Below are 906686 nucleotides of genomic sequence, written 5' to 3' on the forward strand. Positions count from 1 at the left end.
AGGTGATCGCCGACGTCGTGACGTCAGCCTTCCGTTCGGCGGGCCAGCGCTGCTCGGCGCTGCGGCTGCTCGTCGTGCAGGAGGACGTGCTCGACCGCACGCTCGACATGCTGAAGGGCGCGATGGACACGCTCGTCGTCGGCGATCCCGCCGATCCGCGCACCGACGTCGGCCCGGTGATCGACGACGCCGCGTACCGCAAGCTCGAGAACTATCGCCAGTCGATGAAGGACCGCTGGCTGCACAGCGTCGCCGTTCCCGCCGGGCGCTTCGTCGCGCCGACCGTGATCCGGCTCGACCGCATCGAGGACCTGACGAGGGAGTGGTTCGGCCCGATCCTGCACGTCGCGACATGGAGAACCGGCACGCTCGACGAAACCATCGCGCGCATCAACCGCAGCGGCTACGGCCTCACGATGGGCCTGCACAGCCGCATCGCCGGCCGCTGCGAGCGCACGATGGCGGCCGCGCGCGTCGGCAACCTCTACGTCAACCGCTCGATGATCGGCGCCGTCGTCGGCTCGCAGCCGTTCGGCGGCGAGGGCCTGTCGGGCACCGGCCCCAAGGCGGGCGGGCCGCACTACCTGCCGCGCTTCGCCGTGGAGCGGACGGTCAGCATCGACACGACCTCGGCGGGCGGCAACGCCACGCTGCTCTCGATCGAAGACGTGACGCTCTAGGGAAGCGGCGTCATCTCGCGCGGCACGGCGAGCGGGTCCACCGCCTTGCCGTCGAGGCCGCCGACGAAGCCCATCTGCGTCGGGTAGGCGAAGTCGACGCCGAGTTCGGCGAAACGCCGCACAAGCCGGAACATGAAGGCCTGACGCGCGCCCATCATCTCCTTCGCTTCCGCCGCCTCGACGTGGAAGATGATCTCGATGTCGATGGAACTTGCCGCGAAGTTGGTGAGGAACGCCTGACCGAAGGTCACGAGCGGTATCGTTTCCGCGAGCTTTCCGATCTCGGCAGGCAGGCTTTCGAGCACATCCGGCGGCGTCTGGTAGATGACCCCGACCGTCATCACCACGCGGCGGCGGCGAATGGCGGCAAGATTATGAATCCGGTTGTCGAGCAGCTTGGCGTTGGACACGGACACGAGCTCGCCTGAGAGCGACCGGATACGCGTGGTCTTCAGCCCGATCGCCTCCACCGTGCCGGTCAGCGTGTCCACCGTCACCACGTCGCCGCGCACGAACGGCTTGTCGAACAGGATCGAAAGCGCCGCGAACAGGTCCGAGAAGATGCCCTGCGCGGCAAGGCCGATGGCGATGCCGCCGATGCCGAGGCCCGCGACCAGCGCGGTGACGTTGACGCCGAGGTTGTCGAGGATGACGATGCCGGCGATCGCGAAGATCGCGACGTTGATGATGAGGCGGATGACGCCCATCGCCGAGACGAGCGTCGAATTGTGCGGATCCTCGCCCTCGGCGCGGCGCGCGACGACCGCAAGCGCGAACTCGCGCACCCAGATGGCGCCCTGCACGACCGCCGCGATGGTGAACAGGAACCGCACGACCGGCAGGATGCCGGCAAGGCCGGGAACGCCCGCCGCCACGAGGTGCACGGCGACGGCGGCAAGAAAGAAGCTGCGCGTCCGCCGGAGCACCCGGCCGAAGATCGCCCGCCAGCTGTTCGGCTCGAGGGCCCCGGGCGAACCCACGAGACGCCACGCGACGGCGCGAACGCCGACGAGCACCAGATAGATGCCGACGGCCACGGCGCCGTAGACGAGGAGCGCGCCACTGTTGGCGGCGATCCACGTTGATGCCCCTTCGAGGGTTTCGATGTCGGACGCGGGGATTATCTGATTGTTTCGCATCTGCTTTCCAACGCAGGAGGCCGTCCGTGGTTCACCCGTGATTCAACGGGGGTTGTACAGGCAGCGGCGCGGCCTTGGAACCGCACTTCCGATCCGCGTCAGGCTTTTGCCGCAGCGGTCGTGCCGAGCCCCGCCGGAGGCCGGCGCGGGCCGACCTTCTCGTCGGCCTTGTTCGCGAGGCGCTCGCGGCGGGCGATGTGCGTGGCCGCGATCGTGATGGCGAGAAGGTCGTAGTACGGCGGCTGAAAGGCGATACTGACGAACATCGACCCGGTCATGTAGACGAGCAGCGATACCGACATCATCGTTCCGAGGTCCCGGAACCACATGTCGCTCTCGGGATCGCCGGTGCTGATGTTCTTCAGCATCCACGCAGCGCGGAGCGCGAGGACGACGATGGCGACATAGACCACCGCGCCCAGATAACCCAGTTCCCCGAGAACCTCGAAGAAGCTGTTGTGGAAGGCGCGCGCCTTGTCCGTCACCGTCGTGCTGCTGGTCGCCACGTTGTCGGCATCGCCCTGGCGGCGCTGCAGGTCCACCTCGATACGGTTGATACGGTAGACGCCGAAACCGCCGCCGAACGGATTCTCCTTCACGAAGTCGAGGGTCCACTTCCACACGGCAAGACGCGTGGAGGCCGATTCGTCCTCGTCGTAGGTCTTGATCGTCGACATGCGTTCCGTGAAGGAGGCGGGAAGCAGCGGGACGGCAATTGCCGCGGCGGCCACGACCGCGGCCCCGAAAACGAGCTTTCGGCGGCTTGTCAGCCAGAGCAGCAGCACGAGCATCGCGCCCGCGACAAGGCCGGTGCGCGCCTCCGCGCCGACCGTGACGAGCGTCATCGAGAAGATGATGCCCGCAGTCGCAAGCAGCGTCAGCAGGCTGCGCTTCATGATCGTGTTGCGGCGATAGAGCCAGAGCGTCAACGGGATGAACGACAGCGCGACCGTCGCCAGCGTGCTGCCTTCATAAAGACCGCTGTTGCTCTTCACGAGAAACGAGACCGTCCCGTAGCCCCCGCCGCCGAGGAGAGTCTTGATGCCCCCGGAAATGGTGATCGCGGACGTGCTGAGAACCATGACGAAGGCCGCGGCCTCGACGCGCCGGCGCGTCGTCAGCACCCACGGCAGGAACACGGAGAACAGCAGGCCTTTCCAGACCCAGTCCCACTTTTGCAATGCGTGATTGGTGACGATCGCCCAGCCGAATGTATTGAGCCCCGCGTAGAGGACCAGAAAGATGATGAGCGCCTGCACGACTCCGAGCCGGATGCGCTGCTTGTCTTCCATGAAAACGTAGAAGACCATCGCCCCGATTGCCATGAACAGCGCGACCGGGGCGCCGTTCAGAAAGGAATAGGTCAGCCTTTGCGGCTGCAGGAAGTCCACCCAGATGTATCCGAGCGCCATGAAGTACGGCCGCCGGAACGACGCGACGACGAACGCGAGGATCAGGATGATGAGAACGACGTCGCGCATCAGTCGGCCGATGCCGCCCGGTCATGCCTGTTGCTGCGCTCCCGGTTTTGCCGCGAGTTTCGTGCCGACAGTTTGGGCTTCGACTCCTCGCCTCCGTCTTCAGGCTGGGAATAGCAGCGCCACAGGATGATGATCAGCATCAGCTGCGACACGACCAATGCGAAATTGTCTACCATCCGGGTCTCATCCTGAATGCGCGCAAGGCGGCGCGTGCGCCGAGCCGTTAACCGCTCCTCGCTTAACATCTCGTGCATCGCAGGGCAAAGCCGTCGCCTTCGCCGAATGTTCGCGCCCGGCCTTGCGAAAGCCGGGCGCATTGGCAATAGGACGCTGACGTGAAAAGGGAAACGGATCGCGAATGACCAGGCGAGTGCACATGATCGCGGCGGCACGCCCGAACTTCATGAAGGTGGCGCCGCTCTGGCACGCGCTTGCCGCCCACGACGGGTTCGAGCCCGTCCTGATCCACACCGGGCAGCACTACGACGCGAACATGTCGGACGACATCTTCGCCGATCTCGACCTCCCCGCGCCCGACCATCACCTCGGCGTCGGCTCCGGCAGCCATGCCGAGCAGACCGGCAAGGTGATGATCGCCTACGAGAAGATCGCGATGGACGAGCGGCCGGACTGGCTCGTCGTGGTCGGCGACGTCAACTCGACCGCCGCGTGCGCGATGGTCGGCGCGAAGCTCCACATCCCCGTCGTCCACCTCGAGGCGGGCCTGCGTTCGGGCGACCGCGCCATGCCGGAGGAGATCAACCGGCTGGTGACGGACGCGATCTCCGATGTTCTCTGGACGCCCTCACCCGACGGCGACGCGCACCTGCGCGCCGAAGGCGTCCCCGAAAGCCGCATCACCCGCGTCGGCAACATCATGATGGACAGCTTCGAGCGCATCCGGCCGAAGCTCGACGCCGAGAACGCCCCCGCCCGCTTCGGCCTCACGCCGGGCAATTACGGCGTCGTCACGCTGCACCGCCCGTCGAACGTCGACGAAGCGCCGCAGCTGAAGGCGCTCGTCGAGGCGCTGGTCGAAGCCTCCGAGCGCCTGCCGCTGATGTTCCCGATGCACCCGCGCACGAAAAGCCGGGTCGAGGCGTTCGGCCTTTCGGAAGCGCTCGCGAAGGGCAACATCACGCTCGCCGAACCGCAGTCCTACAAGCCGTTCATGAGTCTGCTCAAGGATGCGCGGATCGCGATCACCGACAGCGGCGGGCTCCAGGAGGAAACCACCTACCTCGGCATCCCGTGCCTCACCCTCCGCGACAACACCGAGCGCCCGATCACCGTGACCGAGGGCACCAACCGGCTGGTGAAGGCCGACGCGCTCGTCGGCGCGCTCGACGCCGCGCTCGGAGCCGCGCCCGGCACTGCGAAGCGCCCGGAATTCTGGGATGGCAGGACCGCCGAACGCTGCGTCGCCGATCTCGTGCGGCGCGGCCAGTAATGGCCATAAAGCCGCTTCACATCCTCGATCACTCGCTGCCGCTCCACAGCGGCTACACGTTCCGCTCGCGCGCGCTCATCGAAGGCCAGCGCCGCCTCGGTTGGCAGCCGCTGATGCTGACGACGCCGCGGCACTATGCGGACGGCCCCGATCCCGAGACCGTCGACGGCCTCACCTTCCACCGCACACGCCGCGCAGGACCGCCGATCCTCGGCGAGATCGCGGCAACCTCGAAACGCCTCGACGCCTTGATCGAGGCCGAGAAGCCGGACCTGCTGCACGCCCATTCGCCCGTGCTCACCTTCGCGGCCGCGTGGGGCGCATCCCGCCGCCACAACCTGCCGCTCGTCTACGAGATCCGCGCCTTCTGGGAGGATGCGGCGGTCGGCAACGGCACCGGCCGCGAAGGCGACCTCAAGTACCGGCTGACCCGCGCCGCCGAAAGCTGGGCGTGCCGGCAGGCCGATGCCGTCGGCGCCATCTGCAAGGGCCTGCTCGGCGACCTCCGCGCGCGCGGTATCGACGAGGCGAAGCTGTTCGAGATTCCGAACGCCGTCGATCTCGCGCAGTTCGGCGACCCGCTGCCGCACGACGCCGCGCTCGCAGCGGAGCTTGGCCTCGAAGACGCGGAGGTCGTCGGCTTCCTCGGCTCCTTCTACGACTACGAGGGCCTCGACATCCTGATCGCGGCGATGCCCCGGCTCGTCGCGGCGCGGCCGAAGGCGCACCTGCTGCTCGTCGGCGGCGGGCCGATGGAAACGTCGCTGCGCGCTGCGGCAGCGGCTTCATCCGCGAGCGACCGCATCCGCTTCGTCGGCCGCGTGCCGCACAGCGAGGTCGACCGCTACTACAGCCTCGTCGACGTGCTCGCCTATCCGCGCAAGGCGATGCGCCTCACCGAGCTGGTGACGCCGCTGAAGCCGCTGGAAGCGATGGCGCAGGAAAAGCTCGTCGCCGCCAGCAACGTCGGCGGACACCGCGAGCTGATCGAGGACGGCATCACCGGCACGCTGTTCGCGGCGGACGATCCCGACGCCGCGGCCGATGCGCTGATCGGCCTCCTCGCGGACCGCGACACGTGGCCCGCGCGCCGCGCCCGCGCCAAGTTGTGGGTTTCCGCGGAGCGCAACTGGGACCGCAGCGTCGCGGCCTACGTGCCGGTCTACGAACGCCTGCTCAATCGCGCACGGTAAGCGCTTCGAAATGCAGGCGCCGCGCCTGCAAGGGGCCGTGCCGCAGACTGTCCTCGCCGATGATCACGAGGTCGGCGACGAGTTCGCCCGGCAGGTCGATCTCGCCCTCCAGCAACATGCCGCACACGCGCAGCGCCGCGCGGTCGACGCTGTCCGCGTCGCCGTCGATGCGAAGCGTGAAGGCGTGGCGCTGCCCCTCGAATGTCGCGCTCGCCCACGGCTCCGCGTCGTAAGCCTCCACGACGCCGCTCAGCCCGCCCGTGCAGGCGCTCAGGCGGCATTTCACCGTCCGCATCAGCTGGCAGGGCGTCACGCGCCGCGCTCCGCCGTGCAGAGATCGCGGATATAGGCCTCGATTCGCGCCGTCGTGCGCGGCCGGGGCTCGCGGCCGCGCCTGAGGTCGAACACCAGCCGCGGGTCCCCGAGGGCGTTCCGTCCGAAGCGCGTCGGCGTCAGGCGTGTGCGTTTCAGGCAACGCTCGATTTGAAACAACAGCGACATTGCTTTCTCCCCGTCCTGATAGGAAAAAAACAACTATGAAGCGTTTTCCTACAAGTCTGGCGTTTGTATAGATTGCAAACCCGCCAATAAGACGTATCCTTCCCGAAACGACTCGGGGGAGGATGAAAATGGCAATTTTTCTTGTCACGTACGATTTGAAGAAGCCGGGCCAGAACTATGAGCCGGTGCATGACTATCTAAAGCAATATAATTACTGCAAAGGGTTGGAGTCTGTCTGGCTATTGGACACCGAAGTTCCCGCCTCAAAAATAAGAGACGACTTATCAAAGCTAATTGATACCAACGATGAGACTTTCATCGTGCGCCTACAGAGAGATTGGGCGTCTTACGGGTATTACTGCGCCGACTGGTTAAAGGATCCGGCTCGCCGCTGGTAATGAGCCCCGTAGGGTAGACCGTCCACTTTGAAGCGGATGCGTAGCAGCTTAGCTAGGGCGGATAGCAGTTTTAGTCTCATAGCGGTATCATAGTACCACGCATACTATAATACCTCAAGCGTCGGATGGCTTCTCCGCCGCAGGCTTCTGGCAGGCCACCTTCCGCAGCCTGTCCTCCCACGCCTTCTCGTCCTCGTCGCACTCTAACTCGCGCGCCGCTTCCTTGAACTTGTCGGATTGTGGTTTATTCTTATCCATCTTCCATCTGCCGCAAGAGTTCGGGAACAGGAACCTCCTTTCCTGGCATCAGGATGCGGAGTTGATTTCCGTCATTACAGGTAAGCACTTTGTCGAGATCAAGGAGGCCCCCGTCAAACGTGTGAAAGACGGGCACGTTTGCCGTGAGTGCGGTTGCGACATGCGTGGCATCAGCGGGCTTAATATTAACCCCAGAAAGTTGAAGGCTTTGAGCCTTAAGCCCCACGGGCTTGCCTAGGTCGACCAAGAACACGAAAGGTTGATCAAAAAACGCAGCGACATTCACAGATGTGTCCAAAGCTTCGCCACGGCGTTTTACAACTTCGCATAGCGAAAACGCAGACGTAACGATTTCTATTTCTCTATTCTCTGCACGCCTCATAACGCCACGGCACCAGTCGTAACGCGGAACCTTTATTTGGTTCGCCTGCGACGGCATCTCTTTGCGGATGTAAGCGATCCAAGCGTTTGCGTCCCAGTATACTCTGGGCGGTATTTTACTCACCACGCAACTCCGAGAGATACTCTTCCGTTGTTAGGCCGCCGGTGAAATCTGCGTCTAGAACATCCTCAACCCCCGGCAACGGGTCTCTATCCATCACCTCAATATAATCAGCGTCGATATGGTCAATTTGCGTCAAAGACTTATGATGGATTGTTCCATAAACGCGGATGCGGACTCCCTCCCAAATCTCGGACAGGCGCATTTCCTCGATTTGTCGGAAAGCAGTGCCAGAGGCAATGGCTTTCACTTCCACCCCGTCCAAGCGCGCTCGGAAGCGTAGAATTGCACGCCCGTGCCCATCAAGCTCTGCGCGGGTGACAAACCCCTCGACGGAGCCAAGCGCCCGATAGGCAGAGCTTTCTGTCTTCGCAGCGAACAGGCTCTCAACCCGTCTGGCCGCGTCCGGATCAATAACAAATGGCTCTACGTTTCCGTTGAACGCCACTGTCGTGCCGGCAAGGCCGTTTCTAACCCGTGCGTGGAGCTTCCGAGCTTTCGCGAGCGTGTCGTCGGTAAAGTGTGGAGGGCGAGCATTGCCGCCATGAAGTGCAATAAGCCCTTCAATGGCGGCCGTCTCCACCGCTTCGGCTCTGGCATCCACGAAAATGGCGGGATTTGTAGCGAAAGGCGTAAGCTCAAAGCTGATCGGGTTTTCGCGCTCAGCGTCCGTCACGCGCCACACAATCTGGTTTGTATGGTCATCCGTAAGCGCTTTCTCCACGCCTTGGAGCACTTCCACGAAATCCCGAATCTGGCCAAGTAGATCGTCCACGGTTGGCGCATTTTCGCCCGCCTCCCCAGCGCCCTTGATCGTGACCCTCACGGGCTTAGCCATGATGTGTGCCTCCGATATGGATTCTAGGCCGGACGAGACTCGACGTAAAGAAGCCACTCATCGATGTGGTTTCGTGCGCCATCGGCTTCGATGCCGCGTCCCGCCTTTAGGTGCTTGCTGCGGCCCGGATACCAGCTGACCTATACGTTAGCCGCTTGCCAGCGATACCCTTTACCGCTTCGGTCGAACGATCCTTGTCATTGTAGCCGTTGGCCTCGCGGAAGCTGTAACGGAACTCGAACTCGGCCAGATAGCGGTGCAGATGCTTCTCCGCGCAGTGCTGGTACACGCCGCGCATACCGCGCTTGAAGATGCTGAAAGCGCCTTCCACGGTGTTCGTGGTGTCAAACGGCGTTCAAAAGGGACCCCCGATCGGCGTCGAAGAGGGACCCCCTTTTCGGATAATATGATGCTGGTTTGTTGAAGATGGCCTTGCGCTGCGTGCGGCGGAGGGCGGGCGTAGCCCGACCGGAGGCGCGCGCAGCGCAAGATAGATTTTTGAAGGCGCCGAAGGTGGCTGTCAGCTGCGGTTTTTGAAGCGCCAGCTGTCGTTGCCCGTCTCGACGATATCGCAGTGGTGGGTGACGCGGTCGAGCAGCGCCGTGGTCATCTTGGGATCGCCGAACACGGTCGGCCATTCGCCGAAGGCGAGGTTCGTGGTGATGATGACGCTGGTCCGCTCATAAAGCTTGCTGATGAGGTGGAACAGCAACTGCCCTCCCGAGCGGGCGAACGGCAGATAACCGAGCTCGTCGAGCACGATCAGGTCGAGCCGCGACAGCTGCGCCGCCAGGGTCCCGCCTTTGCCGATCCGGGTCTCCTCTTCGAGGCGTGTCACCAGATCGACGGTGTTGAAGTAGCGGGCGCGAGCGCCCCTTCGCACGACATTGGCGGTGATCGCGATGGCGAGGTGGGTCTTGCCTGTCCCCGTGCCGCCGACCAGCACGATATTGCGGCGAGGCGGGAGGAAGGAGCCATCGTGAAGGGAGCGGATCATCTCCTCATTGATCGGTGTGCCCTCGAAGCTGAACCGCTCCAGGTCCTTCACCACGGGCAGCCTCGCAGCCGTCATCCGATAGCGGATGGAGGCTGCATCCCGGTGGGTCGCCTCAGCACGGAGCAGGTCGGTCAGTATCTCCATGGTGGTGCGCTTGCGCTGGAGGCCGGTGGTGACCGCCTCGTCGAACGCCGCCGCCATGCCCTTGAGTCCGAGGCCGCGCATCGTGTCGATCATATCATGCCGCTGCATCATAGCCTCGCAGCAGATCATAGCGGGCACAGTCGGCGAGCGGAGGATGCTGCAGCATCCGGTCTTCCGAAGTGACGATGCTGTGGGGTGTCGCCGGCTCGCGGCGCCGGGAGTGATCTTCCTCCGGTTGTGCGGACACTAGGGTTAGCCCGTCATGCGTTGCTCGGCCTGTTCGGGGGTGAGATACCCGAGCGCCGAGTGCATGCGATGCCGATTATAATAGCCTTCGATATATCCGAACAGAGCCTGCCGGGCTTCGACGTGCGTTGCCCAGCGGCATTGATGGACCAGTTCGACCTTCAGCGTATGAAAGAAGCTCTCCATCGGCGCGTTGTCGTAACAGTTTCCGGTGCGGCTCATCGACGCGGTCGCGCCGATCGCGGTGAGTTGATCGACATAAGCCCCGGCGGCATATTGCGATCCGCGATCGGAGTGATGCACGAGTCCGCGTGCTGGTCGCTGCCGTTGGGCGGCCATCATCAACGCAGCGAGCGTCAGTTCGGTGCGCATGTGATCCCGCATCGCCCAGCCCACGATCTTGCGCGTCGCCAGATCGAGCACGGCCGCCAGATACAGCCAGCCTTCGCCGGTCGGGATATAGCTGATATCGGCCAGCCACACGCGGTTCGGCGCCGTTGCTTCGAAGCGCTGCGCTAGCAGGTTCGGCGCGATCGGCAGGTAATGGCGGCTGTCGGTCGTCGAGGGCCGAAAGCGGCGACCGGCAAGCGCACGAATGCCGTGACGGCGCATCAGCCGCTCGACACGACCGCGGCTGCAGCCGCGCCCTTCCGCGCGCAGCGCGGCATGCATCCGGGGACTGCCGTATCGCCCGGAATGCCGCGCCTGGATCCGGCGGATATCGGCGAGCAACACGGCGTTCTCCGTCATGCGCATACTCGGCGGTCGATCGCGCCAATCGTAATAGCCGCTGCGCGACACACCGAGCATGCGGCACATGACGCTGACCGGCCAGGGGCCAGCATGGGCGCGGATGAACTGGAACTTCACCGTGGCATCTCCGCGCAAATGCCGACCGCTTTTTTAGAATGTCGCGCTCCATGCGCGTGCGATCGAGCTCGCGGCGTAGCCTGGCAATCTCCGACGCCTGATCCGCCGGCGACGCCATCGACGATGATAGCGGCTTCGCCGCAGGCACTGTCCCCTTGATCTCCAGTGCCCGTTGCCAGCGCCTCAACATCGTCGGCATGATACCCAACTCACGCGCAACGTCGGCCTGCATCCGACCGCTCGTCTCCCATAGCGTCACCGCCTCGCGCTTGAACTCGTCCGTGAAATATCGCTTCCCAACCTTTGCCATCTTACACCTCCTGGCTCCAATGAGCCCTTCATCGGTGTCCGCGCAACCGGGGGAAGATCACATGGGCATCGAACAGCATCTCCTGGCCCTCGCGCGGATAGGCTCGGACATAGGGTGCGCGCGAGTCGCAGAGACGCATATGCGCCACCTTCACCCGCATCGGCTTGCCGGCGATCTCCACATCCTCGTGGCTCCAGTCGAACTGGTAGGCCTCACCCGGCTGGAAGGTCATCGGGATGAACGCCGGTGCGCCTTCGCCAGCATCCTTCCGCCGCGCAGCACGCCAGCGCGCCGCATAGCGGCGCACCGCATCATAGGATCCATCGAACCCCTCGCGCACCAGCAGGTCATGGATACGCGTCATCCGTAGCCGATCGCGGCGGCCGCGACCTTCGTTCTCCTCAAGCAGCGCATCGAGACGATCCTGATAAGGACCGATCCGCGGCAGCGGCTGGACTTTGCGCTGATAGTTGAACGCCGCCTCCGGCGACCGGATCGCTTTGCGGACGACCTTCCGCGACAAACGAAGGTCACGAGCGATCGCCTTGATCGCCTTACCCGCTGCATGCTCACGCCGAATCCGAACCACTGTCTCCACGATCAACATCCCGTTCTCGCCAACTGATCAAAACCAGTCGGCCGACTAAATCCCCGGGATGAAGGGGTCCTTTTTGCACGCCGATCACCCCACGAAGGGGGTGCCTATTGCACGCTGATCCTCATGTTCGTGGTCACGTCGCCGCGCACGTATTCCTTCTCGTAGTGATGAACGGCCTGATGGTCGGCGAACTCGCGGCCCACCTTACGGTAGATCATCGATTCGTCGGTCATTAGGCGGGCTTCGCGGGCAATGTTCGCCATGACAATCGGCTGAATGAGCTTGCCGGACGCCTTTTCGACGTGGAACAGGCGGCTACGGCCCGTCTCACGGTCCACGAGGCCGAGAACCGCCATCTTGTGATGGTACGCGCCCTTGATCGGAGCGCCAGCCTTGCGGCCAATGAACGTTTCGTCGACTTCAACCGCGCCACCGTTGCCGCCGAACGGAGCAAGGTGGCCCGAACGCATGGCCTCACGGATGCGGTGCGCCAGAAACCAAGCCGTCTTGTAGGTGACTTCCAGAACGCGGTGCAGCTGGTGGGCGCTGATGCCCTTCTTGCTGCTCGTCATCAGGTACACGGCCTGCAACATCTTGTGCAGCGGCATACGGGCATGTTCGAACACCGTGCCCACTTTCACCGTGAACTGGCCTTTGCAGTGGCCGCACTTCTTGAGGCCGATGCGGACGCGCTTCTCTGGGTTCGGCTTGATCGACGAAATACGGTCGGTTGCACCGCAGTGTGGGCACGTCGGACCCTCCGGCCAGATCACGCCCTCAAGGTATGCGAAGGCGGCTTCTTCATTGTGGAAGTAGGGCTTGCTGAGAACCGACATGTCTTTGACTCCGTTATAGGAATCTTATCCCATAAACGAAGTGGGTTTGCAAGGTATATAATCGCCACAAGTCTAGGATAAAAACGATCACCTGTTTGCCCGAAGGGGAGGCCTACCCGTGAACGCAGCCGCCGTTCGCCGGACACTCGACACGCTCATCCAGGCACGCGGAGAAGACTACGCGTCCGTGTCGCGCCTCATCGGCCGCAATCCCACCTACATCCAGCAGTTCATCCGGCGCGGCGTGCCCCGCAAGCTCGACGAGGACGACCGGCGCACGCTCGCGCGCCATTTCGATGTCCCCGAGCATGTGCTCGGCGGCCCGGCGGCGCGCGTCGGGCAGGCCGTCATCGCGCGCGCGGCCGAGGCCGCGGCGGTGGACGACTACCTCCTGATCCCCTGTCTCGACGCCGCCGGCGACGCCCCGGAAGCCGCGCTCGCCTTTCAGGCGCGCTGGGTTGCCGGGCTGTGCAGCGGCAACCCGCAGGCGCTCGCGGTCATGCGCGTCGAAGGCGACGCGATGCACCCGACGCTGTCGCACGGCGATCCCGTTCTCATCGACACCGCAGACGGCGCGGAGGCGCTGCGCGACGGCATCTACGCGCTGCGCAGCGGCGGCGTGGTCGTGAAACGGCTGACGCGAAACCCCGCGACACAGGGCATCGCGATCCGCAGCGACAATCCCGGCTGGCCGGACTGGGAGGATTGCCCGCCCGAAAGCCTCGATGTCGTGGGGCGCGTGATCTGGGTGGGGCGCGAACTGCGCTAGGGCTGAATGTCGATCTAGCGGTTCCGCCGAAGCACCGCCCAAAGGATCGCGAGCGCGATACCGGCTCCGAGCCCGATGAGCGCGCCGAGCAGGGCCTGGTGCCGGGCGATGCCGAATCCCGCGCCCGCGAAGAGCCCGAGCGCGATGAGCAGCCCCGCCGGCGAGCCCTGATTCCGCCCGCGCCGTTCAGCCTGCATTCCACATTCCTTCGCTACCTACGGGCCTGTTTTCTGCACCGACTGTCCCGCCATGACACAGGCCGGACAGGCCGTTTGGCAGGCGAAACAGGGAAAGCCTTTTGAATTCAGCTTGTTGGCAGATGGCATCAGCCTTGCTGGTGATGGTGCGGGAACAGGATAGGCGGGGGTTACCTCCAATGCAATTGCTTGCCATACATGACCGCGGCTCGCTCGAGGACGCCTCGAGCCTGATCGCGAAGTTCGGGGACGACGCCGTCGTCGAGGCCGCGACCATCGCCGATCGCTATCGCGATTCCGGCAATCTCAATCTTTTCTGCCGCTGGCGGCAGGTCGAGCGGGCGATCATGCTGCTCCAGCTCGAGGACGTCGTCGGCGAAGTGCACTGATCCATCGTCGAAACGATGGACGAACCCGCTTCGCGAACACGATTCCCCCTACCCGCACGGGCTCGGCTTCGGCTAGACCCATGCAATGTATCGGGCGCTGATCGGCACCAGCATTGCGGCTATTGCGCTCCTTCAGTCATTGCCGGTGGCTGCGCAGCAGCTTGCCCCCCCGGCGGCCGGCGACACGTCCGACCCCGATAGTCTCGACGACCAGAGAACCAGTCCGCGCGCGCCGCTCCCGGAACTCCCCGAGATCGAGGACGAGTGGCGGGACCTCTTCGCCGAGGACGCCGCCGAAGCGGACGTCGCGCTGGAAGCGCAGGACGCCCCCGTCGATCTCCGCTACGACTTCGAGCTCGGGCCAATCAGCCGCCTGAAGGTCGCGGATGCGTTCAAGTCGCTGTCCGCGCTGGTCGCCGGGCGCGGCAAGACCGTGCCGTCGCTCGCCGAGTTGCAACGCCGCGCGCGCACCGACACCGAACTGCTCGCCCGCCTGCTCCGCGCCGAGGGCTACTACGATCCCGAAATCGCGATCGAGGTCGACCCCGCCGCCCGCGACGGCCTCGTCCAGGTCACTGCGACGATCGACACGGGGCCGCGCTATGCGCTCGGAGAAATCAAGATCAATGTCGACGATGAAGCGGAGCGCGCGCTCGTCGAACAGAAGCTCAACCTCCGGGAAAAGCAGCCGCTCGTCGCGAACGACGTGAACGCGGCGCTCGACCGGCTGCGGCTCGGCCTCGGCCAAAGCGGCTTCCCGTTCGCGGACGTCGAGAACCCGGACATCGTCGTCGATCACGACACGCGCACCGCCTCCTACACGCTCGACGTGAAGCTCGGCGACAATTCCCGCTTCGGGCAGATCCGCGTCGAGGGCGACCCGCTGTTCAGCGCCAAGCACATCGGCCGCCTCGCCCGCTTCAAGCCGGGCGATCCCTACGACACGCGCGAGATCGAGGACCTGCGCCGCGCGCTCATCGCCACGGGCCTCGTCAGCACCGTCAGCATCACGCCCGAGCGCGGCGAGGCGCAGGCCGACGGCACGACGCCGGTCGACCTGCGCGTGGCGCTGACCCCCGCCCCGCAGCGCACGCTCGCCGGGCAGGTCGGCTACAGCACGACCGACGGCTTCCGCGTCGAGGCGAGCTGGCAGCACCGCAACCTCATCCGGCCGCAGGGCCAGGTCACGTTCCGCGGCGTGCTCGGCACGCAGGAGCAGCGCCTTTCCGCCGATCTCCGCCGCTCGAACTGGAAGCAGCGCGACCGCACGCTCGCCGCGCGCGCCGAGATCAGCGTCGAGGACCGCGAGGCCTATTACGCGCGCACGATCGGCGTCGGCGCCTATCTCGAACGCGAGACCAACCTCATCTGGCAGAAGGCGTGGACCTACCGGTTCGGCGCCGAGCTTCAGGCGTCCGAAGAGCGCGACCGCAGCCTGCGCATCGCGCCGGGCTTCGCGCCGCTCCGCACCTTCATCATCGCCGCCGCGCCCGTGCAGGTCAGCTACGACGGCACCGACGACCTGCTCGATCCCAAGCACGGGTTCCGCCTCACCGGCTGGGCAAGCCCGGAAGCCTCGTTCCAGAACGGCTTCTTCGGCTACACGCGCGTGCAGGTGGACGGCTCCGCCTACCTGCCGATGATGGAGGACGACCTCGTGCTCGCCGGGCGCGCGCGCATCGGCACGATCTTCGGCGCGACCCGCGCACGCATCGCGCCATCCCGCCGCTTCTACGCGGGCGGCGGCGGCTCGGTGCGCGGCTACGGCTATCAGGACGTCGGGCCGCAGGATACGGACGGCGACCCGCTCGGCGGCCGCAGCCTCATGGAGTTCAGCCTCGAGGCGCGCTACCGCTTCGGCAATTTCGGCGTCGTGCCGTTCATCGACGCGGGCCAGATCGACACCCGCCCCTACCCGCGCTTCCGCGATCTCCAGTTCGGCGCCGGCATCGGCGCGCGCTACTACACGAACTTCGGACCCATCCGGCTCGACGTGGCGACCCCGCTCAACCGGCAGCGCGGCGATGCCCGCGTCGCCATCTACGTCTCCATCGGGCAGGCGTTCTGATGACGGACCGCGACGGCATCATCGAGGAGATCGAGGACGAGGTGCTCAGCCGCCCGTTCTGGACCTATGCGATGCGCGGCTTCCTCTGGCTCAGCGCGATCGCGGTCGGGATCGCGCTGCTCATCGCCGCCGCGCTCACCGTGCTCGATACCGAGCGGGGCCGCGTCTGGCTCGTCGCGCGCGTCATGGGCCTCGAGCCCGAATCGGGGCTGCGCATCGGCATCGACCGCATCGACGGCTCGCTCTACGGCGCCGCCGTCGTCCACGGCCTCACGCTGTCGGACCCGGAGGGCCGCTTCCTCGAAGCCCCGCGCGTCGAGCTGGACTGGCGGCCGCAGGCCGTGTTCAGCCGCCGCCTGCACATCATGAAGCTCGCCGTGCCGGAGGCGCGGCTGCTCAAGGTGCCCAAGCTGATCCCCAGCGAGGAGGAAAAGCCGATCCTCCCGAACTACGACATCTATGTCGGACGGTTCGAGGTCGGCGACCTGACGCTGGAACCGCCCGTGCTCGGCAAGCGGCACCAACTTTCCGCGGACGGCGGCGTCGACATCGCCCGCGGGCACCTGCTCGCCGCGCTGCGCGCCAGCTCCCGCACCGGCGGCGACGCCCTCGTCGCGCGCGTCGATGCCCGTCCCGACGACAAGGTGTTCGACGTCGAAGGCAAGCTCCTCGCCCCGGCGGGCGGTGTCGTCGGCGGCATCCTCGGCCTCGACCAGCCGCTCGTCGCCACCATCGAGGGTGAAGGAAGCTGGGAGAAGTGGCGCGGCACGGCCGTCGGCACGCTCGGCGACAGCCCGCTGATGGACCTCGCGCTCAGCGCCGACGCCGGGCGCTTCGCGCTGAAGGGCACCGCCTCCCCCGGCCTCGCCGTCGGCGGCATCGTCCGCAAGTTCGGATCGCCCTCGATCGAGGTCGATGCCGCGGCGACCATCGCCGAGCGCGTCGTCGACGGCCGCGCCTCCATCATCTCGCCCTCGGTCGGGCTTGAGCTCGACGGCGCCGTCGATCTCGCAAAGTCGCGCTTCAGGACCGTGTCGGTGGGGGCCTCCGTGCGCGAGCCGAAGGCGCTGATCTCGACGATGACGGCGGAGGACATGCGCCTCGCCATGACGCTCGACGGCCCCCTCTCGCGGCCGCTCGTCGACTACAGGCTGTCCGCCGACTGGCTCGCCATCGGCACCACGCGGCTCGACCGCGTCGAGGTGACGGGCAAGGGCGAGCTGCCGAAGGACGGGCTCGCCGTTCCGGTCGAGGCGCGTGCGCTCCGCGTCACCGGCCTCGGCGAACTGGTCGAGGACCTCGCCACCAACCCGCGCATCACCGGCGTCATCGCGCTCGACGGCCCCTATATCACGGGCAAGGGCCTCAAGGTCGCCAGCGACCGCGTCACCGCGACCGCGGACCTCAGCATCGAGACGCGGACGGGCCGCTACAGCGTGAACGCCGACGGGTCCCTGCCGCGCTACGTCATTCCGGGCCTCGGCATGGCCGACATCAAGGCGAAGCTGCTGTTCGAGCCGGATGCACGGGCCGGCAACCGCCTGCGGATCAGCGGCAGGGCCGACGCGGCGATGACGCGGCTCGACAACGGGCTGCTGACCTTCCTCTTCGAGGGCAATCCCCGCGTCGTCGCCAACATCGACCGCGCGCCGGACGGCCTCGTCACCTTCACGAACGCCATGCTCACCTCGCCCGACATGCGCGTCACCGGGCGCGGCACCTACGCGATGGACCAGCGCATCCGCTTCGACGGCGAGGCCGTGTCCAAGCGCTACGGCCGGATGGACGTCGAACTCGGCGGCCTCGTGACCCGGCCGGAAGCGACGATCAAGGTCGACAGCTACGCGGCGGGCATCGAGCTGCGCGACATCCGCGCGACGTTCACGCCGCAGGGCGACAACTACGCCTTCACCGCGCTCGCCGACACGGTCGCGGGCCCCGCGCGTGCGCGCGGCCGTATCCTCACGGGCGGGCCGCAGACCGTGTACGACATCGAAGCCGCCGAGATCGCCGGGCTGACCGCGACCGGCCCGCTCCGCGCCGTCGAGGGCGCACCGGCGGTCTCGGGCGTGCTCGACGTGCGCGGCGCCGGCATTTCCGGCAAGATCCGCCTGTCGCCGGAAGACGGCGTGCAGCGCATCGACGCCAATCTCGGCGCGCGCGCCGCGCGGCTCGATTTCGGCGGCGGCACCGCCATCCGGCGCGGCTGGGTGGACGGCAACATCGTGCTGCGCGAGGAAGGCGCGGAAATCTCCGGCCGCTTCGACATCGAGGGGCTGAAGCAGTCGGCGCTGCTGCTGAAGACCCTGAAGGGCACGCTCGAAATGCAGCGCGGCGAAGGCACCGCCGCGCTGATCGCGACCGGCGAGCGCGGCACGCCCTTCACCTTCGACCTCGCCGCGAGCTTCGACCCCGAAAGCATCATCGTCACCAGCCAGGGCACGATCGCGCGGCAGGCGTTCGCGCTCGCCGCCCCTGCCCGCCTCAACCGCACGGAGGACGGCTGGCACCTCGCGCCCGTCGTGCTGAACCTGCCCTCCGGCACGGCGCGGATCAGCGGCACGTTCGGCGAGTCGATCAGCCTCACCACCGATCTGAACGCCGCCGGGCTCGGCCTCCTTCAGCTCGCGCTGCCGGGCATGAACTTCTCGGGCACCGCGAGCGGGCGCATCGACATGATCTTCCCGGCGGGCGGCCTGCCGCGCGGCACCGCGAAGCTACGCGTCGCCGATTTCACGCGGGCGACCGAGGCCTTCTCGAAGCCCGTCGACCTCGCCGTGGTCGCGCAGCTCGAAGCGAACAAGGCGGTGATGCGCGCCGCCTTCCTGGATGGCGGCCAGCGCCTCGGCGTCCTGCAAGGCCGCCTGCTGTCGATTCCGGGCAGCGTCGACGACCCGTGGCTCGACCGCCTGATGAACGCGCCAATCTCGGGCCAGCTCCGCTGGCGCGGCCCCGCCGAGATGCTGTGGCCGCTCACCGGCGTCGGCGCGCTCAGCGTGCGCGGCAACATCGCCGTGGCGCTGGAGATCACGGGCGAGCTCGGCGACCCGGCGCTCACGGGGATCGTGCGCTCGCGCACGTCGCGCATCGAAAGCGCGATCACCGGCACGGTCGTCGACAACATCCGCCTCGACGGGCGGTTCACCGGCTCGCGCCTCGAACTCACCGAGTTCTCGGGAACCGCGGGCGGCGGCAGCATCTCCGGCAGCGGCGGCATCGACCTGTCCTTCGCGCGCGGCTTCCCGATCGAGATCGCGATGGTGCTGAAATCGGCGCTGATCCTCAACCGCGACGACCTGCGCGCCACCGCGAGCGGCCCCCTGCGCATCCGCAACGGGCCGGACGGCGCGGTCATCTCGGGCGACGTCAACATCGACCGGGCCCGCTTCAACATCGGGCAGACCGCGCAGACCGAGGTGCCCGTGCTCCGCGTGCGCGAGCGGAACACCGAGCTGCTGCGCGCCGAGCCGGTGGTCGCGGAAGGCGCGGCGGAGCCCACCGTCTGGCAGTTCGACGTGAAGGCGCGCGGCAACAACGAGATCATGGTCCGCGGCATGGGCCTCGATTCGGAATGGTCGGCGGACCTCGACATCAAGGGATCGGCGACCGCGCCCCGCATCGGCGGCGTCGCCGAGCTGGTGCGCGGCGACTACGAGTTTGCGGGCAAGACCTTCCGGCTGACGCGCGGCGAGCTGCGCTTCACCGGCACCTATCCGCCCGATCCGGTCGTGGACATCGCGGCCGAGGCGCGCGTCGAGGGCCTCACCGCCACCATCACCATCCGCGGCACCGGGCAGCGCCCCGAGATCGCCTTCTCGTCGGTGCCCGCGCTGCCGCAGGACGAGGTGCTCTCGCGCGTGCTGTTCGGCACCTCGATCGCCAACCTCTCCGCGCCCGAAGCGCTCCAGCTCGCGGGCGCGGTCGCGTCGCTTCAGGGCGGCAACGGCGGCATCAACCCGATCAACGCCGTGCGCCGCGCGGTCGGGCTCGACCGGCTGCGCATCATGGAGGCGAACCAGGCGACCGGTCAGAAGACCGCCGTCGCGGCGGGCGAGTACCTCACCGACCGGGTCTACGTGGAAGTCGCCACCGACGCGCAAGGCTACACCGCGACGCAGCTCGAGATCGAGCTGACCCGCGCGCTTTCGATCCTCTCGTCGGTCGCGACGCTCGGCGGCACCAGCGTCAACCTGCGCTGGTCGAAGGACTACTGAGTTCATCTGGAAAAGCGCGGAAAAGCGTGAAAACTGGGGCGACTGACGGGGATCGAACCCGCAACCTCTGGTACCACAAACCAGCGCTCTAACCGATTGAGCTACAGTCGCCGCGCGCGATGAGGATGCGCACATACGGGCGCCCCGCCCTGCCGTCAAGCGAGCCGCGGACCCGTGCTGAATTTTTAGGCAAGATGCCCGGAAGTCGTGCAGCCTTCGGGGCGCCCCTGCCCGGAATCTGCGCTTTGCCGCGCTGCGGCATCTGGCACGGATCATGCGTTACGCGGACCAGTACCCATCCGGGGCAGATCGAATTCGTTCAAGGGGTAAGGCCAAGTGAAAAAGATCGAGGCCATCATCAAGCCCTTCAAGCTTGATGAGGTGAAGGAAGCGCTGCACGAGGTCGGCGTGTCGGGCATCACCGTCGTGGAAGCCAAGGGCTTCGGGCGCCAGAAGGGCCACACCGAGCTCTACCGCGGCGCCGAGTACATCGTCGACTTTCTCCCGAAGGTGAAGCTCGAGGTCGTCGTCGACGACGCCATCGTCGAGCGCACCGTCGAGGCCATCGCGGGCGCCGCCAAGACGGGCCGCATCGGCGACGGCAAGATCTTCGTGTCGACGATCGAGTCGGCCTACCGCATCCGCACCGGCGAGCGCGACAGCGAAGCCATCTGAACCATCATACCGGACAACAACTCCACAACAGCAGGGTTAAAGAGGAAAGGCGAGTAATGGCGAACAAACCGGCCGATATTCTGAAGCTGATCAAGGACAAGGAGATCGAGTGGCTCGATGTCCGTTTCACCGATCTTCGGGGCAAGTGGCACCACATGGCGATGTGCGCCGGGGTCGTCGACGAGGACATGCTGACCGACGGCATCATGTTCGACGGCTCCTCGATCGACGGCTGGAAGGCCATCAACGAGTCCGACATGATCCTGAAGCCGGACCTCGACTCGGTCTATGTCGATCCGTTCTCGGCGACGCCGATGCTGATCGTGTTCTGCGACATCATCGAGCCGTCGACGGGCGAGATGTACGGCTCCGACCCGCGCTCGGTCGCGAAGCGCGCCGAGGCGTTCCTCGGCAACAGCGGTATCGGCGACACCGCCTACGTCGGCCCGGAGGCCGAGTTCTTCGTCTTCGACGACGTCCGCTTCGAGAACGGCTACAACGGCTCCGGCTTCAAGATCGACGACATCGAGCTGCCGACCAACACGGGCCGCGAGTACGACGAAGGCAACATGGGGCACCGTCCGCGCGCCAAGGGCGGCTATTTCCCGGTCGCACCGGTCGATCCGTGCCACGACCTGCGTTCGGAAATGGTCTCCGTGATGCTCGAAATGGGCCTGCCCATGGACAAGCATCATCACGAGGTTGCTGCGGCGCAGCACGAGCTCGGCCTCACCTTCGGCACGCTCGTCCAGACCGCCGACCGTATGCAGATCTACAAGTACGTCGTGCACAATGTCGCGCACGCCTATGGTAAAACGGCAACATTCATGCCGAAGCCGATCAAGGACGACAACGGCTCGGGGATGCACACCCACATCTCGATCTGGAAGAAGAGCAAGCCGCTGTTCTCGGGCGACGGCTACGCCGGCCTTTCCGAAACCGCGCTGTTCTTCATCGGCGGCGTCATCAAGCACGCCAAGGCGCTGAACGCGTTCACGAACCCCTCGACGAACAGCTACAAGCGCCTCGTCCCGGGCTTCGAGGCGCCGGTGCTGCTGGCCTACTCCAGCCGCAACCGTTCGGCCTCCTGCCGCATCCCCTACGGCACGGGCCCCAAGAGCCGCCGCGTCGAGTTCCGCTTCCCGGACGCCACGGCGAACCCGTACCTCTGCTACGCCGCGCTGCTGATGGCGGGCCTCGACGGCATCGAGAACCGCATCCATCCGGGCGGGCCGATGGACAAGAACCTCTACGACCTTCCGCCGAAGGAGCTGAAGAAGGTTCCGACCGTGTGCGGCTCGCTGCGCGAGGCGCTCGTCAACCTCGACAAGAACCGCAAGGTCTTCACCCGCGGCGGCGTCTTCACCAACGAGCTGATCGACAGCTTCATCGAGCTGAAGATGCAGGAAGTGCTGCGCTGGGAAATGGCACCCTCGCCTGTCGAGTTCGACATGTACTATTCGGCCTGATCGGGGGATTCGGGTCGTTCAGGGGCTCGCGCGAAAGCGCGGGCCCCTTTCGTTTGCGACGACCGTACCGCCTGCAAACACGCACGGCGGCCCTTACCCACACACGTCATACCGGCCTGCGCCGGTATGACGATACTGAACGCGGGAAACGCGACTGGCTGCAGTCACGCCCTCCAAATAAAGAAGCCCCGGAAGTCATAGGACTTCCGGGGCTTTCCTTGTGGTCGGGGACTTCGGATCAGAACGCCGCGGTCAGCGAAATTATGATCGCCGAGTCCGTGATCTTGCGGATCGACGGATCGCCGCTCTTCACGTCCGTATCAACATAGGAGATGCCGAGCGTCAGCTTGTCGTAGGAAACCGACGCGCCGAGCGACCAGTCGAGATAGTCGCCGTCCGTGGAGAACGGTGCATCCACCGACAAGGAACCGTCAGTGTAGCCGAGATGCGCGTTCAGCGAGATCGGCGTGTTCGGAATGGCCGCCGACCAGTCCGTGTAGATATAGAAGCTGTCGTCGTTGCCGAGCGAGTCCTGGCTCGGCGCATAGGCGACGCCGACGGTGGCGCCGACCGGGCCGAGTTCCTTGCTCAGCGCGGCCGTGATTTCCACCACGTCCGTACCGCTGGTGCCCGGATAGAGATACCAGATCGCGCCGATGTCGTAGCCGAAGCCGCCGACTTCGCCGGCGTAGCCCGCATAGACGTCGATCTCGGTGTTGGCGCCGCCGTATGAGCCCCAGCCCGCGAGGCTCGAGCCCCACGTGCCGACATAGAAGCCGCTGGAATGGTTGACGTCGATGCCGCCCTGGATGGCCACTTCCTCATCCGAAAGCGAAACGCCGCGCCAGCGGTACTGCGAGAAAATCCCGGCATTTCCCGAGATTTCCCAATCGCTGGTCGCCTCTTCCTGCGCAAAAGCCGGAGCGGCCGTTGCGAGGCCGCCGACAAGCGCGGCAGCCGCAAGCACGGTCTTCGAGACCGCGCGGCTGCTAGTTCCCTTTTTCATCATTCCTCCACCTTCATTTCAGCTGTGATCGCTGCCCGCCCTGGGAGGTTTCGTTCCGAAGCTTGCGCTTCAGCGAGGATAGTTGATCACACTGCGGCGACGCACAAGCGATTTCGCTGCGGTGGTCGCCAAGTTGCAACGCAAATGATGTTTTCGCGCAACAGTCTGAATCCAGACAGAAAGAAGGGCCGGCGTCGCCGCCGGCCCTCTAGTCAAATCCTTGGGGAGGATCGCCATATAGGCATATGTATACTGCACCGCAGCACGTCATGTTGCAACGCAAAAATGCAGCGGCGGCAAAAAAATCCGCGCTTAAGGCGTTTTTCATGCCTGCCGCCTAAGACAGGTCGGATGATCGACGCAGACGCAGGCGGCTGGAGAATGAGCGAACCCTACCGGAACGCCGCCGCGCTCCCGCCGGACATGACGGCAGACACCGCGTCCCGCATCGCGGACATCGCCGCCGAGGCCATCACTGGCATCGACCCGCATACCGGCCTCGCCAGCGATTTCCTCAATCAATTCAATGAAGTGCTCATGCTCCTCGAAGTCACCGGCAGCGACAGCGACCTCGGCCGCGATCTCCACGGCTGGCGGCCGCGCGGATATGTCGAGCATTTCGAGACGAGCCACCTGCGCGATTCGGCGCTGGTGATCGAGGCCTATGCGCTCTGCCCGGTCTCCGTCCGGCGGCGCTTCGACCGGCTGAGCGCCGACCTGTCCGCGTTCATCCTGAACGGCCTTGCCGACCTGCGCCTCATCGACGGCGAGGCGGCACAGGACGCGCGCCGGATGCTCGCGGAGCGGATTCGCCGGCGCGTCGAATCGCTGTCCGCGATCATCCACCCTGCCGAGCGCAGGTTCGACAACGACACGATTTCCGCGCTGTTCGGCCACGTCCGCTAGACGGGCGGCAGCCCCTTCACCGTTGCCCCGGCGCCCCCTATAAGGCCGCTATGAGTGACCTTTTCACCGGCGCCGCCAACCCGACCGACTACACCGCAGACCAGATCGAAGTGCTCGAAGGGCTGGAGCCGGTTCGCCGCCGCCCCGGCATGTATATCGGCGGCACCGACGAGCGCGCGCTGCATCACCTCGCCGCCGAGGTGCTCGACAACAGCATGGACGAGGCGGTCGCCGGGCACGCGAACCGCATCGAGGTCTCGCTCGCCTCCGACGGTACGCTGACGATCGCCGACAACGGTCGCGGCATCCCGGTCGACGCGCACCCCAAGTATCCGGGCAAGTCGGCGCTCGAAGTGATCTTCACCATGCTGCACTCGGGCGGCAAATTCTCCAGCAAGGCCTACGCGACCTCGGGCGGCCTGCACGGCGTCGGCATCTCCGTGGTGAACGCGCTCTCCGACGAGCTCGTCGTCGAGGTGGCGCGAAACCGCGAGCTTTACCGCCAGCGCTATTCGCGCGGCCATACGGCATCCGGGCTGGAAAAGGTCGGCGCGGCGCCGAACCGGCGCGGCACGACGATCGCGTTCCACCCGGACCCGGAAATCTTCGGCGACAAGGCGACGTTCCGCCCTGCCCGCCTCTACCGGCTCGCACGCTCCAAGGCCTATCTGTTCCGGGGCGTCGAAATCCGCTGGTCGTGCGACCCTGAACTCATCAGCGACGACACGCCCGCGGCCGCGGTGTTCCAGTTCCCCGGCGGCCTTGCCGACCATCTCGCCGAACAGCTCGGCGACCGGGACTGCGCGACCAACGAGTTCTTCTCCGGACGCGCCGAATTCCCGGATTCGCAGGGCTCGGCCGAGTGGGCGGTGGCGTGGCCGCTCTACGGCGAAGGCTCGGCGAGCTACTACTGCAACACCATCCCGACGCCTGCGGGCGGCACGCACGAGGCGGGCCTGCGCGCCGCGCTCGTCAAGGGCATCCGCGCCTTCGCGGGCCTCGTCGGGCAGAAGAAGGGCGAAGGCCTCACCGCCGAGGACGTGCTTTCGGGCGCGGAGATCATGCTCTCCGTGTTCATCCGCGAGCCGCAGTTCCAGAGCCAGACCAAGGACCGGCTGACGAGCCCGGAGGCCGCGAAGTTCGTGGAGGCCGCGGTCAAGGACCATTTCGACCATTTCCTCGCCGACAACATGGAGCGCGGCCGCGCGCTCCTCGGCTTCGCGCTCGAACGCATGGACGAGCGGCTGAAACGCCGCGCCGAGAAGGAGATCAAGCGCAAGACCGCGACGAGCGCGCGCCGCCTGCGCCTGCCCGGCAAGCTCACCGACTGCGCGTCCGACGCGCCCGAGGGCACCGAGATCTTCATCGTCGAGGGCGATTCGGCGGGCGGCTCGGCCAAGCAGGCGCGCGACCGCAAGACGCAGGCGATCCTGCCCATCCGCGGCAAGATCCTGAACGTCGCCTCGGCGAACAGCCAGAAGATCGGCGCCAACCAGGAGATCGCCGATCTCATCCAGGCGCTCGGCTGCGGCACGCGCGACCGCTTCGATCCGGATGCGCTGCGCTACGACCGCGTCGTCATCATGACCGACGCCGACGTCGACGGCGCCCACATCGCGACGCTGCTGATGACCTTCTTCTTCCAGGAGATGGCGGGCCTCGTGAAGAACGGCCACCTCTACCTCGCGCAGCCGCCGCTCTACCGCCTGTCGCAGGGCGGCAAGGTCGCCTACGCGCGCGACGACGCGCACAAGGACGAGCTGCTCGCGGGCGATTTCGCCGGGCGCGGCAAGGTGGAGATCGGCCGCTTCAAGGGCCTCGGCGAGATGTCGCCCATGCAGCTCCGCGAGACCACGATGGACCCGGAGAAGCGCACGCTGATCCGCGTGACGCTGCCCGACACCTACGAGGAGCGCGCGCCCGTCGTCGATCTCGTCGACCGGCTGATGGGCCGCAACCCGGAGCACCGCTTCAATTTCATTCAGGAGCGCGCCGCCAGCGTTTCGGAGGACGCGATCGACGTTTAGTCGGAAAGCGCCGCCACCAGATCGCGCACCTTCTTCTGCCGCCACTGCGCGCTCGGGGCGATCAGCCAGTAGGCCTCGTCGGAAGACTTCGGCTCCATGACGACGGCGAGCCGCCCGGCGGCGATGTCGGCCTCGGCGAGCACCAGCGGCACGCGCGCGATGCCGTAGCCGGAAACCGCGCTGTCGATGGCGAGCCCGGCGTCGGCGACGCCGAGGCTGGCGTTGCGGTCGGCCATGTGGAGGCCGTGCGCCTCGAACCAGCCGCGCCAGTCCGCGGATGGGTGCTCGATGAGCGGCTGCGCGGCGACTTCCGAGACGATCTTCACGTTCGCGGCGATCTCCGGCGCCGCCACCAGCGCGACCGTGCCCGGCGCGATCAGCTTGCCGCTCAGTTCCTCCTCGGCGGGCATCGCGCCGAAGAAGACCGCCGCGTCGAGATTGGCGGCGTTGAAATCGACCGGCCCCTCCGAGGGGAGGATCGTCACCTGCCGCGCGGGCGTCGACGCCTTGATGAGGCCGAGCCGCGGCGCCAGCCACTTGCCGATGAAGTCGCGCGGCGCGGCGATGGTCAGGCGCTCCTCGCCCTGCCCGGCCTGCATGATCGCGACCGCTTCCTCCAGCTTCGCGAAGCCTTCGCGCAGCGCAGGCAGGCTGCGCACCGCCTCGTCGGTGAGTTCGAGGTTGCGCGTCATGCGCCGGAACAGCACGGTGCCGAGCACGTCCTCGAGCGTGCGGATCTGCTGGCCCACGGCGGCGGGCGTCACCGCAAGCTCGTCCGCCGCCTTGGTGAACGACAGATGCCGCGCCGCCGCGTCGAAGACGCGCAGGGCATTCAGGGGCAGCAAGGTCCGCTTCATGGCCGCGACGATTACAGGGCGCGCGCCGGGCGATCAAACGCGAAACTCACGGTTAACCCGAATTTTACCATAAGCGCGCTAAACGGGCCCCGTGCCTAGCGGCACACCTTACCTCCCCTAGCTGGATTTCCAGCCGACTGATTTTTCAAGGGCCGCCCGGTCGTATCCGGCGGCCTTTTTCTTTTCGGCGCCGCTGCCGTTTCGAGGCCGCGCTTGTTCCCGCATCACGGAGCGGGTATCGCGCCGAAGATGTCCGAAAACGCCGCCATCGTTCTCCTGTCCGGAGGGCTCGATTCCGTCACGTGCGCCGCCATCGCGCACGCGGGCGGATATGCCGTGCACGCGCTCACCATCGACTACAACCAACGCCACCGCGTGGAGCTGGACGCGGCGCGGCGGGCGGCGGCGCGCTATGCCGCGCGGCACATCGTGCTGCCGCTCGACCTGCGGGCGTTCGGCGGCTCGGCGCTCACGGGCGACATCGCCGTGCCGAAGGGCGACGGCCCCGTGGACAGCGGCGTGATACCGCCGACCTACGTGCCGGCGCGCAACACGGTGTTCCTGTCGGTGGCGCTCGCGTGGGCCGAGGCGATCGGCGCGCGCGACATCTTCATCGGGGTGAATGCGCTCGACTATTCGGGCTATCCGGATTGCCGCCCCGCCTTCATCACCGCGTTCGAGGCGCTCGCCGCCACCGCCACGAAGGCGGGCGCCGAGGGCGGGCGCTTCAAGGTGCATACGCCGCTCATCGCGCTCGACAAGGCGGGCATCGCGCGCGAGGCTGCGCGCCTCGGCGTCGACATCGCCGGAACGTGGACCTGCTACGATCCCGCGACGGGCGCGGACGGAGCGTCGCTCCACTGCGGCCGCTGCGACGCCTGCCGCCTCAGGCACAAGGGCTTCGAGGAGGCGGGCCTCCCCGACCCCACCGCCTACGCGGCGCCATGACCTACGCGGTCAAGGAAATCTATGCGACATTGCAGGGCGAAGGCGCGCAGACCGGCCGCCGCGCCGTGTTCCTGCGCTTCGCCGGCTGCAACCTCTGGTCCGGGCTGGAGCGCGACCGCGCAAACGCGGTCTGCACCTTCTGCGACACGGATTTCGTCGGCACCGACGGTCCGGGCGGCGGCAAGTTCGTGGACGCCGGGGCGCTCGCCGGGGCGGTCGCGGCGGCATGGGGCGATGCCCCGGATCACCGCCTCGTCGTCTGCACCGGCGGCGAGCCTCTGCTGCAACTGGACCGCCCGCTGATCGACGCGCTGCACGCCCGCGGCTTCTCGGTCGCCATCGAGACCAACGGCACGCTCGCCGCGCCCGAAGGGATCGACTGGATCTGCGTCAGCCCCAAGGCGGATGCCGAGCTGGTGCAGCGCTATGGCGACGAGTTGAAGCTCGTCTATCCGCAGCCGAACAACAGCCCGGAGATGTTCGAGCATCTCGACTTCCGGAATTTCTTCCTGCAACCGATGGACGGCCCCGCGCAGGCTGAGAATATCGCCGCCGCGACGGAATACTGCCTCGCGCATCCGAAGTGGCGCCTGTCGCTCCAGACGCACAAGCTGATCGGGATTCCCTAACCCCGCCCCCGATACGGCGCAACGCCCTGATCCGGCACCCACACGTCCGCCGGTTGGGGTCCGGATTGCCAGAACACGTCGATGGGAATGCCGCCGCGCGGATACCAGTAGCCGCCAATGCGCAGCCAGTGCGGCGCCATTTCACGCAGCAGCCGCTCGCCGATGCCAACCGTGCAATCCTCGTGGAACGCCGCGTGGTTGCGGAAGGAACCGAGGAACAGCTTCAGCGACTTCGATTCGACGATGGCCGCGGCGGGCACGTAGTCGATGACGAGGTGCGCGAAATCGGGCTGGCCTGTCACCGGGCAGAGCGAGGTGAACTCCGGCGCGGCGAAGCGCACGAGGTAGCGGCTTTGGGGCCGCGGATTGGGCACGTAGTCGAGCTTCGCGTCCTCCGGCGACGCCGGAAGCGCGCTCGGCTTGCCGAGATGCGTCGTTTCCATGGGTTTCGGGTTAAGCCCGCGACTTGCCATTGGCAATATCGGGGCGTCCGACTATTCAGGATGTCGGTTCAGACACAGGTTCGAGGAGCAAGGCATGGATTCGCTGGTGACGACGGAATGGCTCGCAAAAGAGCTTGGCGCAAACGACCTGCGCATCGTCGATGCCTCCTACTTCCTTGACGCGCGCGACGCCCGCGCCGAGTTCGAGGCCGGACACATTCCGGGCACGGTGTTCATGGACCTCGGCGAGCTTTCCGACACCGGCTCCAGCCTTCCCAACATGGTGCCGAGCGCCGAGAAGTTCGCCAGCCGGATGCAGGCGATCGGCCTCGGCGACGGCAGCCGCATCGTCGTCTACGACAACTCGCCGCTGCGTTCGTCCGCGCGCGCATGGTGGCTGCTGACCCTGTTCGGCGCGCACGAAGTCGCGATTCTCGACGGCGGGCTCCAGAAGTGGAAGGCGGAAGGCCGCGCGATGGAATCGGGCAAGCCGGTCGTGCGCCATCGTCACTTCACCGTCTGGAAGGACAAGGCGCAGGTCCGCGACCTCGCGCAGATGAAGGAAAACCTGAAGACGAAGGCCGAGCAGGTCGTCGACGCGCGCGGCGCGGCGCGCTTCCGCGGCGAGGAGCCGGAAACCCGCCCCGGCGTGCGCCCCGGCCATATCCCGGGCTCGTTCAACCTGCCCCATTCGGAACTGTTCGACGAAGACGGCACCTGGAAGCAGGGCGACGCGCTGCGCGCCGCGTTCCGCGATGTCGGCATTGACCCGGAGAAGCCCGTCGTCACCACCTGCGGCTCGGGCGTCACCGCCGCCGTGCTCTCCTTCGGCCTGCACCTGATCGGCGCGAAGAAAACGGCGCTTTACGACGGCTCGTGGTCGGAATGGGGCGGCGAGGCGGATACGCCGGTCGTGACCGGAGCGGCGTGAGCGGGGACGAGCCCGGCGGTGACGCCCCCGCCACCAGACTCGTCCATGCCGGGCGCCGCCCGGAATGGACGCATGGCGTGGTCAATCCGCCGGTCTACCGCGCCTCGACATGCCTCTTCGAGACGCTGGACGCCTATGAGGCTGCCTCCCGAAACCCCGACGCCGGGCTCTACTACGGCCGCCGCGGCACGCCGACGCAGTGGGCGCTCGCCGAGGCGCTGACCGAAATGGAACCGGGCGCGGCGGGCACGCACCTGTTCCCGTCGGGCGTCGCCGCCATCGCCGCCGCGCTGATGGCGGCAACGTCTTCGGGCGGTCATCTCCTGATGGCCGACAACGTCTACGAGCCGACGCGCGTGATGGCGAAATCGGTTCTGGCGCGGACCGGCGTCGAGACCGAGTTCTACGACCCGGCGCTCGGCGACGGCATCGCGCCGCTGATCCGCGCGAACACGCAGGCGATCTACATGGAAAGCCCCGGCTCGCTGACCTTCGAGGTGCAGGACGTGCCCGCCGTCGCGGCGCTCGCCCGCGAGCGCGGCCTCGTCAGCATCCTCGACAACACGTGGGCGACGCCCCTGCTCTTTCCGGCGATCGGGCACGGCGTCGACCTCTCGGTGCAGTCGCTCACCAAATATGTCGTCGGCCACAGCGACGCGCTGATGGGCTCGGTGACGGCAGCGCCCGATGCGTGGCAGCATTTCCGGAGCACCGCGCTCCGGCTCGGCCAGACGGCAGCGCCCGACGACTGCGCGCTCGCGCTGCGCGGCCTGCGCACGCTCGCCGTCCGCATGGAGCGCCACGGCAAGACGGCGCTCGCGCTCGCCGAGGCGCTTGCAACGCATCCCGCCGTCGAGCGCGTGATCTGTCCGGGCCTTGCCGATGACCCCGGCCACGCGCTCTGGACGCGCGATTTCAGCGGCTACGCCAGCCTGTTCGCTATTGCGCTGAAGCCCGGCGACCGTGAGGCGCTGGCGGCGTGCGTGGACGGCCTCCGCCACTTCGGCATGGGCTTCTCGTTCGGCGGCTACGAAAGCCTCGTGCTACCCATCAATCCCCGGCCGCTACGCACCGCGACGCGCTGGAAGACGGACGGCCCGATGCTCCGCATCCACTGCGGGCTCGAAGACGCAGGAGACCTGATCGCCGACATGACCGCGGGGCTGGACCGTTATCTCGCCTGACGCCCGTCAGTCGTCGTCGGAAACGTCCACCTTCTCGCCCGTCACGCGCTGCGCGAGCGCCGCCGCCATGAACGCGTCGAGGTCGCCGTCGAGCACGTCGCTCGGGCTCGTGTTGACGATGCCGGTCCGCAGGTCCTTCACCTGCTGGTAGGGCTGGAGCACGTAGCTTCGGATCTGGTGGCCCCAGCCGATGTCGGTCTTGGTGGCGTTCACCGCGTTCGCCTCCGCCTCACGCTTCTGGAGCTCCGCCTCGTAGAGGCGCGCCTTCAGCTGCTTCATCGCCTCGGCGCGGTTCTTGTGCTGGCTGCGCTGGTTCTGGCAGGCGACGATGATGCCGGTGGGCACATGCGTGATGCGCACGGCGCTGTCCGTCGTGTTGACGTGCTGGCCGCCCGCGCCCGACGAGCGATAGGTGTCGATCTTGAGATCGCTCTCATTGATCTCGACCTCGATGTCGTCGTCGACGACCGGATAGACCCAGACGCTCGCGAAGCTCGTGTGCCGCCGCGCCGCGCTGTCGTAGGGGCTGATGCGCACCAGCCGGTGCACGCCGCTCTCGGTCTTGGCGTAGCCGTAGGCGTTCTCGCCCTTCACCATCAGCGTCGCGGACTTGATGCCCGCCTGCTCGCCGCCGTGATAGTCCACCAGCTCGACCTTGTAGCCGCGCCGCTCCCCCCAGCGCTGGTACATGCGCTGGAGCATCGAGGCCCAGTCCTGGCTCTCGGTGCCGCCCGCACCCGCGTTGATCTCGATATAGGTGTCGTTGGCGTCCGCCTCGCCCGAAAGCAGCGCGGCGACCTTGTCCGTGTCAGCCCGGTTCGCGAGTACCTCCAGCGCAGCGATGGCGTCGTTCACGAGGCCTTCGTCGCCTTCCGCCTCGGCCATTTCCGCCAGCTCGACGGTATCGTCCAGCTCCGTCTGGATGCTGCGCGTCGCCTGAATCGCCTCGTCGAGGCGGCGGCGCTCCTGCATCAGCTTCTGCGCGGCCTTGGGGTCGTTCCAGAGCTCGGGGTTCTCGGCCTCGGCGTTCAGTTCGTCGAGGCGTTTGAGGGCGACATCCCAGTCAAAGAAACCTCCTCAGCAGGGCCAGCGCCTGCTTGATCCGGTCGACATGATTGAGCGCTTCGGCGCGCATGATACTCGTCCCTCGTGATGGAAGCTGCGGCTTCTAGTAAATGCCGCCGGTGGATTGCAAGAAGTCGCTGTCGGAGCGCACGATCTCGCGCTTCTCGAACGGGTCGTAGGCGGCGGCGAGGCGGCGCGGCTCGCTTTCGGGCTTGAACGCCTCCCAGATCACCGCCGCGCGCGGATCGGTATCGACCTGCCAGCCGCCGTAGACGCGCTTGCCGGAGCGCCGGTCGATGCGGACCATGCGGACGCCCGGCGCGATCTCGAACGGGCGCTTCGGCGCATCCTTGAGCGCGGCGATGGCGAACTGCTTGAACACGGGCGCGGCGAGCGTGCCGCCCTGCGCGTAGCCGCCCATGTTCTGCGGCTCGTCGAAGCCGAGATAGAGCCCGGCGACGACGTCCGCCGTGCCGCCCACGAACCACACGTTGGTCGGGCCGTTGGTCGTGCCGGTCTTGCCGAACATGGGCCGATCGAGATCACGCAGCACGACCGCCGTCCCCCGCTGCACCACGCCTTCCAGCATGTGGATGACCTGATAGGCGGTCTTCGCGTCGATCGCCTGCGGCCGCGCGTCGGCCGGGCGCGGCATCGCGTCGCCGTCCCAGTCCGGCGCGCTGCAACCCGCGCAGTCGCGTGCGTCGGCGCGGTAGATGGTGCGGCCGTGCCGGTCCTGGATGAGGTCGTAAAGCACCGGCGACTGCCGCTTGCCGCCGTTCGCGAGCATCGCATAGGCGTTCGTCAGCCTCAGCACCGTCGTCTCGCCCGCGCCGAGCGACATGGAAAGCACCGGCGCCAGCTTGGCGATGCCCATCTGGTCGATGGTCTCGACGACCTTGTCCATGCCCGTGTTGTAGGCGAGACGCACCGTCATCAGGTTGCGCGACTGCTCGAGGCCCCAGCGCATCGTCTGCGGACCCGCGTAGCCGCCCGAGAAGTTGCGGAAGCACTTGGTGCCGAGCGAGCGCGTCTGGAACACGCAGTAAGGGCCGTCGACGATCACCGACGCGGGCGTGTAGCCGTTGTCGAGCGCCGCCGCATAGACGAACGGCTTGATCGCCGAGCCCGGCTGCCGCATCGCCTGCGTCGCGCGGTTATACTGCGAGCGGCGCGCGTCGAAGCCGCCGACCATCGCCAGCACGCGGCCCGTCGACACCTCCATCACCACCATGCCGCCGCCGACGTCCGGGATCTGGCGCAGCGTGTAGTCGTCGCCCGCCACGCGTTTCACCGGGATCACATCGCCGGGCGCGAGGCGCTGGAACGCGGGCACGCCGACCCCGCGCACGGGCAGCGAGGCGTTCTGCGCGGACATGCGGCCCCTCGTGCCGTCCTCGAAGCCGAGCGAGATCGTGCCGCCGGCCTTTTCGAGCACGACGGCGGCGCGCCAGTCGTCATAGCCGACCGGCAGGTTCACCGCGCGCAGCCGCTGCGGCCAGCCATCGCCGAGGTCGATCTTGTCGGTGGCACCGCGCCAGCCGCGCGGCCGGTCGTACTTCACCAGCCCGTCGCGCAGCGCCGTCTCGGCGGCGCGCTGCATCACCGGGTCGATCGTGGAGCGAATCCAGAGCCCGCCCGTGTAGATGCCGTGCTCACCCTCCTCGCCGTATTTCTCGACGAGTTCGCGGCGGATGTCCTCGATGAAATAGTCGCCGGTGCGGTCGCGCGGGATTTCGGCGCGGTTGACGACGGCGATCGGCTCGGCGGCGGCGGCGCGCGCCTCGGCCCGCGTCACGTAGCCGTTCTCCGCCATTTGCTCGAGCACCCAGTTGCGGCGCGCGAGCGCGCGGGCGCGGCCCGTCTCGGTCGAGGGATTGTAGTTGGCGGGCGCCTTCGGCAGCACGGCGAGGAACGCCGCCTCAGCCAGCGAAAGCTCGTCGACCGGCTTGTTGAAATAGGCGAACGACGCCGCCTGCACGCCGTAGGCGCTGCGGCCGAGGAAGATCTGGTTCAGGTAAAGCTCGATGATCTCGGGCTTGGTGAGCGCCTGCTCGATGCGCCGGGCGAGGAATATCTCCTTCACCTTGCGCACGTAGCTGACCTCGTTCGTGAGCAGGAGGTTCTTCGCCACCTGCTGCGTGATCGTGGAGGCGCCGACGGGCCGCTTGCCCGTGCCCATCGCCTTGAAGTTGGTGATCGCCGCCTGGAAGATGCCGGGCAGGTCGATGCCGGGATGCGTGAAGAACGTCTTGTCCTCGGCGGACACGAACGCGCCGACGAGCTGCTTCGGCGTCTGCTCGTAGTCGAGGAAGATGCGCCGCTCGCGCGCGAAGCTCGTGAACGGCGTCCCGTCCACGGCGCGCACATGGCTGGGCAGCGGCGGCTCGTACTCGGCGAGCTGCGCCGCATCGGGGAGCCCGCGCGCGAAAATCAGCCAGGCGGCGAACACCGCGAGGAAGCCGAGCGCCGCCAGACCGCCCGCGACATAGGAGAGCACCCGCACCCAGCGCGGCAGGGCACGGAAACGGCTTTTGAGTTCGCCGGGAAGCTGGGCAAGACGTGCCATCGACGCTGCCTATAGCAGGCGGGCAGCGAGTCTCAAGCCGAACGCGCCGAACCGCGCGTGTCCCTCAGGCTTCACGGTTTCGCAACAGGACTGGCATCGAACCGTCGCGGAGCCTTGCTAAGCGGCCCGCATGGATACGGAATTCCTCCACGAACACTGCCTCCAGATTCCCGCGCATCTGAAGGCTTCGCTCCGAATCATGCTGCTCGCGAAGCACGCCCGCGGCGACGGCAGCCACGACCCGGTGGACGGCAACCATGCCGTCTATCACCACGAGCTTCGCCAGACGCTCGGGAAGATCGGCCTCGATGTCGTCGCGGCGGACAGCTTCGAGGCGCTGTTCGCGGCGCCCGACGTCGATTTCGTGTTCCCGCTCCTGAACCGCGCCGGGTTCCTCAACAGCGAGATGCTGGCGCCGCTGCTGCTCCAGCGGCTCGGCATCCCCTATCTCGGCGCCTCGCCGATCCTGCGCGGCCTTTCGGACGACAAGCACCTGATGAAGCTGGCCGCGCGCCAGCACGGCGTGCCGACCTCGGACTGGCGGATCATCCGCCGCGGCACGGACCTCGCCGCCGCCGAGCCGCTGAACGCGGCGCGCTACATCGTCAAGCCGAACGCCTCCTCGGCGTCGTGGGGCATCGGCGTCGCCGAAAGCTGGGCGGGCGCGCTCGCGCACGCCGCGCACCTCCACGCCGCGGGCCACGACGCGATCATCGAGCCGTGGCTGCCGCTGCTCGACGTCGCGGTGCCGGTGGTCGGCGGCCGCGCGCCGGAGCCGTGGCTGCTGCCCGCGATGGCCTACATCCCCGCCGACCCCGACACGCTGCGCAGCTACGAGGAGAAGCGCGCGCTCACCGAGCAGCGCGACGATCCGCTGGAAGTGCTGGCGAACGCCCGCGTCGCGGAGCGGCTGTCCGCGATGACGCGCACGCTCTGCCGCGAGCTCTGGCCGTTCGACTACGGGCGCTTCGAGTTCCGCTACGATCCGGCGACCGAAAGCGTGTGGTTCATGGAAGTGAACCTGTCGTGCAATCTCTGGTCGAGGAAGAGCATTTCCCGCTCCGCCGCGACGCTCGGCATCGCGCATCACGAACTCGTCGAGTCCATCGTCGCGCACAGCCTCTGGCGGCAGGGCCTGATGACCGCCATGCCGGACAGGCTCGTCGCCTGAAATGAGCGCCGGTTTCTCTGCCATCGTGCTTGCGGGCAGGCGCGACGGGCGGCTCGATCCGCTCGCCGCGAACGCGGGCGTTTCGCACAAGTGCCTCGTCCCCGTCGCCGGAAAGCCGATGCTCCTCCACGTGCTGGAAGCGCTCGACGCATCGCCGGGGATCACCCGGATCGTCGTTTCGATCGACGCGCCGGACGTGATCGCGCCGCTGATCCGGCGGCTCGGCAGCGGCCGCATCAGCGTGGAGCCGTCCGCGCCCAATCTCGTCGACAGCGTGTTCGGCGCCGCGAACGCCTCCGCGCCGCCCTTCCTCGTCACCACCGCCGACAACGTGAACCTCACGCCCGCGAGCGTCGCCGAGATTCTCGCCGCGGCGCAGGGCGCGGACGCCGCCGCCGCGTTCGCGCGCCGCGAGCGCGTGGTCGCCGCCCACCCGGACGGGCAGCGGCGCTTCTACCGCTTCCGCTGCGGCGACTATTCGAACTGCAACGCCTATGTGCTCGGCTCGCGCGAGGCGCTGAAAGCCGCCGAGGTCTTCCGGGGCGGCGGCCAGTTCGCCAAGTTCCCGATGCGGATCGTGAAGGCGTTCGGCCTCCTGAACCTCATCCGCTTCCGCTACGGCCTCGCCACGCTCGACGGCGCGTTCCGCGGCTTTTCACGGCGGTTCGGCCTCGCCATCCGCCCCATCCGCGTCAGCGACGGCGCGCTCGCCATCGACGTCGACAACGAGCGCACGCTGCACATCGCCGAAACCATCCTCGGCGAACGCGGATCAGCGCTGGGCGAGCCGCCGCAGGAAGTGCGCCTCGACCGCGCGGCGCACCGCCTTGGCGATCCGCTGCTGGCCTGAGGCGGAGAAGAGGAACTTCGAGTCCTCCTCGTTCGAGAGATAGCCGGTCTCGAGCAGCACCGAGGGTACGTCCGGCGCCTTCAGCACCAGGAACCCGGCGAAGCGGTGGAACTGGCTGCGCACCTTGATGTCCTGCCGCATCTCGCGCTGGAGGATGGCGGCGAACTCGGCGGACGTGTTCATCGTCTCGCGCTGCGCGAGGTCGATGAGGATGTCCGACACCTCGTTGGTCTCCACCGCGAGGTCGACGCCCGCGATGATGTCCGACCGGTTCTCCTTGGCGGCGAGGCGCGCGGCTTCGGCGTCCGACGCGGTTTCCGAGAGCGTGTAGACCGTCGCGCCGCTCGCATTCGGCACCGGCGCGCTGTCGGCGTGCACGGAGATGAACAGCGAGGCGTTGTTCTGCCGGGCGACGCCGAAGCGGTCGCGGTGGCGCAGGTAGGTGTCGTCGTCGCGCGTCAGGATCGCCTTCACGCGGCCCGAGGCATCGAGCTCCTTCTTGATCGCCTTGGCGATCGCGAGAACCACGTCCTTCTCGTATTTCTTCTCGCCGAGCACGCTGATCGTGCCGACGTCCTTGCCACCGTGACCGGCGTCGATCACCACGACCGGCAGCCGCCCGGCGACACGTGGGCGCTGCGGAGGCGGCGCGGCAGCGGGCGCCGGGGACGGTGCAGCCGCCGCGACCTTGACCGGCGCCGCGGGTGCCGGCTTCACGACCGGCTTCGACGGCGCCGGAGCTGGCGTGATCTGAGCCGATGCGACGACCGGCTTCTCCACCTTCTCCGGCGCGGGCACCGTCGCGGCGACCAGCGTCGTGCGGCCCGCCGCGACGAGCTTCGCGAACACGTCTTCGGTCGCGGGCGCCAGCGTCAGCCGCAGTTTTCCCCCGGAAAGCGAACTCGCGGTGATGCGCGCGGGCGATGCGAGGTCGAGAACGACGCGCGCGGTATCGGCATCGAACTGCGCCGTCCGCACCCGCGTGACGAGCCCGTTTCCGGCCGTCGATCCGCCTTGCGCGGTCATGCCGTCGAGGTCGATGGCGAGCCGCGACGGGCCGGAAAGCGCGAAGGCCGAAACGCGCCCGGCGCCGTCCGCGCCGATGGTGATCGTGGCGCCCTCGCCGCTGACGGTCACGGCGGCGTCGCCGAGCCGCGCGGCCGTCGCGGGCGCCGACAGCGCGAGGCACGCCGCGAGCAGCGGTGCGCAAAGCGCCTTTCCTCCCCGCCTCAGCCAGCGCGACATGTCCGATCCCCCGCAAGTAGCGTGCCCATCCGCCCCACATCCCCCCGGAAATGGCGAACTTCCGCCGAATCCTATGGTTAAGAGTCGCGGTGTTCAAGTGATTTGCACATTTCCGTAACGCTTTGTGTTGTTCACACAACGCTTAGCTGCTAGCAGACCGGAAGCGGCAAAGGTCGGTCCGGCCCGCCGTCAGCGTCCATACCGTCTGCTCCCTTACCGGGTCGATGGTTTCACGCCGTTCTTGCGTGAAGGGGTGCTGGCAATCCGCCGGACGGGGAGATGCTGCCGCTAAGATCGAGGTTTTGACGCATGTCGGCAACGCGATGCCATGAGGTGACGATGAAGGCGATGGCCTTCCCCTCTGCGCGCGATATGCGGCTCGCCACAGTTCCAAACCATCGGAGCGCGGGCTTGCCCGACGCTCCCGTAACACGTGCCCCATCGTCCGCGGCTACGGCCGCAGCGGTGCCGAGGCCCCGGAGAATATTCAATGTCAATGCGCATGCTCATCGACGCGCGCCACCCGGAGGAGACCCGGGTCGCCGTCATAGAAGGCAACCGGATCGAGGAATTTGACTTCGAATCCGCCCAGAAGGAACAGCTGAAGGGCAATATCTACCTCGCCAAGGTCACACGCGTCGAACCCTCGTTGCAGGCGGCGTTCGTGGAATACGGCGGCAACCGGCACGGCTTCCTCGCCTTCTCGGAAATCCATCCGGACTACTACCAGATCCCCAAGGAGGATCGCGACGCGCTGCTCCGCGAGGAGCGCGAGGCCGCCGAGGCGCATCGCGCCGAGATGGAGGCCGAGCACGACGACGATGACGACGAGGATGCGGACGCCTCCGACGAGCCGTCCGACGACGGTTCGGAGGACGGCGAGGACGGCGAGCCCCGCGCGCCCACGACGGTCGGCAGCGATCATCACGACGACCACGACAACGCCATGCGGGCGAAGCGCCAGAACCTGCGCCGCCGCTACAAGATCCAGGAGGTCATCAAGCGCCGTCAGGTGCTGCTGGTGCAGGTCGTCAAGGAGGAGCGCGGCAACAAGGGTGCGGCCCTCACGACGTACCTCAGCCTCGCCGGCCGCTACTGCGTGTTCATGCCGAACACCAACCACGGCGGCGGCATCAGCCGCAAGATTTCGAACCAGAGCGACCGCAAGCGGCTGAAATCCATCGTCTCGGAGCTTCAGCTTCCGCAGGGCATGGGCTGCATCATCCGCACCGCGGGCCTGTCGCGCACGCGCGCCGAAATCCGCCGCGACTTCGACTATCTGACGCGCCTGTGGGACGAGATCCGCGAAAAGACGCTGGCGTCGAGCGCGCCCGCGCTGATCCACGAGGACTCCGACCTCATCAAGCGCGCCATCCGCGACATCTACAACCGCGACATCGGCGAAGTGCTGGTGGACGGCGAGGAGGGCTACAAGGCGGCCCGGAACTTCATGAAGCTCCTGATGCCGAGCCATGCGAAGAAGGTTCAGCAATACGTTGATCCCGTTCCGCTTTTCCAGCGCTATCAGGTCGAGCAGCAGCTTGCCGCCATGTACCATCCGGTGGTGCAGCTGAAGTCGGGCGGCTACATGGTCATCAACCCGACCGAGGCGCTCGTCTCCATCGACATCAACTCGGGCAAGTCGACGCGCGAGCACAATATCGAGGAAACCGCGCTCAAGACGAACACGGAGGCGGCGCGCGAGATCGCCCGCCAGCTTCGCCTGCGCGACATGGCCGGCCTCGTCGTCATCGACTTCATCGACATGGACGTGCACTCGAACAACCGCAAGGTCGAGAAGGCGCTGAAGGAAGCGCTGAAGAACGACCGCGCGCGCATCCAGGTCGGCCGCATCTCATCGTTCGGCCTGCTCGAGATGAGCCGCCAGCGGCTGCGCACGGGCGTTCTCGAAGCCTCGACGCACGTCTGCCCGGTGTGCGACGGCGCGGGCATCGTCCGCACCGTGCAGTCCGCCGCGCTCGGCGCGCTGCGCGTGCTGGAGGCGGAGGCGCTGCGCGGCAAGCACAGCCACATCACGCTGCGCCTGCCCTTCGAGGTGGCGATCTACATGCTGAACGTGAAGCGCAGCCAGGTCTCCCGCATCGAGGAGCTTTACGGCGTCACGGTCGAGATCGCGCCGAACGGCGACCTCCATGTCGGCGATCAGGAGATCGACGGCAGCGGCCCGCCGCCCCTGCCCCGCGTCAGCCTGCAGGTTCCCGCCGCCCCCGCCCCCGAGGATGACGACGACGATGTCGTCGAGGAGGAAGAGGACGAGGACGAGGAGGCCGAAGCCGAAGTCTCCGACCGCCGCGAGCGCAGCGACGAACGCCGCGAGGACGGCGGCCGTCCGCGCCGCCGCCGCCGCGGACGCAGCCGCCGGGACCGCGAGCGCGACGAGGAGCGCCGCCCCGCGCCGCAGGACGCGGCCGCCGGGAACGAGGACAGCAGCGACGAAGCCGCCGAGGGCGCCGACGCGCAGGAGCAATCGCGGGACGACCGGGACGAGGACGGCGGCAAGCGCCGCCGCCGCCGCCGGGGTCGCCGCGGCGGCCGTCGCCGGAACGGCGATGAGGCCGCAGGCGAAGCGGCTCAGGAGGCCGAAGCCGCGCCGGAGATCGAACCGGCTGCCGAAGAGGCTCCCGCTGAAGACGAGGCTCCCGCCGAACCTGCGGAGGCTGAGGCTGAGGCCCCTGCCCGCAAGCCGCGCGGCCGCCGCAAGGCCGTGAAGACGGAAACCGTGGAGACTGCGGAACCGGAAACGGTCGAGGCTCCCGCTGTCGAAGCGACCGCAGCCGAAGCGGCCCCGGAGGTCGAAGCCAAGCCGAAGCGGACCCGCCGCAAGAAGGCGGAAACCGTGGACGCCGCGCCCGAACCTGCGCCGGAACCCGCCGCACCGGCCGAAGACACGTCGGCCGAAGACGTTGCGGCCGAGGCTCCCGAAAAGCCGAAGCGCGCGCCGCGCCGCAAGGCGGCCGCCAAGAGCGCCCCTGCCGCGGAGACCGTCTCCGAGGCCGTGGAGATCACGGAGACCGCGGACACCGCCACGAACGACGCCGCCAACGATGCTGGGGACGCCGCCGCGCCGCCACGCAAGGGCTGGTGGCAGCGGACGTTCGGCGACTGAGACGCCGGCTTTCAGGACTTGGCGGCGGCGGGCTTGCAATCGCCCGCCGCCGCCCTAGTTTCACTCAGCGGGGGTTCAGTCGCGAAGGGTGATATGGCGGCGATGACATCCCGGAAGTCTCTTTCGACCGCCCTGCGCCTCTTTCTTGCCGCGGCCCTCGCCGTCACGGCCTCGGTCCGCCCGGCGCTTGCCCAGAGCATCCTCCGCGACGCCGAGACCGAAGCCTTCTTCCACGAGATTTCAGCGCCGCTCGCCGAGGCCGCCGGGCTCAATCCGCGCGCGCTCGACGTGGTGCTGATCGGCGATTCCTCGATCAATGCCTTCGTCGCGGGCGGTCAGGCCGTCTACATCCACAGCGGCCTCATCATGGCGGCGGACGACGTGAACGAAGTGCAGGGCGTCATCGCCCACGAAATCGGCCACATCACCGGCGGCCATATCGTGCGCTTCAGCGAGGGCGCGAAGGCCGCGACCTCAATCACGCTGCTCTCCATGCTGCTCGGCGCGGCGGCGATGGCGGCGGGCGCGGGCGAAGCGGGCATGGCGATCTTCGCGGGCGGCCAGCAGGCCGCGCTCGGCAAGTTCCTCGCCTATTCGCGCACGCAGGAATCCGCCGCCGATCAGGCGGGCGCCACTTTCCTCCACAAGGCCGGGCTTTCGGGCCGGGGATCCATCGCCTTCTTCAAGAAGCTGCAAAATCAGGAATTCCGTCTCGCGATCCCGCAGGACAACGGCTACGCCCGCACCCACCCGCTCACCGGCGACCGCATCGCTTCGCTCGAAAACACCTACAAGAACGACCCGGCGTGGGAAAAATCCACCGACCCCGCGTTGCAGGCCAAGTTCCTGCGCATCAAGGCGAAGCTCTCCGGCTACATCGACGAGCCGTCCCGCACGTTCCAGAAGTTCCCGGAAACCGATACCTCCGTGCCCGCCCACTACGCCCGCGCCTACGCGTGGCACAAGAACGCCTACCCGGACCGCGCGGCGACGGAGATCGACTGGCTGCTGCGGGATGCGCCCGACGATCCTTACTTCCTCGAGCTCAAGGGACAGGTGCTGCTCGAATCCGGCAAGGTCGAGGACGCGATCGGCCCGCTGCGGCGCGCCGTCGCGCTGGCGCCCGACCAGCCGCTCATCGCCGGGATGCTCGGCCACGCGCTGATCGCGACCGAGAAGCCCGAGAACACGGAGGAAGCCAAGCGCGTGCTGCGCGCCGCTGTCGCGCGCGACAACCGCAACCCCTTCGCGTGGTACCAGCTCGGCATCGCCTACGCGCGCGGCGGCGACGAGGCGCGCGCCGCGCTCGCGACCGCAGAGCAGAACAATCTCACCGGCAACGCACAGCTTGCGCTCGCCAGTTCGCGCATGGCGATGGCGGGCCTCACGCCCGGCACTCCGGACTGGATCTGCGCGCAGGATATCTACATGGTGAGCCAGCACGCCGTCGAGGACGAGAACGGCAAGCGGAAACGGCGTTAGGGGCTTTATGATCGACATGTACAGACGCCTGCGGGCGCGCTGGCCGCTCGCGGCCAACATCGCGGGCGCGTTCGCGCTGCTGCTGCTCGCGGGCGGGCTCTTGATGCTGCTCACCGGCCGCCAGCCCTCGATCGCGAACGGCGGCGCGCTCACCAAGGCGCAGCGCGAGGAGGTGGAAAAGATCGTCCACGACTATATCCTCGCGCACCCGGAGATCATTCCCGAGGCGATCAATCGCCTGCAGGCGCGCGAGGTTTCCAGCCTCATCTCGCAGAACCGCAAGGAGATCGAGACGCCGTTCGGCAGCGCGTGGGCGGGCGCGAAGGACGGCGACGTCGTGCTCGTCGAGTTCTTCGACTACAATTGCCCCTACTGCCGCCTCTCGCACCCGGACGTCGAGCGGCTGCTCAAGGAGGACAAGAAGCTCAAGGTCGTCTACCGCGACCTCCCCGTGCTCGGCGAAGCCTCGCGCGAGGCGGCGCTCGCCAGCCTCTCCGCTGCCGAACAGGGCAAGTACCGCGCCTTCTACAACTGGATGTTCACGGACAAGGCGCGCGTCTCCACGCAGAAGACCATACAGGGCGTCCGCAAGGCCGGGCTCAATGAAACGCGCACGGCGACCGACATGAAGAGCGAGCGCCTGAAGCGCGAGATCGACAAGAACCTCCGCCTCGGCAACGCCCTCGGCCTCACCGGCACGCCGAGCTACGTCGTCGGCAACCGCATCCTTTCGGGCGCGGTGGGGTATGACGAGCTCAAGAAGGCGATCAAAGAGGCGCGGTCAAGCTAGGGCAGCGCGTATCCGACGGTCGCCTGCGCGACGAGACGGTCCTCCGAGGACTGCCACAGCCGGACATCAATGGTCGCGAGCCTGCGCCCCAGCTTCAGCAGCCGGGCATCCGCAAACAGCGCCTCGCACCGGCACGGCCGCAGGAAGGTCACGGACAGGCTATTCGTCACGGCCATCGCAACCGGCCCGATATGCGCCAGCACGACCACATAGGCGGCCACGTCGATCAGGCCCATCTGGACCGGGCCGGAGACGATCCCGCCCGGTCGAAGCATCGAAACCTGCGGATCGAGCCGCATCTGCGCATGGTCCTGCCCGACGTGAAGCACCGTACCGTAGGATTGCGCTTCCGCCGGAAACGCCTCTTTCAGAAACGCCGTGAGTTCATCGGCCGAGAGCCGGACCTGCCGGGCGTAATTCGTGGCCATGCTACTTCACCCGCGTCCACACCTGCGCCTTGCAGCCGATGCCGCCGAGCAGGCAGCCCTTCCCCTCCAGCGTATCGGCATCAATGATCGTGACCGTGCCGTGGAAGGTGCGGTTGATGTCGGGGACGTAGACCTTGCCTTTCCAGCGACCTTCCTGCTGTTCCTCGAAATCCTGAAAGAGCTGGCGTCCGATCAGCACGTCCGTGCCGCCGCGCCGGGCGTCGGCCTTGGCCTTGTCGTTCGCCCAGACGACGACGCCGCACATCTTGTCCTCGCACTCGCGCGCCTCGACATGCACGCTGTTCTTCGGGTTCTTCCAGACGCCGTAGGTGCGCTCCGGAAGCGTCGCGTCCTGCGCAACTGCCGGCGCCGAAAGCAGCATCATGGACACCAGCACCGATCGCGTCATGCCTACCGCCTCCCGAACAGCTTCTCGATATCCCCGCGCGCGAGCTTCACGTAGGTCGGACGCCCGTGGTTACACTGACCCGAATGGGGCGTCGCCTCCATTTCGCGCAGCAGCGCGTTCATTTCCGTGACGCTGAGCGACCGCCCCGCCCGCACCGAGCCGTGGCAGGCCATGGTGGCAAACACTTCGTCGAGCCGTTCCTTGAGGCTGTGCGCCGCGCCGAGGCTCGCGATGTCGTCGGCGAGATCGCGGACGAGCGCCTTCGCGTCGGCGCTCCCGAGGATGGCGGGCGTCGCGCGGACAAGGATAGCGCCCGCGCCGAAACGCTCGATCTCCAGCCCCATCTCCGCCAGTTCGGCGGCATGGGCTTCGAGCCCGTCGCACTCCGCCTCGTCGAGTTCCACGACCTCCGGCAGCAGCAGCGTCTGCGCGCGCACGCCGCCGCCTTCCATCGCGCGCTTCATCTTCTCGAGCGTCAGCCGCTCGTGCGCGGCGTGCTGGTCGACGATGACGAGCAGATCCGCCGTTTCCGCGACGATCCAGCTCCCGTGCACCTGCCCGCGCGCCGCACCGAGCGGGAACGCCGTGAGGTCGGCGTCGCGGCTTTCCGCGTAGACGGGGGACGGCGCTTCGGCACGGGCCTGCGGCGGCGCGCTGAAACGGAAGCTGTGCTCGCCGAACATGGCGGGACGCGGGGACGGCGCGGGCGCGGCAGGCATGATCGGTTCCGGGCGGAACGCCGCGAGCGCCGCTTCCGAGACCGTGGTCGCGGCATGGCCGCTGCCGCTGTCGAGCGCATGGCGCAGGCCCGAGACGATGAGGCCGCGCACCAGCGCCGGATCGCGGAAGCGCACCTCCGTCTTCGCCGGGTGCACGTTCACGTCGACGAAATCGGACGGCACGTCGAGGAACAGCGCCAGCACCGGATGCCGGTCGCGCGCGAGCAGGTCGCGGTAGGCGCCGCGCACCGCGCCGAGCAGCAGCCGGTCCTTCACCGGCCGCCCACCGACGAACAGGTACTGGTGGTCCGCCGCGCCCCGGCTGTAGGTCGGCACCGCCGCGAGCCCGCCGAGGCGGAGCCCGTCGCGCACCAGATCGACCGCCACGGCGTTGTCGGTGAACTCCTGCCCCAATATGGCCGCAAGCCGCGCCACCCGCGCGCTTTCGAGGAGGTCCGCCGAGGGCTGGGCATCGAGCAGACGGCGGCCTTCGTGGGCGACGCTGAACCCGACGTCGGCGCGCGCCATCGCGAGGCGGCGCACGGCATCGAGGCACGCGGCAAGCTCCGCGCGGGCCGATTTCATAAACTTGCGGCGCGCCGGCACCTTGCCGAACAGGTCCGCGACCGAAACGCGCGTGCCGGGCGGCAGCGAGGCGGGGCCGTCGCGCTGGACGGCGCCGTGGTCGACCTCGATCTCCCACCCCTCCCCGCTCGCCGTCCGGCTGGCGATGCGGAAGCGGCTGACGCTGGCGATGGAGGGCAGCGCCTCGCCGCGGAAGCCCATCGTCGCGATGGCTTCGAGATCGCCGGTCGGGAGCTTCGAGGTGGCGTGGCGTTCGAGCGACAGGCGCAGGTCGTCCGCGTCCATACCGCAGCCGTCGTCCGTGATCGCGATGAGGTCGAGGCCGCCGCCCGCAAGCTCGACCGCGATTCGCCTAGCGCCCGCATCGAGCGCGTTTTCCACGAGTTCCTTCACCGCGCTCGCGGGCCGCTCGACGACCTCGCCGGCGGCGATGCGGTTGACGAGGTCTTCGGGCAGACGGCGGATCGACATGGCCGCATCTTCCTAGCAACGATCGCAAGGCTTTGTTAGCGGTTCGTCGCGTATGGCGTGGTGAAAGCCGCGTTAACCACGGAAGCCACGCCAATGCGCCCCTTGCACTTCCCTGCGACAACACTGCATATGCAGGCCAACGCGCGACCCTTCGCATAAAAGAGAAGAACTCCATGCTCAGCCGCATTTTCGGTTTTCTTGCCCAGGACATGGCCATTGATCTCGGCACGGCCAACACGCTCGTCTACGTGCGCGGCCGGGGCATCGTGCTCAACGAGCCGTCGGTGGTCGCCATCGAGACGATCAACGGCCGCAAGGTCGTGAAGGCGGTCGGCAACGACGCCAAGATGATGATGGGCAAGACGCCCGGCAACGTGGAAGCCATCCGCCCGCTGCGCGACGGCGTGATCGCCGACATCTATGTCGCCGAGCAGATGATCAACCACTTCATCAAGAAGGTGCACACGCGCAAGTTCGGCAATTATCCCGAGATCGTGATCTGCGTGCCTTCGGGTTCGACCAGCGTCGAGCGCCGCGCCATCCGCGACGCCGCCAACAACGCGGGCGCGAGCCAGGTTTATCTGATCGAGGAGCCGATGGCGGCCGCGATCGGCGCAGGGATGCCGGTAACGGAGCCGATCGGCTCGATGGTCGTCGACATCGGCGGCGGCACCACCGAGGTCGCCGTGCTCAGCTTGCGCGGCCTCGCCTACACGACCTCCGTGCGCGTCGGCGGCGACAAGATGGACGACGCCATCGTCAGCTACGTGCGCCGCAACCACAACCTCCTGATCGGCGAGGCGACCGCCGAGCGCATCAAGAAGGAGATCGGCACGGCGAAGCCGCCGCTCGACGGCGTCGGCGTGACGCTGGAGATCAAGGGCCGCGACCTGATGAACGGCGTGCCCAAGGAAATCACCATCAACCAGGCGCAGATCGCCGAGGCGCTTTCGGAGCCGGTTTCGGCGATCGTCGAAGGCGTGCGTCAGGCGCTCGAGAACACCGCGCCCGAGCTTGCCGCCGACATCGTCGATCAGGGCATCGTGCTGACGGGCGGCGGCGCGCTGCTCGGCCAGCTCGACGAGGTGCTGCGCGATGCGACGGGACTTCCCGTCACCGTCGCCGACGATCCGCTGACCTGCGTCGCGCTCGGCACCGGCCGCGCGCTCGAAGAGCCGATCTTTCGCGGCGTCCTGACCACCGCACTCTAGGGAGTCCCTGCGGATGGCGTGGCCACCCCGCAGAACCAGCGGGCGGAGTTCGCGCCGGCAGCGCAACATCGCGCTTCTGGGACGCGCGGCGACCATCGCCGCCGTCGCCGTCGCCGCGATGCTGCTGGTGCTGAGCCGCGCCAGCCCGGAACGCTACTCGGCCCTCAGGAGCGCCGCCGCCGATCTCGTCGCGCCGCTCTGGGCGGCCGTGCTCGTGCCGCTCGGCGAGGTTCAGGCCGCCGCCGGCTCGGTCGCCGACTATTTCAAGGCGGTCGAGAAGGTGCGCCGTCTCGAAGGCCGCGAGCGCATGTACCAGATCGAGCGCGAGCGGCACGAGCAGGCGCTGCACGAGAACCGCGAACTCAAGAAACTCCTCGAGGTCTCCGAACCGGAACGCGAGCGCATCGGCGTGTTCGCGATCTCCGGGTCCAGCACCGGCGCCTATGTCCGCTATGCGCTCATCAGCGGCGGCGCGCGGCACGGCATCGCGCCCGGCCAGCCCGTGCTCGCGGCGGCGGGCCTCGTCGGGCGCACGGTCGATGTCGGCAACCGGGCGACGCGCGTCATGCTGCTCACCGACGTCTCCAGCCGGGTGCCCGTGCGCGTCGTGCGCACCGGCCTCCCCGCGCTCCTCATCGGCAAGAACCTGCCGCTTCTCGACGTCGATCTCTCCGGCCCCTCCAATGCCGAAGTGCGCGTCGGGGACCGGCTCGTCACGTCGGGCGACGGCGGCCTGTTCCCGCCCGGCCTTCCCGTCGCGACGGTGGTGCGCGTCTCGGGGGACATGCCGCAGGCGCGCCCCGCAGCCGTGGCCGACGGCCTCGACTACGTGATCGTCGAGCGCCCCTACATGCCCGTCATGCCGCTTCCCGAAGAGAAGCCGCAGGGGCGCGAGGCGCATCCCGAGGCCGTCATCCAGCAGCAGGTAGCGCAGTGATCACGACGCCGTGGCACCAGATGACGGCGCGCGAGCGGGCGCGCTGGATCTTCGATCACTGGAAGCTGGCGATCCCGATGATCGTCGTCGTCATCGCCTATGTCGTGATGACGCTGCCGGTGTTCGCGCCGCTCCCCGTGATGCCCAACCTCGCACTGCTGCTGGTGCTGCTCTGGACGCTCTACCGGCCGCAGCAGATGCCGGAGTGGACGGGCCTGCCGATGGGGCTGGCCGGCGACATATTGCTGGGAACGCCGATCGGCGCGAACGGCCTGCTGCTGCCGCTGTTCATGATGCTCGTGCGCTATGCCGACGGGCAGGTCCGCCGCACGAGCTGGATCGGGGACTGGGTGTTCAGCATCCCCATGCTGTTCGTGTACCATCTGGTGCTGTGGAAACTGTGCGCCATCGTCGCGGACCCGATCCCCTTCCTGCCGCTTGCGACGCAAACCGCGGCCACGGTCGCCGTGTACCCGCTCGCCGCCCACATCTTCGCGCGGGCGCAGCGTAGGTGGGCGCCATGAAGCTCACCTCCGAAGCCGCGCGCGAGCAGATGTTCACGCGCCGCACGCTGTTCGTCGGCGCGGCGACCGGCGGCCTCGGCCTCGTGCTCGCCGGGCGCATGGCGTACCTGTCGATCTTCGAGCAGGAGAAGTACAAGCTCCTCGCCGAGGACAACCGCGTCTCGGTGCGCCTGATCCCGCCCCGGCGCGGCTGGATCGTCGACAGGAACGGCAAGCCGCTCGCCGTCAACCAGCCCGATTACCGGCTGGAGCTGATCCCCGAGCAGATCGCCGACCTCGAACAGACGCTCGCCGACCTCACGCGCCTGCTGCGGCTGCCACCCGAGGAGATCGCCCGCATCCGCGAGGCGGCAGCGACGCAGCCGAAATATCTTCCCATCCAGGTCGCATCCGGCATCAGCTGGAACGATTTCGCCGCGATCAACGTGCGCCTGCCCGACTATGACGGCGTGCAGCCGGTGCGCGGCTTCACGCGCTACTACCCGGACGGGCAGGCGGTCGGCCACCTGCTCGGCTATGTCGGCGCGCCGACGCGCGAGCAGTATCTGGCGGCGGACCGCGACCCGCTCTACCTGCACCCGGCCTTCCGGCTCGGCAAGGACGGCATCGAGAAGGTGCTCGACGTGCCCCTGCGCGGCAAGGCGGGCGCGCGCCGCGTGGAGGTGAACGCGCGCGGCCGCGTGATCCGCGAGCTTTCCACCGTCAACGACACGCCCGGCAAGACGGTGAAGCTCACCATCGACCGCGACCTCCAGTCCTTCGCGGCGCGCCGGCTCGGGCCGGAATCGGGCAGCGTCGTCGTGATCGACGTGTGGACGGGCGACGTGCTGACGCTCGTCTCCATGCCCGCGTTCGATCCCAACGCCTTTTCCGACGGCATCAGCCACAAGGAATGGAACACGCTGATGGCGGACGATCACAATCCGCTCATCAACAAGACCGTGCAGGGCCTCTATCCGCCGGGGTCGACGTTCAAGCCGGTCACGGCGCTCGCCGCGCTCGAATACGGCATCAGCCCGGATGCGACCGTGCACTGCCCCGGCGCCTACTACCTCGGCAGCCACCGCTTCGCCTGCTGGCGGCGCGGCGGGCATGGTTCGGTCGGGCTCGACAAGAGCATCTTCCAGAGCTGCAACGTCTATTATTACACGCGCGGCCGCGAGATCGGCATCGAGCGCATCGCCTCGATGGCGAAGCGCCTCGGGCTCGGCCATGCGTATGAGGGTCTGTCGCTGCCCGCGCAGCGCGAGGGCCTCGTCCCTACGCCCGAATGGAAGCGCCGCCGCTACGACAAGGAGTGGCTGACCGGCGAGACGCTGAACACCGCGATCGGCCAGGGCTACATGCTCACCTCGCCGCTCCAGCTCGCGGTGATGTCCGCGCGCATCGCTTCCGGCCGCAGCGTCGTGCCGCGCCTCGTCTCGGGCGGCAGCACGCCCGGCACCATAGACGTCGATCCCGAGCATCTCGCGCGCGTCCGCTACGCGATGGGCCTCACCGTCAACGGACCGCAGGGCACCGCGGGGCGCTCGCGCCTTCCCATCCCCATCCAGATGGCGGGCAAGACCGGCACCGCGCAGGTGCGCGCGCTGACCAGCGCGACGCGCGGCGCCAACTACCGCTCCATCCCGTGGAAATACCGCGATCACGGCCATTTCATCGCCTTCGCGCCGGTGGAGGAGCCGCGCTACGCCGTGAGCGTCGTCGTCGAGCACGGCGGCGGCGGCAGCATCGCCGCCGCGCCCATCGCCAAGGACGTCATGACCTTCCTGTTCGCGCCCGAGATCGCAACGGCGGCGCTCGAAAAGCTGGAGGAAGGCTGGGGCCGGGAGGCCGCGCAGCGCGAGGCCGTGGCCGCCGCCGCAGCGCGTGCGGCGGCATCCGCGCCCGCCGACTCCGAACCGATCCCCGATGCTTAACAGCGCGATCCCGGAACGGCTGCAGGCGCTGCCCTGGCTGATGCTGCTGACGCTGCTTGCGCTCGGCGGCTTCGGGCTCGCCGTGCTCTATTCCGCCGCCGGCGGCCACATGCGGCCCTGGGCGTTCAACCAGGGCATCCGTTTCGCGATTTTCTTCGTGATGGCATTGGCGATGAGCCAGGTGCCGCTGTCGTGGTGGCTGCGCGCCGCCTACCCGGCCTACGGCGCCGTGCTGCTGATGCTGCTCGGCGTCGAGATTCTCGGTGCGGTCGGCGGCGGCAGCCAGCGCTGGCTCGATCTCGGCATCATCCGGCTGCAACCGTCGGAACTGATGAAGATCGCCATCGTCCTCGCGCTCGCGCGCTACTTCCACTACCTGCCGCGCGTCGAAACGCAGCGCTGGGGCAGCCTTATCGCGCCCGCCATCCTCATCGGCCTGCCGATGGCGCTCGTCATGCTGCAACCGGACCTCGGCACGGCGCTTTCCATCGCCTTCGGGGGCGTCGTGATCGTCTTTCTGGCGGGCGCACGCATGTCTCTGTTCGTGGGCGGCAGCGCGGCGCTTGTCGCGGCGGTCCCCATCGCCATCAACTTCCTGCACGATTACCAGCGGCGCCGTATCCTCATCTTCCTCGATCCGGATGCCGATCCGCTCGGCGCGGGCTACCACATCACCCAGTCGAAGATCGCGATCGGCTCGGGCGGCCTCTCCGGCAAGGGCTTCCTGTCGGGCACGCAAAGCCACCTCCAGTACCTCCCCGAACTGCACACCGACTTCATCTTCGCGACGATGGCGGAGGAATGGGGCCTGCTCGGCATGTTTTTCGTGCTGGCCTGCTACGCGATCCTTCTCGGCTGGGGCTTCTCGGTGGCGCTGCGCGCCCGCAACCCGTTCGCGCGGCTGACCGCGGCGGGCCTCACCTGCACGCTGTTCTTCTTCGTGTTCGTCAATCTCGCGATGGTCATGGGCTTCGCGCCCGTCGTCGGCATCCCGCTGCCGCTGATGTCCTACGGCGGATCGGCGATGATGACCGCGATGATCCTCATCGGCATCCTGCTTTCGATCGACCGCCAGCGCGAGGAAACCACGATCGGCGAAGGCCCGTCGTCATTCTAGGGCGGCAGGGATCAATTCCGGTCTTGCAACCCCGGATACCCCGCGCTATAGCCCCCGCCTCGCGGTTGAAAGCGGCGCCCCGGCGCCCTATCTCAAGCCCGGCGTGGATGCATAGCTCAGTTGGTAGAGCAGCTGACTCTTAATCAGCGGGTCCTAGGTTCGAGCCCTAGTGCATCCACCATTTCTCCCTCCCGAAACCGGAAATCACGCGCCCGGCGCGAAGTCGGCGACGAGGTCGTGGCGGTCGCCGGGGAAGAGCTGCGAGACGCTCGTCACGGGGTCGCCGCCGCGCCAAGTCCAGCGCTCGATGCGCAGGCACGCCGTGCGCGGGATGCCGAGCAGGCGCGCTTCGGCGGCGGTGGGCATCACGGCGCTGATCCGGTGCCGCGCCTCGCTCCACGGCACGCGCTTCAGCAGCCATGTGCCGGGGGCCTCTTCCGCGAACGTCTCGGCTTCGGCCTCGGGCACGGCGGCGAGCGAAATCTCGCGCTGCTCGATGCAATAGGGCTCATCGCCCGCGTGGTGGAGCCCGGTCACGACGACATTGCCGTCCTGCACCTCGCGTTTCAGCCGCTGCCAGCGATAGGCAAGGCCGCGTTCGGCGACGACCTTCGCGAGGTCCGGCACCTCCAGAACCGCGGAATGCACGCGCGGGTGCGCGACGAACGACCCCGCCTTGCGCCGCCGCTCGATGAGGCCGGCCCGCGCGAGCATCTCCAGCGCCTTGCTCACCGTGGCGCGCGAGCAGCCGTAGGCGCGGACGAGTTCGTGCTCGAAAGGGATGCGGTCGCCCGGCTTCCATTCGCCCGAACGGATTCGCCCTTCGATGTCGGCGCGGATGCGCTCGCCGGGCTTCACGCGGCGAGACGCTCCAGCGCGGCGGCATAACGTGCCGCGATCGCTTCCCGCGCGACATGGCGGCCGCCCTCGACCTGCCGCACGCCGCCGGCCCAGACCGCGTCCACGCAGCCCGCGCCGCCCGCGAAGATCCAGCTGTCGAGAATCATGTCGCTTTTTCTTGCGGCGAGCGCCGGATGGCAAGCGTCGAGCGCGACGATGTCGGCGGGCATTCCGGCTGCGAGACCGTGCTTCACGCCCAGCGCCTGCGCGCCGCCTTCGAGCGCCGCGCCGAACAGCCGCTCACCGACGGACGCCGTCTCCTCGCAGCCGAGGATGTTGCGGCGGCGATGGTGAAGCCGCTGGCTGTACTCGATCATGCGAAGCTCGCCCGCCGCGTCCACGAGGATGTTGGAGTCGGTGCCGGTGCCGATCCGGCCATCGAGCGCCAGATACGCCGCCGCCGGGAACACCCCGTCGCCGAGGTTCGCTTCCGTCACCGGACACAGTCCGGCAACCGCGCCCGACGCGGCAAGCCCCATCACCTCCGCGTCGTCGATATGCGTCGCGTGGATCAGACACCAACGCTCGTCCACGCCCGCGTTGTCGAGCAGCCACTCGACCGGCCGCGCGCCGGACCATGCGAGGCAGGCCTTCACCTCCTTCGTCTGCTCGGCGGCATGGATGTGCACCGGCCCTCCCCCCGCCAGCGGCAGGATCGCGGCAAGCTGCTCGGGCGTCACCGCGCGCAGCGAATGCGGCGCGATGCCGATCACGTCGCCCTCGCGCAGCTTCGTTCGACTCGCTTCCATCAGCCGGGCGAAGCCGTCGATGTCGCTGATGAACCGCCGCTGCCCCGGCGCAGGCGTGGTGCCGCCGAAATCGGCGTGGGCGTAGAACACCGGAAGCAGCGTCAGGCCGATCCCCGTCTCGGCCGCGGCCGAGACGATGCTGCCCGCCGTCTCCGCCGGGTCGGCGTAGCGGACGCCGCCGATGTCGTTGTGCAGGTAGTGGAACTCGCCGACGCGCGTGTAGCCGCCCTCCAGCATCTCGGCATAGGCGAGCGCGGTGATCGCGGCGATGTCGTCGGGCGTCATGCGGCCGAGGAAGCGGTACATCACCTCGCGCCACGACCAGAAATCGTCGTCGGGTCGTCCGCGCCGCTCCGATAGCCCGGCCATGCCGCGCTGGAAGCCGTGGCTGTGCACGTTGCAGAGCCCCGGGATCGCGATGCCGTGGCGCGCGTCACCGGCCTCTGCCGCAACGCCCGTCTCGATGCTTTCGATCAGCCCGTTCGCCAGCGTGAGCCGTACGTCCTTCGCCCAGCCATCGTTCAGCCTTGCGTGCGAAAACCAGAGCCTTTGCATCGTCACCTCGATATTATGTCTAGACATAATAGCCGATCATGCGGAGAATGGCACGCATGAATCGCCTCTGGCACAACGCTCGTCTGATGACGCTCGAAGGGCGCGGCCTCGGCATCGTCGAGGACGGCGCCGTGGCGTGCGAAGGCGGCGTCATCACCTATGCCGGGCCGCGTGCCGGAGCGCCGAAAGTCGCCGAGACCATTGATTGCGAAGGCCGCTGGATCTCGCCCGGCCTCGTGGATTGCCACACGCACCTCGTGTACGCCGGAAACCGCGCGCGCGAGTTCGAGCTCAGGCTCGAAGGCGCATCCTATGAGGAGATCGCCCGCGCGGGCGGCGGCATCGTCGCGACGATGAAGGCCACACGCGCGGCGAGCGAGGACGAACTTGTCGCAGCGTCCCTTCCCCGCCTCGACGCGCTGATCGCCGAGGGCGTCACCACTGTGGAGATCAAGTCCGGCTACGGCCTGTCGCTGGAGGGCGAGCGCAAGCAGCTCCGCACCGCCCGCCGTCTCGCCGGCCTGCGTCCCGTCACCGTCGCCACCACTTTCCTCGGCGCGCACGCGCTGCCGCCCGAATTCACCGACCACGACGCCTATGTGGCGCACGTCTGCGACGGGATGCTGCCCGCGCTCGCCGCCGAAGGTCTCGTCGATGCCGTCGACGCCTTCTGCGAGGGTATCGGCTTCGCGACCGATCAGGTCGCACGCGTGTTCGAAGCCGCCCGCACGCTCGGCCTTCCCGTGAAGCTCCACGCCGAGCAGCTTTCCGACCTCGGCAGCGCGGCCCTTGCGGCGCGCCACGGCGCACTGTCCGCCGACCACCTCGAATATCTGGACGAGGCAGGCGTCGCCGCGATGGCCGCCTCCGGCACCGTCGCCGTACTGCTCCCCGGCGCCTTCTATTTCACGCGCGAGGAGAAGCGCCCGCCCGTCGCCGCGCTCCGCGCGCACGGCGTGCCCATCGCCCTCGCCACGGACTGCAACCCCGGCACCTCGCCGCTCACCTCGCCGCTGCTCGCGATGAACATGGCGGCGACGCTGTTCCGCCTGACGGTGGACGAGTGCATCGCCGGTTTCACCCGCGAGGCCGCCCGCGCGCTCGGCCGCAGCGACATCGGCACGCTCGCGCCCGGCAAGGCCTGCGACCTCGCGATCTGGGACATCGGAGAGCCCGCCGAACTCGTTTACGGCATGGGCTTCAATCCGCTCCATGCGCGCATCCGGAGAGGACAGTGACGATCACGCTCACCCCCGGCGCCATCGGCTTTTCAGAGCTGCGCGCCATTTATCGCGGCGAGGATGCCGTGCTCGATCCAGCCGCCTTCACGGCGATCGAGGCGAGCGCCGCCGCCGTCGCGCGCATCGTCGCGCACGGCGATCCTGTGTACGGCATCAACACCGGCTTCGGGAAACTCGCCTCGGTGCGCATCGACGAGGCCGATCTCGCCACGCTCCAGCGCAACATCGTGCTCAGCCACGCCGCCGGTGTCGGCGAGCCGATGCCGCGGGCCGTCGTGCGGCTGATGATGGCGCTGAAGCTCGCGAGCTTCGGCCACGGCGCATCGGGCGTCTCCACGGCGACCGTGCGCCTCATCGAAGCCATGCTGGCGAAGGACCTGATGCCGACGGTCCCCTCGCAGGGCTCCGTCGGCGCCAGCGGCGACCTCGCACCGCTCGCGCACATGGCCGCGACGATGATCGGTGTCGGCGAGATCGACGGCGCGCCTGCTGCCGAAGCGCTGGCAAAGGTGAATCTCGCTCCACTCACCCTCGGTGCGAAAGAGGGCCTTGCGCTGCTCAACGGTACGCAATTTTCCACGGCGTATGCGCTCGCGGGCCTGTTCGAGGCGGAAAGCCTGTTCCGCACGGCGCTCATCACCGGCGCGCTCTCCACGGAAGCCGCGAAAGGTTCCGACACACCGTTCGATCCGCGCATCCACGCACTCCGCCGACACCGCGGCCAGATCGACGTCGCCGACGCGCTACGCACGCTGATGCACGGCTCCGCAATCCGCGCCTCGCATCTCGAAGGCGACGCGCGCGTGCAGGACCCCTATTGCCTGCGCTGTCAGCCGCAGGTGATGGGCGCGGCGCTCGGCATCCTGCGGCAGGCCGCCGAAACGCTGGTCGACGAGGCGAACGGCGTTTCCGACAACCCCCTCATCTTCGCCGACACCGACGAGGCGCTGTCGGGCGGCAATTTCCATGCCGAGCCCGTCGCCTTCGCAGCGGACATGATCGCGCTCGCGCTTTGCGAGATCGGCTCCATCGCCGAGCGCCGCATCGCCATGCTCGTCGATCCCGCGCTTTCGGGCCTTCCCGCCTTCCTCACGCCGCGACCCGGTCTCAACTCCGGTTTCATGATCCCGCAAGTGACGGCGGCGGCGCTCGTTTCCGAAAACAAGCAGCGCGCCTATCCCGCGAGCGTCGATTCGATCCCCACTTCGGCCAATCAGGAGGATCACGTCTCGATGGCCGCCCACGGCGCGCGCCGCCTGCTGCCGATGGCCGCCAACCTCGCCTCCGTGCTCGCCATCGAATATCTCGCCGCCGCGCAAGGCTGCGACTTCCACGCGCCGCTGGCGTCGAGCCCCGCGCTCGAACAGGCCCGCGCCGCCCTCCGCGCGGAAGTGCCGACACTGGACCACGACCGCCATTTCCACCCCGATATCGTCGCGGCGACCCGCCTCGTGAACGCCGGCACGCTCGCCGCCCTCGCAGAGCTTGCCCTGTGACCTGGCTGATGGTGCACCAGGGCGACGCGCCGCTCGTCGTCGCCTTCCCCCACACCGGTACCACGATCCCGCCGGAGATCGAGGACACGCTGCGTTCGCCGTGGCTCGCGCTCAAGGACACCGACTGGTGGGTGGACGCGCTCTACGCCTTCGCGCGCGACCTCGGCGCCACGACGATCCGCACCGGCATGTCGCGCACGGTGATCGACGTGAACCGCGACCCCTCCGGCGTCTCGCTCTATCCCGGCCGGATCACCACGAGCCTCTGCCCCACCGAGACCTTCGACGGCGAGCCCTTCTACCGTCCCGGCGAGGAACCCGACGAGGCCGAGATCGTCCGCCGCCGCGAGACATGGTTCGATCCCTATCACCGCGCGCTCGCCGGGGAGATCGCCCGCCTGCGGAAAACCCACCCGCATGTCGTGCTCTACGACGCGCACTCCATTCGCGGCCACGTACCGCGCCTGTTCCCCGGCGATCTCCCCGACCTCAACGTCGGCACCAACGGCGGCACGACTTGCACGCCCGCGCTTGCCGAAGCGGTGATGGCCGCCTGCGAACGCTCGCCCTACACCCACGTCCTCGACGGGCGCTTCAAGGGCGGCTGGACGACGCGCCGCTACGGCGACCCCGGAGACGGCGTGCACGCGATCCAGATGGAACTCGCGATGCGCACCTACCTCGCCGAGCCGCCCGTCACCGCCTGGGGCAACTGGCCCGCCGACTACGACCCCGCCCGCGCCGCGCCGCTTCAGCGCGTGCTGCGCGAAATCCTCGAAGCCGCCATCGCTTTCGCAAGGAACCAATGACCCGAACCGACACCACCCGCGTCATCCGCCCCGCCACCGGCACCACGCTCAGCGCGAAAAGCTGGCTCACCGAGGCCCCCTTGCGGATGCTGATGAACAACCTCCACCCGGACGTCGCCGAACGCCCCGAGGAGCTCGTCGTCTACGGCGGCATCGGCCGCGCCGCGCGCGACTGGGAAAGCTACGACAGGATCGTCGAGACGCTACGCCGCCTGAACGACGACGAGACGCTGCTCATCCAGTCCGGCAAGCCGGTCGGCGTGTTCCGCACGCACGCCGACGCGCCGCGCGTGCTGATCGCCAACTCGAACCTCGTGCCGCACTGGGCGACGTGGGAGCATTTTGGCGACCTCGACCGCAAGGGCCTCGCCATGTACGGCCAGATGACGGCGGGCTCGTGGATCTACATCGGCACGCAGGGCATCGTGCAGGGCACCTACGAGACGTTCGTCGAGATGGGCCGCCAGCACTACGGCGGCGACCTCTCGGGCAAGTGGCTGCTGACGGCGGGCCTCGGCGGCATGGGCGGCGCGCAGCCGCTCGCGGCGGTGATGGCGGGCGCGTCGTGCCTCGCCATCGAATGCCAGCCGAGCCGGATCGAGATGCGCCTGCGCACCGGCTATCTTGATCATTCGACGGAGAGTCTCGACGAAGCCCTGAACATCGTCACCACCGCGGCGAAACCCGTCTCGGTCGGCCTCCTCGGCAACGCCGCCGAGCTGCTCCCCGAAATCCACCGGCGCGGCATCCGCCCTGACCTCCTCACCGACCAGACCTCCGCGCACGATCCCGTCAACGGCTATCTCCCGGCCGGCTGGAGCCTCGAACGCTGGTTCGGGATGCGCGAGCAGAACCCGGAGATCGTTGCCGAGGCCGCGAAGGCCTCGATGGCCGCGCACGTCCGCGCCATGCTCGATTTCCAGAAGGCGGGCGTCCCCACCGTCGATTACGGCAACAACATCCGGCAGGTCGCGAAGGACGAAGGCGTCGAGGATGCGTTCGCCTTCCCCGGCTTCGTCCCCGCCTACATCCGGCCTTTGTTCTGCCGGGGCATCGGCCCGTTCCGCTGGGTGGCGCTCTCGGGCGATCCGGAGGACATCTACAGGACCGACGCCAAGGTGAAGGAGCTGATCCCGGACAATCCGCACCTCCACAACTGGCTCGACATGGCGCGCGCGCGCATCCGCTTTCAGGGCCTGCCCGCGCGCATCTGCTGGGTCGGCCTCGGCGACCGCCACCGCCTCGGCCTCGCCTTCAACGCGATGGTCGCCTCGGGTGAGCTGAAAGCCCCGGTCGTCATCGGCCGCGACCACCTCGATTCCGGCTCGGTCGCCAGCCCCAACCGCGAGACGGAGGCGATGCGCGACGGCTCCGATGCCGTCTCGGACTGGCCCCTCCTCAACGCGCTCCTCAACATAGCCTCCGGTGCGACATGGGTCTCGCTCCACCACGGCGGCGGCGTCGGCATGGGCTATTCGCAGCATTCGGGCATGGTCATCGTCTGCGACGGCACCGAGGCCGCCGCACGCCGCATCGAGCGCGTGCTCTGGAACGACCCCGCGACGGGCGTGATGCGCCACGCCGACGCGGGCTACGACATCGCGCTCGATTGCGCCCGCGAGCAGGGCCTCGATTTGCCGGCCATACTTTGAGGTCGTGCGTCCCGCACCACACCGACTTGGCTTCCCGCATCCTCCTGTGCCATAGGCTCCGGCAAAAGCGGGACCGGGAGAAGCGGATTGGGTGAAATGGATCTCGTCGGCGCGACCAAGCAGGCGCTGCGCCGCCTCGCCACCACGGTCTGCGTCATCAGCAGCCGTCACGAGGGCGAGCGCTTCCTGATGGCGGCGACCGCGGTGGAAGCGATGTCGATGGACCCGCCCTCGATGCTCGTCTGCGTCAACCGCTCGGCCTCGATCCACGCGCCGCTCGCCGCGGGCGCGGACTTCGCGATCAACATCCTCTCCGCCGATCAGGAGGATATTTCCCGCCTGTGCGGCGGCGGCGCCAAGGGCGAGGAGCGCTTCGCCTGTGGCGACTGGCATGACGGCCCCGGCGGCCTGCCGCTGCTCGGCGGCGCGCAGGCGAACGTCGTCTGCAAGCAGGACGGCCTCTTCGCCTACGGCACGCACACCATCGTCATCGGCCTCGTGCAGTCCGTGACAGTCGGCGACGTCGTCGATCCGCTGCTCTACGTGGACGGCCGCTACACGCGCGTCCCCGCCTAGGGAACGATCACGGCCGCGCCCGAAAGCCGGCCCGTCCGCAGCCGTTCGAGCGCCACGTTCGCCTCTTCGAGGCTGAACGTCTCCGTCACCGTCCTCAGCCCCGACTGCTCCACCACCGCGAAGAACGAGGTGCCGTCCTCGCGCGTCAGGTTCGCGACCGACCGGATCACCCGCTCGCCCCACAGGTCCGCGTAGGGGAACGCCGGGATGTCGCTCATGTGGATACCCGCGCAGATCACGCGCCCGCCCTTGCGCACGGCCCTGAGCGCCGCGGGCACCAGCGCCCCCACCGGCGCGAAGATCAGCGCCGCGTCGAGCGCTTCCGGCGGCATCTCCTCCGAAGATCCCGCCCACACGCAGCCGAGCGAGCGCGCGAACGCCTGCGCCTCCACGTCCCCCGCCTTGGTGAAGGCGAACACCTCCCGCCCCTGCCACGCCGCGACCTGCGCCAACACATGCGCCGCCGCGCCGAACCCGTAGAGCCCGATGCGCCGCCCCTCGCCCGCCATGCGCAGCGCGCGCCAGCCGATCAGCCCCGCGCAGAGCAGCGGCGCGGCCTCCACGTCGGAGAAGCGCTCGGGGATCGGGAAGCAGTAGCGCGCGTCCGCAACTACGTGGCTGGCATAGCCGCCGTCGCGCGTGCAGCCGGTGAATTCCGGATGATCGCAGAGATTCTCCTGCCCCGCGTCGCAATAGGGGCAATGCCCGCACGTATGCCCCAGCCACGGCACGCCGACGCGCTGCCCGGCCGCGAAGCCCGTCACGCCCGCGCCCATGCCGATCACGCGCCCGACGATCTCGTGCCCCGGCACGATCGGGTAGCGCGCGGGAATCTCGCCGTCCATCACGTGAAGGTCGGTGCGGCACACGCCGCACGCAGACACCGCGATCAGCAGCTCGTCCGCGCCCGGCACAGGCATCGGCCGCTCCACGATCCGCAGGGCCTGTCCCGGCCCTGCAAGTTCGGCGGCGCGCATCGTGGTCATGGCTCGGCTCCTCTTGCCGCCAGGGTGACGCGCCATCCGGAGTCGCGCAATGCGGCACGCTGCACTACCATCGCTCCGGGCCGGCTGCCCGGGGGAAGCACATGACGGGGCGTATCGAGGAACTGGCGCACGAGATCGTCCGCCTTCAGCAGGAGCTGGACCGCGAGATCGAGCGCCGCCGCACGGCGCTCGGCTGGTCCCTGAAGGCCCGGCTCGTCGAGTTCGAGCAGGGCATCGTCGCCGAGCACCGGCGCCTGCGTATGGGTCTCGCGCAGTTCATCGCCCAGTCGTCCTTCAGGACCCTCGCGACCGCACCCGTGATCTATTCGCTGATCGTGCCGTTCGTCCTCATCGACCTGTGGACGAGCCTCTATCAGGCGATCTGCTTCCGCGCCTACGGCATCCCGCGCGTGCGGCGCAGCGACCATATCGCCTTCGATCGCGGCCGCCTCGCCTACCTCAACGGGATCGAGGCGCTCAATTGCGCCTATTGCAGCTACGGCAACGGCGTCGTCAGCTACGTGCGCGAGGTCGCCGCGCGCACCGAGCAATACTGGTGTCCGATCAAGCACGCCATCAAGGTCAGCGGGTCGCACCAGCGCTACCACGCGTTCCTCGAATACGGCGACGCCGAAGGCTACCGCGCCCGCCTCGACGCCTTCCGCGAGGCGCTGCGCAGCGAAAAGGCCGATCCGTCCTAACGGACGAGCCGCTCATGGTGCCAGCGCAGGTGCGGCTCCATGAACGTCGAGATGAAGTAATAGCTGTGGTCGTAGCCCTCACGCATCCCGAGCGTCAGCGGAATGCCCGCCTTCGCGCACGCGGCTTCCAGCAGTTCGGGTTTCAGCTGTTCCTTCAGGAACGCATCCGCGTCGCCCTGATCCACCAGCAGCTCCGGCACGCGCGCGCCGTCCTCGATCAGCGCGCAGGCGTCGTACTCGCGCCACGCCGCGCGGTCCGGCCCCAGATAGCCGCCGAGCGCCTTCTCGCCCCACGGGCAGCTCATCGGGCTGACGATCGGCGCGAACGCCGAGGTCGATCGGAATCGACCCGGATTGCGAAGGCTGATGGTGAGCGCGCCGTGCCCGCCCATCGAATGGCCCATGATCCCCTGCCGCGCCATGTCCGCCGGGAAATGCGCGCCGATGACCTCGGGAAGCTCGCTCTCGATATAGCTGCGCATCCGGAAGTTCGCGGCCCACGGCGCCCGCGCCGCGTCCACGTAGAAGCCCGCGCCCTTGCCGAAGTCGTAGGCCTCGTCGTCGGGCACGTCGTCGCCGCGCGGGCTCGTGTCGGGCGCCACGAAGACGAGGCCGAGCTCGGCGCACACGCGCCGGAATTCGCCCTTCTCGGTGACGTTGGCGTGCGTGCAGGTCAGCCCGGAGAGATACCACACCACCGGCAGCTTCGCGCCCGGCGCATGATCGGGCACGAACACGCTGAACACCATCGGCGTGCCGGTTTCCCGCGACGCGTGCCTGTAGACGCCCTGTGTGCCGCCGAAGCTGCGGTTCGTCGAAACGGTCTCGATGGTCATTTGTCCTCCAGCACGGGGATGTGGGCGATGATCGGCGCGTGCCCCCATGCTTCGAGCGCACGCACGAGGTCCGCGCCCGACATGCCGACCGTGGCCGTGTTGCGCAAGGGGTGGACGTTGACGACCGCCGCCGCCGCGAGCGCGGCATCCAGCGCCACCGTCACCACGCGGCCCGTGTCGTTGAACGCGGCCAGCGGCGTCACCGAGCCCGGCGTGATGCCGAGCAGCCGTGCCATGTCGTCCGCCTTGCCGAAGCTCAGCCGCCGCGAGCCGAGCACCGCGGGCAGCGCCTTCAGGTTCGCCCGCGCCTCGGCGGGCAGGGTGACGAGGAAGAACGCGCCCGCCTCGTCCTTCAGGAACAGGTTCTTGGTGTGCGCGCCGGCGATCTCAGCGTGCAGCGCCTCGCTCTCGCCCACGGTGAACACCGCGTCGTGCTCATGCTTCGTGAAGACGATGCCGAGCGCGGCGAGCGCGGCCTCCAGTTTCGTTTCCGCCTGTGTCACGCGGGTCCCCTTTCTCGGCCACGGCGCATACAGCGCATTAACCCTCGCGTGCCAGTATGTTCTCGTATCGTGCTGCGTTGGGACGAGCCGTGGACCGAGAAACCGATCATCCTGCGGGCTTTTCGCCCGGCGCCGAGGAGCTGGACTTCGCGCGCCGGGCCATCGACCACGTCCGCGTCCGGTCGGAAGCCGCGCTTGCGCGCAAGGAGAGCGAGCTTCGCCGCCTTCGCGCCGAGGTCGAGTGTATGCAGATCATCAAGCAGCGCTTCGAATCGATCGTCGACATGGTTCCCTGCATCATCTTCGCCTGTAATTCGAAGGGCGACGTCACCTACATCAACGGCAGCTTCACGCGCCTCACCGGCTGCCCCGCGGAAGACGCGCTCGGAGACGGCTGGCAGGGCTTCACCCATCCCGACGACGTCGAGACCGTCAAGCAGGCGCTCGCGCTCGCGATCCGCAGCGGCGTTCCGCGCGGCGCCGTCATGCGGATGCGGCCGCCCGGCGGCGACTATGTGACGTTCAGCGCCACCGGCACCGCCGTGCGCGACGGCAACGGCAAGTTCCTCGAATGGTACGGTATGCTCATCCCGCAGCCCGGCGAGGTCCACCTGCTGGGCATCTAGCCCGGAAAATCAATACGTTGCGCCATCGTATCGACCTGCAGGCCTGTTCCATTACGGCACAGGCGGGTCGGAAAACCTTACATCGCCGTTGCCGTCGGTCCCCGGAACGCTGCAATTTCCGCGACATGGGGAACTGGCACCCTCCTTGCGTGTTGCATCGACAAGGCGCCCTTATTCGGCGCCGGGTTGAAAGGACGAGGACCATGCTCGACACGCGCGCCTATGACGGCTCGAAGCAGGGCTACCGGCTTGTGTACCGCCCCTCGAAGGTGAATTGCTGCCCCGGATGCGGCCACACCAACTGGTACATCGGCCGTAGTTCCGCCGAATGCGCGTTCTGCGCCACCGCGCTGCCGCTCCAGCAGACGGGCGGCGCCGACTATCTCACCGATCTCGGGGTGCTGGTCGCGGCCTGACGGACGACGTGCCGGATAACCTGCGGTTATAGCGCGCTGCCGAGATACGCTCTTGCAGCGCCGGGCCGGATGCCCTTCCCTCTCCGCTCGCCGAGCCGAAGGGGGTATTCATGAAACGGTCTTGTGTTCTTGTCGCGCTTGCCGCCGCGCTGGCCTCGCCTGCTGCCGCGGCGGCCGATCCCGAAGCCGTGCGCGCGCTCGTCTCCGATCCCGGCGTGGCCGCTGCGCCGGGCTGCGCGGTCGGCGCGTTCAAGGCCGGCAAGCCGCTTTTCATCACCGCCGCCGGCATGGCCGACATCGCCGCCGGGCAGGCGCTGGACGGCGACACGCGCATCTATGCCGCGTCGGTCTCCAAGCAGTTCACCGTGCTCGCCGCCGCGACGCTGATCACGAAGGGCAAGCTCGGGCTCGACGACGATATCCGGATATATCTCCCCGAGCTGCCCGCCTATGATGCACCGGTCACGGTGCAGATGCTGATCCACCACACCTCGGGCGTCAGGGACTGGCTGGCGCTGGCGCGCTGGTCGGGCAGCGACGATGCGGCGCAGTTCACGAAGGCGAAGGCGCTCGACCTGCTGCTGCGCCAGAAGCAGACCAATTTCACGCCCGGCACCGATTTCACTTACTCGAACGGCGGCTACCTGCTGCTCGCGGAAATCGTCGAGCGCGTCTCCGGTATGCCGTTCGGCGATTATGCCGCAAAGGCCGTGCTGAAGCCGCTCGGCATGAAGAACAGCGTGTTCATGAACGGGGCGCGGCCCGGGGGCAAGGTCGCGCACGGCTACACGCCGAAGGACGGCGGCTACGAGATCCGCGACACCTATCCGCTGATCAGCGGTTCGGGCGGCCTCATGACGACGATCAACGACCTCGCGCGCTACGAGTACGACATCGAGGTTGGCCGCAAGGTCTGGACCCCCGCCGTCAAGGCGATCATGCTCGAGCCCGGCCGCCTCGCGAACGGCGAACCCGCCACCCGCAAGCCCAGCCGGCAGGCCTATGCGGGCGGTCTGATGGTCGGCGAGCGGCGCGGGCAGCACTTCGTCCAGCACAGCGGCGGCGCGGAGGCCTTCCGCAACCAGTACATACGCCTGCCGGACCGCCGCCTCGGCGTCGCGGTCTTCTGCAACCGCAGCGACTGGGACCCCGGCGAGAAAGCCGACGCCGTCCTCGAACTCATCGAAGGCAAGATCCTGGAGCCCAATGTCGCGCCGCCCGGCGGCCGCTATTATTCGGACGAGCTTCAGGCGACTTACGAGATCAGCACGAAAGGCCCCGCCCTGACGGCGGCGATCACCTCGCCCTACGCCGCGACGGGCGCGCCGCTGACCTTCACGCTCGCCCCGGACGGCATTTACCGCGGCGACGGCATGACGCTCAAATTCTCCGACGACCGCAGCAGCTTCACGCTCGGCACGGACCGGGTGCGCGGCATCACCTTCACGCGGCAGGCGGACACGGCAGCATCCGTCGCCCGCTAGACCGCGATCGGTTCAGGTTGATTCAACCTGAACCGTGAATCGCTGTCTAAACTATTGATGAGAGCCTCAGGCCGCCGCCTTGCGCGCCTCGCGCTTGCGCTCGTGCGGATCGAGGTAGCGCTTGCGGATACGGATCGACTTCGGCGTCACCTCGACGAGTTCATCGTCGTCGATGTAGGCGATGGCCTGCTCCAGCGTCATGCGCTTCGGCGGCGTCAGGCGGATGGCGTCGTCCTTGCCCGAGGCGCGGAAGTTGGTGAGCTGCTTCGATTTCAGCGGGTTGACCTCGAGGTCCTGCGGCTTCGCGTTCTCGCCGATCACCATGCCCTGATAGAGCGGCTCGCCCGGCGAGATGAACAGGATGCCCCGGTCCTCCAGCGCGTTCAGCGCATAGGCGACCGCCTCGCCCTGCTCCATCGACACCAGCACGCCGTTCTGGCGCCCGGCGATCTGGCCCTTGTGGGGTCCGTAGCTGTCGAACACGCGGTTCATGATGCCCGTGCCGCGCGTGTCGGACAGGAACTCGCCGTGATAGCCGATGAGCCCGCGCGACGGCGCGATGAACGTCAGGCGCGTCTTGCCGCCGCCCGACGGGCGCATGTCGGTGAGTTCGCCCTTCCGCAGCGCCATCTTCTCGACAACCGTGCCCGAGTGCTCGTCGTCGACGTCGATGACAACGTTCTCATAGGGTTCCTCGCGGCCGTTCTCACCGTCCCTGAAGAGCACGCGCGGGCGCGAGATGCCGAGCTCGAAGCCTTCGCGGCGCATCGTCTCGATGAGCACGCCGAGCTGAAGCTCGCCGCGCCCAGCCACCTCGAAGCTGTCCTTGTCGGCGCTTTCGGTGACGCGGATGGCGACGTTGCCCTCGGCCTCGCGCAGCAGGCGGTCGCGGATCATGCGGCTCGTCACCTTGCTGCCCTCGCGGCCCGCGAACGGGCTGTCGTTGACGGCGAAGGTCATCGCGAGCGTCGGCGGATCAATCGGCTGCGCCGGAAGCGCCTCCGTCACCGAAGGCTCGGCGATCGTGTTGGCAACGGTGGCGTTCGAGAGGCCCGCGATGGCGACGATGTCGCCCGCTTCCGCGGTCTCCACCGGCACGCGCTCCAGCCCCCGGAAGGCGAACACCTTGCTGGCGCGGCCTTCCTCGACGACCTTGCCCTCGGGATCGAGCGCGCGGATCGGCATGTTGGCGGAAAGCTTGCCGCTGGTGATGCGGCCGGTGAGGATACGGCCGAGGAAGTTGTCGCGGTCGAGCAGCGTCGCCAGCATCGTGAACGGCCCTGCGGGGTCGGCGTCGGGTGCGGGCACATGCTCGACGATCTTCTGGAACAGCGGCGTCAGGTCGCCCGAACGCACATCCGCCGAAAGCCCCGCATAGCCGCCGCGCCCGCTCGCGAACAGCGCCGGGAAGTCGAGCTGTTCGTCGCTGGCGTCGAGCGCCATGAACAGCTCGAACACCTCGTCCAGCACCTCGTCGGCGCGCGCGTCGGCGCGGTCCACCTTGTTGACGACAACGATGGGCCTGAGGCCGAGCGCCAGCGCCTTGCCGGTCACGAACTTCGTCTGCGGCATCGGCCCCTCGGCGGCGTCGACGAGCAGGATCACGCCGTCCACCATCGAGAGGATGCGCTCCACCTCGCCGCCGAAGTCGGCGTGGCCGGGCGTGTCGACGATGTTGATGCGCGTGCCGTTCCAGTCCACCGACGTGCACTTCGCGAGGATGGTGATGCCGCGCTCTTTTTCGAGGTCGTTCGAGTCCATCGCGCGCTCTTCCACGCGCTGGTTTTCGCGGAACGTGCCCGACTGGCGGAAAAGCTGGTCGACAAGAGTCGTCTTGCCGTGATCGACGTGGGCGATGATAGCCACGTTACGAAGGCCCATGGCAGGGGGTGTCTTTCGGATTCGAGAAATGCGTTGCGCGCGCCCATACAGCACCTGCTGCATCGCAGCAAGCGTGTCGCCTCTTGGCGAAGTGCTGCTTACCCGACTAGAGCTTCCAAAACCGACAAGGAGGATCGACCGTGACCAACAGCCTGCATCCCGAAACGCTGGCCCTTCACGCGGGCTGGCGCGCGGACCCGACAACGGGCGCGGTGGCACCCCCCATCTACCAGACGACCTCGTACCAGTTCAAAAACACCGAGCACGCGGCGAACCTGTTCGCACTCTCCGAGCTCGGCAACATCTACACGCGCATCATGAACCCGACGACCGACATCCTCGAGCAGCGCATCGCCGCGCTCGAAGGCGGCGTCGCGGCGCTTGCCGTCGCCTCGGGTCAGGCGGCGTCGGCGTTCGCGGTCCAGAACCTCGCCCGTGCGGGCGACAATATCGTCAGCTCCACGGACCTTTACGGCGGGACGTGGAACCTGTTCGCGAACACGCTGAAGGATCAGGGCATCGAGGTCCGCTTCGTCGATCCCGCAGACCCGGAGGCTTTCGTGCGCGCCAGCGACGACCGCACCCGCGCGTGGTACGCGGAGACGCTGCCCAACCCGAAGCTCCGCGTGTTCCCGATCGGCGAGGTCGCCGCGCTCGGCCGCGCGCTCGGCATCCCGCTCATCGTCGACAACACCGCCGCGCCGCTGCTCGCGCGTCCGTTCGATCACGGCGCCGCCATCGTCGTCTATTCGGCCACGAAATACATCGGCGGCCACGGCACCTCGATCGGCGGCCTCATCGTCGATGGCGGCAATTTCGACTGGGAAGCGAAGCCCGAGCGTCACCCCACGCTCAACACGCCCGATGCGAGCTACCACGGCGCGGTCTGGACGCAGGCGGTGAAGCCGCTCGGCCCCATCGCCTACATCCTGCGCGCCCGCACCGTGCTGCTGCGCGACCTCGGCGCGGCGCTGTCGCCGATGAACGCCTTCCAGATCCTGCAAGGCCTCGAAACCCTGCCGCTCCGGATGCCGCGCCATTCGAGCAACACGCAGGCGGTCGTCGACTATCTCAAGAAGCGCAAGGGGATAACGAAGGTCATTCACCCGTCCGCTCAGGACGGCGAAGCCCGCGCCCGCGCCGACAAGTACCTGAAAGGCGGCTACGGCGGCCTGCTCGGCTTCGAGCTTGAGGGCGGCCGCGACGCCGGCCGCGCCTTCATCGACAATCTCAAGCTGCTCTACCACGTCGCCAACATCGGCGACGCCCGCAGCCTTGCGATCCACCCGGCCTCGACGACGCACTCGCAGCTTTCGGAAGCCGACCAGATCGCCACCGGCGTCTCGCCCGGCTACGTCCGCCTGTCGATCGGTCTCGAACACATCGACGACATCATCGCCGACATCGAACAGGCCCTCGCAGCGTCAGGCGCCTGACTCCCCTATCCTCTCCCGCCCGCGGGAGAGGATACGAAGCCTTGGCCGGAGGCCATAGGCGAAGTTGGTGAGGGGCGCCCCCGCCGGGCGTTTACACTCTTACCAACCCGCCTCGGTCATGCCGCCGCGTTGTCGGCGTCGTGCGTCCCTCGACTTCGCTCGGGATGATGAATGTTGAGTATAAAGGCCTTCATCCCGAGCGAAGTCGAGGGACGCACGGCCTTACAACAGCCGCGCCAGCAAGGCCCGGCTCGAAGCATCGAAATCCGCGCCCGCGTCGCCGTCCAGCGCCGCGCGCGCCATCTCCTTGCCCAGTTCGACCCCCCACTGGTCGAACGGGTTGATGCCGAGCAGCACCGCCGCCGTGAACGTGCGGTGCTCGTAGAACGCGATCAGCGCGCCGAGCGTGTGCGGATCGAGCGTGTCGAGAACGATCGCGCTCGAAGGCCGGTTGCCCGGAAACGTCTTCGCCGCCGCGAGCGCGGCATCGCCGCCCGAAAGCGCCAGCGCCTCCGCCTCGCTGCGCCCGCGCATCAGCGCCGCGCCCTGCGCGACAGCGTTCGCGAGGAGCTGCCGGTGATGCGCCGCGCCGAGCCCATGCCCCGGCGTCTTCACCATCACGAACTCGATCGGCACCAGATGCGTGCCCTGATGCAGGAGCTGGAACACCGCGTGCTGCGCGTCCGTGCCCGTGCCGCCCCATGTGATCGCGGCGCTCGGGTGTGTCAGCAGCTTGCCGTCCCGGTCCACGCGCTTGCCGTTGCTCTCCATCTCCAGCTGCTGGAGGAACGGCGGCAGCAGCCGCAGCCGTTCGTCGTAGGCGAACACCGCGCGCGTCTCCGCGCCGAGGAAGGCGGCATAGAGCACGTCCGTCATCGCCGCGAGCACCGGCGCGTTCTCCGTCACGGGCGCGCTTTCGAAATGCGCGTCCATCGCGTGCCCGCCCGCCAGCAGCGCCTCGAACGCCGTCCAGCCGAGCGCCAATGCCGCCGTCACGCCCACCGCCGACCACAGCGAATAGCGCCCGCCGACGCTCTCCGCGAAGCCGAGCACGTTTTCGGGCGCGATGCCCCAATCCGCCGCCCGCTCCGGCGCTGCCGTCACTGCGACGAAGCGCTCCGCGCCGCCGATCCAGTCGCGCGCGCTCTCCGCGTTGGTCATGGTCTCGACGGTCGTGAACGTCTTGGAGACGACCACCACCAGCGTCCGCGCGGGATCACAGGCGCGCATCGCCCGTTCGAGCGCGATACCGTCGATGTTGGAGATGACGTGCGTGTCGTAGCGCCCCCTGCCCCCGTCCAGCGCGTCGACGAGCAGCGCCGGGCCGAGCGCCGAGCCGCCGATGCCGATGTGAAGGATGTGCCGGATCTCGCCGAACGCCCCGGTCTCCACCCGCGCCACCAGCCGCCGCGTCGCCGCGCGCGCCTCCGCCGCCGCCGCGACCGCCGGCCCGCTGCCGGAGCCGCGCTCCGCCGCGTGCGTCGCCGCGCGCGCCTCGCTCGGGTTCACGACGGCGCCCGAAAACAGCGCCGCGCGCGCCGACTCGAAGTCCGATGCGGCGAGCAACTCCGCGAGCGCGGCTTCCACCTCCGGCGACAGGTGCGTCTTCGAGAAATCGAAATGGAGCCCCGCCGCTTCGACCGACAGCCGCGCCGTCCGCCCGGCGTCAGCGCCGAACAGCGCCGCCAGCGTCGGAACCCCGCGCGCCGCCTCTGCGACTGCCGCCCATGCGGCGCTGTGCCTGCTCATCCGCCACCCGCTCCTTGCTTGACACCCCGGACCGGGGCCAATAGTGCCGCCCTGTGAGCGATCCCGAAACCGTCGACCCTTCTACCGAAGCCGCCCGCGCAGTCCATCAGGCGCGCGGCGAACAGATGCTCGGCTCCCTCAAGGAGGGCCTCAGGACCATCGTCGGCGCGGTGCTGATCGCGCTGTTCCTGCGCTCGTTCGGCTACGAACCCTTCAACATCCCGTCCGAATCGATGCTGCCGCGCCTGCTCGTCGGCGATTACCTGTTCGTCGCCAAGTGGCCCTACGGCTACAGCCGCTACTCGTTCCCGATGGGCCCGCCGATCTTCGACGGCCGCATCGGCGGCAGCGCGCCGGAGCGCGGCGACATCGCCGTGTTCAAGACGCCGAGCGACAACCGCACGGACTTCATCAAGCGCGTCATCGGCCTGCCCGGCGACATCATCCAGATGCGCGGCGGCGTGCTCTACATCAACGGCGATGCCGTGCCGAAGCGCCGCGTCGCCGATTTCGTCGTGCCGCAGAGCCCCAACATGGCCTGCCTCAAGGGCGAGGTCTTCGTCGATGCGGGCGGCGGGCGCATGTGCCGCTACATGCGCTACGAGGAGACCCTGCCCGGCGGCCGCAGCTATTACGTGCTCGACAGCGATCCGATGAGCAACGGCGACGACACCGCGCCGTTCGTCGTCCCCGAAGGCCACTACTTCTTCCTCGGCGACAACCGCGACAACAGCTCCGACAGCCGCTTCAGCTTCGCCGAGGGCGGCATCAGCTTCGTGCCCGCGGAAAACCTCGTCGGCCGCGCCGAGATCATGTTCTTCTCCACCGACGGCTCGGCAAGCTGGCTCTTGCCGTGGACGTGGTTCACGGCCGCGCGTTGGGAGCGCATCGGGCGCCTCTTCTGATGGAGAGCGCAGCGTGGGCACGGGAAGCGCTCGGCCACGATTTCACCGATTCGAAGCTGCTTGAAACCGCGCTCACGCACGGCGGCGGGCGCAAGCGCAACTACGAGCGGCTGGAATTCCTCGGCGACCGCGTGCTCGGCTGCGTCATCGCCGCGTGGCTCTACGCGCGCTTCGACGAGACGGAGGGCGAGCTTGCCCGCCGCTTCGCCGCGCTCGTCGACAAGGCCACCTGCGCGGAGGTCGCGCGCGCCGCGGGCGTGCCGGCGATGATCCGCATGGAAACCGCCGCGCGGCTGGCGGGCGTCCACCGCTCGGACAACGTGCTCGGCGACATCTGCGAGGCGCTGATCGGCGCGCTCTACGTCGACGGCGGCCTCGCCGCCGCCGAGGGCTTCATCCGCACGGCATGGGCGACGCACCTCGACCGGCGCGGGGGTGCGCCGCGCGATCCCAAGTCCGCGCTTCAGGAGTGGGCGCAGGCGAAGCGGCTCCCGATTCCCGCCTACGATGTCGTCGGCCGCTCCGGCCCGGATCATGCGCCGAGTTTCCGCGTTCGTGTCACCGTCAGGGGCTATGCGCCGGAAGAGGCGGAAGGTTCCAGCAAGCAGGAAGCGGAGAAGCAGGCGGCGATCGCGCTGCTCGCGCGGGAGACGGGTGAATGAGCGAGAAGACCTGTTGCGGCGTCGTCGCGGTGGTGGGCGCGCCGAACGCGGGCAAGTCGAGCCTCGTCAACGCGCTCGTCGGCCAGAAGGTCGCCATCGTCAGCCCCAAGGTGCAGACGACGCGCACGCGCCTGATGGGCCTCGCCATCGAGGGCGAGACGCAGATCCTACTCGTCGACACGCCCGGCATCTTCCAGCCGAAACGCCGCCTCGACCGCGCGATGGTGCACGCGGCATGGGAAGGCACGGCGGGCGCCGACATCGTGCTCCTCGTCATCGACGGCAAGCGCGCCATCTCCGAGGAGACGAACGCGATCCTCGAAGTGCTCGCGAACCGGCCCGAGCCGAAGATGCTCGCCATCACCAAGACCGACATCGCGGCGAAGGAGCGCCTGCTCCCCATCGCGGCGGAGGCGAACCGCCGCGTCGACTTCGCCGAGACGCTGATGGTCTCCTCCGTCACCGGCGACGGCATCGACGACCTCCGCCGCACGCTCGCCGCCGCGCTCCCCGAAGGCCCGTGGCACTTCCCCGAAGATCAGGTCTCCAACATCACCACGCGGCTCCTCGCCGCCGAGATCACCCGCGAGCAGCTCTACCGCCAGCTCCACGAGGAGCTGCCCTACGCCTCCACCGTGGAAACCGAGCTGTGGGAGGAGCAGAAGAACGGCTCCGTGAAGATCCACCAGCAGATCCTCGTCCAGCGCGACACGCAGAAAGCCATCGTCCTCGGCAAGGGCGGCACCCGCATCCGCGCCATCGGCTCCGCCGCCCGCGCCGAGCTGGAGACGCTGCTCGACAGGCGCGTGCACCTGTTCCTGAACGTGAAGGTGAAGCCCGACTGGGCCGACGACCGGGAGACGTACCGGGATATGGGGCTCGGCTGGGTGGATTGAGGGCGAAGGAGGCGAGTGTCGGCTGCTTTGCGCCTTGCTTCCCGCTGTTCTGAGGCATCGACGATGCCGCTGGAGCCGGACTTTCCTCAATCCAACGCCCGAAAATGACTGATACGCTTCCAAATTTTGGAAGCCACAGTAGTTTCATAGTTTCTTGAGCAAGTTGGTTGGGGGGACCGATGGTCATCGGTACGCAAGTCTGGCGTTCACAGGCTTTTCGTATTGCCGGATTGTTTGCGGCGTTGACGATGCTGACCGCCGGACGTCCAGTCTTGCAAGGCGCGCGTCAGGTTCTGCTTCCGATGGAAACCAATGCTCCGGTCGGCACCGAATTCAAGGTCAAGGCCGGTGAAACCATTCTGGCCAGCAGATTCATGAACTGGAACCTGGCCCGTCTTGACGCATCTGTTTCGGTTGCGGTGGACAGGTTTTCGCAAGTGATCGGTCCCGACGTTGATCTGGAGGGTTTCGGCGCTACGCCGAATTCACGTGAACGGATGGGATTGAATGCACAGCGTTACTACTGTGCTGACAAGGTCAAGGCGCACGACAGTCTCTCGTACCAGTTGATCGGCAGCATCACTTCGAATGTCGAACAGTTCATTCGGTTCTGCTTTGCGGACGAAAATAGTGACGGACGATTTGATCACGTCTTCCTGCTCGGAGCGAAATCTCGTGAACTGCAATCCGCTCGCGAGATCGACCCCGTGGCCTTCCATGCGTTGGATCTTCAGCCGGACAAGAAGGGCACAGAGTTTCACCTCATTCTCAAACGCATAGAACCCGGCAGGAACAATATCCTGCTTTACCAGCGGCCACGACGAAACGGTAAGGAACCTTGGATGGGACCAGTCACACTCTGGAACGTGGCGACTGGAGAGAAGTACTCACAGAACGACAAGGTGAATGTTCGGTATTCACCGAACGGTCCGGTCAAACTTCCCAACATCATGGGATATGACCTGACAGTGAAAGAATTCGATCCCATGACCGGCGAAGTAACGTTCATTTGCGATCGGATCAGCGAACCTATGTACCACGACGGTGAAATATCGGAATACGCAACGGTATATACATATAGCCCTTGGTGACTTGCGGAAGGTGGACCTTCAGCCATCCAATTTCGTCATTCCGCTGACCGACAACGAGGGGCGTTCCAACAGCGAAGTCGGTTTCTCCGAAGCGTACAGGCTGCAGCCAGCCCCAGAGATGACGCTAAGCGCCGCCCCCTACTCGAACTCCCCCTTCGGCAGCGTCTCCACCTTCGCCCACACCGCCGCCACGTCCGGCACCTCCAGTCCGAACACGCCGCCGAGCGCCGCGGCGAGATCGTCCGGCCCGCTCATCGCCTCCGTCGTCATGCCGCCTGCCGTCACCGTGCGCCGCGTGCGGTTGACGATGGATTCGATGCGGCCCTCGAAGTGGCGCATCACCACGAGGTTGCTCCGGAACGGCGAGCCGTCGTCGCTCATCAGCCACGCCTGCTGCGCGGCGAGCTGCGGCTCGTCCGTGTAGTCCGCCCTGAAGTCGAAGCTTGGCGCCGCGCCGAAGCGCTGGTTGCGGTAGCGCAGCCAGTCCGCGTCCGCCGCCTCGATGCCGAAGTCGTGGAAATCCTCGCGGTGGTCGCCGACGGCGAGCGGGATCGGCCGCGCGGGCGCGTCGCCGAGGCCGCCGTCCACCAGCCACGGCTCTCGCAAGTCCACGCGCAGCGTCAGGTGGTTGCCCACCACCGCGTCGCCGAGATCGGCGCGGCGCACGCCGCTGCACAGGCGCGTGACCTGAAAGCCCGCCGCCGCAAGCGCCGCGCCCAGGAGCCCGTTCATCTCGTAGCACCAGCCGCCGCGCGTGCCGCCGATCATCTTGTCGAACGCCGCCGCCGGGTCGATGGCATTCGGCCAGCCCATGAAGGCGTCGAGCACTTCCCACGTGAAGGCGTGCACGTGTCCGCGCTGGATCGCCGCGAGGCGTTCGAGGTCGGGCGCGCCCGCGCGCGGCACGCCGATGCGCGCGCAGTACCGGTCCATCTGCTCCGGCGTCAGTTCAGTCAGCATGAGTCATGCCCCCGCATATCGTTTGACGCGCGTCTAGCGCCTCGGCGATGATCCGCCAATGCACCTCGATGCTGAAGCCCTCGTCTGCGCCGCGATTCCCCACGGCGAGAACGGCGCGGTCGTGCGCTTCCTCACGGCGGAGGCAGGCCTCGTCGCCGGCTACGTGCCGGGCGGGCGGTCGCAGCGGCTGCGCCCCGCGCTCGCGCCCGGCACGTGCGTGCGCCTGCGGCTCGACGGCCGCTCGGAGACGCAGCTTGCCCGCGCGGGCGTGGAGATCGTGCGCTCGCGCGCCGCGCTCGCCTTCGATCCGCTGGCGCTGGCGCTCGTCGAGTGGCTGGCGGGTCTCGCCGCGACGCTGCTCCCCGAAGGCCACCCCTATCCGCGTATCCATGAAACGCTGGAATCGGTGCTCGACCTCGCCGAGCTTCAGGACGATCCGCTCGTCACGCTCGCCGCACTCGCGCGCTTCGAGCTGCTGCTGCTTGCGGAGCTGGGTTTCGGGCTCGACCTTTCCGCCTGCGCCGCGACGGGGCAGACGCACGACCTCGCCTTCGTTTCCCCGAAAACCGGCCGCGCGGTGAGCGCGGGCGCGGGCGCGCCCTATGCGGACCGCCTGTTCCGCCTGCCGGCGTTCGTTGCGAACGGCGGCGCGGCGAGCGCGGAGGACGTCGCCGAGGCGCTGCGCATCGCCCGCCATTTCATCGCGCGTGACCTCCTCGCCGGCCGCCGCGCCGCAAGCCTCACCGCCGCACGCGACCGGATCGAGGCGCGGCTGAAGCGTTGAGGGGCTGAAGCGCTGAGGCATCAGCGGCAGCGCGTCTCCTGCTCGCGCCACGGCGCGCGCCACTGGATCGCGCGCAGGTGGCACATGGTGTCGACCACCGAAACGACGATGCCTTCCACGAAGCCGTAGAGCGCAGACCGGTGCTCGGTCATCAGCCGCATATCAAATTCATCCCGCATGGCATTTCTCCGTGTCTGTCTGATGCGTGGAGTCTGCCTGTGCGGCACGCGCAAAACCAACAAAACGGTGGACGCACATCATAAGCCAGCCTTATGCTATGCCGATGCGACACCTTCCGCCCCTCGCCGCGGTCCGCGCCTTCGAGGCGGCGGCACGACACGGCCATTTCACGCGCGCATCCGAAGAGCTCGGCATGACGCAGGCGGCGGTGAGCTATCAGGTCCGGCTGCTCGAGGAGCGTATCGGCCATAAGCTGTTCTTCCGAACCGGCGGCGGCGTGAAGCTGACGAACGTGGGCGCGCGCATCGCCCCGCTGCTGTCGGGCGCCTTCGACACGATGGAGGAGGCGTTCCGCGCCGTGCGGCAGGAGACGGAGAGCGTCCTCACGATCAGTTGCACCGTCTCCTTCGCGTCGAACTGGCTCGCGCCGCGCCTCGGCGCGTTTCAGGTGACGCGGCCGTCGCTCGCCGTGCGCCTGCAAAGCCAGAACCATCTCGTCGATTTCGCGCGCGAGGATGTCGACGTCGCCGTGCGCGTCGGCCTTGGCGAATGGCCGGGCCTCGCCTCGCATTTCATCATGCGCGACGCGCTCCGCGCCTATGCGAGCCCGGCGTTCCTCGCTGCGCATCCACCGATCCGCAGCGTCGACGACGTGCTCCGGCTTCCCCGCATCAGCGCCGGAGACGAATGGTGGTCGATCTGGCGCAGCCGGTTCGATGCCGCGCACATCGACGATCGCCCCGCCCCCGGCCTCCGGCTCGATTCCCAGGTCATGGAGGTGCAGGCGGTCATGGCGGGGCATGGCATCGGCCTGCTCAATCCGCTGTTCTGGGCGCAGGACATCGCTGCCGGGCGGCTCGTCCCCGCCTTCGGCAAGGCCGTGTTCGATCCCCGCAGCTACTGGCTCGTCCATCCCGCGCACACGGCCGCGCGGCCGAAGGTGAAGGCGTTCCGGGAATGGCTGCTCGCCGAGGCCGCCCGCGAGGCCGCGAGCGATCCGTTCGGGAACTACGAGCGCCCCGTCGCGCACGCCTGACGGAAGGCTCGCATCGCTCCCGCCGGCCTGCTATCGCCCTTCCCCATGACCGATCTTCTCGACCCTGAATCGAACATCATTGAAGCCCCGTTCGGCGACGCGCTCGCCGACCGCTATCTCGTCTATGCGCTCTCCACGATCACCGCGCGCTCGCTCCCGGACGTGCGCGACGGGCTGAAGCCGGTCCACCGCCGCCTGCTCTGGGCGATGCGGCTGCTGAAGCTCGATCCGGGTCAGGGCTACAAGAAGTGCGCGCGCGTCGTCGGCGACGTCATCGGCAAGTACCACCCGCACGGCGATGTTGCCGTCTACGACGCGATGGTCCGTCTCGCGCAAAATTTCTCCCTCCGCTACCCGCTCGTCGACGGCCAGGGTAACTTCGGAAACATCGACGGCGATAACGCCGCCGCCTACCGCTACACCGAGGCGCGGCTGACGCAGGTCGCGCTCGACCTGATGGCCGGTCTCGACGAGGATGCCACCGACTTCCGCCCCACCTACAACGGCGAGGACGAGGAACCGGAGGTCATGCCCGGCCTGTTCCCGAACCTGCTCGCGAACGGCGCCAGCGGCATCGCCGTCGGCATGGCCACCTCGATCCCGCCGCACAACGCCGCCGAGCTCATCGACGCCGCCGTCCTGCTCATCGACCAGCCCGCCGCCGACCTCGATCAGCTTCTCCAGCACGTGAAGGGCCCGGACTTCCCGACCGGCGCACTTATCGTCGACGGCCCGGCGAGCATACGCGAGGCCTACGCCACCGGGCGCGGCAGCTTCCGCGTGCGCGCCCGCTTCGCCGGGCGTGAAGACCCGGCGACCGGCAAGTGGCTGGTGGAGCCGGAAAAGCTTTCCGGCGGCACGTGGCAGCTCGTCATCACCGAAATCCCCTACGGCGTGCAGAAGGGCAAGCTGATCGAGCAGATCGCGCAGCTCATCGCGGACAGGAAGCTGCCCATCCTCGAGGACGTGCGCGACGAGAGCGACGAGGCCATCCGCATCGTCATCGTGCCCAAGAGCCGCAACGTCGAGCCCGACGTGCTGGTGGAGAGCCTCTACCGCCTCACCGAGCTGGAAACGCGCTTCTCGCTCAACCTCAACGTGCTCGACGCCGAGCGCACGCCGCGCGTGATGAGCCTGAAGGACGTGCTGACGCAGTGGCTCAGCCACCAGATCGCCGTGCTGCTGCGCCGCTCCCGCCACCGGCTGGCGAAGATCGACGACCGCATGGAGCTGCTCGACGGCTACCTGATCGCCTATCTCAACCTCGACCGCGTCATCGAGATCATCCGCACCGAGGACGAGCCGAAGGCGGTGATGATGGCGGAGTTCGGCCTCACCGACCGGCAGGCCGAGGCCATCCTCAACATGCGCCTCAGGAGCCTGCGCCGGCTCGAGGAAATGGAAATCCGCAAGGAGCGCGATAGTCTCGCGAAGGAGCGCGAAGGGCTCGTCGCGCTGATCGACAGCCCTGCGCGCCAGCGCACGCGCCTGAAACGCGACCTTGCCGTGCTTCGCGAGCGCTATGGTCTCGAAACCGTGCTCGGCGCGCGCCGCACGCGGATCGAGGAGGCCTCGGCGACGCGCGAAATCCCCTTGGAAGCGATGATCGAGAAGGAGCCGATCACCGTCGTCGTCTCGGCGAAAGGCTGGGCGCGCGCCATGAAAGGCCATCTCGACCTCAGCGATCCCGAGGCGTTCAAGTTCAAGGAGGGCGACGGCCCTGCCTTCGCCTTCCACGCGCAGACCACCGACAAGATCCTGATCGCCGCCGACAACGGCCGCTTCTACACGGTGGGCGCGGACAGGCTCCCCGGCGGGCGCGGCTTCGGCGAGCCGCTCAGGCTCCTCGTCGACATCGAGGGCGACGCCGCGATCGCCGCCGTGCTCGCCGCGCGGCCCGAGATGCGCGTTCTGCTCGCGGCGAGCGACGGGCGCGGCTTCATTGCGGCGAACGAGGACCTGCTCGGCGAAACCCGCAAGGGACGCCAGGTGGTGACGTTCAAGAAAGGCGCACGGCTGCACAGCATCCGGCCCGTTGCGGCGACGGACGACCATCTTGCGCTCATCGGCGAGAACCGGAAGCTGCTGATCGTGCCGCTCGCGGAAATCCCGGTGATGACACGCGGTCAGGGCGTGGCGCTTCAGAAGTACCGCGACGGCGGGCTTTCCGACGCCCTGCCCTTCCGCCTCGCGGACGGGCTTTCGTGGACGATGGGCGGCAAGGAGGGTCGAACCCGCACCGAAACGGACCTTGCGAACTGGCTCGGCGCGCGCGCGCAGGTCGGCCGCCTGCCACCGATGGGCTTCCCGCGCAACAACCGCTTCGACTGAGCCTTCCGTTTCGGAAGTTAACTTTATTTCGAAAGGATAACGTCGCTTTACGGCTCCTTAATTTCGTGCGTGCCATTCCCTTCAAAACCGGTGCCGGACTTCGCGTGATTTGAAGCCGGGGAACCAGCCGGCAGAGTCGCAAGTGAAGGGAAAGATGCAGTCGAAACGCGCGATCGGAGCGGCAGATTCGGCGGCAGACAGTATCGGCGGCATTGAGCCCGCCGCCTCCGCCGCAGCCGAAGCGATGCTTCAGGGTGTCATAGATACGCTCCCCGTCGGCGTGCTCATCTTCCAGGGCGGCGCAGACGGCATTCCCGTGTGCCTTTCGTCCAACGCCACGTTCGAAAGCTGGGCGCGCTATCCGCACAACCAGATGATCGGGCTCGGCCTGCCGCGCATCCGCCTGCTGAACGAGAACCCGCGCATCGGCGTCGCCATCGAATCGCTGCTGCAGGACCCGCGCGGCGCCAAGCGCGAGATCGACTGGACGGTTTCGGAAAGCCCCCGCCAGCGCCATCTTTCCGCACACATCTCGCCGCTGCCGCCCTTGGCCGACGCCCCGGCCCGCGTCGTCATCGCGGTGCGCGACCGCACGCCCGAGATCCAGGCCGAGCGCAACCTCAAGCAGACCATGCTGAACGATGCGCTCACCGGCCTTCCCAACCGCGTGCTGTTCATCGAGCAGCTCGAGGAAGCGCTCGAAGGCCGGATGAAGTCGCACCTCGCGGTCGCGGTCATCAACATCGACCGCTTCAAGCGCGTGAACGAGAACCTCGGCCACATCGTCGGCGACGAGCTGCTGGCGGCGATGGCGCGGCGCCTGCTGCCCTGCATCCGCGCCAACGATTGCCTCGCCCGCCTGTCCGGCGACGAGTTCGCGGTCCTCGTGAAGAACATCGACGCGCCGGAAGACACGATCCGCGTCGTCGAGCGCATCCAGAGCACGCTCAAGTCGCCGTTCGTCATCACCGGTGGCGAATGCTTCGTCTCCGCGAGCATCGGCATCGCCACCACCTTCTCGTCGCGCCGCTATTCGGAAGACCTGATCCGCGACGCCGATTTCGCGCTGCACACGGCGAAGTCGCGCGGGCGCGGCGGCATCGCCATCTACCAGTCGAGCGCGCACAGCGTGGCGCGCGACATGTTCCGCATGGAGGCGGACCTCAGGAAGGCGATCGAGCGGCAGGAACTCGAACTCGCCTTCCAGCCCTACGTGAGCCTCGCCGAGAGGCGGCTTGCCGGCTTCGAGGCGCTCGCCCGCTGGAACCACCCGGAAAGGGGCCTCATCTCCCCGTCCGATTTCATTCCCATCGCGGAGGATTCCGGCCTCATCGTCCCGCTCGGGCGCTGGGCGATCGAAACCGCCTGTCTGCAGCTCGCGGAGTGGCGGAAGCGCTGCGCAAGCGCGGCGGAGCTCACGGTCGGCGTCAACGTCTCGGGGCTCCAGCTCGCGCAGGACGACATCGTCGGCGCGGTCGAGGCCGCGCTCGCCGCCTCCGGCATCCCGGGCAGCGCGCTCAAGGTGGAACTCACCGAAAGCGCCATCGTCGAGAACCCGGAGCTGGCGCGCCAGATCTTCACCAAGCTGAAGCAACTCGACGTCAGCATCGCGATGGACGATTTCGGCACCGGCTATTCGTCGCTCAGCTACCTCCAGCAGCTTCCCATCGACGTGCTGAAGATCGACCAGTCCTTCGTCGCCGGGATGCTGAAGTCGGACGACAGCCACAAGATCGTCACCACGATCATCGCGCTCGCCCGCAATCTCGGCATGAAGACCGTCGCGGAGGGCGTCGAGGAGCCGGGTCAGGTGGAGCGCCTGCGTGCGCTCGGCTGCGACACCGCGCAGGGCTATTTCTTCGCGCGCCCGATGACCGCGAAGGAAGCCGAGCAGTTCGTTGAAAACGGCCTCTGCTGCACGTTACCCAAGGGCGGCGTCGAGCAGAGCGTCGACGCGCGCAGCATCGAGCGGGCATCCTGACGCCACCCAGTCGCGTTCGAAACGCTGCAACCGGCGGCTGACTTCCGGGCCGGCCGAAACGCCGCGCGCGATGATGTCCTTGCCGCTCACCGGCAGCGGCGGCTTTTCCCAGTTCGCGAGCGCTTCCCACGCCGAGCGGCCTTCATCGCCGAGCAGCAGCAGCCGGTCGCGCGCTACCTCGACGCCGCTGAAATAGGCGGCAGCGTGGGGGTCGCCCGGCAGCAGCGGGTCCGGGATGCCGAACGCGTCCAGCCGCGCCGCATCGCGCCGCGACAGCCGCAGCCGCGCACCGAACTCCGCGCCCAGCCCCGCGCGCTGCGGCAGCAGCGCGGCGAAGCGCCGGATCGGATCGGGCTCCGCGCCCCATTCCGCCTCGCGCGCCGCGAGCGCCGCGAGGTTCGGCACGCGCGCGGGCAGGATTTCCGGCAGGACCGGCTTCAGGACGCCGAGCGACAGCATCAGCGCAAAGGTTTCCGGTGCGCGCGGCAGCACGAGGATGCGGAACAGCTCGTCGCGGATGCGCTCGCGCGACAGGGCCATCAGGTCGTTCGCGCGCGCCGCGCAGGCCGCAAGCCCCGCCGCGTCGGGCTCGCCCCGGCCGAAACGGCTGTGGAAGCGGAAGAAGCGCAGGATACGCAGGTGATCCTCGGCGATGCGCTGCAAGGGCGCGCCGATGAAACGGACGCGCCCCGCGCCCAGGTCGTCCAAACCGCCGAACCAGTCGTCGATGCCGCCGCCGGGCAGCCGCGCATAGAGCGCGTTGATCGTGAAGTCGCGCCGCGCCGCGTCCTCGCGCCAGTCGTCCGTATAGGCCACGGTCGCGCGCCGTCCGTCGGTCGACACGTCGCGGCGCAGCGTCGTCACCTCCATGATGAGGTCGGGCGTCACCGCCGTCACGGTGCCGTGCGCGATGCCGGTGGGCACCACCTGCACGCCCGCCGCCTCCAGCCGCTTCGTCACGTCCCCGGGCGAAAGCGCCGTCGCGAGGTCGACGTCCGTCACCGGCAGGCCGAGCAGCGCGTCGCGCACCGCGCCGCCGACCAGCCGCGTGGTGCCGTTCGCGGCATCGAGCGCGCCGAGCACGGCGCCGCCGCCCGGCGTCGCCGCCCACGCCTGCGGGGGGAGCGTCCGCGTCATTGGGTGAGTATCCGCGCGAGGTTCACCACCATGCCCGCCGTCGCGCCCCAGATGTCGCCGCCCGGCCACGGGATCACGTAAAAGGTGCGCTCGCGTCCCTTCCACTCGCCCGTGCGGCGCTCGTGCTTCGAGGCGTCGAGCACATAGTCGAGCGGCACCTCGAACAGGCTCTCGACCTCCGCCTCGTGCGGCGACAGCGCGAGGTCTGGCGGGATGATCCCTACCACCGGGGTCACGCGGAAGCCGGTGCCGGTCGCGTAGTCGTCGATCGGCGCGACGACCTCGACATGCCGGGGCGGCAGCGCGGTCTCTTCCTCGGCCTCGCGCAGCGCGGCGCGCACGGCGTCCTCGCCGGGGTCGAGCCGCCCGCCCGGAAACGCCACCTGCCCCGGATGCTTGCGGAGCGAGGCGTTGCGCTTGGTGAACAGCAGCGTCGGTTCGCGGCGGGCGATCACCGGCACCAGCACGGCGGCGGGGGTCAGCGCGCCGAGGAGGTCGGTGTCGAAGTTGTCAATGTCATCGCCGAACTGCGGCAAGTGACCAGGGATGCGTTCGTAGCCGCGCAGGCGGGCGCGGATCCAGTCGAGATCGGGGCTCATGCGGCATCCATCAGCGGGAAGTAGACGCCTTCGCTCCACACGCCGGGCGGGGCGCCGCCTTCGGCAAGGGCGATCTCGGCGAGCTCGTAATAGACCGGGCGCGCGATGCGGGCTTCCAGCCCGCCGCGCACGTGGAGGTAGGGCGTCTCGCCGCGCAGCGAGATGGTGTGCCCCGGCCCCGCGACCACCGGGTCGCCGGTGTTGAGCGTGAAGCCGAGGCGGCGCGCCTCCCGCTCGCCCTCGCTCGCCATCGCGACGGCGATGAACGGCGCGTCCTCCACCACGATGTCCAGCTTCTCGGCGGGCGTCACCAGCACATGACGGCCGTCCGGCTCGCGGCGCAGGATCGTGGAGAACAGCCGCACCATCTCGGGACGGGGGATCGGCGCATCCTGATGGAACCACGTCCCGTCCCGCGCGATGCGCATTTCGCTGTCGCCGGTGCGCTCGGGATGCCAGCGTTCCACGGGCGGCAGCGTCTGCGCGGCCGCCGCCTGCGCGATCTCGGCGAGCGACGCCGGCAGGTCGGGAGTAGCACGTGTGTCGATCATGGCTTGCCACCCTTATCGCGCGCAGCGATGATTGTAACCCTGATCACCCGACGTATTAGAGTGCCGTGAACACCGAACCCAAGCCCCCTCTCGACGTCAAGCAGGCCGAAGCGCGCTTCGACGCGCTTGCCGCCGCTTTCGCCGACGCCCGCGCCGAGATCGCGCGCACCATCATCGGGCAGGACCGCGTGATCGAGCTGGCGCTCGTCGCGCTGCTCGCGGGCGGCCACGCGCTCGTCGTCGGCCTGCCCGGCCTCGCCAAGACGCGGCTGGTGAAGACGCTCGGCACCGTGCTCGGGCTCGACACGCGCCGCATCCAGTTCACGCCCGACCTCGTGCCGTCGGACATCCTCGGCGCCGAGGTTCTGGAACAGTCGCGCGAAGGCGACCGCGCCTTCCGCTTCATCGAAGGCCCGGTGTTCACGCAGTTGCTGATGGCGGACGAGATCAACCGCGCCAGCCCGCGCACCCAGTCCGCGCTGCTTGAAGCGATGCAGGAGCGGCAGGTCAGCGTCGCGGGCGCGGCCCGGCCCCTGCCCCGGCCGTTCCACGTGCTCGCCACGCAGAACCCCATCGAGCAGGAAGGCACCTATCCGCTCCCCGAAGCACAGCTCGACCGCTTCCTGCTCCAGATCGACATAGACTTCCCCGCGCTTGCGGATGAGCGCGCCATCCTCGTCGCCACCACGGGCGCGGACGAGCCGGTGCCGGAACCGGTGCTGAAAGCCGCCGATCTCATCGAGGCGCAGACGCTGCTGACGCACATGCCGGTGCCGGAAGGCGTCGTCGACGCGATCCTGCGCGCCGTGCGCGGCCTGCGCCCCGGCCCGGAGAACCCCGGCCTGATGTGGGGACCGGGACCGCGCGGCGGGCAGGCGCTCATCACGGCGGCGCGCGCCCGCGCCTTCCTGCAAGGCCGCCCGGTGCCGCTGCTGGAGGACGTCGCGGCGCTGCTCCAGCCCGCGCTCGGCCACCGCGTCCAGCTCGGCTTCGCGGCACGCAGCGAGGGCCGCACCACCGCCGATCTCATCCGGGCGATCGAATCCGGTCTGGAGTGAGCACGCCGCTCGACGCCGAACGCATCGCGGCCATGCTCGGCCCGCTGCGCCTGACGCGCGCCCGCGCCGCACGTCACGCGGGCGCGCACCCGCGCCGCGCCGCGGGTCCGGGCGCGGAATTCTGGCAATACCGGATGCTGACCCCCGGCGAGGCGGCGGACAAGGTGGACTGGCGCCGTTCGGGGCGCAGCGACGAGCTGTACGTGCGCGAGCGCGAGCGCGAGGACCCGGTGCGGCTCTGGCTCTGGTCGGACGCCAGCGCCTCGATGGACTATGCCTCCGATGCGGCATTGCCCCGCAAGACGGACCTCGCGGACACGCTCGTCGCCGCGCTCGGCCTCGCGGCGCACGAGGCGGGCGAGACCTGCTGCGCGCCGCCGGACCCGCGCCCCTTGCGTGGCGACGCCCTGCTCGCCCCGCACGGGAACGGCGAAGCGCCGCTGATCCCGTCCCCCGGCCCCGCCGACATCGTGCTCGCGGCAGGCGATTTCCTCGCACCCGGCGCGCTCGACTGGATCGCGGCCGCCGCCGCCGCGGGCGCGCAGGGCGTCGTCATCGCCGTCGCCGATCCCGCCGAGATCGCCTTCCCCTTTACGGGCCGCGTGCATTTCGATGCCGTCGAGCCGGGCGACCGCCCGTTCGAGGCCGGACGCGCCGAAGCGCTCGCCGAGACCTACGCCGCCGCGTGGGCCGCGCACCGCGCCCGGCTCGCCGCCGCCTGCGACCGGCCGGGCTGGCTGCTCGTCGAGGTTGTGACGGGTGATGACGCCGCCGCGCACGCGGCGCGCATCGCGGGCTGGCTGCGCGAGGCCGCCTGATGGGAGGCGCATTCAGCTTCGCCGCGCCGTGGCTGCTCGCCGCCGGTCTCGCGCTGCCGTTCCTCTGGTTCCTGCTGCGCCGCCTGCCGCCCGCCGTGCGGCGCGTGCGCCTGCCCTCGATCGTGCTACTCGGAGATGCCGAGATCCCGCCGCCGCCCGCCGCGACGCCGCCGTGGTGGCTGGTGCTGCTCAGGATCGGCATCGTCGCGCTGCTCCTCGTCGGCCTCGCCGGGCCGGTGTGGAAGCCGACGCCCGCGGCTGCGCCGCCCGCGCGGCTCGCCATCGTCGTCGACAACGGCTGGTCCGCCGCCTCGCAGTGGGACCGGCTCGTCACGGCGGCCGCCGAACGCATCGACACGCTTCCGCCGACGACACGCTTCACGGTGCTGCCCACCGCCTTCGACGGCCCGGTTCCCGACGCGCACTGGGTCGATGCGCCGACCGCGAAGGCCCTGCTCGCCGCGCTGTCGCCGCTGCCGTGGCCCGCCGACCGCGCCCGCCGCGCCGCCGCGCTGCCCGGGGACGCCGCCTTCCTGTGGGTTTCGGACGGCATCGAGGACGCGGGCGCGCCCGCGCTCCGCCGCACGCTTGCCGGCGGCGAACTCCTCGCCGTGCCGCCCGCCGAACCCGCGATCCGCGCCGCCGGGCGCACCAACGAAGGCTGGAGCGGGCAGGTGATCGCGCCGCCGGGTCTCGCCGCCGCGTCGCTCCGTTTCCGAAGCCGCCGGGGCGAGACGCTATCCGCCGAGCCGCTTGCATTCGAGGGCGACGTCGCCACCTTCCGCGTCCGCCTCGACGCTTCGGAACGCGCGGACGTCAGCCGCCTCACCGTGGGCGGCAGCGCGCAGGCGATCTGGCTGGCGGACGGCAGCGCGGCGCGCCCGCGCGTCGTCGCCGTCGAGGGGCCGTCGAACGCGCCGCCGCTCGAATCGGGCGGCTATTACGTGCGCCGCGCGCTCGAACCGCACGCCGAGGTCGTCACCGGCGCGCTCGCCACCGCCGCCGAGGACCCGGCGACGCTGTTCGTGCTCACCGACGTCGCCGCCGAGCCTGAACAGGCGAAGCCGCTTCTGGAGCGCGTGGAGAAAGGCGCCGTCGTCATCCTGTTCGCCGGGCCGCGCATCGCCGAGAACGGCAGCGCGCTTTCGCCCGTGCCGCTGCGCGCGGGCGCGCGGGCGCTCGGCGGCGTGCTGTCGTGGCAGCAGCCGCAGGCGATCGGCGGCTTCGAGGATGCCGGGCCGCTCGCGGGCCTGCCGATCCCTGAAGAGGCACGCGTCTCGCGCCAGCTCCTCGCCGCATCCGACAGCGACGCGATGCGCTGGGCGTGGCTTGCGGACGGCACGCCGATGGTGAGCGCGGCGCGGCACGGCGCGGGCCTGCTGATCCTCGTCCACACCGCCGCCGACCCGTCGTGGTCCAGCCTGCCGATCAGCGGCCTGTTCGAGGCGATGCTGCGCCGCCTGCTGCCGCTCGGCGCCAACCCGGCCTCGATCGACATCGCGGGCGCGAAGCCGTGGGTGCTGGAACGGATGCTCGGCGCGCGCGGCGAATGGCAGGAGCCGGTGCGGCCCGTCACCATCCCCGCCGCCGGGTTCGACGCCGCCACGGCGAGCGCGGCGACGCCGCCCGGCCTCTACCGCAGCGGCGACGCGCGCCGGGTCATCAACCTCGCGGGCGCGCTCGGCCCGCGCTTCAGCTTCGCGCCGCTCGGCACGGACGGCCTGCGCCCCGCCGCCGGAGCTTCGCCCCCGGTCGACATCGGCGCGTGGCTGATCCTCGCCGCCGTGCTGCTCGCGCTCGTCGACATCCTCGTCGCGCTGCGCCTGCGCGGTGCGCTCGCGCCGGTCGCGGCGGCGCTGCTGGCGTTCGCCGCGCCGAGACCCGCCGAGGCCGCCGACCTCCAGCTCGCGTATGTGCGGACGGGCAGCGCCGCGGCGGACGCGGGCATCGCGCGCGGCCTTGAAACGCTCGGCCACACGCTCACCCGCCGCACCTCCGTCTCCCCCGGAAAACCCGCCGCCGTCGATCCGGCGCGCGATCCGCTCGGTGCCTATCCGGTGCTTTACTGGCCCGCCGCGAACGTCCGCAGCATGTCCCCGGCGACCGCGCTGCGCCTGCGCGCCTACATCGCCGCGGGCGGCCTCGTGCTGTTCGATTTCGGGCGGCCGCTCGGCGCGGGCAGCGGCGCGCGCACGCTTCTGGAGCCGCTCGGCCTGCCCGCGCTCAGCGAGGTCGGCAGCGAGCACGTGCTCTCGCGCACCTTCTACCTGCTGCACAGCCACGCGGGCGGCGCGGTGTGGGCGGAGGCGGGCAGCGAGGGCGAGGACGGCCGCGTCTCCGGCGTCGTCATCGGCGGCGGCGACTGGGCCTCGCTCTGGTCGGGCGACCGCGCCGTCAGCCCGCAGCAACGCGAGCAGGCGCTGCGCTTCGGCGTCAATCTCGTCATGTACGCGCTCACCGGCACCTACAAGGCCGACCAGGTGCACGCCCGCGCGCTGCTCGACCGCATGGGCGGAAAAGCGCAATGACGGAGCGGATGGTCAGCTTCGCGCCGCTCTTGCCGTGGTGGGGCGTCGTCCTCATCGGCGCGCTGTTCGCCGCCGGGCTCGGCCTCGTGCTGTGGCGCGCGCCGCGCCTGTTCTGGCCGCGCGCGCTGATCGCAGCGATCCTCCTGCTGCTGCTCGCGAACCCGGTGTGGCTTCAGGAGCGCCGCGCCGTGCGGCCCGATGTCGCCGTCGCCGTCGTCGACCGCTCGGCGAGCATGGGCATCGGCGACCGCACCCGCGCGGCGGACGCCGCGCTCGCCGCGCTCCGCCGCCAGTCGCCCGGCGTGGAGTGGCGCGTCGTCACCGTGCCGCAGGCGCCCGGCGAGCCGACGCGCCTCGCCGCCGCCATCGAGCGCGCCGCGTCGGACGCGCCCGCCGGGCGGCTCGCGGGCATCGTCGTGCTCAGCGACGGCATCTCGGCGGACGCGCCGGACCCGCGCCTGCTCCCGGCGGGCGTGCCGCTGCACCACCTGATCGCGGGCGACCCCGACACGCCCGACCGCCGCCTCATCGTCGAGCGCGTGCCGAGCTACAGCGTCGTCGGCCAGCCCGCCGAAGTCGTGATCCGCATCGACGACGGCCCGAACGCGCCCGGCGGCAAGGCGACGCTCACGCAGTCCGTCGCAGGCGGGCGCACCACCGAGCGTACCGTGCAGACCGGCGCGCCGGTGCGCCTCTCCGTCCCCGTCACGCGGCGCGGCGCCATCGAGATGGCGCTCTCCGTCGCGCCGCTTGCGGGCGGCGAGGCGACGCTCGTCAACAACCGCGCGCTGGTGCGGCTGAACGGCGTCACCGACCGGCTGCGCGTGCTGCTCGTCTCGGGCGTGCCCTACCCCGGCGGGCGCGTGTGGCGCGACATATTGAAGAGCGATTCCAACATCGACCTCGTGCACTTCACGATCCTGCGCCTGCCGACGAGCTTCGACAACACGCCGCCCGACGAGATGTCGCTGATCCCCTTCCCGGTCGAGGAGCTGTTCGAGCAGCATCTCGGCGACTTCGATCTCATCATCTTCGACCGCTTCAGCCTCTCCGAGCTGCTTTCGCCGATCTACTTCCAGGACCTCGGCGCGCGCGTGAAGGCGGGCGGCGGACTGCTCGTCGTCACCGGCGACGAATTCGCGGGGCAAGGCGGCCTCGGCAGCACCGAACTCGCGCCCGTGCTGCCCGCGCGCACGGCCGGGCCAGGCATCGCGGCGCCGTTCCGCCCGCTGCTGACGGCCGTCGGCCGCCGCCACCCCGTCACCGCCGAGCTCCCGAAGATCTGGGGCGACGACGCATGGGGCCGCTGGGGGACGCAGAGCGACATGACGCCAACGGGCGAGGTGCTGATGTCGGGCGCGGGCGACAAGCCGCTCGTCATCCTCGACCGCGTTGGGCGCGGGCGCGTCGGGCTCATCGCCTCCACCAACGTCTGGTGGTGGTCGCGCGGCGTCGACGGCGCGGGCCCGCACGCCGAGCTGCTGCGCCGCATCGCGCACTGGCTGATGCAGGAGCCCGACCTCGACGAGAACCGCCTCGACGCCTCGGCGAAGGGCCGCCGCATCGACATCACCGCGCGCGGGCTGACGCCGCCGGAAGCCGCGATCCTCACCGATCCCGCCGACCGCGGCCGCGGTGTCCCGCTCGAACCGCGCGGCGAGGGCGTAACGGGCGCCAGCGTCACGGTCGGCGCGGACGGCCTCTACCGCGTCGCGGCGGGCGAGCGGACCCGCTACGTGCTCGCCGGAGACAGCGCCGAGTTCGCCGAGGTACGCCCGCGCGAAACGCCGCTCGCCGCGCCCGTGAAGGCGTCGGGCGGCGGTGGTTACTGGCTTCGGGACGGCGCGCCGAAGGTCCGCCGCGTCGCGCCGGGCGACGCCGCCGCCGGCTCCGGCTGGATCGGGCTCGTCGAGAACCGCGCCGGGGCGATCGTCGCGGTCGACGAGAAGGCGCTGCTCATGCCGCCGCTGGCGCTGCTGCTCGCCGCGGGCCTTTTCGTGCTGGCGTGGTGGCGCGAACGGCGCTGAGCGCCTTGGCGGGCCGCAGCGCGCCCGCGGTGTTCAGCGTCGCCGCAAGCGCCTCCGGCAGCAGCGCGAGCAGGCGGTGCCGCTCCACCGGACCCGGTACCGCCCAAGCCCCCGTCGCCTCCGCCGTGAAGCCGAAGCGGCCGTAATATTCCGGGTCGCCGATCAGCACGATCGCGTCCCGCCCTATCGCCACGGCGTGCGCGATCGCGGTTTCCATCAGCGCGGCGCCGATGCCTGTGCCCTGCCGGTCCTTCGCCACCGCGACCGGCCCGAGCAGCGTCAGCGCCTGCACGGCGCCGCTTTCGGCAGCGAATTCGACGGGCCAGAGCTGGATCGAGCCGGCGAGCGTGCCGTCCGCGTCCAGCGCGACGAAGCTCAGCCCCTCGACCGGGCGCACGCCCTCGCGCAGGCGATAGGCGGTGCGGCCGTGCCGGTCCGAGCCGAATACGTCGTCGAGAAGCGCTTCAATGGCAGCGCCGTGCCGGGCGCTGGCGGGCACGATGGTCATGTGCGGAACCTTCAAGCATTCGAGTGACAGGAGGATGAGGAATGGCCACGCGCCATCCGCGCCGCTTTCGAAAGCGGCGTCTATCCTCGTCGTAGTCCTCGAATCTCGAACGTCATGCGCGGGAACCCTGTTCCTTGTTGCGGGTAGCGCGCATAGACGAGAACGTGGCCTCGTGCAATCAGGTTTGCGAAACAGGGGAATCGACCATGAAGCTCTACGGCATGAACCGCGCGCCCAATCCGCGCCGCGTCACCATCTTCCTCGCCGAGAAGGGCATCCCCATCGAGATCGAGGAGGTGAACGTCGCCGAGGGCGCCAACCGCACGCCCGAATACCTCGCCGTCAACCCGCGCGGCCTCGTCCCCGCGCTGGTGCTGGACGACGGCACGGTGATCGACGAATCGATCGCCATCTGCCGCTATTTCGAGACGCTGCACCCCGAGCCCAACCTGATGGGCCGCGATGCGAAGGAAGCCGCCGTTATCGAATGCTGGCAGCGCCGCATCGAGTTCGACGGCCTTTCCACCATCGCCTCCATTTACCGCAACACGCAGCCGCTGTTCGCGAACCGCGCGCAGCCCGGCGGCGGACCCGATACGGCGCAGATCCCCGAACTCGCCGAACGCGGACGGCTGCTGCTCCCCGGCTTCTTCGCCATGCTGAACGACCGCCTCGGCGAGACGCCCTACGTCGCCGGCGACCGCTACACGATCGCCGACATCAGCGCGATCGTCGCCATCGACTTCGCCCGCTGGATCAAGGCCCGCATCCCCGAGAACCACGCCAACACGCTGCGCTGGCACGCGGAGGTGACGGAACGGCCGAGCTACGCGGCGGGGTAAGCATCCTTCCATCCGCCGTCATCCCGGCCTGCCGCCGGGATGACGGGTTGGGTTGAGCCACGCGACACAACAAAAAGGCCGGAGCGTTTCGCGCCCCGGCCTTCTGAAAATCCGTCTGAAACCGCTTCTAGTGTAGCCGCCGATCCAGTTCGCTGATCGCGGCGTCGGTGAGCTTCGTCTTCATCGCCTTGTCGGTCGAACCTTCGATGATCTGCGCGGCGGCAGCGGTCGCGAGGTTCGCGGCGCGGGCGCGCAGTTCGGTTTCCGCAGCGCGTTCGGCAGCGCCGATCTTCGCCTCCGCCATCGCGGCGCGGCGGGCGACCATCGCCTCGGCGCTCTTCTGCGCGGCGGCGACGATCTGACCGGCCTCCTGACGGGCGTGCGCGATGATCGCTTCCGCGTCCTTCTCGGCGGCGGCCTGCTGGCGCTTGTGCTCGGCGAGCAGGGCTTCGGCCTCCGCGCGCAGCGCCTTCGCTTCATCGAGCTCGGCGCGGATGCGGGCGCCGCGCGCGTCGAGCGCGCCGCCGATGCCCGTGAACGCGCCGAGGCGCCAGAGCAGAAGCGCGAACACCACGAACGCGAGGCCGACCCAGCCGTAGCTGTCGAGGCCGAGGAAGACCTCGTGGTGGACCTCCGCCTCGCCGTGCGCGGCGGTGGCTTCGGCATGTGCCGTCTCAACGACGCTCGGCGGCACTTCCACCGACGTCACTTCCCCTGCGGGCTGCTGCATCGCTGTCATCCCTGTGCCACGGCCGCAAGCGCGGCGTCCACGTCAGCCGCCTCGGGGCGCTTGCCCGTCAGCCGCTCCACGATGTCCGCCGCCGCGTCCGCGGCAACGGCATCGAGCTTCGCCATCGCGGCGACGCGGGCATCGCCGATGCGGGCTTCCGCCGCGGCGAGGCTCTGCTCGGCTTCGGCGTTCACCACGGCAAGCCGGGCTTCCGTGTCGCGCGCCGCCGCCGCCTTGGCGTCGTTCACCACCGAAGACGCGCTGGAGCGCGCCTTCGCGAGATCGGCCTGATAGGCGGCGTCGACCCGCTCGGCCTCCAGCTTGGCCGCTTCGGCCGCGCCGAGATCGTCGCCGATCGTCTTCGCCCGGACCTCCGTGACCTTCTCGACGCGCGGCAGGAGGCCGCGCATCATCAGGAACAGCACGCCGAACACCAGGATCAGCCAGGCGATCTGCGGAAGTGCCGTACTCGGATCAAATTGAGGCATGGCTCGGGACTCTCGGGACCAACGTCAAACATCGCAGTGCCGGCGGCGCGCGACCACCGGCACGGCTCATTCCTGCAAGCGTCAGACGACGAAGAGGAGGATGAGCGCGACGAGGAACGAGAAGATGCCGAGCGCTTCCGTCACGGCGAAGCCGAACAGCAGGTTCGGGCGCATCGCGTTGGCAGCCGCCGGGTTGCGGAGCGCACCCTGGAGGAACATGCCGAAGATGATGCCCACGCCGACACCGGCGAGGCCCATGCCGATGGCGGCGATGCCTGCACCAAGGAGTTTCGCTGCTTCTGCGTCCATTTCCTATATCCCTTCAACGAGTTGGATTGGTTGGTTGTTTCGAAAAGATCAATGCGAAAGGTTGATCGAGTCGTTCAGGTACACGCTGGTGAGCAGCGCGAAGACGTAGGCCTGCACCACCGCGACCAGCAGCTCGAGCGCGTAGAGCGCCACGTTCATCGCGAACGGCAGCACGCCCACCGCCGCCCAGATGCCGCCCGCAAGGCCGAGGCTGATGACGAAGCCCGCGAACACCTTCAGCAGGATGTGGCCCGCGGTCATGTTCGCGAACAGACGAACCGACAGCGTCACCGGGCGCGACAGGAACGAGATGATCTCGATGAGGATGATCAGCGGCGCGAGGAACCACGGCGTTCCCGGCGGCAGGAACAGGCTGAACCAGTGGAAGCCGTGCTTGGCGATGCCGATCAGCACGCACGCCACGAAGATGAACGCGGCAAAGGCGAACGTCACCGCGATGTGGCTCGTCACCGTGAAGGAATAGGGAAACAGGCCGATCAGGTTCGCCGCGAGGATGAAGATGAACAGCGAGAAGATGAACGGCACGTAGGGGCGGCCCTTGGGGCCGATGTTCTCGTCGACCATGCCGACGACGAATTCATGGACGGCCTCGACTGCGGACTGCCAGCGGCCCGGCACCAGCTCCGCCTTGCGCGTTCCGAAGAACATGAAGGCCCAGATGAGGAAAAGCGCCAGCAGCATGAAGGCGGCGCTGTTCGTGAACGAGACATCGTTTCCGGCCACTTCGAGCGGCACGATCGGCTTGATCTGGAACTGTTCGAGCGGACTCGCCACGTTTCCTAACGCTCCTCATCATCGTCATCGGGCACCTTGGGCAGAGCGTCGAGCTCGTCCTGCGAAACCTTGGCCGCTTCCGCGTTGACGACGCGCACGAGGTTATAGAACCCCGTGCCGAGACCCAACGTGAAGAGCGCCAGAAGCCCCCAGGGCGATGTCCCCAGCCACCGGTCGACCCAGTAGCCGATGAAACCGCCGACCAGCGTCGCGGCAACAACCTCGATCGCCAGCCGTGTACCCTGCCCGAACGCCGACCCTGCAACCTGCATGGGGTCCGGTTCCGGATTTGCCCGCCGCTTCGCCTCGGCCAGACGCTCCTCGAACGAGGTGCTTGTCTTGGTCGGGCGTGGGTCGGTCACCGGTTTGTGGACTCCCGCGCTGGTCGGCTCAGGCCAAACATACAGGCGCACCGGGCGGAGAAGCGAACCTCCCGCCCGAAGCGTGCGCACGTTTAGTTGCGCCCTTGGCCCAAGTCAACGCTTCCTTGCCGCAATGCAGCAGCATTGAGAGGATGCAGGAAATCACTCCGCCGCGAGCAGCGTTTCGGCGCGTCCGAGGTCGACGGAAACGAGCTGGCTGACGCCCTTTTCGCCCATCGTCACGCCGTACAGGCGGTGCATCCGGCTCATCGTCACGGCGTTGTGCGTCACGATGAGGAATCGCGTGTCGGTGAGCGTCGTCATGCGGTCGAGAAGATCGCAGAAACGTTCGATATTGGCGTCGTCGAGCGGCGCGTCGACCTCGTCGAGCACGCAGATCGGCGCCGGATTCGTCAGGAACAGCGCGAAGATCAGCGCGACGGCCGTCAGCGCCTGCTCGCCGCCCGAAAGCAGCGTCAGCGATTGCAGCTTCTTGCCCGGCGGCTGCGCCATGATCTCGAGGCCTGCTTCCAGCGGATCGTCCGATTCGATGAGTTCGAGCCGCGCCTCGCCGCCGCCGAACAGGCTGGTGAAGAGGTCGCCGAAGTGGCGGTTCACCTCCTCGAACGCCGTGAGGAGCCGCGCGCGGCCTTCGCGGTTCAGCGAGCCGATGCTGCCGCGCAGGCGGGCGATGGCGGTTTCCAGTTCCTCGCGCTCGGCGGTCGATGTCGTGAGCGTCGTCTCGATCTCCTCGAGCTCGACGTCGGCGCGCAGGTTCACCGGCCCCATGCGCTCGCGCTCGCCGGTCAGCCGGTCGAGCCCGGAGGACAGGGTTTCCGTGTCCTCCATGTTCTCGTCGCTGAATTCGAAGCGCGCCGGGAGCATCTGCGGCGAGCACTGGAAGCGCTCGACCGACAGGCGGTTGAGTTCCGTGCGCCGGTGCTCGCAGTTCTCGACCCGCACCTCGATGCGCCCGCGCTCCTCGCGCAGCGTCGAGAGGATCTCGGTCGCCTCGCGTGCCTCGCCGTCGATGGTGCGGAGGCTCCCTTCGGCTTCCGCCAGCCGGTCCGCCGCCGCCTGCCGCGCGGCCTCGGCGTCGGCAAGGTCGCCCGCGAGCCGCGCCTGGCGCTCGGCGATGGCGGCGGGCACGTCGGCGATCTCGGCGATGGTCGCGTTCGCAGCGGCGACTCGCGCGGCGAGTTCCTCGCGCTGCGCGGCGCTGCCGGAGATGCGGCGCTCCCACGCCTCGCGCTCGGCGGTGATCGCCTCGCGCCGCGCCTTGTCGCCGTCGAGCCCGCGCTGGAGCGCGACATGCTCGGCGCGCGCCATGGCGAGGTCGGAGCGGTGCGCGTCGGCGGCATTGCGCGCCGCCGTCACCGCTTCGGTCAGTCCCTCGGCGGCGGGAACCTCCAGAAGCGCCGCGTCGAGCCCCTGCACCTTCTCGCTGCATTCGGCGATCTGGTCGTTGGCGCGCGTCACGGCGGCCGCGAAGGCTTCGAGCTGCGCGGCGCGGCGTTCGACCTCGCCCGCGAGCTGCGAGATCGCCCTGGTCGCCTCGGCGCGCGCGGCTTCCGCCCGGCGCAGCGCCTGCCGCTCGCCGTCGATGGCGGACGCGGTTTCGGCGACGACGGCGCGCGCGGCGGCAAGCTCGGTCTCCGCGGCCTCCACGGCGGCCTCGGCATCCGGCAGCAGCGCCTCGACCTCGGCGAGCCGGTTGCGCTGGCGCAGCTTCTCCGCCGCCGCGCTGCCGTCGCCCGCTTCCGTGCGGAAGCCGTCCCAGCGGACCATGCGGCCTTCGGTCGTCACCAGCCGCTGGCCGACCGACAGCTTCGCCGCCAGCCGGTCCAGCATGTCGTCGTCGACGACGCCGATCTGCGCCGCGCGCCGCGCCAGTTCCTCGGGCGCCTCGATCACCTCGGACAGTGGCCGCGCGCCCGCCGGAAGCGCCGGGTCCCATTCGCCCTTCGCCGCGCCCGCCCAGCGGCGACCGCCCTCGCCGCCCACGGGCGCCGCCGTGTCGTCGCCGAGCGAGGCCGCGAACGCCGCCTCGAATCCCTTCACCACGCGCACGCGGTCGATCAGCGGCTCGGCGTCGCCCGCGCGGCTTGCCGCCAGCGAGCGTTCGAGCGACTGCCGCTCGCCGGCGAGCGCCGAAAGCGCCGCCTGCGCCTCGCCGCGCTTCGCCTGCGCCGTCTCGCGCGCGGTCTCCGCCCCGGCGCGGCGTTCCTCGCCGGTCGCGATCGCGGCGGACGCGCGCTCGGCCTCGACCTCTGCGTCCTTCGCACGGGCCTCGGCGGCGATCAGCCGCTCGCCCGCGTCGTCGCCCTGCGCGGCGGCGGCCTGCGCCGCGAGCGTCCGCGTCTTCTCCGATTCGGCTCGCGCGATCTGCGAGCGCAGCGCCGATAGCTCGGCCTCGACGGCGCGGCGCTGGCCCTGCGCCTCGGCCTGCGCGGCGAGCGCGTCGGCAAGCATGCGCTGGTCCGCCTCGACGACCGATTCGAGGTCCGCGATGCGCGCCTGCGCCGGGCCGAGCGCCGCTTCCGCCTCGGCGAGCCGGGCGGCGATCGCGGCGTCCTCCGCGGCCAGCCGTTCGAGCGCGGCGTTGGCGTCGTGGTGCAGCGCATCCTCGCGCGCGATGTCGCGCTCCGCCGCCTCGCGCCGCGCCTCCGCCTCGCGGCGGCGGCGTTCGACCTCGTTGAGCTCGGCGTTCAGCGAATCGCGCGAGAGCTTCAGGCGCTGGAGGATCGCGGCCGCTTCGGCCTCGGCCTCGCGCAGCGGCGGCAGGTTCGCGGCGGCGTCCGCCTGCCGCGCCGAGATCGCCGCGCCGAGCCGCGTCGCTTCCTCGATCCGTGCGCGCAGCGCTTCCGCTTCGGCCTTGGCGGCGTTCGCGTCGGCGGACGCCTCGGTCGCCTTCGCGTAGAGCAGCATCGCCTCGGCGATCCTGATCTGTTCGGAGAGCTTCTTGTAACGCTCCGCCTGCCGCGCCTGCCGCTTCAGGTTGGAAGCCTGCGTGCTCAGCCCCTGCAACACGTCGTCGAGCCGGGTGAGGTTCGATTCCGCCGCGCGCAGCCGCTGCTCGGCGTCCTTGCGGCGCACGTGCAGCCCGGCGATGCCCGCGGCTTCCTCAAGTAGCAGGCGCCGGTCCTGCGGCTTCGCGGCGATGATCGCGCCGATGCGGCCCTGGCTGACGAGCGCGGGCGAATGCGCGCCGGTGGCCGCGTCGGCGAACAGCAGTTGCACGTCCTTCTGACGCACGTCGCGGCCGTTGATCCGGTAGGCGGAACCGAGCCCGCGCTCGATGTGGCGGACGATTTCAAGGTCGTCCGAATCGTTGAACTGGGCAGGGGCGCGGCGTGTGCTGTTGTCGAGGTGGAGCGTGACGTGCGCGGCGTCGCGCGCCGGGCGCCGGTCGGTTCCGGCGAAGATCACGTCCTCCATGCCGCCGCCGCGCATCGACTTCGCGCTCGATTCGCCCATCACCCAGCGGATGGCTTCAAGGAGGTTGGACTTGCCGCAGCCGTTCGGGCCGACGACGCCCGTCAACCCGTCCTCGATCCTGAGTTCGACAGGATCGACGAAGGATTTGAATCCGGCGAGTCTAAGCCGCCTGAAATGCACGCGTCCCCCGCTCCCTCACGCCCACACGATTCACGCTACTTCACGGCGTCCTTGAGCAGCGGCTCGAGGTCCGCCCAGCTGTGCACGCCCTCCAGCCCCTTGCCGTTCAGCGCGAACGCGGGCGTGCCCGTCACCTTGTACTGTTCGACAGCGGCCTTGCGGATCGCCTCGAGCTGGCCGCGCTGCTGCGCGTCGGTGAGGCAGGCGCGGAACTTCGCTTCCGGAATGCCGCGCGCGCGCACGAAGCCGTCGAGCCCGCCGAGCTTCGCGTAGGTGACGACCTGATCGTCCGGCGACATGGATTGCAGCGACGCGGTCTGCACCTCGGTGAGCTTGGTGAACGGCTCGATCCACGTCTGCTGGTTCTTGAAGAACGCGTCGGTGAGCCCGAAGAACGCGCCCGGCCCCTGGCAGCGCGCGAGCATGGTGGCGCCGTAGTCCGCCGGGTTCAGCACGAAGTTGCGGAACTCGTAATAGACCTTGCCGGTGGCGATGTACTGGCCCTTGATGGTCGGCATCGCCATTTCATGGAAATCGCGGCAGTGCGGGCAGGTGAGCGAGGCGAACTCGACGAGCTTCACCGGCGCGTCGGGGTTGCCGATGCTGAAGCCGCCGTCCGGCGTCGCCGCCACCGTCTCCACCCAGTTGGACTTCGCGGCAGGCGCATCAGGCGCAGCCGCCTTCGGCGCGCTGTCGGCCTTGTTTCCGGCGGCTTCGGACGATTCCTGCCCGCAGGCGGAAAGCACTGCGACGGCGCCAAGCAAGCCCAACGTCTTGAACCGCGATTTTCTCAACATCTGGTAGTCCACCCTGAAAGAAACCCAATACCTGCCACAGATGCGGGTGGGGCACTATGGCGAGACGCGCTGCCCGAGTCAAAGCCGATCAGCGCCTTTTCAGACTAACGGATGACCGGCGGCCCCTTCGTCGCGCCCATCTGCCGGGCGAGGTCCTCGAGGCTCTGCCGCAACCCCTCGTCGGCGATCGCCCTGAGGCTGCCGACGACATCCTCCGGCACCTCGCCGGGGCGCTGTTCCGTTCCGTCCTCGGCGGGCTCGCGCGCCGCTGAAAGCCCCTGCCGTATCGCGATACGCGCGACGGCATCGTAGCCGAAGAAGCGATTCACCCGTTCGATGATCTGCGGCGCGACATGCTGGATCATCAGCGCGTGTGAGCCGCTCGCGGAGAGATTGAGCGTGCCGCCGCTGCGCTTGCCGTGCGGGAAGCTGAGCGATTCGGGTGTGGAATGCCGCGCGTAGTCCGGCCCCACGATTTCCGGCCAGCGCGCCACGACCGCGCTGTCGACGAAGCCGAAGCGGCGGAACGCCTTGCGCCCGACGAAGGGCACGAGCTCCGCGACCGCCCTGCTGCCTCCCCTCCTGTCGCCCGGTTTCCTCATGGCGAAACCCATGCCATAGGCGCGCCATGCCCGCCAAGGAAATCGCCCCCAAGGACATCGCGGCGCCGCTGCTCGCATGGTACGACCGCTCGCACCGGCGCCTGCCGTGGCGCGCGCCGCCGGGCGCGAACGCGGCCGATCCTTACCGCGTCTGGCTTTCGGAGATCATGCTCCAGCAGACCACCGTCGCGGCCGTCATCCCCTACTTCGAGGCGTTCACCACGCGCTGGCCGACCGTCGAGGCGCTCGCCGCGGCCGGGGACGGAGACGTGCTCGCCGCGTGGGCGGGGCTCGGCTACTACGCCCGCGCCCGCAACCTCCTCGCCTGCGCGCGTGCGGTCGCAAGCGACCACGGCGGCCGGTTTCCCGCGTCCGAAGCGGCGCTTCTCGGCCTTCCCGGCGTCGGCGCCTACACGGCGGCGGCGATCGCGGCGATCGCGTTCGGCGCGCGCGCCGTCGTCGTCGACGGCAATGTCGAGCGCGTCGTCGCGCGGCTGTTCGCGGTCGAGGACCGCCTGCCCGCCGCGAAGCCGAGGCTGCGCACGCTCGCGGATACGATCACGCCCGAGGCGCGCGCCGGCGATTTCGCGCAGGCGATGATGGACCTCGGCGCCACGATCTGCCGCCCGAAGTCCCCGGATTGCCTCGTGTGCCCCGTGATCGACGCCTGCGACGCCGCGCGGCGCGGCATCGCCGACCTGCTCCCCAAAAAAGCCCCGAAGCCCGCGCGTCCGGTCCGCTACGCCAACGTCTACGTGCTGCGCGACGGCGGCGAGATCATGCTGGTGCGGCGGCCTCCGCGCGGCCTGCTCGGCGGGATGCTCGGCCTGCCGATGAGCGAGATCGCCGACACGCCGCATCCCGAAGGCACGCATCCCGGCGCGCCCGCCGCGGCGCGCTGGTCACGCGGCGCGAGGCCCGTGTCCCACGTTTTCACGCATTTCGAGTTGCATCTGACCGTGTTTTGGGGCGATCTGTCGGACATAACGAAACCGGCGGGGGATTGGCGTGCGGCGGACGAGTCCGCCGCGCGGGATTTGCCGACGCTGTTTCGTAAAGCATTGGACTTTACGGCCTCTGTGGGTCAATTTTAGCCGTAGTGCAGCGGCGTACGCCTGATCGGAGTGGGAATTGTCGATATCGAGGCACGTTGCGTTCGCGCTCGCCGTGGTGCTGGCCGCTTGCGGCGGACAGAAGGGAAGCGGTGAAGGCCGCGCGCCGACCGTGGTCGGCGGCGTTGTCGAGCCCACGCGCTTCGTCGACAGCATTGACGCGGTCGGCACCGCCTACGCGCGCGAATCCACGACGCTCACCTCCACCGTCACCGAACGCGTGGACTCGCTGCGTTTCACCGACGGCGCCTATGTGCAGGCCGGCACCGTGATCGCGGTGCTGCGCGCCGTCGAGCAGACCGCGGACCTCGCCAGCGCCGAGGCGCGCTCGCGCGAGACGCAGCAGCAGCTCGACCGCCTGCGCGAACTCCAGCAGCGCGGCTTCGCCACCAACGCCAGCATCGACGCCCAGATCGCCGCGCGCGATCAGGCGCGCGCGCAGGCGAGCGCGATCCGCGCGCAGATCGGCGACCGCATCATCCGCGCGCCCTTCTCCGGCGTCGTCGGCCTGCGCCGCCTGTCGCCGGGCAGCGTCGTGACGGCGGGCACCGAGATCGCGACGATCAGCGACGTCAGCTCGATCAAGCTCGACTTCACCGTGCCCGAGCGCTTCATCTCGGCGATCGAGACCGGGCAGAACATCGAGGCGCGCGCCGCCGCGTGGCCGGGCGAGGTGTTCCGCGGCACCGTCGAGGGCGTCGAGCCGCAGGTCGATCCCATCACCCGCTCGGTCGCGATCCGCGCGCTGCTGCCGAACCCGGACCGGCGCCTGCGCCCCGGCATGTTGCTCACCGTCTCCATCGTCACCAATCCGCGCGACGCGCTCGCCGTTCCGGAGCTGGCGCTCGTCGCGCAGGGCGACCGCCAGTTCGTGTTCAGGCTCGACGACAAGAACGTCGCGAACCGCGTGCCGGTCGAGGTCGGTATGCGCGCGGGCGGCATGGCGGAGATCACCGGCGGCCTCAAGCGCGGCGACCGCATCGTCGCCGACGGCGTCGTCAAGGTGCGCGATGATGCCGAGGTGAGGCCGGTGTTCCCCGGCGAGCCCGAAGGCGCGACCACCGGCGCGCTCTCCGGCGCCGCGGCGGGCGCAGGCAAGTCGCGATGATCCTCTCCGATGTCTCGGTCAAGCGCCCGGTGTTCGCAGCTGTCGTCAGCCTCGTCATCGTGCTGGCCGGCGCCATTGCCTTCTTCTCGCTCCCGGTCCGCGAATATCCGGCCATCGAGCCGCCGATCGTCTCGGTCGAGGTCGCCTATCCCGGCGCCGCCGCCAGCGTCGTCGAATCGCGCATAACCCAGCTCGTCGAGGACCGGATCGCCGGCGTCGAGGGCATCGAGATGATCCGCTCGCGTTCGCGCGACGGCGTTGCCGACATCACCATCGAGTTCTCCGCGACGCGCGACGTGGACGACGCCGCGAACGACATCCGCGACCGCGTCGGCGGCCTTGCCGACGACCTGCCGGACGAGGTGATCCCGCCGGAAATCCGCAAGGTCGACGTCGACTCGATGCCGATCCTCTGGATGCACCTCTCGGGCGAGGAGCGCGATCCGCTCTGGCTCGCCGACTATGCGGACCGCATCCTCGTCGACCGCTTCTCCTCGATCGACGGCGTCGCGCGCGTGCAGGTCGCAGGCCTGTCGCGGCCCGCGATGCGAATCTGGCTCGACCGCGAGAAGCTCGCCGCCTACCGGCTGACGCCGAACGACATCGAGAGCGTGCTGCGTGCGCAGAACGTCGAGCTGCCCGCCGGCCGTATCGAGGCGGAAACGCAGAACCTCACGGTCCGCGTCGCCCGCGCCTACAGCAAGGTGGACGATTTCCGCGGGCTCGTCGTCTCGCGCGGCGCGGACGGGCATCTCGTCCGCCTCGGCGACGTCGCGCGCGTCGAGGTCGGGCCGGAGAACCCCTACAGCTTCTTCCGTTCGAACGGCAAACCGGGCGTCGGCATCGGCATCGTCCGCCAGTCGGGCGCGAACACGCTCGCGGTAGCCGAGGAGGTCAAGGCGCGGATCGAGGAAACGAAGAAGATGCTGCCCGCAGGGGTCAGCATCGACGTGTCGAACGACAGCTCGGTCTTCATTTCGGAGGCCATCAAGAACGTCTGGCAGACGCTCGCCGAGGCGTCGATCCTCGTCATCCTCGTCATCTACCTGTTCCTCGGCTCGCTGCGCGCGACCGTGATTCCGGCCGTCACCGTGCCGATCTGCCTGATCGCCACCTTCGCCGTGCTCTGGGCGCTCGGGCTGTCGATCAACCTTCTCACGCTGCTCGCGCTGGTGCTCGCCATCGGCCTCGTCGTCGACGACGCCATCGTCGTGCTGGAGAACATCTACTACCGCATCGAGCACGGCGAGACGCCGCTCGTCGCCGCCTATGAGGGCGCGCGGCAGGTCGCGTTCGCCGTGATCGCGACGACCGCCGTGGTCTGCGCGGTGTTCGTGCCGATCATGTTCCTTGCCGGGAACACCGGCCTCTTGTTCCGCGAGCTCGCCGCGGCGATGATCGGCGCGGTCGCCTTCTCGGGTTTCATCGCGCTGACGCTGACGCCGATGCTCTGCTCGAAGATGCTCACCGCGGAAACGGGCAGCAACCGCATGACGAAGTGGGTCGACGCGCGTTTCGAACGCCTCTCGGCCGCCTACGACCGCGCGCTCGGCCGCCTGCTGGGCCGCCCGCTGCTGATCGGCGGCATTTCGGCCACGGTCGTCGCGGCCTGCGTCGCGCTCGCGACGACGCTGCCCTCCGAGCTTGCGCCGCTCGAGGACACCGGCAACCTGCAGGTGAACGCGACCGCCGCGGAAGGCACCGGCTACGAGCAGATGGTCCGCTACATGGAGGACCTGCAGGCCCGCGTGCTGCCGATGATCGACGACGGCCCGATCCGCCGCATGGTGGTGCGCGCGCCCGGAAGCTGGGGCACGACCGAGGACTTCTCCAACGGCCGCATCACCGTGTTCCTGAAGGACTGGTCGGAGCGCAAGGAGACGACGGCGGAAGCCGCGCAGATGATCCAGAAGGCGCTGGAGGACTATCCGGGCGTCCGCACCTTCGCATCGGGCGGGCAGACGCTCGGCGCGAACCGCGGCGGCCGCCCGATCCGCTTCGTCATCGCAGGCGCGACCTTCGAGGAACTGGCCCGCGCCCGCGACGCGATCATGGACGCCGCCGCCGCCTATCCCGGCATCGAGAACCTCGAGGCCGACTACAAGGAGACGAAGCCGCAGCTCCTCGTCGACATCGACACGACGCGCGCCGGCGACCTCGGCGTTTCCGTGAGCGACATCGGCCGCACGCTGGAGACCATGATGGGCTCGCGGCGCGTCACCACCTACATCGACCGGGGCGAGGAATATCGCGTCATCGTGCAGGCCGAGCCGAAGGACCGGCTGACGCCGCAGGACCTCTCCAACGTCTACGTCCGCTCGCGCACGGGCGACGTCATTCCGCTGTCGAACCTCGTGACGCTGCGCAGCTTCGCGGACGCGGGCGAGCTCGGCCACTTCAACAAGCTCCGCGCCATCACGCTCGAAGGCTCGGTGGCGCCCGGCTATTCGCTCGGGCAGGCGCTCGACTGGCTGGAGGCGGAAGCCTCGACGCTGCCGGAAGTCGCGGCCATCGGCTACGACGGCGAAAGCCGCGCCTTCAAGCAGACGGGCGGCGCGATCTGGGGCGTGCTCGGCGTCACCATCCTGCTCGTGTTCCTCGTGCTCGCCGCGCAGTTCGAAAGCTGGGTGCATCCGGGCGTCATCGTGCTCGCCGTGCCGCTCGCGGTCGGCGGCGGGCTGCTCGGCCTCGTCGTGATGGGCCAGTCGCTCAACCTCTACAGCCAGATCGGCATCGTCATGCTCGTTGGGCTCGCGGCCAAGAACGGCATCCTCATCGTCGAGTTCGCCAACCAGCTTCGCGACCAGGGCGTCGCGTTCGACGACGCCATCCGCCGCGCCGCCGTGCGCCGCCTGCGCCCCGTCATCATGACCTCGATCGCCACGGTGGCCGGCGCGGTGCCGCTGATGCTGGCGAGCGGAGCGGGCGCCGCCTCACGTCAGGCGATCGGCACCGTCGTCGTCTGGGGCGTCAGCCTCGCGACGCTGCTCACGCTGTTCGTCATCCCCGTGTTCTACAGGCGGCTCGCCCGGGGCACCGGCTCCCCGCTCGCCGTGACGCGCAGGCTGGAGGAGGAGCGCGGCGCCGCGCCCGCCCCGGCCCCCGCCGAATAAAGCACGGTTGAAACCGGCCGCATGACCGCCATATTAGGCGCGAGAGCACAGCTGAAGGCGCCCCGACCCATGCAGTCCAAAAACCGCTTCTTCGACGATTTCTCGCGCATGGCGACCGGCGCGATGGGTTCGCTCGCCGGCATGGGCCGCGAGATGGAGGCGGGCTTCCGGGCTCGCATGGAGGATTTCATCGCCGGTCTCGATCTCGTGAAGCGCGAGGAATTCGAGGCCGTGAAGCAGATGGCCGCGAACGCCCGCGCCGAGAACGAGGAACTGAAGGCGCGAATCGCGAAGCTCGAAGCGGCGGCGGGAACGGCGCCCGCAAAACCGGCCCCGGCGCGCAAGCCCGCGGCGAGGAAGGCCGCGAAATCAGCGACCGCCGCCTGATATCCACAGCAATTTCGCGAGAACCGGCACGCAGCGTCTTGCGTGCCGCGGACGGGCATCGCACCATATGTAGTGCAGGGCTGAACTCTGGTGGACAAGGGATTGACCGAACTCGAACTTGAAATGGCCCAGGCCACGGCAGCGCCGCTCGACATGCTCGAGCATTATTTCGGCGCGCACGGCTGGTCCTTCGAGCGCGCCAGCGACGAGGAGCTCATCGCCCGCGTCGAGGGCAGCTGGACGACGTACCAGCTGCGCGCGCTCTGGCGCGAGGAAGAGCGCGTCCTCCAGTTCATTGCCATGCCCGACATCCGCGTGCCGGAAAACCGCCGCGCCGCCGTGTGGGAAGTGCTCAGCCTCATCAACGAGCAGCTCTGGCTCGGCCATTTCGAGATGTGGTCGACGGACGGCACGCTGCTGTTCCGCCACGCCTCGATGCTGGAAAGCGCCGACGAGGACAGCGGCCTGTCGCTCGCGCAGGCCGAAACGCTGGTCGAGGCCGCGGTCGACGAGTGCGAGCGCTACTATCCCGTCTTCCAGTTCATCCTCTGGGCCGGCAAGACCCCGCGCGAGGCGCTCGACGCCGCGCTGATCGACACGGTCGGCGAGGCCTAGGAGACCGGTCCGGTGGGTGCGGGCGCGGCCGCCGGCGCAAACTGCGCCTTCCCGTCCGCGTCGAACGTGACGTCATAATCCGTCGTCAGCACGCCATTCACGATCTGCCCGGCCTTGAGCTTGGCATTGTTGCCCGGCGCGAACGGCGCGTAGAACGGCGCGAGGACCCAGCGCAGCGCATCGTCGGACTTGCCGCCGGTCCCGACCTCGCTGAGATCGCCGGTGATCGGCAGTTGCCGGCCGTTCGCCTCCAGATACGTGAGGCGCGCGGTCATCTTCCCGCGTCCCCCGCCCGCCTCGCTGCCCTTCGCCTCCGTGACCTCGCCGAGCGCTTTCGCCCCCACCGCGAGCAGCACGCGCCCCTCCACGACGAGCGGCTGGTTCAACCGGAGCACGACCGGCGTTCCGGCAACCGCGTTCCGCGTGCTGACTTCATTCAGCACCATCAACTCCAGCACCGTGCCTTGCGGCACCCGCACGGCCTGCGCCTCGGCAAATCCCGCCGTGCAGAGCGCAAGCAGCCCTGCAATGCCTGTCGGACGCGCCATTCGATCCCCTCCCCCCGTCAAAATGATCATGTTCCGCCGCCGTGACGATTGCAATCGCCCCCGGTGGAGAGGATGGATTACCGTCGCGGCACGTAACCGCCGCTCGAGTCGGGGTTCTGTTCCGGGGGAGGAATCGTCATGCTGCGCGTTGCAAGCCTTGCGCTCGTCTGCACCCTGTCCGTCGGCGCCGTTTCCGCCGAGGCCAAGGACAAGACGGCAAAGACCTATGTCGTCGTCAATGAAGCCGTCGGCGTTCCCGTGTTCCCGTATGACATCACCGACCGCCCGTATGAAGTGATCGGCGAGGTGAAGGCCGAAATCCGCAAGGCGACGATCTTCAGCAAGGAAGCCAGCCAGGAGAAGATCTACCGCGAGCTTTGGGAGCGCGGCGAGAAGCTCGGCGCCGATGCTGTCATCAAGGCCGGCTACGGCGATTCCCGCGTCACGCTGATGAGCTGGGGCAGCACGGCCGCCACCGGCACCGCGATCAGGTTCGTCGCTGCGGCAGCCACGCCCGAACCTGCCGCCGCTGAAACCGCAGAGACGGTCGTCCCCGCATCCGCCGAGGACGCATCGGCAGCGGATACGGCTTCCGAAGCGGAGGAAGCCCCGCCGCCGGAACCGGCGGAGGACGCCGCGTCGCCGCAGTAGGCGCCGGGCGGAGATACCGGCGTTCCGGCATCTCCGCCTTCGCGGATACAGACGTTCAGGCCGCGCGGCGGCGCATCAGGCCGAAACCGGCAATGCCGATTCCGAGCAGGCCGAGCATTCCCGGTTCCGGCACGCGCGTCGGCAGAACCTGTATGTCGCTCGCGGCCACCTCGCCGTTGTCGCCGACCTCGCCGATATAGAGGAAATATCCGAGGCCCGAGATCGCCGAGGTCAGGTTGAAGGCGATCACGCCGTTGTCGCCGAGGCTGATGAAGCCGTCCGGCGTCACCGTGCTCGACTCTCCGTCGAACGCGCCGAGCGTCGCGACGCCGTTGTCGAGGCCCGTGCCCGCTGCATTCGTGCCGAACAGTTTCGGATCGGCCGGTGCCGCCTGCGTTCCCGGCGTGAACACCACGCTGCTGCCGAGGAACGAGAACACGTCGAGACCCGCGGCCGCGGCAGCGCACGCCGCCGTCGCGCAGTCGGTCGCCGAAATCTTGATCGCATCGAGATCGAAGCCCGAGAACTGTCCCGGCGACGAGCCGCTCGGCAGACCGCTGTCGCGGATGATGATGGAGGCAATGATGCCGTCGATCGTCGAAAGATCGGCCTTGAAGACCGCCGTATTGGCAATGTCGCCGCCGGTCACGCCGTCCAGCTTCGTGAACGAGAGGGGGACCGCCTGTGCGCTTCCCGCGATCAGCATCGCGGCGAGAACGCCGCCCGTCATTTGTACGCGCATGTCTGTTCCTTCCGATGTCTGTCCCAAAGCGACTCAGGCAACATCGTCCGGCACAACGCAAACCGCGTGCCACTATGGTTAACGCCGCGAATCCAGCGTCTTGCAGAAACCGGAATCCGGAAGTGTCAAGCAGGCCGACGAATCGTTACGTAACGATCTCAATCGGTTAGCGCCGCCTTCAGCAGTTCGTTCACCACTTTCGGGTTGGCCTTGCCGCCAGTCGCCTTCATCGTCTGACCGACGAAGAAGCCGAACAGCGCCTCCTTGCCGCCCTTGTATTCGGCGACCTTGTCGGCGTTCTTCGCCAGAACCTCGGCGATCGCCGCCTCGATGGCGCCGGTGTCGGAGACCTGTTTCAGGCCCCGTTCCTCGACGATCTTTTCGGGGTCGCCGCCGGTTTCCAGCATGATCTGGAACACGTCCTTGCCGAGGCGGCCCGAAAGCGTGCCGTCGCCGATCAGCGCGAGCAGCGAGGCGGCCTGCTCCGGCGTGATCGGGCTGTCCGCGATGTCCTTGCCGAGCGTGTTGAGCGCGCCGTAGAGGTCCGAGATCACCCAGTTGGAGGCCGCGCGCGCCACGTCGGGCAGGCTCTTGCCCTGCTTTTCGGCCGTCAGCGCCAGCAGCCGCTCGAACCAGTCGGCAGATTCCTTCTCCGCCGTCAGCACGCTGGCGTTGTAGTCGCTGATGCCGAGGTCGCGCACGTAGCGCGCGTGCTTCGCGTCCGGGAGTTCCGGCAGCTCGGCGCGACGCGCTTCGATGAACGCATCATCGAATTCCAGCGGCAGCAGGTCCGGGTCCGGGAAGTAGCGGTAGTCGTGCGCGTCCTCCTTGGAGCGCAGCGCGCGCGTCTCCATGCGGCCGGGATCGAACAGGCGCGTTTCCTGCACGATGGTGCCGCCGCCCTCGATGATCTCCACCTGCCGCTGCGCCTCGTATTCGATCGCCGCCTGCACGAAGCGGACGCTGTTCACGTTCTTGATCTCGCAGCGCGTGCCGAAGGGGTCGCCCGGCTTCCGCACGCTGACGTTCACGTCGGCGCGCATGGAGCCTTCCTCCATGTTGCCGTCGCAGCTTCCCACGTAGCGCAGGATCGAGCGCAGCTTCTTCACATACGCCCCCGCCTCTTCCGGCGAGCGCATGTCCGGCCGGGAGACGATCTCCATCAGCGCGACGCCCGAACGGTTGAGATCGACGTAGGAATAGCGCGGCGACTGGTCGTGCATCGACTTGCCCGCGTCCTGCTCCAGATGGATGCGCTCCAGCCCCACCGTCTTGGTGCGCCCCTCGCCGAGATCAATGTGGATTTCGCCCTCGCCCACGATCGGGTGCTGGAACTGGCTGATCTGGTAGCCCTGCGGCAGGTCCGCGTAGAAGTAATTCTTCCGGTCGAAGCGCGACCAGCGATTGATCTTCGCATCGAGCGCGAGGCCGGTGCGGACGGCCTGCTTCACGCACTCGCCGTTGATCACCGGCAGCATCCCCGGCATCGCCGCGTCGACAAGGCTCACCTGCGTGTTCGGCTCCGCCCCGAACACCGTCGCCGCACCCGAGAACAGCTTGGCGTTCGACGTGACCTGCGCGTGCACCTCGAGGCCGATCACGACCTCCCACGCGCCGGTTTCGCCGTGGATGCGGTAGGGGGCTGGGTCAGCCATGGCCATTCGTCCTTGGATCGATAAGTTCAACGGTCGGGAAGTAACTTCGAAAACGCTGGATGTCGCGTGTCATCACCGCCACGCCGAGCGTTTCAGCGTGCGCGCCGATCAGGAAATCCGGAAGCAGAGCCTCACGCTTGCCGCCGCGCCGCCGGTATTCGGCAAAGGCGAGTCCCGCCCGGTGCGCTGCTTCATCGGTGATCGGCGTGACCATGATGCCGAGGCTGTCCAGCATCTGTCGCAGGTGCGCGGGCGTCTGGAAATGCGGCGAGATTTCTGCGAATATGATGTGATTGATGATCGGCTGCCGCGCGCTTGCATGAATGGCGAACGACCGCGAGGATACGGCGGCGAACTCCTCGCCGCTCGACATCAGATCGAACATGACGTTCGTGTCGACGATCATACTTCGGGCGGATCGCCGCGCATCAACTGATACCACTCGTCGCTCGTGTAGCCCGGCATGGTGTCCTGCGCGCGAAACTTGGCCTGCACTTCGCGGATGCGTGCCAGCTTGTCCTGAATCCGTTTCTCGCGCTCCGCATCCGCATCCACCGGACGCACCACCGCCTCGCCGCGATCGTTGATCGCGACCTCGACCGGCTGGCCGGGCACCAGACCCGCCGCCTTGCGGATGGCGCTGGGGATCGTCACCTGCCCCTTGATGGTCATGTTGGTCTGCATGGCACGCCTCGTATTACCTCGCTCAAAAGGTAATACCTCATCCCCATGTCGTCAACGTCACCACCACGCCTCCGGCCGCGCGGTGAAGCCCGCGGCCTGTTCGATCGCATAGCCCGCGTTCAGCACGCCTTCCTCGTCGAGCGGACGCCCGATGATCTGGAGGCCGAGGGGCAGGCCGTCGTCGGAAAGCCCTCCGGGGACCGACATCGCGGGAAGCCCCGCGAGGCTCGCGGGCACGCAGAACACGTCGTTCAGGTACATGGCGATCGGGTCGTCGACGTTCGCGCCGATGCCGAACGCCGCGCTCGGCGCGGTCGGCGCGAGGATCACGTCGCAGCGCTCGAACGCCTGCATGAAGTCGCGCTGGATCAGCGCCCGCACCTTCTGCGCCTTCAGGTAATAGGCGTCGTAATAGCCCGCCGAGAGCACGTAGGTGCCGATCAGGATGCGCCGCTGCACCTCCGTTCCGAAGCCCGCCGAGCGCGTCGCCTCGTACATGTCGATGAGGCTGCCGTTCTCGGGCGCCTCGCGGAGGCCGTAGCGCACGCCGTCATAGCGCGCGAGGTTGGACGAGGCCTCGGCCGGGGCGATGATGTAATAGGTCGGCAGCGCGTATTTTGTGTGCGGCAGCGAGATGTCGACGATCTCCGCACCCGCGTCGCGCAGCATGTCCGCACCCTTCTTCCACAGCGCCTCGATCTCCGCCGGGATGCCCTCGACCGTGTATTCCTTCGGGATGCCGACGCGCTTGCCCTTGAGGTCGCCGGTCAGCGCCGCCTCGAAGTCCGGCACCGGCAGGTCGAGGCTGGTCGAATCCTTGGGATCGAACCCGCACATGGATTTGAGCAGGATCGCGCAGTCGCGCACGTCCCGCGCCATCGGCCCGGCCTGGTCGAGCGAGCTTGCGAACGCCACGATGCCCCAGCGCGAGCAGCGGCCGTAGGTGGGCTTGATGCCAGCGATACCCGTGAACGCCGCGGGCTGGCGGATCGAGCCGCCGGTGTCCGTCCCCGTCGCGCCCGCCACCAGCCGCGCCGAGACCGCCGCCGACGAGCCGCCCGAGCTGCCGCCCGGCACGAGGCTTTCGTTGCCCTTCCCGCGCCACGGATTGATGACTGTGCCGAACGCGCTCGTCTCGTTGGAGGAGCCCATCGCGAACTCGTCCATGTTGAGCTTGCCGAGCATCCCCGCGCCGTCCGCGAGCAGCCTGCCGCTCACGGTCGACTCATAGGGCGGCTTGAAGCCTTTCAGGATGTTCGAGGCAGCGGCGGTCTGCACGCCTTCGGTCGCGAACAGGTCCTTGATGCCGAGCGGGATGCCCGAGAGCGGCTTCGCCTCTCCTCGCGCCAGCGCCGCATCCGCCGCCTCGGCCGCTTTCAGCGCCAGCTCCGGCGTCTCCACCGTGAACGCGTTCAGCACGCGCGCGGCCTCCACCGCCTTCACGTGCGCCTCGGCGAGTTCCTTGGCGGAGAAGGCCTTGGCGCGCAGCCCGTCGCGCATCGCCGCGAGCGAGAGGTCGGTGAGCGACGTCATTATTCGATCACCTTCGGCACGGCGAAGAAGCCGTACTCGGCCTTCGGCGCGTTCGCGAGCACCTTGTCCTGAATGCCGCCGTCGGTGACGACGTCCTCGCGCCAGCGCAAGCTGTTCGGGATCACCGCCGCCAGCGGCTCCACGCCGTCCGTATCCACCTCGCCGAGCATCTCCACCCAGCCGAGGATCTTGGAAAGCTCCTCGGCCATCACGGCGGACCTGTCGTCGTCGATCCTGATGCGCGCAAGATGCGCGACGCGTTTGACGGTTGCGGCGTCAACGGACATGCAAAACCCCGGATTGATTGAGGCCGAGCCGTTAGCACGCGGCTTCGGGCGCGGGCAAGCGCGCTATGCGGGACATTTCCCCGCGCCCGGTCCCTTCACGAAGCGGCCCGGCCGCGCGGCGGTGGCCTCGCCGTTCTTCAGCACCTGCTGGCCGTTCACGAACACGTCGCGCACGCCCACCGAGTACTGGTGCGGCTTCTCGAAGGTCGCCTTGTCGGCGATGGTGGCGGGGTCGAACACAACCACGTCCGCGTAGTAGCCCGGTGCCAGCCGCCCGCGGCCCTCGATGCCGAGCTGCTGCGCCGAGAAGGAGGTGAGCTGGCGCACCGCCTGCGACAGGCCGATCGTCTTTTCCTCGCGCACGTACTTGCCGAGCAGGCGCGGGATGTTGCCGTAGGCGCGCGGGTGCGTGCTCGATTTCAGGAACACGCCCTCGGTCGCGGGCGCGTCGGCGTCGGAGCCGTAGCTCATCCACGGCAGCGTCGTCTGCTTGGCGACATTGGCCTCGCTCATCAGGAAATAGGCGGTGCCGACGCGGCTGCCGTCCTCCACCACGAGGTCCATCGCGGTTTCCTCCGGGCTCTTGCCGCGTTCGCGCGCGACCTCGCCGAGCGTCTTGCCCGTGAGCGGCTTCAGCGCCTCGCTCTTGAAGCCGAGCAGCAGCAGCCCGTCCGGCGTCCCCGCCTGATAGTAGAGGTTCTCCCAGCCGTCGCCGGGCGTCTTCATCTCCGCGGCGACCTTGGCGCGGATCGCCGGGTCCTTCAGCCGCTGGATCCACGCCTCCTCGCCGCCCGCCTGCACCCAGAGCGGCATCGCCGCGTCGAGGCCGGTCGCGCCCGCCGGGTAGGTGTACATGGTGGCGGTGATGTCGAGGCCTTCCTTCTGCGCGGCCTCGACCTTGGCGATCACCGGGTCGAGCGTGCCCCAGTTGGCCCTGCCCGCCTGTTTCAGGTGATAGATGATCGCGGGCGCCTTCGATTGCCGCGCGATGTCGATCAGTTCGTCGACGGCGGCGAGGATATTGTCGCCCTCCGAGCGCATGTGGCTGATGTAGCGCCCGCCGCAGGGTGCCGCCGCCTGCATCAGCGCGACCAGCTCCGGCGTCTCCGCGAACGATCCGGGCGCGTAGATCAGCGCCGAGCCGACGCCGAGCGCGCCCTCGTTCATGGCGGCCTTCACCAGCCCCTGCATCCGCTTCAGCTGCTCAGGGCTGGGGTCGACGTCGTCCTCGCCGAGTTCGTGGATGCGCACCGTCGACGCGCCCACGAAGCTCGCCACGTTGGGCGCGATGCCCTGCGTTTCGAGGCGGGTCAGATACTCGCCGAGGTTGGTCCACGTGATGTCGTATTTCACGTCGCCCATGCGGCTCGTCTGAAGCGCTTTCATCCTGTCGCTGAGCGGACCCATCGTCCAGCCCTCGCCCATCACTTCCAGCGTCACGCCCTGCTTGAGGTCGCCGAGGCCACGCCCGTCGACGAGCAGCGATTCGGTCGCCCAGCTGTGCGTGTTGATGAAGCCCGGCGCCACGGCGAGGCCGGTCGCGTCGATCTCCGTCCGCCCGCGCGCGGCGGGACCCACCGAGACCACCTTGTCGCCGTCGATGGCGACGTCGCCGACCTCGGCCGCGCCGCCGGAGCCGTCGTAGATTGTGCCGCCGCGAATCACGAGGTCGTGAAGCGCGGGCGATGCGCCGCCCGCCGCGCAGGCGGCAAGCGGCAGGGCGATGCAAACGGCAAAAGGAACCTCAGTGATACGCATGGTGTTAACCCCTGTATTCTCGTCGCATGGACACCATGCTAAGCGCCCGATCAAAGGAGTCCAGCAACTTGGCCGCGCGTCGGTTTCTCGCCATCATCGCCGCTCTCATCATCCTCGCGATCGCGGGCACGTTCGCGTACCGGCTGTTCGCGCCCTACCTGATGCGCGCCGCCTTCGTGCCGGAGGTGAGCTTCGCAGAAAGCCCGAAACCGCCGCCCACCTTCTACGACCGCGCGGACGCGTGGCTCGCCCGCCCCGGCATCCCGGCCGACGTCGTGCGCTGGACGCCCGAGGGCTACAGCCCGGCGCCGAAGCCCGCCGTCGCGGTCTTCTACGTGCACCCGACCACCTACCTGCGCGGCGACCGCTGGAACGCGCCCATCGCGCTCACCGGCGATCCGCGCTTCCGGCAGACCGTGTTCCTGAAGAGCCAGGCGAGCGTGTTCAACGGCATCGGCGAGGTCTGGGCGCCGAAGTACCGGCAGGCGACGTTCGGCGCCTTCCTCTCGCTCGGCGAGCCGGATTCGGCGAAGGCGTTCGCGCTCGCCTACAGCGACGTGGAGAAGGCGTTCGAGCTGTTCCTGCGCGAAATCCCGGCGGACCGGAAGATCATCCTCGCGGGTCACAGCCAGGGGTCGCTGCACCTCGTCTCGCTGCTCGCGCAGAAGATCGCCGGCACGCCGGTCGCGGACCGCATCGTCGCGGCGTACCTGATCGGCTGGCCGATCTCGATCGAGGCGGACCTCCCGGCGCTCGGCCTCAAGCCCTGCGAGACGCCGGAGGAGACGCGCTGCATCATCGCGTACCAGAGCTATGCCGAGCCCGCGCAGCCGGAATCGATCTTCAATCCGTTCTACACGACCACCGGCCTCACCGGCGAACCGCGCAAGGACACGCACCTGCTCTGCACCGATCCGCTCGCCGGGCCGACGCTGCCGCTTGCGGTGGGTGCGGAGGAAGACGAAACGGTGACGGCGGAGGACGACGACGCGCCGGCGGCGGAGAATCCCGTCGATGAGGCCGTGGCCCAGACAGACGGCGCCCCGGCGGCCAAGCCCGATCCCTACGGCGCGGCCCGCAACCTCGGCACGCTGATCCCGTTCGACGAAACCTACGAAGACGCGGCGCTGGAAGCGGGCGTCGTCGGCGCGCAGTGCATGGAGAAGGGCTATCTCAGCATCGGCGAGAAGCCGCCGAAGGCGCTGCGCTCCTACGTGCTGCCCGGCAACAACTACCACGTCTACGACTATCCGCTGTTCTGGGCGAACCTGCGCACGGACGCCGAACGCCGCACGCAGGCGGCGCTGACGGCGCCCGCCGCGCCCCCCCGACGCACGAAATGAGCACGCGCTCGGCCGCCGATTTCGCGGCGGCGCTTCCTTCGGGCGGCGTCCTCGCGGGCCTCGACCTCGGCACCAAGACCGTCGGCGTCGCCTTCTGCGACGCCGAATGGCGCTTCGCGAGCCCCGCCGAGACCATCGCCCGCCGCAAGCAGACGCAGGACTTCGCCGAACTCCGCCGCCTCGCAGGCGGCCGCGCGCTTGCCGGGATCGTGCTCGGCTATCCCGTGAACATGGACGGCTCGGACGGCCCGCGCGCGCAGGCGACGCGCGCCTTCGCCCGCGCGCTGGAGGCCGAGTTCGCCCTCCCCGTCCTCCTCTGGGACGAGCGCCTCTCCACCGCCGCCGTCACCCGCGAGATGATCGCCGCGGACATGAGCCGCGCCAAGCGCGCCGAACGCGTCGACGCCCTCGCCGCCGCCCACATCCTGCAAGCCGCCATCGACGCGCTGGCGCTGGCGGCCTAGCCGCGCGCCGCATCCTCCCGGTCGAGCGCCACCAGCGACGCGCCCTTCGTCTCGCGCATCACCAGCGCCGCGATCAGGCTCACCGCCCCGGCGATCAGGATATACACGGCGATCGGCCACCACGTGCCGTACTCGCGCAGCAGCGCGGTGCCGATCAGCGGCGCCCACGATCCGGCGACGATCGCCGTCAGCTGGTAGCCGAGCGAGACGCCCGAATAGCGCATCCGCGTCGGGAACATCTCGGTCATGATCGCGGGCTGCGCCGCGTACATCAGCGCGTGGACGATCATCCCGGCCATGATGGCCGCCAGCACCACCGCCGTCGCACCCGTGTCGAGCATCGGAAAGGCCGCGAACGGCCACGCCATCGTCAGCAGCGCGCCGAGCAGGTAGACGGGCCGCCGCCCGACCCTGTCCGCCGCGCGCCCGACCGCGGGAATGACGAACACGTGCAGGATGTGCGCGAAGAACAGCAGCGTCAGGATGCGCGTGGTGTCGGTGCCCCGGTGCGACAGGTAGGTGATCGAGAAGGTGACGACCATGTAGTAGAGGATGTTCTCGCCGAAGCGCAGGCCCATCGCCGTGAACACGCCGCGCGGATAGCACCGGAACACCTCCGTGAGCCCGTAGCCGGTGTGCGCCTTCTCCTCCATCTCGGCCTTGGCGGCTTCGAAGATCGGCGAGTCCGTCACCTGCGTGCGGATGTAGTAGCCGATCGCGACGATCACGACGGAGAGCCAGAACCCCACGCGCCAGCCCCACGACAGGAACGCCTCCTCGGAAAGCGTGGCGGAGAGCACGAGCAGAACCACCGTCGCGGCGAGGTTGCCGAGCGGCACCGCCGCCTGCGGGAAGCTGCCCCAGAAGGCGCGGCTGCGGTTCGGGCTGTGCTCGGTGACGAGCAGCACCGCACCGCCCCACTCGCCGCCGAGCGCGAAGCCCTGGATGAAGCGCAATGTCACCAGCAGCAGCGGCGCCCAGTAGCCGATCGCATGAAACGACGGCAGGCAGCCCATCAGGAACGTCGAAAGCCCGATCAGCACGAGGCTGAATTGCAGCAGCGACTTGCGCCCCACCTTGTCGCCGATATGGCCGAACACCACGCCCCCGAGCGGCCGCGCAATGAAGCCCACGGCGTAGGTCGCGAACGCCGCGATGATGCCGTCCAGTTCGTTGCCCGTATCGGGGAAGAACAGCTTGCCGAACACCAGCGTCGCGACGGTGCCGTAGAGGAAGAACTCGTACCATTCGACGACCGTCCCGGCCATCGAGGCCCCCACGACCTTCTTCAGATACGGCAGATCGGCGGTTTCCTCGTGCTTCATCGGCGCTCCCCTTGGCTGAGGGGCGTGCCCCGCACCGGCCGCAGCGTCAAGCCTGCACGTTTGCAGGGCGAAACGCCTGCCCTGCAGCGTCCCGCCTGATGTAGGGGTGGTCTCGGGCGGCCCCGCGCCCGCACCACGGAAAGTCACACTGGAATTTTTCGGGCATCCGCATGAACATCGTAACCTTCCGGACCTCTTGCCGCAGCGCCCGCGCGCGTCTAAAGGCTCGGGCTTAATGACATCGCTACCCGAACCCGCTCCGCTTCCGGCCGTGCCGCCGGGGGCGCATCCCTTTCCGCACGCGCATCTGCTTGGAATCGAAGGCCTGAAGCCGTGGGAGATCGGCTTCCTGCTCGGCGAGGCCGAACACTGGGTCACGCTCGGCCGCAGCGCGCACAAGCGCGACGACCGGCTGGCCAGCCTCACCCAGATCAACGCCTTCTTCGAAAACTCGACGCGCACGCTGCTGTCGTTCGAGATCGCCGGCAAGCGCCTCGGCGCGGACGTGGTCAATATGGCCGTGCAATCGTCCTCGATGAAGAAGGGCGAGACGCTGCTCGACACGGCGCTGACGCTGAACGCCATGCACCCGGACGTGATCGTCATCCGCCACGACGCCTCCGGCGCGGTCGCGCTCATCGCCTCCAAGGTCGATTGCCCGGTGCTGAACGCGGGCGACGGCCGCCACGAGCACCCGACGCAGGCGCTGCTCGACGCGCTCACCATCCGCCGCCGCAAGGGTCGCATCGAGGGGCTGAAGGTCGCGATCTGCGGCGACATATTGCACAGCCGCGTCGCCCGCTCGAACTTCCACCTGCTCGCCGCGCTCGGCGCCGAGGTGCGCGCGGTCGCGCCGCCGACGCTGATGCCCGCCGGGGTCGAGCGTTTCGGGGTCGCCGCCTTCACCGACATGGACGCGGGGCTGGAAGGCGCGGACGTCATCATGATGCTCCGCCTCCAGCGCGAGCGCATGGCGGGGGCCTACGTCCCTTCGGAACGGGAGTATTTCCATTTCTTCGGCCTCACCGCGAAGCGCCTCGCGACGGCGGGCGACAACGTGCTCGTCATGCACCCCGGCCCGATGAACCGGGGCGTCGAGATCGAATCGCAGGTCGCCGACGACATCGCCCGCTCCGCGATCACCGAGCAGGTCGAGATGGGCGTCGCCGTCCGCATGGCCTGCCTCGACGTGCTGACGCGCGCCCGACGCGGGGTTCCGGGCTGGGAGACGCACGCATGAGGCCGCTCGCGATTCTCGGCGCCCGCGTCATCGACCCCGCGCGCGGGACGAACACGGCGGCGGACATCCTCATCGCGGATCGCGCCGTCGCGGCGGTCGGCAAGCCCGAAATCCCGTCCGACGCGCAGCGCATCGACGCGTCGGGCCTCGTCGCCGCGCCCGGCCTTGTCGACGCGGGCGTGTTCAAATCGGAACCGGCGGCGTTCCTCGCGGGGGGCATCACCCGCACGCTGCTGATGCCCGACCAGTCGCCCGTAATCGACGATCCCGCGCTCGCCGAGCGCGCGCAGCGGATCGGCAAGCCGCACGTCTGGGTGCACCCGCTCGCCGCCGCGACGCGCGGCCTTGCCGGAAGCGAGCTGGCCGAGGTGGCGCTGATGAAGGCGGCGGGTGCGGTCGGCATCGCCACCGGGCGTCGGCAGATCGCCTCGGCAGCCGTCATGCACCGGCTGCTGCAATATGCCGCCGCGTTCGATCTCGTCACCGTGGTTCACGCCGAGGACGCCGCCCTCACCGAAGGCGCGGAAGCGACGACGGGGGAGACCGCGACCCGGCTCGGCCTCGCCTCCGCCCCCGCAATCGCTGAGGCCGTCGCCATCGCGCGCGACGTGCGGCTCGCCGAGGCGGCGGGCGCGCGGCTCCATATCCATCAGGTGACGACCGCCGAGGGGCTGGACGTGATCCGCGCCGCGCGCGCGCGCGGCGCGCGCATCACCTGCGGCACGGCGCCCGCCTATCTGCTGCTGAACGACGAGGCCGTCACCGGCTATCGCACCTTCACGCGCCTGTCGCCGCCGCTCCGCGCCGAGGACGACCGCCGCGCGCTGCTCGGCGGTCTTGCGGACGGCACCATCGACTGCCTCACCTCGGCGCACGACCCGCGCGGGCAGGACGAGAAGCGGCTTCCGTTCGCGCAGGCGATGCCCGGCATGTCCGGCGCGGAGACGCTGCTGGCGCTGGCCGTTTCGGCGGGCGAGAACGCGGGCGTGCCCCTCTCCCGCCTGATCGCGATGATGAGCGCGACGCCGGCCGCGATCTTCGGCGTGCCGGGCGGAAACCTCGGCGTGGGCGCGCCTGCCGACATCGTGCTGTTCGATCCGGGCGCGCCGTGGCGCATCGACGCGTCGAAGTTCGTCTCGGCGGGCGACAACACGCCGTTCGACGGGCTTCCCGTGCAGGGCCGCGTGAGATGGACCGTGAAAGGCGGCGAGATCGCCTTCGCGGGCTGATCAGGCTTTCTTGGAGGACGTCGCTTCCGGCGCACCCGTACCCTTGCGGACGAAGCAGCTGTAGCCCTCGGCCTTGAGGTTCCGGCAGAGGTCGACCGCCTCGGTGACGTTCGCGAACGAGCCGATGGCGAGGCGGTGGTAGGTCGCGCCCTTCACTTCGATCTGGCTGCGGATCGGATCGAACTCGCCGAGCGCGCTGTTCTTGCGCACGAGCGTCTTCCAGCCGGCGTTCAGGAATTCCGGCTTCGCGTAGGAGCCGAGCTGGACGACCCAAGCGCCATGCGTCGGCTTCGGCAGCGCGCGGATCTCCCGCTTCACGGCGGAAACGGGTTTCGGCGCGTCGAAGGCGGGCTGCACGGCGCGGATCTTCACGATCGGCTGCGCGGGCTCGGCCGCGACCGGCACCTCGGCGCGGGCAATGGCGACCGGCTCGGGCCGAACGGTCGGCGCGGCTTCGGCGACGACTGCCGGGGCCAGTTCGGGAACGGCGGCGACGGCCACGGGTTCCGGCGCGCTTTCTGCGACCGGGACGTCCACGGCGGGCTGCACGTCCGCCACCGCCACCATCGTCTCGGCCTGCGGCGGCGCCCATGCGAGCGCGACCGGGCGTCCGGCGTCGTTCGCGGCCATTTCCACGCCGAGCACCGAGGCGGTGCGCCACGCGCTGTCGGTGTTGGAGGCGATCGCGGCCCATTCCGCCACGCGGGCGTCGACCGCGTCCGGCGTCAGGTCCATCGAGGCGGTCGTGCGCGCCGCGGCCCATTCGCCGGAAAGCGCCTGCGCGAGCGCGAGGTTCTGGCGGAGGCGCGGCGTCGAGGTGCCTGCACGGACGGATTTCTCAAGCAGGCTGATCGCCTTGCGGGTCTCGCCCGAAAGCGCCAGCGCGAGGCCGACATCGGCCGCGAGCGAGGGTTCGTCCGCAAGCGCGTCGAGCGTCGACAGCGCCGTGTAGCGGTTGCCCGCCGCGAGCGACGAAAGCGCGGCGCGGAAGCGGACGTTCGCGTCGTCGGAGTTCATCGCCGAAAGGTCGCCGTAGGCTTCGGCCGCCGACTGGTAGCGGCCGGCCGCCGTATAGGCCTTGGCGAGTGTGAAGCGCGCATCAGCGTTCTGCGGATCGGCGGTGACGGCAAGCTCGGCGAAGCTGATCGCCGCCGCCGGATTGCCCGCGAGCCGCGCGGCTTCCGCCTGCTTGATGAGGACGACCGAAGGCTGCGGGGCGTCGACGGCGCCGATCGCGGTGTTCACGTGCGCCACCGGGCTGGTCGACGACTGGCAGGCCGTCAGAGAGACCCCGAGCGTGAATGCGCTCGCGGCCAGCTTGAGCACCGTATTGCGCTGAGTCTGCATGGTCTTGGCCCCTTCACCCCGTTCGCGCCTAGTTGGCGGCGGACTTCCTCACGTCCTTCACGGCATCCGGAAAATGCGTGGACAGATATTCATCGAGCGCCGCGGTCACAAGCTGCTGCGCGGACTGGTGCGCGTAGACGCACGCGAGACGCAGCTTCATGTGACGGTCCGGGTCGAGCCGCAGCGTGAACGCCGCCTTCGCCTTGGACCCGGCCGCCGCACGCGGACGGTGCACGGGCTGCGCGGGCGCCACGTTGATCGACGGGATCGCCGTCGCCACGGGCACGGACGCCGGCACCGAGACCGGAGCCTCGGGCAGATCGGCGGATTCCGGCTCGGGCGTCCGCACGACCGCAGCTGCGGCCGCCGCGAACTCATCGGCGATCGCCTGCTGCTGCACGGCGACGGGCGACGGCACGGCCTGATCGAGCTCCACGGCCGGGCGCGGCTGGAAGTGCATCGGCTGTGCCGGCATCAGCGCGGCGCGCTGCTCGGCGGTCAGCATGTCGGTGCCGCCCATGTCGTTCCAGCCGAGATCGTCGTCGGACGCAAAGCCGTAGCCTTGCGGACGCATCGCCGGGCGCGCCTGTCCCTTCCGCGCGAGCAGACCGGCGGTCAAAGAAGCATAGTTGGCCTCGTTCATAACTTACCTTTCCCCGGAACGGCCCCTTGCATCTTATTGTTAGCTGACAGCTTTCCGGCCGAACCCGCCGGCGGCCCGCACGGCAGGAGTCGGCACATGCTGGCCCGGTGCATTGAACACGGTCCGGCGGAAATTCTTCTCGAGGCGATCGGCGATGTACGCCCACAGTTCCTCGATCTCCTGCGAGGATTTGCCGTCGGGCTCGATCTCCATGACCGTGCGGCCGTCGATCATAGAGGCCGCGAAATCGGTGCGGTGGTGCAGCGTCACCGGCGCGACCGTGCCGTGCTGCGAGAGCGCGACGGCGGCCTCGTAGGTGATCTTGGCGCGCGGCGTCGCCGCGTTCACGACGAAGATGAGCGGCTTGCCCGCGCGCTCGCAAAGCTCGACCGTGGCGCCTGCGGCGCGCAGGTCGTGCGGGCTCGGGCGGGTCGGGATGACGACGAGCTCGGCGACCGAGAGCACGCTCTGGATGGCGACGGTGATCGCCGGCGGCGTGTCGATCACGGCGAGCTTGAAGCCCTTCTGCCGCAGCATTTCAAGGTCGGTGACGAGCCGTGCGACGGTCGTCTGCGCGAAGGCGGGCATCTCGGCCTCACGCTCGTTCCACCAGTCGGCCAGCGAGCCCTGGGGGTCGATGTCGATGAGAACGACGGGCCCCGCGCCGGCCCTCTGCGCCTGAACAGCGAGGTGGCCGCTGAGGGTGGTCTTGCCCGAACCGCCCTTTTGTGAAGCTAACGCGAGAACGCGCATTGGCTTTTCCCCATAGACTCTGCGAATTGCAGGGGCATGGATCGCACGCACAAAGCTAATATTCGGTAAAGCCTTGGGGTTATTTCGTGAAAACCCCCGGGCGGTTTCGCGCGGGAATGCGGCAGGGGGTTTTCCGTTCACGGCCCCGTAAGGCCTGTCAGGGATTCCCTTGCCGGAAAGACTGCTCTAGAGAACCCCACCATGCGACACGGCCTCATCACCGCGACTGCGTTCCTCAGCCTTTTCGTTTCGGTTCCGGCACTTGCAGGCGTCAAGGAAGGCGTCGTCAAGTGGCAGGCGGGCGACTACAAGGGCGCGGTCGTCGAATGGATGCCGTTCGCGGCGAAGGGCGATCCCGACGCGCTGTTCAACATGGGGCAGGCCTACAAGCTCGGCCGCGGCGTTCCGCTCGACAAGGCGAAGGCGGAGGACTTCTACCGCCGCGCCGCCGACAAGGGCCATGCGCCGGCCCAGTCCAACCTCGGCATCCTGCTCGCCCAGCGCGGCGAGAAGGCCGAGGCCGCGGCGCTCTGGCAGAAGGCGGCGGCGAAGCGCGACGCCCGCGCGCAGTACATGCTCGGCGTGCTCCACTTCAACGGCGACACGCTGCCGAAGAACTGGCCCCTCGCCTATGCATATATGACTCAGGCGAACAATGCCGGGCTGCCGCAGGCCGGGCGGGCGCTTGCCACCATGACGGCAAGCCTGTCGCCCGCCGACCGGGCGAGCGGCAGCGAGATGGCGGAAGCGATGACGACAGGCGACAAGCTCGCCGCAAGCGGCAAGCCCCTTCCCGCACCCCGCAAGCTCGACAACGCCATCGCGGCGGACAAGCCGCAGGAGACGGCGCCGAAGGCCGCGGTAGCAGCAGCCGTCCCGGCTCCGGCCCCGGCAAGCCCCCGCCCGGTCGCCGCACCGGCGCGGACGATCGTGTCCAGCGCCGAGATCCCGCAGCCCCGCGCCGCCGCGCCGACGACGGCCGCCGCGAGCAGCATCGGCGGCGGATGGCGCATCCAGCTCGGCGCCTTCTCGCAGGAAGCGCGCGCGCGCGAGGCATGGACGGCGCTGCGCCGCGAGCATCCGGGCATCGTCTCCGGCCTCGAACCGGCCTACTCCGTTGGCGGCAACATGGTGCGCCTGCAGGCGGGCAGCTTCGCGGACGCCGCCGAGGCGAACGCCGTCTGCCAGCGCCTGCGCGACACCGGCAGGGCCTGCTTCGCGGTCCACACCAATTAACCTTTCATCGACGGCTTTGCGCTAGCTCTGGACGCCCGCGGGACCCGTATGTCCCGAGAGTTGCTTTTGTGCGGGGCAGACGGCGAATGATCAGCAACAACATCCGGGAATTTCCGCGGCCCCATGCCGCTCCGGCACGCAGCGGGCGTTTCTGCACGCTTCACGCCGCGGGCGTGGAGATCGGGGCCTCGCTCCGCGATGTCTCCGCCGCCGGCGCCTTCGTCGAAACCGGCCACGCGCTCCACATCGACGAGCAGGTCGTGCTTTCCCATCCGCTCGCCGGTGCGATTCGCGCGCGCGTCGTCCGCGTCGGACGGGACGGCGCTGCGCTGCGGTTTGCCGTGGGCGAGGATGCCGCGACATTCGCGCTCGCCTCGCTCTGCGCGGGGATGACGGCGGCCGTCGATTCTGCCCTCGATGCCTGACGGCATCCCGATGCCCGGACCGTTGCGGCAGCGCCTTCGTGCATGGTGGGAAGGCTATGACCTTGCCGAGCTGAAACGCCGTCTCGCCGCCCGCGTCGCCAACGAGGACGCGGCCCGTTCGCCGCGCCTACCTTCCCTGCCTCACGCGCAGGCGGTACCGCCGCAGCCTTCCGAAACCTCGAACTGGCCACCCGAACGTGTCGCGGCAGCCCAGATCGTATGGGGTGACGGTTCGCTGACGCCGCGCGGCGTATCCCAGCTCAGGGCGCTGTCGGCGCGCGCGGGACTGGGGCAGCACAGCCGCGTCCTTCATCTCGGCGCGGAACTCGGCGGCGTCGCCAGCGAACTCCATGCGGGGATCGGCTGCACCGTGCTCGCCGCCGAGACGCAGAAGCCGCTGGCCGCCGCTTCGGACGGGCGCGTCGCGCTGCTGCGCGCCGCCGACGGGCCGCTGCTGCCGGACGCCGACTTCATCCTCGTCGATGGCATCACCGAACGCGGAGAACCGCTGACGACGCTGCTCCGCAGCCAGTGCGAAACGCTCGCGCCCGGCGGTCAGGTCGCGGTGCGCAGCCTCGTGATGACCGACGACCGCCAGACGGCATCGCCGCGCTACCGCGAATGGGCGGAGGCGGAGCCCGTGCGGCCACGCCTGCGCACCGTGGAAACGCTTTCGCGGCTGGTGGAGGACGCGCGCCTCTCCGTCATCGCGGTCAGCGACATCTCCGCCGACTATGCCGCCGAGGTCGAATACAGCTGGGGCGGCGCGATCGACCGGATTCGCGCGCTGCACCGCGAGCCGGAGGGACAGGCATTGATCCCGCACCTGCTTGCGGAAGGCGAGCGCTGGCTGAGGCGGATCGAGCTGATCCGCGAGGGCGTGATCGGTGTCCGCGTCCTCATCGCGACCCGCCGGGACCGCGCGCGGCGCTAGGCGTTCAGACGTCTGCCCAGTCGGCGCGGGGGATGCCGAGCGCGTGCAGCAGCACGGTGAGGTCGCCGCGGCGAATCCGCATGTCCGCCGCATCCGCGAGCTTCGGCTTGGCGTGATAGGCGACGCCGAGGCCCGCCGCTTCCACCATCAGCAGGTCGTTCGCGCCGTCGCCGATCGCGATCGTCTCGGCGAGCGCGATGCCCTTGTCCCGCGCCGTGCCGGTCAGCGCGTCGCGCTTGGCGTTCGCGTCCACGATCGGCGGTACGACCTTGCCCGTGAGCACGTCGCCGTGCGTTTCGAGCACGTTGGCGCGCGCCTCGTCGAAGCCGATCATCTCGGCGACCGGCCCGGTAAAGCGCGTGAAGCCGCCCGAAACGAGCAGCGTGTAGATGCCGTGCCGCCGGAGCGTGCGCACCAGCGTCAGGGCGCCGGGCGACAGGCGCACGCGGTCGCGCAGGCAGTCGTCGATGGAGGCGACGGGCAGCTCCGCAAGCAGCGCGACGCGGCGTTCGAGCGCCCCGGCGAAGTCGATCTCGCCGCGCATCGCCGCCTCGGTGACGGCGCTGATCTCGGCCTTGAGACCCGCGTAGTCGGCAAGCTCGTCGATGCACTCGACCGTGATCATCGTCGAATCCATGTCGGCGATGAACAGGCGCCGCCTGCGCTCCGCCGCCGCCTGCACCACCACGTCGGCGTGGGGAACGGCAGTCTCCACCGCGTCGCGCACCGCGGCGGCCGGACCGCTTCCCGCGAACTCGGCGACCACCCCGGCTTCCGTCCAGCGGACGGCCCCGGCCTCCATTCCGGCTGCGGCGGCGGCGTCGCGCGCCGCGCTCACGTCACCGGCGGATAGACGCTCCGAACCCACGATTGTAACAAGTTGCATGGCCTCGCCTTCCTTGCCGCCGCTGGCGGTCATTGCAGGACCGACTGCCAGCGGCAAGTCGGCGTTCGCGCTGCGCATGGCGGAAACGCGGCGCGGTGTCATCATCAATGCGGATGCGAGCCAGTGCTATTGCGACCTCAGCGTGCTGTCCGCCCGCCCCTCGCCCGCCGAGACGGCGCGCGCGCCGCACCGGCTCTACGGTTTCCTCGATGCCGAAGCTCCCCTCGGCGCCGCCGGATGGGCCGACCTCGCCCGGCGCGAGATCGGCCGCGCGCACGAACAGGGCCTGCTGCCCATCCTCGTCGGCGGCACGGGCCTCTATCTGCGGACGCTGCTTCACGGCATCGCGCCGGTGCCCGACATCGACCCCGATGTGCGCGCCGCGGTCCGCGCGCTCGACACCGGCGCGCTCGCGGAAGCGCTGGCGCGTGAAGACCCGGGCATGGCGGCGCGCCTGCATCCCAACGACACGCAGCGCATGGCGCGCGCGCTTGAGGTGATCCGCAGCACGGGCGCCTCGCTCGGCGATCATCAGGCGCAGCTCTCGGGCGGATTGCTGGGCGCGGTGGCGCTGGAGCCCGCCGTCGTCGAGATCGACCGGGACGAACTCGGCCGCCGCTGCGACGCGCGTTTCGACGCCATGCTGGCGGAAGGCGGGCTCGACGAGGCGGCGCGGCTGCTGGCGCTGGGCCTCGACCCGGCGCTGCCGGTGATGAAGGCGATCGGCGTGCCGCCGCTCATCGCGCACCTCAAGGGCGACTGCACGCTGGGCGAGGCGGTGCTGCGCGCGAAGCTCGACACGCGGCGCTACGCGAAGCGCCAGCGCACGTGGTTCAGGAACCAGACACCGGACTGGCCCCGGCTTCGGCCCTAGATGCCTGGTCGAGGCTTTCGCGCACCTTCTGCGCGAGGCCTTCCATCGTATAGGGCTTGCGCACGGTTTCGGCGGGCGGATCGAGCGGCTCGCCGTCGACGCCCGTGCGCGCGAAGCCGCTGGTGTAGAGCAGGCCGAGGTCCGGCCAGCGCGAGAGCGCCTCGCGCGCCAGCTCGTCGCCGTACATGCCGGGCATCACGATGTCCGTGAACAGCAGCCGGATGCCGGGGTGCTCGTCGAGGATTTCGAGCGCTTCCTTGCCGTTCGCCGCGTGGCGCACCGTGTAGCCGAGTTCGCGGAGGTTCTCGACCGTGACCATGCGGAGCTGGTCCTCGTCCTCCACGACGAGGATGGTTTCCTCGGGGCTTCCGCCGACAAGCGGCGCTTCCGAGCGCGGCACGGGGGGCACGACGCGCCCGACGATCTGCACCGGCAGGTAGATGTCGACGCGCGTGCCTTCGCCGGGGGCGGATTCGAGCGAGATGTGCCCGCCGGACTGGTGCACGAAGCCGTGCACCTGGCTGAGGCCGAGGCCGGTGCCGCGGCCCACGGCCTTGGTGGTGAAGAAGGGCTCGAAGACGCGCTCGACGATTTCGGGCGGCATCCCCTGCCCGGTATCGACGACGCTGATCAGCGCATAGGCGCTCGCCGCCTCGCCTTCGGGAAGCGGATCGCCATTCGGTACGTAGCGCGCGGTCTCGATCCTGAGCGTGCCGCCGTCGGGCATCGCATCTCGCGCGTTGGCGGCAAGGTTGATGATGACGTTCTCGAGTTCGCCGGGATCGACGAACACCGGCGGGATGTCTCCGCCGAACTTCGTTTCCACGCTGATCCGCTCGCCGAGCGTCCGCCCGATGAGGTCGACGACGCCCGTCATCAGCAGGTTCACGTCCACCGTCTGCGGGTTGAGCGACTGGCGGCGCGAGAAGGCGAGCAGCCGCGCGGTGAGCGAGGCGGCGCGGTTCGCCCCCTCGCGCGCGTTGTCGATCAGCTTCACGACGCGCGCATCGTCCGGACTGATCCGGCGTTTCAGGAGGTCGAGGCTGCTGATGATGACCGCGAGCATGTTGTTGAAATCGTGCGCGATGCCGCCGGTGAGCTGGCCGACCGCCTCCATGCGCTGCGCCTGCCGGAGCCGGTTCTCCGCCGCCTCGCGCGAGGCGATTTCGGCGCGCAGCGCGACGTTCGCCTGTGTCAGCTCGTGCGTGCGCGCGGCGACCGCCGCTTCCAGCACGTTGCGCCGGATCTCGCCCGCCTCCTCGCGCTCCAGCGCCAGCTTGGTGCGGTACACCATGTACGCGAGCGCGATCATCGAGATGAGCGCTGCAACGATGAGCGCGACCCCGAGCGCCGCCAGCCGGTAGAGCGACTGCGCGCCGAGGTGATCGCGCTGCACGACGTCCTGCTGCCGCCGTTCGAGCACGGCGCGCTGCTCGGCGACGATCTCGTTCATCATCGCCTGGATCTCGTCCATCAGCCGCCGCCCGTAGCCCGAGGCGACGTCGATCCGCGCCGCCTCCATGCGGCCCCGGCGGGTCATCTCGACGGAGCGCGCCATTTCCTCCAGCTTGAGCGCAATGAGGCGCCGCAGCACGACGAAGCGCGCCGCCTGCCGCTCGTCGCCCTCGCCGATACGGCGCTGAAGGTCGTCGAGCACGCTCGAGCTGCGCGCGCGGGCGGCTTCATAGGGTTCGAGGAAGACCGGGTTCTCGGTCAGCACATAGCCGCGCTGGCTGCGCTCGGCCTCCTGCAGCGCGTTGATCAGGCGCTCGGCGGCGACCAGCCCCTCGAAGCCTTCCGTGGTGCGCGCGACCGCTTCGGTGCGGGTGCGCTCGATGTCCACCGCGCGCTGGAACGCGGCAAACGAGATCGCACCGATGCCGATGAGCGCGGCAAGCAGCGCGAAGACTCCGACGACGAAATGCCAGGTCCGGGTCCCGACGCGGCGATCCTCGAACCCGCTGGAAACGGTAGCGTCCTCCATCCGGCCTATCTTGCCGGAGTTGACGGTTGAAGGCGAGGGTTCAAAGCGCGTGACCTCTTTGCATCTATCATGCGTTATTAATGTTCTGTTTGTACAAAAATTACAAGCAATGGGGTTGCCCTGTATCATTTAATCTCGTACATGCGCGGGCCGAATCAAGGAAAACGATCGTGAACGAGCAGAGAACCGGAGCGGAAAACCTCATACAGGCGCTGATCGAACTCGGCGTCGACACCGTATTCGGCTATCCGGGCGGCGCGGTGCTGCCGATCTACGACGCGCTGTTCCAGCAGTCGGTGATCAGGCACGTCCTCGTCCGCCACGAGCAGGCCGCCGTCCACGCCGCCGAAGGTTATGCGCGCTCGACGGGGAAGCCCGGCGTCGTGCTCGTCACCTCCGGCCCCGGCGCGACCAATGCCGTCACCGGCATCACCGACGCGCTCCTCGATTCCATCCCGGTCGTCGTGCTGACCGGGCAGGTCGCGACGCACCTCATCGGGTCGGACGCCTTCCAGGAGTGCGACACGGTCGGCATCACGCGCCACTGCTCCAAGCACAACTATCTGGTGAAGGACCCCGAGCGGCTCGCCGACATCGTCCACGAGGCGTTCCACATCGCCACCTCCGGCCGCCCCGGCCCGGTCGTCATCGACATCCCCAAGGACGTGCAGGTCGCGCGCGCCGGCTACCGGAAGCGCTCGGCGCTCCACAACGGCTACAAGCTTCAGCTGAAGGGCGAGCTCAAGGACATCGAGGCCGCCGTCGAGATGCTGGCGAAGGCCGAGCGCCCGATCCTCTACACGGGCGGCGGCGTCATCAATTCAGGCAACGGCGCCTCGCAGCTGCTGCGCGAGCTGGCGCGCGTCTCGGGCGCGCCCGTCACCTCGACACTGATGGGTCTCGGCGCCTTCCCGGCCGCCTCGCCGCAGTGGCTCGGGATGCTCGGGATGCACGGCACCTATGAAGCCAACATGGCGATGAACGAATGCGACCTCATGGTCTGCATCGGCGCGCGCTTCGACGACCGCGTGACCGGGCGGCTGGACGCCTTCTCGCCGGGTTCGAGGAAGATCCACATCGACATCGACCGCTCCTCGATCAACAAGAACGTGAAGGCGGACCTCGGCATCGTCGGCGACGTCGGCCACGTGCTGGAGGACATGCTGAAGGTCTGGAAGGCGCGCGGTCACAAGGCCGCGGACCAGACGGCGTGGTTCGCGCGGATCGACGCGTGGCGGAAGAAGGACAGCCTCGGCTTCCGGCAGGCGGGCAAGGAAATCCTGCCGCAACACGCGATCCAGCGCCTCTACGAGGCGACGAAGGCGAAGGCGCCGATCATCACCACCGAGGTCGGCCAGCATCAGATGTGGGCGGCGCAGCATTTCCACTTCGAGGCACCGCGCAAGTGGCTGACCTCGGGCGGGCTCGGCACGATGGGCTACGGCCTCCCCGCCGCGATCGGCGCGCAGCTCGGCAACCCCAAGGCCCTCGTCATCGACATCGCGGGCGAGGCCTCGATCCTGATGAACATCCAGGAGATGTCCACGGCCGTGCAGTACCGCCTGCCGGTGAAGGTGTTCGTGCTCAACAACGAATACATGGGCATGGTCCGCCAGTGGCAGGAGCTCACCTACGAGAGCCGCTATTCGGAGAGCTACAGCGAGGCGCTTCCCGACTTCGTGAAGCTCGCCGAGGCCTACGGCTGGAAGGGCATCCGCATCGAGGACGTGGACGGGCTCGACGCCGGCATCGCCGAGATGCTGGCATACGACGGCCCGGTGTTCGTCGATTGCCGCGTCGCCAAGCTGGAGAACTGCTTCCCGATGATCCCGTCGGGCGCGGCCCACACGGAGATGATCCTGAGCCCGTCCGACGTGAAGGGCGAACTCGACGAAGACGCGCAGGCGCTCGTCTGATGCGCGATCTCGGCCCCATCCGGCGGCACACGCTCGCCATCACCGTCGACAACGAGTCCGGCGTTCTTGCGAAGATCGTCGGCCTGTTCTCGGCGCGCGGCTACAACATCGAGAGCCTCACCGTGGCGGACATCACGGAATCGCACGATGTCAGCCGCATCACCATCGTCACCTCCGGCTCGCAGGAGGTGATCGACCAGATCGAGGCGCAGCTCGACCGGCTCGTCACCGTGCACAAGGTCAGCGACCTCACCGAGCTCGGGCCGCACGTCGAGCGCGAGATGGCGCTGCTCAAGGTCGCGGGCGGCGGCGACAAGCGGCTCGAGGCGATGCGCCTTGCCGACATCTACCGCGCGCGCGTCGTCGATGCGACGATCGAGAGCTTCATCTTCGAGATCACCGGTTCCACCGAGAAGGTCGACACGTTCATCGCGCTGATGCGCGAGGTCGGCCTCGTCGAGGTCGCGCGCGGCGGCGTCGTCGCCATCTCGCGCGGCAAGGACCCGAGCTGAGTTTTCCGTCACTCCCTCCCAATCGAACAGAGAAAGTCCTGATATCATGCGCGTTTATTACGATGCCGACGCCGATGTGGGCCTGATCAAGGGCAAGAAGGTCGCGATCGTCGGCTATGGCAGCCAGGGCCACGCCCATGCGCAGAACCTGCGCGACAGCGGCGTCGCCGAAGTCGCCGTGGCGCTGCGCGAAGGCTCGGCCACCGCGAAGAAGGCGGAAGGTGCCGGGTTCAAGGTGTTCTCGAACGCCGAGGCCGCCAGGTGGGCCGACGTCATCATGGTGCTGGCGCCCGACGAGCATCAGGCCGAAATCTACGCCAGGGACCTCGGGCCGAACATGAAGGAAGGCGCGGCGCTTGCCTTCGCGCACGGCCTCAACGTCCACTTCGGGCTCATCGAGCCGCGCGGGGACATCGACGTGTTCATGATCGCGCCCAAGGGCCCCGGCCACACGGTGCGCAGCGAGTACCAGCGCGGCGGCGGCGTGCCCTGCCTCATCGCCATCGCGCAGGACGCGACCGGCAACGCGCACGATGTCGCCCTCTCCTATGCCTCCGCTGTCGGCGGCGGGCGCTCGGGCATTATCGAGACGACCTTCAAGGAAGAGTGCGAGACCGACCTGTTCGGCGAGCAGGCCGTGCTCTGCGGCGGGCTTTCGCACCTCATCATGGCGGGCTTCGAGACGCTGGTGGAAGCGGGCTACGCGCCCGAGATGGCCTATTTCGAGTGCCTGCACGAAGTGAAGCTGATCGTCGACCTGATGTACGAGGGCGGCATCGCCAACATGCGCTACTCGATCTCCAACACCGCCGAATACGGCGACTACAAGACCGGGCCTCGTATCGTCACCGACGAGACCAAGGCCGAGATGAAGCGCGTGCTCGCCGACATCCAGCAGGGCCGCTTCGTCAAGGACTTCATCCTCGACAACCGCGCCGGCAACCCCGAGCTCAAGGCCGCGCGCAAGAACCAGAACGCGCACCAGATCGAGGAGGTCGGCGGCCGCCTGCGCGCGATGATGCCGTGGATCGGCAAGAACAAGCTCGTCGACAAGGCGGTGAACTGACACGCTCCGTCACGAGAGCTTCGGTTGACAGGAACGGCGCGCGCGGCACAGGCTGCGGGCGCCGTTTCCCGTTTCAGGAGCCCCGCCATGAAAACCCAGCTTGTCGCCCTTGCCCTTCTCGGCCTCGCCGCGCCCGCCTTCGCCCAAGGCCAGCCGGGCGCCGAGGCGGCTGCAAAGGTCGCCGCCGGTACCTACACTGTCGATACCGATCACACGCAGATCGCGTGGGGCGTCAATCACCTCGGCTTCAACGTCTATTACGGCATCTTCGGCGGCACGACGGGCACCCTCACGCTCGACCCGGCCAACCCGCAGTCCGCCGGCGTCTCGCTCACCATCCCGATCGACAAGGTCTCGACGACCAGCGAGCAGTTGAACGCGCATCTGAAGACCGCCGATTTCTTCGATACCGCGAAGTTCCCGACGGCGACCTTCAGGTCGACGAGCGCCGTCGTCGACGGCCTCGAGGCGAAGATCACCGGCGACCTCACGATCAAGGGCATCACGAAGCCGGTCGTGCTCGATGCGCGCTTCACCGGCGCCGGTCCAAATCCGATGAGCAAGATCGAAACCGTGGGCTTCGAGGCTACGGCGAAGGTCAAGCGCAGCGACTACGGCATCACCTACGCGCTTCCCGTGCTTGGCGACGAGGTCACGCTGCACATCACGGCGGCCTTCGAACGGCGCCCCTGACAAGCAGGGCTGTCGGCCGAACTTACACAACGATTATGGCTAACACCTTGTTAACTATGATCCATCCTGCAAAAGCTCAAGTCGTCGATTCTGGCATCGTTCCTGCTTCTGATGGGCCGAACACGGTTTGATCAGAGGATAATGTCATGAAGTACGCTTTTGCTTTCGCCGCCATGCTCGCCTCCACCGGTGCGTCCGCTGCGGTGATTTCCTCGTCGGTGGGCGGCGTTCCCGTCGGCGCCAACGTCTATGAGAGCTTCGACGCCATCGGCCCCGGCGGCACGACGGCGAGCGGCATCACCGTTACGTTCGCGGGCACGGATGCAGGCACGGCCTCGCTTCCGAACGTCGACGGCAAATATGCGGCGCCCTACATCTCGGGCGGCAACGGCGCGCTGTTCGGCAACGCGCAGGCGGACGGCAAGGACGAAACCCAGTACCTGACGACCGGCATCGGCAGCGTCACGCTCGATCTCGGCGACTACCACCAGTATTTCGGCATCCTGTGGGGTTCGGTCGATACCTACAACTCGCTCGCCTTCTATGCCGGCGACACGCTGCTGTTCACCTACACCGGGTCGGACGTCGCGGAGGTCGCGAGCGGCGATCAGGGCGTGGGCGGCACCTATTACGTGAACATCAATTCGGACACCGCCTTCAACAGGGTGGTGGCTTCCAGCACCGGCTACGCGTTCGAGTTCGACAACGTCGCACTTGCCTACAAGCCGATCACCGATGTGCCGGAGCCGGGCGCGCTCGCGCTGTTCGGTCTCGGCGCGATCGGCCTCGCGGCGGCGCGGCGGCGCAAGGCCTGAACGGCTTCACGATCCTGCTGGAAAGGGCGGCTTTCGGGCCGCCCTTTTTCTTTGGCGATCATGCCGCTTGCAAACACGCTGCATGGTTGGCGGCTCCCGCCGACCCACACACCCGTCATACCGGCGCAGGCTTTCAGGCCTGCTGTTTGCAAACTCCATAATCGCCTTTTCTTTGTGCTCGCGAGCGTGCTGTCGCGCATCTTTACAGTTCCGTGATGGTAGCCGGGGCCTTAACCATCGAAACCGCTGACGAAGCTCGCGGGCGGAACGCTGGCACCGCTCTTGCATTTCACACTGTACAGAACAGTGGAGAGGAAACCGGCAATGATCGTTCGGTACGGCATAGCAGCCCTGACAGCCCTGCTGGCGGTCGCGCCCGCCGCCGCGGAGCCGGTGGAGAACGGTTCGGAAGTCGCCGCCCTCCTTTCCGCGCTCGACGGCCGCTGCTGGGCCGTGGACATCGACGGCCAGATCCTCGATGCGGACGCGATGGCGCAGATCGAAGGCCCCGTCGACATCGAGCTCGAATGCGTCCTGAGCGCGAAACCGGCCGTCGCGGGCGCCCCGCGCACGCAGCCGCTCCCGGCAAACGTCATCTGAAACCGCGGGACGCGCGCAAAAAGAAAGGCTCCCGAAACGGGAGCCTTTCCGTTTTTGCGCTGTGCTGCGGTCAGGCGGCGCGGCGGCGGCGCGCAGCGCCGATACCGACAAGGCCGAGGCCGAGCAGGCCGAGCATCGCAGGCTCCGGCACATCGGTCGGCGGCGGCGGCGGCGGCGTGCCGGGCTTCGACGTGATGATGCCCTGGAGCACGGCGTCGTTGTCCTTCTTTTCCTTGGTCCAGAACGCGCTGGCGAGCGCGTCGTCGATCGTGAAGCCGAGGATGTCGACGTAGTAGTTGACGCCGTCGATATCGAAGAACTCCGACGCGCCGATGTTCATCGTGAACGTCACGCGGTCGGCACAGCCGTTGATGTTGACGTCGCTGTTGTTGGACTGGCCGTTGGCGCACTTCTTGCCGAAGCCCGGATCGTTGGGCGTTTCCAGGTGCGCGAAGTCGAAGATCGAGATGATCTGATGGGTCACGCTGTCGATGGTGAGCGTCGTGGTCACCTTCAGCGTCGCGGAATCCAGCGAGACGCCGGTGATCGGATTGTTGTGGTGCGTGAACGTGCCGAGATCGAAGGCTTCGTTCTCGTTCACGTTGAACGCCGGCGGCGCGGCACCGTCGAAATCATAGCCGCTCTTGCCCCAGCCGGTGCTCGTACCCCAGCGGATCTCGTTGGTGTTGACGCCCGAGACGCCGGCGACGGGATTCGTCGCCGTCCAGATGCCGGTCACGCTGTCGATGGAAATGACGGCCGCGTTCGCCGCGCCGGCCAGAAGGCCGCTCGCCGCAACGCCTGCCAGAAGAACCTTGAACATTACACACTCCCTTACCCGGTTTCAAAACGCTGCCCACTTCACCCGAACGGGTCCTGGGACCGCGGGCTTTCATTTTGCAAATAGCGTGCCGTTCCAGGAATTACATTTCTGTTCAATATGTTATTGATTAAAATGGAAAACGATTTCGGGTCCGCAACATATATCGTTACGATTCTGTAAGGAATCTCGACAGCGAGGTGTCCGGCGTGCCGCTCCGCATCTTTTGCGAGCCGGGCCTCTGGACAAATCCGGTGACTTGCCACATAGACTGCCGCCCATGATGCGGCATGACAGCCTCGCCCTCTCCCGGCGCGCCCTTCTGGCGCTCCTTCGACTTACGCGCCCTTAGGCGCGCGGGTTCCGCTGTCCGGCGCTCTGGACGCGCCGCCGCCTAAGGGTCTCGATCGAACCGAACCGCGAAGGTTCGCGCCCGTTTTTTCCGAGATTTTGAAGGTGTGCCATGTCCAGCCAGAACTATGTGAAGATTTTCGACACCACCCTGCGCGACGGCGAGCAGTCGCCCGGCTGCTCGATGAACCTCGCCGAGAAGCTGCGCGTCGCCGAGCAACTGGAAGCGCTCGGCGTCGACATCATCGAGGCGGGCTTCGCCATTGCCTCCGAGGGTGATTTCGAGGCCGTGCAGGCGGTCGCCCGTCAGGCGAAGAAGGCCACGGTGGCGAGCCTCGCCCGCGCCGCGGCCGGGGACATCGACCGCGCGTGGGCCGCGCTCAAGGACGCGAAGAGCCCCCGCATCCACACGTTCATCGCCACCTCGCCGCTCCACATGCGCGTGAAGCTGGAGATGGAGCCGGAAGCGGTGCTGGAGAAGATCCGCACGTCGGTAAGCCATGCGCGCAATCTGTGTCCGGACGTCGAATGGTCGGCGGAAGACGCGACGCGCAGCGACCTCGACTTCCTGTGCCGCGCGGTCGAAACCGCGATCCGCGCCGGCGCCTCCACGATCAACCTGCCCGACACGGTCGGCTACGCGACGCCGGAAACCTACGGCGCCATGTTCCGCGACGTGATCTCGCGCGTGCCGAACGCCGACAAGGCGATCTTCTCGACGCACTGCCACAACGACCTCGGCCTCGCCGTCGCCAACACGCTGGCGGCGGTCGCGGGCGGCGCCCGGCAGGTGGAATCGACGATCAACGGCATCGGCGAGCGCGCGGGCAACGCGGCGCTGGAGGAGATCGCCATGGCGCTGCGCGTGCGCCACGACGTGATGCCCTACGACACCGGCGTCGAGACGCGCGAGATCACCCGCGCCTCGCGGCTGGTCTCGGCCGTCACCGGCTTCCAGGTACAGCCCAACAAGGCGATCGTCGGCGCCAACGCCTTCGCGCACGAGAGCGGCATCCATCAGGACGGGATGCTGAAGGACGCCAGCACCTACGAGATCATGACGCCGGAATCGGTGGGCCTCTCCGAATCCAGCCTCGTCATGGGCAAGCACTCGGGCCGCCACGCCTTCCGCCAGAAGCTGGAGGAGCTGGGCTACAAGCTCGGCGACAACGAGTTCCAGGACGCCTTCAAGCGCTTCAAGGACCTCGCCGACGCCAAGAAGCACGTCTACGACGAGGACATCATCGCGCTCGTCGACGACGAGACGATGCGCGAGAACCAGGCGATCCAGTTCCGGGAGCTGGAGATCTACTGCGGCTCCCACGGCCCGCAGCGCGCCATCCTGACTCTGGAGGTGGACGGCGAGGAGCAGACCGTCACGACGCGCGGCAACGGCCCGGTGGACGCCGTGTTCAAGGCCATGCGCAAGATCGTGCCCCACGACGACGCACAGCTGACGCTCTACGAGGTCCACGCCGTCACCGAGGGCACGGACGCGCAGGCGACGGTCAGCGTCGTGCTCGCCGAGGACGGCCGCACGGTGCGCGGCACCGGCGCGCACGTCGATACGATGGTCGCGTCCGCGAAAGCTTACGCAAATGCGCTCAACAAGCTGATCGTGAAGCGCGGCCGCAGCGAGCTTCCGGCGGTGGCGCGCACCGGCGGCTGAATGTCGGCAGCCGAGCGCTGACGGCTGAGCGCTGATTTCCGGCATCCGGGCGGGCGCATGGTTGCGCCGTCCGCGGACTCATGGTTACCAGCGGCCATGTCGTTGGGGTCGCGCATCAAAATCTGCCTTTCCTTTCTGATTGCGGCGGCGGCCCTCCCCGTTTCGGCAGGAACCGTCGCGCGCTTTCAGGACGACGGCCTCGCGCTCTACAGCGAGGCCGGCGACGCCCGCGTCCTGCGCCGCAGCGACCTGACGCCGCTGCTGCGCGGCAAGCCGGACTGGTCGGTGACGGCGGACATCGCCGCGCTCGGCAAGGCCGAGGGCAAGTCGTGGCACCTCGTCGACGCCGACTGCCTGCCGCCGATGTTCGAGCGCTGCCTGCTGTTCCTTGCGGAGACCGGGCGGCCGGGGATCGCGCTGCGCGAATACGACACGCGCGCGGGCGGCTTCGTGCCGAACGGCTTCGCGCTGCCGCCGGGGCCGACGCAGGCGATCTGGTACGACGACAGCCGCATCCTCGTCGCTGCGAACACCGGGCCCGGCTCGCTGACGAGCGCGGGCGTTCCGCGCCTCCTCAAGCTCTGGACGCGCGGCCAGCCGGTCTATGCGGCAACCACGATCCTCGCCGCGCCGCTCGACGCGCGGGGCATAAGGCCGTTCTTCTCGCTTTCGGGCGGCGGCCTCTTCCACGCCGCGGAGGTGACGACCGCGAGCGGCGACTATGAACTCTATCATTTCGGCTGGGTGCAGAACTTCCGCCGCTCGCAGCTCCCCGCCGATGCGCGGCTGCTCGACTTCTTCCAGGGCCGCGCCGTCGCCGTGCTCGGCAACGGCGGCTGGATGACGCCGGACGGCCGTTATCCGCCGGGCAGCCTCGTCGCCTATCCGATGGCGCCGCTGCTCGGCCCCGCCAGCCAGACGCTGCCGGAGCTTGCCTACACGCCGCCCGCGGGCTTCCGGGTCGTGGCCGCGAAGGCGGGGCGGGACACGCTCTACGTCCACCTGCGCGGCGCATCGGGCGACCGGCTGGTCTCGCTCAGGAAAGGCGCGCCGAGCTGGCCCGCGGCGAACATATCGCTGCCGTCCGGCGGACCGCTCGAACTCGTCGCCGCCAGCGACCTCGCGGACGTCGCGCTCGTCGTCAGCGGCACTCAGTTCCATATTGTCGGCCGGGGACGAACGCGTACCATAGCGCCATGAAGCCCCCCGCCCCGCTCGACATCGTCGCCGCACTCCGGCTCGCACTTGTGATCTTCTGGCGGCAGTTCGCGCCGATCATCTTCCTCGGCCTGATTTTCCTGACGCTGCCTGCCGTGGCGCTCCGGACGTTCAGCATCGGCACCGCGGCCTCGCCCGATCCGGCGCTCGGCACCATCGCCGAAACGCTGCGCTGGTTGCTGGTGATGGTCTTCCTCTGCGCCGTCACCGGCGGCGTGCTCGCGCGGACGAGCGACCCGCGCGCGTTCATGCGCGCGGGCCTCGGCCGGCTCCAGCCGGGGCTGGTCGTCGCGCTCGTCATCGGCATCGGCCTCATGACGCTGCGCATCGTGCTGCTGCTCGCCTCCCGCATCCTCCAGCTCGGCCAGATGAGCTCGCTGCTCTTCGTCGTCGCTTGCATCGCCGTCTTCGCCGTGTGGGCGGTCGCCGTCCCGGTGGCGCTCGGCGAGCGGCAATGGCCGATGGACGCGCTCCGGCGCTCGGCGGAACTCACGCGGGGCAACCGCTGGCGGCTGGCGGCGCTCTTCATCCTCATCGCGCTCGCCCTGACGCCGGCGATCATGGCCGTCCGCTTCGCCGTCTTCCACGCCGCGAAGACGCCGCACCAGATCGCCGAGATCGTGCAGTCGATGACGATCACCTCGCCCGGGCTGTGGATCGTGCAGCTTTCGACGCTGCTCATCTACGGGCTGCTGTCGGTGGTGCCGGTGGCGCTCTACCTGACGCTCGCCGGGCGCCGATAGAAAGCAGACGATAGAAAAAGGGCGCCGCCTTCCGGCAGCGCCCTTTTTCCTGAAACCCTCGAGGGCCTTAGCGCGAGTAGAACTCGACGACGAGGTTCGGCTCCATCCGCACCGGATAGGGCACCTCGTCGAGCGTCGGCACGCGCACGTAGGTCGCCTTGCCGTCGCCGTCGATCGAGACGTACTCGGGAATCTCGCGCTCGCTGAGGCCCTGCGCCTCCAGCACCAGCGCCATCTCCTGCGCCTTCTTGCGCAGCGACAGCACGTCGCCCGGCTTCACGCGGCGGCTGGCGATGTTGCACTTCTCGCCGTTCACCTCGATGTGGCCGTGGTTCACGATCTGGCGCGCCGCGAAGATCGTCGGCGCCCACTTGGCGCGGTACACGACCATGTCGAGGCGCTGCTCGAGCAGGCCGATGAGGTTCTGCGAGGTATCGCCCTTCATGCGGACGGCTTCCTCGTAGACCTTGCGGAACTGCTTCTCGGTGACGTCGCCGTAGTAGCCCTTCAGCTTCTGCTTGGCGCGGAGCTGGATACCGAAGTCGGAAAGCTTGCTCTTGCGGCGCTGGCCGTGCTGGCCGGGGCCGTATTCGCGCTTGTTGACCGGGCTCTTCGGACGGCCCCAGATGTTCTCGCCCATGCGGCGATCGAGCTTGTACTTTGCATTGCTGCGCTTCGACATGGCGCAATCCTTTCAATTCGCTTGCGTTTTGGTGCCCGGACTCGCGCCGCCCTGCCAAAACGCAGGACGCGGCACCCGCTTCACCGGACATGCGGGGCCAATTGCGAAGGCGCGCGTTTAGCGGGGCGGGGCGGAAAGGTCAAGGCGCCGCCGCTCTCCCGTCATACCGGCGAAAGCCGGACTGTGCTGCCCCTATATCATCGTCATACCGGCGCAGGCCGGTATCCATAACCACCGTTCGCATGGATACCGGCCTGCGCCGGTATGACGATGACGTTTGGTTACGACCTATATGTCGCCGTTCTGTATCTCGGGCGATGATCCTGACAGCAGACGTCACGTATGTTATTCCATGCCGATGAGGTTTGCACGGAAACTTATCCTACACTCACCTGTCTCAGACGAGCGCCTTCTTGAGAAGTTCGTCGAACAGTGTCTCCGCGATGAGGTGTCATTGGTGGCGATTGTCGGGCCGGGTTGCGTGCAGTTGGAGGACATTATCGACGAGATTGTCGTGGGAGATGGCACCGAGCCCAACCGCTTTCTCTGCACGACTTCTCATCCGGACGAGCCATTCGATGATGTCCTGAATATGACTGAGACATGGGAAATGGAGAGGAATGATCCGGTGCAGGAAATCCGCATCTGAATAACCGCTCCTTCGCATCCCACACCGTAGCCGACCATCCGCAAACCACCCCATCGCAGGCACTCATCGCATTGAACGCTAGCGGCGATCCTTGATAAGCGCCGTGATGATACCGCGCAGCGTGCGCACCTCCTTCGCGGAGAAGCCGGGACGCGTCAGCATGTTCCGGAGCGTGCGGCGCGAAGCCGGGGCGCGGGATTCGACGCGGAAATACCCTACGGCATCGAGCGCCGTGTCGATCTGCGCGATGAGGCCTTCGAGGTCGGCCTGCGGGGCCGGGCCTTCGTAGTTGTCGAAGCTCGCCGCCTCGCCCACGTTCGCCTTCGACCATTCGTAGGCGAAGAGGATCACCGCCTGCGCGAGGTTCAGCGATGCGAACTCCGGGTTCACGGGCACGGTGAGGATGGCCTGCGCGAGCGCGACGTCGTCGGTTTCGAGGCCGGAGCGTTCCGGGCCGAACAGGATCGCCGTGCGACCCGGCCGGGCGCGCGTGTCGCGGGCCGCCTTTTCGGGGCCGACAACCGCCTTGGTGAGGCCGCGCTTGCGCACCGTGGTGGCGTAGACGAACGCGCAGTCGGCCACGGCGTCGGCCACAGTTTCGCAAACCTGTGCGTTTTCGAGCACGATGTCCGCCCCGCTCGCCGCCGGGCCTGCGTCCGGGTTGGGCCAGCCGTCGCGCGGAGACACGAGGCGCATCTCCGCAAGCCCGAAGTTGAGCATCGCGCGCGCCGCCTTGCCGATGTTCTCGCCGAGCTGCGGCCGCACCAGAACGATGACCGGCGGCGGCGCCTCCTGCGGCGCGCCTGTCACTTGGCTGCCGTCACTTGGTCCCGTTCCGCGCGACGGTCTCGATGGTGCCGATGAAGTCCTCGAAGTCCTTCGCCTCGCGGAAATCGCGGTAGACGCTGGCGAAGCGCACGTAGGCGACGGCGTCGAGGCTCTTCAGCCCCTCCATCACCGCCTGCCCGATCACCTCGGCCTCGATCTCGGCCTCGCCGATCGCCTCCATCTGGCGAACGATGCCGGAAACCAGCCGCTCGATGCGCTCGGGCGCGATCGGGCGCTTGCGGCAGGCGATCTCGATGGAGCGGGCGAGCTTGTCGCGCTCGAACACCTCCTTGTCGCCGGACTTCTTGATGATGACGAGCTCGCGAAGCTGCACGCGCTCGAACGTCGTGAAGCGCGCGCCGCACGCCGGGCACTGACGGCGGCGGCGAATCGCGCCGCCGTCTTCCGTCGGCCGCGAGTCCTTGACCTGGCTATCCTCGCTTCCGCAAAACGGGCAGCGCATCGCTCGTCCCCCTCCCGCTACGCCTCGACCGCGTCAGAGCCCCGGATAGATCGGGAAACGATCGCAGAGCGCCTTCACGCGCGCCCGCACATCCGCTTCCACCGCGCCGTTGCCCTCGTGGCCGCTCGCGGCAAGGCCGTCGAGCACGTCCGCGATCATGTCGGCGATCTGGGTGAACTCGGCCTGTCCGAAGCCGCGCGTCGTACCCGCGGGCGAGCCGACGCGGATGCCGCTCGTCTTCGTCGGCGGCAGCGGGTCGAACGGCACGCCGTTCTTGTTGCAGGTGATGTGGCTGCGCTCCAGCGCCTCGTCGGCGTCCTTGCCGGTGAGGCCCTTGGGCCTGAGGTCGATGAGCGCGAGGTGCGTGTCCGTGCCGCCCGCAACCACATCGCAGCCGCGCTCCTTGAGGCGGCCCGCGAGCGTCTTCGCGTTGGCGATCACCGCCTGCGCGTAGACCTTGAAGCTCGGGTCGAGCGCCTCGCCGAACGCCACGGCCTTCGCGGCGATCACGTGCATCAGCGGACCGCCCTGGAGGCCGGGGAACACCGCCGAGTTGATCTTCTTGCCGAGCGCCTCGTCGTTCGAGAGCACCATGCCGCCGCGCGGCCCGCGCAGCGTCTTGTGCGTGGTGGTGGTGACGACATGCGCGTGCGGCAGCGGGCTCGGGTGCAGGCCCGCCGCGACGAGCCCGGCGAAGTGCGCCATGTCGACGAGGAAGTACGCGCCCACCTTGTCCGCGATCGCGCGGAAGCGTGGGAAATCGAGCGTGCGCGGATAGGCCGAGCCGCCCGCGATGATGAGCTTCGGCTTGTGCTCCAGCGCCAGCCGCTCGACCTCGTCGAAATCGACGAGGTGGTCATCCGGCCGAACGCCGTACTGTACGGCGTTGAACCACTTGCCGGACTGCGCGGGCGGCGCGCCGTGCGTCAGGTGGCCGCCCGCGGCGAGGCTCATGCCCATCACCGTGTCGCCCGGCTGCACCAGCGCCATCATCACGGCACCGTTCGCTTGCGCGCCCGAGTGCGGCTGCACGTTGGCGTAGGCGCAGTCGAAGAGCTTGCGGGCGCGGTCGATGGCGAGCTGCTCGACCTCGTCCGAAGGCGCGCAGCCCTGATAGTAGCGCTTGCCGGGGTAGCCTTCCGCGTACTTGTTGGTGAACACGCTGCCCTGCGCCTCGAGCACCGCGCGGCTGACGATGTTCTCGGAAGCGATCAGCTCGATCTGGTCGCGCTCGCGGGCGAGTTCGCTGGAGATGGCCTTGGCGACGGCCGCGTCGGCGGCGGCGACGCCGTCCGTGAAGAACCCGTCCTGGGCAAGCGGCGTGGCGGCGGCGGTGCTCATGCTCGTATCTCCTTCGTGGGCTACGCCGACAATTTGTCGACGCGCCGCTGGTGGCGCCCGCCCTCGAAGGGCGTGTTCAGAAATTCATTGAGGCAATCCCGCGCCGTCTCGATGCCGATCAGGCGTTCGCCGAGCGCGAGGATATTCGCATCGTTGTGCTGGCGCGAAAGCCGCGCCATCAGGCCGTTCATGCAGAGCGCGGCGCGCGCGCCCTTCACGCGGTTCGCCGCGATCGAGATGCCGATGCCGGAGCCGCAGACGACGACGCCCTTCTCGGCCCTGCCGCTCGCCACCGCCTCGCCCACGGCGCGGCCGAAATCCGGGTAGTCCACCGAGTCCGTGCCGTTCGTGCCGAGGTCGAGCACCTCGTGCCCGGCTTCCTTCAGCCAGCCGGCAACCGCCGATTTCAGGCCGTAGCCGGCGTGGTCGCTGCCAATGGCGATGACGGACATGGAGCGGCGGGCCTCATGCTGGGTACGGAAACGATTCGCGTGAGCGCACTATCTAGGGGAGCGGCGCCGTCCGCGCCACCAAGAATTGTGGCATCCGCGTCACGTGTAGATGCCCCTCAGATCGAGTGTGGCCTTCCTGCCGATCGCGGCATAGTTCGCCTTCAGCCACTGATCGGCCTTCGCGCGCCCGAGGTCGCGCAGCGCCGTGAGGAACGGCCAGTCCGCGTTCATCTTGGTGGCGGGCGAATGGGCGGCAAGCTCGTCGCCGCCGTCGACGCGGTGCATCAGGATCTTGCGGTAGCGCTTGCCCGCGACGATCTGCCGGGTCTCGATCAGCCGGTCGACGAACTCGATGGCGCGAAGCTCGCGCAGCAGCGAGCCGTTGAAGGCGATCTCGTCGATGCGGTTGTCGATGTCCTCGACGCTGGTGGGAAGCTGGCGGCGCTCGATGGGGCTCACCTGCACGAGCAGTATGTCCTCCGGCCCCGGATGATAGAACAGCGGGAACAGCGCCGGGTTGCCCATGTAGCCGCCGTCCCAGTAGGGCTCGCCGTCGATCTCCACGGCCTGGAAGAGCTGCGGCAGGCACGCGGAGGCGGCGAGCACGTCCGCCGTCACCTCGGCCCCCGAGAACACGCGCACCTTGCCGGTGAAGACGTTGGTCGCCGCGATGAACAGCGTCAGCGCCTCACAGGCGCCGATCTTCTCGAAATCGAAGGACTCGGCGACGATGTCGCGCAGCGGATTGAGGCCGGCGGGGTTGAACTGGTACGGGCTCACCGCGCGCGAGACCTGCCGGAGAAGCTCGCGCCCCGGCGAGCCGTGGCCCGTCCACGCCGCCCACCAGTCGTTCCACGGCGTGCCGCGCACCGGCACGAACAGCGCGGCATCGGAGACGCGCTTCCAGAACCGGTCGAGGCTTTCGCGCGCGCCGTCGCGTCCGCCGCTCATCCAACCCTGCGCCAGCGCGGCCGCGTTCATCGCCCCCGCGCTGGTGCCCGATATGGCGGAGAGTTCGATACGCTTGTCCTCGAGCAGCCGGTCGAGCACGCCCCACGTGAACGCGCCGTGGCTGCCGCCGCCCTGGAGCGCGAGGTTGATGGTTTTCGTCGCCATGACCGGAACCTAGCGTCCGATCAAGGGCCTGCCTATCCGCAGGTCAGGCCGCGAGGCGAATTTCCAGCCGGTCCCAGATCTCCACGAGCGCGGAGACGAGATCGCCCATCATAGCCTCGTCGTGTGTGGGGCCGGGGGTGAAGCGCAGCCGCTCCGTACCGCGCGGCACGGTCGGGTAGTTGATCGGCTGCACGTAGACGCCGTACTCGATGAGCAGGATGTCGCTGATCTTCTTGGTCTTCACCGGGTCGCCGACGAGCAGCGGCACGATGTGCGTCGTCGAATCCATCACCGGCAGGCCCGCGTCGCGCATCTTCGCCTTCAGCATCGCGGCGGCGGCCTGCTGGCCCTCGCGCTCGGCGCCCGACGCCTTCAGGTGGCGCACGCTGGCGAGCGCGCCCGCGACGAGCACGGGGGCGAGGCTGGTGGTGAAGATGAAGCCGGGCGCGTAGCTGCGGATCACGTCGGTCAGCGTCTTGGAGGCGGCGATGTAGCCGCCCATGATGCCGAACGCCTTGGCGAGCGTGCCCTCGATGATGGTCAGCCGGTGCGCGACGCCGTCCCGCTCCGAGATGCCGCCGCCGTGGTCGCCGTACATGCCGACCGCGTGCACCTCGTCGAGGTAGGTGAGCGCGTTGTACTTGTCGGCGAGGTCGCAGATCTCCGCGATCGGCGCGATGTCGCCGTCCATCGAATAGACGCTTTCGAACGCGATCAGCTTCGCGGCGTCCTTCGGCGCCTCGGCGAGCAACTCCTCAAGGTGCGCGAGGTCGTTGTGGCGGAACACGCGCTTCTCGCAGCCCGCGTTACGGATGCCCGCGATCATCGAGGCGTGGTTCAATTCGTCCGAGAACACGATGCAGCCCGGCAGGATCTTGCCGAGCGTCGAGAGCGTCGCCTCGTTCGAGATGTAGCCCGAGGTGAAGAGCAGCGCGGCTTCCTTGCCGTGAAGCTCGGCAAGCTCGTTCTCGAGCTCCAGATGGTAGTGCGTGTTGCCGCCGATGTTGCGCGTGCCGCCCGAGCCCGCGCCGACGTCGTGCAGCGCTTCCTCCATCGCGGCGATCACGTCCGGGTGCTGGCCCATGCCGAGATAGTCGTTCGAGCACCAGACGGTGATCGGGCGCGCGCCGTTGTGCCCGGCGAAGCAGCGCGCGTTCGGATAGGCGCCGCGATTGCGCAGGATGTCGATGAAAATGCGGTAGCGACCCTCGGCATGAAGCCGGTCGATCGCGTCCTTGAAAATGCGGTTGTAGTCCACGCTCTCTAACCCGTCCTGCCCGCTCTTTTGCCCGCTTTACATCGGAGGCGGCGCTCCCGTCACCCCACTTTATGTCGCAGGGACTTGTTGCGAGTTTTTCGCAACTTTTGCGAAGGGCTGGAACGACTTAGATAGACTTCTCAACAAGGAAGCTGTCGATGGCGAATTTCGCCGCCCAGTTGAGATAGGCCCACCGGCCGTACTCGCCGTCGATCGGGAACGAACCGCGCACGCCGCCGACGAGATCGGGGTTGCCGTCCAGCGCAATCGTGCGGCGCACGAAGGCGTTCAGCCCCTTGCCTGCCGCGACGAAGCCGTCGCCGCCGCCGAGCGGGGCGAGGTAGAACAGGCTCTCGGCGACCTGCACATTGCCGGTGAGGCAGGACCAGTCGGCCGCCGCCGACCAGTCCGACCGGAGACGGCCCGGAAGCGCGCCATCGCTGCGGAGCGCGCCGACGAGCGCGCGACCCATCTTCAGCGCCGCGTCCAGATAGCGCTGCTCGCCCGAAAGCCGGTGCGCCTCCACGACCCCGCGCAGGTAATAGCCGAGCGTATGGGTGAGCGGCCGGTCCTTGTGCTGAAGGCAGCAATCATCGACCCAGCCGTTCGCCTGCATCTTGCCGAGCGCCCAGTCCACCTGCCTGAGGCCCGCCGCGCCGTAGCCTTCGCCGGGGGCGGTACGCTCGGCTTCGAACAGACCCCACGACACATGCGTCTCGTAGGCCTTCTCGCCCGCGTGCGTGAACGGCGACGGATGCGAACGCCAGCAGCCGTCGGGATCGAGCGAATCCCTGAGGAAGCGGGCTGCGCCGTGCATGGCTTCGAGATACTTCGCGTCCCCGAGCGTCCGCGCGCCGATGGCGAGGCCGATCAGGATCTGGCCGGTGTTGAAGGTGACGGACTTGACCGGAACGGCGTCGATCTTGCCTCCCTGAAAGCCGCCGTCCTCGAGTTGGATCGCGCACAGCCAGTCGAGCATCCGGCGCGCGCGGGCTTCCTCGCCCAGCGCGAGCAACGTCGGAACGATGTAGCCGGTCGTCTCGGGGTAGCTGGTTGCCCAGCCCTTCGCGACATGCCAGTCGCGGGCAACGCCGCCATCGGCCGTCGCCGAGAAATCCTGCGCGCGGCCGAGCCACGCCGTGCAGGCCGCGATGGCGGCATCAATGCCGGGGTCGCTGGCGGGAAGCCCGGTGGCGTCGCGTTTCTTCGCCGCGCGTTCCGCAGGCGCAAGCTGGAAGTCGTTGTAGAGTGTTTTCAGTGTCTTGAGCATGGGCTCCACCTAGCGGGAGTCGGTTAAGGTTTTATCGCCGCCCGGTGAGGCGGGAGAGCTTCCGGGTGATACGGCTGCGGCCCTGTGCAAGCCACGGGCCGGGATCGCCGCGCCGCCAGACGGCATCAATCGCCTGCCAGCCCTTGCCCGCCTTCGGAACCTTTGCCCCGGAGGCGACCGCGCCGGGGTCGCGCCATCCATAACGATGCGTGGGTGCGGCAGTCGGAAGCGGCAGGCGCATCTGGTCGGCGAACTGGACGGCGGGCAGGTTGACCCCGTTCAGCGTCGCCAGCTCGGACTGGTAGTCCGTGCGGCAGGCGGTCGGCTCGATCATGTAGAATTCGCCGGTGCGCGCATGGCGCTTGAATTCGAGGCTGCCCATGCCCTGAAAGTGCGCCGCCGCGAAAAAGGCCTGCGTGTCGGCCGCAAGCCGCGCGTGCGCTTCGGGCGCGGGCGCGCAGCCCGCCGTGCCACCGACACGCGGCGGCCAGCTCGCCGTCTTGTAGCCGGTGTAGGCGGCGAGCATGTCGCTCTCCGCGCTGAAATAGGCGAGGCAGAAGAAGACGCTGCCGTCGTCGCCGGGCACATATTCCTGCGCCACGAGTTCGCCCGCGGCGGCGAGCATGTCCGGGATCGTCGGCGCGGCCTCGTCCGCGCTTTCGAACACGTAAGCCTTCCTGAACCGCGCCTGATAGGCGGCGACGTGCTCGCTCGGCTTCACGATCAGCGGCGGCGTGAGCCTGCCGAGCAGCGCGACGTCCTCCGCCGCGCGCAGCGTCACCGTCTTCGGCACCGCGAGGCCGGCGCGTTCGGCGATCGGCATGAAGCGGTCCTTGTTGACCATCGCCTCCACCACCGCGCGCCCCGGCATGGCGATCCGGTAGCCGGAAATCGCGTCGCGATACGCCGCGACCGTCGCCACGCCGTCCTCGCGGGTCAGGAACAGCACCGGGTCGTGGTCGAGCCGCGCGCGGTAGGCGGCAAGCGCCTCGAGCAGGCCCTCCCCGGACACCGCGGCCTTCGACACCGAGCAGCAGCGGGTGGCGGTATAGGCGCCCATCGCGTCGTCGAGCGCATGGGTGCGGATTCCGGCCTGCGCGAGCGACCGCACGACGCCGAGGCCGTTGAGGCCAAGGCCGACGACGAGAGCGCTGCCGCTCAAAAGCCGAGGTCTCCCCATGCGGGAGGCGCGAAATAGCCGTCCACCATATCCTCCGTCACGTCGCGGAGCGCGGCCGGGCGCCAGCGCGGCGACTTGTCCTTGTCGATCAGCTGGGCGCGGATGCCTTCGTAGAAATCATGGCCCGACTTGATCGCCGACACCAGCCTGTATTCGCGGCGGAGGCACCCGGCGAGGTCGTCGCCCCGCGCCTCGCGGAGCGCGCGCAGGCTGATCTTCATGCTGGTCGGCGACAGCTTCATCAGCGTGTCGCGCTGCGCGACGGCCCAGTCGCTGCCGAGCGAAAGCGATTCCATGATCGCCTCGACGCTGTCGAACGCGAAGTGCCGGTCGATCTCGGCGCGGACCTCCGCGAGCGGCGCCGGGCCTGCGTCCGAATGGAAGGCGTTCAACGTCTGCGCGACGTCATTGCCCTCTGCGAGCGCGTCGGTCAGCGCCCCGATCCGGTCGCTGGCGCAGTGGTGCGTGCCGTAGGCGGCATACATGCAGTCCGCCGCCTTGAGCCGCGCGCCGGTGAGGCCGAGGTAGGTGCCCACCTCGCCCGGCATCTGCGCGAGCGCGTGCGTGCCGCCGACGTCGGGGATGAGGCCGATGCCGGTTTCGGGCATGGCGAACAGCGTTTTTTCGGTGACGACCCGGTAGGGCGCGTGCACCGAGATGCCGACGCCGCCGCCCATGCTGAAGCCGTCGACGAGCGCCACGTAGGGCTTCGGATACCGGCCGATGGCGAGGTTCATGCGGTATTCGTCCGCGAAGAAGCCCTCCCAGTCCGACGTGCCTTCCTTGCCCGCGTGATAGAGGCCGACGACGTCGCCGCCCGCGCAGAACGCCTTTTCCCCCGCACCGCGCACGACGACCACCGAGACGTCGTCGTCCCCGGCCCACGCGTCGAGCTGGCGGTGCAGCGCAAGGCACATGCCGCGATTGAGCGCGTTCAGCGCCTGCGGCCGGTTCAGCGTCACCAGCCCTGCGCGGCCGCGCTTTTCGAACAGGATGTCGTCGGTCATTCGGCTCCCCTCAAAGTCTTTCAGAATGCGCGCGGCGCGGCGGTGGAGGTCATACGCGCAAGCAGCGCGCCCTCGCCATCGAAAAGGTCCGCCTCGAGGAAGGCGATCATGCGGCCGCGCTTGATGACGCGCCCCTCCGCGTAGAGCTTCCCCGCCTTCGCGGGCAGCAGGAAGCTGACCTTCATCTCGATCGTCGCGACGAAGATGCGCTTGCCCGCGTGCGCCACGCAGGCCATTTCCGCCGCGTCGTCCAGCATCGCCGCGACGATGCCGCCCTGCACCGTGCCGTTCGGATTGCAGAACTCGGGCTTCGCCGTGAACGACATGCGGACGCGGCCTTCCGGGTCCAGCTCAAGAATCTCGGCGCCGAGCAGGATGCCGGTCGGCGGCAGATCGGCGTTGAGGCGCGCGAGCAGGTCCTCATGTGTCGTCATAACTCTCGCCGCTATCCTCTTGTTACAGATAATCAATCTCAAGCCCGCGCCTTGCCAGGGCAGGCGTGAGCGCGGCGGCCTTTTCGTCCCTCGCCGTGAAAACGGCAAGACCCGTCGGTTCGCAGCCGGTCCAGTCGGCGTCGCGGAGCAGGTGTGCGACACGCCGCGCGATCCCCTGCCCGCCGTGGACGAACCGCAAGGGTCGGCGGGCCGCCGCGGCAAGCTCGTCCTCGACCAACGGGAAGTGCGTGCAGGCGAGCACCACGATGTCGATGTCTTCTCCGCGCGGCTGATCGGTCAGCCCCGCCATCACCGCCGCATAGTCCTCCGCGGGAACCGCCTCCCCGCGCAGCTTCGCCTCCGCCATCGCCGCGAGGTCCGGCGCGCCGTGGCGGAGGACAATACAGTCCGAAGCGAACTCCGCGGCAAGATTGTCAACATAGGCCTGCCGCACCGTGGCGGGCGTGCCGAGCACGCCGATCACCTTCGTCCGCGTCGCCTCGGCGGCGGGCTTGATCGCGGGCACGGTGCCCACCACCGGCACGTCGAGCGCCGCGCGCACGTGCGCCAGCGCGATCGTGGAAGCCGTGTTGCAGGCGATGACGATGAGCCGGGGGCGATACCGCTCCGTCAGCCGCCCGAGCAGTGCGGGCACGCGCGCGGCGATCTCCGCCTCGCTCTTGCTGCCGTAGGGGAACCCGGCGTTGTCCGCGACATACACCACCGGCGCCTGCGGCAGCGCGGCACGGATCGGCGCCAGCACCGAGAGGCCACCCATGCCGGAATCGAAAACCAGAATGGGGGGGCAGGTCATGCGGCCATGCGCCGGGCGCGGTCGCGCCATTCGGCGGACAGCGGCTTCAGCCCGCCAAGCGCCCTGAGCGCCGCGGGGTCGGACTTGCCCGCGCTGCCGACGATCAGGTCGAAGACGCGCGCCACGGTCCATTCGGGGCAAGGCCGCGCTTCGAGCTTCAGAACGTCGCCGACTGCGACGACGCCGGGTTCGATCACGCGGTAGTACCAGCCGGAGCGGCTGCTCCTGACGATCTCGGCGACGAGCGCCGGCCGCCCCAGCCGGTGCGCCGGTTTCCAGCACGGCTTGCGGCCCTGCGAGACTTCCACGAGCGCGGTGCCGAGCCGGTAGCGGTCGCCGATGCAGGCGGTGCGCTCGTCGAGGCCGGTCGTCGAGATGTTCTCCCCGAACGCCCCCGCCGCGCCGAGCAATGCCTGATCCGGCATCAGCCCCGCCCACCAGGCATAGTGATCGCGCGGATAGTGGTGGATCGCCATGTCGACGCCGCCGTGGTGGACGGTATCCGCCTGCTCGTCGCCGTCGAGGCCGAGCGGCTTCACCACCACTGCGCCCAGCCGCGGCGCCTTGACGATCGCGCTCATCTCCTCGCCGCGCAGCGGGCGCGCGGTGCCGGTGAGCACCGCTTCTATGGTGAGTCCCGTCATGATCCGCGATTAGCGCCCGCCATGCGTTCCGGTAAAGCCCGCGCTTCTCAAGGCGGGCGTTTTCGCCCATAGATGCCGCCCATGTCTTCCGTCCCCAAGCCTGCCGCCGCCTATCCCGCAACCCGCCTGAGACGCCCCCGCGCGCGCGCCTGGTCGCGCGCGCTGTTCGCCGAAGCGACGCTGACTCCGGCCGATTTCATCTGGCCGCTGTTCGTGACCGAAGGCGCAGGCGAGCGCACGCCGGTGCCGACGATGCCGGGCGTCGAGCGGCTGTCGGTCGACCTCGTCGCCGCCGCGGCGAAGGAGGCCGAAAGCCTCGGCATCCCGTGCATCGCGCTGTTCCCGAACACGCCGCCCGAACGGCGCACGGCGGACGGCCGCGAGGCGCTCAACCCGGACAATCTCACCTGCCGCGCGATCAAGGCGATCAAGGACGCCGCGCCCGGCATCGGCGTGCTGACGGACGTCGCGCTCGATCCCTACACGACGCACGGCCACGACGGCCTGCTTTCGGAAGACGGCCGCATCCTCAACGACGAGACGCTGGAGATGCTGCAAGGGCAGGCGCTGGTGCAGGCGCGCGCCGGGGCGGACATCATCGCGCCGTCGGACATGATGGACGGCCGCGTCGGCGCGATCCGCAAGGTGCTGGAGGCGGGCAGCTTCCACGACGTGCAGATAATGAGCTACGCCGCCAAGTACGCCTCCGCCTTCTACGGCCCGTTCCGCGACGCGGTCGGCTCCGGCGGCTTCCTGAAGGGCGACAAGAAGACCTACCAGATGAACCCGGCGAACGCCGACGAGGCGCTGCGCGAGGTCGCGCTCGACATCGCCGAGGGCGCGGACAGCGTGATGGTGAAGCCGGGGATGCCATACCTCGACGTGATCGCGCGCGTGAAGGACGCGTTCAACATCCCCGTGTTCGCCTATCAGGTCTCCGGCGAGTACGCGATGCTGGAGACGGCGGCGCGGGCGGGCCTGATCGAGCGCGACCGCATGATCATCGAGGCGCTGACGGCCTTCAAGCGCGCGGGCTGCTCGGGCGTGCTCACCTACTACGCGCGCGACGCGGCGCGGCTGCTCGGATGACGGCTGCCGAGGGCGTCGCGTCACGGGGACTGGCGGCGCGGCCGCTGTTCATCGCGACCATCTTCCTCGGCTCGTTCCTGCTGTTCTTCATCCAGCCGATGCTCGGCCGCATGGCGCTGCCGACGCTGGGCGGCGCGCCCGCCGTGTGGAACGTCGCCATGCTGTTCTATCAGGCGATGCTGCTCGCGGGGTACGTCTACGCCCACGCCATCAGCCGCCTCGCGCAGCGGCGGCAGACGATCGTCCACCTCGCGGTATTCGCCGTCGCGGCGCTCACCCTGCCGATCAGCCTCGCGGAGGTCGGCGGACGCGAGACGCTGCCGCCGATGTTGTGGCTGCTGGCGCTGCTCGCCGCCTCCATCGGGCCGGTGTTCTTCGTCGTCGCGGCGCAGGCGCCGCTGATGCAGTCGTGGTACGCGCGCGTCGACGATCCGGCAGCGGCGGACCCCTATTTCCTCTACGCGGCCAGCAACGCCGGCAGCCTGCTCGCCCTCCTCGCCTATCCGTTCGCGGTGGAGCCGTACCTACGGCTCAAGGAACAGGCGTGGCTGTGGTCGGGCGGGTTCGTGGTCCTCGCCCTCCTCGTCGCCGTCTGCGCCCGCCGCCCTGCGCATGACCCGGTCCCCGCCGCCGAGGCCGCGCCGCCCGCGACGTGGCGCGAGCGCGCGGTCTGGACGGCGCTCGCCGCCGTGCCCTCGGGCCTGCTGCTGTCGACGACGACGCACCTGACGACGGACATCGTCGCCGTGCCGCTGCTCTGGGTGGTGCCGCTGGCGCTCTATCTCGTCACCTTCATCGTCGCCTTCTCGATGGGCGGGGCGATCTTCGTGAAGCAGGCGAAGATGGGCGCGCCGATCCTGCTGCTGCTGCTCGGCGGCTATACGTTCCTCGCGCAGGGCGTGTTCGCGCTGCTGATGGCGCTCACCAACCTCGTGCTGCTGTTCGTGGTCGCGCTGGCGCTGCACGGCCACCTCGCCGAGCGGCGGCCGCCGCCGTCGCAGCTCACCGACTTCTACCTGTGGATCTCGGTGGGCGGTGTGCTCGGCGGGCTGTTCTCCGCGATCGTCGCGCCGCTGGTGTTCGATTGGGTGTACGAGCACCCGATCCTGCTCGTGTGCGCTGCCGCGCTGATCCCCGCGAAGCCGCTGACGAAGCGCCTCGGCAAACTGTGGAAAGGACGCCGGGGCCTGATCCTCGACATCGCCCTACCCGCCGCCGCGCTCGCCGCCTCGTGGTGGGTGCACACCGAACTGATCCTCGCCGACAGCGCCGAGACCGCCGCGCCCGCGCTCGCCCTGATCGCGCTCGCCGCCGTGCTCTCGATCGGACGGCGGCTCACCTTCGCGGCCTGCTTCGGCGCGCTGATGCTCGGCCTCGGCGGCTGGCAGGCGATCGCGATCAGCCGCATCGAACTGGCGCGCGAGCGCAGCTTCTTCGGCATCTACACGGTGAAGGCGGACAGCGCGCGGCTGATCCGCCAGCTCGAGCACGGTACGACGCTGCACGGCGTGCAGAGCCTGATCCCGGACCTCCAGAGCGAACCGCAGTCCTACTACGCGAAGGGCAGCGGCGTCGCCGAGGCGTTCGAGGCGCTGCCCAAGATCGCCGGACGCTTCGCCAAGGTCGGCTACGTCGGGCTCGGCACCGGCTCCCTCTCCTGCTTCGCGACGCCGGGACAAGGCTGGACCGCATTCGAGATCGACCCGCTGGTCGTGCGGCTGGCGAAGGACGAGCGGCTGTTCACCTATATCGCGCGCTGCACGCCGGACCTTCGCATCGTGATGGGCGACGCGCGCCTCTCGCTCGCGAAGGAGCCGAAGCACACCTACGACCTCATCGCCATCGACGCTTTCACATCGGACGCGATCCCGATGCACCTGATGACCGAGGAGGCGTTCGGGGTCTATACGGGCACGCTGAAACCGGACGGTGTGCTGATGGTGCACATCTCGAACCGCCATATCGACCTGCAGCCGGTGATCGCCGCCATCGCCGCCGACATGGGCTGGACGGCGCGCGTGCGCGACCACACGCCCTACGATCCCGGCCTCCCCGGAATCGACTATTCGCGCTCGATCTGGGTGGCGCTGACGCCTACGGAAACGCGGATGCAGGACCTGATGTACGGCGGCGGAGCGGGACCGACCGGCTGGGCGCTGCTGCGCGAGAAGCGCGGCCTTCAGCCGTGGACCGACGATTTCGCGAGCATCATCCCGGTGCTGAAGCAGCAATAGCCGGGTTCAGTCGCGCGTATAGACGCGTTTCCCGGCAAGCCACGTCTCCAGCACCTTCACCTTCCAGATGTCGCCTGCGGGCATCTTGAAGATATCGCCGTCGATCAGGATGAAATCGGCCCACTTGCCGGGGGTGAGCGAGCCGACCGTCCGTTCCTGCTGTCCCGCATAGGCCGCGCCCGTGGTGAAGGCGGCGAAGGCCTGCTGCAAGGTCAGCGCCTCGTTCGCGTACCAGCCCTTCGGCGGCTGCCCGTCGCGATCCTGCCGCGTGACGGCGGCGTGGAGGCCATAGAACGGATTGGCCGCCTCGACCGGAAAATCCGATCCGCCCGCGATACGCGCGCTGCTGTTCACGAGCGACTTCCACGCATAGCCGCCCTTGATCCGCTCCGGCCCGACACGGTCCTCCGCCATCGCCTTGTCGGACGTGGCGTGCGTCGGCTGGATCGAGGCGATGACGCCGAGCTTCGCGAACCGGCCGATGTCCTCGGGCGCGACGATCTGCGCGTGCTCGATGCTCGGGCGCACAAGCGGCTGGCCCATCTTCTGCACATCTTCGAAGGCGTTCAGCACCTCGCGGTTCGCCTTGTCGCCGATGGCGTGGACGTTCACCTGAAAACCGCGCATCGAGGCGGACGCGATCACGTTGCGCAGCTTCGCGCCCTCGAGCATCATCAGACCGGTGTTCTCGGGATCATCGCTGTAGGGTTCGATCAGCGCCGCGCCGCGCGAGCCGAGTGCCCCGTCCGCGACGAGCTTCACCGAATTCAATGCCAGCCGGTCCTCGTAGAGCCAGCCGGTCGGGCCTTTCGGGGCGATCGCCCGCAGCGCGTCCATGCCGGCGGCCATCGCCGAGATGCGCGCGGTCAGCTTGCCGTCCTTCGCGAACCGCTCGTAGAGCGCCCAAGTGGCCGGATCAATGCCCGCGTCGTGAACGCCCGTGAGCCCCACGGAGGCCATGATCTGAAGCGCCTTTTCCAGCGCCTCGGCGCTTTCCGCCTCGCCCGGCGGCGGCACCCTCTTCTCGACGAAGGCCATCGCCGCATCGACGAGCACGCCCGCGGGCTTGCCGCCCTCGCCGCGCTCGATGCGCCCGCCTGCGGGATCGGGCGTCTTCGCGGTGATGCCGCTCGCCTTCAGCGCCGCCGTGTTCGCCCAGCCCGCGTGCCCGTCGACACGGGCAAGCCAGACCGGACGGTCGGCCACGGCGAGATCGAGTTCCGCAGCGGTCGGGAAGCGGTCGAGACCCCAGCTCACCTGGTTCCAGCCGCCGCCGACGATCCATTTCCGGTCCGGGTTCGCGGCGGCGTATGACGCGATCCTCGCGAGCGCCTGATCGACGCTGGTCGTGTCCGACAGGTCGATCTGGAGCGCCATGAAGCCGAGCCCCATGACATGGCCGTGCGCGTCGATGAGGCCGGGAAGCAGCGTCCTGCCGCCTGCATCGACGACGTCGCCGTCCGCCGTCTCGCCCCGTTTCAGCAGGCGCTCGACACGGCCGTCGTCGCCGACGACCAGCCCGCCGAATTTCGCAAGGCGGCCTATGTCGTCGAGCGTGTAGCCGTTCGCATTGACGATGACGGTCCGCGCGTCCGCAGCGCCCGCCGAGAGAACAACCGCAAGCGCGAGCGCGATCCGCATGACCCTATCCCCTGAACCGCCTGAGCAGCGAGGACGTGTCCTGCCGCCCCCCGCCCATGTTCTGGACGTCGGCGTAGAACTGGTCAACCAGCGCGGTGAGCGGCATCGAAAGCCCGATGCGCCGCGCCTCGCCGAGCACCAGCGACAGGTCCTTGCGCATCCAGTCGACCGCGAAGCCGAAGTCGTATTCGCCCTTGATCATGGTCGGCGCGCGGTTCTCCATCTGCCAGCTCTGCGCCGCACCCTTCGAGATCACGTCCACGACGGCGTTCGCGTCCAGTCCGGCCTCGATCGCGAAGTTCATCGCCTCGGCCAGCCCCTGAAGCACCCCCGCGATGCAGACCTGATTGACCATCTTGGTGAGCTGTCCGGCGCCCGCCCCGCCCATCAGGCCGACGCGCTGCGCATAGGTCTGCATGATCGGCTCGCCGCGCGCGAACGTTGCCGCATCGCCGCCGACCATGATGGTGAGGCGGCCGTTCTCGGCCCCCGCCTGACCGCCTGACACCGGCGCATCGAGCACGCCGATGCCGCGCGCTGCGCCCGCGTCCGCAAGCTCGCGCGCGATCGCGGCGGAAACCGTCGTATGGTCGATGTAGAGGCTGCCCGGCGCCATCGCGCCGAACGCGCCGTCCGGCCCCAGTGTGACGGCGCGCAGGTCGTCGTCGTTGCCGACGCAGGTGATGACGATGTCCGCGCCCTTCGCGGCTTCGGCGGGGGTCGGCGCCGCCGCGCCGCCGTTCGCCGCAACCCACGCCTCGGCCTTCGCGGCGGTGCGGTTGTAGACGGTGACGTCGTGGCCCGCCGCCTTCAGGTGCCGCGCCATCGGCGCGCCCATCACGCCCATTCCGAGATATGCGATCCGTGCCAAGGCGAGTCCTCCTGCGCTGCTGCTTTCGCGCGGGTTCCTAGCGGCTGTTTGCCTCGGCATCCAGATCGGCTATGGCGCCGGTGCGAATTCAGCAGGTCAGGACGATCAGATGGGCGATTCTCAGGGTGTGGCGGCTTTGCCGGTGACGTTTGCCGATATCGAGGCAGCGCACATGGCGATCATGCCGCACATCATCCGCACGCCCTGCCTGAAATCGCGCACGCTGTCCGACATCGTCGGCGCCGAGGTGTGGCTGAAGTTCGAGAACCTCCAGTTCACCGCCGCCTACAAGGAGCGCGGCGCGCTCAACACGCTGCTGTCGCTCACCGACGCGCAGCGCAAGAAGGGCGTGATCGCCGCGTCGGCCGGCAACCACGCGCAGGGCATCGCCTACCACGGCACGCGCCTCGGCGTGCCGACGACGATCGTGATGCCGCGCTACACGCCGGTGGTGAAGGTGCAGCAGACCGAAAGCCACGGCGCGACGATCGTGCTCCACGGCGACAATTTCGACGAGGCCTACGCCCGCGCCCGCGAGCTTGAGGTGGAACGCGGCCTCACCTTCGTGCATCCCTTCGACAATCCGAAGGTGATCGCCGGGCAGGGCACGGTCGCGGTCGAGATGCTGACCGACGCCCCGAAGATCGACACGCTGGTCGTGCCGATCGGCGGCGGCGGGCTCATCTCCGGCATGTCGATCGCCGCGCGCGCGATGCGCCCGGATGTCGAGATCGTCGGCGTGCAGGCGGCGCTCTATCCGTCGATGGCGGCGAAGATGAAGGGCGAGGCCTTGCCCTGCGGCGGCGACAGCATCGCCGAGGGCATCTCGGTGAAGGAGCCGGGCACGATCACGCAGAACATCGTTCGCGCGCTCGTGAAGGACATCCTCCTCGTCGACGAAGCGAAGCTGGAGCAGGCGACCGCGATGCTGCTCAACATCGAGAAGACCGTGGTCGAAGGCGCGGGCGCAGCAGGTCTCGCCGCGCTCCTCGCCTACCCGGAGCGCTTCAAGGGCCGGGTCGTCGGGCTGCCGCTCACCGGCGGCAACATCGACACGCGCCTGCTCGCCAACGTGCTGCTGCGCGATCTTGCCCGATCGGGCCGCCTCGCGCGGCTCCGCATCCGGCTCAACGACCGGCCGGGGCAGCTCTTCGGCGTCGCGCGCATCTTCGACGACATGCAGGTCAACATCGTCGAGGTCTATCACCAGCGCGTGTTCACCAACCTCTCGGCAAAAGGCATCTACGCCGACATCGAGTGCGAGACGCGCGACCGCGACCATCTCGACCGGCTGATCGAAACGCTGAAATCGAGCGGCTACGAGGTCTCCTCCGTCGAGATCGCCTGAGGCAGGACATGGCCGAAATCTGCATCCTGACGCCGGACAGCGGCGGCAACGCCTTTGCCGGGCGCACGGAAAACGAACTTCGGGCGCTGCTCGGAACAGACGTTCGCTTCCAGCCGTGGACGGCGCCGCTCGGAACCGGCGACGCCCTCGTCCTGCCGCTGATCGCGTGGGGCTATCAGGCGCGCGCGGACGACTGGTCGGCGGCGCTCGACGCATGGGAAGCCGCGGGCGTTCCGATCGCGAACCCCGTGCCGCTGATCCGCTGGAACACCGACAAGCGCTACCTGTTCGACCTTGAGGCGAAAGGCGTGCCGGTGATCCCCACCGCCTTCGCGCCGGCGCTTTCGGACACGGACCTGATCGAAGCCCGGGCGCGCTTCGGCGACACGCTGATCGTGAAGCCGCCGATTTCCGGCGGTGCGGATGGAACCTACCGTCTCGCGCCCGGCGATCCCGTGCCCGCGGACGCGCGCGGCAAGCCGATGCTGATCCAGCCGCTGATGGCCGCGATCGCGACGGAGGGCGAATACTCGCTGTTCTACTTCGGCGGCGCGTTCAGCCACGCGATCCTGAAAGTGCCCTCCGCCGGCGATTTCCGCGTGCAGGAGCAGTACGGCGGCCGCGAGATCACCGCCGACGCGCCTGCCGGGGCCCGCGCCGTGGCGGAAGCGGCGCTTGGTGCCGCGCCCGGCGACGCACTCTATGCCCGCATCGACATGGTGCGCGGCGCGGATGGCGGGCTACGGCTGATGGAGCTGGAACTGATCGAACCCGATCTGTTCCTGTCCCACGCCGCGGACGGCGGCAGCCTGTTCGCCGAAGCCCTCCGCGCGCGCCTGCGGCCGGAAACTTAGCGCCCGCTTAACCCTCCGGACGCTAGACTTGGCCCTAGACTCCACGAGGAAACGCCACCGGGCCATGGCCAGCCGTCATTTCCGCAACGCCGTCAACGCGCGCCCGGTCATCCGGCGGCGTGCGCGCCGCGCGCCGCGCGGCGTGCGGCCGGTGAACGTGCAGTGGAAGGTCGCCTATGCCGACTTCGCCACGGCGATGATGGCGTTCTTCATGCTGCTCTGGCTGATTTCCACCTCGGAGAAGGTCTCGCTGCAAGGCATCGCCGACTATTTCACGCCCTCCCTCGCCGCCAGCCAGACCGGAGCGGCGGCCGACGGCGATGTCGCGGCGGCGAGCGGCGGGCCCGAGCCGCTCCCCATCGCCGCGAGCGAGCGGGACCGCGCGCGCGCCGACGCGCTGCTCCGCGACATCCGCACCGCCTTCGCCGCGGACCCGGACCTCGCTCCGCTTGCAGACAATGTGATTCTCGAACCGACGCGGGACGGCATCCACATCCAGCTCACCGACACGGCTGCGCGGGCAATGTTCGCCCCGGGTAGCGCCGTGCCGCTCGCGCCTGCGGCCGACGCGTTCCGCGCCGTCGCAGCGCGTATCGGCCGGATGCCGAACCGCATCGCCATCGAGGGGCATACGGGCGGCGCGGAGGCCGATGCGTGGCGGCTCTCGGTGGATCGCGCCGTCGCCGTGCGCGACCTCTTCGCACGGGCCGGCGTGCCCGCGGACCGTTTCGCTGCCGTGACAGGCCGCGCTGCCAGCGAGCCCCTGTTGCCCGACGCACCTGCGCGGCCCGAAAACCGCCGCGTCACCATCATCCTGCTCGACGAGCCGCCGGCGATGAACCCGCGCGCCGGGCGACGAACCGCGCAGCCGATCCCTTCCCAAACCGGCAACATCGCACCATAGTTCGAAGCCGTGACTGACCAGACGTTCCGATTCCCGCGCTTTTTCGTGACGGCGCCCAGCCCGTGCCCCTATCTGCCGGGCAAGATGGAGCGCAAGGTCTTCACCGAGCTGCGCGGCGAGGATGCCGTCGAGCTCAACGAGGCGCTGTCGCGCATCGGCTTCCGGCGCAGCCAGAACGTCGTCTACCGGCCGAGCTGCGAGGGCTGCAACGCCTGCGTTTCCGTGCGGGTTCTCGCGCAGCGCTTCGCGCCGAGCCAGACGCAGCGCCGCATCATGCGCCGCAACGACGACATCGAGGTCAGCGTCTGCGAGCCGTGGACGACGCCCGAACAGTTCGACCTGCTGCGCGCCTATCTCGGCGAGCGCCACCCCGACGGCGGCATGACGCGCATGGACGCCTACGACTACGCGGAGATGGTCGAGCAGACGCCGGTCAACACGCTGATCATCGAATATCGCGAGCCGATGGCGGACGGCCGTCAGGGCCGCCTGATCGGCTGCTGCCTCACCGATCGGCAGGCGGACGGGCTTTCGATGGTGTACAGCTTCTTCGATCCCGCGCACCCGGCGCGCTCGGGCCTCGGCACCTTCATCATCATGGACCACATCCGGCAGGCTGCCGCCGCCGGGCTCGACTACGTCTACCTCGGCTACTGGATCGAGGGCTGCGAGCGGATGAGTTACAAGACACGCTTCCGCCCGATCGAGCGACTCACCACGCGCGGCTGGAAACTCGTGGACGCCGTCGAAACCGCCGCCTGAACGACATGTGCCGAAAACAAGGCAGGTTGAAGGGAACCCCGTTCCCGTCCGCCTGACGGGGCGGTTCATCGCCGCGGAGGTTGTCCGCGCGATCCGGCCGACCAACCTTTGCATGGCCGGGGGGCGAACCCGGACAGACAAAGGTGATTGCAATGAAAATCGAAAAACTTCTTGGGGTGGCGCTGGGCGCCGTGATGGTGGCCGGTGTTCCCGCCGTGGCGTTCGCCCAGAGCGCGGACGCGCCGCCCACGATCGACACCAACGGCGACGGCGTGCCCGATGCGTGGGATACCAACGGCGACGGCAAGGCGGATGCCTGGGACACCAATGGCGACGGCAAGCCCGACGCGGTCGATGCTGACGGCGACGGCAAGCCGGACGCCCAGTAACCCGAGGCCCGATAACCTGCGGATTTGATCCGGTAGGTTTCTCTCCCCTCCTGTAGAACCCCGGATGCGCCGGCGGCCGAAAGGTCCGCCGGCGTTTTCGTGTCAGAGGTTCGGCCGCAGCCAGCGCTCGGCTTCGTCCACGCTCATGCCGCAACGGGCGGCATAGTCCTCGAGCTGGTCGCGGCCGATGCGCGCGACGCCGAAATAGGACGACTCCGGATACGCGAAATAGAAACCCGATACGCTCGCGGTGGGAAGCATCGCCAGCCCTTCGGTGAGCACGATTCCGGTGGCCGCCGTGGCGCCGAGCAGGCGGAACAGCTCCGGCTTCAGCATATGGTCCGGGCACGCCGGATAGCCGGGCGCGGGGCGGATGCCCTTGTAGCGTTCCTTGATCAATTCCTCGTTCGTCAGCCGCTCGTCCGGCGCATAGCCCCAGAGTTCGCGGCGCACGCGTTCGTGCAGATACTCGGCGAAGGCTTCGGCGAGGCGGTCGGCGAGCGCCTTCAGCATGATGTCTGAATAATCGTCGTGCGCGCGCCGGAAGCGTTCGGAATGGAGGTCGATCCCCTCGCCGCCCGTCACGGCGAAGCCGCCGAGCCAGTCCGCCTCCGGCGAAATGAAATCGGCGAGGCACATGTTGGGGCGCCCCGCACGCTTTACGATCTGCTGGCGCAGCATGGGGAAGCGGCCGATCTCGTTCTCGCGGCTCTCGTCCGAAAAGACGACGATGTCGTCGCCTTCGCGCCGCACCGGCCAGAAGCCGACGACGCCGCGCGCCCCGAGCCAGCGTTCCCCGGCGATCTGCTCCAGCATCTTCTGCGCGTCCGCGAACAGCGAGCGCGCGCTTTCGCCGACGACATTGTCGCTGAGGATGGACGGATAGGTGCCTGCGAGTTCCCACGCGCGGAAGAACGGCGTCCAGTCGATGTAGGGAACGAGCGTATCGACGGTGACATCGTCGATCACGCGCACGCCCGACACTGCGGGCTTCACCGGCGGATGCGCCGCGAAGTCCGCAGGGAAGCCGTTGGCGCGCGCGTCCGCGAGGCTGGAAAGCCTGCTTTCGCCCTTGCCCGCCCGCTCCTCGCGGATCATCGCATATTCGGCGCGCGTCTCCTCGACGAGCTTCGCCTTCATGTTGTCGGACGTGAGCGCGCTCGCGACGCCGACCGCACGGCTCGCGTCGAGCACGTGCAGCGTCGGGCCGGAGTACGCCGGCTCGATGCGAAGCGCCGTGTGCACGCGGCTCGTCGTCGCGCCGCCGATGAGCAGCGGCATGGTGAAGCCCTCGCGCTCCATTTCGGCCGCCACCGTCACCATCTCGTCGAGCGACGGCGTGATGAGGCCCGACAGCCCGATCATGTCGGCGTTCTCGTCGCGCGCGGTCTTCAGGATCGTCTGGAACGGCACCATGACGCCGAGGTCGATGACCTCGAAGTTGTTGCACTGGAGCACGACGCCGACGATGTTCTTGCCGATATCGTGGACGTCGCCCTTCACGGTCGCCATCACGATGCGGCCCTTGGCGCGCGCGCCCTCTTCCTTCTGCGCCTCGATGAACGGGATGAGGTGCGCAACCGCCTTTTTCATGACGCGCGCCGATTTCACCACCTGCGGCAGGAACATCTTGCCCGCCCCGAACAGGTCGCCGACGACGTTCATGCCGTCCATCAGCGGACCTTCGATCACTTCGATGGGGCGCGGGAACGCCAGCCGCGCCTCCTCCGTATCCTCGATCACGTGCGCGTCGATGCCCTTCACGAGCGCGTGCTCGAGCCGCTTCCTGACCGGCCAGCCGCGCCATTCGGCCTCGGCCTTCTCCTCGGTCTTGTCCTTCGCGCGATAGGTTTCGGCGATCGCGATCAGCCGCTCGGTCGCGTCCTCGCGGCGGTTGAGCACCACGTCCTCGCACGCCTCGCGAAGCTCCGGCGCGATGGTGTCGTAGACGTCGAGCTGGCCGGCGTTGACGATACCCATGTCCATCCCCGCGCGGATCGCGTGATAGAGGAACACGCTGTGCATCGCGCGGCGCACGGGCTCGTTGCCGCGGAACGAGAAGCTGAGGTTGGAGACGCCGCCCGAGATCTTCGCGTGCGGGCAGCGGCGCTTGATCTCCGCGCACGCCTCGATGAAATCGACGCCGTAGTTGTTGTGCTCCTCGATCCCCGTCGCCACCGCGAAGATGTTGGGATCGAAGATGATGTCCTCGGCCGGGAAGCCGTTTTCGGTGAGCAGCCTGTATGCGCGCGCGCAGATCTCGACCTTGCGCGCGGCGCTATCCGCCTGTCCCTTTTCGTCGAACGCCATCACGACCGCCGCCGCGCCGTAGCGGCGGATCGCGCGCGCCTGTTCGAGGAACGGCGCCTCGCCTTCCTTCATGCTGATCGAATTGACGATGGCCTTGCCGGGCACGCATTTCAGCCCCGCCTCGATCACCTGCCACTTCGACGAATCGATCATGATCGGCACGCGCGCGATGTCGGGCTCCGCGGCGATCAGCTTCAGGAACGTGGTCATCGCGGCTTCGGCGTCGAGCAGGCCTTCGTCCATGTTGACGTCTATGATCTGCGCGCCGTTCTCGACCTGCTCGCGCGCGACATCGAGCGCGGCGGTATAATCGCCCCCGAGGATCAACTTCTTGAACTTCGCCGAGCCGGTGACGTTGGTGCGCTCGCCGATGTTGACGAACGTCGCCGTGGACTGGGCGGTGGATTGATCGGTGGTCATGCGGCGAGCGTGAAGGCTTCGAGGCCGGACAGGCGCATCGCGGGCGCGACGTGCGGAACGGCGCGCGGCGGCTTGGCGCTGGCAGCGGCGGCCATCGCGGCGATGTGCGCGGGCGTCGTGCCGCAGCAGCCGCCGACGGCATTGATGAAGCCGGTGTCGATCCATTCGCCGACGAGCCGGCCCGTGGTCTCGGCGGCCTCGTCGTACTGGCCGAGCTCATTGGGCAGGCCCGCGTTCGGATAGACCATGATCGGGCAATCGGCGATCGCCGAAAGCACCTGCACATAGGGCCTGAGCTCGGTCGCGCCGAACGAGCAGTTGAGCCCGATGGTGAGCGGCTTCACGTGGCGGATGCTGTGCCAGAACGCCTCGACCGTGTGACCTGAAAGATTGCGCCCGGAAAGATCGGTGAGCGTCATCGACATCATGATCGGCAGGTCCTGCCCCAGCGCATCCCCCGCTTCCATCGCCGCGTGCGCGGCCGCCTTGGCGTTCAGCGTGTCGAACACCGTCTCGATGAGGACGATCTCGGCGCCGCCCTCGACGAGCGCGTCGATCTGCTCGCGGTACACGCCTTTCACCTGATCGTAGTCGACCTCGCGGAAACCGGGATCGTTGACGTTGGGCGACAGCGAAAGCGTCTTGTTCGTCGGGCCGAGCGCGCCGACGAGGAAACGGCGGCGGCCGTCCTTCGCGTGCGCGGCGTCGATCACGCCCTTCAGCAGTCGCGCGCCTTCGCGGTTGATGTCGCCGACCAGATGCTCGCAGGCATAGTCCGCCTGACTGATCGTGTTGGCGTTGAACGTATTGGTGGCGAGGATCTCCGATCCCGCGCCGATATATTTCCCGGCGATCTCGCGGATGATGTCGGGCCGCGTCAGATTGAGAAGGTCGTTGTTGCCCTTCTGGTCGCGCGTCACCGGAAGGTCGCCGCGATAGTCCTTCTCGTCCAGCCTATAGGACTGGATCATCGTGCCGTAGGGACCGTCCTTGATGAGGATGCGGTCCCGGATGGCGGCATTGAATTCGTCGCGGACACTCATGCGGCGCGCTTTCCCAGCATATGACAGATGGCGTAGCTGAGATCGGCACGATTCAGCGTGTAGAAGTGGAACTCGCGGACCCCGCCCGCGTAGAGGCGGCGGCAGAATTCGGCGGCGACGGTGGCGGCGACGAGACCGCGCGCGGCCGGGCGCTCCTCGAGCCCCTCGAACAGCCGTCCCATCCAGCCGGGAATCGCCGTGCCGCACATCTCGGCCATGCGCCGCGTCTGCGCGAAGTTGCTGACCGGCAGGATGCCCGGCACGATCTCGGCATCGAGCCCGGCGGCAGCCGCATTGTCGCGGAAGCGGAAGAACGTCTCCGGCTCGAAGAAGAACTGCGTGATCGCCCGGTGCGCGCCCGCATCGAGCTTGCGCTTCAGATTGTCGAGATCCTGCACCACGCTCGCGGCCTCCGGGTGCATTTCCGGATAGGCGGCGACGCTGATCTCGAAATCGGCGACGCGCCTCAGCCCCCCGACGAGCGCCGCCGCGTTTTCATAGCCGTCGGCGCGCGGCGCGAAGCGTTCGCCCGCGCGCGGCGGATCACCGCGCAGCGCGACGATATGGCGGACGCCCGCGTCCCAATAGGCGCGCGCGACATCGTCGATCTCGCCGCGCGAAGCGTCGACGCAGGTGAGATGCGCGGCGGGCGTCAGCGTCGTCTCGCGGATGAGCCGCGACACGGTCGCGTGCGTGCGCTCGCGCGTCGAACCGCCCGCGCCGTAGGTGACGGAGACGAAACGCGGCGCCAGCGGCTCCAGCGTCTTGATCGACTCCCAGAGCGTCTCCTCCATCTTCTCCGTCTTGGGCGGAAAGAATTCGAACGACACCTCGATGTCGCCGCGAAGGTCCGCGAACAGCGGCTGACGGATCGCGTTCTGCGCTTCCGTCATCTGGTCGAGCGTCAGGATCATGCCGCTTTCCTCGCCGCTTGCGGGGCTTTTACCCCGAGCCAGATGCTGACGTTCAACGTGCCCCCTTTCAGATGATCCGTGACGCGGCCTTCAAGCCCGCTCTCGCGCATCCAGCCGAGCACCGCGTCGTCGGCGAAGCCGAGGCGCGCGTGCGCGTGATTCGCCCTCAGTTCCTCGAGCGTGTGCGGCGCGAAATCCACGACGAGCAGCCGCCCGCCGGGCGCCAGCACGCGTGCAGCCTCCGCGATCGCCGCGGCCGGATTGTCGGCGTAGTGCAGCACCTGATGCAGCAGCACCGTGTCGATGCTGCCGTCGGCCTGCGGCAGCGCGTACATGTCCGCCTGCCGCACCTCGCAATGGCTGAGCTTGGCGGCTTCCAGCTTGCCGCGCGCGACGCGCAGCATGTCGGCGCTGCGATCGACGCCAACCGCGCCGCGCGAACCGGGCGCAAGCAGCTCCAGCATCCGGCCCGTTCCCGTGCCGATATCGAGAAGATAGCCGACCGGCCGCGCCGCGAGCGCACGCAGGATCGCCGCTTCCACCTCGTCGTCGGAAACGTGCATCGAGCGGATGCCGTCCCAGCCTTCCGCATGGGCGTCGAAATAGCTCCACATCCCGGCGACGCGGCGCGCGCGAATCTCGTCGAGGCGGCGCGCGTCGGCGGCGACGGCTGCGCTTCCCGCAAGCATCCCGTCCAGCAGCAGGCCGACCTCGCCCGCCTGCCCCGCCGTTTCGGCGCGGAGGAAAACCCAGGCGCCTTCCTTGTGCCGAACGAGGAGCCCGGCCTCGGCGAGAATGCGGACATGTCGCGACACGCGCGGCTGCGATTGACCCAGCACTTCGGCCAGTTCACCGATCGACAATTCCATCGAGCGCACGAGCGCCATGATCCGAAGTCTTGACGGATCGGCGAGAGCGCGGAAAAGGTCGAGCGCAGGCTGCATGGAAAGGGATATAAAGATATCTTTATATGCGGTCAATGAACGAAATGGATTGTAAAGCGTTGCCGCGAAACTCTACGGTCTTCCGCCTTGTCGCCCAGCGTGATCCGGGAAATCCTATGTCCGTTCGTGTCCTGTCCCTCGCCGCCATGATCGCCGCGCCGCTTCTCGCCGGCTGCGTGACCACGCCGGGAGGCGTTTCGGAGGCCGAGCTTGACCGGTTCGAAAAGACCAACCGCTCCATCTACAAGTTCAACAAGGGCGTCGACACGGCGGTCATCAAGCCGGTGACACAGGGCTACCGTGCGGTCGTCCCCGGCATCGCGCGGCGCGGCGTCTCGAACGCGCTCGACAATGTCGACGAGCCGCTGTCGTTCATCAACGCGGTACTGCAGGGCAAGTTCAAGGTCGCGTTCCGCGCCGCCGACCGCTTCCTCATCAATTCCACGTTCGGCATCGCCGGCCTCTTCGATCACGCCACCGAGATGGGCCTTCCCAAACAGGAAGAGGATTTCGGCCAGACGCTCGCGGCCTGGGGCGTCGGCTCGGGGCCTTATATCATGCTGCCGCTGCTCGGCCCCTCGACGCTGCGCGATGCGTTCGGCTTCGGCGTGGATTCGGTGACGGACCCGTGGCCGAAGTTCCAGAAGCACGTCGCGGGCCTCGACGGCACCGAACGGATCGCCGTCACCGCCGGCGAGGCGATCGACCTGCGCTCGCGCCTCGTCGATACGGCCGATCCCCTGCTCGCCACGGCGCTCGACGAATATGCGACGGTCCGCGCCGCCTATCTCCAGCAGCGCCTCAGCGACATCTACGACGGCGATCCGCCCGAAGACGACTTCATCACGCCGACCTTCGAGGACGAGTCTTCCCCCACCGCGGAACCTGTGGCCGGGTCGGAAACGCCCGAGGCTCCCGCGGCCGACGAAACGCCCGCCGCCGAGTATCAGACGGACGAACCCAAGGCCGAAACCGCCACGCCTTGAGGCGCAGATCGCGCCGCGAGGTCCTCGCGGACGGAATTTATCCTGCCGAATCCGATACCTGCGGCTTTTCGGGCATGGATATGCCCATGCCGATCCCGGCAGGCGGCGGTCCGCACTCATTGTCGCCGCGAAGAATATCTATTATTTTACAAGACATTAACGTCGCGCCTACGAAACGGGCGGCGAACAGCGGCAGTTCCCCGCAAAAATATTTTGCGTGGGGACATCAAACCTCTTCCCACAGACAAGGTTTTCCGTGACAATCCGCGCCGCTCCCATTATTGGGCGCAGGGTCAATACAAACTGTTCTAGGGGAACAAGTCGATGCGCAATGTTACCAAGGGTTTCGCAGCTCTCGCGCTCGTCGCCGGCCTCGGCCTCGCCGCTTGCAGCGAGAAGACCGAAGAAGCCGCTGACGCGACCGCGGACGCCGCGGCCGAAGACGCCGCCGCTGCTGCCGACGCCGCCGTCGCCGAGACGGATGCGGCTCTGGACGCGACGGCTGACGCCGCTGCCGACGCCGCTGCTGGCGCTGCTGACGCCGCCGCCTCGGCTGCCGACGCCGCTGCCGACGCTGCCGACGCCGCCGCGGACACTGTTCAGTAAGTCTTACTGACAGTTCGAAAAAGGAACGGGCCGCGCCTTCGGGTGCGGCCCGTTTCTTTTTTGTCTATGCCATGCGCTATTCGATAGCGTCGGAGATTTCGGCGGCAATTCGTCTGAGGCGTGACAGGCTGACGATATGTTGGCCATTCTTGCCGACGTTACCGGCCCGCGCCCACACCGGTGCGCCCGGCCCATCATAAACGATCTCGGCCTCCTCGGGCGAAACGATCCTGAGAACGATTAACCACTCGCAGTCCGCATACATCGCAACGCTGCGGCCGCCCGTCATCTTGATCTGTACCTTTCTGCCAAACTCATCTTCGGCATCGTGAGCGGGCGCACTCGCGTTGTAGAGCTTCAGCTTTTTTGCCTCCGCCGCCACGACCTCACCAATCGAACCAACGAGGTGGCCATCCGGTGTGAATTTTCGCCCCGGATAAAGCGCCTCCAGCTCCGCAACAGCGCGATAGATTTGAGCGACAGGTTCGGGGAGTTTTACGCGTTCCATGGCGACATGCGTTACACGAGATTCCCTGCCAAATGGTTCAATAGCAAAAGGCCGCCGGGTCGCCCCGACGGCCTTTCTTTGACTGCGGTCGGCCGGACTTTAGAAGTCCATGCCGCCCATGCCGCCCATGCCGCCCGGCATACCGCCCGGCGCCGGCTTGTCGTCCGGCAGCTCGGCGATCGTCGCCTCGGTGGTGATGAGCAGGCCCGCGACCGACGCGGCGTCCTGCAGCGCGGTGCGCACGACCTTGGTCGGGTCGACGACGCCGGCCTTCACCAGGTCCTCGTAGGTGTCGGTCTGGGCGTTGAAGCCGAGCTTCTCGTCCTTGGCGTCGATCAGCTTGCCCGCGACGACCGCGCCGTCGTGGCCGGCGTTCTGGGCGATCTGACGCACCGGCGCCTGCAGCGCACGGCGGATGATGTCGATGCCGCGGGTCTGGTCCTCGTTGGCGCCCGTGAGGCCTTCGATCGCCTTCGTCGCATAGAGAAGCGCCGTGCCGCCGCCGGGGACGATGCCCTCTTCGACGGCCGCGCGCGTGGCGTGCAGCGCGTCGTCGACGCGGTCCTTCTTCTCCTTCACCTCGACCTCGGTCGCACCGCCGACCTTGATCACGGCAACGCCGCCGGCGAGCTTGGCGAGGCGCTCCTGGAGCTTTTCGCGGTCGTAGTCGCTGGTCGTCGTCTCGATCTGGGCGCGGATCTGCTCGACACGGCCCTTGATCTGCTCGCTGTCACCGGCGCCGTCGACGATCGTGGTGTTGTCCTTGTCGATCGTGACCTTCTTCGCCTGGCCGAGCATCCCGAGCGTGACGTTCTCGAGCTTGATGCCGAGGTCTTCGCTGATCATCTGGCCGTTGGTCAGGATCGCGATGTCCTCCAGCATCGCCTTGCGGCGATCGCCGAAGCCCGGCGCCTTCACGGCCGCGACCTTGAGGCCGCCGCGCAGCTTGTTGACGACGAGCGTCGCGAGCGCCTCGCCCTCGATGTCCTCGGCGATGATGAGGAGCGGACGGCCGCTCTGCACCACGGCCTCGAGGATCGGCAGCATCGCCTGCAGGTTCGAGAGCTTCTTCTCGTGGATGAGGATATGCGGGTTGTCGAGCTCGACCTGCATCTTCTCCGGGTTCGTGATGAAGTACGGCGACAGGTAGCCGCGGTCGAACTGCATACCCTCGACCGTCTCCAGCTCGCTGGTGAGGCCCTTGGCCTCCTCGACGGTGATGACGCCTTCCTTGCCGACCTTGTCCATCGCCTCGGCGATCATCTTGCCGACCTCGGCGTCACCGTTCGCGGAGATGGTGCCGACCTGGGCGATCTCGTCGGAACCGGCGACCGCCTTCGAACGGGCGGCGAGGTTTTCGACGACCTTGGTGACGGCGAGGTCGATGCCCCGCTTCAGGTCCATCGGGTTCATGCCGGCCGCGACCGACTTCATGCCCTCGCGGACGATCGACTGGGCGAGCACCGTCGCGGTGGTCGTGCCGTCGCCGGCGATGTCGTTGGTCTTCGAGGCCACCTCGCGCAGCATCTGCGCGCCCATGTTCTCGAACTTGTCCTTGAGCTCGATTTCCTTCGCGACCGTCACACCGTCCTTGGTGATGCGCGGCGCGCCGAAGCTCTTGTCGATGACGACGTTGCGGCCCTTCGGCCCCAGCGTCACCTTCACCGCATCGGCGAGAATATCCACGCCGCGCAGGATGCGCTCACGCGCGTCGCGGCCGAATTTTACGTCCTTGGCTGCCATGATTGACTACCTTTCCCTTGGGATTTGAAACGAAAAAAGCGGGCGCCCTCAGGCAACGATGCCGAGAATGTCGCTTTCCTTCATGATGAGCAGGTCTTCGCCGCCGATCTTGACCTCGGTGCCCGACCACTTGCCGAACAGGATGCGGTCGCCCGCCTTCACGTCCAGCGGCGTCACCTTGCCGTCTTCGGCCTTGGAGCCGGCGCCGACGGCGACGACTTCGCCTTCCTGCGGCTTTTCCTTGGCGGTATCCGGGATGATAATACCCCCGGCGGTCTTTTCGTCAGCCTCGATGCGGCGGACCAGCACGCGATCGTGCAGAGGACGGAAGCCCATTCGTGTCACCCTCTCGTTCAAGTTTCGAATTCGGATATTGGCACTCACGCGGGGCGAGTGCCAACGCGCCGGGATATGTGCCCCCCTCCCCGGGGTGTCAACGGCTGGCACGTGAATTTTTTTGTAACGTCTCCGGGGCCATCCTTGGCGTGCCCGAGTTGTGCCGTTACACGGGCCTTGTTCCATCGGGGAAGCATCATGGCGATCCTGCGCGGTTTCTGGCGGTTTCTGGTGGGCGTGAAGGATGCGCTCGCGCTTCTTTTCCTGCTGTTCGTCCTGTTCGCCTTCCTCGCGCTGCGGCAAGGCACGGCACCGGTCGGCGTGCCGCAGGGCGGCGCACTCGTGCTCGATATCGACGGCTATGTCGTCGATCAGGCGCGCGATCCCGATCCGCTCACCATGCTGACCGGAGGGCCGGGCCTGCCCGGCGAGACCGAGGTCGCGGACATCATCCACGCCATCGACGCCGCCGCGAAGGACAAGCGCATCAAGGCGCTCGTGCTCGACCTCGACGGCTTCTGGGGCAGCGGCCTCGCCAACCTGCAATCCATCGGCTCCGCGCTCACCGCGTTCAAGACCAGCGGAAAGAGGGTCTACGCCTTCTCCTCGGCCTATCTCGACGACGGCTACTATCTGGCCGCCTACGCCGACGAGGTGTGGCTGGCGCCGCTCGGCGCGGTTCTGCTGACGGGTCCCGGCGGTTCGGGCCTCTACTTCAAGGACGCGCTCGACAAGCTGAAGGTGGACGTCAACGTGTTCCGCGTCGGCACCTTCAAGTCGGCGGTCGAGCCCTTCACGCGCAGCGAAGGCTCGCCCGAGGCCAAGGCCGCCGATCAGGCGCTTGTCGACAGCCTCTGGGAAACCTGGATGACGGACGTCTCCACGCAGCGCAAGGGCGCCGGCGTCCGCGCCTACATGCAGGACCTGCCGCGCCTCCTCGCCGCGTCGGGCGGCGGCTTCGCGCAGGCCGCGCTCAAGGCCGGCATGGTCGATCACATCGGCACGCGCGTCGCGTTCGGCGAGATGCTCGCCAAAGCGGTCGGCACGAGCGACAACGGCGGGCCGGGCGGCTTCAACGGCATCGCGCTCGCCGACTATCACTACGCGCACAGCGGCGCGCGGCGCATCGGCGGCGGTGATGCCGTCGGCATCGTCTATGTCTCGGGCGAGATCGTCGACGGCGAGGCCCCCGCGGGCACGGCGGGCGGGCAGACCATCGCGAGCCTCATCGACGAGGCGCTTGCCGATGACCACATCAAGGCGCTCGTCGTGCGGATCGACTCGCCCGGCGGCTCGGTCACGGCATCGGAGCAGGTGCGTGAGGCGCTGATGACCGCGAAGTCGCAGGGCCTGCCCGTGGTCGCCTCGTTCGGCACGGTCGCGGCAAGCGGCGGCTACTGGATCGCAACGGCCGCCGACGAGATCTATGCGCAGCCCTCCACGATCACCGGCTCGATCGGCGTGTTCGCGATCATCCCGACCTTCCAGCGCACGCTCGCCGAACTCGGCATCAACGCCGACGGCGTGAAGAGCACGCCCTTCTCCGGCGCGCCCGACGTGCTCGACGGCATCACGCCCGAAGTCGGCGCGCTGCTGCAAGCCTCGGTGGAGGACATGTACGCGCGCTTCCTGCGGATCGTCGGCGCGGCGCGGAAGCTCTCCGTCGAGCGCGTCAACGAGATCGGACAGGGCCGCGTGTGGGACGGCGGCACGGCCCGGCAGTTGAAGCTCATCGACCACTTCGGCGGTCTCGACGCCGCCGTCGCCGCCGCCGCGAAACGCGCGGGGCTCCAGCCGGACAAGGTCCGCACCGTGGACGTCGAGGTCGCCCCGCCGCTACCGCTGCAACTGCTGAACAGCCTGTTCAGCAGCGACAAGGGCGAGACCGCGCCGCCCGATGCGCTCACCCGGCTGGCGCGCGTGCAGCAGCTTCGCAACCTGTCGATGCTCGCGGAAACCACCGCGATCGCCTCGGGCCCCTCGATGCAGGCGCGCTGCATCGCCTGCGCCGGGCTGCGCGGCGCACCGGCAGCGGCGAAAACGCCGCCGCCGGCGTGGCTGAAGTGGCTACTTCAATAGGCTGATGATCAGCCCGAACAGCGTGAACTGGACGGTGTGATAGCCGCCGTTGATCAGCCAGTGCTTCAGGCTCCTCCGCTCGAACAGATAGTTGATGCCGTAGGACGCGGCGACCCAGCACAGCCCGGCGCTGAACCCGACACCGACCGCGAAGCCGAGTTCGGCGCCGCGGCCGAGGAACATCGCGAACACGCAGGCCGCGATCAGGCTCAGCACGAACGCGCCGCCGAAGATCAGCGGCATGTTGCCCGATTGCAGCTGCGCGTCGGTGAGGCCCGTGCCCGCCTGCCACGCCTTGCCGAACACCTGCGGCGCATACCAGACGGCGCCGAGCACGAGCGAAGCGACGCCGCACAGCAGCACCGCGACCAGATTGACGTTTTCCATGCCTTCCTCCCCTGTTGCCGTCTTCCCGAAAAGCCACGCAACACTGAAATCGTCAGGCCGTCTCCCGCTCCATGAGCATGTCGAAATAGGCACGAAGCTGGGCGATCGTGCGATCGAAATAGCCGACATCGCGGTGGGTGCGCGCCTGCATGACGCCGCCCTCCATCGCGGTCAGCACGAACTCGGCGAGCGCGCGGCGGTCGGTCGCGGGCGGCAGCCGGTCCCCGGCTTCCGCGAGGCAACGCTCGATCGCATCCACCCAGCCCGTGAAGTTGGCGGCGAGCAGTTCGCGCACCGGCGGATCGGGCTCGTGGAGCTCGAGCGCGATGCTGCCGATCGGGCAGCCGTATGTGCATTCGGTGTCGACGATCATGCGGCGATAGCGCGCGAGCAGCGCGAAGACGCGCTCGACGGGATCGGCGACGCCGGCCCACGCGGGCGCCAGCAGCATCTCGCCGATGCCGTCGCGGTACATCTCCAGCACGGCGATCAGCACGTCCTGCTTGCCGGGGAAACAGTGGTAGAGGCTGCCGCTGTTGACCTGACTGCGCGAGAGGATGTCCGCCACCGAGGTCGAGGCGTAGCCCTTTTCCCAGAACAGCTCCATCGCCGCGAGGACGATGGTGGTTCGCGTATCCCGGCGCGCGTTCATGCGGCGAATACTTGATTGAATGATCAATCAAGTCAAGGCGCGTGTGCTCCGTGCAACAGCGCGGCCGATTTCGTCGACATTCGGAAGATGTTTGTCGAATCCGTACAATATTCCGGGGCCGGTCCGGTGTAGGGGCCGCGCTGCGGCGATGGTGCCGCGAGGGGCTGGGGAAGAGTATACGAGGACAGAGGACGTGAGCCAGTCTCTTCGCATAACCGTGGGCACGGTGATGCTGGTACCGGTGGTCGCAGCTTTCCTGCTCACCGGTTTCCCGGCCGAGGCCGCCGCCAAGGACAAGACGGCGCATCTCGCCGACCCGCGCATTCACACCCGCATCGACGAAACCGCCCGGCAAAGCTGCCGGAGCGAGCCGCGAGGCAGCGTCGAGCATTCGATCTGCCTTGCCGAACGCCGCAAGGACGCGTGGCGCAACGTCGCGGACACGCGGCGCGACGACCGCAAGCAGCCGTCGCTTTCACTGCGCTGACGCAGCGCGCGGTCATCCGCGCGACATTGACGGGTGCGTCCCTCGACTTCGTTCGGGATGAAGGGCCTTTATACCCTGTAAATACGTGCATCATCCCGAGCGAAGTCGAGGGACGCACATCGGGAAGCGGCCGCGATCAGGCGTGGATGGGCTTGCCCTCCACGGCCATCGCGGCTTCCTTGAGCGCTTCGGAATGTGTCGGATGCGCGTGGCAGGTGAGCGCGATGTCCTCGCTCGAGGCCCCGAACTCCATCGCCTGCGCCGCCTGCGCGATCATCGTGCCCGCAAGGCTGCCGACGATGTGGACGCCGAGCACGCGGTCTGTGGCCGCGTCGGCGATCACCTTCACGAAGCCGTCGGTGTCGCGGTTGGTCTTGGCGCGGCTGTTGGCGAGGAACGGGAACTTGCCGACCTTGACCTCGATGCCCGCGGCCTTCAGCTCGTCCTCGGTCTTGCCCACGCTCGCCGCCTCCGGCATCGTGTAGACGACCGCCGGGATCACGTCGTGGTTCACGTAGCCGACGCGGCCAGCGAGGAAATCCGCCACCGCGACGCCCTCGTCCTCCGCCTTGTGCGCAAGCATCGGCCCCGGCGTCACGTCGCCGATCGCGTAAATGCCCTCCACGCCGGTCTCGAACCGGTGGCCGACCTCGATCTGGCCGCGCGCGTTGAGCTGAACGCCCGCCTTGTCGAGATCGAGGCCCTCGGTGTTCGGGCGGCGGCCGATGGACACGAGCACCGCGTCCGCCTCCAGCGTTTCGGCCGCGCCGCCCGCTGCGGGCTCCACCGTCACCGCGGCCTTGCCCTTGGCGACCTTGACGCCCGTGACCTTGGTGGCGGTGCGGAATTCCATGCCCTGCTTCTTGAGCAGGCGCGCCATCTCCTTGCGGACGTCGCCGTCCATGCCGGGGAGGATCTGGTCGAGATACTCGACGACCGTGACCTTGGCGCCGAGGCGCATCCAGACCGAGCCCAGCTCAAGGCCGATGACGCCGCCGCCGATGACGACGAGGTGCTTCGGCACCTTCGGCAGCGACAGCGCGCCTGTGGAGTCGATGACGACCTTCTGGTCGATCTCGACGCCCGGCAGCGGCGTGACCGACGAGCCCGTGGCGATGACGATCGACTTCGCCGTGTAGACCTCGCCGCCCACGTCGATGCTGGCCTTGCCGGTGAAGCGCGCGCGGCCCTTCAGCCACGTCACCTTGTTCTTCTTGAACAGGAAGGCGATGCCGTCCGTCAGCCCCTTCACCGCCGCGAGCTTCTCGTCCAGCATCGCCTTCAGGTTCAGCTTCACGCCCGCGGTCTCGACACCGAACTTCGCGAGGCTGCCGTCCGCCGCGTGGGCGTAAAGCTCGGAGGCGTGCAGGAGCGCCTTCGAGGGGATGCAGCCGACGTTGAGGCAGGTGCCGCCGAGCGTCTCGCGGCTTTCGACGCAGGCCACCTTGAGCCCGTTCTGCGCGGCCCGAATGGCGGCGACATAGCCGCCGGGGCCCGCGCCGATCACGATCACGTCGAACTGTTCAGCCATCTTCAATCTTGTCCGTCTATGTGGGAGGGAATCTTCGCCGACCGGTCTTATCCCAGCGGCGGAGGCTTGAGAAGCAAGGAACCGGGCCAGACTCTTGACTCGTATCGAATTCATGCAGCGCGCGCCGACGCAAGGTGCCGCGAGCCAGGTGAACCTGTTCGCGGCGCCGCTGCTCGTCTTCCGCTGGGAGGAAGCCGAGTACTGGCGCGACGAGATCTGCGCCGTCGTCGGCAACCGCTCCGACCGGAAACGGATGCGCGCGCGGAGCGACCTCCCCGCATGGCCCGACCGCGCGACACGGATGCTGACGGCGTGGGCGGCGGCGTGCGCCTCGCAGGCGACGGCGGCATGGCGGCAGTCCGAAGCGCAGCCCGCGCCGAAACAATGGCGGATGGAGGGGCACGCGATCCTCACGACGCGTTTCCAGCCGCAGGCGCTCACCGACCACGCCGCCGAGGGCTGGAACTGGTCAGGGCGCTATTTCGCAATGGCGGCCGAAGGCGACGCCATCGTCTTCGAGGACATCGGCGGCGGCATCCAGACCGACAACGTGGCGCGGCGCAGCTTCCGCTACGCGCCTTCCGAGGGCGAGCTGCTGCTGTGGCCCTCGTGGCTCTCGTACCGCACCGAAATGCACGACGACGAGCAGCGGCGCCTCGCCGTCGCCTTCAACTTCCACAGCTCATGGCTCGAACGCCCGAGACTCGCCGCGCCGCGCACGGGCTTCCTCGGCGGCGCCGAAAAGGCGCGCCCGGGCGTGGACGTCAACGTGGACGAAGACCTTTAGAGGTCGAGCACCAGCCGGGTCGGGTCTTCCAGCGCTTCCTTGACGCGGACGAGGAATGTCACCGCCTCGCGGCCGTCGATCAGGCGGTGATCGTAGCTGAGCGCGAGGTACATCATCGGGCGCACGACGATCTGGCCGTCCCGCACCACGGGGCGCTCCTCGATGCGGTGCATTCCGAGCACGCCCGACTGCGGCGGGTTGAGGATCGGCGTCGACAGCAGCGAGCCGAATACGCCGCCGTTCGAGATGGTGAAGGTGCCGCCCTGCAATTCCTCGATCTTGAGCTGTCCGTCGCGCGCGCGGCGGCCGAAATCGCCGATCGCCTTCTCGGTTTCCGCGAAGGAGAGCGTGTCGGCATTGCGCAGGATCGGCACGACGAGGCCGCCCGGCGAGCTGACCGCGACGCCGATGTCGGCGTAGTTGCGGTAGACGATTTCGTCGCCCTCGATGGCGGCGTTGACGGACGGCACGTCCTTCAGCGCAAGGCAGCAGGCCTTGGTGAAGAAGCTCATGAAGCCGAGGCGGACGCCGTGCTTCTTCTCGAACAGGTCCTTGTAGCGGTCGCGCGCCTCCATCACCGCCGTCATGTCGACGTCGTTGAAGGTGGTGAGCATCGCGGCGGTGTTCTGCGCTTCCTTGAGGCGGCGGGCGATGGTCTGGCGCAGGCGCGTCATGCGCACGCGCTCCTCCTGACGCCCGGCGGCGGCCGGAGCCGCCGCGGCGGGCGCCGGGGCCGTGGCAGCGCCGCGCACGTCGGCCTTGGTGAGACGCCCGTCCTTGCCCGTGCCCTGCACGTTCGCCGGATCGACGCCGGTTTCCGCAAGCGCGACGGTGACGGCGGGTGACTGCTTGGACTCCGCTGGTGCCGCCGCCTTGGCCGGCGCAGCAGCTTTCGGAGCCGCGGCCTTCGCAGGCGCCGCAGCGGCGCCGCCGGCTTCGAGACGCGCGATGACGGCGCCGACGTTCACCGTGTCGCCCACGGCGGCGAGCTGTTCGGAGAGGACGCCCGCGGCGGGCGCCGGAACCTCGACCGCGACCTTGTCGGTCTCGAGGCTGACGATCGGCTCATCCGCCTTCACGGCATCGCCCGGCTTCTTCAGCCATTCGCCGACGGTGGCCTCGGTGATCGATTCACCGAGCGCGGGGATAACGACGTCGATAGCCATGATCTCTCCTCAACCTTCGCTGTCGTGGCCGAGCGCCTGCGCCACGAGCTTTTTCTGTTCGGCGGCATGACGCTTGGCAAGGCCCGTCGCGGTTGCCGCGGCCACCTTGCGGCCCGCGTAGACGGGACGGATGTCGATCCCGGCCTCGGCCAGCGCCTTTTCGAGATAGTAGCGGACGAAGTGCCAGCTTCCGGCGTTCTTTGGCTCCTCCTGCGCCCAGACGACCTCTTTCAGGGTCTTCATGCGTTTGAGGCGCGCGACGAGCGCTTCGCGCGGGAACGGGTAGAGCTGCTCGATGCGGACGATGCTGGTGGTCTTGTCGCCCGCCGCGTCGCGCGCTTCGGCGAGATCGTAGAACACCTTGCCCGAGCAGAGCACGAGCCGCTTCACCTTGTCGTCCGCCGGCGGGTTCGTGTCCGACTTGATCCGCATGAAGTGGGAATCGCCGATGAACTCGTCGATCGTCGAGACCGCCGACTTGTGCCGGAGCAGGGACTTCGGCGTCATGATGATGAGCGGCTTCCGGAACGGGCGCAGCATCTGGCGGCGCAGCACGTGGTAGTAGTTCGCAGGCGTCGTGATGTTGCAGACCTGCATGTTGTCTTCGGCGCAGAGCTGGAGGTAGCGCTCGAGGCGCGCCGACGAGTGCTCCGGTCCCTGCCCTTCGTAGCCGTGCGGCAGCAGCATGACGAGGCCGTTCGCCCGCAGCCACTTGATCTCTCCGCTCGCGATGAACTGGTCGATGATGACCTGCGCGCCGTTCGCGAAGTCGCCGAACTGGGCTTCCCACAGCACGAGCGTCTTGGGGTCGGTGAGCGCGTAGCCGTATTCGAAGCCGAGCACGCCGAACTCGCTGAGCGGCAGATCGTAGACCTTGAAATAGGCGTTCGCCTGCTGGCTCTGCTGGAGCGGAACGAACTTGGCGCCCGTCTTCTGGTCGACCCAGACCGCGTGGCGCTGGCTGAACGTGCCGCGCCCGGAATCCTGCCCCGAGAGACGCACGCCGTAGCCGTCCTGAAGCAGCGTGCCGAACGCGAGCGCTTCGGCGGTCGCCCAGTCGATGCCCTCGCCGCCCGTGATCGCCTCGCCGCGCGCTGCGACGACGCGTTTCAGCGTCGGGTGGATGGAAAAGCCGTTCGGAACGGTCGTCAGCAGCTTCGCGACCTCGTCGATGCGGGTGCGCGGTACGCCGGTCTCCGCCGCGCGGCGCGCCGATTCAGGATCGGCCGGACGGCCGAGGCCTTCCCAGCGCCCCTCGAACCAGTCCGCCTTGTTGGGCCGGTAGGACGGCGCCGCCTCGAAATCCTTGTCGAGCCGGTCGACATAGGTCTTCGTCGCCGCGTCGACCCACGCCGTGTCGACGACCCCTTCCTCGATCAGCCGCGCGCCGTAGACCTCGCTGACCTTCGGCTTGCCCTTGATGACCTTGTACATCAGCGGCTGCGTGAAGCTCGGCTCGTCGCCCTCGTTGTGGCCGAAGCGGCGGTAGCACCACATGTCGATCACGACATCGCGATTGAACTTCTGGCGGAACTCGGTGGCGACCTTGGTGGCGAAGGTGACGGCTTCGGGATCGTCGCCGTTCACGTGGAAGATCGGCGCCTGCACGGTGCGCGCCACGTCCGACGGATAGGGCGAGGAGCGCGCGAACTGCGGGCTCGTGGTGAAGCCGATCTGGTTGTTGATGATGAAGTGGATCGTGCCGCCGGTGTTGTAGCCGTCCAGCCCCGAGAAGCCGAGGCATTCGGCGACGATGCCCTGCCCCGCGAACGCGGCGTCGCCGTGCAGCAGCAGCGGCAGCACCTCGTCGCGCTCCATGTCGCCGCGCAGGGTCTGCGCCGCGCGCACCTTGCCGAGCACCACGGGGTTCACCGCTTCGAGGTGCGAGGGGTTCGGGGTCAGCGACAGGTGGACGGTGTTGCCGTCGAAGTCGCGGTCCGTCGAGGTGCCGAGGTGATATTTCACGTCGCCCGAGCCGCCGACATCGTCGGGGTTCGAGGAGCCGCCCGCGAATTCGTGGAAGATCGCCTGGAACGGCTTCTGCATGACGTTCGCGAGCACGTTGAGACGCCCGCGGTGCGCCATGCCGATGACGATTTCCTTCACGCCGCCCGCGCCCGCGTACTTGATGACGCTTTCGAGTGCAGGCGCCATCGCCTCGCCGCCGTCGAGGCCGAAGCGCTTGGTGCCGACGTATTTGCGGCCGAGGAAGCTTTCGAACTGTTCGGCTTCGATGATCTTGTTGAGGATCGCTTTCTTGCCTTCGTTCGTGAAGTGAATCTCGGCGTCGCGGCCCTCGATGCGCTCCTGAAGGAAACGGCGCTCATCGAGATCGTTGATGTGCATGTACTCGATGCCGACATGCCCGCAGTAGTTGCGCTTCAGGATTGCAACGACGCTTTCGACGGTGGCCTCCTCGAGGCCGAGCACGCCGCCGAGATACACGGTGCGCCCGAGATCGGCGCCGGAGAAACCGTGATATTCCGGCGTCAGCTCCTCCGGGAACGGGCGATCGGCAAGGCCGAGCGGATCGAGCTGCGCCGCGAGGTGGCCGCGCACGCGGTAGGTGCGGATCAGCGTCATGGCGCGGATCGCGTCGTCGGCCGCCTGCCGGACGGCTTCCGCCGACGGGGCCGGCGCGGCGCCCGTCTTCGCGGGCGCCTTCGGCTCCGGCGTCATCTGCATCGGGTCGAGCGCCGCCGTCAGGTCGTCTGTCGCGGCGACAGGCCAGTTCTTCCGCTGCCACGAGGGGCCGGACGCGACCTGCTCCAACCCCGCGAAGTGGCGCTGCCATTCCGGATCGACGGAAGCCGGATCGGCCGAATATCGGCGATAAAGCGATTCAACGAACGAGGCGCTGACGCCTTCGAGAGCGGAGGGAGGCTGGCCTTCGAAACCCATGGTTCCTGTCATTCCTGGCATACGGAGGGTCCTGCGCGCCTCCCTACGCAGGACCATCCTAAAAAGCACCTAAAAACTTGACAATTCCGCGATGCTTACGCGCCGAGCACCTTGGCGAGCGTGGTGCCGAGTTCGGACGGGCTCGGCGAGACGACGATACCCGCCGCCTCCATCGCCCTGATCTTGTCCTCGGCGCCGCCCTTGCCGCCCGAAACGATGGCGCCGGCGTGGCCCATCGTGCGGCCCTTGGGAGCAGTGCGGCCCGCGATGAAGCCCACCATCGGCTTCTTGATCGGGTGCGATTTCAGGAACTCGGCCGCGTCTTCCTCGGCCGAGCCGCCGATCTCGCCGATCATGATGATGGACTTGGTGTCGGGGTCGTTCAGGAACAGGTCCAGCACGTCGATGAAGTTGGTGCCGTTCACCGGATCGCCGCCGATGCCGACCGCGCTCGTCTGGCCGAGGCCGACCGCCGTCGTCTGGTGCACCGCTTCATAGGTGAGCGTGCCGGAGCGCGAGACGACGCCGACCGAGCCCTTCTTGAAGATGGAGCCCGGCATGATGCCGATCTTGCACTCGTCCGGCGTCAGCACGCCGGGGCAGTTCGGACCGATCAGCCGCGACTTCGAGCCCGAGAGCGCGCGCTTCACAGGCACCATGTCGAGCACCGGGATGCCTTCGGTGATGCAGATGATGAGCGGCACTTCCGCCTCGATCGCCTCGAGGATCGAGTCCGCCGCGAACGCCGGCGGCACGTAGACGACGCTGGCGTCCGCCTTCGTCGCGTCCATCGCCTCGCGCATCGTGCCGAACACGGGGAGGCCGAGATGCTCCTGCCCGCCCTTGCCCGGCACCACGCCGCCGACCATCTTGGTGCCGTAGGCGATGGCGGCCTCGGTGTGGAACGTCGCCGTCGCGCCGGTGAGGCCCTGACACAGAACCTTGGTGTTCTTGTTGATGAGAATGCTCATGGGGTCAGGCCGCCTTCTTCACTTGCGCCACGATCTTCTTGGCGGCGTCGCCGAGGTTGTCCGCCGAAACGATCGGCAGGCCGCTGTCGCCGAGGATCTGCTTGCCGAGCTCGACATTCGTGCCTTCAAGGCGAACGACGAGCGGAACCGACAGGTTCACCTCGCGCGCCGCCGCGACGATGCCTTCCGCGATGATGTCGCAGCGCATGATGCCGCCGAAGATGTTGACGAGGATGCCCTCCACCGCCGGATCGTTGAGGATGATCTTGAACGCCGCCGTCACCTTCTCCTTGGTGGCGCCGCCGCCGACGTCGAGGAAGTTGGCGGGCTCGGCGCCGTTCAGCTTGATGATGTCCATCGTCGCCATGGCGAGGCCCGCGCCGTTCACCATGCAGCCGATGTTGCCGTCGAGCTTCACGTAGGCGAGGTCGTACTTCGAGGCCTCGATCTCCATCGCGTCCTCTTCCGTGAGGTCGCGCAGTTCGAGGATGTCCGGGTGGCGGAACAGCGCGTTGCCGTCGAAGCCCATCTTGGCGTCGAGCACGAGCAGCTTGCCGTCCGTCGTCTCGACGAGCGGGTTGATCTCGAGCAGCGAGGCGTCGGTCGCCTTGAACGCCGTGTAGAGCTGCTGCGCGAGCTTCGCCGCCTGCTTGGCGAGATCGCCCTCCAGCTTCAGCGCCGCCGCGACGCCGCGGCCGTGGTGCGGCATGAAGCCCGAGGCCGGGTCGATGCGGATGGTGTGGATCTTCTCGGGCGTGTGCTCGGCCACCTCCTCGATGTCCATGCCGCCTTCGGTGGAGACCACGAAGGCGACGCGGCCGACAGCGCGGTCCACGAGCAGCGAGAGGTAGTATTCCTTGGCGATCGGCGCGCCCGCCTCGATGTAGAGGCGGTTCACCTGCTTGCCCGCTTCGCCCGTCTGGTGCGTCACCAGCACGCGGCCCAGCATCTCGGCGGCGTTCGTCTTCACCTCTTCGACCGACTTCACGACGCGCACGCCGCCCTTGGCGTCCGCGCCGAGACCGTTGAAACGGCCCTTGCCGCGCCCGCCCGCGTGGATCTGCGACTTCACGACATAGACGGGTCCGGGAAGCTGCTTCGCCGCCGCTTCGGCCTCGTCGGCCGTGAAAGCCGGGAAACCCGCGGAAATCGGCGCGCCGAACTTGGCCAGCAGTTGCTTGGCCTGATACTCGTGGATGTTCATGTGCGCTCCTTACTTCAGCGAGCCATCGAGGTTGCGGCAGGCGTCCATCAATTCCTTCACCGCGTTCACCGACTTGTCGAAGTTGGCCTTCGCCTCGGCGTTCAGCTCGATCTCGACGATCTTCTCGACGCCGTTCGCGCCGATGATGATCGGCACGCCGACGTACAGGTCCTTGACGCCGTACTCGCCCGAGAGGAACGCCGCGCACGGGAGGAGCCGCCGCTTGTCCTTGAGGTAGGAGTCGGCCATCGCGATCGCCGAGGACGCGGGGGCGTAGTAGGCCGAACCGTTGCCGAGCAGGCCGACGATCTCGCCGCCGCCCGAACGGGTGCGGGCCACGATCGCGTCGATCTTCTCCTGCGTGGACCAGCCCATCTTGATGAGGTCCGGCACCGGGATGCCCGCGACGGTCGAATATTCGACCACCGGCACCATCGTGTCGCCGTGGCCGCCGAGCACGAAGGCGGTGACGTCCTCGACCGAGACGTTGAATTCTTCTGCGAGGAAGTGGCGGAAGCGCGCCGAATCGAGCACGCCCGCCATGCCGACGACCTTGTTCGCCGGGAGGCCCGAGAACTCGCGCAGCGCCCAGACCATCGCATCGAGCGGATTGGTGATGCAGATCACGAAGGCGTTCGGCGCGTGCGCCTTGATGCCCTCGCCCACCGCCTTCATCACCTTGAGATTGATGCCGAGCAGGTCGTCGCGGCTCATGCCGGGCTTGCGCGGCACGCCGGCGGTGACGATGCAGACGTCCGCGCCCGCGATGTCGGCATAGTCGCTGGTGCCCTTGAGGCGCGCGTCGAAGCCCTCGACCGGGGCGGACTGCGCGAGATCGAGCGCCTTGCCCTTCGGCATACCCTCCGCGATATCGAACAGGACGACATCGCCCAGTTCCTTCATTCCGACGAGATGTGCGAGCGTGCCGCCGATCATCCCGGCGCCGATCAGAGCAATTTTATTGCGTGCCATGGGTCTCTCTCACTGAGGGCGATGCGTGAAACGCCAGCCGGACGACCGGCGAAAACGCGATCCCGATAGCCCCTGATTCGCGCGGCTGCAACCGTCCGTAAAAATCTCCACGGTGCAATTTCCGGATCACAGTGTGCGATGCAGCAAATGACCGGGCCCGTCAGGCCGTGCGAACGCCGTGGCCTTCCGCCATGTAGTCCGCCGACTGCATCTCCATCAGGCGCGAGACGGTGCGCTCGAACTCGAAGGCGTAGTCGCCTGCCGGGTAAAGCTCGGCGGGCGGGGCGTCCGCCGCCATCAGCAACTTGACGCGATACTCGTACAAGGCGTCGATCAGCGCCACGAAGCGCGTCGCCTCGTTGCGCTTCTCCGGCTCCATCTTCGGCACGCCGACGATGATGACCGTGTGATAGCGCTGCGCAACGGCGAGGTAGTCCGCCGCGCCCCGCGCCTCCCCGCACAGCCGCCTGAACGAGAAGACGGCGACGCCCTTCAGCGACTTGGGCACGAACAGCGTGCGCCCGCCGCCCACCTCGATCGTCTCGGCCGGCACGTGCGCGCGGTCCTCGGGCGGGTAGTCGGTGAGGCGGAAAAAGGCCTCGGAGAGCGCGGCGGTCGCCTCCGCGCCGTTCGGCACGTAGTAGGTCGGCATCCCGGCCAGCCGATCCAGACGATAGTCGGTCGGGCCGTTGAGGCCGACGACGTCCAGCTCGCGCTCGATGAGGTCGATGAAGGGCACGAACAGCTCGCGGCTGAGGCCGTTCTTGTAGAGGTCGCGCGGCGGCCGGTTCGAGGTCGCGACCACGGTGACGCCGCGCTCGAGGATCGCCGTGAACAGCCGCGACAGGATCATGGCGTCGGCGACGTTCGTCACCTGAAGCTCGTCGAAGGCGAGCAGGCGCACGCCCTTCGCGATGTCGTCGGCAACGCGCAGGATCGGGTCGTCGACGTTCTGCTCGCGCCATGTGTGCAATGCGGCATGGACCTCCAGCATGAAGGCGTGGAAATGCACGCGGCGCTTCGGAATGGCGGGCGCGGCCTCGTAGAAGAGGTCCATCAGCATCGACTTGCCGCGCCCGACCGCGCCCCACATGTAGACGCCGCGCGGCGGCACGGCCTCCGCCTTGCCGAACAGACGGGAGAGCAGCCCGCCCTTTGGCCTGCCTGCGCGAAGCTCCGCTTCCAACCGCCCGAGCCGCTGGGCCGCCGCGGCCTGATCCGGGTCGGCCTTCAGTTCGTTCGCCGCAATGAGCGCGCGGTACGCCTCGACGACGCTCAACGCGGCGTCACTTTCCTCAGCACGCCGGAAAACGAGGCGATCGGGCCGTCCTGCGTCACGAGACCGCGCAGGAAGAGAAGCTTGCCGGTCTCCCGCGTGATCTCGCCCGTCGCGTATATATCCTCGCCCGGCACGCCCGCGCCGAGGAACTCCGTGTTGCAGGTCAGCGTGACCGCGCGGTGCGCCGTGAGCGCGGGAGCGGCGATCGCGAACAGCGCCATGTCGATGAACGACATCACGTAGCCGCCGTGAAGACGCCCCTGGTTGTTACGGTGCCTGGCTTCGGTCGGCGAGCGGCACTCGACGCTGCCGTCCGCGCGATCCCGGAAATAGACTGGCCCGACGAGGCACTGGAACCCGTCCTCGTCCATTTCACGCCAGCGGCGCCATCCCTTCAGCGGCCCGTCCGCAATCTCTATGGTGGGCATTGCGCGGCGGTCAGGCCTTTCGCGGCCGCGTCGGCCGGGTGAGCTTGCGTTCCACCGCCGTCACCAGCCGCGAGAACTCGGCGGTTTCCGGGGCCTCGGGCGCGATCTCGGCGATCGGCAGGCAGTAGACCGCCATGTCCTCGACCTTGCTCGAATAGGGAATCGCGTGAACGTCGGGGCAAGCCTCCAGCGTCTCGCGGTGCAGCGCGCGGCGCTTGTCCACCATCGTGAACACCGGGATCACCGGCGGCTGACCCTTGTGGCGCTGCGCCAGATGCGCGGCAAGCTGCTCGTTGGTGCGGGCGGAGAGCGGCGACATCGTCATCGGCTCGACGATGAGGTCCGCCGCCCGGAAGATCTGGTCGGCAAGGAGGCCGAAGCCCGGCGGGCAATCGAGCACGACACGGTCGTACTCGTCCGCGACCGCCGCGAGCCGCTTCGCCAGCAGCTTCGCCCGCTGCGATTCGACGAGCTGGACATCGAGCTTGCGCAGCGATTCGTCCGCCGCGAGCACGTCGAGGCCCGGCCACTTGCTGGGAACGATATAGGCCTCGATGTCGCCGCCGCCGCTTCCGGAGAACAGCTTGCGGGCCTTCCTGCCGGGTTCCACCTGCAACAGGTCGGACGCGGCGCCCTGCGCGTCGAGGTCCCACAGCAGCGTGCGCCGCTTGGCCTGCGTTGCAAGGAGATGCGCGAGATTGACAGCCACGGACGTCTTGCCGACGCCGCCCTTGAGGCTGAAGACTGCGATGACTTTCATGCCGCTCCGCCGTTGACGTCCTGTTTTTCCATGCCACTCATGTGGCATTTATAAGCCACGTAGCCAACAGGGGAATCGCCGCCCATGACACTGCAACCCAGCTTGGACCGCCGCAGCCTTCTCGGTGGAATCGCCGCTTTCGGCGGTCTTGCGCTGCTTCCGGCCTGCGCCGCGACGCCGGGAACCGCTGCACCCGCTGCCGCGCCCGCGCACAACTGGACGGCGCTGAAGGCGCTTGCCGAGCGCTACGTGGCGGAGCGCAAGGTGGCAGGCATGATCATCGGGGTCGGCAACGGCGACGCGCCTGCGTTCTATACGCACGCAGGAACACTCGGCCTGCAACGCGAGACGCCGGTCGACGCGAAGAGCATCTGGCGTATCTATTCGATGACGAAGCCGGTGACGGGCGTGCTCGCCGCACAGATGATCAGCGAGGGCGCGCTCGGCCTCGATCAGCCGATCGCCGACATCCTCCCCGCCTTCAAGGCCATGAAGGTCGCGATCGACCCGGCGAACAGCCTTGAGGCGCGCGCCGCGAGCGGGCCGATCACGGTCCGCCACCTGCTGACGCATACGGCCGGGTTCACTTACCACTTCATGCCGAACGCCGTCGGCAAGGCCTATCGCCGCTTCGGCCTGATGCCCGGGATGCGAACGGTCGGGCGCGAGCCGGGCGACGGCAGATCGCCGAGCAGCCTGCAAGCCTTCGCGAGCGCCGTCGCCGAACTGCCGCTTGTCGCCGATCCGGGAACGACCTGGCACTACAGCATCGCGCTCGACGTGCTCGGCGCCGTCATCGAAAAGGTGGCTGGCAAGTCGTTCGAGGCCGTCTTGCAGGAACGCCTGCTGACGCCGCTCGCCATGCACGACACCGGGTTCGCCGTGCCCGCCGCGTCGATGGACCGGCTCGCTACCAACTATCTGCTACAAAGCAACAATCTGGTGCCGATCGACGCGCCGCCCAAGACCGAATACGCCGTTCCGGCAAGCTTTCCGGCGGGCGGCGGCGGTCTCGCCTCCACCGCGGACGACTACATGCGCTTCATGCGCATGGTCGCGAACGGCGGCCGCCATGCCGGCGCGCAGATCATCTCGCCCGAAGCGGCGAAGCTCGCCGTTTCGAACCTGCTCCCCGCGGGCGTCTTCTATGAAGGCAATCAGGGCTACGGCGCGGGCGGGCGCGTGGTGATCGCGCCGGGGCAGGGCCTCATCCCCGGCAGCTACGGCTGGGGTGGCGCGGCGGGCACGCTCGCCTCGGTGCTCCCGGCGCAGAGGCTCAGCGTCGTGCTGATGACGCAGTACATGCCGCAGCAGGCCTACCCGCTTCCCGAGGAACTCGGGAAGGCGCTTGCAGCCGACCTTGGCGTCTAGGGAGGCGTCTACCGCGCCCGCGCCTGCGGATAGGTGCCGAGCATCCGCACCCACTTGGTATGGTAGCGAAGCTCGTCGAGCGCGCGTTCGACGTTCGGGTCGTCGGGCCGCCCCTCGATGTCCACGTAGAACTCAGCGGCCTGGAACTGGCCGTCCCGCATGTAGCTTTCGAGCTTGGTGAGGTTGACGCCGTTGGTGGCGAAGCCGCCGAGCGCCTTGTAGAGCGCGGCGGGAACCGAGCGCACCTCGAACAGCAGCGAGGTCATGGCGGGCACCCCCGCTTCCGGCATCATCGGCTCGCGCGCCAGCGCGACGAAACGCGTGGTGTTGTGCGCCGCGTCCTCGATGCCCTCGGCAAGCGGCGTGAGGCCGTAGAGCTGCCCGGCGAGCTGCGAGGCCACCGCGGCGACCGTCCTGTCGCCGTCGTCAGCGACCTTCGCGGCGGACGCGGCGGTGTCGAACGAGGCGACCGGGCTGATGCCCCATTCGCGAAGGCGCTTCCGGCACTGGCCGAGCGCCTGCGGGTGGCTGATCGCGACTTTCACGTCCGAAAGCGCCGCGCCCGGCACCGCGAGCAGCGAATGGCGGACGCGCACGAAATGCTCGGCGACGATCCAGAGGCCCGACTCCGGCAGCAGGAAGTGGATGTCGGCGACGCGCCCGTGCAGCGAGTTCTCGATCGGGATGATGGCGCGCCCGGCGCGCCCCTCGCGCACCGCGTCGATGGCGTCGGCGAACGAAAGGCACGGCAGCGTCGGCGCACCGGCCGCCATCTCGCGCGCGGCCTGATGCGAATAGGCGCCGGGCGCGCCCTGAAAGGCGACGACGGTTTCCGGCGACTTTTCAGCGGCTTGCGCAAGCTCTTCAACGAGCCTCGCGGCGGATTCGGGATAGTTCTGCATCGCCGCGCTCTTTGCGGCGCGCAGGCTTCCCGCGTCAAGCGCAGCCTGCGGCGATCTGGTGCTTGGCAAGCCCGACTCCTGAAACTATGTTCCGCGCGATTTTGAATCGGGGGGCCTCAGAGAAAGGCCCCGCTCTTCGGAGGGCGCAGTGGACAGTTACGAATGGAACAAGATTATCGGCTGGGTGCTGGCAGCCGCGATCGCGGTGCTCGGCCTGTCGATCCTGACCGGTTTCGTCTATTCGCCCGGCCATTCCGAAACGAAGGGCTACATCGTCGAGGGCGTCGAGGTCGAGGCTGACGCCGGCGGCGCCGGCGCCGAGGCCGCGCAGCCGATCGCCGCGTTCCTTGCCACCGCCAATCCGGCGAAGGGCGAAGCGCAGTTCAAGAAGTGCGCTGCCTGCCACACGATCACCAAGGGCGGCGCCACCGGTCAGGGCCCGAACCTCTACGGCATCCTCGGCGCCAAGGTCGCGCATATCGCGAGCTTCGCCTACTCCGACGCCGTGAAGGGCCACGGCGGCAACTGGGGCTGGGACGAGCTCAGCCACTGGATCGAATCGCCCCGCAAGTACATCCCGGGCAACAAGATGAGCTTCGCGGGCATCTCGAAGCCGCAGGACCGCGCCGACCTGCTCGCCTACCTCAATTCGCAGAGCGACAGCCCGCTGCCGCTGCCGGCCGTCCCGGCGGTTGCCGAGGCGCCCGCTGCCGAGGCCCCGGCCGACGCCGCCGCATCGGACGCCGCACCGGCAGCCGGTGAACAGGCCGCCGCCCCGGCGGAAGCGCCTGCGGAAGCGGCTACCCACTAAATCCGCTTGAAGGCCGGGCGCTGGCCATAGGTGAGCCAGCGCCACAGCCATTCGAGCGGCCCCATCCGGAACCGCCCGAGCCACCATCTGCAAAGCGCGGTCAGGACGACCGCGATGCCGAGCGCGATCAGCCAGCTCTCCGCGATCGAGATCCTGCCGTGCAGGCCGAGCGCGAAGCCCGGGAACAGCAGCCACTGCGCGATCAGCGTCTCGCCGACATAGGTTGAGAGCGCCATGCGCCCGGGCGCCGCGAAGATCCCGAGCACGCACCGTCCGCGCACGGTCCGGAGGGTCGCCAGCACCAGCCCCACGTGCGCCAGCGTCGTCGCGAGACGCCCGATCTGGTAAGTCACCTCCGAAACCGGGATCGGCACCATGAAACCCGCCGCGACAAGCTGCTCGCTCTCGATGAAATTGATCGGTACGCCGACCGCATAGCCCGCCAGCGCGATCCGCAGATAGACATCGCGCGGCAGCCCGCCGCCGAGGAAACCGGCCTTGAACAGCCCGGCGCCCAGCAGCATCATCGCCAGCGCGTCGAGCGACCACCAGCTGAGGCCCTTGATGCCGTTCCATTCATTGGCGATCGCCATCTTGTAGGCGAGGTTGTCGGCAAGGCTTCCCTGCCGCGCCGCCCGCGAGCGCGCGTCGGCTTCTAGGTCGGGCTGCACGGCGGCGAGATAATCCTGCCACGCGGCGACGCGCTCGTCCTCCTCGCCCGCACCCGCAGCGATCGCGGCCTCCGCGTGCTCGCGCGTGTTCATGCCCTCGACGACTGCGGCGGCGCCGATCGCGACCATGACCGCGATGCCGCCGAGGCCGAGGCCGATGAGCGCCCGCGCCGGAAGCTCGCGGAAGGGAAACAGGAACAGCCCGGCGATCCCGTAGATGAGCAGGATGTCGCCCGGCCACATCAGCAGATAGCCGTGGATGAGCCCGAACAGGATGAGCGCGGCCATGCGGCGGTAGTAGATCGAAAGCGCGGACCGGCCGTCGCGCGGACGCGAAGCGAGGATCACGAAGCCCGCGCCGAACAGCAGCGAGAGCAGGCCGCGCATCGTGCCTTCGACGAAGAGTTGCTGCGTCCACCAGACGATGTGGTCGGCGAGGCCCCAGCCGGCGATACGCGGGTCGGATTCGACGCCGGGGACACTGCCCATGCCCCGGATGTTGAGCAGCATGATGCCCAGAATGGCGATGCCGCGCAGGACATCCAGCGCCTCGATGCGTGCCGCGCTGTCCCGCGCCTCGCCCATCGCCCTCCTCGGTCCGGGCGATCTCGTCTATCGCCGCCCTAGCAGGGGCCACCCATAGCAGAAATCTCGTAGAATCCCGTCACGATTTGCCATGCTTCCTCGGCCGTTTCCACGAAGTGGAACAGCGAGAGGTCGTCGCGCGAGATCGTGCCTTCCTCAGCGAGCGCCTCGAAGTTGACGATCCGCTGCCAGAATTCGCGCCCGAACAGCAGCACCGGGAACGGCTTCACCTTGCGCGTCTGGATGAGCGTGAGCGTCTCGAACAGCTCGTCGAGTGTACCGAAGCCGCCGGGGAACGCCGCCACCGCCTTGGCGCGCATCAGGAAGTGCATCTTCCTCAGCGCGAAATAGTGGAACTGGAACGAAAGCGCCGGGGTCACGTACCGGTTCGGCAGTTGCTCGTGCTCCAGCACGATGTTGAGCGCGACCGATTCGCCGCCCGCGTCGTGCGCGCCCTTGTTCGCCGCCTCCATGATCGACGGCCCGCCGCCCGAGCAGATCACGAAATGGCGCTCGCCGTCCTCGCGCGGCAGCGACGAGACGAGATACGCGAGCTTGTAGGCCTCGGTATAGTATTTCGCCTTGGCGCGAAGCCGCTCGGCGACCTTCTTTTCCCAGCCCGTGCGTGCCGCGGCAACGAGCGCGTCGGCCGTTTCGGGAGACGGGATGCGCGCCGAACCGTAGAGCACGAAGGTCGAAGCGATTCCGTGCTCTTTCAGCAGCATTTCGGGCTTTAGCAGCTCAAGCTGGAAGCGGACGGGGCGCAGCTCCTCGCGCAGCAGGAAGTCCTTGTCCTGGAACGCCAGCCGGTAGCTCGGATGCTCGGTTTGCGGGATCGGCGTCGATTTCTCGGCGACCGCTGCGTCTTCCTCCGCCGAGGGGAAGGTGCGGTGCGTCACTTTGGTCTTGTCGTCCATGCGCGCGTCTCTAGCGTCCAAAACGGCCCGCGTCAGCGGCAATATGGACCGCGGCCCATATCGAGATGCAGGTGGTCCTGGTGGTAGGCGTCGGCGTCCGGACCGATGACGATGTTGAACCGCGCACAGCCCGCGCGGTGCGCGGCGCGCAGGAAGGATTGCTCGTCGCCCGGCCCGCGCCAGCCGGATTTCACCGCCACGGTGCGGCCGTTTGCAAGCGTGAAGCTCGCGATGTCGACCGCGTTCGCGCGCGCGTGCTCGGAAAGCCGCGCGCCGGGCTGGCTGTTGCGCGTGCGGCAGGCATAGGTGCCGTAGCTCTGGATACGCACGACATCGGCGCCGAAATGGTCGCGCGCCGCCGGGCGGACGCCCTCGTGCACCCAGCGGTAGAGCGATTCCGCGACCGGGCACGACACCGCCTTCAGCCCCGCGACCGGCACGCCGATGTCGAGCAGCAGCACGGCGTTCTCGTAGCCGCACTGGCCTTCGACATGCGGATCGAGCCTGCGGTACTTGAGGCCCTGGATACGGTCCAGCCGCGCGAAGCACGCCGCCGCGTTCTCCGGCTGCTGCGAGACCGGCTGCCGCCCGGAAACCGGCGGAGGCCCGCCCGAACAGGCCGCGACGGCAAGCAGCGACAAGGCGGAAAGAACGCGGCCCCACATGCGTTTCCTTTTAGCGCCCCGCCCACGCCCCGCAACCGCGCTTGGCCGTGCACGGTCGGCCTCGCTCCGTCGCATTTGACGATGACGTTAACCTTGCCTCAATCCGCATGGGGAAACGTCGGAGGCAACGGCTCCTGAGAGAGCGAAGGAAGAGTCGCGGGGTGTTCGGGTAGCGTATGAAACAGGCGTTCTTTCCGCGGGCAGAAACCGTGCTCGACGGCATCTATGTGGACCTCGTGCGCAGCCTCTACGCTGCGTTCATCCCTTCGGTGATCATGAGCGTCGGCTTCGTGGCCGGCGGCGTCCTGATGGTCCGGGAGACCGGCGACATGGCGCTCGCCCTCATCGTGGCCGCGGGAACGCTCGCGAGCCTGATCCGCCTCGCCGTGGCGTTCGGCGGCCGCGAGGAAGCGCTCGATCCCGGCCTCGGCGTCGAGCGCGCGCAGCGCCTCGAGCACCGCTTCGCCGCCACCTATCTCGCCTTCGCGGTCTGTCTCGGCGCGTTCGGCGCACGCGTCTTCGCGCTGCCTGCAACCGGTGTGCACCTGTTCACTGTCACGCTGCTCGTCGGCTACGGCGCCGGGGTTTCCGCCGGGATCGCGCTCAGGCCGCGCCTCGCCGTGTCCAGCATGGTCATCGGCATCGTGCCGGGTATCGTCGCTGCTTTCGCGGTGCCGCAGCAGATCTACTGGGCGACCGCGGCCATGATGGTGGCGCTGCTGGCGGGCGGCATCCGCAGCCTGCTCGACCGCTACCGCTTCACGGTGAGGGAGATCAGCAGGCGCATCACCTTCGGCAATCTGGCGCGCACCGACGGGCTCACCGACCTTCCGAACCGCCTTGCCCTGCGCGAATGGTTCGAGGAGCACGTGACGCTCAACCCGCGCGCCGGGCTCGTCGCGGTGCACTGCCTCGATCTCGACGGGTTCAAGGCGGTCAACGACCAGTTCGGGCATCCCGTGGGCGACGCGCTGCTCGCGGCGGTCGGCAAGCGGCTCTCCTACATCATCCGCGACACCGACATGGCGGCGCGGCTCGGCGGCGACGAGTTCGCCGTCGTCCAGTGCGGCATGAAGCACCCCGAAGAGGCCGCCGTGCTCGCGCGCCGCATCGAAGCGGCGATCCGTCAACCGTTCCGGCTCGGCGGGGAGGTCGCAAGAATCTCCACCTGCATCGGCTACGCCGTTTCCGACGACCGCGCCGAGGATCTCGAACCGCTCATCAGCCGCGCAGACGAAGCGCTCTACATCGCCAAGCGCCGCGGCGGCGGCATTGTCGCGCAGGTCGGGGACGAACCCGGGGAAATCGCTGCCGCCGCCTAACGGAAGCGCAGGTCCTCGCGCGACAGGTCCGCGAGCGTGCGCGCGCCCATCAGCTTCATGTCGCGTTCGATCTCGTCGCGCAGCTTGCCGAGGATACGCTCCACCCCCGGCTGCCCCGCCGCCGCGAGCGCATAGAGGTAGAGCCGCCCGCCCGAAACCGCCCGCGCGCCGAGCGACAGCGCCTTCAGCACGTGCGTGCCGCGCCGCACCCCGCCGTCGAGGATCACCTCCAGCCGGTCGCCCACGGCGTCGACGATCTCGGCGAGCTGGTCGAACGGCGCGCGTGAGCCGTCGAGCTGCCGTCCGCCGTGGCTCGAGATCATGATGGCGCTTGCCCCGATGTCGATCGCCCGCCGCGCGCACTCCACGGACATCACGCCTTTCAGGCAGAACGGCCCGCCCCACTCGGCGCGGATCGCCTCGGCCGCCTTCCAGTCCATCGTCTGGTCGAGCAGCGAGGTGAAATACTCGCTCACCGTCACGGCCGTGTTGCTGCCCTGCTTGATGTGGTCCTTGAGGTTCGAAAGCTCGAAGCGCTCGCGCAGCAGGTAGTTCAATGTCCACGACGGATGCGTCGCGAAGCTGAGCAGGCTCGACGGCGTCAGCTTCGGCGGAGAGGTGAAGCCGGTGCGGAAATCGCGTTCCCGGTTGCCGCCGACGATCGTGTCCACCGTCAGCGCCAGCGCATCGAACCCGGCGGCCTTCGCCGCCTGGATCATGTCGCGGTTGAGGCCCTTGTCCTTGTGGTAATAGAACTGGAACAGCTTCGGCGTGGAGATCGTCCGCCCGATCTCCGCGAGGCTGACGGTCGCAAGGCTGGAAATCCCGAAGAACGTCCCGAACTTTTCGGCCGCCCGCCCCACCGCGCGCTCGCCGTCGTGATGGAACAGGCGTTGCAGCGCCGTCGGCGACAGGAACAGCGGCATCTCGATGCGCTTGCCGAACAGCGTCGTGGACATGTCCACCGTCTCCACGCCCGCGAGCACGCGCGGCACGAGGTCGCAGTCTGCGAACGCCGCCGTATTGCGCGCCAGCGTCACCTCGTCGTCGGCTGCGCCGTCGATGTAGTGGAAGATCGGGGACGGCAGGCGCTTCTGCGCGAGTGCGCGGAAATCGGCGACGTTGTGACAATCGCTGAGACGCATGACGGACTTCCCCCTTGTTGCGTGTCCGCCTGTAACATCCGGTCGCCTTGCCACAAAATGGCCATTTGACTCTTGCCCGCGCATCTCTATGAGCGGCGGCGGGCCACGCCGTCCCAACGCGGCGCGCGCTCTCTGTAAGGAGAGAACATGACTGACGTTACGAAGCCGGGCATCCTGCCCGCACGCCCCCAGTTTTCTTCCGGCCCCTGCGCCAAGCGCCCCGGCTGGGACCCCGCGAAATTCAACCTCGACGTGCTCGGCCGCTCGCATCGCGCCAAGCTCGGCAAGGCGCGCCTCAAGCTCGCCATCGACCTCACCCGCAAGGTGCTGGGCGTGCCGGACGACTACCGTATCGGGATCGTCCCCGCCTCGGACACCGGCGCCGTCGAGATGGCGATGTGGTCGATGCTGGGTGCCCGTCCCGTCACCACGATCGCGTGGGAGAGCTTCGGTGAAGGTTGGGTCACGGATGCCGCCAAGCAGCTGAAGCTGAACCCCACGGTGCTGAAGGCGCCCTACGGCGAGCTTCCCGATCTCGAGACGGTCGACTTCACGAACGACGTGATCTTCACGTGGAACGGCACCACCTCGGGCGTCCGCGTCCCGAACGGCGACTGGATTCCGGAAGGCCGCGAAGGCCTCACCTTCGCCGACGCGACTTCCGGCGCCTTCGCGCAGGACCTGCCGTGGGCGAAGCTCGATGTCACCACCTTCTCGTGGCAGAAGGTGCTGGGCGGCGAAGGCGGGCACGGCGTGCTCATCCTCTCCCCGCGCGCGGTCGAGCGGCTGGAGACCTACACGCCCGCATGGCCGCTGCCGAAGATCTTCCGCATGACGAAAGGCGGCAAGCTGATCGAAGGCATCTTCGTGGGCGAGACGATCAACACGCCGTCGATGCTCTGCGTCGAGGACTATATCGACGCGCTCGAATGGGCGGACGGGCTCGGCGGCTGGAAGGCCCTCGCCGCCCGCGCCGATGCCAACGCCGCCGCGCTCGACGCGTGGGTGCAGAAGACGCCGTGGATCGAGAACCTCGCCGTCGATCCGGCGACGCGCTCGAACACCAGCGTCTGCCTCAGGATCACGGACCCGCGCGCCGACGCGGAAACGCCGAAGAAGATCGCCTCGCTCCTCGAAAAGGAGAACGCGGCGCTCGACATCAACGGCTACCGCGACGCCCCTGCGGGCCTGCGCATCTGGTGCGGCGCCACCGTCGAGACCGCCGACATAGAAGCGCTGACACCGTGGCTCGACTGGGCCTTCGCCGAAGTCATCTCCAACTGAAACCGTCACTCCGGCTTGAGGCCGGGGTCCATCCGACACCGTGAATGGATACCGGCCTCAAGCCGGTATGACGACGAGGAAAGCTACATCCCATGCCCAAGGTCCTGATTTCCGATAAAATGTCCCCGAAGGCCGCCGCGATCTTCAAGGAGCGCGGCGTCGAGTTCGACGAGAAGCCCGGCCTCACCAAGGACGAGCTGAAGGCCATCATCGGTGAGTATGACGGCCTCGCCATCCGTTCGGCCACCAAGGTCACTGCCGACATCCTCGAAGCCGCGACGAACCTGAAGGTCGTCGGCCGGGCCGGCATCGGCGTCGACAACGTCGACATCCCCGCCGCGTCCGCCAAGGGCGTCGTCGTGATGAACACGCCGTTCGGCAACTCGATCACCACGGCAGAGCACGCCATCGCCCTGATGTTCGCGCTTGCCCGCCAGCTTCCGGAGGCGGACGCCTCCACGCAGGCCGGCAAGTGGGAAAAGAACCGCTTCATGGGCGTCGAGGTGACGGGCAAGACGCTCGGCCTCATCGGCGCGGGCAACATCGGCTCGATCGTCGCCGAGCGCGCGCTCGGGCTCAGGATGAAGGTCGTCGCCTACGATCCGTTCCTCACCCCCGAGCGCGCCGAGGACATCGGCATCGAGAAGGTGGAGCTGGACCAGCTCCTCGCCCGCGCGGACTTCATCACGCTGCACACGCCGCTCACCGATTCGACGCGCAACATCCTCAGCCGCGAGAACCTGCTGAAGACGAAGAAGGGCGTGCGGATCATCAACTGCGCGCGCGGCGGCCTCATCGACGAGGCGGCGCTCAAGGAGCTGCTCGATTCGGGCCACATCGCAGGCGCGGCGCTCGACGTGTTCGTCACCGAGCCGGCTCACGAAAGCCCGCTGTTCGGCACCCCCGGCTTCATCTCGACGCCGCACCTCGGCGCCTCCACAGACGAGGCGCAGGTCAACGTCGCGATTCAGGTCGCCGAGCAGATCTCGGACTTCCTGCTCTCGGGCGCCGTCACCAACGCGCTCAACGTGCCCTCGCTCTCCGCCGAGGAAGCGCCGCGTGTGCGCCCCTATATCGAGCTTGCCGAAAAGCTCGGCCTGCTCGCGGGTCAGCTCGCCAAGGGCGCGATCAGCCACGTCACCGTCGAGGTCGAAGGCGCCGCCGCCGAGCTCAACATCAAGCCGATCACCAGCGCCGTGATCACCGGCCTGATGCGGCCGATCTCGGACACGGTGAACATGGTTAACGCTGTTCACATCGCCCGCGAGCGCGACATCGGCATCGCGGAAGTCCGCCACGAGCGCGAGACCGACTACCACACGCTGCTGCGCGTGACGGTGAAGACGGAGGACGGCGAGCGTTCGGTTGCGGGCACGCTGTTCGGCATGAAGCACCCGCGCCTCGTCGAGCTGTTCGGCATCAAGGTCGAGGCCGACCTCGACGGCTCGATGCTGTTCATCGCCAACGAGGACAAGCCCGGCTTCATCGGCAAGGTCGGCACCGCGCTCGGCGAGGCCAGGGTGAACATCGGCACCTTCCACCTCGGCCGCCGCGGCCAGGGCGGCGAGGCGATCCTGCTGCTGTCCGTGGACGGCGACATCTCCGACCCGCTGCTCTGGTCGATCTGCAAGCTCGACGGCGTCAAGGATGTGAAGGCGCTCCGCTTTTAAGTTCATCGGTGTGCGCGGCCTGAACCTTGTTTCGGGCCGCGCTCGCCGCTAGAGCCGGGCCATCATGACCGATCCGATCTCCAAGGGCCTGCTTCCCGAAGGCTTCCGCGATCGCCTGCCGCCGCAGGCCGAAGCGGCGGCGGACCTGCTGCGCACGCTGCTGGACCGCGTTTCGGCGCATGGCTACGAGCGCGTCTCGCCGCCGCTCGTCGAGTTCGAGGACAGCCTCGTCACGCGCCTGTCCTCGGCGCGGCCGCAGGACCTGCTGCGCTTTGTCGACCCGTTGTCGCAGCGCACGCTGGCGCTGAGGCCGGACATCACCGCGCAGGTCGGCCGCATCGCCGCGACGCGCATGGCGCATATCGCCCGGCCCCTGCGGCTCGCCTACGGCGGCCCCGTGCTCCGCGTGCGCCCGGCGCAGGTCGGGCCGCAGCGCGAGGCGATGCAGATGGGCGCCGAGCTCATCGGCTCCGACCACGTCGACGCCGTCGCCGAGCTTCTCGGCATCGCGCTCGAAGCGCTCGCCGCGGCGGGCCTCACCGACATGTCGGTGGACCTCACCCTCCCCGATCTCGTCGGCACGCTCGCCGCCGGGCCGTGGCCGGTCGCCGCAACGCTCGCCGACGTGCAGACGGCGCTCGACGGCAAGGACGGCGCTGCGCTTCAGGCGCTCGGTGCCGGGCGGTACGGCGCGCTGATCGAGGCGGCAGGCCCGGCGGAAGCCGCGCTCGCGCGTCTCAAGGCGCTCGACGCCGCGGGTGCGCTCGACACGCGCATCACGGGGCTTGAACGGCTGGTCGCCACGGCATCGCCGCACGCCGCCGTCACCATCGACCCGACCGAGCGCCACGGCTTCGAGTATCAGACGTGGATCGGCTTTTCCGTGTTCGCGGCGGGCGTGCGCGGCGAGGTCGGCCGCGGCGGCACCTATCTCGTCCGCCATCCGGGCGGCGGCGAGGAGGCGGCGGTCGGCTTCTCGCTGTACGTGGACGGCCTCGTCGATGCGGGCCTCGGCGCCCTGCGCCGCCGCCGCCTGTTCGTGCCGATCGGCACCGATGCGGCCCTTGCGGCGCAACTGAGAACCGAGGGCTGGACCACGGTCGCCGCGCTCACGGACGCAGACACGCCGACGCGTCTGCGCTGCGACTACGCGCTTGAAGGCGGCGAACTCGTCAAGCTTTAAAGCGCCGTCTTCAGGAACGCATCCACCTCCGCCGTCGCCGCGTCTCCGGCCATGCCGAGATTCTGGTTGAGTTCGCTGTGGCTGCTGTCCGGCACGCCCACCGCGCGCGCCTTCGCGCCCGCCTTTTCCAGCGCCTGCACGAGCGCCCGCGACTGGCCGAGCGAGGCGTCGCGACCCTCGACATAGAGCGCCAGCCATGATGCCGCGTTCGGTACGGCGGCATGGCTCATCGGTGACAGCGCGGCCTGCCGCTTCGGGTCGTCCCCGAACGCCGGGCCGTAGAGCTTCTGCACCACCGGCCCGCCTGACTTCATGTGCGCCGCAACGTCGTAGCCCGCGCCGTCGAGCAGCACGACCGCCTTCACCGCACCCATCGGCACGTCCGCAGCCTTCAGGTACTGCGGATCGGTTGCCACCAGCGCGGCGAGGTGCGCCCCGGCGCTGTGGCCCATCAGCGCGATACGGTTCGGGTCGATACCGTATTCCTCCGCACGGAACCGCAGCATGTCGATCGCGGAAGCCACGTCCGCCGCCTGCTGCTCCACGGTCGCCTGTGGCACCAGACGGTAGTTGATCGAAGCGAAGGCATAGCCCGTGCCCGTGAAATGCCCCGGCTTGCGTCCCGAGGCCTGCCTTTTGTCGCCCATGCTCCACGCGCCGCCGTGGATGAACACGATGAGCGGCGCGGTGCCTGTCCCCCTCGCCCGGTAGAAGTCGATCGCCTGCCGCGCGTCGTTGCCGTAGCTCACCGTCACGGTCGGCATCGCCCCGGCACCGGGGCCGTTGCGCATCGCATCGAGCGCGCGCTTGCAGTCCTCGGAAACCCTGTCGCGATTCTCGACGATGCACTGGCGCACCTTGGGCTTGTCGGCTTTGTCGCTGCCGCACAGCGCCTCCATGTCGGCGCGGCAGGCCATCAGGCCGTCCATGCGCGGACGCTGCTGCGCCTCCGCCGTCATACCCGCCAGCGCCAACGCCAGCACGCCCGGAATCAGCTTCGCCCGCATCACATCTCCCAGCCTTCGTGTTCCTTATGCGTGATAGAACGAATAAGCTTCGTCTCCCACGCAAAAGCCGTGGACGCACCGGCCCTTCGACCCTAAGGGAATGCCCGCGTGAATCGACGCTGAATGGAGACCTCCCCGAAATGGCCAACGTGACCGTGATCGGCGCCCAGTGGGGCGACGAGGGCAAGGGCAAGATCGTCGACTGGCTCTCGGCGCGCGCCGATGTCGTTGTGCGCTTCCAGGGCGGACACAACGCGGGCCACACGCTCGTCGTCGGCAACAGCACCTACAAGCTCAGCCTGCTGCCCTCGGGCATCGTGCGCGGCACGCTGTCCGTGATCGGCAACGGCGTCGTGCTCGATCCGTGGCACCTCAAGGCCGAGATCGAGAAGCTTAAGGGGCAAGGCGTCGCCATCAGCCCCGAGAACCTCGTCATCAGCGAGACCTGCCCGCTGATCCTTCCCTTCCACCGCGACCTCGACGCGCTGCGCGAGGACGCGAGCGGCGCGGGCAAGATCGGCACCACGCGGCGCGGCATCGGCCCTGCCTACGAGGACAAGGTCGGCCGCCGCGCGCTCCGCGTCTGCGACCTCGCGCATCTCGATGAGGCGGGCCCGCAGATCGACCGCCTGCTCGCACACCACAACGCGCTGCGCGCCGGTTTCGGCGTCCATCCCATCGACCGCGACGCGCTGATCGCCGACCTCGAAGCCATCGCGCCCGACGTGCTGCCCTATGCGGGTCCGGCATGGGTCGGCCTCAACGAGGCGCGCCGCGCGGGCAAGCGCATCCTGTTCGAAGGTGCGCAGGGCGTGCTGCTCGATGTCGACCACGGCACCTATCCGTTCGTCACCAGCTCGAACACCATCGCGGGCACCGCCAGCGGCGGCTCCGGCCTCGGCCCGTCCGCGACCGGCTACGTGCTCGGCATCGTCAAGGCGTACACGACGCGCGTCGGCTCCGGCCCCTTCCCCACCGAGCTTGACGACGAGACCGGCCAGCGCCTCGGCGAGCGCGGCCACGAGTTCGGCACCGTCACGGGCCGCAAGCGCCGCTGTGGCTGGTTCGACGCCGCGCTCGTCCGCCAGTCCATCGCCGTCTCCGGCGTCACCGGCATCGCGCTCACCAAGCTCGACGTGCTCGACGGTTTCGACGAACTGAAGATCTGCACCGGTTACGATGTGAACGGTGTTAACTACGATCATTTACCGGCGCACCCGGCCGCGCAGGCGGCCGCGAAGCCGGTCTACGAAACCTTCGAAGGCTGGCACGAATCGACCGCAGGCGCGCGCAGCTGGGCGCAGCTCCCCGCGCAGGCGATCAAGTACGTCCGCCGCATCGAGGAACTCGTCGGCTGCCCCGTGGCGCTCGTCTCGACGAGCCCCGAGCGCGAGGACACGATCCTCGTGACGGACCCGTTCGCGGACTGAGGCTGAACGACAGCCCCGTGGTGCGCCCCTCGACTTCGCTCGGGATGACAGGGTATAAAGACCCTGTCATCCCGAGCGAAGTCGAGGGGCGCAGAACGCCGCTGTCAGAACATCGCCGATGAGGTCACACCGTCGGCTTCTTGGTAAACCCTCGCCGCACGATGCCTTCCGCCGCTTCCACGTCCAAGCGCTCCACCTTGGCGGCGGGCGGGCCTTCACGGCAGGCGGCGACCAGTTTCTCGACAGCATCGGCCGGTCCCACCGCGAACACCTCGACCGTGCCGTCGATGCGGTTGCGCACCCAGCCGTCGAGACCGAGGCGCTGTGCGGTTTCCAGCGTCCACGCGCGATACCAGACACCCTGCACGCGGCCGTGGATACGCAGCCGCCGCGCGACGCGCTCTTCTGTCACCCGCACTGGGCCCGGTGCATGAGGAAGGCGTCGGCGAGCACGCAGGCCATCATCGCCTCGGCGACCGGCACGGCGCGGATGCCGACGCAGGGGTCGTGGCGTCCCTTCGTCATCACCTCCACCGCCTCGCCGTAGCGCGTGATCGTCTGCACCGGCGTCAGGATCGAGGAGGTGGGCTTCAGGGCGATGCGGCAGATCACGTCCTGCCCGGTCGAGATGCCGCCCATCACGCCGCCCGCGTGATTCGTGTCGAACGTCGGCGGATCGCCTTCGCCGGCGCCGGGCCGCATCCGGTCGGCATTGTCCTCGCCGCGCAGGCGCGCCGCCATGAAGCCGTCGCCGATCTCGATGCCCTTCACGGCGTTGATCGACATCATCGCCCCCGCAAGCGCGCCGTCGAGCTTCGCGTAGAGCGGCGAGCCCCAGCCGGCCGGAACACCGCTCGCGATCACCTCGACCACCGCGCCCACAGACGAGCCCGCCTTGCGCACGCCGTCGAGCAGCGCTTCCCAGCGCTTCGCGGCCTCGGGATCGGCGCACCAGAAATCATTGTCGCCGAGCGTATGCGCCGCAAAGCGCTGGGCGCGGTCGCCGCCGATCTCGACGACATGACCGAGGATGCCCACACCTTCGATGACTTTCCGCGCCACCGCGCCCGCCGCAACGCGCGCCGCCGTCTCGCGCGCGGAGGAGCGCCCGCCGCCGCGATAGTCGCGGAAGCCGTACTTGGCGTCATAGGTGTAGTCGGCATGGCCGGGCCGGTACTTCTCGGCGATGTCGCCGTAGTCCTTGGAACGCTGGTCGACGTTCTCGATCATCATCGAGATCGGCGTGCCGGTCGTCTTCCCCTCGAACACGCCGGAGAGGATTTTCACTTCGTCGGGTTCTCGCCGCTGCGTCGTGTGCCGCGACTGGCCGGGCTTCCTCTTGTCGAGCCACGGCTGGATGTCGGCTTCGGAGAGCGCGATCCCCGGCGGGCAGCCGTCGACGACGACGCCGAGCGCCGGTCCGTGGCTTTCGCCCCAGGTCGTGAACCGGAAGATGCGGCCGAAGCTGTTGAACATCAGGCGAGCGCGATGTCCGGCGCGTCCTCGGCCTTCATGCCGATGACGTTGTAGCCGGCGTCGACATGGTGAATCTCGCCGGTCACGCCGCTGGCGAGATCGGAGAGCAGGTAGAGCGCCGCGCCGCCCACGTCCTCGATGGTGACGTTGCGCCTGAGCGGGCTGTTCAATTCGTTCCACTTCAGGATGTAGCGGAAATCACCGATACCGCTCGCCGCCAGCGTCTTGATCGGCCCCGCCGAGATCGCGTTGACGCGGATATTCTCGGGACCGAGGTCCATCGCCAGATACTTGACGCTGGTTTCGAGCGCGGCCTTGGCGACGCCCATGACGTTGTAGTGCGGCACCACCTTCTCGGCGCCGTAATAGCTCAGCGTCAGCACCGAGCCGCCGTTCGGCATCATCGCCCGCGCCTTCCGCGTCACAGCGACGAAGCTGTAGGCGGAGATGTTCATGGTCAGCAGGAAGTTCTCGAGGCTGGTGTCGACGTACTTGCCGCGCAGCTCGTTCTTGTCCGAAAAGCCGATGGCGTGGACGAGGAAGTCGATCGTCGGCCAGCGCGCCGCCAGCGTCTCGAACGCAGCGTCGAGCCCCGCCATGTCGGAGACGTCGCAGTCGATCAGGAAGTCCGAGCCGACGCTTTCCGCAAGCGGGCGCACGCGCTTCTCCAGCGCCTCGCCCTGATAGCTGAACGCCAGTTCCGCGCCCTGATCGGCAAGCGCTTTCGTAATCCCCCACGCCAGCGAGCGCTCGTTCGCGAGCCCCATGATCAGCCCGCGTTTTCCCTGCATCAATCCAGCCATGCCTGCTTTCAGCCTTTCGGTTGTTGCCCCGATTCCGCGCCCTTTTGCCCATTTTCAGGTTCCATTGCCAGCGCCGCGTTGAGCTCGGCGCCGATCACGAATCCCATGCCGGCAATGAAGAAGAACAGGAGCGTGATCATCACGCCCGCAAGCGGCCCGTAGAAGCGGTCGTAGGTGGAAACGTCGGCGAGCAGTCGCGGCAGAATGATCGTCGCGCCGACCCATACGCCCGCCGTCACCGCGGCGCCCGGCCATTTCGGGCCGCGTTTCCTGAAACGCGCCGGGGTCAGGCTGTGGAACAGCAGGTAAAGCGCGATGAACAGCACCACGAGCGGCCCCAGCCGCCCGATGTCGACGATCTGCTCGACCACGTCGACCCACGGCAGGAAGCGGACGACGACCTCCTCCGCCGCGACGAGGATCACCTGCGCCGCGAAGGCGGCGAGCATCAGCAGCACGCTGCCGAGGATCACCGCGAAGCTGCCCAGCCGCCGCTGCCAGACGGGTGCCGCATATTCGGCGTGATAGGCGCGGCGCAGGATGTCCCGGATCGTCTCGATGTAACTGCCCGCCGTCCACATGCCCACGACGATCGAAAAGGTGAGGATGCCGGTCGAACCTTCCATCGCCGCCGCGATCGGCGGGCCGACGATCCCGGCCACCGAAGGCGGCAATGTTTGCAGGAAGCCCTGAACCGCCTCAAGCCCGGCATCGGAGCGGCCGAGCATCCCCGCGAACGTGCCGAGCACGATGAAAAAGGGAAACAGCGCCAGCATCGAGAGATAGGCGAGGTTCCCGGCGTGGATGAAGCCGTCGTCCCACACGCCCTTCGCGACGCGAAAGGCGACGCGAACCGCGCGCCGCTCCTCCTCGAGCAGACGCGCGATCAGGCGGATCATGCCATTCCGGCGCGGGGGTCGTGCGCCTTGCCGCTGTCCCAGCCTTCAGCGAACGCCTTCAGGGCTGCATCGTCCTCGGGAATGGTAATGGCCAGCGTCACGAGCAGATCGCCGCGCCCGCCGCCCTTCTTGTGGAAGCCCTTGCCCTTCAGGCGCAGGACCTTGCCGGACGATGCGCCCGGCGGCACGGACAGCATCACCGAACCGCTCGTCGTCGGCGCCTTCACCTTCGCGCCGAGCACCGCCTCGTCGAGCCGGATCGGCAAATCGAGGCGGATGTCGTCGCCGTCGCGCTTGAAGATACGGTGCGGCGCGGTGCGCAGCGTCACGATGGCGTCGCCGCTCCCGCCGAGCCCCGCCTCGCCCTGCCCGGCAAGCCGGATCTGCTGGCCTTCCGCGAACCCGGCCGGGAGCTTCAGGTCCACCGTCTTGCCGGAGGCGAGCGTCACGCGCTGCGGCTTCAGCTCGGCGGCCTCGGCGAAATCCACGGCGAGCTTGTAGGCGACATTGCGGCCCTTCGCGGGGGGCTGGCGCGGACCTGCGCCGCCGCCGAAATCGAATCCCCCGAAACCGCCGCCACCGCCACGGCGCCCACGGCCGAACAGCTCGGACAGAATATCGTCCGCCGCGCCCGCGAAGCTGAAATCCTCGGCGCCCATGCCCGCGCCGCCGGTGTGCGTGCGGCTATAGCCCCCACCGCTGCCGCCGAAACCGAACGGCATCTTCGGATTGCCCTGTTCGTCGATCTCGCCGCGGTCGTACTGCGCGCGCTTGTCCTTGTCGGAAAGCAGGTCGTAAGCGGCCGTCACTTCGGAGAATTTCTCGGCGGCCTTCGGATTGTCCTTGTTGCGGTCGGGGTGCAGTTCCTTCGCCAGCTTGCGATAGGCGGACTTGATTTCCGCGTCGCTCGCGCCGCGCTTCACACCAAGGGTCGAATAGAGATCACTCATCGTCCCTACGCTCACCACAATGCCTCCGAAAAATCCACTGTTGCCGAAATACAACATCGGAGATGGGGAGCCTCGAAGCCTTTGAAAAGACCCTGTGTGGCGGATCAGCGCGCCCGGTTCCCTCCTCGGCCTGCAAGGTCTATGTAGCGCGCCATGACGACACTTCCCGACGACCCCTTCGACCTGTTCGACCGCTGGTTCAAGGAGGCATCGGCCTCCGAACCCAATGACGCCAACGCCATGTCGCTCGCCACGGCGGACGCCGGGGGACGGCCGTCGGTGCGTATCGTGCTCTTGAAGGACGTCGATCCGCGCGGCTTCACCTTCTACACCAACACGCTGAGCCGGAAGGGCCGGGAGCTTGCCGCGAACCCGCACGCGCACCTCAATTTCCACTGGAAGTCGCTGCGCCGTCAGGTCCGCATCGACGGCGCCGTGGAGCCGGTGACGGCGGCCGAGGCCGACGCCTATTTTGCGATCCGCCCCCGCGCCTCGCAGATCGGCGCGTGGGCGAGCTTCCAGTCGCAGCCGCTGGACGACCGGGCGACGCTGGAAACCCGCGTCGCGGAGTTCACCGCGAAGTTCGAAGGCGGCGACGTGCCGCGCCCGCCGCACTGGTCGGGCTACCGCGTCGTGCCGTCGCGCATCGAGTTCTGGGTGGACCGCACCGACCGCCTGCACGAACGCTACATCTACGACCGCGACGGCCGCGGCTGGACGCGTTCGATGCAATATCCGTGATGGACGCCGCGAGGCTCGAAGCGCGCGGCAGGTTGACCCGCCGTGCGGCGGCCGCCTCGTTCTCGGCGGCACTCGTCCTCGGCGTGGTCAAGGCCTATGCGGCGATGGAGACGGGCTCGGTCGCGATGCTCGGCTCGCTTGCCGATACCGCGCTCGACCTCATCGCCTCGATCATCACGCTGATCGGCGTGCGCGTCGCGGCCGAGCCCGCAGACGCCGAGCACCGCTTCGGCCACGGCAAGGCGGAGCCGATCGCGGCGCTGCTGCAAACCGTCTTCATCACCGTCTCCGCCATCGGCATCGGGTGGCGCGCGGTGCAGGCGTTCTCGAACGAAACCCCACCTGCCGAAGCCGAACTCGGCATCGGCGTTTCGGTCTTCGCGATCCTCGTGACGCTGGCGCTCGTGTCTTACCAGCGTTTCATCGTCAGCCGCACCGGCTCGCTCGCCATCGACGCCGACCGGATGCACTACCAGTCGGACCTGCTGCTCAACCTGTCGGTGATCGCGGCGCTGGTTCTCGACGCGATGCTGGGGATGCGCGGCGCGGATCCGCTGTTCGGCGTCCTCATCGCGCTGTGGCTGGCGTGGGGCGCGTTCAGGACCGCGCGCCATGCGCTCGACATGCTGATGGACAAGGAATGGCCCGACGCGCAGCGTGAACGGCTGAAAGCGCTGGTCTGCGCGGTTCCCGGCGTTGAGGGCATCCACGAACTGAAGACCCGCCACGCGGGGCATACCGATTTCATCCAGTTCCACATCTGGGTCGATCCGCACATGAGCGTGCAGGCCGCGCACGACATCGTCGATGCTGTCGAGGCCCGCGTGCTGCAGGACTTCCCCGGCAGCGACGTCCTCGTCCACGTCGATCCGAGCGGCCATTTCGATACGCGCCCCAGCACCGCCGATGCAGAGGAAACCGGCCATGCCCGATAAACTGCCCTTCGCCCAGATCGACGCCTTCGCGGCGCGTGCTTTCGAAGGCAATCCGGCGGCGGTGATGCCGCTGGAGGCTTGGCTCGCCGACGACGTCCTCCAGGCGATCGCCGAGGAGAACAACCTCGCCGAAACCGCCTTCTTCATCCCTTCGGATGCGCCGGACGCGGACTATGACCTGCGCTGGTTCACGCCCGCGATCGAGGTGGACCTCTGCGGCCACGCGACGCTCGCAAGCGGGCACTATCTCCTCTCGCGCGACGTGGATCTCGACAGCATCCGCTTCCGCACCCGCCTCGCGGGCGTGCTGGAGGTGCGCCGCGCAGGCAGCGGCTACGAGCTCGATCTGCCCGCGCGCAGGCCCCTCCCGGCAGAAGCGGACCCGCGCGTCGTGAAGGCCATCGGGCTGAGGCCCGAAGCCGTCCTCTCTTTCCCGGGCGAGAACTGGCTCTATGTCGTGGCCGACGCATCGGCCGTGCGCGCCATGAAGCCCGATTTCGGCCTGCTGCGCGAGATCGGCAACCATCTCGTCGTCGTCACCGCGCCCGGCGACGGTGCATTCGATGTCGTCAGCCGCGTGTTCGCGGCGGGCGCCGGTATCGACGAGGATCCCGTCACCGGCGCCGCGCACGCGATGCTGACGCCCTACTGGGCGGAGCGACTCGGCAAGCCCGTGTTCCAGGCGTTCCAGGCCAGCCCGCGCGGCGGCCGCATCGCCTGCCGCCTCGAAGGCGACCGCGCCGTACTCGGCGGAACCTGCGTCACGGTGATCGAAGGCAGCTTCACCCTTTGAAGACGCGCCGCGCGTCCCTATCTTCGCAGCCATGACCATCCGCGTCGCCAGCTACAACATGCGCAAGGCCATCGGGCTCGACCGACTGCGCAAGCCCGATCGCGTGCTTTCCGTGCTCAACGAGCTCGATGCCGACATCATCGCGCTTCAGGAAGCCGACCGCCGCCTCGGCGAACGCGCGAGCGCCATTCCGCGCGACATGATCGAGGCGGAAAGCCCGTATCGCGCCGTGCCTATCGAGAACCGGCCGAACAGCATCGGCTGGCACGGCAATGCCATCCTCGTGCGCAAGGACCACGAGATCATCCACGGCGAGCCGCTGTTCCTGCCGATGCTGGAGCCGCGCGGCGCCGTGCTCGCCGACCTCAGGGTGCGCGGCGAGCCGGTGCGCGTCGTCGGGATGCACCTCGATCTTTCCGGCCTCTACCGCGCGCGGCAGGCGAAGATGCTCGTCGATCACCTCGGCGAGCGCACGACGCAGCTGCCCAGCATCCTGATGGGCGACCTCAACGACTGGATGGTGAACAGCAAGGCGCTGAAGGAATTCCAGCGTCATCACCAGTGCGCTGCCTGCGGCCCCAGCTTCCCGACGCGGCGGCCGCTCGGCACGCTGGACCGCATCTTCGTATCCGACCATTTCAAGGTGGAGGAAAGCGGCGTTCACAGCTCGCAGACCGCGAAGCGCGCCAGCGATCACCTGCCGGTGTGGGCGAAGGTCGCGCGGAGCGCCTGAGGGGTCAGGCCGCGGCCAGCGCCGAAACCGTGCCGTCGATCCAGCCGCCGCCGAGCACCCGCTCGCCGTCGTAGAGCACGCAGGCCTGCCCGGGCGCGACACCGTATTCGGGCGCGGCGAACGTCACCTGCCTGCCGTCGAAGCGCGCAGGCGCGGGTTTCGCCATCGAGCGAACCTTGGCGAGAACGTCGATGCCGCCCCCCATCTCCGGGCCGAGCCAGTTGATCTCGCCGAGCACGGCGGCGGCGACGCCGAGCGCCGCGCGCGGGCCGACGACCACGCGCCGCGTCCCGGGCTCCAGCCGCACGACGTAGAGCGGATCGGCAAGCCCGCCGATCTCGAGGCCGCGCCGCTGCCCGACCGTGTAGTGGATGAGGCCCCTGTGCCGGCCGAGCACGGCGCCGCCCATGTCGACGATCTCGCCCGGCTCGCCCGCTTCGGGGCGCAGCTTGCGGACGACGCCGGCGTAGTCGCCGGAAGGCACGAAGCAGATGTCCTGGCTGTCGGGCTTGTCCGCCACGATCAGCCCGAATCGCCGCGCGTGTCCGCGCACTGCCGCCTTCTCCATCCCGCCGAGCGGGAAGCGCAGGAAACCGAGCTGCTCGCGCGTGGTGGCGAACAGGAAATAGCTCTGGTCGCGCGCCGGATCGACCGCGCGGTGCAGCTCCGGCCCGCCCGCGTCCTCCACGCGCCGCACGTAGTGCCCCGTCGCCATCGCATCGGCGCCGAGGTCGCGCGCGACGTTCAGGAGATCGCGGAACTTCACGGTCTGGTTGCACGTCACGCACGGGATCGGCGTGCGCCCCTGCACATATTCGTCGGCGAACGACTCGATCACGCTGTCCTTGAAGGCGCTCTCGTAATCGAGAACGTAGTGCGCGATGCCGAGCCGGTCGGCGACGCGGCGCGCGTCGTGGATGTCGCTGCCCGCGCAGCAGGTGCCCGCCTTCCCCACAGCCGCGCCGTGGTCGTAGAGCTGGAGCGTGACGCCGATCGTCTCGTAGCCCGCCTCCTTCACCAGCGCCGCGACGACGCTCGAGTCGACGCCGCCGGACATGGCGACGACGACACGCGCACCGGGACGGAGGCCGTGGAGGTCGGGAATGCTGCTCATGCGCGCGCATATAGAGGCGGCTAACGATTTTTGCACGCTCCACCCCGTATGCGGAGCCGATCATCGCGCCATGCGTTCCGGTGCCGCGGTGATTCGCCGAGGGTGAGGACAACGATTTCAAACACTAAGGCGGAAAGCACGGAATTAAGGTCTGTTGCCGCAGAATTTACCTTGGCGTTTAGGCGTTCTTTTAAGGGTCTGGCGCTAGGGTCCGTGGACAAGGCAGTCGCGTAGTGTTGGAGCCAAAAGAATAATGATGGAAAATCAAAAGTTTCGCCCCGCATCGGTGATCGGCCCGCTGGGAGAGCCGCTTACGCTCGATACGCTGCCGCCTGCGGATACGCGCCGCTGGGTGGTGCGCCGCAAGGCCGAGGTCGTGGCCGCGGTGAAGGGCGGGCTCATCTCCGCGGACGACGCCTGCGCGCGCTACGGGCTCAGCCCGGAAGAGTTCGCCGCATGGGAACGCGCCGTGGACCGTGTCGGTATGCCCGGCCTGCGCGTCACGCGCGTCCAGCACTACCGGGCGCTTTACGACCGCGAAAGCGCCTGACACCGGATTTTCGAACCGGCGCCCCTGCCTGTGCGGGCGCCTGCCAAAGGGCGGGAGACATCGGGGGACGTCTTCCGCCCTTTCCACGTCCGGCGCATGGCGATCCGTCGCGGCGGCCGGGCATGTCTTTACGCCATATTCACCATCCGGGCTCCACAGTTCCGCATTGATCATCGGTCGGGAATCGTGTGCGCGTGGAACAGGCCCTGAAAGCGCTGGAGCAGAATGGGAAACCGCGGCTGCTGCTGATCGCCGTGCTCTGCGCGGTGGTCGCCGCGCTGTTCGGCCTCGCGCTGCTGCGCAGCCCCTCCCCGACCGCCGAACCCGCGCCGGCAGCCGCGGTCCCCGCGCTGCCTCCTGACCGGCAGGCGGTCGTGGAAACACGGCTCCGCGAGCAGGTCGAGGGCCTGATCGGCACGATCGTCGGCCGCGAAAACGTGCGCGCGATCGTTTCTGCGGAAATCGAACCCGACCAGACCCGGCAGGTCTCCGAGGCCCGCGAGCCCGGTACGAACGGCACCGAGACGACCACGATCCGCAGCAGCGGCCAGATCCGCCGCCTGACCGTTTCGGTCATGGTCAATGGACATCAGGCAGAAGGTGCGGACTACCGGCCCCGCACCGAGGCCGAACTCGCACGCTTTACCCGCCTTGCGCGTGGCGCCGTAGGCTTCGACGCGATACGCGGGGATTCGCTGACCGTCGAGACAGTACGCTTCGCGCCCACGCAGGCCGCTCCCGCGTTTTTCGGCATCGGGGAGGACGCGCTTCTGCCGCTCGCGCGTATCGGCCTCGCCGGGATTCTGGGCCTCGCGGTTCTGTTCCTGATCCTGCGGGCATTCGGACGGAGCGCTCCAGCCGCACCTGAACCGGAAGCGGCGAAAGCGCCGCCACCTGCTCCGGTCTTCGAGCCTTTCACGGCCGGCGCTGCCCATAGCCCGGCGCTTCGCCGCGCCGGTGAGGCCGTCACCACGCGCCCTGCCGCCGCGGCCGCGGTGGTACGCCAGTGGATGTCCGCATGAGCGCGCGTACCGCAGCCCTGCGTGCCGAACCTTGGGACGCGCCGATGGCGCCATTTTCGGGACTCACCGGCATCGAGCGCGCCGCCGCGCTGATGCTTGCGCTCGGGCGCGAGCACGGCGGCGCGATCTGGGCGCATCTCGGCAATGACGAGGCCCGGGTGCTGAGTGCCGCGATGGCGCGGCGCGGCCCGGTCCCCGCCCCACTCGCCGAGCAGTTGCTCACCGAATTCGCCGGAGAGGTCTCCAATGCCGCCGCCACCGACACCGCGAAGCCCATCGCCGAAACGATGTGGGATACGCTCGGCGAGGTGAACGAGGATGCCCTCGCCGCCTATCTGCGCGACGAGCACCCGCAAACGGTCGCCGTCGTGCTCGGCAGGATCGGACGCGACCATGCCGCGCGCGTGCTCTCCCGCCTGCCCGACGACTTCGCGATGGACGTCGTGCTGAGGATGCTCCGCACCGGCGCGGTGCGGCAGGACGTGCTCGAGGAGGTCGAGCAAACGCTACGCGCCGAGCTCCTCTCCAACCTCTCGCACATCACGCGCCGCGACGCGCACGAGATGATGGCGGAGATCTTCAACCACCTCGACCGCAGCGCCGAGGAGCGTTTCATGCTGGCGCTGGAAGACCGCGCCTTCGACGCCGCCGAGCGTATCCGCACGCTGATGTTCACGTTCGAGGACCTGGCGCGGCTCGACCCGGCCAGCGTCCAGACGCTGCTCCGCAACGTGGACAAGAACCGCCTCGCCGCGGCGCTCAAGGGCGCCGGCGAGGCGCTGCGCGAGTTCTTCTTCATGAGCATGTCGGAGCGCGCCGCCCGCATCCTGCGCGAGGACATGGAGCTGATGGGGCCCATTCGCCTGCGCGAGGCGGAGGAGGCGCAGCAGGCGATCGTGCAGGTTGCAAAGCAGCTCGCCGACGCGGGCGAGATCGTTCTCGCCGACAATCGCGACGGCAGCGAGGAGTTCGTGTTCTGATGCCCGAGACTTTCCCAGGGAGAAGCATGATGGACGATCTGCGTCCCGACTATGAACCCGCCCGCGCGCTCGCGGCGGAGGTGCCGCCCGAGGAGGCAGCCGACGTGCTGCGCAGCGCGGCCGAGCTTGAATCGGTGTTCGACGTGCCCGTGCGCGTGCAGGCCGTGCTCGGCCGCTCGGCGGTCGAGGTCAGCCAGCTCCTGAAGCTCGCGCCCGGCGCGGTCATCGAGCTCGACCGCCGCGTCGGCGAGGCCATCGATATCTTCGTGAACGACCGGCTCGTCGCGCGCGGCGAAGTCGTGCTCGTCGACGAGCACCTCGGCGTCACCATGACGGAAATCGTGAAGCAGGAGCGCTGAGGCGCGCCGCAACTGGCTGTCAGGTCAGTTTCCAGGCGATCGGGATCACCAGCTGGGTCGGACCGCCCGGCGGGGGCGGCACGGTGCCGATCTTCTGCGGAATACGCACCGCCTCGCGGTCGAGGATCTGCGATCCCGTCGGCTTGACGAGCTCGACGCCGGTGATCTTGCCCCCGGCATCCACGCTGATCCGCACCTTGGCCGTGCCCTGGTCGCCCCGAATCTGCGCACTGCGCGGATAGGAGTGCTGCGCGGCGATGAGCCGCGTCACGGTTGATGTCCAGTCGGCCGCGTGTGCCGCCCCTCCGAATCCGAAGGCGACGACCGCGGCTATCGCAATCTTGTGAACCCACCCTGCCATGGCGGGGGACGCTAGCGGCACGAGTCTTGCGAAATGGTTTATTTCGTTTTGGAAATGATCGGGTTAGCAGTCGAACGCCATCACGGCGGCGACCATCCTAGAGCTGGCGCTCCACCATCATCTTCTTGATCTCCGCGATCGCCTTTGCCGGGTTCAGACCCTTGGGACAGACGTTCGTGCAGTTCATGATGGTGTGGCAGCGATAGAGGCGGAACGGGTCCTCCAGCGCGTCGAGGCGCTCGCCGCTCATCTCGTCGCGGCTGTCCGCGAGCCAGCGGTAGGCCTGCAGCAGGATCGCGGGGCCCAGGAACTTGTCGGAATTCCACCAGTAGCTCGGGCAGCCCGTCGAGCAGCAGGCGCAAAGGATGCACTCGTAGAGCCCGTCCAGCTTCTCGCGATCCTCCGGGGACTGGATGCGCTCCTTGCCCGAGGGCGTCGTCGAGACGGTCTGCAGCCACGGCTTGATCGAGGCGTACTGGGCGTAGAAGTGCTTGAAGTCGGGCACGAGGTCCTTCACGACCTCCATGTGCGGCAGCGGCGTGATCTGCACGTCGCCCTTCACCTCGTCGATCGGCTTCGTGCAGGCGAGCGTGTTCGAGCCGTCGATGTTCATCGAGCACGATCCGCAGATGCCCTCGCGGCACGAGCGGCGGAAGGTCAGCGTCGGATCGACCTCGTTCTTGATCTTGATGAGCGCGTCGAGGACCATCGGGCCGCAGCTGTCGAGATCGACCTCGTAGCTGTCCATGCGCGGGTTCTCGCCATCGTCCGGAGACCAGCGGTAGATGCTGAACATGCGCTTGCGCGTGGTGCCTTCGGGGGCCTTGTGCACCTTGCCCTTGCCGTTCACCTTGCTGTTCTTCGGAAGCGTGAATTCGGCCATCGCCCGCGTCTCTCCTGTTCTCTCGCGCGTGTTGCCTAGCGCAATCGCGTGGCGGAAAAAACCGGAAAAAACGCCCCATCCGTCAATATGGCCGCAGCGCGCGCCTGCACGGCCCCCATGCGGCACCCTCCCCCCCAACTTGCACCGGCGACTCGGGCGTCTATAAGCACGGCAGGGCCGCAAACCGACTGGGACTCCTTTGGAAACGACACTCCTTCTTGCCGGACAGAACGAAACGCCCATCTGGGGGATGTCGTCCGCCACGCGGATACAGCGGATCGCCGCCGCGCGAACACCGAAGCCGGGCGAGACGGGCACGGTCGTCGCCGACACACGCTTCACCTTCGATCCGCAGTGGTACGACTGGATCGCGGCCCGGCCCGGCGCGGCGCTGACGCTCGGCAGCCGCCCGGTGCTGGCAAACGTGCCGCCGGAGCGCGCCGAAGCGGTGCGCGATGCCATCGAGTCGGGCAGCGGCACGTGGGCCGAAGGGCTCGCCGTCACCGCCTACGAGGACGGCATCACCATCTACAACGCCGCGCTCAGGAAGCGCGAGCGCCCGTTCCTGATGGAACTCGTGCCTGCGAATGTCCGCGCCATCGAGCGCGCGAGCTATTTCGGCGCCTACAAGGGCGTCACCGACATCCTCACCAAGTATCTCTGGCCGGAATGGGCGCTGGTGCTCACCCGTGTCGCCGCGCGCATCGGCATGACGCCCAACGTCGTGACGACGATCGGCGCGGCGCTCTGCGTCTGGGCGACGTTCCTGTTCTGGGACGGCCGCTACTGGACGGGCATGGCCGCCGGTCTCGCCTTCATGGTGCTCGACACCGTCGACGGCAAGCTCGCGCGCTGCACGATCACCTCCTCGTGGTGGGGCAACGTCTTCGATCACGGGCTCGATCTCGTGCATCCGCCCTTCTGGTGGTACGCATGGGGCGTCGGCCTTGCCGCGCACGGCCTCGCGCTCGCGCCCGACGTGTTCTGGACGGTCATGGCCGTGATGGTCGGCGGCTATGTGCTGCAGCGCCTGATCGAAGGCTGGTTCATCCATGTCGCCGGAATGCACATCCACGTCTGGCAGAAGGTCGACACCGATTTCCGCCTGATCACCGCGCGCCGCAACCCGAACATGGTGATCCTGTTCGTCAGCGCGATCTTCTCGCGCCCCGACCTCGGCCTTCTCGCCGTCACGGCATGGACGGTGCTCAGCCTCGTCTTCCATTTCGTCCGGCTGCTGCAGGCGATCGCTGCGCGGCGGCGGGGCGAGGCGCTCACCTCGTGGCTCAGCGACGGGAGCGCGGCATGAACGACACCATCCTCCGCTTCGGCTATCCGGCAACGCTGATCGCCGAATACGATCACTGGCTGGTACTGCTGCGCCCTGCGCAACCCACGCTCGGCAGCCTCGTGCTCGCCGCGAAATCCGACGCGACCGCCTTCGCGGACCTCGAACCCGCGGCCTATGCCGAGCTTGCGCGCGTGAGCCGCGACATCGAGGCCGCGCTGCGCGCCGCTGTCGATCATGCGAAACTCAACTATCTCATGCTGATGATGGTGGACCCGCACGTCCACTACCACGTCATCCCCCGCTACGAGGGCAGCCGCGGCTTCGAAGGCCGCGCGTTCCCGGATGCAGGCTGGCCGAAGCTCCCGGCGCTCGGCGAGGCGGTGGCGCTGGACGCGGCCGGAATCGCCGCCGTTTCGGCATGGCTGAAGGGTTTCTGGCCCGCGCGCTGAAACCCGCGCGATGTTAACCATGATGAAACACCGCCGGCCGTATGCGGGTCGGGCGGGAACCGGATGTGCCGCTTTTCCCGGTGTATGGGGCATGTGCTGGCTATGGAGCGTTTCAGGGCCTTGATCGCGCGCGTTGACGTGTCGCGTTTTGTTTCGATCATAACCCACTGGAAGATCAGCAAGAAGGTCCTGGTGAGTTACGGCATCGGCGGACTCGCGATGGCGGTTCTCGCGATGGTCGCCACCGGCTCGCTGCTCGTCACCCGCTCAACGGTTTCCGAAGTCACCCGCCTCGCCGACAGCGCCCGCTCGATCGCCCGCGCCCACAGCACCGCGATGACGGCGCAGGGCCGCATCAAGGATTATGTGATCCGCCCCGACGCCGCGCTCGTCGCCGAGGTCAATGAAAGCCTCGATGCGGCGCAGGACGCGCTGAAGCGCGCCGAGGAGGGCGCCGCGATCGTGGGCGAGGAAGCCACGCTTGCGCGCATCGACCGGCTGCGCGGCGTTTTCCGCACCGAATTCCGCGGCATCGTCGAGAACCAGACCGCGATCACCCGCCTCGTCGCGGGCGAGATCGAGACCAAGGGGCCGGAAATCGGCGCCGCGCTCCACGACATCGTCACGGCGAGCCACCGCGCGGGCGACCATCAGACCTCCTATCAGGCGGCGCTCGCGCTCGAGACCTATTCGCTGCTGCGGGTCGATGTGAACCGCTACCTCTCCGCGCCCTCGCCGGAGATCGTCAAGCAGACCAAGGCCGACCTCCTCAACCTCGAGGACGCGCTGAACGGCGTGTTCGAGGGTCTCACGGACCCGGCGCTCACCCGCAAGGCCGATGGTATCATCGTCAGCCTCGTTGCCTACGACAAGGCGTTCGACGAGATCGTGCAGCGCACCAGCGACCGCGACTCCGCCGTCGACCGCTTGCTCGGCAAGACCGGCCCGGCGTTCGAGCGCAACGTGCAGGCGTTCTCGCAGGCGATCGCCGACCAGCAGGGCACGGCTGACTTCGCCGCGCAGGCGGCAGCGGGCGGCGCCATCTTCATCACGCTCCTCGCCGGTGCCGCCGGCGTCGGCATTTCGGTGGTGGCGGGCGTCCTCACCAATCTGCTCATCGCCCGGCCGATCGCGGGGATGGCGAACGCCATGCTCGCCCTTGCCCGCGGCGAAACCGGCACGCGCATCGAGGGCGCGCAGCGCCGCGACGAGGTCGGCGACATGGCGCGCGCTGTCGCCGTGTTCAAGGACAATGCGACCGAAGTCGAGCAGCGCCGCCGCGCCGCGCAGGAAAACGAGCGCCGCGAACGCGAGCGCGAGGAAGCCGCCCGTGCCGAGCGCGAAGCCGAGCGCCTGCGCGCGGCCGCGGAGAAGCGCGCCGCCATCAACGAACTTGCCGACGCGTTCGAGGCAAGCGTGCAGCATGTCGCCGCCGCCGTCGGCAGCGCGGCGCGCCAGATCGCCGCAGGCTCGCAGCAGGTGAGCGATGCGGCGCGCAGCAGCGCCGTGCTCGTCACGGATGTCGCCGTATCCGCCGAGGAAGCCAGCCACAACGCGCTCACCGTCGCCAACGCATCGGAGGAAATGGCCCGCTCGCTCGCCGAGGTCTCGCACCGCGTCGTCGAATCCTCGGCCATGTCGGAGCAGGCGGTGTCGCGCGCCCGCGCGACCGACGAGATCGTCACCGGCCTCTCGATCGACGCCGAGAAGATCGGCGAGATCGTCGGCCTCATCAACTCGATCGCCGAGCAGACCAACTTGCTCGCGCTCAACGCCACCATCGAGGCGGCACGCGCCGGCGAGGCCGGGCGCGGCTTCGCGGTCGTCGCCAGCGAGATCAAGGCGCTCGCGAACCAGACCAGCAAGGCCACCATCGACATCAACCAGCGTATCGGCGCGATCCAGTCGGTGACGCGCGAGACGGTCGGCGCCATCGAGGAGATCGTCGCCACCATCGGCGAGATCAACGGCATCGCCGCCACGGTCGCCGCCGCCGTCGAGCAGCAGGCCGCGACCACGTCCGAGATCGCGCGCAACACGCACCAGGCGTCCGACAGCACGCACGCCGTCGCGCGCAACATCGATCAGGTCCGCACCGGCGTCGAGGCGACCGGCATCGCCGCGAAGGACGCGCTCGACGCCGCCGCCGACCTCAACCGGCAGGCGAGCACGCTCACCACCGAGGTCGACCGCTTCCTCGCCCGCGTCCGCGCCGCCTGACTTTTCCGAGGCCCGGCTTTCCTGCGGCGGCACCTTCGTGTATCGCCCCCGGCCATGCTCAACATCAACGGCATCACCGTGCGGCTTGGTGGCCGCGTCATTCTGGACGGCGCGACCGCGTCGCTGCCCACGGGAAGCCGCGTCGGGCTGATCGGGCGCAACGGCGCGGGCAAGTCGACGCTGATGCGCGTCATGTGCGGCCTGCTGGAGGCCGACGGCGGCGAGATCGAGACCGCGAGCCGCGCGCGCATCGGCTATATCGCGCAGGAGGCCCCGGCCGGAACCGCGACGCCGCTCGAAACCGTGCTCGCGGCGGACACGGAGCGCGCGGCGCTGCTCGCCGAGTCCGAGACCGCGACCGATCCCGACCGCATTTCCGAGATCCACGAACGCCTGAACGCCATCGACGCGTGGACGGCGGAGGCGCGGGCGGCGCGCATCCTCGTCGGCCTCGGCTTCGACGAGGAGATGCAGGGCCGCCCGCTCGACAGCTATTCGGGCGGATGGAAGATGCGCGTCGCGCTCGCCGCGCTGCTCTTCTCGGAGCCCGACCTGCTGCTGCTCGACGAGCCTTCGAACCACCTCGATCTCGAGGCGACGCTGTGGCTCGAGAACTTCCTGAAGAGCTACCGCGCGACGATGATCGTCATCAGTCACGAGCGCGACTTACTTAACAATGTAGTCGACCACATCCTGCATCTCGAAGGTGGCAAGATCACCCTCTACCCCGGCGGCTACGACGCATTCGAGCGGCAGCGCGCCGAGCGGCTGGCTCAGATCGAGGCGGCGCGCGCCGCGCAGACCCGCCAGCGCGAGAAGCTGCAGGACTACATCGCCCGCAACAGCGCCCGCGCGAGCACCGCGCGGCAGGCGCAGTCGCGCGCCAAGGCGCTTGCGAGGATGCAGCCGATCGCGGCGATCGCCGAAGACCCCAGCCTCAGCTTCGAGTTCCCGAACCCGGGCGAACTGAAGCCCCCGCTCGTCACGCTCGACATGGCGTCGGTCGGCTACACCGAAGGCAGCCCGGTCCTCTCGCGCCTCAACCTCCGGCTCGACCCGGACGACCGCGTGGCGCTGCTCGGACGCAACGGCAACGGCAAGACCACCCTCGCCCGCCTGCTCGCCGCGCAGCTTCCGCCGATGGACGGCGAGATGCGCACCGCGGGCAAGATGCGCGTCGGCTACTTCACCCAGTACCAGGTGGAGGAGCTGGACACGGACGACACGCCGCTCGAACACATGACGCGCATCATGAAGGGCGCGACGCCCGGCGCCGTCCGTGCGCAGCTCGGCCGCTTCGGCTTCTCGGGCGACAAGGCGCTGACCAAGGTCGGCAAGCTCTCGGGCGGCGAGCGCGCGCGGCTGGCGCTCGCGCTCATCACACGCGAGGCGCCGCACATGCTGATCCTCGACGAGCCGACCAACCACCTCGACGTCGATTCGCGCGAGGCGCTCGTGCAGGCGCTGAACGGCTATTCGGGCGCCGTCGTGCTCGTCAGCCACGACCGCCACATGCTGGAGCTGACCGCCGACCGACTGGTGCTGGTGGACGGCGGCCGCGCCGAGGACTTCGTGGGCAGCATCGACGATTACACGGACTTCGTGCTCGGCAGGTCGGCGGACCGGCCCGCGAGCGCCCCGGCTCCCGGCAACCGCAAGGACGCCCGCAAGGCGGCCGCCGACACGCGCGAACAGACGAAGCGCCTGCGCGCCGCCGTCAAGACCGCCGAAGCCGAGATCGCCAGACTGAGCGCCGAGCGCAGCGCCGTGGATCGCGCGATGTTCGACCCGTCGTCGGCGGATTCCGCGCACGCGAAGAAGACCATGACCGAACTGATGAAGCTCCGCGCCGACCTGTCGGACCGCATCGAAGCCGCCGAAGCCGAATGGCTCGTGGCATCGGAAGCGCTGGAGATCGCGGCATAGCGCACACCGCAGTTGTGCGTCCCTCGACTGCGCTCGGGATGAAATCCCTCTTTATCTTGTAAAAACGTGCATCATCCCGAGCGCAGTAGAGGGACGCACGCCCGGAACGTCCCTGCTCAATCCGGCGGCGCCAGCCGACGCAGCATGGTGCGCGCAAGGCCGAGCGCACGCGCGCGCGGCAGCCGTTCGGACGAGAGGCTGTAATCGAGCCACAGCCCGTCCATCGTCGCCGAGACCAGCGCCGCGATGTCGCGCGGCGGCACCGGACCGGCGGGAAGCCGCGCCACGGCCTGATCGAGCAGCGCGTGCAGCCGCGCGTTGTAGTCCACGCTCACGGCGGCGAATTCGGGACTGTTGCGGACGAGCGCCCAGAAGGCGATCCACGCGCCGAGGATGTCAGGGTTCGACCATTCGTCGCTGAAATGCACCTCGAACAGCCGGTCGATCGTCTTCCACGGGTCCGCGTACTGTGCGGCGAGTTCCTCCTCGAAGCGCGCGATGAAGCTGTCGCAAAGCTCCTGATAGGTTTCGAGCAGCAGGTTGTCGGGATTGCTGAAATAATGGCGCAGCAGCCCGTGCGACACGCCCGCGCGCCGGCATATCTCGCGCCCCGTCGTGCCGCGCGGCCCAAGCTGCGCGAGACAGCTGATCGTCACGGCGAGCAGGTCCTGACGCCGCAGCGCCGGTGTCTGGCGGCGCGCGCGGTGCCGTTTCGTTTGTCCTGTCGTGGACGTCATGCCCGTCATCGCCATCCCGGCGTTTTCCCTATCGGCAGCGGCTGCCGCCGAAGTTTCCGTATCGCAGGCCGCGGGCGTGTCGCGCAAGCCGCAGCCGCGCCCCTCAATCGAGATCGGGGTCGTGGTAGTTCCGCACGTAGGACTCGATCAGCCGGTCCACCGCCTCGCGCGTCACCCGGTTGCACGCTTCGGAAAAGCCGAGCGTCGCCACCATCTTCCAGTGACCGTACATCAGCACGACGAACAGGTAGGCGATCTCGCGGCACGCCTTCTGGCTCATTGCCGGGTTGCTGATCTGGATCTCGTGCGCGATCGTGTACTGGAGCAGATTGTACTGCCCATTGAGGTTCATGCGCACGGCCTCGGAACCCGCCGCGAGCGAGAACATCGCGTCGTAGACGGCGTCGTCCTTCGGCTTCGGGTTGCCCGCGAGGAAGTTGAAGTAGAAATCGAGGAATATCGGCAGGCGCTCGGTCGCCGCCGCCTCGATGATGCCCTTCATCAGGCAGTCGCGATAGCCCGCCGCCAGCGCGTCGCACACGGCGACCATCAGCCCCTCGGGATCGGGGAAATAATGCCGGATCAGCTGCCGCGACATGTCCGCCTCCTTCGCGATCGAATCGTAGGAGGGCATGGGCAGGCCGTCGCGGCCGATCGCCTTGATGGCGGCATGCACGATCTCGGGCTTGCGGATTTCAGAAATGGGCTTCGGCATGGCGCCCCCGGGGTAAGCTTATGAATACTGGATCTGCCCGCGGGCGCGAGCGGCGCGTATGCTAACAGCGATGAAAGCAGTAGCAAGCAATTAGTTAAGAAGACGCACAGCATCGTCCGGCAAATGCAGGGCCGCTGCACGCCGGTGGGCTTCCCTTTCGGGGCCGGGTTTGATCGCGAACCCACACACGCGTTTGCGAAACGCGAATCCGCCGTTTTCCGTTTGAAAGCAAGAAGGGGGCCAACCGCCGGAAACCGCGCATTTCGGACGGCGCGGGGCAAGCCGTGTCTCAAAACTGTAAACCAGACCGACAAGCCTTCCCGTTCGCATCGACGAGACGGAGGGCGGCTTCGAAGCGCCAGCGCACGGCGCGGCGGCGGGTTGCGGCCGCCGGATCATGGCGGACATCGCGCGCGATGTTACGCCTCCGGTTTAATAACGCCTTGATATTGCATAACGCCTGTGCGAACGCCGATGCGCGCGAGTTTTTATCCTCGCGTTGTTTACATCCCAGTTTTGACTGGCCCGGCTGTCCCAGCGGCCGGGCCAATTTTCGGACCGGCGTTCCCTCAGAATTTCACCTCGGCAGCGAGCCATGTCTTGGTCGTGTCGGTGGCGAATTCATCGGCATCGTAGCGTGCGACCTTCGCGACCAGCGTCACGGACTTGTGCACCGGGAAGGTCGCGGAGGCCCCCCATTCCCGGCCATAGCTCAGGTCCCCGCGAACCGAGCGGAAATCGTGCCATGCCAGCCGGAAGCTCGCCCCCTTCAACGGGCCGTCCCCGGTCAGGCGATAGCCGAGGTCGACATACAGGTCGCGCAAACCGTTCGCCGGGGTACTGAGGAACTTGTCGGCCCAGCCGTTGAAGGCGTGCAGCGTCGCCAGCGGCGTCTGCACGGCCGCCGTGCCGTTTCCGCCCAGACGCTCCCAGCCGATCCGCACGGACGCAGCGCCATAGGCAAGCCCCCCCTCGACCGCGCCGTAATCGAGGCTGAAGTCCGCCGGGTTCGGACCATGATCGCGTTGATCGGCGTATTCGGCGCTGTAAAGCAGCTTCAGATCGGGCGCGATGGCGCGCTCGCCGGCAAAGCGTATGCCGAGCGTCGCGCTGGACGATACGGGCGACGCCGGAATATCGAGCCAGTAGCCGTATCCGGACAATGTTCCCACGCCGCCGAAGGCATAGGCCAGCCGCGCGCCGTGGACATTCACGTCGCGCCACACGCCTTGCGGAGAGTCCGTTCCGAATACGCGATTGATCCGCCATGCGTGCAGGTAATCGAAGACGACGCCCTTCGCGGGCTTCGCCGTGACGCGGACCGCGTCCAGCGTCTGGTCGTTCTGCCGCCAGCCGACCGAACCGATCCAGCGCTGGTTGTCGATATTGACCGCCTGCCGTCCCACCACGGCTTCCGCCTCGGCCAGCGGCCGCCACTTCACGAACACCTGATTGAGGAGGACGTCCTCCGGGTCGGCGACGACAGGATAGCCGGTCCGGCCGTTGATCGTGTCGTTGAACTTTTCCGATCCGATGGTGGCGATCGCCTCGCCCTCGATCTGGGCGGACAGGCCCAGCCATTCCGCGGTGCGAACACCGGCGCGCACCCGCAGGGTCGACGCGGTGGCGTCGTGCGGAAGGCCTTGCTGGTCGACCGTCTCGATCCGGTAGCGAATATCGGCATAGGGGACGAGGACCTGCCGGGCGCGCTCTGCCTCCGCGGCCTGCGCGCGGGGAGCGGCAAGGGCAAGACCAGCAAAGGCGGCGACCAACGGCAAGGCGCGGATGAACATGCTGGTCATGCCGCCTCCTTACAGGCCCGTGCACCGGCAGAATTTGATATGTGTCATTTTTATTCCGGCCCCCGGCACATTTTGCGCAGCGATGTGACAGGATTCCGGGCGCACCGAAACCCTGTAATTGATCCATGTCACTTCACGGCGACTCCAGCATGTTAGGCGGGGGCCATGCCGCTCGCTCCATCCCTTTCCGCGCGTCGCTGGTTTCGGCCGCGCAGGCCGCGCGCCTCCTCACCGGCGCTGTTGCTCGTCCAGCCGGTCCTGAACCGGATCGTGCGGGACATCACGCGCCAGCTTCCCGAGTTGTTCGCCCGGCTCGGGCCGTATTGTCGGAGCCGCTTCCTGATCGACGCCCGCGACATGCCGTTCCTGCTGCTGCTGCGCCCCGATCCCGGCAGGCCGGTCTTCGCCGCGTGGCCGCGCAGCGCCGAACCGGAATGCGACGCCCGCATTTCCGGCAGCTTCCGAGACCTTCTGGGGCTTATCGACGGCGGAACGGACGGCGACGCGCTGTTCTTTTCGCGCGACCTCGACATCACCGGCAATCTGGAAGCGGTGGTATGCCTGCGCAACGCCATCGACGACGTGGACGGCGCGCTGGCCGACCGGGTGGCGGGCGCCCTCGGCCCGGCGGGCCACATCGCATGGGCGCTGCTGCTGCGGCGCCATCGACGCGCACGCGGCGGGAACGGCCGGTGACGGGTCGCCTGACGGATCGCCTGACGGGCCGCCCCGAGCTCATTTGCCCGGCGGGAACGCCCGCCACGCTGCGCGCGGCGGTCGATGCAGGGGCCGACGCGGTCTATTGCGGCTTCCGGAACGCCACGAATGCCCGCAACTTCGCCGGTCTCAACTTCACGCCCGACGAGATGCGCGCCGCCATCGCCTACGCCCATGCGGCCGGCGCCAAGGTACTGCTCGCCCTCAACACCTTTCCCCCCGCGGGGCAGTTCGAGCTGTGGAAGCAGGCCGCCGACATCGGCACGGCGATCGGCATAGACGCCTTCATCGTGGCGGACATCGGAGTCGCGGCCTACATGGCGGAGCAGTACCCGGGCAGCAGATTGCATCTGTCCGTGCAGGCCGCGGCGTCCAACCCCGAATCCATCCGCTATTATTGCGGTGAGTTCGGCGTGCGGCGGGTCGTGCTTCCCCGGATATTGACGGTGCCCGAAATCCGCCGGCTGAAATCGGAAATCCCCTGCGAGATCGAGACGTTCGTCTTCGGCAACCACGGCCTGATGGTCGAGGGGCGGTGCAGCCTCACCAACTATGCCGTCGGCCGTTCGACCAACATGGACGGCGCCTGCTCGCCCGCGTCCGAAGTCCATTACCAGCGGGGGCCGGACGGCAGCGTGACCGCGCGGCTCGGCTGCCACGTGATCGACCGGTTCGACCGCGACGAACAGGCCGGCTATCCGACGATATGCAAGGGCCGGTACGTCGCGCCGGTGCGCGACGAGCCTTACTACGCCTTCGAGGAGCCGGTCAGCCTGAACCTGATGGGCATGTTGCCCGATCTGATCGGCGCGGGCGTGGACGCCTTCAAGATCGAGGGCAGGCAGCGCTCGCGCGCCTATGTGGGCGCCGTGGTCGGTGCCTTCCGGGCCGCCGTCGACGCGGCGATGGCGGGGCGGACGCCGCCGGCGGCCGATCTGGTCGCGCTGACGGAAGGGCAGAAGCAGACCCGGGGCGCCTTCGCGACCAAGAAATGGCGGTAGACACGATGGACGGGACGAAGCTGACCCTTGGGCCGATACTGTTCCATTGGGACGCGGACAGGAAACGGGACTTCTACGCGCGCATCGCGGACGAGGCCCCGATCGACATCGTCTATCTGGGCGAGGTCGTCTGCTCCAAGCGCAGCCCCTTCTTCGAACGCCACTATCCCGAGGTGATCGACCGGCTCGAGCGCGGCGGCAAGCAGGTCGTGCTGTCGACGCTCGCCGAGGTCGTCCTGCCGCGCGAGCGGGCGATGACGGCGGACCTGTGCCGTCAGACACACTATCCGGTGGAGGTCAACAACACGGCCGGGCTGTCCGCACTCGCCGGCCGGGCGCATCGCATCGGGCCGATGATGAACATCTACAACGAGCGCGCCATGGCCTATCTGGCGCGCAACGGCGCGACCCATTTCGCCCTGCCGACCGAACTGCGCCGCGAGGCCGCCGCGGTCCTGGCGCGCGCCGCGGCCGGGATCGGCGTTTCCGTCGAGGTGCAGGTGTTCGGCCGCGCCTCGCTCGCGCTTTCGGCGCGCTGCTATCATGCCCGCGCGCACCACCGCACGAAGGACGAATGCCAGTTCGTGTGCCAGGAAGATCCCGACGGCATGGCGCTTCGCACACTGGACGGCGAAGACATGCTGGCGATCAACGGCATCCAGACCTTGTCGCACAGCTACGTCAACCTCTTGGCCGAGCTGGAGGAGATGCGCGCGCTCGGCATAGACCATTTTCGCCTGATGCCGCACAGCGTCGACATGGTGGCGGTGGCGACTGCTTTCTCGGATCATGTCGCCGGCCGCGCAGACGCCGCCGAGGCCGCCGACAGGATCGCGCAGCTGGGGATCGGCGCGCCCTTTTCCAACGGCTTCTGGCACGGGATCGCGGGACACCGCTTCTGGCGGGCCGAGACGGACCTCGCCTGCGCCTGAAGCCGGACCCGGCGCGCCCGACGCTTGATCTATGTCATTCGGGCGCAAAATTTGCGATTGCGGACGCATGGGCCCTGCGCGAGCGGAAAGAGACCCTGCACGCTCGGAACCCGCCGGCCATGACCAGACGCGAGGCATTGAACGAAGCCCACCCCTGCGCCGACTGCGACGTCAGCGAGGAAGCCCTGTGCCGCGCCCTCGACACGGATACGCTGGCCGATTTCCGCCATCAGGGCGTTCGCATCCAGCTGGCCGCCGGCCAGCCGCTGTTCCACCAGGGCGATCCGGCCGATCACGTGTTCAGCCTGACCCGCGGCGTCATAAAACTCTATGCCATCCTGCCGGACGGACGCCGGCAGGTCGTCGCCTTCCTTTTCCCCGGCGATTTCATCGGCGTCGATACGCGGCAAAGCCACGGCTTCAGCGCCGAGGCGGTCAGCAGCGCGGTGCTCTGCCGTTTCCTGAAAGGGCGGTTCGAACGGTTCGTGCACGACCACCCGGCGCTGGCGGATGCGCGCTATCGGCGGGTCGCGGGCGATCTCGCCTTCGCGCAGGACCAGATCGTGACGCTCGGACGCAAGACCGCCGTCGAGCGGCTCGCCGGCTTTCTCTACGACATCCACCAGCGCGCCGGGCTCAGCGGCCGAGGCGGCGCGATGCTGGTTCCGCTGCCAATGAGCCGGGGCGATATCGCCGACTATCTGGGATTGCGGAAGGAAACGATAAGCCGGGGATTGAGACGGATGCGCGCTTTGCGGATCATCTGGCCGCATTCGCTCACGCTGATCGAAATCCTCGATCTGCCCCGCATCCGCGACCTGACCTCGGGGATGGACGCATGACCCGGCGTCGTCGAACTCAGCCGCATTTCGAATAGCCGCACTCGAGGCACTTGTCGCACCCTTCCAGCCGCTGAATGGCGGCGGCGCTGCATTGCGGACAGATTCTCGGGATGGCGGCCTGCTGCTGCGCCGGAGCAACCGCAACGGGATCGGGCTCAGACCCTTCAGGATCGCCGAGCGTTTCCAGATGCCGCTCGAATATGCCACCGATCGCCGCAAGCAGGGACGGCACATAGCGCCCGCCCATCCACGCGCCGCCGCGCGGGTCGAACACGGCCTTCAGCTCCTCGGCGACGAAGGCGATGTCTCCGCCCCTGCGCAAGACGGCCGAAATCATCCGCGTCAGCCCCAGCGTCCAGGCATAATGCTCCATGTTCTTGGAGTTGATGAACATTTCGACCGGCCGCCGCGCCTTGTCGGTTCCGGTATCGTTGATCGTGACGTAGACGGCGTGGGCGCTGTCGGGCCACTTGATCTTGTAGGTGGTGCCGTGGAGTGATTCGGGCCGGGGCTGCAACTCGTGCGTCTCGGCGGGCGCCGCGACCTGCACGGGCGGCGGCGGGACGCTCAGCACGGACCCGGTGGTGGCGTTCGGGCGATAGGTGGTCAGCCCCTTGCACCCCAGATGATAGGCTTCGGCATAGACGTCCATGAAGGCTTCGAAGCTGATGTCCTCCGGGCAGTTGACGGTCTTGGAGATCGAGCTGTCGATGAAGGCCTGCGCGGGCGCCTGCATGGCGAGATGATCGGACGGCTCGAGCGACTGCGCGCTGACGAACAGGTCGGCGGGCGGCGGCTCGTCGCCGTTCACCTGCTTCCATACGCGATAGCCGTGGTCCTCCACCGCCTCCTCGCGCGCCGATCCGTCGGCCTGGCGCACCTTGCGGGTGTAGCTGTAGGCGAAAACCGGCTCGATGCCGGACGAGACGTTGCCCGCCAGCAGCGAGGTGGTGCCGGTCGGCGCGATCGAGGTGAGGCAGCCGTTGCGCAGCCCGTGCTCGGCGATGAGCACGCGGGTCTCATCGTCGAGCGATCGCAGGTTCGGCCGGTCGAGTATCGCCGGATCATAGAGCGGAAACGGCCCCTTCTCCGCCGCCAGCAGGGCGCTGGCGCGATAGGCGGCCTGCTTGATGCAGCCCAGCCAATGCCGCGTCAGCTCGATCGCCCGCCCCGATCCATAGGCCGCGTTGCAGAACAGCAGCGCGTCGGCAAGGCCGGTGACGCCGAGGCCGATGCGCCGCTTCGACCGCGCCTCCGCCTCCTGCTGCGGCAGGGGGTAGCGGGAGATGTCGATGACATTGTCGAGGAAGCGGACCGCCGTGGCGGCGAGCGCCGCGAGTTCCTCCTCGTCCAGCGCGGCGTTTCCGGCAAAGGGCTGGGGCACCAGCCGCGCGAGATTGATCGAGCCGAGCAGGCAGGCGCCGTAGGCGGGCAGCATCTGCTCCCCGCACGGATTGCTGGCGAGGATCTCCTCGCAATAGGCGAGGTTGTTCTGCTGGTTCACCCGGTCGATGAAGATGACGCCCGGCTCGGCGACATCGTAGGTCGCCTGCATCAGCCGCCGCCACAGGTCGCGCGCGCCGACCGTGCGATGGACGACCCCGCCGAAGACCAGCGGCCAATCCCCGTCGCAGGCAAGCGCCTTCATGAAGGCATCGTCGACCAGCACCGAGAGGTTGAAATTGCGCAGGCGCATCTGGTCGCGCTTGGCGTCGATGAAGGCTTCTATGTCGGGGTGGTCGATGCGCAGGCACCCCATCATCGCCCCGCGCCGCTGGCCGGCCGCCGCGATCGTGCCGCACATCGCGTTCCAGCTGTCCATGAAGCTGAGCGGACCGGAAGCCTGCGCGCCGACGCCGCGCACGGCCGCGCCCGACGGGCGGATGGAGGAAAAGTCCATGCCGACCCCGCCGCCCTGCTGCATCGTCAGCGCCGCCTCGCGCAGGTGCATGAAGATGCCGTCCAGATCGTCGGGGATCGCGCCCATCACGAAGCAGTTGAACAGGGTGACGTTGCGCCCCGTTCCCGCTCCGGCCAAAATGCGGCCGGCCGGAATGAAACGGAAATCCGTCAGGGCATCCAGATAATCCTGCGCCCGGCGTGCCTGTTCCGGCGGCGGATCGTTGGCGGCGATGGCATGGGCCACGCGCACCCATGTCGCCTGCACGGATTCATCCCCGTCGCCGTCGGCCGGTTGGAAACGGTATTTCTGCGTCCAGATTTCCTCTGCGAGTGCTGTATCGAACATGTTTCCATATCTTGCGCTTTTGATCCCGAAAGGCGCTACATATAGAGGTTTTCAGTTTCAGAAGTGATGCAGATCAATACGTGCCTCGCCCCGGCAGATTTCCGATGCGACGGCTCACGGGATTCCTGCCCGGTGCGCCCGGACGGCTGCCGATCAGGTGAGAGAGGGGAATATCGTTCTGATGAGGGAGAGGCGCGAACAAAGGCTTTGCGCCAGCCCCCGGCATTCAAACGCTGGTGACCCCAACGGGAGTGAAAGAATTTTTCTATACCATTCTTATAAATAGATAATTTTTCAGAAAGAGTTCGTTGATACCAGCATAAGTACCATCAAATTTTATCATGTTGGTACCATTCCCACAGACTTTCAACATTGACGTTAGCCAGGCGCAACGGATGGCGCTCCTGGGCCTCTGCTGGCCCTCAACCGCACGCCGGAAGCGCTCCAACCGCCATCGGCGCTCTGAGTCGACCCTCTGAACAGAGGGTCGACATGGAATAGGCCCCGACCGATCCATTCTTGCCTTTCGCTACAGGGAACCGAGCGGCCTTGGCCAGAACGGCGCATGCTGTCCCAATATTAAGGAGACAAATGCATGGCACCTGACCGCCATCTCCATGAAAACATATATGTTTCTCTGAAATCCCTGCTTCTCAGCCATCGTTATCGACCCGGTCAGCCCATCGATGTCAAAGCGCTGGCCGATCAGTTCCGTGCCAGCGTGACGCCCGTGCGCGACGGGCTTTGCCGCCTCGTCGGCGAAGAGATTGTCGAGATGCGCCCCAGCGGCGGCTTCCAATTGTGGCTGCCATCTGCAGATAGCCTCCGTGACCTCTATTTCTGGAATGGCCAACATCTCCTCGCGGCACTGCACGCAACCCCGCCCTCCAGCATTAGGGCGTTGCTCTTGTCCGTACAGCGGAGCAGGATTGAGGCAGCGGCCGATGCAGATCTCCAGGTGGCAGGCTTCTTCCAGAAGATCGCCGACGCAGCGGCCAACCGCGAATTCAGTCGCAAGGCTGACGCTGCCAACACCCGCCTTTATCACGTACGCCAGGCAGAAAGTTTGTTGATCCCTGACGCCAGCGCTGAAGCGGGACGGATCATGCGACCCGGCGGCGCAGATGTTCAAAAGGCCTTGCGAAGGAAAATTCATCTCTATCACCGTCGGCGTATCCTGCTCGCGCCGCAGATCGTCAAGAAACTGAAGCTTCATGCAGACACCTGAATTTCCGTGATTCCCCGGCGCGATGGTCGATGCGCCCGCCGGAGGTCCCGTTCGTCGGCCCCGCCCCGCGTCTGATATTTATCCATGCATGTCGCGCACGACTTTCCGATCCTGACTGCGTCGCAACGGATGCGGCAGACAGCAACGGAGAGTGAAATGACATACGACGCTTCGTCCGAGATTATCGATCTCGGCACCGCCAGCGAGGAAACCAAGGGCCCGCCGGGGCTTCCGTTCCCGGACGCCCTGGGCGCATTCGCTCAGCAGGGCCTGAGCAACGACTGATCAGCGGCGGCACGCAGGGCTTCGATCTTGCGTGCCGCAACTCTTGCGGAACGCGCATGGCATACCAACTGCGAAATGGACTCTCGTGGTGCGAGATCGCCCATCATGTCCTGTTTCTCGACCTCCCTCAAGATCGGTATTTCTGCCTGAGCGGCACCGCCGCTGATGCATTCCGCGCTGCTGCGCAAGGCAACAACTTGGACGGCGTACAGGCGCGGGCAGCTGAACAATTGGTTCACCTCGATATCATCCGTGTCAGCGACCAGCGGGAGATTCCGCAAGCCTGCCAGAACCCGCTACCACTTCGTACCTGGCCCGCGGACACATTATCCATTCGGGATATTGGCGCTGTCATCTGGAGATATTCGGGGGCGCGGACCGCACTCCTGCATACAGGTCTGCAGGCTGTCCTGACAAAACTCTCCCGGTGCAAAAGACTGGATGCATCCTCAGATTCGACCTGCAGGGCGATCGGATCGGTCACCACCGCCGTGCGAATGCTCAGCTGGTTCAGGTCCAGCCGCGAGCACTGTCTCCCGCGTGCGATTGCCCTCGCTCACGTGCTCGCCGCGAGAGGCGTTCCGGCCAATCTTGTGATCGGCGTGTCGCTCCATCCATTCCGTGCCCATGCCTGGGTCCAGGTCGACGATGCGGTCATCTGCGACGACGTCGATATCGTTCGCCTCTACGCACCCATCCTTGTCGTATGAACGCAGGGCAGTACATCATTGTCGCGGCAAATCGAGAAACACATCGTGAGGTCCTCGCAGCACGCGCTGCCGAGGCACTTGGCAAAATGACCGTAAAGACGTGCCTTGACAGCACCGTCGTCCTGACCGACAGTCTCCCTGTCAAGTTGTCGGACTGCGGACGGCATCTCTTCATCGGGCACCGCTTTGCGCCGTTCGAAGATCTCGCGCCTGCCACCTTCGAAACGTCAGCCACGGCCGCGTATCGGGACGCGTGGGGCGGCTTTCTGGACCTATCTTCGGACGCCTCTGGCGTAGAGATCATGCGCGACCCTTCCGGAATGCTGCCATGCTATGTCGCACGCTCCGAGGGGAGCACTGTCTTCGCATCGGACGCCGCGCTCATATCCCAGCTCCTGCCCCAGCATATCAGCTGGCCGCGCCTCGCCGCATTCCTTGCGACCGACGGCATGCGCAGCAGAGCGACCTGTCTTGCAGATGTTGAAGAGCTGCTGCCCGGAATGCGCGAACGGCTCGAAGACGGTGCGCGCACCACGCTCTGGTCGCCATGGATGTTTGTCCAGCATTCGCGGTCCATGCATCCGGAGTTTGCTGCCCGGGCGCTGCGCACGGTCATCGACCAGACGGTCGGGGCGTGGGCAGAGCGTTTCTCGCGCATTCTGCTCGGCGTCTCCGGAGGCCTCGACTCCTCGATTGTTGCCGCAGCGCTTGCGCAAACCGACTGCCGCCCCACGCTCATCACGATCGCAACGCATGAACCCGACGGCGACGAGCGCGCCTACGCCCGCGCGCTTGCCGATTTTCTCGATCTACCGCTCATCGAGGACTTCGAAGCCCCCGACCATGTCGATCTCTCGGTCTCTGCCTCGGCCCACCTGCCTCGACCCGTCGCGCGGGCGTTCAGCCAGTCGTCCGATGCCATCCAGTATGCACATGCCGAGGCGCTCGAAATCGACGCGTTCATGAACGGTGGCGGCGGTGACAGCGTCTTCTGCGCGCTTCGCTCGGCTTCACCTCTTGCCGACCGGATTCTTGCTGTTCCCCGCCCGAGAGAACTCGCCCACACGGTGAGGGATATCTGCCAGGTCACCGGCAGCCCCGTCGCGCCCGTTATGGTTCGGGGTATTCGCAATGCACTTCGCGCGCCGCGCGCCTTCAAGGGTCGGGGAATCCCTTCCTCACCCCCGCCTGCCTGTCCGCCGCAGGCGTGCTGCCCCTGCATCCATGGCTGAGCCCGCCGCCCTGCACGCCGCCCGGAAAGGCGGCGCACGTGGCGTGGATCCTTGGTATTCTCAATCACCTCGACCCGGTCGGCCGGGCGATGGTCCGGCCCTCGATTTCGCCATTGATGGCACAGCCCGTCGTCGAACTGTGCCTCGCCATTCCAACCTGGATGTGGGTCAGCGGAGGACGCGACCGCGCCGTCGCGCGGCGCGCCTTCGAAGGTCGCCTGCCCCCTACCATTCTCGGGCGACGATCGAAGGGCACGCCTGCAAGCTTTGTCATGCACCTCTTCGAAAGCCGGCGCTCGGAGATCGGGGAAATGCTCTGCGATGGCCTGCTTGCCGGTCACGGCCTTGTCGACCGTGACCGGGTCCATGCCTATCTCTCCGACCCCCGCCCCGTGTCCGATGCGCGCTACATGCAGATCATGGGCCTCGTTGACGCGGAGAGCTGGGCCCGAAGCTGGACACGCTAGTGAGGTCTTGCAGCGTCCTTCTTGTCGCGCAGCGCGCGCCAATGCACGTACTGCGCGGTATCCCCGTCCGGGGCCTCTTCGCCCAGAAGCCAGAACGCAAGCCATTCGACCGAACGCCGCAAACGCCAGGCAACGTGCGACGGATATTTCTGGAGCATGTGTCCGGCACGCGGGTAGACGTACATGTCAACGGTCCCTCCGCTGCGGTCGAGCGCTGAAAACAGCGGGAGCGCCATCAACCACTCGTCCTCGGGCGGCTGCATGAGAACCGCGGCCTTTATCCGTGCAACATTGAGCGATGGTGAAACCGATGCCCAGATGCCATCGGGATCATCCTCGGGTGCCGGCAGGCCCGTTCCATGGAACGAAAGTGCGCGCGGCGAATCCGCATGCGGCGCGGAAATCGTGAAAACAGCGGGATCGGTCGTGATGCCGGTTCCCATCACCGCCGCGCTGAACAAATCGCTATGCGTTATGACATGCGCGGCAATGATCGCGCCAAAACTGTGCCCCGTGATGGCGACCCGCGCCGGGTCGATGGTTCCCTCCGCGGCCAGCTGCGAGATGATAGCCTTGTAAGCCGCGAGCGCCGCATCGTGAAGCGCGAGCGGAACCGGCTTGCCGTCCGGCCCGCGCGCATCACCACCCTCATCGCTGGCACTGACGCACAGTGCCGCCATGCCGCGGCGTGCAAGGATCTGCTCGGGAGCAAGTGGCACGGCACCGCCGCGAAGATACCCTCGGCATATCGTCGTCGTGATGACTAGCGGCACGTGCCCCGTCCGGACCGGCGGCAGGACGAGATAGCCGGACGATTCACGGCCGCGCGTATCAGTCCAGGTGAGAAACCGCGCTTCGATATGCGGCTTTTCTGCAAGCCCCACATTGGGGTTGGCAAGCTGCGTCACCGCGCCCGACGCAAGGTCGATGCGCACGAGGCGCGGCGGCCGCGTCGTCCCCGCCTCGACGCAGACGAGAAACCGCGCAGTCGCCGGGCACGGGAAGCGCTTATAACTACCGCCACCATCAAGCAAGCTGCCCGGCGCCGCGATGGTTCGCAGCGTATTCGACCGCGGCGTCCAGCCGTAGAGTGTCGTTTTGCTCCCAATGTCTCTTCGCGCGATCACGACTTCGCCGCCCGCGCCGAACGTCGCAAAGAAGAGGGACTCAGGCCGTCCTTCGCAGACCGCATGTGTGCACACGTAACGCTTGCCGCCGCGGCCACGCGCAACGATCCGGTTTCGTTGAAAATGATCGATCCAGAGCGGGTCCGGAGCGTCTACCGCTTTAAGCACGATGTCGAGCCCGCCCGAACCGTGCACAGGGCCGCGAAGGCCCATGGACGGACTGAGCGCAGTTGCTCTTACCGCAGGTCCTCGGTCACCGGCGATCACCGCGGCCTTGTCCTGGAGCGGCCCGGCATAGGCCTCGACGGCACCGATTGCGCCCAAACGCCGGATCGAAGGCTCGCGCGTACCGGTCTGCGCGCTGCGCGTCATCGACAGACCTTCGCTGAAGACGCTGGTGCCGAAGTGAACACCCTCTCGCGCTTCCTTTGCCTGCCGGGCATCGATGTCGGCGCGCGCCGCCCGAACCTGGTAACGAATGAGCGGTCCGTCGAGGGTGAAGGATTCCACGTTCGCGGCATCGGCAACGGCCGGGATGCTCGCGCCCCCAGGGGCGAGGCGATGAATTTCGATTGCGGGTCCGGCAAGACGCCGCACGTAGATTGCGCTGCTGTCCGCATTCCACTGGCTGACCTCGAGTTCGAGGACATCGTGAAGCGGCATCATAATCGGCTCGGCCGCATCACCGAGCGCCTCCGGTGTACCCCCGTCAATCGGAACGCGGTACCACTGCTCGACAACGCGATTTTCCGCGACCGATGGCGTAACGACCCGGTACGCCGCAAAACGGCCATCGGGCGAGATGGACAAGCCGTCGATCGTCCGGATTTCGGCAATGTCGGCATAGTTGATCTCGGCATGATCGCTCGGCGTCGCTGCGCGCGCGGCGCAGCCCGAAATGACAAGAACGGCGAGACAGGCGGCCATGGGCGGCGTGCAGCCTGGGAAACGATGATATTGCATGAAAATCTCCGCGTGACTGCGACGGGAGCACGCCCCCGCCGCAGCAGATGGACGTTCACCAGCTCTTGCTGATGCCGAAACTCACGACGCGCCCGAGCGCCGAATAGTTCGTCGAGTCGTACGGCGCGTCGAGAATGAGCACCGGCGGGAACGTGTCGGGCTTTGCGTTGAACGCATTCATCGCCGACAGGCTGAACTCGAGGCCGCCGAGCAGCCCTCCGCCCGCAGGCCGGTAAAGCAGGCTGAGATCGAGCGTCGTCATCCCGTGCAGCCGCTCCGCGGGCACGATGCGCGTCTGGTCGACGCCGGCGATGTGGTTGACAAAGGCCGACAGGTCGAACGCGCCCGCCGCGAGGCTTGCCCCGCCGCGCGCCCGGAATTTCGGCGGATTGAAGACCGTCCCGGCGAGCCGCATCTCCGGCTGTGTTTGGCTGATTTTCTGGCGACTTCTCATCCAGGTCGCCGACCCGCTGAGCACGAGCACCGTGTCCGCGCCGAGGTCGAAGCGCTGACGTGCCGCGACGTCGACGCCGCGCACCTTCTGCCACGCGGCATTGACGTTGGCGTTCCAGATCACTGCCACGACATTGGCCGGGTCGTAGTCCGCGCCGGCGCGGTTGATGAACTCGCGGTCGGCGAACGCCGCGGCGATATCGGCTGCCGACGGATTCTCCACGATGAACTCGGCGAAGACCGGATCCGAAAGCGCACGCGCATATTGCGTGATCGGCGTCACGATGCGCTCGTCATAGTCGATCCCGAACCCGCTGATCTCGATCGACGTGCCGGGCAAGGCCTCGGGATGAAGCGCCGCGCTCACCGACCATGTCGAGGCGCGTTCGGGCTTCAATCCCGGATTGCCGCCGAACACGCTGAGCACCGTCGCCGATGCGGGAAGACCCGTGCCGCCCGCCGTCGATGCCGGCCGCAGATCGACGATCTGGCCGCTGTACTGCTGCCAGAGCGTCGGCGCCTTGAACGACCGTCCCCAGGAGGCCTTGAGATCGAGGTCCGGCGTGGGCGCGTAGACAATCCCGAACCGCGGCGTCGCAACCGAGTCGATGCCCGGATATTTTTCGTAGCGGACGGCGGCGTTCAGCGTCAGACGGTGGACGAGGCCAAGCCCCTGCTCCGGCGCGACCAGCGGCAGGCTGAATTCGCCGAACGCGTAATAGGCGTCCTGCGACACGTCGACATCCTGCGCCGGCCCGACCGTGCGATACGCATGAAAGTCGTTGACCCGGTACCCGGCGCCGAGCGCGAGGCGCGCGTCGCCCGCAGGCAGACGGAACAGCGGCCCGTCGGCATTGACCTCCGCCGACCACGCCGTGTTGCAGTAGCAGGCCCGCAGCGTCGGCGTTGCAACGCCCGCCGCGATCATGTCCGTGCCGTAATGCGTCCGGTCGAACCCGTAGGTCGCCGCCGCGGCAAGCGACCAGCGGCCCGCACCAACCGTGAGCGATGGCGCGATCGTCAGACTTTCGACATGTCCGGGTACCGTGTAGCGCGGCACAGCCGGGCTTTCGGACACCGCATAGGTCCGCCGGTCGCGCCGCCAGTTGTAAAGCGCATCGAGGCCAAGCGTGATATCGGAACCGAGCGCCTGGTGACCGCTCGCGACGAGGCTGTGATGCTCAAGCTCGGGATAGAGCGTGAGGCCGTCATTGGTTTCCGCAGTGTACGACCGCTGCCGCCAGAGCACCGCCGACTGATGGCCATAATCATAGGTGGCGATGACGCCGCCCGTGGTCCAGCGCGTTCCTGCGACGAGACCATATTGCTGCTGCGCATTGCCGCCGTCGGTCGATGCGCCGAAGCGCGCCGACGTCGTCACGCCATCATAGTCGCGCTTCAGGATGACGTTGGCGACGCCGGCGACGGCATCCGAACCGTAAAGCGCCGAGGCGCCGTCCGCGACGATCTCGAGCCGCTCGACCGCCGCAACGGGAATCGCCGAAATATCGATCGCCTGGCGATTGCCGCCGAACGACAGCCTGCGGCCGTTGAGCAGCGTCAGCGTTGCGTCCTGGCCAAGCCCGCGCAGGTTGAGCGCGGTTCCAGAACCGATATTCTCGCCGCTCGATTGCGGGACGAGAAAGCCCAGCCCCGGAGTCTGCCCGCCCCCGAAATTCTGCGGGAGCGCCGCGGCAACGTCGGTGAGCGTGGTGTGGCCGGCCGCGCGCATGTCCGCACCCGAAATAGAAATCAGCGGCGAGGCGATCGCGGCGCCGCGGATACGCGTTCCCGTGACGACGATCTCGCCGTCTTCCCGCACGACGATGGTGCCGTTCTCGATCGTCGCGGTGAGACCTGTCCCTGCCAGCAGTTGGTCGAGCACGTCCGCAAGCGTGCGGCGTCCATTGATCGCCGGCGCGCGCCGGCCCGCGACGGCATCGGCAGGAAACATCACCTCCAGGCCCGCAGCGCTGGCGATCTCTGTCAGTGCCGTCCCGAGCGGCTGCGCCGCCACCGCGAATTCGATCGGTTCCGCCGCCATCACGGGCGCGGCCAACACCCACGCCGCGGCAATGCCCAGCACCAGGGCTTTTCGTCCTGTCGTCATAACTCCCCCTCCCTGCGCGCCGCGTGGTTGCGGCGTTCAGGAGAGTTCGACGTGGGGAGCGCCCCCTACACGGGGCGCGGTGACGAAATATTTCTTGCGTGGTTCAACCGCGGCGTCAGGCGCGTGCCAGCCGGATGACGCCGCGGTTCGCCTCGACACGAAGCCCGAACATCCGCGCCAGGCGCGGCGCGAGCAGATGGGGATCGTTCACCCGAAAGCGCCCCGAGACCTTGAGGTCGGCGAGATCGGACCCGGCAAGAACGAGCGTCTCGGGCCCGTAGCGGTTGGCGGCGCCGATCACCTCGGCAAGCCGCGCCGCCTCGAACACGGCAATGCCGGCGGGCCATTCGGCGTCACGCGAGGCCGTGCGCTCCCGAACAAGACTGCCGCGGGCCTTGCGAATAGCCTCGCCAGGCGCAAGCGGATGCAAGGCTCCGGCGTCGGCGACCTCGACGCGGCCCTCGAGGAGCGCGACCGCGGTGCCGCCCGCCTCGCGCGTCACATCGAACACCGTGCCGTGCGCCACGATCGTGCTCGATCCCGCCCTCACTACGAACCGGCGCGCGTCAGGCGCGACCACGAAGCGTGCGCGGCCATGCATCAGCGTCACGCGGCGTTCGGCGCCGATCTGGAGCGCAAGGCGGGTTTCCGTATCGAGCGTCGCCGTGCTGCCATCGGCGAGCGCCACCGCGCGGATCTCGCCGCGGTGCGTCGCGACGATACCGTCCTGTCTGCCGCGCCCGGCAAGCGCCAGCCACCCGCCGGCGCCAAGCAGGCCCACTGCCGCCGCCCCGGCCACGACGTTTCGCGCGAATGCCCGCCGCGGCAGCTCGACGAAGCCGCCTTCGTCACGCAGCAGTTTGCCAAGCCCGAACACCTCGCTTGCACGATTATAGGCGGCGCGGTGTTCCGGCGCGGCGAACCACGCCTCGAATTCCGCGCGCCACCGCTCCGCCTCCGGTCCGCGCATGCGCGCGAACCAGCGCGCCGCCTCGCGCCGCAGCGCATCTCCTGTCCCCCGAGACGGATCCGTCATGGCCTGTCCAGCGACTCCCCGATTCGCACCAGTGCTTCCGCGATATGCCATTCGACGGTGCGAATGCCGATACCGAGCCGCTCGGCGATCTGGCGGTAGGTGAGTTCCTCGACCCGGTGCAGCAGGAACACCTCCCGCGTGCGCGGCGGGAGCGCGTCGACCGCCGCGCGATACTGTCTGCGCACGTCTTCAACCTCGATGGCATGGGTTTGCTCAGGCGCGTATGCGAGCGCGGCGCTGTCCGGCTGGAGCGGCACCGTCTCGCCGTGCGCCGCGGCGCGGCGCGCGCAGTCGACGAGGAGATTGCGCGCGATACGCTGCAGGTAGGCTGCGGGGCGTTCGGGTCCCGGCCGCTCTGTCGCCGCCGTCAGCAGGCGGACGAAGGCGTCATGCACAAGGTCCTGCGGCTCTTCGGCAATGCGGCGGCGACGGAAAAAACGCGCAAGCCGCGTGGCCTCGCGCCGGTAGAGCGCGTCCGTATCCGGCGCGCATCGCGGCGCCTCGTCATTCTCCATGGAAACCCGCGCCGGCAGGCACGCGGCAGTGCCCGCAGGCCCTGCGTCGGGGTCAGTGGAACGCGAGCCATCAGAAGCCCGCGCATGCTCCGGCCGTCAGGCCGAAACCTCATGATGCCGTGCAGGTCATCCTGCAACGCGGCCGGCCTGCGTTCGCCGCGTCAACGCGAATCCTAGACCCAATGCGCCGCCGGCGGCAAGCCCGTCAGCGCAGCTCTTGCCGGACTGGTCCCTGCTGCTGATCCATGAACGCCCGGATGGCTTCCTCCTGCTCGGGTCTGAGCGCATCGCACGCGCCGGGCGGCTGCGACCCCGCGCGCCCGAGCAGGAACGATGGGCAGCGCCCCTCCCACGTGCCGAGATTGGGACGGTGCGCGCGGTAACCCGCAAGCGAGGCGATTTCCCCCGAAAACGTGCGTGCCACCGCCGGCGGATAGGCGAGCCAGGGCAACTCGTAGGGCTTCAGCCAGCCGAGGCTGTAGCTGACGATCATGCCGCGACGGGGTGTAGCCGACCGGTTCGCGCCGCCGCCGTGGAGCGTCGATCCGAGGAAGAGCAAGGCCGCGCCGGGCCTCATCTCGGCCGCGACCGGCGCTTCGGACGGATCCGGCGCGCGGCGGTGGCTCCCGGGCCAGACCAGCGTCGCCCCGTTCTCTTCCGTGTACGGCAAGAACGGCCACATGACGTTGACAAGATATTCGACGCCGGGCGTGCGCAGCGGCCACATCTCCTCGTCGCGGTGCGGCGGCTGCATCGGCGCGCCCGGCATCAGTTCGATCGCCTGTGTCAGGTTGAGCTGGATCGCGTCACATTCGGTCAGCACCGCGCGGGCGATCGCGAGGATGAGCGGATGGCCGACGAATACAGCCGCATGCGGCGTACGCGCGAGCAGCCCGTGGAAACGACGTGTAGCGTTTCCGTAGAACAGCCCCTCGGACAGCGGCGTCCGTTCGAACACGGGATCCAGGTCAGCCGAAAGCGCCGCGACCGCGTTTTCCGCGACGAGCTCCTGGATGATGCAGTAGCCATCGCGCAGCAACGCATCGCGCCAGCGGCAAGCCGCCTCGTCGATTTCGCTGTCCACGCTGTCCGCCACGCAACTTGCCTCCCGAATGGGCGCAAGCATCGCCGCGCGGTAAGCAAATGTGCGACCCGCTGATCAGGGGGTTGCAGCGAAATTGGCAGACACCTGACAGCTCACTTGCCTGTCGGCGCTAGGATTAGGATTTATCCAATCCACCTCCTTGATCTGCTCTATTAGCTCGGCGCGCACGTACAGCGACGATGTGATGGCAGCATCTTGGGCGCATCAGCTCGTCGAGTTCGCACACGCGTCATCTTCAAGCCGTTACCAGTCCCTCAGAACATGAAAGATACCGATCGCCTAAAATAGGAATAGGCGGCTGCGTGCCCGAGGAGCCATTCCTTTTTTGAAGTTGCCCTGCCTCACCGCGCCCAATCGGCGTTGAGAGGCTTCAAGCGGCCGCGTTGAGCTCATTCAGCCGCGTCAGGCAGCTCTTCCACGAGGCCGCGCAGCAACTCGACGCGGCTGCCGATCCAGTCCAGCTCTTCGGCCGTGATGCGGTAGTGGCGTGAGTAGCGCGCCTTCACATAGACTGCGCGCAGCAGCTCGTAGCAGCGCCGTTCGAACTTGGTTGAGCTGGGCCACACCTCGCGAAGCCGGGGCTCGAGCGCCTCAGTTTGCGACCGCAGCCGATTCAGGTTGTGCGTCTTAGGCGAGTACAAGGTGCGAACCAGAAGGAGCGTGTGGTAGTAACGCTCGGTGGCTTGGTGGATGAGGAAGGCGGCTTCCTTGTTCCATCCCTTGGCCGCGTTATCCCGAGCATTCGACAAAATCGGTCAGCACTCTCGAACCACTCGTCATAGTAATCCTGCGTCTCCTTGAGCGCTTGGTCGGGGGCAGCTTGCGCGGCGCCTCGAACGGGTGACCAGGCTCCTCGAACAGCACGATGCCGTCCCAGACGATATTGGTGAAAAAGTATCGCCCAAGCTTCAGCTTGTCATTCACGTCGTCGAGGCTGGGCCTACCGCCATCTGCCGCTCGCCGCCGTCGCGTTTCCACAAAAGGACGCCGTATTTCCGTTTTCCGTCGCACTCTGGACCGGTAAAGCGGTTTCTATGAACCAGCCGCAAGGTTACGCTGCGCGTCTCGCCGTGCTTCAGGTGAAGACCAACGACGAGCTCAAGACCTGGCTGACACGTGATCGGCGCGGACCTTCACCGACGATGCGGACCGGGCGACGGGCAGCGTGCTCTTCATGCTCCCTAAGGCCGCCGACCTCATCCAGTTCCTGCGCGCCGAGGACAGCGGCGGCGCGCCGTTCGAGTTCCGTGACTTCATGAGCGGACTCGATGCGCGAAAGGTCCCGCGCTCATGGATATTCGTGCCGCGCAAGACAGACTATTTTGAAGCGTCGAAGCCGCTGCTCGCCTGTTGGCTCGAATGCGCGGCGAGCACCGTGCTGGGGCTCGCCCCCTCACCCGAGCGACGCATCTGGCTCGTGCTCGACGAGTTCACCAACCTTCCCCGCGTAGACAACCTCACGCGGCTCCTCCCGAAGGCCGCAAGTTCGGAGCCGCCGTCGTGCTCATCTTCCAGGCGCTCGGCCAGATGCGGCATCGCTATGGGCCGCAGCTCGCCGGGTCGATGCTCGGCTGCGGGAGACGCCAGGGCGACGTTCAAAGAGCCATTGCTTTGTACATCCACCACCCGGCGACCATCCCGACTTACCTAATTTCCGATTCGGAACTTGAGGCGGGCACCGTAGGTGATCGGCGGAGCGACGTAGGTCTCGTAACCAAACACGCTGGTAACGATCTGCTCGTAATATTTCTTGTTGAGCAGGTTATCAATGTAGAAGCCGATTTCGTACTTTCCGGAGTTCGGACCCACACCGCCCGAAAGATTTACCAGTGTGAGTGCACGCTGCCTGTCGTTTCGCGACGGCCCGCCCGCCCCGGCGATAAAATCATAGCCCGTCGTATAGCGGATAGTGGGCGTCAGCCGCGCATTCCAGTCTGAATTGACCGGTATGTTAATGTCCGCACCGCCGTTCAACGTCAGCTTCGGCGCGCGAGGCAGACGATAGCCTGACAGGTCCTCAATCCCCGAAACATAGCCGACCGGAATACCCGCACCGTCACGGGCAATCAAATAAGCCTGTGCATTCGGATGGCTGCGATACTCAGCCCGCAGATAGGCGGCTCCGCCCGAAACTGTCAGCCAGTCATTCACCCGATGACTCAGGTCGAATTCGACGCCCTTCCCTCGTGCACTGGCCGCGTTCTCGATCACCTGTCCACCCCTCGCCACATTTATGACGGAGACTTGAACGTCCTTGTGATTGTACAGGAAGGCAGAGATGTTCATCCGGGTCCGACGGTCTGGGCTGACAAACTTGGCGCCGATTTCATAGCTGTCGATATTCTCCGGCTCGATCGCTTCCTGGATCGCAAAGGCTGGGGTATTGAAGCCTCCCGCCTTGAAGCCCTTCGTATAGCTCGCATAGAAATTGATGTCGCCAGTATCATAGGCAAGGACAAAGCGTGGCGTGAACTTGGTGTAGCGGACGCTTTGCGTAAATGTCGGCGAACCGGTAGGATTGAAAAAGAGCTGCGCGATAGGGGACTCTTCGGTGGTTAGCGAACGTCGATCGGTGGAGTAACGTCCGCCCACCGTCACCGTCACGCGATCGATCGGCTTGAGATAGATTTCCGCAAAGGCAGCAAAGGTTTCGGTCTGCAGTCGACCATTGCTGTAGATTTGCTGCTCCTCAGGGATATCTTTCGGGATTCCGATAACATCGCCGAAGATTGCCATGCGCGAAAAAGCGCGGTCGCTGATGTACTGGCCACCTGCCAAGAAATTGATAGGCCCATCGAAAGAGCTGGAAATTTGGAAGTCCTGCTCGAAGGTTCCACCTCCAAAATAGGGGCGGACGCCCTGTAACGACAAAGACGAGTGATCCACGTCGGACGCGCTAAAGGTGTAGACGTGGCGGTAGGTGGTCGTGCTCATCGCCGCGATGTTTCCAGCCTCATAATCGAGGTTCAGATAGGTGTACCAAGAGTGGCGTGGGCTATCGACGTCGAGATCCTCGTTGACTTGATAAAATCCCGGCGCGTTGGGAACCCCGAACAGGCATGAGACGCAGAAAGGCGCCTCTGCCACCTGTCGTCCTGCGGCCGGTGAATCAATTGCAATATCCTGATATTCGGCACCAAGGACAGCCCGGAATTCCGGTGACGGCTCCCATTTCACCTTACCGCGAACAAGGTAGCTTTCGAAGCCGCGAATTTTCTTGCCGGTGGCGATGTTGGTGACGAAGCCATCTTGTTGGGAATAGGCTCCGGCAAAGCGGAACGCCAGCGTTTCTCCCACAGGAAGGTTAACCGACGCCTCACCACGCACACGGTTGAAGCGGCCATATTCCAGTGACCCTTTTGCATCGAACTCGCTCGTAGGATCGGCCGTCGTGATCAGGATAGCGCCGCCGGTCGCGTTACGGCCATAGAGCGTACCTTGTGGTCCTTTGAGGACTTGAATGGAGTCTATATCAACCAGGTCGAACAGTGTCCCGACGCTCCGGGGCACATAGGATCCATCGACATAGAGTGCGACGGGGGCTTCGAGGCCGGGTGTCGGCGTGGCCACGCCCAGCCCACGAATATAAGCCTGTGGAAATGACGCGCCGGTATCGAAAATCAGCCCTGGTGTAACGGTCTGAATATTGTTTACGTTTCTAATATTCAGGTCTTCAACCGCCTTTCCGGCGATGACGGTGACCGAGATGGGAACCTGACGAAGCGTCTCCGACCTCCGCTGGGCGCTAACGACAATCGTATCGACATCCGCTTCTTCCACGGCGGCTTCGCCGGCCTGCGCATTCGCCATGGGCGGGTAGAGAGATGTGGCTCCCAAGACGCTAACCAAGTATGCCGAGTGAACCACGTGCTTCCTTGCACGATTCAACCAAAGACTCATCGTCCCCTCCCTCCAGATTTTAATTTTGTGCGAATGCAAGATCGCATCTGTCGTCGTTGCGCCGATGATGGACCGCTTACCTTGCGTCGCCAAGGCGCCGGAAAGCAGTCTCGACATAAATCACACCTGTGATGACCTTGCTGGTATCGGAATGGCACCAGCAAGGCCATCACGGGACAAGATATATGCCCAGGATATTATTCAATTCTCCGATTTATGGGCATTAGCGCCGTCTCGAAATTCAGCGCTTGGCAATAGCTCGATATTCAGCGATCTTCAGCTTGCCGAGTTGTGACATATGAGCTTCGTCCGGTCCATCCGCCATCCGCAGGTAGCGAGCGGTCAGCCAAATGTTTGCGATCGGCGTGTCCTGTGTGAAGCCCATCGCACCATGGGCCTGCATAGCGCGATCCGCGACATTCTGTACCATCGTCGGCGCAACAATTTTGATCGCCCCAATCAGATCACGAGCCACCTTGTTGCCATGGCGATCCATTGCATCGGCAGCCTTGAGAGTCAGCAGCCTTGCTTGCTCGATCTCGCAATAGGATTTCGCAATATCCTGCCGGATGCTCGATTTCTCGGCGAGCTTTCGGCCAAAGACCACTCGCTCTTCCACCCGCCATGCCATCCATTCGATGGCGCGCTGAGCCATGCCGATCAATCGCATGCAATGATGAATACGCCCTGGGCCGAGACGACCTTGAGCGATAGCGAACCCGCGACCGGGTCCAACGAGCATGTTGGATTTTGGCACGCGGACATTGGTGAACTGTATTTCGCAATGCCCGCCCGGCGAATGAAGTGAGTCGAACACTGTCAACGGCCGTATGATCTCGATGCCGGGTGTGTTCGCAGGGATGATGATCTGACTGTGCTGGTTGTGGCGAGACACATTTTCGTCAGGCGTGCGCCCCAGCAGAATGTAGAAGGCGCAGCGCGGATCCATGACCCCTGATATCCACCATTTTCGTCCATTTATGACATAGTCGTCACCGTCGGCAATGATCGTGGTCGCGATATTTGCCGCATCCGACGACGCAACCCCCGGTTCTGTCATCGCATACGCTGATCGCAGCTCGCCCGCGAGCAGAGGCTTCAGCCAGCGCTCCTGCTGCTCGGCAGTGCCGTATCGGGCCAATATCTCCATATTTCCGGTGTCAGGCGCCTGGCAATTGAAATACTCTGATGCCCCCGAAACCTGCCCCATCAGTTCCGCGAGCGGCGCGTATTCCAGATTGGACAACCCGGGACTCCAGGGCGCATATTCACGCGGCAGGAACAGATTCCACAGCCCGGCGTCGCGCGCATTTGCCTTGATCGTTTCGATGCCTGGCCAGGGTCGCCATAGATTGGCCGGATCATGAGTGAACCGATCGCGCTCCCGTTCGATCGGAAAGACATGGGCATCCATAAACTGGATTATATCGTTCCGGAGCGACTGAACCTTGGGACTGTATTCGAAATTCACCGTCAATCCTCTCAAGATTAGAGCGTAAGGCCGCCGTCGACGACTATCGTCTGACCGCACACATAGGATGCGAGCGGCGAGGCGAGGAAGAGCACCACGCCAGCCATTTCCTCGACTTGGCCAAAGCGCCCCAACGGAATCCTAGCAAGTGCCTTTTCACGCCTGTTGGCATGCGCCATCGTTACACTGGTCAGCTTGGTGTCCACCAGGCTGGGCGCAATTCCGTTAACGCGGATACCGTCACCTGCCCACGCTTGCCCCAGCGTCTTGACCAGGCTGGCTGCAGCCGCCTTCGACGCGGCGTAGGCGGGATTGCCCTTCGTCGCCCGGATCGCTCCCACCGAGCTTACCACGATCATCGCCCCCTTGCCGGCCGCAAGTTGTGCGTGGAAGCGCATGGAGATATGCATGATGCTGTCGATATTCACCGCCATCACCCGATCCCATCCCTCGGGTTCGAACTCCGCGCGCTTGTAGAGCACTATACCCTGGGAGTGGACGAGCACATCGAGACGGTCGAACGGCAGTGGCGCCCCGGCGATCGCTTCCGCACGCGATACATCCACCTGGGTGTAGCCGAGCCCATCGAGATCAGAGCCAGCCTCCTTGGCATAATCATCAGCCGTCGGGCGTGTACCCCATATATGCACGTCTGCGCCGCGTCGGCGAAAGGACTGAGCGATGCCGTTGCCGATCCCGCTCGACCCACCGACGACGAGTACTTTTCGTCCGTTGAAATCAAGCTCGCTCATGTCGCATACTATCCTTTCCCGGCGCCCCCGGCATACCGTTCCGAAGCCAGCGTTCCGCACGGGCGAACAGCAAGACCGCCCGATTATGCAACTTCTCACCTATTTCCATCGGCGCTTTTCCCGCCCGGGACCGCGCATGGGTTCCTTCCAGCAATATGCCGAGCTTGTAGCAGCCGAAAATCGCGTACCATTCGACATCGCCGAGCGTGCGACCTCCGCAAGTTTTGTAATGAGCGATGAGTTCCGCTGCCGACGGAAAGCCGATCCAGGGCTGGATGCTCGTTGTTCGCTCCTCTCCAGCATCCGGCCATGTGGCCAGCAGCCAGCCGAAATCAATCAACGGGTCTCCAATCGTGGCGAGTTCCCAATCGATGATCGCCGCAAGCTCCGGGCCGTCATGTTTGAACATGACGTTCGCCATGTGGAAATCGCCATGCATTATGCCGGAAGAAATTCCTGCCGGGCAATGATGCTCAAGCCAGCGGCCGACCGCATCCACGTCACCGAGCGCTGCCGCGCCGGGCCAGCCGGGAAGGTCATAATAACTCTGCAATTGCGATCGCCAGCGGCTGACCTGTCGCTGAAGATAGTTGTCGGGTTTGCCGAAGCCCTCAAGTCCGAGCGACCGATAATCCTGCGCACCCAGTGTCACCAGCGCCTCTACTGCGGCAAGACCCATACGGTGTTGAATCTCCGCACATCCGGCATGGAGTGGCGGCAAGCCCGATACCGGATTAAACCCGTCGATCGGCGCCATCAGGTAGAAGCATGCGCCCAGCACGCTTTCATCTTCACAAGCGGCAATAAGCGTCGGGTGGGGGACCGGCGTCGCAGCCAGCGCGTCCAACAGCCGCGCCTCACGGCGCATCGTCTCGTTGTTATTCGGCCGGGGATGGAGCGGTGGGCGGCGCAGGACATAGTCACGGTCAGCACGCGAGAAAAGAACAACGATATTCTGGCTGCCACCCGTGAGCGGGCGCATGGCCTCGACAGGACCCTCGCCCAATCCCCGCGCGTCCATCCAGGCAGTGAGCGCATCAATATCTACTCCGGCATCCACCGCATTACCTCCGCTGCCCCCCTCTCCACCTCCAACTCCAGTGCAGGAAAATGCGTCTGGAGAGAACCATGCCTGTCTGTAAGTGGATTGGTGAGGAAGGAAATCCATCGCCAGTAGACATCACGGACGTGATCGGCGTTTACCATCTCCGTTTCAGCGCCCGATCATTTGGGCGGCATGCGGATGGCTCCGTCTAGCCTGATATCCTCGCCGTTCAGATAGGCGTTCCGCAAAATCTCCAGCGCGAGCGAGGCATATTCGAGTGGGGCGCCAAAGCGCTTGGGAAAGGGAACAGACGACGCCAGCGCGTGTTTCAGCTTTTCGGGCGCCGCCGCCATAAGCGGCGTATCGAAAATGCCCGGCAGGACCGTGTTGACTCTGATACCTTCATTCATCAGGTCGCGCGCTATCGGCAGAGTCATGCCCACGATGGCCGCCTTCGACGCCGAATACCCAGCCTGCCCCACTTGCCCGTCGGTAGCGGCGATACTGGCCGTATTGATGATCACTCCCCGCTCTCCATTAGCCAAAGGCGCAAGCGTCATCATCCCTGCCGCCGATCTGGCGATGCAGCGAAACGTACCCATCACATTGACACCGATGATACGGCTAAAAAGCTCCATTGGATAAAGTTTGATCTCGCCGCTTTCGCGGTCGCGCGAAACGGTCTTAACCGATTTCCCGATGCCAGCACAGTTGATGAGGATACGCTCCTGACCATGCGCCTCGCGAGAGGCAGCGAAGCCTGCATCGACGGAGAGGTCGCTAGTAACGTCGACCAGGCAATAGATGCCCCCGATTTCGTCTACCAAAGCTCTACCGGACTGCTCGTCGATGTCGAACACTGCCACTCGAACCCCAGCCTCACTAAGCGCACGTGCAGTACCGGCGCCGAGACCGCTTGCGCCCCCCGTGACGACGGCGGAAAGGCCTGCCAATTCCATCTTTTGGTTCCCTCGCTTTTGCGCTCCGATCCGGTGGAGCACGCGCTTACTCTTTGCGGGTGGCTAACTATTGGCAAGGCTCGCTCCCCCACGATCACATTCATGATCGTTCGAAGTGCCGTGTTTCAACCGTCCGCGACTGATGTAGCATTGTGGCGCACGGATATCCGAGATTGGGGAGCATGGGACATTTTGACAACGGGACAAGGCCGATTAGGGTCGATTGGCAAGAGAGCGTCTCACCGCGGCAGACTGTTCACATGCCAATACGGCACTGGCGGGCAATTCGCGTCGAGGGAGGAACCGACGAGATCCTTCGGAACATCATTGGCGAGCGGGTGCTCGGCCTGCCGCGGGATGTCCGCGTCGACCAGGACATACCCTTCCGCAACATACCGATCAGGGGCTCCCGCTGAGTACCGACCAAAGATAGTGAACAGGATTATCATATGAACTTTGAGTTGACCACCGACCAGCAAGGCCTTCGAGAGGCCGCGAGCCGCTTTGCCCACGAACAGTTGCCGGAACTCGCGCGCGAGCTGGAGGAGACGGCAAGGGCAGCACCCAGCGATTGGGTAAAGCGCTATGCCGAACTCGGCTTCCTCGGCATCAACATTGACGCGCGCTATGGCGGGCTAGGCCTTGGACCGCTCGAAGCTCTGCTTGTGATCGAGGAATTTGCGAAGATATCCGGCGCGGTGGCTTTCCCCGTCTTCGAGTCCTGTACGGGGCCCGTCAAGGCTATCGAGAAATATGGTTCCGAGGCTCTGAAACAACGCGTCATTCCGCGCGTCTGCTCTGGTGACATGATCATCGCGATCTCCATGTCCGAAGCAGATGCCGGGACCGCTCTAACCGACCTAAAGACGCGTGGCCGCATCGACGGCGACACCGTGATCTTGAACGGCGCCAAGCGCTGGTGCTCGGGTGGAGGACATGCGGACGGGTATCTGATCTACTGTCGCCTCAGCGATGCGCCCGCGGCCAAGGGCATCGGTGCGGTGTATGTCGACAAGGACACGCCCGGATTGACGTTTGGTACGCAAGAGCGGTTGATGGGTTTCCGCGGCGTTCCGTCAAGCGATATCTACCTCGATAATGTTACCGTACCGGTGAATCAGCTCGTCGTACCCGCCGGCGGCTTCGCCAAGCTGATGGAAGCCTTCGATCTGGAGCGTTGCGGCAATGCGACAATGTCGCTGGCGCAGGCTGTCGCCGCTCTGGAGGACGTCACCGCCTATGTGCAGGAGCGTCATCAGTTCGGCCGCGCTCTGGTCGAGTTTCAGGCCGTGCAGCTCCGGCTCGCCGAAATGAAGATGAAGGTGGAAGCCGCCCGGCTGCTGATCTACCGTGCTGCCGCCAATGCCGGCGCGGGCCATCCGAGCATTTTGGACTCGTCGCTGGCCAAATGCTTCGCTAACGAAACCTCGCGTGACGTCACCGGCTCCGCGCTGCAGCTTATGGGCGGCTACGGCTATTCCAAGGAGAACCTGATGGAACGACGGTTCCGCGATGCCTGGGGTTGGGGGATCGCCGGGGGTGCCATCGACATCCAGAAGGTCAATATCGCTGCGGCAATGATAGGCCGCCGCTTCGATCAGCGCCGGGCCTGACGAAAGGCATATTCTTCCTGCTGCATTGGGCAACTGGGCCGTGCGTTCGGGGCACCTAGCACCTGTCCCATAGCGCCCTCCCCCCAAGCCTTGGATCAGCGATACGCCCTCAAGTGCAGACCAAAAGTCTGACCGCGCGCGGCTCAGCGCGGATTGGCGGGATAGCTGGTGTAGCCCTCGGCCCCTTGCGAAAACCATGTCGCCGGGTCGCTTGGCACCAGTTCAGCTCCCTTTGCGAACCGGAATGGCAGATCCGGGTTGCTGATGAAAGGCCGGCCGAAGCTGACAGCATCTGCGACGCCCGATGCGATCTCCGCGGCAGCCTCCGCCATCGTGCGATCCGAGTTCGTGATGAGCGGACCCTTGAAGACCGTTCTTATCAATGATGATTGTCTGGGCACCTCTGTCTTGCCGAAGGTTCCCGAAGCATCGGGTTCCCGCAATTCCAAGAAAGCGATCCCCAGCTTGTCGAGGGCGGCTGCCGCCGCTGTGAACAAGATCTCCGGTTTGCTGTCATCCACGCCTTGCGCATCGCCATTGGGAGAGAGGCGAACCGCAACGCGCAATGCGCCGACCTCGTCGCACAATGCCTTGGCGATCTCCAGCATCAGTCGAATACGATTGTCTACGCTGCCGCCGTACATGTCATCGCGGAGATTGCTACTGTCCCGCAGGAACTGATCAATCAGATAACCATTGGCGGCGTGTAGCTGCACGCCGTCGAAACCAGCATTGATCGCGTTGCCCGCTGCTCGGACATAGTCATCCACAATTCGGGGAATCTCATTGAGATCCAGCGCACGCGCGCGTTCATATGGGGCGGTCCCCGCATAGGTGTAGGCATGGCCCGGAGCAGTGGTCGCCGAGCATGACACTGGGGCCTCGCCAGCAAGGAAGCTGGGATGAACAAGCCGCCCCATATGCCAGAGCTGCGCCATGATACGGCCGTTCGCGGCGTGCACGGCAGCGGTGATCCGCTTCCAGCCCTCAACCTGCTCGGCGTTCCATATCCCGGGAGCGTTCGGCCAACCAAGCCCCTGCTGAGAGATGCCGATCGATTCCGTGATGATCAGTCCCGCGCCCGCACGTTGTTTATAGTAAAGCCGCATGAGATCATTGGGCACCGCGGTCTGGTCAGAGCGGCCCCGGGTCATCGGCGCCATCAATATCCGGTTCGGCGCCTCTATTGCGCCAAGAGTGATGGGATCGAATAAAGTGGCCATCGGCTGCCTAGGTACCGCCCAAAAAGATGATCACGATATTCAGAAGAGTCTGTTCTGATCCGTGTTACTGGCACTATCGATAGATTTGCTTTGATACGTCAATATGTCGACCAAGCTGATCATGGATGTGATTTAAGCCCGACAAGGATGACAGCCAGTGGAACGGCCCATTAAGCTGCGGCTTTCGCCACGATACGGATGCGGCCGAGGGCTTGCGGGTTAGGAGAGGGGATGACGATGAGGATCGGCCGCCTGTTGGTATTGTCACTCGCTGTCAGCGCGGCCGGCTGGGCCACTCCGCTGCCTACCCGCGACAAGTTGGAAGCGGAGTCAGAAATATCTAGCTGGCCGGGATATAACGGCTCCTATGCGGGCCAACGCCATGTTGATCTAAACCAGATCAATCCGGACAACGTTGCTTCACTGGCGGAGGTGTGCCGCGTGCGCGTCGGAGGCGTGGGTGTGTTCCATGCTGGTCCCGTCCTCGTCGATGGCCGGCTGTTTGTCACGACGATAAGAGAGACGATCGCGCTCGATCCTACCGACTGTTCGGTATTGTGGAAATCTGTGTACGTACCCGACGAAAAGGAAACCTGGAACACGAACCGAGGGGTTGCAGTGTGGAACGGGCGCCTGTTTCGCGGCACGGGCGATGCGCGCCTCGTCGCCTACGACGCCGCAACCGGGCGCGAGCTCTGGCGCACGGCAATGGCCGACCCTACGTCGGGTGCATGGGTAGCGGCGGCGCCTATCGCATGGAACGGGATCGTCTTCACAAGTCTGGCGGGCAGCGAATGGGGTATCCGTGGAAAGATGTTCGCCGTCGATGCGATGACCGGCAAGCAGCTCTGGTCGTTCAACCTTATCCCCCAGGCAGGTGAGCCGGGTGTGGAAACGTGGAAAGGCACTTCCTATGAAACCGGCGGCGGCGGTAGCTGGTCTTCCTATGCGCTAGACCCCGATGCATCGGAAGTGTTTGTGCCAGTCGCCAACCCCGCGCCTGACTTTGATGCGGAACGCCGCAAGGGTGACAATCTCTACACCGGCTCGATTGTCGCTCTCGATGCGCGTACCGGAAAATACAAATGGCACTATCAGGGTATTCCGAATGACGCCTATGATTATGGCTTCACAACACCGCCGATGCTCTACACGAGCCGAAACGGACGGTCTCTAGTCGCGGTCGGATCGAAGAATGGCTATCTGTACGTCATTGATCGAGCCACGCACAAGCTAGCCTTCAAGCAGGCTGTGACGACGATCCGCAACCGCGGTGCCCGCCTGTCTGAAAAGCCGGTGGAGATCTGTCCCGGCGCACTGGGCGGGATGCAGTGGAACGGACCCGCTCTCGATCCAACAGCAAATCTCATGATCACCGGATCGGTGGACTATTGCTCTACGATTGCGCTCACCCGCCAACCTTATAAGAGGGGCGAGTTCTTTCTTTCGGGCGATCTGAAATTCATCGGCACGCCGATTGGCCATATTACCGCGATGGACGCCAGCGGCGGGCGCGTCCGCTGGCAGCTGAATACGAAATCGCCGATCGTCTCCGGCATCATCACGACCGCCTCCGGCCTGACCTTCGCCGGCGATTTGACGGGCACACTGTATATCCTGCAGACTGCGACCGGCCGTGTATTGCGAACAATCGAGACCGGTGGGGCGATGGCTGGAGGGATCATCAGCTATAGCGCGGCCGGCAAGCAATATGTTGCGGTCACGTCAGGCAACGTCTCGCGCTCGTCGCTGGGCACCACAGGGTTGCCGACGGTCATTGTCTATGCGTTGGGCGATGGTTTCACAACGACCCTGGGTGCGGCGCCGATGCCTGCAGCAGCAGCGCAGACCCAGCCATCCCCGTCGATAGCTCCACTCTTCGCCCAGACGTGCGCGCAATGTCATGGCGCGGCCGGCGAAGGGGGCATCGGTCCGGCCTTGAGGAACATTGCCCCGCCCAAGACTGTGGAAGAGATCGCGCAGATAATCCGAACACCGCCCCCTGGCATGCCGCACTTGTATCCGGACACGCTGACAGCGAGTGACGTAGATGATCTCGCTGTCTTCGTATCAAAACTGAAGTAGGACGTACCGGGCAATTCGTCTTCACGACGTTGACGCCCCAATACATCGAGACACAACCAAAGCCGCCCCTCACCAAATCAGGGTCATCCTATGCATCCCGCAAGCCACGTTACCACCACGCCCGACCGGCCCGCACTGATCATGGCTGGCACTGGAGAGACAACTACCTATCTGGAGCTGGAACATCGTTCCAACCAAGGCGCCCATCTATTTCGTTCGCTTGGACTCAAGGTTGGGGACGTTGTCGCCATCCTGATGGAAAATGGCCCCCGCTTTCTAGAAGTTGCGTGGGCAGCCCAACGCGCTGGCCTCTATTTCACATGCATCCCCACCAAGCTTACCGCACCGGAGGTCGAATATATTCTCAACGATTGCGGTGCGCAGGCATTGATCGTTTCTCCCGACATCGAGAGTGCAGATGAACTGGGCGCCCGGATGGACCGACTGTCTCTTTTCATGTCCGCAGAAGCGCGCGATCCATTTCACAGTTACGAAGGCGAGCGGGCGCATTTCCCCGTTACACCCATCAGCGACCAGGCCGCTGGATCGGACATGCTGTATACTTCGGGCACCAGTGGGCGCCCCAAGGGGGTCAAGCTGCCTATCAGTGGCAGCGCGTTCGACAGCGAAATACGGATGGAAGTGGTCTGCCGCGAGTTGTTCGGCTTCGAACCCGGCTGCATCTACCTGTGTCCGGCACCGTTGTATCACTCTGCACCGCTCCGCTTCTCGATGACCGTCCAGCGCCTCGGCGGCACAGTCGTGTTGATGGAAAAATTCGACCCTGAAGCCGTACTCACGCTGATCGAGAAATATGGTGTGACCTGCGCCCAGTTCGTACCCACTCATTTCATAAGGATGCTCAGGCTGCCCGATGCAGTGCGCAAGAGATTTGACCCTTCCTTGCTCAAATCCGTCATTCACGCGTCGGCACCATGCCCTGTGCCCGTGAAGGAGGCGATGATCGCGTGGTGGGGGCCGGTTATTCATGAGTTCTACTCCGGAACCGAGCCGGTCGGCATGTGCCACATCACGTCGCAGGAATGGCTGACGCATAAGGGATCAGTCGGCAGGGCGGTGGTTGGAATCCTTCACATCTGTGATGATGAGGGAGAGCCGCTGCCGGCCCGTACGGAGGGGTCGGTCTATTTCGAAGGCGGAACCTGGGTCGCCTATCACAATGACGAAGCCAAGACGGCTGAAGTTCATAATCAACACGGCTGGTCCACTCTAGGCGACGTCGGCTGGATGGACGAGGAAGGCTATCTCTATCTCACAGACCGCAAGAGTTTCATGATCATTTCGGGTGGGGTTAACATCTACCCGCAAGAGGTTGAAAATCTACTGATCGGCCATCCCAAGATCGCCGATGTCGCAGTCGTCGGCGCACCGCATGAGGAAATGGGGGAGCAGGTCGTGGCGGTGGTCCAGCCCATGCCTGGGTTTACCCCAGGTCCCGAACTGGGACAGGAGATTATCGAATTCTCCAGAGCGCATCTGAGCCATGTGAAAGTCCCTCGCCGGGTGGACTTCATGGACGAACTGCCACGGCACGCGACAGGCAAGCTCTACAAGCGCCTGATACGGGACGCTTATTGGGGAAAAGCCGAAGCGAAGATCGTATAGGCGGGCCCCTAATCGCGGGGGTGCCCACCGATCAGTGCCACGATCAGGGTCGCGGGCGTACTGCCCGGATTATGCCAATTATGGTTCGCACCGTTCTGAATGAAACTATCGCCTGCGTGCAGCTCGATCATCTCACCACTATCCAGTTCAAGGATCAGCGTGCCCGAGACCACCATTCCAAGGTCGACGGTGTCGGTCCGGTGCATACCGGGCGCGTCACCAGCGGCTGCGCTGGAGATGCCGGCATCCTCCAATAGCTTCTGCATCCCTTCATCGATTTCCACCGGCCCAGAATCGTCCGGGGATAGTGATTGGGCGGGCAGAAGCGACATCAGCATGAACCGGTAGCCGTTCGGCCCCGGATAGAGCGGCCCATAAACCGGCGGCGTTCCATCATTAGGAAAGCTAGGAATCTCATCGCTCCCCCACAACTGCGAATAGCGAAACCCACCACCCAGCGGCTTGAGCTCGATCTCGCTAATCCGGGTGTTCGTACGGCCAGTCGCGTCTTCGCCGATCACCACTTGCTTAGCCATCCGTTTTCTCCCAATCTGCCCGCCGGCACCATCCGCAATGCTACGATTATTGGGATAATATAGCTCTCGATGGCAAAGCGAGCACGGCGTATAAAAAAAACATCATATATATAATACCGGGCTGCCGCGCTTATCTCTTGTATCGATTGCTATACTATCGCCGCGATGGACCGGCGGCTGATGTAAGCGGAGGGATGAATGCAGGGTCTGAAGGACAAAATTGCGATTGTTGCGGGCGCTGCTTCGGGAATTGGGGCGGCATCAGCACACAAGCTCGCTGCTTGCGGGGCAAAGGTTATCGTCGCCGATATCAATGGCGAAGGCGCTCAAGCGACCTCAAGCGCAATCGCTGCGTATGGCGGATCAGCCCTCGCCTTCCGCTTTGACGTCACCGACGAGCAGTCGGTGACCGACCTTGTTACCTTTGCCCTTGACCATCATGGCCGCCTTGACGGCCTGCACTATAATGTTGCCGATGTCGCGCTCACCGCTCGTGACACCAATATCCTCGACATCGACCTCGCGCTCTGGGAGCGTATGCTGCGCGTGAACCTGACCGGTCTTTTCCTCACGATGCGGCAGTGCATACCGCATATGCTCAAACAAGGTGGAGGGGCTATCGTGAACACCAGTTCGGCAGCCGCCTTCTCCGGGGAAGGGAGCATCCCAGCCTATTCCTCATCGAAGGCCGGACTCAACGCGCTTACGCGACATGTCGCGAGTGCCTATGGCAGAGCAGGTATCCGCTGCAATGGCATCGCACCTGGCGCTATCCCGACCGAAGGCGCTCTCGCCGTCGTCGATCTCATGGGCGCGAATGGCAAGGAATGGTACGATCATATCCGCACGAACGTGGCTCATTCGCACCGCGACGGCAAACCCGAGGATATCGCCTCCATGGTCGCGTTTCTGCTTTCCGACGAAGGATCATGGATCAACGGCCAGTGCATCAGCATAGACGGTGGCTGGCTTTTCCGCTGAACTGCTAGACCGGGCGGACTGGTTTGACCACGGCTTGGCACGCAATATGGCCTCGATTTCTCGCCGAGCAGACGGCCTGCTGGCCCCGGCAACCATGGTCAGCACGCCGGTGATAATAATGGGCGCGAACTTGTCGTCTACTATCCTGCCCTGCGCCCAATCGAGGCCGACCGAGTAACGGTAGCGCACCAGATCCTCAACCAGGACTTCGGGGTCTATCCAGTAGTGCAGCCTGTTTTCCTGATGAAGCTTCTCGATCCAGGGTCGGTGCGAGTGTGCGGCGATTTCGAAAATCGCGTTTCGCACGCCTGTTTCAGCGTCAGCCGAGAAGTACATGCTGAGCAGCGCGCGTGTATAATCGCGCATGGTCAGATTGCGGCGGGCGACGATTCCCAAATGTTCGGCCATGCGCTCAGCTGACGCAGGTGCCGTCCGATATTTTATCTGGACCTCATAGTCCTCGAAATATTGCTGTATGGCGGCGGCGATCAACAGGTCACGGCCCTTGAAGATATTGTAGAGGGTTCGTTTCGCGACCTGCGCCTGTTCGGCGATCTCACTCATGCTCAGATCTGCGATACCCTTGGCGGTTATCAGCTTCCTGGCCGTTGAAAGAATCCGATGTCGCCGCTCGATGATCGTTGGGCTGGCATAGCCGCCACTCCGGGGGAATGCCTTCTCTTCGCCTTGGCCCTCAGCCTGCGGCTGCCCTTCGCCTTCAACCCTCACCGCACCTAGATCCCTATCAATCTCGCTACCCGTTCCCTATGAAAGGCGATGTTACCACAAAATATGTCGGCTGTATGGGCGCGCTTGAAATATAGCCCTGCGTCATGCTCCTCGGTCATGCCTATGCCACCATGCATCTGTATCATCTCCCGAGCAACCTTGTGAAACACCTTACCTGCGACGATCTTCGCTACGGAAGCCAGCAACGCAGCATGATCGTCACCGCTGTCCAGCGCGCGAAGCGCTTCATAGACGGCCGCGCGCGCCAGTCCAATTTCGCCCAACATATCCGCCGCTCGATGCTGCAAGGCCTGAAATGAGCCGATGGGCTTGCCGAATTGAACGCGCGTCCGAAGATAGTCCATTGTGGTCTCGAACGCCTGTAGCGCGCCACCCAGCATTTCGGCGGCGGCGATCGCGGCAGTCCGGTCAAGAATTTCGCCGGCCAGAGTGGAGCCGCTGCCGACCGAGCCCAAAACATTATCGTCGGACAGCTGGACGTTATCGAAGACTACGGCCGCCCGGCCGCGAGCATCGATCCCATCGAGCGGTATCCGCCCCACCCCCGGGGTGTTCGATGGGCAAAGAAAAGCCAGGACGCTTCCACCGCTCGATTCGGTCCCGCTTCGCGCTAGCACAACGATCAGGTCCGCGGCCATCCCCGCTTCCACCGGCTGGCTGCAACCCTTGAGCACCCACTGACCGTCGACCCGGATGGCACTTACCGCAGGATGGTTGAGATCGAAGCCACGGCCGTGTTCTATGGCTAATGTGCCAACCAGCTCGCCAGCTGCCAATGGGGGCAACCACCGTCGTTTCTGTTGATCGGTCCCGCCCAGAACCAACGCCGAAACGGCAGCGACAGCACTGGCGACCAAGGGCGAAGGTGTCAGATTTCGGCCGAGTTCCTCGACAAGCAGACCCATGCATTCGAGGCCCATGTCGTGACCGCCAAATGCTTCTGGAACGATCATGCCGGTCCAGCCCATCTCGGAAATTTCTTTGAAAATCGCAGGATCATAGCCTTTTGCCGCGTGGTCGGTTCGAGCGTCTCGGACCAGTTTTACTGGCGCTCGCTGACGTACCCAGGCACGGGCAGAATCGACGAGCATTTCCCGCTCTTCATCGGTGACCTCAGCCATTGTCATTCTCGTTAGGACGGCAGTTGCAGCACGTGCTTCGCCGTAATGTTGTTCTGGATTTCATGAGCGCCGCCGTAGATCGAGAAGGCGCGGCTGAAGAGCCAATCGCGGACGATATGTTCTTCTTGGATAGCATCGCCTTGGGCAACCCAGCCGAGCGAATGATTCCCCAATATCTCCACCGCTAGGTCATAGCGTTCCTGCGCAACCAGAGCGCCGACATTCTTCAATGCAGACACAGCAATCGCATCCCTGAGGCCGCGCTCTCTGGCGTCGGCCTGGCGCCGCATCGTGGCTTCAAACGCGGTACTGGTCACCATGTGGTCGACAAGCCGCAAGCGCAGATCCGGGTCTGCCAACCTGCCCTGGTCGTCGAGGCCAACATATTCCAGCGCGAGAGGCAGGATATCCAATTTGGCCCGTCTATTTTCAGAAAGTCCATTGCGTTCATGCTGCATCAAGCGTTTGGCTACCGTCCAGCCATCATTCACAGGTCCCAGGGTCTCCGCCTTCGGCACTTGGACATCATTGAGAAAGACCTCGCAAAAATGGGTCGCACCGTTGATCAGCTCGATCGGTCGAACCTCGATACCCGGCGTACGCATGTCAATCAGAAGAAACGTAATGCCGCCTTGCTTGCTGCTCGTATCGGTCCTTACGAGGCAGAAGCACCAGTCAGATACGCTCGCGAATGACGTCCATATCTTCTGACCGTTAACGAGCCAATGCTCGCCCCGGTCCTCACAACGCGTTTGAAGTGAGGCTAGATCAGAGCCAGAACCTGGTTCCGAAAAGCCCTGACACCAACGAACCTCACCCCGCGCCATCGGCGGCAGATGGCGCCGTTTCTGCTCTTCAGTGCCAAACTCGAGCAAGGTTGGCCCGAGCATCATTTTGCCCAACCCAGCGATTGGGTTGACTCCCCCTACTTGCGCCAGTTCCTGATCCAGGACCTCGACCTGTTCGGCGTCGAGCCCGCCGCCACCATAGGCGACAGGCCACCCAGGGGCGCCCCAGCCTTTGTCCCTTATCAGATTGGTCCATCGCCGATATTCGGCGGAATTGTGAAGTGCCGTCGCCTCCTTCGGATCGTAAAGGGCGTCCAGTCCAGCCAGGCAGGCTGGAAAATTCTCGCGAAGCCACCTGCGCACATCACTGCGAAAGCTGTCGAGACTGCTCGTTACGTTCGAGGATTCCTGCGTCGTCATAGCGCCGGGCCGCAATGTCTGGCGACGAACCAATCGGGGCGGTTTTCATCCCTCATGCCGGACCGAAACCTTTCTTTCGAAGCGCCGGCGGCGGATCACGCCCGAGCTTTCCAAAGCCTCGAGAGCAGCATCCTCGAGACCAGCCTCGCGGAGGAGCTCGTCGGTATCCTGGCCCAGCATCGGCGCGGGCTGGCGGACTGCCGCCGGGCTGGCCGAATAGCGCACCGGCGGAGGCACCGTGCGATAAGCCCCGAATACCGGATGCTCGACCACGGGATATTGATGTACGACATCGTTCAGTCGTTCGACCGTACCGACGGGGATATTTTTTCGACGGCAGAATGCGAGCCATTCCGCAGTGGTTCGCTTCGCGATGATGGGTCGCAACTGCGCATAGAGATATTCTGCGTGGATCATTGGTCCCCGCCCGCGGGTGCGCTCATTGCGCACCATGTCGGCACGCCCGCCGATCTCAAAAATCGCGTCATAAGCGTCCGGACCATAAGGCAGGATCATGATCCAGCCATCGCTGGTCCTCTGCGGACCCCGCTCCGTGTTCAGAACGCGCATATATCCGGCGTCGCCACGCTCCGGATCTGCTACGCCACCGGCGCCATGCTCCACCATCATAAAAGCGCGCATCACGTCGATCATCGGAATTTCGACGCGTTGCCCCCGCCCTGTCCTCTGCTTGAAGTGCAGCGCGGTTGTGATCGCATTGGCAATGAACAGACCGCAGACCTTGTCTGCGACGATTGTTGGACAGAGTTGAGGAGAACCGGTGACACGCTGATAAGCCTCGGCTAGTCCGCACTCCGACTGGATAATGTCGTCGTAGGCCGGATCATCCGCCCGATCCGTGTCGCTGGGGAACCCGACCGCCTGGCAGAATATGATTTCCGGATTCACCGCCACGAAATCCCCGTAGTCGAGACCTAGTCTCGCTAGCGGAGCGGGCCGGAGATTGGTTACGATCGCATCACAGCCCGCGGCGAGGCGCAGAAGCGCACCACGCCCTTCTGGCCGTTTGAGATCGATGCACAGGCTCCTCTTGTTGCGCAGAAGGTTGAGCGAAATGCCGGAAAATTCCGAGTAGTCGGCAGCCCCCAGCTCGCGCGTACCCTTGCCGAACGGATGTTCGACAAAGATCACATCAGCACCGTTGTCCGCAAGAATCTGGGTAGCGTAGGGCCCCATGATCACGCTTGTCAGATCAAGAACCCGAACACCCTGAAGGGCACCCGCAACACCTGATGGGATGGCATCACGCGCAGAATCTCGCTTGGCTGAAGACGGTCTAGTCACGGAATAATACTGCCCTAGCTTTCGAGGTGGCTGAGCTGTGATTTACCGGCCATCATGAAAATCCTTCACCCGCTCCAATTATAAGAACATGTGCGCATGGCAGGGCGCAGACAAGCGACGCTCGAATCCATCACGTATATGAACATTTGGCGCGCGGTGTCGGCAGGGCCGGGGATGCAAGCTATGTCAGTCTGACGCTCGCTTGGAGCGAGTGTATTCGTCAGCGATATCAGGACCAAGTCACGACGAAATGTCGAACAAGGGTGAAATAAGTAGCATTGCCGTTGAAGACGGCGTCGGCGTCCTTACGATAGACAGCCCGCCGGTGAACGCATTGGGAGTCGCTGTCCGGCGCGCTCTCGATGAAGGCATCCGTGAGATGGTGCAGGACACCTCGGTCGATGCGATCATCCTTTTGTGCGGCGGGCGCACCTTCTTCGCTGGTGCAGACATTTCAGAGTTCGGAAAAGCGCCGCAAGTTCCGCTTCTTCCTGCTGTACTCGAGAAGATCGAGAATTGCCCGAAGCCGCTGATCGCCGCCATGCACGGCACCGCCCTCGGAGGCGGCTATGAACTGGCTCTCACCTGCCACTATCGAATTGCGGCGCCATCTGCAAAAGTGGGGCTGCCGGAGGTTAAACTCGGCCTGCTTCCGGGGGCTGGCGGTACACAAAGATTGCCTAGGCTCGTCGGTCCCGCGATGGCACTCGACCTGATCGTCAAGGGAGATCAGGTTCCGGCGGTACAAGCGTTGCAACTCGGAATGATCGACGCGATTGCGCGCGAAGGACAGCTACGCGAGGATGCCATCGCTTATGCGCGAGCCATCTTAGCCGAAGGGGTTCCTTTGCGCCGGATCAGGGATCGCAACGAGAAGATTGCGCCCGATTCCTTTCCGGCCGACCTTTTCGATACCTTTCGCGCGGCCAATGCCGCATCCATGCGGGGTTTCAAAGCGCCTGGACATATAGTGCAAGCCATAGGGGCCTCAGTCCGCGTGCCGTTCGACGATGGGCTCTTGCGCGAACGTGCGTTGTTCCAGGAACTACGTGCATCTCGTGAATCTGCCGCACAACGCTATTATTTCTTTGCTGAACGCGAGGCCGCGAAGATTGCTGGTAACCAGAAAGTATCGGGGCCTGTGCCTATCACATCGGTTGGTATCGTTGGTGGCACGGCAATGGGCATCGACATTGCCATGGCCGCAGCGGATGCCGGCCTAGCCGTTACGGTGATCGACATAGACACCGCAGCAGGCGGTCGGGCGCGGCGATCTATTGCCGACGCCTATGCGGCTGCCGTCCACGATGGGCGCATGACGGCGGAGGAAGTGGCCCGCCTGCAGGATCGTATCGCTCTTGCCGATGATCCAGCGCTGCTGTCCGCTTCAGACCTGATCGTGGAGTTCGACGAGGATCCGGCAGAGAAGCAACGGATAATCCGCAGACTCGATGCGATCGTGCGGACGGACACCATCCTGGCGACTAGCGGCAACACCATTGATGTGGAGGGTATGGCCGTGTCCTGTAGCCGTCCGGAACGGGTGGTCGGAATGCACTTCTGCGCGTCGGCGGATGCGCCGCGCCTCGTGGAAGCCGCGCGCTGCGCGGTGACGTCACCTGAGGCAATTGCATCCGCGATGCATTTCGTACGCAGAATCGGGCGAGTGGCGGTGCTCACTGGCCCGCGCCGAGGCTTCATAGCCAACCGCATCATGTCTGCTATGGCCACCCAGGCGCGCGCAGCCATCGCGGAAGGCTCACCGCCCGGGCTGCTCGAAGCGTTGCTGTACGATTACGGCTTTCCGGCAGACCATATTCAGCAGATTTCAGGCACTGCCTTCGGCGACTTTGATCAGTACAGTACCGCAACGGATCGCACGCGGCAAGCTCCGGTGGATGATGAGGAACTGCTCGAGCGTCTGCTGTTGCCGGTCGTAAATGAAGGCGCGAAGCTGCTCGAAGAAAAGGGTGCGACGCGCGCCTCGGACATCGATGTGGTTGCGATTCTGGGCTATGGCTGGCCCGTATACCGCGGCGGCCCGATGTTCTGGGCTGACGAGATCGGATTGCCCAGGGTTCTGTCCACATTGAACGAACTGCGAGCGCGTCACGGGGAGGCGTTCAGGCCGTCGGCCTTGCTTGAGGAAAAGGTGGCGCTGGGCGCCAGCTTCACGCGTGGATGACGGCTGGTCATCTGCCGGAAGCTGACACGATGACTCCTCGCCATGCATTTTGGAGAGATAGGTAAGTCTGGTGGCAGATGCATATATCATCGACGCAGTGCGCACACCGCGAGGCATAGGCAAGGTTGGGAAAGGTGCGTTGGCTCACCTCCATCCACAGCATCTGGCTGTAACGGTTCTTGCCGCTCTGGCCCGGCGTAACGCGCTCGATACTGCGGAGGTAGATGACGTCATCTGGTCGACCAGCATGCAGCGCGGCAAACAGGGCGGAAATCTTGCACGCATGGCCGCACTCGATGCAGGTTATGACATCAAGGCCAGCGGCACTACGTTGGATCGCTTTTGCGGAGGCGGCATAACCGCTGTGAGCTTTGCCTCCGCGCAAATAATGTCTGGCATGGAAGATCTGCTGGTCGCGGGCGGAACGGAGATGATGTCGCTTACCGCGACGATCATGCAGGAAGACACGGCGGCTGGACTGGTACCGATGAGGATGGGTGCGCACAACGCCCGCCTCGCGGAGAATTATCCCCAACCGCATCAAGGCGTCTGCGCCGATGCCATCGCGACGCTAGAAGGCATTGGGCGCGAGGCGCTCGACGCTCTGGCGCTCGAGAGCCAAAGGCGCGCTTGCGCGGCAATATCGGCGGGACGCTTCGACCGCAGTATCGTGCCTGTCTTCGACGAAGCTGGCGGGATGGCTCTGGCCGTAGACGAATATCCGCGCGTCGAAACGACCGCGGACGGCCTCGCCGGATTGAAGCCGGCCTTCGAACACATGGCGAATATCGCCCCCGATGCGGGAGGACATAGTTTTGGTGACATGATTCGTCGGAAATACCCCGGCTTGAAAATCGAGCATGTTCACCACGCCGGCAACTCGTCCGGGGTGGTGGATGGTGCCGCAGCCCTACTTATCGCATCCGAACGATATGTCCGGCATCGCAGGCTGAAGGCGCGGGCTCGCATCGTGGCAACGGCGAATGTCGGAGACGACCCCACGCTCATGCTCAATGCGCCCGTGCCTGCGATCCGTAAGGTCTTGGCCCGTGCCGGGCTCAGCATCAAGGATATTGATGTGTGGGAAATCAATGAGGCGTTCGCCGCCGTGGTCGAGAAATGCATCCGCGACTTGGGCCTGGACCGTGCGAAGGTCAATATAAATGGGGGAGCGATAGCGCTTGGTCATCCGATCGGGGCCACGGGCTCGATATTGATCGGCATGGCGCTCGACGAACTCGAACGGACCGGGGGACGCTATGGCCTTGTCACCATGTGCGCGGCCGGCGGCATGGCACCTGCAATAGTGATCGAACGATTAAACGTGCCTGACCGGCGGACGGACGGGATGGCCGGATAAATCCGTCCCGTCACAAAAGGGCTTCGCATAGTTAGGAAATTCAACGGCGGGAGAGATTTATGTCATCTCGGAATTTAGAAACGGTCCACCGGTTTCTCGACCTCGTAGGGGAATCCACCGATCACAAGGTCATTGCAAGCAGCGACATCGATTTCTCCCGTATCACCGCGCTGCTCACCTCCGAATTTGTTATCAGGAATCCGCTATTTCATCCTGAGCATGGTATCGTCAAAGGAGTAGGCGACGATATCGACGGCTCACTGCGCGGGCCTGACGCGATCGAGATAGACTTGAAAGCCACCGCCTCTCTTTTCGAGTTCAGCGTTCGGAACGCGGAATTGAAGGATGCTGGAGACGTGATCCTGTTCCTCGGAAACATTTCTGTTCGCGGAACAGAATCCCTCCGCTCGATGGAAACGGGCTTTGTCGAACTGTTTTTTATGAAGGACGGTCTGATCGACCGCATCGAGCCCTATCTGAATGTGAATGCCTTTCGCCTCATCCTTTAGGCGACCGATCTTCGGTGCACAGCGACGCGTGGGTCAAGCTGACATGTCGCTTCCTGTCTTTTTAGAAGCGATACCACCCTAGACTTCGGTCGCTCGGTAAAAGGTGGATGAACATAAGTCAGGCATCACGGTCGCGCGCCGGCCAAGAAAATAGCCGGTCCGATGGTTCGCAACCGAAAACCCCTTTTCATCCCCAAGTTTCTGCGCGGCATCGATGGGCCAGTTGGGATTGTACATCAGTTCGCGCGCGAGAAAGACAAGATCGGCTCGCCCGCGTTGAAGAATATCCTCGGCTTGCTGCGCATGCACGATCAGGCCAACGGCGGAGGTCGCCATCCTCGTCGCACGGCGGATCGCCTCCGCAAGATGCACCTGATAGCCATAGATCGATGCGGCCAAGCTGGGTCCCACCATCCCACCAGCCGAACAGTCGATGAGGTCCACACCCAAGGGCGCCAGGCGGGAGACCAATTTGATGCTGTCCTCAATTTCCCAGCCCGCGCCATCGACAACGGACAGGCGAAGCAAGAGCGGTTTGGAAGCGGGCCACGCCGACCGGACACCCTCGATGATCTCAACCAGAAAGCGCGCGCGGTTCTCAGGGCTTCCGCCATAGTCGTCGGTACGAATATTTGAAGCTTCGGAGAGAAATTGGTGGATCAGATATCCATGCGCCCCGTGGATATCGAGCACGTCGTAGCCAGCCGCGTCGGCACGCCGAGCAGCGGCGATCCACTCGTCGACAAGCGAGAGGATTTCGGACCTAGAAAGTGCCCGGGGGACAGGGAGGCCGGCATGCGCGACAGCACTCGGCGCTACGACGTCCCACTCATCCCAGCCGGCGATGCCATGGTCCGCCGTTATGCTTCCCCCGCCGTCGGATGCCGACATGACCCGTCCCTTCCGACCTGCATGCATCAACTGAATGCCAGGCACGGCGCCGTTTGCACGGACCAGAGCGGTGATGCGGGCATATTCGGGGATCATTTCATCATCCCAGATGCCAAGATCTCCAACCGTGCCACGCCCGCTGCGGCTTACGGTGGTCCCTTCCTGGAAAACCAGACCGGATCCGCCGTCCGCAAGGCGGCCAAGGTTCATCAGATGCCAGTCGGTGGGATGTCCGTCCAAGCCCTTATACTGCCACATCGGCGATGCGACGATCCGGTTTTTCAGAACCACATCGCGCAGCCGAAGTTCGGAAAAGAGCTTGGTTTTGGTCATGGTTCAGGATGCGCTCCAATGCCTGTATGAAGATCTGACGGGGTCACGATTGCCTGTTCGCGGCCGCCATGGCCTTGACATCGATCCCGCCGACACGATCGCCGCTGACCAGCTGGTTATGCGCATGCGCGAGATGATGCATGTGGAACACGCTGTCCATGCCCGTGCGCTTTCCCCGGAGGTCCTCGATAGCGTTGATCGCCTGCTTGGTCAGAAGCATGCCGAAACCGGGCCGGCTTGCCAGTTCTCGGCCAATCCGTTCTACCTCCTGCTCCAAGTCCGCGCGCGGAACTACCCGATTTACCATACCCAACTGATAAGCTCTTTCGACGGGCATGCGTTCTCCGAGCAGCAGCAGCTCCCTGGCGACGCGAGGCGGCAACTCGAAGGCATGCGCAAAATATTCCACACCGGGTATCCCCATGCGGACCACCGGATCCTGAAAGAATGCATCGTCTGAAGCAATGATCAGATCGCATACCCAGGCTAGCATAAGGCCGCCGGCGATGCAGCCGCCCTGCACCATCGCGATCATCGGTTTGGGAATTTCCTGCCAGCGACGGCAGAGACCGAGATAGGCATCCTGTTCCAGCACATATTGGCCTTCGGCTCCGTCCCGCCCCAGATGGCTGTACCAAAGCTGGTGCCGGTCCCGCTCCAGATGCTTGTCTCGCTCGACCGTACCGAGGTCATGTCCCGCAGAGAAATGTTTTCCCCTGCCGCCTAAGACGATCGCTTTCACATCGGGCGCGTCGACGGCGCAGCGAAACAGGTCATCAAGCTGTCGCAGAAGGCGGAAATTCTGGGAATTGGCCACCTCAGGGCGTTCCATCATCACCCACGCGATACCGTCCCGCACGACGTAGCTCGAGAATGCGGGCTCCTCGCCGCTCACGACACGCGGCAAAGGAACGGAAGCTTCGATTTTCATATTCTCTCCCGGCTTGTTCGCCGCCGCGGATACGCGACATACCAAGACCCCAGCATCATGCATCAGCGAAATGGAAATGCAACTAAAATTGCATCATGTGCATATTTAGATTGACGCGAGGCTAACGCCGCGCAACAATTCCATGCTTGGGGAGAGGATGAGAAAATCGATGGCGAGAGCGCATATTGAACTTGCCAGTGCACTTTCGGCCGAGCGAGTGGCCGGCGCGCAGGTGTATTTGCCTGATGGCGTGATCAAGTCAGCGGGGCGCGCCCTTCAGATCCTTCAGCTTTTCGACCTTCTGCAGCGCGAATCGACTGTGGTCGAAATTGCTGAGCTGCTGAAATTTCCGCAGTCGAGCACGTCGATGCTCCTCCGCAGTCTCGTGCGGATGGGGTATCTCCATCACGATCTTCATGCGCGAACCTTCATACCTACGATGTCGGTGACGCTGCTTGGCAACTGGATCGATCACAGCGTTGTCGGTGACGGGGACCTCCTGCTACTCATGAAAAGGCTGAATCAGGAAACTGGCCAAGCAATTCTGCTTGCTTCCCGGAGCGGCCTGTTTGCGCGCTATATCCACGTCATCCAGGCGACGGCAGCGGCCCGGCTTTATATCGTAAAAGGCTCCTTGCGCTCGCTCACCCGATCCGGCGTCGGCCACGTCCTGCTTTCACAGATGAGCGACCTCATGGCACGGAGACTTGCGATGCGCATCAACGCTGAAGCCGAAAGTGACCCGGAAAAGGTCGACGTCACCGCCCTCCTTAACGATTTGCGGAAGGTTCGCGAACAGGGGTATGCCATCAGTACCAACCAGGTGACCATGAATGCCGGTGTATTGGCGATGCGACTGCCGGGCCCCGGGGATGGAGATTCCCCACTGGTCATTGGCGTGGGCGGGAGCGCTGAGGTGGTGCGCGCGCACGAAGCCGATTTCGTCGCGACAATGCGGAATGCAATCGAAGAGTATAACAGATTCATCATCCTCAATCGACCTTCGAAGGTCGCATGAGACAACTGAACAGATTAATCCGGGATCGGAAGATTGTGCCAATCATAACACAATGAGTCGCATTTATAGCTACGCTTCATAGGACGAAATCAGCACCACATGACCATCACCAGCCATCATATATCTGATTACTACTAGCCGATCATCGGAACGATCGTTGAAGCATTGCTCTCAACAACTAAATATCGGAGATTCAACACAGCTTTTTCGCAAGACAATTGGGTTTGCCGCGCACAGAAGATAGCTCGGCCAGAATGGAGTGGTTGAATGAGCAACGTCGACGCGCTGTTTCGTGATGGGCATTATGAAGGCCTACGTAAAAAATATCGGCAGGAGCGTGATCGCCGAATCCGGCCGGAGGGTGAAGGACAGTACATACCGGTCACTGGGCGTTATGCGCGATACGTCGATCATGACCCTCAGGCTCCAGCGGATATTGAACGCGCACCACTCACGGACGAGATCAAGACGCTGATTATCGGCGGAGGGTGGTCGGGCCTGCTGGCCGCGGGGCGACTGATGGAACAGGGCGTGGACGACTTCCGCATCATCGACGACGCTGCTGATTTTGGCGGCGCTTGGTACTGGAACCAATATCCGGGGGCACAATGTGACGTCGACAGCTATTGCTATCTGCCGTTGCTGGAAGAGACCGGCTACATGCCGAAACGGAAATATTCCGACGCGCCGGAAATCCAGGATTACGCTCGTATAATCGGCGAGCATTACAAGCTGTATGACAAGGCCATCTTCCGTACTCGTGTAACCGAAATGCGCTGGGACGAATCGAGCAAGCGCTGGATCGTCAAGACTAATCGCCACGACGAACTGACGGCGCAATTCGTGGTCCTCGCACCCGGCCTGACGAGCCGCGCCAAACTTCCGGGGATCGCCGGACTGGACGAGTTCGAAGGCCACGCCTTCCATACGTCACGTTGGGATTATCAATATACCGGAGGGAGCTATTACGAACCGATGAGCAACCTGGCCGGCAAAAAAGTCGGCATCATTGGCACCGGGTGCACCGCTATCCAATGCATCCCCCATCTGGCTGCATCGGCCGAACATCTCTATGTTTTTCAACGGACACCATCCGCGATCGATGTTCGCAACAATAGCGATACCGACCCGGAATGGTATTACTCGCAGGAGCCCGGTTGGCAGGTCCGCCGCCGCAAGAATTTCGATGACTTGATCAATAACCGCCCCTTCACCGAGGACCTTGTCGCCGATGGCTGGACCGATATCGCGCGAAAACTGAAGGCAGGCGAATATCCTTTTGGGGTGATTCGCTTCGGCGAGGACGATCCTGAAACAATCGCCAAGGCCCTGGAACTGGCCGACTTCCACAAGATGGACGAAATCCGAGGACGGGTGGATCAAACCGTGAAGGATCCGGAAGTCGCGGAGAAACTGAAGGCATGGTATGCTCATTTGTGTAAACGGCCTACCTTCAACGACGATTATCTGGACACGTTCAATCGGCAGAATGTCACGCTTGTCGACACCGCCGACAACCGCGGCGTCGAACGCATCACGAAGCAGGGTATCGTCGCGAACGGCGTCGAATATCCTGTCGATTGTCTCATATTCTCGACAGGTTTTGAGCAAGCGAGCAGTTATGAGCTTCGCTTTGCCGTGAATGTGTTCGGACGGGACGGACAATCACTTTATGAATATTGGAAGGGCGGCATGCGCACCCTTCATGGACATTCCGCTCACGGTTTCCCGAACTGGTTCTTCATCGGCGCATCCCAGGTCGGAGTTACATTTAACTTCGTAGCTGTCGTCGATCCGGTCGCGCAGCACGTCGCCTATATTATCTCGGAAGCCGATCGTCGTGGAATCGAGACAGTCGAGGCAACGACCGCTGCAGAAGATGAGTGGGTCAAAACCATCCACGACAATGCACTAGACAACCTTGATTTTCTGGAGTCGTGCACGCCTGGCTACTATAATAGTGAGGGCAAAATCCGAGAATCTCAATCATCATTCTGGGGCGACTGGTATTTTGGAGGCCTGTTCAACTTCATCGACATGCTCGAAAGCTGGCGCACCGCCGGCAAGTTGGAGGGGATGGCCGTAGAATATAAGAAGGAAGCCCAAGTCCCTGATCGGCCGTGACGCAAAAGACCAACGCCGTTCCGGCAGGCATATTGGCGTAGCGAGGCATAGATGTCGCAGACCAGTTTCGTACCACATTACACACTCGCTGAGTATGGGCAGCGGCTTGCCGAACACTTCATCATGGAGCGTTCTGAGGGCGTTCTCGAGGTGCGGTTTCACACCAATGGCGCGGAAGTCCTGTGGAGCATGGAGCTTCACCGTGCTTTGTCGCAGATGTTTCAGGCCGTCGGGCAAGACCCCGAAAACGAAGTGCTGATCCTGAGTGGCACGGGCGATCTGTGGATAAACAAGCGCGACATGGAGAGTTACCATGCCCACAGCGCCGTCAGCTACGATATCTGGTATCGCGATTCCACGAAGCTGGTGGAAAATCTTCTCTGGGCCGTGGACATCCCGACAATTGCGGCCATCAATGGACCGGGATTCCACACCGAGTTCGGCTTGCTCTGCGACCTGACGATAGCGGCCGAAGATGCAATTTTCTTTGAACCGCATTTCTCTGTCGGGGTTGCCCCGGGCGATGGCCAGTTTCTGGTCTACCAAACGCTCATGGGTCTCAAGCGCGCCAACCATGTCATGTATTTGCAGGATCAGGGCATCACCGCCGCCGAGGCGCTGCAATGGGGCCTTGTGGGGGAGGTGCACCCCCGCGAAAAACTCATGCCACGTGCTCGTGAAATTGCTGCGCAATTGATGAGGCAACCCCGTACCGTCCGCCGGTTGACGACTCAGATCGCGAGGCGCCCGCTGCGGCGCGCAATTCAGAACGACTTCGGCATGCATCTGGCCCATGAATTGTTCGGTGTTCATGAATCACCCCGTTCGCTGAGCCATTTCGAGAAAAAATGACTTAGCGGCGAACAGTTTCGTGCCATAGCCGCCGCGCGCGGCACGCCCCCGGTTTATCCCGGAACATCGGAACGGAAATGGCGCGTCTGGCCGCACTACGCCACGGGAGTAAGCTGACATTGACGGGCGTTCTCAAAGGAATCAAGATCATCGAGTTTGCGGGGCTCGGCCCCTGCCCGTTTGTCGGCATGATGCTTGCCGATCATGGCGCCGAGGTCATTCGGGTGGATCGTCCCGGTGGACGATTCCTTCAAGAGGAGGCAGCTTCCCGCTCGCGACGGTCGATCGTCGTCGACATGAAGAATCCGGATGGCGTGAAACTGCTGAAGCGCCTCTGTCGAACTGCGGACGGGCTGATCGAAGGATTCCGCCCCGGTGTCATGGAGCGTGCGGGGCTTGGCCCCGAAGTTTTGCTGGCCGAGAATCCGAAGCTGGTCTTCGGTCGCATCACCGGATGGGGACAGTTCGGGCCGCTGTCCCAGGCCGCCGGCCACGATATCAATTATATAGCCCTGTCCGGGGCACTGCACCTCGTCGGCTCCAAAGATGGGCCTCCCATTCCGCCTGTAAATATGGTCGGCGACTTTGGCGGAGGCGGCATGCTCCTAGCATTCGGTATGGTTGCAGCATTGCTCGGCGTAAAAATGGGGCGACCCGGCCAGGTCATCGACGCGGCGATGACGGACGGATCCGCACTGCTGGCGGCAATGCCATATGGTCTGTTTGCGGCAGGGCATTATCGTGATGAACGGGGCAGCAATATGATAGATGGCGGCTCCCATTATTATGGTTGCTACGAATGCGCAGATGGCCGTTTCATCTCGATCGGGTCGGTCGAGGCCCGTTTCTATCAAGTCCTGCGCGGATTTCTGGGCATTTCTGACGACTCTTCCTTCGACGCGCAACAGGACCCCGCAGCTTGGCCATCGCTCAAGCAGAAGCTGAGCGATATCTTCAAGACCCGCTCGAGCGGAGAATGGTGCGAGCTGCTGGAGGGAACCGACGCATGCTTCGCGCCGGTCATGTCGATGAACGACGCACCGCAGCATCCCCACAACCTGGCGCGCGGCACCTTCATCGCATTAGGAAACACGTTCCAGCCCGCTCCGGCACCACGCTTCTTGGCCACGCCGGCTGGTCAGCCGTGGCTATCGAAGCTGGGCGCCGACCAGGAGTCGATCATGCGCGAGTTGCGTGACTTCGGCGAGTGATACGACCAGGGGCGGGCGAAAACCCCCGAGCCGCATTCGTCCTACCGTAACGCGAGGCACCCGGACCGGCGCCAGCAGCTCAGCCCGCTGTGGGCATATCCAGGGCGAATATCTCCATGGCGGTCTGCCCTAGAATTTTTCTCGCAGCACCAGGCCCTACCCGCTCGACGATGCTATCCACGACCTTTTCGGTATAACCGTGGCTACCTTCGTTGTGCGGATAATCTGTCGCCCACATAACACGATCCGCGCCGATATAGTCGATGAGATCCAAGCCGACTTCATCCGCCATAAACGTCGCGTAGCAGTGACGATGCCAATATTCGGTCGGCCTGTGCTTGATCTTAGGATCAAGGAAATCGCCCCAGCTATCGAATATCATCTCGGCATCCTGTAGGGCGCCAGCCACCCAGTTGATGCCTGCCTCCGCAAACACGACCCTAAGCTTGGGGTGACGGTCGAAAATGCCGCCAAAGATGAGGTCTCCCAAACTGCGCCGGAACGGCATGAAAGTGGCCAATAGCCCGGCGCCAACGCCACCCGGCCCTTCCAGATTGGGGTTCTCACCGATGTGATAGGTGATGGGCAAGTCGCAACCCTCCGCCGCCGACCACATCGGGTCGAGATCATCGGTCGCGTAGTTTACCTTTAGGCCCTGCGGATTGTTACCGGGGTTCACCGGGAGCATTGCGGCTTTCAGTCCAATGCTCTTGATATGCTCCACGGATGCGGCAGCCTTCGAGCTATCCCAGTAGACAGGTATTCCCACACCATGGAAGCGGCCTTTCGATTCCTTTTCAAGATCGGCGAGATATTCGTTGTAGATCTTGAAGAGCCACTCGCGCATCTCGAGATCCGGATGGTGCAGGTAGAACATCAGCCATTGCGGATAGATGATTTCCATGGCGACGCCATCGTCGTCGAGATCGGCCATTCGGGCACTCAGGTCATGGAAGCCCGGCCGCGCGAAGCTGGCAAGCAGATTGTTAACGGGGCCCGCCAGAAGGTTCTTATGACCGATACCGATGCACAGGTTGCCGCTTTCCTCCACCCATATACGGGGCATGCGATCCTTTAGCGCGACTGGCGCACGTTCATAGAAGATATCGTCGGTGATGTTCCAATGGCTGTCGCTCGATACGAGCACAGCACCGTGCGGCAAGGAAGCCGACCGCCCCCTGAGCGGACGCTTCAGAGAGACTTCGATATCCTCCAGCGCCATCATGCGGGTCGATTTAAAGGTGCTCATAACAAGGCTCCTGATATTTGGGTCACGATCCCGAGCCACAACGCATTTCCACCGCCGACATCCGGACTAAGGCTCGTCCTCAATTGAGGGCATGCTATCGACAGGGACGCCAAATTTCCACAGCCACGCAACAACGACCACATACGTGATATCGCATTCGTCCTGCTGTTGATGGTCGCTGAGAAGTGAGCCGGGGATGGAGCCTATGGCGAGGCACCGATTTCATAATGTTGAGTTTAGGCGTCAGGTCGCACAGACTTTTCTGAGCGCTGATACAATTCACGGCCTCGCCAGGCGTCACGATGTTTCCCGGCAGCTGATCTGAATCTGGGAGGAAAAGTGCGAGGCCGGCGCCCTTGATGAGGATGCACGGGCGGCAGATTTGATCCAGGAATATGAAGCGCGGATTGCCGCCCTCTAACGCCTTGTTGTCAAACAGCCGCTAAAATTGAAGTTTTTAAAGGGGGGGCTCTGCGCGACGCACCGCAGCCGAGAAGCCCGATTACATTCGTGATGACAGGCGCGGCGGGATGTCGATCGCCCGAGGATGTCGGCCAATAGACATCGCTAGGTTCACGTTCTACGACGACCCGGCCCAGCGGCTCGGTGATGTCGAACTGCTGGGTGGGAACTGCAATTGACAGCTTGGGGTGTGGCTGGGCAGTCACACTTTGCAGGGCCTTTTCGGGGGCAGTTTGTTTATCGAACTCCTTACAAGACCGTGTTTTCATAGGAGAAGCCAGCCGAATGCGGTTCCTGGCTCGGAACCGAAAAAAGACGCGCGCGTCTCTTAGAGTAGGTCTTGGTGGCCAACAGCGCCCTGATTTTCGCCGGTCAGGGCTCATACCGCTCGGTGTCGCAAGGCAGAAATCTCCGAAGCTGCTTTCACCTGCGAGACCGCTTCAGTGATCTCGAACCCCGCAACGCGGGAAGTCAAATTTCAGCGTCTTCCGGAAGCAAGCGGTGCCGTTCACGACTCGAAGATTTCACGGAACGAAATCTGCCCGTCGTAAAGTGCGCGGGCGACGAGATAGGGCCGCACCGCGCCGCCGTAGGCGCGCCGGACGTTCTCGACGCGCTCGTGCGCCGTGCTCGGCGCGATCTTTTCCATCATGGAAATCTCGATATCGCCCTTGCCCTGCGCAACGCGGACGAGCGCGATATGCTCGCGCTGCGAAAGCGCCGGCGGCGGCGCGGGACCGCCGTCCGCCGGCTGGACCAGGCGGCGCATCGCTTCGAACGCATAGCCGCCGATGCACGCCGCGATCGGCAGCGCGTTGCGGCGCAGCCGCTCTGGCGAGCGCGTGCCGAAGGAGCAGCTACCGCGCGGCTCACCCGGAACGTTGAACGGCACGGTATAGCCCGCGCACAGGCCGTAGCCCTGCGCGCGCTCGAGGATTCGGGACTGGCGCGGGGACAGCCGCAGCAGCCGCGGCACCTCGCTCCATTGCAGACCCGTTGCCGTCCGCATGACCGCGATATGCACCGGATCCACCTCGAAGTGCCGCTTGAGGATCGCCTGCTCCACCCAGTCGGGATGATAGTTCGACAGCTGGAACGTGTGGCGCGGCGGCGCGGCGGGATCGACATGGTGGCCGATCATGAACTGCTCGAACCCGAGATCGTGCGCCGCAGCCGTGAGCAGCTCGTAGACCGTCTCCGGACCACGCGCGCTGCGAAAGCCCTCTTCGTAGACGCCGAAATCGAACGTCGCCACCATGACGAACTCCACACCAGCGGCACACGCGGTCCGTCCATCTTTGATGAGCGATTGAAAGACAATCGACTCGAATGACAGACCTGTCTCAGCGAATGATTCCACAGTTTTGACGAAACGCAAGTCAAGATATCGAAATTATCGTGATGTCCAGACCTTCCGTTCAATTCTGTATTTCACTTTCCTATGCCTCTTTGGTGTCCGTTCCTGTCGCGGAACAGTGAGGACAGGCCGAACGCGATTCAGCTCGCACGATGTCTTTCCATCGCCTGTCCCGGACCATGGCGGCACGGCTGGCGCCGGGCGGTTGGCAGGCCCGCTGGCAGTCCCGGACCGCACCCGCAACCCTGGCGGGTCCTCCGCTGGCGCTTCGGCCGGTTCCCGGTGCGCGCGCCGTCCGGGTCCGCCGGGTTCCCGGCCTGCCGCCGGCAGCGCGTGCCGCGCGGCAAGGAAGGAGCCGCCATGGATCACGATCGCTACCGAAACGCCGTCCGCGCGCTGCCCGCGCCGCTTCGCGACATTCTCGCACGCGCGCTCGATGACTGGCCCTACGAGGCCATCGCCGCGCACCTCGGCATCAGCGCCGCCGACGTCGAGGCCGGGCTTGCCGACGCCATCGCACGGCTCGTTGCCGCGCTCGATTCCGGCTGACCGGCGCTTTCATGTTCGGCGTCGACCCTCCGATCGAAGGGTCGACGCCGGCGCCCGCTTGTCCCTTCCTGCCGCTTGTAACGCAACCGTAAGGATCGTCGCCATGACGCAGAAGGGCATGACCGGACTGGATGCGCAGGGCTTCGCCTGGGAGTTCCTACGCCGCAATCCCGCCTACCGGCGCACTGCCGCCGATGCCGTGTCGCCGACCGGCAAGGACAGCCTCCGCGTCGCGGCACCCGCCGCATGGGGGCTGCATTTTCGCGGAAGACCCCGCCCGCCCCCCCGCGCAGGCGCTTGCCTTCTGGCGGAGCGATGCCGACCCCCACGTCGTCACCATGCGCGCCGAGCCGTGCCGGGACGGCATCGACGTGCTGGCACTGGACGGCAACACCGCCGTGCTCGTCGAACCTGACGCCGAGCGCCTGCTCATCCCCGCAGGCCCCGGACACCTGCGGATCGATGTCGTCGGCGGCACCATTTTCTCAGGGCCCATCCGGCCGCTGTTCACCGTCGACGGCGCGGGCGGCATGGCACCCCAGCTGCTGACGCTCCGCCGGTTCGCAGGCCTCGTCCGCGGCGCGCCCTGCCGGCGGCTCTGGCCGCCGCTTCGCCGCGCCGCACGTCTAGAGGCCATGCTCCGCGCCCACGACGCCCACGCAGCGGGCGCCTCGCACCGCGACATCGCCGAACTGCTCTACGGGCGCGCGGGCGCGGACGAGCGCTGGCGCGACGGCTCGCGCTTCATGCGGCTGCGCATCCAGCGCGTCCTTCGCAGCGCACGCCGCATGATCGAAGGCGGCTACCGGACATTGCTCGGCCTCGAAGGACCGCTCTGAGCGATGCAGCGCATCGTGCGGACAGCGTCAGCACCGGTTGCGGGCGCCCCACCGGCCGCCGCGCCGCCGGCGCGGCGAAGTCCTGTCGGCTCCCGCAGGCGGCGGGGCCGGGCGGGCACGGTCTTCTGGACCCGCCGCCACGGTCCGCAAGCCGGCGCTGCCGGCGCCTCCACATGCGTTCCGGCCCTGCGGGTGCGGTCCGCGGCTCACCGGGTCCGATTCCGCGCCTGCCGCCCGTCCCCGCCCACGCGGGGGGCCACGCTTGCTTTTTCGCGGGCGGCAAGGAGACACGCATGGAGCTTCTCACCCCACCGTTGCGCGCCACGCTGCGCGCCAATGCCGACGCCGCCGCGACCGGTCGCCACGACCCGCCGCCCGCCGTCAAGTTCTTCAACCCCTGCGGCGCCGCGACCTGGCTCGCGACCGAACTCGACCCTGACGGCGACACTGTGTTCGGCCTCGCCGACCTCGGCTTCGGCTGCCCCGAGCTCGGGTCGTTCAGCCTCTCCGAAATCGCCGCGATCCGCCTGCGTTTCGGATTGCGCATCGAGCGCGATCTCCACTTCACCAGCACGGTCGCGATCTCGGCCTGGGCCGACCTCGCCCGCCGCACCGGCTCGATCATCGCCGCCGAGGCCGCGCTCGCGCGCATGGCCAAGGCCTGACCCGCTTCCGCACCTGCCGTTCCGCGCGGTGCGGCGCGAAAGGCGCGCGGCGCGCCTTCGCCGCAGTTCGAACCAGAAAGGACCTCCCCATGAAACTCGACTTCATCCCGCTCGCCAGCCTCAGCGTCAGCCGCGCCAACATGCGCCACGGCAAGCGCCCGCCCGATGTCGGCGACCTGCTCGCCTCGGTTCGCGCACGCGGTATCCTCGTCCCCGTTCTCGTTCGCGCAGGCGGCACAGGCGGAACCTTCGAGATCGTCGCCGGACGCCGCCGCTTCCACGCCGCGCTCGCCGTTGCCGCCGAACGCCCCGACGATGCAGACGCCGCGATGTTGCCCTGCGCGATCATCGACGACGGCGACGATGCCGCCGCCGTCGAGGCCTCGCTCATCGAGAACCTCGCCCGGCTCGACCCCGACGAGGTCGCCCAGTGGGAAACCTTCGTGCGCCTTACCCGCGAAGGCCGCACGCCCGCCGACATCGCCGCGACGTTCGGGCTCGCGGACAGCGCCGTCCGCCGCATCCTCGCGCTCAGCAACCTGCTGCCGCGCCTCCGCAGCCTCTACCGGCGCGGCGACATCGACACTGCGAGCATCCGCCACCTCACCCTTGCCACCAAACGCCAGCAGCAGGCATGGCTTGCGCTTCTCGATGACGCGGACAGCCACGCCCCCACCGGCGAGCGCCTGAGGGCATGGCTCTTCGGCGGCGCGTCCATTCCCGCCGATCACGCGCTGTTCGATGTCGATGCGAGCGGCCTCGCGATTGCCGAAGACCTGTTCAGGGAAACGCGCTGGTTCGCTGACGCCGACGCGTTCTGGATCGCGCAGAACGCCGCCGTCGCCGCCCGCGCCGACGCGTACCGCGCGGCGGGATGGCACGAGGTCGTCACCCTCGGCCCCGACACGCCGTTCCAGAGCTGGGAGCATGAGAAATGCGCACGGCGCAAGGGTGGGCGCGTCTACATCGACGTGCGCCGCACCGGCGAGGTCGTCTTCCACGAAGGCTACATCACCCGCCGCGAGGCGACACGGCTTCGCGGCGGCGGCGCCGATACCGCGCCCGCCGCGGTGCCGCGCGCCGAGATCAGCAAGTCGCTTCGCGCCTATCTCGACCTGCACCGTCACGCCGCCGTCCGCGCCGTGCTCACCGCGCACCCCGGCGCCGCGCTCCGCCTCATGCTCGCGCACGCGGTCTGCGGTTCCGCCCTCTGGTCCGTCCGCCGCGAGCCGCAGGCCGCACCGAGCGAGGCCATCGCCGAGAGCGTCGAGACCTCGGCGGGAGAAACCGCGTTCGACAGCAGGCGCCGCGCCGTCCTCGACGTGCTCGGTCTCGATGCCGACTGCCCGAGCGTCGTCGGCGCCTACGGCGTTCGCGACCTTTCCGCGCTGTTCCTGCGGCTCGCCGAGCTCCCCGACGGTGTCGTTCTCGATATTCTCGCCGTCGTCATGGGCGAGACGCTTGCAGCGGGTGATCCCGTCATCGCCGCGCTCGGCCTCCATCTCGGCATCGACATGGCCGACTGGTGGCAGGCCGACGACGCCTTCCTCGACCTCGTCCGCGACAAGAGCACCCTCTCCGCGCTCATTGCCGAGGTGGCGGGCAACGCGATCGCCGACGCCAACCACGGCGCGGCGGGCAAGGTGCTGCGCGCGATCCTCGGCGACCATCTCAGCGGCAGCAACGGACGTCCGCGCGTCGCCCGCTGGGTGCCGCGCTGGATGCGGTTTCCGGCGTCGCGTTATGCCGAAGCCGCGGAGCCGGTCGCTGCGGATGCGCCAAACGCGGAAACCACGAGGCTCGCCGCCTGAGTCGCACACGGGCGCGGGGTGCCCTCCCCCGCGCCCGCAAGCACACCTTGCCCACCACCTCCCGCGTGGATGGCATCGACGGCGCCCCGTTCAGGGCCGGTCCGGTCCGGGTCGTTCGGTTGGGGCGCGTCGTCGCTCGACCCTGCCGCGACCGCCGTCAAGCGACAAGCGACACTTGACAAACGACTGGCGCCGCGCCAGAATCGCGCCATGGAGATCGTGAGCATCCGCCACAAGGGCCTGCGGCGCTTCTTCGAAACCGGCAATCCCAAGGGCCTTGTCGGGGACACCGGCAGACTCCGCAAGATGCTCGCTTACATGGACGCCGCCGAAGACCTCGAGGAGCTGGCCTCACCGCCGAACTTCGGGCTGCATGAGCTGACAGGCGACCGCAAGGGAAGCTGGTCGATGACGGTGACACGAAACTGGCGCCTGACCTTCCGCATCGATGACGAGGGCGCGCTGATCGATATGGATCTGGAGGATTATCATGGCGCTTAGGATGCACCCGTCTCTCGCGGTCCATGTCGGGGACTGGCTGAAGACCGAAATCGTCGCGCCCGCAGGCGTGAGCGTGACCGCGCTGGCAGAGCATTTCGGGGTGTCCCGGCAGGCGCTGAGCAACCTGCTGAACGGCAGTGCCAGCCTGTCTGCCGACATGGCGATCCGGTTCGAGAAGGCGTTCGGCGTGAAGGCGGACACGCTGCTGCGCATGCAGACCACCTATGATCTCGCCCAGGCCCGCGCGCACGAGCGCGATATCAAGGTCAAGAAGTTCGCCAGGGCCGCGTGATCGCCGCGCCGTCGACAGCGGCGCCCTGGAGGGTCCGGTCCAAGCCGACCAGCCGCTTGACCAGCCGGGAACGGCTTCACGAACTCAGCCTTGCGCTCATTCGCAGCGTGCTGCCGACACGCAAGGGGATAAGGCTCGTCGGCGTGACGATTTCGAACTTCACGGCGCCCGACCCGGACACGCCCCCGCCCCCTTTTCTGAAACGATTCCCGAGGCCGTCTCCGCACGATTTCAGATATGCCTTTCGCAATTTTCCCTGAATGATGGGCAAGTATTTTTTGGACGGGCGGCACAGTTTTTTCTTGACGACTTTGACGACGACTCCTTTTGCCTGATGATACATTTGTAAAATACGCCCTTACGTCGGGTCTTGACTTCGCACTCTCCCGGCCTTCCGCGAGGCTTCCCGCGGATTACTTACACGATTTCTCAATCGCAATACGCACGTCCGGCGTGTCACAATTCGGCAACATCGACGTTTACCGATCAAGATCAAGGCCTTTGTAGTCTTGCCGCACCGCGAACCCGTGCCTATTTCCGCGCCGCCGCTGGATAAAAAAACAAGGTCTCGCGCAGCGGCGCTGTTCGCTCATTCAAATAAAGGTAAGCATAAAAATGAAGATATTCGTTCTGGCGTCGCTCGCGGCGCTCGCTGTCGTGTCGCCTGCGTCTGCCGACGTGTTCAATGGCGCTTATGCCGGTCTCGGCGCGACCCTCGACAACGTGAACGGTTCCGGCAGCCTCGAGGGCCTGGGTGCAAGCGGCGCCGGCCTCACCGGCTTCGTCGGCTATGACATGCCGCTCGGCGGCGCATTCGTCGGCGTTGAAGGCAATATCGACCTCAATACCGCCGATGCTGGCGGGCTGGAAGCCAAATGGGGCTGGGGCGCGAGCGCCCGCGCCGGTTTCAAGATCAATGACGCGACGGGCCTCTATGGCCGCATCGGTTATCAGCGCAACAAGATCAGCGGCGGCGGCGTCAGCGCATGGGGCGACGGCGTCCGCTTCGGCGGCGGCGTCGAGACCGCGATCAGCGACAAGGCCTCGCTCCGCGCCGAGTTCAATCACGTGAATTTCGAGGACGACGTCATCAACAATCAGGGTGTCGTCGGCATCCTGTTCCGCTTCTGATACGCGCGCAAACCGGGGGCGGCAGCCATGCTGCCGCCCCCGCCTTTGTGCTTGCCTGCGCTTCGCGTGATCGCCTGGCACCATGCGCCGCAGCGGCGACGGAATGTCTTTCGACATCCATTCTGTCACGCGGTGCCGTGACAACAAGCCCTGCCTCATGCGACAGACTTTGCCGTCCGTGACCATGAGACAATCGCCTGAATGCTGTTCATGATCCTCGCTGCTGCCGTGTTCGTCGTGCCGGAGGCCGAGACCTTCGCGTGCACGCCGGCGCAGGTCTGGGACGCCGACGGCCCGATCTGGTGCGCCGAAGGCCCGCGCGTTCGGCTCCACGGGATCGCCGCGCGCGAAATGGACGGCACATGCCGCGCCGGCCACCCGTGCCCGGACATGCCGCCCATTGCGGCCAGGGACGTGCTGGTCAAGCTCCTGCAGCCCGCCGCGAGCGCGCCCACGTCGACCGGCCATGTCCGCCTTGCAGAGGCCAGTCCCCTTACCTGCCGCTCCTACGGCGGCGCGGGCGGCAACCGCACCGCCGCCCAGTGCAGGCTCCCCGACAAGAGCGATCTCGGCTGCCGCCTGATCGCGCTCGGCGCAGCGCACGAATGGACGCATTTTTCAAAAGGCGCCTACCGGCGCTGCGCGCGCTGATGGCAAGACGCGTCACCGACACCGGCCTGCTCCTGCGCAGCGAGACCGGACTCGTGCTCAGGCGCGATGACGGCGGCACCTGGCAGCTCGACGCACCGCGCAGCGCCGAGGCGCTCGTGGGACGCCGTGTCCGGATCACCGCATGGCGCACCGGATTCGACAGGCTGTCTGTGGCAGACGTGACCCCAGGCTGAGAGAAAAGCCGCGATCGCACAGAACATCCGCTGTCAAAGCAAGCAAAGAGACATCGCGGTAGCTGTGCAATCAAGATTTTCCGATCGAAAGCCGCATATCTTCAGCGCACCTATATTCACGTCTGGCGAATCGATACGGTTGAGTTATGATCTCGCCTTCTCCTGAACGCTAAATCAAAAAAATGTAGTGGAGGAGCGCAACATGCTGGTGATCATGGGCTGGACCGCGTTGGGAAGCGAAGGATCCAGAGGTTTTCGTTACAAAATATAATTCTCACCGGTTTGACAGTCGGGGAACTGAATAAACCGCGCATTGACGAAATCCGGGCTGGAGAGGGTCCGGGGACGAGCTGGATCCATCCAGTCGTATTGAGGGGCGACAATTGCGCGGCCGCGTCCTGGATATTCTGGGAGACGTGCCGTGAGAAGTTTATCGGATGTCAGGGACGTACCCTGTGCATGTCCCCGCGACCGCGCCCCGGACGCGGACCGGGCGCTGCTCGCACATTTGCTCGGCTTCGTCCTGCCGGACGCCAGGGCGACCCGGCTCGCCGAAACGCTGATCGCGGAACGCGGCAGCTATCCCCGCGTGCTGACGAGCGCGCCTTCGATGCTCATCAAGCTCGGGGTTCCGCCCAAGGGACTCGATATCCTTGCAACCGTCGCGCAGAGCCTCGAACGCGCGCTTTTCCGCGAACTGACGCACGGCAACGTAATCACGGGATGGCAGGCGCTTAATGACTATCTCCATGTGAGCCTCGGGCACAGCCGGCGCGAGCATTTCCGGGTGCTGTTTCTGAATTCCCGGAACGCGCTCATTACGGACGAGGAGATGGGCGTCGGGACGGTCAACCAGGCGCCCGTTTACGTGCGCGAGGTGATGCACCGCGCACTCGACGTCGGCGCAACCGCACTCATTCTCGTCCACAACCACCCCTCCGGCGATCCGACCCCAAGCCGCGACGATGTCCGGCTCACCAACCACGTTCGCGATGCCGCGCGCGTTCTCGGGCTTAATCTTCACGATCACGTCGTCGTCAGCGAGACCGGCATACAAAGTTTCAAGACGCTCGGCCTGCTTTAACTTGCTGTTCATATGCTCGGAGCGTAAAATAAGAGATTGAAGTCTCGCGGAGGCCCGATGGTTGCAGATACCATCATTGCCGAGCACTTTGGCCGATCGGACGTCGCGAGCCTTTCGACTGCCGAATACGATCGCGGTGTTGCCTCGCTACTTTCCGCAATTGCAAATGAAGTGCAGGATGCGCGGCGACTGGCGCTGTGGCTCGCCGCGCGCACGCTTGGCTTTGCGCCACCGGCGCACAGGACGTTCAGGGATGCCGCGATCCGCGCGCGCGCAGCAAGCATCGAGGATGCCGGCTACTAGCGGCTAGTGCCGCGTCCCTTCGGCTGAACCCATTCGATTGATCCGGGCGGCGACCTCCAGGAACACGTCCCGCCCGCGTGCGTCGCCCCGCGCATCAAGCTCGGCCGCCTTCAGGCTTGCATAGCCGGCCGCCATGTCGCCGTGCTCCTCCATGAACCGCCGCGCAACGGCCCAGAGCTCCCAGTCGCTCAGCGGCGGCGACACCATCCGCAGACTCCCATTCCATCCCTTCGGCCCCACGGGACGTGTGGATTGAATTCAGTATAAGTTCCGGACTGCACTTGGGCATTCATTCGATCAAGACCATTTCATTCTTCCAACACGCAAGTCATGTTCAACACCACAAGGAAACGTCAAATTGGTAAAGACGCTGCTTGGTAAAGACGCTGCCATATTAAGCGCAATTCTGGCTTTGGAGCGGACATGCGGTATCTGACGATCTTGTGCGTGGCATTTGCCGCGATGCCGGCGTTGTCGCATCCGGGCGGCCTCGATGCTGAAGGCTGCCATAACAACCGAAAGACTGGCGACTATCATTGTCACCGTGCATCCGCATCGCCACGGTCCGAAACGCCGTCCCGGCTGTTCGGTGCCTCGGGCGGGGCCTACCGGAACTGCAGCGAGGCGCGCGCCGCGGGCGCCGCGCCGATCCGTATCGGCGAACCGGGGTATGGGCCGCATCTCGACCAGGACGGCGACGGCATAGCGTGCGAGCCGTACCGCGGTCGTTAAGCCTTGCCGTCTCTGCGGACCTGTTGCGCCGCCGGATCGCGCTCACGCGGTGACGCGGACAAGCGATACGGGCATTGGAACGTTGGGCGGGCGCAGCAGCACCGCACAACGGTGACCCATGCAGCGCACGGAACACGACGTTCGAGACATTGTTTCGGGAGAGATCACTTAACGAGAGGAGCGCGCGTTGATCAAATGGGCCATTATTTTCGCCATTGCCGCATTGGTGCTCGGCGCCCTGGGTTTCGGCGGCCTCGCCGGCGCTTCGATGGGGATTGCTAAAATCTTGTTCGTCGCGGCGCTGATCATTGCCGTCATTTTTCTTGTTCTGGGACTTACCGCCGTCCGGAAGATTACGTGACCACCGGCCCCGCCTGATCAGGACAAATCGTAACGCCCGGCCCCAGTGCCGGGCGTTTTCGTTTACGAGGCGCCGTTGACCAGCCCTATAAACCAAATGACGAACGCGCAGAGCACGAGCCCGCTCAACGCGATCAGCGCAAGATCCTTGAGGCGCGTTCCAAGCCGCCGGGTACGGATACTGTCGGGACCGAGCGTTCGCTCCCCAGCTTCGCCTTTGAGCATCCGCCTGCGCCCTGCCGGACTCGCGTTCAATGGTGCAATCTCTGTCATACTTCGCGTTATCCCTGCCAAGCTGACTGTCAGATGAAGGACGTCCAGCCCGTCATCCGCGCGTTTCTGTGGACTTTCCTGAACGGAAGGCGGGGCCGGCACGACCCCGCCAGTGCCGGTCAGGCCGCGACCAGACGGTTTTCTCTCTCCGCCTCTGCGATCTGGTCCTTCACGGCCAGCTTCAGTTTCTTCAGCCGGGCCAGAAGCACCTGATCGGGGAGCGGCCGTGCCGCCTCCCTTGCGAGTTCACCTTCAAGGCGTGCATGTTCGCGCCGCAGATTGTTCAAGAGATGATTGGACATCGCCCACTCCATGCAAAAGTTGACTATGTTCGTGCCGACCTGAACGGCTCGGCCCGGCCTATTTGGATCGTGTTTCGATCGCTTCAAGACCAGCGCGCTTCGCCGCATCGCCTCTTGCCATCGTTCCTGTTCTGTTCTCATGTTCGCGGTATGAGACGAATCACCCGAGACGAGCTTGCAACATCGATCAGCGTGAGCCTGAAAACGGCGTCGAAGGTCGATGTGCGAAAGTTCAAATCGAAGCTGCCCCACGAGTCGGACGAAGGCGCCGGCGCGCTCGCCGAGCGTATCTGCGACCTGATCGACAACAGCGGAACAATGGTCATCGCCGCCGACATGGTGGACGCCTCGCCGCACGGCAAAAGCCCCGGCAAGTTCGGTTTAACGGAACCGGACCCGTGCGCGTGACATGCCGCCCCGCGATCTTGCGAACCCCATCCGCGACCTGTTCGACGCGGCCGTGCGGCATTACGCTGTCAAGCTCACCTGCCGCCGCTGCCGTCATCAGCGGATATTCGATCCCCATGCCCTCTGGTATCACTTCCACAGGCGCGGCCGTCCAGACTGGCTTCCTGATGTCCGCGAGAAGTGCCGTTGCACGTCTTGCGGGGCACGGCGGCCGACGCTCGACCTTGTCCATGAGCTGCCGACCGATGAGACCTTGCCGATGCCGAGCGAGATCGAGTGGAAGAAGGAGCTACGGCGGCGGCGCTGAAGGAGACCCGCTATGACCGCACAGGCTCGCGCCCGGGCGCCTGCTGAAAGCTGGCGTGACGGTCCCGGCAAGACCGCGCAGATTGTCCTCTGGCGGAACGGCGCGGCGATGCAGCTGCGCTGCAAGTGGGGCCTTAAACCTGCCGAGATGTACGGGAACCCCGTCCACCTGCTGCGCTCAGAAGGTCGTGCTATCACGAACCCCTGCCTCATCATCGCGTCGGACTTCACGATTGATGCCGGCAAGGGATCGCGCAGGAAGCGCTACACGGCGAAGCTCATCACCGACGAGCCGTTCTTTTGCTTCGCAGGCGTATGGCGCCCGGCGGAGGACGGATGGCCCGAGGCGTTCGCCGCGCTCACCGTGGAAGCGAACCCCGACATTGCGCCCTTCAAGGACCGCCACATGGCCGTCGTGCGTCCCGACGACTGGCAGGACTGGCTTACGCAGCAAAGGCCCGTGGCGGAGCTTCTGCGGCCGTTTCCGAAGGGGAGCTTCGAGATCACCGACCCGGCGAAGGGCGGCGCTGCGGTGAAGCCTTTACTCCGATGAGGCTTGGCGCGGGTTCCGCTTGCTCGCCGCGAAATACGCGAGAACAGCGAAGGTGAGCGCGCACACGACCGCAATGGCTAATGCCGCCCCGCCGAGGTTCCCCGTTGTGACCGCAACGACAATGGCGAGCAGGACCGGCGTTATCATCTTGACGACGGCAGCGGCAGGGGTGGGAAAGTGCGGCGGGGATCGGCCGAAAACGCTTGCCCGTGTGTATTGGCCGGCGCGGACCTTCGCGAGTGCGGCATAGGCGATGATGCCCACCAGAAGGAGCAGGAATAGAGCCGTCGCGTAGTACCAGACCGGCATTCTATCGGCGTCCCCGGTAAGGCTCGCACGCCACGCCGTCCCCGTCGCGGTCAAGTTGGGGCCGATAGCCGGGCTCCCCGGCATAGAGAGGCGCCACGCCTGCCGCCCGCGCGTCCGCGCAGTAGCGATAGTAGGCGCCGGGCTGCGGCGTGTTCGCGCGCATGATGCCTTGCGAGACCGCAACCTCCTTTGTCACCACGCCGACGAATGTAGCTGCTTTCGCAAGGCCCCCGCTTTCATGGAGCCCGATAAGCGCCCCCAGCGCTACGCCAACCGCGCCGGCGATACCGAGCACCTTGACGACCGGGTCTCGCGTGTCTGCCCGCCGTTTCGAGCGGGAGAAATCGTCAAGCGCGACGAAACTGGAGCGGGAGCGTCTACGGTGGCCCATGCTGCAATGATACCGCCGAGCGGTAAACCGGACGTTTCCAGCCGGACCGGAAGGCGCACGCATTGCGCGCGACACCTCGCATGTTACCTTCGCGCAATGTGCAACCTCTACACCGTCAACGTGAGCGCGGCCGACATCGCCGACGCCTTCAAGGCCCGGATGCCGACTGCCTTCAACGCCGCGCAGGGCGACGTGTATCCCGGCGCTCCCGGCATGGTCGTGCGCGAGGCGGACGGCGGGCGCGTGGTGCAGGCGATGACGTGGGGCTTCCCGCTCCCGCAAAAGAGCAAGAAAACCGGCCTGCCGATCAAGCCGAAGCCGGTGAACAACATTGCCGACCTGTCGAGCTTCATGTGGCGCCATATCGCCCCGCGTCCCGAAAACCGCTGCCTGATCCCGCTCGCCGGCTTTGCCGAAGCCGAAGGCGAGCAAGGCGCCAAGACGCGGACGTGGTTTCGGGTTAAGGGCGAGCCCGTGTTCGCGTGGGCGGGCCTATGGAAGGACAGCGACGAATGGGGCGCGGTCTATTCGGGGCTGATGACCGACTGCAATGCGGTCGTCGAACCCGTGCATCATCGGATGCCGGTTCTCTTGCTACCCGATGAGTGGGAGCGCTGGCTTCACGGGTCGCTCGACGACGTGCGGGCATTTCAGGATCGGTGCTTTCCGGCCGAGCTTACCGAAGTGCAGCGGACCGCCGAACCCTGGATCAGGCGAATACCTCCCATGCCGCAAGCCTAAAACCAATGCACCTAGACATTGGCATTGGCGCGCATTCGCTCACTCACGTCGGCCGCCGCCTGAATAGCCGCCGTTCGACGGTTCGTTTGCCTTCTCTGATACCTGCCTTCTGTTCATCTCTCCGCTGCGTTCGTACGACCGACAGGCGTTGGGACATGCACGAACCCGCTCGCGCGGGATTGTCGCGTGGGGTGGCGTAGCGTGATATTTATGGGCTTTGGGCGGAAATTGGCCGTTAGGCGCCTAGCAGCTTCCAGGCGGAGCGCATTGCATAGCCGCCGTTCCCGAGCAGAGTCATAGGCGGGCTTCCGCCGGGGTCGGCAGAGAGGTGAGAGCAACCGACCGGCCTCAGGCGATTTAGGAGAGTAGTTCGTAAACGAGTTCAGAGATGCGGGCACCCCCGGCTGAGTCTTCGATCAATCTCCGAATATGTCGACGAGCAGCAGGGAAATGCATCGAAACATCAACGGGCATTTCTTGGACGAGTTGCGCCATCTCGCGACCGAGCGTCGCGACCTCCCTATGTGTCGTCTCGCGCGCATCGTAAGAGGGAATCGGTAACTGCCAGATATGCTTGTCGATGTGACGTTCGTCTTTCCCGTAAGACATATAAGGCCGGACCATCTCCGTTGTGACGGCGCTATTCAGGATGGCGCACAGGAAATCCGCTTCGTCCTCCTCGTGGAAAGCAGCCCAATATAAGCTCTTGCTCATTATGGCGCGCGGATTGCGCACCTTTGCGGCCGAGAGATGCATGCCGGAGGCATTGTAGACGATACGAAAGGGCGCGACGGGCAACTGCCGACTGAGCTTATTCTGATAATTGAGCTGATCCATAAGTGTCAGCCGGTCGCTTGTCCGATGCGCTTCCCACACCCGCTCGGCCTGATCCCACCATGCCTTCAATCCCGGATAGAGCTCGATTTCTCGCGGCGACATGAGGGCGGTACTGGAACAGGGTATGACGGCGCGCAACGGATCGACCACGCGATACGGCAACAGGCTCTCGCCGGAATAGACTGGCCGCACGAATTCGGATTCGACCACCCCATCCACCGAGGGAAGATCCTTGTAGCGCTTGTCCTCGTAGTTGCTCCGTGACGAGGTGACCGCCAGCCGCCCGGCGGGCAGGCCGAGCGGGCCCGCGGGACGCTCGTTCACCAGGAACAGCAGTCGCGGTGCAAAAGTCGCGCCCTGCCCGAAACGTGACCCAAATTCCGACTTCGCCGATTTTCCGACCCGCCGGATCTCGCCTGGCGCTTGCTCCAGCAGCAGGCGGGCCTGAGACCATTCCATGTTCGGACTCGTGAGCTTCCCGCTCCAGACGAGCGTTTCATCCCCGAGCTGCACCGGATCCTTGGTCCGCCGCGCGAATACGACGCTGGCACCGCGGGGGAAGAAATGAGGCCGAATGCGGCGAAGGTCCCAAGAACCGTCAAACCCTAGGCTGACGGCCCCGACCGGATCAGAATAGTTGCCCTGGCGAAACCCTGCATACTGCTCGCGATCGACCGCGGCGTTGGGAAGCACCATCGCGAGCCGGCCGCCGATCCGCAGATAGAGCTCAACCGCCCGTACAACGAACAGCGCGGAAAGATCCTGGTGCGTGGCCAGCTCCCGCCCTGCCCACAGGTTCCGGCGTTCGCTCATCGTTTTGAACGTCGCCTGCATCTCCTCAGGCATGTGGCGATAGGCGAGCCACGGCGGATTGCCGATCAGGAGATCCACGCGGTTCGCCTCGCGCGCGAGCCACATCGGACGCGCCATGTTGCGGACGTAATAACCCCAGATATGGTCGCGCCCCTGGTGATGCAGGCGATGCATCGTGGCGAACGTCGCCTCGATGGTCTCCTGTTCCTCGGGCCGAATACCAAACCTGGCGAAAAGAGAGGTCAGCGAAGGGGGCGGCCTACCTGCTTGGCTGCTGGTCGCGCGGCGCGCCAACTCTTCGACAAGGCGATCAAATTCGCGCGCGTCGGCGAGGAGCCGATCAGGAAACCGCAACTCTGATCCGAACAGTTCCCGACCGTCTTCAGCTTGGATCACAAGCGCGTCATGACTCCAGAGATTGAGGTTCTGCTCTCGCCACTGGAGGGAGTCGCCGAGGTAGACCGGGATATGAATCTCGCCACGGTCCGCATCGGTCAGCCGCTCCCGGCCGATGGCAAGCAGGTAGGTGACGCGCGCAAATGTGACTGCGACCGGATGGAGGTCCATGCCGATGACGTGCTGGGTAAGTCCATCCAGTGTCGCCGCAAGCGGCATCCCGGCCTGCTGCGCCTTGTCGAGATATTCAGAGGCGCAGTGAAACAGGAACGTGCCCGAGCCGCAGGACGGATCGAGCGCGCGTGTGGACAGCGGCTCGGTGTATGCTTCCTCGACGATGGCCCGTGCGAGCCAGTCGGGTGTGTAATATTCGCCGAGCTCCTTGCGCGTGTCCGTACCGATGACGGATTCGTAAAGAACCTTGAGCACGTCTTCGCGAACCGCACTCCAATCGAAACGCAGGAGCCTTCGCGCGAGCGTCTTTATGAAGTGCTCGCCGGTATCCACTTCGATGACCCAGTCGAAGAAATCCGCTTCGACGACGCCGTGGACTCCGCTTTCAGCGAATTTCTCTCCCGAGAGGAGCGAAGCAGCACCGAGATCGGCGACGGGAAGGCCCAACACCGCGTGCGCGATGATCTCGGCCGTGTTTACGAGCAGCGTGTGCTCGATGAACAGATCATCATCGTCAGTGAACTGGCTTCCGAGTGCCGAAGTGAGGAGCCGCGACCATAGCTCCCGTTTCACCTTGATCGTCGGCAAATCGCGGTTCTGCATATAAAGGGCCGCGAGCGTTGCCCGATCGATCGCGTAGGCGGTGCTGGTGGCGCCAAGGCGGGCTTCAATTTCTCGCGCGTTCGGCGTGATGCCGGTCGCGGTGGCAAGTACGCCTTCCAGCCAGAAGACCAGCTTGCCAACACTTTCTGCCGAGCTGTCGATGTCAAGCGCCGAAACCTGCTGAAGAGCGCCGTCGACTAGATTGAAACACAGCCATTCCGCTCCGTCGGTGAGCACGCCGACATATCGCCGCCCACTTTCGCGGGCGCGATGAGCGACATAGGCGGCAAGCTGCTCGATCGCATCTTCGCGGACGCGACCGCGTCTCAGGTCGCGTTTGACCTCGATGACAGTCGAACCGACTTCAATGTCGATGCGCCGACCGCCCCCGGCGGGCGCCTCGAGTGCCGCGATCTCAATATTGCCCTCGTCAAGCTGAAAGGGCGCCGCCAACAGGAATTGGCGGAGATCGGACTGGACTTCGGCTTCCGGTCGGGCGTGATCGCGGCGCGCTAAACGTGAAACCAATTCCTGCAACACAGACGGTGCCTTCCCCCTCGTCCCGCTCACGATTCGGAAGAATGATGGCGGCCCTTACGGGGTAGCCTACATCGTCGAAGCGCGAGGGGGAATCTCTACGTTGTCCGATCCGGCACCTATCGCCGCAATCGCACGACCTTGCCATCGTCGAGCGCGGGATCGGGCTCGGGGATAGCCATGCCGGTAATGAGTTCGAGCATCGGTCGAGACAGGCCGACCTCATCAGCGACCGCGCCCACTCCCCCGTAAACCGCTTCGTCCAGCGCTCCCAACGCGGATGCGAGAAGTTCGGGCTGCTCGACCGGCAAGGTGCCGTCGTCGTCATACTTCTCAACCTTCGCCTGGCCGACCTTCACCAGATGGATGTTCGCGGTTCGATATTGAGCGGGCGTGAGCAGTTTCAGATCGTGCCCGCGCCGGATCAGCGCCCGCACCGACATCTTCCAACGTAACTTGAGATCATAGAGGGCGCGCCAATTGATCGAACTGCTGCGCGGAAATTCTCGAAGGACAGCGCCGCGCGGAAACAGAAAGGCGCTGGCAAATCGATGTGCTTGATCCTCGGTCGCCCGATCACCTGTCTGCAGGCCGCGATGCATGATCAGATGACCGCATTCGTGCGCGAAATCGAAGCGCTGCCGACACAGGCTTTCCTTGAGTGAACTCCGCACAATGATCGGACGGCGTCGATCCATCGAAAATGCGTCAATACGATCCGAGAGATCGCCAAAATAGGTGACGATCGCACCAGCATTCTCAACCACTCGCATCATGCTCGTGATGGGCCCGGTGGTTCCAAGCCCCCAATGGCGGCGTGCTTCCTCCGCCGCCTGTTCTATCTCCTCGGCAGTGGTCGCCGGAATATCGGGAAATGAAACATCAGGTAGGTCGAGATGGCGCTCCATGACCGCCACGAACTTGTCAAGGAGCGTCCCCCGCGCCAGCACCTGGCTGGTCACCGATGCAGGCCGGGTGATATGGCCGCGGAAATGACACTGCTCCGGCCGAACCGTCGATGGGATCGGTTCGCTGAGAAAGGCTGGAGTGACTCCAAGCACGTCGGCTAGTGCATCGACCGTCTCGTCCGAAGCCGAGCGCGAACCAGTCTCAAGCTGGTGGATGAACTGCCGGGTCGCGCCGATACGCCCGCCCACTTCCTCCAACGAAAAGCCGTGAGCAAGGCGCGCGAGTCGAAGCTGCTCGCCAGCGATTTTCGGCTTCAGTTCCATACTGACCTGCCTGACGACGTGGCTCGTTCCGGTCTCAAATCTGCCATCCGATCAATCGGATGTGCTGTCCTTCTTCTTCTTCGTGGGAACTCCGACCGAAGGCGCCGGCAATTCGACGCCTTCGCTGCCCTCGACCCAGAGCGGCGAAACCTTGGTCACCGGCTCGTCCAGCGGGATCGACCAGGTGAGCACCGGCGTTTCACCCCCGAGGATGACGAAGGTTATCGCAGTGGTCGAACCATCGAGATCGGTCTCGACCGCGAACCGGTAGAGCGGTTCGGGCGTCAGCTTCACAAGCTCGTCGGCACCGAACAGGCTGAGCTGCTGCAATTCGGAAAACGTCTGTTTCAGCGTCCGTGTGTTAGGCTCCTCGGGCTCGCCGCGATAGAACCGAGCTGGGACGTCGCCGATGCTGAAGACAAACTGCATGGTCGGGTCCAGGATCTCCAACCAGTCGATGTCCGCCGCAGCCTCGATGATCTGATGCCGCTGAAAGGCGAACGCCTCACATCCCAATGTCCACCCCGTGCATCCGACATTCGGATCGAACCGGTCCAAGGCCAGGTTTCGACCGCGCTGGATCAATTGCGCGATCGTGATCAGGCGATCGCGGGTCAATGCGGGGTGGTGTTCCCAAGGGGTCATCGACAGCTCCATTAACGAAACCGGACGATTGGGCAAATCAAATAATTTGTCAACTGCATATCGAAAAGTAAGCCGTAGCCAAATCTGTCAACGAAGCCGGCCGACGTTCCACCTAGGCCGTGTTGATCCTAGACGCACCGCCATGCGCGATCGTCAGATGCCCGGACGGTGCCGCTACATTTGTCTAACGGTCCCAAGAACCCGCAAACGCATGCGGAATGGCGCTATCTCACGCTTTTCGCTCGACGACCTATAACGTATGGGTATGTCGGGGGGAGTTGATGCGCTTCATTCACACATCTGATTGGCAGCTTGGCAAGCCGTTCGGGCGCGCGCCCGAGCAAGCGCGTGCCGCGCTGCTCGAAGCGCGGCTCGACGCGATCGACGCGCTGGCCGCGGCGGCGCGGCGCGAAGGTGCCGGCTTCGCGCTGGTGGCCGGCGACGTGTTCGACAGCCCCGAGCCCGGCGATCGCATCTATCGCCAGGCGCTCACGCGCATGAAGGCCGCCGCAGACATCCGCTGGGTGCTGTTGCCCGGCAACCACGATCCGGCGCGCGCCGACGGCCTGTGGAGCCGCCTCGCGAGCGAGGCCCCGGACACCGTCATCGTCTGCCTCGAACCGCAACCGATCGAACTCGCCGAAGGATATTGGCTGCTGCCCGCGCCGCTCCAATATAAGCGGACGCAGGATGATCCCACCGCTTGGTTTGACCATGCCGAGACGCCGGCCGGCGTCAAACGGATCGGCCTCGCCCACGGGCCGATCCGCGATTTCGGATCGAGCACGGCCGCGACGAACCTGATCGCACCCGACCGTGCCCGCCGCGCCGGCCTTGCCTATCTGGCGCTCGGCGACTGGCATGGCCGCCGCGAGATTGATGCCCTCACTCATTATTCCGGCACTCCCGAACCTGATGATTTCGATCGCGAGGTGAGCGGCGTCGCGCTGCGCGTCGACCTTGCAGGTGAAATGCCGGACGTGACGCAGGTGGGAATCGGCCGCTATCACTGGATGTCGGAAAGCTGGTCGCTGGCCAGCGCTGCCGAACTCGATGGGCTCCTCGCCAATCTCGCGCCCGGCATCGAAAGACAGCATCTCGTGCTCCGGCTCAGGCTGTCCGGCTTGCTCACGCTCGCCGAGCGCGTGGCGCTTCGGGACCGTCTCGAAAGCGAGCTCGCCCATGAGGTCCGCTGGCTCGATCTCAACCTCGACGATCTCTACGCGCGTCCGACCGACGCCGATCTTGCCGACATCGATGCCAATGGCGTGCTGCGCGTCGCCGCCGAGCGGCTGCAAGCGCTGTCGGCGACCGAGGATGCCGCCGGCAAGCGCGCGGCCGCCGCGCTCGAACGCCTCTATGTCGAGCAGCGCCGTGCCGATCGGCTGGAGGCGCGTTGATGAGGATCCGCGAGCTTCGCATCGAGAATTTCCGCAAATTCCGGCAACCGCTGCATCTGACCGGCTTTGAGGACGGGTTGAACCTCGTGTGCGAGCAGAACGAAGCCGGAAAATCGACGGTCCTCGAAGCCTTGCGCGCCGTGCTGTTCGAGCGGCACGGTTCGCGAAGCGATCGCATCCGCTCGTTTCGGCCGCATGGTGATGAGGTCGCGCCGACCATCGAGCTCGGCTTCGATCTCGGCGACGCGAGCTGGCGGCTGCGCAAGCGCTTCCTCCAGAACCCCTCGGTCGAGCTCGAAGGTCCGACCGGACGAGCGACCGGCGATGAAGCCGAGGAGCGCTTGCAGACCCTGCTCGGCTTTGCGCGCGCCGGGAACCGCGGCGCCGACGACGACAGCCGCGGCGCCTTGGGTCTGCTCTGGGTCGAACAAGGTCAATCCTTCGTGCTCGGCACACCGGGCCAGGGCGCGCGCCGGACGCTGGAAGAAGTGCTGGCCGGCGAAGTCGGTGCCGTGACCGGCGGCCAGCGCACGACCACCGTTCTTCAGGCCATCGAACGCAGCCTCGCCGACTATCAGACCCCAACCGGCCGGCCCGCCCGCCGGCTTCTGGACGCGCAGGAAGCCGCCGCGTCCGCCGCCGAGGACGCCCGCGCCGCACAGGCCGAGCTGGAGCAATTCGAGAGCGTGCTCGAACGCCTGGAGGGGAAACGCAACGAACAACGGCGGCTGGTCGCCGAACTCGACGATCCGGAGCAGCAGCAGAAACTGACCCAGCTCGAAGCCGACCTCGATCGCGCCAAGACCGCGGGTCAGGCGCTGCGCACCGCCGAGGCCTTGCTCCGCGAAGCGACCAGCGAACGCGGCCGACTCGAGTCGCGCGAAACCAGCCGGCGCGATCTGCGCACCCAAATCGCGCAGGCCGAACAGGCCGCGGCGACGACGCGATCCGCCGTCACGGATCATGACCCAGTCCTGGAAGCCGCGCGCCAGAGCGAAAAGGATGCGACCGCCACTCTTGAAACGGCGCGCACCGCCCTTCGCACGGCCGAAGAACGGCGCCTAGCGGTGCAGCGCGGCCAAGCCGCCCAAGCGCGGCAGCGTGCGCTGGCGGCGGCCTTTCTCCGGTTCGATACAGCGGAGGATATTGCCACCAAGTTGCAGGCGCGCCGGGACGAGTTGGCCGCCAATCGGATGTCGGCTGACGCGCACAGCGAATTGCTGAACCTCGAACAGACAGTCGCCGAGGCTCAGGCCGCCGCTTCGGCAGGCGCGGCGGTCCTTTCGGTGGAGCTATTGCCATCCGCGCCGGCCGCGCGGCTCAACGGCGCGGCGGTCGAAAGCGGCCTGCGCGTCCTCGTCAGCGAGCCACAGAGTCTCGAATTGCATGGAATCGGAACCGTGTCGGTCACGCCGCCAGCTTCGGGCGAACCGGCGCAGGCCAGGCTGCGCGCAGCCGAACAGGACCTCGCCGCCTTCCTCGCCGACGTCGGCTGCGCCACGCCTCTCGCCGCCAAGGAAGCGGCGCAGGCGCATCGCGACGCCACGCAGGCCTCTGCGCTGCTTGCAGCCCAGCTTGAGGCCGCCTGTCCCGAGGACGCGGCGCTCGGCATCGGCGCCGGCTTGGAATCCTTGCGCGGGGCGCTCGCGTCCGAAACGCGGCCGATTGCGAGCGCGACATCCGACGACGGTGCGGCCGATGCCGAGGATGTCGACAATGCGTGGCAGACGGCGCGCACGGCCGAACGCGAGGCCGAAGGCCGCCGCCAGGCCGCGCTCGACACGTTGCAGGAAGCTCAGATCACCAACGTCAAGCTGACCAGCCAGGTGGAGCGCACGGCGGCCGAAGTGTCGCGGCTCCGCGAGCAACTGACCGCCGACCTCGAAGCGATGGACGATGACGCGCTCGCCACCGCGCTGGACGCGGCCAAGACGGACGAAGCCCGCGCGATCCTGGCCCGCGACGAGGCGCAGCGCGCCGTCGAAGGTCTGGACGAGGCCGCCCTGCTCCAGCGCCGGGACGCCCTTCGCAAGCGCCGCGAGCGGCTGGTCAACGACCGGCTCGGGCTTGTCGGGGAAATCGCCCAACTCGAGGAACGCGCCAAGACGCTCGGCGCCGCCGGCCCCGCCACCCGTGCTGCCGCGGCCGCCGAGCTCGCGGAAGCCGCCGCCGCTGCCCATGATCGTCTCAAGGAAGAAGCCGAAGTGCTCTCGCTCCTCGCCGAAACCATCCGCGAGGCCCAGCGCGAGACCGCCCGCCGGTTCCTCGCGCCGATCACCCAGCGCGTGGCGCCCTTCATCGGACGGCTGCTACCCAACGCCAGCATTGTGTTCGGCGAGGATCTGCGGCCCACCCTGCTCACGCGAGGTGGCCGCGAGGAGGCCACGGATGATCTCAGCAAGGGGACACAGGAGCAACTCGCGGTCCTGACGCGCATCGCCTTTGCCGACCTGCTGATCGAGAAGGGCAAGCCCGCGTCGCTCATGCTCGACGACGCGCTTGTGTTCGCGGACGACGACCGCTTCGAGGTCATGCTCGAAATCCTGGCCGAAGCCGCGCAGCGCATGCAGATCATCATTCTGAGTTGCCGCACCAGCGCCTATCGCGGACTCGAAGCCAAGCGGCTTCTGCTCGCATGAGAGGCGGCGGCGCCTTTCCGCCTCCGCGCGGCGCAACGGCCATGTCGCGGACCATACCGACGGCGTGTCGGTTCGTTTAGATCGATCGGGGGAACAGATATGGCGGCCAAGAGCGCGGCCGAAATCGCGCAGGAATTTGCCCAGGGCTCGCTGAGCGCGACCCCGGTGATCATTCTCGGGAGCGGCGCATCGGCCGCCCACGGCGTGCCCAGCATGGGCGCGCTCGCGGCGCATCTGACGAGCGCCGCGCCGCCCGCCGCGTGGACAGCCGAGGAGAATAAGGAATGGGACGTTTTCCTGGCGCATCTCAAGACCGGAACCGATCTCGAAAGCGCCTTGCAAGCGGTCCGCCCGACCGAGCGTCAGACCCATTTCATCGCCAGCGCGACGCGGGAATTCCTGCTGCCCTCCGACCTGGCCGTGCTGTCGGCGCTGCTTGCGGACCGGCACCATCTGCCGCTGTCGAGGCTCTATCGGCACCTTTTCGACAGCACCCACACGACCCTCCACGTCGTCACGCCCAATTACGATCGCCTCGCCGAATATGCCGCTGACGCCGCGGACGTCAGCACCTTCACCGGATTCAATTACGGCTATCTCCAATCGCGCGCGCGCGATCCCAATACGCGGATCACGATCAGGGGCCGCGAGACGCGCACGGTCGCGGTCTGGAAGGTTCACGGCTCGCTCGACTGGTTCCAGGACGCTGCCAAGCAGATCATCGGGATACGCAGTGCGTTTGCCATCCCGCCCGACTACGCGCCACTCATGATCACGCCCGGAATCGACAAATATCGCCTGACCCACGGCGAGCCTTTCCGGACGATCCTCGCGTGCAGCGACAATGCGCTGGAGAATGCCCGCGCCTATTTTTGCGTGGGCTATGGCTTCAATGACGAGCATGTCCAGACCAAACTTATCGAGCGCTGCGACCGCGATTCCACGCCGCTCGTCGTCATCACCAAGGAGCTGACGCCGACGGCCAAGACCTTTCTGACAAGTGGACGGTGCCGACGCTATCTCGCTATCGAAGACGGCCCGGCCGGCGCGCGGGCCTACATGCACGACGCGCCGGCGGGCTTCGATCTCGATCAGCCGCTGTGGCGGCTCGACCAATTCCTCGATCAAATAACAGGGACACCGGCATGAGCATCCTCGATTTCGACGACGAAGAAGCGCTCGGGCGCGTCCAATCGGTCGACACGGCTACGGTCATCGTTCGCGTCGATGACGTCGAGGCGCTGCGCGCTCTCCAGGTCAATCGGCTGGTAGCGCTCCAGAGCAGCCTCGCCGGTCACAAGCTGATCGGTGTCATTCACAAGATCACCCGCACCGCGCTCGAAGAGGCGAAGGTGGCGGAGGTGGAACGGGGCGAGGAAGCTCATCCCGAGGTCAATCTGGTCCGGATCACGCTGATCGGCACCTTACTCGACCGCGACGGGAGCCGCGCGAACATCTTCCGCCGCACCCTCGAAACCGTGCCGGAGATCGACGCCTGCTGCTTCGCTCTCGAAGGCGAGCGGCTGACCCGCTTCATGGGCGTGATCTCGGAAGTGACCGGGGGGACCCAGCGTCTTTCGCTCGGCGCTTATACACTCGATCCCAACGCCGAAGCCTATGTCAACGGCAACAGGCTCTTCCAGCGCCATGCGCTCGTCGTCGGCAGTACGGGTTCTGGAAAATCCTGGACGACCGCCCGGCTGCTGGAACAGGTCGCCGAGCTGGAGAGCGCCAACGCGATCGTTTTCGATATGCACGGCGAATATGCGTCGATGGCGGGCGACGGTTTCGTACATCTCCGCGTCGCGGGGCCGGGCGACATCGATGCGGGAAAGGGTCTCGCCGACGGTGTGCTTCATCTGCCCTACTGGCTGATGAGCTACGAGGCGCTGGTCTCAATGTTCGTGGATCGCAGCGACCAAAACGCGCCCAATCAGGCCATGGTCATGTCCCGCGCCATCGTAGAAGCCAAAACCGGTTTCCTGAACGCTGGCGGGCACACCAACGTTCTCGCCAATTTCACGATCGACAGTCCGGTCCCATTCGCGATCGCGTCCGTCCTCGCCGAGCTGGAGCGGCTCAACACCGAAATGGTTCCTGGCGCCCGAACGGAGAAGCAGGGCGATTTCCACGGGAAGCTCAGCCGCCTGATCCAACGCCTCGAAGGCAAGCGCACCGATCGTCGACTCGGTTTTCTGTTTCCAGCGCCTGGCGTCGCCGATAGCTACAAATGGCTCGACGAAGCCGTCACGCTGTTGCTCGGCGGCAGGGCCGCGAAAGGCGGCCAGGGCGGCGTGAAGGTTATTGATTTCTCCGAGGTGCCTTCGGACATCCTGCCGCTGATCGTGGGTATGGTCGCGCGCATGGCTTTCCACGTCCAGCAATGGAGCGCCCAAGGCGCCCGACATCCAGTCGCACTGTTCTGCGACGAAGCGCATCTCTACATTCCGCAGGACGCGACCTCAGGGGCGGCGGAGAATGCGATTGCGACGTTCGAGCGCATCGCCAAGGAGGGCCGAAAATATGGCGTCGGCCTAGTGGTGATCAGCCAGCGCCCGGCGGAAGTAAACCGCACCGTCGTCAGCCAGTGCAACAATCTGATTGCCATGCGGCTGACCAACGGTGATGACCAGACAGTCGTGCGACGCTTGCTGCCGGACAGCCTGGGCGGGTTCGGCGACTTGCTGCCGGTGCTCGACACCGGCGAGGCGCTGGTGGTCGGCGATGCGATCCTGCTGCCGACGCGCATCCGCATCGCAAAGCCGGTCAACGAACCGCTCAGCGGGACGATCGAGTTCTGGGATCGCTGGGCCGACGCTGCCGCCGCGGCGGCGCTCGACAAAGCGGTCGAGAGCTGGCGCCGGCAAACGCTTATAAAATGATCCGAGTTGCAGCTGTCGCTGCACTCGGATCCAGGCGATCTTGAGCCTGCCACTGCCATTGCCCACGAAGGGCTTTCCGACACCGGTCATACGATGGATAGGCGACGCCGTTGGTGACGGTCCGGCGCAGCCTTAAGTCCCAAGCGTCTCGACTTCAGGAGCTTACAGGAACAGAAGCGGCATCAGCGAGTAGCAAGGATGCGGCGGTAGCTGCCACCGCATTCCAAAACATCATAGCGGCAGCTATCTGCTAGTCGCGCACCATAACCTGCCGTTCCGGATCGTCCGACATAGCCACCGTTCGCGCAGCCACCTACGGGTCGGAATGAACTACGGTCTTCCCGCCGACATATCGCCCGGCCTTTAGGACAAGCTGGAAGCAAATGCATTTGGACTGCTGGTCCCGCGCGCGGTGGCGGCCGGTCGATCTGGCCCGGAACGCCGTTCTCAGTGCCGGCGAAGGCAGATGCGCGAATGACCATGAGGGCAGTTCGGTAGGCTGGACCGATCGTCGATGATGGGCGTTTGATCCTGTAGCCGGCCGGCCGCACGTGGCCGCCGCAATGATGGAGATGCTGGATGGATAAGACATTTCAGGTGGCGGTACTCGTCGGGAGCCTTCGCAAGGAGTCGCTCAACCGCAAGATGGCGCTGGCCGTGGCGAGGCTCGCCCCGCCCTCTCTTGCGCTGAACATCATCGAGATCGGCGACCTGCCACTCTATGACGAGGATGCCGAGACAAACACGCCCGAGGCGTGGAAGCGCTTTCGTTCCGAAGTCGGCGGCAGTGACGCGGCCCTGTTCGTAACCCCGGAATATAACCGGTCCGTCCCTGGCGCCCTGAAGAACGCGCTTGACGTTGGGTCACGCCCTTATGGCAAGTCCGTGTGGAGCGGCAAGCCGGCGGCGGTCATGAGCGTCTCGCCGAGCGCGATCGGCGGTTTCGGCGCGAACCATCATCTCCGGCAGAGCTTCGTCTTCCTCGACATGCCCGTCCTCCAGCAGCCGGAGGCCTATGTGGGCGGCGCAGGCAAGATGTTTGACGAAGCCGGTGAGATCGTTGTCGAGGGCACGCGCGATTTCGTGCAGACCTTCGTCGACGCGTTCGCGACCTGGATTGCACGCTGCAAGGCCTGATAAGCAGCGGCCAACCGCCTCTGCCTCGCCTGTCCTCCCGCGAAAACGCCCGCTGACCCCGGCCATCCTGCGGTGCGCCCTATTGTCTCGGCGATGCGTATTGGAAAGTCAGTCTCCTTGTTGCCGGTGAGACAGGATCACGACCGAGAGGCTTCAGAGTCCAGATTGCCGACTGCCCCTCGCCGCTTCCACACGGAGACATCGCCAAAATTCCAGCTGACCTCTCCGTGTCTGGCGACCACATGGCGGGCAGGCCATTGCGCCTGGACCGGCCGCCCTCTTGCCCCAACCATCGCCCGGTCACGGATTTCCCCGGCCGGCGTTGCCGGCCTCCTCGCGGATGCTTGCGCTTCAAATCCGCGCCCCGTCTCCGGTCCTTCGCGTTCGCTTCGGCCTTGCAGGTTCGGCAAGGGCGCTGACGCCGTTCCTCAGGCTGGCCATCGCCCGCGAATGGTCGCCGGCGAGACAAGAGGAGAGAAATCATGTCTGCAATCGGCTACGTCACCCGCGAAGGCGACAGCTTCAAAGGCCAGCTTCGCACCCTCACGATCCGCGCCGCGATCGAGATCACGCCCAACCCGTCCAAGGCCAACGACAGCCATCCCGACTACCGCGTGTCGTCCGAAGGCATCGAGGTCGGCGCCGGCTGGAAGCGCGTCGGCGAGAGTTCCGGCAACGAATATGTCGCGCTCGTCATGGCCGCGCCGGAGTTCGGCCCCCGCCGCATCTACGCCAACCTCGGCCGCGCCGCAGGCAAGGACGAGAACAGCTTCGCCATCATCTGGAACCCGGCGGACTGACTGCCGCCCCGGCTCCCGCATCCCTGCGGGAGCCGGTTTTCCGCCTTGCAGCGCGCTGATATCGCTGTGGATTTGCACGCCCTGACTGCTAGGATAGGCCATGCGCACCGACCTCGATCATCTGCCTCCGGCCAAGCAGCGCGAGCTTGAGCGCGTGCTCGAGGTGCTGTTCGCAGGGTTCGAGGAGGCGACGAGCCTCGCGACGCAGGCCTGGAAGAAGAAGGGGCGCATCCTCAAGGTCGTGCTCTACGGCAGCTATGCGCGCGGCGGCTGGGTCGACGAACCGCACACCGCCAAGGGCTACAAGTCCGACTTCGACCTGCTCATCGTCGTCAACGACAAGCGCCTCACCGAGCGCATCCCCTACTGGGAAAAGGCCGAGGACCAGCTGATGCGCGAGTACGGCATCACCAAGACGCTGAAGACGCCAGTCAACTTCATCGTTCACACGCTGCAGGAAGTGAACGACGGCCTTGCCCATGGCCGCTACTTCTTCATGGACGTCGCGAAGGACGGTATCGCGCTCTACCAGAGCGATGACACGCCGTTCCACACGCCGAAGCCCAAGACGCCCAAACAGGCGCTCGCCATGGCGAAGGAATACTTCGAGGAGTGGTTTCCTTCAGCGCAAAAGCGCTACGAAGGCGCCAAGTTTCATATCGGAAAAGGCTACGCCAAGGACGCCGCTTTCGACCTGCACCAAGCCACCGAGCGACTCTACCATTGCGTGCTTCTGGTCTGCACATTCTACACGCCTCACGTCCACAATCTGGGCTTCCTGCGCACGCAGGCCGAGCGGTTGGACCGGCGCCTTTTCCATGTCTGGCCGCGCGACACAAAGAAGGAACGCGCGCTCTTCGAGAAGCTCAAGGAAGCCTATGTGAAGGCCCGTTACTCGAAGCACTACCGCATCTCGGCCGAGGAACTGGAGTGGCTCGGAGCCCAGGTCGAGGAGCTCGGCCGCGTCGTCCATGCCGTGTGCAGCGAGCGCATCGCAGAGCTCGAAGCCGCCGCGAAAAGCTAGGGCTTTCGTTCAGGCGGCGCTGCGTTCGGCGGTGACCGCGTCGACATCCACCAGATCGGCCTCCACCAGCACGCCCGTCACCCGCACGCGCGCGCCGTGCGGCGGCGCGGAAACCCGCCTGAGGTCTAGACGGTAGCGTCCGCCCGCATCGCGCCGCAGCAGCACGCCCTCTCCCTCGGCGAGCAGCGTGCCCGCCTCATCGATCCGTGTTCCAATGCTCATGACGATGCGGATGTAAGGTCGCCCCTCCCCTTTCCGCAATGAAAATTCGCATCGCGCGCTGCAGGTGGCTCGATTTCGCGTGCGCGCGTTTTCGAGCCTCCCGGCCCGGTGCCGCGCGCTGCATGGTCGGTGCTGCCAGACGCGGCTTCGATGCCGCCACCGCCAGGAACACCGCACATGCCCACCGACGACGATATCGCGCGCGCCGCGCACGCGCGGCGCGGCTCCCCCTTCCTCAATACCGATCAGGCCGCCGCTTACTTGCGCATCTCAAGCAGGCTTTTGAAGCACCTGCGCAAGCAGGGAACCGGGCCGGCCTTTCGGCACCACAGCCGCTTCATCCAGTACCATATCGACGACCTCGACGCCTGGTCGGAAGGCTCCGGCAAGGGTCCCCGGTCATGACCCGGCACCATTCGAGCACGGGCGCCGCACCCCTGCGCGCCTGGGGCGAAACGCTCGCCCGCGCCCGCCGCGCCCGGCTCCGGCGCGCGCGGGAACGCGTCCTGATCGGGCTCGCCGGAGCACTTGCATGCTCGCTCCTCCGGGCTGAACCCGCTCCGCGCCTCGTCTGGAACATCTCGGCAAGCGCCCCGCGCGGCCTCTATCTGCTCGAGTCCGCCGCGCGCCTGCGGCACGGCGACATGGTCGCCGCGCGGCTGCCCGCGCAGTGGCGCATGCTTGCTGACCAGCGCCGCTATCTCCCCGCCCGCATCCCCCTCATCAAGCGCATTGCCGCGCTTTCCGGCGACAGCGTCTGCGCCTTCGGCGCTGTCGTCACCGTCAACGGCCAGGCGCGCGCGCTGCGCCGCGACGCCGACAGCCTCGGCCGGCGGCTGCCCGCCTGGCAGGGCTGCGTCCACCTTCGCGACGGGCAGGTCTTGCTTCTCATGGAAGGCAATCCCGCCTCGTTCGACGGGCGCTATTTCGGGGTGACGGAGGCGGCCGATGTGCTCGGCCGCGCGCGGCTCATATGGCACCGCTGAGAGCCGCCCTCGCCTTCGCAGTCGTGCTTGCCGCGCCCGCGCACGCCGACCCCGTCCGTCGCTGGCAGCCGTTCATCGACGAAGCCGCACTCCGCTTCGGCATCCCCGCCGACTGGATCGCCCGCGTCATGCGCGCCGAAAGCGGCGGCCATGCGACGCGCGGCGGCCTGCCCATCCGCTCGTCCGCCGGCGCCATCGGGCTCATGCAGCTGATGCCCGGCACATGGGCCGACATGACCGCGCGGCACGGTCTCGGAAACGATCCCGATGACCCCCGCGCCAACATCCTCGGCGGCGCGGCCTACCTCCGCGCCATGCACGACCGCTTCGGATTCCCCGCGCTGTTCGCCGCCTATCACGCCGGCCCCGCACGCTACGGCGAACATCTCGCCGGGCGTCCCCTCCCCCCGGAAACCATCGCCTACGCCGCTGCCGTGACGCGCGGTCTTACCCCGTCCGAGGGGTTGCCCCCGCCTCCGCCGGAGACGCTGTTTATCGTGCGAAGGACAGTCTCTGGACCTTCCGACGCGGTGCCCGTGAATGCGCTGTTTGCCGTCCGGCGCGGTCCGCCGCTCGCACCAAGATGAGCGGTGTTCGAAGGCGCCGGCCCAGCATGACGCCTGCCGGCACGCCTCTCAAGGCCCGCGGGTGCCCTCCGATTTGCTGCGCAAATCGGCTCCTCCCGCGTCCGCTGCGCGGCGCGGCGCCGGGCGCCGCGGCCCTGACAGCCGCGCCGCCAGGCATCTCCGGGGGCCACGTTTCCGATCCCGGAAACGCAGCACGAAGGAGATCATCATGCAGACGCGTTCGCACGTTCCGGAGCATCATGACCGTATCGTCTCTACCCTCGTTCGCGGTCTTTCCGATACCGTCGGCGCCGCCGCAGCAATCGTCCTCGCCGCCCGGTTCCTCGAGGCCGAAGAGGCCGATGTGCTCTGGGACGCGCGCCTCGCCGAGCGCTGGATCGGCCGCTACGAGAGCCTCGACGGTGACCCGGAGGCCGACCTCGACCGGCTCGCCATCATCGGAAAATGCGGCGATGACTGGTTCGTCGCGATCGTCATCGTCGACGGCGAAGGCCATCCCGACGGCCTCATCGGACGGCGAAGCTTCAGCGACTTCAGCGAAGCCCGACGCGCGTTCAACGAAGCGCGCTGACGTCTGTTTCCCCAGCCGGGGCGCGGTGCCGGATCGGCATCGTGTCCCGGCCTTTTTCATGCCGGGAATGGGAAAGGAAGGCGGGGGAAGAGGAAAGCAAGAGAAAGGCAGTGTCTCGCAGGATCCTTCGGACCCGCGCCTGCACGTCGATTTCGGGAGAGACTGCGGCACGGAGGCACGAGCCGGTCGTCTCCCGCCGCTTTCCGCTGAATCCTCGCGGGATCGCACCCGTGACCGATGACCCTTTCGAGCCGCGGCCGGGACGTATCGGCAATCGCGGCCGGCGCCCGCGACCCTACGCGCGCAAGGTCCTCGCCGCCGCGAAGCTGCACGGACTCAAATCGGGCGCACGCAATCGCCGCTTCGACGGCAGCCGCATCGGCCGCGGCGCCGGCATGGGCCGGCTGCTCGGCACGCGCGCAGCCATGCGGCGCGTCATCGTCAAGACGCATCTCGTCCGGCTTGCGCCGCGCACCCTCGCCGCGGCGCACGCGCACCTCCGCTACATCCAGCGCGACGGCGTCACCCGTGAAGGCCTCCCCGGCACGCTCTATTCGGCGCGCGAGGAGATCGTCGACGGACGCGCGTTCGCCGAGCGCTGTGCAGGCGACCGCCACCAGTTCCGCGTCATCGTCTCGCCCGAGGACGGCGACCTCATGCCCGACCTCAAACCCTTCATCCGCCGTTTCATGACGCAGGTCGAGACGGACCTCGGCACCCGGCTCGACTGGGTCGCGGTCGACCATTTCAACACCGGCCAGCCGCACACGCATCTCCTGCTCCGCGGCGTCGACGACCGGGGCGAGAACCTCGTCATAGCCCGGGAATATATTGCGCACGGCTTCCGCGCCCGCGCCGCCGAACTGCTCACGCTCGACCTCGGCCCCCGCACAATTATCGAGATCGAGCAGCGTTTGCGCCGCGATATCGGGCAGGACCGGTTCACAACGATCGACCGCGATCTCGTCCGCCGCATGGACGAGGGCCGCCGACTTGTCGCGGCCGACCGCGATCCGTTCCGCCAGTCACTGATCGCCGGGCGTCTAAAGCATCTCGCGAATCTCGGTCTCGCAAACGATCGCGGCGGCGGCGTCTGGGAGTTGAGCGCCGCGCTCGAACCAACGCTGCGCCAGATGGGCGAACGCGGCGACATCATCCGCACCCTCCAGCGCGAGATGACACGCCGCCGGCTCGAGGGACAGGAACCCGACCATGTCATCGCCGACCGCGTGCACGGCCCTGCAGCCCCGGTCGAGGGGCGACTGCTCGCACGCGGCCTCGCGGACGAACTTCGTGACCGGCACTACCTGATCGTCGACGGCATCGACGGTCGCGTCCACTACATCGAGATCGGCCGCGGCAGCGAAACCGAACCCCTGCCCGATGAGGCCATCGTCCGCGTCGCGCGGACCGTGCCTCAGGTCAGACCCGCAGACCGGGCGATCACGATGATCGCTGCCGCCAATCGGGGCCGCTATTCCGAAGCCCTCCATATTCTCCACGATCCGTCCGCGGGCGCGCCGTACATCGCCGCCCATATCCGGCGCCTCGAAGCGCTGCGCCGTGCCGGCCTCGGCCCCGAACGCCATGCCGACGGCAGCTGGACGATCCCCGCTGATTTCGAAAAGCGGACCATCGAACACGCCGCACGCAAGGCACGCGATCGGCCGGTTACCGTCGAGGTGCTGTCCAGTGTTCCGCTTGAGCGATTGCCCCGGGCGGAAGCTGCGACCTGGCTCGACCGCACACTTGCCGAGGGTCCACGCCCGCCCCTGCGCGACACCGGGTTCGGACATGAAGTCATGTCCGCGCTGCGTGTGCGCGGCCAGTGGCTGATCGACCAGCAGCTCGCCGACGCCGAAGGCGACCGTGTGCGCCTGCGCGTGAGCGCACTCGCCCGTCTTCAGCGCCGCGAAGTTGAACGCGCCGGCGGCGAACTCGCCGAGGCGCTGGACAAGAGCTTTGTCGAGGCACCCGTCGGCAAGGCCGTCGATGGCCGGCTGACGCGCCGGATCGACCTCATGAGCGGCCGCTTCGCGCTCATCGAAACCGAGCGCGAATTCTCGCTTGTCCCGTGGCGGCGATCACTCGAGCGTCAGATTGGCAAGGAGATCGGCGGCATCGTCCGCGACGACGGGTTCAGTTGGCGGCGGGGACGAACGCGCGGGCTGGAACGGTAAACTGTGCGCTGCGCAATGGCGGCGTCGCCCAGGTCAACCGAAGTTCTCACTGGAGGGTAGCGTTCCTCACAAGCGGCGGCTCAGTCCTTGTCGGGGAAAAGGCCGGGCATCCAGCGCGATGCGAGCGTGGCTGGAAAAGCAAGACGCAGCGGCGCGCGACTGCTTTCCGAAACCAGAACACCGAGATCGAGCAGTGTCGCTGCGACCCGCCGCGCCTGGCGATCGCCCGTACCGACAACCGATTCCAGTTCCCCACGCGGAAGTTCGCCGCGATAGAGTATTGCGTCGATTATCGTACCGGCTTTCGCGGGCAGCTTGCCAAGTGCCGCTTCTTCTTCGATCCACCGATGGATACGCGTTCTGAACCGCGTAGGTTCGACGAGGCTCGTCATGAAATCGACCTGGTCAATGCACGTCTTCAGAAAATATGCGGTGAACGCGGCAAGCTCTTCCTCGCTGAGTGCTCCCCGGCCATCGAGATCGTTGCGCCGCGGCAGATCACAGGCCGCCAGATGGCGCTTGTAATCCTGCGCCGTGCGCCCCAGACCTCGCGCGACCGACCAGACACCCCCGGTATCGAGCGTCTCAAGCAGCATCGCGTGCGACATCAGCCGGGCGGTGCGGCCGTTTCCGTCGAGAAACGGATGGATCCAGACGAAACGATGATGAGCAGCGGCCACGGCGATGATCGCATCGCTGCGCCCAAGGTTTGCGTAGCAATGTTCAAAATGTTCAAGAAAGCGCGGGACGGCGCCTGGGCTGACCGCGACGTGACGTCCGACCTGAACGTCTCGCGTTCTTGGTAGCCCCGGCTCGACACGCACCCGCTCACGACTCTCCGGCATCTCGACCCAGAGGAGGCTTTCGGGGAGATTTTCGCAGAATCGCGCATGAATCTCGGACAAGCCTGCAACGGTGTGCGCTCGGCCGCTCAGCCCCCCGGCATCGATCCATTCCTGGACGGCGATATGTGCACGCGCCTCGAGCTGAAGGTCGCGCTGTTCGGGATTGTCGCTGAAATCGTTGTTGAGGGCGCGTTCGATGTCGATGGGATGGGTATCATGACCCTCAATGAGGTTGCTGTAGTAACAGTTCATAGCGCGTACGAGATGCGCGAGTGCAGCCTGTATCTCGGAAGGCAGGCTGGCGCGAAAGGAAGCTGCCTTTGCAGCGAGGTCGACCGACAGGTCGCGAAGCAGGCCGAGGCGAGGCGATCCTTCACCCACCCGCATCGGCTGCATTATATCAACTGGTTCACCGCGATCCTGCACGATCAATGTCCGCTTCCAAGTCCACTCCTCATCTAGAGAGGAATAGTTTATTTTCAAGGAAATTTCATTAACGAGTACACATCTAGGTCCGCATTAATGTCCGGTTCCATGTCCGGTTCCATGTCCGATTTTCCGAATTTCAGCCTTGACCGGAGCCTGCACTTCCATTCCTGTCCTAAGGACAGGAATGGAAGTGCAGGCGGCGATAACGTTATCGAAATAGCCTTGACAGCACGGTGGCCTCAGTGAATGTCCTTAGGACATTCACTGAGGCCACCGTCTTATCCATACCGCTGCCGATCTTCTCGTTCAAATGGCCCGCGACAGCGGTCAACCTGTAATCAGCGAATTCAGCCTTTATGCGTTCGCTCTCAAGCTTTTCCGCGATCGAGGCTATGCAGGCAGCCCTCTTCCGCCCCGCAACAACACCCTTACGGAACGCCGCGCACGCAAGCTTCTATTCCAAGCGACCTCGAACGAAGGCTTCACTTCACTCGAGCCGGCCACCAATCGTCTGCCCCGTGATCCCGACTTTTCATCCGTCCTATTTATGCTCGCTCCAGCCGAAACAATCGAAGTCATGATGACGGCTGACCCGTTCTGCTACCTGTCCCATGCAAGTGCCCTTGCCTTTCATGGCCTCGCGCCGGAACAACTTGAGGTCCACTTCACCTTGCCAGACCGGAAAACATGGCAAATCCTGGCGAAGGCAAAAATGGAAGCCGTGATCGGTTTCCCTCCTGATGAAGCCGAACCCGACGAGCTGCCGTTCCGTCTGACACGTCAGATACCACTGCCCCTTGTTCGTGGGAGAAGTGTGCTCCGTCACGAACTGCGTTTCACCGTTGCTGCAACGGTCCGAAATGGAATTCGTGCAACACCGATAGGCGAAACTTTCCGCGACACGCTCGCCGCACCCCACTGGTGCGGAGGGATCAGAGCCGTAATCGACATATGGCGTGAACACGCCACAAAGTATGTCGACGAAATCATCACTTCGGTAAACACCAGCGCGGAGAAAATTTTGCGCGTCCGGGCCGGCTATCTTCTGGACGAGGTTCTCGGCATCAACGACCCCCGGATCTCCGCATGGGCCGCAGACGCACAGCGCGGAAGTTCCCGCAAACTCGATTCAGCAACGGTCTATGAAAGCCGCTTCTCGGAAAAGTGGATGCTATCAATCAACGTTCCCGACACGACGCTCCCCGCGACAACCGCCTAGCCAAGTATCGGCCAATATCCGAAATGCACCGGAAACGTAGCCGGCTGCACCAGACAGGCTCTGCAAGAGGCTTCCGAATTCCGCGAATGATAGTGCCCGACGCAGCGGAACGGCTCTGCTGCCCGAACGAGGGAATCCATGTCTCCGTCGCGGCTCCTTATCGGACAGATCATTCTTGTCCTCGCCATCATGGTCATCGGCCTGTGGTGCGCCACGCAGTGGACAGCAGCGGCGCTCGGCCACCAGTCCGCGCTCGGTGCACCTTTCACGACCGTGTCCGGCGTTCCCCTCTACGCGCCGTGGTCGCTCTTCCTCTGGTGGTACCGCTATGAGGCCTATGCTCCCGCCGTGTTCGATACCGCGGGGCTCATTGCTGCGAGCGGAAGCCTCGCCGGGCTCTTTGCCGCCATCATCGGCTCGCTCCGGCGCGCACGGCACAAGCGCGACGTCACGACCTACGGCTCGGCACGCTGGGCAACGCGGCGACAGATCGCCGCGTGCGGTCTCATGGCAGGGCGCGGCGTCTTTCTCGGACGGCTCGGTCGCCGCCACCTGCGGCATGACGGGCCCGAACATGTGCTCGCCTTCGCGCCGACCCGTTCCGGCAAGGGCGTCGGCCTCGTCATCCCCACCCTCCTCTCGTGGACCGGCTCGACGATCGTCCACGACATCAAGGGTGAGAACTGGCTGCTGACCGCAAGCTGGCGGTCCCGCTTCTCGCACAGCATCCTGTTCAACCCCACCGACCTTCGCTCGGCGCGCTACAATCCGCTCCTCGAAATCCGCCGCGGCCAGAACGAGGTCCGCGACACCCAGAACATCGCGGACATTCTCGTCGACCCCGAAGGCACCGCGGAGCGCCGCAATCACTGGGAAAATACCGCCTATGCGCTGCTCGTCGGCGCCATCCTCCACGTCCTCTACGCCGAAGAGGAAAAGACGCTGGCACGCGTCGCCATGATCCTTTCCGATCCCGCGCGGACGTTCGCGGAAACGCTCGCGGTGATGATGACCGCCAACCATCTGGGCACGCGCGACAAGCCGCAGGTGCACCCCGTCGTCGCCTCGGCGGCGCGCGAGCTCCTCAACAAATCCGAGAACGAACGCTCGGGCGTTCTCTCCACCGCGATCAGCCTGCTCAGCCTCTACCGCGATCCGACAGTCGCCGCCGTGACCTCGGCCTGCGACTGGCGCATCGCGGACCTCACCCAGGGCCGTCACCCGGTTTCGCTCTACCTCGTCGTGCCGCCCTCCGACATCAGCCGCACCCGGCCGCTCATCCGCCTCGTCCTCAACCAGATCGCGCGGCGCCTCACCGAAACGCTCCCCGGCGAAGCGACCGGCACGCGCCACGCGCTGCTCCTGATGCTCGACGAGTTTCCGGCGCTCGGGCGGCTCGACTTCTTCGAAACCAGCCTTGCGTTTCTCGCCGGCTACGGCGTGCGCGCATACCTCATCGCGCAAAGCCTCAACCAGATCGAGAAGGCCTACGGCGAGCACAATTCCATCCTCGACAACTGCCACGTCCGCATCGCCTTCGCCGCGAACGACGAACGCACCGCGCGGCGGATCTCGGACGCGCTCGGGACCGCAACCGAACAGCGCGCGATGCGCAACTACGCCGGCCACCGGCTCGCGCCCTGGCTTGCGCACGTCATGGTCAGCCGGCAGGAAACCGCTCGGCCCCTCATGACCCCGGGCGAAGTCATGCAGATGCCTGCGGACGATGCGCTGATCCTCGTCGCCGGCGCCCCGCCGATCCGCGCGCAGAAACTGCGCTACTACGAGGATTCCGCCCTCAAGGTCCGCCTGCTTCCGCCCCCCGAGCTCGACGAGAAAGGCTTTCAGGACCTTCCGCCGGCGCGCAACAATGTCTGGTCGAACACAGCCTGCAGCCCCGTCGACGTCGCGGCCCCTGCGCCCTCCCCGCAAGCGTCTTCCGGCGACCGCGATCTCGACCGGACGCCGGGAGACGAGGCACCGCGGCGCACGGCACCGCAAGAGCGAACGGACGCGCTCAACCTTGGAGCGGATGACGACGATCTCGCACAGGATCCGAAGGCACTGACACAAACGGGTCCGGCACGGATGACGTTCGCCGCATCCCGCCGCCCGGCGCAGCTGCAGCTGGAGCTCCCCCGATGAGCAAGGTCCGCTACCAGCTGTTCCTCGACGCGGCGCTCAGCACCCGCTTCGAACAGCTCGCGGCGCAGCCCGGCGCTACCAAATCGGGAATCCTCGCCGCCGCGCTCGGCGACTGGCTGGACCGCCGGAGCCGTCTCGCCTTCGAGGATCGCTACGGTCCCCGGCTCGACCGGATGAGCCTCGCCTTGGGGCGCATCGAACGCGATCTCCAGATCCTCCTCGAAACCCTCGCGCTTCTCGTCCGCTACGAACTCGCCGTTCATCTGCCGCTCTCCGCCGACGACGATGCGGGCCGTGCCGAAGCCCGCGCCCGCTTCGAAAGCTTCGTCGTCCGCGTCGCAAGGACCGTCGCAAGCGGTCAGCGCACCTTCAGCAGCGAGGACACGGCACGATGACCGACGACCGCATCGCCGCGCGGCGCCGCGCCATGCTCGCGGCCGCCTTCGGTCCCGAGATCGAGGCCGCCCTTGCCGACCCCTCGGTGACCGACATCCTCCTCAATCCCGACGGCATGCTGCGCATCGAACGCTCCGGCGAACCGCTTCGCGAGACGGGCCACCGCATCGATGCGGTCCAGGCCGAACGCATCATCCGGCTCGTCGCGGCCCACCTCGGCGTCGAAGCATCGCCGCGGCATCCCATCCTGTCTGCCGACCTGCCGGTCCATGCGGACGGACGCGCGGGCGAGCGCTTCGAAGCCGCGCTGCCACCCGTCGCGGCCGCGCCCTGCTTCGCGATCCGGGTTCCCGCCGTGCGCGATCTCAGGCTCACGTACTATGCGGAGGCCGGCATCATGACACCGGACGCCGCGCGCCTCCTCAGCCTCGCCGTCGTCGAACGCCGCAACATCCTGATCGCCGGCGGCACCGGTTCGGGCAAGACCACGCTCGCCAACGCACTGCTTGCCGAAATGACGGCGAGCCGCGAACGCGTCATTATCATCGAGGACACGCGTGAGCTCCAGTCGCCCGTGCGCGACACCGTGGCGCTCCGCACCCGAACAGGCGCCGTCAGCATGGCCGATCTCGTGCGCTCGGCCCTGCGGCTTCGTCCCGACCGGATCATCGTCGGCGAAGTCCGCGGCGGCGAAGCGCTCGATCTTCTCAAGGCCTGGAACACCGGCCACCCGGGCGGGCTTGCCACCGTCCACGCGAACGACAGTCTCGCCGCGCTCTACCGGCTCGAGCAGCTCGTCCAGGAATGCATCGCCGCCGTGCCCCGCCGGCTGATCGCGGATGCCGTCGACATCGTCGCGTTCGTCAGCGGGCGCGGGCCCGCGCGGCGCCTCACCTCCCTCGCGCGCGTCCAGGGCCTCACGGCGAGCGGCGACTATGCGCTCGAGGAACTGCTCTCATCCCCCTGCAACGGAGACCCCAAATGAAGCCGATCCTGATACCCACCCTGCGCGGCGCGGCCGCATGCCTCGGCGCCATGCTCGTTTCCACCGCCGCGCACGCCGCGGGCTCGGGCATGCCGTGGGAGGAACCCCTCGAGCAGGTGCTCGAATCGATCCAGGGACCCGTCGCCAAGATCGTCGCGGTGATCATCATCATCGCCACCGGCCTCACGCTCGCGTTCGGCGATACCGGCGGCGGCTTCCGGCGCCTCATCCAGATCGTCTTCGGCCTGTCGATCGCATTCGCGGCCTCGTCGTTCTTCCTGTCCTTCTTCAGCTTCGGCGGCGGAGCGCTGATCCTGTGATCGCCGCCGGCCGACACATCGAGGGGTTCGAGGCGCCACTCCACGGCGCGCTCTCCCAGCCCCTCCTCCTCGCCGGCGCGCCGCGCGGACTTGCCATCGTCAGCGGCACGCTTGCAGCCGCCGTGGGGCTCGGCCTCCAGCAATGGATCGCGGGCCTGGGGCTCTGGGCGACCGCTCACAGTCTGCTCTGCATCGCCGCGCGCCGCGATCCCGATTTCGCGCCGATCCTGCTCCGCCACCTCCGTCAGAAGGCATGGCTTTCATGCTGAACCTCCGCGAATACCGCCGCACCGCCGACCGGCTCGCCGATCATCTCCCCTGGGCAGCTCTCGTCGGCGACGGCGCGGTGCTGAACAAGGACGGGAGCTTCCAGCGCACGATCGCGTTTCGCGGACCGGACCTCGAGTCCTCGACCGAAGTCGAACTCGTCAGCGCCTGCGCGCGCGTCAACAATGTCCTCCGGCGGTTCGGCAGCGGCTGGGCGCTGTTCATCGAAGCGCACCGCCGGACCGTGCAGGCCTATCCCGAGAGCTGCTTTCCGGACGCGGCCTCGTGGCTTGTCGACGCGGAGCGGCGCGCAAGCTTCCTTGCCGAAGATGCCCAGTTCGAGAGCCGCTATTTTCTGACGTTCTGCTGGATGCCGCCCGCGGACGCCGCCGACAGCGCCGGACGCCGGCTCCTCAGCCGGCCTCACCCGCAATCCGCGCGCGACTGGCGCACGACGCTCGCCTCCTTCGTCGCTGCAACCGACCGCGCCGCTGATCTCTTCGCCGCGTTCATGCCGATGGCAAGGCCGCTCGGCGCGCCCGACACGCTGACCTATCTCCACGGTACGGTCTCGGAGCGTCACCACGCGGTCGCTGTCCCCGACACCCCGATGTACCTCGACGCTCTGCTCTGCGACACGCTGCTCCTCGGCGGCCTTGAGCCAAGGCTCGGCAGCAGCGCTCTCCGCCTGCTCACCGTGAACGGCTTTCCCAATATGAGCCGCCCGGCAATTCTCGATGCGCTGAACACGCTCGACTTTCCGTACCGATGGACGACACGGTTCATTCCGCTGGACACCGCCGATGCCGTTAAGGCGCTGACGCGCCTCAGGCGGCAATGGTTCAACAAGCGCAAGTCCCTGACGGCGCTTCTCCGCGAGGTGCTTTACAGCACACCGACGCAGCTCCTCGACAGCGATGCCGACAATAAGGCCGACGAGGTCGATGCCGCCTTGCAGGTCGCGGGCGGCAACCATGCGGGCTTCGGCTATCTCACCACGACATTCGCGCTTCTCGCGCCCGATCCCGTGATCGCCGCCGAGCGGCTCCGCCGCGCCGAACGCATCTTTCACGATCTCGGCTTCACCGTCGTCCGCGAGACGGTCAACGCGGTCGAGGCGTGGCTCGGGACGCTGCCCGGCCACGTCTACGCGAACGTCCGCCAGCCGCTCGTCCACACGCTCAACCTTGCGCACCTGATGCCGCTGTCCGCCGCGTGGGCCGGCCCGGGACGCAACGCGCATCTTGGCGGCCCCCCGCTCCTCATCGCGCGGACGGAAGGCACGACCCCGTTTCGGCTTTCGAACCACGTCGGTGACGTCGGCCACATGATCGTCGTGGGCCCGACCGGCGCCGGAAAATCCGTGTTGCTCGCCCTCATGGCGCTGCAATTCCGCCGCTATCCGGGTGCGCAGGTGTTCATGTTCGACAAGGGCCAGTCCGCGCGCGCCGCCGTGCTGGCGTGCGGCGGCAGCCATCATGCCCTTGGTCTCGCGAGCGACGCGGCCCAGCAGCCGTCATTCCAACCGCTTCGGCATGTCGACAGGCCCGACGAACGAAGCTGGGCCGCGGACTGGATTCACGCCCTGCTTCTCCAGGAGAACGTCGCGCTGACCCCCGAGGTCAAGGATGTGGTATGGTCGGCGCTCGAAAGCCTCGCCTCGGCGCCCATCGCGCAACGCACCCTGTCAGGGCTTGCCCTGCTGCTTGCCGTTCCGGCGCTCCGCACGGCGCTGACCCCGTACACGCTCGCCGGCGCGTGGGGCAGTCTGCTCGATGCCGACACCGACACGTTCGAGATCGCCGACGTGCACGGCTTCGAGACCGAGGCCCTGATGCGCGAGCCGGGCGCCGCCGGGGCCGTTCTCACCTATCTCTTCCACCGCCTCGAAAGCCGCTTCGACGGCAGGCCCACCCTCCTCATCCTCGACGAGGCCTGGCTGTTCCTCGACCATCCGCTGTTCAGCCAGCGCATCCGCGAATGGCTGAAGGTGCTGCGCAAGCGCAATGTGGCGGTCGTCTTCGCAACGCAAAGCCTCGCCGACATCATCGCAAGCCCGGTGGCCCCCGCCGTGCTCGAAAGCTGCCCGCAGCGCATCTTCCTGCCGAACGACCGTGCCGCCGAACCGCAATCCCGCGAGGCCTATGCCCGCCTTGGGCTGAACGCGCGCCAGATCGAGCTCATCGCGCAGGCCGTGCCCAAGCGGCACTATTACCTCCAGTCCGCGCGCGGCAACCGCCTGTTCGAACTCGGCCTCGGGCCCGTCGCGATCGCGCTCTGCGGCGCTTCGGGTGCGCGAACGCAGGCGCAGATCGATGCGCTGCTCGCGGAGGGGGGAACCGCAGATTTCGCTGCCCGCTTTCTCGCGTCCTGCGGCCTCGCCTGGGCGGCCGAACTTGCCGCCGATTTTCCGAAAACCCTGAAGGAGTAAGCCATGCCCGTCCTGAGCACCCGGCATCATCTGCTAGCATTCGCCATCGGGATGAGCACTGTCACGCTTCCGCCCGCGCTCATGCTGATTTCGAAACCGGCGATGGCCATTCCCGTGTTCGACGGCACCAATTACGCGCAGAACCTGCTGATCGCGGCGCGCACGCTGCAGCAGGTGAACAACCAGATCCAGTCGCTGCAGAACGAGGCGAAGATGCTCGTCGGCCTCGCCCGCAATCTTTCGTCCTTCGACTTTCCCGAGCTCGCTGCGCTCAAATCGCGCCTCGACGCGATCGACCGCCTGATGTCCGAGGCCCGCGCGATCAGCTACCGCATCGAGGAGGCCGAGGCCGCCATGCGCACCCTTTTTCCCGATGCCTTGCCCGACGGCGGCATCGCCGATCGGTTGCGCCGCGCCGAAGCCCGCATGGCGGCAAGCCGCACGGCATTCCGCGACACCGTCCGGCTTCAGGCCGAAATCGTCGCATCGGTCCGCGAGGATGCCCGCACGCTCGGCGAGATCGCCGCGCGCAGCAATGCTGCCGAAGGCAGTCTTCAGGCTGCGCAGGCCACCAACCAGCTCCTGATCCTCGCCGCGAAACAGGCGCTGCAGATGCAGCAGATGACGGCCGCGCAATACCGCAGCGACACGCTCGCGCGCGCACGCGACGACCAGGCCGCAGCGGAAGCCCGCGCCGCGACGCAGCGCTTCCTCGGCGACGGCAAGGCCTACACGCCGCGCTGAATATTTTCGCTTGGGCAGGCAGCAGGGTCCCACCCCCAATCGGCCCGACGTCTGCCCCGCTGCGGCGCTTCCCGTTTCCTTCGCATCGCGCGGGAAGCGCCGCAGCAAATCGCAAGGATCCGCCAGAGGATATGATGGACGATCTCAATGTCATCGACCGGTTCCTGGAAACCTTCATCCTCTACATCGACAGCGGATTCGGGCTCCTTGGCGGCGACGTCGCGTTCCTGACGCGCGTCCTCATCGGCATCGACATCACGCTCGCCGGACTGTTCTGGGCGCTCGGCGGCGAGAACGATGTGATCGCGAAGCTTCTGCGCAAGATCCTTTACGTCGGCGCCTTCGCCTTCATCCTCGGCAATTTCGATACGCTCGCCGCCATAATCTTCGAATCCTTCGCCGGTCTCGGCCTCACCGCGGGCGGAGGATCGATCAGCGCGGCGGACCTGCTCCGCCCCGGCCGCCTCGCCGGCACCGGCTTCGAGGCCGCAGCGCCGCTCCTCGACCAGGTCAGCGACCTCCTCGGCTTTGCCAGCTTCTTCGACAACTTCCTGCAGATCGCCGTGCTCATGCTGGCCTGGGCGATCGTTCTCGCGGCCTTCTTCATTCTCGCCGTCCAGATGTTCGTCATCATCCTCGAGTTCAAACTGACCGCGCTTGCCGGTTTCGTGCTCGTCCCCTTCGCGCTCTGGAACCGCACGGCGTTCCTTGCCGAGCGCGTTCTCGGAAACGTCGTCGCCTCGGGAATCAAGGTGATGGTCCTCGGCACGATCGTCGGCATCGGCACGGGCATCTTCGCCGAATTCACCTCCGCATTCGCCGGACGCGAACCGACGATCGAGGATGCCATGAGCCTCGTGCTTGCAAGCCTCGCGCTCTTCGGGCTCGGCATCTTCGGACCCGGCATCGCCGCCGGTCTCGTATCAGGTGGTCCGCAGCTTGGCGCCGGCGCCGCGATCGGCACGGTCGCAGGCGCGGCAGGCGGCGCTGTCCTCGCCGGCGGCGCGCTCGCCGGAACGGCGCGTGCGACAGCAGCCGGAACGCTCGGCGCCGTCCGCGCGGGAACGTCGATCGGTGCCGCCGCCCATACCGCTTATGCGCTCGGCCGCGAAACCGCAGAGAACCCCACGATAGGCGCCGGGCTCAAAACCGTGGCCGGCGCCGCCGCAAATGCGCTCGGGCACCGCGCAGCGAACGCCGCCGGACTCGGCACCGCCGTCTCCGAAGGCCGCCTCGCCGCCTGGCACGCGTTGACCGGCGGCGGAAACACGTCCGCCGCGAGCCCCGAGCCCGCACCGCGCTGGGCGCAGGCACTTCGGGCCGAGCAGACGCAGCGCCACCGGCGGCACATTGCCATCCAGGCACTTCACGACGGCGACCGCGCCGGCGGCAGCCTCGTGCCCGACATCAGGGAAAGGGACGATTGAATGACCGTCAACAGACATCATGATCTTTAGGCGCGCCCAGCAGCGCTACGGACGCACACCCGAACCGGAAACCCCGTTCCAGCGGGCCGGGCAGGTCTGGGACGACCGTATCGGTTCAGCCCGCGTGCAGGCGGCGAACTGGCGCCTCATGGCGTTTGCCAGCCTTGGCCTCGCCGCCGCACTCGGCGGCGGGCTCCTCTGGCAATCGGCGCAGAGCCGCGTCGTGCCCTACATCGTCGAGGTCGACAGGCACGGCATGCCGCAAGCGGTAGGACCGGCGGAAACGGCCCGGCCGACCGATCCCCAGATCGGCTGGGCGCTTGCGCGGTTCATCACCAACGTCCGCGCGAAATCGCTCGACCCGGTGCTCATGCGCCGGTCGTGGCTCGAGGCTTACGGCTTCGCAACCGGGCAGGCGACGACGTTCCTTCACGCGCACGCAAGGTCGGCAAGTCCGTTTGCCGATCTCGGCGTGCGGACCATCGCCGTCGATGTGTCGAGCGTGGTCCGCGCGTCCGACCGCGCATTCCAGATCAAGTGGCGCGAACGCACGTACACGAACGGCATCGAAGACGGCTCCGAACGATGGACCGCGATCCTGTCGATCACCGAGCGCCCGCCGCCCGACATCGAGACGCTGCGGCGCAATCCGTTCGGCATCTACGTCGACGGTATCGACTGGAGCCGCGAATACGACGCGAGCGACGCCGCGCGGACGCGCACGCCGACTGCCACCGTGCTCGATCCCGACCCCGAACCTCATGCCGAAAGCGATCGCCCATGAAACACCTCCTGCCCGCCGCGCTTCTTGTTGGCGCCGCCTTCCCCTCCGCAGCCGGCCCCTCCGCGAACACCGAGACGCCCGTATTCGTGAACGCCATAGAGGTGCATCCCTGGGCCGAAGGACGTGTCTACAGGGTCCGGACGAGCCCCGGCGCGATCACCGACATCGCGCTTGAGCCCGGCGAAGCCCTCATCGCCGTTGCAAGCGGCGACACGGCCCGGTGGATCATCGGCGACACCGAAAGCGGCTCGGAAAGCACGCGGCGCACGCATATTCTCGTGAAGCCCGTGTCGGCGGGCCTCGCCACCAATCTCGTCATCACGACCGACCGGCGGGTCTACCACCTCCAGCTGACGAGCGGCGGGCCCGCCGCGATCGCGCTGTCGTGGACCTACCCCGCAGGCACCCTCATTTCCCTGAAGGGGAAACCCGGGACAGAACGGCCGCAAGCCGCCGAGACAGCCCGTCCGGCATTCGATGTCGAGACGTTATGCTTTGGCTACACGATTTCCGGGGACGCCGCGCCATGGCGACCGGTGCGGGCATTTGACGACGGCCAGCGCACCTATGTCGAATTCCCTGACACGATCGCGACGCGGGAAGCGCCGCCGTTCTTCATCACGGGATCGGACCAGGCACCCGCACTCGTCAATTACCGGATGCGCGGCCGCTTCTACATCATCGACCGGCTGTTCGAGCAGGCCGAGCTGCGGCTCGGCCAGAAGAAGCAGAAAATCGTCAGGATCACCTGGACGCGCGGCGACCGCGCGCAGGTCTGCAAATGACGGCGCCCGTCCCCCGGTCCGATCCCACCAAGCAGGATCCCGAAACCTTCGTACTGCGCGCAAAGCCGGAGCCCGTCGTGCGCTTTCGAAAAAGACTCATCATCGGGGTCGCAGCTATGGTGCTCGTGCTCCTCGCAGCCATCAGCTGGTTCGCACTGTCTTCAGGAGAGCGTGGCTTGCCTGCTGACGAAGCTGAAAAGCCGGCGCCGCGCCTCCCGGGATTGCCCGACGCCGTATCCGGCCTTCCCGAGCGATACGACGAGGTCCCGAAACTTGGGCCGCCACTCCCCGGCGACCTTGGCCGTCCAATCCTCAAACGACAGCGCGAAATCGTCTCAGAGAATACCGCGGCGACAGAGGTCACGATACCGGATGCTGCAGGCGACGCGCGAACGCGGGCGGCAAATGCCCCCATCCTGGTTCGCCTGTCGGGAACGAACGCGCGCACCGCCGGTCATATTGCAGAAGCCTCGAACCAGACGCCGCCAACAGAAACACGCCGACCTCCGACACCCTCCCCCTATCTTCTCTCTGCCGGGAGCGTCATCGCGGCGAGCCTCATCACTGGGCTCAACTCTGATCTCCCCGGTCTTGTCACCGCGCAGGTCACCGAGAATGTGTTCGACAGTCCGACAGGACGCATTCTTCTTGTTCCGCAGGGCGCGCGGCTCCTCGGCCGCTACGAAAGCAATACCGCGTTCGGCCAATCGCGCGCGCAAGTCGTCTGGCAGCGGCTTGTTTTTCCCGACGGCCACGGGCTCGACCTGGATCAGTCCCCTGCGACGGATGCCGGCGGCTATGCCGGTATCAGCGACCGTGTCGACAGGCACAGCGGCGAAGTCGTGAAAGCGGTCATCATGTCGACAATCCTTGGCATTGGCTCCGAGCTTGCCATCGCGGGGAACAACGAACTTGCCGATGCCCTCCGTTCGGCGGTCCAGTCGAGCGGAAGCCGGGCCGGGGATCAGATCGTCTCACGCGGACTTGAACTGCGTCCGACCATCATCGTCAGACCTGGCACGCCAATACGTCTCCTCGTCCATCAGGATCTGGTCATCGAACCTTCTGAAAGGAGGAATTCGGAATGAGCGCACTGCGTCTCCCGCGCTTGCCGGATCGCAGCCCGGTCAGGCTGACGATCATGCTGACGCCTGAACTCCACCGGCATCTCTCTGTGTATGCCGACCTCTACCGCGAGCAGTACGGAGAGGCCGAGACCATTACCGAGCTGATCCCGTTCATGCTTCGGCTGTTTCTCGAGACCGACAAGGCCTTCGTACGCGCCCGGACGAGGATGCCGTCATGAGCGCCCCTCCGCGAGCGGATCGTTTCCTCCGGCTACCCGAAGTTCTCAGGCGGTGCGGGCTCTCCCGAACAACGCTTTACCGCAAGATTGATGAGGGCACGTTTCCGCGGCAAGTGACACTTGGCCTGCGCTGCATCGGATGGCGCGAGTCCGAGCTCGACCAATGGGCGGAGTGTCCATCCTCATACCGCAGCCCCGAGATGTCTGACCCCGGTTGAGGCGAGTACCCCCCAAGGTGCACTCCGGGTTTAGGTTCAGATTTACCGTTCATAACGCGTCTCCTACCAACAGCCCCACCCTGGCCGGAAGTGCGGGGCGGCGGCAGAGACGAGATCAGTATGGGATCGGCTGATCGGTGAATACCCTCACCCTCTGCCCTGGGATCATCACGGCAGAGCGGCCGCTCTACAAGAAACGCAACCGCATCGAGCGCTGTTCGGCCACCTCAAGATCAACCGCGCCATCGCAACCCGCTACGACCACTTGGCAAACAGCCTCGGCATGGTCCATCTCGCCATCGCCAGATACAGGGTCAAATTTGTCCACGCCGCCTAATTGACACTCCTCGCACTGTTAGACCAATGGCGCGCACGCAGCTCCGCCTTCAGTATCTTGCCCATCGAAGAAAGTGGCAAATTCGCCATTACTTCTAGTGATCGTGGGTGCTTATAGCCAGCCAATAGCGGCGCACAATGTTGACGCAAATCGTCAAGATCAACCATCTGATCTTCATGCAGCGCGACAATGGCATGCACCCGCTCACCGAACCGGTCATCGGGCACTCCGATAACCGCACATTGGCGAACCGCAGGGTGGCTGGAAAGCGCGTTCTCAACTTCCACCGAATATACGTTCTCTGCACCGGAGACGATCATATCCTTCTTACGGTCCAGCAAGGTTATAATTCCTGCAGCGTCCATGACACCGATATCACCAGAATACAGCCAGCCGTCGCGCAGCACCTCTGCGGTCAGCTCGGGCTGACTCAGATAACACGCCATGATGCCCGGGCCTGAAAAGGCGACTTCTCCCATGGTACCGCGGGGCACTTCATCCCCTCGGTCGTTTACAACGCGAACCGCGTAAAGCGGGCCCGGCTGCCCGGCCGCAGCCAGCATATCATGTTCGCGATGCCAGCGATCCGTCAACCCAACCGCCAAGCCGACCTCGGTCATGCCGTAGGCCTGTGTCAGCCGTGCATTCGGAAAGCAGTTCATCACTCTTTGCAGCAGCGCCGTCGGCATTGGCGAGGCGCCATACGCGATGGCACGCAAGTCCCGATAAACGTCGGCATCGAAATCCGGATCATCGAGCAACATACCGATCATCGTCGGAACGGCTGCCAAAACATCCGCCCCGCGCCGAAGAACAGCATCGCGAACGAGATCTGTCCGAAAGGCCGGAACCATGACCAGCGTCGCGCGCTGCAACATCTGGGCGAGCGCGATGCCGATCGCGCCAACATGGAAGAGCGGAAGCGAGAGCAGGCAGCGCGAAGCTGGCGGCACTCCTCCCATGCAGACCCAATTGAGTGCGCTTGCCATCAGCGATGCCTGAGTATGCACCACTCCGCGGGACTGTCCGGTTGTGCCCCCGGTGTAGACCACCGCTGCCATGCTGGTCTCGGTTACGGCCGCGGCTTGCAATGGCGCGTCGGCAAGCAGCGTTTCGTATGGCACCATCCCGGCTGGACATTCGCCATCACCAAGCCAGATGATGCGTGGGATCGATGCGCCGAGTTTTAGCAATTCGGGAAGCAGCGGGGCCGTTGCCTCGTCGACAAGAAGAGTGCCGATCCCGGCATCCGCAATGCCAAAGGCCAATTCCCGAGGAGACCAGCGCAAATTCAGAGGCACCGCGACCTTGCCCGCCCAAGCCGCTGCAAGCATCAGCTCCAGATACTGCCGCGAATTGAGCGCGAGAATGCCGATCGCAGCGAATTCGTCCTCGGATTGCGTCAGTCCGCTCGCCAGCCGCCGGATCCGGCGGCCAAACTCGGGATAGCTAATGGCGCTGCCGTCCGGGTCGATAAACGCCGGCAAGCCGGGATCGACATCCATCCCTTCCACAATCTGATTGAGAAGAAACACGGCAGCGCCTCCCCTTACTGTATCAACGCAGCGCTGCGGCGACCGCGCGTCCGAATGCATAGTGCCGGGTCCAGTAGCCCGGGTCGGGCGGAGCTGCGCTGGGCCATGAGCTCTGAATGACTATGACCTGGTCGTTGTCATAATCGATCTCGATCATCTGCCCGTGGATTCCCATCGCGCGCACGATTTTCGCCGCGGTGTCGACATACCACTGGCTGGTATAAGAATTTGTGCCGGTCTCCCAGGGGTAGGTGTGCCAATGCTGGGGATTTCCACCCGCCCGGATTTTGGCCACCACCCGTTCGGGCAGGATCTGCTGGCCGTTGAACCGTCCGTTGTTCGCCAGCATCTGCGCGAAGCGCCCTACGTCGCGCAGAGTGAAAGCAAGCCCGCCTGCCCCCGTCTGAGTGCCCATAGCATCGACGATCACGAACGCGTCCCGCTCCGGACGCAGCTTCTGGAATATACGCTCTTCCAGATGGTCAGCCCAGCTTTTACCGGTTGCGCGCGCGACGATCCAGGCAAGAGCTTCGCTCGTCGCCGTCACATATTGATAGGTCTGCCCATGCTCCCCCTTCTTCTTCAGGGAGCGGACGAAATCATAAAGCCCCGGCTTTACCGACACACCCGCCGGAGGACTGCCGAGGCGCGCGACATAGAGGAACTGATTGACGTCCGAATAGGGATCATCCATCGCTTCCGAATAGTCGACGGCAACTAGCATATCCATCACCTGGCGTACCGTTGCGTCGCCATAGGCGCTGCCGCGCAGTTCAGGCACATAATCACCCGCCAGCCGGCGATCGTCCAGCGCGCCCTCGTCAACGAGGAGTGCCGCGACGGTGCCGAGATACGATTTGCCGACCGACATCATGATGTGGCGAGTTTCGGGATTCTGACCGTTTCCATAATACTCGTCGACGATCTTGCCACCTTTCAGGACAAGAAAGGCATCCACGTGATTGGCCTTGATGTAGTCTGGAAGATCGAAGCCGCCCTGCACAATGGCTCGGCGATAGAGACGGATCAAGCGCTTGTCGGCAGTCGGTAAAGCCGATGCCGGTCCGTGCCCCCGAAACAGTGTCCGTGTCGGGACGATCCGTTCGACGTTCTGGAAGGCCCAGACATTATAGGGCGGTGTACGCCACCGCGCGGCAGTGACCACGGCTTCCGGCTTTGGCGGGAAACCCTCCATCAGATCAACCGCCTGCACCGGTTCGGCTTTGACAGCTGGCACTGCAACCAGGGTTGCCAGCAGTATACTGGCGGCTCGCAACTTCAATCTTCTGTGCATGATCTTGCCTTTAGAAACGATATTGAAGCATGGCGCCAAAATGGCGCGGCGCCTGATGTTCACCGACCACCTGCGTGCGGATGCTGGAGGCAGGGAAGATGCCAAACGCCTCGAAAAATCCTTCCGCATCATTGGGCTGGCGCATAATGACGGCCCGCTCGTCGAAAACGTTGCGGACCCAGCCCGTCACGCTCCACGACGGACTGATTTCATAGCGAAGCCGCAGGTTCACGACAGAAATGGCATCGACATGATAGCTGGGCCTTAGCGGCGATGTCGGGTCGTCAGGCAGAATCGGGCCGCTCGGCATGGTTACAGGCTGAGGCGCACGCGAACGATATATATATTCAGCTATGAAATGGAGGTTTCCGTCACCAACTGGCAGGCGATAGTCGCCCAGGATATTGAACGTAAAATCGGGCGCCGGTAGCTTCTTTCCTGTTTCGTCGGAAAAGCCGGTGGCCGTCTGGCGTAGCCAGTCTGTGTAGCGCGCGTTGGCAGTCCCCAGGGCAGCATTGACGTTGAGTCTCTCGCCGCGGTAGGTCGCACTGACTTCTATTCCTTCGGTGCGCGCTTCGCCCGAATTCTTCGTGGTTATGACCGGTAGAGGCTGGCCAGGAACGCGCGTATATTCTGACTGTTGCAGGTCGTGATAGTCGGTTCGATAATAAACGGAATTCAGGAACAGCCGATCAGTTAACTGAACTTTCAACCCCACTTCATAATTGTCGGCACTTTCATCACCGAACTCGAGGGGGGTCAGCACGGGGGCCGTCACGAAATCGATATTGTATCCACCAGATTTATAACCTTTGGAATAACGCAGGTGCGTATGCACCCGGTCTATTGGCGAATAAGCCACCGATCCGGTGTAGCTGACATGGCTGACGCTGCGGCTCAGCGGATCCTGGTCAATATCGATGACGCCCAACAAAGCCCCGCCATTTTGCGTGAATGACGAAAGCCGCTTACGTTCATTTTCCCAACGCACGCCGACTTCGGCACTCAGCCGATCGCTCAGCTTGTAGTCGAGATTGGTGAACGCTGAAAACGTTCGCGCCTTGATCTTTCCGGCGACCCGCACGCTTGCAAGGCCGAGAATATCCGCGATCCGGGCCGAGCGTGAAGACTGATCCTGCCAGTAACCGCCCACGATATAGGAAAGCTGGCCCACCTCGCCGGCAAAGCGGATTTCCTGACTGGTAAGCGTCTGCTCCGTTGCCCATTCGGGTCCTTCTTGAACGGGGAGCGCATAGCCATCCCCATCGAAGGCTACATCGTTGGTGAATTTCCGATGGGAGGTTACGAGCGTGAGCGCTCCTGCATCAAAGTCCTGCGTAATCGAAAGCAGACCGCCGTAATCCTCGTTCCCCTGCGAAGGCATCGTGGCGCTTTCACGCACGTCGATCGGTAACGCGTCGAATCCTTCCACACGACCAACGTAGATGTCGTTATGTCGGTTTGCCCGCGTATAATCGACAAGGAAGTCGATTGTTGTGCGCTCAAGATCAGAAACGAGTTCAATCGCGCCGCCAGTCGAGTTGAACTTAGGCCCCTTGCGTCCATCGAAGCGGCCGTCAGGGTCGAACATCTTGCGTTCTACCGGTATGACGTTTCGATAATAGCCGCCGTACTCCCGGCGTCCGGCGCTGATCGCGATGCCCAGCACATCTGACAGCGGGCCGCGTGCGCGGACGCCGTATTCACGGATTCCGCGGTTGCCAACTTCAATAGTGGCATCACCCTCCCAGGTCGAACCGGGCTTGCGGGTCACCATGTTTATAACGCCGATCGTGGTGTTCTTCCCGAATAGCGTCGCTTGCGGCCCGGGGAGGAATTCGACGCGCTCCAGGTCGGGCAGGAACTTGTTGGCGGCCTCGTTGCGGCCGCCATAGGCTCCATTGATGAAAACGCCGAAGCCAGAATCGAACCCGATGCTGCGCGCTCCCGTATAAATTCCACGCACATACGGGCTGAAGCCGAAACCGCCTATGCCGGCCGGCTGGTCAAGCGCTGCCACGTTCGGCAATCGTGCAGCGAGATCGGAAACCCGACTGGCGCCCAGATTTTCAATCTGTGCTGCGCTCATAACGGAGATCGCCAGTGGAGCCTCCTGCAGCTTTTCTTCACGTTTGCGCGCCGTGACAACGATATCCTGCGCCGCTTCGTCGGCAAACGAATCCTGAGCGTTCGCGTCCTGCGCCAACGCCAGTCCGCTGTAAGCCGTGCCGGAAATTAACATCGTTCCAGCTGCCAGGCTTGCCAGCAGGGCGCGTCGCCTCTGCGCCGGATTTCTCATTTTATCCTCCCATATTATCGGTCATTGATTCGTTTATTCCAATATATGGTCAATCCGAACCTGACAATAGCGTGCACGAGCGATTAAGATTTTGTCGTCATAAGACATTGATTTTACAGTGTACTGAATGCGATCGCCCCTTCACAATTCTTAGGACGGCCCATCTCCTTATATTTTTGTCTTTATCGGTCGATTGACCGATTAAATAAACAAACCTAGGAAAGCGAAAGTCGGAGGTCTCACCTCACCCCAACGTAGAGAAGGAACAGAGCTTCCCCATGCCCCTGAATTACGACGCGCTGGTCGGTGCACGCTTCGCGCCGCAACGCCAGCTCTACAGCGCGCACGAGAGCATTCTGTACGCCCTCAGCCTTGGAGTTGGGGCCATCCGGCCCAACGACCTGGACGAACTGCGCTACGTCTACGAACGGGGCCTTTCCGCACTTCCCACAATGGCCCTGACGTTGGCGCCGCCGATTTCATGGCTGTCTGATCCCAGCTTCGGCATCACCTACAAGCGCATCGTGCATGCGGAACAATATCTCGAGCTCCACAGGCCGTTGCCTGCCCAGGGAGGGGTGATCAGCGAGGCCTGGATCGATGGGGTGTTCGACAAAGGCGCGAACTCGGGAGCCATCGTGCACCTCGCCCGCCGCCTGCTTGACGAGCAGAACGGCGAACTGCTCGCTTCCATGACTTACGTCCTGTTCATGCTTGACGACGGCGGCTTCGGGGGAGTGGAAGAGCGCCCCGAACGGCTGTTTTCTGTCGGAACGGGCCGTCCATGCGACCTGCAGATCAGCCTGCCGACGAGCCCGAACCAAGCGCTGCTCTACCGCTTGACTGGCGACATGCACCCCCTTCACATTGATCCGGAAGTGGCCGCTTCTGCCGGGTTCGGGCGCCCGATTCTCCACGGTTTATGCGCCTATGGCATGGTAGGCCGCGCCGCAGTTCAGCGGCTTTGCCACAATGACCCTTCACGCCTTGTTTCACTCGATACCCGTTTCACCAACCCCGTCTTTCCGGGCGAACCGCTGGAACTCCAGATCTGGCACGAAGAGCCGGGCCATGCTTCATTCCGGCTTCTTGCGTCCAGTCGGGGCGTTGTCGTCCAGGACAGGGGTCGAGTCGGATTCAGGCCGTGAATGTTCAGTTCAGCGCATCAATCGGTGAAACGAGAATCAGATTGGCAAGGATCAGGGCAAAAGCGGGAATGTCATATTTTCCTTCTTGCCTAAACCACGTCATGGTGCCCTGATCAGCGCCATGCACGATACGCAACGCAGCATCAGGCTCCAGTCGCAAAAGGCCTTGTGCCTGGCATTCGCTTAGAACGTCAGTCCAGACGCCGAAGTAGCGACGCCTTAGCATTTGCAGTTTTGGCCGCGCAGACGTCGGAACGTCGCGCCACTCTGAAATCAGCACGGCAAATTGGTGGCGGGTCTTTTCACCGACAAAACAATGCAGCTCATAGCGGATCAGCGCCAGGAGCTTGCGCGCTGGACTTTCGATATTAGCGGTAACCGCCTCGGCGCCGGCACACAGCGAGATCGAGGCATCTCGCAGCATTTCGACCAGCATCTGCTCCTTGGAAGGGAAGTGATGAAACAAGCTTCCCGCACTGATGCCGACTGCGCTCGCGACGTCCCGGACCTTTGTGGCCTGATAGCCGCGTTCGTGGAAAAGGCGGGCCGCTACTGAGAGGATATGCTCGCGCGAAACCGCATCGTTCAGAAGCGGGCGGCCTTTCCGCCGGGAACTGACGCCGGCTTTCCTAGATTTCACGGGAGGCTTGGAAGAGGGTGAGACCATTGCCTCCTTTGGGAACGGCCAAATAGGATTGTCAATCCTCGAAGGTAGAGAGACCAGAAGTTTGGTCTAGAGGTTCTGAAAAGTTGAAGCGACTTGGCAACGTATGAATCTGCTCTGTTCGGGGACGAAATCTCACTGCCGATGACGTCCCTGCATTAGCAATGCCTTACCAAGGAACCGCCAGTAGTTTGTGCCGACAAACGTACCGTCAGAGACCTCCCGCCCAATGTGATTCCCAGCCGATGAATGTTTTTGGGGCTCGTCGCATGGCTCATACCAACGTGCGTGGTTTCTGACTCACGGGGATTTCCAAGGTAGTGAAAATCTGAATCTATGGGGTTCCGGCTTTGGAGTACGGCGCCATGGGTTCTGCGATCGGCTTGCGTGAAGATTTCAGCGGGGCAGCGTTGCGACGATTGTCGCGGATTACGAAGAGCACGAACCAGGCGCGTCTGCTGTTGCCCCTGGCCGAGATTTTCGACGATGCAGTCGGACCGCACCGGCTCGGATCGGCGGAGTTGGGCATCAGATCGTGCGGGACTGGGTGCTCCGGTTTAATGCCCGAGGTCCCGACGGCCTGCTGGATAGCAAGGCGCCTGCCTCTCGTTCGTGGCTCAACGATGTACAGCGCCAGGCACTGGTCGATGTTGTCGAGAGCGGTCAGATTCCGGCGATCCACGGGGTCGTGCGCTGGCGGCTGATCGATCTGCGCGACTGGATCCATGATGAAATTGCGGCCTCGCTCGACGAAAGGACGGTCAGTCGCGGGTTGAAGAAGCTGGGCTACGTGAAGCTCACCGCGCGGCTTCGCCACCATGCCCAGAACGGATATGCCATGGAGGCGGCTGAAAAATTGGTTTTGCTGCCGAGTTGGCAAAGGTCAGGGCAACCCTCCCGAAAGACACGCCCATAGAGATATGGTTCCAGGACGAGGCGCGCGTGGGGCAGAAGAACAAGATCTCGCGACGCTGAGCGAGACGTGGAACCCGGCCCTCGGCGCCCAAGGATTAGCGGACGAAATCGGCCTACATCTTTGGCGCGATCTGCCCGGAACACGGCAAGGGTGCTGGCCTGGGTGCTGCCCTTCTGTATTACCGAAACAATGGCACTGCACCTGACCGAAAATCGCTGACCGTTGCGCCGGGTGCCCACGCGGTCGTGCTGATGAATCAGGCCGGCTGGCACACGACTGGCAAGTTGGACGTGCCCTCCAACATCAGGATCGTCGCCCTGCCGGCCAAATGCCCCGAGCTCAACCCCGTCGAAAACATCTGACAGTTCATGCGCGACAACTGGCTCTCCAACCGGGTCTTCACGTCCTACGACAACATCGCCGACCACTGCTGCGAGGCCTGGAACAAGCTCGTCGATCAGCCTTGGCACATCATGACCATCGGTCGCCGGAAATGGACCCTTGGGTCATGATCAATGCAGATTGGTATCAGCCACCCTGTGACCGTCGGTGGGGAACTTCGGCGACCGTCCGTTGACTTCTCAAATAGCTGAGGTCGCACTCTTGCCATGGCCTTTGCCGATGGGGTCCCAAACAATGTTGGACCGCAAGATCGATGAAGGCACGTTCCCAAGGCAGGTGACGCTTGGCCTGCGCTGCATCGGATGGCGCGAATCCGAGATCAACAGATGGGCAGAATGCCCGTCCTCATACCGCCAGCCGGAGATGTCTGACCCCGGTTAGCGTGGGCGACGTACGGCGCAGCGTGTCGAGATAGTCGGACCAGTGCTGCATCATGCGCACGCGTTCTTCCCAATACTCGCCCCGCGCGTAAGCGCGCCTCACGGCATTTCCGTCGCAGTGCGCGAGCTGCCGCTCGATGGCGTCGGCGTGCCATATCCCCATTTCATTGAGCAGCGTCGCCGCCATCGCCCGGAAGCCGTGGCCCGTCATTTCGGTCTGAGCGAAGCCCATCCGCCGCAACGCAGCGTTGATCGTGTTTTCCGACATCGGCCGATTCGCGGATCGCAGTGACGGGAAGAGAAACCGGCTGTAGCCCGCATCATGCTGGATCGAACGGATGATCTCGATCGCCTGGCGCGAGAGCGGGATGGCGTGGGGCCGCCGCATCTTCATCTTCTGCGCGGGAATGGTCCAGACAGCCGCGTCGAGATCGAGTTCAGTCCACTCCGCGAACCTGAGCTCACCAGGACGCACGAAAACGTGAGGCAGGAGGCGCAGCGCCACTTTTGTATTCGCATGACCCTCGAACGCGTCGATCGCCCGGAGCAAGCCTCCCACCTCATCGGCTTTGGTGATCGCCGCGCGGTGGACGGGCTTCGGCGCAATCAACGCGCCCTTCAGATCGGACGCGATGTCGCGCTCGGCACGCGCCGTGGCAATGGCGTAGCGAAAAACCTGGGAGCAGGTGCTGCGTAGCCGGCGCGCCGTCTCATAGTGGCCCTTGACCTCCATCTTGCGGAGCATCAACAGCAGTTCCTGGGCCGTGATCGAGGCAATGGGCCGGTTCCCGATCGATTGGCCCGCAAAGTCGAGGAGCCAGCGCAGCTTCTTCATGGTGACGGTCGAGCGCCCCTCCCGCTCCACCTTGATCAGCCACTCATCGGCAACGGCCTTGAAGCTGTTCGCGGCGGCAACGCTCGCGGCGATGCGTTCGAGCTTGATGTGTTCCCCGGGATCATTCCCGTCAGCCAGCACCTTGCGCGCAGCATCCCGGCGTTCACGGGCTTCGGCAAGCCCGGTTTCCGGCCAGACCCCAAGTGCAAGCGTCTTCTGCTTGCCCAGATACCGGTAGTTCATGCGCCAATAGCGCGCGCCCGAGGGCAGAACCAGCAGGTAGAGGCCATCGCCATCCGTCAGCTTGAATGGCTTGTCCCGCCCCTTCGCGGCTTTGATGGCAACGGTGCTCAGACCCATGATGGTATCTCCCGTCCGGACCCGCGAAATGTACCATCAAAAATACCATCAATTTGATGGTATGTGGCGGTCGAGAGCGGGATGACCTGGGAGCATTATAGCACAATAAACGGCGGAAAACAGCCACTTATGGTATGTTTTGGGATGCCTTGGGAAGGCTTCGTGGTGACCCCAACGGGACTCGAACCCGTGTTTTCGCCGTGAAAGGGCGACGTCCTAGACCGCTAGACGATGGGGCCGGCGCGGTTGAGGCGCCCCCACTAATGGGGACGCCCCGTCCGGTCAAGCCGGGTATGAAGGCTCAGGCGGCCTCGGTCTCTTCGGCGGGCACGGTGCGGATCAGGTAGTCGAACGCGGAGAGCGCCGCCTTCGATCCTTCGCCCATCGCGATGACGATCTGCTTGTAGGGCACGGTCGTGCAGTCGCCCGCCGCGAAGATGCCCAGCCGGCTCGTCTCGCCGCGATGATCGACCTCGATCTCGCCGCGCGGCGTGAGGCCGACGGCGTCCTTCAGCCATTCCGTGTTGGGCACGAGGCCGATCTGCACGAAGATGCCTTCCAGCTCGATCTGGTGCAGGTCGTCGCTGTTGCGGTCCTTGTAGGTGAGCGCCGTCACCTTCTCGCCGTCGCCGAGCACTTCGGTGGTGAGCGCCGAGGTGATGATCTTCACGTTCGGCAGGCTGGCGAGCTTGCGCTGGAGCACGGCGTCGGCGCGAAGCTGGCTGTCGAACTCGATCAGCGTCACGTGCGCGACGATGCCAGCAAGGTCGATCGCCGCTTCCACGCCGGAGTTGCCGCCGCCGATCACCGCGACGCGCTTGCCCTTGAACAGCGGGCCGTCGCAGTGCGGGCAATAGGCCACGCCCTTGTTGCGATAGTCGTTCTCGCCCGGCACGTTCATCTGCCGCCAGCGCGCGCCGGTGGCGAGCACCACGGTCCGCGCCTTCAGCGACGCGCCGTTCTCCAGCCGGACCTCGTGGAGGCCGCCCGACACGCGCGCCGGGATCAGCTTGTCGGCCTTCTGGAGATTCATGATGTCGACGTCATAGTCCTTGACGTGGCTCTCCAGCTGCGCGGCGAGCTTCGGCCCTTCGGTGTGCTGTACGGAGATGAAGTTCTCGATGCCCATCGTGTCGAGCACCTGCCCGCCGAAGCGCTCGGCCGCGACGCCCACGCGGATGCCCTTGCGTGCCGCATAGATCGCCGCCGCCGCGCCGCCCGGCCCGCCGCCGACGACGAGCACGTCGAACGGCGCCTTGGCCCTGATCTTCTCCGCCGCGCGCGCCGAGGCGCCCGTGTCGATCTTGGCGACGATCTGCTCCAGCTCCATGCGGCCGGACGCGAAGGGCTCGCCGTTCAGGAACACGGTCGGCACCGCCATCACCTTGCGGGCATCCACCTCGTCCTTGAACAGCGCGCCGTCGATCGCCGTGTGCCGGATACGCGGATTGAGCACGCTCATCAGGTTCAGCGCCTGCACCACGTCCGGGCAGTTCTGGCACGACAGCGAGAAATAGGTCTCGAATTCGAAGTCGCCGTCCAGCGCCTTCACCTGCTCGATCACGTCCTGCGCCGCCTTCGACGGGTGCCCGCCGACCTGAAGCAGCGCAAGCACCAGCGAAGTGAACTCGTGCCCCATCGGGAGGCCCGCGAAGCGCACGCCGATGTCGGTCCCTGCGCGGCGGATCATGAAGCTGGGCCTGCGCTTGTCGTCGTCCGCGCGGACGACGCTCACCTTGTCGGAGAGCGCAGCGATCTCGCCGAGCAGGCTGTTCAGTTCCTGCGACTTCGCGCTGTCGTCCAGCGACGCCACCAGCTCGATCGGCTGCGTGATGTTCTGCAGATAGGCCTTCAGCTGCTGCTTGAGGTTGTCGTCCAGCATGGATTCACTCCGGAAAATTCAGTGCGGCCGCGAGCTCCCGGGGGCGGCGTGAACCGCCCCCGGGAGACCCCTGCGACCCAGGGGGTTCTTAGATCTTGCCGACGAGGTCGAGCGAGGGAGCGAGCGTCTTCTCGCCCTCTTCCCACTTCGCCGGGCACACTTCGCCCGGATGGCTGACCCAGTACTGAAGCGCCTTGATCTTGCGCAGAAGCTCGGCGGCGTTGCGGCCCACGCCTTCCGGCGTGATCTCGACGAGCTGGATGGTGCCTTCCGGATCGACGACGAACGTGCCGCGATCGGCGAGGCCGACGCCCGCGCGCAGGATCTCGAAGTTGTTCGAGATGTCGTGGTTCTGGTCGCCCAGCATGTAATAGTCGATCTTGCCGATCGCGGGCGACGTGTCGTGCCAGGCCTTGTGGCAGAAGTGCGTGTCGGTGGAGACCGAGTACACCTCGACACCGATGCTCTGGAGTGTCGGATAGATGTCGGCGAGGTCTTCAAGCTCGGTCGGGCAGACGAAGGTGAAATCCGCCGGGTAGAAGAAGAAGATCGACCACTTGCCCTTCACGTCCGCGTCCGTCACCTCGACGAACTTGCCCTGCTTGTAGGCCTGCGCGGTGAACGGCTTGATCGGGGTATTGACGAGGGACATATGCACTCCGTTGCTGTGGGTTTGTGGGGGATGGCGTCCCCTTACCAGCGCACGGATAAAAGGCAAAATTACTTTTTTGAGACAGACAGATTGATTTTATCAATCAATCGGCCCACGCCGCGTCGTCGAGATGAAGCTCTGCGCGCGGGGTCGATCCCCAGTCGTCCTGCACCACGCGGCCGGACACCCAGAGCCGCCGCCCCCCCGCCTGCATCAGCGCCGCGCCGAGCGGGGTATCGACGCTGCGGAACGCGACCGCCTTCACCCGCGCGCCGTCCGCGCCCGCAAGGATGACGCGGACATGGCCGGTGCCGACGATGTCGGCCTTCACCACCGAAACCGGTCCCGCCGCGACGCGCGGGCCGGGCCATCCGGCCCCGTAAGGCCCGGCGGCCTCGAGCGCCTCGGCCAGCGACGGCGTGACGCCCGCGGGCGCGAGCGCGAGATCGAAGGACAGCGAATCGATCCCGCGGGCGCGCGTCACATCGCCCTCCAGCCGCTCGCAGAGGAAACGCGCGAGATCGTCGACACGCTCGCGCGCCACCGTGACGCCCGCCGCCATCGCGTGGCCGCCGCCCGCGCTGATGAGCCCTGCGTCGCGCGCCGCGAGCACCGCCGCGCCGAGATCGACGCCGGGGATCGAACGCCCCGACCCCTTGCCCGTGCCGCCGTCGTCTATGCCGATGACGAGCGCGGGCACGCCGACGCGGTCCTTGAGACGGCTTGCGGCGATGCCGATGACGCCCGGATGCCAGCCGTCCCCGGCGATCACCGCGACGGGGGCGTTGCCCGCGCGCTCGCAGGCGGCGATGGCCGCTTCCGTCACCATCGCCTCGATGGCGCGGCGCTCGTCGTTCAGCCGGTTGAGCTCGTCCGCCAGCGCGCCGAGTTCGTCGCCCTCCCCGGTCAGCAGCCGCACGCCGAGGTCCGCCTGCCCGACGCGCCCGCCCGCGTTGATGCGCGGCCCGAGCGCGAAGCCGAGGTCGGAGGCGCGCGGCGCGCGCTCCAGCCGTGCGACGGCGGCAAGCGCGGCAAGCCCGGCGTTGCGGCGCGTCGCCATCACCTTGAGGCCCTGCGAGACGTAGGCGCGGTTGAGCCCGGTCAAGGGCACCACGTCCGCCACCGTACCCAGCGCGACGAGGTCGAGCAGTTCGGTAAGCCTCGGCTCGGGCCGCCCCGCAAACCAGCCGCGCCCGCGTAGCTCCCGGTTCACCGCGACGGCGACGAGGAACGCCATGCCCACGGCGGCGAGGTGGCCGAACGCCGCGCCCTCGTCCTCGTCGATGCGGTTGGGATTCACGATGGCCACCGCCGGCGGCAGCAGCGTCGAGGCCTTGTGGTGATCGACGACGATCACGTCGAGCCCCGCGCCCTTCGCGGCCTCCAGCGCCTCGAAGCCCTGCGTGCCGCAATCGACGCAGACGACGAGATCGGCGCCTGCGCGCTTCAGCGCCACCAGCGCTTCGGCCGAGGGGCCGTAGCCTTCCAGCAGCCGGTCGGGGATATAGTGCGAAACCGTGCCGCCGACGGCGCGCAGGAAGCGGATCAGCACCGCCGCGCTGGTCGCGCCGTCCACGTCGTAGTCGCCGAAGATCACCACGGCCTCGCCGCGCGTCACCGCGTCGGCGATGCGCGCGGCCGCCGTGTCCATGTCGCGGAAGATCGAGGGGTCGGGCAGCAGGTCGCGGATCGTCGGCTGCGCGAGCGCGGCGATCTCTTCCACCCGCACGCCGCGCGCCGTGAACAGCCGCGCCGTCACGTCGCTGATGCCGAGCCTCAGCGCGTCGGCGGCGTCACCCGGCGGGCCGCCCCGCCAGCGCCATTGCCGCCCGGTGATCGAGCGGCCGACGCCGAAGACGAAGGCGTCAGGACTGGGAACGGCGATGCTCGCCACGCACCCACCTGACCGTGCCTGAAGACGCGCGCATCACCACCGATTCGGTCGTCACCAGCCCGCCCTTCAGGTGCTTGACGCCGTCGAGCAGCGAACCGTCGGTCACGCCCGTCGCCGCGAAGATCACGTCGCCCTTCGCCATGTCCTCGGTGTCGTAGATGCGGTCGAGGTCGGTGATGCCCCACTTCGCCGCGCGCAGCCGCTCGTCGTCGTTGCGGAACACGAGGCGGCCCTGGATCTGGCCGCCGACGCAGCGCAGCGCCGCCGCCGCGAGCACGCCTTCCGGCGCGCCGCCCTGCCCGAGGTAGATGTCCACGGTCGTCTCGGGGTTCGTCACCGCGATCACGCCCGCCACGTCGCCGTCCGGGATCAGCACGACGCCGCAGCCGATGGAGCGCAGCTCGGCGATCAGCTTCTCGTGGCGCGGGCGATCGAGCACGCAGGCGATGATCTCGTTGGGCTGCACGCCTTTCGCTTTCGCCAGCGCCTGCACGTTCTCGGTGACGCTCCTGTCGAGGCTCACGGTATCCTTGGCGTAGCCCGGCCCGATGGCGAGCTTTTCCATGTAAACGTCGGGCGCGTTGAGCAGGCAGCCTTCCTCGGCGATCGCGAGCACGGCAAGCGCGTTCGGCCCCGCCTTGGCGGTGATCGTCGTGCCCTCCAGCGGATCGAGCGCGATGTCGATCCGGGGTCCGGAGCCGATCGCCGCGCCGACCTTCTCGCCGATGTAGAGCATCGGCGCCTCGTCGCGCTCGCCCTCGCCGATCACGATGGTGCCGTCGAAGGCGAGTTCGTTCAGCGCGTCGCGCATCGCGTCGACCGCGGCGGCGTCCGCCGCCTTCTCGTCGCCGCGTCCCACGAGGTGCGAGGCCGCCATCGCGGCGCATTCCGTCACGCGCACCATTTCGAGAACGAGCACGCGGTCCAGCACGTCGCTGCGTTTCACCATCGGCCTTGAACTCCCCTTGATTCGAACATGAGCAAAGGCTGGTAGCCGCCCTGCCTCAAAAGTCCAGAATGTGCATGAGCATCGGCTCGCCGAGCACGCTGGCGCTCGCACGCATCGCCTTGATGGCGTTGCGGACCGCGCTTTCGTTCGTTTCGTGCGAGACGATGGCGATGAAGACGCCGCCGCTATCCGCCTGACCGCGCTGAATCAGGCTGTCGATGGAAACGCCCGCGTCGCGCAGCATGGCCGCAAGCTCGGCGAGCACGCCCGTCTCGTCGGCGACCGACAGGCGCAGGTAGTAGCGCCCGCGGCGGTCCCCCGCCTCGCCGGCGCCGATCGGCTCCAGATGGTGCGCCGGCATCGCGAAGGCCGGCCCCGCCTCGCCGCGCGCGATGTCGATGAGGTCGGCGACGACGGCGCTCGCCGTCGGCCCCTCGCCCGCGCCGCGCCCTTCGAAGAACAGCCGCCCGACGAAATTGCCCTCGGCCACCACGGCGTTCAGCGAGCCCGTGACCTTGGCGAGCGGATTGGCGAGCGGCACGAGGCAGGGGTGGACGCGCTGGTGGATGCGGTCGCCCACGACCTCGGCAAGGCCGACGAGACGGACGCGGAAGCCGAGTTCGGCGGCGTGCGCGATGTCCGTCGCCGCGACGGCGCGGATGCCCGTGGTGCGGACGCTCGCGAAGTCGATCTCGCTGCCGAAGGCGAGGCTCGCGAGGATGGCGAGCTTGTGCGCGGCGTCGATGCCGTCGATGTCGAAGGTCGGATCGGCCTCGGCGTAGCCCAGCCGCTGCGCCTCGGCGAGCACGTCAGCGAACGCCGCGCCCTTCTCCTCCATCTCGGTGAGGATGTAGTTGCAGGTGCCGTTCAGGATGCCGTAGACGCGGTCGATGCGGTTCGCCGCCGCGCCCTCGCGGATCGCCTTGATGATCGGGATGCCGCCCGCCACCGCCGCCTCGTACTTGAGCGGCGTCCCCGCCTTCTCGGCGGCGGCGGCGAGTTCGAGGCCGTGATGCGCCATCATCGCCTTGTTGGCGGTGACGACGCCCTTTCCGCTTGCGATCGCGCTCCGCACCAGCGCCACCGCCGGTCCGTCCGACCCGCCGATCAGCTCGACGACGACATCGACGCCATCCCGTTCGCCGAGCGAGGACGTGTCGTCGACCCATTCGAACCGCGAAAGGTCGACGCCCCGGTCCCGCGACCGGTCCCGCGCCGAGACCGCGACGATCTCGATCGGCCGCCCGGAGCGGCGCGCGATGAGGTCGCGGTTCTCGTCGAGAAGCTTGACGACGCCGGCGCCGACCGTGCCGAGCCCGGCGAGCGCGATGCGCAAGGGAGGATTCACTTCTTAACCCCGATTCTGAAGAAATTCCGACACGTGCCTACTCGCCAATGGCCTTTTGCTGACCCGGCGTATTGACACCCATCGACTGAAGGTAGCGTTTCACGTTGCGCGCGGCCTGGCGGATGCGCTGCTCGTTTTCCACCATCGCGATCCGCACGAAGCCCTCGCCGTCCTCGCCGTAGCCGACGCCCGGCGCGACCGCGACCCCCGCGTGGGTGAGGAGCTGCTTGGTGAACTCGAGGCTGCCGAGGTGCGCGAGCGCGGGCGGCAGCGGCGCCCAGCAGAACATCGAGGCGCGCGGGCTGGGAATGTCCCACCCGGCGCGGCCGAAGCTTTCCACCAGCACGTCGCGGCGGCGCTTGTAGAGCGCGCGGTTCTTCTCGACGATGTCCTGCGGGCCGTTGATCGCCGCGACCGCCGCCGCCTGAATCGGCGTGAACGCGCCGTAATCGAGATACGACTTCACCCGCGTCAGCGCCGCGATCAGCGTCCTGTTGCCGACCGCGAAGCCCATGCGCCAGCCGGCCATCGAATAGGTCTTGGACATGGAGGTGAACTCCACCGCCACGTCCTTCGCGCCCTGCACCTGCAGGATCGAGGGCGTCGGCACGCCGTCGTAGTAAAGCTCCGAATAGGCGAGGTCGGAGAGAATCCACAGCCCATGCTCCTTCGCGAACGCGACGACGCGCTCGTAGAAGGCGAGGTCGACGACCTCGGCCGTCGGGTTCGACGGATAGCCCATCACCAGCACCGAGGGCTTCGGCACGGTGAACTTCACCGCGCGCTCCAGCGCCTCGAAATAGCGCTCGTCGGGCGTCGTCGGCACGCTGCGGATCGTCGCGCCCGCGATGATGAAGCCGAAGGTGTGGATGGGGTAGCTCGGGTTCGGCGCCAGCACGACGTCGCCCGGCGCGGTGATCGCCTGCGCAAGGTTGGCGAGGCCCTCCTTGGAGCCGAGCGTCACCACGACCTCGCTCTCCGGGTCGAGCTCGACGCCGAAGCGGCGCGCATAATAGCCCGCCTGCGCCTTCCGCAGCCCCGGGATGCCCTTGGAAGCCGAATAGCCGTGCGCGTCGGGCTTGCGCGCCACCTCGCACAGCTTCTCGATCACGTGCTCGGGCGGCGGCAGGTCGGGGTTGCCCATGCCGAGGTCGATGATGTCCTCGCCTGCCGCACGTGCTGCTGCCCGCATCGCGTTCACTTCGGCGATCACGTAGGGCGGCAGACGCTTGATGCGGTAGAATTCGGACATTGTCTCCTCTGGGGTTTCGTTCGTCCGCGGCCTTGCGGACGCGCCGTTATAGCGACCGCCCTTGGCGCTTGGCGAGCGCTTGTTTATCGTCTCCCGCAACTGTCGCTTCCGGGGAGATCGTCATGACCGCTGCCGCCGACATCGAAGGGCTCGCGGAGCATGTCCACCGCTGGACGTGGCTCGCCGGCAAGATGCAGCAAATGCTCATGGAATTCTGGGCGAAGGAAGCCACCGACGGCATCGTGCTCGGCCCCGATCCGCTCGGCCTCGTCGAGACATGGAGCAAGATGGCGACCGCGGCAATGACCGATCCCGCCCGCCTCGCGCAGCTCCAGGCGGACTACTGGCGCGACGCCATGACGCTCTGGCAGGCGTTCGCCACGCCCGGCGAGGTGCAGCCGCCGCAGCTTCCCGCCGACAAGCGCTTCAAGGGCGAGGCGTGGTCGGAAATGCCCGCCTTCGATTTCCTGAAGTCGTCCTACCTGCTCGCCAGCCAGTATATCCTCCAGCTCGTCGGCGGGCTCGAAGGGCTGGACGACAAGGAGCGGAACAAGGCGATCTTCTACACGCGGCAGTTCATCGACGCGCTGTCGCCCTCGAACTACGTCCTCACCAACCCGGAGGTGCTGAAGGCGACGGTCGAGACGCGTGGCGAGAACCTGCTCAAGGGCACGCAGAACCTGCTCGACGATCTCCAGCGCGGCCGCCTGACGATGACCGACGAGAAGGCGTTCGAGGTCGGCCGCAACGTCGCCGTCACGCCCGGCAAGGTGGTGTTCGAGAACCGGCTGTTCCAGCTCATCCAGTACACGCCGACCACCGCCAACGTCTACGAGACGCCGCTCCTCATCTTCCCGCCGTGGATCAACAAGTTCTACATCCTCGACCTGACGCCGGAGAAGAGCTTCATCCGCTGGGCGGTCGCGCAGGGCCTCACGGTGTTCGTCGTCTCATGGAAGAACGCCGACGCGAGCATCGCCGACGCCACCACCGAGACCTACGTGAAAGAAGGCTTCCTCACGGCGATCGACGCGGTGCTGAAGGGCCTCGGCGTCCGGTCCGCGCACGTCATCGGCTACTGCGTCGCGGGCACCACGCTCGCGATGGTGCTGGCGCTGCTGGCGGCGCGCGGCGAGGCCGAGAAGGTGAGGACGGCGACCTTCTTCACCGCGCAGGTCGATTTCTCGGACTGCGGCGACCTCGGCGTGTTCGTCGACGAGGATCACCTGAAGGCGGTGAAGGAACTGTCCGAGAGCAAGGGCTATCTCGACGGCCGCTACATGGCGACGACGTTCAACATGCTGCGCGCGAACGACCTCATCTGGAACTACGTCGTCAACAACTACCTGCTGGGGAAGGACTATTTCCCCTTCGACCTGCTCTACTGGAACTCCGACGCGACCAACGTGCCCGCGAAGTGGCACGCCGAGTATCTCGAAGGTCTCTACCGCGACAACCGGATGATCGCGCCCGGTGCGATTGTCATCGACGGCACGCCCGTCGATCTTCGCAAGGTGAACACCCCCGCCTATGTCCAGGGCGGCAAGGAGGATCACATCGCCCCTGCCCGCTCCTCCTACAAGCTTACCCGGAACTTCTCCGGCCCCATCCGCTTCGTCCTCGCGGGCAGCGGCCACATCGCGGGCGTCGTGAACCCGCCCGATGCGAAGAAGTACCAGCACTGGACGAACGACACGCTCCCCGAAACCTTCGAGGATTTCGTCGCCACCGCGACCGAGCACCCGGGAAGCTGGTGGCCGGACTGGATCGCGTGGCTCACGCCGCAATCCGGCAAGCAGGTGCCAGCGCGCACGCCCGGCAAGGGCGCGAAGGGCGGCAAGCTGAAGGTGATCGAGGACGCGCCGGGGCGTTACGTGCGGGAGCGCGTCGGCTGAACCTGCGGCAACAGTGCTCGGCCGCCGGCCGCCGCCAGCGCCTTCCGGAAGTAGACCACCCGTTCGGTCTCGGCGAAGCCGAGCGCGGCGTGGAACGCGTGGCTGTCCGCATTGTCGATGAGCGCGTCGGAGGCGAACTCGGAACACCCCGCCGCGCGGCCCCATGCGGCGACGGCGTCGCACAGCGCCCGCCCGACACCGGCCTTCCGGTCTTCGGGCCGCACGTAGATGCCTTCGAGGAACAGTACCGGCGAGGTCTCACAGCCATTCACATAGTCCCTGCGCAGCGCGGCTTCCGCAAAACCCGCGACCTCGCCCGTGTCCGTGACGGCCAGAAAGGCGGCGGCGTCACTGCCGCCGGAGAGGAACGGCGCGAGTTCGGCACGATGCGCCCCGGCGGTTTGATCCGGCCACAACGCGGCGCGCAGCTGCGCCCACGGCCCGGCATGATCCTCGTCGGCAAGCACGATCCTCATCGTCTAATTCTGCCGTCGGACGAAGCCTTCCGGAATAGGAAAAGCTGTGGGATCAACTCGCCATCGCTCTTTGAAGCGCCGGCGGCGGCGCACGTGAACTGTATCGTCCCATACGCGGCATTTCAAAAATGCGTATGGGTCTCCACTTCGCCTACTTGTCGGGTGCGAACTTCAGCGCACGCGCGGCAGCGGCGGCATCGGCGCCCTTGAAGGCCGGCTGCGGTCGCGGGGGAGCTGGGCCTGATAGGCCTCGGCGCAGTGCGCGGTGCAGTAGGGGAAGCCGGGGTTCACCGGGCGGCCGCAGAACTGGAAGTCCGGCTCGCCGGGGTGGCCGATCGGCCACTTGCAGATCTTGTCGCTGAGGTCGAGCAGCGTCACCTTCTCGCCCGGCGCGCGCGGCTTCACCGGCGCGGCGGGCATGGCGGCGCGGACCGGCATCTGCGGCTTCGGCGCGGCGGGCGGCGGCACCTTCATCTCGGGAGCCGGGCGCGGCTCCGGCGCGGCGGCCTCCTGAACGGCGGCCTCGGGCTTCGGCTTCGGCGCGGCGGGCGCGGCGGCCTTCTTCGCGGTCTCGCGCGGCGCGCCGTCGCTGTCGCCCTTCACCGGAGACGGGCGCGCCTTCAGCCCCAGCCGGTGCGCCTTGCCGATCACCGCGTTGCGGCTCACGTTGCCGAGCTTGTCGGCGATCTGGCTCGCGGTCAGCCCCTTTTCCCAGAGCGTCTTCAGCGTCTCGATCCGTTCGTCCGTCCAGGACATCGCGTTCCCACTTCCCATCTTCAAACAAAACAGCCGACCGGCTTGCGGGGCATGGCGGCAGCCACTACTCCCACGCAGATGCACGATCAGCTTGCAAAGCCTTCCGTAGCGAAACCGGCCGCGCCGGTCCACAGCGAACCCGGCGTGCCGATCATCGGACGCGTCAACTGGCCGGGCCTTCGGACGCTCTATGTGAAGGAGGTGCGGCGCTTCTTCAAGGTGCAGCTGCAAACCGTGTGGGCGCCCGCGCTCACCACGATGCTGTTCCTCGCCATTTTCACCGTGGCGCTCGGGCGCGGCAACCTCACCGTGCTCGGCGTGCCCTTCAACAGCTTCCTCGCCCCCGGCCTCATCGTCATGGCGATGATCCAGAACGCCTTCGCGAACACGTCGTCCTCGATCCTGATCGGCAAGATCCAGGGGACGATCGTGGACATACTGATGCCGCCGCTGTCGCCGGGCGAGCTCCTGGTGTCGTTCGTGGCGGGCGCTGTCACCCGCGCATGGCTGGTCGGCCTTGCCGTATGGGGCGCGATGCTGCTGTGGCCGGGCGTTTCGGTCACGATCCGCGATCCGCTCGCCGTCTTCTTCTACGGCACGATGGGCGCGGTGCTGCTCGGGCTGCTCGGCGTCATCACCGGGCTGTGGGCGGACAAGTTCGACCATGCCGCCGCCGTCACCAACTTCGTCGTGCAGCCGCTGTCGCTGCTGTCGGGCACGTTCTACTCGATCGACCGGCTGGCGGGCGTCTGGCACACGGCGAGCCAGTTCAACCCGTTCTTCTACGTGATCGACGGCTTCCGCTCGGCCTTCATCGGCGTCCACGACGGCCCGGTGCTCGGCGGCGCCGTGGCGCTCGTCGTGATCAACACGGCGCTGTGGACGCTATGCTATCAGGCGCTCCGCACCGGCTGGCGCACGCGCCAGTGACATTGACTTTGGCGCCGCCGTTCGTCATGGAGGCGCGCAAGTCCGAAGGGCGGTCAGGATTGGCCGCCTTTTTCCGTTTCGAAGGCCGGTTTCGGGCCATCCACGAACGAAGGTTTGAAGGGCGATGCGGCATTTTCTCGATCTCGAAAGCACCGGCGCCGAGGCCCTGCGGCTGATCCTCGACGAGGCGAAGCGCCGCAAGCAGGCCCGCGCCGGACGGCCGAAGGGGGCCGCCGACGACGACGCGCCGCTCGCCGGGCACATGCTGGCCGCGATCTTCGAGAAGTCCTCGACCCGCACGCGCGTCTCCTTCGACATGGCGATGCGCCAGCTCGGCGGCACGGCGATGATCCTGTCCTCGGCGGACATGCAGCTCGGCCGCGGCGAGACGATCGAGGACACCGCGCGCGTCCTGTCCCGCTTCGTCGACGTCATCGCGCTGCGCACCAACGGGCACGACAAGGTGGAGGCGCTTGCCGCCGCAAGCGGCGTGCCGGTGATCAACATGCTGACCGACAGCGGCCACCCCTGCCAGATCGTCGCCGACCTGATGACCGTGGAGGAACGCCTCGGGCGCAGCGTCGCGGGCACGGTGTGGACGTGGCTCGGCGACGGCAACAACGTCTGCCAGTCGCTGATCGAGGCGGCGGGCCTGCTCGGCTACGAGATGCGGCTTTCGGTTCCCGCCGCATACGATCCCGACGATGCCGTCGTCGCCCGCGCCGAGGCGCGCGGCGCGCGCATCGTCGTCGAGCGCAATCCGGAGGCGGCCGTGGCGGGCGCGGATGTCGTCGTCACCGACACGTGGGTCTCGATGGGCCAGTCCGGGGCGTCCGCGCGCATGGTCGCGATGGGGCCGTATCAAGTGACCGAGGCACTGATGGCCAAGGCCAGGCCCTCGGCGATCTTCCTGCACTGCCTCCCCGCCCACCGGGGCGAGGAGGTCGTCGACGCCGTGATGGACGGCGCGCAGTCGGCGGTGTGGGACGAGGCCGAAAACCGTGTCCATGCACAGAAAGCGATCCTGCTCTGGTGTCTGAACCGGCTCGGCTGAACGGCAACGGCGCGGCAGGCGCGCCGCAGACGGGGCGCGTGCTGCCGTTCACGATCCCGGGGCGGAGCGCCCGGGGCCGCGTGGCGCGGCTGGGACCGGCGCTCACGGCGATCCTCGGCGCGCACGACTACCCCGCCCCGCTCCGCCGGCTGCTCGGCGAGGCGCTGGTCCTCACCGTGCTGATCGGCACCACCGTGCAGAAGGGCGAAGGGCAGACCACCGTGCAGGCGCAGTCCTCCGGGCCGGTCGACCTCCTCGTCTGCGACTACCGCGCCGGCGAGATTCGCGGCTACCTCCGCTTCGATCCCGAGCGGCTCGGCGAGATCGTGGACGGCGCGCTGCTGCCGACGCTTTTCGGCGAGGGCTACCTCGCGATCACGATCGAACAGGGCGCCACCGACGAACGCTACCAGGGCATCGTGCCGCTGGAAGGCGACACGCTCTGCCACGCGGTCGAGCGCTATTTCACCGACTCCGAGCAGGTGCCGACGCTCGTGCGCGGCGCGGTGCGGCAGGCGGAGGACGGCGCGTGGGAAGCGGGCGGGCTCCTCGTCCAGCACCTACCCCACGGCGAGACCGGGGGGCCGCGCCTCGCCGCGCGCAGCGGCAGCGAGGACTGGGAGCATGTTCTCGCGCTCGCCTCCACGATCACCGACGCGGAGCTGACGGACGGCCATCTCAGCGAGGAAACCCTGCTCTGGCGGCTGTTCAACGAGGACGAGGTCCGCGTTTCGCCGCCGATCGCCCTCACCCGCGGCTGCCGCTGCACGGTGCAGCACTTCCGCGAGGTGCTCGGCCGCTTCCCTGCCGAGGAACTGGCCGAGATGCGCGGGCCGGAAGGCACGATCGACGTGAACTGCGCGTTCTGCTCGCGCCTGTTCCCGATCCGAATGGGGGATTAACGTCCCGGATATGCCTTATTCATCTGTCATCGCTATAGTGTGACCGTCTTCCGGATCACCGGAGATTTGACAGGGAGTTACGCGCTCATGCGCCGGAGTCTGGTTCTTGCTGGTGGTGCCCTTGTGGCGGCTACGGCTGCGTTCGCGCAGCCGGTGACGCTGTCGCTGTTCGGCGGCGGCGATTTCCAGCCGGGGTCCTACAGCGTCTCGGGCAGCGCGAACCGCTGCATCATCTCGCCCGAATCGCTGATGCACGTCGGCCTCGAAGCGGCGGACGGCAAGAACTGCGTCCACACCGTGGTCGAGGACACGCCCGAGCGCGCCACGGTCGCCTACAGCTGCCGCGGCCTCGGCAGCGGCCGCACGACCATCGTGAAGGACAACCGCAACCACTTCACGATCGACGCCCAGGGCATCCGCGGCCGCGAGCCCTTCGCGGTGCGCCAGGAATTCAAGCGCGTCGGCAACTGCTGACTCAGTGCGCGGCGCCTGCCGCCGCCGGGCTCGTCAGCAGGAACAGCGGGATCGCGACGTCGAAGCCCTGCCCTTTCTCGTCCAGCATCTGGAACGAGCCCGCCATCGTGCCCATCGGCGTTTCGAGCGGACAGGCCGAGACGTAGTCGTAGGCCTCGCCCGGCGCGATCACCGGCTGCGCGCCCACCACCCCCGCGCCGCGCACCTCGTGCACGTTGCCGGTGCCGTCGGTGATGATCCAGTGGCGGCTGATGAGCTGCACGGGCGCGTCGCGGCCGTTCTCGATGCGGATGTGGTAGGTCCACACATAATGGTCCCGCTCCGGCAGCGAGCGTTCCGGGAGATAGGAGGGGTTCGCCCGCACAGTGACACCGGCGGTCGTCGCGCTCGCTGCGAAGAACTCCTTCACAACCCCGCCGCCCGGAGTGCCCGGTCGAGATCGTCGATGACGTCGGCCGGGTCTTCGAGCCCCACGGAGAGGCGCAGCATCGATTCGGTGACGCCCATGTCCTCGCGCACCGCCGCGTCGAGACCGGCGTGGGTCGTCGAGGCCGGGTGCGTCATCAGCGTGCGGGAATCGCCGATGTTGTTGGAGATGTCGACGAGGCTGAGCGCGTCGAGCAGCGCGTGCGCCTGCCTCCGCCCGTCGGCGACGAACAGGCTCATGATCGTGCCGCCGCCCGACATCTGCGCCATCGCCAGATTATGCTGGGGATGCGAAGACAGGCCCGGATAGAGTAGCCGCGGCACGCGCGTGTCGAGGAAGCGGGCGACCGCGAGCGTGTTCTCGCACTGCTTCGCCATCCTGAGCTCGAGCGTCTCGAGGCCCTTCAGCACCACCCACGCGTTGAACGCCGAGAGCGTCGGCCCGGTGTTGCGCGTGAAGGCCAGAAGCTCGCCCTCGATGAACTCCTCCGAGCCGAGCACGGCGCCCGCGAGCACGCGCCCCTGCCCATCGAGCATCTTGGTCGCCGAATAGGCGACGATGTCCGCGCCGAACTCGAGCGGGCGCTGGAGGACCGGCGTCGCAAAGGCATTGTCCACCACGACGACGGCACCGGCATCGTGCGCAATGTCCGAGATCGCCTGAATGTCGCAGATGTCGAGTGTCGGGTTCGCGGGCGTTTCCATGAAGAACAGCTTCGTGTTCGGCCGCACCGCCGCCTTCCACGCAGCAACCTCGCGGCCGTCGACCACGGTGGTCTCGACGCCGAACCTCGGCAGCAGCGAATCGACCAGCCAGCGGCACGAGCCGAACAGCGCCCGTCCCGCCACGACATGATCCCCGGCGCGAAGCTGCGACATCAGCGCCGCCGTCATCGCCGCCATGCCGCTCGCCATCGCCCGGCACGCCTCGGCGCCCTCGATCAGCCGCAGCCGCTCCTCGAACATCGCGACGGTCGGGTTCTGCAGGCGCGAGTAGGTCATGCCCTTCTCGTCGCCGCGGAAACGCGCCGCCACCGTCTCGGCGTCATCGTAGCAATAGCCGGAGGTGAGGAAGATCGCTTCCGACGTCTCGCCGAACTCGCTGCGCATGGTGCCGCCGCGCACGGCGCGCGTGGCCGGACGCCATCCTTCGGTTTCTGCCCTGTTCGCTCCGCTCATCCGTTTCATGGCGCGTGCATCGCAGCCGCGCGCGCCCGCGTCAACGCCTCTTGACCAGCGAAGGCGCGCCATTCAAATGGGCGCCGTGCGGGTGTAGCTCAATGGCAGAGCAGAAGCTTCCCAAGCTTACGACGAGGGTTCGATTCCCTTCACCCGCTCCACCCGGAGGATGCCCTTGATCCAGCCGCAACCGGTTTCGACTTCGGCATTGCGGCGGCCGTTCTACGCGCACCTCTATTTTCAGGTCCTGCTCGCCATCGTGCTCGGCGGCGCCATCGGGCATGTCTGGCCGGACGTCGGCGAGAGCCTGAAACCGCTCGGCGACGGCTTCATCAAGCTCGTGAAGATGATCATCGGCCCGGTGATCTTCCTCACCATCGTCACCGGCATCGCCGGGATGCGCGACCTCGGGCGGGTCGGGCGGGTGGCGGCGAAGGCGTTCATCTACTTCCTCGTGTTCTCGACGCTGGCGCTGATCGTTGGCCTCATCGTCGCCAACGTCATCCAGCCGGGGCGTGGCCTCGACATCGACCCCGCCACGCTCGACGGCGGCGCGGTGGCACAATATTCGAAGGCGGCGCACAACAGCAGCATCGTCGGCTTCCTGATGCACATCATCCCGAACACGCTCGTCAGCGGCTTCGTGGAGGGCGACATCCTTCAGGTGCTGTTCGTCTCCATCCTGTTCGGCATCGCGCTCGCGCTCATCGGCGACGCGGGCGCGCCGGTGCTCGGCTTCCTCGAAGCGCTCGGCGCCGCCGTGTTCCGGCTGGTCGGCATCCTGATGAAGGCCGCGCCGATCGGCGCGTTCGGCGCGTTCGCCTTCACGATCGGCGCCTACGGCATCGGCACGGTGGCGAACCTCGCGGCGCTGATCGCGACCTTCTACCTCACCTCCCTGCTGTTCGTGCTCGGCGTGCTGGGGCTGGTGGGCATCGCGAACGGCTTCTCGATCCTGAAGCTGATCCGCTACCTCAAGGAAGAGCTGCTGCTCGTGCTCGGCACGTCCAGCTCGGAAGCCGCCCTTCCCAGCCTCATCGCCAAGATGGAACACGCGGGCGCATCGAAATCCGTGGTCGGGCTCGTCGTGCCCACCGGCTATTCGTTCAACCTCGACGGCACCAACATCTACATGACGATGGCGGCGCTGTTCATCGCGCAGGCGCTCAACATCGACCTCAGCCTCGAGGAGCAGGTGCTGCTGCTGCTCGTCGCGATGCTGAGCTCCAAGGGCGCGGCGGGGATCACCGGCGCGGGCTTCATCACGCTCGCCGCCACGCTTTCGGTGGTGCCGAGCGTGCCGGTCGCGGGCATGGCGCTGATCCTCGGCATCGACCGCTTCATGAGCGAATGCCGCGCGCTCACCAATTTCGTGGGGAACGCCGTGGCGACGATCGTCGTGGCGCGGTGGGAAGGCGAGCTCGACCGGGCGGCGCTGAACGCCGCGCTCAGCGGCCCGCCGCTTCCCGTTGCCGCCGAGCCCGATCCGGCGGCCGGCCCCGGCGACGATACGGCCATCACGGAAGACTGATCCCGCCCTGCCCGCGCCTGTCCAAAATCGCGGCTTGCCCGCATATATCTAAAAGTCATATTCTTGCCGTGAACACCAGGAGGACTTGATGAAAACACGCATCACCGAGCTTTTCGGCATCCAGCACCCGATCATCCAGGGCGGTATGCATTTCGTGGGCTTCGCCGAAATGGCCGCCGCCGTCTCGAACGCGGGCGGCCTCGGCATCATCACCGGCCTCACCCAGCGCACGCCCGCCGACCTCGCCAACGAGATCGCGCGCTGCCGCGACATGACCGACAAGCCCTTCGGCGTGAACCTCACCTTCCTGCCCACCGTCAACGCGCCGGACTATCCGGGCTATATCCGCGCCATCATCGAGGGCGGCGTCAAGGCGGTCGAGACGGCGGGGAACAACCCGCAGCAGGTGCTGCCGTACCTCAAGGACGCCGGGATCAAGGTCATCCACAAGTGCACCTCGGTGCGCCATTCGCTGAAGGCCCAGTCGATCGGCTGCGACGCGGTTTCGGTGGACGGCTTCGAGTGCGGCGGGCATCCGGGCGAGGACGACGTGCCGAACTTCATCCTGCTGCCGCGCGCCGCCGAGGAACTCGAAATCCCGTTCGTCGCCTCGGGCGGCATGGCGGACGGGCGCAGCCTCGTCGCCGCCCTCGCGCTCGGCGCGGAGGGTATGAACATGGGCACGCGCTTCATCGCCACAAAGGAAGCGCCGGTGCACGAGAAGGTGAAGCAGGCGCTCGTCGCCGCGAGCGAACTCGACACGCGCCTCGTCATGCGACCGCTGCGCAACACCGAGCGCGTCCTCAACAACGCCGCCGTCGAACGCCTGATCGAAAAGGAAAAGCAGCTCGGCGCCAACCTCAAGTTCGAGGACATCATCGAGGAAGTGGCGGGCGTCTACCCGCGCATCATGAAGGACGGCGACATGGACGCGGGCGCGTGGAGCTGCGGCATGGTCGCCGGGCTGATCCGCGACATCCCGACCTGCAAGGAGCTGATCGACCGCATCATGGCCGAAGCGGAAACGATCATCCGCCGGCGCCTCGAAGGCTTCCTCGCGGCTTAGAGCCTGATCGTTTGAGAGGCAAGCACGCGCGCTTGCCTCTCAAACGTGAATCAGTCTCTCATCAATAGCCTAGACAGCGAGCCCGTGTTTCAAAGAGCACGGGCTCACGTCTCACGGCTTTCCCTATTTGGGAAGCGCTTTCAGGGTCGCCGCAGCAGCGCCTGCACCACGTCGATCCCGCCCGACCGGAAGCCGCCTTCGCAGTACATCAGGTAGTAACGCCAGATGGTGTCGAAGGCGGCGTCGAAACCGGGCGGCAGGCGGTCGTCCTGACGCGCCGCATCGTAGCGTACCCGCCACTGGCGCAGCGTTTCGGCGTAGTGCTGGCCGAACGCCTCCGCGCCCTCCCACCGGAAGCCCGCGCTTTCCGCCGCGGCGCGCAGGCGCGGTTCGCTCGGCAGGATGCCGCCGGGAAAGATGTAGGTCTGGATGAAGTCCGCGCCGGAGCGGTAGGCGGGAAACACCGCCTCGTCGATGGTGATGACCTGCATCGCCGCGCGCCCGCCGGGCTTCAGGGCGCGGAATGCGGAGCGCATGAAGGTCTTCCAGAAGCGCGCGCCGACCGCCTCGAACATCTCCACCGACGCCATGTGATCGAAGCGGCCGATGTCCTCGCGGTAGTCGGCGATGCGCAGGTCGACGCGGTCCGAAAGCCCGGCGGCGGCCATGCGCTGCCGCCCGTACTCGAGCTGCTCGCGGCTGAGCGTGATGCCGGTGACGTGGACGCCGTATTCCCGCGCGGCGATCTCGGCGAGGCCGCCCCAGCCGCAGCCGATCTCCAGCAGGCGTTCGCCCGGCTTCATCTCCAGCCGGTCGAGCAGCACGCGCACCTTGCGGCGCTGCGCCTCGGCGAGCGGTTCGTCCGGCGCGCCGAAGACCGCCGACGAGTAGGTCATCGTCTCGTCGAGCCACGCGGCGTAGAAATCGTTGCCGAGATCGTAGTGGAACTGGATGTTGCGGCGCGCGCCGGTGAGCGTGTTGGCCTGAAGCGCGCGCATCAGCCGGTTGAACAGGCGGCCGGGAAGCGCCCCGCGCCCCGTGCTGCCGAGCTCGCGCCGGTTCAGCATCATCACTTCGAAGAAGGCGGGAACGTCGGGACTCGTCCAGTCGCCGTCGAAATGCGCCCGCGCCCAGCCCGCCGAACCGCCCGCCGCGAGGCGGAGGAACGGCCGCCAGTTGTGGAGGCGAAGCTCGGCCTGCGGACCCGGGGCGCGGCCGCCGAGCCGCTGCACGCGGCCGTCCGGCTCGACGAGCGTCAGCGTGCCGCGCGCAAGGCCCGCATCGACACGCTCGATCAGGCGCTGGCGGCTGCCGGCCAGCAACCGTGCGGGCAGCCCGCCGATCCAGAACCGGCGGTCCGCCTCGACGACATGCGCGCCGCGTGCCGGATGTGTCGCCATCCGTCTCTCCCCTCCGGCGAGTATGCGGCATTTCCGAACGAATTCAAAGCCTACCGAATTCGTCCGGGCGGCAGACGCCATTTGCCGCGTTCCGCCGGTGGCCGCTTGTTCTGCACCGCCCCACCGACTACTCAACGAGGCTCCAAAAGCCCCTGGAGTCATAACGATAAAATGTCGCGTCTCGCTTACGTCAACGGTCGCCTCGTTCCGCTCGCCGATGCCACGGTTCATATCGAGGACCGCGGCTTCCAGTTCGCCGACGGCGTCTATGAGGTGGCGGCGGCGCTGAACGGCGCGATGCTCGACTGGCAGCAGCACGTCGCCCGGCTCGGCCGCAGCCTCAGGGAACTCGCGATCGCGGCGCCGATGAGCGACGCGGCGCTTTCGATCGTCGCGCGCCGCGTGCTCGCCGCGAACCGCATCCGCGACGGCCTGCTGTATGTGCAGGCGACGCGCGGCGCGGCGCGGCGCGACCATCCCTTCCCGCCGAACGCCCGGCCGACGCTGGTGATGACCGCGCGCCCGTTCGATTTCCGCCAGCGGGTCGCACAGCAGAAAACCGGCATTTCCGTCATCACCCAGCCGGAGAGCCGCTGGCAGCGCCGCGACATCAAGTCGATCGCGCTGCTGCCGAACGTGCTCGCCAAACAGTCGGCCCGCGAGGCGAAAGCGTTCGAGGCGTGGTTCGTGAACCCGGACGGCACGGTGACGGAGGGCTCCTCCACCAACGCCTGGATCGTCCGCAAGGACGGCACCATCGTCACGCACCCGGCCTCCGAGAACATCCTGCACGGCGTGATGCGCGGCACGCTGCTGGCGCTCGCCCGCGAACACCAGATCCGCGTCGAGGAAGCGCCCTTCACGGTCGCCGACGCGCTCGGCGCCGCCGAGGCGTTCCTGACCTCGACCACCGCGCCCTGCCTGCCGATCGTCAGCATCGACGGCAACGCGGTCGGCAAGGGCGTGCCCGGCCCGGTGACGGCCCGGCTCGCCGAGGCGCTGTGGGCCGAGATCGAACGCCAGACCGGCTGGCGGCGGTAGGGGCCTGCACCCGACATTTTCGGTTGTGCGTCCCTCGACTTCGGCTCAGCCGTTGCGGTCGGGATCGACCGGTTCGGGCGGCGCGAGCGGCGGCATCACCGGCGGCGGCGGGACCACGATCCAGAGACTGCCGGTCTCCTTGGTGACGCGCAGCATCTCCTTGCGCATCTTCTCCATCTCCCGCTTCATGCGGTCGGCATCGAGGCGGTTGCGCTCCTGCGCTTCCTTCATGCGCTCGCGTGCGCGGGCGAGGTGCTGCATCATGCGCTCCTCCTGCTCCCGCATCCCGGCCGCGAACGCGCGCCGGTCCTGCACCGAAAGCCGCTGATAGGCCTTCAGCATCTTTTCCTGCGCGCGGGCGTGCTCCTTGATCGCGAGCGCCCGCTCCTCGGCCTGCGCCTTGCGGATCGCCTCGATGTCCAGCTTTTCCGCCGAGATCAGGTCGAGCACCTTCTGCCGGGCCTTGCGGACCTCCTCGGCGTTCGAGGGGATGCGCTGCGCCTGCATCGCCTCGGCGATGATCGCCGCACCCTGCGGCGACATGTCGGTGAACGGCGCCTTCCACTCGAAACGCGTGACCTGCCGCTGCTGCGCGCGCGCGTCGTCGCCCGCGAAGGCCGCCGTAGCGCCGAACGCGGCAACGGCCAGCATCGCGCCTGCGAACGCCTTCCTCATAGCACCATCTCCTCTTCGGGGGTGGGCGTGAACACGTTCCCCCACACCAGCATGTCGTGCGCCGCCTGCGCGTCCTCGCCGGGCAGCTCGCCGAGCGCCACCTGAACGGCAGGGGGCGCAGCAGGCGCAGGCCCCGGCACGGCGTCGGGCCGCGACAGGAGCACGGCACCGATCGCCAGCGACGCGGCGATCGCACCGCCGAACGCGGCGCGCATCCACCAGCGGCGCGGCGCGCCCGACGCGTGAGCCTCGCGGAGCGCGCGCTCCGCGGCGGCATCGGCGTCTGCATCCGTCGCCGGGACGAGTTCGCAGGCCCAGTCGCGCAGCAGCCGATCCACGCCGCGCGCCTCGTTCATCATGGCGAGGAGCGCCGCATCCGACAGGACGAGCCGCTCCGCCGCGGCGCGCTCATCCTCCGGCCACGCGGCGGGGGAGCCGCCGTAAGCCTCGATGATCCCGATCACTCTTGCCCGTTCCATCACTTCACCTCATCGGCAAGCGGCCGGAGCCGCTCCGCAAGCTCGACGCGCGCCCGCGCCAGCAATCCTTCCACCGCCTTCGGCGTCGTCTCCAGCGCCTCGGCAATCTCGTTCATCGTCGCGCCCTCCCCGTAGAAGAGCGCGATGGCGGTGCGCTGCCGCGCGGGCAGGTGCGCCATCGCCTCGGCGATCCGCCGCGAGCGGGCGCTCTGCCCCGCCAGCGCCTCCGGGTCCGGGTCGTCGCTCGCCCGCTCCGCGACCACGTCCAGCGGCTGCACCGGCTTCAGCGACCGCTTCCGGTCGATGCAGGCGTTGACGACGATGCGGCGGAACCACGTCTCCACCTTCGCCTTCCCGGCATCGAACGACGCCGCCTGCCGCCAGAGCTTGACGAGCGCCGCCTGCACCGCGTCCTCCGCCTCGCTGCGATCGCCGAGGACCTTGGTCGCGATGCCGATGGCAGGCCCGTAAAGGCGCCGCGTCAGCAGGCGAAAGGCGTCCTCGTCGCCGTTCTGCACGGCAACCATGAGCCCCCCGGGCTCGTCCCATCGCTCGGCGTCCCTGATCACCTGCAGCATCGTGAGGGAATACGCGTGGCCGCGCCAGACTCCCCCGCGGGTTTTTCAGGGCGCCGCGCGATCCCGGCGCGAAGTTGAAGACGTTGAGACATGCCGGAGGTTTCTTGCGGAGGGCCGGGAGAGCGGCATTTCGGCCGGACGTTCAGTCCATCGTGTCCGCAAGGCCGCTGCGGAAGGCGCGTTCCCACTGGTCGTCGTCCCAGTTTTCGGCATCCGCCGGGTCGAGATCGGAAATGTCGATGTCCTCCGGGCACATGTCGGCATAGCCGCGAATCCGGTCGAACGCGGCGAGCGAGCGCATGAGCGCGCCATCGGCGGGCAGTGCGGGCGGGCTCTCCGCCGGTGCACGGTGCGCGGCGACGAACGCGGCTTCGCCTTCCGCATCGCCCGCCGCCACGCAATCGAGCAGCGCTTCGAAATCCTCGGCGACGGCGGTGACGGCGCCGCTGTGGCCGTCGCACTTCTCCGCCTCGCGGTCGAGCCGGGTGAGCACGGCCATCGACAGGCGGTTGTCGAAGCGGTGGCGCGTGGCGACGACCTCGCCGTCCTTCTCGATGCGCTCGGTGCAGCCGTGCAGGGCGCGCGACAGAAGCTCGTCGGCCAGCCGCTCGCGCGCGTGGCGGAGCGCGGCGGCCCAGCCGAGCGCGAACAGCGCGCCGGACTTGCGCTGGCGGAGCGCATAGGCGCTCGCCGGACTCATGCCCGCGGCGCGGCAGGCATCCTGCACGACGCCGCACTCGGCGAGGCTTTCGAGGAAGACGCGGCGGCGTTCGGGCGTCCAGCCGTCGTGGCGTGGGGTTGCGGGGCGGGGCGAAAGCGGCGCGGGGGCTTGGGTCATGCGCCGGAGGGAGGCACAGGCGATCCTATTTTGGAAGGCGGGGCTAACGGCTTGCCTTTTGACCGGATTGCGGTTTTCCGGTCTCGTCCGCCCGACTGCCGCATTCCGCGAGCGCCATATCCTGTTGTGGCGGTCTCCCGCACGGTGATATGCTGCCCCAAACAGGGGAGAATGCCGATGCGCTCCGCCATCGCCTTCATTGCGCTCTGCACGCTCGCCTGGACGGCCGTTCCCGGAACCGCGAGCGCCCAGGTCGGACGCGGGTCGATCGTTCGGGGTCTTCACAAGAGCGACATCGAGGCCGTCCAGCCCCCGATCCGCGAGATGCTCGACAACGACGAGGTCGGCGCAACACGCCCGTGGACCTCGCCATCCGGGAATCGCGGCGAAATCCGGCTTGTGAGGGGCGGAACCCTTGCCGGGATGGACACCGCCCGCGTCCGGATCACCGTGGTCGCAAACGAGCGCCGCACCAAGACCTTCGTCTTCCGCTACAAGCGGGATGCCGAGGGCGCGTGGCGCACCGTGGGCTGATGGCCGGCCGGCCGATGCCCGGCCCGGCATGGAAGATGTCGGTGACATTCTGAACGGGAGACCAACCATGCGCGCCACGACAAGGACAAGCCGGCTCTTTCGCGTCATCCTCTTGCCGGCGTGCCTTCTTGCAGCGGCAATCGTTCCGGCGGATGCCTGCACACGGCTCGTCTACATCGGGCCGGACGGAAACGTCATCACGGCGCGGTCGATGGACTGGAAAAGCGACATTATCAGCAATCTCTGGGTCTTGCCGCGCGGCATCGCGCGATCGGGACAGGCGGGCCCCAACTCGATCAAATGGACGGCAAAGTACGGCAGCGTCGTCGTCAGCGGATACGATGTCTCCACGACCGACGGGGTCAACGAAGCCGGACTCAATGCGAACCTGCTCTGGCTCGCCGAATCGGAATATCCGGCGTTCGGCGCCCGAAGCAAACCGGGCCTGACGATCGCCGCCTGGGCGCAGTACGTCCTCGACAATTATGCGACGGTCGCCGAAGCCGTCGACGCGCTCCGCAAGGAGCCCTTCACGATCGTGACCGACAACGTGCCGGGGGAAAACCGCCTGACGACGGTGCATCTTTCGATTTCCGATGCCGGCGGCGACAGCGCGATCGTGGAGTATGTCGGCGGCAAGCAGATCATCCACCACAGCCGCAGCTATCAGGTGATGACCAATTCCCCGACCTTCGATCAGCAGCTCGCGCTGAACAGCTATTGGCAGACGATCGGCGGAACCGTGATGCTGCCCGGGACCAATCGTGCGGCCGACCGCTTCGCGCGCGCTTCATTCTATGTGAACGCCATACCCAAGGACGAGAATCCCGACCGGGCGCTCGCCAGCGTTTTCAGCGTGATCCGCAACGTTTCAGTGCCTTACGGGCTGAATACGCCGGAAGAGCCGAACATCTCGTCGACACGGTGGCGCACCGTGTTCGATCACAAGCGGAAACTCTATTTCTTCGAATCGGCGCTGACGCCCAACACGTTCTGGGTGGATTTGAAGGCGCTCGACTTCTCGGAGAAAACGGGCCGGGTGAAAATGCTCGACCTCGGCCCGGACCAGAACCACACGTTCTCCGGCGACGCGACCGGGAACTTCCGGGAGCGGGCGCCATTCCAATTCCTCGGCCTGTCCGGGTGATCAGACCGGCGTGAACGTCCGGCTCGACACGGGCTGGAATCCGCATCTAACGGCCATCACTTCGCATCCTGCACCGAACGCCGACCATCTCCGCAATCCACCCCATGGCCGTCATACCGGCCTGCGCCGGTATGACGATGGGGAAGAACCGTGCCCTCAATCCTCGCGCTTGTGCGCCTCGACGTGCTTTTCCAGCCGCGCCGCTTCGTCCTTCGCGGCGCGTTTCTCGGCCAGCGTGCGACCGTGAAGACGGCGGTTTTCGGCGGCTTTCACCGCCGCCTCGGCGCGGGCCTTGGCCTTGCGCCTCTGGCGGAGGTTTATGAGTTCGGCCATGCGGCCCTGCCCCCGTCCCTACCTTGGTCCGCTCAGGCGTCGGGCTTGGAGTCCGCGACTTCCCACGTCTGGCCCTTGCGGATCAGCGCGGCGAGGTCGGCGATCTTGCCCTGGGTGAGCGTCCTCGTCTGCTCGGTGAGGGCGCTTTCGTAGCTGGGCGCGGGCGAGCAGAAGATGACGCCGAGCGCGATCGGGAAGCCGGGGAACGGCATGTCCACCAGCATCTGCGCGACGCCCTTGTTGGTCTCGTCGTGGACGATGACGCCCGCGGCTTCCCAGTCGCCGCCTGTCACCTCGACGACCTCGAGGCGGAGGTCCTGCCGGTTGAGCGTGAGGCCTTTGGTGCCGCCCGCGAACAGCATCGGCTTGCCGTGCTCCAGCCAGAGCTGGTTTTCGGCCGCGTTCGCCTTCGCGGTGAACGGCTCGAACACCGCGTCGTTGTAGACGATGCAGTTCTGGTAGAGCTCGACGAAGCTGGCACCCTTGTGCGCGTGGGCGCGCTTCAGGATGCCGGGCATCTCCTTCTGCGAGGTGTCGATGCAGCGCGCGATGAAGCGGGCGCCCGCGCCGATGGCGAAGGCGCACGGGCTCGCGGGCCGGTCCACCGAGCCGAACGGCGTGGACGGCGTGCGCGTGCCGACGCGGCTGGTCGGCGAATACTGGCCCTTGGTGAGCCCGTAGATCTCGTTGTTGAACAGCAGCACCTGGCAATCGAGATTGCGGCGCAAGAGGTGCAGCATGTGGTTGCCGCCGATCGAAAGCCCGTCGCCGTCGCCGGTGATGAGCCACACGTCAAGCGCGGGGTTGGCGAGCTTGACGCCGGTCGCGATCGCGGGGGCGCGGCCGTGGATGGTGTGGAAGCCGTAGGTCGCCATGTAATAAGGGAAGCGCGACGAGCAGCCGATGCCGCTGACGAACACGGTGTTCTCGGGCCGCGCGCCAAGCTCCGCCATCGTGCGCTGCACGCCCTTCAGGATCGCGTAGTCGCCGCAGCCGGGGCACCAGCGCACCTCCTGATCGGTGGCGAAGTCGTTGGGCTTCAGGGGGGTCTGGACGTTCATGCGAGGGCTCCCTCGATAGCGGCCTCGATCTCGGCGATCTTGAAGGGCTGGCCGGAGACCTTGTTGAGCGGCTTCGCGTCCACGAGATACTGGTCGCGCAGCACGGTCTTGAGCTGGCCAGTGTTCATCTCGGGTACGAGAATTCGGTCGTAAGTCCTGAGAAGATCGCCGAGATTCCCCGGCAGCGGCCAGATGTGGCGGATGTGGATGTGGGCGACGCTCGCGCCGTTCGCGCGGGCGCGGCGGACGGCCTGATGGATCGGGCCGAAGGTCGAGCCCCAGCCGACGACGACGAGGCGCTCGCCCGGCGCGCCGAGGCAGACGTCCTGCTCGGGGATGTCGTTCGCGATGCCGTCGATCTTCGCCTTGCGCGTGTCGGTCATCTTCTGGTGGTTCGCGGGCGAATAGTCGATGTGGCCGGAGTTGAAGCTCTTCTCGATGCCGCCGATCCGGTGCATCAGGCCGGGCGTGCCGGGCCTGATCCACGGGCGGGAGAGCTTCGCATCGCGGGCGTAGGGGTTGAGCTCCACGCCCTCGGGCGGCTGCTCTTCATGGAACGTCACAGGAAACGACGCGTAGCCATTGAGGTCAGGGACTTTCCACGGCTCGGCAGCGTTGGCGATGTAGCCGTCCGTCAGCAGCATCACCGGCGTCATGTAGCGCACGGCGAGGCGGCAGGCCTCGATGGCGGCGTCGAACGCGTCGGACGGCGAGCGGGCGGCGATCACGGCGAGCGGCGCGTCGCCGTTGCGGCCGTAGACGGCCTGATAGAGGTCCGACTGCTCGGTCTTCGTGGGAAGGCCCGTGGACGGCCCGCCGCGCTGCGAGTTGACGATGACGAGCGGCAGCTCGGTCATGATCGCGAGGCCGATCGCCTCGCCCTTCAGCGCGATGCCGGGGCCGGACGAGGAGGTGACGCCGAGCTGGCCCGCATAAGAGGCGCCGATTGCGGCGCAGACCGCGGCGATCTCGTCCTCCGCCTGGAAGGTGGTGACGCCGTACTCCTTGAGGCGCGCGAGCGTGTGCAGGATCGAGGAGGCGGGCGTGATCGGGTAGGAGCCGAAGAACAGCGGCAGCTCGGCGAGGTTCGCGCCGACGACGAGGCCGAGGCTGAGCGCCTCCGCGCCGGTGACGGTGCGGTAGAGCCCCGCCTCGGCGGGCGCGGCGTCCACCTTGTAGCGCGCGAACGCACCCATTTCCGCGGTCTCGCCGTAGGCGTGGCCGGCGTTGAGCGCGGCGATGTTGGCGTCCGCCAGCACCGGGTTCTTCGAGAACTTGGCGTTCAGCCAGTCGACGAGCGGCTGGCGGTCGCGGTCGAACATCCAGAGCGCGAGGCCGAGCGTCCACATGTTCTTGCAGCGCAGCGCCTCCTTGTTGCCGAGACCGAAGTCGGCGACCGACTCCATCGTGCGCGCGGAAATGTCGAAGGCGACGAGCTGGTAGTCGGCGAGGCTGCCGTCTTCCAGCGGATTGACCTCGTAGCCCGCCTTCTTGAGGTTGCGGGCGTTGAACTCGCCGCTGTCGGCGATGACGAGGCCGCCGGGACGCAGCGCGGAGAGGTTCACCTTCAGGGCCGCCGGGTTCATGGCGACGAGGATGTCCGGCGCGTCGCCCGCGGTCTCGATGGCCGTGGAGCCGAAATTGATCTGGAACGCCGAGACGCCGAAGGTCGTGCCCTGCGGCGCGCGGATTTCCGCGGGGAAATCCGGGAAGGTGGCGAAATCGTTGCCGGCGAGCGCGCTCGACAGCGTGAACTGGCCGCCGGTGAGCTGCATACCGTCGCCGGAGTCGCCGGCGAAACGGACGACCACCGCGTCGCGCGCGATGGCCGCGCCCTCGGCGGGCATGAGGTCTTTGAGCTTGGTTGCCATTCGCGGTCCCGGGACTGTCTATGCTTGCTTTCCGGAATCTCTAAGCCCGCGGGACCGCATCGGCAAAGTAGATTTTATGTGAGGCTCACAAGGTCAGGCTTGCGAGCCCCACACGAAAGGCTCAGCGGCGGCGGCGCAGCGCGATGACGGCGACGCCGAGACCGAGGAGACCGAGCATTCCCGGCTCCGGCACGCCGGTGGTCGGCGGGTCTTCCGGATCTTCGGGGTCTTCCGGGAACGTGCCCTCGTCGACGGTGAACGCCGAATAGGTCACGGCCGCCTGCGAGAAGTTGTAGAAGCCGAGGCGGCCGTTGGCGAAGCTGCCGGTGATGTCGATCTGCTTGACGCCGTTCACGTAGACCTCGAGGTCGTTCGGGCCGAAGTCGAACGTGAACTCGTATTCGGTGTTGAAGTTCCAGCCCGTCGCGCCGAGCGTCGTGCCCCGCGCCAGCTCCGAGACGCCGCCGCCCGTATGCGAGGCGTAGTTGGTGTGCTGCCAGAACTCGTCGGCCGTGGGAACGCCGGTGACGCGCGAGACCGCGAGCCCGGCCTGGGCGACCCCGCCCGGCGTCGTGGACGGCGCACCGAAGTCGAAGGACTGCGTGCCGCGCTTCCAGTCGACCAGCAGGTAGTTCGCACCGCTGTTCGTCACGTCACCCGGATTGTAGCCGATGACGAAGCCGATGAAATCGTCGTCGCCCCCCGAGCTGGCCACCCGGATCTTGCCGGAGACCTTCGTGCCGTAGGCGGTGAAATCGCTGTAGTAGAGCGTCGGCTGGCCGTTCACCGATTGCGTGACCGACGAGCCGTCCGCCGCCGGCGTCCACACGCCCGCGCCGAAACTGGCAACCGCCTCGTAGGATTGGGCCGTCCAGTCGTTGAGGTTCACGACCGCAGCCTCCGCAGGCGCGACCGACGCGAACGCAAACACAAGGGCAAGACTGCTGTACCGCATGAAACCCTCCCTGTTTCCCGACGGAAGAGGCATCAAGCATAAGCCGTGCCAGAGTGCGCCGGAGCGCGCAAAAGCGGGTCCGCCCATATTTTTAACGCGACCATGTTTTTTCAAAATGTAAAGATCGCCGACAGCCCCCTAGCCGCTATGACAGACTTGCGGGTGCGCCGCGCGGCGGGGATACTTCGCGGCAAATCCGCAAACAGGGGAGATTCGGCGATGACCTTCGTTCGTCCAGACGTGCAGGCGTTCCTCGACATGCTGAACGCGCAGCCGGGACCGAAGATGCACGAGATGGAGCCCGACATGGCGCGCCAGGTGATGGGCATGATGGTGCAGATGGCGGAGCTGCCGCGCGGCGACATCGCGCGGGCGGAGGACCTTTCCATCGACGGGCCGCACGGCGACCGCATCCCGCTTCGGCTCTACAGCACGCGCGCCGCGGGCAGCGAGCCGCAGAGCGTACTCATGTACTTCCACGGCGGCGGCTGGGTGATCGGCGACCTCGAGACGCACGACAGCCTCTGCGCCGAGATCGCCCGCAGCCTCGGCATCACCGTGGTCTCGGTCGACTACCGCCTCGCGCCCGAGCACGCCTTCCCGGCGGCGGGCGAGGACTGCCTCGCCGCGACGCGCTGGGCGGCGGCATCGCCGAAGGCGATCGGGCACGCCGTCACCAGCATCGTCGTGGCGGGCGACAGCGCGGGCGGCAACCTCGCGGCGATCACGGCGCAGGAACTGGCCGGAAAGCTGCCCGTGCCGATCGTCGCGCAGTGGCTGATCTACCCCGGCGTCGACATGACCGCGAACACGGGCTCGATGGCCGATTTCGCGGACGGCTACCTGCTGACCGCCGAGAGCATGGCGTGGTTCATGCGGCACTATATCGGAAACCTCCCCGACCCCACCGACCCGCGCGCCTCGCCGCTGCATTCCCCGGCGCTCGACAACCAGCCCGCCGCGCTCGTCTACACCTGCGGGCTCGACCCGCTGCGCGACCAGGGCCGCGCCTACGCCGCGAAGCTGATCGCGAGCGGCGTGCCGACCGTGTTCCGCGAGGCGAAGGGCCAGATCCACGGCAGCATCACGCTCAGGCAGGCGATCCCCTCCGCGCAGGGCGACCTCGCGGGCTGCCTCATGGCGCTGAAGAGCATCATCAACGAGGCCGGGGCGGACCTCACCATGATGAAGGCCGCCGCCGAGTGAGCGAACGCCTCCACCCCTCCGGCCTTCCCTACCGGCCCTGCGTCGGCATCATGCTCTTGAACCCGAAGAAGCACGTCTTCGTGGCGAAGCGGCTCGATATGATCTCCGAGGCGTGGCAGATGCCGCAGGGCGGCATCGACCCCGGCGAGGACCCGGTGGAGGCCGCCGTGCGCGAGCTCGGCGAGGAGATCGGCACGACCAAGGCCGAGATCATCGCCGAGAGCAAGGGCTGGCACTGGTACGACCTTCCCGAAGACCTGATCGGCAAGGTCTGGAAGGGCCGCTACGCCGGGCAGCGGCAGAAATGGTTCGCGATGCGCTTCACCGGCAAGGACAGCGACATCGACATCGAGACCGAACACCCCGAGTTCAGCGAGTGGAAGTGGGCGCGGCCCGCCACGCTTCCCGACCTGATCGTGCCGTTCAAGCGGCAGCTTTACATTGATGTGCTCAGTGAGTTCCAACTTATCCTCGCGTGAACGGCGACGTCGGCGGAATTGATCCGCCGCGCAGAATCCTGTATCTGCCGGAGCGCGAGGAAGAGCAGCGCGGGGCGACCCGCGCGGACAGGAGATTTGCCATGCGCATGTCCACTCGCGTTCCCTTTGCCGTTTTCTCGCTTGCCGCCCTCGCCGCGATCCCCGCGGCCGTTCCGGCCTCCGCAACGCTGACCCCGGAGGCGCTTCGGCTGCTGAACCCCGCCACCGCCTTCGGCCAGGCCTGCGGACAGGGCAAGAAGCGCTCGCTGCTGCCGCAGCGCATCCAGTACGCGATGGCGAACACGCTGCCGCAGTTCGACAGCGAGCCGCCGCTCTACGAGGGTCTCGGCAGCATAAACTTCCCGATCACCACGAAAAACCCGGAGGCGCAGGCCTTTTTCAACCAGGGCCTGATGCTGGTGTACGGCTTCAACCATCAGGAGGCGATCCGCGCGTTCCGCGCCGCCGCCCGGCGCGATCCCGACTGCGCCATGTGCTGGTGGGGCGAGGCCTATTCGCACGGCTCCAACATCAACGCGCCGATGGACCCGTCCACGAACGAGGCGACGTGGGCGGCGCTGCAAAAGGCCGTCGCCGCGAAGGGCAAGGCGAGCCCGCGCGAACGGGCGCTGATCGAGGCGCTTCAGGCCCGCTACGCCGAGAACCCGCCCGCCGACCGCAGCGGGCTCGACAAGGCGTTCTCGGACGCGATGATGAAGGTGGCGGCCGACTATCCGATGGACAACGACATCGGCGTGCTCGCGGCCGAATCCGCGATGACGTCCTCGCCGTGGGATTACTGGGAGCCGGGCGGTCTGACGCCGTATCCGCACATCGTGCCCGCGATCCGGCTCGTCGAGCAGGTGATGGCGCGCGATCCCTACCACCCGCAGGCGGCGCATCTTTACATCCACCTGCTCGAAGCCTCGGCGCGGCCCGCGCAGGCGGAAGCGGCGGCGGACCGGCTTGCAAAGCCGCTGGTGCCCGCGGCGGGCCACCTCGTCCACATGCCGGGGCACCTGTTCTACCGCGTCGGGCGCTACGGGGACGCGATCCGCGTCAACGTCGATGCCGCGAAGGTGGACGAGGACTATCTGAAATCCTCGCCGCTCGCGGGCATCTACCGGTTCGGCTACTACCCGCACAACGTCCACTTCATCGTCAGCGCCGCGCAGATGGCGGGCGACATGGAGACGGCCGTGGCGCAGGCGACGAAGCTGCGCGAGATCCTGAACCCCGACGTGACGGTGACGATCCCGTTCGTGCAGCCGGTCGACGCCGCGCCCTATCTCGCTTACGCGCACTTCGCGACGCCGAAGGAGATCATGGCGCTGCCCGCGCCCGATCCGCGCCTGCCCTATGTGCAGGCGATGTGGCACTACGCGCGCGCCGTGGCGCAGGCGGATGCAAGGAACGACAAGGGGTTCGCGGCGGAACTTGAAGCGATGCGGAAGATCGGCCGCGAGACCGACTGGAAGCCGCTGACCGACGGGCTGGTGCCGGTGCCGGCGCTGCTGGAGGTCGCCGAGAACGTCGCGCTCGGGCGGCAGGCGATGGTGAGGAAGCGCTACAGGGAGGCCGCCGCCTTCTACCGCAAGGGGGCGGAGGCGGAGATGCGCGTCAACTATACCGAGCCGCCCTACTGGTACTACCCGGTGAACCAGTCGCTCGGCGGCGCGCTCTACATGGCGGGCGACTACAGGGGCGCGGAGGCGGCCTTCCAGAAGGCGCTCGTCCAGTATCCGGGCAACGCGTGGGCGCTGTGGGGCCTCGCCGAGACGCAGGCGCGCACGGGCGACGCGGTGGGCGCGACCGCGACGCGGGCGGCCTTCGCGAAGGCGTGGATGGGGAAGAAGGACTGGCTGACGATGGCGAGACTCTGACGCGCCTTGATGAAACGGAACGCCCGGCAACACCCTTCCGTCATGCCGGCGAAGGCCGGTATCCATACGAACCGTGGGCATGGATCCCGGCCTGCGCCGGGATGACGGTGAGGGGGCGGGCAAACCGGTTTGGAATTTCAGGACTTCAGCGGGCCGCCGATCGACCAGATGTGGCCGAACGGGTCCTCGACCTGTCCGTAGCGCTGGCCCCAGAACTGGTTGTCGAGCGGGAAGCGTACCGTGGCACCCGCCGCGAGCGCGCGCTCCCATGCCGCGTCGGCGTCCGGCACCTCGATATGGAGGACGACGCCGGTCGGCGCGTCCGCCGCCTTGCCACCCATCATTTCGGGGAAATCGTCGTGGAGCATCAGCGCGCCGCCGTTCAGCGCGAGGTGCGCGTGCATCAGCCGCACGCCGTCTTCGGCGGGGTGCCGGGACAGTTCCTTCGCGTCGAACGCGCGTTCATAGAAATCAATGGCGTCGGCGGCCTTGTTGCTGCGAATCGTGAGGTGGGGCGTGACGCCGGTGAGTTCGGGCTGCGTGTCCGTCATGGGTTCCTCCGCCTCTGTATTGCCTGATGACAGGATGGAAAGCGGCCGGGCCCGATGGACCCGGCCGCCTCCTTCACGCGCAAAGGCGTCAGAGGCGGTCGCCGAGGGCGCCCTTCACTTTGCCTTTCGCGTTCTGGACTTCACCCTTGCGTTCCTGCGCGATGCCTTCGGTCTGGAGCCGCGGGTTTTTCGTGGCCTTGCCGACGGCCTGCTTGATGTTGCCCGCCGCCTCGTTGGCGAGGCCTTTCGCGCGGTCCTTGAGTTCGCCCATGAAAATTCTCCTCCAAAGCTGCACGCCGGGGGAAGCGTGCCGGAGGAGAATGCGCGGGGCGCGGCGGCAGTTCCGCCGTTCGTCGCAAAGCTCAGATGAGGCCGCCGAGCGGGCTCGAAGGATCGGCGTAGAGACGCTTCTGCATCCGGCCCGCGCGGTAGGAGAGACGCCCGGCCTCCACCGCGTGGCGCATGGCGCGCGCCATCGTCACCGGGTCCTTCGCCTCGGCGATCGCGGTGTTCATGAGCACGCCGTCGCAGCCGAGTTCCATCGCCACCGCCGCGTCCGACGCCGCGCCGACGCCCGCGTCGACGAGCACGGGCACCTTCGCCTGCTCGACGATGAGCCGGATCATCACCGGGTTCTGGATGCCGAGGCCCGAGCCGATGGGCGCGCCGAGCGGCATGATCGCGGCGGCGCCCGCGTCCTCCAGCTTCTTCGCGGCGATGGGGTCGTCCGCGCAGTAGACCATGACGTCGAAGCCGTCGTTCACCAGCTCCTTCGTGGCGCGGAGCGTCTGCTCCATGTCCGGGTAGAGCGTCTTCGCCTCGCCGAGCACTTCCAGCTTCACGAGGTTCCAGCCGCCCGCCTCGCGCGCCAGCCGCAGCGTCCGCATCGCCTCCTCCGCCGTGAAGCAGCCCGCGGTGTTGGGGAGGTAGGTGTAGCGCTTCGGGTCGACATAATCGGTGAGGAGCGGCTGCGAGCGGTCCGTGAGGTTGACGCGGCGCACGGCGACGGTGACGATCTCGGCGCCCGAGGCCTCCACGGCGGCGGCGTTGACGGCATAGTCCTTGTACTTGCCGGTACCGACGATCAGCCGCGAGGTGAAACGGCGTCCGGCGACCTCCCAAGCATCATCCTCGCTGCCGCCGCCGACGAAATGCACGATTTCCAGCTGGTCGCCGTCCGCCAGCGCGACTTCGGCGTAGGCCGACTTCGGGACGATCTCGAGGTTCCGCTCGACCGCCACGCGCGTCGGATCGAGGTCCAGCTCGGCGACAAGCGCGGTGATGCTGGCGCCGGGGGCGATGCGGCGCGGTTCGCCGTTCACGGTGATGCTGATGGTCATCGGTTCCTTGTTCTTCTCGGGCTTCCCTGTCGCGCGGAGCGTCCATATAAGGGCCGCTTTCGCCCTAGGCCAGTGCTCGGGAGCATTGGGGGGCAAAGGGGTTTCGAATGGCAAAAAGGCCGCTGGTGCTGGTCCTCAACGGGCCGAACCTCAACCTGCTCGGCACGCGCGAGCCGGAGATCTACGGCGCCGACACGCTGGATGACGTGGCGGCGATGCTGGAGGACCGCGCCAAGGCGCTCGGCCTCGAAGTGGACGTGCGCCAGTCCAACCACGAGGGGCACCTCGTCGACTGGCTTCACGAGGCGGCGTCGCGCAAGGCGCAGGCGGTGATCCTGAACGCCGGGGCCTACACGCACACGTCGATCGCGATCCGCGACGCCATCAAGGCGATTGCGGTTCCGGTGATCGAAGTCCATATTTCCAACCCTCACGCCCGCGAGCCCTTCCGGCACGTCAGCCACGTGGCGCCGGTCGCGAAGGGTTCGATCACGGGCCTCGGCATCCACGGATACGCGCTGGCGCTGGACGCCGCCGCAAAACTCTAGACCTTACACAATAGCAACGATAACGGGGACGCAACGTGACCAATGGTAAGACGGGCATGAACGTCGACACGCAGCTGGTGCGCCAGCTTGCCGAATTGCTGGACGAGACCGGCCTCACGGAAATCGAGGTGGAGGACGACGGGCGCAGAATCCGCGTCGCCCGGCAGGCGAGCGGCGTTGTCGCTGCGGCGCCGGTTGCCGCCGCTGCACCGGCCGCGGCTGCACCGGCGCCCGCCGCGCCGGCCGAAACCGACCTCAAGAGCCACCCCGGCACGGTGAAATCGCCGATGGTCGGCACCGTCTACCTCTCCTCCGAGCCGAGCGCCCCGCCCTTCGTCACGGAAGGCAGCAGCGTTTCGGCGGGCGACACGCTGCTGATCGTCGAGGCGATGAAGGTGATGAATCCCATTGTCGCGCCCAAATCCGGCAAGGTCGTGAAGATCTGCGTGGCGAACGAGCAGCCCGTGGAATACGATCAGCCGCTGGTGGTCATCGAATAGGATGTTCGACAAGATCCTCATCGCGAACCGCGGCGAAATCGCGCTTCGCGTCCACCGCGCCTGCCACGAAATGGGCATCAAGACGGTCGCGGTGCACTCCACCGCCGATTCCGACGCCATGCACGTGCGCCTCGCCGACGAAGCCGTCTGCATCGGGCCGCCGAGCGCGGCGGAATCGTACCTCAACATCCCGGCGATCATCTCCGCCGCCGAGATCACCGGCGCGGACGCGATCCACCCCGGCTACGGCTTCCTTTCCGAGAACGCGCGCTTCGCCGAGATCGTCGAGGAGCACAAGATCGCGTGGATCGGCCCCTCCCCCGAGCACATCCGCATGATGGGCGACAAGGTGGAGGCGAAGCGCACGGCGGCACGCCTCGGCCTGCCGCTGGTGCCGGGCAGCGACGGGCCGGTGACGGACCTTTCGGACGCCGAGACGGTGGCGTTCGAGATCGGCTATCCGGTGCTGGTGAAGGCGGCGGCGGGCGGCGGCGGGCGCGGCATGAAGGTCGTGGACAGCCCCGAGAAGCTCGGCACGCTGATCGCGCAGGCGCGCGCCGAGGCCAAGGCGGCGTTCGGCGACGACACGGTCTATATCGAGAAGTACCTCAGCAACCCGCGCCACATCGAGTTCCAGGTGTTCGGCGACACGCACGGGGGCGCCGTCCACCTCGGCGAGCGCGACTGCTCGCTGCAACGCCGCCACCAGAAGGTGCTGGAGGAGGCCCCCTCGCCCGCGCTCAACGCCGCCGAGCGCGCGGAGATGGGCGAGATCGTGCGCAAGGCCATCGCGGGCCTCGGCTACCGGGGCGCGGGCACGATCGAGTTCCTGTACGAGGACGGGCGCTTCTACTTCATCGAGATGAACACGCGGCTTCAGGTGGAGCATCCCGTCACCGAGATGATCACCGGGCTCGACCTCGTGCGCGAGCAGATCCGCATCGCGGCGGGCCTGCCGCTTTCGGTGAAACAGGAGGACATCCGCTTCTCCGGCCACGCCATCGAGTGCCGCATCAACGCCGAGGACCCGGCGACGTTCGTCCCCGCCCCCGGCAAGGTGGAGCACTACCACGCGCCGGGCGGCCTCCACGTGCGCGTCGACAGCGCGCTCTACGACGGCTACCGCATCCCGCCCAACTACGACAGCCTGATCTCCAAGCTGATCGTCTACGGATCGGGCCGCAACGACTGCCTGATGCGGCTGCGTCGCGCGCTGGAGGAATACATCATCTCCGGCCCCAAGACGACGATCCCGCTGCACCAAGCGCTGATCGAGGACCCGGAGTTCCAGAACGGCGACTATTCGATCAAGTGGCTGGAAAGCTGGCTGGAAAAGCGGCGCGCGGCGGGCTGAGCCCTACTCGCCCGTCGGGTTGCGGTTTTCCCGCGTGTGCCAGACGCGGAGGACCACGATCTCCGTGTCCCGCACCTCGTAACGCATCTCGTAGTTGCCGACGATGATCCGGCGCACCTCGCGCGGTGCGTAGGCGTCGTGCCTTTCACCGATGCGGGGCCAGGCGAGCAGGCGGTCAGGCGCGTTCACGAGCCCGCGGATGACCCGCGCCGCGGCATCCGGCGCAACGGGCTTCAGAAATTCGAACAGGCGCGCAAGGTCTCCCGAAGCCTTGCTCGTCCAGAGGATTTTCATGCAACGGGCGGCGACAACGGCGAAACCGTTTCAAGGCTCTCCGCCCAGTCGCGCATGGACTGGTGGTCCACAAGGCGCCCCGCATCGACGTCGGCAAGCGCTTCCAGAGTCAGCCGATGCCGCTCCTCTTCCTGATCGACCCATGCCGCGAGCGCCTGCTTGACCACCCAGCCGCGCGAACGCTCGAGCCGCGCCGCAACGGAATCGACCTTTTCGGCAAGGTCCACAGGAACGTGTGCGGTGAGAACGCGGGTGGACATGCACTTTCCAATCATCATCAATCGTTGTGATTGGATATTAATCGCATATCGTCGCCGCTTCAATCTGCCAGATTGCATCCGTGGCTGACGGCTGAAACAGTTGCGCGGTCCGATTCGGGGGAGGAGCACATGGCTTTCGTTTCACGGCGCCGTTTTCTTGAAGCGGGCACGGCGCTGGCCGCGCTCTCCGCGTGCCGTCAGACGACCGCGCCGAAGGCGGCGCCCAGCAAGTGGACGGACGCGGTTTCGCAGGCGAAGGCGATAAGCGAAGGCAAGGCGCAGCCCGCGGCGCTCGTCGAGGCGGCGATCAGGCGGCTCGAATCGGTGAACGGCAAGATCAACGCGGTGAAGCTGCCGAACTTCGAGCGGGCGCGTGAAATGGCGGCGAACGGCGTGACGGGGCCGCTGGCGGGCGTGCCGACGCTGATCAAGGACAACGTGCACCAGAAGGGCCTGCCCTACACGCAGGGCTGCCGGGCGCTCGCCACGAATATCGCCAGCGAGACCGACGCCTACCCGGCCGCGATCGAGTCGGCGGGCTTCATCTCGATCGGGCGGTCGACCCTGCCGGAATTCGGCGCCACGGCGACGACCGAGCCGATCCTGACCGGCGCGACGCGGAACCCGTGGAACCTCGACCGTTCGTCGGGCGGCTCCTCGGGCGGTAGCGCGGCGGCGGTGGCGGCGGGCGTCGTGGCAGTCGCGCACGCCAACGACGGCGGCGGCTCGATCCGGATCCCGGCAAGCTGCTGCGGCCTTGTCGGCCTCAAGCCCTCGCGGCGGCGCATGGCCGGCGACGAAACGACGCCCGACATCGCCAGCAACCTCGGCGTCGACGGCTGCGTGTCGCGGACGGTGCGCGACACGGCCGCGTGGTTCCACGCGACGCAGGCGCGCGGCGACGGCGCGGCCTTCCCGGAAGCGCCGCTCGTCACCGGCGCCGCGAAGGACCGGCTGCGTGTCGGGCTTCGGCTCAACCACCCGTCGGGCGGCCTGCCGCACGAGGAGGTGCAGCGCGTGTTCGGCGAGGCGGCGGCCCTGCTCGGCAAGCTGGGCCACAAGGTGAAGGACGTCCCCGCCCCCTACAAGGGCGAAGTGGTGATCCCGGCGTTCATGGCGCTGTGGGAATCGGGCGCGGGACAGGTGGCCGCCGAGATCGCGAAGATGGCGCCCGGCGTCGACCCGTCGACGCTGCTCGAGCCGCTGACGCTCGGCATGGCGGCGCAGGCGGCCAGCTACACGCCCGATCAGATGCAGGTTTCGATGGCGGCGCTCGACGAGGCGATGGCGACCTACCGCGCGCAGTTCAGGGACATCGACATCTACATGACGCCGGTGCTCGGCCAGCCCGCCGCGCCCATCGGCTACATCGCGCCGACGATCCCGTGGCCCGAGCAGCGCGAGCGGCTGATCGCCTATGCGGGCTTCACGGGGGTGGAGAACGTGGCGGGCGTGCCGTCCATCGCGCTGCCCATCGGCGAATCGAAGGACGGCATTCCCATCGGCATCCAGTTCGCGGGCCCGCCGGGCGGCGAACCGCGCCTGATCGCGCTTGCCTATGAACTCGAACGCGAACTTTTATGGTATGATCGCAGGCCCGGCGTGTGGGCCGGCGAAATCTGAGTAAAACGGAGGCATGATGCGCGTTATCGTCTGGTACAATCCCCGCTGCGGCACGGCCCGCAATGTGCGCGACTATCTGAACGAGCACGCCATCCCCTTCGACCTCCGCGAGTATCTGGAGGACGTGCCGAACCGCGCGGAAATCGAGGACGTGCTGCGGAAATCCGGCATGGCGGCGCACGAGCTGCTGCGCGCCAAGGAGCCGCTGGCGAAGGAGCTGGGCCTCCTCGAACCCGGCGTTCCCGAGGAGCACATCATCACCGCGATGCACGAGAACCCGATCCTCATCAACCGGCCGGTGGTGATCGACGGGAACCGCGCGAAACTGTGCCGCCCTTCCGAGGCGGTCGCCGAGTTTCTTCCGCCCCCGGACTTGCGGCGTCCCGGCAAAGCAGTGTAACGCCCCCGACCCATTGAGGTCGGTGAGGGTTTCGTATGCAACTCGTGATCGTCGAATCCCCGGCGAAGGCAAAGACGATCAACAAGTACCTGGGTTCGGACTACAAGGTCCTGGCCTCCTACGGGCACGTCCGCGACCTGCCGGCGAAGGATGGATCGGTCGAGCCGGACCACGACTTCCGCATGAAATGGGAGGTCTCCGCCGACCGCTCCCGGCAGCTGAAGGAAATCGCCGACAGCGCGAAGACCGCCGATACGCTGATCCTCGCCACCGACCCCGACCGCGAGGGCGAGGCGATCAGCTGGCACCTCTACGAGCACCTGAAGGCGAAGAAGGCGCTGCCGCCGAAGGTGCAGCGCGTGACCTTCAACCAGATCACCAAGACCGCGGTGACGCAGGCGATGGCGAGCCCCCGCGAGCTGGACGCGCCGCTGATCGACGCCTACCGGGCGCGGCGGGCGCTCGACTATCTCGTCGGCTTCACGCTTTCCCCCGTGCTGTGGCGCAAGCTGCCGGGCGCGAAGTCGGCGGGGCGCGTGCAATCGGTGGCGCTGAGGCTCGTCGTGGAGCGCGAGCGCGAGATCGAGGCGTTCCGGACGCGCGAATACTGGACGGTGGACGGCCAGTTCCAGACCGCGACCGGACAGGCGTTCACGGCGCGGCTGACGCACTGGCAGGGCAAGAAGCTCGACAAGTTCTCCCTCGGCAACGCGGCGCTGGCGAACGAGGCGCGCGCGGACGTCGCGGCGGGCGACTACGTGGTCGCGTCGGTGGAGAAGAAGCCGGTGTCGCGGAACCCGGCACCGCCGTTCACCACCTCGACGCTGCAACAGGAAGCCGCGCGCAAGCTGGGGCTTTCCGCGACGCAGACGATGCGGACCGCGCAGACGCTCTACGAAAGCGGCCTCATCACCTATATGCGGACCGACGGCGTCGACATGGCGCCGGAAGCCATTGCCGCGGCGCGCGACGTGATCGCCGAGGACTTCACGGGCCGGCACCTGCCCGAGAAGCCGCGTTTCTACACCACGAAGGCGAAGAACGCGCAGGAGGCGCACGAGGCGATCCGCCCCGTGGACATGCGGCGACGGCCCGCGAGAGCCGGGCTTTCGGGCGACGAGGCGCGGCTTTACGAACTGATCTGGAAGCGGACGCTGGCGAGCCAGATGGCGGCGGCAAACCTCGAACGCACGACCGTCGACCTCAAGGACCGGAACGGCCGCGCCGACCTCCGCGCCACCGGGCAGGTGACGGTGTTCCCCGGCTTCCTCGCGCTCTATCAGGAAACCGCCGACGATCCCGACGAGGACGAGGGCGAGGACGGCAAAAAGCTGCCGAAGATCGAGAAGGGCGACACGCCGGCGATCACCGGCGCGCACGCCGACCAGCACTTCACCGAGCCGCCCCCGCGCTACTCGGAAGCCAGCCTCGTCAAGAAGCTGGAGGAGCTCGGCATCGGACGGCCCTCCACCTACGCCTCGATCCTTCAGGTGCTGAAGGACCGCGCCTATGTGCGCGTCGAGCAGAAGCGCTTCCACCCGGAGGAGAAGGGACGGCTCGTCACCGCCTTCCTCGAACGCTTCTTCGAGCGCTACGTCAGCTACGACTTCACGGCGCTGCTGGAAGACCAGCTCGACGAGATTTCGGCGGGAAGCATCGACTGGACGGCGGTGCTGCGCGACTTCTGGAAGGACTTCCAGCCGAAGACCGCCGAGATCCTCGACCTCAAACCCTCCGAGGTGACGACGGCGCTCGACGCGTTCCTCGAGCCGCTGCTGTTCCCCGACACGGGCGACGGCAAGGACCCGCGCCAGTGCCCCGTCTGCGGCAACGGGCGGCTGAGCCTCAAGACCGGCAAGTTCGGCGCGTTCGTCGGCTGCTCCAACTACCCCGAGTGCCGCTACACGCGGCCTTTCGCGAGCGAGAACGGGAACGGCAACGGCACGGGCGAAGGCGGCGACCAGCCGCGCCTGCTGGGCGAGGACGCGGGCGAGCCGATCACGATCCGCTCCGGCCGCTTCGGCCTGTTCATCCAGCGCGGCGACGGCGAGAAGCCACCGCGCGCCTCGATCCCCAAGGACGTCGACGCCGCGACCATCGAACTCGACATGGCGGTGAAGCTGCTCGCGCTGCCGCGCGAGGTGGGCACGCACCCGGAGACGGGCCTGCCGATCACCGCCTCGATCGGGCGCTACGGCCCGTACCTCGCGCATGACGGCAAGTACGCGCGGCTGTCCTCCACGGCCGAGGTCTTCGAGATCGGCATGAACGCCGCCGTCGTGAAGCTCGCCGAGCAGAAGAAGGGCTTCGAGCGCAAGGCCCCGGCCGCGCTCAAGGACCTCGGCGCGCACCCGACATCGGGCGCGGCGATCCGGGTGATGGACGGGCGCTACGGCCCCTACGTGACCGACGGCACCACGAATGCGACGCTGCCCAAGGGCACCGACCCGCAGGCGCTGACGCTGGAAGCCGCCGCCGCGCTGATCGCCGAGAAGGCCGCCAAGGGCCCGGCGAAGGGCAAGGGCGGGCGGAGGGCGCCCGCGAAGAAAGCCCCGGCGAAGAAGAAGGCGGCGAAGTAGCGGCGATGAGCGAGCGCTTCGAACGGCACCGGCAGCCCTGGACGGCCGCCGAGATCGACAAGCTGCATACGCTGGCCAAGAAGGGTATGCCGCTGAAGGCCATCGCGAAGGCGCTGACCCGCAGCGAAGAATCGGTGAAGGACCGCGCGAAGGCGGACGGGCTCAGTATCGCGCGGTTGCGGTAGCGCGGACGCGGGGACATTCGGGCTGTGCGTCCCTCGACTTCGCTCGGGATGAAATCCCTTTGTAGCCGGTAAACACGTGCATCATCCCGAACGAAGTCGAGGGACGCACCTGAGGGCACGCCTTTCTATTCCAGATACCGCCCCACATCCATCCGCTGATGCAGGACGCGAACCACGATGATTTCGCTCTCCGGCTCGCGATAAAAGACGAGATGCGAGCCGACCGCGTACTTGAGATATGCGCCGGGAACACCGGCGGCGCGGCCTGATCGCTCGCCGCTGCCGAGCTTTTCGAACGCAGCAGCGAAACCGGCGTGATGGTCCTCCGCCTGCATGAGCGACCAGCGCTCCGCCGTGTAGGTGAAAATGTCTTCGAGATCGGCTTCGGCGCGCGGCGTCAGGCGAAAACCGCCGCGCCTACCCGCCATGCCGGGCGCGCATCCGGTTCAGGAAGGCGGTGTTGTCGAACGGGCGCGGCTCGCCCGATGCCTCGCCCTCGGCAAGCGCAGCCTGCAGCGCGCGTACTCTTGCCTCGCGCTCTTCGAGAAGGCGCAATCCTGCGCGCACCACGTCGCTTGCCGAGCCATAGCGACCGCTGCTGACCTGCGTCTCGATGAAGCCGCTGAAATGATCGCCGAGCGAGATTGACGTGTTTCGTGCCATGACGCCTCCAATAGTACCAATATATACCAAAATCCGGTAATTCCAATAAGCTTGACCCTCCCCCTCCCGCCCGCCACATAGGCGCCGCGAGGCCACGTCCTCCCCCTTCACGGGTTTCAGGTCCGGGACGGCCCGGCTCTTTTGGAGAGGAGAGCCGTCATGGCTTGGGTGTATCTCGGAATCGCGGGGCTGCTGGAGGTGGTCTGGGCCTTCGCGATGAAGCAGTCGGACGGGTTCACGCGCCTGACGCCCAGCATCGTCACCATCGTCGCGATGATCGCGAGCTTCGCCCTGCTGTCCATCTCCATGAAGTCGCTGCCGCTCGGCACCGCCTATACGGTGTGGACGGGGATCGGGGCCGTGGGCGCGTTCCTTGCGGGCGTCGCGGTGCTCGGCGAAAGCGTCAGCCCGATGCGGGTGCTGGCCGCCGCGCTGATCGTCGGCGGGCTCGTGCTGATGAAGCTTTCGACGCGGTAAGGGCTTGCCGCCGGAGGCGCGAGGCCCGACATGAGGGGAAATGGCGAAACGTCCCTCCCCCGGCCTCCCCACCCGCGAACAGATTCTGGCTTTCGTTGAAGACTCGGCCTCGCCTGTCGGCAAGCGCGAGATCGCCAAGGCGTTCGGACTGACCGCGCAGGACAAGATCCTGCTGAAGGCGCTGCTCAAGGACATGGCGAACGAAGGCCTGCTCGAAACGGGTGCGGGGCGGGCCTTTCACAAGGGCGGCGGGCTGCCGAAGGTGACGGTGCTGAAGATCGTCGGCGTCGAGGGCGGACGCGCGGTCGCGGTGCCGGAAGGCTGGACGCACGAGACGCCCGCGCCGAAGGTGCGCGTTGTCGAAGGACGCAAGCGCGCGGCGCTGGCCGTGGGCGACCGCATCCTCGCGCGCATCGAGGAGACCGGGCGCGGACACCTCGCGCACGTGATGAAGAAGATCGGCGCGTCGTCCGAAGACGCGCTGCTCGGCGTGCTGCGGCGCGATGCCTCGGGCTGGTTCCTCGTGCCAACCGACAAGCGCCTGCGCTTCGACCTCAAGATCACCGACATCGGCGAGGCGGACGCGGGCGACCTCGTGCTCGCCGAGCAATCGGGGCGCGGGGCGCGGGCGACGGGGCGCGTCGTGCAGCGGCTTGGCGACCCGATGGCGCCGCGCAGCTTCTCTCTGATCGCCATCCACGAAAAGGGCATCCCGCACACGTTCTCGGGCGAGGCGCTCACCGAAGCGGAGAAAGCGGCGAAGCTGCCGCTCGGGCCGCGCGAGGACCTGCGCGACCTGCCGCTCCTCACCATCGACCCCGCCGACGCGCGCGACCACGACGACGCCGTGTGGGCGGCGGCGGACGACGACCCCGGCAATCCCGGCGGCTTCAAGGCCATCGTCGCCATCGCCGACGTCAGCTTCTACGTGCGCCCCGGCACCGCCGTCGACCGCGAGGCGCGCGAGCGGGGCAACAGCGTCTACTTCCCGGACCGGGTGGTACCGATGCTGCCCGAGGCGCTCTCGACGGACGCCTGCTCGCTGAACGCGAACGCGGACAAGGCCGTGCTCGCCTGCCACCTGACCATCGCGGCGGACGGCGCGGTGCGCGACTGGCGTTTCAGCCGCGCGGTGATGCACGGCGTCGCCAATCTCGCCTACGAGACGGTGCAGGACGCGATCGACGGCAAGATCGAGCACGACCTGACCGAAAGCGTGCTGCGGCCGCTGTGGGCGGCGTGGCAGGCGCTCAAAGCCGCGCGCGACAAGCGCGACCCGCTGGCGCTCAACATGCCGGAGCGGCGCGTCGTCCTCGACGAGAAAGGCCGCATCGCCGAAATCCGCGTGCGCGAGCCGCTCCCGGCGCACCAGCTCATCGAGGATTTCATGATCGCGGCGAACGTCGCGGCGGCGAAGGCGCTGGAGGCGAAGACCTCGCCGGTCGTGTACCGCGTCCACGAACGGCCGAGCCGCGAGAAGCTGGTGGCGCTCGGCGACTATGTGAAGGCGCTCGGGCTCAGCCTGTCACTGGGGCAGGTGGTGACGCCGACGACCTTCAACCGCCTGCTGGCGCGGATCGACGACCCGGCGCTGCTGGAGCAGGTTTCCGAGCAGGTGCTGCGCAGCCAGGCGCAGGCCTTCTACGGCACCGACAACCTCGGCCACTTCGGCCTCGCGCTCGGCAGCTACGCGCACTTCACCTCGCCGATCCGGCGCTATTCGGACACGCTCGTCCACCGGGCGCTGGTGCGCGCGTACAGGCTCGGCGACGGCGGCCTCACCGACGAGGAGATGCGCGCCCTCCCCCGCACCGCCGAGCATATCTCGATGACCGAGCGGCGCGCGATGGAGGCGGAGCGCGACACCATCGACCGCTACGTGGCGGCGTATCTGGCGGCGCAGGTGGGGCAGATCGTGCGCACGCGGATCAGCGGCGTGACGCGCTTCGGGCTGTTCGCGAGCGTCGAGGGCGTGGGCGGCGACGGGCTGATCCCCATGTCGATGCTGGGCGCCGAGCGTTTCCACTTCGACGAGGGCACCAAGACCATCGAGGGGCTGACGACGGGCGTCACCTACCATGTCGGGCAGCGGCTGGACCTCAGGCTCGCCGACGCGAACCCGATCAGCGGCGCGTTGCGCTTCGAGTTTCCTGATGGGCCGATGCCGCGCGGAGGGCGCAGACCCGCGCCGCAGCGCAAGGGGCGGCCGCCGCTGCCGAAGGGCGCGGGCAAGGTGCGACGGAAACGGTAGGTGCGTCCCTCGCCGTTCAGGCCGCGTCGAGCAGGCGGAACATGCGGTCGAGGCGCGGCTGGAGCGTGGTGACGTTCGCCGGGGTTTCCTCGGCAGCGTGGACCTCGGCCGCGAAATCGTTGAAGCCGAAGGCCTTGGCGAGGCCCTTCAGCGAATGCAGCTGCCGCCGCACTTCGCCGTAGCTGCCCGCGAGCAGCAGGAGCTGGATGTCCTCCAGCTTGTCGGACAGCTCCTGATGCAGCGATTCGAAGTCTTCGTCGATCATGCGGGGGAGAATCGCGCAAAGTCGTTAGGAGGCGGTTAAACACGCCCGCGCTTGACTCGCGCTTGACTTGGGAGCCCGTTTTCGGCATTAGCCCCGCCCGTAAGCGCGGCGCAAAGACGCCGCGTTCTTTTTTGAACCGCAAAAGATCAAGCGCAAGGACTGCCGCGCCATGGCCAAACCAACGACCGTCAAGATCAAGCTCGTCAGCTCGGCCGACACCGGCTTCTTCTACGTGACGAAGAAGAACCCGCGCACGCAGACCGAGAAGCTCTCCTTCCGCAAGTACGATCCCGTCGCGCGCAAGCACGTCGAGTTCAAGGAAGCCAAGATCAAGTAAGCCCGGCCGCCCGGCGCCGCGTCAGGCGTATTGGCGGACGGTTTCGATAAAGCGCATCACCGAGATCGGCTTGGCGATATACGCCTCGCAGCCGCCGGCCTTGATGCGCTCCTCGTCCCCCTTCATCGCGAAGGCGGTGACGGCGACGACCGGAATGCCGCTCAGTTCCTCGTCGCTTTTCAGCCAGCCGGTCACTTCGAGTCCCGAGACCTCGGGCAACTGTATGTCCATGAGGATGAGGTCGGGGCGGTCGGCACGCACCAGATCGGGCACGCTGCGCCCGTCGCGCGTCTTCATCGTGCGATAGCCGTGCGCTTCCAGAAGGTCGCAGAACAGCTTCATGTTGAGGTCGTTATCCTCGACGACGAGGACGGTTTTCTGCATGGTCCCCTCTTCGCAAGCCCTGCCGCGCATAATAGCCCCGCGAACCGGCCTGCCGAACAATCGCCTTGGCGAATGGTTGATACAATCCTAATTGTCCAGAGTTAATGACCTCTTACCAAACAGTCCCGACGCGCGAGGAGGCCGAAGTGATGGCGCTGCACGCCCTGGCGTGGATCGCGGGCGACGAACGGCTCGGGCCGCGCCTGCTGGCGCTGACCGGCCTCGACGCGGAAACGCTGCGGCAGCGGGCGGGCAGCCCCGAGGTGCTGGGCGCGACGCTCGACTTCCTCGCCGCGCACGAGGCCGACCTCATCGCCTGCGCCGAGGCGATCGGCACCGCGCCGCCGCGCCTCGCCGCCGCGCGCGAGGCGCTGGCGCGATGACGAAGCCCCTGCTCATCTGCGACTGCGACGAGGTGCTGCTGCACTTCGCGGGACCGTTCCGGACCTACCTCGACGAGGCGCACGCGCTCGAACTCAACTTCGAGAGCTTCGCGCTGTCCGGCAACATCCGCCGCAAGGCGGACGGCAGCCTCGTCGAACGGGGGGACATCCGCACCCTCGTCGACGGCTTCTTCGCAAGCGCGATGGAGGGCCAGCCCGTCGTCGAGGGCGCGGTCGAGGCATTGGCCACGCTTTCCGGCCACTACGAGATCGTCATCCTCACCAACATCCGCGACGTCTACCGCGACCGTCGCCGCGCGCAGATCGCGGCGCTGGGGATGCCGTTCCCGGTCTACGTGAACGACGGGCCGAAAGGCCCCGCCGTCACCACGCTGATGCGCGAGCACGGCCGCGACGCCGCCGTGTTCATCGACGACTTGCCGCCGCACCACAGTTCGGTAAAGCGGGACGCGCCGCACGTGCACCGGCTGCACATGGTCGCCGATCCGGAGCTGAGGCCCCTGATACGGGCCGCAGACGACGCGCACGCGCGGATCGACACATGGTCGCAGGCGTTACCGTACCTGATCCGGCAGGCGGCGCCCTGACGAACCGACCCGAAACGCAACGAAGGGGAATCTCCACTCATGAGTATCGAAGCGCGCCTCGCCGAGCTGGGAATCACGCTGCCGAAGGCTGCCGCGCCCGCCGCCAACTATGTGCCGACGGTGCTGCACGGGAACACGCTCTACATTTCCGGCCAGATCCCGTTCCGCGCAGACGGGACGCTGGTGCTCGGCCGCCTCGGCGAGGACATGGACGTTCCGGCCGGACAGGCGGCGGCGCGGCTCTGCGGCATCGGCATCCTCGCGCAGGCCGAGGCCGCGCTCGGCAGCCTCGACCGCATCGAGCGCGTGCTGAAGCTCGGCGCGTTCGTTTCGAGCACGGCGAATTTCTATGACCAGCCGAAGGTTGCCAACGGATGCAGCGACCTTATGGTCGAGGTCCTGGGAGACGCGGGGCGGCACGCGCGCAGCGCGGTCGGCGTTCCTGCCCTGCCGCTCGGTGTCGCCGTCGAGGTCGATGCCGTGATTGCTGTGAAGGCCTGATACGGAAACCGCCGCTTGCGAACATCGCCCCGCGATCTCGACTTCATCACGCGCCAGCCCTTCGCGCACAGGGGGCTCCACGGCGCGAAGGGCGTGCCCGAGAACAGCAGGGCGGCGTTCGAGCGCGCCATCGCGGCGGGCCACGGCATCGAGCTCGACGTCCGGCTGACTGCGGACAAGGACGCGGTGGTGTTCCACGACGCCGAGCTGCCGCGCCTCGTCAACGCGGGCGGGCGCATCGCCGACCTGACGGTGGGCGAACTCGGCGCGTTCCGCCTTGCCGGGACCGACGAGCCGATCCGCACGCTCCGCGAGGTGCTGAGCGAGATCGGCGGCCGCACGCCGACGCTGGTGGAGGTGAAGTCGCCGGGGCGGCGCGGGCACGGCAGCCTTTGCCGGGCGGTGCGCCGGGCGCTGGAAGGCGCGAACGGCTGGACGGCGGTGATGTCGTTCGATCCGCGCATCGTGCACTGGTTCCGCGAGCACAGCCCGCAGACCGTGCGCGGCCTCGTCGTCACCAGGGAGGGGCGCGGCAACGCGGGGCCGCGCGGCTGGCTTTCGCGCAACCTCGCCGTCCGCGCCGCGCGGCCGCACTTCATCGCCTGCGACATCAGGGCGTTGCCCTTCGGCTTCGCCGCGCGTCAGCGCCGCAAGGGCCGCCCCGTGCTGACATGGACCGTGCGGGACGACGAGGAGCGCGCGCGCGCCGCAGCGAACGCCGACCAGATCATCTTCGAGGACCTGCCGGAACACGCATGATGCGGGGTGCGTCCCTCGACTTCGCTCGGGATGATAATCGTAGAGTGAAAAAGTCTTTCATCCCGAGCGAAGTCGAGGGACGCACCGCCTGATATGACGGGACAACCCACAACCTTCCGCATCGTCACCTCGGCCGCCGACATCCCCGCGGAGGCGTGGAACGCCTGCGCCGGGGACGACAACCCGTTCACGCTGCACGCCTTCATCGGCGCGCTCGAGGAATCGGGAAGCGCGGTCGCCGCGGCGGGGTGGCAGGCGGCGCACGCCGTGCTGGAGGACGCGGACGGCGGCATCCTCGGCATCGCGCCCGCCTATGCGAAGTCGCACTCGCAGGGCGAGTACGTGTTCGACCACGGCTGGGCGGACGCGTTCGAGCGCGCGGGCGGGCGCTATTACCCCAAGTACCAGATGGCGGTGCCGTTCACGCCCGCGACCGGCCCGCGCCTGCTGCTGAAGGACGTGAACCATGCCCCCGCGCTGATCGCGGGGATCGAGCAGTTCTGCGAGCGGCAGCAGATCTCGTCCGCGCACGCCACGTTCATCGCGCCGGAGCAGGTGCCGCTGTTCGCGGCGGCAGGCTGGCTCATTCGCCACACCGAGCAGTTCCACTGGCACAACGCCGGATACGGCAGCTTCGAGGATTTCCTCGGCAGCCTCGCCTCGCGCAAGCGCAAGACCATCCGCCGCGAGCGGCGGGAGGCGGCGGAGGCGGGCCTCCGCATCGTGGCGCTCTCCGGCGCGGACATAAGCGAGGCGCACTGGGACGCGTTCTGGGCCTTCTACCAGGACACCGGCAGCCGCAAGTGGGGCCGCCCCTACCTGACGCGCGCCTTCTTCAGCCTGATCGGCGCGCGCATGGCGGAGCGCGTGCTGCTGGTGCTGGCGATGGACGGCGACACGCCCGTCGCGGGCGCGCTCAACTTCATCGGCGGGGACTGCCTCTACGGGCGGTACTGGGGCGCGGTGCGCGACCTGCCCTTCCTGCATTTCGAGCTGTGCTACTACCGGGCCATCGACCATGCGATCGCGCATGGCCTCGCCCGCGTCGAGGCGGGCGCGCAGGGGCCGCACAAGCTCGCGCGCGGCTATGTGCCCGTGGTGACGACCTCGGCGCATTACATCCGGCATCCGGGCCTCAGGCGCGCGATCGAGGACTACCTCGCCCGCGAGCGCCCGGCGATCGCCGCCGACATCGGCGCGATGGAGGCGTTCACCCCCTACCGGCGGGGTTCATCATAGAGCCGGGCGCAGGCGCGGCCCGCCTGCTTCGCCGCGTAGAGCGCGACGTCGGCGGCCTTGACGAGATCGGCGGCGCTGCCGGCATGATCGGGATAGAGCGCGACGCCGACGCTTGCCGTGCTTTCGCTCGGATCGTCGCCGCCCGTCGTCCCCGCAGGAATCGCCTGCGCCGCGAGCGCCATCACCTCCTCGCCGTGCCGCGCGGCATCGGGAACGATGATCGCGAACTCGTCGCCGCCGAGGCGCGCGACCGAGGCGCCGGCGAACGCCTCGCGCAGGCGCCGGGCCGCGCGGCGCAGCAGCGCGTCGCCCGCATCGTGGCCGAAACCGTCGTTGACGGCCTTGAAGTGATCGAGATCGACGAGCATCAGCGCCATGCGGCCGCCGCCCGCGTCCGTCTCCCGCATCGCGGCGAGCAGCAGCTCCTGAAAGCGGCCGCGGTTCGGAAGCTCGGTCAGCACGTCGTGCGCGGCGAGCCAGCGCAGGCGGTCGTCGCGCTCGCGCTGCTCGGTCATGTCGGTGCGCGTGCCGATCATGCGCAGCGCGCGGCCGTTGGCATCGCGCTCCACGACGCGGCCGCGCTCGGAAACCCAGACCCAGCCGCCGTCGCGGCGGCGCAGGCGATGCTCGAGGTTCACCATCGGCTGCTCGCCCTTCAGGCAGGCGATCATCGCGCGGTAAAGCTCAGCGAGGTCGTCCGGGTGCACATACTCCGCGATGCCGGCGGCATGGCCCTGCACCTCGCCGCTCGCATAGCCCTGAATCGCGAGCGCGCTGCCGCTGAGCCAGACCTCGCCCGACGCGATGTCCCAGTCCCACACACCGACACGCGTGCCGTCGAGCGCAAGCGAAAGGCGGGTTTCCAGCCCTTGCAGCGCCTCGGTCGCGGCGCGGCGCTCGCTGACGTCGATGACGGCGCCGACATAGCCGTCGCAGCGGCCGAGCTCATCGAACTTGGGAGCGCCGATGTTGAGCACCCACGCGCTCGACCCGTCCGACTTCAGGATGCGATATTCGACCGCGAACCGTTCCTGACGTTCCGAGGCGCGGAGAATCTCGCCCGGCACGGAGAGGCGATCCTCCTCGTGCATGGTGAGCGTCCAGTTCTCGAGCTGATCGGGCCGGGTGCCGGTGATCGCGTACCAGCTGTCGCTGACGAAGCTGATGCGGCGGTCCGCATCCGACATCCAGATGACGACGGGCAGGGACGCCGAAAATTGCCTGAGCTGGGTCTCGTAGCGCTTGCGGAGCGCCGTCTCGCGCGCCAGCTCGGCGCGCAGCGCCAGAATCTCGTCTTCACGCGACTCGGAAGCCTGCGATGGAAATGCTTTGATTTCCGATACTTTTCCAGACAACCGCGTCGCCAAGGCGCAAGTCCCCCTGCTGTTCACGACAGCAGGCATAGCAAACGGCCATTTCGCTTTTATTTGCAAGCCCGAAGCGCCTGAATCCGCGGGCTTTCCGTGATTCGGCGCAGCGCTAGTGGCGCGTCTGCATCAGGAATGCGCGGGCCTCGCGCTGCGCCGCGGCGACCTCGGCGGGCGTCATCGACGCCGCGACCTCGCTGCGGTCGAGTTGCGCGCGCTCGTCGCCGGACATGGCGGCGAGGTTGAACCACTTGTGCGCTTCCACGAGATCGACCTCGAGGCCGTTGCGGCCGACCGCATAGGCGACACCGAGTTCGTAGAACGCGTCCGGCTGGCCGGCCATCGCCGCCGCCATCTGCGCGTGGAGAAACCGGACTTCACTGACTGGATGACTTGCCATTTGAAAATCCCCCTCAACGGGAGGAGATTTGGCGCAGCTTGTTCAAGAAATGGTTAACGCCGGAAACGGCGAAAATCTCGTGGAATCAACCGAACAGCGAAGTGGTCCGCCGGAACGCGAAGGCCTCCTGCCGGCCGCTGCGGTCAAGCCGGACGCGGCCGGACGGCATGGTGACGACGGCGCGGGTGCCCCGGCCCGTCTCTTGGCCCGGCCCCCGGCCCGGTGACGACAGCAGCTTGAAGCTCCCCTCGTGGAGCTCGGTGAGCGCCTTGACGAGCGGCAGGCCGAGACCGCTGCCGGCGAGCATCCCCTTGTCGTCGCTCCCGCGCGCGAACGGCTTCATCGCCGTCTCGATCGCGCGCGGCGACATGCCGGGGCCGTTGTCGCGCACCTCGATGAGCATACGGTCGGCGCGGTCGACGCGCGCGGCGATGGTGAGCCTCACCTTCTCGCCGCCGTACTTGAGCGCGTTGCCCGCGAGGTTGACGAGGATCTGGCGGAGCATCCGCGCGTCGGCGTGGAGGCGCGGCAGGTCCGCGGGCATCTCGATGGCGACGCTCGCGCCGCGCGCCTCCGCCATCGTCGCGAGCATACGAAGCACGGACGCGGCGAGCTGCCGCACGTCGACCTCGGTTTCGTCGAGCGGCGCGGCGTCCGCCTCGATGCGGGCGAGGTCGAGGATGGAATCGAGCGTCGAGAGCATTCCCTGCGCGGCTTCCCAGATCACGGCGTTCTGGCTGGCGGCGGCGTGCGTGCGGCCGCTTTGCAGGCCGAGCGCGACCAGCTCGCTGTAGCCGGTGATCGCGTTGATCGGCGTTTTCAGCTCGTGGCTGAGGTTGGCGGCGAGCATCCGCCGGTCGCGGCGCAGGCGGCGCACCTCGTCGCGCGCGGCGCGGGCCTCGCGATCCCCGGCCTCGACGGCGCGGGCAAGCGCCTGCGCAAGGCGCGGACCGGAAACGCGCCCGACCGGCTCCGACCCGATCACCACGGCGACCCCGCCCGTGAGGCAGAGCGCGATGTCGGGGCGGGCGAGCAGCTCGGCGGGCCGGGCCGAGGCGTCGACCGCCCGGCCGGGAAGTTCGCCCCCCGGCGGCTCCATGACGTCCGTCAGCCAGTCCTGCATCGAGAATGCTCCGCTGCAAACGGCCGGAATCCTGCACGATCGAGGGTATCCGCCGGGCTCCCTGCAACGGCGTTAATAGTTATTGAGAATTCCTAATGAAAAGTTAACGCGGGCGCTTTCAGACGGTTTCGACGGCCAGATTGTCGATAAGGCGCGTCGAACCGACCCGGACCGCCGACAGGATACGCGCCGGGCGTTCGAGCGACGCGGCGGGCGCCAGCGTTTCCGCGTCGCGAAGCGCGACATAGTCGGGCACGAGTCCCGCCGCGCGCAGCGCCGCGTCCGCCTCGGCAAGCGCGGCTTCGATCGCCGACCCGGCGCGGATCGCGTCGCGCGCCGCCATCAGCGTCTTCGGGAACAGCGCGGCGCGGGCGCGCTCCTCCGCCGAGAGGTAGGCGTTGCGCGACGACAGGGCGAGGCCGTCCGCCTCGCGCACCGTGGGCACGCCGACGATCTCGGTGGCGATGTCGAGGTCGGCGGCCATGCGGCGGACGGTGAGGAGCTGCTGGTAGTCCTTCTCGCCGAACATGGCGAAATCGGCCCCGGCCTGATTCAGCAGCTTCGCGACCACGGTCGCGACGCCGTCGAAGTGGCCGGGCCGGTGCGCACCGTCCAGCTCGGCGGTGAGGCCGGAGACATGGACGCTGCTGGCGAAGCCCGCCGGGTACATCTCCTCGACGGCGGGCGCGAACAAGAGGCGGCACCCTGCCCCGGCAAGCGCCGCCGCGTCCTCCGCCTCGCGGCGCGGATAGCGGGAGAAATCCTCGTTCGGGCCGAACTGCGTCGGGTTCACGAAGATGCTGGCGATCACCCTGTCGGCACGGGCGAGCCCTGCGGCCACCAGCGCCAGATGCCCGGCATGGAGCGCGCCCATCGTCGGCACCAGCGCGACGCTGTGCCCCGCCGCCTGCCACTCGCGCACGCGCGCGCGTAACGCCGCGACCGTCCGCACGGTTTCGAAAGCCTCCGGAATCTTGCCTCTCCTCGATTGACTCCCCGGCGCCCGTGAATGAAACAGTCCGCCATCAAGCGGAATCCAGCCATCGGGGGCGCGTTCGTTTATGGCCAAAGCCCATGTCATCGTTCTTGGCAATGAAAAAGGCGGGACCGGCAAGTCCACGACCGCGGTCCACATCGCCGTCGCGCTGATGCACAGCGGCCGCAAGGTCGCCGCCATCGACCTCGATCTGCGGCAGCGCACCTTCACGCGCTACATGGAGAACCGCCAGAGCTTCTCGGACGGGCACGGCCTCGGCCTCAAGACGCCGCGGCTTCAGGTGATCGACGACAACGACAGCCACGGCGAGACGCTGCTGCGCACCACGCTCGACGCGTGGTCGCCGGTGGTGGACGTGATCGTGGTCGACACGCCGGGCCGCGACAGCTCCCTGTCGCGCGTCGCGCTCGGCCGCGCCGACACGCTGATCACGCCGATGAACGACAGCTTCGTCGATTTCGACCTCATCGGGCAGGTCGACCCCGACACGTTCAAGGTGAAGCGCCCGAGCTTCTACGCCGAGCTGATCTGGGACGCGCGCAAGGCCCGCGCCAAGACGGACGGCGGATCGGTGGACTGGGTGGTGGTGCGGAACCGCATGTCCTCGCTCGCCGCGAAGAACATGATCCGCGTCGGCGGCGCGCTCGACGAGCTTTCCAAGCGCATCGGCTTCCGCATCGCGCCCGGCCTTTCCGAGCGCGTCATCTACCGCGAGCTCTTCCCGCGCGGGCTGACGCTGCTCGACATCGGCGTCATCGACGACGTCAACATGAGCCACATCGCCGCGCGCAACGAGCTGCGCGAACTCGTCAGCAGCCTCTCCATACCCGAGACCGAGGAAGCGCAGAGCCTCGCCAGTTGATGGGCATCGTCCTTGCCCTCGCGGCGGGAGCCCTTGCCGCACTGTGGTACACGGGCGCGCTGACCCCGGCGCGGCTGCGCTGGATCGGCATCGTTGCCGCGGGAGGCGTGGCGCTGCGCCTGATGCTGACCGGACAATGGCTCGGCGCGCTGACCGTCGCGGGCGTGGCCGCGTGGCTGGTGCTGGACCGCCGCCCCCGCACCGCCACGGGTATGACGGCGGAGGAAGCCGGGCGGCTGCTCGGCCTCGCGCCGGAAGCGAACGCCGTCGAGATCAACGCGGCGTGGCGGCGGATGATCGCCGAAGCCCATCCGGACAGGGGCGGCAGCGCCGACGCCTCGGCACGCATCAACGCGGCGCGGGATACGCTCCTGAAACATCTTCGCACTACGGGGCGTTGAGGCGATAGTTTCGCGATTCTCACAGCAAGGGCAGCATCTTGGACCGGCACGACTTCCACCCGACCTCGCTTCGGGAATACGACATCCGCGGCATCATCGGCGAAACGCTGGGCGAGGACGACGCCTACGCCATCGGCCGCGGCTTCGGCACGCGCGTGCGCCGGGCGGGCGGGACCAAGGTCGCGGTCGGCTATGACGGCCGCCATTCCTCGCCGTCGCTGGAAGCGGCGCTGGTGCGGGGCCTCGAGGACACGGGCTGCGAGGCGCTGCGGATCGGGCTCGGGCCGACGCCGATGCTCTACTTCGCCGTGCACCACCTCGAGGCGGACGGCGGCGTGATGATCACCGGCAGCCACAACCCGCCGAACTACAACGGCTTCAAGATGATGCTGGGCCACGGGCCGTTCTACGGCGCCGACATCGCCGGGATCGGCACGATGGCGTCGGCGGGCGACTGGGAGACGGGCACGGGCTCGAACCGGACGGTGGACGTCTCGGAAGACTATGTGCAGCGGCTGCTGGAGGACGTGCCCGCGCGCGGCTTCCGCATCGCGTGGGACACCGGGAACGGCGCCGCGGGACCGATCATCGAGCGGCTGACCGCCAGGATGCCGGGCGAGCACCACCTGCTGTTCACCGACGTGGACGGCGACTTCCCGAACCACCACCCGGACCCGACCGAGGAGAAGAACCTCGTCGACCTGCGCCGCGTCGTCGCCGAACAGGGCCTCGACTTCGGCCTCGCCTTCGACGGCGACGGCGACCGCATCGGCGCCATCGACAGCACCGGCCGCATCATCTGGGGCGACCAGCTCCTGATGATCCTGGCCGAGGACGTGCTGCGCGACGTGCCGGGCGCGACCATCATCGCCGACGTGAAGGCGAGCCAGGCGCTCTACGACCGCATCGCCGACCTCGGCGGCAAGCCGCTGATGTGGAAGACCGGCCATTCGCTCATCAAGGCGAAGATGAAGGAAACCGGCGCGCCGCTCGCGGGCGAGATGAGCGGGCACATCTTCTTCGCGCACCGCTACTACGGCTTCGACGACGCGATCTATGCCGCGGTGCGGCTGATCGGCGCGGTGGACCGGAGCGGCCGGTCGCTGACGGAATTGCGCGGCGCGATGCCGGCGATGGTGAACACGCCGGAGCTGCGCTTCCCCTGCCCCGAGAGCCGCAAGTTCGCGGTGATCGACGAGGTGCTGGCGCGGCTGGAGGCGAGCGGCGCGGACGTGAACCGCACCGACGGCGCGCGCGTCAACACGCCCGACGGCTGGTGGCTGCTGCGCGCCTCCAACACGCAGGACGTGCTCGTCGCGCGGGCCGAGGCCGTCTCGCAGGACGCGCTCGACCGGCTCGTCGCGGCGATCAACGCGCAGCTTTCCGCCTCCGGCCTCGCGACTTTGACCGGACACTGAGCCGGCCTCACATTTCACTTATGTTGCAGTGCACAAAAAGCCTTGACGAGTCGGGCCGTCTTCCCTATGTTGCAGTGCAGCATAAGGTGTGCCTCTGGAGGTCACGATGGCTGAAGCAGCAAAGGTGGAAGTGAAAGTGGAACCCGTCACCGCGGCGCCGGCGAAGCCTGCCGCCGCTCCGAAGGCAGAGCCCGCACCGGTCGCCAAGGCCGAGGTCAAGCCCACGGTCGAGGCAAAGCCGACGCCGAAGGCCGACGCCCCCGTTCCTGCTGCAAAGGCGAAGTCGTCCCCCAAGGCCGCGGCAAAGCCGGCAAAGCCGGTGAAACCCGCCGCCGTCAAGGTCGAGGCCAAGGCCGCGAAAGCGCCGGCGCCGAAAGCCGCACCCAAACCGAAAACAGTGGCCGCCGCAGCCGTATCCGCGAAGGCCAGCGTCCCCCCGAAGCAGAAGGCAGTTATCATGACGATCAACGACACCGTGAAGAAGCAGACCGAAACCGCGCTCGAGCAGGGCAAGGCCGCCGTCGAGCAGTTCCAGACGAAGACCCGCGAAGCGCTCGAGAAGAGCACCAAGGCCGCCGAGGAGCTGAACAGCTTCGCACGCGAGAACGTCGAGGCGTTCGTCGAATCCGGCAAGATCGCCGCCAAGGGCTTCGAGACGCTGACGCAGTCGGCCATCGACCTCGCCAAGAAGAACGGCGAAGCCGCCACCTCGGCCTTCAAGTCCTTCTCCTCGGCGAAGAGCGCCAACGAGCTGCTCCAGCTGCAGAGCGATTTCGCGCGCAGCCAGTTCGACAAGTTCATCGCCGACAGCAGCAAGATGACCGAGGCGTTCGTGAAGCTTTCGAACGACGTGTTCGAGCCGATCTCCAGCCGCTTCGCGGTTGCGGCCGACAAGTTCAAGGCGGTTTCGGCCGCCAAGTAACCCTCCGGGTTGCTTGCAGACAGGAAAGGGGCGGTCGCCGTGCGGCCGCCCCTTTTCGCGCGCGGTCTTGTTATGGCGGGCGCACCTGCAATATCATGGTGCAGCGCGAAACCTCGGGAGTGTGCGAGCTGAAACGATGACTGATCGCGAGTCAGACGACCGGAACGGTTCCGGCACAGACACCGGCGTCGCGACAAAGACCAAGCCCAAGACCAAGAAGCCGTCGCTTTACAAGGTCCTGATGCTGAACGACGACTACACGCCGATGGAGTTCGTGGTGGAGACGCTGCGGCGCTTCTTCCGCATGTCCACCGAGGACGCGACGCGCGTGATGCTGCATGTCCACCACAAGGGCGTCGGCCTTTGCGGGGTCTTCACCTACGAGGTCGCCGAGACCAAGGTGAACCAGGTGCTCGACTTCGCACGCCAGAACCAGCACCCGCTGCAATGCACGCTGGAAAAAGCCTGAAACCATTTTGTTTCATTGAGGTTCTTGATTGCAGTCAATGACGTAATCCATTGGCGGTGGCCTTCGATTTCCACCAGTATGCAGCGACGAAAGGAAGCATCATGTCCGACACAGAATCCCATATCGGTATCCCCGAGGCCGGCCGCGCCAAGATCGCCGACGGCCTCTCCCACGTCCTTGCCGACACCTACTCGCTGTACCTGAAGACCCACAACTTCCACTGGAACGTCACGGGCCCGATGTTCAACTCGCTGCACACGATGTTCGAGACGCAGTACAACGAGCTGTGGCTCGCCACCGACGAGATCGCGGAGCGCATCCGCGCGCTCGGCCACTTCGCGCCGGGCGGATACAGCGCGTTCGGCAAGCTCACCAGCATCAAGGAAGCCCCCGAGCAGCCGCCCGAGGCGCTGGAGATGGTGAAGCAGCTCGCCGAGGGCAACGAGGCCGTGGCGCGCACCGCGCGCAAGATATTCTCCACGGTGGAAGACGCGGGCGACGAGGTCTCCGTCGACCTGCTCGTCGGCCGTATGCAGTACCACGAGAAGACCGCGTGGATGCTGCGGTCGATCCTCGGCTGACCCTCGTCCCTGCAAGGCTCCTGTTGATTCAGGGCCCCTATTGATTCGGGTGAGTTGACGCTTCCGGCGCCTCACCCGAATCTGGGGGCATGGGAGCCTCCGCACCAAAGGTCTGCATCATCGGCGCCGGTTGCAGCGGTTTCACGACCGCCAAGCGGCTCGCCGACCACGCCATCCCCTTCGACATCTTCGAGGCGTCCGACCGCGTCGGCGGCAACTGGGCCTACGGCAACCCGAACGGCGTTTCCGCCTGCTACCAGTCGCTGCACATCGACACCTCGAAGACGCGCCTCCAGTTCGAGGATTTCCCGGTTCCCGCCGACTGGCCGGACTTCCCGCACCACAGCCTGATCGACGGCTACTTCAACGCCTACGTCGACCGTTTCGGCCTGCGCGAGCGCATCCGCTTCAACACCGAGGTAACGCAGTGCCGCGCGCTTCCGGGCGGCGGCTGGGACGTGACCGCGGGCGGCGAGACGCGCCGCTACGACGTGCTCGCGGTCGCGAACGGCCATCACTGGAAGCCCAGCATCCCGGCATTTCCCGGCCGTTTCGACGGGCCGCAGATCCACAGCCACGACTACCGCACGCCGTTCGCGCCGGTGGACATGGTGGGCAGGCGCGTGCTCGTCGTCGGGCTCGGCAACAGCGCGGTCGACATCGCCTCGGAGCTTTCGCAGCGGCCGATGGCGGCGAAGCTGTTCGTCGCCGCGCGGCGCGGCGTGTGGGTGCTGCCGAAGTACCTGGGCGGCAAGCCATCGGACAAGCAGGCGCTGCCGGAATGGATGCCGATCGGCCTCAAGCGCCGCCTCGCCGCGTTCGTGGTGAAGCGCGCGGTGGGCAGCATGGAAAGCTACGGCCTCCCCGCCCCCGACCATGCGCCGCTCGAGGCGCACCCGACGGTCAGCTCGGAGTTCCTGCTGCGCTGCGGTTCGGGCGACATCACGGTGAAGCCGAACATCGCCGCGCTCGAAGGCGGAAGCGTGCGGTTCGAGGACGGCAGCGTCGAGGCCATCGACGCCATCGTCTACGCCACCGGCTACCAGATCGCGTTCCCGTTCCTGAGCGATGCCGACGCGCCGGTCGTCGACAACCACATCGGCCTGTTCAAGCGCATGGTGCGCCCGGAGCGGACGGACCTGTGGTTCATGGGGCTCGCCCAGTCGCTGCCGACGCTCGTGAACCTCGCCGAGCAGCAATCGAAGCTGCTCGCGGCGTGGCTGACCGGCGCCTACGGCCTCCCCGACGCCGAGGCGATGCGGCGCACGATCGCGGATGACGAGGCCCGGCATCAGGGGCACTACTACGCCTCGCGCCGCCACACGATGCAGGTGGATTTCGACGTCTACAAACGCGAGATCGCCCACGAACTGAAGGCCGGGAAAAACCGGCGCAAAGACTGGCCGGCGGCAACGACCGCCGTCGCCGCCTGAGGAGGACACAATGGACCTGTCGTTCAGCCCCGAGGACGCCGCCTTCCGCGAGGAGGTGCGCTGTTTCATCGCGGAGAATTATCCCGAGCCCCTGAAAGGCAAGCTCGACGAGGGCGACGAGTGGTCGAAGGAAGACTATCTCTCGTGGCACCGCATCCTCGGCAAGAAGGGCTGGGTCGCGCCCGCGTGGCCGACCGAATACGGCGGGCCGGGCTGGAGCGCGACGCAGCGCTTCATCTTTTCCGAGGAACTGGCGCGCGCCGATACGATCCCGATCCTGCCGTTCGGCATCAGCATGGTCGGCCCCGTCATCTACACGTTCGGCACGCCCGAGCAGAAGGCGCGTTTCCTGCCGCGCATCCTTTCGGGCGAGGACTGGTGGTGCCAGGGCTATTCCGAGCCGGGCGCGGGTTCCGACCTCGCCTCGCTGCGCACCAAGGCGGAGCGCGACGGCGACCATTATGTCGTGAACGGCCAGAAGACGTGGACGACGCTCGCGCAGCACGCCGACTGGGGCTTCTTCCTCGTCCGCACCGACCCGAGCGCGAAGCCGCAGGAGGGCATCTCCTTCCTGCTCATCGACATGAAGACGCCCGGCATCACCGTGCGCCCGATCATCACGCTCGGCGGCGAGCACGAGGTGAACGAGGTGTGGCTGGAGAACGTGCGCGTGCCGGTGGAGAACCGCGTGCACGAGGAGAACAAGGGCTGGACCTGCGCCAAGTTCCTGCTCGCGCACGAGCGCACCGGCATCGCGGGGGTCGCGCGCTCCAAGCGCGGCATCGAGAAGCTGCGCGCCATCGCGGCGACCGAGCTGGACGGCGACCGCGCGCTGATCGAGAATCCGTTCTTCCGGCGCAAGATCGCCGAGCTGGAGATCGACCTCGCCGCGCTCGAGTTCACCGAGCTGCGCGGGCTGGCGGCGCTCGCCGCCGGAAAGCCGCCGGGGGCGGAATCCTCGCTCCTCAAGATCAAGGGCACCGAGATCCAGCAGCGCATCACCGAGCTGACGCTGGAGGCGGTGGGCCACTACGGCGCGCCGTGGTTCCGCGGCTTCGGGATGAGCGACAACGAACACGCCATCGGCCCCGACTACGCGCTCCGCGCCGCGCCGACCTATTTCAACATGCGCAAGACTTCCATCTACGGCGGATCGAACGAGATCCAGCGCGGCATCATCGCGAAGATGGTTCTCGGACTCTAGGGGCGGGCAATGGACTTCAGCTACACCGAAACGCAGACGATGGTGCGCGATACGCTCGCGCGCTTCCTTGCCGACCGCTACGACCACGAGACGCGGATGAAGATCGCGCGCGGCGACGGCTGGTCGCCCGACATCTGGCGCGCCTTCGCCGAGGACCTCGGCATCCTCGCTGCGCCCTTTTCCGAGGCGCACGGCGGGCTCGGCGGCGGCGCGGTCGAGACCATGATCGTGATGGAGGAACTGGGCAAGGCGCTGGTGCTGGAGCCCTATCTCTCGACGGTGGTGATCGGCGGCGGCTTCGCGCGCGAGACCGGCCGGGACGACCTGATCGAGGGCATCATCTCGGGGACCACAACGACCGCCTTCGCGTGGGCCGAGCCGAAGGGGCGCTTCGATCCGGCAAACGTCACGACGGGCGCGAAGCGGTCCGGCGGCGGCTGGACGCTGTCCGGCCACAAGGCCGTGGTGCGCGACGCGCCGTTCGCGAGCCACCTGATCGTCACCGCGCGCACGGGCGGCGGACCGCGCGAGCGCAGCGGGATCAGCCTGTTCCTCGTCGAGAACGGCGCGAAGGGTATCGTGCGGCGCGACTATCCGACCGCCGACGGCGGGCGCGCCTCCGAGGTGTATTTCGAGGCCGCCGACGTGCCCGGCGAGGCGCTGCTCGGCGAGGCCGACGCCGCCTTCCCGCTCGTCTCGCGCATCATCGACGAGGCGACGACGGCGCTCTGCGCCGAGGCTGTCGGCGTGCTGCGCGAGCTGCACCGGCAGACGCAGGACTATGCCCAGCAGCGGAAGCAGTTCGGCCAGCCGATCTCGAAGTTCCAGGTGCTCCAGCACCGCATGGTCGACATGTTCATGGAAGCCGAGCAGGCCGCGTCGATGACGCTGATGGCGACGCTGAAACTGCCGGACCCCGCCGCCGTTTCGATGGCGAAGGCGAAGATCGGCAAGGGGCTGACGCTGAGCGGGCAGGAAGCCATCCAGATCCACGGCGGCATGGGCATGACCGACGAACTCGCGATCGGCCACTACTTCAAGCGCGCGACGATGATCGAAAGCCAGTTCGGGAACACGGACTGGCACCTCGGGCGCTACGAGGCGCTGGCGTTCGGGGAGGCGGCGTAGCACCTGTTATCCCTCTCCCTCAGGGGAGGAGCTTGCTCACCGCTTCGCCCAGTAATCGAACACCCGCTTCTGAAGCTTCGCGACGTGCCGCCGCGCGTCCGGCCCTTCCCACACGCCCTTGTAGCCTTCCGCGCCACCCGCCACCCACCAGCCCTGCCCCGGCAGCCCGTCCGACTGGCGCACGACGAGCACCGCCATCTCCGGCTCGCCGCGCCCGCGCGCATAGGCGTCCACGTCGCCGAGGATCCGGCACAGCGCCCGCATCTTCGGCCGCGAGAAGCTGTAGCCGAACGCCTCCAGCGCCTCGGCATAGGTCACGCTCTCCCGTGCGCGGGCATGGGCAAGCAGGAGCTCGCGGAGGTCCATCGGGTCGATCATCACGGCCGGCATCTTGCCAACGCGCGAAGCCGACCTAAATTGGTGTCATACTCGAACGATACACTGGAACCCGAATGCTGAACCTCATCTCCATCCTGATCGGCCTCGTCGCGCTGGCGGTCGGCATCGTCGGCCTCTTCCCGCTGATCGGCCTCGTCAACTGGCTGGCGCTGCCGATCGCGGCGCTCGGCGCGGGTATCGGCGTGCTGTCGGGCAGCAACGCGGGCCGCAATCTCAACATCTTCGTGCTGATCCTCGCGACGGTTCGGCTTTGGCTCGGCGGCGGCATCCTGTAACCGGCCCCGCATGGATCAGGGCTGGCAATTCTGGATCGACCGCGGCGGCACGTTCACGGACATCGTCGCGCGCGCGCCCGACGGCACGCTGAAAACCGCCAAGCTGCTCTCCGAAAACCCGGAGCGCTATGCCGACGCGGCGATCGAGGGCATCACGCGCCTGCTCGGCCGCGCGCCGGACGCGAGCGCCCTGTCGGTGAAGATGGGCACCACCGTCGCCACCAACGCGCTCCTCGAACGCAAGGGCGAGCCGACGCTGCTCGCAATCACGCGCGGCTTCGCCGACGCGCTCGCCATCGGCTACCAGGCCCGCCCGAAGCTGTTCACCCGCGCCATCGTGAAGCCCTCGCCGCTCTATGCCGAAGTGCTGGAGATCGACGAGCGCGTGGGGGCGGACGGCGGGATCGTCGAACCCCTCGACGAAGCCGCGGCGGCGGCAGGCTTCGCTGCCGCACGCGCGCGCGGCATCAAGGCCGTCGCCATCGTCCTGATGCACGGCTACCGCTTCCCCGGGCATGAGCGGCGCCTGAGGACCCTCGCCGAAGCCGCCGGTTTCATGCAGGTTTCCGTCAGCCACGAAATCGCACCGCTCATCAAGCTCGTCGGGCGCGGCGACACCGCGGTGGCCGACGCCTACCTCTCCCCGGCGCTCCGCCGCTACGTGCGGCAGGTGACGGGCGCGCTCGATCCCGCGACGCGCCTGATGTTCATGCAGTCGAGCGGCGGGCTTGCGGGCGAGACCGCGTTCACGGGCGCGAACGCCATCCTTTCCGGCCCCGCGGGCGGCATCGTCGGCATGGCGAAGACGGCCAAGGCCGCGGGCATGACCCGCGTCGTCGGCTTCGACATGGGCGGCACCTCCACAGACGTCTCGCTCTACACCGGCAGCTTCGAGCGCACGCACGAGACGGTCGTCGCGGGCGCCCGCATCCGCGCGCCGATGCTCGCCATCCACACGGTCGCGGCGGGCGGCGGCTCGATCTGCCGCTTCGACGGCGCGCGGCTGCGCGTCGGCCCCGAATCGGCGGGCGCGAACCCCGGCCCGATGAGCTACCGGCGCGGCGGGCCGCTCACCATCACCGACTGCAATCTCTACCTCGGCCGCATCCAGCCCGCGCACTTCCCGGCGATCTTCGGCCCCGGCGGCGACCGGCCGCTCGACCGCGACGCCGTTATCCGCCACGTCGATGCCCTCGCCGACGAAGTCGCCGCCGCCACCGGCCGCGCGATCACCGGCGCGGCGCTCGCGGAAGGCTTCATCGCCATCGCCGTCGACGACATGGCGAAGGCCGTGCGGCAGATTTCCATCCAGCGCGGCCACAACGTCACCACCTGCGCGCTGTCCAGCTTCGGCGGCGCGGGCGGGCAGCACGCCTGCAAGGTCGCCGACGCGCTCGGCATCGGCCGGGTCTACGTGCATCCGCTCGCCGGTCTGCTCTCGGCGCTCGGCATGGGCCTCGCCGACCTCACCGCCTTGCGCGAACGCACGCTCGGCGCGCCGCTCGATGAGGGCATCGCCGCCGCCGAAGCCCTCGCCGACACGCTCGAAGCCGACGCCCGCGCCGCCCTTGCCGCGCAGGCGGACGACCTCGCGGGCGTTTCCGTCTCCCGCCGCGCGGAGCTTCGTTACGCGGGCGCGGACAGCGGCCTTTCGCTTGCGCTCTCCGCGCCGGATGCGATGCGCGCGGCTTTCGAGGCCGAGCACCGTGCCCGCTTCGGCTACGTGATGCCGGGCGGCGCGCTGGTCATCGAGGCCGTCGGCGTCGAGGCGACCGGCCACTGGCCCGCGCCGCCGATCCGCGTGGAAGGCGCGGCGCACGATGCCTCCGCCTGCACGATGATCACGGACGGCAAGCCCGTGGAAGCGCCCGTGCTCGCGCGCGGCGCGCTCGTGCCCGGCGCGGTCATCGACGGCCCCGCCGTCATCCTCGAAGACGGGGCGACCACGGTGATCGACGCAGGCTGGCGCGGCAAGGTCTCGCCCGCGGGCGACCTCGTCCTCCGCCGCGTCGTCCCCCTCCCCGCCACGCGCGCGCTCGGCACGGACGCCGACCCGGTGATGGTCGAGATCTTCAACAACCGCTTCATGGCGATCGCCGAGGAGATGGGCATCGCGCTCCAGACCACCGCGCATTCGGTGAACATCAAGGAGCGGCTCGATTTCTCCTGCGCGCTCTTCGATGTGGGCGGCGGCCTCATCGCCAACGCGCCGCACATGCCCGTGCACCTCGGCTCGATGGGGGACAGCGTGCGCGCCGTCATCCGCGCCCACAGTGGCCGGATGCGCCCGGGAGACGCCTACGCGCTCAACAACCCGATGAACGGCGGCACGCACCTGCCGGACGTCACCGTCGTCGCGCCCGTGTTCGCGCGCCCCGACGGCGGCGACATATTGTTCTACACGGCGGCGCGCGGCCATCAGGCCGACATCGGCGGCCTCACCCCCGGCTCGATGCCACCGGATTCGAAGACGCTGGATGAGGAAGGCGTGCTGTTCGACAGCGACCTCCTCGTCTCGGCAGGTGAATTTCGCGAAGCCGAAACGCGCGCGATCCTCTCGTCCGGCCCCTGCCCGGCCCGCAATCCCGCCCAGAACATCGCCGACCTGAAGGCGCAGGTCGCCGCCTGCACGCGCGGTGGAGACGCGCTCCGCGCCATGATCGCCGAGTTCGGCCTCGATACGGTGGAGGCCTACACGCGCCATGTGCAGGACAATGCCGAGGCCGCCGTGCGGCAGGCCATCGGCGCGCTGTCGGACGGGCATTTCCGCTACGCGATGGACAACGGCGCGGCGGTCGAGGTCCGCGTCACCGTGGACCGGGAAAGCCGCTCGGCCACGGTCGATTTCACCGGCACCAGCGCCCAGCTCCCCGACAATTTCAACGCGCCTTTGTCGGTCTGCCGCGCCGCCGTGCTCTACGTGTTCCGCACGCTCGTCGACGACGAGATCCCGATGAACGAGGGCTGCCTGCGTCCGATCACGCTGATCGTCCCCGAAGGCACGATGCTCAATCCCGCGGCGGGTGCCGCCGTCGTGGCGGGCAACGTGGAGACGAGCCAGGTGATCTGCGACGCGCTCTACGGCGCGCTCGGCGTGATGGCCGCCGCGCAGGGCACGATGAACAATCTTACCTTCGGGAACGCCCGCCACCAGTATTACGAGACGATCGCGGGCGGCGCGGGCGCGGGTCCGGACTTCGACGGCGCCGACGCCGTGCAGACGCACATGACCAACAGCCGCCTCACCGACCCCGAAGTGCTCGAACTCCGCTTCCCCGTCCGCGTCGAAACCTTCGCTATCCGGCGCGGCTCGGGCGGCACGGGCCGCCGCAAGGGCGGCGACGGCGTCGTCCGCCGCCTCAGGTTCCTCGAAGCGATGACGGTCAGCCTGCTCGCCAACCGCCGCCGCGTCGCGCCGTTCGGCCTCTCGGGCGGCGCGGATGCGAAGCCGGGCGCGGGCCGCATCGTCCGCGCGGACGGCAGGGTGGAGCCGCTCGCCGCAACCGCGCGCGCCGAGGTCGCGCCCGGCGACGCCGTGGAAATCGAGACACCCGGCGGCGGCGGGTTCGGCAAGGAATAGGGCACCCCTGTCACCACCCCTTCCCAAATAGGAAACCGTGTGAAGACAATGCGGATTGCTCTTTGAAGCGCATGGACCGTCAATCGCGGCCGCCGCGCACCTGAATATCGGTTTGGGCCTCTACTTCGCCTACTTCACGAAGCGAAGCAGGGTCAGGCGGCGAGCCCCAGATAGCCGAGCTGCGCGGCCTTGAAGATCGTCTGGCTGCGGTTCACCGCGTCCAGCTTCTCGCCCGCGTTCTGGATATGAAAGCGCACCGTGGCGTGGCTCCGCGCGAGGATCAGGCTGATCTCCTTGTCGGTCTTGCCCACCGCCGCCCAGCGCAGGCACTCGACCTCGCGCTTGGTGAGCTGGCAATCCATCGGCAGCCACTTGCGGGTCCGCATCAGCTTCACATAGCCCGCGAGGAAGCGGTGCGCGTAGACGCCCCATTCGTCGGCATGGCTTTCGTACACCTCCGAAAGATCCTTCAGGTTGCGCGCCGAGCCGATCACGGCAACGCCGATCTGGCCGAACGGCAGGTGCACGGGGATCACCACCGCCGCCGCGCACATCGCCCGCTTGTCGAAGTTCGAAAGGTCGATGCCGTCGAGATACGGGTTCGGCTGCTGCGTCCGGAAGCCCTCCTCGTTCGCCCAGAACGGTTCGCTCTCGTAGCGGCACGCCCGGAGCAGCGGAGAGCTGAGCGCCACGCGGTGCTCGCTCCACTGTCGTTCCTCGTCGCTGACGAAGCCGAACACCTCCGACGAAAGCGGGTTGCCCTCGTCGTCCACCATCGGGCGCTTCGAGCAGATATTGTCCGTGATCGCGATCCGGAAGCTCGGCGCGCTGTGCTCCACCATGTCGCGCAGCGCTTCCGCGGCGGGACGGATGTCGCTCATGTCCCGTATCGAAACGCGTGCAATTTCATCCTGCAAGGTCACGTTTCTCTCCCCAATATGGTCGTCCGCCGCCGAGTCGGACTCATTTGAGCCACATTTCAACATGACACGCGCCGGGTGACAAGAGCGTGACGCATTCTAAGCATCTTCGCGGTTCAAGCGGGGTTCAGCCGTGCGGCTTTCAAGTAACGCCGCGGCAGGCGCCATTGATTTCGGGGACTCCCCGTCGCATGGTCCTGCCGGAAACCGACAATGAAGCGGGAGACAAGGTTGATGTTGGGCATGGGCCGGGCCGGTGTGGCAGTGTTCTCGATGATGATCCTCGCAGCCTCCGCGCGTGCGCAGGACGCCAATGCCGATCTTGCGCCGGTCCCGGGGAGCGAGGCCGCCTACGGCACGATATCGGCCGACGTGCCGGCGTCGACGGCGCCCGTGGCCCAGACGCCCGCCGCTCCGCCGCCTCCGCCGCCTTCGGCGGCACCTTCCGCGCAAAGCGGCGTCCCTGCCGCTCCCGCCACGAACGCCGCCCCCGGCGCGGTCGGTGACGGCGACCTGCAACCGGTATTCAGCCAGAGCGAGGTGCTCACCGCCGCCGAAAACGTCTTCGGGCGCGGCGCGGAAGGGCTCGCGCGCATGATCGAGACGGTCTTCAAGGACCTCGGCCAGCCCAACGCCTATATCGCCGGGCGTGAGGGCGGCGGCGCCATCGGCGTCGGCGTGCGCTACGGCGAAGGCAAGCTCTACCACAAGGTGGAAGGCGAGATGCCGATCTACTGGCGCGGGCCCTCGGTGGGCTTCGACGTCGGCGCCGACGGCAGCAAGACGTTCATCCTCATCTACAAGCTGTACGACACGGAGGAACTGTTCCGCGCCTATCCGGCGGCGGAGGGCAAGGCCTATGTGATCGGCGGACTTTCCGCGCAATACGTGCAGCGCGGCGACGTCGTGATCGTGCCGATCAAGCTCGGCGTCGGCTGGCGGCTCGGCGTGAACGCCGGCTACCTGCGCTTTTCCAAGAAGAAGAGCCTGCTGCCCTTCTAGGCCCGATCAGATCGCGCCGCCCTCGACGAGGGCAATGTAGCGATCCATCGCGTCCGCCGCCGCGTCGGAAAGGTCGATGAAGCTCCGGCGCCCGTCCCCGGGATTGCTGCGGCGCACGAGCAGCCCTGCGTCGGTCATGCCCTTGATCCAGCGGAGCGCCGTCGTCGTCGGCACGTCGGCGGCGATGCAGAAACTGGAAACGCTGACCTGCTTGCCTTCCAGCCGTGCGGCCGCGAGGTCGAGCATGATGTCCCACGCCGGATCGGCGAACAGCTCGGCCGGAAAGAACTGCTTTCGCGCCTGACGCTTGCGGATGATCTCGCGAAGGCTCCGCGCGGTCTCGGCAGCGCTGCGGTCCGTCGCGGCCGGCAGCAGCATCGCCGCGTCCTGCCTGCTCGCGAGGCGGGCGAGCTGATCGGCGATACGGCTCACCTCATCGCTCAGCATCCCGAGTTGCACGAAGGCGTCGCGTCCCGTCTCGCGGACGCCCACACCATAGCCCTGCCCGATGTCGATGCGTTCGAGAATGCTCAAGGTTTCCTCGGCGTTCAGCGGCCATGCGGCCAGTTCGACACCTTCAATATCCATAATGGACAACGCGTCGTCCAACGCATCGTCGTCCAGAATGACTATAACTGGAGCGGTTTTGGACAGAATTCCGACATCCGCCAAAGGCCGTCCCGTACCTGCAACAAGACCGCCTTCCGCGGCCACGATCAGCGGCAGCGTCGCCAGCGGCGCGGGCGGCTCCGCGAAGAGCGCTGCGGCTTCGATCCGCACGTGGCCGAGACCGGCGGCATCGAGGTTCGGGCGGAGTTCCGTCTCCAGCGTCGGCGGCAGCGCCAGCTGGACACGCGGTGGTCCCGCCGCGGAAAAGGTTTCGGCCATACGATTCCCATAACACCACACGGGACGCACTTCTCGCCCGTCATATTTCCGAACCTGACCGGCGCTGCTGATACCAGCCGGGAGGGGGCAAGGGAATCGCGAATTGGACGCGGCGCGGATTCAGGGCTGCTTCGTAAACCACAGCCAGTGCATCAGCGCGTTGCGCACGCGATCATTATCGGTATCCCCGACCGCCGTGGCGGCGCCGCGCAGCGTCGTGCCGTCCAGCCTCAGCGCCAGACGGACGGCGTAACTGTAGCGCCGCGTATCGGGGTTCGGAATGCGCGCATTGAGATCGCCTTCGAAGACGCCCTTGTCGAACCGCGCCTTGGAAACGAGAGTCGGCAACTGGTCGCCGAACGTGGCGCGGATCAGCCCGTCCGCCTGAAAGACGAGTTCGACCGGCATCTCCCTTTCAGGCGCCGACAGCGTGCCCTTCCAGATTCCCGCAAGCTCGGGTGTCGGCGTGAACGGGGACGCTTGCGGCTCTACAGGCGCAGGCGACGGCTTCCAGCCCGGCAGCATGATCGCAGCGATCCTGTCGGCGATGATCCGCGGCGCGGGGCTGCTGGAATTGGTGAGGACCACCAACGCGGCGTTGCGATCCGGGAAAAGCTGCATGATCGTGGCGACACCGGCCATGCCGCCCGTGTGCGACACGACACGATAGCCGTCCTTGGTGCGCACGCTGAAGCCGACGCCGTAGCCGCTGCCCTCCTCGCGCACTGCTTGCGGATCGACCGGGCGGTGCATTTCGTCGATCATCGCGGCGCTGAGGATCTGCTTTTGCCCCGGCAGGCGGTTCTTGAGGTGGAACCCCGCGAAACGGATCAGATCGTGTGCACTTGAAAAGACCGCCGAAGCGCCGGGATGATCGAACGTGTAGAACGGGATCGGCGCTCCGTTCCTGTCGTAGCGCGTCGCCGCAAAGGCTTCGAGGCCGGGGCCGATGTCGACCGACGTATGCGTGAGCCCGAGCGGCAGGAACACCTCGCGGCGCATGAAGTCCGCGTAACTGAGGCCCGATGTGCGGCTGATGATCTCGTCGAGGATGCCGAACCCGAGATTGGAATACTGGTAGCGCTCGCCGGGCGCGCTCACGAGGTTTGCATAACGCCGGATGGTCTCGCCCATCGGCGGCCGAGCGACCGGCTCATCCTCGTAGAAGAACTGGTAGTGCAGCGGCAGGCCGGCGGTGTGCCCCGCCACGCGCCGCACCGTCGCTGCGCGCGCATCGCCGACCCGCGCGGTCAGCTTGGCGCTACCAAGATAGTCATCGGCAGGCCTGTCGAGATCGACCTTGCCGCCCTGCACCAGCGTCATCAGCCCGGTGGCCGTGATCGGCTTCGAAATGGACGCGAGCGAATACATGGTGTGCGCGTCCGCCGGAGTCCGCTTCTCCCGGTCCGCCCAGCCGAAGCCCTCTTCCCATAGGATCTTGCCGTCCTGCATGACGGCTACGGCGATGGAAGGCACGCCGTTCTCGACAAGCTGCTCCCGGATGGCGGCACGAACCGGATCGAAACGGTCAGCCTGCGCAGGCACCGCGAGGCACAAAAGGACCAGCGCAGACCAACCGGCGCATCACCACCAATCTCATTGCGTTCCCCTTCTCCCGATTTGCTCATATTTTCAATAATTGAAAATCGTATGGAGAAAAGGAAAAAACGACAGAGGCGGCGGGCGAAAGCCTACGGCATGAAAAAGCATTGGAGAATGGTCGGGGAGACAGGATTCGAACCTGCGACCCTCTGCTCCCAAAGCAGATGCGCTACCAGGCTGCGCTACTCCCCGACGCCGGGAGCCGTCCATGACGGGGCGGCCCCCGTGCGTCAAGGATTTACCAGATGCGGATGCGCTGGTCTTCGGGGAGATAGAGCTTCTGGCCGGGCTTCACATTGAAGGCCCGATACCACCCATCGAGGTTACGCACGGCGGTCGGCCGCCAGTTGCCCGGCGTGTGCGGGTCCGTCGCAAGCTGCTGCTGGAGCTGGGCGTCGCGATACTTCTGCCGCCAGATCTGCGAGTAGCCGAGGAAGAAGCGCTGGTCGCCGGTGAAACCGTCGAGCACCGGTGCGGGCTTGCCGCCGAGCGATTTCGTGTAGGCGTCGTAGGCGACCGTGAGGCCCGCGATGTCGGCGATGTTCTCGCCGAGCGTCAGCTCGCCGTTGATATGAGAGCCGGGGAGCGGCTCGTAGGCGCCGTACTGCGCCACGACCTGATCGGTATAGACCTTGAAGCGCGTCACGTCCTCCGGCGTCCACCAGTCCGCGAGCTTGCCGGTGGGATCGTACTTGCGACCCTGATCATCGAAATGGTGCGTGATCTCGTGACCGATCACCGCGCCTATGGCACCGTAGTTGACCGCCGCATCGGCGTTCGGATCGAAGAACGGCGGTTGCAGGATGGCGGCGGGGAACACGACCTCGTTCATCGTGGGGTTCGCATAGGCATTCACCGTCTGCGGCGTCATGAACCACTCGTCGCGGTCGATGGGCTTGCCGAGCTTGGCAAGGTTGCGGTCGTATTCGAACACTGCCGCGCGCCTGGCGTTGCCGAAGGCGTCGCCCGGCACGATCTCAAGCGCCGAATAGTCGATCCACTTCACCGGATAACCGATCTTCGGCTTGAACGACGCCAGCTTCGCGCGTGCCTTCACCTTGGTTTCCGGAGTCATCCACGCGAGGTTCGCGATGCGCGCGTCCATCGCCGCGATGAGGTTGCGGACGAGTTCGTCCGCCTTCGCCTTCGCCTCAGGCGTGAAGTACCTGGCGACGTAAAGCTCGCCGACGGCTTCGCCGAGCGCGCCGTTCACGGAATCGACGCCCCGCTTCCAGCGCGGCTGGATTTCGGGCGTGCCTGACAGCGTCATGCCTTCGAACGCGAAGTTCTCGTCCACGAACGCCTTGGGCAGTAGCGGTGCAGCGTCTTTCAGCGTCTTGAAGGCGAGCCAATCGCGGAGCGTTGCCAAATCGGCATCGCCGATGATCTTCGCCATGCCCGTGAAGCTGCTCGGCTGGCTGACGATGAATTCGTTCTGGTTCCCGAGCCCCGCCGCAGCGAAGAAGGCATTCCAGTCGAGGCCCGGCGCCTTCGCGGCGAAATCCGCCTTCGTCCACTTGTTGTAGGCCTTGTCGGAATCGCGGCTGTCGACGACGGTCCAGTGCACCTTGGCGAACTTGTGCTCGAGGTCGTAGATGGCGGCGGCCTTCTTCGCGGCGTCCGCGGCGGACACGCCCGCAAGCGCGAACATGCGCGCGATGTGCGCCTTGTACTTCTCCCGCGCGTCCACGTAGGCCGGGTTGTCGACGAGGTAGTAGTCGCGGTCCGGAAGGCCGATGCCGCCCTGATAGAAGACCGGGATGTAGTGGTCCGGCGCCTTCTCGTCCTGATTGACGTAGTAGAGGAACGGCGACGGGCCGTAGCTGCGGAGGGCGTCACCGAGCGCTGCGGCGAATGCAGGCTTCGACCCCAACGCCGTGACGGCATCGAGATCGGCCTTGATCGGCGCCAGTCCCTTCGCCTCGATCGCCGCCTCGTCGAGAAAACTCGCATAATAGTCGCCGACCTTCTGACCAGCGGACCCCTTGCCCGCATGACTTCCCGCAGCGGCCTCGATGATCTCGCGGGTGCGTTCCTGGCTGAGGTCGCGCAGCTTCGTGAACATGCCGTAGTTCGAACGGTCGGCGGGGATTTCGAGCTGGCGCAGATAGGTGCCGCCGCCGTAGCCGAGGAAGTCGTCGCCCGGCGCGATGCTGCGGTCCATGCCCGCCGCATCGAAGCCCCACGGGGCGATCTCGGGCGTGTCGGCGGCAAGCGCGGGCACAGCAAGCAGCGCCGCCGTGGCGGCGGCGTACAGGAAAATGGTCTTCATGGTCGGCAGTCCCTGCAACGGATGATCATGCCCGAAGCCTACGCCACCCGCGCGTGCGCGCAACGCACGGATTCGATGAATCGCCGATTCTGCTATACGAACGTCTAACTGTAGCGCTGCTCCAGCCACGGATCGCCGACATTGTGGTAGCCGCGCACTTCCCAGAAGCCCGGCTTGTCCCCGGTGGTGAAGCTGATGCGCTTCACCCACTTGGGGCTCTTCCAGAAATAGTAGCGCGGGATCACGAGCCGCGCCGGTCCGCCGTGTTCGCGGCTGATCGGCCGGCCGTCGTGCGTGTGCGCGACGAGGCAGTCCTCCTCGAGGAAGTGCGCGTATTCGACATTCGTCGTGTAGCCGTCGTAGCTGGTGAAGAGCACGTGCTTCACGTCGGCGTGCGGCTTCACCACGTCGGCAATGCGGCGCGTCGAGACGCCGTTCCAGCGGTTGTCGTAGCGCGACCACTGCGTGACGCAGTGGATGTCGGACACGTCTTCCATCTGCGGCTGCGCGAGGAAGGCGTCCCAGTCCCACGTCACCGGGTTTTCGACCGCGCCGTCGATGACAAGCCGCCAGTCCGCCTTCGGCACATCGGGCTGGATGCCGAGGTCGAGCACCGGCCAGTTTTCCACGAGACGCTGGCCCGGCGGCAGGCGGTCGACGCCATGCTCGGCGGTCTTGCCCGTCAGCAGGCGCCCGGCGCGCGCCCACGCCTTCTTGGTTTCAACCAGCTTTTCCCGGAACCCGTCCATCGCCGTCTCCCGTCCGCCGTGCATCCCGCTTCCGCCGCGCTTCCAGCCGCTGGTGAATCCAGAGCCGCCATATGCCGTGAATGCCGAGGTAGCCGATCACCGCGCCCAGCGTCGCGATGGTGAACAGGCCGAGCGCCACGGGCAGCGGCGCATTCGTGAGCACCACGGTCAGTTCCTCGAACCAGTGATCGGCCGTCATGTTGACGAGGCCGCCGTCCTGCATACGCAGCATCCAGCGCCCGATCTCGTAGGCGGCCAGATAGATGAACGGCGTCGTAACGGGGTTCGAGATGAAGGTGACGAACGCCGCGATCGGCAGGTTCGCACGGCACGGCACCGCGAACAGCGCTGCCGCCGGGGCCTGCGCGAAGGGAATCGAGAGCCCGAAGAACATGCCGAGCGCGACGCCGCGCGCCACCGACTTGCGATTGAAGTGCCAGATGACGGGATTGCCGATGGTGTTGGCGAAGGGCCGCATCCAGCGGTTTTCCAGCATCGCCTCGCGCGAGGGGCGCTTTTCCTTCAGCCATTTGATGAGCCGCATCGAAAAACCCTAACCGCGATCCCTGAGGATGCGCGCCTGCTCGCGCTTCCAGTCCCGGTCGCGCTCGGTCGCCCGCTTGTCGTGCAGCTTCTTGCCTCTGGCGAGCGCCAGTTCGACCTTCGCACGACCCCGTTCGTTGAAATATATGGAGAGCGGCACCAATGTCATCCCTTGCCGGGCGACGGCACCGTGCAGCCGGGCGATTTCGCGGCTGTGAAGCAACAGCTTGCGGGGCCGCCGCGGCTCGTGGTTGAAGCGGTTGCCGTGGCTGAATTCGGGGATGTTGGCGTTGATCAGCCACACCTCGTCGCCGTTCACCTCGGCGTAGGATTCCGCGATCGTGCCCTCGCCGAAACGCAGCGACTTCACTTCGGTGCCGGTGAGCGCGATCCCCGCCTCGAAGACGTCCTCGATCGCATATTCGTAGCGGGCCTTGCGGTTTTCAGCGACGGTCTTGACCTTGCTGAAGCTGCCTGCCCGTTGCGGGCGCACCATCAGGCGATCCCGGCATGGGCCATCGCTGCATCCACAATGCGCCGTGCGGCCTCTCCGGCCGGAACCATCGGCAGACGCAGCTCTTCCCGCAGCTTGCCGAGCTTCGACAGTGCATATTTCGCGGGCCCGGGGCTCGCATCCGAAAACAATCCCGCGTGGAGCGGATAGAGACGGTCCTGAAGCACAAGCGCATCGTCCCAGCGCTTTTCAAGGCAGGCCGCCTGGAAATCGGCGCAGAGGCGCGGCGCGACGTTCGCGGTCACGGAAATGCAGCCGTGCCCGCCCGAGGCCATGATGCCGAGCGTCATGTCGTCGTTGCCCGAAAGCTGGATGAAGTCCGCACCGCAGGACAGGCGCTGCTCCGAAATGCGCTGGAGCACGCCGGTCGCATCCTTCACGCCGACGATGTTCGGGATCTCGGAAAGCCGCTTCATCGTCGCGGGTGCGATGTCGACGACGCTGCGCCCGGGGATGTTGTAGAGGATGATCGGCAGGCCGGTCGCCTCGGCGACCGCCTTGAAGTGCTGATAGAGTCCTTCCTGATTGGGCTTGTTGTAATAGGGGCTGACGACGAGCGCCGCATCCGCGCCCGCCTTCTCGGCGTGACGGACGTGCGAAACCGCGCAGGCCGTGTCGTTGGAGCCGCAGCCCGCGATCACCGGCACGCGGCCGTTCGCGGCCTTGATGCAGGCGGCGATCACGGCATTGTGCTCCTCGATCGTCATCGTTGCCGATTCGCCGGTGGTGCCGCACGGCACGAGACCGGTGCTGCCTTCGGCGATCTGCCAGTCCACGAACGCCTCGAAGGTCGCAAAATCCACCGCCCCGTCGCGGAACGGGGTGACAAGTGCCGGAATGGAACCGTAAAATCTCGCTGTCATGCTACTCTCGTCCGTTGCCTCCCCGCGCGCCGCTGCTGCACCTTTGCACGCGCCGGCGGCGGTCGGCCTGTTTGTGGCGTCATAGGAGGCTCAGAAAGTCCGTGTCCAGTGTTACCAGCGTTCTCCTGCGATTTGCCCTGCTTTCAGCGGCCGCGCTTGCCGCGCCGCCCGCCGCTGCCCAGTCGCGCGCTGATGCGGACGCGCTGAAAGCCGGGCTGGAGGCGCAGGCGCGCAATGCGTTCCCGCCTGTCTCCGCGATGGGCGTCGCCGGCTCGCCGACCGCGCAGAAGCTGCTGATGTGGGACCGGCTGCGGCGCCCCGAGTACACGGCCAGTTTCTCCGAGTTCTCCGAATTCCTGCGCGGCAACGCGGACTGGCCGGGTACGGACGACCTGCGCCGCCGCGCCGAAGGCGTGATCAACGATACGACGCCGATGGCGGCGCGGCTCGCCTTCTTCCGTGCGCTGCCGCCGCTTTCGGGTATCGGCCGTTTCCGCCATGCCGAAGCCCTGATGGCGGCGGGCATGACCAACGCCGCCAACACGGAGGCGAAGCAGGCCTGGCGCATGGGCGGCATCGGCCCTGCGCTCGAAAACCAGTTCCTCGCGGCATTCGGCGGCATCCTCAGCCGCGACGATCATGTGTTTCGCATGGATCGCCTGCTCTGGCAGCGCGACCTCACGACCGCCACGCGGATGCTGACCTTCCTGTCCGGCAACGACCGCACGCTGGCGGAGGCGCGCATCGCGCTCCAGCGGGCGGCAGCGGCGAAGGGCGCGGCCGCTGCTCCGGCAGCGGTGGACGCCAATCTCGCGCTCGGCAAGGTCGCTCCCGGCTTCGAGAACGACCCCGGCCTCGTCGCGGACCGCAGCGCCTTCCTGCGCGCCAGCGGCAACAGCCTTGCGGCGCGCCAGCTTCTCGCGCGCGCCGAGATCACGCCCGGCAGCGCGGGGGATCGCAACGCTTGGATGACCGAGGTGCTGGCGGCCGCGCGCGGCGCGGTCAACGACAACCAGCACAGCCTCGCCTTCGAGATCGCCCACAATCACGGCGGCTTCGCGTTCGACCGCCCGCTGACGAGCTATAGCGCCGCCGAACGCGACACGTTCACCAGCCTCGAATGGCTTGCGGGCTGGACGGCGCTACACAACCTGAACCGGGCGCGCGAAGCCGTCCGCCACTTCGAGAATTTCGCCGCGTCGGCGCAGTTCGCGGGCACGCGCTCGCGCGGCCACTACTGGGCGGCCCGCGCGGCGGAAGCGGCCGGGCTCACCATCGACGCCAACCGCAACCTCGAGACGGCAGCGCGCTTCCCGCTCACCTTCTACGGCCAGCTCGCGGCGGAGCGGCTCGGCCGCCCGCTGACGATTCCCGCGAATGCCGATCCTGTCGTTCCGGCGTCCGAGCGACAGGCGTTCGCGGCGGACGACCGCGTCGAAGCCGCCCGGCTGCTCGGCATGGTCGGCGACCGGGCGAAGCAGACGCTGTTCCTGAAAACGCTTGCCGACGGTGCGATCACGACCACCCGCGAGTTCCTCGTCAGCGAGCTATCGCAGCAACTCGGCCGCGCGGACTATGCGCTGATCGCAAGCCGCGGCGAGCTTGCCGAAGGCCCGCCCGCCATCATGCGCTTCGCCTACCCGCAGGTTCCCGTGGGCGGCGTGCTGACGAACAACTGGACGATGATCCACGCGATCACGCGCCAGGAAAGCCGCTTCGATCCCACGGCCGTCAGCCGCGCCGGCGCACGCGGCCTGATGCAGCTGATGCCGGGCACGGCGCGCGAGACGGCGGGCAAGATGGGCACGGCCTATCGCCCCGAGGCGCTGACCGGAGACCCCAACTACAACATCCAGCTCGGATCGACCTATTACCTGAACCTCGTCGACCAGTGGGGCGGCAACCACATGCTCGCCGTCGCCTCCTACAACGCGGGCGCAGGCAACGTGCGCAAGTGGATCGCCGCGAACGGCGATCCGCGTCTGCCGCAGGTGGATGCCGTGCGCTGGATCGAGAACATCCCCTTCTCGGAAACGCGGGGCTATGTGCGCGCCGTGCTGGAAAACGCGGTGGTCTACGACCGGCTCAATCCGTCGCGCGCGGGCCAGCCGTCCACCAACACGCTGTCGGCGTGGATCGGCAAGAACCGCCCCGGTTGAGACGATGGCCGATACACCGAACTACATCACGCCCGCGGGCATGAAGGCACTCGTCGAGGCGCACCGCGCGCTCTTCGAGGTCGAACGGCCGAAGATCGTCGAGATCGTCTCGTGGGCGGCAGGGAACGGCGACCGCTCCGAGAACGGCGACTATCTCTACGGCCGTAAGCGGCTGCGGGAGATCGACCGCGAACTGACGCGCCTGTCGAAGCGGCTGAAGAACGCCCGCGTCGTCGACCCGGCGAAGCAGCCCGACAAGTCCCGCGTATTCTTCGGCGCCACCGTCACCGTTGCCGACGAGGACGACCGGCAACGCACGATCACGATCGTCGGCGAGGACGAGACGGACACGCCGCGCGGCCATATCTCATGGCGCGCACCGCTCGCCGCCGCGCTGAAGGGCGCGACGATCGGCGACCTGAGAAGCGTCCGGCTGCCGGGGGGCGTGCAGGAGCTGGAGGTCGTTTCGATCGCCTACCCTAGTAGTTGAAGCTGTACCGGTACTCGTCGCGCAGTTCCTCGATGCCGAAGCGGATCTCGCCGTCGCTGAGGTGGCCGTCGCGGTTGCGATCCGCCAGCCGTGCGAACTCGCGGTTGGCGCGTCTCGCCTCGTCCTTTGAAAGCTGGCCGTTGCGGTTCCGGTCGAAGTTCCACATCACCCAGTGCTTGGCCGCCGGGTCCTGCCGCAGCCACGGATCGAGCACCGCCCAGCCGCTGCCGTACTGCGCGCCGTAGAACCCGTAACCGGGCCGGTACCACGAATCATAGTCGTAGTGCCCGTAGTAGCGGTTATCGAACGAGAAGTAGCTCTGCCCCCACCAGTAGGGCCGATAGCGATAGGTGGGGCTCGGCCGCACGATCACGATGGGACGGCGGTTCTGGTCGCGCCAGCGGTTGCGGTCCTTGTCGCGGTCATTGTCCCGCCACCGGTCCCGATCGCGGTCCCGATCCTTGTCTCGGTCGCGCCAATCCTTGCGATCCCGATCCCGGTTGCCGTCCCAGTTGCGGTTGTCGTTCCGGTCGCGGTTCCTGTCCCAGTCGCGGCGGTCGCCGTCGCGTCCGTCCCGGTCGCGATTGTTCCAGTCACGCCCGCGATCGCGGTTGCTGGCCTCGTCGCGCTTGTTGTCGCGCCCGATCACGCCGTTCATGCGCTGCTGCACGGCATCCGCCTGCCGCTGCGTTTCCGCGCGGGGCGTGCGGGGTTCCGGCGTCTCGATCCGGCGCACCTGTCCGCGCTCCGGCGGGGCAACCCGCGGCGGCCTCGCCTCGGGCACGCGCGGCGCCTCGCGATTGACCTGCATTCCGCGTTCCCGCTGCGGCCGGATGCCGTCGCGGTCGCTGTTCTGCGCCATCGCCGGACCGGCGAGCACCACGCCGAGCAGCGTACCCGCCATCAAACCTGCCTTGTAAACACGCATTTCGAGCACTCCAGACCCTAGTGTCGTGGAGATTGCGCCTCGCTCGTTGAACCGCGGGTGAAGGTCGGCGTTAGTCGAGGTTCAGCTTTTTGCCGAACGCGGCTTTCGCCAGCTTCACGATCTCGGGCGAAAGCGCCGGAGGGGAAAGATCGAGCTCTTCCGAGAGCCTGTCCGCGACGAGGTTCAAAGCCCTGATGCGCGCGGTTTTCTTGTGCTCGCCGTCGATGATCGTCCACGGCGCATAGGGGGTGTGGGTGCGGGCGAACATGTCCTCGGCCGCTTCCACATAGGCGTCGCGCTTCAGCCGGTTGCGGAAATCCTCGGGCGAGACCTTCCAGCGCTTGTGCGGCGCCTCCATTCGCTCGATCAGCCGCTCGTCCTGCTCCTTCTGGCTCACCGTGAAGAACAGCTTGATGAGCACCGCGCCGTCGTCGACGAGCGTCTTCTCGAAGTTGTTGATCTCATCGTAGGCGCGGCTCCATTCGGCCTTGGTGGCGAAGCCTTCGACGCGCTCCACGAGCACGCGCCCGTACCATGTGCGGTCGAAGATGTTCACTTCGCCGTGCGCGGGCAGCTTCTGCCAGAAGCGCCAGAGGTAGTGGTGGGACTTCTCCTCCTCGTCGGGCGCCCGGATCGGCTGCACGTCGAAGAAACGCGGGTCCCACGGCACCGTCAGCCGCTGGATGAAGCCGCCCTTTCCCGCCGCATCGAGGCCCTCGACCGCCACGATGGCGCGGCGACGACGGCCGATGCAGCTCGACTGCACCGCCGCGAGCCGTTCCTGCACCGCCTCCAGCGCCGCCTCGTAGTCGCCGTTCGAGACCTTCTCGACCTTCGGCAGGCGGTGCAGCGACGGCGCCTTCATCGGCCTAGCCCGCCTTGGGCTTCGGCAGGTCGAGCCTGATGGAAAGCTCCTTCAGCTGCCGTTCGGAAACGCTGGCCGGGGCGTTCATCATCAGGTCCTCGGCCTTCTGGTTCATCGGGAACAGCACCACCTCGCGGAGGTTCGGCTCGTCGGCGAGCAGCATGACGATGCGGTCGACGCCCGGCGCGGAGCCGCCGTGCGGGGGCGCGCCGAACTTGAAGGCGTTGATCATGCCCGCGAAGTTCGTGTCGACCTGCTCCTTCGTGTACCCGGCGATCTCGAATGCCTTGTACATGATCTCCGGCTTGTGGTTCCGGATCGCGCCCGACGACAGCTCGATGCCGTTGCAGACGATGTCGTACTGCCACGCGAGGATTTCGAGCGGGTTCTTGGTCTCCAGCGCCTCGAGCTCGCCCTGCGGCATCGAGAACGGGTTGTGCGAGAAGATGACCTGCTTCGCTTCCTCGTCATACTCGAACATCGGGAAGTCGACGATCCAGCAGAACCTGAACGCGTTCTCCTCGATGAGGCCGAGGTCCTCGCCCACCTTGGTGCGCGCCTTGCCCGCGAGCTTCGCCGCGTCGGCTTCCTTGCCCGCCGCGAAGAACACGCCGTCGTCCGGGCCGAGCCCGAGCGCCGCGATCAGCTTCGCAGTCGCCTCCTCGCCGTGGTTCTTGGCAATGGGGCCCGCGGGCACGCCGTCCTTGATGTTGATGTAGCCGAGCCCTGCGAAACCTTCGCTGCGCGCCCAGTCGTTCATGTCGTCGAAGAACTTGCGGCTGCGCTCGCCCGCGTTGGGCGCGGGGATGGCGCGCACGACGTTGCCGCCTTCCACCATCTTCGCGAAGATGCCGAAGCCGGAGCCGCGGAAGTGCTCGGTCACGTCGACGATCTCGATGGGGTTCCTGAGGTCCGGCTTGTCGTTGCCGTACTTCAGCATGGACTCGGCATAGGGGATGCGCGGGAACGGCGCGGGCGTGACGCTCCTACCGTTCGCGAACTCCTCGAACACGCCTTGCAGGACAGGCTCGATCGCCGCGAAAACATCGTCTTGCGTGACGAAGCTCATCTCGAAGTCGAGCTGGTAGAACTCGCCGGGGCTACGGTCGGCGCGGGCGTCCTCGTCACGGAAGCAGGGCGCGATCTGGAAGTAGCGGTCGAAGCCCCCGACCATCAGCAGCTGCTTGAACATCTGCGGCGCCTGCGGCAGCGCGTAGAACTTGCCCGGATGGATGCGGCTCGGAACGAGGAAGTCGCGCGCGCCCTCAGGCGACGAGGCGGTCAGGATCGGCGTCTGGAACTCGGTGAAGCCCTGCGCGATCATGCGGCGGCGGAGCGACGCGATGACGTTCGAGCGCAGCACGATATTGCGGTGCAGCCGGTCGCGGCGGAGGTCGAGGTAGCGGTACTTGAGGCGGATGTCCTCCGGGTACTCGGTGTCGCCCGCCACCGGCATCGGCAACTCCGACGCAGCGGACTGCACGGAGACGTCCGCCGCCCAAAGCTCGATCTCGCCGGTCGGCAGGTTCGGGTTCACCGTCGCGTCAGACCGCACGACGACCTTGCCCGTGACGGTGATGACGCTCTCCGCGCGCGCGCCGTCCAGCACCGCGAACGCCGGGGAATCCTGATCGCACACGACCTGCGTGAGCCCGTAGTGGTCGCGAAGGTCGACGAACAGCAGGCCGCCGTGGTCCCGTTTGCGGTGGACCCAGCCCGAGATGCGGGCGGTGCTCCCCACGTCCGACTTGCGGAGGGCGCTGCAATGGTGCGTACGATAGACGTGCATTCTCACTCGATTCCGGTGTTTTGTGGCGGGTCAGACACATGCCTGCACGCTTGTTGTCAAGGCGCTGGCATGGAAGCGCCGACCGCCCTAATAGAACCGTCCATGAAAATCCATCCGCTGATTACCGATACGGAGACGCTCGCCGCCTTCTGTGCCCGCCTCGCCACCGCCGACTACATCGCCGTCGACACCGAGTTCATGCGCGAGAACACCTACTGGGCCGACCTCTGCCTGATCCAGCTCGCCTCGCCCGACGAGGCCGCCGCCGTGGACCCGAAGGCGAGCGGGCTCGATCTCGCGCCGCTGCTGGCGCTGCTGGTCGAGGCCGAGGTGCTGAAGATCTTCCATGCGGGCGGGCAGGACATCGAGATCATCCACAACATGACCGGCAAGACCCCCTCGCCCGTGTTCGACACACAGGTGGCGGCGATGGCGCTCGGCATGGGCGAGCAGGTCAGCTACATCAACCTCGTCGCCTCGTTCACCGGCGCGCACCTCGACAAGGGCGCGCGGTTCACCGACTGGGCGCGGCGGCCGCTCGACAAGCGCCAGCTCGACTACGCGATCGGCGACGTCACCCACCTCATCCAGCTTTTCCCCAAGCTGCTCGGCCGCCTCAAGAAGACCGGGCGCGGCGAATGGCTCGACGAGGAGATGGCGCGGCTGACGGCGCCGGAGAACTACGTCAACGACCCGTGGACGGCGTGGCAGCGCATCCGCCTGCCGAGCCGCAAGGCCGATGCGCTCGGCCGCCTGAAGGCGCTGGCCGCGTGGCGCGAGATCGAGGCGCAGCGCCGCGACCTGCCGCGCGGGCGCATCGTGAAGGACGAGACGCTCGCCGATCTCGCCGCGCATCCGCCCGGCGATCAGGAGGCGCTGGGGCGCGTGCGCGGGCTTTCGAAGACGTGGACGACGAACGACATGGGCGCGCGGCTGATGGAGGCGGTGGCCGCCGCCGTGCCGCTTCCCGAAAGCGAGATGCCGGAGCGCGACGCGGGCAAGCCGCGCCTCGGCTCCGATGCCGTGCTCGTCGCCGACCTCCTGAAGCTGCTTCTGAAGATCTGCTGCAAGGAGGCTGATGTCGCACCGAAACTCATCGGAAAGGCGGATCACCTCGAAGCGCTCGCGGCCGGTGTCCGCGACGGGCTGCCGCTGCTGAACGGCTGGCGTTTCGAGGTGTTCGGCCGCGACGCGCTCGCACTCGTCGAGGGGCGGCTGAGCTTCGCCGTGCAGAACGGCAAGCTGAGGATGACCGAACTCACCTGACGCCGAGAGGCACCGGGAGGCGCCGGGCGAACAGGACGCGAAAGGCCTGTCAGGCCTTCTCCACCGCGAAGACCGCGGACAGGCCCATCGCCGCCGCGAGCGCCTCGTGGCGGCGCGCCACGACCTCGGCATAGAGCGGCTGGTAGCGCGGCGTCAGCGTCAGCACGAGGCGGCCGTTCTCGCGGTAGATGCGGCTCTTTTCGAGCGGCCTTGCCGTGCCCGCCGTGAGCCGCTGGCCGAGCCGCAGCGCAAGCCCCCACTTGAACGCGCGCGCCAGTTCCTCGCGGGCCGCGAGACGGGGCAGATCGGCAATCGCCGGGTCGTTCGCGGACCCGCCGTAAGCCGCGAAAAGCGCCGCGCCGAGCAGCGCGCGCTCGCGCCCGTCGATGCCGACCCAGTTGCCGTGCAGCGCAAGCTCCAGCCCCCGCTCCGCGCGGAAATCCGGGTGCGCGCGCCACGCCGTGTCGGCGAGCACGCAGGCGACGAGGCGCAGACGCGTATGGTGCGGCATCTCCGGCGTGAACATGCCGTTCATCCATTCCATCAGCGCCTCGGCGTGCAGCGGGAAACGGCCCTGTATGGCGCCCTCCTGCCGGGCGGCCGAGATGAGCGGGTCCTCGCGCTGAACGTCCTTCGGCAGGTCCGCGTAGAGGATGCCCTCGCGAATGCCGTAGGACGAGGCGATGACGCCGCCGCTGCCGAGCCGCTTCACGACCGAGCGCAGCAGCAGCGCGGCGCCCGGAAGCTGCGGGATGCGCGCCGAGGACAGGCGCGGAATCGCGCGCAGGCGCTTCGGGCTGAGGTTGGGCAGCGCGCGCGCCATGTGATCAATGGCGGCGACATCCATCGCATACTGGTGCACGACCGGCAGCGGGTAGTCGGCGAGGTGCATGTGGAGCTGCGCGAGCGCGCGCCACGAGCCGCCGACCATGTAGAAGGGCAGCCCCTTCCCGTCCGCCGCCCACTTCACCTCGCCGAGCGCCTTCTTCACCAGCCTGCCGAGCGACCGCCCGCCCGCCTTGCGCGCCGCATCGAGCTTCAGCGCGCCGATGGGCAGCGACAAATGGCTGTGCGGCTTGCCCTTCCTGACGCGCACCAGCTCGAGGCTGCCGCCGCCGAGATCGCCGACAACGCCGTCCGCGTTCGGGATGCCGGCGATGACGCCGTAGGCGGCAAGCCGGGCTTCCTCCGCGCCGCTCAGCACGCGCACGTCGAGCGCGCAGCGCCTCCGCGCCATGTCGAGGAAGGCGTCGCGGTTCCGCGCGTCGCGCACCGCGGCCGTCGCGAAGGCGTAGAGCCGGACGACATTCATGTCGTCGCACAGCAGGCGGAAGCGGGTGAGCGCCACGCGCGCGGTCTCAAGCCCCTCGGGCGTGATGGCGCCGGTGTCGGCGACGCCGCGCCCCAGCCCGGCCATCACCTTCTCGTTGAACAGCACCAGCGGCGTGCGCCGGTCGCCGCGAAAAGCGACGAGGCGAATCGAGTTCGAGCCGATGTCGATGACGGCGCTGACCGGAATGTCCCCGGCCCGGCGGCGCTCATTCTTCGTGCTCAGCGCCATTCGCTTGCCCCTGTCGTCGCGCCCTGTCGCCGCAATGCGCCCGGCAATAACGGCTGGCTTGCCCCGAGTCTATTCGGCGGGTCTATTCGGCAGCGGCCGCCGAAAGGCCCGCGTCGGGGTCCGAAAGGTAGAGACGGGGCACGGGGGCGGCGGCCTTGATGGCCGCGCCGCGGCCGGAAAGCGACGGATTCGTCATGAAATAGCGGTGCAGGTTGAACGGCTCGCCCGCCGAGGCGATGCGCTCATAGGTCCCGTCCGGATGCAGTTCCCACGACTGCTCGGTGTCCTTGAGATTGGCGAGCATCACCTGATCGAGAATCTGCGCGTGCACGGTGGCGTTCTCGATGGGAACGAGCAGCTCGACGCGGCGGTCGAAGTTGCGCGGCATCCAGTCCGCCGACGAGGTGAACAGCAGCGCCTTGCGCGAGGGCAGCGCGCTGCCGTTCGCGAAGGCGACGATGCGGCTGTGCTCGAGGAAGCGCCCGACGATGGAGCGGACGCGGATGTTCTCCGAAAGCCCGCGCACGCCGGGACGCAGGCAGCAGATGCCGCGGATCACGAGCTCGATGGGAACGCCCGCGGCGCTCGCCTCGTAGAGCTTGTCGATGATCGCCGGATCGACGAGCGAGTTCATCTTCGCCCAGATGCCGCTCGGCCGGCCGCCTTCCGCGTTCGCGATCTCCGCGTCGATGAGCGCGGTGAGCTTCTGGCGCATCCCGCTCGGCGAGATGGTCATGGCTTCGAGCCCGCGCGGCTCCACGTAGCTCGTCACGTAGTTGAAGATCTGCGCGGCGTCGCGGCCGAGCTTCGGATCGGCGGTGAAGAAGCTGAGGTCGGTGTAGATGCGCGCCGTGACCGGGTGATAATTGCCGGTGCCGAGGTGGCAGTAGGTGCGCAGCGAGCCGTTCTCGCGGCGCACGACGAGCGAGATCTTGGCGTGCGTCTTCCAGTCGATGAAGCCGTAGACGACCTGCACGCCCGCGCGCTCCAGCGCCGCCGCCCACACGAGGTTCTGCTCCTCGTCGAAGCGGGCCTTGAGTTCCACGACCGCCGTGACGGACTTGCCCGCCTCCGCCGCATCGACGAGCGCGCGGACCACGGCGGACTGCTTGCCCGCGCGGTAGAGCGTCTGCTTGATCGCCACCACGTCCGGGTCCGCCGCCGCCTGCCTGAGGAAGGCGAGCACGACGTCGAAGCTCTCGTAGGGGTGATGGACGACGATGTCCTTGGCGCGGATCGCCGCGAAGCAATCGCCGCCGTACTCGCGGATGCGCTCCGGGAAGCGCGGCGTGTAGGGCTCGAACTTGAGGTCCGGGCGGTCCTCCTCGACGAGCTGGGCGAGGTCGGCGATGCCGATGATGCCGGAGACGGGGGTGACGTCGCGGTCGTCGATGTGGAGCGCCTGCTGGACCATCTGGTGGAGGCGCGGCGGCGTGCCGTCCTCGATCTTCAGGCGGATGACACGGCCGCGGCGGCGGCGCTTGATCGCGGTCTGGAAGAAGCGCACGAGGTCCTCGGCCTCCTCCTCCACCTCGATGTCGCTGTCGCGGATGACGCGGAACACGCCGTCGCCGATGATCCTGAAGTTGGGGAACAGGTCGTCCGCGAAGATGCGCACGACGTCCTCAAGCGCAATGTAGCGCGCCTGCGGCCCCGGCAGCCGCACGAAGCGGGCGAGCGGTGCGGGCATCATCACCAGCGCGAGCAGCTCCTCGCCGTCCGATCTGCGCTTCAGCTCCATCGTCAGCGCGAGGCCGCGGTTGGGGATGAACGGGAACGGGTGCGCCGGGTCGATCGCCTGCGGCGTCAGCACCGGGAATATCTGCTCGCGGAAATAGGTCTCCAGCCAGCTTTCGTCCTCGGGGGAAAGCTCGGGGCCTTTCAGGACCTGGAAACCCGCGCCGGCAAGCTCGTCGGAGAGCGCGCGCCAGACGTTCTGCTGCTGCCGCATCAGCGCATCGGCGCGCGCCGTGACGGCGGCGAGCTGCTGCGCGGGGGTGGCGCCGTCGGGGCTGAGAAGCTCGACGCCCTCCTCCACCTGCCCGTGCAGGCCCGCCACGCGGACCATGTAGAACTCGTCGAGATTGGCGCCGGAGATCGACAGGAACCTCAGGCGTTCGAGCAGCGGGTGGCGGGGATTCTCGGCCTCTTCGAGCACGCGGGCGTTGAAGGCCAGCCACGACAGCTCGCGATTGAAATACCGTGCGTTACCGTTCCCTACAGGCTTGATACTATTTCGCTTCGCCACTTTCGTTTCCGTCCACCGTATCACCCAACCGCAGCGCCTCGCGCACCAGCGGCACGGTCACGGCGCGTTGCCCCGCAAGGGCGGCGGCGTCGATCGCGGCGACAGCGGATGCGGCAGCGGCAAAGCTGCGTTCGATCCGTTGTACCATATACTCTATGACAATTGGTGAAACGCGCAGGCCACGTTCGCGAAAAGATTTTGCAACGATTTCTGCGAGCAGGACGTCGTCCGGGGCGTCGATCCGGACGATTCCGGCCGCGGCGAGGCGGGAGCGCAGGTCCGGCAGCCGCACGTCCCATTCGCCGGGCGGTGTCCGCGCCGCGACGAGCAGCGCCGGGCCGCTCCCTTGCGCGGCGTTCCAGGCGTGGAACATCGCGGTTTCGTCGCGGCCGGGCGCGTCGGCATCGTCGAAGATGCGCGCCGCGCCAGGCCGCCGCCCGGCGAACAGCCGCAGCAAATGGCTCTTCCCCGAGCCTTCGGGACCGACGACGATCAGCGTCCGCGACGGCCAGTCCGCCCAGCGGTCGAGCATGGCGACCGCGGCGGCGTTGGCCCCGGAGATGTAGAAATCTGCTTCCCCGTCGGCCGACCGGTATTCGAGCGGCAGCGCGAACTGGCTCATGCGGAAACGGTCACGTCCTCTGGAGGCGGCTCGTCCTCGTCCATGAACAGCGGGCTTTTCAGATATTCGCCGAGCAGCCAGCGCATGACGACGCCGAGAACCGCCGCCACGGGCACCGCGAGGAACACGCCGAGGATGCCCAGAAGCTCGCCGCCCGCGAACACGGCGAACAGCACCCACAGCGGATGCAGGCCGATGCGGTTGCCGATGAGGTTCGGCGTCAGCACCGTGCTTTCGAGGATCTGGCCGACGAAGAAGATGACGAGGATGAGGCCGAGGTGCAGCACGTCCGGCCCCCACTGGCCGAGGCCGACGAGGAGACCGAGCCCGACCGAGACGACGACGCCGAGATAAGGCACGAAGCCGAGCACGCCCGCGAGCGTGCCGAGCACGAGCGCGTAGTTGAGGCCAAGGAGGCTCCAGCCGACCGAATAGAAGATGGCAAGCGACAGGCAGACGAGCGACTGGCCGCGCACGAAACCCGCGAGCGCCGCGTCCGATTCGCCGAGCAGGCGGCGGATCGTCCCAGCGTAGCGGGGCGGCCACCACGCGTTGATCCGCGCCGTCAGCACGTCGTAGTCGCGCAGCGCATAGAAGGCGACGACGGGCATCATCACGAACAGCGCCAGCAGGTTGAAGACCGCGAGGCCGCGGCTCAGAATGCCGGTGGCGAGGGTGCTGAGCCACGCCGCGGCGCGGTGCATCAGGTCGTTGGTGAAGGTTTCCAGCGCCACGACGTCGCCGGCCGCATCGGAAAGTCGCTCCACCAAAGGCCCAAGGGACTGAATGAGTTGCGGCAGGTTCTGCACAAGCTGCTGGAACTGCGCGACCACGAGCGGCGCCATCGCGAGGATGAGCAGCGCGAACACGCCGAAGAAGCCGATCAGGATCAGCATCGCGGCCGCCCAGCGCGGCACGCCGCGCGCTTCCAGCCGGTCCGCCACGGGGTCGAGCAGGTAGGCGATGACGAGCCCCGCGATGAACGGCCCGAGCACGCCGCGCGTGGCATAGGCGAACCACAGGATGATCGCAGCGACGAGAATCCAGCGGATCGGGATTCGCCGCCGACCGCCGAGGACGGCGCCGTCGATCACCGCTCGTCGCCGTTCGCGGGCGGCATCAGGTCGCGCGGCCCGTCGCTCTCGGTGACGCCGTCGTCCGCGAGCGGGAGCGCCGGCAGCGCCACGATGGGACGCGGCAGCGGCGCCTCGCCTTCCGCCCGGCGGCGAAGCCGGCTGCCGTCGAGGCGCCAGCCGCGCTGGTCGAGCGCGTAGCGGAGCATGGGATAATCGACCGCATGATTGATGCGCACCTGCGACATGCCGCCGATCGAGAGACCGAGCAGCGTGAGCCCGTCCACCTCCGGCACCGACCGGAGCGAGGCCTCGATCGTGTTCCAGCTCGCCGGGTCGGGGGTCGCGACGCTCACCGTGGTTCCCATCGACCCCAGCGCCTCCGCCGGATCGAGCACCGGCGACACGTCGACCGGCTCGATGGACAGCGTCAGCGTCGGGTCGGCGCGCAACACGCCGGACTGGAGCGCCCGCGCATAGGCGGCGTCGATGCGGCGCACGGCGGTGTCGAGCATGGCGTCGAGCTCGCCCGCCGCACCCGCGCGCAGGCGGAAGCGCGTCAGCACCTCCGAATCCGGGCCGTGGCGGGCAAGGAAGGTGGCGACGATCGGCCCGCCCGGATAGGTGCGGTCGAGATGCGCCTCCGCCACCAGCAGGTTCTCGGCGCCATAGCGCGACAGGATCGAGCGCCACAGGCCGCGGTTGTCGCGCCGCGCCTGCCAGCCGGTCAGCAGCAGCGCGTCCGACGCATTGCCGCCCGCACGCACGTAGGAGATGGGACTGGAATCCGTGCCGAAGCGCGACCATGCCTGTAGCCACGGCGAGCGACCCTCGTAGACCGAGGTGACACCGCCGTCCGCGAGCACCGGCAGCAGCAGCATCGGCGCGGATTGCAGCACGCGCGCGTTCGCGGGAAGCCGCTCCCCGGCGCGCACGCGGTCGAACACGACGCCGAGCTTGCCGACATAGCGCTTGTCCGAGAAATGCTCTTCCTGCACCTCGACGCCGCTCACCATCGCCTCGATGGCGCTGTCCGGCAGCTTCGGCGCGCCCGAGGCGGCAACGCCCGTCATCCGCGCATAAAGCTGCGGCCACGCCTGCCGCGCTGCCTCTCGGAACGCGGCGACGCGCGCGGCTTCCGCCGAGCCCGCAACCACGTCCACGTCGATGTCGCCGACGAGGAAGGCGCTGCCGCCCGCGGCGGGCGCCTCGGCCGGCGCTTCGGTCTCGGGGGCCGCGTCCTGCGCCAGCAGCGGCACGGCGACGGCCGCCGCGAGTGCCGCGACCACGGCCGCCATCCATCCGTTGAGCTTGCGTTTGAAGGTCACGGCGCCTCTATGCCAAACACGGCGCGAATTGGGAGTCGAATATTTCGCGCTTCGGCGCTATGGCCGGGCGCCATGACGGGCAAATCCTACAGCTACGCCGACGCGGGCGTCTCCATCGCGGCCGGAAACACCTTCGTGAAAGCCATCTCCGCGCTGGTGAAGGCCACGGCGCGCCCCGGCGCGGACGCCGAGATCGGCGGCTTCGGCGCGTTCTTTGACCCCAAGGCGGCGGGCTTCAACGACCCGCTACTGGTCGCGGCAACGGACGGCGTCGGTACCAAGCTGAAACTCGCCATCGACACCGGCAGGCACGGCACGGTCGGCATCGACCTCGTCGCCATGTGCGTGAACGACCTCGTCGTGCAGGGCGCCGAACCCCTGTTTTTCCTCGACTATTTCGCGACAGGCAAGCTGGAGCAGGGCGTCGCCTCCGCCGTGGTCGCAGGCATCGCCGAAGGCTGCCGCATCGCGGGCTGCGCGCTCATCGGCGGCGAGACCGCCGAGATGCCAGGCATGTACGGCGCGGGCGACTACGACCTCGCGGGCTTCTCCGTGGGCGCGGTCGAGCGCGGGCAGCAGCTCACCGGCGAGCGCGTCGCGCACGGCGACGTGCTGCTCGGCATCGCCTCCTCCGGTTTCCATTCGAACGGCTACTCGCTCGTGCGCCGCATCGTGGCGGACAAGGGCCACGGGCTGGACACTCCTGCCCCGTTCGACGCGGGCCGGACACTCGGCGAGGCGCTGCTCGCGCCGACGCGTATCTACGTGAAGCCGCTGCTCCCGGAAATCCGCGCGGGCCGCATCAAGGCACTCGCGCACATCACCGGCGGCGGACTGCTGGAGAACGTGCCGCGCGTGCTGCCGAAGGGCGCGCACGCCCGCATCGACACGGGCGCGTGGGCGCTGCCCCCGGCGTTCGCATGGCTCCAGCACGAAGGCCATATCGCCGCGGCGGAAATGGCGCGCACGTTCAACTGCGGCATAGGCATGGTCGTCGTGGTGGCTCCGGCTGACGTCGAAGCCACGCTCGGCGCGCTCGCCGCCGCGGGGGAAACCGTCTACATCATCGGCGCCATCGACGAAGGCGAGACCGGCTGCACCGTCACCGGCGACGCCGAGACATGGGGCAGCCGCGAGGCGTGGGAAGCCGTGCATGTCGCCTAAACTCCGCGTCGGGGTGATGATCTCCGGGCGCGGCAGCAACATGGCCTCCATCCTTGCCGCCGCCGAGGCGCCCGACTGCCCCTACGAGGTGGTGCTCGTCGCCTCCAACAACCCGGCAGCCCCCGGCCTCGCCTTCGCGGACGAACGCGGCGTGGCCGTCTGGGCACACGACCATCGCGGCATGAAGCGCGCCGAGTTCGACAGGCTGGTCGACGCGGCGATGCGCGCGGCGAACGTGCAGATGATCGCGCTCGCGGGCTACATGCGGCTGCTGTCGCCGGAGTTCGTGGAAAGCTGGGCAGGGCGCATCCTCAACATCCACCCGTCGCTGCTGCCCAGGTACAAGGGCCTCGACACGCACGCCCGCGCCATCGCGGCCGGGGACGGCGAAGCGGGCTGTTCGGTGCACATCGTGACGCCGGAACTCGACGACGGCCCCGTGGTGGCGCAGGCGCGCGTGCCGATCCTTGCCCACGACACGCCGGAAACGCTTGCAGAGCGCGTTCTGAAAGAGGAACATCGCCTGTATCCCGCAGCGCTTGCGAAATGTGCCGCCGATGTCCTCCGATCCGGAAATCCTGCTTGAAAACGTGCGCCGGCGGGCGCTCGCCCTGCCCGCCGCCGCCGAGAAACTGTCGCACGGCGCACCCGGCTTCTACGTGGAGAAGGGCAAGTTCTTCGCCTATTTCAGCGACGACCACCACGGCTGCGGCATCACCGCGCTGCTGGTGAAGACGAGCGGCCTCGAAGAGCAGGCCATGCTGATCGAGGCCGACCCCGACCTCTACTACCGGCCGCCCTACCTCGGCCCCTACGGCTGGATCGGCATCCGTCTCGACCGGGGCGAGCCGGACTGGGAGCATGTGAACGACTGGCTGGTGAAAAGCTGGCGCCTGTCCGCGCCGAGGAAGCTCGCCGATGTCTTCTGATCCGGCGGAAACGCACGGGAAATACCGCCGACGCCTGTCGCTCGGCGAGATGATCGCCATACTCGCGCTCGTGGTTTCGGCGCTGACGCTGCTCAACAACTATATCGGCCGCAAGGATGCGGAAACGGAACGGCTGGAACGCGTGAGCGCGCCCGTACCAAAACACGAGATCGGCCTGATCGCCGTCAGCGGCGGCGGCTCCGGCCTTGAATTCAAAGCGGCGGACTGCGCGCTGCAAGGCACGGAAATCCGTTTCCCGAGCGCACTCGGCGTCGAGCCGCAATCGACCGTTCTGGAACACCGCATCGAAACGGCGTGGTTCGAAAAGCCGCTGCTGAAGGCGATCGGCAAGGACGTACGGGAGGGCCGCGTGCCGGTGGCGATCAGCAGCCGCTGCGTGGGCGCGGACGGAACCCGCGTCGAGACGGCGATCTACGACGTCGCCTACCGCATCGAGCCGCGCGTCGTGCTCGGCCGCACGGTCAAGCTTCGCGGGATGCTGCGACGCGAGGCCGTCCGTGGGGACGGCCTCGCCGAACTCGACAGGTTGTGGAAGCCTCAAACCTTGGTCCAGTGAATGCCGACGAGACCGAACCCGATCCAACCCACCCTTGCGACGGCGCTGCTGCTCGTGACCTGCCTGATGCCGACACGGGGAGACGCAGGGCTGCGGTCCGCCGCTGCTGACCAGGCGTTTCGCGACCCGCTCGGGTCCGGCGGCGAGGGACCGGCGATGATGGCGTTGCCCGGCGGCCGCTTCGTGCAAGGAAGCCCGGCCGACGAGAGCGGCCGCAGCGACGACGAAGGCCCGCTGCGCGAGGTAAGCATCGGACCGTTCGCGCTGGGCAAGTACGAAGTGACGCGCGGCGAGTACCGCAAGTTCGTGGAGGCGACGGGGTATCGCACCGATGCCGAACGCAACGTGGCGGTGCATGGCCAAGGTGATGCCGAAGGCTGTTTCACCCACAGCGGCAACGGCGCGTTCGGCTGGTCGGCGGGGACGAATTGGCACAATGCAGGCATGGCGCAGGATGATAGCCACCCGGTGGCGTGCGTGAGTTGGAACGACGCGCAGGCCTACGTGGAATGGCTGCGACGGGAAACCGGCCAAGCCTATCGGCTGCCGAGCGAGAGCGAGTTCGAGTACGCCAACCGCGCCGGAACGACGACCCCCTGGCCTTGGGGCACGGACCCGGACGGAGGCTGCGGCCACGCCAACTACGCCGATGCCGACCTGGAATCGCGCTTCGACAACTTCGTCACCGCCTCGTGCAGCGACGGCCATGTCTTCACGGCGCCCGCAGGCAGCTACCCGGCCAACGGCTTCGGCCTGTACGACATGGCCGGGAACGTGGTGGAGTGGACGCAGGACTGCTGGAACGCCGGTTATGAGGGCGCGCCCGACGACGGCAAGGCATGGGAAAGCGGGGACTGCGCCCTGCGCGTGATGCGCGGCGGGTCGTGGGGCTTCGGGCCCCAGGCGCTGCGTGCGGCCGCCCGCTTCAAGCCCGCCGCCGCCGGCCGCGGTGGACGCGCGGGTTTCCGCGTGGCGAGGGACTGACCTTTATCTGCCGCGAAAGCGTGGCGGGCGGGCGATACCGCCGACCGTCTCGACAGTTCCGGCCTTAGCCGACGATTTCTTCGGGCTTGAAGAAGAAGTCGATCTCGATCCTGGCGTTCTCGAGGCTGTCGGAGCCGTGCACCGAGTTCGCCTCGATCGATTCCGCGAACGCCTTGCGGATCGTGCCCTCGTCGGCGTTCGCCGGGTTGGTGGCGCCCATCACCTCGCGGTTCTTCGCGACGGCGTCCTCACCTTCGAGAACCTGCACGACGACCGGACCCGAGGTCATGAACGCGACGAGATCGCCGAAAAACGGGCGCTCGCGGTGCACGCCGTAGAAGCCCTCGGCCTGTTCCTTCGTCATGTGGATGCGCTTGGACGCGACGACGCGGAGACCGGCTTCCTCCAGCATCCTGGTGACGGCGCCCGTCAGGTTGCGACGCGTGGCGTCGGGCTTGATGATCGAAAAGGTACGCTGCAGCGCCATGACGGGTCTCCAGATAGGGCGTGATGTAGGGTTTCAGGAAGTCGCGCGCCCAATATCCGGGCGCGGTCACGATTGCAAGCCGCCCTTACCCCGCCTTCTGCCAGCCGCCCTTCTCGCCCTGCGTCCAGTAGACCGGCTCGACACCCTCGCGTGCTTTCAGCGCGCGCCAGTGGGCACGGGCAGCGGCGAGCGAGTTCGCGTCGTTGCCGTCGAACAGGTAGAGCACGCGCGCGAACGCGGCCGGGTCGCCGGGCAGCTTACCGCCGAGCGAGATGAGCAGGTCGGCGCCGTTCGCGGGCGTGAAATCGTCCGCGAGCAGCACGGGCTGCGCCGCCGGATTGTCGCGCCCGTGCGGCAGGAAGCTGCCGGGGTCGTAAGTCCAGAGGTAGCTGTCCAGCGCATCCAGTTCGCCGCCGTCCGACGAGTGGACGAGCACGCGGTGCCCGGCCTCGATCGCCTTGCCCGCGAGAACGGGCACGACGTCGAACGGGCGCGAGCGCGTGCAGTGATAGAAGCCGACCGGCGTTAAAGGGGAGGTTGGCGCGGTGGCGTTCACGCTTCCAGCGTGTCCTCGACGAAGCGGTCGAGCAGGCGCACGCCGTAGCCGGTCGCGCCTTTCTCCCACGTGTTGCCGGGCTTCGACGCCCAGACCATGCCCGCGATGTCGAGATGCGCCCACCGGACGCCATCGTTCACGAAGCGCCCAATGAACTGCGCGGCGGTGATCGAGCCGGCATCGCGCGGGCCGACGTTCTTGATGTCGGCGATCGGCGAGTCGATCAGCTTGTCGTAAGCGCTGCCGAGCGGGAAGCGCCACAGCTTGTCGCCGGTCGCGATGCCCGCGCTGACGAGCTGCTTGGCAAGCTCGTCGCTGTTCGAGAAGATGCCCGCATATTCGTGGCCGAGGCTGATGATCATCGCGCCGGTGAGCGTCGCGAGGTCGACGACGACCTCGGGGTTGAAGCGCTTCTGCGCCCATGTGATCGCGTCGCACAGCACCAGCCGCCCCTCGGCGTCGGTGTTGATGACCTCGACGGTCTGGCCGGACATCGTCGTCACCACATCGCCGGGGCGCTGGGCATTGCCGTCCGGCATGTTCTCGACGAGGCCGCAGATGCCGACGACGCGCGCCTTGGCGCGGCGGAGCGCAAGCGCCTTCATCGCGCCCGCGACGGCGCCCGCGCCGCCCATGTCCCACTTCATGTCCTCCATGCCCGCGGCGGGCTTGATCGAGATGCCGCCGGTGTCGAAGGTGACGCCCTTGCCGACGAACACGGTGGAGGTCTTCGCCTTGCCGTTCGTCCCGTCCCATTCCATGACGAGCAGGCGCGGCGGCTTCGCCGAGCCCTGCGCGACGCCGAGCAGCGCCCCCATGCCCGCGGCGCGCATCTCGCTTTCGTCGAGCACCTCGATCTTGATGCCGAGATCGGCGAGCGGACGGCAGCGTTCGACGAAACTTTCGGGATAGATGACGTTCGCGGGCTCGCTGACGAGGCTGCGCGCGAAGCCGACGGCCTCGACGAGCGGCTCCAGCCGCGCCCATTCCTGCCCGGCGCTGCCCGCGTTGGCAATCGCGATCTCGCCGAGCGTCGGCTTCTGCTTCTCGGGCAGCTTTGTCCGGTACTTGTCGAACCGCCATGCGCGGAGCGACGCGCCGAGCGCGAGGTGCGCGGCCGCCTTCGGCGTATCGAGCGCGAGATCGCTGAGACCGCCGAAATCGACCGTGGCTTTCGTCTCGCCCGAGGTCAGCAGCCGCGCGGCAAGCGCGCCGCCGATCCGCTCGAACACGGCGGCGTCGGCATGACCGGGCTTGCCCGTGCCGATCACGAGAACGCGCGAGGCGTCCGTGCCCGAAGGCGCCAGCAGCTCGGCGATCTGCGCGGCATCGCCCTCGAACCGCGCCGTCTTCACGGCATTGGCGAGAGCGCCGCCAAGCGCTGCATCCAGTGTCTGCGCCGCTCCCGAAAGCACCGCGTCCTTCGCCGCGAAAACCACAAGGGCAGTGCCCGGCGTGTGCGACGTAACCCCGAACTCGATGCGCATCGGATGAACTCTCCTGGAAGAAAAAGCGGTCCGGGCGTTCTAGCCGCCCGGCAGGCGGACCGCAATTCACGGCGTATCGAAGCCCGCTGCTTGCCGCCGCGGGCACGCCGCGGGTAAGAGGCGCTGTCCGCCTGTTCGGAGAGCGCTTTCTTGTCCCGTCGCCTTGCCGTCTTTCTGCTGTCCACCGCGCTTGCGGGATTCGCCGCGCCCGCGCTGGCGCAGACGGAAGGCGCGTCCGCCCCGGCGGACGCGGGCCCTGTGCTGAAACCGGGCGACGCGATCGAGTTCGCCGCGGACACGATGGAATACGACGACGACACGCAGCTCGTGACGGCACGCGGCAACGTCGTCGTCACGCGCGACGGCTACCGCCTCACCGCGAACGAGGTCGAATACGACCGCAAGACCGGCAAGGTCGAGGCGCGCGGCGCGGTGAAGGTGATCGACCCCGACGGCAACGAGGCCTTCGGCGAGCGCGTCGAACTCGACGAATCGCTGCGCGACGGCGCGGTGGAGAACATCCTGCTCGTGCTCCAGGACGGCGGGCGCCTCGCCGCCCACGACGGCCGACGCGAGGCCGGGCGCACCACGGTGAACCGCGCGGTCTATTCGCCGTGCGACATCATCGGCGTGGACGGCTGCCCCAAGGAGCCGCTGTGGCAGGTGAAGGCGCTGCGCGTGCGCCACGACCCCGACCGCAAGCGCGTCTACTACAAGGACGCCAGCCTCGAATTCCTCGGCATCCCGATCTTCTACACGCCGAGCCTGTCTCACCCCGACGGGCCGGGCCGCAATGCGACCGGCATCCTCGTCCCCTCCGTCACCATCGACCGCTCGCTCGGCGTCTCGGTCGAGCTGCCGTATTTCCTGAGCTTCTCCGAGAGCAACGACCTGACGATCGCGCCGATCGTCTACACCGAGGTCAACCCGGCGCTTTCCGTCGAATACCGGCACCAGACCGCGTCCGGGCCGCTGCGCTTCGGCGGCATCGGCACCTATTCGTCGGAACTCGATTTCCCGGACCCCGCAGGCACCGGCATCCCCAACAAGCAGTTCCGCGGCTATGTCTACGGCAACGGCCGCCTTCAGCACGGCCGCAACTGGCGCTCGACGTTCGGCATCCGTCTCGCCACCGACGATACCTTCCTGCGCCGCTACGACATCTCCCGCGACGACACGCTGCGGAATTTCTACCAGATCGAGCGCTTCGGCGTGGAAAGCTACTTCGCGGTCGAAGGCTGGGCGTTCCAGGGCCTGCGGCAGACGGACGTGGCGGGCCTGACGCCGATCGCGCTGCCGCTGATGAGCTACATGTGGTCGCCGAGCGAGACGATCGGCGGCGGGCGGCTGAAGATGGCGGCGGACACGGCGGCGATCACCCGCACCGACGGCATGGACACGCAGCGCGCCTCCGCCTCGGCCGAATGGAAGCGCAGCGCCATTACGCCGTGGGGACAGCGCGTGACGGCGACCGGCCTCATCCGCGGCGACATCTACCACGTCACCGACAGCGCCTTCGCCGAGCTTCCGATCTACGCCGGGCGCGACGGCTGGGAGGGCCGCATCCTGCCCGCCGCCGCACTCGACATCGAATGGCCGCTGGCCGGCCCCGCGTTCGGCGGCACGCAGACGCTGACGCCGCGCGTACAATTCTCCGTCTCGCCGAGCGACGTGAACGACCATATCCCGAACGAGGATTCGCGCGCCGTCGACCTCGACGACACCAACCTCTTCGACCTGAACCGCTTCCCGGGCGCGGACCGCTGGGAAGGCGGGCAGCGCGTGACCTATGGCGCGACGTGGCGGCTCGACCGCCCGCGCTGGCGGATCGAAAGCGAGTTCGGCCAGAGCTACCGCTTCGACAATACGCCGGGCGCGTTTCCGCCGGGGACCGGCCTTTCCGGCAACTTCTCCGACTTCGTGGGCCGCAACACGCTGCGCATCGGCAGCGGCTTCGACCTCACGCACCGCTTCCGCCTCGACAAGACCAGCCTGAAGCTGCGCCGCAACGAGGTCGACGTGACGGTGGGCAACAAGCGCACCTACGCGACGGTCGGCTACGTGAAGCTGGACCGGGACATCGGCATCGAGGACCTCGAGGACCGCGAGGAGGTGCGCGCGGGCGGGCGCATCAGCTTCGCGCGCTACTGGTCGGTGATCGGCTCGGTGATCGTCGATCTCACCTCGCGCGCCGAAGACCCGCTCAACACCTCGGACGGTTTCGAGATGGTGCGTCACAGGCTCGGCATCGCCTATCAGGACGAATGCTTCGAGTTCGGCGTCACGTGGCGGCGCGACTACGTTGAGGACCGCGATTTCCGACGCGGCAACGCCTTCCTGTTCTCGATCAGCCTCAAGAACCTCGGCCGCTAATCGGCTGTTCAGCCGCAGGGGATTAGCTGGCACCGCAAGCGTAAACGATACGCTGACATTCATGTCCGCGCGTGCTAGGCGGCATGACCTGAGAGGCTACAAGACCGCTTCGGCACCGCCGGGACGGGGGAGAGATTGATGAGGTTTTCGACGCTGCGCTGGCTTGGTGCCGGTGTCGCAGTTCTTGCTGCAGGGTCAACACTGGCCCAGAATTCGCCGCTCGCCGGCCTCACCGATCCCGAAATCGAGATTCTCGGCCAGCCTGTCGACCCGACCGTTCGCAAGGCGACTGCGATCGTCAACGGCGACGTCATCACCGACACCGACATCGACCAGCGTCTCAATCTGGTGCTTGCCGCCAATCAGGGGCAGGTGTCCGACGACGAACGCACGCGCCTTCGGCTTCAGGTGCTGCGCAACCTCATCGACGAGAAGCTCCAGATCCAGGAAGCGACCGCGCAGGAAGTGAGGATCGCGCAGGACGAGGTCGACCAGGCGTTCACGCGCGTCGCCTCCAACTTCCGCATGAGCAGCGACCAGTTCGACGAGTTCCTGAAGGCGCGCGGCACGTCGCAGACCTCGCTGAAGCAGCAGATCCACGCCGAGCTTGCATGGAGCCGCCTGCTGCGCCGCCGCGTCGAGCCGTTCGTGAACGTCGGCGACGACGAGGTGCAGGCGCTGATCGACCGTCTCAATGCCGCCAAGGGCACCGAGGAGTTCCGCATCGCCGAGATCTTCCTGACCGCGACGGCGGAAAACGCCGAGCAGGTCCGCGAGAACGCACAGCGCATCGTCGATCAGGTGCGGCAGGGCGGCTCGTTCATCGCCTATGCGCGGCAGTTCTCCGAAGCCTCGACGGCGGCGGTCGGCGGCGATCTCGGCTGGGTACGCCCGGCGCAGCTTTCGCCCGAGCTGGCCCCGGTGGTGGAGAGCCTGCCGCGCGGCGACGTCTCCAACCCCATCCAGATTCCCGGCGGCTTCGCGATCATCGCGCTCGTCGACAAGCGTCAGGTGCTCGCCGCCGATCCCAAGGACGCGGTGCTCGCCGTGAAGCAGATCACCGTGCCGCTGCCCGCGGACGTGACGCAGCAGCAGGCCGCGGGCATCGTGCAGCGGTTGCAGGCGGGCACGCAGGGCATGGGCGGCTGCGGCGGCGCCGAGGCGCTCGCCGAGAGCTTCGGGGGCAATGTCGTCGCCAACGATCAGGTCCGGCTCGGCGACCTGCCGCCGCAGCTTCAGGAGATCATGGAGCCGATGCAGATCGGCCAGAGCACGCCGCCCTTCGGCACGCGCGAGGACGGCATCCGCGTGCTCGTGCTCTGCGGCCGCGAGGACCCGCCCGACGCCGGCGCGCCCTCGTTCGACCAGCTCTACGCGCAGATGGAAGAGAGCAAGGTCGCGATGGCGGCGCGCCGCTACCTGCGCGACCTTCGCCGCGACGCCGTTATCGACTACCGGTGATCGGGGACCGATGATCCAACCGATCGCCGTCACGCTCGGCGACCCCGCCGGTATCGGCCCGGAGATCATCGGGCGGTGCTGGGAACTGCGCGAAACGCTCGGTCTTCCGCCCTTCTTCGGGATCGGCAACCGCGACTCGCTCGCGGGCGTCTGGAAAGGTCCCGTCTGCCAGATCGAGCATCCCGACGATGTCGGCGGCTGCTGCGACGCGCTGCCGCTGATCGAGGTCGCCGACAGCGAGGTGGTGCAGCCCGGCAGGCCGACGCTGATCGGCGCGCGCTGCGCGCTCGACGCGCTCGAGATCGCGACCGGGCTCACCCGCAGCGGCGCGGCGGGCGCGCTCGTCACGGGGCCCGTCTCCAAGGCGCAGCTTCAGGCGATCGGCTTCACGCACCCGGGGCAGACGGAATTCGTCGGCGAGCGCTGCGGCGTGTTCGCGGCGAACCTCGCGATGATGCTCGTCGGCCCGACGCTGCGCACCGTGCCCGTCACCATCCACGTGGCGCTCGCCGATGTGCCGCAGCGGCTCACCACCGACCTCATCGTCAGCCGCGGGCGCGCGGCGGCGAAGGGGCTGACGCGCAATTTCGGCATCGAGAACCCGCGCCTCGCCGTTGCCGGGCTGAACCCGCACGCGGGCGAGAGCGGACTCCTCGGCCGCGAGGAGATCGACGTGATCGCCCCTGCGATCGCGGAGCTGCGCGCCGAGGGCATCGACGCGTTCGGGCCGCTTTCCGCCGATGCGATGTTCCACGAACATGCCCGCAAGAGCTATGACGCCGCGCTCTGCATGTATCACGACCAGGCGCTGGTGCCGCTGAAGACCCTGCACTTCGACGAGGGCGTGAACCTGACGCTGGGCCTGCCGATCGTGCGCACGGCGCCCGACCACGGCACGGCGTTCGATATCGCCGGAAAAGGGATCGCGAGCCACCGCGCGATGGCGGCCGCGATCAGGACGGCGCACGAATGCGCCGTGCACCGCGCGATTGACTGACGGTTTACCGCCCGGCCTCGCCGCGCTGCCACCGCTGCGCGAGGTGATCGCGCAGCACGGGCTGACGGCGAAAAAGGCGTTCGGCCAGAATTTCCTGTTCGATTCCAACCTTCTCGACAAGATCGCGCGTGTTCCGGGGCCGTTCTCCGGCGCGCGTGTCTACGAGGTCGGGCCGGGCCCCGGCGGCCTTACCCGGGCACTGCTGCGCGCGGGCGCCGAGGTCACGGCGGTGGAGATGGACATCCGCTGCCTGCCGGCGCTCGCCGAACTCGGCGAGGCAGCGGATGGGCGGCTCACGGTCATCGAAGGCGACGCGATGCGGATCGACGAGCCCGCGCTGCTCGGCGCGCCCGCGCACATCGTCGCGAACCTGCCCTACAACGTCGGCACCGCGCTTCTCGTCCGCTGGCTCACCACCGACCCGTGGCCGCCGTGGTGGCGGAGCCTCAGCCTGATGTTCCAGAAGGAGGTCGCCGAGCGCATCGTCGCGGCGCCGGGCACGGATGCCTACGGGCGCCTCTCCGTCCTCGCGCAGTGGCGCTCGCGGCCGCGCATCGCGCTGTCGCTGCCGCCTCGCGCGTTCATCCCACCGCCCAAGGTGGATTCGGCGGTGGTCCACATCGTGCCCGCCGAAGCGCCGGAAGGTGTGCCTGTCTCGGCCATCGAGCGAGTGACGGCGGCGGCGTTCGGCCAGCGCCGCAAGATGCTGCGCGCCAGCCTCAAGGCGCTGCCGGGCGGCCTCGAAGCGCTCGCGGCGAGCGGCATCGACGGTGCGCGGCGCGCGGAAACGCTCTCGGTCGACGAGTTCGTGGCGCTCGCCCGCTGCTGGGCCGCGCCTAGTTGATCTTGGGCGTCGGGGCCTTTTCGGCGGCCGCCGTCACGGTCGCGGGCGGACCCTTCTCGATCGCGGCCGCGAGCGTCACCGCGCTCTGGCACTCGCCCTGACAGAGCTTGCGGATGCGCTCCAGATTGTCCTTCGCCAGCGCGACGGCGCCGCGCGCCATGTACGCCTCGCCCTGCTCCGAGAGCGCGGTCAGGTCGTTGGGATCGATGGCCAGCGCCTCGCGGTAGAACTTCACGGCACGGCCCGGCAGGCCGAGCATGTCGTAGGAGCGCGCGATGCCGATGTAGGCGCGCGTGTTCTTGGGATCGACGGCGAGCGCGGTTTCGAACTGGTCGATCGCGGCCTGCGCCTTGCGGTCATTGAGGAGCGCTTCGCCGCTACGCGTCAACTGCATCGAAAGCGGCGCGATGCGGGGCTCCGCCGTCTTGCAATAGGCGACGCTCGACGCCGTGGCGATGGCGACAGCGATTCCGGCGAGCATGATCCTAGACTGCATGAACTTTTCCCTCAACGTCACTCCCCCTGCGGCCCGCTCTAGCATGACTTTTCATAACCTGCGATGAAGAAACCGTCGGTTCCGTCGCGATCCGGGCGCAGAAGACGCGCCCCTCCGGCGTCCGGTATCAGGTCCGGATGGCGCTCCTTCAAGGCCTCCGCCTGAAGCCGCCCTTCCTCGGGGAGCAGCGAGCAGACGGCGTAGACCAGCCTGCCGCCGGGCTTCAGCAGACGCACGCCGAGATCGGCGAGACGGGCCTGCAACGCCGCGAGCCGGAGAAGCCGCTGGGGCGTGAGCCGCCAGCGCGCCTCCGGATTGCGCCGCCACGTCCCCGTGCCGCTGCACGGCGCGTCGACGAGCACCACGTCTGCCGCGCCGATCAGATCGCCGAGCGCGTCTTCCTCGCGGCCCGCATCGAGAAGGCGCGTCTCGATGTTCGCCGCACCCGCCCGCTCCGCGCGCGGGCCGAGACGCGAAAGCCGCGACCGGTCGGCATCGCAGGCGACGAGGCGGCCGCGGTTCGCCATGTCCGCCGCCAGCGCCAGCGTCTTGCCGCCCGCGCCCGCGCAGAGGTCGATGACGGTCATACCCGACCGCGCGCGGCAGGCGGCGACGATGAGCTGGCTGCCCTCATCCTGCACCTCGATCAGGCCGTCCTTGTAGACGGGCAGGTCCTCGACATTGAGGCCGTCGACGCGGAGACCGTCCGGCGCATGGAGAGTCGGGACGGCGCCGGGGACGAGCGGCAGCACAGCCTCGCGCGTCGTCTTCAGCCGGTTCGCCCTGAGATCGAGCGGAGCGCGCTGGGCTAGTGCGCCGAGCAGGCTGTCGGCGTCGGCGTACTCGGCTGCGAATTTCACGGCGAGCCATGCGGGCGCCACTCCCGGCACTGCGGCCGGTTCGTCCTCGGCGATCGCGGCCGGGCCGCGCGAGTCGGTGCCGAACAGCGCCAGCACGTCAGACGCTTCGCCGCGGGCGTAGCCGAGCATCGCCGCCCGCCCGCTTTCGGGGCGTTCGCCGAGCGCGCGGATCACGCGGTAAACGAGTTCACGGATGGCCCGGCGATCCCCCGACCCGGCGTAGCGCCGCGTCTTGAAGTAACGCTGGATGATGGTGTCCGCCGCCGCACCGCCGCCGACAGCAGCGTCGATGATCTCGTCGAGCAGCGCGATCGCCGCCTCGACGCGCGCGGCGGGCGTCACCGCTTTGCCTTAGCGCGTCGGATAATTGGGCGCCTCGCGCGTGATCGTCACGTCGTGGACGTGGCTTTCGCGGAGGCCCGCGTTGGTGATGCGGACGAAACGCGCGCGCTGCTGGAGATCGGCGATCGTGCGGGCGCCCGTGTAGCCCATCGCCGCCTTGAGGCCGCCCGCGAGCTGGTGAATGATGTCCTTCGCCGGGCCCTTGTAGGGCACCTGCCCCTCGATGCCCTCGGGCACCAGCTTCATCTGGTCCTTGATGTCCTGCTGGAAGTAGCGGTCCGCCGAGCCGCGCGCCATCGCCGCGACCGAACCCATGCCGCGATACGCCTTGTAGCTGCGGCCCTGATAGAGGAACGTCTCGCCCGGCGCCTCCTCGGTGCCCGCGAGCAGCGAGCCGACCATGACGGCGGACGCGCCGCCCGCGATCGCCTTGGCGATGTCGCCGGAGGTGCGCAGGCCGCCGTCCGCGATCACCGGGACGCCGGACTTCACGGCCTCCTCGGCGGCATCCTGAATCGCCGTGAACTGCGGCACGCCGACGCCCGCGACGACGCGCGTGGTGCAGATCGAGCCCGGCCCGATGCCGACCTTGATGCCATCCGCGCCCGCGTCAATCAGCGCGCGCGTCGCCTCCGCCGTCGCGACGTTGCCCGCGATGATCTGGACGGTGTTCGAAAGCTTGCGGATGCGGCTCACCGCCTCGGCGACGCGCACCGAATGGCCGTGCGCCGTGTCGACGACGATGAGGTCGCACTCGGCCTCGATCAGCGCCTCGGTGCGCTCGAAACCGGCATCACCCGTCGTCGTCGCCGCCGCGACGCGCAGACGGCCCGCCGCGTCCTTGGTCGCCGCCGGGAAGGTCACGGCCTTCTCGATGTCCTTCACCGTGATGAGGCCGATGCAGCGGTAGGCGTCGTCGACGACGAGCAGCTTCTCGATGCGGCGCTGGTGCAGCAGCTTGCGCGCTTCCTCGTGCGTCACGCCGGGGTGGACGGTGGCGAGATTGTCCTTCGTCATCAGCTCGCTGATCGGCTGCTCGGGGTGCTCGGCGAAGCGCACGTCGCGGTTCGTCACGATACCGATGAGTTTGCCGGGCTGGCCGCTCGGGCTGCGCTCGACGACGGGGATGCCGCTGATGCGGTGACGCTTCATCAGGTCGAGCGCCTCGCCGAGCGTCTGGTCGGCGTGCATCGTCACCGGGTTCACCACCATGCCCGATTCGAAGCGCTTCACCTGCCGCACGGCCTGCGCCTGCTCCTCGATGGTAAGGTTGCGGTGCAAGACGCCGAGGCCGCCGACCTGCGCCATGACGATCGCCATGTCGGCCTCGGTCACCGTGTCCATCGCCGAGGAAAGTATCGGAACATTCAGGGAAATCTCGCGCGTGACGCGCGTCGAGAGATCGGTCTCGCTCGGCAGCACTTCGGACTCGCCGGGCACCAGCAGGACATCATCGAAAGTGAGTCCGAGCCGGATGTCCATGCCGTTTTCCTTGTTGCCGATTTTCGAGGTGGCGGGGCTTATGCCACCGGTTTTCCGGAATTGCTACGGTCGCCGCTGATATGGCGACAATTTCGTCCATGCGGGCCATTCGCGGCTGTTCGCAAGGCCCTGACCGACCGCGAGCAGCAGGTTCATGTCGGCCGCCGCGCCGCGATAGTCGATTGCGAGCGACACCTCGTCGGAGGGCTGGTGATAGTGACTGCCCATGTAGTCGCCGAAGCCGCTGCCCGCGAAGATGCCGGTCGCGATGACGGCAGGCACGCCGACCTCGGCGAAGGCGAAATGGTCCGAGCGCGCGTAGAAGCCCTGCGCGTCGGGCATCGCCACGATGCGGCGGCCCTGCGCCTTGGCGGCCGCGGCCAGCCGCGCGTCGAGGCTGGTGAGCCCCTGCCCGAGCACGACGACATCGTCGGAGGGGCCGTTCGCGGCGATGGTGTCCAGCCCGAACGCGGCGACCATCCGGTCCGCATCGACGGGGCCTGAGGCGGCGAAGTGCTTGCCGCCGAGCAGCCCGCTCTCCTCGGCGGTCGTGGCAAGGAACAGCACGGATCGGTCCGGGCGCTTGCCCTTCGCGAACGCCTCCGCGAGTTCGATGAGGCCGCCGACGCCGCTCGCGTTGTCGACCGCGCCGTTGCAGATCGTGTCCGCGCCGGTCCCGCAGTGGCCGAGGTGATCCCAGTGGGCGATGTAGACGATGTATTCGTCCGGATGCTTTCGGCCGGGAAGCGCACCGGCGAGATTGTAGGAAACGAAGCGCTCCAGCCGGTTCTCGGCGGAGAGCGCACCGGGGCCGAGCAGTCTCGGCCTGAAACCCGCCGCCGCGGCTTCGGCCTTCAGCGCCGGAAGATCCGCGCCAAGGCCGCGCGCGAGCGCGGTTCCGGCCTCGCGGCCGACGACCGCGTAGAGCACCTCGGCCTGCCCGGCCGCCTGCCCTTCGATCTGCAACACCGTTCGGGCCGCATGGGCGTGCGCGCCGCGCCAGACATCGTCTTCCGGCGGCAGGTCGTAGACGATGACGACCCCGGCAGCCCCGGCACGCGCCGCATTCGCCAGCTTCGCCGCGCGCGCGGCCTGCCGGCGCAGGGCTTCGGACGGCTCCGCCGTTCCGTCCGGAAGACCGGCAAAGACCAACGCGATCCTGCCGGTAAGGTCGATGCCGGCAAAGTCGTCACGTCCCTGTTCGGGGAGCGAAATGCCGTAGCCCGCGAACACGATGTCGCCCATGACGGCACGTCTCGCCTCGGCCACGGGCGCGCGGATCGCCACCGTCTCGCCGCCCTCAAGGGTCACGGACCCCACCGAGATGCGCCCGCCCGCGGCCTCCGACTTCAGCAGCGGCACGGGCAAGCGGTAGCCGTCTCCCGAAACCGGCTGCAACCCGATGCGGCCATAGGCGGCTTCGATATAGGCGAGCGTCTTCGCCTCGCCCGCCGTGCCCGGCTCGCGGCCCTCATAGGCGTCGGAGGCCAGTTCGGTGACATGCGCGGCAATGCCTTCCGGCGTGACGGCGGGACCGGCGCGCGCTCCGGTCGCACATGCCGCAAGCGACAGAAGGGCCAGAAGCGGAACGGAAAATCGGGATTTCGACATGCAGCGTGACGCTAAAGGCCGCGGCCCGGCCTGCCAAGCCTCCGCCGCCGGTCCTTTCCATAACGGCACGACAGGCGTCGACGGACGCCGCGCGCGTTACGCCCGGCTTTGCAGCCGCTGCCCGTCGTCGGCGCCGCCGAGGATCAGCGTTTCATACTCGATGAGCTCGCGGCAGCCGGAAAGCGCCCGGTAGTATTCGCGGTTCATCATCGCGAGGCTGATCTGCGCGCAGATGAGACGCACGCGGGGGTTTTCCACCACCTCCATGAACGCGTCCATGTGCTCGCTGAAGCGCGGATAGTGGCTGTCCGCCGCGTCGGCATCGAGATACGACAGCATACAGACGAAATAGAGGCGGGTCGCCGGCGTCCGCGCCTCGTCCTCGCGGATCACGTCGCTGTCGCGAAGCACCGCGGCCTGGTTTTCGACCATCAGCACGGCGCGACGGTCGCCGTTGACGACGACGGCGCCGTTGATGGCGAATTTCTCGCCCGGATCGAGCGACAGTTTGAACGGCACGGCCGGTTCCCCCTCAAGGTTCAGCCGCAATGTACTTTCATATCGACAATAACTTCTTAACGCCGCGCACGTTCTCGCACGGGGTCTTCCCGTGAACATTCGAGGGCGTCAGCCGATCTCGATGATCTGCGTCGCCAGCCGCTCCACCTCGCGCTCGTCGTGCGTCACGTAAAGGATGGGCAGCTTCAGCGTGTCGCGGATGCGCTCGACGACGCGGAGCACCTCCTCGCGCCGCGCGCGGTCGAGGAACGACAGCGGCTCGTCCATGAGCAGCGCACGCGGCCCCGCGAGCAGCGCGCGGCCGATGGCGACGCGGCGCGCCTCCCCGCCCGAAAGCGCCTTCGGCCATCGCTCCAGCAGGTGCGCGATATCGAGCATCCGGACCGCGTCGTCGAACGCCATCCAGCGGTCCTCCGGCCTTGCGAGGCGGTGGCCGTAGAGCAGGTTTTCGCGAACCCTGAGGTGCGGGAAAAGCCGCGAATCCTGAAACACATAGCCGAGCCGTCGGCGCTCCGGCGGCAAGTCGACGGCCGCGGCGGCATCGAACAGCGTCTCCGCGCCGATGCGGACATGGCCGCGTTCGGGCGTGAGCAGGCCGGCCACCATATTGAGCACGGAGGTCTTGCCCGCGCCCGACGGCCCGAACAGCACGACGAGACCGCTTCCCGAGAACCGGGCGGAAACGCGTATCTCGCCGACGCGGCGCTCGATGTCGACGTCAAAGGACATGACGCCCCCGCGCGGCGCGGCGCGCCAGGATCTCGGACGCCACCAGCGCCGCGAGCGACAGCACGATGGCGATGACGGCAAGGCGCAGCACCTGCACCTCCCCGCCCGGAAGCTGGAGCGCGCTGTAGATGGCGAGCGGCACCGTCTGCGTTTCGCCGGGCACGTTCGACACGAACGTGATCGTCGCGCCAAACTCGCCGATCGAGCGCGCGAAGCCGAGCACGCAGGCGACAAGCACGCCGGGGGCGGAAAGCGGCAGCGTGACCGAGAGGAACACGCGCGTCCGGCCCGCGCCGAGCGTGCGGGCGGCACTTTCGAGGCCGCGATCGACGGCCTCGATGGAGAGCCGCAGCGCCCGCACCATCAGCGGCAGCGCCATCACCGCCGCCGCGATGGCAGCGCCGGTCCAGCGGAACATGACGGTGACGCCGAACCAGTCCTCCAGCCATGCGCCGATCGGCCCGTTCCGTCCGAAGGCAAGCAGCAGCAGCCAGCCGGTAACGACGGGCGGCAGAACGAGCGGCAGATGCACGAGACCGTCGAGCAGCACCTTGCCCGGAAAGGTCGCCCGGGCGAGCAGCCACGCGAGCGCGAACGCGAACGGCAGCGTCGCCGCAACCGCCGTGACGCCGACCTTGAGCGTCAGCAGCAGGACCTCGATCTCACCGGGAGAGAGCATTACGGGGCGGAAAAGCCGTGCCGGGCGAAGATGCCCCGTGCCTCGCGCGAGGTGAGAAACGCGAGGAACGCGGGCGCGTCCTTCGCCTTCGCCGTCTTCAGCAGCGCGGCGGGATAGCGGATCGGCGGATGGCTCGATGCCGGGAACACGCCGACCACGCGGACCTTGCGCGACGCGGCCGCATCCGTGGCATAGACGATCCCGAACGGCGCCTCGCCGCGCTCGACGAGCGCAAGCGCGGCGCGCACGTTCTCCGACCGCACGACGCGCGGCTCGACAGCCGCCCAGACGCCGAGCGCTTCGAGCGCGGCGCGGCCGTAGCGTCCGGCGGGGACACCGGCGGGATCGGCCATCGCCAGCCGCCCGGAGCCGAGCGCGCGCGCGAGCGGAAAGCCCTTCGCGATCCTGAGCCGCACGGTCGAATCGACGGGGGCGACCAGCACCAGCCTGTTGCCCGCGATGACCTTGCGGCTGCCGGGCGCAAGCAGGCTGCGCCGGTCGAGGTGGTCCATCCAGTCCTCGTCGGCGGAAATGAAGAGGTCCGCTGGCGCGCCCGCCTCGATCTGCCGCGCCAGCGCCGACGATCCGGCGAACGAGAGGACGGGGCGCGGATGCCGCTGCTTCGCCCATGCGTCCGCCGCCGCGCCGAGCGCCTCCTGAAGCGATGCCGCCGCGAGCACGACCGGCGCGCGGTCCTCGGCGCGCGCCGAAACGGCACCGAACAGGACGAGAACGGCAAGGAGGACGAGGCGGGCCATGTCGGTCTTTCTGCTGTATTTCAGCTTATATAGCCTTGACCACAACCGTAAACAAAGCAGCCGCAAGCAAAAAGGGCGGCGCCGAGGCACCGCCCTTTCGAACCCACCAGCGGCCGGATCAGTTTCCGGTCGTGGTCGAAGCCGTCTGCGTGCCGCCCGCGCTGTTGAGGTGCGCGAGCCAGAGCTTCGCGATGTCGCCGCGCTTGCCGCCCTGCACCGCGTTGAAGGCAGTTTCCGCACCGGCCTTGTCGCCGCTGCGGGCAAGAGCGATGCCGATGCGGGTGTTGACCTCCGCGGCGTCGATACCGCCCTTTTCGAGCGCGAGCCTGTACATCTCGACCGCCTTGGCGTTCTCGCCGTAGCCGAGGTAGCCGTCGCCCGTGGCCTTGGCCATGCGGCCGGTCTTGTCGGCGTGCGATTCCTTCTCGAGCCGCGGCAGCGAAGCCCGGTCGCCCTTCACCTTCGGCGTGACGATGCCGACGAGTTCCTTCACATACGGCTTGCCCGCGGAGAGCGCCCCCTTCTTCGTGCCCGCGTCGATGACGATCTGGGCCTCGCCCGCGAGACCGCGCTTGTCGGCGGTTTCGGCATATTCGAAGTAATCGCGTTCGCCGGTCAGCGAGTTGGTGTCGTACATCAGGCGCATGACGTCGAGGTTGGCCTGATCGTCGAGGCCCGCCGTCTCGCGGAAAATCACCAGCACGTCGCGCCAGTTCGTGGTCGACGGATACGCCTGCACGAGCGCGAGCGACGCCGGAAGCACCTGACCGGCAAGCTTGCCGTCATAGGCGAGCGCGAGCGCGCGCTTGTACCACGCTTCCTCGACCGGCTGGCCCGTCGCCTGCTTGGCCTTGATCGCCTTGTCGATGGTGGCGACGGCCTCCGACGTGCGGCCGGCACGGTTGTACATCTCGCCGAGGCCGACGACGATGTCGGCATCGCCCGGATGCTCGGCGGCCATCTGCTCGTAAACCTGGAGGGCGCCCTGCACGTCGTTCCGCTGCACCGCGAGCGCGGCAAGGCTGCGCTGGAACTTCAGCTTCTCCTCGGGCGGCGAGCTGCCGCTGTCGATCGAGCCCTTGAGGCCTTCCTCGAGCAGCGTGTTGTCCTGCTTTGCGAGCGCGACGTTGATCTTCAGCGCGTTCGCCATGTACTTGTCGTCGGGCGTTTCCGCCGCCGCCTCGGCCTCGCGGATCTTGGCGAGCGCCGTGTCGTTGTCGCCCTTCTGCTGGGCGGCCTGCGCCTCGCCGAGAGCCTTCTGGGCCTTCTTGGAAAACTTGAACTTGCGCTGTTCGGACGCCGCTTCCTTCTTGTCCTTGTCCTTGGCGACCGCAGGCGCAACCATGGCGCCGCTCGCAATGCCGAGCGCCAGCGCAAAGCCGAGCGCCGTGCGTGAAACCATCTTCATCCGTCCAATCTCCCCAGTCGTCCAAATTTCCCGTAAGTGGCCGGGAAAAGCGGAATATGCCGCCGCAGCATGTCGCGCCCGTGACGGTCCGCGTCAAGCCTTCATGCGACACGTGGATGGCACGGGCATGGTGAACCGCGCTTGAACCTCGTTCAGGCGTGCCCGCGCTCGATAATCTGCTAAATCCATAGCACGACTCGGTCCCGGGGGTGATCCTGCCATGGCTCAACGCATCGCGCTTCCCGCAAGCCTCGCCGCAATCGCCGCGGCGGCATACTTCCTTGCCATGAACGCGGGGCTGTCGTTCGCAGTGCACGTCGCCCTGAAAGGCGCCTGCGTCACGATCCTCGCCGTCGCCGCCGCGATTGCGGCGCGCGGCACCGACGGGTGGCTGTTCGCAGGCGTGATGGCGCTCGGCGCGCTCGGCGACATCCTGCTCGAATTCGACCTGATGACCGGCGCATCGGCGTTCGCCGCCGGACATGTCGCCGCGATCTGGCTCTACCTCCGCAACCGGCGCGACGGGCCGATGCCGCGCAGCCAGTATGCCGCCGCGGGCGTGCTGCTGCTCTCGGCGCCCTTCCTCTACCTGATCGCGGGCCCCGCCGCCGACGCCGGGATCGCGCTTTACGCCGCCCTGCTCTGCGCGATGGCCGCCGCCGCGTGGACAAGCCGATTCCCGCGCTACCGCACCGGGATCGGCGCGATCCTGTTCCTCGTCTCGGACGCTTTCATCTTCGCGCGCCTCGGCGGACGCATGGACCCGGACCAGGCCGCGCGCTTCATCTGGCCGCTCTACGCGGCGGGCCAGATCCTGATCTTCGCGGGCGTGCGGCAGCGGCTGGCAGCGGAGGGACGCACGGCCGCCTAGCGCCGGCCTTCATCGTCGGAACTCATTCGGCCGCCGGTGCAGCCTCGGCCTCGTCTTCCGCGCCTTCGTCCTCGCCGTCGCTCTCGATCTTCGCGGCGGAGACGACGTGCTCGCCCTCGGCGACGTTGAACAGGCGCACGCCGGCGCTGTTGCGGCCGATGACGCGGAGCGTGTCGAGGCCGAGGCGGATCATCTTCGCCTGATCGGTGACGAGCATGAGCTGCTCGCCGTCGTGCGCCGGGAAGCTCGCCACGACGGGGCCGTTGCGGGCGATGTTGTCGATGTTCCCGATGCCCTGCCCGCCGCGGTTGGTGCGGCGGTACTCGTAGGCGGAGGTGCGCTTGCCGTAGCCGTTCGCGCAGACGGTGAGGATGAACTCCTCGGCCGCCGTGAACGCGGCCATGCGCTCGGGGGACAGCGTCGGTTCGTTCTCGTTGTCCTTCCACGGCGCGGCGCGGAGATACGCCTCGCGTTCCTCCGAAGATGCCGCGAAGCCGCGCAGGATGGAGAGCGAGATCACCTCGTCGCCGCCTTTCAGCGTCATGCCGCGCACGCCCGTGGAGGTGCGGCTCTGGAACTCGCGCACCGCCGTCGATTCGAAGCGGATCGCCTTGCCCTGCCGCGTGGCGAGCAGCACGTCGTCGTCCTCGGTGAGCAGCGCGACGCCGATCAGGCGGTCGTCCGAGTCCTCGTCGAAGCGCATGGCGATCTTGCCGTTCGAGGGCACGTTGGTGAACGCGTCCATCGAGTTGCGCCGCACGGTGCCCTTCGCGGTCGCGAACATCACGTGCAGCTTGCCCCACTCCGCCTCGTCCTCGGGGAGCGGCAGCACGGTGGAGATGACCTCGCCGTCGGCGAGCGGCAGCAGGTTCGCCATCGCCCGGCCGCGCGCCTGCGGCGCGCCTTCGGGGAGCTTCCACACCTTCATGCGGTAGACCTTGCCGGCGGTCGAGAAGAACAGCACCGGCGTGTGCGTCGAGGTCACGAACAGGTTCGTGATCGCGTCCTCGTCCTTCGTGTTCATGCCGGAGCGGCCCTTGCCGCCGCGCCGCTGCGCGCGGAAGCTGTCGAGCGGCGTGCGCTTGATGTAGCCGCCCATCGTCACCGTGACGACCATCTCCTCGCGCTCGATGAGGTCCTCGTCGTCGATGTCATCGAGATAGGGCACGATCTCGGTGCGCCGGGGCGTCGCGTAGCTTTCCGAGACGGCGACCAGCTCGCCGCGCATCACCGCATAGAGCTTCGCGCGGTCCCCGAGGATGGCGAGCAGTTCGGCGATCGAGACGGCAAGCTCCTTGAGTTCGGCGGCGATCTCGTCGCGGCCGAGCTGGGTCAGGCGGTGGAGGCGGAGGTCGAGGATGGCGCGGACCTGCGTCTCACTCATCCGGTAGGTGTCGCCGTAGACGGCGCCCTCCACGGCCTCGACGAGTTCCAGATAGGGCCGGATCTCGCCGATCGCCCATTCGCGCGCCATCAGGGTTTCGCGTGCTTCGGCGGGGTTGGAGCTGGCGCGGATGATGCGCACCACCTCGTCGAGGTTCGACACCGCGACGACGAGGCCGAGCAGGATGTGGGCGCGGTCGCGCGCCTTGTTCAGCTCGAACTTCGAACGCCGGGTGATGACCTCCTCGCGGAAGGTGATGAACGCCGCGATGATGTCGCGGAGGTTCAGCAGCTCCGGCCGTCCGCCGCGGATCGCCAGCATGTTGAAGGCGAAGCTCGTCTGCGCGGGGGTGAAGCGGTAGACCTGATTGAGCACCACCTCGGGCGTCGCGTCGCGCTTCAGCTCGATGACGACGCGCACGCCTTCGCGGTTGGATTCGTCGCGGATGTCGGACACGCCCTCGATGCGCTTGTCCTTCACCGCCTCGGCGATCTTCTCGACGAGGCCCGCCTTGCCGACCTGGAACGGAATCTCGGTGAGGATGATCGAACGCCGGTCGCCGCGCCGTTCCTCGATCTTGCTGCGCGACCGCATGATGACGGAGCCACGTCCGGTGGTGTAGGCGCTGAGCAGGCCGCCCTTGCCCATCACCAGCGCGCCGGTGGGGAAATCGGGCGCGGGTACGTATTCCATCAGTTCCTCGGCGGTGAGCGCCGGGTTGTCGATGAAGGCGATCGCCGCCGCCACGACCTCGCCGAGGTTGTGCGGCGGGATGTTGGTCGCCATGCCGACCGCGATGCCGCCCGCGCCGTTCACGAGCAGGTTCGGGAAGCGCGCCGGCAGCACGGACGGCTCGCTCTCGGACCCGTCGTAGTTCGGCACGAAATCGACCGTGTCCTTGTCGAGATCGGTCAGCAGCTCTTCGGAGACCTTCGCGAGGCGCGATTCGGTGTAGCGCATCGCCGCGGCGGCATCCGGGTCCATCGAGCCGAAGTTGCCCTGCCCGTCGATGAGCGGCACGCGCATCGACCAGTCCTGCGCCATGCGGACCAAGGCGTCGTAGATCGCGCTGTCGCCGTGCGGGTGATATTTACCCATCACGTCGCCGACGATGCGGGCCGACTTGCGATAGGGCTTGTTGTAGGTGAAGCCGTTCTCGTAGGCGGTGTAGAGGATGCGGCGGTGGACGGGCTTCAGACCGTCGCGTACATCGGGCAGCGCACGCGCCACGATCACGCTCATCGCGTAATCGAGATAGCTCGTCTTCATCTCGTCGACGATGGAGATGGGGCGGATATCGGACGGCTCGGCGCCGCTGGTCTCTGGGGCGTCCACTCGGTTTCCTGTACGCTCTCGGGGATTGGTTTTTGGTATGCCATATGACCTTTACACGCGCGCGCGCGTGAAGGCCAGCGTTACGATCGGGTGACGGCGAGCCGCGAACGGAACCATTCCGCGACCTGTGCCTCGGCAAGCGCGCCGGACGCCAGATCCAGCATCATGCCGATCGCATCCTCGGCACCGAACCGCAATTCATGGCCGTTGAGCGCGAGGAACAGGCGCGCGAGCACCCACGCCGTCCGCTTGTTGCCGTCTACGAACGGATGGTTGCGGGCAACCCCGAAAGCGTAGGCGGCGGCAAGCGTGGCCGGATCGTCATCGCCGTAGACCCAGCGGTTGACCGGGCGCGCGAGCGCGGAATCGAGGAGTCCCGCGTCTCGCACACCGCTGCCACCGCCATGTTCGGCAAGCTGACGATCATGGATAGCGACGGCATCCACCTTGTCGAGCCACACCGGCTCGACCCGCTGACCGTTCGTCATTGCGCCAGAACGCGCAGAATATCGCGATCCTCGCGCATGATCTTCTCGGCGAGCTTCATCTTCGCCTCGAAATCGGGATTGAACGCCGTGAGGCGCACGCCATCGGGTGACTCCGTCGCATAGAGCGTATCGCCAAGCTCGACCCGCAGCCGGGCAAGCAGTTCCTTCGGCAGGATGACCCCCGTCGAATTGCCGATCTTCACGAGCTTGAGCATTGCGTTCATACGCACGTTATAACGTCAGTTTCGCGGCGGCGCAACTCTCCACGCCTCGCTATCCGTTCAGCCCTTCCAGCCATTCCTCGATCATGCGCCGTCCTGCCGCCACCGCGACCGGACCGAGTTCGTCATGCTCGCGGCGCATCGCTTCGATGTCCTTGCCTGCCTCGAGCACCGATTCCGGCCATTCGTCGATCCACGCATCGAAGCGCGGGTCTTCGCCCATTTCCGCGTGGAATTGCAGCGCGAGCAGGTTCGGCCCGCGCCGGAACGCCTGATGCGCGTAGGCGTCGCTGGAGGCGAGCAGATCGACGCCGCGCGGCAGGTCGAAGGTATCGCCGTGCCAGTGCAGCACCGACACGTCATGCACGTGCCGCAGCGGAGACGACGCCCCGGCGTCGCTGATCGTCACCGGCTTGAAGCCGACCTCCTTCACGGGCCCGGCGTAGACGCGGGCGCCGAGCGCGGCAGCCATCATCTGCGCGCCGAAGCAGACGCCGAGCGTCGGCCCGTCCGCCTCCAGCCGCCAGGCGAGGCGCCGAAGCTGGCAGGAAATCCACGGGTACTGCTCCGCCTCGTAAACGCCCATCGGCCCGCCCATCATGATGACGAGGTCGGGCGCCGAAAGGTCCACGGAGGAAAAGGCCGCATCGGTCACGTCGATGCGATCGACGACGTAGCCCGCATCCTTGATGGGCTTGCGGAAGCCGGCGACGCCTTCGTAGGGCACGTGACGAATGATGAGCGCGGATTTCATCCGGCTGCTCATAGGAACGCCGCGCAGCCCGGAAAAGCTAGACTTTCTTGGGCCCCGACAAGCTCCGGTCGAGCAAGACCTCCACCTTTTCGAACTGCGCCGCGCGCGTCAGCCCGTCCGCCGCGCCCGCGGGAAGGTCGGGAAGCCGCCCGTTCGCGCGCTCGGCCAGCTTTTCCGAAAGCCAGTCCGCGATCGTCGCCGGATCGTTGCTGACGAGGCCGAGCCCGGACCGCCGGATGATGTCCGCCGCCTCGCCTTCCTGCTGGCCGTGGCAGAGGATCGGACGGCGCGCACCGACATATTCGTAGAGCTTGCCCGCAACGACGTGCTTCTCGCCTTCGGTCGAGAAGCGCAGCAGCAGCAGCACGTCCGCCGCGCGCTCGATGCGCAGCACCTCGCCGCGCCCGATGGACGGATGCGCCTCGACGAGATGCGCAACGCCCGCGCGCTCGGCCATTGCCATCGGCACGTCGCTGTCCTCGCCCCAGAAATGGACGACGAGCTTTGCCGGATCGGGCTTCAGCAGGGCGAGCGCCGCCAGCAGCGGCGCGGGCGAGCGGCCGCCATTGTAGGTGGAGCCCGCGTGCACGATGGTGAGCCGTTCGGCATCGAAGGCCGGCACGTCCTCCAGCCCGGCGAAATCGGCCGGATCATAGCCGTTCGCCGCGCAGACCACCGGCTTGCCGTAGCGCCGGGCGAGAATCGCTGCGCTGCCTTCCGTCATCGCGACCAGCGCCGCCGCCTTCGACAGCGCGCGCCGCTCCATCCAGCGGTTGACGCGGTTCGCAATGACACTCTCGTTCCCGTAGATGTTGTCCGCCCAGAGGTCGCGAAGCTCGGCGACGAACGGCACGCCCCATGCCCGCGACAGCTTCGCCGCCGCCATGTGGCTGGAATGCGGCGGGCCGGTCGAGAAGATCGCATCCGGCTTCCAGTCCCACGCCAGCGCGGCCTCTACAGCCGGGTCGATCCACGTGATATGCGGGTCCGGCAGGTAGGAAAGCTGCCAGATCAGCCGCCTGAGCCGGCCCGGCCGCACCTGCGGCTCCGCGCTTGCCGCCTTTGCCGCGGGCTTCGGCTGGTCCGCCTCCGTCATCGGCGCCGTCCGCCCGCGCCGCACATAGGGCACGGCGGCGATGCGCTCCGCCGGGATTTCAGGGTCCACAACCGCCGGGAACTGGAGGTTGAGGCCGCAAAGGACACGGACGTCATGGCCGCGATCCAGCAGGAAGCGCGCGAACTTCGGCGCGCGCACGGTCGCCGTGGGGGCGTTCGGCGGGTACAGCCCCGTGACGATCAGGATGCGGCGCGACATGCCCGCCGCTCATCGCAAAGAGCGGGCCGGCACGCAACACTGGACGTAGCGGGACCTTCCCCATATCTCCGCGCGCATGAAGACACCCGTTCACGTCATCGGCGGCGGCCTTGCCGGTTCGGAGGCCGCATGGCAGCTCGCGCGGGCGGGCGTTCCCGTCGTTCTCCACGAGATGCGGCCCATCGAGGGCACCGACGCGCACCAGACGGACGGACTCGCCGAACTCGTCTGCTCGAACAGCTTCCGTTCCGATGACCCGAATGCCAGCGCCGTCGGCGTGCTGCATGAGGAGATGCGGCGGCTCGGCTCGCTGATCCTCGGCTGCGGCGATGCCGCGCGCGTGCCCGCCGGTTCCGCGCTCGCCGTGGACCGGGACGACTTCTCGGCGCGCGTCACCGCCGCCATCGAGGCCGAACCGCTGATCGAGGTGCGCCGGGAGCGCGTCGACGGTCTGCCGGGGGCGGATCGGGGCCAGACGATCATCGCCACCGGGCCGCTCACCGCCGCGCCGCTCGCCGAGGCGATCCGCGCCCGCACCGGCGAGGACGCCCTCGCCTTCTTCGACGCGATCGCGCCCATCGTCCACCGCGACAGCATCGACATGGAGACGGCGTGGTTCCAGTCCCGCTACGACAAGGGCGACGGCAAGGACTACATCAACTGCCCGATGGACGAGGCGCAGTACGGCGCGTTCATCGACGCGCTGCTCGCGGGCGAGAAGACCGTGTTCAAGGACTGGGAAGCGAGCACCCCCTATTTCGAAGGCTGTATGCCGATCGAGGTGATGGCAGAGCGCGGGGCCCAAACGCTGCGCTTCGGGCCGATGAAGCCGGTCGGCCTCACCAACCCGCGCACGGGGAAGAAAGCCTATGCCGTCGTCCAGCTCAGGCAGGACAACGCCTCGGGCACGCTCTGGAACATGGTGGGCTTCCAGACGAAGCTCCGCCATGCCGAGCAGGTCCGCATCTTCCGCACGATTCCGGGCCTCGAGAATGCCGAGTTCGCGCGGCTGGGCGGGCTGCACCGCAACACGTTCATCAAGTCGCCGGTCCTGCTCGACGGCACGCTGCGCCTGAAATCGGAGCCGCATATCCGCTTCGCGGGCCAGATCACGGGCTGCGAAGGCTATATCGAAAGCGCCGCCGTGGGCCTGATGGCGGGGCGCTTCGCCGCGGCGGACGCGCTCGGGCAAGCGCCCGACCTGCCGCCGCGCACCACGGCGCTCGGCGCGCTCCTCGCGCACATCACCGGCGAGGCGGTGGCGGAGACCTACCAGCCGATGAACGTCAACTTCGGCCTGTTCCCGCCGTTCGACGCACGCGTCCCCAAGAAAGCGCGCAAGGCAGCTTACGCAGAGCGGGCGCTTGCCGATCTCGACCGGTGGATCGCCGGGACCTAGTCAGGGCAGGTGCAATCCGCCTTCGGTTTGGCGGGCGCCTGCACCGTGCGGGTCTTTTCGAACTCCACGGCGGTGAGTTCGCCGGACCTGTCGGCATCTGCCTCGTCGAAGCGCGCGTTCTGCTTCACCGCGTATTCGGCGAAGCTGAGCACTCCGTCGCGGTTGGTGTCGAACCGGTCGAAGGATTGCCGGCGCGAACGCAGATATTCGTCACGGCTGATGCTGGCATTGCGGTCGCGGTCGTAGCGCCGGAAGCGCTTTTCCTCGCGCGTCGCTTCGCTGGCCTGCGGCGGCTCCGGGATTTCCGCGGCCGCTGCCGCGGGCGGCGGCGGTTCGGGAAGCGGCCCGGACGCGGGCTCATCATCGCCGCCCACAACCAAGACCGCCGCCGCCACCAGCAACGTCACGGCGATCCCGCCGACCGCCCAGCGCCAAACCATCGTCATCCCATGCCCCCAAGATGCGACTCGAAGGCCGCAGCCTAGCGGGTTCGTTTCGTCCCTGTCACGCCCGCGCTGTCAGACGCGGCCCGTTAGCACGTGCCGCAGGATGGCGAGTTGCCGCCCCGCCACGCCGCGCGGCTCCCGTCGTCCCGCGGCATCGCGCCGCGCCACGGCGGCAAGCGCGGTGACGGGCCGGGCGTTCGGGGCGAACCACAGCCGGTGGAGCGGCGAAACGGCGACCTCCGCGCCCCGGCGTCGCGCGCTCGCCTGCGCCCAGAAGCGCCCGGCATCGGCAAGCGCCGCGCTGTCGTCCGCCCCGAGCAGCGCTGCGGCGCACCTGAAAAGCGCGGCCCCGCTCTCGCCGATGTCGGCCCCGTCGAGCACGTCCATGTGCGCCTCCGCAAGCGCCGCGAGCGGGGCCGTATCGAGGCCCACGGCCGCGACGGCGGCAAGGACGGGCTGGCCCGCGACCGGCCTTTCGCTCGCGGCCTCCACGCTGTCGCGCCACCACGCGAGCCGGATCATGCCGATCTGCGGCTCGGTGGTCGTGCGTACCACGTCGGCGAGCGCGAGATCGAAGGCGTGAAGCGCGAACAGCCGCGGCCTTGCGGAGGCCGGCGCGAACAGCGTCGCGACGTAACGGTCCCGGTCTTCCGCCCGCACGATCGCTTCCGTTTCGGAAATCGTTTCGGCAACGCTTGGAATTCCGCCGCTCTCATCCACCATTAACCAGTCACCTCAACGGCTTCTTAGGCATTCCCCGCTAAGCATCCTCGATCATGCGCGCTTTGCAGGTGGCGCACTTCGGGGGTGAAATCTATGACGCTGGGCAGCAATACGCCGGGCAATCGCATGAAAGACATGCAGTCGTCGACCTTTCTTTCGCGCCTGAGACGCGACCAGAAAGGCAACGCGCTCGCCATCGTGGCCGCATCCATCATCCCGCTCGTCGGCGCGATCGGCGGCGGCGTCGACCTCACCCGCGCCTACATGGCGGAAGCGCGCCTCGCGCAAGCCTGCGACGCGGCCGCGCTCGCCGGGCGGAAGTTGCTGACGAACAAGGATGCCGACGACGACGGAAACATCAAATCCTCATCGGTCGCCGCGCAGGAAATCCAGAAGTTCCTGAACTATAATTTCCCTTCGGGAAAATTCGGTACGGGTACGATCACCCGTACCGCGACCATCAATGATGAGGGCGAGCTGAACATCACGCTGGCGACAACGATGCCGACGCAGCTGCTGCGCATTGTCGGTATTCAATCATTGGGCCTCAACGCCGACTGTTCGGCCCGGCGTTCCGGTGTCAATGTCGATGTCGTCCTTGTGCTCGACGTCACGGGCTCGATGTCCACGTCCCTCGGCAGCACCACGCGTATCGGCGCCCTGAAATCGGCTACGCTCAGCTTCCTCGACACGCTCGACGACTTGCGCACCCAGCTCGCATCCTCCGGAATGCGCGTGCGCGTCGGCATCGTGCCCTATTCGCAAACCGTCAATGTCGGCCTCGATCTTTACGCTGAAGATGCGAGCTACATAAAGACGACAGGTGCAAACTATTATTCGAACCAGTATCTCGTCACGAAGCCGAGCACGAACTGGCGTCAAAGATCGAGTGACGGAATAACGGGCAACGTGAGCCTCGATCTCTCCGGCTTCGTATCGCGCGGACACAGCAGCGGATTTGTGAACGCCTATAACTGGAAGGGTTGCGTCGAAATGCGCGAGACGGTGCGCACGATCAACTCGACCACTTCCCTCGATTCGATCCCGTCCGGCGCGTGGGATATCCGCGATGTCGCACCGGGCGTAGACGGTGCACCCGCCTGGCAACCCTACATCCTTCTGCCGGATGAAGACTATCAGACATCTTCGAGCGTCTATGCCGGCCGCTATGGCCCGCCTACGTCGGGTTCGGCCACATCCGACAACACGTTCAAGAAGCTCGATGCCGTCTCGCAGAACAAGACGCGGGTTCCCTACCGCATTACAGACAATTCGTCGAGCGTGTCGCCCACGCGCGGACAGGCCACCAACATCACGAGTATCGACACCATCGGTCCCAACCATCGTTGCACGGACCGGGTGAAACTCCTTGCCGAGGCCACCAAGGACGATCTGAAGGCTTACGTGAACGGGCTGAACGTCGTCGGGAACACATATCATGACGTCGGCATGTACTGGGGACTGGCACTGATCAGCCCTCAGGCTCCGTTCGAGAACCCCAACACCTATCTGGCATCAGGATTCAGCGGCGAGGAACGCGGCGTCAATCGCTATATCGTCTTCATGACAGACGGCAAGATGGAGCCGAATGCGAGCTACTCCGCCTGGGGCCAGGAAGGGAATCCATCAAGCGCCAACAATCATACAGTGACGAGCAACACGGAAACGAACCGTGTCAATGCGCACCGTCGACGCTTCCGTATGCTTTGCGAAGAAGCGAAGCGCACCGGCATCGAGGTCTCGACTGTCGCTTTCTCGAACAGCGTGGGCAGCACCGATGAGGATGCGCTTAAATTGTGCGCGACCTCAGAGGATCACTATTACAAGACCGAGACAGCCAGCGGCCTTGAGGAGGCGTTCCAGAAGATCGCCCAGAACATCGGCTACCTGCGCGTATCGAAGTAGGCCTGCCATGCGATTTCCACGCCTGAACCCGCTTCGCACGCTTCGCCGCGACGAACGCGGCAGCTACATCATCGAATTCGCGCTGCTCAGCCTGCCGATGATGACGCTGCTGATGGGCGGCATCGAACTCGGCTATCTCGCCTATGCGAAATCGAACGTCGAGGGCGCGCTGAGGGAGGTTTCGCGTCTCGCGTCGACCGGCTCGACGACGGCGGAGGACCTGGACGACCTGCTGAACAGCAGGATCGGCCAGATCAAGGGCGCCTCGGTGGAGATCGAGCGCAAGAGCTATTCCGCGTTCGGCGCCGTGGGCCAGCCGGAGCCGATGGTATCCGACGTCGAACCTTTCGGCGGCGAACCGGGGCCCGGCGATTGCTATCTCGACATCAACGGCAACAAGCAGTGGGACGCGGACAGGGGCGCCGAGGGCCTCGGCGGATCGGAGGACATCCTCTATTACGGCGTCACCGTGACCTACCCGATGATCTTCAAGCTCACCTCCACGGTTATCAACGGAGGCCACGACAGCATGACCATCGAGGCCAACGCGGTCATCAAGAACGAGCCGTTCAGCAATCTCGAGAAGCCCGCTCCCCAGAAGGAATGTATTCCGGCATGAGCATCGTTCGAGCCCTTGCTTCCTTGCGCGCAAGCCGGATCCGCCGCGACGAGAACGGCGTCGCCTTCATGGAGTTCGCCTTCGCGCTGCCTTTCCTGATGGTGACGCTGCTCGGCGGGCTTGAACTCGTGCACCTTGCGCTCACGCACCAGCAGCTCTCGCGGATCGCGACGTCCACGGCCGACCTTGCCGCGCGCTATCGCGCCAGCATCGACGAGACCGACGTCAACACGCTGTTCATGGGCTCGATGATGTCCGCGTCGTTCGACGATTTCAACATCAACGGCCGGATCGTCCTCAGCTCCGTGACGCGCAACGCCGCCGACAACGGCCACTGGGTCCGCTGGCAGCGGTGCGAGGGCAATCTTGCCCGATCGAGCGCGATCGGGGTGCAGGACGCCGGTAAGACCGGAACGTCGATCGCCAATGTCAACGGCATGGTGATCACCAGCCCAAACAACGTGCTCGTCGCCGAAGTGACCTATCGCTACACGCCGTGGTTCTTCCCGGTGAGCAACAGCATCCTGCGCAGCATCGCGCCGGTGTTCGTGGAGCGTGACATCACCTACACCTCGGCGTTCATCGCGCGCGAACTGACGCTCAACAACATCACCAACACCACCAGCCTCGCCGCAGCCGACCGCAAGCTCTGCAACTGACCGCCGCTGCTGCGGGCAGGTGGCGGACGCGGAACGGCTCCACTTCCTCCGTCATACCGGCGAAGGCCGGTATGACGGAGAGTGGTCGGGACAAGCTTCCTGCCCCCCCAATCCGTGCACGCCTACCGCGTGAGCTTCCTGTAGCTCATGCGGTGCGGGCGGTCGGCTTCGTCGCCGAGGCGGCGGCGCTTGTCTTCCTCGTAGGCTTCGAAGTTGCCTTCGAACCATTCGACGTGGCTGTCGCCCTCGAACGCGAGGATGTGCGTGGCGAGGCGGTCGAGGAAGAAGCGGTCGTGGCTGATGACCACGGCGCAGCCCGCGAAGTTCTCCAGCGCCTCTTCCAGCGCGCGCAGCGTCTCGACGTCGAGGTCGTTGGTCGGCTCGTCGAGCAGCAGCACGTTGCCGCCCTTTTGCAGCATCTTCGCCATGTGGACGCGGTTGCGCTCGCCGCCCGAAAGCTGGCCGACCTTCTTCTGCTGGTCGACGCCCTTGAAGTTGAAGGCGCCCACATAGGCCCGCGTCGAGATGTCGTGCTTGCCGAAATAGAAGCGCTCGTTGCCACCCGAGACCTCTTCCCAGACGTTCTTGTTCGCATCGAGATGATCGCGGCTCTGGTCGACGTAGCCGAGCTTCACCGTGTCGCCGATCTCGATCGAACCGCCGTCCGGCGTTTCCTGCCCGGTGATGAGCTTGAACAGCGTGGACTTGCCCGCGCCGTTCGGCCCGATCACGCCGACGATGCCGCCCGGTGGCAGCGTGAAGTTCAGGTTCTCGAACAGCAGCTTGTCGCCGTAGGCCTTGGTGAGGCCCTTGGCCTCGATGACCTTGCCGCCGAGCCGCTCGGGCACCTGGATGAGGATCTGCGCCGCGCCCGGACGGCGGTCGTTCTGCTTCTCGACCAGCTCGTCAAACGCCTTGATGCGCGCCTTGGACTTGGACTGGCGGGCCTTCGGCGACTGCCGGATCCATTCCAGCTCTTCCTTGATCGCCTTCTGGCGGCCCTCTTCCTCGCGGTCCTCCTGCTCCATGCGCTTGGCTTTCGCCTCAAGCCACTTCGAGTAGTTGCCCTCGAACGGGATGCCGCGGCCACGGTCCAGCTCCAGCACCCAGCCCACCACGTTGTCGAGGAAGTAGCGGTCGTGGGTGACGAGGATGACGTTGCCCGCGTAGTCGATCAGGTGCTTTTCCAGCCACTGCACGCTCTCGGCATCGAGGTGGTTGGTCGGCTCGTCGAGCAGCAGGATGTCGGGCTTTTCGAGGAGCAGGCGGCAGAGCGCCACGCGGCGCTTCTCGCCGCCCGAGAGGTTCTCGACGCTCGCATCGCCCGGCGGGCAGCGCAGCGCATCCATCGCGATCTCGAGCTGGTTGTCGAGCGTCCAGCCGTCCACCGCGTCGATCTTCTCCTGAAGCTCGCCCATCTCGGCCATCAGCGCGTCGAAGTCGGCGTCCTCGGGGGGATCGGCCATGATGGTGGAAATCTCGTTGAAACGGTCCATCATGTCGGCGACCGGGCGGACGCCGTCCATGACGTTTTCCTTCACCGTCTTCTTCGGGTCGAGTTGCGGCTCCTGCGCCAGATAGCCGACGCGCACGCCCTCGGCCGCCCATGCCTCGCCCTGGAAGTCCTTGTCGTACCCCGCCATGATCTTCATGAGCGTCGACTTGCCCGCGCCGTTGACGCCGATGATGGCGATCTTGGTGCCGGGCAGGAACTGCAGGTGGATGTTGTTCAGAACCGGCTTCGGCGCGCCGGGGAAGGTCTTGGTGAGACCCTTCATCACAAAACTGTACTGGTAGGACGCCATACCGCCGCCGCCTTCTCGCTTGATCTTTCGGATTTGCCGCGCATCTAGCGCAGCCGCCCTCCGATGTCGAGGATGATGCCGGGCAGACGGACCGCGATGCCCGCCCCTCCCCTTGCGGCCGCGTCCTTACCGCTCTAACCCCGCCATCATGACAGCCGAGATCGACCCGTTCCACGCCATTGCCGTCAGCCGCCTTGCCCACCGCCTTTCGGCGGAGGGGCGCGAGGTCATCCACATGGAGTTCGGCCAGCCTTCGACCGGCGCGCCCGCAAAGGCGATCGCCGAGGCGCACCGCATCCTCGATACGGACGGCATGGGCTATTGGGAGAGCATCCCGCTCAAGACGCGCATCGCCCGGCACTACGGCGAGACCTACGGCGTCGCGCTCGACCCCGAGCAGATCATCCTCACCTGCGGCGCCTCGCCCGCCTTCGTGATGGCGCTCACCTGCCTGTTCGATCCCGGCGCGCGCGTCGCTCTGGCCCGGCCCGGCTATGTCGCCTACCGCAACACGCTGAAGGCGCTGCACATGGTGCCGGTGGAACTGGCCTGCGGCGAGACGGAGCGGTATCAGGTGACGGCAGCGGCGATCGAGGCGCTGGAACCGGCACCGGACGGCCTCATCGTCGCGAGCCCCGCCAACCCGACCGGCACGATCATCCCGAGGGATGAGCTTGCCGCGATCACCGAGGTCTGCCGCCGCCGCGGCATCCGCATCATCTCCGACGAGATCTACCACGGCATCAGCTACGTGGGGCCTGCGCACTCGATGCTGGAGTTTTCCGACCGGACACTCGTCGTCAACAGCTTCTCCAAGTACTTCAGCATGGCGGGCTGGCGTCTCGGCTGGCTGGCGGTGCCGCCCGACCTCATCGGCGCGGCGCGGGCGCGCATGGGCAACCTGTTCCTGACGCCGCCGTCGCTGGCGCAGCACGCGGGGCTCACCGCCTTCGAATGCCGCGACGAGCTGGAAGGCCATGTCACGACCTATGCTCGGAACCGCGAGTTGCTGCTGGAGGCGCTGCCGAAGATGGGGCTGCGCCGCATCGCGCCGCCGGACGGCGCCTTCTACATCTATGCCGACATCGGCCACCTGACCGACGACAGCATGGCCTTCTGCATGCGCATCCTCGAGGACACCGGCATCGCCACCGCCCCCGGCATCGACTTTGATCCTGTGGAAGGGCACCACTTCATGCGCTTCAGCTTCGCCGTCTCGACGGACCGCATCGAGCGCGCCATCGCCCTGCTGGGGCCGTGGTTCGCGCGGCAGAACGCGCGCTGACGGCGAGCCTCAAAGGCTCGAAAAGGCCTGGCTGGGGCGGGAGGATTCGAACCTCCGCATGGCGGTACCAAAAACCGCTGCCTTACCGCTTGGCTACGCCCCAATGCGCTGCTGAAAACGGCGAACGCCGTGCTTGCGGCGGCCCTTATAGCCGCTGTTTCGGCTTTGGAAAGAGGCGCCCGAGCGTTTCCGGGCGGGCGGACGCCATCAGGCGCGGACGCCGCGGCGGACCGTTCCGCCGCGTGTCGCGGCGAACAGCGTCGCCACGTACATGAAAGCGCCGAGGCCAAGCAGCGCAAGGCTGTAGACGGGGAACATCACGCCGAGGAAGTTCGGCAGCGCCACCAGCGCCGCGTAGATTCCAAGGCCCGCGGGCCAGCCCCAGCGCGCGTGCAGATAGTGGTGAAGATGGTTGCGGTCGCCCGAGAACGGGCTGCGGCCCTGCCCGATCCGCCACGCCATCAGCCGCACCGTATCGAGCACCGGCACCAGAAACAGCAGCGCCACCTGCCCCGCATCGAACGTCGCGAAGCTGTGGTTGTAAGCATAGATGGCGAGCAGGCCGAAAATCGCCGAGATACCGTAACTGCCGCCGTCGCCGAGGAACAGTACGCCCTTCATGTTGAACCAGAGCATGACCGCGAGGCTGCCGGCGATGCCAAACAGCAGGGGATCAAAAGGCTGCGGATTGCGAGCGAAGAGCACGGCCGTCCAGATCAGCGACAGCGCGAGCACGATGCCGTTCTTGCCGTCCGCCATGTTGACCGCGTTCAGAAGACCGATGAGGCAGATGAGCGTGAACAGCACCGACGCCCAGGGCGGCAGCAGGACAAGCTGGTCGGCCCCCGCGAAGCGCAGGAAGTCCACGCGCAGATCGGGCACTTCGACGATGGTCAGGACAAGAACGAACGAGGTGAGCGCCAGCCTGACCACCGGCGACAGGCCCATGCGGTCGTCGGCAAGACCGACGAGCGCCATCGTGCCCACCGCGAAGCCGAGCCACAGCACCTGCCAGTCGAGGAGCGCGGAATCCCTGCCGAGCAGGTGATAGAGCAGCAGCGCCGATACCTCGAACGCGGCAACGACGGCGAGGCCGCCGACCAAGGGGGTCACGCGGGCATGGCGCTTACGGCCGCCGAACGGATCGGGATAATCGAGCAGCCCGAGCAGGCTGCCGATGCGGCCGGCATTCAGCCCCACGAAAAGAGCGATACCGACGCCCAGCGCCGCGCAAAGCATGTTGAGGCTCATCGCCGTCATTGCCATGCCGTAGCCCCTTTTTCCGTCCACCTCTGCCGAGCTTACCGTTGCGACCCGGCGAGCGCTACGCTAACTCCCCTCAACGCGGCGACGTGGTGCAACGCTTCGCCTTTATGCAGGATGAATCAATGACTTTTCTCGTGACCGGAGCTGCGGGCTTCATCGGCTACCACCTCTCGGAGCGGCTGCTGTCGCGCGGCGAGCGGGTCATCGGGATCGACAACGTCAACGACTATTACAGCACGAAGCTGAAGCGCGACCGCATCGCCAATCTGGAACGGCGGCACAACGGTTTCACCTTCATCGAGCAGGACTTCGCCGACTTCGAAGGTCTCACGGCCGCGCTCGCGCCGCACCGGATCGAACGGATCGCCCATCTCGGCGCGCAGGCCGGGGTCCGCTACTCGCTGACGAACCCGCACGCCTACGTGCACTCGAACCTCGTCGGGCACCTCAACCTGATGGAGTATGCGCGGCATTCGGACAACGTGGAGCACCTCGTCTATGCCTCGTCGTCGTCGGTTTACGGCAAGAACGAGAAGCTGCCGTTCTCGGTGGAGGACCGCGTCGACCAGCCGATCTCGCTCTATGCGGCGACCAAAAAGGCCGACGAGTTGATGAGCGAGACCTACAGCCATCTCTACCGCCTGCCGCAGACGGGCCTCAGGTTCTTCACGGTGTACGGGCCGTGGGGGCGCCCCGACATGGCGATGTGGCTGTTCACCGACGCGATCCTGAAGGGCGAGCCGATCAAGGTGTTCAACGGCGGCGACATGCGGCGCGACTTCACCTACATCGACGACATCGTCTCGGGCATCGTCGCCTGCCTCGACAATCCGCCGCCCGACGACGGCAGCGTCAAGGCCGGCGGATCGGTGAGCCCGCACCGCGTCTACAACATCGGCAACCATCGTTCCGAAGAGCTGATGCACATGATCGCAGTGCTTGAAAAGGCGCTCGGCAGGACCGCGATCAAGCAGTTCGAACCCATGCAGCCCGGCGACGTGAAGGACACGTTCGCCGACATTTCCGCGATCGAGCGCGATCTCGGCTTCCACCCGACCACGTCGATCGAGGACGGCGTGCCCCGCTTCGTCGACTGGTTCCGCGCCTATCACGGCGTCTGACGGGCGTGTCGCTGAATTACCTGCTCTGGGCGCTTTTCGGCCCCTCGGCCTGGTTCGTCTGGCTGACGCTGTTTTCGGCGGCGTTTCTCTTCATCGGCGCAGCGCGCGCCGCGCGCGCGACGATCGTGCTGCTGGCGCTTTGGGTCGTTCTGTTCGCTATCCTGCCGACCGGGAACTGGCTGATGGACCGGCTGGAGGCGGCGTATCCGCGCCCGGCGGCAATGCCGGACCGCATCGACGCCGTGGCAGTGCTCGCCGGCGCGGAAAAACTGCACGTGTCGGCGCTGTCGGGTTCGCTGGAGTTCGGCCCGCACGGCGAACGGGTGAGCGAGGCGCTCGCGCTCGCCCGGACCTATCCGCACGCGAAGATATGGACCGTCGGCGGCGTTGCCTTCGGCGGAAGCCGCGACGTCGACTGGACGGCCGACTACTGGCGGCGCGCAGGGCTGGAGAAAGGCCGCATCGGCAAGATCGCGGGAACGCTCGACACCTGCACGAATGCGCAAGGGATTGCCCGGGCCCTGCCCGGCCAGCGCGTGCTGCTCGTCACGTCGGGCTTCCACATGCCGCGCGCCATGGCGTGCATGAAGGCGGCGGGGGTCGATGCGATTGCCTACCCGGTCGACCGGCAGGCGGGCGATCCCGGCATCTCACTCGCCTTCATGGACAACGTCGAACGCGCGGACCTTGCGCTCCACGAATATGCGGGCCTTGCCTGGTATCGACTGACCGGCCGCCTATAGCTGCCAGCGGTCGATGCCGGCGGGCAACGCCTTGCCGCGCAAGGCCCCCTTGATGTCGGCGACGAGGCCGCCGTCCTTCACGAGGCCGCCGATCGCCGCCGGATCCATCGCCAGATACTCGGCGTGCGGAACCGCGAGCACCACCGCCTCGTAACGACGCGAGAGCGCGTCAGGGTCGAGCGTGAGGTGATACTCGTGAACGGCTTCCTCGGGATCGGCGAGCGGATCGTGCACGGTGACGCTGTGGCCCAGCCATTTCAGCCGCTCGACGACATCGACCACCTTGGAATTGCGAAGATCGGGAACGTCCTCCTTGAAGGTGAGACCCATCACGAGAACGTCGCCGGCCTTGCGAAGCCGCTCGTGCACCCGGTCCGCCACATAGGCGCCCATGCTGTCGTTGATCGAGCGGCCCGCCAAAATAACCCGCGGCAGATGACCGAGCTGCTGCGCCTTGTAGCTGAGATAATAGGGATCGACACCGATGCAGTGACCGCCGACGAGGCCGGGGCGGAACGGCAGGAAGTTCCACTTGGTGCCGGCCGCATCGAGCACGTCGTAGACGGAAAGGCCGATCTTCTGGAAGATCTGCGTGATCTCGTTCACGAACGCGATGTTGATGTCGCGCTGCGCGTTCTCGATGACCTTCGCCGCTTCGGCCGCCTTGATCGAGGCGGCGCGGAACACGCCGCCCGTCGTCACCCTGCTGTAGAGCGACGCCACCTTCTCCAGCACTTCCGGGCTTTCCCCGGACACCACCTTGATGATCTTGTCGACCGTGTGTTCGCGGTCACCGGGGTTGATGCGTTCCGGCGAGTAGCCGAGGAAGAAATCCTTGCCCTGCCTGAGGCCCGACACGTTTTCGATGATGGGGCCGCAGAACTCCTCGGTGACGCCCGGATAGACCGTGCTCTCGTAGACGATCACGGGCTTCGAGGCCGAGGTTATGGCCGCCGCGAGCGCGCGCGTCGCGCCTTCGACGGGGCCGAGGTCGGGCTGGTTGGCGCCGTCGACGGGCGTCGGCACAGTGACGATGATGAACGCGGCGTCCGCGCAGGACGACATGTCGGACGCATACTTGAGGCTGCTGGCTTTCAGCGTTTCGCTGTCGATCTCGCGCGTCGCATCGTGCCCCTCTTTCAGCGCGGCGATGCGCGCGGCGTTGATGTCGACTCCGGTCGTGTCAAAATGGCGCGCAAGCGCCACCGCCAGCGGCAAGCCGACATAGCCGAGGCCGACGACGACGACCTTCGTTGCAGCATCAAGGCTCATGCGTTCTTTCCCACAGGTTCGGCGGCGGGCAACGGACCCGCTGCGGCTGGTTAGTTCCGGTCCGCCAGAATCGCGACGGATGCGACGGCTGTCGCCAATTGCCCGAAAATGGTTGCGACATCGCGAACGATGCCCAGCGTCCGCAGCGGCTGCAGGTTCTTCGGCACGATGATCGTGCTGCCGGGCGGCACGACGGCATTGGACCGCCGCCAGAAGCTCGACCGGACCGGCTGCGCGCTGCCGTTGGGCAGAACGAGGAAGACCCGGCCGCCATCCGCGGTGGACTGCGTTCCGCCGGCTTCTGCGACATACTCGGAAACCGACTTCCCCGGCTGGAACTGAAGCGCGCCCGGGTTGGAGACATCGCCGAGCGCAAGCACATAGGTCGGTTTCTTGGGGATATGCAGCGTATCGCCGCCGTCGAGGATGGGGTCGAGGTCGGAGCGCTGCGCGAGCACGCGCGGATCGGCCTCGATGACCATGCGCCCGACCGCCTCCGTTGAGGACAAGGTCTGGATCAACTCGCCTGCGGCGGCGATGGCCTGCCCGTTCACGTTCTCCTGCGAGGCCAGCGCGAGGAGCGACGTGTTGAGCTCGCGCGCCGTGCGCTTGAATCCTTCCTGCTGCTGGTCCCGCACGCTCCTGCGCGTGAAAACCGCGCCGTAGGGATATGCCTGATCCGTCAGGCCGCCGGCGCGGGCAACAAGCTCGGAGAGACGTTCGCCCTTGCGGATGGTGTAGAGCCCGGGGCTGTTGAACTCGCCGGTCAGCAGCACCGCGCCGGCTTCATAGGCCGCGCTGTTCGCCGTCACCCGGATATCGTCGCCCGCGCTCACGAGGACATTGGCAAGCCGGTCCTCTTGCCCTTCCGGCATTTCATATCGCCGGAACGCGCCGGCGGCGGGCGTAATATCCAGCATGGGGTCCCGCACGTTCGCCATGATGCCGTCGGACGCGGAGATCAGCGCCTCGGCGGAAATCGAACTCGCCACGGGATAGGCGCCCGGCCGGCGAACGGCCCCGCCCACGCTGACGCTGTGCTCGATCAGAACGGGCAGCAGTTCGGGGGCGTCCTCGAAGACCTCGGGACATTCAGCGCCCCGTTCACCATCGGCAGCCTGTCCTTGCCGCGTCTGGGATACGTCCAGCGGCTGATCAATCCCGCCGGCGCCGGTGAGCGCCCGCCCCGCGCTCGCAGCGACATCGCGACCTCCCCGCTCGACGGTGATGGTGCCGCGCGTGATCACGTTGAACCGGGGCGACTGCGTATCGGCGACGAGGCTCTCGAGCTTTTCGAGCGCAAGGCATTGCGGCCTCGGATTCGGCTGACCCAGAATGATCTGGCGTGTCGCGCTCGAATTCAGGAAGGCGATGTCGTCCGCACTGAAAACGTAGACGCGGTCGTCGCCGCGAAGGGCCACGGGGCGGCTGCGATCCAGCGCGCCGCGAAGGTCCGCCGCCTCGTAGCTGCGCATCCCGGTGAGCGGGTTGCGGCGGACGATGACGGCCATCGGCATATAGGTGCCGAGTTCCAGATCCTCGGGCCCGCCGATCAGATCGGCGAGCGTCGGGACGGCGGAAAGCGCACGAGGGCCGGGATTGCGGACGTGGCCCGCCAGCACCACCCGTTCGAACGCCGCGCCGGCGCTGCCCGACAGCACCTGCACGCCGTCTCCCGACCAGATGGCGACGGCAGTCCCCTGAGGACGCACGAAGGTTTCCCGTCCGTCCTCGCCGATGCGGCTGATCGCTATCTGGTATCCGCGCGGGTAGAGCGCGCCCCCGGCAAAAGCGAGCACGTCGCCGACACTCGCCGAACCGCGCAACTCGTAGATGCCGGGCCGCGCCACGGCCCCGGTCACGGCGACCGTGTCGCCGATCACCGGCACCACGATCCTGTCGCCGTCCTGCACCCGGATACGCGGCGCGGTGCCGATGCCGAGCAGCGCATAAAGGTCGACGGTCCGCGTCACGCCGCCCCGGACGAGGCGGATGTTGCGCAGGCTCCCCGCCTTGCGGACGCCGCCCGCGAGCGCGAGCGCATTCGCGATGTCCGACAGCGCCGTGACCTGATACTGGCCGGGCCGCTCCACCTCGCCGCCGACGAGGACCGTCGCGGACCGCACGCCGCCCAGCGACACGAACACGTCGGTGCCGAGAAGGTTCTGGCGCGTGGCTTCGGCAAGCGACGTGCGCACCGAGCCCAGCGTCCGACCCGCCGCGCGGATGGGCGGCAGGGTGCCGACGATCAGCCGGCCGTCGCGGGCCACGCGCGCGTTCTGGCTCGAATTGGTGGCCCCCTGAAACGTCACGACCAGCTCGTCGCCGGGACCCAGCACGTAGCCGTCGGAGACCTCGCCGGTCACGGAACCGGAGCCGCCTTCGGAAACCCGGAACAGGTCGTAGCCGAATTGTCGAAGCGACGTGTCGCCGAGCCGTTCGCGATACTGCCGCTCGACGGGCGACGGACGATAGAGGGAATCCAGCTGAATCCGAGATTGCTGGCGGCGCAGTTCGCGCTCTTCGCTCGTAATCTCCGTCGTCATCGGCAGCGCGACCCGGTCGCTCTGCTCGCGCGCGCGGTCGACCTGCGCTCCGGCATCCTGCGTGCCCTGCAACCGCCCCTGCAATTGCTCGATGACGCGCGGATCGACCTGCGCCGAGGCGGGCAGCGCCATGCCGAAGATCACGGCAGCCTGCAATGACCGCCGCACGAACGGAAGCGTCAGGGCATGGATTGCATTCGACGCCGCGCGCACGATTGCCATGCCCAGCCCTCTCCCGATCAAAATGGTCGTCACGCGTGATAGATAGCCGATAAATGCCAGTCAACTCGCCCGGACCCGTATGTGGGGCGGGCGGCGGCGCAGGACGCGCTCAGTCCGAAAGAATGGTTTCGACGGCCTTCAGCGCCTCCCCGTCGATGCGCTCGAAATCCGCTTCGCTCCGCGCAGACCAGTAAAGGCCCTTGTCAGCGTGATAGCGCTGATGAACGCTGCTCGCCTGACCTTGTGAGACGGGAGATGGCGTGACAATAAACGCGGCCGAAACAAAAAGCGCCGCCAAGGCCTGAACACGCAATTTCATACCGTATGCCTGTGCTTGGGGCCGGAACAGAGTTCCGGTCTCTTGATTTACTTTCTTTCCCCAACCGTGAGCTCGACTATAGGCCAGGTTTTACGAAATCAAGTCGTTAAACAATCATTTCGGTCGGATGTTCCGTTTTGCGGCCGAAGTGTGACTTCGCTCACACGGCGCCTGTACGGCCTTTCCCGTCTTCTCCTGAACCGCGATCCGTGCGAAATGCGTCAATATGGCTGACACTTTTTTGCCGCCGTCACCGCTGTTCCTGCGCGAGGCCGAGCTTCGCCGCGGGATCGAGCTTCTGTATTTCGGCTATTCCAGCCTGATCAAGCGCGCCGACGACAAGCTGGCGGGCACGCCTTACGGGCGGGCGCACCACCGCGCGTTGTATTTCATCGCCCGCCGACCGGGGCTCACCGTCTCGGAGCTGTTACGGCTGCTCGACATCACCAAGCAGTCGCTCGGGCGCGTGCTGACCGACCTCCAGGACGGGGGACTGGTGGAGCAGAAGATCGGCGAGCGCGACCGCCGGCAGCGGCGGCTGTTCCTCACGGACGCGGGCAGGACGTTCGAGCACGAACTCTTCGGCCTTCTGCGGCAGCGCATGGCCGAGGCCTATGCCGAGGCCGGGCAGCAGGCGGTGGGCGGCTTCTGGTCCGTTCTGCGCGGGCTGTTGCCGCCCGATCTGCGCGAAGCGGTCGCCGACCTCCAGCAGGGCGACTAGCGCCCTTCGGCGAGCTCCCGCGACCGGCTCGCGGCGGCGCGCACCGCGGCACGGACCAGCGACGGAAGGCCGGGATCGGCATCGAGCGCTTCGAGGCCGGCCTGCGTCGTGCCGCCCGGCGAGGTGACGGCCGCGCGCAGATCGCGCGCGCTGCGCGGATCGACCTCGGCGAGCGCGGAGGCGCCGACGACGGTGGCGCGGGCCAGCTTTTCGGCGAGTTCGGGCGGAAGGCCGGCGGCTTCACCGGCGGCGGCGAGCGCCTCGATGAAGCGGAAGACGTAGGCCGGACCGGAACCGGAGACCGCGGTGACGGCGTCGAACTGGCTTTCCGATTCGAGCCAGACGACCGGGCCGGCGCGTTCGAACAGGCGCTCGACCGAGACGCGTGCGCGCTCGGCAAGGCCGTTCGCGTAGAGCGCGGTGACGCCCTTGCCGATGGCGGCGGGCGTGTTCGGCATCGCGCGCACGACCGCGGCCTCGCCCGCGAACGCAGCGAGATCGGAAAGCATCGTGCCCGCCATGATCGAGACGACGGTCGTCTGCGGGCCGACAACGGCCGGAAGACCGGCAAGCGCGGCGGGCGCGACCTGCGGCTTCACGGCGAGCACGACCACGTCCGGACGCGGCAGCGTGCCCGCGGGCAAAGCCGGGAGATGCTCGACGCCTTCCGGCAGTCGCGGCGAACCGGGATCGACGACGACGATGGTTTCGGCGGCGTCCACCCAGCGCGCCAGCAGCGCGCTCCCCATGTTGCCGCAGCCGACCAGCCACAGCGTTCGGATTTTGTTCTCGTCCTGCATAGTCGAGGCGCTCATAGCCGGGCATCGCCGCAACCGCAATCGCGACTTTCGGAACCAACCGGGCAGCACATTGTTGTTGGGGGACCGAGGACAAGGAGATCGCTATGCAATCGAGGGTTTTTCGAGTCGCTACCGCGGCTGCCGCATTGACGGCATTGGGCGGGCTCGCCGCGTGCAACAGCCCGACCGAGCAGAAGGCGGAAGACCGCGCCGACGCCATCGAGAATCAGGCCGACGCGATGCGCGACAGCGCGGATGCACGGGCGGATCAGATGGAAGACACCGCCGATACACTGGACCCGACGCTGGACGGGGTCGATTCGACCGCCGAACAGTCGCTGGAGAACCAGGCCGAAGCCGTGCGCCAGCAGGGCGAGGCCAAGGCCGACGCCCTGGAGAACAAGGCGGACGCCGTTCGCGACGCTGCCGACAAGTAAGCGAACCCCCTCAGGAGGCCCGGAACCGCGCGAAAGCGGGGCCGGGCCTTTTTCATGTCATGCAGCCTGCCGAAGTGCCTCGCCGGGCCATTTCGCCCAGAGCGCCGCGGCGCGCTGGGCGACCTTTTTCGCCGCATCTTCCTTCACGGGACCATAGCCGCGCACATCGAGCGGCAGCGACGCGATGGCGGTCGCGAGGGCGATGTTGTCGGCGCGCAGGTCCTGCATCAACCGGTCGAGATCGGCCTCGTAGGCCGGGATCGCGGCACGTTCGTCCCTGCGCTCCTGCGAATATCCGAAGATGTCGAACGGCGTGCCGCGCAGGCCCTTCAGCTTCGCGAGCACCCTGAACACCGGCATGATCCAGGCGCCGAACTCGTACTTCTTCGGGCGGCCCGTGCGCGGGTCCGGCCGCGCGAACAGCGGCGGCGAAAGCTGCACCTTCATTTTGTAGTCGCCGCCGAACTGCTGCCCGATCGCCGCCGCGAAGCGACCGTCGGTGTAAAGGCGGCCGACCTCGTACTCGTCCTTGCAGGCCATGAGCTTGTAGAGCGACCGCGCCGCGGCCTGCGTCAGACAGTCGGAGTCGGGCTTCACCGCCGTTTCGGCTGCGCGCACGGCCGCGATCTTCGCCGCATAACGCTCCGCATAGGCGGCATTCTGGTAGGCCGCGAGGTCCTTGACACGGCGGGCGATCAGCTCGTCCAGCGTTTCCGAGAGCGGCTCGGGCGCGGGGCCCTTCGCGTCCTCCACCATCGCCATCACCGTGTCCGGCCGGTGCGCGAGCAGGCGGCCGAGCGCGAAGGCGCGCTTGTTGAACGGGATCGCGACGCCGTTGAGGTCGATCGCCGCCTCGATGCTCTCGTGGGCGAGCGGGATGAGGCCCTGCTGCCACGCGTAGCCGAGCATCAGCATGTTGGTGCCGATCGCGTCGCCGAGCAGCGCAGTCGCGATCTCGTCCGCCTTCACGAAGGTGGTGGCGTTGGGGTTCGCGGCCTTGCGGATCGCGCGCTCGATGGCGGCGTGCTGGAAGTCGAGATCACGGTCGCGCACGAAGTCGCTGACCGGCGAGATGTTGGCGTTCGCGACCACCGCCGTGCGGTTCGGCAGCATCAGGTTCTGCGCCGCCTTGTCCGCCGCGACCACGGCATCGAAGGCGAGCACGAGATCGGCCGAGCCGGCGATGATGCGCGGGCTGAGAAGCTGGTCGTCGCGGTCCGCGAGGCGGACATGGCTGTAGACCGCCCCGCCCTTCTGCGCGAGGCCCGCCATATCCGCCGTGGTGGACGCCTTGCCTTCGAGGTGCGCGGCCATGCCGAGCAGCGCCGAGATGGTGAGCACGCCGGTGCCGCCGATACCGGTGACGAAGATGTTGTAGCCGTGGCCGGGCGCGTTCAGCACCGGCTGCGGCACGCCGGAGAGGTCGACGTCTGCCGACTTCGCCTTGCGGATCTGCGCGCCTTCAACGGTGACGAAGCTGGGGCAGAAGCCCTTGAGGCACGAGAAGTCCTTGTTGCAGCTCGACTGGTTGATGCGGCGCTTGCGGCCGAACTCGGTCTCGACCGGCTCCACCGACACGCAGTTCGACTGCACCGAACAGTCGCCGCAGCCCTCGCAGACGGCGGTGTTGATGAACACGCGGCGGTCGGGATCGGGGAACCTGCCCTTCTTGCGGCGGCGGCGCTTCTCCGCGGCGCAGGTCTGGTCGTAGATGATGACCGTGGCGCCCTTCGTCTCGCGGAACTCGCGCTGGATGGCGGGCAGGTAGTCACGGTCCTTCACCGGCACGCCGGAGACGGTCCCGCCTTCGTAGCGCGACAGGTCTTCCGTCAGCACGACGACCTTCTTCGCGCCCTCGGCCTGCATCTGCGTGGCGATCTGCGCCACAGTGACGTCACCGTCGTGCGGCTGGCCGCCGGTCATGGCGACGGCATCGTTGTAGAGAATCTTGTAGGTGATGTTGACGCCCGCCGCGATCGACTGGCGCACGGCGAGGATGCCGGAGTGGAAATAGGTGCCGTCGCCGAGGTTCGCGAAGATGTGCGGCTCGTCGACGAACGGGGCCTCGCCGATCCACGGCACGCCCTCCCCGCCCATCTGCGTGAAGTTGCCGGTTTCGCGGTCCATCCACATCGACATGATGTGGCAGCCGATGCCCGCCATCGCGCGGCTGCCTTCCGGCACCTTCGTCGAGGTGTTGTGCGGACAGCCCGAGCAGAAATAGGGCGCGCGCTTGATCGGCGGCGCATAGCTTTCGGCGGCCTTCGCACGCTCCGCGAAGAAGGCGAGCCGGGCGCGGATGCGGTCGGTATCGTGATACTTCTGGATGCGGCTGGCGATGACGTGCGCGATCATGCCGGGGGTGAGTTCGTTGTCGGGATTGAGCAGCCATTCGCCGTGCTCGTCCTGCTTGCCGACGATGCGCGGGCGCACGTCCTCGCGCCAGTTGTAGAGCTGCCAGCGCACCTGATGCTCGATGAATTCGCGCTTTTCCTCGATGATGAGGATTTCCTCGAGGCCTTCGCAGAACTGGCGGATACCGTCCGGCTCCAGCGGCCACGGCATACCGACCTTGTAGATGCGAAGCCCGATGTCGCGCGCCACGGCCGCGTCGATGCCGAGCGCGTCGAACGCCTCCATCGTGTCGGCATAGGCCTTGCCGGTGGTGATGATGCCGAAGCGGGGCCGCGGCGTGTCCCACACCGTGCGGTCGATGCCGTTCGCCTTGGCGAAGGCCATCGCGGCGAAGCCCTTGTAGCGCTGAAGACGGGTATCCTCCTCGCGCCAGATGTCGCCTTCGCGGATGCCGAGGCCGCCTTCGGGCATCTCGAAGTCGCCCGGCACGATGATGCGGCGGTGCTCGTTCGCAAGGTCGATCGTCGCCGAGGTCTCGACCGTGTCGGCGGTCGCCTTGAAGCCGACCCACGTGCTCGCGAAGCGCGACATGGCGATGCCGAGCAGGCCGTATTCGACATATTCGTCGACGCTCGCCGGATAGAGAAACGGCACGAACGCGGCGAGGAAGTTGTGATCCGACTGGTGGGGCAGCGTCGAGGACTTGGCGCCGTGGTCGTCGCCGACGATGGCGAGGACGCCGCCGTGCTGCGAGGTTCCGGCCGCGTTCGCGTGCTTCAGCACGTCCATGGCGCGGTCGAGGCCGGGGCCCTTGCCGTACCAGATGCCGAACACGCCATCGAACTTGCGGTGCGGATTGAGGCCGACATGCTGCGTGCCCCAGACGGCGGTGGCGCCAAGCTCCTCGTTGACGCCGGGGACGAAGCGGATGTCCTGCGCTTCGAGCAGCTTCTTCGCGCGCCAAAGCTCCTGATCGTAGGTGCCGAGCGGCGAGCCGCGGTAGCCCGAGATGAAACCGGCGGTGTTGATGCCGGCGGCGCGGTCGCGCGCCTTCTGGATGAGGGGAAGCCGGACCAGCGACTGCACACCGCTCATGAACACCCGCCCGTCCTCGAGCAGGTACTTGTCGCTGAGCGTGATGGCCGGTTTCGTCGCCATTGGTCGATTCTCCCTCAATTAGGTCAGTTATACTGCCTTATCATTCTCCGAGCAAGAAAATTACAACGACAAGATGCCGATTTTTAGCGGATGTCGGCATCGAAATGTAAGATCATGAGCAAATTATGCCGAATGCAGACCATTGATTGGCAGGATTCATCTCAAGCCTCCGTCAAACGGCAGCAGAAAGACAGATTCTAGCGACTTTGCATGTTCACGGCCCCCGCGGGCATCCGCACCTCGAGCTCCGGCAGATCCGCCGCCGCGTAGAGCTGGCAGGCGAGCCGCGAATGCCGGGAGACGCCATAGGCGAAGTCCAGCATGTCCTCCTCCTCGACGCTCGGGCGCGGCAGCAGCGCCGCGTGCCGCTCCGCGACGATGACGTGGCAGGTGGAGCACGCCATCTGGCCTTCGCAGACGCCTTCGAGGGGCTGATCGTGCATCTGCGCGATCTCCAGCAGGCGCTCGCCGGGCTGCGCCTCCGCCTCGACGACGCGCGTGCCGTCCGCCGATATGAAGCGCACCAGCGTCACGCCGCCGTCTTCCGCTGCATGAGCACCGCCTCGCCGATCATGGCGGCGGCGGCGCGTACCTCGTCTTCGGTGGAGAAGCGCCCCCAGCCGATGCGGAGGCTCGCCTTCGCTTGCACGCGGCTGAGGCCGAGCGCTTCGAGGACATGGCTGTGCCGCCCCTTCGCGCTGGCGCAGGCCGCGCCCGAGGAGATGGAGACGCGGCGCAGGTCCGCGATCAGGCGGTCGCCGTCCAGCCCCTCGAAACGGAGATTGATGTTGCCGCGCCAGCGCTGCGCCGTGCTGCCGTTGATGGCGTGGGGTACATGGAGCGCGGCGAGGAAGGCGCCCCACAGCGCCTCGGCATGGGCGCGGTCCTTGTCCATGCGCGCGGCGGCGATCTCGGCGGCCTTGCCGAAGCCCACCGCGAGCGGCGCGGCGAGCGTGCCGGAGCGGAGGCCGTCGCCCTCCTGCCCGCCGCCGTGCATCTGCGGTTCGAGATCGAGGCCGGAGCGGACGACGAGCGCGCCGATGCCCTTCGGGCCGTAGATCTTGTGCGCCGACAGGCTCATCAGGTCGATGCCGAGCGCATCCATGTCGAGCGGAATCTTGCCGAAGCCCTGCGCCGCGTCGCAGTGGAACAGCGCGTCCGCATCGTGCGCGGCGGCGGCGATCCGGCCGAGCGGCTGGATGACGCCGATCTCGTTGTTGACCGCCATCACGGAGACGAGCGCCACGTCTTCTCCGAGCGCGGCCTGAAGCGCGGCGAGATCGACGAGGCCGTCACTGCCGACGCCGAGCACGGTGAGGTCGAAGCCGCGCGATTCGAGGAAGCGCGCGGTCTCCAGCACACAGCTGTGCTCGGTCGAGACAGTGACGAGGCGGCGGCGATCTGCGCGGGCCATGACACCCTTCAGCGCAAGGTTATTCGCCTCGGTCGCGCCGCTCGTGAAAACAACGGTTTCCGGCTGAACATTGAGAACGCGTGCGATGTGGCCGCGCGCAACGTCCACGGCGGCCTCGGCCTCCCAGCCGTAGCGGTGATTGCTGTGCGGGTTGCCGAACTTCTGCGTCCAGAAGGGCTGCATCGCCGCGACCACGGCGGGATCGGCGGGCGTCGTCGCCTGATAGTCGAGATAAATGTTCATGCCGCCTTCCTTGCCGCCGCGAGCGTTTCCCACGCCGCGCAGAAGGCGTCGATGTCGGCGGCCGTCGTCGTCCAGCCGAGGCTGACGCGGATCACCTCCAACGCCGCCGACGCCGCCATGCCCATCGCCGCGAGCACGTGGCTGGCGCCGACCTTGCCCGACGAGCAGGCCGAGCCGCTGGAAACGGCGATGCCCGCCATGTCGAAGCGGATGAGCTGCGTGGCGGCGGGGACGCCGGGCATCCGGATCATGCTCGTCGTCGGCAGGCGCGGCGCGGACGCAGCGACGATCTCGGCGCCGAGCGCCGCGAGGCGGGCCTCCATGCCGTCGCGCAGCTTGCCCGCGCGGTCCAGCCAGCCGGTGTCCGCGCGCCGGGCCTCGATCGCGGCGGCGAAACCGGCGATGCCGACGAGGTTCTCGGTGCCACCGCGATAGCCCCGCTCCTGCCCGCCGCCTTTCTGCACGGCGGCGAAGTCGTCGGCGCAGCGCACGACGAGCGCGCCGACGCCGGGCGGTCCGCCGAGCTTGTGCGCGGAGACGGCAACAAAATCGGCGGGCGGCAACGGCAGCTTGCCCGCCGTCTGCACGGCATCGCAAACGACGCGGGCACCGACAGCGTGGGCCGCCTCGACGATCGCGGCGACGGGCTGGATGACGCCGGTTTCGTTGTTGGCGTGCTGGACGGCGAGAAGATCGCCGGCCTCCAGCGCCGGAAGATGCGCGAGGCCGTTCGCGTCCACGGGCACGACCGCCGCGTCCGGCGCGGCGGCGAGGACGGCGGCGTGCTCGGTGGCAAGGACGAGACGGCGCTTCGCCTGCGCGCCGTTCAGCGCGAGCCCAATCGCCTCGGTGCCGCCGCTGGTGAACACCACCTGCTGCGGGAAGGCGCCGAGCGCGGACGCGATGCGCTCGCGGCAATCCTCCAGAAGCGCCTTCGCGCGGCGCCCCTCGACATGGACCGACGACGGATTCGCCCACGTCCGCGCCGCCTCCGCCATCGCATCGGCCGCAGCGGGATCCATCGGCGCGGTGGCGTTCCAGTCGAGATAGATTCGCGTCGTCAATTCCATGCCTTGCAGTCACCGCGACTCATCATTGAGTCCTGAAGGGCGTTTCCTATATAGGGATGCGCTTTCACGCGCACAGTATCAGGACCATAGATGCCCGAAGTGATTTTCCCCGGACCGGAAGGCCGGCTCGAGGGACGCTACCAGCCCGGCAACAAGCCGCGCGCTCCCGTCGCCATCCTGCTGCACCCTCACCCGCAGGGCGGCGGCACGATGAACAACGCCATCGTGCAGGCGATGTACCAGTCGTTCGTGAGGCGCGGCTTCGCGACGCTGCGTTTCAACTTCCGCGGCGTCGGCCGCAGCCAGGGGACGTTCGATCAGGGCATCGGCGAGCTTTCGGACGCGGCGAGCGCGCTCGACTGGCTCCAGCAGTTCAACCCCGAGGCGCCGGTCACGTGGGTCGGCGGCTTCAGCTTCGGCGCGTGGATCGGGATGCAGCTGCTGATGCGCCGCCCGGAGATCAAGGGCTTCATCTCGGTCGCGCCGCCCGCGAACATGTACGACTTCGGCTTCCTCGCGCCCTGCCCGTCCTCGGGCCTCATCGTGCAGGGCCTCGCCGATGAGGTGGTGGCGCACGGCGCGGTGCAGAAGCTCGTCGACAAGCTGAAGACGCAGAAGCACATCACCATCACCTACGAGACCGTCCCGGGCGCGAACCACTTCTTCGCGAACGAGATGAACGAGCTGATGGGCGTGATCGACGCCTATCTCGACATGCGGCTCGCGACGGACCGCTAGGAACCGAGCAAAAAAGAGCCCCCGGCCTCGTGCGAGACCGGGGGCTCTCTTTTTTCTGCGATCAGCCGACCTTGTGGATCCAGCCGCGTTCGTCGTTCGATTCGCCGCGCTGGATGCCGACGAGCGCCTCGCGCAGCTTCCGGGTGACGGGGCCGGTGGTCGTGCCGTCGCCGATCGTGAATTCGCCGCCCCGGAAACGCACCGTGCCGATCCCCGCGACGACCGCCGCCGTGCCGCAGGCGAACACCTCGCGCAGGCGGCCGCTTTCCGCGTCCGCCTTCCACTGGTCGAAGCTGTAGGGCTTCTCCTCCACCTTCAGGCCGTCGCCACGGGCAAGCTCGATGAGCGACGCGCGCGTGATGCCGGGCAGGATCGTGCCGAGCGGCGGGGTGACGAGGCTGCCATCGTCCATCACGAAGAAGACGTTCATGCCGCCCAGTTCCTCGACCCAGCGGCGCTCGGCCGCATCGAGGAACACGACCTGGTCGCAGCCCTCGCGGATCGCCTCGGCCTGCGCGATGAGGCTGCCCGCGTAGTTGCCGCCGCACTTCGCCGCGCCGGTGCCGCCGGGCGCGGCGCGGGTGTAGTTGTCCGAAACCCAGATCGTGACGGGCTTCCCGCCGCCCTTGAAATAGGGGCCCACGGGACTCGCGATCACGCAGAAGATGTAGTGCGCGGCGGGCTTCACGCCGAGGAACACCTCGTCCGCGAACATGAACGGACGGAGGTACAGGCTGCCTTCCCCGTCCGGGATCCAGTCGCGGTCGGCGGCGACCAGCTTCTCGACCGCCTCGACGAACAGCTCCTCGGGAATCCGCGGCATCGCCATGCGGTCCGCCGATTCGTTGAAGCGGCGCGCGTTCTCTTCGGGACGGAACATGGTGATCTCGCCGCCGCGCCCGCGATAGGCTTTCATGCCTTCGAAGATTTCCTGCGCGTAGTGCAGCACGGCGCTCGCCGGATCGAGCGAGAACGGCGCACGGGCGCGCACCTCGGCGTTGTGCCAGCCCTTCCCGTCGCTCCATTCGATCGTCACCATGTGATCGGTGAAGAGCTTCCCGAATCCGGGGTTTTCAATCAGCTTCGCGCGCTCCGCGGCGGGGACCGGCGTCGCGGGGGTGACGCGGAATTCAAGACCGGATGTCATCGTGCTCTCCTCAAACTCGCTGTTGCGGCCCGCGGTCCCAGCGCTTGCTCGTGCGCTGCATTAGAAAATTGCGCGGGCCTTTGGCAAGCCACCCGCCGTACAGACGTGTCAGGGCCGGAAGACGACCCCGCCCACGGTGGGCGACGGCACGCCGGTGGTGCCGGGGAAGCTGATTGGCAGGCCCTGAAGGCGCCGCACCGCCATGTAGGCGAAGCCCTCGGCCTCCATCGCGTCGCCGCGCCAACCGACCGTTTCGACCGGATCGGAGGGGATTCCCGTCCGCTCCGCGAGCATCCGCATCAGCGTGGGATTGTGCCGCCCGCCGCCGGTGACGAGCAGCCGCGCGGGCCATGCGGGAAGATGCGGAAGCGCGAGGCGCACCGTCTCGGCGGTGAAGGCGGTGAGCGTCGCCGCGCCGTCCGCCGCCGACAGGCCGCTGACGTCGTTCAGCGAAAAGGCGTGGCGATCGAGCGACTTGGGCGGCGGCAGAGCGAACCAGTCGAGGTCCGCCATGCGCGCCACGACCTCCTCGTGGACCACCCCCGAGGCTGCAAGCGCGCCGCCTGCGTCGTAGCCAATGCCCTGCGTGCCCCGCACCCAGTCGTCGATGAGCGCGTTGCCGGGGCCGGTATCGAAGGCGATCATGGTCTCGTCGGCACCGAGGAAGGTGATGTTGCCGACGCCGCCGAGGTTGAGCACGGCGACCGGCCCTTCGAGCCCCGAGGCGAGCGCGCGGTGATACACGGGAAGCAGTGGCGCGCCCTGCCCGCCCGCCGCGACGTCGGCGGCGCGGAAGTCCGCGACGACCGTGATCCGGAGCCGCTTCGCGAGCGCCGCACCGTCGCCGATCTGCCATGTCCAGCCGCGCTCCGGCCGGTGCGCCACCGTCTGGCCGTGGAAGCCGATGACATCCACCGCCGCATCATCGGCGAGCAGCGCGCGCACGGCACCGGCGTGCAGTGCCGTGATCTCGGCGGCGGTTTCGTCGATGACAGCGTCCGGGCCCGGCGCATCCTTGCCGAGCGCGCGCTCGATCGACGCGCGCAGCCGGCCGCGCGTCGTCTCCCCATAAGGGACGCTGAGGAAGCCGAGCGGACGCACGTGGGCCTCACCGTCCGTCTCGATGAGCGCGGCGTCGATGCCGTCCATCGACGTGCCGGACATCAGGCCGACGGCGCGATAAAGCCCGCTACTCATCCGCTCACCCCCATGCTATGCGCCCGCTCGCCATGACCGAATTCAAGTCCGATCTCCTACGCCTGCTCGATGCGCGCGGCTACATCCATCAGCAGACCGACGCGGCGGCGCTCGACGCGCTGGCCGAAAAGCAGGTCGTGCCGGGTTATATCGGCTTCGATCCCACGGCGCCGTCGCTGCATGTCGGCAGCCTCGTGCAGATCATGCTGCTCAGGCGCCTCCAGCAGACCGGCCACAAACCGATCGTGCTGATGGGCGGCGGCACCGGCAAGATCGGCGACCCGAGCTTCAAGGACGAGGCGCGGCGGCTGATGACGACCGAGACGATCGCGAGCAACGTCGCCTCGATCAAGCGCATCTTCGAACGATTCCTCGTGTTCGGCGACGGGCCGACCGATGCCGTGATGCTCGACAACGCCGAGTGGCTGGACCGGCTGGAATACATCCCGTTCCTGCGCGACATCGGCCAGCACTTCTCGGTGAACCGGATGCTGAGCTTCGATTCGGTGAAGCTGCGCCTCGACCGCGAGCAGTCGCTGTCGTTCCTCGAATTCAACTACATGATCCTGCAGGCCTACGACTTCCTCGAACTGTCGCGGCGCGCGGGCTGCCGCTTGCAGATGGGCGGCTCCGACCAGTGGGGTAACATCGTGAACGGCGTCGAGCTGTGCCGCCGCGTGGACGGAACCGAGGTGTTCGGCGTGACGACGCCGCTGATCACCACGGCCGACGGCGGCAAGATGGGCAAGACGATGGCGGGCGCGGTGTGGCTGAACGAGGATCTGCTCCCCGCCTACGACTACTGGCAATTCTGGCGGAACACGCACGACGCCGACGTCGGCCGGTTCCTGAGGCTGTTCACCGACCTGCCGCTGGACGAGATCGCCCGGCTGGAGGCGCTGGAAGGCGCAGAGATCAACGCCGCCAAGGAAGCACTGGCGAACGCGGCAACGGCGATGTGCCGGGGCGAGGATGCAGCCCAGGGCGCGGCGGAAACCGCACGCGCGACGTTTGCCGAAGGCGGTGCGGGCGAGGACCTGCCGCACATCGCCGCAAACGGCCCCATTCCGCTCGTCGATGCCCTCGTCGACCTCGGACTTTCAGCCTCGAAGGGCGAAGCACGCCGCCTGATCGCGCAGGGCGGTGCCCGCGTGAACGGCGAGGCCGTGACGGACGCGGCCGCGACGATCTCGGGCTCCGGCGCCGTGCGCGTGTCGGCGGGCAAGAAACGGCACGGCGTGGTGAATTTCGGATAAGGCGCGCCCCTTGGTGTCCTGACTACCGCATCCGCTGTGCCCTCGGGCGCCAGTTGTGGACGTCTGCGGCGATCTCCGCGCGCGTATCGGCGCTGAGGTGCTTGCCGAGCGCCGCGACGCGGCTCCGGCCCGAGGTCTCGGCGCTGCGGTCGCCGCCGATCGTCGCGGCGAGCGCCCAGAAATAGGCGGCGTGCGTGTCGCGGCCGACGCCGCTTCCGCGCGCGAAGGCATCCGAGAGCGCGATCTGCGCCGGGCCGTAGCCGCGGCTCGCGGCGCGGCGGAACCATCCTGCCGCTACGGCCGGGTTCGCCCGAACGCCTCGCCCCTCCGCATATATGACGCCGAGCATGGTCTCGGCGACGGCGGAGCCGTGCTCGGCAAGGCGCTGAAAGCCGCGCTGCGCCGTGCGGTAGTCGCCTGTGCGATAGGCGGACATGGCATTTTCGAGCCGCGCCGAAGCCCAGTCGGCCCCCGCGAACGACGGCGCGGCGAGCGCGAGCAGCAACGCGGTTACAATCGGAATCTTCATTCTTCCGGCGCTGTCGCAAACGGCTAGCCGGAACGCAAGAGGCCGACTGCGGCATCGCGTCCGAAGAGGTAGAGAAGAATACGCGCCGGCTCCCCGCGTGGGCCGGAAAGACCACCCTCGTGCTCGACGAGCAGACGGGCATCGTCGCGGGCGGCCTCGACGAGCGCGCCGACCTGCTCGGGCGTGGCGATGCGGAACTCCGGGTCGCCGGACTGGCGAACACCGAGAAGCTCGCCGCCGCCGCGCAGCTTGAGGTCCTCCTCGGCGATCTCGAAACCGTCGTTCGAGCGGCGGATGAGCGCGAGGCGCTGGCGTGCGGTTTCCGAGATGTTCGGGGCACGGACGAGCAGGCACACCGAGCGCGCCGCGCCACGACCCACGCGCCCTCGAAGCTGGTGGAGCTGGGCGAGACCGAAGCGTTCGGCCTGCTCGATCACCATCAGGCTCGCCTCCGGCACGTCGACGCCGACCTCGACGACCGTCGTGGCGACGAGAAGCTGGATGCGGCCGGACTGGAAATCCGCCATCACGGCGTCCTTGTCCGGGCCCTTCATGCGGCCGTGCACGAGACCCACGATGGACCCGAAGCGCGCCTTCAGCATGGCGTGGCGGGCATCGGCGGCGGCAAGATCGCCCGCGCCCTCGCTTTCCTCCACCAAGGGACAGACCCAGTAGGCGCGGCCGCCACCGCCGAGCAGGCGGCCGACGCCTTCGACCACCTCTTCGAGCCGGTCCTGACTGATGACGCGCGTCTCGACGGGCGTGCGGCCGGGGGGCATCTCGTCGAGCTTCGAAATGTCCATCTCGCCGTAATGGGTGAGCGTCAGCGTGCGTGGGATGGGCGTCGCCGTCATCACCAGCATGTGCGCGGTCTTCTCCGCCTTGTCGGCGAGCATCAGCCGCTGGGCGACGCCGAAGCGGTGCTGCTCGTCGACGACGACGAGGCCGAGGTTGCGGTAGTCCACAGCTTCCTGAAAGATGGCGTGCGTGCCGACAAGGATGTGGATGTCTCCAGCGGCGAGATCGGCGAGGATGGCCTTGCGCTGCGCACCCTTCTCGCGGCCGGTGAGGATTTCGGCGCGGATGCCGATGCCGTCCAGCAGGGCCGCGATGTTCGCCATGTGCTGGCGGGCGAGGATTTCCGTGGGCGCGAGCATCGCCGCTTGCGCCCCGGCTTCGACCGCGCCGAGCATCGCGGCGAGCGCGACCAGCGTCTTGCCCGAACCGACATCGCCCTGAAGCAGCCGCAGCATCGGCGCGGATTGGGCGAGATCGCCGGTGATCTCGGCAACGGCGCGCTGCTGGGCGCCGGTGGGACGATAAGGGAGCGCGCGGAGCATGGCGTCCATGAGACGGCCATCGCCCCTCAGCGGCAGTGCGCCGCGGCGGCGTGAGGCCTGCCGCATCAGCAGCAGCGCAAGCTGGTTGGCGAGAAGCTCGTCGTAGGCGAGCCGGTCGCGAACGGCACGGTCGTTCGCATGGGCGGCGGCGAGCGCCTCGTGCCAGCGCGGCCAGCCGCGCTGCCTGAGGAGCGAGGCGCCTGCCCACTCGGGAAGCTCCGGGACACGCTCAAGCGCGTGTTCGACAAGGGTGCGGAGACGGCGGTTGGTGAGGCCCTCGGTGAGGCCGTAGACGGCTTCGCGTTCGGGGATCTCTCCCGCCTTCTCCGGCACCACGACGTGATCGGGATGGACGATCTGGAGGTTCTGCCCATAGCGGTCGAGACGGCCGCTGACGACGCGGCGCTCGCCGACGGGCAGAAGCTGGCGCGCATAGCCGCCGCGGTCGGTGAAGAACACGATGTCGAGCAGGTTTCCGTCCGCGTCGCGCACGCGGACGCGCAGCGGCGACTTCGGGCCGCGCGTCTCATGGCCCATCACATCGACCGCAAGCGTGACGACCTTGCCTTCGAGGCCGCCGTGCACGGCATCGACGCGCAGCCGCTCGACCTCGCCGGTGGGGAGATGGAACAGCAGGTCGATGACGCGCGCGATCTCAAGCCGCTCGAGCTGGCGCTCGAGCGCCGGGCCGACGCCCTTCAGCGCCGCGATTTCCGCGAACAGGGGGTTGAGGATATCGGGTCGCATGTTATCTCGCGAACTGACTAACCCCATGCAGCGGGAGGCGCAAATGCGCTTTCCGTCCAATGGCTATTGGCGAAAGCACCTATGACCGACCCCCTCGACGCGCGCCGGCGGCGGCTCCGCTTCCGCGCCTGGCACCGCGGCACCAAGGAAGCCGACATCATGATCGGCAGCTTCACGGATCGCCATCTCGCAGGCTGGGGCGAGGCCGAGATCGCGTGGATGGAAGCGTTCCTCGAAGAGGACGACGTGGAGATCATGGCGTGGGCGATCGGCTCCGCCGAGGCGCCGCAGCGCTGGCACGGTCCGCTGCTCGACGCCTTGAGGCGGCTCGATTTCATGGTGGCGCCCGAGTGAAGAATTACGTCGAGACTATTGCCAAGGCTGACGCGCCGCTGACGCTGGCGAGCGCGCCCGCCGGGTTCCAGCCGTGGCTGCTCGCGGACCTCGCGCGCGCTGCGTCCGCCAAAGGCGCGCGCGCGGTGTTCGTCGCGCCCGACGACCTTGCCGCGCATCAGCTTCTCGACGCCGCGCACTTCTTTGCGCCCGAAGTGGAGACGCTGTACGTCCCGGCGTGGGACTCGCTGCCCTACGACCGCGCATCGCCTTCGCTGCGCGTGGCGGCGGACCGGGTGGCGGGGCTTGCCGGGTTGCTCAGGCCCGTGAAGACGCCGCAGCTCGTGGTGACGACGGTCAACGCGCTCATCCAGCGCACGCTGACACCCGAACGGCTGGCGCGGCTCAGCGCGCGCATCGCGCCGGGCGAGCGGATCGACCGCGACGCGCTCGCCGAGATGCTGGTGGCAAACGGCTACGTGCGCACCGACACGGTGATGGACGCGGGCGAGTTCGCGGTGCGCGGCGGCATCCTCGACCTGTTCCCGGCGGGCACCGAGCAGGCGCTGCGGCTCGACTTCTTCGGCGACGAGATCGAGACGCTGCGCCTCTTCGACCCGGCGAGCCAGATGACGAGCGGCACCAGCGCGGGCTTCGACCTGCTGCCGGTCTCGGAGGCGCTGCTGGGCAAGGAGAGCATCCAGCGGTTCCGGCGCGGCTACGTGGACCGCTTCGGTGCCACCGCGACCGGCGACCCGCTCTATCAGGCGGTGAGCGACGGGCGGCGGCTGGCGGGCATGGAGAACTGGCTGCCGCTGTTCGAGGACGGGCTCGGCACCGTGTTCGACTATCTGGGCGATAGCGACATCATCGTGCGCGACGAGGGCACCAGCCTCGCCGCCGAGCAGCGCTTCGCGGCGATCGACGACTATCACGGCAACCGCGTCTCGGCGATGACGCGCGAGCCGGGCAGCTACCGGCCGCTGCCGTCCGATGCGCTCTACCTGACCAAGGCCGAGTGGGAGGGCGCGCAGGAGGCGCGGCGCGTGCATCTCGCGACACACTTCGCGCGGCCCGACGAGGACGGCGTGCTCGATCTCGGCGTGACGGCAGCACGGGATTTCGCGCCGGAACGCGCGGCGCAGGCGAACGTCTACGAGGCGGTGGGCACGCATGTCGCAGCGCTGCACCGGGACGGCAGGCGCGTCGTGCTGGCGAGCTACACCGAGGGCTCGCGCGACCGGCTGCACGCGCTGCTCGCCGACCACGGCTTCGGGCCGCTGCATATCGTGGAGAACTGGCAGGAGGCGCTGGGCGCGGCCAAATCCGGCGGCGCGGCGATGGCGGTGTTGCCGATCGACCACGGCTTCACCACGGGCGACGTCGCGCTCGTTTCCGAGCAGGACATGTTCGGCGACCGGATGGTGCGGCGCGTTAAGCGGGCGCGCAAGGCCGACGCCTTCATGGACCAGCTTTCCATGATGACGCCGGGCGACCTCGTGGTGCACGCGGACCACGGCATCGGGCGCTACGAAGGGCTGACGACGATCCAGGTGGGCAAGAGCCCGCACGACTGCGTGCACCTGTCGTATGCCGGCGGGGACAAGCTCTACGTGCCGGTGGAGAACATGGACGTCCTCTCCCGCTACGGCTCGGACTCGGAGGGCGTCGCGCTCGACAAGCTGGGCGGCGCGAGCTGGCAGGCGCGCAAGGCGCGGATGAAGGAGCGGATCCGCGAGATCGCGAACGAACTTCTCAAAGTAGCCGCGGAGAGAGCGACTCGGCCGGGCAAGGTGTTCGAGGCGGAGGCGTCAACTTTCGGGGCGTTCGTGGACCGCTTCCCCTACGCCGAGACCGACGACCAGCTCCACGCGGCGGACGACGTGGTCGCGGACCTCGCCGCCGGAAAGCCGATGGACCGGCTGATCGTCGGCGACGTCGGCTTCGGCAAGACCGAGGTGGCGCTGCGCGCGGCGTTCGTGGGCGCGATGGCCGGACAGCAGGTCGCGGTGATCTGCCCGACGACGCTGCTCGCGCGCCAGCACGCGCAGAACTTCCGCGAGCGCTTCGAGGGGCTGCCGGTGAAGATCGGGCACCTTTCCCGCCTCGTGCCCGCCGCCGAAGCGGCGAAGACGCGCGCGGGGCTGGCCGACGGCAGCGTCGACATCGTGGTCGGTACGCACGCGCTTTTATCGAAAAACATCAATTTCAAGCGGCTCGGTCTTGTCGTCGTGGATGAAGAGCAGCGCTTCGGCGTCGTCCACAAGGAACGGCTGAAGCAGCTGAAGACCGACGTGCATGTGCTGACGCTGACCGCGACGCCGATCCCGCGCACGCTTCAGATGGCGATGTCGGGGCTTCGCGACATGTCGATCATCGCGACGCCGCCGGTCGACCGGCTCGCGGTGCGCACCTACGTGATGCCGTGGGACGAGGTGGTGGTGCGCGAGGCGCTGCTGCGCGAGCATTATCGCGGCGGCCAGAGCTTCTTCGTGACGCCGCGCATCGCCGACATTCCCGAGATCGAGGAATTCCTGCGGACGCACGTGCCGGAAGTGAAATTCATCGTCGCGCACGGGCAGATGGGCGCGACCGAGGTCGAGGAGCGCATGTCCGCCTTCTACGACAAGCGCTACGATGTGCTCGTCTCCACGACGATCATCGAATCGGGTCTCGACATCCCGAGCGCCAACACACTCGTCGTGCACCGCGCCGACATGTTCGGGCTGGCGCAGCTTTACCAGATCCGGGGCCGCGTCGGCCGCGCGAAGACTCGCGCCTATGCGTACCTGACGACGCCCGCGAACCACAACGTCACCGAAACGGCGATGAAGCGGCTGCAGGTGCTGTCGAACCTCGACACGCTGGGCGCGGGCTTCCAGCTTGCCGCGCAGGACCTCGACATCCGGGGCGCAGGCAATCTTCTGGGCGACGAGCAATCGGGACACATCCGCGAGATCGGCTTCGAGCTTTATCAGGACATGCTGGAAGAGGCGATGCTGGCGGCGCGCGCCGAGGCGGCGGGCCTCGACAGGCCGCGCGAGGCGTTCAGCCCGCAGATCACCGTGGACGCGCCGATCCTCATCCCCGAGAGCTACGTCAGCGATCTCAATCTCCGCATGGCGCTCTATCGCCGCCTCAACGACATCGACGAGGTGGCGGGCGTCGAGCCGTTCGCCGCGGAGATGATCGACCGTTTCGGCAAGCTGCCGGACGAGGTGAGCAATCTCCTGAAAGTCATTGAAATCAAGCTGCACTGTAAGGCCGCGAACATCGAGAAACTGGAGGCCGGACCCAAGGGCGCGCTGATCGCGTTCCACGCGGGCAGCTTCCCGAAACCCGGCAAGCTCATCGAGTTCGTGCAGAAGAACGCGCAGGTCGCGAAGCTGCGGCCCGACCACAAGCTGTTCATCGGCCGCGACTGGCCGAGCCCGGCGGCGCGGCTGCAAGGCGCGCTGGGCGTGGCACGGGCGATGGGGAAGCTGGCCGGGTAGGTTTGTTTAAGATTCGGGCCGTAGCCTAGGCTACATGGCCGGGATTCCGCATACCCCGCTCAGCACGCGCGCCTTCTGGTCGGTTACGGCCCTGATGTCGATTTGCGTGTTCGGCACCGTGTTCCTTTGGGACGACGTACCGCTTGCCGCCTCCACGCCCGATCGCGCGGACACGTTCGCTTGCACCGCGCCCTACATTCACGACGGCGACAACATCAATTGCCGGGGCATGAGACGCGGGCGACTCTACGGCATCGACGCACCGGAAATGCCCGGCGCCTGCCGCCCCGGACGCCGTTGCACGCCCGGCGATCCCTATGCGAGCCGCGAGCATCTGCGTTCGCTTATCGCGGGCAATGACGTCCGTTGTCAGCAGATCGAAACCGACCATTATGGCCGCGCCATTCTGCAGTGCTGGTCAGGCAACACCAATCTCTCCTGCGCGCAGGTGAAGTCCGGTCACGCAGTGAAACGCTACGGCTGGCTGCGCTGCGGAAACGGTTGAGAATCCACCGAAGACCCCTCTCAGAGCTAACGGAACTGCGGACTTGATGGGCCACCGCGCACATGCGATCAGCGCCCGTGAAGCCGCAGCCCTAACGCGGTGTTCCAGAGGGAGAGAGACAGTGTTCAGCCATATCATGGTCGGCGCGGACGACGTGGCCGCGGCCAAGACATTCTATGACGCGACGCTCGGCGCGCTCGGCGTTCCGCCGGGCAACGCCGACGACAAGGGCCGCGTCTTCTACATGACGCCGACCGGCATCTTCGTGATCACCAAGCCGATCAACGGCGAGAGCGCCTGCCATGCGAACGGCGGCACCATCGGCTTCGCCGCGAAATCGCCTGCCGAAGCCGATGCGTGGCACGCCGCCGGCGTCGCGAACGGCGGCACGACCTGCGAAGACCCGCCCGGCATCCGCGAAGGCAGCCTCGGCAAGCTCTACCTCGCCTATCTGCGCGACCCCACCGGCAACAAGCTCTGCGTGCTGCACCGGATGGGCTGACGGCAGCGGGCGCGCACGCCCTCCGCGAGCGCGCCCGCCGCTACCCGGCGGCGGCCAGTTCGGCCGCCTGCCTCAGCGCCTCGATCGGCTGCGCGCCGACCACGGCGACCTTGTTCGCGAAAATGTGGGTGGGCACGCCGCTGACGCCGATGGCGCGGGCGCGGCCCGCTTCGGCCTCGATCACGTCGCGGTCGGCGTCCCCCGCCAGCAGGTCCTCCAGAATGGCGCGGTCCATGCCCGCCGCGGCGCCGATGCCGGCAAGGACGGCTGCGTCCCCGATGTCGCGGCCTTCGCTGAAATAGGCGCGGAACAGCCCTTCAGCGACGGCATCCGCCCGCCCCTGCCCGCCCGCCCAGCGAACGAGGCGGTGCGCGTCGCGGGTGTCCGGCACGCGCTTCACGCGGCTGTAGTCGATCTCGAGGCCGACGCCCTTCGCGGCGGCCGTGACCCCTGCCCCGAGTTCGCGGGCACGCGCGTCGCTGCCGAACTTCTGGCGCACGAATTCGGCGCGGTCGACGCCGCCTTCCGGCATGTCCGGGTGCAACAGGTAAGGGTGCCAGCGCCGCTCGATGTCGGCCTCGCCGGCGAACGTGTCGAGGTGGCGCTTGCCGATCCAGCACCACGGGCAGACGAAATCCGATACGACGTCGATGGTGATCGCCATGCAGCCTCTCCCGCGCGGGAGCCGGTTCAGGCGGCGACCGCGACCTTCCTCGCCTTCAGCGAGGCGACGAGGGTCCGCGCGTCCGCGCTGCCGTCCCAGCAGGCGAGAGTGTAGCCGATCCTGAGCGCGATGGAAGTTCCGCCCCGCAGGTCGACCTTCTGGAAGCGCAGCACGTTCGCGAGGCGGCGGACCGCGACGTTCGCGCTCGCGTAGCGCGTGTCGGGGAACTGCACGAGGATGCGGCTGCCGGACAGCCGCGTCGCCATGTCCTCGCCGCGGATGCAGCGGCGGACCACGTCGCCGACGCGGCGCATCACGATGTCGCCCGCCAGATAGCCGTGCGCGGCGTTGACCTCGTCGAGGTTCTCGATCGTGAGCCCCGCGACGGCGACGGGAAGCGAAAGCTCGGTGCATTCCCGCAAGGTCGCCTCGAGATGCGCCATGCCGAAGCCGTGGCCCGCAAAGCCGGTGAGGCCGTCGCGGATGACCATCTCGACATGCTGCGCGTAGCGCGCGGCGAGCGCGGCGCGCAGCGCCTCCAGCCGCTTGAACGAGGCGAGATGCACGGAGAGTTGCTCGCTCGACAGGCACGTGGGCGCGACATCGGTGACGCCGGCGTTGAACACCGTGTCGAGATCGAGCCCGGAGACGTCCGGCGTCGCGAGCAGCACGGGAAGGTTGTAGAGCGCGGGCACGCGGCGCATCCGGTCCGCGAACGCGATCGCGCCCTTCGGGTCCACCGCCGAGCAGAGCAGCACGGCGTCGAGGCCGCCGCGATAAAGCAGCGTGCGCGCCGCCTCGGGATCGTCGCAGACCTGCGCGTCGGTGCAGGACCGGACGGCGCGGTTGAACTGTTCGGCGCAGTGCGCGCTCTGGTCGAACTGCACGAGCAGGACCGAGGCGCGGCGGCTCTGGATCACCGGCTCGGCGGGCGCGAGGAAAAGCCCGTCGCCGCTCGTGAAGCCGCGCGCCGTCGCCTGACGGCGGGCAAGCTCGCGGCGCATCGTGGAGAGGCGCAGCAGCACCCCGACGCGGCTCGCGACCTGCGTGGGGTGCATGGGCCGATGGATGATGTCGTCGAAGCCGGCGTGCTGGAGATCGCGGTGGAGCGCGGCGGTGCCGTCCTCGGTGAGCGCGACGAGCATCATGCCCTCGCGCTGCGTCCACCGCTCGGCGCTGCGCGCGAAGGTGGTGACGGCGGCGATGCCGATTTCCGCGCCGGCGAGCACGATGACGAGCTGATAGCGCCCGCTCGAGGCGAGCGGGATCGCCTCCAGCCACGGCGCAGGCTGCACCTCGGTGAACTTGTCGGCCGCGATCTTGGCGGCGCCCGCCTTCGCGTGCGCTTCATCCTTGCCGACAACAAGTACGCGATTGGCCTGCACGAGCCAGCCTGCCCCCTGTAATACCCTTAATGTGCAGCTTTCTAAGGGACGGCGGTTAAGGATTGGTCAAGCAGCGCGGGCGTGCTGCCAGGTCTCCACGAACGGCGCCAGTTCATCCGGCGCGAGCGGCGGGCTGCACAGGTAGCCCTGATACCAGTTGCAGCCTTCGCGCACGAGCGTTTCGAGCTGGCTTTCGGACTCGACGCCCTCCGCGACGACGACCATGCCGAGCGAGCGCGCCATGTCGACGACGCCGCGCACGATGACGCGGTCGCGCGTCGAGCCCGAAAGATCGGTGACGAGCTTCTTGTCGACCTTGAGGATGTCGAGCGGCAGCGACTTCAGGTAGGCGAGCGACGAGTAGCCGGTGCCGAAATCGTCGATGGCGACGCTGATGCCGCGGTGGCGGAGCTTGGAGAGGATCTCGGAGGCGTGCTCGAGGTCCTCGACGAGGCCGCCCTCGGTGACTTCCAGCGTCAGCCGCGAGGGCGGGAAGTGGCTGTCGGCGAGCGATTCCACGACGATGCGCTCGAAATCCGGAGCGCGCATGTCCGCCGCCGTGACGTTGATGGAAAGCCTGAGATCGCGCAGGTGCACCGGCCACGCCGCCGCCTCGCTGCACGCCTGCCGCATGATCTGCTCGCCGAGGCGGGTGCCGAACTCGGCGCGCTCGGCGATGGCGAACAAGGTCTCGGCGGGGAGCACGCCGTAGAGCGGATGCTCCCAGCGCACCAGCGCCTCGACGCCGACGATGCGGTTGGTGACGATGTCGACCTGCGGCTGGTAGAGCAGGCTGAGGCCGCGCTTTTCCGCCGCGGCGCGCAGGTCCGCCTCGAGGCTGGCGAAGCGCGCCGGGTTGCCGTGCTCGTCCGACAGGAAGACCTGGAAACTGTTGGGATCGAGTTCCTTCGCGCTCGCGAGCGCGGCGCTCGCGCGCTGGAACAGCTCGTCGGCGCTCGTCACCTCCTCGTCGCTCGCCGCGATGCCGATGCGGCACGACAGATGGATGACGCGCCCGCCGACGATGAACGGCTTCTCGAAGCCCTTGCCGATGCGCTGGCTGAAGAACACGGCCTGATTGAGCGTGATCGGCCCGGCGAAGGCGACCGCGAACTCGGCGCCGCCGAGGCGGGCGGGAAGCTCGCTTTCGGCGGTCTGGTCGTTGAGCAGGCGCCGCAGGCGGCGGCCCACGGCCTGAAGCAGCGAATCCGCGACCGCGCGGCCGTAGGCGGCGTTCACCTGATCGAAGCGGCTGATCGCGAACATCACGACGATGCAAGCCGGCTTGTGCCCGGCGCGGGTGTTCAGCTTCTCGTCCACCCACGCGCGCGCATGGCGCAGGTTGGCAAGGCCGGTCAGCGTGTCGAAATGCGCGGAAAGCCGCCGCTCGATGAGCGTCGAGTCGAGGTCCTCGACGGTCGCGGTGAGCCCGAGAACGCTGCCCCCGGCATCGCGCATGGGCCGCATGTGGTGGACATAGGTGTGCGGACGCCCGTCGATGACCAGCCGGTGCTCGACCTCGCCGGGGACGCCCGCCTGCCAGATGCGGCGGACGGCGCGGCGCGCCTGCGCCCGCGCACGGCGGTCGAGCCGCAGGAAGGCGTCGTCGAGCGAAAGCCGGTCGGTGTGCGGCGGATCGCCGATGAGCACGGCAAGCGCCGGGCTGATGCGGACGAAATCGTCGCCCTCGCTCCACTCCCAGCGCGCCGTGCCGCCGATCGACGCCTGCGCCGAGGCCACCGCCGCCTCCGCGCTCGTCTTCTGCATCCGGCGGATCGAGCGCTCGACGAAGCGCAGCGACTGGCCGAGCTCGGACGCGCCGAACGGGCTGATCAGATAATGCGTCGCCCCGGCCGTGTAGACGTCGCCGAGCGCGGCCGCGTCGCTGCGCGACAGGAGCACCAAAAGGCCGCCCCGGCGCTCCTGCACCGCCTGCGCAAGCTGCTCGACCTGCTGCAAGCCCCGTTGCAGCGCGCCGCGCGCGTCGACGATGGCGATGAGCGCTTCGGACGCGGCATAACGACGGGCGGCATCGTCAGGCCGCTGGCTGACGATGACCGGACGTCCTGTCGCCTCAATGGCATCCTGCGCTTCGCGCCGGTAGCGGAATGAGGCGAGAAAGACGGGCGCTGAAAGCGATGAGCCGTGCATTTCACCTCGTATGGAGACAGCTGCGCCTGTAACACTATCACGATGCCCTGCAAAGGCCAGCGTCGCGCACGGCCGGGCCCGTTCGCATCGACGGCAAAACTTGCCCCCTGCCCCCGGCGCGACTAACTCTGGAGGACGATGCAGGACGTGATCGCAAGGACGGCACAGCAAGGCCCGCTCATCGACCCCTTCGGCCGGGCGGTGACCTACCTGCGCGTCTCGGTGACGGACCGCTGCGATTTCCGCTGCACCTACTGCATGGCGGAAACCATGCAGTTCCTGCCGAAGTCCGAAGTGCTGAGCCTCGAGGAGATCGACCGCATCGCGTCGGCCTTCATCCGGCGGGGCGTCAACAAGGTGCGGCTGACGGGCGGCGAGCCGCTGGTGCGGCGCGGTATCGTCGGCCTCGTCGACTCGCTCTCGCGCCATCTGGGGAACGGCCTCGACGAGCTGACGCTCACCACCAACGGCAACCAGCTCGCCAAGCACGCCGAGGCGCTCGCCGCGGCGGGCGTGCGCCGCGTCAACGTCAGCCTCGACACGCTCGACCCGGACCGGTTCCGGCGCATCACGCGCTGGGGCGAGCTGCCGCGCGTCCTGGACGGCATCGCCGCCGCGAAGGCCGCCGGGCTCGCCGTGAAGATCAACACCGTGGCGCTGCGCGGCATCAACGCCGACGAACTCGGCGACATGGTGGCGCGGTGCGGCCGCGAAGGCCATGACCTCACCTTCATCGAGACCATGCCGATGGGCGAAGTGGGCGAAGACCGCACCGACCGCTACCTGCCGCTTTCCATCGTGCGCGCCGAACTTTCGAAGCGGTTCACCTTCCGGCCGACCGGCTATGCCACGGGCGGGCCCGCGCGCTACGTGGAGGTGGCGGAGACGGGCCGCAGGCTCGGCTTCATCACCCCCCTCACCCACAATTTCTGCGAAAGCTGCAACCGCGTGCGGCTGACCGCGACGGGGCGGCTCTACATGTGCCTCGGCCAGGAGGACAGCGCCGACCTGCGCGCCGCCGTGCGCCGTTCGCCCTCTGACGCGGACCTCGACGCCGCCATCGCCGAGGCGATCACGCGCAAGCCGAAAGGCCACGACTTCGTCATCGGCCGCGGCGGGCCGCGCGCCGCCGTCCCCCGCCACATGAGCGTGACCGGCGGATGACCGGAAAATTTCCCGGCAAGGTGGCGCTCGCCGTCTCGCCGACGCCCGCCGCCCGCGAGGCCGCGGCGGCGATCATGCCGCTGCACGACTGGTCGAGCGAGGCCGAGGCCGACATCATCCTCGCGCTCGGCGGCGACGGCTTCATGCTGCAGACGCTGCACGCCGTGCTCCACCGCCGGAAACCGGCGCGCGTCTTCGGCATGAACCGGGGCACGGTCGGCTTCCTGATGAACGAATACAGCCCGGACGGCATCGCCGAGCGCATCGCGAGCGCGCGCGCCTTCCGGCTGCACCCGCTGCAGATGGACGCACGCACCATCGCGGGCGACCGCATCGTCTCGCCCGCCATCAACGAGGTCTCTCTGCTGCGCGAGACGCGGCAGGCCGCCAAGATCGAGATCGCCATCGACGGGCGCGTGCGCATGTCCGAACTCACCTGCGACGGCGTGCTGGTGGCGACGCCCGCGGGCTCCACCGCCTACAACCTCTCGGCGAACGGCCCGATCCTGCCGCTCCAGTCCGACCTGCTCGCGCTGACGCCGATCAGCCCGTTCCGCCCCCGCCGCTGGCGCGGCGCGCTCATCCCCGACACGTCGGTGGTGGAGTTCCGGATGCTGGAGGCCGGCAAGCGCCCGGTGAGCGCGGTCGCCGACCAGCTCGAGGTGCGCGACGTCGACGTGGTGCGCGTCAGCACCGACCGCTCGATCACGCTCGAGCTGCTGTTCGACCCCGAATACGCGCTCGACGACCGCATCGCGATGGAGCAGTTCCTCACCTGAGCCGCGAACGCACCCGGCAACGCATCGGAGAAGTGCATTCCGGGGCTTGGCAGCCCAAACCGGCACTGTTATACGCCGCGCCCTGACATCGTTCCCCGGTAGCTCAGCGGTAGAGCATCCGACTGTTAATCGGACGGCCGCCTGTTCGAATCAGGCCCGGGGAGCCAACCTTTCCTGACATTTCGCAACGCGACCGGCCCTCCGCTGAGAGGCGCGCTGAACGTTTTCCTGCATCGCATTGATACGAAAACGGTTCAGTGCGTCGAGCGTGAGTGCATCGAGCGCCGTGCCCCGCCGCTTGCCATCACGATCGGCCGCGAGGTTGATGATGCCTGCGAGGTCGCCGTGAAGGTCGACCACGAGCCCGGTTCTGTCCTCGTTCGGGGTGAGGATGATCCTGTCGATAAGGGATCGCAGCGCGTCCGCTGCCTCGGTTCTGCGGTCGCTGCATCCAAGCAGTCGCGTCAGTTCGGTCACCTCGGTCCGATAACGTTCGGACATCGACGGGTGCATCAACACAGGCGCCCGCGGCGTTTCGCTCAAAAGCCGGTCAAGCTCCTTGCGACGGGCGAAGTTCGCATTGAACTCGTTCTTCATGTCCTCGCTCGTGTAGCCGTCACCGACGGCCTTCACGATCCGGTCGCGACGCCCCTGCAGACGGTCCCGTTCGGCCTGCCAGGCGTTGATCGTTGCATTTCGTTCGGAGCGCAGCCGGTTCACATGCTCCATGTACTCGCGGCAGAACTCGGCACAGAGTTCGGGACGCATCAGGTGCTGTTTAAGCGCCGTGAGCACTGCACCCTCGAGCACGTCCTGCCTGATCCGCAGCGAGTTGCGGCAGGTTCCCTTGTTCTGGGATGTCGAACAGCCGTAATGATTACGGGCCGACTTGCTGAAGCCGCCACCGCACTCGCCACATTTCAGAAGGAACGACAGCAGGTTCCGGGGCCGCCGCTTGTTCTGAAGGCTGAGCGACGAATGCTGCATGCGCTCCTGCCGCGCCTTTGCCCTGCTCCAGAGAGCCTCGTCCACAATGCGAAGTTCGGGCACGTCGTGGACGACCCATTCCTCCGGCGGGTTTTCCCGTGACAGCCGCACACCCGTATCAGGATCCTTGACCTTGCGCGTGCGGTTCCAGATCCGGCGCCCGTTGTAGAGCTCATTGTTGAGAATGCCGGTTCCGCGTTTCGGATTGCCGTTGAGCGTCGACTGCGTCCAGCCTGCACCGGACGGGTTCGCGATGCCCTCGCGATTGAGCATCGCCGCAATCCGGCGAGGACTGACACCGTCGGCATATTCCTTGAAGATACGCCGAACCACCACAGCTTCCGCGGCATCGATCTCAAACTCGCCGACGGATTTGATGCGGTAGCCGTAGGGCAGTCCGCCACCCGACTTTCCGCTCTCGACGCGCCCGCGCTGACCCCGGCGCGTCTTGATCGCCAGATCCTTCAGAAACAGGGCATTCATTGTGCCTTTAAGACCAATGTGAAGCTCGCTGATCTCGCCTTCCGACAGCGTGTGCATGTCGACTTCGGCGAAGAGCAATCGCTTGCGGATGGTGGCGACATCGGCCTGGTCGCGGGATAGGCGATCGAGCGCCTCGGCCACGACAACGTCGAACTTTCCCGCCTGCGCATCGATGAGCAGCATCTGAAGTCCGGGGCGCATCATGTTGGCGCCGCTCATGCCATGGTCGGTGTAGATGCGCGCTTCGGCTACATCCCAGCCGTTCCTCAGCGCAAACTCCCTGCCTCCCCGCACCTGATCCTCGATCGATGCATCGCTTTGTAAATCACTTGAGTACCTTGCGTAAATCGCTGCTCTTTTCATGGTCATCTTCACCTGGTCTGCCGGGTTGAACACCGTGTTCGAGCAGCAGGCCGTAGTCGCGTTCGGCCGCTACTCGAGCCATATGACGTACCAAAGCGCAAAGACCCTCGTGCGGCGGTGTCGATTTCACCTTTCTGCCGCCAATTTTCCTACGAGGGTGACGCGTTCGCACCACGATGCTCCGATGCTTTCCCACAGTCCAGATAGTAAAGAAGTAATATAAAGAACAAATATATCGAATATTTTCGAAATATATTTCGATATTTTCCCAACAATAAAATCACTTAGCGCCCAGTTTCTTCCTTCTCCTTGAAAATTCGCGATCTCCCTCGAGAAAAGCATCGAGAATTGCGGGGACGAGAGACGATACGGACTCTTCATTGCCGTAAAAATCCTTGTACAAGCCGGCATATGCACGCAGCTTCTCATCGAGATCCGGCATAATCGTGATTGCAAGTTTGATCGGCGTTTTGTCCGGAAGCTTCGGAAGCCTGATCATCGCTTCCCTCCTTCCCATGGCGAGAGGATCAGGTCCTCGTGCACGAGGACGCGGAGCGGCCAGCCGGCCCGCACTGTCAGCGTCGGCTGGATACCGAGCGCTTTCGCCACGACCTGATCGCCGGCGCGCGCCGTGCCCTGCTGCGCGGACTCGCGCAGCGCCTCGACAAGATCGCTTTCACCCTCAATGCTGAGCTCGGCGCCAACCCCGAGCAGGCTGGAGAGCAGAACGCCTTTGAGGAGCGTGCCCCCGTGCCGGTCGATGCTGTCGCTGAGGCCTGCGTAGCCGGCAGTATCCGCCGCGGGCATGTTGCCGAGCGCGACCGAGGCACCTCCCGGCATGATCAGACGCTCCCAGACGACGCGCACGCGGCTCTGCCCGAAAGCGACCGCATTGTCGTAGCGTCCGACTAGCCGGGCGCCCTGCGGAATGAGCAGAACGCGTCCAGTCGCTGTATCGTAGACACCTTCGGTCACCTGCGCTGTGACGAGACCGGGAAGGTCGGAGTTCAAACCGGTTAGAAGACTTGCGGCAATGACGCTGCCGGCGCTCAGCGTATAAGGCGATCCGGACGGCACAAGAGCTTGCGGAAGCGTACGCCCGTTCGTCTTCATCAGCGCGTCGGCATGGTCCTCGATACCGGGTCTGTCCGGCTCCCCGGGCTCAGCCGACGCCAGATCGGATGAAATGCCGACCCCCGCCGCTATTCCGCTGCCCAAGCTTCCGCGCCGTTCAAGCCGTACCATGACACCCGAAGCCCGCGCCGCCTGCAACTCTGCCGCGCGTCGCTCTGCCTCGGCGGCAGCAGCGTCGGACACCGGGGTTAACGGGGCTTCGGATTCCAGCCCCGCCGACCGGCGATGCGCCAGAATGGGCCTGCCAAGGTCACCGGGAAGCGGCGGCCCGAGCACGGGAATCTCCGCATAATCCTTTGGCGCGCCGGCGAGAACATCGGCGACGCGCTCGTGCCGCGGGCGCAAAGGAAGCTCGACCGGGTCGCTGCGCGCCGGCTGTGCCGGCTCGAGCCCGAACCAGAGAGCGGCCAGGACAAGTAAAGCCCCGGCGCCGACGAGGCAAACGATGACGCCGCGCCTGAACCGGATGACGCGGGGCGGCCGCCCGCGCAGTACGAGCGTTTCAGGGTCAAGCTTGGGCGGCTGCGGCGCGACCTCGCTTGTCGCTTCTACCGTGTCCGGCGTCATGACGGCCTCCGCCGCTTGCCGGTCTGGCCGTCGCGGACGATCCGCACGATGGTCTGGGGCTTTTCGCCAAGCCGAAGTTCAGCGACGTCGAACAGGCGGTCGACAATATAATAGCGTCCTGTCATCCGGTAGTTGACGAGCATGGCGCTGCCTTTCGCGTCGAGCACGAAGAGTGGCGGTGCCTCGCTCGCCGCAATGGCCGGCGCGAACGCAATGAAGGTCTGGCGACCATCGTCGAATACCTGCTGCGGTCGCCAGACGGGGCTGTCGCCGCTGATCGTATAGCCGAACGACAGATCCTCGAGCATGAGACCGGACGCGGCGGGCGTCCGCGCTGCGGCGGCGGCTTCGGCACGGCGGAGTGCCAGCAGTGCATCCTCGGGATAGGTCCACGAAAGCGCGGTCATTGCGCTCGCCGCCGTGCTCGAGAGCAGAAGATGATAAGCGCGCCGGTCGGTCGTGATGACGACATTGGTCGAGAGACCCGGCGCAAGCGGCTTGACGAGGATATGCGTGCGCCTCGTCTCCCCCGCGCCGCTCGCCGTATCGCCGACCGTCCAGCGCACGGTATCGCCGGCAGCGACGGCGATAAGGGTCTCGCCGGGCTCGAGCATGATATCGGTCACCCGTTCGGGCGCTGCAAAAACCCGGTAAAGTGCGCCGGCGCTGTACGGGTAGACCTGAACGGCATTCAGATAGTTGTGGCTGCCCGGTTCCCGCAGTGCGGCGCGGTTTGCGGCGTCCACATTGTCTGCGGGACGTATCACAGAGACTCCCGATCGTGCCGCCGTGGGGATCGTAGGCACGTTGGAGCCTGCGATGCCGGGCGGTACGTGAAGTGATGATGCATCGGCACGTGCTACCGGCGCTGCTGTGCCGGTGCCGACGGCAATGCCCACCAGCAAAAGGGATTTGGAATATGATCGGTTCATGGTTCTAACCTCGTTTCTGTGGGGATGAGAGGATCACCCATCGCTTCCGCAGGCGTTTCCACGGGGACGGGCTGTGCAGGCGGCCCCGCGCTTTCAGGCTCGATCTCGCGGTTCCAGTCGATCGCGGTGACGTAGAGTCCAAGCGGGTTTTTGCGGAGGACATCTACGGAGCGCGGGGGCCGGACGTCGAAGGTCAGGATTGCGGTCCAGCGCTCGGTTCGTGCAAGGCTGCCATGCTGATAGCGGCGTTCGGTCCATTGCAGCTGAAACGAGCGCGCCGAGGCGCGCAGCGCGCTCGTCACCTGCACCGAGACGCTGCGGTTTCCGATCTCCGCGAACGGATCGTTTTCGCGTGCGTACTCATCAAGAAAGCGCGCGCCGCGCTCGTCCGCAAAATCATAGGCGGCGAGCCACGCCTCGCGCATCAGGACCGGATCAAGCGCCACGCTGCGGACGTTCTTGATGAACCGCGCAAGATGCCATGCGATCTGCGGGTCGCCCGGAGTATAATCCTGCGTCGCCGGTACGGCCGCGAGTGCCTGACCGAGCCGGTCGACTTCAACCACGTAGGGCACGACGCGAGACTGCTGCGATTGCCAGATGAGCGCAGCGGCGAGTCCCGCTGCGAGCGCGAGGTTGCCGAGCGCCATCAGGCGCCAGTTGCGTGCCTGTACGCGCGCGGATCCGATACGCTCGTCCCAGAGCTGACCGGCACGCTGGTAGGGCGTTTCCGGTTCGGGCGTCTGCCCGTAACGCTGTAGGCTTCGTTTGAAGATCATCGTTCAGTCCCTTTCGCTGATGTCAGGAGCGGCGCCCGCACCGCCGCGGTCACCGTCGCGGAGCGCATGGACCACGGCATGGCGGCGCTGGCGCTGGATCTGCCGGGCGTGGAGCGCCTGCGCCCAGGCGGGAGCGGATTCGCCGGAGGCATTCGCGCCTCTTGTGGGCGCCATCCCGGCCCGCCACGCAGCCTTGCGCCCGCGCTCGGCGGCGGCACCGACCCCGAGCGCCTCACCGGCCCGCCGGACGGCACCGGCCTTTGCGGCCCAGGCAACTCCGCCCAGACCGCTTCGCATCGTGGTCGTGCCCGAAGTTTCCTGGCCGAGCTGGTAAGCGGTCGAGGCAGCAGCGCCCATCGTTGTCGCTGCCCGGATCGCGCCGAGTGTCCCGCCTGCGAGCCCGCGCGCCGCTGCAAGTCCGGCTGCGCCGCCCATGGCAAGTCCGCCCGCGGCGAGCGCTGCCGTGCCAAATGCCGTGCCGGCGCCAAGCTGCGGTGCGCCCGCGAGAAGCCCCGAGGCAATGCCGGGGCCGAAGACGCCAAGGCCGAAAAGCGCGAGGCTGGCGAGCACGAGGCTCATCGCTGCGCCGATATCGGGCTCCGCGCCGGCAAGCGCACCCACGAAGTCGCCGAAGAAGCCTGAGCCGATGCCGACGATGACGGCGAGCACCATCACCTTGACGCCCGAGGCTACGACATTGCCGAGCACGCGCTCGGCGAGGAAGCCGGTGCGGTTCCAGAGTGCGAACGGCACGAGCACAAAGCCCGCGAGCGCGGTCAGCTTGAATTCGAGGATCGTGATGAAAAGCTGGACCGCGAGAACGAAGAACGCGGCGATGACGATCACCCACGCGATCAGCAGTACGGTGATGACGAGCACATTGTCGAAAAAGCTCGCAATACCCAGCATTTTGCTCGCCTGATCAAGAAGCGGCCAGGCCGCCTCGAACCCTGTGCCGGCGAGACGTCCGGGCTTCAGGAGGTCGTCTGCGCTGATCGTGCCGCCGCCGGCGACAAGCCCGAGCCCCGCAAACGATCGGAAGACGATATCAGCGAGCACGGGGAAGTTGTTCAGGATGAGCGCGAAAGCCCCCACATAGAGGATTTTCTTCACGAGCTTCGCGATGACATCGTCCTCGCCGCCGAGCGCCCAGAACAGCCCGGCGAGCGTGATGTCGATGCCGATCAGCATCGTGGTGAGGAACGCCACGTCGCCGCCCAGCAGGCCGAAGCCGCTGTCGATGTAGCGGATGAAGACATCCAGAAACCGGTCGATGACGCCGAGGTCGTCCATGTGTTCGCTCACGCTTCCTCAAAGCTTTGCCGCGGATGCCCCCGGGCCTGGAGGCGACAGTCCATACGGGGACATCCGCGGCGAGACGGCGGCAGCCGGGAGGGGTGGAGCTGCGCCCGTCTCAACTCATTCGTAGGCCTTGCCTGATCCCAGAAAGGCGCGTGTCGCGGCGCGCGCGTCGCTTTCCGCCTGCGCGCGCCGTGCGAGCTCGGCGCTTTCGCTCCGGAACTGCGCGGCAAGCATCTGCTGCATTTGCAGCTGCTGTTTCGCGGCAAGCGCGAGCAGCTGGTTCGTTGATTGCTGCGCCTGCAAACTGCCCTCGGCGTCCTGGCTTCGCGCGATGATCGCGGCGAGTGTCCCGGCATCCGCCTCGACATCGGCTGCGATGCGGTTCTGCACGTCCATCGTATGACGAAACGCTGCCATGCTCACTTCAAGGCGACCGCGCGCGGCGCGCACATGCGCGTCGCTGCCCGCGGCCGCATCGAAGGCGTCCGGGAACAGCTCCCGAAACTGCGCGTCGAAGTCCGCGATCTCGAAGCCGATCCCGCTCGCGCGCTTCATCAGCGTATCGATTTCGGCAAGACGCCGGGCGAGTACATCGACCTCTGGAAAGGCCGCGCGCGAAAGATTCTTCGCCATGTTCGTCAGCATCAGCGCTTCGTTCTGCAGCGACCGGATCTGGTTGTTGATCTGGGCGAGCGTCCGCGCGGCAACGAGAAGGTTCTGCGCATAGTTGGCACTGTCGAACACCGGGATCGCAAGCGCCGGCCCGGGGAGCGTCAGCGTCGATATGCCGAGCGCGCACCAGAGGGCACCGCGCAATAGCCATGCGTGCGAACGGGTTTTCATGGTCGGTCTCCCTGCTTGTCGGGGGCGGAAACAGCGCCTGGAAAATCGGCGAGCAGCGCCGCGGCCCAGTCGAGACCGGCGCTTTCAAGGAGGTGAGCTGCAAAGCCATCCGGGCCATGCGCGGCGAGAATCGCGTCGATGCGCGCCTGCCCGGCCGCGTCGGAGGTACCGCAGAACGTGCGCGCGACGGGTCCGAGCCCGAGTTCGAACAGACGGTTGCCGCGCGCCGACTGCAGATAATATTGCCGCTTCGGCTCCGCGCGCGCGATGATCTCGAGCTGCCGGCCGCTGAGCCCGAAGCGCGCATAGGACTCGCGGCTCTGCGGCTCCAGCGCGCGATCATTCGGCAGGAATATGCGCTGCGGGCAGCTTTCAATGATTGCAGGCGCAATGGCGCTGCCAGCGATATCTGCAAGGCTCTGCGTCGCGAATACGACCGCGACGTTCTTCTTGCGCAGTGTCTTCAGCCATTCGCGAAGCCGCGCCGCGAACAGCGGATGGTCGAGGAAGACCCAGGCCTCGTCGAGGATGAGGAGCGTCGGGCGGCCATCGAACCGCGCTTCGAGGCGATGAAACAGATACGCGAGCACCGGCGCTGCGGCACCCGGCGTCCCCAGGAGCGCCTCGGTTTCGAAGCATTGAAGGTCGGCGATGGCGAGCGCGTCGTCAGCTGCATCGAGAAGTGCGCCGTAAGGCCCTTCGAGCGTGAACGGCGCGAGCGCCGCGCGAACATCCTCCGATTGCAGAAGCAGTCCAAGCCCGGTCAGCGTCCGCTCGGCAGGCGGCGCGCCAGCAAGGCTGGCGAGCGCCGACCAGACCGTCTCCCGGATCTCCGGGGTCAGGATCAGCTTTTCGTGCGCAAGAAGACCGCAGATCCAGTCGTCCGCCCAGGCACGCTCGGCGGGTACGTCGATGTGCCTCAGGGGCTGAAAGGCGAGCACGGCCTCGTTCGCCACAAGGCCAAGATCCGCGTATCCACCGCTGCACGCAAGTGTTGCCGCGCGTGCTGAACGCCCCTTGTCGAACAGGAAGACCTGCGCGCCGTCGTACCGGCGGAACTGCATCGCGAGCAGCGAGAGGAGCACCGATTTCCCCGCGCCCGTCGGGCCGATGACCATCATGTGCCCGACATCGCCGACGTGCGTCGACAGGCGGAACGGCGTCGATCCACGCGTTTCGGCGTGGAATACCGGCGGGCCGTCAAGGTGGGCATTCTGCTCAGGGCCTGCCCAGATCGCGGCGAGCGGCATCAGATGCGCAAGATTGAGCGTATGGACAAGCGGCTGGCGGACGTTCGCGTAAACGTGACCGGGGAGCGAGGAAAGCCAGGCCTCGACGGCATTCACCTCTTCGCGAATGGCCGCGAAACCGAGACCGTTCACGATGCGCAGGACCGCTCGGACCTTTTCGTCGGCGCGCGTGCGGTCCCGATCTGCGACCGTGATCGTCGTCGTCAGATAGCCGAATGCCACGCTGTCTTCGCCGAGCGCCTGAAGCGCAAGGTCGGCATCCTCGACCTTGTTACCGGCGTCGCTGTCGAGGAGTTGCGCGGGCTGGTTGTACATGATCTCGCGGAGCAGCGCCGTGATCGACTTGCGCTTGTTGAACCATTGCCGGCGGAGCCGCGTCAGCACACGCGCCGCGTCCGCCTTGTCGAGCGCAATGAAGCGCGTCACCCATCGGTACGCAAAATCGGCCCCGTTCAGCGCATCGAGAAGTCCCGGACGGCTGACCCCCGGAAATCCTGTGAGGGTGAGCGTGCGCACATGGTGATCGCCAAGCCTTGGCTCGAGCCCGCCGACGAGCGGCGTGTCGGCGAGCAGCCCGTCGAGATACATGGGAACGTCGGGCACAACGATAGGATGCGGGCGCGCGGATATAGCGCTATGCAGGTATGTGAGCGTTTCGGCGTCGCCGAGTGCGCGCATTTCAGGCATGAAGCCCGCGAAAAGATCGAGCGCGCGGTCGGTCTCGGCGATGAATTCGCGAACCGCATGCCGCCAGTCGCGGCCCTTCTGCCCGGCGTCGCCACTGCCGCGTTCAAGCAGCACCCTCTCCGCCGTATCGACCTGATCGGCCGGAGGCAGATATACGAGCGTCAGGTAATACCGGCTTTCAAAATGCTGCCCGGCAGCCTCGAACGCGGCGCGGCGTTCCTCATCGACGAGCCACGAGGCGGCGTCGGGCAAGCGACTTGAAGGGTAGCCGGGCGCTTCCTGGCGCGCTGCCTCGAAGAAGAGCGCCCAGCCTGAGCCGAAGCGCCGCAGCGCATTGTTGGCGCGCGCGCAGACGGAGACGAGTGCCGCCTCGCCCGCGCTTTCAAGATCGGGACCGCGGAACGCGAGGGTGCGCTGGAAGCTCCCGTCCTTGTTGAGGACGACGCCCGGCGCGGCAAGCGCTGCCCATGGCAGATGGTCGGCGAGCCGGTCGGCGCGGCGGCGGTATTCGTGGAGCGCTAGCACGACCAGTATCCCTTCTGGCGTATGTGACGCGCAAGTACAGCCGCGAAGTCGGGGTCGCGCCGCGCGGCGAACACGCCGAGCGTATGGCCAAGCGCCCAGAGTGCGAGCCCGGCGATCCACTGCTGAAGCCCCAGCCCAAGCGCGGCGGCGGCAGTGCCGTTCACGATCGCGATCGCGCGCGGCACTCCGCCAAGCAGGATCGGCTCAACAAGCGCGCGGTGCACGGGCACCTCGAAGCCTTCGGGCGAAGCGTCGGTGTGCGCGCTCATCCCACGATCGCCCCGCCGCCGAAGCTGAAGAACGAGAGGAAGAACGAGCTCGCGGCAAACGCGATCGACAGGCCGAAAACGATCTGGATAAGCCGCCGGAAGCCGCCTGCGGATTCGCCGAACGCCAGCGTGAGACCGGTCACGATGATGATGATTACCGCGACGATCTTGGCGACGGGACCCTGCACCGATTCGAGCACCTGCTGCAGGGGCTCTTCCCACGGCATGCCGGAACCTGCCGCATGGGCGCTGGTCGCCATGCCCACCACGAGCGCAACGATTGCCGCGTTGACGAGGGCGGAACGGCACGAGAAATTACGCGTCATCATTTGTCTCCTTGCTCGGGATGAATGGGTGTGACCGACCAGACGCCGGCGGCATCGAGGCCGTCGACGCCGAGAATGCTGCTCACGCGCCGGCCGGGACCGCGCCCGGAAATGAACACGACCATGTCGAGCGCATCGGCGATGAGCCGGCGCGGCGCGTTCACGACGCTCTCTTCGACAAGCTGTTCGAGCCGGTAGAGCGCTGCCAGCGCGCTGTTGGCATGGACGGTCGCAATGCCGCCTGGGTGGCCGGTATTCCAAGCCTTCAGCATGTCGAGCGCCTCTCCGCCCCGCACCTCGCCGATGACGATCCGGTCGGGCCGCAGGCGTAGCGTCGAGCGGACGAGATCGGCCATGCTGACGTTGCCCGGCCGGGTCCTGAGGGAAATGCTGTCGCGCGCGGCGCACTGCAGTTCGCGCGTGTCCTCGATGAGGATGACGCGCTCGTCGATTCCCGCCATTTCGGCAAGCAGCGCATTGGCAAGCGTCGTCTTTCCCGACGAGGTCCCGCCCGCGATGAGGATATTGCGCCGGCCGGCGACGGCGAGCGCAAGAAGGCGCGCAGCCTCGGCCGTGAGAACACCCGCCTCGACATAATCGAGAAGCGTGAAGATGCGCGCCGCCGGCTTGCGGATCGAGAAACAGGGTGCGGTCGATACGGGCGGCAGCACGCCCTCGAACCGTTCCCCAGCCCCGCCCCTCTCCGCCGGCAGCTCCGCCGAGACGATGGGCGCCCCCGCGTGCACCGGTGTCCGCGTGCCGCTGGCGACGAGGCGGATGATGCGTTCGACGTCGGCTGCGCCCATTCGCACGCCTGTGTCGATACAGCCCTCGCCCGCAATGTCGAGGCGGAGCGCGCCGTCGGGATTTACCATGATCTCGAGGACGCGCGCATCGCCGAGCGCGGCGCCGATCGCCGGTCCCATCGCCGTTTGCAGCATGGTGCGGCGCCGTTCGAGGGCGATCGCGGGACTCATGCTGCGATCTCCGTATCGCTCTCGTCTTCGGCGGCCTCTTCAAAAGCGAATGCGGATTTTCCGGCGGCAAGCTGCCGCCCCAGCTGTCCGATGAAGGCTTGGAACTGCTGATGGCCGAGTGCCAGCACAGCCGGGCTCGGGTCCGGCGCACCGGCCGAAAGGATGAGCTGATGCCGTACAAACAGGCCGAACGCCTCGATCAGCACGCCGAGATCGCGCTGCAGATGCCCGATGTTCCGCGACAACCGGTCGAAGCGCGGCTTGATCAGCGCATCGATCTCGCGCTGTGCGCGCCGCGCCACGTAGGCGGCAATGGCCTCGGTCGCGATCTTCGATTTGTTTGTCCCCGGCGCCGCCGCCATGGCCGTCAGCGCGTCGCCGATCTCGCGCTCCAGATAGAGGTTGTGCCGCGTCTTCATCGCGTCAGATCCCCGGGACGAGGTCGCGACCGCGACCCTGATTCATCGCATGCGCGCGCTGCACGCCCTGTTGCTGGACCCTTCCGGTGGCGCGCGCCTGATCCATGGCCAGCTTGTCTGCGGCCGCATCGGCGTCGCCGCCATCATGGGCAGGCTCGGGCGCTGGCTGCACCGCCTTCATCTTTCGCAGCTTCTGCCCCGGCACCCGCTGGCGCTGCAGTCCTCCGTCTCCGGTTTCGGACGCGTCGGAAGAGGCTTTCGGGCGCTTCACGAGCGGCCTGGGACCATATCCTTCCCAGTCGTGCGCGCGCAGAACCGGCCGATCTGCATAAACGTCGCCTTCGAGCTTCGGCGCCGGCAGCAGGCGCTGCGAGAAATTGGCATCGGCGTAGTGGCGCAGCTTTTTCGCGCGGATCGGCGCGAGCCCCGACACCATGACGATCGCATCGGAAGGCGGCAGTTGCATCACCTCGCCCGTGGTGAGCAGCGGCCGCGCGGTTTCCTGGCGGCTGACCATGACATGCGCGAGCCAAGGCGCGAGGCGGTGGCCGGCATAGTTGCGCATCGCGCGCTGCTCGGTGGCCGTGCCGAGCGCGTCCGATATCCGCTTCGCAGTGCGCTCGTCGTTCGTCGCGAACGCGATACGAACATGGCAGTTGTCGAGGATCGCGTTGCTCTCGCCGTAAGCCTTGGCGATCTGGTTCAGCGACTGCGCGATGAGGAACGCACGGATCCCGTAGCCCGCCATGAACGCGAGCGCGGATTCGAAGAAATCGAGGCGGCCCAAAGCGGGGAACTCATCGAGCATCAGGAGCAGACCGTGACGGCGCCTGGTCTTTGCACCCTCAAGATCCTCGGTCAGCCGCCGCCCGATCTGGTTCAGGACAAGCCGGATGAGTGGCTTCGTCCGCGAAATGTCCGCGGGCGGGATGACGAGATAGAGCGAGACCGGCCGCTCGGCTTCGACGAGGTCGGCGATGCGCCAGTCGCAGCGCGACGTGACCGCCGCCACCGTTGGGTCGCGGTAAAGCCCGAGGAAGGACATTGCTGTCGACAGGACGCCCGAGCGCTCGTTCTCGCTCTTGTTGAGGAGTTCACGTGCCGCCGACGCGACCACCGGATGCACCTCGGGCGTCCTTGCCGTGCCGAGGTGGTTGGTCGCCATCATCCGCCGGAGCGTTGACTCGAAGCTCCGCGCGGGATCGGAGAGCAGCGCCGCAACACGCGCCAGCGTCTTCTCTTCTTCCGCGTAAAGCACATGAAGGATCGTGCCCACGAGCAGGCTGTGGCTGGTTTTTTCCCAGTGATTACGGCGTTCGAGTGCGCCTTCGGGGTCCACGAGCACGTCGGCGATGTTCTGGACATCGCGGACCTCCTGGCGGCCGCGCCGCACTTCCAGCAGCGGATTGTAGTAAGCCGAGCGAACATCGGTCGGATTGAAGAGCAGACAGTGGGAAAACAATTGCCGCCAGCCGGCGGTCAGCGCCCAGTTCTCGCCCTTGATATCGTGGATGACGGCGGACCCGGTCCAGCTGAGCAGCGTCGGGACGACGAGCCCAACCCCCTTCCCGGACCGCGTCGGCGCAAACGCCATGACGTGCTCGGGCCCGTCGTGGCGCAGGTAGCGGCGTTTGAATCCACCGAGAAACACGCCCGAAGCGCCGAACAAGCCCGCACGCGCGACTTCGCGTCGTCCGGCCCAGCGAGCAGACCCGTAGGTCGTCACGCGGCGCTGCTGACGGGCACGCCAGAGCGAGCCCGAGATCGCAGCGCCGCATCCCAGAAACCCGCTGCCTCCTGCAATCAGTCCGGCGTCGTCAAAGATCTCGGGCGCGTACGCCTCGTAATGGTACCACCAGACGAAGATCGCCCAGGGATCGTAGACGGGCGTCTCGAAGAGCGTGAACCATGATGGCCCGAGCGCGCCTTGATAGCCAAGCATCGAGGCGGCCCACTGCGTCGACGCCCACACGCCCAGCACCATGACGGCAAGGACCGCCAGAATCTGACCAATGAGAAGCTTCGTGGGCGTCATCCCGTACCTCCCGACGCGCAGATGCGGCGTCTTCACGAGTCGGAATGATCAGCTGTGCCGGGAGCCCGGGACAGTACAGTTTTGATGCATATTGGTGCATATTGACGCAATCAGCACCCGCCACTGAGGGATGTTGATCTTCCCCCGGTTGCGCGGACACCGATGAAGGGCTCATTGGAGCCAGGAGGTGTAAGATGGCAAAGGTTGGGAAGCGATATTTCACGGACGAGTTCAAGCGCGAGGCGGTGACGCTATGGGAGACGAGCGGTCGGATGCAGGCCGACGCTGCGCGTGAGTTGGGTATCATGCCGACGATGTTGAGGCGCTGGCAACGGGCACTGGAGATCAAGGGGACAGTGCCTGCGGCGAAGCCGCTATCATCGTCGATGGCGTCGCCGGCGGATCAGGCGTCGGAGATTGCCAGGCTACGCCGCGAGCTCGATCGCACGCGCATGGAGCGCGACATTCTAAAAAAGCGGTCGGCATTTGCGCGGAGATGCCACGGTGAAGTTCCAGTTCATCCGCGCCCATGCTGGCCCCTGGCCGGTCAGCGTCATGTGCCGCATGCTCGGTGTGTCGCGCAGCGGCTATTACGATTGGCGCGATCGACCGCCGAGTATGCGCATGACGGAGAACGCCGTGTTGCTCGCCGATATCCGCCGGATCCAGGCGCGGCATTCCGGGCGATACGGCAGTCCCCGGATGCATGCCGCGCTGCGCGCGGAAGGGCGCGGCTGCAGCCGCGGTCGTGTCGAGCGGCTGATGCGCCGTCACGGCATTCGTGCGCTTGCCGGTCGCCGCTTTCGGCCCTCGACGACCGACAGCCGCCATTACCTGCCGATCGCGCCGAACCTGCTAGCGCAGCGCTTCGAAGCAACGGCGCCGAACCGCGTGTGGCTGGCCGATATCAGCTATATCCCGACCGGCGAAGGCTGGCTGTATCTGGCGGCCGTGCTCGATCTGGCGACGCGCAAGATCGTGGGCTGGGCGATGCGGGATCACATGCGCACCGAACTGACGCTCGCTGCGTTGATGATGGCCGCCCAACGGCAGCGACCAGCACGCGGACTCGTGCATCACTCCGATCGCGGATCGCAATATGCCGCCGGGGCTTATGTCGATCAACTCACCGCGATCGGCGCGACCGCGTCGATGAGCCGCACCGGAAACTGTTACGACAACGCGCCGATGGAGAGCTTCTTTCATACGCTGAAGGTCGAACTGGTCCATCAATGCCGCTGGGCAACGCACGTCGAAGCCCGGCAGGCTCTGTTCGGATATATCGAAGGCTATTATAATCGGCATCGCATGCACTCGGCGCTCGGGTATCTCACCCCCGAACAGGCCGAGCAACGCATGACGGGCTAACCCTAGTGTCCGCACAACCGGAGGAAGATCAAATCAGGATCCTGCGTGTTGCCCCTAACGTCGGCTTTGTTGGCGTCGATGGCGCCGCCAGGCATTGGCTATCGAAGCTGAAGAGCCGGCAGTGATCAGGAAGCCGCGTCCGCGAAGTACCGAGTGGAACGCTATCGGGCTAGCCACCAGGCTGGTGATCGAAAGCCTTAGAAGCAAACGCTTCGGTCGCGGCTTAGGGCGGAAGGCGGCGGCGAGCATGACCAGCGCGCATAGGAGCCAGAAGATCGTGGTGAGCGGCACGGCGTTGCCGGCGAGCTCTCGGTGTCACCGTCCGATCGCCTGAAGCCCTAGAACGAATACCCAAGCTTCAAGTACCATTCGCGCGGCCGCGAATAGACCCCATACGTCGATCCGATGAAATTGAGGTCCGAGTATCCCGAGATAATGTAGCGCTTGTCGGTCAGGTTGGTGATTCCACCCGTCACCGACCAGCCTTGGGCAGCATCGAACGTCGCCGACATGTTGAAGACGCTGTAGCCGTCCTGTTTCAGCGAAGGTGTGTTGATCGCGTCCTTGTACGTCGCACTTCGATACGACCAGTCGCCCTGCAGCACCACGCGCCCTGCCTCACCATCGTAAGGCTCAACTGTAATCCCAGCATTTGCTGTCCATTTTGGCGTATTGGCCAGCGCACTGTCCACCGTCACCGGCGCCGCGCGGGCATCCACTTCGCGGTACTCGGCGTCAAGATAACTGACCGCTCCGGTCAGCCGGAAAGCGTCCGTCACAACCAGTTGAGCTTCCGATTCAAAGCCACGGATTCGCGCTTTTCCGGCGTTGCGCACCTTCGGTGCAAACCCGTCATTCACAATGATCTGCAGGTCGCTGTACTTCGTGTCGAATAGGGCGCTGTTCAACCGCAGGTGGCGGTTGAACAGCTCAACCTTCACGCCGATTTCGAGCACACGCGCAAATTCTGGCTCGAACGCAGGTGCTTCCGGCTCGGGCGGGAACACGCGCTGCGTAAAGCCGCCGCTTTTGAAGCCACGCGAGAAGGTGAAATACCCAAGCATGTCGGGCGTAAACTTGTAGTCGAGCGTCACTGACGGCGTGAACTCGTTCGCCGACGTCGTACGCTGCACTGCAGGCATGACGATATCCCCCACCCGCAGCGGCTGCGGTGAACCGGCGGCCATGCTGGTCACCGGGTTCGTCAGGAAGAACGGCGTCGGGAAGCCCGGTGGCAGCGGCGCCTGCGCAGCCGGATGTACGCGCAGCACCTCTTGGTCGGGCGAAAACCGCTTGTCCTCACTTGTATAGCGGCCGCCAAGCGTCAGATTGAGATTGTCAGTCGCATGAAAGATGAACTGAGCAAAGGCCGCATAACTGTCGTTCTTGACGCTACCGCCGCTCCGGAAATCGGTCGGCGCAGTGAACAGCGAGTTGATATCGGTGCCGCCTTCGTGGTGGTAATATAGGCCAAGCGTATAGTTCAGTTTTTCGCCGAACCCGTCGCCCTGAAGCTGGAATTCTTGGCTAAACTGATTTTGCGTGTAGTCGTTTTCGGTCCGCTGTATGGCAAGCGGCGACTGGTCGATATCGACCGCAAACGCACTATCGAGCTCACGGTAGGCGGTGATCGACTTGATGGTCACCGGTCCCGCATCCCACGAAGCATTCAGCGATACGCCCCACACGTCCGACACCGAACGGTTTGGGCCGCTTTCGTTGGTTTTATCCTTGTCGCCAGTAAGCCACTGCGCGTTGTAGCAGCTAGGATTGGAGGTTGGTGATGGCGGCAGACAGCCCGGCGCATTCAGGAAAACGTTGTGAAACAGAGGGAAAATGGCGTTCTCATTGACATCGAGAAGCGTTGTTGCAACAGCGCGCTCACGCGTACGCGTATAATCGGCGGACAAGAGAAGGTTGAAATCGGGCGTTGCATCCCACTCGGCGACGAAACGGCCTGAGTAGCTGTTCTGGTTGCCCTTCTTCTGTCCATCGACAAGTCGCTCGACATAACCGTCGCGCGTCAGCGCAAGGCCGCTGACGTAGAAACGGAAATCTTCGGATACCGGCACGTTGATCCGTGCGCCGACGTCAATCCGGTTGTACGAGCCGGTCGTGGCCTCAATGTTACCGCCAAGCTGTTCGTCCGGGCGCCGTGACGTGACGATAACAGCGCCGCCAATGGTGTTCTTGCCAAACAGTGTGCCCTGCGGACCGCGCAACACCTGAATGCTCTCGACGTCGCGCGTCTCGAGCAGCGCGCCAACCGAGCGGCTGATGTAGACGCCATCGAGGTAGATGCCGACACCAGGATCTACCGTCATATTGAAGTCGGTCTGCCCAATACCGCGCAGAAACACAGTGACCGAGTTGCTCGATCCCGAAGCTGCCGCTGCGGAATCGAAGCTGAGGCTCGGCGTGAACTTGCCGATGTCCGACACATTGTTGATCGCGCGCTCGCGAATGGCGTTCTCGCCAAACGCAGAGATGGCGACGGGCGAATCCTGAAGATTTTCGCTGACGCGCCGCGCCGTAACGGTGATCATCTCCAGCTCGGACGCATCGACTTCAACACCGGCCGTTTGCTGCGCGAACGCTGGAGCCGATGCGCTGGCCAATACCGCAAGCGCGGAGCCCATAAGAAGCTTGCACATAATCTCTCTCCCCTCGACAATTTTGGTGTTCTTCTTGTGTTTCATGACTGTGCCTTCGGCAGTTCCAGGGTCAGGCCGTCGAGCAGGTCGGTAAGGCGGATCTGGCAGGACAGCCGCGAATGCGGCGCACGTTCCGCTACGCAATCGAGCATTTCGTCTTCGGTCTCGCTCGGCGGTTTCAGCGCATCGAGCCACTCGGGGCCAACGTAAACGTGGCACGTGGCGCAGGCACAGGCGCCCCCGCAAACGGCTTCGATACCGTCCACGCCGTTCAGAACGGCCGCTTCCATGAGCGATACTCCCGCTTCGGTTTCGACCAGATGCTCGAAGCCGCCGGCTGCGCGGAAGATCACGCGGACCTTTGCGGTCATTGCGTCACCTCCTTCGCCGGAACGCCGACGTTTCCGCCAATCACTGCGCAGCCTCGATGAATGCGGCCGTCGTGCGCGCGAAATCGACCGGATGTTCGATCATCGCCCAGTGCCCGCAGTCGGGCATGATGTAGCCCCAGCTCGGACCAATTAGCTCAAGGAACTTGTATGCGTTGGCGAGCGGAACAACCTTGTCGAGCTTGCCGTTTACGATGAGAGTCGGTGCGGTGATGCGCCGGATATAATCGTCTTCGTAGTAGAGGCCGCCCTGGTCGCGGATCCACTGCATCGTGGCGCTGTAAGCGCGGCGCGTTTCCGGATCTACCGACAGTGCATACCTGTAGTCGATCATCGCATCGTCGATCTGGAAATTGTCGGTCGTGAGTGCACGGACGAGACGGATCATGCCTTCGCGCGTGAAATCATATCCAAGCACGGGTTCGAGCGCAGGATCGATTTTCGACACCAGACCGGCGCTGCCCATCAGGACGAGTTTGCGAACGAGTCCCGGCCGTTCGACCGCGACGCCGAGCGCCGATGCGCCACCCATCGAATTGCCGACAAGCGCGACATTTGTGTCAAACGGCGTTCAAAAGGGACCCCCGATCGGCGTCGAAGAGGGACCCCCTTTTCGGATAATATGATGCTGGTTTGTTGAAGATGGCCTTGCGCTGCGTGCGGCGGAGGGCGGGCGTAGCCCGACCGGAGGCGCGCGCAGCGCAAGATAGATTTTTGAAGGCGCCGAAGGTGGCTGTCAGCTGCGGTTTTTGAAGCGCCAGCTGTCGTTGCCCGTCTCGACGATATCGCAGTGGTGGGTGACGCGGTCGAGCAGCGCCGTGGTCATCTTGGGATCGCCGAACACGGTCGGCCATTCGCCGAAGGCGAGGTTCGTGGTGATGATGACGCTGGTCCGCTCATAAAGCTTGCTGATGAGGTGGAACAGCAACTGCCCTCCCGAGCGGGCGAACGGCAGATAACCGAGCTCGTCGAGCACGATCAGGTCGAGCCGCGACAGCTGCGCCGCCAGGGTCCCGCCTTTGCCGATCCGGGTCTCCTCTTCGAGGCGTGTCACCAGATCGACGGTGTTGAAGTAGCGGGCGCGAGCGCCCCTTCGCACGACATTGGCGGTGATCGCGATGGCGAGGTGGGTCTTGCCTGTCCCCGTGCCGCCGACCAGCACGATATTGCGGCGAGGCGGGAGGAAGGAGCCATCGTGAAGGGAGCGGATCATCTCCTCATTGATCGGTGTGCCCTCGAAGCTGAACCGCTCCAGGTCCTTCACCACGGGCAGCCTCGCAGCCGTCATCCGATAGCGGATGGAGGCTGCATCCCGGTGGGTCGCCTCAGCACGGAGCAGGTCGGTCAGTATCTCCATGGTGGTGCGCTTGCGCTGGAGGCCGGTGGTGACCGCCTCGTCGAACGCCGCCGCCATGCCCTTGAGTCCGAGGCCGCGCATCGTGTCGATCATATCATGCCGCTGCATCATAGCCTCGCAGCAGATCATAGCGGGCACAGTCGGCGAGCGGAGGATGCTGCAGCATCCGGTCTTCCGAAGTGACGATGCTGTGGGGTGTCGCCGGCTCGCGGCGCCGGGAGAGGATGTTGAGGATCAGCTCGTCGCTGGCCGTTCCGTTCGCCAACGCTTCGCGCACGGCAGCCTCTACCGGCTCCAGGCCATCGGTGAGCACCGCCGAGAGGACCCGCACGAACCTGCGATCGGCCTCGTCCCCGGTGCCGAGCCTTCGCCGTAATCGGTGCAGGGCGGGCGGCAGATCCCAGTCCTGGAACGGTGCGCCGTTACGCAGCGCGCCGGGCTTGTGCGCGAGGACCGGCAGATAATGCCAGGGATCGTATATCGTGCGGTTCCGACCGAAGTGGCGCTCATGCTCCCCGACGATCGCATCGCCGCAGCGTATGACGATGCGATCGGCATAGGAGCGCACCTGAACGGTCCGGCGTGCGGCCGTCGACATGACCGAGTAGCGGTTGCGATCGAAGCTGATGAGGCAGGTGCCGGTGACGGCATGCTCGCTCTCATGGAAGCCGTCGAACGGTGCCAGGATCGGCTGCAGGGCCGGTCGCTCCATATCCAGCGCCTCGGCGACGGTAATATCCCCGCGTTCGGGATGGGCATGATGCTCGGCCCAGCGCCGGCACTCGGCCTCCAGCCACCCGTTGAGCTCGGCCAGGCTGGCGAACCGGAGTCGCGGCTGGAAGAAGCGGCCTCGGATCGTCTGGACCTGCTGCTCGACCTGGCCCTTCTCCCATCCCGCCGCCGGCGAGCAGGCGGTCGGCTCGACCATGTAATGATCGGTCATGATCAGGAAGCGGCGGTTGAACACACGCTCCTTGCCGGTGAACACGGCCGTCACCGCCGTCTTCATATTATCGTAGATACCGCGTCGCGGCACACCGCCGAAGAACGCGAACGCCCGGGCATGGGCATCGAACAGCATCTCCTGGCCCTCGCGCGGATAGGCTCGGACATAGGGTGCGCGCGAGTCGCAGAGACGCATATGCGCCACCTTCACCCGCATCGGCTTGCCGGCGATCTCCACATCCTCGTGGCTCCAGTCGAACTGGTAGGCCTCACCCGGCTGGAAGGTCATCGGGATGAACGCCGGTGCGCCTTCGCCAGCATCCTTCCGCCGCGCAGCACGCCAGCGCGCCGCATAGCGGCGCACCGCATCATAGGATCCATCGAACCCCTCGCGCACCAGCAGGTCATGGATACGCGTCATCCGTAGCCGATCGCGGCGGCCGCGACCTTCGTTCTCCTCAAGCAGCGCATCGAGACGATCCTGATAAGGACCGATCCGCGGCAGCGGCTGGACTTTGCGCTGATAGTTGAACGCCGCCTCCGGCGACCGGATCGCTTTGCGGACGACCTTCCGCGACAAACGAAGGTCACGAGCGATCGCCTTGATCGCCTTACCCGCTGCATGCTCACGCCGAATCCGAACCACTGTCTCCACGATCAACATCCCGTTCTCGCCAACTGATCAAAACCAGTCGGCCGACTAAATCCCCGGGATGAAGGGGTCCTTTTTGCACGCCGATCACCCCACGAAGGGGGTGCCTATTGCACGCTGATCCTCAGCCCTTGCCGCCGCCAGGGCCGTCGGCCTTCGTCTCACCACCGCTAGCAGTCGGCAAGCCTGACGGTGGAACTTCCGGTTCACTACGAGGGGCGTCTGGTCGCCACGATCAGCGCGGACGCACAGGCAACCCGCCTCGTTTATGATGAAATCTGGCTTTCATCCACGGACAGCTTCCCGGTCTCGTTGGCGATGCCGATCCGACCCGAGCCCTATGACGGGGAACAGGTCCTTCCCTGGCTGATGAACCTCCTACCGGAGGGCGAACCGCTGCGCGCCATGACGCGCGCGCTCGGCGCTGCTCCGGAAGACGCACTCGGCCTGATCGCGCGGACCGGCAATGATCTGGCAGGTGCGCTCAGCATCGCCCCGCAGCCGCCACGCGGCGAGCCCGGCTATCGCCCGCCCCCCGATGCCGACGCACTTGAGCGGATCATCGAGGAACTGCCTGCGCGGCCATTCCTCATCGGTGAAGACGGGGTCTCGATGAGCCTCGCCGGTGCGCAGGAAAAGCTTCCAGTAGCTGTTATCGATGGCAAGATTGCGGTGCCGATCAACGGCGCGCCATCGACCCACATTCTCAAGCCCGACAATCCGCGGCTGCCCGGCAGCGTCCAGAACGAGGCGCTGTGCATGGTCCTCGCCCGCCGCATCGGCCTCAATGTTGCGCCGGTGACGACCGGCGTTGCGGGGAAACGCAGCTACTTGCTTGTCGACCGCTATGACCGGACGGGCAACGGCAACAATGTCCACCGCCTGCACCAGGAGGATTTCTGCCAGGCCCTCGGCCGTGTGCCCGCCGCCAAGTACGAATTCAACGGCACCGGCACGCGCGGCCCGTCGATTGCCGACATGTTCGCGCTCGTCCGCCAACACATGACCGCGCGCGACATCAACCGCCTACTTGATGCCGTGATCTTCAACGTGGCCATCGGCAATGTCGATTCCCACGCCAAGAACTACTCGATCCTGCTGGGCCCGGGCGCACCCCAACTGGCCCCGCTCTACGATCTCACGTCGGGCCTCGCCTGGGCCAACATCACCCAGAACCACGCCCAAGCCATCGGCGGCCAACGCCGCGGACGCCACATCTACGGCCGCCACTGGCGCCGGATGGCCGAAGCCGCTGGCCTAGCCGCGCGCGGCACGATCCAGCGCGCCGAGCAGGTAACGGCACGGCTGCTGCGCGAATTGCCCGCTGCGGTCGAAGAGGTCGCCACGATGCCTGCCGGTGCTGCGATGCTCGACATCTTCGCGAAGGAGATCGAGGAACGGGCAACCGAAGTCAGAACGCACGCTGGGCAGGACGGCGTGCCTGACGTCCCAGAGGTGCCCGCCGACGACAGCCCCGCTATCGGCTCAAGCGCCTATTCTGCTGACGAGAGCGTGTGATCGGCATGGCCAAAGGCATCTTCGTCCACCGGATTGACTCGATTTACGACGACAACCCCGCGGAGCAGTATCAATTTCCTCGCCAGTATCTCAGCCGTGTCAGCGCCTGCATCGGTGATTGGATCATCTACTACGAGCCCAGCAAGATCCGCGGCACACGCGGATATTTTGCGGTGGCCAAAGTGGCCCATGTCGTGCCGGACCCGACCGCTAACGACATGTATCTCGCGCTGATCGAACCTGGCACGTATCTGGACTTTCCCAACCCTGTCCCGTTCAAGGGTCCGCTGGGGCTTGTCGAGCGCGGCGTTCTCAACGACCAAGACAAGATTTCGGGCCGTACCCAGTCCGCGGTCCGGCCCCTATCGATCGAGGACTTCAACCGCATCATCGACCTTGGTCTTGCAGAAGATGACACCTTCCTGCCGAGGATCGACGAGACGTCCGACACCATGCTGCGCGAGGAATGCCCACCGTTCCAGTTCGAGACCGAACGCGACCGCGTGGCCAATCTGGGTTCGCGGCTTGTCCGTGACCGCTTGTTCCGCCGCCGCGTTGTCGAGGCCTATGACGCCCGTTGCGCGGTGACTGGGTTGAAGCTGATCAATGGCGGCGGCCGCGCCGAGGTCGAGGCTGCCCATATCCGCCCGGTAGATCGCGGCGGGCCGGATATCGTCTCCAACGGGATCGCCCTTTCTGGAACCGTCCACTGGATGTTCGATCGGGGCCTGATCGGGCTGAACGACGATCTCGAAATCCTTGTCAGCCGGCAAGCCAACGATCCCGACAGCATCCATTCTCTGATCAACAAGACTGGCTTCGCCATTCCGCCGCAGCGCTCTCTGGAACGCCCGCACCCGACCTTCCTTTCCTGGCACCGCGAGCATTGCTTCAAGCACTGACGACACCTGCATCAGACGCTGCGGCGGCTGCGATTCTCGTCATATCGGAACGATAATCGGCCAGCATCCATTTGCGATCGGTTCACGAAATTTCCGGGCCGCTTCGCCCGCGACCGATCGTCCAGTCGATGGCATCACCGCGGTCGATGCCCGAGACGGCCTTGCCCATATGCCGCTCGAGCACGGGCCGCCACGGAACCAGCGTAAAATCGCGCGAGCGTTCGATCACCGCAAGGCGGCCTCCCGAAGTCTCGACTGACCGACGATAGACGCCGCTTATCCGTGGCCCCTCCCCGGGCTCGACAAACTCCAGACCCAGCTCGCGCGCGAGCTGCGATCCGACGCGCAGCATCTCGCGCCGACGCAATATTTCAAGAACGTCGGGCCGATAGATGGTCTCGCTCGCAACCTCTTCGGCAAGGCCGGCAGCGATAAGCCACTGTCGCCGCCGCTCGAGCGCATCGTTCACGGCATGTCCGAACCCTGCGTCCCGCTCGACATCCGAAACGCCTGCGATGAGCTGCCGGTCGAGCCAGGTCGCGGCATGCGCACCGATAAGGCTGTCAAGCGGCTGCGGCGAGAGGACATCGACGCGGACGGGCATGTCCCTCACCTTCGCCCTCACGTATACCGCAACCCGCTCGATATGATCCGGCGCAATGCTCCAGCTGCCATCCGCCTCGCGCGCGGCGCTGCCGATCCTTCGCCTGAGCGCTTCAAGGCGCCGGACGTGCATTTCGGCGAAGGCGCGGCTGGCCGCCGGGTCATGGCGAAGGTGCGCGTCGATATCATAGCGACCATCGTTCGCAGCCGCGACCCTTGCGACGGTATAATCGACCTCGCGGATGCGGGGCGTTTCAGGTGTGATCCGGACGATGGCATCGTCAGCCAACGATTCAACAGTCTCGACCTTGCCGAGCGCGACGTAATGGCTGCGACCGTCGGTGGCCTCGATGATCAGATAATGATGATCCTCGAGCTCGTCGGCGAGCCCGCGTTCGATCACACGGCCGACACGCGGACGCGCCCCGGGCCCGGCGGGAGCATAGATCAGCTGATCGGCAAGAGCAGGCGCCTCGCCCCGCGCGCTGAATGCGCGCTGCATCGTCCGGATGATATCGCCGCGTTCACCCATCTCCCGCAGTGCTGCTTCAAGGCCGAGCGTGAGCTGCCAGTGCTGTCCTCCCACAGGCGCGGCGAGCCCCAAACGTTCGAGCTTGCGAAGACGCCCGATACGGATGGCCCGGTCGAACACATCCTTGCCACCAGCCTCGAGCCACCCTGCTGCATTGGCATCGCGAAGAAGAGCACGGTCAATCCCCGTCAGGCGTTCCTGCTCGACCTCACGTCGCAGCGACGCACGCACATCGCGCGCCGATCGCGGCCCAAGGTCCAGATCGACAAGCTCTGCGGCACGCTCGCGCATGCCCCGCGAGAGATATTCGCGCGCGATGACGAGATCCTTGCCGCGGTCGTCCTTGCCGCGGACGATGATATGCGTGTGTGGATGTCCGGTATTGAAGTGATCGACGGCGACCCAGTCCAGCCGGGTTCCCAAATCTTCCTCGACGCGTGTCATGAGACGCCGCGTGAGCGGCTTCAGGTCCTCGTATTCGGCGGCATCCTCGGCCGACACGATGAAGCGAAACTGATGGCGATCGTCCCCGGCGCGGCCGAGAAACGCCTTGCCGTCGACATGATCGTTTTCGGCGCCGTAAAGTCGCCCTCTGCCCCCGTCCCGCGTCGTGCCATCGCGCTCGATGTACCGGAGGTGCGCAAGCGCACCTGCCATGCCCTTGCCCGCGATCCGGACTATACGCGATTTGATGATGACGCGGCGGCGATAAACCATGGCTTTGGATCCTCGCGTAGCCAGCATACGTCCGGTGCCCGATCCCCGTCCGATCCGGCTCCCGTCGAAGCGCCCCCTGCGGCGTGATCTTCCAATGCCTCCGGCAAGGTTAGTCGCCGCAAGAATGCTGTGAAGGAATCGCTTCTGCGCCCGGCCGCGGCTGCGCATGCGACCAATGAAGGGTTCGAATTCATCATCCTTGCTCAAGGGTCCGGCCCGATCTCGTGGATTTTCGAGCAGAAGCATGACCGAGAACCAGCAACGGGAAAACCGGTGCCAGAATACAAACGCAAATCTGCGGCACAGAGACCAGTCGGCACCAATCCCAAACGGACAGTGCCAGTCGGACACAAGGATTCCAGCCAAAAAACGATGTGCAGACAATTGCCTGCGTGGGCGAGTCAGCGCAGTAGCACCAATGTTTTATCTTGCCCTACGCCGCACTTCCCCTCCCGGCCCCATCCGAACGCCAATCCACCCCGAATCCGATCGCAATACCCGCGCGGGCTGCACCTGGCGCCAGTCGATGGAAAGCGCATGATCTGAACCGCGGGCAAAAAATGACGGCGGGCCCTGCAAGAGCCCGCCGTCCTGGTATTCGCGGATAGGTCAGCGCGTCATGCCGAGCCGCGTGCACGCTGTTCGATGATGGCACCGGTCGAGTTCGATTCCGACAAAATCGCGCCCGCTATGATGCGCGGCCGCAAGCGTGGAACCGGAACCGCAGAACGGGTCGAGGATGAGGTCGCCCGGGCGGCTGAACGTCTCGACAAGCGGGCGTAATATCTCAACGGGTTTCTCGGTCGGGTGGAGCCGGTTGCCGGTGTAGCGGGGCCAGTCGATCACGTCGGGAATGGTGGTTTCGGGAAGCACCGGGCGGCCCTTTGCCAGCAAATACGCCTGCTCATGCGTATAGCGAAGGAAGCGCTGCGAGGACGCATAATGCTTGCGAAAAACAATGTGTCCGACCATACGAAGCCCGGCGGATCGCCATGCGGATATGAACTTATCCGCGGCGGTCCAGCCGTAACAACTGATGGCGAATCCGCCCTCCTTCAGCACGCGGAAGACTTCGGAAAATGCGGGCTGAAGCCAGCGGTCGTTGTCATCATTGGCAACGGTTCGCCCGTCGCGCGCACGGTAGCGGCAAATGTAAGGCGGATCAGTCAGAACGAGGTCGATGCTGCGATCGGGCAAACGCCGCATCACGTCGATGCAATCGCCGTGAACGATGGTGTTGCGGATGCCTTCCTGGTTTCCAAACGTCATTTTTGCCATGTCCGGCCGTGCTGTCGTCGTGTGCATTTCTGCTCTCCTTGGATCAGGGTTTCAGCGCTTTGGCGGCGCTGAACCCTGCCTCGCGGCGAGCCGTGGGAGAGCGGGGACGCAGCGGGAATCTGCGCGGGGTGGTGCGGGCGCAGCGCAGCGAGCCACGGCCCGGCCGATTGCCGTTGCGGGGGAGAGAGGGCTGGCCCTTTCCCCCGAACTTCGTTCGCGGCGGAGGCGCGAACGATCCGGCTTTCGGAAATCGCGCGTGCGCTCTATAGGGCCGGGCGAACAGGGAAACAGATGACGACGAATTTTCAGCGGGTGAGCGGGTTTATCGTGCGGCTGTCACCCGAACCGGTATGCGACGATTGCATTGCCGGGCGGCTGGCAATTGAGAGTAGCGACGATGTCGCGAACCGCACGCGCCAGCTCGCCGGCAGTGGCGGCTTCGAGATCCGGCGGGGCATCTGTGCGCTCTGCGGCGAGATGAAATCCGTAATCCTCAAATCCTGATTACCGGTACAATCGCGACGCTCGCCTAAGGTCGATACCAGGCGATCATGCACCGCAGCGGAATGTACGGGCCTTCCCCTGTGACTTGCAAAGTTTCCTGATTTACGGTTGAAGGATTCCGCTCGACATGAGCGCCGGTCCCGGGTGTTCGAAAACTACCAAAGCGCAGAAAAGTCGGGACCGGTTATTCCCCTGCGCAGAACATATCACCGGATCAGAAATGGAACTTCAGGCAATGCTCGCCGCGCGCACCTTCAGCGTCTCGATAGCATGCGAATGGCGTGCACTTTACGAGGAGATCTGGAGGCCGCAGATCTTCCCGAAATGGGCATCAGGCCTTTCAGAATCGCAGCTACTGCCGCGCGGTGATTACTGGCTTGCCGAAGGCCCGGAAGGAGCCGTTCGTATCCGGTTTACCGGCCACAACGAATACGGCGTCATGGACCATGTCGTCGATACGGGGAGCGGCGATCCCGTACACGTGCCGCTTCGGATCGTGCAGAACGGAGACGGCGCGGAGGTGATGCTGACGCTGTTTCGTCAACCCGGGATGGATGACGGACGTTTCTCCGCCGATGCCAAATGGGTGATGCGCGATCTCCGTGCACTGAAAGCGATGGCGGAGCGCAAACCGCAACGGGACTGATGGTCTCAGGCGGCGCGTTCGAGCTCGTCGATGCGCTGAAGGCACAGCGATTCAATGATACCGCGCAGGACCTCGACGCGGCTTCCGATCCACGCCAGTTCCTCGGATGTGATGCGGTAATGACGCGAATAGCGCGCCTTCACATAGGCCGCGCGCAGCAGCTCGTAGCAGCGCCGCTCGAACTTCGTCGTACCCGGCCAGACCTCGCGAAGCTGCGGCTCCAGCGCCTCGGTCTGCGAGCGCAGGCGGTTCAGATTGTGCGTCTTGGGCGAGTACAATGTGCGGACGAGAAATAGTGTGTGATAGAGCCTTTCCGTCGTCTGATGCAGATCAAACGCAGCAACCTTTGGCGCGGCATCATTCATCGCATGCTGATACTGCCTAAAAAATTGCTGGGCGCTCTCGAACCATTCTTCGTAATAGTCCTGCGTCTCGCGCAGCGCCTCTGCCGGCGATAGCGGTTGCGGCACCTCGAACGGGTGCTCCGGCTCCTCGAACAGCACGATGCCGTCGCGCAGGATATCGGTGAAAAAATAGCGCCCGCGGCGCAGCTGTGCGTTCACGTCATCGAGGCTGTGGTAGATGAGGCTGACGGGCGTACGCAGCCGTCCGTCAGCAAGCTCGGTGAGCAGCCGGTCCTCGGTCTTCGTCCAGAATTCCGGAACGTCGGTGAGGTCCTCGTGATTGACGACGACGAGAATATCGTAGTCGGAAAAATAGCGCCCGACCGGGTCCTCGACCCAATCGCCGCGGGCGTAGCTGCCGAACAGGATGATCTTCAGCAGATGCCCGCTCCGATACCGCGGCTGCGTGCGCCGCGAGATCGCCTCGGCGAAGCCCTCGCGCACGATCCCGACGACATGCGCAAGCTCGCGGCGCTTGCCTTCGGGCAGCGATACAGCCGGGTCATCGGGATATTTCATGGCGTCAGAATCGCGCCAAATCATATGCTTGCCAAGTCTTATTTACGGAATTCGTCGCGTGCATCCGCTGCCGGCGCGGTCCCGGTCGCATCGCGTTCAGGCAGCGCAAACAGGCTCCCCCCCCCGGTGTTCGAGCGCGCCTGTGTGCCCGCGCCTCCGCCGACGAGGAACAGTGCCGGGCGCGGGGCCGAAGGCGCCGGCGGAGCGCCTTGCCGCACGCCGCAAGGCGCGGCGGGCCTGCCCGCGACCGCGGCGACATAGGCGCGTGTCTCGCGTGGCAGCGCGCGCGTGCCGGCAAGGCACTCGCCGTAGCGCGCGGGGCCGGCGTGATAGGCCGCAAACATGCCGGGAAAGCCGAAGCGGTCGTGCATCAGCCGCAGATAGGCGGCACCGGCGAGGATGTTGTCGCGGGGCGCATGCGGATTACGCCCCAGGCAAAGCACCGCGCGCATATCGGCCCAGGTGCCGGGCATCAGCTGCATGAGACCCATTGCGCCGGCGCTGCTGGTGATGGGCCGGCCGTCAAGGACGGCGCGCCCCGCGCTTTCGGCGCGCATCACGCGTTCGATCCAGTCAGCCGGAATTCCGAACCGGAGCGATGCCTCGTCGACGAGCGGACGCCAGCGTGCCACAGCGTCGGCGCGTGCGGGCTGGGCGACTGCGAGCGCGGCCAGCAGCGCCAGCGACCGCGCAGCGCAGGCGGTCAGGGGTGCCTCCAGATCAAATGCGCCTTGCCGAGAATGTCGCGGCGTTGGCTCGGCCCGAAATACCGCCCGTCGAACGAGGCGGGATGCGCTGCGAGCAGCAGCACGTCGCCCGCGCCGAGCCGGCGGCAGCCGTGCCATGCGGGCATCGGCCGGCCGGCGCCGTCGCGGCGCAGCCGCAGCGCGGCGACGGCGCCGTTGACGATGACCCGGTCGTCGCTTGCGCAGACCATATCGCCGGGTATGGCGGCGATGCGTTTGATGAGCGGCACGTTCGCCGGGAGATAATGGCGGCGCGCGGCAAGCTCGCGCCAGGGCGCCGGCAGGCGGGCGGCAACGCGATCGCCGCGTGCCGGATTTCCGGCCGCCGTCACGAGATAGAGACCCGTCGGCGCGCTCGCCGAGCCGTTCCAGATGAGCAGAGGCCGCGGCCGCGCGAGGCTGACCGCGGCAAGCGCCGCGATCAGAAGCGCGGCTCCGGCCGCAGGCCACGTGCGCATCGGCCGGAGGGGCGACGTCACGGCCTGCCGCCCTTCCTGCGCCCGGAAGCCCGCGCAGTTGCGCGCGACCAGGCGTCGAGATCGTCGATATGGTAGCGGATGTTGCGGAAGTGTCGCCGGAAGCGCGGCCCCGTGCCCTTGCTGCGATGGGCCTGAAGCGTCCGCGGCGAGATTCCGAGCCATGCTGCGGCCATCGCCGGATTGAGGTACGGCGATCGCGGCCGCGCGGGCCGCTCGCGTCCGGGTTCTCTTTGCGTCATGAGCGCGCCTCCCTGGCCAGCGCGGCGCCGCACGCGGCGCGGCGTGCCCTTGGTGCCAGTATGGGCAGGCCGTGCAGAGGCTCGAAAATCGCGCGTTCCGAATTCGAGCCTGGCGCAGCCGGAAGCCCGGCAGGCCGCGCACCCTCCGTCTGCTGCAGGAAAGGCGGCCCCGCGCGCGAGGCGCGGGGCCGAACCCGCTCAGTCGTAGGGGTTCCAGATGACCGCGAACGTTTCGTCGGTCTCGCCCGGCACGCGGCCGAGGTTGGCGTAGAGCCGGCGCGGTCCGAACTCCGGCGCGGCGATGCTCAGCGACACGTAGTCCCTGCCCGACGTTTCGCCGGTGCGGATCCAGCCCGCACCGATCTCGATGCCCTGGGTCAGCACGCGGTAGTCGGGCTGGGCGTCGCCGGTCTTCGTGCGGTTGGGGATGATCTCGATCCCGGCGCGGATCGAGAGGGTTTTGAGCTCGCCCTTGTAGCCCTCGCCGCTGCGCTTCACATGTCCGATTGCAGGCATTTCATTTCTCCTTCGTGTCTCGCCCGAACCCGTTCCGGGCGATGGGCAGACCGTCGGACCAGCCCCGAGCCGCAGTCCCGCACCCGCAAGGGCCGGAGCGTGAGCGGCGGACCTGACGCCCGGCTTGTTTGGGAGCGAAGCGGCCGCGAGGAGCCCGGCACGGGCGGGGAAAGAAGCCGTAAGGGCGGAAGGTTTCGGGACAAGGCGGCTGGTCCAGGTCAATGCCCGGTAAGCCGGGTCACGGGTACGGGGAGACGCCCTGGGGAAGAGAAGCCGCCCACAGCCACAGCAGACGCAGCGGCGGCGCTATGCCGCGAGGGATCCCCGGCATTCGTCAGGGCCCGGTATCGAACGCGAGCTTCAGGGCGGCGGCCAGCCCGCCGGAGGAGACCCGGTGGTATCGGGGCTCGGGAAATGTTTTTTCGAACCGGCGGCACCAGGGGACAAAAACGGTTTAGCCAACAGCATGAAAGGTACAGCGCGAAGGCTATGTCTGCTTTCGCCGTATTCGGAGCACCAACGATCATCGCGCCGACGATCAGCAAGTCGGCGAAAACGCCTCCCTGCCAATCCGGGTCATTTACAGCGATTGTTCGCCATGTTCGCCCGAGAATATGGGGAGTTGAGGTCAGGAAGGTTTACTATTTTCCTAAAACACTAAGTATGACTTAGGGAATTGGAATGATTATAAACTCGACAATGGTTTGCAAATATGTCAAAAGACCAAGCATGACTATGCGTTTTGATGGAAAACTAAACCGTCTCCAGCAAGAACTTCCCGAGGGGCTTCTTGCCGATGCCGCCTGGATGGAAGCTCAGGGATATTCATCGGCGCTGCGTAGCCAGTATGTCCGGGCGGGCTGGCTTGAGAGTCCGGCGCGGCGCGTCTATCGCCGCTCGCGTTCACCTCTGACATGGCAGCAGGTTGTCGTTTCGCTCCAGACCGTGCTCGACCTTCCACTGGCCGTCGGCGGGCGCACTGCGCTCGAACAGCAGGGCTATGCGCATTATCTGCCCGCCGCGATGCGCGAGGTTCATCTCTATGGGCCGACGCATCCGCCGACCTGGCTGGCGAGCCTGCCGCTCGATCTCGCGTTTCGCTGGCATAACAGCCTGCGGCTGTTTCCCGGCGATGTCGACGCGCCGCCTGAGTCGAGTCCCGTCATGGTCAGCACAGGCGGTCTGGCCCTGCCCGTCCGCTACTCCAGCAAGGAGCGCGCCGTTCTCGAATTGCTCGACGAACTGCCCGAGCGGGAGAGCTTCCAGCAGGTCGATGCCCTGATGGAGGGCCTCAGTGATCTAAGTCCGCGCCGCCTGCAAATGCTCCTTGAGGCTTGCACCAGTGTCAAGGTGAAGCGGCTCTTTCTGTTCTTCGCCAGTCGCCATGGGCACGCATGGCTCGCCCGGCTCGACACGTCGCGTGTGAACCTTGGCGCGGGCAAGCGCGTTCTTGTCAAAGGCGGCAAGCTCGACCCGCGCTACAATATCACCGTTCCGCCCGAATTCGGGGCGCATTGATCGTCATGGCCTTTCTCGACATCTATCGGCGGCAGGTTGCGCTCCTCATTCGCACCCTCCCCTTCGTGGCCGGGGAGAGCGCCTTTGCCCTCAAGGGCGGCACGGCGATCAATCTGTTCGTGCGCGACATGCCGCGCCTTTCGGTGGACATCGACCTCACCTGGCTGCCGGTTGCGGACCGTCGCACCTCGCTTGCCGCGATGGATGCCGCGATGCTGCGGATCAGGACGAGGATCGAGCGCGGTATTCCCGGTGCGCAGGTCAATGTCTCGCGATCGGCGGATGCGAAAATCGTCACAAAGCTGATCGTGCGCGCCGGAGATGTGCAGATCAAGATCGAGGTGACGCCGGTGCTGCGCGGCACCGTCTATGCCCCTCGCCTTATCAGCGTGGCGCCTGCGGTCGAGGATGCTTTCGGCTTTGCCGAGATTCAGGTCGTGTCCTTTTCTGATCTCTACGCGGGCAAGATCGTGGCCGCACTTGACCGTCAGCATCCCCGCGACCTTTTTGACGTGCGAGATCTGCTGGCGAACGAAGGCATCGACGACGAATTGAGATGCGCCTTCCTTGTCTATCTTGCAAGCCACCCCCGCCCGATGGCTGAAGTCCTTGCTCCGAACCGCAAGTCGCTGCGCGGTGAGTTCGCGCGCAGTTTTGCCGGAATGACGCATGAGCCGGTCGACCTCGCCGAACTTGAGGAGGCGCGCGAAGCGATCATCACCGCAATGGTCGCTGACATGCCGGAGGCGCATCGGCATTTTCTTCTCGGATTCAAGCGCGGGGATCCGGACTGGGATCTGCTCGGCATAGCCGATGCGCAACACCTGCCCGCCGTCCTGTGGAAACTTTTCAATCTCGGCAGGCTGACCGCCGACAGGCGGCGCGCGCTGGTCGACACGCTTGAAAATATACTGTTCCCGTAAGTGACACTCGCCTCCCAATCAGGCACGGCTCATGCCCCTGCGGCAGACGCTCAGTGCCGCCCGAGTGCCCCCGGCATGAGAAGACGCGCTGCCGGTTGCGCGCGAAGCCACCGGGTCTGCCGGACGAGACGCTGAATCTGCGTCCTGCGTGCAGCAGCGTTGACGCGCCAGCGGCGACCAATGGCTTCCTCGCCGAAAAGGGCTGCCGCGATCTCGCGCTGCGAGGCACCCGCATCGAGCGCATCGCTGACCCGCAGCAACAGCGCCCACCGCCGTGCTCCGGCGGATGATGGATACGTGCCGCGCCTCAGGACGCCGGTCCGGCAGAGCGCAATAAACCGGGCGAGCGCGTGCATCGGCGCGGCCGCGGCTACGAGGCCGGGCAGCTGCCATGTCAGATGCGCAGGACCTTCGAGGAGCGTGCCCGCGACGATATCGATGCGCAGGCTGTGCGCGCCGTCCGTCACGAGAAGCCGCTCGGCGCCGGCCAGACGTTCTATCGCAACGGCGACAGGCAGCAGGTCCGGCGAGAACGCTTCGCTGCCGGCGCAGGGCGCCGCTGCGGCAGTCAGCACGAAGGGATCAACGTCCCTGCGCCACCAGACACGCGCCCGCGCGCTGATGATTGCCGGGTCTTCGAACCGGTGAAGACCAAAGCGCCCGGCATCCGTATCGCTGCGCGCTGCGGCGCGGTATGCGGGGTCGCGGCGCAGCCATTCCCAGGCGATGAGCGGCGCGTCGCACGCCGCAAGCGCGCGATAAGGCGCATCGGAGCGCCAGTCAGGGATGCCCCGATCGGGCATAGCTCGGCGCCGGCCGGGTAGCGCGACCCCGCGCGCCGGGACGGCGGCGATGCCCACGGCGAGCGCATGCGATTTCTGTCCAAAGCTTTTCCACAGGCGCCTCCGGCTTGCGCGCACGATGCCGGAAGGGGATGGCGGCGCCATCAACCCCCAAAGGGGTTATTGCCAGGAGTGCAGCTTGCCGAGGTCGATTTCACAGCAATACAGCGCAGCGGACCAGGCCGTGGGCTCGTCCGAACCGTTAGCCTGCGGCTTTCATGTCATGTAGTGACGTTCTCGCCGCGTCCCGAAATCCGGTTGTCCCTGTTCCTTGCCTTCAGGACGTCATCTGCCTCTCCGTTGCAGAAAAACCCCGTCCGCGGGGTTCAGCGCCAGACCGCAACGTCCAGTATAATGCACACAAAGACGCACAACGTTCAGTACACAGGACATTATCGACCACGATTGTGGACACCCTCCCCCCCGGGACCGCGCGCGCGGCGGGGGATGTTTTCGATGTAGCGGTGAACCAGAACCGCAAAGTGGCTACGCCCAGGAAATGCAGTCGCGCATCTCGATAAGGCCCGCGCTCATTGCGGCGAGCGCGAGCTGCGTCCGGCGCGTGACTCCGAAACGCTGCCTCGCCGTCTTCAGATAGCGTGTCACGGTCTCCTCGCTCAGACCAAGGATCCGCGCGATCTCCCAGTCGGTTTTCCCCTGCGCCATCAGCACCACACATTCACGCTCGCGCGGACTCAAATGCGGACGACGGGACGGGGTGCCAAGAATTGACGATGCGGCAAGAAACGCCCGCTGCGCGATGAAATCTGCGGCAAGAAGGGCACGCGGTGCAACGCAGTGCCGCGGCCTCACCGCAAAGGAACAGCTCGCGGTACGACCGCCCGGCGCGTGCAGCGGCACCGTGTAGCCGTTGCCGAGTCCGGCGCGGCGGGCAGCCGCAAGATGCGCGCGCTCCATATCGCTCAAACGCATGAGCGCGGGCAGCTCGCTCCACCGGAACCCCGCAAGACGGCAACTCGCCGCGTGCCAGGCGGGATCATGCCGCCAGCCGCCAAGCATGAATGCGTCGGCCCACCCGGGCGGATAATTGTGGAGGAGAAGAAGATCGGGAGGCGGCCTTGCAAGATTTGCATGTTCAGCGATCGCGAAAAAGGAAAACCCGAGATCGCTGGCGGCCGCGCCAAGCAGTGCAGCAAGCGCCGGCAGCGTCCCGGCACGTGCCACGTTTGCCGCAAACGAGCCCGCGACATCCAGAGCGAAGTCCGGCGCGCCTGGCGCAGGATGAAGTTCAGATGGCGCCAACGATGTTGCGCCTTCGTCAACTTGCCCCCTGCGCTCACCCGGAAGCACCACAATTGCCTTCCGCCAAATAAAGAGAATATACTTGCATTATCCGATTCTGTGAATTTACTATCTACACCCCTGACCGGACGGGCGAGGTCGCGGACATTACTTGTCCAACCGCACCCGGGCAGAGCAGTGATCGCGCCTGCCAGGCAAGCGTTCTTGAGGGGCGCTGCCGGCGTGTGAGAAGGCGGCCGGGAGATCTGGCATCAATGAGAATGCCGGGTTTTTCGGGCCGGGTCATGGGCCAATGCCTCTGCTTGCTGCCTCCGCGTTCGCGCGCAGGATTTCCGCCGTGAAGACGCACAGCGCGCTTCGCGATGCCCTTGCGGACGCCTGCGACCGGATGGGCATCCGTTATTTTGCGCTCTCGCATCACGTTGATTTTTCCGCATCGCCGCGCGCCGTACGCATTCATAATTATCCGCCCGGGTGGCAGGACTGGTACGATGCAAACCGGCTCGGGCTTTCCGATCCGATCCACCGGGCAAGTCACCGGACGGCGCAGGGTTTTCTGTGGCGCGATGTCCCGCAGCTCATTCCGCTGACCCGGACCGATCGCGACGTGCTGGCCCGCGGGCGAGAGATCGGGCTCGGCGAAGGTGTCACAATTCCCGCCCACGTGCCGGGAGAAGCGCTGGGATCATGCACCTTCGTTTCGGTCGCGGATGAAGCGCTGCCCGACGAAGTGCTGCCATGGGCCCAGATGATCGGGCTGTTTGCCTTCGAGGGCGCCCGCCGTCTTTCCCGCCAGCGCCGCCGTACTCCCGGCGTGCGGGTCAGCGACCGTCAGCGCGAATGCATAGCGCTTGCCGGCCGCGGCCTGCGCAATCATGAAATCGCGCGCGAGCTCGGGATTGGTGAGCAGACGGTGCTCGAACATATGCGTGAGGCACGGGCACGGCTTGGCGTGCATTCCCGAACCGAACTCGTCGTTCGGCTGATTGCCGAGGGTGCGCTTTGCATTGACGATGTCCTGAAACCTGAGCGGATGGCCCTTTAAGGATGACCGCGCACCGGATGGTTCTCGTGTTTCGGGGATATGCGCGCCGAAATTGCAAATAACGCAATTTCCCGAAAGCATTGCTGCGAGGCGTAAATGCCCGCGGATCGGATCTGACGGCCCGTCGGCATGGCAGAATGATCCGTTTACGTATCATTCCCGAATATAATGATCTGCAAACGTATCTTTATTGCGGCAGGCCTGCTCTGACGGGCAACGTGCTGGTCCTGGTGCAGTAAAGGCTCCCGATCCGAATACGCCAGCCTGTACAACGCTCGCCCGCAGAGAGCCTGCCTGATCTCGCCACTCCATCTGACCAGAGAATCGCCTCCCTGTTTCCAGGGATGCACGGCGCTGCAGCCCTCTGCTCAACTGGTCCGCATCCGAAGTGAGGCGAGGGAGCAGGCGCGATGCTACATGTGATTGACCACAACAGCGGTGCGAACGGCGATGTTCTGCGCGCGATGTTCGAGGCACGGAAACAGGTCTTCGTCGATCTGCTCAAATGGGACGTACCCGTGATCGGCGGCACGTTCGAGATCGACGAGTTCGATGATAGCCATGCCGCCTATCTGGTCCTGACCGACGCATCGGGCGCGCACCTCGCTTCGGCACGTCTCCTGAAAACCGTTCGCCCGCATATTCTCGGCACATTATTCCCCGCGCTCTGCGAAGGCGCCGTACCGCGAGCCCACGATACACGCGAGATCACACGCTTCTGTCTCGACCGCCGCCTCAAGGCGCGTGCGCGGCGCGGCGCCCGCGACCGGCTTGTCAGCGGACTTGCCGAATATGCGCTGAACCAGGGCGTGCGGCGATACACAGCAGTCGCCGAACAGGCATGGCTGCGACAAATCCAGGCGTTCGGCTGGACCTGCCGCCCGCTGGGTGCGGCGCAGCGGCACGCCGACGCCGATATCGCAGCGCTCCTGATCGACATCGACGCTGAAACACCCGCCCGTCTCGCGGCAGCGGGAATCTGGAGCGCACCAGACCACCCTCCCCTTCAGCGTGCCGCCTGAGACTCATTTCAACCGGAGATCTGCCATGCCCGCACCTGCTCTTGCCCTGCAAGGCGCCGACGACTGGACCTGCCGATTGTCCTCGCAAGGTTATTGCATCATCCCGGGATTGCTTCCGGAGGACGAAATCACGGCGCTCAATGCCGCGCTTGATCCGGATTTTGCGCAAACGCCGTTCTCGATCGGCGGCTTCTTTGGCGCGCGCACCAAACGCTTTGGCCGACTTCTTGTGCGAGCGCCTGCGGGAAGGCGCCTTGCAGAACATCCCACCGTGCTCGGCGTGGTTCAGAATATTCTCGGGCCCTGGTGCGATCACATACAGCTCAATCTCATGCAAGCGATCGAGATTCATCCTGGCGAACTCGCGCAGATGCCGCACCGCGATCAGGATATGTATCCGTGCGAGAAGGGCCGCATGGAATATCTCGTCAACGTCATGTGGCCGCTGGGGATCTTTTCCGAGGACAATGGTGCGACACGGATCTGGCCGGCCACCCACGGCGCGGCTGCGACCGCCGAATTGCCCGACGGCGCCGGCATTGCCGCGTGCTGCGGACCCGGCGACGCGATCCTGTTCCTGGGATCCGTTCTGCATGGCGGCGGCGCAAACCGGACGGCAACGCCGCGGCGCGGCATCGTCGTGGGCTATTCGCTCGGGTGGCTCAAACCTTATGAGAACCCATGGCTCGCCTATCCACCGGAGATCGCGCGGCAGTTCCCGGAAAGCCTGCAGGCGCTCATCGGCTATCGCCAGCATCGCCCCAACCTCAATAATTATGAGGGCCAATGCCCGTCAGTGCTGCTGCGCGGCGGCGCGCCCGGGCCGCTTGCCGCGGTGGATGCGCTGACGCCGGAGCAGACGGAGCTGATCGCCGCTTATGCGCGCCACGCAGCCTCCGGAAATGCGACAGCACAGGTGGCCAGCGACAGCGCGATATGAGCCCGGGCCTGACGATGGAGCGCGTTTACGACGCGCTCAAGACACACCTCATGTCGGGCGCGCTGCTCCCGCGCGAGCGCCTCGATCCCGCGCGCCTTGCCGTCGAACTCAACACGAGCACGACGCCGGTGCGCGATGCCCTGCACCGGCTGATGGGCGAGCGTCTTGTCGAGGGCTGGCCGCACGAGGGCTTTCATGTGCCCACCGTATCGGAAGTCCGGCTCCGCAATCTCTATACCTGGAACCAGATGCTGCTGACGACCTGCCTGAAATTACACACGCCAACAATCGCTGCCCTGACCGAACCGACGCGCGGCACGGACGCTCCCGATATTCCTCACGCCGTCGCGCAGCTGTTCGCGGAGCTGGCGCATCGCGCCGGTAATGAGGAATGGCACGCAGCGATCATCAACACCGGTAATCGGCTGCATGCGGTCCGTCATGCCGAGGCGCATGTCTTTGATGATCTCGAACCGGAATTCCAGGCACTGTCCGCCGCCAGCCGCACCTTGCAAGGCGCGCCGTTGCATCAGGCGATTGCACGCTATCACCGGCGACGTATCCGCGCGGTGGCTGCGATCTGCAGCGCATGCGGACAGGCGCGCTGATATTCGTTCTGCACGCGCCGTATAAAATTTCGATACCGTCAGGGTGCTCTATTCTCGGATCCTGTCGCTGGATTGCGACGAAACCAGAAGGAGAGCATACATGAAACGCACACAGAAGATGGATGTCCGCACGCTCGGCAAGGCGAGCGTCGAGACGAAGGGCCCGGTGGGATTCAACGGCGACGCGCAGCTCGCCCGCGACCCGGCCGGCCTCAGCCGCGACTGACAGGAGGGTGAGGACGCGCGGCCATGCGGCCGCGCGTCCAGCCTTCCGGCAGATCTCCGCAATATGGTCTGGACCCTGCCTCAAAGCGTCAGCTTCTGCGACGTTCACGGCCGGCTCGTCTTTCTCGACAGCGCGGCCGACCTCTACCTCAGTCTCCCCGAGGCTGCGGAAGCGGTATTCCGCCGCCTGATGGCAGGCGAGACCATCTTCGGCGCGCCCTCCGACATACCACCCGGGCTCGTCTCTGCAGGTCTGCTTGTCGAGGGACCGAAGGGTCAGCCGCTGGCACCCTGCAAATCTGCAGACATCCGCGCCAGCCTCCTCGACCAGCCCCCCGCGCCTGACAATCGTCATGTGCCGGGACTTGCCATCGCACTTGCACGAACGGCACTTGCTCTTCGTCTCATCGGGCTCGATCGAACGCTCCGCAAACTATCACATCATGCCCCTGCCCTGTCGACGCAGGACGCACACGCGAATGCTGGCCCTGTTGTCGCGGCGTTCGAGCGGCTGGGCATGCTCGCAACACCGCACGAGCAATGTCTGGTACGCTCGATCGCGCTCGGGCGCTATCTGCGCCGCCGCGGATTAGCTGTCGACATCGTTCTCGGCACACGGCTGCGCCCGTTCAGCGCGCACGCATGGGTCCAGCTCGGGGACACGGTCCTCAATGACCAGCTCGATACTGTGCGTAATTTCACGCCGATCCGTGTCGTGTGATGACGCCGCGCTTCCTTGCCAACATCCGCGCCTCGTCGCCTGATGACCGGATCGCCGCACGCATGAAGGATGCCGGGCTTGCCTGCATTCTCGCTTCCGAGCGTCTGCAGGTGTTCGCGGGCGGTATCGAGATGTGCCCTCTCGAGAACGACGTCGGTGTTATCCTCGGGTTGCTTCATGCCCATCCCCTGCGCAATGCCGGGCCGCCTGACACGCGCGCCATTCTCGCCACGAATGGACGCTGCCTCACCGCGTCCCATTGGGGAAATTACGTCGCCCTCTGGTCGGATGGCGCAGAGGTGCGAGCCTTGCGCGCACCGTTTGGAGATCAGGATGCTTTTTACAGCACACACCGCGGCAGTGTTGTCATCGCCTCCGACCTTGCACTTCTGGAAGCCGCGCTTCAGGCGCGCTTTACATGCGCATGGACGCACGTTGCCGCGCATCTCGCCGGGCGGGGCCTGCGCGGGGCGGACACCTGCCTTGCGGGCGTCCGCGAGTTGCTTGGCGGCGAATGTCTTGTGGCCAGCCCGGAGGGCATCGGTACGGAGACGCTCTGGTCGCCCTGGGATTTCACGCAGCCCGAAAGAGTGCTCACCATCGAGGAAAATGCGCAGCGTCTTCGCGAGCTTGCAGACACATGCATCGCCGCACGCGCCGCGCCGTTCGAACATATCCTCATCATGCTCTCGGGAGGTCTCGATTCATCTATCCTCGCTGCATCCGCTGCGAAGAGCGGTGCGCGGCTCAGCGCACTGACGTTCACCACCGGCGATCCGAGCGGCGATGAACGCCGCTACGCCGAAGCGGTTTCGGCCCATTTCGGCATTCCGCTTGTCAACGCAGAGCTCGCGCTCGACGCGGTTGATATCAGCCGGTCCGCCGCCGCGCATTTGCCCCGCCCGATTGCGCGCGCGTTCGCGCAGGCGATCCGCGCTTGCAAGCGCGAGGCCGCGTCAGGCATCGGCGCCGATGCCGTCTTCGATGGCGGCGGCGGCGACAATCTGTTCTGTTCGCTTCAATCTGCAGCGCCGCTCGCCGACCGGCTGCGCGCCCGGGAGATTGGCCCGTCGGTATGGCGGACAGCGCTCGACATTGCGGAGCTCGCGGATAGCAATGTGCTGACGGTCGCAGCGCATGGGATTGCGCGCGCATGGTTCAGACCGCCGGACTATCGGTGGCAGCCGGATTTGCGCTTTCTGTCGGGCGATGTCGCAAGGGCTGCATCAGCACTTGCGACGCACCGGTGGCTCAAGACCCCGCGCGGCGCGCTTCCAGGCCGCGCGGCACATGTTGCCCTGATGATTGCGGTTGAGAACCTCATCGAAACGTGGCCGGGGCCGCTGCCCGAACTGGCGCCGCTTATGGCGCAGCCGCTCATCGAGCATTGTCTCGGCATCCCGAGCTGGGAGTGGGTTCGCGCCGGCCACAACCGATGGGCCGCGCGGCAGGCGTTTGCGGAGAGGCTCCCGCGGATGATCACGGCGCGGCGTTCGAAAGGTACGCCGGACAGCTTCTCGGCGGCGCTGTACGAGACGGGCCGAAGTACGCTTTCGGAACTGCTGCTGGACGGTGTTCTCGTGCGTGAAGGCATTCTGGACCGGGCCGCACTCGAAAACACCCTCCGCGATACCACGCCGGTCAAGGGGCACGACCATTTGCGTATTCTCGCCATTGGAGATGTCGAGGCCTGGGCGCGCGGCTTTTGACGCGTCACCCAGGCCGACTGCGCCCTCAGAGGCAGGCCGGCAGATTTGTAGTCAATGGTCCGCTGATTGGTATTTTGAAATGCCGCCATCCAGAGCGTGTTCGGCAACAACCGCCGATATCATGGCTGTCAGGGTCAGTGGCTCGTGGTACGCTTGACGCCGGAACGCTGACTCGCACGCGCCAGCCGGGTGGTCCAGGACCGGAGTGCAGTTCACGCGAAAACTGTTCTTGCATGATCCTCGAAGACCCGACGGAGCCATTCCTGTTTTCCCGCTCTGCCAATTTAACCCGGCTCATTCTGGCTTCCGCGATGGGTTTCCCGATACGACGCCCGTCAAGGGGGCACAACCATTTGCGCATTCTCACTGCCGCAGATGTCGAGGCCTGGGCGCGCGGTTTTTGACGCGTCACCCAGGCCGACTGTACCCTCAGGGACTGGCTATTTCGGAGGCTGGCGCATCGCCTCCCAGCGCCTGTATTGTGCTGCCTTCGCAGGACTGTCATCGCGCTTGCCGCGGAGCCAGAATTCGAACCAGTCGAGGCTGCGTTCCCACGTTGCCTGCTTGTGGACAGGTTGCCACCGGATGTGGCGCTCGTCGGGGTAGATGTACATCTCGACAGGCTTTCCGAGTTCAGTCAGCGCCGTCCAAGCCTGAAGCGAAAGCAGATATTCCTGGTCGGCGAGCTGCATCAGGATCGGCGTATCGATGCGCGCAGCATTCTGTGCGATCGATGCCGGCGCCCAGAATTCCGGGTCAGGCTTCGTCGCTTTCGGATACCCCTGCCCCTGCATCGCGCGCGCCCAGACGGGACCGCCGTAGGTCGTCACCGATTCGGGTTCGATGCAGCAGCTGCTCATCGCCGCGGCGGCAAACAGATCGGAGTTGATGAGTGCGAAGGCGACGGTGCTGGCACCGTCGCTGAGCCCCGTAATGCCGATGCGGGCCGGGTCGGCGATGCCCATGTCGATCACCTTGCGAACACCGGTCTCAAGCCCCGAGAGGAGGCTGCGCCGTTCGGCCCAGCCCTTGTTGTTGATCGTCATCAGCTCGTTATCATCCTTGGGGTTCGCCTTCGCCGTCGCGTAAAATGGCGTCTGTTCGTAGCTGAGCACGGCAAATCCGCGCGCAGCAAAGGCGTGCACCGGATAATCCTCTCCGGTCCCGCCGCGCAGGAAACCGTCGCTGTGATACTGGATAACTACGATTGAGGTCTACTGGCGTCTATCAACCTCCATGGAACAACTCTAAGTCTATGTTTTTAAAGGGTTGATCGTCCATCGAGCGATTCTGAAAGCTGGACAAATCCAGTGCTCATGTGTGTAATGGAGTGTGTAACGGGCCAAACTGGAGGCGTTATACACATGGCACTCACAGCACTCAATCTTCTCTCGGCGCGCAAAGTGGAAACGGCGCAGCCCAGGCCCAAGGTGTACCAACTCCGGGACGGAGGCAGCCTCTTTTTGCGCGTTCAGCCCAACGGCTCCAAGCTCTGGTGGTACCGCTACCGGCTGGGCGGCGCTGAACAGGTGTACTCAATCGGGGTGTACCCAAAGGTCACGCTGGAGGCAGCCCGTGCGGAACGGGACCGGGCAAAGGCGTTGGTCAAGAAGGGCCTCGACCCCATCGTGGAGAAAAAGGCGGCGATCGCCCTCCAGGCCGACACATACGAACGCACGTTCGAGACCGTTGCTCGGGAGTGGATCGTCAGCAATGCTCACTGGAGCGAGTACTACACCAACCAGGTCACCAGCTACCTTGAGAAGGATGTTTTCCCCCGGATTGGCAAGTTGCCGATCAGCAGCATCAGGGCTCCACATCTGCGCCCCATCATCAAGGATGTGGCGGCTCGTGGCGCGAAGACTGTGGCGATCCTCATCCGCCAGTGGTGTGGGCAAATCTTCAGTTATGCGGCTGCCCAAGGTCTCTGCGAATACGATCCTGCCGCCTTGCTCAAGGGACTGGTCAAGCGCCCTCAGGTCCGCCACAACCCTCCGTTGACATGGGCAGAGATCCCGGACTTTCTCAATCGTGTGGACAACGAAGGGGGTTACCAGACGACAGTCCTCGCCCTCAAGCTGATGGCTTTGACCTACGTGCGCACCGTAGAACTGCGCAAGGCCTCCTGGGAAGAGTTCGACCTGGACAACGCCATGTGGTCGATTCCGTCCGAGCGCATGAAGATGCGACGCCCCCATCTGGTTCCCCTGTCACGGCAGGCGGTGGCCGCTCTTAGGGAACTACATGCTCTAACTGGCGGCGGCAAAGTATTGTTCCCGAGCTACAGAAAGCCGGGACAAGTGATGTCGGCAACGACGCTCAATCAAGCACTCAAGCGCATGGGTTATGGCGGACGGTTTTCGTCCCATGGCTTCCGCTCGACCGCAACGACGATCCTTGGACTGTTGGGATATCCGGAGAAGCGGGTCGATCTTCAACTCGCTCATTCCAAAAAGAGCAAGGACTCATCGCGCGCGCCCTACGATCACACGAAGTTTGTGGAGTCCCGCAAGGTAATCATGCAGGACTGGGCTGACATCCTTGACTCATTGCAGGCAGGGAAACCCGTTGAAGGGGTCACGAAGGCGTTTGGCCCCATGTCGAAGCGTAGAACGGCGCTGCTCCGTGTCATAGAGCGCGAGTGATGTCTGCTGCTTGGCGAGTGGAATGCCTAATGCACGTGTAGCACCTTGAACTGAAGACGCAGAACGAGGACATTGGCACTCGACTAGGTTGGAGCATTCTTGGCGACCTGCAGTGCTCTGCGCTCGAACCGCTCTGAAACAACGTCGGCTTGTCCGCAGGGCCGCTGCAGGTGGGTCACGATCTCGTAGGGTCCGTCAGACAGCGGCCGTGTGTGAATGCCCCATCCCTGCGCATGCTCAATGCGCGATTGCGCGGATACCCCGACGCCGTAGCCGGCAGCGACCCATAGCGCGATCATCTCGAAGGAAGAGACACGCTGAATGTTCTGTTGACTCACCGCGGGAAGAGAAGGCAGCCGCTGATCCAGCAAAGGGCAATTCTCTGCAGGCCAGCGAAAGACGGAGTAGTCCAACAGTTCGGCGATCGTGAGCTTCGCCTGGTCAAGTAAGGGAAAGCGCAACGGCATGGCGACGGCCATGTTCTCGGTCCATAGAGGTTGGCTTTTCAGCGACGGATCGCTCGATCCTTCAAGCGTCATGCCCGCGTCGTAGCGGCCTTCCCGAAGTCCCGCAATCAAATCATCGGCTGTGACCTCATGAAACGAAATGGTGACTTCCGGCTCTTCCGCACGCTGCAACGCAAGCAATGCCGAAAGATGCGATGACGGTACGCCAGGCGCTATGGCAAGCCTGAAATTGGAAAAGGAAAACTGGCTGGTGGCGTCGTGCATGAGAGCCCCCACAAAGCGATCGGATCAAAAAGGCGAGCCACCATGATAGCCAAAAGAGATATCTTTAACGTGGTTAAATTCGGTCGATTGATCGACGCTTCTGGTGATGCAGAAGCGCAGCGTTCAACCGGGCCGCCCCCCTGGCACAACCACCTATGAAGCCGAGCCGGCACTGGCCTTCGGCCAAGCGGTGCGTGCTGCCCGCTTGGCGCAGGGAGTCGCTCAGGATGAATTCGCGTCCATGGCTGGTATAGCTCGCTCGCATATGGGCAAGATCGAGCGTGGGGAGCACATGCCCACGCTCGCATTGATACTGAAAATCTCCGCTGCCCTCAGCATAAGTGCGGCAGAGCTGATGAGTGCAACGGAACGCAATCTTCGTGCCGATGCCCAATCTTAAGTGGTGCGGTCCGTTGCGTCAGTCGCTCGAAGGGTCCCGGAGGCGGTCGATAAATCGCACCAGCGAAGCCGATGAGTTGCTGCTTTCGAGTCGAAGCAGGTAGGTGGTGATCACGGCTGTATCCAGCGCCAATGGACGGATCACCACGTCCGGTCGCTGGCTGACCGGAATCTTGGTCGCCGTCATGAAGCCCACGCCGTAGCCGGCACCGACCAAGGTGAGCATCATGTCCAGCGAGGAAACCTCCTCAACGACATTCAGTTTGTGTTCCTGGGTCTGCAGGAGGCGCGCCAACTCGCGGCAGTAGCCTTCGCACACCTGGGGATCGCACAGGACAAGAGGATGCCCCCGGAGTTCATGGAGTGGAACCTCCTTGTGGACGAGCAGTGCGTGCCGGGCTGGCAAGGCGACCACCAGCGGGTCCTGCCAGATAGGTTCGGCGACGATGCCATCACCGACGTCGGCGGTATGAGCGAATCCGATGCAGAAGTCGCCCGAGCGCAGGCCGCGCAACTGCTCGGCCAAAGGCACTTCGGACATCCGTATCTCGATCTCGGGTTCTTCGGCACGGCAACGGGCTAGAAACGCCGACAGCCGGGGATCGAGCGCGCCGTCGGATACGGCGATGCGCAGGCTGCCTCGCAAGCCCGCCGCGACAGCCTTGACGTTCTCGCGGGCCTGCTCCAGGACGGTGAATAGCCGGCGAGTGTCCTGCAGGAACACGGCACCCGCAGCGGTCAGTCGGGTGCCCCGGCGGTCCCGGTCGAAGAGCACAGCGCCTAACTCGTCCTCAAGCTCCTTGATGGCGCGGGACAGAGGAGGTTGCTCAATGTGAAGACGCTCAGCCGCCCGTGTGAAATGAAGTTCTTCGGCCAAAACGATAAAGCAACGCAGGTGCCGCAGTTCCATGAGCAATGTTCCTATTCAGGCGCTGACGACCTCCTTCTGTTTGCTCCACGCGATGCAGGTTGAAAACTTCTTTTAAGCGATGTTTTTTCATATGTTCTTGAGCATGAGATGTAGGCGTTCAACTTTTCCAAACGAGAGGCCGGGCTGTGTTTGACCGAGCATTCAAGAGCCCTGTTTATCCACGGCGCTAAGGTTCAATCTTTACAATGTCCCCAATGCCTTGTACGTATGCGAGTGCATAGGCCATCTCTCCAGAGGTTTGCGCATGCAAAAACATCAATGGTTGTCCGCGTGTTATCTCGTCACCTAAGCGCACCTGCAATTGAATCCCTGCGGCTGGACTCTCAGGCGCACCGGCCAATTTGGCTAAACGAGAAAGCTTACGGTTGTCGATGTGTACTGCTCGGCCTGAAGTGGTTGCCAAAAGCGGTTCGACATAGAGAGCTTGGGGCGGCTCACGAAATCCCCCCTGAGCCGCGCAGATTCTCTGAAATTTTTCCCACGCGCGGCCACTGCTGATCGTCTCATGAGCCAACCGAAGTCCCTCCCCTTCTTTGGCGACGCCGCCAAGCTCAAGCACCGCGCCCGCCACCAACGCCACGCGGTCACATAGGTCTTGCGGCGCATCCGCCTCGTTGCGCAATACGGCCAACACGTCGCGCGCCTCCAACGCCGGGCCGATACCTCTGCCGACAGGCTGATTCCCGTCTGTAAACAGGCAACGCAATACAAGGCCAAATGACGCGGCGACTTCCGAAAGGTGATGCGCAAGATGCTCGGCAGTTTCCCGGCTGCGGACTTTTGCGGTTGGCCCAACCGGAATATCGATCACGATGTGGGTCGCCCCTGCTGCAATCTTCTTGGATAACACCGAGGCAATCAGTTGTCCTTGCGTGTCGATATCCAGTTCACGCTCAATACGCACGAAGATGTCGTCCGCGGGGCTGAGGTGCATCGCGCCGCCCCACGCCACGCATCCACCCTCTTTCTCCACGACCTTTCTGAGCGTATCCAGGTCCAGGTCTACAGGAGCCAGCGTTTCCATGGTGTCCGCGGTGCCAGCGGGAGAGGTGATGGCGCGTGATGAGGTCTTGGGCATCACCAATCCATTGGCTGCGGCGATGGCAACCACCAACGGCGTGGTGCGATTTCCCGGTAATCCGCCCACGCAATGCTTGTCCACAACAATCGGAGCCTGCCATTGCAGGTGATCCCCGACATCGACCATCGCACGGGTGAGATGGATGGTCTCTTGCATATCCAGAGGCAGTACCGCCGTTGCGGTCAGGAAGGCCGAAAGTGCGACATCGGTATAGCGACCATCGACCACATCACGGACGATCGCCTGCAACTCCGTCGTTTGCAGTCGGTGGCCGTGAATTCGCGCACGCACGGCCGACAACGATTCGAGCAGCGGAGGATGCCGAACCTGCACAAGATCGCCCTCATGAATGTCCAGGGCATCCCAGGCGGCCTCGGACAGAGCGATCTGTCCGGTTTTGAGCAGATCGCTGTCGATTTGGTACAGTAGCGCTTGCACAGTGCGGTCGCCGGCAATGATCAGTACCTGTGACCGCGGTGCCAGCCCTTCGGCACGGCAGACATGGCAATCGGTACGCATCAAGACGACGGGTTGATGCTGGGCATGCAGTCGCATGCGCAATGCTTGCAAGGCGGGTGTCTGGGGAGTGATGCGGGCACTCACAGGGCGAACTCCTGGTTTTGCATGGGCACCGATGCGTGCCATTTGAGTTCGCGCTGGATACGTTCGCGCAGCGCCTCGGAGGCATCGGATTCACCGTGAACAATGAACACCCCTTCCGGCGCCCGGGTAAAGCCGCCCAGCCATCGCATCAGTTCATCGCTGTCGGCATGAGCCGACAACATCGGAAGCTCGGCGACCTCCGCATTGATCGGCATCCAGCGTCCATGAATCTTGACTTCGCGAGCGCCCTCAAGCAGTTTGCGTCCGCGCGTACCTGCGGCCTGAAATCCAGAGAACAGCAGCGTGTTCTGATGAATGCCGCCAAACGCTTCTATGTGATGCAACACGCGGCCACCGGTGGCCATGCCGCTGGCGGAAATAATCACCTTGGGGTAGCGATTCGCCGATAGTGCCTTGGACTCTTCAACGTCGCGCACGTATTTGACTTCCGAAAATGCGGCCTCGAAATCGTGTTGCGTGAGCTTGTGGTCGTCGGAGTGGCGGTGCAGCAGCACAGTTGCGTTGGTGGCCATCGGACTGTCCAGATAGACGGGCACGTTGCGGAGCCGACCGCGCTGTCGCAGCAGCCACAAGTCGTAGATCAACGACTGCGCTCGTCCCACGGCAAAAGCGGGAATTACCACCGTGCCTCCGCGGCGAGTCGTGCGCTCGATGATGTCGCCCAGCGCTTCGACGGCATCGGAACGGTCATGACGACGATTGCCATAGGTGGACTCGATGATGATGTAGTCCGCTTCCGTGACTGGTTCAGGATCAGGCATGACCATGTCGTCAAAGCGTCCCAAGTCGCCGGAGAACACCAAACGCTTGCCGCCAATGTCGATCTGAGCCGTCGCCGCCCCAAGAATGTGACCGGCGCTGCGCAGCAGTAGACGGGCATTGCCCGGCAATTCAGTCTCTTGATGCAGCGGCACCGGTTTGAACTGCAGGAGCGTACGTTCTGCATCCCGAACCCGATACAGCGGAAGGGCTGGCTTGTGTTTGGAAAATCCTTTTCGATTGGCGAAATCGGCGTCCTTCTCCTGCAACCAGGCGCTGTCGAGTAGGATGAGTTCGGCGACATCTCGCGTGGCTGAGGTCGAGAAAATCTTCCCGCGGAACCCGTCCAGCACCAATCGGGGCAGATACCCACAATGATCCAGGTGCGCATGCGTTAATACGACCGCATCGATGTCCTTGGGCTCAACTGCCAGGCGCTGCCAGTTAAGTTCGCGCAGGTTTTTCAATCCCTGGAACAGTCCGCAGTCGATCAAGATGCGGGTATTGCCATGGGTGATAAGGTGTTTGGAGCCGGTGACGGTGCCGGCACCGCCCAGGCTGGTCAATGAGAGCATGTATTTGTCTCCCCTCTTGTTTGTGGGTTGTGAAATCAGGAACCGGCGCGGTCGCCGCGGACCGCGTCAGAACCACTTGAAATTCGCTCGTCGGTCGCGGCCGCAGCAACCTGCGAACTGTTCCGGCCGGTCACTTGCGCAGCGGCATAGATGGCGTCCACCCAGGTGCAGCGGTTGGCGATCAACATTCCAGCCACATCGAGCGTGCCGCCGCGGTTGATGTAGCCCAAAGCCCGCGTCTTCGAGGTGCCGCTGTCAATGCGGCGCAGCACACCCAGCATCGGCTCTGGGCGGGTATGGCTTATTAACACGCGAGGCAAGTGAGGCGGGAAGAGTGCTTGCAGGGCTTCGTCACCGACCACGAAGGTGGCCTCAAGGTCATCTCGCGGAATGCGCAGGCGGCCGGGTTCGATCACTACAGTGACGCACGACGCAAGTCCATGGCGCTCCAGGCGGGCGTGGGCTTTGAACGCTTCCTCCAACTGGTAGGCGCCAATCACCACGAACTGCAGTTGTGCTGTAGCCGGATCGCCGGCTACATGGGCTGCTCCGTGCTCAACCAGCGATTGAGCGGCGGCGGCGTTGAAGTGATCTTCCTCCGGTTGTGCGGACACTAGGGTTAGCCCGTCATGCGTTGCTCGGCCTGTTCGGGGGTGAGATACCCGAGCGCCGAGTGCATGCGATGCCGATTATAATAGCCTTCGATATATCCGAACAGAGCCTGCCGGGCTTCGACGTGCGTTGCCCAGCGGCATTGATGGACCAGTTCGACCTTCAGCGTATGAAAGAAGCTCTCCATCGGCGCGTTGTCGTAACAGTTTCCGGTGCGGCTCATCGACGCGGTCGCGCCGATCGCGGTGAGTTGATCGACATAAGCCCCGGCGGCATATTGCGATCCGCGATCGGAGTGATGCACGAGTCCGCGTGCTGGTCGCTGCCGTTGGGCGGCCATCATCAACGCAGCGAGCGTCAGTTCGGTGCGCATGTGATCCCGCATCGCCCAGCCCACGATCTTGCGCGTCGCCAGATCGAGCACGGCCGCCAGATACAGCCAGCCTTCGCCGGTCGGGATATAGCTGATATCGGCCAGCCACACGCGGTTCGGCGCCGTTGCTTCGAAGCGCTGCGCTAGCAGGTTCGGCGCGATCGGCAGGTAATGGCGGCTGTCGGTCGTCGAGGGCCGAAAGCGGCGACCGGCAAGCGCACGAATGCCGTGACGGCGCATCAGCCGCTCGACACGACCGCGGCTGCAGCCGCGCCCTTCCGCGCGCAGCGCGGCATGCATCCGGGGACTGCCGTATCGCCCGGAATGCCGCGCCTGGATCCGGCGGATATCGGCGAGCAACACGGCGTTCTCCGTCATGCGCATACTCGGCGGTCGATCGCGCCAATCGTAATAGCCGCTGCGCGACACACCGAGCATGCGGCACATGACGCTGACCGGCCAGGGGCCAGCATGGGCGCGGATGAACTGGAACTTCACCGTGGCATCTCCGCGCAAATGCCGACCGCTTTTTTAGAATGTCGCGCTCCATGCGCGTGCGATCGAGCTCGCGGCGTAGCCTGGCAATCTCCGACGCCTGATCCGCCGGCGACGCCATCGACGATGATAGCGGCTTCGCCGCAGGCACTGTCCCCTTGATCTCCAGTGCCCGTTGCCAGCGCCTCAACATCGTCGGCATGATACCCAACTCACGCGCAACGTCGGCCTGCATCCGACCGCTCGTCTCCCATAGCGTCACCGCCTCGCGCTTGAACTCGTCCGTGAAATATCGCTTCCCAACCTTTGCCATCTTACACCTCCTGGCTCCAATGAGCCCTTCATCGGTGTCCGCGCAACCGGGGGAAGATCAGAAGTGATTCGGCGTGTCGCGCTTGGAGACCACCACACAGGCCACTTGGCCCCGGCTGGCGTAGACCGCTCGCAGCGCGGCGGACGCCGTGTTGGCATCCACCGGGAACAACACGCGTGCGGTGTCCGACATCTCCCCCAGCAATGCTTCGCCAATGGTCGGGTCCTGGTGTGACTGCTCGTTCTTGCTGTTCTCCCAGGTGTGGGATGTGACGATCAGCGGGACGGAGATCCAGCCTGGCGGCTGGCCCAGCTCCTTCTGCCGACGCGCGAAGATGATCTCCTGGCGCATCAATCCAAGCATCTTGACCGCGAATGCCTCGTAGCTGACGATCAGGTTCAGCCCCCCTTTGTTGGCGAGGGCGGCGGCCGCAACGGCTTCTTCATTGAGTGCGGTGACCACCGAGCCATCCGTCGATTCCGGGACGCCGGGTTCGGGCACGTTGACGCGGTGCTTGAGCAGCGCTAGCGTGGTCCCCATCTTGTTGCTGGCCAGTTCATCGGGATTGCCGATCCGGATGCGCAACTGTGGATTTGCCTGCACTAGCTCCACGAACCAACGGTCCAGTGCGGACATGGCGCTGCCCGATACCTCAGTTGGCGCCCAGGCCGGCATCGGCAGATGAGGGCTCGCTGGATGGCGTAGGGCCATGGGGTGCTCGCTTTCGCGCGAGCGCTGGCTCTGGCCGTGATTCGCAAGGACGGTGAGCGCGTTTTCCAGTTCGCTCTCGGGCACGAACAGCGCCGCAGCCCCTGCGTTGAAGGCCTCGCGTGCCTGCGCATCCTCGCGCGGATTGCCGTTCAGCGGCAGGTTGTGGGCGGCATTGGTCGCCGCGCCCGGGAAGCCAAAACCTTTCTCCGTCTCGGCGATCACGTAGGGCAGCTTGACCGGATAGCGCCGATCCGAGCGTGCGGCGAAGGCGCTCAGCGTGTCTTCGGCTTCAACAATGGCCCATGCGATCGCCATCGGATCACGTCCATCAACGATGACGGGATCGAAGCCGTTGTGGCGCAGATCTTCGGCCAGCCAGGTAGCGCCACCTTCCTGCACGATCTGGGTGCGCTGCTCGATGCGCCGTCCGTTGAGAATCATGACCGGGATGGCGAAGCCGCAGTCCTCGGCGCGCCACCAGCGCGGCGCCCAGTCCGAGCCACGTTGTTCCTCGAAAGCGCCATCACTGAGGAATGCCACCAGGCTTTCTCCCGGCAACGGCGTGTGCACATACTGCAGCCCGGCGAACCCCAGATAGCCGCCTTCGGAGATCGCGCCGGCCGTGTTCGGCCCGGCATGGCTACCCAGCGGTACCGCGGGCCGACCCTGCTTATCGATGGCATAGGAGTAGAAGTCCGCGATCAGGAGCGACAGGCCCGCCTCGCTGCGGTCGTAGCGTCCACGCTGGGCGGCGGATACATCGCCGGTCAGTGCGTTCACCGCCTCGATCGCGGCCACGCAGTGCCCCTGCCCCATGAGCCAGCCGCGTGTCGTCCCGGTCAGCGCGTTGGCCAACAGATAACCCACGAAGGCTGGCACCATGTTGAGCGAGCCGCCGGTGTGGCCTTCGGGCGTTTGTTTGAAATCATCGGAGCCCAGTGGGCAGCCGCTTCGGTCGATGCGCCGGGCATAGGTCATATGCGCCACTACGCTCATGGCCGTGCAGGCCACCCGGTCGGCTGCAGCCAGCAGCGCATGGGCCGAGGCTTCGTCTGCTATACGCCTTTGCGCGACCAGACGTTGCACTAGGGCCTGCATACGTTCGATGGTTTCAGACCTGTGCGCGATGGGCCCGTAACCAGCACGCCAATCGGTTGCGAGGTTAGCTTGAGAGGACATTTCAGGTCTCCTTGAAAATAGTTGGATCGATAAAAAGATCAGCCTCGCGGATCGGTTTTCCCGCTAGAGAGAGCGTCGGCAATCAGCGAAGCGAGACCAATCCGGTTGCTCGGATGCGGTACTGCGTCGGTGGACGTAATTCGGGCAAACAACGGTGTCAATTGGGCCCAGGCATCCTCGGCGAACAGGGCATGCACCACTACGCACTCCGGCTTGCGCATTCCTTGCTCGGCGAGCTTGCGCGCCGCGACGGCGAGCGTGCGGCCTGATGATGCGATGTCGTCCACAAGCACCGGCGTTCTGCCGCGCCAGATCGACAGGTCGGGAACATCGATGTCCACGCTGCGATCGCCATGGCGTGTCTTGCGAAGCACAGCGTGCGGTACGCCGATGCGGGACGCGATGGCGCCGGCCCACTGCTCGCTTTCCTCGTCGGGGCCCACGATCAAAGGTTCTTCGACATGATTCGCGATCCAGTCGGCCAGCAGTGGTGCGGCATGCAAGGTGATGGTGGGGATCGTGTAGACCGCTGATAGTGTCGGATAGCGGTGCAGATGCGGATCCACCGTGAGCAGCTTGTCGAAGGTCGATGAGACCAGACGTGCGAAGGACCGCGACGTCACGCTTTCTCCGTCATGGAATCGCTTGTCCTGGCGCATGTAGGCCAGATACGGTGCGATCAGGTTCACCTCTTGCGCGCCAAGTTCGCGCGCCGCGTCAGCGGCAAAAGCCAGAAGCAGGAACTGCGGATCAGGATGGGCCAGCGTGCAAATCACATCCACGATCCGATCGGCAGGTTCGCCATGCAACCGGACATAGCTCTCGCCATCGGGGAATCGGCGCGTTTCGATGCGGCCGGCTTCGCTGCCGCATGCCTGCGCGATGCCGCGGGCCAGATCTTCATTGCCGGGTAGGGCCAGGGTGAGTCGTTGCATCCATTTATCTCCTTATTTGTTGTCCTTGGTCTCTTATCGAGCGCGGGTGCCTTATCGTTCAGCTCGCTGTGTTCACCTTGCCAACTGGCTAATGACGACGGCATTGGCAGTACTGCGTCGACGTGGTAGCTCCACAAGCAACCAGGCTCTTGTCATGAACAGCAACAGAGTGGCTTGCATGGCGTTCAAGGAATCGATCTGCATCAGAATCGCCGTCCTACGGTGATCGTTCCGTAGACCGGGATTTCTTTTTGTCCCCGGAATTCGCGTGTGCGGTGGTAGCGGGCTATCGCGATGCGCCAGTTGCCTTGGGTAATCGCGACGCCGTAGCCGACATCCGCCACGAGTGGCCGCTTATCAACGCTATGGCCGGACTTGAAGGTATTGCCATCCAACGTGATGTCGTGCAGAACCCAGCGAGCGTCTAGCGCCACGAAGAGGTGGCCGTTCCAGTTGCTGCCAGCGGTCGTGCGCACGGGCGAGGTGTTCTCTCCGGCAGGCCGTAGCGGTGCCGTGCCTAAGTCGTCCGGCAGGCGTAGGCCATAGCGCAGTTCTCCACCGACATTCGCGTAGGTGGCGAAGTTGCCGAAGCTGCCACCCCAGTGGCGGGTCAGATCCCAGCCCCAACCGCTGACGTCTTCTTGCCTGAAGACTCGTGTTCGGCGTTCGTGCAGCAACTGCAGCACAGGCTCGTCGCGCAGTTGGTGTCGCCAGCCATTGAATTTGTCGACGCCGATGGTGTCATGCCACCAGTTCTGGGTTTGCCTGGCCAAGGAGGAGGGGCCCACAACACCGACGCGGATTTGTGAGGTACGCAGCGTATCGCCGCGCCGCGCGTTGTAGCCGAAGCTCAACATCATTGCGCCGGCGAAAGGGCGGTCGTCTTTGATCAGATCGCTGCGCGTTTTGTCGCTGGGGGTGTACATCATCTGTCCGAAGCCGATGGTCATGTTCTGTTCGTCAAAACCCTCGGGTTGCAGCACCGTGAGAAAACGATTCAGCCCACGGACGAGACGGGGTAGGCAAGGGTCATCGCGATAGTCCACAAGGTTGGGGGAGACCCAGCTGACGAGAAATCCATTGGAGTAGCCTTGATCTTGTCCAATGCCGCCGAACATGTCGTTGTCGATCCGCAGATTGAGCGTTCCCGTTGAGCGCAGCGGGTTGTCCTGGTGGCAGGACTGGGCCTGTGCGGAGGCGCTCAGCAATAGCAGCAGCAAGGAGGCTGCGACTTCCAGCCTCCATTCAGCGGGGTCGCTGGACTGAACTTTCATCACGCTGGCGTGCCACCCTGCCCAGGGGTTGCAGTCACAATGACCGATTGGGACTGGCGCACCAGCATCACTGGAACTGGTGCGATGCGAGCGAGCTGCTCTGCATCGCTTCCCATCAGCAGCCTGTCCACGCCCCGGCGTCCGTGGGTACCCAACACCACCAACTCGCATTGAGTAGTCAGTGCCTGCTGAGCGATGAGCACCGAGACGCGCTCGCCGTTGCTTTCCAGAAGGACGGTCTCAACCACCAGGCCTCCCTGCCTCAGCCGCAGCGCCGCCTCGTCCAGCAGCTTCTGCCCGGCCGCCAGGAAGCCCGGCCTCACTTCTTCAATATAGATCCTCGGCCTCTCGAAGCCGTTGCTATGCTTCATCTCCTCGATGACGTGCAGCAAGACGATGGTTGCGCCATTCAGGCGTGCCAGCACCGCAGCGTGGTGGAGCGCCAAATCGGCAGTAGGACTTCCGTCGAGCGGAACCAGGATTCTTGAGTACATGAATGTCTCCAGTTATCAGAGTAGAACGGGATGACGAACAGATATTGCGTATACCGTGTCGCAATAGCGGACGCGGGATACGCTTATTCAGTTGCGTACATATTCCCCTGGGGCGTCGCAAACAGTGGGGTATCCACTGGATTCAGCACCTATGAGCGGAGGCGCAACAACATCACCGGAACGCTCTCGCAGCCACGCCGACCATGCGGGCCACCAGGAATCCGGATGCGTCTGCATCGTCGCTTGCCACTCATCCGGCGCCATGTATCCATCACCGGCCGCGCGGGTATGGATTTGATATTGGCGGTTACCTCGGCCGGGCTCGCTCACGATGCCGCCGTTGTGTCCTCCAGTGGTCAGCACGAAAGTCAGCTCGGCCGAAGACAGGAGATGCAGCTTGTAAACCGAGCGCCAAGGCGCAATATGATCCGAGGCAGTGCCGACGCAAAACACCGGTACAGCGATGTCTCCCACTGAAACGGGGCGACCCGTGACGGGATAACGCCCCGCGCTGAGATCGTTATTCAGGTAAAGGCGTCGGAGATACTGCGAATGCATCTTCGCGGGGAGGCGAGTCCCATCGGCATTCCAAGCCATCAGGTCGGTCATTGCCCGGCGATCGCCCAATAGGTATTCGTCAATCATGCGAGACCATATGAGATCGTAGGAACGCAGTAGCTGAAAAGCTCCGCTCATCTGGTCGGAGGTCAAATAACCGGTTTGAGCCATGCTGGCTTCCAACAGCGCCACTTGACTCTCGTTGATGAAAAGACTCAGCTCGCCCGGTTCGCTGAAGTCCGTCTGTGCGGCAAGCAGGCTTACCGACACCAGCCGCGTATCGCCATCACGCGCCATGGCTGAAGCACCAATGGCCAGTAGCGTTCCGCCCAGGCAATAACCAGCCGCGTGGACTCCATGCCCGGGGACGACGGAAGTCACAGCGTCCAGCGCTGCATGCAGGCCGAACTCCAGGTACTCATCCATGCCCAAATCTCGATCCTCAGCATCCGGATTTCTCCAGGAGATGCAAAAAACCGTATGCCCTTGCGCAACCAGATACCGTATCAGCGAGTTATGCGGTGACAGATCCAGTACGTAGTACTTCATGATCCAGGCAGGAATGATCAGGATCGGTTCGGGATGGACTTTCTCGGTAGTGGGCGTGTACTGAATCAGTTCGATCAGTCGATTTCTCAGAACGACTTTTCCTTCCGTGACCGCTACGTCGCGCCCAACGACGAAGTTCTCCGTTCCCGCGGGAGGCTGGCCGGATAGTTGCCGACGCAAGTCGTCGAGAAAGTTGGACGTCCCCCGCGCTAGATTGGCGCCTTGCTCTGCGATGGTTCTTTTCAGGACAACGGGGTTGAAAACCGCAGCGTTGGCGGGCGAAAGCATTTCCAGCCACTGTTTGGCGCCAAACGCCAGCAGGCGTTGGTGTTTCGGATCCACTCCCCACACCCCCTGCGTGGCCTGCTCCCACCATTTGGTCTGATTGACGAATGAACTGCGGAAAAGGTCGTAGGGCCATTGATCCCATGCAGGATCGTTGAAGCGGCGGTCATTGACAGGTGACCGGTCAGGAGCGGTGGCTCCCCGGTCCGGGTTGGCCGGATTCTTCTTCAATACGGCCATCCATTGCTCGGACAGGGAGGCTGCAAACGCCAAAAGCTCGGCTTGCTTGCCAGGACTGTTTGCTAAATGGCTCGCCCAGTCCACCCACGCGAGCAACGATGTCTCCGGCGAAATAGACGACCAAGCCTGTGCCCAAGCGACATGGGCATCCCCATCCAACTTCGGATTGATGGCTGAGTCGATATTGCCGTTCTTTTTATTCGTCAAAGCGTATTACCTCTATTTCTGCACAAGTAGAAAGAGCCCCTTGCTTGAAAACGGGAGTCGATTGCGATTTCCTGGGCGACGACGCCTCGCCAGCGCGTCAGCGATGTATCCATCTGCCAGCTCGCTCCGCTGTTTCGCTTCGCCTAACCGGCCATCAGGCTGATTACCAGTGCGTTCGCAATATCGATGACGAACCCACATACCAAGGGCACCACAATGAACGCCTCGCGTGCCGCACCATGCTCCCGAGTCACCGCCGTCATGTTGGCGATGGCAGTGGCGGTAGATCCCAGCGCAATACCGCCGAAACCCGCGCACACCACGGCGGCTTGGTAATCCTTGCCCATTGCCCGAAAAACAATCAGCAAAACGAATGCGATGACCAAGGCAATCTGCACCAGCATCGCCGCCGTGATGAAGGCGAGCACGGGCTGCAGTTCCCAGAGCCTGAGTCCCATCAGCGCCATGGTCAGAAACAGGCCCAATGACATGTCGGAAACCAGGGCGATGCCTGGCTGCATGCTCGGCCAGTTCCATAAACGTCCGCGCCCACTTGGCCTCATCCAGTCGGCCGCCATGCGCAGGAGAATTCCGGCCAGCAGGCAGCCCACAAAGGCGGGCAGCGTGACGGCGGTACGCGCGACCAAGGCATTGATTCCGTATCCCAACATCAAGGCGAAGTTGAGCCAGAGCAATGCCAGCAGCAGGCCGTAGTAGTCCAGGCGGGCATGCTGCTCATCGCTGTGCAGTGTGCCAATTTCCAGGGCGCTGTCTCCGGAGGCTCGAAGCCGATGCCTGCGCATGAGCAGACTTGCGATCGGGCCACCGATGGTGCAGGCCGCGATCAGGCCGATCATATTCGCCGCCAACCCCAGTTCCTGCGCCTGTGCAATGCCGAGGGTTTCAACGAAGTAGTCGGACCAGGCCAAGGTGGTGCCCACGCCTCCGGTAAGGGAAATCGAACCCACCATCAGCCCGGCGCGCGGATCCAGCCCGAAGGCGCGGGCCGTCTCCATCCCGGCCAGGTTCTGCAGCACCATGAACCCGATGGCCAGCCCCGACAGGATCAGCAAGGGCCGTCCACCATGGCGCAGTGTGCGGGCGTCGGTACTCAGGCCAATAGCGGCAAAGAAGTACAGCAGAAGCGCGTCGCGCGCTTCCAGATCGAAACTGACAACGATCCCCATCCCGTAGTACAGGAGGAAGACAACCAAGGCGCAGGCCAGGCCGCCCACCAGGGATTCCGGGATGCTGTATCGACGCAAGATGCCCGAACGCGCTACCAAGCCCTTGCCAACGAACAACAGCAGAATGGCGAGCGTGAATCCATGGAAGGCATCGATCTTCATCGCACCTTCTCCCTGTCCAGGCCGGACAGCGCATGGTTGGCGGCGATCCACTCTTCATTGGTGGGTTCGATCGCCACGAGGACCTGGCTGTGGTCGGTGGAAATCGTCGCTGCGTGGCTGGCGTTGGCGTCGGTATCCAGGGCAATGCCCAGAAAGCCCAGCGCCGCACAGATGCGCTCGCGAATGAACGCATTGTGTTCACCGACACCCGCCGTGAACACCAACATGTCCAGACCGCCCAGCACGGCGACCAGGGCCCCGATCTCGCGCACGATGCGTCGCACGTAAAGGGCCAGTGCCAAGCGCGCTCGCTCCCCCGTTTCGCCTGCATCGTTCTCGTGCCCGACAATGACGCGCGGCTCGGCCGAGATTCCCGAAACGCCGAGCAGGCCGGACTCGTGATAGAGGACGCGCCCCACTTGCTCTAGTGAGAGCTTCTCGACTTCCATCAGGTAGAGCACCGCACCCGGATCGAGCGCGCCGGTGCGGGTGCCCATCATCAGGCCGTCAAGCGCGGAGAAGCCCATGGTGGTGGCCACGCTTTTGAGTCCTTGCATGGCGCACAGACTGGCGCCACTGCCCAAGTGGGCAACGACGGTGCGCCCGCACGCGGCGTCGCCATGGCGTTCGGGCAAGGCCACTGCCATGTACTCATACGACAGGCCGTGAAACCCGTACCGACGCAGACCGCGCTCCCATGCGGCATAGGGCAACGGCAGGATCTTCTCGACCTGGGGCAAAGTGTGGTGGAAGGCCGTGTCGAAGCAAGCCATCTGTGGCAGATCTGGCTGCTCCCGCAGCAGGATCTCCACGGCTTCGAGCGCGAATGGCTGGTGCAGCGGGGCCAGAGGAATGTAGCCCTTGAGGTCGGCCAGGACATTTGCGTCCAGGCGCACGGGCATGGAGTATTTGCTGCCGCCGTGGACGATACGGTGGGCGACCGTACCTACGTGGCGGCCGTCGAGCCGCCGGCTGACACGATCGCGGATGAGGCGCAGTGCGGCGCGATACGGATGTGCCGTGTCCAGTTCGATCGAGAACGGCGCAACTCCGGTCTCTCCGAAATCCGGGTTGGCGCCGCCGATTCCCTGCACCTTGCCATTCCACAATGCCTGACGCGGCAGTGGCGCGGCCGAGGAATCGAACACCGCAAACTTGATGCTGGATGAACCGCAGTTCAGCACAAGGATCAGTCCGTGTTCGCGGCGCCCGGAGCGGGCCATGGTGACGTCCATCAGGTCGTCCTCTCTGCGCGCCGTCCGCGCGACTTCGCCGAGGTGTGCGGGGGTGTCTGCTGTCTCATCGTCTTCAGACTCAGCGCGCCGTGTAGCCGCCATCGGCGATGAGCTGGGTGCCCACAAGGAAGCTGCTTCCTTCCGACAGCAAAAACGCCACGGCATGGGCGATTTCGTCCGATGTACCCAGACGACCGATCGGATGCAGGTCAACGGCCTTCTGGAGGGCCGATTCATCCAGGAAATCCAGGATGGGCGTACGCACGTAACCGGGATGAATCGAATTGATCCGGATTCCCTTGGACGCATAGGCCAGTCCTGCCGAGCGGGTCAGCCCGGTAACAGCATGCTTGGCTGCGACGTACGCGGGGTTCGCTGCGTCGCCCACCACTCCGAGGATGGAGGAGACGTTGACGATGGCGCCGCCTCCAGAGCGCAGGATGGCGGGAATCTGATGGCGCAGGCCATAGAACACGCCGTTCAGGTTGACATCGATCACCCGGCTCCAGGCGGCAGGGTCCAGTTCCCCCACAGGACTCTGGTCGCCACTGATACCGGCGTTATTGACGGCAAAATGAAGGTCGCCAAACGCATCGACCGCGCAGGCCACGGCAGCCTGGACCTCATCGATGCGTGCCACGTCGGCCACATTGGCCACGGCGTGGCCGCCCTCGGCGTTGATGAGACTGGTGACGCGCTGCGCATTGTCGGCGCTGACGTCCGAGACCACGACATTCAGACCGTTGCTCGCAAGAAGCCGGGCGATGCTCTCGCCAATGCCGGATCCTGCACCGGTGACCAGGGCTACGCGGCCAGAGAATGAATACTGCATGGTGTTTTCTCCAAAGGGGTGGTTAAGTTGCTAACAAGTCCGCTCAAGGGGGCGACAGCCGATAGTGATGGGCCAGCATCAGTGCAATCGCGCATGAGGCGATGCGCGTATCGCGCGAGTCGGCACGGCTGGTCAGAATGACCGGCACCTTGGCTCCAAGGACGATCCCGGCGCTGGCTGCTCCGCCCAGGAAGATCAACTGCTTGGCAAGCATGTTGCCGCTCTCCAGGTCAGGCACGGCGAGGATGTCAGCCTGCCCGGCGACCTCGGAGACGATCCCCTTGGTACGCGCAGCGGCGATGGAGACCGCGTTGTCGAAGGCGAGCGGCCCGTCGAGCAGGCCGCCAGTGATCTGGCCGCGATCAGCCATCTTGCACAGCGCCGCCGCGTCCAGCGTGGCCGTCATCGTCGGGCTCACCGTCTCGACCGCGGCCAGGATCGCGACCTTGGGTTCGCGCACGCCGATTACCTGCGCCAGCTCGATGGCGTTGCGGATGATGTCCGCCTTCTGTTCCAGAGTCGGGGCGATATTGATCGCCGCATCGGTGACGATGAACGGGCGCGGATAGGCCGGTGTCTGTAGCAAAAAGCAATGGCTGACCCGACGCTTGGTGCGCAACCCTGCCGCAGTCGAAACCAGCGCGGACATCAGCTCGTCGGTATGCAGGCTCCCTTTCATCAGGGCTTCGACTTCACCTGTGGCCGCCAGGGCGACGGCTTGCTGCGCGGCGGCGTGGCTGTGGGGTGCGTCCACAATGGCGACGTCGGCCAGATCCAGCCCGGCCTCCGCGGCGACTGCCTCCAGCCGCGCCTGTGGCCCGACCAGCACCGGTTCGATCAGTCCCGCATGGCGTGCTTCGAGCGCAGCGGACAGGCTGGGAGAATCGCAGGGGTGGACGACAGCCACACGAATCGGTTGCAAGTGCGCGACATGCGCCAGCAGGCTTTGCAGGCCTGTGCGGCCCTGCGCATCCGGGTGGATTTCCGGCAACACGGTGCGCGTTCGTTCCAAGCGTTCGGTGGGCGCCACGACCTCTACCTGGCCTTGGAAAACCGCTACCCCCTCCTGGTTGGTGCAGGTGCAGGCCAGCGTGACATGGTGGTTGGCCGTGTCCTTGCTGGTCACCTGCATCCGCACGGTCAGCCTGTCGCCGGGTCGAACGGCCCCGAGGAAGCACAGATTCTGGTTGACATAGCGGGTTCCAGGCCCCGGCAGGCGTGTGCTCAGCACAGCCGAGATCAGGGCGTTTGCACAAATGGCCTCCGTGGTGCCCCGAGCGCTTGAGGACACAGCAGGTTCTGGATCCACATCGCCCGATTGCAGCGCGAACATGTGGATGTCTTGCGACGAAAACGCGCGTTCGAGGCTGGCGCTGTCGCCGATGGCGATCTCGTCGAAGGTTCGGTTGCGCAGAACCTGCAATGCGTCGGCGGCGCCATCGACCGGTGCGGAGGACGTCGTCATTTGCCTTTCCCTCGCCGTGTTTGACTTGTCCGCGGGGCGGCTGGCGTCTTGGACACAGTTTTCTGCGTAGCAGTTTTCTTCTGAGGCGCCTTAGGCTTTGGAGAGGATGTCTTGGAGGTCGTGTTTATGGCCGGAGCGGAGGTGTCACTGGCGGAGCTCGGCATGGCTGGCGCCGCATTCGCATCCTCGACCGCAGCGGATGTGCCACTGGCAGAGCGTGGCATGGCGGTTGTCGACTTCGCGTCCACGACCGTAGCGGAGGTATCAGTGGCGGGACTTATCACGGCGGGCGCCGAAGCCGCCTGCGCCTCGCACGCCGCCCGCTTGAACAGGGTGGAAACCTGCTCCAGTCGGGTTTGCTCGTGTGCGGACAGCACATCACCGCTGCCAATCACCTGCACGATCATTCCCGCTACCTGTCGGATGTCCTCAGGCGCTATGCCGTTGAGCAATCCGGGGATGGCGGACACCATGGCGTCCTCATCGAGCCTCATGAGCAAAGCCTGCCGACGCACGAGGTGGCGGAAAGCCTGCATGTCGAAGTCATTTGTCAAATGAGGGCGCACCAGTTCCTCTGCGTGCCGAAAATGCCGTTCATCGGCCTCCCCACGCGCCGCGAGCACGAAGAACAGCGCCCGTATGGCGGCTTCGGTTATCCCGCCGTTGTGAATATCCGCTTCGAGCCGTGTCAACTCTTGCGCCAGATACTGGCGATGTTCGGGCGTCTCGCTAGGATGGGGTCGCGGCGGCGCATCGTCGTGCAGGCTCTGTCCTGTCATGGCCTGAACCAGCGGCAGGCTGTACAGCATGTCAAAGGCCTGTGCGTAGATTTGGTCGCGGCAATCACGGAATTGATCCAGCATCTGTTCGACGGCGGTGGAAAACTCCGTCTGCAGTTGCAGGAAAGGATTGGCCTCGGAGACGGTCTGGCGATGTTCGCGCACCTGTTGCGCCGCTTCTTGTACAGCGGCGGCCAGCGGGTGCCGATCGGACCACAATTCATAACCCATGCGCAGTGGATGCAGCGGCTCCAGCCACTTCGCCCCCTGATCCGTGACCAGGGCTCGGACCCATGGCTGCACGAAGCTGCGGTAGCAGGCCAGGTTGACCTCGGAGATCCGCGCAGCGGCGGCAAAACGGCGATCGCTCTCGGGATCGGGGCGAACGATCTCACGGATTTCATCGATGTTGCTGCGGCGAATCCGGGTCAGGTAGGCGTCACTGGCTGGTTCGCCTTCCTGGGCGTCGTCGTGATGCTCGTCGATCTGCATGTGGTGGATGCCGGCTGGCAGCACGTCGATGATGTCGATGTTGGCTGCGAACTCCTGGTGCTCTTTGCGCCCGACGCTCCCGGAGACGAAGATGCCCAGATGCCCGATGCTGTCATGGGTGGCGTAGACGATGGTCTGGTCATGTCCCACCACATCCAGGTCGTTGCGGTACAGGTCGGTGATCCAGCCCAGGGCCTGGGGCGGTGGAGTGATGTTGTCCCCATAGGAGCAGAACACCACGATCGGCGAGCGAATATTGCGCAGGTCAATGCGCACGCCATCGGACGTCACCAGTTGGGCCGTACTCAGCTTGTTGCCGATGAACAGGTTGTCGACGATGTACTGCATCTCCACGTCGTTCAGGAAGACGTGGCCGCCCCAGTACTTCTCGAACTGCAGGTGGCGCGGGCCTTCCGTGTCGACCTTGGCGTACAGGTTGTACTGTTTGCTCCACAGCGTATTGGCCGGGTCCAGGTTTTCAAAGTTCTGTACCAGCCAGGCACCGTCGAACCGGCCGGCGCCCAGATCGCTGGTCAATGCCGTCAACCAGCTACCGCCAGTGAGGCCGCCCGCGTAGCGCATCGGGTTATCACCGGCCCAGTAGGACAGCGGCGCGCCGGCTACGATGATCGGCCCGAACAGTTCGGGCCAGACGGCGGCTGCCATCAGGATCTGCCAGCCTGCCTGGCAATTGCCGATGACCGCAGGCTTGCCGCGGCTGTCGGGGTGCAGCTCGCCGACCTTGCGCACGAAGGCCGCTTCGGCGCGCATGACGTCTTCGACGGTCTGGCCGGGAACGGGATCGGGCAGAAAGCCAACGAAGTAGCAGGGATGACCAGCCTTGAGGGCCGCGCCGACCTCGCTATCGGGTTTGAAGCCGCCAATGCCTGGGCCGTGGCCCGCGCGGGGATCGACCACCACGAACGGCCGCTTCTTGGGATCGGCCGGCGCGTCGGCTGGCGGCAGGATGCGTACGAGGCCATAGTTGACCGGCTGCGGAAGGTCCAGCCCGGACATGATGACCTCGGAGGCGAAGTCGAGTACGTTCGGCGTCTGCTCCTGCAAATGCTCCAGGTACTGGTTGCCGCGTTGGCGGCGAACGTCGGCATACAGAATGGATCGCTGCCAGGCATCCACTGCATACTCGGTTGCCATCGCCGATAGTCGCAACGGGTCCCACAGCAACTGCCCCCAATCGGCCGCTGGTGATGTCGTGGTGTCTCGATTCATGGCGATGGGCACTCCTTCTGTGATGAAACTGAAAAATTGAATGGCAAGGGGCCGCAGGCACATCGTCTTGCTGGCCCTTCCTCACTCAGTACATATGCTGGCCACCGTTCATCGATACATTGCTGCCGGTCATGAATCCCGCAGACTCGCTGGCGATGAATGCCACCAGTGCGGCGACTTCCTCAGGCCGTCCCAGGCGGCCCACGGGAATTCCGGCCACCACTTGCTTGACCACGTCTTCGGCCATGCTCGTCACCATCTTCGTATCCAGATACCCCGGCGAGACGGTGTTGACCGTCACGCCCTTGCGCGCTACTTCCTGCGCGAGGGCTTTGGTGAAGCCATGCATACCGGCTTTTGCGGCGGAATAGTTGGTCTGGCCGAACTGCCCCTTCGAGCCGTTGATGGAGGAGATGTTGATGATCCTCCCCCAGCCGCGTTCGAGCATGCCGTCGATGAACGGTCGGGTGACGTTGAATACAGAATCGAGATTGACGCGCAGAACGGCATCCCAATCGGTGTAACTCAGCTTGCGGAACGTGGCATCACGCGTGATGCCGGCGTTGTTGACCAGAATGTCGATGTGGTGACCGTCTGCTTGGATGAGGCCGGCCAGTTCCTGGCAGGAGGCATGGTCAGCCACATTCGCGCCGTAGGCGATGAAGTTGTAACCTTCGCCCGCCTGGGCTTCCAGCCACGCCCCAATGCTGGCGTTGCCCGGCGAATGGACGATGAGCACGGTATGACCGGCGTGGTGCAAGGCCCGGGCGATGGCCTCGCCCAGGCCGCCGCTGCCTCCGGTAACCAGGGCAGTCCGTTGTTCAGCCAGCATTGCGGCCACCCGTCTGGCTTGGTGCGTCCTTGTCCTGTGCCGAGGCCCACACAGCTCCCCACTGTTTGAAAATATCCTGGAACGGCAATATCGCATCTGCCTGGCCTACGGCCTGCGTGACCGATTTCTGCCAGTCCTGAATGGCTTGCTGCAGGCCTTGAGTGAAGGTGGTCTGATTCTTGATTGCGACTTGCGTTAGTGCCTGCGCGCCGCCCACGTGGTGCTGAAACTGACGCCAGAAGGCTTGTGCGGGCAGCGTTGCCAGCTCCTGCCAGTTCTTCGCCTTGAGCAGGCTTTCGATTTCGGCGCCGGACTCGGTAATGCCGTCTTTGCCCGCGCGGGTGGCGTTCTCCAGCCATTGCTGGCCGTTTTCCTGCATCAGGCGTTGGATGCGCAGCTGCAGTTCCAGGTTCGCCTTGAAGAGATTGAGAGGGATGGTTTCATTGCTCATGGTCAAACTCCTTGCTTGGGTTGAAATGCCCACTCGGGCGGTAAAACGATCAGGCCATCTGGCCGATGGTTTTGCGAAAGCGTGCTAACGACAGGAAAAACAGCACCGTTCCGATCAGGGCCAGCGCCAGGAAGGGCTGCCATACCGTCTCCAGGCCCGCGCCCCGGTAAAGGATGGCCTGACTCAGTTCCACGAAATGCGTGGTGGGCGCGATCAGCATGATGTTCTGCACGATCTCGGGCATGCTTTCGCGCGGCGTGGTGCCACCCGACAGCATCTGCAGCGGCATGATGGTAAGCATCATCAACATGCCGAACTGCGGCATGTTGCGCGCCAGGGTGGCGATGAAGATGCCCATCGAGGTGGTGGCGAACAGACTGAGCGCCGCGCCGGCGAAGAACAGCGCAATGGAGCCCTCGATGGGCACGCCCAGGACGCCGCGCACCATGAGATTGAGCGACAGAAAGGAGGCGATCAGCACGACCAGGGCCATCGACCAGATCTTGGAAAGCATGATCTGCGCGGGCGTGACCGGCATCACCAGCAGGTGCTCGATGGTGCCGTGCTCGCGCTCCCGGATCAGCGCCGCGCCAGTCAGGATGATGGACAGCAGCGTGATGTGGTTGATGATCTGAACCACCGAGCCGAACCAGGCCTTGTCTAGCGATGGATTGAAACGCGCACGCAATGCGAGATCCACAGGCAGTGGCTCAGCCCCGCGATAGCGCTTGACGAACTCATTGACCTCGCCGATGGCGATCTGCTGAATGTAGCCGCTGCCCGTGAATGCCTGGCTCATGCGGGTAGCGTCAACGTTGAGCTGCAACGCAGGCGAGCGCCGGGCCAGCACGTCGCGCTGGAAGTTGGGCGGAATGACCAGGGCAAAGGTGTACTGCCCGGCATCCATGCCCGGATCCACCCTTCCATAGTCGATCATGGCCGGTGGCGTGAACTGCGGCGGGTAGAACGCCGAGGCAATCCGCTGGGAGAGCGCCGAATTGTCTTCGTCGACGATGGCGATGGGGGCGTTGTGCAGCGTCTCCGGCATGGACGTGGCCGAGGTGTAGACCGACGCGGTGAACACGTAGACGATGAGCGCGATCATCATCGGATCGCGCCACAGACTCCACAGCTCCTTAACACCCAGGTCGTAGATATTGGCCAGGTTTCTTCTGCTCATCTCAGCGCTCCTGCTTCTTGAGTAGCAAAACGGCTGCGCCGAGGATGACCGGGACCGACAAAAGCATCGCCCACAGCGGCCCGGTCACGTCGGCCAGGCCAAGCGCTTTGCTGAAAACGCCACGGCTGATGGAGATCATGTGCGTGGCGGGGTAGATCTCGCCGATGAACTTGCTGGAGCCTTCGAGCGAGGACACCGGATCGATCAGGCCGGCGAACTGGGTGGCAGGAATGATGGTGCCGATCATGGCGAAGAACATGGCGGCGATCTGGCTGCGCGTGACGGCCGAGGCCAGCAGCCCCATGCCTGTGGCGGCGAAGGAGAAGACCAGCGCGGCCAGCGACAGGGTCAAGAAGCTGCCCGTGACCGGCACGCCAAAGAGGGTGACCGCGAGCAGACTCATCAGCAGGAAGTTCACCATGGCCAGGCCGACATAGGGCAGTTGTTTGCCAAGCAGGAACTCGGTGCGCGTCACCGGCGTCACGTACAGATTGGTGATCGACCCGGTTTCTTTCTCGCGCACCACCGCCAGCGCGGTCAGCATGGCCGGCAGCATGAGCAGCAAGAGAGGTATCACCGCTGGCACCATGGCGGGCAGGCTCTTGACATCGGGGTTGTAGCGAAAGCGCGTCTCGACGCTCGCATTGCCGGCTGCGCTGGCGCCGCTGCGCTCGCTGGCCTGTACCAGCAGCCAGTGCTGATGCATGCCCTGAACGTAGCCCTGGACGGTTTCCGCGCGCACCGGCATGGCGCCGTCGAGCCAGGCGCCGATCTGCACGTTCTGGCCCCGCAACACGTCGCGGCTGAAGCCAGGGGGGATTTCGATGGCCAGCGACAGTTCGCCGCTGCGCATACGCCGGTCGAGATCCTCGTAATCGACGATAGGCGGGTGCTCTGTGAAGTAGCGCGAGCCGGCCAGGTTCAGCGTGTAGCTTTGGCTGAGCGTGGTCTGGTCGCGATCGAGCACCGCATAGCTCAGGTCCTCGACGTCCATGGTGATGCCGAAGCCGATCACGAACATCAGCAGCAGCGAACCACCCAGCGCCAGCGTGGCGCGTACCGGGTCCCGCTGCAATTCCAGCGTCTCGCGCCACAGATAGCTGAACATTCGCTGCAGACTGAAACCGCCAGAGCGGTGCCCACCGTGTTCAGCGGGCGCCGCCGATGGTTGCTCCTCGTGATCGGCGGCCCCGGGCTGGCTGGCCGGCGCCGCCGTGCCGCCCTCGGCTTCGACGAGGTAGCCGATGAAGGCCTCTTCAAGGGTTTTGGCGCCGCGCTTCTCGACCAGTCTGGCGGGCACGTCGCTGTCGAGCACCTTGCCCGCATGCATCATCGACATGCGGTCGCAGCGCTCTGCCTCGTTCATGAAGTGGGTGGAAATGAAGACCGTCACCCGGTCACGCCGCGACAGCTCGATGAGCAGTCGCCAGAACGCATCGCGCGCCACCGGGTCGACGCCCGAAGTCGGTTCGTCCAGAATCAGCAGTTCTGGCTTGTGCACCATGGCCACAGCCAGCGACAGGCGTTGGCGTATGCCCAGAGGCAGACTGGCCGGCAGGCTGTCGATGACGTCCACCAGCCCGAAGCGCTCCACCATCTCATCGACGCGAGCAGGAATGTCCTCCGGGGACACACTGAAGAGCTTGGCGTGCAACTCCAGGTTCTGGCGTACCGTGATTTCGCTGTAGAGCGAGAACGCTTGGGACATGTAGCCGACGCGGCGGCGGGTGCCCAGATCATGCGGGTTCACTTCATGGCCGAACAGCCAGGCCCGACCCTCGCTCGCCGGCAACAGGCCGGTAAGCATCTTCATCGTCGTGGACTTGCCGCACCCGTTGGAGCCGAGGAAGCCGAAGATTTCACCGCGCCGGATGCGGAAGGACACGCTGTCGACGGCAACGAAGTCGCCAAAGCGCATGGTCAGCCCCTCGGCTTCGATGGCGATATCGTCCGCGCCGTCCTCAGGCAGAGGCGGAATGACAACCGCTTGGTGTCCGCGCTTTTTCTCTTCCGGGAGCAGGCGGATGAATGCCTCTTCCAGGTTCGGGCTGTTTGTTGTCTCCAGCAATTCCTTCGGCGTACCGGTGGCGAGGACCTTGCCGTCGTCGATGGCGGCGAGCCAGTCGAAGCGCTGTGCCTCATCCATGTAGGCGGTAGCCACGATCACGCTCATGCCGGGGCGGTCGGCGCGGATGCGTTCGATCAGATCCCAGAACTGTGCGCGCGCCAGCGGGTCCACGCCAGTCGTCGGCTCATCGAGAATCAGAAAATCCGGGTCATGAATCAGCGCGCAGCACAGGCCGAGTTTTTGCTTCATGCCCCCGGACAGCTTGCCTGCCGGGCGCTCCAGGAATTTGAACAGGCCAGTGGCCTGAGTCAGTTCGTCGATCCGCTGGCGGCGCTCTGCGGCGCCATGACCGAACAGGCGCGCGAAGAATTGCAGATTCTCCTCGACCGAGAGCGTCGGATACAGGTTTTTGCCCAGTCCCTGCGGCATGTAGGCGATGCGCGGGCATACCTGCTTGCGATGGGCCTTGCTGGCCATGTCGCCACCCAGCACCTCGACCGTGCCCTCCTGGATGATGCGCACACCCGCCAGCAATGAGAGCAGACTGGATTTGCCCACGCCGTCGGGGCCGATCAGGCCGACCATCCGTCCGGCGGGAATGTCCAGATCGATGCCATCCAGGGCGATGACGTCGCCGTAACGCAAGCGCACCTGACGGACGCTTGCAACGGTCGTGGGCTGCGCACTCGCACTGTGGCTCATACCTTACTCCGGCACGCGAACGGAGAGGTTTTGAGGCCACTCGGCATTGGCGTCGAGTTTGATCCAGGCCACGCCGGGCAACCCGGTCTTGACCTGATTGAGGTGCTCACGCAGCAACTCCTGCGAAATCTGCGCGCGCACGCGAAACATCAGTTTCTGCCGCTCGCTCGCGGTTTCTACCGTCTTGGGAGTAAATTGCGCCACACTGGCGACGAAGGAAACGCTCGCTGGAATAACAAACTCCGGCGCGGCATCCAGAATGATGCGGACCTCGGAACCCAGCGCGACGCGGCCGGCCACGGTCTCGGGCAGGAAGAAGGTGATGTAGACGTCCGACAGGTCGATAAGATTCAGGACGCGTCCGCCCGATCCCAGCACCTCGCCGGGTTGCGCCACCCGCACCTGCACCCGACCGTCACGCGGCGAGCGCAGTTCGCTGTCGCGTATGTCGGCTTCGATGCGGTTGATGCTGGCCGTGGCAGCGGACACGCTGGACCTCGCGCCGACGAGCTGCGCCTTGGCGGCCTCGACCGCGGCGCGGGCAGCGGCGGCCTGTGCCTTGCTGGCCGCGAGGGTCGCTTGGGCGCCCCGTACGCGCGCCCGGTCATCGTCCAGTTCCTGGATCGAGGCGGCTCCCTCACTCGACAGCGTGCTGGAGCGTGTCAGGCGCCGTTGCGCGGCGTCCAGTTCGGACTCGCGCTGACCAACCAGAGCCAAGGCGGCAGTCACGTCGGCTTCACGCAGCGCCACCTGTGCCTGCGCCGCGGTCACCGAATGCTCAGCCTGCTGACGCATGGCCAGGGCCTCGTCGCGCTGCGCTTCCAGCGTTTCCAGCCGCATCTTGGCCAGTGGCTGGCCGGCTGTGACGAAATCGCCTTCACGCACCAGGATGTCTTCGATGCGGCCGGGAAGTTTGGTGGCCACGTCGATCTCGGTGGCTTCGATGCGGCCATTGCCGTTGACGAATCCTTCGCCCGGGCCGCTGTCGGTAAACCTCGTCCAGCTCCACCAGGCCAGCGCGGCAACAACCGCTGCAGCGAAAGCGACCAGGAGTTTTTTCTTGAGAGAGGGGGAGACAGTCATGGGTTCGGCGTGCCTTAACGGGTTGATGGGGTGGAAGCGGGAGTCGAGGCCGCACCCTGTGCCTCGCCGGCTGCGGCGAGGGTGCCGCCGCCGAGCGCGGCATACAGCGCCACCTGGCTGGACAGCAGCGCGCGGCGCGCCTGTACCAGTTGTTGCTGGGCTCCCAGCAGATCGCGTTGGGCATCCAGCACTTCCAAGAAGGCGGCCGAGCCGTTGTCGTAGCGCAACTTGGCCAGGCGTGCGCGTTCGCTTTGCGCTTCCAGGTTGGCTCTCTGGATCGTCAACTGCTCAGCCAGCCAGTGCTTTGCGCTCAGCGCATCGGCCACCTCGCGGAAGGCCGTTTGAATGGTTTTTTCGTATCCGGCGACGGCGATGTCGCGGCGCACCTCGCTCAGTTCCAAGTTTGCGCGCCGCCGCCCGCCATCGAAGATGGGCAGCGACAAGGTAGGCATGAAGGTCCAGGCGCGGCTGCCGGAATCGAACAGGCCGTCAAGATCGGAACTGGCCGTGCCGAAGCTGCCGGTCAGCGCAATGCGCGGCAAGAACGCCGCACGGGCCGCGCCGATGTTGGCATCGCCGGCACGCAATTGGTGTTCGGCGGAAATGATGTCCGGGCGACTGACCAGCAGCTCCGAGGGCAGGCCGGCCCGGAGTTCGGCCAGCACCGTTGTTTCATCGAAGGGTGCCTTGGTGGGCAGCGGGCCAGGATCGGCACCTACCAGCAGTGCCAGCGCGTGCAGTTGCGTGGCGCGTGCTTGCTCAAGCTGGGTTAGCAGCGCCTGAGCCTGGTTCAGCAAAGTTTGGACTTGAGTGAGGTCCAGCTTCGAGGTCGAGCCGACTTCAACGCGGCGCCGGAAAATGCGATAGGACTCCTCGCGGGTCGCGACGGTTTGACGGGCGATAGCCACGCGTTCGTCTATCTCGCGCAAGCCAAGATAACCGTCGGCCACCTGGGCGATCAGCGCCAGGTGGACGGCCTGGCGGGCCGCGTCGGAAGCCAGCCAGCTTTGCAGGGCGGCGTCTTCCAGGTTGCGGACCCGGCCCCACAGATCCAGCTCCCAGGTGCTCAAACCCACCTCGGCCCGATATTCGCCGCCCACCTGCGACCGGCCCGACATGTTCAGATCGCCAGGGACGCGGGCGCGTCCACCCTGGGCACCCACGCCCACGGCAGGAAATCGATCCGAGCGCTGAATGCGGAATGCGGCGCTGGCTTCCTCGACACGCAGCGCGGCCAGGCGCAGATCGCGGTTGTTCTCCAGCGCTGTCTCGATGAGGCGTTGCAGCAAGGGGTCGGTGAAGTACGCCTGCCAGGCAAGCTCTCCCGCGTGGGCGCCGTCGGTGCCTGATCCAAGATGCGCAGGCCAGGCTTCGGGCACGGGCAGCGGCGGGGTGTCTGGCGCCGGAGCGAGCGACATGCAGCCGGTCAAGACGACGGCGCTCAGGGCCAACGAGGCAGTGCGCAAGCTGAACGCAGGAAACAACAGGGAAGCTGGGGGCATGGTCACGTTCCGTACGGGTATCGGGCTGAAGAGGGTCTGGTTGCAGAGGAGGGGATAGCTGCCACCCACGCAATGCGGAGTTCGTGGCCGATGTCCGCAGGCCTTCTTTTCCTGCTTGCAAGTGCTGTCAAGTCCACTTCATCTCCTTGTTGATATGTGCATCCCCGTGTCCCCTGGCTGGTTGATTAGGTGCTCTTCCTGTGTCACATCCCGATGTGCCGGGTTCGTTCGCGCCTCTGAGTTGGCTTGCATCGTGAAATTTGAAAACAAACCACTGGACGGTTGTTTTTAATTATACGTTACAATCCGGGAACCGCAATCAGCGGGAACCGCAATCAGCGGGCTCGTCGGTCATTGACGCAGATCAATTCGAGCTGCCGGCTTGGGTTCAAGGAAGGCCCTGATTTCTGGTAGAGCCGGTGACCGGCCCGTGGGAACACCCCTCAGATCTTTGAACAGAGCCTTTGAATGCTACCCAAGAAAGATGACGCGCCCGACAAGCGCCGCTACCTGTCCTCTGCCGCCAGAAAAGAAGAAATACTCGACGCGGCCTTGGTCGAATTCGCGGATCGGACGTACAACGCCGTGTCAATGGAGCGCCTGGCGGAATGCGCAGGCTTGTCCAAGGCTGGCATCTACGCCCACTTCAAAAGCAAGGAAGAAATTTTTCATGCCTTGCTCGAACGTACGACAAAGCAGATTTGCGATTTCCAGGGCTGGCTCCCGGATGAAGATCTGACGTTGCCAGAGCTGGTAGATGTCTACCTGGATCGCCTATACGCGACCTTTAGCTCCCCTGCCACGATGTCGATCTACCGGCTGCTTCTGGCCGAAAGCGCCCGAACTCCAGAGCTGGTGCAGCGTTGGCACAACGAAGTTGCGCTCGGGCTGAAAGAGCGGGCGCAGACCATCATCCACCGCAACATACGCCGAGGCGTCATTCGCCCAGGCGTCTTGACCGAACACTTCTTCCCGTTGGCGCTCGCGCCCGCAGTGCTGTGGCTGAGTTCCTCGATGCTGTCCAAGGGCAGTCCTTCCATCTCGCTGGTGCAGTTACGGGATGCGCACCGGCAACTGTTGCTTGAGCTTTTGCAGCCTCAATGAGCGGAGTGATGCACATAGTCCTGCGCGCCCTTGCAGGCTTGGCGATCGGCTTTGTGGTACTGCTGCTGACTGTGTGGGGTGCGCTGGCTCTGTGGCATCAGATGCCGGGACCTTCGGTGGTGCGATGGTTCGTCATTGCCATGTGGTCTACGTTGGGTGTGACCGTTGTCTTGTCGCGGGCGGGCTTGCTTGGGCGGCGCAATCGCAACATCGCCGGATTCGCATTTGTGATCGCAGCCGCCTCCCTGCTCATGTGGTGGGGGACGCTGCAGCCGTCACACCAGCGTGTATGGGCTGACGATGTCGCTCAGTTGCTGGAGGCCAGGATCGACGGCAACCATGTTCACCTGAATAATGTGCGCAACTTCCAGTGGCGCAGCGAAACCGACTACACCCCGCAGTGGGAGAGCCGCACATACGACCTGGATCGTCTGCGCAGCGCCGACTTGGTGCTTTCCTACTGGATGGGGCCGCACATCGCCCACACCCTGGTGTCGTTCGGCTTCGATGGCGGTGAACGCGTGGTGTTCTCGCTGGAAATTCGCAAGGAACGCCATGAGTCCTTCTCGGCGGTAGGAGGATTCTTCCGTCAGTTCGAGCAGATCCTGGTAGCCGCCGATGAGCGAGACATTGTGCGTACGCGCAGCAACGCGCGAGGCGAAGATGTTTATCTCTATCGCTTGCAGATGAATCAGGCGAGTGCCCGCGCGTTGTTTCTGGAGTTTCTGAACGCGGCCAATGAACTGCGGCAGAAACCGCGCTTTTACAACACGTTAACCAGTAACTGCACGACCATCGTATTCGAGCTGGCCCGGGTCATTGCGCCCGCATTGCCAATGGACTATCGCCTGCTGCTGTCTGGATATTTTGCGCGGTACGTCTACGACATGCATGGATTGACGCCTGGCTATCGTTACGATGAATTGCAGGCACTGGGGCATATCAACGAACGTGCCCTTGCTTCCGATGTGTCAGAGGATGACTTCTCGATGTCGATTCGACAAGGCGTGCCAGGCATCCCTGCCAACGAGGTGAATCCATGAGGTTCCCGCAGGCCTGCCTTCTCATTACATGCGCCGCTCTTGCTCCGCTGCTGCTGGGGGGCTGCTCGATCCTGCGCGAGTTCGGCCCAGTGGTTGAAGTTCATACGCTACCTGCCAGGGAGGCCATCGAACTCAAGCGCGGCGACATCCTGACACGTGGCAAGCTCAGCGATGCGACTGTCCAGACCATCAGGGTGGCGGCATTGGATGAGCAGGCATGCGCAAAGCCGATCTCCTCGGAGTGCGCGGAGGCCTTGGCTACCGTGACGGGGGTTGCCACGGATAGACGCCTGGCTGCACTGTCCGAACTATGGCTGGCGCAGGCTCAGGCCATGAAGCCCGGTTCAGCGCAGCAAGCCGCCTGGCTTGAGACGATTCGCTATGCCTATGCTTATCTGTTCCTTGGTGACCATACTCCGGGAGAGCGGGCCTTCGAGGATCGCCAGACCCAAGTGCGGGATTGGTATAACTATGCCGTCGAGCATGCGGCCACCGGCATGTTCGAAGTTCGGCAACAAATGCCGACGCAGTTGCCCGACCAGACCAGTTGGAACATTGCAGGCTGGGAACTGAAGCTGGATATGCGCGGCGCGCGCTTACCGGGCACTACGGCGGTGCCAGCCGAACTCCTGCCAGCCTCGTCCCTGTCTTTCCGTGGATTGCGTAGCCTCTACCGGCGCGACGGCTTTGGCGCCGAGCTTGTGGCGGTCATTCCGGACGAGTCCCTGAGCGCCGTCCCATCTCGGGGTGGTCGCCCAGCGGCAAAACATGATCAGCAACCGCTGCCCTGGAGCGAGATGCCCGCGCCGTCCATGACGGTTCTGCTGCATCCCGACGGAGACAACTTGGACAGTGTGCTGCATGCTCGTACAGCCCGTCTGACGGTGCATGACCCCTATGTGGAATCGGCCATTATGCTGCGCGGCCAACGTGTGCCGCTGGCGGCCAATTTCACGGCCGGCTATGGCGTATGGCTGGCCCGTGCCAATTTCAACCGCCAGTCGCTGCGCAGCCTGCTCGGGCGCGAGGGTGGCATCGACCGCCCGCACGTCTACTTGATGCAGCCCTACGATCCGAACAGGCGGATCATCGTCATGCTGCACGGACTGGCCAGCAGCCCTGAAGCCTGGGTGGAACTCGCCAACGAAATCCTGGGCGATGAGGCCCTGCGCCAGCATTACCAGATCTGGCAGGTCTACTACCCGACCAACATGCCTGTCGCGTTGAACCACGCCATGATTCGCAGGGCGCTCGGGGAGACGCTGACGCATTTCGACCCATCCGGCCAAGCGCCGGCGTCGTCCGACCTCGTGCTGGTGGGGCATAGCATGGGCGGGGTCATCGCGCGGTTGATGGTGTCGTCAACCGATCAATCGCTGGTGCAATTGGCTGCGGATCACAGTCGGTTGACGCCGCAGCAGATCAGGCGCATTGATCCCATGTTGCGCTTCGAGCCCTTCCCGAATGTCAGCAGTGCCATCTTCATCGCGGCGCCTCATCGGGGCACATCGGTCGCGGGTGGACGCCTGGGGCGCTGGATGGCGGGATTTATCCGCTTTCCCATTACGGTGCTCGAAGAACTCGCCCATACACTGGCACCCAATGCGGCCGCCAGCAGCCGTGAAAGCCTGGCAACCATTCCCAATAGCGTGAACAATCTCGACGAAAACGATCCGTTCGTGCGTACGGCGGCGGGCTTTCCCATCTCATCCCAGGTGCGCTATCACTCGATCGTGGCCCAAGCCAATTCCGAAGTGGCCCTCGATGATTCCGATGACGGTCTTGTGCCTTATCGCAGCGCACATCTTCCCGGCGCACAGTCCGAGAAAGTCATTATTTCGGGGCACAGCGTGCAACAGAGCGCGGCCGCGATACTGGAGATCCAGCGTATTCTGAGAGAGGACATGGCTCTGCGGGAAGCGCATTTACAGCCATAGACAACTGCCATCTGCTGTGCGCGGCCGAGCTGATTTCGGATTTCGTATGGGCGTAATGCATTCATCTGAATGCGCAAAGAGCATCAGACTTACTGTTGCCCGCTCGACGCTGGCACAGTGGGTCGGTGCGTGCGGCGCGCAACCGCAGCCGATGGTAAAGGCGCTGGATGACGAACTGCGTCGCCACGTGGTGCTGCACGCCCACGAGACGCCGATGCTCAAGCCCAAGCATCTTGGCGACGGCAAGGCGTACCCAACGTGATCCGCCGTCTGGCGGCGACCCAGCCCATGCTCGACAAGATCGTCGGCCACCAACGCCACATCGCTCAGGCCTACGGCATATCGATGGAGCATGCGCGCTGGCTGTTGACCACCGTGGCGTTCCACTGCCTTGCCGTGGCCGACACGGTGTACTCGGTCGCCGAACGGGAACCCGTCGTGGATGCAGACCGTGCGACGGAGGAAGCCGAGATGGAGGCCGAACTCAACAGGGCATGCACGCACTCATTGTTGGCATGCTGGCCTTGATGGATGCTGATGGCCTTTCAGGAGATAGTTGATCGTCGTTCTCGTTTGTGGGGGTTGAATGGAAATCCAGGGATGCCGTAATTGAGGAGCCTGGACGGCGTATCGTTCAGGAACAAACACGCACGGGCGGCCAGGCCCTGCCGTGGCTCGACATGACGGCCTTCCTGCGCGGGGCCATCGACCTTGCGCTAGACAACCATGCCAATGCGCCACGCAGCAATACGCAATGGGTGTTCTTCGACCGTGGCCTGATCGACGCGGCGGCAGCACCCCAGGCACTGGACGGCACTACTATTCTGGACACGATTGCCCAGTCGCATCGCTACCACTCGCGCATCTTTCTGGCCCCGCCGTGGCCTGAAATCTATGTGCAGGACGAAGAACGCCGTCACAGCATGGATGAAGCGCGGGCTGAATTCGAGCGGCTTCAGCGCACCTATCCAGCGCTGGGCTATGCGGTATCGCGGTTGCCCAAGATCAGAGTGGCGCAACGCGCTGACTTTGTGCTGGACACCTTGGCTAGCCGCTAACCTACCAAGGCGAACTCTACCGTATCTCACCGCCACGTAGGACTCCATGCTCAAATCTCTTGCGTAACTCTGAGATAAGGATTGTTGGGTGGTACTGCATCGAACAACCAATTCGCATCGATCAGCAAATACCCATGCAGCTTCCGGGACTTGCGCGGCCCGGTGACTTCACAGATCCAGATGTTCAAGCCGCTGTCGTGCTTTCGATGCAACCCCAGTTTCTCAAAGCGCTTCTGCACCCACTGCCAATCCGGCATCTTGTCCTGCCGTGCCAGCGTGCCGACATGAGGGTGCTCCTGGACGTAGCGCTGGAACACACCTGGGCTGACCAAGTAGGCCGTGTCATTCACGGAATGCACGAGCGCTTTTGCGTCGTTGATGATGAGCCGGCGCGAAGCAATTCCCTGTTTCAGCCACATCATGAAATGTTCGCCTGACGGGGGCGCTGCTGTTAGGGGTGGTTTAGCAGTAGATGGTGGTGGCGAAGGAAGCACTGCGGCAGTCGCTGGCATAGGAGTGCTGGGGTCTGCGGGGTAGCTTCTCTGTGCAACCGGCTCCACATCCTGCTCGGCACCAGGCGAGCCGCTCGTGCTCACCATTGCCAGCATGTCCTCCATGACATCGGACACGGGCTGGGCCTTAGGCGGTGAGGCGGTGACGGTACTACTGCCTTCCCAAGATGGAAGTTTCTGACCGTTCGGGGCTGCCTTCGCCATGGCCGCAGGCGGCATTTTCGGCGCCTCGGCGTCGTTTTCGGCGACTGCCGCGTCGATCGCTACCGTGCCTGCAAAAGGCGTCGGTCGCTCGCCAGATTCCCAGATCAGCGCAGGAGCGAGGCGCAACAGGGTGAACGAGTGGGACCAGCCGGTGGAACTGGTTATGGTCGCGCGCCAAATAGCCTTGCCGTCGGGCGCCGGCTGCAACATGCCGTGATCCTGGAGGACGTTGAACACCGCGGTGTTGTTCGCAGGGATGCCATCGACGCCTTGGGACAGCAGGTGCGCACGCAGTTTGTCCGAGACCGTTTTGCTCACCAGCCACAGGGCATCGTCGGTGAGCCAGCCATCGGAGGCTTCCGGCTGGTTCAGTTTCAACTGTTCCTTGAGCAGGTAGCGCAACCCGTCGAGCAGCTTGCGCTGCAGCGCGTGCTTGGGCGCAGCCATGGCGCGGGCCGGATCGCCGCCCAGCTCCTGGGCCACCGAGGCCCGGTCTGCCTGCACGACAAGTTCGCCCAGTACGCCGGCGTGCTCGTACTGCCCGGCCAGGACGTAGAGCAGTGGTGCCCACAGGGACGGATAGCCGCTGAGCCAGTCCAGGGCCTCACGGTCGAGCAGTTGGTGGTAGAGCAAACCTGTCGCGGCGCTGTGCAGGCGGTACTCGCGATCGTCGCGGTAGCGGAATCGGTATGGCTGGCGCAGCGGGCCGTGCCAAGGGTGCCAGATGCTGCCGTCGGCCAGCTCGACGTGCAGATCGACGGCGATCTTGCCGATGTCGTGCAGCAGCGCGGCGTAGGCGACGGCGGCGGTCCAGGCTTCGGACTGTGCCGCTTGGTCTTCGGGGCTGGCGCCGATGGGCAGCAGATGGGACTGCCGCAGTTTCAGACTGTAGGCGACGATTTCGAGGCCGTGGTCGAGCATGCCGCCCAGATAGGCATGGTGATGCGCCTCGGAGGCCGGGAAGGCCTGGACCAGCTCGGCGTAGCGTTCCAGGGGCGCTCGGTACAGCGTGGCGAATTGCCTGCGCGACAGCGAGGTGCGCTGCCAAATGTGCTCCAGCAGCTTCTGCCGGCGCGGGGTGGCCAGCAGCGATGCGGCCGACTCGGGCCGCATCAACCCTTTCGGGAGGACGGTGGCGGGTGCTGGCGGTGGCGCGCCGGCGACCGGGGGCCGTTTTCGCTGGAACAGGGAGAGCATGCGGGTGTCCTGTGGCGGGCCGACCGGGAGGCCTTTTTGCCTTTTCGAGGTAGGGCCTTTCCCCTTGCACCCCATTCCCTTGCCGTTTCGGCCCTTTGGCCTTTAACCGTTTCGGTATAGCGGGGCCTGGGTTGCGGTTCCAGCGTCAATGTGGAACCCGCACGAATGGATTGCGCGGCGACCAGCCGCTGGCCTCGGCCTATGCTGCGGAGACGCTGTTTTCGCCAGGTAGGTTGCTCTCTAGGCGTCAAAGTTGACAAATGCGACAAAGGCGACTAGAGTAAGTCCTGTCTCAAACCTACCTGGGAGATGACCATGCCCACCGCCATTGAATTCATTGCCGACCGTCTGCCGCGTGTCACCGTGGAGGATGTGCGCCGCTTCGCGGATACCGTCGAAATCCGGGATGCGCCGGCTTTCGCGGCCGAGTTGCAGGCGTTCATTCACGAGCGCGTGGAGGCGGTAAAGCTGCCAGCCAACCTCGAAGGTGAAACGGTGGAGCACGCCTTGAAGCGTAAGACGGCTGCGCTGCGCGCTGAGACGCGCTGGGCGCCGACTGAAACCGACGTCCAGCGAGGCCGCGCCGTGCTGCTGGAAACCTTCAACCAGCCGCACAACCTGCCGCCCGCGGAGTACGCCAAGCTGGCGGACAAGTCGCGCCAGCAGATCTACAAGGACATCCTCGCCCGTCGGCTGCTGGCGCTGAACGTGGGGCCGCGAGGCCAGAAACTGCCCGACTGGCAGCTCGACCCGGTGAAGCAGCAGTTGACCCAAACCGTGCTTCAGGAGGTCGAGGGCATCGACCCTTGGACGATCTACCGCGCACTGTCCGAACCGCTCGAAGGCTTGGGCGGCCGCTCGCCAGTGGATGCGGTGACGCATGGCACGATCGACGACGTGGCCGAGGCCGTGTTCAACGTGCTGGGCGTTCAGGTGCATTGAAGCGAGATCGCCATGAGCCACGAGCTGCCTTCGTTCCTGATCGATGCCGGTGAGCTGCTCCAGCATGTGAGCCGCGTCGTCTATCGGGGCAGCCCGCTGTACTATGGCCGCAGCAGCACCAATCGCTACGATGACCCGGCCCAGGCCTACGGGGTGCTCTACCTGGGGCGCGACCTGCCCACGGCGCTGATGGAGTCGGTGTTTCATAAGCACCAGTGGCTTGCGGACACGAAGCGCTCGATCGCGCTGAAAGAAGTCCAGAGCCGGATGGTGCGCGCAGTGGGCGTGATGGACGACGTGCTTCTGGCCGACCTCACGGCGCCGGGCGTCATGGCGGGCTACTTCGGCCTGAACCTGGAGCAGTTGGCCAGCCGCGACTACACGCACACGCAGCAGGTGTCGGCCCAGGTGCATGCGATGCTTGGAGATGACGGCCAGGTGCTGTTCGACGGGGTGCTCTATCCGTCGCGCAACAACTATCCCGCCAAGAGCATCGCGCTGTTCGAGCGTGCCAGCGCGAAGGTCAGTGTCATCGAGGACATCGATCTCGTTGACCATGTGGACTGGCCGCGTTTCGTTGCTACATACCGCATCGGCGTGGAGCCCGACCCTGGCCCGTTGGAACCGGATGACGAAGCGTCCTGAAGCAGCAAGAGAACACATTGAAGCCCTAAACAGAATGAAATGGACCAAACTGAAATAGGCATCCCTCAGCAGTAGGAGACGACCATGAACACCACGACTCGCACCAGCACCGCAGAACGCCTCGGCCGCGCCTTTGGCCGCGGATGGCGTGCCTACGCGCGCTGTGAACGGCGGGCGTCGAACTGGTTGGTTTCCAAGGGCATGCCGACGGCTGGAGCCACCGCGCTCGTGTGGATGGTTAAGCTGGCTGCGCTCGGGGTGCTGCTGTACACCACCTTCTGGCTGGCCCTGGTGATGGTGTGCGTCATGGTGGTTGCCTGGATGGCCCGCAACACCGACTTGGGCGAGGAGTTGCCCGAGCCAGAGTGGCGAAACGGACCAGCAGGATTCGGCCTATACACCTACGACGGTTTCCGCATTGATCCTCATGTCGAGGACGACTAGCAGCGATCACTTCTTCGACACTGCATTGATCGCAATGCTTCCTCCCCTTCCGCCAGCAGCCTTGGCATCTCCGGTGGCTCCTGCGAGGCCTTGCAACACGTTGCCGGCACGAACGCCCGCCCAAGCCAAGGCCATGATCCAGAACGTAGGCAGTACGATGAACATCGTGCCCGTGACAAACATCAGGAGCATGTCTCCGAAGGCGTTGTTCAGCCCCACCAGCGGGTCGAAGTTGGTGTGCGGCCGATTCCAGCCGAACCCCCAGCCATAGAGCGCATCCAGGATCGTCGAATCGATCCAGCGCGCAAGCTGAAACCAGAAGTCCGTGAAGAAGAGCGCGAACTGCACGACGCTGACGGTAACGACCGTCTTCAGATCGTAGGTGCCTACGACCAGCACAAGCGGGATGCAGATGACCAGCGCCATCTTGAGCAAGGCGAGGACCATGGGCAGAGACTGTCTCACGACGTCCATGGCGGGAAACGCGGCAATCGCGCCGACGGCCATCCCAACGTCTCCCGTGGCCCGCGTCACGATGTTCGGCAAGGTCTTGTCGATCTGGCCGCCATAGTCCGTATAGACGCTACCCTGGTTCAATTTCTGTTGCCGCGGTGACGCGATGGCGCGGATCACCGAGTCGTCCACCTCGGCCCTGCTCAGGAACCCGGCCCAGCCTGCCAGGCGATTCAACAGGTTCGGGTCCACCTGTCCCAGCAGGCGTGCCCGCAGGCCATTGCCGCCATCGGCCCACCACTGCCTGCAGGTCGGGTAGCCGCCACCGCTGCCCACCTGTGCAAGCCCCGCATCGCGGGTGCTGTCGTAGGGCCAGTCGTCGCGCGGCGTGCTTGAGCGGTAGGTGTCGTAGTAGCCGCCCGTGTCCGTGAAAAACCTCGACCCTATCCAGGTCACGTCGTGCATCTGCTGCTCATCAAGCTGAGGGCGCTGCATGAACAATTTGGCCCGCGCAGGCCCATAGCAATCCCGCGAGAAATCCGCTACTTCCTGAGCCAGTACCGGGTCGTCAATGCGGGTCGCGTCGATCTCCATGCGCATCTGCCGCAGGTCCGTGCCGCATGGGATCGCCGCCACCGAGGCGCTCGTGACGGCGCGCGAGAGCGCGTGCATGAAAGCCCACCAGACCGGCACCTTCGCCGACTGGTTGTTGATGGTGCTGAAGGACTGCGACCAGCCGGTATCCGTGGGCTGCGGCACGCTGACCTGGCACTGGGCCGAGCGCGAGCTGTCGTACTGGATGGTGTTGAGGTCCACGTCGATGAACGGGATGCCAGCGAACATCACCACCACGATGGCGACGAAGACCCGGTTCTCGATGCGCGCAGCCGAGAGCACGCCCTTGTTGCCTTCGTCGGCACCTTCCGCACGGGCCTTCAACCACTCCTGCACGATGATGGCGACGAACGGCAGCGCGAATACTCCGCTCGACACCAGCACCGCCCAGATGCCGTTGTTGACGATCCAGGACACCAGCGTCAGGTAGTACTCCAGGTAGTCGGTCGTAAAAAGCGTCATGGCGCGGCTCCCTCTTCAGCTCTGCATCAGCAGGCTGGCTTCCAGCGCCACGATGGCGACGACGCCGGCGATCTCGCTGCGCACCAGGCGTCGCCGCGCTTGCGCGTCTTCCTCGCGGGCCAGCAGCCGGCGGCGCATCCAGACCCAGCCATAGACCGTCGCGCCGTACAGGCACAGCCGCCACACCAGGAAGTAGCCCGCGCTGGCAGCCAGCCACCGCTCCCAGCCGGCAACGCTGCCGACGAGGTAGATGCCGACGAGATTGGCGCCCACGGCCGCGGCGATGATGACCACCGCCAGGAGCAGCGCCTTTGCCGCGCGCCGGCTGAAAAGCCAGCGCGGGCGCAGCCAGGCCGCGTTCATGGCGTGCCTCCCGGGTTGCCCCGCTGCAACCGATCGAGGCGGTCGGGCACCGGGTCGCCTTCGTAGATGCCGCGCGAGCCGGCCGCGCGCGTCCCGTGGCGCTGGATGATGGCCATGGGCGAGTTGTTCGCCAGTTCGCGCCGCAGTTCAAGTTCGGTCTTGAGGTTGCGGATCTCCTGATCGAGCGTGTCGCTCTCGTGGTTCACGGCCTCGACCGCCAACTGGTTGGCCGCCACGTTGGGTTCCTTCTTGCCGGTCAGCAGGGTCCGCTGGAGCAGCAATGCCTTCTCCAGCACGGACGACAACGCGACCTCGGACGCGAGACGTCGCGCCAGCAGGTCTTGGTCTGGCTCGTCGCGCAGCGCCTCGATGACGCCGCGTGTAATGGGCAGCGAGGTGCTGCCGGCTGCATGCAGGTTCTCGAACGTCGTGTTGCGCGTCCCAGAGACCAGTTCCTGCAAGGCCTCCAGCTTGGTCTCGTACTCCTCCTGGATCAGCGGCGTCAGCCCGACGCCAGGCACGGTCTCGGTCTTGGTGCAGGAATCACACGTGCGCTGTACCTGTTCCCCGAGAACCCGCGTCGCCCATTCGGTCGCCTGCTGCGGCGACGTCCAGGTCTGGCAGGACAGGCTCGCGCAACTGGCGGGCGCGATGGAGGACGTGTCAGTCACGCTGCGCCCGTTGACCAGGTTGTAGCCCGCCCGCGTCACGTCACCGACCACCCGGATGGCCGACTGGCCCGCGCCGCCGGCATTGCTGCCGCCCACCCAGGGCACGCCGTCGTTGCCGCGGCGCGTCTCGGCCTGCTCGATCGCCGATACGGCATCCGTGCTCGACACCGCATCGCGCAGCGCCATGCCTTCCGCCATCTGGCTCCATCCGAGCTGGCCGCCCGCCGTCTCGGCCATCTTCTCGGCCATCGCGCGACACGTCAGCTTGGAGCGGTCGAAATCCAGCCTCGCCTGCAGCACACCATTGGTCAGCAGGTTGTACAGCCCCGGATCGGCACGCTGGATGATCAGCGCCGGCAGCGATGCCACGGCACTGGTCGCGCTCTGGATCACGTTGCTCATGATCTGCTGGAACCCATTCGTGATCCCATTGAGCTGATTGCGCAGCGTGGTCTGGATGCTCATGTCGCCGCAGATGAGGTTGCTGTTCCAACCCAGGCCGACCCCGATCGAACGCATGCCAGCGGCGCGGCCCATGGACACCGCACTGCCACCGCCGATCGAGTACATGACCTCATCGCCGATGACGGGGCCGCTGGTCTGGAAGCCGGCCTGCGCCCACGCGAGGCCACAGACCAGGGCGAGCGCGCCGGCTAGCGCCGTGGGGCGCAGCGGGCGGCGAACCTTGGCGGATGGGTTCATCAGTTCAGGACGCTTCATCGCCGTACCCTCAATAGAAATCGACGCTGCCGAGGAACACCTGGCCCCGGCGTTCGCAGCACGCATAGGGCCGCCACAACGCCCAGGCGTAGTCGCCTTGTTGGGCCTGTGTCAGGAAGCCGTTGCGCGGGAAGACCGTGCAGGACGAGGACAGGACGGGCGTGAGTTCCTGCCACTTGCCGGTCGAGGCATCGCCCTCCATCAGCGCGCCGGCCGGCCAGTAGCCATCGCGGGAGTTGGCGAGCAGCGGCTGATAGACGTGGATCTGCCCGCGGCGCGTGACCACATCGCCGGCCCGTTGGGCCACCACGGCACCGGCCTTGTGGTCGTCCGTCTGGTGCAGGAAGCCGCCGCGCGGATAGACGTTGCCCCAGAGGTTCAGGGTCGAGCGCGCGCCGACCTCGCGCATGCCCGGGATCAATGCCTCCGGGTACACCATCTCCGGTACGTTGTAGCGCCAGGCCGGCGTGTCCAGCGTACTGAGCAGGTACGGCATGAAGGCCGTGCCTGCGCCCTCGCAGAAATAGCCCGAGGACGAGACGAACTGGTTGAACACCTCGACGCCGGGGTGGCCGATGACGTCCGCGTTCTTGAACTTCGCGAGATTGTTTTCGTGATCTTCATTGGTGGTGCCGTCCCCGCCGGCCTGGGCCGAAGGGTTGGGCGTGCTCATGGCGCGCACTTCGACCCAGGGGTTCTCGCCGGTGTTCGAGTAGGACGAAACCACCGCATCGGGGATGTAGTGCCTGACCTTGACGGACGTGCGCACCGTGCAGCCGGTCCAGGTGCAGTAGAGCCAGTAGCAGATACCCACCACCCGGTACTCCAGGCAATCGGGCGAAGCCACTGAACCCACGATGGTCGCCGTGTTCAGGGCGTAGCTGCCCGTGGCGCTGAGCAGCAGCACGGAGGTGACGGCAGCCCGCATGCGGCGCAGAAGGTCGAATGAGCGGATCACGGTTCGGCCCTCCGGTGCTGTTCGATGCGCGCGATGGCGCGGGCCACGTCAGGCTCGCCATAGACCACGTAGCGCTGATCCACCACGACAGCCGGAATGGTGGTGATGCCCAGGCTCCATGCGTCGGCAACGCCCTGGTATGCGGTGGCGATGCGACGCTGGAGGTCAGCGCCCCCCTGGCTCAGCCGGCGCTTCACGATGGCTGTTGCCTGTCCGGGATCGGCGGGCAGCGCCGCAGAAAGCTCCGCTTCGATCCGGGGCGCTTCATCCAGCTCGATCAGCTGCTCGCCACCCATGGTCCTGACCGGGTGACGGCTGTCGGTGATGATCACCACATCGGCGGCGAAGCTGGCCGGGCTGAACACGGCCAGGGAAGCCGGCAGCGCAACGGCCAGGCCAAGGGTTCGCCAGCCCGATGCGAACCTGGATGAAGATGCTGGCATGTCGAGCGCCCCCAAGAGTTGTCAAGGGCCATAGTCAAACGCCGAACGCCATGCGGCCCCAACAAACAATGCGCATCGCGGACTGCCCGCATACCTGCTTGTCTTGCGCCAATGAAAAGCGGAGGCCGAAGCCTCCGCGTGGATCAAGGAGCCGGTGCCATTGCTACAGCAGGCCGGATTCCGCAAAGGAGAACGGGGCACCCTGGCCGACGATGATGTGGTCCAGTACCCGCACATCGATGAGCGCCAGCGCGGCTTGCAGTTGCTGGGTCAGCATGCGATCCGCGCTGGACGGCTCGGAGACGCCCGAAGGATGCTGGTGGGCGAAGACCACCGCGGCGGCATTCAACTCCAGCACACGCTGCACGACGACACGCGGATAGACCGAAGTCGCGTTGATCGTGCCCCTGAACAGCGGCTCGTAGGCCAGCACCTGGTGCAGGCTGTCCAGGAACACAGCGGCGAATATCTCATTGGGCTCAGCGACCAGTTTCAGACGCAGGTAGTCCCGTACAGCGGCCGGTTGGCTGAGGCACGGTCCAGCTTTGAAGACCCGTCTCTCCAGCAGCACGATGGCTTGCTGGATGATCCAGTCCTCGTGTTGGGCAGCGATGGCGGAAAGCGACTCCAGGCAGGAGTCATTGACGGCGAAAGACATGGCGAACCTCCAGACGGTGAGATCGGAGGGCACTCGCCCTGGGAGGGCAAGCCCTCCTGGGGAACGAACAAGGTGCATCCATCACCGCGGCAGCGGTGATCGTTCGCGGCCAGGATGCGAGGCGAACGGGGTTGTGGTCAGCGCAGCGGACTGCGCCGTAGCCTTGAAGACCGGGGCTACCTGGGCATGTCGCCGACGACGTCGGCAGGCATTTCCGATGTGGGTGTGGCGGCGGGATCGCCGGCCGCGAGCATGTCCATGGCCGACAGCAAGGCATCGCCCTCGATCGGGCCCTGCAGCAGGATCGCCTTGCCGGTTTCGCGATCGTGCAGCCGCAGCGACGGCGTGGCGGTCACGCCGCTGTTCGTGGCTTCCGCAGTTTGGGTACGAATCGCCGCGTCGGGCCGCTCGCTCGCAATGCACTGTTCGATGGCTGGCGTCAGGGCGGGGTGGCGCAGGTCTTCGGGCAAGCCCTGGCCGTCGCTGTGTGTGTGGACATAGACCCACTCGACAGCCTGCCAGAAGGCGGGATGGCCGCCGGCTTCGCCCGCGCATTCCACCAAGCGCGCTTCGGCGGACGCGGCCGGCTCATGCGCGGCCAACGGCAGGTGGTGCCATTGCAAGGCCACGTCCGCATTGCCGGCTACCCAACGCTTGAGGACAGGGAAATAGGACCGGCAGAACGGGCATTCGAGGTCCGCGTAGAGCGTCAGCGTGAAACGACCTGCCGGGTTGCCCATCTGCCAAGGAGGCCCGGCCACCTGCGTCTCGCTGACAGGCGCCGAGGTTTGGGGCGTGGACTCGCCTGGCGAACGGGACACGAGCCAGATCAGCAGCAGCGCAACCAGCACTGCGCCTAACGCCCATGGCCAGCGGGCCCGCCAGCGCCGACGGCGGAACGCCTGGACCTGCATCGGAATGGATGAGCGTTTCTGTTCCATGGCGTTCTCCGGTGCACGGCAGATTCAGGGCAGGGCCAGGGCCGGCGACTCGATGCCGCGTGCCCGGTCGATCTTCTCGGCCACCTTGAAGGCGGCATCCAACTCGCTGACGCCGTGCTGCTGCATGAGCTGGTAGCGCTCGGCCTTCTCTTCGGGTTCGGTCTGCGCGAGCGCGAGATACAGGCTCGGCGGCACGGCGCGGAAGAGCACCTCCATGCTCTTGGAGAGGATGACGCCCTCGGTGAACTTGCCCGCTTCCTTGCGTGCCGAAAGCATCAGCGCCTTCTGCGCCGGCGAGAGTTCGCGGAATCGTGCGATCTTCTCCACCTCGTCCGGCGGCATCGACAGGCAGATCCACCACTCGATCATGTTGAGCATGGGCTCTGCGGCGCGCGGCAGATCGTCGATGTTTTGCGTCGCCAGCCAGAACCAGGCGCCCAACTTGCGCCACATTTTTGTAATTTTCACGACATACGGCGCGAGCAGCGGGTTCTTCGTGATGATGTGGCCTTCGTCGGTCACGTTGATGATCGGGCGGCCGAGATACTGGTCACGCTCCGCGATGTTGTTCACCGTGCTGATGAGGCTGATGTACGCGATCGAGAGCTGCGCGTTGTAGCCCTCACGGGCATAGGTCGCGAGATCCACCAGCGTGATGTCGGCCTCGGGCCACGGCGTGCCGTCGCGGTCGAACATCTCGCCGTCCGTGCCTTGGCAGAACATGTCCATCGCGTCCGCCATCTCCAGCAGCCGCACGCGCCGCATCTCGGGCAACGTCGGGTCCTGGCCGCGGGTGCGCAGCGCATTGCGCACGTCGCGCGTGAGCACCGTGCGCTTCTCGGCCACGCAGTGCTCGGCGGCGTCGAGGATGCACTGGCGGATCAGCGAGCGGTCGGCGCGCGTCATCCTGGCTTCCTCCTTGTCCTCGCCGCCAGTGATCATCAGCCGCGCCGTGATCTCCAGTTCGCCCAGCACGTCGCGCTGTTCGTCCGCCTCCATGGCTGAGGCATCGGGTGGCAGGTCTTCGTCCAGCGCATCGGCATCGAGCGTTTGCACATCGCTGGGCGTTTCGATCAGCCGGCGCGCGTCGGCGAACGGCGCTAGGCTGATGCCCGATCCGGGGGCCAGCTTGACCCGATTCACGGTCAGGCCCAGGCGCCTGGCGAAGTCGCTGAACAAGCCGAAGCTATTGCCGGCTTCCACGATGAAGAGGCGCGGCCGATAAATGGCCGTGACCTGGTTCAGCAGATTGTTGAGCGTGGCCGATTTGCCGGAACCCGTCGGGCCGAACAGGAACAGGTGGGCGTTCATCTGCCGGTCCAGGCGATTGAGCGGATCGAAGGTGATCGGCCCGCCGCCGCGGTTGAACATCGTGATGCCTGGATGCCCCGTACCCTGGGCACGGCCCCACACCGGCGACAGGTTTGCCGCGTGCTGGGCGAACATCAGTTGCGTGTACCACCGGCGCCGATCCTTGCCGGGGTTGTAGCAGCACGGCAGCCAGCGCAGGTAGCTGTTGAGCGGCGCCACCTCATCATCCTCTCGCACCGGCTGCAAACCAGCGTTGAGCATCACGTTCGCCAGGTCCAGGCCGCGCCGATCCAGTTCCGCCTCGTCGCGCCCGCGCAGGTAGAACGCCAGCGTGCCCCGGTAGAGCTTGTGCGCGCTGCCGATCAGCGAGCGGGCTTCATGCACGTCCTTGAGCGTCTGCTCCGACGCCAGCGTCTCGCCCACGGCCTTCTTCGCCAGGTGGTTCAGATCCGATTCCAGGACATCCTGGGGCGTGGCAACCATCGTGAGACAAAGCAAGGTGTCTTCCGGCATCTGGTCGAACAGCGTGTTGATCGCATCGCCCTTGCGGGTCTCGCCGGTTAGATGTCCCGTGCCGGGCGGCATGCGCAGCCGGTCGGTGATCAGCACACGGTGCGGCATGCCGTCGAAGTACCAGGTGCCGTGCTCCACGTCGGAGCGTGGCTGGCCGAAGAACAGCCGCTGGCTGAAATCCCGCCCGCTCGCCAGTTCGATCTCGCCGGCCTCAGTCTCGTCCGGGTAGCGCGCCAGCGAGTAGAAGCGCTCCCGGTCCTCCACCCCAGGGCCGAGCAGCGTGGGGCGCGGGTTGAACCATCGCAGCAGCCAGTCGTGAACGTCCGCTGCAACCATGCGCCGGGCCTGGATGCCAGCATTCGCCAGCCCGCCGCACAGGCGATCGCAAACGATGCCCAGCATCTGCTCGGGTGTCTGGCTGCGGCGGTTTGACTGTCCCTGACCGCTCGCGCGGCGGTACACCACCATGCGCACGCGCCGCGTCTGGCCGCGCCAGCGCAGCCGCGTGACCACCGTGTCCTCGAATAGGCCTCCGGGCTTGGCCACAGCGCGCAGGTGGTGGCCGAAGAAGCGCAGGTAGAACTCGGTGAACGCCGAGCCGCGCGCACGTGGCTGCACGTAATCGCGCAAGGTCTGCATGTACTGGTCGAAGCTCGGTTCGTCCTGGGCATAGAGCTGGAGCACCCACGGGTTCTCGTCCAGTTCATCGAAACTGTCCTGAAGCGCGTTTTCCAGGGCATCGCGGGCGTGGGCGAGCCAGCCAGGCTCCCGGCCTTCGGTGCCCAGCGGCACCAGCTCGAAGAACGCCGCCACCGATTGGCCGTCCTCCAGGAGCATCGATTTCGACTCGGGCATGAACTCCACCCAGGGCAGCAGTTCCACGAAGGACGGCGCAACGTCGTACAGCGCCTGCTCGTCGGCCAGGGTCGCTGGCTTGCGGCCGTGGACTGCCGAACCGGGTTCGGGGATGCCGGCCTGGCGCAAGGCCTCGACGTGGCGCTGCCAGCTGTCCGGCTGCTCATCGCTGGCCGGGTTGCTAGAGCCGACGCCGGCCAGCTTCGGCCAGGGGAGTTTCCACCGCATCAGTAGTCCTCCACGCGCTCGCCCGGCATCGCGTACTGGATGCGCTGGTAGAGCGGGAAGACGGTCGTGTAGCCGGGCACCGGCACGGGGTCGGTGCCGGCCAGGTGCGGGTACACGTACATCACGAGATCGGGATTGGGCAGACGCTGGAACTGGCGGTGGACCTCATTGCGCGCGGTGCGCGTGTAGCGCATCTGCTCAACAGGTGCGGCCTGCACGTCGGCGTCGGTCAGGGGCCGACGCAGGCTCTGGCGCGCATCGAGCAGCTGGCGGCCGGCGTTCCGCCCGGCTGCGCCACCGCCACCGCCGTCGCCGGCTTCCTGCTGCCAGATGTCCATCATCGTGCGGTCACCGTGGGTCAGCAGCTTTTCCTTGCTGGTGGCGCAGCCGCCAAGCACCGCGACGGCGAGGGCCAGTGCCAGGCCACGGGCCAGGTTAGTCAAGTTCGAGTGCATGGCTTTCTCCTGCGCGGTGATCGACCTTGCGGCCTTCGGGATCGAAGTCGATGGCGAGCGGCTTTTCGAGGTGGACGGCAACCTTGGCGCCGGGTTGGACATAGACGGCGGCGAAGGCTTGGCCGTAGAGCTTGTTGACCCAGGCCGACATGTCCCGGACACCGCCCGCGAGAATCTGGCCGACCGCTTCCTGGCCGGTGATGCCCACGGTGCCGATGGAGCCGTCCGAGCCGACATAGGACATGCGGCCGCTGTCACTCTCGATGAGCGAGGCCACACCGGCACCGGCCGCGGTGATCAGGGCCTGCGAGCCGAGGTATTGCTGGGCGTTGCTGCGCCGCTCGCCGCTGACGCAAGGAATGCCGCGGGGATCGCTGATCCAGCCCAAGCCGTCGCGCTGTTGGTTGTTCTGCTGGTTGCCCTCGCGGTCCTCGGGGATTGTGCGAATCGTGCCGTCGTTGAAGACGAACGTGATGCTGCGCACCTGGCCGCGCACGCAAGAAAGCGTCCAGTCGCCCGAGGCGGTGCCGCTGAACACGGCGCCGGCCACATCGGGAATGTCGATGCCGTTCGCCGTGAGGTTGTCCGGCCCCACCAGCACCTTGAAGGGGTACGGGTCGTTGACGGTGCCGTCGATCGGCACACGCCCGATCAGCGCTGTCATCGCCACCGAGCCCATGAGCGTGGAGTTCGTGGGGACGGTATAGACGGGCTTTGCGGTCTTGACGCCCGCGGCGCGTGCCCCGGCGTTCGCCACGGTTTCCGCCGTGGTTTGCAACGTGCTCTGCTCGGGGCCGAAGCTCGTCGGGAAGCTCATGCCGCCAGCCGTGCCGCGCCCCCTGTTGCGTCCCTCGGCAGGCTTCGCGTCATCCGGTTCAACCCAGCGCATGCCGCCTTCCATCCCGGCCTCGTCGCCCCCCTGCAGCCCCAGGCCCACGGGCAGATCGGCATGGCTGCCACCGCGCCCACCAATGCTGTCCAGGCGCCGCTGTAGGTCGGCGAGTAGCCCTTCGGTCTGCTGGCGCGTGCTGGCCGCCTGCTCCTGGTCGCGCCGCAGGTTGGAGCGCTCGGACTCCAGCGCAGAGTTGATGCGCTGGTCGATCGAGTTCTCGCGCTGACGCAGGCGCTGGTTCTCTTCGCGCTGGGACTTGTTGTCCGAGAGCGCCGTCTGAAGCTCGGTGCGCAACTGCTTCACTTGGGCGACGAGCGTGGCCACGGTGTCGCGCGGGGTATCGCCTTCGATGCCCAACGCCTTCATTTCTTCTGGCGTGAGCTGGGCGCCGGCATCGCTAGCGGGCGGCGCCGACGTGCTTCCACCCGAGAACAGGCGGATGCCGACGAACAGCACCAGGATGGCGACGGGGATCATCAGCCACTTCAGGAGTCCGTTACTGCGCATGATCGGCCTCCTTGCGTTCGGTGGCTTCGGCTTCTGGCTGCGGCAGATGCACGGCTGGGTCGAAGCGGTGAATGGCCGGCAGCAGCGACTGCGCCAAGCCGTGCCCGCGCGTCACCAGGTACAGGACGGTCGTGTCCTCGGGCACGCCGTGCGGCCCGAGCGCCTCATGCTGGAAGGTCGCCGTCAGGAAATCGCCCTGCAGCACACGCGGATCAAGCGTGACCCAGCCGGCGCTGGTATTGGTCAGGCGCACGGCCGTCACCCATTGGTCTTCCAGACGCCACGACGCGAGCGCGAGTGCGCGCACGGGCAATGTCGGCATCAGCGTGCCGAGGTCCATGTCGCGGCGCAGGTTGATGCGCATGACGCCCGGCAGTGGCTCCACGGTGCGCAGCGGCGCGTAAAGGCTCTGCGCGGCGAAGCGGGTCAGCACCACGGGGATGGGGGTTTCGCGCCGCGCCGGCCGCGCACCCGACTGGTCCTGGGCGCGCGCCGGGGCCTCGGCACCGTTGGACTGATCGCCATAGCGAGCCGGAGTGCTGCTGTCCTCGACGATGCGCACCGGCTCCAGTTCGGCTTCGCCGTCCTTGGGCGCCTCGGCCGCAATGTCCAGCAGGATCAGCGCGCCGGTGTCGGCGTCCTGCAATTGCAGCCGCGTGGGCTCGATTGGCTCGCTGGCGCGCAGGTACACCGCGCCGCCTGCGCTCTGTACGCGCAGGCGTTCGCCCACGCCCGCAGGCACTCCGACGCGGACGTTGCGGTCGATGAACACGATCCGCTCCTGGCCGACCTTCAGCGGCACCGCCAACGGCATGCGTTCCCAGCGCAGGATCTCCACCGCCTGAGCGGCGGGGAACGCAGCCACGGCCAGCAGCCCCAGCAGCATGAGTACAGGGTGCTTCATGGGGTATTTCCTCCTTGAGGCGCGTGCGGAGACAGACCGCCGGATGCCGGGCGCGTCGGTTCCGGGGTGCTGATGCGCTGGGGCGTGCCGTCGTAGCAGTCGAGCGCCAGGCCGAAGGGGTTGCGTGCGGGGTCGATGTCCACCTTGGTGACTTTCACCGGGTAGCGCACCAGGGCGCGCTTTACCTGCTCCGCGCCGTAGTACTCGTCCGCCGTGATGTCCAGCGTCACCACCCAGTCGCGATCGGAGACCGTGCGCACGCGCGCCGTAGGGTCGTCGCCGTAGCCGCGGCCGGGGATTTCGTAGATGCCGCGCACGCGCTGGCGCAGCTCGCCCGTGCTGCGGCGGTAGTCGTAGTCCGCGCGCAGGAAGGCCTGGCAGGACGGCGTGAGGTACGGCGAGAGCGTGTGGAGGTTGCGGGCATAGTCCTCCTCGCCATTCGTGGGCCAACGGTTGAGGGTCTGGAACACGTAGAACGTGAACGCATAGACCGATTCGGGCGGCACCTCCCACCATTTCCGGGTGCTGCCGGAGCGCAGGTCGGGCGGGACATGGATGGTCAGATCGCGTGGCGCGCTCCACCAGCCGCCGCCCATCACGAGGGCGACGATGACCAGCGCGCCGGCACCCAGGCGAAGCGTCTTGATGTGCGCCTGCAGGTGAGCGATCTCGTTCTTGAAGCGGCTCATCGCGCACCCCTTGAAGCAGACCTGCGGGTGGTCCAGAAGCCGGAGCGCGAGATCAGCACATGGCCGCCCACCCAGCCCGCCATCAGCGGATGGCGCGTGGCGATGCGCCATTGCAGTTGCCGGTACAGCCAGGTGTCGGGGCGCCCGCGCTTCAGGCGCCGCAGGATGCCGCCGCCGATGAACACGCCCAGCGCCACGCCCAGCACAACGAACGTCGGCGCCAGCGCGATCGTGCGGAACATCCAGGACAACGGCGTGCCGACCAGCAGGCCGGCGGCGCCGGACAAGCCGCAGCAGATCCACAGCTCGTCGGCGGTGAGGCCGCGCACGACAACGGGGTGGCGGTTGAGCCGATGCGGAAGGAACGTCACGGTCCCGTCCGCACGGACGTGCTGCTGCTCGGACATACCGACCTCACTTACAGGATGCCGGTGGCTTCGGTGAGCAGCCAGATGCCGATCACGAGCAGCACGGCGCCGATGGCGACCGTGAGGCCGAACTGGCCCCACGTCTTGCGGCCGGTGTGGATCTCCGCGTAGGTGCCGTAGGCGTGGTAGCAGACGCCGATAAACATCGACGCCACCACCAGCAGGGCCACAAGCATGATGATGTCGTAGCCGTAGTTGCGGATCGTCTCCATGATGCCGTTGCCGGTGCCGCGCGTCGGGTTCTCCAACTGCGGCAGACCTTGCGCGAACGACAGCGCCGGCAGCGCGGTGGCGCCCAGGGCCACGGCGGCCCGCTGGGCGAGACGGGAAGTGAGGATGCGGTTTGGCATGGTCAGGCCTTTCAGGTCAGGAGAGGAGGAAGAAGGTCAGGACGAGGTACATCGCGACGAAGCGGATGCAGACACCGAGGAACTGGCGCTGGTTGAGGCGGCTCTCGGACCACCCCACGTAGGCCGTTCGGATGGCCCAGACGCCCCACACGAGCAGGACCGCGAACACGACGCCGACCAGGACGGTCGCCATCGCGGAAGGCGCGATGCCGCTGTTGGCTTGAAATGCCGAGACCTGTGCGCCGTTCATGGCTTGCCCTCCGCAGTCGTCGCCGGCAGCGGCTCGGACGCCCGCTCGGTGCGGTAGTCGCCGGCCAGTTCGGAGGGGTCGCGCGGCTGGGCGCGCGACGGTGTGAGATGGGCTCGGATGCCAGCGCGCACGCGCGCCAGGTCAGCCAACAGCCTCGGGTAGTCGAAGTGGTAGCGCTCGCCCGGCGTGATGGGGGTATGCGCGGCGCTGTCCGCGACGGTGCGCTCCAGCGCGTCGAGCTGGCGCAGCGCGGCGATCAGTTCCTGGCGCTGCGCCGGGGACTCGGCCAACGCCATCGGGGACTGCCCCAGCACGAGGGCCGTCACGAGAAAATTGGGCACGCCGCGATGCGCGGCGCGCAGCCAGATCGAAGCCACCATCGCGCCATTCCTGTGTGATCAGCAATGGGTTGATCGTGGAGATCAGGGCTGTTTTAGGCCGCAAACAATAGGAACCTGCGGATGACCGGATTGATGGCTTAGAGGTACTTTTTGAAGCTGCCCGCGGTCAGGCTCACCGCGAGTCCCAGCAAGGCCGCGCTGGGCAGCAGAATCACCAGCGGATGCACCGAAATCGGCAGCGCGAGGTAGGTGACCCACGGCAGCACGGCTAGCGGCATCAACGAGGCTTTCGCACGGTGGTAGATGAAGCCCGATTCGCGGCCCGCGCCGAACCGGCGCACGTCGCGCCGCACCAGCCCGTCGATCAAGCCGACGAAGGCCGCGGTAAGGATCAGCGGTAGCGTGAGCACCAGGACCAGCAGGCGCACCAGGAACGTGAGCGTCGTGAAGGCTGCGGCGATCAGGTAGCTCTCGGCCCAGACATAGACCTGGCTGATGTAGTAGCGGAAGTTGCGCACGCCGTCCTGGCTCTTGCCCAGGCTGGGCGCACGGGCGCGCTCTGCGGTCTGGCTCGTGCGCTCCAGCAAGCCTGAGCGCACGAACACCCATTCGTAGCCGGTATCCACCAGTTGGTGTGCTGTACGCCCTGGCTCCTGCACGACCACGCTGCGCGTGAAGTGGTTCGACAGGTGCCCCAGCTCGTACTGCAGCATCTGCTGGGAATGCCGCCAGCCTTGATCCTTCCAGAACAAGTGCATGCCGACGCACTCCACCACGATCGAGAACAGCAGCGAGCCGATCAGCACCCCGAGCAGCCGGAACGGCAAGGTGATGGTGCCGACGATCAGGCCCTGGCGCTGGTTCTGCTCCCGTTGCGCGGTTGAGGCGGCATCCTTCATGGCGATGCCTCGTTGCCTGCGCTGTCCTCGGCGCCGGTGACCACCGCGCCAGGCTCGGCCGGAGCGGCGTCATCCAGCAGATCGTCGGGCAAGGACGCATCCTGCAAGGCCGGGGAACTGGTGAACTCCCACCACTGCGTGGCCTCGCTGTAGCTCCGGCGCATGTACCCCGCGAGTTGCTGCAAGTCCGCCGGCATCACTTCGTCCGGGTCCGGCGCCGGCAGCGGCATGCGCACCTTCCAAAGCTGGCCGCCCTGCAGCAGCGCGAAGCATTGGCCTTTGGGCAGGCCGACGACATGCGACGGCTCGATCATCGGTACGCTGGTGCTGCTGATCCGGTCCTGCGTGTTCGACGTGAAATCCGTCGCCCCACGGATGTCCGAGCTGTCGGTGGCGCCCGAGACGATGGTGGTCGTATAGACCTCGACCTTCGGCAACTGCCGGGTCAGCAGTTCGGCCGTGGCGGTCTCCCTGACCCTGAGCATGAACAGGTTGTTGAAATTTCCGATCACCTGGCCGGCCTTGGCCCGGTTGCCGATGCGGGCCTCGATGTCCGAGAGGGTCTGCGTGTACGCGGTAACCTGTAGCCCGGCACCACCGCCCTTGTTGATCAGCGGCACGAATTCGTCACCCATGAGTTCATTGAATTCGTCCGCATGGACATTGATCGGCACGCGCGCGCCGGCCGATGCACCCGGCAGGCCGTCGTCGATCCCGTGCTTGTAGATGTGGCCGGCGACCGACACGAGATCGCTGAACATCGAGTTGCCGACTGCGGCGGCGACCTCGGCGTCGGAGAGCGCATCCAGGCCCACATAGACGATGGCGCGCTTTCGGATGACCTGCATCCAATCGAAGATCGGACGTGGGTCGGCCAGGTCGGAGTAGTTCGGTGCCAGAAGCTGGGCGATCTTGCCGCTCGTGAGCTTCTCCAGCAGCGGCAGCAGCGATGCGACGATCTTGTCGAAATAGGTCTTGTCGTAGCGGACGGCACTGCGCAAGCCGTCGAGCACCGGGTCGTAGTTGCGCGCCTGGGAGAGGTACTGCTCCAGCGCCACGACGCGCTTCTCGCGCCCGATCATGTTCCTGGGGATGTTCTTCTCGTTGAGCTTGGCCTCGATCTGGACGATCACCTCCCAGGCCTTGGGCTCCGTCTTGGCGAAATAGTGCTGGGCGTACTCGATGAACAGCGCGTCGATGTTGATGACGTGGCGCTGGATCAGCATGTAGTCCGGGCGCTGCCCCAGTTCCACCAAGGCGCGCGCGATGATGTTGACGAACCGCCACGCGAACTCCCTGAAAGCGGCACTGTTGCCTTCGCCGGAGAGCTGCCCCGCGATGCGCGTCGCCACTTCCGAGATCCGGCCGAAGCGGCCCACGGCGTTGTAGCGGGCGCTGATTTCCGGCCAGCCCAGGTGGAAGATGTAGAACTCGCCTTCGCGGCCCGCGCGCTGGGCCTCGACGTACATCCGCTTCAAGAGATCGGCATCCCCCTTGGGGTCGATGACGATCACGACCTCGTGCTCGCCCGCGGCGTTCTTGCGGCGGATGTCCTGGGTGACGAACAACTCGGCGAGCCGCGTCTTGCCCACGCGCGTGGTGCCCAGCACCAGCGAATGCCCGACGCGCTCGCCCAGCGGCAGGCTGACATCCACCTCGTCGGGTTCGATGCCATGCAGCCGCGGCAGGCCGCCGACCGGCGGCAGCGGGCGCACCGGATTCATGGGCACGTCCCAGCCCGTGAGCGCGGGCAGCCGGGACAGCGGGAACGGCGCGAACTCCAGCCGTTCCTCCAGGCGCCTCGCCAGCCGGTAGGCCGGCGTCGGCTCCACGTACCGGCGAAACTCCGGCCGGTACGTCTGCATCAGCCTATGGGTGTGCTTCTGCTCCCAGAGGAACCCGCGCCCCACGAACAGCCGCTGCTGGCTGACCGGCACGTCCTTGCTCGTCATCACGTACCGCGGCAGGCGGCGGATGTTGCGCCGGTAGCGCAGGATGACGCGGGCATCGCGATAGCGGATTGCGCCGTAGGCGCCGAACGCCAGCGCGCTGCCGACGCCCATCGCTGGGCTCAGCGCGAGCGACCATGGGGCCACCAGGCACAGAAACGCGGCGCCTGCACACGCCGCGACGGTGTATAGCTCCACCGCTGGACGTAGCAGAACCTCGACCGGCTGTTTCCCCGACATGGCTTCATTGCTCGATGCCGGTGGCCGTGATCAGCGCCGGGTAGTGCCGCAGGCCCAGGCGATCGGCCAGGTCGTCTCCGGCCACGGGCGCGAGGGGCACGCCCGGCGCCAGGGTACGCAGCCGTGCCAGGCCCTGCACGGTCTCGACGTTGACCACCAGGCCGACCGCGCCGCGTTCGCGCAAAGCCGCGCCGCGCCGCTGCAACCAGGCCCGGGAAGCCTCGTCGTCGCCGATGACCGCGAACGGCCGCAGGCCGGGCGCTTCGATCACGCGCCGCGCGACGGTGCCGGGCGTGAGCTTGGTGCTGCGCACCGGCAGCATCGCGGCTTCGTCCGCTGGCGTGGCGGGAACCCGGGGCGTCGGGATGGGTGGCCGGGCCGGCGCGTTGGCGCGCGGCTGGAGGTTCAGGGCCTCGTAGTACGGCAGCGCCGACGTGCCGCCATGGTCCTCGACCACGATCAGCGGCTCGCCGGCACGCGAGGCCAGCGGCAGGCCTGCCAGCAGCACGAGCAGGACCGTGAATGCGAGATGGGCCGGATGGGGTTTCGTCATGGGGAGGTCTCCTGGCGCGCGGCGAGGACCGCGGCGGTTGGGCGTGCGCCCTGCACGCGGGCAAGGTGGCGGGACACGCTGCGCCGATAGCGGGCGGCGGGCTCGCCACCCGCAGGACGGTGGTAGCGGCCGATCGCCAGCAGCCAGTCCTCGCCGGAGGTGTGCTGCTCCTTCAGGATCTCGGCGGCGATGGCGAGGTTGCGGTACGGGTCCAGCAGGTCGCACGCGCTGGTGAAGCGGTGCTTGTGGTAGCCGAGGTTGATCTGGCCCAGGCCCGCGTCGATGCGCGTGTGCGGCGTGGCGCGCATCGCCTGCTGCAGGCCGGCGCAGGCATCGGCCCGCGTGGCGAAGCGGCGGGACTGGCCGGCGACGTTGAGGGACCACGGCCATGGGACGATGCGCCCGTTGCGCCGGAGGCCGCTCTCCTGCAAGGCCACGGCGTAGAGCACCGTCGAGGGGATGCCTGCGCGCTGGGCGGCAAGCTGGTAGGCCGGTGGCGGAACCTCCTGGGCATGGCCCGTGCAGGTGTACAGGCCAGCGGCGAGCACCAGTGCGCGCAAGAACTGCGATACGCGGGCGGCTACGGCTGGCGCTGCCATTGGCCGTTCACCTCGCGCACGGCGGCGGGCAAGTCACCGGACAGGCCGAGCGCCAACCAACGGCCACTGTCGTGGTTGAGCGTGATGCTGCCGGCCCGCACGCGCGCCGGGTCGATCTGCGCGCGCTTGGCCCAGTCCCGAATGCGCGCGTCGTCCTGGCGGCTGCCCACCATGTACAGGTCGAACTCCGCGCCCGAGGATTGCAGGCGCTGCACGAGCTGCCCGCAGGCGGCGCAGCCGTCCTTGACGAACACCGCCATGCGGCCGCTGCCGCGCGTGGCGACAGCGCCCGGCTTGTCATCAGGCAGGTTCACGCGCTGCATGCCCGGATTCAGACGCTGCCAGGCTTCGTCGTAGGCGCGCTGGTAGGCGAGCAGCTTCTCGACGCGGCGCGCTTCGACCTGCACCTGCAGTTCTGCGTAGCGCCGCCGCTCTTCGTCGGTGCGTGCCTCGATGCCCAGGGCGGAAAGCGGGTCCAGGTTGGGCGAGTAGATACCCAGCGGCCCGTCCATCAGCTCGCGGTAGCGTTCCCATTCCTGCCGTTGCAGACCCCATTCGCTGGCCGTCCGGTCGTCCAGCACGCGGGCGGCCAGCGGGCGCTCCTGGCTCTGTGCATTGCGCGCGGGTGCCGTGGCGGGTTGCTGCGCCCAGGCGGGCCACTGCACCGACGCCAGCACGAGTACGGAAAGGAGGATCGACGGCTTCATGGGGTGTGCTCCGGTCAGGGGATCGCCACGCGGCGCGTCTGGTCGCCGGCCTGGAACACCGCGGTGTTGCCCTCGACCGCCTGCAAACGCCATGGGCCGACCGCATCACCGGGCAGCAGCACCTGAAGCTGGTCGGGTGTGAGGTCCCCGGCTGTCGGCGCGACCGACACGCTGCGCTGGCCGGCGCGCAGTTCGGCGCCGACGACGCGGAACGGCAGTGGCGGCGGTTCGGCCTTGGAGGCGGCGGGCTTGCTTGGTGCGCGTGCTTGGACGGGCGCTGCGGCACGCGCGGCGGTCTGGCGTGTCTTGATCTGCTCGATCTCCGCGCGCAGTGCCTGAAGATCGTCGGCGGCGGCATAGCCGTTCAGCGACTTCTCCACCTGGGCGGCGCGCGCTTCCAGGATTTGGCGGGTATCTTTGAGGTCAGCGGCCGTTGCGACGGCAGGACGCTGCTGGATAGCCTCGATCGTCTCGGCCAGGCCAGTCGCCTGCGCTTCCAGGCGTTGCAGGCGTGAATCCAGCCGGTCCTGGTCGGTTTGGTCGCGCATCGCCAGGTAGCCGAGCGCCACGATGACGCTGAGGCCGATCAGCCAGAGCCAGAGCAGGCTTTGCACCACCACGGCGGCGGTCGGGCGCCGCGAAGGTTGCGGAGCATTCATGGCTGGCCTCCTGGAATGGAAGGCATCAGCGGGAAGGTCTGCACTGCATCGGCGGCGCTCGGCTCGGGCGTGGGTTCGACGGCCACGCGGTCGCCGGGCCGGTCGAAGCAAATCTGTCGGGCGCGGTCATCCGCGTGCAGTTCCCAGGCCGGCCCAGCCAGGGTGAGCAGTGCATCGCGCAAGGTCATGGGACCGAGATGCAGGTGCGCCGCCGGCAGCGGCAGCGCGTACAGTTCGATCACGGCATGCGCGGTCTGGCACAGGCCGTAGCCGCTGCGTTTGAGTACGTGCCGCAGCCCATCCCCGACCGTGGCGCGTGCATCCTCGGGCATGGACACGTCGATGGTCTGCAACAGCAGGTCGCGCTGCGCTGCCATGGGTGCCAGTTCGACCAGTGTGTAGCGGGCGTAGCGCACGACCGGGATGTACTCGGGCGCTTCGGGTTCGGGCGCGGCCGAGACTTCCTCGATGGTGTCGAGCGCGACCGGCGCAGTCGTCGTCGCGCAGCCACCGGCCAGCACCGACCACAGCAGGCCGAGAAATCCCGCCAGCAGGCGGCGTTCGGGATGGTGAAACCAGGGTGGAGAGGGGCACATAGCTCGGCGTCCTGAAACATCGAGCCCTCACCATCGCCGCTCTGGCCACGAACGGCAGCAAACAATGCGAACCACGCAGCGCCCGATTTACCGGGAGCGGAAAAAAAACGGCCCCGAAGGGCCGTAAGTGGAACGTGTCATGCGGCGACAAGCTGCCGGGCCAGTGCGACCTCGACGGAATCGCCGTCCTGGTTCAGGACATCGAGCCCCGATTCGGGCACGTCGCCCGAGGTGGACTGCGAAACCATGATCTTCTTGGCCATCAGCTCCAGGCAGGTCATCTGCGAAGTGGCAGCGTAGCCGAGGTAGATCACGCGCACGTGCTGTTTCTGCCCGATGCGCCAGGAGCGGCGTGCCGCCTGTTGAAGGCTATAGACGTTGTAGCCAGACTGCATGAACACAATCGTCGGGAAGTCCAACAGGTCCAATCCCGTCTTGACCAATTCGGGATTGGTGATGAGCACGTCGATGCCACGGTCCAGTTGCTCGGCGATCCAGTCCTCGCGACGACTGGCATCCACGCTTGCGCGCAGCACTGCCACCCGAAAACCTTCCTGCTCCAGCAGCACCTTCAGGCGCGACGTGGTGTCGCGCGTGCCGGTATAGACCGTGTAGGCGAGGACCTTGCGCCCCTGCGCCTTCTCCTCTTTGCAGATGTCGATCAGCTCACGCTCCTTGGGGCTGATCTCGAACTCGTTGAACTGAGCCGGGACGAACGCCAGGGTGTTGCGCGTGCGCGGATGCACCACGGTCTCCGACCGGAAGCAGCAATCCGGCCAGGCCAGCAGCACGTTGAGGACCACACCCAGCAAGGTCGTATCGCGTCGCGCCAGAGCCTGTTTCAGCTCCGCGGTCAGCCGACCCGCCAGATCGCGGTAGGCCGCGGCTTGCGCCGTGTCCATCGCGACTTCGCGGAACTCCTCGTCATACGGCGGCAGGACGTTGCCGCCGATGTCCTTGAGCTTGAGGAAGATCGTGAACGGCAGGATGCAACGAAGTACGCCCTTGGGGCCGAAGCCCGGGGCCTTGACCGTGCGCACCGATACCTTGGTGCCCTTGGCCGTCTTGTGCGCCGTGCCGGTGCTCTCGGAATAGATGTCCTTCAAGACCCCGTGATCGCGCATGAACGCCATCGCGGCCGAGGTCATGCTGCCGCTCGTGGTCGGGCGGTAGCCGTCTTCGATCATCCGCCCCGGAAGGGCTCGGAACAGCAGGTGAAAGAGATCATCACCATAGCCGCCCATCAGCGTGCCGGTCAGCAGCAAGGTCTTGCGAGCCTTCGCCGCCAGCACGCCCATGGCCTGGCCTTGGGCACTGCCACCGTTCTTGTACTCATGGGCCTCGTCGGCGACGAGCAGGTCGAACGTGCCTTGCGGAAGGTATCTCTTGATAAACTCGGACGGTTGGTAGCCGCCCTCACCGAAGCCAAACTCCATGCTGGCCATCGCACGTTCCATGCGCGTGGCCTGACGGTCGGAAAACACCAGCTCGCCGTTGCCGTCCATGAGGTTGATGAACTCATGCACGTTGTCCCCCAACATCGAGGCAAGGAAACCATCACCGAAGCGCTTCATGAGCTTCTGCGCGGTGATTTCCCCGATGGTCGGGATGCGCTTCAAGGCTTTGAGGACGGCCGAGGATTGGTCGCTGCCGGACAGGCTTCTCGGGCGGATCAGCGTCCACAGGGGCGCAGCGCAATGGCCACACTTCCTGCGGTACTCCTCGGCTTCGAGCGCGACCGGGTTGACCGGCTCGCCGTCGAGGTCGGTGATGACCGTGCCGCAGTCCGGGCACGCTGCCACGTCGCCGTGGCGGGTGCGCCGCGTGGTGAAGACGGGCTTCCAGTGGAAGCCCATCCGCATCCTCACGCGGCCCAGGACGAAGAACTCCTGACCCGTGGGCTGCACACCCAACTGCTCACGCAGCTTGATGAGCTTGACGAGCGTATCCGGCCCGTTGAGCACCCACACTTTGGCGCCCGCTACCGTCTCCTGGATCTCGCGCCGCCACTTGTAAACAAGGTGCGGTGGCGAAAGCACCAGGGTGCGGCGGTAGCCTTCGGCGTTGAGGACGGCGGCCGTGGCGATGCCGACGGTCGTCTTGCCGCAGCCCATCTCGCCGTTGACGATCGCGGCGCGTTCGCCACGGTCGATCAGCAGTTCGGCAGCAGCGTGGACGACTTCGGCCTGGGCCGGGAACAGCTTGCGCTTGAGGCTGGCGACGATGACTTGCCGGTGCGCCTGCGGTTGGCCGGTATAGACCGGCGGATTGGCGCTGTTGAGGGCGTCGAGCAGTTCGTCGCCGAACTCGCCGACGAAATCCTGAAGGCTCAGGGTCAGAGGGTTGGATTCCGCGTCGAGCAGTTCGCCCTGCACGGGCGTGGCTTCAGCGGTAGTGGTTTCGAGATCGAGGGACATGGTGATGCTCCAAAGAAAATGGGGCATGCACCACCCCCAACGGGGCAATGGCATGCCCCGGAGTGGGAAGAGAATCGGCGCGTGGCCGAAGGTTGAAGGTGCGGGCCTGGGTGGCCTGCGGGTGAACCGTGCTCAGTCCTCGGACGGCAACACGATGACGGTGGCGCTGCGCTGCGCGTCGGTAACGATGCGAATGGCCAGCCCTGGGTGGATCACGTAGTGCGACTCCAGCGAAGCACCTGATTGAAGCGCGGTGCTGTTGGCCTGCCATTGCTGGACGTTGACGTCTCCCCAGTCGCCACGGGTGTGGCGCCTGAAGTACGGGATCGGGTCGAGCCGACCTGCGCGGACCAGGTGGTCAACGGCTCTGCTGAAGATAAGCGCCCCGATGGGGAACGCCAGCCTCTGGCAGTAGGTTTCGATGCGATGTGATGCCATGGGCTCCTCCTTGAAAGGTTATTGAGCCACGACACCCCTGGCGGAGTGAAGTGGCTCCGTCAGGTGGATGGGATGACGAGGCGGTGCCTTCAGATCAGGTCGCGCTCTTCGGGAAGCTGGACCACCGTGGTCTGGTGGTCTTCGCTGGTCTTCACGATCAACACCAGTTCCGGCGTGATCCGGTACTGGGAGATCATCAGGTTGTCCTGATCGAGTGCGACATCGTTGGCCTGGCGGGTGGCCTCGTCGATCTCGCCCCAGTCGCCGCGCACGTGGCGCTGCACATAGGACAAGGGGTCGATGAGACCTCGGCGGGCCAGCCAATGCACCTTCTCGCTCAACTGCAACGAGGCCGGTGCGAACAAGGGTTGCTTGTGCGGCGCGGGCCGCTTGAACGGATTGGGGAACATGGTGTTTCTCCTTCGATGAAGTGCAGCGGGACGTCGGGCGTCCGGTGGATCAGCGGATGGTCAGCACCTCGCCCCGTGTCGGGGAGCCAGGCGTCATGTCCCATGCGCGGATGACGGGCACGAACTTGTCGGTGAGGATGCGGGTCTCGGCGATGGAGCCGTCTTCCCGTTCGGTGAATTCCCGCTGGAGCGTCTTGTCCTTGTGGGTGTCACCTTTGACGACGAGCACGCGCCCGGTCTTGGAGCGCACAACCCCCGAGATCGCGCCCGCGGCCAGAGCCAGGGCGAGATGCCAGTGGGACAAGGCCCGCGCCGGTGGACGCAGCGACTGCTGCGCGGCCCCCAGGTGCGTGTCCAGCGACGGCCAGAGGCCTTGCAGCCTGCCGACTTCATCGGCGAACTGCTCGGGCTCCATCGTCACGCGGAAGAAATACTCCGGCTCGGCCGGACTGGCGGGGACGATGTACGGCAGGAACGGCCAATCGCTCGGCAGTTCCTCGGGTTCGACTTCGCCAAGCCCAATCTGCAGCAGCAGATTGCGCACGGCCTTGCCCGAATCCGACGCCAGCTCGCGCTGGCGCACCCGGCGTCCGAAGATCACCACCTGCTTGAACTGCGTCTCCACCGCTCGGTAGATGCGCAGGTCCGTGTAGTGGCGTGTCAGCCAGCCGACCAGTTCCGCGTCGAGCACGTAGCCGGGGACGATGAAGACCAGAACGCCGCCGTATTGCAGCAACGACAGACTGCGCTGATAGAACAGCTTTTCGAGGCGGGCACGTCCCTGACCTTGGTAGCCGATGTTGCCGTTGACGTCCTTGGACAGGTCGCCATACGGCGGGTTGAGCCAGAGCAGCCCGAACGACTGCTTGGAGACCATCGTGTCCATCAGGTCCGCGTGCAGGCAGTGATCGACCAGGCCGCGGGCATGGCGTGCCCGCTCCGCGTCGAACTCGACGGCGAACGCCTTGGCCTGCTCGCGCCCGAGGGCATGGGCGGCTTCGGCGATCGCCACGCCTTCGCCGGCGCAGGGATCGAGGATGCACATCGGCCCGTCGCTGGGCATCAGTGCGTTGAGGGCTCTTTCGAGCGTGGGTTCGTCGGTCGGGTAGTAACCGTTCTTGGCGAAATTGCGGGCGAGCCGCGGGAACATGAGGGCCATGGAAGTCTCCTGGTTGGCGGGAAGGAATGGCGGAAGCACGCCAAGGCGTGCCTCCGAGGGTGGGTCAAGCCGCTACCGCTTCCGGCGTCCAGATCTTGGCCGGATAGGGATAGGCGGTGAGCACGTCACTGCGGATCAGGGAACCCAGCGCCAGGGTCAGCGCCGGCACGTCGATGGCGAGCCGATGGCCTTCCAGTGGCCCGAGGGCGAACGGAAGGCGGGCCAGCATCTCGCGGGTTTGCAGCAGTTCCAGCACGGTCTCGCGCCAGTGGTCGAGCAGCGGCAACGGGCAGGTGTCCCGCACCAGCATCCACAGGCGGTCAAGCCGGTGGGCGCTATCGCGTGGCAGCAATGCCAGCGCGCTGGCGTTGGCCTTGTCGGGCTTGACGCAGCGCCGGTCGAACAGCCACACGTTGGAGAGCGATCCGAACAGCGTTCGCCGGTAGGCGCGCGTGATGCGCTTTTCCAGTCGATCGACGTTGCCGATGAACACCGGGACGCTGCCGCCCTGGTTGGTGATGACGTGGAACTGGTCCAGTCCTTGCTCGTCGCGCCCGAGGGTCAGGCGAGCGAGGAACTGCTGGACGGCGGTGTCGCGTGCCCAGATGGACAGGAAGATCAGGTTGCCCTGGTCATCGCCGACGCAGGCGTCGGCCATCACGTCCGGGCATTCGTCGATGCGGTACAGCGTGGAAGAAGTGTTTGCGGGCATGGTGGTGTCCTCGGATGAACGGGAACAGCACCGCCCCCCTGGGGCAAGTACTGCCCCAGGGGGTGGGAGAAAGTCGCTCAGTCCGGCTCGAACTGCCGGGTGTGCGGATTGAAGTGAAGCGCCTCGTCCACCGCGGTGATCGGCGTGAAGCCGTCCAGGTAGATGTTGTTGAGGTACTGGTCGCGGTAGGTCAGTGCCTGCCGTGCCTGCTCCTCGGTGAGGCCGTTGTCGATGAAGTACCCCAGCATTTCCTCGTCGGAGGAAACTTCGTCGTTGGACAAACTGCCTTCAACGAGTTTCAACAGCGAGGCGGGGAGCGCAGCCAGGATCGGGTCCATGTCGGTTCCTCCTGGCTCAGGCCAACAGCGCCGCGGCGGGTGCCGTGGATGCCGTGGGGGTGCGCCGCCGCGCGTGGTAGGCGCGAACGCCTGCACGCCAGTCGGCGGACTGCTCCGGCGCCATGTCGAGGTAGCTCAACGGGCACGAGTAGTAGTACGGGTGCATGGACTCGTCCAGCGGCTTGTAGCCCCACTGGTTGCCGCTGCGTTCCAGCAGATCGCAACGGATGTAGCGCAGGGACTGGCCCGGTGCGAGATCACGATGCACGCCTTCGGCCCTGGCCGTCACTTCCGCGACGGACCAGAGGACGTTGCCGCGCAGCGCGTGGGCGATGACCTTGACGCTGGCGCGCTCGGTCACTTGCGGTGCGATCAGTTCCGCGATCAATTCAGACCGCGATTGGGGGGAGAAATACCAGCCCATGAGAGGCCTCCTGAAGAATGGAGCCGGAAGCCTCCCCGTGGGGGAGAACCCCCAGCGGGTGATGGAATGCCGCGTGTGCGACGAAGGAACCTATGCTTTGCCCTCAGCCCCAGTCGTCATCGTCGCGATCACAACCGGCCGGGCAGTAGCCGAACTCGATCCCATGCGAGCAGTAGCCATGCTCCGCATTCCAGTCCTGGGTTTCCTGCCGTTCGGCCGGTGTTGCGTAGTCCCATTCCTGTGCGATCTTCAGCGCCTGTGCGCGCTGTTCTTCCGGCAATCGACCGAGTTGCGCGTCGATCGCCGAACTGAAGCGTTCGACGTAGTAGTCGTGAGACAGTCCGCAACCCTTGGTGGCTTGTGCGGCTGCCGTCTCGCAGAGAGCCCGCCACGCGGGTTCATCCAGCGCGGAGCGGGGGATATCGCAAGCGATGGTGGACATGATGAAGACCTCCAGAAGATGGCCAGGGCCTCCCCCGCATGGGGAAGGAACCCCGGCGGGTGGATGAAGAACACCGCGCATGCGGCGTCTACGATCACGCAGGTTGCAGTTCGGCCTGGCGGCTCCACTCCTGCGTCTTGAAGTCCAGCGCGTAGCCCAGCTCGCCCAGGCGGGCGATCTGTGCACGCAAAGCGCGGCGGTCGATGGTCGAATCCAGTTTCACGGACTCGCCCAGCGGCCACAGCAGGCCGAAGAGCGCGGGGTCACCGTCTTGGGTGCTGCCGGGGGCAGCAGCCTCAGCAGGTGGCGGCGCATCCACGCCAAAGGGCGTGGTATCGACCATCGGGTCCGCGGACGCCTGCACGGGTGCGGGCTTGGCGGGCCTGGACGCTTTGGTCGGCTTGGCCGGCGTTGTCGCAGGCTGCGCCCCTTGCTCTTCATCGAGCGGATCGACGTCCTGGGTGGCGAAGCTGCGGGCTTCGTCGCGGCTGAGTTTGTCGATGCCGTTGAGCGTCATGCCGTCGAGGCTGGCACGGATCTCGAACCGCATGCCGCCGCCGACCGGATAGGACTTCGGGAAGATGTACCTGATGATGAATTCCCCGTCGTACTTGCCTTCGGGGTACTGCTCCAGCTCCGGGTCTTTGACCTCGAAAGTACCGAGGTGCGTGGCGAGGCGGCCAACCGTGAACGGGCCGTTCTTGCCGCGGATGGTACGCAGCGTGAGCTGGCCGGGGACGACGATGGGCGCAACCGATTTCTCGGAAGCCGATGGGGTTGCCATGATGGTTCTCCTGATGATGAATGACGGGCCGCCGACGGCACCCGGTGGATGAGAGGAATGGCCTCGCCCGAGGTGGGCGAGGTCCGCGTGGCATCACGCCTTGAGCTGGCGCATGCCTTCGGCCAGCAGCCACAACGCCCGGTTCAGGCGCAGGTTCTGGTCGATGCCTTGCACCGGACGGGTGCGCTGATTGCGGCCGTTGGCCTTGCGTCCGTTCAGGCCTCCTTTGACGAGGTTCTCCTGGACGCGGTTGAAGACGGCCCACAGGTCGTTCTTGCGGTCGTCCCATCGCCGGGGTGCCAGCAGTTGGCTCTCCGTGACAGGCGTGGACTTGGCTGGATCGTCGTACTTGAGTGCGAGCGCGGAGTTTGCAAAGACCTCCGCTTCGCCCTCATCGAGGTTGATGGTGCGCATCGCATCGCGCGCGTTCTGCACGCGCTCGAAGCCTTCGAGGACTCCGTAGGCACCTTCGATCACCTGGCTGGCCACGTCGCCCTTGTGGGGAACGCGGATGTCGGCGGTGGTGTCACCGCAAACCAGGCCGTTGTGGCAGACGAACCGGAACATGCCGGCGAGCATCTGATAGCTGCTCGTGCCGTCGTGGCTGTTGAGCAGGATGATCTCGTTCGCCTCGTCGCCGTTGATCTGGCTCGCATGGCGAAGTCGGATGAGGTGCTTCGTGTACTCGCGCCGGTCTTCGTTGCGCACGCGTGTCTGGCACACCATGAAGGGCTCGAAGCCCTCCTGGCGCAGCTTGGTCAGCACGGTCGAGGTCGGTATGTAGGCATATCGATCGGACCGACTCCCATGCGGAGCGTCGGCGAAGATCGACGGAACGACGGCACGAATGCGGTCGTCCGAGAGTGGACGATCGGAGCGCAGGATCGGGGATTGCGGAGCAAAACGGGATGCCAGAGACATGGCTGATCTCCTTTGAGAAATGCGACAACCGCGCGGCGGTGAGACCACGCGGAACTCGGGGGATGAAATGCGCAAGCGCGCGTCATGGGGACGCGGCGGATGCGGGAAGAGAAGCGACAAGGCCCCGTGAGGGGCCATGCCGTATCAGAACGAAGCAGCCAATGCCGGCTCCTGCTCTTCGACTTGCGCCTCGGGCTCGCGCTCGGCGGGCTCGGTGGCCGTGTCGATGGCGTCGTCGGCTTCGGACGCGGATGCGTCTTCGGCCGGCGGCGCCTCGGGTTGCGCCTGGCTCGTCGGATAGACCTGGGTGCCGTCGATCTTGATGAGACCGATGTGGACCAGCGTCGATTCCAGGCTTGCGGCCGGCTCCCCGGCGTGCTCACCCTTGGTGCGGATGTACGGATCGATCTTCATGTCGTTCAGACGGAAGGCGATCAGCACCTTGCGGTCACCCTCGATGGCCTGAACGCACCGGCGAACCAGGTGCTCGGCTTCCGGGGTGGCGACGATGGTGTCGAAGTACCGATACTCCGGTTCATCGACAGGCCCTGCCAGTGCCGCGACGGTGCAAGAGAGGAACGAGTCGCCAGCCTTTGGGGTGACGTCCTTCACACGATTGAGATAGCCGATGCCGCGGGTGATCAGCTCGTGCTGCTCGATCGAAGCCAGTTCGGCCCGGTCGATCAGTTCGGCCTTGAGCAGTCGCGCCTTGAGGGACGCGGCGGCCTGACCCTTCTGCTCACCCTTGTCGCGGATGTACGCATCGCCCCACAGGTCACCGAGGCGAAAGCGCACCAGCGGGCGCTGCTTGGGATCGTCAACGCCGATGTAGCGCTGAACGAGCTTCTTGGCCTCGGCACCCGAGACCTTGACGTCGAAGTAGCGGTAGCTGGGGTCCCGGGCGGGGCCGACCAGCGCGGCGATGGTGCAAGCCAGGAACGGCTGCGCACGGCGGCCGCCCCGGACGGGCACTTCACGGACACGCTGGACGTAGCCGATGCCCGAGGCGTGGAGGTCGAAATACGATTTCTCGTTGGACGTGGTGTTCATGGTGAATCTCCATTGGGATGAAGCGGAGACACACCGGCCCACGCATGCGGGGAAGGTGCGTAACCCCGCGGTGGGTTGATAAGGCGAAAGCATCCGCCACCAGAGGCTGGTGGCCGCTCGCGGATGGATGCGGTGCGAGCTGGCTCGGTCACGCAGTGGGAACTGCGCCGCAACCTCGAAGACCGATGGTTGCCTGGCATGTCGCTGACAACGTCAGCAGGCATGGGGTCAGCATGGCCGGGCCTCGCGCGCGCGGCAGCAATCAATCGGCATCCGGGTGCTTCCCTTTGTCCGCGCCGCCCGGCGCCTGCCACAGGCATTTGGGGCGGCGCAGGTGCTCGGGGTATCGGCGAGGGGGAGGCTGGGACGGCTCCAGGCGCCGCCGCCGCGCGCGCCAATCAGCCGCCAGCCGGCGGCGCGCGGGCTGGCGCCGCCTTCGTCGGGTAAGGTGTAGGTGATCAGGCGGATGTAGCCCAGCGACTTTGCCGCCTGCCAGGCCGCGCCGTATAGCTTGCTGCAGGCGTTGGGTGTGCTGTCGGTGCACAGCCGTGTGACTTCCCGCGTCCAGCCATCGTCCAGGTGCCGCGCGACCGGCCGGCCGACGATGGCCACGCCGCGGATCAGGTCGCTGTCGACCAGCGTGACGGCCAGGGCGAACTTCGCAGCCTGGACCGGACGGTGATGGTGTGCCAGCACGAAGACGTTGGCCGTGCGCAGCGACACCGGCAGCAGGTGCAGCCTCGGCGAGGTCGATGATGTGTTCATGCGGTCGTCTCCGGTGGCATGCCGGCGCTGTGGCCCGCGGGGCGTGCCTTGGCGGCTGGAGACGAACGCGCATGCGCGGCGATGGCCGCGGTGCGAACAAAAGAAAGCCCCCGGTGCGGGGGCTGCGAGGGCTGCGCGGCGGTTGCCGCTTCAGGCGGGAGGCACCACGGCCAAGGACAGGTGCGTGGCGGTGGCGGACAGCACGAGATCGTCCGCCGAGTGCAGGAGGCGCGTGAACAGGCCGTCCTTCGGGTCGAAATACTCCGCAAAATCGTCGCCACCCAGCTCGCGGCCGGCGAGGTGCCACCAGTCATCGAACGGGTCGGTGTCCGGGTTGCAGCCGACGGCGTAGGCGAGCAGTTGCTGGCGTCCATCCGGGCGACGCTCCCCACGCTCGGCGAGGAAGTACACGCCCTGGTCCTTGACCAGGACGATGCGGCACTGATTGGCGATGGCTTCGGTCAGCACGGGGCGCAGGTCGGCGCCTTTGAATCGCAGTGACATGGATGAAATCTCCTGTGTTAAAAAAAGAGAAAGGCCCTCCACCCGATGGGATGAAGGGCCTGTAGGTCACGCGGCCGGAATGGCTGGAACGCCGTGGCGGGTGCCTCGGGTCAGCCGAGGGGCGTCATGCCGGGACGGCTTGGCGCTTACGGGCCGCCTTCGCGTCGAGGATGCTCACGTCGATCTGGCGCCAGCGCCCGTCGTCGATGAGCCGCTCCAGCACTTCGCCGAGCATGTCGAAATACAACTCGTCGTGCCGATCGACCAGTTCGACCGATTCACCGTTCTGACGGTGCAGTTCCACCACGTAGGTGTCTCCGCCGCGGTCGTAGAGGATCGTCACCCGGCCCTCGAACTTCGCGGTCGAGACCGTGAAGCTGATCGCCGGCGGGGTCTCGATGATCTTGGAGGGCGTGGGATCGACCCAGGTGAAGTCGCGGGCACCGGCATCCACCAGCATGTGGGTGATGCGCCGGAAGCGATCGGGGGCCGGCATCTCTTCCAACTGCTCGATGAGCTGGCCCAACTCCATGCACTGCGGCGTGGGAATGGGCAGCTTGGCCGGCGCCGAGCCGAGGATGTGCCTCGTGATGGTGTACGGCGTGCCGTCCGAAGTCTTCTCGGTGATGACCTCCGGCGTGTCCGCGCGCAGTCCGTCGAAGCGACGACGGGCATAGGGTTGGACATGCACCTTGGCGCCTTCGGCAGGAACCGTGGTCACCAGGCTGGGATCGAGCACCGCGAACTCGGAAGGCTTGAGCTTGACGACGATGGCATCGTCGGTCGCAGCGACCACCTTGCCGTCGAAGGGTTGGGGGTCGATGGCAAAGCCCAGCGTTGAGGACAGCGGCTGATCATCGAACACGCGGTACTTGAACGATCGCACGTTGCGGGGCACATGGCCTGCGACCAGCGAAGGCATCATGGATTTGATGAGGGAACGGTCCATGGGGAAACTCCTTGAGGAAAAACAAGGGATTCCCCGCCCGCAAGGGAGAGGTCCCTTGTGGGTGGCGTGGATGGACGCGGTAGGTCCGTAGGAAGAATCGACCAGCACGGTTTCCCGCGCTTGCAGCCTCGAAGGTCTCGACTGCCTGGGCATGTGCCGGCAACGCCGACGAACATGGAAGCAAGGATGCCGTCCGGAATGGGCGACCGGCCCGCAGGAAAGCGCACCGAGCCGCGCCCGCTTTCCGGCGCCGCGGGCAAGAAAAAGCCCCTCGGAAGGGGCTGGTTGGGTCAGGCTTCGTAAACGAAGTAGTGCTCGCGCTGACGCGGGAAGAAGACATGTTTCCATGCATCGCCGCTGGTATTGCCACCGTCGAAGACGGCCATGTCGTAGTCGTCAATGTCGGTGTTCATTAGGTCGGCGCTGGCGATATGGCGCATGTGCAGGCCGCCACGCATGCGCTCGAATACCAGGATCTGGCCGATGGCATCGTCCTGGCTCATGGCGTTGACGCAGGCTCCAAGCTGGTGCTCAAAGTCGGATGCGGGTGTGATGAGGTCGGGGAACATGGGATCGCTCCTGTGAAAGTGCGCCGGCCCGGCTCCCTGGTGGGAGACGGGCCGGCATGCGGTGATGAAAAGGAAGGCCGGGGATGTGTGTGGCAGCTATTCGCCGGCCAGCGGGAGGCCCGGCAACACGAGTGCGTCGGCATCGAGGATGAGGATGCGCAGATCGGCCTGACCGGCCAGTGCAAGGATCTGTGCCAGGTCGTCCGGCATGCCCTTGCTGCGGTGCTCCTGCCGAAGCTGCTCGGCAGTGATCCCCTCGACGTCCTGCAGGTGTTGGTCCGTCCAGGGCGTGGAGATTAGCTTGACGCCGATCGCCGGGCTGTAGGGAAGCCGGAACGCAACGAACAAAAAGGCCTCCGGCGTCGCGAGGTCAGCCAGGTTGGCCAGGTACTGGCCGGTTTCGTGGCTGATGTGCGCGCTGCTGATTTCCCAGCACCGGCTGTAGTAGCCGGTCTCGAAGCTCAACCGCTGCACGACTTCCCGTGCGGCCTCGGCCGAATAAGTGTCGCCAATGTGGACGGGGCGGCCGTCGAAGTCGTCGCCGTGGATCGCGTACACCACGGCACCCACCACGCCGTAGGCGCCTTCACCGGCATCGCGTTCGGCCAGCACCTCGGCACTCACGGAGTCTGGGCCATTGCTGACTACGGCGAAATCGCTGGTGACGATGCAGGATGCTGAAACCAGCTCCTCATCGGAGAGGTGTTCTTGGCTCTGGTGGATGTTTCGCCAGACATGCGGGCTTCCGTCCTCGTGGCTGATGGACAGCGTGCGGACGATTTTCAGATTCCAGTAGCCGCGTAGAAAGGGATTGGGATTCTGGGACATGGGATTTCTCCAACAGAATAATGATGGAGCCAATCCCCGCCACCGGGAATTGACCCCGGTGGGTGGAAAGAAAGGAAACAGCGTCAGGTGACGCTGATCGTTGGCGTTTGGGCCAATCGCTCGGCGACGCGTCGGCGCAAATTCATGCGGAATGGCTCGTCGCTGACGCCCGCCAGCAGATTGATGGTCTCCAGCGCAATCAGGGCCGAGGCCTCTTCGATGTCGGCGGCCACAATGGCCTTGCGCAGTTGGTCGCCGAGCTGGAGGGCCTGCGAGGAGGAACTGATGACGCGGACCTCGCGGCTCAGGTAGCAGCCGTTGCCGCCGAACTCGAACAGCCGCGGCTTGCTGCAATACCAGCATCCCTCGAACTGGATGGCGGTCAGGTGGTGGCCGTCATCGAATCGGGTGGCGATCAGAAACAATGCGTCGAGATCGGCGGTGTCCTCGAACGAATGACGCTCGATCAAGTTCCCCAGCTCTTCGTCCTCATCGGCACCGAAGTGCACGGCGAGCAGTTCGAGCAGCGGCGGGATCGAAAGCCCTTCGTCGTCCGGCATCGGAATGCCGAGTTGCGTGGCCAGGTCTTCCAGGCCATCGAGCACGTCCGGCCATTGCGGATTGGTGGTCTCGGCGATCTGGGCGATGTAGGCCTGCCCGTTGCCGGGATGGCTCTCGTCCAGCGCGAAGGCGCCGAACAGCGCCTGGATGACGGGCGTCACACGGTCGAGCACGAGAACGCCGGTGGCTTCGTAGTAATTGTTGGCCATGAAGGCTCCTTTCGATGAATGAACGGAGCCAGCCCTTGCGGACGATGGCATCCGCAGGGGAACCGCCTGATGCCGGATGGCACTGGGCGGGGAGAAACGCGAGGGACATGGCCTCGGGCGAGGCGCATGTCCCTCATGGGGTCGCGTGAACGCAGTGATGAAGGTGTGCCGGGGACCGGCTCACCAACCGCTGTAGTTCAGCAGCAGGTCGGCGATCACCTGGCGACGAGGCAGATCGAGGCCGTCGAAGTCCGACAACCCGTTGAAGTGGCAGCGCTTGAGCATGGCACCGCCCTCGCGCGCGTTGTAGAAGCTGACCATCGCGGACAGGAACATGCGTTCCCCGCTGCTCAGGACGCCGAGGGCGTCGTTGAGGCGCAGCATGTCGGGGCGCAGATCCCACTTGCTCTTGGCCTGGTTCAGACCTTCACGGGTGCCATCGCCAAACCATTGCGGGCCGGCGATCTCGACACCACGCTTCCATGCCTCGAAAAAGGCTTGGGGCGCGGCGCTGAAATGCCGTTCTTCCCGAACGATCTGATCGACGACTTCCTGCGGCAGTAGCTGGTTCATGACGTGATTCCTCCAGTTGGATCAGGGAACGGCGAGCTGGGACCAGCCGCCTCTTTCGAGGGCACGTTGAGCCGCGGCATGGCTGCGGAAGTACTCACGAGATTCCCGCGAAACGGGACCTTCGGTATCGCGCGTGCCGATGTAGTGGCCGGCGGCGCTGTGCAGGACTTCGAGCGGCAGGAACTTGCCGCAGTAGGTCAAGGCCAATTGACCGAATCGGCCGAAAGAGGCTTGCTGGGACATGGATGGGCTCCTTGGAAAAGCGGGGCCCTGTCCCTCACGGGATGGCAGCTCCCGCACGCGGTTGAAAAAAAGCATCAGCGTCTTGGCGACGTGCGTCCGCGCAATGGATGCGATGCGGACTGGTGGGTTGCGCGGGGAGAACCCCGCGGCAGCCTGAAACCCTGGCTGCTGGCATGTGCTGACGAATCAGCGAGCATGCGGGCAGCTTCGTGGGGGGGGCGCGCCACGTCAGTTGGAAATCGGCATCTGGTCCAGCCCCGATTGATGTACGCAGAGACAAAGAAAAGCCCCGCAGCAAGTGCGGGGCGGTCATGACGGTGCGGTGAGGCTGGATCAGCGGGGCTTGTCGCCCAGGACATGCTGCTTCCAGATGGCGAATGCCTCGTCCGCTGGCAGCTCGGCCAGGATGACGATGGGCTGGTCCTGTCGGCTGCGCAGCTTTGCGAAATACGCTGCGCGGTCGGCAATGGCCTTGAGCTTGATGCCCTTGAGGAACAGCAGCCTGCCGTCCTTGATGAACAGCACCTTGTTGCCGATGTCGCGGTTGAACGCGGTGCGCAGCTTGCGCTCCGCGTGCATGGCATCGGCCAATTGGTCCACTAGGAAGTCGAGCGTCATGTCGATGAGAAGCGGCTCGTCGTCTTCGCGTTCGACGTCGAGCGATGCCGGCGGCAGGCTCTTGGCGAATTCCTCGGCCTGGGCCAGCAGCGCGGCCTGGCCTTGCAACGCGCGCACGAACGTCGAGCCGCCGTGTCCGTCGTTGCGGGCTTCGGCGATGGGCCTGCCGTCGAACATGACGGTGGCGGTGAAGCACAGCGTTTCCTCGCTCGCGAAATCCGCGACCTTGAGGTTCTTGAGGGTGATGCGGTCTTGTCGGGTGATGGTGTCCATGGGAAGTCCTGATATCGACCGGGTTGACGACACGCCCCTGACGGGACGCGGCATACATCCCGTGGGTTGGAGGAAGGTGGCATCGATGCCCGGTGGGCAGCGTTCGCCGGAGAGATGCCGGGGCGAACTGGCGGGTGGCGTGGGCGGAACCCACGGCAGTCTGGACACCCTGGCTGCTGGCTGTTGCCGATGCGTCGGCAATGCAGGAGGGAGGATCGCGCGACCCGCCGGCCGCGTCTTGCATCAATCCGAAGCGATCGATCCCGTCTTGTGCAGGTACTGCACCAGCCGGCGTCCCCAGCCACGCGACGCACAGCACGGCCATGGAATTGCCGATCGCCTTGCAGTTCGGTGCATCGGCGGTGCGTAGTGAGGCGGATTGCAATGTTGGCGGTCATGTGGGTCTCCCGTTCGTGTGGCGCAGGGCCATCGCCCTGGCCGGGGCGTTGAAAGGCAGGAGAAAGGCGCCGAAGGCCCCAGGGGCCTTCGGCTCGGGAGGAAAGAAGAACCACCCGTGGGCTGATTGGCAGGCCCGGTCGTCGCTAGAACCGTCTGCTCATCCAGCAATCACACCCGGCCCATGTCGTGGCTGGGGCCGGCATCGTCTGGCGCACATCCGCGCACAAAGGGAGCCCGTTTTTGCGCCGGCGGGCACCGGCACCGAATACCGCTGACCGCGAAGGGTCTCCGGATGGCTCGCACAGGCAAGCCATCGGGGGACCCTTCGCAGCGGCGGAAGGAATGCAGACGAGGAGAACGCGCGGGGTGCGGTTCGCGGAGAAGCCACCTTCAGGTCCCGCGGCCGGGGCCGGCCGGACGGGACGCGCACACGGAGCAAGAAGGCGTTGCGCGCTGGGGCGTCCCGCAGGGCATGCGGGACACGGGCCACGCCGCCGATGGCGGGCATGGCTCACGGGGAACGGGGGCGGTCAGGCGCCTTTGCGGCCACCGCCACTGGTACGGCGTGGACGCGAGGCACCACGCCTGGACGTGCCGGTTGCCACCGGCAGCGTGCCTTTGCAGTCGGGGTAGCGACTGCACGACCAGAACGGGCCGCTCTTGCCGGTTCGCTGGCGCGTGGGTGCGCCGCACTGCGGACAAGCCGGTCCTTGGGGAACCTTGATGGACAGGGACGTGCTGCCGTATTGCGCGATCAACTGCGAAATCCAGGCGGCCTGCTTGCCGATGAACACATCCAGGGTGAGTTGTCCGCCCTCGATCATGTCCAGCGCCTGTTCCCAGACGGCGGTGGTGCCGGGGTCGGCAATCGCCGCGGGCACGGCGTCGATCAGCGTGAACGCCGCATCCGATGCGCGGATGGAGCGCCCCTTCTTCACGATATAGCCGCGGGCGATCAGCCCGCTGATGATGTTGGCCCGCGTCGCCTCGGTGCCGATGCCCGTCGTGTCCTTGAGCTTCTGCTTCAGGCGCGGGTCGGTCACGAAACGCGCAACGCCCTTCATCGCCTTGACCAGTTCGCCCTGGGTATAGGGCTTGGGCGGCATCGTCTTGAGGGCCTTGATGTCGGCCCCGGCGACCTGGCATGCCATCCCGTCACGCAGCGCAGGCAGCACCTGGGTGCGCACGGGGGCGTCGCCATCCTCATCGGCGCTGCCTTCACGTTCGGACTCGGCCAGCACCAGGCGCCAGCCGCGGGCGACGACCTGCTTGCCCGTGGCCACCAGCTTCTGCTGGCCGCAGGAGAGATCCGCCACGGTGCGGTCGAACTCGTGGTGCGGGAGGAACTGGGCCAGGTAATGTGCCCGGATCAGCCGGTACAACGCCCGTTCCTTCTCGCTCATGGCGGAGAGATTCGCGGGTTCGAGCGTCGGGATGATGCCGTGGTGCGCCGTCACCTTGCCGTCGTTCCAGGCGCGCGAGCGCTGGGTGCGGTCGAGCTGGCCCATGATCTGGGCCAGCGTGGGATCGGTCTTGAGCAGGCTGTCCAGGACCGTGGGCACTTCGGCGAACATGCTTTCGGGCAGGTAGCCCGAATCCGAGCGCGGGTACGTCGTGGCCTTGTGCGTCTCGTACAGGGCCTGGGCGATCTCCAAGGTTTCCTGCACGTCCAGCCCAAGCTGCTTGGAACAGACTTCCTGCAAGGTGCCCAGGTCGAACAGCAGCGGCGGGCCTTCGCGCACGCGCTCGGTCTCGACCGACACCACCTGGGCACTGCCCGCGGCGCGGATCTGCTGCGCGGCCTGCTGTGCGACGGGCTGCCGCAGGCAGCGGCCGGCGTCGTCGGTGCTGGCATCGGGTGCCACCCACTGCGCGGTGAACGTCTGACCGCCTGCGGACAGCGACACGTCGATGGCCCAGTACGGCACGGACACGAAGGCCGCGATCTCTCGGTCGCGGTCCACCACGAGTTTGAGCGTCGGGGTCTGTACACGCCCGACCGACAGCACGCCATCGTAGCCGGCCTGCCGCCCGAGCACGGTGAACAGCCGGCTGAGGTTCATGCCCACGAGCCAGTCGGCGCGCGAGCGCGCCAGCGCCGAGTAATACATCGGCAGCGTCTCGGCCGAGGGCCGCAGCTTGGCGAGCGCGGTGCGGATGGACGCATCGTTGAGCGCCGACAGCCACAGGCGTTCGATGGGACCGCGGTAGCCGCACAGGTCGATGATCTCGCGTGCGATCAGTTCGCCTTCGCGGTCGGCGTCAGTGGCGATGACAAGCTGGGTCGCCTTCGCCAGAAGCGCTTTGACGACCTTGAATTGCGTGGCGGTCTTCGGCTTGACCTCGACCCGCCACTGCTGGGGAATGATGGGCAGCTGTTCCAGCGACCAGCGCTTGAGCGCCGCGTCATAGACCTCGGGTGCTGCCGCTTCGACGAGATGGCCGATGCACCAGGTGACCGTGACACCGGAGCCGTTGAGGCAGCCTTCACCGCGCTGCGTGGCGCCGAGAATCCGGCCGATGTCTTTGCCCTGGGAGGGCTTCTCGCACAGAAACAGCCGCATGTCCGTCCATCCGCTTCCCGTTGTTCATGGAGTTGCTGGGATCGAGGATGCCGAGCGCCTGTTGGGGCAGCAGCAAACAAGCTGCATGCGGCAGCGACCGCTTTCACGCCGATGGAACGGCTTGGGCGGGATGGCGTGCGGCCGGCGGTGTGCGAGCCGGGAGCCGCGATGTTCGGGAGCGCGCGGAAGCCGGTGGACGCTGATGGAGCTATCCCCTGGGGATAGCTCGCGAGGACATGGGGGGCGGCAACGTACTGCGGCCGCCCCCACGCCGGATCACTTCCTGCGCTTGGGCTCCTTCGACGCTGCCGGTTCCTGGGCGGCCTGGGGCTTGGGCTGCGCGTCCTGTGCGGTCTCCTGCGATTTGGGGCTCAGAACGACGGACTCGATGCGGAACGGCAGGATGCCGACGCTGCGCGCGTTGATCTGCCAGGTCTCGCGCGGCTGATCCTCGTTGTCGGTCCAGGGTTCGCGCTCCATGCGGCCGACGACCAGCACGCGCATGCCCTTCTGGTAAAGGTCCTTCCAGTGTGCGGCGTCGCGGTGCCAGATTTCCACCGGCGCCCAGAAGCCGCCGCGGTCCTCGAAGTCACCGCCCTTGGTGGGAACGGGGTTGTCGAAATACACGTTCAGCCGCAACAAGCGCCGCGGTTCGTCGTTGCCGTTGGGGAACTCCCGGTACTCGGGGGGCGAGCCGATGTTGCCTTCGCCCGAAAAATGCGTGCTCATGGTGCAATCTCCTTGGTGGTTGAAATACCCGTGCCATGTCGGCGTCGGGCGCGTGCTGGGGTGCCCGACGCGATCACCGATCGCGCACTCCGGGGGGTATGGACGCGAGCCGGCGCAGGTAGGCGTCTTCCGCCTCGGCGGCCTTGCTGGCGCACTCCTGGGCCTGCCTACCCAGGGTGTGCAACAGGCTGATCTGCATGTTCAGCGTGATGCGCTGCAGCTCGATCGCGTGCAGGTCGGCCAGCAGGTTGACCGGCGTGCTGGTGCTCGCCATCAGCTCCTGCCACAGGGCCACGCCCATGGCCGAGCGGTCGTTCCTGCGCCAGCGCAGGAACGTCGTTCCCGCGCCAGTGGTCTGCTGGGCCAGTTCCACGGGCAGCAGATGGAAGGGATGCCCACCGGCCTGTTGCAGCACTTGTCGCTGCGCCAGGCCGATCAACTCGTCGCGCATGGCGAAGCACTGGCTGGCCCAGGCCTCCAAGTCCCCTTTACCTTTAAAAGGCTTTAAAAGGCCTTTTAGAGAGGCCGCGTGTTCCAGGCGCATGAAGGCTCCCTGTTGCAGGCCCCGGAAGTAGCGGGTCGGCTGGTTCAGATCGCTCATGCGGATTCGTCCTCGCCGGCAGTGGCTGCGCCTTCGGACGGGTCGGCAGCAGCGGCCGCATCACCATCGACGCTGGTAGCGGCTGCGGCAGGATTCTCACCGCGCTGTTGCAGACCACGGCGCACCATGGGTGGCGCAAACGTCGAGCGGCGCGTGCCTTCGAGCACGTCCTGCGGCAACTCGCCGAACTTCTCCAGCGCGGCCCGCGCTGCGGCATTCTTCGCCGCGAAATCGTCGCGGGTGCAGCCCGAATAGCGATACTGCTGGGCCAGCGAGAACAGGCTGCGCAGCGCGTGCGCGCCCTCGTTGAGCCAGCGCTCCAAAGTGCTGCGGTCGATCAGCGCGGTGTGGTGGGCGAGGATCAGCTTGCGCGCGATGTCGTCGTAGTCGGCCAGGAGATAGACGGCGGCAAAGCCCAACTGCGCATTGACGAACAGCGGCAGCTTGACGGGCTGCACGTTGAGGTTCTCGCCCAGGCTCAATGCCGCAGGCACGCCCGCCAGTGCCTGGTCCACTTGTTTGCGCAAGGTCTGCAGCGTGGTCCTGGTCTGGTCGAGCTTGTCCTCGATGCGCAGCATCCACCAGTCGCTGTAGGGGTCGTCCTGCTCCGAGCCGCGCTTCATCTTATTCATCACCGCGATGTAGCCGTTCAGGCCGACGATGCCGGGTCGCCCTTCGGCGGCGGCGCGGCCGTGCCAGATGCGGGAAGCGTGATGCGTGTGCAGCGTCAGCGACATCGCGCTGCGCAGGGAGCCGAGGTTGAGTTGCAATGGTTCGTTGCTGGTTGCCATGGTGAGCGCTCGCAGTTGGACAGGGAGCCGCCAGCATCCGCATGCAGCGGAAGGCAGTCAGTCAACAAACCGAAATGAGCCGGCCCCCGGTTCTATGCGCGCTGGCGGCGCAGCGCGCAACGGTCCCTTGGAGGCCGGAGCATTCACGTTGGCGCTCCGTGCCTCGGTCGTTGACGGTATGCGTACTGCACCGCACGTCGCGCTGCCGTTCGACACGATCCTTCGCCGCGCAGCCGTCCCCAGGGGACCGTTCCGTTGAGCGCCATGGAGGTCTGCTTCATGGTCTTGCAGGCGCTCTACTCAGGTTTTGCGCAGCATGTCGCGCCGTCGTCCGGCGTTTCACCACACAGCCGTCCCCTGGGGACCGTTTCTGCCGACCGCCAAGGAGGTCTGCTTCATGGCCTTGCCAGGCCCTGCGCTCAGGATTTGCGCAGCAGATCGCGCAGGCGCTCGATGTGCTGCCGGGCCACCGCGGGCGGCACGACGTTGCGCGGCGGCTCGGGCGGTGGCGCTCGCGCCGCCGATGGTGTTGGCGCTGCCGGGCTGGTCTGCTTGGCCCACGCATTGAACTCGCCGCGCATGGCGCGCTGGATGATGCCGAACAGGTACCCGGCGGGGTTGCGGATGCCATGCTTGCCGCACCGTGCGGCCCACTCGTCCAGCACAGCCTGCCGCAGGGCAGCGTCCACTTGCTGCAACGCCATCCTGGCGCCGGCTTGCTGTTCCGCCTTCAGTTCCGCGAAACGCTTGGGCCATTGCAGGTCGCCCAGCGCGCGCGCCTGCGCGGTAGTACGTACTTCATCAATACGACTACTACGTACTGTACGGTCCTGCTTCGGATTCCGAAGAGCGCCGTCTGGCGCGGGTTTCGGCCCTGCTTCGGATTCCGAAGAAGGGCGTTCGCCATTCCGAAGAAGGCTGGCGGGCCCTTCTTCGGAATCGTGGATCGCATCCTCCTGTGGATAACTTGCGGTGGCGGTGATGCCCTGGTCGGCCAGGCGCTCGGCGAGCACTTGCAGCCGCGACGGCAAGGTGCGTCCGGACAACATCGGGTCGTCCGCGATCTCCTGGAGGGTGTTGAGTCCCACCACCTGGACGGCCTTGGCGGAATGCCCCAGCGACTGGCTGACCAGGGCCAGGTAGTCGGCGTCGAGCTGCATGGCCTCGAACAGTGTCAGGGGTTCGTCGTGCAGGACGTAGAGGTTTCCGAGGATGCGGCCGGTCTTGGGGTCGCGCCGTCGTCGCACGAGGCTCAGCCAGCGCGTCAGGCGCAGCAGCGTCAGCGCCCGCGCGACGGTCTCGTGGGAGGCTTGTCCCGCGCAGGGCATGGACGCCAGCCATGGGCGCAACTGCTCATAGGTCGGGAACGTCGTGACGCCGTCGTCGTTGAGCATCAGCCGGAACACCTGCCAGGCGTTGCGCTCCAGCGGTGTCAGGCGGCGGTCGACGAACAGCCGCCGCGGCACGCTCTCGTGCCGATTGCCACTGAATAGGAAGGCGTCGCCGGACGCCGCAGGCGTGGGCACTGCCATGGGCGCTGGCGCGCGGGGATTTGGATTGGGCGTGAGGTCCTTCAGCGCAGCGTCGAACAGGTCGGCGAGTGCGATGGGGCCAGGGCGCTGGGCTCGTGGGGCGGTGTCGTCCACGGCCATGGCCTAGTCCAATCCCTGATCGACCCAGTTCCTGATCGCGGCCCAGACCACCGAGAGCGGCAGTGACATGCCCTCGGCCAGGTCCATGGCCGCATCGAGAATCGAGGTCTCATCCTCCAGATCGACGTTCCTGCTGCTGGTCACGGCTTTCCATTGCCGCCAAAGTTCGGTGTCCTGGGTCTCGTCCAGGACGGGGTGGCGCCCCTTGCGCTTGGGCAGGCCGAGGATCTCCCGCCGCAGGGCGACTTCCTGATGGGTCAGGCCATAGAAGCGGCTGACCATCTCCGTGCTGGCCCCCAGCCGCAGCATGCGATCGACCGTGGCGATTTCCTTCTCCACGTCCTGTGCCTGGTTGAGCAGGCGCTGCAGCACTTCGCGGTTGACCGTGACCGAGCACCACGAGACGCTGGCGTTGGCCAGCACGCTGATCAGCGCGGGGTGCTTGAGCGCATCCAGCTCGGCCTCGCCGAAGCCCATGGCCTTGCAGCGGCGCAGTTGGCCGTTGCGAAGGTCATACAGCGCCTGGGCAATCACGGCCTGGTTGAGCGGATGCGATGTGGACATGCGGCCTCCCTCGCTCACGTCCCGGGCGCCGTGGTGCCGGCTTCCAGGTCCAGCAGACGCCGGGCCAGGCGCAGCAGCCGAAATAGCTTGACCAACGCCGTGTCGCTCAAGCGCCTTGTGCAGTCGCCGTGGTGTTGACCCTGGCCGTGCAGCAGTGCTGGCAAGTCGGCGGCGAGCTGCGCGCCATCCACGCCCGCTTCAGCAGTGGGCTGACCCGTCAGAGTGATGAGCAGCGCCAGCACCGCCCGGCCGAGCGGCGATGGTGCATGGGCGGGCGCGCAGCAAACGAAGCCGATGCCATCGGAGCGATCCTCGATGCACTCGTCCAGGGCTGCCTCCCCGGCGATCTCGCGCGCGAACTGCGCGATGTGGATGCGCAGCCGATCGGGCGTGTCCAGGCCGGCGTCGATGTACCAGACGTCGGAGATCGGATAGAGCCCGCCGGCTTGCACCGGGATGGACTGCAGCACGCTCGCCGAGAAGTCGGGCGGCAGCGCATCGCCCAACTGGTCGGCAACCATGCGCTGGATCGACTGCAGCCGTTCGGTCGTCGGTGCCGGCGAGACGATGTGCTCGAGAAGCAGATCGCCTGGTGCGGCCGCGGGGCTTTCCGTTGTCGTCTCTCGGGCCGTATCCTCGCGCAAGGTGGGCTCGGACGCCGGAGGGCTGGCGGGTGGAGGACTGGCCGCCGCTGCAGGCTTGGCGATGGACGATGCTACGCCCGGGGGAGGCGGCGTGCCGGCGGTGGGCGAAGGCAACGCCGGCGGCGCCGCAGGTGGCGTCGGGTCACTGACCAGCGCCCGGTGGCGGCTTTCCGATTCGGTCAGGTCCAGCGCCAACACGTCGTAGCCGATGCCCAGCAGCTCGGACATCTGGCCGATCAGCTCGTCCTGCACGCGCTGCGTCGCGAACTCGTCGCCCTGCGTGTCGAACTGCGCCAGCACCTCCTGAAAGAAGCTGTCGAAGTCCAGCGGCAGCGTGCGGTCCTTGGCATAGTGCTCCCAGGTGCGCTTGCAGGCCGTCCGCATGACCGACAGCCGCTCGACCTGGTGGCGCCCCAGGCCGCCATAGAGCACAGTGGGAATGGCGGGCAGCAGGTAGCGCACCGCGTCGGCCATGCGGGTGATGTGCGACCGCTGGACGGGGAACCCATCGGCCGCCAGGCGGCGGGCCAGTTCCGACTGGCTCAGGGCGGCGCTACTCTCCTGCTCGTAGAACTCGCGTGCTTTCTCGACGCCGAGCGCGCGCTCGATGAACGTGAGGCCACCGCGCAGTTCGTTCTCGGCAAGATGCCCGGTCAGCGCGACGATTTCACCGCGCTCCGGCCATGGCCGAAACAGGCACGATATGCGGAAGAAGCGTTCGTCCTTGGTCTCCGACCAGAGTTCGCGCAGGATCGCCAGCCGCGTGTTGCCGCCGTTGCGGATGATGTAGTGGTCCTCGCCGGGCCGGCGGGTGATGGCTGGCGCCGCGTCCAGGCCGCGCTCGCGGATGGACGCCTTGATTTCCTCGTAGGCGGGGTTGCGCTTCATGCGCGGGTCATGGTCGTAGGGCCGCAGCTGGTCCAGCGTCACGACCATGGGCGTGTCCGCGATCGGGTCGCTCAAGGCCGTAGCCGCTGGGCCGCTGCGCTCGAAGCCGGCCGCGAGCAGCTTGCCGGCCATGTCCTGCGAGGTCATGTCAGCCATGGCCGCACCCCTCGCAGTCCCCACGACCGCCGGCCGGCGCCATGCGGGCCTCTCGCTCGGCGCGGCGGATCTGCGCACGGGCGTTCAATTCGGCCCGGTGGTCGCTCGCGGTCGAACTGGTGTAGATCGCCGCGCAGCCGGCCTTGGTGAACTTGAGGTGCCCGCCCGGCGTGCGCTTGACGTGCCAGCCTTCACCGACCGCGAACTCGATCAGCGCGCGCAGCCGCTTGTGGCCGCGGGCCAGTTCATGTGCGTTCGCCATGGGACCTCCCGGCATCAAGAGGACGTGGCGGGCGACCGGACATTGCGGCAAATCTGTCCTGCCATTGCGGGAACAGCTCGCTCGCGAGCGCGCGCATCGTGTCGAGCGAGGCCGGCGCGACCCTGCCGGGCGGCTGGCGGTGCTCGACCCGATGCACCGGCAGGCCGCGCGTCGCGGCGCGCGGATAGGCTTCGATGGCTGGCACGTCGGTGGCGAGCACGCGGATGCCGGCATGGTCTTGGAACAGGTCGCGCAGGGCCTGCTGGATCAGTCGGGCGTTCGCCGACACCGGGTGGACGCGGTTGATGAGCAGGTGCAGCGGCGGCGGTTCGATGCCCAGGTGCCGGTACGGCGCGATGTCTTCGAGCAACTGCATGGTGCCGCGTCGAAGCTCCCGGGCCGCGAGGATTTCCGGCGTGACGGGCGACAGCGCAAGGTCGGAGGCGAGCACCGCCATCTCCAGCAGCACGGAACGCGCGCCCTGGGTGTCGATCAGCACCAGGTCGTAGAGGGGAGCAAGTGCTGGCAGCAGATGCCGCAGCCGCAGGCGGCCATCCGGCGCATGCAGCAATAAGGTGTTCAGCTCGCCCCGGTGGTCGTTGGACAGCACCAGGTCCAGGCCCGCGATGATCGTGCGGGACACGAGCTGGCCAAGGTCGCGCTCGTTGAAGGCCAACAGCTCATAGATGCCGCCCGGCGCGCGCTGGGTCAGTTCGTAGTAGGAGGACAAGGTGGGCTGCACGTCGAGATCGAGCAGCAGCACGCGCAGGCCCGCGTCCGCGGCGAGCCCGCCCAGGTTGGCGGCCGTCGTGGTCTTGCCGACGCCGCCCTTCGTTGAAATGATGGATACGACCTGCATGGCGCTCTCCGGCTGGGAATGGGAAGTCCGCGGGAGAACGGGTCAGGTCCGGTGGTTGAGGCGCTCGGCGATCCACTGGTCGATTTCGATCGAATCCCAGCCGACGGCGCGCACGCCCAGGCGCAGCGCCTGGGGAAACTGGCGCTTCTTCATCAGGTTGTAAATGTGGGCGCGTTTGAAGCCGGACTTGGCTTCGACTTCATCGAGCCGCAGGATGCGGCGCTCGTTCGGCGGGAGTACAGGGGGCTGCGACATGGCGGTCACTCCTGAACGCTCGGTGGCGTTTGTTGGCGTGACCTCTATTCAATAGACCTGGCTGCGGAAAGACATTGCAAATGCAATCTCCGCGGTTGCACATACAAGCTGGAAAAACCTCATGCGCTTGCGCTACGGACGTACTTCCTGGCGTTGGCGAACTTGCCGTTCAAGGTTCGCTCCGTGATGCCCATGGTGCCGCCGAAGTGGGCGACCAATGCCGAGACGAGTGCCTCCTGTGTTTTGAAGCTGGAATAGGGCACACCCGAAGGGGACTGGCCCAGCATCAGCGTCAGCATCCCGCCGATGATGTTGAGATACGTCGTCTCCGCTCGCTCGCTGATCTCGCATTGCTTGGAAGCCAGCAGCGCGGTGGACTGCTTGAGCAAGGTGTCGCGCTGCTCCTGCAATTCCTGCATCTGGCGACGCGCATGCTCCAGGGCCGCCTGAAGGGCCAGTCGCTCGATCAGGATCGCCTGTCCTGTTTCCAAGGTGATAAAAGGATGCGCCATGCGTTCGCCACGGCTGAACAGGAATCCTGGCCGGTGCTCGGGATAGTGGTTGCGCATCCAGCGCTTCAGATCGACATGGCGAACGGTCAGATCCGGCGACTGCAGCAGCTTCGGATCATTGAGCGTGATGCCGTTCTGGCCGTAGGGCAGCTCCCCGTTGAGGATGCCGTCATAGATACGCTCCGAGTACAGCCGGCACTCATTCCATCGCGGGCAATTCAACGATGGAGGCAGGAAGCGCGGTGACGCGATCGCAGCCAGGATCATCGGCAGGTACCGCAGCAACCCGGCCCACCGTATGGCAGCCTCGATGGGACGATAGAACACCTTCGATGTTGGAATGTCCTTGTGCATGTCTTCGTCTCCTTTCGGAAGCGCTACATCACCGGCTCCTTTCTTGCCCTGCCAAGGGCTGCTGTGTCGTTATGACCTTCCGCGGGTGCCTGGGAAGATGCCCTGAACGTAGACGGGCGAGGTGATTGGTTTGGCGTCCGCTGTAGGTGGCCTCGTCTTGCTCGTTGTGCAAGAATCGATCGGTTGCCGGCCCATCGAGCGATGAGGACGAAAGCTCGATATTGGCGCTCACGGTACCAGCGTCATGCGCTGCGCTGTTCCCCGCAAAACCGATTTGGTATGGTCTGATACGGCGATGGTTTCAGAAGCTGCGATCAACGGCTTCTGTTCTCCGGGACCTAGGGTCGGCAGAGAAAATCCGGCGGTGTCATATCTGCCCCGGATGCTGATATAGCGATATAGCATCACCCGCGCAGGTCCAGATGACTGCCAACCTGAGATTCGATGCTCACAAGTCCGTAGCAGTTGGTCTACTTGCTCTCTGGTTTCGAGACTGGAAGTGTTGTCGTCCGGTCCGAGGTAGATGGGCGGGGTGATGAATGCCCTGGCATTCCAGGAAGTGGCTTTGCCTAACATGCTCATGGTAAAATTCCCCAGGCTTACTTTGGAATTCCGTTCGGGTGTACTCGGGCCGAGTTCTGGCTTTTAAATTCAACACTTTGGTCTGTCCATGACCCGTACCGCTTCGACCAACATCGCTCTGTGGTGGCGCTTCCAATAGGAAGCGGCATGTCGTTGCGGTCTTGACCGCACCTTGCCGCCGTACCGGCAGGCAAGGTTTCAAGAAGGCTCCCCGGCACGGCGGCTCCAAGATTTGAGGAGATTGCCCGATGCCCTTGGCACCCCAGCCCCGTCGTAGAACTGATGCCCCGCGCGCTGTGTCGCCGCGAGGGGTAGGTCTGTCCGCCCAGTCTCAGCACTTGGCCCTGGCATGCGGGCGCCGTCGCTGCGTCAGTACACCGCACTGGCGCACGCCAAGACATCTCTCAGGAGCCCTTGCTACCTTGAGCCAGCACATGCTCGCGCTTCGTCCATCGCAATCAACTGTCGATGTGTGTAATAAAGTGGGTAATGGAGGTTGTGTTTAATGGAAAACATTAATGAAATCAAGGACTTAGAATCATGAGACTCTTGATGGTGGACAACGACGAGCGGCAGGCGACCACCCTTGTAGCCGGGCGGGAGCACGAGATCGCCCCACGTGTCGAGACCGACGTTGTTGGTGAAGAACAGCCGCCGCGACGTGCCGAGGCGGATGTTCCGGAATTCCGGGTTCGGATCGAAGACGGTGGTCGACGCGCCTGTTGCCGGATCAATGGCGACGATCCGGCGCGGCGTCACTGCGTTCTCGCGCAGGCAGTAGAGCTTGCCCGATGCGGCTGTGCAGCCCTGCAGAACGTCCTCGCCGGCCACCAGCTGTACGGGATCGCCCTTGCCGGGCGTCCAGCGCCAGACTGCCATGTCGCTGTGCGCCCGTCCCTGCTTTCGAACGATAAGCAGGCTGTCGCCGAGCCAGGTCAGCCCGGCAATCTTGCCGGAGCAGGCCTCGGCTGCGCACCCGATCCGCTCACCTCCGGCGTTCTCGACATGGATGCGAAGCGGCCCAAGGAAGCCCTCGCGTGTGGTCCAGGCGCGGCCGTGCGCTGACCGCGCATCGAATTCGGAGCGCGCGCCAAGCGTGACATCAGCTCCCATCTGCGCCGCTTCGCGCGCGTCCGCCGTGCGAACTCCGCTTCCGTCCGGCGCTGCCGACAGGATCACCCGCGGATGCTCGCCTGTGATCTTCGGGAAGGCACCGGTCGTCGGATTGAAGCGGTCATCGTAGAGATAGCCCGACCGTCCCTCCTCGGCGATCCGCGCGCGTGTTTCCCGGATTCCGGGGCGGATACCGACAAGGACGCGCGCGCTGTCGCCGGTCCAGCCGACCGTCTCGGCATCGTCGGCAAGCGCCGTGACCGCGTTGGCACCGCTTCCGTCCGCCGCGGCGCGCCAGACCTGCACGACGCCGTCCAGCTTCTTCCGGTAGGCGATCCAGCGTCCGTCGGGCGACCAGAACGGCACGACGAGATCCGGAAAGCCCGGCTGTTCGAGCATGCCGCGCAGGATGTAAGAGAGTGTGATGAGTTCGCCGCCGGTGTCGACGGTGCGGACATGTCCACTCGCGAGATCGAGAACGGCCAGCGCGCGGCAGTAGCTGTTGGTTTCGGGATGGGCGCGATTGACGATAAACGCGAGCGCCCGGCCATCGGGCGAGACCGAGAGCGGGCTGTGGCTCGAGGCCATGCCACCTTCGGGAAGGCCAATGTCGCGCAGCCGCATCAGGTCGTCGGGTACGAAGTTGCGCATTGTAGCAGCAGGCGCGGACGCCTGCGGGAGAACGTCAGCGCATGGCGTTTCGGCCTCTGCACCGTTGCAGGCCAGCACGCCTGCAAGAGTTGCGCCGATAGCGCATGCGTGGATACCGCCTCGAGTCGAAAGCGTGCGGAAGAGACTTACCATGTCTTGCTGACTCCAAGGCTGATGAACCGCCCGACGGCTGAGTAATTTGTCGAGTCGTAGGGCGTGTCGTAGTAGAGCGTCGTCCGGATCGGATCGGGACGCGCGTTGAGGACATTCTCGGCGGCGAGCACGAATTCCAGACTGCCAAGGAGACCGCCGCCGCGCGGTGTCTCGAAGCGCACCGCGAGATCGAGCGTTGTCGTCCCCTCGACATCATCGGGAGGCATCTGCCGCATGTCGGTAACCCCGCCGGTATAGTTGAGATGCGCGTTCAGCCCGAGTGGCCCCGCGCTCCAGTTTGCGCCGGCGCGTGCACGCCAGTGCGGCGGGTTGAACAGCCGGCCCGCGAGCGCCAGCTCGGGCTGCAGTGCGGTACGACGCTGTGTGCTTTCGAGCCAGGTCGCGTTGAGCGTAAGGTTGAGCGTGCCTCCGGCAATGGCGGTTTCGTAGCTTGCCAGCGCATCGAACCCGCGGATCGTCTGATGCCCGGCATTGACGTAGCGGTTGTTGACAATTGCAGTCACCGAAGCCGGATCAAAGACTCCACCAGTGCTGTTGAAAAAACTGTCCACCGAGGCGATAGCGGTATTCACTGCGCCAACGTCCGGATCGCGGGAAACCAGATCGGCGTAGGCGGGATCGGCGAGCGCCTGCGCTGTCGTCACGATCGGTGTAACGATGCGGTTCCGGTAGCGCGTTTCAAACCAGCCAAGCTCAAGCCGCGCGCCTGCTATCGACGCGGGCTCAAACACGACCGACGCCGACCAGGTTCGCGCACGTTCGGGCGCGAGTGCGGTGTTGCCACCGATCAGCAGCAGCGCGGTTGCGCCGGGCGTTGCGGTGCCGCCGAGGCGGGTTGCGGGGACGAGCGTCGCCGACGGCGACTGATAGAGCTGCAGGAAGGTCGGCGCGCGAAACGACCGGCCCCAGCTGCCCTTCAGCGTCACACCGGCGAAGGGCTCGTAGATGAGGCCGAGCTTGGGCGTCACCACCGTATCGATATCGGGGTAACGCTCGTAGCGGAGCGCACCACTAAGGTTCAGACGGTAGACGCCCGGAACAGCCATGGCCGGCGCGACGAACGGCAGGTTCAGCTCCGCGTAGGCAAAGTTGCTGTCGCGCGTCTCGTTGATGTCGAGCTGCGGCGCAAGCGCGCGGCGCAGTTCGAAGGCATTCTGCCGGTAGCCGCCGCCTAGCGCGAGGCGTGCACTGCCGCCGGGTAGCGAAAACAACGGACCATCCGCGGCAAGCTCAATCGAGGTCGCGGAATTGCAATAGCAATTGGGGCCGTTCAATAGGATGCTGTCGCCAAGGATGTTGGCGATCGTGAAATGCACGCGGTCCTCGCCGTACATCGTGGAGAGGGCGGCGCGCCAGCTGCCGAGATCCACCTTGAGCGCGGGCGCGATCGCAAAGGACATGCTCCGCGTCCGGTTTTCCGCGCGGCTCACATCGAGGTCGCCGGCTGTGTTCAGCGGGAAGATAGATGCCTTCCAGCGCTTGTTGTAAAGTGCATCGAAGGCGAGCGTGACCTTGTCCCCGATCGTCTGATGCCCGCTCACAAGCCCGTTGTGGTGCTTGAGGAAGGGAAACAGCGTCACACCCGGGGTCACATCGGCGGCATAGCTGCGCTGCCGCGCGACGATCGGCGAGATGCGCGAGAATTCATAGGCGCCCATGAGACCGCCGCTGTCCCAGGTGCGCCCGGCCAGAAGTCCGTACTGCTGCTGACCGTTGCCGCCGTCGGTCGATGCGCCCCAGCGTGCCCGCGTCCGCACACCGTCGAAATCGCGGCGGAGAATGATGTTCGCGACACCGGCGACAGCATCCGAGCCGTAGAGCGCCGATGCGCCGTCCGCGACGATCTCGATGCGGTCGACGGCATCGAAGGGAATCGCCGAGATATCGACGCTCTGCAGCGCCGACGAATAGGACAGCCGGTGGCCGTTGAGGAGCGTCAGTGTGGCATCGCTGCCAAGCCCGCGCAGGTTGAGCGACGTGCCGCCGCCGATGTCGACGCCGCTCGCCTCGGGGACATTGTTGCCGATGCCCGGGTTCTGCCCGCCCCCAAAATTCTGCGGCAACGCCCGCATCGCATCGGCGAGCCCCGCCTGCCCCGCCGCGCGCATCCGGTCAGCGCTGACCGCGATGACCGGCGAGGCAATGGGCGCACCCCGAATCCGCGTGCCAGTGACGACGATCGGTTCGTCGCCGCTGCGTGCGCCTACAGATTCGGCGCGGCGGATCACGAGTGCGCCGTTCACACGCTCCGCGGCAAGCCCCGTTCCTGCAAGCAATGCGCGGACGGCATCATCGGGGGCGTAGGCGCCGCGTAGCGCCGGCGCTGCAAGTCCCTCCACGAGCGCCGCCGGCGCGATGATTTCGGTGCCCGACCGCGTTCCGATTTCGCCGAGCGCGGCACCAAGCGCCTGCGCGGGCATATCGTAGGTCTGCGCATCGGGTCCCTGCGCGAGCACCGGTGCGCTGTTCGCCAGCAACCAGAGCGCGACAAGACTGGGCCTCACGGCATTTTTCTGCCGTTTCTTCTGCGTCATTTATTCCTCCCTGTGGACGCCTCGGGATGAAGCGTTCAGGGCGGTTGACGCCGGGGGCGGCAAACCCCCTACGCGGTTTTCAGAAAGATCGCGCTTCCAGCCGGATAGTGCCGCCCGGGTCGCGAACGACCACAAGGTCGAGCGTTGCGGCAAGCTTGTCGGCAAGGCGCGGGTCGCCAAGGCGCATGGTACCCGATACCTTGAGCGCGCCCAGCGCCGGATCGGCCAGTTCGATACGAGTACCCGGCGACCGGTTGGCCTCCGCGACAAGCTGGCCAAGCGGCAGGCGCTGCGTCACCAAAAGGCCTTCGGTCCAGTGCGCAGTGCCCGCAGGAGCAGCGGTAATGCCCGCATCCCCGCCCTTCGTCACAATACGCTCGCCCGGGTTCAGCGTCGCAGGCTTCGATGCGTTCGCCGCGCTGACATCGACCACACCTTCCAGAAGCGTCACTTCGGCGCCGGTATCACCCGCCGCGACGTCGAAGACGGTGCCGCGCGCGACGACGCGGGCGCCCGCGGCAAACACGACGAAGGGCCGCCTGGCATCATGCGCAACAACAAACCGTACCCGGCCACGATCCAGCCGGATCCGGCGTTCGGCGCCTGAATATTCCACGGCAAGCGCGCCGCCGCCGTCCAGAAGCACTGATGAGCCGTCAGCGAGCCCCCATGCGCGCCGTTCATCATTGGGGCTCGCAAGTGCAAGAACCTTCGCCGGGACGTGTTCGGGCGGCATAGGAGACCCGGCCGACAACAGGCTGACGCCGAGCAGGAGGAGCACGATTGCCGCAGCGGCTGCCAGTGGTTTCCAGCGCGCGGAGCGTTGACTGCCTGCCGGCTGCTTCCGAAGGCTACTGCGGCCGGCCGTGTTCCAGATCTCCTCGAGATTGCGGTACACTCTCGCGTTTTCAGGAACCGCGTACCAGGCCTCGAACGCCAGGCGGTCATTCGCAGCTTCGGGGCCGCGCATGCGCGCATACCAGTCGCTTGCCTCGGCAACGCGTGCGTCGCCGTCCACGGACCGGGGCGTCACTCCGTCTTGCCCAGTTCGCGGTGGAGTGCGCGCAGCGCGAGCGAAATGTGCTTCTCGACGGTCTTGACGCAAACGCCCATGCGCGCCGCGATCTCGGGGTAGGTGAGTTCCTCGAAGCGATGGGCCATGAAAATCTCGCGCGTTCGTTCAGGGAGCGCCAGAATAGCAGCATCAATGCGGCGAAGCATATCCCGCGCTTCGAGCCGCGCGTGTGGATTTTCTGTCGCCGGGATTTCCTCAATGTTGACGGTGGACGGCTCGCCCCTCCGCGCCCGTTGGCGCGCGGTATCCTGCAGCAGGTTGCAGGCGATCCGCGTCAGGTAGGCGCGAGGTTCGTCAAGGGTGGGTTGTGCGTCTGTCGAGCGGCCCAGAAAGCGTGCAAATACGCTCTGGACGAGATCCTGCACGACATCGGCTTGCCTCGCCCGGCGTCCAAACAAACGGCGAAGGCGTGGTGCCTCCTCTCGGTAAAGCGCTGCAACGTCGGGCGCCCTCGCCTCGGCAACACGCGCATGAAATTCGTCATCGGCGGGATCGGCTGCACTCCAGAGGTTCAGCTGCATCGAGCCACCCCGCAGCCGGCTTCCCGCCCGCCTTCCCTGCTCTCCCGCTGCCTCGCCACGATCCGATGCCTCCCTTGCGAGGCACGGCGGAAAGCCGGGTGATGAGAACATGCTTGAGGCATGCGTCAGCGCCTTTAGTCCCGAAAGACCTGTACATACGCGCCAACCACCCGGCAGAATTCCGGCTATTGAACTCAAGCGAGGTTCTCACGCCTCGGCGCCGCAATATCTGGCGGCGCGTCATAAGGATAAATCAACGACTTTGAATTGCAACGCCGAATGCAGACATTGTCGATGAATGCAGGCGGTACTGGCGAGGGTCAAGCCGTTGTGACGGACACAAGGGCGGTCGATATAAGCCCCGCGATCGGCTTCTGGCGTTCCTCGATGCATTATGAGACGGTGAAGCGCTTGGGATTGGTGGTCCGCGTCCGGTGTTAGTTTCCGACTTGCCTGAAGCGCTTGGGAATGGTGCGATCACCAACATGTTCGTGTCCGTCACGGGCGATGGCCTGTGCCAACGGATGATCCGAAAGACTTTCTACTGCGACGGCAATCGCCATCAACTCATCCTTGGAGATACCCGTCGCGGGGCTGATACGCCGGATACGTGGCTCGCCGTTCGTCAACGTCCCGGTCTTGTCGAACGCAATGGCCCTAAGTGAACCCAGCAATTCGAGTGGTGCGCCACCCATTACAACCTCCGCGCGCCGCTCGGGCGACGCCAGACAGAACTGCGCTGGGCGTTGCGATCGCAAGGGTGTTCCGGAAATCCCTGTTGACCTAGTCATATGGGCAGGTGTGTCCGGTAGATGTCGCTTGCTCATGCAACTGCATTGCCGCCTGTTCCGACCCATCATTTGGGATCGGTCGCCGCTGGAATGCCCAGCTTGGCTTCGACGATCTCCTTCCATTTGGCCAGATGCGTTGCGATCCATGGCTCTGTTGCGGGGCTGCGCCTGATGCTCCACAGCCCGCGGGTCAGATACATTGTGAGTTCGACCAGCAGATCCGGCTCGCCGTCCGGAGCATCTGTAAAGAGGTCGCGCCACAGCGAACTCATTCGTGTGATGCGACTGATGCTTGTTTCTTCGAACCGCGCGCTGAGGGAGGGGTCGACCCTGCCAGCGAGGGACAACTCGATGTCAGCCGTTACCATAGGTTCAAGGGTTATATCGCTCCAGAAGCACTCGAAGATTGCGTCCCATCGCTCCCGCAGGCCGGACTTGCTGCGCCCGACCTCTTCATAGCGTTCGATTAGCCGCTCAAATACATAGTCGTGAACGGCCGCGAACAGGGCTGCTTTGTCGGGAAAATGGTGGACGATAGCTCCGCTTGTTACCCTCGCACGAGCGGCAACCTGCGCCAACGTCGTCTGCCGATAGCCCAGTTCCTGCAGACTCTGCACCGTAGCTGCCATTAAACGTTCGACCGTATCCTTCGATCTGTCTTCCTGCTTGCGCCGCATCAACACTCCCGCACCTGTTCAATGCCACGTGGATAGCCCCTGTTGACGAGAAGGTCATCTCCATTTACATAATAAGCGCTTAATATGTAAGTGAGGAGACGAGCATTGCTCGATGGGGACGCGCGCTACGCAGCCCGCTTACAGGCTATTCTGGACACAACGGTACGGCACTTGGGCAACGAAGCAGCGCTCGCGGGGATCCAATGGTCCAACGGCGAGCGGCTTGTGCTCGCTGCCGGCACTCACAAGGCAGGGCTGTCCTTACGCAGACCCGAGGACGCCGTGATCATGATCGCGAGCCAGACCAAGACGCTGGTGGCGGCGTGCATCCTCAAACTTTTCAGGCAGCGCGGTCTCAGCCTCGATGCCAGGGCGTGCGAGTTCGTGGAACTTGGTCCGATCGATGCGCCAGTGACGATCAGGCAATTGCTGACATGTACGTCCGGGCTGGGGGAATATGACGACCTCATGTTTACGCCCGACTATCGCGGCGACGTTACCCTATCCCCCGAAGAACTCATAAAGCTGACAGTCCTGCGAGGACCGAGCGGCCCGCCGGGCGATCATTTCGAGTACGCCAATATCAATTTCGTCATCCTCGCTCTGGTCGTCGAGGGCATTTCGGGACTCGCGTTCGAAGAGGCGGCGAGACAACTGATCCTCAAGCCGCTCGGCCTTGTCATGTGGTTTGCGGCCCGTGAGGAATTGCCTGCAGCTCAGATGGTCTCGGGCTACTGGCAGTCGCGCGATCGCGAGCCAGTCCACATTGCTGAGCTCGATCATTCCGCCGCCTTTGCAACCGGCGATGCGGCATGCTCTGTATCAACGGCGATCGATTTCTGGGCGGGTCTGGCGGATCCGACCAATCCCAGCGGGATTTCTCTGGCCGATCTCGCTGCTGAAAGCGTTCAAGCTCCATTGCGCGTGCGCAAGCCAGCCTCGCTTGGCGTGCAATATGGCTACGGCCTGGAATTCCGCAGTTGGGCCGGTGATCCAGTTGTGGGCCATCCCGGCTCCATCCACGGCGCCCGCTCCGGGTCATGGGTCGATCTCGAGAAAGGCATCGTGACGACAGTCTACGTCACCAGCCAAGCACAATCGACGGAGGACCCTCGCATTGCTGCTTTGCGGTACCCTGGACCTGCTCTTTACACCGCGATGCTGCAGACAGCCTACATTCTGGATGATCTGCACCGTCGAGGCGCTGCTTAGCCTCCGATCGCACGACTCATCACATGATCAAGCGGGACCATGAACATGCCGCATTTGACGGATGCCATCGCAAGCCTTCCCTTCGTCTTCGTTTCAGGCCGACTTGCGCTGGGGCCGAACGGCAAACCGGTCGCGGCCGACGTCGGTGCACAAACAGATCTGTGCCTTGTCGCCGTAGAAGACGCGCTCAAACCCCACGGCCTCGACCGGCGCCACGTGGTCAAGACGACGATCTGGATCACGGCTCCGGCACATTTTGCCGACTTCGACGAACGTTACGCGTTATTTTTCGGCGACATTCGCCCGGCTCGCTCGACGGTCGTGTCCGATCTCGTAATCCCGGGATGCCTTGTAGAGATCGAAGCGATTGCCCGCCTGGAGCGGTGAGCTGCGTCATCCTTCTAGCCAATTCGCCGCAGCGCAGATGGAAATCACGCGGCGTAGCCCCTTGGAGTTGACCATGGTGTCCAAGTTGGATGCGGATCTGATTGTCGTAGGCGGCGGTATCATTGGCATGACCACTGCCTACGAGGCAACGCGGCGGGGACTCGCCACCTTGCTTATCGAGGCGCGCGAGGGGGTGGGTCTCGAAACAAGCTTCGCGAACGGAGCCCTCCTGACCCCATCTTCCACCGAGCCCTGGAACGCGCCAGGCGTCCATCGCCTCCTGCTCGCCTCGCTGTTCGACCCAAGCTCCGCAATGAAGTTGAGGCTGCATGCCATCCCTTCGTTGCTGACCTGGGGACCGCAGTTTCTCTATCACGCGAATCGTCGTCATCATGAGCGGGCTACCCGCGCTAACTTCCTGCTTGCTCAATACTCGGTAAGCAAGACGCGGCAGGTTCGCGAGGAACTTGGTTTGCATTACCGGCATGCAAGCACCGGCACGATCAAGCTATTCCGCGATCATGCTTCGCTTCAGGCTGGAGCTGCGGCGGCACACAAGCTTGAAACATTGGGCCTCAGATTCGAAATGCTTGATCCAGCGCGGGTCGTCACCGTCGAGCCCTCGCTAGGTGCCGTGGAAAGCGACTTGGCAGGGGGGCTGCGATTCCGTGGAGACGAGACCGGGGATGCATTCGCGTTCTGCCAACGCCTGCAACAGGAGTTCGCAAGGTTGGGTGGTCGGATAGTAACCCAGGCAAAGGTCGAGAAGATCGCGTATCAATCCGAGCGGCACGCTGTCGTGCGGACGACCGGAGGCGATTTTCAGACACGGAGCGTCGTTGTCGCAGCGGGCGGGCAGTCTAACAAAATTCTCAAAGGGCTGGGTCCGAGCCTGCCCATTCGGCCAGCGAAGGGCTATACCGCAACCTATAGTGATGTCCCCCCGGGCGGACCGGCGATCCCAGTCATCGACGACACGTTTCATTGCGTGTTCGTGCCTCTTGGCAAGGACTTGCGCATTGCTGGAACGGCCGAATTCACCGGCAACGATACGCGAATTGCAGGCGACCGAGTTGCAAATCTACGCAGGCTGCTGAAGCAACTTTTCCCGCAGCTGGCTGAAAGTCTCGCCGATACCGAGCCGCGAGCCTGGGCGGGCCTGCGGCCGATGAGCGCCGATGGAATGCCGTTCATCGGCCGCCTGGGTACCCGCAATTTGTTCGTCAATGCGGGCCATGGCCATCTCGGCTGGACATCGGCGATGGGGTCCGCAGCGATCGTGGTGGACGCAATACTCGAGGAGCCGAGCGCCGTCGATGCATCACCGTTCCGGCCGGAGCGCTAGACATGGAACAGCATGAAATTTCTGCTATAGTCGCCGCGTCGCCAGCCTTTTTCTCCGGTTCCTTCCGCGACGGGGACCGTGCGAGGCGGCTACCAGCGGCGACATCCTCTGTGTGGAGATATCGATCAATGTCCAGAGGTAGCGCAGAAACAATCGTCAACTTGGTATCCGTGTAGCATGTCGAACAGCCGAAACGGCGAGCTGCGCTGGCTCATTCGCGCGAAGCTAGATCCTCCCGCGTCCGAGCTGCAGCTCGTGCAACGTACGCAGCTCTTATCGATGCTCGACCGTTGCCATGGACACCGATTCAGCATGATCGTCGCGCCGGCCGGTTTTGGCAAGACCAGCCTATTGACGCAGTGGCGGCGCCAACTGCTCGGGCGGGGAATAAAAGTCGCGTGGCTGACGCTGGACGAGGCGGACAGAAATCAGCACCAGTTCCTGTCGTACGTGATCCTCGCGCTAACGGAGGCGGGAGTGGCACTCAGCCCTCTCCGCCCAATAACGACCCAAGGGCTGACTGAAAGCGAGCTGAAGCCAAGCATTCACGCGATAATGGATGCCGTCCGCAATCATTTAGCCCCAGTCGTACTGATCCTGGATGATTATCACCGTGCGCAGTCGCCGCCGGTCAATCAGCTTTTGTGCGACCTGATCGCCGGCGCGCCCAGCAATTTCTCGATCGTGATGAACAGCCGCGCGAAGCCGCTCATAAATCTTCCGCAGCTGATTGCGACGGGACATGCGATCGAGATCGACGCCGACGCGCTCCGCTTCTCACCGGACGAAACCCGAGAGGCCTTCAACCGTCCGATCAGTGACGAACGCCTGTCGCGGCTCCATGAACGCACCGCCGGATGGCCGGTCGTCGTTCAGCTCACCCGCGTGCTCATCGGGGACAATGACAGCGAGTGCCTGGCACTTGATTCCTTTACAGGCAGCAGCGGTCACATCGCAGCTTATCTGACCGAGCAGGTGCTCGCCGCCCTTCCCCCCGATCTGCACAACTTCCTGATCCACACGTCGATCCTGGAACGGTTCAACGCCGAACTCGCCAATGTCGTGACCAAGCGCCGGGACGCGCTTGACGTGATGCAACGCCTTGAACCGCTCAACGCACTGGTCGCTCCGGTCTCCGAGGCGCATGGCTGGTACCGCTACCACCAGCTGCTTGCCGAATGCCTGCAAGATCATCTGCGACGTCGCTTTCCGGATGAGGTGCGGGGGTTGCACAGCCGCGCGTCGGCTTGGTTCGCGGAGCAAGACAATGTCATCGAAGCCGTGCGGCATGCACGCGCAGCTGGGGACTATGATCGATGCGCTGTGCTGATCGAGGAGGCGGGCGGTTGGGAACTGATCCTGTTCGGCGGCATCGGTTATCTTCGAAACCTGCTGCACAATATACCTGCGAACCTGCTCGGCCGTTACCCGCGGCTCCAGACCGCCCGCGCCTATCTCAGCATTAAGGATGGACATCTTCGAGAGGCACGAGCGCTGGCCGACGCCGCCCGGGCATGGCATGACCAGGATCCGACGAAAGCAGGGTTGGCGCGAGATCTCCTCAACGTGGGCGCCTTACTTGACGTCTATGAGGACCTGCCAATCGGACCGCGCGACCTGGAAGCCGTCGAGGCGCGCCTCGCGTCGGTGGCGCCGAGCGACGCCATCACCATCGCAATCCTGACCAGTCAGCGCCTGCTCTTTCTGATCGCTCTTGGTCGCCTCACCGAAGCGGAAGATTGCGTGCAGACGATGATGCGTGCGATGCGGCAAGGGCGCACCGTATTGGGTCTCAATTATTGTTTCCTCCATGCCGGCTTAATCGCCATGTACCAGGGACGTTTCGAGGCTGCCGATGCGCATGTCGCGATCGCCCGCCGGATGGCCGAAGACAATTCCGGCGCGGATTCCGGACTCCGGTTCCACGCAGATCTTCTCTGCGGCGTTTTGCGCCACTGGCAGGGCCGGCTGGTTGGCGAGGAACGCGATAAATTCCTGACGGCAGCCAAACATGTCGAAAATTATGACGGGTGGCTCGAGCTCTATGGAAACGGGCTCGACGTCGAGGCGGATTTACAGCCCGAAGCCGCTCTCGCGCGCGCCGAACGCATAATCGAGGGCCGCGGCTTAAAGCGACTGGAACTGCTGGTCTTGTCGCATCGCCTGCGCAACGCAGTGCGGGAGGGTCGCACGTCGGAGATGGATGGCTTGATTCAGCGGCTGCGGCAGCGGCTGCCGGATCGGGTCTGGGTCGACGACCCGTTCCTGTGGCGCCCCTTTGTCGAAAGCCGATTGGCTTTGGCGAATGCGCTTTCCGTACGCGATCGCGGTTTGGCGTTGCGCCTCCTTGAAGACGCTGAGGCATGCTGCGCCTCCGTGGGTGCCGTGATATTCCGGATCGAGGTGCTCGTCCTGCGCGCTTATCTGAACGACCTGGCTGGTGACCGTACCCGGGCGCAGACGACATTGCTCGATGCGTTGAACCGGGCCGCGCCGGAGCGGATATCGCGTCCCTTCGAACGCGGGATCATGCCCCTCCTTCGATCCCTGGCACGACAAGAGCAGGATGGGCCGATCGAAAGCCTCACCCTCAACTTCATGAAAGAACTCGTGAAGCATCACCCGATATCGGGCGGAACGCAGGACATCATTCTGAGCCGTCGCGAACAGGAGGTCCTAGGGGAACTGGCGGCAGGGCGAACCAATAAGGAAATCGCGCGCGTGCTGGATGTGACCGAGCATACGGTGAAGTTTCACCTCAAGAACATTTTCACGAAGCTTCAGGTCGATCGGCGCACGCAGGCGATCGCCAAGGCCCGCGATTTGAAATTCCTGTAGATTCCTCAGCTTTCCCCCTACCCGGACGGGTAGGTTTCTGTCAGCCTGGGCACCGAACCTAGCCAGATTTTCTTCTCATCTATTCTCCGTTGAGCTTGTCGCCACGCCTCTGGTGGGGGAACAGATTAGCGATCTGCACTAACAGGCTTGGCCAACAATGCCAGGCGCAGCACAGGGGGGAACATGACCAAGCGATCGAAAACCTATGTCGTCAGCGCAGCCGCATTGACGGCCGCATTCCTGAGCAGCGCGACACCCGCGCTCGCCCAAACGGAAGCAACGACCGCTGCTGAGGCGGACCCTGCGGCAGCAGAGGAAACCGGTATCGAGGAGATCTTGGTTACCGCACGTTTTCGCAACGAGAGCCTGCAAAAGGTGCCTGTGTCCGTCACGGCCTTTTCAGAAAAAATGCTTGAGGACGCGCAAGTGAACGACGTCGCCGATTTCATCGGCATGACGCCAAACTTGTCGATCAACAAAACGCAAAGCTCCGGCGTCTCATTCCTCACCATCCGCGGCATTTCGCAGGTGCGCAACGGCGAGAGCCCGGTGGCGACCGTCGTCGATGGCGTCCAGCAGGTGACGTCGCGTCAGTTCACTCAGGATCTGTTCGATATTGAACGGATCGAAGTTCTGCGCGGACCGCAGGGCGCGCTCTACGGCCGCAACGCCATCGGCGGAGCGATCGTGATCACCACCAAGCAGCCGACGAACGAGTTCGAGGGCAATGCGCGCGTCAGCGCCGGCCGCGGCGACGATTATCGCCTGCAAGGCTCGATGAGCGGGCCGATTATCGACGACAAATTGCTGTTCAACCTTGCGGGAAGCTACCGGAATTTCGGTGGGCTTCTGAAAAACGTCTATCTCAACAAGATGGCCGATGGATCGGAGGAGCTGACGGTTCGCGGCCGCCTCCGCGCTTTCCTTACCGACCGGCTGACGGCAGACCTGCGGGCGAACATCAGCACCGTGGAATCGGGCGCCGGCAACTTCCAATTCCAGGGCGCCAATTACGATCCGGCCCGGCCCTGTTTCCTGGATCCCACCAATCCGTTCGGTGGCCCTGCCCCGGATGCCGACTTCGTGCAGCGAGATCTATGCGCGACCAACCTGGGCCACGGAACGCGCGACATCACGGAAGTCTCGTTCAAGCTCGATTATGACGCGGATGCCTTCACGATCACGAACATCCTGTCGTGGAACAAGATCGTCGAGTATCTGGGGAGCGATCAGTTCCCATATACCGCGTCGGTCGATGTGTTCGGCACGGATGGCACACAGACGCAATATGAAAATCTGAAGGCCTGGTCGAACGAGATCCGAATTGCCTCGCCGGCAACGCAATCCTTCCGCTGGATGTTCGGCGCTTATTATCTCGACACGAGCCGCTACATCTCGACCACCACGGGCGACGACAATCTTCAGGGCATCCTGAAAGTCAAACGGCAGCCATTCTTCAACGATCCGCGCAATCCCACCCTATCCTTCCTCGCGGACGACAATGGCAACAAAGCCTGGGCGTTATTCGGCAACCTGGCCTATGACATCACCGACGGGTTGGAAGCATCAGTCGCGCTCCGCTATGACGAGGATAGGCGGACCCAGTTCGTAGTCCCGTTGAGCACCGGTCCCCTTCCGACGGGCTGCACGACCACCGCGACGGAAAATTGCGACCGCACGGAGACTTTCAGCAAGCTTCAGCCGAAGGTCACGTTGAAATATCAGGTCAATGACGATGTCAGCATCTTCGGATCCTGGGGCATCGGCTTCCGCAGCGGTCAGTTCAACCAGGCCGGCGTCGCCGCGGCGGCGGGGCTGCCGGGCGTGTTCGACGTGGTGAGGCAGGAAGAGGCGTCTACCTTTGATCTGGGCTTCAAGAGCCAATGGCTCAACCGTCGTCTCCGCATCAACGGCTCGATCTTCACGACCGAAGACAAGAATCCGTTCTACTTCGTCTTCGTCGGAAGCGTCGGAGCGCAGGTGCTTGTCAACATCGACAAGGTCCGGCTGTATGGCGGTGAAATCGAAGCTGTCGCCAACCTCGCGCAGGGCTTGGATGTCTATGCGAACATTGGCTACACCCACAGCGAGATCAAGGAATTCGATTTCAGCCCGGCAACGATCGGCAATTGGGCGCCTTATATTCCCCGCGTGACCTGGGCGGCCGGCGTTCAATATCGCACGCCGATCACCGAAGGCCTTCGCCTGTTCACGCGCGCCGATATCGAGCATCATGGCAAGCAATATTGGGACCCGGACAATTCGACGGCCCGCTCCGGCTATGAGTTGGTCAATGCGAGGCTCGGCCTGGAGGACGCGGGGGACGTCTGGTCGCTCACCGCATCCGTCAGCAATTTGTTCGACAAGGCCTATAATTCGGAATGGGTGTTTGGCGGCTTCGGACACCCGGCGCAGCCACGGACTTGGAGTGTCGAACTGAAGTACAATTTCTAAGAAAAAACAGGGGCAGGCGGTCGACCCGCCTGCCCCACATTTTTACTTCAGGAGAAGATCCATGGCCAATTCGCCGCCCCCCGTTCGGATCCTTTGGGTCAATCCTATCGGCTCTCCGGATTATGATCAGCCAATGGGCGAGTTCATGCGCGGCATCAAGAATGCCGACACGCAGATCAACGTCGTCTCCTTCCGCGCTGGCGGTCCCCAGCATCTCGAATTTCGCACCTACGAAGCGCTCGTCATCGGCGACATCATTCGCGCCGCGCGCGATGCCGCGACAAGCGGAATGGACGCGATGGTCATTGGCTGCTTCTATGATCCCGGCATCGAAGCTGCGCGGGAGATATCCGGATCGACAGTCGTCGTAGGACCCTGCCAGGCCGCAGTGCAAATCGCCGGAAACCTCGCCAATCGCTTCTCGGTCATTGTCGGACAGAATAAATGGATCCAGCAGATGACGGAGCGGGTCCACACTTATGGATACGGCGATCGGCTCGCTTCGATGCAACCCATCAATATCGCCGTCCCGGACCTGCAAGCGGATTGCGAATTCACAGCGCGCCAGATTATCGAAGCTGGCCGGCGTGCCATCGATGAGGACGGCGCCGAAGCTCTCATTCTGGGCTGCACCTGCACCTTTGGTCTGTTCGAGGCAGTGCAGAAGGAGCTGAAAGTGCCGATCATTGACCCGATCAACGCAGCGCTCAAGATGGCCGAGGCTCTGGGCGGCATGAAGCGTCAGTTCGACTGGGCGCCGAGCCGGGTCGGAAGCTGCCTCCCGCCTCCCGAAGCGGAAATAGAAAGCTGGGGCTTGCTGCCCGCCGGTGCCGGCATCGGCAATCGCTACCAGGTCGTCTGAGAGGAAAGCGGCGACCGGAGAGCATCGCCATCGCTGATGAGCAATTGCTCTCGAGACATCCCGTCTGAAGGGGTACCGCTGCATCGCCCGGCGGGGAGAAAGCGATCGTTGCTCATCTCTCGTGCAACCAAACTGCCGCGCGCAGATCCATTGAAATGACAGGAAAGATCGATGAGTGATTTGAGCAACCAACATACTGCCGCGACGACGACGATCGAGGAAGCCAAGTCCTTATCTCAGGCATTTTTGGCAGTGGCCGGAGCCCTTCGCGGATCAGGCCAGCCGGACGCGGTGTTCGCGGTGCTCGAACGACTTTACATGCAGCGCGTCGGTTTCAAGATGCTGACCTTCATGACCACCGACCGGGAGGCACGGATCGGCCGGCGCGTATTTACCACCAGCCCTGAAACCCATCCGGTGGGCGCCGACAAGCCGGTGACCGAGTCCGACTGGGTTGAGATGGTGCTGGATAGGCAGGAGATTTTCGTCGCGAACAGTGTCGAGGATTTTCGTCCCCACTATGTGGACTGGGAGTTCCTGCGCGAAATGGGGATCGGATCCGCGATCAACTATCCTATCGTCGTAAATAGGACGACCATCGGAGCGGTCAATCTAACGGCCGAACCTGGTTATTATACGCCGGAGCGCGTTGCAGCCGGCGAGCCGCTTAGCGGCCTGTCGGCGATTGCCTTTCTGCTGCTCGACCATTTGGCCAATCGCCGCCAAGGCTGACGGGCCCCTGCCCGTCCCCCGCGACAACAGAAAAGCTACCCTCTCCAGGCGAGAGGATCCCCTTCTTGCGCGGGTGCGTCGGACGTCAGCCATGCTTGACGTGCGACCGGTCCATGCCGACGCATCACGAAGGCGGCCTAACGGGACGCCATCTCCGGGAAGAGGCGCTGCAGCGACCCGGAGGCCGGCGCAGCGCCTGTGCTTCAGTGAAGATCCTCGCCCTCGGTTTCCGGCAGAAACAGCGCCAGGATGACCGTCGCGAACAGGAACATATTGATGAAATTCGCCGTCATGGAGAAGGACGTCGAATGTGCGACCAGGACGCCCACAACAGACGGCGCAACTGTATTGGCGAGACGCTGCGCCATGACGCCCCAGCTATAGCCGATAACTCGCACGCCAGTCGGATACAGCTCGCCGATCCACGTATCCCATACGCCCCACGCGCCCAGGCTGAAGAAAGCGAGCAGGAAATTGCAGAGATAGAGCGCCTCGACCGAGGTCGCGTTGGCGAAGCCGAAACCAGCGACCGCGGACAGCGCGACATAGGCGATCATGACCTTCTTGCGCCCATAGCGTCCGGTGAGAAAGGATGCCGAAATATAGCCGGGGATCATGCAGACCGCCGACAGGGCGATGAAGCTGTAGCTCTCCGGAAGACTCAGTCCGCGCTGCGCCAAAAGGGTCGGCAGCCATGTCTGCAGGCCCCAATAGCCCCATGAGAAGGAGAAGTTGATAAGGACCTGCAGGATGGTCGTACCACGAAGCTTCTTATTGAATATCGCAGCCGTCGAACCACGTTGCACCTCCTCGACTGCAAGGGTCTGCAGCGCGGGGATGACGATCTTATTGCCGCTCAGCTTCGCGATGACATCTTTTGCTTCGGATTGTCGCCCTGCCCCCGCGAGCCAGTAGGGCGATTCCGGAACCCAGCGCCAGACCACGACAGCCCAAAGACTGGCAAGAGCACTGAAGGCGATGATCCAGCGCCAGCCGAATGGCGAAAAAACAGTGACGACGCCGAGCGCCATGAGCATCCCGATCGGCCAACCGGACGCCAGATAGACTGTATACTTTCCCCGAACCTTGACGGGTAACAGCTCCTCGAACAACGGGAAGGTTGTAACGAACATGCCGGCTGCTGCCACGCCAGCCAGAAGCTGGATGACGTAAAGCATCATATAAGACACTGAAAAGGCGCCGACCAATGAGATCGCGCCGAATGAAAGCAGGCTGAAGATGATGGATTTTTTGCGACCTAACCTGTCGCAGACCGGGCCCCACAACAAAGATCCGATTGTCATCCCTATGAAGATCGAGCCGATCAGCGCCCCAACTTCCACGGGTCCGAGGTTGAAATCGCGCGAGATCAAGGGTGAAGTGTAGACCATGATCATCATCTCCCACGCATCGATGGCGAAGACCATGAAGAGGGCCAATCCGGCCTTGAGATGCTCTATGGTAAGCGGAACGTCCTCGAATATTCTGCCAACCGCCACGGCTTTCGCCTGACCTGCCGGTTCCGATTGACTGTTCATCATGCTGTTCGACACTGGCGTCCGCTCACTCATTTATTTGCCTCACCAATTTGCAGGCTGCGTCGTCGAATTGATCCTGGGAGTGGATTGCCGACTATGGTCCGACGGCATAGGTCGACGTCGGCGGAGGGGCGTGTCTCATTTTTCTAACTCCCCCGCGCTGGCGGCTCTTGCTGAAGCTAGCACCTTCCAAACTGGCCCCCAGAGGAAGGCCACGCAGCCATTGATCATCCCTACAGGGCGAGACGATGCCAGCACGATTCAGTGTAGGTGTTGGGAAATCACTCGATCCCGAGCTACCCATCGGAGTAGGCTTCACTCGCTTGCCGCGGGTCTGGTCTTCTGTCACGCGTGTCGCGGGTGAGCGGCTTTGCCGCCCACCTCCACGACGCGCGGAAGCAGATGGGTTCACCGCTGGATCAAGACCGAGATCGCACGCAGTGCCACCAGCGCCCGGCCCATGTGATGCGCACCACAGCACGCTTCCATCGCGACGACACACGGATCGAGAGTCGCTGCAAACGTGATGACCGTCGCACGACGCATCCGCCGCCGAACAGTAACCTTGCCGGTCGCATCCAGCCCGACCACGCTCCTCAAACGATCTGCTGTTGTTAGACAACAACCGTTGGATAAGGGGTGACGTGACCCCCTGATTTTCCTCCAGTGTTGATTAGAGTCCGGCCTTGATGGAAGGACGGACGAGATGAAGAGAACGAGGTTTACGGAAGAGCAGATCATCGGCGTGCTGAAGGAGGCCGAGGCGGGCGCGAAGACTGCGGACCTGGCCCGGCGGCACGGTGTGTCGGAAGCGACGATCTACAACTGGAAGTCGAAGTATGGCGGGCTGGAGATATCCGAGGCACGGCGACTGAAGGAGCTCGAGAGCGAGAACGCGAAGCTTAAGCGGCTGCTGGCCGATGCGATGCTCGACCAGGCTGCGTTGAAGGATCTCCTGTCAAAAAAGTTCTGACGCCCGCCGCCAAGCGGGAAGCTGTGGCTCATCTCCAGGCCTGCCACGGGATGAGCGAACGGCGGGCGTGTCGTGTCATCAATGCCGATCGCAAGAGCGTGCGTTACCGTTCCACGCGGGACGATGATGCCGGTCTGCGTGAGAAGCTGCGCGAGCTGGCCAACCAGCGTCGCCGGTTCGGCTATCGCCGTCTGCACATCCTGCTGCACCGGGAGGGCGTGATGATCAACCGCAAGAAGACCCAGCGTATCTACCAGGAGGAAGGGCTCGGGGTCAGACGACGACGCAGCCGCAGGCGTGCTGTCGGGACCCGAGCACCTGCTCCGGTGCTGGCGCTGCCGAACCAGCGCTGGAGCCTCGACTTTGTCCATGATCAGATGGCGTCTGGCAGGCGGTTCCGCGTGCTCAACGTGGTCGATGACGTGACCCGGGAGTGCCTGGCAGCGGTGCCCGACACCTCGATCTCGGGGCGCCGTGTCGTGCGCGAGCTGACCGAGTTGATCGCCCGGCGTGGCAAGCCCGGCATGATCGTCAGCGACAACGGAACCGAGCTCACCAGTAATGCTGTGCTGGCATGGTGCGGGGAGATCGGCGTGGAGTGGCATTACATCGCTCCGGGAAGACCAATGCAGAACGGCTACGTCGAGAGCTTCAACGGAAGGATGCGCGATGAACTGCTCAACGAGACGCTGTTCATGAGCCTCGCCCATGCCAGGGTCGAGATCGCTGCTTGGGTGGATGATTACAACCGGGAGAGACCACACTCATCCCTTGGCTACGCAACCCCGGCGGCGTTCGCCGCCGAACTGGATAAGCAATGGCCTGCTTCGCTCCGCCCTACGGGCTCCGCTACGCAGGCCATTGCTTCAACCGCGCTCATGCGCAACAAAGCAGCTGGGCTCTAATCCCGGCTGGTGGAAACCAGGGGGTCACGTCAGGGGCAAGCCATCCATAAAGGGGGCGCCAGACCCAGGCGATCGGTCGCTCGCGCGGGGGCTGGACTACCAAAATCCACGCCCTGACCGATGTGCTGGGCCGCCCCTACGCCCTCATGCTGACCGCCGGCAATGTCAGCGACGTGAAGGCGGCTCCGGCACTGCTCGAACGCGCCGGTCCCATGCGCTACCTGCTCGGCGACAAGGGATACGACGCCAACCGCCTGCGTAAGTCCCTGCGCGAAAACGGCACCAGTCCCGTCATCCCCGGGCGCCGCAACCGCAAACGCGCCATCCGCTATGATCAGCAGCGCTACCAGGAGCGCCACCTCATCGAAAATGCCTTCTGCCGGATCAAGGACGTCCGCCGCGTCGCCACCAGCTACGACAAGCTCGCCAGAAACTTCCTCTCAGCCGTTGCCCTTGCTACAGCCTTGGCATTCTGGCTCTAATTGAGTCTCAACCCTAGCACTACTTTGGCAGAAGTGCATTTTTGAGATTCACAAGAGTCGCTTATCGTGATTCAAGATCGTCAGCGTGTGGAGGCTGGCGATGGCGGATGCGTGGCGGGATGAGCTGACGGAGCGGCTTGGGCCCTTTGTGGGGCTGCTGGGTGATCGGCGCAGGGCGCGGATGTGCCCGGCCTATGTCGAGGGATTGATCGGGCCAGGGGATCGCAAGAGCGTGCAACCTATGGCGATGCGTTTCATCTACATGTTGAGCGGCACGCTGACCTATCGTCATGGCGGCAGCACCTATGAGCTGCGCCCGGGCGATTCGATGCTGTTCGATTCGGGCGCCATGCACGGGCCCGAGCGAATCGGACCGGGGCCGACGACCTATTTGTCGATCATCGCCTACGCGCGCAGCAGCCGCTAAGCAGCCGGGACGCTTCGTCAAACACTGCGTCTACCCGATGGAGTTACTCCCCGGGCCAACTAGATAAGGTCCCGACTAGCCGCCTATCGGGGGTAGAATCCCGGCGAGCGACGGGCCATCGTGACAGGGTAATGAGCCCTGCGCTGAACGGCCCCGAAGCCAGATACCCGCGCATATCCGCTCGAACCAAAGTGTTGAAAAGGAGCGGGCTGTTGATTGTCGCTGAGAAGTGACCCGGGATTTTCACTGAGAAGTGACCCGCCCTGTGGTTATGTTTCGGATATCATGATGGGGTCAAGCTGGGGTTTTCTCCTTTCTGGTTCTGGGCTTTTGGGCCGAGCTGTTTTTGAACCGGAAGCTGTCGTTTCCGGTCTCGAGGATGTGGCAGTGGTGGGTGAGCCGGTCGAGGAGCGCGGTGGTCATCTTGGCATCGCCGAACACGCTGGCCCATTCGCTGAAGCTCAGGTTCGTGGTGATGATGACGCTGGTGCGTTCGTAGAGTTTGCTCAGCAGATGGAACAGTAGCGCGCCGCCTGAAGCACTGAACGGCAAGTAGCCGAGCTCATCGAGGATCACAAGGTCGGAGTGAACGAGCCGATTGGCGATCTGCCCGGCCTTTCCTCCTGCCTTTTCCTGTTCGAGCGCATTGACCAACTCAACCGTCGAGAAGAACCGGACGCGCTTCCTGTGATGTTCGATCGCCTGTACGCCCAGCGCCGTGGCGAGGTGGCTTTTGCCCGTGCCGGGCCCGCCCACCAGCACGACATTGTCCGCATCGTCGATGAACGCGCAGCGATGGAGCTGGCGGACCAGCGCCTCATTCACTTCGCTGCTCGCGAAGTCGAAGCCTGCCAGGTCGCGATAGGCGGGGAACCGCGCGACACCCAGCTGATAGGCTATCGAGCGCACCTCCCGCTCGGCAGTCTCGGCTTTCAGGAGCTGGGAGAGGATCGGGACCGCCGCCTCGAACGCAGGCGCGCCCTGTTCCATAAGATCGGTGACCGCCTGCGCCATGCCGTGCATCTTGAGGCTGCGCAGCATGACCACGATAGCGCCGCTGGCGGGATCATGACGCATGGCGGTTCTCCCGGCGCAGCGCATCATAGCGCTCCACATTGGCCATCGGCTCGCTCACCAGCCTGAGCGCCTGCGGCGCCGTCACCGGCGGTGTCATGATCGGCTTTGCGTCGATCAGCCGGTGCCGCAGGCCCCCGGATATGGGTCTTGGTTGGAACGCCGGCTTCCAGCGCCATCGCAACCGCTCTCAGCACGGCGTCTTCGTCATGATGAAGCACCAGGGCGAGGATCTCGACGATCTCCCGATCACCGCCTGCTGTACGCAGCAGATGGCGTTGAAGCTGCTGGAACGCATCAGGCAGATCGAGGAACGGTGCGCCGTTACGCAGCGCTCCGGGCTTGCGTTGCACCACCGCCAGATAATGGCGCCAGTCGTAGACCGTGCGCCCGGGACCATCGTGTGACCGATCGATGATACGCTGATGCGCGCACAGGATCTGACCTTCGGCCACCACGAGGAAGCGATCGGGGTAAACGCGCAGGCTGACGGGCCGATTGGCGAACGAGGCCGGCACACTGTAGCGGTTGCGTTCAAAGTGCACGAGGCAGGTCGGTGAGACCCGCTTGCCATAGTCTACAAAGCCGTCGAACGGTCGCCCCACCGCCATAAGGCTTTCCACCTCATCGGCCCACGCATCAGCCACCGAGCCCGGTTCGATGCCGTGCGGTATATCCTGCCACAACGCCTTGCAGCGCGCCTTCAGCCACAGGTTGAGCTCCTCGAGCGTCTCGGCCTGCGGTGTCGGTTGCCACAGCCGATGCCGCGCATCCTGAACATTCTTCTCGACCTGGCTCTTCTCCCAGCCCGCTGCCGGATTGCAGAACTCAGCTTCGAACAGATAGTGACTCACCATCGTCAGGAAGCGGGTGTTGACGTTGCGCACCTTGCCGCGTCCGACCTTGTCGACCGCAGTGCGCATATTGTCGTAAATACCCCGGCGCGGAACGCCGCCCAGCACACGGAACGCGTGATTATGGGCGTCGAACAGCATCTCATGGGTCTGCAGCCGATAGGCCCGCAAAAGGAACGCGCGGCTGTAGCTGAGCTTGAAGTGCGCCACCTGCAGCTTCGTGCGCACACCATCGATAATCGCCCAGTCCTCGCTCCAGTCGAACTGGAACGCCTCGCCCGGCGCAAACGACAGCGGCACATAGGTCCCTTTGCCGCTCATCTGCTGCTGACGGCGATAATCTTCGTGCCAGTCCCGCGCAAAGGCCGCCACGCGGCCATAAGAACCGTCGAAGCCCAGGCTCACCAGATCAGCATGCAACTGCTTGATCGTCCGCTTCTGCTTGCGCGGCCGTCCCATCTCGCGCCGCAGCCAGACCGACAAGCGCTCAGCAAACGGGTCGAGCTTGCTCGGCCGTTCCGGCACCTTGAATCGAGGCTCCACCGTGTCCGATCGCAAATACTTGCGGATCGTATTGCGGGAGAGGCCGGTACGCTTCGCTATCTCCCGGATCGATAGCTGGTCGCGAAAATACCAGCGACGAATAAAGCTCAATAACGCCATGTCCAACACTCCTTGACCCCTCGCTCGTCAAAGCCAGGGTGAGGATCAGCGTGCAATAGGCACCCCCTTCGTGGGGTGATCGGCGTGCAAAAAGGACCCCTTCATCCCGGGGATTTAGTCGGCCGACTGGTTTTGATCAGTTGGCGAGAACGGGATGTTGATCGTGGAGACAGTGGTTCGGATTCGGCGTGAGCATGCAGCGGGTAAGGCGATCAAGGCGATCGCTCGTGACCTTCGTTTGTCGCGGAAGGTCGTCCGCAAAGCGATCCGGTCGCCGGAGGCGGCGTTCAACTATCAGCGCAAAGTCCAGCCGCTGCCGCGGATCGGTCCTTATCAGGATCGTCTCGATGCGCTGCTTGAGGAGAACGAAGGTCGCGGCCGCCGCGATCGGCTACGGATGACGCGTATCCATGACCTGCTGGTGCGCGAGGGGTTCGATGGATCCTATGATGCGGTGCGCCGCTATGCGGCGCGCTGGCGTGCTGCGCGGCGGAAGGATGCTGGCGAAGGCGCACCGGCGTTCATCCCGATGACCTTCCAGCCGGGTGAGGCCTACCAGTTCGACTGGAGCCACGAGGATGTGGAGATCGCCGGCAAGCCGATGCGGGTGAAGGTGGCGCATATGCGTCTCTGCGACTCGCGCGCACCCTATGTCCGGGCCTATCCGCGCGAGGGCCAGGAGATGCTGTTCGATGCCCATGCCCGGGCGTTCGCGTTCTTCGGCGGTGTGCCGCGACGCGGTATCTACGATAATATGAAGACGGCGGTGACGGCCGTGTTCACCGGCAAGGAGCGTGTGTTCAACCGCCGCTTCCTGATCATGACCGATCATTACATGGTCGAGCCGACCGCCTGCTCGCCGGCGGCGGGATGGGAGAAGGGCCAGGTCGAGCAGCAGGTCCAGACGATCCGAGGCCGCTTCTTCCAGCCGCGACTCCGGTTCGCCAGCCTGGCCGAGCTCAACGGGTGGCTGGAGGCCGAGTGCCGGCGCTGGGCCGAGCATCATGCCCATCCCGAACGCGGGGATATTACCGTCGCCGAGGCGCTGGATATGGAGCGACCGGCCCTGCAGCCGATCCTGGCACCGTTCGACGGCTTCCATGAGAGCGAGCATGCCGTCACCGGCACCTGCCTCATCAGCTTCGATCGCAACCGCTACTCGGTCATGTCGACGGCCGCACGCCGGACCGTTCAGGTGCGCTCCTATGCCGATCGCATCGTCATACGCTGCGGCGATGCGATCGTCGGGGAGCATGAGCGCCACTTCGGTCGGAACCGCACGATATACGATCCCTGGCATTATCTGCCGGTCCTCGCGCACAAGCCCGGCGCGCTGCGTAACGGCGCACCGTTCCAGGACTGGGATCTGCCGCCCGCCCTGCACCGATTACGGCGAAGGCTCGGCACCGGGGACGAGGCCGATCGCAGGTTCGTGCGGGTCCTCTCGGCGGTGCTCACCGATGGCCTGGAGCCGGTAGAGGCTGCCGTGCGCGAAGCGTTGGCGAACGGAACGGCCAGCGACGAGCTGATCCTCAACATCCTCTCCCGGCGCCGCGAGCCGGCGACACCCCACAGCATCGTCACTTCGGAAGACCGGATGCTGCAGCATCCTCCGCTCGCCGACTGTGCCCGCTATGATCTGCTGCGAGGCTATGATGCAGCGGCATGATATGATCGACACGATGCGCGGCCTCGGACTCAAGGGCATGGCGGCGGCGTTCGACGAGGCGGTCACCACCGGCCTCCAGCGCAAGCGCACCACCATGGAGATACTGACCGACCTGCTCCGTGCTGAGGCGACCCACCGGGATGCAGCCTCCATCCGCTATCGGATGACGGCTGCGAGGCTGCCCGTGGTGAAGGACCTGGAGCGGTTCAGCTTCGAGGGCACACCGATCAATGAGGAGATGATCCGCTCCCTTCACGATGGCTCCTTCCTCCCGCCTCGCCGCAATATCGTGCTGGTCGGCGGCACGGGGACAGGCAAGACCCACCTCGCCATCGCGATCACCGCCAATGTCGTGCGAAGGGGCGCTCGCGCCCGCTACTTCAACACCGTCGATCTGGTGACACGCCTCGAAGAGGAGACCCGGATCGGCAAAGGCGGGACCCTGGCGGCGCAGCTGTCGCGGCTCGACCTGATCGTGCTCGACGAGCTCGGTTATCTGCCGTTCGCCCGCTCGGGAGGGCAGTTGCTGTTCCACCTCATCAGCAAGCTTTATGAGCGGACCAGCGTCATCATCACCACGAACCTCGCCTTCGGCGAATGGCCGACCGTGTTCGGCGATCCCAAGATGACCACGGCGCTGCTCGACCGCGTCACCCACCACTGCGATATCGTCGAGACGGGCAACGACAGCTGGCGCTTCAAAAACCGCAGCTGACAGCCACCTTCGGCGCCTTCAAAAATCTATCTTGCGCTGCGCGCGCCTCCGGTCGGGCTACGCCCGCCCTCCGCCGCACGCAGCGCAAGGCCATCTTCAACAAACCAGCATCATATTATCCGAAAAGGGGGTCCCTCTTCGACGCCGATCGGGGGTCCCTTTTGAACGCCGTTTGACAGCCAGGGGGAAGTTCAACATGGGTCAATTCTCAGTGGAAATTTATGCCCGCCCCGGGTCACTTCTCAGCGACAATCAACAATCAATCCAAGACGAGGCCCACGCTCCGTAAATCTACGCCGTGAATTGTGCCAAATGTTCTGACGACGGACACCGTAGAAAACCTTTGCTTCTTCATCGACGTACCTCCTCAAAAAAGGAAAAATCCGTCGGAAAAACTAACTTTGCAACTGGACCACTCTCGCCGTGTCACCTCACATCGGCGTCGACGACGCAGTCGTGCGACGTTTCCATAGACAGGTCGATTCCGGCGTAGTGCTTCATGGCTGCTTCCTTCCTTCAGGTCCGACAACCAGAAGGTGCGCCGCGCAGCCGGCCCGAGGAAGCAGCCACAAATTACACGATGACTCATAGGTCTGCTCCGCGCCCGCGAAGGTCTTGTTGACGGGATCAGGCAGCTGGATCGTCAGCTCAAAATGATCAGCGTATCCTCGCCTGCCTGCCAGGCCCTGATGAGCATCCCTGGCGTGGGCGTGCAAACCTCCGCTGCGTTCGCGGCCGCTGTCGACGACGCGAGCCGGTTCAAGCGATCGCGAACAGCGGGCGCCTACTTCGGGCTCGTTCCCCGACGGCACCAGTCGGGCGAGCTCGACTGGACAGGTCGCATCACCAAGCAGGGTGACAGCACAGTCCGCAAGCTCCTCTACGAGGCGGCCAACTCGATCCTGACGCGCACCCGCCAGAGCTTCGCGCTGAAGACCTGGGCACTCAAGATCGCCAAGCGACGTGGGCTGCGAAAGGCCCGCGTTGCGCTCGCTCGCCGGCTCGCCGTCATCATGCATGCCATGCTGCGCGACGGGACCTTGTTCGAAGCTTGAGATGCGATAGTATCCAGATGCCAGCGGTGATGCTCTCCAGCTAACCCGATGGCAGTGTCCCGCGAGGGAACGCAGGGACGGACGATCTGCGAAGGTTACCGGATGGGCTACCAAGCCCGCTTCGAGTCAATTCAACGTCCGACCTTGTAAGACCCGATACAGCACCACCGTCCTCCGGGACGGCGAGTGCGGACAGATCCTTGAAACCCTCAAGTGACAACCGCCGAGCTTCTGCAAATTACAGATCCTGTCCCTAGAAAACGTCCTTCGAAACCTCGACGACGATCTTCCCCATCTGCACGTTGCTTTCCATATAATTATAAGCGCCGACCGTATCGTCGAAAGGGAATATTCTGTCGACGTGAGGACGCAGCTTGCCGCTACGCAGGCCTTGGAGCACGACGTCCTTGCCGCGCGCCAGCTGATCGGGCTTGTTCACATGATTGAACATCGAGAAGGGATGGACGATCGCGGACTTTCGCACCATCGGCGCGACCGGCACTTTGAAATCGTCGCCCGAAAGCAGGCCATAAGGGAGGATGATCGCGTCCTGATCGAGGGCATCGACGTAGCTGGCCAGGAAATCGCCTCCGATCGGATCGAATGAAAGTCGCACACCCTTGCCGCCGGTGATCTCCATGATGCTGTCCCGGACATTATCGCTGTCGGTAACGATGACGTGATCGGCGCCCGATTCCAGAAGCCGGGCTTTCTTCTTATAGTTGCGGCTAGTGGCAATCGCCGTCGCGCCATACATTTTTATGATCTGCAGCGCACCGAGGCCTGCGCTGCTGCTCGCGGCCGGCACGAGAACATAATCGTCCTCGGTCATGCGCCCGACTTCGACGAGAGCAAAATAAGCCGTCAGATATTGCATCCAGGCCGAGCATCCCTCGTGCGCGTCGACACCGTCCGGCCAGGCGACCAGAAACTCCTCGGGGACGATCGCATATTCGCCCTGCACGCCGTGCCGCGTCGTGTGGAAAGGGATGGATGAGACGCGATCGCCTGGTTTGAATTGAGACACGCCGCTGCCCACGGCGTCGACGACCCCGGTCGCCTCGGATCCGATGCGCGCCGGCAGAACAGGCAAGGTGTAATGCTGCCCTCGCATGAACAACAAATCGGCACGATTGAGCGCGAACGAAGCCACCTGGAACCGGACTTCTCCGGGGCCTGGCGCTTCGAGGTCGACATCAACAAGCTGCAAAACTTCGGGATCGCCGATTCTGTCCAAGCGCACTATTCTGGGCATGTTTCTGTTTCCCTTGTGGAGTTTTCCCGCTTCATGCGCGGGCCAGATCGTGACTATGAGAGTTCGGAAAGCCGGTTCTTGTGGAAGTGGCCATCCTTCATGATCGCAAGCAGGTGCTGGCCCTGCCCCTGAAGCAATTGCAGATCGGCGAGCGGATTGCCGTCGACGACCAAAATGTCTGCCACTGCTCCAGGCGCAATCACGCCGAGTTTCCCCTCCCGACGGACGATCTCCGCATTCACACGGGTCGCCGAGGCGATGACCTCATGCGGCTTTTCGACCTGAGCGCGCAAAAGAAATTCGCGCGACTGATAGTCGTGGGTAATGCCAAGCAAATCCGTGCCGAATCCCATCTTCACCCCTGCGGCACGACAGATTTCGAGCGAGTTCATGCCGGCGCGGCGTACGACTGCGAGCTTTTCGAGCATCGCCTGACTGAGGCCAAGCTTTTCGCCAAGTTCGTCCAGCGCATCATATGTGACAAGCGTCGGCACCACATAGGCGCCAGCCGCGGCGACCGACTCCGCGGCCCCCTTGTCGATCAGATTGGCGTGTTCGATCGTCCGCGCCCCGCAATGGACGGCGTGGCTGATCGCCTCCGGCGTGTAGGCGTGGGCCAGGACATAGGTGCCCCAGCGCGCAGCCTCATCCACGGCGGCGCGCAATTCTTCGGCCGAATATTGGCAACCTTCGAGAGGATCGTTCGGGGAGGACACGCCGCCCGACACCATGACCTTTATCTGGTCAGCGCCCTTGCGCATCTCATCCCGCACTGCATGGATGATCTCGTCGACGCCGTCCGCGACACGGGAGGTCATATGCAGAGCATGGCTGCAGCTGCACGGCATCATCGTGGAATCCGTCCGGCGTCGGAAATCGCCATGCCCGCCGGTCTGGCTCAAGGCCTTGCCGGAGATGAACAGGCGCGGGCCCGGTATGGAACGGCTGGCGACCGCCTCCTTCAGGCCCCAATCGCTTCCCGCCGCATCACGAATCGTGGTGAAGCCACGGTCCAGCATGCCGCGCATCACCACCGTTGCCCGGATCGCATTCAGAGTCTGCGGAATTTCCTCAAGCGACATAACGCGCATGTCGGTCAAGGTCGGATGGGCATGACAATCGATCAGGCCCGGCATGATCGTGCGGCCCTTCAGATCAAAGGTCTGCGCACCATCGGCCGTGATTCTGGTGTCCGAGACTTCACGGATGATATTGCCCTCGACGAGGACGTCGACCGGTCCTTTCGGATCAGACGACGTCCCGTCGACAAGTGCCCCGTTCCGGAAGAGAACAAGCTGCTCGGCCATGGCTCGGCTCACCCGGCCGCCTGGACGTCGAGACCGTAGATCGTGCGGGCTTGCTCGGCCGTCACATAACCGTTCTTGACGTCCTCCAGCACCTTGTTGCGCGAGCGACGAAGCGGATCGCCAACACCCCCGCCATTGCCGGTAGCGACACGGATGACGTCATCCTTGTTTACCTGCAAACCGGAGCAAGTCGTATGGACCTCTTCGGTGCCATCGCTGCGGATGATCTTGATGTAATTGCCCGAACCGCCACGGCCGCCATCCATACCCCAAGACGGATATTTGGAGCGCGAATACATCGCCGTGAGCCACCAATTGTCGTCGCGGATGCGGTAATCGAGATAGATCCCCTTGCCGCCGCGATATTCACCTTCGCCGCCCGCTTCGGGGTTCAGCGCATATTGATCGATCATCACGCCGTTGCGGGCTTCGTTGATCTCGGCGGGGCAGTTGAACGTATCGCCGTGGAAGCCGGTATATTGCGCATTTTCTCCGTCAGCGTCGCTCGAAGCGCCCCAGCCACCGATTTCCGGCTCGATGAAGCTGTGCATCTTGTGACTGTCGGGATGCATTCCACCGATGATCGTGCCGCAGATCGAGGCATAATGGCCGGCGGACAAGCGCTCGGGCATGACCGGAGCCAGCGCCTTCCAGATGAGATCCATGTAGCGGATGCCGACCTCATAATAGAGACCCATGGCCGCTGGATGCTGCGCATTGCAGATGCTCTTGGGATCGCAGATCACCTTCATCGGGCGGAACGAGCCGGCATTGGCCGGCGTGTCGGGGCTGGTGACCGCCTTGAACACCATCTGAGCGTCGACCACGGTCGAAGCATAGGATGCGTTGAAGGGACCATTGTCCTGGTCCGGATTGCCGCGCAGGTCGACAATGAATTCATCGTCGGTGATCGTCACCTTGACGACGATCTGGCGGTCGTCGTCGAACCGGTCCTCGGCCGTGAACGTGCCCTTCGGCATGCTCTTGAGCGCCTTGCGGCTTATGGCCTCGCCATAGGCCATATATTGGTCGATCGCGTAAACGACGGCGTCCTTCCCATATTTACGGACGAGCTCGAGGATCCGCCTTTCGCCCGCGCGCATCGACGCCACACCAGCCCACAGATCGCCGATCATCGTGTCGGGTTGGCGAACATTGGCCGTGAGAATGTCCATGACCGACTTGATCGGCTCACCGCTCTCGAAAAGCTTGACCTCCGGAAGTTGCAGGCCCTCCTGGAAAATCTCCGTTGCGTTCGGGTCGATCGAGCCCGGTGACATGCCGCCGACGTCCACCCAGTGCGCCTTGTTGCCGACCCAGGCGATCAGTTCGCCATCGGCGAAGACCGGGAGCATCAAGGTGACGTCGTTCCCGTGGCTGACGCCGCCATGGTGCGGCCGGTTGGTCGCGAAGACGTCGCCCGACAGGATGTCACCTTGCTTGTTGTGCTTGGCGAGGACCGCTTTGATGCCCCAGTCGAGCATACCGACGAACGCGGGAATGCCCGATCCGGAAGAGGCAAGCTCGCCCTTTGCATCCGTTACGCAAACGCCAAAATCCAGCACTTCATAAATGATCGAGCTCATCGCCGTCTTGCGCATGGTCGCAAACATCTCGTCCGAGATTGCCTGGAGCGAGGACTGAATGATCTCGACGGTGATGGGATCAATCGACCCACTATCAATCGAACTGTTCATCTTAGGGCCTTTCACAAAGTGATAACCAGATTGCCGAGTTCGTCGACACGTACATCCTGATCCGGCAGAACGACGGTGGTGCTGCCAGCCTCCTCAATCACGGCCGGACCGGCAAACTCCATTCCCGATTCGAGTCGCTCACGATCGTAAATATCAGCGGTCAGGCGACCCAGGGTGTCATAATCGACCAGGCGAGTTCCTTTATGAGCATTGCTCACAGGCTGTCCTGTCGAAGCCAGTCTCGTGATCGGCGGCTGCTCGATCTTGCCGAAGGCGACAAGATGGTAGTTGATGAGGTGAACCTCATTCGGCAGGCGATAAGTATATTCACGCTCATAGCTGTCATGGAAGCGAGTCTGAATCGCGCCAAGCACGTCGACCGTGATCTTTTCGGCAGGCAGACGAACGCTGACGGTATGCTCCTGGCCCTCGTACCGCATGTTCGCGTAGCGTTCGAACTGAATGTCGTTGCCTACGAAACCGTCCGCCTTGAAGGCCGCGAGCGCATGCTGTTCCATTTCGTTCAACATACGCTCGATCTCTTCCACCGAACCTTCGTTCAGCGGAACCGGACGCGTTCGCAAATAGTCTCTGCGCAGGTCGGACATCAGCATGCCCCAGGCCGAGAATACCGACGCGTTCGCAGGGATGATCACACGCGGGATGTTGAGTTCGGCTGCCAGCGCCGCGGCGTGCATCGCCCCGCCACCGCCGAACGCGATCATGGTGAAGTCGCGGGGATCGTAGCCACGATTGATGGACACGAGCTTCAACGCGTTGACCATATTGTGGTTGGCGATGCGGATGACGCCTCGTGCCGCATCCTCCGCGCTCAGGCCGAGCTTTTGGCCGAGCCGGTCGAACGCCGCGCGGACGCCTGCCATATCGGCCTGGATCTCGCCGCCCAGGAAGTAATCCGGATTTATGCGGCCCGTCATCATATTGGCGTCAGTCGTGGTCGGCTCGGTGCCACCCGCCCCATAAGCGACCGGACCGGGCTGAGCGCCGGCGCTCTTCGGCCCCACATGGAGACGGCCGACATCGTCAATCCAGGCGATAGAGCCGCCACCATTGCCGATTTCGACGATATCAACGACCGGGGTCATGATCGGATAACCGGACGAGGTACCGCTTTTCTCAATCTGATATTTGCTGGTGACTGCAACCCGGCCATCGTCGATCAACGAACATTTCGCAGTCGTACCCCCGATGTCGAGCGCGATGATGTTGGGCTCGCCGATCAAACGTCCGAGCACCGCCGCGCCGAGCACGCCCGATGCGGGGCCTGATTCGACCATCGTAATCGGTGTTTCCTTAGTGGCATCGACAGTGTCGACGCCGCCATTTGACTGCATGATGTACAGCGAGCCGTCAAAGCCGCCTGCATCGAGCTGGGTGGACAGGCTATCGAGATATTTGGCGGCAATCGGCTGAACGTAAGCGGAAAGCACCGCCGTGCTGCTCCGTTCATATTCGCGCCACTCCCGCGAAATCTGGTGCGAAGCCACGACGGACACTTCCGGCCAAGCCGCGGTCACGGCTTCCAGCACGGCTTGCTCATGGGCCGGATTGGCATAAGCGTGAAGCAGCGAGATCGCGATGGCTTGCACGTCTTCCTGCCGGAAATGTGCCAGGATCGGATCGAGTTCTTCGAGCAAGAGCGGCCTGTAGACCTCGCCCTTGTGAGTCATTCGCTCGGTGATCTCCATGCGCAAGTGCCGCGGCACGAACACTTCGGGCTTGCGGTAGCGCAAGTTGAAATAATCGGGCCGGTCACCGCGACCGATTTCGAGAACATCGCGAAAACCGCGCGTCGTGATAAGGGCGGTTTTTACGCCTTTCCGCTCGGTCAGGGCATTGATCACCACGGTGGTTCCGTGGGCGAAAAACTCCACGTCGGCGATATTGATGTCGGCCTTGGTGAGAGTGTTCATCACTCCCTTTTCGAAATTTGGCGGAGTCGTATGGGCTTTCGCCGTGCGTACCGCTTCCAGCCCTCCGGTCTGCGCATCCACTTCGTAATAAACCAGGTCCGTAAAAGTGCCGCCGACGTCAGTCGCCAGCCGAATCTTCTTGCTCATTCCATACCACTCCAACAAATCTGCCCGCATCGAGACGGTGAAAGCGTCCCGATTGAGGGCGACGCGTTCATACGCTCACGAGAAATTGAAATTCAGGCTTGTCCACCAAGCTTACGCTCCCGGAAGATACAAACAATCGCGGTTTCGCCGCGCAAGACATAGGCAGTCGAAGCATCGCTTGTGGCAACGGGCGCATGTTCAACGCCGTTGGAACGTAGATCACGGAGCTCTCCCGCGATGCTCGACCTATAAGATGATTTCCAGCCCTCACCTGATGACGATGCGATTGCCGATCGGCGCCGGCGCATCGAAAATCTTGTAGGCGCGCAGTTCCTCTTCGGGTGGTTGGACCATGCTGCCCTTTCGCGAGGTTTGCCAGCCGAGCTGCTTTTTCAACCCTCCGAGATATTCGGCCATTTTGAACGACGAGAAAACGGCATCGATCACGGGGACGCCGACCGCATTCTGAAGTTCCTGGAAAAAGCCAAACTCCCCGGTGCAGCCGAGGATCAGGCCTTCCGCATGATCCTCGTTGACCGCCAGTTGGGCGGCATCGAGCAGGCGCTGCTCGGTCTTGGCCTTGTCGGCCTGAAAGTCGCGCACGCCAAGCCCGAGCGGCCGCATCGAGGCGAGCCGATCCCCCTGCCCGTAATAACGAACGCGATCAGTCATCTGCTCGATCCAGAAATGCTGGCCAACGAGCACCGAGAAGCGATTGCACAAATTAGTGAGGATCTGCACGGCCGCCTGACACGGCGCGACAACAACCATGTCCCCCGATATCTGACGCGCATCCTCGAGGCCGAGATCGTAGAAGCAGCCGATCGCAAGAGCGTCGAAACCTTCCAGAGATGCTTGCCGCACCACACGCACGAGGTCGGCAATCACCATCGCTTCATAGACGCGATACTCAAGATGAGGGGTATGCACGGGCTGGGCCAGCGAGACCACTTCGAGATGCGTGCGCGGGTCTTTGATCTCCGCGAGCAGCTCAGCGATCGGATCGTCGAAATCCGTATAGCCAAGAGGATTGACCCACATGACCTTAACCGGATCACTCGAATATTTGTAATTCGACACGCCTCTCTCCCCTTAGCTTATGCCCTTCACTTTCAAGCATCGCATCACTGGCGGCAAGCGCGCACTGGGGTAGTTGTTCGACCAATCCGGTTAGATGGTGCAGGTCGTCAGCGCCTCGCACCTATACGTCCGAGTAGGTCGAGACGACATGAACCGCTGTCGATCAGTGTTTCATACGCCCTATTCCCTTAGGCGATTGTGTTGCCGGTCGCGGCACGACGGGACGCTCGACAAGCAGCTGACGCAGCTCGCCCGGCCCAAGCTGCTGATCAACGAGTTGGGCTACCTGCCGTTCGAGGCCAATGCCGCGCACCTGTTCTTCCAGCTGGTATCGCGCCGCTATGAAAAGGGCTCGATCCTGATCACCTCGAATCGCTCGGTCGGGGAATGGGGCGGCGTGTTCCGCGATCCGGTGGTGGCCACCGCGATCCTCGACCGGCTGCTTCACCACTCCGCAGCACTCTCCATCCGCGGCGACAGCTACAGACTTCGCGAAAAGCGTAGGTCCGGCCTTCTGCAGAAGGCCGGACCTACGCTTGAGAACACCGAAACCAACGCGCAATGAGCGGGGTCAGTTCTTCACTTCGCCCAAGGGGTCAAATCGGTTGACACCTGCTCAAAAAGGGATGCGCCAACACGGCGGTGGAGCAGGATTTTCAATGCGGAAAATCGCGCAGCGGGCTCCCGGGGCTTTCAGCCGTCCTGCTCGCCGTGAGAGGCAGAACATCATGCCGCCGCTGCATGTACGCCTCTACGGCGCACATATCTTGAAATGTACGCCGTAGAGGCGTACATGATGCATGAAAGGAGACGGCCATGCTGGGCCACGGCATCACCGACGCGATCGATGAGCGGAGTACGGAACGCATGTCGTTTCGGACCAAGCCGCGCATCAAGGAAACCATCCAGAAAGCCGCGGCGCTCGCGGGCGTGGACGATTCCGTCTTCACGATGAACGCGGCCTACAAGGCTGCCATGGAAACGATTTCCGCGCACGAGCACACGACGCTCCAGCCCGTCGATCATGCAGCTTTCCTTGCAGCGCTCGACCGTCCGGCAGCGCCCTCCGACAGGCTGCGCGCTGCATTCGCACGTCACAGCGAGACGATCGAAAGCCGGTGAGCGGCGAATATGCGGTTGCAAAATGCATCATGGAGCCGCTCCATCCATCAAAGCATGATCGCGCGGCCTTTTCGTGCGGCATCGAACAGGTCGACAATTATTTCAGAAGGACCGCAAACAAGCTCGCGAAAGCCGGCAATACACGCGTTTATGTGCTAACCACACCGGACGGTGGCCTGATCGGATTTTACGCGACCAACGCTCACGCGGTTCACTATGCCGAACTGCCCGACCCGTTCAGACGGGACCGGCCTGGCCACGGCATCATCCCTGCCGCCTATATCTCGATGATCGGCGTCGACAGCAGATATCAGGGCCGGGGCTTTGGCGGCGACCTGCTCGTCGACTGCCTCCGCCGCATCGCAGGCGCTGCCGCCGAGATCGGAATTCGCGTCGTCTTGCTGGACGTGCTCGACTGCGGCAACCCCGCGCGCGTCGAGCAGCGCAAAAGACTTTACACCTCCTACGGCTTTGCTCCGCTTCCGTCGAACGATCTCCGCCTGTACCTGCCGATGTCCGACGTCGACGCGCTGGTGGCGGCGTTCAGCTGACTTGGGATCGGAGACGACGTGCTCGACCTTGGCGACGGCAAAATAGCCGCGCGTCTCGCGAATCTTGGGGGGGGCTCACGACAGATGACCTGCATCCGGAATCCTGGACCGTTTTGAGCTGGAAAATTCCAGTTATGATCGGAGGGCCAGGAGACGGAGTGAGCGATGAAGAGATCGAAGTTTTCGGAGGCGCAGATTGCCTTCGTGCTGAAACAGGCTGATGGCGGGACATCAATCTCACAAGTTTACTTAAGCTGGGCCTTTTCTCAGTCGTCGAGAGAACACCAGAAGTGCGGAAGAGCCAGTTGCCCGTCAGCAGGTTAGATCGCACGGCTGACCACTTCCTTCATGATCTCGTTGGTGCCGCCATAGATGCGCGTGACGCGTGCGTCGCGCCACAGGCGGGCGATCGGATATTCGTCCATATAGCCGGCGCCGCCATGGAGCTGGAGCGCTAGGTCGCAGACCTCCCACTGAAGATCGGTGTGCCAGAGCTTGGCGGCGGCGCCCTCGGCCGCGGTCAGTTCTCCGGCCAAATGGCGCTTCAGCGCCCAGTCGAGATGCGCCCAGCCGACCTGCAGTTTCGCCGCCAGGTCGCCAAGCGTGAAGCGGGTGTTCTGAAAGTCGAATACCGTCTGCCCGAAGGCCTTGCGTTCCTTGGTAAACTTGACCGCCTCATCGAAGGCGCGTTGCGCGGCGGCCTGCCCCGCGATCGCGATCGACAGCCGCTCCTGCGGAAGCTGGCCCATCAGATAGGTGAAGCCCTTGTTCTCCTCGCCAAGAAGGTTCGAGGCCGGCACGCCGACGTCGTTGAAGAACAGCTCGGACGTGTCCGAGCTGTTCTGGCCGATCTTGTCGAGGTTGCGCCCACGCGTAAAGCCAGGCCGGTCGCGATCGACGAGGATGAGCGAAATGCCCTTGGCGCCCCGTTCGGGATCGGTCTTGACGACGACGACGACGACGTCGGCCTGCTGACCGTTGGTGATGTAGGTCTTGGAACCATTGATGATATAGTCGCCGCCGTCACGGCGGGCGGTCGTGCGCACGCCCTGGAGATCGGAGCCGGTGCCCGGCTCGGTCATCGCGATGGCGCCGACGACTTCTCCCGAGACCATGACCTGCCCCATTAGGCGGGTCCACCGGATAAGAGAGAGTTCCGGCGGTCGTGGTCGCCGTGGTGGGCTGACCGGAGCGAAGCGTAGGGCAGACCAGCAGGGCGAGGCAAGATGGCTTGCGGGGCCGGAGGCAGATAGGCGGGTCCGCTTTAGCCGTGTCACCTCATAATGCTTTGGGGTCATTCCATTCAGTAGGGAACACTACCGAAGTAGGCCGCTTCAAGCAGCGCCCGGACACCATCCTTCGTGACCGGCGCCGGATTATAATAAGGGTTGGCGACCGCCATTTCAGCAACATGATCGAGATCAGCAGGCGTCAGACCGAAAGCCTGCAGACTTTTGACTGAACCCACCGTCAGCATCAGATAGTACAGCCCCTGTGGCGCATCCTGCGCATTCAGCGCACGTGCAATTCTACCCATCGCCTCCGGTGCGGCGCGGCGATTGTAAGCAGCGGCATAGCAAATGAGCAGGCAGTGAATATCCGCATGGGGCAAATTATAGCTTCCACCAAGAATGTGACACAGCTTGTGATGGATCGCCATTCCCGCCATACCCAAACAGGCTCCCCCAAGCCAGGCGCCATAAAGCGCCTCGGCCCAGGCATCGGCCGGAGCATACCCCGTGGCAATGACCGGCAAAGCACGCCCGAGCGCGCCGATAGATTCCTCTGCCCACATGTCCACGATCGGATCGTGGTTCTCGGCGTAGAGCGCTTCGACGGCATGTGCGATTGAATTCATGCCCGAGGGTCCGGCCACGGCAACCGGCAAGGTTTCAACAAACTTTGGATCGTAGATCACTGTACGCGGCAAGACGATGTTTTCCCTCAGCGTCGTTTTGACGCCATGTTCCGTCTGTCCCAGAATGGGAGTCATTTCCGATCCCGCAAAAGTGGTCGGCAATGCAATCTGAGGCAGTCGCGTACGAAGCGCCAGGGCCTTGGTCAGCCCGATGGCTGAACCACCGCCAAAGGCCACAAGGCAATCAACCCGGCTTTCGACAAGGAAACTCATGGCCCGTTCGGTTACATCGACCGGTGTGTGCATTTCAGCATAGGGATACACACCTACCGAGCGAGTGCCGATAAGCCCTGCGATTTCCAGCGCCTGATCCTTTTGAGGCGCGGATGAGATGACAAGCGCGCGCTGACAACCCAAGCGCTCCACCTCCTCTGCCAACTGGCTTCGTTTCCCAAATCCAAAAATGACGCGTTGGGCGGAAACGTCGTGCGTGAAGCTGCTCGTCGCAAGACGACTGACGGCGTTCATCCGTTCATCTCCTTCGTCCGGCGCTCCAGTTCCCGCAGCGTTGCAAGTTCATGCGGTGTCGGCGGGCTTATTTCGTCAATGCACGTGGAAATCCTGAGATCCCATTCGGTTGCGGCCTTTGCCTCATCCACTCTACGTCCCGGATGAAGGGACACCAGGGTCAGTTCGCGGTCCAGCGGATCTGGCATGAGAATGCCGATATCCGTGACAACGACTGTTGGCCCCCTTCCCGGCAGTCCCGCCCGCTGACGGGAATCCCCTCCATCGAGATGACCGACGGATGTCATGAAATCCAGCTGATTGACAAATGCCTTGGGTGTCTGCTTCAGAACGATCAGCACCTCGCCTGCCAATGCCGCAATTTCAGGGGCGCCCCCTGCACCGGGCAGCCTAACCCGTGGTGCCTTGTAATCGCCGATCACCGTAGTGTTGATATTGGCGAAACGATCTATCTGCGCAGCCCCCAGAAAACCCACACCAATCCTGCCGCCCTGTAACCAGTAACGGAATATCTCATGGGTAGACACCACGGTATCAGCCGAGGTCGAAAGCGCACCATCACCAATCGACAGCGGCAATGCATATGGCTTTGCGCCAATGGGGCCGGATTCATAAATCAGCGTTACATCCGGCGCATGGGTTAGGCGGGCCAGATTGGCAGCCTTGGAAGGCAGGCCGATGCCGACGAAACAGACCGCATCCTTGCGAAGCAGGCGCGCCGCGGCGACCACCATCATATCGGACGTTGAATAATCGCTAGTCGTCATGCCGGTGACACTTCCTCAGGGATATTTGAAAGCGCATCGAGAAATGCACTGAAATCGCTGCTTTCCAGCACATGACGCTTCATCCACGCCGTAAAGCCTTCCCGGTCCTTCGATATGCCATCCCACGCCTGATAGAAGCTGTTGTCGCGTTCATAATATCCCTGCGCATAGGAGGGCCATGCACCACGCGGCACGACACATACCGCATCCAGAACCCAATGCGGCATGATGCAGGCATTGGGTGGTGCAGCGAGATCGTCGACAATCTCCTCGACGGTAACTATTGCCCGCCTTGCGGCGAGGCAGGCCTCCTTCTGGACGCCCAGAATGCCCCACATCAGGACATTTCCTTTCCGGTCGGCCTTTTGCGCATGAATGATGCTAACGTCCGGCCGGACGGCAGGAACAGCGGCCAGCCTCTCCCCGGTAAAGGGGCAGGTCACAAAACGGACCCGCCTGCTCTGTTCGACAAGATCAGTCGCGATATAACCGCGCATCACGGCAAACGGCAGATTGCTGGCCCCAGCTACAAAGGCATTGGCCATATCGGCATGCGTACGTTCTTCAATCTCAATTTTATGCGGCCACCCGCGTTCGATTGCATCCCGAAAGCGATGAAGTGAGCCAACCCCCGGATTCCCCCCCCAGGAGAAGACAAGCTTTTTCGCACATCCCATGCCGATCATCTGATCGTAAATGAGATCGGGCGTCATCCGATAAAGGGTGAGCTCGCCCTTCCCCTGACGGATGATTTCATGCCCCGCAGCAAAGGGAATAAGGTGAGTAAAGCCTTCGAGCGCGACATGATCGCCATTGTTAACAAAATGCCGCACGGCTTCATCCAGCGGTATAATTTTTGAACTGATCGACACAGAAAATGCTACCTTCACGGACGCTTGTAAAATGGGGAAATTTGGGCATCGACATTGACCCATACCGATTTCGGCTGGGTATATTCGCGCATCACCTCAAAGCCCATTTCGCGGCCATAGCCGGACTTTCCGACGCCCCCGAAAGGCGACCCCGGATGAACCACTTTGTAGGAATTGATCCAGACCATGCCCGCCCGAATTTCCCGTGCCATGCGATGTGCACGCTGCAGATTGTTCGTCCACAGGCCGGAACCAAGGCCGTATGGCACGTCATTGGCAATGACCAATGCATCCTGGTCACTGCTGAAGGTTGTCACACTGACAAACGGACCGAACACTTCTTCCTGACAGATACGATCTGATGGTTTCGCGCGGACGATCGTAGGTTCAACGAAAAAGCCGGCAGCCAGTGCAGGGTCGGACGGCACCTTGCCGCCCGTCAGAATTTCTCCGCCTTCCTCGACGGCCAGTTTGCAATAGGCTAGCACGCGCTGCTGATGTTCTTTCGACGTCAACGGTCCCATTTCGGTCAACGAATCCAGCGGATCGCCCAAACGAATGGACCGCGCCAGGCCGATGAACCGTTCAAGAAATTCATCCGCAATCGCCTCTTGGAGGATTAGTCGTGAGCCAGCGATGCAGGCCTGTCCCTGATTGTGGAAGATCGCCCAGGCAGCGCCATTCACCGCCGCTGTTATATTGGCATCCTCGAACACAATGTTCGCGCCTTTTCCGCCTAGCTCAAGCTGAAGCTTCTTCAGGTTACCAGCCGACATGCGCACGATGTTCCGCCCTGTCTCCGTCGATCCGGTGAAGGACAGTTTGCCGATTTCGGGATGGTCCGCCAGCCGCGCACCGGCCGTATGCCCATAGCCCGGCAGAATGTTGACGACGCCTGGCGGAAATCCCACGTCGCGGACCAGTTCAGCGATGCGCAGGCTGCTCAATGGGGTCAATTCGGCCGGCTTCATGATCACGCAATTGCCCGCGGCCAGTGCGGGCGCCAACTTCCATGCGGTGAACATCAGCGGGAAATTCCACGGCACGATCTGTCCGACAATGCCCACTGGCTCCCGCTCGACGTAGTTCAGGAAGCCCGGATAGACTGGCGGCACAAAGCCTTCGAACTTATCGGCCATGCCACCGAAATAACGATAGCATCGCACGGTACGCGGCACATCCAGATTACGCGTGTCGCGCAGCGGATGCCCCGTATCGCGCGCCTCCAGCTCAGCCAGTTCATCGGCATTGCCTTCAATAGCGTCGGCCAGTCTCAGCAGCAGCAAGCCACGATCAGCGGCATCCATCGCCCGCCAGCCGGGCAGCGCCGCCCGTGCAGCCGCAACCGCACGATCAACATCGGCGGCCTCTGCCCCCGCAACCTCGCAGATCAGGCTATTGTCGAAAGGGTTGTGGACAGGAATGGACGCTCCCGAAAGGGCATCCACAAATTCACCATTGATGAATAGACGCGTTTGCACGGAATAGGCCCTATTACCAGCTTACGGGCACGACAGGGGCGGTCCCCGAGCGTACAAGCTCGGGAATTTTCGGCGACCCGTTTTCCCAGACCAGCAGCATCGACCGCTTGTTCGAATAGCCCTGATGACGAACATCGGCGGGCATGCAGGCAATATCGCCGGCTCGCATGGTTACTGTTGCCCGCGGCCTGCCCTTTTCTGCGCTTTTGACTTCCCAAACAATTTCATCGGAAAGCTGGAGGAACCATTCCACACGATCATTGCCATGTTCGACGGGAAGAGTAAACTCCTCGGTCGTCGGACAAAAGAGGCTATCCTTCACGACTGAACAGACCGAAGGATTCCATGTCACATCCGAACGGGACAGATAGCCGAACAGGTTGAACGCGGAGACTTCGCCTTCGAAGCCAGGTTCAGCGTATACCTTGGGTTCCGACTGGTCGACATCTGTAAAGGCGCGATTGACGGGATAGCCGCTTTCATCAGAACGGAGCGGCGTATCACCGGGCAGACCCACCATGCGGCGCGCTGTCACCCGCTGGCGATTGATCGCGTCACTGTTATACCCCCGCTTTTCACCCCAAGGTGTCGCGGTTTCCAACGGCGCGGCAAAAGGATCGTAGGATTCTATGGTCCAGTCATCCAGCATCTGCCGGAAAACCCGCGACAGTTCATCCGACTTGAACCTTTGGATGAACTCACGCCCGGCCGACGTATAGGCTTCGTTCATCGCACCGGCGAAAACGTCAACCTCGCCATAATAATTGGTCGTACCAAATACACCATCGAAATTGACCGTTCCGTAAAAGAAATTCCAGGCGACGTCTCGCATCAATGCGCGAAGGAAGATATCGATCGACATCTGGTGATTACCGCCCGGCCACGAGATTCGGGCAAAATATTCGTCGCGCCGAAAATTGAAGGCGCCCGCGCGGAAGGATTTATATCCGGTTTCGTTGCTGATTGCCCCGACTTCCAAGTCGGAAATCACCGGAAGCCCACGAGGGTTCGCGATTTCGTGCACTTCGGTTGCGTTATCGTTCATTGCCATGATGTTTTCTCCGTGCTGACATTCTCGCCTGTTCCGGCTGGGTCAACCTCAAGCGAGGCAGATGTCCGCCCATTTTTCAACGGTTGCAGGGCCCTGGATCGTCTGGAACATGATCACGCCCGGCTTTGCGGATTCAAATCGATAGGCTGCGCCTGCAGGAAGCAGCGCCATATGCCCCCGCCTAAGCACGATACGGCCCATCATCCTCTGCCCTTGGGGCAGGTCATCCAGCCACTGCGCGCCCTCGATCGTCATGTCGATGGCGGCATGGGGCGCATCCAGCTTCACCAGATGCACTTCGACCTCGCCATCCATGCACACGACGAATTCGTCATGGGCACAGGCATACCAGCCCGACTGCCCCTCCGCCCGGGAAACCTCGATGACATATTCAAAGTTCTTCGCCGAACAAACGCGCTCATATGGGACCGAACGCGCAGCCGTTTCATATATGTTTGAGAACACGTAATTCTTTGGATCATCGTCGATAACGACGACATTACCCTTCTGATAAGCTTCGAGCGACCCGAAAACCGTCTTCATACTATCGCCCTTCCCCTGAGATTCATGTCCGGTTGCGCATTGGGTGTCGGATTACCGTCAATCGGGCCGATCAGCGCGCGAGGAAATCCCCAACGATGCGGTTGAAATCATCAGCGCGCTCCCACTGCGCCCAATGGCCGCAATTCGGGAACACATGGAACTGCGCGTTACGAAGCTTGTTCATAAGAATAAACGCGGAATCGAGCGGTAGAACACGGTCCTCACGCCCCCAGATGATGAGGAATTCATTCTGAAGACTGCCCAGGTCTTCCCGCCACAGATCCTCAATCGCAGGTTTTCCGTTCTTCGGCAGGATGGACGGTGCCATCACCACTTCGGGGTCGATGGAATTCTGGAAGCGTTCTTCCAGAAGTTCATCCGACACCTGCGACGAATCGAAGACCATCATTTCAATGAAAGCACGCAGCTTTTCACGGGTCGGTAGACCGTCGGCGTAATAGCCGAACATGCGCCGCAGCCCTTCGGTAGGCATCGCCGAGAAAATCGGCAGGCCGCCGCCCGCCCCCATCAGAACGACTTTGCCAGCACGTTCAGGTGTATCGATTGCAAATTTAAGCGACGTACCGCCACCGAGCGAATTGCCGATGAAATTCGCACGTTCAATGCCGATTGTGTCCATGAAGCTGCGCACGACCCGGGAATAATAGCCGAATAGCCCCTGCTGCGGCCCAACCTTGGATGAGCGGCCATAGTTAGGCAGGTCGATAACAATCACACGCCCGGTTTCAGATAAAGCATCGACATTGCGGCGGTAATTGCTCCACCCAGTCGCGCCCGGACCCCCACCGTGGATAAGTATACTGGGAAACCCCTCGCCTGCATCATTGTAATGAATGGTAATTCCATCAAACTCCACGGTACGGCTTGTCGATTCATATGTATGAACCATATTGGTCATCCTCCTCTATTATCGATTATTTGGGAAATATCGGGCATGCGCCTTTAATCGTTGACCCGTTCATGCCCCCAGATCGAGGTTGATCGATAACGTGAAGGCACCCAGTTTTCGGGATCGATAGGCTGGCCATCACAACCAAATTCGAGCTCAAACCCTGATGGTGTCTCCATGTAGAAGGACAGCATTCGATCATTGGTGTGACGACCAAGTCTCCCCGATATTGTTACCCCATGCTTTTCAGTTTCAGAATAAAGACGTCCGACGTCATCTATATTTTCTACTTCAAGCATGAAATGCACCAGCCGCTTTGGAAAAGGCGCTGCGAGCAGGGCAATGCTGTGATGCCTGGAATTGCAATGAAGAAATATCGCTTCTGTCGTAAATTCTGGACCCAATTGAATGTCAATGTAATCACTGAGATTAAAACCCAGAACATCGCAGTAGAATCTACGCATTTCGGAAATTTTCTGCGTCGCCAGAACCGCGTGTCCCAGCCCCTCGGCGCCAGTGACAAATGGTGAACTCAAGCGTGCAGAAAAAAACGGCTGATCGGGACAACGACGCGGCGTATGGAAAATCTCTATTTCATTTCCATCCGGGTCGCGAATGCTGATCAGTTCATCAACCATGCGGCGACGGGCATGATCCTGATCCGCTCGTACGACTTCCACTCCGCTCGCTGTGACCTTGTCCTGAAGCTGAGCAAGCACCGCTGCATCACGCACCTCAAATCCCAGCACCGCAATATCGTCTTCGGCTGCGGGAATGGTGATGATGCGCGCCGCATAATCATCGATCCGATAAACTCGTTCATCGCCGATACCCCCGGTCGCCCCTTCCATCGTACCCAGATAGTCTGTGAGGAACTGGTTCCAGGCCACCTGATCGGATACACCGAACACCAGATACCCGAGCGCGTCGATACGGCTCATGGTTCTTCTCCCTTGCAAAAGCGATCGAATAATTCTTCACCACCTGACGGTTTCGTCAGGCCTTTTATGCCAATTCCCCCATCGACATTCAGGATGGCACCAGTTGTCATGCGGGAATGTCGGCTGGAAGCGAGAAGCACGTAAGCTCCCACATAATCCTGCGCTCTCGGCAGGTCGGGCAACGGAGAGTTCTGAGCTACCAGCTCTGCCATAGGCAGATTTCCGATAGACTGATCATGCAGCCCCAGGCTTTCTGGACCACGCAAATCGGAAGCTAGCGGACCAGGAGCGACTCCATTCACGCGCACATGAGGCGCAAGTTCAAATGCCAACTGCTTGACAAGGCCAACGCCGGCGAACTTGGATGCAGTATAGAGCACCCCTCCTCCGTTCGAATAAAATCCTGCGTTGGACAGGGTCAGGACAACGCTTCCACGGCTTTCAAGAAGAGCAGGCAATGCCGCTCTCGCCCCTTTGAGATAGCCGCCGACGTTAATCCCCATGACTTCGGAAAACGCATCATCGAAACGTTCAGGATCGATATCTGCGAGCGCAGTTTGATAATCCCATATCCCCGCATTGCCGATAAAGGTGTCGAGACGGCCGAAGTGCCTGACGGCAATATCCACCGCATTTCGATTATCGGCATAGCTGCGCACATCACCGCAACAGATGGCGACCTGCGTACCCAGCTTGCTTTTCAGTTCATTGAGTTTTTCCTGTGAACGGTCGAGAACGACAACTTCCGCGCCCTCCTCCACGAACCTTTCAGCGATTGCACGCCCAAGGCCTGATGCACCGCCTGTCACCAGCGCTACATTGCCTGTTGTCCGCCGTCAGCGCCAATGGCACAGATTTGAGGTTGTGATTTAAGGAGGATTTGGGCTTCGTCGTAGTGACGAAGGAACGAAGATGAAGCCCAAATCCTCCTTGAAAAAATCGGCGCCGAAGGCCCCAGCTGAGCGGGTGGTGAAGGACATACGGCGTGCGACGCGCCGGCACTTCTCTGCAGAGGACAAAATCAGGATCGTGCTGGAGGGGCTGCGCGGCGAAGACAGTATCGCCGAGCTGTGCCGCAAGGAAGGCATCGCCCAGAGCCTGTATTACACCTGGTCGAAGGAGTTCATGGAAGCGGGCAAGCGTCGTCTGGCCGGCGATACCGCCCGAGCTGCGACCACCGGCGAGGTGCACGACCTGCGCCGCGAAACCCGTGCCCTGAAGGAATGCGTGGCCGACCTGACGCTGGAAAACCGTCTGCTCAAAAAAAGCATGATCGCGGATGGGGGCGACGAAGAATGAGGTATCCCGCATCTGAGAAGCTCGAGATCATCAGGATCGTCGAGCAGTCGCATCTGCCCGCCAAGCGGACGCTGGACCAGCTCGGCATCCCCCGCCGGACCTTCTATCGATGGTATGACCGCTACCTCGAAGGCGGGCCGGAGGCGCTGGAGGATCGGCCATCGGCGCCGAGCCGGGTGTGGAATCGCATCGGCAACGATATCCAGCAGCAGATCGTCGAGATGGCGCTGGACCAGTCCGAGCTATCGCCCCGCGAGTTGGCTGTGCGCTTTACCGACGAGAAGCGCTACTTCGTGTCGGAATCGACGGTTTACCGGCTTCTGAAAGCCCATGACCTGATCACCAGCCCGGCCTTCATCGTGATCAAGGCGGCCGATGCGTTCCACACCAAGACGACGCGGCCGAACGAGATGTGGCAGACCGACTTCACCTACTTCAAAATCATCGGTTGGGGCTGGGTGTATCTGTCGACCGTGCTCGACGACTTCTCCCGCTATGTCATCGCCTGGAAGCTTTGCACCACCATGCGCGCCGGGGACGTCACCGACACGCTGGAACTGGCGCTTGAAGCCTCGGGCTGTTCGTCAGCCAGGGTCGTGCAAAAGCCCAGGCTGCTCAGCGATAATGGTCCGAGCTACATCGCCGAGGAACTGGCCCAATGGATCGGTGCCAACGGTATGAGCCATGTCCGCGGCGCCCCGATGCATCCCCAGACCCAAGGCAAGATCGAGCGCTGGCACCAGACCCTCAAGAACCGGATCCTGCTGGAAAATTACTTCCTGCCCGGCGATCTGGAGACCCGGATCGAGGCCTTCATCGACCACTATAATCACCGCCGATATCACGAAAGCCTCGGCAATGTGACGCCCGCCGACACCTACTTCGGCAGGGCTGACGCCATCATCCAACAGCGCGAAAGGATCAAACGGAAGACCATCGAACACCGACGCTTGCAGCACCGCAAGCTCGCCGCTTAATATCAACCCCAGGACGAGGCCCGCGCTCCGCTAATCTACGCCGCGATCTGCGCCAAATGTTCTGACGACAGACAGGGTAAATAGATCGGTAACGCGTCGGTGCGTTCCAGATAGGAACGACCATAGTTGAAGACATAGAGACCGTCCTCCAGCGCGATCCGACCCGCAACCACGGGCTCAAGCGTATCCGGCAGCCATATCCACACGAAGGCTTCGGTGGCTGCCGGGATCGGAACGTAAGCAGTGCCACTCGCCGCAGCAGGGCGAAACCGGTCAGAAATCATCTTTCACCGTCTTCCTCGGGCGCCGCACCGACCGGGGAAGAAGCGCCAGTTTGTCATTTACCCGCGAAATCTCGGGAGCAAGCCGTGAAGGTTCGTCGACGAAGAGCGGCAGACCCACCAGCGTTGCTGCCTCGAACACCAGTCCGATTTCCACCTTGGGATGGCCCTTTTCGATTAATTGCAGCGTGCTGCGAGCGATGCCGACCCGGGCTGACAGGTCAGCCTCTGACATCTTGCGCTGTTTACGTGCGAGGCGAATGAGCCCACCCATCATGGTCAACGCTTCGCGCGTTATGCGAGAATAAGTGCGATTAAGCTCTTTCACATAAATTGACCGTTATAGCGTCCACAAAATAGCTTTACGACTTCTATAGCGGTCAATATCATTGCTGAAGTTGAAAATCAATGGCTCGCGAGCCGGTCGGTCGGCGTGACGTGGGCATCATTGTCCTTCTCAGTTGCTTGAGACACCAATGATATCCATCGCTCGAAACAGCAGGAATAGTTGGCTGCCAGCCCTCGTCCCGAACAGGCAGACCAAGCCGAAATATCAATGAGCCTCATCGCTCGGAAAGTCATCAGAGAGGGCGCCCGGAGCGCCGGCTTGCAACGAGCGTTCTCGACAGCGCATTGCTGTTGTCCATTTGGACGTGTGTGTACGTGCAGCGTGGAGCCGATCGAGCAGAAGTGCACGTGTCAGAGACGAGCAGTATGATCGCCCCGCCTGTTCAGCAACGCTCCGCGCCTTCTTTCTGGCGACACTTGCCCAGAAAGCCGGGACACGCTATCTTACCCGCGTCTTACTTTGAGGAGATTCGCCGTGGCTGCAGCTCAGGAACGGCTCACCACTACTATTTCGACTAAGGGTCAGGTCATCCTGCCCAAGGCGGTTCGTGACCTGCGGCACTGGCCTGCCGGCACCCGGCTGGTCGTCGAGAGTACGGCCGAGGGCGTGCTGCTGAAGCTGGCACCCGTGTTCCCGCCATCAAGCATCGACCAGGTATTCGGCTCGCTGAAGCACAAGGGAGCTGCTCTGTCGATCGAGGACATGGAAACTGCCATGGTAGCCGAGGCGAAGCGGCGTGCGCGGGATTGACACCAATGTGGTCGTCAGGTTTCTGACCAACGACGACAAGCGGCAGGCGAAAGCTGCACGCGCCGCGATTGAAGCGGGCGATATCTTTATCACGACAACAGTGATGCTCGAGAGCGAATGGGTACTTCGAAGCGGCTACGGCTTCACTCCCGAACGGATCGTCACCGGCTTACGCGGCCTCGCAGGCTTACCCGGCATTACAGTCGAGGAGCCCACACGGATTGCGGAGGCATTGGACTGGACGGCTGCCGGTATGGACTTCGCCGATGCATTGCATCTTGCAGGCTCAAACACCTGCAACAGCTTCCTCAGCTTTGACCGGAAGCTTATCAAGGCGGCCAAGGGCAAACCGGCGATTCCAGTCACCACACCTTGAGTGTGTGCATCCCGTTTGCAAAACTGCAAGGAGAAATTCCAGTTTGCCCCCATCAGAACGTCCGAAACGCAAGCGCAGGATAGATCACTTCTCAGTAAAACCCGGTGGGCGAATTTCTTGGAATCATCACTACCATCTAATTTCGTAAGCCATCTTGAACTCATTTTCGGTTTGATCGTCAGTGGTATGAAGAGTCCGTCCGACGAGTCCCTGCAGCTCGCTGTTCTTGCCAATTTTTAGCTTGAAGCCAACGTTTGCCCGCGTATCGAGACCGAAATCAATTTCGCTCGTTTCAAGGATGAACTCTGCGCCCAGTCGCAAGCTGGGCGTAAAGTGACGCATGGCAAGTATCCCAGTATAACCTTTATGATCGGTACTGCCAAAGACATGCTCGTAGCCGACCTCTCCCCCCAAATCCCAAGCTCCCGCCTCGTAACCCAAGATCAAGGGCAGCGTGATGCCGATATGACTATCGCCAAGCCCCCGGCCGTAATCTCCCGAGGGAAGTGACAGAACGGGTTCGATCGCTATCGCGATCCGCCTTTCGTCAACTTTCAGGAAGTTCCATTTCGCTTTCAGTTCAATATCGCCGAAACCGGTTTGGGAGTGTGCGCCGTCTTCATCGATCGTGCGGACATGTCCCTTGACGGCAACACTGAGCCCCGGTGCGACCGGCACAGTCAATTCCAGCTTGGGCAAAATCAACGTGTCCTTGCCCGGTGTATCCTTGAACTCTGCAGCCAACCTGATCCTGTACTGCCTTGCTGCGACGGGCGAACTGACGGTAAACGGTGCCGCGATCGCGGGGATGGCCATTCCGAATGCCATAGCAAGAAATGCTGCATAGGATATGATCATGCATGAGACGTTGCCTTTAGGCTTGACTGATCTCCGCCAGATGATCCGCGCGTATAGTGAGTACATTGACGCCTTGAAGTGTCTGCGATTTCTGATTCGCTCTACGAATCTAAAAAAATCGCCCGGCGGGGTACGCCGGGCGGAAGTCGCTCTACTATATCTTGCTGATCAGAAGAATTTAAACGACGCAGTGACACCGATACGGCGTACAGACGGTTCCAGCTGCACACCGCTATAGAACGCCTTCTCGTAGGTATTCGTGTAGTAATCGGCCTTGAACAGATTTTCCACGTAACCAATCAGACGGATGCGGTCGCTCTCCGTGCCAATACGGAGATTCACATTGTGATATCCCGAAGCAATGAATGGCCAGGTTTCATAGCGATACGCAAAGACGTTCGAATAGGTTTTGCTTCTATAGCTCCACTCCGGCCGAATAAACGCTTCGAACGTGTCCGAGATCGGAAACCGGTATTCCACGTCCGCGCCGAAAGTCCATTCCGGCGAATTCACCATAGGTTTGCCGGCAAGGTCGATGGTCATACCATCCACGAAGGCGTTCGGGAATTTCTTGAATTCAGCCTTCGTCCACCCACCGCGGACACCGATGTTCAGACTATCAAGAATGCGCAGGTCGGCGCTCGCATCAATGCCGTAGACTTCCGCCTTCTCCGCATTGTCGATACCGTTGACAGTCCGCAGAATATCATTTTCATCGAGGAACTGGAAGCGCACGGCCTGCTGAACACCCTTCCAGTCCATATAGAAGCCAGACAAATCGACCCGAAGACGACGGTCGAACGCGTCGAACTTGAAGCCAGCCTCATAGTTCCAGAGCTTTTCCGGCCCATAAGAGTCCCTAAGAAGCAACTGCGCGGATTGCAGCCCACCCGACTTGAAACCGCGCGAAACGGTCGCATACGCGAGTATGTTGTCCGCTGGCTTGTAGGTAACGGTGACCTTCGGTGATAAATCGTTGAAGGTGACCGAACGGTCGATGTTATCCGTCAGTACTTGGTTCGAAAAGCGGATCTGCTGCAGGCTGACCTTCTCATGAGAATAGCGCGCGCCGAGCGTGAAGGCGAGTTGATCGCTAAGGTTGTATGTCGCTTGGCCAAACACAGCTTGATACGTCGTCTTGCCCTTGCTGCGGGAATCACTGACGGCAAAGCCATCTGGACGACCGTGCAATCCACCCGACCCATATCTGGTAACCTGCACGCTATCTCCAAGGTCGCGGCCGATATTCGCTCCCAGGCTCCACTCAAACCTCGTGTTGCCGTTTGACTGGATACGAAGCTCGCCGTTCAGCGACGAGCGGTCGATATCCTGATCTTCAGTGAAATAGCTGAAGCTCGATCCGTCCACGTCGCCGAACTGAAAGACCTGGCTTTCAAGGTAGCCGCCCACGGCTGTGACGGTGAACGTATCGAAGTCAACTTCGGTACGGTTGCTGAGGTACCAGAATGTCGTTCCGACCGAGGACGGCTCGTCAAAGTTCACCCGGGTCTGATTGTCCGGATAGAAGCCGACGCCGTCAGGGTCGGCCAGCCCCGCAGCGCCGCCATAGTAGAGATTCCGCCACGTGTTGGTCAGGAACCCGGTCGGCACGCCAGCGCGCATTCCATTGCGCTCACGCGAATAGCTGAACGTCGTATCCGATGTGATATTCGCAGCAGGTGTGAAGCGGGCCGTCAAGCGGCCGCTCTTGTAATTCGTATTGTTGCCAGGCGTTCCGGTCGGATTGATATTCTTGATGTTACCATCGGAAGATTCGATCAGACCCGCACCGCGAACGGAAAGAATTCCCTCCAGAACTGGAACATTGACGATCGCCGAAACGCGCTTGGTATCGAAGCTCGAATAATCCAGATTCAATTCGCCATACCACGTGTCGCCCGGCTTGCGCGTGCTAACGTTGATCGCGCCGCCAAGCGAGTTGCGCCCGAAGTACGTGCCCTGCGGGCCGCGCAGGACTTCGAAGCGTTCAAGATCAAGGATGTTGGGGTTGCTCGTTCCCACGATCACGTTGAACTCGTCGATATACATGGCGTACGTGGCAGAGCGAGTCGCTGTATATGGATCGAGGAGGTTGCTGACGCCGCGGATGCTGATCTCCTTGCGATCACGCGAACCGTTCGTCACGAACGACACGTTAGGCGCGCGATTCAGAATATCCTCGACACCCCGGGCGTTCGTCCTGTCCATCACGTCGCCCGATATGGCCGTGATCGCGATGGGAACGTCCTGGATCGATTCAGCCCGGCGTTGTGCCGTAACGACGATATAATCATCCGCCGTCAGCGTCGGGTCGGCTTGGGTTTCCTGTGCGACGGCGGGCACCGCAAGGAAAGCACCGAGAATAGTTCCGGCAAGCATTTTGCGAACCAATCGGTTTTTCCTGCCCCCGCTGAAATTGTTATGCATTTTTAGATCCCCTTTATTGAAAACAGACAAAACCCACCCGCTGCCGCCACCTGTGTGACGACATTCCTTCATAAAGCGACCGTGCTTTGGGCCAGGGTCGCAAACTCGTCCTTCTGGTCAATCTTCCCAAGTTTCTTGTTTTGTTGTCGGCGCTTCAGAGTGCGGCTGTCGCCTCGATTTCGACCAGGAAATCGGGCAAGGCCAGAGCTGCAACTCCGATGAACGTATTTGGTGCCGGTGTCGTACCGGCATAAAAGTCTCCGAACGCCCCCAGAACAGGGCCGAGCTTGTCGGGATGATGGTCGACGACGTACGTGCGAACCCGAACAACATTCTCGGCTGTCGCGCCAACCTCGGCCAGCACGGCTTTCAGATTTGCGAGCGCTTGGCGTGTTTGCGCAACGATGTCGCCTGGGCCGACGATTTGGCCATCGCGATCCCAGGCGACTTGACCTGCCAGATGAAGCGTCCGGCCGCCGTCCTGAAGCGTCGCGTGAGAAAAGCCAAACGCAAGGCTGTCATACAAGCTGGCAGGATTAATGCGTTTCAGCATGGGAATACGTTCTCCTAGTCAACGATCTCAAGCTGATGACCCCAGGGGTCTGTAACGTAGACGTTCTTCTTGCCGGCAAGCGGCCCTTCGGTGATCTCGATCACGTCCATGACCGTACAGCCATGCGCAGCGAGGTACTCGACCGTTTTCATCACATCATCCACGCGCAAACCGAGATGGTGCCCTCCACGATCACAGTTGCGAAGCGGGCGCTGGCTCCGGTCATCCGGCTTGTCGTACTGGACAAGCTGCAAGTTGAGGTTGCGCGTGAGCTTCAGCATGGCCAGCTTCAGCCTGGCGCCTGCAACATTGACATGGGTTTCCATCCAGTCGCGCCCCTGCTCATCATGCGGCAAGTCCGCTGCATCGATCGGGCCCATGCTGAACAATTCCACAGCACCGAAAACCTCGGTGTAAAACTTCACGGCGGCACCGAGATCCGGCACTGTCCATGAAACATGGTCGGCTTCGAAGACCGGCCTTGCGGAGACAATATTGTTTTGTTCGTGCACGGCCGTCTCCCGTCTCTGACCAGCCCTCCCCCGAGAGCACTGTCTCCTGCCCTTTGAACCGAGCATGACCGGGCTCTTCATTTCATTCAATGCTGACGATATGCGAAATTCGTTGCGTTAACCGCAAACCTAACGCGCAAAATCACCAATGGGCACGGGCCTTGCCGGGAACCGGGCCGTGAAACCGGCGAGATCGGATTCTGGGACATCGCTCGTTTCCGCAAAAACCCGCAGGATCGTATGTTCGCAACCCCGCCCCTGACACACGCCCATCCCGGCGCGCGTCAACAGTTTGAGCCCACTGAGCGTCCTGGGCTTTTCGGTGTTAAGGATGTCAAGCACTGTGCCGTACGTCACATCCTCGCATCGGCAAGCCACGGTATCCCGGCATCGCGGGCCCAAAAACGACCGCGGCGATGCCATCCTGTCCAGCAGCGCAGCGAAGCGGTAGCGCAACCGCAGCCGCCCCCGGACACGTTCAGCCATGCGTGCCGCCGAAGCCGGGGACAGTATTCCGTGATCCATGACTACGGAGAGACCGGCAATATACCCTTCGCCAAGGGCGACTTCGGCGCCGGTCACGCCCGTGGTTTCCCCGGCCACATACAGGCCAGGAACGCTGCTGCGCATCCATGCGTCGTGCTTTGCCCGCCATCCGCCCGTGGACGGCACCCAGTCGACGTCGGCACCTGCCATGCGCACGAGATCCGATTGGGGGAGGAAGCCGAAGCAGAGAGCCACACGATCACAGTCGACGCGGCCAGGCGTCGCCCCCGCCCAGCGGGCCCCGATCACACTATCGCGGCCATCAATCCCCGCGAGCGGCGCATCGAAGTGGACAGGTACGCCGGCGCGCAACAGTCGCAAAGCCGCAGCCGCAGCCGCCAAGAGCACATTGGAATGGCGCGCAGCAATGAATGCATCGCTTCCAAGTGCGCGAAAGAAATGCCGTTTCGGCTGCGCGAACAGAACGCAGGCAACCGAGCCCCCGCTTTGGACGATCTGGTCAGCAACGATCAGTTGCAGCGGATGGGTCCCGGCGAGCACGAAGCGTCCGCTCGGAACCAGAAGCTGGCTCTTGATGAAGGACTGCGTTCCGCCGGCGCTCATCACGCCCGGCAGCGTCCAGCCCGGCAAGGCGGCCGGAAGATCGTAACAGCCTGCCGCAATCAGCACGCGGTGCGCGAGTAACTTGCCGCCGCCGCCCGGACCGCTGACGTGAATGTCGAACCCCGACGCTGCCGGGAAGATACCGAGAACCGACCGGCGTCCCAGCCATTGCACGGCATCCAGCGCTTCAAACCGTTCGAGCTGCGCCTTCAGATCTCGATAGGGGCGCCCTGCCATCCAATTACGAACACTGAACGACCGGGGCGGCTGCCGCAGTATCTGGCCGCCCGGCCTCGCCTGTTCATCGAGAACGGCAACGGAGAGGCCGGCGCCGCTCGCGACTTCCGCCGCAGCCTGACCGGCCGGGCCTCCGCCAATGATGGCGAGATCGACAGTCATGGAATCCGGCACCGCCATCAGGCACCTGACATTGTTCGGATAGACATGTCCGGCACGACGTCGACGAGGCACGCACGGACGGTACGGTATTGCCCGGCACTGTCTACGACATCGACAAGACATTCACAGCACGTCCCCATATTGCAGAACAATCCTCGCGGATTACCCCGGCTGTCTATCCGGAAAATGATCATCCCGGCCGCCAGGAGCGCGGTCGCAAGAGTTTCGCCTTCCCAGCTCGGAACCGTATGGCCGTCCACGTCGATGGTGAGCGCAGCGCCGCGCTCGACGCCTTCTTCCTTCCGTATCATGGCAACCCCATGAAGCTGTTCAAATGCTCGAACCTGGCCGGAGAAAACGGAGTGAACACATCGGTAGCCGCGACGGGCAACCCGCCGATGCTGTCCGCCAGAAAGCGCGCGAATGTGGGCCCGAGCGTAAAACCGGAACCGCCCACACAGACATGAAGACCCGGCACGCTGGGAATTTCGCCGACGATCGGCAGCTGATCGGCCGTGAGTGCCACGGTTCCGGTCCAGCTGCGGATGAGGCTGAGCTGTGCCGTCGCCGGAACGGTCGCCACAGCAGCGCGCAGATTTTCGCGCACGACATCCAACTGCAGCAAAGGCGGTCCCGACAGATCGAACCCCCCGTGCACGCCAGGTCGCAGACGCGATGCCCATCCGCCGCCGATAACGATGTTGCCGTCGTGCGCCTGCTTCATGGACAGGCGGCGGCCGACATGCTGGATCAGGTGCGGCATCAAGGCCCTGGTGCGTGCACTGACGCTCATCGTCAGCCCCACGGGGAAAACCGGCAGATGCACATTGGCGAGCGCTGCGGTCGTTGCTGCCCATGCACCGGTGGCGATCAGCAGCTGGTCAGCGTGCAGCCGCGCGTGCCCGGCCGCGTCGGCGGTCGAAACCGCGAAGCCCGTCGAAGCGCGCGCTATGGCGTTCACCGAGGTTTGCGTTCGAATCTCGGCTCCCGACCGCACGGCGGCGCGGGCGAACGCCGGTGTAAGGATACGCGGGTTGGCGTGGCCTTCATCCGCCAGCCACGTCGCACCGATGATCTCGGGCGCGAGGTAAGGCGCTATCGCGCGCGCCTCGTCACCATCGATCAGCCGGGTCGGAATATCATAGTCGGCCTCGCGCTTTGCCTTGCGCGTCAGGAGGCGCATTTCATCCGGCGTGGTCGCGACCATCAACCCGCCGTCGAAAGCGATCTCCAGATCGCAGCCCAGCAGCGCTTCGAGCTGCCTCCATTCATCAATTGCCAGCCTGTTCAGCGCAATCACACGCGCGGCCTGCTCTGCAAGCGCTTCGCCATGTTCAAGAAAGCGGCGTTCAATCTGGAAATGCAGCGAACCGGCGTTCTGGCCGGAAGCGCCGGCATTGATGTCGCCCTGCTCGACGAGCACCACCGACGCGCCCGCCTTCGCGAGGTGGAATGCCGCCGCGCAGCCGGTCAGCCCGCCGCCGACAATCAGGACGTCGCAGGAATCCATACTCAGGATCGAGACAGTGAAGAGATGGTCACGCGTACAATCTGTCGCTTTCCCGTGATCCCGTCGAGTCAACTATTCACCTCAGGGCCTGTAAGCGAATTCGTTTCTGGGATGCAATTTCCCATCCTGCACGATCCACTCGATGGCACGGATGTTCTCGATATTCTGGAGAGGGTCGGCGGACAGGATGAGCATGTCCGCGATCTTGCCCGGCTCCACCGTCCCGAGCGTGTCGGCGACGCCGATCACCTCGGCGCCGTTGCGGGTTGCCGCAACGAGCGCCTCCATCGGCGTCAGCCCGCACTCCGTCAGGATCTTCACCTCCCAGGGCGTATTATAGCCCTGAAAATTATACCCCACCGTGCCCCCCGCATCCGTGCCGACCGCCGTCTTCACTCCGCCGCGATGCATCTTGCCGATATTCTCGCAGATGTTCGGGTTGTGCTCTCGCGCCCATGCATAGGCATCCATCATGGATGCCTTGCTGAAAAGGGCCTTCTCCTCGTCCATGAACGCAACCGAACGCATCTTTGCGAGCATGAAGGCCGGTACGCTGCCGACGAGAACCGGATCATCGAGGTTCGCGCCGACGCGCGGGTCCGGCCCCAGGAAGGAACGGAACAGGCTGGCCGTGTGCACGATCGCAACATTGTTGTTCACCATGTCCGCGATCAGCGAATCCCCTTCCGGAAGGGGATCTTCCAGCCCGTGGATTACCGATTGCGCCTTGATCGCCACGGCGCGCTTGAACTCATGAAGGTTCATCGCATGAACGTACATTTTCATGGCGTTGGCCTTCGCCACATCGACGATGGCGAAAAGCATATCCTCGGGCATTTCGACATGGGTTCCGTGGCTGCCCAGCCCATCCTCGATAACGATCTTGAATCCATCGAGATTCGAGGCGACATATTCCTCTGCCTTGGCGCGCGCTGCCGCTGCATCGGACAAGGCGCCGCCATGACGACTTCCCCAGCCCTTTTCAGGCGTGAAGGAATGTCCGAGCGCATAGATTCTGGGAGCGACCAGACGCCCGTCTCGCTGCGCCTGGCGCTGGGCGATGATCCAGTCCTTCGGCGACGATACGTTGAGGATCGTCGTCACACCGTTGTAAAGAAACGCTTTGGGTGTATGGGCAATGACCTTGGCGCGTTCGTCCTCAGTGAGCTGGAACAGCGTCGGAAAATGAAGATGCACGTGCGCGTCGATGAGGCCGGGCGTCACGAATTTTCCGGTCGCATCCACGATCTTTGTGCGTGCCGGCGCCGCGAGTTTCGGCCCCACCGATGCGATCTTGCCGTTCACCACAAGGATATCGATACCGGACTTCGGGGCATCCCCCGTGCCGTCGACAAGCGTGGCATTGCGAATCAGCAAAGGCGTCGCCGAAGTTTTGCTTTCGGCAGCAGCAGGCGTCGCGGCAATCGCGAGCCATGTGCACAGGGCAAAAAAAGAGTACCGGCCCGATCGTTTCATGGTCTGGAAGCCCCCGTCTTGTATGCGAATTCGTTTCTGGGATGCAATTTCCCATCCTGCACGATCCACTCGATGGCACGGATGTTCTCGATATTCTGGAGAGGGTCGGCGGACAGGATGAGCATGTCCGCGATCTTGCCCGGCTCCACCGTCCCGAGCGTGTCGGCGACGCCGATCACCTCGGCGCCGTTGCGGGTTGCCGCAACGAGCGCCTCCATCGGCGTCAGCCCGCACTCCGTCAGGATCTTCACCTCCCAGGGCGTATTATAGCCCTGAAAATTATACCCCACCGTGCCCCCCGCATCCGTGCCGACCGCCGTCTTCACTCCGCCGCGATGCATCTTGCCGATATTCTCGCAGATGTTCGGATTGGCCTTTTCCGCCCATTGATAGGCTTCGATTTTGGAAACTTTGACGAAGGCGTCGCGCTCGCTTTGCATAAAGCCCGGTGTGCGCATCTTTGCGAGCATGAAGGCCGGTACGCTGCCGACGAGAACCGGATCATCGAGGTTCGCGCCGGCACGCGGGTCGGGTGCCAGGAAGGAACGGAACAGGCTGGCCGTGTGCACGACCGCGACGTTCTTGGCCGCCAACTCGGCAATCAGCGGGTCGTCTGCTGCAAGCCGCTCCCCCAGTCCGTGGATTATCGCAACCGGGCCTATGCCCACGGACCGTCGATACTCGGGGATTCCGATCGCATGGATATAGGTGCCGAGTTTGGCTGTCTTTGCCGCCTCAACAACGACCTGCAGCATGTCTTCCGGGATTTCCACATGGGTAATCTCGTCGCCGAGGCCGCTTTCGATGATGATCTTGATGCCGTCGGCGTGCGCTGCTGCCGCTTCTTCCACCGTATGACGCGCGCTTAGGGCATCTTTCATGGCACCGCCGTGGCGACTGCCCCAACCGCCTTCGGGCTTGATCGATTCCGAGAGTGCAAAAATGCGGGGCCCGACAAGCCGACCCTCACGCTGTGCCTGCCGCTCCTCAAGCAGTCTCGGATTGGAGCCGGCGTTCAAGACCGTAGTGACGCCGTTGTACAGGAACGCGCGCGGCGTATGCGCCTCCATCAGCTTGCGTTCGTCCGCCGTCAACTGCGCAAGGACCGGCGAATGCAAATGCGTGTGCGCGTCGATTATCCCCGGCATCACGAATTTTCCGGTGGCATCGATAACCAGCCCCTTGGCTGGCACGGCAAGCGCCTTTCCGACCGCAACCACCTTGCCGGCCGAGACGAGAATATCGACTCCGGCCTGCGGAGGGCTGCCGGTTCCGTCAATCAATGTCGCATTGCGGAAGAGGAGGTCGGTATTCGCCTGCTCGGTCGCGGGTTGAGCACAGGATGCAAGCAGGGCGGCGGCGGCCGCGAGCTTCCAGAAGGCCGACATCGATCGCGCAGTTCCGTTCATGTTTGCCCCGCTCCCTCATTCAGATGCATCGCGGCATGGGCGAGACCGAATGTACGAAGCATTTCGCACCACTCATGTTGTTTACGTCAATAGCATTGATAATCGACTTTCATTGCGTTTGGCGCAAAGGTCAGTTTTGCATTTACCGCAATGGAAACTATCAATCCACGACATTGGTCGCAACAAATCGTACTTCATAATGCCCCAGAACTCGGAGGGACATCATGAAACAGGTTCGCGCTTTTACCCGGAAGATCGCCGTCTTTCTTGCCGCCACCGGCATCGGCTGCGCCGCAGCGGCCCAAAGTGCTCATGCTGAGCGTCTTGCGATCATCGGCGCCGTGCTGATCGACGGCACAGGCCGCGCGCCGGTTCCGGAGAGCGTTGTCTATGTCGCTGATGGCAAGATCGAACGTATCGGCCGTGTCGGCGACGCCATACCGGCGGGCACACGGCGGATAGAGGCGCGAGGCAAGTTCATCATACCGGGCATTGTCGATGCCCATACACATGTCGACTCGCTGGGCGTCGCTCCGATGACCAACGAGCAGAAAAAGATCGCGCGCGAATATTACCCCCGCGCCTTCCTGTTCAACGGCGTCACGTCCGTGGTCAACATGTCCGCCCATGTGCCGGCGGAGGTTCTGGCCCTGCGCGACCGTGCGAACACCGACCCGAAAGCACTTGTACCGCGGATCTATACCGGCGCCTCGCATTTTACAGCCGATCAGGGCTGGGGGGGACGTCACAACGGGGGCATCAAGTCACCGGACGATATCAACAACCGAATGGACGACTACGCGGCGCGCGGTTTCGATCTCGTCAAGATCATCGACGAGGACGGCCTCGGCGACGAAACGGTATTCCCGAAGATCGCACCGGAATATCTCAATGCCGTGATGCGTGCCGCTGCCGGCAAAGATCTTCCCGTCTTCATCCACGCAACGGATGCCGACGAGTACCGCGAAGCGATTGCGGCAGGCCCGCGCGCGATCGCGCACGGGCTCTTCACGCCGCTGACGGCCGACAGCGACATCGTCGCCGATCTAAAGCAGAAGAACATATTTGTCGTTCCGACCATTGTTCTTTTCGAATCGTTCTTCGTCTTCCTGGACAATCCCGCACTGCTGAACGACCCCCTCCTCAATCAGTCCGTGCCTGACTTCATCATGGCCGCGGCAAGAAATCCCGAAACCATCAAGACGATGCGCGGAAGAATGGACGAAATCCTGAAAATGGACGCAGCCGCCTGGGCCCGAGACAGCCTGCCTGCCTTGCTCGCAAACACGCGGATACTCTTCGAGCAAGGTGTCAAGGTTGCAATCGGTACGGATTCGGGCGGTGCTGTCATGCACGCATTCCAGGGGTACAACACACCGCGCGAGATCGAGATCATGGCCGATTGCTGCATGACGCCCATGCAAGCGATCGTTGCCGCCACCCGCACGGGCGCCGAGGTGATTGACGGGCAAGCGATCTTCGGCACGCTTGAACCCGGCAAGTCAGCGGATTTGCTCCTCCTGAATGGAGATCCCCTCGCCGACATTCACAACATCCGCGACTTTGACTGGATGATGCTCCGCGGGCATATGATCGAGCGGTCAACACTCAGTTACTCTAGCTACGTCAGCGAAAGACAAGATGGCACACCAGCATTGCCGTAAGTGCCATGCATTTTCTCTTATGTTGCATTTATAGCAACGAAAATGCGCGCCGACCCTGTATTGCCATACGACGGCCCTCATCGCAGGTTTGTCATGCAAAACGACGGTGCGGGGGGCACCGGAATGAAGGCCGATAACAGGCCCCATCGCCAAACGGCACTTCCCCCGGCACGATCTTTTGCGCCTGTGTCATTGATTTCGGATACCAGAATTATGAACCATGCACATGCTACGGCACGTCTCTCACCGATCGCACGCCTTTTCGCCATCGCCTGCGCCTTACTGCCGATCAATGCTTTCTCGGCCGAGGCGCAAAATGCAGTCGCTATCACTGGTGCTAACGTCGTTTCGGTAGAAGACGGCTCCACACTTCAGAACGCGGTGGTCCTGATCGAAGGCGACAAGATCAAGAGCATCGGCCGTGCCGACGAGGTTGACGTGCCTGCGGATGCCCGGATCATCTCTCTCCCCGGCAAATGGCTGATACCGGGCCTGATGAATATGCACGTCCATTTCGGCCTGAAGCTGCCGGGCAAGGAAGGCGCCGAACTGCTCAACGAAACCGACGCAGCGCAAGCGTTGCGCATGGCTGAGAACGCGCGGCTCTCACTGCTTTCGGGCGTCACCACGGTCCGCCTGACCAACGAGTACAACGGCAACGAGTTCGCGCTGAAGCGCGCCATCGAGCGCGGCTATGCAAAAGGCCCCCGCTTCGAGACAGCCGGCGAAATCATCGCTCCCACCGGCGGTCACGGGGGCGTGCTCGAGGCAGACGGCGCCGCGGGCTTCGCTCATGCCGCGCGCGTGCAGATTGCCAAAGGCGCGACCTGGCTGAAGGTTGCGATCTCCGGCGGCATTTCAGACACCCACGGAAGCATTTCTGCAGCACCGACGACCGAGGAAGAGCTCGCGACATTGCTCGATGTCGCGCATCGCAACGGCGTCAAGGTCACCGCGCACAACGGATCACCCGTCGCGGCGGAATTGGCGATCAAGCTCGGCATCAACTGTTTCGAGCACGGTTATCATCTGACGGATGAAATCCTCCGGAAAATGAAAGCCAAAGATGTATGGCTTGTGCCGACCATCGTCGTCACCCAGCCGGGTGCCCGTGAATTCTTCCGCAAGATAGGCTCTCCGGACTGGTATCTCGAGCGTGTCGCTGCGACCGGCAAAGATCACTGGGCAATGCTCCAGAAGGCAATTCGCATCGGCGTACCGATTGCGCTCGGCACCGATCAGTTTCCGTTCGAACCCAACGAGGGAACGACGGCTACGGTACGTGAGGCCGAACTTTATGTCGATGCGGGCATGACACCTCTGAAAGCGCTCCAGGCTGCGACCATCCAACCCGCACGAATGCTGGGACTGGAGGCGTCCGTCGGCAGTCTTGCGCCTGGAAAGTTTGCAGACATCGTTGCCGTGGATGCCGATCCTTCACGCAACATCAGCGCGCTGCGCACGATCGGTTTTGTCATGAAGGGCGGCAAGGTCTACCGCCACGATGCCGCACCTGCTCTCGTTACGCCATAATCATTCAATGTGAGGGGAATGTCATGAAATTTCGTAGCCTGGCCCTCTTCGGAGCGGCAGTCCTGACGGTCAGCCATGTCGCGGCCGCCCCAGATGCGAACGCCCAGCCCGCGTCTGCACCTTCGGCTGTGAAAGCTCTGGTGGGCGGCAAGATCGTCAATCTCAACGGCAAGGGATCCGTTACGGACGGTGTGATCCTGATCGAAGGCGACAAGATCAAGGCCGTCGGCACGCCGAATTCTGTCCAGATTCCGGTGGGCGCCACGGTTATTCCGATGAACGGCCGCTGGTTGGTGCCCGGATTGATGAACATGCACGTCCATCTTGGTCTCAACCTTCCTGGCGAAGCCCGGCTGCACGACGAGAAGCCCGAACAACTCGCCCTGCGTATGCTGACAAATGCGCGCAAGTCGCTTGAGGTTGGCGTTACGACCGTTCGCCTCACCGGCGATAACGATGGCGTTGACTTCGCGGTGAAGAACGCGATCGATAAGGGCCAGTTTCCGGGGCCCCGCATCCACACCGCAGGCCGCTCCGTGGCGCCGACGGGTGGTCACGGCCGCTACAAGGCCGATGGTGTTTCCGAAATTTCAAGAGGAGTCCGCGAACAGATCGCGAAGGGCGCGACCTGGATCAAGCTCGGCATTTCCGGCGGCATTTCGGACGAGCGCGGTTCGATTGGCATGTCCCGCTTCACCCTGGACGAGCTGACCACTGCGATTGACATCGCGCATCGCAACGGTGTGAAGGTCACGGGCCATACGGGATCGCCGATGGCGTCGATGGAAGCCATCAACGCGGGCATCGACTGCTTCGAGCATGGGTATTTCTTCACGCACGAGGTCCTTCAGAAGATGAAGGAAAAGGGCATCTGGTACGTCCCGACGATCGTTGTCAGCCAGAAGGGTGCGCTCGAGTTCTTTGCGAAGATTGGTTCACCGCAGTGGTATCTCGACAGGCAGGCATCTGTCGGCAAAACACATCTCCAGACGTTGCGGGATGCGATCAAGACGGGGATCAACATAGCGCTCGGTTCGGATCAATTCCCCTTTGAGCCAAACGAAGGCACCAACGCGACGGTACGCGAAGCTGAAATCTATCAGGAAGCCGGCATGACGCCACTTCAGGCGCTCCGTGCCGCCACGACAGAGCCTGCACGTATGCTTGGCGTCGAAAAGGAAGTCGGTGAACTCAAGCCCGGCATGTACGCTGATATCATTGCCGTCCATGCTAATCCGTTGCAGTCCGTATCCGCGCTGCGTACCATCAGCTTCGTTATGAAGGGCGGCGAAGTCGTGCGTGATGGAGAGCCTGAACCACAGGCACAGCGCCTTTCTGCGCCGCAATCCTAAAGACAGGCAGGTGGAGCAATGGACGGAGACATTCAGTTCGGCAAGGTTCGCCGCAGGCGCTACTATCGATTGCTCCTCCTTCTACCCTTTGTCTGGCAGGTCGGCCTTGCGTACGCGGTAAATGACATAAGCGCGCGCCCGCTGGGACTCCCCTTCCCGATGGTGTGGCAGATGCTCGGCATATTGGTGGCCAGCGGCACGATCGCGATCGTCTATGCCATCGACAAGCGTCTGGAAGCCGCACATTCAGAATCGCAGGAAAGAAGCCAGTGACCATCGGCATCGCTTTCGCCATCGTGCTGTGCACCGTTGTTGGATCGATCGTCTATGGCCGGAGAATGCAGAGGGCCCGAACCGTTACCGAATGGGCCGTCGGCGGACGGCGGTTCGGGACGCTGATCTTCTGGTTCCTGAACGCCGGCGAAATCTATACGACATTTGCCGTTCTCGGAATTTCCGGCTTCGCCTGGGCCTATGGAGCGCCGGCCTATCTGGCGTTCACGTCCGTCTCTCTCGCCGCCACGCTTGGATATCTGCTGATACCGCGTATCTGGAACGCCGGCCGGAGCGGCGGACACATTACCCAGGCGGATTTCTTTGCCGCACGCTACCGCGCCCCCTGGCTTGGGGTGCTGGTCGGCAGCGCGGGGATCATGGCACTCGTCGTCTATGTCCAGATCCAGATCACAGCACTTGGTCTTATCGTCCGGATGACGTTCGGAGCCGAGATCTCGATCCTGCAGGCCGCCGTCATCGCGGCAATCGTCATGCTCTTGTTCGTATACTTCGCAGGCTTGCGCTCGGCCGCCTTCGCTGCCGGCGTCAAGGACGTGCTGATGCTCGTGATTGTGATCGCGCTCAGCGTCACCGTGGCAAGCGAAGTCGGCGCGACGTCCATGCTCGATGTCTACAGGAAGGCGCAGGAGGCTTACCCCGGCATCGGTTCGTTCCCTGGCCTGCAGCCCGATGCCAATCTCACCACGACGTGGTTCGTGACGTCCGCGCTCAATGTCGCGCTCGGCACCTGGGTTTTCCCCCATATGTTTCAGCTTTGCTACGCCGCCGCCGACACCACCACGATCCGCAGGAACACGATTTTCCAGCCGCTCTATTCGCTCTCCTACTTCTTCATCATTCTGCTTGGCCTCGGCGCGCTGCTCGCCGCGACGGCCCCTCCCAACGGAGATATCAACGCCGTCCTGCTGCAGTTCGTGTCGGACCGGCAACCGGCCTGGCTTGTGGGAGTATTTGCGGGAACTGCCTGCCTTCTTGCGCTTGTGCCGGGGTCGATCCTGCTGCTGACCGCCGGTTCGATCTTCAGCCGCAACGTGATCGCACCAATCTGGTCAGGCATGGGCGAGACATCTTCCCTGCTCGTCTCCCGCGGCTCCATGATCGTATTCGCGGCCGCGGCCGTGTGGCTTACGATCGGCGCGAGCAGTTCGCTGGTCGAGATTGGCCTTCGTGCCTACGCCGCAATCGGTATGCTCGCCCCCGGCGTCTATTTCGCCTTCCTGTGGCCGCGCGCAAACGCTTACGGCATTCTGGCGGGGATTGTAGCCGGTTATATCGTGCTGCTGCAATCTGAGGTCGGGGCCATGTTCACGGCCCTGCTGCCAGGCTTCGACAAGGGCCTGATCGCAATGGCCGTGAATGCCATTATCGCGGCCGTCGTTGTGGTGCTTACAACATCTCGCTGCCGGGAACGCAAGCAACTACCTGCGTAAACGAGAAAATGCTACCAAAATCCATGCCTGTTGCCCTTAGAAGCTTAGGCGCTTTGCTCTTCCGCCCACGTCTTGAAGCGAGCCTCGAGTAACGTGAGCAGCTTTGCGGGAGCGCCATCCAGCTGACGCCCGAGGCGATGGATCATGCTGATCGTCGTGTCTTCGAGTTTCGTATCCATCAGATGCAAGCCGACGAGCGATCCCTCCGCGAGTTCGGAGAGAACCGAAATCCGTGGAAGCAATGTCAACATGCTGCCGGATTTCGCGATATCGCGCATCACCTGAAGCGAATTCGTCGTCAGTGTCGGCTCCAGCCATATCTGCGCCCGCTGCTCGGCATCGTGCAGAATCTGACGCATACGGAACCCTTTCGGCGGCAGGCAGATCGGATATTGAATGAGATCGGCGAGCGTCGGACGTTCCAGCTTCGCATAGGGATGATCGGGCGTGCAGACAATCATCAGCGGCTGCGCGACCGACGCCCGCGTTCTCAGCTTCGGTTCGGTAGATACGTGCAGGATAAGGCCCAGATGCACATCATCCTGCAGAACCAACGCTTCGATATCGGATGTGGTGCCGGTCGTAACGACGACATTGATCCCTTCGTGCTTCTTGTGAAAGCTCTCGATGATCTCGGTAAACGACCGCCCCAGAAAACCTTCCCCTACTGCCAAATCGACCCGGCCAGCCTTGATTTGCCGCAATTCCTGAATGCGGCTCATTAGAACTTCGCGATCAGCGATCTGGCCCTTTTGAAATTCGTAGGCGAGCTTTCCGGCTTCGGTCAGCTTGATGGAGCGGCGGCCGCGTTCAAGGAGGCGGGCGCCGAAGCGTTCCTCAAGCTGCGCGATCTGGCGGCTGATCGACGATACCGCCACACCGATCTTGTCGCTGGCGAGTCGCATGGAACCGAGCGTCGCTGTTTCGTAAAAGTAATAAAGCGCGATGTCCGACATTTCCCACCTCCCAGCCAAGGTTAATCATTCTTTGCGGAAATCGCAACGATATTCCTACTTCGTTGCCTCTTGTTCGCGTGTCGGGATCGTTGCAACAAGAATTAGAGTTGGCACAGGAGTCAGCCTCAAAACGCGTCCTGTGCAGTCATTCGGCGCAAGCAAGCTTTGAGGGAGCGCAATTAAAATGAAAAGAGACCGGGTCTCCTGGAAGGGGTATATTCCGGCGATTACTACCCCTTTCGATAAAAGGGGTGCGCTCGATTTCGGCGCGCTGGCGGCGATGCTCGATTGGCTGCACAGCGAAGGCATGCACGGTCTCATCCTCGCCGGCACGACCGGCGAATGGTCAAGCATGAGCCACGATGAGAGGAAGAGCCTCTTCACAGCCGCCGGACGCCAGCTTCATGGCAAGTTGCCGCTAATTGCAGGTTGCACGGCATTCACGGTGGACGAGGTTGTCGATCTGGCGGAACACGCCTGCAATAGCGGCTTTGACGGCGTTCTCGCCACGCCACCGCCTTACATCCGGCCGAGCGACGAAGAGATTTACTGCTTCTACAACGAGATTTCGAAACGCATTTCCTTGCCCATCTGCGTTTACAACTGGCCGCCGGGCACCAGCATCGACATGTCTCTGTCGCTTTTGGAGCGGATCGCCGGCATCGAGAACGTCGTGGCGATCAAGCAATCAACGGGTGATCTGCGCCGTTTCGTCCAGACCTTTTTCAAGCTCGGTGAGACGGTTCGCGTGTTTGGCCATTCGATGGACGAACACGGCCTTGCCCTGCTCCGCTCGGCGGGCGGCGACGGCACGATGGGGGCCGGCGCGGTCCTTGGCCGTACACATGCGGATTTCTACAACTGCCTTTGGGCAGGGGACTATGCCGCCGCGGCGGAATGCGGCAGACTTGATCGCGTAATCATGGATGAGTGGTATACCGAGGATCTGGTCGGCCGTTTCGGCTCGGGTCCGGCTATCATGAAAGCTGCACTCAATGTCCAGGGCCTGCCGGGCGGGTATGTCCGGTCACCGCTGATTGATCTTCCTCCTGACGCCGTGGCGATGGTGCGCGATACGCTTGTCCGCATGGGCAAGATCGACAGAGGTGCCAGCCGTGCAGTGCCCGCAGGGCGATGACGAATACATGGCGTGTCGGAATTGATTCCGGAGGAACATTCACAGACGTATGTCTCTATAATACGGCAAACGGCGATCTCGTCGTATGGAAAACGCCGTCTACCCCGGATGATCCGTCATGCGGCATTACACAGGCACTGGACGAAGGACTTGCGCAAGGGGGCTCCCCGGGTCATGATGTTTCCTTCCTTGCACATGGCACCACCGTCGGCACGAACGCGCTGATCCAGCACCACGGTGTCAGCACCGGCCTGATCACGACTCAAGGCTTCGGCGACCTTCTTGAAATCGGTCGGCAAAAACGCCCGAATCTTTATGATCTTCAGGCAGACAAACCCCAACTTCTGGTGCCGCGGGCACTCCGGATCGAGGTTCCCGAGCGTTGTCGCCATGACGGCAGCATCGAAATTCCCCTTGATGAAGGCGCCGTCCGCGCCGCCGCATCCAGGCTTCGGGAGGCCGGCGTCAAAGCCGTCGCGATCTGCTTCCTCTACGGCTTCCTCAATCCCGCTCACGAGCGCCGCGCCGCAGAAATCGCAAGCGAGGAGCTTCCGAATGTTTTCGTCTGCACATCGCATGAGGTGGCACCGGAATTCCGCGAGTTCGAACGCCTCTCGACGACGGTCGTGAACGCCTATCTCGGTCCCGTCATGGAAAAGTACATCAACCGCCTGATCGCACGGCTCGACGAACGCAGATTGGCCGTCCGGCCATTTCTCACACAGTCGAACGGCGGCGTCACCGGGCTTGCCGGGGCGGCGCGCCTTCCTGTGCGAACCCTCCTCTCCGGCCCCAGCACGGGCGTTGTCGCCGCACAGGCGATCGGGCAGGCAATGGGTATCAACAACCTCATCACATTCGATATGGGCGGCACCAGCACTGATGTCGCATTGCTCACGGATGGACAGTGCAGCCTTGTGGGCGACGCGGTCGTCGATGGCTATCCGATCAAGGCGCCGATGCTGGACATCCATGCGGTCGGCGCGGGCGGCGGCTCCATTGCCCATATCGATCGCGGGGGAATGCTGAAAGTCGGGCCGGCAAGCGCGGGTGCCGTCCCGGGGCCGGCCTGTTACGGGCACGGCAATGCGGAGCCCACGGTTACCGACGCCAACGTCGTGCTCGGAACGCTCAATCCCGACCATATGCTTGGCGGCCGCATGGCGCTGCGGCGGGATCTCGCTGAGGCCGCGATCGGCCGCCTTGCCGGTAATCTCGGGATGGACCCGATGCTCACGGCCGACGGTATCATCGCTATCGCGACGGCCACCATGGCAAAAGCGGTTCGTGTCATCAGCGTGCAGCGCGGCCACGATCCCAGGGATTACGCGCTGATCGCCTTCGGCGGCGCCGGCCCGCTCCACGCGGCGCGGCTTGCCCGCGAACTGGGGATGACGCGCGTGATCATCCCGCCGACACCTGGTACGCTGTGCGCGCTGGGGCTGCTGATGACCGATCTGCGCACCGATTTTTCATTGACCGATGTCCAGACGCTCGAAGACCAGGCTTTGCCCCGGATCGCCAAGCGGATTTCTGTCCTGCTCGATCAGGCCACGGACTGGTTTGAGCGCGAAGCTGTCGCCTCCGCGTCACGCCGGATCCGTCACAGCATCGACATGCGCCATGTCGGTCAGAACTACGAGCTTTCGGTTCCGCTGCCCGACGGCCCCATCGACCGTGCCACGATCCGGAAACTCCGGGACGGGTTCGCGGCGGCGCATTTGCAGCGCTACGGGTTCGCGAGCGCCGATACGCCGATCGAGCTCGTCACCTTTCGTACCGAAGCCATCGGCACGGGGGGGAAGGCCGCAGTCACTCCGCATCCCGAAACTGATACGGCTTCATCGGACGCGATTGTCGGATCGCGAAGGATATGGTTCGCCGATCCCGGCGACTTCGTTCCCTGCGCTGTCTATGCTCGCGGCAGACTCCTAGCCGGGCATCGTTTCGAAGGCCCGGCGATCGTCGAGCAGGATGACACGACAATCGTCGTACCACGAGGTATGCGTGCATGGGTGGAACCGTATCTCAACCTGATCATGGAAGAGTCATGAAAGCAGCCGGCACCATCGGCGAGACGCTCGTGGATCCGATCACGATCGAGGTCATCGGCAATGCATACACGTCCATCGTCGAGGAGATGGGCGAAATTCTGGTCCACGCCAGCCATTCCACCAACATCAAGGAACGCCGCGACTGTTCCACGGCTCTGCTCGACCCCGCCGGCGAGATCATCTGCCAGGCCGAGCATATTCCCATGCACCTCGGAAGCTTTCTCAGCATCGTGCCCAGAATTCTGGACCATTATGCAGTCAGCGACATCGCACCGGGCGATGTTTTTATCGCCAACGACCCGTACGAGGGCGGTGCAACACACCTTCCCGACATCGTCATCGTCGAACCGGTGTTCGCCGAAGGCCGACTCGTGGCGTGGGCAGCGAACACCGGCCATCATGCGGACTTCGTCGATCGTGGCAACGCCCATATCTATCAGGAAGGCCTGCGTATTCCGCCGACACGCTACATGCGCGCCGGTGCCGCGCAGGTCGATATCGAACGCCTGATCCTGCTCAACTGTCAGGTGCCCCAGGAACGAAGGCACGACCTCCAGGCACAGATCGGCGCAAACCGCTTTGCGACAGAACGGATCATCGGCCTGTGCGCGCGCTATGGCGTCGAAACCATTCTGGCCGCCAGTGCGGCGCTTATTGACTATGCGGAACGCCGGATGCGCATGGGCATCGCCGAAATTCCCGACGGCGAGTATGCGTTCAGGGATGTTCTTGAAACGGCGGAAATTGAGGATATTCTCGACGTATCGGTGAACATCGTCGTTTCGGGCGACGAGATGCGCTTTCATTTCGAAAGCCCGCCGCAGATCCGGGCCAGCCTGAACGTCACTTACGAAGCGCTGCTGGCCAGTGTCTTCTACGCCGCCAAGACCATCGTCGACCCCGAGGTTCCCTCCAACAGCGGCATGATGCGCCCGATCACGGTAACGGCGCCGCCCGGCACCATGTTCAATTGCCGGCATCCCGCCGCCGTCAACGGTCGCCTGCAACCATGCCAGCGTATCGTGGACCTCGTTTACGGCGCATTGGCGCAGGCGGTGCCGGAACAGGTCGTTGCCGCGGGCAACGGCGCCTGCGCGTCGGTCACCTTCGTGGGCACGTCGCCGACAGGCGAACTCTGGGTCTATCTGGAGGCAATCGGCGGAGGATCGGGCGCGCGGGCGACCAAGAACGGGCTTGACGGCGTCCATGTCCACATGACCAACACGTCCAATCTTCCGATCGAAGCGCTCGAGGCCGAATATCCGATTACGGTCGAGCGCTATGCCTTCATCGAAGGATCAGGCGGAGCGGGACGGCACCACGGCGGGCGCGGCCTTTCGCGCGTGTTCCGCGCCGAAGCCGACTGCCGTGTGCGCGTGGGCGGATCGCGCCTGCGCTCCGTTCCGTGGGGACTGGACGGCGGATTGCCGGGCGCGTCCGGCGCCATCATTCCGGGCGCGGGCGTCGAACTCCTGAACAGAACCTCCGGCATCCTGCGCGCGGGCCAGACGCTTGAAGTCAACAGCCCCGGTGCGGGCGGATATGGAAAACCGGAGGCGCCCGAAGCCAACGCATGAGGATATCTTGATCGCCATCAGCACCGATTTCGAAGCCGGCAAGATTCGTGTCGTCGCCTGCGACAGGCCCGACGATATCGTTGTCGAGCTGGAAGACGATACCGCGGCCTCCGTCCGGCAATGGTTCTTCTTTCGGCTGACGGGAGCGAAAGACTGCGCCGTGCGGATCACCTTCCGGGATATCGACAGGTACAATGCGAACAAGGGCCTCGTCGGCATGCCGACGCTCTGGGATGATTACAACGTGCTGGGGAGCTACGATCTCGATCACTGGTTTCCGGTCGCAACCGAATTCCGCGACGGCCATCTCTTCGCGACGGTGACGCCGTCAACGGACAGCCTGTATCTGGCGAACTTCGCGCCGTATTCGAGCGAGCGGCTCGCCCGCTTCATCGGCACATCGCTGATGTCGCCGCGCTGCGGACTCGAACGGCTCGGTCAATCCGTCCAGAACCGGGCCATCGAATGTCTGCGTATCGGCGAACCCGGGCCGGGGCGGAAGACTTGCTGGGTCATCACCCGCCAGCATCCGGCCGAAACGCAGGGAACATGGTGTGTGGAAGGTCTTGTGGAACGCCTTCTTGATGAAAACGACGCGTCCGCCATAGCGCTACTCGATCGTGCCGTCTTCTACATCGTTCCCAACATGAACCCCGACGGCTCTGTCATGGGCAATACGCGGACGAACGCTACCGGGCGCAACCTCAACCGCGAATGGCCTGCCCCTTCACCGGACGAGGCCCCCGAAGTCTATTGGGTCAGGAAACGGATGACGGAAACGGGCATGGATTTCGGCCTCGACATCCATGCATGGACCGGCCCCCATAATTTCGCGATCGGTCCCTATCATACGCCTTCCGTCACCGACCGCGAGGCGCAGTTATGGCTGCGATACGAGGCCGCGCTTGCCGCCGCCAGCAGCGAGTTCGAAACCGGCTGGCCCTATCCCGGCGGCGGACCCGAACCCGGCAAGGCCGACCAGTCGATAAGCTGGAATCACTTTTTCGAAGCCTTCGGCGCATTCGGCGTCCTCTATGAGCTTCTCTACAAGAACAACGCCTGCAACCCGGATCCCGCCAACGGCTGGACCGCCGGCAAATGCAAGCGCTTCGGGCACGATACGGTGGATGCGATCGCCGCGATCGTTGACGTGCTTTGAGCGGCGCCTCCGCGATCCCGGCCGACCCGTCCCCTGAAGCGGCATATCCACAGCCCCGACATGCATGGCGGGTTGTCGCCGTTCTGCTCGCTCTCGCGATACTGTCGTACACCGATCGCTATGTTCTCAGCCTTCTCGTCGGACCGATCCGGCAGGAACTCAACATCAGCGATTTGCAGATCGGCCTGCTGCTCGGCACGGCCTTCGCGATCGTCTACGGCCTGTTCGGCGTCATCGCCGGCTTCGTCGCCGATCGGGCCAACCGCCGCAACCTGATCATCCTTGGCGTGATCGTGTGGAGCCTTGCCACCATCGCCAGTGGTCTGGCGCCGACCTTTGAAGGGATTTTCACGGCACGCATGGTCGTCGGTCTCGGCGAGGCGATCCTGACCCCCGCAGCGATCTCGATGATCGGGGACTATTTTCCGCCCAATCGCAGGGGATCCGCCGTTGGTGTTTACATGGTGGGCGTGCCTCTGGGCAGCGGCATCGCCGCGATTGTCGGCGGTGCCGTGCTTTCTATGATTGAAAGCGGCATGCTCTCGTCCGTTGTCGCGTTTGCCGGAGCGCCCTGGCGGGCGGTTCTCATCGTCCTCGGCGCGCCCGGTCTGGTACTGGTGTGGCTCATGCTGCTGGTCAGAGAACCGATACGGCAGGCTGATGGAACTCCGGCGGATGCCGATCCGTCAGTCCCTGCACAGACACTACAGCTCTCGTGGGTTTCGATTGCGCCTATCCTCATCGGCAGCGCGGGCATGTCGCTCGCCATCGCATGTCTCATCGCATGGGGTCCCTCCGTCCTCATTCGCAGCTTCGCAATGGCACCGGCCGATGTCGGCTTCGCGGTCGGCATCGCCTTCGCGATCGGCGGTGCAAGCGGTGTCGTTCTCGGCGGCATCGTCGGCGACCGAGCCCGTTCCCGTTACGGTGCGCGCGCACGCGTCTGGATATGTATTCTCGGCACTGTTCTCGCCCTGCCCTGCACCATGTTCGGCCTGTCGCAAAGCGTGCCGCTGGCGCTCCTCGGCATGGGCCTATTCATCATGTTCGCGGACTGGACGATCTCTTGCGCCATCGCCGCTATCCTCGACAATACACCGAACCGATCACGCGGTTTGGTGACGGCGATGGCATTTTTCTTGAACGTGGCATTCGGCGCCGGGCTTGGGCCGGTCCTCGTCGCCCTTATTAATATCCGAACAGCGAACGCAGACGATATGCTGGGTTTTTCAATCTTTCTAGCATCGATGCCTGTTCTGCTTTTTGCCCTTGCTGCATTTATCGTCGCTGCAAGAAGAAAATAGTTTTGATCTTCGACGGAAAACTAGGCAGCGTGGATAAATTGACGACGAGCATCGCCTTTCTTGCAAGCGACGACGCGGCATTCATGACCGGCGCCGAACTCGTTGTGGATGGCGGGCGCAGCATCGGAACCTATATGTCCTTCCTCCCGGGGGCGCCCGAAACGATCGCCCCGGCGGCCTTTGGTCACAAGCTTTAACAGCAATCGGACAGTGCAAGAAGCAAACGACAAAACACGCAGATTTGTTCGATTACGCTCGGGCGAATTTCAGGTCCTGCGGGCAGTCCAGGAAATCGCTGACGTCCCATACAATTCTCCAATTCTCATGTCCTCTCGGGCTTTCTTCAGAATTGGACCAATTTTCTCAAGGCAGACCGCACCGTGCCGATGGTATCGTGCTTCCCGGTTAATCATTTGCTGGTAAACTGACTACCAAAGAGGTTCTTCCGCTTCGAGCGCGAAGAAGGCGTCGTCGAAGCCGTATTCGCGATAATTAACGATGTGCCCATCGGCAACGTCGATCGCGATATGGATGTCCTTGGTAAAGGTACGGCCGTCCTTCCAGATGCCGTGCATCAGCATCTCGATCGCCGCCTTGTTGCCATCGGCGATGATCGAGCGAAGCGAATTGGTGAGGCCATCCGCGCCGCCTTGCAGACAACGGTGGAAATGCGTTTGCACACGCGCGGCCTTGTCGGGATCGAGCATGCCGCTCCACCAATAGGAGCCCGCAACCCAGATCGCAGTGCCGTCGAACAGGTTGAAGCCCTCGCCCTCGCCCTGCAGCACGGCGACAAGCTTTTCGGCCACAGCACGGGTTTCGGCGGTCGAGGCAGCAGGGTCGTAGGGCAGGATTTCCATGGCGATCTCGGCCGGGTCAGGCGGTGGGTATGAGCACATAGGATTGGAGATATTGCTTCAATCCCTCGATGCCGAGTAGCCAACCGACACCGGATTGCTTGGCCATTTCGAGGCCGACGCCGGGCGGTACGCTGTTGTGCGCGTTAATGCACAGAAGCGCGGCTTCCAAACGCTCAGCAACCCGCTCGGCGCGTACCGGATCGCTCGACCAGGTCGAGGCAGTCAGCGCGAAGACCGAGGCGTTTGCGCGTGCGATTGCGTCCTCGTCGCTGGTGAAGCGCTGCAGCGGAAGAAGCGGCGCAAATTGCTCCTCGGCGACGAGCGGGTGGTCGTCTGCAAGGTCCGCGAAGACCGTCGGCGGCACGAAGTATCCCGTACCCTCGGGCACCGTCGCCTGAGCTACGAGACGCCCATCGGCCATTGCGCGTTCGCGCAGCGCCATAGCCCGGAGATATTGTCGCTCATTCTGGACGGGCCCGGTCGAGACACCTTTAATCAGCCCATTGCCGACAGTCATTGCCTCGACAAGACGTCCAAGTTCAGTAGCGAAGGCATCGAAGATCGTGTCCTGGACGTAGACGCGCTTTACCGCGCCGCAGATCTGGCCGGCGTTCGAAAAGGCGCCGCGGAAGATGCCGAGAGCTGCCTGCGCGACATCGACATCGTCGAGTATGATGGCGGCGTCGTTACCCCCCAGTTCGAGCGTGACCCGCGACAGATGCGCGGCGGCCGATTCCATGACTGCACGGCCAGTGTCGGTCGATCCGGTGAAGGCGATCTTGGCGATGCCGGGATGCGCGGTGAGCAGGGGCCCGATGGAGCCGTCATCGCCCAGCACCTGAAGCAGGCCCTTGGGCAGGACCGACGCGGTGAGTGCATCGAGTGCCAGTGCGGTCAGCGGCGTGGTGGGGGATGGCTTCATCACCACCGCATTGCCGGTGAGAATCGCGGGGGCGACCTTCATCGCGGCAATCAGGAACGGAAAATTCCACGGCACGATCCCCGCGACGACGCCGAGTGGCTTGTAAAGCCGACGGTGGGTCGGCGTCGTTTCGTCGAACAGACTTTCCGCGCGATCGGGCAGCATAGCGGCATAATAGCGGAACAGCTCGGCCGACCATGCGACCTCGTCGGCCGCCTCAGCCAGCGGCTTGCCCTGTTCCAGCGTCAGCAGCTCGGCCAGCCCTTCCGCCGCGCCTTCTATCGCATCCGCGATCGCGGAGAGAAACGCACGGCGATGGGTGAGAGGACAGACGGCATTGTCGCGCGCGGCCTGGCGGGCGGCGTCGACCGCGGCGTTCACATGTCTGGGCGTCGCGACTCCGAAGCTGGCAAAGGCCGCACCGGTTGCCGGATCGATGACCTCGCAACGCGGCAGGTCGGCCTCCTGATGCGCGTCGATCAGGGCAATGAGGCGCTCGGCATGCGTCATGAAATCATCCATCCTTCAACGTGATCTGTCATCAGGCCGTCGCTTCGGCGAGGCGCTCCATAAAAGCCGCGCACTGCGCGATCTGGTCGCGACCAATGAACTCGTCGGGCTGGTGCGCCTGCTCGATCGAGCCGGGCCCACAGATCACCGTCGATAGGCCTGCGCTCTGAAATTGGCCGGCTTCCGAACCATAAGGGACGAGACCCAACGAATGGTTGTCACCGGTCAGGCGGCGGACACAGGTCACGGCCGCGCCATCGGGCTCGGGGGCGAAGGGCGGCACATCGGCGCTGATCGTGACGTCGATCCCGCAATCGGGAAAGCGCGCACGGATCTCGCGATCATGTCGCTCCACAGCGGCGAGGAACGGCGCCATCACCGCATCGGGCGACTGATCAGGCGTGCAGCGCAGATCGAAGGTGAAGCTGCAATCCTGCGCGAGGATGTTGACCGCCGTTCCGCCGTTGATCAGGCCGATCGTCAGCGTCGAGTGCGGTGGTTCTAAGCCATTGTCAGCCTGAGACCGCCGGATCAGATCCTGCTCGATCGCGATCAGGTCCGTCATCAACCTGGCCGCGACCATATTGGCCGACATGCCGAGGTGGGTAAGGCTCGAATGCGCGGCATGGCCGCGAATGGTGACCGTGCACAGCCGCACGCCCTTATGACCGCCGACGATCTTCATCAGCGTCGGTTCGCCGACGATCACGGCAGCGGGCCTCGGAATGTCGCGCACGATTTCACGGATCATTGCGGGGGCGCCGATGCAGCCCACTTCCTCGTCATAGGACCAGGCGAAATGGATCGGGCGGCTCAGCGCGCGCGATGCGAAAAGCGGGGCCGCCGCCATCGCGCAGGCGATGAAGGCCTTCATGTCGGATGTTCCCCGCCCGAAGAAGCGATTACCCTTCAGGGTCATCTCGAAGGGATCGGTCGACCAGCGCTGGCCCTCGCAGGGCACCACGTCGGTATGCCCCGATAGTACTGTGCCACCCGCCACATCGGGCCCGATCGTCGCGAACAAATTGGCCTTGGCGCCATTGGCGCTCGGAATCCGGCGGCTGCGGAAACCAAGCGCGGCGAGTTCCGTCTCCATATATGCGATCATCGCAAGGTTCGACTTGGCCGAGGTCGTGTCGAAGGCGACAAGCCGGGCGAGCATCTCTTCGCAGGCACGCACCAGATCGGTGCCGATCGGGATACTGGTCATGGCGTTCAGCCCTTGGTTTTGAGCAGAAGGCTCAGCAGCGCGTCAAGTGAATGCTCTGCCTCGACGCGGTCCATGATCCGGTAATTGGCGATGCGTTCCAGCGCCATGCCGCGCACCGTCGATATGATCAGGCGCATCCAGATATGCGCGGTTTCACGCGCCATACCCGTCGCGACCAGCAAGCCTTCGATGTCGCTGAACGATGAGGTGTCATATTGCTGGAACTTGGGTTCGAGCGCTGCTGCCAGTTCCCTGTCACCTTTCACCGCCATGCGCAGTTCAAGCGCGGCAGCCACGGTGTCGTCCTCGAACGTCTTGCGGAGCATCTGGACATATTCCACGACGCGCGCAGCCGGATCCTCGGCCTTGAGCTTGCGGACCGACAGGACGCGATTGTTGTGCTGTCCGATGAAGTCCACCGTCGCCGCCATGATCTCGGCCTTGGTCGAGAATTGGTGCTGCATCCGGCCGATGCTGATCTTCGCGGTCGCGGCGATCTGGGTGATACTCGTCGCGGCATAACCCTTGGTCACCAGGCATTCGATCGCCGCCCGGATCACCTTGTCCCGGCTGATCGCCGTCCTTTCGGCTTGCGTCGGGGATATCGCCCGCGCCGTCGGAGTAGCCATGCGAACCTCCTGCTGCTTCAGGCCCACCCTTTGGCTCAATGCTTGCCCTCCCGCAACCAGCGGCCAAGCCGGTCGCCGATCATCATGCAGGTGCCGTTGGTGTTGCCGCTTATGAGGTCGGGCATGATCGAGGCGTCCGCGATCCACAGCCCTTCGACACCGTTGACCTTCAGCCGCGGCGACACGACGGAGCTGTTGCCCGATCCCATCGCGCAGGTGCCGATCGGGTGATAGGCGGGCTCGGTCGAGGCACGGACATACTCCCGCGCGCGATCGCGATCGCCGTCGACCGCGAAACCGGGCATCGTTTCTCGCGCGACGATCGCGGCCATCGGCTGCCGCGCCATGATCGCCTGCACCCTGGCCATGCCGTCGATCAGCACATCAACGTCGGCATCATTGCCGACAAGATTGTAGCGGATGATTGGCCGCGCGCGCGGATCGCTGGAGGCGAGCTCGACGCTGCCCGTGCTGCTCGGATAGCTGTGATTGACGTAAACCGTGACGCCCGATCCGCCGTCCATCGTCAGCTTGCCCGCATCGTCCTGGCGGATCGCGATCGGCAGGAAATGCAGCTGCAGATCGGGCGAGCTTCGCGCGGCGCTGCTGCGGAAGAAGCCGATCGCCTCGAACACCCCCGCCAGCGGGCCTTCGCCATGGAGCGCGTAATTCGCCATGTGGCGCGCGGCGTGGTGCCATTTTTCGGCGTCATTATAGGTCGAGACGCTTGTGTTGTACTGAAGCCGGACGAGCGGATGCTCGCGCAGATTGGCGCCGACATGGGCATTGTCGAGGATCGGATCAATGCCGAGAGCGCGGAGCTTGGGGGCGTCACCGATCCCCGAGAGCATCAGCAGCTTGGGGCTGTTGATCGACCCGGCGCAGAGGATGACGTGGCGCGCCTTCACCAGTTCGGCTGCGCCTTTGCGATTCAGCCAGGCACCGGTCACGCGCATCCCGTCGAACGCCAGGCGATCGGCCTCGCAGTTGATCGCGACCCATAAGCTCCTATGCGCGGCGAGCGCCGGCCGCAAAAACGCGTCGGCAGACGAGACGCGGAAGCCGCGGCGCTGGGTCAGCTCGATAAGAGCAACGCCTTCCTGATCGCCGCTGTTATAGTCATCAAGCCTGGCGATGCCTGCCGCCGCCGCCGCATCGAGGAAGGCCCGCGTCGTCGGGTGCGGGCGTGCGATCTTGCGGGTCCGCAGCGAGCCCTTGCCCCGGCGCGGCCCCGCCTCAGCCTCGAGATTGCGATAGACAGGGCCGACCTCGTCCCAGCCCCACCCATCGGCGCCGTTTGCCTGCCAGCGATCGAAATCGACGGGTGCGCCCTGGACATAGACCATGCCGTTGATCGCGCTGCTGCCGCCAAGCCCCTTGCCGCGATAATAGAGATCAACCTTCCCGCCGCGCGAGGCATCGGGCTCGGTGCGATAGCCCCAGTCGAACCGTTCGGTGTCGACCAGCGACAGGCCCCGCGCGGGGAGCTTCACCGCCCATTCGCGGTTCGCGCCCCCAGCCTCCGCCATTAGGATTCGCGCATCGCTGTCTTCTGCAAGTTGCCCCGCGAGCGCGCAGCCCGCGCTGCCCGCGCCGATGATCAGATAATCCAGCGGTTCGGATGGTAGTGGCTCGTGAACGGCGATCAATGGCATGCGATATCCTCGTTCAGGCTCCGGACGCCGCCTTGGCAACAAAATTTCGCAGCAACGCCAGCGCGGCTTCGGGCTGATCGCGCGCCGGACCATGACCACAATCGTCGAAAATATGGAGTTCCGCTACGCCCGGCCGGAAGGATTCCGCCAGTTCGCGAACGGCGCCAGCCGAGATCACCGGATCGACCTCCCCGCCCAGCACAAGGACAGGTGCGTCGATCCGTTGCAGCTCGGCGCGATAGTCGAAGCGATGCGCGTCGCCCGCGTCCGAGAAGAAATGATCGAGAACGTCTGGCTTGAAGGGTGAGAGCACGCCGATCTGCGGCGACCGAACCGTGTAGAAGCGGAAACCGTCGACGAGGAAACGGTCGCGATGCGCGGGATCAGCCGCAGTGTAAAAGCTGTGCGCGATCGTCGCCAGCTCCTCACCGCCCAATCGGCGGAAGGTCTCGATCACCTCGGGCAGGTTGAAGCGCGCCGCGGTGGCCGCCAGAATGATCGCCGAATAATCCTCCGGATAATCCAGCGCAAAACGCTGCGTGACCATGCCGCCGAATGACTGGCCGAAGATAATCGGTTTTTCCAGGCCGAGCGTGCGAATGAGGTTGTGGAGATCAGCGGCCCATTGCGTGAGCGTCCAGTCCTCAGGGGTCGAAACGTCGCTGCGGCCGAGCCCGCGATGATCGTAGAAAACGAGCTGGGCGACGTCCGCGAGCGACTCGAGGTCGACGCGAAGTGTGAGATGATCCCACGCCGGACCGCCGTGTACGAAGACGATCGTCGGCTTCTCGACCACCTGGCCATCGCGGACGGCCAACTTTTCCCCCAGAATTTCGACAAAGAGCCGCAGCTCCCCAATATCCACTCGCATGACGTGCGCTTCCTTGAATCGAACCCGTGCCCGCGCATTTGCGCGTTCGCAACATACAATATGTTTTGCTTGTAAAAATTGAAACGTCAAGCGATTCACTCGCGGGTCCCAATCCACGACTGCAGCCGATTCTATCACATATGAAATTGGAAATGGCTTAATTTCGAGACCCACAGCCGGCTTGACCACCATGATAACATATAATATGATCGACTTGTAAATTTGCACGTTGCCTTCTAATCCGATCGGGAGGCGAGGTGGTGGGCCAGGCGACTCCATGCGCTGCCCCCCCCCAAAGCAACAAGAAGGTCGGCCAACTCAGGGAATGGGGTCTTACATGAACTCGAAAACTACGATGATGATCTCAACCTCGCTACGCGCTGCAATGCTCGCCGCCGCCAGCCTCGGCGCCGCGACCGCCGCTCAGGCGCAGGGCGCCGAGGTCGATGCCGCCGCGGATGCCCCGGTCGTCGAAGAGATAGTCATCACCGCGCAGCGCCGTGAGGAATCGCTGATGCGCGTGCCCGTCGCGATTTCGGTCCTCGGTGGCGCCGCGCTCGATAAATCGACGTCGTCGGGCGTCACCGATGCCCTTCGCGCTGTACCGGGCGTCTCCACGCTCCAATCCTATCAGGGCGGCGGCACGCTCGTCACGATCCGCGGCGTAACTGCAGGCCAGGCGCTGTTCAACGGCGCTGGCACGGTCGGCTATTATCTCGATTCGGTTCCCTTCGCCGCGATCAAGAGCGCGATCGCTCCGGATGCCTCAGCCTATGATCTCGAGCGCGTCGAAGTGCTGCGCGGGCCGCAGGGCACGCTCTATGGCGCCAGCGCGCTGAACGGCGTCGTCCGCATCCTGACTGCACCTGCCGATCCCTCTTTCTTCGGCTTCAAGAGCCGCCTGTCGGCCGCGACCACCGAAGGTGGTGCGGCAAGCTATCGTGGCGATGTGAGCGCGAACATCCCGGTTATAGCGGACAAGCTCGCCGTGCGCGCTACAGTGGGCTACGCCCATGAAGGGGGCTGGATCGACACTGCGGCCAAGGACGATTTCAACAGCGGCGACCAGTGGAATCTGCGCCTTCGCGTCACCGCGATCCCGAACGATCGACTCACGATCGACCTCAGCGGCTGGGCGTCGCGTGGCGATTTCGAAGGTCCGCCAACGGGTGAGAGCTACAATTTCAACTCGACGAGCTTCCGTTCGCCGACCCACAACCGTTTCGACTCGCTCAATGCGAAGATCTCTTATGCATTCGACACCTTCACTGTCACCAGCGCGACCAGTTATCTGGATTATCGCAGCAAGAGCATCATCGATTTCTCGCCCTTCGCGGGTGGATTCCCCGTCCAGCTGAGCACCGATCTTGGCGTCCGCGTTTTCACCGAGGAATTGTCGGCCAGTTCGACGGGCGAAGGCCCGCTGCGCTGGTCGGTCGGGGGCATCTATCGCCACGCCAAGGAGAATCTCACGCAGGCGCTGCCCGAGTTCGCTTTCGATCTGAGCAACGACAATGTCTCGAAGTCGTGGGCGGGCTTCGGCGAGCTGACTTATGTCGCCGGCCCGTTCGAATTCACTGGCGGTTTACGCTACTTCCACGACCGCATCACGCAGGAAAGCCAGATCCCGATCGGCTCGCCGTCGGTGGTTGTGCCCAGTGCGGTCGCAAAGGCGACCACGCCGCGCGTCGTCGCTACCTGGCACCCGACCGAGAAGTCGAGCGTCTATCTGTCCTATTCGCAGGGCTTCCGCAGTGGTTTTCCCCAGACCGCACCGGTCCTACCGCCAGCGCGCCCTGATCGTCTGCACAATTATGAACTGGGCGCAAAGGGCACGCTGCTCGACGGCCTGCTCTCGTTTGACGGCGCCATCTATTATATCGACTGGAAGGACGTTCAGCAGAACATCACCGTCACCGTGGAGGGGCTTCCCTTCGCGGCGACGATCAACGGCGAGGCGGCGAGCGGAATTGGCGTCGATGCGGCGGTAGCGATCCGTCCGATGCGCGGGCTGACCCTCAACGGTAGCTTTAGCTGGAACGATCTCACCACCGACGCGGATATCGTCTCGGGCGGCGTCCTACTCTTCTCCAAGGGCGACCGCCTCAATTATTCGCCAAAATATACGGCGACGAGCGGTTTCGATTATGCCTTCCCTCTGAGTGACATGCTGACAGGCCGCGCGGCTGCCTCGGCGACCTACACCTCGCGCCAGGAAAGCGTTCTGCTCCTCAACGGTGCTGCAACAGCCGGGCGCAGCGACAACGTCTTTCTCGCCAAGGCAAGTCTGGCGGTGGAATCCCGTGAAGGCTGGACTGCATCGCTCTACGCCGACAACATCACCAACTATCGCAAGATCCTGAACCCGGGCTTCGGCGACCTTGCGCAATATTATGGTCGCGCGCGGCCGAGGACCTTCGGCGTGCAGCTCGAATTCAAATATTGATCCCCTCCAGCTACAGACGGCGCGCACGAAATCGGTCTTATCGTGTACCGCGTACTCGTCGAACAGACCATCAGCCAAGGCTTCGGCACGCACGGCGCCGCGGATTGCGCCGGCGTGCCACTGCATTGTTAAGCAACCGCGCGCTCTGACAAGCCGTGTCGTCGTCGAACCGCAGCAAGCGCGCAATGATATTTGCCGTTCGGAACAAAGCTTTACCAACAAGCACGCCCCGCCAATTTCCTGGCCCCATAGCGCCGCCGTCTTCCAATCGAAAATCCCGTAATATCCTTCGCTTGGAACAGCAGGAATAGTTGACTGCGGGCCCGGGGAGCCACCGCCTTTTTTGGCGGTTTTCTCTTTGTTTTTCAACATTTTCCCATTCGACACCACCTTTTATCCCCTAAGTCGTTGACTTCGGGACTCCTCCCATTCTCGCCCGGCTAGAAACCGAGTTGGGATCTTTCCCGCACGCGGATGCCGTCCGCCACCCTGTCGCCGGGATGGAGGATCACGCGGGCGCCGGGGGTGAGGCCGCCGCGCAGTTCGGCGACCTCGTCGTTCATCCGGCCGATCTCGACGGGGGTCAGTCGTGCGCGGCCACTCCCGTCGACGACGAACGTCATCCAGCGGTTGCCGCTGCGGAACAATGCGCTGATCGGGACGCGCGCGACGTCGCCCGCATTCCAGACCGTTATGCGCACGGTCGCGCGATAGCCATGGCCGAGCCGGCGCCAGGCCTCCCTCGGCTCGGCGAAGTCGATCACGACGTTGACCCGCTGCTCCTCGACGCCGAGCGCGGAGAATTTGGTGAAGCCGTAAGGCTCGACCAGCCGCACCGTGCCGCGCAGCGCCTGCTGCCCGCCCCAGCCCTCGATCGAGACCGCCGCGCCGGGCTCTACCTGCACGGCGTCGGCGGACAGGAGGTCGGTCACCATCTCCAGCCGCGCGGGGTCGCCCACCTCGACCAGCGTCGTGCCGGCGACGACCACCCGCGCGCTCTCCTGCGGGACGATGAGGACATAGCCGGAAACGGGCGACGTGACCGACACGGCGCCGCGCCCCTGCGCGCGGCTGCCGGGCACGATCAGCGTGGCGCGCGCGGCTTCCAGCCGCTGCGCGGCGGCCTCGGCCGCACGCGCCGCCTGCTCGCGCGCGGTGCGGGCGCGGTCGAGCGTCGCCTGCGCGACGAAGCCGCGCCCGGCCAACGGTTCGATCCGCGCCAGCTCCCGCTCGGCCAGCGCTTCCTGCTCCCGCGCGCCGGCGAGGTCAGCAGCGGCCGCGCGGATATTTGCCTCCGCCTGCCGCAGCACGCGCGCATCGAGCGGACCGGGCTCTGCCGGCCGGACGCGCGCCAGCACGGTCGCGCCCGCCGCCACCGGATCGCCGGGCTTCAGCGGCACGCGCAGCAGTTCTCCGGTGATCGGGGCGGAAACGGCGTAGAGATTGGTGACGCGGGTCTCGCCGAGATCGTCCACGGTCACCGTCATCGCGCCCCGGCTGACGACGCCCGTCTCGACCTCGACCGCCGGCGCGCGGATCAGGAAGACCAGCGCGAGCAGCACTGCAACGACGATCAGCGCGCCGATGATCCTGGGGCCGGTGACAATCTTCCTCTTCATCCTCACTCCCGCGTCTTGAGGGCGCGGACCAGATCCAGCCGGTCGACCCGCCCGCGAATGAGAAGCGCTGTCAACGCCGCCGCCGCGCCCACCACCAGCGCGCCTTCGGCGAGCGTCGCCGCGTTGATGCTGTAGGGGATGGTGTAGAGGTCCGCGCTGAACTGCGCCATCATGTAGCGCGACAGCGCCACGCCCATCAGCATTCCGGGCGGCAGCGCGGCCAGCACCAGCAGCGCCAGCTCGCCCAGCAGCACGAAGGCGACTTCCGGGCGGCGGAAGCCGAGCACGCGCATCGAGGCAAGGTCGCGCGCGCGCTCCGACAGGCTGATCCGCGCGCTGTTGTAGACGACGCCGAGCACGATCAGACCCGAGAAGCCGATCGTGAACAGCGTCATGATGCCCATGCTTTCGGCAAGCGTGTCGCTGATGCCGCGCAGGGTCGCCGCGCGCACCGTCACGCCCGCGACGAGCGGCGTCTGCTTGAGCGCGGCATAGAGCGCCGGGAGCTGCGCCGCGTCCACGCTCAGATATGCACCTGAAAGGCTGTCGCCCTCGCGCAGCAGGCGATTGAGATGCGCGCGGTCGATCAGCGCCGAGCCGCCGAGCGGACTGTCAACGACGGCGGCGACGGGGATTTCCAGCCGCGGCCGCTCGCCTTCGGTGACGGCGGCGGTGATCGTGTCCCCGGCGCGAACGTCCAGAAGCCGTGCCAGCCGGCCGGAGATGAGCGCGCCGCGCGCCGCCGGCTCCACCACGCGGCCGTCGATGTCGACGAGGCGGCTGAGATCGCCGCCCGGCTCCGCGCCGCTCAGCCCCTCGCGCTCCTCCCTCGGCCCCGCGATCAGCCGGGCGCCCGCCGCGCGGAACGGCTCGACCCGCAGCACGCCGGGCATACGCTGAAGCTCGTGCAGCGCGCGCGCGTCACGGACCTCGGCGAAGGTGACGGTGACGTCGCCCCGTTCGGCCTGTCCGAAGGCGAGGTCGATCATCCGGTCGAGCCCGTCGGTGGTGCTGGCCGCCGCGATGTAGAGCGCGAGCGCGGACGCGATCCCCGCCACGGTCAGCCCCGAGCGCAGCGGGCGACGCAGCAGGCCGCGCAGGATCATCCGCGACGGCTCATCGGGGCCGAGCGCCCGGGCGATCCCGGCAGTGCCGCCCGAGAAATCCGCCGGGGCGGGCGGGCGCATCGCCTCGGCGGGCGTGAGCCGGGCGGCGCGGCGCACGGCGCCGAGCGCGCCGAGCAGGACGGCGGCGAGCGTCGCGGTCGCCGCGATCAGGAAGACGTCCGGCCCGGTGCGGAACTCGAGGAACGGGAAGGCGAAATATTGCTGGTAGAGCCCGGCGGCGGCGCGTCCCAGCCAGAGGCCGAGCAGGATGCCGAGCAGCAGTCCGCCCGCCGAGAGCAACAGCGCGAGCTGGGCGTAATGGAGCATGATCGTGCGGTTGCGATAGCCGAACGCCTTCAGGAGGCCGATCACCTCGCGTTCGGTGTCGACCAGCCGGCCGAGCACGATGTTGAGCAGGAAAGCGGCGACGCCGAGAAAGATGGGCGGCAGTATCTCGACCGTGGTGCCGAGCTGGTTGATCTCTTCGGAGAGGAAACGGTCCGAGATCTGCTGCTCGCGGCCATAGGCGCCGGTTCCGCCGTAGGGCGCGAGCAGCGTGTCGAGCCGGCGGATCACCTCCTCGCCCCGCGCGCCCGGCGCGAGCCGCACGGCCGCCTCGTTGAAGGCCTCGACCATGTCGAGCGACGCGGCGAGCGGCTCGCGGCCCATCCACAGGATGCCGTAGCGCCGGTTGTCGGGAAAGATCTGGCCGGGCGCGACCGCATAGACGTGCTCGGGCGAGAGCGCCGTGCCGACCAGCCGCAGCTCGACCCGCTTGCCGTAGAGGAGTGCATTGAACCGATCCCCCGGTTGGAGCCGCGTCGCGGCGGCGAACGCCTCGCTCGCCACCACTTCGCCCACCACATGGGAATCGGGCAGCCGGCCGGAGCGTATGACCAGCCGGTTGAGCGCCGGGCGGCCGTCCGGCGGCAGCGAATGGACGCGCGCGGAGACCGGCTCGGCGATGCCGGCAATGTCGAGCACCGCGCCGGTGCTGATGCGGCTTTCCGCCACCGCGACACCGGGCAGCGCGGCGACCTCGCGCATCACCGTGTCCGGCGCGCGGCGGACGGGCGCGAAGACGTCGGCGAAGCGATACTGGTCGTAGTAGGCCGCCCGCGTCGCTTCCAGCGAGCGGATCATGCCGAACGACATCACCACCATGCCCACGCCCGCCGCGATCACCAGCGCGATCGCCGCCGACTGGGCGCGCAGCCGCCACAGGTCGCGCAGCAGCTTGGTGTGGAGCGGCGAGCGCAGGGCGATCACCAGCTCAGCTCCGACGGCGGCTTGCGGGTTTCATTGCGGCGATGGCCGACGATCCGGCCGTCGCCGAACAGCAGCACCTCGTCCGCCATGTCGGCGATCACCGCATTGTGCGTGATGACGAACGTGGTGGTGCCGAGCTCACGGTTGATCGTGTCGATCGCGCCGAGCACGCGCACACCCGTCGCGCTGTCGAGCGCGCCAGTCGGCTCGTCGCACAGCAGCACCTCGGGCCGCTTGGCGATGGCGCGCGCGATGGCGACGCGCTGCTGCTCGCCGCCCGAGAGCTGGGCGGGGAAGTGGTCGAGCCGCGCTTCCAGCCCGACCAGCCCCAGCGCCTCGGCCGGGTCCATCGGGTCTTCGGCGATCTCGGTGATGAGCGAGACGTTCTCGCGCGCCGTGAGCGAGGCGATCAGGTTGTAGAACTGGAAGACGAAGCCGACGCTCGTGCGCCTGTATTCGGTGAGCGCGTCCTCGTCGCAGGCCGTCAGGTCGCGCCCGTGGAACCAGACATGGCCTTCGCTCGCCCGGTCGAGCCCGCCCAATATGTTGAGCAGCGTGGACTTGCCCGAGCCGGACGGCCCCAGCAGCACCAGCATCGCGCCCGCACGGACCTCCAGATCGACGCCGCGCAGCGCATGGACCATGTTCGGCCCGCTGCCATACGTCTTGGTCAGGCCCTCGACCCGATAGACGCTCCTCTCGGTCTCCCCGTTCGTCACGGCCGATCCCTAGCCGCCCATCGCGGCATGTTCGTCGGCGGCTTGCGCGGTCATGGCCAGTTCCCTTTCACGGCAGGCAGGATGTCTGCCGCAGCGCGGCCGGACCGTCCATAGCGCCGTCGCGGGCGGGATGATCGCCGCCGGGCCTTATTCCCCGCCGCGCGGCACGGCGTTCAGGAAGTCCTTGAAGTCCATCGGGAACGGGAACACGATCGTCGAGCTGCGCTCGTTCGCGATCACGTTCAGCGTGGAGAGGTAGCGGAGCTGCATCGCCTCGGGACGCTGGCCGAGGATTTCGGCGGCCTCCAGCAACTTCTGCGCGGCCTGCTGCTCGCCCTCGGCGTTGATGATCTTGGCACGCCTCTCGCGTTCGGCCTCCGCCTGACGCGCGATGGCGCGGACCATCGATTCGTCGATGTCGACATGCTTGATCTCGACATTCGTCACCTTGACGCCCCATCTGTCGGTCTGCACATCCAGCAGCTCCTGAAGGTCGGCGTTCAGCTTGTCCCGCTCCGCCAGCATCTCGTCCAGCTCGTGCTTGCCGAGCACCGAGCGCAGCGTCGTCTGGGCAAGCTCGCTGGTCGCCTGCATGAAGTTCTCGACCTGGATGGTCGCGCGCTCGGGGTCGATTACCCGGAAGTAGATGACGGCGCTGACGCGCACCGAGACGTTGTCGCGCGAGATCACGTCCTGCGTCGGCACGTCGAGGACCACGGTGCGCAGGTCCATGCGGACCATCTGCTGCACATAGGGGATGAGGATGATGAGCCCCGGCCCCTTGACGCCGGTGAAGCGCCCGAGCGTGAACACCACGCCCCGTTCGTACTCGCGCAGGATCTTGATCGCCGCCGTCAGGAACAGCAGCGCGATGATCGCGATGGGGAAGTAAAACGCCAGCGTGCCGAACATATCCATTTTCCGTTCTCCCAGAACTACCGCGCGGCGGCGGGAGGTGCCGCCGCGTCCATGTCGATGGGCTCCACCTCCAGCGTCAGGCCGTCGAGGGCCGTGACCCGCACCGGCGCACCAGCGGCGAGGCCGCCCGGTCCCCGCGCCCGCCAGCGTTCGCTGTGCACGAAGACGTGGCCCGCGCCGTCCTTCCAGTCGAGCACGGTGCCCTCGGCCCCGACCATCTCCTCGCGGCCGCTCACCACCTTCCGCCGGTGCGAGACAAGCGCGAGCCGGGCGATCACGACCGTCATGGCGAGGCTCGCGAGCGCGACGGCGCCGAGCACCGGCCACGCGATCCGGAACTGCGGCACGTCGGTGTCGATCAGGATCGCCGCGCCGAGGACGAAGGCGACGAAGCCGCCGATGCCCAGAATCCCGAACGACGGCGAGAACGCCTCGGCGGCCATCAGCGCGATGCCGAGCAGGATGAGCGCAAGGCCGGCATAGTTCACTGGCAACACAGCGAACGCGTAAAGGCCGGTCAGCAGGCAGATCGCCCCGATGGTGCCCGGATAGAGCGCCCCCGGATTCATGAACTCGAACAGCAGCCCGTAGACGCCGATCATCATCAGGATGAGCGCGACGTTGGGATCGGTGATGGTGCCGAGGAAGCGGGCGCGCCAGTCCGGCGCGACCTCGGCGAGAACGAGATTGCGGGTGTCAAGCGTGACCTCCTTGCCGCCGGCGACGACCGTGCGGCCGTGGAGCTGTTCGAGCAGATCGTCGGTGTCGCGGGCGACGAGGTCGATCACGTTCCGTTCGAGCGCCGCGCTCGCGGAAAGGCTGGCCGCCGTCCGCACCGCCGCTTCCCCCCAGTCGGCGTCGCGGCCCCTGAGCTCGGCGAGCGATCGGATATAGGCGACGGCGTCGTTGATCGCCTTCGCCTCGGCGGCGCCGGCGGCGGGCGCGGCCTCGTCCTTGCCGTCCTTGTCCTTTTCCTGCTGCGGCGGCGCGAACGGATTGCCGCCGCCGATCTGCACCGGCGTGGCCGCGCCGAGGTTGGTGCCGGGCGTCATCGCGGCGACGTGGCTGGCGTAGAGGATATAGGTCCCCGCGCTCGCCGCCCGCGCGCCGCTGGGGCTCACGTAGGTGACGACCGGCACGGGCGAGCGCAGGATCGCCCGGATGATGCCCCGCATCGCGCTGTCGAGGCCGCCGGGCGTGTCCATCCGGATGACGACGAGCGGAGCGTTCTCCTCGGCGGCGCGTTCGAGACCGCCGACGACATAGTCCGATGTCGCCGGGCCGATGGCGCCGTCGATGAGGAGCACCGGCGCCGTGCGCCCGGTCTGCGCGGCGCCCGGCGGCGTCCACAGCACCAGCGCGCCGAACAGCAGGCCGAACAGCGCCAGCGCCCGCCGCGGGCAGAAGGCTGAACCGGTACGCGCGATGCTGCATCTCCTTCTTCCAGAACGACTTGTTACGCCGGAAAGCAGGCACCGGGCACTACGTATCATCCCTGACCTGTCGCCGGGCGGGCAGCATTAGGGACTTGTGTCGGTAGCGCCGGTGCTTAGGCTTGATCCGGAACATGCCGCGTATCGCTCCGCGCGCGTCAGGACGCCCCTATGCAGAACAACGATGCCAGATCAGACCGCCCGCGAAATGCGCTGTCCGTCTGGTGGGGTGCGCCCGTCTTCGTTGCATTGGCCACGCTCGGCGCGGCGCTCCTCGAGCCGTACCTCGCGGACCGCCCGACATGGTTGCTGCTGACGGTCGCAGTCCTCGCCTCCGCGGCGACGGGCGGCGTCCGGGCCGCAATCCTCGCCGCGGTCCTGTCGGCGCTGGTCGGGCTCCTGCTTGTCGGCAGGCCGTTTCGCGACGCCGATCATCTGGTGCACGCAATCGGGTTCGCGGTCATTTCCACGGGTGTCATCCTGCTGACAGGGCGCCTGTCGCACTGGCGGAAAAGCGCGCACGTGCACGAGGCCGACGCCGACAGAAGCCTGCGCCGGGCCGCGGTGCTCGCGGAAGAGCTCGGCCTACTCATCGACAGCGCAACCAACTATGCCATCTACATGCTGGACCCGGAGGGCCGCGTCGCGATCTGGAACAAGGGGGCCAAACGCATCACCGGGTGGAGCGAGGAGGATATCCTCGGGAAGCCGACCGCGGTGTTCTACCCCGCGGAGGAAGTGGCCACCGGGAAACCCGCTGCCGATCTCGATCAGGCTCGGACCGAGGGCAGGTTTCAGGACGAAGGCTGGCGGGTCCGCAAGGACGGATCGGAGTTCTTCGCGGATGTGACCATCACGCCGCTCCACCACGCGGACGGCAGGCTGCGGGGTTACGGACGGGTCGTCCGCGACATCACGGACCAGAAGGCGGCCGAACGCGCGATCGCGACCCGCGAGGCGCAGCTCAACTCGATCCTTGCGAGCGTTCCGGACGCCATGGTGGTGATCGACGACGAGGGCACCGTGCTTTCGTTCAGCAACGCCGCCCAGCGGATGTTCGGCTACGGCGAAGCGGAGGTGCTGGGCAGGAACGTGTCCATGCTGATGCCGTCGCCGGACCGCGAGCAGCATGACGGCTATCTCGCCCATTATATCGAGACGGGAGAACGCCGGATCATCGGCACCACGCGGCGGGTGATGGGACGCCGCAAGGACGGGTCGCTCGTCCCCCACGAGCTTTCGATCAGCGAGGCGACGGGCGGTGGCAGGCGCATGTTCACGGGCTTCATGCGCGACCTCACCGAACGGGAGGCGACCGCGGCGAGGGTGAAGGAACTCCAGTCCGAACTCGTCCATGTCTCGCGCGTGAGCGCGATGGGCGCCATGGCATCGACACTCGCGCACGAACTCAACCAGCCGATCACGGCGGTCGTCAACTACGTCGAGACGGCGCACGCGCTGCTCGACGCCCCGACCGCCGAAACGCTCGCGCTGGTGCGGGAAGCCTTGGCGGATGCCGCGTCGGAATCGCTGCGCGCAGGCCACATCGTGCGCCACCTGCGCGACTTCGTCGCCCGGGGCGAGGTGCAGACCCGGGTCGAGGATCTCCCGGCGCTCATCGAGGATGCCTCCTCGCTCGGCTTCGTGGGCCTGCGCGAAAGCGGCATCGCAACCGTCCTGCGGGTCGACCCCGGCGCGACGCCGGTTCTGGCCGACCGCGTCCAGATCGAGCAGGTGCTGGTCAACCTGATCCGCAACGCCGCCGAGGCCATGACGGAAAGCCGCGCGCGTGTCCTGACGATCTCGACCGCGCCCGATACGACGCCCGGCATGATCCGCGTCACGGTTTCCGATACAGGTTCCGGTCTGGCGCCGAAAATCTCGAGCCAGCTCTTTCAGGCCTTTCGCAGCACGAAGCGCGACGGCATGGGCCTCGGCCTTTCGATCTGCAGGACCATCATCGAGGCACACGGCGGCAAGATCTGGGCCGATTCCGGTTCCGGTGAAGGAACGCATTTTCATTTCACCTTGAGACAGGCGGCCGCGGAGGTGCGCGATGGCGGATAAGCGAACGGTCCACATCATCGACGATGAAGAGGCGATCCGCCGTTCGGCGAGCTTCCTGCTGAAAAGCACGGGCTACGCGGTCGAGGCCTGGGCTTCGGGCGTCGATTTCCTCAAGGCCGCGCGCCATGCCGCCGAGGGCTGCATCCTGCTCGATGTCAGGATGCCGGAAATGGACGGTCTGGCGGTGCAGAAAGCCCTGAGCGATCAGGGCATTGCGATGCCCGTCGTGGTGCTGACCGGCCATGCCGACGTCAGTCTCGCGGTCAAGGTGATGAAGGCGGGCGCCGTCGATTTCATCGAGAAGCCGTTCGAGCGCGCCCATCTCCTCGAGGCCGTGGGATCGGCGTTCACCCGCCTCGAGGACAGGGACCGCAAGGCCAGCTCCGCCGAGGAAGCCGCGCTGGCCATCGCCCGGCTGACGCCGCGCGAGCGCGACGTGCTGGACGGCCTTGCGCGGGGCCTGCCGAACAAGACCATCGCCTATGATCTCAATATCTCCGCGCGCACGGTCGAGGTGCACCGCGCGAACATGATGGCGAAGCTCGGCGTTCGTTCCCTCTCGGACGCGCTGCGGATCGCCTTCGCGGCCGGGCTGGGCAGCAGGCAGGCCGAGCCGGACGCCGCACGTCCGGCGGACTTAGGAGGCAGCACCGCGCAGTGACTCCCGGCGCGGGTCAGGAGCAATACGTAGCGACAGGCCCATCGGGCGGGCGCATGAAAGGAGCCGACCGGAATCGGCCGGTCGGGAGCCGGAACTCCGCATGATTGTTCAGGCGCAGATCGAGCGCCCCCGCGTACTTCTCGTCGAGGACGACAGCGGCGTCCGCCGGTCAATCCAGCTTTTGCTTCAGGCGCGGGGCTATGATGTGAGGGCGTTTTCCAGCGCGTCGCTGGCGCTCGCCGATCCCGCCGCGGCCGACGCCGCCTGCCTCGTCACCGACTATCGCATGAACGGCATGGACGGCGCCGAACTGCTGCGGAGCCTGCGCGCGGCCGGATGGTCCCGGCCCGCGATCCTCATCACCGCGCACCGCACCGACTTCGTTGTAGCAATGGAGGATGAAACCTGCTTCGACGCCGTGCTCGAGAAGCCGCTGCTCGATCATCGGCTCCTCACGTGCGTCGACCGCGCCACGGGCCGCGGCGGATGAGACCCGGCGCGGCGGCCTATCCCGCCTGCGTCCGCGCCGCAGGGCTGCGTGCCCCCGCTTCCGCCCGCGCGATCTCGGCGACGGTGTGGACGAAGCTGTCGGGATTGAGCGAGATGGAATCGATGCCTTCCCGCACCAGAAAGGCCGCGAAGTCCGGATAGTTGCTGGGCGCCTGCCCGCAGATGCCGACCTTGATCCCGGCCCCGTGCGCCTTGCCGATCGCCTCGGCGATCATGCGCGTCACCGCCTCGTCGCGTTCGTCGAACAGGCCGGCGAGCAGGTCCGAATCCCGGTCCACGCCGAGCACGAGCTGGGTGAGATCGTTGGAGCCGATCGAAAAGCCGTCGAACCGCCCCGCGAACTGCTCGGCCAGGACCACGTTGGAGGGGATCTCGCACATCATGTAGACTTGCAGGCCGTGCTCGCCCCGCCGCAGGCCGTTTTCGGCCATCACCGCCAGCACGCGGTCGGCCTCCGCCGGTGTGCGGCAGAAGGGAACCATGACGATGACGTTGGCGAAGCCCAGCGTCTCGCGGACGCGCTTCAGGGCGCGGCATTCGAGCGCGAAGCCCTCCCGGTAGCGGTCATCGTAGTAGCGCGACGCCCCCCGGAACCCGAGCATCGGGTTTTCCTCCTTGGGTTCGAACGCGCTGCCGCCGATCAGATGCGCGTATTCGTTCGTCTTGAAATCGCTCAGCCGGACGATCGCCGGATGCGGGTGCCAGGGGCTCGCGAGCTTGGCGATGCCGCGCGCGAGGGTGTCCACGAAATAATCGGCCGGTTCGGCATAGCCGCGCGTCAGCTCCCGGATTTGCCGCTGATCCTCCGGGCTCGCCCGTTCGGGATGGACGAGCGCCATCGGATGCACCTTGATCAGCGAATTGATGATGAATTCCATCCGGGCAAGCCCGACGCCGCGCGCGGGCAGGCGCCACCACTGGAACGCCGCCGCGGGATTGGCGATGTTCACCATCACGTCCGTTCCGGTTTCGGGCAGCGCCCCGACATCGACCTCGGTCTGCTCGAAGGGAATGAGCCCCGCGTACACGGTCCCCACGTCGCCCTCCGCGCAGCAGAGGGTGACATCCTGACCGTCGCCGATCAGCTTGCTCGCCCCGCCGGTGCCGACGATGGCGGGCACGCCGAGCTCGCGGCTGACGATGGCGGCATGGCTGGTGGTTCCGCCATGATCGGTGACGATCCCGGCGGCGCGCTTCATCACCGGCACCCAGTCGGGATCGGTGGTCTCCGTGACGAGCACCGCGCCGTCCCGGAAGTGCGCGATGTCCGCCGCACTGCGGATGACGCAGGCCGCGCCCGACGCGATGGCGCTGCCGACGGCGGCTCCGGTCGCCAGCGGCGTGCCTTTTCCCTTCAGCCGATAGTGGCGGAAGGCGGTGGCGCTAGCACCCGCCTGCACGGTTTCGGGCCGCGCCTGCACGATGAACAGCACGCCGGATTCGCCGTCCTTCGCCCATTCCATGTCCATCGGCCGTCCGTAGTGCGCCTCGATGGCGACCGCCCAGCGCGCGAGCTGAAGGATGTCCGCGTCGTCCAGCACGAAGGCCTCGCGCTCGGCGGGCTTGGTCTCGACGATCCGGGTGCGCCTGCTGCCGCCTTCGGCGTAGACCATCTTGAAGGCCTTGCCGCCCCTCTCCTTCTCGATGATCGGTTCCGCACCGGGCACGGCGAGGAGCGGCTTGAAGACGATGTACTTGTCGGGATCGACGCTGCCCTGCACCACCGTTTCGCCGAGTCCCCACGCGGCGCTGATCACCGCCGCGTGCGGGAACCCGGTCTCGGTGTCGATCGAGAACATCACGCCCGATCCGGCGAGGTCCGACCGGACCATCTGCTGGACCCCGATCGACAGCGCGACGTCCATGTGATCGAAGCCCTTGGCCTCGCGGTAGCTGATCGCCCGGTCGGTGAACAGCGAGGCATAGCAGCGGCGGCAGGCGTCGAGCAGCGCGCGCGGGCCCCGGACGTTGAGGAAGGTTTCCTGCTGGCCGGCGAAGCTGGCGTCGGGCAGGTCCTCGGCGGTGGCGCTGCTGCGCACGGCGGTGGCCGGCGCCTCGCTGCCGGTGCGGCGTCCGAGTTCCTCGTAGGCGGCGCGAATCTCATCGGCGATCCCGGCCGGAAACTCGCTTTCGAGGAACAGCGCACGGATCGCCTGCCCGGTCTGCTGAAGCGTCGCCTTTTGCCCGTGGTAAGCGTCGAGCAGCGCGGAGATTTTCGGTTCGAGGCCGTTGGCATCGAGATAGGCGCGATAGGCTGCGGCGGTCGTGGCGAAGCCCGCAGGCACCCGGATGCCCGCGCCCGAGAGCGCGACCGTCATCTCGCCCAGCGAGGCGTTCTTGCCGCCGACGGCGGGGACGTCGGCGATCCCGATCCTGTCGAACCAGATGATGCTCGGCTGCGGCATGATTCTCCTTCCGTGCGATGCCCGGACCTGTCCCCCGAAAAGGCGGCCGTCAGGGATGAATGGCGACCTTCAGCACGCCGTCGCGCTGGTGCGCGAAAAGGTCGTAGGCGGTCTCGATGTCGTCAAGGCCGAAGCGGTGCGTCACCAGTGCGCCCGTGTCCACGCGCCCTGTCGCGATGACGTCCATCAGCCGCCGCATCCGCTCCTTGCCGCCCGGGCAGAGCGTGGTGACGATGCGGTTGTCGCCGAGGCCCGCCGAAAAGGCGTCGAGCGGGATGCGCAGGTCCTCCGAATAGACGCCGAGCGACGACAGCGTCCCGCCCGGCCGCAGCACGCGCAGCGCCGCCTCGAAGGTCTCTTGCCGCCCGAGCGCCTCGATGGCGACATCGACGCCGCGCCCGTCGGTGATCCGCCGGATCTCGTCGACCGGATCGACCTTCGAGAAATCGACGACATGGTCCGCGCCCATGGCGCGGGCGATCTCTGCGCGTTCGGGCAGCGATTCGACCGCGATGATCCGCGCCGCGCCCATCAGCCGCGCGCCCGCCGTCGCGCACAGGCCGATCGGCCCCTGCGCGAACACCGCGACCGTGTCGCCGATGCGGATGCGCCCCGATTCGGCGCCGCTGAAGCCGGTGGAGAGGATGTCCGGGCACATCAGCACCTGCTCGTCGGTCAGCCCGTCCGGCACAGGCGCCAGATTCGCCATCGCGTCGGGGACGAGCAGGAATTCGGCCTGCGCCCCGTCGATGGTGTTGCCGAAGCGCCAGCCGCCCAGCGGCTTCCAGCCGTGACCGTGCGCGCCGCCGCACTGCGAGCCGCAGCCCGACAGCGACGCGTTGGAATAGCCGGACGGCGTGATCGCCCCGGCGATCACCCGCTGCCCCTCGCGGTAGCCCTGAACGGCCGAGCCCAGCTTCTCGATCACGCCCACCGGCTCGTGCCCGATGGTGAGCCCGGACGCGACCGGGTATTCCCCCTTCAGGATATGGATGTCGGTGCCGCAGATCGTGGTCGTGGTGACGCGGATCAGCGCATCGAGCGGTCCGACGTCGGGAACGGGCTTCTCGCCGAGGACGATCCGTCCGGGCTCGATAAAGATCGCGGCTTTCATCTTCTGCGCCATGGCGGTGTCTCTCCAGCAGGCGAAGCTGCGGGCCGGCCGCAGTTCATTCGGGCCGAAAGTGAAGGATCGGGTGGGCGGCGTCGCTACGTAACAATCCTTAGATGCGCGGGCCTCTCCGTATAACCCCGTATTTCCCCCGCGCCCGTCTTCGGTCACCGTCCCGTTTTGAGCACGAAAGACGAAGTCGTTGTCGAACGGAGACGATCCGGGCGCAACCATCGTCGTTTCGGCGCGTTGTCCTTCATGCGCAAAACGGGAGATCGTCACATGTCGACAGGAGAAGCCGTTACGCTGAATCAGCCCACCGACGCATCATCGACCGGCTTCTGTGTCACGGCCTGCGTCAACCCGTCCGGACAGGCCGCATCTGTCGTGCCCCATGCTTTCGCGATCGCGCAGGCCCTCGGCGCGCCGCTCACATTGCTGCACGTCCTCGAAGCGCGGGCGGCAAGGGAGGCGCGGCCCGATCCGATCGAATGGGACCTGCGGCGGCATGAAGCAAGACGCGCGCTGGACCGAATCGCATCGTCGTCGCAGCCCGCGGCGGCGAACGCGGACGTGGCGCTGGCGGAAGGCCCCACCGCCGACGAGATATGCCGCTTCGCCGCGGGGCACGGCGACGGGCTGATCGTCCTCGGGACGCGCGGACGCCGGGACGCGAGCCTGGACGGCATCGGCGGAACCGCCCACAACGTGCTGAACCGGGTCCCGGGCTCGATCCTGCTCGTCCCGGTCGACGCCCGGCTTGCTCCGTCCGGATACCGCCGGATCATCGTTCCGGTCGACGGCTCGTGCTGGGCCGAAAGCGTGCTGCCGCTGGCCGCACGGCTCGCGAAGGCCGCCGATGCCGAACTGCTGCTGGCGCACGTCGTCCCGATGCCGGAACTGACGGAGACGCGGCCTCTGGAACCGGAGGACCTGCTGCTCCGGCGGCGCGTCGTCGAGCGCAACGAGGAAACGGCGCGGGCCTATCTTGAACGGATGCGCGCCTCTCTGGCCGGCAGGGGTTTGCGCGTTCGCGTGCTTTCCTTGCGGGGGGACGATGTCCGCGTCACGCTCGCAAGGCTGATCGACACCGAGGCGGCGGACCTCGTCGTCCTTTCGGCGCGCGGCCACGGCGGCAGCCGCCATGACGACATGCGCTACGGCAGCGTGGCCTCCTATCTCATGACCCATTCGACCGCGCCGCTGCTCATCGTACGTCCGTCTTCGGCCCATGTGGAACCGTCCGCGATGCCGGACCACCGGGTGCGTCTTCCCGTGGCCTGCTCCGCCTGAGACATGGCGGATGAAGGCCCGGAACCGCTCGCGGCCGAAGCGCATGAAATCGCCACGCGTCACCGCCTCGCCGGGCTGAAAGCGAAACCGTCGGCACTGCCTGCACGATCCGGGCTCCCGGAGGCACGCGCATGGCTGGAACGGGCGCGGGTCGCTGCGGGCGCCGCGGGGCCGCAGGGCAGTGCGGCGGCGGAATGGCTGCTCGACAACGACTACCATGTCCAGCGCGCGATCCTCCAGATCCGGGAAGACCTGCCGTCCCGCTTCTACAATCGGCTGCCCGGCCTCGCGGGGAGCGAAACGGGCGGCGGCCCGCGCGTCCATTCGCTTGCGCACGCCCTGCTTCGCGCGTCCCACCTGCAGGTCTCGCTCGCCGGCGCCGTACAGTTCGTCGACCGCTATCAGGATCAGGCCCCGCTCAGCATCGCCGAGGTCTGGGCGTTCCCGGCCATGCTCAGGATCGCCTGCCTCGAACTGCTGATCGCCAGCTTCTCCAGGCTTTTCCCGGATGTCGCGCCGCCGTTCGAGGTCCACCCCGAAGCCGGGCTTGCGGCGGCCACGGACGACACCGAATGCGTGGCGCGGTCCATCGCCAACCTCGCCGTCATCTCCACCATCCAGTGGAAGGATTTCTTCGACCGGACGAGCCGGGTCGAAGCGATCCTGCGGCGTGATCCGGCGGGCGTGTACCCGCGGATGGATTTCGAGACCCGCGACCGCTACCGGCACGCGATCGAGAAGCTTGCCGTTCATGCCCGGCGCCCCGAATGGGAGGTCGCGGAAAGGGCGCTGGCGCAGTGCCGCAGCGACCACGACATCCCCTCGGGACATGTCGGCTACTGGCTGGTCGACGCCGGCAGGCCGATATTCGAGGACGCGATCGACTCGCGCCCCTTCGCGCTGGAAGCGCTGGGGCGCCGCGTGCTGCGCCATCCCGGCGCGCTCTACACGCTCGCGCTGCTGCTGGCGGGCCTCGCCGCCTTCGTCGTCCCCGCGCTCTATCTTGCCTCGGTCGAGGCGACGCTCATGTCATGGCTCCTGGGGATTGCCCTGACCATCCTTCCCGCGTCCGTCCTCAGCGTCACGGTCGTCAACTGGCTGGTGACGCAGATCGCATCGCCGCGCGTGCTTCCCAAGCTCGATTTCAAGGACGGGATGCCCGCCGATTGTCCGACCGCCGTGGTGATGCCGGTCCTCGTGGCCCGGGTCGCGGATGTCCCCCCTCTCCTCCAACGCCTCGAAAACCATCATCTCTCGAATCCCGATCCGATGCTGCGCTTCGTCCTGCTGAGCGATCCCGCCGATGCCGACGAGGCGGTCCTCGCCTCGGACGCCGCGGTCGAACAGGCGCTCGCCGAGGGGATCGGCAGGCTCAACGACAGGTACGGCGGCGACGATGGTGCCCGTCCCTTTTGCCTCATGCACCGGCCGCGCCTCTACAATCCGGCGCAGGGCTGCTGGATGGGATGGGAGCGCAAGCGCGGCAAGCTGGAGCAGTTCAACCGCTTCGTTCTCCACGGCGATCTTGCCCCTTTCAGCCTGACCGCCGGGGAGATCGAGGTGCTGCGGCATGTCCGCTTCGTCGTGACCGCGGATGCCGACACGCGGCTTCCGCCCGGCGTGGTGAACCGCATGGCCGCGGCGCTGGCGCATCCGCTGAACACGGCCCGGTTCGATCCGGCCGGCGGCCGCGTCGCGCGCGGCTACACGATCCTGCAACCGCGCGTGGAGATCGCGCCCGACGCCACGGGCCGCTCGCCGTTCTCCCGCATCTATGGCGGCGACACCACGATCGACATCTATTCCCGCGCGGTTTCGGATGTCTATCAGGACCTGCTCGGCACCGGCGTCTTCATCGGGAAGGGCATCTACGAGGTCGCTGCGTTCGAACGCAGCCTCGAAGACCGGATTCCGGAGAACCGCCTGCTCAGCCATGACCTGTTCGAGGGGTTGCACGGGCGGGTCGCGCTGGCCACCGACATCATCGTCTACGAGGGGTTCCCGTCCGCCTATCTCGACTTCGCATGGCGCTGGCATCGCTGGGTCCGCGGCGACTGGCAAATCCTCGCATGGCTGTTTCCCGTCGTGCCGGGGCGCGGCGGCAGATGGCTGCGCAATCGCCTGGACTGGTTCGACCGGCTCAAGATTTTCGACAATCTCCGCCGCAGCCTCGTCCCCGTGAGCACGGTGGCGTTGCTGCTCGGCGGCTGGTTCGTGCTTCCCGGCAGCCCCTGGGTCTGGACGCTGCTCGCGATCGCCGCGCCCGGTGGATATCTTTTCACGGAACTGGTCACGGGGCTCGCGCAGGGACGCCGCCGCGGCGTCGTGCAGAGCCTGCTGCGCCGTCTCGGCGATCATACCGTGCGCTGGCTGCTGGCCATCGTTTTCCTAGTCAGCGACGCCGCCATCGCCCTGCACGCCATCGCGGTCACGCTCGGACGGCTCGTTTCGGGACGCCGGCTTCTCGAATGGACGTCTGCGGCGCACATGTCCGCGCGCCTCGCGGAGCGCCCGCCCCGCATGGCCGCGTGGCGGGACATGGCCGCCTCGCCCGCGCTCGCGCTGGCGGCCGGGACAGGACTGGCCCTGAACGCGCCCCCGGTGCTCGCCGTCGCCGCGCCCCTTCTGCTGCTTTGGCTGCTGGCGCCCGAGATCGCGCTCCGGGTCAGCCGCCCGCTGCGGCCGCCGGCCGAGGAGATCGACGCCGCCGACCGAAAGTTCCTGCGCGCGATGGCGCGCCGCAACTGGCTCTTCTTCGAAAGCTTCGTGCGGCCGGAGGACAACTGGCTGCCGCCCGACAATTATCAGGAGCCTCCCGACGAGGACACGGCGCACCGGACATCGCCCACGAACATCGGCATGATGATGCTCTCGGTGCTGACCGCGTGGAAGCTCGGCCACATCGGGCTCAACGAAGCCGAGATGCGGCTGCGGAACGCGCTCGACGCCATCGACCGGCTGGAACGCTACCGGGGTCACGTTCTCAACTGGTACGAAACGCGGACGTTGCAGCCGCTTGAGCCGCGCTACGTCTCCACGGTCGACAGCGGCAATCTCGCGGTCAGCCTGGTCGTCGTCCAGCAGGCGTTCCGGGAGGCCGCGCGCGGACCGGCAGCCGGCGACGAGTCGTGGCCGGGCCTTCTGGACGTGATCGACCTGCTCGACGAAGCGATTGGCAAGGCCGGTCTGCCGCCTTCCCCGGAATGCGACACGCTCGTCGCGGCGATGCGCGGCGTCGCGGCCGCGCCCGGACAGGACGGCATGCGCCGCGCCGGACATCTCGACGCCCTGTGCGATGCCGATGCTCCGGCGCTGCGGCATCTGGTCCATGACCGCATCTCGAACGCCGGGGACGCGGATACCGAGGCGCTGCGCGACGTGCAGATCTGGCTGGAGCGGCTCGATCACCACCTGATGAGCATGAGGCGCGATCTCCGGATGTTCTCGCCGTGGCAGCCGCTGATCGCCCATTCGCCGGCCGATTGCCGCGAATTCGCCGAACAGGTCGCGGCGGCGCTGGCGGCCGCCGCGACGACCATGGCGCCGAACGGCGCGCTGGACGCCGCGCGCGCCAGGATCGAGGCTTCCATCGCGCCGCTGGCCCCGTCCGAAGCCCGCACGTGGATGGAGGAGGTCCGCTCCGCGATCGGGAGCGGCATCGCGGCGCGACAGGCGCTGCGCAAGCGTCTGGAGTCGGTCGCCGGGCGGGCGGGCGCCCTTGCCCGCGGCATGGACTTCGCCCTGCTTTTCGACGCGAACAGCCGCCTCTTCCACATCGGCTACAATCTCAGCGCCGACCGCATTGATCCCCATCACTACGACCTGCTGGCGAGCGAGGCCCGGCTGGCGAGCTTTTTCGCCATCGCCAAGGGCGACGTCGCGCCCGGGCACTGGTTCTATCTGGGGCGTCCGATCACAAAGAAGGCGTCCGGGCTGGCGCTCGTTTCATGGAACGGGTCGATGTTCGAGTATCTGATGCCGAACCTGTTCCTGCGCAGCGACCCGGAAACGCTGCTCGGACAGAGCGACCGCACGGCGGTCGATGTGCAGGGTGCCTTCGCGCGCGCCCGCGATATGCCCTGGGGCATATCGGAATCGTCCTATGCCGCGATTGGGCAGGACCGGATCTATCGCTACCACGCCTTCGGCGTTCCCGACCTCGGGCTGCGGCGCGGACTGGGGCGCGACCTCGTCGTCGCGCCCTACGCAACCGCGCTGGCGCTTGCGGTCCGCCCCGGCATGGCGGTGCGGAACCTTCGTGCGCTCGCCGGGCTCGGTCTCGTCGGCCGGTACGGCTTCTACGAGGCCGCGGACTTCACGCCCGAACGCAGACCGGCCGGAGACGATTTCGCGCTCGTCCGGTCCTACATGGCGCATCATCACGGCATGAGCCTCGCGGCGATGGGCAATGCGCTGTGCGGCGACATGTTCGTCGAATGGTTCCACGCCGATCCGCATATCCGGACGATCGACCTGCTGCTCAACGAGCGCATCCCGTGGGAGCTTCCGCCGGAAATCTCTCGCGTCGAGATCCGGGAGGCGGCCCCGGTGCCGGCGGGCGCCGTTCCGAACCTGCACGGCTGGAGCCCGAACGCGGCCGGAGCCGCGCGGGCATGGCACGCCATCGGCAACGGCCGGCTCACCACCCGCCTCGCGGTCGACGGCAGGAGCAGCCTGCACTGGCAGGGCTTCGCGCTCACCCGGACGGAGGAAGCCGACGCCTCGGCCGGCTACTGGATACATCTCCGCGATCGCGAGACCGGCCTGAGCTGGCCGGTGACGGCGGACCCGGCGGGCGCGGGCGATGCGCAGGCGCTGTTTCACGCGCACCGGGCGGAATTCCATCGCCGCGAGCACGGCATTGCCGCGACCATGACGGTCGGCGTCGCGCACGGCGACGACCTCGAAATCCGCCGGATAACGCTGGTAAACGAAAGCCATCGTCCGCGCACGGTCGATCTCACCAGCTATGCCGAAGTGGTGCTCGCGCCGCCGTCCGACGCCGCCCGCCACCCGGCGTTCAGCAAGCTCTTCGTCGGCAGCGAGCAGCTGCCCGGTCTGAACGGCCTGATGTTCGCGCGCCGCCCGCGCGATCCCGCCGAGCGTCCGCCCGTGCTGCTGCATCGGTTCATCGCCGACGATCAGGACATCGTGCCGCTCGGCGCCGAGACCGATCGCGGCGTCTTCCTCGGCCGTCACGGCGACGCCGGTTCCGCTGCCGCGATGCACGCGCGCAGGCTGTCGGGGAGCATCGGCTGGACTCTTGATCCCGCTTTCGCCCTGCGCGCGGAGCTGGCGCTTCCCGCCTATGGGCGGCGCGAGATCGCGTTCCTGACAATCGCCGCCGGGTCGCGCGCATCGGCGCTGGAAATCGCCGAGCGGTACACGACCCTGTCCGCGCTCGACTGGGCGATGAACGATGCGGAAGGCGCCGCCGCGCGCGAGATGCACGCGCTCGGGCTGCCGCCCGGCCATGTCCCGCTGGCCCAGCAGATGCTGTCGCGGCTCCTGCAAGGCGAGCCTGCGTCATCCGCGCCGGGCTTCGATCCCCGGCAATGGAGAGGCGATCTGTGGGCGCTCGGCATTTCCGGCGACCATCCGGTGCTTCTGCTGCGCGCGGGCGACGGCCAGCGCAGCGCGGTGCTGCGCTTCCTCCTCGCCGTGAAGACGCTGTGGCGGAACCGCGGCCTCACGGTCGATCTGGTGATCGCCCACGAGGGCACGGCGGGCTATCTGGAACCGGTGCGCGAGCGGTTGCTGGACGTGCTGCGCGAGACCGGCGCGCACGAACAGCTCGGCCTGAACGGCGGCGTCCATCTGGTCGGCATCGGCCATTCCGATGCCGGACGCGCGCTCCTTATCGAACGCATCGCGCAGATCGTGCTCAATGAAGGCGCCGGTCCCCCCGGCGACCAGCTCCGGCACGATGCGCCCGCCATCCACGGCCCGCGCTTCTCGCCGGTCGTCGCGCCGTCCGTCCCGGCCCCGGCGCCGGGCCTTTCCCGTCCGGAGGAACTGGCCTTCGACAACGGCTTCGGCGGGTTCGCGGAGACCGGGGACTACGTGATCCATCAGGACGCCGGGGAAACGACACCCGCGCCGTGGGCGAACGTGCTGGCGAACGAAACCTTCGGCACGATCGTGACCGAAGCGGGCCTCGGCTTCAGCTGGGCGGTCAACAGCGGCGAGAACCGCCTGACGCCGTGGAGCAACGACCCGGTCCGCGATTCCCCGGCCGAATGCCTCTATCTGCGCGACGAGGAAAACGCGCGGATGTGGACGCCGACGCCGCAGCCCGCCGGACACGACTCGGCCTGCCGCGTGCGGCACGGCGCCGGTCACACGATCTGGGAAAGGGCCAGCGAGGGGCTCGAGCAGGCGCTTCTCGCCTTCGTTCCGGTGGACGACCCGGTGAAGATCGTCCGGTTGCGGCTGCGCAACCTGCTGCCGCGCGCGCGGCGGATCACCGCCACCTATTATGCCGAATGGCTGCTCGGCGCGGTGAACGGCGAACCGGCGCCGCTGCGCACGGCCGACTACGATCCCTCGATCCATGCGCTGCTCGCGAACAATCCCTGGACCGAGGACTTCCGCGAACGCACGGCGTTCCTGACGAGCAACCTGCCGCCGCACAGCCTGACAACGTCGCGATCCGACTTCCTCGGCAGCACCGACGATCCCCGCCACCCGGAAGCGCTCCTGAACTGGGATCTCGGCGGTCGCCAGCGGTCCGCCGGCGCCGACTGCTGCGCCGCCCTGCAGGTGCATCTCGACATCGCACCGGGCGCGACGGCGGAGGTCGTGTTCGTGCTCGGACAGGGAGATGACCGCGCCCACGCGCGCGCGCTGGCACGCCGCTGGCAGGACGCCGCCGGGGCGGAGAGCGCCCGGCTGCAATGCCGCGACGACTGGGAGCGGCGGCTCGGCGCGGTCACGGTCAGCACGCCCGACCCGGCGTTCGACCTCGTGATCAACCGCTGGCTCCCCTATCAGGCGGCCAGTGCGCGGATACGGGCGCGCGCAGGCTTCTATCAGGCCGGCGGGGCCTTCGGCTTCCGCGACCAGCTCCAGGACGTGCTGGCGTTCCTCCACGCCGATCCCGGTCTGGTGCGCCGCCACATCCTCACCGCCGCGGCGCATCAGTTCGAGGAAGGCGACGTCCTCCACTGGTGGCATCCGCCGTCCGATCGCGGCGTGAGGACACATTGCTCTGACGACATGCTCTGGCTGCCCTATGCCGTCGCCGCCTATGTCGAGGCGACGGGCGACGCCGCCATACTGTCGGAACAGGTCGCGTTCCTGCGCGACCCCGCGCTCGCCGTGGGGGAGGCCGACCGCTATGCGCACTTCGAGGCCACTGACTACAAACGGCCGCTGTTCGAACATTGCGAGCGCGCCCTCGACCGCGCCTACCGGCTGGGGGCGCACGGACTGCCGCTGATCGGGACCGGCGACTGGAACGACGGCATGAACCGCGTGGGCGCACACGGCCGGGGCGAGAGCGTCTGGATGGGCTGGTTCCTGACGGCGACCATCGACGGCTTCACGCGCCTGTGCGACCGGCTCGACCGGCCCGATCTTGCGGACCTGTGGAAGGCGCGTGCCACGGCGCTCGTCGAGGCCGTCGAGCGCGCGGGCTGGGACGGCGACTGGTATCTGCGCGCCTTCGACGACGACGGCCGGCCCTGGGGTTCCGCCGCGAACGACGAATGCCGGATCGATTCGATCGCCCAGTCCTGGGCCGTGCTGTCGGGCGCCGCGGACCCCGATCGCGCGGCGCGGGCGATGGCCTCGGCGCGCAAGCATCTGGTCCGCGAGGGCGACGCGCTCGTTCGCCTGCTCGATCCGCCCTTCGACCGGACGCCGCGCGATCCGGGATACATCAAGGCCTATCCGCCGGGCATCCGCGAGAACGGCGGCCAGTATACCCATGCCGCCGCATGGCTGGGCATGGCGTTCGCCCGGCTGGGCGACGGCGACGGCGCGAAGGCCCTGTTCGATAGGATCAACCCGATCAACCGGGCGGCGACACGCGAGGACGCCCTGCGCTACCGGCTGGAGCCTTATGTCGTCGCGGGCGATGTCGCGGGCGAGCCGCCGCATGTCGGGCGCGGGGGCTGGAGCTGGTATACCGGCGCCGCCGGATGGACGTGGCGGCTCGGCGTCGAGGAGATTCTGGGGATACGCCTCGTCGAGGGCCGCGTGCGGATCGCGCCGTGCCTGCCCGCGGCCTGGCCCGGCTTCGAAGCAATCCTGAGACAGCCGACGGGCGCGCTCCGCATCATCGTCGACACGCCGGACGGGGCAGTCCCCGACCGCGCCGAAATCACGCTCGACGGCGCCCCATGGAACGAGGAAAGCATCCCCTTCCCCGAGGACGGGTCGATGCGCGAAGTCCGCGTGCGGCTACCGCGCGCGGCGCAAATGGCTACGTCGGAAGGATGAACGTCATTTCGGTGCAGACAGGATCAGATGACCCGGCACGACCTCCGTCACTTCGACACCCGTCATGATGTGCAGCGCTTCGACGAAGCCCTCGACCTCGCCCGCCTTGAAGTAGCCCGCAATGGGAATGTCGCGGAGGTCGTCGCCGCGAATCTCGATGTCGACGTCCGAATAGCGGCCGACCTCGACAACGACTTCCGAAAGCGGCTCGCCCGCGAAGGCAAGCATACCTTCCCGCCACGAGAGTTTCCGATCAATCTCTGCGGGCGTCACATGCTCCAGCAGCTCGACCTGATCGGAAGAGAAGAGCGCGCTCTGGCCGGCCGTCAATTCCATGACGGTGGCGGCCGGCGCCTTCTTGATGCGCACGTTGGCCGGCGGCGATGCCAGCGACAGGGCGACGCGCCCTTCCGAAACCATGACATCCAGCTTGTCCGCCTTGAGACGAACCGAGAACGCCGTGCCGACCGCTTTTACGACACCGTTGCCCGCATACACCGAGAACGGTTTGGATTTGTCCGGCGCGACTTCGAAAAACGCTTCGCCCTGCAACAGCGTGATGCGCCGCTCCGTCGTGGTGAAGGCGGCGGCGATCCGGCTATCCGTATTGAGCGTCACCCGCGAGCCGTCGGGCAGGTTCACGATTTCGTGCCCGCCCACCTCCGTCCTGTAGTTTGCCGCAAAGGCCGAAGGTTGCGCTTCGAAGCCGGATGACCCCCAGTCCAGAAGCTGGCGACCGGCAAACGCACCGATCGCGACGACGGCGATCAGCATTGCGGCAAGAAGGGGCAGCGCGGCACGCACGCGCTGGCGGAATGGCGGGGCGGCGTACACATCCCGGGAGGCGTAATCGTTCAGGCCATCGAGGGCGTCGAGGCCGTCCCACAGGCGCGTGTAGCGTTCAAAGGCATCCCGATTGTGATCGCTTTCCGCCTGCCAGCGCGCAAGCGCCGCATGTTCGGCTGGCGTCATCTCGCCGCCCTCCAGACGCGCAACCCATTCGGCGGCTTCCGCCTCGCTCTTCTTCATGTCGGGAAGAAGATAGATGTTGTCCGGCTCAGTCATTGATCTTGCGCACTTCCATTTCGGCGTCGGCCCGGGCAGCCATTCTGAGTACCGTGCCTGTCTGTGGCTTCGCCGCGCGGGGAGCCCCGAACTCGGTCGGGTCATAGCCCTGATCCCGCAAATAGGCGTTGCAGGCCGTCAATGCCGCGGCGACGCGTTTTTCGACCGTGCTCAGCGAAACATCGAGCCTCGCCGCGATCTGCTTGAACTTCAGCTTTTCGACCTTGCACATCAGCAGCGCCTGACGCAGCTCCGGTTTCAGGCTGGCGATCGCCTGGGACAGGACGAACAGCTTTCGCCGGCCGTCGACCTGATCCTCGACAGTCCCGTGCCGGTCATCCGCAAAGACGTCCGACCGCCCGGAATCCTCGAACGATTCCGTCGCGCTGTGCGCCTTGCGCGCCGCCTCGCTGATGGCGAGGTTTTTCGTCACCCGAACGAGAAAGGCCTTCGGGTTCCGGATGTCCTGCTTTTCGCTGGCCGCGTAAGCACGCAGGAAGGCCTCCTGAACAAGGTCCTCCACGTCGTCGCCGCGGCGGCGATAGCGCGCCGCCACCCGTCGGAGCGACGTTTCACATTCCAGGAAAGCGCGCAGCAGACCAGACATCGGCCAATCCCAAAAAACGGCTCCCGGAGGTGTCCGGAAGGTCCGAAGCTAGCACGCAAACCGCAAGCAGGCCATAATGCCCGGCGGGTCGATGACCTGTTGCCGTTCCGACGTCATCAGCTGCCGATGCTCGCCGCATAAACCCGCATCCAGTTTTCGCCCATCACCTTGTCGATCTCTTCCTTGCTCCACCCCCGGCGGACCATCTCGGCGCGAACCGCCGGCAGCTTCGAAATGTCCTCGAAGCCCTGCGCATACTGGATCGGGTCCTGAACATAGGTCATCTCCGGCGGGAACGCGAAGGACTCGTCAGGATGGATGACGGACGTCGCGCCCGTCGTGAAGTCGCCGCCGATGCCGATATGATCGACCCCGACGAGCCTTTTCAGATAATCGAGTTCATCCACGTAGCGCTTCACGTCGGCACGCCGTTTCGGCGCCTTGCGCTTGCCGACGTCGTCGCGGCCCCAGCTCATGAACGGGTCGATGGCGCTCACCCCGAAGAGGCCGCCGGTTCCGGCGATCCCCTCGATCACGCGGTCGGAGGTGTTGCGCGGGTTTGCGTTGAGCGCCGCGACATTCGAATGCGTGCAAACGACAGGCCGCTCCGCCATCGCGATGATGTCGAGACTGGAGCGTTCCCCCGTATGGCCGCCGACATCCACGAGGATGCCGAGCGACTGCATTTGCGCGACGATTTCCCGCCCCGCCTTGGTGAGGCCGACGTGCGGGTCAAGGCAGCCGCCGGCAAAGGCATTGGTCAGGTTGTAGATGAGGCCGGCGACGCGAAGGCCGAGGTCGTAGAAGAGCCGCATCGTCGTCTTCGGCGGTTTCGACCACCAGTCGCTTTCGCCTTTCATCACGAAGAGATCGGCTTCCTGCCAGCCGATCGTGAGGGAGATCTTGCCTTCCCGCTTGATCCGGCGGATGTCGGCGGCGGTTTTCGCGATCTCCACATCCTTTGAATTCTGCGCCGCGAACTCGAGCAGCTGCGACATCTGGAGAAGCGTCGGCAACATGCTGACGTTCCAGCAATCGACACCGCCCTTGCGGAGCAAGGCAAGATACTCGGGCGTCGGTGCGGCCGGGCTGCACCCGTCGACGACAACCGGCCCGATCGGCGCCGCTTCCGCCTCGACCGTACCGGCAACGGCGGAACCGGCCGCAGCCGTGCCCGTTGCGGCGGCAAGAAGGCTCCCACCGGCGAATTTCATCAGTCCGCGACGGTTCATTTCAGACGTCATCACTCAGTCTCCCGCAAAACCTGCTCCGCCCTTCGCGCGAACGGCATCGGCGGCTCCTGATGCTTCAAATGCCGGACGAAGAATCCCGCGAGCCGGCGCACCACATAGGGGTGATACCCGACATCGTGGGCCGCGTTCGGAACGTACACGAGGTCGAATTCCTTGCCGGCCCTGATCAGCGCGTCCGACAGCGCGACGGTCTGGTTGAAGGGCACGTTCTGGTCGATCTCGCCGGCGACCAGCATCAGCCTGCCCTGAAGGCGATCCGCGAGGTGCAGATTGTCGACCCGTGCATAGGCATCGTCCCCGCCCCCGGGAACGCCGAAGAATCGCTCGAGCGAGATCGACGAGATCATGGTTCGATAGTCGTGCGGGCCCGCGATCGAGACGGCGGCCTTGTAGAAGTCCGGAAACAACAGGATGGCGCGTGCCGAGGCGTAGCCGCCGAACGAAATGCCGGTGATGCCGACGCGCTCCAGATCCATATAGGGCCGGGTCGCAGCGGCGGACCTGATCCCGGCGACATGATCGGCGAGCGCGAACGAATCCTCGTCCTTCATCGGCGCCGTGTGGAAAGCCCTCGATCGCCGCGGCGTGCCGCGCCCGTCCTGAATGACGATGACGAACCCCAGTTCCGCGAGCGCCTGCATCCACGCGGCGCGCGCGCCGAGCGCGTCCGTGAACCCCTGCGGCGCGAACGACACCTGCGGGCCGGCATAAATCTGCTCGATCACCGGATAGCGCCTGCGCTTGTCGAAATTCGTCGGCTTCAGGAGAACGCCGTGGATGTCGTGCGCGCCGTCGGCGCTTTTCGCGACGAAGCGCTCCGGCGGCGACCACCCGGCCTCGAACAGCGCGCCTGCATCCGCATCGACGAGATCGGCGATGAGCGTGCCGTCTGCCGAGCGCACGACCGTGCGCGGCGGTTCCGACACGGTCGAGTAGGTGTCGACGAAATAGCGCCCGCTGGGCGAGAAGCGGCGCACCGGCGTATCGTAGTGCCCGTTGAGGCCCCGCGCCGGAAAGTTCGTGTAGGCGTGGTCCGCGTTCTCCGGCGTCAGCAGCTTCAGGCCGCTTCCGTCGAGATCGACGCGGTACAGGTGGCGATAATAGGGATTGCGCCCCGCCTCCCTGCCGCCCGCCGTGAAATAGACGACGCCCGCCGCCTCGTCGACGCGGATGATGTCGAAGACCACCCAGTCGCCCTTGGTGACGGCATTCCTGAGCGCGCCGGTTCTCGCATCGTAGCGGTAGAGATGCCCCCAGCCGCTGCGCTCCGACCACCAGAGCAATTCGCCGCGGCTCGCCAGCAGGCGCACGTTGGGCACATGGTAGTCGAAAGGGTTGAGGTTGAGATACTGGTCATCCCGCTCTTCGAGCACCGTCCGGCTCGTGCCCGTTTCGAGATCGACGGCAACCACGCCGAGCGCGCGCGAATCGCGTGTCGACGTCACGAGGTAGAGCGTGCCGTCCTCCATGTCCCAGCCGGGCTCGCCGACGATCGCCCAGTACGGCGCATAGTCGTTGAAACCGAGCGCGCCGCCATCGACCGGAACGACGCGGCCGCTTCGGCGGTCGATCAGCGAAAGAGCATGGCGCGTCCTTGGCGCGTCCCCGGGGGTCGGCATCGCGATCTCGTGCGCGATCGGGCGCGGCGAATCCGGGGCGAGATACTCGACGACATAGGGCGCGGCCTTCACGCCCCGGTCGTCGGTGCGCACGGCAAGAATATAGCGCCCGTCCGGGGACCAGCTTGCGCCGGGATAGGTCGGCGCCTCCAACCCGCGGCGCTCCTCCACGTAGGTCGTCTTGAAGGCCGTATACCGGTAGGGAAACGCCGCCGTCCCGTCCGTCGTCAGCGGCCGCTCCCGGCCGTTCGACGTGTCGCGCAGCCAGAGATTATGGTCGCGGGCGAAAACCGCGTGCGCACCGTCCGGAGAGAGGGCGGCGGCCGGGTCGGACGCCGCCTCAACCCTTGTGCTGCAGAACACGGCGTCGCGGCTGCATTCGAACGTCTTGTCGCCGGCCGAGAAGATGACCCTTTTCAAGCCGTCCGAGTATCGGAAGGACGCGAACGGCAATTTGCCCGGCGAAACCGCCTCGCCGAGTTCGAGCGAAAGCATCCGTGCGATCGCTTCATGATTGAAGGACGGCGCGGCGTCTCCGGTCGCCGCGTCGACGGTCTCGAACCGGAAGCCGCCGCTGTTCTCCCGGCGATACCAGAACTGGTCGGTTTCCCCGATCCAGTTCGGAACCGGCGCAGCGTTGAGGACGAGACTGCGGACAGCGTCCGGATAGAACTGCGCCGCACGCTCGAAATCGGCGCGCGTCAGATCAGGCGCCCGGTCGCTTGCTCCGAACCGGTCAAGGCCTCCGCACGATCCGGAAAGCAGCATGAGCGCTCCGGCCAGTGCCCTCCACGCCAATCCCCTCGACATACGCGTCTTCCCAAGGCAAGGACGGCGGCGCCTCGCCGGGCGCCGCCGTCATCCACGTATCGTCAGTAGCGGACGGTGAACGTCAGGCCCGTCGTCCGCGGCCTGTTGATGAAGGCCGACGACCTGTTGCCGTCGAGCACACCGCCCACCAGCGTCGCCGCGCTCGTCGGAATGGTGATCGCCTGAAGTTCCAGATCGTTGAAGACGTTGTTCATGTAGGCCGTCAGCGACCACCGCTCGGTTTCAAGGCCGAGCCGCAGGTTCAGCATCTCCATGCTCCCGAGCCTGCCGGACGGGAAGTTCTGCGGGAAGGTCTCGCGCTCGCCGATATACTGGAACGCAACCTGCCCGGTCAGCTCGATATCGCCCACGCCAAGCGGATAGTTGAAATCCGCGCCGGTCGAGAACGAGACCTTCGGGACGTTCGGCGGACGGTTCCCCTTGGCAAGGTCCTGGTAGTCCGCAGGCGCGCCGCCGATGGCGAAAACGGACATGCCCTTGGTGTATTCCGCCTCCGTGTAGTTGCCGCTGAAGAACAGCGAAACATTGCGGTTCACCTTGTAGAGACTTTCGATCTCGAGGCCGTAGATGCGCAATTGCGGTCCGTTCGCCGTCAGCGCGCCCGGATTGCTGATACCGATCTGCGGCGTGTCGAAATCGGAATAGAAGCCGGCGATATTGAACGTGACGTTGCCGTCCATCCACCGGGTCTTCAGGCCCACCTCGCCCGTCACGATATCGTCGGAGTCGTAGGTCAGCGCGTCCTCGAATGCCGGCGAGCCGACCGGGCCGAAGCCCATCGCCGAGAACGGGCTGTTGAGGCCGCCGTTCCGGACTCCCCGCGCGATCGTTCCGTAAAGCATCGCATCGTCGGTGATATCGTATTCGAATCCGGCGCGCGGCAGGAAGGTATTCAGTTTGAAATCGAAGCTGACGCCCGGCCCTCCGGGTGCGGTCAATGCCTCCACGTCGTTCGGAACCGGGAAATAGACCGGCGCGAAGATGTCGGAAGGGTCGGTGAAGATCGGGGAGAAGATGCCGATCACGTAGGATTCGACCAGCGTCGATCGCACCTTTTCGTTCACGTAGCGCGCGCCGGCGAAAAGCCGGAAGCGCTCCGACACGTCATAGTTGAATTCCACGAACGCGGAGAACTGGCGGGTGTCCACCTTCGTGGTCGTCCGCTCGATCTCCGTCGTGCCGCTATCCGTGATGTTGGCGTAGCCGTTCCCCGAAACGAGCGCCGTGTCGACCGATTTCGTGTCCTGATAGAACGCGCCGGCGACGAAATTCAGCGGCGATTCGAAATCCGAAATGAAGCGGAACTCCTGCGACACGCTTTTTTCCTTGCCCTGGGTGCGGGCTATCGCGGTCAGATCGGACGACAGGAGGTTGCTCGCCGTATTGAAGGGCGGGAACGCGTTGAAGAAACCTTCGAAGCCATAGGTGTAGGCCGAGCTGAAGGTCTCCCCGCGGCGCTTCCGCTTGTAGAGGCCCGTGATCGATTCGATCGTCACCGGTCCGCCGCTATAGGAAATCTTGCCGCTGTAGAGTTCGAAATCGTCCTCGTTCAGACCGTCGATGAGGCTGAGCGACGGCGCAATCAGGTCTTCCGTTCCCACCGAACTGCCGATCGTCGTCGGCTCGATGAAGTTGAGCTCGCCGATATCGTCACGGCCTATGTGCGCCGCGAGGCGGATGCTCAGGTCCTCGGTCGGCTTGAAAAGAACGACGGCGCGCCCGCCATAGGACTCGAAATCGTTCATGTCCTTCTTGTTGAGGCCGAGGTTGTCGATATAGCCGTCGTCCTTGCGATAGAAACCGACCACGCGCACGCCGAGCTTGCCCGGAACGAGAATGAAGCTCGTCGCGTTATCGACGCGGTAGTTGAAGCCGCCATGGTTGGTGGCGCTGAGGCCATTGCTCCACATGCCTTCGATCACCTTGCCGCTGTCGAGATCGGGGTCGGACGAGAAATAGCGGATCGCGCCGCCCATCGCGCCCTCGCCGAAATAGGTCGGCTGCGGACCGCGAAGGATCTCGATCCGGTCGAAGTCGAAGAAGTTGAAATCGCGCTGCGCCGCAGTTGCCGACGCCACGGGAATGTCGTCGACGAGTATGGACACGAGCGGCTGGAGGCGGTTGCCCGAGACCTGGATGCTGTTCGTCACGCCGCGAATGTTGATCTCGTTCGTGTTCGGGCCGCGATCGAGAAGCTCGACGCCGGCAACCCGGTTCGACAGGTCCTCGAAATCGACGATGCCGGAACGGCGAAGCTCCCGGCCATCGAGTGCGGCGATACTGCCGCCGATATTCTGGATGGATTCCTGGCGGAATCGCGCCGTGACCACGATCTCCTCGCGCTCGTTGCTTTCAACGGCGACATCCTGTGCCGCAGCACCATTCGCACCGAAAATGAACGTCGAAATCCCTGCGAAGAGCGACGCCTTCAATCCCCTGCCTGCCACTTTCATCTCCCTGCCTTCACCTGTTGGTTTGGGGGTGATGACGATCACCCCCTTCTTGGTGAGGCGGGCGGAAAATCCTGTGCGCTGAAGCAGAATTGCGAGCGCTTCATCGACCGTGTGCCGTCCGAGAACGTGCGGGACGTCCCGGACATCGGCCAGATCGGGCGGGTAGAGAAGCTGCACACCGGTAAGACGCACCAGTGACGACAGCGCCTCCCCGAGAGTCTCCTCTTCGATGCGGACATCATAAGAGCGGACTTCCGGCAAAGCCTGAGCGTTCGCGGCAGCGACCACGCAGACGGCAAGGGCGCCGCCGAGCGTGAGCTGCCGTCGCAAGCTCAACCCCTCCCTTTTCCGGCCGGGCATAACGGCGCATATCGGATCTTCACACCAGCCCTGCAAATGAAGACTGGCGCGGTGCGAAAACCCGTAAAATTTTCTTCAAAGAAACGTCGCAACAATATTTCCCCGCGATCCGCACACGGAACCCGGCCGGCATAGCCTGCTTCACGGGTGACGCATAGGCTTCAACATACATCATTGTATTTTCAGCTCTTTGCCCTCGGCCGCATCGGCCCGAGGGAAATCGGCCAGCACGTCCACGACGGTCTCAACGCCCGTCCGCATCGGATCGAAGCAGGCGAGTCCCGTCTCTTCCTCCGTCCGAAGCAGCGTCTCGAACGCCTCGCTTTCGGGCATCGCGGACGTGTTCAGCGATATGCCGACGAAGCGCGCCGCGGGATTGGCCGCGCGCGCCAGCGGCAGGTAGGCGTTCATGGCCTCGCTGACCGTCGGGCATCGGACGTGCGGGAAATCGTTCAGCCTCTCCCGCAGCGGATCGTCGCAAAGGACGAGGGCATCCGGCTGCGAGCCGTAGAGCAGCCCGAGCGTCACCGGGGCATAGGCGGGATGAAGGATCGCGCCCTGCCCCTCGATCACGTCCCAGTGATCCGGATCGTTGCCGGGCGACAGCATCTCCGCGGCGCCCGAGATGAAGTCGCCGACCACGGCATCGACCGCAATTCCGCCCCCGGCAATCAGGATGCCGGTCTGGCCGGTCGCGCGGAAATCGGCCTTCAATCCCCGCGCCTTCATTCCCCGCGCGATCGCCATCGCCGTATATTTCTTTCCCAGCGCGCAGTCCGTTCCGACGGTCAGCAGGCGTAGCCCGGAACGGGGTTTGCCGTTGCCCACCGGCAGGGAAAGCGTGTTGTGGCGCACGTCGTGGAGCGTGCGGCCGAGCGTTGCCGCCAGCTCCGCGATTTCCGGAATATCCTTCAGTCGGCTGTGGAGCCCGGACGCGATGTCGAGCCCGGCCCGAAGCGCGGCCTGCAAGACCGGCACCCAGTGCGCCGGCAGCACGCCGCCCTGCGGCGCGATACCGATCACGGCGGTTTTCGCGCCCTCCTGCGCAGCTTGTTCCACCGTCATCCGGGGCAGGCCGAGATCGACCGCGTCCTCGGAGAATACGAGCTGGCTGATGCAATCTTCGCGCGCCCAATCGCGCAGGCCGAACGCGGTCTTCGCGTTGCGCGGGTTGGTCATGTCGCCGATAAGGAGAAGAAACGGCTTCTTGATCGTCAGCATATTCCCTGTACATATCCGTTTGCCTGTGCGCGGACGCGGCGAAGCGCCGACGCGAACCGGTGCGTTGCGATTGCAGCCGGTTTGACCTGTCGCCGCACACAAGACAAACCAGTAGTCCTAAGGCATGGACGAGCGCCGCTAAAGCATGTTCCTGAACTCGCAGACCCTCGCCTCGCTCCGCTTTTTCGAAGCCGCCGCGCGCAAGTTGAGTTTCCGGAAAGCGGCGGCCGAGCTCCATGTGACGGACGGCGCGGTGAGCCAGCAGATCAAGCATCTCGAAGAGGCGCTGGGACAGAAGCTGTTCCTTCGTCTGCCCCGGAGCATCGCGCTCACGGAGCAAGGCGAACGCTTCGCCTTCATCGTCCGGAAGGCCCTGACGGACATTGAAAACGAGGCGCGCGCGCTCAGCGTGGGGCGCGCAAGCACGGAAATCCGCATACGCGTCAATCCGTCCTTCGCCCTGCGCTGGCTGATGCCGCGCCTCAACGACTTTTATGCCAGGTACCCGGAGATAAAGCTCTTCATGATCGCCGAATACGGCGATATCGACCTGTCGGAACGGGATTTCGACATCACGATCGAACAATCGACGCAGCCGCTTGCCGGCCTTCACTCGGAAAGATTGTTCGACGAGTATATCACGCCCGTTTGTACGCCCGGCTATCTGGAAGCCCATCCCGGCCTCAAGACGCCTGACGGGCTCGCAGACTGTACACTCCTGCACGATGCCCATGCCTGGAGCGGCGGCGGCAACGATGCGGAATGGGAGACCTGGCTCGAGGAAGCCGGTGCCTTGCCTGCCCTACGGACGCACGGCCGGTTCTTCAGCCTCGCCGACATGGCGATCCAGGCCGCGCTCAACGATCAGGGCGTCGCGATGGGCCGAACGGCGCTGGTCGGAAACCTGCTCGAAAGCGGCGCGCTCACAGCCCCATTCCCCCTGAAAGTGAAAAGCCCCGCCTCCTATTGGCTTGCTTACCCAAAAGAGTTTTCGGCCGCGCCGGCGATTGCGTCCGTAAGCAACTGGCTGAAGGCCCACGCTGGGCATTTTCTCCTCGCCTCACCCTTTTGAAGCGCCCGGCAAACGTCGGACCAGCCTTCGATCCCGTTCATCGAGACATACACTTATGTATTGACAAGATGACGGGCTGCGGCTCTTTCTGTCGGCACGCGGGAGGCGGCGGCAACACGCGATGACATTCGCCGCGTGCGTCGGGAGGGACCAAATGGACGTCAACGCATCCGGCACGGTGTCAGCGCCGCCGCCTTCGTCCGGCGCGCGCCTGCCGGGGCGCTATTGGGTGCTCGCCGTGATGACGCTGGTCTATGCGCTCAACATCGCCGACCGCTTCGTGCTTTCGACGCTCATCGAACCGATCAAGGCGGAGTTCGCGCTTTCGGACAGCGCCGTCGGCTTCCTCACGGGAGTCGCGCTCGCGCTTTTCTACACGACCGCCGGTCTGCCGCTCGGCATCCTTGCGGACCGTGTCAACCGCCGGAAGATGATCGGCTGGGCGCTGGCGATCTGGTCGCTGTTCACGGCCTTTTGCGGCCTTGCGCAGAATTTCTGGCAACTGCTCGTCGCGCGCATCGGCGTCGGTATCGGCGAAGCCGGCGGAACGCCGCCCTCGCATTCCATCATCGCCGACTATTTCCGTCCGTCCGAGCGCGTTGTCGCGATGTCGATCTACGCGCTCGGCGTCTCGCTCGGGTCTGCGATCGGCGGCATCGGCGGGGGGCTGCTCACGGAACAGTTCGGCTGGCGCACCTGCCTCATCATCTTCGCCTTCGCCAGCCTGCCCGTGCTCCTGATGCTCCTCACCATTCGCGAGCCGCGCCGCGGCGCGTGCGATCCGGGCGTCGCCGCCGACGCTCGAAAGCCGGGTTTCCGCGAAGGCCTCGACTTCATCCGCTCGCAGCGCGCGCTGATGCACGTGATCGCCGGCGGCACGGTGGCGACGTTTGCGGGCGGCGGCCTCGTCTGGTGGACACCCGCCTTCCTCGGCCGGTCCCACGGCCTCAGCGTGGGAGAGGCCGGGCTTCAGGTCGGCCTGATGAGCGGCGCGGCCGGCGCTGCGGCGATGGTGGCGGCGATGGCCCTGATGATCCGCATGGCGCGCATGGACCCGAAATGGCAGTGCTATTTCCTCGCGGGCCTCACGCTGCTGATCACGATTCCGGGCGTCGCGGCCCACGTCGTCTCCGACCGCGCGACCGCCATCGCCCTGCTCTGGCTTTTCGTCCCGTTCATCAACGTGATGATCGGCCCCACCCTCGCGCTCATCCAGAATCTGACACGCCCCGATGTCCGCGGCTTCACGGTCGCCGTGCTGCTGTTCACGGCGAACATCGCGAACCTCGCGATTGCACCGCAACTGATCGGCTTCGTGTCGGACGTGCTTGCCAGCCGGATCGCCGATCCCGTCCATTCGCTGCGTTATGCCCTCGCGGGCTTCGGGCTCACCGGTATCTGGGCGGCATGGCATTTCCATGCCGCGGTGCGCTCGCTGAAATCTGACCTCGCACGCGCCGGAAGCGCCTGACCCGATGGCAACGGCCCCGGCTGCATCCCTTTCCGCCACCGGCAGCGAGGACCGGAGCTTCCTCGGCCACCCGAAGGGCCTCGCCTATCTCGCCTTCACGGAGGCATGGGAGCGCCTTTCCTTCTATGGCATGTCTGGGCTGCTGCTGCTCTACATGATCCAGCGTCTGCTGACGCCGGAGGTCGCGGACGGCGTGCTCGGTTTCGACCGGCTGCGGGCGGGGATCGAGGCGCTGACCGGGCCGCTTTCCGACCAGGCGTTCGCAAGCCAGGTGTTCAGCCTCTATTCGGGGCTCGTCTATTTCACGCCGGTCTTCGGCGGATTGCTCGCCGACCGGCTTCTCGGCCAGCGCCGTGCCGTGGTGCTGGGCGCCCTGCTCATGGTGGCGGGTCATGGCCTGATGGCGTTCGACGCCAGCTTCCTGATCGCGCTGTCGCTGCTGATCGCCGGAACCGGGTGCCTCAAGGGCAACATCTCCGTGCAGGTCGGGCATCTGTACCAGCCGGACGACGAGGGGCGGCGCACCCGCGCCTTCGCGATCTTCTACGGCGCGATCAACACCGGCGCCCTGCTCGGCCCCCTCGTCTGCGGCATCCTCGCGCAGGTCTACGGCTGGCATGTCGGCTTCGGCGCGGCCGGCGCGCTCATGCTCGTCGCGCTCATCACCTACTGCACCGGCTGGAAGCATCTCCCTCCCGACCGCAAGCGGCAACGCGGCACGGTTTCGTCCGCGCCGCTGACGGCGAGGGACTGGCGGGTCATTGCCGCATTGCTGTTCCTGAGCGCGATCGGGATTCTGCCCTGCGCGGCCTATTATCAGGAAATGAATGCCGGCCTGCTGCTCATCGAGGCGTCAGTGGACCGCGGACTGTTCGGCTGGACCATTCCGACGCCGTCGTTCAACGCGCTCGACGGCCTCTTCTGCATTCTCGCCGTGCCCTTGCTGGTCTCCCTATGGCACCGGCAGGCGAAACATGGCCGCGAACCGGGGGACATCCGGAAGATCACGATCGGCTATCTCATCATTTCCGGCGCCAACCTGCTGATGGTCATCCCCGCCGGATGGGCCGACAACGGCGCGACGCTCGGCCCGATCTGGCCGGTCATGCTCTACGCGCTGAACGCCCTCGGGTTCATCTTCTATTGGCCGACGCTGCTGGCGCTATTCTCGCGCGCGGCGCCCGCGCAGGTCAATTCGACGATGATGGGCGTCCTCTTTCTTTCCATCTTTCTCGGCAATCTCCTCGTCGGCACACTCGCCGGACTGTGGGAGACGCTGAGCCACGCCAGTTTCTTCGCGCTGCACGCCGCGCTCGCCTTCGGCGCGGTTCTGGTCATGCTGCTCGTGGCGCGCCCGGTGGAACGGCTCCTCGCGCATCCATCGTAAAAAATGCGGCGATTCCCCGTGCGATCACTCCATCCCGATCGTCCGCACGAGGACTTGCCGGTCGCCCACATGCACGGGTTGCGCCGTGTCCGGTCGGCTCTCGACCAGCCTCTTCATGCCCTCGCCGAGCGCATATCGGGTGCGACGCCAGCGGATTTCGGGCAGCGGACCATTGGAAGCGAGCAGGAGCGCGATTTCCATTCGCCGGCACGACCGGCCGGTGCAGCCGACATAGGCGGGGATGCCCCTGATGTCCGGCCGCGTACCGTTGACGGTCACGCTTCGGATTGCGCCGCCCTTCGCGATGAGAAACTCCTGCCGGTCGGCCAGCGGCGAATCCACCGCGATGACGATCTTCCGTTCGTCCCCGAGCGTAGAATCGAAACGAACCTCGACGGTGCCGTCGTCGACGATTGCCGGTGCCGGCGCGTGCCAGTTGCCGTTGTCGTCTGGCGTATCGGCGAAATCCGCGACCGCCTTCATGGATTCCGGAATCGGGCCGTTGTTCTCCACCAGGAACGCGGCCTTCCCGTCCGCATCTTCATGGACCACGGAAAGATGCCGGGGCGCGCCGCGCGTGTAGGCAGGCACGGTCAGGGCGGCGAGGGTCGCGCCCAGAGCGATGACGGCGCAAACCGCCGGGACGAGATGCGAGCGCGGACCATGCAGCGGCATGAACAGCAGGAGCATGAGAACGAGGAGCGCGCTCACCGGCGCAGAATTCTCGATGAACAATCCTTCCTCGAGTCCCCCGGCGAGGGGAAGGGCGATGACGGTGAACAGGACCGCCGCGACCGCGAGCAACAGGACCACGAAACGCCACGACGGCGCAAAGCATGACGCGGCCGCGGCGGCGATGACCGCGACGAGAGGCCATGCCGCCAGGATCGACAATCCCGGGATGAACACGAAAGCCGCGAGGATCGGCACGCTGATCCAGATCCAGGCGGATGCGGCCGACCGCGACGGGTTCTCCGCGCGCATCAGGTGGACGACGAGTCCCGCGCCCGCAAGCGCGGCCGCCGCAAAGGCGAGCCTGAGGACGGCGGGATAGGCGGTGCCGAACGCCGCATCGGCCCTCAGCGCCGCGATTAGCGCGCCGACGGCCACCGATGCGCCCACCCCCGCGATCAGCGCGAGCGGCGGCAGCAGCATCGCCTTCCGTCGCCCGCCGCGGCCCGCGCGCAGAAAGACGACGGCGGCCGCGGCCGCGCCGAGCCCGAGGAGAACGACCGCCGCGCCGTGCGGCAGCACGAGCGTGACCTTGCGGTCGAGATCGGTGAAGACGCGCTCGCCTTCCGCCCCCTTCGGCCGTGTCTCCGCAAAGCCGGTCGCAGCGGCAAGGACGCTCGCGCCCATGTGGCGCACGGAGCGCACGTCCAGATGCGAAAGATCGTCGAGCGGCGTATGATAGCGCTTGCCCGCGCCGATGATGGAATAGTTCGCGGCGTCGACGCCCATCGGCAGGAACATGGTGAGGTCGGTGTCGTTGGGCAGAAGCTCGTAGAAATCCGTCGCGAGCGCATTGGCCGAGGCCATCTGCCCGCCCGCGATCAGGGCGTCGAGATCATGGGCATTGGGCCGGCTCGTCTGGAACATGTTGACGCCGCCGGTCGTGCCGCGCGCCTCGACGTTCACGACGGCCCCGACCTGCGCGCGCAGCGGGTCGTGCGCGGCGAAGGCGGCCGCACCGACAAGCCCGGCCTCCTCGGCGTCGCTGAGCAGCACGAGCACCGGCCGCGCGAGGTCGCGCCCTTTCAGAAGATGCGCGACCTCCAGGATGACCGCGATGCCGATACCGTCGTCCGCGGCGCCCGGGCCTGCCGGTACGGAATCATAATGCGCCGCCAGCATCACCGCGTCGTCGCCGGGCGGCGTCACCCAGAACAGTATGTTGCGGGGGCGGGCGCAGATCGCCGCGCCTTCCCGGATCGCGTTGCAATGGAAGCGTTCCCGGACGAGCGGCGCAAATCCGGCTTTGCGTATCTCGGCAAGCAGCCGCTGCTCGACCGCGTCATTGGCTTCGCTGTCCGTCGGGTGCGGGCGCTGGTCGCCGAGAATGACCGCGAGCCGCCCGATCGCGCGTTCGGTGTCGAACGCCGTTTCGATGCTCCCCGGCGGATGGACGCCGATCGGGCGAAGCGTCCAGAGCGCAAGCAGGGCCATGCAAATCGCAAGCCCGCTCCATGCTTTCCATCCCGCCATGACACCCCCTTGCCCAAGGCCGATCCGGCCGATCCCGAAACGCGCTCAGCGCCGCGGCAACGACAGGATCATCGCCGCTGCGACGAGCCCCCCGAGCCCCATCGCGAGCGATACGACGAGAAGGCTGTTGCCGGCCGCGAAGAGCGCGCCCGCTACGACGGGGCCCACCGCCGATCCGCCGCGGCCGATGCCGATCACGAAGCCCGTGCCGCTGGCCCGCAGCGCCGCCGGGTAGGTCTCCGCGAAGATCGGGTACAGGCCGACGACGCCCGCATTGACGAAGAAGGCGGCCACCGCGGCCGTGATCGAGAGACGCGTCAGGTCTGCGCCCGCAAGGCCGAACGCGCCGATCGCGACGAAGCCCGCGATCATCGCACCGATGACGAGCGGACGCAGTTTGAAACGCTGGCTCGCAAGGCCGATGACGACCGCGCCCAGCAGGTTGCCGACATTGGCGGCGACCAGCACGCCGCCGGCCTGCGACGCATCGAAACCCAGATCGACGACGATCTTCGGGATCCATTTCTGGATGTAATAGAAGAACAGGATCTGCGCGAAATAGGCGGTCGTGAGCAGGATCGTGACACGCGCATAGTCGTGCGTGAACAGCGATGCGATGGACGGCTTGATCACGCGCGCGGGCGGCGGCGGCAACACGTCGATCTCGGGATGGCCGAGCCGCTTCAGGGTCCGGTTGATGCGAACCAGCGCATCGGCCGGACGCCGCGCAATCAGCGAGTCGATGGATTCCGGCAGGAACAGGAGGACGAGCGGAATCATGATCGCGGTCGCCACGGCGCCCAGCATGAACACGGAGCGCCAGTCGCCCGTCACCGCAAGCAGCTTCGTGGCGAGGAGGCCGCCGAGGATCGCGCCGGTCGAAAACCCGGCGATGTTGAGAACGACGTTCAATCCCCGCCGCTTGTCGTTCGAGAACTCGGCGACCATCGCGCTCGTCGTGGAGACCATGCCCCCGATGCCGATGCCGGTGAGGAACCGGATCGCGGACAGCATCTCGACACCGCTTGCGAGCGTCGCGGCATACATGCCGAACGTCATCAGCACGAGGCATCCGAGGATGGTCGGCCGCCGCCCGATGCGATCGGCGACATTGCCGATCAGGACCGACCCGGCCGCCATCCCGAAAAGCTCCATGGACAGGACGACGCCGAGCGTCGCCTTGTCCACGCCCCATTCCTCCGCGATGCCGGGGGCCGCGAAACTGATCGCGAGCACATCGAATCCGTCCAGCGCGTTCAGCGCGATGCACAGCGCCACGACGACGATCTGCAGGGTCCGCATCGGCGTCCCGGCGATCACTACCCTCGGGTCGTTCGTCATGTCATGCCCTCCCGCCTGCGATGCGCGCGAAAGCACGCGCACCCGTGAAACCGACGCTACTGCCCTATTTCAGCCCGGCAAGATGCCGGGTGACGACCGCGGCCAGCTCCGGCCGCCGGTCGAGGCATCGCGATACCGGTCCCACCACCACCACCGACAGAAGACGTTCGCTGCCGGTGAGCGGCATGGCGACCCCCGCCAGATCGGGCGTATACTCGGTGTTGCTCTGGTGCCAGCCCATCGCGTCCGCTTCCTCGAGCCGCGCCTCGACGGCGTCGGGACTCATCGGCGTCGTCGGCGCGTAGGCGATGAAGTCGATCTTCCGGTAAAGCCGCGCGCGCTCGTCCTTCGGCATCTGCGCGAGCAGCGCCCGTCCCGCCGAGCTCGCGTGGATCGGCACCCGGTCGCCCGCTTTCGCGAAGTAGCGGACGGGCTGGGGCGATTCCGCGACGTCGACGAATATCGCGTGGACGCCCGCCGGCGCCGAGATCGCCACCGTCTCTCCGGTCGCCGTCATCAGGTCGCGGGCAAGACGCAGGTATTTTTCGGGAAGCGGCTCGGCGCGCGTCACTGCTTCGGCAAGCACCAGCCAGCGGGAGGCGGGGTAATAGCCGCCCCGTCCACGCGGCTCGTAGAGATAGCCTTTCGACGCGAGCGTGCCCACCAGCTTGAACGTGCTCGAACGCGGCCAGCCGAGGTCTTCCGCGATTTCGGCCGCCGTCGCGGGCTTCAGCCGTCTGGCGAAGTATTCGAGGATTTCCAGCGCATTCGCGGCCTGTCTCACGATCATGGTGCTGTTTGCCTGAAGAGGAGCCCGGACATCCGTATGGCCGAAGCGCAGCGGCCCGGGAAGCCGCCGGCCTCTCCCGGCCGTCCATTCAGCGCGCCGTGAAGCCGCCGTCGACGGGCAGCGCCACGCCGGTCACGAAGCTCGCCTCGTCCGAGACGAGCCACAGCGCCGCGTCGGCGACCTCGCCCGGCTTCACGAGGCGGCCCATCGGCACCGCCGCCATCAGCTTCGCCTCGTTGGCGGCGGCTTCGGCCGGATCGCCGCTGCGGCCGGTGAAGCCGATCTTCATCGGCGTGTCGGCAAGGCCGGGGCACACGACGTTGACACGGATATTGTCGGCCGCGAGCGCCAGCGCGAGCGACTTCGCGAGGCCGACGACGCCCCATTTCGCAGCCGAATAGATGGGGCTCATCATCGAGCCGACCAGTCCCGATACCGAAGCCGTGAAAAGGATCGCGCCGCCGCCGCGCGCGCGCATGTGCGGCGCCGCCTTCCCGGCGCCGAGTGCCGCCGACGTCACGTTGAGCGCGATCGCCTTGTCATAGGCGGCGAGATCAAGATTCTCGACCGAGGCCGGGCCGGGCATCCCCGCGTGCGCCCAAAGGATGTCGAGTCCGCCGAGCGCGGCGGCGGCGGCGTCGATGCTGTCCTTCGCGCCGTCGGGATCGACGAGGTCAGCGACGATCGGCACGACGTTTCCGGCGCCGAAATCGGCGACGAGCGCATCGAGCGCAGGCTTGCTGATGTCGATCGCGGCGACGCGCGCGCCTTCGCGCACGAAGCGTTCGACACCGGCGCGCCCCATGCCGGACGCGGCAGCGGTGACGGCGGCGAGTTTGCCCTGAAGGCGCATGGCGTTCTCCTCAAGCTGCGAACGGGTCCGGGAACCTGCCCGTGGTCGAAACGATGGTGGTCTTGGTCTCGAGGAACGGGTCGAGCCCTTCGATGCCGTTCTCGCGGCCCCAGCCGCTGGCCTTGACGCCGCCGTAGGGCGTCGACCAGCGGATGTAGCGATAGGTGTTCACCCACACCATGCCCGCCTCGATCCGGGCGGCGACCCGGTGCGCGCGGCCGGTATCGCCGGACCAGAGCCCCGCGGCGAGGCCGTAGGGCGTCGAGTTGGCGATGGCGATCGCATCCTCCTCGTCCTCGAAAGGGATGATCGCGGCAACCGGCCCGAAGATCTCTTCCTGCGCGATCCGCATTCCCGGGGCTACGCCGGCAAACACGGTCGGCTCGACGAAGAAGCCCTCGGAAAGTCCGGCGCGGTCGATCCGCGCGCCGCCCGTCACCAGCTCGGCGCCTTCCTCGCGCCCGATCGCCACGTAGGACAGCGTCTTTTCGAGCTGCTGCGCATGGGCCTGCGGACCCATGTGCGTCGCCGGATCGAGCGGCATACCGACGCGCACGCGCGCGGCGCGTTCGCGGAACGCCTCGACGACCCGGTCGTAGACCGGGCGCTCGACGAGCACGCGGCTGCCGAGCGCGCAGCTCTGGCCGCACAGCGCCCATGCCGAGCCCGTCGCGGCGTTCAGCGCCTGCTCGACGTCGGCATCGGCGAAGATGATGTGCGGCGCCTTGCCGCCGAGTTCGAAGGTGCAGCGGGTGAGCGTGTCCGCCCCCGCCTTCAGGATGGTCTTCGCCGTCGCGCCTTCGCCCGTGAAGCTGATCTTGGCGACGTCGGGATGCGCGACGAGCCGCGCGCCGGCGACCGGCCCGTCCCCCGGCACGACGTTGACGACGCCCGCCGGAAAGCCCGCCGCCTCGAAAATCCGTGCGAGTGCGAGCGACGATGCCGGGGTCTGCTCGGCGGGCTTCAGCACCACGGTGCAGCCCGCCGCGAGCGCGGGGCCGAGCTTCCACGCCGCCGCCATCAGCGGCACGTTCCACGGCGTGATCGCGCCGACGACGCCGACCGGATGCCGCGTCGTGAACGCGTGCACGCTGTCGTCCATCGGGATCGTGCGCCCGCCGAGCTTGTCCGCCAGCGACGCGAACCAGTGATAATATTGGGCGTGCAGCCCGATGTCGCCGCGGGATTCCCGAACGGCGCGGCCGTTGTCGCGCGTCTCGATCTCCGCCAGCGCATCGACCTGCGTCGCGTAGAGATCCGCGAACCTGCGCATCAGCGCCGCCCGCTCCCACGGCGGCATCTTCCGCCACGGTTCGAACGCGTCCTTCGCCGCTGCCACCGCGCGATCAATGTCCCTGACCCCGCCGTAGGCGACATCGCCCCACGGGGCGCCCCGCGCGGGGTCGATGCTCGGCCGGACGCCGCCGTCGACCGGGCTTGCCCATGCGCCGCCGATGAAAAGGCGGTCGAAGCGAAAATCGGACAGCATCCCGACTCCCCAAGGTTTCTGATCCGGGACTTTTTTGTCCCTGTACAGAGATTCGAGTCAAGAAAGCCGACGGGTAATACCCGTCGCGGCGTCCCTCAATGCGTGTGCGCCGCGACCGGTTCGCTGCTCGGTATCAGCCCCCGTTCGGCGGAGATGCGGACCGCGTCGCGGCGCTTGCTGACGCCGATCTTGCGGAAAACCGACTTCAGCCGGTATTTCACCGTGTCCGGAGACATGCCGATCAGCCGGGCGATCTCCTTGTTGGAATGCCCCTGGCTCAGATAGAGCAGCACCTCGGCCTCCGCCTCGCTGAACACGCCGAAAACCGTGGCGCTGCCGCGATGGGCGGCAAGCGCCTTGGCCAGCGATTTCAGGAACTGCGCGCGGAACCGCCCGAGCTGCGCGTCCGCCTGCAGCGCCTCGTCGAGGCAGGGCTGCACGAACTGCCGCGCTTCCACGAACGGGCGGATGATGTTCTGGAACATGGCGATGCTGATCGCCTCGTCGAAGCAGCAGCGCGCCTCCGCCGCCGCGCCCTGCCCGCGCAGGGCTGCGGCGGCGAGGATGTTGACGTCGATCAGCAGGCGCCCGGCGCCCCGCTGCTCCGCCCACGCGCGCAGCCGCCCGATTTCCTCCAGCGCCCGGTCCCACGCGCTGACGAGCAGGTGCAGGCGGACCCGGCACAGCGACGCCGCCGTCGCCACGGGGCGGTACTGCGGCGACTCCTCCGCCATCATGTCGGCCAGCGCGTCGAGGCCGATGACCGCCGCAGCCGCGAGCACGGCCTGCGCGGGCGCGCCCTGCGCGATCTGCACGTCGATATTGCAGATGTCGGCCAGCATCTCCAGCTGACGCAGCCGCCGCCGCGCCGCCACGCGCCGCGCGCGCGCAAGGATGTCGCAGGCCTCGTCGAACGCGCCCTCGCTCGCCAGCGCGCGCGCCTCGGTGAAATAGGCCGCCGCGTAGACATCCACCCAGCCGTCCGACTGCTCCATGTGCGGCAGCGCCCACGACAGCAGCTCGCGCGCCTCGGCGGTCTGGTCCTGTTCGAAGAGGAGTTCGGCCTGAAAGGCGGCACAGTTCGCGGCGAGGTCGGAGCGGCTGCCGAAGTTGTCGACCGTGTCGCGCCATGCGGTTTCCAGGATCGTCCCCGCTTCCTTGGAGCGGCCCTGCGCGCGCTTGATCCGCGCTTCGAGGAAACGCGTGAACAGGTCGCTGTAGAGCGAACCGATGGCGACGTAGTGATCGCGCGCGGCGAGCGTCGGCTGAAGCGCGCGTTCCAGCCAGCCGCCTTCGTAGTACTTGGCGCCCAGCGTCTCACTGAAATTGGCGAGGACGAGATGGTCGTTGGCGGGCAGCTTGCGGAGCAGCGCCTCGCGCGCGAGCAGGTCCTCGAAGGTGACGGGCTGGTTCTCGTAGTCGGAGAGCGTATCGCCGACGACGCGGATTTCCGTGCGCAGGTCGACCGGCATGTCGGCCGCGTCGGCGCCCGCCGCGAACAGGTCGAACTCCGCGCGCGCCGCGCCGATCTCGCCGCGCTTGATCTGGAGATAGACGAGCGCGAGCACGAGGCGCGGCCGGGCGCGAACGAGCGCCAGCGGCAGCTTCCCAAGGCCGCGCTCGGCGACGCCTTGCAGGCCTTGCGGGATCAGCCGCCAGCCGCCGGCCTCTTCCAGGATGTCCCCGATCAGCATGTCGTCGGCGGACAATATGGCGTGGTTGACCGCCTCGGCGATCTGGGCGCGCTCGGCGAACCAGCGCGCGATCCGCCGCTGGAGCGCCGTGAACTGCGGGCGGTCCGAACGCTCGAAACGATCGCGCAGGTAATCGGCGAACAGCTGGTGATAGCGGTATTCGCGGCGCTCCCACGTCACCGGGGAGAGGAAGACGCCCTGCTGCTCGAGCCGTTCCAGCACCATCCAGCCGTCCTGCCGGTCGCAGAGCAGATCGACCGCTTCCCCCGTCAGGCGGTCAAGCAGCGCCGTGCGCAGCACGATGTCGCGCGTCTCCTGCGGCAGCGTCATCAGCACCTGCTCGGAGAGATAGCGCGCGAGGTCAGAGCTCGATCCGCAATACTCGTCGATCACCCGCTCGGCCCCGAGGCCGCGCTTGATCGACAGCGAGGCGAGCTGCACCGCGATCGGCCAGCCTTCCGTGCGGTCGAGCAGCGTGTCGATGTCGATCGTCTCCAGCGACCCGTCGGTGCGGCAGAGGAGGCATTCGGCCTCCTGCGCCGAGAACTTGAGATCGGCCGCGGCGATCTCCAGCAGTTGCTCCTCGGCCGCCAGCACCGACTGGCCGAGCCACGGGTAGTCGCGCGATGCGAAGATGAAGTGGCAGTTGGGCGGCGCGAGCCGCACCAGCGACTGGAGGAAATTCGCGACCGGCTCGCTGTAGGCGTGGTGCAGGTCGTCGAGGATGAGGACGACCGGCACGGGGCGGTCGGCCAGCCCGTTGATGATCGCCGACAGGGCGGCGCGGGGCGGCAGGTCGGCGGAAACGGACCTGCCGTCGTTCTCCTGGAGCATGGCGAGCAGCAGGTAGTTCACGAACCGCTTGAGGTCGCGGTCGTCGTGTTCGAGCGTCAGCCATGCGACCTGCGCCGCGGCGGGGTCCAGGCTGTCGCGCCACTGGGCGAGAAGGCTCGTCTTCCCGTATCCGGCAGGAGCATGGACGAGCGTCAGGCGATGGGTGAACGCGCCGTTCAGCCGTTCAAGCAGCAGGTCGCGGCTGATCTGCTCGCCCATCCACACGGGCGGATCGAACTTGGCGGCGATCATGTCTTGCACGTGGCCTGAGCTCCCTCTGCACCCCCTCTGCCTCGCGAAGTTACGGGTCGAGGGCCGGACTGACAACCGTGCGGCGTCGCCCCCGGCAAACGGCTTCGCAGCCGACCCGAACGGCCGGCGCCGGCAGCGGCGGGACGGTGCGTGCCTATTTGCTCCCCGCCGATCCCACCGACGCCCAGTCGCCGGACACCGGTTCTCCCTTGAACAGCGTCAGCGTCACCTTGGCCTTCGAAATCTCGTGCACCGGTAGTTTGAAAATATCATTGTCGAGGATCACGAGATCGGCGTTCTTGCCCTTGACGATGGAACCGGTGAGCTTTTGCAGCCCGTTGACATAGGCGACATTGATCGTGTGACTCCGGATCGCGTCCTCGAGGCTGACGCCCTCGTCCGGAAGCAGCGGCTTCGCATCGGGCTGCCCGGCGGTGCGGCGCGTCATCGCCACTTCGATGCCTTCGAGCGGGTTTGCGCCGCCCACCGGCCAGTCTGCGCCGTAGGCGAGCTTGCCGCCCGCGCGAACGATGCTTCCGGCGGGGTAGATGTATTCCGAACGCTTCGGGCCGATCGCGGCGACCGTCAGGTCCATGTAGTCGTACCACGACGCCCATGTCGGCTGGAACTGCGCGAACGTGTTCAGATTGCCGAAGCGCGGCTGATCGGCCGGATCGACGACGTTGAGGTGCGTGACCATGTGGTACGTGTCCTTCGCGCCGTTCGCCTTGCGCGCCGCCTCCACCGCGTCGAGCGAAATGCGCACGCCGCCGTCGCCGATGGCGTGAAAGAACGCGTGCATCCCGCGCGCGTCGACCGCCGTGGCCGCCTGCTTCAGCGTGTCGGGCGCGATCTGCGGCGTCCCGCGCTCACGCCCGCTGTTCTCGTAGGGGGCGAGCATGTACGCGGTCTTCTGCGGGATCACGCCGTCGACGTAGAACTTGACCGTATGCGTCGGGATGCCGAGCGCGTTCGCCCGCTCCGCCGCCTTCAGCAGGCTCGGCAGCTGGTCCATGCCGCGCTCGTTCTTCCATTTCAGCGAAACGGTCACGTAGCTGGTCAGCTTTCCGGCATCCTTCACCGCCTTGTAGGCGTCGATCATCGGGCTGCCGCCGTCGTCGTCGAACTCGACGCCCGCGTCGTTCCAGCCGACGATTCCAAGGCTGTTGAAATGGTCGGCGACATAGAGGATCGAGTTCTCGATCTCGGTCGCGGTCGGCGCCGGGATCATGGACTTGACGAGGTCCATCGCCGCTTCCTGAAGGCTGCCCACGGGCTCGCCCGTCGCGGGGTCGCGGTCGATCGTCCCGTTCGGCGGATTCTTCGTGTCGCGCGTGATCTTCGCGACCTCGAGCGCCTTGGAATTGAGCCAGTATGTGTGACCGCCGGTGGATTCGAAGATCAGCGGACGCGTCGTCGAGACCTTGTCGAGAACCTCCTTGCGCGGAATGCCGCTGGGCGGAAAGAGCGCGTCGCTCCAGCCGATGCCGTAGATGGCGCCGTCGCCGGGCGTATCGGCGACGCACTTCGCGATCGTCGCCTGATAGTCCTCGATGCTCTTGCCCTCGTGCAGCGGGCAGCGCGAGCGGCTGAGGCCGCCGAAAAGCGGGTGGGCGTGCGCGTCGCCGAACGCGGGAAGGACGAGGCGGCCGCCGACGTCGACCGTCCTCGTTCCGGAGCCGCCATAGGCCGCCATCTCGCCGTTCGTTCCGACGGCAACGATCTTGCCGTCCTTGATCGCCACGGCCTGCGCCCACGGATTCGCGTCGTCGACCGTATAGACGCGGGCGTTGGTGATGACGAGGTCGGCAAGTTGCGATTCGGTGGTCGCCGTGCCGCCGCACGCCGCGAGAAGGACGGCGAGGGCGCAGCCTCCGGACCTCGGCAAAGCCCGGGCCGGCTTCAACGGCAACGGCCTCACGTCTCGAACGGCGATACTCATGCCCCACCCCTTCATGCCAGTCGCTTCGGTTGTTGCGAGGCCCCCGGAATCCGCTCCTCGTCCGGCGCGCCCCGCCTTTCCCATTCAATATCAGCCGCTCCTGCGGATGAATCTCTTTTGAGGGTAACGGAATGTGCAAGACGGGTAAGGCGAAGTGCCTCTCCGGCCGGGCAGGCGCCTTGCCCTCCCCATCTTCCCTCCGGTTTTACCCATAAGGGCGCTTTGCCTTCCGCCTCCGGGCAATAGAGTTGCGGGCTCCCGGGAGAGAAGGGCTGTAATGTCGAGTTCGCCAGTTGTCCGGCGCCCCTGGCGCAAGCGTATCGTTGCCATCCATCGCTGGCTCGGAATCGGCGCCGCCGCGTTCTGGCTGATACAGGCCGTGACCGGCACGTTGCTCACGTTCCATTTCGAGATCGAGGACGCGCTGCTTTCGGCGCGTCACCAGCCGACCGACCTCGCCGCGATCGAGCAGCGCATCGACGCTTTCGCCGCCGCGGGAGGCGAGGCGAAGGTCAACTGGATCTGGACGACCGCCGGGCTGCCCGACCGCTACATCATTTCGCATGTCGGCGCCGACGGAACCGCGCGCAGGGCCTATATCGACGGGTCCGGCGCGGTCCTCCGCGACAAGGCCGCGAACGACCACAGCGTCCTGAAACTGGTCCGCGAGATTCACCTCACGCTCGCCGCCGGCACCATCGGCCATTGGCTACTCGCGGTCACGGGCCTGCTTCTCGTCACCAATCTCGTCGCCGGCCTCGCGGTCGCATGGCCCGCGCGCGGCCAGTGGCGCGCCGCGCTTCGTCCCCGGGGCGGCACCTCCAGGCCCTCCGGCCTCCATTCATGGCACCGCGCGATCGGGCTCTGGGCCGTCGCACCGGCCATCGTCATCGCCGCCACCGGCACCCTGATGCTGTTCGAGCACGAACTCGGCGAGCTTCTCGGCGTTCCCGAGATCGCCCTGCCCGCCAATCCGCCGCGGGGCGAGGCGGTCGGCTTCGCCGCCGCGGCCCGCGCGGCGACGGCCGCCATTCCCGGCAGCCGCTTCGTCGCCACGACGCTGCCCTCGCCCGGCGATGCCAGCTACTACGCCTGGGTGCGGGCGCCCGGCGAGCTCTATCGCGGCGGCTACGGCGGCAGTCTCGTGATCGTCGACGCGAACGACGGCAGGGTGCGGGGCGCATGGCCGGTCACGGAGGCCGATCCCGCGCGGGCCTTCCTCGCGTCCTTCTACCCGCTGCACACCGGCGAAAGCATCGGGACCACCGGCAGGGTCCTCTCGATGGCGATCGGCGTCTGGCTCACCGTTTCCATCGTGCTCGGCACCCTGCTCTGGCTGCGCCGCCGCCCGGCCCGGAGACAGGCATCATGACGGATACCCGCCGCCTCGACGCCGCCCTCGGCATGCGCGAGCGGATCACGCGCCGCGATTTCGTGAACGGCGTTCTCGTCGCAGGCGCGGCCACCCAGCTCCCGGCCTGCGGACGCACGACGGGAACCGCCGAGGGACCCTTCGCCCCCTCCGGCTCGGTGTGGACGGGATATGGCGGCGTCGGCGACTACGCGTGGTCCAACGGCAACACGCAGGCGGTGATGGATGCTGCCCACGGCATCCGCGACCGGCTCTATCCGGACCCCGGCCGAACCCCCGTCGACGAGAGTTTCGACCTCGTCGTCGTCGGCGGCGGCTTTTCGGGCATGACCGCCGCCTACGAGTTCGGCAAGCGCGGCGGCGCGGGGCGGAATTGCCTGCTGCTGGAGAACCACCCCATCGTCGGCGGCGAGGCCAAGCAGAACGTGTTCGAGATCGACGGACGGCAGCTTGTCGCCCCGCAGGGCTCGAACGGCGGGCTGCTATTCAAGCCGGGCTATGTGCGGGGGAGCTACGGCAAGGGCCGCTACGAGGTCTACACGGACTATTACCACGAGCTCGGCCTCGCCTCCCACTACGATCTCGAGCCGCTGGCGGGCGGCGCGGAGCGGTACGAAATCCCCAACTATCATTTCGCGCCGATGGCCCCCGGCTCCGAACGCGGGTACGAGACCGGCTATCATTTCCGGGATCGCGGATGGGTGCGAAACCCGGCGCGCGACGGCTTCGCGCACACGCCCTGGCCCGCCGACGTCCGAAAGCAGATGGACGACTACGTCCACAACCGCCGGGACATATTGTCGGACCGGAAAGACGCCGAGGCGTGGCTCGATTCGATCACCTACTACGACCTGCTCGACGGGCTGGGCTACGGCGAGCAGGTCCGCCGCTACGTCGATCCCTATCTCGCCGTCGCGAACTTCGGCGTCTGCGGCAACGCCATATCCGCCTACGCGGCGCACAGGCTCGGCCTGCCGGGGACGACCATCCCGAAACCCGCCGGGAACAGCGGCGCGGCGCACATCGGCGTCGTCTCGTTCCCGGGCGGCAATGCGGCGATCCTGAGGATGATGCTGGCGCGGATGATCCCCGGCAGCATCAAGGGCGACGGCAGCACGGCCGCCATCGCCTCCGCGCCGATCGACTTCGGCGCGCTCGACCGACCGGGGGCGCCCGTGCGCATCCGCGGCGGTGCGACCGTCATCGACGTGCGGCACGAGGGGACGCCGTCCGCCGCCGAGCACGTGCTCGTCACCTACGTGCTGGGCGGCAAGGTCCGGAAGGCCCGCGCCCGCGCCGTCGTCATGGCCTCGGGCGGATGGGTCAACCGCAACATCGTCGCCGACCTCGGCGAGGCCCATGCGGGCGCCTACGGCGAATTCCACTACGGCCCGGTCCTCACCGCCAACGTGGCGCTGCGGCACTGGCGTTTCTTCGACAGGCTCGGGATCATGGCGGCGCGCTGGTTCGAAGGGCTCGGCTGGCACGTCGCGGTGCGCCGCAACGTCGCCTTCGGAAGCCCCGCCCCGCTCACGCCCGACGATCCCGTCGTGCTCACCTTCTACATCCCCTTCCTCCGGCCGGACCTCCCTGCGGACGCGCAGGGACCGGCGGCGCGCATGGCGATGCTCGAGGCGAGCTACACCGATCTCGAGCGGCAGATCCGGGCGCAGATGAGCGAGATGTTCGGCGCCGCGGGCTTCGATGCGCGGCGCGACATCGCCGGCATCGTCCTCAACCGCTGGGGCCACGCCTTCTGCGCGCCGCAGCCGGGCTTCTTCCTCGGCCGCGACGGCAACGAGCCGCCCCCCGACGTCCTGCGCCGCCCGCACGGACGGATCGTTTTCGCCCATTCGGAGCTTCAGGGCCTGATGAGCATGGCCTACGCCATGACCGAGGCCTACCGGGGCGCGGATCAGGCGATGGCGATGCTCTGACGGCCCGATAGCGGCGGCGCGCCCGCAACCGCCGTCTTACCCTTCACGGGAAGCGGCTTACCCAACAGCCTTGCTGCCCGCCTCCCCGCTTTATGGTGTCTTCGGCCCGCGCAGAATCGGATCGTTCCGGCAAGGACGGCTCCGGCACCGTCGTTCAGAACAAGGAGGGTATGAACCAATGCAGACATTCACGATGAAACTATGGTCCGTCGCGGCCGGCGTCGCCGCCGCCTCGGCCGTGGCGACGCCGGCCGCGGCGATGGCCGATCCGAACGCGCCCACCGTCCCGTCCCCCACCGATTTCGTCTATCCCACCGGCTTCGACAAGGCGCTGTCGCTGATGCTGGCGGGCGAAGGCGGCGAGAACGGCATCGGCTCGCAGCGCGTCTGGCCGACGCTCTCGTTCCCCGCGCTCACCACCGATCAGATCCGCAAGGCCGTCAGCGGCAACTCGCTCGTCATCCCCTATCACTACACGCATCAGTACAGCGCGGACGGCAAGGTCGGCGGCTACAACATCCGCTACGACCCGGTCGACCTCAAGAAGTGCCCGAAGAAGGAAATCCCGGGCGACGGTTTCCTGCTCTACGAAGGCGTGTGCAGCGCGCAGGTGAACGAGCCCGTCACCGGGTCGTGGCAGGCCAGGGACGACAAGCTCTGCGTCGACATCGCCTGGGCGGGCAAGTCGCAGATCAGCGGCTGCTATACAATGTTCTTCGTCATGGATAGCGTGGCGCTGGTGAAGCCGGACGGCACCGTTTCCGGCAAGGCGCACGGCCTCAAGAAAGGCGCCGCGCCCGACATGTAAGGACGGGACGGGGACAAGCGTTGATCATCTGCATCTCGGACATTCTGGGCGCCGACCAGATCGACCGGCTTGTTCGGATGATGGATCGGCAGGCCTTCATCGACGGTCGCGAGACCGCCGGCTGGGCGGCAACCGGGGTGAAAGAGAACAAGCAGGTCGCCGGCGACTCTGCGGACTATGCCGCCATGCAGGCAATGGTCACGGAGGCGCTGGCGGCCAACCGTTTTTTCGCGACGGCGGCCATGCCGCGCACCATGCGCCCGATCCTTTTCAGCCGCTATCTGCCGGGCATGAGCTACGGCCTTCATGTCGACAACGCGCTGATGGGCGATGCCCCGCAGACGCGCATCGACCTCGCCTTCACGCTGTTTCTTTCGGACCCCGCGAGCTACGAGGGCGGCGAGCTTGCGATTGACGAGCCCGCCGGAACGCGCACGTTCAAGCTGCCCGCGGGCGCGGCCATCCTCTACCCCGCCAATACGCTGCATCAGGTGAACACGGTCGTCTCCGGCCGCCGGGACGTCGCGGTCGGATGGATTCAGAGCCTCGTGCGCGAGCCCGACAAGCGGCGCATCCTGTTCGAACTGGAAAACCTCCGGGCGACGATGTTCGCCGAGACCGGCAAGACCGCCGCCTTCGATACGCTGTCGCGCAACACCAGCGACCTCTGGCGCATGTGGGCCGAGACCTGATCCGGCGCGAAAACTGAAAAAGGAAAAGGCATCATGCTGCCGCTGCTGAGCGGAACACGGATCATCGAGGTCGGCGCCGTGGTCCTCGGCCCCTACGCCGGCCAGATCCTCGCCGATCTCGGCGCGGAGGTCATCAAGGTGGAGCCGCTCGAGGGCGACATCGCCCGCCATGCCCATCCGTCGGGCGAGGGCGGCGGCGCGCTCTTCGTCAACAACAACCGCAACAAGCGGATGCTGGCTCTCGACCTCAAGCGCCCGGAGGGCCGGGCGGTGCTCGCGCGGCTCATCGCGTCAGCGGACGTCCTCTTCCACAACATGCGCGTCGAGGCGGCCGAGCGCCTCGGCCTCGGCTTCGAGGCCGTCGCCGCGATCAATCCCGCGATCATCCACTGCGCGGCGACCGGCTTCGGCCGGCGCGGCCCCTATCGCGACCGGCCCGCGTTCGACGACATCATCCAGGCCGCGAGCGGCATCGCCGGGCTCGGTACGGCCACGGGCGGCGATCCACGTTTCGTGCCCACCGTCCTCGCCGACAAGGTGGCCGCGCTTCACGCCGTCTACGGCATCCTCGCCGCGCTGGTGGCGCGCGGTCGCGGCCATCAGGGCGCGATCAAGGTCGAGGTGCCGATGTTCGAGGCATTGACCGCCTTCCTCCTCAACGAGCACCTTGCCGCCGCGACCTTCGCGGCGGGCGGCGCGCCCGGCTATCCCCGGATACTCTCCCCCAACCGCAGGCCGTTCCGGACTGCGGACGGCTGGATCGCGGTCCTGCCCTACACCGATCGCCAATGGCACGCCTTCCTCGCCGAGATCGGCCGCGAGGACGTGACCCGGGAGGCGTGGTTCAAGGACCCGCGCGTGCGGCCCGCCCATATCGACACCCTCTATGCGATCGTCGCCGACAGCCTGCCGCACCGCACCACCGGCGAATGGATCGCGGCGCTTTCCGCCCGCGACGTGCCCTGCTCGGAGGTGCCGGGCCTCGCGCAGTTGCTCGTCGACCCGCACCTCTCGGAAATCGGCTTCTTCGATGTTCCGGCCGGCTACCCGGAGGGGATCGCCCGCGCCCTGCCGCAGCCGGTGCTGTTCGGCGACATCGCCCATGCGCCGGACACGCCCCCGCACGCTCTCGGCGAGGACAGCCGCGCCGTCCTCGGCGAGATCGGCCTTGCCGAGACCGAGATCGCGGCGCTGATCGCGGCCGGGGTCGTCGCTGCCGACTGATCGGACGGGCACCCGCCCCGTCCGCCGCGTTACGGTATGCGATGCCGGTTGAACCGCCGCATCCATGCCACGGTTTCGGCATCCGGGAGCGATCCGAGGATCGACGCCAATATCTCGTCCCTCTCGTCCTGCCCCAGCTTGAACACCCCCGAAAGCCGGGTGACGGTCGCCCGGAACCCGATGATGTGTTTCAGCATGGTGTGATAGCGATCGCCCAGTTCCGCGCTGTCCCAAGGCGCCGGCCGACCGGTTTCCATCGCGGCGACGAGAACGTTGAGCGACATCTCGGTGAGCGCATCGTCGAAGACGATGTCGGCGCCGATTTTCACCTGTGCGTAGTTCCATGTCGGGCCCCAGTTCCTGAGCCCCGCGTGCTCGGGACTGACATAGGCGTCCGGCCCCTTGAACAGGATCGTCGCCCGCCCGTCCTCGCCGAGCGCGCGATACAGCGGGTTGGCCCGCCTCAGATGCCCGATCAGCGCGACGAGACGGCCGTCCGCATCATACTCGCCGATCAGCGGCAGCAGGCTCGCCTCCATCGCGTCGACCGGCCCGCCGCAAACCCACGCCAGCGGGAATTCCTCCACAAGCGCACGCACGTCTTCGTTTTCAAACTGATCGAAATAGCCCACGGCACCCTCTGAATGGCTTTCATGCTTCCGGACCCTGTCTCCCGGCATTGGAGCTCCGGCAACCGCCAAAACCGGAAAGCCCGAGGGACCAACCGTATTGCCGCAGCGTTCCGCTGCGGATACACTTGGCCCCGAACATACACGTAAAGCTCTCACAAGGCAGGTCCAATGCTGCGTCCCTGGCCCGTCAGTCTCGGGGATCGGATCGACGCCTCGCGCGACGTTCCCCTCTACATGCAGATCATTCAGGCGCTGATCCGCGACATCGAAAGAGGGCGCCTCGCGTCGGGCACCTACCTGCCGAGCAGCCGGGAGCTTGCGCGCGTGCTCGGCGTCAACCGCAAGACCGTCGTGCTCGCCTATGAGGACTTGATCGCACAGGGCTGGCTCGAATCCGCCGGAACGCGGGGCACGAGGGTCGCGGCCGCGCTTCCCGATCCGGTGAACCGCCACCGGAGCGACGCCGAGATCACGATGAGCAGCGCCGTAGTCGACTATCGCTTCGCGCCGCCGCCCGAACGGCCGATCGCCGTCTCGTCCGGCCCCGGGCTCAAGATCGACGAGGGCGCGCCCGATGGACGGCTGTTTCCCGCCGAGCTGCTCGCGCGCGCCTATCGCGCTGCGGCGCATCGCGGCGCGCAGGGCAACGGCTTCCAGTATCGCGACCCGCGGGGTTCGCCCGCGCTGCGCGAAGCCGTGGCGACCATGCTGAAAAGCCAGCGGGGCCTTCCCGTCACGGCCGAGAACATCTGCATCACGCGCGGCAGCCAGAACGGGATTTTCCTCGCGGCGCAGGTTCTGGTCGAGCGCGGCGACTCCGTCGTCGTCGAGGAACTGACCTATGAACCCGCGGTCGCCGCGTTCCGTGCGCTCGGCGCGAATATCGTCCCGGTCGGGCTCGACGAGGGCGGCATCGACATCGAGGCCGTCGAGCACGCCTGCCGCCGCAACGCCGTGCGCGCCGTGTTCGTCACGCCGCACCACCAGTTCCCGACCACGGTGTCGATGCGGCCCGAACGTCGCCTCCGCCTGCTCGATCTCGCCCGCCGGTTCGGCTTCGCGATCATCGAGGACGACTACGATCACGAGTTTCATTTCGAATCGCAGCCGCTGCTGCCGCTCGCCTCCTACGGCCCCGCCCATGTCCTCTACGTGGGCTCGCTGTCGAAGCTCCTGCTTCCGGCGCTGCGCATCGGCTATGTCGCGGCGCCGCCGCAGGTCATCGACGCGATCGCGCACCGGGTGTCGATCACCGACGGCATGGGCAACACGCTCACGGAGGACGCGGCGGCCGACCTCATCGGGAGCGGCGAGCTCCGGCGGCACGGCCGCAAGGTGCTGCAGGTCTACGCGAAGCGGCGCGAGAGTTTCGCCGCCGAGATCGACCGTCTCTTCGGCGATCTCGTGGAATACCGGATGCCCGGCGGCGGCCTCGCCTTCTGGCTGCGTTTCCGGACCGACCTCGACCGGATGGAAGCGCGCGCTGCGGCAATGGGCCTTCGACTCGCGTCGTCGCGCTCCTTCATGACGACCGGGGATGCGCCGCGCGGCCTCAGGATCGGCTTCGCCAGCCTCAATGCCTACGAGGCCCGCACCGCGCTCGCCGCGCTGCGTCAGGCGGCGGGCTGATATGCACTGGTCCCCTGCCCCCGGCGATAATTGGATGTTTTCCGATCCATCGCATCGGCGGAACCAGTCGATGTTCAGGAGGAGACTTCAAATGAAACACAGGCTCGCCTTCATTCTCGCCGCCGCCGTCCTGCCCCTCCCCGCCCTCGCGCAGCAGGCCCCGGCAACCGCGCCCGCCGAAAGCGCACCGTGGCCCGAGGCATGGTTCGAGATCTTCAAGCTCGCCCCCGGCAAGCAGGAGGAATTCGTGCGCCTCATCGCGCAGGCGGACGAGGTCGCCGCCGCAGGCGGCCAGCCGCCGATCCAGATGTTCTTCCACGAAAACGGCGCCGATTTCGACGTCATCCTCTACAAGCCGGTCACTGGCGCAATTCCTACACCGGAACAGGCGGCGGCAATGGAGAGGAAGCACAAGGAACTCGGCATACCGAGCGGCCCCGCCTACTTCGTCAACATCCGCAAACTCGTCGCCGAACACACCGACAGCAAGACCTACGGCCCGCTCTCGGCCGCGACATGGCTCGCACGTCTCGACACGTGGCGCGCCGAAAACCCGCCGCGCAAACCGGCGGGCAAGTAACGATGATCGGCCGCCGCACGCTGCTCGCCCTCGCCGGCGGAACCGCCGCGGCGGCGGCGGCGCGCCTTGCCTTCGCGAGCGGGACGGACACGGTCGATACCGCCTATCTCAACGCGAAGGTCTGGACGGGCGCCGGCCCCGCGATCCGCACCGACGCCATCGGCGTGACGGCGGACAGGATCGCCGCCGTCGGCGCGGAGGCCGTGCGCGCGCGCATCGGCAAGCGGACACGCATCGTCGATCTCGACGGCGCCTTCGTCACCCCCGGCTTCATCGACCCGCATGTCCATTTCGTGAAGGCGGCCACCATGCTCTCGCAGCCCTCGCTGCGCGATGCCGCCGATCCCCGGGAGTTCGTTCAGCGTATCGCCGCCGCCGCACGGGCCCTGCCCAAAGGCCAATGGCTCGAAGGCGGAAACTGGGATCAGGACCGCTGGGGCGGCGAGATGCCGAACCGGTCGTGGATCGACTCCGTCACGCCGGACACGCCGGTCGCCGTGATCCGCTACGACCTTCACATGCTGCTGTTGAACTCGCTGGCCCTCAGGCTGGCGGGCATCGACCGCAACACGCCCGACGTGCCGGGCGGCGTCATCGAACGCGATCCGGCCGGCGAACCGACAGGCATCATCAAGGATGCGGCCAAGGACCTCGTTCTGCGCGCGATCGGCACGCCGACCGACGACCAGATCGACGCCGTGACGCGCCAAGGCATCGCGCACGCGCTGAGCAAGGGCGTGACGCAGGTCCACCCGACCGAGCTTGAAACCATCAGCTTCGATTCCACCCGGAGGCTCCGCGCCAGGGGCGAGACCGGCCTGCGCTTTCGCCATTATCTGCCGCTGAAGGACTGGGAGGCGCAGGCCGCCCTCATCGCACGGGAGGGGCGCGGCGACACGTGGGTTCAGTGGGGCGCCTGCAAGGTCGTGTTCGACGGCTCGCTCGGCTCGCGCACGGCCCGCTTCTACGAGCCCTACGCCGACGAGCCGTCGACGCGCGGCATCCTGGTCACGGATCCCGCGGACCTGCACGACTGGATCGCGTCTGCCGACAAGGCCGGCCTGCAAGTCACCGCCCACGCGATCGGCGACGAGGCCAACGACGTCGTTCTCGACACGATGGCCGCCGTCGCACGGGCGAACGGCGCTCGCGACCGCCGTTTCCGTGTCGAGCATGTCCAGCACATGAAGCCGCACGCGATCGCGCGTTTCAGGCAGCAGGGCATCATCGCCTCGGTTCAGCCCTATCATGCCGTCGACGACGGCCGCTGGGCGGTTCGCCGCATCGGCGAGGAGCGGCTGAAGACGAGCTTCGCGTTCGGATCGCTTGTCCGTTCCGGCGCACACGTCTGCATGGGGTCGGACTGGCCGGTCGCGCCGATCGACCCGCTCACCGGCCTCGACGCCGCGGTCAACCGCGAGACGCTCGACGGAAAGAACCCGCAAGGCTGGTATCCCGAGCAGCGCGTCACGCTCGCCGAGGCCATGCACAGCTATACGCAGGAAGGCGCCTACGCCGGTTTCAACGAAACGCAGATGGGCCTGATCGCCCCGGGATTCCTCGCCGATTTCGTGGTTTGGGACAGCGACTTCTTCGCCATCGACCCGCATTCGCTGACAAGGGCGAAAGTGCTGCGGACCATCGTCGGCGGCGTGCAGCGATTCGGCTGAGCGGAGCGGCCCCGCCGGCTTTACCCGTTTGCACGCAGGACTGACCCGCCTGATGCGTTGCAGGGCCGAAGGCGCGCAATACGATCCGACTGCACAGAATGGGAGGTACATATGCTGAGCAGGCTTTCGATCGCAATGGCCGCACTGGCGCTTGCCGTCCCGGCTCCGGCCGAGAGCAAGACGGACACTGCCGAGACCGCCGTCGAGATGACAACGCCGGTCTTCGAGATGTTCCGCTTGGCCCCCGGCAAAACGGAAGCCTTCATCCGCAGCATGGCGGAATGGGACAAGGTCAGCATCGCGGGCGGACAGCCGCCGACGCAGCTTTTCCTCCATGCAGGCGGCGAAGGATGGGACGTCCTGCTCTACAAACCCGCGCGTCCGAAGCCGACTCCGGCGCAGGAGGCCGCGATGGCGGCCAAGATCAAGGAACTCGGCCTCCCCACGGGCGCGCTCTATTTCGTGACCGTGCGCGAGAAGATGGCCGACCACGTGCATTTCGAAGCGACGGGGCCGATCACGGCGGAACAGTGGGTCGCCGAGATCGACCGGCAGCGCGCGGAGGCGAAGGGCCGGAAATAACCCGGCCACGAGCTTCGCAGCACACGATCAGCGTATCTCGAAGGCGAACCTCAGCACGTCCGTCACCGCGCGGGCGGGCACGGTCATGTGCCCCTCCGTCTCGTAGCTGCGAAAACGGACGCGCATCCCGAGACCCGAGAGACGATCCAGCCGATCGGCGAGTGCGCGCGCAGGTTCCGGGTCGTCGTCGATGTCGCGCTCGCCGACGACGATCATCAGGCGGCTCGTCTTGCCGACCTTCCCGTCCTCGAGCCGGGCGACGAATGCGCGCTCGTCGCGCAGCACCCCTTCGTCGAGTTCGAGCGAAGGGCTCGCGGCGACGATCGAATGAAACGCCTGCGGGCGCGTATAGAGCGCGTGAAGCGCGAACAGCCCGCCGAAGGAATGGCCGAACAGCGCCTGGCGGTCCGGGTTGATCCTGTAGCGCTTGCCGATCTCCGTCCGCAGTTTGCCCGTCAGGAAATCGAGGAACTCGTCGCGCCCGCTTTTCCCCGCGGTGCGGCCCAGCCGCTTGCCGGGCGGCGGATCGTCCATGACGATGAAGTCCTCGTTTCGCGCTTCGTCGTAGGGCTTGTCGGTCCGGTAGCCGACGCCCACGACGATCGCCTTGCCGAGGTCCCCATATTCCTGAATCCGCCGTGTTTCCGCAAAGGCGGCGAAGCTCGCGTTTCCATCCAGCACGTAAAGCACGGGAAAGCCGCTCTCCGGCGGCTCGCTCTCGGGATAGGAAACCATGATCCGATAGGGCTTGTCGGTGTCGGACGCCATGTCCAACACCTGCGTCGCCGGCATCGTGTAGCCGCCCGCCGGTGCGGCCTGCGATACCCCTGCCGCCAGCGGGGAAAGCAAGGTGGCCGTGATGAGGAATGTCAGGCGATTCCGCATTTTATGAGTTTCCCCTGCCCTGTCTTCAACCATGAACCTTGTGCGCCGCCAGCGCGAGTTCCGGCACGCTCTCGCCCGTGCCGAGCACGAGATCGCTGACATAGCGCCCGACTGCGGGTCCGTGCTTGAATCCGTGGCCGCTGCCGCCGCCAGCGATCCACACATTGCTCCAGGCCGGGTGCCGGTCAATCAGAAGATGCCCGTTGTGGCTGTTTTCATATTGGCAGACCCGCGTTTCGGCGAGCGGAGCGTTCGCGAGATCGGGAAAACGGCGTGCGAGATAGGCTCTCACCTCCGCGATCGCCCGGTCGCCGACCCGGCGATCGCCCGTGTCCGGATCGAACCTCGGGCCGTGGGCATCGAGCGCGATCTTGAAACCGCGCGCTTCGATGTCGGGAAAACCATAGTGCAGGTCCTTGCTGCTCACATCCACCCACGCCGGCATGTTCCCGCGTTCGAACCGGTCGTCGCCGGCCGGCGGCGCGAAGAAGAAGACATCCTGCCGCGAAGGCACGATCCTGTCGCCGACGACATCCGGGAAGAGCTTGGGAAGCCAGGGGCCGCAGGCGAAGACGAATCCCTTCGCGGACAGTGTCTCGCCGCCCACTGCCGTGACCGCATCGAGCCGGGCCTTCGCGGAACGCGGCGGATCGACCGCGAACTGGCGGAAGCCGCCGCCGGCTTTCACGAAATCCGCCGCCAATGTCTGCAAGCTGCGGCGCGCCATGATCGTACCCATCGTCGGCTGCATCACGCCGACCGCGATCCCTTCGAAATTGATCCGGGGCCAGCGCGACGCCATATCCGGCACACCGAGCTTCTCGACGGGGATTCCAAGCACCCGCTGGAGCGCCATGCTCTGGTCGATCGCGGCCGTGTCCTGCGGGTAGATATAGAGCGCGCCGGTCTCGTGGAAGATCGTGCTTTCATGCCGTCGGGACAATTCATGCCACGCGGCAAGCGATTCCCATGCCCAGCGCGTATACAGGGCATTGCCTGCATACTCGGTCCGGATCAGCCGGGTTTCGCCGCCCGACGAGGACCGGCTGTGGGCCACGCCCCAGGCATCGAGCAGGAGCACGCGCAATCCCCGGCGCTGCAGGTGCCACGCAGTCCATGTGCCGAAGGCGCCTGCGCCGACGACGACGTAATCCCAACCGGCAACCGTTCGTGCGCGCGCAGACGTACCGGCAGCACCGGCAAGGGCGCCCGCCGATGCCATCCCGCCGAGAACCGAGCGCCGCGACAGGGATGCCCCCGCGGCCGGAGTCCCCGCGAAGATGGCGGGCCTCGTCACCCGATCGGTCATCTGCCGTCCCTCCGCAAGATCGCGGCAGACCGTCCGTCACGAGGCGCGGCGGCGATCATGCCTGCTCCGGACTGAAACCGGTTGCGCTCGCAACCGCCAGACCGGGGAGAGAGTAAGCACGGGATAATTCGGGTAAGGCGCCGCCCCGCCCTACAGCGCGTCTATCGTCACGGCCAGCGCCCAGACGACGAAGCTGCCGAGCAGCACCCCGGCGACGATCATCGTGACCCAGTCCCGCAGGGCAAAGCCGGGCCGGATGCCTTCGGAACGGCGCCACGGCTCGGGAGCGCCGTGTTCTTCCTGTTTTTCCGCCGATGGTGTCAAAGGTGCGATGCCTGTCATGGGGGGCCGTTACCGCAAGCAAGCAATACGCCCGATTAACGACATGGGCCCACGCGTATGGAAACATCCGCGCCGAGCAGCGACGGCGGCCGCCTTTCGCAAGGCGAATAGCTTGGGTACAATCGTTCCTGCATTGATCGGCGCCTTGCGTGCCCGGCGCCGAAACCTCGTTTTACAGGCAACAGCGAGGATAGTCCGTTGATCGGATCATGTTCGAGGATCGGGTCGGTGCGAATTGTACCTGTCTCGAAGCGAGAACATCGACCCCGCATAAGCCCATAATCGTGCCTGAACCTTCGTTCGTTCATGCTCTACTAAATCCTCCTGCAGTTCCGGGGGGCAACGCGAAAAAGCCGACGGCTTCCTTGCCCATCCGCTGAAGGGGGAAGCGATGAGATATTCCGAGGCTCCAGCGGGCGCGCCCGTTTTCGCCCCGATGCCGACCGTCGGCATTGCGTGCCGGAGCGGCCGTCCGTGACGTTGAGGCCGTTCCGCTCGCCCGCCGGTGCAACGGCCCGTCAGCGCTCCGGCGAGCAGCAGGAGCGGCGTGCAATTCCGGAAATCCAGGCAACATGGCCGCGGCCGCTGGCGCGGTTTCCACAGGGGAGTCGTAACATGGGGAAGTTATCGCGTTTCTTGAGGTCGGGTTCGGCCGCCGTGCTGGCGCTGTATGCGGCGCCGATCGCGGTTTTCGTGGGCGTCAGCGCGCCTGCCGCCGCGCAGGACTATACGTCCGGCGCGCTCATCGGAACTGTCGCCGATGCCGATGGCGCGCCTGTCGCCGGGGCAAGCGTCTCGCTGACCTCCGAGGACCAGGGCTTCACCCGGACGACGAGCAGCGGGTCGTCGGGCGCGTTCCGCTTCACGGCCCTGCCTCCCGGCAGCTACAGCGTCACGATCAAGTCTCCGGCCGGCGACGTCAGCGAGGAGGGCGTGCAGATCGCAGCGTCGGCGACCGCGAACTACACGTTCGTCGTCGGCGGCACGGGCGCTGAAATCCTCGTGACGGCGGCGCGGCGCAATCTCGACTTTTCGAGCTCGACCACGGGCGTCGTGGTCGATCTGCAGGAGCTTGTCGGCCGCGTGCCGCTCGGCCGCAGCCTGACCGACGCGGCCCTGCTGGCCCCGACCGCCACGGCCGGCGACACCGCGTTCGGCAACCTGCCCTCGTTCGGCGGCGCGTCCGTCGCCGAGAACGCCTATTACATCAACGGCCTCAACATCACGAACTTCGACAAGTACCTCGGCTCGGCGCCGGTGCCGTTCGAGTTCTTCCGGTCGATCGAGGTCAAGACCGGCGGCTATCCCGCCGAATACGGCCGCGCGACGGGCGGCATCATCAACGCCGTGTCGAAGGCCGGCACCAACGACTGGACGGCCGGACTCCACTTCAACTGGGAGCCGAACGGGCTCGCATCCGGGGGCAAGGACACGTACCGCGACCGCAACCGGACGGACAGGAACGACAGCATCAGCGCGATCGCGGAAGTGGGCGGCCCGATCATCAGGGACCGCCTGTTCGCCTATGGCCTCGTCGAATTCCGCGACATCAAGGCCGGGCACAGCAGCATCGAATCGGGCGCGCGCTTCGTGGACCGGGACAACGACCCGATCTGGGGCGTCAAGCTCGACGCCTATCCGATCGACGATCATCACCTCGAACTCACCTATTTCGACACCGGCACCGAACGGCGGCGGACGACGTTCGCCTACGACGCGGCCGCCGACACGGTGGGCGCGGAGCTGGGCGAGACGCGCTACAAGGCCGGCGGGCCCAGCTATGTCGCGCGGTACACGGGCCACATGGCCGAATGGTTCACGCTTTCGGGCGCCTATGGCGTCTCGAAGGAGCGTTTCGACGTCCTGACCGACAACGACGGCAATTTCGTGCGCGACGAGGCGACGGGAACCGTCCTCAGCGAGCAGAAACTCAGCAGTATCCAGTCGCCCTACAAGACGCGGCGGGAGTTTTACCGGATCGACGCCGATCTCTATTTCTCCGCGTTCGGCGACCACCATGTCCGCTTCGGCATGGACACGGAGAACACACGGCTCGAGAAGTTCTCGGTCCCGACCGGCTCGGACAATTATGACGCGAACGGCATGGCTTCGGCTCCGGGCGGGGTTTCCTACTTTCTGAATGTCTGCGGCGCGGACACACCGCAGTGCCTCGCGGCCGGCCTCGCCCCGAACGACACCTATGTCGGGGTCGCATACGGGAGCGCCGGCGGCGGCTTCAAGGGGAAGAACAAGGCCTATTACCTGCAAGACGAGTGGCGTCCGACATCCCAGCTCACGGTGAATGCCGGCGTCCGGCTCGACCAGTTCGCGAACTATACGCTTTTCGGCGAAAAGGCGATCGATCTCGACAGCGCCTGGGCGCCGCGCATCGGCGCATCCTACGACGTGCTTGGAGACGGGCGCCTGAAGCTGTTCGCCAACTACGGCCGCTACTACATGCCGGTGGCGTCGAACACGACCTTCATCACCTTCGGTTCGCCGCTCAGCTTCACCGAGTTCTGGCAAACGGACGGCACCTTCAGCGCCAGCAGCGTCCCGACGCTGACCACCCAGATCACGGGCTGGGACGGCGGCCAGACGTGCCCTGCGCCGATCTTCGGCGTCGGCGGCCCGAATTGCAACGTCATCGCGACGGGTGCGATCCGCGACCCCGGGCAGGCGGTCTCGCATAACCTGAAGCCGAGCGAGGAAAACGAGATCATTTTCGGCGCGTCGTACCAGTTCAACGAAAGCTGGAGCTTCGGCCTCACCTACACGCGCCGGCGCCTGCTCGCCAACGCCGACGACATCTCCATCGACGCAGGCGTGCGGGCTTATTGCGCGGCGGAAGGCATCGCGGGCTGCAACGCGATCTGGGATGGTTTCCACCAGTACGTGATCGCCAACCCGAACCGCGACATCGTCGTCACGCTCAGCGATCCGATCAACGGCGAGGCGACGCCGCGGACCGTCACCCTCGCGGCTGAAGACCTCGGTTTCCCCAGCGCTTCGCGGAAATACGATGCGGTCGAGTTCACCTTCGAGCGCGCGTTCGACGGCGTCTGGGCGGTCAAGGGCTCGTACACGTGGTCGAAAAGCCGCGGCAACACCGAGGGCTTCGTCCAGTCCGACTTCAGCCAGGACATCGCGGGCCTCACCCGCGACTTCGACCAGCCCGACCTGATGGAAGGCGCATACGGAAAGCTGCCCAACCACCGGGCCCACCAGTTCAAGGTCTGGGGCTCGTACCAGGCCACGAAGGCGCTGCTGTTCGGCTTCAACGCCTCGCTGTCCTCGCCGCGGCATTTCGGCTGCATCGGCAACAGCCGCGGCGAATTCGACGGCACCAACCTCGGCTATATCTATGGCGCCTGGTCGCAATACTGCCTCGGCCGTTTGCAGCCGCGCGGCACCGGCCTCGACGGCGCCGGGCTGAAAAGCGACTGGATCAAGAACGTCGATGTCTCGGTGCGCTACGACATCGCCCTGCCGTTCGCGGGCAAGGCGACGCTGCGCGCCGATGTCTTCAACATCTTCAACTTCAAGGGCGTGAACGACGTCGACCAGATCGGCGAGTATGATTACAACAGCGACGCCATTCGGCCGGAATACGGGATGCCGATCGGCTACCAGCGGCCGCGGTACATCCGCCTCGGACTTGACCTCGTATTCTGAAACTGTCGGGAGGACCGGGTCCGCATGGCCCGGCCCTCCCGGCCCGGGGTTGGGTTGACGGTTGCAAGGGGGTAACGGGTATGCCGCTGTGGGACATGACCGTCTTTGGACTGCTGTTCCTCGCAGCGGCCTCGCTCGTCCTCCGCAATGACCGGCAGGGCAAGCGGGCTTTCCTCGCCGGTTCATCGGCAGCGCTCGTTGCCGCATCGGTCGCGGCCTGGTCGTTGCGATGGCAAATTGCGCCGGCATTTGCAGTCTCCACGATTTCTGTGGGAACGGGCATCTGGATGATCCGGCGCGGTGCGAGGCGGACACGGCCGGTCGCGGCCCTGACCGCAGCACTCACGCTGATCGCCGCCGTGCCGTACCTTCTCTTCCCGATCTTCGACCTGCCGCAACCCGATGGGCCATTTCGTGTGGGCGTTCAGAGCGCGGAGCTCCGTGACCTGTCCCGCCGGAGCGTCTTGTTCACGAGTCCCGATGCGCCGAGGGACATCCCGATCACCGTCTGGTATCCGGCGCCTGCCGATGCGGCGGGGAAACCGCGCGCCTATCTCACGTGGCGCGAAACCCTCGACGAAGCCGTATCCCTCGCGGAACTGTGGGGTTTCCCTGCATACCGGTTCCTCTCGCTGCATTCGACCGGAACGCACGGCATCGAAGACGCAGAGGTCGCGCGCGGGCAGACATTCCCCCTCGTGATTTTCAGTCACGGCTACTGGTCGATCCGCGCCCAGAACACGGCGCTGATGGAGCGGCTGGCGAGCCACGGCTATATCGTCGTCAGCGTCGCGCATCCGCGCGACAGCGCGAGCGTGCGATTGCAGGACGGGACATTGATCCCGCCGGCCATGCACTTCGGCCCCGGAGGCGTCGACGATCCGACCGCCGACCGGAAATGGGAGGAGGCGACCGCTGCATTCATGGGCGGGGACAGCCATGAAAAGCGCATTGCCGCATTGCCTGCATACAAGGCGGCCGTCTCCGCGCACCGCCTCGGCCAAAGCCTTGTCGCCTGGCGCGACGACGTGCTCTTTGCAGGGAAGGCCCTGCGCGACAGCCCGCCCCCGAACATCGCCGGTATCATGGCTGCCGCCGATTTTTCGCGGATCGTTCATGCCGGCATGTCGTTCGGCGGATCGACCGCCGTCAGCGCCTGCGACAACGATCCGGACTGCGTTGCCGCCGTCGATCTCGACGGGGAGAATTTCGATGGAGAACAATTCGACCGCGAGATCCGCGCCCCGCTTCTCCTGCTGCTGACCGATCAGCCGTTCAGCGCGCTTCAGCGCAGCGACCCGGAATTCAATCCCACCGATTACGCATGGGAAACGTGGCACTGCATCGGCAAGCGGGACGACATCGCCCGCCTTCGCACGCGCGGCGTGCTGCACATGGGGCTCACCGATTTCGTGCTGAGCGCACGCGGGCCGTTCAAGTCGCGGCATTTCACCAGTCTCGACGGCGAACGCGCCCTCGCCCTCGTCAACGATACGACGCTGGCCTTCCTGCAACACCATGTCCGGGGCGCGGCGGACGCCGGGTTCAATGCCGTTCTCGCGAAATATCCCGAGCTTCAGCGGCTCGATACCGGCTCGCTTCGTGCCTATGCTCGGGACCTGCCCGACCGCGGACCTTGCGCGGAAGGGCGGAACCCGGAACAGCTGTATCGCTGAAACGGCTCGAAAGGCAGGAAGACATGCGCAACCAGATCACGCGACGTGGGTTCATCGTTTCCGGGGCCGCCGCCGCGCTTTGCGGACCGGCGTTCGCGGCCGCGCGCACGCTCGATACCGCGCTCGTCAACGCCGTGGTCTGGACCGGCGATCGTGCACTGACGGACGCCGTGGGCATATCGGGAAACCGGATCGCCGCGCTCGGCAAGGATGTGGTACGGTCCGCAACCGGCCGGAAAACGCGCGTGATTGATTGCGGCGGCGCATTCGTGATGCCCGCATTCATTGATTGCCACACCCATTTCCTGCTGGGCTCCGTCAACCTCGCGCGACCTGTCTTCCTCGACGCGCGCTCGAAGGCGGAATTCATCGACCGCATCGGTGCGGCGGTGCGCGCCGTTCCGCCCGGCCAGTGGCTGACGGGCGGGCCGTGGGACGAGCAGCGCTGGGGCGGCGAGCTGCCGCGAAAGGAATGGGTCGACGCGGTGTCCGGCGACACGCCGATCGCCATTCCCCGTACCGACCTGCATTCGCTGTTCCTGAATTCGGCGGCGCTGCGCCTTGCCGGGATCGACCGGAACACGCCCGATGTTCCCGGCGGCGTGATCGAGCGCGACGAACGCGGCGAGCCGACGGGCGTGCTCAAGGACAATGCCACGCGCCGCGTTGCCGAAGTCATCCCGCCGCTCACCGATGATCTCGCGGACCGGCTTGTCCGTCAGGGCATCGAATATGCGCTGAGCAAGGGCGTGGCGCAGGTCCACAACACCGAGGTCGACTGGAGCGTGCAGGACGCTGCGCGCCGCCTGCGCCGCGCCGATGCGCTGCACCTTCGCGTCTATTCCTTCGTGCCGCTGGCCGACTGGGAGCGCATGGCCACGCTGGTCGAGGCGGAAGGGAAAGGCGACGACTGGCTACGCTGGGGCGCCCTCAAATGCGTGTCGGACGGTTCGCTCGGCGCGCGCACGGCGCGCTTCCATGCGCCCTATCTCGATGCGCCGGATCAGCGCGGCGTGTGGACGACGCGCGTGGAAGACATGCGCGAATGGATACCGGCGGCCGACGCGGCGGGGCTCGCGATCTCCACCCATGCGATCGGCGACGAGGCGAACGACGTCGTTCTCGACATCTTCGCCGACACGGAGCGGCGCAACGGCAGGCGCGACCGGCGCTTCCGGATCGAGCACGCCCAGCACCTCAGCCCCGGTGCATGGCAGCGAATGGCGCAGCAGAAGGTGATCGCCTCTGTGCAGCCCTATCATGCCGCCGATGACGGCCGCTGGGCGGTGCACCGGATCGGAGAGGAGCGGCTGACGCGCACCTACGCGTTCCGTTCGCTCATCGAGGCCGGCGTCCGGACCTGCTTCGGGTCCGACTGGCCGGTCGCACCGCTCGATCCGATGACCGGCATCGACGCGGCCGTGCAGCGCCATACCATCGACGGCGCCAATCCGGACGGATGGCATCCCGAACAACGCGTGTCGATCGAGGCCGCGCTCACCGCCTATACGCGAACGGCGGCGTTCGCAGGGTTTCAGGAAGACCGCCTCGGCCGGATCGCGCCGGGCTATCTCGCGGACATCACCGTGCTCGACCGGAACCTGCTCGCTGCCGCGCCCGATCAGTATTTGAAGGCCAATGTCCTCAGAACCTTCGTCGATGGCGTTGAGCGCTTCACCGCGTCTTCCGCATGAGCGGGCGAAACAGAAAAACGGGGAACGATCGTGTCATCTGAAGAAGCCAGTCAAACCAGGCCCGCAGCAAAGGATGTCCGCCGCGTCATCACGGCGTCGTCGCTCGGCACGCTGTTCGAATGGTATGATTTCTTCATCTACGGCACGCTCGCCGCATCCGGCATCATCGGCCAGGTGTTCTTCCCGTCCGGCAATGCGCAGCTCCAGACGCTCCTCGCGTGGGCGGGGTTCGCGGTCGGCTTCTGCTTCCGGCCTTTGGGCGCGGTCCTGTTCGGCTATTTCGGCGACCGCTTCGGGCGCAAGCACACGTTCATCGTCACCATCCTACTGATGGGCGTGGCGACCGCCGGCGTCGGCCTCGTGCCGTCCTATGCCGCGATCGGGTGGGCGGCACCCGCGCTCATCATCCTGCTGCGTATTCTGCAAGGCCTCGCGCTCGGCGGCGAATACGGCGGCGCGGCGATTTACGTCGCGGAGCATTCGCCCGCCGGCAAGCGGGGCTTCTTCACCAGCTTCATTCAGGCGAGCGTCGGCGCCGGTTTCTTTCTCAGCCTCGTGGTCGTGCTCGCCTGCAAGGGGAGCATGTCCGCCGAAACATGGGACGCATGGGGCTGGCGCGTGCCATTCCTGCTGTCGCTCGTGCTGCTCGCCATCTCGCTGTGGATGCGCGTGCAGCTCTCCGAAAGCCCGGTGTTCCGGGCCATGAAGGCGGCCGGGAAGACCTCGCGCAATCCGCTGCGCGAAAGTTTCACCTATCCCGGAAACGGCCGCCGCCTGTTCCTCGCACTGTTCGGCATTGCCGCCGGTCTCACCGTGATCTGGTTCACGGCGATGTTCACGACGCTCGGCTTCCTGCAAAGGGCGATGCACGTGGAAGAAAGCGTGGCGCAGATCATCGTCGGCGCCGCGGCGGCAATGGGCGTCGGCTGGTTCGTGCTGTTCGGCTGGCTGTCCGACCGGATCGGGCGCAAGCGCCTGATCGTCGCCGGCTATGCGCTGACGTTGCTGCTGCTTTTCCCGCTGTACTGGCTGATCGGCGCGGCGGCGAACCCGCACCTGACGCGTGCGGCCGAACAGGCGCCGATCGTGGTTTCGGGGCCGGACTGCGCTTTCAATCCCTTCGCCCGGACACAGGACGAGGCCTGCGGCCGCCTGCTCGACTACCTGTCGAAGCGGGGCATTTCCTACAGCCTCGAACAGGCGCCCGCCGTGGCGATGACGGTCGGAAGCGATGTCGTCACCGGCCGCAGCGAAGCCGAACTCGACGCGGCGCTGACGGCGGCGGGCTACCCGCTCGGAAAGGTCACGCCGTCGCCCCGCAACATCGCGATCATCTTCCTTGCCATCATGGCGCTCACGGCGCTGTCGGGCGCGACTTACGGGCCGGTGGCGGCGCTGCTCAGCGAATTGTTCCCGCCGCGCATACGCTACAGCTCCATGTCGATCCCCTATCATTTCGGGACGGGCTATTTCGGCGGCGTATTGCCGTTCGTCGAGCAGTATATCGTCGCCCGAACCGGCGACCCCTATGCGGGCCTGTGGTACAGCTGGGGCGTCGTCGCGATGGCGCTCGTCGTCACCATGCTGCTGCTGCGCGAAGGCGATCTCCTGAAGGACGAGGACGAACATCATGCCGTCAGACCCTGATCACCGCGAAACGGCCGATCCCGCACTGCGGCGCGGCGGGCCGCTCGCGGGTGTCGTCGTCCTTGACGTCACGCGCGTCGTCGCCGGGCCGTTTTGCGCGATGATCCTTGCCGACATGGGCGCGACGGTCATCAAGATCGAAAATCCCAAAGATCCGGACTACACGCGCACCTTCCCGCCGATGGTCGACACCGGCGAGAATGAGGTCAGCGCCTTCTACGCGCAGTACAACCGCAACAAGCTCGGCGTGTCACTCGATCTGCGCAGCGCGGAGGGCAAGGACCTTTTCAGGAAGCTGGTTCGGAAAGCCGACATCCTCATCGAGAATTTCCGCCCCGGCGTGCTCGACAAGCTCGGCCTCGGCTACGACGATCTCAGGCTCGAGAACCCGCGTCTGGTCTATGCCGGGATCAGCGGATTCGGGCGCAGCGGCCCGAACTCAAAACGCCCCGGCTATGACAACAGCGGACAGGCGACCGGCGGGCTGTGGTCGATGAACGGCTATCCGGGGCAGCCGCCCGTCCGCGTCGGCACGATCATCGGCGACCTCTCGGCATCGCTCTATGCCGCGATCGGCATCCTCGCCGCGCTGCGCGAGGCCGAGCGCACGGGCGCCGGGCAGGTCGTCGACATCTCGCAGCAGGATGCCGTCCTCTCGCTCACCGAAAGCGCGGTCGTCCGCTACACGGTCGACAAGGAGATCGCGTCTCCCCTCGGCAATGACCATCCGTTCGTTCGCCCCTACGGCCAGTTTCCCTGCGCCGACGGCTACGTGTTCTTCGGCGGCTACACGGACAAGTTCTGGGCCATCACCTGCGCGCTGTTCGGCGAGCCCGGGATGGCGACCGATCCGCGGATCGACACGATGGAGAAGCGCTTCGATCCGGAGGTCAGCAAGACGATCGTCACGCCTTTGCTCGAGCGGTGGTTCAGCCGCCATACCAAGGCGGAGCTGGAGGCGATGGCGGGCGACGACGTACCGCTCAGCGCGATCAAGTCGATCGACGAGGTGATCGCGGACCCGCACATCCAGGCGCGCGGCATGATCGTCGACGTTCCGGTGGGCGGGCGCGATGTGCCGATGCTGGGCCTTCCGATCAAGCTCTCGGGCGCGAAGCCCGCGCCGCACGCTCCCGCGCCAGCGCTCGGCGAGCACAATGTCGCCGTCCTTCGCGGACTGCTTGGTCTCGACGACACAGCGCTCGCCGCGCTCGGCGACAAGGGAGTGATTTGAGATGACGATCGAGGTGACGCGCGACGGCGCGGTGGCCACCGTCCGCTTCGCGCGGCCTGAAAAGCTGAACGCGCTGACGCTTGCCATGTACGACGATCTCGGGCGCGCCTTCGCCGAGATCGGCAGCGATGACCGCATCCACGCCGTCGTCCTCGCGGGCGCCGGGGACCGGGCATTCTGTGTCGGGGCCGATCTCACCGAATCCATCCCGGCGCTCGCATCGGGCCGGTTCGACATCAGCGCGTGGGACCCGGCCCATCTCAAGACCGGCGCCTTCTACAAGCCCATCGTCGCGGCGATTCGCGGCCTGTGCCTCGGCGGCGGTTTCGAGATCATGCTGGCGACCGATCTCAGGATCGCCGCCGAAGACGCCGTGTTCCAGCTTCCGGAGGTCGGGCACGGGTTCGTGCCCGCCGGCGGCACGCTGGTTCGCCTGACCCGGCAGATCGCCTATGCGCACGCGATGGAACTGATGCTGACGGGACGGCGCTTCACCGCCGCGGAGCTGCTGTCGCGGGGCGTGCTCAATCAGGTGGTCGCAAGCGACCGGGTCGAAGCGACGGCGGCCGCGCTGGCGGCCGAGATCGCCGACAGGAGTCCGCTGGCGGTCCAGACGATCAAGGAAGCGGCGCTGACACTTCATGACCTCCCCGTCGCGGAAGCCTTCGCGCGCGAGGCCGCGCTCGGCCAGCGCACATTCACCAGCGACGAAGCAAAGCGGGCGCTGACCCGCTTTGCTTCGTCCGGCGAACGCAAGACCGGGCGGGACTGACGAGCCTCCCCTTACGAGCGGCGATCCACCTGCCCTTGCAGCCATGCGAGGAAGGCTGGGTCCGCGCCGTAGGCCACGTTGACCCGCATCGCGGGCGCCGGGTTCCGGGAGGTCGAGAAATTGGCGGCGGGCGCGATGAAGATCCCGGCCTTCGCCGCGTCATGGGCGAGGTCTTCGCCGCCCATGTGCTCCGGAAGCTCGATCCACAGGTAGAAGCCGCCGCCGATCGGGCGGCGGATGCTGAACCCCAGCGCCTCCAGCGCCTTCACGCTCGCCGCCGTTGCCGCGCTGGCGCGCGCGCGCAGCCTGCGGAGATGCTTGAGGTAATGGCCATGCTCGACCAGCTGGAAGATCAGGCGTTCGTCATGGGCCGAGGTTGATACGGCCGTCACGACCTTGAGCTCGTTGAGTTCGCTCGCCAGCCGGGGCGCCGCGGCGAGATAGCCGGTCCGGAAGCTGGCCGCCAATGTCTTGGAGAAGGTGCCGATATAGATCACCCGCTCGAGCTGATCGAGCGCGGCGAGGCGCGGGGCCGTATAAGGCAGGATGTCCGCGAAGGGATCGTCCTCGATCACGAGGAGATCGAACTCGCTCGCCGCCCGCAATACCGCGTAGGCGGTGCCGATGGTGATCGACCCCCCGGTCGGATTGTGCGCGAGCGACTGGGTGAAGAAAAGCCGCGCGCCGCTCTTCCTCGCCTTGGCTTCGAGATCGCCGACGTCGGGGCCGTCCTGCTTCCGGTTGACGCCGATCGCGTTCGCCCCGGCAAGCGCGAGCTTGGCGAGCAGCGGATAATAGCCCGGATCATCGACCAGCACGTTGTCGCCGGGCGCGACATAGCGCCGGATGACGAGATCCATCGCGTGGTTGGCGCCGTGGGTCATCAGGAGCTGGCCGTCGCGGCAGGCGATTCCCCGCTCGGCGAGCGCGCCGCAGAGCCGTTCGCGCAGCGGCGCATAACCCCAGCTCGAATTATAGGAATCCGCTTCCTGAAACCTCTGGTAGGACAGGTAGCGCCGCAGTTCGGACGTCTCCAGCCATTCGGTGGGGGGGCGGCCGTCGCCGGGGCGGATCGGCAGGCGGCGGTCGAGTTGCTCGGCGAGCAGCGACACCCGGTCCGTCGCCGCCACCAGCGGGATCTTGCGCTCCTGCATGGCAGCGGGCGGCGTGCGGACGACGTAATAGCCCGACCCCGGTTTCGCCTGCAGGATACCTTGCCCGACGAGGCGGAGATACGCCTCCACCACCGTGTTCTTTCCGATGCCGAGACGCTGCGCCTCGTCCCGTATCGACGGCAGGCGCTGGCCCGGCCGCAGCGTGCCCGCACGCAGCTGCATCAGCAGGCTGTTGATGACGAAATCAATCTTCAGTGGCGGCGACGGCATGGTGCGCGGTTCCCGGCTCTCGCTACGTTCCTATCACATTGTCCTGAATTGTACCTGCATCATGTCCGCCGACATCGCTATCCGTAAATGGGGCGTCCGGCGGGTTGCCGAATGATTTTTGCAGCGGCGGTGTGCGGCGTCCCACGGAGCAACAGCGAGCGAAAGAGCAGCAGTGACAGACGACGCGACCCGGCGCACATCCCGCATATCGGGCTTTCACAAGCTGCGTGTCGAGCAGCGCATCGACCATGTCGCGGCCTTCGCGGATCTCGGCGACGAGCATCGACGCCAGCTCGCCGCGCCGTCCAACATGGATACGCATCTCGCGGACCACATGATCGAAAACATGATCACGACCATCGCCATTCCGGTCGGCATCGCGACGAACATGCGGGTCGACGGGCGCGACGTGCTCGTGCCGATGGCGACCGAGGAATCGTCTGTCGTCGCCGCCGTCGGCAATTCGGCGCGGCAATGCTATGAATCCGGCGGCTTCACGACCTCGATGTCGGGCACCGAAATGATCGCGCAGATCCAGCTTCTGGGTGTGCCCGATCCGGCCCGCGCGCGCCTGCTGATCCTGGAGCGCCGCGCCGAGATCGAGCGCATCTGCAATGCGTGCGATCCGACGCTCGTCGGCCTCGGCGGCGGCTTCCGCGATCTCGACGTCCGCCGCATCGACACGCCCGCCGGCAGCATGGTGATCACGCACATCGTCGTCGATACGCGCGATGCGATGGGCGCCAACACGGTCAATTCGATGGCCGAGCGGCTTGCGCCGAACATCGCGGCCTGGACCGGCGGCAGGACACTGCTGCGGATATTGTCGAACCTTGCCGATCGCCGCGTCGTGCGGGCCCGGGCGACATGGACGTGCGCGGCCATCGGCGGTGCCGAAGTCCGCGATGCGATGGTCGCCGCGTATCATTTCGCGGACAACGACCCCTATCGCGCCGCAACGCACAACAAGGGCATCATGAACGGCGTTTCCGCCGTCGTCCTCGCCACGGGCAACGACACGCGGGCGGTGGAATCGGGGGCGCACGCCTTCGCCGCGCGCTCGGGGCGCTACCGCAGCCTGACCAGCTGGGAGGTCACGGCGGACGGCGACCTCGCCGGCGCCATCGAATTGCCGCTGGCGGTCGGCCTCGTCGGGGGCGCGGTGAAAATCCACCCGACGGCGCGCGCACTGCTCGCCGTCTTGCAGGTGGGGACGGCTAGCGAGCTCGCGCGGATCATCGCCGCCGTGGGGCTGGCGCAGAATTTCGGCGCCATGAAGGCCCTCGCCACCGAAGGAATCCAGCGCGGCCACATGTCGCTCCACGCCCGGAATCTCGCCTTCGCCGTCGGCGCCGTCGGTGATGAGGTCGCCGAGATCGCCCGGCGGATCGTCGAAGGCAGGTCCATCAACGAAGCGGCCGCCGCCGCCGCGCTCGCCGAGTTGCGCGAACAGGGATGATCGCGGATCGCCGAGGCTCCGCCGCCCGCCCGGGATCGCAAGTGCTACAGACGTCCGATTACCCCCCCGAACTCTCGCGCTTACCCGTTCCGGCCGTTTCGATCGCACCTTCATTGCTTTATCGTTGCCGCCGCCCCTATGGCGCGTGGAGATAGAGAATGGACGAAATCAGCCGTCGCAACATCCTCGCTGCGGCCACGCTGGGAACGCTGCTGATCCCGGCGGCGTCCGCCGGCGCTCGCCCGCGCAGGTTCAAGCTGGAGCCGGGCACGCAGGGCATCCGGACGTTCCAGGCGGTCCATGAAGGCCTGGGGTCGATAGATGTCAGGATGTTCGATTTCGGCGGAGCGCCGTCACCGGCCAATTTCCTGATATACGACATCCCCGTCGGCGCGAGCGAAGGCGTTCACCTCCACAATCTCACCGATCCGAAACTCGGCGCTTTCGATGAATATTATTACATCATCGAAGGCCGCGGAAAGATGATGATCGACGGAGAGCCCATCCTCGTGACAACCGGCGACCACGTCCACGCGCCGCTCGATTCCTGGCGCGGCATCGAGAACATCGACGACACGCACCGCCTCAAGGTCTTTCTCACCTATATCGACCGGACGCCTCCGGCCTAGCTGCCGGGCCTTCCCGGCTTGCAGATTGCTACGCAAACGTGCTCCCCCCGCGCCGCCTTGGCGAAAACACCGCCAACCTGACAATTCGCTGACGGCACTCATCAGCGAATTGTCGGGTACATTCTCCCAGAAAGCCGGGCGTGATGCTTGCCACGTCTGCGGATCGCCGCCTTTTCTTCTCGCAACACCGGCACGAAATCACGTATCCCGTTTAAACCATACAGGGGACCACATCATGAAAATCGGCCTGCGTTCGTCGCTTGCTCTCGTCATCCTTCTTGCGGCTCCGGCCTTCGCCGCCGATACGCCCAGCTTGCTTTATCGCGAGCGCTCCATCGTCACGCTCCCGAGCACGGACACGTACTGGGACTATATAAAGTTCGAGCCGGGCACATCGCGCCTGTTCATGGCGCGGGTGGAGGACGGCCTCACCGTCTACGACGTCGACAGGAACGAAGTCGTCGCCACCGTCGAGAATTCGGTCGGCGCCAACGGGCCGCTGCTGCTCCCCCAGTACAATCGCGGCTATGTCGCGATGACGGACGGCTCGCTCCTCAGCTTCGAGCTCGACTCGCTCAAGGTTCTCGGCCGAATGCCGCTGGCAAGCGGCATCGGCCTCAACAGCGGCATCCTCGATACGGCGACGGGCCGCATACACTTCATCACCGGCACGGGTGAAAAGGAGTCGACCTGGTTCACGCTCGATGCCGCGACGGGCAAGCTCCTCGGCAAGACCGTGTTCCCCTTCCGGAAAATGGATGACCCCGCGACGGACGGCAAGGGCAACATCTTCGCGCCCGCCCGCAGGGACAACGTGATCCTGAAGCTCGATTCGAAGACCCTGAAGGAGCAGGCCCGCTGGCCGACCGGATGCAACGTCTCCAAGACCCGTTACCAGGCGAGCACCAAGCGCATCATCGGCGCCTGCCTCGGCGACGCGCCGGCGGTCTTCGCGCTCGATCCGGAAACGGGCGCGATCACGGCCCGCGTCCCCATCGGCAGGGGCCTCGACGGTCTCGCCATCGACGAGAAGCGCAAGCGGATCGTTTCCAGCAACGGCGAGGACGGAACACTGAGCGTCATCGCGCAGGACGGCCCCGACAGCTACCGGCTGCTCGGGCAGGTCAACACCCGTGTCGGCTCCCGAATGATGGACATCGACCAGCGCACCGGCAATCTCTATGTCGTCAATGCGGATTCGACCCAGTTCCCCGACGTCGAGACCGGAAAGCTCACGCGCGTCTATCATCCCGACAGCTTCAAGGTGCACACCCTGATCCCCGAATAAACACCCGCCAGGGGCATCGTGCGGAAAAGTGGGAACCGGTTTTCCGCGAAGAACGATGCGGCCACAAAGAGATGGGGCGGGCTGCGCGATTCCGGCAATCGCGCAGCCCGCTCTAGATCTTGATGTCGAGCCCCAGCTTGAACTTGTTCGTCGCGCTGTGGTCCGCCTTGTGCAAGGTGCGGCCGGCCAGCGCCTTCAGCTCCAGCCTTTTGCCGAGCGCCCATTTCATGCCCACGTTGGCCTCGGTCTCGATTGTCGAGAACCGCACGTGCGGCGTCGTCGCAACAAGCTCGGCGCCGAGGCGCAGGCTGGGCGTGAGCCTCCGCAACGCCAGCACGCCGATATAGGCCTCGTCGTCCTTCCGACCGAAGACGTGGTTGTAGCCGATCTCCGTGCCCAGTTCCCACGCGCCCCGCTTGTAGCCGACGATGAAGGGAAGCTCGACGACCGCGTCGCCTTCCCCGAGAGAACGGCTTGCATCCCCCGTCGGCAGGCTGAGCTTCGGCTCGACGGCGAGCGACAGGCCGCCGCCTTCGGATTTGTGGAAATTCCATTTCGATTTGACCGAGACATCGCCCAATCCGTGCGTTTGCACCCGCCCGGTGCGATCGACCGTGCGGTACTGGGCGGCGATGGTGAAATCGAGGTCCGGCGCAAGCGGGATGCCGAGTTCGACCTTGGGCAAGGTCAGGACATCCTTGTTGTCGCCGTCCTTGAGTTCGGACCTGAGCTTGATCTTCCAGTTTTTCGACGCCGAAGGGCTGCTGACCGTGAACGGCGACGACGATGCCGCATGGATCGGCGGGATGCAGCAGGCGGCAGCGGCAAACAGCCGCAAGGAAATGCTTCGCATGGCAGTGCCTTTTCGATTGAAGGGAACTGCACAGCTAGCGGCCGCGGGCTGACGGCAGCGCTTTGGCGGCTGTCAGGAATTCATCAGCATCTGAATGAGGCCGATTGCCGGTCAGGCGTCCGCATACCGGCCCCGCGCCATGCCGGGGGTCGTGAAGCTCCGGGGAGCTACAGCCTTGACAAGGGGAGCACCACCTCGGCACGCAAACCGCCTTCCGCGCGGTTCTCCAGCGAGATCGTCCCGCCGAGCCGGTCCACCGAGCGTTTCACGATCGAGAGCCCGAGGCCGGCGCCTCCGGTGTTCCGGTTGCGCGACGATTCGAGCCTGTGGAAGGGTCTGAACACCTCGTCGATCTGGTGCGGCGGTATGCCCGGCCCGTCGTCCTCCACGGCGATGCGGATGCCGTCTTCCGCCTGTGCCAGCGACACGCGCGCCTGCCCGGCATGGTGCAGGGCGTTCTGGACGAGATTGGTCACGACCCTGCCGAGCTTCACGGGGCGGGTGACGGCTTCAAGGCGGGGTGGCCCCTCGTAGACGGCATCGCCGCCGAGATCGCGCGCATCGTCGACGATGGTCTGGAGCAGCGACGCGACATCCGCGAGGCATGGCGGTTCCGACCCGTCGTCGCGCAGATAGTCGAGGACCGTCGTCATGAACGCCTCCATCTCGTCGAGGTCGTGCCCGATCGCGGCGCGGAGGTCCGGGTCGCCGACGGAAGCCGCGCGCAGCCTCAACCGCGCGATCGGCGTTCTGAGATCGTGGGACACGGCGGCAAGCGCCTGCACGCGGTCGTTCACAAGATCGAGCAGCCTCTGCTGCATGGCGTTGATGGCGCGCGCCACGTGCTGAAGCTCGCGCGTGCCTCTGGAATCGATGAGGACGGGCTTTTCAAGATCGAGGGCCTCGATCACCTTGATGGTTTCCCTCAGCGGCCTGTGCAGCATACGCATGAGCACCAATGCGACCAGCGTGACGGCCGAAACGATCAGAAGGGTCAGGCCGATATGATTGAGAACGGGGGACGGGCGTTCGAGATAGCCTTTGCCCCGGAATTCGATCCACGATCCGTCGCGCAGCGACAGCGCGCCCGAAAGCACGTCGCCGGGCAGAACCGCGAATTGAATCCGCCGCCCCTCGAAAGGCGCGTCCTCGCCGGTGAGCGCCTCGCGGAGCTTCTCCGTTTCCGGCGTGGGCGCGGCCCCGGCGAGACCCGTTTGCCGGACCCATGACACGCTGAACGGCCCTGACCACAAACGCCGCGCGGCCGCGGCGCGATCACCCGCCGGCAGTTCGGACAGCAGCCGGTCGGCGACGCCGAGCTGATCCGCCAGCCGTTCGACGTTTGCCCGGGCCGCGGCGCTCTCTTCCGAATAGCGATACACGAACTCGCTGCCCACGAATTCGACGATCAGGGCCAGGACGAGAATGATCGAGATCCGCGTGCCGATCCTGTCCGGCCACAGGCGCGTCCAGTTCAATGCCGGGACACTTCGGCGACGAACATGTAGCCGACGCCCCGGATGGTCCGGATGAGGGGCGGCTCGCCGTCGTCGCCGAGCTTCCGCCGCAGCCGGCTGATCAGCACGTCTATGCTGCGGTCCGAGGAACCGGCGATGCGCGCCCGCGACATTTCGAGCAGGGCCTCGCGGGAGATCACGCGCTGCGCGTTGTCGAGGAGGCTGACCAGCAGGTCGAACTCGGCGCCGGATATGGTGACGATCGCGCCGGACGGCGCGCGCAGCTCGCGGCGCGGGAGATCGACCGTCCATCCCGCGAACCGAAGCAGCTTCGACCGGAAAGGCCGCTGCTCGCCGGTGCGGACGCCGCGCCTCAGGACGGCGCGGATGCGCGCGAGCACCTCGCTCGGGCCGAACGGTTTCGCGATATAGTCGTCCGCCCCGAGTTCGAGACCGGCCACGCGGTCCGCCTCCTCGCCGCGCGCGCTGATCATGATGATCGGTATGTTGTCGTCCGCCTGGCGGAGCGCGCGGCATATGTCGAAGCCGTTCAGCCCCGGAAGCATCACGTCGAGAAGCAGCAGGTCGGTGCGGCCCGAGGCGAGGCACTCTTCCATCTGCTGACTGTCCGCCGCGCCGCGCGCCCTGAACCCGTTGCGCCGGAGCGTGCTCATCAGCAGCGTCCGCATACCGGGATCGTCGTCCACGATAAGGATGTCCGGCGTTTCCGGCGCGGCTTCCGGGATGCCGAGGCCGGAGCCGGAGCTGGAGATATTGCCGGTTTGTGTCTGCATCATATCAAATCGTTTCCCCGCGCGGGACCGGCCGGCAGCACCATTGACAAGACGGCTCCCCGCTCATCTTAGAATCCGCTACTGCAACTGATTAGCATTTTTAGGGGAGCGCGTTAAAGTGACGCACAAGGAGGCGGGAACCATTCAGAACGGCTTGAAGGCGGTGCAGGGCTCGTTCCTTGCGCTGTCCTGTGTGGGCTTCATCGCATCGACGCAAACGGCGGCCGCGCAGGAAACCGCGCAGGACGAGGCCCGGCCTCCGCGGCTCGGCAGCGTGACCGTCACGGACACGGCCATCGACGAAAGCTACAACCGCGCGGAGATCGCGTCCGACAAGGCCACCGCGCCTCTTCTCGACACACCGCAGACCGTGAGCGTGGTATCGCAGGAAGTCATCCGCGAACGCGGCGCGCGGACGCTCAGCGAGGTGCTCCGCAACACCCCCGGCATCAGCTTCGATGCGGGCGAGAACGGCTTCGGCACCTCCAGCAACAATTTCACGCTGCGCGGCTTCGACAGCAGCGGCAGCGTCTTCGTGGACAACGCTCGCGATTCCGGCAGCTACACGCGCGACATGTTCAACGTCGAAACCGTGGAGGTGGTGAAGGGCGCCGCCGCCGACAACGGCCGCGGCAGCGCAGGCGGCTACGTCAACATCGTCACCAAGAAACCGTCTCTCGACGCGTTCATCACCGGCGACGTCAGCTTCGGTTTCGACGATTACGGCACGAAAGCGCGCAAGCGCGGCAGCGTCGACATCAACCAGCCGGTCGGCGCCGGCGCGGCCATCCGTCTGAGCGCCGTCGTCGAGGACAGCGGCGTGGCCGGGCGCGACCTCGCGAAAAACAAGCTCTGGGGCATCGCGCCCTCCGTGGGCTTCGGCCTCGACGGCCGCCTGCGCGTGATCGCGTCGTGGGAGCATGTGGAGCGCGACGACCGGCCCGACTGGGGCGTGCCGGGCGCGACGGTCAAGAAACTGATCACCTACAGCCCCGTCACCGAAGGGGTGAAGCGCGACACCTACTACGGCCTCGTGACGGACTACGACGATTCGACCAGCGACGCCGTGTTCGGCCGGATCGAGCTCGACGCCTGGGACGGTGCCGTGCTCAGCAACCAGACGCGCTGGACGCGCGTGAAGCGCAACGCGCGGTTCACGACGCCGAGCGGCAACTTCAATGCCGTAGCCGGTACGATAGGCACGCAGACGCTGTTCTACGACCGCGTGAACAAGAGCATTTCGAACCTCACCAACCTGTCCACGCGCTTCGATACCGGCGGCATCGGCCATTCCATCGCCGCCGGCGTGGAACTGACACGTGAGAGGTCCGACGCCGTCCGGCCGGGCAACGCCGTTCCCGGACCGGGAACCGTCGACGTGTTCGATCCCGACCCGCGCCGCGTCGGCGCAGCCGAGCCGAACCCGGCGCAAACCGAATTTGCAAAGGCGACGATTGACACCTTCGCCTTCTACCTGAACGACACGATCTCGTTCGGCGAACAGTTCCAGATCACCGGCGGCATCCGCGGCGAGGCCTATGATGCCGATCTTTCCAGTCTCGACCTCAACGGGCTGCCGATCGACGGTGCGCCCGCCAGCGGCTTCAAGCAGTCCAAGTTCTCGTGGAGCGGCAGGATCGGTGCCGTCTACAAGCCGGTCGAGGCCGCCAGCCTCTACGTGTCGTTCGGCACGTCGACGCTGCCGCCCGGCTCCTACCTCTCCAACCCCGACATCTCGCGGCGCGGCGACAATGCCTTCCCCGGCCTTGTGCCGGGTGCGAAGCCTGTTCGCTCGCACAACTACGAAGCCGGCGTGAAATGGGACTTCCTCGGCGGCGCCCTTTCGACGACCGCAGCGGCGTTCCGCACCGAAAAGCGTAACGTGCCCGTGGCAGACGCAGACGGAGAAGTCGCCGGCTACCACAAGCAGATCGTGCAAGGCGTCGAGCTCGGCGTCGCGGGCGCGGTGACGCCAGCGTGGAACATCTTCGGCGGCGTGCTGATCATGGACAGCAAGCGCAAGATCAGCGACGCAATGGAAGCCGTGCGTGCCGCCGCCAACCCGGACGACTACCCCGCGGATTTCCCCGCGTCAGACCTGAACGGTGACCGGCTGGCGTTCACGCCGAACTTTTCGGCAAGCCTGTGGACGACCTATCGTCTCCCGTTCGGCCTCACCATCGGCGGCGGCCTGCAACATCAGGGATCGTCCTACCTCGGCCGGCCGGACGATGCGAGCCGCATCATCGCGAACGGCCGTTATGGCAAGCTGCCGGCCTACACGCTCTTCAACGCGCTGCTCGGCTATGACATCACCGAGAACATCGAGCTGCGCCTCAACGTCGATAACATCGCGAACAAGAAATACGCTGTGACGACCAACTGGAATGGCAGCCGCGCTTCGCTCGGCGCGCCGCGTACATACATGATCAGCGCCGGTTTCTCGTTCTGATGCCATTGAGGCCTGCCCCAGCGGCGGGGCGGGCCTTTACATCGCGCGGCTCCCCTCCGATGCTGTGAGCAATGCTCGAAATTCCCGACCTGCTGACACCGGGCGAGGCCGCGTACTGCCGGAGCCGTCTTGAGGCGGCTGCGTGGCACGACGGCCGCCTGACGGCCGGGCACGGCGCCATCCACGCCAAGCGCAACCAGCAGCTTGCCGACGACGATCCGCTGGCCTCGGAACTGGGTGCGCTGATCCTGAAGCGTCTGGCGGCATCCGAACGCTTCATGGCCGCGGCGCTTCCCCACAAGATCCTCCCGCCGCGTTTCAACCGCTATGCGGGTGCGGGCACCTACGGCGACCATATCGACAATGCGGTGTTCCGCCTTCCCCGCGGCGCAGGGCATGTCCGCAGCGATCTTTCGGCCACATTGTTCTTTTCCGAGCCCGGCACTTACGAAGGCGGCGAACTCGTCATTCAGGCGGGATCGGTCGAACAGCGCGTGAAACTGCCCGCCGGACACCTGATCCTCTATCCGGCAAGCACGCTCCACCGTGTGACTCCGGTGACGCGAGGCGCGCGCCTCGCGGCTTTCTTCTGGATCGAAAGCATGGTGCGGGAGGTGAACCGGCGGCGGATTCTGCTGGAACTCCACGATGCCGTGAGGATGGTGGAGGATGGCCCGGCAAGGGACCGGCTGGTCCATGCGCGTGAAATGCTGCTGCGCGAGTGGGTCGAGGCATGACCGCGACCGCCCCGCTTCCAAAGCTCGAAGCCATTCCGCCGTCCGTGGTCGCCGTCGCCGACTACGAACCGCTGGCGCGGGAGCGCATGACGGAAAGCGCGTGGGCCTATATCGCGGGCGGTGTCGAGGACGAATGGGGGCTCGCGGAGAATACCGCCGCGTTCCGCCGCATCCTGCTGCGGACGCGGGTGCTTCGCGATCTTTCCGCCGGCCATACGCGGGTGGACCTCTTCGGGCACACGTATGGCTTCCCCATCCTGCTCGCGCCGGTCGCATTCCAGAAACTGGTGCACCCTGAGGGAGAGGCGGCAACCGCGCTGGCCGCGTCCGCGCTCGGGGCGGGCATGGTGGTCAGCACGCAAGCGAGCGTGCCGCTGGAAGACATCGCCGCCGCCGCGGACGCGCCGCTCTGGTTCCAGCTCTACATCCAGCCGGACCGCGATTTCACCCATGCGCTGGTGAAGCGGGCGGAGGCCGCAGGGTATCGTGCGCTGGTCGTCACTGTCGACGCGCCGGTCAACGGAATGCGCAACCGGGAGGCCCGTGCCGGTTTCCGCCTGCCGCCGGACGTCGAGGCCGTGAACCTGCGCGGTATGAGGTCGCCGCCCTCGACACCCCCGCAGGGCCGGATGCTGCTCGGCAGTCCGCTGCTTGCCGGTGCTCCGCGCTGGCGCGATCTGGCATGGCTCAGATCGCTCACAAATCTCCCCGTTCTCGCCAAGGGCATCATGACCGCCGAAGATGCGCGCCGTGCCGTTCAGGAAGGCGTGGACGGCATCATCGTGTCCAATCACGGAGGCCGCGTTCTGGACACGCAGCCCGCGACCATCAGCGTGCTTCCCGAGATCGCCGATGCCGTGGGCGCCGATGTTCCCATCCTTCTCGACGGCGGCATCCGGCGGGGCAGCGACATCTTCAAGGCATTGGCGCTCGGCGCGCGGGCCGTGCTCGTTGGCCGTCCTTATGTTTACGGCCTTGCGACCGCGGGAACGATCGGCGTTGCCCACGTCATTCAGATCCTTCGTGCGGAACTGGAGGTCACGATGGCCCTGACGGGTTGCGCGACATTGGATGAAATCGACGTCCATGCGATCCGTCGACTGTCGCCCCTTGAGATGATGCCCGCTGTTCCGGCTTTCCGCCCGGAGAACTGACCTTCCGGTTGCGGACCCGGATGCGCCCCTAAAGGTGAAAGTCGGCAGCGTCCGGCGCTTCCGATGAGCGCCGGGGCGGGCTGACGTATGGCGCGGCCTGACCGGAAACGAGGCCCCGCTCCGCCGCGATCCGCACCGCATCACGGCGCCGGGAAGCGCCGATTTTCCGGAAGACCGATTTCAGCCGGTATTTCACGGTATCGGGCGACATGCCGATGAGCCGGGCGATCTCCTTGTTCGAATGCCCCTGGCTCAGATACAGGAGCACTTCGGCCTCCGCTTCGGTGAACGGCCCCTGCCCCGTCGCGACGCTCCGGCAGGTCGCCAGCGTTCTCGCCAGCGATTTCAGGAACTGGGCACGGAAACGGTCGACCTGCGGATCGGCGCGCATGGCGTCGTCGAGGCAGGGCTGCACGAACAGCCGCGCGTCCACGAACGGCCGCACGATGTCCTGGAACATCGCGATGCTGACGGCCTCGTCGAAGCAGTGCCGCGCGTCCTCGATCGCGCCGAGGCCGCGCATTCCCGCCGCCGCCAGTATGTTGACGTCGACCAGAAGCCGCCCCGCGCCGCGCTGGTCCGCCCATGCGCGCAGGCGGGCAAGCTCCTCCAGCGCGGCTTCGTAGGCGCCGGTGAACAGGCCGAGCCGGACCCGGCACAGCGACGCCGCCACGGCAACGGGGCGGTACTGCGGCGACTCCTCCGCCATCATGTCGGCGTACCGGTCGAGACCGGTCGCGTCGGCTGCGGCGCGCACGACCGCAGGCGAAACCCCTTCGGTCATCCTGAGATCGACCTCGCCGATGTCCGCGAGCTGCTCCAGTTGAACGAGGCGGCGGCGCCCCGCCACCCGCCGCGCCCTCGCGACGACGTCGCACGCCTCGCCGAACGCGCCTTCGCCCGCCAGCGCCCCGGCTTCCGTGAAATAGGCGACCGCGTAGACATCCACCCAGCCGTCCGACTGCTCCATGTGCGGCAGCGCCCACGACAGCAGCTCGCGCGCCTCGGCGACGCGATCCTGCTCGTAGAGGAGTTCCGCCTGAAACGCCGCGCAATTGGCGGCGAGGTCGGAACGCGCGCCGAAGTTCTCCACGATGGCCTGCCACGCGGCCTCGAGGATCGCCGCGGCCTCCTTCGATCTCCCCTGCGCGCGCTTGATCCGCGCTTCGAGAAAGCGGGTGAAGAGATCGCTGTAGAGCGAACCGCAGGCCTGATAGTGCTCGCGCGCGGCAAGCGTCGGTTGCAGCGCGCGTTCGAGCCATCCGCCCTCGAAATACTTGGCGCCGAGCGTTTCACTGATGTTGGCGAGCACGAGGTGATCGTTTGCCGGAAGCTTGCGGAGCAGCGCCTCGCGCGCGAGCAGGTCCTCGAACGTCATCGGCTGGTTTTCGTAGTCGGCGAGCGTCTCGCCCACGACCTGCATCTCGATGCGGATACCGGCGGAAAGCTCCGCCCGTTCGGCCTCGGCGGCGAGGCGGTCGTACTCGGCGCGCGCCGCGCCCAGTTCGCCCAGCTTGATCTGGAGGTACACCTGCGCCAGCGCGAGGCCGGGGCGCGAACGGATGAGCGTGCGCGGCAGCTTCGAAAGACCGCGCTCGACCACGCCCTGCAGGCCTTGCGGTATCAGCCGCCATCCGCCTGCATCCTCGATGATTCCGGCCAGCAGCGCGTCGTCCGAGGCCAGCATCGCGTGGTTCACGGCGTCGGCCACCATGCCGCGTTCGGCGAACCACTGCGCGATCCGCCGCTGGAGGGCGGAGTAGCCAGCGCGATCGGATCGTTCGAAGCGGTCGCGCAGATATTCGGCGAACAGCTGGTGATAGCGGTATTCGCGCCGTTCCCACGTCACCGGCGCCAGGAAGACGCCCTGCTGCTCCAGCCGTTCGAGCACCAGCCAGCCGTCCTGCCGGTCGCACAGCAGGTCGACCATCCCGCCGGTCAGCCGATCGAGCAGCGCGGTGCGGATGACGATTTCCCGCGTCTCCTGCGGCAGCGTCATCAATACCTGTTCGGAAAGATAGCGGGCAAGATCGGTGCTGGACCCGCAATAGGCGTCGATCGCCCGCCCCGCGTCGCCGCCGCGCTTCAGCGACAGCGAGGCCAGCTGCACCGCGATCGGCCAGCCTTCGGTCCGGTCGAGAATGGTCTCGATGTCGGAGGCCGCCAGCCGCTCGTCCGTGCGGGCCAGCAAACTTTCCGCCTCCTCGAGGGAGAATTTCAGTTGATGCGCGGTAATTTCGAGAACTTGTCCCTCCGCCGCGAGCACGGACTGGCCGAGCCTCGGATAGTCGCGCGAGGCGAAAACGAAGTGGCAGTTGGCGGGCGCAAGCCGGATCAGCCATTGCAGGAACGTCACCACGGGTTCGCTGTCGGCGTGGTGAAGGTCGTCGAGGATCAGGACGAAGGGCTTCGAACGGCCCGCGAGCCCGTTGATGATCGCGGAGAGCGCGGCGCGCGGCGGCAGGTCCGACGAGGAGGTTTTCCGGCTTCCCTCCCGGGCATCGCTGTGGATGGCGATCAGGAGGTAGCGCACCAGCCGTTTCAGGTCGCGGTCGTCGCGCTCGAGCGTCAGCCAGGCCACCTGCGCGGCGGCCGGGGCGAGACTGCCGCGCCACTGGGCGAGCAGGCTGGTCTTCCCGTATCCGGCGGGCGCGTGGACGAGCGTGAGACGATGCGACAAGGCGCAGTCCAGCTGACGCAGCAGAAGGCCGCGGTGAAGCTGCTCACCCATCCATATCGGCGGATCGAACTTGGCGGCAATCACGTCAAGCATACGGCCTCGAACCTCGCGCGCGCGATTCTAGGGAAGAGGTTACGGATCGTGGGCAGGCATGGCAACCTGCCGGGGACCACGGGATACCGCCGCGGGCAAGGCCTTACCCGTATCGGACAGGTGCATTACCCGTTCGCGCCCGCTCGCACCCGTAATTCGCGTTGCGTCCGGGGGGCACCCCCTTCAAATCCCCGAAAGTTTGCGGGCGGCGCTTCAAGGAGGATCGGGTGCGTATTGGTGTCGATGTCGGCGGAACGAACACCGACGCCGTCCTGATCGACGGCCTGCGGATCGTCGCATCGAACAAGCAGCCGACGACGCCCGACGTCAGCAGTGGCGTTTCGGCCGCCGTCCGCGCCGTGCTTGCGGATCGGGACGTCGCGCCCGGTGCGATCACGGCCGTGATGATCGGCACGACGCATTTCACCAACGCGCTCGTTGAGGCGAACCGGCTCGACCGCGTCGCCGTCATGCGGCTGGCAAGCCCATCCGGCGAAGCGCTGCCGCCGTTCACGGGCTGGCCCGAAGCCCTTGCGAAACGGATTTGCGGGGAGATATTCCTGCTGCCCGGCGGCTACGAATTCGATGGCCGCGAGATTTCCGCCTTCAACGAGGCCCGCGTCCGCGCCGCCGCACGGCACTGCCGGGAACGCGGCATCGAGAGCATCGCCGTCAGCAGCGCATTCGCGCCGATCAATTCGGCCATGGAAGAGCGTGCCGCGCAGGTGATCCGCCGCGAGCATCCGGCGGCGAGCATCAGCCTGTCGCACACGATCGGGCGGCTGGGGCTGATCGAGCGCGAGAACGGCGTGATCCTGAACGCGGCGCTCACCAGCCTCGCCCGGCACGTCGTCGCCTCGCTCGAACGCGCCCTCAGCGAGCTGAAGCTGAGGGCGCCCCTCTTCATTTCCCAGAACGACGGCACCCTGATCTCGGCGGAGGATGCCGCGCGCTACCCCGTGATGACGATCGGTTCCGGCCCGACGAACAGTATGCGCGGCGCCGCCTTCCTCACCGGCATCAACGACGCCATCGTCATGGACGTGGGCGGAACCACCTGCGACGTCGGCGTGCTTTCAAAGGGTTTTCCACGCGAATCCTCGATTTCGGTCGATATCGGCGGTGTCCGCACCAATTTCCGGATGCCCGACATCCTTGCGATCGGCCTTGGCGGCGGCACGCGCATCCATCTCGATCCGGGGCTCTACACGGCGGATGCGCTTGCTGCGTCCGATCTGCGCGTCGGCCCGGATTCGGTCGGCTACCGGATCGTGCAGGACGCGTTCCTGTTCGGCGGCGAGACGCTGACGGCAAGCGATGTCGCCGTCGCCGCCGGCCGCACGCATTTCGGAGACGCCTCGCGCATCCCCCCGCTCAGCGCCGCCGTGCAAGCCGCGATCTGGTCGCGTATACAGGCGATGTTCGCCGACAGCATTGATCGCATGAAGACGGCGCAGGGCGACGCCCCCATCATTGCCGTCGGCGGCGGGCATTTCCTGATCGACGACGATCTGCCGGGCGCGACGCAGGTGCTGCGGCCGCCCCATGCCTCGGTCGCCAACGCGGTCGGCGCCGCCATTGCCCAGATCGGGGCGCAGATCGAACAGATCGTGGACTACGATACCGTGCCGCGCCACGCGGCCCTCGAACGTATGCGTGAAGCCGTCACCACCCGGGTCGCCGCCAATGGCGGCGTGAGGGACAGCATCCAGATCGTCGACATGGAGGAGGTCTTCCTGAGCTATTTGCCGGGCCGATCGGCGCAGGTGCGGATGAAAGCGGTCGGCGACCTCGCTGAAACACCCTCGCCCGCTGCCGGGAACACGATCGCGGAGGCCAGCCATGCGCATTGAGCGCGCGATGCTGGCCGATCTGGCGCGGGGTGCCGCCTTTCTCGGTTCGGGCGGCGGCGGGGATCCCTACTACAGCCTGCTCCTTGCCGAGGCCGCGATCGAACGGCGCGGTCCCGTCACGCTGATCCCGCTCTCCTCGCTCGCCGACGATGCGCTCATCGTTCCCTGCGGCTGGATCGGCGCGCCGACCGTGTCGGTCGAAAAGCTTCCGAACGGCAGCGAGGCGGTGGCCGGATTGCGGCGGCTGGAGGCGATCATGGGCCGCCGCATCGACGCCGTGCTGCCGATCGAGATCGGTGGCGGCAACGGCCTTGCCCCGCTGATCGCCGCGGCCGACATGGGCATCCCCGTCGTCGACTGCGACGGCATGGGCCGCGCCTTCCCGGAATCGCAAATGGCGATCTTCAACATCCGCGGCCTCAGCGCCTGCCCGTCGGTGATCACCGCCTCCTGCGGCGCGCTCACCGTCATCGAAACCGACGACAATCTCGCGCACGAGCGCATCGCGCGCAGTCTTTCCGTGGCGCTCGGCGGCATCGCGCACATGGTCGAATATCCGCTCACCGGCGCGCAGGCGCGCGCGCACGCGATCACGGGCAGCATCAGCGCGGCGATCGCCACGGGCGCCGCCATACGCGAGGCCCGCGCCGCGCGCCGGGACCCGTTCGCGGCCCTTGCGGAGGCCCTTTGCGCGACCGGCCTCTATCCGCACTGCAGAACGCTGTTCGACGGCAAGATCGTCGACCTCGAGCGCGAGACGCGCGGTGGCTTTTCGGTCGGAAACGTCATAATCGACGGCTTCGGAGGGCAAGGGCGCATGGAGATCGAGTTTCAGAACGAGAACCTGATCGCCCGGCAGGACGGCAGGATTCGCGCGATGGTGCCCGATCTCATCACCATCATGGACCGCGAAACCGCCGACACGATCACCACCGAACGCCTAAAGTACGGCCAGCGCGTCAAGGTCATCGCCGCGGCGGCGCCGGCCATGCTGCGTGAGGAGACGGCGCTGCGTTTCGTCGGCCCGCGCGCCTTCAAGCTCGGCACCGATTTCATCCCCCTCGAAAACCTCGACGCGGCGGAGACCAGGTGAGCGGCGGGCACAGCGACGCCCACGCCAGCGGGCCGCTGCCGGAAAATCTCACCGTCCCCGGATGGCGCGTCGCGCTCATCATCACGAGTTTCACCTTCTCGCTGCCGGGGTTCCTGAACGGCGCGCAGACGGGCCTTGCGCTCGGACTCGACCGGGCCGTTCTCGCGGCCCTGCTGTCCGGCCTCATCCTCTGCGGCTGTGCATGTCTCACCGCGATCATCAGCGTCCGCACCCGGCTCACGACCTACCTGCTCGTCCAGCGCTCGTTCGGCATCAGGGGCGCGGCGCTCGTCAACATCGTGATCGCGATCGTCCATTTCTGCTGGTTCGGCGTCAACGTGTCGTTTTTCGGCGATGCGATGGTGGCGGCGGCGAAGGAAGGCTACGGCATACCCGGCGATTTCGGCACGTTCGTCATCCTCGGCAGCGTGCTCATCACGCTCTCCACCATCTACGGCTTCCGTACGTTCGATCGGCTGGCGATGGTCGCCGTGCCGCTTGCCGGCATCATCCTCGTCGCCGTCTGCGTCACCGCGGTCGGCGCGCATCCGGTCGATCTCGCCCCGGCCGAGAACCCGCCGACGCCGATGAGCTTCGGCATCGCGCTTTCCGCGCTCGTCGGCGGCAACATGCTCACCGTCGCTGCGATGCCGGACCTGTCGCGCTTCATCCGCACCGAGCGCGGCGCGATCAGCGGTATGCTCCTCTCCTTCCCCATCGCCGCGCCGGTGCTGATGCTGATCTCCGCGCTCATCGCGCTCGCGACGGGCGAGACGGACATCATGCAGATCGTCGTGAGCATGGGCTTCGGCATCCCGGCGCTCGCCATGCTGCTGCTCTCCGTCTGGACGATCAACGCGCTCAACCTCTATTCCGCCGGGCTCTCGATGGCGGCGACGTTTCCCCGTGTGCGCCAATGGATCATCATCGTCGCAGGCGGCGCGATCGGCTGCATCTTCGCGCTGCTCGGCATCATCAATTCCTTCATTCCGTTTCTGGTGACGCTCGGCCTCATCATTCCGCCGATCGCGGCCATCTACGTGATCGACGGCTTCACGCGCTTTCGCGAAGGCAGCGCGGAGGCCGCACCACCCGCGATCCGCTGGGCGGCGATCGGCGTCTGGCTGGGGTCGCTCGCCGTCACCCTGCCCGCGATGCACTGGGGCCTGACACTCACGACCGTTCCGGCCCTCGACGCCACGCTCCTTGCCGCGGGCAGTTACGGATTGCTGCTGCGGTGGCGGCGCCGTTGAAGGAGATCGCGGACCTCGACGCACACGCGCAGGCCGCGCTCGTCCGGCACGGCGAGGTTCCGCCCGCCGCGCTCGTGGAGGCCGCGATCGCGCGTATCGAGGCGATTGATCCGGCGCTGAACGCGGTCTGCCACCGCGCCTTCGCCCATGCGCTCGAAGCCGTCGGCACGGTCGACAGGCAAGCGCCGATGGCGGCGGTTCCCTGTCTGCTCAAGGCCTCGCTCGAATATCCGGGCTTCCCGATGCTGTCGGGCTCGCGGACGCGCGCGGGCGCGGTGGGCAAGACGCGCTATCCTCTCGTTGCGCGGCTCGACGCTGCGGGCCTCATCCCCTGCGGCATGTCGGCGATGCCTGAGTTCGGATTGATCGGCACCGGCGAGGCGCTGCTCTACGGCCCCACGCGCAATCCGTGGGACCTGACACGCAGCAGCGGCGGCTCCAGCAGCGGCGCGGCCGTTGCGGTCGCCGCAGGGATGGTGCCGCTGGCGACGGGGAGCGACGGCGGCGGCTCGATCCGCATCCCCGCCTCGCACTGCGGCATCATCGGCTTCAAGCCGAGCCGGGGCTGGAACCTCCGCGCCCGCGCCGCGAGCCTGATCGACGATCTGCTGACCTCCGACGGCCTCTACGGCCGCTCGATGCGCGACACGATCTGGGCCGCGCAGTTCCTGCGCGCGCAGCCGCCCGGCGAGATGAAGATCGCCCGCCCGCTCAGGATCGCGATGAGCCTGAGCGGCCTCAACGGGCTGCCGCCCGACCCGGCCGTCGCAGAGGTGATCGGCAAGGCGGCATCGCTGTGCGAGACGCTGGGGCACCGCGTCGAGCCGCGCGAACCGCCGCTCGACCTCGCCGCGCTCGGCCGCGCCTTCGACATCCTGTGGAGCTACGGCGGCGGCGAAGTCGTCGACCTTTGCCGCGCCCGGCTGGGCGCGGAAGCGGACGGGCTTCTCGAACCGTGGACGCTCGGCCTTGCCGAACGGCGCGGCCGCATGACGCCCGACGATCTCGCCGCTGCGCTCGCCGCCGTCTCCGGTATCGACCGGGAACTCGAATCGTTCTGGCAAGACTACGACGCGGTGCTCGGGCCCGTCACCAGCAGCACGCCGCCGCCGCTCGGCCTGCTTGCACCGGACCGGGCGTTCGACGCGCTCTGGCGCGATCACTTCCGCCACGTGAACTACACGCAGCTTCAGAACATGGCGGGCTATCCCGGGCTGTCGCTGCCGCTGTTCACGGCGTCGGACGGGCTCCCGGCGGGCGCGATGTTCTGGGCTCCGAAAGGCGGCGACGATCTGCTGCTCGCGCTCGGCACAGCGCTCGAAGAGGCGCAGCCGTGGGCGGACCGCCGACCACCAGCAGGAGAGGCATGACACGATGCGTTCGAGACCACTGGCCGTCACCTTCAGCGTCATCGCCTTGCTCGCGGTCCCGGCCGCGGCGGCGACCGCATACGAACCGGCCGCGGCTCCCTACACCATGCCCGAGACCGAGACGTGGGACATGACCTCCGGCGACGGTCAGGTGTTCCGCATCTTCGTTTCCCGCCCTGCCGCGCCGGCGCCCGAAGGCGGCTATCCGGTCCTCTACGTGCTCGACGGAAACGCGATGTTCGCCGGCTTCGCCGAGGCCCGCCGCATCCACTGCTTCGGCACCGGCGACATCGACAAGATGATCGTCGTCGGCGTCGGCCATCCGGGCGAGCACATCTACGATTCGCGGCGCATGTTCGATTTCACCGCGCCCATTGAAACGCCCGCGCTGAAACAGGCCTACGCCGGGCACAAGAGCGGCGGCCGCGACCGGTTCCTGAAATTCCTGCTCGACGAACTGCGCCCGGCGATCGGCAAGCGCTATTCCGTGGACGCTCACCGCCAGTCGCTCTACGGCCATTCGCTCGGCGGCCTGTTCGCGCTCCACGTCCTCTATGCGCGCCCCGGCGCCTTCCGCACCATCATCGCGACCAGCCCCTCGATCTGGTGGGACAACCAGTCCATCCTCGCCGAAGAGCAGGCCTTCAGGGCGCGCGTCGAAAAGGACCCCGCTCTCGGCCGCACGAGCCGCCTGCTGCTGATGGCGGGCGCGCTGGAGGACGGCACCATGGCCGCCGACGCCGGTGCGCTCGCGAAGCGCATGGAGGCGCTGTCGGGCCACGGCCTGCGCGTCGAGTACATGCTGCTGGACGACGAAACGCACATTTCGGTGCCCAGCCGGTCGGTGACGGCGAGCCTGCGCGCGGCGGCGAGTCGGCGGTAGGCCAGTTCCTCTCAGGGTGCCTTCGCGGCGCGCTCCCGTCCCTCGGACTACCTTTCGCCCGAGCCGAACACGTGCGATGTTCGCGAAACTCAATCCCGATCCGGCGCGCCGGGCGGGAAGAAGGCACGGTACGGGCGGGCGCCCTCCACGCAGCGGGCGACGGACGGGCGTGCCAGCAGCCGGGCGCGATAGGCCTTGAGCCGCACGTGCACGGGGTCGATCGGGCGCACCCAGTCCGCGTAGAACAGCGCGGGCGCCGCCGCGCAGTCGGCGATGGTGAAGTCGGCGCCGCAGGCCCAGCCGCCGTCGCCCAGCTTTTCGTCGAGCCACGCGTAGATCGTGTCGAGCGCCGCGCAGGCGCGGTCGATCCGCGACCTGTCCGGCGCCTGCGCGTCGACGAGATATTCGCCCACGACGGCCTGCATGGGGCCCATCACGTGGTTGTCGAAGACCCGATCGAGAAACCGCGCCGCGAGCGCGGCCTCCGGCGCCTCCGGCACGAGGCGGCGCGATCCGGGACAATGCAGGTCCAGATATTCGATGATGATCGAGGATTCGATCACCGGGCGGTCGCCGTCGACGAGCACGGGGAACTTGCCGGGCGGCCAGTGGCCGCGCAGCGCGTCGACATTGTCCGCGTGCTCCGCATCGAGGACGCGAAACGCGTAGGGAATGTCCTTTTCAAGGAGCGCGATCTGCACCTTCCACGTGTAGGAGGAAAAGGGGTGGCCGTAGAGCTGGAGCATGACGGTCTCCGTCCGGGGATCGGGGCCGTCCTCTCTACGCGCCCCGGCGCGTCCCGAAAAGCGTCCGCCCGTCAGACGGCGTCCTGCCAAAGCGTCGGCGTGAAGCCCTCCTCCCGCAGCCGGTCCACGATGACCGCGCGGTGGGCATGGTCCTGAACCTCGACGACCACGTCGATCACCGCGCCCTTGGGGCTCGAGGACAGCGCCAGCCGGTCGTGTGTGATCTCGATGATGTTGGCGCCGAGCTGGCCGAGCAGCGTCGCGAGGCGGGCCAGCGTTCCGGGCTGGTCGTTCACAGAGATGGCGAAGCGCATGAGCTGCCCGCCGCGCACCAGCGCGCGCATCGCGACCGAGGCGAGGACCCTGAGATCAATGTTGCCGCCGCTGAGCGGCACGGCCACGTTGAGGCCGCGAAACCGCTCCCGGTTGCTCATCACGCCCGCGAGCGCGGCAGCGCCCGCGCCTTCGGCCACGGTTTTCTCGATGGCGAGCAGGTCGGCGACGGCACGCTCGATCGCAGCCTCCTCGACGACGAGCATCTCGTCGACGAAACGCGAGACGATCTCCCGCGTGTACGGATGCGCCTCCTTGACGGCGATCCCCTCCGCAATGGTGAGCCGGTCCGCGGCGGGCGGCTGCGTTCTGGCCACCGCGCAGGCCATCGACTGATACACCTCCGACTGCACGCCGATGACGCGGATCGAAGGCTTGATCGCCTTCGCCGCGATGGCGATGCCGGAAATGAGCCCGCCGCCGCCCACGGGCACGACGATGACGTCGAGCGACGGCACCGCGCCCAGCATCTCGAGCGCCAGCGTCCCCTGCCCTGCGATCACCGCCGGATCGGCATAGGGGTGGACGAACGTCATCCCGTCGCGCGCGGCCAGCTCGTTCGCCAGCGCGAGCGCCGCGCCGAGATTGCCGCCGTGCACGATGACGTTCGCGCCGTGATCGCGCGTGCGCGAGATCTTGGTGAGCGGCGTGCCTTCGGGCATCACGATCGTCGCCGCGATGCCGAGACGGTGCGCGTGATAGGCGACGCCCTGCGCATGGTTGCCCGCGGACATCGCGCAGACGCCCGCCGCCCGCTCCGCCGCCGACAGCGACAGCAGCTTGCTGAGCGCCCCGCGTTCCTTGAACGAGGCGGTGAACTGGAGGTTCTCGAACTTCAGGTAGAGGTTGCAGCCCGCGCTTGCCGACAGCGTCTCGCTGAGCATGAACGGTGTGTCCGCGACCGCGCCCGCGATGGCGCGCGCGGCCTGCTCGACATCGGCGAGCGTCGGCAGCCGCCGGGGTTCAGGGGGAGACGCCATCGCTCAGTAGGGAACCGGCACGGTGCCGGTCCTGCGATCCCAGAGATCGTGCTGCTTCTGCACCGCGCCGCGCGCGTGCGCCGGAAGCGCCGCGATCCAGCCGCGCAGCCGCCGGTCGAACGCCGCGGGATCGGCATTGGCGAGGCTGCGCCCGGCGCGGCGCACGGCGGCCTGCCGCTGGGGCGTCAGCCTGAAATAGGCGTCCGCGTCTTCGAGCGCCTTCGCATCCTGCCCGAGGTCGTAGGCCTTCAGATAGCTCGCCTTGTCCGTTTCCGTCGCCGCGAACACGGCGTCGTAGAAACGCGTGAACGCCGGTGTCGCGACGGAGATATGCTCCTCGCCCGGAAAGGCGACGTAGGTGAAATCGAGGCCGTCGTATTTCGCCGCCGCGATCCGCTTCGCCATCGCGTCGGCATCGCCGACCATGTGCGGAAGCTCGCCCGCGCCGACGCCGATGAAGAGGTTGACCCGCCCCTTGTGCTTCGCGAGCACGGCGGGAAACGCCTTCTCCTCGTCCGTCACATAAGTCTTGTTCCACCAGATCGACGGACTCATCGCGCCGAAATACTGGAAGCTGTCCGGCCGCGTGAACGCGGCGTGCAGCGCGAACAGGCCGCCGAGCGAGTGGCCGTAGAGCGCCTGCCGCCCGGTGTCGATCCTGAACTCGGCCTCGATCATCGGCTTCACGCGCGTCTTGAGGAAGTCGAGGAAATCCTCCGACCCGCCGGTGCGCGACCACGGCTTGCCGCCGGGCGCGGGCGGCGGCTCGCGGAGCGCGACGGGCGGCGTGAAATCCCACGTCCGGCGTTCGGAATGGAACGGCCGCTCGCCGGGATAGCCGATGCCGACGACGACGGCCGGAAGCCGCCCGTTGTGATCGGGGCGGCGGCCGACCATGCGCGCGAGCTGCGCGAACGGCAGGAACCAGCCGTTTCCGTCGAGCACATAGACCACGGGCCAGCCGCCCGGCGGCGCCTGCTCCGTGGGCGTGGAGATGAAGATGCGGTAGTCGAGGCCCTGCGCCGACTGGAGCGAACGGACCTCCGTTCCTTCGAGCGCGACCGGTGCGGCCTCGATGGTTTCGGCCTTCGCGGCGACGTTCACGGGAAGCGCGGCGGCGAGAAGCAGCAAGGCGATGGACTGTGTTTTCATGGGGTTGTCCTTTGAAAGCGGGAGATCACGCCATGGCGGCGAAGACGAAGCGCGAGGCCCGGCTGATCAATGCGGGGACGGCGGAGCGGTGGTGCTCGTCCGGCGCGACCGCGAAGCCGCTTGCGAGACCGCGCGCGGCGAGCGGCCGCAACGCCTCCGAGACCAGCCGCGCATTGTCGACCATCCGCGTCTCCTCGGGCTCGCTGCCGTCCTGCTCGCGTTCGCCGACGCCGATGAACAGGCTTTCGGTCCACACCCGCACCTGCTGCCGCGCCACGAAATCCCGCGCGGCCGCGAGGATGTAGCGCCGTTTCCACCACACCGAGGGGCTGAGCGCGATGTAGCCGCGGAAATGCCCGAAATGGTGGAACATCGTGTGCAGGCAGAACAGCCCGCCGAGCGAATGTCCGGCGAGGATTTGCCGGTTGCGGTCGACCTTCCAGCGCCGTGCGATTTCGGGCTGCACCGTTTCGATGATGAAGCGCGCGAACGCGTCGGCGCCGCCGGTGGCGTTCTCGTCGCGCGGCTTGCCGTCCGGCCGCGGCGGGAATTCCGACGCCGCCGTCGGCACGGTGAGATCGAACACGCGCCGCACCGGATCGAACGGGCCGTCGATCGGATAGCCGATGCCGACGACGATCGCGGGCGGGATGCCCGTGTCCTGCGGGAAGCGGCTCTGCACGCGCACCATGTCCGTCACGGTGCCGAACGCGGAATTCCCGTCGAGCACGTAGAGCACCGGAAACCCTTCCGCCGGCGCGGGCTGGAGCGGCAGCGAAACCTGAATCCGGTAGGCGTAGCCGTCCGCATTCACGAGCGCGAATTCGGCGCTGTTGCGAACGGTCACGGCTGCGGCGGTTTCGGCCGCCGCCGGCCGCGACATCAGCACGGCCCCGGCGGTTGCGGCCCCGCCGAGCAGGCAGCGGCGGTCGATCGTTTCCGCCATGTCAGTTCCCCCGGCTGTAGGCCCAGCGCACGTCGCGCATGTAGGCGGCGCGGCTGTCGGCGCGCGAATAGAACATGTGCCCGCCGGGATAGACGGTGAAGCGCGCTCTTCCCGCGTCGCCCATCGGCGGGAGCTGCCCGAACGCCAGCTTGCTCGCGAAATAGGGCGTGCGCAGATCGGTGTAGCCGTGGGAGATGAGCAGCTTCATGTTGCCGTCCATCGCCATCGCCTTGCGGAGGTCGCTGACCGACTCCTGCAAGCCCTCGCCGCTGTCCCAGCCGCGATTGAGCGGGATGTTCAGCGTCATGTAGGTGTTCTCGGGCTTCCAGCCGATGTCCTGCGTCACATAATGGACGATCGCGGAGGTGAGCGGCGCGATGCTGCCTTGCAGGATCGCGTCGTCGCCCTGCCGCTCGGCGGAAAACGGATAGGGATCGAAGTTGGTCACGACCGGGTCGTAGGCGCTGACGAAGACGCCTTTCTCCTTTTCGAGTTCGCGCGTGTAGACGAGGTTGCTGACGCGCGCGCCGAGGCGGCGCACCGTTTCCGCCGGCAGCCCGATCAGGTCGGCGACCCTGTCCGCCGCGCGGGTGGCGGCGGCGGGGTCTTCGCGGCCGAGCATCAGGTCGCGGATATAGTCGCCGCGCGCATAGGTCTCGACCTCGCGCATCGCGGCGTCGGTGAGCTTGCCCTGCCGTTCGAGATGCGTCGCCGCCATCGACGGCAGGCGCGACACCCACGGCAGCGGCGAAATGTCGGGCTCCGCCGACATCACGGAATTGAGCAGCGGCGACAGCAGGATGATGCCGGAGACCGCGACGCCTTCCACCTTCACCAGCCGGTACGCCATCTTGGGCACGCGGATGCCCGCGTAGCTTTCGCCGACCAGATACTTGGGCGACGCCATGCGGCCGTTCTTCGCAAGCCAGCGGGCGACGAAGCCGGACAGATAATCGGCGTCCTGACGCGTCCCGAAGAAATGCTTGCGCGCGGCGTCCGGCGCGGCGTGCGCCTTGCTGAAGCCGGTGCCGACCGGATCGACGAACACGAGATCGGTGAAGGCGAGCCACGTATCGGGATTGTCGAGGAGCGGCGTGGCATCCGAAGGCGTCGACCCGGCAACGGCGAAGTCGACGCGCTTCGGGCCAAGGAGGCCGATGTGGAGGAACACCGATGACGCGCCGGGACCGCCGTTGAACGCGAAGGTCACGGGACGGCGCGCCCTCTCCTGCCCCGCCGCCACATAGGCCGTGTAGCTGACCTCGCCGAGGAGTTCGCCGCCCGGCCCTTCGACCGGAAGCGCGCCCGCCGTGACCTGATAGGCGAGCGAGCGGCCGTCGCCGAGCCGCACCGACGCCTGCCGCGTCACCGCCTCGGGGAGCTTCGAAGTTTCGGCCTGCACGGCGGCGGTCGGCGCCAGCAGCAGGATGAAACCGGCGGCCAGGCCGATTCGCCGCAGCCTCGCGGCCGATCCGATCCCGCGCTTCGACAGCCGATCGGTGCCCGGCGATCCTGCGCGACCGTGTTTCCACAACGAAATCATGAGTTTGCGCAACGCCCTCTCCTGTTCGACAAAAATATCGAAAAAATCAGATATAAGAGACGATTGAAAAACAATTATCCGTAACACACGCCATTTTTTTCGAAATTTGATTGACGTCCCCCGCTGAAAGCCAGCAACGCAGCACCGTGAAACGCCGCTCGGGAAAAGCGGACTTCCGGGGACAAGGGGGACTTATGACGAAGAAAATTCTTTATATTTCAGGTATTTCCGTTCTCGCGCTGGCAGCCACAGCGGCGCGGGCGCAAACCGGCGTCGTGGCCGGCGAGGAGATCGTCGTCACCGGCAGCAACATCCGCGGCGTCGCGCCGACGGGTGCGCCGCTCCTCACCATCGGTACCGAGGACATCTTGCAATCGGGCAAGGCGAGCGTTTCCGAATATCTGCGCGACCTGCCGCAGAACTTTCAGGGCGGCGTCGAAAGCGACCAGCTCAGCGTCGGCGTCTCGCGCATCGGCAACAACGGCGCCAACGTCTCGGCCGGACAGGGCCTGAACCTGCGCGGCCTCGGCCCGCTCTCGACGCTGACGCTCGTCAACGGCCGCCGGATGCCCGGCTCGGGCCAGTACGCGGAATTCGTCGACATCTCGAACATCCCGCTCGCCGTCATCGAGCGCGTCGAGGTGGTGACGGACGGCGCATCGGCTATCTACGGCTCCGATGCCGTCGGCGGTGTCGTGAACTTCATCCTGAAGAAACGCTTCACCGATCCCGTGACGACGCTGCGCTACGGCGAGGCGACGCAGGGCGGCGGACGCCTCACCCAGTTCAGCCAGACGCTCGGCACGACATGGGACACCGGCGACATCTCCGTCGCCTACGAATTCAGCAAGCAGACCCGCATCCGCGCCGAGGACCGCGATTTCACCTACGGCGCGAACTTCGAGTCCGTCGGGGGCATCAACTGGCGGCGTCTCAACAACCGTTTCGGCGTGCAGGCGAACATCACCGGCGCCGCAGCGGGCGCGACGGCGAATCCCACCTACATCATTCCGCCGAACCAGAACGGCGTCGGGCTCACCGCCGCCGATCTGCTTCCGGCCGCCGGCAATCCCTTCAGCACGAACGACCCCTACGACGAGGTCGACCTCAGCCCGCGGCAGGAGCGCCACAGCGTCTACGTCGCGTGGAACCAGGACGTCGGGAACGCCTCCCTCCACGCCGATTTCCGCTACACGCGCCGCCGCGGCCACGCCTATCTCGGCTACACGTCGCTCGGCCTTCAGGGTGCGGCGGTTCGCGACACCAACCCCTATTTCATCACCAATCCCACCAATCTTCCGGGCCTGTATGCGACGCGCGCGTTCCGGCCCGGGCTGCCGGTGGAGAACCTCATCAACGTCAACTATCTCGTCACCGAGAAGGTTCTGGAAAGCGACTACGCCGTCGACAGCTACGGCGCGTCGCTGGTGGCCGACATCCCGCTGTTCAGCGACTGGCAGGCCGAAGTCTCCTTCACCTACGGGGCGGAGGACCAGTCGCGGCGTTCGGACGCGCTGCGCAACGGTGCCAACAATTTCGACCAGATCCTGATGGGCGGCAATCTGGTGCAGGCGCCGAACTCGCTCGACTGCGCCGTGATGGGCGTCCCCTCCACCTATGCGGGCACGGACCCGACCAAGCAGTTCTGCGCCGCGCTCGGCTACGTTCCGTTCAACCCGTTCACGTCGATCGCGAACAACAGCCCGGAGGCGGTTTCGCAGGTGATCGGCTTCCAGACGCTGTCGTTCCTGTCGCAGGTCTGGCAGGGCATGGCGAAGGCGGACGGCACGCTGTTCGAGATTCCGGGCGGCGCGGTGAAGCTCGCCGGCGGCATCGACATCCGCCACGAGAAGATCTCGGGCAACCTCCTCTACAACACCGCCAGCATCGACACGGAATACGTGAAGTACAACACGCACTCGCGCACCGTGGGCGCGCTCTACGGCGAGGTGCTCGTCCCGCTCGTCGGCGCCGACAACGCGATGCCGTTCGTGCAGGAGCTCGACCTCTCCTTCGCGCTGCGGCACGAGAAGTATTTCGACTACACCTCGACCACCAATCCCAAGGCGAGCTTCCGCTGGAAACCGGCGGGCGACCTGACGCTGCGCGGCACATGGGGCACGTCGTTCCACGCGCCCGGCCTTCGCGACCGCGACACCGGCCCGGCCCCCGTCGGCGGCGGCAACGCCATCTCGATGTCGGACCGCGGCTACAGCGTCCCCTGCGGCAACACCGTCGTCGAGCAGAACGTCACCGGCGCGCCCGGCACCAACTGCACGGTCACGACCCTCGTCGTCGTCGGCGGCAATCCGGACCTGAGGCCGGAGAAGGCCGAAACCTTCTCGTTCGGCTTCGAATACCAGCCTTCGTTCGTGCCCGGCCTGCGTCTGGAGGCGAACTATTTCGACGTGAAGATCAAGGATCGCATCCGCATCATCAGCGGCGGCGACGTGCCGGTCTATCTCGCCGACGCCGTCACCAACCCGAACAGCATCTTCGCCGACCTGTTCGTCTTCGATCCCTCCCCCGAACTCGTCGCCTCGCTGATGGCGGACCCGCGCTATTCGGGTCAGGTGACGTCGATCTTCCGCACGCCCGACGAGGTGGCGATGGTCGCCTACGCGACCTACCGCAACTTCGGCGCGCTGAAGGAACGCGGGCTCGACATGCGGGTCGACTACCAGATCCCGACCGAACGGCTCGGCACCTTCCAGCTCGCCGCGAACGCCACCAAGCTGTTCTCCTACAAGCTGCAATCCGCGCCGGGCGCCGCATACCAGAGCCTGCTCAACGTCTATCAGGGCGCACTCGCGAACCCGGTCTCGTTCCGCACGCAGGGGCGCCTTTCGTGGCAGGGCGAGCATCTCGGCCTTTCCGCGACGGTGAACTACATCGGCGCCTACCGGAACATGACCGTGTACGCGATGAACCCCGCGGGCACGGCGGCCGTGCTGCAGCCGGGCGAGACACGCCGGATCGACGACTGGACCACGGTCGACCTGCAGGCGAGCTATGCCTTCAAGGCGGACTCCGGCTTCCTCAGCGGCCTCGTCGCCACGCTCTCGGCGGTCAACGTCTTCGACAAGGACCCGCCCTTCGTCGACGGCGGCGCGCCGAACCGGGCACGCCCGGACGCCTACGACGCCAACAACGCAAGCGGGCGCGGGCGTTTCGTCTCGTTCCAGCTCACCAAGAGGTTCTGAGCGAAACGGGAAAGGCGTCCCATGACACTGTCCGGCCTGCTCGTCCCCGTCGCGAGCGTCCTCCTCACCGCAGCGGCGACGCAGGCCGCGTCCGCTGCGGCGGCGGGAGGCGGTGAAACCTCGCCGCCCCCCGCCGAGGCCGCCGCTGCGATCAGCGGCGCGCGGCAATTCGACATCACCTCCGAAAACGGCGCCTATCGCGTCTTCGTGTCCGCACCGGCCGGCCCCGCGCCCGCCACGGGCTATCCGGTGATCTACCTGCTCGACGGCAACTCGGTGTTCGGCTCGATGGTGGACGCGGCGCGGCTTCAGGCCGGGCGCATCGGCCCCGCGATCATCGTCGCGGTCGGCTACCCCATCGACACGCCGTTCGACGGCCCCCGCCGCTTCTTCGACATGACGCCGAAGACGAACCCGAAATTCGTCCCGGCCAAGATGAAGAGCGTGCAGCGCACCGGCGGGCGCGATGCGTTCCTCGCGCTGCTTCTCGATCGCGTGAAGCCGCTCGTCGAAAGCCGCTACAAGGTCGACCCCGAACGGCAGACGCTGTTCGGCCATTCGCTCGGCGGGCAGTTCGTGCTCCACGTGCTGTTCAACAGGCCGGACGCCTTCCGGAAATATGTCGCGGGCAGCCCCTCGATCTGGTGGAACGACCGCTCGCTCCTCGCCGAGCGCGACCGCTATCTGGCGGAGCGGCAGAAGCGGGGCGACAACAACGAGCTGATGGTCGTCGTCGGGGCCGAGGAACTCGGATACATCGTTCAGGATGCCCGCGAGATGGTGAAATCGGTGGCGCCGATGCGGGTCTACTACAAGGAAATCGAGGGGCAGGAGCACGTGTCGATGCTGCCCGCCGCGCTCAATGCCGCGCTCGGGTTCGCGCTCGACCCGCGATGATGTTCATCTGACGGCCTGCAAAGGATTGTGCCCCCCATGTACCGCAAGCTCCGTTTCGCCGCCGCGGCCTTTGTCGTCGTGCTGTCCGCGCCCGCGCACGCCGAAACGCCCGCGCGCATGACGCACGAGGCGATCGAGACCTTCGCCCTCGCCGCCGCGAGCGGGCGCCTCTACGAGATCGTCGTCGCCGCGCCGACAGGCCCCGCGCCCGCCGAGGGTTATCCGGTCGTCTATGTCCTCGATCCGCACATCATGTTCGGCGCGATGACCGAAGCGGTGCGGCTGATGGCGCGGCGGCAGGACGTCGGCGAACACAGCGTCGTCGTCGGCATCGGCTATCCGTCAAGCGCGGACCCGCGCAAGGAACGCGCGATCGACTACACGCCCGCCTACGGCTCCGAACCCAACAAGACCCCCGGCACCGGCGGCGCGGAGGCGTTCCTTGCGTTCGTGCGCGACACGCTGAAGCCCGCGATCGGCAAGCGCTGGAAGATCGACGGCAAGCGCGAGATGCTGTTCGGCCATTCGCTCGGCGGCCTGTTCACGCTCTACACACTCGTCAACCGCCCGGACACGTTCGATACCTATGTCGCGGCGAGCCCCTCGATCTGGTTCGAGAGCGGCATGGTGAAGCGCGGCAACTTCCGCGGGCGGCTCGGCCCCAAGATGGAGACGCAGGGCCTGTCGGCGCGCGTCCTCATCACGGTGGGCGAGTACGAGCAGGACCCGGACCCCGATTTCCCGCCCGAATCGCCGCGCGAGCTCCAGCAGCGCACGCAGGTGGACAACGCCCGCGAATATGCGGGCTGGCTCGCGGGCCTGCCCGGCATCGAGGCGAAGTTCATCGCGGTGGACGGGCTCGACCACGGCAGCGTGATCCCGGCCGCCATCGGACACGGCGTGCACTTCGCCTACTCGCGGACGGCGAAGATGCCTGCCCCGGCACCGAAGCCCGCGGCGTTCACGAACCCGACCGGAATCCCCGTGCCGGACGCCCCGACCTACACGCGCATGACGGGCGAAGAGCGCTACCGGCTGCGCCTGCGTATCCGCGCCCTGCCCGAAGCGCAGCGCAAGGCATGGAACGACCGCTTCCAGTACCAGCTCGGCGCGGGCCTCACCTACGACCAGCACCGCCGCCTGCACGAAGAGCGCGTGCGGATGGACGAGAAATACGGCACTGCGCCGGTCGACGAATGACGGATCGGCATGTCCGGGCTTCCGTTTGAGGACTTCGACCTTGGATGGGCGCCCGGACATCTCCTCCGCCGGTGCCACCAGCGGTTTCAGGCGCTGTTCAGCGAGGCCGCTGCCGAATTCTCCCTCACCCCCAGCAGACGGCGGTCCTGATCGCCGTTCACCAGTCGCCCGGCAGCAGCTTCCGCGCGCTCACCGCCCGCACCGGCATCGACCGCAACACGCTGCGCGAGATCATCGCGCGGCTCATTGCCCGGGGCGTCGTCGTCCGGCGGCGCTCGGCGCGCGATCCGCGCTGCCATGACCTTCGCATATCCGCCGACGGCCTTGCGGTGCTGCTGGCGATCGAGGACGAAACGCGGCGCGTCGAGGCGCTCATGCTGGCACCGCTCGCCGCCGCCGAACGGGCCGATTTTGTCGCTGCCGCGCGCAAGATCGCCGGGCTCGGAACGGACGGCCGGACTTCATAGGCCGCCCCGAACCCTGTATCGTGTACCGGATTTTGGCCGGCGATGCGTCTCTGTACCATGTCGGCGGGAGATGTGTTGGTGAAAGCTGGCGGCGAGGGCGGCCTTGATGACCTGGATCGGTGGTTCATGACCGAGGTGCTGGCCTGCGAGCCCATGCTGATGCGATACCTGCGACGAAACTGCGGGACTCTGGCGGAACCCGAGGATTTGCGGCAGGAAATCTACACGCAGGTCTATGATGCCGCGCGCGTTTCCCGCCCCGTCCATGTCTCCGCCTTCGTCCGGACCGTGGCCCGCAACCTGCTCGTCAGCCACGCGCGGCGCGCGAAGATCGTGCACATCGAGCAGAGCGGGGAGATCGACGACCTCGGCGTCGATTCCGTCACGCCCGAGCGCAACGCCCTCGCCCGCGACGAGCTTCGCCGCGTCGAGGAGGGCCTCGGCAACCTCCCGCCGCGCTGCCGCGAGGTGATCCTGCTCCGCAAGGTGAAAGGCCTGTCGCAGAAGCAGGTCGCGCGCGAGATGAACATCGGCATAGACACGGTGGAGCGCCAGACGGCGCTGGGGATGCGCGCGCTCATAGACTTCATGTCGGGCGGCGACGGCAGGATCAAGCGCCCGCCCGCACGCCTGCGTCTCGTTGCCCGGGGAGGCGGCGATGAGCCAGCGTGAAGCCATCGAGCAGCAGGCCGCGCTGTGGATCGCGCGGCAGGACGGGCAGGACTGGAACGCCGGGGACAATGCCGATTTCGAAAACTGGATCGGCCAGTCGACCGAACACCGCGTCGCCTATCTGAGGCTGCGCGCGGGCTGGGAGAAACTCGACACTCTCGCCGCCCGCCCGACCGCGGATACGCGGGGGCCGCGCTGGCGCAAGGCGGCGTGGTCCGCCGCGCTGGCCGCCGCCGCTGCGGTCCTCCTCGTCGTCGGCATCCCGCTGATGCGCAGCACCGAGCCCGCCACGCTCACCTACGCGACGAAGGTCGGCGGCCGGTCGACCATATCGCTCGACGACGGCAGCAGCATCGAACTCAACACGAACAGCCGCCTGCGGGCCACGGTCAACGACCGGCAGCGCACCGCGTGGCTCGATCAGGGGGAGGCGTTCTTCTCCATCGCGCCGGACAAGGCGCATCCGTTCGTCGTCTATTCGGGTTCGCGCCGGATCACGGTGGTGGGCACCCGCTTCTCGGTGCGAAAGGACGACACGCGGCTCAGCGTCGCGGTTCTGGAAGGCCGCGTCCGGGTCGGCGCGGCGGACGGCACGGGCGCTGCGACGCTGCTGACGGCGGGCGACACGGCGACCGTCGAGCAGGCTTCGATCCTCGTGCAGACGGAGGCGCCCCAACGGGTCGAGGAAGCGCTTGCGTGGCGCAACGACCAGCTCCGCTTCAACGATGTGACGCTGCGCGCCGCCGTCGACGAGTTCAACCGCTACAATCATCGCCAGATCAGGATCGCCGACGAGGACACCGCGGCGCTCCGCATCGGCGGCAGCTTCCGCGCCACCGACATCGACGCTTTCACACGGCTGCTGGAGAACGTATTCGGGTTGCAGGTCGTGACCTCGGGGGACACGATCGAAATTTCGGGAGGAAAGGCGGCGCTGAGAGGGGATGTCGAGGACATGTGAGTGGCCCTCGTTCTTCCCTGACATGCGCCCCGAAAGGGCCCAGTGAATCGTCATAGCGGACGGATAGCGACAGTCGCGATCGGCGCGTGCCTTTGCGCCCTCGCCCTTTCCGCGCGCGCCCAAACCGACCCGCGCGGCCTCGACATCGCAGGCGGCGATCTCGCCGTGATGCTCGATGATCTCGCGCGGCAATCCGGCCTCAGCATCCTCTACAGCACGGATCAGGTCAGCGGATTGCAGGCCGAAGCCGTGCGCGGCAGGCTGACGGCAAGGGCGGCGCTGCGCCTGATCCTGCGCGGCACCGGGCTGGAGGCGCGCACCGACCGTTCGGGCGCCGTCGCGATCGTTCCCCGCCCGGCGCGCGCGCCCGTCGAGGACGCCGAGATCATCGTCACCGCCACGCGCCGGGACACGAGCGTCGCGGAGGTGCCGTACAATATCCAGGTGCTTTCCGGGCGGACGCTGAACCGGACGGGCGCGCGCCGCCTCGCCGACTACGCCCGCACCATCCCCGGCCTCACGTTCAGCGACGAAGGCGGGCGCGACGGCTTCCGGCCGTTCCTTCGCGGGCTGCGGTCGGGCACCGACATCGGCCTCGTCGCGACGACCGCCGTGTTCGTGGACGACATCAACGTCGACCGCCCCGTGACCTTCCGCCCGCTCGACCTGAAGCTGCTCGAGGTCGAGCGCATCGAGGTGCTGCGCGGGCCGCAGGGCACGCTCTACGGCGCGGGCGCGATCGGCGGCGTGATCCGCTACGTCTCGGTGAAACCCGATCCGGGCGGCTTCGAAGGCAAGGTCGCGGGAATGGCGGGCACAGTGAAGGGCGGCGGCACCGACTACGAGTTGACCGGCAGCGCCAACCTTCCGCTCGTCTCCGAAAAGGCCGCCCTCCGCGTCGCCGCCGGCCATTTCCGCAGCGGCGGCTATCTCGACAACGCGCGGCTGGGGACCCACGACGTCAACGACGAGTCCACCGTCTCGCTGCGCGCCGCGCTGAGGCTGCTTCCCGCCGAGGGCACGACGATCGACATCAGCTACTACCGCCAGAGATCGCGGTACGGCGAGCGAAGCTGGTCCGAGAGCACGCTGGGGCCGGACACCGTGAGCCACCCCAACGCGGGCTGGATGACCGAAACCGCGAACCTCGGCGCCGTGAACGTGGAGCAGGATCTGGGCTTCGCCACGCTGACCTCCACCACCAGCCTGTTCGACGTCGACCGCAGGCAGTCGCAGGACTTCACCTACGCCCGCCGCGACCAGACGTGGGCGCTGCGCGTCGGCCAGCGGTTCCCGCTTCCCGAATTCACGATCTACAACAGGGGCCGCGACGATGCGCGGTCGTGGGCGCAGGAAATCCGTCTGGTCTCCGGCGCGGAGAGCCGGCTCGACTGGATTCTCGGCGGCTACTATTACCGCTCGACGCATCGCAACGCCTACGACCTGTTCGCGCCCGTGCCCTTTCCCGGTCAGGGCGACATCGAGGCGTTCCTCCAGACCGGCCTGTCGGACGATCATTTCTCCTTCTCCGGCGGCCGGGAGACGTTCCGCCACTCCGCGCTGTTCGGAGAGGTGGGATACAGGATCACACCGGCGTGGCGCGTCTCGCTCGGCGCGCGCCACTACGATTTCCGGCGGCGCCAGCGCCGCGTCATCATGGACTTCTGGAGCGTTGCGCACCGGGACGGCGACGGCCTTGCGCTGCGGGAGCCGCTGCCCACCGACATCAGCCTCGGCCGCTACGACGAGAGCGGCGAGAGCTACCGCTTCAACACCTCCTACGACCTCGCGCGCGGCGCCGGCCTCGTCTACCTGACGATCGCGCAAGGCGTCCGTCCGGGCGGCTACAACGTGGAAACCACCTCGTCTCCGATCCCGCAAGGCTACAAGCAGTTCAATTCCGACAGGATCTGGAACTACGAGATCGGCGGGCGCCTGAACCTCGGCGCCGACGTCGCCCTCAACGCCGCGCTCTACGCCATCGACTGGTCGAAGATGCAGACGCAGGTGCAGCTGCCGACACTGAACGGCCTGCGCGGCAATGCCGGCAAGGCGCGCGGCCGGGGCGCGGAACTGGAAATCCGCACGCGCGACTGGCTGTCGCCGGGCCTCAGCCTGTCGCTCGGCGCGGCGTGGACCGACGTGCGGCTCCGCGAGCGCATCAGCGACATCGGCTTCGCGGGCGAGCGCAGCCCGTTCGTCCCGCGCGTCTCGGGTTCCGCGATCGTCGACTACGCCCGCCCGCTCGGCGACGGCGAAGCGGGCATCAACCTGATGGTGACGTACACGGGCGCCTCGACCGCGGATTTCGGCCCCGTGCGGCCGGGCCTCGCCGGAGACGTCCCGAACCCGCAGTATGCGCGCCTCGGCGACTACTGGCTCGCCAACCTCGGCGTCCGCCTGCCGCTCGGGCGGCACGTCCTGCGCCTTTTCGTCGACAACATGTTCGACACGCGCGGCACGCTCTACAGCGTGTATCAGGCCTCCTACTCGCCGTACCGGCAGAGCTTCCGGCAGGTCACGACGGCGCGGCCGCGCACGGCCGGCGCAAGCCTCGAATGGATCTTCTGACCCGAGGGTTGGTTCCGGCGGCGCGATTCATACCGGCCAATCTTGTTTCATCGCCGAAAACAACGTACACGTCGCTTTAAAGGGATGGGGACATTGATCATGGCGCTTCGATTCAAAGCCCTGCTGGCGGTCGGCGGGGTCGCGGGGATGATCGCCGCCTGCTCGTGGAGCGGCAGCGGCGGCACGGACTGGACGCACACCGGCCTCACGTCCCGCGAAGAACGCCATTCCCCGCTCGCCGCGATTGATACGGGCAATGTCGATCGTCTCGGCCTCGCATGGATGTTCGACGACTTCGTCGTGCGCGGCCGCGTGCATCGCGGCAATCAGGGCACGCCGCTCGTCGTGGACGACGTGATGTACGCGACCGGCCCGTGGAGCGTCGTCTACGCGCTCGACGCGAAGACCGGCGCGCGCCTGTGGACCTACGATCCCGAGGCCGAGGGCGCGTGGGCGCGCAAGACCTGCTGCGACGTCAACAACAAGGGCGTCGCCTACGCGGACGGGCGCGTCTACGTCGGCGTCGTCGACGGCTGGCTCGATGCGCTCGACGCGAAGACCGGCAAGCGCCTGTGGCGCGTGGACACGCTGATCGACCGCGCGAAGAGCTACAGCGTCACCGGCGCGCCGCGCATCGCGGGCCGCACCGTCGTCATCGGCAACGGCGGCGGCGACATGGATGCGCGCGGCTACGTCTCCGCCTACGATCTCAGGACCGGCAAGCTCGCGTGGCGCTTTTTCACGGTCCCCGGCGACCCCTCGCAGCCCGACGAGCACCCGGAGCTGGCCGAGGCGCGCAAGACATGGGGCAAGGAGTCGCGCTGGGACCTCGGCGGCGGCGGCACCGTCTACGACGCCATCGCCTATGATCCCGACCTCAATCTCGTCTACGCGGGCACCAGCAACGGCGTGCCGCACCCGAGCTGGCTGCGCGATCCCACGGGCGGCGACAACCTCTACCTCTCGTCGATCCTCGCCATCGACGCGAACACCGGCCGCCTGAAATGGCACTACCAGACGACGCCCGCCGACAGCTGGGACTTCGGCGCGACGCAGCACATGATCCTCGCCGACCTCGAAATCGCGGGCAAAACCCGCAAGGTGATCATGCAGGCGCCGAAGAACGGCTTCTTCTACGTTCTCGACCGCGCGAGCGGCGAACTCATCTCCGCCGACCCCTTCACCACCGTCACATGGGCGAGCCATGTCGACATGAAGACCGGGCGGCCCGTGCTCAACGCCGCGATGGACTACAAGACCTCGCCGAAGATCATCTGGCCGTCCGTCTCGGGCGGCCACAACTGGCAGCCGATGGCGTTCAGCCCGGACACCGGCCTCGTCTACATCCCCGTGCTGGAGGCGCCGATGAAATACGTCGGCTACGACAGCGTCACCTACCAGCCGGGCAGCCTGAACGAGGGCAAGGGTCCGCCGCTGATGCCGCCGTTCGAGGCGGAGGACGAACCGCTGCTCGCGAACCAGCCGAAGCCCAAGGTGCAGAGCGTGCTGAAGGCGTGGGACCCGGTGGCGCGCAAGGTGGTGTGGGAATCCGCGCCGCAGCCGTGGTGGAGCGGCGGGCTGCTTTCGACCGGCGGCGGCCTCGTCTTCCAGGGCACCACGGACGGCAAGTTCCGCGCCTACGACGCGAGGACCGGCAAGGTGCTGAAGACCATCGACACCGGCGTCGCCATACTCGCGCCGCCGATCGCCTACGCGGTGGACGGCGTGCAATACATCGCCGCGCTCGGCGGCCTCGGCGGCTCGGAAAGCGCCTACTTCCCGGACGGCGCAGCGGCGCACACCCATGAGAACCGCGAAAGCCTGTTCGTGTTCAGGCTGGACGGCGGCGCCGTGCCGCTGCCGCCGAAGCGCGCGCCGGAGGAGAAGCTGCCGCTTCCGAAGCAGACCGTGACGGACCCCAAGGTCATCGCGCGCGGTGCCGAGCTTTTCTACCACAATTGCGCGCGCTGCCATTCCTTCCGCGGCGCGCCGGGTTCCTACCCGAACCTCTGGAACATGGACCCCGCGGCGCACGAGAATTTCAGCGCCATCCTGCTCGACGGCGCGTTCGCCGACGCGGGCATGGCGCCGTTCCGCGACATCCTTTCCGAAAAGGACTCCGCCGCCATCCACGCCTTCCTCATCGCGGACGTGAACCGCATGGCGAAGGAAGGCGAAGGCGCCGCCGTCTCGCGCTTCAACGAGATCGGCAAATAGGCACAGAGGTCGAAATATCGAAATAACGACGATATTTTTGACGATAATTTATCTGGACGAATTTATTTTCGAAATTATCCTGTTGCACAAGGGAATAACTGGAGGGGTTCGAATCCGATGATCCGCACGTTTCGTCATGCACTTCTGCCGCTGGTCGGCAGCCTCGTCACAGCGCCGGCATGGGCAGCGACGCCGCCGGCCGCGCCCGCACCCACGGCCGCGGAGGATTTCGCCGCGCGCTGCGATGCGCTGAACAGCGTCAGCATCGAAAATGCCGCGGACACGCCCGGCAACATCGTCGCCACGATGGTGGTGAAGGACCGCAAGGCGACGCCCGCCGAGAAGATCATGTTCATGAAGCGCGGCCACTCGCAGGGCAACGTGACGCCGCTGCTCGAGACCTTCCCGCTGCACTGCCGCGTCGAGGGCTATGTCACTCCGGCCGTGAAGTTCAACCTGCTGCTGCCGCCGCCCGAGAAGTGGAACGGCCGCTTCATGCTCGCCGCCTGCGACGCGTGGTGCGGCAAGGTGGGCGAGGACATCGTCGTCCCCGGCCTTCACGACGGCTACGCCACGATCACCAACGACGGCGGCCACTATGGGCGCGCGCCGTTCGACGGCATCTGGGCCTACAAGAACGATCAGGGCCGCATCGACTTCGCCTACCACGCCAACCACGTCTCCGCGCAGGTCGGCAAGTTCATCACCGAGGCCTTCTACGGCAGCGCGCCGAAATATTCGTACATCACCGGCTTCTCGAAGGGCGGCAACGCAGGGCTCTTCTCGGTGCAGAAATACCCCGAGGATTTCGACGGCGTGTTCGTGAAGGCGCCCGTCGTCAACTACAACCCGAAGAACGCCGCGCATTTCCCGTGGATCGCGCTCGCCGTGCATCCGGACGGCAAGACACCACTGCTCGACGCCGCCAAGATCCCGCTGCTCGTGAAGGGCGCCAACGACGCCTGCGACAAGATCGACGGCCTGAAGGACGGCGTCATCGACGATCCGCGCAAGTGCAAGTACGATCCGGTCGTCCTGCTCTGCAAGCCGGGCCAGTCCGAAGCGAAGCACGAGTGCCTCAACCGGGCGCAGGTCGATGCCGTCCGCAAGCTCTATGCGAAGCCGGTGAACGCGCGCGGAGAGGTCTATTTCGACTATCCGACCGACATCGGCTCGGAGCATGACTGGGCGCGCTCGATCCTGCCGGTGCCCGGCAGCAACGAGGTCGGCGTGCCCTTCGCGCTCAACGGCGCGGCGACCGGCATCCGCTATTTCGTGACGCGCGACACGCCGGGTCCGAACTACGACTGGACGAAATTCGATTACGTCGCCGAGAAAGCGAAGATCGACGACATGTCCACGATCTTCGATCCGGACGAGGTCGATCTCAGCGCCTTCTACAAGCGCGGCGGCAAGCTCCTCATCGTGCACGGCTGGGGCGACGCGATGATCACCGCGAACATGACGATCGACTGGTTCGAGAAGGTCCGCAAGTACATGGGCAAGGACACCGTCGCGAAGTTCGCGCAGCTCTATCTCGCGCCCGGCGCGAACCACGGCAGCGGCGGCTCCGGCCCCTATGTCTTCGATACGCAGGACGCGCTCGTGAAGTGGGTCGAGGAAGGCGTCGCACCGACGGAATTCATCCTTTCGGACGGTCCCACCGACGCCACCAACCGCACCCGCCCGATGTACCCCTACCCCGCCTACGCGAAATACAAGGGCAAGGGCGATCCGAACGTCGCGTCCAGCTTCGTCAAGGTGGCGCCGAAAGAAAGGAAATAAACGCGCCGCCTGCCGCCGGCCCGTCGAACTCCGGTCCGAATGTCCGTTGCTTTCGCTTGTTTCCTGATTTTTTTCGAAGAGATACGGGATGCGAAAAACAACCAGAAGGGCCTTGATCGGCGCGGCCGCTATCGTCGTCGCGGGATTGGGCGCAATCGCAGTCAGCCAGCTGCCTCCTGCTACCGGCCGGTACAAGCCGCCGGGTCCGATCCCCCCGCTTAATGTCGAGCACACCGAAACCCAATGGCCGCTGCTTGGCGGGAACGGAGGGGGCAGCCAGTACTCCGGACTGGATCAAATCAATCGGGAAAATGTACGCGGACTGAAAGTCGCGTGGACACACAAGTCGGGAGACATAATTGACGATCCTGTGAACAAGGCACGTTCAACTGTCTATGAGGTGACGCCGATCCACGCAAACAATCACCTCTACTACTGCACACCGCTCAACCGCGTCTTTGCGCTTGATCCGGCCACCGGCAAAGAGCGTTGGGTATTCGATGCTCATGCTATCGACCCGGCGACAGGTCGGCCGCTTGTCAAGGATGAGCGCCGCGCCGGGATATGCCGCGGCGTTACCTATTGGGAATCCGGAACGCCCCATACAGGCGCACAATGCGAAAAGCGTATTTTCCGCGCCGACACCAAAGGGCACGTATTTGCGCTCGACGCGGACACGGGGAAGCCTTGCCGGGATTTCGGTTCCGACAAGGGACATCCGGGATATGTCAGCAATTGGGACTATCCTGTCCACGGCAATGACCCGATGCGTGGCACGACCGCTCCGCCCTCGGTTATCGGAGATGTTCTGGTCACCAGCACAAGTGCCAACGACAGTGTGACGAACGCGAATGACGGCGTGGTGCGGGGATGGGACGCACGGAGCGGCAAGCTCCTTTGGGAATTCAACCCGATCCCCGAGCAGTACCGCGACGTCACCGGGGCGGCGAATGCCTGGGGCGGCATTACCGTCGATGAGAAGCGGGGGTTGATCTATGTCCCCACGACCAGCCCCTCGCCGGATTTTTTCGGTGGCACACGCCGGTTTGACATGCCGCTTGTCAGCGCACTTGTCGCGCTCGATGCAGAAACAGGTGAAGTCCGCTGGTCGTTTCAAACCGTGCATCATGACCTGTTCGACTATGACAACGGCGCGCATCCGCTGCTGGTGACGATTGCCAAGGACGGCAAAAAGCGGGATGTGGCTATCCTCCCGACAAAAATGGGTTTCATCTACGTGTTCGACAGGGCAACGGGTGAATCCCTGTGGCCGATAAGGGAAGTGCCCGTCCCCGCAAGTTCAATGGCGGGTGACAAGGCATCGCCGACACAGCCTGCGCCGCAGGGTATGGCCACCTTCGCGCATCAAACCATGAACCGCGATAGTGCATGGGGTGTCACCCCACTGGATCGCTGGATCTGCCGCTCGCGTTATGACGGGTATCGGCATGACGGCATGTTTACACCGCCCAGCCTGCAAGGCTCCGTCGCCCTGCCCTCCGTATTCGGGGGCGGGAACTGGGGCGGAGCGGCCTACGATCCGCAATCCAATCAATTGATCGTCAAGGCCCAGAATATTTCGATGATCCTGAAGCTGACGAAATTGGGCGAAGCCGATACGGCGGGAGCCAACGGCTTCAGCAGCCGGGAACTCAAGGGCACGCCGTACTGGTTTTCCGGTTCACCGTTTCTCTCCCCGCTCGGGATTCCCTGCAATGCCCCGCCATGGGGTACGTTGACGTCAATTGACATGGCTACCGGTCAAATCAACTGGCAAAGACCGCTTGGCCAATCTCGCCGATTTGGATTGCTGGTCCCCGAAACCTTCGGATGGGGCGCGGCGAATGTTGCCGGTCCTCTCATCACCAAGGGAGGTCTGGTCTTCATCGGCGCGACGATGGATGGCATGTTTCGTGCGCTCGACGTCCGTAACGGCGAGGAGCTTTGGCGTAGTCGGCTTCCGGCCCCAGGCGTCGCCATACCGATGAGCTACCATGCCGATGGCAAGCAGTATGTCGTCATCGCGGCCGGAGGCGCCGCCCGGCTTTACCCTGAACTGAACGACGCCATCGTCGCCTATGCATTGCAATGACGGCAGGGCTTTCACCTTCTCACGTTATCACGTCCGGAGATGAGTCTTGGCGAGGAAAGATTTCAGCCGCACAGGCACTGGATCGGCCGCGGGTCGACGATATGGTTGCCGGTATCCGGCTGATGCTCGAACGCGGAACACCGGAAAGGGGTGAGGCATAGCGGGACATCTTTCCAGGCGCGATGTTCTCGGCGGCGCGGGCCTTGTGCTCGGCGCCTGCACGGCGCCGCAAGCGATGATCGGCGCGGCGCAGCGCGCGCCCGACGTCCGCCTCGCCATCGCCCCGCACAAGGTCGAGCTCGCGCCCGGCATCGTCTACGATACGTTCGCCTATAACGATCAGGTTCCCGGTCCGGTCATCCGGTTGCCGAAGGGCCGCAATGCGATCGTCGAGGTGACGAACCTGCTGCAAGCGCCCGAGATCGTGCACTGGCACGGCCTCGAAATCCCCTCGGACGTCGACGGCGCGGAGGAGGAAGGCACGCCGCCCGTGCCGCCGCTCGCGACGCGGCGCTACGAATTCGCGCCCACGCCCGGCGGCACGCACTGGTATCACACGCACATGATCGCGGCGAAGACGCTGATGTTCGGCGCCTACAGCGGCCTCTTCGGCTTCGTCGTCGTCGAGGGCGACGATCCCGGCGCCTACGATCAGGAAGTGTGCGTCGCGATGCACCACTGGGGCTCGCGCTGGGTGCCGGGGCAGACGCTGCGCCCGGACGATCCCGTGCACGGCCTCGAGGTCGCGTTCGACCACGGCACCATGAACGGCCGCCTGCTCGGCCACGATGCCCCCGTGCGCGTCCGGCAGGGCCAGCGCGTGCTGTTCCGGCTGCTCAACGCGAGCGCGACGGAGATCAACTGGATCAGCCTTTCAGGCCACAAGCTGCGCGTCGTCGCGATGGACGGCTACCCCGTGCCGACGCCCTGCGACATCGACGTGCTGATGATGGGGCCGGGCGAGCGCGCCGACGTGATCGTGGAGATGAACAACCCGGGGAAATGGATTCTCGGGTCCGCGAACGATGCCGAGCGCGGCGCGGGCATGGGCATGATCGTCGAATATGCAGGTGCGGCGGGCGAGCCGCGCTGGATACCGGTCAAGCGGACATGGGCGTTCGACCGCTTCGCCGATGCGCGTGCCGTCCCCGAGCCGGACGCGCGCATCGAACTCACCATCGGCCGCATTCCGGGCGGCCCGAACGGCTACAACGTCTGGACGCTCAACGGCAAGGCGTGGCCGGAAACCGGGCGCATCCGCGTCGAGACCGGCAAGCGCTACCGGCTCGTCTACAACAACCGGACCGATCAGGGGCACCCGATGCACCTGCACCGGCATCATTTCGAGGTGGTGCGCTGGGACAAGGAACGCTGCCCCGGCCTGATGAAGGACACGATCAACATCAAGCCCTTCACCACCGCCGAGCTGGATTTCGTCGCGCGCAATCCGGGGCCGACGCTGATCCATTGTCATCAGGCCAAGCATCAGGATTTCGGGCTGATGGCGCTGATGCTCTACGAGGGCGACGTGGAGCCGGAATTCGACCACACCGCCATGCACCGCGCCATCACCGAGGCCTATTGCCGCGAGGGTTGAAGGCTTCCCTTAGTTGGCGCGGGAATCGAGGAACGCGAGCGCCGTCAGCACGTGTGCCTTCACGCCGATCGGCAGCACGGCCTCGTCGATGTCGAAGCGGTCCGAATGGTTGGTCGGCGCCTTGTCGATCGGGATGCCGGGCGGCGTCGCGCCGAGGATGTAGTAGAGCCCCGGCACCTCGGCCTGGAAGAACGAGAAGTCCTCCGCCGCGCCGCGCATCAGCGCATCGGTGTTGACGCCGTTCGGCGCCGCGGCCTTCAGCGCCGGCATCACGGTTTCCAGAAGCGTGGGGTCGTTGCCGGTGACGAGCGCCACGTCCTCGAAGTTGACATCAGCCTCCGCGTCGTAGCCCGCGGCGAGTCCCGCCACGGTCGTGCGGATGCGGGTCTTCAGGTCATCGCGGCGGGCAAGGTCGAACGTGCGGATGGTGCCGTCCAGCGTCGCCTCGCCGGGCAGGATGTTGCCCCGGTTCCCGGCGCGCAGCGCGCCGATGGAAACCACGTTCGGGAATTCGAAAACATTCACCTGCCGCGCCGCGATCGTGTTCAGCGATTTCACGACGTCCGCGGCAAGATTGACAAGATCGGTCCCCTCCCACGGACGCCCCGCGTGCGTCTGCCTGCCCTTGAGTTTGATCGAGATCCCGGTCGCGCTCGACAGCATCGGCCCCGGCCGCGCGTCGATCTCGCCCACCCGGCCCGGCTCGACGTGGAGCCCGAAGATCGCATCCGGCCTGATCGGCGAGAACGCGCCTTCCTTCAGCATCAGCCGCGCGCCCGCCTCCTCGCCGGCGACGCCTTCCTCGGCGGGCTGGAACACGAACAGGATCGTGCCCGCGATGCGGTCGCGCATCCCGGCGAGCACCTCCGCCGCGCCCATCAGGATCGCCGTGTGCGCGTCGTGCCCGCAGGCGTGCATCACCGGCGTCGGCGTGCCGTTCACGTCGACGACGACCTTCGAGGCGAACGGCAGGCCGGTCGCCTCGCGGATCGGCAGCGCGTCCATGTCGGCGCGCAGCGCCAGCACGCCGCCGGGCCGCTTGCCCTTCAGCACGCCGACCACACCCGTATGCGCGATGCCCGTCCGCACCTCGTCGAAGCCGAGCTTCCTGAGATGCGCCGCGACCAGCTTCGCGGTGCGGACTTCCTGGTTGCCGAGCTCGGGGTTCTGGTGGATGTCGCGCCGCCACGCGACGACACGCGGCGTCACGTTTTCAATCCGATTGTCGACGTCCGGCAGCACTTCGGCCTGCGCAGGAAGCGCGGCCGCCGCGAGCAGAACCGGAATCAACGCGCAGCGCCATTTCATTCGCAAACCCTCTCGTCTCATTTTCCAGATTATCGTGCTACATTACGTAGAGACATGCAATAATCCGATTGATTTTCGAAATTTCAAGCCTCAGAGAACGGTCTGGGGGAGATACTCCATGCGATTCTCGGTCGTCCTCTTCACATGCGCGTTGCTCGTCGGCGCCTGCGACACGCCCGGCGGCGAGACCGATCCCTTTCCGCTTCCTTCCGGCACTTCCGCCGACGAATGGCCGCTGCACGGCCGCGGCTTCGGGGAGCAACGCTACACGCCCGCCGATCGCATTGACACGCAAAACGTCGGCGATCTCGGCCTCGCCTTCACGTTCGACGACTTCGTGGTGCGCGGGCGCACGCATCGCGGCGTGCAGGCCTCGCCGATCATGGTGGACGGAACGCTCTATTTCACCGGCCCGTGGAGCGTCGTCTACGCGATCGACGCGAAGACCGGCACGCCGAAATGGTCCTACGACCCCGAAGTCGACGGTGCCGCCGCGCGCCTCGCCTGCTGCGACGCGGTCAACCGCGGCGTCGCCGTGTGGAAGGGCGTCGTCTATGTCGGCACGCTCGACGGCTGGCTGGTCGCGCTCGATGCGAAGACCGGCGCAGTCAGGTGGCGCGTCGACACGATCACCGACCGCACGCGCGCCTACACGATCACCGGCGCGCCGCGCATCGTGAGCAGCCGGGCGGGCGACAGGATCGTCATCGGCAACGGCGGCGCCGAGATGGGCGTGCGCGGCTATGTGAGCGCGTTCGATGCCGCCACCGGCAAGCTCGCGTGGCGCTTCTTCACCGTGCCGGGCGCGGGGCCGGACGAGCATCCCGAAGTCGCCGAGGCGAGGCGGACATGGAGCGCGAACGCCCGCTGGGACATGGGCGGCGGCGGCACGGTGTGGGATTCGATGGCCTACGATCCCGATCTCGGCCTGCTCTATGTCGGCGTCGGCAACGGCGGGCCGTGGCCGGCGTGGGTCCGCAATCCCGGCGAGCGGCCGGACAATCTCTATCTGTCGTCGATCCTCGCCATCGACGCGAAGAGCGGCCGCCTCAAGTGGCACTACCAGACGACGCCGGGCGACAGCTGGGATTACACGGCGACGCAGAACATGATCCTCGCCGACATCGAAATCGCGGGCAAGTTCCGCAAGGTCATCATGCAGGCGCCGAAGAACGGCTTCTTCTACGTGCTCGACCGCGCGAGCGGCGAGCTTCTGTCGGCGGAAAAATTCACCAACGCGACGTGGGCGGAGCACATCGACCTGAAGACCGGGCGCCCGGTCTTTTCCGAAAGCGCCGACTATCGCGCGGCGGCGAAAGTCGTCTGGCCATCGACGGCGGGCGGGCACAACTGGCAGCCGATGGCCTACAGCCCGGAAACCGGCCTCGTCTATATTCCCACGCTCGAGATGCCGATGAAGTTCGAGACGCAGGGCGGCGAGATCACGCTCGCGCCCGGCGCGAACAATGTCGGCGCCCGCGCCGCGCCGCCGAGCCCGGAGGCCGACGCGGCGATGATGAAGGGTCTGCCCGCCTTCACGCATCAGGCGGTGCTGAAGGCGTGGGATCCCGTGAAGGGCCGCATCGTCTGGCAGAGCGAGCCGATGCCGTGGTGGAACGGCGGCGTGCTCGCCACCGGCGGCGGGCTGGTGTTTCAGGGCGCCGCCGACGGCACGTTCACCGCCTATGACGCCGCCACCGGCAAGGTCCTGAAGCGCATCGAGACCGGCCTCGCCATCATGGCGCCGCCCACGAGCTACGTGATCGACGGCACGCAGTACATCGCCGTGGCGGCGGGCCTCGGCGGCGCGATGAACGGGCGCTACCTCCCCGGCTTCGCCGCGCATACGTATCAGAACCGCGAGCACCTGTTCGTGTTCAGGCTGGGCGGCGGCAAGGTGACGCTGCCGCCGCGCATCGAACCGGCGCAGCAGAACCCTCCACCGCCGCTCGGCAAGGTCAGCGAGCAAGAGATCGCGCGCGGACAGGGCCTGTTCATGCAGTTCTGCGCGCGCTGCCATGCGCCGAAGGGCGCGCCCAACGGCTACCCCAACCTCTGGAACATGCCGCCCGAGGTGTACGACGCATTCGACGCGGTCGTGCTGGAAGGCGCGCTCGCCTACGGCGGCATGGCGAGCTTCAGCGACGTGCTGACTCCGGCAGACAGCAAGGCGATCCGCGACTACATCACGGCCGACCGGCTCCGCTCCCCGGAACCCGGAAAGCCGCCGCTCGGCGGCGGTCACTGACAAGGAAGGCGATCCCCGATGCGGAAATTGATCATCACCACGCTGGCCCTTCTCGCGGCAGGCGCACCGGCGGCCGCGCACGGTCCGCAGACACGGAGCACGATCAGCATCGGCATGGCCGACACACTGGTGGACGCCGCCGCGAAGGAAGCCGAAACCCGCAAGCTCGGCCTTGCCATCGTCGTTGTCGACGAGCAGGGCAGCATCGTGCTCGCCCGCCGCATGGACGGCGCGCTTCCGCACAGCTTCGAGATCGCGCTGCGCAAGGCGATGACCTCCGCCCTCACCCGGCAGCCGACGAAGGTGATCCAGGACGCCGTTGCGAAAGGCGACAGCGCCATCCTCGCCATCGACAACATGATGCCGATCGAAGGCGGCCTCCCCGTGTTCCACGGCGGCAGGATCGTCGGCGCGATCGGGGTGAGCGGCGCGCCGTCGCACATGGACGCGGCGGTCGCGCAGGTCGGTGTCGATGCGCTGGCGGCGCATACAGCGGGCGGCAGATGATCAGCACCTGCACGGTCCGCACCCCGAACGCCGCGCGCTACCTGAAGGCGCTGTGCCGCCACTGGGCGCACCACCTGCCGGTCGAGCAGAGCGACACGCACGGGCGCGTCGAGTTCCCCGTCGCGCTCGGCCTCTTCACGGTCGAGGGCGACACGCTCACGCTGCGGCTCGAAGGCCCGGAGGAGGGTTTCGACCGCATGGAAGCCGGGGTCGGCGACCACCTGCGCCGCTTCGCGTTCCGGGAGTCCGTTCTCGTCATCGCATGGACCAGAACGCCCGCGGCGTAACACGCACCCCTTCCGGAATTTTATCGAAATTTATAACGTGGGATTTGCTGAATTTGCACGTATCTCGATTGACCAAGGTTTCAATTTTCGAAATAAGCAGCCCACACACATAAGAGGACAGGTGGGGGATGGCGGCACCGGCAGCAACAGGAAGCGCAACCCCGATCGACGCGATCCTTGATCGCGCGCCGATCGGCTGGTTCCAGATTCGGGTGGCGCTGCTCTGCGCGTTCGTCGCCATGCTCGACGGTTTCGACACGCAGTCGGTCGCCTTCGTCGCGCCGGTTCTCGGCCAGCAATGGGGCATCACGCCCGATCGCTTCGGTCTCATCTTCTCCGCCGGGCTCGTCGGCATCATGGTCGGGCAGGTCGTGCTCGGCCCGCTCTCCGACCGTTTCGGCAGACGCCCGGTCATCATCGCCTGCACGGTCGCCTTCGGCATCGGCAGCTTCGCGACAGTGCTCGCCGACAACTGGATCGTCCTTCTGCTGCTGCGCTTCCTGACCGGCATCGGACTCGGCGGCGCGACGCCTAACATCATCGCGCTCACCGCCGAGGTCGCGCCCCCGCGCGCGCGTTCGACGATGATCACCACCATGTTCGCGGGCTTTCCGCTCGGCGCCGCGATCGGCGGCTACATCAGCAGCCACCTCATTCCGGCCTTCGGATGGGAAAGCGTGTTCATCCTGGGCGGCGCCGCGCCGCTCGTGCTGCTTTTCGCGCTGCTGCCGTGGCTTTCGGAAAGCCCGCATTATCTGCTCCGCCGTGAGGGCCGCAGCGCGCGCCTCGAGCGCCTGCTCGACCGGATGGCGGGCGCGGACCGCACGCCGCTTCCCGAAACGCCCGTGCCCTCGGCAAGCACGGCGAAGGCCCCCGGCTACGGCGCATTGTTCGCGGGCGGCCTTGCGGGCACGACCGCGCAGCTCTGGCTCGCCTATTTCAACAGCCTGCTGATGATCTATTTCCTGATGAGCTGGCTTCCCACGGTCGCGCGCGAATCCGGCCTTGCGCTCGACACCGCGATCATCTCGGCGGTGTTCCTCAATCTCGGCGGCGCCATCGGTGGCATCGTGCTCGGCCGCCTCGCCGACCGCTTCGGATCGTTCCAGACGCTCGCCGCCGGTTTCGCCATCGCCGGGATCAGCCTCGTGCTGATCGGCTTCGTCGGCAACCAGACCGCGCTGCTGATGACGCTGGCGTTCATCGCGGGCCTGTTCACCATCGGCGGGCAAACCGCGATGAACGCGGCGAACGCCGGACTCTATCCTGCGGAGGTCCGCGCCACCGCGCTCGGCGGCGCGCTTGCCGTCGGGCGGATCGGCTCCATCGTCGGCCCCACGGTCGGCGGCCTGCTGCTCGCGGCGGACTGGCCGCTTTCCAGCATCTTCATCGCCGTGTCGCTGCCGGCGCTGCTCACCGCCCTGCTGGCGATCAACCTTTCCCGCACAACCCGGAGACCATGACAAGATGATCGCACGTATCTCTGCATTCCTGCTGACCGCCGCCTTCGCAGCCCCCGCGCTCGCGGGCGCACCAGCCTGCGCCACCACGGAGCAGGCGGGCAACATCAGGGCCTATTACGAAAAGACCCGCCCCGGCGTGCCGCTCACGGTCGCCAGCCGCTTCTTCAACGTCCCCGAGTTCGCGATCGCGAGCGGCCTGCCCGCCGCGCTCAGCGTCGGCACGGCGGTGACGCCCGATCAGGTGAAGACGATCTGGAGTTCCATCGACGCATGGGGCGCGACGACGCGCGTGTCGCTGGTGGTGACGCCGGGCAGCAAGCACGCCTTCGCCTTCCCGAGCCTCGTGCCGATCACGCAGAAGGACGCCAAGGACGGCTACATCGACGTGTACGCGGACGAAGGCCGGGGCGTGCACTCGCACATCCAGCTCGATCAGGTCGCGGCCGTCTACGCGACAGAACTCGCCGACGCGAAGCCCGGCTTCAAGACGCGTGCGATCTCGTTCTTCGGGCCGGACGGCCATCTCGTGATCGGCGTCTACGCCTCGATCAAGAGCGACCCGTTCGACGACAAGGCCGTCGCCGGTTTCGAGCGCACGCGCGCGCTCATCGCCTCGATGCCGCGCATCTGCGGGTAGCGGCAGATGCCGCCGCGCCGGTCGTTCAATCGACCGGCGCGGTGCCGTGCTTCCTGTCCATCTCGACGCGCTCTTCCGCGAGCAGGCGGTTCGGCCAGTACGTGAGGCCGGTCTGGAGGCTGCGCTCGAATTCCGCCACCCACGCCTTGCGCTGTGTTTCCGGCAGACGGCGCACCTTTATGCGAAGATCGTAGCGCGCCTCGGGCGTCATCTTCAGATAGGTGGCGGCATCGGGCACCTTGTAGCGTGTCGGATTCTTGAACGGCACAGGCTTCGGCGCGGGCGCAGGCTGCTTCGCCCCCGGCGCGAACGCGAAACGTATGCCGCGCGTGATCGCCGCGGGAATGACGCTGCCGTGGTCCTCGCCCGCCAGCTTGTCGAAACGCGCCTCGATGCCGGGCTGCGCGGCGAGGAATTCGGCATACTCACGCGCATTGTCCACCATCTTGCGCTCCATCATCTCCGGCAGGCGCGGGTTCGGGAAATCCGGATCGACCCCCTGTTCGTACTCCCCGGCCGTGATGAGGACGCGCCCCGTCGCGCCGCTCGCCGCCAGCTTCGGGCCGATGCGGTCGCGGACGTTGTGACTGGCAAGAAGCCGGTTCTCGAACCAGAGCGACGGGCTCGCCGCGATCCAGTTGTCGAAAAGCCCCGGCCGGTTCACCAGCGTGTAGAGAACGAAATGGCCGCCGTAGGAATGGCCGAAGATGGTCTCCCGCGCCGGATCGACCCGGAAGCGCGCCGCGATCGCGGGTTTCAGTTCGCTTTCGACGAAATCCGCGAAACCCTCGGCGCCGCCTGTTCCCGGCAGCGTCGGCTCCGGCGTGCCGAGCCGGGCCGTCAGGTCGCGGGCGCGCTCGATGCGCGCGTCGAGATCCTGCGGATAGCCGATGCCGATGATCACGGCGGGCTGCGAAGGTTGCCGCCGCTCCATCGCGTGCACCGCGTCCACCATCGTGCCGAACATGATGTTGGCGTCGAGCACGTAGACGACCGGCCAGCCGCCCGCAGGCGCCTCTCCCTTCGGCCATGCCGCGAAGATCTGGTAGCGGTGCCCTGCCTTCGAGGTCATTTCCCACGCCGTGGCGTCCGGCAGCACCGAGACCTGCGCCGCCTGCGCCAGCGCCTCCGCGGGCGCTGCCGCCGTCACGGTCACGGCCGCTGCGAACAGGATGCCGAGCGCGGTTCGTGTCTTCATGCCTTCAGCCCTCCCGCCGGTGGGAAGATCGCCGTCACCTTGCTCGAATTGAACACGTAGGTCTGCACGAAATCGGACCATGCGCAAGGCTGGCCGAGCGCGTTCATCGCGCCCGCGAGCGCGAACCAGTTGAGCAGTTCCTGATCGCCCGACTCCTCGATCTGGCGCAGGGTGAGGTTGCGCCACACGTCCCAGTCCCCGGCGACGAGCGCGTCGTAAAGCTTGCGGTCGAGTTCGACGTCCGGCTGCATCCGGTAGGTGCGGTCGACGAGGAAGGCGTGGCTCCAGCTCGACGAGGCGATGAGCGCGACGCGCCACGGGCTTTCGGCGCAGATGCGCGCGACCTCCGCGCCGAGGTCGAACGCGCGGCGCGGCGACGGCGACGGCGGATCGAGCTCGCGTCCGCGATCGGCAAGGCGGCTGATGAAGCCCCGGTAGCTGATCACCGCGCGGCCGTAGCAGTTGATCTGGAACGGCACCACCGGCCACGGGAAACCGCGCCGATCGTAGTCGAGGTAGAGGATCGAGTTCAGGAACGCGTGCGGGATGCTCGGGTGGTGCAGCGGCTTGTAGGCGTAGGAGATGTCGAAGTCGCGTTCGAGCAGCGACTCCACGATATGCTTGGCGGCCTTGCGGTGGCCGCGCACCATGATCTCGAAGTCCTTGCGTTCCTTCCACACGTTCGGCTTGCCGCCGCCCCACTCGTCCTCCTTGTCGGAGAACATCGCCGATTCCGAGGCGTGACCCCACGGGCGCACGGCCATGTCCTCATAGGCCATCACGCAGAACGGCGGGATGATCGTCTCGCGGAAATTCTCGTACTGGTCGTCGCCCCAGATGATGACGAAATCCGGGTTGAACGCATCGAGCGCCTCGCGCGCCTTGCGAAGCCCGTGCAGCATCGCCGCGCGGTGGCGCGCGGCGCCTGCGAGCCCTTCGTCGTCGCCCCACTCCGCCCGCATCTCGGCGGGCCAGTTCGCGGGGTCCTTCTCGTGCGCGGGAACATCGGGGTCCTGGAGCCGTCCCTTCAGGATGTTCGCCATGTCCGCATCGCATCCGCTGAGCGGCGGATAGTGCGTCACACCCAGACCGAGTACCTCACCCATGGCGTCGCCCCCTCTTTACATATACAACGTATACGTTGTAATTCCCCTTTCGAAACAGGAAGTCAAGGGGGAAGGGGGACACTGTGAAACGTCATGCCTTGTTGCTGCTTGCAGCCGGCCTTCTGGGCTTTGCCGGCACCGCCGCCGCGCAGCCCGCCACGCCGCAGCCGGAGGTTCGCCACCCGCTCGACCCGCTCGGCTGGAACGAGCACTGGCGGGTTCTCGAAATCCTCGAATCCTCCGGCCGCCTGACGCCGAAGACGCGCTTCACCCGCATCGCCCTGAGTCCGCCCGACAAGGCGAAGGTGCTGGCGTGGAAGCCGGGCGCGAAGGCCCTGCCGCGTCAGGCCGAGGTCCGCCTGAAGGACGGCCCGAACGCCGTCGAGGCGCTGGTCGATCTCGACAGGGGCACGGTTCTCGACTGGAAGGTCCGCAGCGACGTGCAGCCCGCGTGGCTGATCGAGGAATTCCTCGGCGCGCCCGTGCAGGCGGTGCTGAACCATCCCGATTTCAAGGCGAAGCTGAAGGCGCGCGGCATCGAAACGACGCGCTTCCTCAACTGCCGCGCCATGCCGCTCGGCAACCATGCGGAACCGAAATACGCGGGCAAGCGCGTCGCCATCGTGCGCTGCGACCCGGTGAACGGCGTGCGCAACCTGTTCGTGCGGCGCGTCGAGGGGCTGATCGCCATCGTCGACGTGAACACCAACGAGGTGCTGGAGATCAGCGACGACGAGGTGGTGCCGACGACCGCGACGAAGGCCGACTACGACCGCGCCAACCTCGGCACGCTGCGCGGCTTCCCGACGCCCATCGCGCTCTCGCAGCCGGGCGGCCCCAGCTTCACCATCGACGGCCACGGCATCACGTGGGGCAACTGGTCGTTCCACCTGCGCTCGGACCAGCGCGTCGGCACGCAGATCAGCCGCCTCACGTGGAACGACGGCGGCAAGTCCCGCGACGTGATGTACGAAGGCTATCTCTCCGAGATCTTCGTGCCCTACATGGACCCGCGCCGCGACTGGTACACGCGCACGCTGCTCGACGCGGGCGAATATTCGATGGGCGGGCTCTCTGGCGCGCTGACCCCCGGCATCGACTGCCCGGAGACCGCCGCGTACATGAGCGGCCTCATCACGCAGGACAACGGCCGCCCCGCCGAGAAGGGCAACGTGATCTGCGTCTTCGAGCGCACCACGGGCGACATGAGCTGGCGCCACGCCGACGACGGCCGCCCGAAGCGCGAGCTCGTCGTCCGCATGGTCGCCGATCTCGGCAACTACGACTACGTGTTCGACTGGGTGTTCGAAAGCGACGGGCAGTTCCGCGTGGTGACGGGCGCGACCGGAATCGTCGCGGTGCAGACCTCGAAGGCCGAGGATGCGACCGCTCTCGTGAACGGCAAGCGCGACGACGCCTACGGCCGTTTCGTCGACAAGGGCGTCATCGGCGTCAACCACGACCATTATTTCAACTTCCGCCTCGATCTCGACATCGACGGCCCGGTGAACAGCTTCCTGAAGGACGAGCTGAAAACCGTCCGCCTGCCCGACGATCACCCGCGCCGCAGCATCTGGGTTTCGGAGGAAACGACGCTCGGCCGCGAAGGCGACGGCAAGCTCTCCGTCGGGCACGGCAACCCGGCGCTGTGGCGTGTCATCAACCCGGCGCGGCGCAACCATGTCGGCTATCCGCCGAGCTACCAGCTCATGCTCGGCCACACCGCGCACACACTGTTCAGCAAGGACGATGTTCCGCGCCGGCGCGCCGGGTTCATCGACAACCACCTCTGGATCACGGCCTATGATCCGAACGAGCGCTACGCCGCCGGCGAATACGCCGTGCTGAGCCCGCCGGGCGAAGGCCTGCCCAAGTTCGCCGCTGCCAACCGCCCGATCGCGAACGCCGACATCGTATTGTGGCCGACCTTCGGTATGCAGCACAAGGTCCGCGCCGAGGATTGGCCGGTGATGCCGGTGCTCTGGCACAGCATCACCGTGCGGCCGTTCGATTTCTTCGACCGCAATCCCGCGCTCGATATTGATGTGAAGCCCTGACCCGATGCGACATGTCCTTGCCACGATCCTCGCCGCCTCGGCGCTGACCAGCCTCGCGCAGTCCGCGCCCGCCGTGGCGGCGGCCGACGACACGCCCGCCGCGCGGTGCGAGGCGCTCAATCATCTCGGCCTCGAGGCGGTCGCCGATTCGCCGGGCCAGATCGTCGCCACCGCCTATGTCGCCGGCCGGCAGGCGACGCCCGACGAGCAGGAGATGTTCGCCTATCGCGGCGTCACCCAGGGCAACCCCACGCCGCCGCTCGGCAGTTTCCCCGATCATTGCCGCGTCGAGGGCTATGTCACGCCGAACGTGAAGTTCATGATGATGCTGCCGCCGCCCCCGCAGTGGAACAACCGCTTCATGCTGGCGGCGTGCGAGGGCTGGTGCGGCAAGGTCAACCCGGACACGTTGGTGCCGGGCCTCCACCACGGCTACGCCTCCATCACCAACGACGGCGGGCACTACAGCCGGGAGCCGTTCGACGGGATCTGGGCGCACCGCAACATCGAGGCGCGCATCAATTTCGCCCACCGCGCCAACCATGTCACCGCGCAGGTCGGCAAGGCGATCGCGGCGGCCTACTATGGCAGCCGCCCGAAATTCTCCTACATCGCGGGCTTCTCGAAGGGCGGCAACGCCGGGCTGTTCACGGCGCAGAAGTATCCGGAGGATTTCGACGGCGTGTTTTCGATGGCGCCCGTCGTCAACTACAACCCGAAGAACGCCGCGCATTTCCCGTGGATCGCGAAGGCCGTCTATCCGGACGGCAAGACGCCCCTGCTCTACAGCGACAAGGTCCCGCTGATCCACGGCGCCGTCACGAAGGCGTGCGACGCCATCGACGGCCTCCGCGACGGCATCATCGGCGATCCGCGCAAATGCGATTTCGATCCCGGCGTGCTGCTCTGCAAGGCGGGGCAGTCGGAAGCGAGGAACGAATGCCTGAACGCGGCGCAGGTGGAGGCCGTCCGCAAGATCTACGCGAAGCCGACCACCGCTGACGGAACCGTCTATTTCGACTACCGCGTCGATCCCGGCTCGGAGCAGGAATGGCCGATCGCCATCCTCCCCGAGCGCGGCAATCCGATACAGCCGTTCGTGCTGACCGGCGCGGCGACCGGCCTCAAATACATGGCGATCCGCGACAATCCCGGCCCCGGCTACGACTGGATGGGCTTCGACTATCCGGCCCGCAAGGCGGAGATCGACGAGATGTCGGAGATCCTCGATCCCGATAGCGTCGATCTCACCGCGTTCAAGGCGCGCGGCGGCAAGATCATCATCGTCCACGGCTGGGCGGATGCGTACATCTCCGCCGCCATGACCGTCGACTGGTTCGAGAAGATGCAGGCGTTCATGGGCGGGCGCACGCAGACGGACACGTTCGCGCAGCTTTATGTCGTGCCGGGCATCAGCCACGAAGGCGGCGGCCCTGCCCCGCATATCTTCGATGCGCTGACGCCGCTCGTCGACTGGGTCGAGAACGGCAAGGCGCCGGAACGGCTTCTGCTGTCGGACCCGGCGGACGCCGCGCCGCTGCGCACGCGACCGGCGTTCCCGTATCCGGCCTATGCGAAATACAGGGGCAAGGGCGATCCGAACGCGGCGGAGAGCTTCCACCGCGCCGAATAGCGCCCTTCCCTATTTCCTCCCTGCCGTCTTTTCGAAGCCGTCGCCGATCCGCGCGCGCAGCGCCCGGCTGAGCGCGGTCGGCACGATCGAGCCGTGGTCCTCGCCCTCGGCGATGTAGAGGTCCGTCTTCACGCCGCGATCCGCTATGGCCTTCAGGCGCGAGACGACCTCGCGGCTGTCCGTCACCATCGGGATGCGCTGCGTCTCCTCGAGGCCACCCGTCGCGACGAACAGGCTGACGGGCGGATCGCTCGCCTTGCGCGCGGCGGTGAAGCGGCGCTCGTCCTCGAGGAGAGAGCGGTTGTTCCACCAGACGGACGGGCTGAACGCCAGGTAGTTCTGAAATGCCTGCGGGCGATTGAACAGCGTGTAGAGCGTGAAGAACCCGCCGAACGAATGGCCGAGCAGCGTCTGCCGCTTCCGGTCGACCGCATAGGCCTTCTCGACGGCCGGTTTCAGCTCGGTTTCGATGAACGACAGGAAGTCCGCAGCGCCGCCGCCGCTGTCGGCTTCGAGCTGTCCGTCCGCGCCATGCTTGGGCGAGGTCGCGCCCGGCGAATGGACGACATAGTCGTAGCCCCGCCGCTTCTCGTCGAACGGTCCGTCGATCGGATAGCCGATGCCGACGACGAGCGCGGCGGAAACGCCCGTGCGCTCCGGCCGCCGCCCTTGCAGCCGCAGCGCATCCGAAACCGTTCCGAAATTGGCGTTGCCGTCGAGCACGTAGACGACCGGCCAGCCTTCGGCCGGCGGCGGCGACAGCGGCGGCGCGATCATGATGCGATAGGTGTGGCCCTTCGCCGAGGTCAGGTCCCACTGCACCGATTGCGGCGTGGAAACCGCCTTCGGCGCATCGCTGTAGAACGCCCCGATGCCGGGACGCTTGCAGGGATCGAGGCCGAGGTAGGCGTCATAGCGCACGGCCTCTTCCTCCAGCGCCTCTTTCAGCCAGGCGGGCAACTTCGCCATCTCCCCGGCCATCTTCGCGTCGTAGGCCGCCTTTTCATCGGGCGGCAGCAGGCGCGCGCGCAGGCGGTAATGATAGCGCTGGTGCGGCACGCGCTTCACATAGCCCCATGCGTCGGGGACCGGCGGCTTCGGCTTGGGACCGTTGTAGCTTCCGGTCGTGCAATGATGCCGCGCCACCAGCTCGTTGCTGAGCGCTTCGTAGAGCCACGTCGGCAGCGTGTTGACGTTGGCCGACAGCTCCGTGTTGTGCGCTTCCCGAAGCTCGGGCGGCAAGGCGTCGACCCGGTCGCGGAGCGCGCTGCGCACCTCGGGCGTCATGCGCACATACTCCCATGCCTCCGGCGCGGGTATGCCCTGCGCGGCGGCGTGCGGCACGGAAAACGCGGCGGCGAGACAGGCGCCGAGCAGAAACGATCTCATCGTCATCCCCGTCAGCGCCCGCAGACCTGCGGCAGCGTCCGCATCAGCGCCATCGTCTTCTCGAAGGCGGGGATCGCCGCCGTGTTCAGGTCCTCGCCGGCAAGGCTCGCATAGAGGCCGAACACGGAGTCCTTCGAGGCGTCGTAGAAGATCACCGCGCGGGTCATGCCTTCCCGCATCTTGCCGTCGCGGCCCATGCCGCCGGGCAGCGCCACGGCATGGATCGAGGTGACGAGATCCGGGCGGATGTGGCTGATGAGGCCGTTCTCGCCCGGCGCTTTCACGTCGGTGAAAGCGTCGGTCCGCTTGTTGCCGAGCAGCGCGGGCACCGGCCCCTCGAACTTCATGATCCAGCCCTTCTGGTCCATGATGAAGAAGGCCACCGGCCATTCGCTGAGCGAATCCCACACCGCCTTGAAGTGCGCGCCCGAAACGCCCGTCGCATGGTCGGCGGACAGCCCCGAGGAGACGATCTCCTCGGCAAGGTTCATGTGCCGCCGCGCCACGAGCGGCGGCGCGCTCGGAAGCGAAGCGTAGAAGCTGCGCACGGCGGTCGCCTGCTCGGGCGTGGCGCACGTCGCCTGCGGCGTGGCCGCCGCGGCGGCAAAAGCGATGAGCGCGGTCGTTATCATTGTTTGCCTTCCTGTGCCGAGACTGCGCCCCGGACGGCGTCGAGGAGCGCAAGGGTTTCGATGGTGAGTTGATGTCCGCCCTTCTCGGGCCAGTGGCTGAGCTTGACGATCACCGTGCGGGTTGCCGGATCGACCGATACGAACTGGCCGTGGATACCGATCGCCTCGAAGCGGTCGGTGCCGAGCATCGTCCACCACTGGTAGCCGTAGCCGCGCGGTGCGCCGGGAATGACGGGGCCGCCGCCGAAGTGCCGCGTCGATTTCTCCACCCACGCCTTCGAGACGATCTGCTTGCCGTTCGCCCGGCCGCCGTCCAGCATCAGTTGCCCGATGCGCCCGAAATCGCGGAGCGTCGCATTGAAGCCGCTGCCGCCGAGCGCCAGCCCTTCGGGCGGCGAACGGTCGAGCTGCCAGTAGGCGGAGGCCTCCATGCCCGCGGGCTTCCAGAGGTATTTCTCCGTGAAGGCGGCGAGCGTCATGCCGCTCGCCCCCTCGACGACGCGCGCCAGCAGGCTGCTCGTCAGCGTCGAATAGTTGAAATGCGTGCCGGGCGCGTGGAGGCGCGTGAGGTCGAGGCCCGTCACGTCGGAAAAGCCCGTGAAGTTCGCATAGGACGAGCGCCGCTTGATCCTGTCGAGCGTCGACTCCCCGTTCGGCACCTGCTCGGTGTAGCTGGTGCCGTCGCGCATCGTCAGCAGGTCCTCGATCGTCGCGCCCTCGAAGGCCGTGCCCTTCAGCGCGGGCGCGTACTTGTCGGCGGGCTCTGCGACGCTTGCGATCATGCCCTTGTCGAGCGCGATGCCGATGAGGATCGAGGTGATCGACTTCGCCACCGACCAGCTCGTGAAGCGCGAGTCCGGCCCCGAGCCGTTGCGGTAGCGCTCATCGACGATCGCGCCGTCCCGCAGCACCAGCAGCGCGTTCGTGTACGTGCGGTCCAGCGCGGCCTCGAACGGCGCCGTGCCGTCCGCGAAGCGCACCTCCGGCGAAAGCGCGCTCCGGCGTTCCGGCAGCTTCGCCGCCCGTCCCGCGGCGACGGGCGCCGAGGGGAAGAACGCGTCCATCGCACGGAACGTCACGACATTGATGTCGGCATCGCCGACGTGCGTGCGCGCCTCGGCCAGCGGCGACAGCGGCTGCGCCGCAGCCACCCCCGCAAGCAATACCGCCACGCACGTCAACACCCCCTTGCGTATGATCATGGACCCCTCCCAATTACAACGTATACGTCGCTTCTACCCGCCGGAGAACACCCGTTGCCCTCCGTCACTGCATTTTCGTCACCCCGCCGTTTTCAGCGCGCTCTGACGCCGCTTGCCTCTGGGCGGCGCGGTTTCCTCCTCGCGTGCCCGCATCGCCTCCCGCACGGCATCGGCGGTCCGTTGCAGGTGAACCTCGATCAGCCGGCTGGCACGCAGCGATTTCCGGCTGAGCGCCGCCTCGGCGATGGCTTCGTGCTCGTCGTGGACGTCGCGCCCGGCCGGGCGGTTGGCGAGCGAGATCGCCCGGTAGCGCTCCGAATGCTGGTGCAGCATACGGCGCAGGCGGACGAGCCACGGCGAGCCGCAGGCCGAAACGAGCGCTTCGTGGAACTGCGCGTTGGCGCGCTCCCACTGGGCGAGTACGCTCTCGTCGTTTTCGGAAAGCCGCGCCTCCAGCGACGACAGGGTCTCGTAGGTCTGGCGAACGCGCTCTTCCCATTCCGGGCCACCGTGCTCGATCGACCGGACCACCGCCTCCGTCTCGATCAGCGTGCGGATCGCCATCGTATCGTCGAGCTCTTCGATCGAGATCGGCGAGACCCAGAACCCGCGCTGCCCTTCCGCGTGCACCAGCGCGTCGCCGGTCAATCGCACCAGCGCCTCGCGCAGCGGGCTCATGCCGACGCCGTAGCGCTTGATCAGCATGTCCATGCGCAGCTTGGAGCCGGGCGCGAGGACGCCCGAAACGATATCGCGACGCAACTGCTGATAGGTGTGGTTGGCGATCGTCTTGGCGACCGCCACGTCTTCGTTCTGGTCAGGATCTTCGGTCATCGGCGCATTCTAGAATGAACGGGATGCCGTTGGAAACCACCCCCGTGAAAGCACGAGGGGACCGATACGTTCGCACCGGTCCCCGCCTGCCCTGCCTAGAAGCGCTTGGTCAGCGTCAGCGAGACGGTCCGCCCGATGATCGTGGCGTTCGCCGTGTCGTAGGGCTCCGGCGCGTTGCCGGTCACGACGCGGCCCGTGTCGATGAAGGGCGGGTCCTCGTTGAAGATGTTGAGCGCGTTGAAGGTGAGCCCCGCATCCTTGAAGGCGCCGCCGAGCCCGCCGAGGTCGACGCCGAGCTGGAGGTCGAACGTCAGCCACGAGTCGATCTTGACCGGATCGGTGTTGGCGACGGGCGCGCCGGTCGAGGACGGCACGAAGCAGCCCGCCTCGCACTTGTAGCCGTCAGTGTAGTTCGCGGACACGACGAGCGAGACCGGCCCCTTGTTCCACGCGACACCCTGCCGCGACTTGAACTTCACCGGGTTGCCCATGCTCTCGTAGACGCCGAGCTTGTCGACATAGCCGCTGCCCGGCGAGCCTTCCACCTTGTAGGTGGTGATGAGCGTGCCGTTGCCGAACAGCTCGAACCCGCCGAGCGAACCCGCGTCGAACGCGTAGTTCAGCGACAGGTCGAGGCCCTTCATCTTCAGGTTCGCGAGGTTGGTCTGCGTCGCGTAGATGATGGCGGCGATCTGGTCAGCCGATCGCGTCGGCCCCGGCCCCGACAGGCCAAGGAAGCGCGGATCGTCGAACAACGACTGCACCAGCGCTTCGGATGGATTGAAGACGAGGTTGTTGATGTAGGGGCTGGTGCCGGTCGCGAAGTAATTCGCAAGGATGCCGCCGAGCGTGCCCGACGTGATGCGGACAAGCCGGTTCTCGATCTCGATGTTGAAATAGTTCGCGGCGAGCCGGAGACCGGGGACCGACGACGGCGTGAAGTCGAAGCCGAGCGTCCATGTCTCGGCCGTCTCGGGATCAAGCGTCGGGCCTGCGCCACCCGACACGACCATGCCTGTGAAGGTGCAGCCGGTCGGCGTGACCGAGAAGCCATTCAGCGCAACGAGCGTGGTGTCACACGGCGCCGTGTAGAAGGCGTTCGCATAGAAGATGGCATTGCCGCCGGGCACCGGCTGCGCGCCGCTGTACTGGAAGCGCATCGGCGGGGCGTGGAACGAAGTGCCCCAGCTGCCGCGGATGTTGAAACCGTCGAACGGCGCGTAGCGGAAGCCGAACTTCGGGTCCGTCGTCGAGAACTCCTTGAGGCCGGTGCTGCTCGACGTCTCGTGGCGCACCGCGGCGGAGAACTCGAGCGCGGCGATGCCGGGCATCGCGTTCTCCGCGCCGACGATCGGAATCGAGGCCTCGGCGAACATCGAGAACACGTCCTGCTTCGTCGTGCCGTATTCGACCGTGTAGGGATTGATGCTGCGGTAGTTGAAATCGAGGAGACCGTTGATCTTCTCCTTGCGGTAGTCGACGCCCGCCGCGAGCTTCAGCCCGCCGCCCGGCAGATCGACAAGCGTTCCGTCGAACTTCACCGTGCCCTGCACCACGTCCGAATTGAAGGTCAGGTCCTCGTAGCCGATGAGCTGGTCGATCACTGCGGCCGAAAGCGGCTGCGTCGAATAGGGGTTCCACGTCTCGTAGCCGAGACCGGCGCAGAACGTCTGCTGCGGCGTCGTCGGCGTGGCGACCGGTCCCATCAGCGAGCAGACGATGGAGCTCGGTGCGAACGCGCCGCTGGGCAACCGTTCGCCGACGTTCGAATCGCGCAGCATGGTGCTTTGGCGGCCTTGCTTCTCGCGGCTGTACGACAGCGTGGCATCCGCCTGCCAGTCGCCGAACATCTCGATGCGGACACCGCCCTCGAGCGCGAGGCTCTTCACACGCACATCGCGCGTCAGCGGCACGTCGTCGATCAGCACGCCGAAGTTGTTCGAAACGCCGGTGATATAGGCCGGGTTCGTCGTCGGCACGGCGCCGTAGAACGGCGCGTAACCCGTATTGTAGCTGCCCTTGCGATCCGTGTAGCGGGCGCCGCCGTAGAGCGAGACCTTGTCGCTGACCTCCTGGTCGAACGACAGGAACAGGCTGTGCCGCCGCATTTCCGGGATGATGTCGAATCCGGCCCACGGATCGAAGCTGTTGCCGAAACCGCCGGTTGCCGGCGTCAGGTCGGCGATGGTGAGGCCGGTCCCCGGCCCATTCGGAACCGTGTAGGCGACGGCACCGTTGAAGGCCGCGTTGCCCGAGAAGATGTTGGCGGCGCTGCCCGCGCGGCTCGTGTAGATCGGCCAGTTGACACCGCCGCGATCCGAGAGGTCGCCGCCGTTGAAGCCGCGCTTCGAGGCCAGCACGTTCTCGCGCTTGTTATACTCGTAGCCGAGCACGAGGTTGCCGCTGTCCCACGCCGTGCCCCAGACGAGGCTGCCCTGATACTCGGTGCCGCCGCCCTCGGTCGTCGTGCCGATGCGGGCGAGCGCGTGAAGGCCGTCCACCTTGCGCTTCAGGATGATGTTGACCACGCCGCCGACGGCGTCCGAGCCGTAGACGGCCGAAGCGCCGTCCTGAAGGATCTCGATGCGCTCGATCGCGGCGACGGGAATGTTCGAGATGTCGACGAAGTCGCCGAACTGGCCGGAGACCGCAACGCGCCGCCCATTCACCAGGACGAGCGTCGACAGCGCGCCGAGACCGCGCAGGTTGACGCCCGAGCCGCCGGTGAGGTTCGACCCCATCGAGCTCGTGTCCTGCCCGCCGCGGTTGTTGTCCGAGTTGGCGACGCCGCCCGCGAAGTTCACCGGAAGCTCGCGCATCAGTTCGGCGATGGTGGCTTTGCCGGTCTTGGCGATGTCGTCGGAACTGAGCGACTGCACCGCGCTGCCGATCACGTTCGCGCCGCGGATGTTGGTGCCGGTGACGATGATCAATTCTTCCTCGACGGCCGCCTCCTGCGACCACGCGGGAGCCGCGCCCGCCAGCAGCGCCGCCAGCGAAACCGTTGCACAAGCGATTGAACGGACCTGTATTTTCATCGTTTGCCCCCTTTCGGCGAAAAGCGCCTTTGCGACGCATTAAATCCCATTGCAATGTCTACGTCGCATTTTTCCGGTCGTCAAACCAATTTTCTAAATTTTAGGCAGTATCAGTGCACAATCTCCAGAATCACGCTTGATATTTCGAAAACCCTCGGGCATCTCGAATCACGATGGCGCCGCGGAGCAGCAACGCATCCGCGTGTCGCAAGGAGTGCGGATTGCACGGACAGGCTTCGGGAAACACCATGAAATCATTGGGACAATTCATCGACGGCGCCTACGAGGACGCGGGCGCAAACCGCTTCGACGTGATCGACCCCGTCACCGGCGCGGTCGCCTACACGACGTATGAAGCGGGCCGCGATCAGGTGGACCGCGCCGTCGCCGCGGCGCGTGCCGCCCTGTCCGGCCCGTGGGCGCGACTCTCCGCGGCGGAGCGCGGCGCGATCCTCCGCAAGCTCGCGAACCGCATCGCCGAACGCTCGGAGGAGTTTCTCCGCGCGGAGGTGCTCGACACCGGCAAGCCGGCGGATATGGCCTCGCACCTCGACATTCCCCGGGGCGCCGCGAACTTCAGCTTCTTCGCCGACACCGCGCCGATGGCGATGGGCGAAGCCTTCCCCGCGCCGACGCCGGACGGCCGCGGCGCGCTCAACTACAGCCTGCGCACGCCGCGCGGCGTCATTGCCGTGGTCTGCCCGTGGAACCTGCCGCTGCTGCTGATGACATGGAAGGTCGCGCCGGCGCTCGCCTGCGGCAACACCGTGGTGGTGAAACCCTCCGAGGAAACCCCCGCCACCGCCACGCTGCTCGGCGAGGTGATGAACGAGGTCGGCATCCCCAGGGGCGTCTTCAACGTCGTCAACGGTTTCGGCGCGGGCTCGACCGGCGAGTTCCTCACCAGCCATCCCGACATCGACGGCATCACCTTCACCGGCGAAACGGTGACGGGCACGGCGATCATGAAAGCCGCGGCGGACGGCATCCGGCCGGTGTCCTTCGAGCTTGGCGGCAAGAACGCCGCGGTCGTCTTCGCCGACTGCGATCTCGACCGCGCCATCGCGGGCACGATGCGCTCGGCGTTCCTCAATTGCGGGCAGGTCTGCCTCGGCACCGAGCGCGTCTACGTCGAGCGCCCGCTGTTCGATGCGTTCGTCGAGACGCTCGCCGCGCAGGTGAAGACGCTGAAGCCCGGCGATCCGTGGGACAAGGCCACCAACTTCGGCCCGCTCATCTCGGACGTGCACCGCCAGAAGGTGCTCTCCTACTACGCGAAGGCGAAGGCCGAAGGCGCGACCATCGTCACCGGCGGCGGCATTCCCGACATGCCGGGCAATCTCGCGGGCGGAAGCTGGATCGAACCGACGATCTGGACCGGGCTTCCCGAAAGCTCGGCCGTGATTCAGGAAGAGATCTTCGGGCCCTGCTGCCACATCGCGCCGTTCGACGCGGAGGACGAGGCCGTCGCGCTTGCGAACGCCAGCCCCTACGGCCTCGCCGCCTCGCTGTGGACGGGCGACCTGTCGCGCGCGCACCGCCTTGCGCAGCGCATCGAGGTCGGCACGCTCTGGATCAACAGCTGGTTCCTGCGCGATCTGCGCGCGGCGTTCGGCGGTTCGAAGAAATCGGGCATCGGACGCGAAGGCGGCCTCCACGGCCTCGATTTCTATACCGAGCAGCGCAATGTCTGCATCCATCTTTAGGGCCGCCTTTGGGGCAGCAGCAGCAGCGGCGTGCCTGCTCGCCGCCGCGCCCGCAGTCGCGGCGGAGATGCCGCAGCCGAAGGTCACGTTCCTTTACCCCGGCCCGCACGGCACGATCTTCGACCGCGTCTGCAAGGAATGGCTGCACCGCGACACGAATCCGGCTGACGTCGAGGAACTGCTCGCGCGCAAGGCCGAATTCGAGGCCGCGTGGGAAAGGACCGGCAGGGAGTATATGCGCCTCGCGCTCGAAGCGGCCGGGCGCCCCTACCCCTATTCGGAAATCCAGGCGACGCTTTCGGTCTGCGCGCCGGATTCGATGGCGTTCCCGCTCATCATCCGCATGAACGATTTCCTCGCGTCGAACACCGACTATTACGTGCACGACTTCGCGCTGCTCGCGTTCCACGAGCTGATGCACCACTATGCGCAGGCGATCGAGCACAGGTCGCCGATCTTCGCGAAATACGCCGACGTCCCCTTCTCGATCCGCGCGCACATCCATGTCGTTGCGTTCGAACGCTATGTCCTCGAAAAGACGGGCCGCACCGAACAGCTGGCGAAGCTGCGCGACTATTACGCCGCGCGCGAGACGCCGACATATATCCGTGCGTGGGAGATCGTCGATAAGGAAGGCGTCGCCGCCGTCGTCGCCGATGCAGGAGTAAGACCGTGAGCAGCAGCAACCCCGTCATCGCCGCAGCGGACGCGCTCTCCGCCGCCGCCGCGTCCGGCACCCCCTGCGCGCCCGTGAAGGACGGCATCGCCGCGCTCGGCATCGACGGCGCCTATGCCGTGCAGTCCGAGCTCACGCGCCGCGCGCTCGCCGGTGCGCGCACGCTTGTCGGGCGCAAGATCGGCCTCACCTCGAAGGCCGTGCAGACGCAGCTCGGCGTCGACCAGCCGGACTACGGAATGCTGTTCGCCGACATGGAGATCGGCGACCACGAGATCATTCCGCTCTCGCGCTTCCTCCAGCCGCGCGTCGAGGCCGAGATCGCGTTCGTCATGGACCGCGACCTCGACGACGCCGAGATCACGCTCGGCAGGCTCATCCCGGCGATCGCCTTCGCGCTTCCGGCCATCGAGATCGTCGACAGCCGCATCGCCGACTGGAAAATCTCGATTCTCGACACCATCGCCGACAACGCCTCCAGCGGCGCCTACGTGCTCGGCGGCTCGCCGGCGAAGATCGCGGACCTCGACCTCCGTCTCTGCGGCATGTCGATGGAATTGAAGGGCGAGCCCGTCTCGGTCGGCTGCGGCGCGGCCTGCCTCGGCAATCCGCTGAACGCCGCATTGTGGCTCGCGCGTCGCATGGCCGCGCTCGGCAGCCCCCTGAAGGCGGGCGACGTCGTGCTGTCCGGTGCGCTCGGCCCGATGGTTCCCGTGACGCCGGGCGCGAGCTACACCGCGCGCATCAAGGGCCTCGGCAGCGTCGCCGCGCATTTCGGGGAGAAAGCATGATGACCGTCGACACCCAGCGCATCGGGCTGTTCCTCGACAACGCCGCGCGCACGGCGACCGCCGTGCCGCAGTTCACCGGCGACGACACGTTCGATCTCGACGCCGCCTACCGCATCCAGCAGGCGAGCATCGCCGCGCGGCTGCAGCGCGGCGAGCGCATCGTCGGCATGAAGATGGGCTTCACCAGCCGCGCCAAGATGGTGCAGATGGGCGTCTCCGACATGATCTGCGGGCGGCTCACCGACGCCATGCTCGTGGAGGACGGCGGCAGCATCCGCATGGCGGATTTCGTGCACCCGCGCGTCGAGCCGGAGATCGCCTTCCTGCTGAAGCGGCCCATTCGCGGCAAGCTGGCGCCCATGCAGGCGATGGATGCCGTCGAGGCGGTCGCGCCCGCGCTCGAGATCATCGACTCGCGCTACGAGGCGTTCAGGTTCTCGCTGAGCGACGTCGTCGCCGATAACAGCTCGTCGTCGGCGTTCGTGGTCGGCGCGTGGAGCCGCGCGGACAGCGACCTCGACAACCTCGGCATGGTGATGAGCTTCAACGGCCGCGCCGAGGCGATCGGGTCGAGCGCCGCGATCCTCGGCCATCCGGCGCGCTCGCTCGCCGCCGCCGCGCGCCTCGCCGACGAACGCGGCCTCGAGCTCGATGCCGGGTCCATCGTGCTCGCGGGCGGCGCGACCGCCGCGAGCGCGCTCAGCGCCGGTCTCCACGTCTCGCTCGAAGTCCAGACGCTCGGCTTCACCGGTTTCTCTGTCTCGGAGTAGCGCCATGCCCATCGTTCAGGTGAACATCCTCGAAGGCCGTTCTCAGGAGGCGAAAAGCGATTTCGCGCGCGCCGTCACCGACGCCGCCGTGGAGCATCTCGGCGTCCAGCCCGCGCAGGTCCGCGTTCTCATCAACGAGGTCGCGCCGCAGCACTGGTTCACGGCGGGCGCGTCGAAGGCCCCGGCGGCCTGAGCATGGCGACGGTCGCCGCCCCCGCCCGTTCCGGCCCCGTGCTCAGCCGCAAGGCGCGCATCCGGCTGTTCTGGCTGAAGCTGCACCGCTGGATCGGCCTTGCCACGCTCGTCGTGATGGCGGCGTTCGGCATCACCGGCTCGGTGCTCGTCTGGCCCGATACGTTCGATGCTATGCTGAACCCCGGCCGCTACACGAACGCCGACGCCTCCGGCTTCGTGCCCACGGAAGCCTTCCTCGACAAGGCCCGCGCCGCGCTTCCCGCAGGCGACCGCGTCAGCGGCCTCCGCGTCACGGAAAGCGGCGCGGTGATGGTCGCGGGCGACGTCAACGGACCGCCGCCCGCGGGGCTCGGGCCGCCCAGCCGCGCGCAGGTGTGGCTGCACCCCGAGACCGGCACCGTCCTCGATACGAGCGCAGGCGCGGGCGGCTTCATCTGGGCGATGCACGCGATCCACGGCCACCTGCTGCTCAAGACTTTCGGGCGCGAGGCCGTGGCGCTCTCCGGCGTCGTCCTGCTTGTCACCTCGGCGATCGGCGTGTGGCTGTGGTGGCCGGGCCGCCGCAATCTCCTCCGTGCGCTCGCGTGGCGGAAGCAGTATTCGAAGAGCATGAACCTGCATCGCCAGACCGGCGCCGTGCTTGCCGTCGTCATCATCCTCGAGGCGGCGACCGGCACGTGGATCGCGCTTCCCCGCCTGTTCGGCCGGCTCGTCGAGCCGAGCGCCGAGGCGGCCCGCGCGCCGACGGAAGGCCCGCCGGTCTCCGCGCCGATGGCCCGCCCCGCGCTTTCGGTCGATGATGCCGTCCACCGCGCGGCGGGTGCGCTCCCGGGCGCGGGACCGCTCGTCACCGTGTTCACGCCCGGCGAAACAGATCCGGTCTGGGCGGTCGGCCTCCGCACGCCGAGCGGCCCCGCCACCGTTCTCGTGGACGACACGGACGGCAGCACCACGGTCCGCGAGGAACCGGCCCCCGGCCGCGCGGAGCGCGTCACCGCCGTGATGGAGGCGATCCATTTCGGTCATGGCCCGGCCATCTGGACGATCATCGTCTTCGCATCGGGCATCGTGCTCACGCTGCTGTCGGTGACGGGCCTGCTGATCTGGCTCCAGGAGCGCGCGCGCCGGATGCGGCGGGCCGCGAAGGCATGACCGCGGCGCCCCCGGCGGATGCCGAGCGGCGGCTGCGCATCGCGGGCCGCGCCGTCGCGCGCGCCGGGTTCATGCACGCCTACGGGCACTGCTCGCTGCGCATCGACGCCGACCATTTCCTCGTCTCGCCGTCGATGCCGCTCGGCCTCGTGCCGCCGGGCGAGCCCTGCCACCTGCTCCGCATCGACGCGCCGCTTCCCGAGAACGTGCTCGGCGAGGTCCGCATCCACCGCGAGATCTACCGGCGGCGGCCGGACGTCGCCGGTATCGTCCGCTCCATGCCGCCGCACGTGATGACGCTCGCCGCGCACGGCGCGGTGCCCGTGCCGCGCCACGGCTTCGGCGCCTATTTCCACCCCGCGCCCGAACTCTGGAACGACATCCAGCTCCTCCGTTCCGACGACGCGGCCGCAAGGCTCGCGGACCAGCTCGGCGAGGGGCGCGCCATCCTGATGCGCGGCAACGGCGCGGTCGTCGCGGGCGGCTCCATCGAGGAGGCCGTCGTGCTCACCTGGTATCTGGAGGACATGGCGCGCGTCGATCTCGCCGGGCGCGCCGCCGGCCTCTCCGGCGCGCCCGCGCCTGACGCCGCGGCCTGCGCTGCGCGCGCGACGTGGGCGGGTGCGATCCGCGAACGCATGTGGGCCTATCTGACGGTGGACGATCCCGAATATCGTTCCTAAAAGCGGCGAATGGTCAGAAAACCATTCGCCGATTTCGATCTCGCCTTCACCGCCGGCCATCTTCTCCGCCGCTGCCACCAGCGCTCGCACGAGCTCTTCAACGAAACCATGGCGGCCTTCGGCCTCACCCGGCAGCAGACCGCGCTCCTCATCGCGCTCCTGCGCCAGCCGGGTGCGAGCGTTCAGGAGCTTGCAGACATCACCGGCACCGATCGCAACACGCTCGGCGGCATCATCACGCGCCTCGTCGCGAAAGGCCTCGTCGATCAGCGCCGCTCGGAGCGCGACGCCCGCGCCTACGAGCTTGAGATCTCGCCGCAGGGCCTCGCCATGCTGCGCGACATGGAAGCCGGCGTGAAGCTGGTGCAGGAGCAGATTCTGGCGCCGCTCGACCCCAAGGAGCGCGCCGCGTTCATCGGATACGCCCGCAAGCTCGCCGGTCTCGCCTGAACGTCCCTATACCAGCGCGGCGAACGGCGTCATCGCCTCCGCGACGCGGGCGGCCGCATCGCGCAGGCGGACGGGCACGGGGGTCCGGGAGCGGCGCGGCGGCCGGTTTCCGGAGCCGGACACCGAAATGGCGAAGGTGACGGGCGCCGCTGCCGTCCGGACGGGAACGGCAAGGCAGGTGAGCCCGGAGACGACCTCCTCGTCGTCCACCGCATAGCCTTCTTCGCGGATGCGGTCGAAGGCCTGCCGCAGCGCCGCCGGGTCCGTGATCGTGCGCGGCGTCAGGGCGATGAACGGCCCGCTCGCCAGATATTCGGCCTGATCCTTCTCCGGCAGATGGGCGAGCAGCACCTTGCCGATGCCGGAGCAATAGGCCTCGAGCTGGATGCCTTCGCGCGTGAACAGGCCCGGCTCGCCGCCTTCCTTGATCAGATACGTCACCATGTTGTTTTCGAGGCAGCCGAGATGCGCCGTGAGCCCCGTGCGCCGCGCCAGCCCGGCGAGCACCGGCCGCGCGGCCTCCGCGGCGGCGGCGCGCGCCGAGACGCTCCCGCCGAGCGCCAGAAGCGCCGGGCCCGCGACATAGTGGCCGCGCCGTACCCGGTGCAGATAGCCGGCTTTCGCCAGCGTCGACACGAGGCGGTGCGTGGTGGCGATCGGCAGCCCGAGGTCCTGCCCGAGATCGAGCACCGACCGCGCGCCCTGATCGCGCGCGGCGGCGGCGAGCAGCGCAAGCCCGCGCTCCAGCGCAGCGACGGATGGCATTCCTTTTTTCATCTGACGGAAAATAGCGGCCTTGCGTTCCTGTGCGCAACCGCAGCTTGCGCCTATGGTCGGGAACAGGAAACAGGAGAGCCGACCTTGGGCAAGGATTTTGAAGGAGTGGCCGCGCGGCTGCGCGACGCCTATTCCGGATCGGTGCTTCCGCCGCTCCGCGACGTGCTGGAGCCGAACGACGCGGACGGCGCCTATACCGTTCAGGCGATCAACACGCGCGTCTGGAAAGCCGCGGGACGCCGCATCGTGGGCCGCAAGGTGGGGTTGACCGCGAAGGCGGTGCAGCAGCAGCTCGGCGTCGACCAACCCGATTTCGGCGTCCTGTTCGACGACATGGAGATTGCCGACGGCGGCGTGATTCCGCCCGGACGCCTCATCCAGCCGAAGGCGGAGGCGGAAGTCGCCCTGATCCTCAGCGCCGACCTCGCTGGACCCGACATAGCGCGCGCCGATGTCGAGGCGGCCGTCGCCGAAGCCGCCGCCGCCATCGAGATCGTGGACAGCCGCATCGCCGACTGGAAGATCACCTTCGCCGATACGGTCGCCGACAACGGCTCCTCGGGCATGTTCGTGCTCTCCCCGGCGCGCAAGGCTCTTACCGGGCTCGACCTGTGGACCTGCGGCATGGCGCTCGAGGTGAACGGCGCGCTCGCCTCTCTGGGCGCGGGCTGCGCCTGTCTCGGCCATCCGCTGAACGCCGCGACATGGCTCGCGCAGACGCTCGCGGCGCGCGGCGAGCCGCTCAAGGCGGGCGACATCATTCTCACGGGCGCGCTCGGCCCGATGGTTCCCATCGGCCCCGGCGACAGCGTGCGCGCCACCATCGGCGGCCTCGGCGCCGTTTCATTCAGTTACGGAAAGGAAGGCGCATGAGCGCGAAGGTGAAGGTCGCGATCATCGGCTCGGGCAACATCGGCACCGACCTGATGATCAAGGTGATGCGCCTGTCGGACACGCTGGAAATGGGCGCGTTCGTCGGCATAGACCCGGAATCGGACGGGTTGAAACGCGCCGGGCGCCTCGGCGTGCCGATCACCGCGGGCGGCATCGACGGCCTCATCGCCATGCCCGAGTTCGCAGACATCGCTATCGTGTTCGACGCCACCTCGGCGGGCGCACACGCGAAGCACAACGCGGTCCTGCAAGCCCACGGCAAGCGGGTGATCGACCTCACGCCCGCCGCCATCGGCCCGTTCACGATCCCGCCGGTGAACGGCGACGCCAATCTCGACGAGCGGAACGTCAACATGGTGACGTGCGGCGGTCAGGCGACGATCCCGATCGTGAACGCCGTGAACCGCGTCGCGAAGGTGCATTACGGCGAGATCGTCGCGTCGATCGCGTCCAAGTCCGCCGGACCCGGCACGCGCGCGAACATCGACGAGTTCACCGAAACCACGAGCCGCGCCATCGTCGAGGTCGGCGGCGCGACGCGCGGCAAGGCGATCATCATCCTCAATCCCGCCGAACCGCCGCTCATCATGCGCGACACGGTCTATTGCCTCGCCGAAGACGGCGACACGGCGGCGATCGAGGCCTCCGTCGAAGAGATGGTCGCCGAGGTGCAGAAATACGTGCCCGGCTACCGCATGAAGCAGAAGGTGCAGTTCGAGCACATCGGCTCCAACCGCCCCTTGCGAATCCCGGAGATGGACGGCGAGTTCACCGGCCTCAAGGTGAGCGTGTTCCTCGAAGTCGAGGGCGCCGCCCACTACCTCCCCGCCTACGCGGGCAATCTCGACATCATGACCTCCGCGGCACTGAAGACCGCGGAGAAGATCGCGCTCAGGATGCGCGAAGGAGTTCCGGCATGACCCTCGATCCCACCCGCGACAAGCTCTACATCCAGGACGTGACGCTGCGCGACGGTATGCACGCCATCCGCCACCAGTACGGCCTCGACCATGTGCAGGCGATCGCGAAGGCGCTCGACCGCGCGAAGGTGGACGCCATCGAGGTCGCGCACGGCGACGGGCTTTCGGGCAGCTCGTTCAACTACGGCTTCGGCGCGCATACCGACTGGGACTGGATCGGCGCCGTCGCCGAGGTTCTGGAGCACAGCGTGCTGACGACGCTTCTGCTGCCCGGCATCGGCACGATCCACGACCTGAAGCACGCCTACGATCTCGGCGTGCGCTCGGTGCGCGTCGCGACGCACTGCACCGAGGCGGACGTCGCCAAGCAGCACATCGAGTATGCGCGCGGGCTCGGCATGGACGTCTCCGGCTTCCTGATGATGAGCCATATGTCCGAACCCGAGCCCCTCGCACAGCAGGCGAAGCTGATGGAGGACTACGGCGCGCACTGCGTCTACGTCACCGACAGCGGCGGCGCGCTGACGATGGATCAGTATGCCGCGCGTCTTCAGGCCTACGACCGCGTGCTGAAGCCGGAGACGCAGCGCGGCGTCCACGCGCACCACAACCTGTCGCTCGGCGTTGCCAACTCGATCGTCGCCGTGCAGAACGGCGCGGTGCGCGTCGATGCGAGCCTCGCGGGCATGGGCGCGGGCGCGGGCAACGCGCCGCTCGAAGTGTTCATCGCCGCCGCCGACGTCTACGGCTGGAACCACGGCTGCGATCTCTACGCGCTGATGGACGCCGCCGAGGATCTCGTCCGCCCCTTGCAGGACCGCCCCGTGCGCGTCGACCGCGAGACGCTGACCCTCGGCTACGCGGGCGTCTATTCGAGCTTCCTGCGCCACGCCGAAAGGGCTGCCGCCGAATACGGCCTCGACACGCGCGCGATCCTCGTCGAGCTTGGCCGCCGCAAGATGGTCGGCGGTCAGGAGGATATGATCGTCGACGTCGCGCTCGACATGCTCAAGGAAAGCGCCGCCTAGATCGCGACGACGATGCGCCCGCGCACCTTGCCCTGAAGGATGTCGCCCGCCGCAGGGATGACATCTTCGAGCGCGATCTCACGGATCATGCTTTCGAGCTTCGCGGGATCGAGGTCGCGGGCGAGGCGGCTCCATGCCTCCTCCCGGTCCGCGCGCGGCGCCATGACGCTGTCGACGCCCGACAGCGTCACGTTGCGCAGGATGAACGGATAGAGCGTCGCCGGAAGGTCGATGCCCTGTGCAAGGCCGGTCGCCGCGACGATGCCGCCGTAGCGGGTCTGCGCGCAGACGTTGACGAGCGTGTGGCTGCCCACGGTGTCGATCGCCCCGGCCCAGCGTTCCGCCTGCATCGGCGCGCCCGGCTCGGCGAGCGTATTGCGGTCGATGATCTCGGCCGCGCCGAGCGCCTTCAGATAGTCGGCGCCTTCCGGCCTGCCGGTGGACGCCGCGACCCGGTAGCCGAGTTTCGAAAGCACCGCGATGGCGACGCTGCCGACGCCGCCGCTCGCGCCCGTCACGATGACCTCGCCGTCACCCGGTTTGACGCCGAGCTTTTCCAGCCGGAGCACGCAGAGCATGGCGGCGTACCCCGCCGTGCCGATCGCCATCGCCTGCCGCGTCGTGAAGGCGTCCGGCAAGCGGACGAGCCAGTCCCCGTTCACACGCGCCTTGCCCGCAAGCCCGCCCCAATGCCGCTCGCCGACGCCCCAGCCGTTCAGCACCACGCGGTCGCCCGGCTTCCAGTCCGGATGGTCGCTCGCCTCGACGACACCGGCGAAGTCGATGCCCGGCACCATCGGGAAGCTCTGGATGAGCGGGATCGCGCCGGTGATGGCGAGCCCGTCCTTGAAGTTCACCGTGGAATATTCGACGCGGACGGTGACGTCGCCCGCGGGCAGGTCGCCGTCCTCCAGCGTGGCGATGCGCGCGGACTGTCCGCTTTCGCCCTTGTCGATGATGATGGCCCTGAACATGCGGCGAAGCTCCTATGATTTCCGGAAGCGGTCGGCGAGCGCGCGGCCGTTCAGCAGGCCCCACGGGATCAGGAGTCCCGTCTTCGCCTTGTAGTCCGCCCAGCCGGGATGGCGGGAGATGGCGTGGTCCTTCTGGTACATGCGCGGCAGGAAGGTGGAGACGGTCGCGTAGATCACGATCGCCCACGCGATCCAGTGCTGCGCGAGCAGCGCATAGGCCGAATAGATCATGATCTCGCCGAGATAATTGGGGTTGCGCGTGTAGGCGTAGAGCCCGCCGGTGAAGAGGCCCGAGCGGTACTTCAGCGTGAAGTGCCGCTGGCCATCGGCGGCGATCATGGTGACGACGCCGAGCGTGTGGAGCGCGATGGCCGCGGCGAGCAGCGGTCCCGACGGGTCGACGTGCCGCGACAGGAACAGCCACGGGATCAGCCAGTACCACGCGACCAGCATCACGTACATGTTGACCGCGCCCCACCACGCCGTCGTGCGGTCGAGCTGGTGATCGCGGAAGCCGAGGTCCTTGATCAGCCAGCAGTAGCCGTAGCAGCCGTGCAGCGCGAGATAGACCCACGCCGCGTCGCTGAAATTGTCCGTCGCGCGCATCATCGCGAAGATGATGAACACGGTGAAGATCTTGTGCAGGTTCACCGCCGTGGCGACCTTGATGCGCGGGCTGCCCTTCGCCTCGAAGATCAGGTTCGCGTGGATCCACAGCATGAAACGTGCCCATGCCGGTACGGGCTCCCGATCCGTCCCGGTTCCGCCGATTGCCGTGCTCGCCATGATGCCCTCCCTCAGAGTATCTCGTAGGTGCGGTACTGCACGCCGCCGTTCCCCGTGCTGCCCAGCCCCACCGCGCAGATGCCGTTCAGCCACGCATAGGCGGGGCTGCCGGTTTCGAAGACGACGAGCGTGCGGAAATAATAACGCGACGGGTCGACAGGCGCCGCGCTCGCCACGTCCAGCACAGCGGGCAGAAGCGCCGGATCGGCGACGAGGCGCCCCGTGTAGGTGACGTAGACGAGCGCGCCGTCGTCGGTTTCCACCGCGGCGCGCACGTCGAGCGCGATCGAGCCGTCGCCGCGCACCAGCGCCCAGTCGCCGCCGGGCGGCACGAAGCGGCCGCTGATGCGCTCGCCCTTCAGCGTGCCGCCGCCGATCGGGAAGATGGCGCGCTGGCCGCTGGGCGTCGCGCCGATGGTGATGGGCGCGGTGAGCGCGATGTCCGCGTCGTAGAGGTGCCGGTATCGAAGGTCGCTCATGCCGCCGTATAGCCTCCGTCCACGATGAGTTCGCTTCCCGTCATGTACCGCGCATCGTCGCTGGCGAGAAACAGGATCGGCCCCGCGATTTCGTCAGGTGTCGCGAAGCGCCCGACCGGGATGCGCGCCAGCGTCTCCGCCGCGAAGGCCGTGCCCGCGTCCGCCGCCATCGTGCCGATCGCCTCGGAGACCAGCAGCGTGTCGGTGTAGCCGGGGTGCATGGAATTGACGCGGATCGGGTAGCCCTGCCGCGCGCAGTGCAGCGCCGCGTTGCGCGTCAGCAGCTTCACCGCGCCCTTCGAGGCGTTGTACGCGGCCAGAAGCGGCTCGCCGACATTGCCCGCGATGGAGGCGACGTTGACGATGGCCCCGCCCCTCTCCTTCATCGCGCCGATCGCGGCCTTGGTGCCGAGGAAAACGCCCTCCACGTTCACCGCCATCGTGAGCCGCCAGTCATCGAGCGTCGTGTCCTCCACCGATGCGATGCGCGCGATCCCGGCGTTGTTCACCAGGACGTCGAGCCGGCCGTGACGCGCGAGCACATCGCCGATCAGCCGCTTCCAGCCCGCCTCGCTGGTCACGTCCTGCACGGCGGCCTCGACGGCAAGCCCCTCGCCGGAGAGGCGCGCGGCCTCGGCCTCCACCTCCCCCGACCGGACATCGGTGATCACCACCGCCGCGCCCTCGCGCGCGAAGCGTTCCGCGGAGGCGAGGCCGATGCCCCGCGCCCCGCCGGTGACGACGACGACCCTGCCTTCGAAACGCCGCATGACCGCCTCCCGCCTCAGAACCGCGCCGTCACTTCGACGCCGTAGGTGCGCGGCGACGCGCGGTTCAGGTAATCGAGGCCGAACACGTCGATGTTGAGCCCGTAGGTGTAGTAGAACTTGTTGGTGAGGTTCTTGCCCCAGACGCTGATCGAGACATTGTCCATGTCGTAGGTGAGGCGGCTGTTGAACAGCCAGTAGCCGGGATTGCCGCAGGCGATGGCCGGGCCCGCCTGCCGGATGTTGAAGCCGGGCGCCGGCGCGTCGCACGGCGACTGGCCGTAATCCTTGAACGGGTCGAAATAATATTTGCCCATGTAGGAGGTGTCGCCGCGCAGCGTCAGCGTGCCGTTGCCGATCTCCGCCACGTCCCAGTCGAAGCCCGCCGAGAACGTGATCTCCGGCGCGTTCGGGAACGGGTTGCCGTTGACGTTGCGCGTCGGGCTGCTCGGGTCGGTCGGATCGAGCGTATTGCCCTTGTACTTGCTGTTGAGGAGGCCGAGCGAGGCGTCGAAGCGCAGGTTGCCCAGCGCCTGCCACGCCAGCTCCGCCTCGCCGCCGTAGAGGCGCCCGTTGGCGCTGCGCGTGAAGGTGGTGGCGCCGATCACCTGCGTCACCTGGTGGTTCGAGTAATCGTAGTAGAAGCCCGCGAGGTTGAGCTGCACGCTGCGGTCGAACAGGCGGGTCTTCAGGCCGCCTTCGTAGGCGTTCACCTTCTCGGGCTGGATGTAATAGACTTGGTTTGTGCCCTGATAGGCGAGGCCGTTGAAGCTGCCGCTCCGGTAGCCGCGGCTGTAGTTCACATAGCCCATGATGTCGTCGGTGAAATCGTAGCTGACGTTGATGCGCCCCGTCAGGCGGTTCGCCTTCTCGCGCTGGCTCACCGCGGGCAGGTTCGGGTTGTACGGGAAGCTGTAGGGGATCGTGCTGGCGACGATGGTGTTGCCGCCGAGATCGTAGAGGATGGTGCGGCCGTTCGAGTATTTCACCTTGTCCATCGTGTAGCGAAGGCCGACGCTGATGTTGAGCCGGTCGGTCACGTCGAAGCTGACATCGCCGTAGATCGCCTTCGAGGGCCGCGTGATCGTGTAGTATTGATCGCCGAGGATCGGGCTGAACGGCGGCGCGCCCGCCGCGCGGCACGCCGCCGAGAAGGCGCCGCCGAAGCCGCCGCCGCCGCTGTTGTCGATGGCGATGTCGGTGAGCAGCGCGACGAGCGAGCGCGCGTCGAGGAAGCCGTTCGGATTCACCGTGACCGGCGCGCAGAAGCCCGGGTCCTCGGGCGTCAGCGTCGGGTCGAGCGCGAACCCCGGCAGGATGCCGATCGAATCCGGCGTCGCGATCGCCGGGTTACTGTAGGTGTCGGGGAGCCCCGCGCCGAGCAGCAGCGGCCGCAGCACGCCGAAGAAGTCGATCTCGTTGTGCGTATCCACCTTGTCGCGGCCGTAATAGAGACCCGCGATCACGTTGATGCGGTCCCCGTCGTAGGTCAGGCGGAGATCCTGGTTGAAGTTCTCGCTCTGCGAATTGTAGCGCAGCGAGCAGACGTCGTTCGGCGAGCCGTCGCAGTCGAACGGCGAGTTCCGGTACTTGCCCTTGTCGTAGCCGGTGATCGAGGTGAGCGTCAGCGTGTCGCTGACGTCGTAGGCGATGGTGAGCGCGACGCCCTTCGAGGAGCTGTAGTATTTGCCGCCGGCGTCGGAGGCGACCTCGTTGCGCCCCAGCAGCCGCCCGCCGAGCGCCGCCTGCGGGTCGTAGCGCGAATAGCCGAGCGCGTCCCGGCCGCCGCTCAGCTGGCCTTCCGAATAGGCGATCGCCGCCCACGGATCGTCCTTCGAGGCGTAGCCCTTCACGGTGATGTCGAGCGCGTCGGTCGGCTTGAAGCGCACGGTGATGCGGCCCGCGATCGAGTCCGTGGTGGCGACGTCGCGGTTCTGGATCGGGTTGAACATGAAGCCGTCGCCCTTGGAGCGGGTCCCGGCGACGCGGATGCCGAGCACGTCGGGAACCAGCGTCGCCTCGAACGCGGCTTCGGCGGTCTTGGTGTCGTAATTGCCGTAGCCGAGCGTCAGATGGCCGTCCATGCCGTCGAGATCGGGGCGCTTGGTGAAGAAGCTGATCGCGCCGCCCGTGGTGTTGCGGCCGTAGAGCGTGCCCTGCGGCCCGCGCAGCACCTCGACGCGGTCGAGATCGTAGAGTTGCTGGCCGTGGCTGGCGCGGAAGCTCTGGTAGACCTCGTCCACGTAGACGCCCACCGGCGATGCGGTGGAAGCGGTGAATTCGTTCGCCACCGAGATGCCGCGCAGCGAGAAGTTCGGCTGCGTCTTGCCGTAGGGCGTCGTCACCTGAAGGTTGGGCATCGTGCCCATCAGGTCCGAGGTCTCCGAGATGCCGCGCGCGGCGAGATCGTCGCCGGTGAGCGCCGAGACGGCGACCGGCACGTCCTGAAGGTTCTGGCTGCGCTTCTGCGCGGTGACGACGATCTCCTCGAGACCGCTCGTCACGTCGGTCGCCGTGTCCTGCGCCAGCGCGGGCGCGGCCATCGCGGTCGAAAGCAGTAGCGCGATCAGCTGCGTCGTTTGCGTTTTCCTGTCCATGTGATCCTTCCCCTATGATCGTTCGTGCGGACAAAACCTCCCTGCTCCCGCCGGGAGGCATCCGGCGGGTCGCATGGTCTCGATTGGTCGTTGGGGCTTCAGCCCCGCGCGTTATCGCGCCCTGCGATCACGTCGCCTGCGCCTCCCAGCTGTGATACCCGTGTTCGGCCCACGCATTCAGGATCGCGCGGGCGCCGAAGGCCTTCGCCGGCGACTGGAAGCCGGCGGCGAGCAGTTGACCGCGAAGGATGCGGCGGCACCCTTCCGCCGCGAGCAGGCCGGTCTGGATGTAGGGCGAGTTCCCGCGCAGCACGACCGACACGCCGGTGGTGTTGCCGCGCCCGATGCAGGAGATCACCGAGCGGTTCACGTCCGGGTTCTCGCGATCGGGCTCCACCTGCGTCAATTGCCCGCCGAGTTCGTTGCAGATGCGCTCCTGCTCGGCGTCGGGCAGATGGCGATAGTCCTTCTCGAAATTCTCGAGCGCGGCGATCACGGCATCGAACATCAGCTGGTTGCGGAAGCCGACGAGCGTCGAACAGTTGCTGACGCGGGCATCGCCTTCGTACCACACCGGCTCGCCGCCGCCCGCCCACGGCAATGCCCGGAACAGCCGATGCGAATCCGGCGCCTTCACGAGATAGGACGTCGCCATCGGCCACTGCACGAGCTTCCGGTGCTCGATGTAATATTGCGGCCGCGTGCACATGCGCAGGAACGACTTGGTGGAGGCGACGCTGGTCGCGGAGTCGGCGAGGTAGAGGATGTCGAGCGAGTCGATGCCGGGCGTTTCGAGCGCGATCTCGGCCGCGATGTTCCCCGCCGCCCACATGTAGGACGTGGCGGGCGCCACGAGGAGGCCCCGCGCGGCGAACTTCGCGCCGTAGGAGTCCCGCACGTGGCGCATCCAGTCCGCCTCGCCCGTGGTGTCGAGATAGTGGCAGCCCGCATCGAGCGCGGCCTGCACCACCGGATCGCCGAGCTGCATGAACGGCCCGGTGACGTTGTAGACGACCTTCGCCCCCGCGAAGAGCTTGCCGAGCGAGGCCGCATCGTGCGGAACCGCGCGGCATTCGAAGCTTGCGCCCTTCAGCTCCGGCACGCGCGCCATCTGCTCCTCGAGCCGCTTCTGGTCGCGGCCCGCGGCGATGAACGGAATCCCCGCCTCCGCGAGATGCCACGAGATCAGTTTGCCGGTGTAGCCACTGGCGCCGTAGACGATGACAGGTGCGCTCATTGCGTCGCTCTCCCCAGAGTGATTGTGGTTGGCCCCGATGGGCCGAAGATAACGGCATCCGGTGCGCCGAGCATCGTGACGAGATGCCGGTCCTGCGGTTTTTCAGAGGCGGTCTTCGGAATCTCGCTGACGACCTGCACCAGCGAGGGCATGGCCGCCGAACCGATGCGCTGACGGCAGTGCGCGAACACGGACAGCGGATCGAAGTCCCCGGCGGGCACGATCGCCGCGACGACCTCCTTCTCGCCGGGCGCGTTTTCCGCCGTGGCGGCGCCGTAGACATGGACGTCGCCGACGCCCTCCATCGCCGCGATCTCCGCCTCGATCTGCACGGCGTTCACGAAATCGCCGTTGCGGCGGATCGCGTCGCCCGCGCGGTGCGAGAAGAACACCCAGCCGTCCGCGTCCTTGAAGCCGATGTCGCCGGTGCGGAACCAGCCGCCGCGCGTCTTCGCCGCCGACGCCTCCGGGTTGCGGAAATATTCGACCGGGGGCGTGTCGCCCCCTTCGGGCCGAAAGCACATTTCGCCGAGGGCGCCGGGCGGGCATTCGCGGTCGTCCTCGTCGAGGATCGCGCAGATCGTGCCCGGAGGCGGCTTGCCGATCGAGCCGACGGGGCCGACGCCCGGCAGGTTGATGGTGAGCCCGCCCTCCGCCGCGCCGAAGAACTCCAGCACCTCGACGCCGAAGCGTGCCTCGAAATCGCGCCACATGCTCGGCGGCATACCGGCGCTCAGCACCATGCGGACCTTGTGCTGCCGGTCGCGCGGCGACGGCGGCTCCGCGTAGATCGCCACCGCCATGCCGCCGAGCAGGTTGAACACCGTGCAGCCGTAGCGGGCAAGGATGTCCCACAGCCGGGACTTCGAGAAGCGGCGGCTGACCACCAGCGGAAGCTGCATGGAAAGCGCATTGCCGAGCGTGATGAGCTGCGCGTTGGCGTGCGTGAACGACAGGCCGGTGTAGAGCCGGTCGTCGGGGCGCACCTGGAGCAGCGATCCGAACGAGGCCACGGCAGAGTAACGGGCGTATGGCGCGAGGATCGCCTTGGGATCGCCTGTCGTGCCCGACGTGTAGAGCATCTGCATCGGCCGCGCGAGGTCGGTGCCGGGATCGGCGGGAAGCGCCCCCGCCCCGGCGAGCGCCTGCTCCAGCGTGGCGACGCGGACGCCGGGCACGGGCGCCGCCGTATCGCCCAGCACCCACAGCCAGCCGAGATCGGGCACGTCGCCGATCACCTCGGCGAGCGCGGCGAGCGCTTCCGGCGCCACGATGGCGCCCCGGCACCCGGCGAAGCGGAGCATGAACGCCAGCCGCGCGCCGCGCGTCCTCGGGTCGATCGGCACGAACACGGTCGCGGCAAGTTCGGAGCCGATCATCGCATCCACGAACTCGGGATGGTTGGGCATGACGAGCGCGAAGCTGTCGCCGGGCTTCATACCTTCGCCGGCGAGCGCCGCGGCGATGCGCGCGCCGTTTCCGAGCAGGTCGCGGTAGCTCCGCGTCTCCTCGGCGAAGCTGCCGTCCGGCCGGATGTCGACAAATGTCAACATCGCGCCGTCGTGCGCCTCCGCGCCGTCGCGGAGCATCTGCACGGGCGTGCGCAGGTTGGGGGCGGGCGCGTGGTTCACCGCGACAGCACCGTCATCACCAGCGCCGCCGCATCCCGCCCGAGGAAGCCGCCGCCGTTCTCGGCAACGGCGACCCGCGCGCCTTCCACCTGCCGGGCCCCGGCGCGTCCGCGAAGCTGCTCGGTAAGTTCGTAAACTTGTGCAAGTCCCGTGGCGCCGATCGGATGCCCCTTGCGGACAAGCCCCCCGGAGGTGTTCACAGGCACCCGCCCCCCGAGCGCCGTCGCGCCGCTTTCGAGCAGCGCCACGCCCTCATTGCGGGCGCAAAGGCCGAGGTATTCGTAATACATCAGCTCGGCAGGCGACGTGGCGTCGTGAAGCTCGACGCAGTCGATATCCTCCGGGCCGATCCCCGCCATCGCATACGCCTCGCCCGCCGCCCATTCGGTGATGCCCGGTTCGCCCGGCGCAGGATCATAGGCGCTGGCGATCAGCGAACTGCGGACGTGCACCGGATCGGCGATACCGCGTTCGCGCGCGAACTTCGGCGACACGATCACCGCCGCCGCCGCGCCGTCGCCGAGCGGCGAGCACATCGGCAGCGTGAGCGGCGCCGAGATCAGCGGTGCGGCCAGCACGGCGTCGGCATCGAGCACGTCGCGGAACTGCGCGCGCGGGTTGAGGCTGCCGTGCCGCGAGTTCTTTGCGGAGACTTCGGCGAAATGCCGCGCCGTCGCGCCGCTGCGCGCGCTGTAGTCGCGCGCCATGCGGGCATAGATGTCCATGAACAGCGAACGCTGCCGCCCCGGATCGTCACCCGCGGGCCGATCGCCGTCGACGTAGGCGTACAGCTCCTCCGGTTTCTCGGTGTCGACGGCGCCGAGGAACACCGCGAAGCTCTTCGCCTTGTCCTCGTGGAACAGTTTCTCGACGCCGAACGCCAGCACGGCGTCGTGGACGCCGAGCGTCACCATCGTGCACGCCTGCTGGAACGCCGTCGAGGCCGTAGCGCACGCGTTCTCCACGTTCACCACCGGGATGCGCCCGATGCCCATGCCGCGCAGGATCGCCTGCCCCGCGATGCACGCCTGCCCGGTGACGAGCGGTGCGGCGGCGTTTCCCGCCCATGCCGCCTCGATCTCGCGCGCCTCGACGTTCGCATCCTTCAGGGCCTCGCCGATCGCCTCGTGCGCGAGGCTGGACAGGCTGCGGTCCAGATGCTTGCCGAAGCGGGTCATTCCGACGCCGGCGATGATCGCGTTCTGCTTCATTCCATCCCCTTGGGCAAATCTTCCCCGTCGGCCGAAAACCCGTTCGGCCGCTCGATTTCACTTCTGTGTTTCAGCCGTCAGCCGTGCAGAGAATCCGGATCGGCCAGCAACATTCCCCCCTTGATGGCGATGACCTCGTTGCACCCGTCCTCGATCAGAGAGGCGCGGGCGTCGCGGAACAGCTTCTCCATCGGATATTCGCGCGTCAGTCCGTTGCCGCCGAACATCTGCAAGGCATCGCTCGTCACTTCGAGCGCGTACTGCGTCGACGTCACCTTGGAGAACATCGCCGCCTGCAAGGCGGGCACCCCGTTGTTCATGTTGAACGCCGTCACCCGCCGCGCCAGCGCGCGCGAGATCTCGACCTTGCGCGCCATGTGGAACAGCCGCCGCGCGACATCCTGATGCCGGATCAGCGGCACGCCGCCCTGCCGCCGTTCGTGCGCGTAGGCGTGCGCCAATTCATAGGCGGCGCGCGCGCAGCCGGTGAACGTCGCGCCCATCAGCGCGTTCGCCTCGCTGTGGATGGCGTAGACGCCCTTCAGATAGTCCTCGGGCGCGACCAGCAGGTGGTCGATGTCGAGCGTCACGTCGTTGAAGAAGATCTCGCCCTGCGGCAGCGCGCGCTGGCCCATCTTCTCGAGCGGTTTGCCCTTCGACACGCCCGGCGCGTCGAGCGGCACGATCACCACCGCGCCGCGCGCGGGATCGTAGCCGGAGCCGGTCTCGGCCGCGCAATAGAGGATGCAGAGTTCCGCCACCGGGCCATTGGAAACCCACGCCGACTTCTGGCCGTTGATGACGATCTTGCCGTCCGAGATGCGCGCCACGCAATTGGGCCGGTTCGGCTTTCCCGCGGCGTGGGCAGCGTGCCCGCCGGGGTCGATCGAATCGCTGCCCCGGTCGGGCTCCGTGATGCCCCAGCTCCCGATCAGCGACTCAGGGTAGGTGCGGGCCACGAAATCATTGCCGAATTTCGCCGCCATGTAATGCGGCAGCAGGCCAGCGCCTGCGGAGATGGCGAGGCCGGCATCGCCCCAGCCGAGTTCCTCGAACAGGATCGCGAACACGTGCGGCATCTCCTCGGACGAGAAGGACGCCAGCGTCGCCATGTCGATGCCGAGTTCGCCGTAGGCGCGGCGGAATTCCCAGTAGCGCGAGGCCTTGTCCACCACCGCGTCGGCGCTCAGCCGGTCGAGTTCGGTGCCGATCGGCCGCATCACCTTCTCGGCGAAGCTGTGCAGCGATTTCTGGAGTTCGGCGGCAATCTCGGGAAGCGGCGGCTCCGCGCCAAGCTGACCCAGTTTCACGTGCGGGTTCGAATCCCACTGCGCGAAGGGGAGCGGTCCACCGCTGGGGGCGATGTCGTGATCGGCGACGGCAAGCTGATGGTTCACGATCTTCCTCCAAGGTCGGGCCGGACTGATCTTCTGTCATCCATTCCCGATGCTGCGATCAAAACATGAAGCCGGGCATCATTGAATGTCATCTTGTGCCAAGCTTTTGACTTTAACTGCCACACCACGCATGATGCGCCGCGGGAGGCAAGCATGAAGATCGAACTGCTCGGCTCGATGCGTATGCCGAACCAGAGCGTCCGCATCATGCGCGCGGCGCTGGACGAGGCCGGGATCAATCCCCTGCCCCTGCTCGCCGATGCCAGTATCCCCCTCACGAGCGCCGACGACCCGCAGGGCGAGGTCTCCGGACTTCAGGAGCTTCGCTTTCAGGAGGTGTTCGCCGCGGCGACACGCGACATCCCCGGCCTGTGGTTCCACACCGGGATGCGTTACCGGCTGATGACCTATGGCCCGCTCGGGCTCGCCGTGCTGTCGGCCGGAACGGTGCACGACGGGCTGAAAGTGCTGGTGGCGTTCCAGGCGCTCACCTACTCGCTGCTGCAATACCGGCTCTACGAGGAAAACGGCGTGCTCGCGGGCATGGAGGCGGACGACGGCAATGTCGCGCCCGATCTTCGCGAATTCTGTCTCGTGCGTTCGCTCGGGTCGGCGACCACCTTCCTCAAGGACATGCGGCAGCCGTTCCCGCTGGCGCGCATCGAGTCGTCCGTCCCGCCGCGCAGTGACGGCATCGACTATGCGGCGGAGCTCGGCGTGCCCGTGGTGTTCGGCGCAGCGGTGACGCGCTGGGTGTTCCAGCCCGGCGCGGCCGACCTCGCGCTGCCGATGGCGAGCCCGCTCCTCGAACAGACCTACCAGCAGCTCTGCGCGCGGCTGATCGAGGAGGCGCAGGTCAGCGACGACATGGTGGGGCGGCTCTATTCGCTGCTCGTCCGGTCGAGCCGGGGCTTCCCTTCGGCAGCGCAGGCTGCCGCGCAGCTCGCGGTCTCGGAGCGCACGCTGCACCGGCGACTCGCGAAGCAGAACCTCGGCTTCGGCGATGTCCTCGATCAGGTCCGCGAGCAGCGCGCCTGCTATCTGCTCGATCGCTCGCATCTTTCCGTCGAGGCGATCGGCGAAATGCTGGGCTTCGCCGAAACGGCGAGTTTTTCGCGGGCCTTCAAGCGATGGACCGGCGTGTCGCCGATCAAGTTCCGGCAGCGCCCCCGCTAGCCCCACGGACTTCCGTTACGGCACGCCTCCGGCGAGGATGATCGCGAGGTGCGCCGCATCGAGGTGCCCGCCCGAGACGATGCACACCACCGGCCCCGGATGATCGCCGGCAAGCGCCGCAGCGACCGGCGCGGCGCCCGCGCCTTCCGCGATCACGTGATGGCGCTCGGCGAGCATCCGCACCGCGGCGGCCGTCTCGGCCAGCGACACCAGCGCCGTACCGGCGACGAGATCACGCACCAGCGGCCACATGGCGGGAATGACGGTCGGCCCGCCCATGCCGGTGATGAACGATGGCGCGAACGGCACCGTCACCGGCTCTCCGGCCGCGAATGCCGCGCGCAGCGGCGCCCCCGCCTCGGTTTCGCTCGCGACGACATCGGCTGCGGAGCCTTGCGCCTTCAGCGCCGCGGCGATGCCGCAGGCGAGCCCGCCACCGCCGTAGGGCACCAGCACCGTGGCAACGTCCAGCAGGTCCTCGAGAATCTCGGCGCCGATCGTGGCGTTGCCGGCGAGCACCTCGCTCTCGACGACGGGATGGATGAACGCCGGATCGGCGGGCGGTTCAGCGAGCATCGCCCACCAGCGATCATAGGCGAACGGCACGACGCTTGCGCCAAATCTTTGCAGCGCCTCCACCTTGCTGCGCGCGGCGGTATCCGGGACATAGGCGGTCACCGGAATGCCGCGCGCTCGGCCGGCATAGGCGAGCCCCTGCGCGAAATTCCCGGCGCTCGCGGTGAACACGCCGTTGCGGATGGCATCACCCCGGCTGAGGAGCGCGTTCGCGGCGCATCGGATCTTGAAGGAGCCGACCGGCTGCAGCGTTTCGAGCTTCAGATAAATATCGTCCCGCGCAGCGCCTTGCAGCCGGATGAGCGGCGTGCGCACGGCAAGGTCGCGGATGCGTTCGCGGGCCGCGTCGATCTCCGCGCGGCCGGGTACGGCGGGACTCATCGCGTCCTCGCCGGTTTCAAGGCGCGGTCCGAAATCATACCCGTCTCCTCTCGAAGATGATCAGAACGGCCTCCGCCGGGGCGGGCAATATGCGCCGCTATTGCAGGCCCGTGATGTGCTGTCCCGCTTCGACATGCGCGGCGAATCCGGCGATGTCGATGTTCGCGCCGCAAACGATCACGCCGACGCGCTTGCCCCGCACGCGCTCGGCGAGCGGCCCCATGAGCGCGGCCGTTGCCGCCGCGGCCGCAGGCTCCACCGCCAGCCGCGCCTCGCGGAACAGGAGGTCCATGCCGGCGCGGAGCGCATCGTCGGAAACCAGCACGATCTCCTCGACCGCCTCGCGGCACAGCCCGAAACTGTACGGCAGCGAATAAGGCGGCCCGAGGCTGTCCGCGATCGTCGCGATCGTCGCGTTCGCTGCGGGCACGCCCTCGGCGAAGCTTCGGCGCATGTTGTCCGCGCCTTCCGGTTCGACGCCGAACACCCGGCAGCCCGGCATGAGCAGCCGGATCGCCGTGGCGAGACCGGCGCAGAGCCCGCCGCCGCCGATCGGGCAGATCAGCACATCGAGCGGCTCGGTCTGGCTCGCCCATTCGAGGCCGATCGTCGCGGTGCCGAGCGCGGTGCGCGGGCCTTCGAAGGGGTGCACGAACGCGCGCCCTTCCTCGGCTTCGATCTGCCGCGCCCGTTCGAAGGCCGCGGCGCCGTCCGCGGCGATCTCCACTTCGGCGCCGAGGCGGCGGCAACGCTCGATGCGCGCCGGATTGGCCGTGGGCAGCATCACCACGCGCGCCGATATTCCCAGCGTCCGGGCGGCATAGGCGGTCGCGATGGCATGATTGCCGGCGCTGACGGCGGTGACGCCGCGCGCCCGCTGCGCCGCATCGAGCGCAAGCATCACCGTCAGCGCACCGCGCGGCTTGAACGTCCCGGTCCGCTGGAACAGTTCGAGCTTCAGGTTGATGCGGGTGTCGGAGCCGAGGCGCTCCCGCAGTTCGTCCGCCTGCCAGTCGAGCGTCGGCGTGGTGACGATGTGGGAGCCCAGCGCCGCGCGCGCCGCGCGAATCGCCTCGATCGTTATCGCAGGATCAGTCATGCCGCGTATGTCGCATTTTTTCCGCCGCGCGGAAGGCCGATTTTTGACCGATCGCCTACCTGCGGGCGAAGCGTGCCTTCATGATGCGCGCCAGCTGGTCGTGCGGCAAACCGTAGACCTTCACGTTGTTCGCGCCCGTCATCGTTTCGGACGCCACGAGCTGGTTCACGAGCGCCTCTTCCGTCGCCTGAACGGTGGCCGAGAACAGCGCGTTCATGGTGCCGCTGTCGGTATCGTTGATCATCGCGGGAAGACGCGGCGCCCCGCCGAGCGGGATCACGTGGCTCGTGGAGAAGGCGAGCGCGAACTCGCCGGAGAGCGCGCCCGCCGTACTTCCGGTGCGGCCGACGCCGAGCGCCGCACGGCGCGCCAGCCGCTCCAGCTGATGCGGCATCAGCGGCGCGTCGGTGGCGATGACGATCAGCAGCGAGTTCTTGTCCTGCGGCCTCCCCGCATCGGGGCCGAGAACCGCGACCCCGTCCACCTCCGGCCACGCGCCCTTGATCTCCTTGCCGACCGGTACGCCCGCGATGCGGAGGTCGTTGCGGTCGCCGTGGTTCGCCTGCACGAGCACGCCCACGGTATAGCGCTTGTCCCCCGCCGACACGACGCGCGACGCGGTACCGATGCCGCCCTTGAAAGTGTAGGCGATCATGCCCGTTCCCCCGCCGACATTGCCCTCGGCGACCGGGCCGCCCTTGGCGCCGTCGAGCGCCGCGAACACGTGATCGCGCGTGAGGCCGTGGCCGAAGACGTCGTTGAGTCGGCTGTCGAGCGTTTCGGCGACCACGGGGAGCACGCGCGAGAACAGCGCCTCCTCCGGGACCTTGCCGATCGACCAGTCCATCAGGCTCTGATGCACGAGGCCAACGTTGCCCGAGCCGGTGAGCGCGATCGGTCCCAGGAACTGCCCGATCTCGTCGACGAGGTGCATTCCGGTCCATTCGCCGGTACCGTTGATCACGGCCCTGCCCGCCGCGACGCCGTCGATGCTGCCCTTGCCGAGCGGGTGGATGATCGTCACACCGGTGCGGTACGGCCCCTTGCCGATCACCAGCGGACCTTCGCCCGAAATGACCGTGCTGTGGCCGACCTCGACGCCCGCGACATCGGTGATGGCATTCAGCGCCCCCGGCGTGCCCTCGAACGGAACGCCGAGATCGCGCGCGCGCGGCCCGGCGAACGCGGCCGTCGAAACGAGCAGCGCAAGCAGCAGCGGCAGCGCTGCGGCCCACAGTCTTTGCGTCAAAGCCATGGTGTGACCCTCCCTGTCGAACGAAGCCTTCATTGCGCGCGCTCCGCTGCATGAGCACTGCGAAACCGCACGAGCAGCAGCAGGCTCGCCGCCACGAACAGCGAGGGCAGGATCGCGAACGCAAGCCGCACCCCCGTGAGCGCGGATTGAGGCTGCTCGACCACCGTCCCGCTCGACGCGACGAAGCCGGTCCACGACAGCACGGCACCCGTCACCAGGCCGCCGAGGGCAAGGCCCAGCTTCTCGCCCGCCGTCCACAGCCCCGTGAACATGCCCTGCCGGTGGATGCCGGTGGCGCGGGCGTCTGCATCGAGCACATCGGGAAGCAGCGCGAAGGGAAAGAGCTGCTGCCCCGCGAAGGCGAGGCCCATCAGGCAGACCTGCGCATAGAGAAACATATCGCTCGCCCCGCTGTCGCAAAACCAGAGGCCCGCGGTCGCAAGCACCAGCAGCACGCTCGATCCGATATAGGCCCCGACCTTGCCCACGCCGCGGGAGAGCCGCACCCAGAGCGGCATGGCGACGATGGCCGACACGTTGAGGGCGACGAACAGCAGCGTCACCGTGATCCCGGAACCGTCCCGGATGTGCACCGCGTAATAGGGCAGCGCGCCGGAAAAGCATCCGAGGCCCGCCAGTTGCAGCAGATAGGCGGCGAGCAGGAGCAGGAACGGCTTGCACGCCGCCGCCTGCCGCAGCCCTTCGCCGAGCTTGAATTCGGCCGGAACGGACGCCGTCCCGAGCCCGCGCGTCGCGAACACGGGGACGATCATGGCGATGCCGCATATCACGCCGATGGTGAGCGCCATCACCGCGTAGCCCGCCCGCCCGCCGCCGGCGAGGTCCACGAGGAACGGCGCGCCCGCGCCGCCGAGCAGGATGCCCGCCATGGCAAAGCCCATGCGGAACGACATCAGCGTCGTCCGCTCCTCGGGGCTGCGCGAAATCTCGGCGGGCATGGCGATGTAGGGAACCGAGAATACCGCGTAGGCGGTCGCGCAGGCCATGTAGGCCAGCGTCACGTACACGAAACGCTCGAACGGCGTTTCGAACGCGGGCACCGAGAACAGCAGCACGAAGCACAGGCTCATGGTGATGCCGCCGACCAGCATGTAGGGCCGTCGGCGGCCCCAGCGGCTCTGCGTGCGATCGGAAACCATTCCGATCACGGGGTCGATCAGCACGTCCCAGAACTTCGGGATGAACACGGTGATCGCCGCCAGCGCCGGCGAGATGCCGAGAACGCTGGTCATGAAATAGAGCAGCAGCACGCTCGGCACGGTCGAGAACACGCCCGTTCCGAGCGAGCCGACACCGAACGCGGCCATCGTGCCGACGGGCAGGCCGCGCGCCTCCGCCGAAGCCGCCGCACCGCCCATGCCGCGGTTCATCCGGCAGCGCTCAACCGCTGTGCCTCTTCACGAAGCGCGCGCTTGTCCACCTTTCCGATCGGGAGGAGCGGCAAGGTCTCGCGGATCAGGAACGCCTTGGGCACCTTGTAGTTCGCGAGCCGCTCCCCTGCGAACGCGCGAAGCGTCGCCTCGTCCATATCCGCGCCCGCCGCCGGAATCACGAACGCCCAGCCGACCTCGTCGTAGCGCGGATCGGCGACGGGGACAACGGCCGCCGCGGCAACGCCGGGATGCTCCTCCAGCGCGAGTTCCACCTCGCGCGGATAGACGTTGTAGCCGCCCGATTTGAACATCTCCACGACGCGCCCGACGAACCGCCAGTTCCCGTCCGGCAGACTCTGGACCTGATCGCCCGTGCGGAACCAGCCGTCCGCCGTGAAGGCCGCCGCCGTCGCTTCGGGATTGTTGAAATAGCCGAGCATCACGCCGGGGCCGCGGATCTGCACCTCGCCGATGCCGTTCTCGGGAACGGGCACTCCGTCCGCATCGGCGACGCGGTATTCGTTGTCGTGATCGGGGCGGCCGATCGTTTCGGTCAGCAGCGCGAAATCCGCGTCCGGCGGATTGACGCTGTTGATCGACCCGCCCTCGGTGAGCCCGTAGTGCAGGGAGAAGAACCAGCCCTTCCCCACCAGCCGGCGCAGCAGCGGCGCGGGCATCGGCGCGCCGCCCCACGCGACCACCGAAACGCTGCCGAGATCGCGGCGGCCCGCATCCGGATGATCGAACACGGCCTGGTGCATCAGCGGCAGGCCGCCGAGGATCGTGATCCGTTCCCGCTCCACCGTTTCCAGGATTCCGCCCGGATCGAAGGTTTCCATGAACACGATCGTGCCGCCGTCGATCAGGCAGTTTCCGCAAATGTCGGACTGGCAGCCGACATGGTTGGTCGGCAGGTTGCAGATCACGCGGTGCCCGGCGCGCAGGGACTCGCGGCCGACGAACGACTCCGCGAGCGCCTTGTAGGAATGGAAGAAGCCGTCGTGCGACAGCACGGCGCCCTTGGGCTTCCCCGTGGAGCCCGACGTATAGACGATGCTGACGGGATCGCGGCGCGAGGTGCGGTTCAGTCGATCGGCGACACCGGCCGGATCGAGCGCGTCACCCGCCGCGAGGAACGCTTCGAGCGACCGGCTCCTGCCCTCCAGCACGCCCCCGATGGTGACGAGACCTGCGTTTGCCGCCGCATCCCCCGCAAGATCGCCGAGGTCGTCGTCGTAGCGGCGCCCTGCCGGGTCCTCGAGGATCGAAACCAGCAGCTTCGGCCGGCAATCGCCGAGCACGTGGCGCATTTCCTCGCGCCTGTATTTCGGGTTCACGCCCACCCACACCGCACCGGCGCGCATCGCGCCGAGCAGCATCAGGATGAATTCGGGCCGGGGCGTGACGATCATGGCGACGCGGTCGCCCGTCTCCACGCCCGCCGCGATCAGCGCGCGCGCATAGCGGTCGATTTCGCGGTCGAGATCCGCGTAGGTGAGCCGCTGATCGCCGAAGATGACGGCCTCGCGCTCCGGCACCGCCCGCGCGTAGGCGGCGACCGCATCCGGCAGCCGCTCGATGTCCGCAACCAGATCCGGCCCGCTCGGCGCCTGCATCAGGCCTTCTCTCTCGAAATCAGGCCGATCCACTCCGCGACGAGCGCGGGCCGCTCCTGCCCCTCGATCTCGATCGTGTTCTCGGAGGTGATGAGATAGCTGCCGTCCTCGCGCTGCTCGACGCTCTTGATCGACATGCGGTTGCGGAAGCGCGCATTCACCGGAACCGGCGAAATGAACCGCACCCGGTTGAGGCCGTAGTTCAGATCATAGCCGACAACGCCGCCGTCGTGGCGATAGCGGATCGGCGAACAGAGATGGCTCAGCATCGAGAGCGTCTGGAAACCGAACAGGACGGTCTGCCCGAACGGGCTGTGCTCGCGGGCGTAGCCGGGGTCCATGTGCATCGGATCAATGTCGCGCGTCACCCTGCCGAACGCATCGATCTCGTCCTGCGAGATCGAGATCCAGTCGCTGACCAGAATCTCCTGCCCGACGAGCGAGGACAGGGTTTCGACATCATATTCCATCGGTGTCACGCAGCCCTTCCGGTTTCGGGTCGGCGGCATCGACGCTTCGTATCGCAGGCGGACCCGCGCACGAAGGAAACCCCCATCCCGTTCAATACACGCTGCTTACCATGATTGAATTTAAATTCAAGTTTATAAATCGCCATTGCAGGCTATGATTAGAAATTGGTTTCATGGCCGGTTTCCGGTATCACCGGCGCAATCGAGGTTGATCAAGAACGCAATGGCAACAAAGAAAAAAGCCGCGAGTGCAAGACCCGCCGTCGCGCCGCTGGGCCGCAAGGAACGCCGCAACGCCGTCAGCCGGAAACCCGCCGCCCCGCAGACGCAGCGCGGCAACCAGACCCGGGAAAAGCTGAAGGAAGCGACCGTGCGCGTGCTGGAGCGGATCGGCTACCGCGCCATGCGCCTGTCCGACATCGCCTCCGAGGCCGGCGTCAACGTCAGCCTGCTCTACCATTATTTTTCGGGCAAGGCGGACCTCACGCACGAAATCCTCGTGGAGCTGCTCGACAGCCAGCGCTTCCAGGACCTCTCCAGCATGGCCCCCACCAGCGACCCGTTCGAGTCGATCGTGCGCGCCAACAGGGTCATGGTCGCCACCTATTCGCGCACGCCCGGCCTCATGCGGTGCCTGCTGCACTTCGACGAGGAGGAGGCTGAGTTCTCCGAACTCTATCGCAAGGTCAGCGCGGACTGGAGCCTCAAGATCGCGAAGGACATCGCGCGGCGCTGTCCCGGCGTGACGCTCGGCGAGGAGCAGCGGCTGATGATCGCCTACGCTCTCGGCGGCATGGTCGACAATTTCCTGTTCGAGCTTTACGTCGACCGTAATCCCACGCTCGTGAAGGCGTTCGCATCGCCGGACGACGTGGCGCACTTCCTCGCCATCATCTGGTACCGGGCGATCTACCTTGCGAATCCGCCCGCGGAACAGCTGAAGGGCTACGAGGGCTTCGCCAGCCTCAAGCTGATCGCGGGCTGAGCCGTAGGCGTCAGTTCGTCGCGGCCTCGCGCGGGCGTGCGGCGCGCAGCAGGTCGATCGCCCACGGTGCGGGGTTGTGCCCGACCTGGTTCAGCGTTCCGCCGAGGCTGATCCCCGTGCCCGGCTCGTACAGCATGATCGCGCCCCAGAAGCCCGTGTGGCCGAAATAGGAGACGCCGTCCGGCGCCGTCAGACGGGACACGCCGAGTCCCCGCTCCACGACCAGATCGCCGCGCATCTCACGCCACTGCGGCGACGTCATCAACGCCAGCGTTTCCGCCTTGCCGAACAGCCGCCCCTCGCCGAGCGCGCGGATGAAGCGGTTCAGATCCTCGGCCGTCGAGACGACACCGCCGCCCGCCCAGTCGAAGGAGATGTTGAACCGCCCGGTCCGGCCGGGGAAATCGCCGATGTAGAAATCGGCGGCGTTCCCTTCGTAAGGCGCCGTCGCGGGCTTGGCCGCATATTCGAGATAGGTGCGCTTCAGCCCGGGCGGGTCGAACAGGCGCTTGCGATAGGCTTCGTGCAGCGTGTCGCCGGTGAGCTTTTCGATCACCAGCCCGAGGATGATGTAGCCCGTGTCGCTGTAGTGATAGCCTTGCCCCGGTGCGAACAGCCCGTTCGTCGCGCCGCCCTTGTAGTTGAGATAGAAGTTCAGCACCCCCGCCTGCGGATCGTCGGGGCGTGACGGGTCCCAAGGTTTCCAGTTTTTCCCGGTCATCAATGCCGAGACGTCGCAGCCCGGCGTTTCTAGGCATTTGCGGTGCTCGCCAAGCACGCCGAGCAGAACCCCGCCGAAGGAAGACGGCGCGGCATCGCCCCGATTTTGGTCGGACGTGAGGTTCGCGTCATCCATGAAAACGTCGCGAAGGCCGGACTGGTGCGCAAGCAATTGCCGGATCGTCAGCGCGGACCCGTAAGCCCGCCCCTCGAACGTCATCAGACGATCGAGGACGGCGGGCTCGAACACGCCGAGCGATCCGAGCGTGGTTTCGATTCCCTTCGCTCCGAGCTTGCCCTCCTCGAGGAGTTGCAGAATCACCGTCGCCGTCATCGTCTTCGTGACGCTCGCGATCGGAAACTGGTCCTTGGCGGTGATCGTTTCCGGGCGGCCGTCACGGGCCGCACCGACACCCTTGGCGTAGACGAGCGAACGCGCCGGGTCCTCGATGACGACCACGGCATTATGGATGCCGTCGGGCGGCGCGGGCGAAGCGGACGCCAGCGGCAGCGCCTGCATCACGGCATCGAGGCGCGCGGCTTCAGAAGCGGCGGATGTCGACATCCCCGCTGTGCCCGGCGCGCAGGCGGCGGCCAGCATCATGACCGCCAGAACGCCAAATCTGACCTTCCCTATCATCACATCTCCCCCTCTTCCGGACGACGCGGCGACGATACACGTTCGCCGCTCCCGGTGTCCGCCTTGAACCCGGCCACGCGCGCGGCCACGTCGGGATCAATCAGGCTTGCCGCGAGGCTCGCGGTTTCCTCCGTCATGGCCGCTTCGATTCGATCGCGATCCAGCAGGTTGATGGCGCGCTTCAGATTTCGCACGGCCTTCGCAGGACGCGCCGCGATCATCCCGGCAAGCGCGAATGCGGCGTCGAGATGCTGTCCGGTCGGCACCACCTCCGTCACCAGACCCGCATCGCGCAGCGCCGCCCCGTCCAGCGTCTTGCCGGTGAGTATCCAGTCGAACGTGCGCTGCGGGCCGATCAGCCGGGGCAGCAGCGCCGTCACGCCGCCGCTGACGAACATGCCCCACCCGATTTCCGGGAAGAAGGCGCGCGCCTCCTCCGACCAGATCACGGCATCGCAATTGATCACCCATTCGAACCCGCCGCCCACCGCCCATCCGTGCACGGCCGCGATCACCGGCTTCTCGCCGAACATGATCTCCCGGCTCACCTGCTGCATCACGTCGACACGCGCGCGCATCGCCGTTTCGTCCGCATCCGCGGCGGGCAGCTGGTGGGCGGTCAGGTCGTCCCCGGCGCAAAAGGCCCTGCCGTTGCCGTGGAGGACGATCGCGTCGGTCGCGGGATCGGCATTGGCCCCGCGCAGCGCCGCGACGAATGCGTGAACCATCGGCTCGTTGATCGCATTCAGGCATTCGGGCCGATTGAGCGCGATAGCGCTGACCCGTTCGCGGCGGGACAACAGGACTTCCGGCGATGCTGTCAATTCTCGAACCCTCAAACCCGCGGCGCATAGCGGCACGCCGCCCATTCTCGATATTTGATTTTAAATTTAATTTCAAGTAAAGTAACATGCGTTGATTGCGGCGGTGTCGATCGCAGGGCGTATCTCCAACATAAGGGAACCGCCTGCACGTATATGCCGCAATCGGGAGGACATGATGCTGCGCTGAACCGGAATCGGGGGAAAGGCCATCCGGCCTCACCCTGCCACAAAGTCCAGCGTATAAATTGAATATGAATTTATATTCTATACCATGAACGGCGCAAAACAGAGGGGGAACGGAATGTCAGAATCGGTAAATGTTGCGCGCGGCCTGCCCGGCAGGCGCCTGTTGCAGTCGGTGGCCGTGCTGGCGCTGCTGTCGCCCGTTCCGGCCTTCGCCCAGGAAGACGTCACGGGCATCGAGATCATCACCGTCACCGCGCAGAAGCGCACGGAAAGCGTGCAGGACGTGCCGATCGCCATCACCGCCTATTCCGAGGCCGGCCTCGCCGCGCGCGGCATCGACGGGCTTGCCGATCTCGCGCAGAACACGCCCAGCCTCGGCTTCGGCAACTTTTCCGACCTGAAGCTCTCCCCCATCGCGCTGCGCGGCATTTCCGCAAGCTCGGGCTCGGCGGGGCAGGACCCGGCGGTCGGCGTCTATGTCGACGAGGTGTTCATGGGCGGCGGCGTCGGTGCGAACATCGACATGGTCGACGTCGAGCGCGTCGAGGTGCTGCGCGGCCCGCAGGGAACGCTGTTCGGCCGCAACACGGTGGGCGGCGTGATCAGCATCACCACGAAGAAGCCGACGCACGAATTCGAGGGCTATGTCATGGCGGGCTACGGCGACTATGACGCCGTCAACCTGCGCGGCGCCGTCAGCGGCCCCATCATCGCCGACAAGCTGCTCGCCCGCGTCTCCGCGCAATACGAGGACCGCGACGGCTTCACCCGCAACCAGATCGACGGAACGCGCGGCGACGATTCGCACACGTGGAGCCTGCGCGGCCAACTGCTGATGCTGCCCACCGAGAACGCCGAGTTCACGCTCACCGGCGAGTATCGCAAGGTCAAGCAGCGCTCCAAGTATTTCGAGACGCTGAGCTACGACACCGATCAGCTTCTCCCGCAGCTGCTCGAGCTGTTCGAGCTTCCGTTCAACACCGATCCCTTCGACCGCCGCGTCTATTCGGACCTTGCGACGAAGGAGACGCTGAAGGCATGGGCCGTCTCGTTCAACGCCAACATTGATTTCGGCGGCGTCGATTTCACCAGCATCACCTCATACCGCGAGCACGAGTATGACAATATCGGCGACACCGACATGTCGCCGCTGCGCTGGCTCTACGACGGCGACCCCGAGAACGTCTGGCGGTTCAGCCAGGAGCTGCGCCTCGCCTCGAAGGGCGACACGGCGTTCAGCTGGATCGCCGGCCTCTATTATTTCCACCAGACCAGCCGGAACCTCAGCTTCGTGCGGCTCGGCGAGGACCTTGCCGAACTGCTCGAGGTTCCCGCGATGGACATCGGCTCCGACGCCGACATGAAGCTCGACAGCTACGCCGCCTACGCGAGCCTTTCCTACAAGTTCACGGACCGGCTCGAAGCGACTCTCGGCGGGCGCTTCACCCATGAGAAGAAGTCGATCCTCTATTCGCAGTTCGATCCGCTCGCGCTGCTCGGCGGACAGGTCGACGGCCTGCGCGGAAAGGACACGTGGAAGGCGTTCACGCCGAGCTTCAACGTCCGCTATCATTTCAATCCGTCGGCGATGGCCTATGCCACCGTCAGCCGCGGCTTCAAGAGCGGCGGCTTCAACGACGCGCTGGGTGATGCCAACGGCATCAGCTACGATCCCGAATATATCTGGAACTACGAGATCGGCGCGAAGATGAGCCTGCTCGAAAACCGCCTGCGCATCAACGTGGCGGCGTTCGCGATGGAATGGACGGACATCCAGATCTCCGCCGACGATCCCAACACCCTGCCCTTCGATCCGCGCACCAGCAACGCCGGCAAGGCGCACTCGCGCGGCGTCGAGCTGGAGATCACGGCCGTGCCGGTGCCCGCGCTCGAACTCGGCTTCAATCTGGCGCTGACCGACGCCGCCTACGACGAGGGCACCGTGCCGACCGCGCCGGGCAGCCCGGAAATCCCGCTTGCCGACCTGCCGCGCGCGCCGGAGACCCGCTTCGGGGCGAACGCCCAGTACACGGTGCCGCTCGGCGACCTGTCGCTCACCCTGCGCGCCGACTATCTCTACGAGCGCGGCACCGATCTCCTGCCCATCAAGGACCCTGCCGGGAAGGTCGGCACGGTCGGCCTGCTGAACGGCCGCATCACGCTCGCGGGCGGGGACGACCGCTGGTCGATCGCGCTGTGGGGCAAGAACCTGACCGACAAGACCTACAAGACGCGCCTGTTCGACCTCTCGAATCAAACGCTTGTCGGGCAGCAGCTCATCGTGCTCGGCGCGCCGCGCACGTTCGGCGTGGAAGCGCGCTTCAACTTCTAGCCTATGATCCTCTGGACGGAGAAAACCTGAATGCTCGAAACGATGTGTTCCCCGCAAGGTGCGCAGGCGAACGGCTGGCGGAGGGCCGTTCTGCCGCTCCTCGTGAGCGTCGCGCTGCTCGGCGCCGATGCCCTGTATGCCGAGGCGAACGCCGGAGCGCTTCCCGCCGACGTCACCGCCCGCATCGACGACATCATCACCCGGCGCATGGAGGCAGCCCCCTTCCCCGGGCTTGCCATCGCGATCGAACGCAAGGGCGAGCTGGTCTACGCCAAGGGTTTCGGCAAGGCCGATATCGAGCAGGACGTGCCGGTCACAGTCGATACGGTGTTCCCGATCGGGTCCATCACCAAGTCCTTCACCGGCCTCGCGCTCGCGCAGCTCGTCGCGGGCGGCAAGGTCTCGCTGGACGAGACCGCGGGCCATTATCTGCCCGATCTGCCGGAGCCTGCGCGCGGCGTGAAGGTCCGCAACCTGCTCGACCACACGGGCGGCCTCGTCAACTACACGGACCAGCCGGACTTCCCCTACAACGCGCGCAAGGAATTCACCCGCGAGGAGATGGTCGGCTACTTCGCGGGCAAGCCGCTGATGTTCGAGCCGGGAACGGCGTGGAGCTATTCGAACTCCGGCACCTACCTCATCGGCCTCATCATCGAGAAGGTTTCGGGCGTCACCTATGACGAATACGTCCGCACGCACATCCTCGAACCGTTCGGCATGACGAAGTCGCTGTACACGGACTGGACGCGCCTCGTCCCGCACCGCGCCCACGGCTACAAGATGGGCAAGGACGGCTGGCAGAACGCCCTGCAATACGATCCGACCGTACCCTTCTCGGCAGGCGCGATCATGTCGACGGTCGGCGATCTGCTGAAATACCGCCGCGGCGTGTTCGCGTCGGACGAGACCAGCCAGGCGGTACGCGACCTCATCCTGAAGCGCGACACGCTCGCGGACGGGACCGAGCTCATGTACACGCTCGGCTGCCTCGTCACGACCCGCTTCGAAGGCCGCCGCAAGATCGCCCACGCCGGCGACATCTACGGCTTTTCGGCCTATTACGCCTATTATCCCGACGACGACGTCGTCATCACCATCACCACCAACAACCAGGGCGGCGCCTTTCCGCCGCTCAGCATCGAGCAGAAGGTCGCGCGCGAAGTGCTCGGCGTGGCGCAGCCGGTCGTCAAGGCCCTGCCGGTCCCGTCCGATCTCGGCGCGCGCGTCTCCGGCGACTATCGTTTCGCGCCGTACCGCTTCGGGCCGGAAGTGCACGGCTTCACCTTCAAGGACGGCGCGCTTTCCCTGAACTTCGGCGGAACGACGTCGGGCGGCCCCGTGCTGCCGCTTCTGTATCAGGGCGCGGGCCGCTTCGTCTCCGCCGTCGACGACGAGCACAATGTCGTCTTCAAACCCGGCAAGCGCGGCAAGCCCGGAACGCTGACGATGGAGTATTACGGCGGCACGTTCCGCGCGCAGCAGACGGCACCGGCGGCAGCGAAGTAATCGCCGCAAAAAAATGAAAGGCCGGGGAAGAAATTCCCCGGCCTTTTTTGTCTCGGCAACGCGCGCCCGCTAGAAAGTGAAGCGGGCTTCCACGCCGTAGGTCCGCGGCGCGGCGAGCGACTGCACCGCCTGCCCCCCGATGATCACGCCGTCGTTGCGGTAGAGCGCGTAATCCTTGTTGGTGAGGTTGCGCCCCCACAGGAACAGCGACCAGCCCTGTTCGCTCCCGATGCCGATGCGGCCGTTGAGCAGCGTCACGTCGCCTTCGGAATGGGCGTTGTCCGGCCCGAAGAAGATGCGGCTGCGATGCGTCAGGTCGCCGCGCAGCGTCAGCGACAGCGTGTCGGTCAGCGGCGCCTCGTACTGCGCGCCGAGACTGACGTTGTGCTTGGGCGCCTTCACCATCGTGTTGCCGGTGAAATCGTCGCCGCCCGGCGTGGCGTTCGCATAGTCGCGGAACTTCGCGTCGAGATAGCTGTAGTTGAGGCTGACGTCGAAGCCGCTCACGGGCCGCGCGGTCAGCTCAAGCTCGATGCCCTTGCTGCGCGCGCGCGCCGCGTTCGACGTCTGGAACTGCGGCAGGCCGCCCACCAGCTCCAGTTGGTTCACCTGCAGGTCCTTGTAGCGGAGGTAATAGGCCGCCGCGTTGAAGCGCAGGCGGTTGTCGAGCAGGTCGGATTTGAGGCCGATCTCGTAGCTCGTCACGAACTCCGGGTCATACTCGGCATCGTCCGTGAGCGTCACCGAAAACACGTTGTACCCGCCCGACTTGAAGCCGCGGCTGACGCTCGCATAGGTGAGAACCTTGTCGGTCCACTTGTAGTTGAGGCTCAGCGACGGCGAGAAATCATCTTCCGATCGGCTGAAGCTGCGCTCGGGCATCGTCGCCTGCAGCAATTCGAACGGGTCGCCGATCTGGCTGTGGATGACCTTCTTCTTCTCCCACGTGTAGCGGAGACCCGCGGTGATGCTGAACGCATCCGTCACTCGATAAACCGCCTGGCCGAACCCGGCGATGCTTTCCGATTTCACGGTCGCGAAGATGTTGCCGACGACCTGCTCCGGATAAATGCCCAGGTCCGGGCCGATCACGGCGGCGGCATTGGTCGCGAGACGCTGGTGGAAATAATAGACGCCGAACACATAGGTCAGCGGGCCGCTGTCCGGCGAGGCGAAGCGGATTTCCTGGCTGAACTGGTTCTGATCCTCGCTGATACCCGAAGCGAGCAGATCGAGCGCCGTGTAATCATTGTCCGCCAGATTGTACCACTGGAACTCGCGGTAGGCAGTGATGCTCGTCAGCTTGCCGCCGCCGAGCGACCAGTTGATTTCGCCCGACGCGCCGAACGTGTCGCGGTTCTGGACCGTGTCCAGATTCTGCACCACCTGACGGTCCCAACCGTCCGGATCGGCAAGCGGCGTGCCGGTGAGATCGCCGTTGTCGGTGATGTCGATGGCGCCGGAGTTCGTCCGGTCGCGCGATGCGTCGACACGCACCACCAGCTCGAAGTCGTCGGTCTCGCTGTAGACCGCGGTCAGGCGGCCCGAGAGCAGATCGACGTCGTCGAGATCGGTTCCCGTCATCAGGTTCTTCACCAGCCCGTCGCGGCGGTCGATACCGCCCGAGATGCCGACGTAGAACTTGCCCGGAACCACCGGCCCGCTCACCGATGCGCTCGCCCGTACGGCGTCATGATTCCCGTAGCTTGCGCTGATGTCGCCGCGAAGGTCGTCGCCCGGCTTGCGCGTGATGAAGTTGATCGCGCCCGCGATGGTGTTCTTGCCGTAGAGCGTGCCCTGCGGCCCGCGCAGCACCTCGATGCGTTCGAGGTCGTAGAGGCTGTTGTTGATCGTCGTCGGGCGGCCCATGTAGACGCCGTCGACGTAGACGCCGACGCCCTGATCGACACCGGGGTTGTTCGTTTCCGAAACGATGCCGCGAATGGAGATCGACGTCCCCCGAAGCTCGCGCATGTCAATGTAGACGCTGGGCAGCGAGGTCGCGAAATCCTCGAGACGGCCGATGCCCTGGTCCTTGATGGCCTCGGCCGACAGCGCGGAAACCGAGATCGGCACGTCCTGGATCGATTCCGCCCGCTTCTGCGCGGTGACGATGATCTCTTCCAGCTCGACCGCCTGTGCAAACGCAGGTGTCGCCACCCCGGCAGCGCCCAAGCAGGCCGCCGAGCACAAAAGCGTGCGCTTCAAAACATCCATCTTGTATCCCCTCTGTCCCATGCGCCGATTCGGCCACCGATTCAGCTGACGTCTCCCGTCGCCAAGCGCCGCCGTGCGCCTGTCGAGGCGCCGTCGGTATGGTCCGGATCATTCTCTATTTTGAAATTGAATTCAAGTTGATTATTGTTCGATAGAGATGATCGTTTCCGAATGACCAAAGAACCGGCCTCCGAAGGACATGAGACAGCATCAAAAAGCGCGAGGACGCGCACGCTCGGCTGATCGCGCCCGGCTGATTCAGGGCATGACGCCGTGCCGGAGCGCGGGCTGCGCGGGCGCCGTCCTGCGCGCCAGCGTCTGGTCGAGGACCCGGATCAGGCGCGGCCGCGTCTCGCGCGGGTCGATCACGTCGTCGATGTTCAGCTTCGACGCGGCATGGAACGGCCCGGCGCAGCGCGCATAGTTCGCCGTCAGGTCGCGGATGAGCGCCTGCGGATCGTCGGCGGCCTCGATCTCGCGGGTGTGCGCGGCGAGCACGGAGCCGCCCGGCGGCAGCGAACCGAAGTCGGCGGTCGGCCATGCCAGGATCATCGACTGCTCCGCCTCCGCGCCGCCCATGGCGACGGCGCCGAAGCCGAAGGCCTTGCGGACGACCACGGTGATGCGCGGCACGGCGGACCACGCGATCGCATAGCTGAGCGCGAGGCCCGCGCGCAGTGTCCCCTCCTGCTCCGCCTTCGGCCCCGGCATCACGCCGGGCACGTCCTGCAGGAAGATGATCGGGATGTGATAGGCTGAGCACAGGTCCACGAAATGCCGCGCCTTGTTCGCCGCCTGCGCGGTGATCGCCCCGGCGGAGACCATCGGCTGGTTCGCGATGATCCCGACCGAATGGCCGCCGAGGCGGGCAAGGCCGGTCACGATCATGCGCGCGAAGTCCGGTTTGATCTCGAAGAAACTGTCTCTGTCCACGACGCCGAGGATCAGTTCCTTCATGTCATACGGCAGCCGCGGATTTTCCGGGATGATGCTCGCCAGCCGCTCGTCCATCCGGTCGGCGGGATCGTCGCAGGCCAGCCGCTCGGGATAGGCGTAGGCGTTCTGCGGGAAATAGGAGAGGAAGCGCCGCGCCATGTCGATTGCCGCGTCCTCGGTCGACGCGGCATTATCGGCGACCCCCGAGATCCGGCAATGCACCCCCGCGCCGCCGAGGTCTTCGGGGGACACGCTCTGGCCGGTGGCGGACTTCACGACCGGCGGCCCGGCTGCGGCGAGCATGGCGGTGCCTTCCACCATGATGATGAATTCGGCGAGGCTGCTGAGCAGCGCCGAATCCCCCGCGCTCGGCCCCATCACGATCGCCACCTGCGGCGCGATGCCGGACAGGCGCGCCAGCGTCAGCAGGTGCGAGGCTTCCGGCAGCCCTTCCCCGATCATCTCCTGCGCGCGGGCGCCGGCGCCATCCTGCAGCCAGATCACCGGTAGACGCTCGCGCAGCGCGAGGTCGGCGATGCGGTGCTTCTTGCGGCCGTGGTTGAGGCCGTAGGTGCCGCCATGCACCGTGAAGTCCTCGGCGGCCACGCAGACGTGGCGGCCGTCAATCGTCCCCGTCCCGATGATCACGCCGTCCGCGGGCGTCACCTCGTCCGCCGTCTGCGCGTAGCCGATCGGGCTGACATGCGAGGCGAGCTGGCCGTATTCGAGGAAGCTGCCCGGATCGAGCAGCATGGCGATCCGCTCGCGCGCCGTGCCCTTGCCACGATCCCGCTGCCGGCGGATCTTGTCCTCCCCGCCCATCGCCAGCGCCCGCGCCCGCCGCGCCCGCAGCTCCTCGATCGCTTCAGCCATGCCCATCGTCATCGCTCCCATGCCGGACTGCAAAGGGCTCAACATTGATTCAACTTAAATTCAAGTTCTGTTAAATGAGAGTGCCGCGGGTGCAAACGTCAGCGGGCGCAGGAGGTGGCGGGTTCCATGGAGGCCAGGGTCTGCGTCGCCATCAGCGCCTCGAGCGCCGCGCCGTTACGCGCCTGCGGCAGGATGGTGCGGACGAGCACGATGCCCTTCTCGGAGGGCGCCGCGACGACACGGTCGCCTTCGCAGGGAACGAAACTGTCGCCCGTCCTCGTGATGACGACCGACACGATGTCGCCGCTCACCTGCCGATCGTTGACGACGTAGAAGCTGTCCGTGTTGTAGGCGGTGAGCGCGATCGACCAGTAGGGCGCACCGCGGGACACGGCGGCGCGGATCCGGACGGGATGGCGGCTGACGTCGTAGATCGCGAACGACGAGAGATTGTCCGGATTGTCGAGCGGCACGATGTCCTTGGGCGCACGCTTTATCTTGCCGTGATAGAGCCGGTTGTCCTCGAAGGTCTTGCCGACCGCCTTGCCGGCACGCCCCGCAATCCTGCGGCCCGCGGTCGTGGTTTTCCGCTCCATCATTCGGCCTTGAGCAGGAGCGACGAATAGGTGCCGCTGTCGATGTTGGCGCCGCATACGATGATGCCGACGCGCTTGCCGCGGCACATCCCGCTGAGCGGGCCCACGGCCGCAGCCGTGGCGGCGGCGCCGGCAGGCTCCACGGCGAGCTTCACGTCCTCCATCAGCAGCTTCATCGCGTTTTCAAGCTGCTGGTCCGAGACGAGGACGATGTCTTCCACGTACTGCCGGCAGACCGAAAAGCTGTAGGGCAGCGCGCGCGGCGCGCCGAGGCTGTCCGCGATCGTCGCCACCTTTTCGATGCCGACGGGCGCACCGGCCCGAAACGAGCGGTACATCGTGTCCGCGCCTTCCGGCTCCACGCCGAACACCCGGCATCGGGGCAGGCGCTGCCGCACCGCCGCCGCGACTCCCGAGCACAGCCCGCCGCCGCCGACCGGCACGATCACCACGTCGAGGTCCGGCACCTGTTCGACGAGCTCGTGGCCGAGCGTCGCCGTGCCCAGCGTCGTGTGATAGCCCTCGAAGGGGTGCACGATCGCCCGGCCTTCCTCGCGCGCGATCCGCTCGGCCGTTTCGAAGGCCTCGTGGATCGTTGCCGCGCTGATGATCGTGGCGCCGTGCGCGGCGCACTGCCGCCTGCGGAACGGATTCGCCGTGTCCGGGATGACGACCTTCGCATCGACGCCCGCGAGCCGGGCGGCGAAGGAAACCGCGATCGCGTGGTTGCCGCCGCTCGCCGCGACGACGCCGCGCCGCCGGCTTTCGGCATCGAGGCTTTCCAGAACGGAGAGCGCGCCTCTCAGCTTGAACGTGCCGGTTTTCTGGAAGAGCTCGAGCTTGAACGCCACGGGCGTGTCCGCCCCGAGCAGTGCGTCGCGCGCGGGTCCCCACCATTCGAGGACGGGAGTCCGCACGACCTTGCCGCGCTGCCGCTCGAACTCGGCCGCGATGGCATCCAGTGCGGGTGCGTGTTCCGTCGTCAAAGTCCCCTCCCCTTCAGGCTTCCCACTCGGTGTTGCCGCAAACGCCGATGCTCTGGCCCGTCACCTGCGCCGCCGCATCGGAGGCGAGGAACGCAACCATTTCGGCAACCCCCTTGGGGTCGATCATCGTCCGAAGCGAAATGAACCGCGTCATCTCTTCGCGCACCTCCGCCTCGCTGATACCCCTTGCCGCCGCCTGCCGGGCGAACAGCCGGGCGACATCGTCCGACACGGCGACATCCGCCAGCGTTCCGGAGAGGCCCCTGTTCGCGGCAAGGGCGTCCGCAAGCGCATCGGCGGCGACGTCGCAGACATGAACGGCGGCGCCCTGCGCGATCATGCAGCGCGCGATATCGAGCCCGAGGCCCGAGGCGCCGGCCGTGACGATGGCTGTTTTCCCCCCCGAAGCATTGCGATCTCGTGCCCTACCTTACAGGCCGCACGGCATTCTGCCAGTACGGCGCCCTCAGTTCACGCTTCAGGATTTTCCCCGACGTGTTTCTCGGCAGCGTATCGACGAACTCGATCCCGCGAACGGCAGTGTGCAGGGGCACGTGACGTCGAGCGGTTTCAGCCCGACGCTCGCGCGCACGATCGCAATGGCGATGATCGTCGCCGGCCGCAGCCGTTTCGACGAGGTGGTCGCGGCCGACGTGGACGGCCGCCGGGTCAGGGCGCGTATCGCCCCGCTCTCGTTCTACGACACGGAAAACACCCGTCTCAAGGATTGAGCGCGTCCCGCAGCGACAGCAGGAGTTCGGCGGCGGCAAGATCCTCGAGCGCGAGCCCCACCGATTTGAAGACCGTGACGTCGTCGGCGCCGGCGCGTCCTTTCGCGCGCCCCGCGAGCACATCCGGCAGCAGCGCGATGTCCTCGCGCCGCAATGCGCCGGCTTCGATCGGCTGAACGAGATCGCCCGCCGTATCGAGCGCGCCGGGGCCGTCGGCGACCACGCGCGCCCGCGCCATGACTGCATTGTCCGCCTCGCGCATCGTCGGCGTGAACCCGCCGACGAGATCAATATGCGTGCCGGGGCGCACCGAGGCGCTGCGCACCAGCGGCTCGCCCGACAGCGTGGCGACGCTGACGATGTCCGCCTGCCCGACAGCCGCATCGAGATCGGCCGCGACCTGCACGGCAATCCCCTCGCCCGAAAGCTGGCGGGCCATGACGTCCGCGGCCTCCGGCCGGCGCCCCCAGACAAGGATGCGCTCCGGCTTCAGGACGGCGGCATAGCATCGGCAAAGGGCGTGGCCGACCTGCCCGGTCCCCACGACCAGCAACGTCGACGCGTCGGGCCGCGCAAGCGTTCTCGCCGCGAGAACCGAGGCGGCAGCCGTGCGGCGCTCGGTCAGCGCCGGGCCGTCGATGATCGCGCGCGGGTCGCCCGTCGCTGCATCGAGCGCAACGTAGAGCGCGCGCACCGCGCCGCCGGGACGCGCCGCCAGCGCCGGATGCACGGTGGCAAGTTTCACGCCGATCAGGCCGCGCGGATTCACCGCCGGCATGACGAGGAAATGCTGATCGGCGTTTTCGCCGAATGTGATGACTGTCCGTTCGGGTGCGATCGGCGGGTTCAGAAATGCGTCCCTCAGCGCATCGACAAGTGCCGGAAAGGCAAGCAGGCGGTTCACGGACACTGCATCCGCAAAGGGAATCGCGTGCATGGAAAAGCTCCTCGTCAGCGCTGGGTGCAGATGCGTGATCTGGATCAAAGGCCGATGGGGTCGTCAATCGAAAAAGTACATTTCTGTATTGAACTCGCGAGGCGAACTCCGCACGGACATTCGCCCTTCCCTACGCGTTGCCGCGACGGCGGCGGGTCTCCCAGCCCTTCTTCGCGGCCGCCGAGCGGTCGGCGGCGCTGCGCGCGGCGGAGGCTGCGCCGCCCTTGCGGCCGCCTTTCCGCGACGACACGCGGCTCTCCGCCTTTCCGCGTCCCGAGCCGGATTTCTTGCCGCCGCCCGATTCCTTGTTGACCGTCGCCCATGCGCGCCGCTCCGCCTCCTCGTGGCTGACGCCGCGCTCCTCGTAGCCCTCCTCGATATGCCGGGCCTTGCGCTTCTGTTTGTCCGTGTAGCTGCTCTTGTCGCCGCGGGGCATGGCTTCTCTCCTGCTGCACGCCCCCTTCTGAAGCCTCACAACGCCGCCCGGCGATTTTGGTTCATCGCCGCCCGTCAGTCCGCGAAATCCTCGGCGCGGTCCCCCATCAGGAACCTCGGTCCCGCGCCTGCGCGCGCCGCCCGGTCGCCGGGATTGTAGAGTGCGCAGTGTTTGAGCGAGAGGCAGCCGCAGCCGATGCAGCCGTCGAGAAGGTCGCGCGTGCGTTCGAGGAGCGCGATCCGCGCATCGAGCGCCTTGCGCATCCGGCGGCTGATCCGTGTCCAGTCCGCCTGCGTCGGCACGCGGCCGCCCGGCAGCGTCGCGAGTTCCGCCTCGATCTCCGTCAGCGTCAGCCCGAGGCGCTGCGCGATCAGCGCGAAGGAAAGCCGCCTTATGTCGGAGCGGAGAAAGCGGCGCTGGTTGCCGCCGGTACGCAGCGGGCTCACCAGCCCGCGTTCCTCGTAGAAGCGGATCGCCGAAACGCTGAGCCCGGTGCGCCGGGCGAGTTCGCCGATGGTGAGTGTCGTCTGTGCCATCCCGCGAGCCTTCCAAATCACGCTTGACCTCAAGTTAGCTTGAGGTTGTACGACTCGCAAGGACGGCACCCACCGGGTGCGCTGACCAAGGAGAAAATCATGGCTTTTCCGAGAATTGAGCACGTGAACGTAACCGTCACCGATCCCGAGCGCGCTGCGCGGCTGATGGAGGCGCTGTTCGACTGGAAGGTCCGCTGGCAAGGCCCGGCGCGCGACGGCGGCCGCGCGATCCACGTCGGTTCGGACGTGCATTACATCGCGCTCTACACCGACGCGAACGCTACCTACACCGAGGAGGATTTCGTGAAGGGCCGCCCGCTCAACCACATCGGCGTCGAGGTCGACGATCTCGATGCGACGGAGGCGCGCGTGATCGCGGCGGGCCTCGTGCCGTTCAGCCACGGCGACTACGAGCCGGGCCGCCGTTTCTATTTCTTCGATCCCGACGGCATCGAGTACGAGGTCGTCAGCTACGGCTGAGGCTGCGCGTCCGCCGCGTCCCGCCACCCGCCGCCGAGCGCCTTCACCAGCGCGACATGCGCCTGGAAGGCCGCGACGTGCGCGCGGTTCGCCGCGCGGTCTGCGGCGCTGTACTGCGACTGCGTGGTGAGCAGCGTGACAAGGTCGTCCTCGCCCGCGCGGTAACGCTGCCGCGCGAGGTCGAGCGCTGCCGCGCTCTGCTGCCGGGCAGCATCGAGGTCGCGTGCGGCGGCGCGCGCGGCGGCGTATCGGTTGATCGCCGTTTCGCTGTCCGTGAGCGCGCCGAGCACCGCCTTCTCGTAGCTGATGGCGGCGGCGTCCGCCCGTGCATCCGCGGCGCGGATCTGCGCGCGGATGCGCCCGCCCGCGAAGATCGGCCAGTGCAGCGCCGGGCCGAACTGGAAGCGCGTGCTGCCGCCCGCGTCGAGATCACCGGCATTTCGCGCCTGCTGCCCGATGCTGCCGATCAGCGTGAGGCGCGGGAACAGGTTCGCGGTCTCGACGCCCACGTCCGCCGTCGCCGCCGCCAGCGCCGCCTCCGCCGCTGCGACGTCCGGGCGTCGGCGCAGCATGTCCGACCGCAATCCGGCAGCCACGAGATCCGGCGGCGTGGGCAGCGGCGCCGGGGTATCGAGTTGTTCGCGCCACCCTTCCGGCGGACGCCCGGTGAGCAGCGCGAGGCGATAGACCGCGCCGCGCACCGACGCCTCGAGGTCCGGGATCGCGGCTTCGGCGCCGAGCGCCTGCGCGTCGGCGCGCGCATCGTCGAAGCGCGCGGCATCGCCCGCCTCGTAGCGCTGGCGCACCAGCCGGGCGATGCCGCGCTGCGCCTCGGCGTCGCCCCGCACGCTGGCGAGTTCCGCCTGCGCGCCGCGCAGGTCGGCGTAGGTGCGCGCCACTTCGGCGACGACCTGCAACCGCGTCTCGCGCCGCCGCGCATCCGCCGCCGCGACGCGCCGCGCGGCCGCCTCGACGGCGCGTCGCGTGCCGCCCCACAGGTCGATTTCCCACGAGGCGTCGAAGCCCGCGTCGAACAGCGAGAACTCCCGCGCGAATCCCGGAATCGACGCCACCGGCAACTGCCCGTTCTCGCTGAGCCGCTGGCGCGTCGCGGAAGCGTTCGCCGCGACGTCGGGAAGCGCGCGCCCGGCGGCGGCGTCCCGCAGCGCCCGCGCCTCGCGCAGCCGCGCGTCCGCCTCGCGCACGTCGAGGTTCGCCGATACCGCCGCCTCGATGAGCGCGGCGAGCACCGGGTCGCCCATCGCGCGCCACGGTTCGGGATCGACCGCGCCGCCGGCGGCGGGCTCCACCCACTCGGCGCCGGACGCGACCGTGGGCCGTGCGTAGTCCGGCCCCACGGTGCAGGCCGCGAGCGGAACGAGAACGAGGATATTGAGCTTGCGCATCCGTCTACTCCATGCGCGATCGGAAAAGCAGGGCGGCGGCGGTGATCGTTCCCGCCGCGATCAGCACGAGCGGCCACGTGTTGGCGAACACCTCCGCGGCGGGCATCCCCTTCAGGAACACGCCTTCGGAGATGGTGAGGAACCACGTCGGCGGGTTGGCATGCGCGACGATGCGCAGCCAGCCGGGCATGTTGTCGACGGGGCTCGCATAGCCCGACAAAATCGTGAGCGGCACGGTCGCGAGGAACATGCCGAGGAACGCCTGCTGCTGCGTGGCCGAGAGCGTCGAGATCAGCATCCCGATCCCGGTGAGCGCGAGCAGGTAGAACACGAGCGCGATGTAGAACGACACCAGCGAGCCCGTGAGCGGCACGCCGAACACGGTCGGCACCAGCACGACGAACAGCGTGACGTTGAGCAGCCCGATCAGCACCGGCGGCACCATCTTGCCGACGAGGATTTCGTGGATCCTGAGCGGCGAGACCATCAACTGGTCGAACGTGCCGAGTTCATGCTCACGCGCGACCGATTGCGAGACCGCCGCGAGCGAGGAGACCGCGGCGATGATGGCGATGAGCGCGGGCATCACGAACCAGAGATAGTCGAGGTTCGGGTTGAACCAGTGCGTGACGGCGGAGCCGCCCGCGATCCCGGCGCGGCTGCCCGCGACCTCCGCGCCGACCTCCCCCGCGATGCGCTCGACATAGCCCGAGACGATCTGCGCGGCGTTCGACCGCCGCCCGTCGTAGACCGCGCCGATGACCGCGCCCCGCCCCGTCGCGACATCCGCCGAGAAGCGCGAATCGAAACGCAGCGCCGCGATCACCTGCCGCCGGTCGATCGCGCGGCGGAGATCGGCGTCGGAGGCGAGCGGCACGACCTCGGCGACGTTCGGGCTTCCGGCGACCCGCGCCACGACCTCGTGGCTCCAGACGCCGCCGTCGTAGTCGAGCACGCCGACGCGGATGTTGGTGACTTCGAGCGTCGAGGCGAAGCCGAACAGGAACAATTGCAGCAGCGGCGGCACGATCAGCGTGATGCGCGCGCGCGGGTCGCGGAGGATCGCCCACAGCTCCTTGACGATGATCGCCTTCAGCCGCGCGCCGATCATGCGATCCGCCGTTTCGTCACGCGCACGCACAGCGCGAACAGCACGATCCCGAACACGAGCAGTATGCCCATGTTGGGCAGGAACAACCCCCAGTCGTCGCCCGCGACGAACACCGTCTGGAGCTGCGGGATCAGGTAGCGCGCGGGCACGATGTAGGTGAGCGCCTGAACGGGAACCGGCATCGAGGAAATCTCGAACAGGAATCCCGAAAGCAGCATCGTCGGCAGGAACGCCGTCAGCAGCGCCACCTGGCTCGCGACGAACTGGTTCTTGAACGCCGCCGAGATCAGCAGCCCCTGCCCCAGCGCCGGGATCAGGTACACGGAGGAAATCGCCAGCAGCGCGAGCGCGCTCCCCCGGAACGGCACGCCGAACAGCAGGATGGCAAGCACCGTGCACAGCGCCATCGAGCCGAGCCCCAGCGCGAAATAGGGAATCACCTTGGTCAGGATGAATTCGCCCATGCCGATCGGCGTCGCCATCAGCGCCTCCATGGTGCCGCGTTCCCATTCGCGCGCGATGACGAGCGCGGTGAGCAGCGAGCCGATCATCGTCATCACCACGGCGATCGAGCCCGGCACGAGGAAGAAGCGGCTGGCGAGTTCGGGATTGAACCAGAAGCGCGCCGACACCGAGATCGGCGGCGTCGCCGACAGCCCCGCGTCCCCGGCGCGCGCCGCCGCCCATGTCGCGCGCACGCCCTCCGCATAGGCGGCGATGAACGTCGCGGTGTTCGGCAGCGAGCCGTCCGTCACGATCTGGATGGTGCCGCCGCCGCGCGCCGCCGCCCTGCCGAAATCCTGCGGGATCACGACGATGCCGCGGATGCGCCCCGCCACCAGGTCGCGGCGAAGCTCCGTCATGCCGCCCACGGCGACGACATCGAAGAAGCGGGATTGCTGGAAGGTGCCCGCGAGGCTCGACGCCGCCGCGCCGCCGTCCTGCTGCGAGATGCCGATCCGCGTGCGCGAGGCGTCGAGATTGACGCCGTAGCCGAACAGGAACAGCAGCAGCAGCGGCAGCACGAACGCGATCAGGAACGTCGAGGGATCGCGCACGATCTGGTAGGTTTCCTTGATCAGCATCGCGCGGAAGCGGCGCAGCCCGATCTCCATCACGCCGCCTCCCGCTGCGCGTCCGAGGCCTCGATCAGCGCGACGAAGGCGTCCTCCATCGTCGCGTCGGCCGTCCCCGCCATCGTCTTCAGCTCGTCCGGCGTCCCGGTCGCGATCTGCCGCGCGCGGTAGATGAGCGCGATGCGGTCGCAATATTCCGCCTCTTCCATGAAGTGCGTGGTGACGAGCACCGTGACGCCCTTCTCGACGAGCCCGTTGATGTGCGTCCAGAATTCCCGCCGCACGATCGGGTCGACGCCCGACGTCGGCTCGTCGAGGAACAGCACCGGCGGTTCGTGCAGCACGGCGCAGGCGAGCGCCAGCCGCTGCTTGTAGCCGAGCGGCAACGCGTCGCTGTTGTCCTTGAGGTAGCGTTCGAGGTGGAAGATCTCGACGGCGCGCTCGATGGCGGTTCGCGCGCCGCTCCCCGAAAGGCCGTAGGCGCCCGCGAAGAAATCGAGGTTCTGCCGGACGCTGAGATCGCCGTAGAGCGAGAACTTCTGCGCCATGTAGCCGAGCGACTGGCGCGCGTCGGCGCGTGCTTTGCGCAGGTCGTTCCCGGCGACGGAGCCCGTGCCGCCGCTCGGCGTCAGGAGACCGCAAAGCATCTTGAACGTCGTCGACTTGCCCGCGCCGTTCGGCCCCAGCAGCCCGAACACCTGGCCGCGCGGCACGCGGAAGCCGATGTCCTCCGCCGCCGTGAAATCGCCGAAGCGCTTGGTGAGCCCGTTCGCCTCGATGGCGGCGTCATCGCTTTGGGCGATCTCGCGGTAGTTCACGGCGAGCGCCAAGGTGCCCTTCGGCCCGCCGCCGAGCAGGTCGATGAACGCGTCCTCGAACCGCGGTTCCGCCGCAACCACGGTCTCTCCCGCCGCGCCGCCGATCGCCTCGGCGGGCGGAACCGCGCTCCCGTCGCGCAGCATCAGGCGGATCGCGCCGCCCTGCACCGTGCCGTCGATGACGTCCGGGTGGTCGAGCGCCTCCCGCAGCGCGCGGCGGCGGCGCGCTTCCGGGACGGCGACCCGCACGATGCGGCCGCGCACCCGGTCGGTGAGCGCGGCGGGCGCCCCGGCATGAAGCAGCTTGCCCTCGCTCAGCAGGAACACCGTGTCGCAGCGCTCCGCCTCGTCGAGATAGGCGGTGGACCACAACACGCCGATGCCCTCGCCCGCGAGGCTCCGCACCATCGCCCAGAGTTCGCGGCGCGACACCGGATCGACGCCGACGCCCGGCTCGTCGAGCAGCAGCAGCCTCGGCGCGCGGACCAGCGCGCAGGCGAGGCCGAGCTTCTGCTTCATGCCGCCGGAGAGCTTGCCCGCGAGCCGCTGCTGGAAGCGCTCGAGGTCGGTGAAGTCGAGGAGCTGGCCGAAGCGTTCGGCGCGCTCCGCCGTCGGCAGGCCGCGAAGGTCGGCGTAGAGATCGAGGTTCTCGCGGACGCTGAGGTCCTCGTAGAGCCCGAAGCGCTGCGGCATGTAGCCGATCGCGCTGCGGTCCGTGCGCGTCGCGGGCAGCCCGCCGACCAGCACCTCGCCCGCATCGGGTTCGACGAGGCCCGCAAGAACGCGGATCAGCGTCGTCTTGCCCGCGCCGTCCGGCCCGACGAGGCCGGTCATGCACCCCGCCGCCACGGCGATGTCGACGCCGTCCAGCGCCGGGGCGGCGTCCGCGCCGAAGCGCTTGACGACCCCGCGCGCGGTGGCGACCGCCGTCATCGTTCAGTCCGCGGCCGCGCGCGCGCCGGGCACCGACACGGTGACGGGCTGGCCCTGCCGCAGCGCGTCGTCGGCATCCTCCACGTTGATCCGCACGCGGTAGACGAGGTCGGCGCGAAGGTCCTCGGTCTGCACCGTCTTCGGCGTGAACTCGGCGCTCGGCGCGATGTGGGCGATCTTGCCGCGATAGGTCTTCGTGTTGCCGTCGGCCTTCACCTCCACCGTCATGCCGGGCGAGATGCGCGAGAGAGCGCCTTGCGCGACATAGGCGCGGATGCGGAGCGGGCGGTCGATGGTCAGCGTCAGCACGGTCTCGCCCGGCTGCACGATCGCGCCCGGTTCCCGCGCCCGCGTCAGGATGGTGCCGGGGTTGGGCGCGAGCAGCGTGGCGTCAGCAAGGCTGGTGCGGGCCTGATCGCGCCGGGCGCGCGCGGCATCGCGCTGCGCGGCGGCGGCGGCGATGTCCTCGCGCCGCGCGCCCGCCTTCTGAAGCGACAGCGCCTGCTGCGCCGCGCGCATCTGCGCCTCGGCGGCGCGGTACTGCGCCTCGGTCGCTTCGAACAGCGCCTGGCTGACCGCACCGGTTTTCACGAGCGCGGAGCGCCGCTCATAGTCCTCGCGGGCACGGGCGAGCCCGGCCGCGGCTTCCGCGGCGCGCGCCTCGGCCTGCGCGATTTCCTGCGGCCGGTTGCCGGTGCGGCGCTTGTCGAGTTCGGCCTCGGCGATGCCGACCTCGGCCTCGGCCGCCTTCAGCGCATCGGTGAGCGGGCGCGTATCGAGCGCGGCGAGCGCCGCCCCCGCCTCCACCTTGGCGCCCTCCTCGTAGCCGATCGTTTCGATCCGCCCCGGCACGCGGAAGGCGAGGTCGACCTGCCGTATGTCGACGTTGCCGTAGAGCGTGAGCGGACCGTCCCGGCCGCGCACGAGCCCGAACCCTCCCGTGGCGACGGCCGCGATCCCAAGGATCGCGGCGGCGGCGATGATGACGAGACGGCGACGGTTCACGCGGCTTCTCCCTGAACGATGCGATCGAGGATGGCGTCAAGCTGATCGAGCGCGATGCGGCCGATGACCTGCTGTTCGGCGGGGCCGATGTCGCTCCAGCCCGTGGCGCGCAGCACGGCCGCCCGCGCGATCCGGAAAACCAGAATCTGCCCGAACAGCGTCACCGCGCGGACGCGCGCGTCCAGCGGATCGAGCGCGCCGCCCGAAGCCCGTGCGAGCAGCGCCGTCACGCGGTCGAGAACCCGCTCCATGAAGCCTTCGTAGAGCACGTTGAACGCCTCGGTCGGGTCGGACTGCTCGCGGATGATGAAACGCGCGAACACCTCGGTTTCCGGGCGCGTCATGATGCCGACCGCGGCATTCAGGAAGGTGCGGAGCGCCGCCCTCGCCGCAGCCGCATCGCCGTCGTCGCCGCATACCGCGCCGGCTTCGTCGAGCGCCGCGCCCAGCCACATGCCGAGCTGCGCGGCGATGTGGCGCGCCGCGGCGAGGTAGAGCCCGTCCTTGCCGCCGAAGTGATAGGTGATCGCCGACATCGGCCTGCCCGCGCGGCGCGCGAGTTCACGCGTGCTGATCCCGTCCGGGCCCGCGAGGCCGAAGCAGTCGATGGCGATCCCGATGAGATGCGCGCGGGTCGCGGATTTCCCGGCCTCGTCGTCCATAGCCTGCGATTAGTTCGTTCGAACGAATGAATCAACCGATTCGCCGCCCGAATTGCCTTTCGCGCGTTCCCGTCCGATGATCGGCCGCGCGAGGACGAGATGCCCGAAGACGCCGCACCCCTGAAGATCACGATCACGCATCCCGATCGCGTCCTCTTCCCGGAAGCGAAGATCACCAAGGGCGCGCTTGCCGACTATTACCGGCAGGTGAGCGCCGTCATGCTGCCGTGGCTGGCGCGGCGGCCGATGAGCCTCGTGCGCTGTCCGCAGGGCCGCGCCCGGCAATGTTTCTACCAGAAGCACGACAACGGCAGCTTCGGCCCCGCCGTGCGCCACATTCCTATCGTCGAAAAAAGCGGCGCCCCCGATAACTATATCTACATCGAGGACGCCGAAGGCATCCTCGCCTGCGTCCAGATGGGCACCATCGAGTTCCACGGCTGGGGCGCGCGCGTCGAGGACGTCGAGCGGCCCGACCGGATGGTGTTCGATCTCGATCCCGACGAGGCGATCGGCTTCGCGGAGGTGAAGGCGGCGGCGCAGGATATTCGGAAGTCTCTTGCCGACGCCGGCCTCGCCAGCTTCCCGCTGCTCACCGGCGGCAAGGGCATCCACGTCGTCGCGCCGCTCGCGCCCGCTGCGGACTGGGACGCCGTGAAGGACTTCGCCGAACGCTTCGCGCACGCCATCGCCGACCTTGAGCCGGAGCGCTTCACCGCGACGATGTCGAAGGCGAAGCGCAAGGGCCGCATCTTCATCGACTGGCTGCGCAACCAGCGCGGCTCCACCGCGATCATGCCCTACAGCGCCCGCGCGCGGCCGGGCGCACCGGTCGCGGCGCCCGTGTCATGGGCGGAACTGGACGGCATCGCCAGGGCGGGCGCCTTCACTGTGAAGGACGCGAAGACGCTGCTGAAACGTGCGGGCAGCCCCGATCTCGCCGGATGGGGCATCGCCCCTCAGCGTCTGAGCCTCAGCGCCAGCGGGCGGTGAGCGCCTGCCCGACCTCGACGTCCTGCGGGAAGTCGACCTCGCCCCACTCCAGCCCCTCGATCGAGGTGACGAGCACCGTGGCGGCGGGGTCGGCGGCGATGTGGTGGATCGCGCGCAGATACCAGCTCCGCGTGCCTTCGGGCGAGTGCATCATGCGCTCCACCTCGGCGCGGAAGCGCGCCGCGCCCTCCGCGTTGAAGCGCAGGAAGCCGATGGATTCGGCGTTGCTCTCCTCCGCCGTCAGGCGCTTGCCGATGTCGAGCAGCCGTTCGCCCTCGCGGCGGACCTTCATGTCGTCGAGGTCGTACTCGTCCTTCACGTCCACCGTGACGCGGATCGGCGCGTCGGGCGCGGCGAGCACGCGCTCGACGATCTCCCGCGAGACGAGCGTGTCGCCGTTCAGGATCACGAACGGCCGGTCCATCAGTCCGCGCGCCAGCCACACCGAGCCGAGATTGTCCGCCACCTGATAGAAGGGGTTGAACAGCGTCCGCACCTCAGCGCCGCGATCCTCCCGGCGCGCGATGGCGGCGTCCACCATGTCCGAGTTGAACCCGACCACGACGGTGATGTCGTCGATGCCGCCCGCGATCAGCATGTCGAGCTGCCAGTCGAGCAGCGTGCGGCCCGAGAACTCGATCAGGCATTTCGGCCGGTCGGCGGTCAGCGGCAGCAGGCGCGAGCCCTGCCCGGCGCTGAGGATGATGGCGCGTCTGGTCATTGCGCGCGCCTAGACCGGAAATGTGGCAGGAAGTGGAATGTGCGCTCAGGCCCGCGCGGCAAGGATCGCGCTCGCGATGGCATGGTCCTCCACCTTGTCGACGTCGATGCAGGCCTCGGGCCTTTCGAGCAATACCGGCGCGGCAGTGACGCCGAGCCGCGCCCCTGCCCGCGCCAGCGCCCGCTCCACGCGCATCGCGCGAAGCAGGTAGCCCGCGAGGAGGCCGGGGCCGAACGCGCGCGCGATGGTACGCACCTTCTTCCGCTCGCTTTCCACGCGCTGCCAGAAGCGCACGGCGGAAAGCGCCGCGGGCCGCGCGAGGAAGAAGAGGTTCGCGCCCGAATAGGCCCCGCCGCGGAACTTGAGCCACGTCCGCCGCGCATCGGGATAGGCGCGCGCGAACACCTCCCGCGATACGAGACCGATGGCGACATCGGTCCCGCGCGCGCCTGCCCCCGCGATGAAACCGGTCAGCGTCTCCGCGTCCAGCAGCACGTTGTCCGCCGTGGTGACGAGAAACGGCCAGCCGCCGGGATCGGCTTCGAGCGCTGCGGCCACGGCGGCGCTCACCGAGTTTCCGCCCGCCAGCACGGCGATCCGCGCGTCCGCCGCCATCCATGCCGTGCCCGGATGCGCGAGCAGCCGCTCCGGCGCCTGCGCCAGCACCACCGTGCGCGCGATCCGGGGGTGGTCCGCCAGCACGCGCGCCACGCGCGAGAGCATCGGCTCTCCGGCAACCGCGATCAGCGCTTTGTCGTCGACGCCGAAATGCGCGGCCAGCGGATCGACCCCCGGCCGCCTCCCGGCGACGAGCAGCGCCGTGACCCGCGGTTCATGCTCCGTTTCCAACCCGCCCCGTCCTTGTCGCAAAATCGCAACACAGCATTCTCGACGCGGCCTATGACCAAACGAGCGCGAAGTCCATGCTTGGCGCGGCCCCCGGTTTCGGCGACAAGATACGGGCCAAGGGGGCATATGTTCGAGGAAACCGTACATGCGTCGTCTTGCCGTGCCCCTGCTGCTTCTCGCTCCGGCTCTCGCGCTGCCCGCCGCCGCCCAGACCGCTCCCGGCGAGAAGGACAAGCCCACCACGAGCCGCGCGCTCGACGCGGCGACGCAGCCGGTAGAGGACGTCAACCTGAAGAAGGACGAGATTCCGCAGGACCTGCTCGACATCCTCGACGATCCCTATTCGCTGAAGGGCATCCGCAAATGCGCCGAGGTGCGCGCGGCAGTGGAAAAGCTCGATGCCGTGCTCGGCCCCGATCTCGACGTCGAGATCGCCGAGGACAAGGGCAAGAAGCGCGCCGACACCGTCCTGCGCCTTTCCGGCAACTTCCTTTCCAACCTGATCCTGCCCTTCCGCGGCATCGTGCGCGAGATTTCGGGCAGCGCGGAGAACCAGCGGCGCTACCGGGCGGCGATCGTCACCGGCGTCGCGCGGCGCAGCTTCCTGAAAGGCTACGGCGCCGCGAAGGGCTGCAAGCCGCCCGCCGCCCCGCTGCCGCTCAGCGCCGAAAAGGCCGAAGCTCAGGCGAGCCGCAGTTCGTCCTGAGGCGTCGTCAGCAGCAGCCCGAGCAGGATCGCGCGCGTCTCGCCGTCCACCACGCCGTCGATGTTGGAAGGCCGGAACCGCCGCTGGAACGCGACGATCGCCCCCGGGCCGTCGCTCACGTCATAGCCGTAGCGTTCGAGCGCGAGGAGCATCCCCGCGTCCGTCCAGTGCGGATCGGCGATCGCGTCCGGAGCCGCCGTCGCAAGCCCGAGGCGGGCGAGGCGCGGCCAGTCGAAAAGCTCGCCCGGATCGGCCTTGCGCGCGGGCGCGATGTCGCTGTGGCCGACGACATTGCCCGGCCGGACGCCGTGCCGCTTCACGATCCCGGCGAGGAGCGGGATCAGCGCGTCCATCTGCGCTTCGGGGAACGGCCGGTAGCCGAACTCGTGGCCGGGATTGACGATCTCGATGCCGACGCTCGCCGAGTTCACGTCGGTGATGCCGCGCCAGAACGACTTGCCCGCGTGCCATGCGCGCCGGTCCTCGTCGACGAGGCGAAGCACGTTGCCGTCCTCGGCGATCATGTAGTGCGACGAGACCTTCGCCTCCGCGTCCGTCAGGCGCTGGAGTGCGGCGGTTGCGGACTGCATCCCCGTGTAGTGCAGCACCACCATCGAAACCGGCAGCGTCCGCGCGTCATGGTTGGGCGACGGGCAATCAATCATCGCTTCACCTCGCGCGCCCATTCCTTGACGAGCCCCTCGTCCGCCTTCTGCGTCGCGCTCCGCCACGTCACCACGGCGACCCCGGCGAAGGTGACGAGCGCGCCGATGGCGAATTCGAAGCTGACCGGCGTGTCATACACCATGATCGCGATGATCGCTGCAATGAGCGGCGTCGGCAAGGTGAGCGGCGCCATCGTCGTCACCGGATAGCGCTGGAGCAGCCAGCTCATCCCGGCATGGCCGACGATCGACGAGCCGACCACCGCATAGAGCAGCCAGCCCCAGACCCGCGCGTCCGCGTCCGTCGCCCGGGCAAGGCCGCCGGGCTCGAACCACAGTGCCGCGGCGAGCAGCAACGGCACGCTCACGAACGCGAGCCACGCGTGGATGGTGAGCGGGTTGACGCCTTGCAGGCGGCGGAACAGCAGCGAGCCCACCGCCCACATGAACGACGCGAGGATGGTGAGGCCGACGCCGAGCCGCTCGTCCCAGATCGCCGGATCGAAGCCCATAATGGCGATGCCGATGAACGAGGCCGCAGTGCCGACGATGCGGACCCAGCGGATCGTCTCGCCGAGGAAGATCACGGCCAGCATCAGGCTGAACGGCACGCCGAGCTGGCCCGCGATGGAAAGGGCCGCGACATTCTCGGTAAGCGCGAAGCTGAGACCGCCGAGGCCCATGAAGACCGCGCCCGAGACGATGCCGGCGATCACGATGTCCACCATGCGCCCCTTCACCGGCCGCAGCCACGGCAGCGTGAACAGCAGCACGATCGCATAGCGCAGGAATACGCCGGTCACCGGCCCGAACGCGGTGATGATCTCCTTCACCGCGACGACGTTCATCGCCCAAAGGAGGTCGATGAACAGGATGAAGGCGAGGTGCGCGGGCTTCATGACGACATGATCGTGCGGTAGGCCGCGTTGATCTCGGCCATCCGCAGGTCCGCGACGCGGATGAACTCGGCGGGCGTGCCTTCCGCGTAGTGCCGGTCGGGATGGTGCCGCTTCACGAGCGCGAGGTAGGCGCTGCGGACCGTCTCCCGGTCCGCGCCGGGCGCCACGCCGAGCACGACATAGGGATCGTCCGGGTCCGGCGCGACATAGCGCGCCTTGATCCGCGCGAAATCGGCATCGGCGATGGCGAACTCGCGGCGCACGCGATCGACGTACTCAAGCTCTTCGCGCGTCACGCCGTCGGCGACGGCGATCATCAGCAACGCCTCGACGAGATCCTCAAGCGCGGGCGATCCGGTGCCGATGATGCTGCGGACCTGCCGGGCATAGCTTTCGAAGCCTTCGGTCGAACGCTTGGCGAGGTTGTAGAAGCGCTCGGCGTTCGCGCGCTCCGCCGCTTCCACCTGGAACAGGCGCTCGAACACGGCGAACTCGTCGGCGGAGGCGTAGCCGTCGGCGCGCGCCATCTTGGCGGCAAGCGCGATGGCGGCGATGGTGAAGGCGACCTGCGCGCGCTCGCCGCGGCCGAGCCGCGCCGCGCCGACATCAATGGCGTGTCCCGCGGCAAGGCCCGCAAGCGCGCCCAGCGGCCCGCCGATGGCGAGGCCGACGGCGGTTCCCAGAATCTTGCCCCAGATCGACATGCGCCGCTGTCTAGACGCTGTTCGGGCCGGATGGAACCGGGAGGCGCGGGAAATCAGACCGCGCGCGCGAAGGCGGGCGTCTGGGGCACCGGAGCGGGCAGGTAGAGCCCCCGGTTCTGCCAGTCGGGCACGAAGGCATTGGTGACACCCAGCACGGTTTCGGCAGCGCCGAGGATGAGGCGTCCATCGGGATTCAGATGCCGGTGGATGCGCGCGAGGACGTCCTGTTTGCAGTCGTGCGCGAGGTACATGAGCACGTTGCGGCACAGGATGATGTCGAACGGCGCGCCCAGCGACCACGGACCGAGCAGGTTCAGCGGCTGGAAGCGCACCATAGCGCGTATATCCGGGCTCAGCGCCCAGTGTTCGCCGGTCTTCTCGAAGTGCGCCATCAGGCGGTGGATGCTGAGGCCCCGCTGCACCTCGAACTGCGAATAGAGGCCGCTTCGCGCCCGCGCGACCGCACGGCGGGAAATATCGGTGCCGACGATGTCGATGGTCCAGCCTTCCCAGCTCGCGCGGTCCTCCGCGAACAGCATCGCCACCGAATAGGGCTCCTGACCCGTCGAGGCCGCCGCGCTCCAGATACGGATGCGGCGCGACGCGGCGCGCGCGGCGCGGAGCTGCGGCAGGATACGCTGCCGGAGCAGATCGAAGGGCTGGATGTCCCGGAAGAAGAACGTCTCGTTGTTGAGCATCGCCTCGACGAGATCGGCCGCAAGCGCGTCCCCGATCCCGTCCCGGGCAAGGCTTTCGAGGAACGCGGAGACGGTGACGCAGCCGTGCGCCCGCGCCAGCGGACCCAGCCGGGACTCGACGAGATAGGTCTTGCTGCGCGCAAGCTCCAGCCCCGCGCGGGCGCGAAGCAGCGCGGCCAGGCAATCGAAACCGGCGTCGCGCCCGTTGTCGGGCCTGGTGTCGGGCGTCGTCACCGGCCCGCCTCCAGCAGGCAGCCGATCGCCGAGGCGAGGCCGCCGACCGGCAGCATCTCGGCGGCAAGGCCCGCCTTCACCACCGCGCCGGGCATCCCCCAGACGACCGAGCTCGCCTGGTCCTGCGCGAGCATTGTGCCGCCCGCCGCGACGACCGCGCGCGCGCCGTCGAGGCCGTCCGATCCCATGCCGGTCAGCATGACCCCGAGCGTCGCGGCGCCCCACACCGCCGCCGCCGAGCGCAGCATCGGATTGACGGAAGGGCGGCAGAAGTTCTCGGGCGCGGCATCGGTAAGGTGCAGCCGCACGGTCCCGCCGGAGCGTGCAACCTCCATGTGCCGTCCGCCCGGCGCCACGTAGACGACGCCGGGCTGCACGGGCATCCTGTCGGTTGCCTCGAACGCCTGTATCCCGCCACGCCGCGCCATGTGCTCGGCAAGGATCGCCGTGAAGGTCGGTGGCATGTGCTGCGTCACGATGATCGGCACGCGCACCGGCTTCGGCAGCTGCTCGATCAGTTCGAACAGGGCGTTGGGGCCGCCCGTCGATGCGCCGATGGCGATCACCTGCGGCGCGGCGCGCGAGGGCTCCGCCCGCGTGTAGGGCGCCGGTGCGGCGGCGGGTACGCGGCGGAGCGCAAGCTGCGGCCGTTCGATTTCCCCGAGCGCGCGGACCTTGCGGACGAACTCGTCGCGGAACGCGGGACCGGCGGCGGTCGCCCACCCGCTGCGCGGCTTGGCGATCGCATCCGTCGCGCCGAGGTTCAGCGCCTCGAACGTCACGCGGGCGCCGCGCGTCGTCAGGGTGGAGGCCATCAGGATGCGCGCGCCGGGCGCCGCTTCCACGAGCCGGGGGAGCGCCGCGATGCCGTCCATGCCGGGCATTTCGACATCGAGCACGATCACGTCGACCGGGTGCGCTTTCGCCGCCGCGATGGCGTCGGCCCCGTTCGCGGCGGTGGCGACCACCCGGATCTTCGGATCGTCGTGCAGCCACTGCGCCATCAGCGCGCGGCTGACGCCGGAATCGTCGACGAGAAGCACACGGATCGGTGCCGATGTCTGCACGATCGGCGCTGCTGCCCTGTTCATGGTCCGGCTCCGGCGCCTAGATGACGCCGACCTGCGCGAGCTTGGCTTCGATGACGTCCCGGTCGAAGGGCTTCATGATGTATTCGTCTGCCCCCGCGTCGATGGCGGCGCGGATGTGCGCCATGTCGTTCTCGGTGGTACAGAAGACGACCACCGGGCGCTTGCCTTCCTGCTCGGAGCGCAGGACCGAAAGGAACTCCATGCCGCTCATCACCGGCATGTTCCAGTCGAGCAGGATCACGTCCGGCATGGCCTGCCGGCACTGTTCGAGCGCGTCGCGCCCGTCCGCCGCTTCCTCGGTCGCGAAGCTCAGGTCCTCGAGGATGCGGCGCGCAACCTTGCGGATGACCTTGGAGTCGTCGACGATCAGACACGATTTCATCACAGGCTCTCGCACTGGGTGTTGCGCAAAATGTTTCTTGCCGTGAAAACCTTGCATTCGCGTTAAGCGGCGGCCGCCAGGTCGGCGTCCATGATCGCCCGCACGCTGGCGAGCACCATCAGCACATCGAGTTTCACGATCCCGTCCGAAACCTGCTGCCAGCGCCGGTCCAGCGTCGGCGGGTTGGGTTCGATCTGTTCGGGGTCGACGTCGATAACATCGCCAACATCGTCCACGATAAGGCCGTAGGGCTCGCCCTGATGCTCGACCACCACGCACATCGAACCGGCGCGGTCCTGCCGCGGCGCGAGGCCGAAGCGCGCCCTGAGGTCGATCGCGGTGACGATGCGGCCGCGCAGGTTCATCACGCCCGCGATCCACCGCGGCGCGAGCGGCACCGGGCTCACCGTGCCGAGCCGGATGACGTCCTGCACACGGGCAACGTCGATGCCGAGGAGTTGGCCGCCGAGCACGACCGTGACGAGTTTCGCCGGAATCACGCGGCCTCTCCCTTCAGTTGGCGGGCGACGGCATCGAGCAGCCGGGACCGGTCGAACTTGGCGACATACTGGTCGAAGCCCGCCGCCTCGCCCTGCCGCACGTGATCGTCGCTCGCGAGCGACGAGAGCGCGACCAGCGGCGTCCCGCGCCAGCGGTCGTCGTCCCGCACGGCGCGCGCGAAATCGACGCCCGAGAGGCCGGGCATTTCGATGTCGGAGAGGATGAGGTCGAACTGCTCGCCGGAGTCGCGAAGCGCCAGCGCCTCGTCCGCGCTCGCCGCCGTCGTCGCCCGGTATCCGGCGGACGCCAGCAGCGGTTTCAGCATGTTGCGGAAGAACGCGCTGTCGTCGACAATGAGCACGCGGCGCCCGGCCTTGTCCCCGGCAGCGACGGGCGAGGCCCCACCCGCCAGCGCGAGATAGTGCGCAACGTCGAGGATCTCCGTGGCGCGCCCCGCGATAACCGCCGTGCCGAGCCGCGCCGGAAGATCGCTCGTCATCGAGATGTCGACGTGCGTGTCGACGATGTCGAGCACCTCGTCGACCATCAGCGCCACCATGCCCGCGCCGTTGTCGAAGATCAGTGCGGGCTGGCGACCGGACGAATGCGGCACTCCGTCTCCATCGACCGCGAGCAACGGCACCAGCGCGTCGCGGTATTGCACGACCGGACGACCTTCGCTCCATTCGACGGCGGCGGCATCGAACTCCTCGAGCCGTGCGACGAGCGCCAGCGGCACCGCCTTCGGATGCGGACTTCCCGCACGGAACAGGAGCATGGCGTCGGTTTCGACCGCGGCCTCCCGCGCGGACGGTACAAGCGGATCGCTGCCGTCACTGTCTCCAGCGATGCCGAGGCTTGCCGCGATCCCGTTCGCGTCGAGGATCATGATGACGGCACCGTCGCCGAGGATGGCGTTCCCCGAATAGACGCTGAGCGCCTTCAGAATCGGCGCGACCGGCTTCACCACCACCTCTTCGGTATCGAAGATGTTGTCGACGATGAGCCCGAAGCTGATGTTCCCGGCCCGCGCGACGAGCACGTAGTCGCCCTCAACGCGGCCGCCCCCGATACCGAGCAGCGCGCCGAGATGGATGAGCGGCAGCAATCGCCCGCGCAGGCGCATAACGGCGGCGTTGTTCACGTGTTCAACGACATGCTCGCTGTTCGGCCCCACGCGCACCAGCTCGACGACCGCCATCTGCGGGACCGCGAAGCGCTGGCCGCCCGACGCCACGATGAGCGCGGGCAGGATGGCGAGGGTCAGCGGAATGCGGATCGTGAACAGCGAACCCTTGCCGGGCGTCGATTCGATGTCGATCGCACCGCCGATCTTCTCGAGGTTCGCGCGCACCACGTCCATGCCGACGCCGCGCCCGGACACGGACGTCACCTGCTCCGCCGTCGACAACCCAGGATGGAACACGAGCCGCTGCGCCTGCTGCGCGGAAAGCTGCACCGCGTCGGTCTCCGTCAAAAGCCGAAGCGCCACGGCCTTTGCCTTGAGCCGGGCCACGTCGATACCGCGCCCGTCGTCGGCGAGCGTGATGACGATGTGTCCGCCTTCCTGCGCCGCCTTCAGTGCGATGCGGCCACGCAGATCCTTGCCCGCCGCCTTGCGCTGCTCCGCCGTCTCGATGCCGTGATCCGCGGCATTCCGCACCATGTGCGCGAGCGGATCCTTGATGAGTTCGAGCAACTGGCGATCGAGTTCGGTCTCGCCGCCGTGCATTTCAAGTTCGATCGGCTTGCCGAGTTCGACCGCGAGACTACGCACCAGCCGCGGCAGCGCGCTCCACGCGTTGCTGATCGGCTGCATACGCGTGCGCATGACGCTTTCCTGAAGCTCGCCGACCTGCGCCGACAGCCGTTGCAGCGGCACCGCAAGCCGGTCGTCCTTCAGGGTCCGCAGGTGTTGCAGAAGCTCGTTGCGCGTCAGCACCAGCTCCGAAACCGTGGTCATCAGCTGTTCGAGGAGCGCGACGGACACGCGGATGGACTGGATGCCCCGGCCTGCGGCTGCGTCCTGTTCGACAGAAGCCGCCGGCTGCGGCTCGGGCGCCGGTTCCGCCTTCGGCGTTTCGGAGGGTGCGATCGCGGCGTTCAGCCGCGCGATCTGCACCTCGTCGTCCCCCGCCGGCTCCTTGCCCGACGCCTCGAGCGTCGCGAGGATCGCCTTGATGCCGTCGATCGCGGCGAGTGTTTCGCCGACCACGGCGGGAGAGACCTCGGCCTGACCGTCGCGGACCTTGCCGAGCACGGTTTCGGCGGCGTGCGCCAGCCGTTCGAGGCGCGGCAGATTGAGGAAACCGCACGTGCCCTTGATGGTGTGCACCAGCCGGAAGATGTTGTTGAGCACGTCGCGATTGCCGGGGTCGCGCTCGAACAGCACGATCTCATTGTCCACGGTCTGCAGATTTTCGGCCGTTTCGGTCAGAAAATCGCTGAGCAACTCGTCCATGTTCCGTCCCGGTCTGTGCGCGCTGCGCCACCTTGACCGGAAGTGGTTAATGCCGCGCTAAGCGGCGAGGCGCGTTCCGAAGACGAGAACACCTTCGTCGGGCTCGGAAATCTGCAGGCTGCTGCCGGTTTCCTTGAGCAGCAGGTGGACGAGGTACGCCGCCGCCGCACGGGGCGTCAGCTGCGCAACATCGGTTTCGCCGCCAAGCGCGGCACGAAGCTCGGGATCGAGGAGCATCCGCGGGCCTTCCGCGCGCACGGCAAGCTCGACGCCTTCCCCCGTCTGCTCGGCCGCGACGCGAAGCTCGCCGCCGCGCAGCAGCGCGTCTCCGGCGATCATCGCGAGGTTGAGCAGCAGCTTGACCGCGTCCTTGGGCAGCGCCGGGTTGGCGACCATCCACTGCACCGCGACGCGCCGCTCCGCGCCGAACAGCCCTTCGAGCGCCGCCTGCGCCTCGCGCGTGTCGACCTGATCGCCGAAGCCGCCCGCCGCGCCGAACGCGAGGCGGAAGAATTTCAGCTTGTTCGCGGTCTGCCGCGCGCTGTCGGAAAGCAGTTCCATGCAGCGGGCGCGCATCTCGGGATCATGCTCGTCGACGAGCAGTTCCACGCCGTTGTAGAGCGCGCCGACCGGTCCGACGAGATCATGGCAAAGTCGGGAGCAAAGCAGGCTCGCGAAATCGGCGGAATTCATCCTCTTGCCGCTCCCTCTGGCATCACACGCCCCGCCTAACCGCTCATACGCGGCCGTGCAAGCGTTCAAAACGCGCCGGATTCATCCGAAGAATCCTCGATAATCCGCACACCCATCGCCGATGTGCGGCCGTCTGCAAGTTGCGTCAGCTCGAATTCGACACGCTGACCATCGGCAAGCACGGTTATGTTCGATTGATGCAGGGCCGAAACGTGTACGAATACATCGCGCGTGCCGACATCGGGCCTGATGAAACCGAAGCCTTTCTTGCGATTGAACCATTTGACTTCACCGCGCGCCAACGCTTGCCTCTCAGACTTCTTGCACGACCAACGCTTCGAACCGGCCATGTATGGGGCCGTTTGCGACGACACGGTAGGCTTTTTCGCCGTCCTGCCCCAGAATGAGCCAGATCCACCCCGCATCTCGCGCGCGCTCCGTATCGAGACGCGAGGGAAACGCCGGCGCATCCGGGTGCGAGTGATAGCAGCCGAGGATTGCGGGGCCGCCGCTCCGCGCACCGCGATGCGCGGCGAAGAGCACTGCGGGGTCGATCTCGAAGTGCCGCAGCCTTTCGTCCGCGACATTCGCAGCCGCAAGGCCGCTTTCGACCCGGCCGTCGCGCCCCAGCAGCAATCCGCAGGCCTCCTCCGGTGCGCGCGCGGCGCAATCCGCGCGAATTTCCGCAAATGCCCGCCTTGCAATTCGAAGCATCATGCCAACATCGCTATCCAATGAGCGGGGGCAAGTCGAACATAAGCGTCATCCTTCCGGCCGACGCCGCCGGGCAGCGGCTCGACCGCGCGCTCGCCGACGCCGTGCCGAGCCTGTCGCGCGAGCGGCTGAAGGCGCTGATGCTGGACGGCGCGGTGACGGTCGCCGGGCGACGCCCAACCCCGTCGCTGCGTGTCGTCGGCGGTGAAGAGGTGCTCGTCACCGTTCCCGAGGCAATCCCGGCCACCGCCGAGGCACAGCGGATCCCGCTGAACATCGTCTATGAGGACGCCGACCTCATCGTCATCGACAAGCCCGCTGGCCTCGTCGTGCATCCCGCGGCCGGGAACCCGGACGGCACGCTGGTGAACGCCCTCCTCCACCACTGCGCCGGGCAGCTTTCCGGGATCGGCGGCGTGGCCCGCCCCGGCATCGTGCACCGCATCGACAAGGACACCTCCGGGCTTCTGGTCGTCGCCAAGACGGACCTTGCCCACGAAGGCCTCGCCCGTCAGTTCGCCGCGCACAGCATCGGCCGCCGCTACCTCGCCGTCGTCGCCGGTCGACCCTCGCCGCCCGCCGGTCGAATAGAGGGCGCGATCGGGCGGCATCCGGTGCACCGGAAGAAGATGGACATCGTTTCGCCCGGAAAGGGCAAGCCCGCGGTGACGCACTACCGCACGCTCCGGCCGCTGAAGGACGCCGCGCTCGTCGAATGCAGGCTGGAGACGGGCCGCACGCATCAGGTGCGCGTTCATATGGCGTCAAGCGGGCACCCGTTATTGGGGGACCCACTCTATGGCCGCACACGCGCAGTTCACCGCGATGTCCTCAAATCGCTCGGGTTCGGCAGGCAGGCGCTCCATGCCCGCTCGCTGCAACTTGTGCATCCGCGCACTCAAGAAAATCTCGCTTTCGAAAGCCCCGTCCCGTCTGATATTCAGGAACTCATAGAGGCGCTTGCCGTTTGAATCTCGCACGCCCCGCCCCGATACCCGCAGAAATCCTGCCATC

General features: G+C 66.3%; 825 protein-coding genes, 7 tRNA genes and 12 pseudogenes (1 of these 844 cut by a window edge). 373 read left to right on the top strand and 471 right to left on the bottom strand.

Features of this window, described 5'->3' with window-relative positions:
* Positions 1-680 carry the end of an L-glutamate gamma-semialdehyde dehydrogenase gene (locus PE061_RS17340; RefSeq protein ID WP_271256473.1) on the top strand. The gene continues 2299 nt to the left of window position 1, outside the view, so the window shows 680 of its 2979 coding nt (coding positions 2300-2979); its start codon lies off the left edge, out of view; it ends in the stop codon at positions 678-680.
* Here the strand turns inward: PE061_RS17340 and PE061_RS17345 are convergent.
* The 3 genes from PE061_RS17345 to PE061_RS17355 all read right to left on the bottom strand — a co-directional run bounded on the left by PE061_RS17345 (position 677) and on the right by PE061_RS17355 (position 3476).
* Positions 677-1819, bottom strand: a complete 1143-nt coding sequence (locus tag PE061_RS17345; protein ID WP_271256474.1) for a mechanosensitive ion channel family protein — start codon at positions 1817-1819, stop codon at positions 677-679. The genes PE061_RS17340 and PE061_RS17345 overlap by 4 nt on opposite strands.
* A 98-nt stretch (positions 1820-1917) precedes the next feature.
* Positions 1918-3300 carry a putative O-glycosylation ligase, exosortase A system-associated gene (locus PE061_RS17350; RefSeq protein WP_271256475.1) on the bottom strand — a complete coding sequence of 461 codons (1383 nt, stop codon included), beginning with the start codon at positions 3298-3300 and terminating at the stop codon, positions 1918-1920.
* Positions 3300-3476: a hypothetical protein gene (locus PE061_RS17355; protein WP_271256476.1), complete on the bottom strand. Its 177-nt coding sequence runs from the start codon at positions 3474-3476 to the stop codon at positions 3300-3302. The genes PE061_RS17350 and PE061_RS17355 overlap by 1 nt, the downstream gene beginning before the upstream one ends.
* A 182-nt stretch (positions 3477-3658) precedes the next feature.
* Here PE061_RS17355 and wecB point away from each other — a divergent pair, with 182 nt between their 5' ends.
* The gene (gene wecB, locus PE061_RS17360) at positions 3659-4750 is read left to right on the top strand and encodes a non-hydrolyzing UDP-N-acetylglucosamine 2-epimerase (RefSeq protein WP_271256477.1); all 1092 of its coding nucleotides are present in this window, start codon (positions 3659-3661) and stop codon (positions 4748-4750) included.
* Positions 4750-5943 (top strand): TIGR04063 family PEP-CTERM/XrtA system glycosyltransferase, encoded by a 1194-nt coding sequence (locus PE061_RS17365; protein WP_420794319.1) that lies wholly within the window; start codon positions 4750-4752, stop codon positions 5941-5943. The genes wecB and PE061_RS17365 overlap by 1 nt, the downstream gene beginning before the upstream one ends.
* Here PE061_RS17365 and PE061_RS17370 read toward each other — a convergent pair.
* A complete protein-coding gene (locus PE061_RS17370) occupies positions 5927-6256 on the bottom strand; it encodes a hypothetical protein (RefSeq protein ID WP_271256478.1) in 330 nt (109 codons plus the stop codon). The two genes, PE061_RS17365 and PE061_RS17370, sit on opposite strands and share 17 nt — an antisense overlap.
* Positions 6253-6444 (bottom strand): hypothetical protein, encoded by a 192-nt coding sequence (locus PE061_RS17375; RefSeq protein WP_271256479.1) that lies wholly within the window; start codon positions 6442-6444, stop codon positions 6253-6255. The genes PE061_RS17370 and PE061_RS17375 overlap by 4 nt, the downstream gene beginning before the upstream one ends.
* A gap of 128 nt (positions 6445-6572) precedes the next feature.
* On the opposite strand from PE061_RS17375, the gene PE061_RS17380 reads away from it, so the two are divergent.
* Positions 6573-6842 (top strand): hypothetical protein, encoded by a 270-nt coding sequence (locus PE061_RS17380; RefSeq protein ID WP_271256480.1) that lies wholly within the window; start codon positions 6573-6575, stop codon positions 6840-6842.
* Between the two features lie 114 nt (positions 6843-6956).
* Here PE061_RS17380 and PE061_RS17385 read toward each other — a convergent pair whose 3' ends face one another.
* The 9 genes and pseudogenes from PE061_RS17385 to PE061_RS17425 form a co-directional block, all read right to left on the bottom strand.
* On the bottom strand, positions 6957-7100 hold the full coding sequence (locus PE061_RS17385; protein ID WP_271256481.1) for a hypothetical protein: 144 nt from the start codon (positions 7098-7100) through the stop codon (positions 6957-6959).
* A complete protein-coding gene (locus PE061_RS17390; RefSeq protein ID WP_271256482.1) occupies positions 7093-7605 on the bottom strand; it encodes a type II toxin-antitoxin system VapC family toxin in 513 nt (170 codons plus the stop codon). The genes PE061_RS17385 and PE061_RS17390 overlap by 8 nt, the downstream gene beginning before the upstream one ends.
* Positions 7598-8440 (bottom strand): hypothetical protein, encoded by an 843-nt coding sequence (locus PE061_RS17395; RefSeq protein ID WP_271256483.1) that lies wholly within the window; start codon positions 8438-8440, stop codon positions 7598-7600. The genes PE061_RS17390 and PE061_RS17395 overlap by 8 nt, the downstream gene beginning before the upstream one ends.
* A 106-nt stretch (positions 8441-8546) precedes the next feature.
* Positions 8547-8783: pseudogene (locus tag PE061_RS17400) on the bottom strand (transposase); the annotation flags it as partial.
* Positions 8784-8960: 177 nt separating this feature from the next.
* Positions 8961-9689 carry an IS21-like element helper ATPase IstB gene (gene istB / locus PE061_RS17405; RefSeq protein ID WP_031304487.1) on the bottom strand — a complete coding sequence of 243 codons (729 nt, stop codon included), beginning with the start codon at positions 9687-9689 and terminating at the stop codon, positions 8961-8963.
* Entirely contained in the window at positions 9676-9828 is a 153-nt protein-coding gene (locus PE061_RS17410) for a hypothetical protein (protein WP_271256237.1), read from the bottom strand. The genes istB (PE061_RS17405) and PE061_RS17410 overlap by 14 nt, the downstream gene beginning before the upstream one ends.
* A 5-nt stretch (positions 9829-9833) precedes the next feature.
* Positions 9834-11007, bottom strand: a protein-coding gene (locus PE061_RS17415) for an IS3 family transposase (RefSeq protein WP_420794306.1) whose coding sequence is annotated in 2 segments (ribosomal slippage) — positions 9834-10725 and positions 10724-11007 — 1176 coding nt in all. Because the reading frame shifts where the segments join, the coding sequence is not laid out codon by codon here.
* Positions 11008-11068: 61 nt separating this feature from the next.
* Positions 11069-11614: pseudogene (locus PE061_RS17420) on the bottom strand (IS21 family transposase); the annotation flags it as partial.
* Positions 11615-11709: 95 nt separating this feature from the next.
* The gene (locus PE061_RS17425) at positions 11710-12441 is read right to left on the bottom strand and encodes an IS1595 family transposase (protein ID WP_271256484.1); all 732 of its coding nucleotides are present in this window, start codon (positions 12439-12441) and stop codon (positions 11710-11712) included.
* 118 nt (positions 12442-12559) lie between these two features.
* Here PE061_RS17425 and PE061_RS17430 point away from each other — a divergent pair, with 118 nt between their 5' ends.
* Positions 12560-13210: a S24 family peptidase gene (locus PE061_RS17430; RefSeq protein WP_271256485.1), complete on the top strand. Its 651-nt coding sequence runs from the start codon at positions 12560-12562 to the stop codon at positions 13208-13210.
* Between the two features lie 14 nt (positions 13211-13224).
* Here the strand turns inward: PE061_RS17430 and PE061_RS17435 are convergent, their stop codons facing one another.
* Positions 13225-13407 (bottom strand): hypothetical protein, encoded by a 183-nt coding sequence (locus tag PE061_RS17435; protein ID WP_271256486.1) that lies wholly within the window; start codon positions 13405-13407, stop codon positions 13225-13227.
* Between the two features lie 179 nt (positions 13408-13586).
* Between PE061_RS17435 and PE061_RS17440 the strand changes: the two genes are divergently transcribed.
* The 3 genes from PE061_RS17440 to PE061_RS17450 all read left to right on the top strand — a co-directional run bounded on the left by PE061_RS17440 (position 13587) and on the right by PE061_RS17450 (position 20078).
* Positions 13587-13796: a hypothetical protein gene (locus PE061_RS17440; RefSeq protein WP_121048184.1), complete on the top strand. Its 210-nt coding sequence runs from the start codon at positions 13587-13589 to the stop codon at positions 13794-13796.
* A gap of 85 nt (positions 13797-13881) precedes the next feature.
* Complete coding sequence (locus tag PE061_RS17445; RefSeq protein ID WP_271256487.1) at positions 13882-15864, top strand: autotransporter assembly complex protein TamA; 1983 nt, start codon at positions 13882-13884, stop codon at positions 15862-15864.
* A complete protein-coding gene (locus tag PE061_RS17450; RefSeq protein WP_271256488.1) occupies positions 15864-20078 on the top strand; it encodes a translocation/assembly module TamB domain-containing protein in 4215 nt (1404 codons plus the stop codon). The genes PE061_RS17445 and PE061_RS17450 overlap by 1 nt, the downstream gene beginning before the upstream one ends.
* 34 nt (positions 20079-20112) lie before the next feature.
* Here PE061_RS17450 and PE061_RS17455 read toward each other — a convergent pair.
* Positions 20113-20189 (bottom strand) — tRNA-His (locus tag PE061_RS17455).
* A gap of 225 nt (positions 20190-20414) precedes the next feature.
* On the opposite strand from PE061_RS17455, the gene PE061_RS17460 reads away from it, so the two are divergent.
* Together PE061_RS17460 and glnA are read left to right on the top strand one after the other, a co-directional pair.
* On the top strand, positions 20415-20753 hold the full coding sequence (locus PE061_RS17460) for a P-II family nitrogen regulator (protein ID WP_271256489.1): 339 nt from the start codon (positions 20415-20417) through the stop codon (positions 20751-20753).
* Between the two features lie 56 nt (positions 20754-20809).
* Positions 20810-22222: a type I glutamate--ammonia ligase gene (gene glnA / locus PE061_RS17465; protein ID WP_271256490.1), complete on the top strand. Its 1413-nt coding sequence runs from the start codon at positions 20810-20812 to the stop codon at positions 22220-22222.
* A 238-nt stretch (positions 22223-22460) separates the two neighbouring features.
* Here the strand turns inward: glnA and PE061_RS17470 are convergent, their stop codons facing one another.
* Positions 22461-23231: a TorF family putative porin gene (locus PE061_RS17470; protein WP_271256491.1), complete on the bottom strand. Its 771-nt coding sequence runs from the start codon at positions 23229-23231 to the stop codon at positions 22461-22463.
* 378 nt (positions 23232-23609) lie between these two features.
* On the opposite strand from PE061_RS17470, the gene PE061_RS17475 reads away from it, so the two are divergent.
* Both PE061_RS17475 and parE read left to right on the top strand, forming a co-directional pair.
* Positions 23610-24134 carry a hypothetical protein gene (locus tag PE061_RS17475; protein WP_271256492.1) on the top strand — a complete coding sequence of 175 codons (525 nt, stop codon included), beginning with the start codon at positions 23610-23612 and terminating at the stop codon, positions 24132-24134.
* A gap of 50 nt (positions 24135-24184) precedes the next feature.
* Positions 24185-26161 carry a DNA topoisomerase IV subunit B gene (gene parE / locus PE061_RS17480; protein ID WP_271256493.1) on the top strand — a complete coding sequence of 659 codons (1977 nt, stop codon included), beginning with the start codon at positions 24185-24187 and terminating at the stop codon, positions 26159-26161.
* On the opposite strand, the gene PE061_RS17485 is transcribed toward parE, so the two are convergent.
* Positions 26158-27006: a LysR family transcriptional regulator gene (locus PE061_RS17485; protein WP_336297004.1), complete on the bottom strand. Its 849-nt coding sequence runs from the start codon at positions 27004-27006 to the stop codon at positions 26158-26160. The genes parE and PE061_RS17485 overlap by 4 nt on opposite strands.
* Before the next feature lie 261 nt (positions 27007-27267).
* Here PE061_RS17485 and queC point away from each other — a divergent pair, with 261 nt between their 5' ends.
* Together queC and queE are read left to right on the top strand one after the other, a co-directional pair.
* Entirely contained in the window at positions 27268-27966 is a 699-nt protein-coding gene (gene queC, locus PE061_RS17490; protein ID WP_271256495.1) for a 7-cyano-7-deazaguanine synthase QueC, read from the top strand.
* Positions 27963-28595 carry a 7-carboxy-7-deazaguanine synthase gene (gene queE, locus PE061_RS17495; protein ID WP_271256496.1) on the top strand — a complete coding sequence of 211 codons (633 nt, stop codon included), beginning with the start codon at positions 27963-27965 and terminating at the stop codon, positions 28593-28595. Before queC ends, queE begins: the two co-directional genes overlap by 4 nt.
* On the opposite strand, the gene queF is transcribed toward queE, so the two are convergent.
* Positions 28592-29038 carry a preQ(1) synthase gene (gene queF / locus PE061_RS17500; protein WP_271256497.1) on the bottom strand — a complete coding sequence of 149 codons (447 nt, stop codon included), beginning with the start codon at positions 29036-29038 and terminating at the stop codon, positions 28592-28594. The genes queE and queF overlap by 4 nt on opposite strands.
* Positions 29039-29132: 94 nt before the next feature.
* On the opposite strand from queF, the gene sseA reads away from it, so the two are divergent.
* The gene (sseA, locus tag PE061_RS17505) at positions 29133-29969 is read left to right on the top strand and encodes a 3-mercaptopyruvate sulfurtransferase (RefSeq protein WP_271256498.1); all 837 of its coding nucleotides are present in this window, start codon (positions 29133-29135) and stop codon (positions 29967-29969) included.
* A complete protein-coding gene (metC, locus tag PE061_RS17510) occupies positions 29966-31153 on the top strand; it encodes a cystathionine beta-lyase (protein WP_271256499.1) in 1188 nt (395 codons plus the stop codon). Before sseA ends, metC begins: the two co-directional genes overlap by 4 nt.
* A gap of 6 nt (positions 31154-31159) precedes the next feature.
* Here the strand turns inward: metC and prfB are convergent.
* Both prfB and PE061_RS17520 read right to left on the bottom strand, forming a co-directional pair.
* Positions 31160-32288 (bottom strand): peptide chain release factor 2 gene (gene prfB / locus PE061_RS17515; protein ID WP_271256500.1). Its coding sequence is split into 2 segments (ribosomal slippage): positions 31160-32218 and positions 32220-32288, totalling 1128 coding nucleotides; the frame shifts between segments, so codons are not numbered across the junction.
* Positions 32289-32321: 33 nt separating this feature from the next.
* Positions 32322-34787 carry a penicillin-binding protein 1A gene (locus PE061_RS17520; protein ID WP_271256501.1) on the bottom strand — a complete coding sequence of 822 codons (2466 nt, stop codon included), beginning with the start codon at positions 34785-34787 and terminating at the stop codon, positions 32322-32324.
* Between the two features lie 130 nt (positions 34788-34917).
* Here PE061_RS17520 and PE061_RS17525 point away from each other — a divergent pair, with 130 nt between their 5' ends.
* Positions 34918-35958 (top strand): phosphoribosylglycinamide synthetase, encoded by a 1041-nt coding sequence (locus tag PE061_RS17525; protein ID WP_271256502.1) that lies wholly within the window; start codon positions 34918-34920, stop codon positions 35956-35958.
* A gap of 1 nt (position 35959) precedes the next feature.
* Positions 35960-36808, top strand: coding sequence for an NTP transferase domain-containing protein (locus PE061_RS17530; protein WP_271256503.1), 849 nt, complete (start codon positions 35960-35962; stop codon positions 36806-36808).
* Here PE061_RS17530 and PE061_RS17535 read toward each other — a convergent pair.
* On the bottom strand, positions 36731-38053 hold the full coding sequence (locus tag PE061_RS17535) for an N-acetylmuramoyl-L-alanine amidase (RefSeq protein WP_271256504.1): 1323 nt from the start codon (positions 38051-38053) through the stop codon (positions 36731-36733). The two genes, PE061_RS17530 and PE061_RS17535, sit on opposite strands and share 78 nt — an antisense overlap.
* A gap of 490 nt (positions 38054-38543) precedes the next feature.
* Here PE061_RS17535 and PE061_RS17540 point away from each other — a divergent pair, with 490 nt between their 5' ends.
* The 3 genes from PE061_RS17540 (at position 38544) to PE061_RS17550 (ending at position 43452) form a co-directional block, all read left to right on the top strand.
* On the top strand, positions 38544-41180 hold the full coding sequence (locus tag PE061_RS17540) for an Rne/Rng family ribonuclease (RefSeq protein ID WP_271256505.1): 2637 nt from the start codon (positions 38544-38546) through the stop codon (positions 41178-41180).
* Positions 41181-41282: 102 nt separating this feature from the next.
* Positions 41283-42662, top strand: a complete 1380-nt coding sequence (locus PE061_RS17545) for a M48 family metalloprotease (protein ID WP_271259237.1) — start codon at positions 41283-41285, stop codon at positions 42660-42662.
* A 16-nt stretch (positions 42663-42678) separates the two neighbouring features.
* Entirely contained in the window at positions 42679-43452 is a 774-nt protein-coding gene (locus PE061_RS17550) for a DsbA family protein (RefSeq protein ID WP_271256506.1), read from the top strand.
* On the opposite strand, the gene PE061_RS17555 is transcribed toward PE061_RS17550, so the two are convergent.
* Genes PE061_RS17555 through mutL form a run of 3 tightly spaced genes read right to left on the bottom strand, consistent with a single transcriptional unit; the run spans position 43449 to position 46064 of the window.
* Entirely contained in the window at positions 43449-43880 is a 432-nt protein-coding gene (locus PE061_RS17555; protein WP_271256507.1) for a PaaI family thioesterase, read from the bottom strand. The two genes, PE061_RS17550 and PE061_RS17555, sit on opposite strands and share 4 nt — an antisense overlap.
* A 1-nt stretch (position 43881) precedes the next feature.
* Positions 43882-44289 (bottom strand): DUF2147 domain-containing protein, encoded by a 408-nt coding sequence (locus PE061_RS17560; protein WP_271256508.1) that lies wholly within the window; start codon positions 44287-44289, stop codon positions 43882-43884.
* Between the two features lie 2 nt (positions 44290-44291).
* The gene (mutL, locus tag PE061_RS17565; protein WP_271256509.1) at positions 44292-46064 is read right to left on the bottom strand and encodes a DNA mismatch repair endonuclease MutL; all 1773 of its coding nucleotides are present in this window, start codon (positions 46062-46064) and stop codon (positions 44292-44294) included.
* Positions 46065-46237: 173 nt separating this feature from the next.
* On the opposite strand from mutL, the gene PE061_RS17570 reads away from it, so the two are divergent.
* The 6 genes from PE061_RS17570 to PE061_RS17595 all read left to right on the top strand — a co-directional run bounded on the left by PE061_RS17570 (position 46238) and on the right by PE061_RS17595 (position 51953).
* Entirely contained in the window at positions 46238-47275 is a 1038-nt protein-coding gene (locus PE061_RS17570) for a rod shape-determining protein (RefSeq protein WP_271256510.1), read from the top strand.
* Between the two features lie 13 nt (positions 47276-47288).
* Entirely contained in the window at positions 47289-48212 is a 924-nt protein-coding gene (mreC, locus tag PE061_RS17575) for a rod shape-determining protein MreC (RefSeq protein WP_271256511.1), read from the top strand.
* Positions 48209-48736 (top strand): rod shape-determining protein MreD, encoded by a 528-nt coding sequence (gene mreD / locus PE061_RS17580; protein ID WP_271256512.1) that lies wholly within the window; start codon positions 48209-48211, stop codon positions 48734-48736. The genes mreC and mreD overlap by 4 nt, the downstream gene beginning before the upstream one ends.
* Positions 48733-50655, top strand: a complete 1923-nt coding sequence (gene mrdA, locus PE061_RS17585; protein ID WP_271256513.1) for a penicillin-binding protein 2 — start codon at positions 48733-48735, stop codon at positions 50653-50655. Before mreD ends, mrdA begins: the two co-directional genes overlap by 4 nt.
* On the top strand, positions 50648-51772 hold the full coding sequence (rodA, locus tag PE061_RS17590; protein ID WP_271256514.1) for a rod shape-determining protein RodA: 1125 nt from the start codon (positions 50648-50650) through the stop codon (positions 51770-51772). The genes mrdA and rodA overlap by 8 nt, the downstream gene beginning before the upstream one ends.
* A 105-nt stretch (positions 51773-51877) precedes the next feature.
* A tRNA-Lys gene (locus PE061_RS17595) sits at positions 51878-51953 on the top strand.
* A gap of 23 nt (positions 51954-51976) precedes the next feature.
* On the opposite strand, the gene PE061_RS17600 is transcribed toward PE061_RS17595, so the two are convergent.
* The gene (locus tag PE061_RS17600; RefSeq protein ID WP_271256515.1) at positions 51977-52630 is read right to left on the bottom strand and encodes a UTRA domain-containing protein; all 654 of its coding nucleotides are present in this window, start codon (positions 52628-52630) and stop codon (positions 51977-51979) included.
* Complete coding sequence (locus PE061_RS17605; RefSeq protein WP_271259238.1) at positions 52627-53976, bottom strand: formimidoylglutamate deiminase; 1350 nt, start codon at positions 53974-53976, stop codon at positions 52627-52629. The genes PE061_RS17600 and PE061_RS17605 overlap by 4 nt, the downstream gene beginning before the upstream one ends.
* Positions 53977-54023: 47 nt before the next feature.
* Between PE061_RS17605 and hutI the strand changes: the two genes are divergently transcribed.
* The 5 genes from hutI to PE061_RS17630 all read left to right on the top strand — a co-directional run bounded on the left by hutI (position 54024) and on the right by PE061_RS17630 (position 59750).
* Positions 54024-55214: an imidazolonepropionase gene (hutI, locus tag PE061_RS17610; protein ID WP_271256516.1), complete on the top strand. Its 1191-nt coding sequence runs from the start codon at positions 54024-54026 to the stop codon at positions 55212-55214.
* Positions 55211-56713 (top strand): histidine ammonia-lyase, encoded by a 1503-nt coding sequence (hutH, locus tag PE061_RS17615; RefSeq protein ID WP_271256517.1) that lies wholly within the window; start codon positions 55211-55213, stop codon positions 56711-56713. The genes hutI and hutH overlap by 4 nt, the downstream gene beginning before the upstream one ends.
* An 8-nt stretch (positions 56714-56721) precedes the next feature.
* Entirely contained in the window at positions 56722-57522 is an 801-nt protein-coding gene (gene hutG / locus PE061_RS17620) for an N-formylglutamate deformylase (RefSeq protein WP_271259239.1), read from the top strand.
* Entirely contained in the window at positions 57519-59174 is a 1656-nt protein-coding gene (hutU, locus tag PE061_RS17625; protein ID WP_271256518.1) for a urocanate hydratase, read from the top strand. The genes hutG and hutU overlap by 4 nt, the downstream gene beginning before the upstream one ends.
* Before the next feature lie 96 nt (positions 59175-59270).
* A complete protein-coding gene (locus tag PE061_RS17630; RefSeq protein ID WP_271259240.1) occupies positions 59271-59750 on the top strand; it encodes a flavin reductase family protein in 480 nt (159 codons plus the stop codon).
* Here the strand turns inward: PE061_RS17630 and PE061_RS17635 are convergent.
* Positions 59747-60736 carry a zinc-dependent alcohol dehydrogenase family protein gene (locus PE061_RS17635; RefSeq protein ID WP_271256519.1) on the bottom strand — a complete coding sequence of 330 codons (990 nt, stop codon included), beginning with the start codon at positions 60734-60736 and terminating at the stop codon, positions 59747-59749. The genes PE061_RS17630 and PE061_RS17635 overlap by 4 nt on opposite strands.
* Positions 60737-60837: 101 nt before the next feature.
* Here PE061_RS17635 and PE061_RS17640 point away from each other — a divergent pair, with 101 nt between their 5' ends.
* Positions 60838-61437: a hypothetical protein gene (locus tag PE061_RS17640; protein ID WP_271256520.1), complete on the top strand. Its 600-nt coding sequence runs from the start codon at positions 60838-60840 to the stop codon at positions 61435-61437.
* Here the strand turns inward: PE061_RS17640 and fghA are convergent.
* The gene (fghA, locus tag PE061_RS17645) at positions 61434-62273 is read right to left on the bottom strand and encodes an S-formylglutathione hydrolase (protein WP_271256521.1); all 840 of its coding nucleotides are present in this window, start codon (positions 62271-62273) and stop codon (positions 61434-61436) included. The two genes, PE061_RS17640 and fghA, sit on opposite strands and share 4 nt — an antisense overlap.
* Positions 62270-62776, bottom strand: a complete 507-nt coding sequence (locus PE061_RS17650) for a prolyl-tRNA synthetase associated domain-containing protein (protein WP_271256522.1) — start codon at positions 62774-62776, stop codon at positions 62270-62272. The genes fghA and PE061_RS17650 overlap by 4 nt, the downstream gene beginning before the upstream one ends.
* A gap of 89 nt (positions 62777-62865) precedes the next feature.
* Between PE061_RS17650 and PE061_RS17655 the strand changes: the two genes are divergently transcribed.
* The 3 genes from PE061_RS17655 (at position 62866) to PE061_RS17665 (ending at position 65302) form a co-directional block, all read left to right on the top strand.
* A complete protein-coding gene (locus PE061_RS17655; RefSeq protein ID WP_271256523.1) occupies positions 62866-63402 on the top strand; it encodes a PAS domain-containing protein in 537 nt (178 codons plus the stop codon).
* A 203-nt stretch (positions 63403-63605) separates the two neighbouring features.
* Complete coding sequence (locus PE061_RS17660; RefSeq protein WP_271256524.1) at positions 63606-63818, top strand: hypothetical protein; 213 nt, start codon at positions 63606-63608, stop codon at positions 63816-63818.
* Positions 63819-63928: 110 nt separating this feature from the next.
* Complete coding sequence (locus PE061_RS17665; RefSeq protein WP_271256525.1) at positions 63929-65302, top strand: serine hydrolase domain-containing protein; 1374 nt, start codon at positions 63929-63931, stop codon at positions 65300-65302.
* A 66-nt stretch (positions 65303-65368) separates the two neighbouring features.
* Here the strand turns inward: PE061_RS17665 and typA are convergent, their stop codons facing one another.
* On the bottom strand, positions 65369-67183 hold the full coding sequence (gene typA / locus PE061_RS17670; RefSeq protein ID WP_271256526.1) for a translational GTPase TypA: 1815 nt from the start codon (positions 67181-67183) through the stop codon (positions 65369-65371).
* A gap of 140 nt (positions 67184-67323) precedes the next feature.
* Between typA and PE061_RS17675 the strand changes: the two genes are divergently transcribed.
* Positions 67324-68619: an O-acetylhomoserine aminocarboxypropyltransferase/cysteine synthase family protein gene (locus PE061_RS17675; protein ID WP_271256527.1), complete on the top strand. Its 1296-nt coding sequence runs from the start codon at positions 67324-67326 to the stop codon at positions 68617-68619.
* 222 nt (positions 68620-68841) lie between these two features.
* On the opposite strand, the gene pgi is transcribed toward PE061_RS17675, so the two are convergent.
* Positions 68842-70368, bottom strand: a complete 1527-nt coding sequence (gene pgi, locus PE061_RS17680) for a glucose-6-phosphate isomerase (protein WP_271256528.1) — start codon at positions 70366-70368, stop codon at positions 68842-68844.
* Between the two features lie 125 nt (positions 70369-70493).
* Here pgi and lepB point away from each other — a divergent pair, with 125 nt between their 5' ends.
* The 4 genes from lepB (at position 70494) to PE061_RS17700 (ending at position 73922) form a co-directional block, all read left to right on the top strand.
* Positions 70494-71273, top strand: coding sequence for a signal peptidase I (gene lepB / locus PE061_RS17685; RefSeq protein ID WP_271259241.1), 780 nt, complete (start codon positions 70494-70496; stop codon positions 71271-71273).
* A complete protein-coding gene (gene rnc, locus PE061_RS17690) occupies positions 71273-71935 on the top strand; it encodes a ribonuclease III (protein ID WP_271256529.1) in 663 nt (220 codons plus the stop codon). Before lepB ends, rnc begins: the two co-directional genes overlap by 1 nt.
* Positions 71932-72831: a GTPase Era gene (gene era, locus PE061_RS17695; protein ID WP_271256530.1), complete on the top strand. Its 900-nt coding sequence runs from the start codon at positions 71932-71934 to the stop codon at positions 72829-72831. Before rnc ends, era begins: the two co-directional genes overlap by 4 nt.
* Before the next feature lie 179 nt (positions 72832-73010).
* On the top strand, positions 73011-73922 hold the full coding sequence (locus PE061_RS17700) for a hypothetical protein (RefSeq protein WP_271256531.1): 912 nt from the start codon (positions 73011-73013) through the stop codon (positions 73920-73922).
* A gap of 138 nt (positions 73923-74060) precedes the next feature.
* Here the strand turns inward: PE061_RS17700 and PE061_RS17705 are convergent, their stop codons facing one another.
* Positions 74061-74882: an arylamine N-acetyltransferase family protein gene (locus PE061_RS17705; RefSeq protein ID WP_271256532.1), complete on the bottom strand. Its 822-nt coding sequence runs from the start codon at positions 74880-74882 to the stop codon at positions 74061-74063.
* Between the two features lie 58 nt (positions 74883-74940).
* Here PE061_RS17705 and recO point away from each other — a divergent pair, with 58 nt between their 5' ends.
* Complete coding sequence (gene recO / locus PE061_RS17710) at positions 74941-75666, top strand: DNA repair protein RecO (RefSeq protein WP_271256533.1); 726 nt, start codon at positions 74941-74943, stop codon at positions 75664-75666.
* Between the two features lie 20 nt (positions 75667-75686).
* Here the strand turns inward: recO and PE061_RS17715 are convergent, their stop codons facing one another.
* The gene (locus PE061_RS17715) at positions 75687-75845 is read right to left on the bottom strand and encodes a hypothetical protein (RefSeq protein WP_271256534.1); all 159 of its coding nucleotides are present in this window, start codon (positions 75843-75845) and stop codon (positions 75687-75689) included.
* A gap of 104 nt (positions 75846-75949) precedes the next feature.
* Between PE061_RS17715 and PE061_RS17720 the strand changes: the two genes are divergently transcribed.
* From PE061_RS17720 to PE061_RS17730, 3 genes are all read left to right on the top strand, one after another.
* A complete protein-coding gene (locus tag PE061_RS17720) occupies positions 75950-76882 on the top strand; it encodes a LysR substrate-binding domain-containing protein (protein WP_271256535.1) in 933 nt (310 codons plus the stop codon).
* 45 nt (positions 76883-76927) lie between these two features.
* A complete protein-coding gene (gene parC / locus PE061_RS17725) occupies positions 76928-79213 on the top strand; it encodes a DNA topoisomerase IV subunit A (RefSeq protein WP_271256536.1) in 2286 nt (761 codons plus the stop codon).
* Between the two features lie 154 nt (positions 79214-79367).
* Positions 79368-81194 carry a putative bifunctional diguanylate cyclase/phosphodiesterase gene (locus PE061_RS17730; RefSeq protein ID WP_271256537.1) on the top strand — a complete coding sequence of 609 codons (1827 nt, stop codon included), beginning with the start codon at positions 79368-79370 and terminating at the stop codon, positions 81192-81194.
* Here PE061_RS17730 and PE061_RS17735 read toward each other — a convergent pair.
* Genes PE061_RS17735 through PE061_RS17745 form a run of 3 tightly spaced genes read right to left on the bottom strand, consistent with a single transcriptional unit; the run spans position 81135 to position 83478 of the window.
* A complete protein-coding gene (locus tag PE061_RS17735; protein WP_271256538.1) occupies positions 81135-82331 on the bottom strand; it encodes a CCA tRNA nucleotidyltransferase in 1197 nt (398 codons plus the stop codon). The two genes, PE061_RS17730 and PE061_RS17735, sit on opposite strands and share 60 nt — an antisense overlap.
* Positions 82328-82930 (bottom strand): CoA pyrophosphatase, encoded by a 603-nt coding sequence (locus tag PE061_RS17740; protein WP_271256539.1) that lies wholly within the window; start codon positions 82928-82930, stop codon positions 82328-82330. Before PE061_RS17740 ends, PE061_RS17735 begins: the two co-directional genes overlap by 4 nt.
* Complete coding sequence (locus tag PE061_RS17745; RefSeq protein ID WP_420794404.1) at positions 82927-83478, bottom strand: DUF1285 domain-containing protein; 552 nt, start codon at positions 83476-83478, stop codon at positions 82927-82929. Before PE061_RS17745 ends, PE061_RS17740 begins: the two co-directional genes overlap by 4 nt.
* 68 nt (positions 83479-83546) lie before the next feature.
* On the opposite strand from PE061_RS17745, the gene PE061_RS17750 reads away from it, so the two are divergent.
* From PE061_RS17750 to PE061_RS17765, 4 genes are read left to right on the top strand one after another with little or no spacing between them, the layout of a single operon-like run.
* On the top strand, positions 83547-84539 hold the full coding sequence (locus tag PE061_RS17750) for an AAA family ATPase (protein ID WP_271256541.1): 993 nt from the start codon (positions 83547-83549) through the stop codon (positions 84537-84539).
* The gene (locus PE061_RS17755; RefSeq protein WP_271256542.1) at positions 84536-85357 is read left to right on the top strand and encodes a DUF58 domain-containing protein; all 822 of its coding nucleotides are present in this window, start codon (positions 84536-84538) and stop codon (positions 85355-85357) included. Before PE061_RS17750 ends, PE061_RS17755 begins: the two co-directional genes overlap by 4 nt.
* Positions 85357-87885 carry a DUF4159 domain-containing protein gene (locus tag PE061_RS17760; RefSeq protein ID WP_271256543.1) on the top strand — a complete coding sequence of 843 codons (2529 nt, stop codon included), beginning with the start codon at positions 85357-85359 and terminating at the stop codon, positions 87883-87885. Before PE061_RS17755 ends, PE061_RS17760 begins: the two co-directional genes overlap by 1 nt.
* Entirely contained in the window at positions 87882-89912 is a 2031-nt protein-coding gene (locus PE061_RS17765) for a hypothetical protein (RefSeq protein ID WP_271256544.1), read from the top strand. The genes PE061_RS17760 and PE061_RS17765 overlap by 4 nt, the downstream gene beginning before the upstream one ends.
* Here the strand turns inward: PE061_RS17765 and PE061_RS17770 are convergent.
* Positions 89842-90420, bottom strand: coding sequence for a GNAT family N-acetyltransferase (locus tag PE061_RS17770; protein WP_271256545.1), 579 nt, complete (start codon positions 90418-90420; stop codon positions 89842-89844). The two genes, PE061_RS17765 and PE061_RS17770, sit on opposite strands and share 71 nt — an antisense overlap.
* A gap of 206 nt (positions 90421-90626) precedes the next feature.
* On the opposite strand from PE061_RS17770, the gene PE061_RS17775 reads away from it, so the two are divergent.
* The gene (locus PE061_RS17775) at positions 90627-91262 is read left to right on the top strand and encodes a glutathione S-transferase family protein (RefSeq protein ID WP_271256546.1); all 636 of its coding nucleotides are present in this window, start codon (positions 90627-90629) and stop codon (positions 91260-91262) included.
* A gap of 127 nt (positions 91263-91389) precedes the next feature.
* Here the strand turns inward: PE061_RS17775 and PE061_RS17780 are convergent, their stop codons facing one another.
* The 8 genes from PE061_RS17780 to PE061_RS17815 all read right to left on the bottom strand — a co-directional run bounded on the left by PE061_RS17780 (position 91390) and on the right by PE061_RS17815 (position 98975).
* On the bottom strand, positions 91390-91992 hold the full coding sequence (locus tag PE061_RS17780) for a F0F1 ATP synthase subunit B (RefSeq protein WP_271256547.1): 603 nt from the start codon (positions 91990-91992) through the stop codon (positions 91390-91392).
* Positions 91993-91997: 5 nt separating this feature from the next.
* Positions 91998-92480, bottom strand: coding sequence for an ATPase (locus PE061_RS17785; protein ID WP_271256548.1), 483 nt, complete (start codon positions 92478-92480; stop codon positions 91998-92000).
* An 81-nt stretch (positions 92481-92561) separates the two neighbouring features.
* Complete coding sequence (locus PE061_RS17790; RefSeq protein WP_271256549.1) at positions 92562-92789, bottom strand: F0F1 ATP synthase subunit C; 228 nt, start codon at positions 92787-92789, stop codon at positions 92562-92564.
* Between the two features lie 48 nt (positions 92790-92837).
* Positions 92838-93584: a F0F1 ATP synthase subunit A gene (locus PE061_RS17795; RefSeq protein WP_271256550.1), complete on the bottom strand. Its 747-nt coding sequence runs from the start codon at positions 93582-93584 to the stop codon at positions 92838-92840.
* Between the two features lie 5 nt (positions 93585-93589).
* Positions 93590-93946 carry an AtpZ/AtpI family protein gene (locus tag PE061_RS17800; RefSeq protein ID WP_271256551.1) on the bottom strand — a complete coding sequence of 119 codons (357 nt, stop codon included), beginning with the start codon at positions 93944-93946 and terminating at the stop codon, positions 93590-93592.
* A 162-nt stretch (positions 93947-94108) separates the two neighbouring features.
* Positions 94109-97564, bottom strand: a complete 3456-nt coding sequence (locus PE061_RS17805) for a chromosome segregation SMC family protein (protein ID WP_271256552.1) — start codon at positions 97562-97564, stop codon at positions 94109-94111.
* A 35-nt stretch (positions 97565-97599) separates the two neighbouring features.
* Positions 97600-98328 carry a thioredoxin domain-containing protein gene (locus PE061_RS17810; protein ID WP_271256553.1) on the bottom strand — a complete coding sequence of 243 codons (729 nt, stop codon included), beginning with the start codon at positions 98326-98328 and terminating at the stop codon, positions 97600-97602.
* 137 nt (positions 98329-98465) lie between these two features.
* The gene (locus PE061_RS17815; RefSeq protein WP_271256554.1) at positions 98466-98975 is read right to left on the bottom strand and encodes a DUF721 domain-containing protein; all 510 of its coding nucleotides are present in this window, start codon (positions 98973-98975) and stop codon (positions 98466-98468) included.
* A gap of 14 nt (positions 98976-98989) precedes the next feature.
* Here PE061_RS17815 and mutY point away from each other — a divergent pair, with 14 nt between their 5' ends.
* The 5 genes from mutY to PE061_RS17840 all read left to right on the top strand — a co-directional run bounded on the left by mutY (position 98990) and on the right by PE061_RS17840 (position 105298).
* Entirely contained in the window at positions 98990-100057 is a 1068-nt protein-coding gene (gene mutY, locus PE061_RS17820) for an A/G-specific adenine glycosylase (protein ID WP_271256555.1), read from the top strand.
* A 37-nt stretch (positions 100058-100094) separates the two neighbouring features.
* The gene (locus PE061_RS17825; RefSeq protein WP_271256556.1) at positions 100095-101183 is read left to right on the top strand and encodes an efflux RND transporter periplasmic adaptor subunit; all 1089 of its coding nucleotides are present in this window, start codon (positions 100095-100097) and stop codon (positions 101181-101183) included.
* Positions 101180-104296 (top strand): efflux RND transporter permease subunit, encoded by a 3117-nt coding sequence (locus PE061_RS17830; protein ID WP_271256557.1) that lies wholly within the window; start codon positions 101180-101182, stop codon positions 104294-104296. Before PE061_RS17825 ends, PE061_RS17830 begins: the two co-directional genes overlap by 4 nt.
* A gap of 69 nt (positions 104297-104365) precedes the next feature.
* Positions 104366-104683, top strand: coding sequence for an accessory factor UbiK family protein (locus tag PE061_RS17835; RefSeq protein WP_271256558.1), 318 nt, complete (start codon positions 104366-104368; stop codon positions 104681-104683).
* Between the two features lie 123 nt (positions 104684-104806).
* On the top strand, positions 104807-105298 hold the full coding sequence (locus PE061_RS17840) for a YbjN domain-containing protein (protein ID WP_271259242.1): 492 nt from the start codon (positions 104807-104809) through the stop codon (positions 105296-105298).
* Here the strand turns inward: PE061_RS17840 and PE061_RS17845 are convergent.
* Positions 105295-105846: a hypothetical protein gene (locus tag PE061_RS17845; protein ID WP_271256559.1), complete on the bottom strand. Its 552-nt coding sequence runs from the start codon at positions 105844-105846 to the stop codon at positions 105295-105297. The two genes, PE061_RS17840 and PE061_RS17845, sit on opposite strands and share 4 nt — an antisense overlap.
* A gap of 138 nt (positions 105847-105984) precedes the next feature.
* Between PE061_RS17845 and PE061_RS17850 the strand changes: the two genes are divergently transcribed.
* Positions 105985-106497 carry a hypothetical protein gene (locus PE061_RS17850; RefSeq protein ID WP_271256560.1) on the top strand — a complete coding sequence of 171 codons (513 nt, stop codon included), beginning with the start codon at positions 105985-105987 and terminating at the stop codon, positions 106495-106497.
* 55 nt (positions 106498-106552) lie between these two features.
* On the opposite strand, the gene PE061_RS17855 is transcribed toward PE061_RS17850, so the two are convergent.
* The 7 genes from PE061_RS17855 to PE061_RS17885 all read right to left on the bottom strand — a co-directional run bounded on the left by PE061_RS17855 (position 106553) and on the right by PE061_RS17885 (position 113156).
* Positions 106553-107239, bottom strand: a complete 687-nt coding sequence (locus PE061_RS17855) for a PEP-CTERM sorting domain-containing protein (RefSeq protein WP_271256561.1) — start codon at positions 107237-107239, stop codon at positions 106553-106555.
* Between the two features lie 158 nt (positions 107240-107397).
* Positions 107398-108894, bottom strand: a complete 1497-nt coding sequence (gene gatB, locus PE061_RS17860; protein WP_271256562.1) for an Asp-tRNA(Asn)/Glu-tRNA(Gln) amidotransferase subunit GatB — start codon at positions 108892-108894, stop codon at positions 107398-107400.
* Positions 108887-109300 (bottom strand): type II toxin-antitoxin system VapC family toxin, encoded by a 414-nt coding sequence (locus tag PE061_RS17865; protein ID WP_271256563.1) that lies wholly within the window; start codon positions 109298-109300, stop codon positions 108887-108889. The genes gatB and PE061_RS17865 overlap by 8 nt, the downstream gene beginning before the upstream one ends.
* Positions 109297-109578: an AbrB/MazE/SpoVT family DNA-binding domain-containing protein gene (locus tag PE061_RS17870; protein ID WP_271256564.1), complete on the bottom strand. Its 282-nt coding sequence runs from the start codon at positions 109576-109578 to the stop codon at positions 109297-109299. Before PE061_RS17870 ends, PE061_RS17865 begins: the two co-directional genes overlap by 4 nt.
* Before the next feature lie 57 nt (positions 109579-109635).
* On the bottom strand, positions 109636-111111 hold the full coding sequence (gatA, locus tag PE061_RS17875; RefSeq protein WP_271256565.1) for an Asp-tRNA(Asn)/Glu-tRNA(Gln) amidotransferase subunit GatA: 1476 nt from the start codon (positions 111109-111111) through the stop codon (positions 109636-109638).
* A complete protein-coding gene (gene gatC, locus PE061_RS17880) occupies positions 111111-111398 on the bottom strand; it encodes an Asp-tRNA(Asn)/Glu-tRNA(Gln) amidotransferase subunit GatC (RefSeq protein WP_271256566.1) in 288 nt (95 codons plus the stop codon). Before gatC ends, gatA begins: the two co-directional genes overlap by 1 nt.
* Positions 111399-111461: 63 nt before the next feature.
* Positions 111462-113156 (bottom strand): N-acyl-D-amino-acid deacylase family protein, encoded by a 1695-nt coding sequence (locus PE061_RS17885; RefSeq protein ID WP_271256567.1) that lies wholly within the window; start codon positions 113154-113156, stop codon positions 111462-111464.
* Between the two features lie 68 nt (positions 113157-113224).
* On the opposite strand from PE061_RS17885, the gene PE061_RS17890 reads away from it, so the two are divergent.
* Together PE061_RS17890 and ruvX are read left to right on the top strand one after the other, a co-directional pair.
* On the top strand, positions 113225-114499 hold the full coding sequence (locus PE061_RS17890) for a DUF3089 domain-containing protein (protein ID WP_271256568.1): 1275 nt from the start codon (positions 113225-113227) through the stop codon (positions 114497-114499).
* A complete protein-coding gene (ruvX, locus tag PE061_RS17895) occupies positions 114496-114963 on the top strand; it encodes a Holliday junction resolvase RuvX (protein WP_271256569.1) in 468 nt (155 codons plus the stop codon). Before PE061_RS17890 ends, ruvX begins: the two co-directional genes overlap by 4 nt.
* On the opposite strand, the gene PE061_RS17900 is transcribed toward ruvX, so the two are convergent.
* On the bottom strand, positions 114960-116288 hold the full coding sequence (locus PE061_RS17900) for an MFS transporter (protein WP_271256570.1): 1329 nt from the start codon (positions 116286-116288) through the stop codon (positions 114960-114962). The genes ruvX and PE061_RS17900 overlap by 4 nt on opposite strands.
* Before the next feature lie 235 nt (positions 116289-116523).
* Between PE061_RS17900 and PE061_RS17905 the strand changes: the two genes are divergently transcribed.
* Together PE061_RS17905 and PE061_RS17910 are read left to right on the top strand one after the other, a co-directional pair.
* Positions 116524-117528, top strand: a complete 1005-nt coding sequence (locus PE061_RS17905; RefSeq protein WP_271256571.1) for an aspartate carbamoyltransferase catalytic subunit — start codon at positions 116524-116526, stop codon at positions 117526-117528.
* A complete protein-coding gene (locus PE061_RS17910; RefSeq protein ID WP_271256572.1) occupies positions 117525-118757 on the top strand; it encodes a dihydroorotase in 1233 nt (410 codons plus the stop codon). The genes PE061_RS17905 and PE061_RS17910 overlap by 4 nt, the downstream gene beginning before the upstream one ends.
* Here the strand turns inward: PE061_RS17910 and PE061_RS17915 are convergent, their stop codons facing one another.
* Genes PE061_RS17915 through PE061_RS17925 form a run of 3 tightly spaced genes read right to left on the bottom strand, consistent with a single transcriptional unit; the run spans position 118758 to position 121500 of the window.
* Positions 118758-120104 (bottom strand): tetratricopeptide repeat protein, encoded by a 1347-nt coding sequence (locus PE061_RS17915; RefSeq protein ID WP_271256573.1) that lies wholly within the window; start codon positions 120102-120104, stop codon positions 118758-118760.
* A gap of 28 nt (positions 120105-120132) precedes the next feature.
* On the bottom strand, positions 120133-120747 hold the full coding sequence (locus tag PE061_RS17920) for a hypothetical protein (RefSeq protein ID WP_271256574.1): 615 nt from the start codon (positions 120745-120747) through the stop codon (positions 120133-120135).
* 39 nt (positions 120748-120786) lie between these two features.
* A complete protein-coding gene (locus PE061_RS17925; RefSeq protein WP_271256575.1) occupies positions 120787-121500 on the bottom strand; it encodes a ParA family protein in 714 nt (237 codons plus the stop codon).
* 201 nt (positions 121501-121701) lie between these two features.
* Between PE061_RS17925 and PE061_RS17930 the strand changes: the two genes are divergently transcribed.
* The 3 genes from PE061_RS17930 to PE061_RS17940 all read left to right on the top strand — a co-directional run bounded on the left by PE061_RS17930 (position 121702) and on the right by PE061_RS17940 (position 124095).
* Entirely contained in the window at positions 121702-122736 is a 1035-nt protein-coding gene (locus tag PE061_RS17930; RefSeq protein WP_271256576.1) for an SPOR domain-containing protein, read from the top strand.
* Between the two features lie 86 nt (positions 122737-122822).
* On the top strand, positions 122823-123161 hold the full coding sequence (locus PE061_RS17935) for a PilZ domain-containing protein (protein ID WP_271256577.1): 339 nt from the start codon (positions 122823-122825) through the stop codon (positions 123159-123161).
* Positions 123162-123171: 10 nt separating this feature from the next.
* Positions 123172-124095, top strand: a complete 924-nt coding sequence (locus tag PE061_RS17940) for a hypothetical protein (protein WP_271256578.1) — start codon at positions 123172-123174, stop codon at positions 124093-124095.
* Positions 124096-124099: 4 nt separating this feature from the next.
* Here PE061_RS17940 and serB read toward each other — a convergent pair whose 3' ends face one another.
* Positions 124100-124981: a phosphoserine phosphatase SerB gene (serB, locus tag PE061_RS17945; protein WP_271256579.1), complete on the bottom strand. Its 882-nt coding sequence runs from the start codon at positions 124979-124981 to the stop codon at positions 124100-124102.
* Between serB and miaA the strand changes: the two genes are divergently transcribed.
* Positions 124980-125855: a tRNA (adenosine(37)-N6)-dimethylallyltransferase MiaA gene (miaA, locus tag PE061_RS17950; protein WP_271256580.1), complete on the top strand. Its 876-nt coding sequence runs from the start codon at positions 124980-124982 to the stop codon at positions 125853-125855. The genes serB and miaA overlap by 2 nt on opposite strands.
* Here miaA and PE061_RS17955 read toward each other — a convergent pair.
* A complete protein-coding gene (locus PE061_RS17955) occupies positions 125815-127839 on the bottom strand; it encodes a CHASE3 domain-containing protein (RefSeq protein WP_271256581.1) in 2025 nt (674 codons plus the stop codon). The genes miaA and PE061_RS17955 overlap by 41 nt on opposite strands.
* A gap of 170 nt (positions 127840-128009) precedes the next feature.
* Between PE061_RS17955 and PE061_RS17960 the strand changes: the two genes are divergently transcribed.
* The 6 genes from PE061_RS17960 (at position 128010) to PE061_RS17985 (ending at position 133441) form a co-directional block, all read left to right on the top strand.
* Positions 128010-129755, top strand: a complete 1746-nt coding sequence (locus tag PE061_RS17960) for an acetolactate synthase 3 large subunit (protein ID WP_271256582.1) — start codon at positions 128010-128012, stop codon at positions 129753-129755.
* Positions 129755-130267, top strand: a complete 513-nt coding sequence (gene ilvN / locus PE061_RS17965; RefSeq protein WP_271256583.1) for an acetolactate synthase small subunit — start codon at positions 129755-129757, stop codon at positions 130265-130267. The genes PE061_RS17960 and ilvN overlap by 1 nt, the downstream gene beginning before the upstream one ends.
* 46 nt (positions 130268-130313) lie before the next feature.
* Positions 130314-131333: a ketol-acid reductoisomerase gene (ilvC, locus tag PE061_RS17970; RefSeq protein ID WP_271256584.1), complete on the top strand. Its 1020-nt coding sequence runs from the start codon at positions 130314-130316 to the stop codon at positions 131331-131333.
* An 87-nt stretch (positions 131334-131420) separates the two neighbouring features.
* A complete protein-coding gene (locus PE061_RS17975; protein WP_271256585.1) occupies positions 131421-132026 on the top strand; it encodes a YceI family protein in 606 nt (201 codons plus the stop codon).
* A gap of 146 nt (positions 132027-132172) precedes the next feature.
* Entirely contained in the window at positions 132173-132841 is a 669-nt protein-coding gene (locus PE061_RS17980) for a PEP-CTERM sorting domain-containing protein (protein WP_271256586.1), read from the top strand.
* A gap of 324 nt (positions 132842-133165) precedes the next feature.
* The gene (locus tag PE061_RS17985) at positions 133166-133441 is read left to right on the top strand and encodes a hypothetical protein (protein ID WP_271256587.1); all 276 of its coding nucleotides are present in this window, start codon (positions 133166-133168) and stop codon (positions 133439-133441) included.
* A gap of 70 nt (positions 133442-133511) precedes the next feature.
* Here PE061_RS17985 and PE061_RS17990 read toward each other — a convergent pair whose 3' ends face one another.
* Positions 133512-134264 carry a THxN family PEP-CTERM protein gene (locus tag PE061_RS17990; RefSeq protein ID WP_271256588.1) on the bottom strand — a complete coding sequence of 251 codons (753 nt, stop codon included), beginning with the start codon at positions 134262-134264 and terminating at the stop codon, positions 133512-133514.
* A gap of 460 nt (positions 134265-134724) precedes the next feature.
* Between PE061_RS17990 and PE061_RS17995 the strand changes: the two genes are divergently transcribed.
* From PE061_RS17995 to PE061_RS18005, 3 genes are all read left to right on the top strand, one after another.
* Positions 134725-136281: a 2-isopropylmalate synthase gene (locus PE061_RS17995; RefSeq protein ID WP_271256589.1), complete on the top strand. Its 1557-nt coding sequence runs from the start codon at positions 134725-134727 to the stop codon at positions 136279-136281.
* A 102-nt stretch (positions 136282-136383) separates the two neighbouring features.
* Positions 136384-137481 carry a hypothetical protein gene (locus tag PE061_RS18000; protein ID WP_271256590.1) on the top strand — a complete coding sequence of 366 codons (1098 nt, stop codon included), beginning with the start codon at positions 136384-136386 and terminating at the stop codon, positions 137479-137481.
* Complete coding sequence (locus PE061_RS18005) at positions 137478-138242, top strand: hypothetical protein (protein WP_271256591.1); 765 nt, start codon at positions 137478-137480, stop codon at positions 138240-138242. The genes PE061_RS18000 and PE061_RS18005 overlap by 4 nt, the downstream gene beginning before the upstream one ends.
* 67 nt (positions 138243-138309) lie before the next feature.
* On the opposite strand, the gene rpsD is transcribed toward PE061_RS18005, so the two are convergent.
* A complete protein-coding gene (gene rpsD / locus PE061_RS18010) occupies positions 138310-138924 on the bottom strand; it encodes a 30S ribosomal protein S4 (protein ID WP_271256592.1) in 615 nt (204 codons plus the stop codon).
* A 457-nt stretch (positions 138925-139381) separates the two neighbouring features.
* Here rpsD and PE061_RS18015 point away from each other — a divergent pair, with 457 nt between their 5' ends.
* Positions 139382-139573, top strand: coding sequence for a hypothetical protein (locus tag PE061_RS18015; RefSeq protein WP_271259243.1), 192 nt, complete (start codon positions 139382-139384; stop codon positions 139571-139573).
* A gap of 78 nt (positions 139574-139651) precedes the next feature.
* On the opposite strand, the gene PE061_RS18020 is transcribed toward PE061_RS18015, so the two are convergent.
* The 12 genes from PE061_RS18020 to PE061_RS18075 all read right to left on the bottom strand — a co-directional run bounded on the left by PE061_RS18020 (position 139652) and on the right by PE061_RS18075 (position 150380).
* The gene (locus PE061_RS18020; RefSeq protein ID WP_336297005.1) at positions 139652-140383 is read right to left on the bottom strand and encodes an RNA methyltransferase; all 732 of its coding nucleotides are present in this window, start codon (positions 140381-140383) and stop codon (positions 139652-139654) included.
* Between the two features lie 10 nt (positions 140384-140393).
* The gene (gene nrdR / locus PE061_RS18025; RefSeq protein WP_271256593.1) at positions 140394-140864 is read right to left on the bottom strand and encodes a transcriptional regulator NrdR; all 471 of its coding nucleotides are present in this window, start codon (positions 140862-140864) and stop codon (positions 140394-140396) included.
* Between the two features lie 33 nt (positions 140865-140897).
* Positions 140898-142205 carry a serine hydroxymethyltransferase gene (gene glyA, locus PE061_RS18030; protein WP_271256594.1) on the bottom strand — a complete coding sequence of 436 codons (1308 nt, stop codon included), beginning with the start codon at positions 142203-142205 and terminating at the stop codon, positions 140898-140900.
* A 20-nt stretch (positions 142206-142225) separates the two neighbouring features.
* Positions 142226-142657, bottom strand: coding sequence for a ribose 5-phosphate isomerase B (rpiB, locus tag PE061_RS18035; RefSeq protein WP_271256595.1), 432 nt, complete (start codon positions 142655-142657; stop codon positions 142226-142228).
* Between the two features lie 99 nt (positions 142658-142756).
* The gene (locus PE061_RS18040; protein ID WP_271256596.1) at positions 142757-143773 is read right to left on the bottom strand and encodes a patatin-like phospholipase family protein; all 1017 of its coding nucleotides are present in this window, start codon (positions 143771-143773) and stop codon (positions 142757-142759) included.
* 43 nt (positions 143774-143816) lie between these two features.
* Positions 143817-145031 (bottom strand): 5-aminolevulinate synthase, encoded by a 1215-nt coding sequence (gene hemA, locus PE061_RS18045; RefSeq protein ID WP_271256597.1) that lies wholly within the window; start codon positions 145029-145031, stop codon positions 143817-143819.
* Positions 145032-145158: 127 nt separating this feature from the next.
* A complete protein-coding gene (locus PE061_RS18050) occupies positions 145159-146301 on the bottom strand; it encodes a hypothetical protein (protein WP_271256598.1) in 1143 nt (380 codons plus the stop codon).
* 31 nt (positions 146302-146332) lie between these two features.
* Positions 146333-147463: a hypothetical protein gene (locus tag PE061_RS18055; RefSeq protein WP_271256599.1), complete on the bottom strand. Its 1131-nt coding sequence runs from the start codon at positions 147461-147463 to the stop codon at positions 146333-146335.
* On the bottom strand, positions 147460-148488 hold the full coding sequence (locus tag PE061_RS18060; RefSeq protein ID WP_271256600.1) for an enoyl-CoA hydratase/isomerase family protein: 1029 nt from the start codon (positions 148486-148488) through the stop codon (positions 147460-147462). Before PE061_RS18060 ends, PE061_RS18055 begins: the two co-directional genes overlap by 4 nt.
* Positions 148489-148508: 20 nt before the next feature.
* Positions 148509-148922, bottom strand: a complete 414-nt coding sequence (locus PE061_RS18065) for a PaaI family thioesterase (protein WP_271256601.1) — start codon at positions 148920-148922, stop codon at positions 148509-148511.
* Between the two features lie 22 nt (positions 148923-148944).
* Complete coding sequence (gene murI / locus PE061_RS18070; RefSeq protein WP_271256602.1) at positions 148945-149736, bottom strand: glutamate racemase; 792 nt, start codon at positions 149734-149736, stop codon at positions 148945-148947.
* The gene (locus tag PE061_RS18075; protein WP_271256603.1) at positions 149733-150380 is read right to left on the bottom strand and encodes an MOSC domain-containing protein; all 648 of its coding nucleotides are present in this window, start codon (positions 150378-150380) and stop codon (positions 149733-149735) included. The genes murI and PE061_RS18075 overlap by 4 nt, the downstream gene beginning before the upstream one ends.
* An 81-nt stretch (positions 150381-150461) precedes the next feature.
* Between PE061_RS18075 and hemB the strand changes: the two genes are divergently transcribed.
* Positions 150462-151469 (top strand): porphobilinogen synthase, encoded by a 1008-nt coding sequence (gene hemB, locus PE061_RS18080; protein WP_271256604.1) that lies wholly within the window; start codon positions 150462-150464, stop codon positions 151467-151469.
* The gene (locus PE061_RS18085; RefSeq protein WP_271256605.1) at positions 151466-153703 is read left to right on the top strand and encodes a spermidine synthase; all 2238 of its coding nucleotides are present in this window, start codon (positions 151466-151468) and stop codon (positions 153701-153703) included. Before hemB ends, PE061_RS18085 begins: the two co-directional genes overlap by 4 nt.
* Before the next feature lie 6 nt (positions 153704-153709).
* Here the strand turns inward: PE061_RS18085 and PE061_RS18090 are convergent, their stop codons facing one another.
* Both PE061_RS18090 and PE061_RS18095 read right to left on the bottom strand, forming a co-directional pair.
* Positions 153710-155344, bottom strand: a complete 1635-nt coding sequence (locus PE061_RS18090) for an amidohydrolase (protein WP_271256606.1) — start codon at positions 155342-155344, stop codon at positions 153710-153712.
* 4 nt (positions 155345-155348) lie between these two features.
* Positions 155349-156215 (bottom strand): NAD(P)-dependent oxidoreductase, encoded by an 867-nt coding sequence (locus tag PE061_RS18095; protein WP_271256607.1) that lies wholly within the window; start codon positions 156213-156215, stop codon positions 155349-155351.
* 109 nt (positions 156216-156324) lie between these two features.
* Between PE061_RS18095 and PE061_RS18100 the strand changes: the two genes are divergently transcribed.
* The 5 genes from PE061_RS18100 to PE061_RS18120 all read left to right on the top strand — a co-directional run bounded on the left by PE061_RS18100 (position 156325) and on the right by PE061_RS18120 (position 160472).
* Positions 156325-157563 (top strand): threonine ammonia-lyase, encoded by a 1239-nt coding sequence (locus PE061_RS18100; protein WP_271256608.1) that lies wholly within the window; start codon positions 156325-156327, stop codon positions 157561-157563.
* Positions 157564-157571: 8 nt separating this feature from the next.
* Positions 157572-158417 carry an ATP-grasp domain-containing protein gene (locus PE061_RS18105; protein ID WP_271256609.1) on the top strand — a complete coding sequence of 282 codons (846 nt, stop codon included), beginning with the start codon at positions 157572-157574 and terminating at the stop codon, positions 158415-158417.
* Positions 158418-158481: 64 nt separating this feature from the next.
* Positions 158482-159321, top strand: coding sequence for a flagellar motor protein MotB (locus PE061_RS18110; protein ID WP_271256610.1), 840 nt, complete (start codon positions 158482-158484; stop codon positions 159319-159321).
* 9 nt (positions 159322-159330) lie between these two features.
* Entirely contained in the window at positions 159331-160083 is a 753-nt protein-coding gene (locus PE061_RS18115) for an arginyltransferase (protein ID WP_271256611.1), read from the top strand.
* A 152-nt stretch (positions 160084-160235) separates the two neighbouring features.
* Positions 160236-160472 carry a hypothetical protein gene (locus tag PE061_RS18120; protein ID WP_271256612.1) on the top strand — a complete coding sequence of 79 codons (237 nt, stop codon included), beginning with the start codon at positions 160236-160238 and terminating at the stop codon, positions 160470-160472.
* Between the two features lie 102 nt (positions 160473-160574).
* Here the strand turns inward: PE061_RS18120 and metH are convergent, their stop codons facing one another.
* From metH to PE061_RS18140, 4 genes are read right to left on the bottom strand one after another with little or no spacing between them, the layout of a single operon-like run.
* Positions 160575-163202, bottom strand: a complete 2628-nt coding sequence (metH, locus tag PE061_RS18125) for a methionine synthase (protein ID WP_271256613.1) — start codon at positions 163200-163202, stop codon at positions 160575-160577.
* Positions 163199-164245, bottom strand: a complete 1047-nt coding sequence (locus PE061_RS18130) for a homocysteine S-methyltransferase family protein (RefSeq protein ID WP_271256614.1) — start codon at positions 164243-164245, stop codon at positions 163199-163201. The genes metH and PE061_RS18130 overlap by 4 nt, the downstream gene beginning before the upstream one ends.
* Positions 164242-165159, bottom strand: coding sequence for a methylenetetrahydrofolate reductase (gene metF / locus PE061_RS18135; RefSeq protein WP_271256615.1), 918 nt, complete (start codon positions 165157-165159; stop codon positions 164242-164244). The genes PE061_RS18130 and metF overlap by 4 nt, the downstream gene beginning before the upstream one ends.
* Positions 165156-166103 (bottom strand): ArsR/SmtB family transcription factor, encoded by a 948-nt coding sequence (locus PE061_RS18140; protein WP_271256616.1) that lies wholly within the window; start codon positions 166101-166103, stop codon positions 165156-165158. Before PE061_RS18140 ends, metF begins: the two co-directional genes overlap by 4 nt.
* Positions 166104-166219: 116 nt before the next feature.
* Here PE061_RS18140 and PE061_RS18145 point away from each other — a divergent pair, with 116 nt between their 5' ends.
* On the top strand, positions 166220-167089 hold the full coding sequence (locus tag PE061_RS18145) for a VacJ family lipoprotein (RefSeq protein WP_271256617.1): 870 nt from the start codon (positions 166220-166222) through the stop codon (positions 167087-167089).
* 324 nt (positions 167090-167413) lie between these two features.
* On the top strand, positions 167414-167695 hold the full coding sequence (locus PE061_RS18150; protein WP_271256618.1) for a hypothetical protein: 282 nt from the start codon (positions 167414-167416) through the stop codon (positions 167693-167695).
* Between the two features lie 76 nt (positions 167696-167771).
* Here the strand turns inward: PE061_RS18150 and PE061_RS18155 are convergent, their stop codons facing one another.
* From PE061_RS18155 to groES, 3 genes are all read right to left on the bottom strand, one after another.
* The gene (locus PE061_RS18155; protein WP_271256619.1) at positions 167772-168203 is read right to left on the bottom strand and encodes a DUF6998 domain-containing protein; all 432 of its coding nucleotides are present in this window, start codon (positions 168201-168203) and stop codon (positions 167772-167774) included.
* A gap of 99 nt (positions 168204-168302) precedes the next feature.
* The gene (gene groL / locus PE061_RS18160; RefSeq protein ID WP_271256620.1) at positions 168303-169946 is read right to left on the bottom strand and encodes a chaperonin GroEL; all 1644 of its coding nucleotides are present in this window, start codon (positions 169944-169946) and stop codon (positions 168303-168305) included.
* A gap of 48 nt (positions 169947-169994) precedes the next feature.
* The gene (gene groES, locus PE061_RS18165) at positions 169995-170282 is read right to left on the bottom strand and encodes a co-chaperone GroES (RefSeq protein WP_184065438.1); all 288 of its coding nucleotides are present in this window, start codon (positions 170280-170282) and stop codon (positions 169995-169997) included.
* A gap of 198 nt (positions 170283-170480) precedes the next feature.
* On the opposite strand from groES, the gene sppA reads away from it, so the two are divergent.
* Complete coding sequence (sppA, locus tag PE061_RS18170) at positions 170481-172361, top strand: signal peptide peptidase SppA (protein WP_271256621.1); 1881 nt, start codon at positions 170481-170483, stop codon at positions 172359-172361.
* Here sppA and PE061_RS18175 read toward each other — a convergent pair.
* The gene (locus PE061_RS18175; protein ID WP_271256622.1) at positions 172350-172748 is read right to left on the bottom strand and encodes a DUF1761 domain-containing protein; all 399 of its coding nucleotides are present in this window, start codon (positions 172746-172748) and stop codon (positions 172350-172352) included. The genes sppA and PE061_RS18175 overlap by 12 nt on opposite strands.
* A 52-nt stretch (positions 172749-172800) precedes the next feature.
* A complete protein-coding gene (locus PE061_RS18180; RefSeq protein ID WP_271256623.1) occupies positions 172801-173400 on the bottom strand; it encodes a TetR/AcrR family transcriptional regulator in 600 nt (199 codons plus the stop codon).
* Between the two features lie 193 nt (positions 173401-173593).
* Here PE061_RS18180 and PE061_RS18185 point away from each other — a divergent pair, with 193 nt between their 5' ends.
* Positions 173594-173887 (top strand): hypothetical protein, encoded by a 294-nt coding sequence (locus tag PE061_RS18185; protein WP_271256624.1) that lies wholly within the window; start codon positions 173594-173596, stop codon positions 173885-173887.
* A gap of 136 nt (positions 173888-174023) precedes the next feature.
* Here PE061_RS18185 and lpdA read toward each other — a convergent pair whose 3' ends face one another.
* Positions 174024-175418, bottom strand: a complete 1395-nt coding sequence (lpdA, locus tag PE061_RS18190; protein ID WP_271256625.1) for a dihydrolipoyl dehydrogenase — start codon at positions 175416-175418, stop codon at positions 174024-174026.
* A 94-nt stretch (positions 175419-175512) separates the two neighbouring features.
* Between lpdA and PE061_RS18195 the strand changes: the two genes are divergently transcribed.
* Positions 175513-176205 (top strand): putative 2OG-Fe(II) oxygenase, encoded by a 693-nt coding sequence (locus PE061_RS18195; protein ID WP_271256626.1) that lies wholly within the window; start codon positions 175513-175515, stop codon positions 176203-176205.
* Here PE061_RS18195 and odhB read toward each other — a convergent pair.
* From odhB to PE061_RS18235, 8 genes are all read right to left on the bottom strand, one after another.
* Positions 176202-177371, bottom strand: a complete 1170-nt coding sequence (odhB, locus tag PE061_RS18200) for a 2-oxoglutarate dehydrogenase complex dihydrolipoyllysine-residue succinyltransferase (protein WP_271256627.1) — start codon at positions 177369-177371, stop codon at positions 176202-176204. The genes PE061_RS18195 and odhB overlap by 4 nt on opposite strands.
* Positions 177372-177380: 9 nt before the next feature.
* Positions 177381-180272 (bottom strand): 2-oxoglutarate dehydrogenase E1 component, encoded by a 2892-nt coding sequence (locus tag PE061_RS18205; RefSeq protein WP_271256628.1) that lies wholly within the window; start codon positions 180270-180272, stop codon positions 177381-177383.
* A 95-nt stretch (positions 180273-180367) separates the two neighbouring features.
* Positions 180368-181243 (bottom strand): succinate--CoA ligase subunit alpha, encoded by an 876-nt coding sequence (gene sucD / locus PE061_RS18210; RefSeq protein ID WP_271256629.1) that lies wholly within the window; start codon positions 181241-181243, stop codon positions 180368-180370.
* Positions 181244-181247: 4 nt separating this feature from the next.
* Positions 181248-182447 carry an ADP-forming succinate--CoA ligase subunit beta gene (gene sucC / locus PE061_RS18215; RefSeq protein ID WP_271256630.1) on the bottom strand — a complete coding sequence of 400 codons (1200 nt, stop codon included), beginning with the start codon at positions 182445-182447 and terminating at the stop codon, positions 181248-181250.
* Between the two features lie 9 nt (positions 182448-182456).
* On the bottom strand, positions 182457-183419 hold the full coding sequence (gene mdh, locus PE061_RS18220; RefSeq protein ID WP_271256631.1) for a malate dehydrogenase: 963 nt from the start codon (positions 183417-183419) through the stop codon (positions 182457-182459).
* Positions 183420-183579: 160 nt separating this feature from the next.
* The gene (zapE, locus tag PE061_RS18225; RefSeq protein WP_271256632.1) at positions 183580-184698 is read right to left on the bottom strand and encodes a cell division protein ZapE; all 1119 of its coding nucleotides are present in this window, start codon (positions 184696-184698) and stop codon (positions 183580-183582) included.
* Positions 184695-185126, bottom strand: coding sequence for a PaaI family thioesterase (locus PE061_RS18230; protein ID WP_271256633.1), 432 nt, complete (start codon positions 185124-185126; stop codon positions 184695-184697). The genes zapE and PE061_RS18230 overlap by 4 nt, the downstream gene beginning before the upstream one ends.
* Before the next feature lie 10 nt (positions 185127-185136).
* Positions 185137-185886, bottom strand: a complete 750-nt coding sequence (locus tag PE061_RS18235) for a ParA family protein (RefSeq protein WP_271256634.1) — start codon at positions 185884-185886, stop codon at positions 185137-185139.
* Between the two features lie 84 nt (positions 185887-185970).
* On the opposite strand from PE061_RS18235, the gene PE061_RS18240 reads away from it, so the two are divergent.
* Positions 185971-187257 (top strand): serine hydrolase domain-containing protein, encoded by a 1287-nt coding sequence (locus PE061_RS18240; RefSeq protein WP_271256635.1) that lies wholly within the window; start codon positions 185971-185973, stop codon positions 187255-187257.
* A gap of 8 nt (positions 187258-187265) precedes the next feature.
* Here PE061_RS18240 and PE061_RS18245 read toward each other — a convergent pair whose 3' ends face one another.
* Positions 187266-188159 (bottom strand): prephenate dehydratase, encoded by an 894-nt coding sequence (locus PE061_RS18245; RefSeq protein ID WP_271259244.1) that lies wholly within the window; start codon positions 188157-188159, stop codon positions 187266-187268.
* Positions 188160-188307: 148 nt separating this feature from the next.
* Here PE061_RS18245 and PE061_RS18250 point away from each other — a divergent pair, with 148 nt between their 5' ends.
* Entirely contained in the window at positions 188308-188970 is a 663-nt protein-coding gene (locus PE061_RS18250; protein ID WP_271256636.1) for a c-type cytochrome, read from the top strand.
* Here PE061_RS18250 and PE061_RS18255 read toward each other — a convergent pair.
* The 3 genes from PE061_RS18255 to PE061_RS18265 are packed head-to-tail and all read right to left on the bottom strand — an operon-like array spanning position 188967 to position 191808.
* Complete coding sequence (locus PE061_RS18255; RefSeq protein WP_271256637.1) at positions 188967-190226, bottom strand: DUF418 domain-containing protein; 1260 nt, start codon at positions 190224-190226, stop codon at positions 188967-188969. The genes PE061_RS18250 and PE061_RS18255 overlap by 4 nt on opposite strands.
* 38 nt (positions 190227-190264) lie before the next feature.
* Complete coding sequence (locus PE061_RS18260) at positions 190265-191143, bottom strand: LOG family protein (RefSeq protein ID WP_271256638.1); 879 nt, start codon at positions 191141-191143, stop codon at positions 190265-190267.
* Positions 191144-191175: 32 nt separating this feature from the next.
* Positions 191176-191808 (bottom strand): extensin family protein, encoded by a 633-nt coding sequence (locus PE061_RS18265; protein WP_271256639.1) that lies wholly within the window; start codon positions 191806-191808, stop codon positions 191176-191178.
* A gap of 176 nt (positions 191809-191984) precedes the next feature.
* Between PE061_RS18265 and PE061_RS18270 the strand changes: the two genes are divergently transcribed.
* Entirely contained in the window at positions 191985-193130 is a 1146-nt protein-coding gene (locus tag PE061_RS18270) for a GGDEF domain-containing protein (protein ID WP_271256640.1), read from the top strand.
* Here the strand turns inward: PE061_RS18270 and PE061_RS18275 are convergent.
* Positions 193127-194275 carry an alpha-hydroxy acid oxidase gene (locus PE061_RS18275; protein ID WP_271256641.1) on the bottom strand — a complete coding sequence of 383 codons (1149 nt, stop codon included), beginning with the start codon at positions 194273-194275 and terminating at the stop codon, positions 193127-193129. The two genes, PE061_RS18270 and PE061_RS18275, sit on opposite strands and share 4 nt — an antisense overlap.
* 147 nt (positions 194276-194422) lie before the next feature.
* Between PE061_RS18275 and PE061_RS18280 the strand changes: the two genes are divergently transcribed.
* The 3 genes from PE061_RS18280 to PE061_RS18290 all read left to right on the top strand — a co-directional run bounded on the left by PE061_RS18280 (position 194423) and on the right by PE061_RS18290 (position 198412).
* The gene (locus PE061_RS18280) at positions 194423-195559 is read left to right on the top strand and encodes a phosphoserine transaminase (RefSeq protein WP_271256642.1); all 1137 of its coding nucleotides are present in this window, start codon (positions 194423-194425) and stop codon (positions 195557-195559) included.
* 92 nt (positions 195560-195651) lie between these two features.
* Positions 195652-197229 carry a phosphoglycerate dehydrogenase gene (gene serA / locus PE061_RS18285; protein WP_271256643.1) on the top strand — a complete coding sequence of 526 codons (1578 nt, stop codon included), beginning with the start codon at positions 195652-195654 and terminating at the stop codon, positions 197227-197229.
* A gap of 64 nt (positions 197230-197293) precedes the next feature.
* Positions 197294-198412 carry an ATP phosphoribosyltransferase regulatory subunit gene (locus tag PE061_RS18290; protein ID WP_271256644.1) on the top strand — a complete coding sequence of 373 codons (1119 nt, stop codon included), beginning with the start codon at positions 197294-197296 and terminating at the stop codon, positions 198410-198412.
* Here the strand turns inward: PE061_RS18290 and PE061_RS18295 are convergent.
* Positions 198409-199419 (bottom strand): alpha/beta hydrolase, encoded by a 1011-nt coding sequence (locus PE061_RS18295; RefSeq protein ID WP_271256645.1) that lies wholly within the window; start codon positions 199417-199419, stop codon positions 198409-198411. The genes PE061_RS18290 and PE061_RS18295 overlap by 4 nt on opposite strands.
* Before the next feature lie 140 nt (positions 199420-199559).
* Here PE061_RS18295 and PE061_RS18300 point away from each other — a divergent pair, with 140 nt between their 5' ends.
* The gene (locus PE061_RS18300) at positions 199560-200849 is read left to right on the top strand and encodes an adenylosuccinate synthase (protein ID WP_271256646.1); all 1290 of its coding nucleotides are present in this window, start codon (positions 199560-199562) and stop codon (positions 200847-200849) included.
* 124 nt (positions 200850-200973) lie between these two features.
* Here the strand turns inward: PE061_RS18300 and PE061_RS18305 are convergent, their stop codons facing one another.
* From PE061_RS18305 to PE061_RS18325, 5 genes are read right to left on the bottom strand one after another with little or no spacing between them, the layout of a single operon-like run.
* Positions 200974-201261, bottom strand: a complete 288-nt coding sequence (locus PE061_RS18305) for an acylphosphatase (protein WP_271256647.1) — start codon at positions 201259-201261, stop codon at positions 200974-200976.
* Complete coding sequence (aroC, locus tag PE061_RS18310) at positions 201258-202328, bottom strand: chorismate synthase (protein ID WP_271259245.1); 1071 nt, start codon at positions 202326-202328, stop codon at positions 201258-201260. Before aroC ends, PE061_RS18305 begins: the two co-directional genes overlap by 4 nt.
* A complete protein-coding gene (gene fabI, locus PE061_RS18315) occupies positions 202325-203128 on the bottom strand; it encodes an enoyl-ACP reductase FabI (RefSeq protein ID WP_271256648.1) in 804 nt (267 codons plus the stop codon). Before fabI ends, aroC begins: the two co-directional genes overlap by 4 nt.
* 8 nt (positions 203129-203136) lie before the next feature.
* Complete coding sequence (locus PE061_RS18320) at positions 203137-204027, bottom strand: YihY/virulence factor BrkB family protein (protein ID WP_271256649.1); 891 nt, start codon at positions 204025-204027, stop codon at positions 203137-203139.
* Positions 204024-204977: a DnaJ C-terminal domain-containing protein gene (locus PE061_RS18325; RefSeq protein ID WP_271259246.1), complete on the bottom strand. Its 954-nt coding sequence runs from the start codon at positions 204975-204977 to the stop codon at positions 204024-204026. Before PE061_RS18325 ends, PE061_RS18320 begins: the two co-directional genes overlap by 4 nt.
* 153 nt (positions 204978-205130) lie before the next feature.
* On the opposite strand from PE061_RS18325, the gene pdxH reads away from it, so the two are divergent.
* Genes pdxH through PE061_RS18345 form a run of 4 tightly spaced genes read left to right on the top strand, consistent with a single transcriptional unit; the run spans position 205131 to position 208179 of the window.
* Positions 205131-205718: a pyridoxamine 5'-phosphate oxidase gene (gene pdxH, locus PE061_RS18330; RefSeq protein WP_271256650.1), complete on the top strand. Its 588-nt coding sequence runs from the start codon at positions 205131-205133 to the stop codon at positions 205716-205718.
* The gene (locus PE061_RS18335) at positions 205718-206653 is read left to right on the top strand and encodes a cation diffusion facilitator family transporter (protein ID WP_271256651.1); all 936 of its coding nucleotides are present in this window, start codon (positions 205718-205720) and stop codon (positions 206651-206653) included. Before pdxH ends, PE061_RS18335 begins: the two co-directional genes overlap by 1 nt.
* Entirely contained in the window at positions 206643-207446 is an 804-nt protein-coding gene (locus tag PE061_RS18340) for a PhzF family phenazine biosynthesis protein (protein WP_271256652.1), read from the top strand. The genes PE061_RS18335 and PE061_RS18340 overlap by 11 nt, the downstream gene beginning before the upstream one ends.
* Positions 207447-207477: 31 nt before the next feature.
* Positions 207478-208179 (top strand): endonuclease/exonuclease/phosphatase family protein, encoded by a 702-nt coding sequence (locus tag PE061_RS18345; protein WP_271256653.1) that lies wholly within the window; start codon positions 207478-207480, stop codon positions 208177-208179.
* Between the two features lie 4 nt (positions 208180-208183).
* Here the strand turns inward: PE061_RS18345 and mnmA are convergent, their stop codons facing one another.
* A complete protein-coding gene (gene mnmA / locus PE061_RS18350; RefSeq protein ID WP_271256654.1) occupies positions 208184-209293 on the bottom strand; it encodes a tRNA 2-thiouridine(34) synthase MnmA in 1110 nt (369 codons plus the stop codon).
* A gap of 253 nt (positions 209294-209546) precedes the next feature.
* On the opposite strand from mnmA, the gene PE061_RS18355 reads away from it, so the two are divergent.
* The 4 genes from PE061_RS18355 (at position 209547) to fliN (ending at position 212204) form a co-directional block, all read left to right on the top strand.
* Complete coding sequence (locus PE061_RS18355) at positions 209547-209843, top strand: DUF1153 domain-containing protein (protein ID WP_271256655.1); 297 nt, start codon at positions 209547-209549, stop codon at positions 209841-209843.
* 194 nt (positions 209844-210037) lie between these two features.
* A complete protein-coding gene (locus PE061_RS18360) occupies positions 210038-210865 on the top strand; it encodes a flagellar M-ring protein FliF C-terminal domain-containing protein (protein ID WP_271256656.1) in 828 nt (275 codons plus the stop codon).
* Positions 210862-211845 (top strand): flagellar motor switch protein FliG, encoded by a 984-nt coding sequence (locus PE061_RS18365; RefSeq protein ID WP_271256657.1) that lies wholly within the window; start codon positions 210862-210864, stop codon positions 211843-211845. Before PE061_RS18360 ends, PE061_RS18365 begins: the two co-directional genes overlap by 4 nt.
* A 26-nt stretch (positions 211846-211871) precedes the next feature.
* A complete protein-coding gene (gene fliN, locus PE061_RS18370) occupies positions 211872-212204 on the top strand; it encodes a flagellar motor switch protein FliN (protein ID WP_271256658.1) in 333 nt (110 codons plus the stop codon).
* Between the two features lie 19 nt (positions 212205-212223).
* Here fliN and PE061_RS18375 read toward each other — a convergent pair whose 3' ends face one another.
* Both PE061_RS18375 and PE061_RS18380 read right to left on the bottom strand, forming a co-directional pair.
* Positions 212224-212565 (bottom strand): TonB family protein, encoded by a 342-nt coding sequence (locus tag PE061_RS18375; protein ID WP_271256659.1) that lies wholly within the window; start codon positions 212563-212565, stop codon positions 212224-212226.
* Between the two features lie 97 nt (positions 212566-212662).
* Positions 212663-213448 (bottom strand): succinate dehydrogenase iron-sulfur subunit, encoded by a 786-nt coding sequence (locus PE061_RS18380; protein ID WP_271256660.1) that lies wholly within the window; start codon positions 213446-213448, stop codon positions 212663-212665.
* Between the two features lie 250 nt (positions 213449-213698).
* On the opposite strand from PE061_RS18380, the gene PE061_RS18385 reads away from it, so the two are divergent.
* The 4 genes from PE061_RS18385 to PE061_RS18400 all read left to right on the top strand — a co-directional run bounded on the left by PE061_RS18385 (position 213699) and on the right by PE061_RS18400 (position 219334).
* Positions 213699-214757, top strand: a complete 1059-nt coding sequence (locus PE061_RS18385; RefSeq protein ID WP_271259247.1) for a CDP-alcohol phosphatidyltransferase family protein — start codon at positions 213699-213701, stop codon at positions 214755-214757.
* On the top strand, positions 214754-215188 hold the full coding sequence (locus tag PE061_RS18390) for an HIT family protein (protein WP_271256661.1): 435 nt from the start codon (positions 214754-214756) through the stop codon (positions 215186-215188). The genes PE061_RS18385 and PE061_RS18390 overlap by 4 nt, the downstream gene beginning before the upstream one ends.
* Positions 215189-215308: 120 nt before the next feature.
* Positions 215309-217408: a methyl-accepting chemotaxis protein gene (locus PE061_RS18395; RefSeq protein WP_271256662.1), complete on the top strand. Its 2100-nt coding sequence runs from the start codon at positions 215309-215311 to the stop codon at positions 217406-217408.
* 54 nt (positions 217409-217462) lie between these two features.
* Positions 217463-219334 (top strand): ABC-F family ATP-binding cassette domain-containing protein, encoded by a 1872-nt coding sequence (locus PE061_RS18400; RefSeq protein ID WP_271256663.1) that lies wholly within the window; start codon positions 217463-217465, stop codon positions 219332-219334.
* A gap of 116 nt (positions 219335-219450) precedes the next feature.
* On the opposite strand, the gene PE061_RS18405 is transcribed toward PE061_RS18400, so the two are convergent.
* From PE061_RS18405 to PE061_RS18415, 3 genes are all read right to left on the bottom strand, one after another.
* The gene (locus tag PE061_RS18405) at positions 219451-220071 is read right to left on the bottom strand and encodes a TetR/AcrR family transcriptional regulator (RefSeq protein WP_271256664.1); all 621 of its coding nucleotides are present in this window, start codon (positions 220069-220071) and stop codon (positions 219451-219453) included.
* Positions 220072-220174: 103 nt separating this feature from the next.
* On the bottom strand, positions 220175-220786 hold the full coding sequence (locus PE061_RS18410) for a TetR/AcrR family transcriptional regulator (RefSeq protein ID WP_271256665.1): 612 nt from the start codon (positions 220784-220786) through the stop codon (positions 220175-220177).
* Between the two features lie 569 nt (positions 220787-221355).
* On the bottom strand, positions 221356-222588 hold the full coding sequence (locus PE061_RS18415) for an alginate export family protein (RefSeq protein ID WP_271256666.1): 1233 nt from the start codon (positions 222586-222588) through the stop codon (positions 221356-221358).
* Between the two features lie 165 nt (positions 222589-222753).
* Here PE061_RS18415 and ubiT point away from each other — a divergent pair, with 165 nt between their 5' ends.
* The 4 genes from ubiT (at position 222754) to PE061_RS18435 (ending at position 226080) form a co-directional block, all read left to right on the top strand.
* On the top strand, positions 222754-223284 hold the full coding sequence (ubiT, locus tag PE061_RS18420; protein ID WP_271256667.1) for a ubiquinone anaerobic biosynthesis accessory factor UbiT: 531 nt from the start codon (positions 222754-222756) through the stop codon (positions 223282-223284).
* Positions 223281-224306, top strand: coding sequence for a ubiquinone anaerobic biosynthesis protein UbiU (gene ubiU / locus PE061_RS18425; RefSeq protein ID WP_271256668.1), 1026 nt, complete (start codon positions 223281-223283; stop codon positions 224304-224306). Before ubiT ends, ubiU begins: the two co-directional genes overlap by 4 nt.
* Positions 224297-225238 (top strand): ubiquinone anaerobic biosynthesis protein UbiV, encoded by a 942-nt coding sequence (gene ubiV, locus PE061_RS18430; protein WP_271256669.1) that lies wholly within the window; start codon positions 224297-224299, stop codon positions 225236-225238. The genes ubiU and ubiV overlap by 10 nt, the downstream gene beginning before the upstream one ends.
* A 119-nt stretch (positions 225239-225357) precedes the next feature.
* Complete coding sequence (locus PE061_RS18435; RefSeq protein ID WP_271256670.1) at positions 225358-226080, top strand: Crp/Fnr family transcriptional regulator; 723 nt, start codon at positions 225358-225360, stop codon at positions 226078-226080.
* 16 nt (positions 226081-226096) lie between these two features.
* Here PE061_RS18435 and PE061_RS18440 read toward each other — a convergent pair whose 3' ends face one another.
* Positions 226097-228328 (bottom strand): adenosylcobalamin-dependent ribonucleoside-diphosphate reductase, encoded by a 2232-nt coding sequence (locus PE061_RS18440; protein ID WP_271256671.1) that lies wholly within the window; start codon positions 228326-228328, stop codon positions 226097-226099.
* A 595-nt stretch (positions 228329-228923) separates the two neighbouring features.
* Here PE061_RS18440 and PE061_RS18445 point away from each other — a divergent pair.
* The 5 genes from PE061_RS18445 to PE061_RS18465 all read left to right on the top strand — a co-directional run bounded on the left by PE061_RS18445 (position 228924) and on the right by PE061_RS18465 (position 232250).
* Positions 228924-229556, top strand: coding sequence for a GntR family transcriptional regulator (locus PE061_RS18445; RefSeq protein WP_271256672.1), 633 nt, complete (start codon positions 228924-228926; stop codon positions 229554-229556).
* Positions 229557-229712: 156 nt separating this feature from the next.
* Entirely contained in the window at positions 229713-229841 is a 129-nt protein-coding gene (locus tag PE061_RS18450) for a benenodin family lasso peptide (protein WP_271256673.1), read from the top strand.
* Between the two features lie 56 nt (positions 229842-229897).
* Complete coding sequence (locus PE061_RS18455) at positions 229898-230551, top strand: lasso peptide biosynthesis B2 protein (RefSeq protein WP_271256674.1); 654 nt, start codon at positions 229898-229900, stop codon at positions 230549-230551.
* Positions 230552-230637: 86 nt separating this feature from the next.
* Positions 230638-231783 carry an asparagine synthase-related protein gene (locus PE061_RS18460; RefSeq protein ID WP_271256675.1) on the top strand — a complete coding sequence of 382 codons (1146 nt, stop codon included), beginning with the start codon at positions 230638-230640 and terminating at the stop codon, positions 231781-231783.
* A 38-nt stretch (positions 231784-231821) separates the two neighbouring features.
* Positions 231822-232250 (top strand): asparagine synthase-related protein, encoded by a 429-nt coding sequence (locus tag PE061_RS18465; protein WP_271256676.1) that lies wholly within the window; start codon positions 231822-231824, stop codon positions 232248-232250.
* Here the strand turns inward: PE061_RS18465 and PE061_RS18470 are convergent.
* From PE061_RS18470 to PE061_RS18495, 6 genes are all read right to left on the bottom strand, one after another.
* Positions 232247-234340, bottom strand: coding sequence for a prolyl oligopeptidase family serine peptidase (locus tag PE061_RS18470; protein WP_271256677.1), 2094 nt, complete (start codon positions 234338-234340; stop codon positions 232247-232249). The genes PE061_RS18465 and PE061_RS18470 overlap by 4 nt on opposite strands.
* A 55-nt stretch (positions 234341-234395) precedes the next feature.
* Entirely contained in the window at positions 234396-236903 is a 2508-nt protein-coding gene (locus PE061_RS18475) for a TonB-dependent receptor domain-containing protein (RefSeq protein WP_271256678.1), read from the bottom strand.
* 115 nt (positions 236904-237018) lie between these two features.
* A complete protein-coding gene (locus PE061_RS18480; protein WP_271256679.1) occupies positions 237019-237939 on the bottom strand; it encodes a FecR family protein in 921 nt (306 codons plus the stop codon).
* The gene (locus PE061_RS18485) at positions 237936-238454 is read right to left on the bottom strand and encodes an RNA polymerase sigma factor (protein ID WP_271256680.1); all 519 of its coding nucleotides are present in this window, start codon (positions 238452-238454) and stop codon (positions 237936-237938) included. The genes PE061_RS18480 and PE061_RS18485 overlap by 4 nt, the downstream gene beginning before the upstream one ends.
* A gap of 205 nt (positions 238455-238659) precedes the next feature.
* Positions 238660-239550, bottom strand: coding sequence for a phytanoyl-CoA dioxygenase family protein (locus PE061_RS18490; protein WP_271256681.1), 891 nt, complete (start codon positions 239548-239550; stop codon positions 238660-238662).
* Between the two features lie 398 nt (positions 239551-239948).
* A complete protein-coding gene (locus PE061_RS18495; RefSeq protein ID WP_271256682.1) occupies positions 239949-240308 on the bottom strand; it encodes a HEPN domain-containing protein in 360 nt (119 codons plus the stop codon).
* A gap of 425 nt (positions 240309-240733) precedes the next feature.
* Here PE061_RS18495 and PE061_RS18500 point away from each other — a divergent pair.
* A pseudogene (locus tag PE061_RS18500) lies at positions 240734-241077 on the top strand (type IV secretion system DNA-binding domain-containing protein); the annotation flags it as partial.
* A gap of 129 nt (positions 241078-241206) precedes the next feature.
* On the opposite strand, the gene PE061_RS18505 reads toward PE061_RS18500, so the two are convergent.
* The 5 genes from PE061_RS18505 to PE061_RS18525 form a co-directional block, all read right to left on the bottom strand.
* Entirely contained in the window at positions 241207-243576 is a 2370-nt protein-coding gene (locus PE061_RS18505) for a TonB-dependent receptor (protein WP_271256683.1), read from the bottom strand.
* 124 nt (positions 243577-243700) lie between these two features.
* The gene (locus PE061_RS18510) at positions 243701-244930 is read right to left on the bottom strand and encodes an acyl-CoA dehydrogenase family protein (RefSeq protein ID WP_271256684.1); all 1230 of its coding nucleotides are present in this window, start codon (positions 244928-244930) and stop codon (positions 243701-243703) included.
* Between the two features lie 17 nt (positions 244931-244947).
* Positions 244948-245682 carry an SDR family NAD(P)-dependent oxidoreductase gene (locus PE061_RS18515; RefSeq protein WP_271256685.1) on the bottom strand — a complete coding sequence of 245 codons (735 nt, stop codon included), beginning with the start codon at positions 245680-245682 and terminating at the stop codon, positions 244948-244950.
* Complete coding sequence (locus PE061_RS18520; protein ID WP_271256686.1) at positions 245669-246742, bottom strand: phosphotransferase family protein; 1074 nt, start codon at positions 246740-246742, stop codon at positions 245669-245671. Before PE061_RS18520 ends, PE061_RS18515 begins: the two co-directional genes overlap by 14 nt.
* A gap of 164 nt (positions 246743-246906) precedes the next feature.
* Positions 246907-247686, bottom strand: a complete 780-nt coding sequence (locus PE061_RS18525; RefSeq protein WP_271256687.1) for an SDR family NAD(P)-dependent oxidoreductase — start codon at positions 247684-247686, stop codon at positions 246907-246909.
* 449 nt (positions 247687-248135) lie between these two features.
* Here PE061_RS18525 and PE061_RS18530 point away from each other — a divergent pair, with 449 nt between their 5' ends.
* Positions 248136-249299: an acyl-CoA dehydrogenase family protein gene (locus PE061_RS18530; RefSeq protein WP_271256688.1), complete on the top strand. Its 1164-nt coding sequence runs from the start codon at positions 248136-248138 to the stop codon at positions 249297-249299.
* A 143-nt stretch (positions 249300-249442) separates the two neighbouring features.
* Here the strand turns inward: PE061_RS18530 and PE061_RS18535 are convergent, their stop codons facing one another.
* A complete protein-coding gene (locus PE061_RS18535) occupies positions 249443-250522 on the bottom strand; it encodes an alkene reductase (RefSeq protein ID WP_271256689.1) in 1080 nt (359 codons plus the stop codon).
* A 231-nt stretch (positions 250523-250753) separates the two neighbouring features.
* On the opposite strand from PE061_RS18535, the gene PE061_RS18540 reads away from it, so the two are divergent.
* Together PE061_RS18540 and PE061_RS18545 are read left to right on the top strand one after the other, a co-directional pair.
* Entirely contained in the window at positions 250754-252607 is a 1854-nt protein-coding gene (locus PE061_RS18540) for a PQQ-binding-like beta-propeller repeat protein (RefSeq protein ID WP_271256690.1), read from the top strand.
* Between the two features lie 90 nt (positions 252608-252697).
* On the top strand, positions 252698-254233 hold the full coding sequence (locus PE061_RS18545; RefSeq protein WP_271256691.1) for an acyl-CoA synthetase: 1536 nt from the start codon (positions 252698-252700) through the stop codon (positions 254231-254233).
* Positions 254234-254241: 8 nt separating this feature from the next.
* On the opposite strand, the gene PE061_RS18550 is transcribed toward PE061_RS18545, so the two are convergent.
* Positions 254242-254769 carry a cupin domain-containing protein gene (locus PE061_RS18550; protein ID WP_271256692.1) on the bottom strand — a complete coding sequence of 176 codons (528 nt, stop codon included), beginning with the start codon at positions 254767-254769 and terminating at the stop codon, positions 254242-254244.
* 198 nt (positions 254770-254967) lie between these two features.
* On the opposite strand from PE061_RS18550, the gene PE061_RS18555 reads away from it, so the two are divergent.
* Complete coding sequence (locus tag PE061_RS18555) at positions 254968-255750, top strand: SDR family NAD(P)-dependent oxidoreductase (protein WP_271256693.1); 783 nt, start codon at positions 254968-254970, stop codon at positions 255748-255750.
* On the opposite strand, the gene PE061_RS18560 is transcribed toward PE061_RS18555, so the two are convergent.
* The 4 genes from PE061_RS18560 to PE061_RS18575 are packed head-to-tail and all read right to left on the bottom strand — an operon-like array spanning position 255697 to position 260134.
* Entirely contained in the window at positions 255697-256479 is a 783-nt protein-coding gene (locus PE061_RS18560; RefSeq protein WP_271256694.1) for a TetR/AcrR family transcriptional regulator, read from the bottom strand. The two genes, PE061_RS18555 and PE061_RS18560, sit on opposite strands and share 54 nt — an antisense overlap.
* A gap of 5 nt (positions 256480-256484) precedes the next feature.
* On the bottom strand, positions 256485-257621 hold the full coding sequence (locus PE061_RS18565; protein ID WP_271256695.1) for an acyl-CoA dehydrogenase family protein: 1137 nt from the start codon (positions 257619-257621) through the stop codon (positions 256485-256487).
* A gap of 11 nt (positions 257622-257632) precedes the next feature.
* On the bottom strand, positions 257633-258829 hold the full coding sequence (locus tag PE061_RS18570; RefSeq protein WP_271256696.1) for an acyl-CoA dehydrogenase family protein: 1197 nt from the start codon (positions 258827-258829) through the stop codon (positions 257633-257635).
* A gap of 45 nt (positions 258830-258874) precedes the next feature.
* On the bottom strand, positions 258875-260134 hold the full coding sequence (locus tag PE061_RS18575) for a CaiB/BaiF CoA transferase family protein (protein ID WP_271256697.1): 1260 nt from the start codon (positions 260132-260134) through the stop codon (positions 258875-258877).
* A gap of 250 nt (positions 260135-260384) precedes the next feature.
* On the opposite strand from PE061_RS18575, the gene PE061_RS18580 reads away from it, so the two are divergent.
* The 3 genes from PE061_RS18580 to PE061_RS18590 all read left to right on the top strand — a co-directional run bounded on the left by PE061_RS18580 (position 260385) and on the right by PE061_RS18590 (position 264188).
* Entirely contained in the window at positions 260385-262319 is a 1935-nt protein-coding gene (locus PE061_RS18580; protein WP_271256698.1) for an enoyl-CoA hydratase-related protein, read from the top strand.
* A 70-nt stretch (positions 262320-262389) separates the two neighbouring features.
* The gene (locus tag PE061_RS18585; RefSeq protein WP_271256699.1) at positions 262390-263679 is read left to right on the top strand and encodes an acetyl-CoA C-acetyltransferase; all 1290 of its coding nucleotides are present in this window, start codon (positions 262390-262392) and stop codon (positions 263677-263679) included.
* A gap of 59 nt (positions 263680-263738) precedes the next feature.
* A complete protein-coding gene (locus tag PE061_RS18590) occupies positions 263739-264188 on the top strand; it encodes a hypothetical protein (RefSeq protein ID WP_271256700.1) in 450 nt (149 codons plus the stop codon).
* Positions 264189-264266: 78 nt separating this feature from the next.
* Here the strand turns inward: PE061_RS18590 and PE061_RS18595 are convergent, their stop codons facing one another.
* Positions 264267-265412, bottom strand: coding sequence for an NADH:flavin oxidoreductase/NADH oxidase (locus PE061_RS18595; RefSeq protein ID WP_271256701.1), 1146 nt, complete (start codon positions 265410-265412; stop codon positions 264267-264269).
* A gap of 43 nt (positions 265413-265455) precedes the next feature.
* Entirely contained in the window at positions 265456-266343 is an 888-nt protein-coding gene (locus tag PE061_RS18600) for an enoyl-CoA hydratase (protein WP_271256702.1), read from the bottom strand.
* A 169-nt stretch (positions 266344-266512) separates the two neighbouring features.
* Between PE061_RS18600 and PE061_RS18605 the strand changes: the two genes are divergently transcribed.
* The 4 genes from PE061_RS18605 to PE061_RS18620 all read left to right on the top strand — a co-directional run bounded on the left by PE061_RS18605 (position 266513) and on the right by PE061_RS18620 (position 271548).
* Complete coding sequence (locus PE061_RS18605; protein WP_271256703.1) at positions 266513-267361, top strand: IclR family transcriptional regulator; 849 nt, start codon at positions 266513-266515, stop codon at positions 267359-267361.
* A 267-nt stretch (positions 267362-267628) separates the two neighbouring features.
* A complete protein-coding gene (locus PE061_RS18610) occupies positions 267629-269485 on the top strand; it encodes a flavin-containing monooxygenase (protein WP_271256704.1) in 1857 nt (618 codons plus the stop codon).
* A 51-nt stretch (positions 269486-269536) separates the two neighbouring features.
* Entirely contained in the window at positions 269537-270337 is an 801-nt protein-coding gene (locus PE061_RS18615; RefSeq protein WP_271256705.1) for an enoyl-CoA hydratase/isomerase family protein, read from the top strand.
* A 77-nt stretch (positions 270338-270414) separates the two neighbouring features.
* On the top strand, positions 270415-271548 hold the full coding sequence (locus PE061_RS18620; protein WP_336297006.1) for a CaiB/BaiF CoA-transferase family protein: 1134 nt from the start codon (positions 270415-270417) through the stop codon (positions 271546-271548).
* A gap of 79 nt (positions 271549-271627) precedes the next feature.
* Here the strand turns inward: PE061_RS18620 and PE061_RS18625 are convergent, their stop codons facing one another.
* Together PE061_RS18625 and PE061_RS18630 are read right to left on the bottom strand one after the other, a co-directional pair.
* Positions 271628-272797, bottom strand: coding sequence for an amidohydrolase family protein (locus tag PE061_RS18625; protein WP_271256706.1), 1170 nt, complete (start codon positions 272795-272797; stop codon positions 271628-271630).
* A gap of 970 nt (positions 272798-273767) precedes the next feature.
* Complete coding sequence (locus PE061_RS18630) at positions 273768-274517, bottom strand: autoinducer binding domain-containing protein (protein WP_271256707.1); 750 nt, start codon at positions 274515-274517, stop codon at positions 273768-273770.
* Between the two features lie 459 nt (positions 274518-274976).
* Between PE061_RS18630 and PE061_RS18635 the strand changes: the two genes are divergently transcribed.
* The 12 genes from PE061_RS18635 to PE061_RS18685 all read left to right on the top strand — a co-directional run bounded on the left by PE061_RS18635 (position 274977) and on the right by PE061_RS18685 (position 282636).
* Positions 274977-275165, top strand: coding sequence for a sigma factor-like helix-turn-helix DNA-binding protein (locus PE061_RS18635; protein WP_271256708.1), 189 nt, complete (start codon positions 274977-274979; stop codon positions 275163-275165).
* Positions 275166-275283: 118 nt separating this feature from the next.
* A complete protein-coding gene (locus PE061_RS21800) occupies positions 275284-275580 on the top strand; it encodes a transcriptional regulator domain-containing protein (protein ID WP_420794405.1) in 297 nt (98 codons plus the stop codon).
* Positions 275581-275695: 115 nt separating this feature from the next.
* Positions 275696-276004, top strand: a complete 309-nt coding sequence (locus PE061_RS21805) for a DNA -binding domain-containing protein (RefSeq protein ID WP_420794406.1) — start codon at positions 275696-275698, stop codon at positions 276002-276004.
* 293 nt (positions 276005-276297) lie between these two features.
* The gene (locus PE061_RS18645) at positions 276298-276669 is read left to right on the top strand and encodes a DUF2958 domain-containing protein (protein ID WP_271256710.1); all 372 of its coding nucleotides are present in this window, start codon (positions 276298-276300) and stop codon (positions 276667-276669) included.
* Positions 276670-276758: 89 nt separating this feature from the next.
* Positions 276759-278480, top strand: a complete 1722-nt coding sequence (locus tag PE061_RS18650; RefSeq protein ID WP_271256711.1) for a ParB/RepB/Spo0J family partition protein — start codon at positions 276759-276761, stop codon at positions 278478-278480.
* 210 nt (positions 278481-278690) lie between these two features.
* Positions 278691-278981, top strand: coding sequence for a type II toxin-antitoxin system RelE/ParE family toxin (locus PE061_RS18655; protein ID WP_271256712.1), 291 nt, complete (start codon positions 278691-278693; stop codon positions 278979-278981).
* On the top strand, positions 278971-279273 hold the full coding sequence (locus tag PE061_RS18660) for a HigA family addiction module antitoxin (RefSeq protein ID WP_271256713.1): 303 nt from the start codon (positions 278971-278973) through the stop codon (positions 279271-279273). The genes PE061_RS18655 and PE061_RS18660 overlap by 11 nt, the downstream gene beginning before the upstream one ends.
* A gap of 615 nt (positions 279274-279888) precedes the next feature.
* On the top strand, positions 279889-280404 hold the full coding sequence (locus PE061_RS18665; RefSeq protein WP_271256714.1) for an outer membrane beta-barrel protein: 516 nt from the start codon (positions 279889-279891) through the stop codon (positions 280402-280404).
* 201 nt (positions 280405-280605) lie between these two features.
* Complete coding sequence (locus tag PE061_RS18670) at positions 280606-281055, top strand: thermonuclease family protein (RefSeq protein WP_271256715.1); 450 nt, start codon at positions 280606-280608, stop codon at positions 281053-281055.
* Positions 281055-281249, top strand: coding sequence for a DUF5818 domain-containing protein (locus tag PE061_RS18675; RefSeq protein ID WP_271256716.1), 195 nt, complete (start codon positions 281055-281057; stop codon positions 281247-281249). Before PE061_RS18670 ends, PE061_RS18675 begins: the two co-directional genes overlap by 1 nt.
* A 421-nt stretch (positions 281250-281670) precedes the next feature.
* Positions 281671-282333, top strand: a complete 663-nt coding sequence (locus tag PE061_RS18680; RefSeq protein ID WP_271256717.1) for a JAB domain-containing protein — start codon at positions 281671-281673, stop codon at positions 282331-282333.
* Between the two features lie 57 nt (positions 282334-282390).
* Entirely contained in the window at positions 282391-282636 is a 246-nt protein-coding gene (locus tag PE061_RS18685) for a hypothetical protein (RefSeq protein ID WP_271256718.1), read from the top strand.
* Between the two features lie 3 nt (positions 282637-282639).
* Here the strand turns inward: PE061_RS18685 and PE061_RS18690 are convergent, their stop codons facing one another.
* On the bottom strand, positions 282640-282843 hold the full coding sequence (locus PE061_RS18690) for a hypothetical protein (protein ID WP_271256719.1): 204 nt from the start codon (positions 282841-282843) through the stop codon (positions 282640-282642).
* Between the two features lie 216 nt (positions 282844-283059).
* Here PE061_RS18690 and PE061_RS18695 point away from each other — a divergent pair, with 216 nt between their 5' ends.
* Both PE061_RS18695 and PE061_RS18700 read left to right on the top strand, forming a co-directional pair.
* Positions 283060-283368: an excalibur calcium-binding domain-containing protein gene (locus tag PE061_RS18695; protein ID WP_271256720.1), complete on the top strand. Its 309-nt coding sequence runs from the start codon at positions 283060-283062 to the stop codon at positions 283366-283368.
* A 187-nt stretch (positions 283369-283555) separates the two neighbouring features.
* Positions 283556-283729 (top strand): DUF1328 domain-containing protein, encoded by a 174-nt coding sequence (locus PE061_RS18700; RefSeq protein ID WP_271256721.1) that lies wholly within the window; start codon positions 283556-283558, stop codon positions 283727-283729.
* A 391-nt stretch (positions 283730-284120) separates the two neighbouring features.
* On the opposite strand, the gene PE061_RS18705 is transcribed toward PE061_RS18700, so the two are convergent.
* Positions 284121-284303, bottom strand: coding sequence for a DUF465 domain-containing protein (locus PE061_RS18705; protein ID WP_271256722.1), 183 nt, complete (start codon positions 284301-284303; stop codon positions 284121-284123).
* 192 nt (positions 284304-284495) lie between these two features.
* Here PE061_RS18705 and PE061_RS18710 point away from each other — a divergent pair, with 192 nt between their 5' ends.
* Genes PE061_RS18710 through PE061_RS18720 form a run of 3 tightly spaced genes read left to right on the top strand, consistent with a single transcriptional unit; the run spans position 284496 to position 285570 of the window.
* The gene (locus PE061_RS18710) at positions 284496-284711 is read left to right on the top strand and encodes a hypothetical protein (protein ID WP_271256723.1); all 216 of its coding nucleotides are present in this window, start codon (positions 284496-284498) and stop codon (positions 284709-284711) included.
* Between the two features lies 1 nt (position 284712).
* The gene (locus PE061_RS18715) at positions 284713-285018 is read left to right on the top strand and encodes a hypothetical protein (RefSeq protein ID WP_271256724.1); all 306 of its coding nucleotides are present in this window, start codon (positions 284713-284715) and stop codon (positions 285016-285018) included.
* Positions 285019-285030: 12 nt separating this feature from the next.
* The gene (locus tag PE061_RS18720) at positions 285031-285570 is read left to right on the top strand and encodes an SOS response-associated peptidase family protein (protein WP_271256725.1); all 540 of its coding nucleotides are present in this window, start codon (positions 285031-285033) and stop codon (positions 285568-285570) included.
* Here PE061_RS18720 and PE061_RS18725 read toward each other — a convergent pair.
* Positions 285559-285879, bottom strand: a complete 321-nt coding sequence (locus tag PE061_RS18725; protein WP_271256726.1) for a hypothetical protein — start codon at positions 285877-285879, stop codon at positions 285559-285561. The two genes, PE061_RS18720 and PE061_RS18725, sit on opposite strands and share 12 nt — an antisense overlap.
* 1 nt (position 285880) lies before the next feature.
* Positions 285881-286078 (bottom strand): excalibur calcium-binding domain-containing protein, encoded by a 198-nt coding sequence (locus PE061_RS18730; RefSeq protein WP_271256727.1) that lies wholly within the window; start codon positions 286076-286078, stop codon positions 285881-285883.
* A 39-nt stretch (positions 286079-286117) separates the two neighbouring features.
* Between PE061_RS18730 and PE061_RS18735 the strand changes: the two genes are divergently transcribed.
* Positions 286118-287011 carry an SOS response-associated peptidase gene (locus PE061_RS18735; protein WP_271256728.1) on the top strand — a complete coding sequence of 298 codons (894 nt, stop codon included), beginning with the start codon at positions 286118-286120 and terminating at the stop codon, positions 287009-287011.
* 357 nt (positions 287012-287368) lie between these two features.
* Here the strand turns inward: PE061_RS18735 and PE061_RS18740 are convergent, their stop codons facing one another.
* The 3 genes from PE061_RS18740 to PE061_RS18750 all read right to left on the bottom strand — a co-directional run bounded on the left by PE061_RS18740 (position 287369) and on the right by PE061_RS18750 (position 292260).
* Entirely contained in the window at positions 287369-290374 is a 3006-nt protein-coding gene (locus tag PE061_RS18740) for an N-6 DNA methylase (RefSeq protein ID WP_271256729.1), read from the bottom strand.
* A 116-nt stretch (positions 290375-290490) separates the two neighbouring features.
* On the bottom strand, positions 290491-291603 hold the full coding sequence (locus PE061_RS18745; protein WP_271256730.1) for a helix-turn-helix domain-containing protein: 1113 nt from the start codon (positions 291601-291603) through the stop codon (positions 290491-290493).
* Positions 291604-291654: 51 nt separating this feature from the next.
* Positions 291655-292260 carry a hypothetical protein gene (locus PE061_RS18750; protein WP_271256731.1) on the bottom strand — a complete coding sequence of 202 codons (606 nt, stop codon included), beginning with the start codon at positions 292258-292260 and terminating at the stop codon, positions 291655-291657.
* A gap of 269 nt (positions 292261-292529) precedes the next feature.
* Here PE061_RS18750 and PE061_RS18755 point away from each other — a divergent pair, with 269 nt between their 5' ends.
* The 7 genes from PE061_RS18755 to PE061_RS18785 all read left to right on the top strand — a co-directional run bounded on the left by PE061_RS18755 (position 292530) and on the right by PE061_RS18785 (position 302130).
* On the top strand, positions 292530-293648 hold the full coding sequence (locus tag PE061_RS18755) for a metallophosphoesterase family protein (protein ID WP_271256732.1): 1119 nt from the start codon (positions 292530-292532) through the stop codon (positions 293646-293648).
* Complete coding sequence (locus tag PE061_RS18760; protein ID WP_271256733.1) at positions 293648-296287, top strand: AAA family ATPase; 2640 nt, start codon at positions 293648-293650, stop codon at positions 296285-296287. Before PE061_RS18755 ends, PE061_RS18760 begins: the two co-directional genes overlap by 1 nt.
* Before the next feature lie 99 nt (positions 296288-296386).
* Positions 296387-297436 carry an SIR2 family protein gene (locus PE061_RS18765; protein ID WP_271256734.1) on the top strand — a complete coding sequence of 350 codons (1050 nt, stop codon included), beginning with the start codon at positions 296387-296389 and terminating at the stop codon, positions 297434-297436.
* The gene (locus PE061_RS18770) at positions 297433-299169 is read left to right on the top strand and encodes an ATP-binding protein (protein ID WP_271256735.1); all 1737 of its coding nucleotides are present in this window, start codon (positions 297433-297435) and stop codon (positions 299167-299169) included. The genes PE061_RS18765 and PE061_RS18770 overlap by 4 nt, the downstream gene beginning before the upstream one ends.
* Positions 299170-299748: 579 nt before the next feature.
* Complete coding sequence (locus tag PE061_RS18775; protein ID WP_271256736.1) at positions 299749-300306, top strand: NADPH-dependent FMN reductase; 558 nt, start codon at positions 299749-299751, stop codon at positions 300304-300306.
* A 482-nt stretch (positions 300307-300788) separates the two neighbouring features.
* Entirely contained in the window at positions 300789-301106 is a 318-nt protein-coding gene (locus tag PE061_RS18780) for a DUF736 domain-containing protein (protein ID WP_271256737.1), read from the top strand.
* A 100-nt stretch (positions 301107-301206) separates the two neighbouring features.
* Complete coding sequence (locus tag PE061_RS18785) at positions 301207-302130, top strand: nucleotidyltransferase and HEPN domain-containing protein (protein WP_271256738.1); 924 nt, start codon at positions 301207-301209, stop codon at positions 302128-302130.
* Between the two features lie 9 nt (positions 302131-302139).
* Here PE061_RS18785 and PE061_RS18790 read toward each other — a convergent pair whose 3' ends face one another.
* Complete coding sequence (locus tag PE061_RS18790) at positions 302140-302352, bottom strand: DUF5818 domain-containing protein (RefSeq protein WP_271256739.1); 213 nt, start codon at positions 302350-302352, stop codon at positions 302140-302142.
* 177 nt (positions 302353-302529) lie between these two features.
* Between PE061_RS18790 and PE061_RS18795 the strand changes: the two genes are divergently transcribed.
* From PE061_RS18795 to rlxS (PE061_RS18815), 5 genes are all read left to right on the top strand, one after another.
* On the top strand, positions 302530-302757 hold the full coding sequence (locus tag PE061_RS18795) for a helix-turn-helix domain-containing protein (RefSeq protein ID WP_271256740.1): 228 nt from the start codon (positions 302530-302532) through the stop codon (positions 302755-302757).
* Entirely contained in the window at positions 302754-303338 is a 585-nt protein-coding gene (locus tag PE061_RS18800; RefSeq protein WP_271256741.1) for a S26 family signal peptidase, read from the top strand. Before PE061_RS18795 ends, PE061_RS18800 begins: the two co-directional genes overlap by 4 nt.
* Positions 303326-303925: a lytic transglycosylase domain-containing protein gene (locus tag PE061_RS18805; protein WP_271256742.1), complete on the top strand. Its 600-nt coding sequence runs from the start codon at positions 303326-303328 to the stop codon at positions 303923-303925. Before PE061_RS18800 ends, PE061_RS18805 begins: the two co-directional genes overlap by 13 nt.
* Positions 303926-304133: 208 nt before the next feature.
* Positions 304134-304496 carry a hypothetical protein gene (locus PE061_RS18810; protein WP_271256743.1) on the top strand — a complete coding sequence of 121 codons (363 nt, stop codon included), beginning with the start codon at positions 304134-304136 and terminating at the stop codon, positions 304494-304496.
* Between the two features lie 230 nt (positions 304497-304726).
* Positions 304727-306676, top strand: a complete 1950-nt coding sequence (rlxS, locus tag PE061_RS18815) for a relaxase/mobilization nuclease RlxS (protein WP_271256744.1) — start codon at positions 304727-304729, stop codon at positions 306674-306676.
* An 80-nt stretch (positions 306677-306756) separates the two neighbouring features.
* Here rlxS (PE061_RS18815) and PE061_RS18820 read toward each other — a convergent pair whose 3' ends face one another.
* Positions 306757-308004, bottom strand: a complete 1248-nt coding sequence (locus tag PE061_RS18820) for a Fic family protein (RefSeq protein ID WP_271256745.1) — start codon at positions 308002-308004, stop codon at positions 306757-306759.
* 256 nt (positions 308005-308260) lie between these two features.
* On the opposite strand from PE061_RS18820, the gene PE061_RS18825 reads away from it, so the two are divergent.
* The 14 genes from PE061_RS18825 (at position 308261) to PE061_RS18890 (ending at position 320977) form a co-directional block, all read left to right on the top strand.
* Entirely contained in the window at positions 308261-309169 is a 909-nt protein-coding gene (locus PE061_RS18825) for a hypothetical protein (RefSeq protein ID WP_271256746.1), read from the top strand.
* A gap of 138 nt (positions 309170-309307) precedes the next feature.
* Positions 309308-311314: an IncP-type conjugal transfer protein TraG gene (traG, locus tag PE061_RS18830; RefSeq protein WP_271256747.1), complete on the top strand. Its 2007-nt coding sequence runs from the start codon at positions 309308-309310 to the stop codon at positions 311312-311314.
* The gene (locus PE061_RS18835) at positions 311311-311709 is read left to right on the top strand and encodes a CopG family transcriptional regulator (RefSeq protein ID WP_271256748.1); all 399 of its coding nucleotides are present in this window, start codon (positions 311311-311313) and stop codon (positions 311707-311709) included. The genes traG and PE061_RS18835 overlap by 4 nt, the downstream gene beginning before the upstream one ends.
* The gene (gene trbB, locus PE061_RS18840) at positions 311706-312695 is read left to right on the top strand and encodes a P-type conjugative transfer ATPase TrbB (RefSeq protein WP_271256749.1); all 990 of its coding nucleotides are present in this window, start codon (positions 311706-311708) and stop codon (positions 312693-312695) included. The genes PE061_RS18835 and trbB (PE061_RS18840) overlap by 4 nt, the downstream gene beginning before the upstream one ends.
* A complete protein-coding gene (locus PE061_RS18845) occupies positions 312692-313015 on the top strand; it encodes a TrbC/VirB2 family protein (protein ID WP_271256750.1) in 324 nt (107 codons plus the stop codon). Before trbB (PE061_RS18840) ends, PE061_RS18845 begins: the two co-directional genes overlap by 4 nt.
* Positions 313012-313284: a VirB3 family type IV secretion system protein gene (locus PE061_RS18850; protein WP_271256751.1), complete on the top strand. Its 273-nt coding sequence runs from the start codon at positions 313012-313014 to the stop codon at positions 313282-313284. The genes PE061_RS18845 and PE061_RS18850 overlap by 4 nt, the downstream gene beginning before the upstream one ends.
* A complete protein-coding gene (trbE, locus tag PE061_RS18855; RefSeq protein WP_271259249.1) occupies positions 313278-315713 on the top strand; it encodes a conjugal transfer protein TrbE in 2436 nt (811 codons plus the stop codon). Before PE061_RS18850 ends, trbE (PE061_RS18855) begins: the two co-directional genes overlap by 7 nt.
* A 3-nt stretch (positions 315714-315716) precedes the next feature.
* The gene (gene trbJ, locus PE061_RS18860; RefSeq protein ID WP_271256752.1) at positions 315717-316457 is read left to right on the top strand and encodes a P-type conjugative transfer protein TrbJ; all 741 of its coding nucleotides are present in this window, start codon (positions 315717-315719) and stop codon (positions 316455-316457) included.
* Positions 316458-316591: 134 nt separating this feature from the next.
* Positions 316592-317884 (top strand): P-type conjugative transfer protein TrbL, encoded by a 1293-nt coding sequence (gene trbL / locus PE061_RS18865; protein WP_271259250.1) that lies wholly within the window; start codon positions 316592-316594, stop codon positions 317882-317884.
* Between the two features lie 19 nt (positions 317885-317903).
* The gene (gene trbF, locus PE061_RS18870) at positions 317904-318668 is read left to right on the top strand and encodes a conjugal transfer protein TrbF (RefSeq protein WP_271256753.1); all 765 of its coding nucleotides are present in this window, start codon (positions 317904-317906) and stop codon (positions 318666-318668) included.
* Entirely contained in the window at positions 318665-319453 is a 789-nt protein-coding gene (trbG, locus tag PE061_RS18875) for a P-type conjugative transfer protein TrbG (protein WP_271256754.1), read from the top strand. The genes trbF (PE061_RS18870) and trbG (PE061_RS18875) overlap by 4 nt, the downstream gene beginning before the upstream one ends.
* Positions 319450-320541, top strand: coding sequence for a TrbI/VirB10 family protein (locus tag PE061_RS18880; protein ID WP_271256755.1), 1092 nt, complete (start codon positions 319450-319452; stop codon positions 320539-320541). Before trbG (PE061_RS18875) ends, PE061_RS18880 begins: the two co-directional genes overlap by 4 nt.
* Positions 320538-320759, top strand: coding sequence for a DUF2274 domain-containing protein (locus PE061_RS18885; protein ID WP_271256756.1), 222 nt, complete (start codon positions 320538-320540; stop codon positions 320757-320759). The genes PE061_RS18880 and PE061_RS18885 overlap by 4 nt, the downstream gene beginning before the upstream one ends.
* Positions 320756-320977, top strand: a complete 222-nt coding sequence (locus PE061_RS18890; protein ID WP_271256757.1) for a helix-turn-helix transcriptional regulator — start codon at positions 320756-320758, stop codon at positions 320975-320977. Before PE061_RS18885 ends, PE061_RS18890 begins: the two co-directional genes overlap by 4 nt.
* Positions 320978-321310: 333 nt before the next feature.
* Here PE061_RS18890 and PE061_RS18895 read toward each other — a convergent pair whose 3' ends face one another.
* The 3 genes from PE061_RS18895 to PE061_RS18905 are packed head-to-tail and all read right to left on the bottom strand — an operon-like array spanning position 321311 to position 326442.
* Entirely contained in the window at positions 321311-322849 is a 1539-nt protein-coding gene (locus PE061_RS18895) for a class I adenylate-forming enzyme family protein (RefSeq protein WP_271256758.1), read from the bottom strand.
* A 22-nt stretch (positions 322850-322871) separates the two neighbouring features.
* Complete coding sequence (locus PE061_RS18900) at positions 322872-324206, bottom strand: serine hydrolase domain-containing protein (protein WP_271256759.1); 1335 nt, start codon at positions 324204-324206, stop codon at positions 322872-322874.
* Complete coding sequence (locus PE061_RS18905; RefSeq protein WP_271256760.1) at positions 324154-326442, bottom strand: TonB-dependent receptor; 2289 nt, start codon at positions 326440-326442, stop codon at positions 324154-324156. Before PE061_RS18905 ends, PE061_RS18900 begins: the two co-directional genes overlap by 53 nt.
* 278 nt (positions 326443-326720) lie before the next feature.
* Between PE061_RS18905 and PE061_RS18910 the strand changes: the two genes are divergently transcribed.
* Complete coding sequence (locus tag PE061_RS18910; RefSeq protein WP_271256761.1) at positions 326721-327590, top strand: MaoC/PaaZ C-terminal domain-containing protein; 870 nt, start codon at positions 326721-326723, stop codon at positions 327588-327590.
* Positions 327591-327594: 4 nt separating this feature from the next.
* On the opposite strand, the gene PE061_RS18915 is transcribed toward PE061_RS18910, so the two are convergent.
* Positions 327595-328230 (bottom strand): TetR/AcrR family transcriptional regulator, encoded by a 636-nt coding sequence (locus PE061_RS18915; RefSeq protein ID WP_271256762.1) that lies wholly within the window; start codon positions 328228-328230, stop codon positions 327595-327597.
* 389 nt (positions 328231-328619) lie between these two features.
* Between PE061_RS18915 and PE061_RS18920 the strand changes: the two are divergent.
* Positions 328620-329682: pseudogene (locus PE061_RS18920) on the top strand (IS630 family transposase).
* A gap of 124 nt (positions 329683-329806) precedes the next feature.
* Positions 329807-329953 (top strand): helix-turn-helix transcriptional regulator, encoded by a 147-nt coding sequence (locus PE061_RS18925; RefSeq protein ID WP_271256763.1) that lies wholly within the window; start codon positions 329807-329809, stop codon positions 329951-329953.
* Here the strand turns inward: PE061_RS18925 and PE061_RS18930 are convergent.
* From PE061_RS18930 to PE061_RS18965, 8 genes are all read right to left on the bottom strand, one after another.
* Positions 329918-331147, bottom strand: coding sequence for a tyrosine-type recombinase/integrase (locus tag PE061_RS18930; protein WP_271256764.1), 1230 nt, complete (start codon positions 331145-331147; stop codon positions 329918-329920). The genes PE061_RS18925 and PE061_RS18930 overlap by 36 nt on opposite strands.
* A gap of 163 nt (positions 331148-331310) precedes the next feature.
* A tRNA-Glu gene (locus PE061_RS18935) sits at positions 331311-331386 on the bottom strand.
* 62 nt (positions 331387-331448) lie between these two features.
* Complete coding sequence (ahpF, locus tag PE061_RS18940) at positions 331449-333029, bottom strand: alkyl hydroperoxide reductase subunit F (RefSeq protein ID WP_271256765.1); 1581 nt, start codon at positions 333027-333029, stop codon at positions 331449-331451.
* A gap of 88 nt (positions 333030-333117) precedes the next feature.
* Positions 333118-333681: an alkyl hydroperoxide reductase subunit C gene (gene ahpC, locus PE061_RS18945; protein WP_271256766.1), complete on the bottom strand. Its 564-nt coding sequence runs from the start codon at positions 333679-333681 to the stop codon at positions 333118-333120.
* Between the two features lie 103 nt (positions 333682-333784).
* Entirely contained in the window at positions 333785-335575 is a 1791-nt protein-coding gene (gene recJ, locus PE061_RS18950; RefSeq protein WP_271256767.1) for a single-stranded-DNA-specific exonuclease RecJ, read from the bottom strand.
* Complete coding sequence (gene glpX / locus PE061_RS18955; RefSeq protein ID WP_271256768.1) at positions 335547-336524, bottom strand: class II fructose-bisphosphatase; 978 nt, start codon at positions 336522-336524, stop codon at positions 335547-335549. Before glpX ends, recJ begins: the two co-directional genes overlap by 29 nt.
* Positions 336525-336579: 55 nt before the next feature.
* Positions 336580-337872: a homoserine dehydrogenase gene (locus PE061_RS18960; RefSeq protein ID WP_271256769.1), complete on the bottom strand. Its 1293-nt coding sequence runs from the start codon at positions 337870-337872 to the stop codon at positions 336580-336582.
* Positions 337873-337909: 37 nt separating this feature from the next.
* Complete coding sequence (locus PE061_RS18965; RefSeq protein ID WP_271256770.1) at positions 337910-339124, bottom strand: LL-diaminopimelate aminotransferase; 1215 nt, start codon at positions 339122-339124, stop codon at positions 337910-337912.
* Between the two features lie 122 nt (positions 339125-339246).
* Between PE061_RS18965 and PE061_RS18970 the strand changes: the two genes are divergently transcribed.
* A complete protein-coding gene (locus PE061_RS18970; RefSeq protein ID WP_271256771.1) occupies positions 339247-341019 on the top strand; it encodes a PHA/PHB synthase family protein in 1773 nt (590 codons plus the stop codon).
* Here PE061_RS18970 and aac(6') read toward each other — a convergent pair.
* Both aac(6') and PE061_RS18980 read right to left on the bottom strand, forming a co-directional pair.
* Complete coding sequence (gene aac(6'), locus PE061_RS18975; protein ID WP_271256772.1) at positions 340995-341495, bottom strand: aminoglycoside 6'-N-acetyltransferase; 501 nt, start codon at positions 341493-341495, stop codon at positions 340995-340997. The two genes, PE061_RS18970 and aac(6'), sit on opposite strands and share 25 nt — an antisense overlap.
* Positions 341496-341666: 171 nt before the next feature.
* The gene (locus PE061_RS18980; protein ID WP_271256773.1) at positions 341667-342251 is read right to left on the bottom strand and encodes a GcrA family cell cycle regulator; all 585 of its coding nucleotides are present in this window, start codon (positions 342249-342251) and stop codon (positions 341667-341669) included.
* Positions 342252-342329: 78 nt separating this feature from the next.
* On the opposite strand from PE061_RS18980, the gene PE061_RS18985 reads away from it, so the two are divergent.
* The 4 genes from PE061_RS18985 to PE061_RS19000 all read left to right on the top strand — a co-directional run bounded on the left by PE061_RS18985 (position 342330) and on the right by PE061_RS19000 (position 345611).
* On the top strand, positions 342330-343181 hold the full coding sequence (locus PE061_RS18985) for an ABC transporter permease (protein WP_271259251.1): 852 nt from the start codon (positions 342330-342332) through the stop codon (positions 343179-343181).
* Positions 343182-343305: 124 nt separating this feature from the next.
* Complete coding sequence (gene argF, locus PE061_RS18990; protein WP_271256774.1) at positions 343306-344235, top strand: ornithine carbamoyltransferase; 930 nt, start codon at positions 343306-343308, stop codon at positions 344233-344235.
* On the top strand, positions 344214-345137 hold the full coding sequence (locus PE061_RS18995; RefSeq protein ID WP_271256775.1) for an Hsp33 family molecular chaperone HslO: 924 nt from the start codon (positions 344214-344216) through the stop codon (positions 345135-345137). The genes argF and PE061_RS18995 overlap by 22 nt, the downstream gene beginning before the upstream one ends.
* A gap of 123 nt (positions 345138-345260) precedes the next feature.
* On the top strand, positions 345261-345611 hold the full coding sequence (locus PE061_RS19000; protein ID WP_271256776.1) for a hypothetical protein: 351 nt from the start codon (positions 345261-345263) through the stop codon (positions 345609-345611).
* 1 nt (position 345612) lies between these two features.
* On the opposite strand, the gene apaG is transcribed toward PE061_RS19000, so the two are convergent.
* Both apaG and PE061_RS19010 read right to left on the bottom strand, forming a co-directional pair.
* Entirely contained in the window at positions 345613-346020 is a 408-nt protein-coding gene (gene apaG, locus PE061_RS19005) for a Co2+/Mg2+ efflux protein ApaG (protein ID WP_121047789.1), read from the bottom strand.
* Entirely contained in the window at positions 346017-347225 is a 1209-nt protein-coding gene (locus tag PE061_RS19010; RefSeq protein ID WP_271256777.1) for an O-succinylhomoserine sulfhydrylase, read from the bottom strand. Before PE061_RS19010 ends, apaG begins: the two co-directional genes overlap by 4 nt.
* A 78-nt stretch (positions 347226-347303) precedes the next feature.
* Here PE061_RS19010 and PE061_RS19015 point away from each other — a divergent pair.
* The 3 genes from PE061_RS19015 (at position 347304) to PE061_RS19025 (ending at position 349813) form a co-directional block, all read left to right on the top strand.
* Positions 347304-347377, top strand: a tRNA-Gly gene (locus PE061_RS19015).
* Between the two features lie 8 nt (positions 347378-347385).
* Entirely contained in the window at positions 347386-348747 is a 1362-nt protein-coding gene (locus PE061_RS19020; RefSeq protein WP_271256778.1) for a dicarboxylate/amino acid:cation symporter, read from the top strand.
* Positions 348748-348835: 88 nt separating this feature from the next.
* Entirely contained in the window at positions 348836-349813 is a 978-nt protein-coding gene (locus PE061_RS19025) for an NAD(P)H-dependent flavin oxidoreductase (RefSeq protein WP_271256779.1), read from the top strand.
* 140 nt (positions 349814-349953) lie between these two features.
* On the opposite strand, the gene PE061_RS19030 is transcribed toward PE061_RS19025, so the two are convergent.
* Complete coding sequence (locus tag PE061_RS19030; protein WP_271256780.1) at positions 349954-351213, bottom strand: SAM-dependent methyltransferase; 1260 nt, start codon at positions 351211-351213, stop codon at positions 349954-349956.
* Between the two features lie 171 nt (positions 351214-351384).
* Between PE061_RS19030 and PE061_RS19035 the strand changes: the two genes are divergently transcribed.
* The gene (locus PE061_RS19035) at positions 351385-352254 is read left to right on the top strand and encodes a D-amino-acid transaminase (RefSeq protein ID WP_271256781.1); all 870 of its coding nucleotides are present in this window, start codon (positions 351385-351387) and stop codon (positions 352252-352254) included.
* Positions 352255-352299: 45 nt separating this feature from the next.
* Here PE061_RS19035 and PE061_RS19040 read toward each other — a convergent pair whose 3' ends face one another.
* The 4 genes from PE061_RS19040 to PE061_RS19055 all read right to left on the bottom strand — a co-directional run bounded on the left by PE061_RS19040 (position 352300) and on the right by PE061_RS19055 (position 354824).
* Positions 352300-352929: a hypothetical protein gene (locus PE061_RS19040; RefSeq protein ID WP_271256782.1), complete on the bottom strand. Its 630-nt coding sequence runs from the start codon at positions 352927-352929 to the stop codon at positions 352300-352302.
* On the bottom strand, positions 352926-353408 hold the full coding sequence (locus PE061_RS19045) for a hypothetical protein (RefSeq protein WP_271256783.1): 483 nt from the start codon (positions 353406-353408) through the stop codon (positions 352926-352928). The genes PE061_RS19040 and PE061_RS19045 overlap by 4 nt, the downstream gene beginning before the upstream one ends.
* Positions 353408-353977 carry an RNA polymerase sigma factor gene (locus PE061_RS19050; protein WP_271256784.1) on the bottom strand — a complete coding sequence of 190 codons (570 nt, stop codon included), beginning with the start codon at positions 353975-353977 and terminating at the stop codon, positions 353408-353410. Before PE061_RS19050 ends, PE061_RS19045 begins: the two co-directional genes overlap by 1 nt.
* A 151-nt stretch (positions 353978-354128) precedes the next feature.
* Entirely contained in the window at positions 354129-354824 is a 696-nt protein-coding gene (locus tag PE061_RS19055; RefSeq protein ID WP_271256785.1) for a hypothetical protein, read from the bottom strand.
* Positions 354825-355001: 177 nt separating this feature from the next.
* On the opposite strand from PE061_RS19055, the gene PE061_RS19060 reads away from it, so the two are divergent.
* A complete protein-coding gene (locus tag PE061_RS19060; RefSeq protein ID WP_271256786.1) occupies positions 355002-355358 on the top strand; it encodes a hypothetical protein in 357 nt (118 codons plus the stop codon).
* 67 nt (positions 355359-355425) lie between these two features.
* A complete protein-coding gene (locus tag PE061_RS19065; protein ID WP_271256787.1) occupies positions 355426-356505 on the top strand; it encodes a linear amide C-N hydrolase in 1080 nt (359 codons plus the stop codon).
* A 156-nt stretch (positions 356506-356661) separates the two neighbouring features.
* On the opposite strand, the gene PE061_RS19070 is transcribed toward PE061_RS19065, so the two are convergent.
* The 4 genes from PE061_RS19070 to PE061_RS19085 all read right to left on the bottom strand — a co-directional run bounded on the left by PE061_RS19070 (position 356662) and on the right by PE061_RS19085 (position 360725).
* On the bottom strand, positions 356662-356838 hold the full coding sequence (locus PE061_RS19070; RefSeq protein WP_271256788.1) for a DUF4169 family protein: 177 nt from the start codon (positions 356836-356838) through the stop codon (positions 356662-356664).
* A 32-nt stretch (positions 356839-356870) separates the two neighbouring features.
* Positions 356871-357899, bottom strand: coding sequence for a 2-oxoacid:ferredoxin oxidoreductase subunit beta (locus PE061_RS19075; protein ID WP_271256789.1), 1029 nt, complete (start codon positions 357897-357899; stop codon positions 356871-356873).
* Positions 357896-359770: a 2-oxoacid:acceptor oxidoreductase subunit alpha gene (locus PE061_RS19080; protein WP_271256790.1), complete on the bottom strand. Its 1875-nt coding sequence runs from the start codon at positions 359768-359770 to the stop codon at positions 357896-357898. Before PE061_RS19080 ends, PE061_RS19075 begins: the two co-directional genes overlap by 4 nt.
* Positions 359771-359891: 121 nt before the next feature.
* A complete protein-coding gene (locus PE061_RS19085; RefSeq protein ID WP_271256791.1) occupies positions 359892-360725 on the bottom strand; it encodes a PEP-CTERM sorting domain-containing protein in 834 nt (277 codons plus the stop codon).
* A gap of 219 nt (positions 360726-360944) precedes the next feature.
* Between PE061_RS19085 and PE061_RS19090 the strand changes: the two genes are divergently transcribed.
* From PE061_RS19090 to PE061_RS19100, 3 genes are all read left to right on the top strand, one after another.
* Positions 360945-361931, top strand: a complete 987-nt coding sequence (locus PE061_RS19090) for an alpha/beta hydrolase (RefSeq protein WP_271256792.1) — start codon at positions 360945-360947, stop codon at positions 361929-361931.
* Positions 361928-362410: an RNA pyrophosphohydrolase gene (locus PE061_RS19095; RefSeq protein WP_271256793.1), complete on the top strand. Its 483-nt coding sequence runs from the start codon at positions 361928-361930 to the stop codon at positions 362408-362410. Before PE061_RS19090 ends, PE061_RS19095 begins: the two co-directional genes overlap by 4 nt.
* A gap of 101 nt (positions 362411-362511) precedes the next feature.
* On the top strand, positions 362512-364293 hold the full coding sequence (locus tag PE061_RS19100) for a tetratricopeptide repeat protein (protein ID WP_271256794.1): 1782 nt from the start codon (positions 362512-362514) through the stop codon (positions 364291-364293).
* A 137-nt stretch (positions 364294-364430) separates the two neighbouring features.
* On the opposite strand, the gene PE061_RS19105 is transcribed toward PE061_RS19100, so the two are convergent.
* From PE061_RS19105 to thiS, 3 genes are all read right to left on the bottom strand, one after another.
* A complete protein-coding gene (locus tag PE061_RS19105) occupies positions 364431-364844 on the bottom strand; it encodes a VOC family protein (protein WP_271256795.1) in 414 nt (137 codons plus the stop codon).
* Positions 364845-364932: 88 nt separating this feature from the next.
* Complete coding sequence (locus PE061_RS19110; protein WP_271256796.1) at positions 364933-365115, bottom strand: CsbD family protein; 183 nt, start codon at positions 365113-365115, stop codon at positions 364933-364935.
* A 91-nt stretch (positions 365116-365206) separates the two neighbouring features.
* Entirely contained in the window at positions 365207-366184 is a 978-nt protein-coding gene (gene thiS / locus PE061_RS19115) for a sulfur carrier protein ThiS (RefSeq protein WP_271256797.1), read from the bottom strand.
* Positions 366185-366291: 107 nt separating this feature from the next.
* On the opposite strand from thiS, the gene aroQ reads away from it, so the two are divergent.
* Genes aroQ through accC form a run of 3 tightly spaced genes read left to right on the top strand, consistent with a single transcriptional unit; the run spans position 366292 to position 368586 of the window.
* The gene (gene aroQ / locus PE061_RS19120) at positions 366292-366732 is read left to right on the top strand and encodes a type II 3-dehydroquinate dehydratase (RefSeq protein WP_271256798.1); all 441 of its coding nucleotides are present in this window, start codon (positions 366292-366294) and stop codon (positions 366730-366732) included.
* 56 nt (positions 366733-366788) lie between these two features.
* Entirely contained in the window at positions 366789-367232 is a 444-nt protein-coding gene (gene accB / locus PE061_RS19125; protein ID WP_271259252.1) for an acetyl-CoA carboxylase biotin carboxyl carrier protein, read from the top strand.
* A gap of 1 nt (position 367233) precedes the next feature.
* On the top strand, positions 367234-368586 hold the full coding sequence (gene accC, locus PE061_RS19130) for an acetyl-CoA carboxylase biotin carboxylase subunit (protein ID WP_271256799.1): 1353 nt from the start codon (positions 367234-367236) through the stop codon (positions 368584-368586).
* A gap of 3 nt (positions 368587-368589) precedes the next feature.
* Here accC and PE061_RS19135 read toward each other — a convergent pair whose 3' ends face one another.
* Together PE061_RS19135 and PE061_RS19140 are read right to left on the bottom strand one after the other, a co-directional pair.
* Positions 368590-368880, bottom strand: a complete 291-nt coding sequence (locus PE061_RS19135; RefSeq protein WP_271256800.1) for a type II toxin-antitoxin system RelE/ParE family toxin — start codon at positions 368878-368880, stop codon at positions 368590-368592.
* Positions 368877-369140, bottom strand: coding sequence for a CopG family ribbon-helix-helix protein (locus PE061_RS19140; protein ID WP_271256801.1), 264 nt, complete (start codon positions 369138-369140; stop codon positions 368877-368879). Before PE061_RS19140 ends, PE061_RS19135 begins: the two co-directional genes overlap by 4 nt.
* Positions 369141-369269: 129 nt before the next feature.
* Here PE061_RS19140 and PE061_RS19145 point away from each other — a divergent pair, with 129 nt between their 5' ends.
* The 4 genes from PE061_RS19145 to PE061_RS19160 are packed head-to-tail and all read left to right on the top strand — an operon-like array spanning position 369270 to position 373927.
* On the top strand, positions 369270-370763 hold the full coding sequence (locus PE061_RS19145) for an amidase (RefSeq protein WP_271256802.1): 1494 nt from the start codon (positions 369270-369272) through the stop codon (positions 370761-370763).
* Between the two features lie 13 nt (positions 370764-370776).
* Positions 370777-371163, top strand: coding sequence for an arsenate reductase family protein (locus PE061_RS19150; protein WP_271256803.1), 387 nt, complete (start codon positions 370777-370779; stop codon positions 371161-371163).
* 35 nt (positions 371164-371198) lie between these two features.
* Positions 371199-373742 carry a type I DNA topoisomerase gene (topA, locus tag PE061_RS19155; protein ID WP_271256804.1) on the top strand — a complete coding sequence of 848 codons (2544 nt, stop codon included), beginning with the start codon at positions 371199-371201 and terminating at the stop codon, positions 373740-373742.
* A gap of 5 nt (positions 373743-373747) precedes the next feature.
* Positions 373748-373927: a hypothetical protein gene (locus tag PE061_RS19160; RefSeq protein WP_271256805.1), complete on the top strand. Its 180-nt coding sequence runs from the start codon at positions 373748-373750 to the stop codon at positions 373925-373927.
* A 125-nt stretch (positions 373928-374052) separates the two neighbouring features.
* Here PE061_RS19160 and PE061_RS19165 read toward each other — a convergent pair whose 3' ends face one another.
* The gene (locus tag PE061_RS19165; RefSeq protein ID WP_271256806.1) at positions 374053-374355 is read right to left on the bottom strand and encodes a type II toxin-antitoxin system RelE/ParE family toxin; all 303 of its coding nucleotides are present in this window, start codon (positions 374353-374355) and stop codon (positions 374053-374055) included.
* A complete protein-coding gene (locus PE061_RS19170; RefSeq protein ID WP_271256807.1) occupies positions 374345-374590 on the bottom strand; it encodes a type II toxin-antitoxin system ParD family antitoxin in 246 nt (81 codons plus the stop codon). The genes PE061_RS19165 and PE061_RS19170 overlap by 11 nt, the downstream gene beginning before the upstream one ends.
* 159 nt (positions 374591-374749) lie before the next feature.
* Here PE061_RS19170 and sugE point away from each other — a divergent pair, with 159 nt between their 5' ends.
* Complete coding sequence (gene sugE / locus PE061_RS19175) at positions 374750-375067, top strand: quaternary ammonium compound efflux SMR transporter SugE (protein WP_271256808.1); 318 nt, start codon at positions 374750-374752, stop codon at positions 375065-375067.
* A gap of 40 nt (positions 375068-375107) precedes the next feature.
* Complete coding sequence (gene rnr / locus PE061_RS19180) at positions 375108-377318, top strand: ribonuclease R (RefSeq protein ID WP_271256809.1); 2211 nt, start codon at positions 375108-375110, stop codon at positions 377316-377318.
* 16 nt (positions 377319-377334) lie between these two features.
* On the opposite strand, the gene PE061_RS19185 is transcribed toward rnr, so the two are convergent.
* Positions 377335-377583 (bottom strand): Hpt domain-containing protein, encoded by a 249-nt coding sequence (locus PE061_RS19185; RefSeq protein ID WP_271256810.1) that lies wholly within the window; start codon positions 377581-377583, stop codon positions 377335-377337.
* 169 nt (positions 377584-377752) lie between these two features.
* Between PE061_RS19185 and rpmG the strand changes: the two genes are divergently transcribed.
* Positions 377753-377920, top strand: coding sequence for a 50S ribosomal protein L33 (gene rpmG, locus PE061_RS19190; protein ID WP_046348982.1), 168 nt, complete (start codon positions 377753-377755; stop codon positions 377918-377920).
* A gap of 21 nt (positions 377921-377941) precedes the next feature.
* Here rpmG and PE061_RS19195 read toward each other — a convergent pair whose 3' ends face one another.
* Positions 377942-378304, bottom strand: a complete 363-nt coding sequence (locus PE061_RS19195; RefSeq protein ID WP_271256811.1) for a response regulator — start codon at positions 378302-378304, stop codon at positions 377942-377944.
* 104 nt (positions 378305-378408) lie between these two features.
* Between PE061_RS19195 and PE061_RS19200 the strand changes: the two genes are divergently transcribed.
* The 5 genes from PE061_RS19200 to PE061_RS19220 all read left to right on the top strand — a co-directional run bounded on the left by PE061_RS19200 (position 378409) and on the right by PE061_RS19220 (position 381794).
* On the top strand, positions 378409-378687 hold the full coding sequence (locus PE061_RS19200; RefSeq protein WP_271256812.1) for a DUF3572 domain-containing protein: 279 nt from the start codon (positions 378409-378411) through the stop codon (positions 378685-378687).
* Positions 378684-379295 (top strand): HAD family hydrolase, encoded by a 612-nt coding sequence (locus PE061_RS19205; protein WP_271256813.1) that lies wholly within the window; start codon positions 378684-378686, stop codon positions 379293-379295. The genes PE061_RS19200 and PE061_RS19205 overlap by 4 nt, the downstream gene beginning before the upstream one ends.
* Before the next feature lie 39 nt (positions 379296-379334).
* Positions 379335-379796 (top strand): RidA family protein, encoded by a 462-nt coding sequence (locus tag PE061_RS19210; protein ID WP_271256814.1) that lies wholly within the window; start codon positions 379335-379337, stop codon positions 379794-379796.
* A gap of 15 nt (positions 379797-379811) precedes the next feature.
* Entirely contained in the window at positions 379812-380555 is a 744-nt protein-coding gene (locus PE061_RS19215) for a glycerophosphodiester phosphodiesterase family protein (protein WP_271256815.1), read from the top strand.
* A gap of 93 nt (positions 380556-380648) precedes the next feature.
* Positions 380649-381794 carry a GNAT family N-acetyltransferase gene (locus PE061_RS19220; protein WP_271256816.1) on the top strand — a complete coding sequence of 382 codons (1146 nt, stop codon included), beginning with the start codon at positions 380649-380651 and terminating at the stop codon, positions 381792-381794.
* Here the strand turns inward: PE061_RS19220 and PE061_RS19225 are convergent.
* From PE061_RS19225 to panC, 4 genes are all read right to left on the bottom strand, one after another.
* Positions 381773-383149 (bottom strand): diguanylate cyclase domain-containing protein, encoded by a 1377-nt coding sequence (locus tag PE061_RS19225; protein WP_271256817.1) that lies wholly within the window; start codon positions 383147-383149, stop codon positions 381773-381775. The two genes, PE061_RS19220 and PE061_RS19225, sit on opposite strands and share 22 nt — an antisense overlap.
* Before the next feature lie 124 nt (positions 383150-383273).
* Positions 383274-383561 carry a hypothetical protein gene (locus PE061_RS19230; protein WP_271256818.1) on the bottom strand — a complete coding sequence of 96 codons (288 nt, stop codon included), beginning with the start codon at positions 383559-383561 and terminating at the stop codon, positions 383274-383276.
* Between the two features lie 85 nt (positions 383562-383646).
* Positions 383647-384684, bottom strand: a complete 1038-nt coding sequence (locus PE061_RS19235; RefSeq protein WP_271256819.1) for a sensor histidine kinase — start codon at positions 384682-384684, stop codon at positions 383647-383649.
* A 118-nt stretch (positions 384685-384802) separates the two neighbouring features.
* Complete coding sequence (panC, locus tag PE061_RS19240; protein ID WP_271256820.1) at positions 384803-385636, bottom strand: pantoate--beta-alanine ligase; 834 nt, start codon at positions 385634-385636, stop codon at positions 384803-384805.
* A gap of 109 nt (positions 385637-385745) precedes the next feature.
* Between panC and PE061_RS19245 the strand changes: the two genes are divergently transcribed.
* The 9 genes from PE061_RS19245 (at position 385746) to PE061_RS19285 (ending at position 394099) form a co-directional block, all read left to right on the top strand.
* Positions 385746-386543, top strand: coding sequence for a division plane positioning ATPase MipZ (locus PE061_RS19245; protein ID WP_271256821.1), 798 nt, complete (start codon positions 385746-385748; stop codon positions 386541-386543).
* Positions 386543-386944, top strand: coding sequence for a J domain-containing protein (locus tag PE061_RS19250; protein ID WP_271256822.1), 402 nt, complete (start codon positions 386543-386545; stop codon positions 386942-386944). Before PE061_RS19245 ends, PE061_RS19250 begins: the two co-directional genes overlap by 1 nt.
* Before the next feature lie 38 nt (positions 386945-386982).
* A complete protein-coding gene (pgmG, locus tag PE061_RS19255; protein WP_271256823.1) occupies positions 386983-388362 on the top strand; it encodes a phosphoglucomutase/phosphomannomutase PgmG in 1380 nt (459 codons plus the stop codon).
* Between the two features lie 106 nt (positions 388363-388468).
* On the top strand, positions 388469-389284 hold the full coding sequence (locus PE061_RS19260) for a phasin family protein (RefSeq protein ID WP_271256824.1): 816 nt from the start codon (positions 388469-388471) through the stop codon (positions 389282-389284).
* Between the two features lie 136 nt (positions 389285-389420).
* Entirely contained in the window at positions 389421-389753 is a 333-nt protein-coding gene (clpS, locus tag PE061_RS19265; RefSeq protein WP_271256825.1) for an ATP-dependent Clp protease adapter ClpS, read from the top strand.
* A 101-nt stretch (positions 389754-389854) separates the two neighbouring features.
* A complete protein-coding gene (locus PE061_RS19270; protein ID WP_271256826.1) occupies positions 389855-390334 on the top strand; it encodes a Dps family protein in 480 nt (159 codons plus the stop codon).
* A gap of 89 nt (positions 390335-390423) precedes the next feature.
* The gene (locus tag PE061_RS19275) at positions 390424-391767 is read left to right on the top strand and encodes a flavin-containing monooxygenase (protein ID WP_271256827.1); all 1344 of its coding nucleotides are present in this window, start codon (positions 390424-390426) and stop codon (positions 391765-391767) included.
* Between the two features lie 10 nt (positions 391768-391777).
* Positions 391778-392971: an acyl-CoA dehydrogenase family protein gene (locus PE061_RS19280; protein ID WP_271256828.1), complete on the top strand. Its 1194-nt coding sequence runs from the start codon at positions 391778-391780 to the stop codon at positions 392969-392971.
* 9 nt (positions 392972-392980) lie between these two features.
* Positions 392981-394099 carry an acyl-CoA dehydrogenase family protein gene (locus PE061_RS19285; protein WP_271256829.1) on the top strand — a complete coding sequence of 373 codons (1119 nt, stop codon included), beginning with the start codon at positions 392981-392983 and terminating at the stop codon, positions 394097-394099.
* Between the two features lie 36 nt (positions 394100-394135).
* Here the strand turns inward: PE061_RS19285 and PE061_RS19290 are convergent, their stop codons facing one another.
* Positions 394136-394477: a ribose-phosphate pyrophosphokinase gene (locus PE061_RS19290; protein ID WP_271259253.1), complete on the bottom strand. Its 342-nt coding sequence runs from the start codon at positions 394475-394477 to the stop codon at positions 394136-394138.
* Between the two features lie 74 nt (positions 394478-394551).
* Between PE061_RS19290 and PE061_RS19295 the strand changes: the two genes are divergently transcribed.
* Complete coding sequence (locus tag PE061_RS19295; protein WP_271256830.1) at positions 394552-394773, top strand: hypothetical protein; 222 nt, start codon at positions 394552-394554, stop codon at positions 394771-394773.
* 10 nt (positions 394774-394783) lie between these two features.
* Positions 394784-398353 (top strand): hydantoinase B/oxoprolinase family protein, encoded by a 3570-nt coding sequence (locus PE061_RS19300; RefSeq protein WP_271256831.1) that lies wholly within the window; start codon positions 394784-394786, stop codon positions 398351-398353.
* Between the two features lie 152 nt (positions 398354-398505).
* Here the strand turns inward: PE061_RS19300 and PE061_RS19305 are convergent, their stop codons facing one another.
* On the bottom strand, positions 398506-399234 hold the full coding sequence (locus PE061_RS19305; protein WP_271256832.1) for a helix-turn-helix domain-containing protein: 729 nt from the start codon (positions 399232-399234) through the stop codon (positions 398506-398508).
* Between the two features lie 273 nt (positions 399235-399507).
* Here PE061_RS19305 and PE061_RS19310 point away from each other — a divergent pair, with 273 nt between their 5' ends.
* Positions 399508-400275 carry a DUF1134 domain-containing protein gene (locus PE061_RS19310; RefSeq protein ID WP_271256833.1) on the top strand — a complete coding sequence of 256 codons (768 nt, stop codon included), beginning with the start codon at positions 399508-399510 and terminating at the stop codon, positions 400273-400275.
* Between the two features lie 6 nt (positions 400276-400281).
* On the opposite strand, the gene PE061_RS19315 is transcribed toward PE061_RS19310, so the two are convergent.
* The 8 genes from PE061_RS19315 to dapA all read right to left on the bottom strand — a co-directional run bounded on the left by PE061_RS19315 (position 400282) and on the right by dapA (position 407706).
* Entirely contained in the window at positions 400282-401163 is an 882-nt protein-coding gene (locus PE061_RS19315) for a MarR family transcriptional regulator (RefSeq protein WP_271256834.1), read from the bottom strand.
* Between the two features lie 120 nt (positions 401164-401283).
* Entirely contained in the window at positions 401284-402708 is a 1425-nt protein-coding gene (locus PE061_RS19320; RefSeq protein ID WP_271256835.1) for a serine hydrolase domain-containing protein, read from the bottom strand.
* A 172-nt stretch (positions 402709-402880) separates the two neighbouring features.
* Positions 402881-402957 (bottom strand) — tRNA-Pro (locus tag PE061_RS19325).
* A gap of 46 nt (positions 402958-403003) precedes the next feature.
* Complete coding sequence (locus PE061_RS19330; RefSeq protein ID WP_271256836.1) at positions 403004-405037, bottom strand: M13 family metallopeptidase; 2034 nt, start codon at positions 405035-405037, stop codon at positions 403004-403006.
* Between the two features lie 104 nt (positions 405038-405141).
* Positions 405142-405786, bottom strand: a complete 645-nt coding sequence (locus PE061_RS19335) for a sulfite oxidase-like oxidoreductase (RefSeq protein WP_271256837.1) — start codon at positions 405784-405786, stop codon at positions 405142-405144.
* The gene (locus PE061_RS19340; RefSeq protein ID WP_271256838.1) at positions 405758-406330 is read right to left on the bottom strand and encodes a DUF2062 domain-containing protein; all 573 of its coding nucleotides are present in this window, start codon (positions 406328-406330) and stop codon (positions 405758-405760) included. Before PE061_RS19340 ends, PE061_RS19335 begins: the two co-directional genes overlap by 29 nt.
* Positions 406331-406339: 9 nt before the next feature.
* The gene (smpB, locus tag PE061_RS19345; RefSeq protein WP_271256839.1) at positions 406340-406825 is read right to left on the bottom strand and encodes an SsrA-binding protein SmpB; all 486 of its coding nucleotides are present in this window, start codon (positions 406823-406825) and stop codon (positions 406340-406342) included.
* On the bottom strand, positions 406825-407706 hold the full coding sequence (gene dapA / locus PE061_RS19350) for a 4-hydroxy-tetrahydrodipicolinate synthase (RefSeq protein ID WP_271256840.1): 882 nt from the start codon (positions 407704-407706) through the stop codon (positions 406825-406827). Before dapA ends, smpB begins: the two co-directional genes overlap by 1 nt.
* Before the next feature lie 101 nt (positions 407707-407807).
* Here dapA and PE061_RS19355 point away from each other — a divergent pair, with 101 nt between their 5' ends.
* Positions 407808-409865: a lytic transglycosylase domain-containing protein gene (locus tag PE061_RS19355; RefSeq protein WP_271256841.1), complete on the top strand. Its 2058-nt coding sequence runs from the start codon at positions 407808-407810 to the stop codon at positions 409863-409865.
* Positions 409866-409869: 4 nt separating this feature from the next.
* Positions 409870-410355, top strand: a complete 486-nt coding sequence (gene greB / locus PE061_RS19360; RefSeq protein WP_271256842.1) for a transcription elongation factor GreB — start codon at positions 409870-409872, stop codon at positions 410353-410355.
* Here the strand turns inward: greB and PE061_RS19365 are convergent.
* From PE061_RS19365 to aspS, 3 genes are all read right to left on the bottom strand, one after another.
* Entirely contained in the window at positions 410345-411259 is a 915-nt protein-coding gene (locus PE061_RS19365; protein WP_271256843.1) for a hypothetical protein, read from the bottom strand. The two genes, greB and PE061_RS19365, sit on opposite strands and share 11 nt — an antisense overlap.
* Before the next feature lie 94 nt (positions 411260-411353).
* Complete coding sequence (locus PE061_RS19370) at positions 411354-412148, bottom strand: polyphosphate kinase 2 family protein (protein WP_271256844.1); 795 nt, start codon at positions 412146-412148, stop codon at positions 411354-411356.
* A 4-nt stretch (positions 412149-412152) separates the two neighbouring features.
* Positions 412153-413937 (bottom strand): aspartate--tRNA ligase, encoded by a 1785-nt coding sequence (gene aspS / locus PE061_RS19375; protein ID WP_271256845.1) that lies wholly within the window; start codon positions 413935-413937, stop codon positions 412153-412155.
* A gap of 102 nt (positions 413938-414039) precedes the next feature.
* Here aspS and rnd point away from each other — a divergent pair, with 102 nt between their 5' ends.
* Positions 414040-415203, top strand: coding sequence for a ribonuclease D (gene rnd / locus PE061_RS19380; protein ID WP_271256846.1), 1164 nt, complete (start codon positions 414040-414042; stop codon positions 415201-415203).
* A 49-nt stretch (positions 415204-415252) separates the two neighbouring features.
* Here the strand turns inward: rnd and PE061_RS19385 are convergent, their stop codons facing one another.
* From PE061_RS19385 to PE061_RS19405, 5 genes are all read right to left on the bottom strand, one after another.
* Positions 415253-416764 (bottom strand): Ppx/GppA family phosphatase, encoded by a 1512-nt coding sequence (locus tag PE061_RS19385; protein WP_271256847.1) that lies wholly within the window; start codon positions 416762-416764, stop codon positions 415253-415255.
* An 82-nt stretch (positions 416765-416846) separates the two neighbouring features.
* A complete protein-coding gene (locus tag PE061_RS19390; RefSeq protein WP_271256848.1) occupies positions 416847-419012 on the bottom strand; it encodes an RNA degradosome polyphosphate kinase in 2166 nt (721 codons plus the stop codon).
* Positions 418996-419634 (bottom strand): HdaA/DnaA family protein, encoded by a 639-nt coding sequence (locus tag PE061_RS19395; protein WP_271256849.1) that lies wholly within the window; start codon positions 419632-419634, stop codon positions 418996-418998. The genes PE061_RS19390 and PE061_RS19395 overlap by 17 nt, the downstream gene beginning before the upstream one ends.
* Entirely contained in the window at positions 419631-420728 is a 1098-nt protein-coding gene (locus PE061_RS19400; RefSeq protein WP_271256850.1) for an AI-2E family transporter, read from the bottom strand. Before PE061_RS19400 ends, PE061_RS19395 begins: the two co-directional genes overlap by 4 nt.
* A complete protein-coding gene (locus PE061_RS19405) occupies positions 420725-422035 on the bottom strand; it encodes a heavy-metal-associated domain-containing protein (protein ID WP_271256851.1) in 1311 nt (436 codons plus the stop codon). The genes PE061_RS19400 and PE061_RS19405 overlap by 4 nt, the downstream gene beginning before the upstream one ends.
* A 72-nt stretch (positions 422036-422107) precedes the next feature.
* On the opposite strand from PE061_RS19405, the gene purM reads away from it, so the two are divergent.
* Genes purM through PE061_RS19425 form a run of 5 tightly spaced genes read left to right on the top strand, consistent with a single transcriptional unit; the run spans position 422108 to position 425689 of the window.
* Positions 422108-423199, top strand: a complete 1092-nt coding sequence (gene purM / locus PE061_RS19410) for a phosphoribosylformylglycinamidine cyclo-ligase (RefSeq protein ID WP_271256852.1) — start codon at positions 422108-422110, stop codon at positions 423197-423199.
* A complete protein-coding gene (purN, locus tag PE061_RS21695; protein WP_336297007.1) occupies positions 423189-423785 on the top strand; it encodes a phosphoribosylglycinamide formyltransferase in 597 nt (198 codons plus the stop codon). Before purM ends, purN begins: the two co-directional genes overlap by 11 nt.
* Entirely contained in the window at positions 423757-424128 is a 372-nt protein-coding gene (locus PE061_RS21700) for an MmcQ/YjbR family DNA-binding protein (RefSeq protein ID WP_336297008.1), read from the top strand. The genes purN and PE061_RS21700 overlap by 29 nt, the downstream gene beginning before the upstream one ends.
* A complete protein-coding gene (locus PE061_RS19420; protein ID WP_271256853.1) occupies positions 424118-424705 on the top strand; it encodes a hypothetical protein in 588 nt (195 codons plus the stop codon). Before PE061_RS21700 ends, PE061_RS19420 begins: the two co-directional genes overlap by 11 nt.
* A complete protein-coding gene (locus PE061_RS19425) occupies positions 424706-425689 on the top strand; it encodes a formylglycine-generating enzyme family protein (RefSeq protein ID WP_271256854.1) in 984 nt (327 codons plus the stop codon).
* Positions 425690-425753: 64 nt separating this feature from the next.
* On the opposite strand, the gene ndk is transcribed toward PE061_RS19425, so the two are convergent.
* From ndk to PE061_RS19440, 3 genes are all read right to left on the bottom strand, one after another.
* Positions 425754-426176, bottom strand: a complete 423-nt coding sequence (ndk, locus tag PE061_RS19430) for a nucleoside-diphosphate kinase (protein WP_271256855.1) — start codon at positions 426174-426176, stop codon at positions 425754-425756.
* Between the two features lie 85 nt (positions 426177-426261).
* Entirely contained in the window at positions 426262-426732 is a 471-nt protein-coding gene (locus PE061_RS19435) for a DNA polymerase III subunit chi (RefSeq protein WP_271256856.1), read from the bottom strand.
* The gene (locus PE061_RS19440) at positions 426729-428219 is read right to left on the bottom strand and encodes a leucyl aminopeptidase (protein WP_271256857.1); all 1491 of its coding nucleotides are present in this window, start codon (positions 428217-428219) and stop codon (positions 426729-426731) included. The genes PE061_RS19435 and PE061_RS19440 overlap by 4 nt, the downstream gene beginning before the upstream one ends.
* Positions 428220-428369: 150 nt before the next feature.
* Between PE061_RS19440 and PE061_RS19445 the strand changes: the two genes are divergently transcribed.
* From PE061_RS19445 to rsmA, 4 genes are all read left to right on the top strand, one after another.
* A complete protein-coding gene (locus PE061_RS19445) occupies positions 428370-430592 on the top strand; it encodes an LPS-assembly protein LptD (RefSeq protein WP_271256858.1) in 2223 nt (740 codons plus the stop codon).
* Positions 430593-430730: 138 nt separating this feature from the next.
* Positions 430731-432053, top strand: coding sequence for a peptidylprolyl isomerase (locus PE061_RS19450; protein ID WP_271256859.1), 1323 nt, complete (start codon positions 430731-430733; stop codon positions 432051-432053).
* Positions 432054-432063: 10 nt separating this feature from the next.
* A complete protein-coding gene (pdxA, locus tag PE061_RS19455; protein WP_271256860.1) occupies positions 432064-433050 on the top strand; it encodes a 4-hydroxythreonine-4-phosphate dehydrogenase PdxA in 987 nt (328 codons plus the stop codon).
* Entirely contained in the window at positions 433043-433894 is an 852-nt protein-coding gene (gene rsmA / locus PE061_RS19460; protein ID WP_271256861.1) for a 16S rRNA (adenine(1518)-N(6)/adenine(1519)-N(6))-dimethyltransferase RsmA, read from the top strand. Before pdxA ends, rsmA begins: the two co-directional genes overlap by 8 nt.
* On the opposite strand, the gene PE061_RS19465 is transcribed toward rsmA, so the two are convergent.
* The 9 genes from PE061_RS19465 to PE061_RS19505 form a co-directional block, all read right to left on the bottom strand.
* Positions 433887-434390 carry a tetratricopeptide repeat protein gene (locus PE061_RS19465; protein ID WP_271256862.1) on the bottom strand — a complete coding sequence of 168 codons (504 nt, stop codon included), beginning with the start codon at positions 434388-434390 and terminating at the stop codon, positions 433887-433889. The two genes, rsmA and PE061_RS19465, sit on opposite strands and share 8 nt — an antisense overlap.
* A 38-nt stretch (positions 434391-434428) precedes the next feature.
* Positions 434429-435592: an RsmB/NOP family class I SAM-dependent RNA methyltransferase gene (locus PE061_RS19470; protein WP_271256863.1), complete on the bottom strand. Its 1164-nt coding sequence runs from the start codon at positions 435590-435592 to the stop codon at positions 434429-434431.
* A 9-nt stretch (positions 435593-435601) separates the two neighbouring features.
* Positions 435602-437074, bottom strand: a complete 1473-nt coding sequence (guaB, locus tag PE061_RS19475; RefSeq protein WP_271256864.1) for an IMP dehydrogenase — start codon at positions 437072-437074, stop codon at positions 435602-435604.
* 63 nt (positions 437075-437137) lie between these two features.
* Positions 437138-438685 carry a M28 family peptidase gene (locus PE061_RS19480; protein ID WP_271256865.1) on the bottom strand — a complete coding sequence of 516 codons (1548 nt, stop codon included), beginning with the start codon at positions 438683-438685 and terminating at the stop codon, positions 437138-437140.
* 96 nt (positions 438686-438781) lie between these two features.
* Positions 438782-439204, bottom strand: a complete 423-nt coding sequence (gene flbT / locus PE061_RS19485) for a flagellar biosynthesis repressor FlbT (RefSeq protein WP_271256866.1) — start codon at positions 439202-439204, stop codon at positions 438782-438784.
* 108 nt (positions 439205-439312) lie between these two features.
* Positions 439313-439933, bottom strand: a complete 621-nt coding sequence (locus PE061_RS19490) for an ATP-binding cassette domain-containing protein (RefSeq protein WP_271256867.1) — start codon at positions 439931-439933, stop codon at positions 439313-439315.
* Positions 439923-440612 (bottom strand): molybdate ABC transporter permease subunit, encoded by a 690-nt coding sequence (modB, locus tag PE061_RS19495; protein WP_271256868.1) that lies wholly within the window; start codon positions 440610-440612, stop codon positions 439923-439925. The genes PE061_RS19490 and modB overlap by 11 nt, the downstream gene beginning before the upstream one ends.
* Entirely contained in the window at positions 440612-441370 is a 759-nt protein-coding gene (modA, locus tag PE061_RS19500) for a molybdate ABC transporter substrate-binding protein (protein ID WP_271256869.1), read from the bottom strand. Before modA ends, modB begins: the two co-directional genes overlap by 1 nt.
* 118 nt (positions 441371-441488) lie before the next feature.
* Positions 441489-442778, bottom strand: coding sequence for a tetratricopeptide repeat protein (locus tag PE061_RS19505; protein ID WP_271256870.1), 1290 nt, complete (start codon positions 442776-442778; stop codon positions 441489-441491).
* Positions 442779-442998: 220 nt separating this feature from the next.
* Between PE061_RS19505 and PE061_RS19510 the strand changes: the two genes are divergently transcribed.
* Positions 442999-443649 carry a lysoplasmalogenase family protein gene (locus PE061_RS19510; protein WP_271256871.1) on the top strand — a complete coding sequence of 217 codons (651 nt, stop codon included), beginning with the start codon at positions 442999-443001 and terminating at the stop codon, positions 443647-443649.
* Between the two features lie 22 nt (positions 443650-443671).
* Here the strand turns inward: PE061_RS19510 and gyrA are convergent, their stop codons facing one another.
* The 5 genes from gyrA to PE061_RS19535 all read right to left on the bottom strand — a co-directional run bounded on the left by gyrA (position 443672) and on the right by PE061_RS19535 (position 449146).
* A complete protein-coding gene (gene gyrA / locus PE061_RS19515) occupies positions 443672-446368 on the bottom strand; it encodes a DNA gyrase subunit A (RefSeq protein ID WP_271256872.1) in 2697 nt (898 codons plus the stop codon).
* An 80-nt stretch (positions 446369-446448) separates the two neighbouring features.
* Positions 446449-446856 (bottom strand): type II toxin-antitoxin system death-on-curing family toxin, encoded by a 408-nt coding sequence (locus tag PE061_RS19520; RefSeq protein ID WP_271256873.1) that lies wholly within the window; start codon positions 446854-446856, stop codon positions 446449-446451.
* Positions 446853-447080 carry an AbrB/MazE/SpoVT family DNA-binding domain-containing protein gene (locus PE061_RS19525; RefSeq protein WP_271259254.1) on the bottom strand — a complete coding sequence of 76 codons (228 nt, stop codon included), beginning with the start codon at positions 447078-447080 and terminating at the stop codon, positions 446853-446855. Before PE061_RS19525 ends, PE061_RS19520 begins: the two co-directional genes overlap by 4 nt.
* A 49-nt stretch (positions 447081-447129) precedes the next feature.
* Positions 447130-447831 carry a glutamine amidotransferase gene (locus tag PE061_RS19530; RefSeq protein WP_271256874.1) on the bottom strand — a complete coding sequence of 234 codons (702 nt, stop codon included), beginning with the start codon at positions 447829-447831 and terminating at the stop codon, positions 447130-447132.
* Positions 447832-447868: 37 nt separating this feature from the next.
* A complete protein-coding gene (locus PE061_RS19535) occupies positions 447869-449146 on the bottom strand; it encodes a glycosyltransferase (protein WP_271256875.1) in 1278 nt (425 codons plus the stop codon).
* A gap of 76 nt (positions 449147-449222) precedes the next feature.
* On the opposite strand from PE061_RS19535, the gene trmFO reads away from it, so the two are divergent.
* Positions 449223-450545, top strand: a complete 1323-nt coding sequence (gene trmFO, locus PE061_RS19540; RefSeq protein WP_271256876.1) for a methylenetetrahydrofolate--tRNA-(uracil(54)-C(5))-methyltransferase (FADH(2)-oxidizing) TrmFO — start codon at positions 449223-449225, stop codon at positions 450543-450545.
* Here the strand turns inward: trmFO and PE061_RS19545 are convergent.
* Positions 450542-450991, bottom strand: a complete 450-nt coding sequence (locus PE061_RS19545; protein ID WP_271256877.1) for a histidine kinase — start codon at positions 450989-450991, stop codon at positions 450542-450544. The genes trmFO and PE061_RS19545 overlap by 4 nt on opposite strands.
* A gap of 72 nt (positions 450992-451063) precedes the next feature.
* The gene (locus PE061_RS19550; protein WP_271256878.1) at positions 451064-451714 is read right to left on the bottom strand and encodes a squalene/phytoene synthase family protein; all 651 of its coding nucleotides are present in this window, start codon (positions 451712-451714) and stop codon (positions 451064-451066) included.
* Between the two features lie 93 nt (positions 451715-451807).
* Here PE061_RS19550 and PE061_RS19555 point away from each other — a divergent pair, with 93 nt between their 5' ends.
* Genes PE061_RS19555 through PE061_RS19565 form a run of 3 tightly spaced genes read left to right on the top strand, consistent with a single transcriptional unit; the run spans position 451808 to position 454897 of the window.
* Complete coding sequence (locus PE061_RS19555) at positions 451808-453619, top strand: TadE/TadG family type IV pilus assembly protein (RefSeq protein WP_271256879.1); 1812 nt, start codon at positions 451808-451810, stop codon at positions 453617-453619.
* Between the two features lie 7 nt (positions 453620-453626).
* The gene (locus PE061_RS19560; protein WP_271256880.1) at positions 453627-454238 is read left to right on the top strand and encodes a TadE/TadG family type IV pilus assembly protein; all 612 of its coding nucleotides are present in this window, start codon (positions 453627-453629) and stop codon (positions 454236-454238) included.
* The gene (locus tag PE061_RS19565; RefSeq protein WP_271256881.1) at positions 454235-454897 is read left to right on the top strand and encodes a TadE/TadG family type IV pilus assembly protein; all 663 of its coding nucleotides are present in this window, start codon (positions 454235-454237) and stop codon (positions 454895-454897) included. The genes PE061_RS19560 and PE061_RS19565 overlap by 4 nt, the downstream gene beginning before the upstream one ends.
* Before the next feature lie 122 nt (positions 454898-455019).
* Here PE061_RS19565 and ettA read toward each other — a convergent pair whose 3' ends face one another.
* The gene (ettA, locus tag PE061_RS19570) at positions 455020-456702 is read right to left on the bottom strand and encodes an energy-dependent translational throttle protein EttA (RefSeq protein WP_271256882.1); all 1683 of its coding nucleotides are present in this window, start codon (positions 456700-456702) and stop codon (positions 455020-455022) included.
* 148 nt (positions 456703-456850) lie between these two features.
* Here ettA and PE061_RS19575 point away from each other — a divergent pair, with 148 nt between their 5' ends.
* Positions 456851-457987, top strand: a complete 1137-nt coding sequence (locus PE061_RS19575) for an aminotransferase class I/II-fold pyridoxal phosphate-dependent enzyme (RefSeq protein ID WP_271256883.1) — start codon at positions 456851-456853, stop codon at positions 457985-457987.
* A gap of 28 nt (positions 457988-458015) precedes the next feature.
* Here PE061_RS19575 and PE061_RS19580 read toward each other — a convergent pair.
* Positions 458016-458090 (bottom strand) — tRNA-Gln (locus PE061_RS19580).
* 104 nt (positions 458091-458194) lie between these two features.
* Complete coding sequence (locus PE061_RS19585) at positions 458195-459253, bottom strand: MraY family glycosyltransferase (protein WP_271256884.1); 1059 nt, start codon at positions 459251-459253, stop codon at positions 458195-458197.
* A 122-nt stretch (positions 459254-459375) separates the two neighbouring features.
* Between PE061_RS19585 and PE061_RS19590 the strand changes: the two genes are divergently transcribed.
* Both PE061_RS19590 and PE061_RS19595 read left to right on the top strand, forming a co-directional pair.
* Complete coding sequence (locus tag PE061_RS19590; RefSeq protein WP_271256885.1) at positions 459376-460374, top strand: GDP-mannose 4,6-dehydratase; 999 nt, start codon at positions 459376-459378, stop codon at positions 460372-460374.
* A gap of 5 nt (positions 460375-460379) precedes the next feature.
* A complete protein-coding gene (locus PE061_RS19595) occupies positions 460380-461117 on the top strand; it encodes a YdcF family protein (RefSeq protein ID WP_271256886.1) in 738 nt (245 codons plus the stop codon).
* Here the strand turns inward: PE061_RS19595 and PE061_RS19600 are convergent.
* The 3 genes from PE061_RS19600 to PE061_RS19610 all read right to left on the bottom strand — a co-directional run bounded on the left by PE061_RS19600 (position 461112) and on the right by PE061_RS19610 (position 465476).
* Positions 461112-462389 (bottom strand): nucleotide sugar dehydrogenase, encoded by a 1278-nt coding sequence (locus PE061_RS19600; protein ID WP_271256887.1) that lies wholly within the window; start codon positions 462387-462389, stop codon positions 461112-461114. The genes PE061_RS19595 and PE061_RS19600 overlap by 6 nt on opposite strands.
* A 50-nt stretch (positions 462390-462439) precedes the next feature.
* Positions 462440-465157, bottom strand: coding sequence for an SLBB domain-containing protein (locus PE061_RS19605; protein ID WP_271256888.1), 2718 nt, complete (start codon positions 465155-465157; stop codon positions 462440-462442).
* 109 nt (positions 465158-465266) lie between these two features.
* Positions 465267-465476: a hypothetical protein gene (locus PE061_RS19610; RefSeq protein ID WP_271256889.1), complete on the bottom strand. Its 210-nt coding sequence runs from the start codon at positions 465474-465476 to the stop codon at positions 465267-465269.
* Positions 465477-465702: 226 nt separating this feature from the next.
* Between PE061_RS19610 and PE061_RS19615 the strand changes: the two genes are divergently transcribed.
* Positions 465703-466197, top strand: coding sequence for a MarR family winged helix-turn-helix transcriptional regulator (locus PE061_RS19615; RefSeq protein WP_271256890.1), 495 nt, complete (start codon positions 465703-465705; stop codon positions 466195-466197).
* On the opposite strand, the gene proC is transcribed toward PE061_RS19615, so the two are convergent.
* The gene (gene proC, locus PE061_RS19620; RefSeq protein WP_271256891.1) at positions 466194-467012 is read right to left on the bottom strand and encodes a pyrroline-5-carboxylate reductase; all 819 of its coding nucleotides are present in this window, start codon (positions 467010-467012) and stop codon (positions 466194-466196) included. The two genes, PE061_RS19615 and proC, sit on opposite strands and share 4 nt — an antisense overlap.
* Before the next feature lie 89 nt (positions 467013-467101).
* On the opposite strand from proC, the gene PE061_RS19625 reads away from it, so the two are divergent.
* Positions 467102-467434: a hypothetical protein gene (locus PE061_RS19625; protein ID WP_271256892.1), complete on the top strand. Its 333-nt coding sequence runs from the start codon at positions 467102-467104 to the stop codon at positions 467432-467434.
* Between the two features lie 57 nt (positions 467435-467491).
* Here PE061_RS19625 and PE061_RS19630 read toward each other — a convergent pair whose 3' ends face one another.
* From PE061_RS19630 to PE061_RS19645, 4 genes are all read right to left on the bottom strand, one after another.
* Positions 467492-470947, bottom strand: coding sequence for an indolepyruvate ferredoxin oxidoreductase family protein (locus PE061_RS19630; protein WP_271256893.1), 3456 nt, complete (start codon positions 470945-470947; stop codon positions 467492-467494).
* A 197-nt stretch (positions 470948-471144) separates the two neighbouring features.
* Complete coding sequence (locus tag PE061_RS19635) at positions 471145-471480, bottom strand: 2Fe-2S iron-sulfur cluster-binding protein (protein ID WP_271256894.1); 336 nt, start codon at positions 471478-471480, stop codon at positions 471145-471147.
* Positions 471477-472604: a cysteine desulfurase family protein gene (locus tag PE061_RS19640; protein WP_271256895.1), complete on the bottom strand. Its 1128-nt coding sequence runs from the start codon at positions 472602-472604 to the stop codon at positions 471477-471479. The genes PE061_RS19635 and PE061_RS19640 overlap by 4 nt, the downstream gene beginning before the upstream one ends.
* Positions 472601-473668, bottom strand: coding sequence for a cysteine desulfurase family protein (locus PE061_RS19645; RefSeq protein ID WP_420794354.1), 1068 nt, complete (start codon positions 473666-473668; stop codon positions 472601-472603). The genes PE061_RS19640 and PE061_RS19645 overlap by 4 nt, the downstream gene beginning before the upstream one ends.
* 96 nt (positions 473669-473764) lie before the next feature.
* Between PE061_RS19645 and PE061_RS19650 the strand changes: the two genes are divergently transcribed.
* The gene (locus PE061_RS19650) at positions 473765-474412 is read left to right on the top strand and encodes an alpha/beta hydrolase (RefSeq protein WP_271256897.1); all 648 of its coding nucleotides are present in this window, start codon (positions 473765-473767) and stop codon (positions 474410-474412) included.
* A 61-nt stretch (positions 474413-474473) separates the two neighbouring features.
* On the opposite strand, the gene PE061_RS19655 is transcribed toward PE061_RS19650, so the two are convergent.
* Together PE061_RS19655 and PE061_RS19660 are read right to left on the bottom strand one after the other, a co-directional pair.
* Positions 474474-475559 (bottom strand): branched-chain amino acid aminotransferase, encoded by a 1086-nt coding sequence (locus PE061_RS19655; protein ID WP_271256898.1) that lies wholly within the window; start codon positions 475557-475559, stop codon positions 474474-474476.
* Positions 475560-475667: 108 nt separating this feature from the next.
* Positions 475668-476756, bottom strand: coding sequence for an anhydro-N-acetylmuramic acid kinase (locus PE061_RS19660; protein ID WP_271256899.1), 1089 nt, complete (start codon positions 476754-476756; stop codon positions 475668-475670).
* Between the two features lie 32 nt (positions 476757-476788).
* On the opposite strand from PE061_RS19660, the gene tyrS reads away from it, so the two are divergent.
* Positions 476789-478012: a tyrosine--tRNA ligase gene (gene tyrS / locus PE061_RS19665; protein ID WP_271256900.1), complete on the top strand. Its 1224-nt coding sequence runs from the start codon at positions 476789-476791 to the stop codon at positions 478010-478012.
* A gap of 22 nt (positions 478013-478034) precedes the next feature.
* Here the strand turns inward: tyrS and PE061_RS19670 are convergent, their stop codons facing one another.
* Positions 478035-478541: a tetratricopeptide repeat protein gene (locus PE061_RS19670; protein ID WP_271256901.1), complete on the bottom strand. Its 507-nt coding sequence runs from the start codon at positions 478539-478541 to the stop codon at positions 478035-478037.
* Positions 478542-478564: 23 nt separating this feature from the next.
* A complete protein-coding gene (gene recG, locus PE061_RS19675; RefSeq protein WP_271256902.1) occupies positions 478565-480628 on the bottom strand; it encodes an ATP-dependent DNA helicase RecG in 2064 nt (687 codons plus the stop codon).
* A gap of 81 nt (positions 480629-480709) precedes the next feature.
* Between recG and PE061_RS19680 the strand changes: the two genes are divergently transcribed.
* The 4 genes from PE061_RS19680 (at position 480710) to PE061_RS19695 (ending at position 485462) form a co-directional block, all read left to right on the top strand.
* On the top strand, positions 480710-480982 hold the full coding sequence (locus tag PE061_RS19680) for a succinate dehydrogenase assembly factor 2 (protein ID WP_271256903.1): 273 nt from the start codon (positions 480710-480712) through the stop codon (positions 480980-480982).
* Positions 480979-484455, top strand: coding sequence for a transcription-repair coupling factor (gene mfd, locus PE061_RS19685; protein ID WP_271256904.1), 3477 nt, complete (start codon positions 480979-480981; stop codon positions 484453-484455). Before PE061_RS19680 ends, mfd begins: the two co-directional genes overlap by 4 nt.
* 34 nt (positions 484456-484489) lie before the next feature.
* Positions 484490-484960, top strand: coding sequence for a thermonuclease family protein (locus PE061_RS19690; RefSeq protein ID WP_271256905.1), 471 nt, complete (start codon positions 484490-484492; stop codon positions 484958-484960).
* Between the two features lie 121 nt (positions 484961-485081).
* Complete coding sequence (locus PE061_RS19695) at positions 485082-485462, top strand: VOC family protein (protein WP_271256906.1); 381 nt, start codon at positions 485082-485084, stop codon at positions 485460-485462.
* 40 nt (positions 485463-485502) lie between these two features.
* Here the strand turns inward: PE061_RS19695 and PE061_RS19700 are convergent, their stop codons facing one another.
* The 3 genes from PE061_RS19700 to PE061_RS19710 form a co-directional block, all read right to left on the bottom strand.
* The gene (locus PE061_RS19700) at positions 485503-486126 is read right to left on the bottom strand and encodes a DsbA family oxidoreductase (protein WP_271256907.1); all 624 of its coding nucleotides are present in this window, start codon (positions 486124-486126) and stop codon (positions 485503-485505) included.
* 26 nt (positions 486127-486152) lie between these two features.
* On the bottom strand, positions 486153-487511 hold the full coding sequence (locus tag PE061_RS19705) for a diguanylate cyclase (protein ID WP_271256908.1): 1359 nt from the start codon (positions 487509-487511) through the stop codon (positions 486153-486155).
* 66 nt (positions 487512-487577) lie between these two features.
* Positions 487578-489662: a putative bifunctional diguanylate cyclase/phosphodiesterase gene (locus PE061_RS19710; RefSeq protein ID WP_271256909.1), complete on the bottom strand. Its 2085-nt coding sequence runs from the start codon at positions 489660-489662 to the stop codon at positions 487578-487580.
* Positions 489663-489800: 138 nt separating this feature from the next.
* Here PE061_RS19710 and moaA point away from each other — a divergent pair, with 138 nt between their 5' ends.
* From moaA to PE061_RS19725, 3 genes are all read left to right on the top strand, one after another.
* Positions 489801-490826: a GTP 3',8-cyclase MoaA gene (gene moaA, locus PE061_RS19715; protein ID WP_271256910.1), complete on the top strand. Its 1026-nt coding sequence runs from the start codon at positions 489801-489803 to the stop codon at positions 490824-490826.
* A complete protein-coding gene (locus PE061_RS19720) occupies positions 490823-491605 on the top strand; it encodes an NAD kinase (RefSeq protein WP_271256911.1) in 783 nt (260 codons plus the stop codon). Before moaA ends, PE061_RS19720 begins: the two co-directional genes overlap by 4 nt.
* 92 nt (positions 491606-491697) lie before the next feature.
* A tRNA-Asn gene (locus PE061_RS19725) sits at positions 491698-491772 on the top strand.
* Here the strand turns inward: PE061_RS19725 and PE061_RS19730 are convergent.
* The 13 genes from PE061_RS19730 to PE061_RS19790 form a co-directional block, all read right to left on the bottom strand.
* A complete protein-coding gene (locus tag PE061_RS19730) occupies positions 491756-493438 on the bottom strand; it encodes a recombinase family protein (RefSeq protein ID WP_271256912.1) in 1683 nt (560 codons plus the stop codon). The genes PE061_RS19725 and PE061_RS19730 overlap by 17 nt on opposite strands.
* A gap of 280 nt (positions 493439-493718) precedes the next feature.
* The gene (locus PE061_RS19735) at positions 493719-493937 is read right to left on the bottom strand and encodes a DUF2274 domain-containing protein (RefSeq protein ID WP_271256913.1); all 219 of its coding nucleotides are present in this window, start codon (positions 493935-493937) and stop codon (positions 493719-493721) included.
* Positions 493934-495139: a TrbI/VirB10 family protein gene (locus PE061_RS19740; RefSeq protein WP_271256914.1), complete on the bottom strand. Its 1206-nt coding sequence runs from the start codon at positions 495137-495139 to the stop codon at positions 493934-493936. Before PE061_RS19740 ends, PE061_RS19735 begins: the two co-directional genes overlap by 4 nt.
* Entirely contained in the window at positions 495136-496071 is a 936-nt protein-coding gene (trbG, locus tag PE061_RS19745) for a P-type conjugative transfer protein TrbG (protein WP_271256915.1), read from the bottom strand. Before trbG (PE061_RS19745) ends, PE061_RS19740 begins: the two co-directional genes overlap by 4 nt.
* A complete protein-coding gene (trbF, locus tag PE061_RS19750) occupies positions 496068-496850 on the bottom strand; it encodes a conjugal transfer protein TrbF (protein ID WP_271256916.1) in 783 nt (260 codons plus the stop codon). The genes trbG (PE061_RS19745) and trbF (PE061_RS19750) overlap by 4 nt, the downstream gene beginning before the upstream one ends.
* A 3-nt stretch (positions 496851-496853) precedes the next feature.
* Entirely contained in the window at positions 496854-498143 is a 1290-nt protein-coding gene (gene trbL / locus PE061_RS19755; protein WP_271259255.1) for a P-type conjugative transfer protein TrbL, read from the bottom strand.
* 126 nt (positions 498144-498269) lie between these two features.
* Entirely contained in the window at positions 498270-498995 is a 726-nt protein-coding gene (trbJ, locus tag PE061_RS19760; protein ID WP_271256917.1) for a P-type conjugative transfer protein TrbJ, read from the bottom strand.
* Positions 498992-501457, bottom strand: coding sequence for a conjugal transfer protein TrbE (trbE, locus tag PE061_RS19765; protein WP_271256918.1), 2466 nt, complete (start codon positions 501455-501457; stop codon positions 498992-498994). The genes trbJ (PE061_RS19760) and trbE (PE061_RS19765) overlap by 4 nt, the downstream gene beginning before the upstream one ends.
* On the bottom strand, positions 501451-501726 hold the full coding sequence (locus PE061_RS19770; RefSeq protein WP_271256919.1) for a VirB3 family type IV secretion system protein: 276 nt from the start codon (positions 501724-501726) through the stop codon (positions 501451-501453). Before PE061_RS19770 ends, trbE (PE061_RS19765) begins: the two co-directional genes overlap by 7 nt.
* Positions 501723-502052, bottom strand: coding sequence for a TrbC/VirB2 family protein (locus PE061_RS19775; protein ID WP_271256920.1), 330 nt, complete (start codon positions 502050-502052; stop codon positions 501723-501725). Before PE061_RS19775 ends, PE061_RS19770 begins: the two co-directional genes overlap by 4 nt.
* Entirely contained in the window at positions 502052-503029 is a 978-nt protein-coding gene (trbB, locus tag PE061_RS19780) for a P-type conjugative transfer ATPase TrbB (RefSeq protein WP_271256921.1), read from the bottom strand. The genes PE061_RS19775 and trbB (PE061_RS19780) overlap by 1 nt, the downstream gene beginning before the upstream one ends.
* Positions 503026-503448 (bottom strand): CopG family transcriptional regulator, encoded by a 423-nt coding sequence (locus PE061_RS19785; protein ID WP_271256922.1) that lies wholly within the window; start codon positions 503446-503448, stop codon positions 503026-503028. The genes trbB (PE061_RS19780) and PE061_RS19785 overlap by 4 nt, the downstream gene beginning before the upstream one ends.
* A gap of 4 nt (positions 503449-503452) precedes the next feature.
* Positions 503453-505483 (bottom strand): conjugal transfer protein TraG, encoded by a 2031-nt coding sequence (locus tag PE061_RS19790; protein WP_271256923.1) that lies wholly within the window; start codon positions 505481-505483, stop codon positions 503453-503455.
* 194 nt (positions 505484-505677) lie between these two features.
* Here PE061_RS19790 and PE061_RS19795 point away from each other — a divergent pair.
* A protein-coding gene (locus PE061_RS19795) for an IS3 family transposase (protein WP_420794355.1) occupies positions 505678-506851 on the top strand; the annotation gives its coding sequence in 2 pieces (ribosomal slippage) (positions 505678-505961 and positions 505960-506851; 1176 coding nt in all).
* 338 nt (positions 506852-507189) lie between these two features.
* On the opposite strand, the gene PE061_RS19800 is transcribed toward PE061_RS19795, so the two are convergent.
* The 5 genes from PE061_RS19800 to istA (PE061_RS19820) form a co-directional block, all read right to left on the bottom strand.
* Positions 507190-509550: a TonB-dependent receptor gene (locus PE061_RS19800; RefSeq protein WP_271256925.1), complete on the bottom strand. Its 2361-nt coding sequence runs from the start codon at positions 509548-509550 to the stop codon at positions 507190-507192.
* A complete protein-coding gene (locus PE061_RS19805; protein WP_010335600.1) occupies positions 509547-509876 on the bottom strand; it encodes a 2Fe-2S iron-sulfur cluster-binding protein in 330 nt (109 codons plus the stop codon). Before PE061_RS19805 ends, PE061_RS19800 begins: the two co-directional genes overlap by 4 nt.
* Before the next feature lie 40 nt (positions 509877-509916).
* Positions 509917-510426: an alpha/beta fold hydrolase gene (locus PE061_RS19810; RefSeq protein WP_271256926.1), complete on the bottom strand. Its 510-nt coding sequence runs from the start codon at positions 510424-510426 to the stop codon at positions 509917-509919.
* A 204-nt stretch (positions 510427-510630) separates the two neighbouring features.
* On the bottom strand, positions 510631-511359 hold the full coding sequence (gene istB, locus PE061_RS19815; RefSeq protein WP_031304487.1) for an IS21-like element helper ATPase IstB: 729 nt from the start codon (positions 511357-511359) through the stop codon (positions 510631-510633).
* A complete protein-coding gene (istA, locus tag PE061_RS19820) occupies positions 511346-512860 on the bottom strand; it encodes an IS21 family transposase (protein ID WP_021238707.1) in 1515 nt (504 codons plus the stop codon). The genes istB (PE061_RS19815) and istA (PE061_RS19820) overlap by 14 nt, the downstream gene beginning before the upstream one ends.
* A gap of 180 nt (positions 512861-513040) precedes the next feature.
* Here istA (PE061_RS19820) and PE061_RS19825 point away from each other — a divergent pair, with 180 nt between their 5' ends.
* Together PE061_RS19825 and PE061_RS19830 are read left to right on the top strand one after the other, a co-directional pair.
* Complete coding sequence (locus PE061_RS19825) at positions 513041-514366, top strand: type II toxin-antitoxin system HipA family toxin (protein WP_271256927.1); 1326 nt, start codon at positions 513041-513043, stop codon at positions 514364-514366.
* Positions 514367-514371: 5 nt separating this feature from the next.
* Positions 514372-515268, top strand: a complete 897-nt coding sequence (locus PE061_RS19830) for an HNH endonuclease (protein ID WP_271256928.1) — start codon at positions 514372-514374, stop codon at positions 515266-515268.
* 82 nt (positions 515269-515350) lie between these two features.
* Here PE061_RS19830 and rlxS (PE061_RS19835) read toward each other — a convergent pair whose 3' ends face one another.
* Entirely contained in the window at positions 515351-517366 is a 2016-nt protein-coding gene (rlxS, locus tag PE061_RS19835) for a relaxase/mobilization nuclease RlxS (RefSeq protein WP_271256929.1), read from the bottom strand.
* A gap of 363 nt (positions 517367-517729) precedes the next feature.
* Entirely contained in the window at positions 517730-518425 is a 696-nt protein-coding gene (locus tag PE061_RS19840) for a DNA methyltransferase (RefSeq protein ID WP_271256930.1), read from the bottom strand.
* 264 nt (positions 518426-518689) lie between these two features.
* Between PE061_RS19840 and PE061_RS19845 the strand changes: the two genes are divergently transcribed.
* Positions 518690-518902: a hypothetical protein gene (locus PE061_RS19845; protein ID WP_271256931.1), complete on the top strand. Its 213-nt coding sequence runs from the start codon at positions 518690-518692 to the stop codon at positions 518900-518902.
* A gap of 220 nt (positions 518903-519122) precedes the next feature.
* Positions 519123-519548 carry a polyketide cyclase gene (locus PE061_RS19850; RefSeq protein WP_271256932.1) on the top strand — a complete coding sequence of 142 codons (426 nt, stop codon included), beginning with the start codon at positions 519123-519125 and terminating at the stop codon, positions 519546-519548.
* A gap of 5 nt (positions 519549-519553) precedes the next feature.
* Here the strand turns inward: PE061_RS19850 and PE061_RS19855 are convergent, their stop codons facing one another.
* From PE061_RS19855 to PE061_RS19875, 5 genes are all read right to left on the bottom strand, one after another.
* A complete protein-coding gene (locus PE061_RS19855; RefSeq protein ID WP_271256933.1) occupies positions 519554-520471 on the bottom strand; it encodes a HEPN domain-containing protein in 918 nt (305 codons plus the stop codon).
* 38 nt (positions 520472-520509) lie between these two features.
* Positions 520510-521103, bottom strand: a complete 594-nt coding sequence (locus PE061_RS19860; RefSeq protein ID WP_271256934.1) for a lytic transglycosylase domain-containing protein — start codon at positions 521101-521103, stop codon at positions 520510-520512.
* A gap of 71 nt (positions 521104-521174) precedes the next feature.
* Complete coding sequence (locus PE061_RS19865; protein ID WP_271256935.1) at positions 521175-521696, bottom strand: S26 family signal peptidase; 522 nt, start codon at positions 521694-521696, stop codon at positions 521175-521177.
* Positions 521693-521935 carry a helix-turn-helix domain-containing protein gene (locus PE061_RS19870; protein WP_271256936.1) on the bottom strand — a complete coding sequence of 81 codons (243 nt, stop codon included), beginning with the start codon at positions 521933-521935 and terminating at the stop codon, positions 521693-521695. Before PE061_RS19870 ends, PE061_RS19865 begins: the two co-directional genes overlap by 4 nt.
* A 198-nt stretch (positions 521936-522133) precedes the next feature.
* The gene (locus tag PE061_RS19875) at positions 522134-522451 is read right to left on the bottom strand and encodes a DUF736 domain-containing protein (protein ID WP_271256937.1); all 318 of its coding nucleotides are present in this window, start codon (positions 522449-522451) and stop codon (positions 522134-522136) included.
* 729 nt (positions 522452-523180) lie between these two features.
* Between PE061_RS19875 and PE061_RS19880 the strand changes: the two genes are divergently transcribed.
* Together PE061_RS19880 and PE061_RS19885 are read left to right on the top strand one after the other, a co-directional pair.
* Positions 523181-523969 carry a type IV toxin-antitoxin system AbiEi family antitoxin gene (locus tag PE061_RS19880; protein ID WP_271256938.1) on the top strand — a complete coding sequence of 263 codons (789 nt, stop codon included), beginning with the start codon at positions 523181-523183 and terminating at the stop codon, positions 523967-523969.
* Positions 523970-523974: 5 nt separating this feature from the next.
* A complete protein-coding gene (locus PE061_RS19885) occupies positions 523975-524892 on the top strand; it encodes a nucleotidyl transferase AbiEii/AbiGii toxin family protein (protein ID WP_271256939.1) in 918 nt (305 codons plus the stop codon).
* A gap of 50 nt (positions 524893-524942) precedes the next feature.
* On the opposite strand, the gene PE061_RS19890 is transcribed toward PE061_RS19885, so the two are convergent.
* Both PE061_RS19890 and PE061_RS19895 read right to left on the bottom strand, forming a co-directional pair.
* Positions 524943-525839, bottom strand: a complete 897-nt coding sequence (locus tag PE061_RS19890) for a DNA -binding domain-containing protein (RefSeq protein ID WP_271256940.1) — start codon at positions 525837-525839, stop codon at positions 524943-524945.
* 381 nt (positions 525840-526220) lie between these two features.
* The gene (locus tag PE061_RS19895) at positions 526221-526997 is read right to left on the bottom strand and encodes a helix-turn-helix transcriptional regulator (protein ID WP_271256941.1); all 777 of its coding nucleotides are present in this window, start codon (positions 526995-526997) and stop codon (positions 526221-526223) included.
* A gap of 337 nt (positions 526998-527334) precedes the next feature.
* Here PE061_RS19895 and PE061_RS19900 point away from each other — a divergent pair, with 337 nt between their 5' ends.
* The 7 genes from PE061_RS19900 (at position 527335) to PE061_RS19930 (ending at position 533267) form a co-directional block, all read left to right on the top strand.
* Positions 527335-528042, top strand: coding sequence for a LuxR family transcriptional regulator (locus PE061_RS19900; protein ID WP_271256942.1), 708 nt, complete (start codon positions 527335-527337; stop codon positions 528040-528042).
* Positions 528043-528452: 410 nt separating this feature from the next.
* Positions 528453-529064: an acyl-homoserine-lactone synthase gene (locus PE061_RS19905; protein WP_271256943.1), complete on the top strand. Its 612-nt coding sequence runs from the start codon at positions 528453-528455 to the stop codon at positions 529062-529064.
* Between the two features lie 25 nt (positions 529065-529089).
* On the top strand, positions 529090-530004 hold the full coding sequence (locus PE061_RS19910) for a phytanoyl-CoA dioxygenase family protein (protein ID WP_271256944.1): 915 nt from the start codon (positions 529090-529092) through the stop codon (positions 530002-530004).
* Complete coding sequence (locus PE061_RS19915) at positions 530001-530612, top strand: GntR family transcriptional regulator (RefSeq protein ID WP_271256945.1); 612 nt, start codon at positions 530001-530003, stop codon at positions 530610-530612. The genes PE061_RS19910 and PE061_RS19915 overlap by 4 nt, the downstream gene beginning before the upstream one ends.
* A gap of 100 nt (positions 530613-530712) precedes the next feature.
* A complete protein-coding gene (locus tag PE061_RS19920) occupies positions 530713-530838 on the top strand; it encodes a hypothetical protein (RefSeq protein WP_271256946.1) in 126 nt (41 codons plus the stop codon).
* Between the two features lie 63 nt (positions 530839-530901).
* Positions 530902-531558, top strand: coding sequence for a lasso peptide biosynthesis B2 protein (locus tag PE061_RS19925; RefSeq protein ID WP_271256947.1), 657 nt, complete (start codon positions 530902-530904; stop codon positions 531556-531558).
* Positions 531558-533267 (top strand): asparagine synthetase B family protein, encoded by a 1710-nt coding sequence (locus PE061_RS19930; protein WP_271256948.1) that lies wholly within the window; start codon positions 531558-531560, stop codon positions 533265-533267. Before PE061_RS19925 ends, PE061_RS19930 begins: the two co-directional genes overlap by 1 nt.
* A gap of 440 nt (positions 533268-533707) precedes the next feature.
* Here PE061_RS19930 and PE061_RS19935 read toward each other — a convergent pair whose 3' ends face one another.
* On the bottom strand, positions 533708-534412 hold the full coding sequence (locus PE061_RS19935; RefSeq protein ID WP_271256949.1) for a prolyl oligopeptidase family serine peptidase: 705 nt from the start codon (positions 534410-534412) through the stop codon (positions 533708-533710).
* Positions 534413-534631: 219 nt separating this feature from the next.
* On the opposite strand from PE061_RS19935, the gene PE061_RS19940 reads away from it, so the two are divergent.
* A complete protein-coding gene (locus PE061_RS19940) occupies positions 534632-535912 on the top strand; it encodes a tyrosine-type recombinase/integrase (protein WP_003060765.1) in 1281 nt (426 codons plus the stop codon).
* A gap of 83 nt (positions 535913-535995) precedes the next feature.
* On the opposite strand, the gene PE061_RS19945 is transcribed toward PE061_RS19940, so the two are convergent.
* Complete coding sequence (locus PE061_RS19945) at positions 535996-536643, bottom strand: substrate-binding domain-containing protein (RefSeq protein ID WP_020307796.1); 648 nt, start codon at positions 536641-536643, stop codon at positions 535996-535998.
* Positions 536644-536749: 106 nt separating this feature from the next.
* Between PE061_RS19945 and PE061_RS19950 the strand changes: the two genes are divergently transcribed.
* Complete coding sequence (locus tag PE061_RS19950; protein ID WP_003050003.1) at positions 536750-537043, top strand: helix-turn-helix domain-containing protein; 294 nt, start codon at positions 536750-536752, stop codon at positions 537041-537043.
* A gap of 18 nt (positions 537044-537061) precedes the next feature.
* On the opposite strand, the gene PE061_RS19955 is transcribed toward PE061_RS19950, so the two are convergent.
* The 21 genes from PE061_RS19955 to PE061_RS20055 form a co-directional block, all read right to left on the bottom strand.
* Complete coding sequence (locus PE061_RS19955) at positions 537062-537952, bottom strand: LysR family transcriptional regulator (RefSeq protein ID WP_003050005.1); 891 nt, start codon at positions 537950-537952, stop codon at positions 537062-537064.
* A gap of 187 nt (positions 537953-538139) precedes the next feature.
* Positions 538140-539657, bottom strand: coding sequence for a thymidine phosphorylase family protein (locus PE061_RS19960; protein WP_020307800.1), 1518 nt, complete (start codon positions 539655-539657; stop codon positions 538140-538142).
* Entirely contained in the window at positions 539654-541012 is a 1359-nt protein-coding gene (locus PE061_RS19965) for an MBL fold metallo-hydrolase RNA specificity domain-containing protein (RefSeq protein WP_026320714.1), read from the bottom strand. Before PE061_RS19965 ends, PE061_RS19960 begins: the two co-directional genes overlap by 4 nt.
* A 35-nt stretch (positions 541013-541047) precedes the next feature.
* The gene (locus PE061_RS19970; protein ID WP_271256950.1) at positions 541048-541626 is read right to left on the bottom strand and encodes a hypothetical protein; all 579 of its coding nucleotides are present in this window, start codon (positions 541624-541626) and stop codon (positions 541048-541050) included.
* A 5-nt stretch (positions 541627-541631) separates the two neighbouring features.
* Positions 541632-542805, bottom strand: a protein-coding gene (locus PE061_RS19975; RefSeq protein ID WP_420794306.1) for an IS3 family transposase whose coding sequence is annotated in 2 segments (ribosomal slippage) — positions 541632-542523 and positions 542522-542805 — 1176 coding nt in all. Because the reading frame shifts where the segments join, the coding sequence is not laid out codon by codon here.
* Positions 542806-542862: 57 nt separating this feature from the next.
* On the bottom strand, positions 542863-544695 hold the full coding sequence (locus PE061_RS19980; protein WP_271256951.1) for a xylulose 5-phosphate 3-epimerase: 1833 nt from the start codon (positions 544693-544695) through the stop codon (positions 542863-542865).
* A gap of 38 nt (positions 544696-544733) precedes the next feature.
* Complete coding sequence (locus PE061_RS19985; protein WP_003050021.1) at positions 544734-545630, bottom strand: ribose-phosphate pyrophosphokinase; 897 nt, start codon at positions 545628-545630, stop codon at positions 544734-544736.
* A 203-nt stretch (positions 545631-545833) separates the two neighbouring features.
* Positions 545834-546904, bottom strand: coding sequence for a lipid A deacylase LpxR family protein (locus tag PE061_RS19990; protein ID WP_271259256.1), 1071 nt, complete (start codon positions 546902-546904; stop codon positions 545834-545836).
* Positions 546904-547398: a universal stress protein gene (locus tag PE061_RS19995; RefSeq protein ID WP_003050031.1), complete on the bottom strand. Its 495-nt coding sequence runs from the start codon at positions 547396-547398 to the stop codon at positions 546904-546906. Before PE061_RS19995 ends, PE061_RS19990 begins: the two co-directional genes overlap by 1 nt.
* An 87-nt stretch (positions 547399-547485) precedes the next feature.
* Entirely contained in the window at positions 547486-549237 is a 1752-nt protein-coding gene (locus tag PE061_RS20000) for a PHA/PHB synthase family protein (protein ID WP_020307805.1), read from the bottom strand.
* A gap of 143 nt (positions 549238-549380) precedes the next feature.
* Positions 549381-550586: a sodium/glutamate symporter gene (gltS, locus tag PE061_RS20005; RefSeq protein ID WP_107220001.1), complete on the bottom strand. Its 1206-nt coding sequence runs from the start codon at positions 550584-550586 to the stop codon at positions 549381-549383.
* Positions 550583-551821: an acetate/propionate family kinase gene (locus tag PE061_RS20010; RefSeq protein WP_247736282.1), complete on the bottom strand. Its 1239-nt coding sequence runs from the start codon at positions 551819-551821 to the stop codon at positions 550583-550585. Before PE061_RS20010 ends, gltS begins: the two co-directional genes overlap by 4 nt.
* A gap of 79 nt (positions 551822-551900) precedes the next feature.
* Positions 551901-552653 (bottom strand): SDR family NAD(P)-dependent oxidoreductase, encoded by a 753-nt coding sequence (locus PE061_RS20015; protein ID WP_247736283.1) that lies wholly within the window; start codon positions 552651-552653, stop codon positions 551901-551903.
* A 43-nt stretch (positions 552654-552696) separates the two neighbouring features.
* The gene (locus PE061_RS20020) at positions 552697-554118 is read right to left on the bottom strand and encodes a bifunctional enoyl-CoA hydratase/phosphate acetyltransferase (RefSeq protein ID WP_247736284.1); all 1422 of its coding nucleotides are present in this window, start codon (positions 554116-554118) and stop codon (positions 552697-552699) included.
* A complete protein-coding gene (locus PE061_RS20025; RefSeq protein ID WP_271256952.1) occupies positions 554115-556619 on the bottom strand; it encodes a DUF3141 domain-containing protein in 2505 nt (834 codons plus the stop codon). The genes PE061_RS20020 and PE061_RS20025 overlap by 4 nt, the downstream gene beginning before the upstream one ends.
* Positions 556620-556704: 85 nt before the next feature.
* Positions 556705-557451 carry an acetoacetyl-CoA reductase gene (gene phbB, locus PE061_RS20030; protein WP_247735626.1) on the bottom strand — a complete coding sequence of 249 codons (747 nt, stop codon included), beginning with the start codon at positions 557449-557451 and terminating at the stop codon, positions 556705-556707.
* Positions 557441-557902, bottom strand: a complete 462-nt coding sequence (locus PE061_RS20035) for a phasin family protein (RefSeq protein ID WP_247735627.1) — start codon at positions 557900-557902, stop codon at positions 557441-557443. Before PE061_RS20035 ends, phbB begins: the two co-directional genes overlap by 11 nt.
* Positions 557903-557951: 49 nt before the next feature.
* On the bottom strand, positions 557952-559082 hold the full coding sequence (locus PE061_RS20040) for an ABC transporter permease (protein ID WP_107220003.1): 1131 nt from the start codon (positions 559080-559082) through the stop codon (positions 557952-557954).
* Position 559083: 1 nt separating this feature from the next.
* Positions 559084-561852 (bottom strand): ribosome-associated ATPase/putative transporter RbbA, encoded by a 2769-nt coding sequence (gene rbbA / locus PE061_RS20045; RefSeq protein ID WP_271256953.1) that lies wholly within the window; start codon positions 561850-561852, stop codon positions 559084-559086.
* Positions 561853-561855: 3 nt separating this feature from the next.
* Positions 561856-562935 carry an HlyD family secretion protein gene (locus tag PE061_RS20050; protein ID WP_271256954.1) on the bottom strand — a complete coding sequence of 360 codons (1080 nt, stop codon included), beginning with the start codon at positions 562933-562935 and terminating at the stop codon, positions 561856-561858.
* 14 nt (positions 562936-562949) lie between these two features.
* On the bottom strand, positions 562950-564437 hold the full coding sequence (locus tag PE061_RS20055; protein WP_271256955.1) for an efflux transporter outer membrane subunit: 1488 nt from the start codon (positions 564435-564437) through the stop codon (positions 562950-562952).
* 468 nt (positions 564438-564905) lie between these two features.
* Between PE061_RS20055 and PE061_RS20060 the strand changes: the two genes are divergently transcribed.
* From PE061_RS20060 to PE061_RS20085, 6 genes are read left to right on the top strand one after another with little or no spacing between them, the layout of a single operon-like run.
* Complete coding sequence (locus PE061_RS20060; protein WP_271256956.1) at positions 564906-565541, top strand: TetR/AcrR family transcriptional regulator; 636 nt, start codon at positions 564906-564908, stop codon at positions 565539-565541.
* 8 nt (positions 565542-565549) lie between these two features.
* Positions 565550-566584, top strand: a complete 1035-nt coding sequence (locus PE061_RS20065) for a DUF4105 domain-containing protein (RefSeq protein WP_068679670.1) — start codon at positions 565550-565552, stop codon at positions 566582-566584.
* Complete coding sequence (locus PE061_RS20070) at positions 566581-568521, top strand: esterase/lipase family protein (RefSeq protein ID WP_271256957.1); 1941 nt, start codon at positions 566581-566583, stop codon at positions 568519-568521. The genes PE061_RS20065 and PE061_RS20070 overlap by 4 nt, the downstream gene beginning before the upstream one ends.
* Positions 568522-568576: 55 nt before the next feature.
* Entirely contained in the window at positions 568577-568783 is a 207-nt protein-coding gene (locus PE061_RS20075) for an IS66 family transposase (protein WP_172751398.1), read from the top strand.
* A 26-nt stretch (positions 568784-568809) separates the two neighbouring features.
* On the top strand, positions 568810-569049 hold the full coding sequence (locus PE061_RS20080) for a hypothetical protein (RefSeq protein ID WP_202626418.1): 240 nt from the start codon (positions 568810-568812) through the stop codon (positions 569047-569049).
* 47 nt (positions 569050-569096) lie between these two features.
* Positions 569097-569579 (top strand): AAA family ATPase, encoded by a 483-nt coding sequence (locus PE061_RS20085; protein ID WP_013520789.1) that lies wholly within the window; start codon positions 569097-569099, stop codon positions 569577-569579.
* A 50-nt stretch (positions 569580-569629) separates the two neighbouring features.
* Here the strand turns inward: PE061_RS20085 and mobH are convergent, their stop codons facing one another.
* Positions 569630-571492 carry a MobH family relaxase gene (gene mobH / locus PE061_RS20090; RefSeq protein WP_003050081.1) on the bottom strand — a complete coding sequence of 621 codons (1863 nt, stop codon included), beginning with the start codon at positions 571490-571492 and terminating at the stop codon, positions 569630-569632.
* Positions 571493-571807: 315 nt separating this feature from the next.
* Between mobH and PE061_RS20095 the strand changes: the two genes are divergently transcribed.
* The 3 genes from PE061_RS20095 to PE061_RS20105 all read left to right on the top strand — a co-directional run bounded on the left by PE061_RS20095 (position 571808) and on the right by PE061_RS20105 (position 573523).
* Entirely contained in the window at positions 571808-572434 is a 627-nt protein-coding gene (locus PE061_RS20095) for a hypothetical protein (protein WP_003050085.1), read from the top strand.
* 12 nt (positions 572435-572446) lie between these two features.
* Positions 572447-573079: an RES family NAD+ phosphorylase gene (locus PE061_RS20100; protein WP_003050087.1), complete on the top strand. Its 633-nt coding sequence runs from the start codon at positions 572447-572449 to the stop codon at positions 573077-573079.
* An 84-nt stretch (positions 573080-573163) separates the two neighbouring features.
* Positions 573164-573523, top strand: a complete 360-nt coding sequence (locus PE061_RS20105; protein WP_003050090.1) for a DUF3742 family protein — start codon at positions 573164-573166, stop codon at positions 573521-573523.
* 6 nt (positions 573524-573529) lie between these two features.
* Here the strand turns inward: PE061_RS20105 and PE061_RS20110 are convergent, their stop codons facing one another.
* The 61 genes and pseudogenes from PE061_RS20110 to PE061_RS20410 form a co-directional block, all read right to left on the bottom strand.
* Positions 573530-575053: a conjugal transfer protein TraG N-terminal domain-containing protein gene (locus PE061_RS20110; RefSeq protein ID WP_003050092.1), complete on the bottom strand. Its 1524-nt coding sequence runs from the start codon at positions 575051-575053 to the stop codon at positions 573530-573532.
* A gap of 15 nt (positions 575054-575068) precedes the next feature.
* Positions 575069-575416 (bottom strand): hypothetical protein, encoded by a 348-nt coding sequence (locus PE061_RS20115; RefSeq protein WP_003050094.1) that lies wholly within the window; start codon positions 575414-575416, stop codon positions 575069-575071.
* The gene (locus tag PE061_RS20120) at positions 575413-576807 is read right to left on the bottom strand and encodes an integrating conjugative element protein (RefSeq protein ID WP_003050095.1); all 1395 of its coding nucleotides are present in this window, start codon (positions 576805-576807) and stop codon (positions 575413-575415) included. Before PE061_RS20120 ends, PE061_RS20115 begins: the two co-directional genes overlap by 4 nt.
* Before the next feature lie 10 nt (positions 576808-576817).
* Complete coding sequence (locus PE061_RS20125) at positions 576818-577765, bottom strand: TIGR03756 family integrating conjugative element protein (protein ID WP_003050097.1); 948 nt, start codon at positions 577763-577765, stop codon at positions 576818-576820.
* The gene (locus PE061_RS20130) at positions 577762-578208 is read right to left on the bottom strand and encodes a TIGR03757 family integrating conjugative element protein (protein WP_013520787.1); all 447 of its coding nucleotides are present in this window, start codon (positions 578206-578208) and stop codon (positions 577762-577764) included. Before PE061_RS20130 ends, PE061_RS20125 begins: the two co-directional genes overlap by 4 nt.
* Before the next feature lie 163 nt (positions 578209-578371).
* Positions 578372-578866 (bottom strand): JAB domain-containing protein, encoded by a 495-nt coding sequence (locus tag PE061_RS20135; RefSeq protein WP_003050103.1) that lies wholly within the window; start codon positions 578864-578866, stop codon positions 578372-578374.
* Between the two features lie 176 nt (positions 578867-579042).
* A complete protein-coding gene (locus PE061_RS20140) occupies positions 579043-579807 on the bottom strand; it encodes a DsbA family protein (RefSeq protein ID WP_003050104.1) in 765 nt (254 codons plus the stop codon).
* A 24-nt stretch (positions 579808-579831) separates the two neighbouring features.
* Entirely contained in the window at positions 579832-582714 is a 2883-nt protein-coding gene (locus PE061_RS20145; protein WP_271256958.1) for a conjugative transfer ATPase, read from the bottom strand.
* Positions 582714-583169 (bottom strand): TIGR03751 family conjugal transfer lipoprotein, encoded by a 456-nt coding sequence (locus PE061_RS20150; protein WP_023124695.1) that lies wholly within the window; start codon positions 583167-583169, stop codon positions 582714-582716. The genes PE061_RS20145 and PE061_RS20150 overlap by 1 nt, the downstream gene beginning before the upstream one ends.
* Positions 583150-584568, bottom strand: a complete 1419-nt coding sequence (locus PE061_RS20155) for a TIGR03752 family integrating conjugative element protein (protein ID WP_271256959.1) — start codon at positions 584566-584568, stop codon at positions 583150-583152. Before PE061_RS20155 ends, PE061_RS20150 begins: the two co-directional genes overlap by 20 nt.
* Positions 584558-585472 (bottom strand): TIGR03749 family integrating conjugative element protein, encoded by a 915-nt coding sequence (locus PE061_RS20160; RefSeq protein ID WP_013520785.1) that lies wholly within the window; start codon positions 585470-585472, stop codon positions 584558-584560. Before PE061_RS20160 ends, PE061_RS20155 begins: the two co-directional genes overlap by 11 nt.
* Positions 585469-586161, bottom strand: coding sequence for a PFL_4703 family integrating conjugative element protein (locus tag PE061_RS20165; protein WP_013520784.1), 693 nt, complete (start codon positions 586159-586161; stop codon positions 585469-585471). Before PE061_RS20165 ends, PE061_RS20160 begins: the two co-directional genes overlap by 4 nt.
* On the bottom strand, positions 586158-586568 hold the full coding sequence (locus PE061_RS20170; RefSeq protein ID WP_271256960.1) for a TIGR03750 family conjugal transfer protein: 411 nt from the start codon (positions 586566-586568) through the stop codon (positions 586158-586160). Before PE061_RS20170 ends, PE061_RS20165 begins: the two co-directional genes overlap by 4 nt.
* A gap of 11 nt (positions 586569-586579) precedes the next feature.
* Positions 586580-586939, bottom strand: coding sequence for a TIGR03745 family integrating conjugative element membrane protein (locus tag PE061_RS20175; protein WP_013520782.1), 360 nt, complete (start codon positions 586937-586939; stop codon positions 586580-586582).
* A 16-nt stretch (positions 586940-586955) separates the two neighbouring features.
* A complete protein-coding gene (locus tag PE061_RS20180; protein WP_013520781.1) occupies positions 586956-587189 on the bottom strand; it encodes a TIGR03758 family integrating conjugative element protein in 234 nt (77 codons plus the stop codon).
* Positions 587186-587569: an RAQPRD family integrative conjugative element protein gene (locus tag PE061_RS20185; protein ID WP_013520780.1), complete on the bottom strand. Its 384-nt coding sequence runs from the start codon at positions 587567-587569 to the stop codon at positions 587186-587188. Before PE061_RS20185 ends, PE061_RS20180 begins: the two co-directional genes overlap by 4 nt.
* A 98-nt stretch (positions 587570-587667) precedes the next feature.
* On the bottom strand, positions 587668-588429 hold the full coding sequence (locus PE061_RS20190) for a TIGR03747 family integrating conjugative element membrane protein (protein WP_271256961.1): 762 nt from the start codon (positions 588427-588429) through the stop codon (positions 587668-587670).
* Complete coding sequence (traD, locus tag PE061_RS20195; protein WP_013520778.1) at positions 588426-590618, bottom strand: type IV conjugative transfer system coupling protein TraD; 2193 nt, start codon at positions 590616-590618, stop codon at positions 588426-588428. Before traD ends, PE061_RS20190 begins: the two co-directional genes overlap by 4 nt.
* Positions 590619-590622: 4 nt before the next feature.
* Entirely contained in the window at positions 590623-591171 is a 549-nt protein-coding gene (locus tag PE061_RS20200; protein WP_013520777.1) for an integrating conjugative element protein, read from the bottom strand.
* On the bottom strand, positions 591168-591770 hold the full coding sequence (locus PE061_RS20205; RefSeq protein ID WP_013520776.1) for a transglycosylase SLT domain-containing protein: 603 nt from the start codon (positions 591768-591770) through the stop codon (positions 591168-591170). Before PE061_RS20205 ends, PE061_RS20200 begins: the two co-directional genes overlap by 4 nt.
* Complete coding sequence (locus PE061_RS20210) at positions 591752-592477, bottom strand: TIGR03759 family integrating conjugative element protein (protein WP_013520775.1); 726 nt, start codon at positions 592475-592477, stop codon at positions 591752-591754. The genes PE061_RS20205 and PE061_RS20210 overlap by 19 nt, the downstream gene beginning before the upstream one ends.
* A gap of 14 nt (positions 592478-592491) precedes the next feature.
* On the bottom strand, positions 592492-593136 hold the full coding sequence (locus PE061_RS20215) for a hypothetical protein (protein WP_013520774.1): 645 nt from the start codon (positions 593134-593136) through the stop codon (positions 592492-592494).
* The gene (locus PE061_RS20220; RefSeq protein WP_013520773.1) at positions 593133-593732 is read right to left on the bottom strand and encodes a PilL N-terminal domain-containing protein; all 600 of its coding nucleotides are present in this window, start codon (positions 593730-593732) and stop codon (positions 593133-593135) included. Before PE061_RS20220 ends, PE061_RS20215 begins: the two co-directional genes overlap by 4 nt.
* Before the next feature lie 137 nt (positions 593733-593869).
* The gene (locus PE061_RS20225; RefSeq protein WP_013520772.1) at positions 593870-596149 is read right to left on the bottom strand and encodes a helicase-related protein; all 2280 of its coding nucleotides are present in this window, start codon (positions 596147-596149) and stop codon (positions 593870-593872) included.
* A gap of 132 nt (positions 596150-596281) precedes the next feature.
* A complete protein-coding gene (locus tag PE061_RS20230; RefSeq protein ID WP_013520771.1) occupies positions 596282-596587 on the bottom strand; it encodes a hypothetical protein in 306 nt (101 codons plus the stop codon).
* Between the two features lie 89 nt (positions 596588-596676).
* The gene (locus tag PE061_RS20235) at positions 596677-596997 is read right to left on the bottom strand and encodes a hypothetical protein (protein WP_003050315.1); all 321 of its coding nucleotides are present in this window, start codon (positions 596995-596997) and stop codon (positions 596677-596679) included.
* Positions 596998-597046: 49 nt separating this feature from the next.
* The gene (locus PE061_RS20240) at positions 597047-598195 is read right to left on the bottom strand and encodes a DUF6094 domain-containing protein (protein ID WP_256959041.1); all 1149 of its coding nucleotides are present in this window, start codon (positions 598193-598195) and stop codon (positions 597047-597049) included.
* Positions 598196-598220: 25 nt separating this feature from the next.
* The gene (locus PE061_RS20245; protein ID WP_054667822.1) at positions 598221-598868 is read right to left on the bottom strand and encodes a hypothetical protein; all 648 of its coding nucleotides are present in this window, start codon (positions 598866-598868) and stop codon (positions 598221-598223) included.
* Between the two features lie 77 nt (positions 598869-598945).
* Positions 598946-599206 carry a hypothetical protein gene (locus PE061_RS20250; protein WP_018715755.1) on the bottom strand — a complete coding sequence of 87 codons (261 nt, stop codon included), beginning with the start codon at positions 599204-599206 and terminating at the stop codon, positions 598946-598948.
* Positions 599207-599222: 16 nt separating this feature from the next.
* Complete coding sequence (locus PE061_RS20255; RefSeq protein WP_018715756.1) at positions 599223-599630, bottom strand: hypothetical protein; 408 nt, start codon at positions 599628-599630, stop codon at positions 599223-599225.
* 103 nt (positions 599631-599733) lie between these two features.
* Positions 599734-600072, bottom strand: a complete 339-nt coding sequence (locus PE061_RS20260; RefSeq protein WP_271256962.1) for a hypothetical protein — start codon at positions 600070-600072, stop codon at positions 599734-599736.
* A 94-nt stretch (positions 600073-600166) separates the two neighbouring features.
* Positions 600167-600856, bottom strand: coding sequence for a DUF3275 family protein (locus PE061_RS20265; RefSeq protein ID WP_003050344.1), 690 nt, complete (start codon positions 600854-600856; stop codon positions 600167-600169).
* Positions 600857-600949: 93 nt separating this feature from the next.
* On the bottom strand, positions 600950-601777 hold the full coding sequence (locus PE061_RS20270; protein ID WP_003120024.1) for a DUF932 domain-containing protein: 828 nt from the start codon (positions 601775-601777) through the stop codon (positions 600950-600952).
* A gap of 144 nt (positions 601778-601921) precedes the next feature.
* Entirely contained in the window at positions 601922-602827 is a 906-nt protein-coding gene (locus PE061_RS20275; RefSeq protein WP_023656988.1) for a DUF3577 domain-containing protein, read from the bottom strand.
* 228 nt (positions 602828-603055) lie between these two features.
* Complete coding sequence (locus PE061_RS20280; protein WP_026320720.1) at positions 603056-603592, bottom strand: XF1762 family protein; 537 nt, start codon at positions 603590-603592, stop codon at positions 603056-603058.
* 150 nt (positions 603593-603742) lie between these two features.
* Positions 603743-604096: a DUF3085 domain-containing protein gene (locus tag PE061_RS20285; protein WP_003050357.1), complete on the bottom strand. Its 354-nt coding sequence runs from the start codon at positions 604094-604096 to the stop codon at positions 603743-603745.
* A gap of 124 nt (positions 604097-604220) precedes the next feature.
* Positions 604221-605045, bottom strand: a complete 825-nt coding sequence (locus tag PE061_RS20290) for a GTPase (protein WP_271256963.1) — start codon at positions 605043-605045, stop codon at positions 604221-604223.
* Positions 605046-605335: 290 nt separating this feature from the next.
* Positions 605336-605614, bottom strand: coding sequence for a uridylate kinase (locus PE061_RS20295; RefSeq protein WP_271256964.1), 279 nt, complete (start codon positions 605612-605614; stop codon positions 605336-605338).
* 96 nt (positions 605615-605710) lie between these two features.
* A complete protein-coding gene (locus tag PE061_RS20300) occupies positions 605711-606442 on the bottom strand; it encodes an ABC transporter substrate-binding protein (protein ID WP_271256965.1) in 732 nt (243 codons plus the stop codon).
* An 83-nt stretch (positions 606443-606525) separates the two neighbouring features.
* The gene (locus PE061_RS20305) at positions 606526-607212 is read right to left on the bottom strand and encodes a hypothetical protein (RefSeq protein ID WP_003050366.1); all 687 of its coding nucleotides are present in this window, start codon (positions 607210-607212) and stop codon (positions 606526-606528) included.
* 180 nt (positions 607213-607392) lie between these two features.
* Positions 607393-607785 carry a hypothetical protein gene (locus tag PE061_RS20310; RefSeq protein WP_003050375.1) on the bottom strand — a complete coding sequence of 131 codons (393 nt, stop codon included), beginning with the start codon at positions 607783-607785 and terminating at the stop codon, positions 607393-607395.
* Positions 607786-607806: 21 nt separating this feature from the next.
* Positions 607807-608028 (bottom strand): hypothetical protein, encoded by a 222-nt coding sequence (locus tag PE061_RS20315; RefSeq protein ID WP_003050378.1) that lies wholly within the window; start codon positions 608026-608028, stop codon positions 607807-607809.
* 333 nt (positions 608029-608361) lie between these two features.
* Positions 608362-608919: a hypothetical protein gene (locus tag PE061_RS20320; protein ID WP_003050381.1), complete on the bottom strand. Its 558-nt coding sequence runs from the start codon at positions 608917-608919 to the stop codon at positions 608362-608364.
* A 929-nt stretch (positions 608920-609848) separates the two neighbouring features.
* Entirely contained in the window at positions 609849-611882 is a 2034-nt protein-coding gene (locus PE061_RS20325) for a DNA topoisomerase III (protein ID WP_018715759.1), read from the bottom strand.
* A 276-nt stretch (positions 611883-612158) separates the two neighbouring features.
* A complete protein-coding gene (locus tag PE061_RS20330) occupies positions 612159-612611 on the bottom strand; it encodes a single-stranded DNA-binding protein (protein WP_003050391.1) in 453 nt (150 codons plus the stop codon).
* 73 nt (positions 612612-612684) lie between these two features.
* Positions 612685-613212: a DUF3158 family protein gene (locus PE061_RS20335; protein ID WP_003050393.1), complete on the bottom strand. Its 528-nt coding sequence runs from the start codon at positions 613210-613212 to the stop codon at positions 612685-612687.
* Positions 613209-614003 carry a PFL_4669 family integrating conjugative element protein gene (locus PE061_RS20340; protein WP_271256966.1) on the bottom strand — a complete coding sequence of 265 codons (795 nt, stop codon included), beginning with the start codon at positions 614001-614003 and terminating at the stop codon, positions 613209-613211. The genes PE061_RS20335 and PE061_RS20340 overlap by 4 nt, the downstream gene beginning before the upstream one ends.
* 419 nt (positions 614004-614422) lie before the next feature.
* Positions 614423-615655: an STY4528 family pathogenicity island replication protein gene (locus tag PE061_RS20345; RefSeq protein WP_271256967.1), complete on the bottom strand. Its 1233-nt coding sequence runs from the start codon at positions 615653-615655 to the stop codon at positions 614423-614425.
* A gap of 3 nt (positions 615656-615658) precedes the next feature.
* The gene (locus tag PE061_RS20350; protein WP_003050401.1) at positions 615659-616219 is read right to left on the bottom strand and encodes a DUF2857 domain-containing protein; all 561 of its coding nucleotides are present in this window, start codon (positions 616217-616219) and stop codon (positions 615659-615661) included.
* Positions 616220-616233: 14 nt separating this feature from the next.
* Positions 616234-617907, bottom strand: coding sequence for a ParB family protein (locus tag PE061_RS20355; RefSeq protein ID WP_013520767.1), 1674 nt, complete (start codon positions 617905-617907; stop codon positions 616234-616236).
* Positions 617900-618169 (bottom strand): hypothetical protein, encoded by a 270-nt coding sequence (locus PE061_RS20360; protein WP_003050422.1) that lies wholly within the window; start codon positions 618167-618169, stop codon positions 617900-617902. Before PE061_RS20360 ends, PE061_RS20355 begins: the two co-directional genes overlap by 8 nt.
* Positions 618153-619028 (bottom strand): ParA family protein, encoded by an 876-nt coding sequence (locus PE061_RS20365; RefSeq protein ID WP_003050424.1) that lies wholly within the window; start codon positions 619026-619028, stop codon positions 618153-618155. The genes PE061_RS20360 and PE061_RS20365 overlap by 17 nt, the downstream gene beginning before the upstream one ends.
* Before the next feature lie 42 nt (positions 619029-619070).
* Positions 619071-619283, bottom strand: coding sequence for an AlpA family transcriptional regulator (locus PE061_RS20370; protein ID WP_003050427.1), 213 nt, complete (start codon positions 619281-619283; stop codon positions 619071-619073).
* Between the two features lie 119 nt (positions 619284-619402).
* Positions 619403-620149 (bottom strand): hypothetical protein, encoded by a 747-nt coding sequence (locus tag PE061_RS20375; RefSeq protein WP_003050429.1) that lies wholly within the window; start codon positions 620147-620149, stop codon positions 619403-619405.
* Between the two features lie 228 nt (positions 620150-620377).
* A complete protein-coding gene (locus tag PE061_RS20380; protein ID WP_128457255.1) occupies positions 620378-620731 on the bottom strand; it encodes a hypothetical protein in 354 nt (117 codons plus the stop codon).
* Positions 620732-621148: 417 nt separating this feature from the next.
* Positions 621149-622495 carry a hypothetical protein gene (locus PE061_RS20385; RefSeq protein ID WP_271256968.1) on the bottom strand — a complete coding sequence of 449 codons (1347 nt, stop codon included), beginning with the start codon at positions 622493-622495 and terminating at the stop codon, positions 621149-621151.
* A gap of 146 nt (positions 622496-622641) precedes the next feature.
* Positions 622642-625203: a TonB-dependent receptor gene (locus tag PE061_RS20390; RefSeq protein ID WP_271256969.1), complete on the bottom strand. Its 2562-nt coding sequence runs from the start codon at positions 625201-625203 to the stop codon at positions 622642-622644.
* 79 nt (positions 625204-625282) lie between these two features.
* The gene (locus PE061_RS20395; protein ID WP_271256970.1) at positions 625283-626221 is read right to left on the bottom strand and encodes a FecR family protein; all 939 of its coding nucleotides are present in this window, start codon (positions 626219-626221) and stop codon (positions 625283-625285) included.
* Positions 626222-626232: 11 nt separating this feature from the next.
* Positions 626233-626799: an RNA polymerase sigma factor gene (locus tag PE061_RS20400; RefSeq protein WP_271256971.1), complete on the bottom strand. Its 567-nt coding sequence runs from the start codon at positions 626797-626799 to the stop codon at positions 626233-626235.
* A 464-nt stretch (positions 626800-627263) separates the two neighbouring features.
* Positions 627264-627558: pseudogene (locus PE061_RS20405) on the bottom strand (HAD family hydrolase); the annotation flags it as partial.
* A gap of 97 nt (positions 627559-627655) precedes the next feature.
* Entirely contained in the window at positions 627656-628267 is a 612-nt protein-coding gene (locus PE061_RS20410; RefSeq protein WP_271256972.1) for a TetR/AcrR family transcriptional regulator, read from the bottom strand.
* 105 nt (positions 628268-628372) lie between these two features.
* On the opposite strand from PE061_RS20410, the gene PE061_RS20415 reads away from it, so the two are divergent.
* The 7 genes from PE061_RS20415 (at position 628373) to PE061_RS20445 (ending at position 638097) form a co-directional block, all read left to right on the top strand.
* A complete protein-coding gene (locus PE061_RS20415) occupies positions 628373-629479 on the top strand; it encodes a serine hydrolase domain-containing protein (protein WP_271256973.1) in 1107 nt (368 codons plus the stop codon).
* A 39-nt stretch (positions 629480-629518) separates the two neighbouring features.
* Complete coding sequence (locus PE061_RS20420; RefSeq protein ID WP_271256974.1) at positions 629519-629866, top strand: RidA family protein; 348 nt, start codon at positions 629519-629521, stop codon at positions 629864-629866.
* Positions 629867-629939: 73 nt separating this feature from the next.
* Positions 629940-631211 (top strand): FAD-dependent oxidoreductase, encoded by a 1272-nt coding sequence (locus tag PE061_RS20425; RefSeq protein WP_271256975.1) that lies wholly within the window; start codon positions 629940-629942, stop codon positions 631209-631211.
* A 177-nt stretch (positions 631212-631388) separates the two neighbouring features.
* A complete protein-coding gene (locus tag PE061_RS20430; RefSeq protein ID WP_271256976.1) occupies positions 631389-634049 on the top strand; it encodes a LuxR C-terminal-related transcriptional regulator in 2661 nt (886 codons plus the stop codon).
* Positions 634050-634232: 183 nt separating this feature from the next.
* Entirely contained in the window at positions 634233-636503 is a 2271-nt protein-coding gene (locus PE061_RS20435; RefSeq protein ID WP_271256977.1) for a TonB-dependent receptor, read from the top strand.
* 61 nt (positions 636504-636564) lie between these two features.
* Positions 636565-637365: an aspartate/glutamate racemase family protein gene (locus tag PE061_RS20440; RefSeq protein ID WP_271256978.1), complete on the top strand. Its 801-nt coding sequence runs from the start codon at positions 636565-636567 to the stop codon at positions 637363-637365.
* A 171-nt stretch (positions 637366-637536) separates the two neighbouring features.
* Positions 637537-638097, top strand: coding sequence for a GAF domain-containing protein (locus PE061_RS20445; RefSeq protein ID WP_271256979.1), 561 nt, complete (start codon positions 637537-637539; stop codon positions 638095-638097).
* A gap of 203 nt (positions 638098-638300) precedes the next feature.
* Here PE061_RS20445 and PE061_RS20450 read toward each other — a convergent pair whose 3' ends face one another.
* Together PE061_RS20450 and PE061_RS20455 are read right to left on the bottom strand one after the other, a co-directional pair.
* The gene (locus PE061_RS20450; RefSeq protein WP_271256980.1) at positions 638301-639650 is read right to left on the bottom strand and encodes an MFS transporter; all 1350 of its coding nucleotides are present in this window, start codon (positions 639648-639650) and stop codon (positions 638301-638303) included.
* A gap of 429 nt (positions 639651-640079) precedes the next feature.
* A pseudogene (locus tag PE061_RS20455) lies at positions 640080-640235 on the bottom strand (IS110 family transposase); the annotation flags it as partial.
* 106 nt (positions 640236-640341) lie between these two features.
* Here PE061_RS20455 and PE061_RS20460 point away from each other — a divergent pair.
* From PE061_RS20460 to PE061_RS21705, 3 genes and pseudogenes are all read left to right on the top strand, one after another.
* Positions 640342-641513, top strand: a protein-coding gene (locus PE061_RS20460) for an IS3 family transposase (RefSeq protein WP_271256981.1) whose coding sequence is annotated in 2 segments (ribosomal slippage) — positions 640342-640594 and positions 640594-641513 — 1173 coding nt in all. Because the reading frame shifts where the segments join, the coding sequence is not laid out codon by codon here.
* A gap of 53 nt (positions 641514-641566) precedes the next feature.
* Positions 641567-641995 (top strand): annotated as a pseudogene (locus tag PE061_RS20465) (IS5 family transposase); the annotation flags it as partial.
* Positions 641996-642095: 100 nt separating this feature from the next.
* The gene (locus PE061_RS21705; protein WP_336297009.1) at positions 642096-642422 is read left to right on the top strand and encodes a cupin domain-containing protein; all 327 of its coding nucleotides are present in this window, start codon (positions 642096-642098) and stop codon (positions 642420-642422) included.
* 294 nt (positions 642423-642716) lie between these two features.
* Here the strand turns inward: PE061_RS21705 and istB (PE061_RS20480) are convergent, their stop codons facing one another.
* Together istB (PE061_RS20480) and istA (PE061_RS20485) are read right to left on the bottom strand one after the other, a co-directional pair.
* Complete coding sequence (gene istB, locus PE061_RS20480) at positions 642717-643499, bottom strand: IS21-like element helper ATPase IstB (protein ID WP_271256982.1); 783 nt, start codon at positions 643497-643499, stop codon at positions 642717-642719.
* Positions 643489-645013: pseudogene (istA, locus tag PE061_RS20485) on the bottom strand (IS21 family transposase). The gene istB (PE061_RS20480) and the pseudogene istA (PE061_RS20485) overlap by 11 nt, the downstream one beginning before the upstream one ends.
* 154 nt (positions 645014-645167) lie before the next feature.
* On the opposite strand from istA (PE061_RS20485), the gene istA (PE061_RS20490) reads away from it, so the two are divergent.
* The 3 genes and pseudogenes from istA (PE061_RS20490) to PE061_RS20500 all read left to right on the top strand — a co-directional run.
* On the top strand, positions 645168-646682 hold the full coding sequence (istA, locus tag PE061_RS20490; RefSeq protein WP_021238707.1) for an IS21 family transposase: 1515 nt from the start codon (positions 645168-645170) through the stop codon (positions 646680-646682).
* Positions 646669-647397 carry an IS21-like element helper ATPase IstB gene (istB, locus tag PE061_RS20495; RefSeq protein WP_031304487.1) on the top strand — a complete coding sequence of 243 codons (729 nt, stop codon included), beginning with the start codon at positions 646669-646671 and terminating at the stop codon, positions 647395-647397. The genes istA (PE061_RS20490) and istB (PE061_RS20495) overlap by 14 nt, the downstream gene beginning before the upstream one ends.
* A 590-nt stretch (positions 647398-647987) precedes the next feature.
* A pseudogene (locus PE061_RS20500) lies at positions 647988-648452 on the top strand (transposase); the annotation flags it as partial.
* 253 nt (positions 648453-648705) lie between these two features.
* Here PE061_RS20500 and PE061_RS20505 read toward each other — a convergent pair.
* The 5 genes from PE061_RS20505 to PE061_RS20525 all read right to left on the bottom strand — a co-directional run bounded on the left by PE061_RS20505 (position 648706) and on the right by PE061_RS20525 (position 655872).
* Positions 648706-649689, bottom strand: coding sequence for a zinc-dependent alcohol dehydrogenase family protein (locus tag PE061_RS20505; RefSeq protein WP_271256983.1), 984 nt, complete (start codon positions 649687-649689; stop codon positions 648706-648708).
* Between the two features lie 71 nt (positions 649690-649760).
* Positions 649761-651014, bottom strand: coding sequence for a metal-dependent hydrolase family protein (locus PE061_RS20510; protein ID WP_271256984.1), 1254 nt, complete (start codon positions 651012-651014; stop codon positions 649761-649763).
* 8 nt (positions 651015-651022) lie between these two features.
* Positions 651023-652711 (bottom strand): hydantoinase B/oxoprolinase family protein, encoded by a 1689-nt coding sequence (locus PE061_RS20515; protein WP_271256985.1) that lies wholly within the window; start codon positions 652709-652711, stop codon positions 651023-651025.
* An 11-nt stretch (positions 652712-652722) separates the two neighbouring features.
* Positions 652723-654792, bottom strand: coding sequence for a hydantoinase/oxoprolinase family protein (locus tag PE061_RS20520; protein WP_271256986.1), 2070 nt, complete (start codon positions 654790-654792; stop codon positions 652723-652725).
* 267 nt (positions 654793-655059) lie between these two features.
* Positions 655060-655872 carry an aspartate/glutamate racemase family protein gene (locus PE061_RS20525; RefSeq protein WP_271256987.1) on the bottom strand — a complete coding sequence of 271 codons (813 nt, stop codon included), beginning with the start codon at positions 655870-655872 and terminating at the stop codon, positions 655060-655062.
* 94 nt (positions 655873-655966) lie between these two features.
* On the opposite strand from PE061_RS20525, the gene PE061_RS20530 reads away from it, so the two are divergent.
* From PE061_RS20530 to PE061_RS20540, 3 genes are all read left to right on the top strand, one after another.
* Complete coding sequence (locus PE061_RS20530) at positions 655967-656437, top strand: ATP-binding protein (protein WP_271256988.1); 471 nt, start codon at positions 655967-655969, stop codon at positions 656435-656437.
* A 251-nt stretch (positions 656438-656688) separates the two neighbouring features.
* A complete protein-coding gene (locus tag PE061_RS20535; protein WP_271256989.1) occupies positions 656689-656994 on the top strand; it encodes a DUF1778 domain-containing protein in 306 nt (101 codons plus the stop codon).
* Positions 656991-657545 (top strand): GNAT family N-acetyltransferase, encoded by a 555-nt coding sequence (locus tag PE061_RS20540; protein ID WP_271256990.1) that lies wholly within the window; start codon positions 656991-656993, stop codon positions 657543-657545. Before PE061_RS20535 ends, PE061_RS20540 begins: the two co-directional genes overlap by 4 nt.
* Before the next feature lie 320 nt (positions 657546-657865).
* On the opposite strand, the pseudogene PE061_RS20545 reads toward PE061_RS20540, so the two are convergent.
* The 10 genes and pseudogenes from PE061_RS20545 to hcaB form a co-directional block, all read right to left on the bottom strand.
* Positions 657866-658660, bottom strand: a pseudogene (locus tag PE061_RS20545) (acyl-CoA dehydrogenase family protein); the annotation flags it as partial.
* A gap of 188 nt (positions 658661-658848) precedes the next feature.
* Positions 658849-659931, bottom strand: coding sequence for a maleylacetate reductase (locus PE061_RS20550; RefSeq protein WP_271256991.1), 1083 nt, complete (start codon positions 659929-659931; stop codon positions 658849-658851).
* Entirely contained in the window at positions 659928-660698 is a 771-nt protein-coding gene (locus tag PE061_RS20555; protein ID WP_271256992.1) for a CoA-transferase subunit beta, read from the bottom strand. Before PE061_RS20555 ends, PE061_RS20550 begins: the two co-directional genes overlap by 4 nt.
* Complete coding sequence (locus PE061_RS20560; protein WP_271256993.1) at positions 660695-661588, bottom strand: CoA transferase subunit A; 894 nt, start codon at positions 661586-661588, stop codon at positions 660695-660697. The genes PE061_RS20555 and PE061_RS20560 overlap by 4 nt, the downstream gene beginning before the upstream one ends.
* Positions 661585-663051 (bottom strand): aldehyde dehydrogenase family protein, encoded by a 1467-nt coding sequence (locus PE061_RS20565; RefSeq protein WP_271256994.1) that lies wholly within the window; start codon positions 663049-663051, stop codon positions 661585-661587. The genes PE061_RS20560 and PE061_RS20565 overlap by 4 nt, the downstream gene beginning before the upstream one ends.
* A 13-nt stretch (positions 663052-663064) precedes the next feature.
* Complete coding sequence (locus PE061_RS20570) at positions 663065-664102, bottom strand: hydroxyquinol 1,2-dioxygenase (protein WP_271256995.1); 1038 nt, start codon at positions 664100-664102, stop codon at positions 663065-663067.
* Positions 664103-664150: 48 nt separating this feature from the next.
* Complete coding sequence (locus tag PE061_RS20575; protein ID WP_271256996.1) at positions 664151-664645, bottom strand: hydroxyquinol 1,2-dioxygenase; 495 nt, start codon at positions 664643-664645, stop codon at positions 664151-664153.
* Positions 664646-664715: 70 nt separating this feature from the next.
* Positions 664716-665564, bottom strand: a complete 849-nt coding sequence (locus PE061_RS20580) for an alpha/beta fold hydrolase (protein WP_271256997.1) — start codon at positions 665562-665564, stop codon at positions 664716-664718.
* A 44-nt stretch (positions 665565-665608) separates the two neighbouring features.
* Positions 665609-666496, bottom strand: a complete 888-nt coding sequence (locus tag PE061_RS20585) for a VOC family protein (protein ID WP_271256998.1) — start codon at positions 666494-666496, stop codon at positions 665609-665611.
* A pseudogene (gene hcaB, locus PE061_RS20590) lies at positions 666493-667314 on the bottom strand (3-(cis-5,6-dihydroxycyclohexa-1,3-dien-1-yl)propanoate dehydrogenase); the annotation flags it as partial. The pseudogene hcaB and the gene PE061_RS20585, both read right to left, overlap by 4 nt.
* 94 nt (positions 667315-667408) lie before the next feature.
* Here hcaB and PE061_RS20595 point away from each other — a divergent pair.
* Positions 667409-668772 (top strand): IS3 family transposase gene (locus PE061_RS20595; protein ID WP_371328578.1). Its coding sequence is split into 2 segments (ribosomal slippage): positions 667409-667756 and positions 667759-668772, totalling 1362 coding nucleotides; the frame shifts between segments, so codons are not numbered across the junction.
* Between the two features lie 35 nt (positions 668773-668807).
* Here the strand turns inward: PE061_RS20595 and PE061_RS20600 are convergent.
* Together PE061_RS20600 and PE061_RS20605 are read right to left on the bottom strand one after the other, a co-directional pair.
* Entirely contained in the window at positions 668808-669056 is a 249-nt protein-coding gene (locus PE061_RS20600) for a hypothetical protein (protein WP_271256999.1), read from the bottom strand.
* Positions 669046-669330 carry a helix-turn-helix transcriptional regulator gene (locus tag PE061_RS20605; RefSeq protein WP_271257000.1) on the bottom strand — a complete coding sequence of 95 codons (285 nt, stop codon included), beginning with the start codon at positions 669328-669330 and terminating at the stop codon, positions 669046-669048. Before PE061_RS20605 ends, PE061_RS20600 begins: the two co-directional genes overlap by 11 nt.
* Positions 669331-669876: 546 nt before the next feature.
* Here PE061_RS20605 and PE061_RS20610 point away from each other — a divergent pair.
* A complete protein-coding gene (locus PE061_RS20610; RefSeq protein WP_271257001.1) occupies positions 669877-670152 on the top strand; it encodes an AbrB/MazE/SpoVT family DNA-binding domain-containing protein in 276 nt (91 codons plus the stop codon).
* Positions 670139-670528, top strand: a complete 390-nt coding sequence (locus tag PE061_RS20615; RefSeq protein WP_271257002.1) for a type II toxin-antitoxin system VapC family toxin — start codon at positions 670139-670141, stop codon at positions 670526-670528. The genes PE061_RS20610 and PE061_RS20615 overlap by 14 nt, the downstream gene beginning before the upstream one ends.
* Before the next feature lie 129 nt (positions 670529-670657).
* Here PE061_RS20615 and PE061_RS20620 read toward each other — a convergent pair whose 3' ends face one another.
* The 9 genes from PE061_RS20620 to PE061_RS20660 all read right to left on the bottom strand — a co-directional run bounded on the left by PE061_RS20620 (position 670658) and on the right by PE061_RS20660 (position 680782).
* Positions 670658-671386, bottom strand: a complete 729-nt coding sequence (locus PE061_RS20620) for a transporter (RefSeq protein ID WP_271257003.1) — start codon at positions 671384-671386, stop codon at positions 670658-670660.
* A 168-nt stretch (positions 671387-671554) separates the two neighbouring features.
* On the bottom strand, positions 671555-673813 hold the full coding sequence (locus tag PE061_RS20625) for a TonB-dependent receptor (RefSeq protein WP_271257004.1): 2259 nt from the start codon (positions 673811-673813) through the stop codon (positions 671555-671557).
* Between the two features lie 154 nt (positions 673814-673967).
* The gene (locus tag PE061_RS20630) at positions 673968-674366 is read right to left on the bottom strand and encodes a RidA family protein (RefSeq protein WP_271257005.1); all 399 of its coding nucleotides are present in this window, start codon (positions 674364-674366) and stop codon (positions 673968-673970) included.
* A gap of 14 nt (positions 674367-674380) precedes the next feature.
* Positions 674381-674878, bottom strand: coding sequence for a VOC family protein (locus PE061_RS20635; RefSeq protein ID WP_271257006.1), 498 nt, complete (start codon positions 674876-674878; stop codon positions 674381-674383).
* Between the two features lie 129 nt (positions 674879-675007).
* A complete protein-coding gene (locus PE061_RS20640; RefSeq protein ID WP_271257007.1) occupies positions 675008-676387 on the bottom strand; it encodes an FAD-dependent oxidoreductase in 1380 nt (459 codons plus the stop codon).
* A gap of 17 nt (positions 676388-676404) precedes the next feature.
* Positions 676405-676698, bottom strand: coding sequence for a (2Fe-2S)-binding protein (locus tag PE061_RS20645; RefSeq protein ID WP_271257008.1), 294 nt, complete (start codon positions 676696-676698; stop codon positions 676405-676407).
* Positions 676695-677897 carry an NAD(P)/FAD-dependent oxidoreductase gene (locus tag PE061_RS20650; RefSeq protein WP_271257009.1) on the bottom strand — a complete coding sequence of 401 codons (1203 nt, stop codon included), beginning with the start codon at positions 677895-677897 and terminating at the stop codon, positions 676695-676697. Before PE061_RS20650 ends, PE061_RS20645 begins: the two co-directional genes overlap by 4 nt.
* 81 nt (positions 677898-677978) lie before the next feature.
* On the bottom strand, positions 677979-679373 hold the full coding sequence (locus tag PE061_RS20655) for an amidohydrolase family protein (protein ID WP_271257010.1): 1395 nt from the start codon (positions 679371-679373) through the stop codon (positions 677979-677981).
* Complete coding sequence (locus PE061_RS20660; protein WP_271257011.1) at positions 679370-680782, bottom strand: amidohydrolase family protein; 1413 nt, start codon at positions 680780-680782, stop codon at positions 679370-679372. The genes PE061_RS20655 and PE061_RS20660 overlap by 4 nt, the downstream gene beginning before the upstream one ends.
* A gap of 224 nt (positions 680783-681006) precedes the next feature.
* On the opposite strand from PE061_RS20660, the gene PE061_RS20665 reads away from it, so the two are divergent.
* The 5 genes from PE061_RS20665 (at position 681007) to PE061_RS20685 (ending at position 687058) form a co-directional block, all read left to right on the top strand.
* Complete coding sequence (locus PE061_RS20665) at positions 681007-682446, top strand: amidohydrolase family protein (RefSeq protein ID WP_271257012.1); 1440 nt, start codon at positions 681007-681009, stop codon at positions 682444-682446.
* A 123-nt stretch (positions 682447-682569) separates the two neighbouring features.
* On the top strand, positions 682570-683979 hold the full coding sequence (locus tag PE061_RS20670) for an amidohydrolase family protein (protein WP_271257013.1): 1410 nt from the start codon (positions 682570-682572) through the stop codon (positions 683977-683979).
* A 23-nt stretch (positions 683980-684002) separates the two neighbouring features.
* On the top strand, positions 684003-685331 hold the full coding sequence (locus PE061_RS20675; protein WP_271257014.1) for an amidohydrolase family protein: 1329 nt from the start codon (positions 684003-684005) through the stop codon (positions 685329-685331).
* Between the two features lie 18 nt (positions 685332-685349).
* The gene (locus tag PE061_RS20680; protein ID WP_271257015.1) at positions 685350-685604 is read left to right on the top strand and encodes a DUF3311 domain-containing protein; all 255 of its coding nucleotides are present in this window, start codon (positions 685350-685352) and stop codon (positions 685602-685604) included.
* Positions 685601-687058: a sodium:solute symporter family protein gene (locus PE061_RS20685; protein WP_271257016.1), complete on the top strand. Its 1458-nt coding sequence runs from the start codon at positions 685601-685603 to the stop codon at positions 687056-687058. The genes PE061_RS20680 and PE061_RS20685 overlap by 4 nt, the downstream gene beginning before the upstream one ends.
* Before the next feature lie 44 nt (positions 687059-687102).
* Here the strand turns inward: PE061_RS20685 and PE061_RS20690 are convergent, their stop codons facing one another.
* Positions 687103-688014 carry a LysR family transcriptional regulator gene (locus tag PE061_RS20690; protein WP_271257017.1) on the bottom strand — a complete coding sequence of 304 codons (912 nt, stop codon included), beginning with the start codon at positions 688012-688014 and terminating at the stop codon, positions 687103-687105.
* A gap of 184 nt (positions 688015-688198) precedes the next feature.
* On the opposite strand from PE061_RS20690, the gene PE061_RS20695 reads away from it, so the two are divergent.
* The 6 genes from PE061_RS20695 to PE061_RS20720 are packed head-to-tail and all read left to right on the top strand — an operon-like array spanning position 688199 to position 695443.
* Positions 688199-689152: a dihydrodipicolinate synthase family protein gene (locus PE061_RS20695; RefSeq protein WP_271257018.1), complete on the top strand. Its 954-nt coding sequence runs from the start codon at positions 688199-688201 to the stop codon at positions 689150-689152.
* The gene (locus PE061_RS20700) at positions 689149-691206 is read left to right on the top strand and encodes a hydantoinase/oxoprolinase family protein (protein ID WP_271257019.1); all 2058 of its coding nucleotides are present in this window, start codon (positions 689149-689151) and stop codon (positions 691204-691206) included. Before PE061_RS20695 ends, PE061_RS20700 begins: the two co-directional genes overlap by 4 nt.
* Entirely contained in the window at positions 691203-692783 is a 1581-nt protein-coding gene (locus tag PE061_RS20705) for a hydantoinase B/oxoprolinase family protein (RefSeq protein WP_271257020.1), read from the top strand. The genes PE061_RS20700 and PE061_RS20705 overlap by 4 nt, the downstream gene beginning before the upstream one ends.
* 7 nt (positions 692784-692790) lie before the next feature.
* On the top strand, positions 692791-693942 hold the full coding sequence (locus PE061_RS20710; RefSeq protein WP_271257021.1) for a M14 family metallopeptidase: 1152 nt from the start codon (positions 692791-692793) through the stop codon (positions 693940-693942).
* Positions 693939-695246, top strand: a complete 1308-nt coding sequence (locus PE061_RS20715; RefSeq protein WP_271257022.1) for a spinster family MFS transporter — start codon at positions 693939-693941, stop codon at positions 695244-695246. The genes PE061_RS20710 and PE061_RS20715 overlap by 4 nt, the downstream gene beginning before the upstream one ends.
* A 2-nt stretch (positions 695247-695248) precedes the next feature.
* Positions 695249-695443, top strand: coding sequence for an SDR family oxidoreductase (locus PE061_RS20720; protein WP_271257023.1), 195 nt, complete (start codon positions 695249-695251; stop codon positions 695441-695443).
* Positions 695444-695674: 231 nt separating this feature from the next.
* On the opposite strand, the gene PE061_RS20725 is transcribed toward PE061_RS20720, so the two are convergent.
* The 6 genes from PE061_RS20725 to PE061_RS20750 are packed head-to-tail and all read right to left on the bottom strand — an operon-like array spanning position 695675 to position 701903.
* Complete coding sequence (locus PE061_RS20725; RefSeq protein ID WP_271257024.1) at positions 695675-696106, bottom strand: nuclear transport factor 2 family protein; 432 nt, start codon at positions 696104-696106, stop codon at positions 695675-695677.
* A gap of 16 nt (positions 696107-696122) precedes the next feature.
* Positions 696123-697550, bottom strand: a complete 1428-nt coding sequence (locus tag PE061_RS20730) for an aldehyde dehydrogenase family protein (RefSeq protein ID WP_271257025.1) — start codon at positions 697548-697550, stop codon at positions 696123-696125.
* A gap of 19 nt (positions 697551-697569) precedes the next feature.
* Entirely contained in the window at positions 697570-698748 is a 1179-nt protein-coding gene (gene argE, locus PE061_RS20735; protein ID WP_271257026.1) for an acetylornithine deacetylase, read from the bottom strand.
* Positions 698749-698753: 5 nt separating this feature from the next.
* Positions 698754-699404, bottom strand: a complete 651-nt coding sequence (locus PE061_RS20740; RefSeq protein WP_271257027.1) for a TetR/AcrR family transcriptional regulator — start codon at positions 699402-699404, stop codon at positions 698754-698756.
* Between the two features lie 8 nt (positions 699405-699412).
* Complete coding sequence (locus PE061_RS20745; protein ID WP_271257028.1) at positions 699413-701032, bottom strand: GMC family oxidoreductase; 1620 nt, start codon at positions 701030-701032, stop codon at positions 699413-699415.
* A 13-nt stretch (positions 701033-701045) separates the two neighbouring features.
* Positions 701046-701903: an alpha/beta fold hydrolase gene (locus tag PE061_RS20750; protein ID WP_271257029.1), complete on the bottom strand. Its 858-nt coding sequence runs from the start codon at positions 701901-701903 to the stop codon at positions 701046-701048.
* A 385-nt stretch (positions 701904-702288) separates the two neighbouring features.
* Here PE061_RS20750 and PE061_RS20755 point away from each other — a divergent pair, with 385 nt between their 5' ends.
* Entirely contained in the window at positions 702289-704349 is a 2061-nt protein-coding gene (locus PE061_RS20755) for a TonB-dependent receptor (RefSeq protein WP_271257030.1), read from the top strand.
* Between the two features lie 440 nt (positions 704350-704789).
* Here PE061_RS20755 and PE061_RS20760 read toward each other — a convergent pair whose 3' ends face one another.
* From PE061_RS20760 to PE061_RS20780, 5 genes are all read right to left on the bottom strand, one after another.
* Positions 704790-705968: an efflux RND transporter periplasmic adaptor subunit gene (locus PE061_RS20760; protein ID WP_271257031.1), complete on the bottom strand. Its 1179-nt coding sequence runs from the start codon at positions 705966-705968 to the stop codon at positions 704790-704792.
* A gap of 2 nt (positions 705969-705970) precedes the next feature.
* The gene (locus PE061_RS20765) at positions 705971-708343 is read right to left on the bottom strand and encodes an ABC transporter permease (RefSeq protein ID WP_271257032.1); all 2373 of its coding nucleotides are present in this window, start codon (positions 708341-708343) and stop codon (positions 705971-705973) included.
* Positions 708340-709062 (bottom strand): ABC transporter ATP-binding protein, encoded by a 723-nt coding sequence (locus PE061_RS20770; protein ID WP_271257033.1) that lies wholly within the window; start codon positions 709060-709062, stop codon positions 708340-708342. The genes PE061_RS20765 and PE061_RS20770 overlap by 4 nt, the downstream gene beginning before the upstream one ends.
* A gap of 147 nt (positions 709063-709209) precedes the next feature.
* A complete protein-coding gene (locus PE061_RS20775; RefSeq protein ID WP_271257034.1) occupies positions 709210-709980 on the bottom strand; it encodes a slipin family protein in 771 nt (256 codons plus the stop codon).
* 17 nt (positions 709981-709997) lie between these two features.
* Positions 709998-711473 carry an NfeD family protein gene (locus PE061_RS20780; protein WP_271257035.1) on the bottom strand — a complete coding sequence of 492 codons (1476 nt, stop codon included), beginning with the start codon at positions 711471-711473 and terminating at the stop codon, positions 709998-710000.
* Positions 711474-711584: 111 nt separating this feature from the next.
* On the opposite strand from PE061_RS20780, the gene PE061_RS20785 reads away from it, so the two are divergent.
* From PE061_RS20785 to PE061_RS20795, 3 genes are all read left to right on the top strand, one after another.
* A complete protein-coding gene (locus PE061_RS20785) occupies positions 711585-713480 on the top strand; it encodes a PAS domain S-box protein (protein WP_271257036.1) in 1896 nt (631 codons plus the stop codon).
* Positions 713470-714141, top strand: coding sequence for a response regulator transcription factor (locus tag PE061_RS20790; RefSeq protein ID WP_271257037.1), 672 nt, complete (start codon positions 713470-713472; stop codon positions 714139-714141). The genes PE061_RS20785 and PE061_RS20790 overlap by 11 nt, the downstream gene beginning before the upstream one ends.
* Before the next feature lie 100 nt (positions 714142-714241).
* Positions 714242-714631, top strand: coding sequence for a response regulator (locus PE061_RS20795; protein WP_271257038.1), 390 nt, complete (start codon positions 714242-714244; stop codon positions 714629-714631).
* A 16-nt stretch (positions 714632-714647) separates the two neighbouring features.
* Here the strand turns inward: PE061_RS20795 and ppsA are convergent, their stop codons facing one another.
* The gene (gene ppsA, locus PE061_RS20800; RefSeq protein WP_271257039.1) at positions 714648-717056 is read right to left on the bottom strand and encodes a phosphoenolpyruvate synthase; all 2409 of its coding nucleotides are present in this window, start codon (positions 717054-717056) and stop codon (positions 714648-714650) included.
* Between the two features lie 49 nt (positions 717057-717105).
* Positions 717106-718182, bottom strand: a complete 1077-nt coding sequence (locus PE061_RS20805) for an NAD(P)-dependent alcohol dehydrogenase (protein ID WP_271257040.1) — start codon at positions 718180-718182, stop codon at positions 717106-717108.
* Positions 718183-718449: 267 nt separating this feature from the next.
* Here PE061_RS20805 and PE061_RS20810 point away from each other — a divergent pair, with 267 nt between their 5' ends.
* Complete coding sequence (locus PE061_RS20810) at positions 718450-719460, top strand: universal stress protein (RefSeq protein ID WP_271257041.1); 1011 nt, start codon at positions 718450-718452, stop codon at positions 719458-719460.
* 3 nt (positions 719461-719463) lie between these two features.
* Entirely contained in the window at positions 719464-727905 is an 8442-nt protein-coding gene (locus tag PE061_RS20815) for a GH36-type glycosyl hydrolase domain-containing protein (RefSeq protein WP_271257042.1), read from the top strand.
* A 3-nt stretch (positions 727906-727908) separates the two neighbouring features.
* Here PE061_RS20815 and PE061_RS20820 read toward each other — a convergent pair whose 3' ends face one another.
* From PE061_RS20820 to PE061_RS20845, 6 genes are all read right to left on the bottom strand, one after another.
* On the bottom strand, positions 727909-728934 hold the full coding sequence (locus tag PE061_RS20820; protein WP_271257043.1) for a FecR family protein: 1026 nt from the start codon (positions 728932-728934) through the stop codon (positions 727909-727911).
* Between the two features lie 28 nt (positions 728935-728962).
* Complete coding sequence (locus PE061_RS20825) at positions 728963-729577, bottom strand: RNA polymerase sigma factor (protein ID WP_271257044.1); 615 nt, start codon at positions 729575-729577, stop codon at positions 728963-728965.
* Positions 729578-729693: 116 nt separating this feature from the next.
* Entirely contained in the window at positions 729694-730821 is a 1128-nt protein-coding gene (locus PE061_RS20830; protein WP_271257045.1) for a membrane dipeptidase, read from the bottom strand.
* On the bottom strand, positions 730821-733259 hold the full coding sequence (locus PE061_RS20835; protein WP_271257046.1) for a S9 family peptidase: 2439 nt from the start codon (positions 733257-733259) through the stop codon (positions 730821-730823). Before PE061_RS20835 ends, PE061_RS20830 begins: the two co-directional genes overlap by 1 nt.
* A gap of 62 nt (positions 733260-733321) precedes the next feature.
* A complete protein-coding gene (locus tag PE061_RS20840) occupies positions 733322-736063 on the bottom strand; it encodes a TonB-dependent receptor domain-containing protein (protein ID WP_271257047.1) in 2742 nt (913 codons plus the stop codon).
* 201 nt (positions 736064-736264) lie between these two features.
* Positions 736265-737314, bottom strand: coding sequence for a DUF1611 domain-containing protein (locus tag PE061_RS20845; RefSeq protein WP_271257048.1), 1050 nt, complete (start codon positions 737312-737314; stop codon positions 736265-736267).
* A 145-nt stretch (positions 737315-737459) separates the two neighbouring features.
* Here PE061_RS20845 and PE061_RS20850 point away from each other — a divergent pair, with 145 nt between their 5' ends.
* The 3 genes from PE061_RS20850 (at position 737460) to PE061_RS20860 (ending at position 741244) form a co-directional block, all read left to right on the top strand.
* Positions 737460-738386 (top strand): LysR substrate-binding domain-containing protein, encoded by a 927-nt coding sequence (locus tag PE061_RS20850; protein ID WP_271257049.1) that lies wholly within the window; start codon positions 737460-737462, stop codon positions 738384-738386.
* A 154-nt stretch (positions 738387-738540) separates the two neighbouring features.
* Positions 738541-739857, top strand: coding sequence for a spinster family MFS transporter (locus tag PE061_RS20855; RefSeq protein WP_271257050.1), 1317 nt, complete (start codon positions 738541-738543; stop codon positions 739855-739857).
* Positions 739858-739861: 4 nt separating this feature from the next.
* Positions 739862-741244 carry a peptide MFS transporter gene (locus tag PE061_RS20860; protein WP_271257051.1) on the top strand — a complete coding sequence of 461 codons (1383 nt, stop codon included), beginning with the start codon at positions 739862-739864 and terminating at the stop codon, positions 741242-741244.
* A 24-nt stretch (positions 741245-741268) separates the two neighbouring features.
* Here the strand turns inward: PE061_RS20860 and PE061_RS20865 are convergent, their stop codons facing one another.
* From PE061_RS20865 to PE061_RS20895, 7 genes are all read right to left on the bottom strand, one after another.
* Positions 741269-743449, bottom strand: a complete 2181-nt coding sequence (locus tag PE061_RS20865; RefSeq protein WP_271257052.1) for a M28 family peptidase — start codon at positions 743447-743449, stop codon at positions 741269-741271.
* A gap of 45 nt (positions 743450-743494) precedes the next feature.
* Entirely contained in the window at positions 743495-744790 is a 1296-nt protein-coding gene (locus PE061_RS20870) for an MFS transporter (protein ID WP_271257053.1), read from the bottom strand.
* Positions 744791-744854: 64 nt separating this feature from the next.
* Positions 744855-745580, bottom strand: a complete 726-nt coding sequence (locus tag PE061_RS20875) for an IclR family transcriptional regulator (RefSeq protein ID WP_271257054.1) — start codon at positions 745578-745580, stop codon at positions 744855-744857.
* A gap of 88 nt (positions 745581-745668) precedes the next feature.
* Positions 745669-746433 (bottom strand): SDR family NAD(P)-dependent oxidoreductase, encoded by a 765-nt coding sequence (locus tag PE061_RS20880; RefSeq protein WP_271257055.1) that lies wholly within the window; start codon positions 746431-746433, stop codon positions 745669-745671.
* Between the two features lie 10 nt (positions 746434-746443).
* A complete protein-coding gene (locus PE061_RS20885) occupies positions 746444-747922 on the bottom strand; it encodes an aldehyde dehydrogenase (RefSeq protein WP_271257056.1) in 1479 nt (492 codons plus the stop codon).
* 95 nt (positions 747923-748017) lie between these two features.
* Positions 748018-750702: a helix-turn-helix transcriptional regulator gene (locus PE061_RS20890; RefSeq protein WP_271259258.1), complete on the bottom strand. Its 2685-nt coding sequence runs from the start codon at positions 750700-750702 to the stop codon at positions 748018-748020.
* Between the two features lie 154 nt (positions 750703-750856).
* The gene (locus PE061_RS20895; protein ID WP_271257057.1) at positions 750857-752590 is read right to left on the bottom strand and encodes an amidohydrolase; all 1734 of its coding nucleotides are present in this window, start codon (positions 752588-752590) and stop codon (positions 750857-750859) included.
* A gap of 331 nt (positions 752591-752921) precedes the next feature.
* On the opposite strand from PE061_RS20895, the gene PE061_RS20900 reads away from it, so the two are divergent.
* The 5 genes from PE061_RS20900 (at position 752922) to PE061_RS20920 (ending at position 758677) form a co-directional block, all read left to right on the top strand.
* Positions 752922-754016, top strand: coding sequence for a PepSY-associated TM helix domain-containing protein (locus tag PE061_RS20900; RefSeq protein ID WP_271257058.1), 1095 nt, complete (start codon positions 752922-752924; stop codon positions 754014-754016).
* Positions 754013-755953 (top strand): NAD(P)-binding protein, encoded by a 1941-nt coding sequence (locus tag PE061_RS20905; protein ID WP_271257059.1) that lies wholly within the window; start codon positions 754013-754015, stop codon positions 755951-755953. The genes PE061_RS20900 and PE061_RS20905 overlap by 4 nt, the downstream gene beginning before the upstream one ends.
* Before the next feature lie 178 nt (positions 755954-756131).
* Complete coding sequence (locus PE061_RS20910; protein ID WP_271257060.1) at positions 756132-756761, top strand: hypothetical protein; 630 nt, start codon at positions 756132-756134, stop codon at positions 756759-756761.
* Positions 756762-756781: 20 nt separating this feature from the next.
* Entirely contained in the window at positions 756782-757453 is a 672-nt protein-coding gene (locus PE061_RS20915; protein ID WP_271257061.1) for a Fe2+-dependent dioxygenase, read from the top strand.
* 33 nt (positions 757454-757486) lie between these two features.
* Complete coding sequence (locus tag PE061_RS20920; RefSeq protein ID WP_271257062.1) at positions 757487-758677, top strand: CaiB/BaiF CoA transferase family protein; 1191 nt, start codon at positions 757487-757489, stop codon at positions 758675-758677.
* A gap of 29 nt (positions 758678-758706) precedes the next feature.
* Here PE061_RS20920 and PE061_RS20925 read toward each other — a convergent pair whose 3' ends face one another.
* Positions 758707-759309: an FMN-binding negative transcriptional regulator gene (locus PE061_RS20925; protein ID WP_271257063.1), complete on the bottom strand. Its 603-nt coding sequence runs from the start codon at positions 759307-759309 to the stop codon at positions 758707-758709.
* Positions 759310-759477: 168 nt separating this feature from the next.
* Here PE061_RS20925 and PE061_RS20930 point away from each other — a divergent pair, with 168 nt between their 5' ends.
* The 4 genes from PE061_RS20930 to PE061_RS20945 all read left to right on the top strand — a co-directional run bounded on the left by PE061_RS20930 (position 759478) and on the right by PE061_RS20945 (position 763770).
* Complete coding sequence (locus PE061_RS20930) at positions 759478-760938, top strand: PLP-dependent aminotransferase family protein (RefSeq protein ID WP_271257064.1); 1461 nt, start codon at positions 759478-759480, stop codon at positions 760936-760938.
* A 91-nt stretch (positions 760939-761029) separates the two neighbouring features.
* On the top strand, positions 761030-761518 hold the full coding sequence (locus PE061_RS20935; protein ID WP_271257065.1) for a hypothetical protein: 489 nt from the start codon (positions 761030-761032) through the stop codon (positions 761516-761518).
* Positions 761519-761520: 2 nt separating this feature from the next.
* Positions 761521-763188 (top strand): amidohydrolase, encoded by a 1668-nt coding sequence (locus tag PE061_RS20940; protein ID WP_271257066.1) that lies wholly within the window; start codon positions 761521-761523, stop codon positions 763186-763188.
* 111 nt (positions 763189-763299) lie between these two features.
* Complete coding sequence (locus PE061_RS20945) at positions 763300-763770, top strand: hypothetical protein (protein ID WP_271257067.1); 471 nt, start codon at positions 763300-763302, stop codon at positions 763768-763770.
* Positions 763771-763797: 27 nt separating this feature from the next.
* Here PE061_RS20945 and PE061_RS20950 read toward each other — a convergent pair whose 3' ends face one another.
* From PE061_RS20950 to PE061_RS20960, 3 genes are all read right to left on the bottom strand, one after another.
* A complete protein-coding gene (locus PE061_RS20950) occupies positions 763798-764655 on the bottom strand; it encodes an alpha/beta hydrolase (RefSeq protein WP_271257068.1) in 858 nt (285 codons plus the stop codon).
* A 25-nt stretch (positions 764656-764680) separates the two neighbouring features.
* Entirely contained in the window at positions 764681-765964 is a 1284-nt protein-coding gene (locus PE061_RS20955) for an FAD-dependent oxidoreductase (protein WP_271257069.1), read from the bottom strand.
* Between the two features lie 150 nt (positions 765965-766114).
* Positions 766115-766306, bottom strand: a complete 192-nt coding sequence (locus PE061_RS20960) for a hypothetical protein (protein ID WP_271257070.1) — start codon at positions 766304-766306, stop codon at positions 766115-766117.
* A gap of 636 nt (positions 766307-766942) precedes the next feature.
* Between PE061_RS20960 and PE061_RS20965 the strand changes: the two genes are divergently transcribed.
* The 6 genes from PE061_RS20965 (at position 766943) to PE061_RS20990 (ending at position 777004) form a co-directional block, all read left to right on the top strand.
* A complete protein-coding gene (locus PE061_RS20965) occupies positions 766943-769981 on the top strand; it encodes a TonB-dependent receptor (RefSeq protein ID WP_271257071.1) in 3039 nt (1012 codons plus the stop codon).
* A gap of 80 nt (positions 769982-770061) precedes the next feature.
* A complete protein-coding gene (locus tag PE061_RS20970) occupies positions 770062-771657 on the top strand; it encodes a hypothetical protein (protein ID WP_271257072.1) in 1596 nt (531 codons plus the stop codon).
* A gap of 23 nt (positions 771658-771680) precedes the next feature.
* A complete protein-coding gene (locus PE061_RS20975; protein ID WP_271257073.1) occupies positions 771681-773351 on the top strand; it encodes an amidohydrolase in 1671 nt (556 codons plus the stop codon).
* Positions 773352-773381: 30 nt separating this feature from the next.
* Complete coding sequence (locus PE061_RS20980; protein ID WP_271257074.1) at positions 773382-774998, top strand: MFS transporter; 1617 nt, start codon at positions 773382-773384, stop codon at positions 774996-774998.
* Positions 774982-776232 (top strand): CaiB/BaiF CoA transferase family protein, encoded by a 1251-nt coding sequence (locus tag PE061_RS20985; RefSeq protein ID WP_271257075.1) that lies wholly within the window; start codon positions 774982-774984, stop codon positions 776230-776232. The genes PE061_RS20980 and PE061_RS20985 overlap by 17 nt, the downstream gene beginning before the upstream one ends.
* Position 776233: 1 nt before the next feature.
* The gene (locus PE061_RS20990; RefSeq protein ID WP_271257076.1) at positions 776234-777004 is read left to right on the top strand and encodes an enoyl-CoA hydratase/isomerase family protein; all 771 of its coding nucleotides are present in this window, start codon (positions 776234-776236) and stop codon (positions 777002-777004) included.
* An 11-nt stretch (positions 777005-777015) separates the two neighbouring features.
* On the opposite strand, the gene PE061_RS20995 is transcribed toward PE061_RS20990, so the two are convergent.
* Complete coding sequence (locus tag PE061_RS20995; protein WP_271257077.1) at positions 777016-778389, bottom strand: PLP-dependent aminotransferase family protein; 1374 nt, start codon at positions 778387-778389, stop codon at positions 777016-777018.
* Positions 778390-778561: 172 nt separating this feature from the next.
* Here PE061_RS20995 and PE061_RS21000 point away from each other — a divergent pair, with 172 nt between their 5' ends.
* The 3 genes from PE061_RS21000 (at position 778562) to PE061_RS21010 (ending at position 781765) form a co-directional block, all read left to right on the top strand.
* The gene (locus tag PE061_RS21000; RefSeq protein ID WP_271257078.1) at positions 778562-779848 is read left to right on the top strand and encodes a hydroxymethylglutaryl-CoA reductase, degradative; all 1287 of its coding nucleotides are present in this window, start codon (positions 778562-778564) and stop codon (positions 779846-779848) included.
* Between the two features lie 158 nt (positions 779849-780006).
* Positions 780007-780477 (top strand): cupin domain-containing protein, encoded by a 471-nt coding sequence (locus PE061_RS21005; RefSeq protein ID WP_271257079.1) that lies wholly within the window; start codon positions 780007-780009, stop codon positions 780475-780477.
* A 235-nt stretch (positions 780478-780712) separates the two neighbouring features.
* Positions 780713-781765 (top strand): hypothetical protein, encoded by a 1053-nt coding sequence (locus PE061_RS21010; protein WP_271257080.1) that lies wholly within the window; start codon positions 780713-780715, stop codon positions 781763-781765.
* 112 nt (positions 781766-781877) lie between these two features.
* Here the strand turns inward: PE061_RS21010 and PE061_RS21015 are convergent, their stop codons facing one another.
* From PE061_RS21015 to PE061_RS21025, 3 genes are all read right to left on the bottom strand, one after another.
* A complete protein-coding gene (locus tag PE061_RS21015; protein ID WP_271257081.1) occupies positions 781878-782618 on the bottom strand; it encodes a transporter in 741 nt (246 codons plus the stop codon).
* Positions 782619-782785: 167 nt separating this feature from the next.
* Positions 782786-784096, bottom strand: a complete 1311-nt coding sequence (locus PE061_RS21020; protein ID WP_271257082.1) for an ATP-binding protein — start codon at positions 784094-784096, stop codon at positions 782786-782788.
* Positions 784093-784872: a response regulator gene (locus PE061_RS21025; RefSeq protein ID WP_271257083.1), complete on the bottom strand. Its 780-nt coding sequence runs from the start codon at positions 784870-784872 to the stop codon at positions 784093-784095. Before PE061_RS21025 ends, PE061_RS21020 begins: the two co-directional genes overlap by 4 nt.
* 115 nt (positions 784873-784987) lie before the next feature.
* Here PE061_RS21025 and PE061_RS21030 point away from each other — a divergent pair, with 115 nt between their 5' ends.
* The 3 genes from PE061_RS21030 to PE061_RS21040 all read left to right on the top strand — a co-directional run bounded on the left by PE061_RS21030 (position 784988) and on the right by PE061_RS21040 (position 789212).
* Positions 784988-787321 (top strand): TonB-dependent receptor, encoded by a 2334-nt coding sequence (locus tag PE061_RS21030; RefSeq protein ID WP_271257084.1) that lies wholly within the window; start codon positions 784988-784990, stop codon positions 787319-787321.
* A gap of 71 nt (positions 787322-787392) precedes the next feature.
* The gene (locus tag PE061_RS21035) at positions 787393-788058 is read left to right on the top strand and encodes a Fe2+-dependent dioxygenase (RefSeq protein ID WP_271257085.1); all 666 of its coding nucleotides are present in this window, start codon (positions 787393-787395) and stop codon (positions 788056-788058) included.
* Entirely contained in the window at positions 788055-789212 is a 1158-nt protein-coding gene (locus PE061_RS21040; RefSeq protein ID WP_271257086.1) for an alpha-hydroxy acid oxidase, read from the top strand. Before PE061_RS21035 ends, PE061_RS21040 begins: the two co-directional genes overlap by 4 nt.
* A gap of 28 nt (positions 789213-789240) precedes the next feature.
* Here the strand turns inward: PE061_RS21040 and PE061_RS21045 are convergent, their stop codons facing one another.
* Entirely contained in the window at positions 789241-791985 is a 2745-nt protein-coding gene (locus tag PE061_RS21045; RefSeq protein WP_271257087.1) for a LuxR C-terminal-related transcriptional regulator, read from the bottom strand.
* Between the two features lie 227 nt (positions 791986-792212).
* Between PE061_RS21045 and PE061_RS21050 the strand changes: the two genes are divergently transcribed.
* Genes PE061_RS21050 through PE061_RS21070 form a run of 5 tightly spaced genes read left to right on the top strand, consistent with a single transcriptional unit; the run spans position 792213 to position 798437 of the window.
* Positions 792213-793838: a hydantoinase/oxoprolinase family protein gene (locus PE061_RS21050; protein ID WP_271257088.1), complete on the top strand. Its 1626-nt coding sequence runs from the start codon at positions 792213-792215 to the stop codon at positions 793836-793838.
* Entirely contained in the window at positions 793828-794931 is a 1104-nt protein-coding gene (locus PE061_RS21055; RefSeq protein ID WP_271257089.1) for a DUF917 domain-containing protein, read from the top strand. Before PE061_RS21050 ends, PE061_RS21055 begins: the two co-directional genes overlap by 11 nt.
* Positions 794928-796184 carry a cytosine permease gene (locus PE061_RS21060; RefSeq protein ID WP_271257090.1) on the top strand — a complete coding sequence of 419 codons (1257 nt, stop codon included), beginning with the start codon at positions 794928-794930 and terminating at the stop codon, positions 796182-796184. Before PE061_RS21055 ends, PE061_RS21060 begins: the two co-directional genes overlap by 4 nt.
* Positions 796181-797554, top strand: a complete 1374-nt coding sequence (locus PE061_RS21065; protein WP_271257091.1) for an amidase — start codon at positions 796181-796183, stop codon at positions 797552-797554. Before PE061_RS21060 ends, PE061_RS21065 begins: the two co-directional genes overlap by 4 nt.
* Before the next feature lie 4 nt (positions 797555-797558).
* Entirely contained in the window at positions 797559-798437 is an 879-nt protein-coding gene (locus tag PE061_RS21070; protein WP_271257092.1) for an alpha/beta hydrolase, read from the top strand.
* Positions 798438-798526: 89 nt separating this feature from the next.
* On the opposite strand, the gene PE061_RS21075 is transcribed toward PE061_RS21070, so the two are convergent.
* From PE061_RS21075 to PE061_RS21095, 5 genes are all read right to left on the bottom strand, one after another.
* Positions 798527-799183: a glutathione S-transferase family protein gene (locus PE061_RS21075; protein ID WP_271257093.1), complete on the bottom strand. Its 657-nt coding sequence runs from the start codon at positions 799181-799183 to the stop codon at positions 798527-798529.
* Positions 799184-799254: 71 nt separating this feature from the next.
* Positions 799255-800496, bottom strand: a complete 1242-nt coding sequence (locus PE061_RS21080) for a threonine ammonia-lyase (protein ID WP_271257094.1) — start codon at positions 800494-800496, stop codon at positions 799255-799257.
* Positions 800497-800499: 3 nt separating this feature from the next.
* The gene (locus PE061_RS21085; RefSeq protein ID WP_271257095.1) at positions 800500-801648 is read right to left on the bottom strand and encodes an alpha/beta hydrolase; all 1149 of its coding nucleotides are present in this window, start codon (positions 801646-801648) and stop codon (positions 800500-800502) included.
* A gap of 25 nt (positions 801649-801673) precedes the next feature.
* Positions 801674-802594 (bottom strand): alpha/beta hydrolase, encoded by a 921-nt coding sequence (locus tag PE061_RS21090; RefSeq protein ID WP_271257096.1) that lies wholly within the window; start codon positions 802592-802594, stop codon positions 801674-801676.
* 1 nt (position 802595) lies between these two features.
* Complete coding sequence (locus PE061_RS21095) at positions 802596-804149, bottom strand: S10 family peptidase (protein ID WP_271257097.1); 1554 nt, start codon at positions 804147-804149, stop codon at positions 802596-802598.
* A gap of 182 nt (positions 804150-804331) precedes the next feature.
* On the opposite strand from PE061_RS21095, the gene PE061_RS21100 reads away from it, so the two are divergent.
* From PE061_RS21100 to PE061_RS21150, 11 genes are all read left to right on the top strand, one after another.
* Positions 804332-807340: a TonB-dependent receptor domain-containing protein gene (locus tag PE061_RS21100; RefSeq protein ID WP_271257098.1), complete on the top strand. Its 3009-nt coding sequence runs from the start codon at positions 804332-804334 to the stop codon at positions 807338-807340.
* A 21-nt stretch (positions 807341-807361) separates the two neighbouring features.
* The gene (locus PE061_RS21105; RefSeq protein WP_271257099.1) at positions 807362-808237 is read left to right on the top strand and encodes an alpha/beta hydrolase; all 876 of its coding nucleotides are present in this window, start codon (positions 807362-807364) and stop codon (positions 808235-808237) included.
* Between the two features lie 36 nt (positions 808238-808273).
* Positions 808274-809437 carry an alpha/beta hydrolase gene (locus PE061_RS21110; protein ID WP_271257100.1) on the top strand — a complete coding sequence of 388 codons (1164 nt, stop codon included), beginning with the start codon at positions 808274-808276 and terminating at the stop codon, positions 809435-809437.
* Between the two features lie 44 nt (positions 809438-809481).
* On the top strand, positions 809482-809904 hold the full coding sequence (locus PE061_RS21115; RefSeq protein ID WP_271257101.1) for a MarR family winged helix-turn-helix transcriptional regulator: 423 nt from the start codon (positions 809482-809484) through the stop codon (positions 809902-809904).
* A gap of 72 nt (positions 809905-809976) precedes the next feature.
* Positions 809977-810576: an RNA polymerase sigma factor gene (locus tag PE061_RS21120; protein WP_271257102.1), complete on the top strand. Its 600-nt coding sequence runs from the start codon at positions 809977-809979 to the stop codon at positions 810574-810576.
* Positions 810563-811537 (top strand): FecR family protein, encoded by a 975-nt coding sequence (locus PE061_RS21125; RefSeq protein WP_271257103.1) that lies wholly within the window; start codon positions 810563-810565, stop codon positions 811535-811537. The genes PE061_RS21120 and PE061_RS21125 overlap by 14 nt, the downstream gene beginning before the upstream one ends.
* Positions 811538-811579: 42 nt before the next feature.
* A complete protein-coding gene (locus tag PE061_RS21130) occupies positions 811580-814108 on the top strand; it encodes a TonB-dependent receptor plug domain-containing protein (RefSeq protein WP_271257104.1) in 2529 nt (842 codons plus the stop codon).
* Positions 814109-814207: 99 nt separating this feature from the next.
* Positions 814208-816325 (top strand): PQQ-dependent dehydrogenase, methanol/ethanol family, encoded by a 2118-nt coding sequence (locus tag PE061_RS21135; RefSeq protein ID WP_271257105.1) that lies wholly within the window; start codon positions 814208-814210, stop codon positions 816323-816325.
* A 117-nt stretch (positions 816326-816442) separates the two neighbouring features.
* Positions 816443-818110, top strand: coding sequence for a tannase/feruloyl esterase family alpha/beta hydrolase (locus PE061_RS21140; protein ID WP_271257106.1), 1668 nt, complete (start codon positions 816443-816445; stop codon positions 818108-818110).
* An 88-nt stretch (positions 818111-818198) separates the two neighbouring features.
* On the top strand, positions 818199-820202 hold the full coding sequence (locus PE061_RS21145) for a pyrroloquinoline quinone-dependent dehydrogenase (protein ID WP_271257107.1): 2004 nt from the start codon (positions 818199-818201) through the stop codon (positions 820200-820202).
* Positions 820203-820407: 205 nt separating this feature from the next.
* Positions 820408-821799 carry a multicopper oxidase family protein gene (locus PE061_RS21150; protein ID WP_271257108.1) on the top strand — a complete coding sequence of 464 codons (1392 nt, stop codon included), beginning with the start codon at positions 820408-820410 and terminating at the stop codon, positions 821797-821799.
* A gap of 9 nt (positions 821800-821808) precedes the next feature.
* On the opposite strand, the gene PE061_RS21155 is transcribed toward PE061_RS21150, so the two are convergent.
* Complete coding sequence (locus PE061_RS21155; RefSeq protein WP_271257109.1) at positions 821809-823107, bottom strand: amidohydrolase; 1299 nt, start codon at positions 823105-823107, stop codon at positions 821809-821811.
* A gap of 118 nt (positions 823108-823225) precedes the next feature.
* On the opposite strand from PE061_RS21155, the gene PE061_RS21160 reads away from it, so the two are divergent.
* The 5 genes from PE061_RS21160 (at position 823226) to PE061_RS21180 (ending at position 828249) form a co-directional block, all read left to right on the top strand.
* Entirely contained in the window at positions 823226-825355 is a 2130-nt protein-coding gene (locus PE061_RS21160) for a PQQ-dependent dehydrogenase, methanol/ethanol family (protein WP_271257110.1), read from the top strand.
* Positions 825356-825373: 18 nt separating this feature from the next.
* Positions 825374-825862: a GlcG/HbpS family heme-binding protein gene (locus tag PE061_RS21165; protein ID WP_271257111.1), complete on the top strand. Its 489-nt coding sequence runs from the start codon at positions 825374-825376 to the stop codon at positions 825860-825862.
* A complete protein-coding gene (locus tag PE061_RS21170) occupies positions 825859-826149 on the top strand; it encodes a DUF2218 domain-containing protein (protein WP_271257112.1) in 291 nt (96 codons plus the stop codon). Before PE061_RS21165 ends, PE061_RS21170 begins: the two co-directional genes overlap by 4 nt.
* Before the next feature lie 128 nt (positions 826150-826277).
* Complete coding sequence (locus tag PE061_RS21175) at positions 826278-827612, top strand: MFS transporter (protein WP_271257113.1); 1335 nt, start codon at positions 826278-826280, stop codon at positions 827610-827612.
* Positions 827613-827616: 4 nt separating this feature from the next.
* Positions 827617-828249, top strand: coding sequence for a ChuX/HutX family heme-like substrate-binding protein (locus tag PE061_RS21180; protein ID WP_271257114.1), 633 nt, complete (start codon positions 827617-827619; stop codon positions 828247-828249).
* A gap of 25 nt (positions 828250-828274) precedes the next feature.
* Here the strand turns inward: PE061_RS21180 and PE061_RS21185 are convergent, their stop codons facing one another.
* Both PE061_RS21185 and PE061_RS21190 read right to left on the bottom strand, forming a co-directional pair.
* Entirely contained in the window at positions 828275-829447 is a 1173-nt protein-coding gene (locus PE061_RS21185) for an alpha/beta hydrolase (RefSeq protein WP_271257115.1), read from the bottom strand.
* Positions 829444-830553: a hypothetical protein gene (locus tag PE061_RS21190; protein ID WP_271257116.1), complete on the bottom strand. Its 1110-nt coding sequence runs from the start codon at positions 830551-830553 to the stop codon at positions 829444-829446. Before PE061_RS21190 ends, PE061_RS21185 begins: the two co-directional genes overlap by 4 nt.
* Before the next feature lie 83 nt (positions 830554-830636).
* Between PE061_RS21190 and PE061_RS21195 the strand changes: the two genes are divergently transcribed.
* On the top strand, positions 830637-832610 hold the full coding sequence (locus tag PE061_RS21195; RefSeq protein WP_271257117.1) for a hypothetical protein: 1974 nt from the start codon (positions 830637-830639) through the stop codon (positions 832608-832610).
* Between the two features lie 4 nt (positions 832611-832614).
* Positions 832615-834243, top strand: a complete 1629-nt coding sequence (locus PE061_RS21200; RefSeq protein ID WP_271257118.1) for a tannase/feruloyl esterase family alpha/beta hydrolase — start codon at positions 832615-832617, stop codon at positions 834241-834243.
* 9 nt (positions 834244-834252) lie between these two features.
* On the opposite strand, the gene PE061_RS21205 is transcribed toward PE061_RS21200, so the two are convergent.
* From PE061_RS21205 to PE061_RS21225, 5 genes are all read right to left on the bottom strand, one after another.
* A complete protein-coding gene (locus tag PE061_RS21205) occupies positions 834253-835632 on the bottom strand; it encodes an alpha/beta hydrolase (protein WP_271257119.1) in 1380 nt (459 codons plus the stop codon).
* An 11-nt stretch (positions 835633-835643) separates the two neighbouring features.
* Positions 835644-836264, bottom strand: coding sequence for a ChuX/HutX family heme-like substrate-binding protein (locus PE061_RS21210; RefSeq protein WP_271257120.1), 621 nt, complete (start codon positions 836262-836264; stop codon positions 835644-835646).
* Positions 836261-837466, bottom strand: a complete 1206-nt coding sequence (locus PE061_RS21215) for a serine hydrolase domain-containing protein (protein ID WP_271257121.1) — start codon at positions 837464-837466, stop codon at positions 836261-836263. Before PE061_RS21215 ends, PE061_RS21210 begins: the two co-directional genes overlap by 4 nt.
* 78 nt (positions 837467-837544) lie before the next feature.
* Positions 837545-838300, bottom strand: a complete 756-nt coding sequence (locus tag PE061_RS21220; protein WP_271257122.1) for a GntR family transcriptional regulator — start codon at positions 838298-838300, stop codon at positions 837545-837547.
* Between the two features lie 95 nt (positions 838301-838395).
* The gene (locus tag PE061_RS21225) at positions 838396-841338 is read right to left on the bottom strand and encodes a TonB-dependent receptor domain-containing protein (RefSeq protein WP_271257123.1); all 2943 of its coding nucleotides are present in this window, start codon (positions 841336-841338) and stop codon (positions 838396-838398) included.
* Between the two features lie 248 nt (positions 841339-841586).
* Between PE061_RS21225 and PE061_RS21230 the strand changes: the two genes are divergently transcribed.
* The 8 genes from PE061_RS21230 to PE061_RS21265 are packed head-to-tail and all read left to right on the top strand — an operon-like array spanning position 841587 to position 847761.
* Complete coding sequence (locus PE061_RS21230) at positions 841587-843044, top strand: 2-hydroxymuconic semialdehyde dehydrogenase (protein ID WP_271257124.1); 1458 nt, start codon at positions 841587-841589, stop codon at positions 843042-843044.
* On the top strand, positions 843025-843720 hold the full coding sequence (locus PE061_RS21235) for a hypothetical protein (protein WP_271257125.1): 696 nt from the start codon (positions 843025-843027) through the stop codon (positions 843718-843720). The genes PE061_RS21230 and PE061_RS21235 overlap by 20 nt, the downstream gene beginning before the upstream one ends.
* Positions 843717-844511 (top strand): 2-keto-4-pentenoate hydratase, encoded by a 795-nt coding sequence (locus PE061_RS21240; protein ID WP_271257126.1) that lies wholly within the window; start codon positions 843717-843719, stop codon positions 844509-844511. The genes PE061_RS21235 and PE061_RS21240 overlap by 4 nt, the downstream gene beginning before the upstream one ends.
* Entirely contained in the window at positions 844508-845281 is a 774-nt protein-coding gene (locus PE061_RS21245) for a 2-keto-4-pentenoate hydratase (protein WP_336297010.1), read from the top strand. Before PE061_RS21240 ends, PE061_RS21245 begins: the two co-directional genes overlap by 4 nt.
* 4 nt (positions 845282-845285) lie before the next feature.
* Positions 845286-845474, top strand: a complete 189-nt coding sequence (locus tag PE061_RS21250) for a tautomerase family protein (protein WP_271257127.1) — start codon at positions 845286-845288, stop codon at positions 845472-845474.
* A 2-nt stretch (positions 845475-845476) separates the two neighbouring features.
* A complete protein-coding gene (locus PE061_RS21255; protein WP_271257128.1) occupies positions 845477-846628 on the top strand; it encodes a PepSY-associated TM helix domain-containing protein in 1152 nt (383 codons plus the stop codon).
* Positions 846625-847311, top strand: a complete 687-nt coding sequence (locus PE061_RS21260; RefSeq protein ID WP_271257129.1) for a class II aldolase/adducin family protein — start codon at positions 846625-846627, stop codon at positions 847309-847311. Before PE061_RS21255 ends, PE061_RS21260 begins: the two co-directional genes overlap by 4 nt.
* Positions 847312-847320: 9 nt before the next feature.
* A complete protein-coding gene (locus tag PE061_RS21265) occupies positions 847321-847761 on the top strand; it encodes a MarR family winged helix-turn-helix transcriptional regulator (RefSeq protein WP_271257130.1) in 441 nt (146 codons plus the stop codon).
* A gap of 6 nt (positions 847762-847767) precedes the next feature.
* On the opposite strand, the gene PE061_RS21270 is transcribed toward PE061_RS21265, so the two are convergent.
* On the bottom strand, positions 847768-848526 hold the full coding sequence (locus PE061_RS21270) for an IclR family transcriptional regulator (RefSeq protein ID WP_271257131.1): 759 nt from the start codon (positions 848524-848526) through the stop codon (positions 847768-847770).
* A gap of 96 nt (positions 848527-848622) precedes the next feature.
* Here PE061_RS21270 and PE061_RS21275 point away from each other — a divergent pair, with 96 nt between their 5' ends.
* From PE061_RS21275 to dmpG, 3 genes are read left to right on the top strand one after another with little or no spacing between them, the layout of a single operon-like run.
* Positions 848623-849411, top strand: coding sequence for a 2-keto-4-pentenoate hydratase (locus tag PE061_RS21275; RefSeq protein WP_271257132.1), 789 nt, complete (start codon positions 848623-848625; stop codon positions 849409-849411).
* Positions 849408-850352, top strand: coding sequence for an acetaldehyde dehydrogenase (acetylating) (locus PE061_RS21280; protein ID WP_271257133.1), 945 nt, complete (start codon positions 849408-849410; stop codon positions 850350-850352). The genes PE061_RS21275 and PE061_RS21280 overlap by 4 nt, the downstream gene beginning before the upstream one ends.
* Positions 850349-851380, top strand: coding sequence for a 4-hydroxy-2-oxovalerate aldolase (dmpG, locus tag PE061_RS21285; protein WP_271257134.1), 1032 nt, complete (start codon positions 850349-850351; stop codon positions 851378-851380). The genes PE061_RS21280 and dmpG overlap by 4 nt, the downstream gene beginning before the upstream one ends.
* Here dmpG and PE061_RS21290 read toward each other — a convergent pair.
* From PE061_RS21290 to PE061_RS21330, 9 genes are all read right to left on the bottom strand, one after another.
* Positions 851377-852354, bottom strand: coding sequence for an MDR family oxidoreductase (locus PE061_RS21290; protein ID WP_271257135.1), 978 nt, complete (start codon positions 852352-852354; stop codon positions 851377-851379). The genes dmpG and PE061_RS21290 overlap by 4 nt on opposite strands.
* Positions 852355-852366: 12 nt before the next feature.
* Positions 852367-853140: a methyltransferase family protein gene (locus tag PE061_RS21295; RefSeq protein ID WP_271257136.1), complete on the bottom strand. Its 774-nt coding sequence runs from the start codon at positions 853138-853140 to the stop codon at positions 852367-852369.
* 11 nt (positions 853141-853151) lie between these two features.
* Positions 853152-853619 (bottom strand): DUF3237 domain-containing protein, encoded by a 468-nt coding sequence (locus tag PE061_RS21300; RefSeq protein WP_271257137.1) that lies wholly within the window; start codon positions 853617-853619, stop codon positions 853152-853154.
* The gene (locus tag PE061_RS21305; protein WP_271257138.1) at positions 853616-854389 is read right to left on the bottom strand and encodes a glucose 1-dehydrogenase; all 774 of its coding nucleotides are present in this window, start codon (positions 854387-854389) and stop codon (positions 853616-853618) included. Before PE061_RS21305 ends, PE061_RS21300 begins: the two co-directional genes overlap by 4 nt.
* A gap of 14 nt (positions 854390-854403) precedes the next feature.
* Positions 854404-856983 carry a TonB-dependent receptor gene (locus PE061_RS21310; RefSeq protein WP_271257139.1) on the bottom strand — a complete coding sequence of 860 codons (2580 nt, stop codon included), beginning with the start codon at positions 856981-856983 and terminating at the stop codon, positions 854404-854406.
* A 127-nt stretch (positions 856984-857110) separates the two neighbouring features.
* Complete coding sequence (locus tag PE061_RS21315) at positions 857111-858220, bottom strand: saccharopine dehydrogenase family protein (RefSeq protein ID WP_271257140.1); 1110 nt, start codon at positions 858218-858220, stop codon at positions 857111-857113.
* Entirely contained in the window at positions 858217-859851 is a 1635-nt protein-coding gene (locus PE061_RS21320; RefSeq protein ID WP_271257141.1) for an AMP-binding protein, read from the bottom strand. Before PE061_RS21320 ends, PE061_RS21315 begins: the two co-directional genes overlap by 4 nt.
* A complete protein-coding gene (locus PE061_RS21325; RefSeq protein ID WP_271257142.1) occupies positions 859848-861062 on the bottom strand; it encodes a thiolase family protein in 1215 nt (404 codons plus the stop codon). Before PE061_RS21325 ends, PE061_RS21320 begins: the two co-directional genes overlap by 4 nt.
* Positions 861063-861139: 77 nt before the next feature.
* Complete coding sequence (locus tag PE061_RS21330; RefSeq protein ID WP_271257143.1) at positions 861140-862459, bottom strand: acyl-CoA dehydrogenase family protein; 1320 nt, start codon at positions 862457-862459, stop codon at positions 861140-861142.
* A gap of 153 nt (positions 862460-862612) precedes the next feature.
* Between PE061_RS21330 and PE061_RS21335 the strand changes: the two genes are divergently transcribed.
* Entirely contained in the window at positions 862613-863635 is a 1023-nt protein-coding gene (locus PE061_RS21335; protein WP_271257144.1) for an AraC family transcriptional regulator, read from the top strand.
* Between the two features lie 15 nt (positions 863636-863650).
* Here the strand turns inward: PE061_RS21335 and PE061_RS21340 are convergent, their stop codons facing one another.
* From PE061_RS21340 to PE061_RS21365, 6 genes are all read right to left on the bottom strand, one after another.
* Positions 863651-864592 carry a threonine ammonia-lyase gene (locus PE061_RS21340; protein ID WP_271257145.1) on the bottom strand — a complete coding sequence of 314 codons (942 nt, stop codon included), beginning with the start codon at positions 864590-864592 and terminating at the stop codon, positions 863651-863653.
* A 97-nt stretch (positions 864593-864689) separates the two neighbouring features.
* Entirely contained in the window at positions 864690-865691 is a 1002-nt protein-coding gene (locus PE061_RS21345; protein ID WP_271257146.1) for a pyridoxal-phosphate dependent enzyme, read from the bottom strand.
* A gap of 55 nt (positions 865692-865746) precedes the next feature.
* Entirely contained in the window at positions 865747-866946 is a 1200-nt protein-coding gene (locus PE061_RS21350; protein WP_271257147.1) for a P1 family peptidase, read from the bottom strand.
* 29 nt (positions 866947-866975) lie between these two features.
* On the bottom strand, positions 866976-868337 hold the full coding sequence (locus PE061_RS21355; protein ID WP_271257148.1) for an MFS transporter: 1362 nt from the start codon (positions 868335-868337) through the stop codon (positions 866976-866978).
* Complete coding sequence (locus tag PE061_RS21360; protein WP_271257149.1) at positions 868334-869956, bottom strand: class I adenylate-forming enzyme family protein; 1623 nt, start codon at positions 869954-869956, stop codon at positions 868334-868336. Before PE061_RS21360 ends, PE061_RS21355 begins: the two co-directional genes overlap by 4 nt.
* The gene (locus tag PE061_RS21365; protein ID WP_271259260.1) at positions 869956-870426 is read right to left on the bottom strand and encodes a MaoC family dehydratase; all 471 of its coding nucleotides are present in this window, start codon (positions 870424-870426) and stop codon (positions 869956-869958) included. The genes PE061_RS21360 and PE061_RS21365 overlap by 1 nt, the downstream gene beginning before the upstream one ends.
* A gap of 223 nt (positions 870427-870649) precedes the next feature.
* Here PE061_RS21365 and PE061_RS21370 point away from each other — a divergent pair, with 223 nt between their 5' ends.
* Positions 870650-871411, top strand: a complete 762-nt coding sequence (locus tag PE061_RS21370; protein ID WP_271257150.1) for a TetR/AcrR family transcriptional regulator — start codon at positions 870650-870652, stop codon at positions 871409-871411.
* A 10-nt stretch (positions 871412-871421) separates the two neighbouring features.
* Here PE061_RS21370 and PE061_RS21375 read toward each other — a convergent pair whose 3' ends face one another.
* Together PE061_RS21375 and PE061_RS21380 are read right to left on the bottom strand one after the other, a co-directional pair.
* The gene (locus PE061_RS21375; protein ID WP_271257151.1) at positions 871422-872771 is read right to left on the bottom strand and encodes a serine hydrolase domain-containing protein; all 1350 of its coding nucleotides are present in this window, start codon (positions 872769-872771) and stop codon (positions 871422-871424) included.
* Complete coding sequence (locus PE061_RS21380) at positions 872771-873640, bottom strand: enoyl-CoA hydratase/isomerase family protein (RefSeq protein WP_271257152.1); 870 nt, start codon at positions 873638-873640, stop codon at positions 872771-872773. The genes PE061_RS21375 and PE061_RS21380 overlap by 1 nt, the downstream gene beginning before the upstream one ends.
* Positions 873641-873896: 256 nt before the next feature.
* Here PE061_RS21380 and PE061_RS21385 point away from each other — a divergent pair, with 256 nt between their 5' ends.
* Together PE061_RS21385 and PE061_RS21390 are read left to right on the top strand one after the other, a co-directional pair.
* Positions 873897-876113: a TonB-dependent receptor gene (locus PE061_RS21385; RefSeq protein ID WP_271257153.1), complete on the top strand. Its 2217-nt coding sequence runs from the start codon at positions 873897-873899 to the stop codon at positions 876111-876113.
* Positions 876114-876143: 30 nt separating this feature from the next.
* A complete protein-coding gene (locus PE061_RS21390) occupies positions 876144-877622 on the top strand; it encodes a serine hydrolase domain-containing protein (protein ID WP_271257154.1) in 1479 nt (492 codons plus the stop codon).
* 69 nt (positions 877623-877691) lie between these two features.
* Here PE061_RS21390 and PE061_RS21395 read toward each other — a convergent pair whose 3' ends face one another.
* The 5 genes from PE061_RS21395 to PE061_RS21415 all read right to left on the bottom strand — a co-directional run bounded on the left by PE061_RS21395 (position 877692) and on the right by PE061_RS21415 (position 883570).
* Entirely contained in the window at positions 877692-879782 is a 2091-nt protein-coding gene (locus PE061_RS21395; RefSeq protein WP_271257155.1) for a TonB-dependent receptor, read from the bottom strand.
* Positions 879783-880097: 315 nt separating this feature from the next.
* The gene (locus tag PE061_RS21400) at positions 880098-881648 is read right to left on the bottom strand and encodes an acyl-CoA carboxylase subunit beta (RefSeq protein WP_271257156.1); all 1551 of its coding nucleotides are present in this window, start codon (positions 881646-881648) and stop codon (positions 880098-880100) included.
* 98 nt (positions 881649-881746) lie between these two features.
* Positions 881747-882247, bottom strand: a complete 501-nt coding sequence (locus PE061_RS21405; RefSeq protein ID WP_271257157.1) for a DUF1254 domain-containing protein — start codon at positions 882245-882247, stop codon at positions 881747-881749.
* Positions 882244-883230 carry a threonine/serine dehydratase gene (locus PE061_RS21410; RefSeq protein WP_271257158.1) on the bottom strand — a complete coding sequence of 329 codons (987 nt, stop codon included), beginning with the start codon at positions 883228-883230 and terminating at the stop codon, positions 882244-882246. Before PE061_RS21410 ends, PE061_RS21405 begins: the two co-directional genes overlap by 4 nt.
* Before the next feature lie 13 nt (positions 883231-883243).
* Positions 883244-883570, bottom strand: coding sequence for an SDR family oxidoreductase (locus PE061_RS21415; RefSeq protein WP_271257159.1), 327 nt, complete (start codon positions 883568-883570; stop codon positions 883244-883246).
* A 46-nt stretch (positions 883571-883616) separates the two neighbouring features.
* Between PE061_RS21415 and PE061_RS21420 the strand changes: the two genes are divergently transcribed.
* On the top strand, positions 883617-883961 hold the full coding sequence (locus PE061_RS21420) for a glycine cleavage T C-terminal barrel domain-containing protein (protein WP_271259261.1): 345 nt from the start codon (positions 883617-883619) through the stop codon (positions 883959-883961).
* Here the strand turns inward: PE061_RS21420 and PE061_RS21425 are convergent.
* From PE061_RS21425 to soxR, 3 genes are all read right to left on the bottom strand, one after another.
* Positions 883951-884898 carry a hypothetical protein gene (locus PE061_RS21425; protein WP_271257160.1) on the bottom strand — a complete coding sequence of 316 codons (948 nt, stop codon included), beginning with the start codon at positions 884896-884898 and terminating at the stop codon, positions 883951-883953. The two genes, PE061_RS21420 and PE061_RS21425, sit on opposite strands and share 11 nt — an antisense overlap.
* Positions 884899-885028: 130 nt before the next feature.
* On the bottom strand, positions 885029-885334 hold the full coding sequence (locus PE061_RS21430; protein ID WP_271257161.1) for a plasmid stabilization protein: 306 nt from the start codon (positions 885332-885334) through the stop codon (positions 885029-885031).
* 74 nt (positions 885335-885408) lie between these two features.
* Positions 885409-885870 (bottom strand): redox-sensitive transcriptional activator SoxR, encoded by a 462-nt coding sequence (gene soxR, locus PE061_RS21435; protein WP_271257162.1) that lies wholly within the window; start codon positions 885868-885870, stop codon positions 885409-885411.
* A gap of 99 nt (positions 885871-885969) precedes the next feature.
* Between soxR and PE061_RS21440 the strand changes: the two genes are divergently transcribed.
* On the top strand, positions 885970-886350 hold the full coding sequence (locus PE061_RS21440; RefSeq protein WP_271257163.1) for a VOC family protein: 381 nt from the start codon (positions 885970-885972) through the stop codon (positions 886348-886350).
* Here the strand turns inward: PE061_RS21440 and PE061_RS21445 are convergent.
* From PE061_RS21445 to PE061_RS21470, 6 genes are read right to left on the bottom strand one after another with little or no spacing between them, the layout of a single operon-like run.
* Entirely contained in the window at positions 886341-887756 is a 1416-nt protein-coding gene (locus PE061_RS21445; RefSeq protein WP_271257164.1) for an efflux transporter outer membrane subunit, read from the bottom strand. The genes PE061_RS21440 and PE061_RS21445 overlap by 10 nt on opposite strands.
* 4 nt (positions 887757-887760) lie before the next feature.
* Positions 887761-888867 (bottom strand): ABC transporter permease, encoded by a 1107-nt coding sequence (locus PE061_RS21450; protein ID WP_271257165.1) that lies wholly within the window; start codon positions 888865-888867, stop codon positions 887761-887763.
* Entirely contained in the window at positions 888864-889982 is a 1119-nt protein-coding gene (locus PE061_RS21455) for an ABC transporter permease (RefSeq protein WP_271257166.1), read from the bottom strand. Before PE061_RS21455 ends, PE061_RS21450 begins: the two co-directional genes overlap by 4 nt.
* Positions 889982-891694: an ATP-binding cassette domain-containing protein gene (locus PE061_RS21460; protein WP_271257167.1), complete on the bottom strand. Its 1713-nt coding sequence runs from the start codon at positions 891692-891694 to the stop codon at positions 889982-889984. The genes PE061_RS21455 and PE061_RS21460 overlap by 1 nt, the downstream gene beginning before the upstream one ends.
* Before the next feature lie 3 nt (positions 891695-891697).
* A complete protein-coding gene (locus PE061_RS21465; RefSeq protein WP_271257168.1) occupies positions 891698-892699 on the bottom strand; it encodes an HlyD family efflux transporter periplasmic adaptor subunit in 1002 nt (333 codons plus the stop codon).
* On the bottom strand, positions 892696-893361 hold the full coding sequence (locus tag PE061_RS21470; protein WP_271257169.1) for a CerR family C-terminal domain-containing protein: 666 nt from the start codon (positions 893359-893361) through the stop codon (positions 892696-892698). Before PE061_RS21470 ends, PE061_RS21465 begins: the two co-directional genes overlap by 4 nt.
* A 78-nt stretch (positions 893362-893439) precedes the next feature.
* Here PE061_RS21470 and ligD point away from each other — a divergent pair.
* Positions 893440-894354, top strand: a pseudogene (gene ligD, locus PE061_RS21475) (non-homologous end-joining DNA ligase); the annotation flags it as partial.
* On the opposite strand, the gene PE061_RS21480 reads toward ligD, so the two are convergent.
* Both PE061_RS21480 and PE061_RS21485 read right to left on the bottom strand, forming a co-directional pair.
* The gene (locus tag PE061_RS21480) at positions 894335-895075 is read right to left on the bottom strand and encodes a phosphocholine cytidylyltransferase family protein (RefSeq protein ID WP_271257170.1); all 741 of its coding nucleotides are present in this window, start codon (positions 895073-895075) and stop codon (positions 894335-894337) included. The pseudogene ligD and the gene PE061_RS21480 overlap by 20 nt on opposite strands.
* A gap of 45 nt (positions 895076-895120) precedes the next feature.
* Complete coding sequence (locus tag PE061_RS21485; RefSeq protein WP_271257171.1) at positions 895121-895924, bottom strand: NTP transferase domain-containing protein; 804 nt, start codon at positions 895922-895924, stop codon at positions 895121-895123.
* Positions 895925-896069: 145 nt separating this feature from the next.
* On the opposite strand from PE061_RS21485, the gene PE061_RS21490 reads away from it, so the two are divergent.
* Entirely contained in the window at positions 896070-896630 is a 561-nt protein-coding gene (locus PE061_RS21490) for a hypothetical protein (RefSeq protein ID WP_271257172.1), read from the top strand.
* Here PE061_RS21490 and PE061_RS21495 read toward each other — a convergent pair.
* From PE061_RS21495 to PE061_RS21545, 11 genes are all read right to left on the bottom strand, one after another.
* Positions 896606-897295: an N-acetylmuramoyl-L-alanine amidase gene (locus PE061_RS21495; RefSeq protein WP_271257173.1), complete on the bottom strand. Its 690-nt coding sequence runs from the start codon at positions 897293-897295 to the stop codon at positions 896606-896608. The two genes, PE061_RS21490 and PE061_RS21495, sit on opposite strands and share 25 nt — an antisense overlap.
* On the bottom strand, positions 897292-898194 hold the full coding sequence (locus PE061_RS21500) for a DMT family transporter (RefSeq protein WP_271257174.1): 903 nt from the start codon (positions 898192-898194) through the stop codon (positions 897292-897294). The genes PE061_RS21495 and PE061_RS21500 overlap by 4 nt, the downstream gene beginning before the upstream one ends.
* Entirely contained in the window at positions 898191-898898 is a 708-nt protein-coding gene (locus PE061_RS21505; protein ID WP_271257175.1) for a J domain-containing protein, read from the bottom strand. The genes PE061_RS21500 and PE061_RS21505 overlap by 4 nt, the downstream gene beginning before the upstream one ends.
* Before the next feature lie 53 nt (positions 898899-898951).
* Positions 898952-899830: a CheR family methyltransferase gene (locus tag PE061_RS21510; RefSeq protein WP_271257176.1), complete on the bottom strand. Its 879-nt coding sequence runs from the start codon at positions 899828-899830 to the stop codon at positions 898952-898954.
* Positions 899827-900921: a chemotaxis-specific protein-glutamate methyltransferase CheB gene (cheB, locus tag PE061_RS21515; protein ID WP_271257177.1), complete on the bottom strand. Its 1095-nt coding sequence runs from the start codon at positions 900919-900921 to the stop codon at positions 899827-899829. The genes PE061_RS21510 and cheB overlap by 4 nt, the downstream gene beginning before the upstream one ends.
* A 16-nt stretch (positions 900922-900937) precedes the next feature.
* Complete coding sequence (locus tag PE061_RS21520) at positions 900938-901303, bottom strand: response regulator (protein ID WP_271257178.1); 366 nt, start codon at positions 901301-901303, stop codon at positions 900938-900940.
* Between the two features lie 62 nt (positions 901304-901365).
* A complete protein-coding gene (locus PE061_RS21525) occupies positions 901366-901803 on the bottom strand; it encodes a chemotaxis protein CheW (RefSeq protein ID WP_271257179.1) in 438 nt (145 codons plus the stop codon).
* Positions 901800-904265 (bottom strand): chemotaxis protein CheW, encoded by a 2466-nt coding sequence (locus PE061_RS21530; RefSeq protein ID WP_271257180.1) that lies wholly within the window; start codon positions 904263-904265, stop codon positions 901800-901802. Before PE061_RS21530 ends, PE061_RS21525 begins: the two co-directional genes overlap by 4 nt.
* 57 nt (positions 904266-904322) lie before the next feature.
* Positions 904323-904958: a histidine phosphotransferase family protein gene (locus tag PE061_RS21535; RefSeq protein WP_271257181.1), complete on the bottom strand. Its 636-nt coding sequence runs from the start codon at positions 904956-904958 to the stop codon at positions 904323-904325.
* 65 nt (positions 904959-905023) lie between these two features.
* Positions 905024-905260, bottom strand: coding sequence for a cold-shock protein (locus tag PE061_RS21540; RefSeq protein WP_420794356.1), 237 nt, complete (start codon positions 905258-905260; stop codon positions 905024-905026).
* A 10-nt stretch (positions 905261-905270) separates the two neighbouring features.
* Complete coding sequence (locus PE061_RS21545) at positions 905271-905675, bottom strand: M67 family metallopeptidase (protein WP_336297011.1); 405 nt, start codon at positions 905673-905675, stop codon at positions 905271-905273.
* Between the two features lie 17 nt (positions 905676-905692).
* On the opposite strand from PE061_RS21545, the gene PE061_RS21550 reads away from it, so the two are divergent.
* Positions 905693-906643 carry an RluA family pseudouridine synthase gene (locus PE061_RS21550; RefSeq protein ID WP_271257183.1) on the top strand — a complete coding sequence of 317 codons (951 nt, stop codon included), beginning with the start codon at positions 905693-905695 and terminating at the stop codon, positions 906641-906643.
* The last annotated feature ends 43 nt before the right edge of the window (positions 906644-906686 follow it).

This window comes from Sphingosinicella microcystinivorans, from assembly GCF_027941835.1.
Taxonomy (GTDB): Bacteria; Pseudomonadota; Alphaproteobacteria; order Sphingomonadales; family Sphingomonadaceae; genus Sphingosinicella.

What these genes read in the sequence shown, in the direction of transcription:
- PE061_RS20730 (WP_271257025.1), bottom strand. Translation starts at nt 697,550, where the DNA reads ATGGATGATTTCATGACGCATGCCGAGCGCCTCATTGCCCTGATCGAC.
- PE061_RS20960 (WP_271257070.1), bottom strand. Translation starts at nt 766,306, where the DNA reads ATGACAGGCATCGCACCTTTGACACCATCGGCGGAAAAACAGGAAGAA.
- PE061_RS19395 (WP_271256849.1), bottom strand. Translation starts at nt 419,634, where the DNA reads ATGAGCCAGTTCGCGCTGCCGCTCGAATACCGGTCGGCCGACGGGGAA.
- PE061_RS18085 (WP_271256605.1), top strand. Translation starts at nt 151,466, where the DNA reads ATGACGGCTGCCGAGGGCGTCGCGTCACGGGGACTGGCGGCGCGGCCG.
- rnr (WP_271256809.1), top strand. Translation starts at nt 375,108, where the DNA reads ATGGCGAAACGTCCCTCCCCCGGCCTCCCCACCCGCGAACAGATTCTG.
- PE061_RS18565 (WP_271256695.1), bottom strand. Translation starts at nt 257,621, where the DNA reads ATGGCTGAGGTCACCGATGAAGAGCGGGAAATGCTCGTCGATTCTGCC.
- PE061_RS18090 (WP_271256606.1), bottom strand. Translation starts at nt 155,344, where the DNA reads ATGCGGATCGCGCTCGCGCTTGCGGTTGTTCTCTCGGCGGGCGCTGCG.
- PE061_RS19035 (WP_271256781.1), top strand. Translation starts at nt 351,385, where the DNA reads ATGTCGCGTCTCGCTTACGTCAACGGTCGCCTCGTTCCGCTCGCCGAT.
- PE061_RS18340 (WP_271256652.1), top strand. Translation starts at nt 206,643, where the DNA reads ATGCCCGATAAACTGCCCTTCGCCCAGATCGACGCCTTCGCGGCGCGT.
- PE061_RS20860 (WP_271257051.1), top strand. Translation starts at nt 739,862, where the DNA reads ATGGCAACGGCCCCGGCTGCATCCCTTTCCGCCACCGGCAGCGAGGAC.
- PE061_RS19160 (WP_271256805.1), top strand. Translation starts at nt 373,748, where the DNA reads ATGAGCGAGCGCTTCGAACGGCACCGGCAGCCCTGGACGGCCGCCGAG.
- PE061_RS17920 (WP_271256574.1), bottom strand. Translation starts at nt 120,747, where the DNA reads ATGAACGAGGCCAACTATGCTTCTTTGACCGCCGGTCTGCTCGCGCGG.
- rpmG (WP_046348982.1), top strand. Translation starts at nt 377,753, where the DNA reads ATGGCCAAACCAACGACCGTCAAGATCAAGCTCGTCAGCTCGGCCGAC.
- PE061_RS18480 (WP_271256679.1), bottom strand. Translation starts at nt 237,939, where the DNA reads ATGACGGATCCGTCTCGGGGGACAGGAGATGCGCTGCGGCGCGAGGCG.
- PE061_RS18670 (WP_271256715.1), top strand. Translation starts at nt 280,606, where the DNA reads ATGCTGTTCATGATCCTCGCTGCTGCCGTGTTCGTCGTGCCGGAGGCC.
- PE061_RS20875 (WP_271257054.1), bottom strand. Translation starts at nt 745,580, where the DNA reads ATGATCGTGAGACAGGCCGCGAATGCGCTGGAAATCCTCGAATACTTC.
- PE061_RS19615 (WP_271256890.1), top strand. Translation starts at nt 465,703, where the DNA reads ATGGCTGACACTTTTTTGCCGCCGTCACCGCTGTTCCTGCGCGAGGCC.
- PE061_RS17940 (WP_271256578.1), top strand. Translation starts at nt 123,172, where the DNA reads ATGCCCGGACCGTTGCGGCAGCGCCTTCGTGCATGGTGGGAAGGCTAT.
- PE061_RS20815 (WP_271257042.1), top strand. Translation starts at nt 719,464, where the DNA reads ATGGCGGATGAAGGCCCGGAACCGCTCGCGGCCGAAGCGCATGAAATC.
- recO (WP_271256533.1), top strand. Translation starts at nt 74,941, where the DNA reads ATGCACCTCGATGCTGAAGCCCTCGTCTGCGCCGCGATTCCCCACGGC.
- PE061_RS20775 (WP_271257034.1), bottom strand. Translation starts at nt 709,980, where the DNA reads ATGGATATGTTCGGCACGCTGGCGTTTTACTTCCCCATCGCGATCATC.
- PE061_RS18175 (WP_271256622.1), bottom strand. Translation starts at nt 172,748, where the DNA reads ATGGAAAACGTCAATCTGGTCGCGGTGCTGCTGTGCGGCGTCGCTTCG.
- PE061_RS20250 (WP_018715755.1), bottom strand. Translation starts at nt 599,206, where the DNA reads ATGGACCCGATCCTGGCTGCGCTCCCCGCCTCGCTGTTGAAACTCGTT.
- PE061_RS20865 (WP_271257052.1), bottom strand. Translation starts at nt 743,449, where the DNA reads ATGGCGGGATGGAAAGCATGGAGCGGGCTTGCGATTTGCATGGCCCTG.
- PE061_RS17915 (WP_271256573.1), bottom strand. Translation starts at nt 120,104, where the DNA reads ATGCAGACTCAGCGCAATACGGTGCTCAAGCTGGCCGCGAGCGCATTC.
- PE061_RS17450 (WP_271256488.1), top strand. Translation starts at nt 15,864, where the DNA reads ATGACGGACCGCGACGGCATCATCGAGGAGATCGAGGACGAGGTGCTC.
- PE061_RS21230 (WP_271257124.1), top strand. Translation starts at nt 841,587, where the DNA reads ATGAAATCATTGGGACAATTCATCGACGGCGCCTACGAGGACGCGGGC.
- PE061_RS17660 (WP_271256524.1), top strand. Translation starts at nt 63,606, where the DNA reads ATGCTCGACACGCGCGCCTATGACGGCTCGAAGCAGGGCTACCGGCTT.
- PE061_RS17525 (WP_271256502.1), top strand. Translation starts at nt 34,918, where the DNA reads ATGGATACGGAATTCCTCCACGAACACTGCCTCCAGATTCCCGCGCAT.
- PE061_RS18970 (WP_271256771.1), top strand. Translation starts at nt 339,247, where the DNA reads ATGACCGCTGCCGCCGACATCGAAGGGCTCGCGGAGCATGTCCACCGC.
- PE061_RS20970 (WP_271257072.1), top strand. Translation starts at nt 770,062, where the DNA reads ATGCCGCTGTGGGACATGACCGTCTTTGGACTGCTGTTCCTCGCAGCG.
- PE061_RS18475 (WP_271256678.1), bottom strand. Translation starts at nt 236,903, where the DNA reads ATGACGACAGGACGAAAAGCCCTGGTGCTGGGCATTGCCGCGGCGTGG.
- PE061_RS21210 (WP_271257120.1), bottom strand. Translation starts at nt 836,264, where the DNA reads ATGATAACGACCGCGCTCATCGCTTTTGCCGCCGCGGCGGCCACGCCG.
- PE061_RS18530 (WP_271256688.1), top strand. Translation starts at nt 248,136, where the DNA reads ATGAACTTTGAGTTGACCACCGACCAGCAAGGCCTTCGAGAGGCCGCG.
- PE061_RS19530 (WP_271256874.1), bottom strand. Translation starts at nt 447,831, where the DNA reads ATGAAATCCGCGCTCATCATTCGTCACGTGCCCTACGAAGGCGTCGCC.
- PE061_RS20315 (WP_003050378.1), bottom strand. Translation starts at nt 608,028, where the DNA reads ATGTCCCAGCAAGCCTCTTTCGGCCGATTCGGTCAATTGGCCTTGACC.
- PE061_RS18905 (WP_271256760.1), bottom strand. Translation starts at nt 326,442, where the DNA reads ATGAGAAATCCGGCGCAGAGGCGACGCGCCCTGCTGGCAAGCCTGGCA.
- PE061_RS21420 (WP_271259261.1), top strand. Translation starts at nt 883,617, where the DNA reads ATGGCTGTTTTCCCCCCCGAAGCATTGCGATCTCGTGCCCTACCTTAC.
- PE061_RS21415 (WP_271257159.1), bottom strand. Translation starts at nt 883,570, where the DNA reads ATGATCGCGCAGGGCGCCGCCGTTCATGTCTGCGACGTCGCCGCCGAT.
- PE061_RS19140 (WP_271256801.1), bottom strand. Translation starts at nt 369,140, where the DNA reads ATGTCCACCCGCGTTCTCACCGCACACGTTCCTGTGGACCTTGCCGAA.
- PE061_RS18805 (WP_271256742.1), top strand. Translation starts at nt 303,326, where the DNA reads ATGGCACCGCTGAGAGCCGCCCTCGCCTTCGCAGTCGTGCTTGCCGCG.
- PE061_RS19655 (WP_271256898.1), bottom strand. Translation starts at nt 475,559, where the DNA reads ATGACATCCGGTCTTGAATTCCGCGTCACCCCCGCGACGCCGGTCCCC.
- PE061_RS19525 (WP_271259254.1), bottom strand. Translation starts at nt 447,080, where the DNA reads ATGAACGCAATGCTCAAGCTCGTGAAGATCGGCAATTCGACGGGGGTC.
- PE061_RS21425 (WP_271257160.1), bottom strand. Translation starts at nt 884,898, where the DNA reads ATGCACGCGATTCCCTTTGCGGATGCAGTGTCCGTGAACCGCCTGCTT.
- PE061_RS17980 (WP_271256586.1), top strand. Translation starts at nt 132,173, where the DNA reads ATGAAGTACGCTTTTGCTTTCGCCGCCATGCTCGCCTCCACCGGTGCG.
- PE061_RS20640 (WP_271257007.1), bottom strand. Translation starts at nt 676,387, where the DNA reads ATGACTGTCGATCTCGCCATCATTGGCGGAGGCCCGGCCGGTCAGGCT.
- PE061_RS20230 (WP_013520771.1), bottom strand. Translation starts at nt 596,587, where the DNA reads ATGGCATCACATCGCATCGAAACCTACTGCCAGAGGCTGGCGTTCCCC.
- PE061_RS20200 (WP_013520777.1), bottom strand. Translation starts at nt 591,171, where the DNA reads ATGACGAAACCCCATCCGGCCCATCTCGCATTCACGGTCCTGCTCGTG.
- PE061_RS17730 (WP_271256537.1), top strand. Translation starts at nt 79,368, where the DNA reads ATGCAGTCGAAACGCGCGATCGGAGCGGCAGATTCGGCGGCAGACAGT.
- PE061_RS17365 (WP_420794319.1), top strand. Translation starts at nt 4,750, where the DNA reads ATGGCCATAAAGCCGCTTCACATCCTCGATCACTCGCTGCCGCTCCAC.
- PE061_RS17560 (WP_271256508.1), bottom strand. Translation starts at nt 44,289, where the DNA reads ATGACGCGATCGGTGCTGGTGTCCATGATGCTGCTTTCGGCGCCGGCA.
- PE061_RS20580 (WP_271256997.1), bottom strand. Translation starts at nt 665,564, where the DNA reads ATGACCAATATGGTTCATACATATGAATCGACAAGCCGTACCGTGGAG.
- typA (WP_271256526.1), bottom strand. Translation starts at nt 67,183, where the DNA reads ATGGGCCTTCGTAACGTGGCTATCATCGCCCACGTCGATCACGGCAAG.
- PE061_RS18845 (WP_271256750.1), top strand. Translation starts at nt 312,692, where the DNA reads ATGAAGCCGATCCTGATACCCACCCTGCGCGGCGCGGCCGCATGCCTC.
- purM (WP_271256852.1), top strand. Translation starts at nt 422,108, where the DNA reads ATGACGGGCAAATCCTACAGCTACGCCGACGCGGGCGTCTCCATCGCG.
- PE061_RS18290 (WP_271256644.1), top strand. Translation starts at nt 197,294, where the DNA reads ATGACCGATCCGATCTCCAAGGGCCTGCTTCCCGAAGGCTTCCGCGAT.
- PE061_RS18760 (WP_271256733.1), top strand. Translation starts at nt 293,648, where the DNA reads ATGAGGATCCGCGAGCTTCGCATCGAGAATTTCCGCAAATTCCGGCAA.
- PE061_RS20320 (WP_003050381.1), bottom strand. Translation starts at nt 608,919, where the DNA reads ATGGACACCATCACCCGACAAGACCGCATCACCCTCAAGAACCTCAAG.
- dapA (WP_271256840.1), bottom strand. Translation starts at nt 407,706, where the DNA reads ATGACAGCGAGATTTTACGGTTCCATTCCGGCACTTGTCACCCCGTTC.
- PE061_RS20845 (WP_271257048.1), bottom strand. Translation starts at nt 737,314, where the DNA reads ATGCTGACGATCAAGAAGCCGTTTCTTCTCCTTATCGGCGACATGACC.
- PE061_RS17990 (WP_271256588.1), bottom strand. Translation starts at nt 134,264, where the DNA reads ATGTTCAAGGTTCTTCTGGCAGGCGTTGCGGCGAGCGGCCTTCTGGCC.
- PE061_RS19385 (WP_271256847.1), bottom strand. Translation starts at nt 416,764, where the DNA reads ATGGCGCTGAGCACGAAGAATGAGCGCCGCCGGGCCGGGGACATTCCG.
- PE061_RS18445 (WP_271256672.1), top strand. Translation starts at nt 228,924, where the DNA reads ATGGCACCTGACCGCCATCTCCATGAAAACATATATGTTTCTCTGAAA.
- PE061_RS21245 (WP_336297010.1), top strand. Translation starts at nt 844,508, where the DNA reads ATGATGACCGTCGACACCCAGCGCATCGGGCTGTTCCTCGACAACGCC.
- PE061_RS19060 (WP_271256786.1), top strand. Translation starts at nt 355,002, where the DNA reads ATGCGCTCCGCCATCGCCTTCATTGCGCTCTGCACGCTCGCCTGGACG.
- metF (WP_271256615.1), bottom strand. Translation starts at nt 165,159, where the DNA reads ATGATCCTGACGCTCGACCAGATGACGGAAGCGCAGAACGCGATCCGT.
- PE061_RS18980 (WP_271256773.1), bottom strand. Translation starts at nt 342,251, where the DNA reads ATGTCCTGGACGGACGAACGGATCGAGACGCTGAAGACGCTCTGGGAA.
- PE061_RS19450 (WP_271256859.1), top strand. Translation starts at nt 430,731, where the DNA reads ATGAGGTTTTCGACGCTGCGCTGGCTTGGTGCCGGTGTCGCAGTTCTT.
- PE061_RS20140 (WP_003050104.1), bottom strand. Translation starts at nt 579,807, where the DNA reads ATGGAACAGAAACGCTCATCCATTCCGATGCAGGTCCAGGCGTTCCGC.
- PE061_RS19980 (WP_271256951.1), bottom strand. Translation starts at nt 544,695, where the DNA reads ATGTCCTCTCAAGCTAACCTCGCAACCGATTGGCGTGCTGGTTACGGG.
- PE061_RS20750 (WP_271257029.1), bottom strand. Translation starts at nt 701,903, where the DNA reads ATGCGAGTGGATATTGGGGAGCTGCGGCTCTTTGTCGAAATTCTGGGG.
- PE061_RS19915 (WP_271256945.1), top strand. Translation starts at nt 530,001, where the DNA reads ATGAGCCCGGGCCTGACGATGGAGCGCGTTTACGACGCGCTCAAGACA.
- phbB (WP_247735626.1), bottom strand. Translation starts at nt 557,451, where the DNA reads ATGCTGGCTGAACAACGGACTGCCCTGGTTACCGGAGGCAGCGGCGGC.
- PE061_RS17640 (WP_271256520.1), top strand. Translation starts at nt 60,838, where the DNA reads ATGACGGGGCGTATCGAGGAACTGGCGCACGAGATCGTCCGCCTTCAG.
- PE061_RS18105 (WP_271256609.1), top strand. Translation starts at nt 157,572, where the DNA reads ATGGCCGAAATCTGCATCCTGACGCCGGACAGCGGCGGCAACGCCTTT.
- gatC (WP_271256566.1), bottom strand. Translation starts at nt 111,398, where the DNA reads ATGTCCGTTGACGCCGCAACCGTCAAACGCGTCGCGCATCTTGCGCGC.
- PE061_RS20665 (WP_271257012.1), top strand. Translation starts at nt 681,007, where the DNA reads ATGAAACAGGTTCGCGCTTTTACCCGGAAGATCGCCGTCTTTCTTGCC.
- PE061_RS17935 (WP_271256577.1), top strand. Translation starts at nt 122,823, where the DNA reads ATGATCAGCAACAACATCCGGGAATTTCCGCGGCCCCATGCCGCTCCG.
- PE061_RS18275 (WP_271256641.1), bottom strand. Translation starts at nt 194,275, where the DNA reads ATGCGTCTCAGCGATTGTCACAACGTCGCCGATTTCCGCGCACTCGCG.
- PE061_RS20435 (WP_271256977.1), top strand. Translation starts at nt 634,233, where the DNA reads ATGACCAAGCGATCGAAAACCTATGTCGTCAGCGCAGCCGCATTGACG.
- PE061_RS21365 (WP_271259260.1), bottom strand. Translation starts at nt 870,426, where the DNA reads ATGGAATATGATGTCGAAACCCTGTCCTCGCTCGTCGGGCAGGAGATT.
- parE (WP_271256493.1), top strand. Translation starts at nt 24,185, where the DNA reads ATGAGTGACCTTTTCACCGGCGCCGCCAACCCGACCGACTACACCGCA.
- PE061_RS19305 (WP_271256832.1), bottom strand. Translation starts at nt 399,234, where the DNA reads ATGAGCGACATCCGTCCCGCCGCGGAAGCGCTGCGCGACATGGTGGAG.
- PE061_RS19880 (WP_271256938.1), top strand. Translation starts at nt 523,181, where the DNA reads ATGACTATGCGTTTTGATGGAAAACTAAACCGTCTCCAGCAAGAACTT.
- PE061_RS21290 (WP_271257135.1), bottom strand. Translation starts at nt 852,354, where the DNA reads ATGTTCAGGGCCATCATCATCGACAAGGGCGAAAGCGGACAGTCCGCG.
- PE061_RS20745 (WP_271257028.1), bottom strand. Translation starts at nt 701,032, where the DNA reads ATGCCATTGATCGCCGTTCACGAGCCACTACCATCCGAACCGCTGGAT.
- PE061_RS18675 (WP_271256716.1), top strand. Translation starts at nt 281,055, where the DNA reads ATGGCAAGACGCGTCACCGACACCGGCCTGCTCCTGCGCAGCGAGACC.
- istB (WP_031304487.1), bottom strand. Translation starts at nt 511,359, where the DNA reads ATGCAGCGGCATGATATGATCGACACGATGCGCGGCCTCGGACTCAAG.
- PE061_RS20255 (WP_018715756.1), bottom strand. Translation starts at nt 599,630, where the DNA reads ATGGGCTGGTATTTCTCCCCCCAATCGCGGTCTGAATTGATCGCGGAA.
- PE061_RS18130 (WP_271256614.1), bottom strand. Translation starts at nt 164,245, where the DNA reads ATGAGTGTCCGCGACGAATTCAATGCCGCCATCCGGGACCGCATCCTC.
- PE061_RS20425 (WP_271256975.1), top strand. Translation starts at nt 629,940, where the DNA reads ATGGTGTCCAAGTTGGATGCGGATCTGATTGTCGTAGGCGGCGGTATC.
- PE061_RS20550 (WP_271256991.1), bottom strand. Translation starts at nt 659,931, where the DNA reads ATGAACGCCGTCAGTCGTCTTGCGACGAGCAGCTTCACGCACGACGTT.
- ubiV (WP_271256669.1), top strand. Translation starts at nt 224,297, where the DNA reads ATGGCGGTAGACACGATGGACGGGACGAAGCTGACCCTTGGGCCGATA.
- PE061_RS17855 (WP_271256561.1), bottom strand. Translation starts at nt 107,239, where the DNA reads ATGCGCGTACAAATGACGGGCGGCGTTCTCGCCGCGATGCTGATCGCG.
- PE061_RS17545 (WP_271259237.1), top strand. Translation starts at nt 41,283, where the DNA reads ATGACATCCCGGAAGTCTCTTTCGACCGCCCTGCGCCTCTTTCTTGCC.
- PE061_RS19800 (WP_271256925.1), bottom strand. Translation starts at nt 509,550, where the DNA reads ATGAAACACAAGAAGAACACCAAAATTGTCGAGGGGAGAGAGATTATG.
- PE061_RS21455 (WP_271257166.1), bottom strand. Translation starts at nt 889,982, where the DNA reads ATGGAGATCGGGCTGCGCCGCTTCCGCGCGATGCTGATCAAGGAAACC.
- ppsA (WP_271257039.1), bottom strand. Translation starts at nt 717,056, where the DNA reads ATGCCGCAGCCGAGCATCATCTGGTTCGACAGGATCGGGATCGCCGAC.
- trbJ (WP_271256917.1), bottom strand. Translation starts at nt 498,995, where the DNA reads ATGAAAACCCGTTCGCACGCATGGCTATTGCGCGGTGCCCTCTGGTGC.
- PE061_RS20530 (WP_271256988.1), top strand. Translation starts at nt 655,967, where the DNA reads ATGGTGCAGGTCGTCAGCGCCTCGCACCTATACGTCCGAGTAGGTCGA.
- PE061_RS17375 (WP_271256479.1), bottom strand. Translation starts at nt 6,444, where the DNA reads ATGTCGCTGTTGTTTCAAATCGAGCGTTGCCTGAAACGCACACGCCTG.
- PE061_RS21705 (WP_336297009.1), top strand. Translation starts at nt 642,096, where the DNA reads ATGGCGGATGCGTGGCGGGATGAGCTGACGGAGCGGCTTGGGCCCTTT.
- smpB (WP_271256839.1), bottom strand. Translation starts at nt 406,825, where the DNA reads ATGGTGCGCCCGCAACGGGCAGGCAGCTTCAGCAAGGTCAAGACCGTC.
- PE061_RS19955 (WP_003050005.1), bottom strand. Translation starts at nt 537,952, where the DNA reads ATGGAACTGCGGCACCTGCGTTGCTTTATCGTTTTGGCCGAAGAACTT.
- trbG (WP_271256915.1), bottom strand. Translation starts at nt 496,071, where the DNA reads ATGAACCGATCATATTCCAAATCCCTTTTGCTGGTGGGCATTGCCGTC.
- PE061_RS17760 (WP_271256543.1), top strand. Translation starts at nt 85,357, where the DNA reads ATGGGAGGCGCATTCAGCTTCGCCGCGCCGTGGCTGCTCGCCGCCGGT.
- PE061_RS20120 (WP_003050095.1), bottom strand. Translation starts at nt 576,807, where the DNA reads ATGAAGCGTCCTGAACTGATGAACCCATCCGCCAAGGTTCGCCGCCCG.
- PE061_RS17700 (WP_271256531.1), top strand. Translation starts at nt 73,011, where the DNA reads ATGGTCATCGGTACGCAAGTCTGGCGTTCACAGGCTTTTCGTATTGCC.
- PE061_RS18050 (WP_271256598.1), bottom strand. Translation starts at nt 146,301, where the DNA reads ATGCTCAAGACACTGAAAACACTCTACAACGACTTCCAGCTTGCGCCT.
- PE061_RS20380 (WP_128457255.1), bottom strand. Translation starts at nt 620,731, where the DNA reads ATGAGCATGTTAGGCAAAGCCACTTCCTGGAATGCCAGGGCATTCATC.
- PE061_RS21530 (WP_271257180.1), bottom strand. Translation starts at nt 904,265, where the DNA reads ATGGACGAGTTGCTCAGCGATTTTCTGACCGAAACGGCCGAAAATCTG.
- PE061_RS18800 (WP_271256741.1), top strand. Translation starts at nt 302,754, where the DNA reads ATGACCCGGCACCATTCGAGCACGGGCGCCGCACCCCTGCGCGCCTGG.
- PE061_RS19830 (WP_271256928.1), top strand. Translation starts at nt 514,372, where the DNA reads ATGGCCAAAGGCATCTTCGTCCACCGGATTGACTCGATTTACGACGAC.
- PE061_RS18765 (WP_271256734.1), top strand. Translation starts at nt 296,387, where the DNA reads ATGGCGGCCAAGAGCGCGGCCGAAATCGCGCAGGAATTTGCCCAGGGC.
- PE061_RS18005 (WP_271256591.1), top strand. Translation starts at nt 137,478, where the DNA reads ATGAAGCCCCCCGCCCCGCTCGACATCGTCGCCGCACTCCGGCTCGCA.
- PE061_RS21205 (WP_271257119.1), bottom strand. Translation starts at nt 835,632, where the DNA reads ATGAGATCGTTTCTGCTCGGCGCCTGTCTCGCCGCCGCGTTTTCCGTG.
- PE061_RS21140 (WP_271257106.1), top strand. Translation starts at nt 816,443, where the DNA reads ATGATCCGCACGTTTCGTCATGCACTTCTGCCGCTGGTCGGCAGCCTC.
- PE061_RS18410 (WP_271256665.1), bottom strand. Translation starts at nt 220,786, where the DNA reads ATGCCGAAGCCCATTTCTGAAATCCGCAAGCCCGAGATCGTGCATGCC.
- PE061_RS20330 (WP_003050391.1), bottom strand. Translation starts at nt 612,611, where the DNA reads ATGAGCACGCATTTTTCGGGCGAAGGCAACATCGGCTCGCCCCCCGAG.
- PE061_RS21340 (WP_271257145.1), bottom strand. Translation starts at nt 864,592, where the DNA reads ATGAGTCCCGCCGTACCCGGCCGCGCGGAGATCGACGCGGCCCGCGAA.
- PE061_RS18295 (WP_271256645.1), bottom strand. Translation starts at nt 199,419, where the DNA reads ATGCGGGCGAAGCTGATTCCGGGCGTGCTGGCGTTGGCGCTGGCGGGT.
- PE061_RS20810 (WP_271257041.1), top strand. Translation starts at nt 718,450, where the DNA reads ATGTCGACAGGAGAAGCCGTTACGCTGAATCAGCCCACCGACGCATCA.
- PE061_RS19630 (WP_271256893.1), bottom strand. Translation starts at nt 470,947, where the DNA reads ATGGCGACGAAACCGGCCATCACGCTCAGCGACAAGTACCTGCTCGAG.
- PE061_RS21400 (WP_271257156.1), bottom strand. Translation starts at nt 881,648, where the DNA reads ATGGCTGAAGCGATCGAGGAGCTGCGGGCGCGGCGGGCGCGGGCGCTG.
- PE061_RS21165 (WP_271257111.1), top strand. Translation starts at nt 825,374, where the DNA reads ATGCGGAAATTGATCATCACCACGCTGGCCCTTCTCGCGGCAGGCGCA.
- mrdA (WP_271256513.1), top strand. Translation starts at nt 48,733, where the DNA reads ATGAAGCTCACCTCCGAAGCCGCGCGCGAGCAGATGTTCACGCGCCGC.
- PE061_RS18405 (WP_271256664.1), bottom strand. Translation starts at nt 220,071, where the DNA reads ATGACGTCCACGACAGGACAAACGAAACGGCACCGCGCGCGCCGCCAG.
- PE061_RS20880 (WP_271257055.1), bottom strand. Translation starts at nt 746,433, where the DNA reads ATGCGCCTTCAGGGCAAACTCGCCGCCGTCACCGCTGCCGCGTCCGGC.
- PE061_RS18615 (WP_271256705.1), top strand. Translation starts at nt 269,537, where the DNA reads ATGTCGCAGACCAGTTTCGTACCACATTACACACTCGCTGAGTATGGG.
- PE061_RS19605 (WP_271256888.1), bottom strand. Translation starts at nt 465,157, where the DNA reads ATGGCAATCGTGCGCGCGGCGTCGAATGCAATCCATGCCCTGACGCTT.
- PE061_RS20100 (WP_003050087.1), top strand. Translation starts at nt 572,447, where the DNA reads ATGAGCCACGAGCTGCCTTCGTTCCTGATCGATGCCGGTGAGCTGCTC.
- PE061_RS21265 (WP_271257130.1), top strand. Translation starts at nt 847,321, where the DNA reads ATGGTCAGAAAACCATTCGCCGATTTCGATCTCGCCTTCACCGCCGGC.
- PE061_RS19660 (WP_271256899.1), bottom strand. Translation starts at nt 476,756, where the DNA reads ATGAGTAGCGGGCTTTATCGCGCCGTCGGCCTGATGTCCGGCACGTCG.
- PE061_RS18690 (WP_271256719.1), bottom strand. Translation starts at nt 282,843, where the DNA reads ATGGTGTCGCCGCCGCTGAGCGACTGGGAGCTCTGGGCCGTTGCGCGG.
- PE061_RS20055 (WP_271256955.1), bottom strand. Translation starts at nt 564,437, where the DNA reads ATGCCCCCAGCTTCCCTGTTGTTTCCTGCGTTCAGCTTGCGCACTGCC.
- PE061_RS20285 (WP_003050357.1), bottom strand. Translation starts at nt 604,096, where the DNA reads ATGTCACTGCGATTCAAAGGCGCCGACCTGCGCCCCGTGCTGACCGAA.
- PE061_RS17555 (WP_271256507.1), bottom strand. Translation starts at nt 43,880, where the DNA reads ATGGCCACGAATTACGCCCGGCAGGTCCGGCTCTCGGCCGATGAACTC.
- groES (WP_184065438.1), bottom strand. Translation starts at nt 170,282, where the DNA reads ATGGGCTTCCGTCCTCTGCACGATCGCGTGCTGGTCCGCCGCATCGAG.
- modB (WP_271256868.1), bottom strand. Translation starts at nt 440,612, where the DNA reads ATGCTCTCTCCCGGTGAGATCGAGGTCCTGCTGCTGACGCTCAAGGTC.
- PE061_RS19805 (WP_010335600.1), bottom strand. Translation starts at nt 509,876, where the DNA reads ATGACCGCAAAGGTCCGCGTGATCTTCCGCGCAGCCGGCGGCTTCGAG.
- PE061_RS20335 (WP_003050393.1), bottom strand. Translation starts at nt 613,212, where the DNA reads ATGAGCGATCTGAACCAGCCGACCCGCTACTTCCGGGGCCTGCAACAG.
- rnd (WP_271256846.1), top strand. Translation starts at nt 414,040, where the DNA reads ATGAAAATCCATCCGCTGATTACCGATACGGAGACGCTCGCCGCCTTC.
- PE061_RS17830 (WP_271256557.1), top strand. Translation starts at nt 101,180, where the DNA reads ATGATCCTCTCCGATGTCTCGGTCAAGCGCCCGGTGTTCGCAGCTGTC.
- PE061_RS18650 (WP_271256711.1), top strand. Translation starts at nt 276,759, where the DNA reads ATGAAACTCGACTTCATCCCGCTCGCCAGCCTCAGCGTCAGCCGCGCC.
- PE061_RS19890 (WP_271256940.1), bottom strand. Translation starts at nt 525,839, where the DNA reads ATGGCGCCGCCATCCCCTTCCGGCATCGTGCGCGCAAGCCGGAGGCGC.
- PE061_RS20440 (WP_271256978.1), top strand. Translation starts at nt 636,565, where the DNA reads ATGGCCAATTCGCCGCCCCCCGTTCGGATCCTTTGGGTCAATCCTATC.
- PE061_RS20360 (WP_003050422.1), bottom strand. Translation starts at nt 618,169, where the DNA reads ATGGCGAACGCACATGAACTGGCCCGCGGCCACAAGCGGCTGCGCGCG.
- PE061_RS20675 (WP_271257014.1), top strand. Translation starts at nt 684,003, where the DNA reads ATGAAATTTCGTAGCCTGGCCCTCTTCGGAGCGGCAGTCCTGACGGTC.
- PE061_RS20945 (WP_271257067.1), top strand. Translation starts at nt 763,300, where the DNA reads ATGCTGAGCAGGCTTTCGATCGCAATGGCCGCACTGGCGCTTGCCGTC.
- PE061_RS18770 (WP_271256735.1), top strand. Translation starts at nt 297,433, where the DNA reads ATGAGCATCCTCGATTTCGACGACGAAGAAGCGCTCGGGCGCGTCCAA.
- PE061_RS19465 (WP_271256862.1), bottom strand. Translation starts at nt 434,390, where the DNA reads ATGCAGTCTAGGATCATGCTCGCCGGAATCGCTGTCGCCATCGCCACG.
- PE061_RS19245 (WP_271256821.1), top strand. Translation starts at nt 385,746, where the DNA reads ATGGCCAAAGCCCATGTCATCGTTCTTGGCAATGAAAAAGGCGGGACC.
- PE061_RS20180 (WP_013520781.1), bottom strand. Translation starts at nt 587,189, where the DNA reads ATGAACGGCGCACAGGTCTCGGCATTTCAAGCCAACAGCGGCATCGCG.
- PE061_RS19985 (WP_003050021.1), bottom strand. Translation starts at nt 545,630, where the DNA reads ATGCAACGACTCACCCTGGCCCTACCCGGCAATGAAGATCTGGCCCGC.
- istA (WP_021238707.1), bottom strand. Translation starts at nt 512,860, where the DNA reads ATGTTGATCGTGGAGACAGTGGTTCGGATTCGGCGTGAGCATGCAGCG.
- PE061_RS20175 (WP_013520782.1), bottom strand. Translation starts at nt 586,939, where the DNA reads ATGCCAAACCGCATCCTCACTTCCCGTCTCGCCCAGCGGGCCGCCGTG.
- PE061_RS21280 (WP_271257133.1), top strand. Translation starts at nt 849,408, where the DNA reads ATGAGCGCGAAGGTGAAGGTCGCGATCATCGGCTCGGGCAACATCGGC.
- queC (WP_271256495.1), top strand. Translation starts at nt 27,268, where the DNA reads ATGTCCGAAAACGCCGCCATCGTTCTCCTGTCCGGAGGGCTCGATTCC.
- PE061_RS20095 (WP_003050085.1), top strand. Translation starts at nt 571,808, where the DNA reads ATGCCCACCGCCATTGAATTCATTGCCGACCGTCTGCCGCGTGTCACC.
- PE061_RS17550 (WP_271256506.1), top strand. Translation starts at nt 42,679, where the DNA reads ATGTACAGACGCCTGCGGGCGCGCTGGCCGCTCGCGGCCAACATCGCG.
- PE061_RS18835 (WP_271256748.1), top strand. Translation starts at nt 311,311, where the DNA reads ATGAGCAAGGTCCGCTACCAGCTGTTCCTCGACGCGGCGCTCAGCACC.
- PE061_RS19250 (WP_271256822.1), top strand. Translation starts at nt 386,543, where the DNA reads ATGGGCATCGTCCTTGCCCTCGCGGCGGGAGCCCTTGCCGCACTGTGG.
- PE061_RS21175 (WP_271257113.1), top strand. Translation starts at nt 826,278, where the DNA reads ATGGCGGCACCGGCAGCAACAGGAAGCGCAACCCCGATCGACGCGATC.
- PE061_RS21075 (WP_271257093.1), bottom strand. Translation starts at nt 799,183, where the DNA reads ATGCTCCAGCTCTACGGCCACCCCTTTTCCTCCTACACGTGGAAGGTG.
- PE061_RS21305 (WP_271257138.1), bottom strand. Translation starts at nt 854,389, where the DNA reads ATGCGGCGTTTCGAAGGCAGGGTCGTCGTCGTCACCGGCGGGGCGCGG.
- PE061_RS20805 (WP_271257040.1), bottom strand. Translation starts at nt 718,182, where the DNA reads ATGGCGCAGAAGATGAAAGCCGCGATCTTTATCGAGCCCGGACGGATC.
- PE061_RS19690 (WP_271256905.1), top strand. Translation starts at nt 484,490, where the DNA reads ATGGCCGGGATTCCGCATACCCCGCTCAGCACGCGCGCCTTCTGGTCG.
- trbL (WP_271259250.1), top strand. Translation starts at nt 316,592, where the DNA reads ATGGACGATCTCAATGTCATCGACCGGTTCCTGGAAACCTTCATCCTC.
- PE061_RS18525 (WP_271256687.1), bottom strand. Translation starts at nt 247,686, where the DNA reads ATGGAATTGGCAGGCCTTTCCGCCGTCGTCACGGGGGGCGCAAGCGGT.
- PE061_RS17905 (WP_271256571.1), top strand. Translation starts at nt 116,524, where the DNA reads ATGACATCGCTACCCGAACCCGCTCCGCTTCCGGCCGTGCCGCCGGGG.
- PE061_RS20310 (WP_003050375.1), bottom strand. Translation starts at nt 607,785, where the DNA reads ATGAACCAGCTACTGCCGCAGGAAGTCGTCGATCAGATCGTTCGGGAA.
- PE061_RS18590 (WP_271256700.1), top strand. Translation starts at nt 263,739, where the DNA reads ATGTCATCTCGGAATTTAGAAACGGTCCACCGGTTTCTCGACCTCGTA.
- PE061_RS21700 (WP_336297008.1), top strand. Translation starts at nt 423,757, where the DNA reads ATGTCCTCCGATCCGGAAATCCTGCTTGAAAACGTGCGCCGGCGGGCG.
- PE061_RS17930 (WP_271256576.1), top strand. Translation starts at nt 121,702, where the DNA reads ATGCGACACGGCCTCATCACCGCGACTGCGTTCCTCAGCCTTTTCGTT.
- PE061_RS18655 (WP_271256712.1), top strand. Translation starts at nt 278,691, where the DNA reads ATGGAGATCGTGAGCATCCGCCACAAGGGCCTGCGGCGCTTCTTCGAA.
- PE061_RS21440 (WP_271257163.1), top strand. Translation starts at nt 885,970, where the DNA reads ATGGCTTTTCCGAGAATTGAGCACGTGAACGTAACCGTCACCGATCCC.
- PE061_RS19930 (WP_271256948.1), top strand. Translation starts at nt 531,558, where the DNA reads ATGACGCCGCGCTTCCTTGCCAACATCCGCGCCTCGTCGCCTGATGAC.
- wecB (WP_271256477.1), top strand. Translation starts at nt 3,659, where the DNA reads ATGACCAGGCGAGTGCACATGATCGCGGCGGCACGCCCGAACTTCATG.
- PE061_RS18735 (WP_271256728.1), top strand. Translation starts at nt 286,118, where the DNA reads ATGGAGCCCGATAAGCGCCCCCAGCGCTACGCCAACCGCGCCGGCGAT.
- PE061_RS18780 (WP_271256737.1), top strand. Translation starts at nt 300,789, where the DNA reads ATGTCTGCAATCGGCTACGTCACCCGCGAAGGCGACAGCTTCAAAGGC.
- PE061_RS18745 (WP_271256730.1), bottom strand. Translation starts at nt 291,603, where the DNA reads ATGGAACTGAAGCCGAAAATCGCTGGCGAGCAGCTTCGACTCGCGCGC.
- PE061_RS21005 (WP_271257079.1), top strand. Translation starts at nt 780,007, where the DNA reads ATGGACGAAATCAGCCGTCGCAACATCCTCGCTGCGGCCACGCTGGGA.
- PE061_RS19275 (WP_271256827.1), top strand. Translation starts at nt 390,424, where the DNA reads ATGGGAGCCTCCGCACCAAAGGTCTGCATCATCGGCGCCGGTTGCAGC.
- fliN (WP_271256658.1), top strand. Translation starts at nt 211,872, where the DNA reads ATGATGGACGATCTGCGTCCCGACTATGAACCCGCCCGCGCGCTCGCG.
- PE061_RS20205 (WP_013520776.1), bottom strand. Translation starts at nt 591,770, where the DNA reads ATGGCAGCGCCAGCCGTAGCCGCCCGCGTATCGCAGTTCTTGCGCGCA.
- PE061_RS18545 (WP_271256691.1), top strand. Translation starts at nt 252,698, where the DNA reads ATGCATCCCGCAAGCCACGTTACCACCACGCCCGACCGGCCCGCACTG.
- PE061_RS20570 (WP_271256995.1), bottom strand. Translation starts at nt 664,102, where the DNA reads ATGGCAATGAACGATAACGCAACCGAAGTGCACGAAATCGCGAACCCT.
- PE061_RS18685 (WP_271256718.1), top strand. Translation starts at nt 282,391, where the DNA reads ATGGTTGCAGATACCATCATTGCCGAGCACTTTGGCCGATCGGACGTC.
- PE061_RS19170 (WP_271256807.1), bottom strand. Translation starts at nt 374,590, where the DNA reads ATGGCACGAAACACGTCAATCTCGCTCGGCGATCATTTCAGCGGCTTC.
- PE061_RS20935 (WP_271257065.1), top strand. Translation starts at nt 761,030, where the DNA reads ATGAAACACAGGCTCGCCTTCATTCTCGCCGCCGCCGTCCTGCCCCTC.
- PE061_RS20260 (WP_271256962.1), bottom strand. Translation starts at nt 600,072, where the DNA reads ATGTCCACCATCGCTTGCGATATCCCCCGCTCCGCGCTGGATGAACCC.
- PE061_RS18460 (WP_271256675.1), top strand. Translation starts at nt 230,638, where the DNA reads ATGACCGTAAAGACGTGCCTTGACAGCACCGTCGTCCTGACCGACAGT.
- accC (WP_271256799.1), top strand. Translation starts at nt 367,234, where the DNA reads ATGTTCGACAAGATCCTCATCGCGAACCGCGGCGAAATCGCGCTTCGC.
- lpdA (WP_271256625.1), bottom strand. Translation starts at nt 175,418, where the DNA reads ATGGCTGAACAGTTCGACGTGATCGTGATCGGCGCGGGCCCCGGCGGC.
- PE061_RS17835 (WP_271256558.1), top strand. Translation starts at nt 104,366, where the DNA reads ATGCAGTCCAAAAACCGCTTCTTCGACGATTTCTCGCGCATGGCGACC.
- PE061_RS19790 (WP_271256923.1), bottom strand. Translation starts at nt 505,483, where the DNA reads ATGACGCCCACGAAGCTTCTCATTGGTCAGATTCTGGCGGTCCTTGCC.
- era (WP_271256530.1), top strand. Translation starts at nt 71,932, where the DNA reads ATGAGCGAGAAGACCTGTTGCGGCGTCGTCGCGGTGGTGGGCGCGCCG.
- PE061_RS20625 (WP_271257004.1), bottom strand. Translation starts at nt 673,813, where the DNA reads ATGCATAACAATTTCAGCGGGGGCAGGAAAAACCGATTGGTTCGCAAA.
- PE061_RS18750 (WP_271256731.1), bottom strand. Translation starts at nt 292,260, where the DNA reads ATGGAGCTGTCGATGACCCCTTGGGAACACCACCCCGCATTGACCCGC.
- PE061_RS21125 (WP_271257103.1), top strand. Translation starts at nt 810,563, where the DNA reads ATGAGCCAGCGTGAAGCCATCGAGCAGCAGGCCGCGCTGTGGATCGCG.
- PE061_RS17520 (WP_271256501.1), bottom strand. Translation starts at nt 34,787, where the DNA reads ATGGCACGTCTTGCCCAGCTTCCCGGCGAACTCAAAAGCCGTTTCCGT.
- PE061_RS19070 (WP_271256788.1), bottom strand. Translation starts at nt 356,838, where the DNA reads ATGGCCGAACTCATAAACCTCCGCCAGAGGCGCAAGGCCAAGGCCCGC.
- PE061_RS20325 (WP_018715759.1), bottom strand. Translation starts at nt 611,882, where the DNA reads ATGCGGCTGTTTCTGTGCGAGAAGCCCTCCCAGGGCAAAGACATCGGC.
- PE061_RS18400 (WP_271256663.1), top strand. Translation starts at nt 217,463, where the DNA reads ATGCTCAACATCAACGGCATCACCGTGCGGCTTGGTGGCCGCGTCATT.
- PE061_RS18965 (WP_271256770.1), bottom strand. Translation starts at nt 339,124, where the DNA reads ATGTCCGAATTCTACCGCATCAAGCGTCTGCCGCCCTACGTGATCGCC.
- PE061_RS18230 (WP_271256633.1), bottom strand. Translation starts at nt 185,126, where the DNA reads ATGCCCACCATAGAGATTGCGGACGGGCCGCTGAAGGGATGGCGCCGC.
- PE061_RS19855 (WP_271256933.1), bottom strand. Translation starts at nt 520,471, where the DNA reads ATGAAATATCCCGATGACCCGGCTGTATCGCTGCCCGAAGGCAAGCGC.
- PE061_RS21390 (WP_271257154.1), top strand. Translation starts at nt 876,144, where the DNA reads ATGCTCGAAACGATGTGTTCCCCGCAAGGTGCGCAGGCGAACGGCTGG.
- PE061_RS17955 (WP_271256581.1), bottom strand. Translation starts at nt 127,839, where the DNA reads ATGGAGGACGCTACCGTTTCCAGCGGGTTCGAGGATCGCCGCGTCGGG.
- PE061_RS18435 (WP_271256670.1), top strand. Translation starts at nt 225,358, where the DNA reads ATGACCAGACGCGAGGCATTGAACGAAGCCCACCCCTGCGCCGACTGC.
- PE061_RS18060 (WP_271256600.1), bottom strand. Translation starts at nt 148,488, where the DNA reads ATGACCGACGACATCCTGTTCGAAAAGCGCGGCCGCGCAGGGCTGGTG.
- PE061_RS19730 (WP_271256912.1), bottom strand. Translation starts at nt 493,438, where the DNA reads ATGAAAAGAGCAGCGATTTACGCAAGGTACTCAAGTGATTTACAAAGC.
- PE061_RS18505 (WP_271256683.1), bottom strand. Translation starts at nt 243,576, where the DNA reads ATGTCGAGACTGCTTTCCGGCGCCTTGGCGACGCAAGGTAAGCGGTCC.
- PE061_RS20145 (WP_271256958.1), bottom strand. Translation starts at nt 582,714, where the DNA reads ATGCGGTGGAAACTCCCCTGGCCGAAGCTGGCCGGCGTCGGCTCTAGC.
- PE061_RS20295 (WP_271256964.1), bottom strand. Translation starts at nt 605,614, where the DNA reads ATGTTCCCCGACCTCATCACACCCGCATCCGACTTTGAGCACCAGCTT.
- PE061_RS19590 (WP_271256885.1), top strand. Translation starts at nt 459,376, where the DNA reads ATGACTTTTCTCGTGACCGGAGCTGCGGGCTTCATCGGCTACCACCTC.
- PE061_RS19840 (WP_271256930.1), bottom strand. Translation starts at nt 518,425, where the DNA reads ATGCACACGACGACAGCACGGCCGGACATGGCAAAAATGACGTTTGGA.
- PE061_RS19205 (WP_271256813.1), top strand. Translation starts at nt 378,684, where the DNA reads ATGACGAAGCCCCTGCTCATCTGCGACTGCGACGAGGTGCTGCTGCAC.
- PE061_RS19940 (WP_003060765.1), top strand. Translation starts at nt 534,632, where the DNA reads ATGGCACTCACAGCACTCAATCTTCTCTCGGCGCGCAAAGTGGAAACG.
- mreC (WP_271256511.1), top strand. Translation starts at nt 47,289, where the DNA reads ATGGCGTGGCCACCCCGCAGAACCAGCGGGCGGAGTTCGCGCCGGCAG.
- mnmA (WP_271256654.1), bottom strand. Translation starts at nt 209,293, where the DNA reads ATGAGCAGCATTCCCGACCTCCACGGCCTCCGTCCCGGTGCGCGTGTC.
- PE061_RS19290 (WP_271259253.1), bottom strand. Translation starts at nt 394,477, where the DNA reads ATGATCGACCCGATGGACCTCCGCGAGCTCCTGCTTGCCCATGCCCGC.
- PE061_RS18550 (WP_271256692.1), bottom strand. Translation starts at nt 254,769, where the DNA reads ATGGCTAAGCAAGTGGTGATCGGCGAAGACGCGACTGGCCGTACGAAC.
- PE061_RS19945 (WP_020307796.1), bottom strand. Translation starts at nt 536,643, where the DNA reads ATGCACGACGCCACCAGCCAGTTTTCCTTTTCCAATTTCAGGCTTGCC.
- PE061_RS18145 (WP_271256617.1), top strand. Translation starts at nt 166,220, where the DNA reads ATGTCCGTTCGTGTCCTGTCCCTCGCCGCCATGATCGCCGCGCCGCTT.
- PE061_RS20370 (WP_003050427.1), bottom strand. Translation starts at nt 619,283, where the DNA reads ATGTCGCAGCCCCCTGTACTCCCGCCGAACGAGCGCCGCATCCTGCGG.
- PE061_RS18925 (WP_271256763.1), top strand. Translation starts at nt 329,807, where the DNA reads ATGTTGGACCGCAAGATCGATGAAGGCACGTTCCCAAGGCAGGTGACG.
- PE061_RS20225 (WP_013520772.1), bottom strand. Translation starts at nt 596,149, where the DNA reads ATGTCCCTCGATCTCGAAACCACTACCGCTGAAGCCACGCCCGTGCAG.
- PE061_RS17845 (WP_271256559.1), bottom strand. Translation starts at nt 105,846, where the DNA reads ATGGCGCGTCCGACAGGCATTGCAGGGCTGCTTGCGCTCTGCACGGCG.
- PE061_RS20430 (WP_271256976.1), top strand. Translation starts at nt 631,389, where the DNA reads ATGTCGAACAGCCGAAACGGCGAGCTGCGCTGGCTCATTCGCGCGAAG.
- mutL (WP_271256509.1), bottom strand. Translation starts at nt 46,064, where the DNA reads ATGTCGATCCGCCGTCTGCCCGAAGACCTCGTCAACCGCATCGCCGCC.
- PE061_RS18795 (WP_271256740.1), top strand. Translation starts at nt 302,530, where the DNA reads ATGCCCACCGACGACGATATCGCGCGCGCCGCGCACGCGCGGCGCGGC.
- PE061_RS21470 (WP_271257169.1), bottom strand. Translation starts at nt 893,361, where the DNA reads ATGGACGACGAGGCCGGGAAATCCGCGACCCGCGCGCATCTCATCGGG.
- PE061_RS18790 (WP_271256739.1), bottom strand. Translation starts at nt 302,352, where the DNA reads ATGAGCATTGGAACACGGATCGATGAGGCGGGCACGCTGCTCGCCGAG.
- PE061_RS19235 (WP_271256819.1), bottom strand. Translation starts at nt 384,684, where the DNA reads ATGCAGGACTGGCTGACGGACGTCATGGAGCCGCCGGGGGGCGAACTT.
- PE061_RS20270 (WP_003120024.1), bottom strand. Translation starts at nt 601,777, where the DNA reads ATGTCTCTGGCATCCCGTTTTGCTCCGCAATCCCCGATCCTGCGCTCC.
- PE061_RS21015 (WP_271257081.1), bottom strand. Translation starts at nt 782,618, where the DNA reads ATGCGAAGCATTTCCTTGCGGCTGTTTGCCGCTGCCGCCTGCTGCATC.
- PE061_RS17385 (WP_271256481.1), bottom strand. Translation starts at nt 7,100, where the DNA reads ATGGATAAGAATAAACCACAATCCGACAAGTTCAAGGAAGCGGCGCGC.
- PE061_RS19195 (WP_271256811.1), bottom strand. Translation starts at nt 378,304, where the DNA reads ATGCAGAAAACCGTCCTCGTCGTCGAGGATAACGACCTCAACATGAAG.
- cheB (WP_271257177.1), bottom strand. Translation starts at nt 900,921, where the DNA reads ATGAACAGGGCAGCAGCGCCGATCGTGCAGACATCGGCACCGATCCGT.
- PE061_RS20020 (WP_247736284.1), bottom strand. Translation starts at nt 554,118, where the DNA reads ATGACGACGTCCTCCGCACCGGTCGATGGCGCCGCCGACGCATTGCAG.
- PE061_RS19710 (WP_271256909.1), bottom strand. Translation starts at nt 489,662, where the DNA reads ATGCACGGCTCATCGCTTTCAGCGCCCGTCTTTCTCGCCTCATTCCGC.
- PE061_RS19210 (WP_271256814.1), top strand. Translation starts at nt 379,335, where the DNA reads ATGAGTATCGAAGCGCGCCTCGCCGAGCTGGGAATCACGCTGCCGAAG.
- PE061_RS20080 (WP_202626418.1), top strand. Translation starts at nt 568,810, where the DNA reads ATGCTCGACAAGATCGTCGGCCACCAACGCCACATCGCTCAGGCCTAC.
- parC (WP_271256536.1), top strand. Translation starts at nt 76,928, where the DNA reads ATGACCGATCTTCTCGACCCTGAATCGAACATCATTGAAGCCCCGTTC.
- murI (WP_271256602.1), bottom strand. Translation starts at nt 149,736, where the DNA reads ATGACCTGCCCCCCCATTCTGGTTTTCGATTCCGGCATGGGTGGCCTC.
- PE061_RS18260 (WP_271256638.1), bottom strand. Translation starts at nt 191,143, where the DNA reads ATGGACGACAAGACCAAAGTGACGCACCGCACCTTCCCCTCGGCGGAG.
- PE061_RS19565 (WP_271256881.1), top strand. Translation starts at nt 454,235, where the DNA reads ATGAGCATCGTTCGAGCCCTTGCTTCCTTGCGCGCAAGCCGGATCCGC.
- PE061_RS21235 (WP_271257125.1), top strand. Translation starts at nt 843,025, where the DNA reads ATGTCTGCATCCATCTTTAGGGCCGCCTTTGGGGCAGCAGCAGCAGCG.
- PE061_RS21535 (WP_271257181.1), bottom strand. Translation starts at nt 904,958, where the DNA reads ATGAATTCCGCCGATTTCGCGAGCCTGCTTTGCTCCCGACTTTGCCAT.
- PE061_RS19335 (WP_271256837.1), bottom strand. Translation starts at nt 405,786, where the DNA reads ATGGACGGGTTCCGGGAAAAGCTGGTTGAAACCAAGAAGGCGTGGGCG.
- PE061_RS19810 (WP_271256926.1), bottom strand. Translation starts at nt 510,426, where the DNA reads ATGGGTGGCGCATCGGCGCTCGGCGTCGCGGTCGAACGGCCGGGACTC.
- PE061_RS21520 (WP_271257178.1), bottom strand. Translation starts at nt 901,303, where the DNA reads ATGAAATCGTGTCTGATCGTCGACGACTCCAAGGTCATCCGCAAGGTT.
- PE061_RS20905 (WP_271257059.1), top strand. Translation starts at nt 754,013, where the DNA reads ATGACGGATACCCGCCGCCTCGACGCCGCCCTCGGCATGCGCGAGCGG.
- PE061_RS18890 (WP_271256757.1), top strand. Translation starts at nt 320,756, where the DNA reads ATGAGCGCCCCTCCGCGAGCGGATCGTTTCCTCCGGCTACCCGAAGTT.
- PE061_RS18235 (WP_271256634.1), bottom strand. Translation starts at nt 185,886, where the DNA reads ATGAAAGTCATCGCAGTCTTCAGCCTCAAGGGCGGCGTCGGCAAGACG.
- PE061_RS17570 (WP_271256510.1), top strand. Translation starts at nt 46,238, where the DNA reads ATGCTCAGCCGCATTTTCGGTTTTCTTGCCCAGGACATGGCCATTGAT.
- rnc (WP_271256529.1), top strand. Translation starts at nt 71,273, where the DNA reads ATGGAGAGCGCAGCGTGGGCACGGGAAGCGCTCGGCCACGATTTCACC.
- PE061_RS19330 (WP_271256836.1), bottom strand. Translation starts at nt 405,037, where the DNA reads ATGAAGACCATTTTCCTGTACGCCGCCGCCACGGCGGCGCTGCTTGCT.
- queF (WP_271256497.1), bottom strand. Translation starts at nt 29,038, where the DNA reads ATGGAAACGACGCATCTCGGCAAGCCGAGCGCGCTTCCGGCGTCGCCG.
- PE061_RS18775 (WP_271256736.1), top strand. Translation starts at nt 299,749, where the DNA reads ATGGATAAGACATTTCAGGTGGCGGTACTCGTCGGGAGCCTTCGCAAG.
- PE061_RS18205 (WP_271256628.1), bottom strand. Translation starts at nt 180,272, where the DNA reads ATGGGTTTCGAAGGCCAGCCTCCCTCCGCTCTCGAAGGCGTCAGCGCC.
- PE061_RS21550 (WP_271257183.1), top strand. Translation starts at nt 905,693, where the DNA reads ATGAGCGGGGGCAAGTCGAACATAAGCGTCATCCTTCCGGCCGACGCC.
- PE061_RS19740 (WP_271256914.1), bottom strand. Translation starts at nt 495,139, where the DNA reads ATGACGCCGGACACGGTAGAAGCGACAAGCGAGGTCGCGCCGCAGCCG.
- PE061_RS19260 (WP_271256824.1), top strand. Translation starts at nt 388,469, where the DNA reads ATGGCTGAAGCAGCAAAGGTGGAAGTGAAAGTGGAACCCGTCACCGCG.
- PE061_RS20010 (WP_247736282.1), bottom strand. Translation starts at nt 551,821, where the DNA reads ATGGACGTCACCATGGCCCGCTCCGGGCGCCGCGAACACGGACTGATC.
- trbL (WP_271259255.1), bottom strand. Translation starts at nt 498,143, where the DNA reads ATGGACGACCTCGGCGTCATCGACCGGTTTCTGGATGTCTTCATCCGC.
- PE061_RS20025 (WP_271256952.1), bottom strand. Translation starts at nt 556,619, where the DNA reads ATGAATCGAGACACCACGACATCACCAGCGGCCGATTGGGGGCAGTTG.
- PE061_RS21375 (WP_271257151.1), bottom strand. Translation starts at nt 872,771, where the DNA reads ATGATAGGGAAGGTCAGATTTGGCGTTCTGGCGGTCATGATGCTGGCC.
- PE061_RS21090 (WP_271257096.1), bottom strand. Translation starts at nt 802,594, where the DNA reads ATGGCGGAAACGATCGACCGCCGCTGCCTGCTCGGCGGGGCCGCAACC.
- PE061_RS19085 (WP_271256791.1), bottom strand. Translation starts at nt 360,725, where the DNA reads ATGCGGTACAGCAGTCTTGCCCTTGTGTTTGCGTTCGCGTCGGTCGCG.
- PE061_RS19640 (WP_271256895.1), bottom strand. Translation starts at nt 472,604, where the DNA reads ATGAACATTTATCTCGACTATCAGGCGACGACGCCCGCCGATCCCGCC.
- trbE (WP_271259249.1), top strand. Translation starts at nt 313,278, where the DNA reads ATGCTGAACCTCCGCGAATACCGCCGCACCGCCGACCGGCTCGCCGAT.
- PE061_RS21040 (WP_271257086.1), top strand. Translation starts at nt 788,055, where the DNA reads ATGACCGCGACCGCCCCGCTTCCAAAGCTCGAAGCCATTCCGCCGTCC.
- PE061_RS19910 (WP_271256944.1), top strand. Translation starts at nt 529,090, where the DNA reads ATGCCCGCACCTGCTCTTGCCCTGCAAGGCGCCGACGACTGGACCTGC.
- PE061_RS19950 (WP_003050003.1), top strand. Translation starts at nt 536,750, where the DNA reads ATGCAGAAGCGCAGCGTTCAACCGGGCCGCCCCCCTGGCACAACCACC.
- PE061_RS18040 (WP_271256596.1), bottom strand. Translation starts at nt 143,773, where the DNA reads ATGGCGACGAAAACCATCAACCTCGCGCTCCAGGGCGGCGGCAGCCAC.
- aspS (WP_271256845.1), bottom strand. Translation starts at nt 413,937, where the DNA reads ATGCACGTCTATCGTACGCACCATTGCAGCGCCCTCCGCAAGTCGGAC.
- PE061_RS19200 (WP_271256812.1), top strand. Translation starts at nt 378,409, where the DNA reads ATGACCTCTTACCAAACAGTCCCGACGCGCGAGGAGGCCGAAGTGATG.
- PE061_RS17770 (WP_271256545.1), bottom strand. Translation starts at nt 90,420, where the DNA reads ATGACCATCGTGCCCGCCAGCGCCCGGCACGGCGCTGCCATTGAAGCG.
- PE061_RS20900 (WP_271257058.1), top strand. Translation starts at nt 752,922, where the DNA reads ATGTCGAGTTCGCCAGTTGTCCGGCGCCCCTGGCGCAAGCGTATCGTT.
- tyrS (WP_271256900.1), top strand. Translation starts at nt 476,789, where the DNA reads ATGACCGAATTCAAGTCCGATCTCCTACGCCTGCTCGATGCGCGCGGC.
- PE061_RS19875 (WP_271256937.1), bottom strand. Translation starts at nt 522,451, where the DNA reads ATGCCTGCAATCGGACATGTGAAGCGCAGCGGCGAGGGCTACAAGGGC.
- dmpG (WP_271257134.1), top strand. Translation starts at nt 850,349, where the DNA reads ATGACCCTCGATCCCACCCGCGACAAGCTCTACATCCAGGACGTGACG.
- PE061_RS20235 (WP_003050315.1), bottom strand. Translation starts at nt 596,997, where the DNA reads ATGTTCCCCAATCCGTTCAAGCGGCCCGCGCCGCACAAGCAACCCTTG.
- ahpF (WP_271256765.1), bottom strand. Translation starts at nt 333,029, where the DNA reads ATGCTGGACGACAACCTCAAGCAGCAGCTGAAGGCCTATCTGCAGAAC.
- PE061_RS17435 (WP_271256486.1), bottom strand. Translation starts at nt 13,407, where the DNA reads ATGCAGGCTGAACGGCGCGGGCGGAATCAGGGCTCGCCGGCGGGGCTG.
- PE061_RS20420 (WP_271256974.1), top strand. Translation starts at nt 629,519, where the DNA reads ATGAACATGCCGCATTTGACGGATGCCATCGCAAGCCTTCCCTTCGTC.
- PE061_RS19480 (WP_271256865.1), bottom strand. Translation starts at nt 438,685, where the DNA reads ATGTCGAAATCCCGATTTTCCGTTCCGCTTCTGGCCCTTCTGTCGCTT.
- PE061_RS20600 (WP_271256999.1), bottom strand. Translation starts at nt 669,056, where the DNA reads ATGATTTCTGACCGGTTTCGCCCTGCTGCGGCGAGTGGCACTGCTTAC.
- gatB (WP_271256562.1), bottom strand. Translation starts at nt 108,894, where the DNA reads ATGGCTGACCCAGCCCCCTACCGCATCCACGGCGAAACCGGCGCGTGG.
- PE061_RS19575 (WP_271256883.1), top strand. Translation starts at nt 456,851, where the DNA reads ATGACAGCCGAGATCGACCCGTTCCACGCCATTGCCGTCAGCCGCCTT.
- PE061_RS20695 (WP_271257018.1), top strand. Translation starts at nt 688,199, where the DNA reads ATGAAAAGAGACCGGGTCTCCTGGAAGGGGTATATTCCGGCGATTACT.
- PE061_RS18270 (WP_271256640.1), top strand. Translation starts at nt 191,985, where the DNA reads ATGAAACAGGCGTTCTTTCCGCGGGCAGAAACCGTGCTCGACGGCATC.
- PE061_RS20390 (WP_271256969.1), bottom strand. Translation starts at nt 625,203, where the DNA reads ATGACGCAGAAGAAACGGCAGAAAAATGCCGTGAGGCCCAGTCTTGTC.
- PE061_RS19610 (WP_271256889.1), bottom strand. Translation starts at nt 465,476, where the DNA reads ATGAAATTGCGTGTTCAGGCCTTGGCGGCGCTTTTTGTTTCGGCCGCG.
- PE061_RS18930 (WP_271256764.1), bottom strand. Translation starts at nt 331,147, where the DNA reads ATGGGTCTGAGCACCGTTGCCATCAAAGCCGCGAAGGGGCGGGACAAG.
- PE061_RS17395 (WP_271256483.1), bottom strand. Translation starts at nt 8,440, where the DNA reads ATGGCTAAGCCCGTGAGGGTCACGATCAAGGGCGCTGGGGAGGCGGGC.
- PE061_RS18355 (WP_271256655.1), top strand. Translation starts at nt 209,547, where the DNA reads ATGATGGAAAATCAAAAGTTTCGCCCCGCATCGGTGATCGGCCCGCTG.
- PE061_RS19420 (WP_271256853.1), top strand. Translation starts at nt 424,118, where the DNA reads ATGTCTTCTGATCCGGCGGAAACGCACGGGAAATACCGCCGACGCCTG.
- PE061_RS20670 (WP_271257013.1), top strand. Translation starts at nt 682,570, where the DNA reads ATGAAGGCCGATAACAGGCCCCATCGCCAAACGGCACTTCCCCCGGCA.
- PE061_RS21405 (WP_271257157.1), bottom strand. Translation starts at nt 882,247, where the DNA reads ATGATGGAGCGGAAAACCACGACCGCGGGCCGCAGGATTGCGGGGCGT.
- PE061_RS20515 (WP_271256985.1), bottom strand. Translation starts at nt 652,711, where the DNA reads ATGAACAGTTCGATTGATAGTGGGTCGATTGATCCCATCACCGTCGAG.
- PE061_RS18485 (WP_271256680.1), bottom strand. Translation starts at nt 238,454, where the DNA reads ATGGAGAATGACGAGGCGCCGCGATGCGCGCCGGATACGGACGCGCTC.
- PE061_RS20410 (WP_271256972.1), bottom strand. Translation starts at nt 628,267, where the DNA reads ATGCGGCGCAAGCAGGAAGACAGATCGAAGGATACGGTCGAACGTTTA.
- PE061_RS18570 (WP_271256696.1), bottom strand. Translation starts at nt 258,829, where the DNA reads ATGACGACGCAGGAATCCTCGAACGTAACGAGCAGTCTCGACAGCTTT.
- PE061_RS17985 (WP_271256587.1), top strand. Translation starts at nt 133,166, where the DNA reads ATGATCGTTCGGTACGGCATAGCAGCCCTGACAGCCCTGCTGGCGGTC.
- PE061_RS20340 (WP_271256966.1), bottom strand. Translation starts at nt 614,003, where the DNA reads ATGGCAACCAGCAACGAACCATTGCAACTCAACCTCGGCTCCCTGCGC.
- PE061_RS21100 (WP_271257098.1), top strand. Translation starts at nt 804,332, where the DNA reads ATGACGAAGAAAATTCTTTATATTTCAGGTATTTCCGTTCTCGCGCTG.
- PE061_RS20160 (WP_013520785.1), bottom strand. Translation starts at nt 585,472, where the DNA reads ATGAAGCACCCTGTACTCATGCTGCTGGGGCTGCTGGCCGTGGCTGCG.
- PE061_RS21315 (WP_271257140.1), bottom strand. Translation starts at nt 858,220, where the DNA reads ATGAGCGCACCTGTCATCGTCTACGGCGCCAGTGGCTACACCGGCAAA.
- PE061_RS19720 (WP_271256911.1), top strand. Translation starts at nt 490,823, where the DNA reads ATGACCGGAAAATTTCCCGGCAAGGTGGCGCTCGCCGTCTCGCCGACG.
- PE061_RS18440 (WP_271256671.1), bottom strand. Translation starts at nt 228,328, where the DNA reads ATGTTCGATACAGCACTCGCAGAGGAAATCTGGACGCAGAAATACCGT.
- PE061_RS20385 (WP_271256968.1), bottom strand. Translation starts at nt 622,495, where the DNA reads ATGCGCAACTTCGTACCCGACGACCTGATGCGGCTGCGCGACATTGGC.
- PE061_RS18450 (WP_271256673.1), top strand. Translation starts at nt 229,713, where the DNA reads ATGACATACGACGCTTCGTCCGAGATTATCGATCTCGGCACCGCCAGC.
- PE061_RS19555 (WP_271256879.1), top strand. Translation starts at nt 451,808, where the DNA reads ATGACGCTGGGCAGCAATACGCCGGGCAATCGCATGAAAGACATGCAG.
- PE061_RS21115 (WP_271257101.1), top strand. Translation starts at nt 809,482, where the DNA reads ATGGGCGCCCGGACATCTCCTCCGCCGGTGCCACCAGCGGTTTCAGGC.
- PE061_RS20170 (WP_271256960.1), bottom strand. Translation starts at nt 586,568, where the DNA reads ATGTCCGAGCAGCAGCACGTCCGTGCGGACGGGACCGTGACGTTCCTT.
- rpiB (WP_271256595.1), bottom strand. Translation starts at nt 142,657, where the DNA reads ATGTCCGTCATCGCCATTGGCAGCGACCACGCCGGCTACGGCCTGAAA.
- PE061_RS19135 (WP_271256800.1), bottom strand. Translation starts at nt 368,880, where the DNA reads ATGAAAATCCTCTGGACGAGCAAGGCTTCGGGAGACCTTGCGCGCCTG.
- PE061_RS20060 (WP_271256956.1), top strand. Translation starts at nt 564,906, where the DNA reads ATGCTACCCAAGAAAGATGACGCGCCCGACAAGCGCCGCTACCTGTCC.
- trbG (WP_271256754.1), top strand. Translation starts at nt 318,665, where the DNA reads ATGAAACACCTCCTGCCCGCCGCGCTTCTTGTTGGCGCCGCCTTCCCC.
- PE061_RS21170 (WP_271257112.1), top strand. Translation starts at nt 825,859, where the DNA reads ATGATCAGCACCTGCACGGTCCGCACCCCGAACGCCGCGCGCTACCTG.
- PE061_RS19100 (WP_271256794.1), top strand. Translation starts at nt 362,512, where the DNA reads ATGCGCATGTCCACTCGCGTTCCCTTTGCCGTTTTCTCGCTTGCCGCC.
- PE061_RS18110 (WP_271256610.1), top strand. Translation starts at nt 158,482, where the DNA reads ATGGCCAGCCGTCATTTCCGCAACGCCGTCAACGCGCGCCCGGTCATC.
- PE061_RS20910 (WP_271257060.1), top strand. Translation starts at nt 756,132, where the DNA reads ATGCAGACATTCACGATGAAACTATGGTCCGTCGCGGCCGGCGTCGCC.
- PE061_RS19090 (WP_271256792.1), top strand. Translation starts at nt 360,945, where the DNA reads ATGACCTTCGTTCGTCCAGACGTGCAGGCGTTCCTCGACATGCTGAAC.
- PE061_RS18155 (WP_271256619.1), bottom strand. Translation starts at nt 168,203, where the DNA reads ATGGAACGCGTAAAACTCCCCGAACCTGTCGCTCAAATCTATCGCGCT.
- PE061_RS20275 (WP_023656988.1), bottom strand. Translation starts at nt 602,827, where the DNA reads ATGAACACCACGTCCAACGAGAAATCGTATTTCGACCTCCACGCCTCG.
- PE061_RS18100 (WP_271256608.1), top strand. Translation starts at nt 156,325, where the DNA reads ATGGGCGATTCTCAGGGTGTGGCGGCTTTGCCGGTGACGTTTGCCGAT.
- PE061_RS18375 (WP_271256659.1), bottom strand. Translation starts at nt 212,565, where the DNA reads ATGGCAGGGTGGGTTCACAAGATTGCGATAGCCGCGGTCGTCGCCTTC.
- PE061_RS20650 (WP_271257009.1), bottom strand. Translation starts at nt 677,897, where the DNA reads ATGGATTCCTGCGACGTCCTGATTGTCGGCGGCGGGCTGACCGGCTGC.
- PE061_RS20850 (WP_271257049.1), top strand. Translation starts at nt 737,460, where the DNA reads ATGTTCCTGAACTCGCAGACCCTCGCCTCGCTCCGCTTTTTCGAAGCC.
- PE061_RS17775 (WP_271256546.1), top strand. Translation starts at nt 90,627, where the DNA reads ATGAAGCTCTACGGCATGAACCGCGCGCCCAATCCGCGCCGCGTCACC.
- PE061_RS21055 (WP_271257089.1), top strand. Translation starts at nt 793,828, where the DNA reads ATGCGCATTGAGCGCGCGATGCTGGCCGATCTGGCGCGGGGTGCCGCC.
- PE061_RS21545 (WP_336297011.1), bottom strand. Translation starts at nt 905,675, where the DNA reads ATGATGCTTCGAATTGCAAGGCGGGCATTTGCGGAAATTCGCGCGGAT.
- PE061_RS20920 (WP_271257062.1), top strand. Translation starts at nt 757,487, where the DNA reads ATGCTGCCGCTGCTGAGCGGAACACGGATCATCGAGGTCGGCGCCGTG.
- PE061_RS19680 (WP_271256903.1), top strand. Translation starts at nt 480,710, where the DNA reads ATGACCGACCCCCTCGACGCGCGCCGGCGGCGGCTCCGCTTCCGCGCC.
- PE061_RS17470 (WP_271256491.1), bottom strand. Translation starts at nt 23,231, where the DNA reads ATGATGAAAAAGGGAACTAGCAGCCGCGCGGTCTCGAAGACCGTGCTT.
- PE061_RS20305 (WP_003050366.1), bottom strand. Translation starts at nt 607,212, where the DNA reads ATGGCCAACAATTACTACGAAGCCACCGGCGTTCTCGTGCTCGACCGT.
- PE061_RS20280 (WP_026320720.1), bottom strand. Translation starts at nt 603,592, where the DNA reads ATGAACACATCATCGACCTCGCCGAGGCTGCACCTGCTGCCGGTGTCG.
- PE061_RS18140 (WP_271256616.1), bottom strand. Translation starts at nt 166,103, where the DNA reads ATGCAGCCTGCGCTCGACCTTTTCCGCGCTCTCGCCGATCCGTCAAGA.
- PE061_RS21360 (WP_271257149.1), bottom strand. Translation starts at nt 869,956, where the DNA reads ATGCAGGCGCCGAGCGGGCCGGATCTGGTTGCGGACATCGAGCGGCTG.
- PE061_RS18660 (WP_271256713.1), top strand. Translation starts at nt 278,971, where the DNA reads ATGGCGCTTAGGATGCACCCGTCTCTCGCGGTCCATGTCGGGGACTGG.
- PE061_RS20620 (WP_271257003.1), bottom strand. Translation starts at nt 671,386, where the DNA reads ATGATCATATCCTATGCAGCATTTCTTGCTATGGCATTCGGAATGGCC.
- metH (WP_271256613.1), bottom strand. Translation starts at nt 163,202, where the DNA reads ATGACCACCGATCAATCCACCGCCCAGTCCACGGCGACGTTCGTCAAC.
- PE061_RS17840 (WP_271259242.1), top strand. Translation starts at nt 104,807, where the DNA reads ATGGCCCAGGCCACGGCAGCGCCGCTCGACATGCTCGAGCATTATTTC.
- PE061_RS20165 (WP_013520784.1), bottom strand. Translation starts at nt 586,161, where the DNA reads ATGAGCCGCTTCAAGAACGAGATCGCTCACCTGCAGGCGCACATCAAG.
- PE061_RS19520 (WP_271256873.1), bottom strand. Translation starts at nt 446,856, where the DNA reads ATGACGAACGGTCAGCGGGTCGAGCCGGTGTGGCTCGACAAGGTGGAT.
- PE061_RS18600 (WP_271256702.1), bottom strand. Translation starts at nt 266,343, where the DNA reads ATGAAAATCGAAGCTTCCGTTCCTTTGCCGCGTGTCGTGAGCGGCGAG.
- PE061_RS20555 (WP_271256992.1), bottom strand. Translation starts at nt 660,698, where the DNA reads ATGACGACTAGCGATTATTCAACGTCCGATATGATGGTGGTCGCCGCG.
- PE061_RS18335 (WP_271256651.1), top strand. Translation starts at nt 205,718, where the DNA reads ATGGACGCCGCGAGGCTCGAAGCGCGCGGCAGGTTGACCCGCCGTGCG.
- gltS (WP_107220001.1), bottom strand. Translation starts at nt 550,586, where the DNA reads ATGAAGATCGATGCCTTCCATGGATTCACGCTCGCCATTCTGCTGTTG.
- PE061_RS19870 (WP_271256936.1), bottom strand. Translation starts at nt 521,935, where the DNA reads ATGACGCAAAGAGAACCCGGACGCGAGCGGCCCGCGCGGCCGCGATCG.
- PE061_RS20050 (WP_271256954.1), bottom strand. Translation starts at nt 562,935, where the DNA reads ATGACTGTCTCCCCCTCTCTCAAGAAAAAACTCCTGGTCGCTTTCGCT.
- PE061_RS19150 (WP_271256803.1), top strand. Translation starts at nt 370,777, where the DNA reads ATGATGCGCGTTATCGTCTGGTACAATCCCCGCTGCGGCACGGCCCGC.
- moaA (WP_271256910.1), top strand. Translation starts at nt 489,801, where the DNA reads ATGCAGGACGTGATCGCAAGGACGGCACAGCAAGGCCCGCTCATCGAC.
- PE061_RS17530 (WP_271256503.1), top strand. Translation starts at nt 35,960, where the DNA reads ATGAGCGCCGGTTTCTCTGCCATCGTGCTTGCGGGCAGGCGCGACGGG.
- PE061_RS19965 (WP_026320714.1), bottom strand. Translation starts at nt 541,012, where the DNA reads ATGCTCTCATTGACCAGCCTGGGCGGTGCCGGCACCGTCACCGGCTCC.
- PE061_RS18605 (WP_271256703.1), top strand. Translation starts at nt 266,513, where the DNA reads ATGGCGAGAGCGCATATTGAACTTGCCAGTGCACTTTCGGCCGAGCGA.
- aroQ (WP_271256798.1), top strand. Translation starts at nt 366,292, where the DNA reads ATGGCAAAAAGGCCGCTGGTGCTGGTCCTCAACGGGCCGAACCTCAAC.
- PE061_RS19315 (WP_271256834.1), bottom strand. Translation starts at nt 401,163, where the DNA reads ATGGCCGAAACCTTTTCCGCGGCGGGACCACCGCGTGTCCAGCTGGCG.
- serA (WP_271256643.1), top strand. Translation starts at nt 195,652, where the DNA reads ATGCCCAAGGTCCTGATTTCCGATAAAATGTCCCCGAAGGCCGCCGCG.
- sucC (WP_271256630.1), bottom strand. Translation starts at nt 182,447, where the DNA reads ATGAACATCCACGAGTATCAGGCCAAGCAACTGCTGGCCAAGTTCGGC.
- PE061_RS21310 (WP_271257139.1), bottom strand. Translation starts at nt 856,983, where the DNA reads ATGGACAGGAAAACGCAAACGACGCAGCTGATCGCGCTACTGCTTTCG.
- PE061_RS19165 (WP_271256806.1), bottom strand. Translation starts at nt 374,355, where the DNA reads ATGGCGGGTAGGCGCGGCGGTTTTCGCCTGACGCCGCGCGCCGAAGCC.
- PE061_RS17630 (WP_271259240.1), top strand. Translation starts at nt 59,271, where the DNA reads ATGGATCTCGTCGGCGCGACCAAGCAGGCGCTGCGCCGCCTCGCCACC.
- PE061_RS19545 (WP_271256877.1), bottom strand. Translation starts at nt 450,991, where the DNA reads ATGACGATGGTTTGGCGCTGGGCGGTCGGCGGGATCGCCGTGACGTTG.
- PE061_RS21345 (WP_271257146.1), bottom strand. Translation starts at nt 865,691, where the DNA reads ATGACTGATCCTGCGATAACGATCGAGGCGATTCGCGCGGCGCGCGCG.
- ilvN (WP_271256583.1), top strand. Translation starts at nt 129,755, where the DNA reads ATGCGCGATCTCGGCCCCATCCGGCGGCACACGCTCGCCATCACCGTC.
- PE061_RS19370 (WP_271256844.1), bottom strand. Translation starts at nt 412,148, where the DNA reads ATGAAGGCGCCGTCGCTGCACCGCCTGCCGAAGGTCGAGAAGGTCTCG.
- PE061_RS21335 (WP_271257144.1), top strand. Translation starts at nt 862,613, where the DNA reads ATGAAGATCGAACTGCTCGGCTCGATGCGTATGCCGAACCAGAGCGTC.
- PE061_RS20400 (WP_271256971.1), bottom strand. Translation starts at nt 626,799, where the DNA reads ATGCAGCTGAACCTCTGGAGTGCAGCCGATCCCGCCGATGACGAATTT.
- miaA (WP_271256580.1), top strand. Translation starts at nt 124,980, where the DNA reads ATGGCCTCGCCTTCCTTGCCGCCGCTGGCGGTCATTGCAGGACCGACT.
- PE061_RS20655 (WP_271257010.1), bottom strand. Translation starts at nt 679,373, where the DNA reads ATGAAACGATCGGGCCGGTACTCTTTTTTTGCCCTGTGCACATGGCTC.
- PE061_RS21105 (WP_271257099.1), top strand. Translation starts at nt 807,362, where the DNA reads ATGACACTGTCCGGCCTGCTCGTCCCCGTCGCGAGCGTCCTCCTCACC.
- PE061_RS17720 (WP_271256535.1), top strand. Translation starts at nt 75,950, where the DNA reads ATGCGACACCTTCCGCCCCTCGCCGCGGTCCGCGCCTTCGAGGCGGCG.
- PE061_RS20520 (WP_271256986.1), bottom strand. Translation starts at nt 654,792, where the DNA reads ATGAGCAAGAAGATTCGGCTGGCGACTGACGTCGGCGGCACTTTTACG.
- PE061_RS18580 (WP_271256698.1), top strand. Translation starts at nt 260,385, where the DNA reads ATGTCGAACAAGGGTGAAATAAGTAGCATTGCCGTTGAAGACGGCGTC.
- PE061_RS21805 (WP_420794406.1), top strand. Translation starts at nt 275,696, where the DNA reads ATGGCACCCCAGCTGCTGACGCTCCGCCGGTTCGCAGGCCTCGTCCGC.
- PE061_RS21270 (WP_271257131.1), bottom strand. Translation starts at nt 848,526, where the DNA reads ATGCCATCCGTCGCTGCGCTGGAGCGCGGGCTTGCGCTGCTCGCCGCC.
- PE061_RS18715 (WP_271256724.1), top strand. Translation starts at nt 284,713, where the DNA reads ATGCCGCCCCGCGATCTTGCGAACCCCATCCGCGACCTGTTCGACGCG.
- PE061_RS19310 (WP_271256833.1), top strand. Translation starts at nt 399,508, where the DNA reads ATGTTGGGCATGGGCCGGGCCGGTGTGGCAGTGTTCTCGATGATGATC.
- PE061_RS19700 (WP_271256907.1), bottom strand. Translation starts at nt 486,126, where the DNA reads ATGGCGATCACCATCGACGTCGTATCGGATTTCGTCTGCCCGTGGTGC.
- PE061_RS21180 (WP_271257114.1), top strand. Translation starts at nt 827,617, where the DNA reads ATGATCGCACGTATCTCTGCATTCCTGCTGACCGCCGCCTTCGCAGCC.
- PE061_RS19365 (WP_271256843.1), bottom strand. Translation starts at nt 411,259, where the DNA reads ATGGCGGGTACGCTGCTCGGCGTGGTGCTCGCCGGTCCGGCGATGGCG.
- PE061_RS19295 (WP_271256830.1), top strand. Translation starts at nt 394,552, where the DNA reads ATGCTGAACCTCATCTCCATCCTGATCGGCCTCGTCGCGCTGGCGGTC.
- PE061_RS19220 (WP_271256816.1), top strand. Translation starts at nt 380,649, where the DNA reads ATGACGGGACAACCCACAACCTTCCGCATCGTCACCTCGGCCGCCGAC.
- PE061_RS18255 (WP_271256637.1), bottom strand. Translation starts at nt 190,226, where the DNA reads ATGGGCGAGGCGCGGGACAGCGCGGCACGCATCGAGGCGCTGGATGTC.
- PE061_RS20820 (WP_271257043.1), bottom strand. Translation starts at nt 728,934, where the DNA reads ATGAAGAAGAGCGAGGCGGAAGCCGCCGAATGGGTTGCGCGTCTGGAG.
- PE061_RS19270 (WP_271256826.1), top strand. Translation starts at nt 389,855, where the DNA reads ATGTCCGACACAGAATCCCATATCGGTATCCCCGAGGCCGGCCGCGCC.
- PE061_RS19850 (WP_271256932.1), top strand. Translation starts at nt 519,123, where the DNA reads ATGGAACTTCAGGCAATGCTCGCCGCGCGCACCTTCAGCGTCTCGATA.
- PE061_RS20975 (WP_271257073.1), top strand. Translation starts at nt 771,681, where the DNA reads ATGCGCAACCAGATCACGCGACGTGGGTTCATCGTTTCCGGGGCCGCC.
- PE061_RS18455 (WP_271256674.1), top strand. Translation starts at nt 229,898, where the DNA reads ATGGCATACCAACTGCGAAATGGACTCTCGTGGTGCGAGATCGCCCAT.
- ndk (WP_271256855.1), bottom strand. Translation starts at nt 426,176, where the DNA reads ATGGCGCTGCAGCGTACCTTTTCGATCATCAAGCCCGACGCCACGCGT.
- PE061_RS17475 (WP_271256492.1), top strand. Translation starts at nt 23,610, where the DNA reads ATGAGCGAACCCTACCGGAACGCCGCCGCGCTCCCGCCGGACATGACG.
- PE061_RS19490 (WP_271256867.1), bottom strand. Translation starts at nt 439,933, where the DNA reads ATGTCCTTTGACGTCGACATCGAGCGCCGCGTCGGCGAGATACGCGTT.
- PE061_RS17765 (WP_271256544.1), top strand. Translation starts at nt 87,882, where the DNA reads ATGACGGAGCGGATGGTCAGCTTCGCGCCGCTCTTGCCGTGGTGGGGC.
- PE061_RS20510 (WP_271256984.1), bottom strand. Translation starts at nt 651,014, where the DNA reads ATGGCCGAGCAGCTTGTTCTCTTCCGGAACGGGGCACTTGTCGACGGG.
- PE061_RS17445 (WP_271256487.1), top strand. Translation starts at nt 13,882, where the DNA reads ATGTATCGGGCGCTGATCGGCACCAGCATTGCGGCTATTGCGCTCCTT.
- PE061_RS20115 (WP_003050094.1), bottom strand. Translation starts at nt 575,416, where the DNA reads ATGAACGCGGCCTGGCTGCGCCCGCGCTGGCTTTTCAGCCGGCGCGCG.
- PE061_RS21045 (WP_271257087.1), bottom strand. Translation starts at nt 791,985, where the DNA reads ATGCTTGACGTGATTGCCGCCAAGTTCGATCCGCCGATATGGATGGGT.
- PE061_RS20375 (WP_003050429.1), bottom strand. Translation starts at nt 620,149, where the DNA reads ATGCACAAGGACATTCCAACATCGAAGGTGTTCTATCGTCCCATCGAG.
- PE061_RS17780 (WP_271256547.1), bottom strand. Translation starts at nt 91,992, where the DNA reads ATGCAGCAGCCCGCAGGGGAAGTGACGTCGGTGGAAGTGCCGCCGAGC.
- PE061_RS19230 (WP_271256818.1), bottom strand. Translation starts at nt 383,561, where the DNA reads ATGGCAAGTCATCCAGTCAGTGAAGTCCGGTTTCTCCACGCGCAGATG.
- PE061_RS17665 (WP_271256525.1), top strand. Translation starts at nt 63,929, where the DNA reads ATGAAACGGTCTTGTGTTCTTGTCGCGCTTGCCGCCGCGCTGGCCTCG.
- PE061_RS19055 (WP_271256785.1), bottom strand. Translation starts at nt 354,824, where the DNA reads ATGACCCAAGCCCCCGCGCCGCTTTCGCCCCGCCCCGCAACCCCACGC.
- PE061_RS21200 (WP_271257118.1), top strand. Translation starts at nt 832,615, where the DNA reads ATGCGACATGTCCTTGCCACGATCCTCGCCGCCTCGGCGCTGACCAGC.
- PE061_RS21490 (WP_271257172.1), top strand. Translation starts at nt 896,070, where the DNA reads ATGCGTCGTCTTGCCGTGCCCCTGCTGCTTCTCGCTCCGGCTCTCGCG.
- PE061_RS20135 (WP_003050103.1), bottom strand. Translation starts at nt 578,866, where the DNA reads ATGTCTTTCGCCGTCAATGACTCCTGCCTGGAGTCGCTTTCCGCCATC.
- PE061_RS17540 (WP_271256505.1), top strand. Translation starts at nt 38,544, where the DNA reads ATGTCAATGCGCATGCTCATCGACGCGCGCCACCCGGAGGAGACCCGG.
- PE061_RS20355 (WP_013520767.1), bottom strand. Translation starts at nt 617,907, where the DNA reads ATGGCTGACATGACCTCGCAGGACATGGCCGGCAAGCTGCTCGCGGCC.
- gatA (WP_271256565.1), bottom strand. Translation starts at nt 111,111, where the DNA reads ATGACGTCGCTCACCGACCTCTCGCTCGCGGCGATGCGCGACGGGCTG.
- PE061_RS19020 (WP_271256778.1), top strand. Translation starts at nt 347,386, where the DNA reads ATGCCCTTGATCCAGCCGCAACCGGTTTCGACTTCGGCATTGCGGCGG.
- PE061_RS21085 (WP_271257095.1), bottom strand. Translation starts at nt 801,648, where the DNA reads ATGAAAACACAGTCCATCGCCTTGCTGCTTCTCGCCGCCGCGCTTCCC.
- PE061_RS21135 (WP_271257105.1), top strand. Translation starts at nt 814,208, where the DNA reads ATGGCGCTTCGATTCAAAGCCCTGCTGGCGGTCGGCGGGGTCGCGGGG.
- PE061_RS19080 (WP_271256790.1), bottom strand. Translation starts at nt 359,770, where the DNA reads ATGGCAACCAAGCTCAAAGACCTCATGCCCGCCGAGGGCGCGGCCATC.
- PE061_RS20265 (WP_003050344.1), bottom strand. Translation starts at nt 600,856, where the DNA reads ATGGCAACCCCATCGGCTTCCGAGAAATCGGTTGCGCCCATCGTCGTC.
- sppA (WP_271256621.1), top strand. Translation starts at nt 170,481, where the DNA reads ATGGCGATCCTGCGCGGTTTCTGGCGGTTTCTGGTGGGCGTGAAGGAT.
- PE061_RS21145 (WP_271257107.1), top strand. Translation starts at nt 818,199, where the DNA reads ATGCGAAAAACAACCAGAAGGGCCTTGATCGGCGCGGCCGCTATCGTC.
- PE061_RS20150 (WP_023124695.1), bottom strand. Translation starts at nt 583,169, where the DNA reads ATGCACTCGAACTTGACTAACCTGGCCCGTGGCCTGGCACTGGCCCTC.
- argF (WP_271256774.1), top strand. Translation starts at nt 343,306, where the DNA reads ATGCGGCATTTTCTCGATCTCGAAAGCACCGGCGCCGAGGCCCTGCGG.
- PE061_RS17850 (WP_271256560.1), top strand. Translation starts at nt 105,985, where the DNA reads ATGCTGCGCGTTGCAAGCCTTGCGCTCGTCTGCACCCTGTCCGTCGGC.
- PE061_RS21300 (WP_271257137.1), bottom strand. Translation starts at nt 853,619, where the DNA reads ATGAGCGACCTTCGATACCGGCACCTCTACGACGCGGACATCGCGCTC.
- PE061_RS17715 (WP_271256534.1), bottom strand. Translation starts at nt 75,845, where the DNA reads ATGCGGGATGAATTTGATATGCGGCTGATGACCGAGCACCGGTCTGCG.
- PE061_RS20015 (WP_247736283.1), bottom strand. Translation starts at nt 552,653, where the DNA reads ATGCAGTATTCATTCTCTGGCCGCGTAGCCCTGGTCACCGGTGCAGGA.
- guaB (WP_271256864.1), bottom strand. Translation starts at nt 437,074, where the DNA reads ATGGACATCCGGCTCGGACTCACTTTCGATGATGTCCTGCTGGTGCCC.
- PE061_RS20065 (WP_068679670.1), top strand. Translation starts at nt 565,550, where the DNA reads ATGCACATAGTCCTGCGCGCCCTTGCAGGCTTGGCGATCGGCTTTGTG.
- PE061_RS21260 (WP_271257129.1), top strand. Translation starts at nt 846,625, where the DNA reads ATGACCGCGGCGCCCCCGGCGGATGCCGAGCGGCGGCTGCGCATCGCG.
- PE061_RS21355 (WP_271257148.1), bottom strand. Translation starts at nt 868,337, where the DNA reads ATGAACCGCGGCATGGGCGGTGCGGCGGCTTCGGCGGAGGCGCGCGGC.
- fghA (WP_271256521.1), bottom strand. Translation starts at nt 62,273, where the DNA reads ATGACCATCGAGACCGTTTCGACGAACCGCAGCTTCGGCGGCACACAG.
- PE061_RS18625 (WP_271256706.1), bottom strand. Translation starts at nt 272,797, where the DNA reads ATGAGCACCTTTAAATCGACCCGCATGATGGCGCTGGAGGATATCGAA.
- PE061_RS18065 (WP_271256601.1), bottom strand. Translation starts at nt 148,922, where the DNA reads ATGACGACACATGAGGACCTGCTCGCGCGCCTCAACGCCGATCTGCCG.
- PE061_RS18630 (WP_271256707.1), bottom strand. Translation starts at nt 274,517, where the DNA reads ATGGTGGCGACGTTCGATTTCGGCGTCTACGAAGAGGGCTTTCGCAGC.
- PE061_RS17785 (WP_271256548.1), bottom strand. Translation starts at nt 92,480, where the DNA reads ATGCCTCAATTTGATCCGAGTACGGCACTTCCGCAGATCGCCTGGCTG.
- clpS (WP_271256825.1), top strand. Translation starts at nt 389,421, where the DNA reads ATGACTGATCGCGAGTCAGACGACCGGAACGGTTCCGGCACAGACACC.
- PE061_RS17995 (WP_271256589.1), top strand. Translation starts at nt 134,725, where the DNA reads ATGTCCAGCCAGAACTATGTGAAGATTTTCGACACCACCCTGCGCGAC.
- PE061_RS17425 (WP_271256484.1), bottom strand. Translation starts at nt 12,441, where the DNA reads ATGTCGGTTCTCAGCAAGCCCTACTTCCACAATGAAGAAGCCGCCTTC.
- PE061_RS20075 (WP_172751398.1), top strand. Translation starts at nt 568,577, where the DNA reads ATGCATTCATCTGAATGCGCAAAGAGCATCAGACTTACTGTTGCCCGC.
- PE061_RS19300 (WP_271256831.1), top strand. Translation starts at nt 394,784, where the DNA reads ATGGATCAGGGCTGGCAATTCTGGATCGACCGCGGCGGCACGTTCACG.
- PE061_RS19550 (WP_271256878.1), bottom strand. Translation starts at nt 451,714, where the DNA reads ATGGTGGATGAGAGCGGCGGAATTCCAAGCGTTGCCGAAACGATTTCC.
- sseA (WP_271256498.1), top strand. Translation starts at nt 29,133, where the DNA reads ATGGATTCGCTGGTGACGACGGAATGGCTCGCAAAAGAGCTTGGCGCA.
- PE061_RS18985 (WP_271259251.1), top strand. Translation starts at nt 342,330, where the DNA reads ATGCACGATCAGCTTGCAAAGCCTTCCGTAGCGAAACCGGCCGCGCCG.
- PE061_RS19285 (WP_271256829.1), top strand. Translation starts at nt 392,981, where the DNA reads ATGGACTTCAGCTACACCGAAACGCAGACGATGGTGCGCGATACGCTC.
- accB (WP_271259252.1), top strand. Translation starts at nt 366,789, where the DNA reads ATGAACGTCGACACGCAGCTGGTGCGCCAGCTTGCCGAATTGCTGGAC.
- PE061_RS18645 (WP_271256710.1), top strand. Translation starts at nt 276,298, where the DNA reads ATGGAGCTTCTCACCCCACCGTTGCGCGCCACGCTGCGCGCCAATGCC.
- PE061_RS20365 (WP_003050424.1), bottom strand. Translation starts at nt 619,028, where the DNA reads ATGCAGGTCGTATCCATCATTTCAACGAAGGGCGGCGTCGGCAAGACC.
- PE061_RS19185 (WP_271256810.1), bottom strand. Translation starts at nt 377,583, where the DNA reads ATGATCGACGAAGACTTCGAATCGCTGCATCAGGAGCTGTCCGACAAG.
- PE061_RS20830 (WP_271257045.1), bottom strand. Translation starts at nt 730,821, where the DNA reads ATGACGTCTGAAATGAACCGTCGCGGACTGATGAAATTCGCCGGTGGG.
- PE061_RS21255 (WP_271257128.1), top strand. Translation starts at nt 845,477, where the DNA reads ATGGCGACGGTCGCCGCCCCCGCCCGTTCCGGCCCCGTGCTCAGCCGC.
- PE061_RS20985 (WP_271257075.1), top strand. Translation starts at nt 774,982, where the DNA reads ATGCCGTCAGACCCTGATCACCGCGAAACGGCCGATCCCGCACTGCGG.
- PE061_RS19510 (WP_271256871.1), top strand. Translation starts at nt 442,999, where the DNA reads ATGGCTCAACGCATCGCGCTTCCCGCAAGCCTCGCCGCAATCGCCGCG.
- PE061_RS18665 (WP_271256714.1), top strand. Translation starts at nt 279,889, where the DNA reads ATGAAGATATTCGTTCTGGCGTCGCTCGCGGCGCTCGCTGTCGTGTCG.
- PE061_RS19990 (WP_271259256.1), bottom strand. Translation starts at nt 546,904, where the DNA reads ATGAAAGTTCAGTCCAGCGACCCCGCTGAATGGAGGCTGGAAGTCGCA.
- PE061_RS20955 (WP_271257069.1), bottom strand. Translation starts at nt 765,964, where the DNA reads ATGACCGATCGGGTGACGAGGCCCGCCATCTTCGCGGGGACTCCGGCC.
- PE061_RS20345 (WP_271256967.1), bottom strand. Translation starts at nt 615,655, where the DNA reads ATGGCCGTGGACGACACCGCCCCACGAGCCCAGCGCCCTGGCCCCATC.
- PE061_RS21445 (WP_271257164.1), bottom strand. Translation starts at nt 887,756, where the DNA reads ATGCGCAAGCTCAATATCCTCGTTCTCGTTCCGCTCGCGGCCTGCACC.
- rodA (WP_271256514.1), top strand. Translation starts at nt 50,648, where the DNA reads ATGCTTAACAGCGCGATCCCGGAACGGCTGCAGGCGCTGCCCTGGCTG.
- PE061_RS20785 (WP_271257036.1), top strand. Translation starts at nt 711,585, where the DNA reads ATGCAGAACAACGATGCCAGATCAGACCGCCCGCGAAATGCGCTGTCC.
- PE061_RS18725 (WP_271256726.1), bottom strand. Translation starts at nt 285,879, where the DNA reads ATGCCGGTCTGGTACTACGCGACGGCTCTATTCCTGCTCCTTCTGGTG.
- hemB (WP_271256604.1), top strand. Translation starts at nt 150,462, where the DNA reads ATGTCTTCCGTCCCCAAGCCTGCCGCCGCCTATCCCGCAACCCGCCTG.
- PE061_RS19040 (WP_271256782.1), bottom strand. Translation starts at nt 352,929, where the DNA reads ATGAGGAAGGCGTTCGCAGGCGCGATGCTGGCCGTTGCCGCGTTCGGC.
- PE061_RS18415 (WP_271256666.1), bottom strand. Translation starts at nt 222,588, where the DNA reads ATGACCAGCATGTTCATCCGCGCCTTGCCGTTGGTCGCCGCCTTTGCT.
- PE061_RS20855 (WP_271257050.1), top strand. Translation starts at nt 738,541, where the DNA reads ATGGACGTCAACGCATCCGGCACGGTGTCAGCGCCGCCGCCTTCGTCC.
- rlxS (WP_271256929.1), bottom strand. Translation starts at nt 517,366, where the DNA reads ATGCTTCTGCTCGAAAATCCACGAGATCGGGCCGGACCCTTGAGCAAG.
- trbJ (WP_271256752.1), top strand. Translation starts at nt 315,717, where the DNA reads ATGCCCGTCCTGAGCACCCGGCATCATCTGCTAGCATTCGCCATCGGG.
- PE061_RS19075 (WP_271256789.1), bottom strand. Translation starts at nt 357,899, where the DNA reads ATGAACGTCCAGACCCCCCTGAAGCCCAACGACTTCGCCACCGATCAG.
- PE061_RS20585 (WP_271256998.1), bottom strand. Translation starts at nt 666,496, where the DNA reads ATGAGCCGTATCGACGCGCTCGGGTATCTGGTGTTCGGTGTATCCGAT.
- PE061_RS18825 (WP_271256746.1), top strand. Translation starts at nt 308,261, where the DNA reads ATGGCCCGCGACAGCGGTCAACCTGTAATCAGCGAATTCAGCCTTTAT.
- mdh (WP_271256631.1), bottom strand. Translation starts at nt 183,419, where the DNA reads ATGGCACGCAATAAAATTGCTCTGATCGGCGCCGGGATGATCGGCGGC.
- rbbA (WP_271256953.1), bottom strand. Translation starts at nt 561,852, where the DNA reads ATGAGCCACAGTGCGAGTGCGCAGCCCACGACCGTTGCAAGCGTCCGT.
- PE061_RS19110 (WP_271256796.1), bottom strand. Translation starts at nt 365,115, where the DNA reads ATGGGCGAACTCAAGGACCGCGCGAAAGGCCTCGCCAACGAGGCGGCG.
- PE061_RS18240 (WP_271256635.1), top strand. Translation starts at nt 185,971, where the DNA reads ATGACACTGCAACCCAGCTTGGACCGCCGCAGCCTTCTCGGTGGAATC.
- PE061_RS18365 (WP_271256657.1), top strand. Translation starts at nt 210,862, where the DNA reads ATGAGCGCGCGTACCGCAGCCCTGCGTGCCGAACCTTGGGACGCGCCG.
- PE061_RS18300 (WP_271256646.1), top strand. Translation starts at nt 199,560, where the DNA reads ATGGCCAACGTGACCGTGATCGGCGCCCAGTGGGGCGACGAGGGCAAG.
- PE061_RS20035 (WP_247735627.1), bottom strand. Translation starts at nt 557,902, where the DNA reads ATGAGCAATGAAACCATCCCTCTCAATCTCTTCAAGGCGAACCTGGAA.
- PE061_RS19145 (WP_271256802.1), top strand. Translation starts at nt 369,270, where the DNA reads ATGGCTTTCGTTTCACGGCGCCGTTTTCTTGAAGCGGGCACGGCGCTG.
- greB (WP_271256842.1), top strand. Translation starts at nt 409,870, where the DNA reads ATGGCCGATACACCGAACTACATCACGCCCGCGGGCATGAAGGCACTC.
- traD (WP_013520778.1), bottom strand. Translation starts at nt 590,618, where the DNA reads ATGTCGGGGAAACAGCCGGTCGAGGTTCTGCTACGTCCAGCGGTGGAG.
- PE061_RS19625 (WP_271256892.1), top strand. Translation starts at nt 467,102, where the DNA reads ATGCAATCGAGGGTTTTTCGAGTCGCTACCGCGGCTGCCGCATTGACG.
- istB (WP_031304487.1), bottom strand. Translation starts at nt 9,689, where the DNA reads ATGCAGCGGCATGATATGATCGACACGATGCGCGGCCTCGGACTCAAG.
- PE061_RS21215 (WP_271257121.1), bottom strand. Translation starts at nt 837,466, where the DNA reads ATGATCATACGCAAGGGGGTGTTGACGTGCGTGGCGGTATTGCTTGCG.
- PE061_RS20155 (WP_271256959.1), bottom strand. Translation starts at nt 584,568, where the DNA reads ATGCGCAGTAACGGACTCCTGAAGTGGCTGATGATCCCCGTCGCCATC.
- PE061_RS20130 (WP_013520787.1), bottom strand. Translation starts at nt 578,208, where the DNA reads ATGCCAGCATCTTCATCCAGGTTCGCATCGGGCTGGCGAACCCTTGGC.
- PE061_RS18120 (WP_271256612.1), top strand. Translation starts at nt 160,236, where the DNA reads ATGAAAATCGAAAAACTTCTTGGGGTGGCGCTGGGCGCCGTGATGGTG.
- glyA (WP_271256594.1), bottom strand. Translation starts at nt 142,205, where the DNA reads ATGAGCACCGCCGCCGCCACGCCGCTTGCCCAGGACGGGTTCTTCACG.
- PE061_RS20990 (WP_271257076.1), top strand. Translation starts at nt 776,234, where the DNA reads ATGACGATCGAGGTGACGCGCGACGGCGCGGTGGCCACCGTCCGCTTC.
- PE061_RS20680 (WP_271257015.1), top strand. Translation starts at nt 685,350, where the DNA reads ATGGACGGAGACATTCAGTTCGGCAAGGTTCGCCGCAGGCGCTACTAT.
- PE061_RS17535 (WP_271256504.1), bottom strand. Translation starts at nt 38,053, where the DNA reads ATGTCGCGCTGGCTGAGGCGGGGAGGAAAGGCGCTTTGCGCACCGCTG.
- hutU (WP_271256518.1), top strand. Translation starts at nt 57,519, where the DNA reads ATGACCCGAACCGACACCACCCGCGTCATCCGCCCCGCCACCGGCACC.
- pgi (WP_271256528.1), bottom strand. Translation starts at nt 70,368, where the DNA reads ATGAGCAGGCACAGCGCCGCATGGGCGGCAGTCGCAGAGGCGGCGCGC.
- PE061_RS17925 (WP_271256575.1), bottom strand. Translation starts at nt 121,500, where the DNA reads ATGCGCGTTCTCGCGTTAGCTTCACAAAAGGGCGGTTCGGGCAAGACC.
- PE061_RS21220 (WP_271257122.1), bottom strand. Translation starts at nt 838,300, where the DNA reads ATGACCGAAGATCCTGACCAGAACGAAGACGTGGCGGTCGCCAAGACG.
- groL (WP_271256620.1), bottom strand. Translation starts at nt 169,946, where the DNA reads ATGGCAGCCAAGGACGTAAAATTCGGCCGCGACGCGCGTGAGCGCATC.
- PE061_RS20995 (WP_271257077.1), bottom strand. Translation starts at nt 778,389, where the DNA reads ATGCCGTCGCCGCCACTGAAGATTGATTTCGTCATCAACAGCCTGCTG.
- PE061_RS18595 (WP_271256701.1), bottom strand. Translation starts at nt 265,412, where the DNA reads ATGACCAAAACCAAGCTCTTTTCCGAACTTCGGCTGCGCGATGTGGTT.
- PE061_RS21500 (WP_271257174.1), bottom strand. Translation starts at nt 898,194, where the DNA reads ATGAAGCCCGCGCACCTCGCCTTCATCCTGTTCATCGACCTCCTTTGG.
- PE061_RS20950 (WP_271257068.1), bottom strand. Translation starts at nt 764,655, where the DNA reads ATGCGGAATCGCCTGACATTCCTCATCACGGCCACCTTGCTTTCCCCG.
- PE061_RS18810 (WP_271256743.1), top strand. Translation starts at nt 304,134, where the DNA reads ATGCAGACGCGTTCGCACGTTCCGGAGCATCATGACCGTATCGTCTCT.
- PE061_RS21070 (WP_271257092.1), top strand. Translation starts at nt 797,559, where the DNA reads ATGCGTTCGAGACCACTGGCCGTCACCTTCAGCGTCATCGCCTTGCTC.
- PE061_RS17975 (WP_271256585.1), top strand. Translation starts at nt 131,421, where the DNA reads ATGAAAACCCAGCTTGTCGCCCTTGCCCTTCTCGGCCTCGCCGCGCCC.
- queE (WP_271256496.1), top strand. Translation starts at nt 27,963, where the DNA reads ATGACCTACGCGGTCAAGGAAATCTATGCGACATTGCAGGGCGAAGGC.
- PE061_RS20690 (WP_271257017.1), bottom strand. Translation starts at nt 688,014, where the DNA reads ATGTCGGACATCGCGCTTTATTACTTTTACGAAACAGCGACGCTCGGT.
- PE061_RS18280 (WP_271256642.1), top strand. Translation starts at nt 194,423, where the DNA reads ATGACTGACGTTACGAAGCCGGGCATCCTGCCCGCACGCCCCCAGTTT.
- PE061_RS20870 (WP_271257053.1), bottom strand. Translation starts at nt 744,790, where the DNA reads ATGACGAACGACCCGAGGGTAGTGATCGCCGGGACGCCGATGCGGACC.
- PE061_RS20755 (WP_271257030.1), top strand. Translation starts at nt 702,289, where the DNA reads ATGCTCGCCGCCGCCAGCCTCGGCGCCGCGACCGCCGCTCAGGCGCAG.
- PE061_RS18635 (WP_271256708.1), top strand. Translation starts at nt 274,977, where the DNA reads ATGGATCACGATCGCTACCGAAACGCCGTCCGCGCGCTGCCCGCGCCG.
- trbF (WP_271256916.1), bottom strand. Translation starts at nt 496,850, where the DNA reads ATGATCTTCAAACGAAGCCTACAGCGTTACGGGCAGACGCCCGAACCG.
- sugE (WP_271256808.1), top strand. Translation starts at nt 374,750, where the DNA reads ATGGCTTGGGTGTATCTCGGAATCGCGGGGCTGCTGGAGGTGGTCTGG.
- PE061_RS19340 (WP_271256838.1), bottom strand. Translation starts at nt 406,330, where the DNA reads ATGCGGCTCATCAAATGGCTGAAGGAAAAGCGCCCCTCGCGCGAGGCG.
- PE061_RS17900 (WP_271256570.1), bottom strand. Translation starts at nt 116,288, where the DNA reads ATGAAGCACGAGGAAACCGCCGATCTGCCGTATCTGAAGAAGGTCGTG.
- PE061_RS18380 (WP_271256660.1), bottom strand. Translation starts at nt 213,448, where the DNA reads ATGGCCGAATTCACGCTTCCGAAGAACAGCAAGGTGAACGGCAAGGGC.
- PE061_RS20445 (WP_271256979.1), top strand. Translation starts at nt 637,537, where the DNA reads ATGAGTGATTTGAGCAACCAACATACTGCCGCGACGACGACGATCGAG.
- PE061_RS18075 (WP_271256603.1), bottom strand. Translation starts at nt 150,380, where the DNA reads ATGACGGGACTCACCATAGAAGCGGTGCTCACCGGCACCGCGCGCCCG.
- PE061_RS19025 (WP_271256779.1), top strand. Translation starts at nt 348,836, where the DNA reads ATGAAAACACGCATCACCGAGCTTTTCGGCATCCAGCACCCGATCATC.
- PE061_RS17910 (WP_271256572.1), top strand. Translation starts at nt 117,525, where the DNA reads ATGAGGCCGCTCGCGATTCTCGGCGCCCGCGTCATCGACCCCGCGCGC.
- PE061_RS20245 (WP_054667822.1), bottom strand. Translation starts at nt 598,868, where the DNA reads ATGCCCGCAAACACTTCTTCCACGCTGTACCGCATCGACGAATGCCCG.
- PE061_RS20105 (WP_003050090.1), top strand. Translation starts at nt 573,164, where the DNA reads ATGAACACCACGACTCGCACCAGCACCGCAGAACGCCTCGGCCGCGCC.
- mutY (WP_271256555.1), top strand. Translation starts at nt 98,990, where the DNA reads ATGCCCGCCAAGGAAATCGCCCCCAAGGACATCGCGGCGCCGCTGCTC.
- PE061_RS21080 (WP_271257094.1), bottom strand. Translation starts at nt 800,496, where the DNA reads ATGGCGTCTCCCCCTGAACCCCGGCGGCTGCCGACGCTCGCCGATGTC.
- PE061_RS20645 (WP_271257008.1), bottom strand. Translation starts at nt 676,698, where the DNA reads ATGATACGGAAGGAAGAAGGCGTCGAGCGCGGCGCTGCGCTCACCATC.
- ubiT (WP_271256667.1), top strand. Translation starts at nt 222,754, where the DNA reads ATGCCGCTCGCTCCATCCCTTTCCGCGCGTCGCTGGTTTCGGCCGCGC.
- PE061_RS17735 (WP_271256538.1), bottom strand. Translation starts at nt 82,331, where the DNA reads ATGACGCGGACGCTCCCCCCGCAGGCGTGGGCGGCGACGCCGGGCGGC.
- PE061_RS18555 (WP_271256693.1), top strand. Translation starts at nt 254,968, where the DNA reads ATGCAGGGTCTGAAGGACAAAATTGCGATTGTTGCGGGCGCTGCTTCG.
- PE061_RS21160 (WP_271257110.1), top strand. Translation starts at nt 823,226, where the DNA reads ATGCGATTCTCGGTCGTCCTCTTCACATGCGCGTTGCTCGTCGGCGCC.
- PE061_RS20705 (WP_271257020.1), top strand. Translation starts at nt 691,203, where the DNA reads ATGAAAGCAGCCGGCACCATCGGCGAGACGCTCGTGGATCCGATCACG.
- fabI (WP_271256648.1), bottom strand. Translation starts at nt 203,128, where the DNA reads ATGGCTGGATTGATGCAGGGAAAACGCGGGCTGATCATGGGGCTCGCG.
- PE061_RS21480 (WP_271257170.1), bottom strand. Translation starts at nt 895,075, where the DNA reads ATGACCAGACGCGCCATCATCCTCAGCGCCGGGCAGGGCTCGCGCCTG.
- PE061_RS20290 (WP_271256963.1), bottom strand. Translation starts at nt 605,045, where the DNA reads ATGGACCGTTCCCTCATCAAATCCATGATGCCTTCGCTGGTCGCAGGC.
- PE061_RS20190 (WP_271256961.1), bottom strand. Translation starts at nt 588,429, where the DNA reads ATGAAGGATGCCGCCTCAACCGCGCAACGGGAGCAGAACCAGCGCCAG.
- PE061_RS20110 (WP_003050092.1), bottom strand. Translation starts at nt 575,053, where the DNA reads ATGACGCTTTTTACGACCGACTACCTGGAGTACTACCTGACGCTGGTG.
- PE061_RS17345 (WP_271256474.1), bottom strand. Translation starts at nt 1,819, where the DNA reads ATGCGAAACAATCAGATAATCCCCGCGTCCGACATCGAAACCCTCGAA.
- PE061_RS20930 (WP_271257064.1), top strand. Translation starts at nt 759,478, where the DNA reads ATGCTGCGTCCCTGGCCCGTCAGTCTCGGGGATCGGATCGACGCCTCG.
- PE061_RS20630 (WP_271257005.1), bottom strand. Translation starts at nt 674,366, where the DNA reads ATGCTGAAACGCATTAATCCTGCCAGCTTGTATGACAGCCTTGCGTTT.
- PE061_RS20795 (WP_271257038.1), top strand. Translation starts at nt 714,242, where the DNA reads ATGATTGTTCAGGCGCAGATCGAGCGCCCCCGCGTACTTCTCGTCGAG.
- PE061_RS20890 (WP_271259258.1), bottom strand. Translation starts at nt 750,702, where the DNA reads ATGATCGCCGCCAAGTTCGATCCGCCCGTGTGGATGGGCGAGCAGATC.
- trbB (WP_271256921.1), bottom strand. Translation starts at nt 503,029, where the DNA reads ATGAGTCCCGCGATCGCCCTCGAACGGCGCCGCACCATGCTGCAAACG.
- PE061_RS18515 (WP_271256685.1), bottom strand. Translation starts at nt 245,682, where the DNA reads ATGAGCGAGCTTGATTTCAACGGACGAAAAGTACTCGTCGTCGGTGGG.
- PE061_RS20215 (WP_013520774.1), bottom strand. Translation starts at nt 593,136, where the DNA reads ATGAATGCTCCGCAACCTTCGCGGCGCCCGACCGCCGCCGTGGTGGTG.
- PE061_RS20210 (WP_013520775.1), bottom strand. Translation starts at nt 592,477, where the DNA reads ATGAAGCCGTCGATCCTCCTTTCCGTACTCGTGCTGGCGTCGGTGCAG.
- ruvX (WP_271256569.1), top strand. Translation starts at nt 114,496, where the DNA reads ATGAGCACGCGCTCGGCCGCCGATTTCGCGGCGGCGCTTCCTTCGGGC.
- PE061_RS17885 (WP_271256567.1), bottom strand. Translation starts at nt 113,156, where the DNA reads ATGCGTATCACTGAGGTTCCTTTTGCCGTTTGCATCGCCCTGCCGCTT.
- PE061_RS19885 (WP_271256939.1), top strand. Translation starts at nt 523,975, where the DNA reads ATGGCCTTTCTCGACATCTATCGGCGGCAGGTTGCGCTCCTCATTCGC.
- PE061_RS19010 (WP_271256777.1), bottom strand. Translation starts at nt 347,225, where the DNA reads ATGAAACGGATGAGCGGAGCGAACAGGGCAGAAACCGAAGGATGGCGT.
- PE061_RS18610 (WP_271256704.1), top strand. Translation starts at nt 267,629, where the DNA reads ATGAGCAACGTCGACGCGCTGTTTCGTGATGGGCATTATGAAGGCCTA.
- PE061_RS19770 (WP_271256919.1), bottom strand. Translation starts at nt 501,726, where the DNA reads ATGAGCGCGCACACCGACGCTTCGCCCGAAGGCTTCGAGGTGCCCGTG.
- PE061_RS20760 (WP_271257031.1), bottom strand. Translation starts at nt 705,968, where the DNA reads ATGAAGAGGAAGATTGTCACCGGCCCCAGGATCATCGGCGCGCTGATC.
- PE061_RS19560 (WP_271256880.1), top strand. Translation starts at nt 453,627, where the DNA reads ATGCGATTTCCACGCCTGAACCCGCTTCGCACGCTTCGCCGCGACGAA.
- PE061_RS18150 (WP_271256618.1), top strand. Translation starts at nt 167,414, where the DNA reads ATGCGCAATGTTACCAAGGGTTTCGCAGCTCTCGCGCTCGTCGCCGGC.
- PE061_RS17350 (WP_271256475.1), bottom strand. Translation starts at nt 3,300, where the DNA reads ATGCGCGACGTCGTTCTCATCATCCTGATCCTCGCGTTCGTCGTCGCG.
- PE061_RS19650 (WP_271256897.1), top strand. Translation starts at nt 473,765, where the DNA reads ATGCCCGAAGTGATTTTCCCCGGACCGGAAGGCCGGCTCGAGGGACGC.
- PE061_RS17355 (WP_271256476.1), bottom strand. Translation starts at nt 3,476, where the DNA reads ATGGTAGACAATTTCGCATTGGTCGTGTCGCAGCTGATGCTGATCATC.
- PE061_RS18910 (WP_271256761.1), top strand. Translation starts at nt 326,721, where the DNA reads ATGCCCCTGAATTACGACGCGCTGGTCGGTGCACGCTTCGCGCCGCAA.
- PE061_RS19600 (WP_271256887.1), bottom strand. Translation starts at nt 462,389, where the DNA reads ATGAGCCTTGATGCTGCAACGAAGGTCGTCGTCGTCGGCCTCGGCTAT.
- PE061_RS19995 (WP_003050031.1), bottom strand. Translation starts at nt 547,398, where the DNA reads ATGTACTCAAGAATCCTGGTTCCGCTCGACGGAAGTCCTACTGCCGAT.
- PE061_RS19920 (WP_271256946.1), top strand. Translation starts at nt 530,713, where the DNA reads ATGAAACGCACACAGAAGATGGATGTCCGCACGCTCGGCAAGGCGAGC.
- PE061_RS21495 (WP_271257173.1), bottom strand. Translation starts at nt 897,295, where the DNA reads ATGATTGATTGCCCGTCGCCCAACCATGACGCGCGGACGCTGCCGGTT.
- PE061_RS18720 (WP_271256725.1), top strand. Translation starts at nt 285,031, where the DNA reads ATGACCGCACAGGCTCGCGCCCGGGCGCCTGCTGAAAGCTGGCGTGAC.
- serB (WP_271256579.1), bottom strand. Translation starts at nt 124,981, where the DNA reads ATGCAACTTGTTACAATCGTGGGTTCGGAGCGTCTATCCGCCGGTGAC.
- PE061_RS21380 (WP_271257152.1), bottom strand. Translation starts at nt 873,640, where the DNA reads ATGGGCGGCGTGCCGCTATGCGCCGCGGGTTTGAGGGTTCGAGAATTG.
- PE061_RS21350 (WP_271257147.1), bottom strand. Translation starts at nt 866,946, where the DNA reads ATGGCTTTGACGCAAAGACTGTGGGCCGCAGCGCTGCCGCTGCTGCTT.
- PE061_RS20575 (WP_271256996.1), bottom strand. Translation starts at nt 664,645, where the DNA reads ATGAAGACGGTTTTCGGGTCGCTCGAAGCTTATCAGAAGGGTAATGTC.
- PE061_RS20835 (WP_271257046.1), bottom strand. Translation starts at nt 733,259, where the DNA reads ATGTCGAGGGGATTGGCGTGGAGGGCACTGGCCGGAGCGCTCATGCTG.
- PE061_RS21225 (WP_271257123.1), bottom strand. Translation starts at nt 841,338, where the DNA reads ATGAAAATACAGGTCCGTTCAATCGCTTGTGCAACGGTTTCGCTGGCG.
- PE061_RS19785 (WP_271256922.1), bottom strand. Translation starts at nt 503,448, where the DNA reads ATGAAGACGCGGCACAACCTCTATCTGGAGCGCGAGATCGGCGACGCG.
- istA (WP_021238707.1), top strand. Translation starts at nt 645,168, where the DNA reads ATGTTGATCGTGGAGACAGTGGTTCGGATTCGGCGTGAGCATGCAGCG.
- PE061_RS18345 (WP_271256653.1), top strand. Translation starts at nt 207,478, where the DNA reads ATGACCATCCGCGTCGCCAGCTACAACATGCGCAAGGCCATCGGGCTC.
- PE061_RS21295 (WP_271257136.1), bottom strand. Translation starts at nt 853,140, where the DNA reads ATGGCGAGCACGGCAATCGGCGGAACCGGGACGGATCGGGAGCCCGTA.
- PE061_RS18785 (WP_271256738.1), top strand. Translation starts at nt 301,207, where the DNA reads ATGCGCACCGACCTCGATCATCTGCCTCCGGCCAAGCAGCGCGAGCTT.
- ettA (WP_271256882.1), bottom strand. Translation starts at nt 456,702, where the DNA reads ATGGCGTCCTACCAGTACAGTTTTGTGATGAAGGGTCTCACCAAGACC.
- glpX (WP_271256768.1), bottom strand. Translation starts at nt 336,524, where the DNA reads ATGGTGAAACGCAGCGACGTGCTGGACCGCGTGCTCGTTCTCGAAATG.
- purN (WP_336297007.1), top strand. Translation starts at nt 423,189, where the DNA reads ATGTCGCCTAAACTCCGCGTCGGGGTGATGATCTCCGGGCGCGGCAGC.
- odhB (WP_271256627.1), bottom strand. Translation starts at nt 177,371, where the DNA reads ATGGCTATCGACGTCGTTATCCCCGCGCTCGGTGAATCGATCACCGAG.
- modA (WP_271256869.1), bottom strand. Translation starts at nt 441,370, where the DNA reads ATGGCCCGCCTCGTCCTCCTTGCCGTTCTCGTCCTGTTCGGTGCCGTT.
- PE061_RS21250 (WP_271257127.1), top strand. Translation starts at nt 845,286, where the DNA reads ATGCCCATCGTTCAGGTGAACATCCTCGAAGGCCGTTCTCAGGAGGCG.
- PE061_RS20185 (WP_013520780.1), bottom strand. Translation starts at nt 587,569, where the DNA reads ATGGTGGCTTCGATCTGGCTGCGCGCCGCGCATCGCGGCGTGCCCAAT.
- PE061_RS20070 (WP_271256957.1), top strand. Translation starts at nt 566,581, where the DNA reads ATGAGGTTCCCGCAGGCCTGCCTTCTCATTACATGCGCCGCTCTTGCT.
- PE061_RS20040 (WP_107220003.1), bottom strand. Translation starts at nt 559,082, where the DNA reads ATGAGCAGAAGAAACCTGGCCAATATCTACGACCTGGGTGTTAAGGAG.
- PE061_RS19440 (WP_271256857.1), bottom strand. Translation starts at nt 428,219, where the DNA reads ATGCGCATCGAGTTCGGGGTTACGTCGCACACGCCGGGCACTGCCCTT.
- glnA (WP_271256490.1), top strand. Translation starts at nt 20,810, where the DNA reads ATGGCGAACAAACCGGCCGATATTCTGAAGCTGATCAAGGACAAGGAG.
- soxR (WP_271257162.1), bottom strand. Translation starts at nt 885,870, where the DNA reads ATGGCACAGACGACACTCACCATCGGCGAACTCGCCCGGCGCACCGGG.
- PE061_RS18470 (WP_271256677.1), bottom strand. Translation starts at nt 234,340, where the DNA reads ATGCAATATCATCGTTTCCCAGGCTGCACGCCGCCCATGGCCGCCTGT.
- hutI (WP_271256516.1), top strand. Translation starts at nt 54,024, where the DNA reads ATGGCACGCATGAATCGCCTCTGGCACAACGCTCGTCTGATGACGCTC.
- PE061_RS18695 (WP_271256720.1), top strand. Translation starts at nt 283,060, where the DNA reads ATGCGGTATCTGACGATCTTGTGCGTGGCATTTGCCGCGATGCCGGCG.
- PE061_RS17815 (WP_271256554.1), bottom strand. Translation starts at nt 98,975, where the DNA reads ATGGGTTTCGCCATGAGGAAACCGGGCGACAGGAGGGGAGGCAGCAGG.
- PE061_RS18885 (WP_271256756.1), top strand. Translation starts at nt 320,538, where the DNA reads ATGAGCGCACTGCGTCTCCCGCGCTTGCCGGATCGCAGCCCGGTCAGG.
- PE061_RS17870 (WP_271256564.1), bottom strand. Translation starts at nt 109,578, where the DNA reads ATGCAGACCAACATGACCATCAAGGGGCAGGTGACGATCCCCAGCGCC.
- PE061_RS17865 (WP_271256563.1), bottom strand. Translation starts at nt 109,300, where the DNA reads ATGATCGTCGACACGAACGTCATGTTCGATCTGATGTCGAGCGGCGAG.
- PE061_RS19735 (WP_271256913.1), bottom strand. Translation starts at nt 493,937, where the DNA reads ATGATCAGGCTTCCGAAGCTTCCGGACAAAACGCCGATCAAACTTGCA.
- sucD (WP_271256629.1), bottom strand. Translation starts at nt 181,243, where the DNA reads ATGAGCATTCTCATCAACAAGAACACCAAGGTTCTGTGTCAGGGCCTC.
- PE061_RS20780 (WP_271257035.1), bottom strand. Translation starts at nt 711,473, where the DNA reads ATGATACGTAGTGCCCGGTGCCTGCTTTCCGGCGTAACAAGTCGTTCT.
- topA (WP_271256804.1), top strand. Translation starts at nt 371,199, where the DNA reads ATGCAACTCGTGATCGTCGAATCCCCGGCGAAGGCAAAGACGATCAAC.
- PE061_RS20940 (WP_271257066.1), top strand. Translation starts at nt 761,521, where the DNA reads ATGATCGGCCGCCGCACGCTGCTCGCCCTCGCCGGCGGAACCGCCGCG.
- PE061_RS21190 (WP_271257116.1), bottom strand. Translation starts at nt 830,553, where the DNA reads ATGGGTGAGGTACTCGGTCTGGGTGTGACGCACTATCCGCCGCTCAGC.
- PE061_RS19670 (WP_271256901.1), bottom strand. Translation starts at nt 478,541, where the DNA reads ATGAAGATTCCGATTGTAACCGCGTTGCTGCTCGCGCTCGCCGCGCCG.
- PE061_RS20885 (WP_271257056.1), bottom strand. Translation starts at nt 747,922, where the DNA reads ATGCTGTCCGATTTTCGCTTCGACCGCCTTTTCATCGGCGGCGCATGG.
- PE061_RS17790 (WP_271256549.1), bottom strand. Translation starts at nt 92,789, where the DNA reads ATGGACGCAGAAGCAGCGAAACTCCTTGGTGCAGGCATCGCCGCCATC.
- thiS (WP_271256797.1), bottom strand. Translation starts at nt 366,184, where the DNA reads ATGACCATCAGCATCACCGTGAACGGCGAACCGCGCCGCATCGCCCCC.
- argE (WP_271257026.1), bottom strand. Translation starts at nt 698,748, where the DNA reads ATGACCAGTATCCCGATCGGCACCGATCTGGTGCGTGCCTGCGAAGAG.
- mobH (WP_003050081.1), bottom strand. Translation starts at nt 571,492, where the DNA reads ATGCTCTCCCTGTTCCAGCGAAAACGGCCCCCGGTCGCCGGCGCGCCA.
- PE061_RS20825 (WP_271257044.1), bottom strand. Translation starts at nt 729,577, where the DNA reads ATGTCTGGTCTGCTGCGCGCTTTCCTGGAATGTGAAACGTCGCTCCGA.
- PE061_RS18245 (WP_271259244.1), bottom strand. Translation starts at nt 188,159, where the DNA reads ATGCAGAACTATCCCGAATCCGCCGCGAGGCTCGTTGAAGAGCTTGCG.
- PE061_RS20790 (WP_271257037.1), top strand. Translation starts at nt 713,470, where the DNA reads ATGGCGGATAAGCGAACGGTCCACATCATCGACGATGAAGAGGCGATC.
- PE061_RS20220 (WP_013520773.1), bottom strand. Translation starts at nt 593,732, where the DNA reads ATGTGCCCCTCTCCACCCTGGTTTCACCATCCCGAACGCCGCCTGCTG.
- PE061_RS21155 (WP_271257109.1), bottom strand. Translation starts at nt 823,107, where the DNA reads ATGAAATGGCGCTGCGCGTTGATTCCGGTTCTGCTCGCGGCGGCCGCG.
- PE061_RS20725 (WP_271257024.1), bottom strand. Translation starts at nt 696,106, where the DNA reads ATGGAAATCCTGCCCTACGACCCTGCTGCCTCGACCGCCGAAACCCGT.
- PE061_RS18755 (WP_271256732.1), top strand. Translation starts at nt 292,530, where the DNA reads ATGCGCTTCATTCACACATCTGATTGGCAGCTTGGCAAGCCGTTCGGG.
- PE061_RS19845 (WP_271256931.1), top strand. Translation starts at nt 518,690, where the DNA reads ATGACGACGAATTTTCAGCGGGTGAGCGGGTTTATCGTGCGGCTGTCA.
- PE061_RS19425 (WP_271256854.1), top strand. Translation starts at nt 424,706, where the DNA reads ATGCCGACGAGACCGAACCCGATCCAACCCACCCTTGCGACGGCGCTG.
- PE061_RS17440 (WP_121048184.1), top strand. Translation starts at nt 13,587, where the DNA reads ATGCAATTGCTTGCCATACATGACCGCGGCTCGCTCGAGGACGCCTCG.
- PE061_RS21460 (WP_271257167.1), bottom strand. Translation starts at nt 891,694, where the DNA reads ATGACGGCGGTCGCCACCGCGCGCGGGGTCGTCAAGCGCTTCGGCGCG.
- PE061_RS19505 (WP_271256870.1), bottom strand. Translation starts at nt 442,778, where the DNA reads ATGAAGATGGTTTCACGCACGGCGCTCGGCTTTGCGCTGGCGCTCGGC.
- PE061_RS19065 (WP_271256787.1), top strand. Translation starts at nt 355,426, where the DNA reads ATGCGCGCCACGACAAGGACAAGCCGGCTCTTTCGCGTCATCCTCTTG.
- PE061_RS18265 (WP_271256639.1), bottom strand. Translation starts at nt 191,808, where the DNA reads ATGTGGGGCCGCGTTCTTTCCGCCTTGTCGCTGCTTGCCGTCGCGGCC.
- PE061_RS19585 (WP_271256884.1), bottom strand. Translation starts at nt 459,253, where the DNA reads ATGGCAATGACGGCGATGAGCCTCAACATGCTTTGCGCGGCGCTGGGC.
- proC (WP_271256891.1), bottom strand. Translation starts at nt 467,012, where the DNA reads ATGAGCGCCTCGACTATGCAGGACGAGAACAAAATCCGAACGCTGTGG.
- PE061_RS21185 (WP_271257115.1), bottom strand. Translation starts at nt 829,447, where the DNA reads ATGAAGACACGAACCGCGCTCGGCATCCTGTTCGCAGCGGCCGTGACC.
- nrdR (WP_271256593.1), bottom strand. Translation starts at nt 140,864, where the DNA reads ATGCGCTGCCCGTTTTGCGGAAGCGAGGATAGCCAGGTCAAGGACTCG.
- PE061_RS21505 (WP_271257175.1), bottom strand. Translation starts at nt 898,898, where the DNA reads ATGTCGATCTGGGGCAAGATTCTGGGAACCGCCGTCGGCCTCGCCATC.
- PE061_RS17705 (WP_271256532.1), bottom strand. Translation starts at nt 74,882, where the DNA reads ATGCTGACTGAACTGACGCCGGAGCAGATGGACCGGTACTGCGCGCGC.
- PE061_RS21430 (WP_271257161.1), bottom strand. Translation starts at nt 885,334, where the DNA reads ATGCCCCGCGGCGACAAGAGCAGCTACACGGACAAACAGAAGCGCAAG.
- PE061_RS20605 (WP_271257000.1), bottom strand. Translation starts at nt 669,330, where the DNA reads ATGATGGGTGGGCTCATTCGCCTCGCACGTAAACAGCGCAAGATGTCA.
- PE061_RS17740 (WP_271256539.1), bottom strand. Translation starts at nt 82,930, where the DNA reads ATGAGCCCCGATCTCGACTGGATCCGCGCCCGCCTGCGCGGCTACGAA.
- PE061_RS19775 (WP_271256920.1), bottom strand. Translation starts at nt 502,052, where the DNA reads ATGACGCGTAATTTCTCGTGCCGTTCCGCCCTCGTCAACGCGGCAATC.
- PE061_RS21010 (WP_271257080.1), top strand. Translation starts at nt 780,713, where the DNA reads ATGAAAATCGGCCTGCGTTCGTCGCTTGCTCTCGTCATCCTTCTTGCG.
- PE061_RS20700 (WP_271257019.1), top strand. Translation starts at nt 689,149, where the DNA reads ATGACGAATACATGGCGTGTCGGAATTGATTCCGGAGGAACATTCACA.
- PE061_RS18180 (WP_271256623.1), bottom strand. Translation starts at nt 173,400, where the DNA reads ATGAACGCGCGCCGGGATACGCGAACCACCATCGTCCTCGCGGCGATG.
- PE061_RS20535 (WP_271256989.1), top strand. Translation starts at nt 656,689, where the DNA reads ATGCTGGGCCACGGCATCACCGACGCGATCGATGAGCGGAGTACGGAA.
- trmFO (WP_271256876.1), top strand. Translation starts at nt 449,223, where the DNA reads ATGAAGACACCCGTTCACGTCATCGGCGGCGGCCTTGCCGGTTCGGAG.
- trbF (WP_271256753.1), top strand. Translation starts at nt 317,904, where the DNA reads ATGATCTTTAGGCGCGCCCAGCAGCGCTACGGACGCACACCCGAACCG.
- PE061_RS19925 (WP_271256947.1), top strand. Translation starts at nt 530,902, where the DNA reads ATGGTCTGGACCCTGCCTCAAAGCGTCAGCTTCTGCGACGTTCACGGC.
- PE061_RS20660 (WP_271257011.1), bottom strand. Translation starts at nt 680,782, where the DNA reads ATGAACGGAACTGCGCGATCGATGTCGGCCTTCTGGAAGCTCGCGGCC.
- traG (WP_271256747.1), top strand. Translation starts at nt 309,308, where the DNA reads ATGTCTCCGTCGCGGCTCCTTATCGGACAGATCATTCTTGTCCTCGCC.
- PE061_RS21370 (WP_271257150.1), top strand. Translation starts at nt 870,650, where the DNA reads ATGGCAACAAAGAAAAAAGCCGCGAGTGCAAGACCCGCCGTCGCGCCG.
- PE061_RS18320 (WP_271256649.1), bottom strand. Translation starts at nt 204,027, where the DNA reads ATGATCCGCCTGATCGCGCGTCTGCTCGAGGAGGAGCGGCGCGCGGTT.
- PE061_RS20350 (WP_003050401.1), bottom strand. Translation starts at nt 616,219, where the DNA reads ATGTCCACATCGCATCCGCTCAACCAGGCCGTGATTGCCCAGGCGCTG.
- PE061_RS21025 (WP_271257083.1), bottom strand. Translation starts at nt 784,872, where the DNA reads ATGATGCAGACACAAACCGGCAATATCTCCAGCTCCGGCTCCGGCCTC.
- PE061_RS18880 (WP_271256755.1), top strand. Translation starts at nt 319,450, where the DNA reads ATGACGGCGCCCGTCCCCCGGTCCGATCCCACCAAGCAGGATCCCGAA.
- PE061_RS18540 (WP_271256690.1), top strand. Translation starts at nt 250,754, where the DNA reads ATGACGATGAGGATCGGCCGCCTGTTGGTATTGTCACTCGCTGTCAGC.
- PE061_RS18390 (WP_271256661.1), top strand. Translation starts at nt 214,754, where the DNA reads ATGAACGACACCATCCTCCGCTTCGGCTATCCGGCAACGCTGATCGCC.
- PE061_RS19905 (WP_271256943.1), top strand. Translation starts at nt 528,453, where the DNA reads ATGCTACATGTGATTGACCACAACAGCGGTGCGAACGGCGATGTTCTG.
- PE061_RS19030 (WP_271256780.1), bottom strand. Translation starts at nt 351,213, where the DNA reads ATGGCGACACATCCGGCACGCGGCGCGCATGTCGTCGAGGCGGACCGC.
- pdxA (WP_271256860.1), top strand. Translation starts at nt 432,064, where the DNA reads ATGATCCAACCGATCGCCGTCACGCTCGGCGACCCCGCCGGTATCGGC.
- trbB (WP_271256749.1), top strand. Translation starts at nt 311,706, where the DNA reads ATGACCGACGACCGCATCGCCGCGCGGCGCCGCGCCATGCTCGCGGCC.
- PE061_RS21385 (WP_271257153.1), top strand. Translation starts at nt 873,897, where the DNA reads ATGTCAGAATCGGTAAATGTTGCGCGCGGCCTGCCCGGCAGGCGCCTG.
- PE061_RS19045 (WP_271256783.1), bottom strand. Translation starts at nt 353,408, where the DNA reads ATGGAACGGGCAAGAGTGATCGGGATCATCGAGGCTTACGGCGGCTCC.
- PE061_RS21110 (WP_271257100.1), top strand. Translation starts at nt 808,274, where the DNA reads ATGTACCGCAAGCTCCGTTTCGCCGCCGCGGCCTTTGTCGTCGTGCTG.
- lepB (WP_271259241.1), top strand. Translation starts at nt 70,494, where the DNA reads ATGCTCGGCTCCCTCAAGGAGGGCCTCAGGACCATCGTCGGCGCGGTG.
- PE061_RS19105 (WP_271256795.1), bottom strand. Translation starts at nt 364,844, where the DNA reads ATGACGGACACGCAGCCCGAACTCACCGGCGTCACGCCCCACCTCACG.
- PE061_RS20300 (WP_271256965.1), bottom strand. Translation starts at nt 606,442, where the DNA reads ATGTCCCAGAATCCCAATCCCTTTCTACGCGGCTACTGGAATCTGAAA.
- recG (WP_271256902.1), bottom strand. Translation starts at nt 480,628, where the DNA reads ATGCGACCCGATATCCTCAACCCCCTGTTCGCGGAAATCGCGGCGCTG.
- istB (WP_271256982.1), bottom strand. Translation starts at nt 643,499, where the DNA reads ATGCGTCATGATCCCGCCAGCGGCGCTATCGTGGTCATGCTGCGCAGC.
- PE061_RS21450 (WP_271257165.1), bottom strand. Translation starts at nt 888,867, where the DNA reads ATGATCGGCGCGCGGCTGAAGGCGATCATCGTCAAGGAGCTGTGGGCG.
- ilvC (WP_271256584.1), top strand. Translation starts at nt 130,314, where the DNA reads ATGCGCGTTTATTACGATGCCGACGCCGATGTGGGCCTGATCAAGGGC.
- PE061_RS18535 (WP_271256689.1), bottom strand. Translation starts at nt 250,522, where the DNA reads ATGGCCACTTTATTCGATCCCATCACTCTTGGCGCAATAGAGGCGCCG.
- hutG (WP_271259239.1), top strand. Translation starts at nt 56,722, where the DNA reads ATGGTGCACCAGGGCGACGCGCCGCTCGTCGTCGCCTTCCCCCACACC.
- PE061_RS17380 (WP_271256480.1), top strand. Translation starts at nt 6,573, where the DNA reads ATGGCAATTTTTCTTGTCACGTACGATTTGAAGAAGCCGGGCCAGAAC.
- PE061_RS21325 (WP_271257142.1), bottom strand. Translation starts at nt 861,062, where the DNA reads ATGAAGCAGAACGCGATCATCGCCGGCGTCGGAATGACCCGCTTCGGC.
- PE061_RS17635 (WP_271256519.1), bottom strand. Translation starts at nt 60,736, where the DNA reads ATGACCACGATGCGCGCCGCCGAACTTGCAGGGCCGGGACAGGCCCTG.
- PE061_RS18705 (WP_271256722.1), bottom strand. Translation starts at nt 284,303, where the DNA reads ATGTCCAATCATCTCTTGAACAATCTGCGGCGCGAACATGCACGCCTT.
- PE061_RS21035 (WP_271257085.1), top strand. Translation starts at nt 787,393, where the DNA reads ATGCTCGAAATTCCCGACCTGCTGACACCGGGCGAGGCCGCGTACTGC.
- PE061_RS18325 (WP_271259246.1), bottom strand. Translation starts at nt 204,977, where the DNA reads ATGAGTGATCTCTATTCGACCCTTGGTGTGAAGCGCGGCGCGAGCGAC.
- PE061_RS17605 (WP_271259238.1), bottom strand. Translation starts at nt 53,976, where the DNA reads ATGCAAAGGCTCTGGTTTTCGCACGCAAGGCTGAACGATGGCTGGGCG.
- ahpC (WP_271256766.1), bottom strand. Translation starts at nt 333,681, where the DNA reads ATGTCCCTCGTCAATACCCCGATCAAGCCGTTCACCGCGCAGGCCTAC.
- PE061_RS18620 (WP_336297006.1), top strand. Translation starts at nt 270,415, where the DNA reads ATGGCGCGTCTGGCCGCACTACGCCACGGGAGTAAGCTGACATTGACG.
- PE061_RS19280 (WP_271256828.1), top strand. Translation starts at nt 391,778, where the DNA reads ATGGACCTGTCGTTCAGCCCCGAGGACGCCGCCTTCCGCGAGGAGGTG.
- PE061_RS18385 (WP_271259247.1), top strand. Translation starts at nt 213,699, where the DNA reads ATGTCGTCCGCCACGCGGATACAGCGGATCGCCGCCGCGCGAACACCG.
- pdxH (WP_271256650.1), top strand. Translation starts at nt 205,131, where the DNA reads ATGACGACACTTCCCGACGACCCCTTCGACCTGTTCGACCGCTGGTTC.
- rpsD (WP_271256592.1), bottom strand. Translation starts at nt 138,924, where the DNA reads ATGTCGAAGCGCAGCAATGCAAAGTACAAGCTCGATCGCCGCATGGGC.
- PE061_RS21800 (WP_420794405.1), top strand. Translation starts at nt 275,284, where the DNA reads ATGACCGGACTGGATGCGCAGGGCTTCGCCTGGGAGTTCCTACGCCGC.
- PE061_RS19535 (WP_271256875.1), bottom strand. Translation starts at nt 449,146, where the DNA reads ATGTCGCGCCGCATCCTGATCGTCACGGGGCTGTACCCGCCGAACGCC.
- istB (WP_031304487.1), top strand. Translation starts at nt 646,669, where the DNA reads ATGCAGCGGCATGATATGATCGACACGATGCGCGGCCTCGGACTCAAG.